Source organism: Bradyrhizobium icense, from assembly GCF_001693385.1.
Classification (GTDB): Bacteria; Pseudomonadota; Alphaproteobacteria; order Rhizobiales; family Xanthobacteraceae; genus Bradyrhizobium; species Bradyrhizobium icense.
The window spans coordinates 4,628,838-5,551,583 of the sequence record NZ_CP016428.1; the positions used below are offsets into that span (position 1 = coordinate 4,628,838).

Sequence of the window (922,746 nt, forward strand, 5' to 3'; positions counted from 1 at the left end):
TTCTCTGCCGCCGAGGGGCCCTCGTGCATGAGGCCGTAGTACAGGACGAAAGCGATTCCGAAGCCCGCCAAGCCACAGGCGAGTGAACGCCACCATCTGTCTGACAGTCGACCGTCCACCCACGCCGTAAAGAGCATGGGAAGAATCGAGAACGCGTAGCAGACCATCAACGACGGCAGCCAATACCGCCCATCCTCGAAAATCGGCCCGTCCGTCCGGGCGGCGAGAAACGCGATGCAGTAGAGCCAGGCAAGAAACGGCCCGAGGGCGGCAAAGAACTGAAGCCTTGTCGTTTCGGTCGCCATGGCAGCGATTTCCTTATCGGAGTTGCCGGGATGCTTTCTCACCAACCCGATAAACCTTTGTCGCTGCGGGGCCTCCTCTCGTTCAGGCTCAAGGGTTACCCGCCTCACCGCTGCCTTTGCGCCAGATAGAATCCGAACAGCACCGTGACCAGCCCGCCGCCTGCAGCGCGGTCGGGGGCTCGCCGAGCAGGAGCCAGCCGGCGAGGATCGTCAGCGCCGGCACGGTGGCGGGAAACACCGCGGCGCGGGCGACGCCGATGGTCTGGATCGAGAATGCGAACAGATAGAGCGCGGCGGGGCCGGCCAGGATGCCCTGTGCTAGCGCCTGCAGCGCGTTTTCAGCCCAGCCCAGCGCCGCCACGCGGGCGAACCCTCCGAGGGCCGCATAGAGCGGCAGCAGCGCGAGCGAAAGCACGCTGATGATGGTGGCGGCCGAGAACGCGGAGACGCGCCAATGGCGCAGCAGCGTGCCGAACACGGCGAACATCAATCCGGTCATCACGAACAGCAAATCGCCCAGCACGCCATCGGCGCCGATATGGCCGATCGACTCGGCGCCGATCACCGCAAGCCCGCCGACGATGACGAGCGCCCCCGCTACGCGCGAGGGCGGCAGCACCCGCTCGCGCAGGAACAGCGCTGCGAGCAGCAGGCCGCCCAGCGTCGCGCTGGACGGCTGGATGACGCTGCCATGGCCGAGCGGCATGAATAGGAAGGATTACGGTGACAGTGCACTTAACTTGCCGGGATGCTAACCGAGGCGCGATCCATTGAGTGGGCGCATGGGCAGGTCACGGTCGATCGCGCAAGGGCCATCGAATCTGGTATAAACGCCGGATGCATCCCGATGCAGCCAGCCCCCTGCTGCCGCTCGTCACCCTGGCCGCGGGCGTGTTTCTGCTGATGGCGCCCCGTATCGTCAGCGTCGCAGTGGCGGTCTATCTGATTGTCACCGGCCTTCTCGGCCTGAACGGGATCTACCACTTCTTCAGATAGGTGCGGGAGCGCGGCACCGCTGCCCCGCGCCTCGCCCTGCTGTCTTTTAGCCTTGTGGGGCTGGCATGGTAGGCGGGGGACTCAGGACTGCGCCTCCAACCGAAACGGGTCCTACAAAGTTCGGCTGCCGAGCCATCTTCTTGCGCACGACGCGGGATAGCCGGTTGCGTGCGTGCCGTGCTGGAATGGAGGACGTCACTTCCGGGCTTAGCGCATTTTTCAGCGAGTCGACCTTCGCGATCAGCGTGGAAATCTGCGCGGACATCTTCTTCACGTCTTCATGTTCATTCGTGATCTGAGCGGATATTTTCTTCACGACGACCTGCTCATCCGCGACGCTCTGCCGTAGAGAAGCAAGCGCAATTGCATCCTGCTGAAGAAGCGCGGTGTTCTGCTGCAACAGCGAGCTGTTCTCCTGCAGAGCGGCAACGTGCTGCTGCTGCGCCGATTGGACATCCTTCGATGAGGGGCCAGCCAGATCCGCCATCAGATCGGAAATTTTCTGGTGCGGAACGAGATCGGCCAGCATGCTGACAGTCGGCAGGGCAAAATCGGAAGGCGTCATGGTATAGACGGCCGCGGCACTGTTTATTCCAATAGCGAACACCGACAGCGCCAGGATCGATTTCCGGCTCGATTGCTTTGTCGATGGCTTGCTCGGCGCCGTGGATTCGGGTTGTTCGCTTTCGCTCTGCTTTTCCGGTGTACTGGTCACGTGCAATAACCTCAAATGAGTAAACGAAAAGAGCCGTCGCCGGATCGTCTCTCGCGACGGCTCCTTTACGCGGCACCCAACTAGAACTAGCTGAGACTTTAGGCTGATCAGATTAATTCGGCGTTAGCGCCTCAGCAGCGTAGCCCGCATGAGCGCAGCGAGATGCGGGAATTACGCTGACGGTGCACTTAATCTGCCGAAGGCGAAGGGCCGTTTAGTGCACCGTCATCGTAATCGCATCACACACCTCACCGCTGCCTTTGCGCCAGATAGAATCCGAACAGCACCGTGACCAGTCCCGCCGCCTGCAGCGCGGTCGGGGGCTCGCCGAGCAGGAGCCAGCCGGCGAGGATCGTCAGCGCCGGCACGGTGGCGGGAAACACCGCGGCGCGGGCGACGCCGATGGTCTGGATCGAGAATGCGAACAGGTACAGCGCGGCGGGGCCGGCCAGGATGCCCTGTGCCAACGCCTGCAGCGCGTTTTCAGCCCAGCCCAGCGCCGCCACGCGGGCGAACCCTCCGAGGGCCGCATAGAGCGGCAGCAGCGCCAGCGACAGCACGCTGATGACGGTGGCGGCCGAGAACGCGGAGACGCGCCAATGGCGCAGCAGCGTGCCGAACACGGCGAACATCAATCCGGTCATCACGAACAGCAAATCGCCCAGCACGCCATCGGCGCCGATATGGCCGATCGACTCGGCGCCGATCACCGCAAGCCCGCCGACAATGACGAGCGCCCCCGCGACGCGCGAGGGCGGCACCCGCTCGCGCAGGAACAGCGCGGCCAGCAGCAGGCCGCCGAGCGTCGCGCTGGACGGCTGGATGACACTGCCATGGCCGAGCGGCACGAACAGAAAACCAGTATAGCTGATGAGCGACATCACAGGCCCGCCCAGCACCATCAGCACCAATGCGCGGCCCCATCCGATGCCGCCGAGATCGGCGATGCCTGCGCGAAGCACGAGCGGCAGGAACGCGAGCCCCGACCACACGAAGCGGTGCATCAGCAGGTCCGGCGGCGTGAAGCCGCTCCTGAGCCCGTGCCGGGTCGCGACAAAGCCGAGCGCCCAGAACAGCGCCGCACCGGCGCCGCACGCGACCCCAAGCAGGGCCGGCTTCGCGTCAGGTTTTTGGGCTGGAGCATCGCCGCCGCTGGTCGGCTGGTTCATGGCCGACGCTTACGTCAGCAGACACCCCTGTTCAACCCACGCCCATGCAGGGCTGACGGGCGCGCCGCCGCAGGCCGCCTGCTCGCCTGGCAAGCGCAGGGCGGACTAGTCTAGCCGAAGGCGTAATCCGCCATTCCAAGTAACCAGGTCGGCGGGTACGCTTCGCTAACCCGCCTTACTTGCCAGGCGACACCTTGGAGATTGGAAACATGGCGCTCAAGCGGATGGACAACGTAGGAATCGTCGTCGAAGACCTCGGAGGGACGATTGATTTCTTTCGCGAGCTCGGCCTTGAGCTCGAAGGGCGGGCCACGATCGAAGGAGAATGGGCCGGACGTATCACTGGGCTGGGCGATCAGCGCGTCGAGATTGCCATGATGCGCACGCCGGATGGCCACAGCCGGCTCGAGCTCTCCCGCTTCCTCACGCCGCCTGTCGTCGCAGATCACCGCAACGCCCCGGTCAACGCCCTGGGCTACCTCCGCGTCATGTTCGCCGTGGACGACATCGACGAGACGCTTGAAAGGCTCCGCAATCGCGGCGCGCAGCTCGTCGGCGAAGTAGTCCAGTATAAAGACGCGTATCGGCTCTGCTACATCCGCGGGCCTGAAGGGCTTCTCATCGGACTCGCCCAAGAACTCGGCTGAGTGCAATACGGCTACAATGACGGAGGGTGACCAATGTCAGCGAGCGCGTCTCGCAGGGTTGTTTGGCTAGCACATTACGCGTAGAGCGAGAACACGTCGCAGTTTGCAAGCAAGCGTAGGACGGAAAGCCGCAATCCGGGCTGCGCTCGCTACTTTGCATGGGGTTGTTTTCGCGATTTTGTGTTTGGCATCGGAAGGATCGACATGAACGGAAATCGATATTACGGGGTTCGCGTCGAGGGCGCGAAATACGGCGTGGGTTTCGGCTCGGCGCTCGCCATCGCGATCTCCTATACCAACAACCATTCGATCCTCTGGGCGATCATTCACGGCATCCTGGGCTGGCTCTACGTGATCTATTTCGCGCTGTTCAAGTGATCCGGCTTACGCCGTTCCTCCTGCCCTGCACTATTGCGCCTACGGGCTCCTTTTGCCTCGGGACCGGGGATTTTCCCTTGCTTTACCCGGACATGAACCTACGGTGCGCCTCGCCTGGACATGGCCAAAGGACGATAATGGACGATGCGATGAACTGCCCGAAATGCAATTCCGAACATGCCTATCAGGATGGCAGCCTGTGGGTCTGCCCGGAATGCGCCCATGAGTGGAGCGCCGAGGCCGGCGCCGCCGCAGAGGCCTCGCCTGAGGCGGGCGTGCGTGATGCCCACGGCAACGCGCTCTCGGACGGCGACAGCGTCATCGTCCTCAAGGACCTCAAGGTGAAGGGATCGTCGTCGGTCGTCAAAGGCGGCACCAAGGTCAGGAACATCCGCCTGACCGAGGGCGCAGACGGCCACAACATCGCCTGCAAGATCGACGGCATCGGCGCGATGAACCTGAAATCGGAATTCGTGAAGAAGGCGTAAGCATGCGGGCTACTCGCTTACGCCGGGGGTGAAGAACGCGACTACCATCCGCGATTCATGTGGCGCACCTCGCCGGTTCGCGAATCGACATAGACTTCCATCCAGCGGCCCGCGCGGTCGCGGCCTTTGATCTCCCACTGATCGCCCTGGAACTGGGTGTAGGACACCGTCATGACGCCGAGACCGGTCGCGACGCCGAGCGCGTTCTCCATCGAGATCTGGTCACCGGAATCGAAGGCGACGGCAGGTGTCGCTGCGCCAAGCGCCAAGGCCGTGACGATTGGAAGGATGACATTTCGCATGGAGCACTCCTGTCGAACGCGTTGAGCTGTTACGCCAGTTAGAACGAGCGGCAGGGGCAATGTGTTCCGACGCTGGATATCGCGAAACAGCACGAAACTTCGGCAGTTGGGGCGATTTGGTGGCGGTTCCCCACACAATCACGCCGCAGCCTTGTTCTCCATCCGAGTCCATTTTGTTCGCAAGGAACGAATCGTATCAGCGCAAATCGGCGCGGATCAATTCCTAACAAATGGTTCGCGGTTCGCGGGGCGGAGTATCGCAAGCGCAATCCGCCATTCGCGCGCCACGAAGCGGCCCGTCAAGCCGCCAGCAGTTGTCGAGGAAAAAAAGCCCGGCTCAAGGCCGGGCTTTTCGTTCATTGGCGCCTGTCCGGACCTTGGCCTCCGCCACCGCCCGGTCCACCGCCACCGCGCGGTGCGATGTGCGGCGCGCCGCCGCCTTGCGGCATCGCGGGCGCTGCTGCGCGTGGAGCGCCCGGGGCCGGCATCTGCGCGCGTACGTTCGGCGGGCCACCGCCGCCGCGCGCTGCATCGGGCTGCGTCATGCGGGGCGTCGCACGCTCGATCCGCGGCGCAGCCGCTCGCGGTTCGTCATGGCCGCGGGCCATGACCGGCGGCGTCTGCGTACGGCCGCGGGCCGTCGGCTGCACGCGCACGGGCGCTCTCGCGTTCTCACGCGTCATCCGCGCGTCTTCGCGCGTCATGCGGTCCTGCACCGCCGCGCGTTCGCGCGCTTCGCGTGCGCCACGCGTCGTGATGTCCCTGTCCCGCGTCACGCGTTCGGTCACACCGGCGCGGCTCCGCTCTGTCACACCTGCGCGCGTCCGTTCCTCGACACGGGCACGCGATCTCTCCTCGACACCGAAACGCTCCTTTGCACGCGTCCTTGCCTCGGGGAGCGCAGCGTCGCGCGCTGCCGCCGCGCGGCCGATCCGGGCCGCCGAGCGGTCGATCGTCAACCGCGTCGCGACACGCTCATGCGATCGCCAGTAGCCGCTCCAGTGGGTGCGGCGATGATACCAGGGACGTCCCGCATAGTGGCTTGACCAGTACGAGGTCAGCACGAACGGCACGATGGGAACGTCGATCTCATCGACATAGTCAGGCAGATAGACGTAGCGGTTGCGGTAGAGATATTGGAGATATCGCGACGACACCCAGCCACGATCATCCGACCAGCTCACATCGCACCAGGCCTTGCCTCTGAAGCACCCGTGGATGTTGACGCGGGCGCCGCCTGGAATGCGGTCGACCGTCGGAAAGCCTTCACCGGGCCCTGCCTTCAGGCTGACCGTGGTGGTGACGATGCCCGGCGCCGCCAGTGCGGCGGCCGGCATCAGCAGCATGGCTGCTGCGAAAAACAACCCTCTCAGTTTCATGGCGAGTTCCTCCTCATGAGTCGGAACGCCGTAGCGAAACAGGCGTTCCCAGAGGAGTGACCGCGTTAGCCCAAAGAAAGCAGGCGTCTCGCAGGCGCGAGACGCGGTGCTCGTGTGCTGATTGAGCTTTGACTGGCTCTCGATCTCATCGACGACGGGGCTTGACCGCACCCTTCTTCCAAAGCCGAAATCCGCCCTCGAACGCGTTGGTGTTGGCGCCGACGCGGACCTTGCGCGGCAGCTTGTCGACCTTGTCGGCGTTTCCGCCGCCCAGCATGATGTAATCCGGCTCCAGTGCAGCGAGCAGACGCTTCAGGACGTCATCGACCGCGCGTTGCCATTTCTTCCTGCCAACGCGCTTGAGGGCTGCGGCGCCGACGCATTGCTCGAACGTCTTGCCGTTGCGGTACGGCAGGTGAGCGAGCTCCATCGGCTCCAGAACGCCATCCACGATCATCGCGGAGCCAAGACCAGTCCCAAGGCCCAGGAACAGCATCCGGCCGCCCTGGTAGCTGCCGATCGCCTGCATCAGCGCATCGTTGACGACCTTCGTCGGGCGGCCGAAGGCCTTTTCGAAATTGAAACCGGCCCACCCGAGACCGAGATTGTGAGGCTCCGACAAGGGCCGGTTGTTGACCACAGGTCCCGGATACCCGACTGCGACGACGTCATAGGACCAGTCCTTCGTCAGCGCCTTGACCCTCCTCACCATCACCTTCGCGGAAAGGTCGGGACCGGACGCAAACGCGCGCCTGGTTCGCTCTTTGTCGGTCATGACCTTCACCCGCGAACCACCGATGTCGATCACGAGGACCGTATGTCGCGATGCACGCTTGCCCGTTTTCTTCGTCATGAATTCGCGTCCTGCTCGGCCGGATGATCATAACTCCAGCCGATACTCACCTGAAGCAGAGAGACAAGCAGCACCACAGCTTTGTTCTGCATCCGACTCCATTTTGTTCGCAAAGAACGAATCGGAATCCTGCAAATCAGCGCGAGCCAATTCTTAACAACGCGTTTGCTTGCTTGGTGCTTGCGTAGCACGGATGTCGTGCTCAACCCGTTGGCTCATCCGCGCTACTGCTCAACGTCATACCCCAGCTCCGGCCGCAACGCTCTCATCTTCCGCGCGAGCCTTCTGCTCCCCGTCTCCTCCGCCCGCGCCAACTGGTTCGCCACCGCCACATGATCGTCGTCGCTCTTGTGCTGGTTGAGTTTTGACTGGCCCTCGATCTCATCGACGACGAGATCGATGACGCGGATCGAGGCCAGCATCGTCTCGCGCTTGGCGGGCTCCATCCGCGCGAGGTCCCAGGGCTGTTTCGGCAGGCGCGCCTCGGCGGCCGCGAGCAGCGCGTCGCCGTGGGCGCGGTTCTCGTCGCGCTCACGCAAGTAGCCGACGCCAGAGAGATGCACGGCCTCGTAGAGCCAGGTCGAGACGTTGTCGCGCGAGGCATACCAGTCGTTGGAGACATAGGCTGGATCTGGACGATCACGCCATCGTCGCGGCGCTGGAGGACAAACGGCACGTGCGAGGCGCGCGGGCCGCGCACGTCGGCGGCGACGATCACGCCAAAGCCGCGCTCTGCCGCAAACGCGAGCGCGCGGCTCTCCTCGATGCGAAACTGGGGACGGAGAATATGCATGGCCAAGCGCTCGCTGGAAGTAGTCGGCTCAAGCGAGGCTAGCCTATTCTCACCTGGTGGTCATCGGTCCGAGCCCAGCACACAGCCTTGTTCTTCATCCGACTCCATTTTGTTCGCAAAGAACGAATCGGAATCGCGAGAAATCAGCGCGGACCAGTTCTTAACAACACGTTTGCTTCGTGCTTGCGCGCGGATGTCGCGGAGAATGCGCTCATCACGAAAAAGCCCGCGACGACATCGCGGGCTTTTGAAACTTGGGCAAGACGCTCAGTCGGCGAGCCGATCAAACGGCTGTGCTCAGCGAACGGCGCGACCGGTGGTTTCGATCTTGCCTTGTGCGGTCGCGATCTTGCCCCGCGGCGTCAGCACGCTGAGCTGAAAGGGCGTGGCCGACGCGGCGACCGGCGACACTTCCTGGACGTTTTCGGCACCCAGCACCTGAACCTGCACGGCCGAAACCGGCAAGCCCGCCTTTTCATAGGCCGGCAACTCGGCCGCGACAGCGCCAGTTGCAGCCGGGATCGCGAGCAGAGCGGCGGCAGCGATGGACAGGGAAATCTTCTTCACTTCAATTCTCCATGGGTAACTTGAAATACGGACCTAATAGTCATTTTGCTGCGCTGCAATAGTTCATTGTTGCAATGCACACATGCGATGGCAGAATGCGGAACCGGCCGTTGGTCGCATGAGGAGCCGTGAAGGTTCGCTGGGGATTCGCCGCATTGCAGCCGGGGAAATCACCGGGCGGCTAAGCTATTGCGCGATGAAACAAAAGGCGCGGATGGCCGGGCATAGGCGAGCGCAAGCGACGCCGTCCTTTGGACGGCTATGCCCGGCCATCACGAAAGGCAAAGTCGTATTCAGCAATGTGCCGGCGGCATCACGCCGCCTTCGCTTCCTTCTCCGCCGGCGCGGTTTCCATGGCGCGCATGTAGAGATCGAGCAGGCTTTCGCGCTCGTCGCGCTCGTCCTGGTCCTGCTTGCGCAGCTTGATGATCTCTTTCAGGATCTTGACGTCGAACCCCTCGCCCTTGGCCTCCGAAAACACTTCCTTCTTCTGCTCGTTCAGCTCCTGCAATTCGCTGTCGATGTTCTCGACCCGCTCAACGAAAGAACGGATCCGGCCGCCGGGAATGGTGACGTCAGACATGGTGACTCCCTTTTGAATGAGGCCGTGAAAATGCCCGCAAACAAATAACCAATGTGTTAACCTCGGCAGGTTCCCGCCCCGGCAATTCGGGTTTCCCCAGATTTATCCGCATGAACGTGATTTCGATTCAGTCGCAGGTCGCCTTCGGCCATGTCGGCAACAGCGCCGCGGTGTTTCCGATGCAGATGCACGGCATCGACGTGGTGGCGGTGCCGACCACGCTGCTTTCCAACCGGCCAGGCTATCCGACGCTGCGCGGACGTGTGCTCGAAGCAAAACTGCTCGCCGATCTCCTGCGCGGGATCGAAGAGCGCGGCGCGGTCGATCGCGCGCAGATGATTTTATCGGGCTATCTCGGCTCCGCCGACAACGCCAACGTGGTCGCGGATTTCGTCGCGCGCGCCAAGGCGAAGAATCCCACGCTGCGCTATTGCTGCGATCCCGTGCTCGGAGATCGCGACCGCGGCCTGTTCGTCCAGAACGACATCCCGCCGCTGGTGCGCGATCTTCTGTGTCCGCTCGCCGATATCATCACGCCCAATCATTTCGAGTTCGAATGGCTGTGCGGTACCAAGGCAGCTTCGATCGATCAGGTGCTGAAGGCAGCCCGCGCGTTCATGGCGCGCGGGACGGTCGTCGTCACCAGCGCCGAGCTGGCCGATACGCCGCAAGGCGAGATCGAGACGCTCGCCGTCGAGCGTGCGCAAGCCTTTCGCGTGCGCACGCCAAAGCTTGCCATCAGCCCTAACGGCACCGGCGATCTCTTTGCCGCGCTCTTGGTTGCCGCCCGCCTCCGCGGCGCCGGCACGCCGGAAGCGCTCAGCCACGCGGCGTCGGCCATCTTCGCCGTGCTGGAGCGCACTGCCGCCAGCGGCACAGAGGAAATGCGCATCGTCGAGAGCGCAGAACTGATGACGCATCCGAAGCGCAAGTTCGAATGTATCGCGATCAGCCTGTAGCCGCTACTGCACGACGTCGAGTTTGACCTTGGCAACACCCTTCCCCACCATTCCCAGCGCGTCGGCCGCGGAATAGGAGACGTCGACAATACGGCCCTGAACATAGGGACCGCGGTCATTGACCCGTACCATCACCGACCGACCGCTCGCGAGGTTTGTCACGCGCAACTTGGTGCCGAAGGGCAATGTCGGATGGGCGGCGGTCATTTCGAGCGTGTTGAACTTTTCGCCGCTCGCGGTCTTCGTTCCCTCGGTGTAGAAGCTGGCAATCCCATGCGAGGCCGTCTTGACGCGGCCTGCATCCCTGCGCGACGCGGTGTGCTTTCTGACGGCGGCGACGCGCCGCTTCATCATGGACGATGTCGTTCGATCCTGATCGAGCGACGCCTGTCGGCTGGCGCGAAGTTCGGATTTTTGGGTGACGACCGAGGACTGCGCGCAAGCCGCAAGCAACGCCGCTCCCAGCGTGACAGCAAGCGGCCGCACGAATTTCCCTGCGCGCACGGCCATGATTGATCGCGCCTCAAATTGAGTCCGGCTTGCCCGGACGTCGACGCACGAAGTACTGATGCAGCCAATGGAAGACATGTTGCAATCCCCCGCTCGCGCCCCAGCCCAAGCCGAAAACCAACACGCGGCAATGGCGGGACTGAATCCGGGCGGAAGCGTGGCCGGACCCGATCAGGCACGGCTTCCTCGACGCAATTCGGGTCGGGTGTGGTGATTGGGTCACAGGAATTCGAGGTCAGTCGCGGAATTGCGGCATCGGCTCAGATCAGCTACCCGACCCACTCAGCCGAACGGGAGTGAAAACCATGCAGGTCGCAGTCGTCGGTGCCGGAGCGGTCGGATGCTATTACGGCGGATTGCTGCTCAAGGCCGGCCATGATGTGACGTTCATCGGCCGGCAGCCGCATGTCGATGCCATCAACGCCCATGGCCTGCTGCTGGACACCACGAGTTTCAGGGAGCACCTGCCCGCCCGCGCCGCGACCGACACGAGGGCCCTCGCCGCGCCCGATCTGGTGCTGGTCTGCGTGAAATCGGCCGACACCGAACAGGCCGGCCGCTCGCTCGCCGGACGCCTGCGGCCGGAAACATCCCTGCTCAGCCTGCAGAACGGTGTCGACAATGCACAGCGTCTGTCAGCCGTCGTCGGCCACGCCGTCATTCCCGTCGTCGTCTATGTCGGCAGCGAGATGGCCGGGCCCGGCCATGTCAGGCATCACGGCGGCGGCGATCTCGCCATCGGCCCCTCGGCCGCGAGCACAGCGCTCGCCGAGATGCTTCGGGCCGCCGGCATCGGCGTCACGATCGCCGACGATATCGACCGGACGCTGTGGAGCAAGCTGATCATCAACTGCGCCTTCAACGCACTGTCCGCGGTGGCGGGCATTTCCTACGGGCCGATGCTGCAGGTCGAGGGCACGCGCGATGTCGTCACCAGCGCGGTGCGGGAAGCGATATCCGTCGCCCGCGCCAGCGGCGTCTCGATACCAGACGACTTCATCGACCATATCCTGAACATCCCCACCATGATGCCGAACCAGATGTCGTCCACCGCGCAGGATCTCGCCCGCGGCAAGCCCAGCGAGATCGACTTTCTCAACGGCCATGTGGTGCGCAAGGGCGCCGAGCTCGGCATCGCGACGCCGACCAATCAGGCGCTGCAGGTGATGGTGAAGCTCGCGGAGCGCGGCAAGGAAGGACGTCGGGCGTAAGGCGGATTAGCGTCGGCGTAGTCCACCATTTCTTCGCTCAGCACGTCACGAGGTCGGTGTGGCCGAACCCTTTCGAATAGTCGAGCAAGGAAATCACCGTCGGTGCCAGGCGAAACAGCCGAACCTCGGAAGCTTTCGGCATTGGCAGGCCGATGGCCTTCTGCTCGGGATACCGCGCCATCAGGAGGCCGATGGCCTTCTCGGCCTCGGCCGCCTCGGTCACCACGCGGGCCCGCGCCGCCATGGAAAGGCCGGTGATCTCCATCACCTCTGCTGGATCGTCATCGATCGCGAGCGATACCCGATCGTCCCGCGCGATGTTCGCGGCCTTCTGGCTGTCAGGGCCGCAGAGGAAGTAGATGGCGAAACCTTCGTTGGCATAGCCGACGGTCGTCACCTGTGGCCAGCCGTCCGGCCGCAACGTCGCGATCCGCATCGTACGGTGGGAATCCAGCAGCGATTGGATTTTCTGTCTGATTGCATCGTCCATCGAGCGCCTCCGTATCCGGTTTCCGTGGAAACGATACCCGGCGGCTCGCACGATGATGTTGATGCGCGTCAACCTCGTTGGGCGATACGTCATTCGCGACGGATCGGCGGATGGCGCTCTCACCCACCCATCACATTCCCCCAGCCGTCGAATACATATTCCCGCCACGCCACCGAGCCGTCGGCCCGCGCACGGCTGGAGCGGCGGAAGTCGTCGGCCTCATCGCCGATCCAGGTGACGATCTGGTCGCTCGCGCGGTCGTGCAGGACGGCGGGCTCGGATGGATTGAAGTCCGTCATGGGGTGCATCGTCGGATGTTCCGTCATGCCGTGCCAACGCTTTTGCAGCGGCGAAGGTTGCGCATCCCTCGCAACCTTCTTCCCCGCAAGGGCGTTGTCGCAAATCTCCCAAGGAGGCACGCACCATGCGGAACAAGGCGCCAAACTCGCAAAGCACAAAGAAGCGCTCGAACGCCCAGATGCAGGCGGCCAATTCAATGCTCAATCCAGGCGATGAAGCAGCTCCCGGAACGCCCGGCACCGGCGACGACATCTGCCCCGAATGTCACGGCAAGGGCCGCATCGGCGGCGCGCCCTGCCCGAACTGCGGCGGCAGCGGAACGATCACGCGCGCAATCGGCGGCGCGTGATCGCGCGTATGCAAATCGCAGGGCGGATGAGCGCTAGCGTAATCGCCGGTCTGTTCGCGTGACAACGAATGGCGGATTACCTTGACGCTAATCCGCCCTACCACATCGTGCCGCCTACGCGGTCCGCTTTTCGAGAATCTTGCGGAAATCTGTCGCCAGGCTCGCGTAGTAGCCGGCCAGTCCCTCGTAGAAGGCCTGCTGTGCCTTGTCCGTGGCCTCCTTGGCCTTGGCTTCGCAACTGCCGGCCCTGCTCTCGTATTTCTCTACCTTGGTCTGAAGTTCGGCCACCACCATGATCATTACTCCCCGCCACCGCGCATGTTCACGATGCTATGCCGGCAAAAGTCGAAAAGATGGCCACGTCGGGGAGATTTCGCAGCGTTGCCGTGAGCAAGCGATGGCGGCGCGCACGGCCTATCGCGCCGGCACCGGCGCCGGCGGACGCATCGATGATCGCGACGCGGCCGCCGCCTGTGGCTTCGCCGCGACGCGCTTTCCGCTGTCGATGGATTCAAGATAGGACGACAGCGCCCAGGCGGAGCTGGAACCGCTGACATAGTGTTTTTGCAGGAACAGATAGAGCGAGAGACGAAAGCGGCCCTTGGCGAGCCCGCGCGCGCTCCGATGGCAGGACGCGCAACCTTCGGCAAACAGTTTCGACGCCGGTTTGCCCTGATCGAGATTCTGCGCGACAGCCTCCGGGCCGGAGAGCGCGACCATGGACGCGAGAATGAGCAGAGCGCAGCGCGCTTTGGTTGGCGACATCAATTCTACCCGTGCATGAAGCAAATGGACCAGCTGCCTGCGGCGGCTCGTGAAAGGCGGAAGGTGGCAGACAATTCGCAATCTGCTGTCCAGCCGTGGCGAAAAGTGGGTACGTTTTCGCCAACATTGCGCTTCATTCGGGGCCGCTCTCAATATGGCGGCTTCTTCCGCTCCCGCTGCGCCCGTGCCGCCTCCATCCACCACACGAGATCATCGGCGAAGCGCGGAAACGCGTGTTCGAGCGCCTTGCCGCCCTCGCCCATAGGCTTGCCGTCTTCGCTCAGCGTCTGCGCGATCGGCCCGACCGCGATCGAGCTCGAAATCACCACCATGCCCATTTCCGAAAGCGTGCCGTGCCAGGCGAGTGCGGCGCGTGCGCCGGAGAAGCGGCCGGCCGAATAGCTCGCAATTGCCGCCGGCCTCCAGAACCATTCTTCGAGAAAATGGTCAGTGAGGTTTTTCAGCCCCGGCTGCATGCCCCAATTATATTCGCCGGTGACGAATACAAAACCGTCGGCGGTGCGGATCTTTCCCGCAAGTTCTTCGAGCGCCGCGGGCGCGCCGCCTTTCGGATATTCCTTGTACATCCGGTCCAGCATCGGCAGGCCGATCGCCTTGGCATCGATCAGTTCGACATCATCGCCGCGCGCGCGAAATCCCTCGACGACGAATTGTGTAAGACGAATGCCCATGCGGTCGGAACGATAAGAGCCGTAAAGGACGAGAATGCGGTTGCTCATGAGACCTCAGCCCCTAAGAGATTGGATGATGAAGACACTGGAACCATGCGGGCCTTTCTCATGCAAGGCCAGAGCTGTCCGCGAATGCCGCCGCATCATGAATGTAGCCACCGCCTGAAGAGCAAATAGCCAACAAAGAAGCGGCCTTGCGGCCGCTTTTTTGCTGTTGGTAGTCCGGCTCTACCAATAACCGGGCTCGTGATAATAGGCATATGAATCGACGAACGGCGCGCCGGCGATCGCGGCCGCCGTTCCGACTGCGCCAGCCGCCACGCCGGCAGCCAAGCCAACCGGTCCGCCGACATAGGCAGGGCGGTGATACACGGGCGGGCCGTAATAAACGCGAGGCCCGTAGTAGTAGCTGTAGTCATGGCGGCTCGGCGTGCGCACGCCGTATCCGCCGAGCAGATAGTCGGAGTTCGGGTGGGTGAACCCGATCATGCCGGGCTCCTGGGTCGCCTCCTGCGACATCGCAGGCGTCGCGAGCCCCATCGCAAGGATGGCGGCCGCGCCGAGCAGTGTCAGTTTTGTCATCGCTCATTCTCCATGTGAACATGAAGAGCGAACGGGCGAGGTAGGATGCTGTTCCGGGGACGAATTCACAGCGCCGTGATTAGGACGACGGCCCGCCTGTCGCGGGCAAAGAGAAAAGGCCGGCGGGCGTTACGCCGCCGACCTTCTCTTGCAACTGCCGGCTCGGGAGGTCCGGTTCCGCTGCGATTCCATGCCTAAAGTTTGACCACTACAGTCTTAATAAAATCTTAAGTAGCGGCAGTGAGGTGCATCACAGAGCGCCAGAACCTTGTCCGGCTAGTCTGCAACTAACAATGCAGACGCCTGCAACAGGAGGCCCGACATGACCCAGGTCTATTTCCACTGCTCCAACTCCCGGGAAGTCCGGATCGACCGATCCGGCGAAGCCGTCAGCGACCTTGCGGAAGCGCGCGACCGCGCCGCCTGCATCGTCCGCTCGATGATCATGGGACGCGACGCCGAAGACTGGCGCGACTGGGTCGTGCATGTCAGCGACGATCTCGACGACGAGATCTTCGTTCTGCCCTTCGCCTTCGTGCTTGGCAAGCTGCACTGAGAGGCTGCCATGCTGCTTCGCCGTCTGGGTGCGATCATGACGCGTTGGCACCGCCTGATCGAGTGCGCCTGCGATCCTTACCGTCCCGAGCGGCATTATATGCGCGGTCCCGGTCCAAAGTGGCGCGCCAGGCATCGGCCGGACGCTGCAGGTATTGTCCTCTAACGCGGGACCGACCGCGCGCTTGGCCCGTTCTGCGCCAGGTCCAGAAACCTCCGTATCCCCTTCGCGCTTTCCGCGCCATGGACGAACACCATTCCAAGGTGATCGCCGGCGGTCGACAAAAATGGCAGGCCGTTGTCATCGGCGAACGTCTTTCGCCGGTCGTGCGCGGGGTCGCCCTGCCCCTCCCAGATCATCAATGGGAAACCGGCGTCCAGCACGGCCTTGCCCGCGCCGTCGAGTTGACCGAGCGCCTCGAAGCAGGCCCGAACGCCAGGCTCTGATTCCGTCGTGACCCATCGGGTCAGATGCGGTGCCGTCAGCCGCGCAAACTTCATGAAAGCGCTGAACTGCAGCGGCCCCTGGCTTGTCGGCGGCAGACCGTTCAGGACATCCCAGCCGCCTAGCACCAGCGACGACAACCGCGGCCGATAATATTTCGCGACACCGACGCCCAGCCACGCCCCCATCGAGTGTCCGACCAGATGGGCGCTGGCGCAGCCGATATCGTCGATCACGGCCACGATGCCGCCGGCCCGGTGCTCCTGACGGTAGTGGTCGCTCCCGGAAGGCTTGTCGCTCAACCCATGGCCGAGCGAGTCCACGCATGCAACGCGGTATCCGTCGGTCAGCGCATCGACGAACCCGACCTGCTTCCACGCTCCGGCGTCCATCAGCAGGCCGTGCTGCAGCACGACCAGCGGCCCCTCGCCCTCCACCGTGTAATGAATTCTGTGTCCGCGATGAACGGCAAATGGCATGCAAGTCCCCCTGGGCCCGGCCGCCTGCAGATATGATCTCGGCGCGCGGGTTCCAGCCCCGCGGTAGGAGCCGTGGCGCCCCAACCTCTCCACGCTCTCGCCTTGCTTTGGTCAAACCTCGCTGGCCGTGTGGCGGCTTGGGCAGAGGTTTTCCACGCAACGCAGCACGCTCGCCGCCCCGATCCGGGCGACATTGGACTGAGTAAGGGACCGCCAATGCAATCCACGCCGACGCTGAAAGAGGCTGATCCGCACGACGTTTTTGCGATCGAAACGGTGCTGGCCGCGCACGCCCACAAGGCGCCACCGCTGGCCCACGATCCGGCCGCGCCTTCGGCCGCCCAGCAGGTCCATCCGGTAGCGCCGCAGGTCCATGTTGCGCCGCAAGTCCAAGCCGCGGCCAAGCCGCAAGTCCAAGCCGCGGCCGAGCCGCAGGTTCACGTCGCGCCCGCGATTTCGGTCAGCGCGCCAACCCCGCAGGTCGAACCGACTTTTCGCGCAACCGACATGCGCGATGTTGAGATCGACAACATCAGACCGGGCGAGGAGATCAAACTGGATGGCCTAAGACCCGCCGGCGAGCGGCCAATGGCCAAATGGGTGAAGCGCGCGGTGATGGCGCTGTTGGCCCTCGTCGGCGCCATTGGCGCCGCCGCCTGGCAGCAATATGGCGATCAGGCCAAGGCGATGGCCGTCGAGTGGGCGCCGCCCTTCGTGCTGGCGGCATTGCCCTCGGCGGCCAAGCCCGACATCGCCGAGCAACCGGACGCGCCGGCCGCTCCGGCCGCCGCCACCGATCAGACCGCCGCAACCGATCAGGCCACGGCCGAACCGGCAGCACCGGCTCAACCCGAACCCACTGCTACTGCCGCGGCTGCTCCCTCCGCGGAATCGACCCAGTTGCAATCGATGGCGCAGGATCTCGCCACGATGGGCCAGCAGGTCGAGGAGCTCAAAGCCACCATCGCACAGCTCAAGGCGAGCCAGGCGCAAATGGCGCGTGATCTTGCCAAGTCCGCCGAAGTGAAAGCTTCGGAAGCGCGGGCTGCCGAGGTCCGCCCTGAACAGAATTTTCGCCCGAGAGTAACAGCCGCGCCGCCGCCGCCCCGATCTGCGAATGCGCCTGGCGCGCCTGTCCGGAAGCCGAAGCCGGCTTCCTATCCGCCGGCTCAAGCCGCCTACGTCCCCCCTCCGCCGCCAGCCGCCGCCCCCGCGCCGCTGCCGCCGCAGCAAACGATGGCTGATGACGGCCAGCCGGTGGTCCGCCCGCCGATGCCGCTGCGGTAAGACCGACGAACTGACTCAATCTCCGTTCGCAGGAATAGGCTCATTCGCGCTTATTCCGAAGGAGAAGGAGCGCGTAGCGCCTCGAAGGACGACGGGATGCGTTGAAGTCTATCGACCCTCAGCTCTGATGCGGACCTCGCATCAGCTTCATGGCGTCTTCGATATGACGCCACTCCCTGGCTTCATCGACGTCGCCCTTGCTCTCGCAAGCCTGCGCGTTGTGTGCGGCTTGCGCGATCGCGGTGAGACCGTGCTTCTCCATCATCTGGCGTGCAATCGTATGGATCTGCATTTCAGACATCATGTCGCTCTCCCGGGTTGCACCAGTCCTCGCCGCAGCGTCTCGATTTGTCGCGGCTTGCTCGTGAAAACGGCCGAACCGAAAATCTCGTTCCTCCTGCCGCAGCAGATAATTTTAGGATAAGTCTACGGACCAAGCGGTTCCGTCTGAGGTCGCTGGCCCCCGTAATATCCCGTACGCAATCTCCCCGAATATCAAGCCGATCTTCCGCCTGCTATTTTTTCAGCGTGAATCGCAATGGCGGGAGTCGGACATGGCACAGGTCTATTTCCACTGCTCCAATTCCGAAGGCGCACGCATCGATCAGCGTGGCCTTGCCGTTGGAAATCTGGCCGAGGCGCGCGACCACGCCGCCCGCGTCGTGCAGTCGCTGATCACGGCGCAGGGGCCGGAGGACTGGCGCGACTGGACGCTGCACGCGAGCGACGATCTCGATGTCGAAATCTTCGCCCTGCCGTTTTCGTCCGTGCTCGGCAAGCCGCATTGAGAGGTCGCCATGCCGGCCATGCAACCGCTTCTCCGATATCTGAACCAGGTCGCCGCGCGATGGCTCGAGCTGATCGACATCGCACGCAACCCCTACCGCCCCGAGTTGCACTACATGCGCGGCCCCGGCCCTAAATGGCACGCGAAGCACGCCGCGCCCAATTCGTAGTCTGTTTTGTGGGGTGGGCAAAGCCAACGGGTCGCGCGAATGCGCGCCCGATGACAGGCTCCGCGTACCCACCGAACGCTATCCCTGCTGGTAGATGGCGGGCACGGCGCAAGAGCGCCTTTGCCCACCCTGTAGCCCCTACAAATCCCCCAAGTCCGGCGGCTCGAACCAGTTCGTCAGCGACAGCCCGCCATCGACCACGATCGCGGCGCCCGTGACATAGGCCGATATCCGGTTCGACAGCACCGCCAGCGCCACCGGTGCAAGGTCTTCGGCCTGGCCGAGCCGGCCAAGCGGAATATGCCTTGCGAGCGCGGGATCGGCGACGAAGCCGCCGGCCGCGACCGCGCCCGGCACCAGCGCGTTGACGCGAATGTTGCAGCGGCCAAACGTCTTGGCCAATTCCTTCACCAGCATCGAAAGCCCCGCCTTCGCCGTCGAGTAATGCGGCAGGTTGCGCGGCGTGCCGGCATGCAGCGACGTCAGGAGCAGGAACGAGCCAGGCGCTTTGTCGGCGATCAGCTTTCGCGCCAGTTCGCGGCAGAGATGGAATCCGGCATCAAGGTTCACCGCGTGCATCTGCGCCCAAATCTCCGTGGTGACGCCAAGCACGTGGTCGCTTTCGCGCCGCGGCGGCGAGGCGCTGTGCACGAAATGCGTCACGCGCCCGACGGCAGACGCGGCTTCAGCCAGCAAAGCCTCGCGCGCAACGGGATCGGCGAGATCTCCGACCCAGGGCACCGCCAGTTCCGGCCGCGGCGAAGCCTTGGCTGCGGCCGAGACCGTGTCCCGGTTCACATCGGCAAACACCGTGCGGACGCCCTCGCCCACCAGCGCCTGCGCAATCGCACGGCCAATCCCGTTGCCCGCGCCGGTGACGAGCGCCGCCTCGCGCGCGGGATCGAATGGCATATCCAACAGGCTCATGTTCGCGTCTCCCAGAAATAGGCATACCCAATTCTACAGGCCGACACATCTTGCGCTGTATCAACTCGGCGCACTACGCGCACCGCTAGGTTGCTTCCACCTTATCGGAAACCGTCCTAAGCTCCCTTTCATAACCGGCGGCCTCACCGTCATGCAAACCGGCGTTCGAAAAGTCGCCCACGTCCTGGAACGCCTTGGACTTGCCATGGCCGGCGCCGCGAGCGGGCTGTTTGTGGCAGCTCTGGTCGGGACGAGCCACGCCGCACTCACCAATCAGGCCTTCCTGCTGCTGATGATGACCGGCGGCGCCGTCGGTTTTTACCTGGGAATCGATACGCCGCCCCGGCCCTTCACCGCATCGAACGGCCGGCCCACCGATGAGGCCTGGGTCGGCAAAGTGGACACGCCGGAACTGCTCAGCGCGATCGGGACCTTCCTCGCTGCTCTCTCGGCGTTCGCCAGCGTCGGCGTCATCGTGCTGCGCCAGGATCCGGATTTGGCATGGATATGGATGATCATGGCCGGATGGGTCGTCGGCGTCGCCATGCAGATCATCGCGGGCACAATCGCCCGCCTGCGCCGCTGATCAGGCAGCCCGTTCGGCCTCAGTTCTCTTCCTCCAGCGTCAGCACCAAACCGGTCAGCGCCGCGCCGATGCCGAACATCAACCCGTAGGTCGTCACCAGCATCACCGTGGTCTGAACAGGTGCGTCACTCTTGGCGACGAGATCTCTGACATGGAAGGCATCGATGAGGCCGAGCAGCAGGACCATCGATAGCCCTAGCGCTACGCCCATCAGGAAATGGGTGAGCAGCGCATTGAAGATTGACTTTTCCCGACGCATGGAGGCTGTGCCTCTCGGCATGATGCCAAGCCAACGCACGGCCGAAGAAACTGGTTCCTGCACGGAGGACAGAATTCGTCCTGCGCTGCAGCCCGTCGGGGGCCCGGCGTTTGCAGAACGTTAAGCAAGTGGCGGTACGTCCATCGGCATTCCCAAAAAATTCCACAATCCTTTTTAGGAAGAACACATCGTTTTCGATAAAGGAGAATTTCCCATGCGATTAGGGCAAGCGATCTTCTTCGGTTCGGCAGCCGCGCTCCTCACCTTGGCAGCGCCGACGCTCGCCAGGAACTCCAGCACGAACTCCCATGCGCCGAAGACGAGCGAAGCGCAGGCTTCCGCAGCCTGCCATGCCTATCAGCAGGAAGCCGACGGCACATGGACCCAACTGCCGTGTCATGCCACGGGTTCCAAGACCACGGCCCAGCCCCGCTCCGCCGGAAAGAGTGCGACCGAAGAAACGCAGTGAGTTCGTGGCCTGGATGAGGCAACGGATCGCGAACTGATTTGCCGCGTGCTCAAGCAAAAATTCGACACGCGGCTACGACCAATTGGCACGACGGGCAATCACTTCTGATTTTCAGAAATCGTGTTTCAAGCCCGGGAATCAAAAATATTTCGCTTAACACGAGGGGCAAATCATCGTGCCCAGCCAATCGTCGAAACGCGTCGGCATGATCCGGGCGCCGTTGTCCGGCACCAGCGTGCGCAACGCAAGCGGCGCGCCGAAATACGGCACGTCGGGGCCCGCGACGATGTTGCTGGCGTCGCCCTGCTTGCGGAGCCAGCGGCCGACGAAATCCGCAAGCGGCGCCGCTTCGGGGCCCGCGACCTCGCATATGCCATTGGCGGGCTCGCCAAGCGTCACATCTGCCAGCGCTTCCGCGACTTCGTCGGAAAGCAGCGGCTGCATCAACTGGCTGGAAACATGGACCGCGCCATCCCTGCGCCCGGAATCCGCGATCGCGCCGACGAACTCGAAGAACTGGGTGGCACGCAGAATCGTGTAGGCCAGGGCGGAATTTTCGATCAACCGCTCCTGCGCCAGCTTGGCGCGGAAATACCCGCTGCTCTCGAGCCGGTCGGTACCGACGATCGACAGCGCAATGCAGTGCCGCACACCGGCCTGTTTCGCCGCCGCAATCAGGTTGCGTGTTCCGGTCTCGAAGAAGTGCAGCACCGCCTTGTCCTCGAACGAGGGCGAATTCGAGACGTCGACGACAATGTCGGCGCCGACGAGCGCCGGTTGCAGCCCCTCCCCGGTCACCGCATCAACGCCCCTGCTTGGCGATGCCTGCAGCACCTCGTGACCGCGAGAGGCGAGCAACAGAGCCAGTTTCGAACCGATGAGACCTGTACCGCCGATGATAACGATCTTCATTTCCTCGCTCCTCTGTCTCCAACGCCGCAGTCCCCCCGCGCCATCACCGAGACCAACTGGAACGGGCCAGTGTGACGCGCGCAACCGTAAATTAATTTGCACCACCTATACTGGCGGTCCGCACATCCGTACCAGCGCAAATGGCCTAAAATCCCATGAAAATCGGCACCCTCCTCACCGCTGCCATCGTTTCCCTTTCCGCCGTCGGCGGCGGGCTCGCCGTCTATGTGGCGGTTTCGAAGTACCAAACCATGGACAAGGTCTCGGTCGCACAGAGCCGGCTGGAGGTGGTGCGCGCGGTCGGCGACATCCCGCGCTACATGAATCCCGAGCGCGGCTTTGCCACCAACATCATGTACGGACCTCCTGCCGTGGATCCGAAACTGCTCGCCGAACTCGACAAATATCGCAAGAACACCGATGGGGCGCGCGACAAGATGAACCGGGTCAAGGCAACCCTGGAGGGCGCGATCGAAGACAGTGCTGCCGTCGGGAGCAGCATCGATGCCCTGAATACCCAGTTCGCCGCGCTGCGCGCAACCATCGACAAGGCTCTTACCGGTCCGCCGGAAGCCCGCCGCGATGCTGCCAAGAAAATCGTCTCCGACAACTCCGTCTTCAACAAGGCCGTCACGACGCTGCTCGACGAGCAGGTGCGCAAGATCGCGCTGCTCGACGGCACGGCCTACCGGCAGGCAAGCTACGCAAATATCGCCTGGACGCTACGCGACGTCGGTGGTCTCAACTCCAGCCTGCATAAGAATCTCATCGGTGCCAACCGGGTAGCCACCGAAGCCGAGAAGATGGAGATCAGCCGCTCACAGGGGCGAAACGATCAGATTCTGATGTCGCTGCAGGAACTGCGCGGCAATCCCTCTACGCCGGCCAATGTCGCCGCGGCGCTCGACAAGATGAACGCGGCCTATGTCGATCGCTTCGGCAAAGAGCTGAAGCTCGTCAAGGACGGCGCCATCAGCGGCAAGTATGAACATAATATGGAAACCTACTACGCGGAGACGCAACTCGGTCTCGCGTCCATCATTGCGGTCCGCGACGCCTTCTACGACAACGCCGAGCAGGTGCTCGGTGAGGCCTATTCCGCCGCGCGCTTCAGCTTCCTGATTGCGCTGGCAGGCCTGATCGCGGTTGTCGCCGCCAGCGCTACGCTGATCGTGATGGTGCGCCGCCGCGTCTGCAAGCCGATCGTCGACCTCACCGCAACGATGTCGCGGCTGGCCAGCGGCGATGTATCCGGTGAAATCGCCGGCGCCGCTCGCGGCGACGAGATCGGCGCGATGGCGTCAGCCGTGCGCGTCTTCAAGGACAACATGATCGAGGCGGAACGTCTTGCCGCGGAGAAGGCCGCCGAGAACGACGGCAAGATGCGCCGCGCCCAGGTGCTCGACGAACTCACCCGCGCGTTCGAAGCCAAGGTCACCGAACTCGTCGGCGGACTTTCGGCCGCCTCGTCCGTCATGGAAGACACCGCGCAGTCGATGTCGTCCACGGCGACCGCCACCAACCGCCAGGCGGCGATCGTCGCCGCCGCTTCCGAGCAAACCTCCGCCAACGTACAGACGGTTGCCAGCGCCACCGAAGAATTGACCTCGTCGATCTCCGAGATCGGCCGCCAGGTCGCGCAGTCCACCGAAATCGCCGCCCGCGCGGTCGAGAACGCGCGCCGCACCGGCGAGACCGCCCGCTCGCTCGCGGAGGGCGCGCAGAAGATCGGCGACGTCGTCACGCTGATCCAGAGCATCGCCGCGCAGACCAACCTCTTGGCGCTGAACGCGACCATCGAGGCCGCGCGCGCCGGCGATGCCGGCCGAGGTTTTGCCGTCGTCGCTTCCGAAGTCAAATCGCTGGCCGGGCAGACCGCCAAGGCGACCACCGAAATCTCCGAGCAGATCGCGTCCATACAGGCGGCGAGCGACCAGACCGTGACGGCGATTCAGAACGTCGCTCACGTGATCGCCGAGATCGACCAGATCGGCACCGCGATCGCCGCCGCGATCGAGGAACAGGGCTCGGCGACCAAGGAAATCTCCCGCAGCGTGCAGGAAGCCGCACGCGGCACCCAGGAGGTCAATTCCAACATCACCGGCGTTCAGAAGGCCGCCGACGATACCGGCGCCGCCGCCAACCAGGTGCTCGGCGCGGCCGAGCAATTGTCCTCGCAGTCCAAGGATATCGCCGGACAGGTCAACCGCTTCCTCTCGGAGGTGCGGGCGGCTTGAGGCCGCGCCAGTCAGTCCGCAAAGCCGACATAGCGGACGAAATCCCTGTTCGGCTCGCGGTCGGAGCGGACGGCATTGGCGGGGAAGCTGTCGTCGGGATAGCCCATGGCGACGCAGGTCATGATGACCTCGTCCTCGGGGATGTTGGCGACCTCGCGCACGATGTCCGAGCGCATAATGCCCTGCCCGTTGATGACGCTGCCGAGCCCGCGGTCCCAGGCGGCGAGCACGATGCCGTAGCAGAGCGCGCCGAGATCGAAGTGGCACACCGCGCCGGGATCGAGAATCTTGTCGTAGGTCAGGACCAGCGAGACCGGCGCGTCGAACTGCCGGAAGCCGCGCAGCACCCAGTCCTGCCGCATCGGCTTGTCGTCGCGCGCAATGCCCATCACGGCGAACAGTTTTTTCGCGATATCGACCTGCCGGCCGCGGTGCACGCCCTGGTATTCGCCATGGCTGATGATATCGCGCTTGGGCTTGGCGCCTGCGATCATCTCCTCCATGTTGCGACGGCGCACCTCCTCCAGCGGTTCGCCGGTCAGGACGTGGATATGCCAGGGCTGGGTGTTCATCGACGACGGTGCGCGCTTGGCGACCCCGATGATGTCCTCGATGACGGCTCGGGAAACCGGCTCCTTGGTAAAACCGCGTACGCTCTTGCGGGTCTGAACCAGCGTCTCGAAATCCATCCGTTGCATTTCCATGGGTCAATCAATCCCGTTTGAATCGATAATCGAAGCGGTCGCCGTCAGCCGTGATCAGGCCGACTGTCGGTGCTGGAAAATGGATCGGCAGGATCAGCGTGTCGGTGCCGGCAACGGAGGCGAAGAATTTCCGCCGCGAGACGGCTGATTGCTTCGGGTCCCAGTCTGGCTTGGCCGACCATTCCGGCTCGCGGCACTGGATGACGTGATGCATGAGATCGCCGGCCACCACCGCGCGCTTGCCCTTTGAGAAGATGTTGACGCAGCAATGACAGGGCGAATGCCCCGGCGTCGGCGTCAGCGTAACGGTATCGTCGAGCGCGTAATCGTCGTCAACCAGGACGGCCTCCCCGGCCTCGACGATCGGCAGGCAATTGTCACGGAAGACCGTGCCGGGCGGGTTGGCGCCCCTGGCATGCTCCGCCTCCCAGGCCGCATATTCCCGCTTGTGGAATATGTACTTGGCATTGGGAAACGTCGGCACCCAGCGCCCGTCGCGCAGCGTGGTATTCCAGCCGGTGTGGTCGATGTGCAGATGGGTACAGAACACGTAGTCTACCTGCTCGTAGGAGATGCCGAGCGCGAACAGCTCGTTGCGCCAGCGCTCCTTGCCGGGAAAATCGAATGGCGGCGGATGGCCCTTGTCCTCGCCGGTGCAGGTATCGACCAGAATGGTATAGCGCGGCGTGCGGACCACGAAGGTCTGGTAGGTGATGACCATCAGCCCCAGCGCAGCGTCAAACACCTCGGGCTCCATGCCCGCGAGGTGATGCCTGAACACCGCCTCGTCGTAAGCCGGGAAGAAATCCTGCGGCCGCCGCCACGGCCCCTCGCGCTCGATCACCGCGTCGATGGTGATGTCTCCGATCCTGAGCTGCTTCATCCTCGCTGCGCTCCCCATTTTTTGAAGCACGGTAACGGGCAGCATCAGCACCGACAAGCCGGCACGATGCGCAGCGCCATGCGTTTCGCGCCTCCCGCATCCGCTGCCGCAAATCGACCAGAAATTGTGCCTAGCGATCCGCCTCATCAACGGGGACAAGCCTTGAACAAGAAACTGAAATATGCGGCGGCGGCGATCACCGTGTTTGGCGCAGCCATTTACCTCAACAACACCAATCATCTCGCCGCCCATCAGCAGAGCAAGCCCGTCCTGCTCGCGCATCGCGGCATTGCCCAGCGCTTTGACGAACGCGAGCTGAAGAACGACACCTGCACGGCAGCGCGAATGCTGCCGTCAACGCATCAATATCTGGAGAACACGATCGAATCGATGCGAGCCAGTTTTGCGGCTGGCGCCGATGTCATCGAGCTCGACGTTCACCCGACGACCGACGGCGAATTCGCGGTGTTTCACGACTGGACGGTGGATTGCCGCACCGACGGGCGCGGCGTCACGCGCGAACACTCCATGGCCTATTTGAAGAAGCTCGATATCGGCCATGGCTATACAGCCGATGGTGGCAAGACCTTTCCGTTTCGCGGCAAGGGCATCGGCCTGATGCCGACACTCGCCGAGGTGCTGGCCGCCTTTCCGCAGCAGCGGCTGCTGATCAACGTCAAGAGTCGCGACGCGTCCGAGGGCGAGAAGCTGGCGGCCGTGCTGGACAAGCTTCCCGCCGAACGCCGGGCGCAGATCATGGTCTATGGCGGCGATGAGCCGGTCGAGATCGTGCGCCAGCGCCTTCCGGATGTCCGGACGATCTCACGCGCCACGATCAAGAGCTGCCTGCTCGGCTACATCGGCTACGGTTGGAGCGGCGTGGTGCCGAAGGCCTGCCACCACGCGATGGTGATGCTGCCGATCAACGTCGCCCCATGGCTGTGGGGCTGGCCGGACCGCTTCCTCAGCCGCATGAAGGCGGCCAACAGCGAAGTCTTCGCGCTCGGCCCCTATCAAGGCGGCGAATTCTCGAGCGGAATAGATACGCCTGAACAATTTGCGCAGTTGCCGCAAAACTATTCCGGCGGCATCTGGACCAATGAGATCGAGGCCATCGCGCCGCTGGTAGGCAAATAGTGTTTAGCCGGATTGCGCTTCGCCATCCGGTCTATGGAGGTTAGCTCCGCAATCCCGGCGCCTCGTGGCCGGTGCGCGCGACATATTCGGTGTAACCGCCGCCAAATTGGTGGATGCCTTCCGGCGTCAACTCCAGCACGCGGTTGGAGAGCGCAGCGAGGAAATGCCGGTCGTGGGAGACGAACAGCATGGTCCCCTCGAACTCGGCGAGCGCATTGATCAGCATTTCCTTGGTCGCGAGATCCAGGTGGTTGGTCGGCTCGTCCAGCACCAGGAAATTCGGCGGATCGTAGAGCATTTTTGCCATCACCAGCCGCGCCTTCTCGCCGCCCGAGAGCACGCGGCATTTCTTCTCGACGTCGTCGCCGGAGAAACCAAAGCAGCCCGCGAGCGCGCGCAGCGATCCTTGTCCCGCCTGTGGGAAGGAATCCTCCAGCCACTCGAAAACCGTGCGTTCGCCGTCGAGCAGGTCCATGGCGTGCTGGGCAAAATAGCCCATCTTCACGCTGCCGCCGACCGCCACCGTGCCATCGTCGGGCTCGGCCGAGCCCGCTACCAGCTTCAGCAGCGTCGACTTGCCGGCGCCGTTGACGCCCATCACGCACCACCGCTCCCTGCGGCGGATCATGAAATCGAGGCCCTGATAGATGGTGCGGCTGCCATAGCCCTTGTGGACGTTCTTCAGGCTGACGACATCCTCGCCCGAACGCGGCGCCGGCATGAACTCGAACGCCACCGTCTGCCGCCGCTTTGGCGGCTCGACGCGCTCGATCTTGTCGAGCTTTTTCACCCGGCTCTGCACCTGCGCCGCATGCGAAGCGCGTGCCTTGAAGCGCTCGATGAACTTGATTTCCTTGGCCAGCATCGCCTGCTGGCGCTCGAACTGGGCCTGTTGCTGCTTTTCGTTCAGCGCACGCTGCTGCTCGTAGAATTCATAATTGCCGGAATAGGTGGAGAGCGTGCCGCCGTCGATCTCGACGACCTTGTTGATGATACGGTTGATGAACTCGCGGTCATGCGAAGTCATCAACAGCGCGCCCTCGTATCCCTTCAGGAACTGCTCGAGCCAGATCAGGCTCTCGAGATCGAGATGGTTGCTGGGCTCGTCGAGCAGCATCACGTCAGGCCGCATCAGCAGGATGCGCGCCAATGCGACCCGCATCTTCCAGCCGCCGGAAAGCGCGCCGACGTCGCCTTCCATCATCTCCTGGCTGAATCCCAAGCCCGACAACGCCTCGCGGGCCCGGCCGTCAAGCGCATAGCCGTCGAGCTCCTCGAAGCGGTGCTGCACCTCGCCATAGCGCGCGATGATGTCTTCCATCTCGTCGGCGCGATCCGGATCGGCCATTGCGGCCTCGAGCTCCCTCAACTCGTTCGCCACGACGCTGACGGGCCCCGCGCCGTCCATCACCTCGGCAACGGCGCTGCGGCCTGACATCTCGCCGACGTCCTGGCTGAAATAGCCGATAGTAATGCCTCGATCGAGCGAGACCTGGCCCTCGTCGGGTAGCTCCTGGCCCGAAATCATCCGGAAAAGCGTGGTCTTGCCCGCCCCATTCGGGCCGACGAGGCCGATCTTTTCGCCCTTCTGAAGGGCTGCGGAGGCTTCGATGAAGAGGATTTGGTGGCCGACTTGCTTGCTGACGTTATCGAGACGGATCATTGGGCCCTGAGGGGAAGAAATCGCGGTGGCCGCTGCTTAGGACATCTGGCGTGCTTGTGGAAGCGGTTCCGAAATGTCCCGGCCGCGACAAGCAACGCTACCTGACGGCGTTCTGGATCGTTGCTGCAACTGCATCCCAGGAAACATATCCGCGTGGCCGAACGAACTCGCGTATGAGCGGGTAAAACCTTCAAGTGCTGCGAACCGATCCGTACCGGCATCGTTAGCCCGTCATCTCCAATCGAACCGACGGAGAGTTCCCATGAGCGCAACAGGTCTCGAAGTATTCGACAGAACGCTCCAAATCACCAACACGTGGTTGGATGAAGTGATGGCGACGCTGCCACGCGATCGCAAGCTGGCATGGCATATTCTGGGTTCGGTGTTGCGAACCATCCGTGACCGGGTTCCAGTCAATCTGGCCGCACATCTCGGTGCGCAGCTTCCACTACTGGTGCGCGGCACCTATTACGACCAATGGCGCCCCAGTGAAACACCGAAGGCATGGCGATCGGCAGATGAATTTCTCTCCATCGTCTCTGCTGAACTTAGTTCGCAGAAACCGGTCAATGCCAAAGATGCAGCGCAGGCGGTGTTCCGCGTTCTGAACCACCATATCGATCCCAATCAGGTCGAGAAGGTGCGCCACGCGCTTCCGGAAGACGTTCAGGCGTTGTGGCCCCGCAACAACCAGGTTTCATCGGCGGCCTGATGCGGCATCTGATCGCGGTTCCGAAACCCGAAAAGAACCCTGGTGTTCGCCGGGCGTTGTCTTGCAGCGCAAAGACAATCAACAACTGGAGCCAGCAATGACCAGACCTCCGCCCGTGCCGCAGGACAATCAAAGCCACAAGGGCACCGGCGATCCGAAATCCGGCAACGCCCATGAAGTTCGGAAGGGCCGCGGCCACGTTGAAAATCCCCGTGAGCAGGGTCAGCAGGGCAACACCGCGCAAAACACGACTCATCAGGGCTATCAGCAGGATCGCTAGTCAGGAGCGCGCACCATGTCGACTTCAACCAAGACGCCCGCGAGTATTCGCCAGGGCGGCCCGGGCGCTTCGCACGAGAACGCCAAGGCGCCGCTGCACGCCGAAAAGCCGCCTGCCGACGATCCGCAGCGCCGGCACAGCAAAGTGTCCGGCGGCGGAGGCGAGCATGACAGCCATCACACTCACCACCCGGAACGAAAGGGCGGCGGCACCCATCCGGCATCGAAAGACGCGTCATGAGTACAAAGCACGTCAAACTGAACAGACCGACTAACGTCGATCTTGTTCGCAATCCGCTGATCGGGGGCTCGAAGGGAACATCCATGGCGCAGGTCACGTCCGACGAACTCGACGAATTCGAGGGCGCCAATACCTTCGAGGGCGACATCGAGAATGATACCAATCCACAGGGTGGTATCGACAAGGCAGAAGTCCGCGACAGGCGCCGCGGACCGCCGCAAAACGATCGGGACAGCGGCCCGCGGAGAATGCCGCTGCAAGGGAAGAAGACGCACGAACAGCAATTGCGCATCCTTGAAAGGAAGCCTGATGTCCCCGACGCGCGACAGGTGGAGGAGGAGATCGCGCGCACGCAACAAGCTGGCAGTGCAAAAACCGTCAAGCGCGAAGCGCGCCAATCGGAATTTCCGGTAAGCCGCGGTGGCCTCAACCAGGAAAGCCAGCACAACAAGCACAATCGTCCGGGCCAGCCGGGCCACAAGCCTCAAAAGCCATAGGGATAGAAACATGACACGTGGAGCACACGGAGACGGCAAGCATCACGGGCCTGGCGCGAAGGGTAAAGGCGCCGGGACCGGCGCCATGACCGACGTGCAGGACGACCTGATCGGCGACAACATGGTGCTTTCCAACCGCGACAAGACCGAGCATTCGCGCGATCGTGGCCAGGACAGCAAGTGGTCCCAAACCGAGCAGTTGAAAGACCACGCGGCCAACAAGGGCCGCGGTTAGAATGCCGGCCGAACTTAGAGGTTGATCACGCCGCGTCGCGCGGCGTGCGTTACGGCATCGGTGCGGCCGGTAGCGTCGAGCTTGGCGAGCAACGAAGCCACATGGAATTTGGCGGTGTGCACGGATATTCCAAGCTGTCGCGCAATGGCTTTGTTGGATGCGCCTTCCGCCATCAGAACAAGCACGTCGCGCTCGCGTGGCGTAAGATCAATATCGGACGCGCCGACAGCCGTCGGCGCGTCGCGTGATACGAGCGCTACCGTTGCTGTCTCTCCAGGTGCCGCGAGACGAACCCCGGACACGGCGCCGAGCAGCGACGCGAGCCGGTCCGCCAGCATGGGATCGGCGATCTCGATACTGACGACGATGACCGGTGAGGCCTCCTCGCTCACGCTTCTGGCCTTTCGCCGATCGTGAGCTTGACCTGCAGCGGTTGGCCGGCGCGCCGAATTGTGATGTCGACGACCGATCCGATACTGTCGGGCCCGAGCGATCGTATCAGCGAGCGCATGGCGGGCAGCTTCTCATTGTTCCAGCCGATGATCACGTCGCCCTGCAAGATGCCGGCGGCGGCAGAGGGACCCGACTTGTCGACACTCATCACCATCGCACCGACGCCATCTTCAAGCTTGACCGGCTGCAATCCAACCCCGAGATAGCCCCGCGCGATCCGGCCGTGGGTCTCAAGCCTTCCCGCAATCCGGTCGATCGTCGCGCCGGGAATGACGAGAATGCGTCGCACCCCCTGGACAGCCATACCAATCGCTTCCCCGGAGGCATTGACGGCAAGTCCCCCCTCGTGGCTGCTGCGCAGCCGCACGTCGAGCTCGATCCTGGCATCGATCTCGCCGCCACGAAGGCTGCGCCAGGGGCCCCCGACCAGCGAGATGACACCGAGCGCCGCAGCAGGAATGCCATGCTCGGCGGCGACCACGACCATCAGCGAGCCCAGATCCGGAACAACAGGCGAGAGCGCGACGGAGGCCGTGTTACCGCCATCACTCCCGGTATCGAGCCGCAGCAGCGCGATGTCGGTGGTGTGATCGCGTCCCGCGATCTTGGCCGGCTGCGCCGTTCCGTCGGCAAATTTGACTGAGACTTCGCCTTCGTCGGCCAGCGCTTCATCAGCCGTCACGATCAGGCCGGGTTTCCAGATGAAGCCCGAGGCCCGCGAGCGGTGCGAATGCACCGAGACGATCGCAGACCTTGTCCGGGCGACGACATCGGCAAGGGCGGAGGATAACGACGGAAGGATAGCTGCGGTCGGGTCGGCCATGACAGAACTCCTGGATCGGTTGAATCCAATCTGGGAGTTCAGGTTGAGTTCGGGAACTAGCCTGATGGGCAGGCCGCGGGAGTTTTTCGCCTCGAACGCGGGGCGTTCCCGCTTCGCGCTACGCCGTATGTCCGGGATCGATGTACTTTGGCGTCTTCTTCTCCCGTTGCGGCGTCATCCTGGCGGGATCGGGAGCGCCGGGCACGCCGCGCGGTCCGAGCTGTTCTCGCTGAATATCGTCTTCCGACTTCTCGGGCTCGACGCCATTGGGCTCGCGAATTCGGGTCATGGGATACTCCAGGCACGCCGCCGTTAAGTAGTCGGCGGACACTCTTGAGCATGCGCTGACGGAACGTTCTTCTTCGAACATCAGCTCAGGCTGTTAATGCCTCACGCAGAGCACCTGTTCCTGTTCGAGGCAATACGCGCTTCAGAATTGCAGCATCTCTTGCGCGCTATCTGGCGCACGCCGTGGAACCAGCATGGCAGCCTGTTCCGGCGTCACAGCTTCCGACTGTCGCGTCAATCAATCCTCGGGCGCCTGCTGGAAGTTCTCTAAGAGCCTCTCTAAGAACCATTCCATTGGAGGAATCCTAATACCTCGCGTATGCGTCACCGCGTTGCGCTGTCGGACCTTCTGAAGGCACAGCGTAAGTGCTCGCAGGTTGGGGTGAACCTTGAAGTCTCGTGATTTGTTCCGCATCGCCGCGTTGGCGACCGTATCCGTATTGGCGTGGCCACAGTCGACGTTCGCGCAATCAAGCTCTTCGCCGCAATCCGGGGCGCAGTCGTTGCCTCCCGTCGTCATAGCCTCGCCAGAGGCCCGCCGTCGCGCAGACGCGCCGCAGCGGCGGCAGGCAAGGCGTGCGACGCAGGCAGCGCAATCCACCAGACCGCCGCCGCAACGCGGCGTCGGCTTCGTCGAAAACCCGCGGGGCGCCATCCAGGGTTATGTCGCCGGCCGCTCGATGGCGGGCACCAAGACCAACACGCCGATCATGGAGACGCCGCAGTCGCTGTCGGTGATCGGCAGCGAACAGATTCGCGACCAGAAGCCCGGCAAGTTCGACGAGATCCTGCGTTACACACCAGGCGTCGTCGCCGGAACGTTCGGCGCTGATACCCGTAACGACTGGTTCCTGATCCGCGGCTTCAAGTCGGACGATATCGGCCTGTTCCTCGATGGGCTGCAGCTCTTCTACACGTCGTATGCGAGCTGGAAGCTGCAGCCGTTCAATCTCGCGCGCGTCGAAGTGCTGCGCGGTCCCTCTGCCGTGCTCTATGGTGGCTCCAGCCCGAGCGGTATCGTCAACGCGGTCAGCAAGATGCCTCCAACAGAGCCGATCCGCTATCTCGAGACTGGCGTCAACAATTTCGGCAACGCCTATCTATCTTTCGATTTTGGCGGCCCGGTTACGACGCAACCGGAGAACGGAAAACTGTTCTATCGTGTGGTCGGCCAAGTCCAGAACGGCGGCACGCAAGTCGACTTCACGCCCGACAATAACTATTTCATCGCACCGTCCGTCACCTACAAGCCGGATGCAGACACGACGTTCACCGTTCTGGCTTCGGCGTCGAAAACAGATACCCGCGGCATTAACTTCTTGCCCTATGTCGGAACGGTGGTCGATGCACCCTTTGGACGTATTCCGACAAAGCTGTTCGTCGGCGACCCCAGCGTCGATACGTTCCAGCGCGAACAGGAGATGATCGGCTATCAATTCGAACGCAACCTCTCCGACAGCGTCACATTCCGGCAGAATGCCCGCTACGCCCACGTTGACATCACCTATCGCGGCTTGGTCGGCAACAGCTATACCAACATCGCCACGGGCGACATTGGTCGCTATAATTGGTACGCGAAGAATACCGCCAACCAAGGCAATCTAGACAACCAGTTGGAGTATCGTTTCGACACCGGCCCCGTGCAGCACACAATGCTGTTCGGACTCGACCTGAAGAGCTATCGGATCGACGACTATCAGATCTTTGCCTTTGGCGGCGTGCCCTCGATCAACGTGTTCAATCCTGTTTACGGTGTCGGAGACATACCGTTCACGGGCGCGCCGTTCCGTAATTTCCTCCTGACCCAGAATCAACTCGGCACCTATATTCAGGACCAGATCAAGTTCGGCGGCTTCACGCTGGTGTTGAGCGGCCGCAATGATTGGGTATCGACCAGCCAAGGCGATCGCCCGACCGGCGCCACGCTGATCAACCGCGAGGACAGCAAGTTTAGCGGCCGTGCCGGCCTGATCTACAATTTCGCCAACGGCCTCGCGCCCTATGTCGCCTACGCGACCAGCTATAATCCGATCATCGGCGTCAACGCTTCAAACCAAATGTTCCTGCCGGAAACCGGCGAGCAGGCCGAGATCGGATTGAAGTTTCAGCCTAACGGCTTTAACGGCCATTTCAGCATTGCCGTATTCGATCTGAAGCGGCAAAACGTGCCGACGACAGTCCCGAACACCACGCCGATTCTTCAGAACCAGACCGGTGAGGTCACCTCGCGCGGCCTGGAGCTGGAGGCCGTAGCCAATCTCGCGCCTGGCCTGAAGATGGTTGGCGCGTTCACCAGCTACGATCTCTTTATCAGCAAGGACGCGAATCCGGCATTGCTCGGCCTGACGCCGACCAACACGCCACAGCAAGTTGGATCCGTCTGGGCTGACTACACCTTCCAGGAGGGACCGTTGAGGGGCTTTGGCTTTGGTGGCGGCGTGCGCTACGTCGGCAAGTCCTTCGCCAATGCCGCGAATACGCTTGTGGTTCCTTCGGTCGTGCTCGGTGACGCGACGATCCATTACGAATGGCAAAACTGGCGCGCGGCATTGAACGTTATCAATATCGCCGACAAGACTTACGTCGCCAGTTGCGCATCTGATACGTCCTGCTTCTACGGGGATCGGCGCCGCGTGACGGCGAGTCTCGCCTACAAGTGGTAACGCGTCGCAATCGGCAGCGACGCAGCGCTGAAGGCGAGGACGGTTCGTATCGACGCAAGTGTGGCTAAGCGGACCGCATCAGCTTCAGCGTAGCGGCCAGCCGCAGGCTGCGCTTTCCCGCGAGCGCAATGGCTTCGAGCTCGGCCCCCGCTTCGTCGCAGGTGCCGGTAAAACCGATGCCCACCTCGTGGCCGCCGAACACGGGGTTTTCGCCTATCGCCGGCGTATGCTCCTGATTGAGGATCTCGCCCTTCCAGCGGCCGTCGGCCGACGAGTAGGAACCGAGATAGTAGAAAAAGGCGTCGCCACCGAGAATGCGGCCGTCCAGCAGCAGCATGACGCCGGACAAGCCGGCCTTGATGCCGTCCAGCGCGCGGAGCTGAATGGAATAGAGCCCGTTGACAATGCCGCCGGGCCCGACGGTGCCGACCGGCGGCAGCGCTTCGTCGTCGAGCCGGGTCAACTCGGCCCAGAACAAGGCACCCGGCCGCGGCGCGGCGCTGCCTTCAAAACGAATCTTGTTTCCCTGCAGCCTGCCGCGCACGCTGATGGCGGCGACGTCGGTATCCATCAGCGGCTTGTAGTGGGGGTCGTCATTGTGGCGCTGGGTGATGACCTCGCCGATAATTTCCCCAGCAGTCTCCTGATAGGTGCCGAGATGGGCAAAGGCGGAATTACCGCCCAATAGCTTGCCATCGTGCATGCACATGATGCTGCGGCCGAACGCGTCGTCCACGCCGTACTCGACCTTGTAGAGCCCGTTCAGCAACGAAAATGTCCTGCAATATCGAATTCGTCTTGCGGCGGCTTAGCACCGTCGTCGGGCCGGAGCCAGCCGCGTTTTAACGCAGGTTCAATGCCGCTTGAAATACTGCACGGCGCGTTCATGCTTTTCCGCTGCCGCGCGTGATTTGAAGGTTCCAAGATTCCGGCGCTTGCCCGTTTTCGGATTGATTTTACGGGAATAGAGCCGGTATTCGCCCGATTGCAGTTTTCGGATCATGGCCAGCACCGCTCAGTTTGCGAGTCCCGTCCGCGATAATTGCGCCACGGGCCCTCTTGTTCCGATCCGGCTATTCGCGTTGTCTGGCCTTGCTATGCCGGGATCGCTAGGCCGGCATGGAACGAACGGGGGGATCACGTGCAGCATTTCTTCCTCTATCTCCTTGCACTCGGCGCCGGCGTCAGTGTCGCGACCCAGCAGGTGCTCAATGGCAGCCTGCGCACGGCGCTGGGCTCGCCCGCCTGGGCGGGGCTGATCAGCTATGCGGGCGGCCTCATCACGATGATCGTCGCGGTGACGGCGCTCGGCGAGCGCGTACCGTCCTGGAAAATCATGGCCGATGTGCCCGTGGTATGCGTGGTCCGGCGGCGTGTTCGGCGCTGCCTTCATCCTGCTGGCGATCCTGTTGTTGCCTTCGCTCGGCGCGGCGACGCTGTTTGCGCTGGTCATTGCCGGCCAGGTGCTCGCTGCGGTGACGCTCGACCATTTCGGCGCGTTCGGGCTGACGCCGCATCCCGTCAGCACCGCGCGGCTCGCAGGCGCAGTGCTGTTGATCGCCGGTGTCGTCCTGATCCGGGATTGAAATTCAGGGTTCGAGCCCGCTCTCACGCAAGGCTGGTGTGACGGCAGGCGACGCAAGAAATCGCAGCAGCCGGTCCGCTTCATCCGGCTTGTTGCTCGCTGACATGCGTCCGGCGGAAAACACCGCGGGCGTTTGCAGTTCGCGCGGAATGGGTCCAACCACCTCGATACCAGGCACCTGTTTCAATTCGCTGATCTGCTGAACGGCAAGATCGGCCTCGCCGGTCACAATCTTCTCAGCAGTAAAACCCTGCGGGATGATCTGCGCCCTCGCATTGACGTCGGAAGCAATGCCGAGTTGCTCGATCAACGTTGCAAACAGAATGCCGCTGGCGCCAAGCCGCGAATAAGCCACCGAGCGCGCGCCGAGTAGCGCTGCGCGCAACGCAGCCTCGGTCGCGATATCGGGATGGGCCGTCCCGGCCTTTACGGCGATGCCGACGAAGGAGCGGGCCAGGTCCACGCAAGTCTCCGCTACCAGCCGTCCCTCGCGCGCGACTTCGTCCAGCCCCTCGCGGGTCAGGATGACGACGTCCGCGGCCTCGCCCGCGCGCAGCCGTTCCAGCAGCGCCAATGTGGGCGCGAAATCGGCATCGATGCGTGCGCCGCCGGCTGCCTGATAACGGCCTGCCAGGCTGTGAACGGCGCCCTTCAACGCCAGCGTCGAAAGCATGCGCACGGTATCAGCCATCGGCCGCTACACCCGGCGCATCAGCTTGAGCACTGCGTTCATGCGAAGACTGCGCTTGCCGGCAAGCGCAGTCGCCTCCAACAGCGCGCCTTGCTCGTCGCAGGAGCCGGAAAAGCCGATGCCGACTTCATGGCCGCCGAAGATGGGGTTCTCACCCATGGCGGGCGTGTGCTCCTGATTGAGGATCTGGCCTTTCCAGCGACCGTTCTCCGAGCTGTACGTGCCGAGATAGTAGAAGGACGCGTCGCCGCCGAGGATGCGCCCGTCATTGAGCAGCATCACACCGGTCAGGCCGCCTTCGACGCCGTCGAGCAGGCGAATGTGGATGGAATAGAGGCCGTTGACGATGCCTCCCTCGCCGACGCTGCCGGCGATCGGGATGACCTCCTGCTCGATCGGCGTCATCACCGAACGAAACGCCACGCCGGGCAACTCCTTCAAGGCCCCTTCAAAGCGATAGAGCTCGCCGTCCGCCCTGCCCTTCGCCAGCAGCGTGGCATCGTCCGTGCCGGCCATCGCGCGGTAATTCGGGTCCGGGTTATGGCGCACGGTCTGGATCACGATGTCGACGCCGTCGTCACGTTTTTCGTAACTGCCGATATGGGCAAAGGCCGAATTGCCGCCCAGCATCTTGCCGCCGCGCGCATACATCACGCTGCGGCCGACCGCCGCGCCAAGCTGAAACCTGACTTTGTAAAATCCCTCAAACAATGCCGTGTCCCCGGCAAACCCGGCTCGATGTCTAGCGCGGTTCATAACGCAGGGAAACGGCCTTGAACCGACGTATTTGAATCAAGCTATCAAGACACCGTGTCATCAAAACGCAATGATCCGCCAAGGCGGTTTCGCCGTGGCGGATCAGCTTTGCACCCCGGGGCGCCCGCCGGGTCAAATCGTTAAGTCCCTTAGGCCGCGGCGGCCTTGGCGCCGGTCGGGACTTCCGCGATCGTCTTCAGGATCTGGGACGCGATCTGGTATGGGTCGCCCTGCGAGTTCGGGCGGCGGTCTTCCAGATAGCCCTTGTATCCGTTGTTGACGAAGGAGTGCGGCACGCGGATCGAAGCGCCGCGGTCCGCAACGCCGTAGCTGAACTTGTTCCAGGGCGCGGTCTCGTGCTTGCCGGTCAGGCGCTTGTCGTTGTCCGGCCCATAGACGGCAATGTGGTCCATGAGATTCTTCTCAAAGGCACCCATCAGCTTCTCGAAGTATTCCTTGCCGCCGACTTCGCGCATGTATTTGGTCGAGAAATTGGCGTGCATGCCCGAGCCGTTCCAGTCGGTATCGCCGAGCGGCTTGCAGTGGAATTCGATGTCGATGCCGTAGCTCTCGGTGAGGCGCAGCATCAGGTAGCGGGCCATCCACATCTGGTCGGCAGCGGTCTTGGAGCCCTTGCCGAAGATCTGGAATTCCCACTGGCCCTTCGCCACTTCGGCGTTGATGCCTTCGTGGTTGATGCCGGCGGCGAGGCAGAGGTTGAGATGCTCTTCCACGATCTTGCGGGCGACGTCGCCGACGTTCTTGTAGCCAACGCCGGTGTAGTACGGGCCCTGCGGACCCGGATAACCGTCCGAGGGGAAGCCGAGCGGACGGCCGTCCTTGTAGAAGAAATATTCCTGCTCGAAGCCGAACCAGGCGCCTTCATCGTCGAGGATGGTCGCGCGCTTGTTCGAGGGATGCGGGGTCTTGCCATCGGGCATCATGACTTCGCACATCACCAGCGCGCCGTTTTCACGCGCAGCATCCGGATAGACGGCGACCGGCTTCAGGACGCAATCGGAGCTATGGCCTTCGGCCTGCATGGTCGAGGAGCCATCGAAGCCCCACAGCGGAAGCTGTTCCAGCGTCGGGAACTTGTCGAATTCCTTGATCTGCGTTTTGCCGCGCAGACTCGGCGTCGGCGTATAGCCGTCGAGCCAAATATACTCGAGCTTGTACTTGGTCATTGAGCCTCTCTTGAGTTGCTATGAAATGCGGAAAAACCGAAGCCTTGAATTCTGGATTTTGACGCCCAGCCCCTGGAGGTCTTCCGCATACGTGTACCCGGCCACGTCAGGCCTCCCCTTTCTAAGCATTTAACGTGCCAATCGCTGCAGTGCGGCAATGGCCATCCACAGCGCGCGCCGGCGGCGGCCCAAAATAAAAGCTGCGACATAGGAGCGCGGCAGGCCCGCAAATCGGGCGGTCTGGCAGAAGGCTTGCGAGCCGAATCCAGCCTATTTATCCGGCATTTTCGGCTCACGACCGCTAGGCGCTTAAAGGTGCGGCATCCTTTTCAGGCTTCCGCGTCGGACGCCGGCCCGCCCGAGCAACCATCCCGTCGGCGTACGCGTTGGTCATGTGGCTACTGCCTCGCAGGAAGCAGCTCCAAAACTGCCTACAGAATAGACAAGACATGCCGCTCTCTTGGTCACTTGCACCTGCCCGGGGCACCAACAATATCGACTTACGTAACCAGTAGAGAATGAGTCGGGCGCACCATGAAGGCTCGCGCTTCGACAAATGGAGACTGAGTGATGAATCAGAGTTTGGATCACGGATCAGCCAAGATCTACCAATTCCCCGCCGGGGGCCGGGCGGCTCTCGGGGGGCGTCGCTATGGCGAGACCAAAGCCGTGACCGAGTTCGCTGCCCAGCCGGTCAACCTCGCGGACTGCAGCGATAGCTGGTACCACGCCGCGGCGATCGAGGATGCCAAGACAGAGCGGGACCATTGATGCCTGGGAGGTGTTTGGCAGCGATGCGCCGGGCAAACGAGGCGCGGACGGAGAACTGGAAAAGGGTCGGAACGAAACCGTTTCGGCCCTTTTTCATGTCTGCTCGCAGGTCGCGGTCCGCCGTCTGGCGTGCTTGAGCGTGGTGACGCCGGCTTTGGTGATCCTTAAGGTCACGCCCTTCCCCTGGTAACGCGACCCTGACAGGGTCCAACGCTTGGGCAGCGTCACCGCCTTGCCGTCGAGTTGCAGATGGGCACGCTTGTCGTATTGAAAAAATCCAACCGTGAACTGCGAGCCGTCGGCGCAACGATAATTCCGGAAGCTGGATTGCGCAGACGCCTGTGACGGCATGGTCGCAACCGCGGCGAGCCCCAGTGCCGCGCCGAAAATCGTGATGTTCCGCCAATTCATGCTTCGCCCTCTCGCGGGTTCAGTATAGACGAGACGTGGCCGAACGACACCGTCCCTTGTTCTCCGTCCGAACCCTTGCTGCATTGATGCCAGATTCCCCTGTCCGCCACCTCAACCTTGCCGGCGCCAGCAATTTCCGCGATCTCGGCGGCTATCCCACAAGCGACGGCCGGATCGTGCGCTGGCGGCAGATTTTTCGCTCCAACCATCTCGGCCATCTCACCGATGGTGATGTCTCCGTCCTGCGGGAGCTCGGCGTCCGCAGCGCATTCGACTTTCGCGGCACCGAGGAACGCACCGCCGCCCTGTGCGGCATGCCCGAAATATCAGTTCATTCGCTGCCGGTCGAACCGACGGTGGTTGCGGCGTTGCGTGCCATCGCAGCCGCCGGCACGCCGCTGTCGACGGACCACGCCGTCGAGGTGATGCGCGACTCCTACCGCAGCTATGTGCAGAAGAATACGCAGCACTTCCGGACCCTGTTTGCGCATCTCGTGGACGATCGCGCGCCGCTGGTGATCCATTGCACCGCCGGCAAGGACCGCACCGGCTTTGCCTGCGCGCTGATCCTGCATACGCTCGGTGTTTCCGAGGACGTCATCTCGGAAGACTACCTGCTGACCAACCGCTTCTACCGACGGGACCCCAATCACAGCACCGACCTGCCCGACGAGGTCAGGCAGGTGCTGGGCTCAGTGCAGGCCTCGTTCCTCGCCGCCGCCTTCGAGGCCATCGACGCCGACTACGGTGATCTCGAAACCTATCTCCGCGATGGTCTTGGTCTCGGCAAAGCCGAACGCGCCCATCTCGAAGCGCGCTATCTGCAGCGCTGATCTAATCAGGCGCAGCGCATGCGCGATCCTATCCGCTACGCGCAAGTCGTAAAGCAGATCGTGGCGGCCAGAAAGCTGCGTGCTTATCGGCTCAGGCGGCCGCTTCCATTTCCAGTTCGGCGTCGAGGTCGGCGATGACGTCCTCGAACGCCGAGATCGCCTGCTGGATCGCTGCGATCTGCATCAATTCCCAGCTCGAGACCGGACCGCTGCGATTCTGCAGCGCTACGACCAGGTCGCGCCGCTGCTCCTTAAGCTGAACAAGCGGTAAACCATGATCCGGCAAACCCATGACAAATCCCCTGCCTTTTTGTTGGAGTCCTGTTGTACCGAACGGATTCTGCAAACGGCTTACAGAACTCCGGCAAATTTTATCGATTTAGCTCCATCCCTTGGTCCTGCGTAGCTCGCTACCGCCAGCCAGCGCGGGCCGCGACAATTTGGGCTGGCGAGACTGACGGTCATGCAGAAATTCGCCGCATCGGGATTGAAAATCTCCTGATAAGGTGCGCTCCCCATCCGCATGCGGAGGCCCTTCATGGACGGAAAAGTCATTGTCGTGACGGGCGCGCTGGGTGCGCTCGGCCGGGTCGTCGTGGACGAAGCGCTGGCGCGGGGCGCCAGGATTGCGAGCGTCGATCATGCACCGACGCAAGTCCCGGCCACGGCGGATCTGTTTGAACTCGGCGGCGTCGACCTCACCGATGCGGCGGTAGCCAAAAAGGCGATCGACGCTGCCGCCGCCCATTTCGGCAAGCTCGACGCGCTGATCAACATCGCCGGCGGATTTGCCTTCGAGACGGTGGTGGAGGGCGATCCGAAGACGTGGCAACGGATGTACGCACTCAACGTCATGACCGCGCTCAACGCCTCGCGCGCGGCGATCCCGCACCTCGTCGCGTCGGAGGCCGGGCGCATCGTCAATATCGGCGCCATGGGCGCGCTGCAGGGGGGCGCCGGCATGGGCGCCTACGCTGCCTCCAAATCCGGCGTGCACCGCCTCACCGAGGCACTCGCTGCCGAACTCAAGGGCAAGGTTACAGTCAACGCCGTGCTGCCGTCGATTATCGACACCGAGGCCAACCGCGCCAGCATGCCGAAAGCCGATTTCACCAAATGGGTGACGCCGAAGGAACTGGCCGACGTAATTCTGTTCCTCGCCAGCGACGCCGCGAGCGCCGTCACCGGCGCGCTGCTGCCGGTGAACGGGAGGGTTTAGCCCGCCACCTCCACCAGCTTTCGCAGCACCGCCCTGAAGCGGATGCTGCGCTTGCCGGCGAGCGCGGTGGCTTCGCCTTCCGCACCGTCGCGGTCGTAGGTGCCGGAAAAGCCGATGCCGACTTCATGCCCGGCGAACACCGGCCGCTCGCCCTTGGCCGGGGTATGCTCGCGGTTGACGAGTTCGCCCTTCCATTTGCCGTTAGCCGCCGTGTACGCCCCGACATAGTCGAAGAATGCGTCGCCGCCCCTGATGCGTCCGTCCTGCAGCATCATGACGCCGGTGTTGCCGGCATCGATGCCGTCGAGCATGCGGATGTGGATGGAATAGAGTCCGTTACCGATCCCGTCAGGGCCGACCGCACCGGGTGGCGGCGCGTCGGCATCGTCGATGGGAGTCAAAACAGTTGTGAAATGGACGCCGGGCAAGGCCACGCTGCCGCCCTCAAAATGAAACTCCTCGCCGCGGGGCACGCCTGTGAAGTTCATCACGGCATGTTCAACGTCGAACATCGGGACATATTTGGGATCGTGATAATGCCGCGACATCGTAACCTCGCAGGAGACAATGCCATCGGCTTCGGTGAAGTGGCCGACAAAGGAAGAGCCGGAATCGCCGCCGTACAGCCCGCCGCCGGACGCCGCAAACATCACGCCGCTGCCCGTGCCGCGCGCCGTGGTGAAGCGGAATTTGTATAGCCCTTGCAACACGCCTACTCGCTGTGGGAGCGGCAAATGCCTGTGGCCCGCGAACGATCGATTCGCAAGTTCCCTCAAATTGCCGCTAGCCTTGTCCCCGCTCCGACAATAGCGCTGAGGTGCCTTCCGATCAAACGCTTAGCCGGAATTCAGCTAAAGTCGGCATATTGAGTCGCGGCCGTCTGCGCCGCCGGAGCCCGCCTTGGAAACCGCGCTTTATCTTCCCGTCAAACGCTTCCTCGAAAAGCTCGGCTTCACCGTCAAGGGCGAGGTCGGCGGCTGCGACCTGGTCGCGCTGAACGGTGACGATCCGCCGATCGTGGTGATCGGCGAACTGAAGCTTTCCTTCAACCTGGAACTGATCCTGCAGGCGGTCGATCGCGCCGGCGCGGCCGACGAGGTCTGGCTTGCGGCTAAACTATCGGCCCGCGGCAAGGGCCGCGAAAGCGACGCACGGTATCGCAATCTCTGCCGCCGGCTTGGCTTCGGCATGCTCGCCGTCACCAACACCGGCGATGTCGAGGTGCTCGTCAAGCCGCCGACATCTGCGCCCCGCCGCGATCCCAAAAAGCGCTCGCGGCTGATCGCGGAGCACCAGAAACGCAAAGGCGATCCCGTCATGGGCGGATCGACGCGCGCGCCGATCATGACGGCGTACCGCCAGCAGGCGCTGGCCTGCGCCTCCGCGCTGTCGGGCGGGCCACGGCGGGTCAGGGATTTGCGGGCGGCGATTCCCGATGCCGGCAAAATCCTCTTGCACAACGTTTATGGCTGGTTCGATCGTGCGGAGCGCGGCATCTACGTGCTGACGGATGCCGGCCATGCCGCGCTGAAGCGCTGGCCGCAACAGCCGATGGATCTGGCTGCCGCCGGCAGTCCCCCGCCATGATGGCAGGAACGGTAAAGAACCGAACCGCACGACGCTACCGGACTTGAGAGATTGTCGACGCATGGCTGTATTGCCACGCGAAATTCATATTGCAATGCAACATTAGGGCACCTAGGTATCTCCGCAATCAAATGCGAGGCCCCTATGAGCGAAGACTGGAACACGAAATACGGCACACGACGCGTCCGGCGGGATCCGCCGACGCTGGAGGAGGCAATCTTCGCCGCGGTTGGAATCACCGACGATCAGCAGCAGCAGGCCGAAATCGCCGCCGCACTGATGGGCCTGCCCTACGAGGAAGTGCTGGCTGAAGTGAAGAAGACCGGCCGCGCCCTGGCGCGATCGGCCACCCGTGTCATCGCGGGCGAGCAAGGCGCGCAGCGTTCGGTCGTGGTCGAGCGCCGCGTCGTCAGGCGCTTCGGCAACGACAAGCGCACCGGCACCTGATAGCCTGCGAGGTCCCCGAACTGCCCAAGCCTCTATCGTCCGAGGCTTTGGGCAGTTCGCAGAATCAAACCTGCGAACCGCCTAAGAGGCGCCCCATTCGGACGGGGCCGTCCCGGCCATGCGAAGCAGCATTCGCCGATAAGCGCGGTTGAAAGCTAGGGCTGCCCGCGTCGCATTCAGCACGCTCTCGATCCAGGACATCGCAAGTTCGGCCTGATCGTACTTCGTCAGATCGATCGTGCCGGTGGATTCGCCGTGACGGAAGACAAGTTGCGCGCCGAACTTGCTGGCGAGCGCGCGCATCGCCTCGTTCTGCGCGCCGGTGGTGATCCGCAGGCTCTTGTAGCCCTTGGTCCGCGCCACCGCGATCAGCTTGCGGAACAGGATGCTGCCGACGCCACGACGGCGTACGGACGCCTCGACGCTGAAGGCGATCTCGGGAAGCGAATCCGGTGACTGGTCCGGCGGATGCAGCTCCGCCGCTCCCCGAACCACGCCGTTTTCAAAGAAGGCGATGATGGTCGTGCCGTCATTGGCGCATTTCTCGGCGTAGCGCTCGATGAAGCTGTCGTCCATGAAGCCGTGGAAACGGTCGCGGCGGCTGGCGCGGTCGAGTCGCAGCAGGTGATCGCGCAATAGCGGCAGTTCTTCCTGCTGGCTCAGCGTGCGCACGCTGCTATCGGCAAGCGCAGCCGCAATAACGGTGAGGTACATAGTCCAAAACTCCTCTGAGAAAACCCTCGAGGAGGCGTCGAATCCCTAGACCAGCTATATTGTGCGCCGCAGCATCAAGTTCAAGACCGGATTGCGCCGTATACTGCCTTAAATAACGGCAGCATTTGCAGGGGTTTAGCCGGCGCATCATTAACTAATTGTTAAGACTCTTCGCGCGGCGCAAAGTGGGCACGGAGCTTGCTTATTTTTGGATACGCCAACCCCAGGCAACACACCCGAACGGTTCGTGGAGGCCGATTGTGGCGGTCGTGCTCGACACCAGTTCTTGCCTTCCGGAGCGCCGGCTTGCGGTCTGGCAGGACATCGTGTGCGACACCTTCGTCGGGCTCGACTGCAAATCGGACATGCGCGGCGCGTTCTGGGGCTCGGTGTCGCAATCCAGGATCGGGCAAATCGCGCTCACGCAGGTCGATTCCACAGCACAGCGGGTATTCCGCACGCCGTCGCGAATAGCCCGCGCCAGCGAGGATTTTGTGTTGATGGCGCTGGGCAACAACGGCGTGAACGGCGTGTTCCAGGACGGCCGCGAGGCTGTCGTCTCCGCGGGACAATTCGTCATTTACGACACCACCCGCCCCTACGAGCTGCGCTTCGACGACAGCTTTTCGCAGACGATCTTCCAGATGCCGCGCAAACTGCTGCAACAGCGCGTCGGCTCGTTCGATGGTTTGACCGCGACGACGTTTGCAGGCGATCGTCCGCTCGACCGGCTGACATATGATTTCGCGCGCAATGTCAGCAAGACGATCGAGCTGGTCGGTCCCGCAGCCGCAACCCGCCTGCTCGACCAGGCGCTCGACCTGCTGGCGATGACGCTCGCCGAAAGGCTGCACGCGCGCTTGCCGGATCAGTCGGTGCATCGGTCCGCGCTGCTCTATCGCCTCAAGAACCACATCCTGACGCATCTTTTCGATCACGAACTATCGCTGCCGCGCGCTGCAGCGGCGGTCGGAATCTCGCCGCGTTACGCCAGCGATCTGATGGCGGACGAACAGACTTCGTTCCGAGGCTACGTGCAGGCGCAACGGCTGGAGCGCTGCAAGCGTGATCTTGCCGACCCCGCCCACCAGGCCCGGCACATCGGCGAGATCGCCTTCGCATGGGGCTTCAACGACCTCGCCCATTTCAGCCGCATCTTCAAGCAGCGGTTCGGCGTCTCGCCGCGCGAATGGCGCGAGCAGCCGGGCAAATAACGCCTTCCGCGCCGCCTCTCCTTTTCGTGCGCCACAAATATCAGGCGTGCCTCGGCCATTCACCCTGCCGGTTAAGACAAGTTTTCGTTCCGCTGCGGACAAGCGGCGCGCGCGGCCATGGCTGTAGGCTCGACATCAGCAAGTGTCGGTCGCCAACACGGGAGGATGGGTGCAATGGGTCTGATTCATCAGAAATACAAGGTGGCGGTGGTTCAGGCGGCGCCGGTTTTTCTCGATCTCGATGCTACCGTCGACAAGACCATCAACCTGATAGAGGAAGCGTCCGCGAACGGCGCGAAGCTGATCGCGTTTCCCGAAACATTCATTCCCGGATACCCATGGCAGATCTGGCTCGGTGCGCCGGCCTGGGCGATCGGCCGCGGCTTTGTACAGCGCTACTTCGACAACTCGCTCGCCTTCGACAGCCCCCAGGCGGAAAAGATCCGTCAAGCCGTGAAGCGCGCCAAGCTAACGGCCGTGCTCGGGCTCTCCGAACGCGACGGCGGCAGTCTCTACATCGCGCAATGGCTGATCGGTCCGGACGGCGAGACCATCGCCAAGCGTCGAAAGCTGCGGCCAACCCATGCCGAACGTACCGTATTCGGCGAAGGCGACGGCAGCGATCTCGCGGTGCACGATCGCGCCGACGTCGGACGGCTCGGCGCGCTGTGCTGCTGGGAACACCTGCAGCCGCTGTCGAAATACGCGATGTACGCCCAGAACGAACAGGTGCATGTCGGCGCCTGGCCGAGTTTTTCGCTGTACGATCCGTTCGCGCATGCGCTCGGCCATGAGGTCAACAACGCCGCCAGCAAGGTCTATGCGGTCGAGGGCTCGTGCTTCTTCCTCGGCCCCTGCGCTGTGGTCTCGCAGGCCATGATCGATGAGCTCTGCGACTCTCCCGAAAAGCATGCCTTCCTGCATGCCGGCGGCGGCTACGCCGTGATCTACGGGCCCGACGGCAGTTCGCTGGCCGAGAAACTGCCGCCCGACCAGGAAGGCATTCTGTATGCCGACATCGATCTCGGGATGATCGGGGTGGCGAAGAACGCCGCCGATCCGGCCGGGCATTATTCGCGACCCGATGTCACGCGGCTGCTGCTCAACACCACGCGCGCCAACCGCGTCGAGCATTTCTCGCTACCCGTCGATGCCGAGGTCATGAGTGAAATCAGGCTGCAGGCCTGACGCGGTTCATTTTCCGAGAAGGAGAAGGCCCATGGAATCCGCGATCCCTGCGCATCTGCAAACTGCGCGAACGCGCCACCGCCGCGTCGGTGACGATTATGCGCCGCCCTACCCGTCCTTCGTGGCGCGGCACAAGCCAAGCGTGACGCGGGTGGTGATGGCCTATTTCGGTATCCAATCCCGCGGCGCGCTCCCGGCCGGCGCGGAACGAGCGTTGGCGCGGCTCGCTTCGGATTTCGCAGACGCCGATGGTCCGTCCCATTGGGACCGCGCGAGCTACATCGACGAGGCCGGTTTCACCAACGTCGTCACCGTGGCCTACTGGGACGAGCGGCAAAAATTCGATCGCTGGTTTCCGGCCATGCGCGAGCGCTGGACCGGTGAGCAACGAACCAACGACGGGTTCGGGACCTTTATCGAGGCGCTTTATCCTTCCGTGGAAGGATATGAGACGCTGTTCTCTTCGCTCGGAAGGCCCGAAGGCGTCGCCGTTCTCGCCGATGGCATGAGTGGCGAGGTTTTGGAGCACGCGTATTGGGGCGGCATGCGCGATCGCATCCCGCTGTCCCAAACCAGCGAGATGGCGGCTTCGGGCTCGGCCCGCGCGATCCGCGACGGCGCGCGCATCCGGATCGTCCCGCAGGACAATCTCTGCCTGATCCGCTCGGGCCAGGATTGGGGCGACACCGAGGCCGCCGAGCGCAAGATGTACCTCGGCGATGTCGAGCCGGTGCTGCGCGAAGGCATGGACTTCCTCCGCGACCAGGGACGAGCGATCGGCTGTTACGCCAACCGTTACATGACCGTCGTCGGCCCCGACGGCGCGACGGCCGAAAAGTCCTACGGCATGAGCTGGTGGAAGAGTCTGTCGGCGCTGGAGCGCTGGGCTGAATCGCACCCGACCCATGTCAGGATTTTCGGCGCCGCCATGAAGTACCTGTCGACTCTGGGACCGGCCGCAAAACTGCGGCTCTACCACGAGGTCACCGTCGCCCGCGCCGACGAGCAGCTTTTCGAATATGTCGATTGTCATCCGCAAACCGGAATGCTGAACGCGGTGCAGACGGCGGAGATGGCCTGAGGCTACAGCACCATCTGTGTCTGTGTGACAACCGCGACCAGCTTGCCGTCGTCAGTCTCCAGCCGCGTCTGCCAGACCTGGGTGCGGCGCCCGCGGTGCACCGGCGTTGCGGTCGCAATCACCGTGGACCCTTCCTTGGCGCCGCCGATGAAATTGGTCTTGCTTTCGATCGTGGTGGTGCCTTTGGCATCCTCGGGTAGATTGATGAAGGTCGCGGCAGCGCCGACCGAATCCGCAAAGGCCATGATCGCGCCGCCGTGAATGGTGTTCCGCAGCGTGCAAAGATCCGGCCGCACCAGCATCCTGGCGACCACCCGATCCATCCCGGCTTCCGTGAAGGTCACGCCCTTTAATTCAGCAAAAGGCATCTTCATCGACTGGATTTTTTCGAGCGGCGTCATTCGTCCTCCGGCTTTTCTTTGAAGTGATTTCCTGAACAGAATGGAGGCTGCCGGTAAATCAGGCAATGACCTCCCAGGTAATGTTGGCCGTGACATGGCGCGCGTAATTCGGCATATCGTCGGCATGCGCCAGTTCCCGCCCCGCCGGATCGTTTGCCTGACCGAAGAGACCGTCGAGACGCTGTATCTGCTCGGCGAACAGGACCGCATCGTCGGCGTCTCCGGCTATGCGGTGCGGCCGCCGCAGGTCCGCCGCGAGAAGCCGCGGGTCTCGGCCTTCATCTCCGCCGACATTCCGAAGATCCTGGCGCTTGAGCCGGATCTCGTGCTGGCCTTCTCCGACCTTCAGGCCGGCATCGTCGCCGATCTGGTGCGCGCCGGGATCGCCATCCACGTTTTCAACCAGCGCGACATCGCCGGCATCCTCGCGATGATCCGCACGCTCGGCGCCATCGTTGGCGCAGCGGAGCGCGCGGATCAACTCGCGAAGAACTTCGAAGACCGCCTCGCACGCATCGCGGCGACGGCCCGGCCCTCGACAAAACCAAAAGTCTATTTCGAGGAATGGGACGATCCGCTGATCTCCGGCATCGGCTGGGTTTCCGAACTGGTCGAGATCGCCGGGGGAGAAGACGCGCTGCCAAAACTGCGGTTTCAGCAGGCCGCCAAGGACCGGATCATCTCGCCCGATCTGGTGCGCGACACGGCCCCCGATGTGATCCTCGCATCATGGTGCGGCAAGAAGGTCGTGCCCGACCGCATCCGGCAGCGGCCGGGTTGGAGCGAGATTCCGGCGGTGCGCAACAACCGCATCGTCGAAATCAAGTCGACGATCATCCTGCAGCCGGGACCGGCGGCGCTGACGGATGGGCTGGATGCGATTGTGAAGGCGTTGTGGGGAGAGCCAACAATTTAACCGTCGTCCCTGCGAACGCAGAGACTCATAACCACCGGTGCCAATTGGGACAGAAGGGTCACTACCACCTCGCGCCATTGATGGGCCGCAGCGTATGGATCCCTGCGTTCGAGCCTGTGAAGGAATTGAGCTTAATGGGGGATGGTTGCCGCCACCGATATCGCGGCGGCGTTTGGTGGGCCGATCGGTTGATGCGGTTACCTCACTGGCTCTCTCCGGTGAACTCTGGTCACGTGGGTCTGCCTCGCAGGCGGTGCGCTGCCAGCAGGTTATTGGCGAGCGCATGCCAGAGCGCCACTGCCGCGGCCTTGATCAGGCCACGCACCGGAATGAAGCCGAAGCCGTGGTTTTTGAGGTTGGCGTTGATCCGCTCGATGAGCTTGCGCCGTGCGTACACGTCGGTGCCAGCCTGCGTCGCCATCCGACTGCGCCACTCTTTGACACTGTCAGGCTCGCGGGCCCGCTCTCTGGTCCGCCTGACAAGCGTCTCGGGTTTGACATCCTGACGGTCTGAAGGTGGCGGCGTATAGACCTTCACCGGTCCGGCGGCGTGCTCCGACAGAGTGGCGATGTCCTCGGCAGTCGCGTAACGGGTGTCGATGAGAAGCGTCTGTGGTGCTTTGCCGTAGCGCTTCACCAACTGATCCACCATCGGCATCGCCAAGCCGGCATCGTTGCGCCGATCCGTCATCTCTACTGCGACAATGATGCCTGGCCGGGGCACCACCGCGATCTGTGCATTATAGGCCGGACGAATGGCCCCGTCCGGAAAGCGCATCGAGCGCGCCTGCGGATCACTCAGCGAGACTTTCGGCTCAGACTTCTTCGCCTCGTCCTTGGCATGGGTCTTTTCTCGTTTCGCCTTCTCCGCTCGCATCCGCTCAAGCGCTGCCCGCGCGCGTGCAGCGCTTTCCTTCACTTCCCGAGACCCTCGCTCCTGCGCCGCCCGCTTGCGGCGCGAAGACGCCTCCGGATCGCTTTCGGTTTCCGCCTTGAGCGCCGCAAGCCGCCGCTCCACGGCAGCCTCAATACGATCAAGCCTGCTGCCGCTCTTGAACGATTCACGGCTGGCATTCGCTCGAACCTTGGTGCCGTCCACCGCAATCTCGGCCAGCGACACCACCCCTTCGGCAATCAACGCCGTCACGCTCTCCGTCAGGAGCCGATCGAGAACCTCCACATGCGCAACCCGGAAGTCCGCAAGCCCGTGGTAGTTGAGCGGTACCCCACCGGCGATCCAGCGGTACGCCGGATCATGCCGTGCAAGCCGTTCAAGTTGCCGAGCCGAACCTACTCCTTCGATCGTCGCATAGAGCCAAAGCGCCAACAGAACCGCCGGATCCGGCGGCGGGCGTCCAGGTTCCCCTTCACGGGCCTTGATCGCCTCGTAAAGCCGCGAAAGGTCCAAGCTCTCCACAAAACTCACCACAATACGGGCGCGATGGTCGCTCGGAACCAGAGCTTCCAAATCCACAAAGTCCCACTGCGTCTGCGTCCGATCAGCCCGAATAAACCGTGCGTCACTGGTCATCGAATAACCCCGTTCGATGCCAGTGAATCACAGCGCAACCGGCTGCTCAATCCTATTCCCTCACAGGCTCGTTCGCAGGGACGACGTGGCTTTGGCAGCGCTGCTACACCTTCTCCACTCCGCACCATTCCGCAATGAACAGCGCAGTGGCTTTCGTCGACTTCCGCAGCGAGTCCAGTTCGACATATTCGTTGAAGCCGTGCATCGCGGCACCCTTCGCACCGAAGCAGAGGCTCGGGATGTTGTAATTCAACCCGTAGAACCGCGTATCGGTCAGCGCGGTGAACGCGCGGTCCGGCACCGCGCCGCCATAGACGGCGTCGAACGCTTTTGCGAAGGCGGCTTCCGGCTCAGTCGAGTTCGTCAGCTCATACCCCTCCGACAAGAATCCCGACCATTCGACCTGCGGTGGGTTGTTGGAGAGGAAACGATGATCGCGCGCCGCCGCCGACACGCAGGCCAAAATCTCCTTCTGGCATTCGGCGATCGACCAACCCGGCAGGACCGCGATGCGGCAATCGACGTCGCACCAGGCCGGCACGCTGGAGGCCCAGTCGCCGCCCCTGATGATGCCGGGATTGAAGTTGAGCGGATGAGCGACCGCCTTGAAGTGGCGGTCTGCCTTGGCGCGTTCGTTCCAGTCGGTCTCGAGCTTCTGCAGCGCGTGGATCAGATGATACGCCGCCATGATCGCGTTGGCGCCGGCGCCGGCCTCGAACACGTGCACGGGGAAGCCGCGCACCTTCAGGCGAAACCAGATCACGCCGACCTGCGAGCGCACCATCGTCTCACCGGTCGGCTCCGGGATGAAGCAGGCGTCCGCGCGATAACCGCGCTGCAAGGTCGAGAGCGCACCGACGCCGGTACTCTCCTCCTCGATCACGGATTGAAAATGGATGCGCGCCGTCGGCTTCAGCCCTGCCGCCTTGATCGCATCCAGCGCATAGAGTGCGGCGATGGTGCCGGACTTCATGTCGCAGGCGCCGCGGCCGTACATCTTGCCGTCCTTGATAACCGGCGAAAATGGCGGCGTCTCCCACATGTCGAGGGGACCTGCAGGCACCACATCGCAATGGCCCTGCAGAATCAGCGATTTGCCTGAATTGTTCGGCGGCCGGTACGTGCCCACCACTGTCCGCGCCTTGGAAAAATCATGCTCGATCGGGCCGAAGCCGCGCAGCTCCTTCAGATCTTCCACATCGATATGCCAATCGTCGACCTCGTAGCCGCGTTGGCGCAGGAGATCGCCGATCATGTCCTGGCACGGCCCTTCCGCGCCGCGGGTCGAGGGGATCGCAACGAAATCCCGTGTCGTTGCCAGTTGCGCGTCAAAGCCGGCGTCGACGGCGTCGAGGATTCTTTGTTGCGTATCGGTCGTCATGCGGCAGCTCCAGTGGCGAATTCAAAGAGGGCGGGAGTGCACACCCTATCCCGATCTCAGCCGCCGGCGTAATGCGCAAAATGCGCATCCCGCAATGCATCTTCGAGCAGGCGGCCTTCCGAATAGCCGCTCAGCGAGGCCGGACGCTCGACGCCGTCGAGAAGACGCGGACAGGGTTCCGGCCGACCCAGCACCGTGCGAACCGGAATGCGCTCGGCATAAACAGGCAGTTCGTAGTCCTCGTCATCGTCGGCAACGCCCTTCGACCTGATTTTGGCGGACGCCTGCTCGATTTCCATCGCGACGACCGATGTCGCCTTGATCTCCTGCGCCGTGCTTTGCCGCAGGCTGGCGGTCCGATCGGGAAAGAACCGGTCGACCATGGCGACCAGCGCGCGCTCCTTCTCCACCGGATCGGTGACGAGATAGGCGGTGCCGAAGGCCATCACGGCGCGGTAATCCGCCGAATGGTTGAAACCGCAGCGGGCCAGCACCAGGCTGTCGAGATGCGCAACTGTGAGACAGACCCTTTGGCCCTCGGACTGGTTTCGCAGCATGCGGCTGGCGCTGCTGCCATGCCAGTACAGCCTGCTTCCCTCCCGCCAGAAGAATGTCGGCGTGCAATAGGGCTGGCCGTCGATCACGTAGGAGACGTGGCACAGCATCGAGGCGTCGAGCAGGCCGTGGACGGTAGCGTGATCGTAGAAGCCGCGATCGTGGCGGCGCTTCACCTGGTTGCGCGGCGATAACGGATACACGTCGGCAGTCACGGCTTCGGTCACGGCAGCTCCTGTTGGATCGGTAGCGGTCGTTGAGAGTTGTACCGGCCAATTTGGTCTGCGATAGTGCCAATTCCATGCGAAAAATTCCGACCAATTCTCCGCCGGCACGCCGCAAGGCCGAGCTCGCGCTTGATCTCTCCGGCCCCCACGTGACGCCGGGCGCCTCCTCCCAGCACCGGCTCTATCAGGCGCTGTGCCACGCCATCACGGGCGGGATCGCAAAGCCCGGCGAGCCGCTGCCGCCATCGCGCCTGCTGGCCAAGCAGACCGGCTTCCGCCGCAACGCCGTCACCTCGGCCTATGAGCGGCTGATCGCGGACGGTTTTGCGGTAGCCACCGTCGGCTCCGGCACTTTCGTCGCCGCGCGCATTCCCGCCCGCGTCCATGACGCACGAAGGACGAAGATCGCGATCGAAGCGCCGCAGCAGGGCCCGCTGGCGCTCGGCTGCACGCATATCGATGAAAGGGCGCTGCAGCGCTTCCGGGCGTTTGCCGGCCGGCGCATGCGCGCCTTCGGCAGCGAGCACCTTCAATACGGCGACCCCAGGGGCAGCCGCGAACTCCGGGCCGCGATCGCCGATCATTTGCTGTCGGCGCGTGGGCTGCGCTGCGATCCCGACCAGATCATGCTGACGTCGGGAACACAGCATGCGCTGCGGATCGTGCTGGGCGCGATCCTGAAATCCGGCGATCAGATCTGGTGCGAAGACCCCGGCTATCCTGCCGCACGAAGGGCGACCGAGCATTGCGGCCTGCGCGCCGTCTCGGTGCCGGTCGACGCCTCAGGCCTGATCGTGGCCATTGGCCGGGCCCTCGCGCCTTCGGCCGGCGCGGCCTATGTGACACCGTCGCACCAGTTTCCGCTGGGCGTGCAGATGTCGATGACGCGGCGGCTCGAGTTGCTCGACTGGGCCAGAGATGCGGATGCCTTCGTAATCGAGGACGATTACGACAGCGAATTTCGATACGACGGCGCACCATTGCTGTCGCTCGCCGGCATCGATCATCTCTCGCGCGTCATTTACATGGGCACGTTTGCAAAAACATTGTTCCCCGGATTGCGCATCGGCTACTGCGCGCTGCCCGAGCGCCTCGTCGGACCGGTGACGACCGCCCGTGCCGCGCTCGACCGTTTTCCCGGCACGCTGCTCGAAGGCGCCGTCGCGGACATGCTGAACTCCGGCGCGTTCGCGGCCAACCTGCGCCGGGTGCGCGGGATCTATCGCGAAGCGCGGGACGTGCTGGCCTCGACCCTGTCGGCGGCATCGGACGAGCGGCTGTCCGTGCCGGTTCCCTCGCAGGGACTGCACCTTGTCGCGCAATTCGATCCATCGACCGATCCGCTGATTGCCGCAAAGGCAAAGGCCGAGGCCGGTGTCGCGGGCTGGCTGCTGGCGGAAACCTATTTTCGCGCGCGGCCGTTGCCGGGCTTTGTATTGGGATTTGCCGGCCACAAGCTGCCGCATTTGATCGCGTCTGCCGAGCGGCTGGCGAAGTCATCGCTTGCCGCCTTGCAAGCAAGTCGCAAGCCGAGCAAGGGTGGAACTGGCAAGGTCAAACGGCTGAAGGCCGCAACCTGATGCCCTCGCCGGCCCGCGCTCTATCAGAATCGGGGCCGCGTCACTAAGCTCGAGATTCAAAATCAACTTCACGAACGGAAATGCCCGATGCCCGGCCATGGCAAACTCCCGTCTCTCGTCATCGGCGCCTTGATCGCAGCGGTGCTCGGCTGCGCAACGACGGCCCTCGCTCAGACGGTCTCGCGCGAGCAGGACATCGTCGACCTCAGACTCGGCCAGCGCGTCATGGTTGATGATGGATCGTGCCCGACGGGACAAATCAAGGAAGTCCAGGGGTCGCAAATGACGACGTCAGGCGTGCTCCGCACCCGCAAATGCATTCCGCGGCTGGGGACGAAGAAGCGCTAGCGGCGGCCGCCCGAGCTAGAACATGCCGTTGGTGTTGGCGGCCTTCTCCGGAATTTCCTGCACGACATCCCAGTGCTCGACGATCTTGCCGTTCTCCAGCCTGAAAATGTCGACAATGGCGCGGCCCCGCGTGCCCTTTTCGCGTACGCTGTGGACGTGCAGGATCACGTAGTCTCCGTCGGCAAAGGCGCGCTTGATCTCGCTGCGGGAGTCCGGAAACCTTTCACGCAAGAAGCCGAGGAACGCCTTGAAGCCTTCGATGCCGTCCGGCGCGGTCGGGTTGTGCTGGATATAGTGCGGCCCGAAAAACTTCGCCGCGGCGTCAAAGTCCTTCCGATTGAGAGCCGCATCGTAAAACTCGAGCACGGCCTTCTTATTGGCCTCCTGCGCCGCGGCGTCGGCAGCGAGCGCCGGAGATATGGCAAGCGACAATAGGCCGATCAGGCCGATAAAAAGAGATCGCATGACAGCTCCTTTGTGCAATCGGTCTCGATACCAAGCCTAACCTACCAGCTTCCGTATTTGACGACGACCCCGCGCCACAGCGCATCGCGCTCGCGCGCCAACGACTCCTTGCCGACGCTGGCATTCCTCGCCGCGGCCGCAGCGACAGGAGGGGAGGTTCGAGTAGCTGTGACGCAGTAGACTTAAGGGCTTCTGCGGAGAATATTTGCTAAGCCGCGCTTACTGGTTCGTCGCCGGCTCGAACATGCATTGCAGCGTCGGCTTGGCGATCTTGGTGAAGGTCGGGCCGATCTCGGATTGCTTCGACGCCGGCACCCACGCGCTTTCGATCGTCGGCACTCCGGTCTCGCTGATGCCGCGCAGCAACGCTGCGCGCAAATCGGCATCTTCCACGGTCGCCGCGGCATAGTCGTGCAGGCAGCCGCAAACACTTTCGGGATGCGCCCAACGTCCGACCATATGGGGCGCGCAGAGCCGCACGAACTCGCCGCGCGGATCAGGGACCTTGAAGATCGAACGGAAAGAGGTCTGCGGCGGCTGAAACTGGACTTGAACTTGGACCTGAGCTTGGGCCTGCGCTGCGCCGCTGAGAAGGGAGGAAGACAGGATTGCTGCAGAACAGATACGTGCGAGCATACAGGGCCTTTATCGGCGAATTTCTTGCAAAGGATCCGCCAGGCTCACTTGGCGGCCAGCACCATCGGCTGAGATGCCGCAGCCGCAACCGGCGAACCGTTATAGGCGAAGGTACCGATCCCCGGCAGGCCCTGATCCGAAGAACCAGCCATCGAGGGACCAGCCAGGATGAAGGCCAAGGCGAGGATGAAGCTGGTGGTCCGCATCTGACCGTCTCCGGTTGTCAGTGGCCGGCAGTGTCCGCCGTCTCGTTGGTCATCTGATAGCCATCGGCTGTTTCCGCACATCTGCGCCAAAACGAAAAATGGTTTCGTGGGACGGGAGAATTGTTTCGTGGGCCTTGTCGAACGAAACAATAGCGGGAAAAGTCCAATGAATTCAGCCGGAGCGCTCGTGCTTGAGATGCTCAGGCTGAACCTCGCAAGCGGCCATTGGAGCCGCGTTGGCCCTCGTCCAATGGACGAGAACCGCCTCGCTTGCTGCCAGATCGGATGAACCGACGTTTCGATCCGGCCGACTCAACCGAACGCCACGCAACTTTCCGCGTGCCTATGCGTTGTGACCCTTCCTCAACAAAAGGACAGCAGTCGTGGGTGATGGCAACAGTGCAACCCCGACCCGCAAACCCGGCCAGCCGGCGGTTGAAAATTGGTCTGGAAGTTCCGGCTCCGAAGGGCGGATCGATCCTTCCCCGAAGACAGCGCGCCAAGGAAAAGCCTCAGAGCATCCTGTGGGCCTTTGCGGCGCGATGTCGCAACAAGGCGGCGAATTTCGCGGCAATGTGTCGGCGCCGCAGAAATTCGTGCACCTCGTCGGCTGCCGCGACCGCAAGGTCGGGCCCGGCCCGGAGGCCCGCCAATATTCCAATCCGCTCAAGCGGTAAGCCCGAAGCCCTCATCCCGGATCCAATTTGAATCCTGGCTGGCATCGGACTTACTGGATGAACTCACCGCATTTCTGAACCGCGGCCTCAGTGGCTCCCCAGGGCATGATCGGCACCGAGGAGGTTGAGTTTTTGGGTGAACCTTCGATCAGCTTGTCCGAATAGACCATGTAGACCAGCACGTTGCGCTTGGCGTCGCAGCCGCGAACGATCTGCATCTTCTTGAAGAACAGCGAGCGGCGCTGCCGGAACATGTCGTCGCCCTGCTCCAACTTGTGCTTGAACTTGATCGGGCCGATCTGGCGGCACGCCAGCGAAATGTCCGAGACTTCCTCGGCGAGGCCGAGCCAGCCCTTGAAGCCGCCCTTTTCCGGCACCGTGAAGTGGCAGGCCACTCCCTCGACCTCGGGATCGTCGACCGCGTAGGTCGCGAGCTTGTCGTTGGGGCTCAGCCATTTGAAGACCGTCGAGCGGCGAAAGATCAGGTCGGGCTCGTCCGCGGCCGACGCCGGACCTGCCTGCCACATGGTCAGCGCGAGCACCACCAAGGCCAGACTTCTCCACCTCTTGTCACACTTAACGATGGCCTTGGATGTCATTGATATCTCCGCTGAAGGGCTCGCCGCCTATGTAGTGGCAGAAAGCCGCACAGGAAGGCGGCAGGAAGATTTGGAAGGCCGCAGTACCGCCTTATGGATGGCGTCAGATCGAGCAGGCGCCGTTTAACGGATTGTGAGGCTTTTTTGCTACGATTGGGGCGAAAAGCGCTGCAATTAGAAGGCCTATGCTGGTGAACGCTTTTCGCCTCTGCGACAACAAACGGATCAGCAGGACGGTAGATACGAGTATCCGGATTTGAGGATTATGCGCGTGAGCGGGTATCGGTTTTTCAGTGCGAGTACTGCGGGCGCGACAATTTCGAAGCAGCGATTTTGGCAGATTGCGATTTTGACCGCGGCCGGCACCGTCGCCGTCGCTCCCCAGGCCGACGCCGCCGCCATGTTCTACTGGCAGGATTCAGACTCCGGCTATTATTACCGGCCGATGCCGACGGTGCAGCCGCGCAAGCCGAAGGTGCGCCGGCCGTCAGCCAAGACCGAGGCGGTCGTCAAGGAAACCAACGCCAAGCCGCAGGGGCCACTGATCATCGCGGTTTCGATCGAGCAGCAGAAGGTTCGCGTCTACGACGCCAATGGGCTGTTCGCTGAAAGCCCGGTGTCGACAGGCATGAAGGGTCATTCGACCCCGATGGGCGTGTTCAGCATCATCCAGAAGCACAAGATGCACCGCTCCAACATCTATAGCGGCGCGCCGATGCCTTACATGCAGCGCATCACCTGGTCGGGCATCGCGCTACATGCCGGCGTGTTGCCCGGCTATCCGGCGTCGCACGGCTGCATTCGCATGCCAACCGCCTTTGCCATGAAGATGTGGAACTGGACCCGGATGGGGGCGCGCGTCATCATCACGCCCGGCCAGATCACGCCTGCCAGTTTCTCGCACCCGTTGCTGGTGGCGCAGAAAGTCGTGCCGCAACCGCTCATCGCCGATGATCCGACGACCGACGCGCCCGCGGTGAAGGGCGACAAGGGCGCGGACGCAGGCCGTGCGGAGCCAAGCCTCGAACTCCGATCGACCGTCGGCCACGCGGCGCCGTTGCGCGATCACACCCACACAGCGGATGCCGGCAGCGCACTGCCGACGAGCGCCGTCGTGACCATGTCCGACGCAACGCCGCCTGCAGCCCGGGTCGTCCAGCCCGTCGGCGATACGTCGAGCGCGGAGGCAAAGGCGGACGCGTCGAAATCCGAGCCAGCTATCTCGGCACCGGGCGAGCCCACGACCGCAGCGGTTGGCAATGTGGAGCCAGCCAAAGTTGAGGCGCCCAAGCTCGAGCAGACCAAAGCCGCCGACGGGCCTGCCGAGCCCGTCAAGGCGGTCGCTGATACACCGGTCGCGCCGGCCGTCGCGCCTGAGGTCAAGAAGGATACCGCGCGTCTGCCCGGTGCGGACAAGGCTGCCAGAGCCGAACCACCCAGGCGTCCCGGCCAGATTGCGGTGTTCGTCAGCCGCAAGGACTCCAGGCTGTACGTCCGCGAGAGCTTCAAGCCGCAGTTCGATTTGCCGGTGACGATTGCGCCGAGCGACCGGCCGCTGGGCACCCATGTGTTCACCGCCAAGGTCGACAAGACCGATCCCAACCTGTTGCGCTGGTCGGTGGTCTCGCTACCGGTCACAGCCCGCAACGCTGCGCGGATCGATAACACCGATCGTGCCGCGCGGCGCGGCAAGACGGCCGGCGCAGCGCCCGCCGAGGCACAACTGTTGTCGGCGGCGAACACTCCGGCCGAGGCGCTGGACCGCATCACCGTCGCTCCCGAGGCGATTGCGCGGATCGCCGAGATGCTGACCACCGGCAGCTCGATCGTGGTGTCCGATCACGGCATCAACACGGGTGGCGAGACCGGCGAAGGCACCGATTTCATCGTCCCGCTCCGCATGGTCCAGCCATAACGGCTTGTTGAGGGGCGGAGGCCCGCGTATTGCGCTATGCTCGGTGCGGTTGAACCGCAGCCCGAGGCTTTTCATGATGGACCGCAGGAGCATGATATCAGCAGCGCTAGCCGCGGTCGCGGGCATGGCGTCGAGCAGGCAATCCCTGGCGCAGGCCGCCATGAGTCGGATCACGGCTTACGCGTTTTCGTTTCCGGCATTGGCCGGCGGCGATATCAGGCTTTCCGAGTTTGCCGGCCGGCCCATCCTGATCGTCAACACCGCTTCGCTCTGCGGCTTCACCCCGCAATATGGCGGGCTGCAGGAACTGTGGACCGAGTTCGGTGGCCGCGGGCTGATGATCCTCGGCGTTCCCTCCAATGATTTCGGCGGCCAGGAGCCGGGTGGCACGACCGAAATCACCGCGACGGCACAAAATCACCACGTCACTTTTCCGATCGCCGCAAAGGCCGTCGTCAAGGGACCGAACGCGCATCCGTTCTACAGATGGGCGGCGGAGGCGCGACCGAAGGAAGTTCCGCGCTGGAACTTCCACAAATACCTGATCGGCCGCGACGGCTACATCGCCGACGTCTTCCCGGAATCCATCGAACCCGTAGATACACGGGTAAAAACCGCCATCGCGCGGGCATTGGCCGCTTCCTGAATTAACCGGTTCGGGGACAAATCCGCTGCGTGTGATCGCAACGGTTGCATTGGCGCGCCTGCTCCAACTAGGCTACTGTGCGTCGCGGAATGGAGGCAGACCGGGACGACGGCAACGCCACCGACCGGGTGCGGGATTCTAATTTGGGGAAAACAGGATGCGTATTGGGGCGGGGGTGATCTTTGCAGGCGCGGTTTCGCTGTTGGCATCGAGCGCGGCGTGGTCGCAGGTGCCACCCGCTAAAGGTATAGCCGCGTCTCAGGCAGCAGCGGCACCAGTTCCCGCTCCGCCGCCAGCGCCTGTCTCGACCCGTCCGCCTTGCAACAATCCGAACGCGCTCGGCATCGGCCGCACCGTCGAGATCGACACGACCGGCGGTCCTGGCTTCGGCTTCGAGCATTTCAAGGAGCTCGACTTCCTTCGCGACAAGGAGGTGGTGCTGACCTTCGACGACGGCCCGTGGCCGGTGAATACGCCTGCGGTCCTGAAGACGCTCGCGGAGGAATGCACCACCGGCATTTTCTTCCCGATCGGCAAGCACGCCACCTACTATCCCGAAATTCTCAGGCAGGTGATGGCGGCCGGCCATTCGATCGGATCGCACACCTGGTCGCATGCCGCGCTCGTCAACAAGAAGCTGAACGAGCAGCAGCGCAAGGACGAAATCGAAAAAGGTTTTAGTGCCGTGAAATGGGCACTCGGCGGCAAGGCGCCGGCGCCGTTTTTCCGCTTCCCCGCGCTGCAGCACCCGCCGGAGATGGTCACCTATCTCGGCGACCGCAACATCGGGATTTTCTCGTGCGACCTCGATTCCTTCGACTTCAAGGCGAGCAAGGCGCAGACGATCATCGACACCGTGATGCGCAAGGTCGAGAAGAACGGCAAGGGCATCATCCTGATGCACGACTTCCAGAAGCACACCGCGGAAGCCCTGCCCGAGCTTCTGAAGAAGCTGAAGGCCGGCGGCTACAAGGTGGTCGCGATGCGTGCCAAGACGCCGGTGCAGACCATTGCGCAGTATGACGAAGACATCGTCAAGGATCTGAAGCTGCCGACCGTGAGCTCGCGCCCGGTTTCCAGCGTCGTCCAGACGGTCTCGGAATAGTAGTGGCGCGACGCAGGCCCGTGCCGGCGCTGCGTATCGAAGGCTATGTCATCGTTTCCGCCGACGGCATGTTGGCGGACGCCCAGAACGTCATGCCGGACGAATTGAAGTTCGAGGGCGACAAGGCGTTTTTCACCGCCGCCCTCGACCGCGCCGACCTGATCCTGCACGGCCGCAATTCCTATGAGGACCAACCGAATTCGCCGCGGCGCAAGCGGATCATCCTGACGCGCAAGGTCGAAGCGATTGCGCCCGATCCGACCAATCTAAAAGCCACGTTGTGGAATCCCGCGGGCGCATCATTCGAAGCCGCCTGCCATCATGCAGGCGTGGACACCGGCACCGTCGCCGTAATCGGCGGCCCCGGCGTGTTCGGTATGTTCATGGGCCGCTACGACGTGTTCTGGCTCTCGGTGGCACCGCATGTCCGCCTTCCCGCCGGCGAGCCTTGCTTCCCCGGCGTGCCGGCGCGTTCGCCGCAGGAAATCCTCGGCGCGCACGGACTGCACGCCGGCGAGCCGCAGATGCTTGATGCAACGCACGAGGTCACCGTCACGCCGTGGCGGCGCGGCGCTTAAGGCGTCATTCTTTCGTCCAATCAAGCCCCACTGCAAACCCGGCCTCCGCCAGAGACTGCTTGACAGCGCGCGGGCGTGGTTCCAACCTGAAAAGAAAAAAGAAAAGCACACATTACATCGGGAGGACCACAACATGTTGAGGCGCGCTTCAACCATGCTTGCAGCGGTGACTCTTGGGTTCGTCACTGCTTTGACCGGGCCGGTTCAGGCCCAAACCGCCGAAAAGCCATTAGTGCTGAAGGGTCAGTCGACCCACCCGGCATCCTCGAACTTCCATCTCATCTTTAAGCTTTGGGCCGAGACCGTCGAAAAGATGACGGCCGGACGCCTCAAGATCGAGACGCTGCCGGCGGGAGCGATCGTGCCCCCGTTCGAGGTGTTTGACGCCACCTCCAAGAACGTTCTCGATGTCGGCATGGGACCGTTCGGCTATATCCTCGGCCGCAATACCGCGACGATACCGATGTCGCACGGTCCGCTGTACGGCATGGACGGCTCGGACTACTGGGCCTGGTACTATGACGGCGGCGGCATGAAGCTGCTCGACGAGTTCTATCGCGACGTCCTCAAGCTGAACGTCGTCGGCTTCCCGATCCCGACCGATTACCCGCAGGGGATGGGCTGGTTCAAGAAGGAGATCAACAGCCTGGCCGACCTCAAGGGCCTAAAGTACCGGATTTATGGCATCGGCGCGGAGACCTACGGTCGGCTCGGCGTCTCCGTCGTCACCATTCCCGGCGGCGAGATCGTGCCCGCGATGGAGCGCGGCGTGATCGAGGGCGCCGAGTGGATCAACTGCGAGGAAGACAAGAAGCTCGGCCTCCACCAGGTCGCCAAGCACTACTACACGCCGGGTATGCACGAGCCGGTCACCGGCGGCCAGTTGATGATCAATGGCGACGTCTGGAAGAAGCTCACGCCGGACCTGCAGGAGATTATCAAAGTGGCGAGCGTCTATGCCACGACCACGCGCAATTTCGCCTTCAATCGCGAGACGGCGCACGCTTGCCAGGAACTGATCAAGGCGGGTGTCCAGATGCATCGCACACCCGACGAGGTCCTGAAGAACTTCCTCGACGAGTGGGAGAAGATCCAGGCCGAGCACGCGGCAAAGAACCCCTTCTACAAGAAGGTCATCGATAGCCAGAAGGCCTATGCCGAACAGATCGTGCCGTTCAAGCTGTCCTGGTTCCCGCCGTACAATTTTGCCGGCGAGTACTACTGGAAGAACAAGATCTACCTGACCAAGAAGTGATCTCTCTTGCCGCATGAAGCGGAGGTGCTGGTGTCCGTACCGCCGGACGCCAGCACCGTATGAAGAGGAGTGATCATGTCGGCGGACACCAGCAGTGCTTCGGTCCCGGGCAATCCGGGCGGCGAGTTCCCGCGCGCCTTTTATGAGATCATACGGGCGATCGACCGCTTCACCGACGTGACCGGCAGGCTCATTGCTCTAACAATGCTGTTTCTGATGGTGACGATCTCGTACGAGGTCGTCATGCGCTACGGATTCAACGCGCCGACCGTTTGGGTTTATGAGTCGAGCTTCATGGCCAATGGTTCGGCCTTCATGCTCGGAGCCGCATATGCGCTGTTGAAAGGCGCACACGTTCGCACCGACATCTACTGGGAGAATTACTCGGAGCGAAAGAAGGGCGTCGTCGACCTGATCTCCTACTTGTTATTTTTTTATCCGGCCATGATCACGTTCATGCTGATCAGCATTGACGACGCCTTGCACTCCTATGACACCGGCGAGCGCTCTCAGGAAAGCGTTTGGCGCGCGATCATGTGGCCGTTCCGGGCCACGATCCCCCTGGCAGCCCTCCTTCTCATGATCCAGGGCGTCTCCGAGGTCCTGAAGTGCTGGTACCAGGTCCAGTTCGGCCGCGAGTTCGTGCACAGGGAAAAGATCGAGATATGACCGGGCTCGAGCTCCTCGGACTTGTCATGCTCCTTGTGATGCTGGGAGCGATCTTCATCGGCCTGCCGATCAGCTTCACGCTGCTATTTCTGGCGCTGATGTTCGGCTACGTCGGCATGGGCGAGCGGGTCTTCAACCTCGCCTACCTCCAGACCATCGGCCTCATGAAGCAAGACGAACTCGTCGCAGTTCCGATGTTCATCCTGATGGGGTTCGTCTGCGATCAGGCCGGACTGATGGAGCGACTGTTCAAGGCGTTCCGCGACCTGTTTGCCCCGATCAATGGCGCACTCTACGTGGTCGTCATCCTCACGGCGACGCTGTTCGGCATCGCCGCCGGAACCGTCGGTGCGACGGTTACACTCCTCGGCATCATGGCTGGGCCGATGATGATCCGGGCGGGTTATGACGTGCGCATGTCGGCCGGCGCAATTGCGGCCGGCGGCACGCTCGGCATCCTGATCCCACCGTCGGTGATGCTGGTCGTCATGGCGCCCGTGCTGGATATCTCGATTATCGATCTCTATGCGTCCGCCTTCGGCCCGGGTTTCCTTCTGTCCGCCATGTTCATTGCCTACACCTTGATACGCTCTCACTTCAATCCGAAGCTCGGCCCGCCCGTGCCGATCGAGGACCGGCCCGATTCGATGCGGATCGTGCTGTGGGAGTGTCTGGTCGGTCTTGTGCCGGTTACAGTCCTGACGATCGTTACGCTCGGTGCCATCCTCGCCGGAATCACAACGGCCGCAGAGGCCGCGGCGCTTGGCGCACTGGGGTCAATCGTGCTCGTCATTGCCTACGGCCGGTTCTCGTGGCGCGGATTGCTGGATGCCTGCTACGGCACACTTGCAACGACCAGCATGGTGCTCCTCCTCGCGGTAGCCTCCAACGTGTTCGGTTCGGTCTTCTCATGGCTCGGCACGGCAACCTGGATGACGAACGCCTTGCTGGCCTCGCCGTTGCCGGCCTGGGGCACCATGTCCCTGCTCCTGGGCCTGATCTTCCTGCTCGGCTGGCCATTCGAATGGCCGGCCATCGTGTTCATCTTCCTGCCGATGCTGGCCCCGGTGGCCAAGGGCCTGGGCTACGACATGGTCTGGTTCGGTTGCCTCGTCGCGGTCGTGCTGCAGACCGCCTTCCTGTCTCCGCCGGTCGCCATGTCCGCCTATTATCTTAAGCAGGTCGTCAAGGAGTGGAACCTGAGATTGATCTACCGCGGCATGGCCGACTTCATGGTCATCCAGTGCGTCTGCGTGGTCCTGGTGCTGGCCTTCCCGGCGATCGCAATGTGGTTCCCGCAATGGCTGCAGGCGCGCAGGATGGCAGCGCGCACTGCGCAGATCGAATACGTCGCGCCGCCGCAGAATGCGGCCGCAGCGCTCGATGGCCCACGTGTTGCGATCCGGAATTTCTGACCGCGGCTTAGTTAGATGTCCCCGTAGGCCGGCTCGTTCGGCCGCGGACCCTTGCCGTAGCCCGCGATCATGAACAGGGCGCCGATGATCGACAGATTCTTCAGAGCCTCGATCAACGTCTTGGCATTCTCGGGCGCGGGCTGATTCCAGAAGTCGTGGAAGTAGAAGGTCGTGGCGAGCACGAAGAAGATCAGCAGGATTGCGAAGAAGCGCGCGGCGAAATTGACCGCGATCATCAGGCCGGCGAGTATCTCAAAACCGCCGACGCCGAGCGTCAGCAATTGCGGCATCGGCATGCCCATCATGGATTCGAGCTGCGAGGCATAGGGCACAAGCAGCGCCGGAATCGTCACCTTGGATGCGATGAAGTCTGCCGTCTGCTGTATCGCGAAGAGTTTGGTCGCTCCCGTGTACATGAAGAGCACGGCGAACAGGACTCGCCCGAAGGTAACTAACGCTGGCATGGGATCGGCCTCACTGAATGGCATGCAAAGATAGCAGGCGGCGCGAAACGATTATGGGCGTTTCGTCACCGCTTTTCAAACGCTCAAATCGAAACCATCCGCGCAGGAGCCTGCGCGCGACCCAACCAGACCTTCCGATAGAAGCAGAACCAAGGCGCTTTCTTGATCATAGCTTTTCAAGCGAAGCATGCCCCGGCCTGATCCGAGGCCGGTAGCGGCCCGTCTGAAGAAAGCGCGTCAGAACAAAGGCTGCATCCCGGTTTTGAATTAGTCTGAAGCCGGATCTACCCGAACAAGGTTGGCTGCTGACGGCCGGCGCGCTCCTGGGCTTCGACGGCGGCAACCGCCGTCATGTTGAGGATGCCGCGCGCCGTCACCCCCGGGGTGAGGATGTGCGCCGGGCGCGCCGGGCCGATCAGGATCGGACCGACGGGAAGCGCATCCGCCAGCGTCTTGATCATCTGGTAGGCGACGTTGGCGGTGTCGAGGTTCGGCATGATCAGGATGTTGGCATCGCCTTCCAGGTTCGAATGCGGCAGCACGAGTTTGCGCGCGGCGGCAGAGAGCGCGGTATCTCCCTGCATCTCGCCGTCGGCCTCGATCTCTGGATGCTTTTCCTTCAACAGCGTGGTGGCACGGCGCATCTTGCGTGAGGATTCCGTATCATAACTGCCGAAGTCGGAATGTGACACGAAGGCGACGCGCGGCTTCATGTTGAACCGCTGGACGTGGGTTGCCGCCAGCGACGCCACTTCCGCCAGTTCCTCGGCGCTCGGATTCGGACGCACCTGGGTATCGGCGATGAAATAGGAACCCTTGCTGGTGATCATCATCGCCAGCGCCGCGAAATCGCTGACGCCCGGAAGGAAGCCGATGATCTCGCGGACATGGCGCAGATGGCTCATATAGCGGCCTTCGACGCCGCAGATCATGGCATCGGCCTCGCCGCGCACCACCGCCAGCGCGGCGATCACGGTGTTGTTGGTGCGAACCACGGTGCGCGCGGCCTCGGGCGTGACGCCGCGCCGTCCGGCCACGTCGATATAGGTCTGCACGTAGGAGCGGTAGCGCGGATCGTCTTCCGGGTTGACCAGATCGAAATCCTGCCCGGCCTTGATCGAGAGGCCGAACCGCTTGATCCGGGCTTCGACCACGGAAGGCCGCCCGACCAGGATCGGCCGCGCCAGCTTCTCTTCCAGCACGACCTGCGTCGCGCGCAGCACCCGCTGGTCCTCGCCCTCGGCATAGATCACGCGGACCGGCTGGGTCTTGGCCTTGGCGAACACCGGCTTCATGACGAGGCCGGAACGGAAGGCGAAGCGCTCCAGCAGCGCGGTATACTCCTCGAAATTCTTGATCGGGCGCGTGGCGACGCCGGATTCCATCGCAGCACGCGCCACCGCCGGCGCGATGCGCAGGATCAGCCGCGGATCGAACGGGCTCGGGATCAGCGAGCCTGGGCCAAAACCTTGCGTCTCGCCGCTGTCGAAACCCTGCGCCACCGCATCCGACGGCGGATCGCGCGCAAGCTGCGCGATGGCGTCGACGGCGGCATGTTTCATTTCCTCGTTGATCCCGGTGGCGCCGACGTCGAGCGCGCCGCGGAAGATGAACGGAAAGCACAGGACGTTGTTGACCTGGTTCGGAAAGTCGGAACGCCCGGTGCAGATCATCGCGTCGGGGCGCGCCTTCCGGGCTTCGTCCGGCATGATCTCCGGGATCGGATTGGCCAGTGCCATCACCAACGGCTGGTCCGCCATCTGCGTGACCATCTCGGGCGTCAGCACGTTCGGCGCAGACAAACCCAAGAAAATATCCGCGCCGCCGATCACGTCCGCCAGCACGCGCGCGTTGGTCTTCTGCGCATAGACCGCCTTCCAGCGGTCCATCAGCGTGTTGCGCCCCTCATGCACGACGCCGTCGATGTCGCAGACCCAGATGTTCTTGCGCTGTGCGCCCATCGACACCAACAGATTGAGGCACGCGATCGCCGCAGCGCCGGCGCCGGAGCAGACGATCTTCACATCAGGCAGCTTCTTGCCGTTCAACAGCAACCCATTGACGATGGCGGCACCCACGATGATGGCGGTGCCATGCTGGTCGTCGTGGAACACCGGGATCTTCATGCGCTCCTTGAGCTGCGCCTCGATCTCAAAACATTCCGGTCCCTTGATGTCCTCGAGATTGATGCCGCCGAAGGTCGGCTCCAGCGCCGCCACCGTCTCGACCACCCGCTCGATCGTGTCGGCGGCGATCTCGATGTCGAACACATCGATTCCGGCGAATTTCTTGAACAGGACCGCCTTGCCTTCCATCACGGGCTTGGACGCCAGCGGGCCGATATTGCCGAGCCCCAACACCGCGGTACCGTTGGAGACCACGGCCACGAGATTGGCGCGGGAGGTCAGCGACGCCGCTTCGGCCGGATTGTTGGCGATCTCGGTGCACGCCGCCGCTACGCCCGGCGAATAGGCCAGCGCGAGGTCGCGCTGGTTGGCGAGCGGCTTCGTCGCCTGGATCTCGAGTTTGCCGGGCCGCGGCAACTGATGATACGCCAGCGCCGCAGAACGCAGATCTTCAGAATAGGACGACATGTAGGCTCCCGCGTTTCCGGTCCCGAACTCTTGTCTTATTGATACTTCCAGATCAGGGTCGGTTTTCCGGCAAAATGAGGGGGATGTGAAGCACGGGCGACCACTTGGATGCAACATCCGAGAACGCCGCAGTCAACAACGGCTCATCGACGACGAGCGGCAAATCCGGTAGCATATTCGTCTCCCTACCCCATCCCCCTGGCCGACAATATGGCAAATTTGCCTCCCGCCACGTCGGCGACCGGAGCACAACTAATGGTAAAGATACTGCTGGGTCTGGTCGCCGCGGTCGTGATCGCGGCGGGCGGCTTCTTCGGCTTCGAGTTCTACACCCAGCATCGAATCACGCGCGAGGTCGACGCCGCGTTCGAGCAGATCAGAGCCAGCGGCGGCAAGGCCAGCCACGGCAAGGTATCGTTCGACCTGAGAAGCCGCACACTCAGGATAGACGATATTGCCACGGAGTCGGCATCGCAGCCCCCGGTGAGCGTCAAGATTGCCAGCCTGACGGCCTCCGGCGTCGGCCTTCCCGACGCGGCGAAATTCTCGGCTGACAATGTCGAATGGACCGACCTGGAAGTCAGCGTTGCCATCGCAGGCCCGACCGGCGGACACGTCACCTACAAGGTGCCGCAAATCAGCGTGAAGGACTATTCTGGCCCCGGCAGCCTGCCGGTGCGACCCGCTTCGGCTTCCATCGTCGAGGCCTATCGGGCCGCACTGGAGCAGTTTGCCGCCGTGTCCGCGTCATCCGTCGTGGTGCCAAGCATTGTCGGGACCATCAACTTCGGCGCAATCACGTCGGGCAATTTCACTTATTCGGGCACCGCGCTGCGGGACATCAAGAATGGCAAGATCGCGTCCATGCAGATCGAGCGGCTCGCCTTCACCGCTAACACCCAGCAAGCGGGCAAGGCCGACAAATTGACTGGCGAGATCGCAAATTTTGTTTCGCATGATTTCGACGCCGCCGCGGCTGCCGCCATCCTCGATCCGCAGAAGGCAAACGACGACAAATACTATCGCTTCTACGGTCAAGCGACGGCAGGCGCCTATATCATCACGTCCGCCCAAGGCGTGCGTATGCGTATCGACGGGATGACCATCGACGATGTCAGCCTGCGGCCGTCGCGGCTGCAACTTCCGACGCTGCTGGCGCTGATGCAGCCGGCCGGCGGCACTCCAACGGCGGCGCAGACCCGCGAGATGATGGACAAGATGGCGAAGGTCTACGAGGCCGTGCGCGTCGGAACTGCCGAGATGCGCGGCATCTCGGCGGAAACGCCGGAGGGCCCATTCAAGCTCGCAGCGGCCCGGTTCAACCTGGAAGACGGCAAGGTCGGCGAATTCGCGATCGAAGGACTCGATGGACGTTCTCCGAAGGGGCCCGTCAAGGTCGGACGCTTCGCGCTAAAATCCCTCGATGTCGCCGGTCTGCTGCGAATGGCGGCGCAATTCTCAAACCCGGGACAACAGCCGTCACCCGACAAGGCGCTGGCGCTGATTCCGCTGATCGAGGGCGTCGAACTCAACGGCCTCATGGCGCCGTTCAAGGACACTGGCAAACCGGTCAACGTCGACACTTTCAGCCTAGACTGGGGCCAGTTCGTTGGTCCGATCCCGAGCAAGGTACGGCTGAAGTTGAAGATGTCAGCACCGATCGACAGCAGTGATCCCAGGCAACAAATACTGCTTGGCGCCGGCTTGGACACCGCGGCGATCGACCTGGATGTCGGCGCAGCCTGGACCGAAGCGTCAAAATCGTTCGCACTAGAACCGGTGTCGCTCGAATTCGGCGGCCTGCTGAAGGCTTCGGCGCGCGTTTCGCTCTCCAGCGTTCCACGGGGACTATTCTCGCCAGATCTGGCGCGGGCAACAGCCATGGCGGCGGAAATCGAGGCCGGGACGCTGGAATTCACGATGCACGATAGTGGTTTCCTCGACCTCGCGAACACACTAAACGCCCGCGTATTGAACGTCAGTCGCGAGGAAGCGCGGCGCAGCTTCGTCGACAAGATCAGAGATAGCGGCAGACACGTGGCGGCAACTAAGCCCGACGCCGCAGCTGCCGCAGAGATGTTGGCCCGCTTTATCGAGACCCCGGGGCAAACGCTGATCATCAAGCTTGCGCCGATCGGCAAGGTCTCGGCACTGCGGTTCATCGAACTATTCAAAGCCGATCCGGATAATGCTAATGCGCTGGCGCAATTCCGGATCGAGGCTTCGACGGGGCTGTGAGCTACCCCTTATCCGGCAGGTTGAGCCGGATGTGAAGCTCGCGGAGCTGCTTTGTGGTGACCTCCGATGGCGCGCCCATCAGGAGGTCCACGGCCTGCTGGTTCATCGGGAACAGCGAGATTTCCCGCAGATTCGTGGTGCCGCAGAGCAGCATCACGATGCGGTCGACACCGGCCGCCATGCCGCCATGCGGCGGGGCCCCGTACTGGAATGCGCGATACATGCCGCCGAAGCGCTCGACGACGTCCTTCTCGCCATAGCCCGCGATCTCGAACGCCTTCACCATCGCTTCCGGCTTGTGGTTGCGGATGCCGCCGGACGCGATCTCGTAGCCGTTGCAGGTGATGTCGTACTGGAACGCCTTGATGGTCAGCGGGTCCTGCCCAAGAAGCGCATCGAGGCCGCCCTGCGGCATCGAGAACGGGTTGTGCGAGAAGTCGACCTTCTTGTCTTCCTCGTTGTACTCGTACATCGGGAAGTCGACGATCCAGGCGAGTTCGAACCGGTCCTTGTCGATCAGGTTCAGCTCCTCGGCCACCTTGGTGCGGGCGAGGCCTGAGAACTTCCAGAATTTTTCCGGATCGCCCGCGACGAAGAAGGCGGCATCGCCCTCCTTCATGCCGAGCTGGTTGCGGATCGCAGCCGTCCGCTCCGCACCGATGTTGTTGGCGAGCGGGCCCGCGCCCTCGCCGCCCTCGCGCCACATGATGTAGCCGAGGCCGGGCTGGCCTTCGCCCTGCGCCCACGAGTTCATGCGGTCGCAGAACGCGCGTGAGCCTCCGCCCACGCCCGGGATCGCCCAGACCTGGTTCTTGGGGTCTTCCAGCATCCGCGCGAACACCTTGAAGCCGGAGCCGCGGAAGTGTTCGGAGACGTCCTGCATCACAATCGGGTTGCGCAGGTCCGGCTTGTCGGTGCCGTATTTGCGCAGGGCTTCCGCAAACGGAATACGCGGCCAGCCTTTGGTCACCGGTTTGCCCTTGGCAAACTCCTCGAACACGCCGGTGACAACTGGCTCCATCGCCGCGAACACGTCCTCCTGCGTGACGAAGCTCATTTCGACATCGAGCTGATAAAACTCGCCCGGCAGGCGATCGGCGCGCGGATCCTCATCGCGGAAACACGGCGCGATCTGGAAGTAGCGGTCGAAGCCCGACATCATCAGGAGCTGCTTGTATTGCTGCGGCGCCTGCGGCAGCGCGTAGAATTTTCCGGGATGAATCCGCGACGGCACCAGGAAGTCGCGCGCGCCTTCCGGCGAGGACGCCGTCAGGATCGGAGTCTGGAACTCGAAGAACCCCTGCTCCTTCATCCGCCGGCGCATGGAATCCACGATGGCGCCGCGGGTCATGATGTTCTGATGCAGCTTCTCGCGCCGGAGGTCGAGGAAGCGATACTTGAGCCTGATGTCTTCGGGGTATTCCTGCTCGCCGAACACGGGTAGCGGCAGCTCGCCGGCCGGGCCGAGCACCTCGATCTCGCTGACGTAAACCTCGACCTTGCCGGTCGGCAGTTCCGGGTTGTCGGTGCCTTCAGGGCGCCGTCGCACCTTGCCGTCGATCCGCACCACCCATTCCGACCGGAACTTTTCGACTTCCTTGAACGCCGGCGAGTCCGGGTCGGCCACGCATTGGGTGATGCCGTAATGGTCGCGCAGATCGATGAACAGCACGCCGCCATGGTCGCGGATACGGTGGCACCAGCCGGAAAGACGGGCAGTTTGCCCAATGTCGCCCTCGCGGAGCGCGCCGCATGTATGTGACCGGTAGCGATGCATGGAAGTCCCAAAAAACAGATGTCGGAGGTTGAGAATCGGGGGCCAAAGCCGGCCCGAAGTTGCGGAGGGTTTACCCGACGCAGCCGGGGGCGGCAACCAAGGGCGGGGCTGTTTTCGGCTCAAAAACGGCCATTTCGGCAGGCCACCGCCTGGAGCGTTTGCCTATTCCGGGGCCGCGCCTATCTTTAGGTCATGACCATCCATTTCCCGTTCCAGAACACCTATTCGGCGCTGCCGGCGAATTTTTTCGCCCGCGTCGCCCCGACCCCGGTCGCCGCCCCACGGCTGATCAAGCTGAACCGGACGCTGGCCGTCCACCTCGGCCTCGATCCCGATGTCCTGGAGAGCCCTGAAGGGGCGGAAATTCTGGCCGGAAAGCGCCTGCCCGAGGGTGCCGAACCGATTGCGATGGCCTATGCCGGCCACCAGTTCGGCCAGTTCGTGCCCCAGCTCGGCGATGGCCGCGCCATCCTGCTCGGCGAGGTCATCGACAAGGACGGCGTCCGCCGCGACATCCAGCTCAAGGGCAGCGGGCCGACGCCATTCTCGCGCCGGGGCGACGGCCGCGCCGCGCTCGGGCCTGTACTGCGCGAATATATCGTCAGCGAGGCGATGTTTGCGCTGGGCATCCCTACCACCCGCTCGCTCGCCGCTGTCGTCACCGGCGAGAACGTGATGCGCGAGACCATGCTGCCTGGCGCGGTGCTAACCCGCGTGGCCGCCAGCCATGTCCGCGTCGGTACCTTCCAGTTCTTCGCCGCGCGCGGTGACACCGACGGCGTGCGCAAGCTCGCCGACCACGTCATTGCCAGGCACTATCCGGATGTGGCGAAGGCCGAACGCCCCTATCACGCGCTGCTCGAAGGCGTCGTCGCCCGCCAGGCCGATCTGGTCGCACGCTGGCTTCTGGTCGGCTTCATCCACGGCGTCATGAACACCGACAACACGTCGATATCAGGCGAGACGATCGACTACGGCCCATGCGCGTTCATGGACGACTACAATCCGGCGCAGGTGTTCTCGTCGATCGATGAGATGGGCCGCTACGCCTACGCCAATCAGCCGCGCATCGCGCTGTGGAATCTGACGAGGCTCGCCGAATGCCTGCTGCCACTGTTCTCCGACGAGCAGGACAAGGCGATCGAACAGGCCCAATTCATCCTCGGCGATTTCGCCGACAAATTCACCGCCGCTTATCAGGCCGGACTGCGCAAAAAGATCGGCCTGTTCACCGAACGCGACGGCGACGAAGCGTTGATCCAGGACTTGCTCGACGCCATGGCGAAGAACACGGCCGACTTCACCCTCACCTTCCGCCGATTGAGCGATGCTGCGGGCGATGGCGCCGAGCACGAGGTGCGCGATCAGTTCACCGACCCCACTGCCTTCGATGAATGGGCCGCGCGATGGCGCCAACGCCTCGCCGACGAACCGCAGTCGGCCGCCGAGCGCCAGGCCGCGATGCGCGCGGTGAACCCGGCCTTCATCCCGCGCAACCACCGCGTCGAAGCGGTGATCGCAGCCGCCGTGAACAACGACTACGCGCCATTCGAGGAATTGCTGACGGTGCTGTCGAAGCCATATGAGGATCAGTCGGAGTTCGCGGCTTACGCCGATCCGCCGCTGCCGGATCAGCGCGTGCTGCGGACGTTCTGCGGGACATGAAATACTGTCTTTCCACGTCATTGCGAGCGAAGCGAAGCAATCCATCCCGCTGCGGAAGAAAGAATGGATTGCTTCGTCGCTTCGCTTCTCGCAATGACTTATTGGAAATCTCGGCGCAGTGCTGATGGGCTACGTCGCTCTGCCCATCCTGCACGCTGCCGTTAACCCAACTCCTTAAGCAACCATCCACCATCCGACGACGCGCTTCCCTGCACGGTTCCACAAATTAAGAAACGGTCAATGCGCTCCCTACAATTCTAACGCCTTACTGGGGAGAATTGCCGTGGACGCCTTTGCTTTCGAATTCTTGGGATTGGCGATGATTGCGCTGTGCCTCGTCGTGCTCGCGATCCCGTCGGGCCGTCGGCGGTCGCGGCACGTGCGTTACGAGTGAGAGATTTTCGAGCGAGCGCTGTCATACCCGCGAAGCGGATATCCAGTACGCGGCGGCCTCTCAATTAACCACCGGCGCCTCTGGAATACTGGGTGGCCCGATCAAGCCGGGCGACGACCATCGGGTGCCGAGGCGTCCGGCCCCCAAGCCGACGCAAAAAAGCCGTGTTCAGGCTCAAATGCAGGGCTCAAATCCTCCGCGACACCCTTGACATATCAGCGTTTTCGGCAGAACGCCTGTCCGACGCGTCATGGATTGTTCATGGATCTGATTACCACCACTTCCGACCTCGCCGCCGCCTGCTCCCGGCTCGCCCAGCACAAGGTCATCACGGTCGATACCGAGTTCCTGCGGGAGACGACCTACTACCCCCTGCTCTGCGTCGTGCAGATGGCGAGCCCGGATGAAGCCGTCGTGATCGACACGCTGGCGCCCGGCATCGACCTCAAGCCGTTCTTCGAGCTGATGGGAAACGAGGCGGTGCTGAAGGTGTTTCACGCTGCCCGCCAGGACATCGAAATCGTCTGGCACCAGTCCGGCACCATTCCGCACCCGATCTTCGATACGCAAGTCGCGGCCATGGTGCTGGGTTATGGCGACAGCATCGCCTATGACCAGCTCGTCGAGCGCGTCACCGGCCACCGGCCGGACAAGACCCACCGCTTCACCGACTGGTCGCGCCGCCCGCTGACGCCGGAGCAGATGCATTACGCGATCTCTGACGTCACCCATTTGCGCGATGTCTTTGCCGCCCTCGATGCCGATTTGAAGAAGCGCGGCCGCAGCGACTGGGTCAGCGAGGAGATGGAAGTCCTGACCTCGCCGCGGACCTACGATTTCCACCCCGAGCGCGCCTGGGAACGGCTCAAGAGCCGGGTCCGCAAGCCGAAGGAGCTTGCCGTGCTGATGGAAGTCGCGGCCTGGCGCGAGCAGGAAGCGCAAAGCCGCGACGTGCCGCGCTCACGCGTGCTGAAGGACGATGCAGTCGGCGACATCGCCACCCACGCGCCGACCTCACTGGAGCGTCTCGCCAACCTGCGCTCGCTGCCGAAAGGCTTTGACCGCTCCAAATGGGGCACCGACATCATCGCCGCCGTGCAGCGCGGCCTCGCCCGCGATCACGCTACGCTGCCGAAGATCGAAAAGCCGCGCGGCAATTCGAATGGCGCAGCGACCGTCGAACTGTTGAAAGTGCTGCTGCGGATGACGTCGGAACGCCACGCCGTCGCCAGCAAGGTAATTGCGACCGTCGACGATCTCGACCAAATCGCCGCCGACGACCACGCCGACGTCGCCGCCCTGCACGGCTGGCGCCGCGAATTATTCGGCGAAGCGGCGCTGGCGCTGAAGCACGGCAGGTTGGCGCTGGCGATCGAAAAAGGCAGGGTCGTCCGGGTCGACCGGGTTTAAGGCCACAGCTTTCTGGCTGCGTTCCCTGGATGCTGCGCAACGCCATCAGCGCGTTCACGCGCGTCTTCGACGCGCTATGCTTGCGGCGTGGTGCGCTGCTGGTCCGAGGTCCACATACTGCGGCCGTGGGTCCCGGCTCTGCGGCGCATCACTGCGTGCTGCACCGCGTCCGGGACACGAATTCCGCTACCACTTCAATTCAATCCCCACCGTGCCCTGATGCGACTGCATCGCGGCGCGGAGTTTGGCGTCGTAGTTGACGTAGAGCCGTGCGGTGTTGGTCAGGCTCAGCGAGGCCGAGGCGCCGGCATCGGCGCCGTACCTGCTCTCGCCGATGCCCTGCAGCGTGAGACTTTGGGCACCGAGAGTGACGGTGATGTCGGAGAAATTCTGCACGACATTGTCGACGAACTTGCCGTAGCCCGACAGGTCAAGAATCTTGCCGTCGAATATCCAGTAGTGGCCGATCTCCGCACCGATCAAGAGCCGCGCGCGCTGCACGGTAGCGCCCGTCGCCGCCACGGGATCGAGACCGCCGATCTCCTGCAGCGATCCAGTTCGCGCGCGGACATATTCGAAAGCGGCTTTGGGCACGACACGGCCCTGGTCCTTGGACCAGTAATAGCTGATCTCGCTCAAGACGCCGTCGAGCCGGGCATTGTATCCGGCGGCCGCAATCCCGAGACCGGTGTCGCGGCGCGAGTTGATGTTGCCGAAACCGTGCACGACGGCGCTGGCCCAGGTCCACGGCCCGCTATCGACGGAGGCCGTGAAACCGAGCTGGGTCAGGTCGATGGTGGCCGATTGCAGCGCCAGCGGAATGTCGATTGCCGAGCGGCTCTGGTCGACCGAAAAGCCGATATTGATTCCCGGCGCCACCCGCGCACCGATCCCGGCCACACCGCCCCAGGTTTTTCTGCTGTCGCCGACGAAATCGCCGACCGCGCCGTTCTTGGTCCAGTTCCCGTAGCCTTCGAACCAGGTCCGATAGCGCGGCGCTTCCGTGCTCTCGGAGGCGCCGCCGCCCCCCGGATTGGTCCGCTGCAAGCGATTGAAGCCGTTGCTCGACTGGGTACCCAGCCGCTCCAGGAAATTGCTGCCGAGATTAGTCAGTGTCGCGCCCGATGAGACCGTCGAATTGATCACGGTCGGAGTCGGGCTAGGCGTCGGCGAAGGCGTGGGTGTCGGGGTGGGCGTGGGTGTTGGCGATTGCGCGTGCGCGGCGGAGGTGACGGCGATGAGAACGAACGCAATCGCGGCCAGACGCGCAAACGCGCGCCCGGTTCCGATTTTCCATGCTCGCGAAGGCCGCCATGAGCCGCGCATGTAGTCCATTCCAGAGGGCGAAGCGCCAACCCGAAAAATGCGCAAATGCCGATAAACCGCAACGATTTGCCCCTAGTTCGCGCAAGGGGTCAATCGGCGCGCTGCCGAATACGCGCGATTGTGGTTCGGCTGCCACAGCCCACGACACCAGGACGATTTGCGGACGCCCGCCAGAACCTTGCGAACGTCCAAATTTCATGTTGCAATCCCAGCGCAATCGGATTCAGGCCGTTCGACTGTGCGTTTCGCGAGCAGGAAATCTAGCAGCTATCAGGAAGCCCGTTTGTGGCGTGGCACGTGGAAAACGTGGCCGCGTCTTTTTTGTATCTAGACCAAACTTGGAGACAGGCGATGGCGATGCACAAGGGCAGCGTCAAGTGGTTCAACCCCACCAAGGGGTATGGGTTCATCAAGCCGGCGGTCGGCGAGAAGGACGTGTTCGTCCACATCTCGGCCGTCGAGCGTGCGGGGCTCACCACTCTCAACGAGAACCAGCACATCGAGTACGACCTTGTCGAAAACCGCGGCAAGACGTCCGCGGAAAACCTCAAGGTCACCTAGACTCATCCACCCTAAATACCCCCGGCCCCGCCGGGGGATTTTGTTTGCATCCTGCCCGAATTCAGGCGGCTGCCTGGCAACCAGCGATCTCGCTGAGTTCCGGATAGAATCGCGCGGTCATCCGGCCGACATACCGCCGCAAGTTATCATGGCTTGCGGCCGCCCGCTGCAAATCCGACTCGAACAGCGGACAAATCGCGCTGACCGCGAAGGCAAACATCGTGGCGTCGATGCCGGCGGGCTCCCTGCCCATGAAGAATGTCTTGTCGCCGAGATAGGCCGCCATCGCATCGATCGAGCGGATTCCGATCGCGGTGATCTCGTCTTCGGAGTGACGGCCGATTCCCTGGCCGTTCAGCGTCTTGCGCAGGCGGCGGCGGATCATCGAGACGACGACCGGCCTGACCGGCGCCGGCACCCCCTTGAAGAAATTGACGGGCCCTTTGCGGAAATTGTCCTCGATCATCCAGCGGAAGTAGACGCTGGCCCAGTAGAGATTGTCCTCCGCCATCTTCTCGAAGGCCCAAGAGATGGCGAGCTGTTCGGCGCTGAGGCCCTGGTCGAAATCGATGCCGTATTTCTTTTCGAGATGCCAGCGGATCAACGTGGAATCGCCAAGCAACTGGCCATCATCCTCAATGTAGGGAATCTTGCCCTTGGGCGCCTTCGAAAAGCTCATCAGCGCTTTTTTGAAAGGCAGTTTCGACATCCGCAGCAAGGTCTCGGCCTTGGTCACGAACGGGCTTGCGTCGGGAAGGCCGAAATTAGGCCCGGAGCCATAGAGCGTGATCATGGAACCCTCGATGGATTTTGCGGAGCGCAGTTGTCGCGCTCGTTCGCGCACCCCGGCAGATAATATCAGATCGTCCGCGGCGAAATCAGGGTGCCATCGCGGTCGGCCCCGTCGGCAACCTTGCAGATGTCGCCTTCGAGGCGAAGCTTTCCGCTCGCAAGCAAGCGCAGCGCCTCGGGGTAGATGCGATGCTCGATGCCGAGAATACGCTGCGACAACGTCTCTGCCGTATCGTCGTCGGCCACCGTCACCGCGCCCTGCATCACGATCGGGCCGGCGTCGGTTTCGGGGATCACGAAATGCACGGTCGCGCCCGAGATCTTGACCCCGGCCTGCAACGCCTGCCCGTGCGGATCGAGACCCGGGAACGACGGCAGCAACGAGGGATGGATGTTGAGCATTTTTCCGTACCAGCGCTGCACGAACTCGGCGGTGAACAGCCGCATGAATCCGCCGAGGCAGATCAGTTCGACCTCCTTTTCATCCAGCGCCCGCTGCAGGACGGCCTCAAAGCCCGCGCGGTCCTTGCCGAACGGCTTGCTCTCGACGACCAGTGTCGGGATGCCGCTCGCGGCTGCCTTCTCCAGCCCAGGCGCATCGACACGGTTGGAAATGACGGCGACGATCTCGGCTGGAAAATCCACAGCCTTCGCCGCATCGATCAGCGCGGCCATGTTCGACCCGCGCCCCGAGATCAGGATGGCGACACGGCGCTTCATTGCGCGAGATCGAGGTGACCGTTGTAGACCACGCGATGTTCGCCCGCAGCCGGGACCACTTCGCCGAGCAAGGCGACGGCCTCGCCGCTTTCGGTCAACACTGCCGTCACTTGCTCGATCGCATCCGGTTTGACGATGGCGACCATGCCGATGCCGCAGTTGAAGGTGCGCAGCAATTCGAGTTCGGCGATGCCGCCCTGCTCCGCCAGCCACTTGAACACCGGGAGCACCGGCAGCCGCGCCAGATCGATACCGACGCCGAGGTGCTTCGGCAACACGCGTGGGATGTTGTCGGTGAAGCCGCCGCCGGTGATGTGGGCAAGTCCCTTGATCGCCCCGGTCTCGCGGATCGCGTGCAGGCAGGATTTCACATAGAGCCGCGTCGGCGTCAGCAGCGCGCCGCCCAACGTCATGACCGGCGAGAATGGCGCCGGCGCATCGAAAGCCACGCGGGATTGTGCGACGATCTTGCGGACCAGCGAAAAGCCGTTGGAATGAACGCCGGACGAAGCCAATCCGATCACGGCGTCACCGACGGCGATGTCCGCGGTCGGCAATAGCGTGCCGCGCTCGGCAGCTCCAACCGCAAAGCCCGCCAGGTCGTAGTCGCCGTCCTTGTAGAGCCCCGGCATCTCAGCGGTCTCGCCGCCGATCAGGGCGCAGCCGGACTCCCGGCAGCCCTCGGCGACACCGGCCACGATGGCTGCGGCGGCCTCGGGGTCGAGCTTGCCGCAGGCAAAATAGTCCAGGAAGAACAACGGTTCCGCGCCTTGGACGACCAAGTCGTTAACCGACATCGCCACCAGGTCGATGCCGATGCCGCCATGCAGGCCGGTCTCGATCGCGATCTTGACCTTGGTGCCGACGCCGTCGGTCGCCGCCACCAGCACCGGGTCCTTGAAACCCGCCGCCTTGAGGTCGAACAGGCCGCCAAAACCGCCGATTTCGGCGTTGGCGCCGGCCCGGGCGGTGGCGCGCACCATCGGCTTGATGAGATCGACCAGGCGGTTGCCGGCATCGATATCGACGCCCGAATCCGCGTAAGTCAGCCCGTTTTTGCGGTCGTTCATGCCCGAATTCCAGTATGATGACGGCTGGTTACGAGGAATTCCGCGATCCTGCAATGGCTCGCAAGCGCTTGACGCATATACTATGTAGATAAGAGCCGGCTAAACCCGCCAGGGGCCGGATCTAGGCCGGGAGCCGGGAAGCGACCGAGTTGAGTATTCCGAACATCATCACACTGGGGCGCATCATCCTGGTGCCAGTCATCGTCTGGGCGATCGTCTCCAGCCAGATGGAGATCGCCTTCGCGATTTTCGTGATCGCAGGCGTCAGTGACGCTGTCGACGGCTTTCTCGCCAAGCGCTTCAACATGTCGAGTGAGCTCGGCGCCCTGCTCGACCCGCTTGCCGACAAGGCGCTCCTGGTTTCGATCTTCGTGGCGCTTGGTATCTGGGGCGCGGTGCCGCGCTGGCTCGTCATCCTCGTGGTGTCGCGTGACATCATGATCGTCACGGCCGTGATCGTGTCATGGCTGTTCGGCAAGCCGATCCCGATGAAGCCCCTGATGGTGTCGAAGCTGAATACGGTGGCGCAGGTGGCGTTCGCGGCACTGGTGCTGGCGTCGCTCGGCTTCAACTTCAACCCGGCGCCCTATGATGTGATCCTGATGGGTTTCGTTACGGTCTTTACTTTGGTTTCCGTCTCGCTCTATCTCGTCGAGTGGGTGCGGCACATGAGCACGATCGACGCGCGCTAGATCGTGCTCTTAGTTTGATGCGCTTTTCTTCGCGCGAACCGGTGTTCAGTTCGCTTGAAAACGCTATGAAGGCCGCAGCATCCCGGTCTGGAGATTTGCGTGGCAGTTCGCGTTCAACCTCGTCAGCTTGCCTTTGCGCTGCCACATGCGGAGAGCCTGACCCGCGACAATTTCCTCGAAGGTCCGGCCAATGAAGCCGCGCTCTCGCTGATCGAAAGCTGGCCCGACTGGCCGAACCGCATCATGCTGCTGGCGGGGCCGGAGGGCTCCGGCAAGAGCCATCTAGCCGCGATCTGGGCCGAACAGGCGGGCGCGCGCTCGATCTCGGCGCATGCGCTTACCGCCGCTGCGGTTCCCGGCGCACTCGCCACTGGCGCTCTGGTGGTCGAAGACCTGAGGCCGGCCGATTTCGACGAACGCGCCTTGTTTCACCTCCTGAACCTGGCGCGCGAGGACGAGGCCTTCGTATTGATCACGGGGCGCGTTGCACCGGCGGCGTTCGAGATCGAACTGCGCGATCTCCGGTCGCGGCTGCGCGCCGCACCCGTGGTATCGCTATTGCCGCCGGATGACTTGCTGTTTCGTAGCCTGATCATCAAATTCTGCGCAGACCGCCAATTGAGCATCGACGAGACGGTGGTGAGCTACCTCGCCAGCCGAATCGAGCGCTCCTATGCCGCCGCCCGCCAAGCGGTCGAGCTCCTGGATACCGAGGCGTTGCGGCTCGGCCGGCCGGTGACCCGGGCGCTGGCCGCGGAACTCCTGCGAAACGGCTGATCGGCAGTCCTGCTGCGTCCTGCCGCCTTGACGCCGGCGATGGGCGGAACATCAATGTCATTGAAACGTCATCGGCGTATCACATGTTGTAGGCCGCATTCGCTTAAAGTCGGGCTGCCTTGCCCGCGATGGATCAAAGCCTTATGGAATTGGTACAAGCTGTTGAAATAAAAGAAAAAGAGCCGATTGCCGAGGCTCCGCCCTCAATCGCCGCGAGCCCCGAGCGATTCATCAATCGGGAACTGTCTTGGCTGCATTTCAACCGCCGGGTGCTCGAGGAATCGGTCAATCCGGGCCATCCGTTGCTGGAACGGGTGCGGTTCCTGTCGATTTCAGCCAATAACCTTGATGAGTTCTTCATGGTCCGCGTCGCCGGCATCAAGGCGCAGGTCCGTGAAGGCATTGCCGAACGCAGCCCCGACGGCCTGACCCCTGCCGAACAGCTCGCCCTCATCAACAGGACGGTCTCGGAACTGGCCTCCGACCAGCAGGCGATCTGGCGCGATCTCCGCAATACATTGTCGGAGAGCGGCATCAAACTGATCGACGGCCATGACTTCACCAAGGCGGAGCGAAGCTGGCTGGAGGATCATTTCCTCCACAGCATCTTTCCGCTTTTGACGCCGCTCGCGATCGATCCGGCGCATCCCTTCCCGTTCATCCCGAGCCTCGGCTTCACCATCGCCCTGCAATTGATGCGGACGTCTGACGGCAAGGCGATGAACGCGCTGATCCGCATGCCCGGCAAGATCGACCGCTTCATCCGCATGCCCGCGGGCAAGGACGGCGCGGTCCACCTGATTCCGCTGGAACAGGCCACCGGCCTCTTCATCGGCCGCCTGTTCCCCGGCTACACCGTCAAGGGCCAGGGCGCCTTCCGCATCATCAGGGACTCCGAACTCGAAATCGAGGAAGAGGCCGAAGATCTGGTCCGCCTGTTCGAAACCGCGCTGAAGCGGCGGCGGCGCGGTTCGGTGATCCGGCTGGAAATGGAAGCCAAGATGCCGGAAGCGCTGCGCGCCTTCGTGCAGCAGGCGCTTTCCGCCGCCGACGACGAGGTGTTCCTGGTCGACGGCGTGCTGGCGATGAACGAGCTCTCGCAGCTCACACGGCTCGACCGGCCCGACCTCGAATTCACGCCCTATGTGCCGCGCCATCCCGAGCGGGTGCGCGACCATGGCGGCGACATCTTCGCGGCGATCCGGCAAAAGGACCTGATCGTCCATCACCCTTACGAATCCTTCGACGTCGTCGTGCAATTCCTGCAGCAGGCGGCGCGCGATCCCGATGTCGTCGCCATCAAGCAGACGCTCTACCGCACCTCGAACAACTCACCGATCGTGCGCGCGCTGGCCGAGGCCGCGGAAGCCGGCAAGTCGGTGACGGCGCTGATTGAGCTGAAGGCGCGGTTCGACGAGGAAGCCAACATCCGCTGGGCGCGCGACCTTGAACGCGCCGGCGTGCAGGTCGTGTACGGCTTTCTCGAACTGAAGACGCACGCCAAGCTGTCCATGGTGGTGCGACGCGAGGGCGGTAACCTGACCACCTATGTGCATACCGGCACCGGCAATTATCATCCGGTCACCGCGCGCATCTATACGGACCTCTCCTATTTCACGTCGGACCCGATCATCGGCCGCGACGCGGCGCGGGTGTTCAACTACATCACCGGCTATGCAGAGCCGAGCGACATCGAGCGGATGGCGGTGTCGCCGCTGACATTGCGCAAGCGCATCGTCGAACACATCAGAGGCGAGTCCAATCACGCCCGGCACGGCAAGCCGGCAGCGATCTGGATGAAGATGAATTCGCTGGTCGATCCTGATGTCATCGACGCCCTGTACGAGGCTTCGCAGGCCGGTGTGTCGATCGAACTGGTGGTGCGCGGCATCTGCTGCCTGCGGCCGGGCATTCCAGGACTTTCCGAGAACATCCGCGTCAAATCGATTATCGGCCGCTTCCTGGAGCACGGCCGAATCTACTGCTTTGGCATGGGGCAAGGCCTGCCTGGCCCGAAGGCGGCTGTGTATATCTCGTCTGCCGACATGATGCCGCGAAACCTCGACCGGCGCGTCGAAGTGCTCTGTCCATTGCAAAATCCCACGGTACATCAGCAGGTTCTCGAACAGATCATGGTCGCGAACCTGAAGGATACCGAGCAGAGCTGGCAATTGTTGCCGGATGGGTCGTCAACGCGTATGAAGGCCGCGAAAGGCGAAGAGCCGTTCAACCTGCATAACTATTTCATGACGAATCCGAGCCTGTCTGGACGTGGAAAGTCTCTCAAGGAATCTTCGCCGCGCCGCCTCACGCGCCGTACCGAGCGTCAGCAATCGTCATAAGGGAGCGCCGCTGTGAAGCGGCCGCGCAAGCGCGCTTCCAGCGTCGCCGTCATCGACATCGGTTCGAACTCTGTTCGTCTCGTCGTCTATGAGACGATGGCGCGCAGCCTCGTCACCATCTTCAACGAGAAGGCGCTGTGCGGGCTCGGCCGCGAGGTGCAGAGCACCGGCCTGTTGGCCGAGGACGCGGTTGGCAAGGCGCTGACGGCGCTACGGCGATTTCGCGCGCTGTGCCGCATCCAGCAGGTAGGCCGCGTCTTTGCTATCGCCACCGCCGCCTGCCGGGACGCCAAGAACGGTCCCGACTTCATCGCCAAGGCGGAGCGCATCTGCGGCACGCCGATTCAGATCCTGTCCGGCCCACGCGAAGCAAAACTGTCCGCGCTCGGCGTCATCTCCGGCATCCACAATCCCGACGGCATCGTCGGCGATCTCGGCGGCGGTTCGCTCGAACTGATCGACGTGCAGAAGAACCGTGTCCACAGCGGTGTCACACTGCCGCTCGGAAGCCTGGCCCTGCAGGATCTCTCGGACAAATCCTTGAAGCGCGCCGAACGCATCGTTCGGGACGATCTGTCCGACGTCGCCCAGCTCAAGGCCGGCCATGGCCGCACCTTCTATGCGGTCGGCGGCACCTGGCGCGCGCTCGCGCGTATCCACATCATCCAGAGCGGCTATCCGCTGCGCGTGATGCACGGCTATTCGATACCTGCCGCCGAAGCGCTCGATTTCGCCCGCCGCCTGCGCCGGCTGGCCGCGGCCAACATGCTCGCCGATATCGAAGTGGTTGCGGACGCCCGGCGTCCGCTCCTGACCTATGCGGCGCTGGTGCTCGAATACATCATCCGCGTCGGCCGGCCGAAGACGATCGTGTTCTCGACCTTCGGCGTGCGCGAAGGCCTGCTCTACGAGATGCTGCCGCCGCAGGAGCGCGCCAGGGACGGTTTTATTTGCGCCGCCCAAACCCTGAACGGGCTCCTGTCACGTTCCGCGCGCCACGCCGAAGAGCTTGTTGCCTGGACCGATCGTCTGGCGCGGGTGGTAAAGCTGCGCGAGACCGAGGAAGACCGCCGCCTGCGCCACGCTGCCTGCCTGCTTTCCGATATCGGCTGGCGGGTGCATCCCGACCACCGCGGCGAGGAAACGCTGAGCCTGATCACCAACGGCAATTTCGGTTCGATCAGCCATCAAGGCCGCGCCTTTGTCGCGCTGTCGGTGTTCTATCGCTACGCAGGTCTCAGCGAAGAGAACGAGCCGCCGGAGCGCGTCCGCGGACTGGTGCCGCCGGCAATGGATGAGCGCGCCCGCCTTCTTGGCGCGGCGTTCCGGGTCGCGCACCTGATATCGGCGGCGCGCACCGGCGTGCTGCCCGCGACGCATTTCCGCAATCAGGGCCGCAAGCTGATGCTGGTGTTCGAGCATCGCATGGTCGATCTCGTCGCCGACCGCGTCGGCAGCCGCTTCAAGCAACTGGCGAGGCTCGTCGGGCGCGCCGGTTCGATTGTGCGGAAGTAAGAAAGGCAGCGTTCACAACACGCCTTCCGCTTATCGCCCTTCCGCCACAGCTTGCTTCTAGCTAGAGCGGCGGACCTCAACCAGCACGCAACAACGCCGGCTACTTCTTTTTTGGTATCAGCCAGTCTTCGTCCTCCAGGGACGGTGCCCGCCTCTGCTGTTCCAGGATTTTCTTGTACTCCTCGGGGATGACCTGACTGCGCGATGCCTCGTGCAGCGTCTCCGGAAACCAGGTCGCAATGCTGGGGAAAGCGATCATAAGCCCGACGCAGATCACCTGCAGGATCATGAACTGGAACATGCCGGCGTAGATCGTCGCGAGACTCCAGCCCCTGACCACCTGCCTGAGATAGTACGCTGACATGGCGACCGGCGGCGACAGAAAGGCGGTCTGCAGCACCACCGCAACCAGCGCTCCGAACCATATGAGGTCGATGCCCATTCCCTTCACGACGGGGTAGAAGATCGGCAGGAACACCAGGATGATGGCTGGCCACTCAAACGGCCAACCCAGCAGGAAAATGAGTAGGAGCACGACAATCAGCATGAGGCTAGGCGGCAACTCGAAGCCGAGCATCGTCTCGGTGATCCAGTTCGCTGAGCCGAGGCGAGCGAACACCGCACCGAAAATGTTCGACGTGACCGCCAGCAGCAGCACCATGCTCGACGTCGCCATTGTCGAGATCAGCGCTCGCTGCAGTCCGCTGAGCGAGAACCTGCCATAGGCGATGGCCAGGATCAGCGCGCCGACGCTGCCGATGCCGGCGGCCTCCGTCGGCGTCGCAAGCCCCCCGATGATCGAGCCGAGCGTCGCCGTGATGAGCCCGAGCAGGGGCAGCGTGCCGATGATCACCTCGCGCGCAATGTGCCCCGCCGAGTGGATCCGCTCCTCCCTCGGCACCGGCGGCCCGAGTTTGGGGTTCATGAAGGCGCGGCCCATCAGGTAGCCGATGTAGGCGCCGGCCAGCAGGAAGCCCGGCCCAAGGGCTGCGGCATACAGATCGGCGACCGACACCCCGAGCACCGGCCCCATTACGATCAGCATCACCGACGGGGGAATGAGAATGCCGAGCGTGCCGCCCGCCGTGATGGTGCCCGCTGACAGCTTGGCGTCATAACCCGCCTTCATCATAACCGGCGAGGCCATGATGCCAAGAACGGTGACGGCTGCGCCAACGATGCCCGTCGCCATCGCGAACACGGTCGAAGTCAGGATGACGACGAGGAAGAGCGCGCCGCGCACCGGCGCAAGCAGCATGCGGAACGCCGTAAAAAGGCGCTCCATGAGGCCCGCCTGCTCGGTGATGAAGCCCATGAAGATGAACAGCGGCACGGCGGCCAGGAGTTCCTCCTTCATCAGGCCGATGGTCTGGAAGTAGGCCAGATCGAAGACCGTCGCGCCGATTCCCAAGTAGCCGAACGCAAATGCGAGAAACAGCAACGTGAACGAGATCGGCACGCCGATGAAGATCGCTCCGAGCAAGACCAGAAGCATGATGAGGCCGATGAGCGCTTCTGCGGTCATACCTCGACCTTCTCCTTATGCTCGAGTTCGACACCGGTGCGCATCATGTAGATGCTCTTGATCAACTCGGACACGCCCTGGACGAGCAGCAAGAAGCAGGCGAGCGGCACGACGAACTTGAACGGCCACAGGATTGGCCGCCAAGGTGTCTGGTCCGACATCTCGTTGATCTGAAAGGCGTAGTGAAATTCGGTCCAGCTGATCAGCAACAGCATGATCAGGCTCGGGAAGAAGAAGACGATATAGGAGATCGTATCGATCCAGCCCTTCTTGCGGATGGAGAACTTCTCCCAGAAGAAGTCGGTGCGGATATGCGCGCCCTTGTGCAGCGCATAAGCGGCGCCGAGCATGAACAGCGAGCCGTAGAGCATGTAGGTTGCGTCGTAGGCCCATACAGTCGGCGCGTTGAACAAATAACGCGCTGTAACCTCGTAGGCGACGGCCAGAACAAGCGGCACCGACAGCCACGAGATGATCGTCCCGGTCCGGTCGGTGAAGCCGTCGATGATTCGGATCATGGCCAGCAGCGCCGGCGACTGCCTGTCTGTTGTCTCAGCCATTCCTACCCGCCGATGGTTCGGTGCGACGCGCCTTGCGGCGCGGCGCAGGCCGGCTGCGCGTGAATGGAGGGCGGCCGAACCGGCCGCCCTCGGACGAAGCCCTATTTCTCGACGGGGAAGTAGTAGTTCGCCATGAAGGAGTATGGCGGGAAATAGGACCGCTTGTACGGCACCACGGCGCTGGCATAGGCCTTCTGCGAGTCGTGCACCTTCTTGAAGAACGGGTTCTTGGCGCTCTCGGCCGCCGCGATCTCGTCCCACTTCTTGATGAAGGTCAGCAGGATCTCGGTCGGCGTGCGCAGGATTTGTACGCCGTGTTTCTGCTGCATCTCAATCAGCGCATCGGCGTTCTGGCGCTGCCACTTGGTCCACCAGACGAGGAATGTCTCATTGGCCGCCGACTTGATGATCTCCTGGTGCTGAGTGCTGAGCTCCTTCCACACATCGCCGTTGATCACGATTTCTCCGACCGTCACGTTCTCATGCAAACCGGGCGAATAGTGGTATTTCCAGACGTTGTGGAAGCCGAGCTGCATGTCCTCGATGCCGCCGACCCACTCCGCGCAATCGATCACGCCGCGCTGTGCGGAGGGAATGATTTCGCCGCCGGGCATGTTGACCACCGTGAAGCCGAGTGCCTGCCAGACTTCGCCGGCCATGCCGGTCTGGCGGCACTTCATGCCCTTCATGTCCTCGACCGTCTGGATCGGCTTCTTGAACCAACCGAACGCCTGCGGCCCTGCAGGCAGGATGGGGAACACGACGACGTTGAGCTTGAGCTCTTTCTGATAGAACTCGTTGTAAAGGTCGAGGCCGCCGCCGTGATAGAACCAGCCCATCACGTCCATATAGTCCATGCCGAAGGTGCCGCCGGGACCGCCGGTGAACAGAATCGCGGTCTTGTTCTTGCCGGTCCAGTAGCCGGCCCACGCATGCGATCCGTCGAGCACCTTCTTGTGGGTCGCGTCCAGCACCTCGAAGGCGGGTACGACCTGGCCGGCGGGCATCGCTTCGATCTTCAAGCTGCCGTCCGATAGCTTGTTCACCCGCTCGGCGAAGTAGGTGAAGTTATCATAGAGCGTGAGCGACGCCGGCCATGAGGCCTGCATCTTCAGCACCTTCGTCTGCGCCACGACTGTAGTGGTGGATCCGACAAACGCCGATGCGATCAGGGCAACGGCGACTAGTCCCAGAAACAAGCGTTTCATGAGCAATCTCCTCCCTTGGACGACGTGACCTTGGCGATCGCTTTTCTTCGCTTCTTCTTCGTCGCCAAGCTTGAAACCACGTCTGCCACCATTCTGCCACCATCGCCTTAAGTTGTCATCTTGCTTTCTGGCCGCAGCAAGCGCCGGCATGCTACGCGACCTCCAGACGTGGAGGGGCCAAGTGTCTGCGCTGCAGCGAAGGGATCGATCTCGCCACACGCGGCGCCGCCCGCGCTATCGCGCAGTTCAAGCTGACGCTGGTGTTTGAGCATGATCGATCTCGTCGCGTCGGCAGCCGCTTCAAGCAACGGGCGCGGCCCGTCGCCGCGCCGGCTCGATCGTCCGAAGCTGAGGTCTTCATCTCTCGCCACACGCCGCCCCACCCTTGCCCGCGGCTGCAACTTCAAGGAAGTAACGAGTCCAAGCAAATATCAGAAACTGTCAAAATGGATTTAAAAACAGAGCCTTGGCACTGCAACTCGGCGCTCCGATTAGCGGCTTGGTAACGGCCGGCTGGTAGTAACAGAGAGGCCGTCATCAGGGGGCCGCCAGCCAGAAGGTATCCCCATGCATTCGAAGCGCGAGGCCCTTTCGGGCACGCTCACCGTCAAGACCACCCTCGCCGTCATCGTCGGGGTGCTCGCAGTACTGGTCCTCATCTCTTGCGCCATTGCCGGTGCAGATGCCTGGCGCAGCTACATTGCCGCCGTCCGCGTTGCCGAGGTGAACGCAAACGCCGATCAATTGCTCAAGGGACTGGAGAGCATTCAGCTCGAACGCGGCCAGACCAACACCGCACTGCAGGCGCCTGCCACAGCAAACGCGGAAACGCGCGAAGTGATCCAGAAGCGCCGTTCGCAGGGCGATTCCGTCCTCGCCCCGGCACTCCAAAAGATTGCCGCCACCGCGACGCCGGAAGGCAAGAAGCTGATCGCCGAAGTCGAGCGGGCCTATGAACGCGTCAAGCAGCTCCGCCGCAGCGCCGATTCCGCCCTTCAGTCCGCGAAGGAACAGCGCGATGCCGAATTGCTGAAGGCCTGGTACCCGACTGTTTCGGACTTCCTGACCCGGATTCAATCGCTCTGGACCATAACCTCGCGCGAGATCAGCAGGGAAGACGCCAATGTCGGCGAGCTTACGATGGTCAAGCAGAGCGCGTTCCTGATGCGCGAATATGCCGGCCGCGAGCGCGCCGCTCATGCCGGCAACATCTCGGCCGGCCGCGCGCTGTCGGCCGACCAGCAGCGCGACATCGCCAACTGGCGGGGCCACGTGCAGTCGAACTGGCAGGCGATACGCGATCTAACCGGCGGTGCGGCGTCGCCGCTTGTCTCTGCAGTTGCCGTCGCGGAGCAAAACTTCCTCGGCAACTTCAAGGCTCAAACCGATACGGTCTACAAGGCAGGCATCGCGGGCGCCGGCTATCCGATGACGGTCCAGCAATGGTACGAAGTGTCCAACCCGGCGCTGGAATCCATCGTCAGGATCAAGGATGCTGCGGTCGAAGTCACCAACGTGCATGCCGCAGCCAAGGCTGCAACGGCAAGGACGCAGCTCATCCTGGTCGCGCTCGTCACATTGCTCGGCACCGCCGTCGGCATTGTGTCGATCTGGGTGCTGTCCCGCCGCGTGATCCGCCCCTTGACCGCCATGACGGCCGCCATGCAGCGCCTTGCCGGCGGCGATCTGTCGATCGACGTTCCGGCGCTGGCGCGGGCCGACGAGGTCGGCGAGATGGCGCGATCGGTCGCGGTGTTCCGCGACAATGCCGTCAGCGCGAACGCACTGGCTGCCGAACAGCGACCGGAACAGCAAAAGAAAGAGCAACGTCAACAGGTGATGGAGACGCTGACCTTAGGCTTCGACCAGAGCGCGACAAGCGTGCTTGATGCCGTCGCCGCATCGATCGTCGAAATGCGCGCCACTGCCGAAAGGATGGCAGCGGTCGCAACCGAAAATACCAACAAGGCCTCTGCCGTGGCGTCGGGCGCGCAGGAAACGTCGAGCAACGTGCAGACGGTGGCGACCGCCACGGAAGAATTGTCCGCTTCCGTCACCGAAATCAGCCGGCAGGTCAGCCAGTCGGCGATGATCGCGGCAAAGGCCGTGCAGGAAGCGCAAGGCACCAACGCCGAGATTCAGGGCCTCGCAGCCATGGCCCAGCGGATCGGCGACATCGTCAAACTGATCAACAACATCGCTTCGCAAACCAATCTGCTGGCGCTGAACGCCACCATTGAGGCGGCGCGTGCGGGCGAGAGCGGCAGGGGCTTTGCCGTCGTCGCGGCCGAAGTGAAGAGCCTCGCCGAGCAGACGTCGAAGGCCACCGAGGAGATCGCCTCCCAGATATCAGCGATCCAGGGAGCCACGCAGAAATCCGTCGTCTCGATCGAGGCGATCGGCAAAACCATCGGCGAAATCAGCGAGATCGCAACGACGATTGCCTCCGCCATCGAAGAGCAGGGCGCGGCGACCCAGGAGATCGCGCGCAATGTGCAGCAGGCCGCGGCCGGCACCCAGGAAGTGTCCGCCAATGTCGGCGGCGTCACCGAGGGCGCGGCAGCCACCGGCGCAGCGGCAAGCCAGGTCGAGACGGCCGCCGGCAACCTCTCGCAGCAGTCGCAACAATTGCGCGAGCAGGTCGACGCGTTTCTCAGCCAGGTGCGCGCGGCATAGCCGGGCTAATTTGGTCGGGCGCTGCCTTCGTACATGAAGGTCATCGCTTTGGGTCCAGGCATGTAGCCGGTCTCTACCCGATCAATCCTGAAGCCTGCAGCTTCGATCATCGTGCTGATCGGTCGATTGAGGTGACAGCCGCCGCTGATGCATCGCCAGGCAGGCGTCAGCCAGTCCTGCCATCGCCTCACGTTCTTGTCCGGCGCCATGCCGTGCTCCACGAATAAAAGCTTGCCGGCAGGGCGAAGCACGCGACGCATTTCGGTGAGCGCCATGGCGGCATCCGGAATGCTGCACAAGGTCCAGGTGGTCACAACGGTATCGACGCTGCTGTCATCGAGCGGAATAGCCTCCGCCGAAGCTTCGATGAAGTTGACCGGCGTCCCCGGATGCGGAGCTTCGCGGGCCATTGCGATGAGCTTCGGGGCCGGCTCGAGCGCCAGGAGGTCCGTTACCAGCGGCCGATAGAATGGCAAGTTACGGCCGGACCCAATCCCGATCTCGAGCACACGACCTTCGGCCGCGCCGATCACCCGCTCGCGATACGGCCGAAGTTGCTTGTTGCGCATCGCAAGATCGCAAATCCTCGGCAGAATAATATCGTTGTAGAAGCCCATGACCGGTTTCCCTTCGGGCGGCGTCGACAGATTGGCTGTCTGACAATCTAGCAACGGCGCTCGACAAATTTCAGGATCTCCTCAGGAGCCGAAAAGATCACGCTCGCCCGATCGCCCATCATTCCCGCTGGCAATAGAGCCGGCGCGTCTTGAACAGGACCATCTTTGCTGGAATCGGTCCTGAAGCGCAAGTTACGTTCCCAAAACGCACGTATCTTGCCGTCCGCCGTGGTGACACGATAGGTGTCGCGGCAATAACTGATGGTTTTGACCTGAATGCCCGGTTCAAGCGCCTTGAGAGTTGGATCGGCGCCGCCGCCCATCATGCCACCACCCATCATCCCTCCCATGCCGCCCCTCTGGCCTCGTTGCGCACTTTGGCTCGGCGCTGCGCCGGGTTTAGTGGCTTCTTTCAGGAATGCCAGGAGGTCTGCTCGGACCCGAGCTTCCTCGATCCCTTCAAAGGTCATCTCGTTGCCCGGAACGAGATGCTTCGGATCGGTCAGCCACTGATCGAGCGTTCGGTCATCCCACGTCAATCCGGACGATTTCAACGCATCAGAAAAGCGATCGAAGCTTGGCAGCGTGCCTGCCTTGCGTCCCCACAGATCGGCAAGGCTCGGTCCCGTCATGTTGCGCTCGCGCTCCAGCGAATGGCATGCTGCGCAGGCCCTGAAATTACGTTCGCCGCGAGCAGCATTGCCTTGTTGCGCCTGGAGAGGAGAGAAGCTGAGAACAGCCATAAGGGCCGAAGCAGCCGCCAACCTGAAGCTCGGCATCGTGCCGGAGATCGCTGCGTAAGTCATGGTTCACCTCATTCGGCTGGCTCCACAACGCGTGTGGCTTTCTTCGATGGCTTGGCAATCGCCTCGACTGACTTGCCGCTTTCGGGATCGCCGGGCAGCCCAAAGCCTTTGAGGATGCCGAATACCGCCGGGATCACGATCAGCGTCAGCAATGTCGAGGAGATCATGCCCCCGATCATCGGCACCGCTATGCGCTGCATGATCTCCGAGCCGGTGCCGGTGCTCCACATGATCGGGAGCAGGCCTGCCATGATGGCCACCACCGTCATCATCTTTGGCCGCACGCGTTCGACCGCGCCCTCCATGATGGCGGCATAGAGATCGTTGCGCGTCAGCGCCTGGCCCTGAACCCGACGTAGCTTCGTGATCTCGGCCAGCGCCTGATTGAGATAGATCAGCATGACCACGCCGGTCTCGGCCGCGACGCCGGCGAGTGCGATGAAACCGACCGCGACCGCGACCGAGAGGTTGAAGCCGAGCCACCACATCATCCACAGCCCGCCGACAAGCGCGAACGGCAGCGACAGCATGACGATCATGGTCTCGGTTACCGAGCGGAAATTGAGATAGAGCAGGAGGAAAATGATGAGCAGCGTCACCGGTACGACGATCTTGAGCCGCGCGATCGCACGCTCCAGATATTCATATTGGCCGCTCCAGACGACGTAATAGCCAGGCGGAAACTGAATGCTCGCCTGCACCGCGCGTTGCGCCTCGGCGACGTAGCCGCCAAGATCGCGGTCGCGGATGTCGACATAGATGTAAGTCGCCAGTTGTCCGTTCTCGGTCCGGATCGAGCTTGGCCCGCGCGCCGGCGTAACGCTGGCGACCTCGCCGAGCGGGACCGCCCCGCCGGCCGGCATCGGCACCAGGATGTCGCTCGCGATCGCCTTCGGATTGTCGCGGAGATCGCGTGGGTAGCGCATGTTTACAGAGAAGCGCTGGCGGCCCTCCACGGTCGTGGTCACGGTCTGGCCGCCGAGTGCGGTCGCGATGGTGTCCTGCACGTCCTGCACCATGATGCCGTAGCGCGCCAGCGCCTCGCGGTTCGGCGTGATCTCGAGGTAGTAGCCTCCGAGACCGCGCTCGGCATAGGCCGAGGACGTGCCCGGGACGGCTTTGAGCACCTGTTCGATCTGTTTGGCGAGCGTTTCGATTCCGGCGAGATCGGTGCCCATGACCTTCACGCCAATCGGCGTGCGGATGCCGGTCGAGAGCATGTCGATACGCGCCTTGATTGGCATGGTCCAGGCGTTGGAAACGCCTGGAAACTGCAGCGCCTTGTCCATTTCGGCGATCAGGGCGTCGATCGTCATGCCCTTGCGCCACTGCTCCTTCGGCTTGAGATTGACCACCGTCTCGAACATTTCCGACGGCGCCGGATCGGTCGCCGTCGCCGCCCGTCCAGCCTTGCCGTAGACCGAGGCGACCTCGGGAAACGATCGGATGATCCGGTCTTGCGTCTGCATCAGTTCGGACGCCTTCGTCACCGAGATCCCCGGCAGGGTCGTCGGCATGTAGAGCAGCGTGCCTTCGTTGAGGTTGGGCATGAACTCGGTGCCGAGCTGGCGCGCCGGCCAGATAGAGGCAGCGAGCACGCCAAGCGCAAGCAGGACTACCAGCGTCTTGGCGCGCAACACGGTCTTGATCACGGGTCTATAAATCCAGATCAGGAAGCGGTTGATCGGGTTCTTGTGCTCGGGGACGATCTTGCCGCGAATGAAGATCACCATCAGTGCCGGCACCAGCGTGATCGAAAGCAATGCTGCCGCTGCCATCGCAAAGGTCTTGGTGAAGGCGAGCGGACTGAACAGCCGGCCTTCCTGCGATTCCAGCGTGAAGATCGGCATGAACGACACGGTGATGATCAACAGGCTGAAGAACAGCGCAGGGCCGACCTCAGCGGCCGCCTCGATCAGGATTGCGACGCGCGATTTGCCCGGCTCGGCGCGCTCGAGATGTTTGTGCGCGTTCTCGATCATGACGATCGCAGCGTCGATCATGGCGCCGATTGCGATCGCGATGCCGCCGAGGCTCATGATGTTGGAACCTAAGCCCAGAAGCTTCATCGCGCCGAATGCCATCAGCACGCCGACCGGCAGCATCAGGATCGCGACAAGCGCGCTACGGACATGCAGCAGGAAGACGATGCACACCAGCGCAACGACGATGCTTTCCTCGACCAGCGTATGCTTTAGCGTATCGATCGCGGCATAGATCAGGTTCGAGCGGTCGTAGACCGGGACGATCTCGACCGATTTCGGCAGGCTGGTCACGATTTCCTTGAACCGCTTCTTGACGTTCTCGATGACGTCGAGCGCATTCACGCCGAAGCGCTGCAGCACGATGCCGCTCGCCACCTCACCCTCGCCGTTGAGCTCGGCGATGCCGCGCCTCTCGTCGGGGCCAAGCTCGACGCGCGCAACGTCGCGCAACAGTACCGGCGTTCCGTTGTCGGTCTTCAGCACGATGTTGCCGAGATCATTGATGCTCTTCAGGTACCCCTTCCCGCGGATCACGTATTCGAACTCCGAGAGCTCGACGGTGCGGCCGCCCACATCGGCATTGGAGGCGCGGATCGCCTCGCGCATCTTCTGCATGGTGATGCCGCGATCGCGCATCCGCTGCGGGTCGAGTATCACGTTGTACTGCTTGACGAAGCCGCCGACGCTCGCGACCTCGGCCACGCCCTCGGCCTTCGCCAGCGCGAATTTCAGGTTCCAGTCCTGGATCGCGCGGGTGTCCGCGAGATTCAGTTCCTTGGATATCACCGCATATTGGTACACCCACCCCACCCCGGTCGCGTCGGGACCGATGGTCGGCGTCACCCCGGACGGCAGTCGCGAAGCTGCGCTGTTGAGAAACTCCAGCACCCGCGAGCGCGCCCAGTAGATGTCGGTGCCATCCTCGAAGATGATGTAGACGAAGGAGACGCCGAAGAAGGAAAAGCCGCGCACCACCTTCGATTTCGGCACCGTCAACATCGCGGTGGTGAGCGGATAGGTGACCTGGTCCTCGATCACCTGCGGCGCCTGCCCCGGGTACTCCGTGTAGACGATCACCTGGGTGTCGGAGAGGTCGGGAATGGCGTCCAGCGGCAGATGGACGAGCGCGTAGATGCCGGCCGCAGCGGCGAAGCCGCTGCCGAATAGCACCAGCAGGAGGTTACGAGCCGACCAAGCGATCAAGCGGGCAATCATGGCTGAGCTCCCTCGGCAAAGCCCTTGAGTGCCGCCTTCAGATTGCTTTCCGCATCGATTAGAAAATTGGCCGAGATGACGACGGGCTCGCCGTCTTTCAGCCCGCTGCGGATTTCGACCAGTCCGTCTCCCCGACGGCCGATCTTGACGTCGCGGGGCTCGAATCGTCCCTCGCCCTTGTCCACCAGAACGACCTGGCGTGCTCCCGTATCGAGCACCGAACTGTCGGGAACGGCCAAAACAGGCTCCGCGCCGCCAATCTCGACGTCCGCATCCACGTACATGTCCGGCAGCAATGCGAGGTCGGGATTTGCCAGTTCGATCCGAACGCGGGCTGTCCGTGTCTCGCGGTTGACCTGCGGATAAATGACAGAGATCTTTCCGGAGAAGTCCCGCCCCGGGAAGCTGCGCGCGCGCACGGTAACGCCTTGTCCGACGGCAAGCGAGCCGAGATCGCGCTCGGCTATGTCGATTATCGCCCAGACCACCGACGTATCCGCAACGCGGAAGAGCACATCGCCCGGTTGAGCTCGCATACCCTGGACGGCGTTGCGTTCCAGCACGATGCCGTCCCGTGGGGCCGACCAGGCGACGGTCACCGGGACGACCCGCGTTCTCTCGACCTCGCTGATTACCGCTTCGGGCACGTCAAGGTTCATCAACCGCTGCCGTGAACCGCGTCCGTAGGACGGTTCGCCCGCCGTAGTCCTGGACGTCAACGTCGTCACAAACTCTGCGGCCGCACTGGAAACTGCCGGACTGTAGACCTGCATCAGCGGCTGCCCCTTCTTGACAAAGGAGCCAGTCGTGACGTCGGCAACCGATTGCAGGTAGGTTTCCGCGCGCATCGCGATGACTGAGACTCGACGCTCGTCGAGTTGGATCGTGCCTGGCGCCCGCACGACCGTCCGGATCGGGCGGGCGGTGGCCGGCTCCGATTTGACGCCGGTGCGCTGGATCTTTCCCGGCGACACCTTGACCGATCCGTCGTCGCTGTCCTCGCCCTCATAGACGGGGATGTAGTCCATCCCCATCGAATCCTTCTTTGGCGTCGGCGAAACGTCCGGCAGGCCCATCGGATTGCGGTAATACTTGATCTTGCGGTCGGCGGGTGGAGCCGCCGCGCTTTCCTGCGACGGATCGTCAAAACTGATGTCGGCGCCCCGCGGAACGGCGCGGTAATCGCGGCCATCGGGCGTCTTCTTCGGGGTCAGCGAGTAGAACGGCTTGCCGTCCGGATCCTGATAATAGATCGCGGCACCCGAGGCTTCGCTCGCCTGGGCCGTGACGTGGGCATGCGTCGTCTCGCTGCTCGGCCAGAGATAGGGACGCGCGAGGAAACCGGCGATCACGGCAACGGTGACGGCGGCAGCGATCGCAATCTGAGCTGACCGGTTCATTTGTCGGCCTGAATGACGAGCTTGTTGTCGACCGTGCCGGTTTCGCCCTGCACTTTTGCCCCGAGCGACAATTGCCAGCGCCCGGCCATGCTGAAATCGGCCTTGAAGCGGTAGGTGCCGGTTTCGGCCGCTTCGAGCCGGGTCAGTTCGGTCGCCATCTCCTGCATGCCGTCCGGCGCCATGTCGAGGCGCGTCGCAAAGATCACGGCGTCCGGAACGGCCTTGCCGGTGGTCTTGTCGATGAGCTTGACGGCGAAGGTCTTGTCGCGACCGGTCTTCACTGTCGGTTCGGTGAGCTTGAACTCGTAGTTCTTGATATCGGCGAGCGCGGCGGTCGCGGCGCATGTCAGTGCGGCGCCGCTTAGCGCGACCCGCAGGCCGCGCGAAAACTGAATGGCCTTCATCATGGTATCCTCGATCTACTGGTCAGCCGCCATGGCGGCATGGCGCGGACGCCACAAAGCGCCGCAAGACTCCGGCGTTACGCCGAAAGGACCAGGGACCGGGGAGGTTTTGGCGGAGGCGAATGCCCGAGGCTGTCCACTTCCGGATCGCTGCCGGGCAGCAGCATCCGAAGCGTGACAGGCTGGATTTCGGCAATGCCGGCCGGCAGCGGCGCCTGCAACGTCGTCGATACGCAGAGCGCCATCAACGGACACTGATCGCAATCGACCGGCGCCGATTTCTCGGGGCAGCACGCCATGTCATCGGACATGGCGGCCGTGTCATCGGACATCGCCGTCATGGCCATTGGTGCTATGGCGCCCGTATTCGCCCGCGCCGTAAGCGGGGCGATAACGAGGCCGACGATCACAAAAATCGCCAGCAGCCGGCAAAGGTGAACCGAGTATTTCACAGGTGCAGTTTCGCATATCCCGGCCCATGATGGGAAGCAGAGTTCCATCACGAAACCGCGGGTTTCCTTAACATATGCCAGCGGACAGATATCGCATTGCGATGAATCAGACTCTTCCGCGCCCTCGAACCCATTCCAGTCGGCTACCCAGAACATTTTTCAATGCCGCGACTTGAGCTAGCGACCGCCCCGGCGGTGATCTGTCCTCAGCAAGGAACCCAGCCATGCACGCCCGTGAAATGATTGGTACCCACCCGGCCGTCCAGGGCCAGGTCAGCGACGCCCTGATCCGCTGCATCGAGGAATGCTACTCCTGCGCCCAGACCTGCACCTCCTGCGCCGACGCCTGCCTGTCGGAGCGCATGGTACAGGAGCTGACCCAGTGCATTCGCCTGGACATGGATTGCGCCGATATCTGCAATATCACCGGACGCATCATGACCCGCAGGACGGGTTCCGACGACGAGGTGATGCGCCGCATGCTCAGCGTCTGCGCCGCCGCCTGCCGGCTTTGCGCGGAGGAATGCCAACGGCACGCCGCCATGCATGAACATTGCCGCATCTGTGCGGAAAGCTGCCGCCGCTGCATGGAAGCTTGCCAGGAAGTGGCACGCGGCATGGCGCATTAGAGTCTAGGGTACAGTCTGGCGGCCTCTTCTGAGTCTCGCGAACCGCTGATGCAACTCGAGTCGACCGTAACCTGTCCGCAATGCCATCACACGGCCATCGAGCGCATGCCGATGGACTCATGTCAGTTCTTCTATGACTGCAAGGGTTGCGGTGCGAGGCTCAAGCCGCTCCCCGGCGATTGCTGCGTATTCTGCTCGTTCGGCTCCGTGGCTTGCCCGCCGGTTCAACAAGGGGGCAAGCCGGGATGCTCTACGTGATTCAGGCGCTCCCACTGATGACCGGCAAGCCGGCGGCCCGCCACTCCGGCAACCCGTCCTCCAGCCGACGAGCTTTGAAGCCGCGCGCTCGCAGTGCGGCCACCGCTTCATAGGACAACACGCAGTAGGGACCGCGGCAGTAAGCGACGATCTCGTTTGCAGGATCGAGCTCCGAGAGCCGCTTTTCGAGCGCGCGCAAGGGAATGTTCACGGCGCCCGGCAGGTGCCCCAGGACGAATTCATCCTCCGGCCGGACGTCGAGAACGGTAACCGCCCCCGCGCGGGATCGCTGTAAAAGCTCTTCGCGCGAGACGGCTTCGAGGGCGTCGCGCTCATTGAAATAACTGCGCACGACCTGCTCGACTTCGGCCATATTTCGCTCTGCAACGACGCGTAAGGCTGCCAGCACGTCGAGAACGCTGTCGTCCGCAAGCTGGTAGTAGACGAATTTGCCGTCACGTCTGCTTGCCACCAGGCCCGCACGACGCATGTGCTGGAGATGCTGCGAGGCGTTGGCGATCGAAAGGCCGGTCTTCTGCGCCAGAACTTCGACGCTGCGCTCCCCCTGCGCGAGTTGCTCCAGCAACTCAAGGCGGTGCGCATGCCCAAGCGTTTTCGCGACGGCCGCGAATTGGGCGAACAAAACCTGCTTCGGTCCTTGGCTTGACATCGCTCACGATCGAATTATCATTCAATGGAATAATTGAATGATATCGGCAGCCTGTCAAGCTATTCTCGGCTTGAGATCTTCGACATTGCCGCCGGCTTGAATACGGGAGGCTCCCATGATCCTGCGCCAGCTTTTGCACTCCGATCCCGTCGCCCTCTCCTACGTGGTTGGATGCGGCGGGCGCGCCGCCGCAGCGGTGGTCGACCCGGTCGGCGACATCGCCCCCTATCTGCGGGCCGCGGAAGAGACGGGAATGCGCATTCTCTATGTCATCGATACGCATCTTCACGCCGACCACGTCTCCGCCGGGCGCGCGCTCGCTGAAGCAGCCGGTGCCGAGTACGTGCTGTTCGCCAAAGCGGCTGTGAAATTTCAGTTCCGCGGCGTTCGCGACGGCGAGTTGCTCGAACTAGGCAACGTCTCGATTCAGGTCCTACACACGCCGGGACACACGCCGGAGCACATTTCGCTCGTCGTCACCGACCGAACGCGCGCGAATGAACCATGGTTCGTTCTGACGGGCCATACCCTCATGGTCGGCGATCTCGGCAGAACCGAACTGGCTACGAGCGCTGAGCAAGGCGCACGCGCTCTGTTCCAAAGCGCGCAAAGACTGAAATCGCTCCCGGATCATCTGGAGGTGCTGCCCGGCGCCTATTCCGGATCCGTCTGCGGACGCAGCCTCAGTGGCAAGCCGACGTCCACGATCGGGTTCGAAAAGCGCTACAACAACGCGTTCCGAATCGAGGACGCGGACGCCTTCGTACGTGCCATGATTGCCGACGTTCCGCCGGCGCCGCCGCAGGCGGCACAGATCCGCGCGATCAATTCCGGCATGATGGCGGCGGCGGAGTGAGCACGACCGATCCAGTTCGGTCTCCGGCGGCTGGCATCGCCCTTGGACTCAGCGCCAACTGGCGGCAATTTGCGTTGCTGGTTTTGATCAACGCCTTTGTTGGCGGCATGGTCGGGATCGAACGTACCGTCGTGCCGTTGATCGGCACGGAAGAATTCCATCTTTCTTCCACGACATTTGTCGTCTCCTTCATCGTCAGCTTCGGTATCGTCAAGGCTTTTGCCAACCTTGTTTCCGGGCAACTGGCCGATGTCTGGGGCCGCAAGCGCGTGCTGATCCTGGGCTGGATGTTCGGTCTGCCCGTTCCCTTCATGATCATGTGGGCGCCGAGCTGGAATTGGGTGATCGCCGCCAATGTGTTGCTCGGCATCAACCAAGGGCTTGCCTGGTCGATGACCGTGATCATGAAGGTCGACCTCGTCGGCCCTAAATCACGGGGCCTGGCCGTCGGGCTCAACGAGTTTGCCGGCTATCTGGCCGTCGGCGTGACGGCCTTCCTCACCGGTTACATCGCAGCGAATTATGGTCTTCGGCCGGCGCCGATCTATCTTGGCGTTGGCTACGCGATCTTCGGCGCGCTGCTCTCCATTTTTCTGGTCCGGGATACGCGCGATCATGTTCGACTGGAGATCGGCAACACTGCGCGCCCGAGCCCCACAATCGGCTTCTGGGAAATCTTTACGCTCACATCGTTGCGCGATCGGAATCTGTTCGCCGCCTCGCAGGCCGGGCTCGTCAACAATCTCAACGACGGTATGAGCTGGGGAATCTTTCCGCTGTTCTTCCAGTCTTTCGGCCTCGGCGTCGAACGCATCGGCATCCTCAAGGCTGTGTACCCCGCCACCTGGGGCATCCTGCAGATCGCGACCGGTCCGTTGAGCGATCGATGGGGCCGCAAGGGACTGATCGTCGCCGGCATGTGGGTGCAGGCTGCCGGCCTGTTTCTCACGGCGCTTACCCGTCAATTTGAGTACTGGCTGATTGGCAGTCTCCTACTCGGGATCGGCACTGCGATGGTGTATCCAAGCCTGATCGCAGCCGTTTCCGATGCCTCGCACCCCACATGGCGCGCGCGTTCGCTTAGTGTTTATCGCTTCTGGCGTGACCTCGGTTATGCGATCGGCGCACTCTCTGCCGGCATCATTGCCGACGTCCTGGGATTCGCCTGGGCAATCGGGATCGTCGCGGCGCTGACCTTCCTCTCGGGTGTGGTGGTGGCCGTGTTCATGCGCGAACACTCAGCTCAGCAATCCTAACCTTCCAAGCGGATCATGACCACGCAACGCATCTATCTCGACTACAACGCGAGCACGCCGGTCGACCCGGCGGTCGCCGCCGCGATGATGCCGTTTCTCGAGGATCGTCACGGCAATCCGTCGAGCGGCCACTGGGCCTCCATTGAAGCGAAGGCGGCCCTCGAGACCGCGCGCGGCCAGGTCGCAGCCCTGCTCGGCTGCCATGATGACGAAATTGTCTTCACCAGCGGCGGCAGCGAGGCAAACAACCTCGCGATAAAGGGCGTGTTCCTTGCCGGCCGCGACAAGGGCGATCACATCGTCACCACGCAGATCGAGCATCCGGCGATCATAGAACCGTGCCGGTTTCTCGAGCGCCTGGGCGCGTGGCTGACCTATCTGCCCGTCGACGGTGCCGGCCGAATTGACCCCGACGACCTGCGCAAGGCGATCACTCCGCGCACGATTCTTGTCAGCGTCATGCACGCCAACAACGAGGTCGGCACGATCCAGCCGATCGAGGAGTGTGCCCGCATCACGCATGAATACGGCATTCCATTCCATACCGACGCCGCACAATCCGTTGGCAAGGTGCCGAGCAACGTAAGCCAACTCGGCGTCGACCTCCTTTCGATCGCCGGCCACAAGGTCTATGCACCCAAGGGAATCGGCGCCCTGTACGTGCGTCGCGGCCTGTCGATCGAGCCGCTGATCCACGGTGCCGGGCATGAACGCGGCCGGCGAGCCGGCACCGAAAGCGCGCTGCTTGCGGTAGGCCTTGGGAAAGCCAGTGAGCTTGCGCGCAATCTTGCGCCTATGGATCAGGCGCGCATCCTGCGCGATCACTTCTGGCAACGGTTGCGGCAGCAGTTCGGAAACCGCGTGGCGCTGAATGGGCATCCGGTCCATCGGCTGCCAAACACGCTCAATGCTTCCTTTGTCGGCCGCATCGGCACCGAGATACTGACACAGTTGGACGGTATCGCGGCCTCGACCGGATCGGCGTGCCACTCCGGCCGGATTGAGCTCTCGCCGGTCCTGCAAGCCATGGGCATTGCTCCCCAAGTCGGCATGGGGGCGATCCGGTTCAGCCTGGGGCGAGGGACGACGCGGAGCGAGATCGATACCGTGGTCGAACGTCTGATCGAAATACTCGACCATGAGGCATGACGAATCCACAGAGCGCGTCCGCGCGCGAGGTTCATGCAGCGCGTCGACCCGGCGAACACCGGCGCCGTCGTTTGGAACGGCCTGAGCCGACGATAATCCATAACTAGCAGACTATGATTATTGCCGAGGGCTTTAAATCATCCGGCGACATCGTAGGCGCAGTGACGCCTTTCCCAATCCCGCTTGACCAAACCATCCCTTCTCGGTTATGGATCAATCAATAACCCACAGGTTATCGATTTCCTATGCCCAACGCTCATGATGTGCTGTTCAGAACACTCGCCGACCCGAGCCGTCGGGCGATCTTCGAGCGGCTTTGCCGCGAAGGCGAGCAGACGGTCGGGGCGCTGACGGCCCGGGCCGGGATCTCGCAGCCGGCCGTCTCGAAGCATCTTGGCGTTCTGAAACAGGCGGGGCTGGTGCGCGACCGCCACGAAGGCCGCCAGACGCATTACAGCGCCCAACTCGGCGCCCTCGCCCCGCTGATCGACTGGACCAGCGAGATGGCCGGGTTCTGGCAGCGGCGGTTCGACAATCTCGAAGACCTGCTCAAACGGATGGACCAATGACCAATCGTGCGACCGAAACGCGTTCCGTCGTCGTCGAACGCGAGATAGCTCATCCGCCGGAAAAGCTCTGGCGCGCGCTGACGCAACCGCACCTGATCGAGGAGTGGCTGATGAAGAACGACTTCAAGCCGACTGTGGGCCATCGCTTCAATCTTCGCGGCGAATGGGGCGGCGTGCTGGATTGCGAGGTCCTCGCCATCGAGCCGAACAAGACGCTGTCCTACACCTGGAATTTCAAGCACGACGATGCGGCCTACGATCTGCAGAGCGTGGTGACCTTTACGCTCACCCCAACGGGCACAGGGACCCTCCTGCGCATGGAGCAGACGGGCTTCCGGCCCGATCAGAAACAGGCCTATGGCGGCGCCCACGCCGGATGGAAGCAGTTTTTTGCAAAGCTGGAGGAGGTTCTGGCGCGGACGGACTGACGTCTGGTCACGTTTCAGCTCGCTTCAAGGGAGGTTTCATTGAACTGGAATACGTTTATTCGGCAGATCCACCGCTGGCTGTCCATTGCCTTTACGCTGGCTGTGATCGTCAACGTCGTCGCCATGGTGCAAGAGCAGCAGGCCCTCTGGGTAGGCCTTCTGGCGCTGTTCCCGCTGATCCTGTTGCTGCTCACCGGTCTGTACTTGTTCGCGCTGCCCCATGCCGCCAAATGGCGTAGCGCGCGAGGCATCAGCGGATAGGAGTGAGCGCGATGGCCGGCAAGACATCCGGAAAGACGGCGAAGGTCGCGAAAAAGACCGCCGCAAAGCCCGTTCTGCTCTCAGGCGGCAATCCTCAGATCGCGAAGGGATACGGCGATGCCCCCGTGAAAGCCTACATCGCGGCCATGCCGGGCTGGAAACGCGACATCGGGCGCCACCTCGACGCGCTCATCGTGTGCGCCGTCCCCGGCGTGCACAAGGCGGTCAAATGGAATTCGCCCTTTTACGGTGTCGAGGATCAGGGCGGCTGGTTCCTCAGCTTTCATTGCTTCACGAAGTACGTCAAAGTGACTTTCTTCCGCGGCACATCGCTCCGCCCTCTCCCGCCCGGCGAGTCCAAGGTCAAGGAAGTGCGCTATCTCGACATCCATGAGGACGGCCTCGACGAAGCGCAGCTTGTTGCCTGGGTGAAGCAAGCAAGCCAATTACCCGGTGAACGGTTGTGAGCAAATGACAATAGCCATGAAGAAAGCCACAATGAAGAAGAGCGGCGCGAGCGAAGGAAAAGGCGGAAGCTCTCCCTCTCGGCACATCGACGCCCGAATCAAGGAATTGGGCGATTGGCGCGGCGAGATGCTCGCGCGCATCCGAAGCATCATCAAGCAGGCCGACCCCGAAGTGATCGAGGAGTGGAAGTGGCGCGGCGTTCCGGTGTGGGAGCATGACGGCATCATCTGCACCGGAGAAACGTACAAGGCGGTCGTGAAGATGACCTTTGCCAAGGGCGCCTCGCTGGAGGATCCGTCGGGCCTCTTCAACTCAAGTCTCGAAGGCAACACCAGGCGCGCGATCGATATCCGCGAGGGCGATAAAGTCGATGAAAAGGCGTTGAAGGCGCTCATCCGCGAGGCCGTGGCGCTGAACACCTCGAAACGCGCAGCCGCGCGTCCCGCTGGCGCCCGGAAGAAATCAACGAGTGCTTGAGCAGACCGAAGCGACGAGCCCTTATCGGGGATGAAGCTGCAATTCCAGCAATGCGAGCCGCTCCAGGGCGATCGGGTCCCGCTCTCCGCCATGAGCGGCGCGCAGGATCGCTTCGGCGAGGAACTGAACGTGGTGGGAATGGACAGGCTCGGGGAGCGTAGCGACGGCGGCATCAAGCGCCTGCTCCATCACCGAGATGACCTCGGGCGGAAACGACGCGTTTGCAAAATCCTTCATGGCGATGGCTAAAGGAAGCGGTTGCCGAGGCGCCGTGCAAACCCGACTTCATCGGCAGCCGCTCGAGTTCATTGTGTCTATCCCTGACACGTATTGCATAATTTTCCCGAACTTGAATCGTTCCAATGGGGCGAACAAAATCGCCGCATCCGATCGGAGCGAAGCGCGACTGGACCGCCAGACGCTGCGCAGTCAGACGCTTCAGGCGGCCGGGTCCTGGTGCAGGTAACGGTCGTCAAACTGTGCCAAGTCCGCGAGCCTCGTTTCGTCAAGCACCTGAACATACCCCCTGCTGACGTCGATAATCCCGTCCTCGCGCAGTTGCCTGATGATGCGGTTCGCATGCACCGGCGTGATGCCCAGCGCCTCGCCGATCTGCTCCTGGGTGAGCGGGAATTCGAACGTCGCAGGCTCCGCGCCTCTCGTGACGGCAAGACGTCTGCGAAGTTCAAGCACGATATGGGCAAGCCGGGCCGGCGCGGGCCGCTGTCCGACATTGACGATCCACTCCCGAAATATCGCGGCATCGATCAAGGTGTCGCGCCAGAGCGCATCCGCGACATTCGGTCTCGCATGCGTCAGGGTTAGCAGCGAAGCATGGCTGATGAATCCCAGCGTCGACGGGACCAGTGTGAGGAGGTCATGGTCCATCCTGCGCAGATGTAGACTCTGGAGGTCGGGAATCTCGCCGGGAATGTGAATCGAGAGAATTTGACGCTGGCCGGCCTCTGTCGTTTTGGAGCGGATGCAGAAGCCCTCGATGACCAGACAGGACTCCGACGGACGTTCGCCGTCGGATACGATGGCTCTTGCGCCTTCCCAGTGGCGAACGGCTATCGGAAGCGAACGGATCGCGGCAATGTCAGCCGGATCGAGTTTCGAGACGGTCTCGAGCCTCCGCAACAAGCTTGCCAGCACCGAATCCCGATCCACGCGCCTATCCCTTCGATTTGGATGATCTCCTGCCTCTGAAGAAACGAGACCTGGCCGATGCCGGTTCCAAACAAAGGTTAAGGATGGGGCCGCCGGAACGTGGGAAGGGTCGAAGCCAGCAAGGAGATCCGTCCATGAAGAAAAAGCGCAATCGCAGCCGCCCGGCACTTCCGCTCCAGGAGCGCCTCAAACAAATTGCCTTTCGCGCCCGCGAAAAAGCCGAAAGCTCACCGCCAGGACAGGAGCGTGATCGCTTGATACGGGCGGCGGTCGCGACCGAGTCGGCGGCGGCCCTTGAACGTTGGCTGACGTCCCCTGGATTGCAGCGCCCGAAATAGCGCGCCGGTTTCCGGCCTTATCGGGGTTTGTCGGCGCAGACGTGAATGACATACAGCGGATTTGCGAATTCGTCGGTGACGTCCATCCGCCAGTTCTTGCCCGGACGCAGCCTTCCATCAAGATCCTGGATGATTTGCCCCGCCGTCAAGGTCGCCTCCTGCCAGGCGGCTTGCAGGTCGGGCAATTCCTTCCTCCCTTTCTCGTCCAGTTCAGCCCTGTCGCGCTCTGCGGCCGTTCGGCCCTCTGCCGGCATGGAACAAATCAAAACAAGCCAGCTTGATTCCCCGTTCTGTAGTCCGGGAGTTGTTGATGCGTAACGCCGGCTCGGGTCCGTCGATCGCGCCAAACGGTGACGAGCACGACGTCTTTATCGTCGAGCACGAGTCCGTGGAACACGGTCGGGTCTGGGCAGAAGTCAGTTCCGAGAGTCCGGGATTTGAGCCGGTTGTGATGGACCTGCTCACCGGCCAGTACAGCAATCCGATCCGGGTGGTTGCTTTCAACGTCGCCGAGGGGTGGTGTCGTGACGCCTCCGCGGATGTCGCATACGAGCTGCGGCGCCATTGCGACCTCCAGCTACGCGACATCCCGTTTTTCCTGCAGGATTTTGTCGACCGCTACGAGGGCCGCTATCAGGACGTCCAGTTGCCGCTGCCGATGCGGCTGTACTAGCCAAGCCGATCAGCGCGGAAGCCTATCGCCTGTTTTCCTCCACCATCGTTTCGCGCAACCGTAGCTCAGCCGTCAGCGAACGAGCCTCAGCAGCACGAACTCCGGGGCGGACATAGCCGGGCAGATTCGTATGGCTCCTTGCGAATCTTATCCGGGCGGCATTCGCTCGAATTTTTGCAACGAGGAATCGATCGTGTCCCACGCATGGCCGCGGATGCCGTACGTGACCAGTTGCGGATTGAATTGGCTTGGGTCGTCCAGGCTGGTCGCGTGGACCGCTATCGGTTCCGGCTTGGCGACGAATGTCAGGTAGACCGGAGTTCCGCAGGTCGGGCAGAAGGCGTGGACCTTTTCATTCCCATTGTCGTCCGCCACCCGCCATTCTTTCGCTTCGCCCGTAATTGTCACTTCGGCTCGCCGGGGGAAGACCAGGTAGGATCCATGCCCCGTGCCGCTTCGTTTCTGGCAATCGCGGCATTGGCAGTGGCTCTCGACGAGCGGTTCGCTGCTCGTTTCGTAGCGGATCGCGCCGCAGGCACACCCGCCGATGAAGGGCTTGGTCATGGTCATTCTCCCGCTTCTGATTGACACGGCAAAGGATCAGGCCGATTTCGGCTTGGCGAAGACGTCGAGGCCGTGGCCGGTTTCCAGCAAGGATTTCAGGCTGGCGAGGACAACCGGCCAACCTTTCTTGATGCCGTTCGCCATCCCGCTGCCGGCTACGAGTTCGTCATGGGTGACCGTCAGCCGGACCATGTCCTCGTATTCCTCGGTCTCGAACGTCACCCGGCTGTAGGCGGAAGGATCGGAAGCCTGCGACGCATTCGCCCAGGTGATGACGAGACGGGTCGGCGGCGAGACCTCGACGACCTTGCCGACCAGCTCGACAGTCCGCTGATCATTGGCGCGGACGTGCTCCCATTTCGATCCGGGATTCCAGTCAGAGACGTTCTCGTGGCCCCAGTAGCGCCTCGCGACGTCCGGTTTCGTGATGGCCTCGAACACCTTTTCCGGCGTCGAGCGGATATAGGTCACGTAGACAAAGCTGGTCGTCTCTTTGGTCATCGTTATTCTCCTTCGAGTTCTTTCTTCAGATCGTGCAGCAGGCTGAGCCGCTGTCGTTCGAATTTCCGCACCCACCGCTCGTAGACCTCATGAAGCGGCACGGGGTTGATGAAATGCAGCTTTTCCCGGCCGCGTCTGACCGTGCTCACCAGATTGGCCGCCTCCAGGATTTCGAGATGCTGCGTGGCGGATTGCCGGGCCATGTCCAAGTTTTCGCAGAGCTGGCCGAGCGTCTGCCCGTTCTTTTCACAGAGAAGATCAAGCAGCTTTCTGCGTGTCGGGTCGCCCAGCGCTTTGAAAACCTTGTCCGCCTGCATCTGTCTCACTCTATGAAGAACATAATATGCAGGTAAATACCTGCATGTCAAGCAAGAGGCAAACCCGTCATCAGGCCATTCGTCACCTTGCTGTGATCAGGAACGGAAGATCAGAACTGGCGATGGATCGCGACCGGATACGGCTGTTGTGCCCACGCCCTCTTGAGCGCGCAGCAACCATCATCGGCTTGCTGTGGATTCCAAGCCTGGCTGTATACTCGAACTATTGATCGGCGGACGTCGTGTCCGTGCGCTGACGCGATCGCGCTTCTGCCGCCTGGATCGCGTGCCAGATGCGCGAAGGCGTTGCGGGCATGTCGAGATGGCGCACGCCGAGCGGCGCGAGCGCATTCATCACGGCATTCATGATGGTGGCGGGTGCTCCGATGGCGCCGGCCTGACCGCTCCCCTTGACGCCGAGCCGGTTGGCACGGCTTGGAAAATCAGGCGTGAGGTTACCCTCGAATACGGGAAGATCGCCGGCGCGCGGCAACGCATAGTCCATCAGCGAGCCCGAGAGGATCTGTCCTGTCTCCGCATCGAACAGCGCGTGCTCGAACAACGCCTGGCCGATGCCTTGCGTCACGCCGCCATGCACCTGCCCCAGCGTCTGGCGGGGATCGAGCAAGCGGCCGTAGTCATCGAAGATGGCATAGCGGTCGAGCCTCACTTCGCCGGTGCCAGGGTCGATCTCGACTTCGGCGACATGGCAGCCGTTGGGAAAGGTGTAGCGATCGCAGAGATGGGTCGCCCTATGCGCCAGGCCGGGCGCGACGTCGTCACCGGGCGTCTGGTACGAGGCGCGCGCCACCTCATCGAGGCTGATCTCCTGCCCGGTCGCCGCCACGCGCAACTGGCCAGCTTCATACTGAACCGCATCCACGCCGGCCTGCAGCAGGCGCGCGGCCAGCCGCCGCGCATTCTCGATCAGGCCTTCCGCCGCCATCAACAGCGCGGTGCCGCCCTGGTGCATGGAGCGCGCGCCGCCATGCCCGCCGCCTGAGTCGAGATCGTCCGTATCGCCCTGCCGAAACCGGAAGCGTTCCAGCGGCAGGCCGAGCGCTTCGGCCGCGATCCGGGCGTAGGTGGTCTCGTGGCCCTGGCCGTTGGAATGCGTACCGACCTTCAGGTCGATCAGGCCATCCTCGCCGAACTGCACTTCCGCCACTTCGTTCGGCTGGCCGCGCGCTGTCTCGAGAAAGCAGGCAAGCCCGAGGCCACGCAGCCGCCCAAGCTTGCGTGAATTTTTCTGGCGCGCCTTGAAGCCCTCCGCGGCAGTGGCGGCGTGATCGATGGCGTGGGCAAAGCTGCCCTGCTCGACCGAAAGTCCCATCGCGCTGCTGTAAGGAAAGCGACGCATGATGTTCTTGCGCCGCAGCTTCAGCGCATCCATCCCGAGCTGGTGGGCCGCGATATCGATGCAGCGCTCGATCAGATAATTCGCCTCCGGCTTGCCGGCGCCGCGATAGGCATCGACTGGTGTCGTGTTGGTGAACACGCCCCTGGTCTCGAATGCGATCAGCGGAATGTCGTAGACGCCGCCCATCGCGCTCGCCATCGCCATGGTCGGCACGGCCGGCGCCACTGTCGAGACATAGGCGCCGAGATTGGCGAACACTTTCGTGTCGAGCGCGAGGAAGCGGCCCTCGCGATCGAGCGCCAGGCGAGCCCGAATGATGCTGTCGCGGCCATGCGCGGAGCCGGTGAAGTCCTCGCTGCGATCGCCGATCCAATTGACGGGACGGCCGAGACGGCGCGCCGCCCACAGCACCAGCACCCATTCGGGATAGAGCACGTTCTTCATCCCGAAGCCGCCGCCGACATCGGGAATGCTGACGCGAAGTTTTTCCCGGCCGATGCGAAAGACACGGTCGGCGAGCAGGTCGCGGATCGCATGCGCGCCGGCGGCCGAGGCGGTCAGGTGTAGCCGGCCGCTCGCGCCGTCGAACTCCCCTATGGCGCCGCGGGTCTCCAGCGGCGCGGCGACGACGCGGTTGTTGACCAGCTCGCACTCCACGACGTGGGCGGCGGCGCGGATCGCCGCATCCACCGGGCCGATCTCACCGCGGTTGAACTGGAACGCGATGTTATCAGCAGCCTCCGGCCAGATCGACGGGGCGTCCGGCAAAATCGCCGCTGCGATCGACACGACCGGCGGCAGCGGCTCATAGTCGACGACCACGGCCTCGGCTGCATCGCGGGCGGCTTCGGCGGTTTCGGCAACCACGAACGCGACCGGCTCGCCGACATGGCGCACGACGCCGCGCGCCAGCGCGTGATAGGGCGGCACCACGAGCGGCATGGTCATCGGGATACTGGTCACCGCGCACGGCAACGGGCCGATATCGTCGGATGCCAGTTCGGCTCCCGTGAGTACGGCCACCACGCCGGGCATCCTGCGCGCCGCCTCAACGCTGATCGCGGTGATGCGCGCATGCGCATGCGGCGAGCGAACGACGACGCCATGAAGCGCGTCTGGCGCCACGAGATCGGCGACGTAGCGCCCGCGTCCCTGCACGAAGCGCTCGTCTTCAAGGCGGTCGAGGCTGCGCCCCAATAACGGTTCGGTCATGTGAAGCTGTATGGAACCGGTTGGCGGAAAAGGCAATCGCTAGCCCGCGACTGCACCCGCATCTATCGGCGGATCAACGCTTACTGGGTATCCGTCCATCCAGCTCGCCGCGTTAGGCAGACTGGCAGCTCGACAACTCCTGCAGCGCACGTTGGGCAACGGATTTCAATCCCTCCAGAGTATCGTTGCCCCGCCTGGCAGCTTTGATGACTTGGCTGGCGATGTGCTTGCGAGTCTCGTGGTCACCGCCATGCGGCAGACCTCCGCACACCTCTTCCAGAACGGCGTCCATATTCGCGACCGTTCGCTGATCCAGCTTGATCATCCCATACCTCATCCGACGGATTCTATTTCTCACAATTGCCCGATCGACTTTGACATCAATGCTGTCCGTCTTTCCTGAGCTTCGCGTTTGCCACCTCGCTCACCAATCGCGCGCTCGACCTCGTCGGCCAGAACGGCCAGGTGATCGGCTAGCCTTGCAAACAATTCACGTTTGTGAGGATTGGTCGCCAACTTGCTGATCAATGCGCAATCCTCCACATCGGTGCGCAGCCTTTCGAGTTGCGCCTTCATGTCATTCATGGCGTGATTCCTCCCGGCGAAGCGAGCTTGCGGCGCTCGCCAAACCGGCGACGAAAGCCATTCGATCATACAGCACGCAGCTTCGATTTTGACGGACCTTTCGCACCAGGCGTTCTCCTTCGAGGATTGGCAGGAGCGCGCAAACTGGCGTTCTCATCACCGATAACTGCCGAGGGATCTGGCGGTGACGCTCAAAGCGTGCTGCTGATGCCGCCAAGTCACCATAACAAAAGTCATGAGGTGATCGATTTATTGCGACGCGGCAGGCGGAGCTTCATTCAACAGCTGGGCGACGGCGGTCGCGATCTGCGCGGGAGCAAACGGCTTGTTCAAAAGGACACTGTCAGGCACCCCATTTGACGCCCACTGATCGGCCGCCGCCCCGGTGATGTAGATAACCGGCATCTGCGGATGCATCTCTCTGGCGCGCTTGGCCACTTCCCAGCCGTTGAACCGGCCTGTGAGATTGATATCTGTCACCAGGGCGCGGTACTCGTCTTGCCGACCTTGCAGAAGCGTGACGGCCTCCTCGCCGGTGGCCGCGATCGCTGTTTCAAAACCACCGTCTGAAAGAGCCTCTTCGATCACACTTTGGATCGACTGATCGTCCTCGACGACCAGGATCACGATCGGTTCGTTCCGCACGCCCGTCTCCCGTGCGCCACACGCCATTGGGGCGCTGAGCAGGATTAAGAACGCGCAATCGGTTCAGTTCCTACGAGAGCTCGAAGCTGAACTTATGTCTGATCAGCCAGGGCGAATGCAAGCAATGAAGGCGCGGCACCGCCCCATAGGAACCATCGGTCCCGTCATGCGTCAGATATGAGGCTTCCGATTTCATCCCCCGTCATCGGAAGCATGGAATGCGGCCTCGACGCTCTCTCCCCCGGGCGCTGGGGCCGTTTCATTCCTCTAGCCGAACGGTGCGGCGTCTTGTCATACGATCGAGAGCATGCACGATCTCATCTCGATCGAGAACGGCTAACAGCCGCTCTATCGTATGCGGTGCATCCCCGCGCCGTTCTGTCGCGATGTATTCGCCAAGAATACGCCGGGCATCCTCAATAGCCCTCAGTACGACATCCTCATCCGGGGTGTTCATGTTACGCGCCTCAAAGAGCGCGGATTCAAATCGGGAGGGTGAACTTCGTTCCTGCGCTGCTCAGTTCGTAATCGGAAAATGGCCGCGGCAGATCGGCAGATACTACTCGCAGAAGATGCGTGGGAAAGTGTTGCGCGGCAACAGCACGGAAAGTGTCACACCACGAGGATGGCCCCAGCCCGGGGGAAAGCTGGGGCCATTCCTCTTGAAGCCGTGCCTGACCAGGCGGCGGCTCTGGCCGGCATCCCTGCTAACGGCTTCCAGGCAAGCTCGTTCCTATGCCAATTGTGCACTAGTGCACCGACAGCGGTAGTAAAAAGCGTAAGCTGTTAAACATCACCGCAAGGTACTTCGGCAGTTATCGGTGACGAGAACGCCAGTTGCGCTCCCGCCTTCCCTGCAAGGAAAGGAACAGCGCATGCAACAGCGTCGCCGTTTCCAACAAACGACCTCACTAGCCCAGCGATTGACCGAAGAGGCGAAACGCCTTCGAAAGGAAGCGCGAGGCACCCCGCCGGGGTTCGCTCGGGAGCAGCTGATCCGGAGAGCCAGGCAGGCTGAGACAGCCGTACACATTCAGGAGTGGCTTACATCGCCAGGACTGCGAGCGCCAACCTGAGGCGGAAGAACGCCTCGGTTGAGCAAGATCGACTCAACAAGCCGGCTAGTCCACTCCGGCCCTATCCCCATAGAGCTTCTCGACATTGCTTCGGCGAAACGCCGAAGACCTTGCTACGCCTCGCCCCTCGAGAGCCTCTCGGCAATCGCGTGTTCGATCTCACCGGCGAGCACAGTGAGATGAGCTGCAAGCTTTTCGAATAGCTCGCGCTTGTGTGGATCAGTCGCCAGCTTGCTGATCAACGCGCAATCCTCCGCCTCGACGCGCAGCTTTTCCAGCTGCCTGCTCATGTCCTGCATGGCGGCTCCCATTTATTGCCCAAATGGAGCTTAGTTCTGGCCGTGGAGCCGGCAAGGAAAAAATGGCAATTGGAGATTGAACCAACGGTTTTGAATCGATGTGAATCCGCGTTGTGGCGTGGAGTTTTTATTGTGGCGTTCCAGCGTACGAAGCCAGCGGCAATTGGGACCAAGGCGCCCTATCCGGCCTTCATCGAACCCGCACTAGCCTCTTCCATCGAGAGAATGCCGGGCGGCGATCGCTGGATTCACGAGATCAAGTTCGATGGGTACCGAGTACATGTCCATCTCGCCAACGGGGCCGTCAAAATCTTCACCCGCCGCGGTAACGACTGGACCAGGCGATTGCGCAAGATCGCCGACGACGCCTGGCGTGTCGCTGCCGGCAGCGCGATTATCGACAGCGAGGTCGTCGTTCCCTCCAAAGACGGCACGACCGATTTTTCCGTGCTGCAGAACGAACTGAAGGGCAAATCCAACCGGATCGTCCTGGTCGCCTTCGACCTGCGGCAAATGGCAAGGAGTGCCTCCCATAGCGGCCGCGACCTCGGCAGCGCCGTCGTGGGCTGGAATTTTGCAAGATGATCTGATTCGTGGGACCAGAAGCCGCCCGCGGCGCAAAGTGCGCCGCGAGATTGCAGGCCCTTACGCCGTCGCCGAATGCTCCGCGCCCTGCAGCCTGCGCTTGCGCCAAACCGAGCCCACCACAAGCACCACGGCGATGCCGACGAGTCCAAGGATCACCTCGCCGCCATGTCCGCCATTGGCGAACTGCGGCGCCATGCCGATCGCTTTGAGCATTCCATCGAGGCCGACACCGACCGGGCCGTTGAAGAATGCGTGCAGAGACGGTTGCAGCGCGGGGTCTGTCGCCATCACCTCACCCGCGATCCAGCCCAGCAAGCCCGCGCCGGCCCACACCAGTGCTGGCAAGCGCGTCAGCAGCGCCATGATCAACGCCGCACCCGCGACGATCAGCGGAACGCTGATGGCCAGTCCGATGACCAGCAGGGGAATGCTGCCATTGGCGGCGGCGGCGACTGCGATGACGTTGTCGAGGCTCATCACGATGTCGGCGATTGCCACGATCTGCACGGCAGCCCACAGATGCGCCGCCGCATCGACGTCGCCTTCGCCCTCGTGTTCAGGCACCAGCAGTTTCGCTGCGATGAAGAGCAGCGCCAGGCCGCCGACCAGCTTGAGGAACGGCAGCCCCATCAGCGTCACGACGATGCCGGTGAAAATGATGCGCAGCAGGACGGCGACGCCGGCGCCGAGGATCATGCCCCAGAACCGCTGGCGCGGCGGCAGCCCGCGACACGCCATGGCGATGACGAGCGCGTTGTCGCCCGACAGCAGGATGTTGATCCACATGATCTTGCCGAGCGCGACCCAGAAGGCGGGTTGCTGCATCTCGGCCTGGAACTGGGTGAAGAACGCGGAGATCGTCGCAGGATCGAAGATTTGCAAGAGCCAGTTCACAGCGTTTTCCCCCAGGCCTATTCAGCCCTTGCGCGCGGCTATTGCTGCCGCCGCCCCAATCGATTAGCCGACGATTTCGTTACCGGAAAAGAACTGCGCGATTTCGATCGCGGCGGTCTCCGGCGCATCCGAACCGTGCACCGAGTTCTCGCCGATCGACTTCGCATGCACCTTGCGGATCGTGCCCTCTGCGGCCTTCGACGGATCGGTAGCGCCCATCACGTCGCGGTATTTGGCGATCGCGCCCTCGCCTTCGAGAACCTGCACCACGACCGGGCCGGAGGTCATGAAATCGACCAGTTCGCCGAAGAACGGACGCGCCTTGTGAACGGCGTAGAAGGTTTCTGCCTGGTCGCGGGTCATGCGGATGCGCTTCTGGGCGACGATCCGCAAGCCAGCCTTCTCGATCAGCGCGTTGACGGCGCCGGTCAGATTGCGCGCCGTCGCATCCGGCTTGATGATCGAGAAAGAGCGTTCAATCGCCATTGTTTACGTCCTTGCAAAACACGCTGATTGGAGGGTTGCGGGGGCTTATATCGGCGCCACCTCGCGACGGCAAGCGCCCGGTGACGCGCCTGCCCCTCATTTTGGGCGCCTTTTCGTGCGGCACGTCACGTCGTAGGGGCGAAGATTGCCGCAATTTCAGGGAGGTGAATCCACTCTGTAACCTCCGTCACGCCGCCATTCAGCTTCGCGGCCGTAGACTTTCCGGCGATCGGACACCGGGCGCGCATCCGCGCGGCCCGGGGCGTCACGGGAGGCGATCTCACCGATGGCGCGCATTTTCGCGCCTGAACATTGAGGAGACGATCATGTTACGCAAACTCTCGCTCGTTGCAGTGGCGGCAGCTTCGCTGGGCGCGGCTGCGCTGGCGCCGACATCGGCCTCGGCCGGCGGCTGGCGTCACGGCTGGCACCATCATCATCACCACCACGGCTGGCATCATCGCCATCATGGCTGGGGCCCGCGCGTCGTCATCGGCGGCCCGGCCTATTTCGGTGGCTATGGCGGCTGTTACGTGCGGCGCTTGGTTCCGACCCCCTGGGGCCCACGCTGGCGGCTGGTTAACCGCTGCTACTGAGCTGATTTGAGCTTCTCCCTGACTGACGCCCCGGCCGCCGCGCCGGGGCTTTTTTGCGGAAGCGAACGGCCAGCCGTGATTCGACCACTTGCACGCGAACGCATGGGGCTTTGCACGGGAAACAAATTTCGCGGTTGTGACTTGATCCTTCATCATTGTTATCACTCAAGCCTTGCGAACGCCGCGAGGTGGAACTCGTGAAGAGACCGGAGATGGATGGCCGAATCATTAAAGATTTCGAGCAACTCGATCACAAGACATGTGTATCGATCTGCGATGCCATCGGCGAACGGCTTCAGCAAAACTTGCGCCCCGAAACTGAACTGCCACCGCGTCTACGAGAACTCGTCGACGAGTTGCGCCGGCGCGACAACGAACTGCACTAGCGGTGCTGAACGTCTGACTGTCGATAGACTTTTCAGATGCGTCGATAGATTCTACCGATACGCCGATAGATTTTACCAATAATTGGGTTGCGTTTGGCATCGGCTCCGGTGACAACGCCGCATGCTTTCCATCACCGATATTTCGATCCGGATCGCCGGGCGGCTGCTGATCGACGACAGCACGGTGCAGATCGTGCCGGGCGCTCGCGTCGGCTTCGTCGGGCGCAACGGCGTCGGCAAATCGACGCTGTTTCATGCGATCCGGGGCGACCTGCCGACCGAGTCCGGCAGCATTACGCTACCGCCGCGCTGGCGCATCGGCAGCCTGGCGCAGGAGGCGCCGGACGGCCCGGAGAGTCTCGTCAATGTCGTACTGAAGGCCGATTCCGAGCGCGACGCGCTGCTCCGTGAAGCCGAAACCGCCACCGATCCGCACCGCATCGCCGAAATCCAGACCCGGCTGGTCGACATCGACGCGCACTCCGCGCCGGCGCGCGCCGCGGCAATCCTGAGCGGCCTCGGATTTTCCGCCGCGGACCAGGCGCGGCCGTGCTCGGAATTTTCCGGGGGGTGGCGCATGCGGGTGGCGCTGGCGGCGACGCTGTTCTCGGCGCCGGATCTGCTGCTGCTGGACGAGCCGACCAACTATCTCGACCTCGAAGGCACATTGTGGCTGGAAGACCATCTTGCGAACTATCCACGCACCGTGATCGTCATCAGCCACGACCGCGATCTGCTCGACACGTCGGTCGACCAGATCCTGCACCTCGATCGCGGCAAGCTGACCCTCTACAAGGGGACCTATTCCTCCTTCGAGGAACAGCGCGCCATGCGCGAAATGCTCGACGCCAAGCACGCCAAGCGACAGGCCGACGAGCGCAAGCGGCTGCAGGCCTTCGTCGACCGCTTCAAGGCAAAAGCCTCGAAAGCCCGACAGGCGCAATCCCGCGTCAAGATGCTGGAGCGCATGAAACCCGTCACCGCGCTGGTGACCCAGGACGTGCGTGAAATCACGTTCCCAGCGCCAGAGAAGATGCTGTCGCCGCCGATCATCGCCGTCGACGACATCTCTGTCGGCTACGACGCGGAAAAGCCGGTGCTCAACCGCGTCACGCTGCGCATCGACACCGACGACCGCATCGCCCTGCTCGGCTCCAACGGCAACGGCAAGTCGACACTCGTCAAGCTATTGGCGGTCAAGCTGCAACCTTTTTCGGGGCGGATCACGCGGGCGGAAAAGCTCTCGGTCGGCTATTTTGCGCAGCATCAGGTCGACGAGCTCAACCTCGATGCGTCACCTTACGATCACGTCCGCAGGCTGATGCCCGATGCGCCGGAAACCAAGGTGCGCGGCCGCACCGGCGCGATCGGATTTTCCGGAAAGGCTGGCGACACCCTGGTCAGGAGCCTTTCGGGCGGCGAGAAGGCGCGGCTGCTGCTCGGGCTCGCGACCTTCTTCGGCCCGAACATGATCATCCTCGACGAACCGACCAACCACCTCGACATCGACAGCCGCGCGGCGCTGGCCGAAGCGATCAATGATTTCCCCGGCGCCGTCATCATGGTCTCGCACGATCGCTATTTGATCGAAGCCTGCGCGGATCAATTGTGGGTCGTCGCCAACAAGACGGTGACAACCTATGACGGCGACCTCGACGATTACAGGCGAATGGTGTTGTCGATCGGGGACAAGCGCGAGCGCGGCAGCGAGCGTATCAAGGAAAGCGCAAAACCCGAGCGCGCTAGGGGCGAAAGGCGAACGCCGCTGAAGCAGCGGATCGCCGAAGCCGAGGCCGAAATCGAGCGCATCACCGGCATCATCGCCAAGATCGACACTGCGCTTGCCTTGCCGGATCTGTTCACCCGCGATCCCAAGCAGGCCGCCCAGCTCAGCAAAGCGCGGGCCGGTGCCGAAAGCGCGCTGCGCCGCGCCGAGGAAGATTGGCTGGATGCCAGTTCGGAATTCGACGAAGCGGCGGGCTAAAGCTTATCGTCGTCGGCGAATTTATGCCGCCGGCTTCCTCGGCTTTGCGCCCCTTGCCGGCGCCACCGGCTCCGGCGCACGCTCGATCGACGTCAGGCGTCCGGCGGTGAAGGTGTAGATGCCGGCCCGCTGGCCGCTCGAATAGTTGACGACCGCCACGCGGTCGCCGCGCGGGTTATTGGAAAGACTGACATTGTCGGGCGCACCGATGCCGCGCACGACGTCGCATTCGGTGTGACCCAGCGCTACCGTTCCCGTCGTCGATGGAGGCGGGCTCCCTGCAGCGCCGTTCGCCAGCGCATTGGCGTCGGTGCCGGGCGCTGCCATGCCGGGACAAGCGCCATCGGCGCTGACGAGTTCATCCGGCGCCACCGGTTTGGTCGGCGTAAGCGGCGGCGTTTCGATCGACACGTTACGGATGAACACGCGTCCGGGGCGCGAAAACCAGTTCGCATCCTTCGACAGCAGGTCCGATGCGCCCGTGCAGCCCGCAAGCGCAGGCCCGAGCAGCAACAACGTCAGCAGTGGCTTTCGATCGATTGTTCCGCGTCGCACGCTAAACCCAGGCCCCCACCCCTTACTGTAACCACTTGTCCGACCATCACTTTGCGGCACGACCATGGCTGCCCGCAAGGTCCGGCGCAGAAACCACAGATTATCATTAATTCCCAAGGATCGCTAATTCCCAAGGATCGCTAATTTTCCAAGCACCGCTATTGCCGCCGCTGCCACCGGCCCCGCTCGTCGGTCTGCCAGTAGGTCACCTCAAACCCCCGCGCCTTGCAATCGGCCCAGGCCCCGCGCGCAGCCGTCAGCGCATCGGCATCGTCACCGTTGAAGACCAGCACCACCCGTTCGTAGCTGTCGCAGTCGGCCGGCAACGCCGCGTTGTCGATCAGGAACCTGACATTGGCCCCGTTCGGATTGCTCTCCTCGATCGAGAGAATGATGGGCTGGTCCTGGGCATCGCCGGCGCGCCATGTGGCGTGCGGCAGGAACGAATCGTCGCTGTAGGTCCACAAATGCGCATCGAGCGCCTCGGTGCGCTCCGGCGAAGTCGATTGCACGACCACGCGCCAGCCTCGCTCGAGCGATTTTTCCAAGAGCGGCGGCAATACGCTTTCGAGCGACATGGCCTGCAAATGGTAGAACAGGACTTCCGTCATTCGCCCACAACCGAGTTATTTCGTGGCTTCGTAATATTCCGCGACCAGCCGGTCCAGCAGGCGAACGCCGTAGCCGGATCCCCAACTCTGGTTGATGTCGGTTTTCGGCGCGCCCATCGCGGTTCCCGCGACGTCGAGATGTGCCCACGGCGTGTTGTCGACGAATCGCTGCAGGAACTGTGCGGCGGTGATCGAGCCGCCGTGGCGCCCGCCGGTATTCTTCATGTCGGCAAACTGCGAATCGATAAGCTTGTCGTATTCGGGACCGAGCGGCATGCGCCAGACGCGCTCGCCGGTTTCATTTCCGATCTTGCTCAGCCGTTCCGCCAATTCGTCGTTGTTGCAGAACATGCCTGAATACTCCGTACCCAGCGCGACCATGATCGCGCCGGTGAGCGTTGCGAGATCGATCATGAATTTGGGTTTGAACTTCTTCGCCACGTACCAGAGCACGTCGGCCAGCACGAGCCGGCCTTCGGCATCGGTATTGATGATTTCGATGGTCTGCCCCGACATCGAGGTCACGATATCGCCGGGGCGCTGGGCGTTGCCGTCGGGCATGTTCTCGACGAGGCCAATGGCGCCGACCGCGTTGACCTTCGCCTTGCGTGCCGCCAGCGCATGCATCAGCCCGACCACGCAGGCCGCGCCTCCCATGTCGCCCTTCATGTCCTCCATGCTGGCGGCGCCTTTGATGGAAATGCCGCCGGTATCGAAGCAGACGCCCTTGCCGACGAAAGCAACGGGCTGATCGCCCTTCTTGCCGCCGTTCCAGCGCATGATCACGGTGCGGCCCGGCTGGGTCGAACCCTGTGCAACACCGAGCAAGGCGCCCATGCCGAGCTTCTTCATCGCCTTGACGTCCAGCACCTCGACGTTGACGCCGAGCTTCTCGAGCTGGCTCGCACGGCGCGCGAATTCCACCGGGTACAAGACGTTCGGCGGCTCGTTGACGAGTTCGCGCGCGATGATCACGCCGTCGACGACATGGGATGCGGGCGCAAGCGCCTTTCGCGCGGCGGCGACATCCTCGACGGCAATCGAAACATCGGCCCGAAGCGCGCCGTTCTCGCCGTCCTTCTTCTTGGTCTTGTAGCGGTCGAACTTATACGCACGCAGCCGGAGGCCCGACGCGATCGCGGCGACAGAATCGGGCTGCATCGCCCCCTCAGGCAGTTCGGCGATCACGGTGACCGCTTCGCTGGCTGCGTTGAGCTTGCTCGCCGTCACCCCGCCGAATTTGAGAAAATCCTTCTCCTTGATATCGGCCGCCTTGCCGACCCCGACGACAATCAGGCGCTCCGCCTTGTTTCCCTCCGGCGCCGGGATATCGAGCGTCGATCCGCTCTTGCCCTTGAACTGGTTGGCAGCCGCCGCGCGCTTAATGGTGTCAGCCGCCTTCCCAAGCGCCTTCCGCGTCGCCTCGCCGACCTTCAATGCGTCGTCGCAAAACACCACGAGAACGCCGCGGGGGGCAGCGGAAAAAGCGACAAAGCCGACCTTGACGGCGTCGGACATGGGTAAATCCTCCAGAATTCAAGGCTGTCTTGCGGGCCCGGAATCGGTCCGCATTATGGAATGTTCTCTTCGGTAATGGCCCAAATCGCTCGGGACCGGATATTTTCGGCACTATGGCCTGTCAGCCGCGCCACTGCCAAGCGCCGCAGTGGCTGGAACGCCACATGAGGCGAATTATTAACGGTATTGAGGGGACGCCACGGCCCGGCCATTTTGTTGACGGATCAAAGGGATGGTAGTGAGAATGTAGACGACTGACGATTGGCGGCCCGACCAATGGGAACCCTCAAAAGGGATTGGTCGGAGGCTGCCCTTTGGGCGTGCAAGGTGGGATCGCGCGGTAACGATGGGGTCGATCGACAGGTACATTTTCCGCACGACGCTCGCGTCGTTTGCGCTTGTCCTGGTCAGCCTCACCGGCGTGATCTGGATTACGCAGGCGTTGCGCGGCATCGACCTGATGACCAGCCAGGGCCAGACCATCGTCACCTTTCTCGGCATCACCAGCCTAGTGATTCCGGCGCTGGTTTTGATCATCGCCCCGATCGCGTTGATGATCGCGATCTCCCACACGCTGAACAAGCTCGCCACCGATTCCGAAATCATCGTGATGAACGCCGCCGGCTTCTCGCCACTCCGGCTGTTCCGCCCGTTTTTCTATGCCACCTGCGTGGTGGCGCTGATGGTTGCCTTCATCGGCTCCTATCTTGCCCCCGACGGCATGCGCCGGATCAAGCAATGGGACGCCGAGATCACCGCCGACGTGCTGACGAATATCCTGCAGCCTGGCCGCTTCGCCCAGCTCGACCAGAACCTGACGATCCGGATTCGGGAGCGGCAGCCGGGCGGCGTGCTCGCCGGCATCTTCGTCGACGACCGCCGCGATCCCAAGGAGCGCATCACCATCATTGCCGACCACGGTACGGTGTTGAAGAACGAGACCGGCTCCTATCTCGTGCTGGAGGACGGCAACCTCGAACGCTTCGAGACGGGAAAGCGCGATCCGACCTTTGTGGCGTTTGTCCGTTACGCCTTCGACATGTCCAAGTTCTCCAATCGCGGCCGCGACGTCGCACTTGGGATTCGCGAACGCTATCTCTGGGAGCTGATCTCGCCCTCGGAGGACGATCCGGTTTTCAAGCAATTGTCCGGACAGTTTCACGCCGAGCTGCATGACCGCTTTTTGGCGCCGGTCTATCCCTTTGCCTTCGCGGTGCTGACGTTTGCCTTCCTCGGCACGCCGCGCACCACGCGCCAGAGCCGCAATTTTTCGATCGGTGGGTCCATCCTGGCGGTGTTCGGCCTGCGCATGGCGGGATTCGCCTGCTCGGTGATGACGGTGAAGACGCCAAGCATGGCTCTCGTGCAGTATTCGATGCTGTTCGGTGCGATCGGCGTCGGGCTTTGGATGATTGTCGGCGGCGTCGTGGTGGAGCCGCCGGCTGCACTGATGGAGGCCATCAACCGATCGAACGCACGGCTTGCGCGGCTCTTTGGACGGCCCGCCACCGCATGAGCATGATGACCAACACGCTCGGGCGATACTTTGCCGGCCGCTTCCTGATCTCGGCGGTGGGCGTGTTTGCGAGCATTTTCGTGCTGCTCGTGCTGGTCGATTACATCGAAATGGTCCGCAAGACCTCCGGGCTGGCATCGGCCTCCGCGATCACGGTGGCGCAGACGTCGCTGTACCGGGTACCGCAATTGCTCGAAAAGCTGATGCCGTTCTGCGTGCTGATCGGCGCGATGACCTGCTATCTCGCGCTGTCGCGGCGGCTGGAGCTGGTGGTGGCCCGTGCGGCCGGCGTATCCGCCTGGCAGTTCATATCTCCGGCGCTGGCGAGTTCGATCATTCTCGGCACCCTGGCGACGGTTGCCTACAACCCGATGTCGGCGAACCTGCGCGAACTGTCCAAGCGGATGGAAGCCGAACTGTTCGGTTCAGCCCCCGGCGGCGGCATCCAGGATGCATCCGGCTTCTGGCTCAACCAGATCAACAGCGACGGCCAGTCGATCATCAATGCGGCGCGCAGCGAACAGCAGGGCGTCCGGCTGACGGGGCTGACGGTGTTCCGGTTCGATACCGATCTGCAGTTCAAGGAGCGAATCGAAGCGCGCGAGGCCTCCCTTGAGGAAGGCCGCTGGGCGTTCAAATCGGTACGAAGATACTCCCTGGATAAACCTCCGGTTGAGCAAGAGAACTATTACCTCTCAACTACCCTGACGCCGGCCCAGGTTCGCAACAGTTTCTCCACCCCCGAAACCGTGTCTTTTTGGCAACTGCCTGGCTATATCCGCTCTTCCGAAAGCTCCGGCTTCGCGACCGCAGGCTACCGTCTGCAGTACCATAAGCTCATCGCACAGCCGTTTTTGCTGGCTGCAATGGTGATGTTGGCGGCTTCCGTCAGCCTTCGCTTCTTCCGGATGGGCGGCGTGCAAAAGATGGTTTTAAGTGGCGTGGGCGCGGGCTTTCTGCTCTACGTTCTATCGAAAGTTACTGAGGATTTGAGCAAGGCTGAGTTGATGCATCCCATCGCTGCGGCGTGGTTGCCCGTCTGTGTGGGCGGCCTCACCGGCTTTTTGGCCTTGTTGTACCAGGAGGACGGGTAGTGGCCGTTGTCGCCGCCCGCCAGTTGAGGTCGCCTGCGTTCAGGCGGCGCACCACCGTGCGCCGCTATCGAGCCCGCTTGGCCGCCGTTGGCGTACCTATGTTTGCCCTGCTCGCCGGGTTGGTTTTCGGCGGCACGATCGAGCTTGCCCTCACGGCTCCCGCCGCGGCGCAAAGCTTCACGTACAACCCGCGCCCGCCCAAGCCGGCGCCGCGCCCCGTCAACAATGACGGCCGGATGCTCGTGCAAGCGGTCGAGGTGGACTACGACTACAACAACCAGCGCGTGTCGGCGGTCGGCAACGTGCAGATGTTCTACAACGGCACCAGCGTGGAGGCCGACAAGGTCATTTACGACCAGAAGACCAAGCGGCTGCATGCGGAAGGCAACATCCGCCTGACCGACGCGGAAGGCAAAGTCACCTACGCCAACATCATGGATCTGAGCGACGACTATCGTGACGGTTTCGTCGACTCGCTGCGCGTCGATACGGCTGACGACACGCGCATGGCGGCGACGCGCGCCGACCGTTCCGCCGGCAATTACACCGTGTTCGAAAACGGCGTTTATACCGCCTGCGCGCCGTGCAAGGACAATCCGAAGAAGCCGCCGCTGTGGCAGGTCAAGGGTGCGCGCATCATCCACGACCAGACCGACAAGATGCTGTACTTCGAAAACGCGCAGCTCGAATTCTTCGGCGTGCCGATGGCGTATCTGCCGTATTTTTCGACGCCCGATCCGACCGTCAAGCGCAAGACCGGCTTCCTGATGCCGGCCTACAGCTCGGTTTCGACCTACGGCTACGGTGTCGAGACCCCGTTCTACTGGGCGATCGCGCCGGACTATGACGCGACCTTCAACCCGCGCTTCACGACGCGGCAAGGCGTGCTGCTCCAGGGCGAATTCCGCCAGCGCCTGATCAACGGCTCGTATCAGATCCGCGCCTACGGCATCAATCAGCTCGACCGCGACGCGTTCATCGGTCAGCCCGGCGACCGCGAATTCCGCGGCGGCGTCGACACCAAGGGCCAGTTCGCCCTGAACGACAAATGGGTCTGGGGTTGGGACGGTGTCCTGCTGTCGGACTATTACTTCTTCTCTGACTACCGGCTGGCCCAATACAGAGATCCGCTGGGCTCGTTCCTGAGTCTGCCGACGGAGGCTATTTCGCAGCTCTATCTGACCGGTGTCGGCAATCGCAGCTTCTTCGACGCGCGCACGATCCATTACCTTTCCTTCTCCGGCAACCAGGACAAGGTTCCGGTGATTCATCCGGTCGTCGACTATTCCAACGTGATCAACCACCCGATTCTCGGCGGTGAGGTCAGCTACAAGACGAACTTCACCAGCCTGTCGCGCACGACCGCGGCGTTCGACCCGATCACGACACTGGCCAACACCAACGGCCTGTGCCTCACCGCATCGGCCGATCCGCTGGCCCGGATTCCCTCGCAGTGCCTGCTGCGCGGCATGCCCGGCACCTACACGCGGCTGACGGCGGAAGCGCAGTGGCGGCGCTCGTTCACCGATCCGATCGGTCAGATCTGGACGCCGTTTGCGATCATGCGCGCCGACGCGATCGACGCCTCGATCTCGAACCAGCCCGGCGTTTCGAATTTCCTGCCGGTCGGCGACACTCAGGCGGTCCGCCTGATGCCCACGGTCGGCCTCGAATATCGCTACCCCTTCATCAACGTTCAGCCCTGGGGCACCACCACGATCGAGCCGATCGCGCAGATTATCGCGCGTCCCAACGAGACCTTTGCCGGACGGCTGCCGAACGAAGACGCGCAGAGCATGGTGTTCGACGCCAGCAACCTGTTCGCGGTCGACAAGTTCTCCGGCTACGACCGCGTCGAAGGTGGCGGCCGCGCCAATGTCGGCGTCCAGGCGACCACGCAATTCGACCGCGGCGGCAGCATCAACGTGCTGTTCGGTCAGTCCTACCAGCTATTCGGGCTGAATTCGTTCGCTGTGGCCGACCCGACCAACACCGGCCTCGAATCCGGCCTGCAGAACACCCGCTCCGACTACGTCGCCCGCGTCAACTATTCGCCGAACCGGACCTATACGTTCAGCGTGCGCTCGCGCATGGACGAAGCGACGGCGAACGTCAATCGCTTTGAAGCCGAGGGACGCGCCTCGTTCGACCGCTGGTCGGTCAGCATGATGTACGGCAACTATGCCGCCCAGCCGGAACTCGGGTACCTGACCAGGCGCGAAGGCTTGCTCGGCAGCGCATCCATCAAGGTGGCGTCGAACTGGGTCGTTTCGGGAGCCGCGCGCTGGGATCTTGAAGCCAACAAGCTCAACCAGTACATCATCGGCGCCGGCTATGTGGACGATTGCTTCGTGCTGGCCGCCAACTACGTCACGTCCTATACCTATTCCGCCGGGACGACGCCGCCAGTGCTCAATCACGCTTTCATGGTGCAGATCGGCCTGCGGACCATTGCGAATTCGTCCTCATCGGCCGGCAGCAGCGGCATTCAGTAGCGTGAGGCCCGACCTTGCCGGAGAGTACCCAGCGAGAACGCGGTACGAATTGGTTGATACGGCTGACATGACCATGACGATCACTAAGCTCTTTCCTCGCCGATTTTGGTCTCTGATTGCCGGCGGCGCCGTCGCGCTTGCCGTGCTGGCTGGTGGCGCTTCACCGCTGCAAGCGCAGTCCGTGGTGGTGATGGTGAACGGCGAGCCCATCACCAGCCTCGATATCGAGCAGCGCACCAAGCTCAACTTCCTGACCACGCGGAAGCAGATGCCGCGGAAAGAGGTGATCGAGGAACTGATCGACGAAAAGGTGAAGATCAAGGAAGCCAAGCGGTTTGGCGTCGACCCTTCGGCGAGCGATATCGATCAGGCCTTTGCCGGGATGAGCCAGCGGATGCGTATCTCGCCCGATCAATTAACCAAGTCCCTGGAGAGCCAGGGTGTCCGGCCGGAAACGTTGAAGGCCCGCCTCAAGGCCGAGATGGTCTGGGGCAGCCTGGTGCGCGGCCGTTTCAAGGAGAGCCTTCAGGTCGGCGAGAAAGACGTTGCCGACGCCGCCCAGCAAAGCGGTGAACCGACCCAAGCGGACGCGTTCGAATACAGGCTGCAGCCGATCGTGCTGATCGTGCCGCGCGGCTCGGCGCAAAGCGCGATCGACTTGCGGCGCAAGGAGGCGGAGTCCTTGCGCGAGCGCGTCCAGAGCTGCGAGCAGGCCAACACCTACTTCAAATCAATGCGGAATGCCGCGGTCCGCGGCATCATCACCAAGACTTCGGCCGACATTCCCGGCCCGCTTCGCGAGCTCCTCGACAAGACGCCGATCGGTCGCCTGACCCCGCCCGAGATCACCAAACAGGGCGTGGAGATGGTGGCATTGTGCGACCGCAAGCCGACCAAGATCGACACGCCGAAGAAGCGGGAAATCCGGGAAAAGATGTACTCGCAGAAGTACGAGGCAAAGTCGAAGGCTTATCTGGCTGACATCCGCAAGGCCGCAATGATCGAATATCGTTGATGCATGGCAAAGCCCCTCGCGCTGACATCCGGCGAGCCCGCGGGCATCGGCCCCGACATTGCCCTTGAAGCGTGGCGGCGGCGCGGTGAGCTGGACCTCCCACCGTTTTACCTGCTCGGCGATCGCGCCTTCTTCGCTGAGCGGGCGAAAATCCTGGGATTGTCGGTCGAACTCGCTGACGCCGTACCCGAGGAAGCGGGCGCGGCATTTGCAAAGGCCCTGCCCGTGGTCGCAACCGGCGAAATCGCAACCGCGCGCCCCGGACAGCCCGACCAGACCAGCGCGACCGCAGCGCTCGCCTCGATTCGCCAAGCGGTTGACCATGTCAGGACAGGACGAGCCGGCGCCATCATCACCAACCCGATCGCCAAGAGCGTGCTGTACCGCGCCGGATTCCGCCATCCCGGCCACACCGAGTTTCTCGCCGAGCTTGCCGCCGATGGCGCGAGCGTGCCGCAGCCGGTGATGATGCTGTGGTCACCGGCCCTCGCCGTCGTTCCCGTGACCATCCATCTTTCGCTGCGCGAGGCGCTGGCCCAGCTCTCGAGCGAGCTGATTGTCACGACGGCCCGGATCGCGGTCACGGATCTGAAGGCCCATTTCGGCCTTGCCCGTCCACGCCTTGCGGTGTCCGGCCTCAATCCGCACGCCGGCGAAGACGGCTCGCTCGGCAGCGAAGACATCGATATCGTAGCGCCAGCGGTCGAAATGCTGCGCAAGGAAGGCATCGATGCCCGGGGCCCGCTGCCCGCCGACACCATGTTCCACGCCGCGGCGCGCAAGACCTATGATTGCGCCATCTGCATGTATCACGACCAGGCGCTGATCCCGATCAAGACGATTGCGTTCGACGACGCCGTCAACGTCACGCTGGGATTGCCATTCATCCGCACCTCGCCGGACCACGGCACTGCCTTCGACATTGCCGGCACCGGCAAGGCCAACCCGTCGAGTCTCGCCGCGGCGCTGCGGCTCGCCGCGCGCATGGCGACGACGAAACCTTCATGAGCGCGATCGACGATCTGCCGCCGCTGCGCGAGGTCATCCGCGAACATTCCCTGTCGGCCCGCAAATCGCTCGGCCAGAATTTTCTGCTCGACCTCAACCTCACCGCGCGGATCGCGCGCGCCGCGGGCCCGCTCGAAGGCGCCACCATCATCGAGGTCGGCCCCGGCCCCGGCGGCCTGACGCGTGCGCTGCTGGCGCTCGGCGCCAAGCGCGTCATCGCCGTCGAACGCGACGAGCGCGCGCTGGCGCCGCTCGATTACATCGCCAAACGTTATCCGGGCCGGCTCGAGATCGTGCATGCCGACGCGCAGCGCTTCGATCCGCGCCCGATGCTCGGCGGCGAGCGGGCCAAAATCGTCGCCAACCTGCCCTACAATATCGCCACCGCGCTTCTGGTCGACTGGCTCTCGATCGAGCCATGGCCGCCCTGGTACGACATGATGGTGCTGATGTTTCAGCGCGAGGTCGCCGAGCGCATCGTCGCAAGAGAGAACGACGAAGCCTACGGCCGGCTCGCGGTGCTCGCCAACTGGCGCTCGGAAACGAAAATCCTGTTCGACATCTCCCCCGCCGCGTTCGTGCCGCAGCCAAAAGTCACCTCCTCGGTGGTGCGGCTGGTGCCGCGTGATGCCCCTGAAACCTGCGACCGCCGCGCCCTCGAACAGGTGGCGGCCGCGGCCTTCGGCCAGCGCCGCAAAATGCTGCGGCAGAGCCTGAAATCGCTCTCGGTCGATCCGGCGCGGCTCGCTGAAGCCGCGCATATCGATGCGACAAGGCGCGCCGAAACCATTCCGATCTCGGGCTTTGTTGCCATGGCCCGTGAATTGACCGATATACGAAACATAAAATCGAACGTTTAAGGAGTGAACGCCATGGCGCGAATGGTCCGTCAATCCCTCGTCAAATTCGATGCGCCCTTGTGCGAAACCATCGTCGACACGCCGAAGCCGCAAGGCCGCGAAGTTCTCGTCCGCATCGAGCGTTGCGGACTGTGCCATTCCGACCTGCACATCCAGGACGGCTATGCCGATCTCGGCGGCGGCAAGCGGCTCGACACCACGCGCGGCATGACGCTGCCGTTCACCCTCGGCCACGAGATCGCCGGCGTCGTCGATGAAGTCGGTCCCGATGCCTCCAAAGAGCTGATCGGAAAGAAGCAGGCGGTATTCCCCTGGATCGGCTGCGGCCAGTGCCGCGACTGCGCCAATGGCGACGAAAACCTCTGCGTCAAGCAGCGTTTCCTCGGCGTCTCGATCGATGGCGGCTTCGCCACCCACGTGCTGGTGCCCGACGCCAAATACCTGCTGGATTACGATCCGCTGCCGGTCAACCAGGCCGCAACTCTGATGTGCTCGGGCGTCACCGCCTATGGCGCGCTGAAGCGGCTGGTCGACCGCCCGCGGCAGCGCAACCTTTTGCTGATCGGGCTCGGCGGCGTCGGCATGATGGGGCTTTCATTCGCGCAGGCGATGTTCAAGCAGAACATCACGGTCGCTGACCTCTCCCCCGCCGCGCGCGAGACCGCGCTGCAGAACGGCGCAGCCGTTGCGTACGATCCGGCCGAGCCCGAAATCGTCAGGCGCATCCTCAAGGAGACCGAGGGCGGCTTCGACGGCGTCGTCGATTTTGCGGGCAACGAGAAATCGATGGCGTTCGCCGTTGCGACGGTCGCGCGCGGCGGCAAGGTCGTGGTCTCCGGCCTGATGGGCGGCAATTTCAGCCTGCCGATGGTGCAATGGGTCTACAAGCGCATGACCGTCGAAGGTTTTATGGTCGGCACGCTCGCCGAGGCCAGGGAATTGATGGCACTCGCCCGCGCCGGCAAGATCAAGCCGACGCCGATGAAGGAAGAGCCGATGGCCGACGTCCAGAAATGGATCGACGAACTGCGCGCCGGCAAGGTGGTTGGGCGTATCGTGCTGAAGAACTGAGGCGGCGGGCTGGGGTGGGGGTGTCTCCGCAATTGACACTCCCCGTGTGGAGAGAGCCCCCACCCGGCGCTCCGCGCCGACCTCCCCCGCAAGCGGGAGAGGTGAAGCAAGTCTGCGGCCAAATCGATCTAACCAAGAGTCATCACACTATAGCGATCCATTTGCGCGATGCGACCGTTATGCCGACTTCGGCTTCGATAATTCCTGAACGGCCCGGTGCGCGACAACGTCCAATCCGCCCAACGTGGTGTTTCCCTCCTCCGCACTCTGCATCAGCTTTCGGGCGACGTACTTGCGGCTCTCATGATCGCCGCCGTTGGGAAAACGGCGGCAGGCTTTTTCCAGCGCAACTTCCATGTTTGCAATCGTGCGATCATCCAATTTAGCCACGGCGCCACCTCCCCAGGGTGAACAAAGCTAATCAACGCCCTTGCGAGTGCGAAGATCATTGAATGATAGCACTTTCGGGAAAAAGCGGGAATAGAGGATGGCACCTCGCCGAGAGGCGACGTGTCGCCTCCTGCAAACTTCCCGGGATGATCACGGCCACTGGGTGGTATGCCTAATGCCTACTTCCCGAGCGCCGCCTGCGGCGTGTTGCGAAAACTGATTGCCATGCGGTTGTAAGCGTTCATCAGGCCAATCGCGATCGTGAGGTCCACGAGCTCGCGCTCCTCGAACACGGCGCGGGCGGCCTGATAGGCTTGATCCGGCACGCCGGTATCGGCGACGCGCGTCACCGTCTCGGCCCATGCAAGCGCGGCGCGTTCACGCTCGTCGAAGAGATTGCCGGCTTCGGCCCACGCCTGCACCAGCGCGAGCTTCTCGATCTTCTCTCCCTTCTTGAGCAGATCGCGCATGTGCATGTCGAGGCAGTAGGCGCAGTTGTTGATCTGGGAAATTCTCAGGTAGACCAGTTCGACCAGCGCAGGAGGAAGTCCGCTCTGCATGACGTAGCCGTAGACGCCGCCGAGCGCTTTCACGCCTGCCGGCGCGATCTGGTTGTAGTCGAGACGCTTGCTCATTTTCTTGCTCCTTGATGACTGTTCTTGCTCAATCGAAGTCGTCACTTTCTTTTCTCAAGACGCCGACCGGCTGCTCACCTGCGAATAACCGCCTTCAGCGAGTCGATGAATACCCAGAACGAAGCCGCGAACAGGCCGACGTCCTTCAGGAGGAACTGACCCGGCGCGACCGTGATCGCGGGCAGCCCGAGCTCCGGCACCACGACGCCTGGCGTCGAGATCATGAAGCTGACGGTGGTGACGAAGAGTCCGGCCGAGAGAAGGCCACCTGCTGCAGAAAAGATCGGGCTTGCCAGTCTGAGGACGATCAGCAGCCCGATGCTGAGTTCAACGAAGCCAAGGAAATTGGAGAAGCCGCGGACCGAAAGCAGAGCGTAGAACCAGCTCACGAGCGGGCTGTTCTCCACCAGCGGCACCAGCCCCTGGGCCTCATAATCGGTGAACTTCATTCCGCCGAACCAGGCGTAGATGATCCCGAGCGACAAATAGAGACCGGCTCGGCTGACCGGCTCAGCGTAGACGAGCAGGCGTTCGGCTTGATCGCGCCACCCGATGATGGAGCCCGGTGCGAGGATCGGCGCCGGGAGCTGGGTAATAATGCGTGACATGGTAATCTCCGTTTTGATGGGTCAAGGTTTCAATCCGATATCCGGCTGCACGACTTGTCGTGCGTCGGCCGAGCGCTCACGCATTCACGCGCTTGCGCAAATTGTAGCGAGGGGCCGGGATGGCACTCGAAAGCCTGTCCGACATGGCGAGGCGCGCCGTCTCGTGACGGTCCCACTCCGCCTTGTCCGACAGCGACGGGATGGTCACGGTCTCGCCGAGGTCGAGACCGGCCAGGGCGGCATCGACCAGGTCGTCGGCCGACATCACGATCTGCGCCGGAAGCTGATGAACCGGCGTGCCGGCGACATCCCAGAATTCGGTGGCGGTGGCGCCCGGCAGCACCGCCTGCACGCGGATGCCCTTGTCGGCGAGCTCGTGAACGAGCGAGTGGCTGAATGCGAGCACAAACGCTTTGGTACCGCCATAGACACCGTTCAGCACCTCCGGCGCGATCGCAACAACCGATGAAATGTTGATGATCGTGCCGTTGCCGCGGGCAACAAATCCCGGGACCGCCGCATAGGCCAGCCGCGTCAGCGCGGTGACGTTCAGGCGGATCATGTCCTCCATCTTGTCGACGTCGGAAGCGAGCAGCGGGGCTGCCGCGCCGACGCCGGCGTTGTTGGCCAGCAAGGAGATACCCGCATTGGTCTTGAGGATGTCCTCGACGCGCCGCAGGTCCGGCGGGGACGTGAGGTCGGCTTCGACCGTCTCCACGTTCCGGCCTGTCTCGTTGGCAACCCGGCGCGCCAGCGATGCAAGCCGCTGCTTGTTGCGCGCAACAAGAATGAGGTCGTGGCCGCGCTTCGCCAGACGATCGGCGTAGATCGCGCCGATGCCGGTTGATGCGCCGGTAATAAGAGCAGTGCCTTTGGTCTGGGTCATGTCCATCTCCGTTGGTTGGGTTCGTTGCTTCGCGCTGATGGATAGGCCCTTCCGGAAATGATGGGTATCTGGCAAAATCGAGATGTATCCTTCCAAAAAATGGAAGCATCCCGATGGATCGTCTCGAAGGCATGTCGATCGTGTTGGCGGTCGCGGAGGCCGGAAGCCTGTCGGCTGCGGCGCGCCGGCGCAAAATGCCGCTGGCAACCGTGAGCCGAAAAGTGTCCGAACTGGAAGCGCACCTGCGCGCCAAGCTGTTCAACCGGTCGAGCCGCGCGCTCGTGCCGACGGACACGGGGCGCTCCTACATCGCCGCGGCAAAACGAATTCTCGCTGACGTGGCCGAGGCCGAACGCGCCGCCTCCGGTGAGTACGCGACACCGCGCGGAGAGCTGATCGTGTCGGCGCCCTTTGCGTTCAGCCGGCTGCACCTGGTGCCGGTACTGGCGGAATTCGTGGCGACGTTTCCGGAGGTGGACGTTCACCTCGATCTGCTGGACCGGCCGGCCAACCTTGTGGAGGAACATGTCGATGTCGCGCTTCGGATCGGAATGCTGGCCGACAGCAGCCTGATCGCGATCCGGATCGGAGAAATCCGCCGCATGTTGTGCGCGAGCCCGGCGTATCTGAAGGCCCGCGGCACGCCCAAATCTCCTGACGACCTTTCCAAACACGACTGCATCAGCTTCGTGCCGTTGCAGTCACCGACCACATGGACATTCAAAGGAGAACGGAATGAAATTGAACATGTCGTGCCGGTGCGGTCGCGACTGGTATTGAACAACAATCTTGAATCGACTTACGAGGCCGCGCGCAGGGGTATGGGGATCGCAACCGTGTTCTCCTACCAGGTTGCAGAAGCGGTCAAATCCGGAGAGCTTGCGCTGCTGCTGCAGGATTTCGAGCCGCCGCCGATACCCGTCAGCCTCGTCTATCCGCCCAATCGCTTCATGCCGGTCAAGCTGCGCGCCTTCCTGGACTTCGCGCTGCCACGCCTCAAAGCACGCATCGCCGATCTGCCGAAACGTGCCGAGCCGCGAGGGCGAGCTGGCCGCTCCGGCTAGTTCAGGCGGCGGCCTTGTCTTCCTTGTCCGTACCGCGGGCCCAACAGTCCCGGGCTCTGATTTCCCGGAACGACACCAAACGGCGCTGCGCCTCGTCCCACAACACAAGTCGTACACACCGAAAGCTCTCGAGGAGCGTTATGTGGCCGAAATCGCGCAGTTCCGGGTGGTCGCGCAGCACGTGCGGCAGCCGGTAATAGGGAATTCGACTGGAGAGGTGATGGACGTGGTGAATACCGATGTTGGCCGTGAACCAGCGTAGCAGCGCCGGCAGTTCGTAGTGCGAGCTGCCGTACAGAGCGGCATGATGCAGGTTCCAGCCCTCGTCGCGATCCCACGTCGTGTGCTCGAATTGATGCTGCACATAGAACAGCCATACGCCGGCCGTGGCGGCGAGGAGCGTAATCGGAAGATGCACGAGCAGGAACGCCTTGATCCCGATAAACCACGTGAGCGCAGCGACGACGACGGCAATCGCGAGATTGGTTGCCATTGTACTGGCCCAGGGCTGCCAACCATTGCGCATGAGGCCAACCGGAATCCTCTGTTGCAAAAGAAACAGATAGGCCGGTCCGACCCCGAACATGATCAGCGGGTGGCGATAAAGACGGTATTTCAGACGACCCCACCAGGAAAGGGCCCGGTATTCGCGCACTGTCAGCGTATCGACATCGCCGATGCCGCGGCGGTCGATGTTGCCGGTGGTGGCATGATGAATCGCATGCGTGCGGCGCCAATAGTCGTAAGGCGTGAGCGTGAGCACGCCAATGACGCGGCCGACCCAGTCATTCGCCAGACGGCCGGCAAAAAAGGTCCCATGACCGCAGTCATGCTGGATCATGAACAGGCGCAAGAGAAAGCCAGCGGCCGGAAACGCGATAAGCAATGAAGCCCAGGCATAGCCAATGGAGAACGTAAACCAAGCCGCGGTCCACAGCATCGCGAGCGGCAAAGCCGTGATCGCCAACTCGGCCAGGCTCCGCAGCCGAATTGGGGTGCTGTAGTTGCCCAAAATGCGCTTCCAACGACGTGCGTTGAAGACGTCATCGCTGCCAATGGGAGGTTGAGTGAAGCCAATGCCTTCTTGCGCGCTAGAGCACTGCACAATTCTCTTATGCACAGATATCCCCTTCTGACAGTGCACGTAAGATCGACGCACCGATGGATCGGCATCTACGTCCGTTGATCGATTTTTGGAGAAGGGTCTGAAACGTGCGTGCCTGTCAGCAGCAAGGCAAAGCGGGCCCAGTCGTTCGGCCAAGTGTCGATTGCCCCGCATATGGACGGAAATTGGGGGAACGTCAAGGACTGCAGCAGCCCCGCGTTACCCATGTCCTAATGGGTCATTTCCGGATTCGACGGACGGCAGAAATTTGCGACTCTGGCGCCGGCATGCAGCAGCAATCGACTTATAAGCACATGCCCTACCCTCGCTGGATCAGCGCGCGCCTGATTGGCTGTGGCGGCTCGCTGCGCGAGCTTGGCCACATCAACGAGGCCAGCGGGCTTTGAGGACTTGCCGCAAGGATGAGGCATTGCTGGCGGCTTTTGCAGCGGGAGCCGCGGATTGAAGGACGGAGCGTTTTCCGGCGAATTCTGAATCCAGAATTACGAAGTCACAGCGCACTTGACCTGCTGGCGAAGCCTTGTGAATCCGCAACGTCAACTGGTTTGCATTGTCACCGTATGACGAGGTGGCTCGCTGCATTGTTCCTTGGCGGAACCCAAGATAAGAGCGTCATCAAAATCTCCTCCGGGCGGAACGAATGCCTTCCGAAGCCTTTGGTCCCGATCGACAAGAGGAGGTAACTATGAAGCTATCTGTCTTGGCGATTGCGACACTGCTTGCGGTCGGAACCATTACTTCGGCCAACGCTATCGAGTTTGGTGTCGGCCCCGGAGGCGTCTACGTTGGTCCCGGCTATGATCGCCACCACTACCGTGACTACAGAGATGACTGCCGGATCGTTATCCGCGAACGCACCAACCGCTTTGGTGAACGCGTCAGGATCCGCGAGCGTATCTGCGACTAAACACGCGCTCGACGGTAGCGACGATCAGATCAGCATCCGGCTGAGATGCTGGATCGATCGGTGGTCAGGAATTGGTACGATGTCGCACCTCCCCTGCGACACCGTTCCCGCAAAGAAGGGCCCCGGCGCCGCTGGAGCCCTTCTCGTTTTTCTCGGAGCCAGATCCGTTCACCCCTCAAGAGGGAGACGCAGGGCCACCGCATCAGCCTATCGGTTTTGGGCCAATTTCAGCCACAAGCCATCCTTCCTCCTGCGCGGGCTGTCGTATATGAGAGATTTACCACCGGAACGTGCCGATAGTCCTTTGGGAGCGAATTGGCGGCGTGGATGGCGACGGCGGCGGTTAGTTAATCCAAAATCCGACACTTGATCGATGTAAGCGTGGACAGGCATTTCAACCGGGGCGTGGCATGGTAACTCGATTTGCGACGGCGCAGTCCACAGTGGCGATGCGGCGCCGGGGGCCTCCCGCCATTGCGGCGCTCGTGGCGATGGCCGCACTGACGGCGTTGACCGCCGACGCCGCGGCGAGACAGGCGCGCCCCGCAGCACCCACCGAGGAGATAGCGCCGCGCGATATAGGCGAGCCGATCATGGCGATCGTGTCGATCAAGACCCAGCAGGTCACTCTCTACGACGCCGATGGCTGGATCCTGCGCGCGCCGGTGTCGACCGGCACCACGGGACGTGAGACGCCCGCCGGCGTCTTCGCCGTCGTCGAGAAGAACAAGGACCACCGCTCGAACATGTATGACGATGCCGAGATGCCGAACATGCAGCGCATCACCTGGAACGGCATCGCGCTGCACGGCGGGCCGCTGCCCGGGTATGCGGCTTCGCATGGCTGCGTGCGGATGCCCTTCGGCTTTGCGGAAAAGCTGTTCGACAAGACGCGGATCGGAATGCGGGTGATCGTCTCGCCGAACGACGCGGCGCCGGTCGCGTTTTCTCACCCTGCGCTGTTCGTGCCAAACGCGGAGGCTGTCGCAGCCGCGCCAGTGCGTGCCGAGACGCTCGTCCGCGAGGCCGCGGAGGCCGCCAGGACGGCCGACGAGGCGAAGAAAGCCGCGGTGACAGCGGCGCGCGAGGCAGCATCGCTCACGGCGTCGCTGCGCAAGCTGGAACGGCTCAAGAAACGCGCCGACACCGAGCTTGCGTTAGCCGACAAGGCGCTCGGCGCCGCAAAGACGGACGAAGCCACGGCGCGAGCCGAGGACCTCAAACAAAAGGCCGCCGCCAAGGCCGCGGACCTGGGGACGCAGCTCGATATCGCGCAGGCCGAAGCGAAGTCGAAGCCCACCGCCGCCGCGGCCAAGGACGCCGCCAAGGCGGCCGCGACCAGGAAGGCCGACGCCGCCAAGGCCGCGAGCGATGCGAAGCTCGCGCTCGAGCCGGTCTCGGTCTACATCAGCCGCGCGACGCAGAAGCTTTACGTGCGGCGCAACACGCATAAGCCGGCGCCGGACGGCGGCGGCGAGGTGTTCGATGCGTCCATCGAGGTTCCGGTCACGATCCGCAATCCCGAGAAGCGGATCGGCACGCATATTTTCACGGCGGTGGCGCATAGCGACAAGGGCCTGCGCTGGACCGCGGTCACGATCGACAACGCCGATGACGCCAAAAGCGCGCTCGACCGCATCACCATCCCGCAGGATGTGCTCGATCGCATCGCGCCGACCGCATTGCCGCGATCCTCGATCATCGTCTCGGACGAGCCGCTGAGCCGCGAGACCAACTATCGCACCGAGTTCGTCGCGGTGCTGAGCAACCAGCCGCAGGGCGGCTTCATTACGCGCCAGCCTACGCCAGATGTCATAGCAAGCGGCAACGACTGGGGTGGAGACGGCTTCTTCCCCTTTTTCCAGCCCAATTCGAACCCCCAACCTGGCACTGCGCGCCGGCGCGGCGGGCAGTACTATCAACAGGTCCAGCCGGGCTGGTCGTGGTAAGACGCGACACGCCGCGCGCCGGCCGCATGTTCGCTCAGGGTCTTGGTTGTGTGCAAACCGATAGGTCGGCACGCGGCCGTGGTCGGCAGGCGGCCGATGTTCTCGCGTCGGATCGTCCAATGACGGCCAAAGTGGGTATCGCGACGCGGTATTACGCTTTTCGACGCACTTTCTGACCTTCAGGTGGCGCGGATGGCTGCAATCAGGCTCGGTTTGCCGACGATGTTCATCACCCGTGTGAGGTTATAGGCGAGAACATGCAGCGCCATCTCAGCGGCGACATTCCGTAGGCGCTTCATCAGGAAGTGGCTCGCACCCATACGGGCTTTGATCGTGCCGAAGGGATGCTCGACCGTCTCGCGCCGCGTCCGCATGGCGTCGGGATTGGAATCGAGCCGTCTCTGGACCTCCTCGACCACATGCTCATGCTCCCAGCGCGTGATGCGGCGCTCCTTGGACGGCGTACAATGGCTCTTGATCGCGCAGCTCTGGCACGCCGCTGTCGACCAGTACCGGCGCAGCGTCATTCCATGCTCGATGTTGGTGTAGTGATAGGACAGCAGCTGGCCGGATGGGCAGCGGTAGACGTCCGCATCAGGCAGGTAGGCGAAGTCCTGTTTGCCGAACCGGCCCTCAGCCGTGGCGTTCGACGTCATGGGCTTGGGCAAGGTGACTGCAACGCCAGCCTCTTCGCAGGCTAATATCTCTTCTCCGTCGAAGTAGCCACGGTCGGCGACGGCCTCGAGTTTGTCCACTTCGAGCACTTCTTTGGCTTGTTTCGACATCCGAGCAAGCTGCCCACGGTCGTTGCCGACGTTTATGACCTCGTGCGTAACAATCAGATGGTGTTCGGTGTCCACAGCGACCTGGACATTGTAGCCGACGACGCCCGATCCGCGTCCGCTGGTGGCCATCGAACGGGCATCCGGATCGGTGAGCGATATCTGTTGATCCGGCGTGTTACGCATCTGCGCATCAAGCACTTCCAGGCGGCCCATCTCCTGCTTCAGCCGAGCGACCTTTTCCTTGATCCTCGTTGTCTTGATGATGATCGCTTCCGAAGGCTCCTGCCGATCGGCGCTATCGAGTTGACGCAGATATCGACCGACGCTTTCCTCGATCTGCGCCATCCGCCTCGCCATCTTGGCATGCGTGAAGTTGCGATCGCGGTTGTTCACCGCCTTGAACTTGCTGCCGTCAATCGCGACGCTCGGGGTCTGCAACAGGCCCATTTGCCGGCATAGCGCAACGAACTTCGCGCAAACCTTCCGGATCGCCGCGCCATTGTCCTTCCGGAAATCGGCGATCGTCTTGTGATCGGGAGCCAGGCGGCCGATCAGCCACATCACCTCGACATTCCGGTACGCCTCACGTTCCAGGCGCCGACTGGATTGCACCCGATTGAGATAACCGTAGATGTAAAGCTTCAGAAGGACTGCCGGATGATAGGAGGGCCGGCCCGTCTCCTTGGCGATCACACGCTCAAACCCCAGTCCATGCAGGTCGAGCGCCTCGACGAACACATCGATCACATGGACCGCGTTGTCCTCGCTTACCCAATCCTCCAGGCATTCCGGCAAGAGCGTCAGCTGGGATCTGTCCGCGCCTTCAACGAAGCGTCCCATCCCTATCCCCCATCAGGAAACGGAGGAATCGTACCTGACTCGTGGCTTTTCACACAGCCAGGGTCAGCAGCTAGCCCGCCCGCGAACGCACCAACCGCTTTGGTGAACGCGTCAAGATCCGCGAGCGCATCTGCGACTAAATGCGCGATCGACGGTTAGTGAGGCGACGATCTGATCAGGCCCGGCTTGGACGCTGAACCGATTGGTAGGTCAATTGGTGCGATGTCGCACCTCCCCTGCGACACCGTTCCCGCAAAAGGAGGGCCTCAGCGCCTCCGTTAGGGCCCTTCTAGCGTTTCTTGGATGCTGTCAGTCGGGATCAGCACACCTCCGCGCCGGCTCGAGCGCACACTTCTGTCTTTCGCGCTGAGACCAGGAGCATCATCGGCCGCTCCAGCTCTTCGGCCAGTTCTGGCGAGGACTCGATCTGTTCGCGCGTCGGGGCGAATTCCTCGACCCGGCGCAACTCGAAGCTCGCATCAATCAGCGTGTTGAGCGTCGTGCCGAGCGTCCGGTGGTACTTCAGCACGTCCTTGGCGAACCAGTCCGTGCGGCGCTCGCCCTCGACCGAGTAGCCGTTGACCGGCCAGGTCTTGCGGCCGTCTTCATCAGCGATCCAACGCGGATGCGCCGCCGCCATGAAGATCGGATGCTCAACCGTGAAGACCAGATCTGCGCCGGGGACCAGCGCCTTGTGATTCATGCGCGCGAGGCGCTGGAAATCCTCGACATAGTGAAAGGTCAGCGCACTGTAGACGAGGTCGAAAGCCGCTTCGGGCAGTTCCAGTGTCTCAAGATCGGCGAGCAGATAATCAATGGCCGGGTCCGAAGTATCGACCTTGGCGTGTGCGATCATGTTCTGCGACAGATCGAGGCCAAGCACCGAGACCGCGCCCTGCGCACGCATCCAGCGCGCGGCCCAGCCGAAGCCGCAGCCCAGGTCGGCCACGCGCTTGCCAGTTAGCGCGGGCAGCATTGCCTGCACAGCCGGCCATTCGGGCGCACCGTCCAGCCCATGCACCTGGCGAGGCAATTGGCTGTAGCCAGCGAAGAAATCGGGATTGTCGTAGATATTCTGTGCCACGTTTATCTCCATCTCCATATGGAGTCGGCCTAGGCAATGAGTCCGGCTTGTAGACCATCTCGGTCCAGTCCAAGGGGCGCTCCGGCGTCTTTCGTCCTATCCGACCTGCCCTCGGAAACGAAGCGCATCCACAATCAATGAGAACGCGGGGGAAACTTGGCGCCGGCTGGGATAGTACAGGTGATACCCGGAGAATGGTGGGCACCAATCCGAAAGAACGCGGACAAGTTGTCCCCTCGAAACGTACGGCTGCACGTGGCCTTCGGTGAGGTAGGCTAGTCCGAAGCCCTTGAGAGCTCCTTCCAGGAGGAGGCCCGCGCTGTTGAACACAAGCTGGCCTTCAACACGAACGTTGACCTCTCGCCCGTTCTTTTCGAATTCCCAGGCGTAAAGGCTGCCGCCGTGGGTCGGCAGGCGAAGGTTGAGGCAGTTGTGATCTGTCAGGTCCTGTGGTGTCCGGGGCCGCTTGCGATCAGCGAAATAAGACGGCGAGCCGATGACGGCCATTCGCAAGTCGGGACTGACCCGAACAGCGATCATATCCTTTGCAACAAGTTCGCCTGGCCGGATACCTGCATCTACCTGCTGCGCCACGATGTTGGTGAGCCCGTAGTCGATAATCACCTCGACGTGAATCTCAGGGTACTTCGGCAGGATCTTGCGCAAGGCAGGCAGCAAGATTTCGGTGGCAGCATACTCTGTCGCGGTGAGGCGGATGGTCCCGGCCGGCCTTTCGCGGAGTTCGCTCAGTGCAGCAAGCACAGCGTCCATCTCGTTGAACTTGGGACCGATACTCAGGAACAGCCGTTCTCCGGCCTGCGTTGGTGTCACGCTGCGCGTCGTCCGGTTCAACAGCCTGAGGCCTATTCGGTCCTCCAGGCTGCGAATGATCTGGCTGAGCGCCGACTGAGTCATTCCGAGCTTCGCGGCAGCCCTGGTGAAACTGCGCTCCCGCGCCACTGCAAGGAAGGCGAGGAGGTCGCTCGCATCTTCGCGTTTCATTGATAAGCCCACCTAATGATTGCATGTAGCTTCTATCACCTAATCATCGGACGGCGGAAGGCTTAGGCTTGGATCAGCAATCGAGGCCCGGCACGCCTCGGCAAGCAGACAGGATCAATCTGGACTTCACTGAAATCCTCGATCCGCCTACGCGCCAGGAGCTGTGAACGCGTTCGTATCGCCCGGGGTCTCTGGGGCGCGCCCACCAACGAGGAGACTCTCCATGAGAGTGCCTGCCGCCGCCGCCTTCTCATTCTGCCTGTTAGCTCAAGCGATGGCGCAGGCACCGACAACCCCGGAAGGAGCAAAGCCGATGCTCACATCCCCTGACATTCGGGCGGTCGCGCCGGCCCTCGAAAGGTACGCGCAAGGTGTCGTGCTTGGCGATCTCTGGAAGCGGCCCGGTCTTTCTCCCCGAGATCGTAGTATCGTCACCCTCGCCGCTCTCATTGCCCGCGACCAGACGGTCGAGCTGCCGTACTATCTCAATCTTGCGATCGACAACGGCGTAAAGCCGGCGGAGATATCGGAGATTATCACGCACCTAGCGTTCTATACCGGCTGGGCGAACGCAATGAATGCGATTCCGGCCGCCAGCGAGGTCTTCAGGAGCCGCAACATCGGGGCGGACCAAATCCTGCAGGCATCGGGAAACCTTCCTCTGGACGAGGCGGCGGAGTCGCGGCGTGCGTCGCGCGTCGAACAGCAATTCGGCCAGATCACTCCAAGCCTCGTCCAATACACGACCGACGTGCTGTTCCGCGATCTCTGGCTGAGGCCGGGCCTGGCTCCGCGGGACCGCAGTCTGGTCACGGTCAGCGCTCTCGTCGCAACCGGACAAGTTGCTCAAATCTCGTACCACCTGAATCGCGCGATGGATAACGGATTGAAGCGGGAAGAAGCCGGGGAGCTGCTCGGCCATCTCGCCTTCTATACCGGCTGGCCGAACGCGTTCTCCGCCGCGCCGGTCGTCAAGGACGTGATCGAGAAGAGGTCCAAATAGCAGATGATCCGGACCCACTCGCGGCGGGTAGCAATCGCGATCACGGCAGCCGGCGCCGTTTCGCTGACAACGCTCGGCAAACTTGCCGCCCAAACATTGCCGGCCGAGGCAAGGAGCAGAGACATGGACATCGACATCAAGCGAAACGGCTCGCGTCCTTCTGCCAAAGGCTCGCCAGACTGGTTCACCGGATTTGTCCGCGTGGATCCGTTGTTTCAGGCGCCTGATCCGGCGCGGGTCGGAGCCGGTCAAGTCACTTTTGAGCCCGGCGCTCGCACCAACTGGCACACGCATCCGCTCGGTCAAACACTGATCATCACCGCGGGACTAGGTTGGGTGCAGCGCGAGGGTGGCCCCGTCGAAGAAGTCCGCCCGGGCGACGTCGTGTGGTTTCCGCCGGGGCTGAAGCACTGGCATGGCGGGACTGCAACCACTGCAATGACTCACATCGCGATCCAGGAGTCGCTTGGCGGCAAGAACGTCGACTGGCTGGAGAAGGTCAGCGACGAGCAGTACCGCAAGTGATGGAGCGCCGAGCTGTCATAGGGGCCGTTCTGGGACTCGCTGTCTTGCCGCGGTCTGTTGTTGGTCAGGCTTTGAAGAACGTAGCCGCGCAGAATGGAGTAACGAACTTGCGGATACGATGCGGTCTCGGTCAACAAAGCTTCACGGCAACTCTTTTCAATAATCCATCAGTCCGCGACTTCGCCTCGATCTTGCCGGTCGACCTCACCATCGAGGACTACGCGGACAACGAAAAGATAGCCTATCTGCCACGAAAACTGACAGAGGACGGAAGCGGGCCGTTCTCCGACGAGGCGCCGGGCGACGTCTGCTACTACGGACCCTGGGGCAATTTGGCCTTCTTTTACGGCAGCTATCACTTCTCGAGAGGATTGATCCGGCTTGGCCGTCTGGATGACGGAATTCAGCCTCTGCTCACGAAGGGCAAATTCCCCCTGCGCATCGAGTTACTCTCCTGACATCGAGGTCCCGCATGAAGCCGCATGTTATCTGCCACATGGTCGCCAGCGTGGATGGCCGTACGCTGCCCAGCCGATGGCGCCCGCAAGACGCTCTTGCCGGTGGGCTGTTCGAGCGCCTTCACGAGGAACTCGCCGGCGATGCCTGGCTCGTCGGACGGGTCACGGGGCAGGAGTTCGCCAAAGGCAGACCGTATCCGGAGTCCACAAAAGAATCCTTCCCACGGGAATCCTGGTTCGTTCATCGCGATGCGAAGGCCTACGGGATAGTGCTCGATGCCCAGGGCACGATCGCTTGGGGTCGGCCGGATATCGGAGACGATCCGATCGTCGCGGTGTTGACCACGACGGTTTCGGATGCGCATCTCGCAGGCCTGCGAGCCGAGGGTGTGTCCTACATCTTTGGCGGTGAGACCGAACTGGACCTGCGGGTCGTGCTGGAAATCCTCAACCGGGAACTCGGCATCAAGCGTCTGCTGCTCGAAGGCGGCGGCGGTACGAACGGCTCGTTCCTGCGTGCCGGGCTCGTAGATGAACTGAGTTTGATCCTGTGCCCGACCGTGGATGGCGCGAAAGGAGCGCCAAGCGTTTTCGACTCGATGGACGCTGAGTCAGGACAACGTGCTCCGATTTCCTCGATGGCGCTGGAGAGCAGTCAGGGGCTGGATGGAGGCGCTGTATGGCTCCGATACCGGATGCAGAATAGCTAAGCACGCAATGCAGTACATCTGCGAGTCCCGTGCGCGACGCAACACTCAAGGTTCGACAGCAAAATCATTCCGCGCCCGGCGCCCGCGGTCGAAGGAGAGTGACATGGAAATCAGGCAGCTTCTCGCGCTGGGTACCACGATGCTGGCCATGGCATCTGCGCCAGCTTTCGCTCAGGACAGCAGAGAACCCTACGTGCGAGTGGCCGAAATCGAGATCGATCCGGGTCAACTTGAGTCTTACAAGGCCGCGGTGAATGAGCAGATCGAAGCAGCCGTCCGGCTCGAACCTGGAGTACTGGCTCTGTATGCCGTGGCCGACAAAGAGAATCCGGCTCGCATCCTGGTCTTTGAGATGTACGCTGACGTGGAGGCATACAGAGCGCACCTCGAAACCGATCACTTCAAGAAATACAAGTTCACCACCCAGGACATGGTGAAGTCACTCAAGCTTCGCGACGCAGTGCCAATCCGGCTCGGCGCCAAGCCCAGATGAAGGAGATCAATGTGAGCCATACCTTCATCGGCCCGTTTCATCATCCGGATTACGGTGCCAGTGCACTCAATCGAAGCACAACGCGGCAGAGTCCTGTTTCTCCGTCGCCCCAATCACTGATTAGCCCCCCATGGCAAGAAACTTATTTCGCCCCTCCTGAAAATTTTTCGCTTAACGCGGCACCCAAATCAAACCTACAACTCCAGCTATCCCGTCCCGAGAAGAGGGGCGTTGGCCAGCGTCACTGACGTTGGGAGGGGGTTGCGGTGGACGCGGCAGCGTCAGGCGCGCGCGTGATTGCAGGGCGGGCTTCGCCTCGTGAGCGATTGAACGGCGCGCAGACGACCGGCGCTTAAACGCTCTTGCAAGATCTTTGGCCGGCAGCACATGGGCTCGGTCGAAGCACGTCCTGCAAGGGAAGCCGTGGACGGCAATACCGCGCGGTCCTGGCACCCGTTGCTGGTGTCAAGCCGATGGAGATTGTCGGGCCCAACCGGGCGTTCGATCAATCGCCAATCCGCCGGCGACGAAGGCCAAAGGAATTCGGCTCCGGGGAGAACGCGGCATAAGCCGTTAAAACCATTGCGCAGGGAAAGCCGGGGTGTTCCGGCGCACCTGCGGTCCGCCGTGTGCGTTCTTGCGCACGACTGCGGGTGTCATGGGCACCCGGCTTTCCCCGACTTTCCCTGCGCCCTCTTTTTCCTGAGGGCTTCGTCGATGCATAACTTCGGGCGCACCCGCGCCGCGAGATCGCAATGCGTATCCAGTGGTGGCCGCATCCAGCGAAAACAACCATGCGTATGCCAGCACCGGCATAAGGCTGCCCCACCCGCCCCTGTTTTGCGACGCCGTACCGCTTTTCGCGGAACGCGCGGACTGATAATCTGCTGCCATTTCATTATGGGATTTTATTGGAGATGCGCGGGGCTTTTGAGGGGAGCTGCAAATATTCGGCGCTGGTGCTCTTGATCGCGCTGCTCTGCGTCACGCCTGCCGCCGCGGAAAAGCGCGTCGCGCTGGTGATCGGCAACTCCGCCTATCAAAACGTCACCCGGCTCGACAACCCGCGCAATGATGCGGTGCTGATGGCGGAGACGCTTTCGAGTCTCGGCTTCACGCTGATCGGCGGCCTCGCCCAGCTAGATCTCGACAAGCCGGCGATGGATTTGGCCGTGCAGAATTTCGGCCGCCAGGTTCAGGGCGCCGACGTCGCGCTGTTCTATTACGCCGGCCATGGCGTGCAGGTCTCCGGCTCGAACTATCTCGTCCCCGTGAGTGCCAACCCGACGCGCGAGGCCGATGTCGATTTCCAGATGGTCGACGTCAACCTCGTGCTGCGCCAGATGCAGGGCTCGGGCACGCGCCTCAACATGGTGATCCTCGATGCCTGCCGAAACAATCCATTCGGCGCGCGCGGCTTGCGCGCCTCCGACGGCGGTCTGGCGCAGATGCGCGCGCCCGAAGGCACGCTGATCTCCTATGCGACGCAGCCCGGCAATGTCGCGCTCGACGGCACCGACGGCCACAGCCCCTATACCAAGGCGCTGGCTGCGACGATCAAGCAGGCCGGACTCGACATCTTCCAGACCTTCAACCAGGTCGGCCTCGCCGTGAAACGCCAGACCGGCGGATCGCAACAGCCCTGGGTGTCGTCCTCGCCGATCGACGGCAGCTTCTATTTCGTGCCCCCTGCCCCGGCACCGCAACAAGTCGCGGTCGCGCCGCAGCCCGAACCGCTGGTCTCGACGCTGCGCCGGGATCCCGACCGCATTCCGATCAAGGATCCCGTCCTGCTGCGCGAATTGAGCGACCGCCTGTTCGAGCTCAATTACGATCCGGAGCCGCTCGACAGCAAGAACGGCATGCGGCTGGCGATCAGCAGGTTTCAGGAGAAGGCCAGGATGACGCCGACCGGCGAGGCCACCGAAGGCGTGCTGACGCGGCTGCGCAAGATGGAAGACCTGAAACCGTGGGGCTCGATCGTCTACGGCCCGGACAGCGACAAATGGGGAATGTCGTGGAATCATTCCTCTCGGCGCGCGGCGATCGACGACGCGCTCAAGAATTGCGGCGGCAACAAATGTCCGATGGAGTTGAGCTTCTATGGCTCGCGATGCGGCGCATTCGCGATCTCGGACAAGTCATGGTCGCTGGTCCAGCGTAACACCGTTCAGCACGCGCGGCAGGCGGCGCTTGACGAGTGCGGCAAGGCTGGCAAATCCTGCCGCGTTATTGGCGCGGTCTGTGCCGATGGATCGGGCCGTTGAAATTTATTGTTCGCGATGCTGGAATTGCCTGTTTATGAAAAATGCCATCCAACGCTCGCTTCCCATCGCTGTCCTTACCCTGCTGGTATGTGGCGGTCTGGCCTATGCGCAATCCGGTAGCGCCGGCGGCAGCATCGGCAACGATGAAAAGTCGCTATCCGGCTCGCGCGAACCATCGCGGCCCACCGAATCCTCGCGGCGCAACCCATCCGATGCAGACGAACCGCGCCGTGCCGGACGCAAGAGCGGCGGAGGCGGCGGCAACACTTTCGATGGCGCCTGGATCGTCCAGTCCCGCGGCGTCACCTGTCAGGGCACCAGCAGCAACGCCGTCGTCGTCACCAGCGGCAAGATCATCGGCCAGAGCGCCCGAGGCACCGTCAGCACGGACGGACGGGTGTACGGCACCTCGAGCGGCAACGGCATTACGGTCATCACGACGGGCCGCCTGTCCGGCCGCAGCGGCGGCGGGACGTTCCGGCAATCGGATGGCTGCACCGGGACATGGACGGCGTCGAAGCAATAGCGCGGCTGCTCACCACAGCCGGGAAATATTGGAACATTTCATTATGAAATACTCGGCTCAACATTCGATCGGAATTGGCCTCTGCTCGCTCCTGATCTCGGCCGTCATAAGCGGCGCAGCCGTGGCGCAATCCGGCAGCGCCGGCGGCAGCATCGGCAACGACGAGAAGTCGCTGTCCGGCTCACGCGAGCCGCCGCGCGCGGTTGAATCATCAAAGCCGGCGCGTCGCGCCAAACCCGAATCCGATGAGCCACGCCGCGCGTCACGAAAAAGCGGCGGCGGAGGTAGCGGCGGCAATTTCGATGGCTCCTGGGTTGCCGTTGCCGTAGGCACGCCTTGCGGCAGCAGCACCGAAAGATTTGTCATTTCCGGGGGCAGGATTTCGGGCGAGTTGAGCTCGGGGTCGGTCAGCCCAAATGGCGCGACGAGGAGCGGCGGATCCGTCTCTGGCTTGAGCTGGACCAGTTCGGGCCGTTTCTCGGGCCGGAGCGGCTCCGGCTCGTTCGTGCGATCGGACGGCTGTTCCGGACGCTGGACCGCTTCTAAACAGTAGCCCTTCCGACCCGCCGAAAGCCTCTAATTTTCCATCGAAATCTCAACGGCTTATCCCGCCACATGTGAGGCAGCGCGCGAGCCGCAATTATACCCCATCCGCTCCGAAATTGCGGCTCATTGCGACCCAAGTCTCTGACCAGATTGGGGACATCAAGCGTCGCGTAGCGTTGCCGGGGATGCAGATGTCGTACCGTTCCGTGAAATTCGTCCCGGCTCTCCTTGCTGTGGCAGGAGCAACTCTGGCCACGGCGACGGATCTCCGGGCGCAGTCGGCTGAACCAGTAGCGGAGGCCGGCACGCAAGTGGCCCAGGCCGCAGCAGACAACTGCCTGTCGGCGCCGAAGGGCGCGACCCCCGCGGGCAGCCATTGGTACTATCGCATCGACCGCACGACGAAACGTAAATGCTGGTATCTCCGCGAGGAGAACGAGAAGGCTGACGACAAGTTCACGCGCGCCGCGCCGCCGGAATCTGCGCCGGCGTCGTCTTCGGCAGAAGCGCCGACGCCGCCAGCGGAGACGCGCAAGTCGTTCGACGACGCGCGTGCCGAATGGGTTGCCCAGCAAGCCCGCGCCGAGCCAAATCCGTCTGCCAAAGCCGAGCCGCAAACGGCTGGCGCCGTGCCTGCGCCCGCCGATCAGAACGGCCAACGCGCAGCGATGCCGAATGTGCTGGCACCAGCGCCGCTGTCGAGCATGCGATGGAACGACGCTCCCGCCGCGAGCTCCTCGACCAGCCCACCCAATCAACAAGTCGCCGCCGCCACGCCCGCAAACCAGCCGCCGCAGGCTGACGAAGTGCAACAGCCCGCGGCAGAACAGGTTGCGCCTGTCGCAGCAGAACCGGCGCCGGCAAAGCCAACCGCCTCGCTGAAGATGCTGCTCCTGGTAATGGCGGCCGCGCTCGCGCTGGCCGGCCTCACGGTCAGCGCGATCGTCAGGATCGGTCGCATGCGGGCGCGCCGCGCCATGCGCCGCAAGCGAGGCGCGATGTGGGACTCCGCCCGCACCAAGCGTCCATCGCCACCGGTATTCCACGACGAAGACGCCCGGCTGCGGCGCGCCGGCGCCGGCCCTGTGCAGCATACCCGCGTGCCCAAGGAGCGGCCGCGCGCGCCTCAGGAGCGCGCCCGCGTACCGCAGGAACGAGTGCGCGTACCCCAAGAGCGAGTACGCGTACCCCAGGAGCGGGTGCGGGTGCCGCAAGAACGAGCGCGCGTCCCGCAGGAGCGAGAGCGCGATCAGCAGGTTACGGAAATGCTGGCCCGGCTCGCCCGCAGCGCGCAGACGTAACCGAAGCCGAGGCGGCAGCTATTTCTCCAACTGACGCTGCAGCTTGCGAACGAACTCCGTGAGACCGGTGCGGCGCTCGCGCTTGAGCCGCTCGGCCTTGAGGATCGACTGCACTTCGGCGAACGCGTCATCGACGTCGTGGTTGACGACGATATAGTCGTATTCCGCCCAATGGCTGAGTTCGTGGGTGGCGCGGCTCATCCGCCCGCGAATGACCTCGTCGGAATCCTGCGCACGCGTGTGCAGCCGTTTCTCGAGATCGGCTGCCGACGGCGGCAGGATGAACACGCTGACCACGTCGGCACGGGCCTTTTCCCGCAATTGCTGCGTACCCTGCCAGTCGATGTCGAACAGCACGTCCTGGCCGGCCGACAACGCAGCCTCGACCGGCGCGCGCGGCGTGCCGTAGCGGTTGTCGAACACGGTCGCCCATTCCAGCAATTCGCCCTGCGCGACCATCGCTTCGAACCTGGGCTTGTCGACGAAGAAATAATCGCGGCCATCGACTTCACCCGGCCGCATCGGCCGCGTGGTGGCGGACACCGACATCTTCAAACCCGGCATCCGCTCGATCAGAAGGCGCGACAGCGTGGTCTTGCCCGCGCCCGAGGGCGAGGAGAGCACGAACATCAGCCCGCGCCGTTCAACCCCGTCGAAACCAGCAGCCGTCATCGGTCACTCCAGATTCTGCACCTGCTCGCGGAACTGCTCGACCACGTTTTTCATCTCGAGCCCGGTCTGGGTCAATTCCAGATCGTTCGATTTGGAGCAGCAGGTGTTGACCTCGCGGTTGAATTCCTGGGCGAGGAAGTCAAGCCGCCGCCCGACCGGCCCGCCCTTGCCGATCATCTCGCGGGCCTGCGCGACATGCGAGGCGATGCGGTCGAGCTCTTCGCGAATGTCGGCCTTGCTCGCAATCAGGATCGCTTCCTGATTGAGCCTGTCGGGATCGAAGCGCTCGGAAGTTTCCAGGAGCGCTGCCACCTGCTCGGCCAGGCGCGCCCTGATCGCCTCCGGCTTGCGGCCGGGCGCGGCTTCGGCCTTTTTCGCCAGCCGTTCGATCTCATCCATGCGCTGGATCAGGATTTGCCCAAGCGTCACGCCTTCGCGACGGCGCATCTCGACCAGATGGCCGAGCGCCTGCTCGAAGGCGGCGGCCGCCGCGTCCCTTGCCGCCTTGTCTTCCGCCTCGTCGCTTTCGGGTTCGACCACTTCGATGACGCCCTTGATGCCGAGCAGCCCGTCGATGCTGGGCGCCACCGCATCGATCTTGCCGGCGAGCACGCCCGCGACCTTCACGATCGAGGCGAGCACGTCTTCATTGATGCGCACGATCGAGACCGCGTTGGCGCGCTTGACGTTGAGATTGGCGTACACCGTGCCCCGCGACAGCACCTCGCCGGCGCGCTTTTTGGCAAAAGCCTCGAGTTCGTCCCAGCCCTGCGGCAGGCGCAAGCGCAGGTCAAAACCCTTGGCGTTGACGGACTTCAGTTCCCATTCGAACGTGTAGGGGCCGCTGGCGCCGTGGCTCCGGGCAAAACCGGTCATGCTCGATAGCGCCATCGCGTAACACTCTCCGAAAGACAGGGATTTCGAGACTCGAAATGAACGGCGGGACCATAAGCCGATTTCCGCCAAAGTGGAATTACGTTCCGGCTGCGGCCTGGAAAGCCTTCTCGACCGGCCGGCGTCAGCGTTCAACCACCGGCGGCGCCGTGGTCGCCGCGCCCTGGCGGGCCGGCGCGGTTGCAGGTGCCGCAGGACGGGCGGGCGGCTTCTTCGCCGGTGCTGCCGGCCGTGGCGTCGTCGCAGTCGGATTGGTATCGGGCGGCGCTCCAGCCGCAGCCGGCGGTGGTGCATCCTCGGACGGCTCGACGGTGTCGTTCTGGATCTGCTTTTCCAGCGCCCGCAGCTTGGCGACGTTTTTCTGGTGCTGGTCGTAGGTTTCAGTAAAGGCGTGCCCACCCGTTCCATCAGCCACGAAGAACAGGTCGCGCGTGCGTGCCGGGTTGGCGGCGGCTTCGAGCGAGGCGCGACCGGGATTGGCGATCGGCCCGGGCGGCAGGCCGTCGATGACATAGGTGTTGTAGGGCGACGGCTGGGTGATTTCGCTGCGCTTGATCGGCCGGCCCAGCGTTCCCTTGCCGCCGACCAGGCCATAGATAATGGTCGGATCCGACTGCAGCTTGATCCTCTGCCGCAGGCGATTGGTGAAAACCGCGGCCACGCGGCTGCGCTCGTCGGCCCGGCCGGTTTCCTTCTCGATGATCGAGGCCAGCGTGATGAGCTGATCCAGCGACCTGACCGGGACGTCCGGATTGCGGCGCTCCCAGATTTCCGTAAGCACCCGCTTCTGGGTCTGCTGCATGCGCTGGATCACCTGCTCGCGCGTGGTGCCGCGCGGGAATTTGTAGGTTTCCGGCAGCAGCGTGCCTTCGCGCGGTATTTCCCGCACCGAGCCGGCGAAGATGTCGTTGTCGAGGAGTCGCGTCACGATTTGTTCGGAGGTCAAACCTTCCGGAATGGTAACGGCGTGCTGCACCACCTTGCCTTCGACGATGGTGGCGATGACGTCGCGCAGGCTGGCCTTCCTCTGGAAGGAATATTCGCCCGGCTTGAGGTCGGAGCTCGCCTTCAGCGCAAATACGCCGCCGATGAATATCCAGGGATTGACGTTGATCACGCCTTCGCGCAACAGCGCGTCGGCGATGTCGCGCTTTCCGGCACGCGAGGGAATATTGACGATCTTGTCTTCCTTGAGCGGACCCGGCGTTTCCAGGATCTGTCTGCCGTAATAATACACCGCTCCTGCCCCGATCATGAGAATGATCAGGATGGTGAAGATGGCATTGCCGACCACCACGAATGGATTGCGGGCGCGCTCCGACCGCTTCGGCGGCGGCGGCACCTGCTCGGGCTCCAACGCAGCACGCGGGCTCCGTGGTGAAATGGGCGGCCTCTCACTCATCGATGCAACCTGAATCCTGTCGGTTCAATCGCGACTCGGCAATCCCTTGCCTAGCCGATAGCATACGCCCGCATGTAGAAGTCATCGCCGAATACGGCAAAACGGTGGAGTCGTTCCAAACACTTGCTAGTCGGCCACGCGCCGAACGATTACGGAGGCGTTGGTCCCGCCGAAACCGAAGGAATTCGACAGCGCGACGTCAATCTCGCGCTTGCGCGCCGTCTGCGGCACCAGATCGATTGCCGTTTGCACCGACGGATTTTCCAGATTGATGGTGGGCGGAGCGATGTTGTCGCGAATCGCAAGGATGCTGAAAATGGCCTCGATCGCACCGGCAGCACCGAGCAGGTGCCCGGTCGATGATTTCGTCGACGACATCGACACCTTGGAAGCGGCGTTGCCGAGCAGCCGCTCCACCGCGCCGAGTTCGATCTCGTCACCGATCTGAGTCGAAGTTCCGTGGGCGTTGATGTAGTCGATGTCGGATACCGCGATGCCGGCGCGCTTGATCGCCGCGCTCATGCTGCGGAAGCCGCCATCGCCATCCGGTGACGGTGAGGTGATGTGATAGGCGTCGCCCGACAGGCCATAGCCGATCACTTCGCAATAGATTCGCGCACCGCGCTTTTTCGCGTGCTCATATTCCTCGAGCACCACGACACCGGCGCCCTCGCCCATCACGAATCCGTCGCGGTCCTTGTCATAGGGCCGCGAGGCCTTTTGCGGTGTCTCGTTGAAGCCGGTCGAGAGTGCTCGCGCCGCGCAAAAGCCGGCCATCGCCAGCCGGCAGATCGGCGATTCCGTGCCGCCCGCGACCATCACGTCGGCGTCGCCGAGCGCAATGAGGCGGGCACCATCGCCGATCGCATGCGCGCCGGTCGAGCAGGCCGTGACCACGGAATGGTTGGGACCCTTGAGACCGTGCTCGATCGAGACATAACCGGAAGCGAGATTGATCAGCCGCCCCGGAATGAAGAACGGCGATACCCTGCGCGGCCCGCGCTCCTTCAACAGCAGCGACGTCTCGGCGATGCCGGACAGGCCGCCGATGCCGGAGCCGATCAGGGTGCCGGTAGCGCATTTGTCTTCTTCGGTTGCAGGATGCCAGTCGGCGTCGTCGAGCGCCTGACGTGCCGCAGCCATTGCAAAGATGATGAAGTCGTCGACCTTGCGCTGTTCCTTCGGCTCCATCCACTGGTCGGGATTGAAGGTGCCGTCAGCGCCGTCGCCGCGCGGAATGACGCAGGCAATCTGGCTCGCAAGATCGGCGACTTCGAAAGTGTCGATCTTCTTGGCGCCGCTCTGGCCGTTGAGGATACGCGCCCACGTTGTGTCAACGCCGCAGCCGAGCGGCGTAACCATGCCCAGCCCCGTGACGACAACCCGCCTCATGTCAAAAACTCCAGCCCGAAATCGGCGGCCCAAAACAAGAAACCGGGGGACCGTTCGCTAACGGCCCGTCCGGTTCTGTCTCTACCCGCCCGGGACGTCAGCTTTTCGCGTTCTTCTCGAGAAACTTCGTCGCATCGCCGACGGTCAAAATCGTCTCGGCAGCGTCATCGGGAATCTCGCAGCCGAACTCTTCTTCAAATGCCATCACAAGCTCGACGGTGTCGAGGCTGTCGGCGCCGAGGTCGTCGATGAAACTTGCGTTGTCGACAACCTTATCGGGTTCAACACCGAGGTGTTCGACCACAATCTTCTTAACCCGCTCGCCAATCTCACTCATCTTTAACCTCGTGCTTGTTCCATTGGACCCGACCCCAAGACGCTACAGAGACGCTACGAGCTATCGTGGTCGTTAAACTTCCTTCGCTATCGCGCATAGTCTTGATTCGGCCCGGTGGTAGCCGACAAAGCCCCGGCGAACGGCAGGCGTCGTCACGCCAATATACAGGGTTTCAAAATCCTGCAATGGCCTTGTTTGCCCATTCCGTCGGGGGTTCGGTTATCATACTTCCCAAGCCTTGACTACAAGCCTCACCCGCCCCGGCAAACGACCTTTGGCCGCATCGATCGGGGCAATAACTCGCTCAAATCATGGCCATTCCGCCGTTGACGTGAATCGTCTGACCGGTGACGTACGCTGCCTCGTTGGAGGCGAGATAGACGGCTGCTGCCGCGATGTCCTCCGGTGTCCCCAGCCGCGCCGCAGGAACCTTCGCCAGGATGGTCTCGCGCTGTTTGTCGTTGAGCGCGTCGGTCATCGGCGTCTTGATGAATCCCGGCGCGATGCAATTGGCGGTCACGTTGCGCTTGGCGTACTCCGCACCCAGCGTCTTGATCAGGCCGATGATTCCGGCCTTCGACGCGGTGTAGTTGGCCTGGCCGGGGTTGCCGGTCACGCCGACGATCGAGGTGATCGCAATGATCCGGCCGAAGCGTTTACGCATCATCAGTTTGGTCGCGGCGCGGGCGAGACGGAACGTCGCGGTCAGATTGACCTGGATCACGTCGTCCCAATCCTCGTCGCGCAACTGCACAAACAGATTGTCGCGCGTGATGCCCGCATTGGCGATCAGGATATCGACCTGCCCCATCGCAGCTTCCGCCGCCGGCACCAGCGCTTCGACTTCCGCGCTGTCGGAAAGGTTGCACGGCAGCACATGGACGCGCTCGCCAAGCTTGCCGGCAAACGAATCCAGCACCTCGCGGCGGGTGCCGGAGATTGCGACCGTCGCGCCCTGCCCATGCAATGCCTGCGCGATCGCACCGCCGATGCCGCCGGTCGCGCCGGTCACCAGCGCCGTCCTGCCAGTCAAATCGAACATCAATGTCTCCTTCCGGGAGCTTTTAGGCCGAAGCCGCCAATGCGTCCTTCGCGGCGGCAATATCGTTGGGTCCCCCGATCGACACGCCGACGGCGCCGTCGGCGATCCGCTTGACCAGCCCGCTCAGCACCTTGCCGGCACCGATTTCGAAGAACCGCGTGACGCCATGCGCTGCCATGTAGGCCACCGACTCGCGCCAGCGCACGGTGCCGGTGACCTGCTCGATCAGGCGGCGGCGAATCTCGTCGGGATCGGTGATCGGTGCGGCCAGCACGTTCGCCACCAGGGGCGCGGCCGGCGTCTTGATCGTTACAGCCGCGAGCGCCTCGGCCATGGCATCAGCGGCGGGCTGCATCAGCTTGCAATGGAATGGCGCGGACACCGGCAGCAGCATTGCACGCTTGGCGCCCCTGGCCTTGGCGATTTCCACGGCGCGGTCGACTGCCGCCTTGTCGCCGGACACCACCACCTGCCCGCCGCCATTGTCGTTGGCGGCCTGGCAGACCTGCCCCTGGGCAGCTTCGTCGGCGACGGCCATCGCCGCATCATAGTCGAGCCCGAGCAGTGCGGCCATCGCACCGGCGCCGACCGGCACCGCTTTTTGCATTGCAAGGCCGCGGGTGCGCAGCAGGCGCGCGGTATCGCTAATGCTGAGGCTGCCGGCAGCGGCCAGCGCGGAATATTCGCCGAGCGAATGGCCGGCGACAAAGGCCGCATCCCGCCCGACGGAAAAGCCCGCCTCGGTCTCCAGCACGCGCAATGTGGCGATCGAGACCGCCATCAGGGCCGGCTGGGCATTTTCCGTGAGCTGGAGGGTTTCGCCTGGGCCATCCCAAATGACGGCCGTCAGCTTTTCGCCGAGGGCCGAATCAACCTCATCGAATACCGTCCGCGCAGCCGGAAAGGCTTCCGCCAAGGCCTTGCCCATGCCGACCGCCTGGGAACCCTGCCCCGGAAAAGTGAATGCTGCCGTCATCGGCGCTCCCTGAACGTCCCGAAATCCCTTTGGATGGGGCGTAAGTCACCGACCACGGCGGCTATGTCAAGCCGCCGGGGGATGCTGGCCCCCGGGCGGTCGCGGCCAGCAGGTGCCGGGATTGTCCACCTTCTATGGGATGAAGCAGGAGCCGGCCGGCGGCAGGAAGCGTCTGCAATGCTGATAATGGCTCCCATCTACGATGCGCTTGCCCACGGGACTTCCAAACAGTCCGGTCATCCGCACGCTGGATCGCGCTAAGGCCGAGAGGCCGGTCTCCTGGACGGTCCTTGAATGAAGCCTTGCATTTCCTCCTGCGTCACCTGGCCGTCCTTGTTGCTATCCATCGCTTTGAAAATTCTCTCATGAGCCGCCTGAAACTCCTGCAATGAGATTTGTCCGTCGCCATCGTCCATCAGAGCGAACATCATGCGAAACATCATCGGAGATCCCATGTGGCCGCCCATCATGCCGCCACCCATCATGCCGCGGCCCATCATCCCGCGACCCATCATGCCTCCACACATCATACCGCCTTGTCCCACACCGCCTTGCCCCGTCGTCCCGCCCCCTTCCTGATCCATGCTCTGGGAATGCGTGTGCTGATCCGATTGGGACTGCGCCATCGCACTCGCGGGACCAAATGCCAGCACGAGAGCAGACATCGTAAAACTCAAAACGCGAACTGCTTTCTTCATGGGAGCTTCCTCGTTTGGTGCCAAAGCCGATTGTCTCGGCGACAGTGAACGCAGGTCTTTCGAGCTTCGTTCCGTCATAATCCCTGGAGAATGGGTCGACGTCCGTCTCGCCGAGAGGCGATGGAGCGTGCCCCTCACCCCATGACAGCTTTCGAGCGGCTGTTCCGCGAACGCGGTCTGCCGCGGAGCATCCGCTCCGACGATGAAGTGCCGGAGTGCTTCTTGTCGTGCTACGACAAGAACGAAACAACGTAGGCAGCACAACATGGCAGAACAAGGCATTACGCAGACGCTCGGACCAGTCGTCGTGCTCCTCGGCTCGGCAGTCATCGCGGTACCGCTATTTCGCAGGATCGGGCTCGGATCGGTCCTGGGTTATTTCGCGGGCGGCCTCCTGGTCGGCCCGTCCGTGCTCGGGATCTTTACCGAACCCTCAACCATCCTACACGTCTCCGAACTCGGCGTCGTGATGTTCCTGTTCCTGATCGGCGTCGAAATGCGTCCGCAAAAGCTGTGGGCATCGCGGACCCAGATCTTCGGGCTCGGCCTTGCTCAGGTCTTGCTATGCATCGCGCTGTTGACCGGAGCCGGGATGCTCCTTGGATTGCGCGCGCCCGAGGCGTTCATCGCGGGGTCCGGCTTCGTCCTGTCGTCGACCGCCGTGATCATGTCGATCCTCAGGGAACGCGGCGCGCTTGCCAGCGGCCAAGGCCAGCAGGCGGTCTCAATCCTGCTTCTCGAGGATCTGATGATCGTCCCGCTCCTCGCAATCGTCGCTTTCATGGGCGCCTCGGGAGTCCCGGGCGAAGCAGGCGGCGTCGATTTGACTCGGGTTCTCGTAGCGCTCGGAGCTATCGCGCTGGTGATTGCTGCTGGGCACTGGCTGCTCGATCCGTTCTTCGTACTTCTCGCCCGCGCCCGCAACACCGAGGTGCTGACTGCCGGCGCGCTGCTCGTCGTGCTGGGCTCGGCCCTGCTAATGGAGCAGAGCGGCCTATCGATGGCCATGGGCGCGTTCGTTGCAGGCGTGATGCTGTCGCGGTCGAGCTATCGCCACCAGATCCAGACCGATATCGAGCCTTTCAAGGGCTTGCTCATGGGTCTGTTCTTCCTTGCGGTCGGCATGTCGCTCGAGCTTTCGGTCGTGGCCAGGGACTGGCAGATAATCCTCGCTCTGCTGGCCGCCTACGTCGTCGCGAAGTCGGCCGGCATCTATGTTATCGCGCGCGCCTTCGGCGCGACCAACGTCCAGGCGCTGCGCCGGGTCTCGCTGTTCGCCCAAGGGGGTGAGTTCGCTTTCGTGCTCTATTCGGCGGCTGCCGGCGGCGGCGTGATCGGGGCCGCGGAAAACGCTGTGTTTTCGAGCGTCGTCATTCTGTCAATGGCGCTCACGCCCTTGATCCTGATTGCCGCCGATCGCCGGCTGAAGGACGAGCCCGTCTCCATGGACGGCGTCGACGCGGCCGAGGGGCTGAAAGGACGGGTGCTGATGATCGGCTTCGGCCGCTTCGGCCAGATCGCCTCGCAGATGCTGCTCGCACAAGGCATCGAGGTTTCGCTAATCGACAACGACCCGGATCGCATCCGGGAAGCCGAACGGTTCGGTTTCAAGGTCTATTTCGGCGACGGCGCACGGCTCGACATCCTGCGCCAGTCCGGCGCCGAGAACACCGACATGGTCATGGTCTGCGTCGATGACCGGACCGTCACCGATCGCATCGTCGAACTGATGACCGCACACTTTCCGTCGTCCCGCCTGCTTGTACGTTCCTACGATCGCGGGCATTCCATCAAGCTGCGAAAAATAGGCGTTGACTACGAGATCCGCGAGACCTTCGAGTCGGCGCTCGTGTTCGGCGGTGCGGGGCTGAGAGCGCTCGGCATGACGGCGCTCGACGTGGGAGAAGTCACAAACGACATCCGGCGGCGCGACGGTGAACGGCTCGACTTGCAGGCACAAGAGGGAATCCTGGCAGGCGCCGACAAACTGCATGTCGGGCCGAGACCCGAGCCGCTTATCCGGCCTCGCAACAAAGCGGCCGTGAGAAAATAGGAATGACGAAAGACCTTTGGATTTCCGGCAGCCTGCGATCAGGTCGTTCAATGTGGGGCTGCTGCGCGCCGCGGCGACTCGGAAGTGACCGGCCGCGCGTACTCTCGCCCGCTTCCCTTCAAGAAGCTGACCAGCCGCATCTCCGCAGATCGGCGGCTTGGGGCCGACCCTAAGCAGACATACCGTCCGGAGGAGCGCCAGCTGTTACGAACGTCCTGATTTGCCATAGTGATCCAGATGACGGCACAGCCACCCACGTTCATTCCAAGGCGTCGATGGAAGGCGCGGCTCGTGTATGAACGACGGGTGTTTGTTCGGCCAAGCTGCTACACTCAATCTTGCCGAACGCTCCTTCATCAGCACAAATGGGCCAATTACGGGAATTAGCCCAATCAATTGGTACCACCCTGAGCGATTTCGGTCATGACAACGCTTTGCGCCGACGGCCAAGGCCGGCCAACTCGTAAGCAGAAAGAGCACTACAAAAGTGCGGTTGAAAGAAAGTGGTGGCACTGCGACTGCCACGACGAGAAAAATGACGAGGAGTGGCAGAACGAAATACAGCCAGTAGGTACGCCGACCAATTCGTCCCTCGAATGAGAACAAGAAACTCAACAATCGCATCGCTGTCCACCGATCAAGCGCTTAACATAGCTCAATTACGCTCGTGCTCAATGGCGGCTTACGGCCCTTGGCGGCGCGGCCATCGCTCTCCGCCGATGGCCGCTTTCAGAGCCAAAATGTCGATCAGCTATCCTGCATCAGGGCTGTTATGAATACGCAGCCTAGAACCCGCCTGCCTTCTGATCGCCTCCGACGGCTTGCCCGGCCCGCGCCCGGCGCTGGCTGCTCGCGAGCTGTCCCGGTCGGTCCTCGCGGTTGGGCTTGGCAGTCGCAAGGCGCAGCACGGCCAGGTAGTTCGGCTGGGTCTCCATCCGCGCGGCCATGGGGCTCTGCGAGAGAAGCTCGTGCACCCTGGGCAGGTTGTAGCAGGGGATGTAGAACAACAGATGATGCTCGAGATGATAGTTCACATGGTACGGCGCGATGAACAGCCGCTCGAGGAAATTGGCGTGGGTGGTGCGCGTGTTGCGCAAGGGATCGCTGGAGTCGGGCACCACGGCGTGCTCGGCGATGTTGCGGATGCGGGTAATCACCATCTGCCAGGTCAGCAGCGGCACCAGCCACAATAGCGGATAAGCCCACCATAGGCCGGCTGCGGCGAGCCCGGCGAACATGATCGCGTTGACCAAGCATTGCGGCCCGAGCTTTTCCCAGAAATGCGCGGCGCGCTTCCGCAGCGGCCATTCTGCAGGCCCGAGCGCATTGAGCAGTTGAGCCTTGCGTTGCTGATAGCCGGTCTGCCCAGTGAGGTCGCGCCAGAACTTGCGGCGATAGCTCAGCCTGGTGATCGGGAACGGCGCGGACAGGATCAGATCGGGATCGTCCTCCTGCTGGGTACGCGCATGATGCTGCAGGTGATAGCGGCGGTAAGCGCGCGTCTCGGCAAACACCGGATAGGCGCAAAACCACTGGCTCAGGAACAGATTGGTCTTCTCGTTCGGCGACAGGCAGCCATGGGCGCCGTCGTGCATCAGGATCGCAAGGCCAAGCTGGCGCGAGCCGATGATGAGGACCGCAAGCAGATAGGTCAGCGGGTTCGGCCACCACACCACCAGCGCGATGGCCGCGATGATCAGCGCCCAGGCATGCGCGATCATGGCAACGCCCTTCCATGTCACGCGCTGGCGGACGGTGATCAGTTCCTCCTCGCTGAGGAAATCGCGGGCACGCATGCGAAGTGCGGTCATCTCTCGCTCTCCCCTTCCGATGCTTCTTCGGTCACGCCACTGCCGACGAGGCGCAGCCGGCTGCCGGCGGCCTTGGTAGCGGCCTGATCGCCGAGCACACGCAGCATCTCGGCGGCCATTTCCTCAGGTGAGCGGCCCATCGCAAATCCCTCGACCATCACGCCGATCGCGAGTGCCCAGAAGCGCCGCGAGGATGCATCGGGATCGCGTAAGGAGCGCCAGCCGTGCCGCTCGATCTGCTCGGCATAGGCGCGCATGCCCTCGGCATGCAGCCGCTCGATGGTGCGCTCCACCAGCGGCGCGAGATCGGGCCTGCGCCGCGTCAGGGTGAGCGCCTCGGCGAAGAAGGCAACAGAATCGGTTGCGGTGACGGTCTCGACCAGCGCGCGGGTGTAGTCGCGCGGCGTCTGCGCCCGCAGCGCAGCCTGCTCGGTGGCGCGCGCGACGTAGAGCATGTCGCGGCAGGCGGCCTCGACGAACAGCGCCTCCTTGGTGCGGAAGTAATAGGTGATCTGGCTCGGGAAAGCGTCGGCGGCCGCTGCGATATCCGAGATCGAGGTCCCGGCGAGGCCCCGCTCCTTGAACAGCCGGCTCGCGCCATCCAGCAGCAGCGAACGCATCCGGCGCCCGGCCGTGCGCGTGGCGCGCGCGGCGTGCTTGGGGTCGCTGGAATTGGGATCGCCAGAAATAGGTTCGGCCGCCGTCTCGGTCCGCTTCGGGCCCATAGTTCTCTCCGCCGTTATTTGTATGTCATACAAACAAATAGTGCAAGATGGTCATTTGCATCCCCCGCGGAGCCCTCGGGGCTACTGTGCATGGGGTTGTTTTCCAAAAAATGAGAATGGAACCGTATGGCGGGGCTGCCCGACCCATCCCCGTCCTTCTGCTTGCCATCCCGGCCAAAATCCTTATAAACCGCGCCATCCGTGGATCCCGGCCGGGAGCTGAACGGACGGTCTCAGCAATCTCACCTTTGCAGGCGTTATTGATGTGGCAGGGCCAGTCGGCCCGTCGTCCCGTGCTTCCGCCTTCTGAGCTTATCCCCGAGTCCTTTCCGAAGGCCTCGAAGGGCTTGCCGCCGGGAACCGCGCCAACACTAGGAAAGGACACCCATGCCTCTTTACGAGCATGTTTTTCTCGCGCGTCAGGATGCGAGCACCCAGCAGGTCGAAGAGCTGACCACCCAGATGACGGGCATCGTCGAAGGGCTCGGCGGCAAGGTTACCAAGACCGAGAACTGGGGCGTACGCTCCCTCACCTACCGCATGAACAAGAATCGCAAGGCACACTTCGTGCTGATGAACATCGATGCGCCCTCCGCTGCGGTCACCGAGATCGAGCGGCAGGAGCGGATCTCTGAAGACGTCATCCGCTACCTCACCGTCCGCGTCGAAGAGCACGAGGAAGGTCCCTCGGCGATGATGCGCAAGGCCGATCGCGACCGCGAGCGCGACGATCGCGGCGGCGGTTTCCGCGGCGACCGCGAAGGCGGCTTCCGTGGCGATCGTGAAGGCGGTGGTTTCCGCGGCGACCGTGGGCCGCGCCGGCCGCGCGAAGACGCTGTTGAAGCGACGGAAGAGGAGTAAGAATCATGGCTGAAGCTGGTGCACGCCGTCCGTTTTTCCGCCGCCGCAAGACCTGTCCGTTCACGGGTCCGAATGCGCCGAAGATCGACTACAAGGACTCCAAGCTGTTGATGCGTTACGTCTCCGAGCGCGGCAAGATCGTGCCGAGCCGCATCACCGCCGTCTCCGCCAAGAAGCAGCGTGAACTCGCCCGCGCCATCAAGCGCTCGCGTTTCCTCGGCCTGCTGCCCTACGTCATTCGCTAAGACATCTTCGACCGGCGGCGTCCGCGCCGCCGGTCGTTATTATTCATAAGTCGTTATTATTCATAAGTCGTATGGTCGCCGATCGTTGGGGCCGAAACGACCTGTGACGCTCGCTAGAGCCGCAAGTCTTTTCTCCCATTTCAATGCGTCCGATGCCGTCTGCCCGCATCGTGCACGGCTTTCCGGTGCGTCTTTGGTGCGTAACTGGTGCGCCCTCCCCTGATAATCTCGCTCGCCCTAACGACCTAACCGCCCGCGGCCCCCTGCACATGATGGGAGCACACGTCGTTGACAATCGCGGCGGGGAACACGTACGCTGCCCGGCAGCATGACGGATGCTAAATTCCCGCATGCTACGGGTGTCGAAGTCATCGCCGACCACGTGCGGACACGAGCCCCAATAAGCGGCGCCAACGAGCGCAAACGCAAGAGGGAGTGCAAACGATGTCCGTCCACATCCGTGGTCTACGGCGTGTCGTCCGCGTGGCCGTTATTTCGGCGCTGACCGTTGCGGCAGCAGGCGCCGCCCATGCCCAACAGAAAACCGATGTCATCTTCAGCGCCGGTCCAACCGGCGGTAGCTGGACGCCGATGGCCGCAGCCGCGTCGCAGGTCGTGAACAAGCGATATCCCGAGCTCAATGTGCAGGTCGAACCGGGCGCAGCCCTCGTCAACATGGAGAAGATCCGCAACGACAAGGCCGATATCGGCTGGTCGATGACGACCGTGATGTCCGATGCGCAGAAGGGCGAGGGCCAGTTCGCCGGCAAGCAGACCGACAAGGGTCTCTTCGTGGCCAACTTCTACCCCAACGTCTGGCAACTTGTGGTGCCTGCGAACAGCGAGATCAAGAGTGTCAAGGATCTGAAGGGGCAGCCGGTGGCGCTGCCGTCGCGCGGCAACACCAGCCTGGCTGCGGGCTGGGAGTATCTGCTCAAGGTCAACGGCATGACGCTGAACGACCTGGGCGCGAAGAGCTACGGGCCGGTGTCCTCCAACGCTGAGGCTGTGAAGAACAGGCAGGCGATGGCGGTCGGATGGTTCACGGTGGTGCCGGCGTCCTTCATCATGGACATGGGTTCGGCGATGCCGGTGCGGGTGCTGGGGGTCACCAAGGAGGAGATCGCCGCGCTGCAGAAGCTCAATCCGGGCTTTGTGCCCTACACGCTCAAGGCCGGAATCTACAAGGACCAGGGCGTGACCGAGGCCGTTCAGACCTTCCAATCGCCCACCGTGCTGATTGCGTCCTCCAAGACGTCTGCCGACGTGATCTACAAGATCACCAAGGCCATTGTCGAAGAGCGGGAGGAGTTCGGCAACGTCACCAGCGTCATGAAGGGCGTGACGGCGGCGGAGATGGCGGAGAATTTCGGCATGCCGATGCATCCCGGTGCCGAGAAATACTTCCGCGAAGCAGGACTGCTGAAGAAGTAAGGAGCGCCCCGTGCGCAAGCTCGCAGGCTATGCGGGGCTCGTCGTCGGCGCGGTAGCGGTCGCGATGTCCGTCTACCACGTCTATGCGCGCCTGACGGTATACGCTCCCGATCAGCAGGCCTTGCTTTATATCACGCTCGCCTTCAGCCTGGTGCTGTCGTTCCTGCTGTGGCCTCGCAGCAGGGACGCAGCATCCGATCGCGTGCCGTGGGAAGATCTCGCCCTGGCGGGTCTTTCGCTGGCGTGCATCGGCTACATGTTCGTGAACTACGACTACGTCGTGAACCGTTTCCCCACTGCGGACGCGCTGACCCGAATGGACATGGCGGTGGGGATCACCGCTACTCTCCTGGTGCTGGAGGCGACGCGACGCACGATCGGCGCGGCACTGCCGATCGTGGCGATCGTCTTCTTGTTCTACGGGTTCGCCGGCCCCTGGCTGTACGGCTGGCTTTACCACAAGGGCCTGACTCTCGAGATCGCGGTCGACCAGACCTTCTTCACCACCGAGGGCATTTTCGGCGTGCCGATGACGGTGGCCGCGACCTACGTCATTCTCTTCATCATCTTCGGTACGTTCCTGGAGCGATCCGGGGCGGGCCAGTTCTTCATGAACTTCGCCAACGCGATTGCCGGCGGCGCACGCGGCGGCCCCGGCAAGGTGGCGGTCGTCTCCTCCAGCCTGTTCGGCACTATCTCCGGTTCCGCGGTCGCCAACGTCATGGTCGACGGCTGGCTGACCATTCCAATGATGAAGAAGACCGGCTTCAAGCCGGAGGCGGCGGCGGCCATCGAGGCGGTGGCATCCACCGGCGGGCAGATCATGCCGCCCATCATGGGAGCGGCGGCCTTCGTGATGGCCGAGTTCCAGGGCGTCAGCTACACGCAAGTGATGATCGCGGCGGCGATCCCCGCGTTCTTCTACTACGGGGCTCTGTTCGCCGCGATCCACTTCAACGCCGTGCGTTCGGGCCTCAAGGGCCTGCCGCGTGAGGAACTGCCGATCCTCGGCTACATCATGATGCGCCAGGGCCACCTGTTCCTGCCAGTCATCGTGCTGCTGGCGCTGCTGCTCTACGGCTTCACGCCGACCTATGGCGCGATCATCGCTACCGTTGCGCTGGTCGGCATCTCGTGGCTGCGGCCTTCGACCGGGCTCGGTTGGCGCGCGTGCCTTGAGGGCTTGCGCGACGGGGCGGTGCAAACCGTGCCGGTGGCGATGGCCTGTGCGTCCGCCGGCATCGTGATCGGCATCGTGCTGCAAACCGGGCTGGCGCTGCGGTTCACGGCCTTTCTCATCGACTTCACCTATGGCTCATTGCTGCCTGCGCTGCTCATCACGATGGTCGCCGGCGTCATTCTCGGCATGGGCATGCCGACCACTCCCGCCTACATCATGCAGGCGGCGCTGCTCGTGCCCGCGATCATGAAGCTCGGTGTGGAGCCCATGGCGGCGCACATGTTCGCGTTCTACTTCTCCTGCCTATCAGCGGTGACGCCGCCCGTGGCGCTGGCCGTGTATGCTGCGGCGTCAATCGGCGGGGCCGGCCTGTGGGCCTCCGGCGTGCAGGCGATGAAGTTTGCAGCCGCTGGCTTCATCGTGCCGTTCTTCTTCATCTACAACCCTGCACTGCTGTTCGAGGGCTCATGGTCCGAAATCCTTCGTGCGGTGCTGACCGGCACGATTGGCGTGATTGCACTCGCAGCCAGTCTGGAGGGCTACTTCCTGCGCGTCGCCAACTGGTTCGAGCGGGGGCTTTTCTTTGCGGCTGCAATGCTGCTGATCGACCCCAATGCCATCACCGACGTCATCGGCTTGGGCCTGCTTGCCGTCGGCCTGTTGGTGCAGAAGATATGGACGATACGACCAACGATAGCGCCGGAAACCAGCACGTGACCCGCACACAGTTCGCCGCACTGACGCTGATCGCAGCCGCCCTCCTCGTTGGCACCGTGGCTTTCGGTGTTCTGCGTATCTATGCCTAGGCCAGAAGGGGGCGTCACATCACGCACCCTCTGGCCTGGAGCGCCGGGAACTTGTGCTGGCAGCTTCGGCCAAACACCCTTGATCGGGCGAGGCTCCTGATCTAAAAGGCCGCAGTCATCACGGCCCCCGGCGGGGCCGTAAATGTTTGAGGGTCGGCACCATGGTACCGAAGAGCCCCTCGGATCTCTAACTAGTTGGTAAGGCGGCATAATCTGCTGACCTCTATCTAACCGCTCGAAAGGGGCGGGACAGCTTATGATCGCGATTATCCCCATTGGTCTTGCGGCCGGCTGCGCGTCGGCATTGATGTTCGCCTCGATCATCTCGGGCGCGCTGATCTCGCTCCTGCTGTTCTACCTGGCGCCGCTGCCGCTGATGGTGGCAGCCCTGGGTTGGGGGCCGCTCGCCGCGACGATCGGCGGTATCCTGGCAGCAGCCGGCCTCGGGGCGATCTTTGGCATGCCCTACGGCATCGCCTTCGCCATCACCGTTGCGCTGCCGGCATGGTGGCTCGGCCATCTCGCGCTATTGGGACGACCGCTGCCCGATGCAGCTCCCGGCGATGGCACGGCGCCGACGGCGCCTCAACTCGAATGGTATCCCGTCGGTCGTATCCTGCTCTGGATCGCGGGCTTTGCCGCACTGACGACGATCGCGGCCATGCTTACGCTTGGCACCGACGCCGAGGCCATCACAGGCGCGCTGCGCCGTGGCCTGCTGCGAATTTTGGGCACACGTAATGCGACATCGTCGGGCGATGTCGAGCGCTGGGTCACCACCTTTGCCGTCATCGCCCCATCAGCCGCAACCATCATCGCGATGATGACGCTGACGCTCAATCTCTGGCTCGCTGGCAAGATCACGGCGACTTCGGGTCGGCTGCATCGGCCCTGGCCTGACTTGAAGAGCGCCGAACTGCCGCCGATGACGCTGGTGGCGCTGTCGGTCGCGCTGGCCTTCTGCTTCGTCGGCGGGCTCGTCGCCATGTTCGCGCAGATTGCGACCACGGCGCTGATGATGGCCTACGGACTCACCGGCTTTGCCGTGCTGCACACGCTGACGCTGGCGCTGAAGAGCCGCGTGTTCTGGCTCTGCTGCACCTACGCTGTCGTGGTCACCTTCGGCTGGCCGGTGCTGGCAATGATCGCGCTGGGCCTGGCGGACGCCGTTTTCGGCCTGCGCCGACGCTATCTACGCGGCAAGCCGCCGCCTTTGCCTGCAGCCTGAAATCTCAACCAAGCACTCAACCGGATATCGAACACTCAAAGGAGAACGAAAATGGAAGTCATCTTGCTGGAACGCGTCGTCAAGCTCGGTCAGATGGGCGAAGTCGTCCGCGTCAAAGACGGGTTTGCCCGTAATTTTCTGCTCAAGCGCGGCAAGGCGCTGCGCGCGACCGCCGACAATCGCGCCAAGTACGACGGCATGAAGGCCGAACTCGAGGCCAATAACCTCAAGGCCAAGGGCGAAGCCAGCAAGGTCGCCGAGAAAATCAGCGGTCGCAACGTGATCGTGCTGCGCCAGGCCTCGGAATCCGGCCAGTTGTTCGGATCGGTCAGCATTCGCGACATCATCGCCTCCTTCGAGGCCGACGGCGTCACCATCAACCGCAGCCAGGTTCTGCTCGACGCCCCGATCAAGACCATCGGCAAGCACGAGGTCCTGATTGCGGTGCATCCGGAAGTCGAGGCCACCGTCAGCGTCACTGTGGCGCGGAGCGCCGATGAAGCCGAGCGCATCAACCGCGGCGAGGACATCTCGACCCGTCAGGAAGACCAGGACGCCGCCGCTGAGGCGCTCGCCGCCGCTGGCGAGTTCTTCGATCCGGAAGCCCAGCACGACGAAGCCGCGCCGGCTGCGACCGAGAAGTAACGCGCGTATCGCTCTGACCCCGTGACGACTTCAGCCCGGCCCAATCAGGCCGGGCTTGAGATTCTGGCGGCCGCCTTCTCGTCGAGCATTGCGATCGAGGCCAGCGCAGTTGCGGTATGTTTCTCGACACCATCGGTTACGCAAAACACGTCGGCCGCAACCACGGCGACCTGACGTCCGGACTTGATAACGCGCGCCCGGCAGATCAACCGATCGCCGACGGCCGGCGACAGCAGATTCAATTTATATTCCGCCGTCAGCGCCGGTTGCCCGCGCGATGTCGCGGCCGCGATCGTGGTGGCGTTGTCGACCAGGAAGGCCGTAACGCCACCGTGGAACAGGCCATGTTGCTGCAGCAGTTCGGGCCGGCGGTCGACCGCAAGCGTGCAGGTGCCACGCGTCAGCTCAGATAGTTCCGCCCCGATGTGGGTCATAAAACCCTGGCGGCCGACATTATCGCGGATGCGGGTCGCGATCGGCGCGAAGTCGGCATGGTCATTCGCACTCATACTGTTTCTCCGGGCTTGCGGATCATATCGGGCGCGACTACCGCGCGGATGGCGCAGGCGATCAGGGTCCCTGCCTCCTCTCTCGGATCAGTCCGGTCGCGGCCCGACAACCACGCGCGGCAAAATATCTGCGCCGGTCCGATGATCTGGCTGAAGAACACCGACGACGTCATCGGCAGCAATTCGCCGCGCCCAACCAGCGGCGCGCGCCATCGCTCGACGGCTTCGGCAAGGCGCGAGTTTTGCGCGCGCTGCGCGCCGCGGATCTCCTCCGTCCATTCACTGCGGGAAATTTCGAAGAGGTAGCGGGCCTCGCGCCGGGAGTTGACGACCCAGTCGAGATGGGCGCGGATCAGCCGCGCCACGCCTTCCCGAGCCCCGCAGGATTCATCGACCGCCGCCACGATGGCTGCGTGATAACGGGCGAGGATTTCCAGGAACAACGTGCCGGCCAGCTCCTTTTTCGATCCGAAGAAATGGAAGAAGCTGCCGTTGGATGCCCGCGCGCGAGTTCGGATGGCCGCAACGGTTGCACCCTCGAAACCGTCGCGGTCGAACACCGCCAACCCCGCCGCCAGCAGATCCTCGCGTGCCGTAGCCATCCGCGCGCCCTCTTCGGTCCAGTAGATCGTTACTCTAGAGCAACACTCTAGAAGCGGTCAAGCGGCGCCACGCCAGGGAACCGGAAATCTGAAATCCTACCGCGAGATGGGTGGTACAGGGGGCCCGGCGGGCACCGCCGGCGGTGCTGCGGGCGCGGGCACCGGCAGAGGCGCCGCGGGTGCCGTCGCCGTCACCGGAGGCGCCGCAGGTGCCGTCGCCTGGGGGCTGTCGGCCGGCTCAGGGGCAATCGCAGCGGGAGCTGACGGCGCAGGCGTGACCGGCGGCACCGGATCGGGGCGGAGCGGAGTCGGCTCGCTGCCGGCGCTCTCCTTGGAATCATTGATCTTGGCGCTCTCGGACCTGCCCTCGCCGGCCGGCTTTTCCGGCCCCCCGGCCGGCTTCGCGGCCTCCGTGGCCGGCTTGTCGCCCTCATCCTTGGCGGAGTCGGTCCTGCCGGTATCGGGCTTGGCAGGATCGGACTCGCCAGACTCGGTCTTGGTGGGATCGGGCTTGGCAGGTTCGGATTTGGCGGCATCCCGAGATGCATCTTCCTTAGCGGCGTCGCCGCGGGCGGCCTGCTCGGCTTTCGGCGCTTCTTCGGCCGCTGGCTTGCCGCGCCTGCCCTGCTTCTGCCTGACGCCCGATTTGCTGTCGGTGGCGGCCTGCGCCGGGGCCTGCCCATCTGCAGGCTTGGAGGCCTCTGGCGCCGCTTGCGGCCGTGCGAGTCGCTTCGCGTCGCGGCCCGGACGCGCACCCTCGCCTTGCGGCGGTGCTCTGTCGGCATCCGGCCGGGAAGCATCCTGGGCCGGTGCGGCGGAAGGCTGCCGGCGACCGAATCGGTCGGGCTGATCCGACCGTCCGTCCTGCTTGGCGCCCTTCTGCCTGGACTGATCCTTAGCCTGATACCGGGGATCGGCAGCTCCATTGGATATCAGGTAAGAGGAAAGCACCGAGGCCATGTCGGTACCGGTCGTATAGTGCTGACGCAGAAAGCCCGGCAACGAGGAAGCCGAGACGTTCTTCAACAGGCCGCGCGGGCTCTTGTGGCAGGCGCTGCAAGTCCCGGAGAATAGCTGGGAGGGGCTCTTGCCGGCGTCGAGATTTTGCGCCCGCGCCACGCCTGCGAAGCAGCCGATCAGGAGCATCACCGTCGCTAAACTGAGCGCTCGGCTCAACATTCCCTGCATTCTCCAGATGTGGAATCGCCGGCTGCGTCGCACAACGCCAGGCCAGCGGCGGGTCACCTTTTAGCCGATTATGACGCGAATGGAAGCGGGCTTATTGCGCATCTGCGTGATCGCCGCATTTGAGATTATCCGCTTGCGCTCCAATGGACTAGCGCTGCGGCATCATCGTACTTATGATGTTCCTGGTGCACATGGAACCGTCCTTTCCGAGGTGCATTGGTGTAACGGGCGGGTCGTTCCATTGGTGCTTCGATGGATCGTTTGTTGCGTTATTTCCTAAGTCAGTTCATTCGCCGCGGCACGATGATGTTCACGTCCGCGAGCGGGGCGAGATTTACCTGCGGAGATGGAACCGGCCGCGCGGTGTCGGCGCGGTTCCTGAGCGAGCGGACGCAGCGCCGAATTCTCCTCAATCCCGAACTGGCGCTGGGCGAAGCCTACATGGACGGCACGTTCGTAGTCGAGGAAGGCTCGATCGCCGACGCGCTGGAGATCCTGCTCGGCCAGCCCGAAATGCTCCCACGTTGGGCCAAGCTGCAATGGTGGCTGCGCTATTTCAGCAGGCACGTCAGACAATTGAACTGGCGGGGTCGGGCGAAAAACAACGTCGCCCACCACTATGACCTCGACGGTCGGCTCTATTCCCTCTTCCTCGATGCTGACAAGCAATACAGTTGCGCGTATTTCGAAACGCCGGATACGACGCTCGACGATGCCCAGCTCGCCAAGAAGCGCCACCTCGCCGCCAAGCTCCTGATCGGACCCGGCAACCGTGTGCTCGACATCGGCTCGGGCTGGGGCGGCCTTGGTCTCTATCTGGCCGAAATGACGGGTGCCGATGTCACCGGCATCACGCTATCGGCGGAGCAATTGCAGGTCTCGAATGCGCGCGCCGACGAAAAGAATCTGACGGGATCCGCAAGGTTCCTGCTGAGCGATTATCGCGATATCGCTGGCCCATTCGACCGGATCGTGTCTGTCGGCATGTTTGAGCATGTCGGCATCGACTTCTATGAAACCTATTTCCGGCGCTGCGCCGAACTTCTCAGCGACGCCGGCATCATGGTGTTGCACTCAATCGGCCGATCCACGGGGCCCGACGTGACGAGCCCGTGGATCACGAAATACATCTTCCCGGGCGGCTATATCCCCGCCCTGTCGGAGGTCATTCCCGCGGTCGAGAAGGCAGGCCTTCTGGTCTGCGACGTCGAAATCCTGCGGCTGCACTATGCAGAAACGCTGAAGGCCTGGCGGGACCGCTTCATGGCGCGGCGCGAGGAGGCCGTTCGCCTCTATGACGAGCGTTTTGCCCGGATGTGGGAATTTTATCTGGCGGCATCGGAAATGTCGTTCCGGAAGCAGAATCTGATGAACTTCCAGATCCAGCTCACCAAGCGCCAGGGAATCGTGCCGATGACGCGCGATTACATTACCCGGGAAGAAGCGAGGCTGCGCGGAATGGAACTCGGAAGGCAGCCGCGGCTGCAGTTGGCTGGCGAATAGCCCCCCGTCAAGCTCGTGGCGTCAGTTTCTCAGGCTATAGGCCGAAGTATAAGGCGTGCTGGCCAAAGGCGGATGGGCGAGCTGGGCTCGCAACGCCGCAAGCAACTGGGCATCGCAGGCTTCGTCACGCCGTTCCGGGCGCGAAATCTCTTCCATGGCGTCGATCAGCATCGACAGCCACGCGCGCTGGGCGCTTGCCGATCGCCATCCCTGGAGTTGCTGACCCATCGCCTGTTCCTTTTGGTCGGTGCAACGGCAACTCGAAAATAGCCGGCCCGTTCCCGATCGTAACCAATTCATCCTTCGGCGAAGATAATCACATCCGATGTGATCTACTTCACAGAGGCCCTCGGCGGTTCGTCGTACATCTCCGCCCATGAGCCAGAAGACCTACCGAGCTCCGTTTGAGTCCGACATCCGGATCGACTACGCCTTGATCGCAGTCGGCGTGGGCGCGGCTCTGTTCGCGTTCATCTACCTGATCCTGGTTTGATCAACGCTTAAGCTCAGGGCGCAAAACGCCTCCTGCCTTCGGATATGTCGGCCGAAGTCGAGACAAGGTTCAGACTCCCCTAAGATTTTGCTCGGCATTTTCGCAAAAGGCGCTCCGGCACCGCCGGACGGCGGGCCGCTTTTTGGGCCCAAGCCCGTCAAGGGTCCAGCTCGGGATTCACACATGGCATTGTGTGAATCGGGCATAAGGCCTACTCGGACTTTCGGATCGCCTGCACGTGGCGCTTTATCGCTGCCCCACTTCCGCAAGCGATCTGACAAAAACCAAAAACCTAAAGAACATTACAAACTATGGCTCTCACTGATTCGAACGTCCTCAAGCTCGCTCCCGACGCGGGAACTCCGGTCTACCGGAGCGCGCCGCACAATATCGAGGCGGAGCAGAGTTTGCTGGGCGCGATCCTGGTCAACAACGACGCGTTCTACCGGGTTTCCGACTTTCTGGAACCGAAGCACTTCTTCGAGCCGATCCATCAGACCATCTTCGAGACCGCCGGCAGCCTGATCCGGATGGGCAAGGTCGCAACGCCCGTGACGTTGAAGACCTTCCTGCCCGCCGATACCGATCTAGGGGGCATGACGGTCGGTCAATACCTCGCGCGTCTCGCGGCCGAGGCCACCACGATCATCAACGCGCAGGACTACGGCCGCACGGTCTACGACATGTCGCTGCGGCGTGACCTGATCCGGATCGGCGAGGACATGGTCAATGTCGCCTTCGACGCGCCGGTGGATTTTGCCCCGCGGGCGCAGATCGAGGATGCCGAGCGCCAGCTCTACGAGCTCGCCGAGTCCGGCCGCTATGACGGCGGCTTTCAGCGCTTCTCGCAGGCGCTGACGACCGCCGTCGACATGGCGGCCAAAGCCTTCCAGCGCGACGGGAGCCTGTCGGGCATCGCCACCGGCTTGCGCGACCTCGATAGCAAGATGGGCGGGCTGCAGGCATCCGACTTGATCATCGTCGCCGGCCGCCCTGGCATGGGCAAGACATCGCTGGCCACCAACATTGCCTACAACATCGCCAAGGCGCACCGCGCCGAGGTGCAGGCCGATGGCACGATGAAGACCGTCAATGGCGGCATCGTCGGCTTCTTCTCCTGCGAAATGTCCGGCGAACAGCTTGCCACCCGTATTCTGGCCGAACAGACCAGCATCGCCTCCAGCATGATCCGGCGCGGCGGCATCAGCGAGGCCGACTTCGAGAAGATCCGCGATTATTCGATCGAGCTGCAGTCGCTGCCGCTCTATGTCGACGAAACCGGCGGCCTGTCGATCTCGCAGCTTACGGCCCGTGCGCGCCGGCTGAAGCGGCAGCGGGGCCTCGACCTGATCGTGATCGACTACATCCAGCTGCTACAGGGCTCGGGCAAACGCTCGGACAATCGCGTGCAGGAAGTGACTGAAATCACCACTGGCCTCAAGGCGCTCGCCAAGGAACTCAACGTTCCGATCATCGCATTGTCGCAGCTCTCGCGTCAGGTGGAAAACCGCGACGACAAGCGCCCGCAACTGGCCGACTTGCGTGAATCCGGCTCGATCGAACAGGACGCCGACGTCGTGATCTTCGTGTACCGCGAGGAATATTACCTCGCCAACAAGGAGCCGCGGATCGGCACCCCCGAATACGAAAAATGGCAGCTCGATATGTCGCTGGTGCACGGCAAGGCCGAAATCATCATCGGCAAGCAGCGCCACGGCCCTACCGGAACGGTGGAAGTGCAGTTCGAGGGCCAGTTCACCCGATTCAGCGATCTTGCGCAGGACGGCAACCTGCCGACCGGGGGCTATTGAGGCGCGGCCACGGTTGAACCGTAGCGTTCCGCCGCGTAAAACTGTGGCATGAACGTGGCCCCTGACCCCAAATCCATCCCGCAAGGCACCCTGCTCTCGCCCGAGGCGAACCAGGCTGCCGCGCTTGCAACGGCAACCGGCGTGCTGACGGTTGATCTCGACGCCATCATCGCCAACTGGCGCAAGCTCGAGAAGACGGCTGTGCCGGCCGAATGCGCGGCCGTGGTCAAGGCGGACGGCTATGGCTGCGGCGCCGAACAGGTCGCGCGCGCTCTCGCAGGCGCCGGCTGCAAGACCTTTTTCGTTGCCACCCTTGATGAGGCCCGCGTGGTTCGCGCCGCGGCGCCTGCGGCCGCGATCTACGTGCTCGGCGGCTTCTTCCAGAACACCGGCGACGCCTACGCCAAGATCGACTGCAAGCCTGTCATCGGCGACCTCAACGAACTCGCCGAATGGGACGTGTTCTGTCGCCGTTCCGGCTGGTCCGGCGGTGCGGCCATTCACATCGACACTGGCATGAATCGGCTCGGCCTCACCGTCACCGAAGCGCAGGGCATCATCCCGCGCATCAATGCCGGAGATCACGGCATTACGCTCGTGATGAGCCATCTCGCCTCCGCGGAAATGCTCAACAATCCCGCCAACGCCAGGCAGCTCGCGGCCTTCCGCGAGATCGCGAGCCTGTTTTCCGGCGTCCCGGCATCGCTGGCGAACTCGTCCGGCATCTTCCTGGGCGCTCAGTTCCAGTTCGACCTGGTGCGGCCGGGCTGCGCCCTCTACGGCATCAACCCGACGCCCGAAGCCGACAACCCGATGCAGCCGGTCGTCGAGCTGAAGGCGCGCATCGTGCAGATCCGCAATGTCGAGCGCGGCGATACCGTCGGTTATGGCGGGACCTGGACGGCGCGACGCCCAACCAGAATAGCGATCGTTTCCGCCGGCTATGCCGACGGCTATTTCCGCGCGGCCAGCGCCAATGACGGCACCCGAGGCGCCGAGGTGATGGTCGCCGGCAAGCGCTGCCCGATCGCGGGACGGATTTCGATGGACCTGACGGCGGTCGACGTCACCGATCTCGACAAGAATGTGGTACGGCGCGGCCATTGGGTGACGCTGCTCGGTGAAGGCATCACGGCCGACGAACTCGCCCATCATTTCGGCACCATCGGCTACGAAGTCCTGACCAGCCTCGGCAAGCGGTACGTGCGGGTTTACAAAGGCGGCAATGCCACTGAGTTCCCTGCTCCGCCTCCAGTGGAGGCGGCTGCAAGCTCTATCTAGAGCACCGCACCGCGGGGCTCAGACTCAAAATCTCGAAAACAACCCCATGCAAAGTAGAATGGCCCGGCTTGCAGCACTCACGCTGTGCCCCGGGCACGCGACATGCCGGATTGTGCATTACTGCGCCTTCCGGCTGGCCAACACTTTCCTGCAGGCGTCGCTGAGCTGGGGAAGCTGCTTGTTCAGACATGCCACGACACGGCCGCCGCCGGGCAGCGTACCGGCGCAATATTTGTCATAGTCCGCCTTGCAGGCGCCGCGCCCGTCGGCGTTTTGAGCAACCGCGGACCCGGAGCATCCGATGATGAGCACGAGAATGGCGAAGCGCAGTTTCGGCATGGAATCTCCAGGTGTCAGGCGAAGCAGTGATGCCAGCTAGCTCTACATGAAGATCGCGACCTTCAACATTAACAATATCAACCGTCGCCTGCCGAACCTGTTGCGCTGGCTGCGCGCGGCCAAGCCCGACGTCGTTGCCTTGCAGGAACTGAAATCGACCGACGCGGAATTTCCGATTCTGGCAATCGAGAAAGCCGGCTACGGCGCGGTGTGGCGGGGACAGAGAACTTGGAACGGCGTTGCCATTCTGGCGCGCAACGCCGAGCCGGTATTGACCCGCACCGCGCTGCCCGGTGATCGCAATGATGAAGAGGCGCGCTATATCGAAGCAGCCGTCAACGGCATCATCGTCACCAGCATCTATCTGCCGAACGGCAATCCGCAGCCGGGACCGAAATTCGACTACAAGCTCGACTGGTTCAAACGGCTGCGGTCTCACGCCGCAAAACTGCTCAAGCAGGATATCCCCGTGGTACTGGCTGGCGATTACAACGTCGCGCCGACCGAGTTCGATATCTATCCGACAAAGTCCTGGGACAACGACGCGCTGATCCAGCCGAAGAGCCGCGCCGCATTCAAGGCGCTGGCGGACCAGGGCTGGACAGATGCGATCCGGACGCTTCATCCATCCAAACCGATGTTCACGTTCTGGGATTACAAGCGCAACCGCTGGCCGCGCGACGCCGGATTACGGCTTGATCATCTGCTGCTGAGCCCGGCGATAGCGCCGCGCCTGATCAAGGCCGACGTCGATCGCAAGGTACGCGGCGAGGAAGGCGCCAGCGACCACGCGCCGGCGTGGATCGTGCTGCGCTAAGTCTTGATGGTCGCCGTCAGCCCTTTCGTGTATGCCCCCACGCCGCGTCCCAGTCTTCGCCTGCAGCATCGATGACGCGGCCGTCGGCCTCGAAGAACTTGTTCGGGACCTGGAAGATCGCCAGCATCAGCCCGCCTTGCGGACACCAGGCGACGTGGCGGCTGCCCTCTTCGCGCCAGATGAATTCGCCGGCCTTGCATTCGATGCCTTTGGCCGGACCTTCCTTGTCGACGAGCGAGCCTTCGAGCACGTAAGTTTGCTCGATATTGACGTGTTCGTGGTCGGGCAGCACCGCGCCCGGCGCGAACCGCATCAGCGCGGTCATCAGGCCGGTCTTGCGATCGAACAGCAGCGTCTTGGCTTCGCAGCCGGGGAAACGCGTCTTCTGCCACTCCATGCTGTCGGGGCGAACCAGATGCGAATGCGTGTCTGCGGTCTGCCCGCCCTTCGGCGTCGCGGCGTCCATGGCGATCCTCCGTTCTGATTGTTTTGCCGCGATCCTAGCAGCTTTACCTCGGGCCGCCAGCCGGCAGGTGTGCGCCGCGGCGTCCTTGCCCGCACCCGCTGCCAACTGTAGGATCGACCGGCCAGCCAAACGCGCAATGTACGGATGGAAAATGGCGGCTCTGCAACAGGCAAGAATCTGCAAGGGGTGCTGGGAGCAGATGCATGTTCCGGTGCCGATTCGCGGCGTGGTCTCGGCGCCGTTTCGCGCATTCGGCATTCGCCCGAGCCGGATGAATCCGAATACCTGCACCATCTGCGAACTGATGTTCACGAAGGTGATGCGGGCCCGCAAGATCACCATCGACGCGACCATCATGTTCGCCGACCTGCGGGGTTACACCAGCCTGTCGCAATCGCAGTCAGCCGATGCCGTCTCAGGACTGCTCGACGCATTCTATGATGAATGCGCCAGCGCGATCTGGGAGCATGACGGGCTCCTCAACAAGACGATCGGCGACGCTGTGATGGCGGTCTTCAATTTTCCCTTAAAGCGGGAAACGCACGCCAAAAATGCCGTGCTCGCCGCGCGAGAAATCCAGACTAACTGGCGCGATCGGCGCGAGAGCCTTGTCCAGGCCCACGGCCTCACCGTCAGCGATCTCGGAATCGGTATCGGCATCCATTCCGGCGAACTAAGCTTCGGCGAGTTCGGTCACTCGCACCGGGACCTGACGGCGATCGGCACGGTCGTCAACACCGCCTCCCGCGCCCAATCGGTTGCCAAACCCGACCAGATCCTCGTGACGAAGGCCGTCTTCGACCGCGTCCAACCGGATATGAAAGACAGCCGATCAAAGGCGTTCCAGCTCAAGGGATTTGACCTCCCGATCGAGCTTTACGTCGCCTAGGGCGAGCTGGCGGCGCTGCTGTCAGCGCAATAGCAGCTTCCCCTGATCGGCACGATCGCTCCTTTCCGAGCGATATTTTGGCCTCGTAACCCGAGCCTGCTGCCACCATGATGTTGGCATCAGGTAATCGCGAAAGACTGCAGCTTGGGCTTCCTTTTCGTCCTTATTGTCGGGCTCCTTGCCGGCACCATCTCAGGCATTGTCGGCACCGGATCGTCGATCATGCTGATGCCGGTACTGGTCTATCAATACGGGCCGAAGGAAGCCGTTCCGATCATGGCGATCGCGGCGGTCCTGGCCAACCTGTCGCGCATTCTCGCCTGGTGGCGCGAGGTCGACTGGCGCGCCTGCCTCGCCTATTCGGCCACGGGAATTCCGGCGGCGGCGCTTGGAGCGCGGACGTTGCTCGCACTGCCCTCGCATGCCGTCGACATCGCAATCGGCCTGTTTCTCATTACGATGGTGCCGGTACGGCACTGGCTGGCCCGGCATCAGCTAAAGGCACGCCTCTGGCATCTGGCGGTCGGTGGCGCTGTCATCGGCTATCTCACCGGCATCGTGGTTTCGACCGGCCCGCTCAGCGTGCCGCTGTTCCTGTTCTACGGGCTTAACAAGGGTGCCTTCCTCGCCACCGAAGCCGCAAGCTCGCTCGGGCTCTATCTGAGCAAGTCGGTCACGTTCGAACGCTTCGGCGCGTTGACGCCTGACATCGTGCTCAAAGGTCTGATTGCGGGCTCTTCCCTCATGTTCGGTGCCTTCATCGCCAAACGCTTCGTGCTGCGTCTTCAGCCCGACGTCTTTCGGCTGTTGATGGATGGCGTCATGCTGGCCGCCGGTCTTTCCCTGCTATGGACGGCATTTTCGTAAGGATTTCGGCGCACCGCCTGAACTATTCCCCATCAGCGGCCGACCAAGTGACGCCTGTCACATCCAGTCCGCAGGTGACCACAGATCAATGCCGGACATGGATTCGCATCACCCACGTCTGGAGAGACCGAAATGCCCAGGGGAATCATCGGCGCTATCGTCGCCGTCACTATCGTCGCCATCATCGCCGCGGGAAGCTGGTACACCGTCGATCAAACCGAGCGCGGCGTGAAGCTGCGCTATGGCGCGGTCATCGGCACCGCGCAGCCGGGTTTAGGCTTCAAGGTCCCGCTGATCGACAGCGTCGAGAAGGTCAGCGTCAAGACCTTCACCTATGCCTGGGACAAGATGAATTCGTATTCCTACGACCAGCAGCCCGCCGACCTCAAGATCAGCGTCACCTTGCGCGCCTCGCCGGACAAGGTGGCCGATCTCTATGCCAAGTTCGGTGGATTGGACACTGCGGTCAAACAAGTGGTCAGCCCGGCGGTCAATCAGCAGGTCAAGATCGTGTTCGGCCGCTACACGGCCGTGAAGGCGATCCAGGAGCGTGGAGCGCTGAACTCGGCGATCAAGGACGCGATCACGACATCGCTGAAGGACGACCCGATGATCATGATCGAGAGCGTCCAGCTCGAAAACATCGAGTTCAGCGCAAACTATCTGCATTCGATCGAGCAGCGCATGCTGGCCGAGGTCGAGGTGCAGAAGCTGCAGCAGAACGCCGAGCGCGAAAAGGTGCAGGCGCAGATCACCGTCACCCAGGCCACCGCCAAGGCCAACGCCGTCCGCGCCGAGGCGCAGGCCAGCGCCGACGCGCTGCGGCTGAACGGCGAAGCCCGCGCCACCAATATCAGGATCACCGGCGAAGCCGAAGCCGCCGCGATCGAAGCCCGCGCCAAGGCGCTTGGCACCAATCCGAACCTGGTGACGCTTGTGCAGGCCGAACGCTGGAACGGCGTGCTGCCGACCACGATGGTGCCGGGGTCATCGGTGCCGTTCGTGTCGGTGAAGTGAGCGCCGAATGGTCGGGAGGGCGATACCGCGCGGAAGCGGCATCGCACCTCGCCGTTCCGATCCGGACCGCGCGGCAGGCTGATGTTCAAATTTGCTCGATGGCCTGACTGGCGCAACTATTATCCGCTATGACGCCGTGGATCGGTGGCCGCAGGTTCTCAGACGTGCCACCTTGATCGACGATGCCGTGCAGGTTGCACGGCCTGATTCTCGACTGGGGAGAATGCGTCTTGAGCGTGATGACGGAAGCGGCTGATGTCCCCTATCTGGGTGATCAGCGAACCGGACGAACCGAAGCCCGGCAAGACACCTTGAAATTCGCGGAAGCTGCCCTTGTCGACAGCAAGCGCGAGGGCCTGCTGCTCGCCGTCCGCGCCCGCTGGGTCGCGCTGGCCGTCACGGCCGTGACGCTACCGATCATCAACCCGAATTGGGACGTGATCTACTACGTCCTGATGCTCAGCTTCTTTGCCCTGATTGGCTGGGCCCAACTCAAGGTCGGTAAGGTCGGCCGTTCCCCGCTCGAGGTTTTCCTGATCATTTGCGATCTCGCGCTGATGACCTTCCTCAGCGTTGTGCCCAATCCATGGAGCGACGTTCACTGGCCAATCGGGATGCAATTCCGCTTCGACAGCTTCATCTATTTCTTCGTCTTCCTTTCGACCGCCACCCTCGCCTATTCGTGGCGAACGGTGCTCGCGATGGGCACGTGGACGTCGGCGCTGTGGGCGATTGCCGTCGGTTGGGCGTATCTGCAGCCCGAAAGCCATGCCGCTCTGTCAGAGCGCGTCCGGGAAGCTATTGGCGCCGATACTCGCATGTTCGAGATCCTCGATCCCTCATCGATCGGTTTCGGCGACCGATTCCAGCAAGTCACCGTATTCGTCATCGTGGCGGCGATCCTGGCGCTGGCGGTGCGCCGTTCGAATGCGCTTCTGATCAGCCACGCCGGGATCGAACGCGAGCGGGCCAATTTGGCGCGTTATTTTTCGCCCAATGTCGTCAACGAATTGTCCGGCAACGACGAGCCGCTGACGCGGGTTCGCACGCAAGACGTCGCAGTGTTGTTCGCCGATATCGTGGGCTTCACCGCCTACGCCGATGGACGAGACCCGAAAGAGGTGATCGACACGCTGCGGCAATTCCACGAACGAATGGAAAGGCAGGTGTTCCAGCACGGCGGAACGCTCGACAAATACCTTGGCGACGGGCTGATGGCGACTTTCGGCACGCCGTTTGCCGGCGATTCCGACGCGCTGAACGCCCTGCGTTGCGCGCGAGGAATGATCGCCTCGATCGCTGAGCTGAACAGAGAACGGAAGGACCGCAACGAGCCGCCGATCCAGGTCAGCGTCGGATTGCACTACGGTCAAGTCGTGCTGGGAGATATCGGCCTCAACCGGCTCGAATTCGCCGTGATCGGCACCACCGTGAATGCGGCGAGCCGCCTCGAGGCGCTGACCCGCGAATTCGGATGCGCCATCGTCGTGAGCGACGTATTGGTGCGGCAGGCTAGGTCCGAATCGAACCATTCGATCGCCGATTTCGCATCGCTGGTCGAGCAGCCGGCACAGATCATTCGTGGTCTCGAGCAACCGGTTGGCATCTGGACGTGTGCCCACGTCGCCCCGTGATGCCTGAAGCGCGTGATGGCACTCATCGCGCCCACCGCTTCTTTTCGTGCTAAGAAGTGCCGCCATTCCTCCGACTCTGCTATTTCCCCATCATGGCCAAATCCACTCTCTCCTTTGTCTGCCAGAACTGCGGCGCGGCGTATAATCGCTGGCAGGGCAAGTGCGATTCGTGCGGCGAGTGGAACACGCTTGCCGAGGAAGACACGACCGGCGCGACCTCGATGCCGGTTTCGGTGCGCTCGCGGCGCAAGGGCCGGACGTTTGCGCTGGAATCGCTGACAGGAAAAAGCAACGACGCCCCCCGCCTGCCCTCGGGGATGACCGAACTCGATCGTGTAACCGGCGGCGGCTTTGTCCGCGGCTCGGTGCTGTTGGTCGGCGGCGATCCCGGCATCGGAAAATCGACGCTGCTCACGCAGGCTACCAGCATGCTGGCGCGCGCAGGCCACCGCGCGGTCTATATTTCGGGCGAAGAGGCCGTGGCGCAGGTGCGGCTGCGCGCCGAGCGGCTCGGATTGGCGGACGCGCCGGTGCAGCTCGCCGCCGAAACCTCGGTCGAGGATATCGTCTCGACCCTGTCGGAAGGTGCGGTGCCGCGGCTGATCGTGATCGATTCGATCCAGACCATGTGGACCGACACGGTGGAGTCGGCGCCGGGAACCGTGACGCAGGTCCGCGCCTCGGCACAGGCGCTCATTCGTTTCGCCAAGAAAACCGGCGCTGCGATCATTTTGGTCGGCCACGTCACCAAGGACGGCCAGATCGCGGGTCCCCGCGTGGTCGAGCACATGGTCGACGCGGTACTGTCGTTCGAGGGCGAGGGCTCGCAGCATTTCCGCATTTTGCGCGCGATGAAGAATCGCTTTGGCCCGACCGATGAAATCGGCGTGTTCGAGATGACAGGCCTCGGCCTTCGCGAGGTCTCCAACCCCTCCGAATTGTTCCTCTCTGAACGCGATCTGGGCAGCCCGGGAACGGCGGTTTTTGCCGGGATCGAAGGCACCCGGCCGGTCCTGGTGGAATTGCAGGCATTGGTGGCGCCGACCACGCTCGGCACCCCCCGGCGGGCAGTGGTGGGCTGGGATCCGAGCCGGCTGTCGATGGTGCTGGCGGTGCTGGAGGCCCATTGCGGGGTCAAATTGTCCGGCTACGACGTCTATCTGAACGTGGCGGGGGGCTTGCGGATTCAGGAGCCCGCGGCCGACCTCGCGGCGGCCGCCGCCCTGGTGTCGTCGTTGGTAAACGCGCCGTTACCGACGGATGCGGTCTATTTCGGCGAGATTTCGCTCTCCGGCGCGGTCCGGCCGGTGGCACAGACCTCCGCCCGATTGAAGGAGGCCGCGAAACTGGGCTTTGGCCGAGCCGTTCTGCCCGAATCGGCGCGTGGAGAGGTCGGCGGCGATGGCGGGCTTGCGCTTAACAGCATCGGCGGACTAACCAGCCTGGTGGCCGAAATCGCGGCGCGCGGCAGCCCGAGAGGCAACCGCGACACCAGTCGCGAGGGTGCGGCAGAGAAAAATGCCACACCAGCGCGATTCCGTCGTGAAAACAGCTAAAGCGGCGTGACGCGCCCGGCCCTCGCCGCTATACAACGCGCGCGAAAGGCGGGCGGGATGGCACGATATCCGGCCTTGCGGGATGCGCCGTCTGCCCCTCACTTGGGGTGACCCTGAGCCGCCGATTCGCTGCCTAAAGGATTTACGAGCGGACCTGACCAGCCGATGCCGATAACGATACTCGATCTCGTCCTGCTCGGAGTGATGCTGATTTCGGGGCTGCTCGCCATGGTGCGCGGCTTCATGCGCGAAATCCTGTCGATCGCGGCCTGGGGCGCGGCGGCGCTGGTGACGCTGTATGCCTTCTCGAAGCTGCTGCCGACTGCCAAGGCCTATTTCAACAATGATACCGTGGCAGCCGTGGCGGTGGTGGCCGGCACCTTCATCGGCACTCTGATCGTGGTCTCCGTGATCACGGTGCGGATTTCGGACATGATCCTGGATTCCCGGATCGGCGCGCTGGATCGCACCCTCGGCTTCCTGTTCGGGCTCGCCCGTGGGCTCCTGATCGTGGTGGTCGCCTTCCTGTTCTTCAGCTGGCTTGTCCCGGACAAGCAGCGGCCGGACTGGATCACCGGTGCAAAATCCCGGGTGGTGCTTCAGGGAACCGGGGATTGGTTAATGTCGCTCTTGCCCGACGACCCCGAGAACACCATCTTAAAACGATTCAAGAAGAATAAACCGGAAGACGATCAAACTGACGCCGACCAGGCAGCCCCTGCGTCCGGCGATGGCTACAGTAAACCTGCCCGCGACAGCCTTAAAAAGCTGATCGAGAAACCCGCGGGCCGCTAATTCTGGCCAAAATAGAGAGGCGATGGACGCGATGCAAAACCCTTCCGATCCCGCCGGGCAACTCGATCTAAGCCTTGATTTGAATCTTGGCATCGAGTTGCAGGACGATCTCGAAGGCGACACGCTACGCGAGGAATGCGGCGTGTTCGGCATCTTCGGCCACCCCGAGGCCGCTGCCATCACCGCGCTCGGACTACACGCCCTCCAGCATCGCGGCCAGGAGGCCGCCGGCATCGTCTCCTTCGACGGCAGCCGCTTCCATTCCGAACGCCGCCTCGGCCTCGTCGGCGATACCTTCTCCCGCCGCGAAGTGATCGAGCGCCTGCCCGGCATCGTAGCGGTCGGCCATGTCCGCTATTCAACGACTGGCGCGACCATCCTGCGCAACGTGCAGCCGCTGTTCGCCGAGCTCAATGCCGGCGGCTTCGCGGTCGGCCATAACGGCAATCTCACCAACGGGCTGACGCTGCGCCGCGAGCTGGTGAAGAACGGCGCCATGATGCAGTCGACCACGGACACCGAAGTGATCCTGCACCTGGTCGCACAGTCCAAACGCAGCCGCTTCATCGACCGCTTCATCGAGGCGCTGCGCGCCATCGAAGGCGCCTATTCGCTGGTATCGCTGACCAACAAGAAGCTGGTCGGCGCACGCGATCCGCTCGGTATCCGTCCGCTGGTGCTCGGCGATCTCGACGGCTGTCCGATCCTGACTTCGGAGACCTGCGCGCTCGACATGATCGGCGCCAAATATGTGCGCGACGTCGAGCCCGGCGAAATCGTCGTGTTCGACGAGGAGGGTGCCCACAGCCACAAGCCGTTTCCGCCGAAACCGCCGCGGCCCTGCATCTTCGAATATATCTACTTCTCACGGCCGGATTCGATCGTCGGCGGCCGTTCCGTCTATGAGGTCCGAAAGGCCTTCGGCGCGCAGCTCGCCCGCGAAAGCCATGTCGAGGTCGACGTCGTGGTGCCGGTGCCGGATTCCGGCGTGCCGGCGGCGGTCGGCTACAGCCAGTATTCCGGCGTGCCGTTCGAACTCGGCATCATCCGCAACCATTATGTCGGCCGTACCTTCATCCAGCCGACCCAGAGCGTGCGCGAGCTCGGCGTGCGCATGAAGCATTCGGCCAACCGCGCCGCGATCGAGGGCAAGCGCATCATCCTGATCGACGACTCGCTGGTGCGCGGCACCACGTCGAAGAAGATCGTGCGCATGATGCGCGACGCCGGCGCGCGCGAAGTGCATTTCCGGCTCGCTTCGCCCCCGATCCTGTATCCCGACTATTACGGCATCGACCTGCCGGACCGCGGCGGACTTCTCGCGGCAACCCATACGCTGGAAGAGATGCGCGACATCATCGGCGCGGATTCGCTGGCGTTCCTGTCGATCGACGGCCTCTACCGCGCGATGGGCGAACCGGGGCGCGATCCCGCCAATCCGAAGTTCTCCGACCACTGCTTCACCGGCGCCTATCCGACGCACCTTACCGACCAGACCCAGGTCGAGCCGCAGCCCCGGCAATTGTCGCTGCTGGCGGAAGCGAGCTGACGAGACACTGCTGTCGTCCCTGCGAGGGCAGGACCCTAGCCACCGGCCTTGATCGATCGCACGGCATTGGACACGAGCACCGTCTCCCATCATAACCGGCACGGAGTATGGGTCCCCGCGTTCGCGGGGACGACGTGGAGAGAGCCAGTTCAATGACCAAACCCCTCGCCTCCCGTATAGCCCTCGTCACCGGCGCCTCGCGCGGCATCGGCTATGCCACAGCCCGCGCGCTCGCCCGCGCCGGCGCGCACATCGTCGCTGTTGCACGCACGCAAGGCGGCCTTGAGGAACTCGATGACGAGATCCGAAAGGACGGCGGCAGTGCCACGCTGGTACCGCTCAATCTCACCGATTTCGACGGCATCGCGCGGCTCAGCGTGGCGCTGCATGAGCGCCACGGCAAGCTCGACATTCTCGTCGGCAATGCCGGCGTGGCCGGCCCCTCCTCGCCGCTCGGGCATATCGAGCTGAAGCCGTGGAACGACGTGATCGCGGTGAATGTCACCGCCAACTTCCAGCTCATCCGCTGCATGGATCCGCTGCTCAAGGTCTCCGACGCCGGCCGCGCCGTGTTCGTGACCTCCGGCGCCGCCAGCAAAGCCAACGCCTATCAAGGCCCCTACGCGGCCTCGAAGGCCGCACTGGACACGCTGGTGCGCTCCTGGGCCAACGAGACCGTGAGCACCAAACTGCGCGTCAATCTGTTCAGCCCCGGCCCGATCCGCACCCGAATGCGCGCCAGCGTCTTTCCCGGCGAAGATCCGATGACGCTGGATACGCCCGAGCAAGCGGCGGAATTCATCGTGCCGATGTGCGCGCCGGAGTGGAACGAGACCGGAAAACTCTACGACTACAAGAGCCGCACGCTGATGAGCTTTCATCCGCCGGCTTGAGCATCTACGAGCTCTCTCATTGTAAGCGCAGCGACTTGTCCGCCGAAGCTTTAGCCAAGGCGGAAGCAATCCATTTCGCCGCTAAACAGCCGCATCCAGGTGTTCAGGAAAGATGGAACTTTCGTAAGGGAATGGTTTTACGAAAAGAGAGTTCAAGCTGACGTCGGACGCGCGACGATAGGTGCATTGCCCGCGCTTTCGAGAACGACTATCGCAAAGCCGCTGGCAGGTTCCGAAAAGAGAGCCGGCGAACAACATTTCTGGAGGAATACCATGATAACTAAAATTGCGCGGCGCCTCGCCGCTTCCGTGGCGCTTGCCGCACTCGCCCTCGCGACGCCAGCACTGGCCCAGGACAAGAACGTCAAGATCGGCGTGCTCAACGACATGTCGAGCCTCTATGCCGACATCGGCGGCCCCAATTCGGTGGTGGCGGTCAAGATGGCAGTTGAGGATTCGGGCCTCAAGGCCAAGGGCTGGAATATCGAGGTGATAAGCGGCGATCACCAGAACAAGCCCGACATCGGCGTCAACATCGCGCGGCAGTGGATCGACGCTGACAAGGTTGACGCGGTCGCGGATACGCCGAACTCCGGCGTTGCGCTCGCCGTGAGCAATCTGGTGAAGGAAAAGAACTCGGTGCTGCTCAACTCTGGCGCCGCCACCGCCGACCTCACCGGCAAGGCCTGCAATCCCAACACCATCTCCTTCACCTACGACACCTACATGCTCGCCAACGGCACCGGCAAGGCGCTGACCAAGGCCGGCGGCGACACCTGGTTCTTCCTCACCGCCGATTACGCCTTCGGCCATGCGCTGGAGCGCGACACCGGCAATGTCGTCACCCAGACCGGCGGCAAGGTTTTGGGCGCGGTCAGGCATCCGCTCAATACCTCGGACTTCTCCTCCTTCCTGCTGCAGGCGCAATCCTCGAAGGCCAAGGTCATCGGCCTTGCCAATGCCGGCGGCGACACCACCAACTCGATCAAGCAGGCGGCCGAATTCGGCATCGTCCAGGGCGGCCAGAAGCTCGCCGCGCTGCTGCTCTTCATCAACGACGTGCATGCGCTCGGCTTGAAGACGGCGCAAGGCCTGACGTTCACCGAATCCTTCTACTGGGATCTCAACGACAAGACCCGCGAATGGTCGAAGCGCTTCCAGAAGCTCTCGCCGAAGGGCTCGATGCCCTCGATGACCGTCGCCGGCCTCTATGCGGAGATCCTGCATTACCTGAAGGCGATGGAGGCGCTCGGCAGCAATCCGCATGACGGCGCCAAGGTCGTCGCGAAAATGAAGGAATTGCCGACCGACGATCCGCTGTTCGGCAAGGGCCCGCTGCGCGCCGACGGCCGCCGCCTCATTCCGGCCTATCTGTTCGAAGTGAAGAAGCCGGAAGAATCAAAGGGACCGTGGGACTACTACAAGCAGATCGCCACCATCGCGCCGGAAGACGCCGCCAAGCCGCTCGAAGCCAGCGAGTGTCCGCTGGTGAAGAAGTGAGCAAAGAGTCGAACTGTCTATAATCGTCGTCCCGGCGAACGCCGGGACCCATAACCACCGATGTTAGTTTTGGAATGGGCTGGGGCTACAGCCTGACGCAACATCGACAGTTGGGGTTATGGGTCCCGGCTCGCGCTTCGCTTGGCCGGGACGACGGGGACAAGTCGTTGTCAAGCGTCGCGCTTGCCCGCCAGCGTCCGCCACGCAGTTATCAGCGCGAGGCCCAGCAATGCCGCCGCGAGCAGGAACGGCGCGCCCGGCAATTTCACCGGCGCCTGGTCGCTGATGAAATATGCAAAGGTCAGCGTGAACAGGAACGGTCCCGCCATCTGGGCGATGCTGTTGACGCTGTTGGTCGCGCCCTGCAACTGGCCCTGTTGATCCGGCGCGACGAGTTGCGTCGTCAACGCCTGGATCGCCGCCCCCGCCACGCCCCACAACGACATCACGGGAATACCGATCCAGAACAGCGGTCCGGTCGGAGCCGCGCCATAGATGAAGAATCCCAGCCCGCCGGAGGCCAGCCCGAGCAGCAGCGCGCGGCGTTCGCCGAGCCATTTGACGATCGGTCCGACGCCCGCCCCCTGCACCACCATGGCGCAGACGCCGACCAATGCCAGCGTAAGGCCTACCGTCTTCGTATCCCAACCATAGCGGTAGGTCGCGTACAGCACGAAGGTGGACGGCAGCACCACATGCGCGACCTGGCCAAAGAAATTCGCCAGCGCCAGGCCGGCGAGAATCCGGTTCGAGCGCAACAGATGCAATGCGCCGATCGGGCTGGCGTTTTTCCAATGAAACGGTGCGCGCCGATCCCGCGGCAGCGACTCCGGCAGGATCAGCCAGCCGTAGAGCGTGTTCGCAAAGCTCAAGCCCGCCGCGACCCAAAACGGCAGACGCGGATCCATGTCGCCGAGCAGGCCTCCGATGGCGGGACCGAGAATGAATCCGGCGCCGAACGCCGCGCCGATCTTGCCGAACACCGCGGCTCGCCGTTCCGGGGGCGTGACGTCGGCGATATAGGCAAAGGCCGTGGAAATGCTTGCCGAGGTGATGCCTGAGATCACCCGTCCGATGAACAGCCAGGTCAGCGACGGCGCCAGCGCCATCAGTACGTAATCCAGCGCCAGCCCGAAATTCGATAGCAGCACCACCGGCCGGCGGCCGAAGCGGTCCGAGAGCGCGCCAAGGATCGGCGAGAACAGGAACTGCATCAGCGCCCAGGCGGTACCGAACAGACCGAATATCCGCGCCGCCGTCGCGGTGTCGTTATCGACAAAACCCTCCACGAGCTTGGGCAGGATCGGCAGGATCAGGCCGAGCGCGAGCATGTCGAGCAGGATGGTGACGAAAATGAAGGCCGCCGCCCCGCTGCGCACCGGCGGTTGATCGTCGGCAACAGCGGTGGACGCCTGTTCGCTCATGACGGCCGCTTGCGCTTGTGCGCGAACGGATTGGCCTTTTCGCGCAGCGTGATGCGTATCGGCGTGCCCGGCAGGGCGAACGCCTCGCGCAGGCTGTTGGTGAGATAGCGCAGATAGGACTGCGGCACCGCGTCCGCACGCGAGCAGAACAGCACGAAGCTCGGCGGGCGCCCCTTGGTCTGCGTGATGTAGTTCAGCTTCAGCCGGCGGCCCGACACCGCAGGCGGCGGGTTGGCATCGACGGCCTGCTCGAACCAGCGATTGAGCGCGGCGGTCGGCACGCGCTTGTTCCAGATTGCATAGGCATCCTGGATCGCCGTCATCAGGCGATCGATGCCCTCGCCCATCAAGCCGGACACCGCGACGATGGGGACACCTTTCACTTGCGGCAGCCAGTGATCGGCATCGCTGCGTAGCGCCGAGATAAGATGGGGCTTGCGCTCCATCAAATCCCATTTGTTGACCGCGAGCACGATCGCGCGGCCCTCGCGCTCGATCAGGTCGGCGATGCGCAAATCCTGTTCCTCGAACCGGTTCTGCGCATCCATCATCAGCACGACGACTTCGGCAAAGCGCACCGCGCGCAGCGCGTCCGCCACAGACAGCTTTTCCAGCTTCTCTTCGATCCGCGAGCGTCGCCTGAGCCCTGCGGTGTCGAACACGCGGAAATCGCGTCCCTGCCAGGTGATCTCCACCGAAATGGAATCGCGCGTGGTGCCGGCTTCGGCGCTGGTCAACAGCCGCTCCTCGCCGAGCAGATGATTGATCAGCGTCGACTTGCCGGCATTGGGACGGCCGACGATGGCGACGCGGATCGGGCGCTGCGCGATATCCTCGTCCGATATGATGTCGTCGTCGTCGAACGTCTCGCTCTCGTCGACTGGCTCGGGCATCAGCGCCGCGAGCGCGTCATAGAGATCGCTCATGCCCTCGCCATGCTCGGCCGAAATCTGCACGGGATCGCCGAGCCCCAGCGCGTAGGATTCCATCGCGCCGATTTCGCCGTGCTTGCCCTCGCTCTTGTTGGCGACCAGCACCACCGGCTTGTTGGCGCGGCGCGCGAAGTCGGCAAAAGCGCGGTCGTTCGGCGTCAGGCCCGCACGGGCGTCGATCACGAACATCAGCGCATCGGCCAGGCTGATCGCGGCTTCGGTCTGCTCCTGCATCCGCGCGGTGAGCGAACCCTTGGCGCCCTCGTCGAGGCCTGCGGTGTCGATCACGGTGAATTCGAGATCGCCGAGACGTGCGCTTCCCTCGCGCCGGTCGCGGGTGACGCCGGGCTCGTCATCCACCAGCGCGAGCTTTTGCCCCACCAGCCGGTTGAACAGCGTCGATTTGCCGACGTTGGGCCGGCCGATGATGGCGATCGTAAAGGACATAAATGATCCAAACGCCCTTTTTTGAGGGCGTGTCAATCGAACGAAAACAAGAAATCAGCGCGTGAAACTGCCGCTCGGCATCGGCGCCGGGAAAGCCGACTGTTGCGAAGATTGCGCCGGCGCGGCCGATTCATCAGGCGGCGGTGCAGTGGTCCGCTTGCGCACGATCTTGGCCGGCTTGGGCGCCGGCGGCGCAGCGGCGGTGCTGCCGTCCTCCTCTGGAGCGGCGTCGGGGTCCGCAGCGGCGGGTGCGGCTGCCTGCTTGCCTTTGGACTTCGCGCCACGCTTCGATTTCGGTTCTTCCGGCGGAGGGGCCGCAGCGGCAGCCTGCGCGTTCGGGTCCTCGAGCTGCTCCTGGCGCGCACCCTTGTAGAGATCCTTCGGCACGCCCTGCTCGAGGCCCGGCACGCCTTCGGGGAACACCGGCTTGCGCTCCCCGGGCAGCTTCTTCTTGGTGTCCAGGAAGTCGAGCATGTCGGTGGGATCGAAATTGCCCAAGCCGCCGCCGCCACAGCCCGCCAGCGCGCCGGAAAGTGCGACGAGAATGGCGGCTGCGATCAAACGTTGCGGGCGGCGCATGGTCGGTATCCCACTCAACTCGTTCTCCGTCAGCTCTTGGCGACCGGCGGAAGCAGGGCCTGCAAGGCCTCGGCACGCGAGCGCAGGCTCGGCGGCGTTTCGCCGTCATTGGCGATCATATCCAGCCATTGCCGCGTCGCTGCGGCATCATTGGCGCGCCAGGCCGACAGTGCCAGCAATTCGCGCGCCGTATGGCGAAAGGTCGCGCCCGGCGCAGCCGATGCTTCGAGGCGCTCTTTCATGTTGGGATAGCTGGTGCTTTCCAGCAGCAACTGGGCCGCGCGTATCCGCGCCAGATCCCGCTCGGCAACGCCTACGCTGCGGTCAGCGGCAATCTCGTCGAACATCTTTGCCGCGGCTTGCGCGTCGCGATGGGCAACCTCCGCCGCCAGACGCAACCGCGACAGCACGCGATATCCGAACGGCGCCTTCGCAACGAGATCGGCGAACGCCGCTTCGGCCTCGGCGTGCTTGTTGGCTTCCGAAAGCTCGACCGCCTTGTCGAACGCAGCGCCCGCCTCTGCCGCTTTCTTGGCCTCCAGGTATTGGTAGCCGCGCCAGCCGCCGACGGCGGCGATGATCAAAATCAGGCCGGCAATGATCAGAAGCGAATACCGGTCCCACAGCTTTTTGAGCTGCTCGCGACGGACCTCCTCGTCTACTTCATCAAATAATTCAGACACTTAAAGGTATCCCATCCCCGAGGAATCGCAGCTTCGGCGGCTGTATCGCGCGCCCGATCCCCACATGGCCGGGCGTAGCCTATCGATATGGCGGTGGCAAGGCAAAGCGAGGCGGATCAAAGCGTTAACAGCGGCTCCCAACCGCCTCGAAATCGGCTGGCAATGTTGACATCGCGGTTCAAAGTTTGGCGTAATCCCGCCGCCTCCATTATCGACCCCTACCCGATTTTTTCAGGTGTTTCATGCCTCGCCATGCGCTGGTTTCGATGCTTGCCACAGGATTGTTATCCCTGTCCGCAGCAGCGTCACTGGCCGACGACTTCAAGCCGAGCGCGCCCGAGACGGCATTCTCCGGCAAACTGCGCCCCGATATTCTGGGCATCTCGACCGAATCGAACGCCGAATCCGCGCGCGCCATCTTTGATTCGCTGTTCAAGGGTCGTACTGACACCAAGACCGACATCCAGCAGCAGAAATTCGGCAATGGCGGCGCGAGCTACGTCGCTGCGTTGAATTTCAGCCTCCCCGCCGGTTCGAAACAGAACGGCGAGATGCTCTCGACCAGCTTCTCCTCGCCCGCGAGCGCCAACCGCGCCTATTTCATCGCCCGTAACCTGACCTTCGCACCGGACCAGCAGCCGTCGAGATCGGACATGATCAAGGAGATCATGGGCAAATACGGCGCGCCGACCATCGTCGGCGACCAGCATCTGTACTACATCTACCGCAAGGGCTCGATCATGTCGGTCGGCGGCAAGTACAAGGAAGCGACTGCGCTCGAGGCAATCGGCAAGCCGCTCGACCCAAGGGCCGCCGTCAAGCTCAACGGCGACACCGTGCGCGGCAGTTGCGTGGCAGTCGTCAAGCGCGCCCAGGCCAAAGCCAAGGAACCGAGCGCCATGTTGACCGAGGCCAAGGGCGCGAACTGCGACGGCGTGTTGAGTGTGCAACTCGTTCCGGGCAAGCTGGCCGACCGCGTCGGTATCGCGCAATTCACTCTGCTTGATGTCAAGCAACTCGTCAGCGCCGCCGCGATCGACAGCGCCGCACTCGCCGCCGGGTTGAGCGAGAGCGCGATGCCCAAAGGCAGCGCTCCGAAGCTCTAGGTCCTGTCAGGCGCCGACGGCGGCAGGTTTGGAACGACGGTAAGCGCGCTCATCGTTGACATGGCAGACGTTTTTGAAACGTCGCCGCGCAACAGGAACCTTTCCTCTGCGCTGTAATTGAATCTCCGTTACATGGAGATCAGGCAATGCGCGGATTTCCGCCGATCGTGCCGTACGGCGCCGATCAGACGATCTATCTGGTCCTGGAAGCCGGGCCGGATGCCATCGTGAAGGTCGAGCGGACTGATTTCGAAACGATCATTGCCGACCTTTTGTCGGGCCAATTCCGCGACCCGATCGAGGTCGTCGCCTTCAATACGCTTGAACATTGGAGCGAAGACTTATCGAGAGATGTCGCACGCGAAATCCAGTGCCGCTGCGACATCGAAGGGCACAAAGTTCCGGATTATCTGGAAGATTTTGTGGGCAGCCGTGTCGGTTGATCGCGGCTAGCCGATACCTACGCCGCCGACCAGATGGCGGAAGCCGCTTCGCGGAGCTGCCGTTTCATCACCTTGCCGTTGGCATTGCGCGGCAATGGGTCCGTCCTCAGATCCATGGTTTCCGGCACCTTGTAGTCCGACACCCGCTCGGCGCACCAAGCGCGCAGCACCTCGCCGCTGACGGCATTGCGCGTCACGACGACGGCGTGCACGCGCTCGCCCAGCACCGGGCACGGTTTTGCGATGATCGCGCTCTCGACCACGTCGGGGTGACCGGCCAGCACCGACTCGACCTCCGCAGAATAGATCTTGAGCCCGCCGCGGTTGATCATGTCTTTCTGCCGATCGAACACGCGGACGAAATTCTCCCTGTCGATCGAGCCGAGATCGCCGGAATGCCAGAAGCCGGCGGTAAAACTCTCCGCCGTCGCCTTCGGATTGTTCCAGTAGCCTTTGATGACGCAGCCGCCGTGAATCCAGATTTCGCCGATCTCGCCTCGCGGCAGTTCGCAGCCGTCGGCGTCGACCACGATGATGGTGGCGCCCGGACACGGCAGGCCGACGCTGTCGATATGGCTCACGACGAATTCTGCAGGCATCATGGTCGACGGCGAGGTGGTCTCGGTCGCGCCGTAGCAATTGGCGAGTCTCAGCCCCGGAATTTTCGCTGCCAACTTCTCGATAGTGGCGATCGGCATCGGCGCGCCGCCAAAGCCGCCGATCCGCCAGCTCGACAGATCGTAGCTGTCGAAATCCGGCTGCAGCAGGCAGAGATTGTACATCGCCGGCACCATCACGGTGTAGGTGATCCGCTCGTGCGCCGCCATCTTCAAATATTCCGCGGCTTTGAACTCTGGCATGATGATCAGCGCGCCGGCGCAACGGACCATAGTCATGATGTTGGCGACCACGCCGGTGACATGCCCGAGCGGCACTGCTGCGATCGAGCGATCCCCGGCGGTGAGCTTCAGGCACGACACGAACACCATGGCCGAATGAATGATGGTGCAATGGGCGAGCATCGCGCCTTTCGGCCGCCCCGTGGTGCCCGAGGTATAGAGGATCATCGCAGTGTCCTCTTCGCCGACCTCGACCGGCGCTGCCAGCGGCGCGTTGTCAGCGAGCTCGGAGAAGCGCGAAAGCCGCGGATCGTCATCGACGGTGATCCGGTGAATCACATCAGGAATCTCTCCGGCATCAGGCACGCGGTCGGCCAGCATGGCCTCGTGGATCAGGAGCTTTGCGCCGCAATCGGTGAGCACATAGGCGATTTCGGGTTTTTGCTGGCGGGTCGAAAGCAACACCGTTACCAGCCCGGCATGCGCCGCGCCCAGCATCGCGAGTACGAATTCGATTCTGTTGCCGAGCAGTAGCGCGACGCGATCGCCGCGCTGCAGGCCGAGTTTTTGAAACCCTGCTGCGATTTGCGCGGACTGCTGCGCCACTTCGCGCCAAGTCATTCGCGTGGCGCCGCAGACCAGCGCCTCGCCGTCCGGGTTGGTCGCAACCGCTTCGGCCACCATCGCGGGAATGCTCCTGGGCCGTTCGCAAAAGACCGGAACAATGCGATCACCGAAGCGCGGTTCGAGCCGCATCGCCGGAATGGAGTGCTGCGACCAGTTCATCGCGGGCCTCGTCAGCTCTTCTTCATTTCGTAGACGTGCTCAGGTCCCGGGAAAGCGCGCGAGCGCACGTCGCTTGCGTATCCCTGGATCGCCGCTTCGATCGCGGGACCGAGATCGCCATAGCGGCGCACGAATTTCGGCGTCCGCGGCGACAGGCCCAGCATGTCCTCGAGCACCAGCACCTGGCCGTCGCAGGCTGCACTGGCGCCGATGCCAATGGTCGGAATGGCGATGGTCTCCGTGATCTTGCGCGCGAGCGGCTCGGCGACCGCCTCGACCACGACCGAAAACGCCCCGGCATCCGAGATCGCCTGGGCGTCTTTCAGGATCGGATCCCAACTGCCTTGGTCGCGGCCCTGCGCGCGAAACGAGCCGAGCGTGTTGATCGATTGCGGCGTCAGTCCGATGTGGCCCATGACCGGCACGCCGCGCTCGGACAGGAATGCTACGGTTTCGGCCATCCGGGCGCCGCCTTCGAGCTTCACTGCGCCGCAATGGGTCTCCTTCAATATCCGCGCCGCGGAATGAAACGCCTGCTCCTTCGAGGCCTCATAGGAGCCGAACGGCATGTCGACCACGACGAGCGCGTGCTTCGATCCCCGCATCACCGCTCGTCCCTGCAGGATCATCATGTCGAGCGTCACCGGCACGGTGGTCTCTAGACCGTGCATGACATTGCCGAGGGAATCGCCGACCAGGATGACGTCGCAGTGTCGATCGACCAACGCGGCAGTGTGCGCGTGGTAGGACGTCAGCATCACAATCGGCTCGCCGTTCTTGCGCGCGCGGATATCCGGCGCCGTTTTGCGCTTGATGGCAGATTGAACGGACATGTTAGGCTCCAACCACGGGGACGCCGATCACGACCGGGTGGAACGCGAAGGCGAGCGCCAGATAGGCGACGAGACCGACCGCGATCGCGATCAAATCGTTGCCGGGACCTCCGACGGGAATCGGCGGGGCGCCGGCGTCGGAACGATATTTCAGCGAAATACGGTCGTAGACCGCCCATGCGAGAAACGAGCCGAACAGGATGATCGAGCCGAGATCGCCATTGGCGAGCAGATGCGTCGCCGCCCACAGCTTGATGCCCGTCAGCATCGGATGTTTCAGCGTCGTGTAGATACGGCCGCGGATGTAGGACGCGACCACCATAATGACCGCCGGCAGCATCAGCGCCACGGCGATGTGCTTGAGCGCCACTGGCGGGTTCCAGAGGTTGATCCAGCCCGTTGCGCGATAAAGCGCATAGCCCCAGATGATCAGCGCCAGTCCAGCGAACGAAGCCAGCATATAGCCGACCTTGTAGCCGCCCTCACCCGTCGCGGAGATCACCTGTGCGCGCAGCTTGCGCTGCGTGGTGAGCGTGTGGACGCCGAGGAACAGGATCAGGCCCAGGATCAACACCAGCAGTCCCATGACGTGCCTCCCGTTGCGCGGCTGGTTTTCCTGATTATCCGCGTATCATTTTAAGGGCTTGGTGCGCAATGCGCCACGCGGCTGCCGTCACGGCTTCTCCGCCTGCTTGCCTAGATCGCGGTTGTCGACGTAGCGGATCGCGATCGGCCGCCCGGCAAGCGCGCCGCCAAGTCCAGATGTGAACTTGAACGGCGTGCAGCCTCCAAGCGACGCGTTGATCGCTTTCAAATAGGTAGCGCGAGTATCTGCCGGGACGCCTGCCGTGGCATAGGTCACGCGGGGCGCCGCAATGATCTCGCCCGAGCGCTTGAAGCTGAACCGAACCGACATCTGCATGCCCTGGCGCGCACTGTCGGAAGGCGGCGGCGACCAGCAGGAGCGCAACGCCGCAAAGAGGTCGCCGATCGTATCGAGATCATGGTCCGGCTTCCGGTATTTCGCGGCCTGATCCTGTGGAGGTGCGCTTTCGATCGTGAGTTGCAGATTCTGGCCGTACGGATAATCGATCTCGGGAATGCAGGGACCCTCGTTGAACACGCTGCAAAATGACGGCGTGCACGGCTGGCCGTCGAGCACGCTGCAGGGCGCGTGCGAAAATGGCGTGGCGTCGATCTGACGCCGCGACTGGGCGTCGGCGGCGCTCATCCCGACGAATGTAGTGATCAGGCAGACGATGATGCACCGAAACATGCGGCCCTAAGTCCTAAAAGGCGACCCAACTAAGCTGATGCGCGCCTCGTCCCGTATCAAGGCGGACGGTGTTCACATCCCTGCGTTCATGGCGGATAGTTCCGCAATCAGGGCTTTCTCGCTGAGCTGGTCGAGGACGCCGGCGGTATAGAGCGAAGATCAGGCCACAGCTTCAACCGTCATCACCCACCAACGGGTCGCGCGAATGCGCGCCCGATGACAGGCTCCGTCGGGTAATATTCCAGAGATGGTGGTGATTAACGGATAAGCCGCGGCGTACTGGGTCCCCCGCTTTCGCGGAGGACGACAATGGAGGCTGGGGCGACAGCGCCCCTACGCCTTCTTCTTCACGTCCTTGACGTTGGAGAAGGTGATCCCCTCGGCGCGCTCCCTGGTATAGCCCAGGTAAAACTCGTTCTTGGCCATGAACACGGGATCGCCGTCGACGTCGTCGGCGATGCCCGAGCCGTTGGCCGCGATGAAGGCGTCGAGCTTCTTGCGGTCGTCGGACGAGACCCAGCGCGCGAGCTGGAATTCCGAGACCTCGAACTCCACGGGCAGCGAATATTCGGCGTCGAGACGCGCCTTCAGCACGTCGAGCTGCAGCGGACCGACGACGCCGACCAGCGCCGGTGCGCCGTCACGCGGCCGGAACACCTGCACCACGCCCTCCTCCGACATCTGCTGCAGCGCCTCTTTCAGCTTCTTCGCCTTCATCGCGTCCGTCAGGCGCACGCGGCGGACGATTTCCGGCGCAAAACTCGGGACGCCGACGAAGGTGATATCCTCGCCTTCCGTTAGCGTATCGCCGATCCGCAATGTACCGTGGTTCGGAATGCCGACGACGTCGCCGGCAAAGGCTTCATCGGCCACCGAGCGGTCCTGGGCAAAGAAGAACTGCGGCGACGACAGGCTCATGTTCTTGCCGGTCCGCACCAGCTTCGCCTTCATGCCGCGGCTGAGCTTGCCGGAGCACAGTCGCGCGAACGCGATGCGGTCGCGGTGGTTCGGATCCATATTGGCCTGGATCTTGAACACGAAGGCGCTCATGCGCGGCTCGGCTGCTTCGACCTTGCGCAAATTGCTGTCCTGCGCGCGCGGCGCCGGAGCGAACTTGCCGAGCCCTTCCAGGAGATCGCCGACGCCGAAATTGCGCAGTGCGCTGCCGAAATAGACCGGCGTGAGATGGCCCTCGCGAAACGCCTCCAGCTCGAACGGCTTGCAGGCTTCCGACACCAGCGCAAGTTCGTCCTTGATCTCGGCGACGTCGAGATTGGGATTGCGGCCGGCGAGATCGGCGATATCGATCTGCTCGGTCGCGCCGGTCTTGGCGCCGCCGCCTTCGAGCAGGCGCACGCCGCCGTTGACGACGTCGTAGGTGCCAAGGAAGTCGCGGCCGCGGCCGACCGGCCAGGTCATCGGCGTGGTGTCGAGCGCCAGCGTCTTCTCGATCTCATCCAGCAACTCGAACGTATCGCGGCTCTCGCGGTCCATCTTGTTGATGAAGGTGATGATCGGAATGTCGCGCAGCCGGCACACCTCGAACAGCTTTCGGGTGCGCGCCTCGATGCCCTTGGCGGCGTCGATCACCATGACCGCGGAATCGACGGCGGTCAGCGTGCGGTAGGTGTCCTCCGAGAAGTCTTCGTGGCCTGGCGTGTCCAGCAGGTTGAAGACGAGACCTTCGAACTCGAACGTCATCACCGAGGTCACAACCGAGATGCCGCGCTCGCGCTCGATCTTCATCCAGTCGGAACGGGTATTGCGTCGCTCGCCCTTGGCCTTGACCTGCCCCGCCAGATTGATAGCGCCGCCGAACAGCAGCAGCTTTTCGGTCAACGTGGTCTTGCCGGCGTCCGGGTGGGAGATGATCGCAAACGTGCGCCGGCGCGCCACTTCATCGGCAAGCGGCGATCGGGAGGACGATTCGGCAGTGAGGGCAATATCGGACATCGGGCTGAGCGTTTGGCAGGGAAAACCGGGCTAATCAAGCCTCATTTGGTGGTTGCGAAGGCCGCTGGCCAGTCCCATATCGGCAACGGAAGGACGGCCTTCCAACTCAGAGCTCATCCGCGGGGACGACCCTGCCTGGTTCGGAGGGTTGTCATGGCGTGGATCGTATTGTTCGTCGCCGGGCTCATGGAAATAGGCTGGGCGATCGGCCTCAAATATACCGAAGGTTTCACGCGGCTTGTTCCATCCGTCCTGACGCTCGCCTGCATGGCAGGCAGCATCCTCCTGCTCGGTCTTGCCTTGAAAGCTCTGCCGATCGGAACCGCATACGCGGTATGGACCGGTATCGGCGCGGTCGGAACGGCCATCCTGGGCATCGCGCTGTTCGGCGAGCCTGCGACCGCCGCCCGGCTCGCCTGCATCGGCTTGATCGTCGCCGGCATCGTCGGGCTCAAGCTTGTCACCGGCTCAGCGTAGCAGAAGCACGGCCCAATAGGTCAGCGCCGCAATGATCCCGGAAGCCGGGATGGTGATTACCCAGGCATAGACGATCGAACTCGCCACATTCCAACGCACCGCCGAGACTCGCCGCGCCGCGCCGACGCCGACGATGGAGCCGGTAATGGTGTGGGTCGTGGATACGGGAACTCCGAGATAGGTCGCCATGAAAAGGGTCGCTGCCCCGCCGGTCTCGGCGCAAAAGCCCTGCATCGGCGTCAGCTTGGTGATCCGGAGCCCCATCGTGCGGACGATCCGCCAGCCCCCCATCAACGTGCCGAGCCCCATCGCCGCCTGGCAGGAGATCACGACCCAGAACGGGATGGCAAAATCCGCCCCGAGGTAGCCCTGCGAATACAAAAGCACCGCGATGATGCCCATGGTCTTCTGCGCGTCGTTGCCGCCATGGCCGAGCGAATAGAACGACGCCGAGACGAATTGCAGAATGCGGAAGGCGCGATCGACCGCAAACGGCGTCGAGCGCACCGACAGCCAGGACACGATCGCGACCAGCACCAGCGCCAACAGGAATCCGACCAGCGGCGACAGCACGATCGCCAGCAACGTCTTGGATAGACCGCTCCAGACCGCCGCGGAAATGCCGGCCTTGGCCATGCCGGCGCCGACCAGTCCACCAATCAGCGCGTGCGAACTGGACGAGGGAATCCCAAGGCCCCAGGTGATCAGGTTCCAGACGATAGCGCCGATCAGCGCCGCGAAGATCACGGCCGCATCGACGACATCGGGTTCGATGATCCCTTTACCGATGGTGTTGGCGACGTGCAGCCCGAACACGAGGAAGGCAATGAAGTTGAAAAAGGCCGCCCAGGCCACCGCATAATGCGGCCGCAGCACGCGGGTCGATACGATCGTGGCGATCGAATTGGCGGCGTCGTGCAGGCCGTTGAGGAAATCGAACAGCAGCGCGACGCCAATCAAGAAGACCAGAATTGGAAAAGCCAGGGTGGCGTCCACTGAATTGGCCCGCCCTATACCTGTTCGATCACGATCGAATTGATCTCGTTGGCGACATCATCGAAGCGGTCGGACACTTTTTCGAGATGCTTGTAGATCTCGGCGCCGACGACGAAGTCCATCGAATTGCCGTTGCGGTGCTTGAGAAACAGCTCTTTCAGCCCGATGTCGTGGAGATCGTCGATACGGCCCTCCAGCTTTCCGATTTCCTCGGTAATGGCCGTCAGCATCGCAACGTTGTTGCCGATTGATTGCATCAGCGGGAGCGCGCGGCTGACCAGATTGGCGCACTCAACCAAAAGCGTGGCTATTTCGCGCATCGGGGGTTCGAACGTGCGGACCTCGAACAGCACTACCGCCTTCGCGGTCTGCTGCATCTGGTCGATCGCGTCGTCCATCGACGTGATCAGGTTCTTGATGTCGCCACGATCGAACGGGGTAATGAAGGTGCGGCGGACCGCGGTCAGGACCTCGCGCGTGATGCCGTCGGCGTCGTTTTCGAACTGATTAACTCGCTGGCAGAATACCGGCGTCTCCTCGCCGCCGCGCATCATGTCCTGCAGCGCCAGCGCGCCCTGCACGACCGTCTGGGCGTGGCGGGCAAACAGGTCAAAAAACCGCTCCTCCCTGGGCAAAAAGGCACGAAACCAGCGCAACATCGGTATTTTCCGTCGGTCAGAAATGGCCGCCGGGCGCGGCCTGTCACAAAACTGTCATAGACCATTCGGGGAGAAAGCGCGCAACGGCAGGCCCCGGGAACCAGGTCATCCACCGCTTTTGTGGAGCGTTCGCCGGACGCTGCGCGGCGTGCAACGCTGCGCTGCTGAGCCGGGGTCCATCCCGCCGCGCAAAGATGGGTCCCGGCACTGCGGAGCAGCGCTGCACGCTGCACCGCATCCGGGACACGAAATCTACAGCGATCGACGGAAATAATGCGCGATTTCGCCGATGATGCCGCGGCGGAACGTCAACACGCAGGCCACGAAGATGACACCCTGGATCACCGTCACCCATTGGCCGAAACCGGCCAGATATTGCTGCATGGCGATGATAACGAAGGCCCCGACGACCGGACCGAATACCGTGCCGAGGCCGCCGACCAGCGTCATCAACACGATTTCACCCGACATCGTCCAGTGCACGTCGGTGAGCGAAGCATTCTGCGCCACGAACACCTTCAGCGAGCCGGCAAAGCCCGCAATCGTTCCGGAGAGGATGAAAGCGAGCAGCTTGTACTGGTCGGTCTTGTAGCCCAACGAGATCGCGCGCTGTTCGTTCTCCCGGATCGACTTCAGCACCTCGCCGAACGGCGAGTTGATGGTGCGGTAGATCAGGAGGAAGCCGCCGAGAAAGCCAGCCAGCACGACGTAATAAAGCACCGTCGGCTTGGAGAGATCGAATATTCCGAACAGACGGCCTTGCGGAATGCCCTGGATGCCGTCTTCACCATGGGTAAACGGCGCCTGCAGGTAGATGAAATACAGGAGCTGCGACAGCGCCAGCGTAATCATCGCAAAGTAGATGCCCTGCCGCCGAATGGAGATAAAGCCGGTGACGACCGAGAGCGCCGCAGCACCGGCGACGCCGACCAGAATCCCGAGTTCAGGTGTGAAACCCCAGACCTTGAGCGCATGCGCCGAGCAGTAGCCTGCTGTCCCCAGGAACATCGCGTGGCCGAACGACAGCAGGCCGCCATAGCCGATCAGAAGGTTGAACGCGCAGGCGAGCAGCGCGAAGCACAGCGCCTGCATCACGAAGAACGGGTAGATTCCGCTCATTGGCACCAGGCCCAGCAGCACCGCCATCGCCGCGAACATGATCATCTCGTCGCGCATGGCGCGCGGCGTTACCGGCAGTGTGTCGTCAGTCAATGCGCTCATGTCAGGCAGTCCGTCCCGTCAGTCCCGTTGGCTTCACCAGCAACACCAGCACCATCAGGACGAACACCACGGTGTTGGAAGCTTCGGGATAAAAATACTTGGTCAGTCCCTCGATCACGCCGAGCGCAAAGCCGGTGATGATCGATCCCATGATCGATCCCATGCCACCGATCACCACCACCGCGAACACGACGATGATCAGGTCCGCGCCCATCAACGGCCGTACCTGGTTGATCGGCGCGGACAATACGCCGGCCAGCGCCGCCAAGCCGACGCCGAGGCCGTAGGTCAGCGTGATCATCCTGGGCACGTTGATGCCGAAGGCGCGCACCAGGGTCGGGTTTTCAGTTGCTGCACGCAGATAGGCGCCGAGGCGGGTCTTTTCGATCAGGAACCAGGTGGCAAGGCACACCACGAGCGAGAAGACGACGACCCAGCCGCGGTAGATTGGCAGGAACATGAAGCCGAGATTCATGCCGCCCTGTAATCCGCGGAACCCACCGACCTCCGGATAATCGGGAATGGCGTACGGCAGGCCGGACGAGCCGAAGTAATTCTGGAACACGCCCTGCACGATCAGCGCGATGCCGAACGTCAACAACAGCCCGTAGAGGTGGTCGAGACCGGCCAGCCATTGCAGCATGGTCCGTTCGAGGATCATGCCGAAGATGCCGACGGCAATCGGCGCGATGATCAGCGCCCACCAGTATCCGATCCCCGTGAGGTGCAGCAGAAAATACGCGCAGAATGCTCCCATCATGTAGAGCGCGCCATGGGCGAAATTGATGATGTTAAGCATGCCGAAGATCACGGCGAGCCCGAGACTGAGCAACGCGTAGAACGATCCGTTGATCAATCCCACCAGGAGCTGGGCGTAGAGAGCTTGCATCGGTTTCGCACTCGATCTCGTTATGACGCGGGTTGGCGTTGGGCCGCAAGAGAAGGCCCGCCGGCACTACGCCGACGGGCCTTCGTTGTTATTTCTTTACCAGCGGACAGGCGCTTTCCGAAAGCGGCCGGAAAGCCTGCTCGCCCGGAGTGGTGCCGACCAGCTTGTAATAGTCCCAAGGCCCCTTCGATTCCGCGGGCTTCTTCACCTCGAACAGGTAGGCCGGATGAAGCTTGCGCCCGTCGGCACGGATTGTGCCCTTGCCAAACAGCGGATCGTCGGTGGGCGTTTCCTTCATTTTTGCCACCACCTTGACGCCATCGTGCGGATTGCCGCCCATTGCATCGATCGTCTTGAAATAGTGGATCAGGCCCGAATACACGCCGGCCTGCACCATCGACGGCATCGCCTTGTTCTTCATGCGCTCGGAGAAACGCTTCGAAAACGCGCGGGTGCCGTCATTCAGATCCCAGTAGAAGGTTTCCGTGAAGTTCAGGCCCTGAGCCACCTTGAGGCCGAGGGAGTGGACGTCATTGATGAACAGCAGCAGTCCCGCGAGTTTCTGGCCGCCCGAGACGATGCCAAACTCCGCAGCCTGCTTGATGGTATTGGTGGTGTCGCCGCCGGCGTTCGCCATGCCGATGATCTTGGCTTTGGACGCCTGTGCCTGCAGCAGGAACGAGGAGAAGTCCGACGAATTCAGGGGGTGCCTGACGGTGCCGATAACCTTGCCGCCCGACTTGACGACGACCGCGGAAGTGTCGCGTTCCAGCGCGTGGCCGAACGCGTAATCCGCAGTCAGGAAGTACCAGGTATCGCCACCCGCCTTCACCAGCGCCTGGCCGGTAGAGTTGGCGAGCATGTAGGTATCGTAAACCCAATGAATTGTGTTCGGCGAGCACTGTGTATTGGTGAGATCCGACGTCGCCGCGCCGGTATTGATCATGATGGCGTTCTTTTCCTTCACCAGATTGTTGACCGCCAGCGCAACGCCGGAGTTCAGCACATCCACGAAGATATCGACCTTCTCGACGTCGATCCATTGACGCGCGACGGTGGTACCGATGTCGGGCTTGTTCTGGTGGTCGGCGGAGACGATGTCGATCTTCCAGCCCTTGGCCGCAAGACCGGAATCCTCGACCGCCATCTGGGCGGCAAGCGTGGAGCCGGCGCCGCCGAGGTCGGAGTAAAGTCCGGAATTGTCGGTGAGCACGCCGATCTTGACCGTCTTGTCTTGCGCCACGGCGCTGCCTGCGGCGAGTGCCAGAGCGGTGCCGAGGAAGAGAGCTGAAATCCGATGCTTCATAGTATCTCCATTATTCCAGAGTGCAGTACCGATTAAACGCCGAGATAGGTGTGGAGCTTGTCCATATTGGCCGACAGCTCCGAATTCGCAAAACCGTCGATGACCTTGCCGTGCTCGACGATGTAGTAGCGGTCGGCCACCGTGGAGGCGAAGCGGAAATTCTGCTCGACGAGCAGGATGGTGAAGCCTTCCGACTTCAGCCGCGCGATGGTGTGACCGATCTGCTGGATGATGACGGGCGCCAGACCTTCGGTCGGTTCGTCCAGCATCAGAAAGCGCGCCCCGGTGCGCAGGATTCTGGCGATCGCCAGCATCTGCTGCTCGCCGCCCGAGAGCTTGGTGCCCTGGCTGTTGAGGCGCTCCTTCAGGTTCGGAAACAATTCGAAGATCTGGTCGAGTGACAGCCCGCCACTGCGCACGACCGGAGGCAGCAACAGGTTTTCGCGAACGTCGAGGCTTGCGAAAATTCCGCGCTCCTCGGGACAGAACGCGATGCCCAGCCGCGCGATCCTGTCGGACGAGGCACGGATAATCTCTTCATTGTTGAAGCGTATGGAACCTGAGCGTTTGCCGATAATTCCCATCACCGACTTCAGCGTCGTAGTCTTGCCAGCGCCGTTGCGGCCGAGCAACGTGACCACCTCGCCGGCCTTCACATTGAAGTTGACGCCGTGAAGGATGTGGGATTCGCCGTACCAGGCCTGCAAATCCGAAACGGAAAGAACCTCGGCGCCGCCCGCCGGTTTGGTGGCGGCTTCGGCCATTTTCAGATCAGGCATGACCGGCCCCCAGATAAGCTTCCTTGACACGCTCGTCGTCGGACAATTCGGCGTAAGTACCCTGCGCCAGCACCTGCCCGCGGGTGAGCACCGTGATGATGTCGGACAAGTTGGCCACCACGGACAGGTTATGTTCGACCATCAGGATGGTGTGTTTTGCCGCGATGCGCTTGATCAGCCCTGCGATCTTGTCGATGTCTTCGTGGCCCATGCCGGCCATCGGCTCATCGAGCAGCATCATTTCGGGGTCGAGCGCCAGCGTCGTCGCGATCTCGAGCGCGCGTTTGCGTCCATAGGGCATCTCGACGGCCGGCGTATTGGCAAACTCACTCAAGCCCACGTCATTCAACAACTCGATCGCACGGCCGTTGTAGCGATCCAGCACGCTCTTGGAGCGCCAGAAATCGAATGAACTTCCATGTTGACGCTGTAACGCGACACGAACGTTCTCCAGTGCCGTCAGGTGTGGGAACACCGCTGAAATCTGGAACGAACGCACCAGTCCGAGCCGGGCCACATCGGCCGGCGCCATCGCGGTGATGTCCTGCCCCTTGTACAGGATCTGCCCTGCAGACGGCCTCAGAAACTTGGTCAACAAGTTGAAGCAGGTCGTCTTGCCGGCGCCATTCGGCCCGATCAACGCATGAATGCTGCCGCGCCGTACCTTGAGGGCGACATCGCGAACGGCGAAGAAACCCGCGAATTCCTTGGTCAATCCGTGGGTTTCGAGAATGAACTCATCAGCCAAACAAATTTCCCCCTCAGCCGGCTCCGCGAGTTCGCCCGCGCGCGGCCAATTTTTCCCTGTTCGGGCAGGCTCCTGGGTGTCCTCGAAACCGTCCCGGGCCCGCCGCCTCCGGCCGGAATATGCCGTCAACGCGATGGATTAGGCAAGGTGGAATGCTGCCATGGGTAAACGCGCCTGCAGGTTCCGGATGCGCCATAAGTCGAATAGCGCCGTCGGCGCGGCTTGGCCGGGCCACGAGTCACGCTCAACCTCGACGTCGCGCCGGCAAGCCATCATTAACGGTGTTTTGCTGCAATCGGGCGCACTTTCACACAATATTTCCCCCTTGGGCGCCATACTCTCACGATTTAGATCGCGCAGGAATTGCCGCCTTGGAATTTGAAAGCGCCGGACCGTCGGTCGTCAAATCTATCAAGCAGCGCGACCTGCTGAACATCTGGCTGCGGCTATACGCCCGCGACCAATCGATACCGCGCATCTCGGAATACCAGCCGGCGCGGATCGAGGACGAACTTCCCGACCTGGTGTTCTACACCGTCGATACCAGCACGCAGCCGCCGCGCCTGACCATCCAGAGCAACGGCACGAGGATGTCGACGGCTTATGGCAATACCGGCAAGGGCCGCTATCTTAACGAGTACCTCGGCGCAAGGCTCGCTCCGATCGTGATGCCGGTCTACCATGAATGCATCGCGCGCCGCCTTCCTGCCTATTCCATCGCCAATATCGATGACATCTACGGGCGAATCGTCGCCTATGAGCGGCTGTTGCTGCCGTTCTCGGATGACGGCAGCGTCACTCATATCATCGCTTCACTGAAAACCATCAGCGACGATGGCGGCTTCGAGATCAAGAATCTGATGCGCGGAAACGACAAACTGGCGGTGCCGAAGCTTCGCACCATCATCGACCGCAATCTCTTCCATCGCGCGCCTGGCCGCATTCCGTCCGGCGACGTACTCGAATTCGGTTAGGGCGCGATGGAGTTCGTCAGTTCCGATCCGTCGGTCGTCAGATCGATCAGGCAGCGCGACCTTCTGAACGCGTGGTTGCGCGCGGCTAGCAAGCAGCGGGGTATGCCACTCCTCCGTGATTTTCAGCCGGACCGCGTCGCCGACGAGATGGTCGACATGATGGAATACGATGTCGTCGGCGAGGGCGACGGCGCGCGCTTTCTGATTACGCATGAAGGCGCCAGGCTGGCTACCATTTACGGCAGCGACCACATCGATCCAGCCGAACGGACCAACCGTTTTCTCGACGACGCTGTTGGCCCCGAACGATACGCCAGGGTGGTCGCATCGTATCGTGCTTGCCTGCGGCACAAGCGGCCGGCCTATTCGATCTCGACGGTGCAGGATGCCGACGGCAAGGACGTCTCCTATGAACGGCTGCTGTTGCCGTTCGGCGAGGGCGACGCGGTCAAGCAGATCGTCGGTTCCTTCAAGAGCATCAGCATCGAAGGCGGGTTCAAGATCAGCAATCTCATGGGTCTGAGACCGAGGGCCGAGCCCATGATTCTGGTCAGGGCCATCATCGATCGTCATTTCGTGCCAGCTTCGGCAAACACGTATTCTGCCGACGAAATTGTCGAGCTCGACTAGGTCTTCCGTCCGCGCGGCTTCGACGCGACTTCCTTGGCATAGATGTCCGGCTTGAATCCGACCAGCAATTTGCCACCGAGATCGAGCACCGGCCGTTTGATCATCGAGGGCTGCGCCAGCATCAGCGCCAGTGCCTTGCGCTCGTTCAGCCCTTCCTTGTCGCTGTCCGGCAGCTTCTTGAACGTCGTGCCGGCGCGATTGAGCAGCGTTTCCCAGCCGAGCTCGTCGGACCATTGCTTGAGCTTGTCCTTGGCTATCCCGGCAAGCTTGTAGTCGTGAAAGTCGTAGGCCACGCCGTGATCGTCGAGCCAGGCGCGCGCCTTCTTCATGGTGTCGCAGTTCTTGATGCCGTAGATGGTGATGGGCATTGTCGTTGCATTCCGGAATGTCGTTATTGGTCCTGCCGGACCGGATTAGCGTTAAGCAGATTGGCGAATCTATCATAGATTGATGCATCTTTTCCTGCCGGGGGCCAAACCGATGGAATTCACCGTATTGTTTCTGGCCATGGTCATCGTGATGCTGATCGCCTGGCGCGGTCGGCGTCCGCTGGCGCTCGGCCTGTTCGGGGTCGTGCTGATCGCCTGCGTCGCTACTTATCTGCATCACGCGACCGATACGCTGAAACTGTCGTTCTGAGGCACGCATGACCCAGGCGCGTGCCATTGCGCTGAACGCACTCAGCCTCTACGCGGTGGCGACGGTGCTGGCGGCGGCCTATGCAGCGCAGTTCATTCTTCATGAGCTGCCCTGCCCGCTCTGCCTGCTGCAGCGCATCCTGTTCGCGGCACTGGCCGTCGGTCCGATCCTCAATATCCGCTTCGGCCCCCGTCCCAGCCATTATGCGATGTCGCTGCTGGCGGCGGTGGCAGGCGCTGCCGCATCGACCCGCCAGGTACTGCTGCACATCTTGCCTGGCGACGCCGGCTACGGTTCGGCGCTGCTCGGCTATCACTACTATACCTGGGCGCTGATCGGCTTCGTTGCCGCTATCGTGCTGCTCGCGGCGATCCTGCTGTTCGATCGCCAGTTCGAGGAAGACGGCGCCGTGCTGCCGGTCACCGGCGGCGCCTTCGCGCAAATCGCGGTATGGCTCGTGATCGCGCTCACGGCGGCCAATGTAGTGACGACGCTGCTCGAATGCGGCTTCGGCGCCTGTGCCGACAATCCGATCGTGTACGAACTGCTCAAGCACGCCGCTTAAGGCCGCTTGGGTATCTCCAGCCCGCGCTGCACCGCCGGCCGGGCGAGCCCGCGTTCCAGCCATGCCGGCACCTGCTTCAGCGTATCGAACGCGACGAGATCGCGCGCACCGTAGAAGCCGATCAGGTTGCGCACCCAGCCGAGCATGGAAATATCGGCGATGGTATATTCGTCGTCCATGATCCATTGCCGTCCGGCAAGCCGCATTTCCACCACATCGAGCAGGCGCTTCGACTCAGCGACATAGCGATCGAGCGGACGCTTGTCGGCATACTCCTTGCCGGCGAATTTGTGGAAAAAGCCGACCTGCCCGAACATCGGTCCGATCCCGCCCATCTGGAAATGTACCCACTGGATGGTCTGGTATCGCCGCGCCGGATCGGCCGGCAGAAGCTTACCGGTCTTGTCAGCGAGATATTGCAGGATCGCGCCGGACTCGAATAGCGGCAGCGGTCTGCCTCCGGGACCATCCGGATCGAGGATGGCCGGGATCTTGCCGTTCGGATTCAGCGACAGGAATTCCGGTGTCTTCTGGTCGTCCTTGTTGAAGTCAACCAGATGCACCTCGTAGGGCAAGCCGATCTCTTCCAGCATGATCGAGACCTTGACGCCGTTCGGCGTCGGCAGCGAATAGAGCTGAAGGCGATCGGGATGTTTGGCGGGCCAGCGCTTGGTGATCGAAAAGGCGGAGAGATCGGTCATCAAAACTCGTTTTGCATGGTCGTTGTTGCGCGGCTAATGTACGGCCGATGCCGCATATAACAAGGGTCCGCACCGTTCATGACCGATCAACCGTCTCCGGCGAAGCTCGGTCTGACCGATGAGGAGCTTGCGACTCATCCGACCATGTTCGCGGCTGATGCGCTGAAGGATCAGGTCGTCGTCGTAACGGGTGGGGCTGGCGGCATCGGGCGGGCGATCGCCTGGCTGTTCGCGCGGCTGGGGGCGCATGTTGCCGTGGTCGGGCGCGACGGAGGCAAGCTCGATGCGCTCGTCGCCCGATTGACGGGCCGAGGCCTCAAGGCATCCGCGCATGTCGCCGATATCAGGGAGCCCGACGCAGCGAGCGCCCTGTTCGATACGATCTGGGCCGCGCAAGGTCGCGTCGACTGCCTCATCAACAGCGCCGGAGGGCAATTTCCCCAAGCCGCGATCGATTTTTCGGTGAAGGGTTGGAATGCCGTCATCAACACCAATCTGAACGGCACCTGGTACATGATGCAGGCCGCAGCGCAACGCTGGCGCGACCACAAGCATCCCGGCAGCATCGTCAACATCGTGGTCGTTACGACGCATGGCCTCTACGGCATCGCGCACACGATTGCCGCGCGGAGCGGCGTCATCGGGCTGTCGCGCGCCGTCGCGGTCGAGTGGGCGCCCCTGAATATCCGGGTCAATTGCGTGGCGCCTGGCGCGATCGAAACTGAGGGATGGAACGTCTATTCGCCGGAGGCGCGCGCCGCCTACCCGCGCTCGAACCCGATGATGCGCACAGGCTCACCCTGGGACATCGCCGAAGCCACTGTCTTTCTCGCCGGTCCTTCGGCCAACTTCGTCACCGGCGAAACGCTGACCGTGGACGGCGGCGGTCAGCTCTGGGGCGAAACCTGGACCACCGGCAAGCCCGCCTATTTCGGCGGCGACGACAAATGACACGCTGAAAGCCAGTTTCCCCATGACACGCTATCGCCTTGCGATCTTCGACTTTGACGGCACGCTCGCCGACACGATCGACTGGTTTCGCGCTTCCTTTCAGGACGTGATCGCGCGTTTCGACCTCAAGCCGACCACGCCGGAGGAACTGGAGGGGATGCGCGGGCTGTCGGCGCGGGAAATCATGGCGCGGCTGGGCGTGTCCATGTGGCAGCTTCCGGCCATCGTCAACGACATCCGAAAGCGCAAGCTTACGGCGGCGAACGAGACATCGCTGTTTGCCGGCATCCCGGAGATGCTTGCCGACCTTCAGCGCCTTGGCGTCAAGACCGCGATCGTCAGCTCCGACAGCGAGGCATCCGTCCGGCAGGTGCTCGGTCCCGCCACCGCCCTGATCGCCCGCTTTGACTGTGGCGCCGCGGTATTCGGCAAGCACTGGAAGTTTCGACGGGTCGCGCGACGGCTGCAAGCAAGGCCGGCGGAGACGATCTGCATTGGCGACGAGATCCGCGACATCGAAGCCGCCAAGGCGGCCGGGATGGATTCCGGCGCGGTGGCATGGGGCTACGCCCTGCCCGCCGCGCTGCAAGCGGCGGGTCCAACGCATTTCTTCAACTCGATCGAGGAGATGATGCAGAGGCTTGCCGCAACGAAATGATGCCATGCGGAGCTTCTGCCGTTTCGCTGCCGTGATCTGTCACGCGCGCAGGCACCATCGCGCGAGATGCCGATGGCCTCTCTGGCTGTGCACCAGCACGAACTCCGTCACGGTCCAGACAACCGGTTCGACCGGATACTCGTCCACGCCGCGCGCGTCATACAGAAGCGTTACGTGCGGCGTGAAATTCGTGTTGGCAATCCGCCTTAGCCCTCTGCGCGCCATCGCGACACCGAGCATTTGCCGAAACGACTGCAAGCGGCGCAATCCCTTTTCGCCAATCAGGACAAACGGACGATTGCCCCGCCCGCGAAAGCTCGCCGTGCGATCGAACGAGACCTCGAACGGTGCGGTCCGCAATTCCGTGGCAGCGTCGCGTGCGGCGCAAAGCTGCCGGTCCGGCAAACCGCTGAGAGAGAACAGCGAAACGTGCAGCCGGTCTGGCGCGATGAGCTTGCCATCGAATTTATGAGCGCGTTTGAGCACGCCTGCCACCCGATGGATCCGTTCCGCCGTACGCGCGTCAGGAACGACTGCGAGAAATAATCGGGCACTACTAGTGCTTGCAAACTTGTCCATGGCAGACTAGAACAGATCATGAACCGGGAGCCTGAACAAGAACATCAAGCGAGCGAAATCCTTGTATTGTAAAACACACTACAAGCTGTCTTGCCTTCTTCTGGAGATTCCCTGATGGCGCGCGCCGTAAAACGGAAAGACCATCCACTGTCGATGCGACTGCCCGAGACGGACATCGCGATTATCGATCGTGCGGCTACGTTGCGCGGCCATTCGCGCACCGATTTCGTGCGCGAAGCAGCGGTCCGCGCTGCAGAGGATATTTTAATGGAGACTGCACCCATTCGGATGAGTCCGGCGGGCTTCAAGGCTTTTGTCGAAGTTCTTTCGCAACCTGCGCGCCCGGTACCTGAAATGGTCGAACTGTTGCAACGCAAGGCTCCGTGGGAATCCAGGGACACAAAAGTTGAGAAATAGAAGGTGGTCATTTCGGCTCCCGAACCGATTGCCGCCGATCACGATGCCTCCGAGTTTTCCTGTAGCAAGCCGTCTCTGGATCGATGGTTGAAAACACGCGCGCTCTCCAATCAAGAGAAGGGTTTCACGGCCGTTTTGGTCGTGCATGAAGCCAATCGAGTCGTCGGCTATTACGGCCTCGCGCCGACGGCGGTCCTTCCTGCTATGCTGCCACGATCGATCCGCACCGGTCAGCCGCCCGACCCTGTTCCTTGCCTGCTGCTGGGACAGCTTGCGGCGGATCAAAACTACGCGAGTAAAGGAATTGGTACCGGGTTGCTTAAGCATGCGCTGCAACGTTGCGTAACAGCGGCCGGCCTGATTGGCGGGCGAGCGCTCATCGTCAATGCGGTCGACATCGAGGCCGCGGATTTCTGGATGCGGCGCGGTTTTGTTGCCTCAAAGGATCATCCGCTGATCCTGGTCAGGTCGATCGCCGACATAGCAGCGTCGATCCGGTCCGCGCATTCACGCAGCCAACCCTTCTCATAACGCGTTACAACACACACCCATGATGCGCCGACGACACCAGCCGGATGTACTTGTCGTGCACCGATCCCGGGCGTATCGCGGCCAACGAGGCTGGTGCGCGCCAATCGGCCATGCGCCGCGCGATCTCCTCCGCTGACACTTCGAGATTCACGGTTCGGGCGCCAGGGTCGATGACAATGGTGTCGCCGTCGCGCACCGCAGCGATCGGGCCGCCGCGCGCGGCTTCCGGCGAGACGTGGCCGATCAGGATGCCATGCGAGACGCCGGAAAAGCGGCCGTCGGTAATCAGCGCGACGTCCTCACCGAGACCCTGTCCCTGCAACTGAATGGTCAGCATTACCATTTCCGGCATACCAGGACCGCCCACCGGGCCGACATTGCGCACGACGATGACGTTGCCCGACACGATCTCGCCGGCGCGGATCGCGGCCATCGTATCGGCCTCGGACTCGAACACGCGCGCGGTGCCGCGAAATTGCCCCTTTTCGAGGGTCTTGCCCGATAGTTTGAGCAGGCAGCTCTCCGGTGCGAGATTGCCCTTCAAGACGCTGATGTGATTGTTCGCCGGGGCGATCGGTTTCGACACCGGAAAAACGATCTCCTGCGGCGGCATCTGCTCCAGCGACGGAACATCGGCGAGATTTTCCGCCAGCGTCTTGCCGGTAACCGTCATGACGTCGCCATGCAAGAGACCTGCGCGCATCAGTTCCTTCATGACGACCGGCACGCCGCCGATCGCATGCAGGCTACCCATCGCGAACGGGCCATGCGGCTGCAAATTGGCGAGCAGCGGGACACGCTCGCCGACTTGCTGGATGCGTTCGATCGTGATCGGCACCTGGGCCTCGCGCGCGACCGCGAGCAGATGCAGGTACATATTGGTCGAGCCGCCCATTGCATAAACGGTCGAGATCGCATTTTCGAAGGCGCGCTCGGTCATGATGTCGCGTGGCCGGATGCCCGCTTGCATCAGCCGGTACAGGGCGTCGACCGAGGCGCGGGCCTGCGCGCGGACATCGGCGTGGATGTCGCTGCCGGCGTTGTAGTCGGCGGGGTGCGAGGCGCCGCACGGCAGCATCATGCCGATCGATTCCGCGATCGTGCTCATGGTGTTGGCGGTGAACATCGCGCCACAGGTGCCGCTGCCCGGCATCACGTTGCGTTCGACTTCCAGCAGCTCCTCGCCGGAGAGGCGGCCGGACTCACTGGCGGCGCGCGCCTCGGCGTAATCCATGATCGTCAGATTGTTACCTTTGCTCGCCCATGCGCCGAACGACACGCGGCCCGGCGTGCTGGTGCCGGGATAGAGCACGAGGCCGAAAGCATTCGTCCGCGCCAGCGGCATCAGCGCCGCAGCTCCCGTCTTGTCGCAACCGGAGATCACGATCATCGCATCGCCATGGTGCGCGTAATGACCGATCTCGAAACAGTCCGCGACAACGTCGCGCGACGCGAGACTATAACCCGCGGTCGGCGTGCCCTGCGTCAAGGCATCCGACACCGCCGGCGCACCGACGACCAGCCCCTGCCCGCCGCGCTCGGCAAGAATTTCCACCAGGAGATCGGTGATAGCGCGAACGCGGTTGTTGCAGCGATGGGCGTTGGTCCAGGCGCTGGCGATGGTCACCACCGCATTGGTCTCGGCAGCGCGGTCCGGATCGAACCCGGCGGCGCGCAACTCCACCCGCGATCGCTTCCAATAGGTGCTGCTGTCTTGCGTTGTCATCGGGTGCTCCAGGCCTTCTGTTCCAGGCCTTCTGTTCCAGGTCTTCTGATTGATCGCACTGACGTCGGCGCCGGCCTGATTTGGCACTGAAACGAATTCAGCCCGTCTTGCCGTCGTCAAAACTGACAATCACGGCAGCGTTGGCAATGATGATGGAGTCGCTTCCGCTCTCGGCAGGAATTTCCAGCCCGCCCCTCACCGCAGTCACATTCACCGTCCCGTAAGGCAGTTCCTTGGCAACGGCTGCCGTATCGACCCCGCTCGGGTCTGGAACCGCGACGGTAACCTCCACGAACATGTCGTTGGCGGTCTTTCCCAGCATTCGGAAAAAGCCGAGGCTGGAGTGACGGATGGCGTCCGACACGGCACGCTTGGCGGCCTTGGTCGCATCGCGTCCGTGAACGTCGACGCCCATGCCCATTTCGGTGATACAGCGGACGCGTGCCATCGAATTCCTGCTTTCGTTTGAGCGAGAGAGGGAGAGACATATCAGTCGCCGGCGATTCATGCGAGCGACCAGCAAGCAAAGGCTTCGATCTGACTTCAGCGCGCCGGCCCCGGCATGACAGTGGCGGCTGGAACCTGACGGTAACCTTGATCGTTGCCCGCCGAGTAAATCCAGTTCGAGGACGAGCCATGCCCGAAGACCCCGAAATTCTGTTCTGGCGACGCACCGACGTAATTGGTCTCGAGCGTTTGATGCTCAGCCTTTCCGCTGATGCCGTGTTGGCGGAATCAACCGTGATCTGCATGGAGGACGGCGGCTTTCAGCTCGACCACCGCTGGACGTTGACCCCAGATTGGCGGGCCCAGTCGCTGGATGTCGCGCGATGGGGACCGACCGGGCTCAGCCGCCTCAACCTTGAACGAACGGACGACGGCTGGCGCGTTGATGGCCAACGGCGTGCCGACCTCGATGGTGCAGAGGAGCCGGATCTCTCCGTGACTCCATTTTGCAATACATTCCCGATCCTCCGGACGCCTGCCGGCGCGGGGGAAAGCCGCACGCTCGACACCTGCTTCGTTGACGCAGCCACTATGACCGTCCAGCGTTCCCGTCAACGATATGACCGCATCGGACCGAACCGAGTACGCTACGTGGACCTCGGGGTCTCGGCAGGCTTTGAGGCGGACCTCGAGGTGGATAATCGGGGTCTGGTGCTTCGCTATCAGCACCTTTTCGAACGCGTGACACCTGTCTGACGAAGGCATTGCGATAAATCGCTGACCAAAAAGCCACCCATGCCGAGCTGACTAATTCCGCACGCCTGATGACGTCGCCCTGCCCGCCTCATCGGCGCGAGATCAGCTTCAGCCAGGGCGCCGAATGGAAGGCGCTCATCAGCAGGTACATCGGGACCATCCCGCCCACCGGCGATGCGCTCGCCGCCGAACAAAGACCATCCAGCGGGCCACCGCCAACCACAGCAGTAAGCAGCGCCATGATTGCGAAGGTCGGCGCGGCCGCAAGCGACAGCCATCTGACGATGGCAAGCGCGGCCGCGGCGCCGTCGTGATCACAGCTCGCAGCACCTCTCAGGTTGCTGTGAGAGGCCTCGCTCATCCCTTCGTGCCTGCGCTCTGCTTGCGGAACGCGGCCTCGCCGGCGTCCGACACCTCGACCCACCTCTTGTCGGGCGCTGCGCCTTCGACGTAGCTATCGTGCCAATTCCACCACTTGTAGGTCGGCGTCTGCGGATAGCCCTCGGGCGAATCTTCCCAGACCTCCTGACGGCCGAGCGGCGTGATGTCGAGGTAGTTCCAGGTGCCCCCCATCTGCTCGTCGCCGCGGTTGTTGATGAAGTAGGTGCGGTAGATCTTGTTGCCGTCGCGGAAGAACACGTTGGTGCCGTGCCACTCGTCCACGCCGAAGTCGGCATCGAAGCTATCGGTGACGGTGATCCAAGGGATCATCTCCCATCCCATTCGCTTTTTGAGCCGCGCGATGTCCGGCTGCGGCGCGCGCGAGGCGAACACGAGCGTGGTGTCGCGGGCATTGAGATGAGCGACGTGGGCGACCTGGTCGGCCACCATCGAGCAGCCGCGGCAGGCATGGTCGGGCCAACCGAACACGCCGGGTTCGTAGAAGGCCCGATAGACGATCAGTTGATGACGGCCCTCGAACAGGTCGCGCAAGCTTGCCTCGCCGTTGGGGCCCTCGAACTTGTATTCCTTCTCGACAGCCAGCCATGGCATCCGACGACGCTCGGCAGCGAGCGCGTCGCGGGCGCGGGTCATGGCCTTTTCCTTCACGAGCAATTGCTGGCGGGCCGCTTCCCATTCCTGGGCCGAAACGGTGTGAATCTGCATGGCTAACCTCCTGTTGTTGTGATGCTAGTTGCTTGTGCTTCGACGTGCAGCGTCAGGCCGGCAGGCGCGCGTCGTATTCCTTCATGAGGCCGCTCCAGCCATCCCAGAACGGCGCCGGCTCTTCGCCGCTGGCACGGGCGATCAGCACATCGAGATGCATGTGCCAGCCGGCCATGTGCTTGAGCAGCGTGGCGCGGTCGGGGAAGCGCCGATGGATGATCGTGAGCAGCACGCCCTTGCCTTTGGGCTCCAGTTCGAACGTGACATCACCCGTGCTGTTCCAGGTGATTGACAATTTTCGGGGTGGATCGAATTCGGTAATCCGGCTCTGCATGCGATGCTCGCCGCCAAAGCCGGCCGGGGCTTTGCCGGGCGGATCCGTCAATTCGTCGTTGCGCCAGACGAGCTCGAACGGCGCGCCGGCCTTCATCTCCATGTCGCCTGCCGCCAGCCATTTGCGGCGCAACTCGCTGTCGGTGAGGTAGGCCCAGATGCGCTCGATCGGGCCGGGCAGCAGCCGCTGGATTTTCAGCGTCGTGGGCTCGGGCAATTCGCCATAGGCTTCGGGCTTCGTCGTCGAATTCATGGTTCTACTCCTTCACTTCCTCGCCTTTGCCTCGTCTTCCGCACGCAACAGCGCTTCCAATCTGTCGAGACTGGTGTTCCAGAAGCGCTCGTAACGCTTCAGCCATGCATCGGCTTCCGCGAGCCGCGCCGCCTCGAGGCGGCACAGATGGGTGCGACCGCGGATCGTCCGCTTCACCAGCCCGGCATTCTCCAGCACGCGCACATGTTTCGATGCGCCGGCGAAGCTCATCCGGAACGGCGTCGCCAGTTCCCCGATCGTGAGTTCGCGTTCGGCCAATTGTCCAAGCATCGCCCGGCGCGTTGGGTCCGCGAGGGCATGAAAAACAGCGTCGAGATGTGCCGAATATTCAACCATATGGTTTAGTATAGTCAGGCAACGCCAACAGTCAACCGATTGGTTTAACGTTTTCGTGATGGAATTCCGACCAGCTCTAACCGTCCGGCACGGTGTAGACGGCGCAGGACGATGCGATGCCACGCAATGCATGCGTTCCTAGCGGGATCAGCGTCGCGCTTGTTTCGGCAGCGACCGCGCTCGAAATCAGCACCGTCCGGCCGAGCGGCCGGCACAGGCCTTCGAGCCGGCTGACCAGATTGACGGCAGGCCCGATCGCGGTGAAATCCAGCCGGTCGGCCGCACCGACATTGCCCCACAGAATTTCGCCGAGATGCAACGCAACACCGAACGACAGGCAGGGTAGCCGTTGCTCTCTCCTCGCTATGTCGAGATGCGCCATTCCGGCCTTTGCGGAAGCAACCGCGCGCAACGCCGCGTCGCAGGCGTCGCGAGGCCTGTCGCCTGTGACCGGAAAGATCGCGAGCACGCCGTCGCCGATGAATTTCAACACCTCGCCGCCAAACGCGTGAACCGAACCGGCAATGCAGTCGAACCATGATCCCAGCGATTCGATGACGGAAGCGGGGGGCTCCGCCTCGGACAGCGCGGTGAAGCTGCGCAGATCGGCGTAGAGCAACACCGCTCGAATGGTCTCGCCGACCTCGCGCCGCAGCGGACCTGCCAGCACGCGCGCGGCGCTGCGCCTGCCGAGATAAGCCTCGAGCGCAGCCGATAGCGTCGCGCGCGCCGAGAGTGCGGCAAGCGGCGCTGCGGCAAAGCGGGCGGCTTCGCGCAATCGATTTGCTTCCGCTTCCGTGAACCGGCGTGGCCCGATCCAGCCGAGCACCGGCCCGCCTGCTCCCGTGCCAACGCTGTCTTCATGCACTGCACCGCCCGCAAGCCCGCTCAACCAGCGCCGCCCGGCATCGCCCGATGAATCCCCTGCGCCGCCGAATCCCGCCGGAGCGAATCCCACCGCCTCGATCACCTCGCCGTTTTCGGCCCGCCATAGCCAGGTCCGGCGGGCGACGATCGGATGCGGCACGGCGAGCGTCAGCGCCCCGCCGGCAAGAGGCACGTCGTCGGCGATCAGGCGCGTGCCGAGTTCGGCGAGGAACCGGTCGGCGCCCGGCGAAGTGCTGGCTGCATCGATCAGCCATGTCAGCGGCGGACTCAGTTGCATGGATCGATCATGCGGCAGCGATGTTGCATTGTCACCCACGGCACTTACCTTAGGCACTCGCTGGTTGCATCAGCGCGCCCTGCCAACGACCCACGAGGTTTTTTCGATGACTGAATCGTTTGTGCTCCAGCGCGAGACCCACATCGCCGCTCCCCGCGCCAGCGTGTTCGCCTTCCTGACGGACCCTGAGAAGATCGTGCAATGGATGGGCAGCGAGGCAGTGACGGAGATGCACCCGGACGGCATGTACCTCCTGAAAGGCGTCGGCAGCGCGACGGCGCGCGGCGCGTTCCGCGAGGTCGTGCCTGTTCACCGTCTCGCCTACAGCTTTGGCTGGGAAGGCAACGAGGAAGTGCCGCCGGGATCGGGCCTGATCGAGATCGATCTAATCGAACGTGACGGTGGCACGCTGCTGCGCATGACGCATAGCGGCCTGCCCACCGAGGCAACCCGCGACAGCCATTCCAAGGGTTGGGCGCACTATCTCGACAGGCTGACCAAGGTAGCCGCCGGCCAGGATCCCGGACCGGACCGAGGACCGAGTGGCACACGCAACGCGTAAGAAAGGTGTCGGTCAAGGCGTGCATCGCTGGACGATCAGTCCTGTTTTTTCAACACCGTCACATGAAGACGGCGCCGGATTTCCATCCCCTGGCGCCTATAGAGCGCGATGGCCGAGTGATTGTTGGTGAAGACGTGCAGGAACGGAATTTCGCCGCGCGATGCGATCTGGCGCGAGATGGCCGATAGCAGCATCTGTCCGTAGCCGCGGCCGCGATGGGACGGATGCACGCAGACCGCGGTGATCTCGGTATATTGAGCCGGCTTCATCCGCTCGCCGGCCATCGCTACAAGCTGGCCGTCGACGCGGATGCCGAGAAAGGTGCCGAGCTCACGGGTCCGTGCGTTGAACGGACCCGGCTTGGTGAGCTCGGTCAGTTCGATCATCGCGGGAACGTCATCCACACCAAGGGTGACGATATCGAAGCCGTTGGCTGGCGTTTCAACCGGCGTCCCGATCATCTGCTCGCCGGTCTCCGCCAGCACGATCTTGAATTCTGCGGGCGGCTTCACGGGATCCGGCGTGAACAGCACGGCGATGTCCTGCGGCGACATCAGAGCTGCGAGCGCTGCAAAACTTTCGGGCGACGTGTCCTTCATCGCTGCGAAGGGCGTGATCTCGGCCGGATAGCGCCGCGCGCGGGCATCGCCTTCGGCCAACGCCCGCTGCGTGGTCGTCAGCGCAGTCCAGATCGGATAATCGAGGGGGTGGCTGTCGTGAACGGACATCGGACTGCTTTCATTCTCACTCGACGGCGCGACAACTTTAGCGGTAATCGGCGAGATCGGCTACCTTGCCGCCCTCCCGGACCTCGGCGGTGTAGCGCCAGATGTCCGGTCGCGAGCCGTCGATATCCGTAAAGCCATACTGGCGCGCCAGTTCGCCGGAGCTGACCGATTTCTGATTCCACCTGCTGCGGTCGGGATCGGCGGCCAGCGCAGCCACAGCGCGGCCGACATAGCGCGGCGATTCCGATAGCGCGAAATCGGGCGGCGCCCGGTGCCTGCCGCCTCCCCGCTCCGCCAGCGCTTCGCGCCAGTTCGTTTCGGTGACGCCGAAATTCTCCAGCATCATCTCGGAGCGCAGCCAACCGGGCGTAATCGCCACCGCTGTTGCCCCGTGCGGTGCGAGTTCGTGGCCTTGCGAGTAAGCGAGACGGTTCACGCTATGCTTGACGAGGTCATAGAACACCGAGATCCGGTAATGCTGCGCGTTGTAGTCGGCGGTGCCGTCGGCGACTTCGACAAGCAGGCCGCCTGCTTTCGCGATCAGCAGCGGCAACAGATAATGCGACGTCACCAGATGCGTCTCGATGCCGAGCCGCAGAATCCGCAGGCCCTTCTGCAGGTCGAGCTTCCAGATCGGCGTATTCCATTCGGCGGGCCCGCCCTTCAGCCGTTCGGCGCCCCAGATGTCGTTCACCAGCACGTCGATGTGGCCGTGCTCGGCCCGGATACGCTCGGCCAACGCCGCGACCTGTAAAGGTTCGAGATGATCGACGGCGATGGCGACGCCTTTGCCGCCGAGGCTGGTCACGAGTTCGGCCGTCTCCTCGATCGTCTCCGGCCGGTCGTAATCGGATCGCGTTGGAGCATCGGCGCGGGCGCTGCTGCGCCCCGTGCAGATCACCGTCGCACCCGCCTCTCCCAGCGCGGCGGCAATGCCGCGACCGGCGCCGCGCGTCGCGCCCGCCACCACGGCGATACGTCCGCCAAGCGCGCCTTCATGTGAGACCACGCTCATCCTCCCCTAACCTTCACGTGCCGCTGCAGTCCGATCGCATCGAAGCGCCGGCGCGCATCATTCCGCTTTCCCTGCCGTCGCCTTGATCAGATTGTCGCGGAGCGTGACGACGTTTTCCTGCAGCCGCGCGAACTCGTCGGGCTTCAGTCCGGTAGAGGCCACGAGATTCATGTGCATGCCCTTCTCGCGCAGCCGGCGGCCGGCCTCGGTGAGGCTGATGCGCACCTGCCGTTCGTCCGCGGGATCGCGCTGACGGCGCAGATAGCCCATCTGCTCCAGCTTTTTCAGGATCGGCGTCAGCGTGTTGGATTCCAGAAACATCTTCTCGCCAAGCTCACTCACGGTCTGGCCATCCTGCTCCCACAACGCCACGATCGCGATCCATTGCGGGTAGGTCAGGCCGAGTTCGTCGAGGCCCTTCTTGTAGGCCCGTCCGAAGGCAAGGTTGGCCGAATAAATCGCAAAACACAGGAAATCGCCAAGCCGCCGCTCGCCTGCGCCCGGCCTCGGCTTCTGACTGGCCTTTGAATTGTCTCTCGAATTGTCCCTGGAACCGGCCCGGGGCCCATCATTCAGTTTCATGGAGGTCGTCCTTTCCGACACGAACATGTGAAGTCTCGCATCCATATATATCGTGTCCGATTAAATCGGAAGCCTTGACACTTGGTCTTGGTGCGCTTTATATCGCGCACACGATTACATCGCATGCGATACAAATGCGATGCCCGGGAAGCATTCCCGCCACCACAACATCAAGGAGAGAACCATGTCAGACCTCAAGGAACGCACCAGCACCACTTCCACTGAGACCAAGGCCGCTTCCGCGGTCGACCTGAAGCTCGAAGTCATCGTCATCCCGGTTTCCGACGTCGAACGCGCCAAGCAGTTTTATGCCAAGCTCGGCTGGCGGCTCGACGCCGATTTCGCCGGCCCTGACGATTACCGCGTGATCCAGTTCACGCCTCCCGGCTCCAACGCCTCGGTCATCTTCGGCAAGAACGTCACCCCTGCCGCGCCCGGCTCTGCCCAGGGCCTGTACCTGATCGTCTCGGACATCGAGGCCGCTCGCAACGAGTTGCTCAGCCGCGGTGTTGCGATCAGTGAAGCGTTTCACGCCGCCGGCAACGTCCATGTCGGTTCGGATGAGCCCTATCTGTTCGGGCGAGTCCGGCTAAGCGGCCCGGATCCGGAACGCGGCAGCTACCGCTCCTATGCCTCGTTCAGCGATCCCGACGGCAATGGCTGGCTGCTGCAGGAAGTCACCGCGCGATTGCCTGGGCGCGTCGACGCCAACGCTACGGCCTTCAACTCGTCGGCTGATCTCGCGAGCGCACTGCGCCGTGCGGCTGCCGCCCATGGCGAGTACGAGAAGCGCAACGGCGGCCAGCACGATGAGAACTGGCCGGACTGGTACGCCGAATACATCGTCCGCGAACAGGCCGGTCGGCAGCAAGCGGCATGAGCTGGCGAAGCGATCATTGCACGCAAGTTCGATGAATTTCCCAAACCAAGGAGATCAACATGATCAGGATGAAGAACTTTCAAATCGCGGCAATGGCAGCGCTTGTCGCCGGAGCCGTTCTGGCGCCGTTCAGTGCGCAGGCGCAGCAGAACGGAGTCACGCGAACCGATCTGCAGCGGCACGATCTCAGCGCGCCGGAGCGCGAGGCCATCCAGGTCCGCGTCGACCTCGCCCCCGGCGTGGCGTTCGGCAAGCACACGCATCCCGGCGAGGAAGTGATCTATGTCCTCGAAGGCCAGCTCGAATATCAGATCGAGGACAAGCCGCCCGTCACGTTGAAAGCCGGCGACGTGCTTTTCATTCCGGCCGGAACGGTGCATTCGGCCAGGAATCCCGGGAACGTCAATGGCAGTGAACTCGCCACTTACATCGTCGAAAAGGGCGAACCCCTCCTCACATTGGTGAAGTGACCGTAGCAGCCTGCATCTACGAGGAGAGCCCGACATGATCGAGATTGCGTTGGCACTTGCTGCTGGCCTCCTGACGGCGGCGGCCCCCTGCATCCTGCCACTGCTTCCGGTCTTGCTGGGCGCCTCCATTGGCCGGGAGGACCGGTGGCGGCCGCTCTTTCTCGCGGCCGGATTCATCATCGCCTTCTCCGGTTTCGCGATCTTGTTCGGCTCCTTCTCGACGGTGCTTGGCTTATCGCACGACACGCTGCGGACCGTCTCCGTCATCCTGCTTGGCAGCTTTGGCGTATTGCTGTTGTGGCCGCAGCCATACGAGCGGCTCATGACGAGGTTTCACGGCCTGCTCTCGTTCGCCGACAACATCGTCGCGCGCGCCGGATCAGGGAATGCAGGGGGTCTCGTTGTTGGGCTGGCGCTCGGCGTGCTCTGGACGCCGTGCGCCGGGCCGGTGCTCGGCTCCATTCTCACGCTGATCGCAACATCGGAAAACCTGGCACGCGCTGCGCTGCTGCTTGTCATCTACGCTGTCGGAGCAGCCGTTCCGATCCTCCTGATCGCCTACGGCGGACAATACGCGACCACGCAAGTGCGTAGGCTTGCGCCCTACACTGTCGCCTTGCAGCGAACATTTGGTGCGGCGGTGCTCCTCGTCGCGCTGGCCTTCTACACGCAATACGACAGCATCGTCGCTGTCTGGTTTTCGGTGCTCTATCCGAATCTTCAACTGGGATTATGACAATGCGCAAGCTTCTCAGCCTGATCGTCCTCGCTTTCGTTGCCGTTCTTGCCATCGCGCAATTTGGCCCGTCCGCACTGCTCAGCAACGAAACCCCGCGGCAGGAACCCCGGCCCGCGCCGGAGTTTTCCGGGATTTCCGCCTGGCTGAATTCGCCGCCGCTGACGGTGGAGAGCCTCCGCGGCAAGGTCGTGCTGGTTCAGTTCTGGACCTACTCCTGCATCAACTGCCTTCGCACGTTGCCCTGCGTCACCAAATGGCATGAGCAATACAAGGACAAAGGACTTGTCGTACTCGGCGTGCACACGCCCGAATTCGCCTTCGAGAAGGAACGTGCGAATGTCGAGACCGCCATCAAGCGCCTGGGCATTCATTATCCTGTGGCGCAAGACAATCAGTATCGCACTTGGCGCGCCTTCGGAAATCAGTACTGGCCGGCCGCGTATCTGATCGACAGGTCCGGAACGATTGTCGCGACGCAGTTCGGCGAGGGCGGCTATCAGCAAATGGAAAACGCCATCGCGCGTCTTGTCGGCGAAGCCATGCCCACGGCGCAAACAACGGATCCGGATTTGAGCGCTGTCGCAACGCCCGAGTTGTATCTCGGTTCCGAGAAGAACGATGGCGCCATCGTCGAGACGCAAGAAGCGGCGCGCGGCGAATGGGCCTACGCGCTGCCGGACAACATACCGCCGAACCGGTTCGCCCTCTCCGGCCTCTGGAACGTGACGGACGATCGCGCCACCTCGTCGGCAGACGGTGACGAAATCCTGCTTCGCTTCAACGCGCCCAAGGTCAATCTGGTAGCTGGCAGCCTGTCGCCGCAGACATTGTCCGTGACTGTCGACGGAACGCCCCAGCCGCCAGTCACCATCGATGGAAGCAGGCTTTATCCCCTCTATAGCGGCGCCGGCGGCGAGCACGTGTTGCGCCTGAAAGCGCCCAAGGCTGGCCTGAGCGCGTACACCTTTACGTTCGGCTGAACGCGACCGCCGGACGATGCCGCGACTTCTGATTCAACTGTCAAACAGCGTGGTGGTATTGGGCCGCAGCCTGTGGAGACGTGGATTGCTTCGCGGAGCCTGTCATCCGGCGGCGCTTTCGCGCCGACCGGGTGGCTCGCAATGAAGGCGGTGACATCCTGCGGCATCCTCACGCCGGCACCTGCCTGGTCCGCGCCGCTGTTACGGCCCGGAACGTCAGCATGATCAGGAAACGCAGCAGCTCAGGCCACCACGACTTGACCTGCTGCAGATTCATGCAATATAAATAGTTACATGAAACGAGATAGTAGACTTTCAGGCATACTCCACGTGCTGCTGCACATGGCCGAGCGGAAGGAGCCGGTGACTTCCGAAGCGCTTGCACGGGCCATGGACACCAATCCCGTGGTGATCCGGCGGATCATGTCCGGACTTCGCGATCGGGGGTATGTGCGGTCGGAGAAAGGCCATGGTGGCGGATGGACCCTCGCCCGCGATCTCGCGACGATATCGCTGCGGGATATCTATCAGGCGCTCGGCCAGCCTTCGCTGTTCGCCGTGGGCAACAGAACGGAAGCACCCGGCTGTCTTGTCGAGCAGGCCGTGAATGCGGCGCTCGACCGGGCGTTCGACGAGGCGGAGGCGCTGTTGCTCTCCCGTCTTGCGGATGTGACGCTTGCGATGTTGAGCACCGACTTTCAGAAGCGCCTGGGCGATCGGCGCAACCGTCATCGTCTGGAGATCGCCCATGCATCATGACGCGGCCGCCAACGCCATGTTGGCTCACTTCTCCGATCCAGAGGCGGTCAGGCGATATGCGGATGGGCCGCCGCGATTCGTGCCCGGCTTTGCGGACCTTCATCGCATGACCCGCATCCTGCTGATGGAGCAGGCTGCGCCAGAGGCGCGGGTGCTGGTGCTCGGCGCGGGTGGCGGCCTGGAGTTGAAGGCATTGGCGGAGGCAGAGCCGCGCTGGAGGTTCTTTGGCGTCGATCCCGCCTCCGAGATGCTGAAGCTGGCCGAGCAGACGCTTGGACCATTCAATGCGCGTGTGCAGTTGCAGCAGGGTTATATCGACGATGCGCCCGATGGGCCGTTCGATGCCGCCACCTGTCTGCTCACGCTGCATTTCCTGGATGTCGACGAACGGCGGCGGACGGCCAGGGAAATCCACCGCCGGCTCAGACCCGGAGCGCCGTTCGTAGCCGCCCATTCCAGTTTTCCGCAGCAGGACAGCCAGCGGGCGCGATGGCTATCGCGCTATGCCGCTTATGCAATCGCCTCTGGCGCCGATCCGAACCAGGCCAACACTGCACGTGCGGCTGTCGAGGCACGCTTGAACCTGCTCAGCCCGGAGCAGGATGCACAAATTCTGCGTGAGGCCGGATTCCGGGATGTGGAGTTGTTCTACGCCGCCTTTACCTGGCGCGGCTGGATTGCGTATGCGTAAAGCGTGGTAGTCGGTACCCGATTCAGTTGTCCAACAACCAATCATGACCATCCGTCCGATTGTCAGATACCCCGATCCTCGGCTTGCGCTCCCGGCGCAGCCGGTAACGGTGTTTGACGACGCGCTGCGCGACCTGGCGAGAGACCTGCTCGAGACGATGCACGCCGCGCCCGGCATCGGGATCACCGCGTCGCATATCGGCGTCTCCCTGCGGGTCGTGGTGCTCGACCTCGACCCCATCGACGGTGCACGGACCTACGTCAATCCCGAGATCATTTGGGCCTCGCCCGAAATGATCGTGCATCAGGAAGGCAGCGTCTCGATGCCGGGAGTTAGTGACGAAGTTCGGCGTCATGCGCGCGTTCGGATCAGCTATCACGACGTTGACGGCAATTCACACCCCGAGGAATCCGAGGGATTGCGCGCCGTCTGCCATCAGCATGAGATCGATCAGCTCAATGGCCTGTTCTGGATTCAGCGCCTATCCCGCCTGAAGCGCGAGCGGTTGATCAAGCGTTTCGAGAAGATCTCGCGGGGCTGAGGATAGATTGGGCGGAATACGCTCTGCTATTCCGCCCTGCCTCTACGCCGGCACCGGCGCAGCGCGCGCCACCATCATCGGCCTGAACGTCATCATGATCAGGAACGCGCCGAGCCCCATGATCCACGAGCCGATATAGAGCCAGGCATAGCTGGCAAACGTGTCGTAGATCAAACCGCCGGCCAAGGGTCCCGTCGCCATGCCGAGGCTGCCGGCCATCGCGGTGCCACCGATCACGGTGCCCATCATGCGCAGCGGAAAGTTTTCGCGCACGAGCACGGCATAGAGGGGCATGGTGCCGGCATAGAGGAAGCCGAATAGCGCGGCGACTGCATAGAACGCGGCGAGATCGCGCACGAAGACGTAACCGAGTGCGCCGAACGCCTGCGCCAGCAAGCCAAAGACGAGCACACGCTTGGCGCCAAAACGATCGCCGAGCAAGCCGAAGGCGATGCGGCCGCCCATCCCCGCCAGGCCCTCGATGCTGTAGATGGTGACGGCGGCGATTATCGGGATGCCGCAACTGATGGCGTAGCTCACGGTATGGATGATCGGGCCCGAATGCGTGGCGCAACAGAAGAAATTCGTCAGCAGCAGAATGATGAATTGCGGCGAGCGCAGCGCCTGCGCAAGTGTCATCTCCGGTTCGGCCGCTACGCCTGACGGCGCGGACGCCCCCTCGAGCGCCGGCGCGCGGCGCACCAGCAGCGAAACCGGGATCATGATCGCGGCGACGACGAGCGCCACGATCTGCATCGAGGTGCGCCAATCGTGGTTGGAGACCAGCCAGGCGGCCAGCGGCGACATCGTCATCGGCGCCATGCCCATGCCGGCCGAGACCAGCGACACTGCCAGGCTGCGGTGAGTATCGAACCAGCCGGTCACGCAAGCCATCATCGGCGCGAAGATCGCAGCCGTGGCGCCGCCGACCATCAGCCCGAAGACGAATTGAAACCCGACCAGCGAGGTCGCAAGGCTCGCCAGCCCAAGGCTCGCCGCAAGCACGACCGATCCGGTCAGCACCACCGGCAGCGGCCCCAGCCGGTCGGACAAGGTGCCCCAGATCATGCTGGTGAAGGCCATCGCGAGAAAGCCGATCGTCATCGCGCTGGATATGCCGGTCACCGACCAGCCGGTATCCCGCGCGATCGGCTGCAAGAACACCGGCAGCGAAAACATGCCCCCGATCGCGACACAGCCAAGCAGGCCTCCGGCCGCGACGATTACCCAGCGATACTGCGAATTGGTCATTCCTGGTCTCCTGACAGCCTCTTCGGCTGGAAGACGAACGGAATGGGCCGCAGCCGACAGGCCGAGGACGGTCGAAACTCACTTTTTTGCGAGCGAGGCGGATTCGTTCTGCTGATACATCTGGGCTTCCATATCTTACCGCTTACCAGCGAGCGCCCCTGCGGAACACGACGGACGTTTTGTCGGTTCAACGTGTGATTTCTTGCGGCAAGGATGGGCTTTCCACTGTCTGCGACGGGCTACGCCCGAGCTCAAAACGTCCGGAGAAGGCACCGTGCGAGCTACGAGCAACCGCCTAACCGTTATTGGAGCGCCGACAAGCGCCGGGGCATATGCCCCTGGGCAGGAAAAAGCACCCGAAGCATTTCGGCGCCATGGATTGATTCCCGCCTTGGAGCGTGTCGGATGGCAAATTCGTGATATGGGCGATGTTTGCTATTTTCGTTGGCGTCCGGACCCCGGCAATCCGAAGTCGATGAACCTGGGAGCCGTGCGTGAAGCCGCGAGAGCCGTCTCCCAGCACGTCGCGCGCGCTATGGCGGATGGCGAGGCGGCACTCGTGCTCGGCGGTGACTGCACCATCGGGCTGGGGGTCGTTGCCGGCACGCTGGTCGACGATGCTTCGGTTGGATTGATCTATGTCGATGGTGACGCAGATCTCAACGTGCCAGAAACCGCCGAAGGTTCACTTGACTGGACGGGCATCGCCCACATGCTTGACCTTCCCGGCGCGCTTCCTGAACTGAGCGATCTCGCATCGAGAAGGCCAATGCTTGGTCCCTCCGAGGTGCTGCTGTTCGGCGCTCATGAGATCACAGCGCCCGAGTCAAGAACGATCGCCAGCAATAACATTAGACACATTGCTCTGGCGGAGATCAAAGCAGACCCGGGGGCTGCAGCCGAACAGGCAAGGGCCTGGGGACGCCGGTTTGATCGTCTGCTCGTTCATATCGACATTGATGTGCTTGCATTCACGTCGTTTCCGGTTGCCGAGAACGTCCGCTACGGAGCGCGCGGCACCGGTCTCGAGTTGGAGGAGCTTGGCAACATACTGGATATCCTCCTGGCAGCCCCGAACTGGCGCGCACTTACCGTAGCCGAGTTGAATCCAGATCACGCACCCGATGAGACCGCCGCATTTGGCCGCCTCATTGCTATGCTGACGCAGGCACTCGCACCCGTTGCAGCCGCCGACAGGTAGGAACTGCGCGGTCGGGTACGCGCCAGGCCGCCGCAGCTCACTTTTTTGCGAGCGAGGCAGATTCGTTCTGCGGGTACACGATGCCAACGAGCCTGTGGAGCTGCTGTACCGGTCCGTCACAATTCTCCGCCCTTGTTTCAAAAGACGAATTTTCGGCGATTCGAAATTGCTCGTTTTCAACGACTATCGACACCGGTCGATCGATTTTCAAAGTCGTCAACCGGAACGGTGCACGGACCCAACGGAAAGACGATCGACGTCGGTTAAGGCGCATTCGTCGTCGCGCACCTGAAACCGACTTGTCCAAAATTCGTTGACCCGGCGCCAATGGAGATCGAGCGAGACAAAGGCGAGAGCATGCTCAGAAAATTGGCATGCGCCGACACTGGAGATGCATTCGGCCTTTCACCCGGATGGTGGCGGACCTCCGATCACGTCCGACAAATCAGAGGAATCTCCCGATGAGCGACAGTCCGCTTTCCCGCAGAAATATTCTACAGGTTCCGCTCGCCGGGCTCACTCTTGCCGCGGGCCAGACCGTGGCCTCCAGCATTGCCCCTGCGCAGACACGAACTGCGGTTCGTTCACCCGCAGGTGCGTACCTACACAACATCGAAGCGGTTGGGTACACCGATCTGGACCATCGACCCGCCTTCAAGATGGCCATCCGGGAAGTCAACCACCGATGGTTCTTGTACACCGGACACTTCTGGCATGCCGGATGGAGCATCGTGGATGTAACGAATCCGGCCAAGCCGCAGCTCGTGAACTTCGTGCCGTTTCCGAACGCCAATACCTGGACGCTGCAGATGGACCTCTCCGGCGACACCATGGTGACTGCGCTTGAAAAGCCATTCGCCAACTTCGGCCGCGATCCCAATGCTCCGTATGAGGAAGGGGTCCTGATTTGGGATATCGCTGATCCAACCAACCCGAAACAGCTTGGGCACTATCGCACGGGCGGTATTGGCACACACCGCAACAGTTATCCTGGCGGGCGCTATGTTCACCTCGCGGCCGGCATGCCCGGTTACAAAGGCAATATCTACGTCATACTTGATATCTCGGACCGATCTCATCCACGAGAAGCCGGACGCTGGTGGGTGCCGGGGCAACATGAAGCCGGCGGTGAGACACAACTCACGTCAGGAATTTCGGCCGAACGGCCGCCGCGTGCCCAACCACTCCGCTTGCGTCCCCAGTGCCTGTGCGGTGCGTTTTGCGGTAGCGCCGGCGCGGATGTATCGCTGCATGGTCCTCCCGTTCTGGCGGGAGATCTCGCTTATTTGCCGTACGGCGCAGCAGGCATCATTGTGCTCGATATCAGCGATGTCTCGCGTCCAGAACAGGTCGGATGCCTGAAGTTTAGCCCACCTTTCCATTCGCGTTTCGGCGTGCATGGTGTCCTGCCGGTCCCCGAGCGCGGCATCGCGTTCGCAAACTCGGAAAACGTGACATACGGCAAGGGGCCTGCACATCACGCCTCGATTGTCGACATATCTAACCCGCAGGATCCGTATTTGCTGTCGCTACTTCCAGAGCCTGTTCCACCTGAAGGCGCTTCATTCACGGACTTTACGACACGCGGTGGCTGGCGGGGACCGCACAACATCAACCATCATCAGCATCACCCCGACGTCCAAAAGCAAGGCAATCTTTTTTACATCGCACATTTCAACGCGGGACTCCGGATCTACGACGTCTCCAATCCGCGGCTCCCTCGCGAGACTGGCTACTTCATACCGCCCGAACCAACGCGGCGGTACGGCCCGCTGCCGGAAGACCAATTGGTCGTCCAAACGGAGGATGTGGTCGTAGACCGACGTGGCTTCATCTACATCAGCGACAAAAACCAGGGCATATGGATCCTGCGCTACACTGCCCCTCAGCCGGCGCACTAGGGTGTCGTGTCGAAGCCCGGTAAGTGGATGGAAGCGGCGCGAGGACTTGCCGAGCCCTTAAGTTTCTCAGCGGTGAGTATTTCGCAAGGTCGACCCGCCATTGCTGGTTGGGAAGAAATTGCCGTGGAAGCCAAAAGGAATTTGGTGGGGGCACTCGGCTCGAGCGATCTCGGTCATGCGAGTTGCATCGAGAACGAGGAGAAACGACCTGTCGTTCCGCCCGTCCAGAACGACCGAAAGCAACACGCCCTCAGCTTCGTTGCCAGCGTCCGGCGCTGCGACGAACACGGGCTCTCCCGGATAGCATCCAGGCTCCGCCCAGACGGCGCACTCGCCCGTCTCCACGTCGATCCGGACAAGGCTGTCGAGGAAATTGCCCGGCTGTCGATTTCCTGTGCCCCAGACCACACGGTAGGACTCTCCAGCGACCCTGCCATAGTCGACCCGCGGGAGTTCGATGGCGGTGGTGGTGATCTGATGCTTCTGCGCGGCGCAATTTGCGGTGCCGAGCGGAACGACATAGCGCGAGAGGGAGCCCACCGCGTCGACCGGCTTGCCGGCCCTCAGACGCGAGAGGTAGAGCTGATCGATGATGCCGGGGTCGGGATACGTGACGAGGTCGAGCACGAGCTCGCCGCCTCGCTCATAGGCATTGACATGATGAAAGGCGAAGGCCGCTTCGGCTTCTGCCGTTGCGATCCGTCGGCCACCGTCCTTCTCGACGACCTGGAAGCGCAGCCCGCGCTCCGGTTGCCACCGATAATTCTTGATGAACGGTTCGCCGCTCAGGAGTAACCGCAGCGGGCTCACCACCAGCGGAAACTCCGCCAGGATGAGATAGCGCTCCGTCATCGCGAAACTATGCATGTAGGCGGGCCGATCCACCGGCAATTCGGCGATTGTGGTTTCAGCGCCGTCTTCATCCGCCACGCGAAACAGCCGGTACCGACTTCGCCGGCCGAATTCCACCACATAGCTGAACTGGCAGCGGCGGGTGGCGTCATGGTGCGGATGAGCAATCGATATCTGGCCGTCAAGCTGCTTGCCGTATTGATAGTGTCCCAGTGTTTCGAGAGTTTCGGAATCGAACCGCACCGGCAGGGTGGTTTCCGTGAGCGCCACCAACGATCCACCAAGAGCGTTGACGCTGACATTGCAATTGTCGGTCGGCTTATCGAAAAATCTGGAGAGCACTCTGCCGAACAGCGTCCGGCAAGGGTCGCTCGCGAACTCGCCGCGGCTCAAGCAGCCGGATCGTCGCTGTTCCCGATAGTTCGCCGAACGGATGAACCGGTTCGCATAGGAGACCTTGCCGTTGACGAAGGCAAACCGGTGCAGCATGGCGAGGCCGTCGAACCAGTGGTTCACGGTTTGCCTGCCGAGATCGAACTTCGCCGGCGCAGTGCGGAGCAACGCGCCCGACAGCCACATCGGTACGGTGCCGATGACGGGAAGGCTCTCGACCGCAACCTCGCGGTCGAGATCAGCAAAGCCTTTGGCAAACATGGCGGTCATGGCGATATCCGGGTCTACCGGCTAACGCACAGGCACGCGATTTGGTCCCGCTCGGCGCGTCGCTCCCCGTCCTGAGCCTAGAAGATGAGGGATCGGTGGGCGGCCACGCCGGCCATGGTCCCGTTCGATACCGCGAGCGCGATCGATCCAGCGGCGCGAGCGACGTCGCCACAGGCAAATACGCCGGGAACCGAAGTTTGTTGCTGTTCGTCAACTCCGATGAATTTTCCGAGCGGCCCGTCCTTCAATTCGCAGCCAAGCTGTTCGGCAAGCGGCCCTCCCATGGTCCGGCTAGCCGTGAAGATGCCGGCGAATTCAATCGTCCGACCGTTTGCGAGTTCGACGGTTGGGCGCTCTCCGAATATCCGCCGGACGCGCCCCTCCTCCGCCGAGACCCCTCGCCGGGCCAGGGCTGACAGTTGGGTTTCGTCGGGGACAAAGCTGTCGTTGACCAGAAGCGTCGTTGGACCCCAGTCCGGCAGCATCAAGGCATGATGCATGGAGATCGCGCTGGTCGCCAGGACGCCGACCAAGCCACGTTCGAGTTCGTAACCGTGACAATAAGGACAGTGGAAGATCGAACTGCCCCACCGGTCGGCGAGGCCCGGGATATCAGGCAGGATATCCACGACGCCACCGGCAAGAATCAGCCGCTTGCCATGGAAGGTGTCGTCGTGCGTCTCGATGCAGAATCCCTCCTCCGTGCGTTCCGCCTTTGACGCGGATCCCTTCAGCGTTGTGACGGTGACATAGCGCGTCAACTGGCTTGTTGCCTCGGCGATGATCTCGCCCGGCGCAACGCCATCGCGCCCGAGAAAGCCGTGAGCGACCGATGCAAAGCGGTTGCGCCGCTGCCCTGCATCGATGACGAGCACGGTCCGGCGCGCCCGCCCCAATTGAAGCGCGGCCGACAGACCGGCGAAACTACCGCCGATAATGATGACATCAAAGTGCATGCTGATCTCCATCTTAATCGTAACTGTTATTAGTACGATATTTGGGAGCACATCAACTAATTTGTCACTGAGTTAGTTGCGAAAACGATGGAAGCGATCTAAGCTGGACTATGGTGACGTCAAGCGAGGTACCGCCGTGAGCAAGGACACAAGGCTCGCCCGCGTTGCTCACGTCCTGGTCCACATGAGCTTCAACGAGGGCAAAGCAACATCCGAGACGATCGCGGCGATGCTCGACACCAACCCGGTCGTCGTCCGCCGCATCATGGGAGCGCTGCGCGAAGGCGGCTATGTATCTTCCGAGCGCGGGCCTAACGGTGGATGGCGACTCGAGCGGCCGCTCCGTGAGATCACGTTTTTGAACATCTACAAGGCATTCGACCCGGGTTCGCCCTTCACCATCGCTACCAGCGACGATCATCCCAAATGCGTCGTCGAGCGTGCCGCCAATCGCGCCTTGTCGGACGCATTGTCCGACGCCGCCGACCGCTTTGAGCAATCGCTTTCGAAAATCACGCTCGACCAGTTGCTGCCGAGAAAGATTTAGGGCGGCGGCGATTCTATTCGAGGCGAGCGACATTACTGGCGGCGAAAGATCATCCCGCCGTGATGGAGGGTATCCTTGTCGACGAACTTGCCATCAGCGGTAAAGCCGGTGTCGTCCCAATAATCGATGTGATTGCCCTTGATCTCATAGCGGCCTTGATAGGCGCTCTTGCGGCTGCCGCGGGCTTCGTCGTAGCGGCCGTTCGGAAGAAGCTCATGGCGAATGTGGCCGCCATCGGTCACCCACATACCAGCATAGGGATGCTGCGTCATTGCTTTCTCCGTGAACTGCCGTTCGGGTTTACCGGCTGGTGTGGCCTCGCCGAAAGCGTCAGCCACCGATAGTCCGAGGACACAAAGGGATACCACGATCAGCGCACTGGCCGGACGACAGGTCATCTCGTTTTCCTCCAATGATCGGCCCACGTCTTATTGCTGAGGCGCAGGAATGCGCCGCAGGACATCTTCGTACGGCGCGAGGTCGAGATAGGCCGTCACCTCCGTTGCCTTTCCGTCGTGCATGCGGAAGATCCAGGCATAGCTGTTGCTGTAGCCCCTGCCGTCGCGGGCGACCCCGCTCCCCTCCCAGTGAGCGATCACATGATCGCCATCGGCAAAGACCCGCACGGCTGTTGGGCGGACGGGCGTGGACAATCTCGCCGCGAATGGGCGGACGGCTCGCTCCAGAAAGGCCTCACGCCCCTCGAACTCCCCGGCGGCTGGACTGGATCCTTTGATCCTCCAGACGACATTCTCGGCGAGCACGTCGTTGAAGAAGGACGTTCCGCCCGCCGCCCAGCGATGAAAGGCTTCGGTGACCACTCGCTTGTTGTCATCTTCCGCCGTGCTCGTCTGACCACAGGGGGCAGCCGAGGTCAGGGTGGAAGCTGTGAACATTCCGGCGCACAGGCACCATGCAAATGCGCGGTTTGCCAGGGCTCTCATGAATTTCTTCTTTGCTGCTGTAAATTCCTTCTCACTCTCAATCCCGAACGGCGACGGACGCGCCGCCGAAGATGAGTTGCTGAACCATGGGACGGCCGACGAAGCGGGTGGGAAAAATCGGGTCGGGCGCGCTCGCCTGATTGAGCCGATCGAAATGGTCGGGCGACAGTGCGACGCCGAGGGCACCGAGATTGTCCTCTGCCTGGGAAAATGTGCGCGCACCCATGACGGGCGACGTGACGGCGGGGTTCGCAAGCGTCCAGGCGATCGCCACCTGAGACGGGCTCGCGCCGACTTCCTTGGCCACAGCGCACACGACATCAGCGATTTCGATGGACCGCTCATTGAGGTGGCCGGATGACGCAATGATACCCTTGCGCGTCGGTGAGATGCTTGCGTCGCGCGAGTCCGCGATATCCGACCGCGCGTACTTGCCGGTCAATACGCCACCACCGAGCGGTGACCAGGGCAGCACGCCCATGCCGAGCGCTTCCCCCATCGGAATGAGCTCATGCTCGACCGTGCGCTCGACCAGGCTGTATTCGATCTGCAGCGCCACGAAAGGTGACCAGCCGCGGAGATCGGCGATCGTCTGCATCTGGGAGATACGCCAGGCCGGCGTATTGCAGATGCCGACGTAGTCGACCTTGCCTGATCGCACCAGATCGTCGAGCCCCCGCATCACCTCATCGCACTGCGTGGTCATGTCCCAGCCGTGCAGGTAGAACAGGTCGATGCGGTCGGTGTTCAGTTGCCGCAGGCTCTGCTCCACCGATCGCAGCATATTGAGCCGGTGGTTGCCTCCCGAATTCGGGTTGCCCGGCTCGCGCGCCATCGTGAACTTGGTGGCGAGCACGATACGGTCGCGCTTGTCCTTGATGAACTCGCCGACGAGGCTCTCGGAGGCGCCGTCGGTGTAATTCACGGCGGTATCGACGAAATTGCCGCCGCGATCGACGTAGAGATCGAAGATCCGACGTGCCTCGCCCGTGTCGGCGCCCCAGCCCCAGTCCGGACCAAAGGTCATCGTGCCGAGTGCGATTGGGGATACCCGCAGTCCGGACCGTCCGAGCAGACGGTAATGATCCAAATGCGTCATTGTCGGTGCCTCCAACTTCTGTCGGGACGCACATACGACGCGTCCATAGGTGAAACAATTTGCTCAATCGTAACCAGCTTGGTAAATCTTGCTAACCAATGGCAACCGACCTGAATCTCGTTTCGGTTTTCCTGGCGGTCGCTGAAGCGAAAAGCTTTCGCGGCGCGGCCGAGCGGCTGGGCGTGACCCGCTCTGCGGTGAGTCAGGCGATCAGGCGAATGGAAGACCGGATGGGCGTGGCGCTCGTGCAGCGGACAACGCGCAGCGTCAGCCTAACCGAGGCTGGCATGCAACTGCACCAGCGAGTCGCGCCAGCCATTGCGGAAATCGAGCTCGCGCTCGACACCGCGCAAGATCGCGACGCCAAGCCGACAGGACAGCTACGGCTCGCGGTATCCTCGATCGCCGAGCGCTTCATCTGCGGGCCGCTGCTTGCGAGTTTTACGCAAGCTTATCCAGCCGTACAGATCGACATCACCGTCACCGACGAGGAGTTCGATATCGTCGCCGAGGGCTACGATGCCGGCGTTCGCCTTGGCGAAGTGATCGAGCAGGACATGATCGCGGTGCCGGTCTCGGGCGACCAGCGTCAGATGGTCGTCGCTGCACCGTCATATCTGGCGCGGTTTGGCACGCCAACGCACCCGACCGAGCTTGCGCAGCACTGTTGCATCGGCTGGCGTCCGGCGCCCGACGTGGCGCCCTATCGTTGGGAGTTCGAAGAAGACGGCCGCGAGTTCGACGTCGCCGTCAATCCCAGGATCACGACGAATGACATGTGGGTCATGGTGCGGACCGCTTGCGCCGGCGGCGGCCTGACGTTCGGCATGGAGGAGACGTTCCGGCCCTACATCGAGCACGGCGAGCTGGTGCCGCTGCTGGAGCAGTACTGCCCGCCCTTTCAGAGCTTTTTCCTCTATTTCGCGGACCGACGAAATCTGCCGCCAAAACTGCGCGCCCTGATCGACCATGCGCGATATCGGCCGCCTTCAGGTGGTCGAAAGAGATAGGCCCAGGGCGCAATAGCTGAGCGCATTGCGCCGACCAGCTATCGTTTCGTCAATGGAACGATACAACCTGCGCCCCAGTTAACCAGCTCCATGTCGTAGAACGATGAAGCTCTTTCAGCCTGGGAGATCGTCCATGGCCATCCACTTCAATCATACGATCCTTTCGACCCACGATAGCAAGGCATCGGCAACCTTCCTGACCGAGATGCTCGGTCTCCCCGCCCCACGGAAGTGGGGGCCGTTTTATATGGTTGCCACCGAGAACGGCGCCAATCTCGACTATATGGATGTCGATGGCGGCATTACTCCGCAGCACTATGCATTTCTGACCAGCGAAAGCGAGTTTGACGAGATCTTCGGCCGCGTCCGGGAACGGCAGCTTCCCTACTGGGCCGACCCTGGACAAACGCAACCGGGCAAGATCAACCACCACGACGGCGGGCGTGGTTTCTACTTCAAGGAGAAGAACGGGCATCTTCTTGAAATTATTACCCGCGAGTACGGCAGCGGCGGCTGGAATCCCTGACGGCGCGGCTGCCCACGCTCTACTGCGCGGCACACACTTCTCATAACGCCAGACTTCGAGGCCGAAATCATCCGGTCGCGCTTTCATGCCGTCAATCCATCGGCGCGACCTTCCGGCGACGCCCGTCGCGCAGCCATCGCCACCGGCGAAGCGGGCGTCCGCCGCATTAAGATTACGCCTTAACCAATAATTAATTATGGCTTTGCGGGCACGAAAGGCTCAGCTTAGCGTTTTGGGAATGCTGCTCAGTAACCTACGATCGGGTGAGTGCCATGACCTATAGAACGACGTTGATCGCGTCTCTCAGCGCAGTCGCGCTTGTCCTTGCCGCGGGCGAGGCATTTGCCGATCCGGGCGTGCCGCGGGGCGCAGGCATTGCGCCGTCGCGTCCGGCTTTCCCGGCATTCCCCAAAGCGGGGCATCATCACCACCATCACCGGGGCGTAAGCGGTTTCTTTCCGGCCGGCGGCGTCGTCTACGGTCTGACGAATGAGGTCGACCGACCGGTCGTCGTGGAGACTCCGCCACTCAAGACATCGGACGATATCCGCTTCACGTGCGTGTACGATATTCCCTGGGATTACGTCCATCGATGTCCGCAGTTCAATACGCCTCGGCAGTAGCTTTGCGAGCTCGTAGGGCGCGATAGCGCACGGTATTGCGACCGGCTACATCTGTGTCTGGCAGGATGCCTATTCCGCCTACGCGATCTACATTTCAAACAGCATGAGGTGTGTGCGTCCGCATCCTCGCGGCGAGAAGCGCCCGAGCTTTGCGTCGTCCAAAGACCCTCTCAATCAATAGAGGGCGCTGGGAAGACCGGGTGCGCGCCGCACCCGCGGTCTCGTGTGCAATTGCGCATAGGAAGAACGCACACGAGCATACAGGTACAGCGAGAGCATCCCGGCCTTCCCTGCGCAATGGCTTTACGGCTTACTTCGTGCTCTTCCCGGAGAACGGCTCTTTTGCCTCCGTCGCCACGCGGAAAACTTCCACGCGACTTAACGCCAGCACCGCGGCGCCCGAACCACACGACTTCGCCGTACGCTTCCTGCGCGTACGTCTCGCGCATTCAGCGTCCACCGCATCTCACAGCACGTTCGTGACGATGGCCAACGCCCCTCATCTGCCGTGAGACGGGCGGAGTTATGCGACTGATTTGGGTGAGAACGAAAGCAGAATATTTTTGATTCCCGGGCTTGACACGATTTCGGAAAATCAGAAGTGATTTGCCCGTCTGTCGCATTTGAAACGCGGCCTCGTCGCCGTCGCAATTTAGTGCTGTCACCGTCGTTCCCAAGTGGCTATCGATAATTACTTCCTTGCCACAACGAACGGCCGCGCGTCCTTGCCGCGCGAGGCATGGCGGGCACGCTCGATGATTTCAAATCCCGCCGCCGAAATTTCGCGCTCCAGATCCTCCGCAGACAGAAACGCCACATAGGGCGCCTTGCCGACGAGCTGCATCAAGGGCAGCGCAATGCGCAATAGCGGATTCATCTCCTTCAGGCACGGCGTCTTGGAAATGAAGAGTCCGCCGGGCCGCAGCAGCCGATGGACGCCCCGCAACGCCGCTTCGCGCTCCGCCACCAGATGCAGGACATTGAAGCCGAAAGCGATATCGAAACTCCCGTCCGGCCACGGCGCCGCCTCGGGCCGCGCCACTTCGAACGTGGCATTGCCTGGGCCCTCGGCTTTCGCCTTTTCGCGCGCGATCGCGATCATTTCGCTCGACAAGTCGGTCGCCACGATGCGCCCGACCGATGGAGCTAGTCTTAGCGCCGTCGTTCCCGTCCCACATCCGAACTCGAATGCCGTCTCGTCCCCCTTGAGGTAATGTCGCGTCCGCTCCAGCGTGCGCTCATAGCCCGCCATATCGGCAATCGGGTCGGCGGCATATTTGCGCGCAGCGCGATCCCAGAACTGTGCGTCATTTGCGATACGAAACATGGCGTGCCCCTCCTGCGCGGCGGCTTCTAGCATATGTGCAGGAAATGGAAATGCTAACGATGGTGGGCACGCTGTCGCTTTGCCCATTACGGACTGGCCGTAATTCGTGGTCAACGCTCTACGGGTTCTCATGAACCGCGCTGCCGCGAAGCCCCCAGAGGATCAGCGCAAAGGATATGATTCCCGTCGGAGCGGCTGGGTACATGACGAGCTGGATCAGCATCTCCTGAGCGTCGCTCCCACGAGCGCCGGCCGCCGCGATCGGAATGATCGAACCACCGGCTCCCAAGACAGCCGCGATCACGAAACCGGCGATCGTTGCAAGCGCGGAATAGACGAGAAACCAGAATGCCAGCCGTGACGGCATCGGTGTGAGCTTCAGCTTCGGCCAGACCAGACCCACGACCACAAGCAACACTCCGGTGAATCCGCTGAGCGTGTGAACCGAACGGCCGAGATTTGGTGCAGCAAAGTATGGCACCGCAAATCCCTGGAAGCTCGTGAAGAGGAACAGGGCCACGCCGGCCTGAATCAGCCGGTGCCCTTGAACGGCCAGTGCTGTGGCGCTCATGCGCTATTCCTTTTCGGTTGTAGCCGTGATGTCCGCATTCTCCCTTTGCGGCGAGCAGATAGTGCTGGAAAGCAGATATCGTTCCGTCCCACGAGCTGCCTCCTTGACCTTCGTCATAGGTGGAGTCCGCGGCATTTCCATCCGGCGGGTCGCGAGATCAAGCAGGAACGTACGTCAACCTGATCACATCCTCGCCAATCCGATCGCTAGTCATAAGGCGGAGCGGCGGCCGCGGTCCGGCGAAGTATGGCTTGCCGTGGCCAAGCACGACGGGGTGCAGGTAGATGCGATACTCGTCGATCAGGCCAAGTTCGGTGAGGCTTCGCGCCAAGTCCGGTCCGGCAACTTCGATCTCCCCGGCGCGCTCGGCCTTCAGCTCACGGATCGCGCCCTCGAGATCATCCTCAACAAGCGTGGCGTTGAGGCCGACCGACTTCAACGAGCGCGAGACGACCCATTTCGGCTGGCGCCGCCACGCCGCCGCGAAGGCGTGTTCCTCTGCATCCCACTCAGGACGATCGTCGTCCCAGTAACGCATGATCTCATACATTTGGCGACCGTACACACTACCTGCCTGTCCCTGAGCCTCCTCAATGAAGTGGCGGAAGAGCGTAGGGCTTGGCGCAAACGCCATATGGTCGACGTAGCCGTCCAGGGACTGGTTCATTCCGAACACGAGCTTAGCCATACCCACTTCCCTTCCTCACGCGGCGCGGCCGCGCGTCTCTGATTGCATTATGCAATCGGTTGTAGGCTAGCTCGACTGGTTTTATATCGCAATTGGTTTTTGGAGCGCACATGAACGCCCGACGCTAGGGCTGTCCGGCGGAAAAAGTCCCAGCCCGCCCGCTCAACGACGCCGTAGTACAGCATACCCAAGAGAATGAACGAACGGCCACTCTTGGGATCGGCGCATTATGAGCTGCACGGCCGAGTTGGGCGCAAAGCAGACCCGTCGTCTCAGATTCAGTGCACTGGCACCGCAATTCCATCGTCGTGGTGGCGGCATCCAGATTTTGAATAAGCGTCAGCCTCCCGCCATCAAATCCTTTGCCAGCGCCATGTAGGCCGGCAGCGTCACGGGATCGTTGGCGGCGTTGCCGGCGGCCGGGTGCGAGGCATAGCGCGCAATCACCATCTCGGCCTTCGGATCGATATAGATGCCCTGCCCGTGAACGCCGCGCGCCATGTAGGCGCCGTGCGCATTATGCGTCACCCACCACTGGTTCCGGTACGACGCGCCGGGCAATGTGGTGTAACCGGCCGGCTTGAATTTCTCGGGATCGCCGCCGCGCGCGATGTCCTCGACGACTTGAGACGGCACGACCTGGCGGCCGTTGAAGCGGCCGTGATTGCGGATCGTCTCGCCGAAGCGGGCGAGATCGCGCAAGCTGGTCGAAAGCCCACCGCCACCGCTTTCGGTGCCGATGCGATCGACGTGATAATGCGCGTCCTCTTCCGCACCCATCGGAATCCAGATGCGCTCCGACAGCAGATCAGACAGCGTCATTCCGCTCGCCCGCCGGCAAATCCAGGCCAGCACGTCTGAATTGACGGTCTTGTAGGCGAAGGCCTTGCCGTGCTCGCCCTGCTTGCGCTGCGCACAGAGGAAATCGAAAATATTGGTCGCGCCCTCATAGCCCGGCTCGATCGGCGCCATGCCGTTCGCCCGCCGCAGCCCGAACACGCCGGAATTCTTGTCGGTGTAGACCTCGGTGTATTCGAGCCCGGTGGTCATATCCATCGCCTCGTGTACGCGCGCGTCCCCGAACGCGCTAGCCTTCAGCTCCGGCACATAGTCCGTGACCGGCGCCTGCGGATCGATCCTGCCCTCCACCACCAGAATGCCGGCGAGCGTGCCGGTGAACGACTTTGTCACCGACATCGCGATATGCGGCTTGTGCGGCTTCAGCGCACCGAAATAGCGCTCATAGATCAGCTTGCCCCGGTGCAGCACGGCGATGCCGTCGGCATAGGTCTCCTCGAGCATGCGCGCGAACGTCATGGGACGTCCGTCCATCGTGACCGAAGCGCACGCGCCGATATCATGCTCCTCGCGCGGCAACACGGACGCGGGCCCTGCCCCGCGCCAGACATTCACGGTCGGCACCAACTGGCGGATATTGCTCCACGCCCAGCGCAGTTCGGGGAAGCTGCGGAACGAACCGTTCTGGAAGGTGATGGTCTTGTCCGGCGGCGGCGGAAAGCCCTGCATCCAGCCGAGGGTTTGCGGATCGGTCTCGGCGGCAGTTGCAGGCTGTTGGCTAGCGGCGGTCGCGACGGACATCGAGGCTCACTCCAGAGAGGCGATCCCGATGTCGTACCATGCGGTCAAGCACCGCACATCCCGCGTTTACGCCGGGGTGACCGTCACTGTAAGCGGTTGCGGAGCAGCACATAGGGTGGGGTTAGCGATTAACGTAACCCCCCGATCTCGCTCGACAACTGGACAAGACGCCAGCACGCGAGCTAATTGCCGGCCAGGAATCGCTTGAACAATTCACCATACTGCGTCGAAGGAATCTCGACGAGCTTGTTGCCGTGCCGAACAAAAAACGCGCCATCGTAACTCGATGGCTCTTGCTGTGCCTGCGCCTCGAACACGAAGACCGCTTTATCGTAATAGCGCACCAACTTCACGTTTCTCGCGACGTAGTCCCTCAGTGGCTCGGACAGAGGCGAATTCTTGATGCGGGTGGTCAGTTCCATGAACAAGTCGTCAAGCGTTCGGCCCAAGGCCTTTGCTTCGTGCTCCACACCGGTCAAGAAGAATCCCTCGAATGGCCTAGCGTCAGCGCGATAGATCTCCGTCACGCGCTTTGCATCGGCTTCGGTGTCCGCTACGCCGAGAAGCACGTAGCCTCGCAGTCCCTTGCGGATATTGGCAATGGCGGCCAACGTCTTCAGGATTTTGTTCCAGCTATCCTCATCGAATGTGTGCTTGCCATCTAGACGAAGAAATCCTTGCTTGAAGTCATACGCCGCTTGCTCGGTGTGCGACTGCGTCAGGATGTTCTCTAGTTGCGTGATCCATCGAACACGGGCCGGATCATAGGTCTTCGCTGGCCCGAAAGCTGCGCTGTACATTCCGGCCGCCCCGTTCACGAGGTTGGTCCGGTCTTCCGCACCCCAACGGCCACCCTCGGGCACCTGGATCTTCGCCCCGCTGCCGTCGAGCAATTTGATCAATTGGTCTTGGTCAACCACCTCTTGGTTTTCCACCACCATCAACTTGTGCAAGGCTAGGAAGACAACCTGAAAATACCGCGGCGCCCTTGGCGGTTGCTCGCCGAGAAGCAATTGCCCAAGGGTTCGTCCAGAACGGTTTAGCGTAATCTTTAGTTGATCCAGCACTCGTTGGAAATCAGCCGCTGCCACTTCGGTCGTGACCTTCTGGGTGGCCAGTTCGATTTGCTCATGCCTTTGTTGCTGGGCTTCTCCATCGCTGAAGCCGAAGAAATCGTCCAACACCTCGCTGCGGGATGGAGGCTTGGGCTCCAGCAACATAAACGCGAGAATGTCGGCGATGATTTCTTCATCGCGCGATTCACGCACCTGTTCCTTGGTCAATACACCCTGCTTGATCCAGAATACCTCGTCGACGTCGATGCCGTACGGCAGCTCGCGGTTGGTAATCGAGATTTTCTTCATCTCGTTCAGGGGAAGCTCGTCGGATGCCGAGACGTCGCCACGCACTTTGGCTGCGATGTTGCGGACAGCTTGGGCAAAATGACCCGTCGAGCCTGCGATCCGAAGCTCCTGCCGCGACAGCTTTCGCCCACCCGAGTTGATTCGGCGAAACACCTCATCGACTTCACCGTCGCCGGTGAACTCGTAGATCGAAAGCGGCACCGTGTACGAGGCGACCTGCACGCAGGCCTCTCGCGCCAGCAGGAGCTCGCGCTGCTGCAACTTGCCAGCATCGAGGAGCGCCTTCGTCTCGGCCATCGTGTTCAGGTCGAAGAACCGCCCATTGACATCATACTCGTTCTCAATGAAGCCGAATACGGCGTTCAGCCGCTGCATACCGTCGATGATCTCGAACTGACTCGATCCGGTTGCAACTTTTCGCTCAGCGAGCAGCACGATGGGCACTGGATAGCCGCTGATGATCGAGTCGATGAACCGGCGCTTTTCGTCAAGCGTCCAGACAAGCTTGCGCTGGTACCTGCGATTAACGACGTAACGCCACGCTTGGTAGTTGCCGTAGACCCGCTCGATCGATTCACCCTTGACCGTCAGATCCTGCCTACTCTTTTGCACTTCCGCCATCACCAAGTCTCTCCGATCGCCTGGCACACCATCAACACCTTTCCTCGATTTTGATAGCAGGAAGCAGCGTGAGGGGATCTTAGATCACTCCCACTCAATCGTCCCCGGCGGTTTGCTCGTCACGTCATACACCACCCTATTCACCCCCTTCACCTCATTGATGATCCGCGTCGCCGTCGCGCCGAGGAAGCTCATGTCGAAGGGATAGAAGTCGGCCGTCATGCCGTCGGTGGACGTCACTGCGCGCAGGCCCACGACGTATTCGTAGGTGCGGCCATCGCCCATCACGCCGACCGTCTTCACCGGCAGCAGCACCGCAAACGCCTGCCAGATCTTGTCGTAAAGGCCGGCTTTGCGGATCTGGTCGATGTAGACCGCGTCCGCGTTGCGGAGGATGTCGAGCTTTTCCTTGGTGATGTCGCCGGGACAACGGATGGCGAGGCCGGGGCCCGGGAACGGGTGGCGGCCGACGAAGATTTCGGGCAGTCCGAGCTCGCGGCCGAGCACGCGGACCTCGTCCTTGAACAGTTCGCGCAAGGGTTCGACCAGCTTCATGTTCATGCGCGCCGGAAGGCCGCCGACATTGTGGTGCGACTTGATCGTCACCGACGGGCCGCCGGTGAAGGAGACGCTCTCGATCACATCGGGATAGAGCGTGCCCTGCGCCAGGAATTCCGCGCCGCCGATCTTCTTGGCCTCCGCATCGAACACGTCGATGAACAGGCGGCCGATGGTCTTGCGCTTTTGTTCGGGATCGCTGACGCCCTTGAGCTCGCCGAGGAAAAGCTTTGACGCATCAACATGCACCAGCGGAATGTTGTAGTGATGCCGGAACAGGTCGACCACCGTCTCGGCTTCGTTCAGCCGCAACAGGCCGTGGTCGACGAACACGCAGGTGAGCTGATCGCCGATCGCTTCGTGGATCAGCACCGCGGCGACCGCAGAATCGACGCCGCCGGAGAGCCCGCAGATCACCCTGCCCTTGCCGACCTGGACGCGGATCTTTTCGATCGCCTCCTCGCGGAAGGCCCGCATGGTCCAGTCGCCGGTAAAACCTGCGACCTTGCGGACGAAATTGCGCAAGAGCTTGGCGCCATCGGGCGTGTGCACCACTTCGGGGTGGAACATCAGGCCGTAATATTTGCGCTTCTCGTCCTGGATCACCGCGAACGGCGCGTTCGGCGAGACGGCGGCGACGGTAAAACCCGGCGGCATTTTGGTGATGCGGTCGCCGTGGCTCATCCAGACCGGATGGCGCTCGCCCATCGACCAGGTGTCGTCGAACAATTTGCTCGCCGTCTTCACCTCCACATCGGCGCGGCCGAATTCGCGGTGATGGCCGCCCTCGACCTCACCACCGAGCTGGGCGGCGAGCGTCATCTGGCCGTAGCAGATGCCGAGCACGGGGACGCCGGAATCGAAGATCGCTTGCGGCGCGCGGGGCGAGCCTTCTTCGTGCACCGACTCCGGCCCGCCGGACAGGATCACCGCCTTCGGCTTCATCTCCTTGAAGGCGGCTTCGGCCTTCTGGAACGGCACGATTTCGGAGTAGACGCCCTCCTCGCGCACCCGGCGGGCGATCAATTGCGTCACCTGACTGCCGAAATCGACAATCAGAATCTTGTCATGCGCCGAGGCCACCGAGGGCGTCGACTCGCGGGCTTTCTGTGCTGCTGTCATGGACAGGAATTACGCGACGGGGCGCGGCCTCGCAACCGCGGCAAAGGGCTGACCCACATTCTTTCTCGGGCATGGACAGATCAGTATTAGGTAAGTATTATTGACCTAATCGTGCCGAGAGCGCCTTAACGCCGGAATCGTAGGGTGGGCAAAGCGCCAGCGTGCCCACCACCACAATTGCGGATAGATGGTGGGCACGCTTCGCTTTGCCCACCCTACGCCATCCACGGCGTCACGCCTTCTTCAGCACCGAGACAAAAAAGCCATCCGTGCCCGTCCTTCGCGGCGTCATCAGCCAGCCCTCGGGCGATTGCAGCGCAGCCTTCTCAAAATCCTCCGCTCTGTCCCACAGCACGCTTGCCGTCTCGTTCAGTGGCTGAATCGAAAACTCGGGATGACGTGCCACGAAGGCGCGGATCTGCTCGCCGTTTTCGCTTGGCAGCACCGAGCAGGTGACATAGGCGATGCGGCCGCCCGGCTTGATCAGGCGGCTTGCGCGATCAAGCACTTCGGCCTGGTCTTTCAAGCGAACCTCCAGCGCGCCGGGGCGCATGCGCCATTTGGCGTCGGGGTTGCGGCGCCAGGTGCCGGTGCCGGTGCAGGGCGCGTCGATCAGGACGAGATCGGCGGACGACTTGATGTCGGCCAATGGATCAGTGTCGCCTTTCGGCGGACGAACCTCGGCGTTGTGGACGCCGGCCCGCGAGAGCCGCTCGTAGATCGGCGCGAGCTGGCGCTTGTCGCTGTCGGTTGCGATCAGGCGGCCCTTGCCTTGCATCATCGCCGCCAGCGCCAGCGTCTTGCCGCCGGCGCCGGCGCAGAGATCGATCACCTGCTCGCCGGGTTTTGCCGCCGTGAACATCGCCGCGAGTTGCGAGCCCTCGTCCTGCACCTCGACCGCGCCCTTGATGAAATCCTCCTCGGCATGAACGCCGGGGTTGCGGGCGTCGGCGCCGAGTTCGATGCGGAGCCCGATCGGGGACCACGGCGTCGGCGTTGCGCCGAGATGCGAAAGGGACGCGAGCACTTTTTCGCGCTTGGCCTTCAGCGTGTTGACGCGAAGATCGAGCGGGGCACGGCTTGCCATCGCGGTGGCCTCCGCCACGCGATCCTCGCCGAACACGGTGGCCAGATGCGCGTCCAGCCATTCCGGATAGTCGCCGGCAATGTGCGGCGGCGCGCCGTCGAGGGTCCGCGAGGTGAGCGCCGATCGTTCGGCTTCGGTCAGCGGCTCCGGTGCAAAGCGTCCGCCATCGCACAGCGCCGAGATCGCCTCGACATCGAGCTTGCGCTCGAGCTTGAGCATGCCGAGCACGCGCGCCCGCGGCGTGTCGGCGTCCATCAGCCAGGCGCTCGATGCCCGCCGCCGCAGCACGTCCCAGATCAGGCCCGAAATCGCCGCGCGGTCGCCCGAGCCGGCATAACGATGCGCGGTGCCCCATTCCTTCAGCGCCTTCGCCGCCGGAACGCGTTGCGCGTCGATGGTGTCGATCAGTTCGATGGCGGCGGAAAGGCGGGCAGCGGGGGTCATCAAGAACTTTCGGCGTCAGGGCGTTGTCGAACGAAAACAATTCAAGACAACGGGCTAGCACATTGCACCAAAAGGACTACCAGCAAACGCGCTCGGTTTGAAAAGAAGGTCTTGCGCCGCCGACCACGCTCGATGGAAGCGATCGCCGATGGCGTCGTGCATTCACCCGCAACCTTCACGACATTCAACTTGCGTCGTTGCTTTTGATTGCGCCCAACATCCCGTTGACAACGGATGCCTCCATTCCGTAGACGTTACGTTATAACGTTACATTTGGTAGAATATTACCCGAATGGCGGGATTGGGGAATGGCATGGGCGTGGTGGGAATGGGCGGCGTGGCAGACGTGTGGGTGCGGGGGACTGAGGCGGCGCCGATCTACTTTCTTGCGCAACACATCGATCAGGGGGATTGAGCCACCAAGTGTGGCGGGCCTCAAGGCTGACGCTGCTCGCCAGTGCTGCGGCTGTTTACGCAACGCTTGCTCACAGCCAGACACCGACTGCCGTTGGCCCCGACAAACCGGCTGTCTTGCTCGAAGCCATTACAGTGGCCGCGCCACCGCGCTCCGTCGCTGCTCCGCGGCGCCCGGTGGCTGTCCGCCGGGTTCCGACAGTTTCGCCGTCGAGGTCGGTGGCGCCGGCCAGCGAAGCGTCGCCTCCGGCCGCCAACGCAAGCCTGAATCCACCGCCCTTTCAGGCGCAGCAGGAGCGCTTCATCCGACGCCCCGGCGCCGAGACCGTCGTCTCGGTGACGCAGCAAGACAAGGGCAATCAGGCGAACCTGAGGGAAGTTCTCGAGCAAACGCCGAGTGTCTACGTCACCGATCGGGGCGAGAACACGCTCGGCACAATATCGATGCGCGGCAGCGATAGTTCGCAAACCGGCCCGCGAAGCGGCCGCGGCGTGCGCGGCTACATGGATGGGGTGCCGATCGGTCGCATCGAGAGCGGCATCACCCAAGCGTTCTTCGATATGAAGGCCATCGATTACATCGAAGTCTATCGCGGCGCGAACAGTCTGCGCTATGGCGCGCTCGCGACCGGCGGAGCGATCAACGCCGTTTCCAAGACGGGATTGACCGCACCCGGAGTGGCGCTCTCGGGTTCCGGCGGGAGCTATGGCAACTCGTTCGGCCAGTTGGAAGTCGGCGGCGCGAAGGGACAGTTCGACTACTACGGTCAGGTCAACCAATATCGCAACGACGGATACGAGTTTCACTCCCGCAGCGAATCGACGAAGGCCAGCGGAAATTTCGGTTGGCGGCCGAACGAGAACATCGAGAACCGGACCTATGTGTCATTCAGCAAGAGCGAACAGCAATTGCCGACGTCGGTGCCGCTGAAGCAGCTCGATACCTACCGGCGATCCGGTTACGACCCGACCAACGCGTCATTTCCCTACAATCTGCGTGCGGACTACGACTATCAGCGCGTCGTGAACAAGACCGTCATCCGCGCCGGCGATACGGCCTTTGAGATCGCGCCGTATTTCATGGCATCGCAGTTTGACCATCTCCCCTCACCGCGTGCCGGAATCGTCGATGTCAAATGGCAGGACAGCGGAATTTCGCTTCGCGCCGAACGCAAGACCGAGATTGCCGGCTTGCCGACCGAGCTCGTGGCGGGCTTCCGGCCGACCTACGAAACCGCCAAATATCGCGACTGGCAATGGGCCGCCGGGTCGGCGGGCAATCAGAAATCCAAGCTCGTCTATGATGACAGTTTCCGTTCATGGCTGACGGAAGGATTCTCTGAAGCCGCGATCGAGATCGTCCCGCGGGTGCGCCTGTTTGCCGGCGCACAGGCATTCTGGACCAACCGAATCTTCCGCGACGAGTATTCGGGACCCATGGTCCCCTCGGGCGGCCTGCTCGGGCCCGCCAGTTCAAACGGTCGTCGCAACTACGATCGTGAATTCAGCGCGCTCAATCCCAAACTCGGCGTGAACTGGGAGCACACCAAGGATCATTTCTGGTTCGCCAACATTTCGCGAAGCACCGAGGTCCCCAACAGCGGCGACATCTTCTCGCTCTTGGGCATAGAGCAAGCCGTCAACGGATTGAACAATCCGGCCGTGCAGCTCAACCTTACGCAAGACTTGCGTATGCAACGCGCCTGGACCGCCGAAACGGGCATTCGCGGCGGTTGGGAACGCTTCGGTTACGACATAACCCTCTATCATATGCGTCTGCGGGACGAGATACTGTCTCAATGCGCTCTGGGACTGATTCCGCTGAACCGCCTGACGCCGGGACAGCGGGCGCAGATGAATGGCCAGTTCGCCTGCAGCCAGTCGGGTAGTCTTGTCGCCTACAACGCCGACCGGACCATTCACAGCGGAATCGAGACCGGCTTCAAGACGCGGCCTTTCGTCGATGTGCTTACGCACCGCGATCATGTCTTTCTGAACGCCATCTGGAACTATACCGATTTTCGCTTCGACAACGATCCGGTATTCGGCAGCAACCGGTTGCCGGTGCTGCCGACACATCAACTGTTCGGAGAATTGGGATATCGACATCCCTCGGGCTTCTATGCTTCCGGCAATATCCGCTACGTCGGCGAACGTCAGGTGACCTTCGACGGCTCCGGTGGCGACGCCTTCATAGTCCCGGCGTACGCGCTGTACGGCATCAAAGCAGGCTGGAAGGCCCCCGATAATTCCTGGACGCTCTGGTTCGAAGGACGCAACCTGACGAACGTCGCCTATGTGGGTGACTTCGTACCGCTGCTGAAATCCAGCGATGCGGCATCCGGAACGCCGTCAGTTTATCCCGGTACGGGGCGGGCGTTCTATGCTGGCTTCACCAAGCGATTCAACTAGCGGGATCGCGCGATGTTGAACCGTATCGGTTTCGCTTTGAGCTGCCTTGCGATCGTGGCCCTCGTTGGCTTTCCATCGCCTGCGACGAGAGCGCAAGATGCGGGTGCTTCACGTCCTGTTTCGCACCTTCGTGTCATCACGACCGATTTTGTGCTGCCGGGGAGACTCGACAAGCTTGCGCGCCTCGCTGGGGACGCCGGGTTGAAACTCGATCACGTCTATGTTGAGGCCGACGCTGGCGATCCCAAGGCCTGGATCGCGGGCGTCGACCTCGTGATTCTCGATACGCCTCGACCGATGGATGTGGCGAAGGTTCAGGAGCGGATTCGCACTACCTTGACGGAAAGTCGGACGCCGTGGATCCGCGTCGGCGGCGGCCCACCGGGATACGGCAATCTTCCGCCGACCGAAGCACGGCGGCTGCTTGGTTATTATTCCGGCGGAGGGGAATCCAACCTTCGCGCGATGTTTGCATCGCTCGTTGCGCAGGGTAATTCCTCGATCCCTGCGCCCACATCCATCCCGCAGACGGGATTCTATCACCCGCAGGCCGATGCGCTCTTCAAGTCCGTCGAGGATTACCTGCAATGGGGGGCCGGTCGCTGGAAGCAAGATGCACCGCGTATCGCCATCAATATCCACCCAGGCTTGATATCCGGGATGGAGACGCAGGTGCTCGATGCATTGGTCGCGCGCAGCGAGAGTCTCGGCCTGGTGCCAATCCCCTTCTGGCTCGATGCCGCGGACCCGGCAGCGCTGCAAAAGAGCGTCGGCTCAGCAAAACCCGATCTGCTGATCGTAGCCACCCATATGCAGAACGGCCGGGCCCGACGCGCCGAGTTTGCTGGCCTCAATATTCCCGTGATCCAGACGGTTAGCTTCCGGGAGGGCGATCCGGAAGCCTGGTCAGTTGCCGATACAGGCATGAACTCGAGGCTTGTTGCGACGTTCCTCGCGCAGCCGGAAAGCTGGGGTATCAGCGACCCCATGGTGATCGAGGCCGTCCGCAGAGGCGAGCCGGTGCCGATATCCCAGCAGGTGGATGCCTTGTTGCACAAGGCGGCGCAACTGTCCGCTCTCCGTCGCAAGCCGGCGGAGGACAAGCGGCTGGCGTTGATGTTCTGGAACTATCCGCCGGGAGAAAAAAATGTCTCGGCTTCCAATCTAAACGTTCCACGCAGCCTCGAACGCCTGACCTCATCGCTTGCATCGGCCGGCTACAACGTACCTGCCGCGGACGAGGCACGGTTTGTCAAATCTGCCCAGGCGATGATGGGCGCCCTGTATCATCCGGAACGGCTGCCCGCTTTGCGCGACGAAGGCCTCGCCGCCACCCTGCCACTCGCCCGCTATCGCGCATGGCTGGACGAATTACCGCAGAGGCGCCGCGAAGAACTGCTGGCGCGCTGGGGCGATCCAGGCGCTCAACCCGACGTCATCGAGATCGCAGGCGAAAAGCATTTCGTCATTCCGCGCCTTGCGCTCGGCAATCTTGTCATTATGCCGCAGCCGCCCCGTAGCGGGCAGCCGGGCGCCGACTATCACGACACCAAACAACCGCCCGGGCACCTCTATCTCGCTACATATCTTTATCTGCGCGAAGCCCACGGCGCCGATGCGCTCATCCATTTCGGTACCCACGGCACGCAGGAATGGACACCCGGCAAGGATCGCGGATTGTCCGTCGACGATTATCCCTATCTCGCCGTCGGCGCCCTGCCGGTGTTCTATCCCTACATCCAGGACAATGTTGCGGAAGCGATCCAGGCCAAACGCCGAGGCCGCGCCGTGACGGTCAGCCATCAGACACCACCCTTCTCGCCGGCCGGTCTCTACGACGAGCTGCGCGACCTGCATGCCAAGATCCACGAACATGCGCAGCTCGACGAAGGCGCGGTCCGCGACCGGGTCGCGGCCCAGCTTCGCAAGACCGTGCTGGCCGCCAACATGCACCGCGATATGGGATGGAGCGAGCAGCGAATGCAGGACGACTTTGCCGCCTTCCTCGCAGAACTGCACGATCATGTGCACGCGCTCGCCGACCATGCCATGCCGCACGGCCTGCATACTTTTGGTGAGCCGGCCAGCGATGAGGAACGCGTCGCGACCGTCATGCAGCAGCTCGGCACACCGTTCTATCGGAAGCTTGGCGCCGATCCGAAGGAGTTTTTCGCAGTCGATTCGAGCAAACTACAGGACAGCCCGCCTTACCGGCTGCTGCGACGGCATCTGAGGCAAGGCGCCTCGCTCGACGAAGTAGCGGATCCGGAACTGCGGACGATGCTTGAGCGCGCCATGGCTCTCGATCGCCACCTCGTCGAGACGGGCGAAATCGAGGCGCTGCTTGCGGGCCTTGCCGGCAGCTTCGTCGCCCCGGGTCCCGGCGGCGACCCCATCCGCAATCCCGATGTGCCCAGCGGCCGCAACCTGTTTGGATTTGAACCGGACAAGATTCCGACCAGAGAGGCCTACGAGGCAGGCGGCGTGGCGCTCACGCAGCTTCTCGATGCATATCGTGCCGAGCACGGCGGCAAAATCCCGACGAAGCTGGCCTTCAGCTTGTGGTCGGGCGAGACCATGCGTCACCTCGGGATGATGGAAGCGCAGGCGATGCATGCGCTGGGACTTCGCCCGGTCTGGGACCCGGGCGGACGTGTCGTTGCAATGGAGATCATTCCCGCTGCGGAACTCGGCCGCGCCCGCATCGACGCGGTACTGCAGGTGACCAGCGTTTATCGCGACCAGTTTGACGGCTTCATGCGGCTGCTTGCCGGCGCCATTGCGCGGCTCGGCACTCTCGACGAGGCCGGAAACACGGTTGCTCACAACACGGAAGCGATCGCCAGCAGACTGAGCGGCCAACTGGGGACAGCACGAGCGCGCCGCCTTGCGTCCATGCGAATGTTCAGCAATGCGCCCGGCGATTACGGAACAAGCCTGCCGGGCGCCATCCTAAAGTCCACCGCCTGGGAAGAGGACGCGCCGCTTGCGGAAGCGTTCCTGTCGCGGCTGCAATACGCCTATGGCGACAAGGAATGGGGAGCACAGATCGAGGGCGGAAACCTGTTTGCCGAGCAATTGAAGGGTACGCAAGCTGCAGTCCTTTCACGCTCCTCGAAGCTGCACGGCATCCTTTCCACCGACCACCCGTTCGAATATCTCGGCGGCTTGTCAATTGCGGTTCGACATCTCGATGGCCGCAGTCCCTCGCTCTATATCGCCAACCTGCGCGAACAGAACTCCCGCATCACCTCAGCGGCCAGATTCCTCGCCGACGAGATGCGTTCGCGCTACCTCAACCCGCACTGGATCGAGGGAATGCGGCAGGAGGGTTATGCGGGAACACTGGAGATACTGAATGTCGTCAACAATTTCTTCGGATGGCAGGTGACCGATCCGAACACCGTGCGCGCCGATCAATGGCAGGCGATGCATGACACCTTTGTTCGCGACATCCGCAACCTGGACCTTGCTGCCTGGTTCGAGGCGCACAACCCGACCGCGCAGGCGCAGATCCTCGAACGGATGATCGAAGCGATCCGAAAAGGCTACTGGGACGCTGCCGAGCAGACCCGCAAGGAGTTAATTCAACGCTGGCAGGAGCTCGCGGCCCGTCACGGCGTCAATCTCGGCGAGCCGGAGACTATCGCCTTCATTGCAAAAACAGCGGCCGGCTTTGGCTTGAACGCCGCGGCCGGCGGCGCCGCCTCGAACCAACCGAAATCGCCGGAAGAGCCGGCGGATGGATCCGAGCCGGTTCGTGGCCCCGTCCTTCAGCCGACGCCCCCAGCGCCGGCCGGTGCCGATGTCGGCTGGCGCGCCTTGCTTGGCGCTGCATTCCTGTTTGCTTGTTTCCTTGCCGGCGCGGGCGCTCAGACGCGCGCCAACCGGCATATATCGACTTTGGGACGAGGCGCATGAAAAGTATCGATTCCACTCTGTATGTTCTTACGACGGTGTTTCTGTATCCGATCCTGGCGCTGATCCTGGCCTCCCTGATCTACGCGTGCGTCGCGCTGGGAGCGTTTGCCGCCGAGGCAGTGCAACGCGGACGCGGCCAACACCGGTCTCGCCTTTCCGCCTATCATGCGGCAACGCGCGCCGGCAGTGCCGATCTCGAACTATGGATCATGCAGCAGCTTGAGTGGCTGAGGATCGTGTCGCGCACTGCGCCGATGCTTGGACTCGTCGCGACGATGATTCCGATGGGACCGGCACTGCTCGCGCTGTCCAACAATAACGCCAGAGCCGTCGGGGAAAATCTGGCACTCGCCTTCTCGTCCGTGATCCTGGCCCTGGTAACGGCAAGCATCACCTTTGCGATCCTGACGGTACGCCGCCGCTGGCTGTTGCAGGAGTTGCGCGCTGTGGAACGCGCCCAGGAGACTGCGCCATGAGGTTCTTGTCGGAGACAGACGCGGACGATCCAATTCTTTCGGTGGTCAATCTGATCGATGTATTTCTCGTTGTCATCGCGATGTTGATGATCGTTATCGTGCAGAATCCGCTCAATCCATTCTCGAACAAGGACGTTGTCGTCGTCGAAAATCTGGGCAAGCCGGACATGCGCATCGTCGTGAAAGACGCAGAGTCGATGACGCAATATGAGACGACCGGCGAGATCGGCGAAGGGCGGGGAATGCGCGCCGGCATCACCTACCGCTTGCCGGACGGGCGGCTGATCTATGTGCCGGAGGAACTCGCCCATAGGCAAGACAACGCCGTCGGTAAAGATACCCGTCGTTCTGGCAGGCGACCTCGGCGTGCCAGGCGCGGTGGCCGGAACACACCTACCGGCAAGCTCGTCGGCCGCCTTCGCCCTTGTTCCGGGCGTTTTCTTAAGAGGCCACGCTCTCGCCACTCGCGCCCGTGACAGGCGGCTGGCCGCACGGATCGGACTAGATCAGAAGCAGAAGCTTCAGCGCGAAGTAGATCCACATCACGAGCAGCACCAGCGCGCCGGCAAACCACGCCAGGCTGCGCTGCTGGATGTTGTTGGTGGTGACGAAAATCCCGGCATGGGCAAATCGTGTCACCACGAACACCCAGGACATCAGCACGATGAAGAGATCGGTCCGCCGCAGCGGTAGCGCCAGCGCGATCAGGAGGTAGAACAGCAGCGGCACTTCGAACTGATTTGAGAAGCAATTGCCGATCTGGGCCACGCGGGGCGGATACTTCGGCTGTCCGAGCGCGATGTCCTTCAGGCTGGTTTCCCGGGCCTTCACCGCCTTGGTGCGGGCCGTCACCATCCAGAACATCAGGAAGAATGTGAGCCCGATCAGAACGAAGACCGGCAGCAAAACCATTTGAACCGACATGAGAATCTCCCCCGAAGCCTGCATGAGGCCTTACAGCAATAACGAGACGCCCCTCACCTGACAAATGCACTTAACCGGGCTCGCTTGAACCACAAGGAGAGGCCAGACGACCAACTATCGAGAATTCCGAAGGTTCTGGTCTCGAACCGGCCTTGGACAGCAATCCGCGAGCAGGCGATGAACATCACCTCCCCGATCCTGACCGGCGCCGGTCGCGCTGCCGAACTGCCCGGCGATTCCGTGACCTCCCTGCTCCAGGCCGTCGGATTTAGCGACGGCCCCGATGGCGGCCTTGGCATCGTCATGTCGGCATTGGCCGGCATCGCCGCGGCGCTGGCGGTGGCGATCATGCTCTCGGTCCATTTCCACAGCGGCCACCGCGGCCGCCACGATCTGGTCAAGCACGGGCTTGCCGCTTCCGCGGTGCTGGTCCTGCTCGCCTTCGCGATCTCGGACATCAGGCACGCGGCGCAGGCCTATCTCGGCCTCAATCCGGCGAAGCCCGCAGTGGAATTTGAAATCCGCCTGCCGAAGGCAACATTGACGACCGCCGCCGACATCCAGATCGAGCTGCTGACTGACCGGAACCAGAAGCTGGCAAAGGTTCAGGAGGCGCTGGCCTCGACCGCCGACGGCCGAAGCATCTTGCGCGGGACGGTGACGCTCGATTATCGCACCACCGAGCGGATGATGGTGCTGAACCTGCCCGGCCGGACCCAGAGCACGTTCCGGCTACGGCTGCCGGCGAGCCCATCGCGCTCCGACCAGTTCGGGCCGTGGCATCTGGCCGACGGCATCGTCGCCGCCAATGGCGGCACGGTGACATCGGAGATTCATGACGCCTTCGCGATCCGCTACCGCGTGCTCTGACGCCATTAAGATATAAAGATGGCGGACCGCTGGGCACATTTGCTTTGACGCCAACAACCAGCGCTCTACTGTATCCCTGACGGTCGCCGAAAAAGAGCGACCGCGGGAGGATTGCAACTTTGCGATTTCGCGATTCCGACATTGTTTTCGCTGGCGGCGCCAAGGGACAGAATATCGACATTCTCACCGCCAATCCGCTTAACTACTTCCACGTCATCAGCAATGCGGCCGAGCTGCCCAGACTTGTGATCGACGGCAAGCTGTTCCTGCCGGCCTCGAACAATCGCAAACGCAACGGAAAGCTTCCGCTGGTGATGGTGGCGCCGGGCAGCCTCGGGGTGGCGCCCTCGCACCTGGCGCATGCCGAAACGGTGGTCGGCGACGGTTTTGCGGCGTTCGTCCTCGACAGTTTCGGCGCGCGCGACGTGACCTCGACGGTTGCCAACCAGACGCAATTTTCCTTTGCCGCCAGCGCCTATGACGTGCTGGCGGCCTGGCTGGTGCTGTCGAACCATCCGGAGATCGACGCTTCCCGGATCGGCGCGCAAGGCCATAGCCGCGGGGGATCGGCCGTGCTGACGGCTGCGACGCGCCGCTTTGCCGATGCGGTGGTCGGCGCTGGCGCCGGATTCAGAAGCGTGCTCGCGGCCTATCCCTGGAGCGGCCATCAGTTCCTCGATCCATCCGTCGACGAAACCGAAATCCGCGTCATCATGGGCGATGCCGATGAATGGTGCTCGCCGATGCAGGTGCAGGGCCATTGCCAGGCGATCCGCCTCTCCGGCGGAAGAGCGACGATGCGGCTGATCGGCGGTGCGCAGCACAGTTTTGACCGCGGCACCGCGATCGAGAACGTCGCTGACGCGTCCGTCTCCCCGGCCGCGCCGACGGCCTATATCGCCAATGACGGCGCCTTCATCCATCCGCTTCAGGGCGTCGCAGAGAGCAAGCTCACCGACCGCGACCTGATGGTCTATGCGCTGAAGGCCGGCTATGGCCGCAAGGGCGCAAGAATCGGCAGCCGCGACGGCGATGCCGAATTGTTTCGGGCGGACATGCTGGCGTTTTGGCGACGGACGTTGGGGTGAGGATAGGTTGCCATCCCGAAACTGTCGTCACCCGCGAATGCGGGTGACCCAGTATTCCAGAGACGCCAGTGTCTGAATCGATAGGCCGGGGCGTACTGGGTACCCCGCCTTCGCGGGGTATGACAAGTGAGGATGGGGCGAGATTCGGATGCGTCATCCTTTCGACGTCAGGCCCGGCTATGATCGGACGAAAAGGAATACTGCATGTCCGAATTTCGCCTGACGCAAATTTCCGACACCCACCTCGCCCGCCGACTGCAGCAGCTCACCGACAATTTTCACCGCGTCAGCGAACATATCGACGCGACGCGACCCGATCTCGTCGTCAACACCGGCGATCTCGCCTTCGATGCGCCGACCAGCCCGGACGATCTCACCTTCGCAAAAGAGCTGCACGACGCGCTGCCGGTGCCGTGCCGGCATCTGCCCGGCAATCACGACGTCGGTGACAACCCGACGGCCGTCGGCGCCCCGCCGAAGCCGCCGGCCACCGAACAGGAGCGGCAGAAATATCTGGCCGTCATCGGCGAGGACCGCTGGCGTTTCGATGCGGCGGGCTGGAGCTTTATCGGGCTGAACTCGCTGATCATGAACACCGGGATCGACAGCGAGACCGAGCAGTTCGACTGGCTCGCGTCAGAACTTGCGCGCGTCAACAGCCAGCCGGTCGCGCTGTTCCTGCACAAGCCGCTGTTTCTGAATGCGCCTGATGATCCCGAGATGGCCGAAACCGCGATCCGCTACGTTCCGCAGCCGAAGCGCAAAGATCTGATCGAGCTGTTCGCCACGGTCGATCTGCGGCTGGTCGCCTCAGGCCACGTCCACCAGCGTCGCGACTTCACCTATCGTCACACGCGCCACGTCTGGGCGCCGTCGACAGGCTTCATCCTTCCCGAACGAATTCAGCCGGTCATCGGCATAAAGGAAGTCGGGCTGGTAGAGTATCATTTCCAGCCCGACGCCCTTGAAGTCCGGCACGTCAAGGCGCCGGAACAGACCGATGTTGATCTGGATTCACTGATTGGCAGGAAATCCTAGAGCAGCTCAGTATTCCCGCTCAACGTAGCCGTAGTAGGAGCCACCATCGGTCCACGGTGCTGTCGCAAAGGCACCTACGCGTGGGACCGGATGAAACCGGTTACCGTAGTAGCCGGGTCCGGGCGTCACAGTGACACCGTAACCTCCCGTCGTGTAAGCGGAGTTCGGATAGTTAAACCCGATCATGCCAGGTTCCTGATAAACAGCCTGAGCCATCGCAGGAGTGGCCAGCATCGTGGCGGCAACCAGGCCGAGCGATAGTTTCTTGCAGATCGTCATTTGGCTTCTCCATTGGATGTCGGGGCCAACGACAGTTGCAAAGGGACGTTCCGCCGCTCGCCTCAAGTAGGCGTGAGCTTCCTCGTTGAGGGTTCCCCAGAACTCGAGGCGCGCGCCGCCTTCAAGTCTTGTCCGGCCCGACGCGCACCAACTGCTTGCCGAAATTGGCGCCCTTCAGAAGCCCCATGAATGCAGCCGGCGCGCTCTCGAGGCCTTCGGTGACGAATTCCTTGTGCTTGACCTTGCCCTCGCGCACCCACGCCGACATGTCGCGCAGGAAGTCGCCGTGGCGCGCCGCGAAATCGCTGACGATGAAGCCGCGGATGGTCAGGCGCTTGGTCAACACGGCGCGCATCAGGGACGGCGCCCATTTCGGCGCCACCGCCTGCGTATCGTTGTAATGCGCGATCAGGCCGCACACGGGAACGCGCGCAAACGCATTGAGCAGCGGGAACACCGCTTCGAACACCGCGCCGCCGACGTTTTCGAAATAGACGTCGATGCCTTTCGGGCAGGCATCCTTCAACTTGGCCGCGAGATCGGGGTCGCGGTGATCGAGGCACTCGTCGAAGCCGAGCTCATTCTTGACGTAAGCGCATTTGTCCTTGCCGCCGGCAATGCCGACCGCGCGGGCGCCCTTGATCTTCGCGATCTGGCCGACCGCCGAGCCGACCGCGCCGGAAGCGGCCGCGACGACGACGGTCTCGCCCGCTTGCGGCTTGCCGATGTCGAGCAGGCCCGTATACGCGGTCATGCCGGGCATGCCGAGAACGCCGACCGTGGTCGAGATCGGCGCGATGTCAGGATCGATTTTTGCAAGGCCCTTGCCGTCGGAGACCGCATGGGTCTGCCAGCCGGCGCGCGACAGCACGATGTCGCCCTTGGCGAAGCCGGGATTGTTCGAGGCAATCACTTCGCTGACGGTGCCTGCTTCCATCACGCCGCCGATCGGCACCGGCTGGGCGTAGGACGGCCCATCGCTCATGCGCCCGCGCATGTAGGGATCGAGCGACAGCCAGATAGTGCGAAGAAGCACCTCTCCGGCTCCCGGCGTGGGGATGGGGCAATCCTCGAGGCGGAAGTCGGAGGATTTTGGTTCGCCGACGGGGCGCGAGGCGAGAACGATGCGTTTGCCCTGGGACATAATGGTTTCCTCTGGTTTCTATTCGTCATTGCGAGCGAAGCGAAGCAATCCATCTTCGTCAACGAAAAAGAATGAATTGCTTCGTCGCTTCAGCGCAAAATTGCTTTTGCAATTTTGTCGCGAGCTCCTCGCAATGACGGCGAGAATTCCGCGATGTGGAAGCGCTTACGCCCCGCCCGGATAATTCGGGCTCTCGCGCGTGATCGTCACGTCGTGGACGTGGCTTTCGCGCAGGCCCGCGCCGGTGATGCGGACGAACTGCGCCTTGGCATGGAATTCGGCGAGGTTGCGCGCGCCGACATAGCCCATCGCGGCGCGCAAGCCGCCGGCTAGCTGGTGCATGACGTTGCCGACCGGACCCTTGTACGGCACCTGGCCCTCGATGCCCTCGGGCACGAGTTTCAGCGTGTCCTTGATGTCCTGCTGGAAATAGCGGTCGGCGGAGCCGCGCGCCATCGCGCCGACCGAGCCCATGCCGCGATAGGCCTTGTAGGAACGGCCCTGCCACAGAAACACTTCGCCGGGCGTCTCGTCGGTGCCGGCGAGCAGCGAACCGACCATGGCGATGTCGGCGCCGGCGGCCAGCGCTTTGGCCAGATCGCCGGAATATTTGATGCCGCCATCGGCAATCACTGATACGTCGGCTTTCTTCGCCGCTTCCACCGCATCCATGATCGCGGTGAGCTGCGGCACGCCGACGCCGGCGACGATGCGCGTGGTACAGATCGAGCCTGGGCCAATGCCGACCTTGATCGCGTCAGCGCCCGCGTCGATCAGCGCCTGCGCGCCTTCCTGCGTGGCGATATTGCCGGCGATGACTTGCACCGCGTTGGACAGGCGCTTGATGCGATTGACCGCCTCGAGCACACGAGAGGAATGGCCGTGCGCGGTATCGACCACGATCAGGTCGACACCGGCATCGATCAGCCGCTCGGTACGCTCAAAGCCGCCTTCGCCTACCGTGGTCGCGGCAGCCACACGCAGCCGGCCATGCTCGTCCTTGCAGGCGAGCGGATGGGCGACCGCCTTTTCCATGTCCTTGACGGTGATCAGTCCCACGCAGCGGTACTGGTCGTCGACAACGAGCAATTTCTCGATGCGGTGCATGTGCAGCATCCGCTTCGCCTCGTCCTGGCTGACGTTCTCGCGAACTGTGACGAGGTTCTCGTGCGTCATCAGCTCCGAGACTTTTTGCTTGGGATTGGTCGCAAAGCGGACGTCGCGGTTGGTGAGAATGCCAATCAGCTTGCCGGGCGTGTTCTTGCCGGCGCCGGTGACGACGGGAATGCCGGAAAAGCCGTGATCCTTCATCAGCGCCAGCGCATCCGACAGCATCGCATCGGGACCGATGGTCAGCGGATTGACCACCATTCCGGATTCATACTTCTTGACCTGCCGCACCTGGGCAGCCTGCCCTTCCGGATCGAAGTTACGGTGGATGACGCCGACGCCGCCGGATTGCGCCATCGCGATCGCCATGCGCGCTTCGGTGACCGTGTCCATCGCCGACGCGATGATCGGAATGTTCAGCGGAATCGCGCGGGTGACATGGGAGCGGATATCGGCCTCCGAGGGCAAAATATCCGAGAGACCGGGCTTCAGAAGCACATCGTCGAACGTAAAGGCTTCACGGATAGCCTGAAGTCCCTGCGCCATTGCCAACTCCTTTCGGCGGCTCACCGCCGCGATCAGTTCTATGGATGAACGCCGCCTTCGGCGATGCACCGGCATCGCCGTCGAATCGAAGCCCATCGGTGGGGTTGACGGTGGTCGATAGCATGGCAGGACGCCGAATCAAAGCGTTTGACTGCTTTGCACAGGCTTTTCCGGAAACGCCGCAATCCCAAGGGCTTACGGGAAGGGTTTACGGCAGGGGTTTACGGAAGCCTTACGGCCGATAGCCCGGCGGCGGGCCGTGCTGGCGGATCGCCTCCACCACCTCGCGGTGCCGGCGGTCCTCCCGCTTCATGTGAACCGCGATCAGCGCATGGGCCGACGGCACCAAGAGCAGGACGTGGAAGATCAGCCCGAAAACCAGGCAAAACACGATCAGGACCAGGTTGAAGATCGCCGAAAACGGCTGCCCGTTCAGGAGCAGCCCGAGCGGCGGCAACAGGGCAGCGAGAACGTAGGTCATCATGACCTCCAGCGGCTGCACGGTGCACGGCAGCGTCACGCAGGATTTAGGTGGTTTGCCCGGTTTCGCAATGGCTTGTCTGACAATGGGATGATACAGCGCCCTCGCCTGCCTGTTTCTCCAATCCCCCTGATACGATGGACAAGCAACGCCTGATCCCGCTGATCGTCGCCACCGCCCTGTTCATGGAGAACATGGACTCGACGGTGATTGCGACCTCGCTGCCGGCGATCGCGGCTGACATCGGCACCAGCCCGCTGACGCTGAAGCTGGCGATCACGTCCTATTTGCTCTCGCTCGCCGTGTTCATTCCGGCCAGCGGCTGGACCGCCGACCGCTTCGGCGCGCGCATGGTGTTCTCGATCGCGATCGGCGTGTTCATGATCGGGTCAATCGGGTGCGCGCTGTCGCAGAACATCACCCATTTCGTCATTGCCCGCATCCTGCAGGGCATGGGCGGGGCGATGATGACGCCGGTCGGACGCCTGGTGCTGTTGCGCTCGATCGACAAGAGCGCGCTGGTCAATGCGATGACATGGGTAACAGTGCCGGCGCTGGTCGGGCCGGTGATCGGCCCGCCGCTCGGCGGCTTCATTACCACCTACTTCTCCTGGCACTGGATTTTTCTGATCAACATCCCGATCGGGTTGCTCGGCATCTTCATGGCGATGAAGTACATCGATCCGATCAAAAGCGAGGATCCCGAACGCTTCGATCTCTACGGGCTGGTGCTGGCCGGGATCGGGCTAGCCGGCATCGCCTTCGGCCTCTCAGTCGCCGGCCTCAATCTGTTGCCCTGGCCGATCGTCGCTGGCCTCGTCGCGGTCGGCACCATCTCGATGACGCTCTACGTGATGCACGCGAAACGAACCGGATCGCCCGTGCTGGATTTCTCGCTGCTGCGGCTGTCCACCATGCGCGCCAGCATTATCGGCGGCTTCCTGTTCCGGCTCGGCATCGGCGCGCTGCCGTTCCTGCTGCCGCTATTGATGCAAGAAGGGTTTGGGCTGACGCCGTTCCAGTCCGGCCTCGTCACGTTTGCCTCGGCGGTCGGCGCGATGGGCATGAAGACGCTGGCCGCGCGGATCATCCGCGCCTTCGGCTTCCGCTACATGATGACGGTCAACGCCGTCATCAGCGCGGTCTTCCTCGCGGCCTGCGCATTGTTCACGGTGACGACGCCGCTGTTGCTGATCTTCATCATCCTCGTGGTCGGCGGCTTCTTCCGCTCGCTGCAATTCACCGCGATCAATACGGTCGCCTATGCCGAGGTCGAGCCGGCGCAGATGAGCAGAGCGACCACGCTCGTCAGCGTCAACCAGCAACTGGCGATCTCGGCAGGGGTCGCAGTCGGCGCCTTCTCGGTGGAATCGACCATGCTCTATCAACACGTCACCGAGCTGAGTGCCGGCGTATTCCCGCCGGCCTTCCTCGTGGTCGCGATCATCTCGGCCGCGTCGGCATACTTCTTCTGGCAGATGCCAGACGATGCCGGCCACGAGATTTCAGGGCGCAAGGTCGTCGAGATTTCCAGCCGCAAGGGTGCGGAAAAGGCAGCGACCAAGAAGGCCGCCAGCGAAGGCACCGAGGACGCTCGCGATCAGCGGCTGGGATAAACTCGCCGCGCACGGCGCTTTCACGCCAAATGCCGGATTTTCCCGTTTCCCCGCCGCCCCGAACATCCTGCGCCGTCAAAAGAATCTGACGTGAGGGTCAGAAAGCGAACGGAAGCTTCGCCGCGGGTCGTCCATATCTGCCTCAAGCGGTCGGGGGCCAGCTATCCACCTCAGCGCCGATCATGATGGGAGGGAAATCCTTCTCGATGTCGGTGGCGCACCACGCGCCCCGATCCGGCTGCAGTCCGGACTGCTGTTTGATCTCAGTTTCGCTTGAAAGGATAACCTGTGAGTGAAGTCCATACGAACGAAGCGAATGTCGATCCGAAAGCCCGTGCTAACGAGAAGCGTTCAGGCATGTCGTCTGCGATGCCGGGCATCTTTGATGGGCTCGCCGAGCAGAACCTGATCCGGGCAAAGGAAAGCATCGAGAAGATGAAGATCGCTTCGGGAGCCATCAACGACGCTCTCCGCGAAGCCTATGCGGCCAACGCAAGGGGCGCAGCGGACTACGCTGCCAAGGTGATAGAGTTCTCCGGAGAGAATACTAGCTCCGCTTTTGATTTTCTCACCCATCTCTTGGGCATGACGAAGCCCTCAGACATCCTACAACTGTCGGCCGCACAGGGCTGCAAGAACTTCACTGCCACGGCCGCGCAGAGCCGCGAGCTTTGGGAGCTCACGCGCAAGGTCACGGCCGAGACGGCCGATCCGATCAAGAGAAGCTTTGCCAGCGCGCTGCAAAAGGCGGCCTAGTTCGTAATCGAACCTTTGCAGCCCGCGGCAATCGGCTGGAACAAGCGCTCCCGTGAGAAGGGCGCGTTCCAGCCGGTGGCGAACCACATGCCGTCGGCACAAAAAATTAGCCATGGAGGAGCAGGATGGGCGTGGTCATGATCAAATGCCCACGGACGGGACAAGCTATCCCGACAGGCATGAAAGCGGACCGGGAGAGCTTTCGATGCAGCCCGGTGTTTTTCGCGCGCACCTTTTGTTTGGTCTGCCAGTCCAATCACGAATGGTTTGCACGGGAGGCCTGGGTTCACGAGCCGGAAGAGAAATGGCGTATGCTCGGGTCCGCATTCGCCCTGCCGTAGATCGATGCCGTCGAAGCCCCTGCAATCCCGTCAATGCCCCTTGTGCCGTTGGACAGTCGCGCCCCGCTTCGGAGTGCGCTGCCGCTCTTCGTCCGCGTTGGCAATCAGGGAAGCTTCGGCCACAGGCGGCGATTTCATCTCGTCCGTCAGGACGATGCGATCGATTCTACGGCGCATGAGCTGGTAGCACTCGCATGTCGCCGCTTCGAGCCGCGTCCTGTCAATCTCGATCGAGCCCCGCCGGTTGGATCGGATTCCGCCCGCCTCGCGCAGCTTGCATACGACGTGTGTCACCGTCGGGCGGCGCACGCCGAGCAATTCCGAAAGCGTATCTTGCGTCAGCGGCAGGATGTCGCCGTCGGCCCGATCGTGGACTTGCAGCAACCATCTTGCCAGGCGGGCCGTTACCGAATGCAGCGCGTTGCAGGCTGCGACGTGCTGGAATTGCGCCATTAGCACCCTGATGTGTGTTTGAACCACTCCCCTCAAGGCGCTGCTGTGTTGAAGCGCCGCTTGAAACTGTGCCGGCGAGATCTGCAGCGCGGTCCCTGCCACCCGCACCACCGCCGTCATCGGAGAGCGGGAAGGCCCCAGCGTCGTCAGGACACCCACGGCTCCTTCATTGCCGACGACGGCGGTCGCGACGGTTTGTCCGCTCGGCATATCCATCACGAAGGCGATCAGGCCGCTAAGGGGGAAATATATTCGTTGTACTGGATCGCCCGACCGCACCAGCACGGTGTCCCGCTCAAGGGTCACCAGTCGGAAATGACGTACAAGCAAATCGAGGTCTGCTGGCGGCAACGCAGCTAACAGTAGATTACCAACTCTGGTCCTCTGCTCCATCACGGGAATACTCCCCAGACGGAGGCGCGGCTCGCTGCAGAATTCCTGATGGCGTCAGGGCTGCATGCGAATAAACAGACCGCGCCTGATTAATGAATACGCCGTATGAGGTAAAAGTTCCAGAGGATTCGCCAAGACCTAGCGCCCGTTTGCGCCTCCTACCACAACTGCTGGGGACGCTATCAGGTCATCGCGCCGCAAAGGTTGCGCTCAGGGCTGATTGCGCTGCCCTCGAAATCCCATCGCCAACACGTAGCGCTCCGAGGAATCCTGTCGGCTCGAGGCCGGCTTGACGTGACGCACGCTGGAAAAATCGCGCTTCAATTGTGCGACCAGTTCGGCATCGGCGCCGCTTTGAAACACCTTTGCCAGGAACGTCCCGCCGGGATTGAGCACCTCGGCGGCAAAGTGCGCGGCCGTCTCCACGAGGCCGATGATACGCAATTGATCGGTCTTGCGATGGCCCGTGGTGTTGGCTGCCATGTCGGACATCACGATGTCGGCGCGCCCGCCCATCATTGCGATCAGCTTTTCGGGTGCGTCCTCGGCCAGGAAATCGAGCTGCGCGAAAGCGACACCGGGAATTTCCGGCATTTCCAGCAGATCGATCGCGACCACTTTGCCCTTGCCATTGATCGCGCCGACGCGCCTGGCTGCGATCTGGCTCCAACCGCCGGGGGCTGCGCCGAGATCGACCACCGCCAGGCCGGGCTTGAGAAACCGATACTTGTCGTCGATTTCGATCAGCTTGTAGGCCGCGCGCGAGCGATAGCCCTCCCGCTTGGCCTTCGCCACGTAGGGATCGTTGAGCTGCCGCTCCAGCCAGAGCTTTGATGACAGCTTGCGCTTGCCCGCGCTCTTGACCGTGACGTGCAGCCGTCCGGTGGTGTCTTTCGCCATATCGATACTTGTCTTGAAATGTCAGCCCGGACCCGGAGCCTGGAATCAGTAGCACGGAAGTGGATGCGCATTGAAGCACGAGCCCCCTATTTGATCATGGCGATTTCCAGGGACTCGACGGCCTGAGCAATAGAGGTGCTGTCGGCATAGGTCACCATGTGTCCGGCGTCCGGCATGAGATGCAGGTCGGAACGACCAAGCACCTTGTGTAGACGTCTGGCCTGTTCGGGTTCGATAATCTGATCTCCCGTTCCATGGAAGATGTGGACCGGGCACCGAATGCTCGAATAGCGAAACTGGAACTGTACGGCTTGGGGAATGAGGAACGCGCTTTCCTCAGCGGCCGCCCTTAGCTGCTTTGGCCTGAGCGTCAGGGACGCCGGAAAGCCATGCTTGAAGTCTTCCGGGACAGAGCGGGGCGCAAAGAGCTTGCGAATGAGGGCCGGCAAAATGGCCCATGAGATAATCGGCGCAACCGTGTAGCGGACCAGGTCCCCCAATATCGGTATCGCTGGGCCCGATAGCATCCAGAAGTCCCACCGCGGCGTGGGGAAGTAGTACCCGGAGGCAAGCACAAGACCGCGGATCGGGTAGTCATGTTGAAATCCGATGGCGGCAGCGACCAGCGTGCCCCATGAGTGGCCGAGCACGACGGGATCGCGCACGCCGAGCTGATTAAGAGCCTTCACAAACAGCGCCGCCTGGGACGTTGCAGTCCAGATCCGCGCGCGCGGCCGCTGGCTGTAGCCGAAGCCGGGCCGATCAAAGCATATGACCCGGCTGCGGCTGGCAAGACGATCCACGAGTCCGCTGATGATGAAATCCTGGATCATCGTGCCGTTGCCATGGAACAGCACGACGCACCGAGCTGCCGGGTCACCCCGTTCGAGGTAATGCAGCCGCACACCATCGCAGTCGATGAAACGGCCGATCGGTGGGTTCTTCCGTTCGGCCGTGAACGAGAACACTATATTCCCAATCACCAGAACAAGGAGGACACCCAGAACGACTAAGATAACTTCGGCAGTGGACATTCGCTGAGCCTCGTGCCGTGCGTAGCGATCCGAATTGCGGGGCGTGAATAGCCAGTCTGCGGCATAACCGCGACATGTTGCCGACGTTCCTAAGTGGTCGTTGCGAACTAAGCGAGGAGCGCAGAAAAGATCGGAAGGCTTTGGAACGGTCCTACCGCGATTGCGTTGCTCGGGTCGGAGCTGGGGGAATCATCAAACTGCAATCAGCGGAGAAATTCAGATGGCAAACCCACGCCAAGAGGAAAAGTCTACCCAAGGCATGGAAGACGCCGCCCGCCGCGCCGGCGAGAGGACTGCTGAACAGACCAGCCGGTTTGGACAAGCTGCAGCCGAGCAGACGACGCGGATCGGACAGGCCGCGGCTGAAGCCGGCGAGCAAGTGGCCCGGGCTGGTGCTACCCTGTTCCAGCAAAACGCCGAGACGTTGCAGAGCACCTGGCGCTTCGGGCTGGATATGGCGACGACCGTCATGGGGCGCTCCACGGAGCAACTGGGCCGCACGCTCGGTCTGTCGGGAGACGGAGTGCAACAGGCAGCCGAACGATCGGCCCGCAACGCGCAAACCATCCTTTACACCGGCACAACTGCTGCCAAAGTGATGAGCGGGATGTCGCAGGAATACCTGCAATTGGTTCGGCATCAGGTCGAGACAAGCATGGACCGCATGAATGAATTGTGGGCCTGCCGAACTCCTCAGGAGGTTGCAGCCGTTCAGACAGACCTGGTACGTGAGACCGTGGGATCTGTTCTGGAGAGCAGCCGCCGGATAGCCGACATGTCGCTCAAATTGGCCGACGATGCCGGAAAGCAGATCAAGCAAAATATGGATGAGATACGGCGTGCCGCCTAGTGCGGCCCTCCGGCTCAGCTTTCAGGGAAGAGCGGCCGGCTGTCGGCCGCTTTTCCAGTTTTGGGGCATAGCCGGCACTCGCGCATCAGCACGGCCGCAGCGCGCCGTCCTCGCGCATCATCTCCACCAGCATGCCCTCGCGCAGGCCGCGGTCGGCCACCCTGAGCCGAGGCAATGGGAAGGCGTCGCGGATCGCGTCGAGAATGGCGCAGCCGGCCAGCACCAGATCGGCGCGCTCGACGCTGATGCAATTATTGTTGGCGCGCTCGTGATAGCTCATGCCGAGCAGCCGCTGGATCACGGCGGTGACGTCGGGACCGTTCATCCAGACGCCATCGATGCGCCGGCGGTCGTAGCGCGCCAGATTGAGATGGACGCCTGCAAGCGTCGTCACAGTGCCCGAGGTTCCCAGCATATGCATGTCCCGCAAATCCGTGCCGTGCTCGGCCGCGAACGGCGCCACATATTGCGCGACTTCGCGCACCATCCGCGCATAGGAATCCGCCGTAACGTCGCGCCCGCCGAAATGCTCGGCCAGCGTGACGACACCGAGCGGAACCGACATCCACGCCTTGATGCGCGGCGCCGCGTTCTGCTCTTCCGGATCGCGCTCGATCCGCACCAGCTCGGTCGAGCCGCCGCCGATGTCGAACAGGATCGCGCCCCGCCCTTTTGCGTCGAGCAGCGGCGAGCAGCCGATCACGGCCAGCGTCGCCTCGGTCTCGCGATCGATCACCTCGAGGCGGATGCCGGTCTCGCTTGCGACGCGGTCACGAAAGCTGTCGGCATTGGCGGCGGCGCGGCAGGCTTCGGTTGCGATCAACCGCAGGCGTTTGGCCTTGCGGTAGCGGATCTTGTCGCTGCAAATGCTGAGCGCCGCAATGGCGCGCTCGATCGCCGCCTCGCTGATGGAACCGGTTGCCGAAATGCCCTCGCCGAGCCGGATGATCCGCGAAAACGAATCCACGACGCGAAAGCCGTCGCCGGCCGGGCTGGCGATCAAGAGCCGGCAATTATTGGTGCCAAGGTCGAGCGCGGCATAGACACCATTTGCTGCGGCCGCCGCAACCGACCCTGACGGGCTTGCGCAGGCCGGAAGCCCTTCGCGCAGCCGCGTATCCTCGTTCATCAAAACTGTCTTTCCGCAGGCCGCTTCCGGCCGCCGAAGAAAAATTACCGTTCACGGAAACTTTAGCAGCGCCAAGGGGCTACGCAACAACCCATCACATAGGACTATGTCCAATCAGGCGTTGTCGTGCATGACGCAGTGCGTTATCTGAGCGGGAACTCGCGGAACCAAGAATCCAACAAGAATCCACGAGAATCCCAAGCATTTCAGGTGTTTTCGATGCAAGACCACACGTCGCCCCCCTCTCTGGACAACGCTATCGCACTGCAAAAATACGGTGTGGGGCAGCCGGTGCGGCGCAAGGAAGACGACACGCTGGTGCGCGGCAAGGGCAAATACACCGACGATTTCGCCCTGCCCGGCCAAGCCTATTGCTGGATGGTGCGCTCCAGCCATGCCCACGGAATCATCAGGGGGATCGGCACGGCCGCCGCTAAGGCGACGCCGGGCGTGCTCGGCGTCTGGACCGGCAAGGACCTGGAAGCAGCCGGCTACGGCCCCTTCACCTGCGGCCTGCCGTTGAAGAGCCGGGATGGCTCGCCGCTATTGCAGACCAACCGTCCGGCGCTGGCGACTGACAAGGTGCGCTTCGTCGGCGACCCCGTGGCCTTCGTGGTCGCGGAAACGCTGGCGCAGGCGCGCGATGCGGCGGAGGCTGTCGAGCTCGACATCGAGCCGCTTCCCGCCGTGACCGATGCAGCGGAAGCGGCAAAGCCCGGCGCACCGCAACTCTATGATCACATCCCGAATAACGTCGCGCTGGATTATCACTATGGCGATGCCGCCAAGATCGACGCCGCGTTCGCTACCGCCGCCCATGTGACCAGGCTCGACATCGTCAACACCCGCGTCGCCGTGGTTTCGATGGAGCCGCGCGTGGCGCTGGCGGCTTTCGACAAGGCTGCCGAACGCTTCACGCTGCAGGTGCCGACGCAAGGCGTCTCCGGCAACAAGGTGACGCTGGCAAAAATCCTCAACGTGCCGAACGACAAGGTGCGGATCCTGACCGCCAATGTCGGCGGCTCCTTCGGCATGAAGAACGTCAGCTATCCCGAATATACCTGCATCCTGCACGCGGCGAAGGCGCTTGGCCGGCCGGTGAAGTGGACCGACGAGCGCTCGACCAGCTTCCTCTCCGACAGCCACGGACGCGCGCAGCTCATCCACGCCGAACTGGCGCTGGATGCCGAAGGCAAGTTTCTCGCGGTGCGCCTCTCGGGCTACGGCAATCTCGGCGCCTACATCACCGGCGTCGCGCCGGGGCCGTTGTCGCTCAACACCGGCAAGAATCTCGCCAGCGTCTACCGCACCCCGCTGCTCGGCGTCGACATCAAGACGGTATTGACCAACACCACGCTGATGGGCGCCTATCGCGGCGCTGGACGGCCCGAGGCCAATTACTATATGGAGCGACTGATCGACCGCGCCGCCGACGAAATGGGCATCAACCGGCTGACGCTGCGCAAGCGCAACTTCATCAAGCCGTCGCAACTGCCGTTCGCGGCGGCAAGCGGTGTCACCTATGACAGCGGCGATTTCGCCGGCGTGTTCAACAAGGCGCTGGAAATTTCCGACCACGCCAATTTTGCCAAGCGCAAGAAGGAGAGCAGGAAGAACGGTAAGCTGCGCGGCATTGCCGTCGGCTCGTATCTGGAAGTGACCGCGCCGCCGAGCGGCGAACTCGGCAAGATAACCTTCGAGCCGGACGGGTCGGTGAAGCTGACCACTGGTACGCTCGACTACGGCCAGGGTCACGCCACGCCGTTCGCGCAGGTGCTGTCGGCGCAGCTCGGCGTTCCCTTCGAGAAGATCACGCTCGAGCAGAACGACAGCGATCTCGTCCGCTTCGGCAACGGCACCGGCGGCTCGCGGTCGATCACCGCGACGGGCCAGGCGATCGTGGAGGCCTCCGCGCTCGTGATCGAAAAGGGCAAACAGGCGGCCGCACACCTGATGGAAGCCTCCGAAGGCGACATCGAATTCGCTGGTGGCCGCTTCACCATTGCCGGCACCGACCGCTCGATCGGCATCATGGATCTGGCGAAGCGCCTGCGCGAGGGCAAGATGCCCGAAGGCGTGCCGCTGTCGCTCGACGTCGACCATGCTACCAAGGACACGCCGTCCACTTTTCCCAACGGCTGTCATGTCGCGGAAGTGGAAATCGATCCCGAAACCGGCGCCGTGAAAATCATCCGCTATTTCGCCGTCAATGATTTCGGCACCGTGGTCAATCCGATGATCGTCGCCGGCCAGTTGCATGGCGGAGTCGCGCAAGGCATCGGGCAGGCGCTGATGGAGCAGGTCAGCTACGATGCCAGCGGCCAGCCGATCACCGGCTCGTTCATGGATTACGCGCTGCCGCGGGCCGAAGACATTCCGCCGATGGAGATCGGCGACCATCCCTCGCCCGCCAAATCCAATCCGCTGGGCACCAAGGGCTGCGGCGAAGCCGGCTGCGCCGGCAGCCTCGTCTGCATCGTCAACGCGGTGCTCGACGCGCTGTCGGACTACGGTATCACGCACATCGACATGCCGCTGACGCCGGAACGGGTGTGGCGCACAATCCAGGATGCGAAGGCGAAGGCGGCGGCATGAGGTCGCCCCCACACCCACAACTGTCATCGCCCGCGAAGGCGGGCGATCCAGTATCCAAGAGACGCCAGTAGTCAAGCGATAGGCCGCAGCGTACTGGATTCCCCGCCTTCGCGGGGAATGACAATCTGAGATTGGACGCGGGCGTTGCCCTCTACGCCGCCGCCTGCTCGCGCGGCTGGTAGATCGCAATGTGGTGGCAATGCGCCAGCGGCGTCCTGCCGTTGCCGATGACCAGCGCGTCGAGCTCGACGAAACGGTGGCCCTTCTTGTCGTAATTGCCGACCACTTTCGCACGCGCCGTGATGACGTCGCCAGCCTTCGCCGCTGAAAGCAGTTGCATGCGGCTGCCGACGTGAATCCACGGGCCCAGGATGGCATTATCGACCAGCACGCGGTTCATCACCCGTTGCAGCAGGCCGGGATGGCCGAGACCTTCTCTGGCGTAGATCGGATCGGTTTCCCTGATGTCGGCGAGATATCCCGCGGCCGCTTCGCCCGCCCAGTCTCGCGGGGTGGTGCCGAGCCATTTGCCGACTTCATAGGAAGACGCGTTGACCGGCTTGCGCTCCGCTACCGCCGCGACTTCCTCGTAGTCTGCGATCGAAACAGCCGGTGCGGAGACCGGCAAGGACGCAGTACCGGTGGCGCAAAGCTGGCCGCGGCTCTGCACCTCGATCGACAACACGCCGTTGCTTTCTTCCGCCGTCAGCTCCGCGAGCTCGCCGTCATAGACCGGCTTGACGAAGCGCGCCTCGATCAATCCGCGCTCCAGAAAGGCACGGCCCCATTTGGCAACCGGCTGGTGCATCATGTAGGCCATCACGTCGACGCCGGGGACCAGCCCACCCGAAAACCCGAACCGCTTTGCCACGGTGTCGTCATGCATCTTGTTTTCGGATTGTTTGGCGGTGTTGTAGGCTTGGACGCGATACGGCTCGGTGGGCATGCCCGTTTCCTGTTGTTTTTGGTTGTTTTTCCGCCGGTTATGGTACGCAAAGAATGTGCCGTGGCAAGCGTGTTCCCCGCCCCTGTTTTCCTCGCATTCCGGCATCGAATAGGTTACCACGCGCCGGCAAAAGGACCGCTGTCGAGCCGATATGCCTGACGTGAACCAGACCCGCATCTATGTCGATGCCGACGCCTGCCCGGTGAAGGACGAGATCTATCGCGTCGCGATCCGCCACGGCCTGCCGGTCAGCGTCGTTGCGGGAAATTTCATCCGCGTGCCGCAGGATCCGTTGATCGAGCGCATCGCCGCCGGTTCAGGCATGGACGCCGCCGACGACTGGATCGCAGAGCGCGCCGGCCGCGGCGATATCGTCATCACATCGGATATCCCGCTCGCCAGCCGCTGCGTGAAGGTGGGCGCGGAGGTAATTGCGCCGACCGGCAAGCCGTTTACGGAAGCATCGATCGGCATGACGCTGGCCGTTCGCAACCTCATGACCGACTTGCGCTCATCGGGCGAAGTGACCGGCGGTCCAAGATCGTTCGCCCCGCGCGACCGCTCGGCATTCCTTTCCGCGCTCGACCAGACCATCCGCCGCATCCAGCGCCAGCGGGCGCAACAGCCTGCGCCGAACCAGGGTTGAACGATGGCGCCGCCGCTGATCCAGTTGAAAGATATCAGGCTGACGTTTGGCGGCACGCCGCTATTGTCGGGCGTTGAACTAACAGTGTCATCAGGCGAGCGCGTCTGCCTGATCGGCCGCAACGGCTCGGGGAAATCGACGCTGCTGAAGATCGCGGCCGGCCTGGTCGAGCCCGACAGCGGCAGCCGCTTCGTGCAGCCCGGCGCTACCATCCGCTATCTGCCGCAGGAGCCTGATTTCGGCAACCACAAGACCACGCTTGCCTATGTCGAGGCAGGCCTTGGCCCCGGCGACGATCATTACCAGGCGCGCTATCTCATCGAACAGCTCGGCCTCTCCGGCGATGAAGACCCCGCGCATGTCTCCGGTGGCGAGGCCCGCCGCGCAGCGCTGGCGCGGGTGCTGGCGCCCGCGCCCGACATCCTGCTGCTGGACGAACCGACCAACCATCTCGATCTGCCGACCATCGAATGGCTGGAAGGCGAACTGGCGAGCCGGAAATGCGCGCTCGTCCTCATCAGCCACGACCGTCGCTTCCTCTCCAACCTGTCGCGCGCAACCGCCTGGCTCGACCGCGGCCAGATCCGGCAGATCGACCGCGGTTTCTCCGCGTTCGAAGCCTGGCGCGACGAAGTGCTGGCGGAAGAGGAGCGCGAGCAGCACAAGCTCGACCGCAAGATCGTCAATGAAGAGCACTGGCTGCGTTACGGCGTCTCCGGCCGCCGCAAGCGCAACGTCAAGCGGCTCGGCAATCTGCATGCGCTACGCGACCAGCGGCGCAACTATCGTGGCGCGACGGGTAACGCCAATCTCGCTGCCGCTGAGGCGGAAAAGTCCGGCAGGCTGGTGATCGAGGCCAAAAACATCTGCAAGGCCTATGGCGAACGCAACATCGTCGAGAGCTTTTCGACCCGCATCCAGCGCGGCGACCGCATCGGCATCGTCGGCCCGAACGGCGCCGGCAAGACGACGCTGGTTCATCTCTTGATCGGCAACGATCCGCCCGACTCTGGCTCGGTGCGGCTCGGCGCCAACATCGAAATGGCAACCCTCGACCAGCACCGCGAGAGCCTCGACCCGAAATCGACGCTCGCCGAAGCCTTGACCGGCGGCCGCGGCGACCACGTGATGGTCGGCGGCAAGCCGAAACACGTCATCGGCTACATGAAGGATTTTCTGTTCGCCGAGGTGCAGCGCGGCACGCCGCTGGAGGCGCTGTCCGGCGGCGAGCGCGGCCGGCTGATGCTGGCGCGCGCGCTGGCAAAGCCGTCGAACCTCCTGGTGCTGGACGAGCCGACCAACGACCTCGATCTCGAAACGCTCGACGTGCTGGAAGAGATGCTCGGCGATTACGAGGGCACGGTGATCCTGATCAGCCACGACCGCGATTTCCTCGACCGCGTGGTGACGTCGGTAATCGTGCCTGAAGGCAATGGCCGCTGGATCGAGTATGCCGGCGGTTATACCGACATGCTGGCGCAACGCGGCGGGGATCTCTCACGCGAAGCGCCCAAGGCAGCCGCCCTGGAAGAAAAGAAAGGGACGAAGGTTGCTGCACCTACCTCCGCCCCAAAGCGCCGGCTGAACTTCAACGAGAAGCACGCGCTGGAGACGCTACCGAAGACGATCGCGAAATTGCAGGCCGAGATCGCAAAGCAGCAGAAGCTGCTTGACGATCCCGACCTCTATGCCAAGGATCGCCAGAAATTCGACGCGGCGTCATCGGCGATTTCAAAGGCACAGGAAGAGCTGGCCGCCGCCGAAGACCGGTGGCTGGAGCTGGAAGTTTTGCGCGAAGAAATAGAACAAGCGTAATTCGTACGATGGGTGGAGCGCAGCGATACCCATCATGATGCATCGAAACGATTGATGGGTATCGCTTCGCTCCACCCATCCTGCGGGTTCACACGATGTCGAAAGAGAGAAGAGCATGACAACGCCCCTCGCCGCCAAGATCGCCCGCGACTACGGCACGCCCTGCGCCGTGATCGACATGGACCGTGTCGAGCGCAACATCGCTCGCATCCAGGTCGCGTGCGATACGGCCGGCGTCGCCAACCGGCCGCATATCAAGACCCACAAGAGTCCGCTGCTGGCGCAGATGCAGGTCGCGGCCGGCGCCAAGGGCATCACCTGCCAGAAGCTCGGCGAGGCCGAAGTGATGGCGGAAGCCGGCATCGGCGACATCCTGATCAGCTACAATCTGATCGGCGAGGAGAAGATGGCTCGCCTCGCGGCGCTGCAGGCCAAGGCCAACATGACGGTGGCCGCCGACAATTCGACCGTGATCGCCGGCCTGCCGCAGGCGGCTGCCGCGTCGGGCCGTCCGCTTTCAGTCGTGGTCGAATGCGATACGGGGCGCAAGCGCGCCGGCGTCGAGACGCCGGCCGAAGCCATTGCGCTGGCGCGCGAGATCGCGGGCTCGAGAGGACTGCAGTTTGCCGGCTTCATGCTCTACCCGACCGAGACCGGCTGGGCTGAGGCGCAGAAGTTTTTCGACGAGGCTTTGGCGGGCGTCCGCGCCCATGGGCTCGATGCGACGATGGTGTCGACCGGCGGCTCGCCCAACCTCAAAAATCTCGGCAAGCTCAAGGGCGCGACCGAGCATCGGCCCGGCACCTATATCTACAACGACCGCATGCAGGTCGCGGCTGGGGTCGCCGAATGGGACGATTGCGCGCTGAACATCTATTCCACCGTCGTGAGCCGCGCCGGCCCGGACCGCGGCATTCTGGACGCCGGCTCGAAGACGCTGACATCGGATCCCGGCGGCGGCCTCGACGGTTACGGGCTGATCCTGGAGCACCCCGAAGCGAAGATCGCGCGCTTTGCGGAAGAGCACGGCTTTCTCGATCTCACCCGCAGCAACACAAGGCCTGTTGTCGGCGACGTCGTGCGGATCGTGCCGAACCACGTCTGCGTCGTCGTCAACATGATGGACGAGGTGGTGATGGTGCGCGGCGATGAGATCGTCGGCGTGCTGCCGGTCGCGGCGCGGGGGAAGCTGCGGTAGGGAGTGCCGTCGACGCCACAGCCGTCATTGCTTGCAATAACGGGGTTAGATTTTTCGCTCCAGCCACTTCAACGCCCCTCTCCCTGCCACCGTCCCCGTCGCGAACGAGGCCTGCAGGAGATAGCCGCCGGTCGGGGCTTCCCAATCGAGCATTTCGCCCGCCGCAAACACGCCGGGCAAGCGGCGGAACATGAAATCGGCATCGAGTTCGTCGAAGGGTACGCCGCCCGCCGTCGAAATCGCGCGTGCGATCGGAGCTGTGCCGGTGAGTTCGAGCGGGACGGCGTTGATCAGTCGGGCGAGATCGGCCGGCGGCAATGACGACAGCGACAGGCCGTGTGCCTTGGCGGCCTCCTGCAGCAAGCCGATCGCAACAGGCGACAGATGCGCGGCCTTGCGCAGGAAGTTAGACAGGGATTGTTTGCCCTTTGGCGCCGATAGCCGTGCGATCAGGTCCCCTCTCTCAAGATCGGGCCGCAGGGCGACGTCGAGTGTCACGTGTCCAGAGCTGACAACGGCCATGCGCAATTCGGCTGATAGCGCGTAGATCGCACCGCCCTCAATGCCGGTGCGAGTAACGATGGCTTCGCCTCGCACGGTATGCGCTCCAAACGTCAACGTCACGCCCTTGAGCGGCTGGCCTTCAAAGCGGTCACGGAAGATTTCCGACCAGCCGACGGTGAAGCCGGAATTTGCCGGCCGAAGCGGAGATATCTTTACACGCTCCGCGGCGAGCGTTTCCGTCCACGTGCCGTCTGAACCAAGCCGCGGCCAACTCGCGCCCCCGAGCGCCAGCACGGTTGCGCGAGGCTCGACGACGAACGGTCCACCAGGCGTTTCAAAGCGCAGCCGGCTTTGCTCATCCCAGCCGGTCCAGCGATGGCGCAGCGCGAACTGCACGCCTTGCGAGACCAGCCGCCGTAGCCAAGCGCGTAACAAGGGCGACGCCTTGAAGGCTTTCGGGAACACGCGGCCGCTGGAGCCGACAAAAGTCTCCTGCCCCAGTGCCTCGCTCCAGTCGCGCAACGCCTGCGGCGGAAATGCTTCGATGGCGGCTTTCAGGTGCGGCATCGCCTCGCGATAGCGGGCAAGGAATTGCGGCAACGGCTCGCTGTGCGTGAGGTTGAGCCCGCCTCGCCCGGCCATCAGGAACTTGCGGCCGGCGGATGGCATCGCGTCATAGACGCTGACCGCAGCGCCGCCTTGCGCGAGCACTTCGGCGGCCATCAGCCCGGCGGGGCCGGCGCCGACGATCGCGATGTTTTTGGAGTGCGATGACATGAGGGAAGTGTAACCGTATCGACGGTTCGTAGGGTGGGCAAAGCGAAGCGTGCCCACCACTTTTACCGGCGTTCGGGATGCATGGTGGGCACGGCGCAAAGTGCGCCTTTGCCCACCCTACGAATTTGCGCGCACTACAGCTTGATCCCCGCCCTCGCCGCGGCCTGCGCGACATACTTCTGCGTCTGCTCGAACGCGCCCTGCAGCGCCTTGGCTTTCGACACGTCGTCGATCTCGGCGAAATGTGCCGCAATCGCATCCGGCGTCCAGTCGGACTGGGCCAAGTTGATGCCTTCGGTCTCGATGATCTTGATCACCGCGAAAGAGCCGGCGCCCGCGCCCATGATGGTGCGGGTCGGTGCGTCCTCGCTGAGCAGATATTCCACCGCGGGCGTGATCGCCTCGGGCTTCATCAGCGCCAGCGCCTGCGGCGGCAGCAGTTCTTCCGTCATGCGGGTCGCCGCCGTCGGCGAGATCGTGTTGACGCGGATGTTGTTCTTGCGGCCTTCCTCGGCCAGCACGTTCATCAGGCCGACCATGCCGGCTTTGGCCGCGCCGTAATTGGCCTGGCCGAAATTGCCGAACAGGCCCGACGACGAGGTGGTCAGCACGATACGGCCGTAATTGCGCTCGCGCATGCCTTCCCACACCGCCTTGCAGCAATAAAATGTGCCGACGAGATGGACATCGAGCACCTTGGCAAAGTCGGCGACATCCATTTTTCCGAACGACTTGTCGCGGAGAATGCCGGCATTGGCGCAGAGCAGATCGACACTACCCCACTCCTTCGTGGCTCGCTCGACCATCGCCGTGACTTGTCCGAACTTCGAGACATCGGCGCCGTCGGCCATCGCGGTGCCACCGCCCTTGCGGATTTCCTCGACCACGGCTTCGGCCGGCGTCAGCGAGCCGCCGGTGCCGTCCCGCGCACCGCCAAAATCGTTAACGACGACCTTGGCGCCGCGGCTCGCCAGCCCCAGCGCGTGCGCCCGTCCCAGACCATTGCCCGCGCCCGTGACGATTGCGACGCGTCCGTCAAACCTGATTGCCATGTGTGGTATTCCCGGATTCTAGCTCTATCGTCATGGCCGGGCTTGACCCGGCCATTCATCAAAAACAAGACTTTTTGAGCAGCGATGGATGGCCGGGTCAACTGCTTTGAAGATGCGCTTCGCGCTTTAGCCCGGCAATGAAAGGGGAATCTATTCGAAGTAGATCAGCCCGATCCAGTCGGCGACCAGCGCCGGCTTGTCCTCGCCCTCGATCTCGACGGTAACGTTGGTGCGCGACTGCAACTCTTTCGGCTTGCGCAGCTTGGCTTCAACAAGCGTAAAACGGCCGCGGACCCGCGAGCCGGCGCGGACCGGCGAGAGGAAACGCAGCTTGTCGAAACCGTAATTGACGCCCATCGATGTGCCTTCGATGACCGGCATCACTTCATAGGACATGATGCTCATCAAGGACATCGTCAGAAAGCCATGCGCGATGGTATTGCCGAACGCGGTTTCCTTCTTGGCCCTTTCAGGGTCGACATGAATGAACTGATGGTCTTCGATCACGTCGGCATAGAGGTTGATCCGGCTCTGGTCGATCAGGTGCCACGACGACACGCCGATCTCCTTGCCGACCATGGCCTGATAGGCCTCAAACGAGACCGGCGGCTTCTTCCAGACTTCATTCATTGACTACTCTCCAGCCCGGCGGTCCGCACCTTCTGCAACTCCGGGAATTCTTCTTCGCGGAACTCGGCGCCGCGCAGCGCGTCACTGCGGTTATTATCATGTTCGAGCCGGCGCAACTGCACACGGCGGATTTTTCCCGAAATCGTCTTCGGCAGCTCCGTCACCAGTTCGATCTTGCGGATGCGCTTGAAGGGGGCAAGCCGGGCATGCAGGTGTTTGAAGATCGACAGCGCCGTCTCCGGCGTGCGTTCCACGCCTGATGTCAGCAGCACATAGGCCTTCGGAATAGCGAGCCTGATAGGATCGGGGCTGGGGACGACCGCAGCTTCAGCTACCCATTCATGTTCGAGCAAAACGCTTTCCAGCTCGAACGGGCTGATGCGGTAGTCCGACGATTTGAAGACATCGTCCGAGCGGCCGACAAAGGTGAGATAGCCCTCGTCGTCGGCAAACACCACATCGCCACTGCGATAGAGGTCGCCGTCCGCGCCGCTCAATTTGCCGTCGTCGCCTTGATAGCCCTGCATCAGGCCTGCGGGGCGTTCGGCGCCGAGCACGAGCGTCACCTCCCCTTCTTTGGTGACCTGGCCGTCATTGTCGGTGATCCGCACCCGGTAGCCCGGCAACGGACGGCCCATCGAGCCGACCTTGACCTTCTGGCCTGGTGAATTGCCGGCCAGCGCCGCGGTCTCGGTCTGGCCATAGCCGTCGCGGATGGTCAGCCCCCACGCCGCCTTCACCTGGTCGATCACTTCAGGGTTGAGCGGCTCGCCGGCGCCGCAGACCTCGCGCAGGCTGACCTTGAAATCCGCGAGCTTCTCCTGGATGAACAGCCGCCACACCGTCGGCGGCGCGCACAGCGTGGTTACGCCGCAACGGCCGATCGTCGCGAGCAAGGCCTTGGCGTCGAAGCGCGGCTGGTTTACGACGAACACGGCGGCGCCCGCATTCCACGGCGCGAAGAAGCAGCTCCAGGCGTGCTTGGCCCAGCCGGGCGAGGAAATGTTGAGATGGACGTCGCCCGGCTGCAGGCCGAGCCAGAACATCGTCGAGAGGTGGCCAATAGGATAGCTGCGCTGGCTGTGCCGCACCAGCTTTGGCTTTGCCGTGGTGCCCGAGGTGAAATAGAGCAGCATCGGATGGTCGGCGCTGGTCGGTCCGTCGGGCGTAAACTCTTCTGAGGCGCTTGCGGCCTGCTCGTACGGAAGCCAGCCATCATGCTGCGATGTTGCACCGACCACGATGCGCACCAGTCCGTCGCTGCCAAGGCCTGCAAATTTTGCCACCTGATCCTGCGAGGCAACCACCGCCCGCGCCCTGCCCCGCTCGAGCCGATCGCGCAATTCATCGGATGTAAGCAGCGTGGTGGCAGGAATCACGACCACGCCAAGCTTCATTGCCGCCAGCATGGTCTCCCACAGTGGCACGACATTGCCGAGCAGCAATAACAAATGATCGCCGCGCTTCAGTCCCTGCGCACGCAGGAAGTTCGCGACCTGATTGGAGCGGCGCGACAGCGTGGCGAAGGAAAGTTTTGTCTCCTTGTCGCCGGGATCGACGATCCAGAGCGCCGGGCGATCCCGGCTCTCAGGATTGCGCGCGAGCTCCGCGTCGAACCAGTCGAGCGCCCAGTTGAACGGAACCGGATCGGGCCAGCGAAATCCCTTCACGGCCGCATCGTAATCGGTGCGGTGCTTGAGCAGAAAGGCGCGCGCTTCCTGGAAGGTCGTCATCAGGTCTCCGTTATTTCGCAGCGAGACTCCTAACGTGCTGGATAATCCCGGAAAAATCCACCCCGCCATGGCCGGCGGCGTCAAAAGCCTTGTAGATTTCCTGCGCGTGCTTGCCGAGCGGCGTCACGGCGCCCGCGGCCTCGGCCGCATCCTGCGCCAGCGTCAGGTCCTTGACCATCAGGGCCGACGCAAAGCCCGGCTTGTAGCCGTTGTTCGCCGGCGAGGCCGGCACCGGACCTGGCACCGGGCAATAGGACGTCAGCGCCCAGCATTGGCCTGAGGAGGTCGAGGCGACATCGAACAGCGCCTGATGCGACAGCCCAAGCTTTTCGGCGAGCGCAAAGGCCTCGCCAACGCCGATCATCGAAATACCCAGGATCATGTTGTTACAGATCTTGGCCGCCTGCCCTGCGCCGGCGCCGCCGCAATGGACGATCTTCTTGCCCATGTTCTCCAGCGCTGGTCGTGCCGCCGCAAAGGCTTTGTCCTCACCGCCGCACATGAATGTCAGCGTCGCGCCTTTGGCGCCGCCGGTGCCGCCCGACACCGGCGCATCGACCGAGAGCATGCCGTGCTTGGCGGCCAGCGCGTGCGCCTGCTTCGCGCTTTCGACGTCGATGGTCGAGCAGTCGATGATCAGCGTGCCCTTGGACATGACAGGGACGACTTCGTTCCAGACAGTCAGCACATGCTTGCCCGCCGGCAGCATGGTGATGACCACATCAGCGCCCTTGACGGAAGCGACCGAACTCTCGGCGATCCCTGCGCCGTCGGCCTTGGCCTGATTACGCGAGGCTTCGACCAGATCGAACGCGGTCACCTTGTGGCCGGCCTTGACCAGATTGGCCGCCATCGGGCCGCCCATATTGCCGAGGCCAATGAATGCGATATTTGCCATCTCGAATCCTCCGCTAAACTTTCTTGTTCTGATCAGGGAAACTTCAGTTCGTCGGCGCCGATCTCAGCGAAGTAAGGCGCGACCATTTGCGGCGTCACGTCCTCGATCCGCGGTGGCGACCATTTCGGATTGCGGTCCTTGTCGATCACGGCGGCGCGCACACCTTCGCGGAAGTCGTCGCTGGCGAACACTTCCAGCGCGGCGCGATACTCCCGCACCAGGCATTCCTCCAGCGAGCGGGCGCTGCGCGCCAGCCGCAGCAATTTGAGCGTCACCACCATGCCGCGCGGCGACTTTTCGTTCAGTGTCTTCAACGTCGCCTGCGCGAAGTCCGAGCCATCGCGCTGCAGCGCCGCGATGATGTCTTCCATGCGGTCGTGGAAGAACAACGCATCGATCTTCGCCTGCTGCGCGGCGACCGGCCCGGACGTCTCTCCGGTCGAAAAGCCGTCAATCAGTTTCCTGACGTCGGCCGACGTCGTGCCGGGTCGCACCTTCGTCAACGCCTCTCGCAAGGCCGGCAGCTTTGCTGAGGGCACTACCGCATCGGCAAACTTTGCATGAATGGCATCCGGGCCATTCATGGTCTGCCCGGTCAAGCCGAAATAGGTGCCGATCTCGCCCGGCGAGTGCGACAACAACCAGGTGCCTCCGACGTCGGGGAAGAAGCCGAGGCCTACTTCGGGCATCGCGAGTTTCGTCTTCTCAGTCACCACGCGGTGGCTGGCGTGCGCCGACAGCCCGACGCCACCGCCCATCACGATGCCGTCCATGAAGGCGACATACGGCTTTGGGAATTTCTTGATGCGGGCGTTGAGAATGTATTCGTCGCGCCACAGGATCTTGCCGAGATCGCCCTTCACTTTCGAGCTTTCCCAGAGCGCGCGGATGTCGCCGCCGGCACACAGCCCGCGCTCGCCGGCGCCTTCCAGAACGATCACGGCGACTGCGGGATCCGCCTCGAAGACATCAAGCGCCTTGTCGATGTCGTGGAACATCTCCAGCGTCACGGCATTGATCGCCTTCGGCCGGTTCAGCCGGAGGATGCCGGCCGAACCTTCCTTGCGCGCGATCAGGTCGCCGTCTGCAATGGCCGTATCCGTCATCGCGCGCCCTCGATCAGCTTGCGCGACACGATCAGCCGCATGATTTCGTTGGTGCCTTCCAGGATCTGGTGCACGCGCAGGTCACGTACGATTTTTTCGATGCCATATTCGCTGAGGTAGCCGTAGCCGCCGTGAAGCTGCAGCGCCTGGTTGGCGACCTCGAAACCGACATCGGTGCCGAACCGCTTGGCCATCGCGCACAGCATGGTGGCGTCCGCGTCCTTGCGGTCGAGCGCCGCGGCCGCGCGCCAGACAAACGTCCGCGCCGCCTCCAGCTCGGTCGCCATGTCGGCCAGGCGGAACTGCAGCGCCTGGAATTCATCGAGGCGTTTGCCGAAGGCTTTTCGCTCTTTCATGTAGGCGAGCGACTTGTCGAGCGCGCTCTGCGCGCCGCCGAGCGAACACGCCGCGATATTGAGGCGGCCGCCGTCGAGCCCGGCCATTGCGATCTTGAAGCCGATGCCCTCCTCGCCCAGCCGATTCTCGACCGGTACGCGGGCGTTCTCAAAGATCACGGAGCGGGTCGGCTGCGCGTTCCAGCCCATCTTGCGTTCGTTGGCGCCGAACGAGACACCGGGCGTTTCGGCCGGAACGACAAGCGTCGAGATGCCGCCGGGCCCGTCGCCGCCGGTCCGCACCATCACGACATAGAGGTCGCCGCCGCCGGCACCGGAGATGAACTGCTTCTGGCCGTTGAGCACGTAGTGATCGCCGTCGCGCACGGCGCGGGTGCGCAGTGCCGCGGCATCCGAGCCGGAGCCCGGCTCGGTCAGGCAATAGCTCGCCAGCAGCTCCATCGTGCAGAGCTTAGGCAGCCACTTCTGGCGCTGGGTGTCGTTGCCATAGGCATCGATCATCCAGGACGCCATGTTGTGGATCGAGATGAAGGCAGACACCGTCGGGCAGCCGGTCGCCAACGCCTCGAAGATCAGGGCGGCGTCGAAGCGGGTCATGGCGGAGCCGCCGACGTCGTCCTTGATGTAGATGCCGCCGATGCCGAGGCTTGCAGCCTCGCGCATCACGTCAACAGGAAAATGCTTCTCCTCGTCCCAGCGCAGCGCATGCGGCGCGATTTTCTCGGCGGCGAATTCGCGCGCCATGTCGCGAACCGCCATCTGGTCCTCGTTGAGAGCGAACTGCATCCCGCTGCCTGGCAATAAAGGCTACTTCATCGTCGGGATCGAGAACTCCGCGCCTTCCTTGACGCCCGAAGGCCAGCGCGAGGTCACCGTCTTGGTCTTAGTGTAGAAGCGGACCGAGTCCGGACCGTGCTGGTTGAGATCGCCGAAGCCCGACTTCTTCCAGCCGCCGAAGGTATAGTAGGCGATCGGCACCGGGATCGGCACGTTGATGCCGACCATGCCGACATTGACGCGTGCCGCAAAGTCACGCGCCGCATCGCCATCGCGTGTGAAGATCGCGACGCCATTGCCGTAGTCATGCTCGGACGGCAGCGCCAGCGCTTCCTTGTAGTCATGGGCGCGAACCACCGAGAGCACCGGGCCAAAAATCTCTTCCTTGTAGATCCGCATGTCCTTGGTGACGTTGTCAAACAGCGAACCGCCGAGATAAAAACCCTTCTCGTAGCCCTGCATCTTGAAGCCGCGGCCGTCCACGGCGAGCGTGGCGCCTTCCTTGATGCCGATATCGATGTAGTTCTTCACCTTCTCGACCGCCTCGCGCGTCACCAGCGGGCCGTAATCGGCGGACGGATCGACCGAGGTGCCGATCTTGAGCGACTCCACGCGCGGGATCAGCTTTTCCATCAGGCGATCGGCGGTGGGCTTGCCGACGGGAACCGCGACGGAAACCGCCATGCAGCGCTCGCCGGCCGAGCCGTAACCGGCACCGATCAGCGCGTCGACCGTCTGATCCATGTCGGCGTCGGGCATCACGATGGCGTGGTTCTTGGCGCCGCCAAAACACTGGCAGCGCTTGCCGGTCTGGGCGGCGCGCTCATAGATGTATTGCGCGATCGGCGTCGAGCCGACGAAGCCGATCGCCTTGATATCGGGGTCGTCGAGAATGGCGTCGACGGCTTCCTTGTCGCCGTTGACGACGTTGAGGATGCCGGGCGGCAGTCCCGCCTCCATCATCAATTCGGCGAGCCGCATCGGTACGCCGGGATCGCGCTCCGAAGGCTTCAGGATAAAGGCGTTGCCGCAGGCGATCGCGGGCGCGAACTTCCACATCGGGATCATCGCCGGGAAATTGAACGGCGTGATGCCGGCCACGACGCCCAGCGGCTGGCGCAGCGAGTAGATGTCGATGCCGGGACCGGCGCCTTCGGTGTATTCACCCTTCATCAGATGCGGAATGCCGCAGGCGAATTCCGCGACTTCGAGGCCGCGCTGGATGTCGCCCTTGGCGTCGGGAACTGTCTTGCCGTGTTCGCGCGCCAGAAGCTCGGCGAGCTTGTCGTAGTCGCGCTGCACCAGTTCGACGAACTTCATCATCACCCGCGCGCGGCGCTGCGGATTGGTGTTGGCCCATTCGGGCTGGGCAAGCGCGGCGTTTTCGACGGCCGCGCGGACTTCCGCTTTTGACGCCAGCGCCACCTTGGCCTGGACGTCGCCGGTCATCGGCTCGAAAACGTCGGCCGTCCGCCCGGACGTTCCCTTGACCTCTTTGCCGCCGATAAAGTGTCCGATTGAGCGCATGAATGATCTCCCTAAGGTCCCGTCTGGGATTGCTTTCGAGCCCCTTTTTGACCTGCATTTCTTGGGATACAAGTCCGATATATTGCACCATAGATGTGCGGAAATGCTGGATCAAGGTGACCGTTCGATCGACTGGGATGACTTCCGTTTCGTCCTCGCCATCGTGCGCGGCGGGTCGGTTTCCGCTGCCGCCAAGCAGCTCGGGGTCGATCATGCCACGGTGATCCGCCGTGTCGACCGGCTGGAACGGCATCTCTCCGCAAAGCTGTTCGATCGCCGCAAGACCGGCTACCTCCTGACCGAAGCCGGCCAGCGCGTGGCCGACAGCGCGGAGGCGATGGAATCCACCATCGTCGCGAACCAGGAGGCGGTCGGCGGCTCGCGCGCCCAGCTCACCGGTACGGTTCGGATCGGCGCCCCCGACGGTTTCGGCAGCCATTTCCTGGCCGCCCGGCTTCTGAAATTCACAGAGCGGTATCCCGATCTCGACCTGCAACTCGTCGCCACCGCGCGGCTGTTCAGCCTGTCGAAGCGTGAGGCCGACATCGCGATCAGCCTCTCCATGCCCAAGGAGGGCCGGATCGTCGGCCGCAAGCTGCTCGACTACAGCCTCGGGCTCTATGCCGCGCCGGCCTATCTCGACCGCGCGCCGAAAATCGCATCGCGCGGCGACCTGCCGGGACATCGCTTCGTCGGCTATATCGAGGAACTGCTGTTCACCCCGGAACTGGACTACCTGCCGCAGGTCTCGCCGAAGATCTCGGCCAAATTCCGTAGTGCCAACCTGATCGCGCAGCTCAACGCCACCATTGCCGGCTTTGGGATTGCCGTGCTGCCGCATTTCATGGCGACGGCGCACCCGGAATTGCGGCCGGTATTGCCGGATGAGGTGAGGATCTCGCGCACGTTCTGGATGCTGATGCACGCCGACAGCAAGGATCTGGCGCGCATTCGCGCGGTGGCCGATTACATCTGCGAGACGGTGGAAAGCGAGCGGGCGCTGTTTGGCGGGCGGTGACGGTCTGGCACAAATCATCGTCGTCCCTGCGGAACGCAGGACCCATAACCACCATTGCAGATTGGCAGCGAAAGTCGTCTCACCTTGTGCCGCTTCCCATAGCCGCGGCGTATGTGTCCCGGCTCAAGGCCGGGACGACGGCAACGGAAATCGCGTGCCCTCTAATTCACCTTCGCGCGCGCTTTCTTTGCAGCCGGCTTCACCTCGGCACGGGTCCGCGCTGCCTCGCGGCCGGCGGCGAGAATTTCGTCGGAGAATTCGCCGCTGCCGGCGACGCGCGACATCACCAGCGTACCCATCATGGTTGCCAGCATGCCCATGGCCTGCCGGCGTGCCGTCTTGCGCGGCACGTCCGGAATCTGATCGGCCATCACATCGATCAACTGCTCCAGCTTGGCGGTAAAGGCCTTGCGCGTCTTTGCGCTTTCCCGGGCGATCTCGGCACCGAGCGTGGGAACGGCGCAACCGCGGCCGGGATCGTCGCGATGCACCGTCGAGACGTAGGAATCGACGATCGTCGACAGCCGCTTCTCCGCCGGCGTTTCAGCGGCAATCTTTCGCCAGCGCTCGACCGAGCGGTCCATCGCATAGGCAAAAGCCTCGATCACCAGCGCCTCGCGGGAATCGAAATGCGCGTAGAAGCCGCCATGGGTCAGGCCCGCCTCCTTCATCAGATCGGCGACGCCGATGCCATGCGCGCCCTTTTCGCGAAGGCGCACCGACGCCTTCTTCACGATCCGCGCGTGAGTCTCCTGCTTGTGCTCTTTCGAATAACGCATCAACGCATCCTATTAAATGTCCCTGGTCATATAATAGCAGTTGTGCGTGGGAAAAGCTGCATCTAATTCGTCTTTTCAACGCCGAGCATCGTGAACGTTCCGGTCGCGTGCACTGCAAGATTGCCCGCACGGTCACGGACGAAGCCTTCGGCATAGCTGGTCTGGCGGCCGAACTTTATCACCTTGCCTTCCGCCGAGATCGCACCCGACCGCACCGACAATGGCCGTAGATAGGTCAGCTTGAGGTCCAGCGTGACCGAGGTCTGCCCCGCCGGCTGCATGGTTGTGATGGCACAACCCATGGCAGTATCCAGGAGCGCCGCGGCCGTCGCGCCGTGGAGCAGTCCGATGGTGTTCTCCAGGCTCTCGTCAGGATCCAGTTCCATCACGATCCGGCCGGGCTCGGCAATGCGCATCTCGAAACCGATCAGCCGCGCCATCGGTGGCGGTGGCAGGATGCCGTCGCGGATCGCGCTCATGATCTCGAGCCCGGACATTCCGGATGCCGCCCGGGCAATCGGCCCCGGCGCCTGCCATTCCACCACCCGATGCCTGCGCATATCGAACGAAAACAGATCGACAGTCTCGGTCAGAGTCATGGCAGCTCCTTTAAATGACGATCATAATTCTATATCGGTGCGAGCGGTCGCGCAATGCCCCTCGCCCGCTCTTGACAAGCCGGCGCAATGCCCCGGAAGTAATGGCAACGACCAGAACAAGCCCGGAAGAACAAAATGGAAATGCTCAATCCTCATTGCGGCATCGACCGCGACGACAGAGGCGTCGTTCGCCTCGCGATCTGCAATGCGGGTGCTCTCAACATCCTCTCCTCCGCCGTCACCGACGGCGTGCGCGAAGGGTTCGAGAGGCTCGCCGGCGACAAAACCATTCGCGTGGTCATCCTCGCCGGACAGAGCGAGAAGAGCATGATCGGCGGCGCCGACATCAAGGAGATGGCGCGCCTCGACCAGAAGTCGGCGGAAGCCTTCATCACGCGGCTGCGCGACCTCTGTGAGGCCGTACGCCACTTTCCAGCGCCGGTGATTGCGCGGCTTCCCGGCTGGTGCCTCGGTGGTGGACTGGAAGTCGCCGCGGCCTGCGATTTCCGGATTGCGGCCCGCGATTCCAAATTCGGCATGCCGGAAGTCCGCGTCGGCATCCCCTCGGTGATCCACGCTGCGCTGCTTCCGCGGCTGATCGGCTGGGGCCGCGCCCGCTGGCTGGTCATGACGGCGGAAAATATCGACGCGCACACCGCGCTCGCCTGGGGCCTGGTCGACGTGGTCGCGAAGGAAGGCGGGCTCGATGCCGCGGTCGAGCATACGGTGAAGGCGCTGCTCGAATGCGGGTCCGAAGCGCTGCGCTCGCAGAAGGAGTTGCTGCGGCAATGGGAGGAACTGCCGTTGACCGAATCCGTCAACTTGAGCGTTGGCGTGTTCGGCAAATCGTTCCTGACCGGTGAGCCGCAGCGGCTGATGCAGGGATTTCTCGACCGCAAGAAATAGACGGAGGGAGGCATGAGACCTGCCGGCAAGGGACCGCTGGAGTCGCTCGTGCTCGGCCACGAGCTCGGCGATGTCGCGGCCTTCCGGAAGGCGATTGCAACCGCCCTCGACGGGCTGCAATAGCGGCGGCTCGCGCCTGCCGATCCATCAATTTCTCTCATGCGGACGGTGAGATTTTTTTATCGGATTGCCTGGTTGCGATACTGTCGCGTATAATATTATTTTCATAATTTAATATCTGGCTCGCACGGATCGCCGCTGGCGTCGCCATGTCCTGAAATGAGGGAAGTACGACATTCAAGTCAGACCACTGTCACGTCAGGATACGTAAAGCCGCCTAAAGCAAATCTTCCGACCGCAATCCTCCGAGGCCCGATGATCTCGAACTGGCTGTCAGCCGCCCTCGCGCGCCGCAACATCCATTACGGCTGGATGATGGTCGCCGTGACCTTCCTCACCGCCCTGATCGCCGCCGGCACGGTCGGCGCACCCGGCGTTTTCATCGTGCCCTTGCAGAAGGAGTTCGGCTGGACCACGGCAGAGATTTCCTCGGCGCTGTCGATCCGCTTTATCCTGTTCGGGTTGATGGCGCCGTTCGCCGCGGCGTTGCTGAACCGCTACGGGCTGCGGAACGTGACGCTGGCAGCGCAGATCATCGTGGTATCCGGGCTCATCGCGTCACTGGCGATGACGCAGGTCTGGCACTTGATGCTGCTGTGGGGCGTGGTGATCGGGCTCGGCACCGGCATGACGGCGCTGGTGCTGGGCGCCACGATCGCTGCGCGCTGGTTCGTGGCGCGACGCGGCCTCGTCGTCGGTATCCTGACCGCGAGTGTCGCCACCGGACAGCTCGCCTTCCTGCCGCTGCTGGCGAGTCTGACCGAGACTTACGGCTGGCGGGTCGCGCTGGCGCTGGTGTGCGTCATGATGGGCGTTGCGGCCTTTGCCGTGCTGATGATCATGCGTGACCGGCCGAGCGATGTGGGCTTAAGGCCATTCGGCGACGAAGGCACCGAGCCGCTGCCTGCGCCGCCGCCGAACAACACGCCGATCATGGCGGCAGCGCTGGGCACGCTGCGCGATGCTTCGAAGTCGGGCGTGTTCTGGATCCTGTTCGCCACCTTCTTCATCTGCGGCGCCTCTACCAACGGGCTGGTCCAGGTTCACTTGATCCCGATGTGCCTCGACTTCGGCATTCCGCAGGTGCAGGCGGCGAGCCTGCTGGCTGCGATGGGCATTTTCGATTTCGTCGGTACTATCGCCTCCGGCTGGCTGTCCGACCGCTACGACAACCGCTGGCTCCTGTTCTGGTATTACGGCTTGCGCGGCCTGTCGCTGCTGTTCCTGCCTTTCTCCGATTTCACGCTCTACGGTCTTTCGCTGTTTGCGATGTTCTACGGGCTCGACTGGATCGCCACCGTGCCGCCGACGGTGCGGCTCACTACGCAGCGGTTCGGTCCCGAACGTGCCAATCTCGTGTTCGGCTGGATTTTTGCCGGCCATCAGTTGGGCGCGGGTGTCGCGGCGTTCGGCGCCGGCCTGTCGCGGACGGTGCTGCAGACCTATTTGCCGGCGTTCTTCGTTGCCGGCGCGCTCTGTGTGGTGGCAGCGCTGATTGTGTTGGTGATCTCGCGGCCGCCGAAACCTGTGGCGGTGTGAATCCAGCAAGTCATTCCGGGGCGATGCGCAGCATCGAACCCGGAATCTCGAGATTCCGGGTTCGATGCTAACGCACCATCCCGGAATGACATCTCACTACGGCCGTGTCGACATGTTGGCTGGCGGACCGACGCGCCGAATCGGCTCCGCCAGTCGCGCGAACTCACACAACAGCGAACGCGTCTTGCGCGGGTCGATCACCTCCTCGACCCAGAATTTCTCGGCGGAGCGGAACGGCGAGCGCAGCTTGTTGAGGCGGTCCTCGATCTCTTTCAATTTCGCGGCCGGATCGTCCGACTCGTCGATATCGGCGCGGTAGGCGGCCTCGATGCCGCCTTCCAGCGGCAGCGAGCCCCAATAGGCCGACGGCCAGGCGTAACGCATCGAATAGCGGTTGGCCGGCTGGTGCACGACGCCGGCGACGCCGAACGCGTTGCGCACGATGATGGTGCACCAGGGAACAGTCGACTGATTAACCGCGGCCATCGCACGGACGCCGTGGCGGATGGTCGCCGACTTCTCGGCCTCGAGACCGATCATGAAGCCGGGGCAATCCATCAGATAGACGACAGGCAGATGGAAGGTCTCGGCGAAATCGACCCAGCGCACCACTTTCTGGCACGCCTCCGCCGTCCACGACCCGCCATAGTGAAAGGGATCGCTCGCTAGTAGCAGCACCGCGCGTCCCTCAAGCCGGGCAAGGCCGGTGATGATCGGGCGGCCGAAATTGGAATTCACTTCGAAGAACGAGCCCTTGTCGACGACGGCGTCGATGATCGGACGCATTTTGTAGACCTGGCGGCGATTGCGCGGCACCGCCTTGATCAGCGATTCTTCCGCGCGCTCCGGATCGTCGTTGCAGGGCCTGGTCGGCGGTAGGTCGTAGACCGATGAAGGCAGATAGGACAGAAAACGCCTGGCGCGTTCGAACGCCTCCTCTTCCGTATCGACGGCATCATCGACGCCGCCGGCGCGGGTCTGGATCTCGGCGCCGCCGAGTTCCTGCTTCGTCAGATCCTGACCGAGGCGTTTTACGACCGGGGGGCCCGCGACGAACATCGCGGAATTGCGGGTCATGACGGAGTAATGGCTTGCCGCGAGCCGCGCCGCGCCAAGACCCGCGACTGAGCCAAGGCCCAGCGCGACCACAGGCACTCGCGCCATGTTCGCCGTCGTGAACCAGTACCAGCGCGTGCCGCCGACCCCGCCGGGCAGATTCGCAGCGCCACGCGTCTCGATCGTCTTCACAGAGCCGCCACCGCCCGAGCCTTCGATCACGCGAATGATCGGCAGGCGAAAATCATGCGCCATCTCCTCGGCCATCAGCGGCTTGGCCGAGATCGAGGCATCGGCCGAACCGCCGCGCACGGTGAAATCGTCGCCGACCACGACCACGGTGCGGCCGTTGATCCTGCCGCGGCCGAACACGCAGTTGGCTGGGGTCAGTTGCTTGAGCTCGCTGTTTTCGTCGTATTCGGCGATGCCGGAAATCGCGCCGATCTCGTGGAAGGAATTCTTGTCGATCAGTCTGTCGATGCGCTCCCGAACGGTAAGCCGGCCCTGGTCATGCTGGCGCTTGACCTTGTCAACGCCTCCCATCTCGCGCGCGAACGCTTCGCGCCGGGCGAGCTCGTCGAGCTCCGGCTTCCAGTTCATTCGTATCCTCCGTCTTGATGATCTTATTGTTGTTACGGACCGGCACCGGAAGCGGCTTTCTTTCGATACGGTTGGCGAAGATGTCGCCCTCGGCGCCTTCGAGCAGGCCGCCGATCGCCGCGCCGAGCTCGATCATCTGCGGCGCCACTTCCTGGTGCAGCCGATTCTCGTCAAACATCGCGGCGAGAAGGCCGATCGTCACGACGACGAAGGTTTGATATTGCGGCGACCACACCGGCACTGCGCAGCCGTTGATGTGCGGGCTCCAGGTGCCACAGCCGAGGACGTAGCCGTGTTCACGCAAGTGGTGGCGATTGTCCTCGATGCGCGCTTTCAATAGTGCCGCATCTCCCGGGATCTCGCGTTCCATTTCGGCGATCAAGGCGTCGCCGACGTCCATATCGAGCGCTGCGGTATAGGCAAAGCCGGCCGCGGTGCTCGTCATCGAGATGCGGCTGCCGGTGCCTTCGTGCAGGCCGAGCGCGTTCGCTGCGCGCGCGAATTCGAGATAGACGAGGTGATAGCGATCGGGAATCACGAAGCCGACGGTACCCGGCAATTGATCGGCGACGTCCTGCAGCCGCAGCCTGATCAGGTTGCGAAGCTGCAACCCCTTCATCATCGAGGTGCTCATCGCAACCGCGCTAGGACCGATGCGGTATTTCTGGTCGCGCGGCAAATAGACGAGCTGGCCCATTCGCGTCAGCGTGTGGGTTAATCGCGATACCGTCGACCGCGGCAGACCGCAGCGACTGGAAATTTCCAGATTGCCTAGCCTGGCTTCATGACCCTCGAAGCAGCGCAGGACGTCGAACGCCCGCGACACCACCTGAATCACATCGCCCTCGCCTGCCAGATCGCTGGCGAGCATTCCTTGTTTACTTAGCCGTTCCGAGCGTCTTCCCATGTGTTATGGCTCCATTCCGCCCTGCGGAATAAAATTCCACTTGCAGAACAAACTACCTCAGGCAATCTGCGGCCACAACAAAAAGCCGTTCACGAGGACAACCAGTCCGTCAGACGGTCCCCGGGAGAACGGAAATGCCAGAGATCAAGATTGTCACCGAAGTCGCCGGGCGCGTGTGCGCGCTTCCCGTAACAACTGGTGGCAATGTCGGCGACGGCGACGAGATCGCTTTTGTCGAAGCCATGAAGATGGAAATTCCAGTCACGTCGACGACGGCAGGAACGGTCAAGGCCATCCTGGTCAAACTCGACGACGTCATCGCCGAAGGACAGGTTGTCGCGATCATCGAAGCTTAACCGGATCACGTCATAGACTTGCTTGCGACGAGCGCCGCGACAATCTGTCTAGTCCAGATGTTGGTGTTGACGTATGCGCAGCTAACGTTGCCATCACAAGCAGCCGATGACATGATCAAAGCCAACACGTTAATTTTCGCATAGCGAAACCATCCAAGGGGAAAACTATGATTCATCGATTGAAGACGCTCGCGCCAATTGCCGTTGCAGGCATCTCATTGCTGGTCTCGCCGGTCTATTCCCAAGACGTCAAGCTGCCACCGACCATGGTGGTCACGGCTTATGACACCGGCACCGCCGGCTTCAACATCGCCGTCGGCGTCGGCAAGATGATGAAGGACAAATTCGGCACCGACGTTCGCGTGCTGCCCGCCGGCAACGACGTGGCGCGGCTGGCGCCGCTGCGCGCCAAGCGCGCATCCATGTCCGCCATGGGCTCCGGCACCTATTTCGCCCAGGAAGGCGTGTTCGAGTTCGGTACCAAGGAATGGGGTCCACAGCCCTTGCAGCTCGTGCTGGCCACGGTCGATTGCAACGCCGCCACGCTCGGCGTCGCCAAGGATACCGGCGTAACCGAGATCAAGCAGCTCAAAGGCAAGCGCGTCGGCTTTGTGGTCGGTTCGCCGGCGCTGAACCAGAACGCGCTTGCCATCCTGGCCTTCGGCGACCTCAAGCAAAGCGACGTCAAGGTCGTCGAGTTCTCGAGCTACGGCGCGATGTGGAAGGGCATGATCAACAACGACGTCGACGCTGCTTTCGCCACCACCATCACGGGCCCGGCGAAAGAACTCGAGACATCGCCGCGCGGCATCATCTGGCCGCCCTTGCCTCACAACGACAAGGCCGGCTGGGAGCGCGTGAAAAAGGTTGGCTCGTTCTTCTTCCCGCACGTCGCGACCTGCGGCGCCGGCATCACCAAGGACAAGCCGATCGAGCTCGGCAACTATCCCTACCCGATTTTCATGGTGTACGGCACGCTGCCCACCGACGAGGTCTATGCCATCACCAAGGCGATGATCACGGGCTACGACGCCTATAAGGATTCCGCGCCGGGTGCGACCGGTCTTGCCGCCGACCGCCAGACCAAGAACTGGGTGGTTCCGGTGCATCCGGGCGCCGCCAGGGCGCTGAAGGAAGCCGGTCAGTGGACAGACGCGCAGGAAGCCTACAACAAGGAACTGCTGAAGCGTCAGCAAGTGCTGGCCACCGCATGGACGGACTACGGCAAGTCCAGTCCGCCATCGGATGAAAAGGCGTTTCTCGAAGGCTGGATGAAGGCGCGCGCCGCGGCGCTGGCAAAGGCGAACATGCCCAACGGCTTTGAATAGCGCTGCCTCACTCGCCTGGGATCTAGGGCGAATATCGTCTAGGGGGAATGATGTCACCTGCCGAGAGTGATAGCGTAGCCGCGCCTGCAAAACGAATCGAGTTCGACGACCCGCATGCCAACATGCAGGAAGCCGAAGTCACGCGGGTGCGGACACTGCGCGGGGGGTGGCGCTGGGCGCTGGTGGTTGCAACCGCAGTAACCATCCTGCTGTGCATCAACCAGCAGTTCTCCCTGCGCTTCTTCCTCGGCTATACCCAGCTCAACACCGAGTATTTCTATCTCCTGATCGCGTTGATGCTGCCGTTCACGTTCCTGATCTTTCCGGGGACCGGGAGCGCACCGCTCGATCGAATTCCCTGGTATGACATTCTGCTCTTTGTCGTCACCTTCGCCTGCGCCATTCTCCTGATGCGCAGCGTCCGCAAGGCGGCAGAGGCCGGCTGGGAATTCGGTGGCGCGCCGACGGACGTGATCGTGGCCGGCATCATCATGTGGGTCGCGCTGATGGAAGCGTTGCGGCGCACTGGCGGCTGGAGCCTGTTGCTGAGTGTATTGCCGTTTACGGTCTATCCTTTGTTCGCCGACGCGAAGTGGCTGGGACCGTTTCGTGGCACCCAGTCGACGCTGGAACAGGCGACGTCCTATCACGTGCTGTCGGGCGAAAGCCTGCTCGGCATCCCGATCCAGGCTTTTGCCGATACCGTGATCGGCTTCCTGGTATTCGGCACCGCGCTGATGATGACGGGCGCCGGAAAGTTCTTCATCAACCTGGCATTCGCCCTGTGCGGTACTTTCCGTGGCGGCGCTGCGAAAGTCTGCATCTTCGCGTCCGGCCTGCTCGGCATGATGTCGGGCTCGATCATCTCCAACGTGCTGACCGCCGGTACCATGACCATTCCCGTCATGAAGAAGAGCGGTTTCCGCGCCTCCTATGCCGGCGCGATCGAGGCCTGCGCCTCGACCGGTGCGGTGCTGGCGCCGCCGGTGATGGGCGCGACCGCATTCGTCATCGCGCAGTTCCTCAACGTCAGCTACGCGGACGTCGCGCTTGCTGCGCTCATTCCGGCGACCCTCTACTACATCGGCCTGTTCATGCAGGTGGACTCTTATGCGGCTCGCCACGGCCTGAAGGGCATTCCGCGCGCCGAACTGCCCAAGGTCTGGGACACAATCAAGGACGGCTGGTACTACGTTTTCGTGATCGCGCTGCTGATCGTGATGCTGCTCTACTTCAAGCGCGAGAGCCACGCGCCGTTCTACGCCACCGCGCTGCTGCTGGTGCTGAACCAGCTTTTCTCCAAGGATACGCGCTGGACGCCGACGACCATCAGCAAGTTCCTGGAGATCAACGGACGTACCTTCGTCGAGCTGGTCGGCATTCTCGCCGGCTGCGGGCTTCTGATCGGCGCCTTCTCGATGACCGGCGTGGTATCTAGCCTCGCCAACGATCTGTTGCGGATCGCCGGCGACAATGCGTTCCTGCTGCTTGGCATGTGCGCCATCACCAGCCTCATTCTCGGGCTCGGGCTGACGACGACGGCCTGCTATATCTTCCTAGCCATCCTGGTGGCGCCTGCGCTGGAGAAGCTCGGGCTCAACCGCATGGCCGTGCACATGTTCATCTTCTATTGGGGCATGTTGTCCTCGATCACGCCGCCAGTCGCCATCGCTTCCTTTGCGGCAGCCGGCATCGCCGGCTCGCCCGCGATGAAGACGGGGTGGGAGTCGATGTGGGTGGGCAGCATCATCTATTTCATTCCGTTTTTCTTCGTGTTGAATCCGGCGCTGGTGCTGCAGGGGCCGAGCCCGTACCTCGAGGCCCTGGGACTGATGGCGCTGGTCGGTTTCGGCACGCTGTTCATCTGCGGCGGCATTCAGGGCTATCAGGCGTTTGTCGGCGACCTCCGCAAGGCTGGCGCGCTGGAATGGCCGCTGCGGGGATTACTCGTAGTCGGCGGCTTTGTGGTCGCGACGCCGGGCGGCGGGATCAATCCGCTGTCGCAGATGCAGGTGACCCTGCTCGGTCTGGGCATTCTCATTCCTACGGCGCTGGTCGCACTGCTGCTGGTGAGGCGCCAGGCGCTGGCGCCGTCGAACCGGTTGCACGCACCCTGATTGCGTTGCACAAGAGGAGGCGATGAAACAATCGCCTCCTCCGTTCACGACCGGACCCACAGCCTGGACCCGTTCGAAACCGCCTTTGCTGCGGTTCCTGAAAGCCTGCCACGCCGAATTCACCTCTGAGATCGGTGGCGCGGTCGCCGATTACATCCCTGAACTCGGCAAGGCCGACCCTGCCCATTTCGGCATCAGCCTCGCCACCCTCGACGGCCATGTTTACGAGGTCGGCGACACGCAGGTGCCCTTCACCATCCAGTCGATGTCAAAGCCCTTCGTGTTCGCGCTGGCGCTCGACACGCTGGGGGCAGCACGGGTCGAAAGCGTCATCGGCGTCGAGCCGTCGGGCGATCCCTTCAACTCGATCCGCCTCAACGCCGAGAACCATCCCTTCAACCCAATGGTCAATGCCGGCGCGATCTCCTGCTCCGGCCTGATCCACGAGGCCAAGGGAGACGCGGCTTTCGAATACATCAGGCAGGCGCTGGGCCGGTTTGCCGGGCGCGAGCTCGACGTCGACGATGCCGTCTATGCTTCCGAAAGCGCGACCGGCGACCGCAACCGGGCGATCGGCTACCTCCTGCGCACGAACGCCGTGATCAAGGAGAACGTGGCAGCCGTGCTGGAGGTCTATTTCCGGCAATGCGCCATCCTGGTGACGGCGCGCGATATCGCGGTGATGGCGGCGACGCTCGCCAATCGCGGAATCAATCCGGTGACCGGCGAACAGGTGATGACGCCGTATGCCATCTCGCGCACGCTTTCCGTGATGACGAGCTCCGGCATGTACGATTATGCGGGAGAGTGGATCTATCGGGTCGGCATCCCAGCAAAAAGCGGCGTCGGCGGCGGCATCCTTGCTGCGCTCCCGGCGCGGCTCGGGCTCGGCAGCTATTCGCCAAAACTCGACAAGCACGGCAACAGCGTGCGCGGCATCAAGGTCTGCCAGGCGCTGTCATCGCATTACGACCTGCACATGCTCAACCGCAGCGACGACGCGCGCAACAGCATCATCGCCGATTACGACATCGGCAACAGCCCGTCGCGACGCGTGCGGCGCGCGCACGAACAGAACATCCTCGCCGCTCACCACCAGGATGTCCGCGTGATCGAGCTGGTCGGCACGCTGTCGTTTTCCAACGTCGATTACGTCTCGCGCCAGCTTGCGGCCAGGCCGCGCCCGCAACTGGTCATTTTCGACCTGCGCCGCGTCACCGCCATGACCCGCGCCGGTGCCCGCCTGCTCGCCGAGGAATTCCGCGAGCTCGCCGCGCATCACGTCACGGTGATTCTGTCCGGCATCAGGCGGTCGTCACCCGACTGGAAAGCGATCGCGGAATGGACCGAAGGCCTCACCAACATCCGGAATTACTACCTGCTCGACGCCGCCATCGAATGGGCGGAAGACCAGCTCGTCTATCGCTACGGCGGCGCCATCGATTTCTTCGAGGCGACCGAATTGTCCGAGCAATCGCTGCTGGCGGGATTGACGGAGGAGGAATTGACCGACCTCGCCTCGCTCGCGTCAATCCAGACCTATCAAACCGGCGAGAAGATCATCTCTGCCGGCGATGCCGCCACATCGCTGTTCTTTCTGCGGAGCGGCGCAGTGCACGTCACCCTGCCCGACGGGGTGAGGCTGGCAACGTTGACGGCAGGAATGCCCTTCGGCGAAATGGCGCTGCTGGAGCCCCACCGCTCTGCCGACGTGCTGGCCGACATGGCTGCGACCGCTTATGAAATTTCGCTGCGCGATTTCGAACGTTTCCGGCAACAGCATCCGCGCGCCGGCGAGCGGATCATGCGCAATCTTGCGCAATTGCTGGCCGATCGGCTGATTCTTGCCAATGCCAAGCTGGACCTGCTGACGTCGGGTTAGTCTTCCGTGTCCCGGACGCGGTGCAGCCTGGCGATGCGCAGCATCGTCCGGAAACGCTGCTCCGCAGAGCCCGGACCCATCGCAGCAGCATCGTGGACTCCGGATCAGCAGCGCACCGCCATAGCGCGTCGAAGACGCGCGTGAACGCGCTTATGGCGCTGCGCAGCATCCGGGGAACGCGTCGCCTGCCCCTACCCCGCCTTGCCGCGTCCATTCTTTTCGGCGGCGCGACGGAGCGCTTCAGCGAGGGCACCGCCCTGCTCCTGCGGCTTGCGCGGTGCCGACGACGTCATCGACGCCTTGGAATACTCGCGCATCTTGCTGTCCGACAACTTGGGACCTTTAGCGCCGACTTCGTCGTCGAGCCGCAGCGTCAGCGCGATGCGCTTGCGGGCGACCTCAACCTCCAGCACCTTGACCTTGACGATGTCGCCGGGCTTCACCACCTCGCGCGGATCCTTGATGAAATTCTTCGACATCGCCGAGATGTGCACCAGGCCGTCCTGATGCACACCGATATCGACGAAGGCGCCGAACGCCGCGACATTCGTGACGGTGCCTTCCAGGATCATGCCGCGCTTGAGGTCCTTGATCTCCTCGACGCCTTCCTTGAACACCGCGGCCTTGAAGGCGGGACGCGGGTCGCGACCGGGTTTTTCCAATTCGCGCAGGATGTCGGTCACCGTCGGCAGGCCGAAGGTTTCATCGACAAAGACCTGCGGCCTCAACTGGCGCACGACGTCGGCATTACCGATCAGCGCCTTGATGTCGCTCTTGGTTGCAGCCAAAATCCGTCGCACGACCGGATAGGCTTCCGGATGCACCCCGGACGCATCCAGCGGGTCTTCGCCATTGTTGATGCGCAGGAAGCCGGCGCATTGTTCGAACGCCTTGGGTCCCAGCCGCGGGACTTCCTTGAGCTCCTTGCGCGACTTGAACGGCCCGTTAGCATCGCGATGCTGCACGATGCTCTGCGCGAGCCCCGCGCCGATGCCCGACACCCGCGCCAGCAGCGGCGCGGAAGCGGTGTTGGCATCGACGCCCACGGCGTTAACGCAGTCTTCGACCACGGCGTCGAGCGAACGAGCCAGCTTCGCTTCGCCGAGATCATGCTGGTACTGCCCGACGCCGATCGCCTTCGGGTCGATCTTGACGAGTTCGGCGAGCGGGTCCTGCAGACGCCGCGCGATCGACACCGCGCCGCGCAAGGTAACGTCGAGCTCCGGCAGCTCTTCCGATGCAAAAGCCGAGGCGGAGTAGACCGACGCGCCGGCCTCCGACACCACGATTTTCGACATCTTGAGATCCGGCAGCAGCTTGACGAGCTCGGTGGCCAGTTTGTCGGTCTCGCGCGAGGCGGTGCCGTTGCCGATCGCGATCAGCTCGACGCGGTGCGCGACCGCGAGCTTGCCGAGCGTCGCCAGCGCTTCATTCCATTGCCGCTGCGGCTCGTGCGGATAGACGGTCGTGGTCGCCACCACCTTGCCGGTGGCGTCGACGATTGCCGTTTTGACGCCGGAGCGGTAGCCGGGATCGAGCCCCATGGTGACGCGGGCGCCGGCGGGCGCCGCCAGCAGCAGGTCGCGCAGATTCGAGGCGAACACCCGCACGCCCTCGGTCTCGGCCGCCGTCCACAACCGCATGCGCAGGTCGATGTTGAGATGCACCTGGATCTTGGTGCGCCAGGCCCAGCGCGCGGTCTCCACCAGCCAGCGGTCGCCGGGGCGCTTCTGATCGGTGATGCCAAAGCGCTGCATGATCTTCAGTTCATAGGCGCTGGGGACGCCGGCCTCAGGCACATTGGCCTCGGGCTGGATCTGCAGCTCCAGAATTTCTTCCTTCTCGCCGCGGAACAACGCGAGGATGCGATGTGACGGCAGCTTGTGCAGCGATTGGTTGAAATCGAAATAGTCCTTGAACTTCTCGCCTTCGAGCTTCTTGCCCTTGCGCACCGTGGAGATCATCAGCGCGCTGGTCCACATCTCCTCACGCAGCCGTCCGATCAGGTCAGCATCTTCGGCGAATCGCTCCACCAGAATCGCGCGGGCGCCTTCGAGGGCGGCTGCGACGTCCGCCACCTGCTTTTCGGCGTCGACGAAGCTGGCGGCCACGACCTGCGGATCGTTCTGCGGTTGCGTCAGCAGCAGCTCGGACAACGGCTCGAGTCCGGCTTCCTTGGCGATTTCGGCCTTGGTGCGGCGCTTCGGCTTGAACGGCAGGTAGATATCTTCCAGACGGCCCTTGGTGTCGGCTGCCATAATCTGGGCTTCCAGCGCGGCGTCGAGCTTGCCCTGCTCGCGGATCGAATCGAGGATTGCCACCCGGCGCGCTTCGAGCTCGCGCAAGTAAGTCAGGCGCTCTTCCAGGGTGCGCAACTGCGCATCATCGAGCCCGCCGGTGATCTCCTTGCGGTAGCGCGCCACGAACGGCACCGTGGCGCCGCCGTCCAGCAGTTCGACGGTTGCCGCGATCTGCTCTTCGCGGACACCAAGTTCTTGCGCAATCTGTCGATTGATATTTGCCACGCGACCTCTTTCCAAAGCCGTTTGCGGCGGGAGGACCGGCCGCGGGGACGCCGCTTATGGACCATCTCAGAGCGATTTTTCAACCCGCCGCAGGAAAGAAATTGATCTGTGGATCGGCCCAATCGGTCGGCAATGGCCGCGCAGGATTCGCAAAGGAAAAGCACACCGAGATAGGGGTGGATTGATGGCCCTGTAATGTGTAAACGGGCGCTCCCTCCCGGAGCCCCCATGTCGATCTGCGGCCTTGATTTCGGAACGTCGAACACGACGCTCGGCACCATGGAAGACCGAGTGCCGGTGCTGGTGGCGCTGGAGGCGGCACACAGCACGATTCCGAGCGCGATCTTCTATGAAGCGGATGGCGGTGTTCTGATCGGCCGCAGGGCCATCGAAGCCTATGTCGAAGGAACGGCCGGCCGCCTGATGCGCAGCCTGAAATCGGTGCTCGGCACGTCGCTGATCGAGGAAACCACCCGGCTCGGACGTGCCCGCATCAGCTTTCGCGATGTGATTGCCAATTATCTCGGCGCGATCAAACGTCGCGCGGAACAGGCTACGGGCAGCCAACTGCGCCATGTCGTCCATGGCCGTCCCGTCCATTTCGTCGACAATGCGCCGGATGCCGATCGCAAGGCGGAGGAAACCCTGCGATCGATTGCGCAAGGAATCGGTTTTGACGAAGTCACGTTTCAGTTCGAACCGATTGCCGCGGCGCTGGACTATGAACGGCAAATCACTTCCGAGGAACTGGCATTGATCGCCGATATCGGCGGCGGCACATCCGACTTCTCGATCGTGCGCCTGGGTCCCGAACGCCACGGCAAGGCCGATCGCACAGCCGATATTCTCGCCAATGATGGCGTCCGCATCGGCGGCACCGATTTCGACCGTCAGCTCAGCCTCGGCGTGGTCATGCCGTTGTTCGGATTCCGCAGCGCCATGAAGCGCGCCGGGCTTGACGTGCCCTCGAGTTATTTTCACGACCTCGCCACCTGGTCGAACATCAACCGCATGTATGAGCCGCGCGTGGTGGCGGATATCCGCCAGGTGCGGCAGCAGGCGGCCGAGCCGGAACTTCTCGACCGGCTGATCCGCGTGGTCCACGAGCAGCGCGGCCATACGCTGGCAATGGAGGTCGAAGACGCCAAGATCGCGCTCTCCGAGAAGCGCCGGGCGGACATCCCGCTGGAGTGGGTTGCGCCCGGTCTCAGCGCCGACATCGGCCGCCCCGACCTCGTCAGCCATACGAAGCCGTTGGCCGACCGCGTCGCGGCACGTATCAGGAACTGCCTCGTTCAGGCGGGACTGGCCGCTGAAGAGATCGACTCGGTGTTCCTGACCGGCGGCTCGGTAAAACTCACGCACGTCCACAAGGCGATCACCCAGGCCGTGCCGTTAGCCCGCATTGTCGAAGGCGACATCTTCGGCGCCGTCGGCAAGGGACTGACGCTGGAGGCGCTACGGCGATACGGCCCCGCGAACTGAGATCAGCGGTTCGCGTATTCAACCGCCGCTCACCCCACCACTTCCGTCACCGGCTGCATATCGATGGCAAAGGTTTCCAGAAACTTCGACGTCATAATGTAGAAGCCGACCGAAAGCTGCAATTCGACCAATGCGGCCGGTGTCAGCTTGGCGGCAATGGCGTTGAAGGTCGCGTCCGTGGGCTTGTGACGCCTGACGATCTCGTCGGTGAAGGCGAGCGCGGCGCGCTGTACCTCGTTGAAGCAGGTCGCCGCCTCCCAGTTCTCCAGCGCCTCGTTCTGCTCGTCGGTCACGCCGACGTTCTTCCCGATTCGCTTGTGGGCGACGATCTCGTAAGGCGCCTCGCACAGGATGCCGGTACGGGTGATGGCAAGCTCCCGCACGATCGGGTCCAGTTCGCCCTTGTGCCTGATCGCCCCGCCCAGCCGGCAGTATTGTTCGAGATAGCTCGGCGAGTGCGCCATCATCCGGAAGATGTTCGCATTGCGGTTTTTGCCGAGCAGTTCGCGGGTGCGATCGTTGTGCTTGGCGGGATCGCTATATTCGATGCGGGCCATTCGTCACCTTGGGCTTTGGTTTTTTCTGATTTGCTGACAGGGAGATCATGCACTGCAGCAGGGAGCCGATCAACCGTCGAGACGTGGCGGGCGCAGGTTTGAGCCTAGGCCCAGGCCGCCAAACACGCTCCAAAAAACTCCCTTTCTCGTGCACAAACCGGCTGCGAGCGAGCCAAATTGCCGCCTCAATGCTGGTCGATTCTCGGGACTGTCGATATTCGCTGAGTGGGGACTCAAAAGAGCGAATACTCGTCGCGGGGTGTTCCGAGTAAAACCAAACTGAGCTCATCAGGCCTTCACGGGCAAGGATGACTCATGCCCAAGTCTAGGGAGCTAGGCATGAAGGAAGCCACCAGGAAGGCGGCCTCGGAAGCGCTTGCGCAGATGCTGGCGGTAACAGCGATGCTCGTCATCGCCAGCGTTGTGTTCTACTGGCACTGAATGTTGACGCGTCGAAGCACTCAGATTTTTCACCCGTTCCGCGTAATTCTGGGTTGCTTCGCTGCGTGAGCATTGCGCCTGACACTCACCTCGTTTTCTCGAAATACGGGACCAACCTTCCCGCAAACGACCGATAGCTTGCCGTGACCTCATCGCCAATCGCGAGATCGGCGGCGCCATGGGCCATCATGCGAAAGCCCTCGGCCGCATCGACCAGCACAATATTGTACGGAACATGCGCGCGGGTTTCCGGCGTCGCGGCGCGGCAGACCAGCGACGTCGCATAGACCGTCCCCGCGCCGCTGGCACGCCTCTCTACTAGGGCCGGCGCGCCACAGGCGGCGCAGAAGCTGCGGTGGAAATACTGCGCTTTCCCGCAAGCGCCGCAGGATTGATAGACGATGGCCTCGGCGCCCCTGGTCCAGTCTGCGATTCGATCGGTCATCGCACCCGCTCCAGGAACATGCTGACATGCGACGACAATACGCCGCCATCGCCGTGCAGCAGCGCGACCGAGGCATCGCGGACCTGCCGCGGCCCGGCCCGCCCCGTCATCTGCAGATGCGTCTCAACCAGATGCGCCATTGCGCCGCCGACGCCGCAATGGCCGTAGCTTAGAAGCCCGCCATGGGTGTTGAGCGGCATGGCGCCATCACGGCCAAAATGTCCTGCCCGCACCCGCGCCGCCGCCTCACCGCGGCCGGCAAGGCCGAGATCTTCCAGCAGCATTGCGAGCGTAATGGTGAAACTATCGTAGACCGCCGCATAACGTACATCCGATATCGCGACGCCGGATGCGACCTTGGCCTTGGCGATCGCCATCTCGGCACCGAGCTCGCTCAAACCGGGTGCAGCCGTGACGTGCTGATGGGTATGCGCCTGCGCACAGCCACGCACGCGAATGCCCATCGCACTGGTCGGCTCGCGGCTGACCACGAACGCCGCGCCGCCGTCGGACACCGGGCAGCAGTCCAGGAGCTTCAGCGGCATCGCCACCGGTTTCGAGGCCATCACGTCCGCGACGGTGATCGGCTCGCGGAATTGCGCGCCGGGATGCGTCAGGGCGTGAGCGCGCATCAGGACTGCGAATTCAGCGAGGTCATCCTGCGTGACACCATATTCGTGCATATAGCGCGACGCGACGAGGCCGTAATAGGCGGAATCGTCGGCCCCAGCGGCACCTCGTATTCGGGGTGGCCGACCTGCGCCAAGGCCTGGATCGAAGCGTCGCGGCTTTGCCCGGTAAGACGGTTTTCGCCGCCGACAACGAGCACATGCTTCACCACACCGGCGTCGACCAGATGATGCGCCAGCATGGTCATCGCGAGCCCGGTGGCGCCGCCGACTTGGACGGCGTGGGCGTAGGACGGCTGGATGCCAAAATGCTCGGCAAACACGGTTGCGAGCATGATGTGCGGCGAGACTGTCGAGTAGCCGCAAAGAATGCCGTCGATCTCGGATCGCTTCAGCCCGGCATCGGCGATGGCAAGCTCAGCCGCCTTGCTCATGAGATCGAGCGAGGACGAGCCTTCGTGCTTGCCATAGGACGTCAGCCCTACGCCGGTGATGAAGCTCATGATGTCAGGGCCTCACATTTCTATCGTCGTCATTCCGGGGATGCATCGAAGATGCGAACCCGGAATCTCGAGATTCCGGGTCTGGTCCTTCGGACCATCCCGGAATGACGACCGAAAATTCGCAATCCGTCACACGGCGACCGCTAATACGACTTCGGTAGCCCCAGCACCTTCTCGGCGATAAAACTGAGAATGAGCTGCGGGCTGATCGGCGCGATGCGCGGGATCAGAGATTCCCGCAAATAGCGCTCGACGTGATATTCCTTGGCGTAGCCGAAGCCGCCATGGGTCATCACCGCCTGCTCACAGGCGTGAAAGCCGGCTTCGGCGGCGAGATATTTGGCGGCATTGGCGGCGGGCCCGCACTGCATGCCCTGGTCGTACTGCCAACCGGCAGAGAGCACCATCAGCCACGCGGCCTCCAGTTCCATCCAGTTCTTCGCTAAGGGGTGCTGGATGCCCTGGTTCATGCCGATCGGGCGGTTGAATACGATGCGGCTCTTCGCATAGGCCGCGGCTCGCGACAGCGCGACCTGGCCGAGGCCGACCGCTTCGGCCGCGATCAGGATACGCTCGGGGTTCATGCCATGCAGGATATATTCGAAGCCGCGGCCCTCTTCGCCGAGGCGATCCTCGACGGGAATTTCAAAGTTCTCGAAGAACAGTTCGTTGGAATCGACGGGCTTGCGGCCCATCTTCTCGATCTCGTGCACGGTGACGCGCTGCTTGTCGAAATCCGTGTAGAACAGGCTCAAGCCATGGGTCGGGTTCTTCACCTCTTCCAGCGGCGTGGTGCGCGCCAGCAGCAGGATCTTGTTGGCGACCTGTGCCGTTGAAATCCAGACTTTCTGGCCGTTGACGAGATATTTGTCGCCCTTGCGCACCGCGCGGGTCTTCAACTGCGTGGTATTGAGGCCGGTGTTGGGCTCGGTCACCGCAAAACAGGACTTGTCGCGGCCGTCGATGATCGGCGGCAGCATGCGCGTGCATTGCTCCTTGGTGCCGAACACGACAACGGGATTGAGCCCGAACACGTTCATGTGCACGGCGGACGCACCCGACATGCCCGCGCCCGATTCCGCAATCGTCCGCATCATGATCGCGGCATCGGTAATGCCTAACCCCGACCCGCCATATTCCTCGGGAATGCAAATGCCGAGCCAGCCGGCATCCGCCAGCGCGCGATGGAAGTCGGCGGGATAGCCGCCTTCCTTGTCCTTCTTCAGCCAGTAGGCTTCGTCGAATCGCGAACAGATTTTGCCGACCGCGTCGCGGATCGATTCCTGGTTGGCGGATAGCGCGAAATCCATGTGTCCGTCCTATGTATTTGGCACGGCTGCATTTGGCGCGACCTTGGTGACGCCTTCGCGCACCAGGGCTGCAATCTCGTCCGCCGAGAATCCCGCTTCGCCGAGGATTTCGGCGCTGTGCTCGCTGAGGCGCGGCGCGAGCCGTTTCGTCTCGACCGGCGTTTCGGAAAATTTCGCCGATGGCCTCATGTTGCGGATGCGGCCCTCGGTCGGATGACCGACCACCGGAAAGAAATCGGTCGCGACGATGTGCGGATCGCCGAGCAGGCTTTCGAGGTCGTGCATCGGCATCACCGGCACGTCGGCTCTCTCCAGGATAGCCGACCATTCGGCGGTGGTTTTGGTCTCGAGGATGCGAGCCAGTTCGGCATAGACAGCGTCGATGTTGGCGGCGCGGCCGGCGAACGTCGCAAATTTGGGGTGGACGCGAAGGTCGTCGCGCCCGGTGGCTTCGAAGAAGTTCTGCCACTGCTTGTCGTTGTAGACGATGACGCAGATATAGCCGTCGGAGGTCTTGTAAGGCCGACGGTCCGGCGACAGGTGACGGGCATAGCCGCCCTTGTCGAGCGGCGGCTCATAGGTCAGCCCGCCCATGTGGTCGCCCATCACGAAACCGGCCATGGTTTCGAACATCGGAATATCGACGCGCTGGCCGCGCCCGGTACGGTTTCGATCGACCAGGCTGGCGCAGATCGCGCCCACCGCGGTGAGCCCGACGATACGGTCGACGAGCGCGTTGGGCACGTAGCGCGGCACGCCATCGGCGGTCTGCGCCATCAGCGCCGGCAACGCGGTCGCGCCCTGGATCAAGTCGTCATAGGCGGGTTTTGCCGCATAGGGCCCGTCCTGGCCGAAGCCGAACACGCCGGCGTAGATCAGACGCGGATTGATTTTCGCGACCACGTCGTAACCGAGATTCAGCCGCGCCATCGCCTGCGGCCGCACGTTGTAGACCAGCACGTCGGCGGATTTGACCAGCCGCAGCACAGCGTCCCGTCCAGCCGGCTTCTTCAGATCGAGGCAGATTGAGCGCTTGCTGCGGTTGGTATTGAGGAACACGGGCCCCATGCCGGGATGGCGGGTCGGCCCGATCTGCCGTGTCACGTCGCCATCGGGGGATTCAACCTTGATGACGTCGGCGCCGTAATCGCCGAGCATCTGGGTTGCATAGGGACCCATCAGCACGGTCGTCATGTCGATGACCTTAATGTCCGCCAATGGTCCCATGGATCAGCTTGCTCCCCGCCATGCGGCCGTTTTCGCCCGCATTGTTGTATCTGGGAACCAAGTAACGGCAGGCGCTTGCGAAGATCAAGGCGCGCCCAGCGTATAGCCGTATGCGCGCGACAGCAGTTATTTCTCGGACGACTGCTTCTTGGATCTGGCGTCGCGCTCCCGGGTCAGGCGTTCCAGCTCCTCATTCTGCTGGCTGAGCCGGTCGGCGATGCGCGCCTCATTCCGTTCGCCAGAAGCGGCAGCGGCTTGTTCGATCAACTGGCGGATGTTGTCTTCCAGAATCCTGATCCGGTTGTTCAGTTCCGCCTCTGACATCGAACTTTCGTTGCTCATGATGCACGCTCCGGAAAACTGTAGGGTGGGCAAAGCGAAGCGTGCCCACCAGCCTCACCTCTCGGACTCACGGACCAATGGTGGGCACGGCGCAAGCGCGCCTTTACCCACCCCACGTTAGCACGTTCGCGGTTACTTTGCGGGCTCCAGCACGGAAACGTAGTTCGCCACCGCCGCGCCGCCCATATTGAAGATGCCGGCCAGTTTTGCGTTCTTGAGCTGCATGCCCTCGGGCGCCTGGCCGACGAGTTGCATCGCGCTCATCACGTGCATGGAGACGCCGGTGGCGCCGATCGGATGGCCCTTGGCCTTCAGGCCGCCGGACGGATTGACCGGCAGCTTGCCGTCCTTGTGGGTCCAGCCTTCCTTGACGGCACGGGCACCCTGCCCGCGCGGCGTTAGCCCCATCGCTTCATATTCGATCAGCTCGGCGACGGTGAAGCAGTCGTGGGTCTCGACAAAGGAGAGATCGGAGAGCTGTACGCCAGCCTGCGCCAGCGCGCGCTGCCAAGCCACCGTGCAGCCTTCGAACTGCAGGATGTCGCGCTTTGACATCGGCAGGAAATCCTGCGCATGCGCGGTGGCCCGGAAGTTCACCGCCTTGCCCATCGTCTTGGCGGTTTCGGAATCCGTCAGCACCAGGGCTGCCGCGCCGTCCGACACCAGCGAGCAATCGGTGCGCTTCAGCGGGCCTGCGACGAACGGATTCTTCTCGCTCTCGGCGCGACAGAATTCAAAGCCGAAATCCTTGCGCATCTGCGCGAACGGGTTGGCGACGCCGTTTTTGTGGTTCTTGGCCGCGATCATCGCCAGCGCGTCCGACTGGTCGCCGTATTTCTGGAAATAGCTTTGCGCGATCTTGCCGAACACGCCGGCAAAGCCGCCGACGGTATCGCCATCCTCAGGCAGATAAGACGCCTTCAGGAGGTAGCGCCCGATATCGGCCGACGGCGTCCGCGTCATCTGCTCGACGCCGACCACCAGCACGACCCTGGCCGCGCCCGCGGCGATCGCCCGGATACCCTGGTGCACCGCGGCCGAACCGGTGGCGCAGGCATTTTCGACCCGCGTAGCCGGCTTGAAGCGCAGTTTCGGGTCGGCCTGCAGCACCAGCGAGGCGGTAAAATCCTGCGGCGAGAAGCCGGCATTGAAATGCCCGAGCACGATTTCGTCGACGTCTTCGGCTGATATGCCGGCGTCGGCCAACGCATCGGTCGCGACCTTGACCACGAGGCTCTCGACGGTTTCCGCGTCGAACTTGCCGAATGGCGTGTGCGCCCATCCGACGATGCTGGCTGTCATGGTCGTTCTCCCTGTTTAGGTTCTGAAGGCTTTTGTAGCCTATCGGGGAACAGACTTCACGCCGGTTTCAGCGATTTCATGTTCCGCGCGCACATGGCGGTTATGCCGGGCCAGTTCCCGGATCGGATATCGGCGGGCGGGCAGAGCCAGGAACCGCCAACCGCCACGACATTTGGTTCGGCCAGCCAAGAGGCTGCGTTGGCCTCTCCGATGCCGCCAGTCGGGCAAACCCTGACATTGGGAAACGGCCCCGCCAGCGCCCGAAGTGCCTTGATACCGCCGGACTGTTCCGCTGGGAAGAATTTAACGATGTCGAAGCCGGCCGCCAGCGCCTGCATCAACTCGGAAGCCGTCGCGATCCCGGGGGCGAACGGCAGGTCGCTTGCGGCGGCGGCTTTCAGGAGCTCGGGCGTCGCCCCCGGGCTGATGCCGAATTTGGCCCCGAGTGCCTTCGCCCTTGCCAGATCGTCGGCGTTCAGGATCGTACCGATGCCGACGACGGCGTCCGGCACTTCCGCGATCATCGCCTTGGCCGCGTCTGCGGCCACCGGCGTTCGCAGGGTGACTTCCAACACACGCACACCGCCCGCAACCAGCGCGCGCGCCAGCGGCACTGCGTCCGCCAGCCGCTCGATGGTGAGCACGGGAATGACGGTCGCGGATTTGAAGATGGCGGCGAGTTGTTCCTGCCTTGTGGCTGAGGTCATGGAGATGCCTTGCGGGAGATAGCGGAAATGAGGCCGGGCGGCATCGCTGCGCGCGGGATGATCGCCCCGGGATGACATACCACAACCCCGGCCAGGCGGTGTCCCGCTTGCGCCGCTTCGATCGGGTCCGCGCCGGCAAGACGCGCGGCAACATAGGCGGCGGCAAAACTGTCGCCGGCGGCCGTGGTATCGACAACGGGTGCTTTCAGCGGCTCGGCCTTGACCGGATGCAGGACGCGGTGAAGACGAAGAATGCTCGCCGGTTGCGAAAGCTTCAGCACCACTTCCGCGCCCGGAATCCGCGCCAGCAAGGCTTCATTGCTTTCGCCGGGATAGAGCGGCAGCAGGTCCTCGGTGGAGGCCAGCACGATATCGGCCGCGGCAAAGGCCTCCTGGAAAACCGCGCGGGCGATGTCGAGATCGGGCCAGCCCCTGGGGCGGAAATTGGTGTCAAAGGCGAAACGTACCCCGGCTTCACGCGCGCGCTTGAGCGCCGCAAACAGCCGCGCCCGGCCCTCTCCGCTATAAAGCGAGAGTGTGATCGCCGAGAGATAGACGACGTCATAGCCGGCCAGCGAATTCAGGATCTCCGGCGTCTGTGGCAAATCCATCAGACTGCGCGCGGCGGCACTGTCGCGCCAGTGGAAGAACCGGCGTTCACCTTTGTCGTCGGTCTCGATCATGTAGAGACCCGGCAGTTTGCCCGGCAGCCGCGCCACGCGCCCCGTCCCGATACCCTCCGCCGCCCAGCCGGCGATCATCTCGTCGCTAAGACTGTCGTCGCCGAGCGCGGTGATGTAGTCGGCGCCGGCGCCGAGGCGGGCGAGATAGACAGCGGTATTGAGCGTGTCGCCGCCGTAGCCACGCGAAAACAGGCCTCCATCGGCCTGCTTCAGCTCGACCATGCACTCGCCAATGCAGGCAACTCTGCTCATGACCGCATCCGCACGACTTAGCGTGAGATCACGTCACGCCACAAACTTGCCGCCGAGTTCATCCTCGATGTGAATTCGGATGATGTCGTCAAACGTCTTCTCGGCGGTGGTGAAGCCGAGCTTGAGTGCGCGGTCGGTGACGAAGTCGCGCGGCCAGCCAGAGACAATACCGATGATGGTTGGATCGGGCAGACGCTTGATGCGCGCGGTGACGTTCTTGCCGGCGACGCGATCGAGCGCCGCGATCTGTTCGCCGACGGTCACCGACATGCCGGGCATGCTCAGGTTACGCCGCGGCCCGATCGCGTTGAGGTCCATGGTGCCGGCGTGGACCAGAAAGCCAACCGCCGATTTCGGCGAGGCGTGCCAGTGCCGTACGTCCTCGGAGACCGGCAATACGGCCTCCTCGCCCGCCAGTGGCTCGCGGATGATGTTGGAAAAGAAGCCGGAGGCCGCCTTGTTCGGCTTGCCTGGCCGCACGCAAATCGTCGGCAGGCGGATCGAGATGCCGTCGAGCAGGCCCTTGCGGGTGTAATCGTTGATCAGGAGTTCGCAGATCGACTTCTGCGTGCCATAGCTCGTCAGTGGCGTATGGAAGAATTCGTCGCCGATCTTTTCCGGGAACGGCGCGCCGAACACCGCGATCGAGGACGTGAACACCAGCCGCGGCTTGTAGCCGCCGCCGGCGTGGCGGATGGCGTCGATCAGGTATCGCGTGCCGTCGAGATTGATCCGATAGCCCTTGTCGAATTCGGCTTCCGCTTCGCCCGAGACGATAGCGGCGAGATGAAAGATCACCTCCGGCCGATCCGCGATCAGCGGTTCCGCCGCGCCCGGGTCGGCAAAATCGGAAGCCACGACTTGAATCGGGATCGACGCGTTGGGCTTCGTGGGCGCCACCACGTCCTGCAGCGTCATGCGGGTGATATCGCGGCTGCCGAGGCGGCCATCGCGCAGCAGCCGCTCGGTCAGCTTGCGGCCCACCATGCCGGCGGCGCCCAGAATCAGAACGTGCAAGACCCGTCTCCTTTTTGAACCCTGTTATCTGATACGGGCCTCAGGCATCACTCCTTCACGGCACCCGTCATGGCCGACACATAATGCTCGACGAAGAAGGCGTAAAGGATGACCAGCGGCAAGGAGCCCGCCAGCGCCCCCGCCATCAGCGAGCCCCAGCGATAGACGTCGCCGTCGACGAACTCGTTGACGATCGCGACCGGCACGGTCTTGTTCTGCACCGATTGCAGGAAGGTCAGCGCGTAGATGAATTCGTTCCAGCACAGCGTGAAGCAGAAGATGAAGGCCGAGATCAGCCCGGGCACGGCGAGCGGCAGCACGATCTTGATCAGGATCTGCCATCGGCTGGCGCCGTCGATCAGTGCGCATTCCTCGAGCTCGAACGGGATGGTCTTGAAGTAACCCATCAGGAGCCAGGTCGAGAACGGGATCAGGATGGTCGGATAGGTCAGGATCAGCGCCAGCGGTGAATCGAACAAGCCGTACTGAAACACGACGGTGGCGAGCGGAATAAACAGGATTGACGGCGGCACCAGGTAGGCAAGGAAAATCAGACCGCCGACGACGTTGGCGCCTTTATAGCGCAACCGCACAATCGCATAGGCGGCAAGCACGGATGCTACGATCGACAGGAAGGTAGCACAGACCGCCACATACATCGTGTTCCACAGCCACATCGGATAGTGGCTTTCGAACAGCAGCTTGTAGAAGTGCTTGAAGGTCGGATTCCAGGTCCAGAACGGGCTGTAGGTGTCCATATCCAGGAGCTGCGCATCCGGCTTCACGGCGGTGAGCCCCATCCAGTAGAACGGGAACAGCAGCACGAACACGATGATCGATAGCGGCAGATAGAGTGTCACCAGCCGGCGCGGTACCGACTGCAGATAGCTCATGCCCTCGGAATGGTCCGCGGTCGGCGCCGAAGACGTCAGCACACCCTTGAGATTAACGTGCGTGGTCGGGAGATCAGTCATTGCTCTCTCCCTGCTGCCACTTACGGCGCTGCAACCCAAACCAGGAAATCATGATGGCACCGAGCAGGAACGGGATCATGGCGCTGGCGATCGCCGCGCCCTCGCCGAGCTGGCCGCCGATAATCGCGCGCTGATAGGACAGTGTCGCCATCAGGTGCGTGGCGTTGACCGGGCCGCCGCGGGTCATCGCCCAGATGAGCTGGAAGTCGGTGAAGGTGAACAGCACCGAGAACGTCATCACGACCGCGATGATCGGCGTGAGCAAGGGATAGGTGATGTGTCGGAACATCTGCCAGCGCGATGCACCGTCGAGCGTTGCGGCCTCATACAACGAGGGCGACACCGTCTGCAGCCCGGCCAGCAGCGTGATCGCGACGAACGGCACGCCGCGCCAGATGTTGGCGAAGATCACGCAGATCCGTGCCCACGTGGTGTCGCCGAGGAAGTTGATGTTCTGGCTGATCAGGCCGAGATGCTTCAGCGACCAGGAGATGATCGAGAATTGCGAGTCGAAGATCCACCAGAATGCCAGTGCCGAAAGCACGGTCGGCACGATGAAGGGGATCAGCACCATGGCGCGCAGCATCGCCTTGAACGGCATGTTCTCGTTGAGCAGCAGCGCGAGATAAAGGCCGATGCCGAATTTGATGGCGCTGGCGAGGAACGTGTAGAGTAGCGTGTTGAACACCGACAGCCAGAACACCGCGTCGTCCCACAGCCACTCGTAGTTCTCGTAGCCGATAAACTGGCCGACCCTGCCGATCTTGGTGTCGGTGAAGGAGAGCCAGACGCCCAGGCCCAGCGGATAGGCCAGGAACAGGATCAGGAACGCCATTGCAGGCACCATGAACCAGAAGCCCAGCCAGTTGTGGTTGTGCTTGAGCTGGTCCCACGAAGTCGCTTCGCGGATCTGCGATTTGGCTTTTGCCGGCGCGAATGCAATGTCAGCCATGAGCCAATCCTTGGGCCGATTCCTTGGGCCGATTCCTTGGGCCGATTCCTCGGCGATGTCGCTTCTGGTTGGGTTGGAACGGGCGGCGGGATGCCGCCGCCCGCCCTATTTCTCGTCAGCGGTAGATGCGCTTCAGCGACCGCTCGGCTTCCGCCATCGCGGTCTTGGCATCCTTGGAACCGGTGCAGTAGTTGGCGAACATGTCGACCACGATGAAGTCGGCGATCGCGGTTGCCGCCTTCTCGCCGACCTTGCCGATGCCGGAAGCCGGCAGCGCGCGCTTGGAAGCCTGGGCGAACACCGCGTTCTTCGGATCGGCGGTCCAGACCGGCGAAGCTTCGTAGGCGTTCAGCGTATGGGTCAGGTAGCCGCGCGAACCGGTCAGCCACTTGTCGAAATTTTCCTTCTCCAGCATGAAGGCGACGAAGGCCTTCGCGGCGTTCGGATATTTCGTGAAATTGAACGCCAGGATCGGAACGGTGAGTTGCAGCTCGGTCGGCTTGCCGATTGGACCGACCGGATACAGCGCGTGCTGGGTATCCTCGGTGATCTCTTTCTTGGTCGGGTCATCCTTGGCGGCGACATAGATCGAGATGCCGTTCGCGGTGCAGTACAGCTCGCCTGCAAGGTAGGCCTTGTTGTTGGAGGAATCGTTCCACGACGCCGTACCCGGAATAAAGGTCTCGGAAAGCGCCTTGACATATTCCAGCGCCTTCGCCGTCTCCGGCGAGTTGATGATGACCTTGTCGTCCTTATCGACGGTCCACGCGTTGTGGCCCCACAGCATCCAGTGCAGCCAGCCGTTGGCATCGCCGGAGGCATGGCCGAGCGCGAAGCCGGCCGGCGTGTTATTCTTCTTCAGCGCCTTGCACAGTTCGAGGAAGCTCGGGAAGTCCTTCGGGAACTCCTTGAAGCCGGCCTTGTCGGTCGCCGACTTGCGGTAGGTCATGTAGCCGCCGATCGTGGCGACGGGGATACCGAGCCAGTCATTGCCCTGCTTGCAGGTCAGCGCCGCCGCATCGGTCCAGCCGCCGTACTTCTTGCCGAGATAGTCGGCAACGTCGTTCATCTTCAGGACCTTGGTGGGGAAGAGCTGCGGCAGCGTATGCAGCCCCCAGACCATGTCGAGGCCCGAACCGGTGTTGGCGGAGACCGACGCCTTCGGCTGCACGTCCTCGAAAGCCTCGCTGAACACATTCATCTGGGTGCCGGTTGCGGACTGGAACGCCGCCACCATGGCGTTGAACGCCTCGTCCTCCGCCGGCACGAAACGCTTCCAGCGCATCACGGTGAGCTTGGCGCCCTGCTCCGCCTTCCACGGCGAAGCTTGCGCCCAAGCCTTGGCGAAATCGAGCAGTGCGGGTCCGGTCAGCGCGCCGGCTGCCGCCAGCGCGGTGCCACCCTGCAGCAGAGAGCGGCGGGTAAAATCATGCATAGTCCATCCTCCCTTTTGAATATTTTTGGTTATTGCTCAGCCACTTTTAGTTATCGCTCAGCCATTCAGTCGCTTGCCGGTCGTCTCGTCGAACAAATGCACGAGCGCCGGATCCGGCTTGAGCCGGACCATGTCGCCCGGACTGAATTGATGCCGCTCGCGGAACACGGCGACCACCTGCTCTCCGCCGAGCTTGGCGAAGACCTGGGTTTCCGAACCGGTCGGCTCGACCACGACGATCTCGGCTTCGGCGCCGTCGTCGGCGATGGTGAAATGCTCGGGCCGCACGCCATAGACGGCCGGCTGGCCCTCGGAGTTGGCGGGCGCCGTCTTCAGCGGCAGCTTGACGCCGTTCGGACCCTCGAAGCCGGCGCTGCCGTTCGACTTCACCTTGCCTTTAAGGAAATTCATCGCCGGCGAGCCGATGAAGCCCGCGACGAACTGGTTCGCCGGGGTGTCGTAGAGTTCGAGCGGGGTGCCCATCTGCTCCACGATGCCGTCATGCATCACCACGATCTTGTCGGCCATCGTCATGGCCTCGATCTGGTCGTGGGTGACATAGACCGTTGTGGTCTTGAGCCGCTGGTGCAGTTCCTTGATCTCGGTACGCATCGCAACGCGCAGCTTGGCGTCGAGGTTGGACAAGGGCTCGTCGAACAGGAACACTTGCGGGTCGCGCACAATGGCGCGGCCCATGGCGACGCGCTGGCGCTGGCCGCCCGACAATTGCCGGGGATAGCGATCGAGCAACGGGGTCAGCGCGAGAATTTCCGCGGCGCGCTTGACGCCGGTCGAGATTTCCTCGGGCTTGGCGCCGCGCAGCTTGAGCGAAAAGCCCATATTGTCGGCGACCGTCATATGCGGATAGAGCGCATAGTTCTGAAACACCATGGCAATGTCGCGCTCTTTGGGCTGGACATTGTTGACCACGCGATCGCCGATCGAAATCGTGCCGGAGGTGATGTTTTCGAGGCCTGCGAGCATCCGCAGCAAGGTCGACTTGCCACAGCCGGAGGGGCCGACAAGCACGACGAACTCGCCATCCTCGATCGGAATCGACACGCCGTGCAAAACTTCAAAATTACCGAACGACTTGCGCACGTCGCGAATCTGTACCGACGACATCGAACTCTCTCCCCTCATTTTCTGCTTTGTGGCGCCACAGACGGGCGACGACGCCATGCTGTCTTTTCGACTCTAATGCCGGAAGTCGAATTCAACGGTCATTATCATCCGCAGTTTGGCGGCTTTTAGCAATCCGATGGTAGCGCTGTCAATAATTGTTCAAACGTCTAATTTGTTGTGATATGAGCGCAAGATGGGACGAAAACAGACAAAGTCTGGCAAAATCCGCCTCACCGAGGTCGCCAAGCTCGCTGGCGTCAGCCCAATCACGGCATCGCGTTTTTTCCGGAACCCCGAAGCGCTGTCGCCGAGCAAGCGGGAACGGGTCGACAGCGCCGTGAAGGAACTGGGTTACGTACCCAATCTCGCCGCGCGCGCCCTCGCCTCGCACCGCACCGAAGTCATCGGCGTTGTCATTCCTTCTCTCACCAACAATGTGTTCGCCGATGTGTTGCGCGGCATCTACGATTCCTCCGAAGGTAGCCGTTACACCATTCAACTTGCCAATACGCGCTACAGCATCCTGCAGGAGGAAAAGCTGCTGCGCCTGTTTCGGGCGCAGAAGCCTGCGGGATTGATCGTCACCGGAATCAACCAAACCGCGGAATCGCGCACGATCCTGGAGTCGATGAATTGCCCGGTCACGCAGATCATGGAGATCGGCGACAGTCCTGTCGACATGATGGTCGGCTTCTCGCACTACGATGCAGCTTCTGCGGCGATTTCGCACATCCTCGAACAGGGACGCCGCCGCATCGGATTTCTCGGTGCGCGAATGGACCCCCGCGTGCAGCGGCGGTTCGAAGGGTATCGGGATGCCATGAAAGCGGCCTCGCTGTTCGACCCGAACCTCATCGTCACCACTTCCGTACCCACGACCGTCACGCTTGGCGGAACGCTGTTCGCCGACCTCCTTGCCCAGACGCCCGATATCGACGCGGTCTTCTGCGTCAATGACGACATCGCGCTCGGAGTTCTCTTCGAATGCCAGCGTCGGCAGATATCGATTCCCCGTGACCTGGCCATTGTCGGCTTCAACGACCTGGAATTCACCGCCGCCGCGGTCCCCTCGATCACCAGTGTCCGAACCAATCGCTATGAAATGGGCCGCCACGCCGTCACGATGGTGATCGAAGCGATCGAAGGCCGTCGCCCGCGGAAGCCGGTTGTCGACCTCGGATTTCAGTTGATGGTCCGTGAGAGCTCCACGCCGCAAAGCGCTTGATGGTCGATGCCGGGCATCGATGGACGCCTGAGAAAATGGTAGCGCTATCTTTTGGGCCGAACTAAGATCGTGTGCTCAAATAGAGACGGCAAGCGCGTTGCAGCGGATGAAATTTTCGGCATCGTCCATCGCTGCCGTAATTGAGCCGGTCACGCGTTTGCAGTGCGGGAGGAACCAATGAAAAAGAGCGACAACAAGACTGCGACAAATGGCAAGGGCCGAAGGCTACGTTCCCTCGAGTGGTTCGACAATCCGCATAATCCGGGAATGACGGCGCTCTATCTCGAGCGCTACCTCAATTACGGCCTGACGCGGGAGGAATTGCAATCCGGCAAGCCGATCATCGGCATCGCCCAGACCGGCAACGACCTCTCCCCCTGCAACCGCCACCATCTCGACCTGGCGCATCGCGTACGTGAGGGCATTCGCGCCGCCGGCGGCATCGCCATGGAATTCCCGACGCACCCGATCCAGGAGACCGGCAAGCGGCCGACGGCCGCGCTCGACCGCAACCTCGCCTATCTCGGACTGGTCGAAGTCCTGTTCGGCTATCCCCTCGACGGCGTGGTGCTGACCACCGGCTGCGACAAGACTACGCCGGCCTGCCTGATGGCGGCGGCGACCGTCAATCTGCCCGCGATCGTGCTCTCGGGCGGCCCGATGCTGAACGGCTGGCACAACGGCGAGCGCACCGGCTCCGGCACCATCGTCTGGAAAGCCCGCGAGATGCTTGCCGCCGGCGAGATCGACTACAACGGGTTCATCGAACTCGTGGCTTCCTCGACCCCGTCGGTCGGCCATTGCAATACCATGGGCACCGCCTCGACCATGAACTCGCTCGCAGAAGCACTCGGCATGTCGCTGCCGGGCTGCGCGGCGATCCCGGCGCCGCATCGCGAGCGCGGTCAGATCGCCTACGAGACGGGAAAACGGATCGTCGAAATGGTCTGGGAGGATCTCAAGCCTTCCGACATTCTGACCCGCAAGGCATTCGAAAACTGCATCGTGGTGAATTCGGCGATCGGCGGCTCGACCAACGCGCCGATCCACATCAACGCGCTGGCGCGGCATATCGGCGTCGAGCTCTCGATCGACGACTGGCAGAAACACGGCCATGACATCCCGCTCTTGGTGAACATGCAGCCGGCCGGCTTCTATCTCGGCGAGGAATACCATCGCGCCGGCGGCGTCCCGGCGGTGGTGCGCGAACTGATGGCGCACAAGCGCATCCATGAGGACGCCGTCACGGTCAACGGCCGCAGTATCGGCGAGAACTGCCGCGAGGCGCCCAAGCCCGACGGTGACGTGATCTGGAACTACGACAAGCCGCTGGTAAGGGATGCCGGCTTCCTGGTGCTGCGCGGCAACCTGTTCGATTCCGCGATCATGAAGACCAGCGTAATCTCCAAGGAATTTCGCGAGCGTTACCTGGTCAATCCGAAAGACCCGAATGCGTTCGAGGGGCGCGCCATCGTGTTCGAGGGACCGGAGGACTATCACGACCGGATCGACGATCCCTCGCTCAATATCGACGAGCACTGCGTGCTGTTCATCCGCGGCGCGGGGCCGATCGGCTATCCCGGCGGCGCCGAGGTCGTCAACATGCAGCCGCCGGCGGCGCTGATCAAACGCGGCATTCTTTCCCTGCCTTGCATCGGCGACGGAAGGCAGTCCGGCACGTCGGGGTCGCCCTCGATCCTCAACGCTTCGCCGGAAGCCGCCGCCGATGGCGGCCTGGCGATCCTGCAGACCGGCGACAAGGTTCGCATCGACCTCAACACGGGCGACGCCAACATCCTGATCACGAGCGATGAATTGAAGAAGCGCCGCGCCGAGTTGAAGGACAAGGGCGGCTTCCCCTACCCGGTCAACCAGACGCCGTGGCAGGAGCTCTACCGCTCGACCGTCGGCCAGCAGGCCACCGGCGCCTGCATGGAGCTGGCCACGCGTTATCAGAATATCGCCGGCACAGTCGGCGTGGCGCGGGATAATCATTAGTTAGCAAGATCGTCATTGCCGGGCTTGACCCGGCAATCCATTCTTTTGCGAAGAAGATGGATACGCGGGTCAAGCCCGCGTATGACGTCGAGAAACAATCCTCAATCGCTCAAGGAAGAAAAAATGTCGGACCGCCTGAAGGGCAAGCGCGCATTCGTCACCGCCGCAGCCGTTGGAATCGGCCGCGCCTGCGCCGTCGCCTTTGCGCGTGAAGGGGCAACGGTGTTCGCCACCGATATCGACGAGGCCAAACTCGCCGCACTCAAGAGCGAGGGCATCGCGGAAGTGGCGAGGCTCGACGTGCGCGACAGCGCAGCCGTCGCCGCCATTGCCAAGCGCGCCGGCACGACCGACATCCTGCTCAACGCCGCAGGCTTCGTGCACCACGGCACGGTGCTGGATTGCTCCGACGAAGACTTTGATTTTTCGTTCGACCTCAACGTCAAGTCGATGCACCGCACGATCCGCGCATTCCTGCCGGGCATGCTGGAAAATGGCCGCGGCGCGATCGTGAACATTTCTTCCGCGGCCGGCGTATTCAAGGCCGCGCCGAACCGCTACGTCTATGGCGCGACCAAGGCCGCCGTCGCGGCGCTGACGCGCTCGGTCGCCACCGACTTCATTGCCAAGGGTATCCGGTGCAACTGTATCTGTCCCGGCACGATCGAGACGCCGTCGATGCTGGAGCGTGCGGCGGCAGCAGGTCCCAACGGGCGCGAGATGTTCATTGCCCGGCAGCCAATGGGACGGCTCGGCACCGCCGAGGAGATCGCAGCGCTCGCCATCTATCTCGCCAGCGACGAAAGCGCGTTCACCACCGGCGTCGCCCACGTCATCGACGGCGGCTGGACGTTGTAAACGCAATCTTCATCCTGAGGAGCCGCAAAGCGGCGTCTCGAAGGATGGGCCACGGGCCTCATGGTTCGAGACGCGCCAAGGCGCTCCTCACCATGAGGAACTTCGAGCGGAAAGGAAATCTCCATGAACAAGATCGATCTGGACGGCCGCCTCGCCGTCGTCACCGGCGGGGCACAGGGTTTTGGGCGTGCAATCACCGAACGCTTCGTGTCGTCAGGCGCGAAGGTCGCGATCTGGGATTTTGACCTGCCGCTTGCGGAAAGGACCGCGAAGGAAATCGGTCCGGCCGTAGCCGCCTTCAAGGTCGACGTCTCCGACCTCGCCGCCGTCGAGAAGACGCGTGACGAGACGCTCAAGGCGCTCGGCAAGATCGACATCCTCGTCAACAATGCCGGCATCGCCGGCGTCAACAAGACGGTCTGGGAGACCGACCTCGAGGAATGGCGCAAGGTACTGCGCATCAACCTCGACGGCCCCTTCATCTGCTGCAAGGCGGTGGTGCCTGCGATGCTGCAGCAGAAATACGGCCGCATCGTCAACATCGCTTCCATCGCCGGCAAGGAAGGCAACCCCAACGCCGCGCATTACTCGGCCTCGAAGGCCGGCCTGATCGCGCTGACCAAGTCGCTCGGCAAGGAACTCGCGCAGCACGACATCCTCGTCAACGCGGTGACGCCGGCCGCGGCCAAGACCGCAATCTTCGATCAGTTGACGCAACAGCACATCGATTTCATGCTGTCGAAGATTCCGAAGGGGCGCTTTGTCCTGGTGGAAGAACTCGCGGCGATGGTGGCCTGGCTGGCGTCGGAAGATTGTGCGTTCTCGACGGGTGCAGTGTTCGACATCTCCGGTGGCCGCGCGACGTACTAGTCAATAGGCACTCGGGACAATCGCGTTGCCGATGCAGGAGACCGGCCCGAAGTCGTAGCGATCCAGATGCCAGCGAACACCGCGAGGATGCCGGCAACAAGATTCCAGCGGAGCGGTTCGTCCAGCAAGGCGGCGCCAACGAGCGACGCGGTGATCGGATTGACGGTGACCGAGATCGCGACGCGGGTCGGCGTTGTGCGCGCGAGCGCGAACGCCCAAAGATAAAACGTCAGCGCGCTGCCGAAGGCACCGAGATATATGGCAGCCAGCCATTGCGGGAGCTCGAAAGCTGCGACGGGCGCAAAACTGCCGCGCCAGTATGAGATCAGGACAAGACACACAGCCCCGACGCCCATGGATACGGTCGTGAAGGGAATTGGCCCGGAGCGAGCGATGAATGGCTTGGACCAGATGCTGTAGAGCGCCATGCACAGGGCCGCGGCGACCATCAGCAAATCGCCGCGCCAAGCCCCCGGCGGCGCGGAAGCAAGGTTGGACAGAAGCGCCAGGGCGACCCCAAGCGTTGCGATCACGACGCCGATCGATTTGCGTACCGTAAGGGCCTCGCTGCCGAGCGCCGCTCCCACCACCATCGTCAGCAACGGAAGCGTCGACAAGGCAAGGGCGCCCCGCGCCGCTGTCGTGAAAATCAGAGACGCATTGAACAGGATTGGGAACAGGGCGAAGTACAGCACGCCCAACCCGGCAACGCTCAACCAGTCGGGACGCCGCGGCCACTGCGCGCCTTGCAGAAGGGCCACCGGCAACAACAGCAGAAAACCGATGCCGAACCGAAACGAACCGATCGCCAGTGGATCAACCGCATTCACCAGATAGCGCGTTGCCCCGATCGAAGTCCCGCCCAGGCCGCTTGATAGGACTGCCGCCAACACGCCCCATGCCTCGCTCATACACTTTCCCCTTCCGGCTTGCGTGCAAAGTAGGGAGGGTTTAGTAATCAAGAAATGGAATTTCTATGATGGAGGAAATAACGTTTAGTTATGAGCGCACCCGTCCTCGATCCGGATCTCTTGAAGGCTTTCGTGGCGGTGGCCGACAGCCGCTCGTTCACGCGCGCGGCTACCCAACTTAATCGGACCCAATCCGCGGTTAGCATGCAGATCAAGCGCCTGGAGGAACGCCTCGGCGTCGAGCTGTTCAATCGCACCAAAGCCAATGTCGATTTGAGTTCCGCAGGCGAAGGGCTGCTCGGATACGCAAGGCGCATCCTGACGCTAAACGATGAGGCCGTGGGCAAGCTGCGGGAGCGCAAGATCGAAGGCGTCGTGCGCCTGGGCGTGATGGACGACTACGGGACCTTGATCGTTCCGCCCGTGTTGGCGAGCTTTGCCGCCTGTTACCCGCTGGTCCATGTCGAGATGGAGATAGGACTCACCTCTTCCATGCCCGCGCGCCTCGGCAAAGCCTATGACCTCGTCATTGCGATGCACCCGGAGGGACATGGCGAGGGTGAATTCCTGCGCCGCGAACAGGCTGCCTGGGCAACCGGTGCGTTTCACCCCGTTGAGCAGCAGAATCCGTTGCCGCTCGCGCTTTATCCGCAGGGCTGCCTGTTCCGAAAATGGGCAATTGAGGCACTGGATGCCGCCAAGCGGCCCTGGCGGCTGGCTTTCGTCAGCCACAGCCTTGCGGCCGTCGAGTCAGTTGCGGCGCAGGGGCTTGCGGTGACGATCGTGAAGGCAGGTACATTTCCGCCGAAGCTGCGTCCCTTATCGGAGCGCGACGGCATGCCGCGACTACCGGCCGCGGACATTTGCCTGCACCGCACCGCGAATCTATCACGGGCGGGCACGCTGCTCGCGGACCACTTGCGCTCTACCATCTCAAATCATCTTGATGAGGTTTCGGTGCGGCGTGCAACGCGCGACGCCATTCCGATCGCCTTCAACTGAGCGGTATCTCGTGAACATCTCATTGTACGCCATCTCCGTCTGGATTCTCCCGCTCCTGATCGCGATCACCTTCCACGAGGCCGCCCACGCCTTCGTGGCATACAAGCTCGGCGACAACACCGCCTGGCAGCTCGGACGGGTCAGCTTCAATCCCTTTAAGCATATCGATCCCTTTGGCACCGTCATCCTCCCCGGCATTCTGTTGCTGTCGCATTCGCCGTTCCTGTTTGGCTATGCCAAGCCGGTCCCGGTGAATTTCCGGAACCTGAACCATCCCCGGTTCGACATGGTCTGGGTGGCGCTGGCCGGCCCCGCCACCAACATCGCTTTGGCGCTTGTCACGGCCTTGGCCTTCCACGCCCTGCCTTTGGTGCCGGCGGAGGCCGCCAAATGGACGGCGGACAACCTCAAAAATGCTTTCCTGATCAATATCGTGCTGGCAATCTTCAATATGATGCCGATCCCGCCGCTGGATGGCGGCCGGGTCGCCGTCGGGCTCCTGCCGCGGGTGCTGGCATACCCGCTGTCGCGGCTGGAACCCTATGGGATACTGATCCTGCTCGGTCTCCTGATCCTGCTTCCTATCATCGGCGCGCAGCTCGGCCTAAATCTTGATGTTATTTCGGCGATACTACGGACACTGATCGGTTATGTGAGCGGCGCCCTTCTCTTCATCACCGGCAACGCCTAAGTTCAGATAGAAAAGAACGGACAAAGAGGAATCGGCTAGGGGCCATGGCGACAAAAGCTGCCGACATGTTGATCGCACGACGCGCCGATACCCGCGCGAGGGCAGATTTTGCAACATGGAAAATGCTGGCCAAGCTCAACGGCTTCACCGCCCTGCCCGCCGAGGCACAGAACTTTCTCGAAGGCTACAGGCAGTTACTCCTTGCGAGGATGACCGAGGCAGACGCTTCCGAGGCCACCATCCAGCTCATGTACAAGAGCTATTATGCTGAGATGGGCGGCTCCGGGACGCCGCCCGAACTTCCTTCCCGCGCGAGCGAGCCGGTCACCGATACCGGCAAGGTCACCGCATTCCGCCGGCCGCCCCCACGGTCCAAGCCTGCCGCATCGGGACCAGCGACGAAACGGCCACTTCCGGTGGCACTGATCTTTGCGTGCCTCGCCATCGTCTACGTCAGCATTCGCTACTTCTGGCGCTGAGGCGGCGCGTTCCCGTACTGGTTGCTTTTCTTGACACGATCGCTTCACGGCCACGCCGCGTAGGACGGACCGCTGCGTGCGTGCTCCAGCCGGATCTGCCGGCGATAGCTGCCCGGTGACGCGCCGCAATACTTGCGGAAGAAGCGATTGAAGTAGGCGGGATCGCGAAAACCCAGGCCGTATCCGATCTGCTCGACGGGAAGATCGAGCTGCTGCAGCCGCGTACAGGCCTCGCGAACCAGGCGCTCGTGGATGATCGCGCGCGGGCCGCAGTTTTTCTCCCGTTGGCAATGGGCGTGCAGCTTGTCGGACGTGACGCCGAGCGCATCCGCATAGCGCGCCACTGGCCAGCCGTCGCGGTAATGCAGTTCGACCATTTGCAGGAAATTGCCGACCAGCGCCGGACCACCGCCACGCGCTGTAATCTCCTGACGCTCATCATGCGAGGCGCTGAGCCGGCAGAGTTGTAAACACAGCAACAGCAGATGTGAGGCAATCAGCGTCGCGCCGCCAAAGCCGGGCGCGCGCAACTCCGCAACGATCGCGCGGCAGGATTCGGCGATCGTATCGAGATGTGGGGGAAGCGTCTCGCCGGCAACCAGCGCAACGCGCTCAGTGGTTCTGCGCAGATGCAGCGCCTCGGCACTGCCCGCGATAATCTTGATCAGGAAGGCATCGTCCACCGACATCAGGAACCCCCGCGCGCCGGGACCAACGTGCAGCGCTGCATCGGTGCTGCCCGGCAACCAGAGCAGCGCCGGTGCTTCGAGCGCGACACCGGTTCCGTGCCATGAAGCCCGGCCGCGGTCCGATTGCAGCAACAATAGATGCGCCCGGCGCTCCGCCTTCTGGCGGATGACCCACGATCGAGCCGCCAGGGCGGCCGAAAAAGCCTCCGCACGTACCGCCAGCGCGATGCCGACCGGCAGTCTGTTCAAGCCTGCTGAAGCCGACATGGCCTCGTCTCCTGAGACAATCCGCCGCCAGTGAAGCGGAAGATTTGCCAGAAAAGTACAATCTTTCCCCGGCTTCGTCCAATTCCAAGCTTCCGGCAACCTCCCCTAACGTCAGGGCGATCACGAGCGCCAGTTCAATGGCGCCGGTCGACGCACCCTGGGAGGATAAGATGATGACATTCCTGACGCGGCGCACCGCCCTGCTGGCGGCCGCCACCTGCGCTGCCACGCTCGGCTTGACGGCCATTGCAGAGGCTCAGACCTCGATCAAGATCGGCTATGCAATCTCACGCACCGGCCCCAACACCGGAGGCGCCGCGGTCACTACGATTCCCAACTACGAATTGTGGGTGAAGGAAGTGAATGCCGCCGGCGGCATCAAGCTTGGCGACAAGCGCGTTCCGATCGAGGTCGTGCAATATGACGACCGCTCCAATGCCGAAGAGGCCGTGCGCGCGCTCGAGCGGCTGATCAACCAGGACAAGGTCGATTTCATCCTGCCGCCATGGGGCACCGGCCTCAATCTGGCGGTTGGTCCGACGCTCAACCGCGAAGGCTATCCGCACCTCGCCGCCACCGCCGTGACCGACCGCGCCCCTGAACTCGCCAAGCGCTGGCCCAACAGTTTCTGGCTGCTCGGCACCAGCGCCGATGCGTCCAAGACGCTGGTAGAGTTGCTGTCCAAGCTGCGCGACGAAAAGAAGATAGGCGACACCGTGGCAATGGTCAGCATTGCCGACGGCTTCGGGATCGATCTGTCGTCGGCGGCGCGGCCGGCTCTCACCAACGCGAAGTTCAAGCTCGCCTACGACAAGAGCTATCCGATCGGCACGCAGGATCTCGCCCCGATCGTCAACGAGATAAAGGCACTCAATCCCGATGTCTTCATCGCCTTCAGCTATCCGCCGGATACGTTGGCATTGACCGAGCAATCGCGCATCGCAGGGCTCAATCCGAAGGTGTTCTATACCGGCGTCGGCACCGCCTTCCCGCTCTATAAGCAAAAGTTCGGCAAGAATACCGAAGGCGTGATGGGCATCGGCGGCTGGAGCGGCGACAGCCCGGCGATCAAGGACTATCTCGCACGCCACAAGGCCTCCGCCGCCAACGGCGCCGAGCCGGACCGCTGGGCGAGCGCGGTCACCTATGCGAGCCTGCAAATGCTGCAGCAGGCGATCGAACGCGTCGGCAAGATCGACCGCGCCGCCGTGATCAAGGACCTGCAGACCGGCACGTTCGATACCGTGATCGGTAAGGTCAAGCTCGAGAACAACATGCCCACGCGCTTCTGGTGGGTCGGCCAGTGGCAGGGCGGCGAGTTCTACGGCATCGCGCCGGCAAAGAACGAAGGCGCGCGGACCGCGATCGTTCCGAAACCGGCGTGGGTCGCACCGTAACGTATCAAGATAGACCTACGGCCGGCAAACCATGACCAATGCCATTCTGACCGGCCTGATGCTGGGCGGCATGTATGCGCTCATCGCCATGGGGCTCACGCTCCAGTACGGCGTTGCGCGTATCATGAACCTCTCCTACGGCGAGTTCCTGATCGCTGCCGCCTTTGCATCGCACTGGTTGTTTACCGGCTGGGCGGTCAGTCCCTTTGTTGGACTGGCGCTGGTCGTCCCCCTCGCCTTCGTGCTGAATTTTGCGATCTACAAGCTGCTGCTCACACCACTGGTGCGCCGCGCGCCCAACCGCGACGCGTTGGAAGTGGACAGCATTCTCGCAACCTTTGGCCTCACCTTCGTCATTCAGGGCTCGATGCTCGCGCTGTTCGGCGGCGCCTATTACAGCTATTCGTTCCTGGCCTTCCCGGTGCAGTTTCTCGGCGAGACGGTTGCAGCCAACCGCCTCGCCGCGCTCGGCATCACCATCCTGCTCGGTCTGGCGCTCTATGCCGCGCTGACTCGCACCCGCGCCGGCACGGCGGTGCGCGCCGTCGCCGTCGATCCTTTCGCCGCACAGCTTGTCGCAATCAATGTGCCGCAGGCTTCCGCGTTGACCTTTGCGCTCGGCGGCGCGCTGGTCGCCGCCGCCGGCGTGCTGGTCAGCACGTTTCTCACCTTCAGTGCATCATCCGGCGTCGTCTTCACCATGAAAGCGTTGATCGTCGTCGTGATGGGGGGCGTCGGCAACATGCTGGGCTGCCTGGTTGCGGGACTGGCGCTTGGTCTCAGCGAGGCGCTGGTCGCCTCCTATGTCGATCCCGGCCTCACGCTTGCAGTCAATTTCGCACTGTTTCTTGCCGTGTTGCTGGTGAAGCCGGCCGGCCTGTTTGGCAGGGCGACACGATGAGCGCGCGTACCGCCGGCTTCGGTGCCGTTGCGCTCGCAGCGTTTGCGCTGCTGGCGCTCGTGCCGCGCCTCGGCAACCCCTACTACCTCGCGCTCGCCATCAGCCTGTTGCAATACACCGTGCTGGCGACGGCCTGGGGCATGTTCTCCGGGCCCACACGCTATGTCTCGCTGGCAACGACCGCCTTCTTCGGTGTCGGCGCCTACACCGTTGCCGTGCTGGGCGAGATCCTGCCGTGGCCGCTGGTGCTGCTGATCGCAGCGGCGCTCGGCGCTGTGGTGGCTGCCATTGTCGGGCTGTCGACGCTGCGCTTGAGCGGGGTGTATTTCGTCATCTTCACGTTTGGTTTGACCGAATTGATCCGCCAACTCGTGGTCTGGTTCGAGGTCAACAAGTCTCGCGTGCTCGGGCGCTATGTCTTCGTCAATATCACCCAAGCCGATATTTACTGGCAGTTGCTGGCGCTGACCGCCGCTGTATTCCTGCTGGGCTGGCTGATCGCGCGCTCGCGCCTCGGTTTCGCGCTGCGGGTGATCGGCGAAGACGAGACCGTCGCAAAACATTGCGGGATCAATACCACCTTCGCCAAGGTCGCCCTATTCACGATCAGCGCCACCGTCATGACGCTGGTCGGCGCAATCATGGCGCCGCGCTGGACCTATATCGAGCCGTCAATCGCCTTCAATGCGATGATCTCGTTTCAGGTGCTGATCATGGCGCTACTCGGCGGCGCGCACCGGCTGTGGGGGCCGGTGCTTGGTGCCGTGCCGCTGACGCTACTGTTCGAACTGCTGAGTGCGCGCTTTCCGAACACGTTCACGATCATCCTCGGCTGCATCTTCCTATTGATCGTCTACATGCTGCCGAGGGGCGTCGCGGGATTGCTCGAGAAGCTATCGACGACGGCGGGCGGCAAAACCACGCAACGGGCAGCCGCATGAGCCAGGGCAGCGGAACACCAGTCCTGACGATCAGCGGGTTGCGGCGCGCGTTCGGCGGGCTCGTCGCGGTCAACGATCTCGGCTTCGCGGTCGCTCAAGGCGAAATCATGGGCCTGCTCGGGCCCAACGGGTCGGGCAAGACCACGGCCCTCAATCTGATCTCGGGCGTGCTGCGTCCCGATGCCGGAACCATCCGCCTGATGGGCCAGGATATCGCGGGCCTTGCGTCGTACCGGATCGCGCGGCTCGGCCTTGCCCGGACGTTTCAGCTCGTCCGCGTGCTCGACGGCATGGATTGCCGCGAGAACATCAAGGCGGGGCTCGCGTTCCAGAGACCGCATCTGCCCACCTCCGAGGCAGAACTACGGATCGACACGCTGCTGCATCGGGTCGGCCTCACCGGACACGACCGGCGGCGGGCGACCGACCTCACCTATATCGACCGCAAACGGCTCGAGCTTGCCCGCGCGCTTGCCGCGAAGCCGCGGCTGCTGCTGCTCGACGAATGGCTCGCCGGGCTCAACCCATCGGAGCTTGCGATCGGCATCGACCTGATCCGGTCATTGCGGGCTGACGGAATCACCATCGTGTTAGTCGAGCATGTGATGGGCGCGGTTCGCGCGCTGTGTGACCGCTGTATCGTGATGAGCAGCGGCCGCAAGATTGCCGATGGCGCCACCGCCGACGTGCTGAGCGATGCGGCGGTCGTGAAGGCCTATCTCGGTGGGGTGGCAGCCGATGCTTGAGGTCAAAAATCTCAGCCTCGCCTATGGCCTGCACCGCGCGCTCGACGGCGTCGCCCTCAACGTCGGCCGCGGCGAGATCGTCACGATCCTCGGCGCCAACGGCGCCGGCAAGACCTCGCTGCTGAAGGCCATCGCCGGCGTCGTGCGTACGCTTCCCGGCAAGCAGGTGCGCCTTGGCGGTCGCGATATCTCAGCACTCGCCGCGCACGACATCGTCGAAAGCGGTCTGGCGCTGGTGCCCGAAGGCCGCGGCATTTTTGGCGATCTGACGGTGAAGGAAAATCTCCTGCTCGGCGCCAATCCGAAGCGTGCCCGCGACGGCGAAGCCGCGCGGCGCGAACGGGTGCTTGCGCTGTTTCCGCGCCTGCGCGAACGCGCCGCCCAGATCGCGCGCACCATGAGCGGCGGCGAACAGCAGATGCTCGCCATCGGCCGCGCACTGATGTCCAATCCCGATATCCTACTCCTCGACGAGCCGTCGCTCGGGCTCTCGCCCGCCATGGTGCAGGAATTGTTCGCCACCTTGCTGCGGGTGCGCGAGGCCGGTGTCGGGCTTCTGCTCGTCGAACAGAACGCGCAGGAGAGCCTGCGGATCGCCGACCGCGGCTATGTGCTCGAGAACGGTGCCATCGTCGGGCACGGCACTGCCGACCATTTGAAGTCAGATCCCGCCGTCCAGCGCGCCTATCTCGGCGGCGTACGGCCGGCCACCGCATCATCATCGTAACGCCACGCTTGAGGAGAGAAAGCCATGTATGAAATCTCGCTGCTGCTCGAGAGCAAGGATGTCCCGGCGTCGAACGGCGCGACGTTCGATCGCCTGAATCCGGTCACTGGCGATCTCGCAAGCCGCGCCGCGGCAGCCCAAATCGCGGATGCGAAGCGCGCCGCCGACACTGCTGCCGCCGCCTTCCCGGCATGGTCCGCCACCGGCCCCGGCGCCCGCCGCGCGATCCTGTTGAAGGCCGCCGATCTTCTGGCGTCGAAGGCGTCGCAATTCATCGAGCTGATGGCCGCGGAAACCGGCGCGACCGCCGGGTGGGCCGGCTTCAACGTTCACCTCGCCGCCGGCATGCTGCGCGAGGCCGCCGCCATGACCACGCAGATTTCGGGCGAGGTCATCCCCTCGGACAAGCCGGGCTGCATCGCGATGGCCGTGCGCCAACCCGCAGGCGTCGTGCTGAGCATGGCGCCGTGGAACGCGCCGGTCATTCTCGGCGTGCGCGCCATCGCGCTGCCGCTGGCCTGCGGCAATACCGTCGTGCTGAAAGCCTCCGAAATTTGCCCGGGAACCCACCGGCTGATCGCCGAATGCCTGCGCGACGCCGGCCTGCCGCCGGGCGTGCTCAACGTCATCACCAACGCGCCTGAAGACGCCCCTGCCCTGATCGAGACGTTGATCGGCCATCCCGCCGTACGCCGCGTCAATTTCACCGGCTCGACGCGCGTCGGCCGCATCATCGCGCAGGTAGCGGCGAAGTATCTGAAGCCAGCCCTGCTCGAACTCGGGGGCAAGGCGCCGATGATCGTGCTCGACGACGCCGACATCGACGCCGCCGTTGCCGCCGCAGCGTTCGGCGCCTTCATGAACCAGGGCCAGATCTGCATGTCGACCGAGCGCCTCGTCGTCGACGAGAAGATTGCAGACGTCTTCGTAACGAAGCTCGCGGCGAAAGCCGGATCGCTTGTCGCCGGCGATCCGCGCAAGGGCAGCGCGCCGCTGGGATCGCTGATCGGCACCGATGCCGCAGCGCGCATCCAGGCTCTGATCAACGATGCCGTCAGCAAGGGCGCCAAGGTGGTTGCGGGCGGACGCAGCGAGGGCACATTGATGTCGGCGACGGTGATCGACGGCGTCAACTCGTCGATGCGGATTTACGGCGAGGAGTCGTTCGGACCGGTGGTCTGCGTCGTGCGCGTCAATGGCGTGGACGAAGCCGTTCGCGTCGCCAATGATACCGAGTACGGGTTATCGGCCGCCGTGTTCGGTCGCGACATCGCCCGCGCGTTCGACGTCGCCAAGCGCATCGATTCCGGCATCTGCCACGTCAACGGTCCGACCGTTCACGACGAGGCGCAGATGCCGTTCGGCGGCGTCAAGGCGTCGGGCTATGGCCGCTTCGGCGGCAAGGCCGGCATCGCCGAATTCACCGAATTGCGCTGGATCACGATCGAGACGGGGCCGCAGCACTATCCGATCTAGCGCGGGAGTGCGGGCGTCAGCTCTTGTTCTTGACGCGGAAGATCACCGGCAGGGTAAAGGTCAGGCCTTCGTCGGCGATGACGGGCGGCGGCATCGGCACCGGATCGGAACGCCGCACCATCGCCAACGCCGCCTCGTCGAAGGCCGGATCGCCCGACCCTTTTTCGATATCGGTCGAGAGCACGTGGCCCATGCGGTCGAGCGTGAAGCGAACCTGGATTTTGGCGGATTTTTGCTGCCGTTCCTTCGGATAGCGCTTGTGCTTGTCAAGATGTGCGACCAGCTCCTTCTGCCAGGTCGCGCGTATGCGCCGCGCGCTCTCTCCGGTGCCGATCACCGGCGCGACGGAACGCTCCCCTTCCGGAATGGCCTCCGAACTTGGCGTCGCCGTCGCCTCGGCGGCAACCGACTCGGTGGAAGCCTGCGTCTGCACGGCCGCAACCTTCGGGTCGTCCTCATTCGGCTTTTTCGACTCGTTTTCCGTCACCAGCCGATCGGCTTCTTCGGGCTCGTTCGGCTTGTCCTGTGGCAGCTCGGTTTCCTTGACCTCCGCCTTCTGTTCCGCGAGTTGCGGCGATGCTGCGGACGCATCGGTGTCCGGACCCGGCGGCAGGTCGGTCACCTCGCGGTGCGGGGAGGCCATTTCCAGTCCGATCTCGATCGCCGTTGCGCCGAGGGCGTCGTCGGCTTCTTCGGTCTGCAAATGCGCGATCGCCAGCGCCGCGCCGCCGATGTGAAGCGCGAGCGCCATCACCGCGGCAGAAATCCAGAGCCGCCGCGAAGGCTTTTGCTCGTCGAGGCCGGTCAAGGCTTTGCCGGCGCCGCCACGTGCGACGCCGCTCCTTCTGGAACGCCTTCCAGCGCCACCAGCTTGATCTTGGCATAGCCGCCGGCGCGCAGGATTTCGAGCACGTCCATCAATTCGCCATAGGGCACAGCGCGGTCGGCGCGCAGGAAAACATGGCGCTCCTTGCTGGCATCAGGCATCGCATCAAGCGAGTGCACCAAATCGACGCGCTTGACCATGTTCTCTCCAATGGCAACCGAGAGATCCGGCTTGATGCTCACGTAAGTCGGCTTGTCCGGCTTCTTTTGCGGGGTTGCCGTGGAAGTCGGCAGATCGATCGGCAAATCAACGGTCGACAAGGGCGCCGCGACCATGAAGATGATCAGGAGGACGAGAATGACGTCGATGAACGGCGTGACATTGATCTCGTGCGATTCCGCGAAATCGCTGTCGTCATCGTGGTCATGTTCTGCGATTGACGCGCCCATCGCCTACTCCGCCGCTGCCGCGCGAGAATGCGAACCACCGTGCGAGCTGACATGGGTGCGATCGAGATCGCGCGACAGCAGCCGTCCTGCGGCGCCTGACGCACGGCTCACCAGTTCCATGTAACCCTTGGTGACTCGCGAAAAGTGATTGTAGATGATGACGGCGGGGATCGCGGCGACCAGACCGAACGCGGTCGCAAGCAGCGCCTCGGCGATGCCGGGCGCCACCACGGCGAGATTCGTGGTCTGCGATTTCGAAATGCCGATAAAGCTGTTCATGATGCCCCAAACCGTGCCGAACAGTCCGACGAAGGGCGACGTCGCGCCGATAGTAGCCAACAGCCCCATGCCGAGCCGGATCCGACGCGCCTCGGCGCGCACGATTTCCGAAAAGCTCGACGCGGCGCGCTCCTTGATGCCGGCGTCGCTCGAGATACCCGCCGACAGCCGCGCCTCGCGCATCGCTGCCGCAAGGAAGGACGCCAACACGCTGCCCTTGGCGCCCAGCGCGAACTGCGCTTCCGCCAGCGAGCGCGCATCGGCGATCTTGGCCAGCGCCCGGCGCACCTTGCGCCGAACCACACTCAATTCGATCATCTTGGCGATGAAGATGGTCCAGGTCACCAGCGAGGCAAAGGCGAGACCGATCATGACCGCCTTGACCACCACGTCAGCCGACATGAACATCGTCCACGGCGACAATTCCTTGAGTTCGGCGGTCGGCGCCTTCAGCAATTTGCTCTCGCGTTCCGCCGGCATCGCGGCTGCATCCGAAGGTGCGGCCGGCGCAGCCGCCGGCTGGGGCGGCGTGGCCGGGACCTGCGATACGGCGGGCGCCTGCTGGGCCGCAGGTGCGGACGGCTCCGCAGGAGGCGTGCCTTGCTGGGCCGACGACGGCGCCGCCAGCGACAGCATCGCCAGCGCCGACATCAGCGCAAATAGCATAACGCGAGAAGGAGACTTGTTGTTCATACTTCGGCCCAGTAGCGGATCAGGTTGTAATAGATACCGGTCAATTTGACCGTTTCGGGGTCGTCTCGCCCAAGCCGCTCCACCAGGGTCTGGATCGAGGTGTCGGGATCGAAGATCAGGCTGCGGGCGTAGGCATCCCGTACCATGCTCTGGAGCCTGAAAGAAGATGCCACACGCATACCCGCGCGACCAGATGCAACTAGACGCAGGACACGAGGTCACCGGCCGCGAACTTGATCTGGCGGGAACCGTGGAGGTCCGCGACCACCAGCTCGACGCCGTCGCATTCATCCGACTCCGAAAGGACGTGCCGCTGACTCAGCTCGCAGCAACCGACCGGCGGCAGGACAAATCCTGCACCGTAGGTACCGAGCGAAGCTTTCGGGGTCAACGCGGTTGGGGCGAGACGCCGCTTGAATCCATCCAGATCAAAACGATTCTAATTTGTGGTTCGAAGCCGTTCGACAGTCGGTAATGCGAATGAGGTTGCGAACCACGCAGGCATCATGCCGATCCTCACGCTGCGCCGCCGCAACCTTTCCAATTGTTTAGGATTCTCAAGCGCTCGTGCGTGTACACGTCAAACGCACCTCCTATATCTGGAATCCGCTGGGAACCGTTCTGAGCACCGTTGCTCTGGTCCTGAACCCATGGGTCAGCATGTCGAGGTCGCGCATTATCACTTGGGTATTGCTGGTCGCGGCGATTGCCGGGCTGGGTTATTTGGGCTGGGAGCGATTCCACGGCGAGGAACGCCTGGCGCAGGCTGACGCCGGGAAGCGCGCGCCGGCCCGCGTCGCCGTCCCCGTCAAGACTGCCCCGGTCGAGAACGCCGATTTTCCGGTCTATCTGACCGGGCTTGGCACCGTGCAAGGTTTCAACACCGTCGTGGTGCGCAGCCGCGTCGACGGCCAGATCAACAGGGTCGCCTTTCAGGAGGGCCAGTTCGTCAAGGAGGGCGATACCCTGGTCGAGATCGATCCGCGGCCATTCCAGGCCGCGCTCGATCAGGCCAAGGCCAAGAAGGCGCAGGACGCAGCCAACCTCGCCAATGCCAGTCTCGACCTGCAGCGCTCTACGAGGCTCGGGGAATTCGCGACACGGCAACAGACCGATACGCAGCGCTCGACCGTCGCCCAGCTAACGGCGCAGGTTGAGGCCGATACGGCAGCGATCTCCAACGCCCAAACCCAGCTTGATTACGCCACCGTCAAGGCACCGATTTCCGGTATCGCAGGCCTCCGACAGGTCGACGTCGGCAATATCGTCAACGCCGCAACACAGACCGGCATCGTCACCATCGCGCAGATCGAGCCGATCGCGGTGATCTTCACCGCACCGGAAGATCAGTTGCCGGATATCAAGGCCGCACTCGCCGCCGGTTCTCCCAAGACCATCGCGCTCTCCACCGATGGCAAGCGGGTCCTATCCACCGGCACGCTTTCCCTGATCAATAACCAGGTCGACACGTCGAGCGGGACAGTCAGGCTCAAGGCGGTATTCGACAACAAGGACCACGCGCTGTGGCCCGGCCAGTCGGTTTCGACGCGGCTGCTCGTTGCGACCCTGAAAAACGCCACCGTGATTCCGGATGATGCTGTTCAGCATGGCGCCGATGGTCTCTACGCCTACGCGGTCAACCAGGACAACAAGGCCGAGCTCCGCAAGATCAAGGTGACGCGCTCGATCGACGGCCGCTCGGTGGTCGATGAGGGGCTGTCGCTCGGCGAGCAGGTGATCACGGCAGGTCAATTCAAGGTTCAGCCCGGAGCGCTCGTGACCACGGCGGTCGCCAGTTCCGATCCGGCCCAAGCCAAGGTTGCCCGGGAATGAGCGGCGGAATCTCCGCGCCCTTCATTCGCTACCCGATCGGCACCTCGCTGATGATGGCGGGGATCATGTTCGTCGGCCTCGTTGCCTACCCGCTGTTGCCCGTCGCCCCCCTGCCGCAAGTCGACTTCCCGACCATCCAGGTCACCGCCAACCTGCCGGGCGGCAGCCCGGAAACCATGGCCTCGTCGGTGGCGCAGCCGCTTGAGCGCCAGTTCGCGCAAATTCCAGGCGTCGCGCAGATGACGTCTACGAGTTATCTCGGCACGACCGCAGTCAACATCCAGTTCGATCTCAACCGCTCGATCGACGCTGCCGCCAACGACGTGCAGGCCGCGATCAATGCGGCCAGCGGCCAATTGCCGAAAAATCTCCCCTCGCCCCCGATCTATCGCAAGGTCAACCCGGCGGATTCGCCGATCCTGATCCTGTCGGCGACTTCGGACACACTGCCGCTCACGACCGTCAGCGACTCCGTGGATGCCCAGCTCGCGCAGCAGATCAGCCAGATCTCAGGCGTCGCGCAGGTCATCATTGGCGGCCAGCAGAAGCCGGCGATCCGCATTCAGATCGACCCGGCGAAACTCGTCGCCAAGGGCCTGTCGCTGGAGGACGTGCGCAGCCAGATCGCGATCACGACCGTTGACAGCCCCAAGGGCAGCATCGACGGCGAGCGGCGTGCTTACACCATTTACGCCAATGATCAGTTGCCGGACTCCAAGGACTGGAACGACGTCATCATCGCCTATCGCAACGGCGGCCCATTGCGAATTCGCGACATCGGCCAGGCCGTCACCGGCCCGGAAGACGCCAAGCAGGCGGCCTGGGCCAACGGCAAGCGCGGCGTGTTCCTGGTCGTGTTCAAGCAGCCTGGTGCCAACGTCATCGAGACCGTAGACCAGATCAAGGGAACGTTGCCCCGGCTGCTCGCCGCACTCCCGCCGGCCATCAAGGTCGAGGTGATGAGCGATCGCACCATGACGATTCGCGCCGCGGTCGAGGACGTGCAATTCACGATGCTGCTCACGATCGCGCTGGTCGTGATGGTGATCTTCATCTTCCTGCGCAATTTCTGGGCGACGGCGATCCCCGCGGTGACCGTGCCGTTGGCGCTGCTCGGCGCCTGTGCGATGATGTGGGTGTGCGGCTATTCGCTCGACAATCTCTCGCTGATGGCGCTCACGATTGCCGTCGGCTTCGTGGTCGACGACGCCATCGTGATGCTGGAAAATGTCACGCGCTATGTCGAGGAAGGCGAGAAGCCGATGGCCGCCGCCTTCAAGGGCGCCAGGGAAATCGGCTTCACCATCGTATCGATCAGCGTCTCGCTGATCGCGGTGCTGATTCCGCTGTTACTGATGGGCGGCATCATCGGCCGGTTGTTCCGCGAATTCGCGGTGGTGCTCGCAATGACCATCTTCGTGTCGATGATCGTGTCGCTGACGCTGACGCCGATGATGGCCTCGCGCTTCCTGCGCGCGCATGGCGAAGTCCGGCACGGCCGGGTCTATCAATGGAGCGAGCGCGGCTTCGATGCGATGCTGCGCTTCTATGAACGCGGTCTCGACCTTGCGCTGCGCTGGAAATTCACGACCCTGATGGTCTTCTTTGCAACGCTGGGATTGTCGGTCTACCTGTTCGTCGTCATTCCCAAGGGGTTCTTTCCGCAGCAGGACAACGGCCTGATCACGGCCACCTCGGAGGCTGGTCAGGACATTTCCTTTGCCGAGATGAAGCGGCGTCAAGAGGAGCTTGGAAAGATCGTGCAGGCCGATCCCGATGTGGCCACGGTCGCGATGGTGATCGGCGGCAGCGGCCGGGCCGGCAACAACGGCAATCTCTACATCACGTTAAAGCCGCGCGACGAGCGCAAGGCATCCGCACAGCAGATCATCGCTCGCCTGCGTCCGCAGTTGGAGAAGGTCGAGGGCGCCCGTCTCTATATGCAGGCAGCTCAGGACGTTCGCCTCGGCGGCCGGCCGACGCGAACCCAGTTCGAATTCACGCTGCAGGACGCCAATTTGGCCGAGCTGAACGAATGGGCGCCAAAAATCCTGGCGAAGATGCAGACGCTGCCGCAGCTTCGCGATGTTGCGACCGACCAGCAGACCAACGGCACCACGCTCGAGCTGAAAATCAACCGCGACACCGCCTCGCGTTACGGCATCCAGCCGCAACTGATCGACGACACGCTGTATGACGCGTTCGGCCAACGCCAGGTGACGCAGTATTTTACGCAACTCAACACCTACAAGGTGGTGCTCGAAGTGCTGCCGGAATTGCAGGGCAGCCTCGACACCCTGAACAAGATCTACGTGAAATCGCCAACCACCGGCGACCAGGTGCCGCTTTCGACCTTTGCCACCTGGACCAGTGTGCCGGTGCGGCCATTGTCGATCAGCCACCAGGGCCAATTCCCGGCAACCACGATCAGCTTCAATCTCGCGCAGGACGTCGCGCTGGGCCAGGCGACCGACGCGATTCAGAGGGCGATGGTCGAACTCGGCGCGCCGACGACGCTCAATTCGAGCTTCCAGGGCACCGCGCAGGCGTTCCAGCAGTCGCTCGGCACCGTTCCGCTTTTGATCCTCGCAGCGCTCGTTGTGGTGTACCTGATCCTCGGCATTCTCTACGAAAGCTACATCCACCCGCTCACGATCCTGTCTACGCTGCCGTCCGCGGGCGTCGGTGCGCTCGCGATCCTGATGCTGTTCGGATTCGATTTCAGCCTGATTGCGCTGATCGGGATCGTTCTTCTGATCGGCATCGTGAAGAAGAACGGCATCATGATGGTCGACTTCGCGATCACGGCCGAGCGCGACGAGCGTCTGGAGCCGGAGGCCGCGATCCGCAAGGCGGCGCTACTGCGATTCCGCCCGATCATGATGACGACGATGGCGGCGATGCTCGGCGGCGTGCCGCTGATGCTCGGTACCGGCACGGGATCGGAAATCCGTCAGCCGCTCGGTTATGCCATGGTCGGCGGCCTGCTCGTCAGCCAGGCGCTGACGCTGTTCACCACGCCGGTGGTTTATCTCTATCTCGATCGGCTTTCGAACGCGTTTGCGCGATGGGGCCGTTCGTCCAATCCTAACCATGATGCGCATTTGCACGCTCACCGGTCGGTCAAACAGGCGGCCGAATGACTTGACTTTGGGCGGCGGCCGACACATCCGGAGGTAGTTCCCTTCGGAGCCAGTTCAGTGAAAATTTCAATCAAACTTGCAGTCGCTGTCGCCTCGATATTCGTGCTGTGCGGCGGCCATAGCCACGCCCAGGCGCCCAAGACCAAGAATGCCGCGCCTACGGCGCAGGCAACGCCGGCTCCCGCCGCCGCGGCCGAGGGCGCGAATACGTCCGCGCCTCCAGGCTGGATTGCACGGTGCAGCAGTGCCAGCCGCGGCGCGCCACTCGAATGCGCGATCGAACAAACAGCGGTTCTGACCAAGACCGGCCAGCTCATCGTGCTGATCAATGTCCGCGTGCCCGCCGACACCCGCGCGCCGATCGCCCTCGTGCAACTGCCGCTCGGGCTCAACCTGCCGGCCGGCGCCAAGCTCCAGATCGACGATGGCAAGACGTTCGATCTGCAGGTCCAGACCTGCGAGGCACGCGGCTGTTACGCCAACGTCCAGATTTCGCCTGACAATCGTAATCGTTTCCCTGGCCATATTCTGGAACGAGACCTTCAACTGCTTGCCGGATTTCAACGCGGCCAGCAACATGCGCTTCGATGGTGTAGCTGCGGCTGCGGACATCGGGCGGCATCTGGGCAACGCCGCCGATTTCCGAGGGTGCCTTGATGCCGATCAGGTCGAGCAAGGTCGGCGTCAAGTCGCAGGCGTGAACGAATTGATGGCGCACCTCGCCTTTCGCTGCAATCTTGTTCGGCCAGGTCATGATGAAGGGATCGCGGATGCCGCCGCCATGGGTATTCTGCTTGTAGCGCCGCAATGGCGTGTTCGACGCCATCGCCCAGCCATGCGGAAAATTGCTGTGCGAGTCGGGCCCGCCAATATCGTCGATCCGGCGCAGCTTCTCCGCGATCGGCTCGGGACGGAAATTATATGGCCCCATTGCGTTGACGAAGCCCCACGGCCCGCCCTCCTGACTGGCCCCATTGTCCGACAGCACCAGGATCAGCGTGTTGTCGCGGATGCCGGCCTTGTCGAGAAAGCCGACCAGCCTGGCCAGATGCCGGTCGGCGTGATCGAGCATGCCGGCGAAGGCCGCCTGCAGGCGCGCGAACACGCGCTTTTCGTCGGCACTATGCTCATCCCAAGCCTTCACGCCATCGTTGCGCACAGGCAAGCGGGTTTCCTGCGGCACGATTCCCATCGCCTTCTGCCGCGCGATCCGCTGCTCGCGCTCGACGTCCCAGCCATGGGCGAACATCGGATCGTAGCTCTTGATGATCTCGATGGGCGCCTGATGCGGCGCATGGCAGGCGCCGAGCGCCACCCACGTCAGCCAGGGAACATCAGGACGGTCGGCGGTGTGGTCGGCGATGAAGCGAATCGCCTGATCGATCAGATCGGACGTCAGGTGATAGCCGTCCGCATAGATACCAGGTGGATCGATATGGGTATTGTCGGATACGAGCTCCGGCGCAAACTGATCGGTCTCGGCATCCAGGAAACCGTAGAACCGATCGAAGCCGCGCCCCAGCGGCCAGCCGTCAAACGGCCCGGTGGCGCCGCTTTCGGTCAGCGGCGTGACGTGCCACTTACCGACTATGTAATTGCGATAGCCATGCGGCTGCAGCATTTCCGCCAGCGTCCCCGCCTCGCGCGCGATCTTGCCCCGATAGCCCGGATAGCCGCTATCGAAGTTGGCGAGGCAGCCGACGCCGACCGAATGATGGTTGCGCCCGGTCAGCAGCGCCGCGCGCGTCGTCGAACACATCGCGGTAGTGTGGAAGCCCGAATAGCGCAGGCCTTCGGCGGCAAGCTTGTCGATGGTTGGCGTCCTGATCGCCGAGCCGTAGCAGCCGAAATCGGAAAAGCCGACATCGTCGAACAGCACCACCAGAATGTTCGGCGCGCCTGCCGGCGGCTTGGCAGCTTGCGGCCACCAGGGTTTTGAGCCGGCCACCGTCTTGCCGATCGTGCCGCCGAACGGTTTTGCGTTACCTGCCGCCATGCTTTTCCTCCCGGTTTTGGATGCGACCGCGGTTGATCCGCTGTTCGCCCGGCTCACGGCGATGCGCAGTCGATGCATTGCCAAAAACCATAATCCGAATTATCATTATGATTACTTCGAGTGGAGACGCAAGTTCCGAATGCAGCAATCGGCCGAACTCGACCTCCCCGGCGTCACACCGTCGCGGCAGAAGCGCAGCCGCGAAACCACGGCCGCCCTGCTCCAGGCTGGCGCCGAGATGTTGCGCACGCACAGCCTCGCGGAATTGTCGATCGAGGCGCTGTGCCGGCAGGTCGGCGCGACCGTCGGCGCGTTCTACAGCCGGTTCGAGAGCAAGGACGCCTATTTCAATGCGCTGATGGCGCTTGCCGCGCGCGACGGCGAAAGCCGGCTGTCGCGGATGAAGGAGGACAAGCGGCTGGCGGGTGCCGATCTTGCCGATCTCAGCCGCCTCCTCGTCCGCGGAACGATCGGCTGGATACGCAAGCACGAAGGCGTGCTGCGTGCCGCACTTCAGCATGACGACACAAGGCCGGACCGGTGGTCCACCTTCAAGGGACTGGCGCGCGCCAACGTGGCGGACGCCACGCCAATCCTGCTTGGCGCCATGGGCCGGAGCAACAAGGCGGCGAAGACACGCGCCATCGCCTTCGGCTTTCAGGTCGTGCTGGGAACGCTGGTCAACGCCATCCTCAACGATCCCGGTCCGCTATCCGTTCACGACCGGGAAATGGAGGAGCGGCTCGGCAATTGCCTGCTGCTGTTGCTGGAGGCCGAGATGACGGCGCCGCCAGCTCGCAGTTCGCGCGGGCGCAAAAAGCCGGTTCGTCGTTCGCAGCGGTAACGCGCGGACCGCGGCAAGTGCGCCCGCGGCATCCTGCAATTCGCACGAAAATGCCCCACCTTCCACGCTTGCCAAGGCCCGGACCGAGCGAGTAGAACGACGCACTAGCGAAAGCGGCGATTTGCATGATCCCGCTCCAGCCGATTGCCCATGACATCCATGTAAGACATTGATGTCATTGAGCAATTATTGGGGAATGGTGTAACGGTAGCACAACGGCTTTCGGGCTAGGTCGTTGAAATCTCTCATCTAGTTTTGCAAATGCCCCACGTTTTGATCCGGCTATTTCCGGCCGCTTCCGAGACGTTTGCAAAACTCTTCTCGTTGTCCTCGGTGTTGAGCAGACTAGCTACTTTCCGGCGCAAAAATCGCTCGGCTTGGAGCGTGCCCAGAGTCGCGTAGTGGAGCGAAAACTGCAAGCTCGGACGGATTGGCGTTGACTTGGGGCGGCGGTACTGATTCATTCTTATGAATGATTCGTGATCGAGCCCTTCAAACGCGCGAGAAGCTTGTCGGCAAGCTGCCGGTCACTGGTGAGCTGCTGCGCGGTTCGCTGCTGGAGCGCACCGTTCGTCACAAGAGCGGCTGCCCGAAGTGCGCGCGCGGCGAAGGGCACCAGGTGCATGTCCTGACGGTGAGCTATGCGGGTGGACGCGTGCGCCAGTTCAGCGTGCGCCGTGAGCGCGTTGCCGAAGTGCGCCGTTGGCTGGAGAATTATCAGAAGCTGAAGGACGCGATCGAGGCGATCTGCGAGCTCAATCACGACCTGTTGCGCCCTGATGCGGCGGTGCCGCGGGGCGGGAGGAAGAAACGTGATTGAGATGCGCAGAGCGCAACTGAGCTTCGGCGACGGCTTGATCGCCGGGGAAGTGAGCGATCTTCGCGAAGGTTGGATGGCATATGCTGACCGGGTTCTGGCGGATCAACAGATCGTGGGCGCGGTCTACGAGGCGCTGGCGAGACGACATCCCAAGAGCCGCAGTCGTGGTCGGCTGGGCGCACCGGCCGAGGTGGTGTTGCGATTGTTGATCCTCAAGCACGTTCGCAACTGGAGCTATCACGTGCTGGAACGCGAAGTGCGTGCCAATCTGGTGTATCGCGACTTCACCCGGGTGGGCGGCGGCAAGACGCCGGACGCGAAGACGATGGGGCGCTGGGGCCTGGCTGTGGATCCGGAGACAATCAAGCAGATCCACGACCGGATCGTGCAAATCGCGCAGGAACAAGGGGTGACGCAGGGACGCAGAATGCGCGTGGATACGACAGTGGTGGAGACCAACATCCACCACCCGACCGACAGCTCGTTGTTGGGCGACGGGGTCAGGGTGTTGATCCGCACCATGAAGAAGATCACCAGGATCGCGGGCACGGCCGGAACGAAGCTGCGCGACCGAACGCGAAGCGTAAAACTGCGCCTGCTCGATATCGCGCGAACCGCGCGCGCCAAAGGACCGCTCAATCACGAGAAGCTCAAGCAAGGCTACCGGCGGCTGTTGACCTCGACGAGCCGTGTAGTGGGGCAAGCGAAGCGCTTCTCCCAAGAGATCTCCGCAGGCGTGAAGCGGGCCAAGGGCATCTTGAAACGGCTGGCCCTGCAAGGCTTGCGGCAGGAGCTGGAAACGATGATGCCGCTCGTGCGACAGGTGATGCGGCAGACCCGGGAACGCATCTTCCGCGGCAACACGCGGGCAGAGGACAAGCTCTTCAGCGTGTTCGAGCCATCGACGGAGATCATTCGCAAGGGCAAGGCCGGCAAGCCCAACGAGTTCGGCAAGATGGTCAAGCTGCAGGAGGCCGAAAACCAGATCGTGATCGACTACGAAGTCTATGATCGGCGGCCGAGCGATTCGGACCTATTGGTTCCGGCCATCGAAATCCACCAAGCCAAGCTCGGCCGCACGCCACGCCTGGTCGCGGCAGACGCCGGGTTCTATTCCGCCAGGAATGAAGCCGCGGCGAAGGCGAGCGGCGTCAAACGCGTCTGCATCCCCAATCGCTCCACCAAGAGCGTCGCGCGCAAGCGCGAGCAGAAGAAGCGCTGGTTCCGCAACGGCCAGAAATGGCGGACCGGATGCGAGGGGCGCATCAGCGTGGCCAAACGGCGGCACGGGCTCGATCGCTGTCGCTACAAAGGCAGCAGCGGAATGAAGCGCTGGGTCGGGCTCGGCGTTGTCGCCGACAACCTCATCAGCATCGGTCGCGTGTTGGACGAACAGTCACTCCAAAGGTAGTCCACTTCCAGCGCAACCTTGGCCTCACATCGCCCCGCCGGCCCCTGGCGGGGCTTCTCGTTGTCTGCGGGGTTGACCGCGGCCCTTCAGAACCCGGATTTTTTGCGCCGGAAAGTAGCTAGGCGTTGCCAGCCTGCTAAAATTACCGAATGGAACGCGCGGAGTAGGACCCTCCTCGAAGCCGTGGAAGCTGGTCGAGCGCGCCGAGTCCTTCGAGGTTCAAGACTTGGCCAGCCGAACGCGAGCCTTCTTATTTCTCCGACGATCGTGGCGCTGCGTCTTTTATCCGTGCTCCGAGCCTCGGACGAACGCAAGTCCGCGACCGCACTTCACTGAGTCGGACACGAACGGGCCCACGCCGAATGTGGTGATGGCTCTATCGGCACGCCATCCCAGTGGGAGCGCTTCGTAAGCGGCTCCCCACGGCTTCAGCATTTTCCACTCGGCCGAACTCAAGAGCCGCAGGGAGATTTTGCCGGCTGGACGGACGAGCAGGCGCGAGCCTTGATCAATGATTTGGTGGCCATCGTGCGAGACAAGCCCACCTTCAACGCTCCGATGCGCACGCATTGTTTTCTTACCGGCGGAAAGCCTAACTCGCTCAGTGGTACCTTCACAGTCCGCCTAAAACCGATCAACTTAGCCGAGCGATTTCAACTGAAGACGTGGATTTATGGTGCGCTCGGATGGCGTCGTATTCGCTGTCATTTCAATAACTTAGCCTGCCCCTAGAAAGCTAAAGGTACGTTTCAAGTGCAAGAGTGCCTTTAGAGAGTTGGCGCTTCGGAACGACTCTGGGTCGCCGTCCCCCGCGCGAACGCTTTTACCACTAACATTTTCAGGCCGCCTCCGCCTTGCATAGCCCCAACGACGCGACCTCCCGACCTCTTCAGCCGGTCACTGCACATGACAAGAGGTGTCAGAACTAGAACACTTGACGAACACTCAACCCAACGATATCGTTGCGTCATGCTTCCTGATCGACTCATCGACCAGCTACCTGCCCCCCGGGGCACATGAAGCCCCCTGGAGCGAGGTCGCCCCGCGTTTCGGCTGCAATGGTCACCGCACCCGCCTCGTCGGAGGCCTGCTGGCGGCTCTGCAAAATCTCGCGGGGGCAGGCTGTCGGTCGGTCCTGCTCGACGGAAGCTTCGTTTCACAGAAGGACCTGCCGGAGGACTATGACGGCGCCTGGGATACACGGGGGGTCGATCCCTATCGTCTGGACCCCGTGCTGCTTGATTTCACAAATGGTCGCGCAGCCATGAAATCCAAATATCTAGGCGAGCTCTTTCCGGCATCGTCCCTCGCCGCCCCCGGTGTGCTCTACCGCGACTTCTTCATGAAGGACCGTAACGGGGTGCCCAAAGGCGTCATCAACATCGACCTTGGGAGCCTGCCATGATCACCAACGAACGGCAGTACAAAATTACACGGAGCGAGGCCGACCGTTTTCGCAAGGCCATCAGCGAGACGACCAAAGGCCCGTCGAGAGCAGACGTGCATCCGCGCCTGCTTCAGGCCGAGCGCGAGGCCATGGAGAGCCAGCTTGCTGACCTGCAGGCTGAGCTTGCCGAATATGATCGCCTGAAGTCCGCCGACCTGTCGGTGATCTCGATCAACTCGTTCGACGAACTGGCCGATGGCCTTATCCGGGCACGGATCGCGAGCGGACTCAGCCAGAAGGCTCTCGCCGACCGGCTTGGGCTTAAGGAACAGCAAATCCAGCGTTACGAGGCCGAGCGCTACGCATCCGCCAGCTATCAGCGCCTGCGGGAGATCGCCAATGCGCTGGGTGTGCGCATTAAGAACGACATCCTCCTGCCTGTGGCTCCCAACAGCTTCGGCGGGCTCGTCAGCAAGCTGCGTCAGGTCGGACTTGATCGCGAGTTTCTTCTGACGCGGCTGTTGCCGTCGGTCGACGCGGCGCGTGCCAGCGGCGAGGTCGCTAGCGAGGACGACGACTATACCTTGACCGCCAGAGCGGGCACGGTCCTCGAACGCGTTTTCGGCTGGACTCGCGATAATGTTTTCGGCCCGCAGGCGCTGGTCGCGCCGCGCTTCGCTGCGGCCGAAGCACGGTTCAAGATGCCCGAGAATCGCGCGCAGGCAACAACCAGCCTTTATGCTGCTTACGCGAACTATCTCGTCGTCGTCGCGCTCAAAGGGGCGCGATCGCTGCCCAAGGCCGAAATCCCAACTGACCCGGCGGTCATGCATCGCCGCATTCAGGAGACCTACAAGACCATCGATCTTAAGAGCGCGCTTCATACCGCTTGGGATCTAGGTGTCGTTGTTCTACCGCTTCGCGATCGCGGTACTTTTCATGGCGCCTGCTGGCGCTATGGCGGCCGCAACGCGGTCGTACTGAAACAAACGTCTAAGCATGAAGCCCGATGGCTATTCGATCTGCTGCACGAGCTCTTTCATGCTGGCCAGCGCCCAGAGGTCGATACACTGGAGGTGATCGAGGCGGATGAGACCTCCGCCGAACGACGCAACTCGAATGAGGAGATCGCCGCCAGCCAGTTTGCCGGCGAAGTCGTGCTCAACGGCAAGGCTGAGACCTTGGCGCAGGCATGTGTCCAAGCTGCGCGTAATTCGGTGGAGCGATTGAAGAGCGTCGTCCCGACAATTGCGGCGAAGAACGGGGTGAGCGTTGGTGCGTTGGCTAACTACCTCGCCTTCCGTCTCTCCTGGCAGGGCGTGAACTGGTGGGGCACGGCGGCCAACTTGCAGGCGGATAACAGCGATCCCTGGACGATTGCGCGCGACGTCTTCGTCGAACGCTTCCCCTATGACATCGACAACGAGCTCGATCGACAGCTGCTCGATCGGGCGCTGCATTGAGGTCTTTCCATGTCCGAATTTCAGAAACCCGCGCCGCTCGACATCAAGTGCACGTCGACCGATTGCGATAACGACCTGCACTGCTTCAAGCAGCTGAAGAAGATGACGCCTGACCAGCGCGGCAAATGCCGAGCGTGCGGGGCAGATCTGGTCGACTGGAAGCGTCTGCACCGCCGTGACAAGGGCGATGCAGCGCACACCTTCGAAGCGCTTCAGCATGAGCTGATACGTCATCACTTTTTCCACCGTCCCGTTGACGAACAAGCTATGCGCCACGCGCAACGAAAGGGACGCATCGCGCTGAAGGGCGCCGCCCGCGACCGCCTCGGAAAATATCTGGCGGTCGCCGAGCCGCCTCGCGACGGTCGCCAGACCCCCCTCGAAGGCAATGCGATCTATTACGCGCAGCACGCGACTGCGACATGCTGCCGGACATGCCTTCAGTATTGGCACAACATCCCGAAAGGCCGGCCACTGACGGCCGAGGAATTCGATTATTGCGCCACCCTTGTTGACCTCTTCCTCGATGAGAAGCTGCCCCATCTAGCGGATGAGCCGATGAAGGTGCCGCCCCGCCCCCGTGGCCTGCCGCCCGAACCGGAGGGGCCACATCCGTGACAAGCGCGGCCAAGCCCATCGATACCAAGCGATTCGCCACGCGACTACGCGGACGGGCGATCGACGTCGAAGGCGGCCGCATCTTGATCTCGCGCCTCGCCGGCTCGGGCCAGGAGGCCGACCTCACGCTTCCGGCCAACTGCAACGGATACGGCCGGGTTCGCCATTTCCGGTTGGCGACGGCCAAGGGCTGGCCAGCGAATCCGCTCCCGCTTGCGCCGGCCTGCCGCGCGCTAGGTATCGCGCCGATTCCGGACATGATGACCGCGCTGGTGTTTCAGAACGCTGCTTGTGCATGGCGCTGTTGGTACTGTTTCGTGCCGGAGGAGCTACTGAAAGCCGATCTCAGCCGCTCAGCGTGGTTCACGGCAGCGGAACTGGTCGACCTATATCGCCAAATCCCGGACAGCCCTCGGATCATCGACCTCTCGGGAGGATCGCCGGACCTGGTGCCCGAATGGACGCCTTGGATGATGCGAGCGCTCGCCGACGCCGGCCTCGCCGAAACGACCTATCTCTGGACGGACGACAACCTTAGCACCACCTATCTCTTCGACGTTCTGCCGCCTGACGACCTCGCGCTTCTGCGTCGCTACCGCAATTATGGTCGCGTTTGCTGCATCAAGGGCTTCGACGGCCGCTCGTTCGCATTCAACACACGCGCCGCGCCTCAGGATTACGAGCGCCAATTCGAGGTGCTTCAGCGGGTGCTGGATCTGGGGCTAGACGTCTACGGATATGTGACGTTGACGTCTCCACACGATGATGGCGTCGCTCACGGCGTAGCCGACTTGATCGATCGGCTGCAGGCAATTGATCCAAACTATCCGCTCCGCGTAATTCCCTTGCGGATCCAGGTGTTCACGCCGGTCGAACAGCGTCTCGCCCGTGATGATGCTCGTGAGAGGAGCCTCCTCGTCCAAGAGGAAGCTATAGCAGCCTGGATCAACGAGCTTGAGCGCCGCTTTCCTCCAGACCTGCGTGCGTTGCCGATCTGTGACGTGTCGCTTCGCACGAGGCCGGTATGATCGCTTCACGCCGCTCCTTGTCGCAGGCCGCATTCGCAGCACGGGTCGATAACCTTACCAAGACGGCGATCACGGATGGCGCGATCAGCTTTGCGGCGCTCTTGCGGGGGCTACCTGGCGTTTATCCGACCGAGGCCTTGGCGTCGGTCGATCGGCTGGCAGGCGACAAGGCAATTGACCCTGCCGTTGCGGCCTCAATCCGCCGAGAGGCGGCCGTCACCGCTACAGCGGTGGTCGAGGGTCGATCGCTATTACCGCTTCCGCACCCATTGGACTACGAATGGCGGGTCACGCCTGACGCTGCACGTTCGCTACTCAATCGCGCCGCCGACTTAACACCCGCGGAAGGCGACCTGCTCCTGTTCGGAACGCCGGGCCTTGCCGTCGAGGCGTTGACCTTGCCTATCGGCCGGCGCCTAGCCTTCCTCGCCGAGAGCAACGGCATCACTTATCGTGTCCTCGCACTCAATCGCGCCACTGGATCTCCGCTGTCCATCGCGTTCTGCAGCGGCGGTCTACCCCGCGAGAGCGCCGACGCGGTCCTTCTCGATCCACCCTGGTATCTTGATTTCGTGCGTCCCATGCTTTCGGCCGCTGCGCACGCGTGCCGCCCCGGAGGCGTCGTGCTGATCAGCCTGGCACCCAACGGCGCGCGGCCGAGTGCGGAGGCCGATAGGCATATCACTATAGGGTTCGCCCGACGGCTCGGACTCGCCGTGATAGACCATTCACCGCTGGCTATCGGCTATGAAACGCCTTTCTTCGAGCGTAACGCCCTGGCCGCCGCGGGCATCTATCCGCCGCCGCAGTGGCGCCGCGGCGACCTTGTCGTGTTCAGAAAGACGTGCGCACCGACAAGGCCGCCGCCGGCATCGTCGGTCCGCCGTCGTGAATGGAACGAAGTTGGCATCGGCCGCATGCGACTATTCATAAGGAGAGCTGACGAGGCGAGCTCTGACGAGGCAAGTCTGACATCGTTGGTCGACGGCGATATCTTACCAACCGTAAGCCGCCGCGATCCACGCCGTCGACTGGCCAACGTCTGGACTTCCGGAAATCGCATCTTTCACACAGACAATCCACAGCTTGTGCTTGAGGCGGCGATTTCGTGCGCTGGCGAAGCGATAGGATCTGGTGTCCAACCTCGGCTCTGGGGCACTACCGCGAGCATGAGACGCTGGAGCGAGTCGCAGCCGAGCTGCGAGCTCTCGCAGCGATCGAGGCGCAAGAAGAGGGTAAAGCGCCGACAGTTGCGACGGAACGGAGTGTGACTTGGAGGTGGAGCTCAACGAACTATTGGAGCAGGTCGACGGTCACCATTTCTGGCTGACCTATCTCTCAGACGCAGCCCGACCGACGAGCCGGATCGGCATTCATCTTGCAATCTTTGCCGAGCCGTTCCTCTCCATGGTCCTCTCCGGCGAGAAGACAATCGAGTCCCGCTTCAGTCGCAATCGGTGCGCGCCTTACGGTGAGATCTACGATGGCGACATTATTCTCCTTAAGGAGGTGGCTGGGCCGATCTGCGGCCTCGCGCTCGCGCGTCGTATCTGGTCCTTTGACCTCGGCCACGAGCCGCTCGACCACATCCGAAATCGCTTTGGCGCGGGCATCCGCGCCGACGATGAATTCTGGTCCTCTCGTGCCGATGCTCTTTATGCAACCTTGATTGAACTCGATGCACCCACTTCAATCGCGCCGGTAAGCTGTGATAAGCGTGACCGGCGGGGCTGGGTGTCCCTGCGATCGCGTCAGATGACGTTTAATTTTGCATGAGTTTACTCCTCTGTTTTTCAGGCCAAATCGGCAGCGGCAAGTCCTCTGTCAGCATAGCGGTTGCCGCAGCGCTGGGCTGCAGACGGACGGGGTTTGGCGATTACCTGCGAAGCGAGATCGCTCGTCTTGGCGGCGATCCAAACGACCGCAAAGCGTTGCAGGACCTTGGTCAGAAGCGGGTCGAGGACGATTCAGCGGCATTCTGCCGCGACGTACTTGCTGCCGGCGGCTTTCAGGCTGGCGACGACTTTGTGATCGACGGCATCCGGCATGTCGCGATATTTGAGATACTTGCCACGGTGGGTAAGCCATCCGAAGCGCGCCTATTGTATCTCGGCGCCCCCGAGACCACGCGCAACGTCCGAGTTCAATCCAGGGACGATGCCCAAGATTTCGTTCGTGCATCCACCCATCACGTTGAAACTGAGTTGCAAGACGCGCTCCCGCAACGTGCTGACGCGGTGATTGACGCGGACCAACCATTCGATCGGGTCGTAGCTGACTGTCTCGAATTGGTCCGCAGCTGGCAGTAGCGTTACTGCCGCATCATGAAGGGCCGTTCGTCGAGCAATATCGGCCGCTCGAACTCGATATCCGAGACCAGGGCCGCGTGAGCGCGATCACGGCACATGGGCAAGCCGACGAGCCGCCGATTTGTGCGCAGGACTACGCTACTGCTCCATCGAAGGGAAGCCGCTTTCCTTGGCGCGGCCCTCGTTCAAGTAGAGCGGCGACCACCGCAGAGCGAACGCTGGAAGTACACCGTTACGAGTAACAATGCGGGAACAGAAATTTCGAAAAACTTTTCGTATCAATAACTTATGACCATATGGTGCGCTCGGAGGGCGGTCGCATTTGTTGCGATTTCAACAGCTTATCTGGAGGCAGCAAACCGAAAAGTGCCCATCAAGCCCAACCGTACCTTTCACCCCCATACTGATCGAGTTGCTCGCCCATCATTGAAGGCTTTCGTTGCCGGCGTTGTAGAGATGCGCCCCAATATGACAAGAAAGGTACTGACAAGGCACCGAAGAACATTTGAAATGCCCATCGAGCCGTACCACCTGAAACAAGGTCCATCGGTATCTTTTGAGATTTTCCGATAATCCAAGGGCCAGCAAGGGGCGTCGTGACCGATCTAACCGAGGAGCCGGACGGCCCGACCGACCAACCGGAGCCCAACCAATTGAACCACCGCGAGGAAGCCCGCGCGCGCCGCGGTGTGCTTCTTCCGGTCGAACGTCACCTCAGTTACGAGATAGAGACGCATCACCGAAAACATAATTGGAGCGTGGAGCGCGGTGGCCTGATCGGACGGGCCTGGATCGAACGGTTCTGCGATCCGAAGGACGCGGATTATCACTTCCAGGACCGCAAAGTTTTCTTTGTGATCGAGCGGGGTGACCGACGCATCGCGGCAGGCACACTGACAATTTGGCGGGGCATATACGATGAGGATGGCGACGGCTGGGACCTTGAGGGCTTCGTTCGGCGCGGCGATATCAACTCGCAAAGCGAGTATGATATGGCCGTCGCGGTCGCAAAAGTTTGGGGCAGCGATGATGAAGAGAACTGGTGGACTGACGACCCATTTTGCTACGGCCACCTCTGTAGCTTCGATAGGCTGGTGATCAACGCGAAGACATCGGCTGACGTCGAGGCTGCATGGCAGATCATCGACGCCCTTCTCAAGCGTGTTCGACGTGGCATGGCGGTCATGGTGCTTAAAGCGTTTCCTCTCGACTATGAGGGCGGAGTGACGGCGGAGAACCAGCCGGCTTTCGAGCGTCGGCAGCGCGCACTTATGCGCCTTTATCAGCGTCGCATCGGTTTTGAACCAGTGCCCCATAAAGCGCTGGCTGATGAAGGCTGGATGCTACGCTTGTTCAACGAGGGCGCACGGCCAGACGTCGAATGATCGACCTCGTTCGCCCAGTGGGAGATCAGAGAACATTCAATGTCGAAGACACCAAATAGGCCTGGTCGGGTCTGCGCCGCAATCGGCCGCGCACTCGATGCCTTCACCTCCGAGGAATGCGCCAATTACCTCAAAAATTCAGGCTATCGAACTTAATGCCATCACGCTTTAGGATTTGGGTGGCCGACCGAAGGAGACGCCACAAAGGCTAGCGGGCTTTCTTGACCGAAGCGCTGTCGGGATCGATCGGGCCGGCACGGTCCCCGATCCGTTGTCTAGGGCTTTTTCAAGCTCTTCACCAAGCCACCAAGGATTTCGTTGATTCGCGCAGGGGGGAGGAGAGCCGTCATGTCGAGTCGGATCGCGAGTTGGCCTTGGCCTGATCTGAACGACGCGTCCACAATCGTCGGATTGAGATCCGCATACTCCTTCGGAACGGAAATCGTCAATTTGTTGGGATCAATCGCCCGCTCCAGGGCCTTCTTGGCCTGATCGTTGATGTTGATGCCCGCGATGCTGAGAAGGCCGTTGGTTATGAAGACAAATTGCCCGCCAAGCTTGACGTTCGGTTCGCCCAGGACCAAGCTCAGCGACGCATCTCCAGTCTTCTGAAGTTTGACCGGCAGTGTGGCGTCGAACGGCTGGGTGAAGCTCTTGTTCTTGATGGGGCTTGCTGGTCGGGTCTTTGGGCAGCCGAACACGTAGTGCCCACCGAACGGGAGGTCACCACGGCAGCCCGTTGAGTCCCAGTACGTTTCTGGAACGGGGTTCTCTACGCAGGTCCAGCCGTCAACGTCACCCGACAGCGCAACCACCGCAGTGTCGCCCTCGCCCTTTAGCGCGCGAATTGTGAGGCTTACGACAGGGTTTACCAACGTGTAGCTTTTGCAGTTGTCGCGCGGCAGCGGAAGCGTGCCGACGATTTGAGCGAACTTCTGCTGCAAATCGACAAGGCTGGCATCTAGGACAAGGGAGAGGTGCAGGCCGTCGGACTTCGTTTCGACCGCAAAATTCATGGCAACCGCCGTGTTGACAGTAATGCCCTGCACGTCCTGGCTAAGCACGATCGGCCCGATAGCTATCCGATCACTTTGCGAGACCGAGGAAGCATTGGAGCCGGGAGCGGTCTCGGCGATCGCCGCCGTGCAAAGAGAAAACCAAAGCACCATCAGCAGGACGCGCACGGCACACACCTCTCCCGTCAATCTCGTTTTGAACATAACGAAGACCCCCGGCTACTTCAACCAGAGCGTTTCTGTTACTTTTGGCTCGCGCGCCGATCAATTTGGACTTTTCTCGAGACGAGGGATTTGCCAAATTGGTGATCATCACACTCTAGTCGATGCACGATACAGGCCATCGAATCCGCCCATGCTTCCCCTTGCAAAATTCTGGACTTGGCTCGGCAACTACTTCGTCCCCCTCGCTGTTGCGTGGGGTTACTTTGTCCGCAACGGACCTGATCAAGGCGTACAGATCTCGAGGGCATATTGGGGTCTGGCTGTCTCACTGCTTGTGGGCGTCCTGCTGATCTCCACGCTCTCGCTCTACATAAAGAAGGCTCGGAGCGCCAAAGCGATCGCCATCCCTCCGAATACCACGTTCGAGAGCGAGTCCGACCGCAACCTCGTCCTCTCCTGGGGCAGCGCCGTGACGTACATTCTCACCCTGATCACCGCGCTGATCGTGTTTGGCAAAAGGTACTCGGACAGCAAGATCCACGCATGGGAAAAGAACACCTCTCTGGTCGATTCGTTCTGGGGAAGCCGTGCAGTGACGTTCACCCGGAGCTGTAACGAAAGCTCCTGCTACGCCATGGGAAATCGGTTTGGAGCCGATGGCAAGCCGCTGGAATATGTCGACCAGTACTTGCCGTACGTTACTGACCCCGCTCTGGCCCTCCTGGGTCTGCTCCTGTTCGTGTCGATTGTTGTCCTGTTGGTCACAATTTTCCGCAAGCCCCCAGCGTCGCTCGAACAGAACGATTACTAGGCTCGCTTATTCGGATGAGACCCAATTTGCTTTTCCACGTGATGACGTCTCTCAGCCAGCACGTGTGAGACAAAGAAGGCCTGCCCGATCCTCAATGGAATTCTACCAAAGCCCAAGCCGCGAGAGATGTCGCAGCCTAGTTTCGGGAACGCGTTTTCTCCCCCTAAGGGAAGTCTCCCACGTCACGTCCTTGATTTCGATTCCTGCAGCATTTCGCAAGAACTTGACCGCTTCATTGTTTTCACCAGGTCCTTGCGTGATGTCGTGGATTGCGTTGTTGACCGCCACGACAATCGAATTCCCTGAAGCAACCCGATCCGCCAATGCCCTTCGAAAAGCATTTGCCAAATTCGTTAAATGTCAGCCAGCCGGCGGTGCACGCCGCCGCCGTGACCGGTACGCCTCCAGATGACGCCGCGCACTGCGCCGCGATCATCCATTCCTGATTCATCTTTGGTCCTGCAGCGCGAAGCGCGAGCCCCGCATAGCTCGAGGATTGCGTTGCGCAAGTTAGCAGTCGCCGCTCCTCTGACGAAGCTATTGATTAAAGGGAGTTTTTGTGAGCGCACCAAGTCTTGAACCTAGGCCCGCTGATTAAGAGTCAGCAGCTCCGACGGTTCGTCGTCGCCGACGACGAACTAGCTCCTCAGGGTCGACATCCAGAGCTCGCGCTATCCGCTCAAGTACTAACAGAGATGGATTTCTCTTGCCCGTTTCAACGCCACTTAGATAGGTCTGATGAACCTTGCACCTGTCGGCGAGCTCCTCTTGGCTGAGTTTCTTTGCTCGGCGCAACTCCTGAATGTTTAGGCCGACTCGGTCCTGCAAGCGCATGCAGGAAATCAAGAGAAACAGCGCTATCAGCCCATAGACTATGAGTCATAAAGCGACTAGTTTAGGAATTGCTGATGGAAGTTTCAGAGAGCTATGTCACCAGAAACAGTTGACCCCACCTTAGGCGCCTTCGCCAAATACGGCCAAAGCACTGCAACCGTTGGCTACCGTGACGCGTCGACAGGACGAGTGATAGCCTCTATCGAAATTCCGGCCCAAGTGATCGAACGTGCGGTTCTCGAGAACGCTTCCGTAGAAATCACCTTGCTAGGCGACGGCGAAATTGCCTCCGCCGTCGCCGGATCGGCGTCCGATTGCTTTTCGGCAAGGACGAGCGTCCCCGTTGACCATCTAGTGGACGTGTTCGTGAGCAGCGGTAACCTGCACAAGGAAGAGGCCACGGAAGCGGACCTGAGAACATTGCTCGAACGCCTTCAGAGATCCGTTCAAGCGGTAGAACGCACGATCAGCCTCCTCAAACGTGCGGCGAAATAGAGGCAAAGTAGCAAATTAAGATGAGACGCCTATCGATTCGTCGTGTCTTCTCTTGCTGCCTTTCCGAAAATCTACGTCACTGTCAAGGAATGCCTCCAGCATAAACGGCACTAGCTCCGTCACTTCCTCCCGGCTGCCGTAAGTCTCGGCATAAAAATCGGCATACTCACGCAATCGCCTCGCAAGGCCCGGAGCGAGCACAACGTTCATCTTGACCGCAGTCCGATCAGGTAGTTTCGCGAGCTTCATCCCTCACCTGCCCTTCGCTACCGTCTGAACGTCCAGGTATGGCTTCAGCACGAGATCCTTCGAAACAATCACCCGCAACGGCCACCCCGGCCGAACCGTGATTGTCGGCCGGACGTCGAGCTCGCGCTCCACCAGACGCTGGCCGGCACGATTGGTCGTTTGCTGCGAGCTTGCCCGCAGTGCCTTGACGAGATCGCTCTCGTCGTTGCCAATCGATAGCTGTGTTCCCACCCCGATCAGGGTCGCCAGGGCCACACCCTTGAGCAACTGCCAAGTATGGAAATCCACCTGGTCCTCGAGCCCGGCATAGCCTGCAACGTCTGTAGCCGGAAGATTCTCGATCACGATCGAATTGCCGTTCGGCAGGATGAGCCGTGTCCAAACGACCAGCGCCCGCTTCTGGCCAAAGGCGACGACGCTATCGTATTTGCCCACGAGCCGCGTCCCTTGAGGGATCAAGAGATGCTCGCCCGTGACGGTGTCGTACACATTCTCGGTGACCTGACCGATCGTGGCACCGGGCAAGTCCGAATTCAGCCCCGTGACGAGGCTCGCCGGAATGATCGACCCTGCCATCACTGCATATTTGGAGGGTGCCACCGTCAGCCCGTGACGGTTGGTGGTGTCCGTGTCGGCTTTAGCACCCACAAATGCAAGCTTTCGCGCCTGTGATGAGGGGATGATCTCGTTGGAGCGGTCGACCATCATCCGCGCTGCCTGCGCTAGTTCAGCAGCAGAGGGCCCTTGATCGCTCACCGGCGGGCGGAATGAGGAGGCCGGACTGGCTGCTACCTCGGTAGTGCTCGCCTGCTTTCGCTTTTCCTGCTTCTCCGACAGCCGGAAGAACAATCCAGACTCCTTGGCCTGTTGCGCGATGCGCGCCTGGCGGATGCGTTCGGCTCTTTCGGCGTCCTCCTCCGGATTAGTGCGGAAGCCTGAATCCGACGGCGAAGCTGTGCCGGCCTTCTTTTCGTTCTCAGCGAAGGCTCGTCCAATATCGCCTGGCGACGGCGGCCCTAGGCGCGGCGTTGAGGGAGGCAACTCCTCATAGGACTTTGGCAGCTTGTTCAGACCCTCGGCCGTTTGCTTCCGGTCCGTGTTATAGAGCTCCGACCGTTCGGCCTGTCTGAACGCGCGCGGCCGAAGCGCAATGATCGTCGCTCCCGCAATGAACAGTGCCGCGACGGCACAGCCGATCATGATGGCGCGGCTGTTGAGACGCCGAATTGGCCGCGGCCGTGCTCGCAACTCCAGTGGTTCCGTCGGATCCTGATCTGGCCCATTCGTCATGAGGTTCTCCCGATGCCGATGGCCTGCGACACCGGCCGCGCGTCGGTACGAATGATCCGGACGATGCGCTGGGGAACCGCGCCAAGGCGGAGCTCGGCTGCGCCAAACATTCGATCGACGATGTAGTACGAGCCTCGGACGCGGTAGTTCACGAGATTTGGACGGCCGTCGGCGCCGGCAACGAACAATGGTGGCGCTTCGCCCTGGGACAGGCCGGAAGGCATCTGGATATAGACCTTGCGGCCGTCGTCGAACGCGCGCAGCGGCCGCCATGGCGGGTCGTCGCCTTCGATGCGGTAACGGAAGTTCAAGCTGTCGAGCCGGACCCCGCGATCCGCCAACCGCTCCTGGTTCGCCTCCGCCACTGCGTTTTGCTTGTGAAGCGCAACCAGCGTATCCGTCGGATAGGTCCAGGAAATCGAGGCCATGTAGGTTTGCTTGGTCGAGACAAGCTCCAGGTGATAGGCGCGCCGGTCCGTCAAGACCACGAGGTTGGTCTGGATATCCGGCAGTGTGGGCTTGATCAGGATGTGTACCCGCCGGGCGCTACCCTGCCCGCTTGCGGTATCACCAACGACCCACCGGACCGTATCGCCTGTCGAGACGTCGATCAGTTCCTCACCTGTTTGAAGCGCGATGGTCGAGACCTTCTCGGGGCTTGCATACAGCCGATAGAGTGCTCCCTCCGTCCAGGGATAGACCTGGATGGCATTGATGTATCCGGCACGCGTTGGCTCCATCCGAGCCGCCTTGTTAGCCTTCGCAATCGCCTGCTCCGGTGGCAGCTTTTCCTCTTTTCCGCCCTTCGTCGGATAAGGCTTTAGCTGGCCGGGCAGTGGTAGGATCTTTGGCGTCTCCACGACCTGGACCGCCTTTGGCGGGTCCCCCTCTGGGACCGCTTGCTCAAAGGTCATCTCGTCATAGGGCGCTTCTAGGTTGAGCTTGGTGGCGCAGCCGCAAAGCAGCAGCGATAGGGCTAGAACGCTGGCCGACGCAAGTTTGCTAGTGGCAGCAGAACTCATTTGGCGTCTCCGATGAGGTCGCGAGACCAGTTGAGGGAATGGACGTAGAGTCCGAGGGGATTCTTGCGCAGCGTTTCGGCGTCTGCCGGCGGCTTGAGAACCGTGGTCACGAGCCCGGTGAAGCGCTCGGTCTTCGCAATCGAGCCGTTCTCGTAGGTGTTTTCCTTCCAGCGAAGCTCAAAACTGTCGCTGGACGCGCGTACCACCGAGGTGACTTCCGCCGTGACTGTTTTCGAGCCAATTTTCGCGAATGGGTCGGCTTCACGCGCGTAGTCGTTCAGGGCAAGTGCACCGCGATCGGTGACGAAGTCGTAGGCGCGCAGCCAGTTGCTTCGCACGATGATGGGATCGATCGACAAGGAGCGCACGTTTTCGATGAATCGCGCCAGAAAATGCGAGATCTGGGCATCTGAGGGCTGATAGGTTTCGAGCGCGGGCCCGACGGCGCGCACCTCGCCAAGGCGGTCGACTTCGACCACGTAAGGAACGACTCCCGAGCGACCGATCACGACCAGGAGCGTCAAGCCGAGAATGCCGGACAACGCGGTGGCGGCCAGCGCCGCAAGTCGCCAATTGCTCGCCTGCACCCGCGCGGACCCCAACCGCTCGTCCCAGATCTGGGCCGCCTTCTGATAGGGCGTCACGGGCTCTGGCGTTTCGCCGTATCGAACAGAGACACGTTGAAAGGGATGACTAGCCATACGTCAGTCCTCCCCCAGCTTCGGACCCGACGAATGTCCGCCCTTGTCACCATCCTTCAGCGTATGGGCGGCCACCCGTGCAGCTTCGCTGGCCCGCTGCCGTCCAGTTGATGCTGATGGCTGGGCGGAAGATGCCGCCGCTCCACCGCCTGCACCACCACCGCTTGGACTCGACAGTTGGTCGACGGCCGAACCTCGTGCTGCGCTGCCAGCTGTCGAGCCGGGTCCCGCCAACGACGCTGCTGACCGGACCGCCGTCGTTGATCCGCTCGCCGTAGCGCGGAGCCCGCCCATTGCCGCGGCGCCTCCTCCAATCGCAACAGCGGCGGCGCCTGCCAGCGTTCCGGCCGCAGCACCCGCACCCAGTTGAGGCGCACCCGAAACAAGACCTGCGGCAATGCCCGGACCAAAGATTCCAAGTCCAAACAGAGACAGGGCCGCAAGCAGAAGGCTCATGGCCGACGCAATGTCGATGGGCCGTGTCAGGGTGCTCGCGAGTTGACCGAAAATGGTCGAACCGATGCCGATGATGATTGCCAGCACCATCACCTTCACGCCAGAGGCAACGACGTTGCCGAGCGTCTTCTCGGCCAGAAAAGCGGTTTTGCCCCATAGCGCGAACGGCACCAAAATGAAGCTCGCAAGCGTGGTCAGCTTGAACTCGATCAGGGTAACGAAGAGCTGCACCGAGAGCACAAAGAACGCCAGCACGATCAGGATCCAGCAAAACAACAGGATCAGGATCGTTGGCAAATTGGTCAGCACATCGAAGCCGGAGAACTGGCTTGTCTCCTCCAGAAGCGGATGCGCCGCAGTAAATCCGGCGGAAGCGACAAATCCCGGCCGGGTCAGGTCGGCGGCACTAAGGGTGCCGCCGGATGCCTTCAGGCCAATGCTCGAGAACGAGCTGAAGATGATATCAGCGAGGCTTTTGAAGTTGACAATAATGAAGGCGAACGCGCCAACATAGAGCACCTTCTTGGCTAGCGTCACCAGGATCTGGTCGTCGGCCCGCACGCTCCAAGCAAGTCCTGCAAGCGTGATATCGATGACGACGAGCGTCGAACTCAGGAACGAGACCTCGCCGGACAGAAGGCCAAAGCCCGAGTCAATGTACCTCGAGAAGGTTTCGGTGAAGCGATCGATGACGGAGAGATCAGCCATGGCGCCCTCTCCTATCTGCGGCGGGCGTAGGCTTGGCCATCGCCGATGAAGCGGATGAAGCGCTCCCGGGCGGCCGCAACGGAAGCCTGCTGCTCGGCGGCTCTTAACGTGTCCGCGCGTGCCTGGGTTGCCAGCAGAGCCTGCGTCTGCAACGACTGCTTGATCTGCAAGGCGAGCAGTTCATTGCCCGACTGCTGGGCTTGCAGCGAGCCGATCGCTCCCGATGAGCTTGCCATTAACGTGCGAAGCGTCTGGCCATCCTGGCCCAGGGTACTGACGATCGCCGATTGAAGCGTGAGCGCCTGTTGCAGTCCCTCATAGCTGTTGTCCCAGCGTGTGGTGGCGTCCTGCACCATCTTGTCGGACGACGTGGCCGCCCCATACTGGCGAGGATACAATCGTGCAAAATCCTGCTGGGTTCGTTGAACATCGAATGAGATGCCCTTCGCCTGAGCAATCAGGCTGTTCATCTGACTGATCGTCGAAGCGAGCTGACCGACCACGCTCGTTGGGAGAGCGGCAAGGTGTTTGGCCTGATTGAGAAGTGACTGAGCCTGATTTTGCAGGCTCCTGACTTGGTTGTTGATTTGCTCAAGCGCTCGTGCGGCAGTCAGAAGGTTCTGACTGTAGTTCGATGGATCGAACACGATGACTTGCGCTCCAAGCCGCCGCGATCCGTTCACGGCGATGATGAGAGATAGAACTATTGTTACTGCTGCTCCTATGGTCGTGTTGGAGCATAGGCGGCAGATGCCCTTGAGCATGAGTTACTCCGAAGGTTGAGATTGAGCTTAGGCCTTGTGAGCCTGTTCGAAGGTACTGATCAGGTTCGCCGCCCAGTGCAGGTCTCGTTCAGCGAGATAGCGCTCGGCAAAATGATGGTGGCCCGACCGGGCCAGGACCGTTTCGATGCTGCGCTGATCCTCCGCCGAGGATGCTCCGACGAGCGCAAGTGCGACTGGCCCAAGGCCAAGCTCGAACAAGCGATTTCCGGCGCGCGACTGCAGATAATAGTCGCGCTTGGGAAAGGCCTCCGCGATCAGGCCGACTTGCGTGCAATTTAAGCCAAACCGCCGATAGGTTTCGGTCTGGGTCGCCTCAAGCGCGCGTGGGTTCGGCAGGAATATCCGGGTAGGACAGGACTCGATAATCGCCGGCGCAATCTGGCTGTCGGCGATGTCGGCAAGCGACTGTGTCGCAAAGATCACCGCTACGTTCTTCTTGCGCAGCGTCTTCAACCATTCACGGATCCGGCTCGCGAACAGCGGATCGTCCAGAAAGACCCAGGCTTCATCGAGCACCAGCAAGGTTGGGCGGCCGTCAAAGCGCGCCTCCAGAGTATGGAAGAGATAGGTGAGAACGGGTGCGACCAAGCCGGGCAGCGCCATCAGTTCCTCCATCTCGAAGGTCAGAACGTCGGCGCTGGAGAGACGGTCGGCGTCCGCATCGAGGAAACGGCCGTATGGCCCTTCGAGGGTGTACGGCTGGAGCGCCTGGCGCAGGGCATCGCGGGCAAGCAACGCCACAAGCCCGGTCATCGTGCGCTGGGAAACAAGCGCCGTGCCGAGGCTCTTAAGTGCTGACCAGACGGCTTCTTTGACCTCCGGCGTCACGGTGATGCGCTCGTGCGCAAGCACGCCACAGAGCCAGTCGAGCGCCCATAGCCGCGCACCCTCCTCCGCAACATCCTTCAGCGGCTGAAACGCGATGCCGCCCTTGGCACCAAGCTCATACCAGGCCCCTGACAGGGCAAGCGTTGTCGCACGGGCAGAGCGGCCCTTGTCGAAAGTTATTAGCTGAGCATTCGGGTAACGGCGGAACTGCAGGGCAAGCATCGAAAGCAGCACCGACTTGCCCGCGCCGGTTGGCCCCACGACTATGGTATGCCCGACGTCTCCGGCATGGAGTGACAGCCGGAATGGGGTGGCGCCCTTGGTTTTGGCGATCAGAAGCGGCGGACCATCGAGGTGCTCACAGCGTTCCGGCCCGGCCCACACTGCCGACAGCGGACACATATGGGCGAGATTGAGCGTGTGAACGATTGGCTGGCGAATATTCGCATAGGCCTGGCCCGGAAGACCGCCAAGCCAGGCCTCGACCGCATTGACGCTTTCCCTGATCGTGGTGAAACCGCGGCTATTGATGACCCGTTCGACGAGGCGGATCTTGTCATCGGCGGCGCGCGCGTCCTCATCGCTGACGGCGACGGTTGTAGTCATATAGCCGAATGCCACGAGATCATCGCCAAGCTCAGTGAGCGCAGCATCCGCATCGATGGCCTTGTTGCTGGCGTCCGTGTCGATGAGCGCCGCCTGCTCATTGAACATGACCTCCTTCACGATTGCGCCTAACGATTTGCGCTTGGCGAACCACTGACGGCGATACCGCGACAGCGCGGTGTGGGCCTGCGTGCGGTCGAGCGGCAAGAATCGCGTTGCCCAGCGATAAGCGACGCCGAGCCGGTTCAGTTCATCGAGCAAGCCGGGAAAGGTCACGGCTGGAAAACCGAGCACGGTCAGCACGCGAAGATGATTTCGGCCGATCGCCGGCGACAATCCGCCGGTCAACGGCTCGTCGCTGAGGAAACAATCGAGATAGGCCGGAATTTTGGGAACGGCGACGGGGTGTCGCTTGGTCGAGACGCAGCTGTGGAGATATGTCAGCGTCTCTTCATCGCTGAGCGGCCAGATTTCGGGCAGGACGGAGGATAGGAGATCGATCGCCCGGTCCGTTTCCTGGACAAAGCGCTCAAGATGGTCCCAATAGCTGTGCTCACGCGGCGGCTGAGCCCGATCATCTTCAATGACGGTCTCAGAAGCACCGTCGTTTTGCTCACCATCGTCTTGTCCGGCCTGAGCGGTTACCTGAGCACGTTGCTGACGCCGTCTCCGTTTGCCGGCCTCCTTCTCTCGCGGGCGCTCCAGAAACAGCCCCTCCAGCCGCGACACGCGCTCAGCCGGCGGCAGATACATCAAGGTGAGGTGCAGAACGCTTTCAAAATGCTGTCCGCGCGGACGTGAATGATCGTTCCAGGATGCCTCGGAGGTGTTTTCGAAGGCGGCCCGCCGCTCCTCATCGACGAGCCAGGACACCGCGTCGGGAAACGGCGAGCGCGGGTATTCCGAGGCCTCGACCCGCGTAGCGTCAAAGAACAGCGCCCAGCCCGAGCCAAAGCGCTTCAAGACGTTGTTTATCCGCGAGACCACGCTCATGAGCTCGGCCTCGGTCGCGCTGTCGAGGTCGGGTCCCCGGTAACGGATGGTGCGCTGAAAGCTGCCGTCCTTATTGAGGACTACGCCAGGCGCGATCAGGCATGCCCAGGGAAGCCAATCGGCCAGGCGATAGGCATGGCTGCGGAATTCTCTCAAGTTCAGCATGCGAGCCAGCCCTTATGCTTGGTGTGGCGGACGGCGACCTCCACAAAGGCGGGATCGCACTTGGCAAGCCAGACCGCGATGCCGTGGCCGACGATCCAGAACACCAGACCCGCAAGCCAAAGCCGCAAGCCGAGCGCCAGCACGGCCGACAGCGTGCCGATCAGAATAGCGGCCGCACGCGGCGCGCCACCGATCAGGATGGGCTCGGTCAAGGAGCGGTGGAGCACGAGTTCGAAGCCATCGGGGCGCATCAGATCAGCGCTCCGCCGCCGAACGAAAAAAACGAAAGGAAGAAGGAGCTCGCTGCAAAGGCAATGGAGAGGCCAAACACGACCTGGACCATCTTGCGAAACCCGCCGGAGGTATCGCCGAAGGCCAGCGATATCCCAGTCACGGTGATGATGATGACGGCGACGATCTTGGCGACCGGCCCCTGCACGGATTCCAGGATGCGCTCGAGCGGAGCTTCCCACGGCATGCCCGACCCGGCCGCATGGGCCGCCGAGGCCGTCAAAAGTACGCAGGTGACGGTCCCGAACTCCGTGAGGAGTGGTTTGTGAGCCAGGGAAAAGAAGAAACGCGTAGTTGAACGCAGCGAAACGAGCATGTCGCACTCTCCGTGGGTCTTAAGGCCGATGGCTGGTGTTCGGAAGGCCGGGCGGGGTTTCCAGGAGGTAGTCGCCCGAGGGATCGAGGCCCTGGAGCTCGGCGACCGCCTCGATCCGGCGCGCAGGTCCCCGCCCCTTGATGAAGACGATCACATCAATCGCCTCGGCAATGAGCCGGCGCGGCACGGTGGCGACGGCTTCCTGGATCAGTTGCTCGATTCGATAGAGCGCCGCGCGCGCCGAATTGGCGTGAACCGTGGCGATGCCGCCCGGATGACCCGTGTTCCAGGCCTTGAGCAAGTCGAGGGCTTCGGCTCCTCTCACCTCGCCGACAATGATGCGGTCAGGACGCAAGCGAAGCGTGGAACGCACCAGATCAGCAAGGCTTGCCACGCCCGGCTTGGTTCGGAGCGTCACGGCATCCTTGGCCTCGCAGCGGAGCTCGCGTGTGTCCTCGATCATGACGATGCGCTCATCAAGGCGGGCGATCTCAGCGAGAAGCGCGTTGGCAAGCGTGGTCTTGCCCGACCCCGTGCCGCCGGCAACCAGAATGCTACGGCCTTCTGTCACCGCGGCGGTGAGCACCTTGGCCATCAGAGGCGAAGCAATCTGCGCCTTGACGTAGTCGGAGAGACGGAAGGTGGTCGTCGCGGGCTTGCGGATGGCAAAACACGGCGCAAGCGAGACTGGCGGCAGGACGCCTTCAAATCGCTCTCCGGTTTCGGGAAGCTCGGCCGAAATAATCGGTGATGATCCGCCTGCCTCTGCCCGGACATGGCTCGCGACAAGGCGGATAATCCGCTCGGCCTCCTGCGCCGTCAGCACCACGCCAGTATCCGCACGCCCGGACCCGTGCCGGTCGAGCCAGAGCCTGCCGTCGGGATTGACCATCACTTCGACCACATCGGCCTCTTCGAGAGCCAGCGCGATCGCCGGCCCCATCGCGGTCCGCAACATGTCGCGGCGTCGCTCGCGGGTTTCGGGCGAGAGAAGATCAGACATAACCGACCTCCTCCCGCCCTGCCGGAGACGGCCCCGGCTGCTCGCCCGTCGCGTCTTGCGAACGGGATTTGTCATCAGCACGAGGGCTGGCGCCAAGCGGGGCGCCCTCCTCGAGATGTCGCATGAAGAGATCCGGATTTGACGTTGAGACCTGCTCCATGACGTCTGCAACGAGCCGGCCGCCTGACGCCACGCGTTTGCCGACCTGGGCGACGAACATCTCGAACCGCTCGCGTCCGAGCGCGCGCGCCGCATCCTGATCGGGCGAAGGCAGAGGCGGCGTGATGGTCAGGTAGTAGCGGACGAACAACGCAATGGTTTCCGCCATGATCGAAAGATCGCGGTCTGTGCGATCGAGCTGCCGGCTCATGCGATCTAACCTGCGGATCAGCGCCGCATCACCGCTTGCGTCTCGGTCCGGATTGAGGAAGCGATCGAGCGCAGCATCGATGATGGCCGATTTGTTGGTGCCGGGCCGCTTGGCGGCGAGCTCAAGCCGCTGTGCCACGCTATCGGAAACATAGGCAGAAAGTTTAGGTTTCATGGGGAATTCCCGTTAGAACGCAGGAAGGAGGTCATCGTCGTCGCGGGTCACGGCATGGGCGCTTCGGATGGTGTTCGAGGCGCTGGCCGCGCGCTGCATCTGATTGCGATCCGCGGCTACGTCTGCGTCATCGTCGAGCAAGCGCTCCTCGGCGAACCTCGTGGCCTCCGCATGGGGAACGGTTTCTTCAAACAGCGGCAGCTGCTGCTTGAGGCCGCCTTCCTCAGCTCCCGCGTGCATCAGGTCGCGGAACGGCAGGGTCGCTAGCCGAAGATCGAGGTTGCGGATTTGACAGGCCCAGTCGTTAGGACGTGCCGACGGACGGTCGTGATACTCCTCCGCGGCAAGCTGCGGCGGCGAACGCAGACGCCCCACAAAATTGGCGTCCTCATAGTGCCGGAGCTTAGAGGCACGAACCGGCGCTAGACCCGAAACCAGTACGATCGCCTGGTCGGGCGGCAACTGCATCACCTCGCCGGGAGTGAGCAGCGGCCGCGCGGTTTCCTGGCGGCTGACCATGACGTGACCGAGCCACGGCGCGAGCCGGTGACCGGCATAGTTCCGCTGCGCTCTTAGCTCCGTTGCAGTGCCGAGCGCGTCCGAAATGCGCTTTGCGGTGCGCTCGTCGTTGGCCGCAAACGCGATGCGGACGTGGCAATTGTCCAGGATCGCGTTGTTCTCGCCATAGGCCTTGGCGATCTGATTGAGCGACTGGGCGATCAAATAGGCGCGGATGCCATAGCCGGCCATAAAGGCGAGCGCGCTCTCAAAGAAATCGAGCCGGCCGAGCGCGGGGAATTCGTCCAGCATCAACAAAAGCTGGCGCTGCTTGGCTTTGCCTGCTTTCGTGTTCAAGGATTCGGTCAAGCGGCGGCCGATCTGGTTGAGGATTAGCCGGATCAGCGGCTTGGTGCGGCTGATATCCGAAGGCGGCACGACCAGGTAAAGCGTGACGGGCTTTTCGGCGCTAACCAGATCCGCAATGCGCCAATCGCAGCTTTCGGTGTTCCGGCTGACAACGGGGTCGCGGTAGAGACCCAGGAAGCTTACAGCTGTCGACAGCACGCCCGAGCGCTCGTTCTCGGACTTGTTGAGAAGCTCGCGCGCGGTGGCGGCAACCACGGGATGGACCTTCGGCTCGGCCTCGCTTCCGAGATGGTTTGTGGCCATCATGATCCGCAGCGTCTTCTCAAAGGACTGCGCGGGATCGGCCAGGATCTCGGTCACGCGGGTGAGGGTCTTCTGCTCCTCCGCATAGAGAACATGAAGGATCACGCCGACCAACAGGGAATGACTGGTCTTTTCCCAATGGGTACGGCGTTCCAGCGCGCCTTCTGGGTCGACCAGGATGTCGGCGATGTTCTGGACATCCCGAACTTCCGCAGCGCCCTTGCGGACCTCCAGCAACGGATTGTAGCGGGCGCTTCTCGAGTCGGTTGGATTGAACAACAGGCAATGCGAGAAAGTTGCGCGCCAGCCGGAAGTTAGCTCCCAGTTTTCACCCTTGATGTCATGCACCACCGCCGAGGAGGTCCATGACAACAGCGTTGGCAGCACAAGCCCCACGCCCTTGCCCGAGCGGGTCGGCGCAAAGCACATAACGTGCTCCGGGCCATCGTGACGCAGATAATTGTTCTCAAGCCGTCCAAGAAAGACGCCCTTGGTCGTGTAGAGGCCGGCCTCCTTGATCTCTTTGGGCGTCGCCCAGCGTGCCGAGCCGTAAGTCGTCACCAACTGATTTTGCCGCGCCCGCCACACGGAGTTGAGAACGGCAAACATTGCGCCTGCGATGCCGCCACCTGCCGCGATGGCACCACCCTCTTCAAAGATTTCCGGAGCGTAGGCCTCGTAAGCGAACCACCATTCGAACAGCCGCCAGGGCAAATAAACCGGATAGTCGGCAATCAGGAACCAGGGCGCACCGAGCCGCTCCTGAAAGCCGAGAGCTGCCGCGGTCCATTGCGTCGCTCCCCAGCTCGACACAACGACGATGCCGAGTACGATCGTGATCTGACCGACATAGATTTTCGCTGGATACATTCGCCGTCCCACTCGCCCGCGCTACGTCGACAGCGCGATGAAAACGGGGAAAACGGCAGGCCTTCAATCAAAATAAAAAATCGCGCTGTCAGCGAGAGCGCGATTGATCAAGCCCGATCAGACCGAGGGTTTGAGTATCAAGTTGGAGAGAGCGTCATCAAGCGCCTCAACAACCCGTGAACTATTGGCGCACCTGGGATTTCATTGCCGGTTTGCTCACGGCATCGGCGCCATCGCATCTTCAACACGGCGGAGAACAATGCGACTCGCTTCCAGGCGAAAACGCGACAGCGAGACGCGACGTGATAGAGCTTCTTCAACTATGCTCACGCCGCAAAGCGCATAACTTACCCATGCAGATCACCGATCTCCGTCGCCACTTCACCGCGGCCTTGGGAAGCCGAAAGTGCTTTGCCCGATACGGAGGACAAGGTTAGAGGTTTTATAATACCTATAATCAGTTTGTAAAAGTTAACAAAGTTGCATACTCTCCCAAATATTGGGATTGGAGCTTTCCAGCCATGGCAAAGACGCAATCGAAACCCTCTTCCGCTTCCAGCGCTCGGTCCGTCCAGGAAGACGGCGTGATGATCGTGCTCGAGAAGCCGGCGGGCCTGAAGAACGTTGCTCTTCCACCGGATGCAGCGATAGCGATTGTCTCCAAGAGCGGAACCACTCTGCAAAAGCTCCGTCAACGCCACAAGAAGTTGTTTGGCTACCAAGTCCGGTACTTCTCAAAAACCCGTACTGCCAAGCCGACCGTCGTCAATAAGGCTGCGTTTGAACCCGATGCACGCGCGCTGGCCGTTCTCCAAGGCGTTCGTATCGCCCAGGAAGACCTGCGACGATCGGGGGGCGCCTATGACCTGGAGCAGGTCAGGACGCTGATGAGGGGCATCTCCCGCCAAGCCATCGACAAGCGGGTGCAGGAAGGCAGCTTGCTTGCCGTTCCGGGCCCAAGCAATCACCGCAGCTACCCGACCCTTCAGTTCAACCTGGACGGCTCCGTCGTGGACGGCCTCAAGGCTATTCAGGAGGCACTGCCGACCGACAATCCCTGGACCGTCCTGAACTTCCTGGCTCAGCCTGATGATCGGCTGAACGGCCGTAAACCGATCGATCTGCTCAAGGAAGGCAAAGTCCAACTCGTGGTTGAGGCCGCCCGGCGAATGGCTCAGCAAGGCGCGTGACTGCACCGCTGCCGCCGGACGATCTGGTTCGCCGTCGTCCCCGCTCGGTCCGACTGCGGCGAGGCACGAACGTGCATCGGTTCTACACGGCCGAGTGCGATCCGATCTTTTTCGACACGTCGCGTCTCGGCAGACTGAACGCCCCCGATGAGAGTTACGGTGTTCTCTATGCCGCTCGGGAAACATATGGTGCCTTCGCAGAAACGTTCCTCCGCGTGCCGGGACGAACTCTGATCGATGCCAGCCTGCTCCGGCGCAAAGCATACGTTCGTCTCGAAATTACAGAAGACCTTGAGCTGATCAGGCTCGCTGGCCCCTCGCTTGCGATCCTTGGCGCGACTGCCGAGGTGGTGCATGGTGGGCTGCCTTACGATGCGCCGCAGGCCTGGTCGAAGGCGCTATTCGACCATCCGCTTGGAGCCGACGGCATCGCCTACTATGCCCGTCACGACGACGAAGGCCTTTGCTACGCAATCTTTGATCGCGCGCGGAGCTCGGTCCGCGAAGTCGGCCGGGAGACCAACTTGGATCAGGATTGGTTTTGGCGGCTCGCGCGGCGGTACAAGGTCGGACTGGCGCCGGGCTGAGGCCCGGCGAAGTCCGCCAATCCGCAATTTGGGCCGAGTTGGGTATGCTCGCAAGTTGACGAAACGTCGACGTGCTGGGTCGGATTCACTCACCGTTCAGCCGAACTGCGGAAACCCCCTGCAAGGGCAAGTTATACTATTTTCGCAAGAATAGTATAACTAGCAGCAATTTCAGAATCTTAGAGCATGTTCCTGAGAAAGCTTCTCGGAAATAGCCCTGCGGGCAAATGGGAGCCAGCCGAAAGAGAGCGTGGGCGAAGACGGATATGCTCCGTGCACTAGCGTCCGATGCCCCGTTTTATTCCGATCGACCAGGAAATCCCCTCGCCGCCGACGCTACCGGTGACGAACTGCCCGCGCGCCCGCTCGAGAACCGGCCGCCAAGGCACCAACACAAACGCGTGGGACCGCTCAATCAGCGCATACCGGCCGCTGTTCAACGTCAGCATGCGCCGGTAGACGCCGCTGACGTTGTCGCCCGCTTTGACCTCGAAACGATCAAGGCCGGTTCGCGCCGAAATCTCCGCAGCGGTCTGGCGGAGTTCACGAGCCTCGAGGGTTCGGAGCAAGTCCCGCGCATAGCGCAGCTTCCCGTCCTGTTCGCGCGCGAGCCCCTGCTCGATCAGCCATTGCCGTCTTGCCCGCATTGCTGCCTCGACCTCCGCACCCGTTCCGCTCGGCCCAAGCGCCTCGGGGGTGCTGGCGACAAGCTGGCGATCGATCCAGGTGGCGCCCACCGCCTGTGGCAGATCCTCGAGCCTCTGCCATGACAGCACCGCAAGGCGAACCGGATTGCGGGAGCGCTGGCGGCTCTCGTACTGCATCGCCCGGTCAAGATAGTCTTCGCCCACCGTCCAGCTTCCGTCGGCGAGCCGGCTGACGATACCTTCCTGCCGCATCGCTTCCAGGCGCCGCACATGCGATGCGACGAACTCGCCGGAAGCCTGCCGGTCGAACTCATGGTGCAACTGCTCGCTGTAGCGTCCGCGATGCGCGGCGGCGATCCTTGCGATGGTCCGATCGATCTCCCGCGGTTCTGCAACACGCGATCTGAGTTCCACGATGGTGTTCCGGACAGGCGCCTCATCGCCAGCCGAGAGGCTGCCGATCTCGGCGTAATGCGTCCGCCCGTCGATGCCATCGAGGACCACATAGCGACGCTCGCCGAGTCTGATGTACGGAAGACGTCGAGGAACGGAGCCTCGCCACTCGGCGATATAGTCTTTCATAGCCCGCCGGATCAAGGCGAGCGACGTCATCGCGCGTACGGCGGTGCGAAGACATGATGGGATGGTTCAGGGCCTGCCCCAAGCTAGAAAGCACTTCGGAGCGCTGATCGTTTCGGCCAAATGGGGCAACAGAACGGCCCAGCGGGTACTTTCGGGCGCCGATTGCATCAGTCCGCCAGTGTCCAGATCATGCCCGCGCAAATTTTTGCTGGTGTCTTTGCGGATCGCCCAACACCGGATCACATACTGCCAATCGGCCGTGGTTGCGAGAACGCTTCTCTCGCCCCCGTGCTGGCCAACGGCAGACACTCGAACGCGGTAGCCCCACGAACAAGACGTCTCAATGTCAATCTTGCAAATTCCGTGGTATGCTTTCTCGTGTGGAGGCCGATTCCGGTCTGCGCAGTAAGCGATCTCATTTGAGATTTAACGGAGGGGCATATGGCCAAGAAAGCGAAGAAGGCGAAGAAGACCACTGTGAAAAAGGCCAAAAAGAAGAAGATGAAGAAGTAAGTCTTCGACGACCTTCTGCTCGTTCCGAGCAAGATGCCTGCTTGGCAACGTTTGCACTCGTCGACCTCGCTTTGATCTGAATGGACCGATCAATGGTTGGGCCGGACCGCATGGCGCCTTGGGCACCGTGCAGTCCGGCTCTCAAATTCTTACAGTCATTTCCCGCAGCTCTGCCCTGAGTTGGCCGAGGCCTCTAATGCAATCCATTCATCACCGTCAGGACGTTCGATAGCAGGACGCCAGTCGACATCAGCGCGGCAAGGCTGATGATCATTTGCGCCAGGCAAGTGCGCTTAAGCGTCACCGCTTGTGGATCGGGAAACAACATGAACGGACTCGCCATCGTCAGCTCCGTGAAGCGGTGAACGCGTTTGTAGTGGCCGAGAAATAGGGTGAGTCGCGCCGATCGCGATGCAGTATATTTGTCACCTATAAGGTTGACTCTTCACCGACTCGGCTGCGGCCAACTCGGGGGCACGAATTGAGACGCCGCGCCGAATCGGTTGGCTTAAGTTCAGGTAAACAAAAGATTAACGGCTTCCGTCGCGCGGCTAAAAGGCCCCGCCCGAGTGGGTCGGGCGGGGCTCGGTGGAGAGAACCTCAGTCGCCGTTCTTCCGCGGCCGCGACCAGAGCAGGGCATGACCTTCGCCTTCATCCTCGAACAGGTTCGCATAGATCGGCGCGTTGAACGAAGGATCATCGAGCTTGAGCGAAAGGTAGTCGCGGCCCTCCTCTGAGCGCTTCGACCAGGCTGCCCCGATCTCGGCCCGGCCGACGTAGACGCGGTGGCTGGGCGCGTTCTCGTTTGTGCGGTTGGGCTCGGCGACGATGCGGACGCCCTTCGCCTGCACGCTCAGGGTGACGATCTCGCCCTGAAAATCGTTGCCGACCTTTTTAAAGGAACCGATGTTAGCCATGTCACTTCTCCTTGAGTTTTCGAGCCCGCGACCACCGCAGCCTCGATGGCGATCGAGAGGCCGAATGACGATCGGCGACGCACCCGCTCGCGGGCCGGAGCGTAGCGAAGGACGCTAGCCGGAAGACTTTCTTGGCTCGCGAGGAATGGGCGTCAGCCCAGGGGAAGAAAGTCTTAACGGCGGCGTTGCGGCTCAGACGATCGAGGCGGAGCCGGTCTTCGGCCAGATCCAGCCATCAAGAGGCAAGGTGCGTCCGTGCGCTGAACAGCCTTAAAGGAGACGGGCGGCGGACGTCGGTCGTCCTGTACAAGAGGTCGAGAGGTTCAGGCGAAGAAAGGAAACAACGTACGGGAAAAGTCGGGCGTTGGCCGCCCCGAAATAGCCGTTAGAGAACGCCCGCCTCGACACTCACGGGGTCCGCGAATGATCGGCATAATGGCCGTGTAGTGCTCTGAGGAGACCGCCTCTCGCTGCGATGCCCGTCGTTGGCGATCTCGACGCGCCTAATGATCGAGGAGAACCCTGGGCGTCGAGCCGAAGGGCTATAACCGCCCTGGCCGCGAGAACTGGTTGACGTTCGGTTCGCCCTGCCCTGACTGACTGAAGCGGGCCAAGCTCGGCCAAGACGGTCATGCCGCCCGCCCCCGTGTCACCGATGAAGATCGAACCGATGCAGCAAAAGATCTCGCGCCAGACCGGGGATGGCATCCCAACGTACGATATCCGAGAATCACATGATAACCGGCAACGGCCGCCGGAATGGCAAAGACTGCCGCGATGACGGCGCGCAAGACGAATGACAGCGCCAGGGCAAAGGTGATCTGACCGATGAGGAGCATCAGCGCGGCGGCAGCGATGCCGACGAGCAACCTGCCGATGGTGCCCCGCGCACCATGAAATACCATCACGCCGGCAGTGAACCTAACCAGCAATGGAAGGGCGTCTACAGCGAGAGCAAAGATCGGAGTAGAATAGGCCGATGCGAAGGTATTGAGGAAGTCCGAGAGCAATTCGCGCCTTCCACCAACACCTGGACGCGAGGTTACTGAAGCCGGAACTAGTAAGAAGTGCGGCTCACTGTCTAACCACATTCCAGGTGGCGAATGTGCTCGGGGGCGCGATTGCGTCGGTTCCGACGCTTGCCCTATGCAGGGAGTTTTCGAAATCGGCATGGACGGCGATCACGCGCCGCCATCGCCAAACTTCCAGACCGGGATGCCGAGCCGTTTCGCCTTGTCGGCGAGATTGCTCTGGATGCCAGTGCCGGGGAAGACCATGACGCCGATCGGCAGGATCTCCAGCATCGCGTCATTACGCTTGAACGGTGCGGCCTTGGCGTGCTTGGTCCAGTCGGGCTTGAAAGCAATCTGAGGCACCTTGCGATTGGTCGCCCATTTGGCGGCGATCAGTTCGGCGCCTTTCGGCGAGCCGCCATGTAGCAGCACCATGTCAGGATGCTTGCCGTGGACCTTGTCAAGTCGATCCCAGATCAGATGATGGTCGTTGAAGTCGAGCCCACCGGTCAGGGCAATTTTGGGGCCGGCCGGCAGCAATACTTCGGTCTCCGCCCGGTGTTTGGCGACGAGGAAATCCCTTGAGTCGATCATCGCCGCAGTAAGCTTCCGATGATTGACCAGCGATCCAGAGCGAGGACGCCAGGGCGAGCCGGTATGGACCTGGAAGTGCTCGATGGATTGATCGCGGAAGAGTTCCATGCAGTTGCGACGTTCGACCAGCGTGATGCCTTCGGCCGTGAGCCGCTCGAGTTCGACCGATCTGATTTCCGAGCCGTCCTGCTCACGCTGGCTCTTCCGCTGCGCTTGCTCGTTATCGTCGAGCTCGCGCTCGATGCGCTCTGTTGCACGGTGGAACAGGTTGACCGTCGACCAGAGCAGGTCATCGAGATCCGGCTCGAGGCGAGTGTCGCTCAGGGTTGCGACGAGGGCGTCGAACATATCGGCGACAGCACCCGCGATCATCTTGCCTTCGGGAAGCGGCCTCGGGTCTGGCTCGTCGTTGAAAGGCCGGTAGCCAAAGAGCTGAAGTTCGCTAATGACGTGATCCATCGGGAATGAGCCGTGCGTTGGTTCGAAATCGAGGTCGTTGCGATCGGTTGTCATGGTCGAGGTCCTTTGCCCGGATCGGCCGCGCCCATCGCGGCCTTCGTGGCGATCACCTGACGGCGGGCGGAACGGACCAGAACCCGAAGCAAAGCGAAGGGCCGCAGCGACAGCGGAGGATGGCGAAGTCCGGCTATTTTGCTTCGCGATGCAAAGGCGCGTGGCGGGGGCCCCGCGAAGCTTTCTTCGTGGGGTGAACACCGCCGGCGGAAAATAGCCGGGCGCAGCCATTGCCGGTCCGGTCCGAATGCTGTCCGATCGCCCTCTAGAAGGCCAGGGCGCGGCCTCTCCTCGGCACCATGGACCTCTACCATCGACCTACTGTGAGGACGTCGCTGGCAACGCCGGCTGTTATCCATTCTCCGCCATAACCAAGAAGCGGGTAACGTCCTGCGGCGCGAGTTGAATGCGCATAGCCGCTCGAAGCTCGTGGATGCCGAACGTGCGGAGATCGTCATTAAAATCTCCCAACCGAGGAGACAAAGCGATCGCCACGATACCAGCAGCCTCCGAGCGCTGCCTGAGGGCAGCCGTCGCCGCGTGTCCCGCTGCATCCGCATCCCGGACGATGTAGAGGCGACGCAGCGTCGGCGGGAGCAGCATGGCAGCGAGGTGATTGGCCGATAGTGCGGCGGCCATTGGCAAGGTAGGCAGTGCGTAGCGCAGCGACAGGATGGTTTCGATCCCTTCGCCCGCGACAAGCACATCATTCGCCGTACCGAAACGAACTGCGTTGCCGAGCAGATCGCCCATTGCCCGTCGTGGTGTGTCGATCGGCGCCTTGCCGAGCCTGATCGGGTCAAACCCCTCAGGATTGAGCCAGGTCCGGTGCGCGCCTGTTATCCGGCCATCGAGATCGGTGACGCGGGCAATCATTGCAGGCCAAATCTCGGTCCGCGCGTCCTCATCCGGACGATAGTAGCAGCGTGGGTGGAAGCGCAGGCTCGCTCCGTAGTGCAGCTCGAAAATGGCGCGTCCGCGCAAATATGCCTCCACGAGGGTCCCATCGATCGGCCGAGATATCGCGAACAGCCGCCGCGCCGCTTCCGGCGATCCTGCCTTTACTGTTGCGCCGACCGGCTTCGTTGGGAGATCTGGGTGCGGTCGAGGGAGCTTAAGGAAGCGCGTTGCCTCGTCCACGACATCGCGGAATTCTATGAAGCCGCAGGTTTCGCGGATGATGTCGAGGAGATCACCATGTTCGCCCGTGGCGGCGTCGGTCCATTTGCCCGCAGGTCCCTTCGGAGATTTCTGTAACCGCACGAACATCGAGCGGCCTGGCGTGTTGCGGACATCGCCGACCAGCCAATAGCGCCCCATGCGCCGACCATTGGAGAGATAGTGGCGGCACACCGCCTCGGCCTCGCGCGCGAGGCGGTGTGCCAGTTCGGAAGCGTCGAACGGCATCAGACGGCCTCGCAGTGGGCGGGTTCTTCCGCCGGGCTCGAGGCGAGATCAGGCAAGAACGCGAGCAGATAATCCGCGACTTTGCTGGCCTGCGAAGCGGCGCGGACGATCGCGCGATTGTCTTCGCGGAGCACCTCAAGCCACGAACCAATGTAGTCCGCATGCCGCACGGTCGGCACGATGCCGAGCGAAGCACAGCAGAATGCGCCGGATATCTCCGCGATGATTTCCTCGAAGGCGTATTTCTTGGTGCCGTAACTTCCGGATAGATCCCGGTTGAGCCGTGAGAAATGGCCGCTGGCATGAGCCAACTCGTGCAGAGCCGTGCGATGCCAATTGATCGGCTCAAAGTAGGCAGCCGGAAATGGCACCTGAACGTAGTCCTCAGAGGGACAATAGAAAGCTCGGTTACCTCCGATTCGAAGATCGATGCCGCTGGCACTAATCAGCGCTTCGACTTGCGGCTCGATCATGTGAAGTAACGCGAGAGGCGCCATAGTCGACACCTCGGCTGGCAGCCCGTCACATTGGTCGGTATTGAAGACCGTAAAACGTTTCAGAAAGGGAATCGCTTGGGCTTCGTCGGCCGCCTCAATCGCCCGCTTCCTCTCCTCTTCGGGCACGAAGCGGTCAGCATAGACGACGGTCGTTCCTCGCTCTCCTTTGCGGACGTGGCCACCCAGCGACAATGCCTGCCGGAAGGTGAGCCAGCTCTGGCCGGAGAAGCCCCGCTCGACCACAGCGCTCCAGAGGATCAGGATGTTAATGCCGCTATATCGCCGATGTGTTGCTGCATTGTAAGGCATGGCAAGCGGCGCCTTCGCCGCAGCCGTTCCCCACGGCTGGACCCAGGGCACACACCCCGCCTCTAGTTCGGCAATGAGTCTATTCGTGATCTCGTCATAAAAATTGGTCCGGCTGGGGCTGCTCTGCGAAACTTGGTTGTGCCTGGACATCGCGGTTCTCCGCGACGGGCACCGCGAGCCTCTCTCGCGGCCATAAACCCGTCACGGCAATCCAGGCCGCCACTCTTGGCTCTCTGGAGATCTCCTCGTCTCGGCCATCTCGGTGCGTCTCGACCGTGAATGCGATCCAGAGTCCCATCCTTCTCAAAGCCCAGGTCGTGGAAACCGTGTGACCTCCTTCAACGCCCGGCGAGTGGGTTACGCGATAAGGAGATGAAGCTTATGTTGCTGACATCGAAATCGTGCGCGAGTATCGCGACGTTCTGACTCTAAGTGCGAATTTGCGATCCGATCGAAATGCGTAGCATGGGCACACGCCGATGACGCACGGGCGTTGTCTAATTGCGGGCGCAGGGTCAACTTTTGTGGCTCTCAGCCCCCCGAGACCATAGACCTCGGCAGCATGGACGGGCGGCCTCAGTTAGTTTGCTGTAAGCGCGGCATGGACCGTGAAATACTCTTGCAGCAGTTGGCGGTAGCCCACCGCAAGTCGCCCAGGGCGCCGCGCGCATTGCCAAAAAAGGAAGTGCCTTCAACCTGGATTAGGTCGTGGGGCAAGGTCCGGATGCATCAGCCCCTCGATCGTTGTCCGCTTTCTGACAGCGGCACACAAACCTGTGAGATTCAAAACATCGTGCACCGTTTGCGCATCGCGAACTGTTTCAAAGCACAATCAGGCGCTTAATGCGCGCGAGGAGCGCTGGCACGGCCGTTGCTCTATCTCACCGTAGGGCAATAAGGACCAATGAACATGAACGGCACGACAGGATCTTGGATCTACGGAAGAAAGCGCTGATGCCGAGGAAAGAACAGACCAAGGCCAAAGAATTTCGCGGCACTTCGATCCAGGGCGGTTTTGGGAGCATATCACAGAACGCGATAGTTGCGGCTAGAAGGGCCAGGCAAGACAATGACGGCCAGTGCCGTTGACGTATGCGTCGTTGGGAGTGGTGCCAGTGGCTCGATAGTTGCCCACGAGATCGCTCGAAACGGATTCCGAGTGCTCGTCCTTGAAGAAGGCCGGACGCTTCTCCCCGGCGCCTCACTGGCGACTGTCCAAAGTGGCTTCGATGACGCCTTGGTGCCCTCTCCTGCCGGGACGTTGACGCCGTTCGGGCGCCCCTGGAGCGTGTCGGCACTCGGCGGTGGAATGACGCTGTATGCCGGGATCGCCTTCCGTTATCGGACCGTCGATTTTGACGCGCGAGCGCATGTGGCCGCGGACGCGCTCGACCCAGTCTGGCCGATCGACTACGCCGAACTACGCCCCTATTACGAGGAGCTCGAACGGCGGATGGGGGTGGCCCGGCTCCCTGGCGCGGACCCGCTCGAACCGCCCAGCGATCCCGCCGTGCTGCCGCCGCACGAGTACAGCCCACAGGGCCTGTTGATCGCCAAGGCGGGCGGACGCCTAGGCCGGCTGCCGTTCCCCACCCCGCTGGCTATCAACTCGTTGCCCTATGGCGGCCGCCCGGCGTGTCACTGCTGCGGCCCGTGCAATGAACACCTGTGTCCGACCGGTGCGAGGGCCGACGCGCGGTCCCCATTCATTGACGTGCCCCTGCCGCCCGGCGCACTGACAGTCGCCCTGGGCAGCAAGGCCGTGCATATCGGCCTGGGCAACGTAAGCCGCGCGGACTCGGTGGAATGGCTGGACACCGTCACCAGTCAACGCGCTCGGGTCCGCGCCCGTTGCGTGGTGCTCACCGGCAACGCGGTGCAGTCTGCCGCCCTGCTGCTACGGTCGGCGCAGTCCGCGGCGCCCAACGGCATCGGCAACGCCACTGGCATGGTCGGCAGCGGCATCTCGTTCAAAATCAGTGGCTACGTGTCCGGCAGCACCACGCTGGACCGGCTGCCCGCGCGGTCGCCGGGCGGCCCGTTCTCCACGGTCGCAATGTCGGATCACTACCTCGACGACGAGGCGCCCTCCGGGCTGGGCGGAATGATCTACGAAGCCAGTCCTGCCGAACAGGCGGTTTGTGACGGCACTATAGCGCTACGGCTTCATTTCCTGGCGGCCGATCAGCCCATGCGCAAAAATACGGTCCGACTGGCCAACAGTCGAGATCGGCTAGGTCTGCAGAAAATCATTCTTGAATACTGGACTCATCCGCTGGACAAACGCCGATTAGGCTATTTGTCCCGACGCGCGTCGGAATTGCTGGCCGAAGCCGGCGTGAAAAAAGTCGATTACCAGGATTCCAACTATCAGTTCGGTCGCGGGCATCTGCATGGCGGCTGTCGAGCAGGGGTCGATCCAACAGAGTCTGTAGTCGACCGCTGGGGTCGGGTGCACGACATCGACAATCTCTATGTCGCGGACGGCGGGTTCTTTCCGTATTCCGGAGGCGTCAACCCGACCTTCACTATTCAGGCGAACGCGCTGCGGATCGCTCGAAGAATCGCCACGCAGCTCGCCTAACCGACCATGGGCGGAGAATCAACCGGAGATCGTTCATGTCCATGAACACGCCCAGTGGCACCTTGGCCGCGACCGACGCGCAAAAAACCGCACTCCGCCGCGCGCTGCGGATCACCGCGTCGGAGAAATGGGATCTCAACCGGCGTTTTCCAGTGGTGATGAGCCGCGCGTCCGGCGCGCATGTCTGGGATGTTAATGGAAAACAATACGTGGATTTCACCTCATGTAGCGGGGCCGCGCCGTTGGGAGCCGGATACGAACCTGTGCTTGCGCACGTCGCCACGGAAATGCGCCGCACCGGCGGCATCCTACCCGGGCCGTTGTCCGTGCACCGGGTCGAGTTGGCCGAACGGCTCGCGGAAATCTTCCCGGTCGCGCAACGCTCGGTGTTCTTCCGCACCGGCTCATGCGCCACCACCGCCGCAGTCCGCCTCGCCCGCGCGCACACCGGCGTCAACCTGGTGCTTACTAGCGGATATCACGGCTGGCACGACTGGCACTTACAGGACCGGCCAGCGATGGGGCTGCCCAGGCGGGACCCGGACAGCGTGGAGTTCCGCTACGACCTGGACCTGCTTGAGAAAGTGGCCAGCGCCCAGCGCGTCGCCGCGGTGATCATCACCCCCGAGGTCAACTTCTTCCCTGCCGAATACCACCGACGATTGCAGACGCTGGTGCACCAGCACGGTGCCCTGTTGATCCTGGACGAGGTTATGACCGGTTTCCGCTACGCCCTCGGCGGATACCACACCGCAGTCGGCCTCACGCCCGACCTGATCACGCTGAGCAAAGGACTGGCGAACGGCATGGCGCTATCTGCGGTGGCCGGTCGGGCGGACGTGCTCAACGCCACCGAAAAGACCTACCTGGGCAACACCTATCAGCGTGAGGTTACCCCGTTTGCGGCCGCGCTGAGCACCCTAGACGCGCTGCGCGACGGGACGGCGCTGGCGCGGATGCGTCAGGTTGGCGAGCAACTCATCAACGGGCTCAACGAGGTCTTCGTCGGCCAGCAGGTCGAGGCGTGGGCGTTCGCCTGGCCCACCATGTTCGACGTCATGTTTGCCGACGCCGAACTCGGCCACGCGTTCTTCCAGGAGATGTGGTCGCGGGGCTTCCTCATGCAGTACGGCGGCCGGTTCATGCCATCCGCGGCACTGTCCGACGCTGACGTACGGGCCGCGATCGAAGCCGCCGGACAGGCTTTGCCGGCGGCACTGGCGCGAGTGGATAGCACCGGCAGCGACCCGGATCCGGTGGCCGCCGCCGTGCGGTTCGCCGGTGATCATTTCGTGGCGACCCCGGATTCCGTCCGGCTCTGGTTCACTGCGCCCAGCCGCCCATGAACACCAGCTGTCAAACAGGGGACACCGCTATGTCCGAGGCCAACCCATTTCCCACTTCGCCGGTTCTGCTCGGCGGCGACAACAGGTCCGGCACGACCTTGCTGAGCGTCGTGCTGGACTCTCATCCCGATCTGGTGATCGGGCCGGAGATCGACTTCCTGGAGCCGCCAAATCTCGGTCCACACATCCTGCGCGCGATTGACCTGCTGGATGCCCGCGACCCCAAGGTGATCGGCACCACAAAAAGCACGACCGATCCATTCTGGTACGACGGCGTGCACTTCGCGGTGCAGTGTCGACGCTTTGGCCTGGAGTTCGACGACGTGCGCGAGCTGGTCACCAAGGTAATGGCCGAGGTGGCCAATGACATTGTGTCGTTCGCCGACCGGTGCCGGCTGATCAACGAGATCGGTGAGTTCCGCAGGGCTCAGACCGGAGCCCGGCGGTGGGGACTAAAACTACAGCGCAAGATCGCTCAGGTCGATTCTTACGCCCGGCTGTGGCCGAGGGCGCATTTCGTGCACATCGTGCGCGACGGTCGGGACCTGGCCGCCTCGCACCTGAAAACCGTGCCGGATTGGGGTTACCGGACCGCCGCCGAAGCCGCGCGGGGCTGGCTTGAAGTGGTTTCCCGGCCGCATCGGGTCGCGCCGCCGGACCGCTACCTCGAGCTGCGCTACGAGGATCTGGTAAGTCGTCCTCGACCCACCCTGACCCAAATCCTGGACCACCTCGGCTTGCCTTGGGACGAGGCCGTGCTGCGGCACGCCGAGTATCAGCACGCGCTCTTCGACCATCCGTACGGCCACCCGGCGGCCGAATCCGCTGGCAAACCGCTGCACTCGGGCCGGCTCGGTCGCTACGCCGAGGATCTGACGCGCGCTCAGATCGCGGAGTTCGAGCGGATCGCCGGCAGTGAACTGGCCCGGCTGGGCTATCCATCGGCCCCGACCTTGACCGTCGAAGCGTGAGCCGCGCCCACTGTTCCGCCGCCCTGCTCCGACTGCCGCGCGGCTACCTGGCGCTGCTCGTTGGCCAGACCGTGTCGTTGCTGGGCTCCCAGGTGACTATGCTGGCGCTGCCGCTTACCGCGATCACTCTGCTGGGCGCGGGACCCGTGCAGACCGGGCTGCTGCTGGCTTGCGGTCGGGCGCCGTACCTGTTGGCGGGCCCGTTCGCCGGCGTCATCGTGGACCGCCTCCCGCACCGGTGGATCCTGTTGATCGCCAACTTCGTGATGGCGGCAACGCTGGCCACGATTCCGCTGCTGGCCGGCCTTGGACATCTCGGAATGGTCCAGCTGTGTACGGCGACGGCGCTGGTCGGGGTGGCGGCGGTGAACGCCGAGGTGGCCTATCTGGCGTGCGTACCTACGGTGGTGGACCGGACTCAGCTGGTCCAGGCGCAGAGTTTGTTGGAGCTCAGCCAGGCGAGCGCGTTGGCAGCGGGTCCGTTCTTGGCCGGCTGGTTGGTGAGCGCGTTCTCCGCGCCGACCGCGATCCTGGCCGACTCGGCCTCGTTCCTGCTCGCCGCCGCGTTGCTGTCGCTCGTGCCGATGCGCGCGGCCGCGCGATCAGCGGCCGGGTCGACCCAGCTACTCGGCCAAATGGCCGAAGGGCTGACCACCGTGTTCGGCAACCCGATTCTGCGGGCAGTCACGTTGGCCACTGGCACCTTCATCTTTTGGTACAACGCATATTCGGCGGTCTTCCTGCTGCACCTGACGAAAGATCTGGGTTTGGAGGGCGGGACTGTCGGCGTGGTGCTCGGCATCGGTGCACTCGGTGGCGTCGTCGGCGCAGTCACCGCACCGTGGGCGGGACGCGCGATCGGCCTCGGGCCGGTGCTGATGGTCGCGCTGGCGCTCAGCGCTGGAGGCATGAGCGTGGCGGCGCTTCTCACCCGGCCGTGGTGGGCCGCGGTGGTGTGCGTGGCACTGTCTCAGTTCCTGCTGTCGGTTGGCCAAGGGATTTACAACGTGCAGCAGGTCCCCATTCGATATGCGCTGGCCCCGCACCGGCTGCAGGGCCGGGTGAACGCGAGCATCCGGAGCGTGGTGTGGGGGCTGGCGCCACTGGGCGCGCTGGTCGGCGGCGCGGCGGGTGCCGCATCGGGCCTGCGTGCCACGTTGCTGGCCAGCAGCGTTCTGGGCGCGGCGTCGGTGCTGTGGATCTGGCGGTCGCCGCTGCGCCACACGCACAGTTTGCGTCTCTGACCAGCGGACAGGACCGCTTATGGAGATCAAAACACTGGACGAGCTTGGCCTTCACCCGGGCCGGCTGACTGTGTGGCGGATCAAACGTGCCCGATCCTACCTGGCGCCCCGACCCGCGGGCGACGGTCTCACGTTGCTTCCACTTCGCGATAGTCTTCTGGCCCTCGCCTCCGTTCAGATGCTCCCGGGGCAGCAAAGATGCCAGCGAGTAATTCTAGCTGCCCGTCGACTTCTGGATCATCTCGTAGACGATGACTCTAACTCCCGATCATCTACCCACCGCGCCGCATGTCCCGCGACGAGAGCGGGCCGCTGCATCGACGTGGGCACGAGCAAGTTCGACGAGATGGTCACTGACGGCCGCATGCCACGCCCTAAGCGCGTTAACGGTCGTGTGATTTGGGACCGCTTATGGCTTAACACCGATGCCGCCGCCATCCCTGAGGACACAGAACTATGTCCAACATTAGGAGGGACGACGAAACAGGCTATGTTGGCCTCGCCCTCACCACCGAAAACAAGGACCCTAAGGGGCTGAAGAGATTCGGCGACTTCGTCAATTGCGAGGCGGTAGCAATCGGTCTCGGCGGCGCTCTCGTTCCCAATAAGGCGGAGTCGGTGCGGCCGCTTGCGCTTTAAGCAGCCGGCCCTTCTTCGCCGTATTTGCACGTCGCCAGGATGGGCAGGACGGCAGATCTTCAGTGCGGACCAATGGACTTTAGCAGTTCGCACTGATCAGTGAAGTTAGCCCAACGTTCGACTTTACATCAGCAACTCCGATTAGTTTGAGACCCGCTCCTGAAAGCCGATCCCGAAGAGGGCACGAATACGATGCATCAAGTTGTACACGCGGGCGGCGACTACGGCGGCGAACTGACCGACGCCAGCTGTGCAAGCGGGCCGACCGCCGCGCGAGACTTCGATCCGTGCCCTTTTTCGCAGAAGCCGCGATGATGACGCGCAGAACAACCTGAGAGCTCCGCTCCAAAAATCGACTCCCGCTCAATGGCTTCTTCATGCACGACCCCCACGGACCAAGCGATAGGGGCCGACACCTTGTGCGGCTCGAGCCAGTCCCTGCCGCACGCGCATCAAAAACCCTTTCGATGAGCACCTAAGCTCGCGGAAGCGATACCTCTTCTCGAGTCATCGTCTGCGCATCGTAAATTCTGACCTGAAGCATTGGAAAGCGCTTCTTCAGATCTTCTGCCCCTGTCTTTGCTCCGACTTTGGTCATAAATTCGGCTTTCAATCGACCATCCACTTCAAGCGCGTACCCTGACGTGGGCAGTTCGCGGGCGGCAGCAACCATTTCGTTTCTCCGTCGCACTGGGATTGTTGGAGGATAATAGCCTAGCGTGAGTCGCTCAAATCGCGCCAGCGGCAGAATGAGTCTGTGTGTGAATCGTCGCGAAGCTGTAGTTTATGAGCAAATTGGCCTTCCGACCTTCGATACTTCGGGGAATTCCCTGATCTCTTTGCTGAGATAAGAACGAATGGATGCCGCCCCTTCCAGCGTGATCGCGGCACACACCGCGGATATCGAAGATGGCCGCCGACGATGGGAAAGCGCTTGAAGCCAGCGATGGAGCGATCGGGCTCACACTAGAAGCGCCAAGGTCACGAAGCTTGCCGCGACGAACATGAGTAATAGCTCACGAAGCCGAATTTGCGGTGGGACCTGCACGGCGATCTCGCCGAAGTCGCCGCGCTGGTCCCGCCGGATCAGCAGCGCCCGGCCATGGTGGTAGCCGACTAATTCAAGCGGACTTTCAGTTACCGATGCACGGCAGACAAAGTTCCTATAGATCGCGCCATCCGTGAATCTGAGCTGAACCCCAGTTGTACTTTTGAGGTCATTCTTCGCATTTCGAGACGCGAACCATTCATTTCCGGAAGGCGATATGGACGCACGCAGCAACGACGATCGGCATCAACATGGATAGGAGAGAAATTGAGGATCTGCTCGGTTTTGGCTTCCACAGAACGGACATAACCAAACACCATTGGCTGGAGGCTCACCACCACCGCGACTTTGGCCCTGCCCGCCTATTCTACGGTCACCGATTTCGCGAGATTACGTGGCTGATCGACGTCCGCTCCCATTACGACAGCGGTATAGTAGGCCAAAAGCTGCACCGGAATGGCATAGACCATGGGTGTAAAGGTTGCAGCCATGTCTGGCAGCACAATGGTCACGAGCGAATCCACCGTCGCTTCCGAAGCCCCTGTCGCATCGGTCATCAGGATGATGTTGCCACCACGAGCGGCGACTTCCTGCATGTTTGAGACGGTTTTTTCGAAAACTCGGTCATAAGGAGCGATCACCACCACCGGCATGCTCTCGTCGATCAGCGCAATCGGGCCGTGTTTGAGCTCGCCGGCGGCATAGCCCTCGGCGTGAATATAGGAGACTTCCTTCAGCTTCAGCGCGCCCTCCAACGCCAAGGGGAACGATGTGCCGCGGCCGAGATAGAGCACAGCGCTCGATTTGGCGATGTCGCGCGCGAGCTTCTCGATCTGCGGTTCGATCGCGAACGCCGCAGCGATCAGCCGCGGAACTTCGATCAGCTCTTCCACGAGCTTCAATTCATCGATGTCGGACAATTCTCCGCGCCCTTTGCCTGCGGCGACCGCAAGGGCGGCCATCACCATCAGCTGACAAGTGAAAGCTTTGGTCGAGGCGACGCCGATTTCCGGGCCCGCCATTGTCGGCAGCACGGTTTCGCTCTCGCGCGCAATCGTCGACGTCGGTACGTTGACCACGGAAACCGTGTGCAGCCCCTGCGCCTTGGCGTAGCGCAACGCGGCCAGCGTGTCGGCGGTCTCGCCGGACTGCGAGATGACGATCGCGAGATCCCCCTTGCGCAAGGGCGCTTCGCGGTAGCGGAGTTCGGAGGCGACATCGATCTCGACCGGCATACGGGCCAGCCGCTCGAACCAATACTTGGCGACGTGACCGGCATAGCTTGCGGTACCGCAAGCCGTGATCGAGATGCGCCTAATGTCATTGAAGTCGAATGGCAGTTCGAACGGCAGCGCGATGCGTTTGGCGGCCATATCGACATAACGCGCCAGCGTCTGTCCGACCACTTCCGGCTGTTCGTGAATTTCCTTGGCCATGAAGTGGCGATAATTCGCCTTGTCTACCAGGAGCGATGACGCGCCGGATTTCAGCGTTTCCCGGTGGACGATGGCGCCGTTCGAATCATAGATGACGCCGATCGTGCGGGTAAGCACGGCCCAGTCGCCGTCTTCAAGATAGGTGATTGTATCGGTGAAGGGCGCGAGCGCGATAGCATCCGATCCTAAATACATTTCGCCGTCGCCGTGCCCGATCGCGAGCGGCGACCCCCTGCGCGCGCCGATCATGAGATCGTTATGACCTTTGAACAGGAATGCCAGCGCGAACGCGCCGCGCAGCCGCGGCAGCAACGCTTTCACTGCGTCCTGCGGCGAGTAGCCATTCTTTAGATAGGATTCGACGAGATGCGCCACCACCTCGGTATCGGTCTCGGAGGCGAAGTTAGCGCCATTCTGCTCTAGCTCAACGCGCAGCTCGCGGAAATTCTCGATGATCCCGTTATGGACGACGGCGACATTGTTCGTCACATGCGGATGGGCATTGCGCTCGGTCGGCTTGCCATGGGTGGCCCAGCGCGTATGACCGATACCAATATGACCCGACAGCAGGTCACCGCGTAGCCGCGCCTCGAGATTTTTCAGCTTGCCCTCGGCACGCCGGCGTTCGAGATGGTCGCCTTCAAGCGTCGCGACGCCTGCGGAGTCGTAGCCGCGATATTCCAGTCGTTTGAGTGACTCGACCAGCTGCCCCGCGACCGGACCACGCCCCAAGATGCCGACAATACCGCACATGCTGATCAATGCCCTCCAGCTTCAAGGAAATCATCTTCAAAATCGCAGAAACTTAACCAAATTCACTCGTCTGAACGTACTCAATACTCATTGCGGATGGCGACATCGTTGGCGGTTCAACTCTGGAATTCGCTGTCAGAGCAATTAGTCTCGCCGCGTGCACACGCGCGAGCTAGGTCTTGGAAGTTTCAACCATCATCTGTTCGCGCAACCCCAGCGCGGCTTTGGCGACCACGATCGAATACCAGTAGGAAGCGGTAGCCAGCGCAGCAAACGAGCTGAGAGTTTCGAGGTGAGCCAAGTACTCAGGCGCGAGTCCATGGTCCCGGGCGACAGCGAGCCATGGCGCAACAGACTCTTCGTCCGGTAGCGAAGATAGCAATCGTAGTCGCAATAGGGCTGCTGGGTGGAGATATTTCGCTGGTAGCCTGACCCCAGGGATCGACGACACTCGATGCAGATCGACGGACCGCATGACGTCCTGCGATAGAACTTCATAATCGTCGGTCACCTCGTCTTATTTCCTTGCGCCGAGAGCCATTCAGGACGCTCCGGCCCGATTCTCGACGAGACTAAAACTATTGCGATTGATGGCTCAATTGAACGTAGGTAAGCCTTCGATATTGAAAGGGTTTTGAGAGCTATACGAAGGTTTGTAATCCGCCTCTCCTCCGTCAGTGCTGATGTCAGCGGTCCACCTTGCGCGGCCGGCTTGCGCGATCCCATTAGCGGAAACAGTTTGTCATGAACAGCCTCGCGCATTTTGCCGTGCCACCTAGGCCGCGGGATCTGTTACGGAGTTGAACGCACGGCTGCTCCTGGGCGCGCCTAGTACCTCGACAGAGGTTTTGACTGATTGGTTTGGCATCCAAGACGGGTAGCTGCTGAGGAGGGACCGGCACTTCGATGCTGCGCGGCGAGCCGGGTTGGCGCCTGATGAGGCCCGCATGTTCGAGGGTCAGCACCACCTCGAAGTGCCGTTGCATTGATTTAATCGATACCTGCCCGGAGCGCCCGCCGAGCAATTGACGTGAGCGTTCTGCGAGAAAAAGCCATGCGACGCTGCCCTCGACAGTACACTCGGATTCGTTTTGGTGATCGAGTTGACCGAGATCAATGACGGCCGGGCTGGGCTTGTAATTGAGCCGCAAAGGCGATGCTTCAGGCTAGTCTGAAGGGGTGCGGCCTGGAATTGCATCCCACCAAAACAAGGAGGCGACAACATCTGTGTGTAGCAAATATGCTTTGCGAGCGTTCGGGAAGAAATGCCTCTGCCAGACCGCTCGTACCATTCGTGATTCGGAGGAGTCGGATGATCACGCCGGTTCGACGGAATTGGTGTCCCAAAGAATTGTTCAAAGCTCTGACGCCGGTGATGTTCACCGCCGAGCCATCCGTTCTGCGCGCACGTTGGAACAAGCTGTGGCCAGAATTGTATACCGAATATGACGCGAGGCATCTGAAAAAGGAGTTGGCCATCCGCAACTTGATCGCTACCGAGGAAGCTGCGGCATTCTTTGATGCTTGGGCCGCGGACGAGGAGCGTCACGCCGAGGGCTTTATCCAGATTATGGAGCTCGTCGCTGATGGATCCGAAAAGGATCTTCGGGAGAGATTGGACGCTCGATCACACAATTTTAGTGCAATCAATGAATACCTGAAAGACGAATTCTCTGTGATGGTTATGATCGCCTTTGATGAAATGTGCACCTGCCACGCCTACGCTGCGGATAAGGCTTTTTATGCCGGACTTGGGAGCGATAGATTCGTTCGTTGGCTAAGGGAAGTGACTGCCGACGAGGCAGTTCACTCGATGAACGCGATTAACGTTATCCGCGCCCGGTACTCCGATCGCATCCGCGAAGTCGGCACAATCCTCGACGGCCTAACCGGCGGTGTCGCCGATGAGTCGGACTATGGCGGCACCTTCGTTCTCGATTACTTCGGCGAGAAGTACACGAAGGAGATGCTAGCTAACTGTCGCGCCACGATCATGAGAAATGTTGCCAAGCCGCTCACGACCGCAGAGCGAGATGGACGGAAACGGTCGGCCAAGTTGACCTCAACGCCGTCACACCGGCTGCGGAGTGATTCCGGCGCCCAGCCTGCTCCTTCGGCTCGTACATGAGCGGCTGCCGCGCAGCGGAACAACGAACGTCAAATGACCGCGGTCGCTTCAGGAATCGATGGGTGATCGTTGTGCTGTTTCAGCCTTCCACCTCGCTGAGTTCTCTAGACCCAAAATTCCGCCAGACCTTGGATCAGCGACCGTTGGCCTCAAGGTCGTGTGGTCCTGTAGTCCAGCATTTTTTGTTCGGTTGGCGTCGAATAAAATCGTCGAAAAATCAATAATTTAAGAAACTTCGCTGAGTGGGCCCAGAGCAGAGGTCCGAAGTCAGGGCCCCCAATAGGCCCTAGACCATTCATCCTTTCATGGATGCTGACATTGCAGCGATCGATGACACAAACGCCTCGGCTACATCTACGCGCGAGCATTGAATGCGCTCGTTCAATCCACCGGCTGAGCGGAGATCGATCTCGCCATAGAGACACATGGGCAACTGCCTGTTGTTCTTAAACCGCCGGTCTGGACCTCCCTTGCGGTTCACGTAACGCCAGGTCTGGTCCACGACAGTTGCGTCCATGGGCAGCGCTTCCTCCTCAATAAAACGAGTATGTCGGAAAGTGACTTCAACATCGCTGTAGCTAAATCCAGCGACAGCATTACCAGCGGTAACCAGAATGACGTCGGGCGTCAAATATATCGTTTCTTTCCCGGCTGGGAGCTTGAGAAAGTTCATGTTGGTGGTGACCAGCGGCGGATTACCGGTGGCCAAGTGGATTTGCTTTCGTTCTATTAACTTCGATGCGCCCGCGTTTCGCTTCCAGTCGGCTTCCCGTTTTTCTAATGGAATATTCCAAATGCGACCGCAACGCGCCATCTCACTAAACGCGCGGGTCAAAGCCTCAAACCGCTCGGATTGATCCGCAGATAGCTCGTAGTCGAGCAACAAAGTGTTTGACTGGCGTCCGTGAAGGACGAGCGATCCAAGAACGAGTACCGATCCAGCAGCCATGGTGAATGCGGCTATTGGTGGAATGGCCGCTCCCGAACCGCCGATCATGATGGCAGCGACGACAAACAGCGCCGAGACGATGGCAATCAGTACCTTGTACGTTCGCCATCGCGACTCGCAGGCTGCCAATGTCTGCGCAATCTCAATTGTCGAATTTGCAACCAATTGATCGATAGGTGCGCTATCGATGACCGTGGTGCCGGGATCATCGAAGGGCGTTGGCTGTCGCGTAGCTGTATTGTTGATATCCGGTAGTGGAGGAGGCGATCCGCCTGTGGAGTAAGGCTGATAGGCACGCGCGAGCTGGTTAGACGATTGGCGCAAAGACGGTGGCCAGACCTGCTGCACCTCGACAATCTCGTCGCGGATCGGCAGGCACTCCAACGGCGATTGCGGGCTGATCCAAGCCTGGGCTGATGAGGCTGGCTGGAACGGCTCTCGCCGACACCAGGCTGCGGGGGTCGCAGGCGATGCCCCGCGCTGCCTAGCCTCCACACACCGACGATTATGCAACTAAGTAGACGCAGCTCGGGCGACTCGGCGCCGGGGTATTTAGGGCCAAATGGAGGCGCTGTCCCTACCGCCCGCGCTGCTAGCTCAGTATAATACCTGATCGTTGATTCCACCATCGTCCGAGCCCCCATCAGCACGCTGCCGGGGCTAAAAAAGGGGGCCTGAAGATCGAGCCATCGGCCGTTCTCGCGATGGCCTGAGCACCAAGATCCACATGGCCGTTCGAGGCTTGGGATGCCCCGTGCGGTTCACACGGGCTGCGGGTCAGAAGGGTGATGCACCGCAAGCCGCAGCCTTGATAGAGGGATTGTCCGCCGAAGTCGTCATGGCTGACACGGCCTATGACGCGGACCACTTACGCCAAACCATCGCGCCAAGGGAGCGCTGGCTATCATTCCCAACAACCCGTCAAGGGCGCTCAAATATCCACTCGACAACCATCTTTACGCTCAGCCACATCTTGTGGAATGCTGCTTCAGCAAGCTCAAGCAGTTCGGGCGCGTAGCAACCCGCTTCGAAAAAACCGCCGGAAACTATTGCGCCGTCGTCACTCTCGCAGCCATCATGCTATGGATGCGATAAGTGTCCACACGACCTACCGGCTGCCGCAGTTGACCGTGCTCTACGCCTACACGCGTGGCTCGTGCTGTCCCTACCCGAAGATCGAATTGGGATCCAGGCTTCCGGATGGCGGGCTGATATGGGGCTGATCGACCGGGATCTGCTGACTGTAGACGAGCAGGCGATCAAAAAGAGACCCCGGGTTGTGTGAACGATCTTTCGTCGGTTGCTTAGAGGCCCAGAGTGAATGCCGCCCAGTTGCCGGCGCGCCGCTCGACAAGCGCCCTCGCCGCCCGCTCCGCTGCGTGCGCGGAGCGAAAATGACCGCCATCAAGGATGTCAAAAGTGCGCTCCGACGAGAAAAAGCGAAAACCGCGCTCTTCGCGGACGACGATGCCCACGGTTCGATTGGATACTTCGATGGCGTAGGCTTGGGACATGAGTGCTCAATCGCCGGACTTCGGCGCTCCTGTCTGATTGTCGACTGTTTCGATTTGTCAGTACGATCAACAACAGACGCCGGTCACCGCCGGGGAGTAGCGATGGGGCATGCGGCTTCGCATGTCGCGCATCAAACTTCGGTCATTCGTTCTCATTGCGGTGCCCCTGAGAAGCACAACGGCTGATAGCGGAATATCTGGCGGATCGGGCGTGCCCGTCAATGAAATGGGCAACCAAAGTTGGAGCATTTGAGCGATGCCGCGTTCGCCGCAGATTGTAAAAGAGAAAATCATTGCGCAGCAATCAGGCGATCTAACCGGCAGAAACGCGGTCGCTCCCGCGATCAGCACAAACTTTGAGGCTCGACACCGACGACGATCCACGCCCGATGGCCGTTGCCGCCTAGTACGAATCAAGCGGGATCTGGAGCCCTGTATCGACCAGGTGTACGAAGCGTTGTGGTTGGTCCTGACGGCAAGCGCTTGCCGATTGGACTCTCGTTCTTTTCTTTCATCGGCTCAAGAAGTTCGGGCAAGGACGGCAAATTCGGCAAATGCTAGCGATCGCCCACGATTGCGCGGGCCATCAGTACATCGAGAACGGCTTCCGCCAATTGCTCCGGCGTCTGCCCCATGGTCCTGAGATGAATTTCGGGGCTTATCGGCATTTCGTAGGGCGCATCGATGCCGGTGAAGTTCTTGAGCTTGCCGGACTTCGCCTTGGAATAGAGACCCTTGGGATCGCGCCGCGCGCATTCTTCGATCGGCGTGTCGACAAAGACTTCGATGAACTCCTCCTTAGCAACCAGGCTGCGCACCATGTCTCGCTCGGCCCTGTAGGGCGAGATGAACGAGCAAATCACGATTAAACCGCTGTCGGCCATCAACTTGGCGACTTCGCCGACACGCCGAATATTTTCAACACGGTCGGCCTCTGTGAAGCCTAGGTCCCGGTTTAATCCGTGCCGCACGTTGTCGCCGTCGAGCAGCATGGTGTGGCGCGACATTGCGAACAGCTTTTGATCGACAACGTTGGCAATTGTCGACTTGCCCGCGCCGGACAGGCCGGTGAACCAGATGATGCAAGGCTTTTGATCCTTCAGCGCGGCGCGCTCCCTCTTACCCACAGAAAGCGGTTGCCAAGCGATATTGGTAGCCCGCCGCAGCGGGAACGCGATCATCCCGGCGCCGACCGTCCGGTTGGTGTAACGGTCGACGACGATGAATGATCCGGTCTTGCGATTGACCTCGTAAGGATCGAAAGCCGCGGGCAGTGCGGTCGCGACATTGCAGAATCCAATCTCGTTGAGGCTAAGCGTCCTAGCTGCCAGGTGCTCCCGTGTGTTGACGTCGATCCGATACTTGATAGCGGTAATAGTACCGGCGGCAAAAGTCTGTGTTCCAATGCGCAGGATGTACTTGCGTCCAGCAACGAGCGGCTCCTTGTCCATCCAGATCAGATGAGCGGCGAACTGGTCGGCGACCTCCGGCCGCTCGGTCGGACGCGCCAGAAGATCGCCGCGGCTGATATCGATTTCGTCTTCGACGACAATGGTGACGGCATCGCCGGCCTCAGCGCGGGTAAGATCGCCATTTTGGGTCACTATGCGCTTGACACGCGTAGTCCGTCCAGACGCCGCGACAACGATCTCATCTCCTGCCGAGATGCTCCCGGAAGCCACCGACCCGGCATAGCCGCGGAAGTCCAGGTTGGGCCGGTTCACCCACTGGACCGGAAAGCGGAAAGTCTGGCTCGCGGTGTCGGACTGGATATCGATGCTCTCCAAATAATCGAGCAGGCAAGGTCCTTGGTACCACTGGGTGTTGCCGGAGCGGTTGATGACGTTGTCGCCGTACCGGGCGGAGATCGGGATCGGAACGATCGAGGTGAAGCCAAGACCGGCAGCAAAGGCAACATAGTCCCCGACGATCCGGTCGAACACATCCTTCTTGCAGTTAACGAGGTCGATCTTGTTCACTGCCAGCACGACATGGCGAATACCGAGCAGCGAACAGATGAAGGAGTGACGCTTGGTCTGGACCAGCACGCCCTTGCGGGCATCGATCAGGATGATGGCGAGCTGGGCGTTCGAGGCGCCGGTGGCCATGTTGCGGGTGTACTGCTCGTGGCCGGGCGTGTCGGCCACCATGAACGAGCGGCGCAGGGTGGTAAAGAAGCGGTAGGCCACATCGATCGTGATGCCTTGCTCCCGCTCGGCTTCAAGCCCGTCGACTACCAGCGCAAAATCGATATCATTGCCGGTGGTGCCGTGCTTGGCGCTATCGCGTGCCAGTGCAGTCAGCTGATCCTCGTAGATCATCTTGCTGTCATGCAGCAGCCGGCCGATTAGCGTCGACTTTCCGTCGTCTACCGAGCCGCAGGTGATGAATCGCAGCTGGTCCTTCGTTCCGGCCTGGACAAGCTCGGTTGTCGCTTTCGAAGGCATCAGAAGTAACCTTCCCGCTTCTTCTTCTCCATCGAAGCGGCTTCATCGCTATCAATCAAGCGTCCCTGGCGCTCAGATACCGTCGCAGTCTGCATTTCCGCGACAATATCCTCGATCGTGGTCGCGTCGGAATCGATGGCCCCACTCAAGGGATAGCATCCCAGCGTGCGGAAACGCATCATACGCATCTCCGGCTTCTCGTTCGAGAGAAGCGACAATCGCTTGTCGTCGACCATGATCATTGCGCCGCTTCGCCGGACCACGGGTCTTTGCTTTGCGAAGTAGAGCGGGACGACCGGAATCTTCTCGAGCATGATGTATTCCCAGACGTCGAGCTCGGTCCAGTTCGACATTGCGAACACACGCATGGTTTCGCCCTGGTTGATTCGGGTGTTGAAGAGGTTCCAGAGCTCTGGTCGCTGGTTGCGCGGGTCCCACACGTGTCCGGCCGAACGGAAGGAGAAGATCCGTTCTTTCGCGCGGCTCTTTTCCTCGTCACGTCGTGCTCCGCCAAACGCAGCATCGAACTGATAGAGATCGAGCGCTTGCTTCAGGGCGTCTGTCTTCATCACCTGCGTATGAAGAGCTGAACCCGAATCGATCGGGTTAATCCCCCGCTCGATGCCGTCCTTGTTCACGTGGACGATCAGGTCGACGCCGAGGCGCTTGGCCGTCTCATCCCGGAAAGTGATCATCTCGCGGAACTTCCAGGTCGTGTCGACGTGAAGCAGGGGAAAGGGCAGCTTCGCGGGATAGAATGCCTTGATGGCAATGTGCAGCATGACGCTCGAATCTTTGCCGATCGAATAGAGCATGACCGGCCGCTTGAACTCGGCGACCACATCACGCATGATTTCGATCGATTCAGCTTCGAGGCGACGCAAATGTTTCGGTAGCATATGGTCTTCTTTGATGCAGATCTGTTCGTTAGCTGCCGTTTGACGCAGCGCGTCCGCCCCAAGCGACAAAGTCACCGTTGCGGAAGTCGGGCTTGCCATAGCGTATGTTCTGTCCACCGGGTCCAACAACCCTGCCGCCGGCCGCGAGCAGGACCGCATGCCCGGCAGCCGTATCCCACTCCATCGTTGGTGCTCGGGGGTAGACATCCGCCTCGCCTTCCGCAATTAAACAAGGGTATATTCGGGAATTCCCCTGAACGAATTCCATGATTCCGTCGAGAGGATCGACGAGCACGGCGCTCGCTTGCAAGCTTCGAGCCGCATGTTTCTTCGGTGACGATCGACGATTCGGGAAGCGTTCGCGCAAGACACGAACGGATGATCTGGTCGGCTTCAAGGTCCGCGACTGTCACTGGCGAACCATCGTCCTTTTGAGCAGAGGCGCGGACATTCATGATCGCATCGCCGGCGCACACCGCGATGAGGCCAAAAAGCCGCGCAAGCCTGTCGAGCTCATCCAAAGTAGGTTTTCCTCCTTATCGGACTAGGTGGGGCCCTAGCTCTACATTGCCGCCATCGCGCCAGCCCTTTCCTAGCCGCTCGAAATTGACCATTTGCAAATGGTAGCAGACGGCGCGCCTCGTTCAATTTTGAGGCCCGTTCATAGTATAGCTCGGGTCGAAGCGAAATGGTTGGTAGCGTTGAATACTTTGGAAGCCATTTAGTCCTTGGCCCTTTGATGTGTCCCGGTGGGCTTGCGGGGCGGCGCTAAATGTTTGGCGCTCATTCGGCGGCTGCAGGTTCACGAGAACGGGTGCCCCGCCTTTAGGGGTCCGATGGCAATCCAGATCACGATAGAAGCTTCTGAACTTTTTGCGTCAAAAGCGGATCATGCAAACATACCGCCCATTCCAGCAGCATCTGGCGCACCGTGGTCGCCAAGATGCCATGAAGCGCCATCCGATCCAACGCAAGTGATCGATCCGCATCGACACGCGTCGCGATAAGGTCCGACAGGAGGCGTACGTCATATCCACGCTCGGCGGCTTGCAGCGCGGCAATGAAGACATCCTCTTCGAGCCAACCTCCTCCAAAGAAAATGATACCGGTTTCGCGTGAAGCCAGATTGTCCGTAAACCGCCGATCGTGCCAAATGGAAAGAGCGTCAACGTCCAGCTGCGCCATCGAGTGCACGAGTTGCTGACCCTTTGTCCCGAACGGCTGGCATTCGCCGATGAGGGTCGACGCGACGGCGAACATCTCCAGGCCCGTCTGCAGCAATGAGAAACCGACATGCCGCGGGGCAAGTCCGGCCGAAGCCGGCGTCTCGCCGCGCGTCATATTGATCAAAACCACCCGACTATGTCGTGGGTCTGCGAGCATTTACGTATTACTTTTGCTGGATGCTGCTCGCGGGGCATCAGGCGGCCGCGTCAACAAGGTCCGCTGGCACAAGCACGGGGCCGTTGACGTCGGCTTGTTCGTACATCCTGTGAAGCGTTTGTTCGGACATGTCGAGAAAGCCGGCGACCGCCATGGTCGATCCGACCTGCTGCGGAGCAGCGATCCGTCTCAATGGCCAGCCCGCTCGCCGGAGAATGCGCTCCATACGTGTATCAGTGACTGTCACGATGCTGTCTGCGCGCGCGCCGCGTGCTGCCTCCATCATGGCGGCAAAAAGGATAAACGTTGCGCGGTTGAGACTATTGGCCGCCTGCTCCGCGACAAGACTGGTGTCGACGCAAAAGCGTGAGCTTTCGAGAATTCTTTCGTCATGCGGCGCTGGCGTCTCGCCGAGCAGAACGGGAAAGGTATCGGCCAACATGTTTGGTCCGGTCGTCGGAAGCAGACGAACCGAACCAACCGGCTCTCCGGCGTCTGCCACCAGAATGAGATAAGTCGGTCCGAGAGTGTCATACACATCGAGCTCGAATTCACCCGAGACCGACACTGACCAGTCGAGCCTATCCTTGAATACGCGGCGCCGCAGCCGGTACATCGCCGCGAGCAACTCCAGATGACGACCAAATTGAGAGGTGTGAAGTGCGATGGCATGCATAGCGACCTCCTGAAATTATCGGGAGGCCTCAAAACCAGAAAGAGAGTTGCTAATCGCCTGTCAAATTTTACAGGTACCTCTTGTTCAGTTTGATTACGTTAGACCATTTTGGACAGAACACAATACAACATGCCCGGCGCGACGAGCGCCAGGTCTCTTGTGCATCTCGCGAAATGAGAGGGTGTGGATGATTAGGACAGCAAACCGCGCCGCAGCGCCTCGGCGACGCATTGAGCAATAGATGCTGCACCTAGTTTGCGGCGCGCGTTATCAAGATGAAACACGACAGTTCGCGGTGCAATTTGGACCAGCACCGCAATATCGGCGATAGTTTTTCCGCGCGCGGTCCATGCAAGGCATTGGAGCTCGCGCTGAGTGAGTTCGCTTGCGGCGAGTTTACTGGCAGAGAATACGTCAAGTCTGGCGGCGACATAACAATGAAAGTGCAACCCGACGAGTTGTACGAGATCCTTCCCGTCGGCCACGAGCCGCTCGGGGTGAAGATCGCGGTCACCCGTCGCCAGCGTAAATGCAGCCATCCGCCCAAATCCGCCCCTGATTGGCACAGTGATGCCTGATCTAATCCCGAAGGTCGTCGCTTCATCGAAGAACCGGCGCTGTTCGCGATTTCCGGCCAGGGCTGACGCCTCGCCTCCCCAGCTGAATAGCGCGTGCTCGGCACGCGCGCGGCGCACCACAGGATCGAGCTGCTGATATCCTAGTTGGAAGTACCGGCTGGTCCAGGATTTGGGATAGGACGAGATCAACATCGGCGTCTCGCCGGTCAGGCGCAGATAGGCAAATCGCTGGAAGCCAAGCCTCTGTGTTAGCCGCGTTGCGACGCGCTCGAATTCATCCGCGTTTGTTGCGGTTTGGATGGCATCAATAAATTCCTGGAAGATGCTTTCCACCGGGATCCTTCCGGCTCTACCATTTGAACATAATCGACGTGCTTCCTAATGACCTCACCCTCGCCTTTGGCGAGGAAGCTGCTCGGCCTACCAGGTCGCGCGAGCTCGCTAGAAGAGCCACGCGCTCGAGACCGAGTGGCCGAGCTGGAGGCGCACATGAAGACCCTGCCCGTCGATGTACCGGCATCATTCTATGCAACCCATTCGGACAGGGTTTCGGCAAGCTCGGAAAAGCGAACGGCGAGCCCCGCCAAGAGAGTAAATTGCCCATCTAATCCTTATTTTAAGTGAAAACCTGCAACGCAGCCTTAGAAGAGCTAGAGAATCTCTTACAATCAACGCTATCGTCGTTCTCCTTGAAGACTTTCAATCGCCCGAATTAACGGCGTTTCCGTCATCTTGAAAGTATCATTTCTTGAGATCCATGTTAGAGAATCTAACAGCTAGGCATGCGCAAAATTCCACCTTTCACCGCTCTTCGTGCCTTTGAGGCGGTGTCACGCCATGAAAGCGTCACGCAAGCTGCCGCTGAACTGAATGTCAGCCACAGCGCTGTCAGCCAACAGTTGCGGCTGCTGGAAGGATATTTCTCCCGCAAATTGGTGCGGAAGGTTGGCAACCGCATTGAATTGACGCCTGCAGCACGTTCTTACGCTCATGATGTACGCAAGAGCCTCGATCTGTTGGCCGTTGCTTCGGAGGACTTTGCCAGCTCCGGCTCCGCACACTGCATCCGCATCAACGCGACGCCATCGTTTGCGATGCGATGGCTCATCCCCCGTATCGCGGCTTTTCAGCGACTGAATCCGCGTATCGAAATCCGACTTGAAACCTCTAACACCGATGAGTTCGAATCGAGCGTCGACCAAAGTGATCTTGTCATCCGACGCCATCCTATGAAAAAGGCCGGACTAGCTTGCCGTCATCTTCTCGATGACGAAGCCGTGGCGGTCGTCTCGCCGGTGCTGCTGTCGGAATTGAAAGTACGCCATGCTAAGGATTTGACGCGGTGCCCGCTACTGCACATGAAAAGCCGTATCTCGGCCTGGCCGGACTGGTTCCGCAAGGCTGGTATAGATATCAGTCAGACGCCACGTGGCCAAGTCTTTGACCACTTCTTTCTCTGCATAGAGGCAGCGATCAACGGCTATGGTATTGCTCTTGTGCCGGAGGCTCTCGTTTCGCTGGACATTGCAGAACGGCGCCTTGGAATACTTTTTCCTCAATCACGCATCATTGGCTCTGGGTTCTACGGCCTATTCAACCCCTCAGCGCGCAAAGCAAGAAGCGTTGAACAGTTTATCACATGGCTGACGCAAGAAGACTAACTCCACGTGAAGACGTCGACTGGGGTTGAGTGAGCTCTGCCTGTCGCGCCCCGGCATTAAAAACTTCGCAGCAAAGCCGGGCACGTCAGGTTGAAGAGCCCCCACATGGACCCGGATCCCGGGGGTGCCGCTTTCGTCCACATCTTCTAGAGCAGCTAGAGCGGCCCCCTGCTCCCCGCACCACTGCCTCGTCCCTCCGATAGGGGCACGCGGATAATAAACCAGAACCATGCTCCGAGCTGAACTGCAAGGTTGATTGCAAAGGCTGTCTGGTAAGCAACTTCCGGGTAGTGGCCCTGCTGAGGCGTCCAGTACTGAATCACGAAGCCCACCAGATACTGGACCAGAAACGCGCAACCGATGTGAAAGACATTGAGCGCCGCGGTGGCACGTCCAGCAAGCTCTTTTGGGAAAAAATCGGCCAGAATCGCGTAGCTAAGGACGGTCGCCGCTCCGCCGGCAGCGACGATCATCCACGGAACAGATGATGGCAAAGGTACTCGCAGGATCACTGCCAATTGGGCTACGAAGAACGGAACTGCGACCAAGCCCAAGAGCGGTCGTGGACCTATCCCGTATCGACGAAGCTTTTGAGCCGCAACGCCTAGAACCAGGGCGCCCGCACTCGATGCGATTGCCATGGCAAAGAGATTGCGAAGCAATTCCGATCGGTCCAGGCCCTCGACATCGGAGAACCACTGGGCAGCCCACAACCCTTGTAACGCCCAGGCCGTACCAATGCAGGTCGCAGAGAGCGGAGCCAAACGCCAGAAGCGAGGATCTGTATAAATTATTCGTAGTCCAACGGTAGTCCCCTTCGCTGCCAATGACCACCTGCCCTTTGGCACGAGAACGAAAATTGCAAGGGCGCATCCAACCGATGCGATGGCTAGGAGCTCAAACAATCCCCGCCAGCCGATCGACACGAGCAGGTATTCGGCCGGCAATGTTGCCGTCACGGCGCCAAAGGACCCTAGCATGATCATCAGGCCATTGAGCAGTGGCACCTGCTCGGCGGGAAACCAGAGAACGACGGCTTTCAATCCGGCCGTCAATGCTGCAGAAGCGCCAAAGCCGATTAACGCCCGGCCGAGAAGAAGAAGCCAAAAGTTGTCGGCGACGGCAAATAGCGCTGCCCCGGCGGCTGCGGCCATCAGCACGACACTCTGAATTTTCCCTGGACCGTATCGGTCCACTAACACCCCGATAGGAATCTGGGCGGCTGCGAAGGTCAGGAAGTAGATGGACGTCAGGAGACCGAGGTCATCGGCACCCAGACCAAACTCATTGGTCAGTGGTGCAGCTATGGTCGCGTTGATGGTACGAAAGAGAAAAGAAAGGTAGTAAGCTGCGACGAAGGGTAAGAAGACGCGCAAAACTAAAAGCCAATCTGTGGAGAAGGCTCGTGACCGCTGCGGCCCCGTAGCACGCCATGGCGCCAGAAGCGGCCGCAATATCGCGCCAGCCATTGTTTGATCTGCTCTTGTATCGGGTTCGCGCTCGAAGGCTGCGCCTCGAGCATCAGGCGGAGATTGTGGTTTGTTGCCCGCGACAGTCGCCGCAACGCCGTTTGGTTCCTGGTGTGTGGAGCGGGTCGCCCCTTCTTGCCTCACCGGTTGTGTTGCAAGATGCGCCGGATCAGTCGAATTCACCCGCTCGATTGTTTCCTTGATGAGCGACGTTCCTAGATGGACCCGCCTTGTCACCTGTTCAGCAAATTCGTCGAAGCGCGCGAGTCCCAGGGTACAGGCGGCAGGTTGGTCGGCGGCTGCAAGCGGAGGCGTGACGGCGAGAAGAAATCGAGCCTGAAGTGCAACAGCCTCGCTCACAATCCGCAACTCTTGATGAAGCTGTTCGAGGTTCCGGTTGATGGCGCTCAGCCGGCGATCTACCGAGGGCTCTTCGACGTCATGGTCTGGCTCGAAGAAATGAGCGAGGGCAGCCTCAATGATCGCCGATTTGGTGGCCCCGGGACATTGCGCTGCGACTGCGAGCCGCGCGGCGACGGGCTCGGAAAGGTAGACACCGATCCATGGCTTCATGGAAGCGCTCCGTCGAAATGCAATCGAGCGGCCGTTGACTTCTCATGTCCCGAGACGGACTGTTTCCGTCGGTCGATATGACCCCAGCTTCCTCGCTCGACGGCGCTGAAGAACGCTTCAACTTGCGCGTTGAAGGCCGCAGGTTCTTCGAGATTGATGGCATGGCCCGTATTGGGGCACACCCAAATGCCAGCGGCGGGAATTGTGGATTTGAGCAACAGGCCGGTTTCTAAACATGGCTTGTCTTCGTCACCCACGGCGAGCAGCACCGGGACCGTCATCCGTGAAAATTCATCGGGGAAGTTGTGCAAAGACGGTCGCACGGCTTGGCACTGGAGCAAAGTATTGGCCATCCCCTGCGCTGAATGCTGCTTGAGCCGGTCTACAAACTCTTGCCAGCCCTTCGGATCCTTGTGTTTCAGTTGAATTCGCGTGAAGTGGCGCGCCATTTTCTCTGCCATGGCATCCATACCTCGCGCCGCCAATGCGCGCGCGAGAACAGACGTGTTCTTCAACCACCTTTCACGATCCGAGGCTGGAGATCCCGCCCCTGCTCCGGCTGCGACGATCGCGCTGCTCCTTTCGCGGTACCGCAACCCAAACAGCAGAGCAGCATAGGCGCCCATGCTAGATCCAACCATGTGGGCGCGCCCGATCGAGAGGTCGCGCATGACGATGCCGATGTCTTCCACGGCGACCTCCCAGCCGTACATGGCAGGATCATCAGGAACGTCGCTCGGTGGATATCCACGCGCGTTGTAAGCGATGCACCTATAGCCGCGCGAAAAATAACGGATCTGCGCTTCCCAGCTGTGCAGGTCGGATTCAAATTCATGAACGAAAATGACTGGATAGCCCCGCCCATATTCCTCGAAATACAGCCTTATTCCACCTGAATCGATATAAGGCATCGCCACCCCTTTTCTTGGAGCGCCGGCAAGACGCTGCCGCGCATCGAGTGGCGTTGTGGATGAGCAGGGATAAGAATGGAGGTGTCGATTACCGGCGGATCGGATTTCGACACACATCTCTTGTCTGACGCGCCTCGGCCAGGCCCTCAGGTCATATCGGGAGCAACTCCTAAAGCTTTCCTGAGAGCACGATGTGGCCAAGGCGTTCAACTATTTCCTGGAGCGATAGGAGGCGAGCTTCACGCTGTTCCTCGAGAATGAGTGCGTGTGTCTGTTGAATAAGCCCGCCGAAAAGGGGGCTTAGACGCGTCGCGCTTGGCGCCCTAGCCGTGCTGCCGACCCAAGCACGATTCCCGCATCACGAGGGCAGTTGATGCTTGCGATCGCGTCGTGTTATGCGGGGAGGAATGGCGAGATTCTTAGTGGCTGTCTCCAGGGTGGGGGTAGCCTTTCGCCTGAAATCCCCGACCCGACATGTTTTGCTCTCGCTGATGAACAGCGCGGAGTCGCTGGCGTCGGCTCGCGGTGCGAGGGCTGGCTCGGTGAGCCCCATTCCGGACCATATTAGCGGGCGGCCTGAAGACATCACTTCACTTACGACCGGACTGATCGCCTTCGACCATAGCGCCAAGAACGACCTCGACCTGTGTCAGTGTGGGCGACCGTGATCGATGTCAGTCGAATATGGGAGTCCTACATCGCCTTACATGGGCTGTCCGGGCCGACTCGAACTACACATTCTAGCACGATTAAACAAAGTACATCCGGTGCTTCTATATCCGAATGAACGCCGCGGGCTTCCGAGCTTCTTGCCTCCCGAGGCGCGCGACATTGCCGGCAAGAAGCCGCACCATCGTCATCTGCCGGGCCATCAGCAGGCAGCAGATTTCGGCCCATTGAACCACTCTCCCGAAGTCACAGGTGCTACAGCTAATAGCTCAACACAGTTGTTTATTGCACAGTTGCGAGGAGGCTGGAGCAAGAGACGAGCTCTTCGCAGGAGCGTTCACCTATTCAATCCGCCAGAAATGCCCTGCGTGCGGCATGCCCCGTGTGTCCGACCTCAGACGCGCGGCTTGTTTCAAAATCCACCGGTCTTGTTGCGAAGACAACATCGCGATCGAAAAACCTCAGGGAATGCGCATCGCGTCCGCTGGCCTAGATCCTGCACACCACAAGCGACGCCGTGGAAGCGGCGCCAACAACGTCGGCCATTAGGCCTTCGTTGCAAGTTGGCGCGCGTCATGTGTTCGTGAGGTGAAATGCGATCTGAACTTCCTTTTTGCGGTGCCGCAACAGCGGCGCTCGTTGCAAGCGGTGCCGTCAATTCGGCCGATCTTAAGCCGGCGGTAAAGGTCCCGCCGGCCCTCTGGAGCTGGACCGGCGGGTATATCGGCGGGCACGTCGGCGGCGGCTACGGGCTGACATCATTCAGTGATCCGTATGGTCCGTCACTCTATGGGGACGTTGTCGACACCCCTGTGTTCCTGGCCGGAGGTCAGATCGGCTACAATTGGCAGAGGGAGCGTTGGGTTTTCGGCGTTGAATTGGATGCAAGTGGCGCTGTCTCGCACGGTACAAACACCTGTCTTGCCGTTTCCGGCTTTGTCGTGAGCGCAAACTGCAACACCAGTCCAAGCGCCTTTGTCACCGGGACGGGTCGCCTGGGGTTTACGTTTGGCCCGCAGGGCCACACGCTGGTTTATCTCAAGGGGGGCGTGGCCTGGCAACACAATCGCGGCGATGTCGCCAACAACCACGAATTCCCTATCAAAAGGCGCCGTGGCTGGGCGCCACAGACCCATTTCGATTATGGTGATGTCGGTGGCACAATCGGCGTGGGCGTCGAGCAAGCGCTCACGCCTGCATGGTCCGTAACACTTGAGTACGACTATTTGAGGTTCGGCGGACCAAGTGTAGCAACCCCTCCGACCCTACGGTATCCGCCCTTGGCAACGGTCCCGGCCAACATCACTAGCCTATCCAGCAGCTATCACGTCGGAAAGATTGGTCTGAACTACCATTTTGACGCCGCCCCATGGACACGGGCATGGTCAGATACGCCGCTATACGCGACAAAGCCGACGGTCAGCGGATCGCCGATTGCCTTCGCTGATAGGTGGTCGTTGGAAAGCGGCACACGGCTCTGGTTAAGCCGAGGAAAGTTTCAATGGGACCACGGGGGTAGTCATCTCGTATCAAGACTCACCTATCATGGGCTGGATGGGATTTCCGGTGAGTTGTTCGAACGGCTGGACAGCCCCTGGGGGATCTTCCTGAAGGGCAATATCGGGTTCGGGCGCTTCAACGACGGAAATGAGAATGATGAAGATTGGGGCATGGCCGATACCTCCGGGAGACCCCGCATCGCCTACGCCAACACGATATCGGGTCAGGGCAACGGAAGGTTTACCTACTACACCGCCGATGCCGGCTACAATTTCCTGCGCGGCAGCACCTATAAGGTCGGTGGGTTTATGGGCTGGAGCTACTACGGCCAGAAGTCTGATTCGATAGGCTGCGTTCAGATCGCCTCCCCCAAGTCTGCTCCATGCCTTGTGCCGGGCGATAGAAGGACTGTCGGCAGCCAAGACACTGATTGGAATGCGCTGCGCATCGGCCTCAGCGCTGAGACCATGTTGCTCGATCGTTGGCGCGTGAGTGCCGACGTTGCTTACCTGCCGTGGACGGATTTCCACGGGCGCGACAACCATCTGCTGCGCCCTTTCACGACTTTTGACGATCAACGCGGGAGTGGTGGCAATGGTGTGCAGGTCGAGGCAGTCCTATCCTACTTCATCACTGAGAACTTCAGCGTTGGCATCGGTGGCCGTTATTGGGCCATGTGGACTCCAAACCAGCGTAAAGAACTCGCCACCGAAGCCAAGACGGCGCGCAGCTTTCCTGTTACCGAGGGGCCCTATCCTGCGAACTATAGCATGGAACGATGGGGCACGTTCCTGCAGGCCTCCTACAAGTTTGACTGAAACTGTTCGCTCGTCGCTCTAAGCCTCGGAAGCCGAACTATACGTGACGAAACCGCGGATCCTGTGGGCTCGATTCACGCGGAGACCGGGAATAAAGCTGCAAGCTTTTGGGCCGTTCAAGCCCGAAAGCTTGCATCGATCTAACCGAAGGCGAAGGCCAGGCGCCTCGGAAGTGGTGCAACGTTCGATCCCGCCAGGCTTGAGGCGTAACTCTGGAAGTGGACGTCTGAGGCAGTTCCGCCATTCGGAAGTTCGATCCCTCCGCTACAGCCAGCCAACCCCTAACCATTAAGAAGGCTGTCGGCCGGGGGATTGGTCAGCGACTGTATCGCCCGTAGCACAGGGGATCAGCCGGTCGACGCCGGTTCGAGTCCGGCTGGCAGTGCCGACGTCTTCCCGTAGCTCAACCGGATGAGCAGCGCTCTACGAACGCGAAGGTATGCAGGCTCGGGTCCTGCCGGGAGGGCCAATTTCAGGCGCAGGGTAGCGGCTGTCCCGCCGGTTGTGGGATATTGTCGGTTCGAGTCCGACCGCCTTCACCAAAACATCCGTTGACTAAGTTCGAGCGTCATTGTCGAAGCGATCAGCGGTGTGAGTCAAGAAATCGCCTGCACTGATTGGTTCGGATACTTCAGCCATCATACCAGTAATGCGCCTGACGCCGCGTCGTCCGAACCAGACACTTGCCAGGCGACTACGGCCCTATTGCGGGATCGGTGCTGAAGAAGGTTTACTTCGCTTTGGGAGCGAGAGGTCGCTGGTTCGAATCCAACTCGGGAGAAATCCCAGTAGCTCAGTGGTAGAACGCTTGCCGTTCCGGTTTCGATACTTGCCCGGTCCTGCAATAGGGCGACCTTTTCGGCATCGTGAGCATGACGCTGACGGAAAGCGGTTACTTCGTCGGTTCGATTCCAATCGACCCCGCCTTATGGGGTCGACGCCCAGTTGGTCGGGCATACCAGCCCGGCCTCGTAGCTCTTCACAACCGGCAAATCCCCCGGAAACTGCTTCAGTTCCTCTGTGAGTTCTGCGACCTCCATGGCTTGTCCGCTGTTCACGAGGTGATCGCAGCAGCCGTGCTCGCTTGTTTATATCCACCTGTTTGAGGACGGCAATGGACGTCTTGACGTCCACGTCGCTTCACAGCACCGCCGGCACACCGAAATTCCACGCAGCTGTAGGTCAAGGGATTACCTCACGGACGAGGAGATCTAAAGGGCACTGCGCAAGGGGCGATTTGGCCGAGAAGGCAAATCCGTTCACCTGAAGCGGTTTAGAGAGCCTGACATCCTCGACCCATTGCGGCACGCACTGATAGTCCACCCAGAAAACGATGACGCTTCAAAGCCCGAGCTAACAGCTCGCTGAAAGTTTGAATACGCTACTGCAACACGGCCGGACGTATCTCTATAGAGCGCATTGATGTCCCGGCAATTTGCCCCTTACACGTGATTAAGTCATTCTCCTTGAGAGACAAGACGTATTGCTTGGCTGCGTCATCGGAGAGCCTCACATAGCAGAAGGTGCTAACGAGGCCGGGACGCGATTTGGTTTGTACTACATAGTAACCGTGGCGCTCGGAGACGTTATAGACTGGTAACCTCCATCGAACGATTTTGCCCTTGATCTCGCGCTCTTTTTCGTCTCGCTGAATTTGGGTGGCATTTGAAAAGAACGAAAACATTTCGGCAAGCTCGCCTGTCGGTGCAAGGTCGGAAGCGTTTTCCGAAGCTAATCTTGCATCCGAGGCTACAGTAGCTCCGTCAACACCGCTTTGCTTTGGCAAAATTGTGTAAATCAAAGCCGCGAATACGGGGACGCCGATCAGTACGACTACGCACCAAAAGACTACCTCAAGCGTTCGTTTCAAGCTGACTGAGCCGCCGCGCGGCCACCCCCGATTGTGGCAAGCACGCCACCGATGAAGGCGAGTAACATAAATATTGCGACTAACGTGCCACCTAGGATGGCTCCAGCAATAGACGCGAGTACCAAAAGCATCCCGGGGATACGACTGTTGGAGCCCATTGCGACGGCCCCGAGCACGATAACCAAGAATGAAAAGCCGACCCCACCCCAGCCAAGGCCAACAACTAACTGGGCGTCATTTGCCTGAACCGCCGAGCCCACACCACCTACTAAAAGTGTAATTCCGGCTGCAAAAATCCCGAATATTCCAGCTATAAGCGCCACAATCCCACCAGCTTTGCGCATGCTTTGGTCCCCTTTTTACCGTCTAGCTACACCTTGAACGAACGTTCCAAACAGCTGCATCATCTGCTGCTGATTAACTCGATTGATGCGAGCCTGATTGACCTTTTGTAGTTCGAGTTCGTACCCTCTTTGAGCTCCCGAATGCCCCAACTGCGCTGCACGGTTCAAGAGAGCTAGCTTCGTTTGCTCTGGATCGGGAGTTTGCACCAATCCCTATTCGATCAAATCGACAAGACTAACCATTGAGTCGGCATCATCCAGCGCGCTACCGCGCTTAAACAACTGAATAGCGCTGGCAGCATCCTTGCGGTCATAAAGATACATGCCACCGAGGTTATCGAAGGCAGCCGCATAGTTTGCTTGGACCAGCCGCGTGAAGATATCGAACGCCTGCTTCTTGTCCTTGAACTGCGCCGCGCGGCCAAGCTGATACTGATACCGAAGCTCGGATGGGAAGGTCTGCGTCGCGCGCACGCACGCATCGAACGCTTGATCAGCTTGGCGCTTCAAGAGATCGAAGGATACACCCTCCCCGATCTTCCTCGCGTCAGTAGGATTTGCCGCTAGCCGATCGCATTCGTTCGCGCTTTGCTGCTGTTGTCGCAAAGCTTCAGCAGCAGCTTCCCTTGCAAGCCGTTCGCGCTCGGCGACTTCTCTTGCCTGCTGCGCTTCACGTTCGGCGCGTTCCCGGGCTTCCTTCTCCCGTTGCTCCTGCTCCGCCCTCTTCTTCGCTGCAACATCCTCCTGCTGCTGGCGCCATTCCGCGATGACGTCGCGAGTGACGATCTGGAATTGATCGCCGGATCGAGGATGAAAGCCGGGGCCGTCGTAAAATTCATATTCTCCGTTTGCGCTGCGCCAGTACCAAACTTTGGCCGATCCAGTGGTGGGATCAAAGAACCCAAACTTCTCAGGATCATCAACGCGAACCGGTACTCGTCGGATTATCTTTGCGGCCTGTTGCTTCCAAGTGTCAACGATCGGTCGGGTGATTGGAATTAGCTCCTCACCAGTTTGCGGATGAAATCCCATCAAATTGAATAATTCGATCTCATCGCGCGTGTTTTTGGAGTACCACACGACCGGCTCACCGGTCGTCGGATCGAAAAACGTCGGGTCAGTAGAAGTGATCTGCTTCGGCCGGTGACCGCTTCTATACTCCGCTATCTTCTCGACAATTTGGGGCGTGAGCGGGCGGCATTCACGACCAGTTTCAGGATCAATGCCAACGCGATTGAGCGTCTTGATGCTTGTACGGGTCATCACGTAGCATTTTTCGGCTCCGCTTTTCGAAAAGTTCGTTTCGATCCTTCCCAACAAAAGCGAATGTCCGATGATGAGCGAAAGGAGACCCGCATACCCAATTCGGCGCTTCTGTTTCGAAAAAGAAAACAAAAAGCCGGCACAAACGGCGATAGCTGCAAAGCTCGCCCAAAGGATTGCTCGCGTAATACCGCGATTTAGATCGTAGGCGTCCGCAAGCTCTTCGGCGTAACTGCGGGCAAGATAGTAATAGACAAGCTCATTGCAGAGCCAAAAAAACAACCCGCCCACGAGAATGCAGGCGACGATGACTATGGCGATCTGGGTCACGGTATGAAGCCGACCCAGCGTTTGCGAAGCTACGCTTCGCACCTTCTCGATTGCTTGCACTTCCGACGCCCCCGCATCCGTATTTATACGGATGTCGACTCTTCAACCCAGCATTGACGTTAGGAACTAAACTTCGGAAATGTCAAAGCCGTGTAAATGAGACGAACGACTAAATTTGCGGAAAACGGGTTTTCCAAACCCACGACCTGCCATTCCTCTCGGGGTGATGTGCCTCAGCTGTCTTGGCAGACAGGAGCCGATACCCAACGTGGTGGACAACCGGCAAGATCACGAAAGATTTTTTCGGGGCCAAAGCAATCGAAAAGCGGGGTATCAACTCGGGGTACGGCGAACGGCCTTCGCATTGTTCCGCAACAATATCAAATACTTATCTCGCACCGATGGCTCCAGCCCGGGGATCCATTTCAAGATATCCCTTTTGATTTCTCATGCTTTAGGATTGCGAGCGACCATTCGGGATTACGGCGCAGGCGGGTCACCGTCCGAAGCACATGTTCCTTAAGCGGCCGAAGCTCCTACCGCGATTGTGCGAGATCGTGACGCCGTTATAGAAAGCGGTCCTAAACCGGCCTGTGATGATTTCATCCGCGAAATTTGCGATTTCCGTTCCGGCGCAGGCTATGCCGCCGCCCGATCTTCCTTATCCGCGCCGCGCATGAAGATCTTGAGCGCATCATCCGGCAACGGGCGTTGCAGGACCTTCGCCTCGTCCCATGGCGCGCGCATCCAGACGTCGCGTTCTTCATCGGTCGTAAGGATCACTGGCATCGCCTTCGGATAGATCGGCGCAACAACTGCGTTCGCCTCAGTGGTGAGGAAGCCGTAGACAAGGTGTGGACCCGGAATCGGCTTTGACTTGATGCCTCGGTCGCCCTTGAACTCGGTCCAGATGCCCCCGAACGCGAACAGCGGCCGGTCGTCGTTGAGTGCGAACCAGACGACGTCCTTTTTGTTCGTCTCCGGATTCGGCTCGGAGGCATACTCAGCAAAGCCGTTGACCGGGACCGGGCATCTGTTCTCCGGCTTGAGCCACATGCGCCAGTGTGGCGATGACGTGTTGCGGATGTTCGTGACCGGCGGACCGCCAGTGCGCGGTGGTGGCGGCATGCCCCACCGCATCATCGCAATTTCGCGCTCTTCGTCGGCATTCCGGATCACCGGAGCCGGATAGTCCGGGAACACACCTGGCATCGGCGGTAGGTTGCCAACATAGCGGTTGATCACGTCGGAACAGCGCGCGAATGGCTTCTGGTTGGACGTGATCGAATAGAGATTACACATTTCAGCCGGGCCGATTATTCCAAAACTCAACGCCGTCCGGAGATCACAGGCTCGGTGTACGAACTTCGCCGATGATCACCGGGTATTCAAACGCGACGCCTTCCCGATCGTACTCTTCTAGCCAAGCATCAGCGACCTCGCGCGTCGCAAACACCCTAAGATGATCTGCGTCGCCGACCTGCTTACTGGTGTCGACATAAATCCAGACTGTTCTCATTTGACCATCCTCACATTGAAAGCTTGCGCGTGCCCAACGTGGCTCTTTGCCCTTGGGTTGTATTCGCGAATGTGGTTGCGGTTCAATGCCCGCATGATGCCGATCCGTGCGAACATCGTGAGCCCGCCCCACCCGCAAACCAGGATCAGCGCCTCAATGGCCGCCTACCATTCCGGCAGTTCGGCCTCATCCTTCGGCAAACCGGTGATGTAGTTTGCGGCGTCGCGCAGGTCGTAGTTTCCCTGCCGTCCGGCAACGGGCTCGGCTCGTCGAACTCATCGGCCCCAGCCTGATGAACGCTCTGGCATCTCCGCGTCCCGGGATATCCAACCCGACGCGGCTGGGCGGGGCAAGGCCTAGGCCAGATCCCGAATCTCGAAGCTATCTGGTAAGGTGCGCCAACATGGCTTCACAGGCCTTCTCGGCTTCGGCAAACGTCTGAAAGGGTGATCCACCGACTCTGATCGCAGGCCTGTTGATATTGACGGGGCGCCAAGAGGCTACAAAGCCGGGCCGCCCGTGAAGTCCAGGACCGCTGGTACTCTCGTTACTGATTACAAATGAGAAGCCGCGCTCGCTCGCGCTCCATATCTCCAGCTCCTCTGTCGCGGGAGCAACGCGGCTGAAGTGCAGGGCCATTGCCACGATCCACCGAATCCCTAAATGGCCCCGTCATGGGCGACATCGGTCCATGTTGCCACTTTTTCTCTAATCTTAACATATGTGAAGGCAATGAAGATCGTGCGGCGTAACCTCGAAAATCCGGGGAGGCTAATTCATACTTTGTAATCGATTGTAACCCGGGGGCCGCTGGATCTACGATCGGCGGCCTTTCGCTGGGCTGATGAGCATGACCCGTCACGACGTCCCATTCGTGGTCTCGCTAGTCTGGCTGGCCGCCCTTAGCGGCGGACTGATCCTCCTGCTTTTTGCGTGAATGCCTTGACCAGCGAGTCCCTTTCGGTGGCGCTGTAATCGTCCGCCATCATCAGGAAAAGCCGGGAGGTAATCAGGGGTGGTCGCATTATGGCCGCTGAATACGCGCCAGAGGCGCCCGGCGGCGGTGCCGCCGGCCCACTGCTCGTGTGAGCAAACGCGGCATCGTGCCAATACGGCGCCGCGTTGCTTTTGAACAGTAAGCGAACCTGAGACCGTTAATCGGGTCAGGTGGATCGACGGCTTCCACCATGGCCATGATGTCGTCGGCGCTATAGTAGAAGTCATGCTCGGCGACCAACCGCTCGACGTGAGGGCGCATTTCTGCCCTGGTCATAGGAAGAGCGCGGCGAAGTCACGACAGAATGCGATCTCTTTTTCAGCGATCTGGCGCCCGACAATGCTGCCGACAGCCTCATTCCAGATTTTGCTGACGCGAGCTTTGGTTCTGGATTCAAGAGGCTGCGCAGATCGTCGGCCGGCGGATGCCAAATGACGCGCTTCACTCTTTCGGCCTTTTCGTCGATCACTTCTTGCCGGATCATCGGCTTGCCGTCCGGCGTGTATTGGTCTCAGTCATAGCTTTCCCGGCGTTGCGCTGGAGACATTTCAGGCACTTATCGGCAGGACCAAAGAGTCTGCCAGTTCTCGTCCATCGAGGCCGTGCATTCCTTTATCATGGTGCCGTGGAAGAGGCCGCCGAGGCTTTTCAGTTCCGCCAAGGCCTCGATCTCCAGCTTCACAAAGCCGACCAGCTTTCGATCGTTCTCTCGGATCAATTGAACGTCGATCACCTTGAGACCGTCACGCTTGCTAAACTCAGTCCGGATGTCTTCCTTGATCTTGTCGACGTCCTTCTGGGCGAAGGCGGCCGGCTTGGGCCACAAGACCCAAGCTCCAACAGCGACGATTGCCGCCACTGTGAAAAATCCGCCGTTCGTCATCGGACGCTCTTGCTGTAGTTGGTAAGTATAGCGGTGATCATGTCCCCTGCCTTAACCTTCGACCGGAATCGGTCGCGGCCGAGAGATATAGGATGTGGGTCCTGATGGTAGTGGGCCGCCAACGCGATTCCTAAATCGTTGGCGGCCCCTGCTAATCACTTCCAATCGCCCTGCCATCGACAGAAGCGGTGAGCAGCATTCGCGCGAACGTATTCAGAAATTCCGCCCTATCAATCCGGGGGACTACGGAAGCTGTTGTAGTTCATTGGTCGGCCTTCAGTGCCCCGAATGCCGCGCACAACGCGTGGCCGACTTTGAGCGCTGATGGCTGCCTGGAGACGCTGGAAATCGGCGTGGCGCCCTGACGGGCTCGTTCGGGTCACCGCTTGCGTCGCTTGAACCGGGCGGTTGGTTGGAGCGGCGGCGTTGCATCGGGGTAGATGCGGATTCCGATGATCTCGCCTGGGTGTACCGATTTGATCTCGCCCGGGATTCCGAGCTGATCTCGCCCACCATTCCGATTTGATGTCGCCCGGGGCGCGAGGCGTTCTGACTGGCTCGTTTCTGGCATCGGCGAAGCCGCATGGTCAATCTTGAATCGCGGCGTGAAGGACCGATTTTTTTGCTGCTGCTCCTGCTGTGGGCATGCAAGCAACACGCTTGCGTTGTCCAAGCGCAGCGGCATGTCCACAGCCCCACTTGCTCAGGCCTTCGGCTGGGTTTGCAAGGCGCGACTTGGACGAAGATGGTGGCACGGCTTGAAGACGCGCCTTTGCCCCAGCCTGCAGTCTCCCCTTCAGATGAACAAGAAATCGCTCGCGTGGAGCTGATCCACGGTCGTATTCTTGACCTCAATCGTGCTGTTAGCGTCTAAGGTGATCACGACGCTGGTGCCAACCTCGGCCATGTGCGATTGCAGCGCGCTGAAGTCGGCAAACACGGTTTTGCTGAACTGAATGATATCCTGCACGCCATCGGTGTTCTGGAAATCGGCGACGGTGTCCTTGCCGAGGCCGGGGGCGAACACGAACGTATCGTTGCCGGTGCCGCCGGCCAGATAATCGTTTCCGCCACCGCCGATGAGCCGGTCGTTGCCGCTGCCGCCATACAGGAACTCGCTGCCGGTGCCGCCGTGCAAGCTGTCGTTGCCGTCATCTCCAAACATTTGGGTTGCCGCCGGGCCGCCTTTGAGCTGGTCGTCGCCGGCGTTGCCGTGCATCGTATCCAGTCCGCCGCCGCCGGAGAGATAATCATTGCCGTCACCGCCATTCAGGACATTGGCTACCCAGCCGCCATAGAGCTGGTCTTTGCCGCTGCCGCCGTCGAGCAGGGCGCCGGTATCGCCGGTGCTGGCCTTGATGACGTCGTTGCCGTCGTCGCCATAGAGCTGATCGGTCGCCGTGGTGATGCCGGCGCCGCTGTTGATGGTGTCGTCGTCTGCCCCGCCGCGGATCACATCCGCACCGGGACCACCATTGATGCTGTCGTTGCCCGCGCCGCCCTGGATCGTGTCTGTCCCGGCGCCGCCGTTAATCACGTCCTTACCTATTCCTCCGTCGAGACTGTCATTGTCCGTCGATGACCCGAAGAACAGGTCCTGGCGGCCGGTCATGTCGTAGTGGATGGACTTGTTCTGGTAGAGGTTCCACGTCCCCGGCGAACTCGGATTGACCCCTTCCGACACGGCAAGGTGCTCGCCGTTGACGGTGATGTCCTTGATGTAAAGGTTGCGGTCGCCATTGGCGTTGGCGATATCGTTGATGAAGGCGAGATCGAGGCTGGAGACGGTAGCCGGGTTGGCGAATGTAAATGTGAAAGTCTGGAAACCCGATGGATCGGTCGCGCCGCGGAATTCGACCGTGCTGCCGATCTGCTGCCCGTTGATGAGGAGCTGCATTTTGGCGCCGATGCCGTCGACGACCGAGCTGTAGCCCGTCACCGTGACTGATGTTTCCGTGAGTTTCGGAATCGTATCGGGGCCGCCGGTAATGGTGTCGTCGCCGCCGCCTGCCTTGATCGTGTCGTTGCCGACCCCGCCCGACAGCACGTCATTGCCGCCGCCGACATCCATCAAATCGGCGGATGGAGAACCCGTTAGCGTCTGGCCGGGCGGCTGGTGCTGACCTCCATACCATTGGGTAATCAACTCCTGCGCAGGCTTGCCTTGGGGCGAGTAGCCGATCGGCGAGTATTTGTTGTTCGTGTCCCAGTTCCAGATCGACGCGCCCCTGAACCAGCTTCCGCCTTCGGATCCCCACACCTGAAAGAAGGCGTTGAAGGCATCGTATTGCTCCTGCACATCCTGCGTCGTGCCTTCGGCCCAGCCGCCCGGGCTGATATTGGTTCCGTCGAGGCTGCGGTAGCCGGTTTCGGTGAAGAACACCTGCTTGTCGTACTGCAAGGCAAGGGAATGGAAGAAATCGACCGGCGACATGTGATTCATCACCTTCGCCCAGTAGTCGTCCGTGGACATGCTGTTCCACGCATTGACCATCTCCTCGACGGTCGGATCGGTTGTCGTCGTCAGCGGCGGATAGGCATTGATGCCGATGACATCAACCTGGTCCCAAAAGCTGACATTGATGGCTTCGTCGGTTGCGGCCGCATAGGTGATCTCGCCGTGGAACACGGCGCGTACGGAATCGATGAGGTCGACCCAGTAGCTTCGATATTGGGGTCCGGAGAGTTTGCCCAGCTCATTGCCGATCACAAACATGCTGACGCCTGCTTGTTCGGCGAGTTCCGCCATATGAACCATGTGGCTCTTGTAGGAAGCAAAGAAAGCGGCGGGATCGCTCGGATTGAGCACGTATGCAAGCGAGCCATCGAGGGCCGAGACCATGGGCTTCAGCGTGACCGAAAGGCCGAGCGCCTGCGCATTTGCCATGGCCTTAAGAATATTGGCGTCGCTCTCGGTCTTGTTGGGATCGGCGAAGACGTCATTCGACGTCCTGGTTTGCATGAAGAGCCGCGGCGCGAGCTCGATCGAGTTTGCATTGGTGCCCGAGATCGCCTGCATCGCGGCCAGCGCGGAACTGGCGACGAATGCACCATTATAGTTGGAGAGGAACCCAAACCCTTGAACAGGAAACACGCCGGCCATCGTACAGCTCCTCTTTCTTCTTTCGCAGTTTCTCTTGCTGCCTGGTGACCCGGTTGCTTGCGCCAGACGCGGTCTGCGTGTTCCGCGTATTCAACGCAGCAGAGCATTCCACTCGCGCGCAGCGATGCAGCACGCCGCAGATACGCGCTCAACGTGAGCGTGTTGTGACAGAATAAAGTTGATCTTGCGATTGTTGCTGTGCGTCGTTGCAATGTGAAGTGGATCTCAACTAAAACTGGAAACGACTTACTCAAAAATTCGACCCCCTTCACGCCCCACGCCAGGTCAATGGCTTTGGTGATTCCGATTCTCACACCCACGACAACGTGGACGTCTTGCGGGCGTGCATGGAGCGAGAACGGTGCCTGATCGAGCGGCAGCGCGTTGTGCTCAACCGTGATGCCGAGCGCTTGGCTGCCCGCTCAATGCACAGCGCCAAATCCAAAGGTTGCGGCACTGAGCAAGATTGTCTTGCCATCCCAGATGGACTTACATCAGCTCGGCGACGGTTTCAGCCGCATCGTTTCCATGCCGGACAGGCTGGTCCGCTGCGCTGGACCAGTGCTCGGACCGCCTCAGTTCGCTTCCGAGCCGCATCAGGCTGTACTGCAGGCAGATCCTTTCCTGCTTATCGCGCTTGCTGCGCTGAAACAACGCCTCAGCATAGATGCCCCATCGCGGTAGAAATACCTAGCCATGTCCCACTCCGATGCCGCTTCGCCGAATTGAGATGGGTTTGACCGCGCGATTGTCTTTGCCGACACCCAAGACAGTCGGGCTGGTGAAACAGGGTTACGCTTGACCCTGCATAGTAACGAGATATCGATACTGATCAATGCAATGTGTCCCGCGTCGGCGCTCAAATTCTCCGGTCCCGCGCTTTTTTCGACCGATTTCACCACACCGAATTGTCCATTCTTGCTTGCGGCAACCCGCCACCGCGGCGGTTTTCGATTTCAGTGACGCCAAGGTGATCCGGAGTTCGCCGAGTGCCCGAACGATCTGAGCGCGCTGTGGGTTCGCGCGGACAGCATTGTCCGTATTTTTAATCTGAGGTAGGGACACGACCCAAAGGATGAACTGCTGACATACGATGCCTCAGGATTTACGCAGCCCAGCACGAGCGGTCGACAGTAGCTCTGCTGAGAGTCAGGAGGTGGTCCGGCGATTCATGTGGGACATAAGATCGATCAATTTATGTCTGGAGGAACTTCGCCAATTCCGGGCCGATGTACTTGGCATTACTGGGCCACAGTGGATGATCTTGATGGCCTTGACGGAGTTGGACAGAGAAAACGGTGTTCCGGTCAACGTGGTGTCGAAATTTATGCACGTGGACCCTTCATTCATCACGACCCAATCAAAGCTGCTGGAGAAGAAGGGCTTCCTGCGGCGTAGGCCCTCCACAAGCGACGCCCGGGTCGTCCAGATGTCACTGACGGACAAGACTTACAAGCATCTCGCTAGCGTCGCTGCACAACAGGAAGCACTCGATGATTTTGTTTTTGGTGATTTCGGTCTTCACGAACTGAGTGAGTTAGCTAATAGGCTCACTGCACTCAGGCATCGTCTAGAGAAAGCTCGCTTGAAAGTCGCTCTGGAGTCCTGAGGACCAAAACGCATAATCCTCATGGCGCGCTGTCTTGATCATATCTGAACGAATTCCAACCTTCAATGTTCCTTAAAGCAGCACGGGCAAAGTCCGAAGGATAGCGATCCCGCTGTGTTGCGGGCGAAAGTGGCGTCTTCTCGGGCACAAGGAGCCACGCTCACATTGCAGAATCCCTGTTACACCGATCTCATGCTGCATCGCTTGTGAACGCTTGCGTCGGATTGTGTTGAAGAAGTCCGCGAACTGGCGATTTTGGATCGGACAATGCGACCGGCGCACGGGGTGCTTGACTGCGCCTAAGCGGGTGGAGCGCGGGGATGGGGACCAACTTTGCGAGCTTCCGGAGGTTCTGGGCGGTGGCAGCAAAGAGGTACTCGTCTCGAGCGCCCAACGGGCCTCTTAACCTGAGACAGTCGAGGCGCAGGATGCGCTTGAGGTGCGCAAAGAGCATCTCGATCTTCTTCCGTTCGCGCCGGGACGTGACATAGGCATCAGTCTTGGCGATTTAGCGCGCAAGGTCCCGACGTTTTTGTGGATTGAACGTGAGACCTTGCGGGCGGGCATCTTTGGACAGCAACTATGCTTAAGCTCGCAGGCGTCGCAATCATGTTTGACGGCACGATAGAGCAGTGCTGCCTGACCTGCCACTGAGTATTTCCTCCAGAAGGAGTTAGAGTCCGGCCCGAAGAAGGACGGACAGATGAAGCGAGCAAGGTTCACGGAAGAGCAGATTATCGCGGTATTGAAGGAGCATGAGGCTGGGGCGAAGACAGCTGACCTGGCTCGCAAGCATGGGATCTCCGAAGCAACGATCTACAATTGGAAGGCCAAATTCGGCGGCATGGACGTTTCCGAGGCGAAACGGCTGAGGGCCTTGGAAGAGGAGAACGCGAAGCTGAAGAAGCTTCTGGCCGAGCAGATGCTCGACGCGGCCGCCCTTCGCGAGCTGCTTTCAAAAAAATGGTAGGGCCCGCCGCCAAGCGCGCTGCGGTCGCGCATCTGCAGGCCGTCATGAGCCTGTCGGAACGGCGGGCCTGCTCGATCGTGGGCGCGGATCGGAAGTTGATCCGTTATCGCTCCAGCCGCCCTGCGGACGCGGCTCTGCGCGGCCGGTTGCGCGATCTCGCCAACGAGCGGCGGCGGTTCGGCTACCGCCGGCTATTCGTCCTGCTGCGACGGGAGGGAGAGCCCTCGGGGATCAATCGGATCTACCGGATTTATCGCGAGGAAGGGCTCACCGTCCGCAAGCGGCGGGCTCGGCGCAAAGCTGTGGGGACCCGTGCCCCGATCCTGATCGAGGCGAGGCCCAACGCGCGCTGGTCGCTGGACTTCGTCCACGACCAGTTCGCCAACGGCCGGCGCTTCCGCATTCTCAACATCGTCGACGACGTCACTAAGGAATGCCTGGGCGCCATTCCGGAGACGTCGATCTCAGGACGGCGCGTCGCCCGCGAACTGACGGCAATCGTCGAGCGACGCGGCAAGCCAGAAATGATCGTGTCCGACCATGGCACCGAGTTCACCTGCAACGCCATGCTCGCCTGGAGCAAGGAGACGGTCATCGATTGGCACTTTATCGCGCCGGGAAAGCCGATGCAGAACGGCTTCATCGAGAGTTTTAATGGCCGGATGCGCGATGAACTGCTCAACGAGACCCTGTTCTTCGATCTGGATGACGCCCGCGCCAAGATCGCCAACTGGGTCGCCGACTACAATATCCGGCGGCCTCACTCGTCGCTGAAATACCTGACCCCCGCGGTCTATGCCGCCCACCTCACCGCAACGGACGATCGGCTGCGCAACCCCGACCAGCTCCGCCGATCGTCCGTTGCTCCACCCGCGCCACTTGGCGTACAAAACCCCGAGACTCTAACCGCTGCTGGATGAAAATTCAGTGGCAGGTCATGCCCCATCATTCACCAGGGTCCTCGTGGAGGTCAGCACCTTGCCAGCCGGGCTGATGTAAACGTCGTTTTGTTGATCGTAGGCGAAGTCTTCCCGCGAGAACGTCCCATCGGCCTGGCCGACTTGTCGAACACGGGAATGTCCGGCTCGATTGCGCGCGCGTTGACCAACCAGCCCAGCATCTCGGCTGACCCGTAGGCACTGTCTGCGGCCAGGCGCTCGGGACATTGCGCGGCCGGATCCGACTTCGAGATGAACTTCGGTACCGTTTCGCTCGCCGCGCCCCAGGCAGCCTCATCCAGAGTGTCGAGATACTCCCGGACGGATCGACGCATCCCGGCAATGGTCTTCCAGTCAACCTCATCAGAACCAGCAGCAGAAGGCTGCTTGTTGGCATCAGCGGCAATCAGGCTGGCATCGACCGCAAAAGCCGCCCCGTCGACCAACCCTTCTGCCATGCAGCGGCGGACCACGGCTCGAACAGTTTGCGCAGCAAATCGCAATCACGGAAGCGGCCATGCCTATTTTTGGGGGAAATCGAGTGGTCCGGCACCTCGCCGCCCAGCCCGAGCCGACAGAACCAGCGGTAGGCAACATTCAGGTATACCTCCTCGCACAACCGCCGTTCGGAACGAGTGCCGTAGCAGTAGCCAACCAGCGGCATCCGGACGAGCAGTTCGGGATCAATCGAAAGCCAGTTGAGCTGTAAAATGGCGCCAAGTGGCTCCGAACTCGGACAAATCGACGACCCCGGTCGATCGCCCACAGCAAGTGAGCGGCCGGGACATGTCGTTCAAGTGAGAAATCGTAGAACAGCGCCTCCTGATCGACCTGCCGCGGACCCATCATCAATTCAAGTCTCCCGCCCACACAGACAGAATGAGTCAGCGATCTCCTTCGGCTTCAACTGTCGCGTTTTTCAACACAATCGTCGCAAAGAAGACAGTCGACAGAGGGCTGAGCTGACCAATTTAGGCTGCTCTTTTCTTTGAGCCATTTCACAAAACTGTGTGCCCGAGCGGTGTAGCTGAAGCGGGGGCGGTTTGATCGAAGGTAGATCAGGTGATGCCGGCACACCAGGAATTGTCGCCGTTGGAAAAGCAAGCTGCGGACGCTCTTCGTCGCGCAAGACGGCAGCCCATTGGACCGAGTCGAAACGATCTACGCCAGCTCGCAAGGGGGCTTCTTTGGCTGCATCGAAACGGTATGGAAGCTCTGGAGCAGGAGCGCTCCAAAACGGAATGTGGACCGAGATGAGATGAGTTGCTGGAGTCTGCGCTGACGGTTACTCGATGGCTAGGAATGGCGTCGGCTCTGGTCAGGCTCGAACACGGAGGCGCCTTCGGCGCCCTTCTCTTCGCGACGATCCATTCCAGCAAATCGTCGAGCCGGTTTGACGACGAAAAAAGCACGGCGATGCCTTGGCGGAGCAAGTAAAGGCAAACTCGCGTCGCCGACGCCCGCCCCGCCCTGAACGTGCTGTACAAAGGGCAAAAGAACTCGAAGACATGGCCTTGCAATTACAGCAAGGCTGAGGGCGCAATTCTTTGATGAGAAGAGCTCAAATCATTGCTGACGCGAACCACCTCGCTAAGATCATCCCAGTCGGTAGCGCTTAGATAGATTAAACTTTTGCGACATCATTCAGCGCAAATCAAAAACGGCGCCACCAATGATAACAACGACGACAATGGCAAGGGCCGCTAGAAGCCACGGCATGTCTCGACGTTCGCAAGGCGTCACAGCGACCGACCTAGACACGGTGATCCGAGATCTCCTGGCGGGGCAACACTCATCGAGCTCGTCGTCTCGAAGCATCCGGGACCGATCCGCGTGGTCGCTTTCAACACCGCAGAATGCTGATCGGAAGAGGTTGCAGAGGATGTGGCCCACAAGCTGCGCCGACGCTGCGATTTGCAGCTACCGTCTTCGCTCTGTGACTTCGTGGAACGCCATGACAGGTTGATAAGCGCCAATTGGCGTTGCGATTGGCCTGAAAGCATTCGCGTTTCGACGCCAGTGCAGACCCGGTCGCCTGCCATCAAAACCTGACGGCACTTTCCCCGGTTCCATTGATTGTCTATGGTGGCTTGGGGCCCTAGACGGGTGCGTAGATGACAGGAAATGGTCAATTGGCGGAGACACCACGGGACCGCTTTCTAGAAGCGGCCAAGATTGAACTCGCGGCCTTCGAGCATCGCGAGCGCGAGTTTCTCAAACGGGATCGCGACGAGCGGAAAAGACAGCTATTGCGCAGCATGCCAAAGAGCGAGAAGCGTCAATAGCACGGCCGCAATCAATCCGTCAGAGACAAGCGCTAAATTCTACCAACCACCCCGTGATGGCACATCAAGAGGTAACTTTAGGCCGTCCTTCAGCGGGCCTTTTTGTTGGACTTCGATTTTTTTGTTGGACTTCGATTAATGACCTGCCTAAGCAGATCGACTCCTAGGTAAGCTTGACCTGGAGGCTGCGGCCCGTCTTGATCGCGGACCTCAATTGCCGTCCGAGTCCTTTGGGGCTGTCGCTCGGGCTGGCGCGGCTTCTTGTATCTGCACATCGAACCAGCCTAGGTCCCTTAGCTCGCGTGCTTTCTTTTCGGCTCCGTCCCGACTATCTCGCTTCAATACAATGCGGCTTGCACCGTCGCGGGCAAAGATCAAATAGGCCATTCTTCAGTTCATATTTGGTCTGAGTCCGAGCGAAAAGAGGTCGCAGGCATTTTCGCGCTGCGACCTTCGGGGTTAAACAATCCGTTATAAAAACGCTCGATCCGCCTGCCCGACATTTGGATACTGATCTCCGCAATAAGGACTGTGGAGTCATATTTGCTGTTCCTAATGAGGAACAGAACGGCTGTTGCAGCACTGAGACACGATTAATGCAGAGCCCATTTACCGTGGGGCTTATTTAACAAGGTGGCGTTCGGGAATGGTCATCGATCAGATGACACTTAACAGGATCATTCCGGCAACCGTACCGATGCGTGCGAGGCCGGCCCAATGGCGCTCGCCCTCGTAACGTGCGGCCGATCGCCAGACGCCGACCGTTGCGAGGATATTGTAGGGTACTGTAAGTGCGTAACCGACGACAAAGGCCGCTACAATACGATCGCCCATGATCAGTGCCAGAAAGAAAATTGACGTGAGCACGTTGACCGCAATTCCGCCGGCCACCGCCCAGTTCCAGAACGCCTGCCGCAGCGGCAGGTCCCCTTTCCAAAGGCGACGCAGGGCGTTCATGTGGACCAATCCGGTATGGGACGGCAATACCTCGAAGGAGGCTGACGAAGACTCAGTAGATCAAACGCCGGATGTCAGCCTCGCGCTACCAATGCAAATTGGAATATTGCCCGACTATTGGCTTCCCATTTCCACGCGTCCGAAGATTGTGACCTCCAGGTCGGCGCAATCAATAAGTATGGCATTCGCCCTTGTGGATTTCCGTGTCGGAAGACGTCGGTCGGCCTGGTTCAACGTTTAAGGAGACGAAGCGGTTTATCCCACGCATTGGCGATCTGGCGCACAAAAAAGTCCACGAACCGCACGGCAGCCTAAACGATCCCAGTAATTATACGGATCTATTAGAACGTGGACATTTGGTTCGGAGGTCAGGCCAAGAAGGCACGGCACCGTCGCAGAGTCCCCTTTAGGGTATTTCGCAGGTTGCGGCGCGCGACCCAGCATCATCTCGCCAACCTGGAAGTGGGTTGTCCGACTCACCAGAAAGTTGTTTAATTCGACTACGCCCGCGACGGGCGGACGAGCCGTGTGCCTGTGCATTGCTAGTAACCAGTTATTGCGTGCTCCCCTATTTCGACAGCAAGAGTGATAGAGCCCGGTCAGCGGCAGGGCAAAGTCTGATTAGCCTTGCTCACTCGCAGAGCGCCGGGATGAGACACACACGTCCCAAAGAGTGGACACCGCAAGAGCTGGACCGGCTGCGGCGCATGGCCAAGCAGCGGTACAGCGCGGATGCTGTTTCAAAGAGACTGGGCCGTCCGATCGCATCGATAAGGACAAAAGCCCGGGCATTAGGTTTAATTTTATTTAAGAAGATTCCCCGAAGCACGCAACTATGAGCAATCATTGAGCACTGCAACACACCGTGAGCGACAGTTTATGCAGCACCTTCGCGGTCGCGGCTGGGTGAAGGCGTTTCTTTTGCCATCGAGCGAGAAACTCAATCAGAACCTGCTCGGCAAAGGTTGGATCGAGCAGCATAGGAACGAGAGCGATGTAGCATATAGAATTACGGAAAAGGGCCTAGACGCGAAACAGGCTCCAGTTCGGCTTTTGTAGCCTTGTTTCACCGCCGCTTCCGCTGGGATAGCTGTGTTTGTTGGTCCCCGCACGTGCCCTTCCACATCCTGGACCTCGTCGAATATTTCTCTTCCGTGCGAACCTCGAAAAGAGCGGCGGGCCGACGATTTGCCGGGATCGTTATCGTGCGCACGTTGAACCGGTTCGTTTTGAGCAACGACGCGAAAACCCGGCCGCCAAATAAGCAGCCGGGCGAACGCAAATATAGATTTCATGGAAGCCGCGATTATGCAACGCTCTAAGGCGCTTCTATCCGGCCAATACGGAATTAGACAGGCGGTGCTCAGGCGTGCCCGGCGTCTCGCGCCAGCATCGGTTCCCGCCGCACCACCAATCGCAAAGTAGTTTGGCATACCGGGCATTCAAACGACCGCATGTCATATTCTTTGGTGATAAGTGCAGTGGCTGTGAGCCTTCTCTCCACGTTGCAGGCGGAGCATATCGGTAACCTCGTCATGGCGCTCTCCATTCGCTTTGAGCGAGGCACGCGATCGTATCTTCGTCCGGCAGCGCTGCGGTTAATTTTGTGAACGTAGTAACACCGTCTCCGGCAAGGGCCGTGAGTGTTTGCCGGTTGTGCTGCCCAGCGCTTCCAGACTCCATGTACCAAGCACATAGCCTCAACAGCCGACGGTGGGCTGTTCGGGTACAGCGCTTGTGTAGCGCGATAGGCAAACGCGTTCCTGACGAGCGCAAAGGAACTGCGCCTCTCGGCGAGTAGCGCGGTCGATGGCGCTCGCGATCGAATTTGGTAACGAAAGCTCCGGCGACCAATTAATCAGTCAGAGACCGCCGCTCGCCGGTAGACAACACGGCGCAGGTCGCGGATAGCCAAAGGTCATCAAAGACCGCTGTTGTCAAAACAGCGCTCGCGCTGGTGCCAGGTTTTCTAGGCCGGGATGCGCCTCAGGATATCGGCTGGGCGCCGTTGCTGGGCAGCAGCAACGTCAATCACGGGCTGCTGCTCCTGCTGCACAGTCACGAGCATCAGGGATGTTCGTTACTGGGACCGTCGCGAAGCAGTCGTGAGACCGGGGGACCTTCTCCGCATCGCCCACGTTGATTTCCCAACAGCCGTGAGGCCTTGCGCCAACTGGATGCCGATCCGCTATCCGCGCGCCCGCCGACCCCAGCGGACGTGGGAGCTCATACCAATTACACCTAATTGCGCTAGGCCATTTTCGACAGTATCGTTCCCGGACGCATATGTCTGCGCAGGTCAATGCGAGACGGGCAGACAACACTGCCGTCGGCAGCTCGTCTGCAAGATGCACTGAACGCCTGGGCGATTTGCTAACCGCCCGCTCTTTTGTGAGGGACTCAGACAAGGGCATAAGCGCTTGAAAGAAGCTTGTAACAACCACATGCCTTTTGCTCGAGACCCTTGCGTTCATGGATCTGCAAGACGCCTCGCATCTTGCGAATTAACCTTTGTTCTTCGAATCGGATTAGCGTCTCGGTTACGCCAGCGCGGCGCAACCCCAACGCGAACGAAAGGTAGTCATGGGTGACTGGAAGCACGTGAGAGCCCAGAGCATCACTCGCCAAACAGAGCCAGCTCGCGAGACGCTGTTCACGATCGTGCCGAACCCCGCACAATCCCGTCTGAGCGCAATGCAAGGTCAGCGCTTGAACGTACCGAAAAAGATGTTCTCGGATTTCAGGACGCTCCTTCGTCACCCGACGCAAATCCTCGACACAGATCCTGTGCGCAGTTCCGGGAAAGAGCACAACAGATTGGTGCGTCGAAAGATGCCCTACCACTAAGAGCGAAGCGCCGACCGCACCCCAATGTCCTATCACCGCCGTTTCAATGATGCTTTCCGCCGCGACAATTCTCAGCGAGACGAGGCCCGACTCGATAAAATAGACGTAATCAAGATGCCTTTTCGGCTCCTGCAGGATCATGCGTTCTCTCAGCACGATCGGCTCAAGGAACTCCCCTATTGCCGCGAGGTCTTGCAGAGAAAGACTGGCGAGAATCGCATTTTTGACAAAGGAGCGCGTAGGAGCACGCACCTTAACAGGCCGGTCAAGCGTCGGCTGTGTGCCGGACACCTGCGTGAGAGCTGCATCTCTGGAGCCGTCAAGCGCTTCGAGGACGGCGGGCACGTGGTCGGTCATAGTGCGGCCCCCTCTCCTGACATGCGGCAGTCACCCCCGCTGACCGTAACGAAAAATTGATTGGGACTGTAACAACACTTTCATCCTGATTAATGCAATGAGCCTCGTGTTAACGCTCAAATCCCGCGCTCCAGCGCCCTTTCCCGATGGATTTCAACACCTCCCCTGACCGTGCTCGTAGGGTGCGCGCAGGCACTCGCCTTGGAGTCGTCAGCGTCACCTCGTTGCCTTTTCGCGCATGCCGTCAGATAAGCGCGCCAGCCGTTTCAGCCTGGTGCGGGCTGCGTGAGGCGATGACAGCGCCATTGCGGCAAGCGCCCTCCGCAGAGAAAGTTTCGGACGTAACACGAGATGTTTGATCATGTGCCGTTTGTCGCGAAGTTCGTTTTCGCCACACGACATTGATTCTGATGTTTCGCGACAATCAAACAATGCTTACTCAACAACTCATTCCATGAAGGAATGCTATTCTCTCGTCGCGAGCCCGATGGGCGGCAACTGGCCTATCCCCCCGTGTCGCGACGCATCGAGACGATCCGTTCACCCCTCGTCGAACTGCTCCTCAAGTGCGGTGGCGGCCAGGCGGCCTCAGCGCGCCAACGCGAGCGTTGCCCGGAGCCACCGCTCGACGGATCCCACCAGCGGTTGACTTTTCTGTTGCCGAAGGAGACGGCGCTCCTCGGCGCTACAGCCACGGATGTCCTTCTCGATGGCATAGAACTCTGCGATATGCTTGAGCGCCTCGCCCGCAATGGGCGCAGGACCAGGGGCGGCAAGTTCGGAGAAGTTACGCCGCATGCCGATCAGCAGAATGCAAGCTGAACGTCGTCACGTCGGCCAACTTGCCATAGCCGGCGTAGCCATCGACCTGCAGGATCCCCTTTAATCGCGAGGTGGCGGTAATGTGAAGGAACGCCGCCGGATGCGGGATTGATACCGTTTTTGATTGACGTTCCTTCGCATTATTTCAGAGCGTGTCGAGCCAGGCGAGCAGGCTCGTCTCCCGCTTCCATGACGGGGGATGTCGTGCCGTTTCCGGAGGGCTGACCCGTTCCAGTGCCTTGCGTTTCGTATCGAGATTGGCCCTGGCGTAGTGATTGGTGGTGTCGAGGCTCACATGACCAAGCCAACTACGGATGACGGTAACGTCGACGCCTGCCGAGATGAGGTGTACGGCGGTGGCGTGTCGGAAGCTGTGCGGCGTCACATGTTTAATCCGCAACGTTGGCGTGGTTTCGGCCGCCGCCTTCACATAGGCCGCAAGCCTTGAACCGAACGCCGGATGCGCTGAGCGGCTTGCCATAGCGGTTGACGAACAGCCGCTGGTCCAATGCACGCGGCTGTCGCTCCAGCAGCTTTTTCAGTAACAGCACAGTTTCTGGCCAGAGTGGGCAGATGCGTTCCTTGCGGCCCTTGCCGGTCAGACGAACGCAACTTGGGCTATCGAACCGGACCGCCCTGGGACACAGATCGAGAGCCTCCTGTATCCGTGCCCCACTGTTGTAGAGGAACGAGAGCAGTGCGTGATCGCGCATGCCTTCGAGTGTGGAGCGGTTTGGCTGGGCGAGGATCGCTGCTACCTCAGCTGGGTCCAGATAACAGGGTTCCGACACCGGCGCCCGCTTGACTGGGATATGAAGGATTTCCACGCACTGAGCGATCGATGCGGGATCCTTGGTTGCGACGAAGTTGAAGAAGCTGCGGATCGCGGCAAGCCTGCAGTTGCGCGTGCCGATCGTACCGCCGCGGTCGTGCTCGGCGTGACCGAGGAAGGCAGCCACCCCGTCGGCAGTCAGATCGGCCAGCGTGATCACCGCCACCTTCTTTTCCGCGCGTTGTGCGGCGAACCGCAGGAACAGCCGCCAGGTGTCACGATAGGATCGGACCGTGTGGATGGATGCGTTGCGTTGTTCGACGAGCCATTCGTAGAAGAACGCACGCATCAGATCCGGGAACGCATTCGCCTTGCTCATGGCCGCACCTCCTGCCTCAGATCGAGGCATGGGACGCCCAGCGCCCGGAACCGCTCGTTGGCGTGATGAAGCAGGTCCTGTGTAACGGTGATGTAGGTAAGGGTGGAATGGATATCCTTATGGCCAAGATATGTCGCGAGGAACGGCAGCCGATCTTGCAGATTGATGCCCGAGCGGTACCATTCGAGGATACGGTGCACGACCATCGAGTGCCGCAGGTCATGAAGACGGGGACCCGTTCGCCCTTCTGGCGGCTTTAGCCCTGCTCGACGGATCACGTCGACGAGCAACAAGGCAATGACCTGCTTTGTGTAGCGGGCGTTGCGCCCCTCATGCCAGAACAGGGCGGAGTGCGGGTCCTGCGGTGCACCGGCCTGCCGCCGCGCATCGAGATAAGCCCGAAGCTCGGCGATCACGCTGACGGGCAACGGCAGGATCCTCGTCTTATAGAACTTGGTCTGCCGGATTGTGATCGTACCGCCGCGGAAGTCGACGTCGCCGAGATCGAGACGCGCAAGTTCGCCACGCCGAAGACCCGCGCAATAGGCCAGCAGAAGCATGGCATGAATGCTCGGCGCACGCAGCGGGGCCCGTTGCGAAGGATAGGAACGGGCAATATCGAGCATCTGCCGTATGTCGGTCGGTGTATAGATATAAGGCTTGCGCCACTGCTTCGCTAATTCCGTCTGCGGTCGCGGGTCCGGGCGGCGCGGCGGGAGTGACGGATTCTTGTGACGCAAGACCCTCGCAAGGATCCGCTTCAGTCTCTCACATTCCGCAGCGTGATTGAGGGTCGGCTTTGCCTTTCTCCAATGCTCCAGCATCACCTCAATCGATTCATCCTGCAGCGCAGGGTTCAACTGCAGGAAGCGGTCGAACCGCAAGAACCACACGGGCTGCGAGGTGTATTTGTATCCTCTGTTGCGCAATCAGCGCGACGTGCTCGGCCATGATCGCGCCCAGCGTGCTGCCGAACGGCTTGGGCTGGCGGAGGTCGACCAAGGCCTGTTCGGGGTCATGCGTCGCCAGTGCGCGCCAGACCGGCCGACATCGCTTGATATTGCATGCCTCGCACAAGGCGGTGACGGGATTGCGCTCGATCGCTCCGGTTTTCACAAGATGATCGAGGAACCGATCGATGATGCGGGTTCGGTTCAGCAGTGTCGTCGCCATCCAATGGTCGGACAATGCCTGCAGCCATGCAATCAGAACATCCTTGCCGAGTTCGGCATGGCATTCAGCGGCGTCCTGGAAGCTGCTCAGCACCTGCTTGTAATAGGCGCAGCTTGCACGGCGCAGGCCAAGGCTCGCCAGATAGCGCACGATCAACCGCCGTTCGGGATCAGGCCATGTTGTCATGACAGCACCTCCGCTTCCGGCACGTCGAGCGCGATGGCCCTGAGGTCCTCGGTGGCAAGCTTGAGATAGGGCACCGTCGACTCCGCGGACCGGTGCCCGAGCAAATCGCCGATGACCTTCTGTGGAACCGATGCGCGCAGCATCTCGACCGCGCGTGCATGTCGGAAGACATGGGCGCCGCTCTTGCCCCGTGGCTTGACACCGGCGTGGCGCAGCCGGCTTCGTACCACGCTGTCCAACATCCTGAGCTTGCGATAGGGCGCACGCGCGCGGATGAAGATTTCCCGAGCGTCGTTCGCCGGCCGCCCCGCACGTAAATAAGCAAGCACCGCTTCGCCAACCGGCTCCATCAGGGGTAGGAAGGAACAGGCCTTGGTCTTGGTGTGCCGGATGCGGATTGATTCCGCCCGCCAGTTGATGTCCTCAAGCCGCAGGTTGCAGAGTTCGCTCGACCTCAGGCCATAGGTCGCGAGCAGTTGCAGGATCGCATGGTCCCTCAACCCCCTCGGTGTCCTGTCCTTTCTCACAGCCTTCAGGACGGCGGCAACCTCGTCTCGCTCCAGGATCGAGGGTACCCCCTCATAGGCGTAGATCAGCGGACCGATGACATGCGGCGACAGGTCGATCGCGGTGCGGCCGATCCGGTGTAGATGCCGCAACAAAGAACGCAAGCGGTTTGCGACGGCGCTCAACGATTTGCGCGTCAACTTCGGTGCGCGCATATCCATATAGCGATCGATGTCGTCCACCCCCAGGCTCGTCAGGCTATTGTCACCGTTCCGCTCGAACTGCCAGGTCAGGAAGTGCCGGGCCTCCCAGATCAAATCCTTGATGCTGGCGGGGCGAGGCCTCGCGCCTCATGAAGCCAGATCTCGTATTCGTCGCAGATCGCAAATCGCGCCGCCTCGGCGGCGCAGGCTGCTTTTGGAGGAGGCGGCCACTGGCCCTGCGCAAGCCGCAGCACCGCATGGATTCCGGCGCGCGGGATCGGGTGCTGGTATTGCCCTGATTGACCATGGTGTTTGCGGACCGTCTCACTCGCATGGCCTATGTATGTCGATACCAGCGCCTCGGTCACGTCCTCAACCTGGATCTCCCGCCGTTCGAGATAATCGAGGAATCTGCGCGCGCACCTGCAGTAGTTACTGATCGCCCTTGAGTGATAGCGCTAGCCGGCCAGTACGGCCTTGAGCTCGGCGATCAGTTCTTCATTGGATTTCAGCATCATCGACTCCTCTGCTGGTCAAATGACCGCAGAGGTCGCAGAGAAATGAAATAATGCGGAGCAAAGCCGGTACCGAATCAGCAGAATTCCTCGATATCCTCGTGTCGAACCGGCGTTCCTTCACATTACCGCCACCTCGCGATTAGCCGGCTAATGCTCACCTCTCCATTAGCCCTTGAAGCCCGGTAGATGGGCGATTGGTCGGTCGGCTTTGCGATCGGGGGCATAGACACAGACGACGCCGGGCGGATCGGCGCCGCCCCGTGGGCCGGTCGTCCGCCGCATAAGCCCAGAGCTGACCGGTCTTGGTGCGCCCTCGGCCGGGATCGAGCACCCGGGATCGTCGTCTCGTCGGCGAAAAATTTAGCCGTTGCCTGAGCTTGCCAAGGAGGCGCTCATGCAACGGACGTAGGCGGAAGGCTGCCTGCCCCGCCCAGTCTGCCAGCGTCGAACGATCGAGCTGAATGCCTGGCGGCCGTAATTTCTTGAAGATCTGACGCAGCCGTTCGCTCGCACCGCTCGGCAAGCAGCATCGCTTTTCAGAGTCTCGGATCGTCAGGCAGGGCGTCGCTCCCACCCGATTCAGAGCATATTCGCCGCCATCTGGCGACGCGTTCGATGCTCCTGATTCACTTCGGCGCAGCGAAGCCACCAAAGAAACGAAATGGACAAGCGATTTTTTGTAGGAAAGAAAAACTCGTCGACACGTGGCCCGCAAGTCCATTCTTTTGTTCGACCGCACCGCCGGCAATCTTCCGTCCCACCACCCATCTCGCCGGCCGCCGCGCGCAGGGCGGTCAAGGCTGGCCGAATTTTTGCACCACCGAAAGGCTTGGCCTTGGCCGGGCCCGAGCACGGCGGCATCCTGGATCGGGGCCAGTAAAGACACAATGGTTCACCGGGCCAGTGTCCGATCGGACAACTGGCGCTAGTCGCGGCACTGATCCGTCTGCTCAAAATCTCGCCGCTACCAAGTGCATCAGTCATGCGAAGTCTGGCGAACGGGTTTCAGCTTGCACTTCAGGTGCTTGCCTTACCGAAAATCGAAAGGATGCGAATGGTTCAGGGGAATCTATATCCGACTACACCGCCTTGACCGGGGCTGATTTCCGAGGTTCGCACACACGCCGTCACGAGCGCGAGGGAGGTGAAGCCCGAGGTGCCCGGATGGAGATGCATTACTCGTCCGGGATCGGGAGAGAAGGCGGAGAACGATGAAGCAGCGTCGGCCAGCATGATCAAATTGAACGGAAGCGAGATTGAAGTACGACCATCTTTGGTGAAGCGAACGCCACCATCAACTCGTCGTCGGGCCGATGCCCTTCCTCATGCTCTCTAAGCTGGGTAACACCTGCCCGTCAGCTCGCCGTCAGCTTGCCTGAGTATTAATCGCAGCAGGGCCTAAGCAACCCGAACTCACTGCGACGCAACCTACGCCGAAGGGAAACGCGAATCGCCATGTATAATCGAATCAGTGGCTCATCCACACGCGCTAGCCAAGGTGACGAACTGAGTCAGTCGGTCGACAGCGACAGTTTTACGGAAACACTTGCGGATCTCGCGCTGCGGAGGAACCTGCCACCTGGAGAGTTGCCCGACAAAATGGGGCACTGCTGCAGCAAGCCACATACCTCGGATGCAAATTTCTACAGTTCAGACGCCTCCAATCCCAGTACATCCTCTTCGTCCTCGGACCCCAGTACATCCTCTCCAGCGAGGCCGAGCACCTCCCTGTTCCAATACAGGACGGCCGAATTGCCTCAGGCGAATGTAGACGGCATCTGCGTTGGGTTAACTGCGGAGTGGCTCGGCAATCTCAGCAACAGCCCGTCAACCCGAATGAATGCGCTACTGCCCGGATCGGAAAGTCACGCCTCAGCGGCTGGGCGGCAGCGGCAGTATGAGGGTCTCAAGCGTCTGTTGCGAAGGGAGGGAGCAGGAGCTTCTCAGGCCGACCTTCAGGCACAAAACACTATGCTGCAGGAAGCAGGCTTGGCACCGTCCGGAAGAGAGAAGAAATACAGTTTCGGCGAGCCTTCGAGCTTCTCGCGCATGCTGGACAAAATCACCGAAGACGGGTCGAACTATTTGCTCAGCTTGTACTTCGCCGGAGGTGACGCACACACAATTGCGACGACGGCGTCGAATGGAATGACCACGCTCTTCGATCCTAACTATGGAGAATTTACTGTTCAATCAGACCAGATGGCTGGATTGTTCCAAAGCCTCGCCAATCGTTACAGGAACCCCAACGGACAGCATTTGTCGACGGTCACCACACAAAAAATGTACTGAGTGGGGCCTGCAGGCCGCCGGCGATTGGCGTCTTCTGTGAAGGCGAGATGCGTCCTCGACCCGATACTTTATCAAGCGGCAAGCAAACCATGCTATCCAAAATACGAGCTTCAGCCCCTTGCGAGTCTGACCTCTTCCGCCCGAGGCGCGAAAGCGGCAACCGCCGCACCGGAATCGAATTCCTGGAACAGCCTCGTGCCGCCTAGAACGCGACATTTATTCCCCGCGTCCAGCACACTTGCCGGTTGCGGAAGGCGGAAACCGCGGGCGTCGGGTGAGAGGCGGCGCTGGCTGCGAGCTTGGGCGATGCAATTGGGATAGCCGGTACGGGCGATTATCATTGTCGTGCGCGGGCGACCTCGTGGCGAAGATCGGCGCGTCGGCGGATTGAATCGAACTTCGTACTGAGCTTAGTGCCCTACCCCGTTCACGGCTTGCAGCGATAGCATGCGAGATATCCGCCATCATCAACCCGTATTCTATGGCGGTAGCTCCAGACTGATCGCGTAAAAAGCGAATAACTAGCGTTTCATAGTGCACTCCTTCCATCAAGACGACCATGATCCTAGGAAATGTAGGAGAGTGAGCATTTCTATGGTTCCGTAATGAAACATGAAGGCCGAGATCTCACAACTCGCCGGTAACAAGGGGCTCGTCCGTTGAAGCTTGTTCGCGTGGCCGTATTGGCACTGGCGACTTCACGAGTGCTGCTACACGCGCCCCATCGGTCCAGGCGGTTGAAATCCATCGAAAAAAGGCGCCAGAACGCAGAATCTAACCGAAAATGCGCTGCTCATTGCATTAATCAAGATCTAGATATCCGTTAAAATCGGCCATCTGCGCGAAGCACTCCGATGGAGCGAGCCGCTTCGCCAAGAAGGCACATCAGACTTGGCATCGCTGCACCTCACCTGCGGGCATGGTGAAGCGGTGAAGACAATGTAAGGAGGCTATCGACGTAATGCCGACTGGAGGCGAACATGCGCAAAGCTTCCATTTTGGCTCGATTGAGAGCATATGATCTGTGGTGGCTCGAGATCGGCGCGCGAGGCTTGCATCCATCGATGCTACCTTGGTGGCATGGATGCCACTGTCGGTCCTGATCTTCCGGTCATCCCAACACACATCTGAAACATTCGTGATGAAGCCGCGAGTCAGTGTGTGGCTTCGCCGAAAGACGACACTGTTGATAAGTTTTCGAGGGTTAGTTCCACACTGTGTCGGCATCCATGAGGACTTCGATTGATGATAGCTTAAGTGAGATCAGATCAGTGCGGAACGAAATTTGGCGCTGTCGTAAGTTGCTTCAAAGCGAGTTGCCTGATGAGCAGCGAAAAATCATCGAGCAACGCCTGGTTGAACAGTGTTCTGCCTTCGAACGGCTCTTAGCGACCACATTTCCTTTCGCGTTGAGGCTCAAGTCAACTTCAGTGCCTGTGCCGCTCAACACGTAACTAAGTCTAACCGCCATGAGCCCCTCACCTCCTTATCCTTCTCACCTGCGGTCCAGCCTAGACTGAGTTGATCAGTGGAGGTGAAACGGTGGCAAACGCGATGCATGATACTAGGCAGGAAGTTGATTCCTATCGTCGCATCGAGGTGATCGCCCGGGGGCGCGGGCAGCAACGCGGCAACGATGGATAGGCGAGAGAAGGCCCGGATCGTGGAGCAGCGTTTTGAGAAGGGTGCGAACATTGTAAGCGGTCTTTGGCGCAATCGCGTTGCCCGCGGAAGGCCGAGATCGGCCGCCAGCTTGAACAAATCGTCAGCAAGTCAGAGCCGAGAGGCCGCAACCTCCGGAAGCCAAAAGCCTCGCAAGAAAAAGCAGAGCCAGCTTGAAATTTGACCATAGGCGCTCCTTTGAAAACGAACGGTCTTTCGCGCGGGGGAGCAGCAGGTGATCGCACTAACACCTCATACCATTCACACGTCGACGTTAACGTTCACTGGCTGCTCTTCATCCGGCAGGATGATCCGCTCCTGGCGGAGCAGACTTACCACCAGCGGCCAGGATGGTGCGATCGCCCACGCGGTCATCTGTTGAAATCATCGCATGCATTTGGGATATTTTGGACGATTTCCTGCGCCACGCAGGCATTTCGGGATAAAGTTCACCTCAAGGCCGGGGAGCCGATTATGCAATACGATCGGATAGACGCCCGCATCCTCGAGATCGTGCAAAAGAACAACCGCTTAACTTCCGAGGTGATCGGCGGACTGGCAGGGCTTTCTGCTACCGCGTGTCAACGACGACTGAAGAGGCTTCGTTCGGAAGGCATCATCGAGGCCGATGTCTCAATCGTTTCGCCGAAAGCGGTGGGCAGACCTATTCAAATGCTTGTGCTGGTGACCCTGGAGCGAGAGCGTTCAGATATAATCGATAGATTCAAGAAGGCCATCAGATCGTCAGTTGAAGTCGTCAACGGCTTCTACGTCACCGGCGACGCGGACTTTGTCCTATACGTTACCGCGCCCACCATGGAAGATTATGAGGAGTTCACTCGGCGATTCTTCTATGTGAACCCGGACATCAAGAGCTTCAAGACGATGGTCGTATTGGATCGCGTAAAAGCGGGCTTTGCTGTTCCAGTTGAGACACCAGCCGGGTGATGCATTCATATTTTCTGCCGGCTCAACGAGAAACGTTTTGTCTTCAAGTCGATGTTGCATCCGCCCCCTCAGAGTAAAAATGAATTCCGTTCCGGGATGCTGAACCGCGAATGACTATCGCTCTGCTTGTCCACATTGATGAGGAAGGGTTCGAAAAGCTTTCGTACTCCCTTTCGGTACGACAAAAAGCGATACGTGTGCCCGTACCTAAGCGGACGACCTCTATTTGATCAGAGGCCTTGATAGATCGGGCGCACCTTTGTTCTTGGGAAGTGTGAAGCTGCAAATCTGAGCTCGCTTTATGGTAGCTAGCCTGAGATCGCAGGCCACTCAAGGCCCGCAGCGTCAGAGACGAAGTCATGCTCTGCGACCTCGATATTCGACGGGGGGATCGGTCCGATCGAGCGTGCATCGGACGAGCTCTGCGCTCGACGCGACCGCCTTAGAGATCGACAGCGGTTGACTGATCGACGCCGCGGCGCGTTGCCAGAAATGGATCGATTAGGCGCAGTCCCTCAATTCCGGTGCCGATTCCGAGATCATCGTGCGCAACGTACCGATTTGATGGCGCGCGGGGTTCCGAAATGATCGCGCGCAGCATTCCGAGCATTCTCCGCGCAGCATTCCGATTTGATCGCGCGCAGTTTCGGATGGTGTGAGGCCTGATCGTTGGTCCATTTCTCCGGTTGGAAACAGCTTGGAGAATTGGATGCCGACGAGGAGGGTTATCATGCGCCAGGTGCGCGAGATTGTGAGGTTGAGCCTTGAGGCTGGGCTCTCGACGCGCGCGGTTGGCGAGCGTGTCGGCGTCGGGCCGACGACGGTACGCGACACGCTGAAGCGGTTTGCGGGCGCGGGTCTGACCTGGCCAGTCCCGGAAGCGATAAGCGACGCCGAGCTGGAGCAACTGCTGTACGGGGTGCCTGGCGTGAAGCCTGGTCGCCGCAAGGTGGCCGAGCCTGACTGGTCCGTTATTGCCCGCGAGCTCAAGCGCAAGCATGTGACCTTGCAGGTGCTGTGGGACGAGTACATTGCGGACCATCCGGACGGGTACCGGTACAGCCGTTTCTGTGAGTTGTTCCGCAACTGGGAGGGCCGGCTGCCGCTGGTGATGCGCCAGCATCACGGCGGGGGCGAGAAATTGTTTGTCGACTATGCCGGCGACACGGTGGCGGTGGTTGACCGTAAGACTGGCGAGGTGCGTGACGCGCACATCTTCGTCGCGGTCATGGGCGCATCCAGCTTGTCGTTCGCGCTGGCGACGTGGACCGAGCAGCTCGACGACTGGATCGAGGGACATAACGCGGCCTTCAGCTTTTTTGGCGGCGCGACGCAACTGCTGGTGCCTGACAACGCCAAGGTCGCGGTGATCAAGGCCTGCCTCTATGAGCCTATGGTCAACCGCAGCTACAGCGATATGGCGCAGCATTACGGCACGGCGATTTTGCCGGCACGGCCGCGTCGCCCGAGAGATAAGGCGAAGGTTGAGGCCTGCGTCGGAATCATCGAGCGCTGGCTGCTGGGGCGGCTGCGCAACCGAACTTTTTACAGCCTGGCCGAACTCAACGGTGCGATCGACGAGTGGCTGGCCAAGCTCAATGACGGACGGGTGCTGCGCCAGTATGGCCGCACACGGCGCCAGCTGTTCGAGGAAATTGACGCGCCGAATCTTAAACCGCTTCCCGGCGAACCGTGGGTCCATGCCGAATGGCGCCGATGCCGGGTCGGGCTCGACTATCACGTCGAGATCGAACGACACTACTACTCGGTACCCTATCGCTTCGCCCGTCGCGAGGTAGAAGCGCGGGTCTGTGCGCGAACGGTTGAAATCTTCCTGGGGGGCGAGCGTATCGCCGCGCACATGCGCGGCAGTGGCAACGGGCGGCACACGACGATCAGCGCCCACATGCCTTCCAGCCACCGGCGCTATGGCGAGTGGACGCCGGCAAAGATCCGCAGCGAGGCAAGCCGGATCGGCCCGATGTTGCGCCTGCTGGTCGACCGGATCATCGAGGATCGGCCGCATCCCGAACAGGGCTATCGTTCGTGCCTGGGTATCATCCGGCTCGAGAAGCGCTTTGGCGCCGAGCGCCTCGAGGCGGCCGCGCTGCGCGCGATTGAGATCCAGGCTCGCAACTACCCGAGCGTCAAATCGATCCTCGAGAAGGGCCTCGATCGCGTCCCAACGCCTGCGTCCCCCGAGTGCGAGCCGATCATACACACCAACATCAGAGGCTCGGGTTATTACCACTAAGGGAAGAAAATGCTGACACACCCCACACTCCACTTGCTTACCCGGCTCGGCCTTACCGGCATGGCCGAGGCCTTCACGAGCCTCACCGACAACGAGGAGGTCCAGGGGCTCGCTCACGCCGAATGGCTGGCGTTGCTGCTGGACCATGAGGCAACTTGGCGTAACAATCGGCGCCTGGCGCTTCGTCTTCGCAAGGCAAAGCTGCGTCATCATGCCGTGCCCGAGGATATCGACTACCGCGCTCCCCGGGGGCTCGACCGCCGCTTGTTCGACATGCTGCTCAAGGGAGACTGGATCAAGAACCATGAGAATTGCGCCATTGTCGGGCCAACCGGCGTCGGGAAAAGCTGGCTTGGCTGTGCGCTTGGTCACAAGGCTTGCCGGGACAACCACTCTGTACTTTACACCCGGCTGCCGCGGTTGTTCGAAGAACTGGACCTTGCCCGAGGCGATGGCCGACTCGCTTCGCGGATGAAGAGCATCGCCGCCGTCGAGCTCCTAATTTTGGACGATTGGGGCCTCCAGGCCATCGACGCCAATGCCCGTCATTATCTGCTCGAAATCCTTGAAGACCGCTACGGCCGTCGATCAACACTCGTCACCAGCGAGCTTCCAATTGCCAAATGGCATGAGCTCATAAATGACCCAACTTACGCTGACGCCATACTTGATCGCCTGCTTCACAACGCTCACAGGCTCGAACTGAACGGTGACTCCATGCGTCGCCCGCCGGTTCTTCCTCGGCCTTGATTAATCGTCGGCCGATGAAGACTGAGACTGCAGCCCGCGAAGCTGACCGGCCGCTACGGCACTGTTGGGGGTGCGCGTCCAGTCAGCTTCGCTCCGTCGAGCGACACGATCAAACATCAGACGTGATCTCTTCGTCAGCCGCTTGACCACGGGCTAACGATAGTGCCAATTGCATTTAACGATCGGGTGCTTCACATGCGCGCGATCAGATTGGAACGCTGCGCGGCATCAGATTGGAATAACTGCGCGCGATCATTGGAATCCGCATTCGGCAAGAAGCCCGATGCGCTTCATCGTCTCGCCTGGAATCGCCGGCATCAAGACGACTTGTTATCTGAGGTACCAGCTCGGCTGGCTGACTCCATCCATGGCCGAACTCGTCAGCATCGTACGTGATCCAATCGGGCTCTTGATGCTGCGCCGGCTCGGCCGCGGCTGCGATCGCAGCGGCCGGATCGACGTGTGGCGATGAACGTCTATGCGGCATCAGTTTTAGGCCCGGCGGCCTCCGACTCGAAAGTCGACAGTGTGCCGATCGCCGAACGTGATCGAGAACCGGCGCCGGATTCTTGGCCACTCTCGCCGACGGTTTCTCGCTGCCGGCCCTTCTCGCGCCACACCTGGCGGACCGAATTGCATCACAGTTGTTGGGACTGTCGCAGAGTGCTCGGAGTGTACGGGTACGGCCTTCGAAATTCAGGTGAGGCAGAGGTCGGGGGCGGATCGGTACCCCGCTTGTGTAAGTCGAGCAGAAATCATGGAGTCTATGTGGACCTAATGTGTGGGTCCGACACCCTATAATGTCGATTAACGAGGGGTGACTTCGTGCTGCGCGCGCGCGAGGAGTTTCGTCCGTTCGCTCACTGTATTGGACCCGTGCCGCGACCGATGAATTCGAGCACCGACTGCGCCTTGTGGATCTTACGTGAGACGCACTTGAAGATCCGGATCGCAGATGCAAGCGTGACGATAAGTCCAACCCTCTCGCATGATAGCTCAAAATGATGTGCAACCTGTTCGTTAGTGGGTGCAATGCCACTTTGCAGCGAGCTGATCGTTAATGAAGCGAGCATGTGCTCGACCACGTCTTTTTCGGCCTGAATCAAGACCTGCTTCCTTCTGAATATTGGCTCGCCTGTAAGAGTCAGGCCATTGATCTTCGGCGAGTTGTGGTCGCCGTTGAAAGACCGGCCAAAGCCATTCCGCCTCGGCGCCTGTGTTGCCACGACGGTCACATCATGCGGGCTCACGAAACGTGGCGCGAGACAGCTTCCGTCGACTTCCATACTCTACTTCTGGGCTGCGGCTCCACATCAACTTCGATGTTGCCCGACTTGAACTTGGATGACACCACATTTGCGTCTCGGGCACTGCATCTACCGGAAAGGATCGCTATTTTCGTTACCGGGGAAAACCGCTTCACACTATCCGGATCTGCTCAAGGCTTCCACGTCAGTGTCTGCACCGGTGAAGGCCGACGGTTAGGAAGCGATCGAGCATGGCATTGACCTGATCTGCAACCTCGATTGTGTTGTAATGTCCGGCGAGCATCGTCTTCGCTATGACCAGCTGTGGACAGATCTCCTGGAGCCGGTCGAGGTCGCGCGCCATATTCACCAGCGGTACATCGGCTGAAATATAAGCCATGGGAATCCGGCAGGCCTCTGCAGCCGGGACCGGATCATAGTTCAGGATCGCGTTCCGCATCATCGAATGGGCCACATGCTGTGGCGTTCTCTCGCAAGGCGGAAGTACATACGTTTCGTAGATCATCTTTCGCCGGGCAGGATCTTCGAAATTGCAGCCGAGCTCCCACGCGTTCGCCTTTACGATCGCCAGATAATCGGGCCCGCCGATGCCTTCCAGCAGCGCTCGAACTTCGGGAGATTCGCGCAAGATCGGGGGCGGCATGACAATGGTATCGATCATCACCATGCCTGAGGCCAGATCCGGATAGCGGCCGCACAGTTCGAGCGCGATCCGGCCTCCCATGCTGTGACCGATCACAACCGGGTTGCGCAGTCCCAATTGATCGCATTGCCAGGCGATGTCGTCCGCAAATCCTGCGATGGTGTAGTCTTGCTGGGGTGCATCGCTGGAACCGTGACCGCGAAGATTGACGGCCACGACGCGACGGCTTTGAGCGAAGTGGGCGATCTGGGGCGTGAAGATGCCGTGGTCACCTGTCCAGCCATTGACAAAGAGCAGCGGAGGGACTTGCGCGGCTGCGGGTCCGGCCTCAACATGTGCCAAACGTACACCGTCGCGGCTCAACAGAACGGGATTCAACCTTTCATAAGAGATCACGGTATTTCCTCCTGAGGTGAGCTGGCCCGAAGCGGCGCCGATCATTTGCACGAAAGCTCTTGCGGCACTGATGGACCCCACGATTTCCGGTATCTGCCGCACTGCCTCGTTCAGGGCGTGCGGAGAGATCAAGCCGAACGACAATGCGACACCGACCATTACCAACATCACGACAACAGCCGGTTTGTCGCCCGCGAGCGCCATAAGAAGCAGAGATGCGGCCAGGATGGTTGAGAGTGCGAGCCCCGCCGCAATTGACTTGCGCGGGCGATAGCCCCACACCGCTGAGCTTCCTGCTGCCCCGGGTGCCGGCCATGACCGACAGCGAACTTGCTCCGAAGGCCACGCCATATTCATACGGCTTGAGAACCAGAGCATTGATGAAGAACAGGGATGAGCCGGTGAAATAAGCAAACATGGCTCCAGCAGCTGCTGGCATTGCAAAGGATGTTGCCCGCGCAGACGGGATGCCGCAGAATGCGAAGATAGTTCCGGACGATCGCCGCAGGGCTGATCCTAAAGTTTGGATCAATCCTCGCGCTCTCGCTGAAGCCTGACATTGCCATAAGCAGCACCAATCCTCCTGCGATTGGCACAAGGTAGATGGCCCGCCAGCTACTGAGCGCGAGGAGCGCCGCGCCGATGGTTGGTGCAATCGTCGGGACGACGTAGATCGCCAAAACCACGTTGGCCACTTTGCGGCTGCGGCCTCGCCGTCGGAGATGTTCCTGACAATTGCAAAGGCAGCAATTGCAGTAGCGGAAGCACCGGCGCCCTCGAGCGCGCGAAAAATCAGGAACTGCGGCAGCGAAATGGACAGCATGCAGCCCAAGCTTGCGACGACAACAAGTACACAGCCAAACAGAACGATCTGCTTGCGGCCGACGCGATCCGGTATCGGTCCATAAGCGAGAGGGGTCGCTCCCAAGCTCATGAGATAGACGCTCATCGCCAAACCCACTTCGGCCGAGGTCGCTCCGAGATCGTCTCCTGTCGCCGAAAGGCTTGGGAGGATCGTGTCAATCCCAAACGTCGGCAACGAAGCCATAAGACCAAGTAACAAGGTGAAGGCGAACGAATCCGGAGGAATGCGCACGACCAGGATTTCTCTTTGATTAGCGCGCGCCAAGGTTGCGCCATGCCGCGGGAGATGTTTTCACCAGCGCGTGGCAATTCATCGCACAGTTGCCGTTTCGCTGATCGTCAGGCCAGTCCACGGCGGACTCAATTTATGAGTGGCGACGTCGCTGACGTCCGACAGCGGCGAGAAGCTCCATCTCGTTGACAAGGCCAGATGTATCGATATCGGCCTTAATAGCCTCGCCAAGCTTCCGGGCTGCGACTTTAAATTGCGGTTCCGTGATGAGCCGGTTTATCGCTGCCGCTATCTCCTGTTCGGAAACCGTCGGTCCCAATCGAAGTCCCACACCCCTCGCCTCGACTCGCGCAGCATTGGCCAACTGGTCTCGTGCGATTGGCAGAATGAGTTGCGGCAAAGCGTTGATCAGTGAACGGGTGACGGTGCCGTGGCCGCCTTGTGATATGACCAGAGAAACGTCCTTCATGACGGAGTCATGGGGAACACCGCGCACCAAATGCACGTTCTGCGGAGCGCGAAAGTCGGCCACATCCAGATTCGGACCTATTGTGAACACAGCATCGATTTCAACCATTCCGACCCCGTCGATGACGCGCTGGAACAGATCGCGCTGGTTCTGCGCACCTGTGCTACAGGCGATTAGCGCGCGGGGACGATCAGACTGCGCTGGCCATGGAGCCTGCCACGACTTGGACCAATTCGGCACATCGAGCAACGGTCCGATATAGCGGAAGTTGTCCGGAAGAGAGGTGGCTTCAAAGTCGAAGACCCGACTGGTCGCGAGCAGAACTCGGTCAGCCCGGTCGAACAGATCCATAACGTCCGGAAGAACGGGAAGTCCGAAATCAACGCGGGCCCGATTTAGGATAGGAAGAGACGCATTCATCGCGCCATCGAGAGCGGCACAGGCTGCCGCCACCTCGGCGCGCTCCTCTGGCGTTTTCGGCTGGCCCAATCCGGAGGTAGCTGGCGGCATTCCTGGCAGGATGCGAAGGCTGACGTGAGGCGAAAGAAACGCGAAAGGCACGCCGGACGCTTCCGCCCCAAGCGCCGCTCCGAACAGAAAATCGAGGCTAAGAACGGCATCCGTTGGTAGGCGGCCAATTTCGTCCCGAATATCGGCCGCGTAAGCAGAGCAAGGCTCAAAGATGACCCTGCGCATACGATCTCGGAGGTTGGAGAGATCTGCCGGATCCGCAGCCTCACCGATTGGGGCGCGTCGCCATGACACGAACTCGAAATCGGCGGCGTCGACTTCTGCACGCATGGCGGGGTCCGCAATTACCCGAACGTGGTGACCAGGCCGGCGCAACCGCCGGGCCGCGGTGAGCAGAGGACTGAGGTTTCCCAACGTGCCCCACGAGGCGAGGAGAAAGCAGTAAGACATCACAGAAGTTCAGCTCCTTCGCAGTCGTACCGCACTTCCAAAGAATACGGCGCGCTCGACACTTGCATACCAATATCGGCTGCGCGTGCGCGACCCTAAGAGAAGACCGCAACGTGCCACGCGGCCCAGCCAGTGCGGCGCAGGCCTCACCCACATGGGTGACTCTGCCTTACGGGAAGCCGGCCGCCCCAAGCGCTTGCACGGACTGATCTACCTCCACGGTGCACCTGTACGAGCCCTCTTGGATTGTAGATCTTCGATCCTTGACTTCGATCTGTTTCGACCTGCTATCACGCGAAGTGACTCAGCCTCTCGAAACGCACACTGACTGAAAGCGTCACGAGGGTGCTCGCGAAGACACGAATCTCTCAATGCTAACGTTGCGAGGCACTCAAATTTGAGTTGCCAATGAGCAATCGACGCCTGGGTGGGTGTGGCTTTTGTCAACATTTTTTCAAGCCTACAACCTGACGCCACGTGAGATTCAAGCTGTTTCTGTTGGTCTCCCAGAACCTCATTCGATTCCGCCGCGAGCAAGGTGCATCTCCTCGCACTCTCATAAGCTGCCAATGCAAGCCATCGCGATCGCCGGACCAACTCCGCTGCGTGGGCTGGTCCATTCCAAAACCATTTTTCAGCAGCGCTGCGCGCTCAACATTGCTAGGCTTTCCGGAAACTCGCGTTGAAATGCGATCGTCCACGACAGGGAGTTACCGGTGAGGCAATCGGCAAAAAGGGCCGGCCAATCGGATGCGATTGTGCCAGGTTACATGTAACCAAACATGGAGGACAGACGGTGACGGCCCAAGCGTGGTCGGGTGAAGGTGCGGGGAACATCGCGAAAGGCTGCGGGCACAGGGCTTGCGGCCCATCGAGATTTGGGTACCCGATGTGCGGTCTCCATCCTTCCGCAAGCAGGCTCATCGTCAGTCACTCGCTGTTGCGGCCAGCAGCCATGCGCGCGAGGATCAGACTTTCATCGACGACGTGTCCGACCTAGACGAATGAGACGCGGCAAGATCTGGACCGTCGCTGGCGGCAAGGATTATGCAGGCAAGCCGCGCCCGGTCGTCATCATGCAGGACGACAGTTTCGATGCGACCGACTCCATTCCCATTTCTGCGTTCACCACCGATCCAACGGATGGCCGTTGTTCCGGCTCATTGTCGAGCCGAATGAGCGCAACGGCTTGTTCTCGACATGCCGGCTGATGGTAGACAAAATCACAACCGTTTCCAACGCCAAGGTCGGCAGGCGTGTTGGTCGTTGCGACGACGAGGTTATCGTACGGATCAATCAAGCGATGATGGTGTTCCTCGGCATGGCCGTATCACCTAGGGGCGAAAGAATGAGGCCGCGGCCGCTGCCAAAAGCGCCGAGCTGCCCACATGGATTGCCATTTCCCAGAGGGATGGACACCTCAACACGAAAATCAGGATAGCCTCGTGCCAGTCAACCTAATCTAAGCTAATGTTCAACCATGGCTTTAAGAAACCATCTCCAAAGAAGGGCAAGCGGCCGGGTCTGTAATTGGCAGCGGCCGATTCAGGAAATCAAGTGCGGTGGAAGGGATCCACTATTCCCCCAAGATGAAGGGCAGCTCCGCAATCTCGAAGACCAATGCTCTTACCCCTGAAGAGCGCCGGACGACCATTATCAAGGGCTATCGCAAAGCGTAGCCCGGAATTGTATGCCGCTGTTGCCGACGGCTTCTGCTATCCCCGCACAACTGTCCTGAAGAAACAAGCGCGATCTCCGAGAGCCCCAAGAGTTCGCGGCCTTCGAAGCCGAAGTCAGCGACACCAGGGCGATGAAGAACTGCCGGCCGGCGAACAGGACTTCAAGCACTTCATTCAAAGCGATTCACCGACACCTATTTTAGGGTGTCTACAACTGGGCGGGAGAAATAATACCGTCCGCATATCGAAGGACAGCAGCGTGTTCTGCTATCCATTCAAAAGCGGCGAAGAGCCTTCGCGAGTTCTTATCGAAGAGCTGATCGCAGGCCAGTGAGGATTCATCGCCGGAACCGTGGCGTCCATCTCTCGATCAGGTCTGTTCATCCTCTTCGTCGTGATCCTGCTCGCCGACCGAACTGCAGGTAAGCACGGTCAGCGTCCGCCCATATTGCCCGACGCCGACTGCCTCTTCGGCGACCTTGTACATGCGCTCACCACGCCTAATCCGTCTGCTAATGGATTCTACAATAGAGGCTGGGTAGACCTGCAGCAGGAGAGAAGCAGAACTGAGCTCCTTCTACAGGCTCGTGTTCCTAAGCAAGACATCACCCTCGACTCCGTGGGGATACTGGGTCACGACCTCGAACGAAGGTAACAAGTCAAGAATGGCTTGCAGGGACTGCTGCCCTTCATAGAGCTCCTGGTCGCTGTATTCCGTGTAGATGAAGCGCGTGTTGGTCAAGGTATGCCTGCCGCCAGCGATCACATCGGACTCGGCTCCCTGCACGTCCATCCAGATGAAATCGATGTGTTTTAAGTTCGCCTCGCTGCACCAGTCATCCAACCGTCGAGTTTCAACTGAGATGGGATTATCAAACCGAACCCAGTCATATTCCACGAGATGATTCTTGGGTCGGCGTATTGAGCCGGAGAGATCCCATTCCTTTGCATCTCCATTTCCATTGCTTGGATGGAAGTCGATCCTGCCATTTCGATCACTGATCGCGATCTCAAATAGCTTCACCTTGTTGAGGTACAGATCCATATTTTTCTTGAAGCGAGCAGCCGCTCGGGGATCTGGCTCAAAGCAGTAGAGCTGAGCCTGCGGGCAGAGCTCGAGAAACTTTCGCGTATCGGTTCCGTCGTTGCAGCCGATATCCAAGATAACGGGATCCGGCTTTTGAAGAAGAGAAACAATCTGCCGATGTACTGTTAAGGAAGATGTTGGTTCCATGGAAATATGCGGTCTCTCAGAGAAGGCCTGCCGAAGCCTAGACAGCAGTCCTGTCGAGAACTTCTGGAGCGCTCGGCAGCTACCTTCTTACATGGCCTCGCGGAGGTCCGTTGAACTTTGTCCTCGAATTCTCACGCACGCCCTCCCTGCGCAATGTATATCAATGTATACATAGTGCATGCGCCTGCGTGACGATAAACGGACGGATTATGCGCGCCTCTCGATCAACTCGTGGCTTTTTAGGATACGGCCGCCGGCGTATCTCGGGCTCTTCAACAGGCGCGTCGTACCATGTCATTGCTGCCGAAATGCAAAGTAGCTCGTCGCAATCGCACCACAGCACAAGGCAAAGGGCGGGCTCCAGCAATTCATTGCCCGGGCCGATGCTGACTCTACGGCGGCCTGATTTGAATCGGCCTTCAGTTAGACTTCGCAAATGACGGCCTTCGCTTGCGCGTAACCGGAGAGAGAATGACGGCTCTGGACTCAAAACAGCGCGTCGCGCTGATCACCGGCGTCACCGGCCAGGACGGCGCCTACTTGGCCGAATATCTGCTCGGCCTCGGCTATGAGGTTCACGGCATCAAGCGGCGGTCGTCCTCGTTCAACACCGCGCGGATCGACCACCTCTACCAGGACCCGCATTCCCGCAAGCTGCCATTCCTGCTGCATTACGGCGACATGACCGACTCGACCAACCTGATCCGGCTGATGCAGCAGATCAGGCCAACCGAGATCTACAACCTCGCCGCCCAGAGCCATGTCGGCGTCAGCTTCGAAAGCCCGGAATACACCGCCAACGCCGACGCCATCGGCGTGCTGCGGCTGCTGGAGGCGATCCGCATCCTCGGCATGGAGCAGGAGACGCGGTTCTACCAGGCCTCGACCTCGGAGCTCTATGGCCTGGTCCAGGAGGTGCCGCAGAGGGAGACCACGCCGTTCTACCCGCGCTCGCCGTACGGCGTCGCCAAGCTGTACGGCTACTGGATCACGGTGAACTACCGCGAGGCCTACGGCATGTTTGCCAGTAACGGCATCCTGTTCAACCATGAGAGCCCGATCCGCGGCGAGACGTTCGTCACCCGCAAGATCACTCGCAGCGTCGCCCGCATCGAGGTTGGCCTCGACGAGGCGCTCTATCTCGGCAACCTCGAGGCCAAGCGCGACTGGGGCCATGCGCGGGACTATATCGAGGGCATGCACAAGATCCTGCAGGCCGATGCGGCGGACGATTTCGTGCTGGCGACCGGCGAGACCCGCTCGGTGCGCGAGTTCGTCGAACTCGCCTTTGCCGAGGTCGGCCGCCGCATCGAGTGGCGCGGCCAGGGCGCCGACGAGACCGGCATCGACGCCCAATCTGGCAAGACCGTGGTCCGCATCGATCCGGTCTATTTCCGCCCCACCGAGGTCGATCTTCTGGTCGGCGACGCCAGCAAGGCGCGCGAGAAACTCGGCTGGAAGCCCAAGACGTCGTTCGCCCAGATGGTCAGGGAAATGGTGGCGAACGATCTCGACGAAGCGCGGCGGGAGATCGCCAATGGCAAGCCTGCCGTTTGAACTGAAGGGCAAGACGGTCTACGTCGCCGGCCACCGCGGCATGGTCGGCGCCGCGCTGGTGCGCCGGCTGGCTGCGGAAGGTGTCGAACTGCTGACCGCGCCCCGCAGCGAAGTTGATCTGCGCGATCAGGCCGCGGTCAATGCGTGGTTTGCTGCCAACCGGCCTCAGGTGGTGTTTCTCGCCGCCGCCAAGGTCGGCGGCATCGTCGCCAACAACACGCTGCGCGTCGAATTCCTCTACGACAATCTGGCGATCGCTTCCAACGTGATCCATGCCGCGCATGTCCACGGCGCCGAGAAGCTGATGTTCTTAGGCTCGTCCTGCATCTACCCCAAGCTGGCGCCGCAGCCGCTGCGCGAGGATTCGATGCTGACCGGGCCGCTGGAGCCGACCAACGAGCCCTATGCGATTGCCAAGATCGCCGGGATCAAGCTGGTGGAGGCCTATCGCAGCCAGTACGGCGCCGACTTCATCAATGTGATGCCGACCAATCTCTACGGAAGCGGCGACAATTACCATCCCGAATACAGCCACGTCGTCGCCGCGCTGATCCGCCGCTTCCATGAGGCGAAGCAATCCGGCGCCAAGGAGGTCGTGGTATGGGGCACCGGCACGCCGCGGCGCGAATTACTCTATGTCGACGACCTGGCGGATGCCTGCATCCATTTGATGAAGACCTATTCGGATGACGAACTGGTCAATATCGGCACCGGCGAGGACATCACGATCGCCGAATTCGCCCGCGTCGTGGCGGCAACCGTCGGCTACACCGGCGAGATCAGTTTTGACACCTCGCGCCCGGACGGCACGCCACGCAAGTTGCTCGACGTCAGCCGGCTGGCCAAGCTGGGCTGGCGGGCCAGCACCAGGCTCGAAGATGGCATCAAGCTCGCCTATCAGGCCTTCCTTAGCGAGCACGCGGTGAACACCTAGCTCGCCGAGAGGCTTTGTCGGCCGTATTTGTCGCGCCAACGTTTCACTCCTTTCGGCGAAAACCGGTATCCATTTTTCCAGATCATGCTTTAGGATGCTCGCGTGGTGCGCCCGCCGCGCGAGCGAGCCGGTCAACGCGTAGAGAATATTGCTCCACACGCCTTGGCGGCTCCAGCGGTTGAAGCGGTTGTAAATCGTTGTGTACGGCCCGTAGTCTGGCGGACAGTCTCGCCAGCGTGCACCCGATCGCAGCATGTGGAAAATCCCGCTGATCACGCGCCGGTCATCCACGCGGTGCGCCCCGCGTCGCCCGCGTGGCAACAGCGGTTCGATCCGCTTCCACTCCAACTCGCTCAGCCAGCACAGTTGCTTCGCCCCCTTCGCTTGGGAGCTTGAATCACAAATAAGGCCAGACCGGAATCTTATTGAGTACAGACCCTAGTCTAGTGGCGGTGAGACTGCCCGGCGGGGAGCTCGCCCTCCATAGGCTCTCCGGAGCGATGACGTGCCCTCGCTTCGGCAGCGCCAGGCGGATCGTCGACGCGCACCGCCCTCGTAAGGGCCAAAGATCGAAATTTAGGCGCGTTCCTACGCCCTCGGTTACGTCGCGGCGCGCGCTTCGTTCGGCGAGCCTGCCGTTGCGGCGACACGCGGTCACCGGGGCCTTGCTCGAAGTGGCTTCGACCAGCTCGGGTTGCTCCGGCTCTTCCGCTTGCGGAAGTTCTAGCGCCTCCAGAATCGCTCGACCGTCGTCCATGATGCGCTACTCTTCAGCTTGGCGGGACGTCCAAATGCTGACTGAAGGTGTCGAGATCTGGCGCGAAAGCAGTCAGACGCTTCATGCGTGCGACCCAATCCGATCCGCTCGTGTAGAAGATCTCGAGATATTGCTTTATGACCTGGATCGTGGCGTGCCCCTCGTGCTGCCGGCTAATATCTTCAGTACGGATAATTGAAAACTCACGCGCCGCTCAGCATGAGATGAGCGTGCACAGTAGGGCTTCCTGACCTGCGGCGCGCGACCTATGTGCCGTCAACGTCGAAGAGTAAGCTTAACCTCACCCCCGCGACGCAGTTCTGCAAAAATATTCAAGAGAATCCTGGGGGACGCGTGGCGGCCTCAGGATCCGGGTCCTTTTCGGGCTCGTCCTCGGCATCGCTTTTCAGATTCCGCAGCATGTCGCGGCAATAGCCGGCGACGTAGTCCGAGATTTGCTGGTAGACCGGAGACTTCTTCAGCGCGTTCAACTCTTCGAGGACGGACGGCAGTGCATCGAGGACAGCCTGAGACAATTCGCCGACGCGGCGCCTCACCTGCGCGCCGGAAAGCTGGTTTTCCTCCGCCATCCGATCCCAATGTCGGGCGTAGATGTAGTGACCGCGGTTCTTGCCGGCGATCTTCATCGCCAGATTTCGCGTGACGTCCGGATAGATGTCGCCGTTCATGACGTCGTAGAGCGGCGCCATGGAGACGGCGCCGCTCGGCTGCAGCAGCAGCGAATAGTTCTTCGAATGCGCATCGACGTTTCCACAGAGAACGTTGAAGACAAAGAAATCGACGAAACGGGCGGCGTTGAAGGCGCCTGCCTGCGTGTTCCGCAGAACGTCAAAGCAGTCTTTCAGGGTCGGTCCACGCAGCTTGGTCGCCGGATTGGATTCGTATTTGGTCGACGGGATGTGCCCCGTGGCCTGGCAGAAATCCTCCTGATGGATTCTGCGGAGGCTGCGCCCGTGGGGCTCGCGGTCGTAGCGCTTCACCAGCAGGTAATCGAGATCCTCCGCCTTTCCGATCGTACATTCGGCGACGGGCAGCTTCACCTTGGCCGCCAAGCGAAGACAGAAGGCCTCGTTCTCGACGGCGTTGCTGAAGTGCTTGTTGGCCGGCTTGAGGATATGCGTCGTCGGCGCGCCGTCGAGCGCGAGGCCGACGCCGCCGTCCGGATACTGGACTACAGGAAGCTTGTCCTGCGCGCCGGCCAAAGACATGTGGATGCCCTCCTCGCCGACGAGAAGCGGCTTCTCCGGAAGGCGCCGAATGGCGGCGGCGAGCTCCGCTTCGGTGAGCCGCTTATAACGCGGCGTCCGCTTCGGTCGCTGGTCGGCGGGCCGGTAGACTTCGAGTGCGCCCGGGAGATCCTCTCCCAACTCCTCAAGGAGCGCGAACACGTTCGCCTCCGGAATCTTGAGGATGGTGCCCACCGTCCTCAGCGTCCGGCCTTCTGGGAGTAGGTTCAAAAACCATCGGTACACGACGTCCGGCTCGTGAACGCGCTGAGCGAGCGGCATCCGGATCGAGACGGCGAACGCCTGAGGATCCTTCACCCACGCTTCATCGTAGACGAACTCGATGTCCTGAATTTGCTCCGAGCGCCGGCGCAGCAGCCCGACGAGCTTGTCGCCGCGCCGGACTTCCAGGGTCTCGCCGGCGCCGCCCGCTTTCGGCTTGCTCGTCATGACGGCGTGAAGTTATCAGGGTCGAAGGTTTCGGATTCCTCGCTGGCCGACCGAGCCGCCGGCACAGGGCTCATTTCCGCCGCCAACCGAATGCCCAGCGCGTGCAGCAGGCGGAGGACCAGACCGACCTGGCTTGTCTCCTTGCCATTCTCGATGTCGACGATAAACCGGACGCCGACGTTCGCTGCCAAGGCGAGGTCCTGCTGCCGAAGACCTAAGGAGGTCCGCCGGTTCCGGATCGTCTCGCCGAGTTCTGAGGTGGTCGTGATGGTCATGTCATTTTTCCCGAGCGGGAATATTAGCCTTGAAAGCGTGTTCCAGCAAGCTGAATTTACCGAGCGGGAAAACCACTGCCCAAATGGGGGTTCCGCAAGCAAAATTTCCCGAGCGGGAAAATATCTACTCAGAGCCGCTGCGACACGATCCAATTTACCGATCGGGAAATCTGATCCAAGTCTATCGGCGTTGAGTACCGCCACGATCATGATCGCAGGTTCCGCGGCAATCATGCCTCACCACAGCGGCGTGGTGCGGGCCAGCACATGCTTCTTCGGACTATGAGCGATTTCCTCGGTGGCTCGGCCACTAACCAACCCGCCCATTCGGGCAGATCCCTCGTGGTGCTATCAGTCGACATCGGTCGACTTGGCGAAGGACTCGCGTGAAGCCATCGGAATGGCGCCGCCGCGGGTCGGATCCGCGAAGGTGCCACCCGCCGTGGCGTAGTCCTTACCTGTACAACGCTCGAGGACGATGCCAATCGCCTCGACATTGGGGATGTCCGACTCGCTCAGCTCGGGCATCGAGTGCTTGCGGGCAAGTGCCGCCTCTACGTAGGGAGCGAGCTCCTCTTCTTTACGTCGGACGCGCTCGTCTTCCCCTTCTTTGAGAGCAGGCATGACCTCTTTGGCGAACAGCTCGAGTGCCTCACAGATATGCTCGTGCTTATTCATGCCGCACTGCTGGATAAAGATCATCTGGTCGATACCGACATCAGCATACCCCATGAGATGCTCGCGAACACTCCTGGGCTGTCCGATGCTGCCTGAGCCTGGCGTCTCCTTCATCTCGTCCTTGATTGCTTGGAAGCGCCGCCACAAATTCGTGCGCCCAGGACGGTGTTCGCCATATACCGCATAATGCGCGATCGAATAACCGAAGAACTTGAAACCATCGAGTCCTCGACGCATAGCTTCTTCGGCGTTCTCATGAACCATCATACCGTTGAGAGTGGCGATATTCGCGTTTACCGAATGCCCAATGGGCACGCACTCATCGGACTTGATGATCTGATAATACTCGTCGCGCCAAACTTTCGCTTGCGACGCCTCCACAAATCCAAAAACCAGCGCCCCTACCCCGTGACGCGCGGCACGCAAAATACTGTCGCGCCGGGAACACGCCATCCAGATCGGTGGGTGCGGCTTCTGGACCGGCTTTGGTACGATGTTACGGGTCGGCATTGTGAAGAATTGCCCGTCGTACCCGGGATACGGCCGCATCGTCATCATATTGGCGGTCTGCTCGACCCCTTCCCGCCACATGGCACTTTTCTGCTCGGGCTCGATCCCAAAGCCATGCATCTCGATCAGCGACGCGGATTCTCCGGTCCCCCACTCGGCGCGCCCCCCAGAGATCAAATCGAGCGTCGCCAGACGCTCCGCCACCCGCGCCGGATGGTTGTAATTCGGGGACGACAGGCAAATACCGTGACCAATGCGAATAGTCTTTGTACGCTGGGAGACGGCACCCAGAAAGACCTCGGGTGCGGATGAGTGGGAGTATTCCTCGAGGAAATGATGCTCAACCTCCCACATGTGATCGAATCCGAGCCGATCGGCCAGTTCGATCTGCTCCAGCGCATCACTGAACAATTTTCGCTCGCTGCCGTCCTGCCAAGGCTGCGGCAACTGGTGTTCATAAAACAGTCCAACCTTCATCCGCTTTCTCCTGGGCAACGACGGTCACAAACCCGCTTCAAATTTGCTAGCCACGGCGCAGCACCACGCTGTGGCAGTTGGCTTGGCACCATGTGTTCCGTTCTCTCCGTTCAAGAATCCTGCGCGCCGATCGGAGCTCTCTGTCTCACCTCGACACGCCCGATCTGCTGGAACGGCTCGCCGCCCCCCACGCAGGTAGTGCGCAGCGCCTCATACGCGACCATTCCGGACAAGGCCGACTGAAGGGCGGGCTCGCCAGCTCGCCGCCAAACCGAAGCCCCACCTGGATGCGCCTCTCTGTCGACGATCAGACGCGATAGGAACACTGCCGCTGCTGGCCGAGTGACAGCGGCACCACGAAGGACGTGGCTTCAATTGTCGTGACCGCACTCGAAAGTGCAGCAGTCATGGCGTTGATTTGGATCAACTGAGCAAGTCTCATATAAACTCCCGGGCCGGTGCCTGCGATATCGCCATCGTCGATTCCTCACCGTCGCCGAGCAATCGGCGTGCCACAGACCTTCTGTGCGAAGCTGCTTGAAGAAGAAAAACCATGTGCTTCGCGTCGCGCCGACGGACTACTACCTGCTCAGTGTCGGACTCTGGAAATTGACGTCTTCAACCGGACACGGCTGAACACGACAAAACGTGCGTCAAACAAAGACCGTCGGTCTCGTGCCGAACTCAAATGTCTGCTCGAGGATCATGTTCCCTATGGCGACTTCACGTCCGGGGCGCGCTCGGCATCGGAGCATGACTTGGTATCTTGCAGTAGGCGACGTGGTGATCTCAGGCATTCTTGGCTCGGCAGCTCGCGGCCGAAAGGCTGTGCTTGCGCTACGTCGAATACCCATTCGGCTACCCGATGGCGGATGTCCTTGACGGTGTGCAACCTCGTTGCTGATCTTTCGCAGGCGCTGCTCGAGCTCCTCGGCGTGCGCTTGATCCAGCGTATCTCTGCTCCCCTGCTGCGACTCTTTGTGGGCATCGTGATGGAACTCTTGACCTTGTAGCTCTCTGGCGATGTCCGCTATCGCACGGTGGCACACCGCCTCTTCCGGCCATGTACTGAAACCGTTCACCAGGTTCGCCAGTCCCTGCTGGCTAAACTTAGAGAGCCGGGCTGCGCGAAGGACCTCACCTGCGATCGCGACTGTGGCTTGGCGACAGGCCGCCTCTTTCCGCCACTTGCTGAAACCGTCCACCAGGTTCGCCAGGTCCTGCTGGGTGAACCCAGAGAGCCGGCCGGCGCGGCGAAGGACCTCACCCGCGATGGCGACTGTGGCCTGACGAGAGGCCTCCTCCGGCCATTTACTGAAGCCGTTCACCAGGTTCGCCAGGTCCTGCTGATTAAAATGAGAGAGCCGATCGCCGCTTGCTGATTGAAATGAGAGAGCCGGTCGCCGCGGCGAAGGACCTCACCCGCGATCGCGACTATGGCTTTGCGAGAGACGGCCTCTTTTGACCACTTGCTGAAACCGTTCACCAGATTCGCCAGTCGCCGCGGGGCAAACTCAGAGAGCCGGGCACGGCGGTCTGCGCGGCGCAACACCTCACCCGCGATTGCGATCGTGGCTTGGCGAGAGGCCGCCTCTTCCGGCCACTTGCTGAAACCGTTCACCAGCGATGCTAGGCTTTGGCTGTTCAACTCCTGAAGCGCTCCGCTTTCATCGCAACAACATTCGGCGATTCTGATCGTTGCATTACGGCATTCCGCCGCCCTTGAGTGTCGACCGAATGATGATGCGAAGAACGAAAGGGCTCTGAGCCCGACTTCCTTAATCAGAGCGCTATCAAGCCGCGACATACATGCAGCTATGCGCTCGCAAGCTTCGATACCTGCCTGACCTCCGGCCTGCCGGCTCACCGCGTTGCATGTCGTGGCGTACTCCCACGATTTACCAGCGCAGATGTCTTCTTCGAAGCATGCCACAAATCTAAGTTGGAAATCCGCGGCGGCCTTTTGCAGGAACATTGCGTGGTCCACCATCCGCAGCTGCTTGCCGTGCTTCAGCACTGCAGTTGAGAATTCACCGATGTGGCGAGTGCAAACAATCTCGCTTAGCGCTTCACTAAGTGTCATCAGAACGTACACAACGTCATTACGAGACCGCACCAGGGGCGCTCTGCGCGGCTACACCGTCGGAGCGTCGCCTTCCCCGGGCCGGAATCTCGTCCGGACACAATTGCCTATGCAGCGGGAGCGCGTCTGTTCGCGCGCTTCTGGTAACTTGATCGCGGCGCGGGAGGTGCGCGACCTGCACAATTGCAACTTACATCACCAGGCATTCAGCATTCGTATCATTCGACACTCCCAGGCCACATTGCGACTTTGCTCGCTTTCAGTGTCATTTCAATAACCTGCGAGAGCGCTTCCCATCCTGGCACAAGATGTACCTGAATGATCGGTCATCATCCGCAAGCGAGAAGGTCGACTTCGCAAGCCATGCCGCTCGAATTGATTTCTCAAATGAGCCATAGACGCCTGCGTGGTTAGCCTTGGTCATCGTTCTTCCAAGCCTACAACCTGACGCTACGTGAGATTCAAGCTGTTTGATGCTCATCGATATAACGGCGATGTACTGCTGATGATCGTCGCGTTGATCATCGCCGCAGTGGGCTTTTTTCGAGAACAGACTCGTTCGCATGTTCACAAACCTGACGTGGAACACCGCTCACAGCAACTAGTCGTGCCTATCCCAACGTCACTGATGGCTCGCATTAAGAAATCCCCACCAATTCGCATTGGTGACGCGGCAAAGATTCCACTATCCCTTGTTTCTGCCATGTTCGCATCCAAAGCAGAGATTTGCTGATTGCACACGTCGCGGTCGGCGGTAGCGAGTGCTTTAAGGGGATTCCATGACAAAGCCAGTTGTGATTGTGGTGGGTGCGGACAAGGGTGGGGTCGGCAAGACGACCGTATCCCGAACGCTTCTGGACTATTTCAATACCAATAACGTGCAGACACGCGCATTCGATACTGAGTCGCCGCGAGGAACGTTGAAGCGATTCCACCCCGAGATCACCGAGATCGTCGACATGACCACGACTCCGGATCAGATGAAGATCTTCGACACACTGAACTCAGGGCTATCCGTCACGGTGATCGACGCCCGCGCAGGCTTGCTGTCCCCGGCGCTGGCATCCTTGCGCGACATCGGATTTTTGGATGCCGCGCGGTCCGGCCAGATCACCTTTGCCGTATTCCACATCTTGGGATCATCCATTGCTTCCCTGGACGAGATCGCCGAGACCTCCAGTTTCATGACTGGTGCAAAGTATTTTCTGGTCAAGAACTTCATCAACGACACTCAATTCTTCCAGTGGGACGAGTCGACCTACAACTCCTATTTCCACCGAATCAAGAACGCGACCGAGCTGACGATCCCCAAGCTCAACCAGATGGCCTATGAGCAGGTCGAAGTTGCTTCCGTCCCGTTCGTCAACTTTGTAGCCAATAAGGGCCGGAACGAGGATGCCGCGAACCACTCCTTCGTGCTGCGCGGCTATGTTCGGCACTGGCTCGCGAATGTATGGCGCGAATATGATCGCATTAACTTGACGGACTTGGCCGGCGCCAAGTCAGTGACCCGCGGTGGTGAAAAATAGTCGATCGTTCGGCGATCGAACGGGCTGAGCCACGTATGAAGTTCGCTTAATATTACTGCCAATGTTAGCTACGCCCGTTTACATCATCTGCTCGCCTAGCCCGCAGGTCGGTAAGACCCTCGTCTCTCGCCTCATGAGCGAGTTCTTGCTGCTGAAGAACGGCACTGCGCTCTCCTTCGACATCAACCTGAAGGAGCCGTCACTGGTCGATTACCTGCCTGACATCACTGAGACGGCGGATGTGATCGACACATACGGCAAGATGCAGCTGATGGACCGGCTTATCCTGCACGATCGGGTGGCCAAGGTAATCGATCTTGGCTTCCATGCCTTTGATGAATTCTTCAAGATGTGCGAGGAGATCGGATTCATCAAGGAGGCGCTCCGCTGCCATGTTGCCCCCGTCGTCCTGTTCGTGGCCGGCACCGACCGCACCTCCTCGCGCAGCTATGAGATGCTGAGGTGGCGGATTCCCCCAGGAGCGCTAATCACCGTCCACAATGAATTCATGCTGCGCGGCGAGTTACCTGAAGCCATGGATGGCGCGCGTGTACTCCGCTTTTCGGCGCTACCAGTATTTCTAAAGACCTACGTCGACCGACTGAGCTTTTCATTCACAAGATATATGCGCAACGAGAAGGATCCCTCCACCGAGTTGCATCAGTGGATCTGGCGGAACTACGTCATGTTCCGCGATCTCGAATCAATGACGATGCCACAGCCCTCGTCTTGACTCGGGCTCCGCATGTGAAGAATTCCCGAGATGCAAGCGTCCTTCAAGCTTCGCCGTATCGCTCCCGGACATAATGTCCGAGCAATCGGCAAGGCCGTTTGCCCGCTTCGTTTCGAAAGGGCCTCGTGCGCGGCTTGGGCCAAAAATGACGTGGCGAGTATGCGGCAGCTTTCTGCGAAATCAACGCGGTCGCCATTGGCTCATTGTGACATTCTGAGATTCGTCAGCTTCTCAACAGGTAACTCTCCTAGCATGAGAACGTCGATACCTAGACGGCGACGTCATCCGTCATAAAGGAAATGAACACCCGATTGCTTGATCTCGGAAATCGGAGGAGCGTGGCGACGGTCTCGGGCCGCGGCAAATGATTATTGATTGTCAGTTGGCTTCAGGCTTCGACAGTCGGACTCTCGGCCGAAGGCTCCACCGCTTCCACTCAATCACCCTACCGTGCGCCGGATAAGAGCTTTGCTATGGGAGTGAGGTGCCATGGAGCGAACGAATAACAATTTTAATCTGTTTGATTTTGATGTGGAAGGATTCGCACAAGCGTACTATCAACAGTCCCGCGCGGGGCAGCAATCGGGCAATACGAGCGAGCAAGCTAGCTTTGAGCAGCAGATGGGCGAGTTGCAACTCAATTCGCCTGATGAGAGCTCCGTAACGTCTAGTTCTCCTGATGAAAGTCCCAAAAGGGGCGGTGGAGAAATCCGGCGCACTGACCTCGGCGGTTCGATGAGGATGCCGCCACATTCCCCGCTGATGGACAACTCGTTCAGCAGCACGCGCCACAGCGTGGACATCCCCCGCGCTCGCTTTCGAGATTCGGCCCAAGTACCGCCGCAGTCCAATTTGCGGGATGATTTGTTCAGCAGTGCGCGCCACACTTTGCAATCTGAGGAGCAGCCTGCCGTTCAGACGAAGAACAGCAAGAATCGCGGACTATGGTCGCGTATCAAGTCAGGTGTCGGAAAGGCGCTTGGGGCGAGGCGCAGCGAAAAGCCGTCCGGTTCCACGGCCCAGGATGAGGTCCTTTCAACGAAGTTTCGCGTAGATTACGCCAAGCAGCCCGGCCGAACACGCGGGGTCCCTCAGGAGGACGAGGAGCTGTTTGAGGACTTCAAAAGCAAAGCCAAGGTCACCCGGGACGACGGCACCGGTAAAGCAGTGGGCGACGGCACTGTCAAAAACGCGGTAGCCGATCTGCGAAATTTCAGCGCCTGGCTTAGCCAGAACGGGAGGCCATCAATCGCAGATCGTATTGGCAACCCGGAGTTAGAAGCTGGGTTGGATCGCGATGTAGAGGCCTACGCGAAGGATTCTAAGAAGGATCCTAAGCTTACGAGGAGGCGCACCAACGCGGCCTTGAAAAAGCTCCGCGACGTCGGCGCCGGAAAAGCCTTGTCCGCCGATATCCGCCGCCTGATTCCTTATGCCACAGACGCGACCCTCATCGACATGTTGGCCGAGGCAGAAAAGGCGACAGCCAGGATTGAGCCGAAGACGGTGGATAGGCGGGCGCGCCGTCTTTATAGGCTGAGTGATTGGCTGCAAACGCGCGAAAGAGGGGCCATGGCTGGCCGACTGAACGACGCTGGGCTGGCCAAAGATGTTGAGGAGTATGAGCGCGAAACCGAGGATACGAAAATCAACGCCGATTTGCTCAGACTTCAGCGCTACCAGCAAGTCCTCGAGGCGAACAGAGCGCTGGGGCTGGCTCCTCCTGAGAGCGCGCCGCCGTTCGCCGCGGAAGGCGCTCGGCAGCCCGCCTCGCCGCAGGAGCTTCCCGCAACGCCAGCTACCCCGAGCGAGGGAGCTTGGGATTGGTTTAGGAATCAGATGCGAGATCCCGCGTCGTCCTCATTCACACCGCACCATGGCCCGCAGCCGAGCTCGCTTCAGGAGCTTCCGGCAACGCCAACCACCCCGAGCGCGGGAGCTTGGGACTGGTTTAGGGAGCAAATGCAAGAACCCGCGTCATCCTCGTTCACACCGCAGCAGGGCCTGCAGCCGAGCTCGCTTCAGGAGCTTCCGGCAACGCCAGCCACCCCGAGCGTGGGCGCTTGGAATTGGTTTAGAGAGCAGATTCAAGAACCCGCATCACCATCATCTGCGAGGCGTCCCTCGTCAGACGTATACGGCGGTCTTGAGCCGCTGGTTAATTTGAATCCGCCCACACCGTATGAATTGCGTGACGATGCTCACTCTGTGCCGGCGCCCGACCTCGCCAGACCACCGTCGTTCGTTGGACCATCAGGGGCCCCTCAGGAGCTACTGGATATCGGATCTATCGTTGGCGAGGGCTGGCGCCACGGCTCTCAATCGGCCTCGGACGTCCTCATCGATGTACTGAGTAACGTCAATCTCATGCCGAACCAGTTCGGCCCAAGCCAGTTCGCGATCAACGGTGAGCATTACTCGGCCACTTTTGGGCCGGGAGGGCGCAGGGACGTTCGTCTCATCCATCATCCTCGCGCGAGGCCGATGAATGAAGCTGGGCCATCGCGTCAGCCCATAGCGGATCTTGGGTTTCTTATCCGCGGTGGATGGCAGCACCGCGAACGCTGGCTTCCGCCTTACCTTGTCCGTGCACTAGAGGGGGAGCACCTCCTGCCGGAAGCCGGGCGCCCGACGTATATCAACATCCGCGGCGTGCCTTACAGGGCCGAGTTGCTGGAAACGGACGGCGGCTCACGCGTTCGTATTTATCCTGAAGCTGGTTGAAGAACGCGCTTGGGCTGCAACCTCGGGGGTCAGCGGGGCGGCGCACCGGGGAATTATTACCGCCAAAGCAGCGGCATTGGCTTGGTCGCACCAGGGGCACCTACGGGAAATGCGCTGCGCAATATGCATGAGCGTTCGGATAAGAGGAGATGGCGAACGCGAAATTTCAACTTACCTATTGCCGAGGTCTGCGCGGCACTCGAGCGGCTGATCGATATGCTGGCAGACCTTGAACTTGCCCACCGCCACGGCGACAAAGTCCGGCTTGGCCTGAACCTGATTGAGCGCCCGCGCCGCCCTGAGCTCGACACCGTCGGAAGACGTCTCGCCGAGGCAATGGGCCTTGCGTATTGTCCGCTGATGCAGGTGGTAGATTGCGGGGGATCTGTCGCCGAAAGATTGTCGATCGCCTTGGGGCGCTTTGCCATGATGGCATCAGTCTCGGCGTCAGCTCGTGCCCTGCCCCTCGCTCTAGCGCGAACTGAGCAAGGTGAGCGGCATCGCCGGTCCCGGCAGCGTTGACTGGAGCCTTAGGCACAAACGCGGCCTTTCGCTCTGACCCGCAGATCTCTGCGATGGAACGCGCGCGACTGCGATGCGCGCGCTGGGCCGTGGTTGTAGCCGATTGAGCTCATAGCTCGGACACATGATGGTGAGCTGTCAGAAACGTCGCGCCGCTTGCTTATATCCGGTGACGTGATGCAACTCTCACCCGCGCGATGGCTTATCAATTTGCGTCGGTGCACGGACGACGTCACCGGATATAAGAGGGCAAAACGTCGGACGAGAGTATGAATCGAGCGTCAGGGGGTTTGGCCGCTTATATTCACGTAACGAACTCTCGGAGGACTTAAGTCGTACGCGGCGTCAGATTGTAGTGTTTCCGACACAGGTCGCGACAATACTTGCTGACAAATAGCAAGGAGCGCGAAATGTCTCAAACCGCCATGACAGGCATCGGTTTCCGTCCAGATGACAACGAATGGAGAGTCTCGCGGCCAGAAAAGGCTCTCTAGTTCCCGTAAGATGCTCTGCTATTGATGCGTCGCGGTGCTTTTCATTGGTTTTCCGCGTGGAAACCTCAGCAGGCCTGCGATTTATAAAATATTCCGTGCCACGAGCTCTCGAAGGGACTTGAATCGCACGTAGCGTCAGATTGTAGGGTTTCCGACATCAGTCGCGACAATGCGTCGCGCGCAACACTTCCTGACAGGTAGCAAGAATTGCGAATGTCTCTAACCCGTAGGGCCACGCCGCCCGACCCCGTCACACTTCTCGATCAGTCCACCGGAAGGCCTGTTGGCAACGCCGCCTACGCGCCGGAGGGGGTACCCGCGCCAGCCAAGTTGAGGCTGCAACAGCACGATGAGCTGAGGAGCAGTACTCGCTGTCTTGGCGTTCCCGTTGTCGGAGCGGAAACGAAGTTGACTCCAAGTTCGGCATCTGCCGCCGTTCGTTCCGAGAGGTGGAATGCAGGCGGCGGAACCACCCAAACCACACGCCTGATAACGCCGCTGCGAGGACGGAGCCGTCATTCGTCGGTGTGCCAGATGGGCCGCAGCCTAGCGGGCGCGTTGGATCCGTCTGAATGCCGGGTTTCGCCCGCTCCCGATGCACGTCATCGCCCACCGAGACAATCTTTTCATAGCCCGCGGCGCATTGGTTGTTCGTCCCACGCTAGCGGCATCTAGAGCATCGGCCCGCTGCGGGGGTGCGATCCGTCTTCACGCGTTCAAGCTTGCATTTGCTGTGACCAAACGACCTCACAGGTCGATGGCATAGCAAGACTCACCGCAGAGTCAGGGCAACATGGGAACCTTCCAAATGTCTCGTATCAGTTCGGATGCCAATCCAGCCATTCTCTCTTGTGCTGTGGTTTCGAGTGCGCGTGCCGGCGATGCGCTCGCCGAGCCGATGACCAGAAGCACTGCCGCAATTGGCGCGAAAATGTACGAGGGCCGAGCCACAGCGCTCGCTTTTACTGATTCTGGCCTGATTGCCGACATCAAGACCACGTTGAGCCTTGTCGAGGACGTATGCGATCCTCAGCAGACGGCCGAAATTGCTAATCGGCAGGCAATGGGCGGAGTGAGAGTTAGCCGTCGGCAACATTGCTCTTCTTCGTCGGTACCTTCTCCCGACGTTTACGTTGAAGCTGGAGAACTCAATTTCGCCCGACTTCATGATCGACGGTGATCTGCTTGGTAGTTTTGGCATGAAGAGGTAAAAAATGCGAACGCTACTGGTTGATCATGATGAGCACCTTGCGCGCGCTGTGCAAGGAGCGCTCTCGGATTGCGGTTTCGCCGTTGATGTGGTGGGCACTCTGGATGAAGCGGCGACCGCTCTGGACTACGCCAAGTACGACATTCTCCTGCTCGAGTTGGCTCTACCGGATGGAAACGGTTTGGACTGGCTGAAGCGGTTGAGACGCGACGGACATTTTATGCCTGCCATGGTGATGAGCAGCCGCGATGATCTCGGTAGGCGGATCGCCATTTTCAATGGTGGTGCAGACGATTTTCTGCCCAAGCCCGTGTCTACTGATGAACTCATCGCTCGGATGCGAGCCATTCTGAGGCGATCAACGCAAATGACAGCCCCCGTCGTTGTGTTTGGTAATCTAAAATTCGATCCGATCGCCCGGCAAGTTTCAGTTGGTGGTCGGCCGCAAAAGATTGCACGCCGAGAAGTGTGCATTCTTGAGCTTCTGCTCAGCCGCGCAGGCCGCGCCGTGCCACGCGCCTCGCTGGAGGATAGCCTCTATGCGTTTGACAACGAGGTCTCTACCAATGCGCTTGAAGTCGCAATCTATCGCTTGCGCGGTCATTTGAATCAGTCTGGTGCGACGCTACGGATCACGACAGTACGCGGCATCGGCTATATCCTTGAGTTGAATAGCGCGGCATCGGCCGCGTAGTCGATCGAACTTGAAAGCAAAGATTACCTTGAAGATCGCTCTTGATAATGAGGGTGGCAGCGATCGACGCTCGATCGTCGCTAGCGCCCTGTGGTCTGCCGTTTATCCTTCTCTTTCCAACCTCCTGTGCGCGGTCGCTTTGCTATCACCACTTACTGCCGCAGCTCAGACGATGCGGGACGCTAGAGGGGGGCTGCCGCGCGCGGCTCCTAGCAGCATCAATGGGACGCTGGACCTTTCCTCCTCGCTCGGCAAGACAGTTCATCTGCCCGGGCCGGCGGCGAGCATCTTTGTTGCAGACCCAACGATCGCGGATTATCAAGCGCCATCGAACACGACCATCTTTGTCTTTGGCAAGAAGTCCGGACGGACCAGCCTGTTCGCTTTGAACGACAATGGGGAAGCTCTCGCGGAGTTGCGTGTTGTCGTTACGCAACCGATCGAGGATCTACGTGCCATGCTGAAGGCCCAGGTTGGCGACTATCCGATCCAAGTCAGCTATACCCCCCGCGGCGCCATCCTTAATGGTACGGCTCCCAATGCCGATGTCGTCGCCACTGCCGTGAGGGTCACAGAGCAGTTTCTCGGTCCGGGTGCGCTGGTCGTCAATAAAATTCAGGTCGCCGGGTCGTTACAGGTCAATCTGAGCGTTCGCGTCGCGGAGGTCTCACGCAGCGCCATGAAGGAGCTCGGCATCAACCTCTCCGCTTTGGGTCAGAATGGCACTTTTTTCTTTAGCAGCGGCAAAGGTGCTGGTTCCGGCACGGCTACCGGCGGCGGCAAGGCAGGTATCGGCTTCAGCGCCGGTAATATCAACGTCGGCGCTGTTCTCGACGCGCTCGCGAGCGAGCACCTCGCAACCGTGCTGGCTGAACCGAATCTCACCGCAATGTCCGGTGAGTCCGCGAGCTTCCTGGCGGGCGGCGAATTTCCAATTCCGGTCATGCAGGACAACCGACAGGTTTCGATCCAATTTCGTCACTTTGGAGTGAGCCTCGACTTCGTCCCGACCGTTCTTAACAACAATCAAATCAATGTCCGCGTGAAACCTGAGGTCAGCGAAATTTCGAAAGAAGGTGAAGTCAAAGTGAACGGTATGGCCGTGCCTGCCCTCTCTACGAGGCGTGCGGAGACCGTTATCGAGCTTGGGAGCGGACAAAGCTTTGCAATAGGCGGGCTAATCAGGCGTACCTTCAGCACGGACATCAGTACTTTTCCTTGGTTAGGCGACGTGCCGATTCTCGGTGCACTGTTTCGCTCTTCGTCCTTTCAAAAGCAGGAGACGGAGCTCGTTATTATTGTCACGCCTTACATCGTGCGGCCAGCATCGAACCCGAACCGGATGAACGCCCCCGCCGACCGCATCGGACCGCCCTCAGATATTGGGCGCACCTTGACGAACACGTTGGCAAGCCCGCCGCGAGGCCGCGACGCTCCGCGCACCAGTGTACCAGGCGCGACAGGCGGCGCGGGCTTTATTATCGAATGAGGACCGTCGAATGACTTTACGAGCCCTGCCCCATCTGTTCGTTCTGATGGCAAGCCTAGGAGGCTGCACAAGCACTGCTCTGGTCAACACCGGGCCGGCTGAACAAGCAACTATGGTGCAGCAGCGGAGCAGTGTCTTCGTGCTGCAGAGCCTTCGTAGCCTCGAGCGGTATCGACTGAGGGATTTTATTGCCGGCGCCAGCCGGGGTCGGTTTGATGCGCTCCATCTCGATATCACCGGCTCGCCCCGGCTCGCGGCGCAGGTAGCACGCGAGGCCCGCGCAATGGGCGTCGCCCCTTACAACGTCCGCCTGTTCGGCCCCCGCATCGACCGGCCTGTCGGCTTCGCGGTGCGAATCGAGGCCATTGTCTATGAAGCACGTCCTCCCGTCTGTCCGTCGCTTTCGATCATTGGTCCTTCAGTTAACGATAATTCGTTCGACCAGACGCTTGGCTGCTCAATCCGCAACAATCTGGCAGTCATGGTCAACGATCCGGGCGACCTGCTGGACAATAGAGCTGTCATGGCAACAAAAGGTGATCGTGCCGCCATTCCTGTTGCGACATATCGGTCCATGGGGCGGCGTAACAAGAGCGACTTGGAAGATGGAATTGGCAACAGGTCCTCGCCAGAAGCCGGGTCAACGGCGACGAGGGATATACAGTCGCCTCGATAGTGCGCATCGGGTGGCGCAAATCATTTGCCTTAAGCAATGTCTAGACCAGCCCGGCGGAATAGAGTGCTCTCGCAACCCCTTCAAAGTACTTCCCAGGAACGGCGTTGCCCAGCATGGCATTCCGGATGAGCTGACGCGCCAGGGCCGGGTCCTGAACAATGCTGAGGCGCAGCGACTGCGCCTCAGCAAGCAGTCGTGAGGCAAGTTCGCCCTCACCACGGCAAACCACGATCGGCACGCCGGTCTCGCCACGAATGTAGCGGAGCCCAATCAAGATCGCCTGTCCTGTCACTATCAATGTGGCGCGATGCACGCCAAGCGGAGGCTCGTTCGCCGTCTCCTGGCGAAGGCGACGGTGTTCTCGTTTGACCTGCGGATTGCCCTGCTGTTCCTTGGACTCGCGCTTGGCCTCGGTCTCCGTCATGCGCATGTCCTGTAAAAACAACCAGCGCTGGATAAGAAGATCGGCCAATCCGGCGATCAGAAAAGCACCGGCAGCAATTTCGGTCAGCAATTTGATCTCAGTGAACACGAAGCTGAGACACCCCATACCGCAGGTTGGCAAGTATACCAGCGCCTTCCAACTTGCGATAACCGGGAGTAGCAAGCTTGCGCCGAGAAGGCACAGCTTAAGAAGCGACTTCGAGAGTTCAATGAGCGACCGCTTAGACGCAATCCGCTTGAGCCCCTTCATGGGATCCAATTTCTCGAATTTCGGCTTCAAGGAGTCGAAAGAGACGTTTAGTCCACCATTGGCTAGGACTCCCGCTAGAATACCGGCAGCAACACTGGCGCCGAGGAATGGACCAACGGCCGCAAAAAACAGTTCGATCAAGCCGCCCAGCGCCTGCTGGACCGCGCTCGTGAACGGCTGACCCTGCAGTTTGTCGATTAGCCGTACCGTTTCACACCACTTGGCCTCAATGAGGCCCGCTCTTAACCAGAGGCAGCAGAAACCGGCGCAAACACTGACTGCGCTGACCAAATCGGTGCTGCGCGGACTCTGCCCTTTCTTGCGCGCATCTTTTAGCTTCTTGGGAGTGGGAGGGAGCTTCTTCTCTTCGCTCGAGCCGCTCATTTAAGGAGCTTCTTGAACAACTCGAGCACGGTGTTGGACTGACTGATTTCCGATCCCATATATTCGACGAGGAAGGTGGCGTAACTTACCATGATTATTCCATACGCCAGATTCTTCATGGTGGGAGAGACATCGTTCAGTTTGAGTTGCGGCGCAAACCGTCCGAGTATCATGACCGATACATCGAGTAGCAGCAGGAATGCCAACACGGGGCCAGAGACCAGTAGCGCCGTATACATGATGTGACCGAGAAGCCCCAGAAATGCCATCGCGCCTTGCACGGTCAAACTAGGCATCAACTGATACACGGGCCAGATCAGATAGCTACCATAAAGGCCCCTAATCATATTCTCCAATCCCCCGGCTAGAACGAAGATCGCAATCGCGGTGGTACCGAGTAAAACCGCTGTCGCCGAAGCTTGGCCGCGCGTGGCGGGATCATCGGAAGCAACAGGGTTCGTAATCCCCCGTTGGGTATCGATGATCTCACCCACTGCCTGGATGCTCCATAGCGGAATACTGAGCAAAAAGCCGATGAGCAGGCCGACGAACACCTCCTTCAAACCGAGCAGCGTGATACTGATCAGCCGTGAGCCCTGATCCAGCGACTGCAAGCCGTGCCTGATCTGCAACAGGCATGGCAGTCCCATCGCAAAGGTCACGCAGCCGCGGATCAGCCCGCTGATGCGCGGCAGCGTAAATACAGGAAGGACCAGCATAATGCCAAGGGCGCGGGCTGCCGCGAGCCCGGCTGCAAGCACGAGTTCGATCGCCTCCTGGATCAGAGTTTGCGTCTCGGTGAGTGACGGGACGTTCATCTAACGTCGGCTAATACTTGCTGTGAGTGCGGGAAAGTCGGTAAACACCTGCTCTGCTTCCTTGATCAGCGCAGCGCTGAGCACCGGAGAGAACAAAGCGATCACCGCGACAACGACCAGAAGCTTCACAGTCAGTGGCAAAGTTTGATCCTGAAGCTGCGTTGCCGCCTGGATGATGCCGACGACCAGGCCGACAACGACCGCCGCGATAAGCGGTGGCAGAACCCAGATCATGAAGAGCACAAGTGACCGGCTCATATGAGTGAGAATGCTCGCCTCATCCATGCTCAGCCTCCCGGTGTTGTGTAACTGAGCACCAGCCCGTGCATGAGCCGCGACCAGCCGTCGATTGAGACGAATAGAAACAGCTTGAAAGGCACGGATATCACCGTTGGCGAAACCATCGACATACCCATGGCCATCAAGATGGTCGTTACAATCAGATCGATGGTGATAAAGGGCAGATAGAGAAGAAAGCCGATTTCGAAGCCACGCTTGAGTTCTGAAATTAAGAAAGACGGCACCAGAATGACCAGGTCATCGGCGCTCACGTTGCCGCGCATATTCTCGGGCCAGACCTGTTCGGTTGAAGCCAAGAAGAACCGGCGCTGCTCGTCAGCGGTGAACTTCTTCAGATGATCACGCATCGGCTCCTGCGCCTCCTTTGCGGCGCTCAGCCAATCATCGACCGTTTGGTAGCGGAGTTGTGGCGCAGAAAGGCGATTATAGGTCTGTTCAATCACTGGCGCGCTAATGAAAACTGTCAGGATCAGCGCCGCGCCATATAGAACTAGGTTCGGTGGGATAGATTGAGTCCCGAGCGCGTTGCGAACGAGGAAGAGCACGACGGACACCTTTATGAACGCTGTGCTTGTTACGACTAGGAATGCAAGCAGGCCAAGGCCGGCTGTGAGCGCAAGGAGTCCAAGAATTCCCGGTTGAATGTCAGTCATTGACGGCCAACCTACCTCGCAACCTGACGCCGAGCTCCCCGCCGATGCTTACGATGTCGCCGCGGCCGATGCGGCGGCCGTTAGCAAGGATATCAACCGGTCCGTCGAGCGGCCGGCCAAGTTCGAACACATGTCCCTCGCTGATATCCCTCAAGGCTCCGAGTGCGACAGTCCAGCGGCCGCATTCGAAAATAAGAGTTATCTCGATGTCGTCGAGATCACTTTCAGACGGCGGCCGGGGTTTTTCGGATTGGGTCATCATATGTGCACACTCCAGGGGATGTGGTTGGAGGCGGAATGCCCCCCGCACGATCAAGCGATCCTCTGCAACATGTGCCGGAGCCCATAAGGTTCCTGCGCTGAGGATGGCTTGGCCGCGGGCGAAGGGTATTACGTCCGGCAATAGAGCGTCTCCTGCATTTGCTTTTTCCAGCAGCGCGACCGTCGCACGGAGCGAGCCGATCTCTCCCTTAACGATGAGAGGCAATTCTGGGGGAAGCTGGCTTGCCTCTCGCGGCAGCTGCCTGAGCAGTCCGCCTAACGCCCGAAAGGCAGGTGGAACTGAACCATCGAGAGGCGAGAACAGGAACAGGCGCGCTTTGCCTTTGAATGGGCCGTAGGTGATTTCGAGCTCCAGATAAGGACCCCTAGCCGTTGCTTCGCTCAAACAGATCCGCTGCAACTTCTGCTGTGTCAGGCACTCTAGTTGATCGAGCAACGGATCGAGTGCAAATTCGACGAGGAGCGAACGCGTGGGCTCGGCAGGTAGGCCAAGCCCACTCTGCACCGTCGCGATCAGCCCTTCTACAACCGGACGGGCCAACGATAAGATGATTGTTTCATGTCCGATGGCCCAAACGCAGTCGAGCATCGATACGGCGCACGGCTCCGGCTCCCAGACAAGCCGTTCCATCCGCACGGATACCGGCTTATCGCTGAGACGACTTTGCAGAGGCTTGCGGGCAGCAGCGATCTCGTTGAGCCAGGAGACGACGGCAGGGGACAGGGTTAACGCCGGTTTAAATCCCGATTGTTCGCCCGGAGCCATGGTCGCAGGCTCGTCTACAAGACAAGGCGCTTTCTCTAGCATGAGAGCAGAAGCCATCAAATTCAGTCGCTAGCCGTGTGGGTACGCGAACCACTGCCATACCGAAGCAAAACCTCATCATCGGCCTCTATCTCGGCTTCCGCATCCGAATGGGCATCACTCGCGCGCTGAGCGTCGCCTTCAATTTGCTGCCATTTGTGACTCGCCGCCGAGCACTTGGTCAAAGTGGTCCGCGCCTCGAAGACCGCCGCCTCGGCCCGCTCTTGAGCGGCGCGCGCTTCCTCAAGCCTTCGGCGTGCTCCTGCGATCTCAGCTTTGAGCCGTCCAATGACGATGTGACAGCGACGATCGAGCTCTTCGACAGATAGCGAACCAAAAGATGCCAGCTCTCGGTAAAGCTGCGCTTCGAGCGCCGCTTGGTTTTTCTCGGCCGTTGCAAGATCCCGGACAGCTTGTTCCACCGCTTGGAGCGCGGTGCGGCGTTTGGCCTCCATGTTGGACACCTCACGAAGGGCGCTCTGCTGTCTCATATCCTTCACTAGCCGCAATTTCGAGGCATGGACACGATTCACGCGGTCAGACGCGACATCCATGTGACCGTCTCCTCAAAGCTTGACGCCTCGTCTCCGCCCTGACGCAGGAATTTCCGCAACTCCTCGATCGAATTAATTGCCCGGTCTGTCAGAGGATCACTGCCGTGCTCATATTCGCCAACCTTCACCAAGAACTCGGCCTCGGCGTAGCGCGAGAGCAGATCACGGAAGAAGGAAGCCGCCTTTCGATGCGACTCAGACACGACCGCATTCATCACGCGGCTGCGGCTTGATAACACGTCAATAGCTGGAAAATGCTCGCGCGCAGCCAAAAGGCGTGAGAGAACAACGTGGCCATCAAGAATGCCTCGTGATTCTTCGGCGATTGGATCACCCGAGCCGTCGCCTTCGACAAGCACAGTATAGAAGGCCGTGATTGAGCCGCGCTCGCCCATGCCGGCACGCTCCAACAGCCCAGGAAGCATCGCAAAAACCGATGGCGGAAAGCCGCGCCGCGTCGGCGGCTCTCCTGCCGCAAGGCCAATTTCGCGCATGGCGCGGCTAAAGCGCGTCAATGAGTCCATCATCAGGACGACGCGAAGTCCTTCATCACGAAAATATTCGGCGAGTGCCGTCGCCATGTAAGCGCATTGCGCTCGCTCCATTGCCGAGCGGTCGGAAGTCTCAACGACAACGACGGTGCGGCGAAGTGCTGCCTCACCAAGGTGCTGCTCGATGAATTCCCGCACTTCACGACCGCGCTCACCGATCAACGCGACTATGGTGGCGTCGGCAGCCGCGCCTTTTACGATCTGCGACAGGAGCGTCGACTTACCGCACCCTGGGTCTCCGTAGATGCCGATCCGCTGCCCCTCGCCACATGTCAGAAGCCCATCCAAGACACGGACGCCGAGTGGGAACGTTCGCTCGATACCGCGCCTTGTCATTGGGTTGGGAGCCTTGCCGCGCAGCGGACGAGTCTGAGCGGCGTTGATTGGCCCCTTTCCGTCGATCGGACGGCCGAAGCTGTCGATCACCCGGCCAAGCAAATCGGGGCCGACCGGCACTTCATGCATTCGTCCGGTCGCGACCACTTCTGCTCGGCTGGATAGGCCCGCCATGTCACCAATGGGAGTGAGCAATACCCCATCCTGCGATAGGCCGATCACCTCAGCCTCGAGCGACCATCCGGTGCGGGGATCCTGCAGCAGGCAAAGCTCCCCTATACGCGCCTCTGGCAAGACGGCATGGAGCAAGGTGCCGACCGCCCGTGTGATCCGCCCTCGTACAGCGCGCGTGTCGATATGCTTTGCTGTAGATTTCAGAGACGATAGCGCAGCGTGCAGATTCCTCTCTCCGGCCGCATCTGTCGCTGATGTGGTCATGGCCCGTCTTCCTTTGATGGCAAACCCAGGCCAAGGCGTAGAGCTCGGAGCTGAGCGGCAACGCCAATGTCCACATTGCCAAATTCGCTCCACAACACGCACTGCTCTGTCGTTAGAGCCGGATCCGGGTCAACCCGCACCTTCGGCCGGCCCTCCTGTCCATCGCACGTAGCGAACTCGCGCGCCAGCGCATCGGCTTTCAGAGGAGAGACATGAAGGCATATTTCCGCGCTACCATATTTTTGCTCGATCGCGTGACGAACGGTCCTCACCAACATCTCGCCTGGATCAAACGCGCCCAGAAGATCGCTCACGATCTCCATGACGAGCTGCGGCAACTCCTGCTCCAGAATGGCTTTTCGCTGCGCAAGTGCGGAAGCAGCCTGCGCAATCAGCCGAGACATTTCCTCGGCGCCGCTCTTGAAGCCATCCTCACGGCCGCGCGCCCGCTCCCGCTTATAAGCTGTCCGTCCCCAGCCGCGAACGCGCTGCAGATGCCGCTCGGCAGCCGCGCGTGCTTCTACGGCATCGCACCAGATCCCGATCTCGGCAGCCGGTATGAGAGGCCCGAGAGGACGTATCTCGGGGGCCACTGGCAGCGCTGGGTCATCAGCTGTCATGCCGCGGCGTCTCCCTCGACAAATGGGCTATCACCAAGGAAAGCACTGGGCCCGCGGCATTGCGGTGTTCGGCCGCTGGATTCTCGGCAGCAGTGCCCATGGGCAAGCGTAACAGCACGCGCGTGCGATCAAGTGCCGAGGCTTCGTCGAGCCAAGCACCTAGGCAGGCATGGCCATCGTGTTCAATCTGTTGCGAAAGTTGCTCCGGATCAGCGGTAGTGGTGATTGCGACCGCGCTGGCCAAGTTCCGGATACCGAAAGCGTGCGCTTCTGCCCCGATACGGTCGAGCAGCATCGCGAGATGCTGCTTTGAGACGAGCTTTAGGAGCGAGCGAGCATGCCAGATACTGCCGGCAAGCAAAGCAGCCCTATTCGGATCATGGCCGAGCAGAAGATCGTCTCCCCAGTTACGGCCGTTGGAGTCCATTTCATTACCAAGCAGCATTTCAGCAAGTCTTACCTGCAGCCTCGAACTCTTCTGTAGCCGGACCAAAGTCGAAGCCGACAGCCGCGCGTCAAGACGGGCAGCAAATCGGGTCAGATGGGTCGAGGCAGCAAGCTCGCGCAGACCCTCAGAGGGCCATTCGGACCACGTATGAGAACCGGCGGATGGCAGCGGCATGGGCATTTGCACACTCCTATGCCTTATCGGAAGCGATCTTTTTACCGGGAGGCGCGATAGCGGGCGTGTTCGAACGGTTGCCAAGTCTGGATCGCGCGCGCGACAGCTGGGCGCGCTGATGCATAAGAGAGCCCAGGAATATGTAGCACAGAAGGCCAAGCGCAGCGCCGCCTCCCCCAATAGCGGCCGCAAGTAGCGGGTCTGAAATGGATTTGGTCGACTGAGCGGACGCAGCTGGCGGGGCCGGACGTTCAAGCGGAGCCCGCTCGACCGGCACAAAGACCACCGCCACCTTGTCATAGGATAGGCCCTCGATGCTGTTGGCGACCAGCATTTTGATCTGCGGTAGCAGGAGCGAGAGCTTTGCATTGGAGTTATGTCGAACGAACACCGACGCTGAGGACGGCATCGTGTCCTGGCGCAATAGATCATTTTTCGGCAAAACAACGTGGACACGCGCGGATATGACGCCGTCGATATCGCTAATCGTACGCGACAATTCTTCGCTCAGGGCATAAACGTAGCGGGCGCGCTCCTCGATCGGCGAGGCGACCAGGCCCGATCCTTTGAACACCTCGCCGAGGTTCTTGAAAGGATGGCGTGGCAACCCTTCGAGATTTAGTAGCTCAATCGAATAGGCTAGCTGCTTCTCCTCGACCTGGATCGTGCTGGTCCCGTCCTTGGCAGTAACACGGACCGCATCGACGCCCTTGCTAAGCAGGAGCGCAAGCATCTCATTGGCCTCGCGCTCCTGCACTTTGGTGTAGAGATCAGCCTTACAGCCAATCAAGGGGAGGAGAAGCGACAGCACGGCAAAAACACGCAACCGCCGACCGCATAGGCGGGCATGGCCGCTTTGTCCATAGATGAAACCAGACGTCAACGAACTCAGCCCGCCGATAGCAATTTGTTCAAAGATGAGCTGACCGCGCTGGTGCTCTTGGACACAAGCGAAACCTCAACGACACCCTTGTAAACGTCCCGCAGACCCGCAACCATCGTGTCGAAGTCGAGCACCCCTTCCGGCCTGCCCGCGGGGTTCACCCCGACTAGCTGCGACCGCGAAAGCGGCTGAGCGGCCGGCCCAGGTTGAACGGTCTTCGAAATGGCGGCCACACCGCCGCTCGTTGCAGAAGGAACGGGATTGCTCCGATACATCGAAGAGAGAGCTTGGAGCACGCGCTCGCCAGGCGGGCTCGCCTGCACTGCTGCACGCTGAACCTCTGACACCGCAGGAACGGGCGCTGCCCTATCTGTGACTGAGGAGGCAGCGTCTGATGTCGAAGCGACATGCAGAAGAGTCTGCTGAAACTGGCTCTGCTGGCCGATAGCTGCCGGCTGGCAGAGCCCGGACAGACCGTCGGCAGGGTTCAGAGAGATCGGCGTAGCGCCTAGCATGATCGAAGGTGTCATTGGTTTGGCGCCGATGAGACATCGCCGTTGTTAAGACTTGATGGTCAATACCGTAAAGAAGCCAGCTGACCTCAAGCTGACGAACACGCGAGCCATAAGGCGATTCTAAAGATCACGCTTGGCTTCCAATTTGGGCGAAGTCTTAATATTTGTTCTCAGGCCGAAGGGACTTGGGAATGCTAAGCCGACGCACGATCCTGAACATTTTGAACCGAGTTGCGGGCGCAGGAGTTTTCCTTTCCACCGGGATACTCACGGCGTTTGGGGCTCCGCTCGCGCTGCCTTCGGCAGCTATTAGCTACACGGTTCTGGATCAGGACCTGTCTGCCCACTGCTGGAATTCGATAATAACCTCCATATCAGAGTGAACATCAGCACCGAGTTGAAGGGCCGGATTCGCGGGCGCATGCCGGATCTGCCACCGCGCGAGTTCGTCGATCATGTGACCACTCTCTGAAATCTTCAATGATACAATGATGGGCGTGCTTTACGTATCTGCTGCAAGCGAGGCGCAAAATCGTCTGCTTGTGTTGAAGCCGATCAGCTTCGATGCGTTCAAAGCGGCGCTCGATGCACTCAACATCTCCGACGAGCGCTATGTTGAGAGACCGGCACCGGGAAATGCGGTCCGCCACGCTTCATGGCGCTAGTGGACCAGACGCTCAACGGCCTTGTGGCCGAACGATAGGCGCGGCCACGCTCTCTCACCGCCGAGAAGCCGCTTGGGCACCAGCGTCTGCGGAGAAAAATGCTACGGATTTCCAGCTTGTAGGCTCCGTTGAGAGCGATCAATGGCTTTGCCATTTTTGCGGCCTAAGCGTTCCTGAACGAAGCTCCGGCTGTCGCAGGATTTCAAGGCAATATCGATCAGCTGCTCGATGCCGTGACACTGCCGAGAGTACCTCCTTCGAGAGCTAGGGCGCTGGCGGAGTTCATGTCTAGTACCGTCCGGGCCTTCCCTATTCGCTGGCAGGTCAGGCCCCAATCCCGTGCGACTTGCTCAGAGCCAGAAGCATCCGCAGAAGACGCCTCCACGCCCGGCGAGATCATTTCGGAATGGTGGCGAAATCATCTCGGAATTCGCAGGCCGCAGCGCGTCGGTACACGCGCGCGAGATCGTCGGAATTCGCAGTTTCGCTGCCATGGGATGTTGAGCGCATCGAAAACGAAGAACTCGGGGACTCCCAGCCCAAGCGCGTTCTTCAGTCACGTTGAGGGTGATAGATGAGATAAACGACGTGGCCGGATCCCAAGATCGCGTTACTTTGCCTGCTCCTCAACTCGGCCGTGTAGAGCTCACCGTTGATGGTGAACTGTATGCGCCGGTTCTGCGGGGTCGGAAGTAGGTTCCATGTGTTTAGTATGTACATCATGCCGCGATGCGAGACCTCTCGGCCCTCGCCTTGATTGTCCCAGCGGTTGTGGTTCCAAGTATCACCGACAAAAGGTCCGATATCCGGTAAATCGGCTCGGCCGCGATAGGTCCCTGATCCGGGAGACGACGCCTGCATTGGCAGAGCATGGTTACGCAACTCGGACTGTGTGATTGGATTGAAATCAACCAGTGACTGAGCACTGCCATAAACGTCTGAGGGAGCGCTGGCTGAGGACGATGACCCAGACTCGTGGAGCGGCTGACGGGATCGCCGGACTTCACTCATCTGGCTAGGGCGCGGATGATGGATCAGTTGAACGTCCCTGCGTCCTCCCGGCCCAAACGTGGCCGAGTAACGCTCACCGTTGATCGCGAACTGGCTTGGGCCGAACTGGTTCGGCAAGAGACCGATGTTACCAAGTATGTCGATCAGGGCGTCCGAGGCCGGCTGGGAGCGGTGGCGCCAGTTGTCGACCAAATGTCCGATTTCCGGTAGCTCCTGAGGGGGCGCTGATGGCCCGATGAACGACGGTGGTCTGGTGCTACCACGCGCCGGCGCAGAACGCACATCGTCACGCAATTCAGACACTGTGGGCGCATTCGGATGAGGCACTGGCTCAAGGCCCTCATGGATGATTGACGGCGCAGCCTTGGCAGACGACGATGGCTCTGGTTGTTGCACCTGTTCCCTAAGCCAGTCCCAATAGCTGGGCTGCGAGCCACGGTACCGCGTGGACGAACCCAGAATGGGTTCTTGCATCTGCTCCCTGAACCCATCCCAAGCTCCCGTGCTCGAGGTGGCCGGCGTTGCCGGGAGCTCCTGAAAAGAGCTGGGCTGCAGGTCACGGTGTGGTGTGGACGACGGAGTGGGCTCTTGCATCGCCTCCCTAAACCAATCCCAAGCTCCCGCACTCGGGGTGGCCGGCGTTGCTGGGAGCTCCTGAAAAGAGCTGGGCTGCAGGTCACGGTGTGGTGTGGACGACGGAGTGAGCTCTTGCATCGCCTCCCTAAACCAATCCCACCCTCCCGCACTCGGGGTGGCCGGCGTCGCCGGAAGCTCCTGATAAGAGCTGGGCTGCAGGCCACTGTGTGGTGTGGACGACGGAGTGGGTTCTTGCATCGCCTCCCTAAACCAATCCCACGCTCCCGCACTCGGGGTGGCCGGCGTCGCCGGAAGCTCCTGAAACGAGCTCGGCTGCGGGCCAGGGTGTGGTGCAGAGGATGATGGAGCTGGTTCTTGCATCTGCTCCCTAAGCCAATCCCACGATCCCTCGCTCGGAGTGGCTGGCGTTGCCGGAAGCTCCTGAAACGAGCTCGGCTGCAGAGCGTCTTGACCGGCGACCGAGCCCGCTTGTTCCGGTGGACCCAATCCCAGCGCTCGGTTCGCCTCGACAGCTTGTTGATGTTGCCGGAGCCTTGGCAACGCCGTCCTGAGAAGATTGCGCAAGCGAACGTCATCGCCCGCAAACTCGTCGGCCTCGGCACGTAAAGCCTCTAGATTCTCAATTCGAGTGCTGATTGAGGGCTTCTGTGTCGCCTGAAGCCAGGCGCTGAACTGGCGAAGTGCCCACAGGTTCACGCCGATTTTCGGGGCCACCTCGCTGAATCCGAGAAAAAGCGCCTCGTCATCCGCGCTCGGGGAAACTTCCAGAGGCGGGAACGGCTGCGGCGCGTTGGCGCGTTGTCGGTAGTTCTGAAGAAGATTCCACGCGCGTGGAAACTCTCTAAGATACGAGCCCTTCCCAGAATTAATATAGCGGTCTCGCTCCTCGGGGCGAGCCTGAGTAATGCTAACCCCGCGCTCGTTGAGCCACCTACCGAAGCTGTTAAGAGCCCTACGGTACTCCTGCATGGTTACCGCCGCAAAGCCGCGCTTAACGCCTTCGTCACACGCAGCGTTGATGAGCGCCTCGTCCTCGGGGACGAGAGCCTCGACCCGCCGGCCGCCCCGCGGCAACGTCATCACCGACGCTCCGAATGCGGTGACGGGAGCCTCAACGGGCCGGCCGCCTCGCGTCAACGTTGTCACCGGCGCTCCGACTGCGAATTGCTCGAGCCTTGTCAACGCTGCCTCGATACGAGCGCCCAAGCGAACATCATTGGCCGCAAACTCGTTCCCCTCGGCACGCAATGCCTGAAGATTCTCTAGTTGGCTGCTGATTGGTGGCTTCTGCTTCGCCTGAAGCCAGGCGCTGAAGTTGCGCAGTACCTCTAGATCCCTTCGGATCGTGCGATCGCTTGGTCCGCTTTTCTTGGCTTCCTCGCGGATCGTGCCATCGCTGGCTCGGCTTTTCTTTGATGCCTCGCGGAATCTAGAAAAAAGCTCCTCGTCCGGGCCATCGTTCTCGCGGCTTCGCTTCGACGGCACTTCAGTCGAACGGCCGAAGGGAGTATGGGGTATGTCTACGCTTTGGCGCGTGCTGCTGAATGAGTGGCCCTGAATGGGCGGCACCTGCATCGAACCGCCGACATCAGTGCGCCGAATCGCTTCACCTCCGTCTGCGGTTTGCCCATCAGGCGAACCCGCTTCTGCGGAGCTCTCATAAAACGCACTGTGTTGCAGCTCGCTCAGCTGCTGCTCAAACCTCGCTTGCTGGCTCGTATTGCCCGGTTCTTGCTCCTGCTGCTGCAGCGGGGCGTTGTACGCCTGAAACTCACCAGGGCTGAATGGGTTGATGTTGTTGCGATCCACTCTAATCGTCCTTGAGAATGTCGATTGTGCGCAAATCCGCCAGCTCAGCTCGGACGTGTGCACGGCTCAAGGCGAGGGAGGTTTCAACAGCAAATCTCGTTTGCCAATCGAAAACAGCAACAACAAGAAATTGGCGCAGCTGCAAGCCGCGATCCTCCGATTACATCGAGCCCATCCGACTACACGGAGAACCGCGCGCTGCCCACGTTCATTCCATTTGCGCTCGCTAGGCGGCCTCGCCCTCGAGAATCCGGTTCTCATTTTAGGATGGTTAGCTTTCTAGAAGCTGACGAGTTCTCAGGATGATTCAATTGTGTGATTCTGCTTCGTCTGTACTGAAGAGCCGTGACAGCGAAAGGCGTAACGGTTTACCCGCGACGAGCCAATCCTACTCGACGATGGGCCAATGCGCGATTATCTCGCCTGGCTCGATCAAGCTCCGTCACCAATGGGCGCACCAAGTAAGTGTTACGTCCTTGGACGCACCATCGGCGCATCTTTAGCGCGCCGATGCTGATGGCGGCTTTAGGCAAAACTGGCTGGTATCACTCGGTCCGAACCATCCCAGGCGAGCACACTGCCGACAGATGGACCTGTATTACTCCGATATATTGCAGAGAGAGTGTGTCTGGAGGACGCGCTCGCCCACCGGGCTCGCCTGTGTTATTGCATGGTGAACTTCCGATACCGACAGAATCTATGCCGATCTATCTACGACTGAGGAGGCAGCGTCTTGAATCGACGCCACGCCACCTGAACAAAAGTCTACTGAAACTGGCTCTGCTCGCCGATAGCTGCCGTCTGACATAGCCCGGACAGACCTTCGGCAGGATTCAGAGAGATCGGCGTAGCGCCTAACATGATCGATGGTGTCGATGGTTTGGCGCCGATGAGACACGCCGTTGTTAAGAATTGATGATCCATACCGTAAAGAAGCCAGCTGACCGCAAGCTGACGAACGCGCGAGCCATAAGGCGATTTTAAAGATCACGTTTGGCTTCCAATTTGGGCGAAGTCTTAATATTTGTTCTCAAGCCGAAGGGACTTGGGAATGCTAAGCCGACGCACGATCCTGAACATTTTGAACCGAGTTGCGGGCGCAGGAGTTTTCCTTTGCACCGGGGTACTCACGGCATTTGGGGCTCCGCTCTCGCTGCCTTCGGCACCTTATAGCTACACGGTTCTGGATCAGGACCTGTCTGCCGCACTGCTGGAATTCGGTAACAACCTCAATATCAGAGTAAACGTAAGCGCCGAGGTGAAGGGTCGGATTCGCGGGCGCATGCCAGATCTGCCACCACGCGAGTTCCTCGATCGTTTGACCAATCTCTACAATCTTCAATGGTACTACGATGGGCTCGTGCTGTATGTATCTGCTGCAAATGAGGCGCAAAGTCGTCTGCTTGTGTTGAAGCCGATCAGCTTCGATGCATTCAAAGCGGCCCTCGATGCACTCAACATCTCCGACGAGCGCTACCTTGTGAGACCGGCACCAGGAGATGGCCTCGTCCTGGTTTCTGGTCCACCACGTTTCATCGCGCTCTTGGACCAGACGCTCAACGGCCTTGTAGCGGAGGCGCAGGCGCGGCCGCACGCTGCCGTCGAAAAGCAGCCGCGGGAAGCGGTCCTGAAGTTATTTCGTGGCTCCTCAACCACGGTCGTTCGCGATGGACGACCGGAAGCTCCCTATTCTTCCGACGCGCCGCGTCAGGACAGCATCGTGCGCGAGCCTGCGCCAAGCCAGAGATGAATTAGAATGCCGCGGCAGCTTTCGGCGGAGGTCAATGCCGTCTCCATTGGCTCTTTGCGAATCCTTTTGACGCTCGTCAGCTTCTCGAAAGCTCACTCTCTTAGCATGAGAGCGGATGTCTAGAGGGCGATGCCGCCTAATCCATCGTAATGGAGATGCACATCGGGCATCCGATGCTCTGCCGGCAGCTCGGAGGCTGCACTCCACACGAGCCTTCGAAACGGTTCTCTGGAGGTCGCAATGCAAATGGCCTTCGTCGAACTAGGGCTCGAGCCAAACTTTCAAAGGAGGAACAGGATGGATTTCAACTCAATCAGCCCAACGAACACAAGCCCGCAGCCCGATTCACCATCACCGCCCGCGGGCCCAGCGGGCTTTGAGCACCAGCTGCGCGAGTTCGAAGATAGTGCTCCGCCACCTGCTGCGGGGTCTCCCGTGCAGCAGGGCGAAGCCTACTCGCCATATCTGGACGCCGGGCATCCCTATTCGCAATATTTGGAGTCGGGGCATCCCTATTCATCACTGTTGGATTGGGACGATGATCTATATGCGCCGGCTGCGCGCTCTCCCGGGCCATTGGTGGCCGCCAGGGAAAGCTCTCCGCAGCCCGGCTCGCAGCAGCCGATTGCTCAAGCCATCGCGGAACTCCCAGAGTTTGATCCTGATCTGATTTGGCAGAATGTGGAAGCCGGGCCATCGCAGGCTGGACCATCGCAAGCTGGACCGTCTCAGGCCGGGCCTTCGCAAGCCGGGCCTTCGCAAGCCGGGCCGTCCTCGTCCGCCGGGGCTCCGCTGTTGGAACTCACAGATTTCATTCCCGAAAACGAGCGTCTCATAGCCGACCACTGGGTCTTCTTTCCCCATACGGCTTCGGATGCCCAGATCAACATACTAAGGAGGGCCGGCCTCTTGCCTAGCAATACCTCCCGGACCACAACTTTCACCATGCTGGGTATGCCCCACACAGCCGAATTTCGACAAGAGGGGTTTGTTCGTATCAAACCGTCGCTGGACGCAGGCCTTTGGCCTGGACAATCGCACGGCGACGCGCCCACCGGGTAGGCATTCCATAGCCCAGCCCGCGGCGCGGACATACTCGCGCCAGCAGACTTTCGCGACGTCGCCGACGGCAGGAGCACCTTGCGACGTCCTTTCTGGCCGGCGTCGACTATCTTGGCTATCTTGGCCTCCCGCCAAGATGAGTGTACTCAATTAGCTATGCGTCCTTTCAGAGAATTGGTCAGGCATTGGCGGCTCAACGGAATACCAAGAGTCCACACGACCTAGCCGCAGGATCCGTGCCCACGTCACTGTATCGTCTCGGCCGTGCGAAGCTTAGAGCGACGAGCGAGCATCTTCAGCCTAACCTGTATGGGGCCTGCAGGAACGTGCCCCATCGTTCCATGCTGTGCTCTTCCCTCGAACATCAGATGGCGGCTTGAATTTGACAGACCATGCCGGTGTGAGAACTTGCTCGATGCGCCGAGTGTGGCACCGACACGACCATAGTCGAAATGAGTGACCCCGTGTGGCGCACGGCAAGAATTCGTTGCTATTGACGACATCGCCGCGACCCAACCGTGCCTTGAAAAAGGCCAGCGTGTGGCCGTGCGGGCCAACGCAGGGCCCGATGAAGAAGACGTCGGGACCTGCTTTGAGTTTTGCGCTCACTCAACGCCGGAGACGGCAAGACAGGTGTTTGTACCGTCCGAGGCAGCGCCCCCGGTATCCAATTCGAGCCAAAAAAAACGCAGTGCTCTCTCTGCCAGTTTTGGCCGATCTGACCTCCAGCCAGGAACACAGGGGTATCGACGACTCACCGTAAATCGACCGACATAAGGATCACTAAACGATCACCGGCCGTCGCCGGCTCCGACGTGCCCGCCGACATATCCTCCGATCCGGCTCCACAGTGCCGGAGGGACCTTTACTGCCGGCCCGAGATCCGTCGCATTGACGGCACCGGTTGCCGCGACCGCAGCTGTCGCGGCCCCCAAAAAAGAAGTTCAGATCGCATGTCACCTCACGAACACAAAGTTAATTGGGTGTTGCCGGCGTTGCGGCGGATGGCGCGGCGCCTGACTGTACTGCCGCTGGCGGCGGCGTCGTGGCCGATGGCGCGGTGGTCGACTGGGCTGCGGCCAGTGGGGAGCGGCCGACGATGACGGTGAGCAGACCCTGGCCCCACAGCCGCTGCGCCGCCTTCCTGGCATCCTCCAGCGTCACCGCATCGACGAGCGCGCTGTGCTTCTCGATATGGTCGATCGGTAGCTTGTCGAGCTGACACTGTAGCAGCGCCCGCGCAAGGTTTGACGAGGTATCGAGCGCCAGCATCTGCGAGCCCTTCAGGTACGACTTGGCATCATCGAGTTCCTGCTGGGTCGGGCCTTCCTCAGCCATGCGGCGGGCCTGCTTCTCGACCTCCTCGACCGTCTCGCCGGCGCGATCGGCGCGGGTGGCGGTATCGCCGATGAACACAGCGGAATGATTCATCCAGAGCAGCGTCTCACGGACGTAATAGGCGAGCCCGCGCTTCTCGCGGACTTCGCGGAACAGCCGCGACGACAGCCCGCGGCCGCCGAGGATGTGGTCGACGACACAGGCCGCCATGAAATCCGGCTCGCTGCGGCGGACGCCGGGACCGCCGAAGGTCACGACCGTCTGCGGCACGTCGAGCGGAGTGAAGACGCGCTGCGGCGGCTTTGCCGCGACCACATCGGGGACCAGCGTCAACTCCGCCTTGGCCGGCAGGCTGCCAAACGTCTTGTCGAGCAATCTGCCGAGCGTCTCTGGATCGACGTCACCGACCACCGCGATCTTGAGCGTGTCCTTGGCGATCACGCGGCGGACATAGTCCTTCAGATCGGCGACGTCGATCTTCGGCACGCTCTCGACCGTGCCTCCGGCCTGGCGGGCATAAGGGTGATCGTTAAAGGCGACTTCGAGGAACTTGCGATTGGCGAGCGTTGAAGGATTCGTGGAGTCACGCCGAAGGTTCGCGAGCACCGCGGCACGGATCCGTTCAACATCGGACGCCTCGAAACGCGGCGCGGTCAGCGCCATTCGCAGCAGGTCGAAGGCCTCGTCCCTGCTGTCCTTGAGCATGCGCAAAGAACCGCGGAACTGATCGCGAGTCGAGGTAAAGCTCAGCTCAATGGCGCGGCGGTCGAGCCGCTCGTGAAAGGTCTTGAAGTCGAGATCGCCAGACCCTTCATCGAGCAGGCTGGCAACCATGTGGCCGACGCCGGGCTTGTCGGTGGGGTCCTGGGTCGCTCCGCCGCCGAAGGCATATTCCATCGCGATCAGCGGGACGGTAGCGTCCTGCACGAACCAGGCTTCGATACCGCCGGGCGAGACCAGGCGCTGAATCCTGGTCGCGGCAAGCGATGGTGCAGAGCCGAGCGTCGCGATCGCGAGCGAGGCCCCACCGAGGACGGCACGCCCTGTGAAGGAATAGGTCACGAGCGCTTCTCCTCACGTTTGGGCGCAGAATCCTTGATCAGATAGCCGGTCACCGACCGCTTCTTGTCGAGCCATTTCTGCGCGGCCTCACGCACCTGCTCGGCGGTGACGGCCCGGATGCGGTCCGGCCAGCTTCGGATATCGTCGATGCTGAGCCCCGTTGTAAGCGCGGCGCCATACCAGCCCGCAAGCGTCGCTTGGTTATCCTGGGCGTAGATCGCTTGCGCAACCAGCCGGTTCTTGATTCGCTCGAGATCCTCGGCGCGCGCGGGATTTTGCGCGAGGTCGGCGATCACCTTGTCGATGGCGTCCTCGATCTGGACGAACTCGACACCCGGTTTCGGCGTGACAGAGATCATGAATTTCGAGGGATCGAGCGAGGTGCGCTGGTAGCTCGCGCCCGTGCTGCTCGCGAGCTGCTTGTCGATCACCAGCGAACGATAGAGATGGGAGTTGGCGCCGCCGCCCATCAATTGCGCGAGCACGTCAAGCGCAGGACTCTCGCCGGCAGCCGCGGTGTGAGCCGACGGCACGAGATAATAGCGGTGCAGGGTCGGCTGCTCGACCCGCGGATCGGACAACGTCACCGTGCGCGGGGCCGCCGCCGTCGGCTCCTGCGGCCGCAAGCGTTTTGCGAGGATCGAAGGCTGCGCGGGAATGTCGCCAAAATTCTTCTCCACCATCGGGCGGATCTCATTGGCGTCAACGTCGCCGGCGATGATCAGGATCGCGTTGTTCGGCGCGTAGAAGCGCTTGTAGAAGGCGAGTGCGTCCTCGCGGTCGAGCTTTTCGATCTCCTGCCGCCAGCCGATAATGGGGCGGCCGTAGGGGTGATTGAGGTAAAGCGCCGCCATCATCTGCTCGGTGAGCCGCGCATCGGGATCGTTGGCGACGCGCATGTTGAATTCTTCGAGCACAACATCGCGTTCGGACAGCACGTTCTCATCTTGGAGAACGAGACCGGTCATGCGGTCGGCTTCAAATTCCATCATCTTACCGAGCTGCTCGCGCGGCACGCGTTGGTAATAGCTGGTGTAGTCCATCCCGGTGAAGGCGTTCTGGTTGCCGCCGACGCGCAGCACGGTCTGGGAGAATTCGCCGGGCGGATGCTTCGCTGTGCCCTTGAACATCAAGTGTTCGAAGAAATGCGCAAGCCCCGATTTGCCCGGCGTCTCGTCCGCCGAGCCGACCTTATACCAAATCATCTGTGTCGCAACGGGTGTGCGATGATCCGGAATCACCACCACCTGCAGCCCGTTCTGAAGGGTGAAGCTTGCTGGTCGTTCCGAGGTGACTGTGATCTGGGCAAGCACGCTGCTGTTTTCAGAAACGTCCCGGAGGCTAGGATTTCTGCTATTATCCTTTTTGTATTCGACTTTGTGTTCGACCGCCAGCGCGGTGGGCGTCGTCAAGGCCATTGCAACAGTGGCCGTGCCTAGCACCTTGGTTGTCACGGAACTCCAATTCTTCATGGCATCGCCTCTGGATCGAGATTCACATTCTGCAACGGACGATCCCGACAAAGCAGGGAGCCGCACGCCGTTTGCAAACAAGGGAGCAAAAGCCGGGCCAATCGCCTGATGCTTCCGCGCACGGACCGCTGCGCGGGCAGCTGGACGCAAAACGAAGCGCCGCACGTTCTTTCTCTCCGAAAGCCAAAGCCGCACTTGTTCAGTATCAGCCAACATGTTGCGAACACGACATTGCACACGAAAACGCACGACAACTCGCCGCCTCGGCTTGCCTAACTCCTGCGACGCCACATGCTGGAGCCTTGATCTCGCGCCAGAGGCACTGCTCCGCCGTTTCGTGGCCGCGCCGGCGCCCGCCAGGATAAATACAAAGCTTGTCGCGGCGCCGCCGCACCAGGAGTAACCGGCCGCGCTTCGACGCCAAGAGCTTGGACGATCTGGCCATTTCTTCGATCCGCGGACCCGAAATCTCCCAACGGATTCGCGACAAGAAGATCATGTGGAAGGTTTCAGGCCCGGCGAATTGATCCACCGCTTGTCCTGGTCCGCACCGCACCTTGAGTTCAATCAGCTCGCCCTCCAGCACCGGCCGATCTACCGTTTCAAGCGCAACTTCAGCGACCTGCGAGATCAGGTGCTCGCATTGTATCGAGGATTTCACGTCTCTCCTCGGCATCACAAACTATTGGCTGTCCTCGGCAATGATGACGAGTGCGCAGTTCATTCTTTGCTCGACCGTGCTCCACCGGTTCACGCAGCGTGTCGGCCTCCATCGTCTTCTTCCCCCAACTTACGTAGGTGCTTGAGCGCCTCAGCCAAATCGGACGCCCCTCCTGGCTGCCACTGCCGAGAGCTGCCGTCCTGAAGGAGCTCTTCTAATGAAACAGGCTTTTCGGATTGCCGCAGTGCTAGCGTCCACCGAGACCCTCTTGCCCACCTCAAAACTCTCCTTCGACCACCACTAGCTTTTCTTTTGCAGACCTCGACGCCGCCTGACGGAAGCATCGATGCGGTCTCTAATGGCTCATCATGAAACGAACTGAGCCTCGTCAGCTTCTCGAAAGCTAACGCTGCTAGCATGAGAGAGTGGGTTATCTACAGACGGTGTTACGAACATGAATGCAGGTGCACCCGATATCGGAGCAACGGGAAGCAATAACGGCGCGACTCTTGACGGAACCGAGGGGGTCGAAGAGGCCAACTCGCAGGCCGCGCAACAACGCAAAGCTTTCGAAACGGCTCTTGGCATGATGGCAATGCGAATTGTCAGCGATGCGCAGGCCGATCTAGACGCTGCCATGGACGACACGGAAGAGGATGTTTGAATCGGACCAGTAGAGTCGGGAACAACGCGCGGCAAACGGCACATCCAAACAACGGTGAGACGAGAGGAAGGAGAGGAGCTTCCCCAGCTGGAGGATCCGCACCACAATGGTGTTGGTCGTTCTAATCGGTTGCGGTAAGCTTGGCGTGACAGTCCTTAGGGTTCTTGTCGCTCCGGGCCACTCCGGTCATCCATATCTCGGTAGCCCAAGACGTCTGGTTCACATATCGAACGGACGCGCCTCGCTTCAGGCAATCGCGCATTTACGAACTTGCAGGTCATAAGGTGTCTTATAGGGATGATAGACCGAACAGGGTCATCCTGTCCTCGCGCGCTGCGTAGCGGCTTGGGGGGACGCGCCTAACCACTCGGCGCGTCGCGCTTGGCCGCACACACGATAGATCGCGCATTCCTGCCGCGTGGTGTTCGCCGCCAGAGCGCACCTGGCCGCCGAGGCGTGCCGCTCTTGTCAATCAATCGACCTTACAATGGAACTACTGGCATAAGCCTGCGCACAGTCGACTTGAGGTTGAACCAGTTCTTGCTGGTCGAGACGCCCCACTCGTCCAGTCGTGCCTTCGTTGCAGACTGTTACCCGGCAGAGATAATGACAGCCAGATCATCGATAGGGGAGAGCGCGGAAAAGCATGGGTACCCCAAGCGAGGCGATTCCCTGCGCGCTCGCAGCTGAAAAGCATGGGAAAGCGGGCGACAGCGCCCGCTCCCGTTATTCTGAACTGTGCTCAGATCGGGCTCACCCGGCGGCCTGCTCATTTGCGTCAATGCTCGCCTGATTGACCTGCCATCCGGATCTATCGACCCACCCCTGACCTTGCTCATATATCGTCTGTGCACCATCCGACGTCAGCTGATCGAGGGTTTGGCCAGCATTGGACTGCGTCACCTTCAGATTGTTGGCACCGTCCTTCTTGTCACCGAGTCCCTCGACAACCATGGCGTTGTCGCCATTCGTGATGGTGAGCTTGGACGAAATGGTCTTGCCCTTGCCGTAATCGACCGTATCCACGGTGATCTTCGTGCCATCATCGAGTTGCAGGGTCATGCCTTTCTTGAAATCGAAATCGACCTTGCCGTCTCCATCAGAATCGAAATGAGGATCGCCATGAATCTTCGAGACATGGCCGGTCTCGTTGTTGCGAACGGTCCATGTGCCGTCCTTCTCGTCCGCCGTAATTGTATACTTATCGCCAAGGTGGATGGTGGCCTTGCCGTCATGGACCTCATGCGACCACACCGGATTAGCTTTAGGTGGCGGGCTCTGGTTCACCGCAACTGGGATCATCGACACAGGCGGGGGCGGAGGAACGAAAACTGGAGTGTAGTAGTACAATGGAGTAGCGAGCGGCGCAGGAGTGTACTGGGACTGAGAGCCGTTGCCCGGGGCGCGCCCCTCTTCACCAGCATCAATACTCGCCTGGTCCACCTCGCGCCCGGCGCCGTCGACCCAACCCTGACCTTGTTCATGGATCGTTTGTGAACCATCGGATGTCAGCGCATCGAGAGTGAGGCCAGCGTTCGACTGCGTCACCTTCAGATTGTTGGCGCCATCCTTGTCGTCACCGAGCCCCTCGACAATCATGGCGTTGCTGCCATTCGTGATGGTGAGCTTCGATGAAATGCTCTTGCCGTTGCCGTAGTCGGCGGTATCCACGGTGATCTTGGTGCCATCGTCAAGTTGCAAGGACATGCCTTTCTTGAAATCGAAATCGTCCTTGCCGTCCCCATTAGCATCGACATGAGGATCGCCGTGGATCTTCGAGACATGGCCGGTCTCGTTGTTGCGGACAGTCCAGGTGCCGTCCTTCTCGTCCGCCGTAATTGTATACTTATTGCCAAGGTGGATGGTGGCCTTGCCGTCATGGACCTCATGCGTCCACACCGGATCGATTGAGGATGACGAGCTCTGGTTCTGGGCGACCGACGCGAACTGGGGAGGCGGCGGCGGGGCGAGAAGGGTTGGGGCAACGTAGGCCGGACTGAGTACGGCGGGAGCGACGACGGCCGGACTATTTACCGGCAGGTACTGGTAGGCCCCCACCGGGACGCCGGCAGCGCCGGCGTACTGCCCCAATGCGACGTTGAACATTGGAACGGCGGGCGCGCCTTCAGGCACGAGCCCTACCGCCGGATTGAGACCGCCCACCACGGGAAGATACGGCATTTTCATTCACTCCTATTGCATTGAAGAAGCGACAGACTGCGAGGACCACCCGCACAATCAACTTGGCACGTTGCGCCGAGGCCCTTCAAAACCAATCCCACGTCACGACCAGCAGCAGGCGCTCTCGCGCCTCTTGTTGCAGGTGGAAACAGCCTTGATCGGCGGACCACTTCTCCTACCCCTCGCCCAACGGCAATTCGGGACTCTCACCTCGAGCGTATCCAAGTCGCAGGAAGTGTATCCGGAGTACCTGTCGAAAAGCTGACGATAGGATAAACCGCCCACCAGAACATCAGCTTTCTGATCACCTGAATGTTGAGAGCATGTGATCGCGACGAACCGCTCTTCGTGATGGGCGTCGGAACAACGACATCTTGGGACGCGCGGCCGGCGAGCGTCCACGCTCTCTGAAGAACGTCGGCCGAGCCTCTCGCGTGAATGCTCGAGGCGGTCTTTAAGTGCCTTGGCCGGCCATATTCTGAACAGACACCTCTTCAAAGTCGCTTCGCTCAAATCGTTGCGAGGCCGGGCCCTTGCACCCGAACGCCACAGTCGCTTTGTCTATCCGCTTGATTGCTCGACGGCAAATGGGCGTTACATCGTCCGCCTGCTTACCGACAAACATCGACATACGCCGCGGCCGGCGAAATCTTGAGGACGTTGTGGACGGCGTTACGACGCACTAGGCGATCCAGCTTGCAGTCAACTGCCCGGAGGCATGCTCCTTGGGACCGACACCTGGCACAGCTCCACTCTAGCGGAGCGCTCCAGCCTACCCGCAGCACTCGACGTCTGAGGTGCAAAACCTGCAGTGCCAACATTGGCCAAAAAAAGAACGGAGAGTACCGACACGTTCTCCGCGAGAGAACAATCGGGGCCACCTCGCCTCATTCCGCTGCCTTTGTGAGCCTCGTCAGCTTCTCGAAAGGTAATCCTCCTAGGATGAGAGTGCTGATCTCTAGGCGACGATTCGTCTACTGAGCTTAGTGGAAATGAACACAGGAGAATGCGATGATTGGAGAAATGATCGGAAGCGCGGCTGGCGGATGGCTCGGTGGACCGTCGGGAGCGGCGATTGGTTCCGCTGTCGGTGGGACACTCGACCAAGCCTTCGAGAAGGTTATTCACAAATTGGAACCTGAGAAGGCTGATGCCGACAAGGCCGCCAAGGACAATGGCCCTGCCGCAGGAAGCAACCCGAAGTGCAACCACGGCAACGGCGAATTGACTCTCTTGAATGATGCGCCAGGCGCGCATGTAATGATTTCATTTCCTGCCGTCGTCACGCCAGCTAGTTAGGCGTGAGGCAGGTCATCAGTAGAAGTAACTTCCAAACAGAAAGGTGACTCGATATGGTTTCTCCCGTTGGCGGTTCCCAAGCGCCGTCTGAAGTCGCGGCGAATCAGCAAACCGGTGCTACCGGGGCTGGCGACTTCGCAGCGCAGCTCGCCGAGCTCGAGCGTGTCAGCAAACAAGCTCAGGCCAACAGCATCGTGATGCGCAGAATTACGACCGAGCTCTCGTCCGAAAAGAAGGTTGCCGACGAGCGCGTTAGTTAGCGCTCCAAGACGGGGGCTCACGGTCGCTCTTTTCGCGTGCTGGATGCCCTCTACAGCCTGACGAATTCGGAACCAGCCGTACGGCAACGCCGTACGGCTTCTCGTTGCTCAGGAGACTCTCTGTGAATGAACCGGCCCCCGTTCATTTCGAAGTGCTATCAGGGCTCTATTCCGGGGTGACCGGTGAAGCGCCCGTCGGAACGAGCCTTATAGGAAGTGGCCTCGATGCCGATATCGTCTTCGTCGAACAGGGGCTCGAGCCCAATCACTTCCGTCTCACGCCCCTGCACGATTCGATGGAGATCGAGGCCCTAGCAGCCGGAGTCAGCATAGAAGGAAACGGAGATATTGGCGTAGGCAAGCGGGTTGTTATTTCTCTTCCTGCCGTCGTTCATGCGGGCACGATGTCCATTCGCTGCACACAGGATTCGGCGCAAGGATCAATCGGCCTGTCGCGCGTCTCGATAATAGCAGCCGCCTTGGTCTTGCTGAGCTCCGTCGGGATCGCCACTCTTGCAATCAGCTTCCTCTTTGACGGCAGTGCCGGTGCACTGAGCCCCGATGCGCCCCCTGTTGCCGCACTTCCACCCAAGCTGACGCTCAATGGTCCTGATGATCGCCCCCTCCATGCGGCCGCCGCACAGCTGCAAGAGGAGGTTAACAAAGCCGGGCTTCTCAACATCAAAATCGGTCCTGGGCCAGGCGTGGTCAGCGCCGAGGGCACAGTGACACCTGCGATAGTCAGTAAATGGCAGGAGGTTCAGCAATGGTTCGATCAGCATACAAACGGGTCGCTGACACTCGTAAATGGAGTGACCGTGAAGGAGGATAAGCCGCCCTCCTCAATTGCTGTCCAGGCGGTGTGGCGCGGAGCCCACCCCTATCTTCTTATTGGTGGTCAAAAGTACTTCGTGGGCGCGCTGTTGAACGATGGATGGACGGTTGATCGAATCGAAGCGGGACGCGTACTGCTCAGCAGGAATGGACGGCTTGCTGCTCTCCCCTATTAGAGCTCCACCGCCGAGGAAAGGAGATCGTCATGACCAAGTTGCCCCAGCATCCTGTCGGACTTGGCACCTCTTCGCAAAGGCTCAACACCCACGACCATGAGCCAGCGAACAAGCCGGCCCTGCCTCAAGTCCATAATTTAGAGATCCATCGCACCGATGGCGGTGGCGAGAAGAGGTACGGGTCGGTTTGGCCGGATACCGAGGCGCCGGATCTGCCAATCGAGGCCGCGCTTGATGTAAACGATATCGATGCCGTCTCGCGTGTCAGTCTCAACGACAGGCGCGTGTGGATAGCTGAGATCGATCCCCGTGCAGCACTCGCTTCACTTTATGGCCGCGGCCTCGCAACTGGCCTGCTCTCCTTCGTGACACCACGCCTGCGTGACCCGGACGTGCTGCGAGCAGAGAAGCATAGTGTTCTTCTCGAGCGCTTGGCCGATAGGCTATGGGCCGGAACGGAGGATTCGGCGGCGCGTGAAGGGACCGGCGCCCTGCGGCAGGAGCTCCGGCGGCTCATCCTGCTCCGGCAGAACCAGAACAGCTTGATTGGGGGCTAGCATGATCGACTCGGGCGGAGCGCAGTTCGCCAGTCCACCGCCGCCGGCCGATGCTTCCAAAACCGGCGACGTCTTCCCAATTTCAGGGCAGGAGCGCGATTTGGTCTGCGCAATATCCTTCGTCCACCTTGTGTGTGGACAGAGCGCACAAGCTCTCGCTCTGTTGCGGCTCATTGCCCATGACGATTCGCAAGACGTCGATCTGCTTCGCATTCTTACCTATGCTCTCATCTCGGAGGGCTTTGGCAATGAAGCACTTGCGGTGCTGGATAAACTAGACACGCTTGATGACGACCCCTCTTCGCGTCTGCCTTTGACGCTTCTGCGCAGTCACGCACTACGACGGGCCGGCCGTATGGACGAGGCGCGAGCAGTCTTTCAAGACTATGTGTCCTTGCGTGGCAGGACAGCCCCAACGCAACAACAATAAGAAGGCTCTCCATGGCAAACCTTCTTCATAAGCTTATCGTGCGCGCGCCATTCCACCCGGATTTCATGGTCGCGTTCATGCTGCTTCTGGCAATCGGAATGATGATCATGCCGATGCCGATCGTCGTGGTCGACATGCTGATCGGCTTCAATCTGGGCTTTGCCGTATTGCTGCTGATGGTTGCTCTGTATCTCAGTACGCCATTGGATTTCTCGTCTTTGCCCGGCGTCATCCTGATCTCTACCGTCTTTCGTCTGGCGCTGACCATCGCGACCACGCGGCTGATTCTCGCTGAAGGAGACGCCGGCAGCATCATTCACACCTTCGGTGAGTTCGTGATATCAGGGAACATCGCGGTCGGCATTGTTATATTTTTGATCGTGACCATGGTGCAGTTCATGGTTCTCGCGAAGGGAGCCGAGCGCGTTGCTGAAGTCTCAGCACGATTCACGCTCGACGCTCTGCCAGGCAAGCAGATGGCTATCGACGCGGAGCTACGCAACGGTCATATCGATCAGCACGAGGCACGCAGCCGGCGAGCCTCACTGGAGCGAGAAAGCCAACTTCACGGTGCAATGGATGGCGCCATGAAGTTCGTGAAAGGGGATGCCATTGCCGGACTCATAGTCATCTGCATCAACATGCTGGGAGGAATCAGCATCGGACTGCTCTCCAAGGGCATGTCCGTCGATGAGGCGTTGCATCAATATACGCTGCTCACCATCGGCGATGCGTTGATTTCTCAGATTCCGGCGCTCCTGCTGTCGGTTACGGCCGCAACCATCGTCACACGTGTAAATGGGCCTTCCAAGCTCAAGCTTGGTGCCGATATCATCAACCAACTCACGGCCAGTACCCAGGCATTGCGGCTAGCAGCCGGCGTCTTACTTCTGATGGGTCTGATACCTGGTTTCCCCTTGCCCCCGTTTCTCATGCTGGCCGCACTTTTCGCCGGGGCGAGCTATGTCAAAGGCGGTGAAGGTGCGAACACGGGCTCCAAGACGGGCGCCAACGTTAGTGCTCCGACCTCAACTCCAGCGCAGGCTCAAAGGCAAACCATACCTGCGGAGGCGCTTCCGGTCGCGGTTTTCTTTGCACCTAACCTGGTAAACGCGATTGACAGAGAGGAAGTTGAGCAGCACATCGCTCGCATTTCGGCACTGGTCTCAGCAGATCTTGGCATCACGATTCCCCGCATTCCAGTCCAGGTCGATCAACGTTTGGCCCAATCCGAGTTCAGGCTAGATGTGGAAGGGGTACCGGTTGAACGGGATCGAGTCGACCCGACGCAGCTCGCGCTCACCGACGACCGAGCGAACATTGAATTGAGCGGCATCCCCTATCGGCAAGATCCAGACACCGACCGGATCTGGATCGAACAGAGCCATGCACCGGCTCTCAAAGCGGCCGGGATCGGGCATTACCGTCCGAGCGAAATCATCGCCCTGCGTGTCAGTTCCGTACTGACGCGATATGCGCGGCGCTTGGTAGGCATTCAAGAGACGCGACAATTGCTTGCCCGGATGGAGCAGGAATATCCCGACCTGGTGAAGGAAGTGCTACGCACGACTCCAGTTCCCCGGATCGCCGATGTCCTGCGTCGCCTGCTCGACGAGGGCATCCCGATTCGTAACACCCGGCTGGTCTTGGAAGCGTTCGCCGAATGGAGCGAACGCGAGCAAAACGCCGTCCTGCTCACCGAATATGTCCGTTCCGGCCTGAAGCGGCAAATCTGCTTTCGCCATGCCACTGCTCACCGCGTTCTGCCCGCCTTTATCGTCGAACGTGAAACTGAGGATGTGGTTCGCAGTGCGGTCCGAGAGACCACCGTCGGGCCGTACCTCGCGCTGGAGGACCGGCATAGCGAGATGTTGCTGTCGCAACTGCGCCAGATTCATTCAGGCATGCCACCAGGTCAGAGCCAGCCCGTCATCCTGAGTTCGCTGGATATCCGGCGCTTCGTCCGCGGCTTTCTCACCCGCAACGGGATCGATCTTCCTGTTCTGTCCTATCAGGATCTCGCCTCCGATTTCACGGTCCAGCCGGTGGGGTCGCTCAAGCTTACAGGTCCCAAGGAACAAGCTCCGACAGTAGAACAACGCAACCGGCTTGCCACAAACGGCTAACAGAGCACAGCAGTCGCTCGTGAGATGGATGGCATGAATTCACCACCAACAACATTCGCTGCTCGATTGTATGCGTTCCATCCGCCCTCGGGCTTAACTCTCCTCGCTTTATTCGCCACTTTTATGCTTGGTGGTTGCGCCAGCTTGGATCATCAAGCTATCTCCGTTCAAGAGACGCCGCGGCCAGAGTTGCTGGGCGCCAAGGACATCGATTCTGCTATGCGCGAGCGCATTGCACTCGCCCTCCTCCGGGTTTCGGACGAGGAGAGTTTGCGTGAGGCTCTGAAGCGAAAGCCAGACAACGTCGATGCGGCAATCTCGCTTACGCAGGCCCTTTTGGCACAGAAACGCGCGGGCGAAGCACTTGAGGTAGCCGACAAGATCTTGCTTGCAGTTCCTGGTGATTTGCGTGCCATGAACGCAAAAGGAGTGGTCCTCGACGCCGAGGGGCGTCATGATGAGGCACAAGCGCTGTATCGCGAGGCCCTCGCAGCGGCCCCAGGCAATCAGATGTTGCGCAACAATCTCGGCCTATCGCTCGCACTTGCTGGGAATGCCGATACCGGACATGCGAGCCTACAACCGCTTTCGCACGAGCCGCGTGCGCTGGCGCGTTCGCCATAACGTAGCTTTCGCGTAAAAGGCGGGATCCTAAGCGATCACCGCCTGTGCGTCAGCTCGTTGTCAGCTTGGTTGACTATCAACTTCGCCGCCAGAGCGAGCCTGACCTCAGTGCGAAACCACTCCACCGATAGGAAACCCAATCACCATGTATGGCCGAATCAACAGCTACCCCGGTGCTTCTGACGCTGATGAAATCAGATATTCCGGCACCAACCAGGCCCAATCTGACGCAGACAGCCAACGCTTTGCGGACATGTTTGCTGGGATGCACATGGCGGCGCCGAGCGCTAGTTCGTCTTCGGCACCCTCGTATTCCCTCGCTCGCCGACCTCCTGTGGAGAAGATCACAAAGTCTTCATTCGAGGACCACGTGAGGGACTTTTATGGCGATGAAATCGAGGATATCGCCGCGAAGCCACAGATATACTCGCGTCCCGTATCCTCGAAGGCCGAACGCACAGCACAAGTTGCTTATGACCACGGCACGAAATCTGGCTCGGAAAACGCACGCTATTTCAGCTATCAGTTAGGCAACAAGAGTGTTGGACTCCTGCGAACGGAAGGCGGAGCTAGCATGAGTGATGTGTTCAAAGACGAAAAGGCACGCGCGCGCTGGCGGGAACAGTTTCCCGGACGGACCCAACTCACATCCACTGTAGATTTTCGGGTTACTCATCCCCTCGTCGAGAACGCAGGCGATATTCTGTTGGAACATCAGCTTCGGCTCGACGGCGAACGGCCTTTGCTCCTCTCTCATGCTGTCAACGACGAAGCAAAGGCCCGCGCACGGGCGTTGGGTTTTGTTGAGGTGAGTGACTCGATGATGGTGCTTGACCCTACCAAGCATCCTAACAAGTGGACGAAGAATGATGATGGTGAATGGCAGCGGAAAAACAAGCCTCCATTGTATCTCAAGGCGGCCGACGCTGACGGCAGTGATACCAGGGGGGCCCAGCGTGCTTCAAATACCACGCCGGATTGGGACGACGATGACTTTATGTAGACGGTCTGAAGAAGATAGATCACGCGAAACGAGACCGGATTGCCAGAGGGTCACAATATCCGTTTTATGGTAATGTCCGTTTCCATGCAGCACTTCAGGTTGCTCAAGAAGACTCATCGCCTAGACGGCCCCTCACCCGCGCTAAGCGTTGGTTTTGCTGGTCGGACAAAAGAGCGTGCCGGCTATTCTCATCGACAGCCGGCAAATCGAGCTGCTATGGTCCAGCTTGCGAAATCCCCTCGGGGCAGCTCACCATTGGTTCGGTGAGTGCCCGCTCGCCGATGCGCCCACGGGGTCAGAAAGAATGTGTGAGCAGGTTCTGTGAGTTTACCTTACCGAGCAGACTCACATGACGACCGAAACGACGATTACACCCTGAACTATTGGACAACTGCTTGCTAGGTGGCAGTGGACCTTGACGATCGTGGCGTCGACCGTGGCGTATTCCACGTCCGGCTCGTCCGAGACCGAGTCGAACAGGCGTTTCCACACGTACGCCTTCACCCAGTCGCGGAAACGCGTGTACACGGCACTCCAGTGGCCGAAAGCGCGCGGCAGATCGCGCCAGGGACGGCCCGGGCCGCGCGATCCATAACACCGCCTCGACCAATGTCCGGTTGTCCTTGCCGCTGCGTCCGGGATCGCTCGGTTTGCCGAGACACAGCGGTTCCATGTTCGTTCATTGGCGTCAGTCAAAACGAATTGTTCCATCCGAAGCTTGACTCACAACCGAGCCCAAGAGAATCCTGAATCCCAACAGGCCTTAGCGCCTGATTTGGGATTTTTCATCGACACGGCGCCGAGACGTACGCTCGCAAGATGCCTCGCGCCTTCGATAGCGACAGGCCGATGGCGTTCGCCATGTCACACGAACTCCAATGAGTGGCGTTCTCGGGGGCTTTCTCTAGCGTGCGCACGACCACCGCTTCGATGCGAGCATCGTCAATCGTGCGCGGCGCCCGGGAACGCGGGTAGTCGTGCAGCCCGACCACGCGCCGCTTACAGAAGAATGCCATTTGCCTACCGTCTGCGTGTCCAGGTCCAACTTGGCCGCCACTTGCTCGTTCTAACCGCTCTCCGCGCAGGTCAGCACGATCCGGGCTCTCAGAGCCAACGCTAGTGCCTTCTTTCGCCGCATTGTCAGCGACTTCAGTTCGGCACACTCGTCTCGCTTTTTATCAGGGGCGCAAGTCGCTGGACCGCGATCAGATCCTCCGTCGCTGTTGCCGGCGCCATCTTTGGCACAGCGACGCGAAGCTACGATTGCGAACTTGTGACTTGGGAGACTAGCAACACGGCATCTTCCATGGAAATGGAGCCACGGTGATTCGGATTTTCTTGTGCATCCGGGAGAATGCCCTTCGTCAGCTAATTGTCAGCCAGGCCGTCTATCTAGATAGGCTGCGCATTCACACCTGTATCGGAGGTTGGAATATGACGGGCATTGGCCGACCTGGCAAATCGCACGTTGGGGCTGATGGAGCCGACAGCACGTGGGGAGTGAGCAGTTCGCGCTCGGAGTCCAGTCTTGCCCCTGGGGAAGGCAGCCAGCGGTTCGATTCCGTCGTGGAGCGGATGCGCTCTGGGCCTCAAGATAGAACCGCGCCGGTCACCAGCCAGCCGCGCACTTCGGGTATGGCAGCCCCCATTTCCTCGACAGGCGACGAGATCAAGGCAACAAAGCGACAAATGGAGCGCCTGCTTGAGGAACTTAACGCTTGCCGTAATGCGGCCATGCAAGCGCAGAACCCGTCGGAGGAGCAAGAGGCGCTCGACCAGCTCGTCAAGGCAAGCTCAAAAGTTCTGAACTACCGCGCGAGCTTGCCCCCGCATGTAGCGCGTAGCATTCTGTCCGACAATCAGGCTCGCCGATTGCGCGATGAGGCGCTCCATGCGGCGGACCGATGCAACATGCTGGCCACCGCGACTATCTACGCCTTGGAGGAGAGCAGGAAGCGTGCGGCCAACGTGCTCGATTCGATCAAATCCAACGCTTCCCCCGACCAGCTGCGCCGAGCGGTTTCCAGTGTGGCGAGCTGCTACGAGGACTGCATGGAGTGGTGGGGAAAGAAGGCATTGCGCTCGGAACGGATGCAGTCCGTCTGCGCCGCCACCGCCAACTTACCAAGTACAACGGCCGAGATGCGGCAGGCCGAAGAGGACGCACTACGGCTGCACACCGGCTGGGCACTGTATACGAAGTGCATGCTTCTGCAATCGCGGGTCGCTCTCGCGCAAGTCATGATTGAGCCGCTGGCAAGCACGTTCGAACCAGCCGTGAGGGACATCCTCATGGGTGAGAACGGGGGGGGTGCGTCTGCTGGGAACCTTCATCGAAGATTTTTTTCCGGCATTCCTCTCCACGTACGACGCTGTTCTAAAGTGCAAAGGACGCGCGCTCGACCCAAAGCACTGCGCCGTTCTGGAAGGCGTCATGGAGCGGTTTTCGGAATTTGCGCTGGCGTTGCACGACGTCGTTAAAAAGATAAGCGCTCTCGAAACAGATTCCGACCTCCCGTTGGAAGTGTTGGGCCAGATCGTTGAAGGCGCGTGGGTCACTGCGCATCAGGTCATGCAACTATTGTCACTGCAGCCGAAGAACCCAGCCATTATTACACTGCCGGCCGACGCTGGGGCTGCGACACCGGCCAACACTATCGGCAGGGCGGTATTGGCCGAAGGCACAACCACGCGCAGAAAGGGCAAAGGCAAGCGCACGCCGGCCGAGGGCGCCGGAAGTTCGGCGGCCGGGAGGATGCAGCCGCAGGTCGCTACGGCCGACAAGGCCACAGCGCCATCACCCAAAGTTCTCGTGCTCTCGGATCTAGGCACGAAGAAGCTCGTGAACGCGGAGGAGGCGCAAAGGGCGTCATCGTCGGCGACCGAACACTTGGCCATGTGGCAGGCTCCACCGTCGAAGCAGGCACTGACGGGACTACTCAAGCGATTGGACGAGCTTTTAGAATTCGATCTGCCCAGTCAGCAAAGGGCGGTCTCGCAAGCGCGCCAGATGAAACCCGAGGACGCCGACCACGTCATCGACACTGTCGTCGAGCGTCTGCAGAAGCAGGCCGCCGAGATTGACGCCTGTGTAGCCGCGCTGGAGGAGCCTCGTCGACGCGGCCTACTCACGCCTGTGCAAGTGCGCGAAGTGCACGACAAAATAGTCCGGCTCAAGATGATGTTGTCCCAGGCGCAGGGGGTGGCCAAGGCTGCGAGCGAGGGAAAGGCCACGACTATCATTGATTGCATGAAGACCTACGCCTTTCCGTCGCAGAAGTACCTTGAACACTTGCGGGCGGCCGAGGAGTTGGCGCCTGCGGATCTACCGCGCCCGTTAAAGGACGAGCCAGGGACGCTGTTTGAGTTCAAGCTGCAACCCAAGGCGCTGAGCAATGGTGCAACGCCGAGTCCGATGTGGGTGCACATCCATACGAAGCGGCCGGTACTTGCGCGGCAATTGGCGACGCTGGATGACGCCGAGTTCGCCGCTTGCCACGTCCAAGTCCAATGAACAGCGCGGCTACAATCGGCAGTGGCAGAACGCCCGGGCTGAGAGGGGTCAAGAGAACGTCGTGGTCCACCGCGGCAAGCTTACGCCTGCGTTCTGTAAGTCCTTGTTGAGCACCGCGCTTAGCGGCCACCCACCCTATCCGCTTGCCGAGGCGGAGCACCTGTCGACGCAGGCCGCTCGACACGGGATGTAGTTAGAGGCGTCTCGCGCTAGAGTGCCGATCGACGTCCGAAATTCGCAGCCAGCGGCCGTGATCAGGTCCTGGGCCTTTAGCAGCCGGCAGACTGAAGCTTCCGCTTCGGTTTATTGCACTCGTACCATGCGGCAATCAGCGCACTCGTATCGATGCAGTAAATCGTCTTGGCCATTCCGGTCGAGCCCGCCATGCCAAAGGCCGCCTTTTCCATTACAGCAACGGTCGTAACATTCATATTTAAGAGACCCGCGCCATCGCGCAGTGTGAAATGTCGATGGTGATAGCCTTGGAAATAAGCCGGGTAAACGTGCGACTCGAGCTGACTCAGCACCAGGTAATGATACTTGGGGCCGCCTTCGAACGGTTCTTTCTGTTCGTCAAGCTGGGCATAGATCTTCTGGAAATCAGCGCGTGCTGTCATAGAAGGCCTGGGTGTTGCGAGCCGAGCGACAGCAGCCGCCGCAGCACGGCTTGCTGGCTGGCGCCAAAGCGCTGGGCCAACGCTTCGAGCTTAGCTAAAGCGTGCGAAGCGGCTCCGAATTCCGCTTAGTAGCCGTTCGCAACATTGGCGTGAGCGGCGGGGAAGAGCCATGTTGTATCTCACCAATGACCTTGAAGCCATGGCGTTGATAGAAGGGAATGTGCTCGGGATTCGAACTTTCGAGGTACGCGGTGATGCCCTCCTCATCACATCGTTGAAGAGCGTATTTCATCAGCAATGTGCCAAGCCCTTGTCCGGCCCAGTTGGGATCGGTGGCAATGAGAGGCAGATACCAATGTGGCTCCGGGGGATGATGTTCGGCCATTCCCCGCCGCAAATGTGCCATATCCTCCCTAATCCCCGGGCTCAGGGACTGCGCCATGATTTCGTCCAGCGCCTCCTCGTCTTGTTCCACGCCGGGAGGCAGCCACAGGGCCGCGGCGCGAATCCCTCCCGCGACGTACGCTGTGCCATGCTCGAATGCTCGTCCGCCACACGCGTTGATGAACTGAGGCATACTCTGAAGATATCGCCTTGCGTCAGGCCAACTCCACCGCATCAACGGATCGGCGGCAAAGCCGAGCACAATTGTCCAGACGGTGCTTGCGCGGTGACTTTCGTTCGCACATTTGATGTCCGACTCCGCTGGCATAATGTGATTTCCGGGTCTCAATCTAGGCATCAGAGTTACAAGGGTGCAGGACAAATGGCTCTGAACGAGAGCAGAGAAAGGATACACCGACAGAGGCTTTCGTCGGATGCATCTGGCATCCAGGTTAGCAAATGTCGCACGTTGAGGTCGCAAATGACCAACGATCTTTCACACGATCTTGTAACGTATCACCTCGTCTTCCATTGAGCTGCTCTGGTAAGGTCTGACATTCAAAACACGTGCCAACTGCGCAGCCGCAGATACTGTTGCCCTCAGTCGGATGGTGCCATCGTTCGAAGCGGACGGCGCGCCTCATCTTCTCGCGCCAAGCAACCTCGGCAAGCTCTGCACTGGCGCCGCGATGCCGACACCATGATCTCCGTCGTAACTCGATCCATTCATCCAATGGATGAAGTCGACGCATTAGCTTACCGGCTTTCCTCTTCGTCTCTGAACTTTCGCGGTGCGTCGAGAAAGAAACACAACCAAAGGAATCGATAATGTTGTGTCATTCTCGGTGCGGCCAATGCTTGCTTGGCCCCAGATATTGTCTCCGGTCGGCCGCTGGGGTGGTGTGATAGATCTGGGCCTGAAGTTGAGATGTGCGGTCGACGGCACCGAAAGGAAACTCGTCTCGATAGTTGTCGTTAAATGCACGGATGTTCTTGAAGCTGCGCCTGACCAGTTCAACACTGAAGCACTTTCGTCCATCATGTTCCTGAATGTCCTTGACGCACATTTCGTAGAGCCCGGCCATCAACGGTTCGATCGCCTCCAGAGTGCGGGTCAAGCGCAGCTTGCGAAGCCCACGATGCATCGCGTGTCTTGTACGAGATCCCCGTGCCCCAATTCTAGCGGGTCATGGAAAGCGAGTTCCGCGATTGACAGCCCAGACGCCTGCCCCCCGAATGCATGTGTCAAACCAGTGGGTGCAAAAAAGAGTTTTGAGAGGTCGTAATTCAACGACTTGCGAGAGCGTTATTCGTCGCTTCACATTTGCCACAAATGCGCGCAAGCACTGCGAGATGCACGCATAGCTCAGCTGGATAGAGCGCCACCCTCTAAGGTGGAGGCCACCCGTTCGAATCGCGTCGGGTCGCCAAACTTTGATTGGTCCCGAAATAACGGGCACTCGCCTACCAAACCGATGCGATTTGAAAAATCTGACGCCGTGGCGGACGAGGCGTAGTTTTCGATCAGCGTAGTCCAGCTGCACCTCGAGCATTCAACGGATTCGTCACATCTGCGATCGTGAAGCCGGGCGGATGCCCGGCTTCCAGGAAGCGTATCAACTCGGCCTCATAGGGCGTAGGATCGATGTTCCGCGCCTTTAGCCACTCCGGCTTGTAATAGGTCTGCCGATAGCGCTCGCCGGAGTCGCAGATCAGCGTCACCAGCGATCCCGCTTGGCCGGCGCTGCACATCTCCGAAGCCAGCCGGCACAGCGCCAAGAAGTTGGTGCCCGTAGAGCCGCCGACCGGCCGGCGCAGGCGACGCGACAGCACGTTCATAGCCGCGATCGTCGCAGCATCCGGGATCTTCATCATGCGGTCGACCACGGTCGGAACGAAGGATGGCTCACAGCGCGGCCGGCCGACGCCTTCGATCAGCGAGGGACGCTCGCAAGTTCGCGAGCGGTCCTGATAGCGGAAGCAGTCGAAGAAGGCGGAATGCTCGACATCGGCAATGCAGAGCTGCGTTGGAAACTGACAATACCGCAAATAACGCCCGATGGTCGCCGAGGTGCCGCCAGTGCCGGCGCCCATCACGATCCAGTCTGGTACAGGGCGCGGCTCGCCCTTCAACTGGGTGAAGATCGACTCGACGATGTTGTTGTTGCCGCGCCAGTCCGTCGCCCGCTCCGCGAAAGTGAACTGGTCCATGTAATGCCCGTTGAGACGGGTGGCGAGCGACGCTGCCTCGGAATAGAGCGCGCGGCCATCGTCGATCAGATGACACTTGCCGCCATAATGCCCGATGGCAGCGATCTTCTCGGCCGACGTCGTCCGCGGCATCACGGCATAGAAGGGTACGCCGATCATCTGCGCGAAGTAGGCCTCTGACACCGCCGTGGATCCCGACGAGGCTTCGACGACTGGCGTGCCCTCGTGAATCTGTCCGTTGCAGAGCGCGTAGAGGAACAGCGAGCGAGCCAATCGGTGCTTCAGGCTGCCGGTCGGATGGGTCGATTCGTCCTTCAAATAGATGTCAATGCCGGCGAGAGCCGGCACCATCAGCCGAATTAGGTGGGTATCGGCAGTGCGGCACTGGTCGGCCTCGATCGCAGCCACGGCCCCGTCCACCCAGCCACGCCGATATCTCGGCAAGCTGGAATTATTGTGACGGAAAGACGTGCGCCCGATCGACATAGCGTCTAGCATGAAATAATTCGCTTTGCACATCAAGTTGTATCGCCGCGGTCGCTCTGATGCCCAATGCCCATCTTCCGAGCGGCGTGGAGAGCTCCAGACTGCCACGAAGCGCTGCATCGACAGTTCGCATAGATTTCCGGGTTCATCGAGGCACAACACGTGACGACGCATCGCATTATCGGTCGTCTGTCTGATCACCTCTCCTCTCACTTCTTGTCATGGGGCACCCCGGCTCGTATCGCCAGTCGAACGTCAAAACTCTGACGAATTGACTTAATCACCTCGCCTCCTTCTACTTAGTTATGCCACACCTAATTCTGGCCGGGTACCAGCCGAAACGCTGCACGACTCGGATTCCTCTCGAGCACTCCGAACCTAGCTCTAGTTATGTTTGATGGGCGCCTACGTTTCAGGCTACCCAATATCGGATCGTGTTGAGCGGTTAACTGACGCGATCATCGGAGGAGCCGCCGCTGGCCTTCATCAAGCAGTGTCCGGCGAAGATCTTCGCCGGACCAACGTCGCGGGGGCCATTCAGCACGTCAAGACGGCCGGCTCATCATGCGCTTAACGCCAATGCGAGATCAGATATCAACCAGCTCCGTCTCAAGCTCAGACCGCCACGAGGCGCGGCTGATCTATGCACGAATCCCTAAGACGATCCGCCCTGGTTCTTTAGATTCATGCCACCCATGTTACCAACACCCGCGTAAAGAACATACGTATCCTCGATCGTGTAGTCAGCGCCCGCGAGGCAGCCACGCGCTAGCTCATTGACGGTATGGCGGATTGAGCTTGTGTCACGGTACTCAGTGTTGAGGCACTCAGCGATGAGTATACTCTCTGCTTTGAGAGGCGCTGCCCTCCTCAGGCGCGCCTCATTGATGCAGTGCAACGGCATCGGCTGACCTACTCGCCAGTCCAGAGGCTCGAACCCGTTTCCCCGTTCTTGCAAGTTGAAACTATGACAGGAGCGCATCTCATGTGGCGCGATCTGCTGTTTTCATGCGGTCGACTACTGCGGGTCCTACTCGATCGTATCTCCTGAGGCTGCAGGTCGAGTTTGTGTGCGCCACCCAACCACTTCTTGGTGCGATCCGACATGCTTCTCATTTTTCGCTCGAAAGCGATCTGGTTCACCTTGCACAATAGACGTTGCGATTTGCACCGACCGAGCCCGCCGCCTCAGATGAAGCAAAAGCAGTACGCCCCCGAAAAGGCTCATCATTATAACGGCCGTCATCAAAAGGCACGCCACACAGCACAATGCGGCTATATCAAAGGCCGATCGCAACCAGAACGGCACCCAATCCAGATTTGCCGTGTCCTCCGTATGGCCAGACATACTCGCTATAACCCGCTGCTCTTCTCGATGCGTGATAAGGCTAATCGTTCACCGCCTATTGACGGCTCGGTACCCTAAGGAAGCGAGCTTACGCCGAGCTGACGAGTTTCCCACGGTAACGATATCGTTTGGCGCGAATTCAAGCCCTTGTTGATCAGCAGAAGAGGTCTGAAAACTCCCCGAACAAACATCAACAAACATCCTAGATGCCTTGAAGAGAGTTGTCCGTGTATCGCAGTTGTCGTTTCTACCGGAATAGATGCGCCGGCGGCCCCTGTTGGGGGCCTCGATTCGTTGTAGTAATAAGGATCTCACGATAGCCCCCCGATCTGTGCAAGCAACATTGCCGTTTCAGATGGACCAAGCCCGACGACGCCTACGAAGCTAGCCGGCGGCATTGGAATGTCCTGACGAGTCGGCTTCCAGAGATGCAGGCAATACCGGCTGTTATTCACGTACTGCGAATGAGGCGGATGCAGCTGCATCACGCACTCCTCTTCATCCCAAAACAGGTCTTTGACGAAGCACATCTCGTCCCAGTTCGGACAACGTCGCGGCGTCGAGACGGAGACATGCTCCCACCCTGGGCGAACAAGTCCGATGATCCTGAGTTTGCAGCCACAAGGCCCCTGAACAAAAAAGAGGCCGCAAGGACCTGATCCCGGCGCGCTGGCGAATTGGCCGTATCGTATGCGGCCAGCCTCGAGCTTTTCTATAACTTGCGCTCTCACATCGCCTCCTTTGCCTCGCGGATGGCTTTGAATTCGAACAAACTGCTCAGTAAACAGTAGATGTAGATCATCTCTCTTCTTCCGCTTCCAATGCCGGCAAGCACATGCAACCGGGCGCTCGGTTTTCCTTGAGCCGGTAAAGCACCTCCACCGAGAGACCAGGATAACTTTTCGCCATCTCCTTCACCTTTACTGAGATGAACGCGTACGTTTCCGCACCGATATGGTCACAATGGTCTTTTCAGCTTGCGAGTTTGGTTCAGCACCAGATCTTCCTTTTCTACTCACCACATCCCCATTCCTTCCCGAAGCTTGCCGCAAACCTGCGGCCGCCGCTCGCCTCGCGACGAGGTCGGGGACCGCAAACGCATCGTCGGAAAACAGCTGCTCTTCCAGTACAGTCACGGCCGCCCGACGGAATGAGCCCCGTTGAATGCCTGGATCACTAGGCGACCGTTTCGGAGCTTGATCCCGCCGTCGAATTCAGGACGCTTTCGATCCTGGCATTATCATTTGGAAATGCACCCCGCGCGGCGGAATGCCACCATCGGATAATCAAAGGTCGCATTTTTTTCGAGTCGGGCGTCTCTCTGTCTCTCTCTTTGCGCAGCGGTGCCAGGCGAACCTGGTGAACGGTCTCGGCAAGTGGCCGGACGAGCCAGGCTTCTCCCAAGCCTCAGTCCCAATCGCTCGTGATGTCCTTCGAGCCGACGAGCTCTCTGGTTACACTTACCAGGCGCTAAACAGCTGGTGAAGGGATTCAGCGAGCGGCCGCCAACGCACAGCCGGGTCGGCTGTACATGTAACGGCAATTGACGGCCGCCCCTTGCGCTTCCGCAAGATGCTCGCCTCAGACGCTTTATCGACGAACAGACCAATGTTCAAATTGCCCTTTGATATGGTTCTGATTGCCACTCGTGGCGAGATCGCGGCGCGCATTATTGAAACGCTGCGCAAGCTTTGGCTTCGCGCTGCGATCACTCCGCGCAGTCTTCCAACATACTCAAGGACTGCTGCAACGATACTGAATTGAGCGATCGAAGCAGCCCTTTGACTATCGAAGCAGCCCTTTGACTGAGGATAAGTGGTCCACTGAACGAGAATGTGCAGGCAGAGCATCGCGAAATGTCGTCCCAGCGAGCAACTAAGATCAGCAATTGAGGGCAAGACATTTCGCTATCCGTGAAGATGACGTGTGGATGAGGCGCGGAAAGCGGAGCTGCGAGCAGCTGAGCCCCTCCTCGGCTCGACGACTAAAGTGTCCAGACACTGCACGAACAGCGCGATCTGGTTTGCATCACGCGCGGGTGTTTTCATCGATCTAGACCCAGACTGGTTTCATCGCTTGCTCCTCCCCTAGCGCGCCGGCTTAATGTCGTTGAAGCCGCAGATCGCATAGGCGGCAGCGACATTCGGCTTGGCCGTTGCTGGGTCATGACGAGAACACCTCAATTGATCGTCCAGCGAAGCGCCCTGCAAGAGTCGCGCAACGCATCGATGGAGCGTTCAAATCCCAGAGAGTCGCCAATGACGCAAAAAGCAGCTCAGAGCAACTGACTAGGGATTCCAAAGAAGCTCTGCCAGCAAATTAGAGAACCGCTGCCGCTTCCAATTTATTCAGCTCGCGCGCCGCATCGGGATCACACCCGCGCGTGGCGGGCGCTCCCGTTGCAGCGCCCCTTTCGCCCCGGTGCATGACGCTATGAGAAGTGGTCCACTTTCAGGCCAAGCCGCACCCGTCGCGACTTCTGCTAGCCGGTCCCCGGGCCTAAATTGAGCCGTTCGAAGTACCAAGAAGGATCGTCCCCCGACGAATCCGTTTCGATGTATTCTTCGCCCGAATACTCCTCGACACTTCCTTCGTTTTCATCATCACTACTCTCAACTTTGGAGAGATATAGCCGAGGCTTGTCCACCCGCTGCCATTTTCCCTCCTCGTTCAGCGTCCACTTGTCGGGATGCTGCCTAGGGTCAAGCACATATTCATTGTCATCTTCATTGTCACCCACGCGAACAAAACCCATCTGCTCTAGGCGGGGCTTCACCTCATCCGTGGCAGGACGCGACATGACCAAGGCCCGCTTGCCGTCAAGCCGAAGTTGATGTTCCAGCAGAACATCACCTGCGTTCTCAACGAGCGGATGAGTAACCCGGAGACCGACAACGGACGAGACGTGTTTTCGCCCCGGAAAGTGCCGCTCCCACGCCTCCCCTCCCATGCGACGTCGACCTTCGGTTTTTAGAAGCCCGACTCTCTTGTCACCCAATTGATAGCTGAAATATCGCGCCTGGTCCGAATCCTGTACGGTGGATCCGGCTCTGGCGACCATCGCTGCTTGCCCAGCCTTTTCAGAAACGAAATCCGAGTATTCTTGCGGATTATCGGCTATGTGCTTGATGTCGTTACTGTAAAAATTTCTCAGTTCTTCCCTGAACAACTCCCCGTCAATCTCATCGATGGGAGGTTCGGAAACGAGGGAGTACGGCCGTGTCGCCCCCGAGGACGAACCAGGCGCGGTATCGGCAAGCGTTTCCGTAAACCTTCGGCCATCTGCTGATGGCTCCGATTCATCGGCCTGGCTCGCGCTTGGAAATTCGCTGGAAGAACCAGTGATTCTGCTATACATGCGGCTCGCTCCCTATCGCAAAAGTTGCACCTACTGGCCTACTCGAAGACCTGCCTACAGTGATAGGCGTGCGAGCTGACAATAAGCTGACGCACAGAGGGGGCGCATCACACTAGTCAGTGCTCACGCTTTACAAGGCGAGGAGTGGCTGGCCTTTCCCGGGCTACGCTCATTGCGCTTCGCGGCTAAGATGCCACACCTAGTTATGCGAGCGAGCCGAGACTCGGACGGCTGTGGCACAGGCAGGTTCTTTAGAAGAATTACAGCTACCTTGATATTGCCGCGGCTCATCACAACGTCGTTCCACTTGTGCAGTACTCCAAATCCGAGGACATCGGAGTACCGGTCGAGTTCAACCGATTGTTTTGATAGAACAGATGCACACGATGGATACATCCATAATCCAAATTTCCTCCTTCGCGTTACTTCCGCAACTTCGATAGGAGCGAAAGCCGTTTGGTCGCGAGCGTTGCCGCAACATCCAATACCCGTGATATTGCTCGACGGCCGGGCGAGGCTTGGATCAGGCGTGTCTCGACGCGATCGCCAAGACCGAGCGCCGCATTGATCGAAGCGCCCAGCAACTTCGCCGCAAGCGCAGTCAGATAGTTGACGATCACGATGGCATCGGCGCCGCCGCGCCTACAACTCCTGGAGCCATGCGGAAGGTACGACACAGGCACGTAGATTCCAAGCGGAACCGTACATATTGTTCCGAGAGATGGCCGCAAGCGATTTGGCGGAGGCGAAGCGGGAGGCGGCAAATGACAATCTGCTGCGGAGTTGAAAGGCAGGAGGCCCATGTCGCCGCCATTTCCGATCCAGTACGTTGGCGCAGCCGACTTCGGTCACTTGGGGGAACACGACCGTCTCTCCTGGGAACAGAGATCCGGGCCGATCAATTCTTCATCGGGCGCACTGTGTCAAAAATCCGCTTGCTCTCGTACGCCATCATGCGGACGAGCGCTTCCCTGCCGGACAGATCCTTCCGTAAGAGGGCGCGTAGATGACTAACGCTGCGTCAGCCTGTCGTCAGCCTGGCTGACTATCTAGCCTGCAGGGGTCTGGCCCGCCTGAACTCAGTTCGAAACACTGTCCCATAGGAACGCGGAACGCCATGTATAGCCGAATCGGTGGCTCGTCCGATATTCAATACACTCTCCCTGGCGAGGCTGACGAAACGAGACCATCAGCAACTAGCGCCGAGCAAATTGATGCGAACAGCCACAGGTTCGCGGACATGTTCGCGGAGATGCACTTAGCCGCACCGGATTCTAACGGTGGCTCATCTTCGGCGGCAACACCGTTGTATTCCCTCGTTCCCAGACCTCCAGTGGTGAAGATCGACAAGTCTTCATTCAGGAGAGAAGCGAAGCGCTTTTATGACGATGAGATCAAGCACATCGCCGCTAATCCACAAGAGTACTCGGATTTCGTATCCGAAAAAGCCAAGCGCACCGTTCAGGTCGCCGAGAAATACGGCACCACTAGAGATAGCGAACGCGCGCGATATTTCAGCTATCAATTAGGAAAGCAGAGTGTCGGACTTCTAAGAACGGAAGGCGGCTTCAGCATGACTGAGTTTGAAGGCGACAAGTGGCGCGAACAGTTTCCTGGGCGAACTGAAATCACATCTGTTGTAGATCCTCAGATTACGCATCCGCTTGTCGAGAACGCAGGTGATATTCTGTTGGAGTACCAACTTCGGCTCGACGGCGAACGACCGCTGCTCAATTGGCGTGCTGCCAATGAAGACTCAAAAGCCCGTGCAGCAAAGATGGGGTTTGTTGAGATTGACAAGGACAACATGGTACTTGACCCTAGCCAGCATTCCGACATTTGGATAAAGAACACATGGCAGCGCGCAAACAAACCTCCCCTATATCTCTCCAAAGCTGAGGGTGGTGAGAGCGGTAACACGGAGAGTGCAGCAAGTCCCGCCACGTGCTCGTACGAGGATGACTTCATGTAGATCGGATAGGATCTCGTAGAGTCGCGACGGTGAAGACCGGATCTGATCGTGCCTTGATTCCCATGCAGCGATCCTCTTTGAGGCTGGATCGCACATGTGCACGGCTCCCGTGGCACAGAGACCTCAGTGACGACTATGGGCCGTCTCGGCTGGTTCTTGGCCGCTTTGGCGCAAGTCGGCTGCCCCTCATGTTGTCCCGACGCCTTAAGCGGCAGCGATGCCCAGGCCGCCCGACCAATACGGTGACAGCCGCTGTAGCGGCATCAAATCGATTTTGTCGGCCGATTGCTTGGGAGTCCGACTTACGCCCAAAGCCTTGCTCGCGCAGAAGGTGCTAACCTTTCAGTCTGCGCGGCGAGCACATCGTACTCATGGCGACCTCCTTGGTCCCGCACCTTGCTGACCAGGAGGAACCGGCATCGTTACGGCACCGACCCCGCCGATGGCCTATTGCGCGGGGTCTGGGCGGTTGGGCCTAACGTTTGCATTCAATGGCTGTGAAGATTCGGTGTCCACTTCAACCGAGCATGGAGAAGAAGATGTTTCAACGATTGCTAAAGGCGGGCAGCGTTGTCTATTCCAAGGCCAGATCGAGTAGCCGCGATACCGAACGTGATCGTGCTCGTGCTACGTCCATTTTCCGTTCGATAGAGGATGCGCTGGAAGGCGCAATGGCCGAACAAGCTGGCCTAAAATCGCGTACCGACGAAGCGTTGGCGCGCTCAGCAGTAACTTTGGGCAATGATTCCGATGAATATCTTACGCGCGATCCGGAAGACAACCATTATCAGAATTTGCTTGGTAATGAAATAGCGGAAGGGCAGAGGCGGTTGAACGAGCTGGAAGTCACTATCAAGCATATCCAGTTTTTGAAAACTGCGCTCGTCACTAGATTTCCTGACTTCGGCTTGGGACATAACACACCTCCCGCGAAAGATATCGGATGAGAGTGGTTCAACAGGAACTGGGCCGGTCGCCTATGCACTTGCGCCCTGAACGAGATTGTGAGGAGCAGTGGCGACGAATAGGCCACGAGGTGCGCAACTGGTTCACGTGAACGTCTTGTGAATGCGATGGAGCTTCTGGGCGCGTTCCCTTATGAATTAAACTAGCGGCACCGTAATTAACTTCGTTGGGGGCATGCCCTGCTCTTTGACCGGCTGCGACGCCAACGCAATCCAATATCTCGGGATCGCACTTGCCCATTGAGGTGATCGGCCGTGCTGCAGGCGTACCACAGCTGCTATCAGCTTCCATCTAGGTGCGAATGAGGGAAGTACTTTTAGAGCCAGTGACGGACGTCATTCTTCAGTCGATCTGACGGCGAGCCGGTGGTGAAAGGCCGGCGCTGAATGGTAGCCACTGGATTGATTGAACCCAAGTGCAAAAGCATTGTTGCCGTCTTGGCGTCACGAGAGGCGATTCATTTGTCATCTATCTTGTCGTACCAGTCGTGTCCGGTTGCGGACGTCAATGTGGAGAATCCGACGACTTCACCTAAATCATTCCACGGCTGCCGCTTCGGGCACGTGCTTTTTCTTCTTCAAGCGACGCGCAGAGCACTTTCGCGTGCGGCACGCAGATTGCTGATATGAAAGATGCCGCAGCTAAAAGGCGGCGCGCTGGTCCCCGACCCAGGAATTCAACAATGAGACTTGCTCGATTGATCTTGATCAATGCGGCGTTGAGGCTAGTCGTAACTATACAAGCGGCAGACATTAATGTGGCCCTCGCCGCCAACCTAACCGCACCGACCAAGGAGATGGCCTCGACCATCAAGCGGACGGCTGGTCACGGGGCCGCTATGAGATCGGTCGCGAATGGGCAATGTTACAACCACATCACGCAAGGTGCGCAATTTCAGATCTCGGCCGACACGCGACCAACGGAGCTGGTCGTGGATGAGATCGCCGTACTACCGGAAGGCCGCTTCATCTACACGATCGGAAAGTTCCTACTTTGGAAGAGTGCGAATTTCGTGAACGGCGCGGAGATGTCCAAGAGGATGGCCTTCGCAAAATTATCGATCTGCCCCGCCGAGACACTTTCTAAGGTAGCCGTGATCGAGTCAGTGAGTTCGCCCGGCGTTCATGTGCAGCCGAAGGGCATCGAGGGCGCGACAGTCACGCGGGCGGATCAACACGAGATCGGCTATGACGAGCTCGCCTTTGTCACGAGATTTCAATTGATTGGTGATGAGGCCTCGCGCTGGCTGATGCCGCAGGAGCTCCATGGTCCGATTGAGCAAGGTGCCGCGCCGTTGAAGGCAGCGCCGACAGCGATGTAACGCTGCGGCTCATCGATCTCCGAAAGACCTGAGGCTCACGTGATCATTGAGCGCTAGGTGCTCGAAGAGCCAGACCTGGACCGCATGTCGGCTGGGATCTGGTAGTCGGCAAGGCTGCCGATCTGGCTCGCCAGCCTCACGACAGTGATCCTATCGGCATCGGGATGGCGACGTTCGCTTGACTTGGTGATCTTCGATTTGCTGGGACCCTAATCGACTAGCGCAGCGCAAGCATGGGATACGGATGACGCACTGGGGCAAACCAAAACCGCGCGTGATTGAAGGCGGTAAGGCCGATCGCGCATTGCATGCTGATGCTTCGCAGCCGCGGATAGTGTGGAACTTCTGGCCGCTTGCGGCGGTCCTCCTCAGCGCGCTCCTGTGGGTCGGTATCTGCTGGGTCATCTACGCGTTCTCATGAGCAAGACAGCGTGGCCAAAGCAGCCAAGTTAGCGCCACAAGGATGGGCGCGTTGGCAAGCATACACGCCTGAGGTCATCGACTGACCTCTCTCAGCGGGTCGCGGCCTCAAGAATATTGGAGGCACGTGCGTACGCAAGTGGAGTAGCCCAACTTAATCCCTCGCCAACGCCAGACGCCGCAATACGCTTCGCTATTGCGCCCTACGGACCTAATCAGCCGCAATTCCAGATCGGCCCGATCGGCGTCCGCGTCCAGCACGGGCCAAAGCTGCCGCCATTGTAACGGCCGCCGTAAAAGCCGGGCCGGCCGAAATAGTGCCAGGCGCCCATCATACCCGTAGTAACGGGGGACCGGGTCAACGTACCAAGGGCGCCAGTCGCGGCGAACCATACGCCGCATCGCGTCTTTCTGGGCGTAAAGTGGAAGGCTGTTGTTCAGCGGCTGCTGGTAACCCGGCAGGAAGCCGTAGCCGTGCCAGCGTGGAGCCGGCCGCTTCTGAAGCGGTGCGGCCAGAGCGGCGACTGATAACAGCGACAGGACGATAGCAGTGAAGAGACACACAAGGCGGGACATGCGGACACCATAGACAGTCGACTGATGAGAGGCCACTCAAATCGAGATGCAAAGCTCACACCATATGTACGCCGCCAGTTCCGGCATTCTCTATCGTCTTACACTGGACGCTTTCACCGCCCCCTTCTTCCATAGTCGAAATCAGCCCTCGAATGCGTTTGTGTTGGCGCCAAGGCGGGCCTTGCGCAGCAGCTTGTCGACCTTGCCGGCGTTGCCGCCGCCTAGCATGATGTAATCCGGCTCCAGCGCAACGAGCAGACGCTTGATGACGTTATCAACCGCGCGTTGCCATTTCTTCCTGCCACGCGCTTGAGGGCTGCGGCGCCGACGTATTGCTCGAACGTCTTGCCGTTGCGGTACGGCAGATGCGCCAGCTCCATCGGTTCCAGAATGCCATCCACGATCATCGCGGAGCCAAGACCCGTGCCCAGCCCCAGGAACAGCATCCGGCCGCCCTGGTAGCTGCCGATCGCCTGCATCAGCGCGTCGTTGACGACCTTGGTCGGGCGGCCGAAGGCCTTTTCGAAATTGAAGCCGGCCCACCCGAGACCGAGATTGTGCGGCTCCGACAAGGGCCGGTTGTTGACTACAGGTCCCGGATAGCCGACCGCGATGACGTCATAGGACCAGTCCTTCGTCAGCGCCTTGACCTTCTTTACCATCACTTTCGCGGATAGCTCGGGACCGGACGCAAACGCGCGCCTAGTTCGCTCCCTGCTCGTCATGACCTTCACGCGCGAACCACCGATGTCGATCACGAGGACCGTATGTCGCGATGCCCGCTTGGCTGTTTTCTTCGCCATGAATTCGCGCCCTGCTCGGTCGGATGATCATAACGCCGGCCGATGCTCACCTGAAGCAGAGAGACAGGCAGCACCACAGCTTTGTTCGGCATCCGACTCTATTTTGTTCGCGAGGAACGAATCGGAATCGTGCAAATCAGTGCGGGCCAATTCTTAACAACGCGTTTGCTTCGTGCTTGTACGCGGATGCCGCGGAGCAAGCAGCCGGATGAAACGAAATAACCATAGCCCGGATCAGCAGAGCGCTATCCGAGTCTGCTCGGTCGATCGATCTTACCCTAACCCCACCCTCCGGCTTGGTCCCCGCCTTCATGATCGGCAAGAGGCGCGCTCCTCGCTGTCGCGAAAGGCCGATATTCCTGCGGCCTGGTCGGCCAGGTGGCGGCCCCTATGCGATATGCGAGCCTGCCACGGCTCTTGCGTCAGATCTCAGTATACGTGCTGAATATGCTGGCGAGCCGTGACGTTCCCCAAGCGTAAACACAGCCTGAAGTGGCCGCTATGTAACTCCATCCCCAAGATCAGCCACAAAATCGATTACAATGTAACGCATCGGAAGGATCGCCATGAACGGAAATCGATATTACGGGGTTTGGTGCCGGGAAACCTTTGCAGCCTCCGTTCAGGACCGCGCGTAGAAGCGCGGCCGTTTCGATATCGAACATAGGAGATTCCCTATCCGGTAGTAGGAACGACAGACAGGCTGATCGAGATGTTCGGAAATTCGCACACTCTATTTGAGCTCTGAATGCAGCTTAGGCGCGTTGGCGAACGCGCTCTCCACACAGTGGTTGCCCTGCCAGAACCACAGAAGGCGCTTTTGATGTTGCACGCGCGGCAATGCACAGTGTCCCACCTCGCACAGCGCGAGTGAAACGGCACCGTTGTATCGGTCATCGCACAAACGGCCGCATCCGACTTAGCACCGGTGAATGCGGTCGAGCGTCGATCTCCCATGCTGAAACAGCACCGGCCCGACGCACACTGCCGGGTATGAGGTGCGTCGGGTCGGTTGGGGCATGGCGCGGCACCTGGCCGTGTCCAACCCAGATAACCCCCTGCAAATGATATGCCACACGAAAAGGTGCCGATGATCGGCGCCGAATTCGTGTCCGGCCGCACGGATTTTCATTTGCGGGCGGGAGCGCGTACGTATGGGCCGTCTCCTCCGGGCTTAGTTTGCGTTACGTCATTAAGATCGATTTGATCGGTGGCCGGACGATCGCCGAATTTCGACGTCGGGAAGGCTTCGTTTGCGCGGCCTGTGGCCAGAGGGAACGCCGATATCCGAACGGATTTGATTTACTCCGTCACAAATCATGACGGCGCATGAGCCTTCATTTCGATTGCGCAGCACGGACATCTACGTAGCGTCTAAGCAAATACGCTCGCGAGGCACCACCGCATGCTAGCGAACGAGTTCGGCATGTCACGCTCGGTTCTGAGCGGGAGCGCCGCGGGTCAGCCAGTCATTGCGATGAGCGGGGTGGACCCGGAGCCGCGCAAAGCGCGAGGTCAAGAGTTAACGCTGCCGTCGCGCCATTTGACATTCCGCCAAGCTTGTTTCGGTAGACCGAGATCAAGTTCCTTGACCGAGCAAGGATTTTGCTCGTCGTCCCACCGCATCAGTTTCGCCGATCGTCCATTCCCCGACCATTTCTTCGGGCGGCAGCGGTCCCCTGCCGGGCGGCCACACCGAGTGCTCGGCAAGATGCCCGTTGAAGGCTCGTTCGAAACTCTTCCGCTTACGCTTATATGAGAGTCCTAACCTGCACCCTCTCGACCATATCGGCCTCCTTTGCATTTGCGCACTATTGCCGTTCACCCTTTCGACGCTGCCACCCGCTGGACCAACCAGTGCAGAGGGTGTCACGAATGGTGACGCCACTTCGCGAACCTTACGTACGAGGTTGTGAGGTTGGATTAGCCTTCGCAACGACTTGCAAGCGGTTGCGACACGTGTAGTTGTTGCGAAGCGCACATACCCGATGTCCGGAGTCCGCCAAGCTGTTTGCGAACACGACATCAGGCAAGTTGCCGCATGCGTGGCCTGCGGTTGTTGTGGAGGAGAAGAGCGTATGAAGTTTAGTCGTAGACGCCTGTCGATCCTGTTGTCCTTGCTTTCGGCTGTAAGCGTGAGCACGATCGCCAAGGCCGATGAGCCCTCGCCGAAATACGCCGAGGTGCTCAGTGCCCTGCAGGCCGGCAAGAATGTGAAGCTCATACTGGACCTGAACCGCTGTACCACCGTCGATGGCGGCAAGCCCGGGCCGGCGACGCAGGCCGGGTTGGTTATAAGTGCCTTCAGGGTGACCGCCCAGAACGGCATCAGCTTTGCCAATGCGCATCAAACCGTGGATAGCTCGGGACACCCGGTGACGGAATACATTCGCCACAGCCTCAGCCGCGAAGGCAAGCTTACGGTGCGGGCCTCCAAGCTGACCGTCGGGGCGACCGACGTCGTGAATCAGGGCGAATTCGTCTGCGAACTGCCGGACGGCGCGAAGTTCGTTTGGGACACCGCGAAGGGCCAGGGTGCGGCTTCGCTACCCTGACCTTTCGAGTGAAGTTTTATCGGAGCCATAACACGGTAGCCGAAATCGTGACGACGGCCAGGTCATTCCTGGCCGTCTTTTCGTAGCCGGTGGCCACGCGGCGAAATTGCTTCGGTTTACTGGAAGAAGTATTCGATGAGGTGATGCTGACCTACCAGGCTGTTAAAGAACTCAGCCGCGTTCGCAAACGAAGGCTGAATCGTCGCCATTGTGTATGAAGAATTGGCCGACGCGCCTGCCCGCAGCGCCGATCATAACCGATCCGCGACCGCAGGCGGTGTCATTCTCGTCGTGTCCTTGCCGTGAGAACTCCGAGCAGGCCGAACCGTCTCGGAGATAACATAGGCGCGCTTCTGCGCTTCGGTCCATCTGCGCGCGACAATGACCGGGACATGGGTCATCCGAGCAGTTTGCCGGCGGCCAATCGGTCGTGGGCTAGGACCATTCCTTCATCGGCGGCTAGGATCGGCATCGTCCAGCCCCCTTTCCGGATCGATGCGGCGATCTGGTCGATTTGCTTGGCCGAATGCCGGGCGAATTCCGTTCGTGCGGCCGTAATCGCTTAATAGGGCCATGTTTTCCATAGCTGGCTTACTCGCTAGTGCGTTCATTTTCTTGCCGCCTGTAGGTTCGTTTATAGGCCTGGAAAGCCCCATTTCGTGGAAGCGAAACACAAAAACCGCGTCGTCAAATATGTGCGAACCGGGCGGTCCCGCGTACCTGCCCCGGCCCCTCCCCATCATCGGTAGGCCCCGGTGAAAGCTCAGACCAACGACGACACAGTGCGAATCGTTGAGGACGCGCGCAGAAGGCTGGTGTTGAATCACGCCGATGCTGCACGAGTCAGCGCGCGCACCCACGTGGAGCATGAATGCCGTGCATCAAAGCGCGCCCCGCACATTGAGCGCGCCATGGGGAAACTGTTCGAAAGGCGGCTTCCTGCTGCGCAGGGTCCTGTCGGAAACTAGCAGCGCCGATTGTCAGCCTTCAGACCAATGTCAGCAACTTGACGCTATACACCCTTACGAAGTGCCTGCCGAACCTGGAATTCAATTCGGCACGCCGCTTGCTTCGTTCGCGGCATCATCACCAACCGCAGTGCGGTGATCTTCGGGGCGAACTAGGCGCGCGTTTCCGTTAGCGTCTGGTCCGCCCCGACGGTTTGCTGCGCGGCGATAGCTTAAGGCGCTCGGTTGTGGACCGCGAAAATGAAGGGCAGCCCCACCGTGGCCAAGCTCCAAACTCCGGAAGACCAGCGACTGCACGAGCGACTTGTGCAGCTATCTGAGCCACACGCCGAAGCTCGCAACGGTCGCCATCTCCGGGACGACCCGGCGGAGTTTTCATCGAGGACATTGAACACCAAGAGCAAGCCTACCATGCCTCAGTCGGTTACCGCCGCACCGCAAACCGAGGCGCTCGGCGTTTTCTTCGAACAAGCTTTCGAACGGCAAATCCGGCTCAGCCCGATGAGCGAGTCTGCCTTGCTCGGGCGCAAAGATCGCCAGCATCTCTGGGACGAGATCGACGAACCAGCACGGGACGACGCGGTTCGGGAGATACGCCGGGACCTTGATCGCCTGCGCGCGGACTTCGATCCCCAGACGTTGCCGGACGCGGCCAAGCTCAGCTATCGGCTGTTCGAGAGCAACTGCGTGACCGCGCTAGAAGCGGACAAGTTCCGGCATTATAACTACCCGCTAAACCAAATGTATGGCTGGCAATCGTCGATTCCGGCCTTCCTGCTCAACCATCATCCCATCGACGCTGTTGAGGATGCGGAGGCCTACATCTCTCGCCTCGAGGGCGTCCGCAGGTTGGTCGCACAAGTCATCGATGGTGTCGAGTTGCGTTCTCGCAAGGGGATACTTGCTCCCCGGTTTGTTTACGACAAGGTCATCCGGGATTGTCGCATTCTTCTGAGCGGCGTGCCCTTTCATGCTTCAGGAAACGACTCGACGTGGCTTGCGGACTTCCGCGCGAAGGTCGAGGCGCTGCCCATATCTTACGCGAAGAAGCCCAAGCTTATTGAAGCAGCCATCCAAGCGATGATCAGGTTCGTCCAGCCGGCCTACGTCGATTTGATTGCGGCGGCGGGCCGGCTCGAGGTATCGTCCAGCACGGACGATGGCGCCTGGAAGCACCCCAACGGGGTTGAGTTCTACGCGCAGGCGCTCAGGGCACATGACCACGACGGAGCTGTCGGCGACACAAATCCACGAGTACGGGCTGGCTGAGGTCGCCCGGATCCGCGGAGAGATGGAAAAATTAAAGAACTCGCTTGGCTTTGGTGGCGACCTCGCCGCTTTTTTCGGGCACATCGAGACAAACCCCAAGCTTGTCTATCCCGATACCGAGGAGGGACGGAGCAGCTACCTCCGCGAAACCTCCCGCGTTATGGACGCGATGTACTGCAATCTCGTCAATTTTTTTGGCAGGCTTCCCAAGGCTGCTTTGGTTGTCAGGCGTGTCGAGGCCTTCCGTGAGAACTCTGTGGGTCTCGCCTTCTATCAGCGGCCGACGGCAGCCGGCCCGGCATCTACTATGTCAACCTGTCCAGAATGGAGATCCTGAAGACATTCCAGCTCGAAGCTCTCGCCTACCACGAGGGCGTGCCGGGTCATCACATGCAGATTGCAATTGCGAGCGAACTGACCGGAGTTCCCGCGTTCCAGAAGTTCGCCTCGTATACCGCCTATGCGGAAGGGTGGGCGTTATATGCTGAGTCGCTTGCCAAGGACATGGGTGCGTATCGCGATCCGATGTCCGATTTCGGTCGGCTGGCGGCGGAGCTGTGGCGCGCCACGCGGCTTGTGGTGGATACCGGCATCCACGCTAGTCGCTGGACGCGCCAACAAGCGATCGACTACCTGCGCAAGGTCACGCCCAACCCCTTGTCCGAGATCATAGCCGAGGTGGAACGCTATATCGTCTTACCGGGCCAAGCCACTGCGTACAAGGTGGGCATGCAGCAACTGCTCGCCTTGAGGAGCAAGGCAAGCTCTGAGTTGGGCCGGGCGTTCGACACGCGCGAGTTCCATGACGTCGTTCTCGGCAGCGGTGCACTTCCCTTCGGAATCCTCAGCGAGCTCGTCGATCGCTGGATTGCAAGCAAAGGCGCTGGCGCAACTCCTCGCATCTAGCGCGCGGCGCGCGCAGATAGTGATCAATCAGCCGTATTGCAGAGCTATTGGGAGGCGAAGCGGACGACTTCGTTAGCCGGCATATACTGATCTGGTAGGTCCGCAACTAAGCTTTTTGTTGTGGCGCGCGCGGGAGCCGGCCATGTCGGCTATCCTCTGAAGGCGCGGCGACGCCATCTCATTTCCGAAACAGGTCTGCGTCAGACGACGTCGCCTGAGCCAAGTTGATCCAGGTCAATCGTGCGGTTTGGAACGTAGGGCCAAGGGCATTCCAAGCGCCGATACAAGAACCGTGGCAGCCCCGAGCCACTGTCTTGCGGTCAGGGTTTCCTGAAGAAAAAGGGATGCCAAAATGGACGTAAACATGGGAACTAGCGGTAGCAACAGCGCGGCTGCGGTCGCGCTCATTCGCTCCAGCGCAACTCCGTAGAGAAGAAATGGGATTGACAGGAGCAGCAATCCGGATGCGACCACCGAAACAATATCAGTGATGATTAGAGAGAGCGGCGGCAATGGACGAACGTCAATCCACACACATCCGACTGCCGCGAAGGCGACGATCTGGCTTGCTGTCGTAAGCCGCAGCGCACCGATCCGATGCGACATCAAACGGACTGCGATGCTGTAGAGCGAGGCAAATAGAACACCGGCGAGCACGAGGGCGACTCCCAGTCCCCGCGTAGCGTAAGGATCAGGTTCGGAGGTCCAGCTCAACAAACCAACTCCGGCAAAGGCCAACAAGCAGAGCAAGCCGACGGCCCGGTTGGGGATCTCGCCAAGGATCAACCACGCGAGGAGTATGATCATTGGCGTTTCAACTGCGAACAGGATCGCTTCCACCGACGCCGGCAACATCGTCAGGCCGAAGGTCGACAAACCAGACGCAAGCGCCGGCTGCAGCAGGCCGGGAAGGCCGGCACGCCAATCGCTCAAGCGAGGCGGCGCGCCTGACCAGATGGATAGTACTGTCAGGCTTGCGGCACTCACCGCCAACTGCCCTGTTAGTAGCGAGAGCGGCTCGATGCAGCAGAGCGCAGCCTTGGACAGAACGTTGCCGATACTCCAGCTGACCATCGCAAGGGTTCCGCAAAGAAGCGGTACGAAGAGGCTAGGCTGGCTCATCGGATGGCTTTCCGCTTGCATCAGGCCGTGTGACCTCCAGGCTCCTGCAATAGATCAGCAGCCGTGGATGAACTCCATGCTGGAGGACACGTTGGATTCAGCCTCCTCCAGAAGTAGCGACCAAGATTCTGGATGATACCGGGTCAGCGAGATACGGAGCCAGGGCGCTAACCTTAGGCATCGCTTGTTCAAGCCTGAGGTTGATCGCGCACACGATGAGCGAACCGCTAACGGCTGAGCAATCCAATTCTCCCCCCATGCGTTATAACTTTTGACGCAGCAAAATTAGCCGTATCGAGCCGAAGAACCACTCTAGCAGCTCCCAGAGAGCTACCTGCGGATTTTATCGAGAGGCGGGCGACGCATCAGGAACTGTGATTAGAGTCAGTGCCGCCATCCTTTTTGAGCGTCGGCCACTCCTCTGCGCGTCGGGCTAGCTTCTCATATTCCTCGGCGATCTTAAGGAGCCTATCTCTGGACTTGCCTTCAGCGAACGACACCGCTTTGGTCAGCGTCGCTTCCGCACGGCGTCGCCAGAATTTGGGATCGTAGAACGGATCTTTCGGTTTCATGTAGATGAGCATGCAGTTCGTACATTAAGAGAATGCGACACCAGCCCTCCAAGATTAAGTAGGCCGCTCTCCCCGCAAAATTCGCAAATTCGACCCAATTGCCGATATCTCGGAGGGAGCGAAGCCGCGGGACGCGATTCGCTTGATAAAGCCGAAGCGGGCGCACACGCATTGAGCGGTTGATAGAGTTGCTTTGCTCATGCCTCGTACACAGCCGGTGGCAGCCGGACCCAGCACGCTACCACCCCCAGCCACCACGACCTCCTCCGAAGGCGCGCTAGGTCAAGTTTCTTCCAGGAACGAAGGTTTAGACGCGCAGCATCTAAAGCGCCCGCCCTCTCGGGCATGAAGCTCTTCCCTTTTCGAACTGCTACCGGACCGCGCAATTTGCGCTGACTAGGATCGCAAGCCAATCCAATATTTCGATCTCTCCCACTTGCCGGCTTGGAGGGATCAGCCGTGCTGGAGCCTTCGCTTCTAGCACGTGCACGGCTGCGCTCGGCCTCAGTGAAGGCCTCTCACTCTGATTCGCGCCAGATGGCTCTTGGGGCGTGCGAGTTTGGACATATCCACACGAGCAGTCCTCGAAGGGGCTTGAATCGTACGTAGCGTTAGATTGTACGATCTTAAAAGCAGGTGGCGCTCCCTCCGGCCATCTGAAAGCGTCCCGCCAGGTGATGAGAATTGCGAATGTCCCAAACTCTTAAGCTCACGCCGCAAGAGTCCGTCACGATCCTCGAGCACTCCCCCAAAGGCGAAGTGATCTATGGACCGCATGGCGAACTGGCCAAGTTGCAGCCAGAACAGGACCAGCATTTGGGACAATCTCGATCTCCGATTTCGCGCGCGCCGCTCCTCACAGGAGGTAGAATGCAGCTCACGAGAGCGCACCACGTGGGTGATGGCCCCGGCTGCGACAGACCGCCAACTGTTCGCTCTCCCCAACCAGGTGCAGCTTCGGGGGCGTGTTGGACGTAGCTGAATGCCGGAATTGCTCCCGGGGTATATCTCACCGCTATCGTAACTTCTTTCGTCTAGCCAGGCCGCAATCGTTGTTTCGCCCTGCGTTGGCGGCTCTGGGTCATCAGCCGGCTGGCGGGTTGTTAGCCGCCTCCATGCGCTCGGAAGTTAGGTATCTCACGACAAAGCGACCGAAGCACCGCTGCGATGGGTGCGCAGATACGCAAGTGCGCTTCCGCGGTCGTCAATGCTTTGAATGGTTCCGGCCTGTTTCCCGGTAGACAGGTCATACTGCGCTTCGCGCAGGACGAACAGTACCGCAGGATGTATCGACTTGAAGAGGATATCGTGAATCAAAAGCAGCGAACGCATGGGTCTTGGTTCTTCAAAGCACACCGCTGTGCAACAGCACTTGCTGTTGCTCTTGTGACGACAACAGCTCTATGCACTGAACAGGCGGGTGCGCGAGATCGGCCGGCGACACCGGAGGAGCGAGAGGCTTGCACACCGGACGTGCTTCGCTTTTGTGGCAGCCACATACCTGATGCAGGCGCCATCACTGCCTGTCTCAGAGCCAAGTTCACAAACCTGAGTGACCAATGTCGCTACGTGATATCAGTTCGAGACTCTGCCAAAGGCAAGGAAGGCTCGAAATGAGCCAGCGCCAATAGGCCGGCGCCTTCGAGTGCCCGCGTTGGAGACTAGTCCCCGGCTGAATCCAGGACGGCAACGCCGGATGGGGACAGATGAACGGGCGCGGGCAATTGAGGCAGCACCAACCGCTTGCGACTGACGGCACTCCCGGCATCGGGTACTTGTTTGGGCGAATAGGCAAATGCGTGAATTACCCTTCCACACCATTCTGATCGCCAACAGAGGCGAGATTGCCGTACGAATCATCAAGACCTTGCGAAGGCTGGGGCTTCGCTCTGCAATTGTCTACCACGATGCCGATGCGGGGACGCCGGCTGTCTCCATGGCTGACACGGCGATTGCCATCAGCGGTCGCACGCCGATGGCGGCCTATCTCGATATCGCGCAAATCATCGCTGCTGCCCACAAGGCGAGCGCCGACGCCCTTCATCCGGGTTATGGATTTCTCTCCGAGAATGCTGAGTTCGCGAGGGCCGTGATAAAAGCGGGCATTGCGTTCATCGGGCCCGCTCCCGAAAGCATAGAACTGATGGGCGACAAAATCCGGGCCCACAACTTCGTTCAGCAGAACGGTTTTCCGGTCGCACCTTCGGCGATCGAAGAAGATGATCCAGCGACATTCACATTCAGGGCGCGAGCTGTTGGAGTTCCTTTGCTGGTGAAACCATCGGCGGGCGGTGGCGGCAAGGGCATGCGGGTCGTACGCGACCTCGCTACCCTGGAGGACGCGATCGCGCAGGCGCGCAGTGAGGGGCAGAGGTACTTCGGCGATGGCCGGCTTTACGTCGAACGATATGTCGAAAACCCGCGGCACATCGAAGTACAGGTGCTCGGCGACTCCTTCGGAAACATGGTCCATCTCTTTGAGAGGGAGTGCTCCGTGCAGCGCCGGTTCCAGAAGATCATCGAGGAGGCGCCGTCACCCGCGCTGTCGCCAGAGTTGCGGAAACGGGTTTGCGAAACCGCCGCCAGCATCGCGCGCGCCGCCAAGTATCGAAACGCAGGCACTGTCGAATTCATCTTCGGCGGCGGAGAGTTCTATTTTCTTGAGATGAATACGCGTCTGCAAGTCGAACATACCGTGACCGAGATGATCACCGGCATCGATCTTGTTGCTCAACAGATCTATGTCACAGCGGGCCGCGAACTTGGATTCTCGCAGTCCGATATCGTCTCGAGAGGACACGCGATCGAGGCTAGACTGTATGCGGAAGCCCCGGAACGCGGATATGTTCCGACGACTGGCAAGGTACTTGTTCTTGAGTACCCGGATGGCGACGGCGTACGGATCGACAGCGGCATCTTGCAAGGCCAGCAGATCACGACAGCGTTCGATCCCATGCTCGCAAAGATCATCGTGCATTCGCCCACGCGCATTGAGGCTGCGCTGAAGGCCCATCGCGCGATGCGGGAGCTGGTGCTTCTCGGCTGCGAGACAAACGCGAGCTTTCTCACACGTATCCTCCGCGAGGAGGCATTTCTGAGCGGACACATCCATACGGGATATCTTGAGGAAAATCCGCACATCGCATCGGGCGAACCTGCGTCCGACTTATCTGGCTTCCTCGCCACAGCCGCCCTCCTGACGAGACCGGTCCGCGAACCGGCAGATGCCGTGCCCGAGCTTCATGCAGCGATGGGCAGCTGGAGAAACTGACGTGAAACACTTTTTTGAAGTTGATGGCGTAGATTATCAGTTCGCGCTTTCACGTTGCCAACGGGGCTATCGCCTTCGCTTGAGTAACAAAGTGATTGCCCCAGTCGCGTTCTTCCAGCAAGGCGAAGGTCGCGGCGTCCTTACCATCGCTGGCGAAAGCGAACCGGTCCGGTTCGCCATCGACGGCGAGGTTATTCACGTGCATATCCGCGGTAGGACGCGCATTTTGCACTACCGCGACCCGTTGAGAACGCTCGCTTGCGCGAATCATGAGGCAGATCATCTCCTGGCCCGCGCGCCAATGCCGGGCCTCGTCGTTGCGACCAGCGTTTCGCCTGGTCAACCGGTTTCCGCAGGCACGGCGCTGATGACAATCGAGAGCATGAAATTGGAAACCACCATACGCTCTCCACGGGACGGCGTGATCGACCGAATTCACTTCAACGAAGGCGAGAGCTTCGAGCGAGGCGCAGTGCTGGTTACGCTCGTCGAGGAAGGGCGTTGAGATGCAGCGCATTTCTTCTGCAGCGGATATCAGATCCCACGAATTTCGCCTCAACGAACTCCACAATAGACGACTTGCGGCCGAACTGAAGGAACGACAACGTGTCGTTCGCTTCAACCGTCCTGAACGGGACCTTGAGCGCCTGCGTCGGCAAAACAAGCTGTTTGTACGTGATCGGATCGAGGCTTTGCTCGATCCAGACACTCCGTTCCTCGAGCTTTCGACGCTAGCTGCTAATAAGGCTTACGACGGCGAGGTGCCTGGCGCAGCGCAGGTCGTCGGCATCGGCATCGTAGCGGGTCGCGAGGTCATTGTTCACGCGGATGACGCCAGCGTGAAGGGCGGCGCATGGTATCCGTTGTCTGTCAAGAAGATCGTGCGGGCTTTGGACATAGCAATCGAGAACCGTCTGCCCGTGGTTCATCTGTGCGACTGTGCTGGTGGTTTCCTGCCTTTGCAGGCGGAGTTCTTCGCGGATCGATACTACGCGGGTCGAATCTTCCGCAATCAGTCCATTCTCTCGAAGATGGGAGTGCCGCAAGTCGCCATCGCAATGGGTCATTGCACCGCGGGAGGGGCGTACGTCCCGGCGCTTAGCGACTACAACATCATCGTGGAGGGAACGGGCGCGATTTTTCTAGGAGGTCCCCCGGTCGTGAAAGCAGCCACGGGCGAGACGGTATCCGTCGAAGAGCTTGGTGGCGCTCATATGCATACCAGCGTGTCTGGGACGAGTGACTATTTCGCAAGCTCCGAGATGCACGCGATTGCCATCGCACGGGACATCGTCGCTCGCTTCAATCGTCCCACGAAATCCTCGATGGATCGAGTCTCTCCGGAGCCGCCGGCGTACGACGCGTCCGAACTCTACGGCATCATTCCCAGGGATCCTCGAGTGCAGTTCGACATGCGGGAGATCATCGCCCGTCTGGTGGATGGCAGCCGGTTCCACGAATACCAGCCACGCTATGGCGAATCTCTGGTGTGCGGCTTCGCGCGGCTTTATGGCTATCAGATCGGGGTTATTGCAAACAACGGTGTGCTGTTCAGCGACAGTGCGCTGAAGGGCGCTCACTTCATCCAGTTGTGCGACAAGCACCGAACGCCCCTGCTCTTTCTGCAGAATATCACGGGTTTCATGGTCGGCCGCGAATACGAACGGCGTGGCATCACCAAGGATGGCGCCAAGCTGATCATGGCCGTCTCTGGAGCGTCGGTGCCCAAGTTCACAGTCGTTTGCAACGGCTCCTACGGAGCGGGGACGTTCGCTATGGCGGGGCGGGCTTTCGATCCGCGCTTTATGTTTACCTGGCCGCAGTCTCAGATTTCTGCGATGGGTGCAGAGCAAGCAGCAGGCGTGCTCACACATGTCAAGGCAAGACAATTAACCCGTGAGGGTGGACGCCTGTCTGAGCAGGAGTTGGCAGCTATTCGAGAGCCGATTCTGGAAGAGTATCGGGAACGATCGAGCGCATATTATGCAACCTCCGAAATCTGGGACGACGGCATTCTTGATCCTGTCGACACCCGAAACGCGCTCGCAATCGTCCTGAGCGCTTCGCTCAATACACCCATTGAGGCGCCACATTACGGCGTCTTCAGAATGTAGCGATCGGATCAGGGCTGCCTTGGCGGGATCATCAAGGTAGCGCAGCGCGATCCAGCCGCACATGAAATGGAAGTCGGCACGATAATCGCAAGGCACAAGGCGCCGATTATGCCCGTCCTTCGATCTAGCTGGCTTTCGAATTGGCGGCCGGGTCTACCTCCACACCCCACGGAAAAGGAAGACAAGTGAAACGCATCACCTTCGCCGCGGCGCTTCTCGCGCTGACGAGCGCGGCGCACGCTGGCCCCGAGCTCGACGCCAGCGCCGGCTTCCTTGCCGGCATCCGCTCGATCAACGTCACCATGCATCGCGTCCGCCCGCACAGATCAGGCGCCGCAAGCCGAAAGAAATGTTCCACCTCGGTGCGCCGTCGCACATCTACGCCGATCACGACGACGGCGGTGCGGTCGGAGCGGTGCGTGCGCCCCATTGACAGGTCGCACAAGACCGGAGAGATCGTCGCGAGCAGAATTGCGACGACGAAGACGTGAGCGAGCGCGAAAGCGTTTCACCGACACGACCAGAGCAAGAGACAGAGCACAGTCAGAAACAGAGCAGAGTAATCCGCGCATACCCGATGATCGGCGCCGTAACAGATCGTCGGGCGTCATCGGAATGTCCGCGTGCCCCCTGATCGATTCCTGACCGCACTACCACGATTCCGGTCAATCGACCCGTACTGCAGAACAAAAACCGTCCCGTTGAAGCGAGAGATTGAATGCCCTCTGCTGCCTCAGAAGCCGCCGTTTCATGATGACAAAGCCCATCATCGCCTTGGATGATGCAGCTCGAACGCTAGCATTGGTGAAGGATCGTTGGCTTGCTGCTGGCGAATACCGGCGAGGTATCGATGGCGCTCGCCACGGTTTTACTCGCAATAGTGGCGGCGTTGTTGTCAGTTCATCTGAGGACAGGCGGATCCGGTTTCAATGTGCCCCATCGTCGACACTATCGAAGCAGCTAGAGGAGATTGGCTTCAAACCAGTTTCGGTGGGGACCACTGAGCCGCTGAAGTCTGTCAACCTCACGCAGCGCTGGCGAACGGTTTCAGAAACGGTCGTGTGCCAATACGACGGCATCACGCAAATGGTGGTCTATGAATTTCCGATGCCGATACGTCGTTGAACGAACGCGATGTGCTGTCGCAAACACGAAACCGGGCTATTGTCTCAGGCCGGATTAGCTATTCGCGCGCGCCCGAAGCGATGTTTTCGTCGCCCTCGAACGGATCCAGGAGTACACCTAGTGGACAATGCCAACAAACAAATAACGCTTGAAGAACACTCGGGTCGCGAGCAGGCGGTAAAGGATGGAAAATGGCATTACGGCCTGAACCGCGAAGATACTCAGAGCACCCTTCACAACGGCGGACTTCGCAGCTTTGTCAAAAAGGCAGCCCTCGATTCGGGCCCGATTGCGCTTTGCGCTCTGATATTGATCAACTGTGGAGCTGCGCTTGCAGTCTTGGCGTTTCTCGAAGGCATATCAACCAGAGCCACAATCGATCTGAGCCTAATCGGCGCCCTCGCCTCAGCAACGCTGTCCTTCGCGTTGGGGGCCGCGCTCGCTTTGCTCGCAATGTTCGCCTGCGCCGCAGCTGAAAAGGCGGTTACTTCTGAGCCACCAAGGATTCAAGAGGCGCGCCGCTTGCGCGCTGCAAAGACCGCGCGCGTTTGCCACATCTGTTCGTTTATTTCCGCGCTGGCCTCGCTAGCTCTATTCGCTTCTGGAATGTCCGAGACGAGCTCCACACTCCCGATGCTGCTGCAGAGGTAAGCTGCCCACGCGCCCGTTCGAGTTGGCTAGACTCGAGCCCGCGAGCTGAGAACCGCCAGGAGCCCCCGCCGATGCAGTGTCCGAAATGCAGCTCCGATGACTGGTGCGAAATCGCGTCGCATGATCCCTGGAGCGGTCGGCCGATGATCGCCTGCAATATCTGCGGCGAATATACTGAGCACAAGCTCGCGGAGCGCGAGGAGGCGTATGCGGTCATTGCCGGCGCCCTGACTGGCGAACACCAACACGACCCGCCGGCTTATGCCGGCAAGATCCTGGATGCCCTTGAGAATGCTGGTCTAACGATCGCCCGCACCTGAAAAAGAATGGGAGACCCCGATGGGCCCTGCCATTCCTTGCCCCGCCCACCTATATCCCCGGCTCCGGAGGACGCGGAACTGGGAGGCGGCGCGCGATCGTCATGCGGGGCTTCACGCCATTATGGCCGATCTTAAGCGGCAGGTCGAGCGAGTGGCATCGAGCCGGCACGATGTGCGTTTTGCTAACTATTTCCGTACCGCAACCTCTTGCGCCGCACTACGGCGAGTACTCGAGGAGGCTACAATCAAGAATGGTGCATAAGCTCGGGGCTCTGAACCGCATCTATTTCGACATGCTCGATCCGCCGCTTCGTGCAATCAGGTGGACGCGGCTAGGAGTTAGGCCGGGATATCTGCAATGTCGCGATGTCGGCTCCGCTCACCTCACCGCGCGCGTCGCTTGGGTGCAATAATCTTCGGCATTGCAGAGACAAGTCGGCTGGAGCACGTCGGGCTGCCGTTTTGGATTCAATCTCTTCTTTGCGCCGCATAGGGATCTTGAGCGCGTCTGTCTGGAAACGCCCGCAGTGAGTGTTCTCATATCAGCCAGGCTGCGCTGGGAAATAGTTTCCCACCATGGCAGTGGCCTGCGTTTGGTCGCTTGTGTCCTCGTACCTCAGGAAGCGAGGAGACGCATATGGTGGCGGCACAATGGAATAATGGAATACTGGAATAATGTTCAGCCAAGCGACTGAAAGGGGTTGAACCTTACGCTGCGTCAGGTTGTAGGCTTGGAAACCAGTTATGACCAAAGCTACACCACGCAAGCAATGGATATCGGCTAACGCGGCAGCCGGGTTGCCGTGCGCATGATCGCAAGTTTGGAACTGGCGCCTGTTCGAATTGACTTCCTACGGATGATGCCGGAAGGCTGCGAGATCGTGCCGTTTGTCGAGTTCGCATCGGACGAAAGCAAAGAGCCAAAAGAGCGTCTTCAAGCATGTTGTGCGATCGAGCGGCCCGCCGCCCTCGTCACCAAGCTGGAACATCGGGATCGGCTCATCGATCAACGAGGCCGCCTTCGCCCAGGCAACCGCTGCCAGTAGCAACAACTAAGCACGTTCGAAAGCACGATGAACGCCTTCAAATCGATTATTGGCAAAGTCGCCAGTGGCGCCACGCTGACCCGCGAGGAAGCGGCATCCGCTTTCGATAGCATGATGTCGGGCGAAGCCACACCCGCGCAGATGGGCGGACTTCTTATGGCGCTGCGGGTGCGCGGCGAGACGGCGGAAGAGATTACCGGCGCGGCTTCCGCGATGCGGAGTAAGATGCTGCGAGTCAGTGCGCCGCACGATCCCATCGACATTGTAGGGACTGGCGGCGACGCCTCGGGCTCGGTCAACGTGTCGACCTGCGCCGCTTTCATCGTCGCTGGCGCTGGCGTAAGGGTTGCCAAACATGGCAATCGCGCACTGTCCTCGCGCTCGGGCGCAGCCGACGTTTTGGCGTCGCTCGGCGTGAGGATCGATATGGCCCCTGAAGACATCGCTCGCTGCGTACACGAAGCCGGCATCGGCTTCATGTTTGCCCCGGTCCATCATCCCGCTATGAAGCACGTTCACCCGACCCGGGTTGAGCTCGCTACCCGCACCATCTTCAATCTGCTCGGACCGCTGTGCAATCCGGCCAGCGTCAAGCGACAGATAGTCGGAGTGTTTTCGCGGCAGTGGGTGCTGCCCTTGGCGCAGGTGTTGAAGAATCTTGGCGCTGAGTCAGTGTGGGTGGTGCACGGCTCGGACGGACTTGATGAGATCACCCTGACCGGCCCCACCTTTGTTGCCTCGATTGAGACCAGCGAGATCCGCACCTTCGAAGTGACCCCTGAACATGCCGGCCTCCCCCGCTGCGGCAGCGTGGGGCTGAAGGGCGGCGATGCCGGTGCCAATGCAGTCGCGCTGCAAAGCGTGCTCGACGGCGCCCCGAGCCCGTATCGCGATATCGCGCTTCTCAATGCGGCCGCGGCATTGATCGTGGCCGGCCGTGCCAAAACCTTGAAGGAAGGCGTCGCCCTTGGGCAGAAATCGCTTGATAGCGGTGCCGCGGCGGCGCGATTGAAACATCTAGTCGCAATCTCTAACGCCTGACAGCCGAGCTGACCGATGTCCGACATTTTGACCAAGATCGAGGCCTACAAGCGCGAAGAGATCGCAGCCGCCAAGCGCGCCTTGCCGCTTTCAGAGGTCGAAGCGCTCGCGCGGCGGGCCCCGCCCCCGCGGGGTTTTCTCGCCGCCATCTGCAACAAGCACGCAGCAGATGAGTATGCGCTGATCGCCGAGATCAAGAAGGCCTCTCCCTCCAAAGGCATTATCCGGGGCGACTTCGATCCGCCCTCGCTCGCCAGGGCCTATGAAGCGGGCGGCGCGGCCTGTCTGTCGGTGCTGACGGATACGCCCTTCTTTCAGGGGCACCCTGATTTCATGATGGCAGCGCGAGCGGCAACATATCTGCCGGTGCTGCGCAAGGACTTCATGTTCGACACCTATCAGGTGGCAGAAGCGCGCGCTCAGGGGGCCGACTGCATCCTGATCATCATAGCGGCGCTCGACGACGAAACCGCTCGCGAGATCGAGGCTGCGGCCCTGGCCCATGGCATGGATGTGCTGATCGAGATCCATAACCGCGACGAGCTCGATCGGGCGCTACAATTTAGCTCGCCGATGATCGGCATCAACAACCGCAACCTGCGCACCTTCGAGACCACGCTTACGACCAGCGAGGCGCTGGCGCCGCTCATACCGAAGAATCGCCTGATCGTCGGCGAAAGCGGTATCTGCGCCCCGGGCGATGTTCTGCGTCTTTCGCGGCTTGGCATTTCGTCCTTCCTGGTCGGAGAAAGTCTGATGCGGCAGGCTGACGTGACGGCGGCGACCCGCGCGCTGCTCTCGCGCGAGGCGGCGGTTTCGACCGGAGCGCAGTGATGGCGCGCAAAGCCTTCCAGCCGAGCTCGGCTTCGCTCCGAATACGACTCGCCGCAAACGACATTGAGGTGTCGCCGCTGTTCGGCGACGGCTAGTCAGCATCCAGAAGGTCCGCGCAACTCAATCAGCACCGAGCCGGTGGATCCCCCTGCATTTGACGATGGCCGAGAAATGCGGCCGGTGATGGTGGGGCGAAATGCACCGTTTGCACGAAATAGCGGTGCATTAGTCTGAGACGGTAAGAGCAAAATCATGGAAAATTTTCAGAAATCGAGGCGGAGCTTTGTGAGATGAGGGCGGTCTATGCTCGAAGCGGCGCGCTTATCAGGCTGCAGGATGCGTACTATATCAATCTTGCCGAGCCGATCGAGGCCAAGGCGGCACCTGACAGATCGACCGCCGCTCAGATCGCCAGAGCCGGTGCGAAGCGACCCACCGAGATCGTCGAAAAGACAGACGGCTTTTGGACTCGCGCTTCGCGCTACCGCGAAGGAGACAAACAATGATGTCTTGGCGGACGATCACGGTACTCGGATCGATCGAAAAGATCGAACTCATGTTTCGCAAGTTTCGTGAAGTGATCGATACAGACGACTCGATCTCGCCCGAGCTGCGGCTTTCGTTGCACGCGACGCTGGATGAGCGTCTTCTCTTCGGGAAAGAGCGCCTTTTCGACAGTATCGGAAGGCAAGACGGCGCGGCGGCCATGCCCATATCACCACCAAGGAACAATTCGCAGTGAATGACACCACGCGCGGACACATCACGGACCGCCAGCCCTTCGGACGTACGGGCCCCCTTCCCCGTCGCTGTTGCTACGCGACGAGTACGCGGAACGTATTCGATCTGACGCGCAGCCGCGCTGAACGTTATCATCCAAGCGGAGCGACCGATTGTGTTCAGCTGCATCGCCAGATCATGCCGTGGAGCGGTCAGATTATCGGTTCGATCAAACGCGAATTGCGCGGAGGTAAGTTCGAGAGTCGCGACCCACGCAATCTCCGCATAGCTCAAACGTTCGAAGTTAGACGCCAATCCGGAGCTGGGCTATGAGCTGCCAATCGCCTCCCCGGATGAGCGATATTCAGTCCATCGAGGCGATTGAGTTTCGCCAAGCCATGCGAAATCTGGCGAGCGGCGTCTGCATTGTAGCAACCGGAACGGCTGTCGGACGGCGGGGGTTAACGGTCAGTTCTATTACTTCGATCTGCATGGAGCCACCCTGCTTGCTGGTCGGTATTAATGCCAGTTCCGAAACTCACGACGCGATACTCGCCAACGGCACTTTTGGCGTGAGTATGCTCGGCGGCAATCAGCAGGACCTCGCACTGCGTTTCGCCGGCCGGCATGGCGCAAACGGTGTCCACCGTTTCGATACAGCGCCATGGGATCAGGGCGTCCTTGACGTACCGGTTCTGCAAAGCGCAGTTTGTGTGCTCGAATGCGTCTTGCATCACTACCAAGTCGTCGGCACCCATGGGATCTTTATTGGCCGGATCGTGGCGACGCGATCAGCTCAAGGCAATCCCCTCATCAACTTCCGTGGCGAGCTTCGAACGTTACCGTACGACTGAGTGCAGGTTTTCACCGCAATGTCGCTATTCGTAACGAAACTCTACGGCTAGGCTTATGTTGAAAGCCACAATGAAGGAGCCGAGTTATGATGATAGAATACTCGCCCGAGAGGGGAGTGCAACTGGTGGAGCCCTTCGATTTTTGCGGGTTTAAGCTCATCTTGAAGGGCCCGCATGCCGCTAAGCCTTCAGACTTGAAGGGGATCACGCTCGTTGACCACGACAATGCGCTGGTGCCTATTGATTTAGTGCCTATCCTGCCTGGCTGCCCCAAGGACAACGAAACCTGGGAAGCAGCCTACGCCACGATGGTCGCAAGCGCGCGAGAGCGCCGCTGGATTGACGCTAAAGCAAATGCGATTCGCGCACACATCGAAAGAAGCTTCTGATCAGAACAATCCGTGGCAGCTCGCATCTGCAAGTTATTACCCTGCATGCAACTGACACTCGTTCCTAATCTGTCTCGATAGCGACTCCTTTGGCAACTCGGCTTCTTATCCAGAGGCGAACAGCATGATGGCGGCGAGAAGAACAGCCCTGAATGGGAACCAGACGCGCATCAGCTGCGCCGCTCACTAAGACGGCGCCTTAAGGCCCTGGCGCTGGAAACGCGAGCCCGGCTCGAGCCAGATCCTATGAGGAAATGGCTGTGCTTTTCTCAGTTTTCGTATCATCGCTGCTCCCGGCGGCTTAGGAGTTTGAACATATTCACACGACGGCCGCCCAAAAGGACTTGAATCGCACGTGGCGTCAAATTGTACGATCTCGAAGTAGGTGGCGCCGGCTTCCGGCCGCGCCGCGCTCAATCCGAGAAGCGTGGTTTTGTTCTGTCTGCACAGATCCCTGGGAGCTGGTATGGCGACAAGATCGCGTAAACGCATAAAGGTCGATTGGGCTGCAGAAGCTCCCAAGGAGCCGTGGCGGCAAATTTCGCTCGCCACGATCGGCGCGACATCGCAAGAGATTGCCCGGTATCTCGGAGCGGCAATGTGAAAGGACCTGACGGCTCCAGGAAGGTCTTGCTAGTCAATCACACTGAAGGCCAATGCCGGGCCATTGTTGGCCTCAAAGATGGAGATGCCGGAGCCGCCTATATGTGTGGCGAGCCTGTATTGAGAGGATCGCGCAGGAAACTCTCGTCATGGTGCGCTTATCACCACTGTCTGACGCACGCAGCCCTGTCGAGCAGAACGGAAGTACGTGAGCAAGAGCCTACACTTTGAGTCCCCGGATTACATCTACCCCACCTGAGCCTCATGACATCGTCACAAGCTGCACTCTTTTGCAGATACCTGACGGAAGGCGCCTCATCTAAGACAATAAAACCCTAATCGACACCTTCCGAGCGACGTTGAGGAGCTCTCATTGGCCGCTTCGGGAGGCAAGTACTGTGCAAGCTAGGGAAAACGGAAGACTGATGGTTGATCTCTGCACGCTGATTGAGCGCAACGCGGCGTTCTCTCCCGACAAGCCCGCGATCCATTTCGAGGGCGAGACCTTAAGCTACGCGATCTTCAATCAACGGATCGAGCAGGTCGCGCGCGCCCTAAAAAGCCAGCTCGGTGTCGAGAAAGGCGATCGCGTCGCGATCCTCAGCCTTAACCGGCCTGACCATCTGGTGCTGCTCTATGCCTGCGCGCGGCTCGGCGCAATGCTCGTGCCACTGAACTGGAGGCTTGCGGTCGCCGAGCAGCTCTTCATCCTGTCTGACGCCGCCGCCAAGGTGCTGGTGATCGAACACGCCTTCGAGGCACTCCTGCCGCCGCTGGCCGAGCAACTGCCGGATATCTTTGTCGTCGGCTTGGATTTTGCGCCCCTCGGCGGAAGCAAATGGGATGGCCTGCTAGACCGAGGGCGCGGCGATGGTCGCAGTCCGTACACGGACCTGTCCTGCCCGCTTCTGATCGTCTATACCTCGGGCACCACAGGGCGGCCGAAAGGGGCTGTGCTGCGCCAATCGGCCTTGCTGTGGAATGGGGTTATGAGTCAGCACATGCATGGCCTCACCTCGGCTGACCATGTCTTGACAGTGTTGCCGCTGTTCCACGTGGGTGGTCTCAATATCCAGACGACGCCAGCGTTGCATCACGGCGCGACGGTTACGATCCACACCCGGTTTACGCCAGAGGCGACGCTCGCTGCGTTCGAGCGCGAACGGCCAACTCTGGCCGTGCTGGTGCCTGCCACGATTCAAGCCCTGACCGAGCATCCCCAGTGGTCGACCACCGACCTGAGCTCACTCAGAGCAATTTCCACCGGCTCAACCATGGTGCCGCAGCACCTGATCGAACGCTTTGTCGCACGCAGCGTACCAGTGCTGCAGGTGTATGGCTCCACGGAGACCTGCCCAATTGCTGTCTATACGAGACTCGGGGGCGATCTCTCGCGTGAGGGTACGACTGGCCTGCCCGGCCTTTTCTGCGAAGCGGCAATCATCGATGATGGGGGCAACAAGCTGCCGCCAGGCACCCTGGGCGAGATCGCAGTGCGCGGGCCTAATGTCTTCTGCGAATATTGGGGCAATCAAGAAGCAACGCGCGAGGCGCTGCATAACGGCTGGTATCACACTGGCGACATCGGCCGCCGCGATGCTGATGGGTATCTTTGGGTCCATGATCGCAAGAAGAATCTGATCATTTCCGGCGGAGAAAACGTTTATCCAGCGGAAGTCGAGCGTGTGCTTATGGAGCATCCCGATGTCGCAGAATGCGCTGTCGTCGGTCGGCCCGATTCGCGCTGGGATGAAGTACCAGTCGCCTATGTGATCAGGCGGTCGGGCGCGCGGATTGAAGCGGAAGCACTGACCGCGCATATGCAGTCGCAGCTCGCCCGTTTCAAAGTGCCGCGCGAAATCATTTTCACGGAAGAATTGCCGCGAACGGGGTTGGGCAAGATCCAGCATTTTATGCTGAAGGAGCTCGATGCGCGATCAAGTCGGCAGGGAGGCACCAAATGAATATCGCGGATTGGGCGCTGGCAATATTTCCCTTGCTGCCTACACGCGATCTTATGTCTCAAGCTCACTGAAGTCGTTTCGAACAACAGTACTACATGAATACGCTGCCGCACGTTCATCGTAGTGCCGGACTTCGCTTCCGTCCCGATATGCCAAGTACCACAGAGCTCGTTGATGCCGCGGATCCTAATTATGAACGCCGGTACCGCCCAAATGTCGGGTGCCGATCTGACGGCAATCCAACTTTCGCTTGCAGCCAAGTCGGCCTGGCGCTCCGTATGGTTTGCACAAGCGGGCGACCTAATTGTCTCTCCGGTAGCGATCCCAAATGACCTGCTACACTACGTTGGCGCGACGCTAAGGTTCGACCCATCGACTGTCCTGGTGCTCGTGCCAGAAAACGCGCACGAGACCCGGGTCCTTAGTGATTTCACTCTGCAGTCCAACACACTTGTTGAACAACTCCGCCGCCACATTCGTGAGAAAACACATTGGCAACTATGTGCTTGCTATTCTACTGAAGGCGTTGCGCGCTTAGCGGCGATGCTCGGCATACAGCAGAACGGGGACGACTTCGCTCTGCAGCGAGGCCCTGATCTATTGAACCGCAAGAGCCACTTCCGTCAATTGGCAACAAGTGTCGCGCTTCCGTTGCCAGGTGGATGCATAGCAACAAGCTCAGAAGAATTGTTCAGAGCGGTCAACTCCCTAAGGCTTGAAACCGGCAGCGTCATTGTAAAGTTAGACAATGGAGCGGGTGGCGTTGGAAATGTCATCTTAACAGGCAAGGAGAGCGCTCCACTGCCTGGGGCAAGGGAGACCCGGCGGGTCCTTTGGCGGTCGTTTGATCCTGATGCACTTTGGTCTGAGATGACAACCCCCTCGTGTAAAACAGTGGTCGTAGAATCGTACCACTTGGCTCGTTCTCTGTTCTACCTTGAGTTTGAAATCGAGGAAAATGGTTCAATCACATACGTCAACAGTGGAAACATACGTCTGCATCGAAGCGAAGATCGCTCCGAAAGAGCTCTCGTCTGGACTGGACTAGAGCTTCCAAGCGACCTGAGCAATGAGCAGTACTCGACCGCTTACGCGCACGCCTATCGATTTGTGGAGCTTGCGCGGACCTTGGGATACCGCGGATTGATCAACATAGATGCCATTTTCTCGATCGACGGGCGGCTGCTGTTTAATGAAGCGAACGGTCGGTGGGGCGGGGGCTCGGTACTGCACAGCATTGCTGACCGGTTGCTAGGAGCCCACTATTCCCATTCCTACGTGATTTCATCCGTGCGGAATGTCCGACTAAACTCCCTCCGAACGGCGCTTGATTATTTTGTCGATGAAGGATTGCTATTTGATAGCATACACAAGGAAGGTGTTATTCCGCTTGCCGCCGATCAAGAGGCAGGCACGGTGGAGTGTCTCGTGATCGCGCGGGACAGGCTGGTGGGCCGGAATTTCGAGCATCGATTATTGATGCTCTGATTTGGATCACTGCCCCATGCTCCACTCTTCAGGATGCTTTCTTCGGTCCATTGGCTCCAACTTGAACAACACTCCTATTGCCAACCATGTGCTGAAGCCAGAACGCGCGCTGAGGAGATGGCAAAGCACTCTCTTCCAAGTTGACTGGCCGCTCGCGGGCGCTGTCGATTCTTCCATTCCAAACCCAAGTTGTTCGGCGCACAAACCTTGTCATGTTTCCTATAGGCATACCACAACCGTGCAAACGGTTTAGTTTCTGGGGCGTCGACGCGCGGAGCACCAGAATCCTGGAGCGATGCAGATCGGCACCCAAATCTGCGGTCATTGGCTCCGTTCTTCAGTTGATCAAACTGTTAGGCAGATCGGCAGGACGTAGAACACCTTCTCCCGGATACGAGCGTCCCAGTTTGACCATCATTGCGCCAGTGGTTCGCGTCCCCCTCTCCTCTTCACGCAGCAGAACTAGCTTTAGCTCTGATAACTTGAAATCCAGCATTACTGAACAGACGATAGCGACGGGCGACGAAGACCACAAAGTATCTTCGTGCGTCGACACTGCCTCGTCTAGCTAGAGAATGCCGGCCTGCATCCATAGACCTCATTCGCACGCCATTACAGTCCGTGCCATCTAGCTAGCCGACCTCATGCGCGAGCGGCATGGTTTTCGATTATCCGACGGTTCGCCCCGCCGTACTTTGAACAAAAGTAGACGAGTGACCGACGCTCCCCGGCGTGCACCTGCCTTACCTCATGCCGGAACCTACATGTGGTGATAAGTACGGTTCCCAGGTGTGGGCGAAACACTTGGAGTTTACGATCGGTTGGATATACGACGAACTCACCGCCCTCGAAATCTGTCGCGAGCTGAACAATCACAGAATACTCGAAGTCGGGGTCGCTCTCAGCATCCAAATGGATGCCAACGAAGGATCCAGGCGGCATGCGATGAATTTGGCATCGGCGAATGACGTACTCCGATGATGCTCCGAAAATCTTTCTGAGCGCAGAGACCCGCTCTGTCCTTTCAAGTAGTTCGATGATCTGCGCTGAAGCTGTACCACTCACGTTGCTAGGATTACGGCCGGCGTGATCTAGCCGCACTCGTTTTACAAAAACATTGTGAGAATCGCCGGCATCTCCCTTCCGAACCTCTTCTTCGGGAATATCGGACTGCAGCTGATCGATCCTCGTCAACTCCTCTTTGGTGAACAGCGTCTCGGGGGCAATCAGGACCGTACCTTTATCTGCCAGCTCTGAGCGGTACTTCGCGAGGGCATCTTTTGAAAGCAGACCAAGTTTATCACTCATTGTGCGCGCCTTTCGGATTCACTCAAATTCGACTCTTCCAATCCGCTTGCAACGAGCGGATCGCCAGATCCCAATTCTCGCCGTCGAAATCATCTATTTTTATGCTTTCGATCGTTGTTTTATCTAGGCATCGAACATTTACGCTGAATCCTAAAGGATTCGATCGCGGCCGATAAAATGGCTTTACGCCGCAAACCCGACAAAACGTATGCCGAGCGATGTTCTTATTGAACTGGTATGTAGTGAGGAGTTCTTCGCCGCATTCAATCCTGAGCTTGTCGTCGGCAACGAGCATGTGCAAAAATCCGGACATTTGGCAGATTGAGCAATTGCACTTCACTGCAGAAATCTCTGCTGGCGCTCGTACGTAGAACTTGACAGAGCCACAGTGACAGCGGCCACTGTGTTCAACCTCCGGCCGACCATCTCCGTCAAGCGAATCAATTCCGACTAGATTGCGGCACCACTCTAAGCTGAGACCATACGCGCGGTCGAATTCATCCAAGAAGCGGCTATTGCAGTCGGCAGGGACCAGTTCGCTAATGAGCCTGCTTGTCATTTCTCCGTGATATTTCTCCGCAGGATCCTCGCCGCCGACATGGACCTGGAAATACTCAAGGTCATCAGACCGAGCATCAAAGGTTTTGGCTAAAGTGGTCCAAAGTGCCTGGATCATTTCCGCAGCATGTAGCTCAAAGGCAACCATGTAGGCGCAGCGCACTATGTGGTCTCTTGACGACAAGCCATGATATAGCGCACGCAGGTACCGGCGCGTTGTGGTGCTGTAGTTTGGCTGTATTGCTCGGCCAAGTAGGCGCGACGCATCTCTTCTAAAGAGCTTTGAGTGGAAGTGTTCTGTGTCCAGAATACTGGGTAGCGCCGCGTTGCCGCCTTGGAGAACCCGACTGTGACCTCCCGTTTCATCCCAGCAGATAAAATTTGCGACCACACTGGTCAGCTCAACGTCCTTCGGGAGGTCTCGATTGCGATGCATTGCGTCGAATATGAGATCCTTTTGCGATCCCGCCTGCAGGTGCGGGAACGCCTGTGACATCGCTAAGTATTCAGGTAGAAGACTGGCAACCTGATCTTTGGACATCTCCGCAGCGAACGGATGGGGGACAAGCAGAGCCCGGGCTCGGCGAGCCAAGTGCTCGCCAGCTGGTATCTCTGAAGGTTGATGCAGTTTAGAAGGAGAAGCTTGGGATAACGTCATTCGAACCCGGGTATGCAGAGAGAGAGAGAGAGAGAGAGAGAGAGAGAGAGAGAGAGAGAGAGAGAGAGAGAGAGAGAGAGAGAGAGAGAGAGATTTTCTTGGCCTAGACCTAGGACCGCCAACCGATACCAATTCCCACGGATTGAGAGACGAGTTCATTTTTCTGCAAAGAGGCATCACTTCGTCTTGAAGGCTCTCGATCTTGTCGATCCATCTAGTATCCTCCGGCTTCGGGTAATCTTGGTGCGATAGTGCTTTGCTCAACTTATTTGTTCACGGATGTGAGGATTTTCTTGCGCCAAATGATTCCGTCGTCTCGCAGGCGTGCTCATTGGTTTCTCGATTGTGAACTGTACTTCCTGCCGGGGTCGGTCCGCTTGCGCGAGATCAAAGCCAACTCCACGAGGATTTCGTAGTGTGGGTTGGAGCGAGTGCCTGGGCCCGCACCTGCGCTATTGTGGTTGCGAGGTCAAGCACACGGGCTTTCGCTTTTTGCGCCTGACCAGCACTCAATACCAAAGGGAAGCTATGCGCGCCTTCACTTTCGCCTGCCCGATCACCAACATGATGGTCCAGAAGTGGCTCGATGCTGATGCCGAGGCGACGGAACGAGAATTTCAAGGCGTTGTCTGCCCCGCTTGTTCGCAGTTGCACTTCATAAGTCGCAAGACTGGAAAGCTGCTGGGGCAGAAAGAGAAATGACGCCGCCTCACAATTCTGAAGCGTTGACTTGTGTCCTTTTCCGGCTCTAGCGGTCACTTCCGTCTCCGCGCAAGAGCCTCGACGGGGCGCTAATGTAGGAGAGAACGTCAGCCAGCTGTTACAAGCCCGCCGCTCCTGCGTGTAGCGCAGCCCCTGCAAGCGCTGAGCGGCCCACCCTATAGCCTTGTATATTTGAGCCAGTTTCAGGTGCACTCGTCGGGCACTGCGGTCAGTCGCAATCTGAGCGAGTGATCGGCATTTGTCCAATGCGGCGGTGGTACGACACGCGGGGGCTTGCTTGCACACCGACCCTTCCCGTCCAAAAAGCCGCGCTTGCCTGCGATCACCCGTAGCAAGGCCGGGATTTCCATTTCAGCCTCCTGCCGGCGCCAAACAGCCGTGCGAGGTAGGTCTGTGGGGTCACCTTCATTTCTCTCTCCATATTGTCGTGCGGTCCGTGTCCGGTTGGAGACGCCAAGTCGAAACCTGACAAAGTGGCACTCTCATTCCAGCGCCAGTCGTCCGGACGCAGGTCCTCTTGCTCACGTCAAGCAAGGCTCGCACCACTTCTCGCGACCAGCCCCCCATTGCTGTGATGACATGGAAGGATGCCGCAGCTGTTGCGCGGATCGGCCATAGTCTGCTCACCGGAGTCTGAGCGAGACGGCCGCTGGAGCAGGGCAGCGTCGTCGGCCAACGACAGCATCATTGGATCGCGTGCCGCAAGCCGCATCACACCAGGTGATGCTCCGATACTGTGCGCTTAGGTAGGTGGCCATAGAGCACATTTATGCTCAAGGAACGATTTGAATTCGGCGCGTGAGCGGACCGTGGTCAGTTGAGGCTGGCCTTGTCGTATTCAGCCGCGTCCGGTTGGAGACGATGATGAGCGGAACCCGACAGTAGAATGCAACTCTTCCGCCAGCGCGGCGCGAAGCACGTGGTTATGCCCCTTTTCAAGCAAGGCTCGCACAATGTCTTTTGCGGCACGCCGATTGCTGGGAGACGGGCAGGATCGATTACGTCCATCGCAGTCTCGGATGCACCGAGCCCGGAATTCAGATGACACTTGCTCGATTGATTCAAGTCGATGCCATCGACGCCGCACGGTTGAGTGATGGTCCGCCAATTCAGGCTTCGCCGTCCGTCGCTGGGTGCCTGCGTGGCGTTTGCCCAGGAGCGGCTTTGGTTCTTGTCGGAGGGCGGCAGTGACGCGGCGACATCGAGAAGGGGTTTGTGCTGACAGAGCTCGACGAGGTTGCGTGGCAGTCGACCTGGGATGGCTTGTGGCGCGTGTTGAGCTGCTGCACACCACCCTCGTCGAGTTGATTTGCTCAATACTCTTGGCACGTACAGGAGGAGCTGAAATGCGAGCGCTACATGTTGATCATCGTGCGGACCTTGCTCGCGCGTAGCAACGAGCGCTCCTGGATTGCGCATTTGGCGTCCACGCACTGCAAGCCCCCTCCTCCTTGTGAACTCCCGAACCCGAGACCACGCTCATGCGCGAGGCTCGCGCCAATATACCGCATAAGTAAGGAAAGAGAGGTGTCCTCATGTCCAAAAACAATGCGGGCCAATTCAATGAACTTGCCACTCTATATGAAGACACTGCTCACTGGTCCTTCCGAAAAGAGATCGAGATTCCAAGCGTATTACAGGCTATTGGTGATGTTGGGGGTCTCTCAGTCCTCGACTTCGGGTGCGGCACGGGGATGTATTCCCGCTGGCTAAAGCAACGCGGCGCGGGCCGGGTTGTAGGATACGATCCGACGAGCGGCATGCTGAACTACGCGCGCCGTCGGGCGGAGAAGGAGTCTCCGGGCATCTCCTTCGTCACTCGTCTCAGCCCCGATTTGATAGGTCAATTCGACCTGGTTCTTGCCGTGCATGTGCTGCAATACGCTAGCAGCGGATCTGAGCTGCAAGATATGTGCGCCGACATGGTCGGTCTGTTACGCCCTGGCGGGCGCTTGCTGACACTGCCGATTCATCCATCTTACGATCCACGTCGGAGCTATTACGAACGCTATGGCCTCAGGCTCAGCGCCGATGATCTTCAGAAACCATATGTCGATGGTGGAGGTGTAAGGATAGGACTCTGCAAAAACGGAAAGCAGGGCAGCGTCTCCGCATCGTATTGGTCCGCTGCTTCTTTGGAGCGGGCGTTAGGGCAAGCCGGGCTCCGATCGTTGAATTGGCGGGAACTGGATGCCCCAGAATGTGCCGCTTTGGATCAGGCTCCTAAAGAGCTGCATGCATATCTTCAAAAGCCACACTCGATCATCATCGAGGGTGTGCGCGCTCGTGACCCACGGTAAATCGGACAACAGCCATGAATTTTTTCCCCCTCAAGAGCGACGCGTCCCACGCGTTTTCCTCAGGCGTTTCGCAAAAGCTGTCCGACATGGACGAGCATGAATGGGATGCCCTCGTCAGTGATGACAATTTCTACAACAGCTACCGGTGGCTGCGAGCCCTCGAACATTCACTCGGTGCAACGGACGTGCTTTCGGTCCACGGGTCGGCCGGACTCGTCGCCGCATGTACGCTTTGGGAAGGAGACCGATCGCCTGGGATGTTCTTCCTACCAGATTGCATGGCGGGCGTTCCGGGCCCTTGGCAAAAGGGCTTTCTTTGGCTCGGCGGTCGGCGCAACACACACAACGAGATTCCCTGCATTCAGGGCAGGCGAAGGCATCAGGCTCTAGCAGAGTTGGGACGCTGCGCGCTAGAGTATGCGCAGCAGCGGGGATATGCCGGTTTGGTGATGCCGTACATGCCCTACCAGGCTGCTGTGGAATTTGCAGATGCCATAGGCGGGGCGGTCGTTCTGCATTCTGCCCAAGCCTCGCTGGAGGTGCCTGATACAGGGCTTTCCGGGTTGATGGCAAGCTGGCGCGCGCATGATCGTAATCAGACCAAGTCTGAAATCGCGGCGTTCCGGCGAATGGGAAGCCGGGTCGAATGGGGCGCGCCCGACGAACTCGATGACTCGGTAGCCGCTGATCTCATCACCCAGAACAGGTCACGGTACGGCGGCACGCAGGATCGCGAGTGGATGCAAGGGATCCTCGCGGGGCAGAGAAAGTCAGGTGTATCGTATTTCGGTGCCGCAGCAGTTTCCAAGCGTGATGAAGATATGACCGCGCTGGCGATCTTCTATCGCTTTGGAGCGACACTTCACTTGCGCTACTTCGGGGCAAACTACAGTCTCGATCTTAACGACTACAGATACTTCGTCCTATGCTACTACGAGCCCCTCAACTACGCTGCGGCGAACGGCCTCACGAAACTGCGGCTTTCAACCTCCGCTTTGCGCGCCAAGGTGAACCGCGGGGCAAAGATCGAGCCACAAGCCTTGGTCGTCAAATGCGCCGATGAACAGCAGATCTGCCACTCCGAGGCCAAGCGGCACAACGGCCGAATGCTCAGGGAATATCAGGACGAGTTCCCGGGCCATCTGAGCCGGGATTGGGAATTGGTCGAGTCCCATCCAAATCCAACAAACTGAAGAAGCGCCACATGCTGCACCCTGTGTATCTCTTCCGTCCCATCGCTCCGGACGCTCGAACTTGACGGCGTTCTGGCCTCGTCAGCGAACGGGAGGATTTGGTCTATCATGGGCTTGATAAGGGCAACCGCTCCTCGATGGCATGTCCGCACTGTCGGCCGCCATCTCCACCGAACCGAGCACTCCATCTCGTTCGAGACGAGTCTTCCTGCGGAGAGTGCGAGTACGCCGCGCGCCTGACCACCTTCACATCGAGAAGTTGGAAGGGAATGGCGCGACCGGGGTTTGAAAGAAGGCTAGAACTGGACAGGCGCCGACAGTATCGCACCGCGATGGCACGCGCCGCGCCTACACCCACTATCGCAAAAGCACGTCTTTCGCCGGGCGTTGAAAACGTCGAGTGTGTCTGGGAATCATTGCCCGACTTGATCTCCCCAATCGCCTCCGGAAGATCACGCCAGGGCGAGCCAGTACGCACGATCCACAGCACCCCTTCCACGAACATCCGGTTGTCGCGCCCGGTGGAGCCTTTCTGGTCAGGTCGACCTATGATCAGTGGAGCCATCCGCTCCCACGCTGCGTCGCTTAAAACCAACCGGTCCATCACACCCAAGATTGCCTCCCAAAAAGCAGCCTTGAATCTGATTTGCTCCTAGAAGGGAATCCTTAGCGTCCACACCACCTAGAAGGGTTGCAGCACCATCGCTCGAAGCAGCTTCTCTGGTGCGATCGATGGCCGCCCGAAGTCCACCTAAAGCGCCGTGAAAGTCTTCGACACGTCGCTCAACGCCGCGTTTGCTATTACCCGGATCGTTCGCAGCGGATGATCACCGCGGACGCGGGCTTCCAAATCCACATAGCTGAATAGCGATCCAGACTGCTCGTCAGAGCCGCCGCATCTCCATCTCCCGATTCAATCAATCCAGAGAATCATGCCAAACGCCTGCCCGCTAGAGACTTCTTCAACAACCTGTTAGAGCTGCCGCGACGTTCGAGAAACGGCCCGCTCGCAAGCCTTCCCGTCCGGGCGCCCTGGGAGACTGTCCAGCGTTCGGCGAAAATGCTCTGGCCAAGGCCGTGCAACGGCAACTTGAGGCGTGGGCCGATCTCTGCAAAACCGGCCTTCAAGTAGAAGGCTAAGCTGCGGTTGCGGCTCCACGTCGGCTGCCTCGGCGCGCCCAGTTCAAGCTGACCCCAGCCTTTTACCGTCCCCAGGCTCACGGCAGCCTCAATGAGGCGCATCGCGACCCCAGACGATCGCTGGTCCGGCACCACGTAGAGTTCGGTAATGATGCCGTAGGTTCCGCGCGCAAAAAGGGCCGCGCTTTCCGACAACATGATGATGCCGACAGGGCGAGCCTCCGCGAAAGCCAGAAACCCATAGACGCGCTCATTCATGAGGAGGTCGACAGCAAGCTGGGTATCTAGTCCGGCCTGCACTTGGCCGCCCTCAAGTTCGGCAAGTAGGGCAGCAACCATGTGGGTTACCGTTGTGACGTCATCGACAGACACTTCACGCGTGGTCACCATGTCACATCCTCTTCCAAGCTCAAGCAACATACCACCTAGTTCAGCAGCGGCGCCGGAGGCTGCCGCAGCACCCAACCGAAGCAGTTACACCCCCTGGTTGAAATTCATATGACGCCTTATTTCACAATGAGGTGATAAGATGTTCGTGTCGCTCCTGGCCAAAAATATCACAGAAAATCGAAGGATAACCTGTCGGCAACATCGTCATTGTCGTCTGAAGCGCCCTCCTCTCCTTTGGACCTGCGTGTCGCCCCACATCCCTCGTTGCCGGACGTGGCAGGAGGGAGCTGACCGTTTGCGAACAGCCCCGCGCATTTCGACTCCCACTTCGTAGAACAGCTCGAGCGGCTGGCCGATCAGCGGCATCTGGGCAGCGTCCACAAAAGGACGCACACAAGTCATCAACAATCTCTGCGCGTAACGGAATCATTCACCTTGTCGAGGATGTTGTTGCATCATGAGCGTCCCTGACCGGCATCATTGCCTGATGATCAATCCTCTCAAAGAATTTCGAATGCGCGAGTCTAAGATGAACCATTTTTCGTTGAGAGGAGATACTCAATTTTTCTTAATTTCGCAGCAGACGCATTGTTTGTTGCCGTGCGGTGACGAACAGCGTGCACGAACTCGTCACCTAATGAATTCGTACAATTCTGCTCCCTGCGTTCGCGATTGCAAGCGAGCGGCTCTCCTGTTCCTCCAACGACAATTGTCTCGATTCTGTCGAAGCGATTTGCGGCCACCCATCGCATTTTCGCTAAAAGGCCGCTCAAATCGTCGCTAGCCCGCGCTTCGCGGCATCATCTATCGTCCACTTGGATCATCTGCGTTTGCGACTTCGTCCGTTTGTTGAAATATCTTCTAACGCCCGCCGACATCCACAACACGCGCGTCCTGTTGTGCTCAGTCGCCTCGCGAATGATAGATACATCGCGTTCCGAAATATTATGAAGAGACGGCGTCGAACAAAAAAGATATCTCGCTCCGTGCGATGCGGGAGCAAGGTCTTCGGCCGTCCTCTGGCGACCAATGGTGCAGAAATTCAGCAATTTCTGCCCCTATTGCGCAGGATCAATTAGCCGTAGCCCGAGCGCATTTGGGGAGCCCGCATCTGTTCATCATGTCATGCTCTGTCGCAACCACCGATACTGTGGTCGTCGGGGTCAGCCTAGAGTCCACTGCTGGCCTTTTTCCAGACCTCAGCGATGTTCGGGTTGGAATCCGGAATGCGCACCAAAGCGAAAAGTCTGCCGACCACTCTGGATTTATAGGTTCACGTCCCTGATCCTGCATCGTCGGTTTGGGATCTACGGCTCGAGAACGTTTGCCATTTCTTCGATATGGGCGTTGATCCGGCTGAGGACCTCGGCAGGCACAACATCGCGTTCTGGAAGAACCGACCACTTGTCGCGCACGGTCGCCGCCGTCTCGGCCACGGCTGTCACCACTGCCCCTTCCGGAAGACGACTTCGATTTGCGAAATTGCGCCAGCGCTCTGGAGTAAGCGCCTTGAACGACTTTTCGCCGGCAAGGCTCAGCGCCATACCGTCCTTTGGGATGTAAGGAACTGTTGAAAGCACGTCGTAGACAGGCGACAGCGTTGGTGTCCGTCCGTCTCCGGGATACAGCAGCGACCAATTCTTGAGATGCATATCACCGTTCCCGGTTAGCGCAGTGAGTGCAAGGCGCCGAACAAATTCGATGGCCGAATCAAAGGAGACGCCGCTATTCAGCGCTGCCGCGATATTATGATAGGCTGCGCCAGTGTATTTCTCCGACGGATAGCGGCCAAAGACCTGTGCGAAGTCTTCCATATGGACGCGAGCCCCGTCCGCGCCGCGGTCGAAGCGGCGGACAAGCAGCACCTTGCCCGTGGACATGGTGTTGAACTCTTCCGGAATGCCGGCGAACTCCTTCTTGTCGACGAGTTCGCGTGCCGGCACTTCCATCCCCAGCGCTTCCGCCAAGGCGAGAATAGCGAATTCGTTTTCCGAAAGCCCGATGTGAGTGAGCGAGGGAAATTTCGCGATATATTGCCCTTGCTCGGCGTCTACGGCGAGTGTGATCCCACCTTCCTTTCCTGTGTTTTTAATAACGGAAAGCTTCATCTGCACACCGGCAAGCGAAAATCGCGCCTTTTTATTGCCCTCCGCTTCTAGACCAGTTGGAATGGGGATACCGTCACTCGGCAAAGCGCGTACCGCTCCTGGCAGGTTGGTCCCCAGCGCAGCCAAGAGATCGAAGTCGTTTCCTGGTCTTACTGACGCCGCGTGGTGCTTTTCCATCGCCTCGCGCAGTTTCTCTTCGGGCAGCAGGTTCGCAAAGAACGGTGGCAGCGCGCCGCGTATGGGTTTTGGATCCCGGCGGAGGCTGCCGTCCGCTGAGCGAAGCGACAGGCTAAAGATTGGCGGGTTGTTTAAGTTCCGGTAAGCGGGCAAAAGGTTGAACGCATTGTAGTCGCCCGGCGTCCGCACGAGCGTGCCGACTGGAAGATCGTTCAACGAGATATCGAGCGACTGAATGCGCTCTGCCGCGAGGACGGTCGGACTCATGCGCCTTCCTCCTCTTCGACGTCTGACGTGAATGCGGGGCGATCATCATCGTCGGCCGCGGGCTGCAGCATCGACTGAATAGCGGGCACCATCGCCTGCGGGATCAACATCATTTCCATGCCAAGAGCGCGGGCGACGTTGACGAGCGTCGTTGCACGGGCGGCAGCGGCACCGGTTTCAATGTCCCGATAGCGGGGTCTGCTGATGTTCGCCCGAAGGGCGATTTGCTCCTGGGACAAGCCAGCGGCAATGCGCGCCTTTCTAAAGTGCATGCCAAGATCCTTGAGCAAGGGGTCTGGAGCGGGGGTCATGATATGTTCCCGGATCTTTCTGTCAGTAGATGACACGTAAACAGGTCATTCCGACTCGTCAAGATGAAACATAAACGAATCTTTCGGATGGAAAATGATCCGTAAACGTATCTATCGAACAATTTGGCTTGGGACGGTCAGTTCCCGCAGGTGCTGGCGCTCGGAAGGCGGGTGAAATGAGCCGGCCCGATCTGCCATACTCGCCGCGTGCTGCTGCCACTGATGATCCGGCACTGCATACTAGCGACCCTCAGAGAACACCGTCGTGCGGTTACGGAATTCCGGCGCCCCTGAGGTGGCGCTGTCATCGCTTGACCCGGGCCTCTGCGGGAAGGACCTGAGGTGCCACTACCACTTCGGCTCTCGTACAGCTCACTTGCCCCGCGCCCGATCGATCTGCTGTTGCGCCCAGCCATCAAAATCAGAAAGCGCTTCGGTGATAGCGTCATCCAAATAATCCATCTGCCGGTTGAGATCATCATGAGCCGCGGCTGCGCGCAGCCAATTCGTCTCCTTTCCGATGAGATTCGCCTTCTGCCGCCACTTAACAATGGGCACTGTCGAGTACCGCCCGGACGGTCACTTCAAATTCCCCCACCTGTGGTCGCGCAAACTCCCCCACCTGTGGAGCAGGACAAGAGGTTATTAGGTTGACTGGGTTTTGCGTGCAAGGGCTTCGGCGGCTTCCTTGAGGCGGTAGCTGCGGCCGTCGAACTCGAGCAGATGGCAATGGTGCATGAGGCGGTCAAGGATCGTCGTGCTCATGGTGTTGTCGCGGAGATAAGCGCCCCAATCCTGCACGACGCGATTGGACGTGACGATGACGCTGCGGTGCAATTTGTAGCGTTGATGGATCAGAGTCTGCAGCAAAGCGCCAGCTTCGTCGGGGATGGTGCGAGCGAGGAACAGATCGTCAAGCACAAGCAGATCGCAGTCAAAGATGCTGCGCAGTCGCGCTTCGCGCTGAGCGGCGGGGCTGAGGGCGTAACGGTGAAAGAAGTCATCGGCCTCGAGATACTGGACCTTGTGGCCTTGCAGGATGGCCTGGTAGGCGACGGCCTTGGCCACGTGCGACTTTCCGGTGCCGGGCTTGCCAATGAGCAGAGCGTTTTCACCGACGGCGACAAATTTCAGCGCATGCAGCTGGAAGCAGGCCTGACGCGGCAGTTTGGGATTGAAGGACCAGTCGAACTCCGCGAGCGTGAGCTTCTCTTCGAGCCCAGATTGCTGGTAGCGGCGAGCGATGAGACGGGACTGACGACGATCGAGTTCGTCCTGCAGGAGCAGGCAGAAGGTCTCGAGGAACGGTTGGCTGGCGCCCTGGGCCTGCAGGACCCGGGTCTCGAGCGTGTCGCGTATGCCCGACAGCCGCAACTGTCGTAGGCAGCGATCGATTTCTGGCAAGGTCATGGTCATTCCGAAGGATCTCCTGTGGAGGTTGAAAGGCGGAGTTGATCGGCAATCAAGGTCTCGGCAGGAGCGCTCGCGTCGGCGGAGCTGGCCGGGGTTGCGGAGACGACGCGAGCGCGGTTTGGTGCACGCTGATCATCGCCGGTGTTGATGGGCCGGCTCTCGTTGCTGGCACGGTTCTGGGCGCCGAGGCGAAAGAGATCGCCGTATTCGGCCGCGGGACGGATCAGTGCATGATCCTGCGTCAGCGGCAGCGTGAGTTGTGGTGCTTGATCAAGGTGCTCGAGCGCCTGCTCGAACAATCGCTCGACGAGGGCGCGCACCTGTTTGTAGCGATGGATGTGATGACGCACCGCGTGATCGCAGGCCTGTTCGACGAGCCGGGCGGGATACTTCTTCGCAAGTCCGACAATGCCCCACATCGCGCGTTGCCCGACGCGGCCTTCGGTGTCGAACAGGCGCTGACAGAGCGCCTTCGCTTGCGGTCCGATGTCGCCGGCGCTTGCCAGCAGGAAGCCGGTCTGACGGGATGGATTGAACGGGCGCTCCTTGTCCGGCAGTTTGAGCGAACCCGGCCGTGCGGCGCGGGCATGAACGCGCAGCAGCGCCTGGGTGCTGCGGTCGCGGATCTCGATCGTGCTCTCGTAGAGGCGGACCACGACCTGGCTGCCGATCGGCGCGGGGCGTGCGGCGTAGTCGCTATGATCCACCCGCACGGTGGTGTCGTCATAGACGGTGCGCACGAGCTCGGAGAAATAACGGAAGCCGGTCGCGGGCAATGGCTGCAGATGCGGCTTCTCCTCCTGGAACATGGCCTCGACCTGACGCCTGGTGCTGCCATGAATGCGTTTGGAAGCCCAGTTCGTCTCCCAGTGCTCCAGAAACCCGTTCTGAGCCTCGAGTGACTCGAAGCGCCGCCCGGCGAGCGCGGTGCCCTGGGTGTGCTGGATCGCGTTCTCCACGGTCCCCTTGCGGTTCGGGTCCCGCACCCGTGCCGGATCGGCCACGACGCCGTAATGCGCGAGCACCGCGCCGTAGAGCCGGTTGAGCTCGGGCTCGTACAGGTCGGGCGTGATGACGCCTTCCTTGAGATTATCGAGCACGACATAGCCGGCGGCGCCGCCGAAATACCGGAAAGCCTCTTCGTGGAGCTGTGCCCAGATCTGCTGGCTCGACTTCCAGACCACCCGCCGGAAGCTGCGCCGCGAGTAGCGCAGGGTCATCACGAACAGGCGCGGCCGGCGGTAACGACCGCTCTTCGGATCACGGGTCAGCGCGCCTTCGCCATAATCGACCTGAGCTTCCTCGCCGGGGGCAAACTCGAGACGGTCAAACTGTTGGGGATCGCTGTGGCGCAAGGCGCGCACGAAACGCTTGACGCTCTCATAGCTCGCCGTGAAGCCGAACTGGTCTACCAGATCCTGGTAGATCGCCTGCGCATTGCGCTTCAGACGGACCTGCTGTTCGATCCATTCCCGATGCGGTTCACAGGCGGAGCGGGCGAAATCAAACGACTTGGCGGCCACCGTCGCTCCGATAGCCGGCGGTCGCGGAGGTGGGGGAGTTTGGCCATCGGCGGCCTCGGAGCCGGCGGTCACCCCGGGGGAATTTGCCTCCGCCGCTCGCCGGGACATGAAAATCGCCTGGTAGCGCCGGATCGTCTTGCGGTCGATCCCCGTCAGCCGCTGGATCTCTCGTTGGCTCGTCTGGCGCTCAAGTAACGTAAATACGGTGCTTTGCAGGTGCGGCTTCAAGACGTTCAACTCCCCGTCCCCTCTTCCCTAAAAGGGGGCGAAAATAAACGTCCTGCTACGCGCTTGGCGGCCGATCAGCCGCCCAGCCAGGCGGAATCAGGTGGGGGAGTTTGAGGTGACCACACCCGGGGGATTTTGACCGACCGTCGGGGTACCGTTGCTTCCACGTCTCCATGAGACGCGTTTTGTGGCCCTGCATGAACGGCGCGTCCCATGGAATCCAAATGTTCTCGCCACTCTTCTTCCGAAGCGCGGAATTGTGATCGTATGCAAATTGGAGATTTTCCAGCGTCGCAGCCGGCGTTGCTCTCCCATCAAGACCAAGACTGATGTAATTGAAGTGCTTTTCGATGCGTCCGATCCGCTGCATCAGGTCAGTCTTGAGCGACACTCCCAACGAGACCGCACTGCGAGGCAGCGCCGCAAGTAGCGCAGCAGCTAGCGGCTCCCGATGATGGAAGGCCATCGATCCTGGTCCACCACGGTCCGGAACGTATCTTCTGACATGCTCACTGAGCTTGAAATCACGCCCCCACCCTATCGACCATGGCCCCATCTTCGGAAGGAACGCGCACGCGGGTTGAAAGTATTGTTGAGCGATCGGCCGCAGAATTTCCTCGTGGCGCAATCCGACATGATACAGTTCATTACGGTAGCCATGCGCTATCGCATCTTGGGACTAAGCGGAGTCCTATCCTTTCCGGTGCCGTGGGCAGCGTATTGTTCGCACGATCGGTGAATGAGCAATTCCGTGGCGTTATCGATCAGGATCAGCGCCAAGCGGCTGTTGATCGGCTGATCGACGGCAATCTCCGCAACCGCCATGTCCAACTGTTCGATGATAGTCGAAAAGAATTTCACGGGCTCTTGCCCCTCGTATCCATTGGCGCCGTGCGACAGGCGACACTCCCGCTTTCCAAAACGACGCCTCAAAAGTACGAGACATTGCTGCTCGTTTGCTCGTCCTTGGTGTAGACGCTTGGCGAGGCCAGTCCGGGCAGATCCGGATCGCTGACTGTCATATAGAGACGAAGCTTGTCGGGGCGTGAAAATAGCTTGGAGCTTCCCCGCAATGAAGCGTCTTCATCCTCCGTGATTGCATCGACATGCCTCATTACGGCCAGCTTCGGCTCGAAGTAATCCGTCGCCTCGCGACGTGGCGATTTGCTTCAAGGATCGCTCGCCATCCGGACTGTGCTCCATAGGATAAGACGTCGAAGCCCTGTCGCTCGATAACCGACCCGAGCAGGGCGATGCTGTTGCCGAGATTGTTCAGCGAACTTAGGCCTCGTTATCCGGTTCTTGTCCATCGGGTCGCGGATTTGCTCCACGCTTTCTTCAGACCCCACCTCACGATGACGCCCTTGCGCTTCGCTAACCCTTCGCCACCATCAGGCTAGGTAGAGGACGTCCACCCCCAAGCTGTCGTTCATACTCGGCACACAAAAAAGGGGCCACTCCGATGGAGTGGCCCAAGTCAGGGAGGAAACGCCCTTGAGGGGCCTCTGGGATCAGGCCGCAGCCTGTTCGATCGGTGAAAATGGCAGGCCGAGGCTCTCGGCCACGGCCCTATAAGTCAGCCGGCCCCGATAGACATTGAGGCCTGCGCGCAGATGCGGATTTTCGAGGACGGCTGCAAATCCCTGGTTGGCGAGTGCCAAACCAAATGGCAGCGTGGCATTATTCAGGGCCTGGCTCGAGGTAAGCGGGACCGCTCCGGGCATGTTGGCGACACAGTAATGAATGACGCCGTCGATCTCGTAAGTTGGATCAGCATGCGTCGTCGGACGCGATGTCTCGAAGCATCCGCCTTGATCGATAGCAACATCCACGATCACCGAGCCTTTGCGCATCGAGCTCAACATGCCGCGGCTGACCAGTTTCGGCGCGCTCGCGCCGGGAACGAGCACCGCACCGATTACAACATCGGCCGCAAATACTTCCTCCTCAACGGCGTCAATTGTCGAAAACCTGGTACGAACCCGACCTTCGAACAGCTCATCTAGCTCACGAAGCCGAGGTATCGACCGGTCGAGGATAGTGACCTCGGCACCCAAGCCCGCCGCCATCCGTGCCGCATGCGTACCGACAACGCCGCCTCCAATCACCACGATCCGAGCTGGCTGGACACCTGGCACCCCACCGATCAATAGCCCCCGCCCGCCGGCATACCGCTTCAGGGCCGTACCGGCCGCCTCGATTGCAAGCCTGCCCGCAACCTCGCTCATCGGCGCAAGCAGCGGAAGGCCGCCATCCGCATCAGTCACGGTCTCGTAGGCGATTGCGGTGCACCCAGACTTCATGAGGCCCGTGGCCTGTTCCGGATCCGGCGCCAGATGCAGATAGGTGAAGAGAATCTGGTTCTCTCGCAACTGCGCCCATTCGGAAGATTGGGGCTCCTTGACCTTTATGATCATCTCGCTCGATGCAAATATCTCATGAGCGGAGTCCAGAATCGTTGCGCCGGCCTTGCGATAATTGTCGTCTGTGGTGCCAATTCCAGCGCCGGCATTGGTTTCGACCAGCACGCTGTGACCGGCGGCCACATATTCGCGGACGGCTCCAGGCGTAAGGCCCACGCGGTATTCGTGCGTCTTGATTTCCTTGGGAACACCGATCTTCACCTGCAATCTCCGTACTTGGACAACCTTATCTAGTCGGAAGATCGGTTTGTTTTCCTGCAAACTTGCGAAGCAAGCGCTATGTGGAGCAGAAATCCAGCAATATTTCGCACTGTTGTGCAGGATTCCAAACAAGAACAGGGCAAGATCAATACGACGATCCACGCCGAGCTTAGCATCAGTGCGACCCAGCGCTCGGATCAGTCACACCGAAGCCTCGAAGCGAATGGGATTTTACTGCGATGGCACCGACAGCCCACGCCATAAGACGAAGGAACATCAGAGGGCACCTACCGATAATTGAGTTCAACCGGTTGCCTCAACAACACCGACCCGACATTCCAGAGCGCCTAGTCGATCACGTCTCGTGTCGGACCAAGATGGAGCCGATCTTGCATCAGTGCCGCCCTCCTCGGTTGAGCCAGCGGAGCGCTACCGGCACTCGGAAGTATTTTCGTTGCCTGAGAAGGTTGGCAATACGCCTGTGATACCCTTCCGCCAGCTCCAGCAGGCTACTTGCCATCGAGGCTCATGCTGCTAAGGCGTGGCGCTGTCCATCACCAGAAACGTCGTGTTGTTTTGCAGGCAGGCTAAACTGGAACACAGCCCCCCGCGGTTCATTCGCAGTGACCCATAGCCGTCCCCCATGCGCCTCGATGATCGAGCGACAGATGACCAAGCCCATTCCCATTCCATCCGGCTTGGTGGTGTAAAAGGCCTCGAAGAGGCGGTCGGCGGTGTTCGGGTCCACTCCCGGCCCGGTATCCTGTACAGACACCAGCACGCGGTCAGAGGCGTCGCTTGAAGTGCTAATCCTAAGCTCCTTCGCGTCGTTGGCAAGAGAGCTCATCGCGTCCACGGCGTTCATGATGAGATTAAGAATTACCTGTTGCAGCTGGATCCGATCGCCTTCCACGAGCGGTAAGCTCTTCGCGAGGTCTGTCTGCAGGAAAAGGCCGTGCTTTAGAACTTCGCTCCGAGTCAGGACAATGACATCAAGGACAGCGCTATTAATGTCGATGCTGTTCTTGCGTGGAGGTGCCTTCTTCAGAAGTCCGCGAATCCCGCTAACGACCTCCCCGGCCCGTGCTCCATTGTCAACGATCAGGTCTAGGGACTGACGGACTTCCTGAAGATTGGGCGGATCGGCACCGAGCCAGCGCAAGGCCGCTTGGGCGTTCATTATCACCGCAGCGATTGGCTGATTGACCTCGTGGGCAATCGAGGCCGTGAGTTGCCCCGTGGTCGCGACGCGATTGGCGTGCGCAAGCTCCGCCTGCGCCGATCGCAAGGCTTCCGACGCCAATGCGTAGTCTGTAAGATCGTGAAAGATCGCAAGGATGGCTTCCACGCGATCTGACTTGGAGCGCAGTGGCGAATGGCTTATAGAGATGTATCGTCGAGCGTCAGGGTACGTGAACCAGTCGGCATATCTGACTTCTTCTCCTGCGAAACATCGGTCTTGCTTTGGCTTGACCGTCTGCTCAAAAACCGTGGTTCCTAAGACATCAGCCACGTGCATCCCGATGACATCTTTGGCCGATCTTCCCGAAATGCGTTCGAAGCCCGGATTAACGCGTTGGTACCGATAGTCCCGCCCAATGATGCAGATTGCATCCGGTGAACGCTCAAAAACCAGCTGCGTCAGATGCTCCGCCCGTTTGAGATCGGTGACATCTTGGACCGCCCCGAACAGGCTGAGAGGTCGGCCGGACGCGTCCCTCGTCAGATCACCCTGGCTGTGGACAAACCGCACCTCGCCGTCCGGCCTCACTATCCGATAATCAAGGTCGCAGCGAGAGCCGCCGCGTAGCGTGTGCGCTACTGCTGAGCGCCAGATTGCACGATCCTCCGGATGTAACCGCTCGGTCACTTCCTCAATCGCAATGGTGCCCTCACGCGGCGCGAGCCCGAAGATGCGACATGCTTCATCCGAAAAGGTGATCCGTTCTGTTCTGAGATCGCGTTCCCAGTAGCCGACGTGGGCGATGCGTTGCGCTTGTTCGAGAAGCTCCTCTCTCCGACGCATTTCGTACGGCACCTCGCGCGGAGCAGCGGGACGGATTAATCGTTGCCACAACATGATTGTCCCCTCTACACCATCGCGGATTAAGAAGAGGATTTCTTATGGGTAGCCGATCATACGGCTCATCCCGTTAGAGGATTTGTGATGCCCGGCTCAACCGCCGTCGAGTCGATCGCCAACCCCAGGTACAATCGCGCCTTCGTAGGTCGGCGAACAGTCACGCCGTCAACCTTGCACGTACTCCTGAACAGAACAGTGCCAAAATATAGCTCACTAATTCAATAGGATCAACCGCGCGCCCATACCCGATGACCACGCTAGGGTCTCAAAGGAAGCGGTCGCTACAAGGCAGTTCTTCTTGAATCGGCCCACAGGATCTTCGCAAGTTTTAGTCTACGCACACCGCCCTGCTTTCGATGTCCTGCCCTAAATTTGTCGTTGCCGTCGGCTGCCAAGGCGAGGGAGAAATTAGGAGGGAGTCCGGTTTGCCAGCGGATCCTAAGTAGCATCGAGCACACCAGGAAGACCTTCAAGCCAGTCCCAACACAGAGTTGCTCAGACTTCGCAATTCAGAGCGGGCCGGCTCGTCCTAGCTGCGACACGCAAATATGGAAACGAACAGCTATGGGAACAGCCCACGTGTCTCCTTTGCACTGCGAACACGCTCCACACCTATAGCCATTGCCGCGGTGCGATTGAATATGTTCTCCCGCCCACTTCGTGCCAGTACGCGCTCGAAGGCACGATCCAGAAGTTGATACTCCCGACGCATTACCTCCTCCTCCTCCCAGAATAACCGCTGGAGATCCTGCACCCATTCGAAGTAGCTGACCACCACACCTCCCGAATTGCACAGAATGTCGGGGATGAGGAAGATTTCCTCCTGACGGCCTTCCAGGATCCGATCGGCTTCCGGTGTTGTCGGGCCGTTGGCGCCCTCGGCAAGAATACGGCAGCGCAGCTTGCCCGCTATTTCGGCGTCGATGACCCGTTCCACTGCAGCCGGAACAAGCACGTCACAGGGCATCGTCAGCATCTCTGCTGGGTCTAGAGCGAGCTCGTTGGAGTAGCCATCCAGGCTACCTTGCGAGGCCGCATGTCTGACCAGCTGTGGTATGTCGAGCCCCCGAGACTGATAGAGCGCGCCCGTGTGATCGCTGACCGCGATCACCTTCACCCCCATATTGTGCAGCTCGAGCGCGGCGATCGAACCGACATTTCCAAAGCCTTGAACGACGGCTGTTGCGCCATTGAGTCGGATCTTGAGCTCGTCCGCGGCGCGGCGAACCAAATGAGCCACACCCCGGCCTGTCGCTTCACGGCGACCGAGCGTACCGCCGGCGCTGACAGGTTTGCCTGTCACGATCTCGGTGACGGTTTGGCCCTGATACATCGAGTATGTATCCATGAACCACGCCATGATCTGCTCGTTTGTCCCAAGGTCGGGAGCCATGACATCTGTGTGCGGCCCAACAAAGGGGATCATTTCCTGCATATACCGGCGCGACAGGGCCTCAAGCTCACGCTTTGACAAGCTGGAAGGGTCGACGTTAATTCCGCCCTTGGCGCCACCATATGGCAATCCGACCAGCGCGCACTTCCAGCTCATCCAGATAGCGAGCGCTGCGACTTCGCCGAGGTCAACTGTTGGCGCGAATCTGGTACCCCCTTTTGTCGGGCCAAGCGTCAGGTGGTGCTGCACCCGGTAGCCCTCGAACACCGCCGTTGTGCCGTCATCACGGTGAATTGGACACGACACCGTGACGGATCGCTTCGGCAGCAGTAGGCGGGGTCTTGCGTCATCCGGTATGCCCAGATAATTCGCGATCACCTCGAATTGCTTTACGGCCATCTCAAACACTGGCCCACGGTATGCAGTCACGCTAGCTCCTGAGGCTGGATTTGAAACATCGGCTGCTCATGCGACAGCGCACAAGCTCCCTAGTGCGGGTTGCGCGTTTTGCGATGTGGGGGAGACAATTTATTCAATCAGCAAGATCGCGCCTCGCGGTCACGCCAAAAATACAACCAATGCGACGAAAGCGAGATTGACCAAGGCCGCCACGAATGCCCAACAGCGAATCGCCGCGGGCGAAAATTCAAGACTGTCCTGCGAAGTGTCGACCCAAAGTGGCGGCATTCAAGTTAGCTCCAAGGAGCGGGTTAAGAGACAAACCTGCATAAGAGCAGAACCGCCCACGCCGCCAAAACCGACCGCTTCGAACGCCTTTAGAGCCTTGCCGTTACGCCGACCGAACTCCCAAATGAGGAGCCCTCCTCTCGGCTCCGTCGCAGCTGACAACAGGTGCGTAGGCCGCATCAACATCGCTTCTCGATCCGGCAAGTGGATCCCGCGGGTCGGCCGCTGTTCTACCCCTCACGTTCGATCTCCCATCCAGTGATGACAGAATAACATTCCTAACGCACGATACTCGGCGTTACGCCCGGCATTCCTCCACTATTTCGGTGAAATTCATCGCAGAAGCGCTGGCTTGCGAGGCATTTCTTCAGATCCCGCCGAAAGGCCGATCGAATCGATTTATTGGCCGACAAGTCGAGCAGCTTTGGTTGAACGGCCGAGGGATCGTCCTCGCGCCGGCAAGAGGTAACGTCCTTTTTTGACGTATGCTGCAAGCTGGTAGAGGCGAGGCCTTTTGCAATAGAAAGCAACGGTCTTTCTCCTGCGTACAATTAGCCGGTCGTTGTGAGATTGAGTTTCAGCGTATGCGGCAGCGATCGGCCACCGTCCATGATGATTGATTGTCCCGTCACAGCAGAAAAATCTGGAGTACAGAGAAGGGCTGACATTCGGGCAACCTCCTGTTCCGTCACGAGTCTTGCCAAGGGCGTTTCCGCGATCACGGAGCTCTTGTAGTCGACCATCGTGTCGGTGCGTTCGCTGGCGATCTGGCCGGGCACAATTGCATTGACGGTGACCAGTGGCGCAAATTCGAGCGCGAGGCATTCCGTCAAATGGATGAGAGCCTGTTTGGCAAGGCCATATACCGAATGCGACCGCGCGTAAGCCGAGGTTGCGCTCACATTGATGATCCGTCCCCAACCGGTTCGCTCCATGCCTGCGATCGCGCTTTGAGCGAGCTGGTACGGCGCCCTTACGTTGATCGCCATGACCGTCTCCCACTGCGAGAGGGGCAACGACCGAAACGGCGCATCCGCATAGGGACCTGCATTGTTGACCAGGATGTTGACGTCTCCGAGACGCTCCGCGATGCGCGAAACGAGTGCATACGGCACCTCGGGATCGCTGAGGTGACCCGGAAAGACCGCTGCCTTTCCACCGATTGCAGCGATGCGAGCGCAAACGCTTTCGCCGTCACTTAATGCACGCCGGCAGTGCACTGCGACACGCGCCCCTCGCCTAGCGAGTTCGATGGCGATTGCAGCGCCCGCGCCGGACGAAGAACCGGTGACAAGGGCGACCTTGCCCTCAAGATCTTTTTCGCCCGCACTCATGGATCAATGCTCGTAGACCAGATGAACTTCAGTTTCGACTCGTCTAGATATTTATTGTGTATTAGTTCGATCAGATCCTTGGCGGATGTGGACAGCTCCGCCTCGTAGGCGGCGCGATCGGTTACTTCGATCCGTTCTATATAGTCCCAAGGGCCGCCCTCGAACGGCACCGGTTCGGTCAGACGATGAATCCGATAGCTGGTAATCGTCTTCAGCTTTGCTGTGAACGGATAGTCGATCTCGCGTTCGAATCGCTCGTACTCGTCGCGGTCGATGCCGGGCTTCAATGCGGTCAGGATATAAACGACCGTCGTCATAGTCTGCTCCTTGTAAACTACTGCGACTTAGCGAAAGCGAGAGAACTCTCGCTTTGCGAATCCTTCTTGGCCCTTAGTTCAATCTTTTGAGACGCCTCACTGTTGCCGATCGAGCATCGGGGCCAGTCGCGAATTTCCCTGGATCAGGCTTCGGACTGACCGAATGCCAACGATTCCATCGTTCATCGCCATGGCTCGGCGAATGCTGGGGAGGCGCCGATCTGTCGCGCCTGCTTTTTTATCGAACAAGCTCATCATCTTGGATCTCCCGCCCGTGCCTGCACTACACTCTCAAATGCAATACGCGTGCCCCGTCGATCGGATTCCAACGAAACGAATCGTGAGACCTAAACCGTCCCGTTGTCGGACTCTTTCGCAAAAGCCGTCTCGACAGCGGGCCAGACTTGCGTTCCGAATCGCACAATAACGTCCTCATAGGTGGTGCCAGGAGCCGGAACCGGAAAGATGTTGAAGCCCGTGATGCCGGCGCGGCGAAGGTCAACCATGTGTTGGGTTATTTCCTGCACAGTCCCGCAGAGAGTGAGAGCGTCGACATGCCTGTCGGTGACGAGAGGAAAAAGAGGCGCGAACGGGGCCACCCCGGCAGCATAGGGAACGGGACCAATGGCTTCGACGACATTCTTCGGCAGAGTCAATCCTTGTGCTTCCAGCGTGTAGAACCTCGAATTGGCTTGCGCGATGACCCGTGTCACCGAAGGCCGCAATATATCCCGCGCTTGCTTACCGTCATTAGTGATACAACAATCGAGTCGCGCGACGAGCTTGACCTCGTTCGGAGAACGGCCGGCCTTCCGCGCACCTTCGGCGACCGTCGATGCGAAGGCCTTTGCTTCTTCGACGGAGCCACAGCCCTCCATCATCACGCCGTCGGCGATTGCACCGCCCATTTTCTGGCCCAGCGGTCCGTTGCTAGCGACGCGAACAGGAACACGCGATCGCAGCGGCGCGAAATTCAACCGGCCGCGGTGACACTGAATGATCTCGCCCTGGTAGTCGACCTCCTGCCCGGCCATGAGCTGACGGATCAGATCAACGGCTTCGCGAATGGCGAGCGGGGGCTTGCGCGATTGGATCCCGAGCTCCGCAAAGCCGGAGACGCCGGCGCCGATGCCGAGAATGGCGCGGCCTTCCGAAACTTCATCGAGGGTGCCCAAAGCCATGGCGGTTAGAGCTGGATGGCGCGCGAATGGATCGGTGACGCAGGGACCGAGATTGACGCGCGCGGTTTGCCCCGCCAGAAACGAGAGGCACGAGTAGGTTTCTCGGAAAAATCGCTCATCAGCGAGCCAGACGGTCTCGAATCCGCTCTCTTCGGCAAGCCTGGTGCGAGCCGCAAGGCCAGCCACGGGCTGGTCGCCAAGCATCAACAGTTCTATGGACATCAACTTCTCCGATCATTGTCTTCGGCCGCGCCGGGCAGCTGATCCGGCCGATAGGTGATGGTTGTCTTCAGCCTTCGGCAAAGGGCGTTACGGCGTTAGAACATCTCGTCTCAAGGCCACGCCTATTTGAAGAGGACCTTTCAACTTAAGGGCCAAGAACGGGGCTGCGCCGCTTGCATGGTGGGCAGTGGACGGTGGCTCGTTCTCGATCGGCGAGGGTGAGACGCTGGGCCTTGTCGGCGAAGTTGGCCGCGGCAACTCCACGCAGCACGATGACTGATACGCGTCATGGAACCGATGGGAGGTTAGGATTGTCGGGCAAGAGCTCGATCAGGGACAAACCGATCACCCTGACGCCGAACAAGGTCGGCGCCAGCGGAGTTACTCTACGGGGCACGGAAGCTAAGCACGACATGACTTATTCAGCGCATCCGGGCGTCGCTTCAAGCCAGCTTCATTTTGCTGAAGCGCTCAAAGGAATCCCAATACTTCGCAACGCCCGCGAGCTCGGAACGCGTCACTCTGGCCCAATTGTCGTACCAAAGCAGACCCCAGGCCGCATCATTCAGAAGGATCTTCTGCGCCTCCTTGACCCCGGCCATACGCTTGGCAGGATCAGCCTCGCGCATATTGTCGTCGATTATCTTATCGAGGACCTGATTGGCGTAGGCTCCCTTGTTGGTCGCCGTCGCCTTACTATGGAAGTTCCAATAGAGGTGATAAACTGGATCGTTGATCCAGGATTGCCAGGATTCAATCGACAGCTCATGCCCGCCGCTCGATGACAGCTGGCGGAAGGTTGCGTCGGTCTCCTTCTCGATGCTGACTTGAAAGCCGATTTTCTCCAGCTCGCGCTGGATCCAAATCGCTGCCTGCTCGTGTGGCGCATAGCCCACACGGACCGCAAGCTTTACTGGGATTGGTCCTGAGCCGTGACCCGCTTCGGCCATCAATGACTTGGCCTTGCCGACATCATATTTGTACGGCGAGAGCGAACCGTCATAGCCGGGGGTCTGAGCTGCGATCGGGCTTTTCATCTGCTCGCCATAGCCGTAAAGGACGTTTGGGATGATCGCGTGGATCGGCATCGCGTAGTTGATCGCTTGACGAACCTTCACGTTGTCGAACGGCTTCTTTTTCAGATTCATGCAGAGGAAATTGCAGTTGGTGTCGGGCAGAGACACCACGGTGAGGCCCGGCGCGCCCTCGAGATTCTTGAGATTTTTGGGCGACATCGAGTTAGGGCCGACCACCATATCGATGGCCTTGCGCTTGAGCAGCAGAATCCGGTCCGCCTCATTGGACGCATATTTGATGACGATGCGCCTGAAATACGGTGCCGGTCCCCAATAACCGGGGGTCGCTTCCAGGATCACCTCGACGCCCGGATTGTTGCTCACGGGTTTGTAGGGCCCAAGCCCGGCCGTGTTGCGCTTGAGCCATTGAGCGGCCCAGGGGTCGTCGGCAGTCGCGTGTAGCTTGATCTCGTCGGGATCAAGAAGTGCGTTGTTGGACAGGGCGAGCACATCGAGCAACATAGCGCTTGGTGCCGGCAGGTTGATGGCAAAGGTGCTGTCGTCGCGAACCTCGAACTGATCTGCCTGCGTCACCCCGATCATGGTCGGAAAGATGAGCCGCATATAGCCGGGTGATTGCAGTCCGCGGTCAAAGAGATATTTCACCGCCTGGGCATTGACCGGCCGGCCGCTCGGAAACTTCAAGCCTTGTCGGATCTTTACGACAAGGGTCTTACCGTCATTCTCAAATTTCCAGCTTTCGCCGATGCCACCGATGAAAACACCGGGTTTGGAAATCGACAGGTTAGGCGACCCGGTGACTGGCTCCGCCCCCCAGCCCAGCACCGTGTCGTAGATGTTTGCCTGAACGATGTAGGCGCCATCGGACTTGAACTGCGACGGATCGAAGGAATCGATATCGGCGCCCCAGGCGACGGTGAGGGTCGGAACAGCCTGCGCATGTGCAGGTCCGGTAAGAAGGTCCGGCGTGAACATCGCGCTTCCACTCGCCGCCAGCTTGAGGAAGTTGCGGCGCGACTGGTTTCCAAACATTCAAGTCCCCCTGCCTAGATTGTCGATTTGAGTGAACAAGCTCGAAGTATGGTTTGGCCTGGGTAAGCCTCAGGCAGCCTCCTGCAAAGGAGCAGCGACGAAGTTCGCCTGCCTCAGTACAGACTTACCGAAGGTGACGCCGAACAACACCCAGCGATCAGGTCGCGCAACTCGGGATAAAGTACCAGACGCTGCACGACACTCATGCCGACACATCTCGGCGCCTGCGCTTTGGAGCAGCGACCGATCGAGCCTTTTCCGGTTTGTCGATAACGCGCGACAGACAATTGGCCGCCTGCATGATGTCATCGGTCACAGCCGCGCGAGCGGCGGGACCGTCTCGATGCATCAGCGCATCGAGGATGCGGCGGTGCGCGTCCATGGAGCGCCGCAGGTGCGTGGCGTCGGGTGCAACGAGCACGAAGCAAGGACCGATCAGGACCCAGAAATTCTCGACCGCACCAAGGATGATGGGCGCTTGAGCGATCTCATAAATCCGCCGGTGAAAGGCGAAATTCGCCGATAGATAACCGGGCACATTGAGCGCGTCGGCGGCTGCCTGGAGGCGATCATAGAGCTGCGTGATTTCGGCATCATCAACGCCCGTCATGCGGGAGGCTGCGCGCTCGGCCAGGAGCCCCTCAAGCGCCACCCGTGCATCGCGCACATCGCGCAGTTGCGCCCCCGACAGCTGAACCACGCTCAGCCGCGCCGTGTCGCTGAACTCGAATGCGCCTTCAGCCTGTAGGCGGCGCAACGCCTCGCGCACCGGCATCGGGCTCGAGCCCAGTGCCTCGGCAAGACCACGAATTGTCAGCCTCTGGCCCGGCGCGAAGCGGCCGGCCATCACGCCGTCGCGCAAATGACGGTAAACCTGATCTGCCATCGAATCCCGCGCAACAGACGGCAGTGGCGGCAGCGGCTTAGTATCCTTCACCTTCGCACTCCCCCGTTTTGATCCTAGATATGTGATCACAAATTGATGCCACCGTCAAGCTATCTCCCTGCCCGCTCCTTTGGAACGCAGCCGCTTGCGACCATCAAGCGCAGGATAGTGGCTCTTCAACTCGAGCTGGGCAAGCCTGACGTGTCAATAACTGAGTTACTGGAGCACGAATTCGACTCCGATTTTCGCCCCTCTTTGGCAATCCGCTCATAGACCCTACTAGCATCTATGGCATAGCGAGACGGCTTCTCCGCGATGTACCGATGTGCTTCCTCGAGCAGCAGATGGATCGGAAACCGGTTCCGGGGATCTGCTTGCCGGAGCAAGCGGAAGGTCATTCTAGCGAGCACCGACGCTACGAGTTCGACAACCTCGTCCTCCACCGCATTCATATCGATGATCACGATCTGGTTGCGCTTGACCCAACCCGCTCCATCGCGCGCCAAACCGAGGAGCTGCTCAAGGAAGTTTTCGAGCGACGGCCCGGCTTGGTTTCCTTGAAGGTCGTAGCGCAGGAACGCATATTCAAGCCGCTCCTCGAGCGACTTGAAACGTGTCAGCATCTGCGAGCAATAATCGCGGATCTGACGGTTGCCATGGGCCTCTTCGTATAGGATCGCCAGGTCGAGCGCCTCTCCTAACGCGGAAAATTCAAAGGGAAGGTTGGCATATGCCGGGAACTTCAGGCCCTCGATGATAAATCCGCCGCCGTTGGCGTTCCCTAACAAATAAGTTGTCAGACCGGCAGGGTTGGCCATCTGCCCGAAGCCGATCTTGATAAATGGCGCGATCTTTTGGTTGTTGATCTCCGGCGTGTTGAATCTTTGCAGCAGACCGACCATGCGATCATGTTTTGACGGGCTGCCTGTATCGTCGCGAAGAATCTGGCTCAAGCAAGTAGCGAGAATGTGGTTCTTGATTCCCTTCAGCTCCGCCGCGCTCCCGGCCGAGAACAATGTTGCCAAGCCGAGCGCCATGCGCAGTATATTGGTAGCTGAGTACGTTCGCTAGCCTGGAGAAGCAGCTCCCATTCCGACTGCTCTAAAAACCAATGTGGTAGACGAAAGCGCTCCTTGCTGGCGGTGCCATCCAGAATGACATGATCCTCGCCGATTTGCTTGCCTTCGGAGAGCGGCGACAGCGCCTTCGCATATTCTCCATTGACGTCGAATACGACGAACGTTGCACCGCGAGCATGGTGTTCTTCCGCCTTTTCGAACAAGGATTGAAGCACCAATGCGACAGTGCAGGACTTCCCACTACCGGTGTTTCCCAAGACGGCAGTGTGTCCGCCGAAGAAATCATCGATCCTGACCTTGACGTCGTAACCCTCGAATATGACGGATCGGCCAATCGTCAATGCGCGATAGCGGGTTGCCCCAGGAGGCGTGGGCGGAACATTGTCGATCGGGGGTGTAGGCTCAGAAGGATGATCGGTTTCGAAAACTCGATCCAGTTCCGCGTCGAGCGCATACAGCGCATCGGCATAGAGTGACGGGAACACCGAGACGCCGAAGCGAAACCTCTCGCGCCGATCTTGTGGCAACATGCCGACGGGAACGACATCGAGATACTTTGCCGAGGAAGCCTTATCGAGCTCCCCTTCACTGCGACTAACATGACCAACGTCGCGCTCGCGCAGGCCGACGACCTCGACAACCACGTACTCGGTTTGCACCGCGACCATCAGGAACGATCCGAGCCTGGCGACATAGTGAACGTCGTCAAAGCCGACGACGGTGAAGTTGTCGGTGCCCGCATGCATCTCAATTACGAAGCGGTCGGCTGCAACCGAGACCACCTTGCCTATTGCGCGCGTCCGATCGTCACGACTCATCGTCTTCCTCCCCCTTCTGGGGAGCCGCGGCCTCCTTCTTTGGAGCCATCGCCTCGATCACCTTGCGAACCGCGTCATCAATGCGCTCGCTCGGGCGTTGCGGCATGAACTCTTCGATAATGGTGTCGAAGTAGTGGGCTTTACGGTCAGCGCTGCGTCCGGCCCCCCCCGATGATCCAAATTCGAGGATCATTCAGTGCGCGAAGCTTGGCAATCTCACCGTCCAGATCTGGATCGACAAAGATCACGAGCCGAAACGTGGGTATCGTTAAAGCCTGATAGATGATGTTGTTGATGTGCTCGTCGCCGAACGCATACCCCATCGTAAACAGCACGCTCTGTTCACGAACGATGCGTGATTGAAATTCGCGAAACAGATCGGCATAGGGAGAGCCAAGGCTCGAATTCTGCTTGGCAGGCGTCGGATAGATCATCACCTTTCCCGGTTCTTTGGAGACAGCCGTCTCCCGGATTGGGAAAAGTCCGTGATCGTCCTCTGTCCAACTAATAGACCCGTGAATCTTACATAGATAGACAAAGCCATCCACCGCAGACCTTTTGCGGCTGGTGACATCGAGTTGTTCAGCGAGGGCGTACCGAAACGTTGCCGGATTGAACCGCCTTTCGACAACACCGGAGAAGCCGTTTGTGTATGGCAGGCCAAGCCTATTTATAGCGGTCTCGTTGAAGAGATCGTAGTTCGTGGTGAACACCCAAGGACGCGGAAGGGATCGGTCACGCAGGACAAGCTTGCGGTAGAAGGATTCGTAGAGGCCGATGACCGTGTGGTCGCCATTCGCGAAGGCGCCATTGGTGCATTTGGCCCAAAGAAACGTTTGAACCTTCTTAATGATCGATTCGACAGTCTTGAGTCTCGTTGCGGCGTCACTTAGCGAACTGCGTACCAAGACGAAGCGCAGGCTGAACAGAAGCTCCATCAGCCGCTCTAGATTGCGCGCGTACTCCGCGGCACCGATGTCGATTCCAAACTGCTTCAGCAGAGCATCACGCTCGTCGGCTATCGGAAACGATTGATCGCCTTGGTGCCGCGGTGAATTCTTTGGCGAGCGGCGCCATCGTTGGAATGCCGACCTCCTTGCCATTGACCCACGACGACGAACAGCCGGCCCCCAAGAGGAATGCTACATTCTTGGCGTTTAGGGACTCTGCCAACGCCTTTCTGACAATATCGGCCCCATCGGGCCACTCATGGTCAGCATTCTCGCCATCGACGCCGCTTGAATGTGAGCTTCGATGGCTCCGCCTTGTTCACATCCGCCATCGCGCTCCCCCCAATCTCTATTTCGCCGCCTCGTTTGCTCGGCGCGCGATATCTGCACTGCGCGCCATGAGCACTTCGAAGTTTTCGGCATCGTCCAACAGCAGACCGTCCTCGACCATGCGACCATAGTCTTCTTCCAGCGCTTTCGCGGCATCGCCGCCAGGCACGAGCTGTAGACCGCCATTCACGGCAGCCGCGTAATCGATCGGACTGCGGTCAGCGGCCTTCTCGGCGAAGAACATGCCCTTGTGGCGCGCGACCGCGCTCGCCAGCGCGCGATCCGCGAAAGCCGCTTCCGCAAGACCGGCCTCATCCAGCCGCACGACATCGTGCCAGTGTCGTGCGAAGCGATCGCTGCGAAGCCGCTCCTGCAGGCAGAAGACGTGGATCGCCGTCGCCTTTTCCCAGAAGGTTCGCTCGGCGTGCATCACGCGGGGCCTTGCGGTCGGGAACGTTACGCCTTCGATCAGGCCGGATGCGTCGCAGGCGATATCCCGCAGACTTGCCGGCTCGCCCGTCGATCGCGCGCCGAACTCGAGCATCACGCTCGGCGCCACGTAGCCGGAGCCCGCCGCAATCGGTTCATAGTCGATGAACAGCTTCTCGCCCTCGACGCGGATCGTGGCAACCAACGCCTCCGCCGCCAACGCGCCCGCGATGACCGGCTGCGCGGTTCCCGCCACCCACTCCGGCAGGCGCTTGCGCACCTCGCTCGACCAGCGCTTCTCCTCGCTACGTGTTTTCGGCAACGCCTCGCCATTGGCCTCCACCAGGTCGGGCGCGATCGCCCGGATGTCGTAGGTCAGATCGACGTCCTCGGAAAAACGCCGGATGACCCCGTAGGCCTTCGACAGTGACGTGCCGCCCTTGAACACCAGATGTTGGCCGAGCGCCGATCCGTAGAGCGTGGCGAGCGCCCATACCACCCACACATCCTTCTCAAGGAGGTGCGCCGGTCGTCCCGACTGATCGGCCGCAACGTTCAGCGCCTCGCGGCGATCACCGACCGGGAGGTTGAGAAAGGCGTCAGCCATGCGCCGCCTTTCCCACGCTGCGCGCGAGCCAGGTCGGAAGCTGCGGCGCTGCCGCAACCAGTTCACTGAAAGTGGCCGGCGGGAGCTTGCGCTTCAATGTTTTCAGGGCGGCTTCCACCTTCTCCGGCCCAAGCCAGGCCAGCGCCCGCACCGCCTCGCCCGCCGGCTTGTGAGCCAGGGCGAGTTGCCACCGCGGAGCGTGACGAAGTTCGACGACCTGCTTGCCGAGATTCATCGTTCGGCTCCGGCCGGAGGTCAGATAGACCGACCGAACCGGCACCTGGGTCGTCAGGCCGAGCGTATTGGCCGCCGCCGCCCCGCTCGGGACGATGACTTCGCCGCGCTGGCTGGCGAGCGCCTCGACCGCCTGCTGGACGGAGGGAGCCCGCGTGCCGAACCGGCTCGTGATGGGACGGAGATAAACGCCCCGACCGGCCCGGATCAGTTGGCCCCGCTCGGTCAAACGCGACAAGGCCTGATCCACCGCGGCGCGATTACCGAGGTGGAGCAAGCTCTTAGCCGCCACGGGCGTACCTTCCGGCACCCCTTCGGCATGCGCGAGAATCTGTTCGGTTAACCGTTGCATGGCCGCTCTCCTGTCAGAAATATACGCGGTTTTCTGACAGCTTTCAAGCCGGCGGACGGCCCCCGGCCTCGTCCATTCCGGGCTAAATGAGGGGCGCGCCCTTATCGAGCGGACCGTCGAGGAAGTCCTCCCGCGAGCCGATCGGTCCCGCGAGCGTCGCGAGGATCAGCGCCTCGACGACCTGGCGGGCCAACGCCCGCGCCGTCACCCGCTCTTTCGTCGAAATGGCCATCATGGCGCACCCATGCAGGAAGGTGCTCCGCACGTCGAAGAGTTGCTCATACTGGTCGGCGAAGCGTCGATCGCCCAGCAAGCCAGCTACCCGTCCCCGCATTCTGTTCGTGGCGCGCATCCCTTTGTGGCGGTCAGACACCAGACGACCGTCGCGCCATCTGTAATCGCGGCCTCCATCTCCTTACGCCGGTCCTCGCCATCGAAGGCAACTCAGCTCGCATTCTCGATGTTCGAGAGCAACGGTGTCTATGCTCTGCTTCTCGGCTCTGGTCTCTCTCGTGCAGCCGGGATTCCAACTGGATGGGAAATCACTTTGGACCTAGTTCGCCGAGTCGCCGTCGCAAACAGGCCGCCCATCTCGTTTCCGTTGCTGCCACGCGCGTGGCAAGGGCGCCTCCAAAACCGTCGCCTAACTCGATTTATCGCCGGCCTCATTCGTCTGCGGACCGCGGAGCAGGCCGCACGATCAGAAGCCGACATCACCGGTCCCTTTCAGCTTCAGCATGGCGCGCGCCTCGTCCGGCGTTGCCAGCTCCAATCCGAGTCCTGCGAGGATCGAGCGGGCTAGTCTCACCTGCTCCGCGCTGGAGCTGGCGAGCTTCCCGGGGCCTGCCCAAAGGCTGTCCTCGAGGCCCACACGGATGTTGCCGCCCATCGCGGCCGCCATGGCGCCTACGCGCATCTGCGCCGCGCCAGCGCCGAGCACCGACCAAACATAGTCGTCACCGAACAGCCGCTCGGCAGTGCGGCGCATCGTGGCGACGTCCTCGTAATGCGCGCCGATCCCGCCGAGCAGGCCGAAGACGGATTGGATGAAGAATGGCGGCCGGACCAGACTGCGGTCAACAAAGTGCTTGAGATTGTAGAGATGGCCAACATCGTAGCACTCGAATTCAAATCGCGTGCCGCCGGGCGCACACAGCGAGAGGACCTCCTCGATCTCGGCGAAGGTGTTGCGGAAAACGAGGTTGCGTGAAGACTCCAGGTGCCGGCGCTCCCATTGATGGGTGAAATCGCGATAGCGCTCGAGCATCGGGAACAGGCCGAAGTTGAAGGAGCCCATGTTGAGCGAGGCGAGTTCGGGCCGAAAACGACGGGCAGGCTCCACGCGTTCGGCAACCGTCATGAATGGGCTGCCGCCGGTGGTGATGTTGATCACGGCTCGGGAACGGCGGCTCAGCTCCGGCAAAATCCTCTGAAATCCTTCGACCGATTGGTCCGGCTGACCCGTCTTAGGGTTACGCGCGTGCACATGCAGGATCGCAGCACCAGCTTCCGCGGCACGTACCCCCTCTTCGATAATCTGGTCCGGCGTCACGGGAAGATGCGCTGACATTGAGGGCGTGTGAATCGCGCCAGTCAGCGCGCAGGTGAGAATGACCTTGCCGGTCTTGGTCATCGAAAATCTCCAGAGTGAATCGGTGATAGTAAGGGGCGGCCTAGGTGTTCCGGCTTTGCAAGCCTCTCGCCCGGAACTGGCAGGAAGCCGGCGGGAATAGGAGTGCCACCCCCGGTGGCGGGGACAGCATGGAGCTCCCTTGCCTGCTGCTTGATGAAGCTGTCTTGGCCGGCTCAGCTCCCGAAGCGCGGCTCCGGGATGCCCTTGATGCCGAGCCCCGTGATTGCAAATAGCGCGCCGCGCTGCTGTCCGTCATCGGGAAAGCGCGGCAAGGGCGGCTTCGCCATGGACGTCACGTACAGAATGTCCAGATTTGGACCACCGAACATCACGCTCGTGACCTTGCGCACCGGCATCTCGATAATGCGGTCAAGGCTGCCGTCCGGCGCGTAGCGCACGAGCTTTCCATCGTAGACCAGCGCCTGCCATAGAAAGCCTTCTGCATCGACGGTGGCGCCGTCCGCCGCACCGCCATTCGAACGATCCACTGGCGCGAAACGTCGCCGCTTCGTCGCAGCACCGGTCTCGATGTCATAGTCGTAGGCCCAGATCTCTCCCGTCCAGGTGTCGGCGAAATAGAAGGTCCGGTCGTCCGGGCTCCAGCACGGGCCATTGGAGACGATGATCTTCTCGTCCAAGACGTGCAGCGAGAGATCGGGATCGAGCCTATAGAGACGGCCGGAGGCCTCGTCCTCCAGCGTATCCATGGAGCCAAACAGGAAACGTCCTCGGCGATCGACTTTACCGTCATTCAACCGATTGCGCGGCAAATGTGTCTCGGGTGTTGCGATCAGCGTCAGCGCGCCGCTCTCCAGATCGAGATCATGCACCCCCGTTTGGAGCGCAACGAGCGCATGCGTACCGTCGCGCCGCAGCGCCATCGAGCCGATCTTCGCCCCGACGTCCCAGGCGCGAAGCTCGCGTCCATCTGCGGTCGCGCGAAAAACGCGACCATCAATGCTGTCTATCCAGTACAGACGTTGCTGCTCGACGTCCCAAAGCGGGCCTTCGCCAAGCGTCGTCTTCAGATCCGCCACGATCTCGATCTGCAATTCATCCCCTCCCCGTTCTTACGGTTCATAGATATTCCACGTTCCCATCGATGCTGATCGCCTGGCCGGTCACGTTGCGTCCACCTGGCGAGCAGAGGAATAGGGCCATCGCCGCTACGTCCTCGGCCGTCACCATGCGACGCAGTGAGATCTTCTTGAGGTATTCCTGGCGCATCGTGTCGTAGCTGGTATGGAGCTGCTCGGCGCGCGCGCGGATCACGCCTTCCATTCGCGGACCCTCGACGATGCCGGGCAAGAGCGCGTTGACGCGGATGTCCTCGGGACCGAGTTCAGCGGCAAGCGATTTGACGAGCCCGACAATGGCCCATTTCGTTGCGGCGTACGGGGTACGCCATGCATAGCCGAGCCGGCCGGCAACGGAGGCCATGCAGATGATCTGCCCATAGCGCGACTGGCGAAGCATCGGCACCGCGGGACAGGCGAAGCGGTACTGCGCGTTGAGGTTGATGTCGATTGTTTGCTGCCAGTCGAACTCTGCAATAGCGTCGATTCCGCCGGTCGGTCCGGCAATGCCCGCATTGTTGATGAGTACGTCGAGACCGCTCCAACGCGCAGCTTGCGCGCGAAAGACGGTGGCTACCGCCTCGCGGTCCGACACGTCGGCCATTGTGGCAAGCACCTTTGGATGCCGATCGCGGAAGGCTGCAAGCGCATCCTTGTTGATGTCGCAGATATGCACATGCGCACCTGCCTCAACGAAGGCTCCGGCAAGTGCGGCGCCAATACCGGACGCGCCTGCCGAGATCAGGACACGCAGCTCCGGGTAAGGCACAAGACGCTGCAACACACTCATGCCGGTATATCTCCCCGCCCGCGTCTTGGAGCAGCAACGGAGCGCTGCTTGGCCGCTTTGTCGAGAACGCGACACAGGCAATTGGCCGCCTGCATGATGTCGTCTGTCACGGCCGCGCGGGCGGCGGGGGCGTCGCGATCCAGCAGCGCATCGAGGATCTGGCGGTGCGCCTCCATGGAGCGCTGCAGGTGGGCAGCGTCGGGCGCAACGAGCACGAAACAGGGACCAATGAGCAGCCAGAAATTCTCGACGGCGCCGAGAATCATCGGCGCCTGCGCGATCTGGTAGATCCGCCGGTGAAAGGCAAAATTCGTCCAGAGATAAGCGGTCACATCGACTGCGTCAGCGGCTGCCTGAAGCCGACCGTAGAGCTGCCTGACCTCGGCATCATCGACGCACGTCATGCGCGCGGCTGCGCGCTCCGCCAGCAGCCCCTCGAGCGCCACGCGCGCATCGCGCAGATCCCGCAGCTGCCCCTCCGACAGCTGACCAACGCTCAGCCGCGCCGTACCGCTGAATTCGAAGGCACCTTCGGCTTGCAGGCGGCGGAGCGCCTCGCGCACCGGCATTGGGCTCGAGCCCAGCGCCTCGGCAAGATAGCGGATTGTCAGCCTCTGGCCCGGCGCAAAGCGGCCGGCCATCAGGCCATCTCTCAGATGCCGGTACACCTGATCCGTCATTGAGCCCCGGGCAACGGATGGCAATGGCGGCAAGGCAATGATGTTGCTCTTTTGCAAAGTCCTCTCCTTATATGAGATATGTGATCACATTATGCAGATCCCGTCAACAGTGCCTCGATGGGCGCTCTATGTGGCCTATTCCGAACTGCGCGTGGGCGAAGCGTTGTCGATCGCCTCGGCTTGAACGGGGCCCATCCAGACCGCAGAGGGCCTGCGGCAGCAAACAGCCGCGGACCGGAGGCAAGGAGGTTGGACTTTTCACGCACCGAGCAGTTCGTTCGATGACAGCTGAAGGATTCCGACCGCGTGCAGGCCCTCCACGAAGGCCCGGTACTGCGGTCGCCCCGCGACCGTGGTGGCAACGAGTTTCTTTCCCGAGCAAATCTCGCCGGCGCGGATCAGCAGCACACCCTTCCAGAAAGTTGGCTCGAGGTCAGCGCCGATCAGTGCCTGAGCGTCCGTGAGCGTACGCAGTGCTTCCGCAAGCTGCGGACCTGTCGCTGCCGCTTCGCGCGAGAGCAGCCCAGGTGTGAAGACAGAGGCACCGAAGATCGTGTGTGCCTGACACAGTTTGGCGAGCCTGCGCAATTCGACGAGCGGGGCCGGATGCTCGTCAACTCGTACATCGATGATCCGGTTGCTCCAAGGCGCTGGACCGGTATCGGCAGAAACCACAAGGAGCGCGGCCGACATTCGGCCACGGGCGTCACCTCCGGCGGCCTCACCTGCATCCATGGCCGCGAGCATACGCTCGACGAGTGAGCCGGCAGTGTTCTCGTATGCTGTCAGCATGGCAGGAACGACGTCGTCGCTGGCGAGCATGTTGCCCAGCACCACAACGTTATTGGCCTCTAGCTGAGCCCGGTACGGAACGCAGCGATCGCCAGTGAACATGGCTGCCCCGCCGGCGGCATCGAGGAACGCGACCTGGCGAAGTTCTCGCTCGGCGTCCTTTGCGAGCAGTGACGTGAGCGCCGGCTCCGCCGACGCGCCTGAGGCCATAAGATCTAGCCCATTCGGCCCGTAAGCTGGATCGACGAAAGACTGGGTCGCAACTGCACCAACGCCAGCTCGCGCAAACGTCACAACGCGCCCAAGAGCAAAATAATGCGACTGGCTGGCCACACCCAACTCGCCGGTGATTGCGTCTCTGGCGACAATCGAATACGTCATCTTCAGGACTCCACACGTTTGAGATGCGCCTTGATCGCGGCGATCAAAGCCGGCGGATCTTCCAGCATCGGCAAATGACCGATGCCCGGCAGGAGAACGTGTGGAGCACGCAGCATGGCTGCCATTTCCGCGCCGGCCGCGGGAGGGCAGGTAAGGTCGAACTCGCCTGTCACAACCGTCACAGGACAGCTGACACTAGCCACCAGGGCCCGAATATCGGCCGCGCAGGCGGCCCGCCACACGCGACGGATGTCATCCTTGCCGTTGGGATTGCGCAATGCCATGGCCTTGGCCACCACCTCGGCGGATGCGTTCGGAGCGAGGGCGTATTTCGGCAGGACTAATTCAAACATCTCGGTGACGGTGTGATGTTCGAGGGTGGATAGCACCGCCGCATTGTCGGGATCTCGCGAGTAGAGCTGGCTGCCCACCGCAACAACCGAGATGACCCGTTTGGGCTCGGCGGCTGCGAGATAGACTGAGATTGCTCCACCAAGCGAGCCGCCGATGGCGTGAAAGCGATCGACGCCCGCCCGGTCGACGGCGTCGATGCAGTCTTTCGCCCACCTCGCAATGTCGTATTGCTCGGCCGGCGGCGAGTCACCGAATCCACGCATGTCAGGGACGATCGCGAACCGGTCGGCGAACGCCGGTACGATCTCCGCCCACGCCGAGCCCCTCAGATTGATCGGATGCACGAACAAGATTGGCAGCCTACTCGTATCCATCCCATCATAGTAAGAGACGGCAATCGTACCGACTGGTCGCTTGATAGTGAGCCGTCTCATGAATGCTCCACGGGCACGACGTCCTGAACGGCGGAAAGGACACTCAAGTGCGGGGCGCTCTCCGATTCCAACGAATGCTCGGCCATCGCAGTCCATCCGCTTTTCTGGGGTAGATGGGACAAGAACTTCCGCTGCAAAATCTGTTCTGAATTTCCTTGCAGCACCGGCGGGACCAGCCCGTCCTGCCGGAGTGTGATGTCCTGCGGTCCCGACAGGCTGGTCGCTTGGGTTATGGCTTTTGGTCGTCCGTGACCGAGAAGCTCTTGCCAAAACTCGGCGGTAGATAGCCCACACCGCGGGTGGCATAGCTATCGCCGAACGGCTGCCGGATCTTATCTTTTGGCGCCATCTCCGAGCAGTGGAAGTGCCAGATCTTCCACTCCGGCTTTCCCTCTCCGTCGTTACGCACGTAGATTTCGGTGCTGCGCAGGTACTGTTCCGGCTTCTCGAGCGTCTCGAAGTTGCCTTCGCAAAGCAGGTAAGCCATGTCGCCGCGGACATCCAGACGCCAGATGTGCATGACCGCAGGCTTCGAGCGCGGCGTGTCCTTGAACCACTCCCAGAAGGCGGTAAGTTCTTCGCGACCGAAGTACGGATCGCCGCTCAGGTTGAAATTCAAGAATGCGGCGCCACTCGGGAAGCAGGTTCGCATCAAGGGGATGTCCCACTTGTAATTGGCGGCCCACCAATCGCGGTGTACCTTCAAAATGGCTGCTCGGTCCTCATCTACAGTCGGCATGGATGCTCCTGGGTGGTGTGATCGTGAAATGGGCCGCCGAGGATCCCCCTCAGATTGGCGACCTGATCGGCCTCTGGTTCAAGGACCAGGGCAGATTCTCGTACTTGCTTGGATGGGCTTGCGAAGCCTTGGCGGTCTTCAGACTTTCTGGGCAGCAGTTCTAAGCGGACCAGCTGAGCGCGCGCGCCGCAAAACGCGAAATGGCGAGACCTTAAGCGAGACGATGATGCTGTTCCCGGTGATCGCAGGACGTCGATCAGGCCAACGATGCACCGGGACAGCTCGCGAGGCACCGCCACCAACTCAACGACGATGGATTCGTTGATCCTATGGCCGTTGCGACAGAGCGCATCGAGCGCCCGCATCAAACTTGAACTGCGTGCTACGGCGAACATCCGCGCAAATGGGTGGCCGATCGAAACGTGGGCGACCAATAGCCAGCCGAAAGCGTGCGCTGGCGCGATAATGCGGCTCACTCCGGGCCCTCCAAATCTTAGATATGTGATCACAAATCAAAATATGCGTCAAGGGCTGGGAAGAGGCATTCCGGCGTTGCCCAAAGGGCGCGCGAAGCCCCCGCTCCGCTAGGTCATTTCAAAATCAGTGGCACGGGACTCTGGCACGTCTCCCCTATCGAGGCGGTCTTCTAGTCCAGTAACAATCGGCTTTAGCGCTGGCGGGTTCAGCGACGCGAGATAGCGATCATGCGCAACATCGCCATAGACCGTCGTACGTTGGCGCGGCAGGCGTGCTATTTCGCGGATAAGAGCTTCCATTTGCTTCGGAGCCATCTCGTGGCCGTGCTGGGCACCGGCTGAGCGCGAGATCGTTTCATCCATCAGCGTGCCGCCGAGATCGTTCACGCCAGCTTCAAGGCAAGCACGAATGCCTTTTTGCCCGAGCTTCACCCACGACGTCTGAATGTTGGAGATCCTCGAGTGGAATGCGAGCCTTCCGATCGCATGCATCAGAACGACCTCGCGAAACGTCGGCCCCTTGCGCGAGCGCCCCTTCAAATAGATCGGGGCTTCCATGTGGACGAACGGCAATGGGACGAATTCGGTGAAGCCGCCGGTCTCGGCCTGAAGATCCCGGATGCGCAAGAGATGCTTTGCCCAATGCTCGTAACGATCAACATGCCCGAACATGATGGTTGCGGTGCTGCGCAATCCCGCTCTATGGGCCGCTCCCATGATCCGCAGCCACTGCGCCGTGTTGATCTTGTCGGGACACAGAATGGCGCGGACTTCGTCGTCGAGGATTTCCGCGGCAGTCCCGGGCAATGTGCCAAGCCCGGCTTTCTTCAACTCCCGCAGAAACTCATCAACTGAAATCCCGAGCGTCCTGGCGCCCTGGAACACCTCGAGCGGGGAGAAAGCATGTATATGCATCTCAGGCGTGAACTGCTTTACGGTCCGGCAGATCTCAAGATACTTCGCGCCGGTGTAGGAGGGATGGATGCCGCCCTGCATGCAAACCTCGGTCGCGCCGCGCTCCCAGGCTTCGCGGGCGCGCCGTCCGATCTCATCCATCGCGATATCGTAAGGCCGCCCGCGCAAATTCTCGGCGAGCTTTCCTTTCGAGAATGCGCAGAACTGGCACCTGAAGTAACAGATGTTGGTGTAGTTGATGTTCCGGTTGACGACATAGCTGACGGTGTCGCCATTGACGGAGCGGCGCAACTCATCTGCGGCGCGGCAGACGGCTGTGAAATCGCCCTCCTCGGCCTCGAACAGGGAAACTATCTCGGCTTCGTCAAGTCGCGTCCCCGATTGAGCCCTCGCGACAATTCTCCCGACACGGCCGCTCATGATCGCGGGCATCTTGATTTCTTCATGCAGGCTCGCAAGGTCGCTGGCAGGCGGATCGCCCCTCGTTCCAGGGCACCATTCGTCCGACCGCGGCCACCCTCTTCCGTCGATAAGCCCCAGCAAGCTTTGCTGCAGCGATGTGTCGGTCCAGCGTGCATACTGACGCGCATAGGCCGGATAAACCGCGAGACGTTCGACGAGCTTCTTGCCGCATTCGGCGGTGGCCTCGGCAAGACGCGCGAGATGCGGCCAAGGCGCCTCGGGATTGACATGGTCCGGCGTGACCGGGGACACGCCGCCCCAGTCATTGATGCCAGCGGCCAAGATCATGTCCAGTACGCCAGGGCTGAGATTGGGCGGCGCCTGGATGTTCATATCGGGTCGGAACAGCAAGCGCGCCAATGCAATGGTCCACAGATGCTCTTCCAGTGTCGGCGCCGACGCATGTCTCATCCGCGTATTCGGCTTCGGCTTGAAGTTCTGGATAATGATTTCCTGAATGTGTCCGTAGCGTTCGTCCAGACTGCGCAATGCTAGCAGCGACGAGATGCGCTCAAGCGGCGTCTCGCCGATACCGACCAGCAGTCCGGTCGTGAAGGGGACAGAGAGCTGGCCGGCGAGGTCAATCGTCTGCAGCCGCCTTGTTGGATCCTTGTCAGGTGAACCATAATGCGGTCCCCCGGGCTCGCATAGCCGCGCGGAGGCGCTCTCGAGCATAATCCCTTGCGAGACGGAGACTTTGCGCAAATTTGCGATATCATCGGCCTCCATCAAGCCTGGATTGAGGTGCGGCAATAGGCCTGTCTCGCAGAAAACCGCGCGCGCGGCTTCTTGGAGGTAAGCGAGGGTCGATGCAAACCCCATTTCGTGCAGCTCACGCTCGGCTCGGCCGTAGCGCAGCTCAGGCTTATCACCCAGCGTAAATAGCGCCTCTTTGCATCCGGCCTCACGACCGGCACGCGCGATCGCTAGCACCTCACCGATAGTGAGGTAGGCGCGCTGCCCTCTTTTGGGGGCATGGGCAAATGTGCAGTAGTGGCAGACATCCCGGCATAGCTGCGTAAGCGGAATGAAGACCTTTCGCGAGTAGGAGATCTTTCTGCCGTGGGCCTCATCCCGCCTCGATGCCGCCATCGCCATGAGATCGGAAAGAGACACGTCGCTGACCAGAGATCGGACCTCGGAAGCGGAAATTTCGCTTCGCCTTAGCCTGTCCAGAAGCATCCGATCCACCATTTTCAGAACTCCTCACGCTCCGCGAATTACAACGGAGCTTTTCCTCATTTTGCGCAACCAACGTCGAACTCATTTCCGGCACCCACATCAACGATCGGGCGGCTGTATCCAGCAAATCCGCAACGTCGCCGTTCCCCCAGATTAATGGAACGCAAATAGCGATCGGTCGCGGTAGACGTGCTCAGGTCAAGAAAATCAAAGAGATCGGCGGGACTGTCGAGATCAAGTCCAATTCTTGCATTGCGGCACACGATGGGCGCGATGCCGAGGCGATCGGCTGCGGCGATGTGGCGGGCAAAGCTGTCGGGGCCGAAACACGGCTGCAATGGCCGCGCCAAGGTGAACGCAACGGCGTTCGTGCCGCCATCGCGTGGCGCCGGCACGATCACTACGCGGTTGCGCTCTGCGGCCTGAAGAAGCGTTGAAACATCTTCGCCCAAGATCGCGGGCACATCGCTCGGCAGAGCGACGACAAGCCGGCCTCCCCTCTTTTCGACCTTTGCGAGTCCTGCCGCTATTGCCTCGTTCGTTCCGTTCGCGCCGCCGTCATCAATGACAACAGCGCCTAAGCGAGCTGCTTCTCGCGCAACATCGTCTGCACTGGTGACAACAGCGACTTTCTTCGACGTCGGCGCACTGCATGCTGCCTCAAGAACATCGGTCAGCATCGTACGCGCCAATGTGGCGCGCTCGGATGCGGTCAAAATTGATGAGAGCCGCTGTTTTGCGCGCAAGAACATCTTGGCCGGGACAATTACCCATGCATCAGGGCTGGTCACGAAACACCTCCGCTCAAGGGTCCTTTTTCCCGTTCCTTGTGCTTTGTTCGAAGGCTATCGCCGAACATAAGGGCGTGCTCCGCGAGGGCGATTTTTGATTGCAATCCAGTCATCAATGTTGGTGCCAGATGCACGTCGATGCCCAGGTCGGCAGCCCCCTCGGCATCCGTCGTGTCTATGATCAAGCCATCGATCAGCCCGGCGTAATGTCTGGCAATCTCTCGGTTTGTGGCCTCAAGGCCGAGCTCGTCCATGATCTTTCGTGTCGGCCCCTTGATGGCTTGGCCCCCTATGATCGGGGAAATGGCGATGACAGGAACACGGGCCGCTCGCAATTTTTCCGTCATTCCTGGAACAGCCAGGATCGGATCGATGCTCAGATAAGGGTTGGACGGACATAGGACGATGAGGCGGAGATCATCAGCGTCAAGAGCCTGAAGCACCTCCTGTGTGAGGCGGGCACTTTCCGCCCCTCTGAATCGGATCTGCTTGACCGCCGGCTCGCAGCGCCGCCCAACAAAGTAGCGTTGGAATTCGAGTTCGCCTTCCGTACTTACAACGATGGTGGAAAGCTTGTCGTTGGTAATGGGCAGCACGTTTGAACGGATACCGAAGCGACCTGCAATATCGATCGCAATGGCTGTGAGACTTTCACCGCTTAGCCGCCGGCGGGTTCGCTCCACATGCATCGCCATGTCGCGATCGCCAAGGGAGAACCAGGTCTGCCCGCCGATTTCCTTCAAAGCCTCCATGAAGTTCCAGGTCTCATCGGATCGACCCCAGCCACGTTGCTGGTCGCTCAAACCACCGAGCGTATAAAGCACTGTATCCAGGTCCGGGGAGATATGTAGCCCGAGATGCTCGAAATCGTCCGCGACATTTACGATAACGGTCAGACGTTCTCCGAGGAGGTGCTGCAAGCCGAGAGCAAGCTTTGCTCCTCCGACTCCCCCGCAGAGGGCCACCACACCGCCCTCATCAGATAGATGACAAGGTCCCTTCATCTAAAAAGATCCTGCTCTTTCGGACGGACAAGAACCGAGGCAGGTTTTGTCGGCGCCTGACATGACAGTCCGCGGACGTGGACGATCGGTTGTCCCTCGGCTGCCTGTCCCATCACCAACGACGCGGCCGCTGCCAGTTCATCAGCCACGGCGATCTCCGTTACCTGCATGGGCCGTCCGAACAAATCGGGCTCCCCAATCATACTCTGAAGTGCAGGCAGCCCTGCACATCCGATTGCCACCCCAACAACACCGTTGCGCCAAGGGCGACCGAAGCTGTCGTTCATGACCACTGCGACATTCACGCCGAAACGTTGATCGAGCCCGGCCTTCAAGCGCTCGCAGCTGTTATCCGGATCTTTTGGCAGCAGCAGCACGCGATGACTATGACCTTGATCGATATTGGATTGATCGATCCCGGCATTCGCCATCACGAACCCAAGGCGGTGAGCAACGATGATCACGTTCTGCCTGGAGCGGATGACCTCGCTTGACTCCGAGAGCACCACCTCGATGTGCCGCGGGTCCTTTCCAACCGTTTTTGCGAGTTCCAATGCCCGTGCGGAAGGGCTCACGTCATCGAGATCAACGTACCTACTTTCCGCCTTCGAGACGATTTTTTGTGCAACTACGAAAATGTCACCCGAGGCGACCTCGATGCCAGCGCTACTAACGCCATCCGCAATGATAGACACCAGATCGTCGTCCGGCCTCACCATAGGGATCCCACGAAGGGCGGTATAAGTGACGCTCCTAGTCATCGCGAGGCCTTTCTGCCTTCGCGGCTGCCCACTTCCCGATTATTAATTCTCGCACATGTGCATCTCGCCTTTAAAATGGTGTCCGCCGACGTGCCCCCAGTCACTGCGAATCCGCTATATTCCATCTTCCTCTCCGTGGGCAGCTTGTAAGTGCTCAACTGTCAGATACGCTCTCTCGATTCGATCGTCCTGCAGGAGTGCCTATGAACCTCTTCGCGCTTGCATCATACGGCCGCTAACCCCAGTTGGTCACTTGCCTCTACGCTGCGTCCCAGCCGGTCTAATCATTATGAGAGCAGCAGGAGAGATGGATCGCTTCACTACGGTACGCATTGCAAAGCTGGATTGCAGTCTCGCAACGCCTGGCAACCGCGATAGGTGCTGCTTATGGATACGTTCGTAGTCTTCCATGCCACATGCCAGCACTTGAACCTGATAGTCGTCCGCACCGGACATAAGGTGGCACGAGATTACGTCGGGGCACTTGTGGATTTCAGTCTCAAAGCGTGCGAGTGCATCCTCGCTTTGGCGATCAAGTGTGATGTGAACGATCACTGTCAGCGGGAAGCCAAGCGCATTCACATCGATGTTTGCCGCGTAACCCTTGATGATGCCGGCTTTCTCCATTTGCAGTACGCGCCTCGCACAGGCGGTCGCTGACAGTCCGACCCGTTCGGAGAGAGCCAAGTGGCTTATTCGGGCATCTTGAATGAGTTCGCGCAGAATTTTACGGTCGAGAGAATCGAGGGCTGAGAGCATAGCGTCGAGAGCCCCTGTCGTTGTTCCATTCACGTCAAGCCGGAGATCGAGATGCCGGCGCCTTTCACTTTGTATTTGCGGTTGATCGCGATCAGGACAGAGGTTAGAGCCTCGGCCGCGGTCGAATTCGCGAGGACACCGCCATCGACGCCACGATTACTCACAGCGTCCGCGAGCGTTATCACTTGGTTGCGGGCATCGGCGTCATCGCTGAACACCAGGACATCGCAGTCTGCCTTGCCGCCAGCATGAAGCTTCTGCGAGCCGACATTGTGGAAGGCGCCGACCACGCGCGAGCTTGGATCAAGCAGCGACTGCGCTATCAGGGCTGCTGAACCAGCACTCGGGAGCTGAACGACGGATACCTTTGGCGGCACGAGGGGCACTACCGCGGTGACGACAATCTTGCCCTTGGCAGGATCTTTGATCTCGGCCAGGCTTGCTTCATAGTTGGAGAAAGGAACCGCAACGACGACGATGTCGCTCTTCGCAGCTGCGGCAGCGTTGGTGTCGCCGCTGACATTGGCGAACCCTTCCGACTTCAGGAGCGAGACTGCGTCCTGAGCGCGCTCAATTGAGCGGGATCCGAGAATGACGGAGTATCCGGCGCTACTCCAGCTGCGGGCAAGGCCAGACCCGAGATCGCCGGTGCCGCCGACGATTGACAAAATAGGAAGGTTAGCGTTCGACATGTGGATTGCACCTTCTTTGCTTGCGGCATGACGTCTTCCGCGAAACTCTGCTTTGCTTGAGTGTGCCGGACGGTATTCATACCAGACCGAACACTCAACAGGTGAGTGGCTGCCGCATCAACACGTGCACAGGCTCTTCAAATCCAGCTCGCCGGCAGGTCAACATTTTTGAGCCCTCCCGGACGATAAGGATTTCATGCTAGCCACCCTCAAGATAGGGAAAGAAATTGAGTTCAGCACCGTCTTCGACTTCGGCGGACAACGGCACCACCACGTCACCAATCGACGCCAGCCAGACCTCATGCTCGGCGCTCAAGGAGTCGATCGGGTTGAGAACCGTCGTTCCGTCAGGCAGGTCAAGCTGAATGGATCCAATTCCGTCGGGCAAGAACCGACGGAGGTTTCCATGCATATTAATCTCCACCCGGATCATGAGTGTTGCTTCTGCATTGCAGCGACAATCTTTTCAGCTGTCATAGGCAGCGAGTTCGGCCAACAGCCGGTCGCCGCTGCGATCGCATTTCCGATGGCAGCCGGCGGCTCGATACAGGGTGGCTCGCCGACACCCTTGGCCCCGTAAGGACCGGCAGCGGAGCGGCATTCTACGATGATGCTCTCGATCTCCGGGACATCCATCGCTGTCGGCATCTTGTAATCGGTCAGGTTCGCATTCATGACGCGACCGTCCTGATAAACGATCTCTTCCGACAGCGCCTGGCCGATACCTTGCGCCACGCCGCCCTCGATCTGGCCCTCGATATAGGTCGGATTGATCGCATATCCGACGTCCTGGGCCACGACATAGCGATTGATGGTCACTTTGCCGGTTGCTTGATCGACCGACAGGTCGACGGCATGGGCATGGTAACTCGGTGTATTCCATACCGGTAGCGGATGGTTCTGAACACGCGTTGGATCATAAGCGGGCGCGGGCGAAATGGCCGTGCCATGCGCGATGAGCCCGCCGCCGGCAAGACGCGAGATGCGCGCCAATTCCGCAATCGAAATCGACTTGTTGCCGGCCACCACATGTTTGTCCTGCAGCTTCATGTCCTCAATCGGCGCTTCCAGCTGCTTGGCTGCGAGCTCGAACATCTGGCGCCGCAGCTCGCTAGCTGCCGCAAGACACGCATTGCCGACCGAGAACGTCGTGCGGCTTCCTTGAGCGCCGAAGTCAAATGGAGCGGCCTGAGTGTCGACCCCGGTTACGTTGATGTCCGTCAGATCGAGGGACAGCTCCTCGGCCAGCACCTGAGCAGCGCCCGTGATGGCGCCGGTGCCAATTTCGACGGCGCCGCTGACAAGTGTCGCGCTTCCATCTGGATTGATTTTGACATAGACACCGGACGAGCCGCCAGTCGTCATCCACCAGCTGCAGGCAATGCCTTTGCCACGTCCCGGCTCGGGATTGCGGTCGTGCCAGCCGATCGCATCGGCTGCCTTGCGCAGACATTCCTCGATGCTCACGGACGTGTGCGTCTCGCCCGAAGGACCTGGGTCTCCCTCCTTAACGACGTTGCGCAGGCGCATTTCGAGAGGATCCAATCCGAGGTCCTTCGCGATCATGTCGATCTGGCATTCCATCGCGAAATTCGCCATCGGCCCCGCAGGAGCACGGAACGAGCCCGAATGGACCTTGTTGGTGTAGACAGCCATGCTTTCGAACGCGAGCGCTCCGGTCTTGTAAGGGCCTGCCATGACCTGCAGCGCGATTGCAGCCGTTCCCGGACCTGAGCCTGCATAAGCGCCACAATCCACGATGATCCTGCCGCTTCGAGCGAGAAGATGTCCTTCTTTGTCGACAGCAGTCTTGAGCAGAACGATGGACGCCTGGCGGGGAAGCGCGGCTGTGAGCTCTTCTTCGCTCGTCGACATCACCTTGACCGGGCGCGCGGTCTTGCGCGCCAGGAGAGCTGCGAAGTGCTCAACGCCGATCCTTAGCTTCCCGCCGAAGCCGCCCCCAATGCCTGGCACGGTCACCCGCACACGCGCGGCCGGCAGATCAAGGATCTCGGCCAAGGTCGTTTGCGTATCAAAAGGCAATTGCGTATTACACCAGACGGTCACGATTCCATTCGCATCCCAGTCGGCGGTCGCAACCCGTGGCTCTGTGTATCCGGGATGCTGCAACGCGGTTGAGAAACGATGGTCGTAGACCTTATGGGCTTTTGCGAATGCCGCTTCGGCATCGCCGACGCGAATGCGCGCTTGACCTGCGATGTTGCCGTTTCTCGAAATGATCGGGAGCGCCTTGTAAGTTTCCCAATCCGGGTGGATCCGGATATCGCTCTTGAGCGCCTCCTCCGGATCAAACAGCGGTGGCAAATCCTCGTATTCGACCTCAATGGCTGCAACCGCGCGCTCGGCGATCTCGAGAGAGGTGGCGGCAACGGCGGCTATTGCGTGTCCCATGAACAGCGCGCGATCAGTTGCGAACACAGTTGTATCGCGCACTGCCGTTCCGTAACGGATCTGTGGAATGTCAGCCGAGGTGATGATTCCCCGTACGCCCGCCATTGCAGCCGCTCGCGAGGTATCGATCTTTTTGATCAGCGCGTGCGCTCGCGTACTGCGCAGAACTCTGCCGTAGAGCATGCCGGAAAGCTTGAAATCTGCGGCATAGACGTGTTTTCCGGTAACCTTGCCGACGCCATCCCGTCGGGGTAGGCGGTGACCGGCAACGCGACGGTTATGTGCGCTCATTGCTTGGCTCCCGAGAGTGCGATGCGGTCTGCCGCGGTTGCCACGGCATCAATGATCTTGCGATAGCCGGTACAGCGGCACAGGGTCCCTGCGATCGCTTCCCTGATTTCGTCGCGCGAGGGCCGGCAGCCCGGATTTTCATCAAGGAATGACTTTGCCGTCAGGATCATTCCCGGGATGCAGTAGCCGCACTGAACAGCACCGCACTCGATGAATGCTTCCTGCAGGGGATGCAGATGCTCGGGATCGCCAATCCCCTCGATCGTTGTGATAGAGCATCCCTCGACCTGGCCTGCGAGCAGGATGCATGAATTAATGGCCTTTCCATCGAGCAGCACCGTACAGACGCCGCACTCTGCTTCCAGGCAGTTCTCTTTCGTGCCCATCATGCCGATCTCGTTGCGCAGGACCTGCAGCAGCGTCCAATGGGGCTCGATGAGCACTTGATGGCTCTCGCCATTGACAACGATATTGAGAATTTTCCGGTTCATTGATTTTGTTCCCGAATTCGTTGCAAACACGTCGTCAGCGCGCGCTCTACCATGACGGCGACAAGACCGCGGCGATAACCGGCCGACGCGCGGACATCAGAGATCGGACTGGAAGCCTCTGCCGCGAGCCTGCCCGCCTCCGCAAAGCTTTCCTTCCCGGCAGGTTTGCCGATGAGGTAGCCTTCTGCCTGTTCGGGCCGGAACGCCTTGGGGCTTGCGGCGCCGATGGCCAGGCGCACGGAAGCGCAACGCGAGGTCGAAGCCTCTAGCGTCAAGCAAGCAGCAACACAAACGACCGAAATCTCCATCGCACGCCGACGCCCTTCCTTCAGGAAAGCGGTTGCTGATCTGGCTGGAAGCTTGGCAAATCGGATGCTGGTCACGATCTCTACCGGTGAGAGATGGGTTCGTCCCGGGCCAATGATGAAGTCGCGCAAGGCAACAGAGCGCCGTCCCGTCGGGCCGGTAATGTCGAGACTCGCATCGAGCGCGAGCAGCGGCGGCACAAAATCAGCGGCTGGCGAAGCATTGACGATATTGCCGCCGATCGTGGCGATGTTTCGGACCTGATGACCACCAACCACACTGGCAGCTTCCAGCAGCATCCGCAAATCACCCTGAAACGCAGGATGGGTTTCCACGCTGCGATACTTGGTCAGCGCGCCAAGGGTGAATGCGTCAGCGGTCTCAGTGATTTCGCTCAGGCCGGGCAGGCAGGCGACATCGATCAGATGCGCGGGATCAATCTTCTTCCGATTGATCTGGATGACCGTATCGGTCCCGCCGGCGACATAGCGCGCGGTCGGCGCGAAACGTTGAGCGAGGTCAATGGCCTCCGTGACTGTCGCCGGCCGATGAAGATCAAAGCTCATGGCTTTACCCCTTCGTTCGCCTGTACAGCAGGCCAGACCTCAGAGCCCATCTTAGCGATCGTGTCCTCGATTGTACCTCCTTCGGCGGCGAAGGGCATGGTGATGATGCCATCGACCCCGGCATGGCGCAGTTCGATCACACGCGCGGTCACTTCCTCGACATTGCCGGCCAGAGTGAAGGCGTTGATGTGGCGGTCGGTCACGTATGGCAGCAGAGGAAGATAGGGCGTCACGCCGGCGGCGTAGTGGGCCCCCTGAACGGTGGCGAGTATATCCTCCGGCAATGTGAGCCCCTGCTCTTCAGCTGTTTCAAACTTAAGACGTCCTGCACCGAGCAAGCGCGCAACCGTCGGCCGCAGAGCGTCGCGGGCGGCCTGACCATCTGACGCAATACAGGCATTGAGGCGAACGATCAGTTTGACGGATTTTGGATCGCGGCCGGCCTTCCTGGCCCCCTCATCCAGTCTCGCACGGAACGCCTTGACTTCCGCCGCGTTGCCGCCTGCCTCCATGAACGCGGCATCGGCGCAAGCGCCCGCGGTCCGTTGGCCGAGCGGCCCGTTACTGGCCACATAGATTGGGATATCGGCGCGTATCGGGGTGAAGTTCAGCTTGCCCTCCCTGAACCGAATGACCTCACCCTCATAGGCGACAGTCTCGCCTCGCAGAAGCATGCGAATGACCTCGATCGCTTCGCTTATCGCGCGCGCAGGCTTCTTCCGATCGATGCCAAGCTCAGCAAAGCCCGAAATCCCGGCGCCGATACCCAGAATTGCGCGCTTGTTGGAAATCTCGTCAAGCGTCGCAATCGCCATAGCCGTCAACGCGGGGTGCCTTGCATAGGGGTCCGTTACACAAGGTCCGAGCCTGACCCGCGACGTGTTTTGAGCAAAATAGCTCAGGCAGGAATAGACCTCCCGATAAAATCGTTCATCGGCAAGCCAGACCGTATCGTAGCCACTCGCTTCGGCGAGCTTGACGCGATCAAGCATCTTGATCATGGGCGCGTTGCCGAGAATTAGCAGATCGAGGGTCATCTTGGTGTCCTGTTTTGCGGCTTCCGTCTTGGGTCAGGCAGAGCTCAATGCGACGAAGATATCATTCTATCTCATCGCTGACGAAATAGATGTTCTTCGAGCGATCGAGAAACTTGCCATAAAGCTCCTCTCGCAGAGCAACGCCGGCCGGCGAGGCCAGATCCTTATCATGTTGCTCGAGGCTCTTGACTTCGATCCGCTCGATGTACTGCCACGTTGAATTTTCGGCACCCTGGATGGGGCGACGAATGCGGTGCACCTTGTAGCTCACATAATTGTCGAGGCTGCGTACAAGAGCGTAGTCGCGCTCGCGCACCCATGCCTCGTATTCGGCTGGATCGACCCCAGGCTTTAGCGTGCTGATCAGGAAACGGACTGGCATGCGACTTTCTCCTTGGCTGCTTTCTCAATACGGGTTGAACGAATATCTCCGACGACTTTGACGCGGACGCGCATCGCATTTCCTGGCAGATAGGCGATCGGGGTGTCCTCTGCCTCGACCAGAGCGAGCGAGGCCGACTCCGCACCGGCCTCCACCGCTCGGGTATCGGCAAGCTTGCGCGCTGAAGCGACGGCCTCATCTCGCGTCAGACCCTGGAAGACCTGGTCGACTTCACCACTGACCTGGGCGATGGCCGCGCCAACTGCATTTGCGCAACCTCCGTGCTGAACCCGGACAACACGCCCGACGCCCTGCAATTCTTCAGGAACAAGAAACGCGCCGCCACCGACCGCGATGAGGGTGACGTCTTCGGCGCTTGTCTTCATCCGATCAACGTTCTCTTCCAGCATCTCCTTGCAGCGGCGCAAAATGCCGCTCACCTCATCGGCAGTTATGTGCGCCACACGCTTGCGATCGCCGAGGTCGATCAATCCGGCGGCGACGCCAATGTCAGTTGCCGTCACGCTGTTCCCTCCAAAGACAAGCGCCTCCTTGGACAGGCGATACCCAACACTAAGTGGGCCGATCGTGCCTCCATCAAGATCGACATGGCTGCCGCCCCCAAGTCCGATGGACACGAGGTCCGGCATACGGAACAGCGTCCTGACACCGCCAATATGCACGACCGCGTTGGCCTCACGCGGAAAACCGTTCCGCAGATGGCCGAAATCAGCCGTCGTGCCGCCGACGTCGACCACCACTGCTTCTTTAAGGCCAGAGAGATAGGCCGCGCCGCGCATAGAATTGGTCGCGCCGGAAGCGAAGCTGAACACCGGGTATGCGGCGGCACGAGAGGCTTCTGCGACGGTGCCATCGTTCTGCGTGACAAAAAGGGGAGCGTTAAGCCCGACCCTTGACTTGGCGTGCTCGAAGGCCGTGATGGTCTCCTCGGCAAGCGCAATGAGAGAGGCGTTAAGAATTGCCGCATTCTCGCGTTCGAGCAAGCCGATCCCGCCGAGCAGATGTGCGCAGGTCACCGACACATCCGGGATTTCCTCGCGCAGGATCGCGGCAACCGCTTTTTCGTCAGAAGGGTCGAGTGGAGAGAATAGTGCGTTGACGACGACGTATTTGAGACCGCGATTGCTGATCTCGCGCGCAGTTTGTCTGGCTGCAGCGATATCGAGAGTAGCGAACCTGCGCCCATCGTAATCGTGACCACCTTCGATTTGCCAGACGCCGCCATTGGCAAGCTCAGCGAGGCCAGCCGGCCAATCTGTGAAGGGCGGCAAGGAGCTGGTGGCTGGGAGCGCGATGCGGATCACCGCAACTTTCGTGAGATGGCGACGCTGAACGACCGCATTGATGAAGTGGGTCGTACCGATCATCAGAGCGTCAATACCGGCCGTGAGGTTGGCACTCAGATCGAGCGCCTCGATGGCCGCAGCCACGCCGCTGGTGACGTCGGCCGTGGTGGCGACCTTCACGCCTTGGACGACCTTTCCGTCGTCGATCAGCACGGCATCCGTGTTGGTGCCACCTACGTCAATACCAATGCGTCTCATGAGCAAAATACCGACTTGAAATCGATGTCATAGCCGAAGGCACGGGGGCCGACATGGTCGAGCCCGCGCGGCGAAAGGAAAACCGGAGCAGCCGGAAGCGCGATCACCGTTGTCCGCTGCCCGTAGCGAATGGTTTCTGTTCCGATTGCTTCGCCAGATTCACTGTCGAGAACGCAAATGAGGTCGGGCGTCGACACGACCGCCTGTCCATCACGCCACACGACGATCCACTCGTTCTGGAAATCGATGCGAATTTGGCTACCGTGGTTCCCGCCAAGCCCCTCGATGACGGTGCGGCCGCGCAAGAAGCCCTCCGTTGTCCGCCGCTCCACCTCAACGACTTTGCCGGAGAACAGGAGCTTGCCGGATTCTGCTTTCAGAATGGCCGCAATCGGATCGGCATGCTGCCGGTTGGCTTCAACGACAGCCCTTCCGAGATTGATAGCCTTGGATGTGGTGCGCGGGATTGCCCATTTCTTCACTTCCGCACCAGTTCGCGGTGCCTTGCAAGTCGCAACAATGGATCCGAACTCTGTGCAAAGCTTGCGACTCACACGTTCCATCCATTTCCAGGAAGGGGTCTTGCCAACGATGGCCTCATTGCCACGCGGGTCGATCGAGGTCAGCGGATAAGGCGCGAGATTGCCAACCGCAAAGCTCGTCATCTGCGCTTCAGGGTAGGCGCGGCCCATCGCATCGGCATCGACAACCGGAATCTTGAGATGGACAGCAGCAAGCAAAGACTGCATGCCGTTACCTCCACCGATCTCGACCGGCATCACCGCCCTGAACTTGCGGCCAAGATGCTCTTCCATGGCCGAGACCGCGCGAGCGATCAGCCTGCTGTCGACCAGCCGCTCCTGGAAAACGAGCGGAGCGCCCATAACCGAGACGACCGCAACCGCATCGTCATCATGCAACTCGTCGGGGTCGATGAGATTGATGCGAACGCCGTCATTGTAGAAGCGCCGCAAGTTCAGCAGCGCGTGATACGGACTTCCGCCGCCACCCGTTCCGAGAATCCAGGCGCCGACCGAGAGCGCCTCGATATCCTCTGGACTCAATTGCCTCATCTATTGCCTCCGAGCCGCACCACTTGCAGCGATAAAAAACAAGTTCACGCGGCAGCCCCACCCCCGCCCAACGCGCGCTGCGCCCGCTGAGCGAGGAACTGATCCCCGAAGCGGTGCGCGATACGCTGGGCAGCAGTCGTAAGCAGCGTGATCATGCGATTCCTCTCCTCGTCACTCAGGTGCGAGGCGGGATAGGAAATGCAGAAGCCCACCGTCTCGCCGAGTTCCGGATCGGAGACACTCACGGAGATCGAACCAACTCCGGGGATCGCCTCATCGACGGCCTCGGCCCAGCCGAACCGACGCGGCTGGTCAAGAGCGACCACCAGTTCATCGACATTTTGAGGCGCGCGCGGCGAAGGCGGAGCGACGCCTTCAGCATGAAGCGAGCGCACCACATTATCCGAAAACCGCGCGAGCAGGCTGCGCCCAATCGCAGTCGCAAAGGCGGGCGCGCGCTGGCCAAGCGGCGTAAACACGCGCAAGGCGTGAGACCCCTGATACATCCGAATGACCAGAACATCCGCGCCATCAAGGATCGAGACATACCCCGTATGCCCGGTCTCTCGGCTGATCTCTCTGACGGCCTCATCCACCGCATCAATCAACGAAGAATTCAGTTTGTAGAGGCGTGAAATCTCAAAAAGCAGATTTCCGACCTTGTAGCGCGGCGGGTTCTCCGAGCGCGACAGCAACCCCTCTTGCAGCATCGTTTTCAGCAGTCGAGATGCTGAACTTTTAGGCATCTTTAGCAGCTGCGAGACATCTGTCACCGACATTTCGAGCCTGCCCGGCCCAAAAAGTCTAAGTATTTCCGCAGCATTCTCGATTGCGCCCACTTTTTAATCACCATGTTTCGTATATTGAAACCGAGTTGACAATAACAGGACGATGACAATAATGCAAGTCATCAATGCAAGCCGTCGCGCACCGGATGACCTGCAAGCTGCGCGCAAAGTCAGGAGGGGAATGAGATGAGAAGCGACACGCGCCGTCGGGATTTCTTGAAGTTTGCCGCAACCAGCGTCGCGGCCCTCACATTCGCCGGCAAAGCTCGTTCGGCTGCCGCGCAAGAAAAGCGAACGCTGACAGTCGCCTGGGATGCCGACATCGACACGCTCGATCCGGCCTCGTTCAAGACATCGGCAGGCTACACTGTGCAAGCCAACGTTTACGACAGTCCGCTGATGTGGAAGGTGCAGCCGGTCGGGGGAAAGCCGGGAGTGTCGCAAGCAAAGCCGGGCGAGATCGAGGGCAGCATCGCCCAGTCCTGGTCGTTCGAAAATGGCGGCGCCACGCTAGTGCTGAACATCCGCAAAGGCGTGAAATTACCGAGCGGTCGCGATGTCAACGCAACGACTGTGAAGTATCTCCTCGACCGCGGGCTGCAGTCGCCGGGCTATATGCGCATCCTGTTTCCGCGGCTTCTGGGCGTAACGAACCCCGAGCACTTCAAGGTGCGTGACGAGTTTACGATCGAGATCAATATGCCCTCGCCAAGTCCGATGGCGCTGGACACGATGGCGCTCATGAACAACGCGCTGCTTGATCCGGATGAGGTCAAGACGAATGGGACCGCGGAAGATCCCTGGGCTGCCAATTGGTTGAAGCGAAACACCGCCGGGCTTGGACCCTATCAGCTGGTGAAGAACCAGCCAGGGGTCGAGGTCGTCCTGGAAGCGCAGGCCGATCACTGGCGTGGTCGGCCCTATTTCGATCGGGTGGTCTTCAAATATGTGCCGAACGAAGCCGATCGCGTGCTGCTGCTCAAACGCAAGGCCATCGACATGGTGGTCGGCAGATCAACCCTGTCTCCGCGCAATGTGAAGAGTCTCGCAGCCGAGCCTGGTTTGAAGACCGTCTCCGTGCCGGACACCCTGTGTCACTGGCTTTGCATGAACACGCAGAAGGCGCCGCTTAACAACGTCAAAGTGCGCCAGGCCATCAATTATGCGATCCCAGTCCAGGCCATCATACCGAGCGTGCTGTATGGTTATGGCACCGAGATGAAGAGCCCTGTGCCGAGTTTGACGCCCGGTTACGATAGCACGATTAGCCCCTACAAGTACGACATCACAAAAGCCAAGGAGTTGATGCGTGAGGCTGGCTTTGGCAAGGAGCCGGTTGCGATTGACCTTGCGGTACGCGCTGGATGGCAGCCGCACGAGCAGGCTTCGATCTGGCTCCAGACCGAGCTGGAGAAGATCGGCTTCAAGGTGAGCATCGTCAAGGAAACCGAGGCCACCTTCCGCCAGATCGCGACCAAAGGCGATCACCAGCTTTCGATCGAGTCGTGGCAGTCTTGGATCAACGATCCCTTCTATCACCTGTTCTTCAACTTCCACAGCACAGCAAAAGGCACCAACACCTCATTCTATTCCAATCCGGAAGTCGACAAGCTGATCGATGAGAACATGCACGAAACCGACATTGGCAAGCGTCTCGCAGCAGCAAAACGCCTGCAGGAGATTATCATCGGCGACGCCGTCTGGGGGCACCTCTGGTACGAGAACTGGACCCGCGTCATGCGATCCGACCTCGTTGGCATTGAAAAGCGCTGGGATAGTTATGAGCGATTTTTCAGCATGAAGCTCGCCTGAGCACCTCAATTTTCGTCTCAATCGGGAGAGCGCTCCAATGGTTTTTTTCAATTATGTGACGCGACGGTTTGCGCTGGCTCTGCCGACATTGTTCGGCGTCAGCGTGATCTGCTTCACCCTCACCTACTTGCTTCCCGGCAATCCAGCCATGGTGAAGGCGGGCCCGTTTGCCACGCCAGAACATCTCGCCGAGATGGAACACCAAATGGGATTGGATCGTCCATTTCCCGAGCAGTACTACCGGTACGTCTCCGGCATATTCAAAGGCGATCTTGGCGAGAGCGCATCGACGGGACGACCGGTCTCGCAGGACTTTCTGCAGCGCCTGCCCGCCACTCTCGAGCTCAATTTGGCGAGCCTTCTCATCGCGATCGGGATCGGATTGCCTCTCGGCGTCTTATCTGCGGTGCATCGCGACACGTTGGTAGACCATATCGGACGAGTCGTCGGCATCATGGGGGTCGCGATGCCTAGCTTCTTGACCGGGCTGTTGTTCGTTTACGTCTTCTTTTACATGCTCGATTTGGCCCCCTCACCTCTTGGACGGCTGGGATCCGGCATCGAACCTCCCGCACACGTCACAGGGCTCTATGTGATCGACTCCCTGATTACCGGAAACTGGACCACCCTGCGATCAAGCCTGCATCAGCTCATGCTCCCTGCGGGGACCCTCGGGCTCAGCGCGATCGCGCCAGTCGCTCGCATGGTGCGGTCCACCATGCTTGAGATCCTCGAGTCCGATTACATCAAGGCGGCGTGGGCGGCCGGATTGCCGCGGCGCACGGTCATCTACAGGGATGCCCTGCGAAATGCGCTGATACCGGTCATCACGATTTCCGGAATCGTTTTTGGATTCCTGATGGCCGGAAATGCGGTCGTGGAGAGCGTGTTCTCATGGCCGGGTATCGGCAACTACGCAGTGACCGCACTGCTCACGAAGGATTCGGCTCCGATCCAGTCATTCATCCTCTTTGTCGCCGTAACGTGTGTCATGGTCAATCTGGCGGTTGATATTGCGTACGGCCTCATCGATCCCCGGATAAGGTTCAGCTGATGTCTTCATCGTTCTCTGTGTCCTCCTCGATTTCCAAACCAGTGGCTTCGTCTTTGGTGTGGCAGCGGCTTCAGCGAAATCCAGTTTCGTTTGCGGCACTCTGCGTGATCGTGCTGATCGCAGCGGTTGCGATACTCGCGCCAATCGTGGCGCCCTACGCGCCCGATGCCACCGATCCTGCAGCCTCCCTGCAGCCGCCCTCCTGGCAGCATCCGCTTGGCACTGACGAGTTCGGCCGCGATCAACTCTCGCGGATCATTTTTGCCGCACGCGTCGACCTGCTGGTTGCCTTTGCGGCAACATTGATTGCTGTCACAATCGGAGGGTTGCTTGGAGCGGTCGTAGGATACAGCCGAGGTTGGGCTGATACTCTCGCGATGCGCGTAGTCGACGCTCTCATGGCCTTTCCGGCCTTCGTATTGGCCATGGGCATCACAGCTGGCCTTGGCAATTCCATCACCAATGTCGCAATTGCCATCTCGATCACCCAAATCCCGGCATACTTGCGGCTCACGCGTGGAGAGATGCTTCGGCTTCGCGAGATGGAGTATGCCGATGCAGCACGCACTCTCGGTAATCCAACCTGGAGGATCGTGTTGATTCACTTGCTGCCCAACTGCCTTCCGCCGCTGATCGTACAGGCCACCCTCTCGACGGGTTTCGCGCTTCTGACAATGGCGTCGCTATCCTTTATCGGGCTCGGAATTCAGCCTCCGCAAAGCGAATGGGGCGTTATGACAGCTGAAGGGGCCTCACAGATCGTCACAGGAGAATGGTGGCTCTTCCTGTTTCCCGGTCTGGCGATCATGGTTTCCGTTCTCGCATTCAACCTTATCGGTGATGGACTGCGTGATTTGCTGGACCCGCGCATGAGGGGGCTGAGATGACCGAAATGCTTGAGATCTCGGATCTGACTGTTCATTTTCAGATCAATCAAGGCGCGATTGAAGCCGTCGATCATATTAACCTGACGATTCGCCGAGGCGAGATTCTTGGACTAGTCGGTGAGTCCGGGTCGGGGAAGTCGGTGACGTCGTTCGCCATCCTGCGCCTGATCCGCCCGCCAGGGCGTGTGGTGTCAGGAAGCGTCCACTTCGACGGCATTGATCTTGGCTCGCTTCCTGAGGAGCAGATGCGCCGAATGCGCGGCGCGAAGATCGCGATGGTCTCGCAAACGCCGCGAACCGCGCTCAACCCGCTCCTGACCGTTGGAAGGCAGATCTCGCGCTTGCTGATGGTCCACGCTGGTTTATCGACGCGAGAGGCCGAGAAGAGGATGCTGGAGATGCTGCGCCTTGTTCGCATTCCAGCACCAGAGAGGCGGGCCAACCAATACCCGCATCAGCTCTCGGGGGGAATGTGTCAACGCATCATGATCGCGATGGCGCTTGCAACCTCACCTCAGCTCCTGCTTGCGGACGAGCCCACCACCGGGCTTGACGTGTCGATCGCCGCCAAGATTCTCGACCTTTTACGCGAATTGCGCACCAAGACGGGAGCCGCGATCATGCTCGTTACGCACGATCTGGGCGTTGTTGCCGAAACCTGCGACCGCGTTGCCGTTATGCATGCGGGCCAGGTGGTTGAATGCGCGCCCGTGCGGGACCTATTCCATAATCCCGCTCATCCATATACGAAGGCGCTCGTCCGATCGATCCCGAGAGTAGATCGGGATGTCGTACTTGAGCCGATATCGGGCTCGGTTCCTTCATTGGTCAACCCGCCAAGCGGGTGCCGTTACGCCGGACGTTGTGAGTGGGCGATGGATCGCTGTCGCGTTTCGCGCCCCCCGATAGTCGAGGCCGCTCCCGGCCATGTTGTAGCATGTTATGGATTTGAGGAACGTCGTGGCACTTGTTGAGATTCGTGATCTGCAAATGCACTTTCCGCTGGGCGGGATTGGCGGCACGCTCGCGCGCCTACGTGGTCAAGCCGAGCCTGTCTTGCGAGCGGTCGATTCCGTCTCCTTCGACGTAGAGGCTGGCGAAACCCTCGGACTGGTTGGTGAGTCAGGCTGTGGCAAATCGACCGTCGCGCGTTGCCTGGTACGATTACTGAAACCGACGGCGGGATCTGTCCGCTATGCCAGCGAGGAGATCGCGACGCTTGACGCGCAAGCGATGAGGCCATTCCGCCGGGACATCCAAATGGTGTTCCAGGATCCCACCGCCTCCCTCAATCCTAGGCTTTCGGTGAGAAGCATGGTCGAGGAGGCGCTCACGCTTCATACCAAATTTGACGCAAAGGAACGCCGCGCACGGGTCGAAGAGCTCATGCACGAGGTGGGTCTTGGCCGCGATCTTTTGGACAGGTATCCCCACGAGCTTTCGGGTGGCCAACGCCAGCGTGTGAATATTGCCCGAGCTATCGCGACAAATCCTCGTTTTGTTGTTCTCGACGAACCGACGTCCGCACTCGACGTCTCGTTGCGGTCGCGAGCGATTCTCCTGCTCGAGAAGCTGCGCGAACATCTCGGGCTATCCTACCTCTTCATTTCGCACGATCTGGCCACGGTGAAGTACCTCGCCAGCCGCGTTGCAGTGATGTATCTCGGCAGCATCGTGGAATTATCGGACACACGCGATCTGTTCGCGAAGCCCTTGCACCCCTACACGCGAGCGTTACTGGCGGCCGTTCCGGTGCCCGATCCCGACGCAAGGCGGGACGACTTCACATTGGCAGGCGAAATTCCAAGCCCCATTGATGTCGCGACCGGATGCAGGCTGCGCGGGCGCTGTCCACTGGCCAAACCTATCTGCGCAGAAAAACCGCCGTTGAAGGAGATCGCGCCGGGCCGATTTGTCGCCTGTCATCTCGTCTCAGAGCTCTCCCCTTGATTTCAGGACCACCATAACAAGGGGTGACGATCCATCATGGCGATTGTCCAATTTGTGTTTGCCGCATTGAAGCCTGGTGTCAGCGCGGCAGACTATGAACGCTTCGAGCGCGAGGTGGACTACGTCATCGCCTCCAAATTAAAGACTATCGTGATCTATCGCACGCACCGCATTACCGAAACCGGAGCTGGCCTATCGGGCGGACCGTGGCACTACGTCGAGCGCATCGAAGTGACCGACCGTGCAGCCTATGAAGCTGAACTTGCCGTTACCGGCAAGGAACTGATCGATGAACTTTACGAGAAGTATCTCGATAAATCCAAGATCGTATCGGTCTGGTCAGAGCGTATCGAACCCGGTCCGCATGCGGCCATTTGCGGCCGCTGGAATACCATCCCCACTGTATCAAACAAAATAAAACCTGTTCCAGTGACATCTATCTAAGCCCGCCTATTCCACGGTCACCGATTTAGCAAGATTGCGCGGCTGATCCACGTTGGTGCCCATGACCACCGCGGTATGATAGGCTAAGAGCTGCATCGGGATGTCATAGACCATCGGCGTAAAGGTTGCCGCCATGTCTGGCAGCACGATGGTCACGAGCGGGTCTACGATCGCCTCCCTCGCACCCTTTGCATCGGTCATCAGGATGATATTGCCGCCTCTTGCTGCAACTTCCTGCATGTTTGAGACGGTCTTTTCGAACACCCCGTCATAGGGCGCGATGACGATCACAGGCATGGTCTCGTCGATCAACGCAATCGGCCCGTGCTTGAGTTCGCCGGCGGCATAGCCTTCGGCGTGGACATAAGAGATTTCCTTCAGCTTCAACGCGCCTTCCAGCGCCAACGGGAACGAGGTGCCGCGGCCGAGATAGACCACGTTGCGACATTTCGCCATGTCGCGCGCGAGCTTTTCGATTTGGGGCTCGGTGGCGAGTGCGGTCGCCATCAGCCTCGGAATCTCGATCAACCTCTGCACGAGCCTGGTCTCGTCGGCGTCGGACAATTCACCGCGCGACTTGCCGGCGGCGACCGCGAGCGCGGCGAGCACCATCAGCTGGCAGGTGAACGCTCTGGTCGAGGCGACGCCGATTTGGGGCCCGGCCAGCGTCTGCAGCATGGTCTCGCTCTCACGCGCAATGGTCGAGGTAGGCGCGTTGACGACCGAGAGCGTATGGAGCCCTTGCGCCTTGGCGTAGCGGAGCGCGGCCAGCGTGTCGGCCGTCTCGCCAGATTGCGAGATGAAGATGGCAAGATCGCCTTTGCGCAGCGGCGCCTCGCGGTAGCGGAATTCGGAGGCGACATCGAGCTCGACTGGGACGCGGGCCAGACGCTCGAACCAATATTTGGCGACATGGCCGGCATAGCTCGAGCTGCCGCAACCAGTGATCGATATGCGGCCAATGTCGTTGAAGTCGAATGGCAGCCTCTGCGGCAACGCGATGCGCTCGGCGGCCATATCGACATAGCGCCGGAGTGTATGGCCCACCACTTCCGGCTGCTCGTGAATTTCCTTGGCCATGAAGTGAAGATAATTCGCCTTGTTGACCAGGAACGACGAGCCCCCCGATTTCACCACCTCGCGATGGGCAACGGCTCCTTGCGCGTTAAAGATCACGCCGGTCTTGCGGGTGAGCACGGCCCAATCGCCGTCCGCGAGATAGGTGATGGTGTCGGTGAACGGTGCAAGCGCAATCGCATCCGAGCCCAGATACATCTGGCCATCCCCCTGACCGATCGCAAGCGGAGAGCCCTTGCGGGCGCCGATCATGAGATCGTCATGGACTTTGAACAGGATGGCCAGCGCGAACGCGCCACGCAATTTCGGCAGCCACGCTTTCACCGCCTCCGAGGGTGAATAGCCTTTCGTCAGATAGGATTCGATCAGATGAGCGACCACCTCGGTGTCGGTTTCGGAGGCGAATTGGGTGCCCTGCTGTTCCAATTCGGCACGCAGCTCGCGGAGATTCTCAATAATGCCGTTGTGGACCACGGCCACGTTGTCGGTCATATGCGGGTGAGCGTTACTCTCGGTCGGCTTGCCGCGGGTGGCCCAGCGGGTATGGCCGATCCCGATATGACCCCACAGCGGCTCGGCGCGCAGCCCGCTCTCGAGGTTTCTCAGCTTGCCCTCGGAGCGCCGCCGATCGAAGTGATCGCCTTCCAGCGTCACAACGCCCGCAGAGTCATAGCCGCGATAATCCAGCCGCTTCAGCGAAGCGACGAGTTGGTCCGCGACCGGAGCGCGTCCCAAAATGCCGACAATCCCGCACACGCAGATCAATCTCCCCCAGCAGCTGCACTTGAACGATGTCGTCGTCCCGTTCGAAGATGTGGGCGGCAAGCCAACGTCGTGCTGTCCATCAGATTGATCATGCCTTACCGTTTATTTGTTAAGCCACAGGCAGGCAATTAGCATGCCAGCACGCAGCGAATTGATGATGTTCTGCTTTTCGAGACGCGGCCGTTGACCTTACGACGCGTGTCGGGGTCCCCGATACGCCGTTCGAAATTTCGCGGCGAATGATCGGCTGCCTTGTTGCGGATCGCGCTGATTAAGTGTGACGCCCGCAGCCATTGCATCGCGCTTCGCGCGGCCGATCCGCCCGGAGCTTGGCTTAGATCGAGCGCGATTTTAAAGACTGCAATCGAGAACACCGCGCTCTGGGCGGCTGGACAAGGAGGAACGACTCTCACCGTGATGAAGGGCGCGAACGAGGGCCGGCCGGCTCAGGCTTCGCGATGTCATCGCGCCAAAATTCAGACGCAGATGGCGGAAGAAGAACGCGCGCAGCACTATTCGTCCAGTACGTGTTGATCATTGCCCGGAAGGCGAAACCGCGATTGAGCCTCTCGCCGGACATCTCCATCTTTCGCCTATCTCGCCGCCCCGTTAAGCTCAATTGCCTGCTCGACGCTAGCAAGGTATCGGCTCCTCGTATGACGAGATCTCGTAGAAGGACGAGATCCGATGGAGCTGGTCAGGAGCAGCTGCGAGAAATGGCCAGTGAGCTGAGGGACCGCTCTTCCCGACGCGGCGCCTCGGGGTTCTCCGATAAGTGCCTGCTTACTTGTACTGCATCAAGTCGCCCCCCATCGTGCCTGCGTGTTGTCGTGTTCAGCCGTGTCCGGCTGAAAACGTCTATGTGCGGAACCCGACAGGAAGGCGCAAGTATTCCGCCGGCGCGTCGCCAAGCACATGGTTTTGCCCCTCTGCAACCAAGCTCGCACAACGTCTTTTTTTGGCACGCCGATTGCTGGGACACGGTGGGGATACACTAAGACCACGGCCGTCTCGCAGAGACGGCCTCGGAGTTCAGATGAAACTCGCTCGATCGATCCAAATCAACGCCATAGACGCTGCACTGTTGAGTGCGGTCCCGCCGATTGCAGCTTGGCAGCATGCTTCACGGGTGCCGCTGTCGTTTGCCCAGCACGGGCTTTGGCACGATGTCGCGCGGTGAAGTACCTAGCGAGCCGCGTTGCAGTGATGCATCTCGGCAGCATCGTGGAGATGTCTGACACACGCGATTTGTTCGCGACGCCCTGCACCCTTACGCGAGCCTGACCGGTCGCCCTTCCGTGCCCGATCCCGACGCAAAGCGAGATGACTTCACGTTAGCCGGTGAAATCCCAAACTCTATCGATTTCGCGCCCGGATGCAGGCTGTGCGGGCGAGAGCAGCCCATCTGAGCAGAAAGACCGCCCTTGAAGGAGCTCTCGCCCGGCCGATTCGTCACCTGTCATCTTGGCTCAGAGCTGGTCGCTTGATTTCTGGTCCGTCACAACAAGGAGAAGGATGAATTATGGCTGTTGTCCGATTTGTATTTGCCGCATTAAAGCCGGGTGTCAGCGCGGCAGACTATGAACGCTTCGAACGCGAGGTGGACTATGTCACCGCCGCCAAAATGAAAACTATCGTCAACTATTGTACGCACCGCATCACCGAAACCGGAGCTGGCCTATCGGGCGGCCCGTGGGATTATGTCGAGCGCATTGAGGTGACGGATCGCGCGGCCTATCAAGCTGAATTGGCTGTGGTCGGCAAGGAAATGATCGACGAACTCTACGAGAAGTATCTCGACAGATCCAAGACAGTGTCGGTCTGGACGGAACGCATCAAACCATGAGTTTGGCCGGCGCAGGCTTCATCGGAAAGGTTTGCCTCGTCATCGGTTCGTCCTCGGACGCCCGGGAGGAGCTCGCGCGTGAATTCGCGCGGCTCGGAAGCCGCATTTGGCCGTCGACTGTCGGAGCATTTCGAAGCTGCGCAGTAAGTCGTCAGGGCCATTCGGCGGGAGGGACATGCGGCGAGCGCCTTTTGCTGCCGCTGAAGTCCAACAGCTTGCCACCGATTCGGCCGAGCAACTCGGGATGGTTGCGATCCTCGTCAAAAATGCGCGACTATTTAGCAACACTCCATTCCTTGAATGGAGGAGCGCAGTGGGATGCGCTATTGGCTGTAAACCTCAAGGCACGATTGCTGCTCGTGCAGCGCTTGCGCCGGCAATGATACCGCGAGGCTTGGGCGGGGTACTCGATATCGGCGCCAGGGCTCGGTCCGATCGCATTCGAATCTACGATCCAACACCGTATCGTTTCTGGTCGGAAACCTAGTGAACCATGAATTCGCCAGCCTGCAGGTCCGTCGGTGTCGTCAGTTCGTCGTCGGAAGCGGGCGCGGAGATCGCGGTGATAATGCGAGCACTACAGGCCGCCGGTCGGGATCACGAGCTTGTCTTTTGACTTACAATAATCTCGGCGCAACCTATCTTCGCGCGTCCTTTCGGAGGTTCGCGTCGTATCCCGCGGTATGGATGCGGATGTTGCGATTCGACTCAAGGTCGTTCTCGTTCCATACAGGTGCAGCCCTGAAGATGGCGCTAGCGGCGGATGGGCGTTGTCGCCGAAGATCGGCCAAAGCTTCGTTTATTCCGCGATTGGCTCCTCGCTGAACAACAAATCCTAAAAATCTGTGCAACGGCAGCTGACCGGGCGAAGCGTCGCGCTTCTGTGACATCGCGTGCTCCTTCTCTTCGGTCCACTGCCAGCATTCGTTGCTGGCAGGGCGGTAGTACGGCCGGACTACTTCATTAACGAAAGGTGCGCCTCGACAACGAGAGCTGTGTTCGATCTAGCTCTTACACATGATCAGTGGTGATCTCCGCCTCCACCAGACTGATTACCAGAGTGGGTCACCGCCGCCATGATAAGCTTTCCCGCTATGGTCGCTGGATCCAGAGTCGAAATGAGAAACACTTCATCGCTTTGCATCTATGATCATCGAAGTGTTAAGTGTTCTAACCGCGCCCTGTTCAGGTTAGAGGGCTTAAGATCATGGAGCTTCTTTTTCAGCTCGGCCAGATCTCTCAACCTCGCCTGCTTATTGAAGAGCCACGTGGCCATGCCAACAATGCCGAGCACAGTGGTTGTGATGGCAGCTGAACTGGTAGACATATTCGTAGCGGTTCGCTCCTCTTCGCTTCCCGTTCAGGCGACGATGACAAAAGTGCTCGATCATACGCCAGCCGCAACGGGGGAGCGGGATCGGAGTGCGCGGCCAGATAGATCGAACCAACGACGGACCTTGTTAGGCGCCATCGCAGCTGTAGCTCGCCGTAGCGGCCGTGTCGCTGGTTCCATTGGATGTCGCGGACGGCTCGCCGATGAGCCGGGAAGGCCGCATTCGACGAGACCGTCAACGGTAGTCTCGGCATGGCTTTGGTGTTCGACTCGTAGTGGCGTGGCAATAGCTTTCAGCAGGAGCGACTAACTGCAGTGACGGCTCTCGTGGGGCCGCCCCTTGATGTAGGCAGGTCGGAGGTCGGCCAAATACCGGCTATAGGACAGCTTGTCCTTAGCGCGCACCGAATGTCAAAGTTAATTGGGTGTTGCCGGCGTTGCGGCTGATGGCGCGGCGCCTGGCTGGCCTGCCGCTGGTGGCGGCGTCGCGGCCGATGGCGCGGTGGTCGACTGGGCTGCGGCCAGTGGGGAGCGGCCGACGATGACGGTGAGCAGACCCTGGCCCCACACCCGCTGCGCCACCTTCCTGACATCCTCCAGCGTCACCGCATCGACGAGCGCGCTGTGCTTCTCGATATAGTCGATCGGCAATTTGTCGAGCTGATACCGCAGCAGCGCCCGCGCAAGCTTTGACGACGTGTCGAGCGACAGCATCTGCGAGCCCTTCAGGTACGACTTGGCCTCGTCGAGCTCCTTTTGGGACGGGCCTTGCTCGGCCATGCGGCGGACTTCGTTCTCGATAGCGCCCACCGTCTCGCCGGCACGGTCGGCGCGGGTGCCGGTGTTGCCGACGAACACGGCGGAATGATCCATCCAGAGCAGCGACTCATAGACCGAATAGGCAAGCCCGCGCTTTTCGCGGACTTCGCGGTAGAGCCGCGACGACAGCCCGTCGCCGCCGAGGATCTGGTCGACGACACAGGCCGCCATGAAATCCGGCTCGCTGCGGCGGACGCCGGCACCGCCGAAGGTCACGACGGTCTGCGGCACGTCGAGCGGAATGAAGACGCGCTGCGGCGGCTTTGCCGCGGCCAGGTCGGAGACCAGCGTCAACTCCGCCTTGGCCGGCAGGCTGCCAAAGGTCTTGTCGAGCAATTTGCCGAGCGTCTCTGGATCGACGTCACCGACCACCGCGATCTTGAGCGTGTCCTTGGCGATCACGCGTCGCACATAGTCCTTAAGATCGGCGACGTCGATCTTCGGCACGCTCTCGACCGTGCCTCCGGCCTGACGAGCATAAGGATGATCGTTGAAGGCGACTTCGAAGAACTTGCGATTGGCGAGCGTTGAAGGATCCGTGGAGTCACGCCAAAGGTTCGCGAGCACCGCGGAACGGATCCGTTCGACATCGGCCGCATCGAAACGCGGCGAGGTCAGCGCCATTCGCAGAAGGTCGAAGGCCTCGTCCCTGCTGTCCTTGAGCATGCGCAAGGAGCCGCGAAACTGATCGCGAGTCGAAGAAAAGCTGAGCTCAATGGCGCGGCGGTCGAGCCGCTCGTGAAAGGTCTTGAAGTCGAGATCGCCGGACCCTTCATCGAGCAGGCCGGCAACCATGTGGCCGACACCGGGCTTGTCGTTGGGGTCCTGGGTGGCGCCGCCGCCGAAGGCGTATTCCATCGCGATCAGCGGGACGGTGGCGTCCTGCACGAACCAGGCTTCGATGCCGCCGGGCGAGACCAGGCGCTGGATCGTGGTTGCGGCAAGCGATGGTGCCGAGGCGAACGTCGCGATTGCGAGCGAGGCGCTGCCGACCAGGACGGCGCGCCGTGTGAAGGAATAGGTCACGAGCGCTTCTCCTCGCGTTTGGGCGCAGAATCCTTGATCAGATAGCCGGTCACCGACCGCTTCTTGTCGAGCCATTTCTGCGCGGCCTCGCGGACCTGCTCGGCAGTGACGGCGCGGATGCGCTCCGGCCAGCTTCGGATGTCTTCGATGCTCAGCCCCGTGGTGAGCGCGCGGCCGTACCAGTCCGCCAACATCGCCTGGTTATCCTGGGCGCAGATCGCTTCCGCAATCAGCCGGGTCTTGACGCGCTCGAGGTCCTCGGCGCGGGCGGGATTTTGCGCGAGGTCGCCGATCACCTTGTCGATGGCGTCCTCGATCTGGATGAACTCGACGCCGGGCTTGGGCGTGGCCGAAATCATGAATTGCGAGGGATCGAGCGAGGTACCGTGGTAGCTCGCGCTCGTGCTGCTCGCGAGCTGCTTGTCGATCACCAGCGCGCGGTAGAGATAGGAGTTGACGCCGCCGCCCATCAATTGCGCAAGGACGTCGAGCGCGGGGCTCTCGCCGGCGGCTGCAGTGGTAGCCGACGGCACGAGGTAATAGCGGCGCAAGTACGGCTGCTCGACACGCGGATCGGAGAGCGTCACGGTGCGGGGCGCAGCCGGCGTCGGCTCCTGCGGGCGCACGCGTTTTGCCGGGATCGAGGGCTGCGAGGGGATGTCGCCAAAATTCTTCTCCACCATCGGGCGGATCTCATTGGCGTCAACGTCGCCGGCGATGATCAGGATCGCGTTGTTCGGCGCGTAGAAGCGCCTGTAGAACGCGAGCGCGTCCTCGCGGTCGAGCTTCTCGATCTCCTGGCGCCAGCCGAGATTGGGGCGGCCGTAGGGGTGGTTGAGGTAAAGCGCCGCCCTGATCTGCTCGGTGAGCTGCCTATCGGGATTGTTGGCGACGCGCATATTGAATTCCTCGAGCACAACGTCGCGTTCGGACAGCACGTTCTCATCTTGGAGAACGAGACCGGTCATGCGGTCCGCCTCAAATTCCATCATCTTACCGAGCTGCTCGCGCGGCACGCGTTGGTAATAGCTGGTGTAGTCCATCCCGGTGAAGGCGTTCTGGTTGCCGCCGACGCGCAGCACGGTCTGGGAGAATTCGCCGGGCGGATGTTTCGCTGTGCCCTTGAACATCAGGTGTTCGAAGAAATGAGCAAGCCCCGATTTGCCCGGGGTGTCGTCGGCGGAGCCGACCTTATACCAGATCGTCTGGGTCACGGCGGGCGTGCGGTGATCGGAGAGCACCACCACCTGCAGGCCGTTCGCAAGCGTGAAGTTTGCAGATCGCTCCGAGGCGACTGTGATCTGGGCAAGGACGCTGCTGTTTTCAGGCACGTCCCGGAGGCTAGGATTGCTGCTATTATCCTTTTTGTATTCGACTTTGTGTTCGACCGCCAGCGCGGTGGACGTCATCAAGGCCATTGCAACAGTGTCCGTGCCCAGCACCTTGGTTGTCACGGAACTCTTCATGGCATCGCCTTTGGTTACACCGAGATTCACATTCTGCAACGGACGATCCCGACAAAGCAGAGAGCCGCACGCCGTTGGCAAACAAGGAGCAAAAGTCGGGCCAATCGCCTGATGCTTCCGCGCACGGACCGCTGCGCGGGCAGCTGGACGCAAAACGAAGCGCGGCGCGTTCTTTCTCTCCGAAACCAAAGCCGCACTTGTTCAGTATCAGCCAACATGTTGCGAACACGACGTTGCACACCAAAACGCACGACAACTCGCCGCCTCGCGCTGGCCTAACTCCTGCGACGCCACATACCGCATGGAGCCTTGATCTCGCGCCAGAGGCACTGCTCCGCCGTTTCGCGGCCGCGCCGGCGCACGCCAGGAAACGTCCAAAGCTTGTCGCGGCGCCGCCGCACCAGGAGTACCCGGCCGCGCTGCGACGCCTGCCACCAGCACGTCCAAGCGATCATCGTTTCGATCGATCAATATGTCGAGAAAGCGTTTGGCAACCGAGACTATTTCCTAAATAGGCCTCCCGGTTTCAGGGGCCGGAGTGACCAAATCCCGAGGACGGCGTCATCTGGGTCTATGGCGCCGGCGAACACGGCGCCATGGCCTTCACCGACTTCGGAATCGAAAACCTGATCGAGCTCGTCCGGATGCACAAAGAAAATCCGACTTGGCTCAAGCGCTGGCCGCCCGACTAATCCAATCAGCCTGCGGCCTACGCCGGATTGCGTACCACCGAATGCTCGAAGTTCATATTTCTGGCGTCCATGTTTTCGCTTGAGCTAGTGTGATTCAGCGCCAGGCGCGCGGCAAGCGGAACCCATCGCCGAAGAGTCCGGTCCATGACCACACATCGCCAAAGGATTTTGAGTCCGACTTCTCCTCCCCCGCCTTTGGCCTGCCACCGATGCGCGCGAAATTCTGGATCGCCTTCGAGACGAGCTGCGGATGGGTGAGGAGAAAGTTGTCCGGCTGGGTGTGCATCAGCGCCGGCATATCCTTGTACTTTTTCAGATCCTCATACGACTCATTAAGCATCTTCTTGTACAGTGAAAAACTATTCGACGTGCTGCGACCGCCGCGCGATTTCGCACGGAAGATCGCTTCCGCGGCAATTCTTCCAGAGATCATCGCAACGTTCAGACGCCCGCAATGGCTGGTATTGTCGAGTTCGGCGGCATCCCCGACCACCACCCAGCCCTTGCCGTATAGCTGGGGTATGGTGTTGTAGCCGCGTTTCGGGATGAGGTGCGCGGAATATTCCTTAAGCTCTGAGCCGTTGATTAGCGGCTCCACCGACGGATAACGCTTGAAGCGGTCGAGTACCCCGTAAGGCGTTTCGCCCGTTCGCTGGAGATCGGAGACGAGGCAGCCGACGCCGAGTGAGATGCACTCCCTATTCGCATAGATGAAACCAATGCCGGTCATGCCACGCGAAATGGTGCCGGCGGCCTCGATCACGACCCCTTCGTCGCGCTTGAGATTGAAACGGGCTTCGATGGTCTTGCGCGGCAAAATGTGCATTTCCTTGACCTGCAGCGCAACCTGGTCGGGCGTCGGCCGCTCGCGCCAGCCCGCACGCGTCCCGAGCAAGCCATTGACGCCCTCGGCGAGCACCACTACATCGGCGTGGATTATGCCGTCCTGGCGGTCGGTACGCACACCAATGACGCGGCCGCGGCGGTTCTGCGCCAGCTCTGTAACGGTAGTTTGGTACAAGACGGTGGCGCCGGCCTCCCTCACCTTCCAGGAGAACCATTTATCGAATAGGGCGCGGATAACGATATACCGGTTCGGTCGCTCGTCATTGCAGTCGTTGAAACGGTAGCGCAGCCCGATATGGGAGCGGCTATCCATTAACCAAAAGCGCTGCTCGACAAGGCGGCGCTCGAGCGGCGCGTCCTCGCGGAAATCGGGGATCAGCTGTTCCACGATGTGCGCATCGAGGATGGCAGTCTGCACGTTCTTTGATCCGGAATATTCGCCGCGCTCGAGCTGTAGCACCTTCATGCCACGCTTGGCCATGGTCAGCGCCGCCGCGTTGCCGGCCATTCCGGCGCCAACCACGATGGCATCGAACCTCTCTTCGATCATGGGGGCCTCTCCTTTGTTCAGTGGCGCATGTTCTCAGACCGTACGCTCGCTTGCGACGCGGTCGCGTGAATGCGGCGAGCCTCGGAGGCGGCGAGATCACGGCCTAGGATCGTGGCTCCCAACAGCAGGATCTCCGGCTTGTGGGTGTTGACAGGATCAGTCAACGCCATGCTGTAGGACTGGTTGCGGTAATCTGCGAGCATGTTGTCGGCGACGAGATGGACAAGGTCGTCGGCGTAGGAGAAGAATTCGACCGGGGCGCTGCGTGTCGCCTCGCCCTCCGGACCGATCACGACCGGCGCGAGATCAGCCTTCCGCTTCTCGGCGAGCTTGCGGCCCGCGCCCATCAGCTTCCAGGAGATCGGATGCACCTGCCCGCGCTCCTGTTCGATGAAGACCCAGGCATGCTTGTCAGCGTTGAAATGCCCAGGCAGCGCCTTCTTGGCGGCGGGCCGTTCCGCGGGAGCTCTTATCACATCGCTCATCGCCAAGACCCTCCAGATCAGGAATCGCTTGCTAGCGCCGCAAGGTCGGTTTCAAGCTTTGGCTGGTGCTTGAAGATGGCGTCGATCAATGCTTGCGCCGGCTGCTCGGCGGCCTCAACCAGCACCGCCTTCTCAGCGCGCGCGGACGGCGCGAAGACACGCTTGACGACGGTCGGCGAGCCCCTGAGACCGCATTTGGAGATGTCCTCGACGCCGGCCTCCTGCGCGCTCCATTTCACGATCGGCGCCCGGGCGGCACGCAATGCATCCGCCATGGCGCCGCGGCGAATCTGGTTGGTTGCCTCCAGCATGGTGATGAGACACGGCAGCCTGGTGCGGAGCACCTGGACGCCGCCTTCGGAGCGCCGTTCCGTTTCAATTGTGCGAGCGGTGAGATTCAGGGCCCTGATCTTTGCGACGTAGGTAAGCTGCAGCACGCCAAGCCGCTTCGCGACGCCGGGCCCAACCTGCGCGGTGTCGCCGTCGATGGTCTGCTTACCGGTGAAGATGAGGTCCGGCGGGCCATACTCCTTGCCGATTTTGCGGATGGCGGTCGCCAACGCGTAAGTCGTTGCCAGCGTATCGGCGCCCGCAAAGCAGCGGTCGGTGAGCAGTACGGCGCGATCGGCGCCAAAGGTCAGCGCTTTGCGTAATGAGTCCTCGGCTGATGGCGGCCCCATTGTAAGGACGGTGATCTCGCCGCCGAACTTATCGCGCAGCTCCAACGCGGCCTCGAGTGCGAAGAGATCGTATGGGTTAATGATGGTCGGCACGCCCTGACGCATGATCGTGTTGGTCACGGGGTGCACGCGGATCTGCGCGGAGTCGGGAACCTGCTTGATGCAGATGACGTTGTGCATGTGCTTCTCCAGACGTTGCAACGGCTGGCGAAGAGAACAGCAAGTGTCGTACCATTGCGCGAACCTCAAAATCAGGCAGCAATACAATGGCTTTTGGGAAGCGTTATGTCACTGTAGCCTGACGTTCGCCGACGGAATTGCGACATTGGTCGTGACTACGACAGCCCGGCTCGCGCGGCGTAGTTTGTCGTTGATCTGGATCAAGGAGAGCGGACCAAAAACGAGAGGCGCTTTGCTCGAGTCGATCCATACGCGATCCCGGGTCTCCGCCGCGGCCGCTGCGCTCACGAGAGAGCGTAAGCCCTGAGCCGACTTGCACTGGACGATGCTTCGCATCGCCAGGACCAAGGGCAGCGCCGCAATCAGCTTGCGGCGCCTGCGACCGCGAGGCACACCGCGGTCCCTTCGCGCGCAGGCCCGCATCGCGCAGCGGTCGCTGCATATGACGCCAGGCGAACTGAACGAGGTCGAACAGCACCCGATGGTCTCGCTGACTGTATCCGGCGTGAGCTGATGGTCGATGGCGACATCGGCAACGGATTCGCGATGATAGCGCCGCGTTCGCACGAGCGTAGCGGGGCATGTGCCCGCCCGTGGTCGGGCGGGCTGATCTCGATGATGACAGAATCGGCGCCGACGCGGGGGGGCGCATCCGATCGTGATCGGGTCCAAGTCCGCGCCAAACCACCAAGCCTCTATTTCTGTTTCTCCAGCTATTCGCCCCAACGGCGATGATCAGGGCCCCGACACACCGCAAGTCCGACACTCCTTTTAGAAGCGCTTGATCTCGACGCCATATTTCCTCAGGGCGTAGCCAATTTGGCGCGGCGTAAGTCCAAGCAGGCGCGCCGCCTTCGCCTGCACCCAGCCGGATCTTTCCATGGCCGCGATGACACGCTCGCGATCTGTCATCTTCGCACCACCTACGAGGGCTGCGCCGACTGGCGCTAGCGGAGCCAGCTCGCTGCCGACAGGCGGGACCGATGTAGCAGCCTCGGCCGGCGACGTGGCCGGCTTGGCGGGCACTGGTACGATCCGCCCCGGCTGCAGCGCCATCTCGTCCGATCCGCTCTTCCACAGCATCGCGGAAAGGCACTGGCCGTGGCAGCAGGCAAAGTCGTCTCTCACGATCGATGGTCCTGGTGCCAGAGTCGCGGTCCGCTGCACGCAATTCTCAAGCTCGCGGACATTCCCGGGAAAACCGCAGTTCATCAGTACTTCAATCGCACTCGCATCGAAGGTAAGCGTGCGGCCGTTCTCGCTGTTGAAATTCCTGAGAAACTCGGTGGCGAGGAGCGGAATATCACCGCGCCTTTCGCGCAACGGCGGCAGCAGCAAGGGAACCACGCTGATGCGATAATAGAGGTCGGCGCGGAACTCGTTCCTTGCCACCGCCTCTTCCAGGTTCTTATTCGTGGCGGCAATCACGCGAACATCGACCTTAATGGTCTGGTTGCCGCCGACGCGCTCGAATTCCTGCTCCTGCAGTACGCGCAGTAGCTTTGCCTGGAACGAGGCCGAGATCTCGCCGATCTCATCCAGAAATAGCGTCCCCTTGTCGGCGAGCTCGAAGCGGCCCTTGCGTGCAGTGAACGCGCTGGTAAAGGCACCCTTCTCATGACCGAACAATTCGGATTCCAGTACCGTTTCAGGCAGCGCCGCGCAATTGAGTTTTATGAAGGGCCGCTTGGCGCGCGCTGACCGCTCGTGAATGGCCTTGGCGACCAGCTCCTTTCCGGTACCGGACTCGCCGCGCAACAGCACCGTGCTGTTTGATTTGGCTACGACCGCGATCTTCTCGAGCAACCTGCGCAGCGCCGGGCTGTCGCCAATGATCCCCTCGACATGAACCTTCTTGCGCTCCCGCGCAGGCTGTTTGAGCTCGGACAATTCCTTTTGCAGCCGGTCCTTCTCCGCCATCAGTCGCTCGCGGTCACACGCGAACAGGCGATGCAGCTTCACTGTCTGCCCTGCTAGGTTGGCGATCATTGTGAGCAGCCGTACGTCGTAATCGAGCCGGGCGCTCGACGCGTTGTCCAGGATGCGATCGATCGTCAGCGTGCCCACGACATTCGCATCGATGCGAATGGGAACGCCGATGAACGACACTCCCATGTCGTCGGAGGCGCCGAGCACCTCCTTGTCCGCAGCACTAAAGGCCGGATGCACTGCTACGTTTTCGGCGACGAGCGGCCTGTCCGACGCCACGATCTCGTCGATTACTTTCTGCGGCAGGCGCATCCGGAAGCGCTCGTCGCTGCCTTCGCTCCAGCCGGCGCCCACGGTAATGTCCGGCACGCCATCATCGTGGAACAGAGAGACGATGCCGTGCCGCATCTGCACAAACGATTGCAGAAGATCGACGACATTGGCCAGCGTGACTTCCAGCCGGCAGGGGGCGGTGAGTACTTTCGATATTTCGAAGATCCCGATGATCGCGCTCTCGTACAACGGCACATCAGTGACCGCATCGTCCGTCTCGGAATTTGAGTTAGGCCTTTCGCGTACGGACGGGATATGCAGCATGACGACGTCTCCGTTGTTATGATCATCCTCCCTGTTCTCCTGTTCGGATTTGCGAATATTGTGTTGCATGTCATCCTCGATCTCGCCCCCCCATTTTTGGATGACGCAAGAGATACCTTCTTATTATGGCACGATGGTAAAACTTACAGCGCGTTCATCGCGGCACGACGGTAAACTTACAGTGCTTTGATTTGCTTGTTCTCTGCTTTTTCCGCACTCGTCGCGCTGGATTCCGTGGGAACACGAATTCCATTGATGCAGATCAAATCAGCTGCGATTTGCTTGTTGCCGGTACAGGCGATCACAGGTGTTGGCCACCATTGATCGGCACCTCGGTGCCCGTGACATAACTTGCCGCATCCGAGCATAGGAAGAAGATGACCTTCGCGACTTCTTCGGGTGTGCCCACTCGGCGCAACGGAATATTTGGTACAAGGCGCGCTTCCGTGTTCGGCGACAAAATGTCTGTCTTGATCTCGCCGGGCGCGATCGCATTCACGCGAATGCCATGCGGTGCATAGTCGTGCGCCATCTCGCGCGTGAGACACGCGAGCGCAGCTTTCGATGTCGCATAGGCGGAGCCGGCAAACGGGTGCACCCGGGAGCCTGCGATTGAGGTCACGTTGACAATTGATCCGGATGCTGCTTTCAGCTCGTCAAACAGGCCTTGCGCGAGCAGGATCGGCGCCACCAGATTGAGGTGGAACACCCTCATCCAGGTTTCGACTGACGTCGTCAACGCCGTCAGTCGTGCGCCATTCGGCGTCTTCGGTGAAATGCCGGCATTGTTGATCAATGCGTGCAATGGCGCGCCCGCGAGTCGCTCCTTGACCTCGGCGATGGCGCGCGGCAGCATCCGATGGTTGCTGAGATCGACCTGGACATGGTTGTCGGCCCCTGATTCCCACGGGCAGCGCCCACCATCGAACGGTTGGCGCGCGCAAGAAATGATGCGCCAGCCCGCTTCCGAAAACAGCTTTCCGGTGGCGTGACCAATGCCGCGCGACGCGCCGGTTAGCACCAACGTCTTCTGTTCTCCCTGCTGGATGCGGACTCTATCGGTGTGAAACGGACAGCCCACGTCGGTCGCCGACGGTGGACCGGCGACCGCTTCATCGTTTCTCAGATCGAGACTCAAACACTCCTCCCAATTCTCTTGCTCTCGCCCGTGAATGCGGTGCAGGATTTGGGCCAGTGCGATGCAGAGGAACGCTCGCATGTTTTGCGGCCCAATGTCGCGTTCGCAACAGCTTGGCTGGTTCCCCACATCATGCGCGTTTGCTTTCGGACAGTAGCAAACGCTGGCGCACAAGCCCATTTTCGAGTCTCGCATAACCTGCGCGGCACTAGCCATTTGGCTCCGCTCTTGCTCCATGGCCCTAATGCGCGCTGGTTTTTCGCAAATATTGTCAATGCAGTCGGGCCAGGTCCGCCAGCTAAATTGCTGCGCGTAGCAGAACCGCCGCCGAATTCGTTTTCGCTCTCACATCGTTTGATGCGCGGGAATGAGGTATTGCTGTTGAGCAACCTGCCCCTCCTGAAACCATGGCTACCGGCCACGTCATTCCAATTCATTATTTCGTGATCGAACTGGGTCTCACGATACGCGGCAGCAAACTCTCGCCTGCAGGCCTTTCCCGGGGCCTATCGCCATCGCAGTATTCTTGAGCGTGGCGATGGCTCACTGTCGGTTAGCTCGGCTTGCTGCTGCGGCGGCGGAGCTGCCAGGCAGGTATAGTCTCTCATCTCGATCCCGCAATCGACCGCGGCGATGGCCCAAACAGCGATTGACAGCCCTCGCATGAACGGCCGCTTCACAGCTTTAGGCCGCGATCCGCGAGCACCTTGTGCATTACCGGGATCTTGATCTCGCGGGCGATCTCGTTGCGGATCTCGGCTCCGAGCACCCGCTCGGCATCGGCATCGTCTGTCAAGCCATCCTCGGCGAGCCGTCTATTCAGGCGGCTGTCGAACTCCTCTCCCATCGCATCGATGAGCCGCTCCTGCATCACTGCATGGTCACCGGGGGCGATGCGTCTCAACACGCTCTCCCAAGGTTGCCAGCGCGTTGGCAGATAGTCTGCGAATCCCGTCGCCTCCTGGTCCCGCACCGACGTCGCGGCCCTGGCAACGTCGTCTTCTGTCACGTGAGAGACATTCAAGAAGCGCATGTCTGGGGCGACGTGCCGCAGCTCCAGGGGGTCGCGCAGCTGGGTCTGGTAGGCAAGATAGACCTCGATCTCGTCGATGTCGGCGTCCGGGTCGGCACGGTGGAGCGAGTTGACCGTCTCGCGCGCGATCCCGTCCAGCGCCCCCAAGCGGAACATCACACGGCCGTGCTGGAGCAGTTCGTCGAGCCGCCCGTCATAGGCTCCTTCCTCGACATCAGCGTTCAGGCGTGCGGTCTGCATGCCGTTCCAGGCCAAAGTGATGCGATCCTCGCAGCTGTCGCTCGCTCCTAAAGCCTGCTCGAAAAAGTGCTCGCGCAATCGCGGCCTGGCCGCCGCCTGCCGCAGATCCTCGACCACCGCCTGCCGGAACGCCTCATTGCCATAGTTCACCGTGCCACGGAGCCTGTCGAGGAAGCGTGCGTAGTCCTGAGCACCTGGCTCTTCGGCGAAGCGCTGCCAGGTGGCCACTGTCTCAGCGTCGCCCTCGAGCCAGTGCGCGACAACCTCGTGCAGGGCCTGCGGCTCGACTTGCACCGCTCCCTCGGCCATAGACAAAAAGATCTGCGGGCCGGCATAGTCCCCGGCATGCATGGCTGTCGCCAGGTTGGTCGGTACCCCCTCGGGCAGCGGATTATTCTCCAGATCAACGCTGGACTGAGGGCCCAGCTGCGTCAGCAGGGTCTCTGGCACGCTGGTCAGCTGGTTGTTGCTGGCGCCGAGCCATAGGAGCTCGGCGGGGACCGTCTCGGGCAGGCTAGTCAGCTGGTTCTGGCTAGCGCTGAGCCATTGGAGGTCGGCCGGGAGGGGCTCGGGCAGATTGGTCAGCTGATTGTAGTCGACATTCAGGCGCTGGAGCCCGGCTGGAAGGTCGGGCAGACTGGTCAGCCGGTTGCCGCCGGCGTCCAGCTCCTGAAGAGTTGCGGGAAGGTTATCGGGCAGACTGGTCAGCTGGTTGTTGTCGACGTTCAGGCGCCGGAGCCCGGGCGGCAGTTCTGCGGGCAAGCTGGTCAGCCCATTGCTGATGGCGTAGAGCCGCCGGAGCCCGGCTGGAAGGTCGGGCAAGCTGGTCAGCCGATTGTTGCTGGCGTACAGCCGCTCGAGATCAGCCGGAAGCTCGGGCAGGCTGGTCAGCTGATTGTTGTCGACGTTCAGGCGCCGGAGCTCGGGCGGAAGGGGGGCGGACAAGGCGGTCAGGGACAGCGACGACAGATCCAGCGGCTCATTGACATCGCCCGCCTCTCGCCAAGCCCTCGTTCGACTTACCGCCTCTTGCCTATCCGCGTCTTCGCCCTGCCCCCCTTCGGCAGCCGGACCCACCAGGACCTGGTCCTGCGACGAGGCGGAATCAGCGGCGGACGCCTCCGCCTCCGACAAGGCTTCGACCCACTGCGGCGCGGCCGGGGACCCTGGTTCGGAGGTTTCGGACTCGGAAGTCTCGGAAGGAGTGCCAGCGCCAAGCTGGGCCCGTTCTGCATTCATCAATAACGTCTCCTCGGTAGCCAAATGAAGGGAATGCGCCGGAGCGGCGCTTCTCGAAGCCGGTAGCTCTCACCATGGATGGTGATCACCGACTAACGACGAAGCAGGCGATCACGGAGCGCGGTTGCCACCCAGAGCCGCCGAACACGCTGCGTCATTCGCCCACAGGGCAGGTGCAGCAAGACTAGTACGTCCGGACGGAATCTACGGTTAACGAAAGGGTTGTTTTGTTAGAGCAATCCATCCCCCTCTCCTCTGCAGCAGATCCAGCCGGACCTCGCAGTCCTGATAGACAGTATCTCAATGCTACAAGACTTAGCTGTCCATAAACTGACGAGTTTCGAAAGACTCATAATCCGCCGATGGAAGCCCATCGAGGTCTCTCGAAGTTGCAGCGTCAGTGGTCAACTGAAGAAAAACTGGCGACGGTCTGGCGTTCGGGACGCCTTGCGCGTAATCCGCGCACACTCGTCGTCTTTGGCTACAGCCTGCTCCGCAGACACGTCTTGCGCCAATTTCGAGCTCTTCGAAGGTCAGCGCCAACTGGTCGATCAGCAGCGATGAGATCGCTCCGATCGATGGCCGTAGATGTGGCGCTCGAGCTGGGCGATCAGCGCCTCGGCTTCCGAGGCTTTTGCACGGGCGAACGTGAGCGGCGTCTAATACCTTCATATGACTTCAATGGTAGACAAGGTCACATCCTCAGAAAGACGACCGAATTTCACAAAGTGGCCGCTACCGAAGGGATACATCGAGCGCGACGAGCAGATTTAGATGATCGAGACCCTGGACGCATGATCCGGACTTATCCAGCGCGTGGATGCATTCCATCAAAACAATCGATTTTACCAATTGGAAGAAACGGATAGCAAAAACTCAGTTGGAGGAATTGAATTCAGGCATCCAGAATGGCTATCGATCTTCACCATGGCTCTGAGAAGATTTCTCCGGTGCAGGGGCGAGCATCAACAGAGGCGCATGCCCATTGCGGCCACCTTCTCCCGCGGCCACGCAAGCTGCACCGCGCCGGCTCAACGCGACAAACGCCCCCCGCGTCGCGTAAGCACTTGCCTCCGATAAACCTCCGTATAGCTTTTCCAACCTTTTTTGTATCACCCGCGTATCTCCGGATAATTGAACCACCCCTCGACTTCGCCTTTGCTTTGCGAGCAATCGGGAGCTGCCGATTGCAGGTGCCAAATGCTTCTGCGATCCGGCCAAATGGATCGAATTCCATAGCTCTCAGATCATGCGGAAGATGCAGGCGAAGTCCTTCTCATGTCACGATGCTGCGCACGTGGTCACATGTGGAACAGCACGGCTGCCGTTATCTCTTTCAACCGGACAAAGGGAGGCTCGGGCGGCCGCTCGCTTTGTCCAGGCATAAGGGGATGGAATCATGAGCCAAAACGATTTGCCTGCGGTCTGCTTTCTCCTTGGCCTTCCCCGGTCGGGGACGACGCTGCTGTCGCATTTGCTCCAGCAGCACCCAGATATTGTGGCGCCGCCTGAGCCCTGGTTGATGCTGGCACTTGAGGCATTTGGCAGGGTGGACCACCGTCACCCAGCGGGGGCATCACTAATTCAGGACGCCACCTCCGAGTTCTTGGGCCGAATCGATCGTAGTATCGTCGGTCGCGCTTTTGCTGATGCGGCTTACGGCCAATATTTGGCAGCAGCGGGCAAGCGTACCTTCATAGACAAGACGCCGCGTTATTGGATGGTCCTCGATTTTTTGGATTCTCTCTATCCAGAAGCGCCCCACATCCTTCTATTACGTAATCCCTACGCTGTTGCCGCTTCACTGAAATCGACGTGGGGCATCCCGATCGTGCCAGAAAGCTGGCCCCCCGCCAGCCTATCTGGTCTCTCCGATCTCGTGCTCAGCCTGCCTCCCGACATCGCATCCTCTCTCGCCGATCTCGTTCTGGGCCTGCCTGCGCTCGCCGCGCACCGCGGTCGGACGCAGACGCAGATGGTGCGGTACGAACATTTGGTGGCGCGCCCCGATGAGGAAATCCGGCGCGTGATCGCTGGGCTCGGCTACGATCCAATCGGAATTGCATCGGCAACGATGCAGCAGCCGGAATATCTTCGCTCCAGTCGGTTCGGGGATCGAAAAATCCTAGAGAGAAAGGCAGTCGATGATCGCTCAGTCTACGCTTGGCAAACCGAATTAAGCATCCAAGAGATGCAAGCAATAACGGATGCAATAGGCGCCGAGCTTTTGATAGAGCTCGGTTATGAGCAGGAACTTCGGCACGTTCAGCAGGCCGGGATCGTGGATCGAGGTCGGGCCGTAACCGAACAGTATCGTCAGGTATTTCAAAACTGGTGGGATTTGCGCCGCGCCTAGCGAGGAGCTCGTGCGGCATCTGGCGGAAACCGGTGCGCCAAACAGTATGTCTGGCAAGCTGAAGAGAACTCCTCCTCGGCTTTCGACCCCTCCATAAATCGGGAGTCGCAGCGTCTAGCCGAGTCCAACATGGAGGAGAATTTGCGCCCGGCGAATTCGATAGCGGCTCAGTTGGAACAGGCGCTCACGCTGTCGGAGACCGATCGAGCTGCTGGATTGAATGCCATTTGTGATCGCGATGCGGCCATCGAGACGTTGCGGGCGATATCATACGGCCTTATCCGCGGGGAAGATCAGCGGGCCGAAGGCATACTCAGCTATGAGCGGTTTGGAGCAGCGCGTTCCCCTTGCGGACGATCCGCGAACTGCTTGAGGCAGCGCTGAAAGGACCTGTCGCGAGACTTCGGAGGCTTTACGCCCTGGAAGCCGTTGGTCGATCCCGCCCGGGCGGCTCTTTGCGGGCTCTGCTGCTGGACGCGTTCTACACGGTGCGATCTGAGCGGCAGTTGATCAAGCAGCTCGACTACAATCTTTTGTTTCGTTGAGTTGTCGAACTGTCGATCGATGGTCCGGTATGGGACGCCACCGTGTCCTACAAGAACCGGGATCGGCTGCTCGACGGCGATAGTGCGGCGACGTTCTTTGTCGCAGTTCCGCCCCTTAACGAAAAACGACATCCGACAGGACGAACGGCGATGCTACGCAGATGCGAAGGCGCCGATACGATCGACGAGGATACGGGTTACGAGTTTCATAAAGCCAGGAGATGTTCGGAGGATTCATCCATCAAGATCAAACGACTCGGATCGTTCAAATCGAACTCAATACTGCGCGGCGCGAAGAGGCGGGCATAGCGCGTGAAGGCGCTAGTCGGCGGAAAGCGAATCACGGTATCGCATCGCCCGAGGAGGTACATCTCGATGAGAGCGGAGATCCCGCCGTCAGCTCCCAGAGCCGCACTATGTAATGGCCCGGCCTGATCCGCCTGGAAGCGTTTTGGGACCGTGAAAAGATCGGGAAACACACCCGACAGCTTGTCAAGCACCTGCGCGCTGTCCGTACACAATAATACCCTCACAGGTCCTCGATGTGGTAGCGCTTTGGCCGTATCAATGGCAGTGCATACCTGCCGCAGGGCGAGCGCCGGATCGGCCCAGTAAGGCGTGTGCCCCATTATATCTTCGCCGTTGCCGTGCCGAACATGAACCCCGATTATGCTGCGCCCTTCAAAGTGCTCTCGATATATGGCGTCAATCCGAGCTTGAATTTCAGACCTTGGTTTGATGCTCCGAAATATCTGTCGTTCGGCATCCTGATCGCAACGCCACATCAAACAAGCATCACACACCACGGTGTTGGCTTCACTATCATGTTGGGCTTGGAAAAGCTCACTCAGCTCATCACGTTCTCGGAAAATCTGTTCATCTGGGCGGTAAACGCAGTCGATGGATGGCTTATTCCACCATGATGGGAAGAAAGGACCCGGGAACGAGAGCTGGTTGATCTCGTCATCGCAAATAACCCGTACGCCAGCGATGTCTTGAATCGGCTCGAAGAACACCGGAAAGGCGTTCGTGAAGGGTTGATCGAGATAACAGGAGCCACGCCAATCGATGGCTAGAGTCCGCCCCGTCCTTTGCGCATAGCGCCAGGCTGACGCCAGCGACCACAGGCAATCACCGAAACCAGTACGTCGTCGAGAAACAACGAACCGGTCGTTCATCGAGCCACCAACAAGCATTTGTGTTTCCTCGTTAAGGGAATATCGCCTGGATAAGGATGTTACCGAAACTCTACGTATGGCCTCGCCCGATGCAGTCAGCGATCGTGATGTTAGCCAGCTTGGCTGGTAGAACTTCATAGCCAGCCGCGCGAAAATGTTGCCGTCGACGTACTTGATTTCAGTCGTACCCGCCTTGTTGCAACAGCTCTTTCGAAGCACTTTCCGGCATGTACCATGTCGAAAAGAATTTCTGCTCCTGGGCGCTTGCCGTCCTGAGCTGCTGCTGTGGCCCAGCACCCAAGACTACAAGCACGAGCCCAGCTACCGGATATGCCCGCCTCGGCGGCCGAGCTGCCCCCCGCATTTGGAGACATGCACACGGCCATATTCATGGTGACCGGTTATGCTTTCTCCAGCATTTGATCGCAGTCTTGATGCGCGCGAGCAGCATGTGAAGGATGCAGCCGAAGGCGGCGCTGCTCCCATAAGCCCCGCAGTTCCTTCACGAGAGCTTCTCGCCTAGCCTGATCGAACGTAATTGTATCCAGGAGATCCCCAAGCACGGCTTCGCCCTCGATCTGCATCAGTAGATCGAATACGTCCTGTGAAATACGCACACTTTCATGGCTGGAGTTCGCCGTACGGATTTCGCACACCGTCTCCTGGCGATCCGGCGCTGTGTAAGCGCGAACCCGATACAGGCGTGCATAAGGTGGCAATGAAACCGCGAGCGCAGTCCAATCCTCCAACGTTGCCGCCCTCTTTTTGACGAGGAACGGCCCGACCACAAGTCCATCCAGCTCCGTCGTCAGAAATGTGGTAATCGCGTCTGCAACCGAATCCACGATCGGCTCGGCATTGTTGTTAAAGGACGTATTGAGCAGAACTGGGATGCCTGTCCGCTTCTTGAACGCATTGATAACTTCCCAGTAGGCAGGATTTGTCTTGCGCGATACTGTTTGCAGTCGCGCAGTGCCGTCGACGTGCGTTATGGCGCCGAGCACACTTTGTTTGGAGTCGCGCACGCGAACTACAAAGTTCATAAAGGGAAATTGGCGCGTACCGTCGGCGAGGTCGAAAAATTCGCTCGCATCCTCCTCCAGCACTGATGGCGCGAACGGTCGATAGCCTTCGCGCTTTTTGACCATCGCGTTGATCCGGTCCTTGTTTGCGGCAGGCCGAGGATCGGCAAGAATGCTGCGATTGCCAAGCGCACGTGGCCCGAACTCCGAACGACCCTGCACCCAGCCGATCACGGCGCCATTAGCCATCCAGTCGGCTGCGCTACCTGCCACGTCGTCACTGCGTTCGACGTCAAGGTGTCCACCCCATGCATCCAGTTCCTGCTGCACGGCGCGCTCGCTCCCGAGATCAGGCCCCCAATAGACCTCCTGCAGCCGCTCACGTGGCGCGGGCCGGCCCAGCTCGTTAGACATCATTAGTGCCGCGCCCAATGCGCAGCCAGCGTCATGCGCCGCGGGTTGCACGAAGATGTCTTCGAAAAGCCCCGAATACAGCAGCTTACCGTTCATGGTGCAGTTGTGGGCTACCCCTCCGGCCAGGCACAACCGCTTCATACCGGTAGCCTCGCGATGATGCCGGAGAATGTGAAACACGATCCGCTCCAAGGCTTCCTGCAATGAAGCACTCACATCTCGATGCTGCTGCGTGAACGGCGTTCCCTTTCGCCGGACCTGGATGCTCCGGCGCAGCGTCGGACCGATTCGGTCGAGGTAGACGCGGTAGCCACCGTTGTCTAAAAGTTCGTAGAACTGTTCGAAGAGCTCGCGATGGGGAGCCGGATCCCCGTAGGGGGCAAGCCCCATGACTTTATATTCATCGAATAAGCCGTAGCCGAGACACCGGATCGTCTCGAGATAAAATAGCCCTAGGGAATTATTCTCCGGGAAGGTCGCGAGTTGGGTAACCTCGGTTCCAGACCCCACAGCTAAGAGGCCGGAGAGAAAGTCACCACCGCCATCGATCGCGAGGATTAGACTTTGCTCGAAGCCAGACATCGCAAAGGCGCTTACGGCGTGCGCCTGATGGTGACTTACGAAAGAGACACGCGACGGATCGACCTCGGTACCAAACTCCTGCGCTAGTAAGCCACGCATCAACAGTTTCGCATCCAAAGGAATTGAGAGGTCCGGCTGGGACCCGAACAGGCTTTCGAGCATAGCGTTGCAATAGGCCTCGGTCGCGTAGAACGCGATACGATCGATATCGCTGAGCTGGATCCCCGCGGCTGCAAGGCAGTATTGTATCGAACGGCTTGGAAATTTGTTGGAGTGCTTAATCCGATTGAGGCGCTCCTCTTCAACGGCCGCTATCACGCGCCCGTCCCGGACGAGCACCGCAGCGCCATCGTGCAGAAATGTGTTCGAAAGCTCACGTGTATCTTCATAGACTTTGTCTAGCCCGCCGCTCACTCCTAGACAGAACATCTCATTCTCCATTTATCGTGTCACGAAGCCCAATTGACCTGCCGAATTCGGCGGTACTGCATCGTGTCTCGCCATCGCTTCTAAGGAATATCGGGTTAACGCATCAGGCGCCGGCGAAACAGCGCGATCGAGAGGAAGAACGGCAGCACCGCGTACATGCACAGTGCACCGATATGCAGGCCAATGCCGCCGGCCGGGAGCCCAAGCATCACTGGGCGGATGAGGTCGACCGAATGTGCCAGCGGCAATAAGCCCGCCACGCGCTGAAATGCGCTGGGCATCTGGCTCACCGGAAAGACGGCGCCGCACAGGAACACCATGGGTGTGACAACGAGCGTCTGGTAAAACACGAAGTAATCGTAGCTGGGCGCGAGGGATACGACGACCATCGCTAGGCTCGCGAAGACGAAGCCAGTGATTGCGATTGCTGGTATCGAATAAAGGATGGATGCCCACGCTGCGTAGCCCAGGGTCGCGGCAACCACAGCAATTGCCGTTCCGGCCAGAACGGCTTTGGTGGCTGCCCATGCCAATTCACCGAGAACGATGTCGCCGAGCGTGAGCTGTGTGCAAAGGATTGCTTCCCAAGTGCGCTGAGCACGCATGCGGGCGAACGCCGCATACATTGTTTCGAAGGTGGCGGCGGTCATGGCGCTAGTCGCGACCATCCCACCAGCCAGAAACGCGATGTATGAAGTGCCGTCAATGAGCCCCACAATTATTCCAAGACCAAAGCCGAGGCCAAACAGATTAGTCATGGGATCGGCGAGATTCCCGAGAACCGATGCAAGCGCGACTTTCCTCCACGCCAGAAAGTTGCGACGCCATACTGCGACCCAGTTGTACGCGTTGGCGGGCATGACGGCAGCGTAACCTTCACGCATTGTTCATCTCTCCATTTCCCGCCCGGTCAGCCGCAAAAAGACATCCTCGAGATTCGCAGGACGCTGCAGAAGGCGTAGGCCTGCGCGCCCGCGAAGCTGCACGAGCACCTGCTCTGGATCTGGCACATAGCAAAAAAGCGTTTCGCCGCTCACTTCGATATCCCGCGCATACGGCCTGATCAGAGAAGATAGCTCGTGCGGATTGCCGCCATAGATCTCGATCACTTGGCAGCCGATCTGCTCATCGATCAACGCGCGAGGCTCGCCTTCTGCGATCTTGCGTCCTGCCTCAAGCACGCACAGTCGATCGCACAACCGCTCGGCCTCTTCCATGAAGTGGGTGGTCAAAAGAATCGTCTTGCCTCGCGCCAGCAGCAATCGCAGGCGTTCCCAGATTAGGTGACGCGCGTGCGGATCTAGACCGGTGGTCGGCTCGTCCATCACCAGCAGATGTGGGTCGTTGATCAGCGCACGCGCCAGCGTCAGCCGCCGCTTCATGCCGCCGGATAGTTCGGCGACGCGAGCATCCGCCTTGCTCTCCAGGCGAGCGAACTCGAGCAGTCCTGGCACAACTGCTTCGACCTCGCGTGCGCTCATGTTGAAGTAGCGCCCAAATACCAGCAGGTTCTCGCGGACGGTGAAATCGAGCTCGAGGTTATCGAACTGCGGCACCACGCCGATGCGCGCGCGTGCCAGACGAGCACGCGCCGGAACGGGCTCGCCGAGCACGGTCATCTTGCCGGTGTCTGGCGCTACCATGCCGAGAATCATACGCGCAATCGTGCTTTTGCCCGCCCCGTTTGGTCCGAGAAGGCCAAAGCACTCTCCCGACGCGACAGCAAAGGAAAGCCCGTCGACAACGATTTTGTCGCCATACGACTTCCTTACGCAGGTAAGGTCGATTGCTACCGTGGACATATATTCATCTTAGACTGAAAGAAGCCGTTCGGCCGGCGATCGCTCACTTACGACCGTTTTGGTCCACAGCAGGCCATCGCACCATACGTGTTCAACGCGTCCCCACTGGCAGGCTGCTGCGGCATCCGGAAAAAACCCTCGTCCATGGTGGTTGGCACTTGTATTGCAAAGCAGCGGAATGCCCGTGAGTTCTTCATACTCGACGAGCAGCTCCGCGATTTTGTGCGGAGAGGTTCTGGGAACGGTCTGCAATCGCGCGGATCCGTCGAGATGTATAATGGCGGGGACTTTGTTCCACCATTCTGCCCGTGTCTGGTGATCGAAAAGCATGTAAGGATCCGGCGTTCCGGGGCTGAAAATTTCCGGCGCACGATCCTCCAGGCATATCGGCGCGACTGGCCGAAAGAGTTCGCGGAGCTTGATGTCGTTGAGATGATCCTTCATTGCCGGTGAAGTCGCGGCTGCCAGAATGCTTCTGCCACCCAATGCTCGTGGTCCAAGCTCCGCGCGACCGGCGAGGAAAACGACGGGCTTGTTGCTCGCGAGGATGGTCGCGAGTTCACGCAAACTGCATGGCGCAGCGTTCCATTCGGACGACACATCGCTGCGTAGCAGCGCCGGGCCACTATAGACCGACCATTGCAGCGGCGCGAAGCCCTTGTCCGCCGCCATTGCGGAGCAAGCGGCACCGATTGCCGAGCCGCTGTCATTCGGAAAGGGCGGCACCCAGACATCATCGAACAGGCCGGTCGCACGTAGTGCACTGTTCCATTTGATATTGAGACCGCAGCCACCGGCTATGCACAAATTGCGCGGCCCCGGAAAACACGAATGCCGCTCCAAAGCAATGGCCATCTGGCGAATAAGGAGGCGCTCGAGGAAACAATGAAACGATGCGAGTACATCTTCGGGCAGGTTATCCTTCAATCGGAGCTCGCTCGCGTCGAAGAAGTCGTGCATAGCCTCAAGTGAGGCCTCCTCGCTGTTGACCTCCGCACGGTGACGACGAGCATGCTCCGTGTCGGCCGTAAAGCGCTCCTCGTAGAGCTCCTGAAACACCGCCACGATGTCTTCATCAACAGACCCGAGCGCGATATAGGCCATCAGCTTGCCGGCAACACCTAGATCCCAGCTGGTACGGCTCGCCTGCCTATAAGGTCCGAAGTGATGGCCCGCGACAGCATAAGCATGGCCTATGATCGGAAACAGGCATTCGACGAAGCGCGCGCCGCCGGGTTCTACGTAGTAGAGACGTGGAAAGATGCAGCCGTCCCATACCAGGCAGAAGGCGGGTTGTCCGGCTTTGGCAAAAGGGCTCGTGCAGTATGCGGAGGCCACATGGCCCGTGACGTGCGGATAGCTTTTATAAGGAAAGACCCTGCCTTCAAGCATCAAGTTAAAGCCGTCGCGCGAAGTGAGAAGGCGGTTAGCATTCCGTTCAACATACGGCGCCCCTTTGAGAGTGATAGGCGTCACCCCGCTGAGGACTTGGAATTGCGACTCGACCTCCCCGTCCCAGCCGTCGATGACGAAGTGATCAACATCCTGCGGATCCAGACCATGCTCCGCCAAAGCGACGACAACTGCGTCAAGATTGTCGATGGTTTGATACCGCGGGTTGTTGCCCCGTTTCTCCTGCTCGACGCAAAAGACCAGCCGCCCGTCTTCGACAAGAGCGATCGCCCCGTCATGCGTCAGCTTAATGCCGCAGATACGCATAGTGTCTCCTCAGCAATTGGAATTAATCGAAAATCGAGCCGGATTCCGAAAGTAGACGAGCAAGCAGTCTTCGTTAGCCGACTCACCCTGGCACTGTACGCACTCGACCTCGATCAACGTTTCATTGAGCATGGTGATGACCGCCTCGGCACCAGCAGCGTGCCCCCAACGCGTGCAGGCGGCATCACGCGCCGATCCAAAGACCAGATGCCCGCCTGGCGCAAGCATCTGCACCAGATTGCGGATGGCCGCGCGGATATCAGTTATGTCTTCGAGGTAATAGAGAACTTCCGCCACGACGATCAGATCGAACAGCTCTGAGGTCGAGAACTGTTGAATGTCGGAAGCTATCCACGTGATGTGCGACCACCTCTTCGTCCGTTGGCACGCCCGACCGATCGCTCGCGGCATAACATCGACCACTGTGAGCCGCTTGCAGTGGGGTGCCAGCTTTTCTGTGAATGCGCCGGCTGCGCACCCGACTTCGAGAGCATGTGTAATAACCCCTTGTGAAAGCGATAGCCGGAGCATTTGCGTGTGACGCTCTCGCTCGAACGGACTACCGTCGAGCCGCCACGGATCGTCGCTCGCCAATTCAAGGTCTAACGATTGATATCTCTTGTTCCGGCTCACGACCTGTGCACCTACGTAACGTTCAAGGTCACTCGCCGCTGCAAATACTATTCGACGTCACGAACCTCGAAGAACGGCGCGAACGATCCGTCCTAGGAATTGACCCAGCAATGACCGAACCTCCTTTAGCGTTTGGTCCAGCGATCGGGTTTGGGATGACGACCTGTCTTTCACCCTCGTTTGGTAACTTTGCAGCCTTGCGTGACAGCCAATCGCTATTGCTCAATGTACACAATGCATAGGCTTTCACGGGGAGTAAGAGAAAGATGTTGATGAGTGTGTGCAGAGAAAAGCCGAGGAATCGAAGTTCGCGAGCACGAAACGCTGCGACGCTGCAGCGAACCACGGTCATTGATGCGATAATCAGTCCTGTCCACCACGGTACTGTGGCTGTGAGTGCGAGCTGCGCGAGCGCCGCTATCGATGACAGGGCGAGAAGTAGCGGGCCGAGATTCTGTCCGACTACATCTAGCGTGAGATAGCGATTAAGTTCGGGCAACAGGCGCAGCGCAAGGAAGGTGTCACGGAAAGTGCTCCGCGCCCAACGGAGCTGTTGGCGCAGATATGGCCCTAGCCTATCCGGAACCACTGTTGCCGCGACAGCGTCGGGAACGTACTCCGTTTGAAACCCTGCTTTCAACATGAGGATCGTGAGGTGGCGATCCTCACCGAAGTCGCTTGGCTTTCCCCGAAAAAACTGCGTCTCGTACTGATCTAGCAGCAAAAGGAGCGCGGAACGGCGGTACATGGCACATGGGCCGCAGCAGCACATAACGGCGCCGAAGCGAGCCTGTGCCGCGCGCTCTTCGTTGCAAGCCAACCAGTACTCCATGTCGATCAGCCGGGTTAACCAGGTGTCGTTTCGGTTGCTCGCCGTCAACTGACCCATGGCCGCCCCGATCGCTGGATCTCGCATCTTTCGTGCAAGTTTCGTGACTACGTCGGCGGCGAGTATCGTGTCCGAATCGACGTTGAGCACCAAATCTCCAGACGACCTGCGAATCGCGGCGATCTGCGCCTTCCGCTTTCCGACATTCTTGCCCAGCAGAATAAAGCTGAATCTCGAGTCGTCAGCGTAGGCGTCGTGAACGGGTGCTACAGCGTCGAGATTTCCGGAACCGTCGTCAACCACATAGACTTGCAGTTTCCCGGCGTAGTCTTGGCTTGTAATGGATCTCAGACACGCCGAGAGCGTGCGCGGGTCCTCGTTGAAGCAGGGGACGATGACGTCCACGCTCGGCAAAGCGTCGGAGACGGCCACGTCGCCCGAGGCCGATGATACGTTTGTCGGCAGAGCATAAAGCACCTGCGCGCTTCTATAGAAAGTCGAGAGCAGCGCATACAACGAGATAGCGACAGTGCTGGTCGTGGCAAGAAGATTCATTGGTGTGTCTATTTGTTCAGTGAGGTTGAGGAAGCGAGCGGATTGAGAACCCGCGTTCATGCAATGCTGGAATCAGGTGGGAAAGCGCCAAGACGGTCTGGTCGCGCACACGAGCATGAGTTGCCCGTCCCAACTCCTCGGGAGGACATCCATCATGCAAGAGCACGATTGCGCCCGGCCGGACAGAAGCCAGCACAGCGTCGACAATCGCGTTAACGCCGGGACGAGACCAGTCTCGCGGATCTACCGACCAGTGCAGGGCGGCCAGTCCAGCCCTCGCCGACGTGGTGAGCACCTCTTCGCTCCACATACCATAAGGTGCCCGCATATACCGGAGACCGGCCTGGGGGCACGCCATTTTGATGACCCTGCTCGCCGTTAGTATTTCATGTTGCACTTCGGTAAGTTCGCATCTGGACAGGTCCGGATGAGTCATCGTGTGGTTTGCGACCTCGTGCCCTTCTGCGATCATTCGTCGGATTAGTTTCGGCCGGTCTGCAGCGTACGCTCCGATAACGAAGAACGTTGCGGGCACTCGGTGTTCCGCGAGCACATCCAGGACATCCGGCGTGAAGAGAGGATCGGGACCGTCATCAAACGTCAAATAGACGCCGCGACTTTCAGTGCGGTCAGCGTACTCGCTGCGCGCTTCGCATAAGCGGTCGAGGTATGTCACAGCTCTGGCCCGTTCCGATCAATCACCGTACCAGTCGGCCACTCGCTGATCGGCCGTCCAATCGGCAGAACCAGGACAAGCACGTCCTCGACGCGCGTGGGCGATAGGTTCAGATACACATCCGGAAGGGTGGACCGCACGCGAACCCCAGAGATAATGGTCGCCAGACCCCGGCGGGCCAGCAACCTTGTAAGATGTTCCTTCAGCGCATGCCGAACCGCACCGAAACCGAATGGAACGCCAAGCTTCTGCAGTACTGGATACATCACGCGCATTGAGTGGGTGATTCCGAGTCCCTCAAGATCCGGACGTACCCCGTACAATCCTAGCTCGGCCACTAGTAGATCGACGTCTCCGACCTTGATGAAGCGGCGTAGCGCGCCGATATGAGCCGCTACGCCGCGTGCGTCGTAGCCGATTACGCGGAGCTCAGGTCTCGCGCCGGCCCAACTTCGATGGTCTCCGAATGGTTTGGCATTGAATTCTCCAGTGGGACCATAGGTCTTTCGGAAGAAGTCGGAGAGTTCGATATGGTCGGCGAGGCGCAGTTCATTTTCCCAGGCCACCCTCCACCGCACCGGAGAGCGCATGGAGAGACCTGCCGTAGAGCTTGATACGACAATATTCATGATTGCCTCCCATGCACCGTCTGGCGTTTGACGATGGACCTGATGCACGCGAGCAGCTCGCTATCGATGAATGGCTCCACCGGGGAATCGGAAACGCTGGTCTGGCATAGCTCGAGCCCGGCCACTTCGGGCCACTGAGCATCCGCGATCAAGCAGGACGTGCTGAGAGGACGGCTTGATTTCAAGAACTCATCTGCGCACTGGAAAGGTTCGGGATTGTCGCCTGTCAAACAGAGCGCGCCTCTCAGCGCTTTACGGACCGATGCATCGTTATCCACGACGGAGATTACGTCGAGCGCATGTGCCATTCGCACCAGATCTACTGGGGACTTCTCCTGCATTTTCGGCACGATTTGACTGCTATGGATAAGGGATACATTTGGCCGGGTCGCAAAGGCATTTGGCGCCTGCAATCGGCAGCTCCTGATTGGTTGCGACGTTAGAGCGAAGTAGAGGGCTGGATCAATTCTACGGAAGTAAACGGCCGATATAGAAACGGTTTCAGAAGCTATACGAACGTTTACCGGTAGTGAGCGCCGATGCGACCTGCGGCACGCTTGTCGCGTCAAGCCACTGCGATTCAGTTTGTACAACCCGTTGAAAACTCTGGCTCCCATGGACATGCGCTTCGATCGGCGCTCGGGGTGCAGCTGAGACTTTTTCGCGGAGCCAGGGCAAAGACTGGTAAGCATTCCTGATATGCCTGAAATTTTTGTTTGTCCCGACCGACGGCTTTGCTATCCGCCATTCGGCAAAATTGGTAAAATCGATTGTTTTTATTGAACTCATCCAAAGGATGGATAACTCCACGCTATGCGCTTCAAAGGCCTTGATCTAAATCTTCTCGTCGCGCTCGATGCTCTGATGACCGAGCGTAATCTCACTGCGGCGGCACGCAGCATCAACCTGAGCCAACCGGCCATGAGTGCGGCAGTCGCCCGGCTACGCGCCTATTTCCGCGATGAACTATTTACGATGAAGGGCCGCGAGCTTGTCCCAACACCACGAGCGCAACGGCTCGCCGCGCCGATTCGCGAGGCTCTGGTGCACATTCAGCTCTCGATTATTTCCCGCGACACGTTCAACCCAGCCAAATCGGATCGCCGCTTCAGGATCCTCCTTTCCGATTTCATGACAGTCGTTTTTTTTCGAAGGATCGTCGACCGTGTCGCCCAGGAAGCTCCCGCCGTCCGGTTCGAATTTCTGCCCTTTGTCGATGAGCCCGATGAGCTTCTGCGGCGCGGCGAGGTCGACTTTCTTGTCTTACCGGAATTGTTCATGTCGAGCGCGCATCCTAAAGCGACACTGTTCGAGGAAACACTCGTGTGCGTAGGCTGCCGCACCAACAAGCAGCTGTCACGGCAGCTTACCTTCGACAAATACATATCAATGGGACACGTTGCAGCTAAGTTCGGGCAGGCGCTAAGGCCCAATATTGAGGAATGGTTCTTGCTTGAGCACGGTCTTAAGAGACGCATCGAGGTCATTGTGCAGGGCTTTACCATGATCCCGCCGATGCTATCGGAGACTGAGCGTATAGCGACGATGCCCTCAAGGTTGGCCCAGCATTTCGCAAAGACGATGCCGCTGCGGATCGTCGAAGCTCCGCTCCCACTTCCCGCATTCACCGAGGCCATCCAATGGCCTGCCCTCCACAACACTGATCCGGCGAGCATTTGGCTGCGGCGGATATTGTTGCAGGAGGCGTCCCGCATGGCTTCTCCGCGCGAGACCCCCAGAAATCGCAGGCGCTGCTAGATTTTTACTCAAGGCGTCTTAACACCTGCTCTCGGCATCAATCCAGATGCTTCAAGATCACCTGGTCGCTCGGGCCGATCTCGTTGTGCGCCATGTCTCGGAAGCCCCGCACCGCAAGAGGCACGTACGCCATGTTCTGCATGCAGAAGAACCCCATTCGATGTCAGCCGCAGCGCGCCCGAATTGGCGCGCTTGATGTTGCCGCTTGATCAAGTAGCGATTTATCTTGCTTCTCGCGTCCGCCACCTGGCAGAGGCCCGCCGTAAGATGTTCTTGGAACTAGGCAGAGAGCGCAGCGGAATGGCTTTTCGCGATTGCGGCGGGTTGCATTTGGCACCTGTGCCCGCGAGGCGGCTCAGATACTGCGAGAGATGCATCTTGTCGAATGAAATGATGTTCAGCTACACCAATGAAATTGCTTGAATCGCACACTGCGTCAGGTTGTAGGCTCGCAAACGACGACCAAAGCTAAGCCACGCGGGGTGTCGATAGCGCAGCTGCGGCGCTAATGGCGTAATGGGGCGCAACTGCGCCCTACTCTCAACGGTTCATAGTGATCGTTGTGGTGCTGCGAGCGATTGCTGAACGCACCAAAGGCCCTACTTCGAGACCGCGGGCGACTTCCACGCCCGCTCGCATGCTCCGTTGCGCAACCAACATGCTTGCGACCGAGTACGAGAGCCTTCTTTGCGATCGCGCGGTATCCCAGAAGGAGCCTAGCTCTGGCGGGGCGATTCGGACCTTCATAGAAGTAACCGTTGTTGCTCAATGTTTACAACGCAAAGGCTTTCAACGGGAGAAGATATGCGTTTCAAGGGCCTTGATCTAAATCTTCTTGTTGCGCTCGATGCTCTGATGACCGAGCGTAACCTCACCGCGGCGGCACGCAGCATCAAGCTGAGCCAGCCGGCCATGAGCGCGGCCGTCGCCCGGCTACGCGCCTATTTCCGCGATGAACTATTTACGATGAGAGGCCGGGAACTTGTCCCAACACCGCGTGCCGAAGGGCTCGCCGCCCCTATTCGCGAGGCTCTGCTGCACATCCAGCTCTCCATTCTTTCCCAGGATGGGTTCAACCCTACCAAATCGAATCGCCGCTTCCGGATCCTCCTGTCCGATTTCATGACAATCGTATTCTTTCGAAGGATCGTGGATCGTGTCGCACGGGAAGCTCCCGCCGTCAGTTTCGAATTGCTGCCACTCGCCGATGCGACCGATGAGCTTCTCCGGCGCGGTGAAGTCGATTTTCTTATCTTGCCGGAATTGTTCATGTCGAGCGCACACCCTAAAGCGACATTGTTCGAGGAGAGACTCGTGTGCGTCGGATGCCGCACGAACAAGCAGTTACCACCGCAGCTTACATTCGAGAGATACATGTCCATGGGACACGTTGCGGTCAAGTTCGGGCTTACGCGAAAGCCCTCCATTGAGGAATGGTTCTTACTCAAGCATGGTCTCAAAAGACGCATCGAGGTCGTCGTGCAGAGCTTTAGCATGATCCCGCCGGTACTATTGGACACTGACCGCATAGGTATGATGCCCTCAAGGCTGGTTAAGCATTTCGAAAAAACGATGCCTTTGCAGATCGTTGAGCTTACGCGGTCACTTCCCGCATTTACCGAGGCCGTCCAATGGCCCGCTTTTCACAACAGTGATCCGGCAAGCATCTGGATGCGAGAAATATTGTTGGAAGAGGCGTCCCGCATGGCTCCTCCGCCTGAAACCACGAAAGATCCAGGCGCCCCTAAATTCACTTAAATCGTCTCCTCACCTTCGTCTTCGCATCAATCCGGTTAACCCCGAGATCTTTCGTGAGAACCGACCCTCATTCATTGTAAGCGCGGATTCGCAGGAGCGTGCTACGCCCCTTATATCTGGACGCATATTTCAGCCGTCTCTCGCGAGTCTAATATTAGGCTCCTCTGGGCTTGACGCCATTCTCTCTCGAGCTCGATAGCGAGAATTTGCGGCGTTGAAGATTAGTGACCCGTTGCAAATGGCTATTGAACCTGCCACACCAGCAACGGTCTCATGCCAGCGGTTGGGCTCGCTCGAGATGAGAGGAACCCAGTCGCAGCAGAGACGGAGCGCAACATGCAAACCAATAGGCGATGAACGAGATTCCTTCACATCGTGGGCGGCTGTTCTGGCACGAAGTTAGCTCCGATATCTAATTCTCGCTCGACCTTCGTCTCCTCGGAGCTCATGACTTCCAAAGGGCGCCTGGCGCCCGGGACCGTCCCCCCTCCCCCACCTCAAGGAGCGCATCATCCGCAAATCGAAGTGGTTGCAGGACTGATCTGCGAAGGCAAGCACGCGCTGCTTGCAACCCAATTGCGCAACGAACTCGCAAGCGCGCTGATATCAGCAGAACTCGACATTCGCCTGGAGGCGTTGCCAAGAACAGTGGGACTAGCGACTCGGCCCAGGTGTGCTCAGCGCACTGGCATTGATAATTCGGAGGGCATTACCTGTCTGCGTGTCATCTTTTGGTATACCAGGCGCGGGCGAGCGAGCATGTCGGACAACCCGGTCACTTATCCTTCGCGCCATGTCTCATCTAGTGTGGTCCGATCTGTTGTGAACGGGATCAAAGAGCGGCCGCCACTTTGCGATAGATATTGAGGCGGCGGGACCCAAGCTCAGAAAATACTGGGACTATCGTTGTTAGATCAGCATTGGCTGCCGATCGATGCTCGTATCGGCTCCGCGCTTTCTTGCAGCCATGACTCAGAATAGCGGCGCACCGAATGTGAGATTCTTCTTCTTCGCCCCGCCAATCCGGCAGCACATCGGCACTGCGGTGCTCGCAAATTGTTCCGAGATGTTAGTCGATATCGTCTGCGCGGCCTCGAGACGGAGCAAAGCGCGACTGTGTTGCGCAACAGCATCACTTCAACGTATACCGCATCCTCGTCGCTGTACGCCGGCGGTCTGTCTTCTTTTGGCCAAACGTCTTAGCCACGTGCGGCCGCCTTAGCGCGAAGTTAATCACGGAGCCGAATGTTGCAGCAATACAGTGGTGTCTACGATCCGGAAGACCTCTCGGTCTTGGGAAGGCTTTTTGATGAAGCAGTCGCGGCGTTACCGGTTTCTATGCGAACTCCTGAAAATCGAACGGCAATCGCCACGCTTGTTCTGGAACGTGCAGCAGCCGGTGAGGCCAACTTAGCGTCCCTGATGAACTTGATGGGCGCCATCGCTTCTACCGCCTGATCAGGCGACTCGCTGAGGACAGCAACCTTGCCGGCGACAGAAGAGACACCTTGCTGGCCCCTGAATCGAAGCAGATTTCACGTAGACCATTGAAATAGCTTGAATCTCACGCGACGTCAGGTTGTAGGCTTGAAAATAGAGGACCATGACAAAAGCTACACCACGAAGGCGTCGATGGCGCATTGGCGAGCTTGCAGAGGCTACCGGGGTAACGGTACGCACTCTGCATCATTATGAGCACACGGGTTTATTAAGTGCGTCGGAGCGCACCGACGGCGGTCACCGCATGTACGACCGCGAAGGCCTCAAACGGGTACATCAAATCCGAGCGCTACGTGAACTTGGCTTCTCGCTTCACGAGATACGTAGAGCGATTGAGGGCAGAACCTCGCTTACTGACCTATTGCGCAATCATTTGGAGAGGATTGAACTTCAAGTCGCGCGCGCAACCCTGCTGCGAGATCGTTTGCGCAACATGACGACGGATGGTGAATTACACGTCAGTGTTGATGAGCTACCTGCCACTCTCGATGCAATGTCGCGGGTTGAGGAAGAACGCCCACAGCCGCTCCCATGCACATGCGTCATAGACTCAGATCGAGAGGAGCGGTGGCGGAAGATCCGCGACGAGCTGCGCGATTGTGTGGATCGAGGCGAGCATCCTTGCAGCGAACGGGCAAACGCTGTGGCGCTAAAAGCGCGCTCGCTGATCACAGAAATCGCAGGAGCTGATTCGACCGTTTCAACGATACTGAAAGTTCTTGCGCGGTTGAGCGCGCCACGCAGTATGGCTGGCTGGGATCCCTGCCTAATGCAATATCTCGACCTCGCACTTGCCGCCTTGAACGGATGAACTACGCTGAACCTGCCGCGCCTAATGCGTGCACCCCTGCTGTGTTCTCCATCTAGATGAGAATGATTTGCGTTTTTTAGCGCCGGGGGGACGCGCCGGTTGTGGTTTGCGTCAGGTGGTTGAGGACTCGTGTTGCTCCTCTCTAATTTTTGCAGCGTCGCTCCTTCATCGAGACGTGACTTTGGACAAATTCATGAGACGAGCCCCCGAAGGGGCTTGAATCGTACGTAGCGTCAAGTTGTACGATCTACCGTAGGTGGCCACGGTCCCTGGCAATACGACCTAGGGACAACTCCGCCTAGCCGCGAGGATCGCATGGACCTGCAGTACGTTCAGAGTTTCTGGGACGAGAGCTTCGGCATTCGGGGCGCACTGGATGATCATCGTGGCCTTGCCAGTGCTTGATCAGCGCGAGCCGGTCCGGTCCGGATGATCGCGGGTGTACTGGATACTGACGCAGCGTTCGTTACGACTAGTCGGGCTTCTCGCAAGAGGCTTTATCCGACAAACCCAAACAAGACGGATCTCTCTAGCTCTCACTCACGGATACGGCTCGCAAACTTCGCGGATCTCGCTTCGCTGCAAACGGATTCGAATCGACATCATGTCGTTGGCTCGTCGGTTGCTGCTCCAAAGGTTAAGTAAGGATTACGAATGTCTCAAGCTGTTAGGCTCACGCCCCACGAGACGGTCAGAAGGCTCGAGCACTTCCGCAAGGAGCGGACTGTCAAGGTGGTCTATACGCCGGATGGGGTGCCGCCGCCGGCATACTTGCAGCTGAAACAGGACGACCAACTAGAGATCAGGGCGGGATGTAGTCACGTCGCCGTTGCCGGACAGGAACGGGAGCTCGGTCCGAGTTCGGCATGTGACGTCTCAGGCGCCGGTCCTCACAAAGTATGGAATGCAGGCGACGAACCCGCAGACTCCACATACGTGACGCCGCCCGCGGGGATGGACATGCGGATCGTTTGCTGTGTTCATCGATTGCAGCGTCATGAGCGCGTCGGACGTGATGGAATGCCGAGATCGCCAGCGTTCGGCGTGTATCTCACCGCTTATCGCCACGTCTTTCGTATGGCGGGACCGCAATGGTGTTGCGCTCTGCCACGGCAGCTCCGGAGGCAGCGGCCAGCCGCGGCCGATGCGCTGCCTTGAGGTATCCAAAGCTGGCGTTATCACATAACCAAGCGACGCCCTCGCATGGGCAGGAACGGCAAGGCTGATGGCACACTCAAGCGAACATCCGGAGCTCTAAGTGTCAATTTCTCGAATCACTTCAGCTGCAAGTGCAGCAATCCTCTCTTGTGCTTTGGCTTCGACCGCGCCCGCTGCCGACGTTAATATCGCCGTGGTCGGCCCGATGACCGGAAGCACTGCTGCGCTTGGCGTACAGATGCGCGATGGTGCTGCTGCGGCTGTCGATGCGTTAAATGCTTCGGGCCTACTTCCCGGTATCAAGGTCATATTGAGCGTCGCCGATGACGCGTGCGATCCCAAGCAGGCCGTCGCAGTTGCCAATCGGCTGACGATGGATCAGGTCAAGTTGGTCGTTGGCCACTTTTGTTCGTCTTCCTCTATCCCTGCTTCCGACGTTTACGCCGAAGCGGCACTTATTCAGATTTCACCTGGCTCAACGAATCCTCAGCTAACAGAGCGTGGTCTCAAGACGGTGTTTCGGATCTGCGGCCGCGACGACCAACAAGGCCTCGTGGCGGCCGAATACATCTTGCGACATTATCCGAACAAGAAGATTGCTGTCCTTGACGACAAGAGCACCGCCGGCAAGGGCATTGCCGATGTCGTTGAGTCGCGCCTTCAGGAAGCAGGCGAAAAGGTCATTCGGCAAAGCTATGTGGCCGGCGAAAAGGACTACACGGCCCTGGTCTCAAGATTGAAAAGAGACGGAATCCAGATCGCCTATATCGGCGGCTATTACGCCGAGATCGGCTTGATTGTGCGTCAGGCCGCAGAAGCAGGCGCAGGTCTCACTGTCATGGCGAACGATCCGTTGATGACCAGCGACTTTTCGGCGATCGCGGGCGAAGCAGCAAACGGCACACTGTTCACCTTCATGCCCGACTCCACCAAGAATGCTCAAGCGGCGGACGCCGTAGCTAAGCTCAAGTCTTCCAACGTATCAGCGGGAGGCTACACGCTCTACGCCTATGCCGCCGTCCAGGCATGGGCGGACGCGGTCAAGCGGGCCGGCACCTTCGATGGTCCGCGAGTAGCAGCTGCGCTTCGTTCGCAGCCAATCCAAACAGTAATCGGGCCGGTCCGGTTCGATACCAAAGGAGACAATGCCGCTCCCGGCTTCGTCGTCTACCGGTGGCATAACAACATTGTCGAGCCCGTCGAGTAGAACTCATCGTTGCGGCCGCACACGAGCCTAGATATTCAGCGAAGCAATGGAAATGATGAAACGTAGTTCCGGACATGACGTGCTACTCGGGTCGCTTCTCGCGCTCGCGGTACTCGCGTCGCTTCTCGCGGTCGCGGTACTGCTCGCGGGGCTATCCTATGACGCCGATGCGCCAACGGAAGAGTTTATGCCCAACGGCACAGCTCGGCCGATGTCGCTGCGTTACTTTTGCTTAGCTCTTTGCCGAACTTCCACTGCGCGATCTGAGGACGACTCATCCCGGACCAATATTTGGTACCTGGACCAACGCAGAGTGATATTGCCGCCAACTCAGAATTGACGGCAATGCCGATCCGCGACCGAGGCGCCTGATTGCGGCACGACACTTGATCCGCTCAACGATTGTTCTCTCGTCTCCTTCAGGGGTCGTCGTGGAGTGACAGGTTCATCCCACCTTCAAACAATTGGGCATTTCGACCTGGTGCCCGCAGGGAAACTTGGATGGCCGCCGTCCTCGCTGTCCCAACCAACACTCGAACTTTGTCCTCCGGCCATCTACCGGACCGACTGACCGGCATGCTGACAACTGCAAGCGCCCTCGGTGGTTCAACGGGAGAAACCTATGTCCGATGCCAAATTGCAAAATGTGCTCTCTTCTCTTTCGCAGGCAGCGAAACAGTTAGATGCTCTGCCGTCCGGCCGGCCTTCGCCGGATGCTAATTACGTCAAACTAAACACGAATGAGAACCCATTTCCGCTGCCAACAATCGTATGGCAAAGTGCAATTGCGGCGCTTGAGCGGCAGTATCTGTATCCAGAAGATGACAACATTAGCCTGAGGGAAGCAGCCGCCAATGCCTACGGCATCGCGACCGATCATGTGATTGCCGGCAATGGATCATCTGAGCTTCTCGGGCTCATCTACAGAGCATTTCTTGCCCCGGGCGACAGGGTCGCAATGCTGTCGCCCGGTTTTTCATTCAATCGCAAACTTGCTATGTTGCAGGGTGCTCAACTGCTTGAAATCAGATGTAACGAACCTCAGTCGTTGCCGATAGAGCAATTGCTCTCTGGGCCCACAAAAGATGCCAAGTTCATTCTGTTGGCTAATCCGAACAATCCGACCGGAACGTTCATCCCTATCGCCGATATCGAACGCCTCCTGGCACAATCGGACCGCCTAGTCGTGTTGGACGAAGCGTATGTCGACTTTGCGCCTGATAATGGCCTGCGGCTCCTCAACAATTATCCGAATCTTCTGCTCTTAAGAACGCTTTCGAAAAGCTATGCCGCCGCGGGCGTTCGCGTCGGCTTCGGGTTCGGCCATCCGCAGCTTATTGGGAGGCTTCGTAACATCCAGAACGTCTTCAACATGAATGTGATCGGGCACGCGGTCGGCATCAGCATTCTTGCGCATCGCGCCGTCTACGAAGAGAACCATAGGCACATCAGGCATGAAAGACAGCGGGTTGCGACCGCACTGTCGCAACTTGGATTTTCTCTAACGCCCTCCCACGCAAACTTCTTGCTCGCGCGTGTGCCTGCGGGACACGACGGTAGATGGTGGCAGGCCGCTTTGGAAAGGCAAAGAATACTTGTTGCCTTCCTTCCCGATAACGGGCTTGAAAATTACATCCGCGTGAGCATCGGGACAAAAACGCAAATGGATGCGTTTCTGGGAGCCGTCAGTGACATTTCTGACAGCTTGAAGCTAGGCAGATCGCCAGTTGAGCACCGCTAGGGTCTGCTTTTGCGTTACGCAGGCGAACGTATTCACGATGAAGATAAGAGCGGTTGCCGCCAATGGCGAAGATCCGTTGTGACTGAGCCGCGACTAGTGACAACGGATCTATCTCCCTGCCAACGGATGCTTAGGCGTCGAAGAGGGACGGACAATCGTCTCGTGATCAGAGGTTAAGACAACAGCAGAGGCGAACAAACGGTGTGGTCGCAATGGGACACGTCGGCGTCTTTGACCCGCTCAGATGCCGAAAACAAGCGAACTTCCTACCCTCACATCTACAATTGGAGATAATCCGGTGAAAGACGTCTTTTCTTCCAAACTAACGTTCGGCATCTTCGATCACTTAGACGAGGACGGCCGCGACATCGCCCGACAATACGCAGATCGCCTCGTCCTGGCAGAGGCGTACGACCGACTCGGCTTCTTTGCATATCATGTGGCAGAGCACCACTGTACGCCGCATGGGAGAGGTCCATCGCCCAATTTGTTCTTGTCGAGCGTCGCACAGCGCACACGGCAACTTCGTATCGGGCCATTGGTGATGCTGCTTAACCTCTATCATCCCCTGCGTGCGTTTGAAGAGATCTGTATGCTCGATCACTTAAGCGGTGGCCGGCTTGAGGTGGGTATCGGACGCGGCTCTCTTCCGCTTGAATTGGGCTACTACGGCATCAGCGCTGACGCGGCGCCAAGCCGTTATGAAGAAGCAAGCGAAATCCTTATCAGCGCTATGAAAGGCGGCACACTATCCTATCAAGGCCAACATTTTGAGCTAAACAACGTTCCGTTGACGGTCAAAACCTATCAGCGTCCAATGCCGCCGACATGGATTGCCACAAATCGACCCGAGTCCGCAGCTTGGGCCGCTGCCAATGGCGCACATCTCGCGTGCGTAGGCCCTTCCTCAGCTGTACGCAAAGTTACTGATGCCTTCCGCGCTCATCGTGAGCCCAACGGCGAGGCTAACGATCAAATGCCATTTCTTGGATTGCTCCGCATGGTCGTGATTGCGCGTTCCGACACAGATGCCTATTCGCTCGCGGCATCTGCTTACGAACAATGGCTCAAGAGCTTTAAGTTCCTTTACGAGCTCAATGCCATCCCTACACCACCACACCTGCCGCTGACCTTCGATGCGGCAATCGAGAGCGAATTGTGCGTCGTCGGAACGCCAGCTTCTGTGCGACAAATTCTTTTAAATCAGCTGGAAGAGGCAGGTGCCAATTACCTCCTTTGTCAACTCGCATTTGGCAATCTGCCATTAGATGCTTCCCTGTGCACCGCAACCGCAATCCACTCCGAAATCATGGCTGGACTTGGCCGACAATGATTCGCCTGTCCGGCTTGCTTTAGAGATCAAACGTTGTGGCCGCGCTCCTAGATGCTTGCCGTGCAGTCGGCGAGCAGCATGCGCTCACGATCAGCAACTCCTGCTTGGTCACCACGACGTCCATGGCTCGACGAGGTACGCTGTTGCCGCAATCCGGCAGCGCACGCTTTTCTAACTACACCTACGGAGGACTGACTAATGACGAAAAACCGATTTGCTATGGGCCTTGCTCTTGCATTCATTCTGTTGGCGAGCTTTCCTGGAGCCGCCCGCGCGGAGGAGCCCGCGGGGCTGAACGGCGGCGCGCCAATCAACCCCGGCGACGTGTTGTCAGGCGAGCTCTACGCGTTGCGCATACGCGATGCCAAGCCCGGCAAAAAGGTCGCCTACCAGATCATCACCGCGCCGCGCCGGCTGCCCGAGCCGCACGCGCTGTGCAAGCTAGAGACCGGACCGGTAATGTTTCAGCTCCTCACAACTGGCGAAGCGCACGCCCGTCAGCTGAAGCCACTAGTCGGCAAGAGGATCTCGGTGAAGGTCGATGAAATCGCCTGTGCTGACGCTGAGCAGATGAGCGAGGCGGTGATCAAGAAGTGGACTCTGGTGAAACAGCCTTGATCTGTTAGAGCCTCTACTGACGATGTTGCAGCATATAGCGCAGCAAGTTGCGGAATTCGCCCCCACCACCGCGGCAGGCAGCTAGTGCAGGGCAAGGATTTCGAATCTAGAAAACGAAGCTTAGGCCATGATGAAACATTTTGCGTTGAAGACCCATATAGGCATCACATGCTGCATCCCGAAACGCAGATGCTGAACTGCGGCTACGATCCGCAATTATCGGAAGGAGCGTTCAAACCGCCGGTCTTTCTGACTTCGACCTTCGTTTTCCGGACTGCCGAGAAGACGGGACTTCTTCGATTTCGTCTCGGGTCGGGGCGAGCCTCCCGAGGGGATGGACGCAGGCCTGGTTTATTCGCGGATCAATCACTCCGATAGCGAAATGTCGAGGACAGGACTTCCGTCTACGAGTGCAGAGATTGCGCACTGTTCTCATCCGGCATGGCGGTGATTGCGACGACGATCCTCGCGTTCGGCAAGCCCTGGCGACGTGATTCTGCACTCTCAACCCCTCAACGGTGTACCGGAAGCGGTGCTTGCGAAGACGCTTGCGGACCTTTCGATCGGAGCCGTCGGCTTTGCCGACGGCCTCGACGAAACCGGAGTTAGGCTGGCGGCAGGGACGTGATGCGCAAAAGGCCGAGTTGCAATGATTTTCATCGAAACTCCGGCAAACGCAACCGATGGGCTGGTCGATATTGCGATGGTCCGCCGCGTCGCAGAGATGACCGGTCGGGCCCAGGGACACACGCCGATCGTGCGTGTAAAAACACATTGCTCGGGCCGGTGTTTCAGCGACAGATCGAACATAGTGCGGATCTCACTTTTATTCACTGACCAAGTGTCGGCGTAATTCAGACCTGATCGCTGGCGCTGCGCTCGGGTCAAAAGCCCCTATGAAGGACGTCAAAGCGCTGCGAGGCGCATCTGCACCCAACTGGACCCGCATTCCTGCTGGATGATCAGCCGCTCGCCCGAAACACTGAGCCTTTGCATGGAAAAAGCCGATAGAAATGCGCAGCTCGTAGCGGATTACCTGCGCGACCACGAAAAGGTGGCCTCGCTCACCAGGGCAGACCCGGCCGTGGGCCGGCTATTCGCGAAGCAATGCACCGGCGCAGGTTCCACATTTTCGTTCGATATTATCGGCGGAAAAGCCGCCGCATACCAATTTCTGAACGCGCTGAAACGCTTTAAGCTGGCAGTGAGCCTGGGCGGCGCCGAGTCGCTTGCCAGCCTACCCGCACGAATGACCCACTCAGGTGTTCCGACTCACATCCGTGAAAAAATCGGCGTCCTCGACTCTACGATCCGGCTATCGATCGGTATCGCGCACGCGTTGACCGAGGCATAGCTGCAGGCGTGCGGCTGCTGGGCCGGCCTGCCAGGCGCCCATAAATGCTGTGGGGGGCTTGTTACCAACTCGACACCTCGGTCCCGTAATCACCTTGACGGCCTGCTTGTGACCTTCGAGCAACCCTGAGCTGCGCTGCGCAGAATGCGTGATGGGCAAGCTGCCACCCCGGTTGCCCTCTTCATCCACAGAGGTCTGATTGCCATACCGATGCCATTAAGCGGGCTATCAGGAGCATAGATGCAGCATCATCCGCTAAAGGAGAACCGTAAGTGCGCGTTAGTCCGTATTTCGAGGAGATCAAGGCTCGCGCGCTGCAACTGCTAACTAGCTTTCAGCCCACCGCAACCACACTCATTCGATTAAAAGGGGAACTCCGACATGCCGTGCGTGGCGCACTCAGTCAAGCACGCGACGAGATGTACAAGCGCGAGAGACCCCGCATGATGGGGTCGCGAGCGGAACGCGTTGCTGCGTATCGGCGCACTCACTTCAACATCGGCAACTTCGCGCGAGCAGAGCGGGAAATTTGCAAGCTCATGTGGACGCGGCTGCACCACTGACAGTGGCGCCTTTATTTACATAGCGCGCAGTATCGGCAACTCTTACATACAATGCAGCGTTTTCGCATAAGATCAAATCGCGCGCGAGCCTCGCGCCACCGCATCGTTGAAGATTTTAGACGCGGCACTCTTCAGCATTTGCATCTCAACCACGGAGTTGAAACCTCAATGGGCGTAGATACAAATAGCGACGTTCCGTCGATAGAATTTGCGGGCATCGCTAGAGACAGCAAATCCGGGCTTAATCAAGCTCGTCATCGACCGCTACTTCAAGCGCGAGCGGAATGGACGACCTGCTCGGCGAATTTGTCGCCGACTTGCTAAAGCGCGTCAAGGCGCAGAAGCGCGAAGACGACGAGCCCCGCCTCATAGCATCTGCTCAACGCCCGCGACGAAGATCGCTTAACGGTCGGCGCCGGCAAGCCATCCAGATTAAGCAACACTGCGCAATACTGAAGGAGATCTGCGGCGTGCTCAAGTAGACATCTCGCGATCCCATCGAGGATTGCAACGGGATCCGGCGTTACGTCCAAGCACCCCGCGATGATGTTCGAGCGCTGAACAAACGTTCACACGATCCCGTTCGGCTCGCCGAAGAACGCAAGAATGCCAATCCCAACCACTACCGACGACGAGAATGAGGATCAACGTGTCTGAGCAGCGAATGATCACGGCAGGCGATTCGATTGCGAGAATCGATCGTGTATTTCAGAAGTTTCGGCAAATAATCGATAATGACGACTCGATTTCCCCTTGCGTTCGAGGTGCGATGCACGCATTGCTCGATGAGGATCTTCTTTTCGCGAGGGCGAGAATTCTCGACTATATAGCTAAGCATGAGGCGCACCGGCGATGAGTATCCCTGCGGCCGTTTCAGGTGCTGAGGCCCTTGCGCTTGTCGAGGAGCGCTTCGCGTTCGCCCGCGCGGTAATTGACGGTAATCCCGACTTGCTGCTCGAGATTCGAGACTTAACGCTGGAGTTCAGGATGCGGATTATCCTGCAAGCGGGGGCGTCATGACGCGGTCCCCGCAGCACCAGCACTCGCCCAAGATTGAGGGCATCGCGCGAAAGCTCGATATCGTGGTGGCGGAGCTCGCTTCGCTTTCGAATGCTGCTCGCCGCGAGCGGCATTAAGGCGCCGCCACCTCTCGATCAGGATTACATCATTATTCAGCCGTTTGCGGAGATCCGTCACGTCAGCCCCGACGGGGTGCTCTCTCGCATTCGCCGGGGCAAGCTACGTGCCGAGAAGCGCGGTGGTCGCTGACACGGTTGCGCGGTATAGCGGTTCGTCAACTTAAAGGTGATAATAGGCCAATCATTGAAAAGGTTTCACAAATCGAGGCGGAGCTTCGACAGATGGCAGCAGTGTATGCCCGCAAATGCAGTGCGCTTGCCAAGCTGCAGGAGGCGTACTGTCGCAAACTCTACGAGTTGCTCGAGGCCAAGGCGGCGCGCGACCGACACAGCACCGCAGGGACCCGCGAAAGAGATGATCATCACCCACGCCCGTGCTGCGATCGACCAGGGTTTCCGAAAGGATTGTAGAGCCCGGATGAATGGCACATTGACTATCCCGGCGTGTTTAGCGGGACCACGGCCGAGGTGAGAGAGTTGCGTCTCGGTCTGTCGTAGGTTGTTGCCATCATTCAGGTACTTCATAACGTTTCTATCGGGTTGTCGTTGCCTGCCAACATCAGCGGCGGTCGCCAGCCACTCTGAATTCAAGCAAAGTGCGCTTGCGACTTCACGATAGTAAGGGGCTCCTCGGTTAGCGGCCTCTTTCATTTACGTTGCCGATGGGGAGCGCGCTCATGAGCGAAAGCAGACGCCCCATCTCCTTCGGACTTAGGAAGTTACTTGCCGCCCTTCGAGCGAGTGTCCCGGTAGGCATTTCGATAGTTGGGACTTCGCCGGACCGACTCCCAGGCGAAATCCGTCACCTCCCCTGACTTGATGGCATACTGATACGCGCCCGGCGAAGCGCCAGTCGAACTCGGACATTGCTCTGATCCCCTGCCGTAAGGCTGGTTCCGGAGAAATGTCTATGAAGCCTTGGGTTACCGGGAAGTCACTAATTGTGCATTCCGTGATGCGTGGAGGCGATCACGTTGTCAGTGGGAAAAATCCATTCCCAATTGCGAGTTCTACGACAGATTCTTGCTATTTGGTCCCACCGCCGCGCAGCAAATCGCGGTAACCGTGGTCAGCCATCCATTTTGCTCGCGCCAAATGACTATCAAACGCATTGCGAGCGCGCGACGGTTCGCGATCCGGATCGATATGCAAAACGATCCGAGCAACCTCCTTCCAGTCGGCGCCATCGGCCTCGGCATCGAGAAGCCGCCAATACGTCACCAGATGCTGTTCATCGTAGCTCGTGAGCACCGGATCATCCGGAGCTGAGTCGGCGATATCAGGATCGAGTGGCGGGGTCTTCATGGGTGTACCAACAACTCCGTTGCTCGAATTTCGTCGCCTGTGTGTGGGTTTCTCCACACAACCGCCATAAAGCGATCAAGTCCAGCATAAATTCCTCAGAAGGACTAGTCATGAGACTAGTCGCACGCTCGCATCACTGGGCTAATCGTCTTTGTCCGCGTATTATACCACGTAGCGCAATATACGCGATTGCTTCCTATCCTGCGGATGGACATTCGCTAGGTCTTTGGAGCAGATGATCGATGTCGCTTGGCCCTAGGCCGGCTAGCGCCGCGCTAGTGAATGGCGATCTCGACTTGTGGCGGTGCGCCTTTCCTCTAGTCATCAAAGAAGACCAAAACTCGCAGGCGAGCGGGGTTCGCTTTCACCGGCCCACCAGCAGAACGAAGATTGACCAGCTTCGTTCGCTGAAGGTCCTGCCAGCACCAAAAGACCAGCGTCGTACACGCATAGTTAGCGAACTCCCTGCCCTGGTCCTTGCGGTAGCTCAAGCAACGGGGCATGCCACGCGACCACAAGTCTGTCATTCCAAGTCCCGCGGCCATCGAGCATGGGCCTCTCTCCCGCAGCTATTTCTTCCCCATCCAAACATCCTCGAATGACGAAAGGGGCATAAGTTCCTGCTCCTGCACGGGCCGGTCATTCATGACGTCGGCCGCTTTCAACGTCGCACTAAATCGGACAACAGTGCGTCTTTCGATTTCCGCCAATGTCGCTTGCTCGTCTTCGAAGCCTTCTGGCGAGAATTCCTCAAACGGTGAATCATCAGCTAGCTCCTGCTTTTGCGATGTGACGAAGCCGAACGCCCTGATGCTGCCGCTCCTGGTCGGTGCAACGACCACCTTCCAATAGGATAGCGGCACATGAACGTTGCCTGCCTCCTCGTCTTCAAGTTTCAGATCCCGCTTCGTGAAAATTGGACCAGCAAAGATCGATAGGCGTGCCAGCGTCCTATCGGAGGATGCTTGCCTGCTAATGTGATTTTCGAGCCGCCCCCACAAGCCGTGGAAACCAAACTTATCGCGATTAAATGCTTCGTGCTGAAGCGTGCAGTTCGTCAGGTGAAACGTGTCTGAATTCGCGTACTCAATCTCTGTCTTTGACGCCCCCCTATCATCTCGCCTCACGAGATGGCCAAAATCGAGCCTCTTCCACCGATCATAGAAGCCTTTCGGTAGCTGGTACTTTTCGTCCATGCGGCTATCGGTAATCCACTCGTCCTTTCCAAAGGTTTCGCGGCCCTTAATCTTCCTCTGACCTTTGCTGTAATCGGTATTGCAGGCCGAAAGGACCGGCAATCTCCGTTGTGCATGCATCATGCACGAGTAGTGATGGTAGTGGAGGACCTTGCCGGCGCGGCCCCGCAAGGGAGCAATCAGCTTCGGGTCTTCGCTCTCTATGGTTGGGAATTCCACAATACGGTCGCGGCCGAGGAAGTTTTCGTCGTAGCCTTGTCGATCGCTATAATCGGTGTCGAAGTTAAGCTTCTCCAGCAACAACTCGTCAGGCTCGGCGCTTGCGACAATGGCCGGAGCAACCAATGGCTTAACTTCCGGGATCAATGAGCGGATAGAAGGAGGATTCGAAAGGCTTTCAACCTTGAGCGAGACGTTTAGTGGCAAGACGAGTGAGAATCCCTCATTCGGCAGGCTTGCTGGAATGAGCTGCGGAGCGAAAGTAGGCCGTGCTGACGGCTCCACGTCGATTTCGAGTTCGGCTGTAGTTGGCTTGATCGTTCCTTGGATGGCCGCCTCAAGCATCGGCAGGAGATCATGACGAGCAGCCTGTTTCCTGATGTCAGCTACGAGCCGGCTGGTCCTGACGCCTTCGTTGGCTATCCATTTGATCTCGTGCTCCAGCGGCTTATGGTCGGTAATGGGCTGGCCGTCGTGGCCGATGTAGCGACCTTGGCTATCTTTCAGCGGCTTTCCCGAGTGGTGTAGGGCAACGACATCCCAGAGATCGTTGAACACTGGCGAGCCTGACGAGCCTCGGAAGGTATCGCTCTGGTAGGTGAGAAAGTCTTCAGTGTCATCGAAGGGCAATAGTTTATTTTCACGAATGGCTATTTGCTTGCTCTGGCCTCCGGGATGCTGAACGATGGAAAGAAACTGGCCGTAGTCCGCCTTGCCGAGTTGAGGATTCAGGCGAAGCCATCCGAAACTCGCCAGCTCTTCCGTCCCTTGCTTTGAAAGAGGGTCAACCGCCACGACGCAATAATCGAGATCCTTGTCGTTGAAGAAGAACTTGTCAGGAGCGAAGGAGAACCAGGTGGGGATTCGGTCATTTCCAAGGGGGTCCGACTCGTATGCGAACTGGACACGCGAGCGGCCTGCTACGTCAGGCATCTTAAAAACATGCCAATTCGTCAGCAGGAGTGTGGGGGCGATCATGAAGCCAGTAGCTGACCCTCCGCGATCACCCGGCGACGGTGGTATCTTGATGCAACCAACAGAACGGGCCGCACGAATGCCTGCCCAGAAGTAGTGTAGGCTCAGCAGGTCATTCGTTCCCATCGCGCGCTCTAGCGCGGCAACGTCATCGGGCGTCCGGTTTTCATTGATGTATCGAGTGACGCGATCCGCCCGATCTTTCGGAAGATCAGGCTTAGCCACAGGTGCCTTGAGTTCACCGCGCTTCGCGTCGACTCGCGCGGTCGTCGTGGCGACTACTTCAGTATCAATCTGCATACGTTCCCCCGAAAAATTAGATCTTTAGAAACAACACAAACCGGCCCGTGGCTCGGCTTCAAGAGGCACTTCGCGTCAATCACGGAAACCTAAGGTTCAGTTGAATCTGGCAGTGATCACTGGGCCAACGGGAACGCGGCGTTTCCTCTTCAATGTCTTTGCCGTATCGCCATTTCCAGTATGATCCCGCGTCCGCAAGGGCAGCGGCCTTCTCATTCATGACAAAGAAATCTATCGAAAAGCGTTGGCTGGCGGGCTCGGTAGGCCAGCACTTGAACTCCTTATTCTTGGGGATATGGGTAAGTTTCACGTCATCGTCAGGGCTCGACGTGGATGCGCCAGACATCACATCCCACATATCAGTCGTCTTTATCTCAGGGCTTTCGCGGTCGAACCTGCGATTGAAGTCGCCGGCAACGATAAACGGCCCACCGCCCTGATGCGCTGCCCTGATCCAGGATTTAAGCGGTTGCAGCTGACGAAAGAGCGCTGGACAGTGATCGTTATCTGAAGGTTCTTCGATGGGGTCTTCGTTGCAGCGAGACTTCATGTGCACGACGAGTAGCCGCAAAAGAGCGCCATTTTTGTTCAAGGTAATGTCGAGCCCCCACCGGGTCTGGTGGTCAGTTGCCGGGTCTTTCGGCCCAAGATCCACGGCGTCCCTCGTATCTGCGAGCGAAACGCCAGAAGATCGCTTGATTGCTAAAGCAACATACTGCCTGGCAGGATTGGTGAGTTCGCCCGGCAGAGTACTCACGGCTGAGGTCGGGTCGGTTACACACTGCGGCTTGATATCCGAAAGCTGGTTGAAAGGATAATCGGGCGCCAGGCCACGCTGGTCCGCAACGGTCTGCCCGGAAATACAGAGAATGTACTGGGATGGTGGGAAAACGCGCGCGAGCGCGCGAAGGCTCGCGATCTCCTGCATGGCATAGACGTCGCCGTCGCTGCATTCACGATAGAGCCGCAAGTCCTTGAATTCATCTTCCGAGCGGAGCGGACGATCATAGACCCTCACTGCCGTCGCTAATTCGGCGATATTCCACGAAATGAGCTTGATCTCACTCGGCCTCGGATCAGGCCCTTTTGCACCGCAATTGATGTCTTGCGCGAGGGAGGAAGCCGACAACCCAAGAATCCACAAAGCAAAAAGCGCGATCATCTTCATGGACGAGCCCCTCGAATCCAAAATCGCATTTTAAAGATACAACTATGACGAGAAGATTACAAGGTTTCGCTACAGATGCTTTAACGCTGGTTCGGGTCTGCCGCACCAATCTGCGCTTGGCGACTGCATGCTCAGCCAGTGCACAGCGTCGCTGTCAGAATGCACGGCGACGGGATCGATCTTTGGCGCCGCGTTCATATCTTGCCTCTTGAGCGGTGACGTGGATATGCCGTGTCCCCGCTCGACGGCGTCAACTGGAGTCCGCCGCAATCCGCTTGCGCGCATCGGCACCTCTAAAAATCATTACGGTGTCCCTCGACTCGTTACGACTATAAATTGTTCAACCTGACAGGTTAAGCAAAGGTCTTACTCCTGCATAAACCGAAATCTATCGGTGCTCCGGACCGGCGACTCCGAGGTCGGAGATAGCCTTGCGTCGTTCATTGATGGCCTCGGAGGCGTTAATTCTGAGGACTCATCCGAGACGACTGGCCACCCTCGTCCTTGTCGCACTGCCTGCTGTACCACGCTCGGACCGAGCTCGACCAGCGTGGTCACTTTTGCATCTTCGATGGCGCGCACGACATCAATCAGCGAACGGTCCTCCTTTGGCAGCGCTCGCTGGTCAAGGAACGCGCCAGCGTCCATCCTCTTGCGTTCAATGATGTGCACGGTGCGTCGCGGCTATCACCTCGTGAAAGCAGCCTCTCGACTACGTCTTCCTTGAAGACTGTATCCATGCCTTCGCCGCCGAAGTAGTTCCGCGTGACCTTGCCGGGCGCCAACCGCATCGCGTCCAGCGTCAAAATATCCGAATGTTGCAGCGGCAGGTGGTAGTCTCGCGATCGTGTCCGCAAGGCAGAAGACTATGGTGCTGTGAGGATTACGCTCTACACAAGCGTGACGACCGCTGGGCCGCACACCGGATTAGTGAGCCAGAAAAAGAGCGGATCGATGCTATTAACCTGTGGCGAATAGGCATTCGTGCAGAAGCGTGACGTATCTCTGCTCGACGAAGGATTCGCCCTTGTCCGTGAAATCCAGCTGTGATGCCGCCTGAAGCGTTTGTTGATTGATATCTGCTGTAGGTCTTGGTTGTGTGAAAACGCCTGATGATCCGCGATTTCGGCTGTCAATCGGCGTCGAAAATTGCATTTCGATCCCAACCGATGGCTTTCACGTCGCGCACGGTTTCATCACAAAGCTAAAGCTCGCCTCCAAAATAGGGCCATGATCATCGCGAACTTCAACTGCTATGCGGTGCTGCGGTCTGCCTCTGACCCATTCGCGGGCCATCTCCGAGAGTGCAGTGGTCGCCTCTTCCCGAGCAGACTCGATGTTCGGCAGCTCCGCACCTTCATCATCGCGGATGAACTGGCTGCCGTCGCGGACATCAAAATAGTACCTCTTCATCGGCGACTCACGAGTCGTGCCGTCGAACAGATCTTGCAGCTCCAGATCGATCTTGCTGCCGCATTTGAGGTGCTGCTGCATGGCCCACCGCCTCAAATCGAAACAGCCAGCGGCGGTCTCGTCCCCGGCGTGCCTTAAAGCGGTCCAGGCACTTCTTGGAGCACAGCGTCGCCCGCCATGAGTAGTACCTGATCATGCCAAACTTTCCGTCACAGACGGCGCAGCTTGTCGCTGCTGGGCGATACTCAAAGCGTTCGTGGCAATCGCGCATCTTCATCTTCTTTGCGCCCCACCCTGTACTGGAAGTCCGGAGTTGCTGACTCACTGTGCGCGCACAGGTGAAGTTCCGTTGCAAGATCATCGTGATCCGCCAATCTTGCGGCAGCTAAGGACGGGGCGCGAAGAGCTTGACTTTCATGTGCAGCATCCAGCTCTGCATCCAACATAAAGTTGTTGCTGCGTGCGATCATTCGGCTTGAGCCTACATCCGGGAGACGACCGAGCCCTTCGATCGGGCACCGTCCACAAACGAAAACTTACCTCGTCATGAAGAAGAAAAAGCAGCCGATTTCCCCTGGACACGCACATATCAGGCGAAATTCTCATATTTCGCGCTGAAGTTCATCGAAGAAACCGACTATATAGATACCCAAGCGGTACTGCAGATTTGCAATCGCCACTGGTGAATACCAATTTTCGGAGTGATTAATATCGGACTGGAATGAATGCGCGTGTGGCCGACCGCGGGCAAAGCGACAGCGATGCTGCCTCGGCTGCGACCCACCAAACGGTCGCTTTTGACATTAATCGGCGGAGGAAGACGACGCCTATCCACTAACTGAACCGCTTGCGATCTCATGCCGATCCTTGTTCGGAAGCGGGCCCCATTGCCTCATCATCACGGCGCGCCTAGAGCATTTTCCTCTCTTGGGAATGGGAAGAGGATTCCCTTGCAGGGGCAAATCATGGTTCATCGTAAGGGCTGGTGACGGAGGCCAGCCCTGATGACCAAACCGCTCTCGCCAGACCATCGCCTACGCAGTATTCGTGGAGGCAGGAGCCACTGACATCGCCTCGCAGGGCTTCGCAACGGTAAACAGCAGCTTCGGGGATTCGGTTCAGATGCTCGAAGCGGTTAAGTTCGTCTTCGATACGGCCGGCGGGCGGCCGGCGAATTGCACGCCGGTCATGCCGAAGACATCGCGTATGGCCCTGATCCAACCTTTTGGAGGCGTGTGGAACCGCTCGGCTGGTTTGAGCCCGTCTAGTCGTTCATCCAGCCGCTGGCGCGATGTTCTTGATGCCGTTTTTTATCCCAACCCGATTTCGTTCAACCTTTCATCAGGCTATGACCTGATCTTCATTCTAACAATCAGGATCATCTGTCATCGGCAGCCAACGTTGACGAATGACCGCGATCTGCGCATTAACCGCCTACGACAAGTCCTTGGTTTTGCGTAAAAAATTGGCCATTTGGACCTAGAATTCAGGTCTCAGCTTTCTCGATGCAAGGTCAAAGGTGGTATCAACCCAGTCTAACCGGCGGCTGAAATGCCGCCGCCGACCGCGCCCGAGAACATTTCGATCAGCCTTCGCGGGTTCGATACCGAGGAACATGCGCGCATTTGGCAACCTGGTCGCGACGTATGTACACACTCTCAGCCGCTATATCGACTTGGCCGCACTTGACGGCATCACCATCGCCGCCGACTAGCGCAGGCGCTCCTTGAGGTCGACCGCGGCTACGAGACCAAGCACAAGCTCACCCCGTCGGAAGGCATCCTACGGGGTCGCCATGACCCCGGCGTCATCGGCGACGAAACAGTTAAGAGCCACGTGCTCTTTAATACCGGCGTCCTGCTTCCGCTAAGACGAGAAGGCCTACGCGCTCCATGCGAATCTCGAACAGATCACCGCCGAAGTCTATGGCAAGCGGGCTCTCCAAAGCGAGAATGCTTCGATCATGCTCGGCTCCTTTCCTGCCCTAGGCATAAGATCATTCGGCGCCGTTGCGCGGTACTCGGGGAAACCCGGGCTTCAAGATGCCTTTTTGATAAGATCAGGCTCTTCTGCTGCGGTGCCCGCCAGCATGCCGTGGCCGGATCCTGGCGATAATGGACGAGATACCCGGCCGTGATGCACCTCCAGCCCACTCCACCTCCAAAGAGTTGGAAAGCCGGTACAGCTCCGCCTGCTCGGAGCACATCTTCTCGATGGCGTCGCCGCGCGAGAAGCATCGGCACGCAAAGTCATCTTCATTTCGCTTTTCCACCCGCCGATCAAAGATTTACGGCCTCGGTATCATCCATTTCCTCGATCGCCGCAGTGAAACTGGCAGCATTCCTCCCGCCACGGGTGAAAGCTGGCGTTTTGCCTAGGATCGGCTGGATTGTACAACCCGTCCGACGGAACTCGGATATCTGCCCTCTACCTAGTAGTCCGGCGGTCAGTTCCTTTTCCATCTCGTCAGCCCGCTGAACCAGCGCGCCCTCGTCATGGTCACCACCAATCTTCCCCTTTGGAGAATGGCCAGCGTGTTCGCCCAGCGCCAAGATGACCACCGCGCTGCTCGACCGGTTGACCCATCAGGATTGTTGAGACCGGCAAGAAGAGCTGGCCATTCAAAATGCCGCGACGACGATGGCGCAACCCACTCGTCTCGTCTCCGCAACCCGGCCAGCTCCGACGACACGAGCGCTACCAGCAAACCACGCGCGTGAAGGGCTCAAAATTGGAGCGTATTGCCTCCTCGGCGCCGCCAGTGACCCAGAAAAACCAGGCTCTGTGCGCGCTCCACCGCCGCACGACAAGGCCGCCCTCGCGCGACACCACCGGCATGGCAATCGGTCCAACCAGTCGCGACGTCGATCATCGTCAGCGTCTGAATGAACGAGCCAGCTACAGATGTGCCGCCATCATGTAACCTCGCAGAACACTGGCGGCGGATCGTAGCAGTCATTTGAACGTCCGGATCGGCACTTCACGGCGCACCGCCGAATAAACCGACCCGTCGGCGCTTACCGGGCCACGGCGATTTTTGTCTCGACCAGGCGTTTAATCATCGCTGCGCTGACGCCGAGCACCAGCGTGGGATTGGCCTAGTCGAGCTTGAGCCGGCCATGCCGCTCCAGCGAAGGCAGCAACGTCGGACTCATTACCTTCAGCCGCTTGCCGCAGATCCGATCAGAGGCCTCCCACAGCGCCATCAGCCTATCCTGCTGGTGACGCCATAGGTCGGCCCTCGATGCCGCCGCGCCTCCGGCGAAATTGCGACATGGCTGGCTAGCGCCCCAAGTGCGTGCTTGCGATGCCAGCCGGTCACCGCGCAAAGCTGGTCGAGATGCGACCCCTAATTGTGCGCCCTGCTGATCGATAGTGCTCTACCGCCGCCGTGAGTTCGCGTCGCGCACCCATGCTGATCCGTCCTGCCATCGGCGACACCCATCCGATTCGGTATCGCCGCCCCAATCCTGACGGTCAGTTCTCCGATAACATTCTTGATAAAGCGCGGCGCCCATCGGTGTCCAACTCTCTGCATGCCGAATGACATTAGCTTGGCTGAGCGACCATCCGGCCCATCGCAAGGGTGCGGCTGCCGCCGATGGTGAGCGAAGCAGGCGAATATTGGCAAAGCTGACGGCGGAGCGGCGGCAAGCAGTTGCCGTCGTTTTCAGCCTCGACGGCAAGCGGGCACACGGGCCGCTTCTCGTTTAGTGAAATTGCGGCAGGTTCGTCAGCTTTCGGAAAGCCAGCCCGAATACAAGACCGTTGAAGTTAGTGGCGCGCAGTTAGGATAGCGCCTGACCAGGACGGAGAAAGCGCAGCGTCACGTAGCTGCTAACCTCAATTGCAGCGCTGGCGCGGGAGGGCCAGCGTCGACTGCGCAACAAACGGCGCCGAGTCGCGTCCGCGCTGCTTCCAGTTCCTGGACTGGATCCCCAGGCCACTGGTGCCGTCAAATCTATCAGCCAATGACACGCGTGGCCATGGTGGTGTTTTTCATGCTCATCGGACGGCTTGGGAGGTGGTGTGGCTCGTCAGCTTCTTGAAAGCTGGCCCTGGTAGTTGTGAACTTTTCGGGTGATCTGAGGAGGTGAGTATGGACAAATCCAACATAACAGCTTGGTCGCAGGCGTCGCAGCCAATCGTGCAGGATGAGCAGACGGGACAGCCCGAGCAGATGGTGTCTTTCGAACAAGGAGTGCGCCCGTTCCTCTCCGATGGTCTCCGTGCGGAGTATCGCCATCTGTCTGACGAGGATCGCCGTTTGATCGAGAGTGCAATTCGTGCCGCGTTTGTGAGGGGAGAGGTGGACTTGGCATCCGGAGGCCGGTACGCCAACAATCTTGCCAGCTTCGCGGACAGTCTCGGATCTAAGGGTCTATCGATGGTTGGCCTCAATACCAAAGAGCTGGAGGCTGAAAGAAAGGCCGGACACAATCGCGGCACGTATTTACCTGCAGCGTTGAGGTACCTTAGTAAGTTTCGTGATCCCGATGCATCTGCAGAAGCAGGGAGCTCACGGAAGCCTCGGGATCGGCCAAAAATCAAAAATTTCGGAAATGAGCAGCTTATGGGCGGCCCTCCACCAAAACGTCGGCGACTGCTGGATGACGAGCCCCCTCATTTGACGGTCTCGGTCGATCCAGGGGAGCTTCGCAGACCGGAAGAGCGGCTTCATGAGGAGCTTCAGCCACAGCGCCATGCTGAGCCCGGGCCGTTGGCGCTGGTTGATCCAGAGCACTTCACCTTCGATCCAGTGCAATTTCCTCCAGCTGAGTTTCGGCAGTTGCTAGATGATGAACCTGCCGGGACGTCACTCTTCAATGTCGATCCAAAGCACTTCACGCTCGATTCAGTTCAATTCTCTCCAGGTGAGCTTCAGCGATTGCTGGATTATGAACCCACGCGTTTCGAACAGCAACTGCGCCCGAGCTCACGGCAGCCTCAGAGTCCGCCCAACATCATAGATTTTCGAAATGAGCAGCTTATGGGCGGCCCTGCACCAAAACGTCCGCGACTGCTGGATGATGAGCCGGCTCAGTTGACGGTCTCGATCGATCCAGGGGAGCTTCGGGAACTGGAAGAGCAGCTTCGTGAGGAGCTTCAGCCACAGCGGAGTGCGCAGCCCGGGCCGTTGGCGCTGGTCCATCCAGAGCACCTCACCTTCGATGCAGTGCAATTCCATCCAGCTGAGTTTCGGCCGTTGCTAGATGATGAACCCGCTGGGGCGCCATTCTTCAATGTCGATCCACAGCACTTCGCGTTCGATCCAGTTCAATTCCCTCCAAGTGAGCCTCGGCCATTGTTGAATGATAAACCTATGCCTAGTGAAGCGGGTCCGCTGCCACCCTTGTCATTTTATGCACCTCCGGGCTGGCAGCACGGGGACCAGTGGGCGCCGGAAGACCTCAAAGAAGGAATGCTCTTGCACAACGTGCTGCCAAGCGTGTTCGAGCCAGAGAAAACTCTAACTCTCCGAGGCGTGAACTACACGGCCACTATTGGGCCGCCAGGCCTGGAGCATGAGATTTTTCTCCGCAGGACAATTTGACCAGTTTTGCCTGACATAGCCTGCAGTCCTTCTCCGGGAGAGAACTTGGCGGCCCCGTGCGTTACATAACCCAAGCCTGGGAGCGAGGTGGTCAGCTTTGCTGATGCAAAGGCTGGTGAAATCAGGCCCGACGCGCCGTCTCGTCGAGCAGGCTGTCAAGCTGGTCGCGGATGCGGGAAGCTGCAATCGCGCCAGCATGGCGTCGAGCCGATCGATCGGTGCTTCGGTTGTCTTCTTTGCGCGGACCGTCAGAAGCTCCCTGCAATAGCTGCTTCGTATTCGGTAAGAGGACCCAACAAGGGATGGGGGTGGAGACGACCGCGGCAGCGTCGCTGCCGTAGTCGCCGGTCCGCAGACCCGTGCGAATTGCGCCGGCAGCATCGATCGTCCCGCTAACGCCCTGCCCTTGTTGCTGCCGACCTCTGAGCAGTTGGCTGACCGCGCAAAGACTCACCTTTCGAGGACGACAGAACATCAGTTTTCCGAGTTGAAATTGCTCAAGTCATCCGGCATTGATCCGCGCCTGCAGCTCGCGTTGGCCAATTACCAGACCGGTAAGGTCGGCCCGACCCTCGCTTCAACCGATGGAGACGAGATTGCGGTTGTTGTCCGCCGCCATCATAGACCACGGACTTCACCGGTCCCCTTGGGAATTTGGGCGATCGCAGGAGAAGTCCGCCGATCCATGGGAGTCGATGCCGGACGTTGATCCGTGAGATAGGATAGGCAAGACACCCTCTGGCGACTAGATCGTCACCGGCCGCATTCCTGTGAAGCGTGTCGAGACCGTCGGCAACAAACAAACGTTTCGAGCCTTAAGGCTTCCCAGACGGTAAACCGCTCGCTGACGGCGACTGTCGCTTCGATGCAAGTGGCACCAGCAGTACTTTGCGCTAGTTCATATAGTAGGTGTGCACGAGGCGACCGCCCTGCCCATGGAATTCAAAACGCTCAAGAAGCTCGAGAGCCTTCCGGCCGGATCTGCTGCCCGAAACCTCGCAGCAGCACCGACAAGGTGGAGGTCCTCGTAAAGTGCGAGAGGGTGCCAAGCGCCCCTCCTTTGTCACGCCTCGCACCCAAATTTTGAGTCAGCTGTTTTCAGCCGAGATCGCCTTTGGAGACGTGGAACGCCTGCAAGGCGACCCCAACGTCAAGTCAATGTCGATCTCGCAGAAAATGCCCCTATATCGAATAGCCGTTTCGTCGCTCTGTGAATCGACGGATACCCAGTTCGACGACGTCCATCGACGCCATCATGAACCGAATATCGGAAGGTTGCGCAGAAAATGGACCATCGTAGTCAACATCAAAACGAATACGACACCTCTTTGTCAGCCTTGGCGATCTTCGGCCGAACGACAGCATCCCCACTCCCCCACTGGAGCGCAGAATCTAGGTTTTCTATCTCGAAATCGAGCGTGGAATAGCCGTCGATTTCCGGATCGAACGTCTCCAAAGGATTCGATCGCAGCTTCGATATCAATCTTGAGTTCGGATTCCGCCCCGGGCGCGAGCAGCGCCATGCAACGCGCGACGACGAATGCCGCATCTCCATTGAAGTAGTTTAGGACCGCCGCGACATCGGAGACCACTATCAGCAGCTCAGATTGGCCGGCATAGTCCTGCCAATCGCGATCGGGGCTGACGACCAGCAGTAGCCTCGCATTGCGTGCCGCCCAGGCTTCGAGTGGAGAGCAGCGCGAGCGCGTCGGGGAATTCGTTCTTCTTGGCTTCGCGGGAAGAGAAAGGCGCCAGCGGGATTACCACGACATGGGCCGCACCTTATCAGGTACGCGAGCCGCCCAGTTAACCGACGAGGCGCGTGATAGCTTCGGGCGCGTCGATGAACGCATAGGGATTGAAGAACTGGCGGCGCCACAGGAAATTCCGGTCGACCTCGCTGAGCGCGGCCTCGTCGCACACCTGCGCCCAACGTTCCTTGATGGTCTTAATTTGCGCGGTCGCGATAAGGATCGCTTCCCCCTCATTAAGCAGGAACAAGGGCGCGGCTTTCAGGCAGAGCGCGATTTGGCTCGCACGCTCCTGTCCCATGATCAACATGGCCTGCGAGGCCTCCCCGCCCGTCCGATTCTGCGGACAGATATCATAGGCGGGCGTAAGCGTAAGCTCCGCACCATTCCAGAAAGCGGCGTGGTTTCGGGCGTGGTCGTCAGTGTTGCCGGACAGGATGTTGAACACGAGCCTGCCAAAGAGTTCCTTCAAGGTCTCTTTGGGCGACGTGAAGCGGTGACGAATGACGGTCGCAAGCTGCTCGTAGCTCGCGTAGCGGGCCATCATTTCGTCAAGCTCGAGCAGCGTGAGCGCCGAGACCATTGACTTGCGGCGCCACCCTTCCTGGGCTTTTTCACGGTCGAAGCGCTCGATAAGCAGCACATCCTTTCCAGCGGCGCGTTTGAGGGCCACGGGCGCGGCGGTGAGACCGATGATGGACGCGAGGCGCATGGCGACGAATTCGGCTTTCACCATGCCGAAGAGGTCGTTCTGGGACGAGAACTTCGTCACGAATTTCTTGTTGCCGGACGTGATCATGGCTTTTGGCCGCGCGCCACCGATGGAGCTCCCGTGGAGAAGCGCACGGTCGAGTTCGGCCGTCAGCGGCACACCTTTTTCAACCAGCGTTGCCGCATTCAGGAGTTCATCAAGCGACACTTCCGCGCCCTCGCGCGGTACATAGTTCGACGCAGACGCTTGAAAGTCGAGCGCGCCGATACGGTCCGATCCGGACTCCAGGAGATAGGTCAGTTCGTCAAGGCTGCCGGGATCGACATCTTTTCCGCCTGAGCCGAATTTGCGATTGATGATGATGCGGCGGCCCCACGCGTCGGGTGCCGCGTCGCGAATGCAGTTGGGCATGTTGAGCCCGTTCAGGAGCGGAAGGACGCCCCTGCGGAGCGGCAATTCCGGCTCATAAAGCGAGATGGCATTGTTCCGGCGCAGATAGCTCTGCCCGTAATTGTAAACGAGTTGCTTGCCGCTCGCGGACAGGAGACCCGCGACGACAGGTTGCGTGCTGTCCGGCAACCACACCCATACATAGGCTTGGGTATGTTTTTGCTCAGAAGTCATCATCGGGCTCGGTTCGGTGGCTGCGGATCGCTTTGGGAAGTAAGGCCATCACTTCGCGGTTGGATTCGACCTCGCGCGACATCGTTACCTGGCCGGCATCGAACAGGCGCACGCCGACAATCGCCGCGGCCTCGAATACGGCACCAATGGCGCAGCCGGTATCGCCCGCCTCGATGCGTTGCATGAGGCCACGCGAGACCCCCGCCCGTTCCGCCAAGGCAGCAACCGTCATGTGGCGGTCAATGCGCCCTCGGCGGATGAGCTGCCCCAACCGGATCGCGGCATCCCCAGCATAGGGTGAGACAGGACGGTTGGTCTTGGGCACGTCTGATCCATAAATAGGCCATAAGCGGCATTAGGGGTCTATTTATAGACCGACTCGGAACCGATGTCAACTTTATGATCTATAAATAGATCATTTTGCCCTTCGTGATCCGTTTATAGCCACTCAACTCCTCCCCTGCCTACGATCGGCGCGCTTCACGTGTAAAAGGCCAATTGATCGAGGGTAAGCACGTGAAGCGCTCGCACCATCGTATAGGTTTCAGGCGCTGCCGCGCCGTGGCCTACGGCATGGTGCGAACTGGCATTGCCCGTCCGAGCCGGGATAGAAGTCAGCGAAGGTGTGCGATCTCAAATCCAGCAGCTTCTTGATCCGTGCGCCCTTCCCATGAACGTCCGGACGTGGACCTCCTCGCCTTGCACCTGTTCGCTGCGATAGCGGGAGAAAGAGGTAAGATGATTTCAGCCCGGACGAGGCAGGCACTCGCGGCTGCAAGGCGCCTGAGATTACTCTTGGCAACCAAGGATCCACGTGCGCAGGAACGCGGTGGAGACCATGACTGCTTCGGCTGACCGGTTCGCGGCCAACGTCCTTCCAATCATCCGCGAGGAGCAGAACGCTGGCGCAACGTCCTTGGAGATTGCCGGGGTGTTGAACGCGCATGGCGTCGTGACGGCTCGCGGCGGCCAATGGCACGCCAAAGTCTATCAGCAACATCCTTGAACGCTCATAAGGGGCAGACGGTGCTGACAACGATCACAATCCTCCTTCTTCTCGCGATCATCATGTTTTCGCCGGAAGCATTGTGGCCCAATTCGCGCCGCGTAATGGAGCGCCGCGCCGCCGACGCCGGCTCCTGCCGGAGCTTCCCCATTCACGCCGCAGCACGGAATCGCGCAGACCGAGTTCTCCTTCGCGACTGACGTGATTAATCGACCACTCAAAAGCGAGCTCCGTGACCTGCCGCTTGTACTCACCGGTAAACGACCGACTTGACGTCCTTCCATTCGACACCACCTGGCTCCATGAACCTAGTAGAGGTCTCCACTCATTCGGCGGAGGTTTAGTGCCACTTGCTGGTCAATAGAAAATGACGCGTCTCCCGCTCGGCACGGGTTGCTAGAATATTCGCAACATCAGGAGAGTATTTCTGGCAATCCTGCATAGCGGTGGAATTGACGCTGTTCTCTTGCCGCGCCAGCTCATCAGACTGCCGCTCCGATGGCTCGAGAGATAAGGTGTACACGCTTGCGCCTCGGACCGCTTGATCGGATAAGGCGTCCGCATGCAGAGAAGTAAAGAGAGTCACAGCATCTTCCTTGACAAAGGTCTGCGTCGATCAAGCGGGATGAAGGCCTCATCATCATGGGTTATCATGACCCAATATCGGCCGCCTTGTCTGAGCGCGGCTTTCAAAGAGTACGCCATACTCAGGGCAATGTGCGTCTCGAGCGTCCGGTGGCGCCGATCGCGCCGGGATCGTGGCCGCGTGTCCAAGGTCGAGCATGGATAAGGGAACTATCCCCAGAAGCCACAGCACGCCTCGCAACGAACGCAGAAAGACCGGCCCAGCAATCCAATAAGAAACTTACGGCGCTCACGCCTCCTCCGATTGGCCCAATTGTCTCCGTTCGAAGTCTGAGTTTGGCCGGGCGTTCAGACGGAGAGCATGATCGAAAATTCGCATGTTCGTCACCTTGAGAAACGGGAGTGCTAGTGCTGACCCGCCGTCACATTGGAAAGCCCGATAACATGATCAGTCGTGACGGCCTCGGATGCAGAGATGCGTCAACATACGGCCATCATCTTTGAAGATGCGAGCGGCCACGTAAACCGCCGGTCCGCCCGAGAAATTGGAATGATAAGCGCATGCGCCTGCGGTGTATACGTTGGAGGACTGTCATCCGCGGTATTTGCGAAATACGAGCATATCGCCCCTCTCGGCTGCCTCCTTCGGTATTGAGAGTAGCTTCGATTTCCGATGTTCCGCTTCACTTGATAAGCGTTCAAGACGTTTTTAAACCACACCGCGAACGTCCCGGTCAGTGCGTTGCAACGCGAGTTCCACGTTAGTTCGTTATTCACCCGCAATCAGCAACTTGAAAACTCTCATCGGACCGACCGATCTCCACCTGACAACAGCTAACCGAATGTAGCGAGTTATCTCTGTGCTTCGGTCAGATTGATCTCGCTCCCACACACCTAGAGCGTGTTCGGCCCGCTTAGGTAGATGAAGGAGCTCTGCATGAATGAAGTCGATGATCGGCGTGGCCTCTGCCTTTGATCAAACGATGCTCCGAGCGGTTCGCGCCGTTCTGGTTGTAGAGTGGGAGCAACACTCAGCCAGACGATCAGATACAGTTCATCGCTGCTCTCGCCCCACGCGCGCGCCTTTATCAGCGAGCTTCGATTCAAACGCCCTTCTCTCCAATGTTGGCATTGACGCGCATCTCTCCCATACGCGATCGACTTGTGTCGCTGTGCACATTTGGTCATGCTTTCCGAGCCTACAACCTAACGCAGCGTGAGCTTCAAGCTCTTTCTTTCGAGTGAGTGTTGCGCTGCCGTTACAGCAATCTCCGATGACGTTGCTAAGACGCGCGCGGCATGGGGCCATCGAAAGGAAAGAAACTGGAAATGAAGAACTTGTTGCTTGTGACTTGCAGCATCGTCGCTCTTGGCGCGGTCGCACCCGCATTCGGTGCGGATCTCGCTGCGCAGCCCGTCTATAAGGCGCCACCGCCGCAGGTCGCGGCCGCGATCTACGACTGGAGCGGTCTGTACATCGGTATCAACGGCGGTTGGGGCTTTAGCGATGCAACGGGTGGCACCCTGGGTGGCCACATCGGCTATCGCCAGCAGATGGGTCAGGCGGTGTTTGGTATCGAAGGTCAAGGCAACTGGGCTGATTTCAGCGGCTCCAATGTCAGCACCACCTTCGCCCTCAATACTAACCGCAGCACGACCGACGCGTTCGGCCTGATCACCGGCCTGATCGGCTACACCTCCAACAACGTTCTGCTTTACGCCAAGGGCGGTGCTGCGGTGACGAGCAACACCCATCAGGTCACCTCAACCCTGACCGGACTGGCGAGCACCGACAATACGCGTTTGGGCGCCGCGGTCGGCGCGGGTGTGGAAGTCGGCTTTGCGCCGAACTGGTCGGTCGGCGTCGAGTACGACCACCTGTTCATGCCGGACGCCAACGTGAGCTTCACCACGGCCGCTGGTGTGGTCGCGACCGATCGCATCCGCCAGGATTTCGATCTCCTGACCCTGCGGCTCAACTACAAGTTTAGCCCGCCGGTTCTCAAATACTGATCTCTTCGCGTTCAAACGGCGGATCGAAAGCCCCGGCCCTCGGGCCGGGGCTTTTTTTCGAGCTAACCATCTGCCGCGGAACGGTCACCTAACCGCGTTCTGTATTTCCGGGAATACGCAAGGACGTTCTGCCTGCAAACCGTATGAGTCGAGTATGTTCAAGGTGATCACCACCAAACTCCAACGGCTTGATGAAATGGGGAACCTGACACGGCCCGGCACAATGGTGATGCATGGTCAGGGGATGAGCACGCAGACAGCCGGACAGCCTGCCCGGTTTAAGAGCGCCCCCCATGCTTCCGCGGACATTCGACCCAAGACCTACTTCCATTCTGCGGTCCGCAACGCACTGTTCAGCTTACGCATCTCACGTGGAAGCGCCGGATCGGCCTTCAGCCCGCTCACACGATCCGATTGCTAAGAGTATGGTGCTGCTTGTGCTCGACGTCTGGGTATTCTGTGGCCGCCGGTTGTGCAGAACGGTTGGTTCGATTGTCATTCCCCCTTGACCTTGGGCTCAACGCGCGGAGACACGGCAAGAGAAACCCGTTCGTGTCTGTTGACGATTCAGGCCCAACCCGAGCCACTGTTTGCCTACATCAACAGCCCTGTCATATGCGTCAGTCTTTATAGCCTTCTGGACTTGATGCTAGCAGACGCTTTGTCATAGCTGCGCTTTCATCGGGCAGCTGATCGGGCACTTGCTTTCGTGTCCTGCTCCCATCCTGCACCGCCTGTGCGAATTCATGCATCGCAGACGCCCGAAGGCCTGCGCCGCGTTCCTTTACATTCAAAGAACGCGCAATGCCCACTACGGTGGAAGACCCATACTATCTGCCTAAAGAGGGCGGCGGCGTCGCGTCGGTACGCGTGGGCAATTTCGGATATTCAATCTTAGGCAGCTGCCCAGTTAGCGCATTCAGAAACGCAACAATATCGTTCTTTTCCTTATCGCTAAGCTCGATGCCGAGCTGGGTTTCACCCATCACGCCAACCGCTTGCTTAAGGCTCCAAACCTGGCCTGAATGGAAGTATGGGGCCCGCAACGCGACGTTGCGCAACGGCGCGGCGCGGAAAACGTACTCGTCGCTGGCCGCCTCGGTGACCGCGTATCGGCCCTTGTCGGAGGCCGGAAGCAGGGTTGCGCCCGGCCTTTCTATCACGCCGAACGGGAAGTAACCTTGTCCACCGACGTTGATTCCGTTGTGACAAGAGGAGCACCCCGTTTCCATGAAGAGCTTCAATCCTGCCTTCTGCTGATCATTGAGAGCAGTCGTATCGCCTTCAAGGTACTGATCGAAAGGAGCAGCGGGTGTAATCAGAGTCGCTTCAAAGGCCTCGATCGCCTTCGCGAAGTTGTCAAAGGTGACCGGCGACGCCTCGTTCGGGAACGCCTTCTTGAACATGACCACATAGTCACTCATCGAATTCAACGTATTGAGCACATGATCTGGGGTCGCATTCATTTCGATACGCGCCTGCACGGGCCCCTTAGCTTGCGCCTTGAGGTCTGCGGCACGTCCATCCCAGAACTGCGCCAGATTGTATACCGCGTTATAAACAGTTGGCGCCCGACGTGGACCCTGCTGCCAGCCGTGCCCGACCGAGGTCGGACCGGCATCGACTCCGCCGGTACCAAGATTATGGCAGCTATTGCAGCTGATGATCTGGCTGGCTGACAGTCGCGGATCGAAGAACAACATCTTGCCGAGCTCGACCTTCTCGTGAGTGACCGGATTGTCCTTCACAGCAGGCATGATCGAGGGGATCGGTTTGAAAATCTGCCTAGCAGCTCTCATCAAATCATCATCGGTGCTAGCTTGTGATGAGGCCAACATCGCAACGGCCGCAACGCATAGCTTGCGTACAAGTTGAAGCTCCCATATCGCTGACTTCTTCACAATACCTCTCATCGGCACCAAACGGGAGGGGCATCGTCCCTGTTTATGTCACGCACTCCGCTTGCCCCAGTGATGGCTGCATCTACCAGCAACCGCCGTGTCAGTGGCGCTCGCAAGAGCTAAGCTGCTGATTAGCCTTCAAAGCAGTTGCGACCCAGCGGATAATCTTAGGTGTCTTGAACCTGACAGAAGCCGGGCGGTGTCAGAAATGCGACAGCCAAGAACTAGCGGTGGCCGATTCGTGGGCGACCGGCGTGATTGTACCGATGCGGCATCCAACTCGCTGCTCTTAACGGATTAGATCGTCATGCCATGGAGAATCCTGCGAGCGGGCATCACACGGTCAGGTCAGTTAGCATCCGGTTGCCAGCGCTGGCGCCGCCGAGAATTCAATAAGATTGAGGCGAATCGCCTTTACGGTGGCCTGGATGCGGTTCGTCGTACCCAGCTTGCGCATCACGTTCTTAATATGAAAATTAACTGTATTCTCGCTGACCTTCAGTATCTTCCCAATTTCCCAAGACGATTTTCCCTCTGCCACCCAGCGCAAACAGTCTTTTTCGCGCTCAGACAGGGTAGGTTTCCTGTTGCAGCTGCTATCCTCATTCATGTTTCAGTCTCCGTAGTTGGTATCCACGATTAGAGCGCAAGGCTTCCGTCTCTTGTTTATGCATGAACTCCTTCGAAAACCGGTGGCCACTTTTCCGGATCGTGCAGCGGCACAGGGCGCGGGCGAATATTCGCCGCGCTTGGGCCACAGCGCCTTCATGTCGAATTTGGCCATAGGTAGCGCGGAGGCATGGCGGCTATCCCGGCGTCGACCACGATGGCGTCGAACCTTACCTCGATCGTGACAGCCTCCTCTAGCTCGCGATGAGTGCGGCCGCAGACGCGCACGAAGGCGGCCATCCGCGCTGCCAGCAGCCGGTTCGCGTCACTGGCAATATGGGCGAGTTCGAAGATCGGCGCGTTCTTCTCGATGCTAATGGCGACGATCAGGTCGGCACTCTTGACGCCGACCCGATGCAGGATCGCGCCGGAAATGCCGGCGGCGATAGATAGCTTTGGCCAGATGATCTTGCCGGTGTGACCGCTCTGCCGGGCGTAGGTGACCCAGCCCTTCTGCGCCAGCGGACCTGAGCAGCCATATTCGGCGCGGAGGACAGCGGCGATCTGGGGCGCCATTTGATACTTTTCGGCCCATCGGAGCCCAAGACCCTCGGCGCCTACGACATCGGCAGACGCGAGATTGACGTTTGCGGAATCGCAGCCCGGCACGAATGGAGTGCTCCTCCGCCTTGATGGTGGGTGCGCCGAGATCCGGGGCCCCCGTCTTGGCGACGTAGGTGAGCTGCAGCAGGCCGGGCCGCTGCTTGGCAATGCCGGGCTCGACCTTTGCGGTGTCGCCGTCGATCGTCTGCTTGTCAGTGAAGATGACATCAGCCGGTCCATACTCCCTCCCAGTCTTGCGGATTGCGGTCGCCAACGCATGGCTGCTCGCCAGTGTGCCGTCCTGGCGAATACGCAATCAATGACCGCACGATGTGGTCGGCGCCGAAGGTCAGTGCCTTGCGTAGGGCTCGGCGGCCATCGATGAGCACGCGCCGCGCTCGTCGCTTAGCTCCAGCACTGTTCGCAGCGCGAACAGATCGTAGATGTTGATAATGGTCGGCTCCCTGGTGGCGCATGGAGTTGTTGGCCACGGAGCGCCCGCGGATCTGCGCGAAGTTGGAAGCCTGCTTGACGTAGACGATACCGACCATGCGGTACTCCACAAGTTCCGAGAACCTGGGATCGGAACAGCAAGGCTCGTGCCAGTTGCCGCGCTCGCGAGAATCAGGCGTGGAGACAAATGCTTGAGATAATTGGCGATCGATTGGGGCACGATAGGCGATCGACGCAACTGCGACATGGTCGGAAATGCGACATTGCCGATTGGAGCAGCCGCGACATTAGTTGATGTAGATTAAGAAGAGAGCGGCTTAAGACGGGATACGTTTTCGCTGATCTGCGGTGAGAGTGGGGCCACAAGGTGAGCGGCCGCAACGTTCACGAGTACCAAAACCCGTACCCTCCTTTCGCCTTGGAGAACGTCGCACGGCTAGGAGCAGATGGAGATGTCGGATCGTGCTCTACGTCGAGCACAGCAAGAAGTCCTGATCTGATGAGGTTTGCCGATGGTAGAACGAGTGCGCTTTGAATTTCCGCCATCAACGATCGAACATCTTGTGATTGTTAGGGCTTAGCTTAGCCGCGACTCCCGCGGCATCCTATTGCGACTTGCAACACGTTGCGACCCCAGTCAACTACCAACGCTAGTAATTGATCGAGATGACAGAAGCATGCACCTATCGGTTGGGCTGCGGGATTGCCCGAGCGGCTTGCCTTGATCAAGAACTGAACGAAGCACGCCCTGAACGTCCGGCCGGTCGAACGCACCTGCAAGGAGTGGCATGCAAGATCAATCCCAATCTTTTCTCGCCAACGGCCCTGATCGATGCGCTGACTCCTCACTTGCAGAAATGCTGCGTGGTGAGATTTGCTCCAACCGCGAGCTCTCCTTCCTCATGGAAGCTCATGATGCGCTCTCCGGCGCAATCGCCAAGCGGGCAGGCTTTAAAGGTCTCTGGGCCTCGGGCCTGTCAATTGCCTGCTCTCTCGGCTACCGCGATGCCAACGAAGCGTCTTGGAACCAACTCGTCGATGTGGTCGAGCGCATCGTGGACTCGACGGAGCTGCCCGTGCTCGTTGATGGCGATGGCGGCTTCGGGAATTTCAATAATGCGCGCCTGTTGGCGCGCAAACTCCGTCAGCGTGGCGCTGCCGGAATTGCGCTGGAGGACAGCTGTTTTCCGAAGATGAACTCGTTTGTTGGCGATCGGCATCCTCTAGCCGATATTGATGAATTTTCCGGCCGGCTGCGGGCAGTGAAAGATACAGTCGCGGACGACTTGGTCCTCGTGGCACGGATCGAAGCGTTGATCGCCGGCCATGGAATGGACGAGGCAATTTTACGCGCTAGCGCTTACGCGGCCGCGGGAGCCGACGCGATCCTCATTCACTCGCGTAAGAGCACCGCCGACGAGATCCTCTCGTTCGCGAGTGCCTGGCAGAACTGCCTGCCTGTCGTAATCGTTCCAACGAAATACTATCGAACACCGGTCTCTGCATATCGGGATGCCGGCATCTCCACGGTGATCTGGGCCAACCACTCCATGCGAGCTGCAATAGCGGCAATGCGACACGTCTGCGGCCGCATTATCGCCGAGGACGGCATTGCCGGGATTGAGCCAGATATCGCGACGCTCGACGAGGTATTCGATTTGTTGAGGTACGACGAACTCGCCCGTGCGGAAGCGCGCTATCTCCACCCCCCTGACCCACGGCAATAGCTTGTCATCCATACAACAACCTACTCGTTCTCGAAGGACTGCCGCCATGCAACCGCCTGCGCTATCGTCAGGCTCCACTGCAATCTATCGAGGCATTCTTTGCCTCGCTACTATTGGAATGTCGTCAAAATGGCGTAACAGACCTTACGCGGCCGCACTGTGCAGTCCTGCCCTCTCTTGGCTCGATCTGTTCATCTATCCCGATGACCAGACACCGAAGAACAGCCACGAGCTCATTTCTTTTTCAGAACGACCGACGAACACTATGATTTATGTGTTTTGAACCGTGGACTCGCATTTCCAAGGAATCCGGCAGCCTTCACGCCACCGCAGCAACCATGAGAGACGGCCCGAGGCTGCTCATCGACACCTCAGCGCCTGGGAATGATGAGGGCGGGCAGTCCCGCGACGATAGAAGGGAATGAAATGACTACCAATGCTCCCAAGAAAGCCGTCATTCTCGCGGCCGGCTTGGGCTCCCGCCTGCGTCCGCTGACCAATCTGCGCCCAAAGCCGCTGGTCAAAGTCAACGGCACTCCGATCCTTCACAACGCTCTGCGCAATCTGCAAGCCGTCGGAGTGGAAGAGGTGACGATCGTCGTCGGTTACCGGAAGGACGCGATTCAATATGCCTGCGGCAGCCGCTTTGGCGAGCTCGAAATCAAGTATGTCGAGTCGACCGTCTTCGACAGGACCGGCAGCGCCTATTCCCTGTGGCTGGCGCGCGACGCGCTTCTTTCCGGAGACTGCTTTCTTCTCGAGGGCGATGTTTTTTTCGAGGGGGATGTGTTGCGCTACCTGATGATCGGAGAGGCGACCGATGTAGCTGCAGTAGCTCCCTTCAATGAATCGATGGAAGGGTCGGCAGTTCTGTTGTCGGATAGCGGTTTGATCTCAGGTTTCCGCATGAAGCAAACCGCGGCAAACCTTGTTGGGGATGGTCCTAGACTATTCAAGACGATGAACCTGCTACGATTCTCGGCGCGGACTCTCAGGGCAGCGATCGTTCCAGGGCTGGACGATATCATCGGCTCCGGAGCTACTCAGGCCTACATCGAGGAGCTTCTTGCATATCTGGTGGAAAGGCGCGGCCTAAAGCTCGCAGCGGCGCGTTGCGACGCTCTCAGGTGGTACGAGATCGACAGCCCCGAAGATCTACGCATCGCAGAGCGCATTTTGGCAAGATGAATGCCTTCGGCGGGCCGTATGACCTGCAGAGTAGTTCAGGCTCCAATGCCGAAATACCTTTGTGACTCAGCGAACGCCCGGAGTTCTTCATTCTTCTTCCGCACGTATTCCTCTCTCTTCCAGGGACCTGGGCTGGCCGCGGCGGCGGCCCTTTCGGCTGTCCTATTCGATCCCTCGACGAGGTTGCTGCAGCTCGCGCGATGAATTTCGCTGCAATGAACACTGCATATAGGCGCATTGATTAGGCGAACGCGTACGTTCTTCTGCATGTGTGACAGCGACAGCAACGGTCAAACCATCTCCTACTGGCGCCTAGCAGCACTGCCGCCTCAATTTTATAGCGACATGCAGTTGGCGCCCGGCCAACTACCAACGTTGGTAATTGATCTAGGTGAAAGAAGCATGCCACCTATCGGTTGATGAACGTCGGGCTAGTCGACCGCATCTGCAAGGAGTTCGGCATGCGTTTTCCGAAGATGAACTCGTTTGTTGGCGATCGGCATCCCCTCGCCGAGATTGGTGAATTCTCCGGCAGACTGCGAGTACCCGGGGTCCGACTCTCCTGCGGCATCAATCTCGAATGCGGGCCGCATTCAATCGGAAGAAGGCATTGCCGTGTTGAGAAAGGGGTCGCCGGTCTCGAGGACGTCTTCAGCCTCATCGGCTGCGACGAGTTTGCCCCGGCAGAAGAGCGATATCTGCCGAATCAGGTCGCGTAGCGGCGGCCCACGCGGTTCGGATCACCTTCCCAAACTCGACAATCAGCGCAGGAGGAGCGCACATGTTGGCGCAACGGATTTCCTTGCTTTCAGGTTCGGGCACTGCCGCCGCCCGTGAAGCAGCTAAGTTAGCTGCCACGGACGGGCGTCGGATCATTGATCTGTCGGCCGGCGAAGTCATCATCCACCCTCCATTATCGGTTCGCGAAGGAGCGATCGCCGCCATCAATGCCGGGACGAACCGCTATACCGATTCCATCGGACTGCCGCCGCTTCGCAAGGCTGTCGCCGAAAAGCTGTCGGCGGAAACAGGGATCGACTGGAATACGGATGATATCGTCATCACTGCGGGTGCAAAGCAAGGACTGGTCGACGCTGCCCTTGCCGTGCTCGATCCGGGTGACGAGGTCATCATCATTCGCCCCTGCTGGCCGACATTCCCGTCCCAGGTTCTTCTCGCCGGCGCGAAGCCCGTGTTCGTTGATGCTCGCCCCCCGGCATATATTCCCGATATCGGCGCAATCCGCGCCGCGGTCACACCGCGCACGAAAGCCATTATCATCAACTCGCCAAACAATCCTACCGGCGCAGTCTATGATCGAACGACTCTTCAAGATATCGGCGATCTCGCGATCAAGTACCAGCTCTGGATCGTTTCCGATGAATGTTACTCTAGCTTCGTATTTACCGGTTCGCGCCATGAGTCGATCGTCATGGCGCATCCGGGCGTACGTTCACGGACGATCCTGGTTAACGCCTTCTCCAAAGAGCTGGCGATCACGGGTTGGCGACTGGGTTATTTCGCGGCACCGCCGGAGATCATTTCTGCGGCCAAGAAGTTGCAGAGCCATACGACCTCGAATGCCAATGTGATCGCGCAGTACGCGATCCTGCATCACCTTCAAGTCAGCGATGGCAGCTTTGAACGGGAGATGCATCAGCGCCTGGCACAGGCTCGTAACGCTGGTCTTCTCATTCTCTCTGGTCTGCACGACCTCGCCACGCCGGGAGCAAAGGGCTCATTCTTCTTCTATCTTGACTTGAGTAGGCTTGTCTCCGCTCTGCCGGCTCGAGGCCCCATTCGATCAACCGACGATATTGCACGAGTTCTCCTGGAGGAAACCGATGTGGCATCCGTTTCCGGTAGCACCTTTGGCGACGTGAACGGCCTGCGTCTCTCCTTCGGCGCTCCACCAGACCTGCTGGAGTCGGGGCTGAGACGGGTCGTTGACACCCTGAACAGCCTGAAGACCAAGTACGCAGCGGCCTAACCAGAAGGAAATGTTGGATGCTCAATGGTACACGGACCATCCTTCTTGCTGCAGGAATCGCCTCAAGGCTGCGCGCCTACACGGAATCCATCCCAAAACCATTGGTGGAGGTGAACGGAAGCGCGATGCTGCACAACGCGACGCATCAGCTCTCCGCACTTTGGAATCGTGAAGCAACCATCGTCGTGGGTCATCGCAAGTAAGCCCTCGAGCAGTACTGTGGCCACCATTTCGCGAATGTCGCCATCGAATATGTCCACAATCCCATGTTCGATCGGACCGGCAGCGGCTATTTTCTATGGCTAGCGCGACTCCAATGCTTGCCGGCGACACCGTCTTTCCCGAAGGCGATGTGTTCTTCGAAAGCGAAGTTCTCGAAAGAACGCTTCAAACCGTGTCGGCAACCATGCAGAGCGCGGCAGCTGTCGCATCTTTCAAGGCATCCATGACTGGCTCGGTCGTCGAGCTGGCTGAAGATGGCTCCGTCGCTACCTTCTTCATGCACCAGACGCCCATTGAACGGCAAGCCAGAGGCCTCTTCAAGGAGATCGATCCGACCCGCTTCTGCGGCACTGGATTACGCGGACAGCTGGCGCCGGCGCTCCAGGGGCCGGTCGAGAGTTGGCATCAGACGGCCTTTCATCCTGGCGTTCCTTGTGGAAAGCCGAGGACCCCAGCTTTCGACGACCGATTACAGCGATACACGCTGTTTGAAATCGACAGTCGGCAACTTTGATCTCGCTGGCAGCAGGAGCAAGACGATGATCGGGTATCTTCGTGACTATGCTAATGCCATTACCGCCCTCGCCTACCTTTCTGCGGTCATCGGGCTTTTCCTTGCCTTCAACGGCAAGATTGAGCTCGGCGTTGCAGCGATGCTCTGGACTTGGTTCCTCGACCATTGGGACGGTCACGTTGCACGCAAGACGAGCCATCTTCGTCGTCCAGGCGTGGCAGAGTTCGGAAAGAGCTTTGATGGATTTGCCGACCTCATTCATGGGGTGGTTTTTCCCGCCGCGATCATCATCCTTATTGGTCAAGGTACGGCCCTGTCGCTCCTAGCGAGCTCGGTATTGGTTTTGGCAGGTGCGATCAGGCTCAGCTATTTCGAGAATGTCGGGTTGACCGACGACGCTCGCTTTATCGGCATTCCGGTCTCGTACGACACGCCACTACTGGCTGTCCTGCTCCTCGCTCGCCGTTTGTTACCGGATAATACCTTTCCGACGATCTTGTCGGCAGCCTTCATCATCCTGGCGCTGTTGCATGTGACAACCGCAATCCGCGTCCCAGCCATTCGTGGAGCTGCGGTGCCGATCGCGACAGGCTTTGCAATCGCCGGCTCGATCGCATTGGTGATGGTTTCGGAGATAAGTCGCTTTTAGCAACTATTCCAAGCCCGCGTAACCGGAGGATACAATGGTTGAGCTCTCTAATGTTGCAAACCGCGGCGTATCATCCTCTGTCATCTCTGCGACTTCTATAGACTTCGCGCGAAATTTTCCTCCTCCGAGCCCACTTATCGGCGACCTTCTTGCTCTCGCTTTCGATGAGCTGGAGGGCCCTGACATAGCTGCAGCTATTCGGTTTCCGCGCTTTGCCGGAACAGCACGAGATCGAGCAGCGGCAGCCAGTTGGGTTGCAAGACGCTTGGGGATCGCTCCTGATCCTGAAAGAATCATTCTGTCGAACGGCTCACAGAGCATTCTGGTTATGCTCTTGGCCTCCCTTGTTCAGCCTGGCAACGTCCTCTTGACCGAGGAGCTAACGTACGCGGCAATCAAGCCTATCGTCTCTCTGTTCGGTATAAAGCTCCTTCCAATCAAAATGGATGATGAAGGTCTCATTCCCGACGCGCTCGACAGCGCCTGCATCAAAATCGGCAGAGCGCCTCGAGCCCTTTACTGCATGCCGACGTTACACAATCCTACCGGGGCAACCATGTCAATTGAGCGTCGCGCCGACGTCGCTGAAGTAGCTAAGCGGCACAACCTCTGGATCTTCGAGGACGACATTTATGGAATTTTGCCTGAGACTGCACCGTTACCGCTGTATACATTCGCGCCAGAACGCACGTGGTACATCCTTGGGCTTAGCAAATCGTTAGCTGCACAATTGCGCGTTGCGTATACTGTCGCACCGAGTGAAACAATGGCACGCCAGGTCTTCTGGCCGGGCGTCAAAACGACCAATTGGATGGTCGCGCCGCTGATTGCCGAGGTTGCGACCCGCTGGGTTGAACAGGATGCCGCCAACGCAATCTTGAGATCGGTTCGCACAGAGACAAACGTTCGCCAGGAAATCATTCGGAAGTCACTTCCTTCTTGGGCGATAAGAGTACCTCCCTTCTGCTACCACATCTGGCTTGAATTGCCTCCAGCTTGGTCCGCTGCGGAGTTCGAACAAGCTGTGCGACGACAAGGTGTAGTCATCGCACCGGGTGACTCCTTCTCGGCAATACCCGGCGGATTCGCCGCCCGGTTCCGAATTGGAATAGGCGTGCCCTCTGATCATCAGACGCTACGGGCCGGATTGGATATTCTGAACAACACCCGCGACCAGATTGCATCGAGTTAGAGAAAAGGTAGGGCGGGTGTGATGGCGAATTCCCAAGTCCACTGCGCCGCGGATTGTGTGCAAACCGCCGGACAACATCGTAGGGCGCCCGCCTTTTTGTTCGCCGATCAAGCGCTTCACATCGGGTGCGTGGACGAGGCCGATTGCTTCGAGCTAAGAAGAATCGGGCTTCAACCGGCCGAGGCAAGGGCTGTACCTGCGTATGCGTATGCGCGAGAGCAGTTTCATTTGGCCGCATTCGTCGGATTCGAGCTTGTCTCGGTGGCAACCTTCCTACTGGAAGATCAGTCGGAAGGCGGTGCCTATTCCGGAAACGGATTTTCATGGCGCCTAAGAGGGATGGCAACTCATCCTCAGCATCGCAACTGCGGGTATGCGACCGCCATTCTTGAACGCGGAGTCAGGCTCCTTCGGCGTCAACAAGCCTCACTTTTGTGGGCGAATGGACGCAGCACGGCAATTGAATTCTATCTAAGACACGGCTTTGTCCGCATTGGTCAAGAACGAGTTAAGCCCGGAGTTCAACCCCATTACCGCATTGAACGAGCCCTATAGACACCCTCGCGCTCATCCGGCGGCATCGGTCTTAAGCTCAATCGGATAATAGACGCATGGAGATATTCATGACACTCTCGGCTCTTTCGACTCTCGGAAACTTTACGAATTCCGCCTGTTACTACGACGATCGACCGCGATACGATCCAAGAGTCGTGGATATGCTATCGTTGCTGATCCGAGGACGTTTCCCGAGCCCGGCGGTCGCCGATGTTGGGGCAGGCACAGGTCTCTTGACGCGCGAACTCGCGGCGCGGGGGTTTGCTGGCACAGCAATCGAGCCCAATGACGTGATGCGCGAGGAGGGAATTAGGCGCTCTGACCTCAATTTTCCCTTCCGTTGGCTCAACGGTAGTGGTGAGGCAACCGGTCTAGCCGACCAAAGTGCAGATTGGCTGCTGATGGGGAATGCGTTCCATTGGACAGACATAGAAAATTCTCTCCAAGAATTTCGGCGCGTATTAAGGCCTGACGGATTTTTTACGCCTATCTGGGTGATGCTCGACACCGATCGTGACGCGACGGTGCAGTCAGTTGATCGACTCTTAGCTGACGCGATTCCCTCTTTCTCGCGCCATTCGGACGTTGTTATGAAATTCATCAATAGCCTCAGCACAGGCACGAGCGACTTCTCCAATCATCGCGTTTTTCTTGATTCTCATCACTCGGAAGTTATGTCTAAAGAACGATATCTGAATATGTGGCGATCAAGGAACGATCTTCAGAGTGCATTGAACCCACGGGAGTGGGAGGCTGTTATAAAAAAGATCGACGAGCTGCTGGTCGAAGAAAAGGTTGTTTTGAAATTGCGCACTTACGCTTGGATTTTTGAGCCAGAAGAAATACCTCACTAACCGCTACCATTTCAGCGTCTCAGCTGGACGCTCGTATTCAGCTGGAGCGCCATCTTGGAAGGCAAGAAACATCTGAGTGCGCGGTGGAAGCAAAGCCATGACGGACATACCAAAGGTAAGGTTAATTGGAATTGACTTCGAGCGCGAAGGGAAGACTCACGGTTACATTGGAATTCAGCATTCCATCACCCGCTCATGCTATTACTGGTTACCAGTGCCGATCACATGTATAAAGAATGGTTCTGGTCCAACCGTGCTCCTCATTTCAGGAATTCATGGGGACGAGTTTGAAGGTCAGATCGCGCTCTCCAAGCTTGCTGCGGATCTTCAGCCGGTTGGGGTTACCGGGCGTGTCCTTATTCTTCCAATGGCGAATTTTCCAGCGGCAAGGGCAGGCACGAGAACCTCACCGATCGACGACGGAAATTTGAACAGACTTTTCCCAGGAGAGGCAAGTGGCAGCGTCACTCAACAAATCGCCGCCTATATCGAACACGCATTGATGGCCATTTCTGATTTCGTTATCGATCTTCACGCCGGTGGTTCGTCGATGATGCACGTAGCCGCTGCCATCGTGGTGGCGGAAGGAGACGCTCTTCGCCATCAGCAGCAAATGGCATTGGCCCAGGCTTTTGGGGCGCTATACACGATCGTTTACGCTTCGGGGTCTCAACCCCATTTTGGCGAAATTGCCCTGACAGCGAGCGCACGCCAGGGTGCGATAGCGATAGGTGCTGAGCTTGGGGGCGCCGGATCGGTGACCTCCGAGTCTCTCTCCTTCACGGAGCAGGCTTTGGCTCGGGTTCTGCACAAGATCGGGGTTCTAACCGGCATCACTGACGCTCCGCCGCCAATGACAACGCGAATTCTCTCGTCTGATCGCCCAGACACCATGATTTGGGCGATGGAAACAGGCCTGTTCGAGCCTGCCGCAACCGTGGGCAGTGAAATTCGACAAGGAGATTTAGCTGGAAGGATACATTTCGTCGATAGCCCCGGCCGCCCGTCGACCCAATATCGTTTCGACGAGGACGGCATTGTCACCGCCGCGCGGTTTATCACGCAAGTTGAGCGCGGCGACTGTCTCTATCGGATTGCGCTCAGTCCGCCCCCTGATCAGGATTCGCATACATGATATCCGGCGCCGCCAGCCCGCCAGCGTCATCAGTGGCGCAAAACTCTAGTTCTGGTGGTCCAAAGTTCGGCCTCGCTGCGAGGTGATCGACTCAATTCATTTTCGGAGGAGATCGCCGGGCTCAGGTCATGTATCCCCGAGAGGATCAAGACTATGGTTGTCGACACTCTTTCAATCTTCGGTCGCTCTCGGCAGCCCTCCTGCTCCAATAGAAACTGCGCCGTCAGCTAAGTGAAAAAATGCGTAAACGTCCAAGGACATTTGATACGTCGTGGGCCGAATTTACAGGTGAGGGCCGAAACTATGACCGCTACCAGCCCAGCTATCCATCGGACGTAGCAAAGTTCGTATCACGGCACATTCAACGCGCCGGGCTCGTAGGAAGTATCGCGGATGTCGGCAGCGGAACTGGCATTTTCACTCGGGTACTAGCAAGAGAGATCGATGGCATGGTTCCGATCATTGGGGTTGAGCCCAATCTCGACATGCTCCAAGTGGCAATGGAAACCATGCCACCTGATCTGCAGGTAAGCTTTCAAAGTGCCTCCGCGGAACAATTGCCTTTCCAGCAGGCCTCGCTTTCCGCGTTAGTATCTGCAACGGCCGCGCATAGATTCGATCGAAAAAAGTTCTTTGGAGAGGTCGCGCGAACCGTTCAGTCCGGCGGTATGTTAGCGCTCGTGCACAATCGACATCGATATTGGGATAGTGACGCGCTAACTGAGTTTCACGGTTTCATAGAAAGTTGTGTCCCGGGATATCGCCGCGGTACCTTTACTATCAAGAATGGGGGCTACTCCAATGTGGATTTTCGATCCGAGCTGTTGGAAGATCCCCGTTTTTCGGATGTAAAAGTACGGTCGTGGGAGTGGGATTTTGAGACTAACTTAGAGCACTTCATCATAACGGGGGTTTCAACAAGCATCGTTCAGCGGTCTGCTGAGGTGGTCGGGCGCAGTACGGTGGTCGAGTTTCTACGCGATCTTTTTCGCCGTTACTCCATCGACGGCTTATTGAAGCAACCGTATGTAACCGAGGTAACTTGCGCAACTGTGTCCGGTGAGTAACTCGGCAGATCGAATTAATCAACGCTCCGTGATCGTGTGCAATGCCGTGCTGTCTTTCTCGCGCTTACGCTGCCACATTGCGGCCCCCGGAAGCCACTAGTTTTACTGGAAGGGTAGGCTTTCGGATAAATACCTTAGCAAGTGTAAGCAGCAAAGTGTGGGCGGAACAGTGTGCCCGGGCGGCGATCGTGTGATCCTCCGCCTCCAGCCAAGCTGGTTGACGCACGTGGTGATCAGGACATGATTCCCGATCTCCTCTGCTGCGCAAAAAGCTCATACACGTGACTCTGGCGATTGCTGATAGGGATGCATCGTCTGTATCGTCCCAGATGTCCAAGAGTGCTTAGATGGTTTGGGAATTCCAACCACCGGATGCTTTTCGTTTTTTCGATGGAATCCGGGTCGGATTGATCTTATTTTAAGCGCCTCCCGTTGAATTTTTTTGAGTCGCGGTTGACGCCGAATTGGACTCCAAGGTCGAGCCCAGTAAGCAATTGAGCGCCAGGCGGAAACAGTCCTTGTTTAATCTGACGCGCCAAGGCGTCGCGGAGCGGGCGGGCCGAGTGGTGAGCATTGTAGAAGCTATAACGCGACTGAAGATTGTTGCACCGAGTAATTTTCGGCAATGTCATTGTTAGTTCTCCACTAAATGGTTTTTCAAGCACACCAAGCTAGGTGAGGCTCAGAGCATAGTTGTTGCTTTGAGCAGCTCTTGCTTGTTCTGGTGGTCAGCCGCGATTGCATCCTTTCGTCTGCGGCTTTCGCCAACCATCCCGTTGTAGAATTCAACAGCTTCTGGATCAAAATCCCGGCACGGACGTGGCTCGGCGATAAAGTTCCGATACTTATCGGTTCCGCGAACTAGGGTCGCGCTATCCCTAAACCCGCTGGTCCGGCGGACGTGCGCAGCGACGTATCTAATGGTGATCCCTAGGCGGCGCGTATCGGAGCAATTCGGCTTTGAGCCATGAATGAGCATGGTGTGATGAAGAGATATCTGGCCAGGTCGAAGCTCCAAATCGACAGCCTGAGCTTCATCGACATTGACCTCGACATCCTGCCCTCGACTCAATAAATTGTCTTTATCGTGGGTGTCTCTATGCGGCAATTGGCCGTGGTGGTGGCTGCCGGGGATCACTCTCATGCATCCGTTCTCGCTATTGCTGGGCGTCAACGCCACCCATGCCGTCACAACGCTCGGGTCGGAAAGCCCCCAATACGTCCCATCCTGATGCCACGTCACAAAGCTCGGATCGTGAGGCTTCTTATCAAAATGGCCGGTTGCCCAAGCCATGATGTCTGGTCCAAGCAGGTCCTCGACCGCATCCAAAATACTCGAATTCCTCGTAAGGTCATTGAGCCACATCATCAGCAGATGCGGCTTTATCTTCGATCGTGCCCATAGATCTGGCTCTCGACTTTCGAGATCTTCCATGCGCGCAAGGAATTCAGCAGCCTCTTCCACTGAAAGAGCGTCAATTGGGCAAACGAACCCTTCTGAACGATATTGTTCAACCTGGGCCTGACTCAACATTCTAGGCATTTTTTTCTCCTTGATTGCCAGCATCGAAAGCTTTGACTTAAAAGAAACAGCGATTGGCAGGGTAATCGGACGTCCCGACCGCCAATGACACCACATCGTGCGATTGCTTGAACTCGGACGTCGCCGAAATATCTCGGCTGACCGAATAGTTCTTGGATAGTCATAGCGCAGGAGCGCGAACATTACGGCCTACACACACATACAAGGGTGCAGATCAGCTCACCCAACCACCCGAGATGTAGCAGGCGCCGTCCACATGCACGCGGCGAAGCATCTGCGCGTAGGCACCAAGGTGCGCGTCAAAGACGTCTTCGCGAATTGATGGACCATCGTTGGGTAATGGCGCGATCAACTCGGCGAGCACCCGTCCAGTCATACTCTGGGGCACAGCCACACCGAGCAGCTGGAGGATGGTCGGGGCCACGTCGCAGATGCCCGATGGCACCGTCGAGATGCAACCTGCCCCAGGAAAAGCTGATCCCGCGACGATGCCCAATGCTGCGAGTTCCTTCGGATGCAGTCCGCCGTGAACGCCGAGGCCGGCCCGGCGATCATTGTCATAGAAGGTGCCGCCCACGAGGGCGAAGGGGTCGATGGTGTCGTCGGCGCGGAAGGAAAAGGCGACGTCCGGCGCGCGGACATGATCCGCAAAGACTAGGCGGTTTGAGAGGCTCCCGGGGGCGATGCCGTTGACCTCGTCCTTCGCGCAGGTGAACACTGGCCCACACCATGGCTCGGACGTAATGGTCGCAACCAACCGGGTAATCTCCGCCTCATCCGGATCGGCAAGATAAAGAGCACCAACCTGGCCCGGCACCACTACCACCTCAATGTCGGCAGCAGGCGCGACGCCGGGGCTGAAGCCGGCCGCACGCAAGCTGTCGGCCACCGAGATGCGCGTATGGCCTGTGATGTGGCCGTGGTCCGAAATCGCGATGATCTGCACTCCGGCCTGTCGGCCCTCGACCTCCCACCAGTCGAGCACGCGACCAAACTGTCGGTCGCAGTGGGTAATAATGGACCGAGTTGCCTCAGATCCCGTACCGTGAAAGTGAGAAGTGACGTCCGGTTCGCCATAGGAAAGGATCGTGACATCGGGCCGGTACTTCGGCCAGACGACGTCGAGGAAGGCTGTGGTGATCCAGTCTTGCCCGATACGGTCTGGCTCCGTCTTGGGCGGGGCCGGTATCAACGGACTGATATGTTCTTCAATCTCGGCGAGGACATCGTCTGGCGTACAGGCCTCACGGAAGTGACCGGATAGGCGCACGTGGCCGAACTCTTCGGCCTTGTGGTGGAATAACCGCGTCGTGCCTGGCGTGTTGGTGGTGAGCACGGCGAGGCTGCACCCGTGAGCGGCCAATATCTCGCCCAGCGAGGGAACCGAATAGAGTCTGCCACCGCTCGCCAGGTCGAGATTGCGAAGGAGTACGGCGTCGGCTGTGTCGATGTAGCGCGGCGGTACTATGTTGCGGTCTACATATTTGTTGCCTACCATACCGTGACAGCTCGTTACAGCGCCCGTGACAAGGCTAGGAAATGCCGAACGCGTCTCACTTGGATACACTGTTCGGTGATTTTCGAGTGTCATGCCCGCGTTTGCCAAACGCGTCAGGTTCGGCGTTAGCTCTGAACTGACAAGATCTGGACGAAGTCCGTCGAAACTCACAACCAGAAAATGTCGCTTTTGTTGATGCATCGACCATCCCTGCTCTATTCTAGATACTTCGCCGATCAAGCGCGGTAAATTGACTCAGTCCTTCAGAATACTTTCGTCACGAAGACATGCTGTTCCCGCCCTAGATGCTCGATCGCGAAGACATGCTTTGCTTAAACACACTTCGATAAGCATCCCGCAGAACCTCTAAGCCCTGTGACAGTTGATGACGTGTTAGGACGGTGCCCAACCCTATTCTGAGCGCCTCTGGAGGAAGGCAATCCCCAACGACGAACGCATCGCCGGTACCAACGATGACATTTCTGTTTTGTGTCAGTCTCGCTATTTCAAGGCGCGCTCCCGGTTTCGGTATTCTGATCCAGAGATTCAGGGCGCCAGGACGGGTCGTAACAGGAATTCCGTCGAGGATCTCTCGTGCGAGTTCATGCCGGTAGCCCATCTCGAGACGAACAGCACCGATGATTGCCCTGGCGTCGCCCGAGAGAACGAGGTTAGCTGTAGCTTCCGCATTCAAAGGTGCGGGCATCCAGTATGTTGACTTGACACCAGGCCAGAATACACGGGCTGCGGCCAAGCGGTCGGGCGCTACGACATAAGCCACTTTCAACCCCGGCGACAATGACTTCGCCGTCCCTAGAATATACCAAGAGATTTCCGGAGCGAGTGTCGCAAACGGAGGTGGCGCGTCCAGGGGAAGACTGCTGTAGATATCGTCTTCAATGAACCGAACATTGTGCAATCGTGCGATGTCGACGATTGCTCTCCGTCGATCAAGCGTTGTTGTCGCAGTCGTTGGATTATGTAACGTCGGCAAAGTATAAAATGCACTCGGCCTCTCTCGCTGACAGACATCGGAAAAGCTGTCGGGAATTATCCCGTCGCCATCGATGCGCACAGGGCAAAGCCTCATGCCAAGTCTTGCGGCTATTGGTTTGATTGCTGGATAGGTCAGTTCCTCGACAGCTATGACGCCATCTCGACCGACAATGCAATCGAACAACCTGTCAATTGCGCTCTGCGTCCCATTCGTAACAACAACCCTCTTAACGTCTGGAGGCGAGCCAAGTCGCAGCGAAACAAACACCGAGCCCGCCCTGCGGTCTTTCTCGGTCCCCGTGAATCGATGGGAACCAACCAGGGAGCTAAGCTGCTCTTCCCTCATGACCTTTGAAAGGGCGCGCCTGTACCGCTCTTCGAAAGCATCGGCGACGATCGGCGGTAGATTGCCACTGAGGTTAAGCGAGCCATCGGGCAATGTTGGATCAGTCTGGCGAATGACTGCGTGCGTTCTTCTTGCGTCGTTCATGCCTCTCTCTTCCCACTGTTTCGGCGTGCAACTACTTGAGGCGCGTTAGCCGCTATCCTCTTGGCATGTGTCAGTAGTGTCGGCTTCTTTCTCGCTGACAGCATGAGCCAGTCCCTTCGTCTCGAATAACGCCTCGCGAGTTTCCGCTCGTTGAAACCCAACCGACCGATTGTTCGATGCAATTGCCGCGGATTCCCCGGAAGCATCTTGGGAATTTCTTTTAGTTCTTCACCAAATGCTGTTGAGCATCCTCTTATGAGCCCGTCATGGGCCAGCTTGTTGGAAGCCCGAGTTCGCGACGAACAATGTCGGTGCCTTTGACGAGACCCTGGATCTTCCCGAAAGCTACTTCGCGCGGTAAATGCCACATTCCGCAATCAGAACTCGGATGAAGCCTATCCGGCGGTATCACCTCCAATGCTTGCCTGATCCTCGAAGCGACATGTTCGGGCGTTTCAATATTCGTTGTCCCGAGGTCAAGCAGTCCCAAAACGACATGCTTGTCACCACAATGGCGCAACAGATTCGGTTGATGACGCGGCTGCTCATATTCGATGCTCATTGCGGTCAGGGCTCTGCAGCTTGCAAGCAATTCCAACAGTTCAGGATAGGTCGAGCTCGGCGCCTTGCTTTCTTTTGAATACGCGTAACCGTAGCAAACATGCACCGTTGTCGGCTTGGTCAGGCCTTCAATCATCTGTTCGATTGGAGCGATGCCAAGTCGCTTCGATCGGCTGAAACGAGAATGCATGACGGGATCATCAATGTGCAGGACGGCGGCACCGGCTTGCTCGAGAGCAAGTAACTCTTTGTTCAGAGCGGCCGCGACGGCCATCGCAAGCTCGAACTCGTCGTGGTAATATTCGTCAGCCAATCGGTCGATCACCGTAAATGGGCCGACGACCTGTGTTTTGAGCGGTCGGTTGGTGTAACGCTTCGCAAATTCGAGCTCTTTCACTGTCATCGGCCCAAGCCATTCGATAGGACCGACCACTCGAGGAAGACCATCATCATCCTCTCGCGACCACTCGCCTTTTTTCTTGAACTTGACTGTCCCGATTTCCGACGGAGGGACAACGATATTAGCCAGCCGAGCAGTGTCCAGCCCGCCGAGTTTGGAAATGAAGTGCCGGTCCCATGCTGAGCGCCAAGGCTCGCCATCGGTCAACAGATCCATGCCAGCCCTTTCTTGATCATAGATTGATAGCCGTGCAACGTCTCCTTGTGCGCTTTCCAAGACATCAGGCTCGATCCGCCAAGCACGACCGCCAAGACGATAGATTTCATTGTGCTTGATCAGCCATGCAGGCTTTGTGTAGCTTCCTACAAGCTGGGTTGTAAGTGGGTGGAGCATTTCCCGATCCTTTGCATTAACTACAGTATGGTCCTGTGCGCCATTCGGTTATGAGTTGTGGCGCACGGTATCTTTTGCCGCGCAACGTGGTGCACGTCTTGCGAGACACGATTAGTAGACGACGGGTAAACTGGGGTTTGAGGCTTACCTTAGAAGCGCCTGGACATCCTTCGTCATAGCTGGAAGGGCAATATCAGGCTTCGATTTTAGTGTAACCACGGCCCGCAGATGCTCACGAATCGTATCGCTGATCTTGACGGAGTTTGGTCCTGGGAAAGCGGCCCAAGTCGTGACAATCGGAAGCTGCTCCAAACTCGCCAAGTAAAGCGGATTCTTGCTGTAGAATTTTCCTAGTAGGTTCGGATCGCGTGCAGGAAGGTCGTTGCTCGGCATCATGCCTGTTTGTTCGACCACCAAGGTTTGTGCGACCGGTCCCGTAGCAAACTTAATGTACTCCCAGGCCGCCGCTTGCTTGTTAGGATCCTTGGTCGTCAGCATATAGATCCCACCGCCCACAGGAATCCTTGCATTGCTTGCTGAACGTGGCAGGGGAGCGGTTCCGATGGAGAATTTGTTCGCTGAGGATTTCAGGAGATTGCCAAGCTGCGAACTGGAACCCACGTACATACCGAGAATGCCTGCCGCAAACGATTGCCTCGCCTGTTCACGAGGCATGTCGATCATGCCGGATTGACCAATCTCATTCAAAGTCGTAAGGGCGCTCAACCCTTCCGCATTGTTGAAGCCAATCTTTCCTTCTGGGCTCACGAGTTGTCCACCTCGAAGGTTGAGCAGTGCTTGGAAAGTCCAGTTGCCATCAGCTTGGTAGTCGAAAAACATTCCAACTCTCTGCTCACCAAGCGCGCTGATCCTCTTGGCCACTTGCAACATGCCCTGCCAATCGGAAGGAAATTCGTGCGGGTTTTCGGTGACCGAACGGACGAGATCGGCATTGTAAAATATAATTGGGGTTGAGATGCGGAATGGCAGACCCCAGATCTTACCCTGGTATGTTCCTAGACTCGTAAGCGCCGGGCTATAGCCCATCGACGGCCACCCTTTTTCTTGTTTGATCAACGAGTCCAAAGGCTGCGCCAAACCACGATCTGCGATCTGGCCGAAAAGATTGAACGCATGTTCGGCAACGTCGGGTCCATTACCCGTGGCACTGTCAAGAATGGTTCGCTGCACCTGATCCCCCCACGCTTCTACTGGGGAAGATAGAACGACAGCAATGTCCGGGTGCAGCTGACTGAAGCGCCGCGCAATTTGCTCATGTATCGGCTTCATGTAGGAGTTGACGAAAGAGACGTGAATAGTGACTTGGTCGTCAGAGTAAGCCGGGGAGCCGGCGAATATCCAAGCCCCGACGTAGAGCATTGCATATAGACGGGTTTTGATTTTCATGGAACTTTCCGTTCTAAAGTGCGCCGACATCTGGTCGGCATTGTTAGTCTGACCTGTTCACTGTCGGCCTAGTCACCTATTTCACGGCTCCTCCGGTCATTCCCTCGACAAACCATTTCTGAGCGGCAAGGAAGGCGATGACGAGAGGCAGCACGACGAGTGTGGATGCGGCCATGAGGGGGCCGTAGTCGTTGCCGGCCTCCTCATTCTTGAAGACCATGATGCCGAGCGGCGGCGGCATCAGTGACTGGTCGCGCACCACGATCAATGGCCAGAAAAGATCGTTCCAGTGGCCGACCACCGAGAAGATCGAGAAGGCGATGACGGACGGCAGTGCCATCGGGACCATGATCCTCCAGACGATGGCGAGTTCAGAGAGGCCGTCGAGGCGGGCGGCGTGCACCACATCGTCGGGGATAGTCTTGAAGGACTGCCGAAACAAGAAGATGCCGAACGGCGAGACGACATAGGGGAAGATGAGCGCCGCATAGGTGTTGAGGATGCCGAGCTGGTAGCCGAGGATGAAGAGTGGCAACGAGAGCACCTGGTGCGGCAGCAGCAGGCCGATGAGCACCATGCCGAAGAGCAGATCGCGGCCGGGAAAGCGGAGCTTGGCGAGCGCGTAGGCGCAAGGCGCGCAGAAAAGGATCTGGAGCGCCAGGATCGTCGCGCAGACGACGAGGCCGTTGCCTAAGTAGCGCGTCAGCGGCGCTTCAGTCAGCGCCTTGGTGTAGTTCTCGATTCCGTAGAACTGGGCTGGCCAGAAGGAGAAGCTAGTCCGAAAGATCTCCCCAGGCGGTTTGATCGATAACGAGGCCATCCAGACAAAGGGCACGAGGATGAGTGCGCCGGTGGCGAGCAGAACCGCATGGCGGATGGTGGCGGATGGCTGCAACAGACGGATGCTGCGCGTGTTGGCACTCATTGATAGTGCACCTTTCTATCCAGGACGCCGGCCTGGACAAGCGTGAGTGTCACGACGATGGCAAGAAAGACGACGGCAACGGCGGCGCCATATCCGGTGCGCAGATACTCGAAGCTCTCCCGATAAAGCGTGTAGAGCAGCACTTCGGAGGCGTGGCCGGGGCCGCCTCGGGTAAGGACTTTCACGGTATCGAAACACTCGAACGCCCTCACCGCCAAGACGATAACGACGAACATCGAGACCGGCCCTAGCATAGGCAGCGTGACGCTGCGCAGCCGGTCAGGCCAAAGGTCCGCACCATCAACATCGGCAGCATCGTAGAGATCCTGCGGGATACTCTTCAGGCCGGCCAGGAACAGCACCATGGCATAGCCGAGGTTCTGCCAAATGCCGATGATGGCCAGCACCGGGAGGGCCGTATTCTCGTCGCGCAGCCAGTTGGCGGGCGGCAGGCCGATAGCGGCGAGCGCCTGGTTGATGAGGCCGATCGTGGGATGCAGCAGCGCCTCCCAAGCGATTGCCATGGCGGTGAGCGTCGCCATGAAAGGCAGAAAATGGATGGCGCGGTAAAAGGAGCGGCAGGACTTTCCGCTTTCGATCAGCACCGCGACGAGAAGACCGAGGACGACAGTGGCCGGCACGACGATCAGAACGTAGACGACGGTGTTGAGAAGCGACGTCCTGAAGCCCCCGTCAGCGAAGACCTCGCGGAAGTTGGCGAGGCCTACGAAGGAAAAGGAACGCGCCCCAAACTGCCAGTCGCTGAGCGCGATGACAAAGACCCCGAGCACCGGTAGGAAGAACAAGACGAGCAGAAAGAAGACTGCCGGCCCGGCCAGCATCCAGGCCGCCAGCGCTTCCGAGGCGCGCCTACGGGCCGGGGAGGCGGCGGGGGATGGCACCGTTCGAACGCCATTGGTTGCGGACGGCTCGTCGGAGGCGCCGGAAAGAGCCAGAGGCTCGCTCATCGGGCGATCTCCCGGATCGGTGTGACCAATGCCCGACCGGATGCCACTTCTCGGCGCAAGCGCCGCCCGTCACGGCCAAAAAGAAGCACGCGCTCCGGCCTGGCGCCGACATGCAAGGTCTGGCCGGGGAAGATATGAGGCGCCCGTTCGGCCAGCAGCCGTGCGATCAAGGGATGATCGCCGCCCGCCAGATCGAGATGGACGAAGAGGTCGGACCCCATATGCTCGATCATGCGCACGGAACCGGTTAGTGCGCCCTGCCCGCCGTGATCGGCGAGGTGAAAAGCCTCCGGGCGAATGCCGAGGGTGAGGTGCTCGCCGGCAAGTGCATCGGTATCGATCGCGAGCGTCGATCCGGCCACATCGATCAGGCCGCGTTCTCGCACCACGCCGTCGAGCATGTTGATCTTGGGCGAACCAATGAATTCGGCGACGCGCCGGTCGTCGGGGTCGGCATAGATGTCCTTCGGCGGAGCGACCTGCAACAACTCGCCGTCGAGCATCACCGCCACCCGGTCCGACAGCGTCATGGCCTCGGCCTGGTCATGGGTGACATAGACGAAAGTGACCCCGAGCCGCTGGTGCAGTTCCTTGATTTCGGCGCGCATCTGCACACGCAGCTTGGCGTCGAGGTTGGACAACGGTTCGTCCATCAGAAAAACAGCCGGATGGCGCACCATCGCCCGACCTACCGCCACACGCTGGCGTTGGCCGCCGGAAAGCTGCCCCGGTTTGCGGGCCAGCAGGTGGCCAATGCCGAGGGACTTGGCCGTACGGGTGACTTCCACATCGATCTCGGCAGCGATGCGCGCCGTTGCTGGCAGGAGGCGACCGAGAAGAGGAAGCCTCAGGAACGCCGAGAGCCGGCGCATCCGGAGCGGCAGCGCCATGTTGGAGGCGACCGTCATATGGGGATAGAGCGCGTAGGACTGGAACACCATCGCCACGTCCCGCTGCTTCGGCCTGAGGCCGTCCACCGCCCGCTCGCCGATCAAGACCGAACCTGCATCCTGCACCTCGAGCCCTGCTAGGATCCGCAGCAGCGTCGACTTCCCACACCCCGATGGCCCCAACAGCGTCAGGAACTCACCATCCGCTATCGACAGCGAAACACCGCGCAAGACAGACGTCGGCCCGTAATTCTTTCGAATGCTGTCAATCAGTATGGATACCATCGCCGCCACTTTCACATCGTCATGAAAATTGCGGAGCACGGCAATGAGATCGCCTATCTCATTTTCGACTGGTCCGCTGATGTGTAAGGTTCAAGACCCGTATTGCTACGCCCGGATGACATTCATTGAATAATTCGATGCTAACTTCGCAACATGCGATGATGAAGGGTAAGATTGTCGGAAGACAAAGACCCGCCACTCAATGCAATGCGCGCTTTCGTGGAGATCGCCCGCGAACAGAGCGTTGCCACGCGCTGCGATGAGCATCGACCCAGAGGTCCGTCAACCGCATCTCGCTGTCCTGGAAAGCTATCTTAGCTCGAAGCCGATCGAGTGGCGCGGCCGAAACAGCGAACTGGCGGACTTGCGTCAGTTCTTGGCCGACTCTCGACACGAGACTGTTCACCGCCCAGGACGTGCGAGAACACTACGAGCCGGGCGAACCGCCAGTCCCGTGAGCACCTCACTCACAACTTTTCCTGGATGTTGCTCGTTCAAATCTTCATACATTCCAAGCCAGGATGGGAGCCGCCGTAATTGACGTGCTCATCTTACTATCCAGGCCCTCGACCACGGACAGCTTCGACACGCTGGTACGCGCGAGCTTGTGCTATCGGATCCGTCGTCTCTTGCGAACATCGCCGGGGCGTTCTTCGCCGCGCTGCCGCACACGCAAACGAGATGCAATACCTCGCCTTTTGCACTCGATCCCGCTGCAATCTCTATCTTGCCCGCCCCTTCTGCCGGTCGATTATGCACGTCTGCAAGAAGACCAGTTCCCAGCGATGCAACATAGATATCGCCACTTTCGATGATTTCATTCAAAAACGCGATGGCCTGAATAGTTAAGCCGTCAGAGAGCGCGTAGAAGGCCTCCAAAATGCTCCTCCTAAGCTCACAGGTATTCTATCTTGTCTCTCGTTGCAGAACGGCTCAACGTCGTCCGCCCCTCTGAGACCAAGGCGATGACGGCTCGCGCCGCCGAGTTGCGCGATCGGGGTGTTGATGTGATCACGCTCAGTCAGGGCGAGCCGGACTTCGACACGCCATCTGCTGTCTGCGAAGCCGGCATCCGGGCTATTTGCGACGGGCGGACAAAATACACTGCGGTCGCCGGGATCAAGCCGCTTCGCGAGGCGATCCGCGACAGCATCGGCCGCGAACACGGGCTCGATTACAGCATCGACCAGATCACGGTGGGCTGCGGCGCCAAGCAGGTCGTCTTCAACGCGCTCTTCGCCACCCTCGATCCGGGCGATGAGGTGGTGATCCCGACGCCGTGCTGGGTCTCCTATCCCGATATGGTGGCACTTGCCGGCGGCAAACCGACTCTCGTCGCCTGCGATGAATTCCATGGCCTTAAGCTGCGCCCTGAGGCGTTGGACGCGGCAATCACGCCGCGCACCAAGTGGCTGATGCTGAACTCACCCTGCAATCCGACCGGTGCGGTCTATAGCCGAGGCGAGGTGCTCGCGCTCGCCGCGGTCCTGCGCCGCCATGCCCATGTCCATGTGCTGTCTGATGACATCTATGAAAAGCTCACCTATGCCGGTGACTTCGCTATCATGGCCGCGGTCGCGCCGGACCTCTACCAGCGCACGCTCACAGTCAACGGCATGTCCAAGGCCGACGCAATGACCGGCTGGCGCGTCGGTTATGGCGCGGGGCCTCTGGCACTGATCAAGGCCATGAACCTCATCCAAGGTCAAACTTCCTCGCACACCAGCTCGATTTCACAATATGCCGCCATCGAAGCGCTGTCTGGCGGCCGGGACCACATCGAGGAATTTGCGAGCGCCTTTCTGCAGCGCCGCGACATTGTCGTTGCGAAGCTGAACCAAGCCGTGGGGCTTTCTTGCCGCGTGCCGGACGGTGCCTTCTACGTTTTCCCCTCCTGCGCGGGTGTTATCGGCAAGCGCACGCCGGCGGGCAAGGTGATCGAAACCGACACCGATTTCGCCATGTATCTGCTCGAGGATTTCGCCGTGGCCGTCGTGCCCGGCAGCGGCTTCATGGCCTCGCCCTATATCCGCATTTCCTATGCCTCCTCGCTCGAGGACCTCACCCGCGCCTGCGATCGCATCATCGCCGCCTGCGCGGCCTTGTCCTGAAAGATCTCGATGTCCCCTGCCAAACGCCTCCGCGCCCGCATGGCGGAGACCAGCCTTATCCACATCATGGCCGCCCATAGCCCGCTTTCGGCGATCCTCGCAGAAGAAGCCGGATTCGACGGCCTGTGGGCCTCCGGCTTCGAGCTGTCGGCGCTTTACGGCCTGCCGGACATGAGCCTGATCTCGATGACACAGCATCTCGACATGCTGCGGGCGATCGCCGGACGCACGAGGTTGCCGATCGTCGCCGACATCGATACAGGTTATGGCAATGCGATCAATGTCATCCATGCCATCAGCGAATACGAGCGGGCCGGCGCCAGCGCCGTTGTGATCGAGGATAAGATCTTTCCGAAAGTGACGAGCCTTGTGGCCGGGGGACGCCAGGAACTGCTGCGCATTGAGGAGTTTCAGGGTAAGATCAAGGCGGCCGTTGCGACAAGACAGGACCCGGATTTTCTGGTCATCGCCCGCACGGAAGCCCTCATCGCAGACCTCGGCGAAGTGGAGGCCCTGCATCGCGCGCAAGCCTATGTGGAGGCAGGCGCCGACATGATCCTGATCCATTCCAGAAAGAAAGATCCCTCGGAAATCGAAAGCTTTTCGCGCGCCTGGACCGGATTTGCGCCGCTGGTGATCGTGCCGAACTCATACCCTGACCTCAACGCCGAGCGCGTCAAGACGCTCGGCAATATCCGCATGATGATCTACGGCAACTACGGCATCCGCGCTGCTGCAACTGCCATGCAGGAGACCTTCCGCCGGATCATCGCTGACGGCGGCGTCCAAAACGTTCACAAGGACATTCTGCCGGTGGAGGAGATCTTCAGAATCCAGAAGATGAGCGAGATTAAAGCGGCTGAGGCTCGCTTCCTTTGCTGAGGGCTCATTCTGGCCGTGCAGTGACTATTGAGATTTCAACACGATAGATAGCGCCTGTAGCTCCTGAGCGGAGCCCCTGGCGCGCCGTCGATCAGAAATTACCGGCTTCTACTCCGGAAAGTCGCGGTGTGTTGATTGCGATAAGACGATCGAGCGATCGCGGTGTCCACTCCTACGGCGCCCTATTCGCGAGGGAAATCAGCTCAACTATCAAGGCCATCGACCGATCTTATCGGCTTGGGCCGGGACTCACTTTTTGAGCGCGATATACCGTCGAGAAGCAGTAATCCGGCGGTAAACATCGACTAATGTGATGGAATATCCATTTTTGGCAATGGCCCTTCCAGTGAAAGCTGGCAGGTCCCAGAACCTATCGGAATAGAAGATGGCTATCGAAGATGATGCAGTGCCCCTCAACGCGATCCGGGTGTTCGTGGCGATCGCGCGAGAAGGAAGCGTAACGCGTGCGGCTAGCGCTTTGGGAGCGACACAGAGCTCCATCAGCCGCTACCTGGCCGTGCTGCAAGAATATCTGGGTACAGACCTCATCGAACGACGCGGTAGGCGGAGCGAATTGACGGAATTCGGAAGGCTTTTTGCGAACACAGTCGCCGAACCGCTAGATACAGTGTGCTTCACCGCTAAGAGAATGCGCCGGCGGACTCGCCCGGACGCCAATCGGCTTGTGGTCCGCACGTCGCTCTCGACCTTCGCCTACTCGTTTCTCATTCCGAATCTCCAAGCATTCTCCGCTGAGATGGGCGGCGTAATCGTAGATGTGATCAGTTCGCTGTCCATGCCGACCTCCTCCGACGATTTCGACATCTTGATTACACGCGACCTTTCCGTCATCGAACCGGCCGACGATTGGGAAATCTACAACGAGCAACTCGTCTGTGTCGGCTCTCCAAATCACGCAGGTGGCAAGAGCCTCTCAGTTGTTCGCTCAATGCCGATTCTGAACATCACGTCCCGGCCTGACATACTGCCCACATGGCTGAGGGCGATGAACCTGACCTCTAAAGACATAAAGTCGGGGGCGCGATATGATCACAACTATCTTGCTCTGCCAGCGGTCATGACCGGAAAATGCCTTCTGGTGGCGCCCGAAATTATTGTCAGCGATCTGGTCCGCGGTGGCGTTCTGCACGTGATACCACGATCACGTACTCCCAGCGGCATGCAATATCGGGCGTATGCGGTCGATCGGAGTGACAATCCCGAAATCGCTCGTGCTTTTTGCCGTTGGCTAGTCCGCCTTTGTAAAAAGGCCGCCCTTCCGGAAGCCGCTTAGTAGCGCATTAGGCTATCGCCGCACTCTAAATGGCATTGCACCGCGTCGTTCTTGAGATGGAGTTCTTGAAAGTCGACGCCAAAAGAAGACCCCGCAAGCGTTCTCCACGCCTGACCATCCGTCCCCTTGTCTACTCCTGTTAATGACGCCCTCTCGTGAGAGAGCGTTTGTGTTGTGCTCAGCTTGGAATGCTCAAGCACTACGGCGGCTAGAAGCGAACAAGGACCATGCCGTGAACACGGTCAGCTGTTCCACCGACAACACTGTTCGCATCGGGAACCACCAGTGCGCGCGATCCATGTAAATACTCAATACCCAGGTCGACCAATGGCACAGGGCTGTAGATCAGGTTGACATTTGCGGCCCACAAGCTCCTGTTAATCGCACTCGAGGTTGTCGTGAATCGGGTCACGTAGCTGGGGTAGTTGAGGCTAGTGACTGAAACGAGGGCATTAGCCTGGAGATTTGGAAGGAACTTGTACTGCAGCCCAACAAGGCCAGCGGTCGCCGTTACCGTATCGATTTGAGCCCTCTGAGCAGTTACGCCGGGCAAACCGAAGTTGGTTACGGCACCAAATCCTTGACTGACCGTGATGAGATAACGACCGATACCAGGCCCATAGTTTGCCGTCGCAAAAAGTGCCAGCCGGTTGTCCAAAAGGTTCAGCCCACCGGTCATGCCAACGCCATAGCCCAAAGTCGACGCGCGATAGCGTTGGGCAGGAATAGCAGCCTCATTATTGATCTCGATATTCCGAATCATGCCTCGCAGGGCGAAAAACGCGCTCTCTCCACGCCAGAGGACTCTCGCGGCACCATCTGGAGTCCCACTCAAGCCAAAGCCCGCGCCACCATTAGAATCGGGATAGGTCGTTCCAGTTGTACTTGTGACGTCACTGTACGTGTTTTCCAACCCCACACTAAACGTCGTCGATCCATAGCTTTTGCTGTATTGAATGGCTGCTTGGCGCACGGCGCTCGTTCCGGGCGTCGTCCAATCAGAGACGCTACGTAGCGGGTTAAGTGTTGCGTCGCAGAATACCGAGTAGGTTTGCCCTGCAACTACGGAACCCCAACCATCAGTTTTGCCGAATTCTCCAAATGCTAGCCTAAGCCTTGTACTGAAGCTCGATGCAGTTGTCTGACTCGTAGGGTCGGACTGCCCCGCGAAATCAACCTCGAAGAAGGTACGAGCAGCTCCAAAGCTTTCGCTAATCGGCGTTCTTACATCAAGACCCACTCGAGACCATCGAGCTCCGATAGCGACGTCGCCCCGCGTTTGGGCGCCGAGCGCCCCCCTCGATAGCGGAATGGACGCGACTGCAATGTTGTCGGATCTGTTGCGCGGTCCGAGATCTCCGTAGGCATGAACCTTTGCATAGCCGGAAATCTTAAAGGATGTCCCGGTACCCGGGATTCGCATGCTCCCGGGGAAGCTTCCTTGCAGTGGATCCGCTCCATTCTGCGCTGCTTGCGCCTTCGCACGAGCAGCTTCAGCCTGCAGCCGTGCCTCCTGCGCGCGTGCCCTCGCCTCCTCTGCCTCCTTTTGCGCCAGTCTCGCCGCCTTAGCGGCTGCACGATCGGCATGCGCCCCACTCTGCTCGGCAGCCTCCAGTGAATGAACGCGAGCCTGCAGACGTCTCAGCTCTTGCCTTAGATCGTCCAATGACTCGGCATAAGCCACAGAAGGTGAATACGAGATTGCACAACCGACCAGGGCACTAGTCGCGATCCATCGCGACGCCATCATGCCACCGAATGGCCTTGGCCGCGCAAAATGAGACTCGTCTCGGGCAGATATTGGCCCAACCGTTTTGTTTAGCACTGAAACCCCCAGATAAGTACGCAAACATAGACCCCTATGTTTTTCACGTAGGACGAGAGAAGTCGTAGATGTCTGTGTTAGGCCGTAACGCGTCGTGCCCAGCTAACGAGGGAGAGACGCGTTGCTCTCAAGCTGATTCCGGGATCGGCCTAACACACGGCGCTCGTTACTGGCTGGCTGTCGTGGCAACCGATTGGTCTCGCGCGTGGAGAAACGCACGCGTTCAGGCCTGATGCCGACGTGCGGCAGTCCGCTCAACAACGAGGCGAGCGCGTGAAATTACGGTCCGCCTTCTGCACGGTCGGCTCGCACGGGGATCAATCAGTGTGCTCGCAATTCGATGAGGACGAATAACGCTGGCGGTCAATTCAATCTGCACGAAGCCGCAACGATGTAAGCCAACGCACTTAGTTCGAAATCCCATGCCCTCTCCTTAGTCCGGAACTTGTTTGTGCCGACGCAATATCGGTGGGAAGCAATAGGCCGGTGACAGACATCAACTAATGCGATGGACCGCTTTGATTTGGCGATAGATTTGTTCGAACGGCTCTGCAGGTCGTTGCAGTGCCACGAGTGGCCATTACCTGATCAAGATGCGCGAAATCTTAGCGCTCGAGACGATACTGGCTGGTCGCCAGTTCGCGAGCGTGAGAGGAATGTTGGTAGCGTCGGTGGGCTTTAGAACGATGTATCGTCTAGCAGAATCAGCGTCACCGAACCGCCCGGATCTAAAGCCAAAGGAATAGGTCTGCACGTATCGTACAGAACGCGTTCTTAATTTCCGTCGGTGTATTTCGAGACGTTGTCCAATGATTACCAACGACTTGATCTGCTTCCTCCGGCGGCATTGTCGCAATTTTAATCTGCGCTAAGGGGAAACAAAGCCAAGGATGGAAGCCCTGACATACCATGCCGGCGGATTGGCCTAGCCCAGCACGAGGTGTCGGCAGTAGCCGTGCTGAAAGTCAGGACACTAAGTTCGCTAGCGGTAGGACCACTGGAGGAAAAGTCAGGTCACGGAAAGGAAGGCAGTGGACGTGAGCACTACCATCATGGCGATCCGCCCACGAGCACGAGCGGCATCATCACGATCACGATAAACGTCCCCACCATCGGTCGCCTCCCGAGCCACCGCCGAAGCCTGCGGGGCCACCAGAAACTGCGAAGCCGCCGCCGGCCGTGAGTTCTTGATCAGTTTAGCTCACCCCTCCTCGGAGAAGAGATCTAGGAACTCGGCGACTTTCGCCAGGTTGCCTCGATCGCGAGGCTCTGCCGCTCGGTGGCGAAGACCTCTTCGATCGGGGCGTGTTGATGATTAGGACAACAAACCGCGCCGCAGCGCCTCGGCGACGCATTGGCCAATAGATGCTGCACCTAGTTTGCGGCGCGCGTTCTCAAGATGAAACACGACGGTGCGCGGCGCAATCTGGACCAGCACCGCGATATCCGCGACAGTTTTTCCCTGCGCGGTCCATGCAAGGCATTGGCGCTCGCGCTGGGTGAGTTCACTTGTCGCGAGTTTACCGGCAGAGGGTACGTCAAGTCTGGCGGCGACATGACAATGAAAGTGCAACCCCGACGAGTTGCACCAAATCCTTCCAATCGGCCACGAGCCTCTCCGGGTGAACGTCGCGGTCACCCGTCGCCAGCGTAAATGCAGCCATCCGCCCAAATCCACCCCTGATCGGCACGGTGATGCCTGATCTAATCCCGAACGTCGTCGCCTCATCGAAGAACCGGCGCTGCTCGCGGTTTCCGACCGGGGATGAGCCCTCGCCTCCCCAGCTGAACAGCGCATGCTCGGCGCGCGCGCGGCGTACCACAGGATCGAGCTGCTGATATCCAAGCTGGAAATACCGGCTGGTCCAGGATTTGGGATAGGACGAAATCAAAGTCGGCGTGTCGCCGGTCAGGCGCAGGTAGGCAAATCGCTGGAGGCCGAGCCTTTGTGTGAGCCGCGTTGCGACACGCTCGAATTCATCCGCCTTGGTTGCGGTTTGGATCGCATCAATGAACTCCTGAAAGATGCTTTCGACCGGGCTCATTCCGCCTCTACCGTTTAAATATAATCGACGTGCTTCTCGATGACCTCACCCTCGCCTTTGGCGAAGAAGCCGTCCGGGCACCGCAGGTCGCGCGAGCACCCGCCAGAACAGCCACGCCCGCTAGGCCGCGCTGCCGAGCTGGAGGAGCGCAGGAAGACCCTGCCCGTCCGCCAACGCACTTAGTTGGAAATGCCATGCCCCTATATTAGGCGAAACTCGTTTGTGCCGCCCCAGTATGTTCCGCCCGAGTATCGTTGGGAAGTAATAGGCCGGTGACAAACATCAATTAATCTGATGGACCGTTCTTATTTGGCGATGGATTTGTTCGCATGGCTCTGCGGGTCGTTTGAGTGCCACGTGGTGGCCCTTACCTGATCAAAGCGCGAAACGTTAGCGCCCCGATTCGATATTGGTCGAGCCCTGAAGTGAAAAGGAATAGGTCCGTTCGCAACTGAACTCGTCTTTACCTCCTCGCTATATTCGTAACGCTTCACTTTTGTCCGAAGCGTACCAACGATTTTGATCTGTTTCCTCCGGCCGGCATTATCCCCGTTTTTGATTTGCTCTAAGGGAAACCCAAGCCAAGGATGGAAACCCTGAAAGACGATGCCGTCGGATTTGCCCAGCCCAGCAAGAGCGCTCGGCAGTAGCTCTGCTGAGGGGCAGGAGGTGGTCCGGCGGTTCATGTGGGAGATCAGATCCATCAATGTGTATCTGGAGGAACTGCGCCAATTCCAGGCCAATGTGTTGGGCATCACCGGGCCACAGTGGATGATCTTGATGGCTTTGGCAGACTTGGACAAAGAAAACGGTGTTCCGGTCAACGTGGTGTCAAAATTGATGCACGTCGACGCTTCATTCGTCACGACCCAATCGAAACTGTTAGAAAAAAAGGCCTCCTGCGGCGCAAGCCCTCCGCGAGCGATGCCCAGGTCGTACAGCTGTCGCTGACGGACAAGACTTACAAGCATCTCGCGAGCCTTGCTGCACAACAGCAAGCACTCGATGAATTTGTTTTTGGTGAATTCCGTATTCGCGAACTGACCGAGTTCGCTAGCAGGCTCACTGCACTCAGGCACCGCCTAGAGAAAGCTCGCTTGAAAGTCGCTCTGGATTTCTGAGGACCAGAACGCAGAACGGCGCACTCTAGGTCGGGTTAGCTCCGAATCGAGATAAGATACAGCGCAGGTAAAAGTAAAGGATGCGCGCGTGCGGATTCCGATGATCTCGCCCGGGTGTACCGATTTGATCTCGCCCGGGATTCCGAGATGATCTCGCCCACCATTCCGATTTGATGTCGCCCGGGGCGCGAGGCGTTCTGGCTGTCAGTTTTCTGGCATCGGGCAAGCCGCGGGGTCAACCTTGAATCGCGGCTTGAGGGTCTTCTTCGTCTGCTGTTCTGTGGGCATGTGGGCAACGCGCTTGCGTTGTCCAAGCGCAGCGGCATGTCCACAGCGCCACTTGCTCAGGCCTTTCGGCTGGGTTTGCGGGTTCGCCGCATGCTCTCGCCGTTCAGATCGATCCGGTGGGCGTTATGGACCAGGCGATCGAGGACGGCGTCGGCGTAGGTGGGGTCGCCGATCAGCGCGTGCCATTGGTCGACGGGGAGCTGGCTGGTGACGATGGTGGAGCGGCGGCCGTAGCGATCCTCAAGGATCTCCAGGAGGTCGTGGCGGGCTGCTGCGTCGAGCGGCTCGAGGCCCCAGTCGTCGAGGATGAGGAGATCGACACGGCCCAGCGCACGCAGCAGACGGGGATGGCGGCCGTCGCCGCGCGCCAAAGCGAGATCGCTGAACAGCCGCGGGACGCGCTGATAAAGCACGGAGCGATTGTCGCGGCAGGCCTTGTTGCCGAGCGCCGAGGCGATCCAGCTCTTGCCAACACCGGAGGGCCCGCAGATCAGCAGGTTGGCGTGGTCATCGATCCATTGGCCTTCGACCAGCATCGTCAGGAGGCTGCGGTCGAGGCCGCGCGGGGTGCGGTAGTCGATGTCCTCGACGCAGGCCTGCTGGCGCAGCTTGGCATATTGCAGCCGCTTCGACAGCCGCTTGTCGCGTCGCAGTGACGCTTCGCGTTCGAGCAGGAGCGCGAGCCATTCGGCGTGGCCGAGGCTCGTGGCGTCGCCGCCGGCTTCGATGTCGGCGAAGGCCTTGGCCATGCCGTGAAGGCCGAGTGCGTGGAGCTGATCGAGGGTCGGATGGGTGAGCAAGATGGGATCTCCTAATTGTAGTAGCGCGGCCCGCGGATGTTGGAATGCAGGATCGGCGCGTCATCCGCGGAGCGCCTGGGGGAAGGACGCCGATCGAGATTGTTGGCGAGGATCGACTTGACCGAGCCGTAGGTGCGCGCGCCGATCTCGATCGCCCGCATGGCGGCGGCATCGAGCCGCTCTTGCCCGTAGGATCGAGCGAGCCGGATGATGCCGAGACAGGCGCGGAAGCCCTGTTCCGGATGCGCGCGCTCGTCGAGGATCAGATCGCACAGCGCCGCGGTGGCCGGCCCGATCGCGGCGGCCTCCTTGCGGATGCGCTCGATGGTCCAGCCGGCATGGCGCCGATGACTGGATGCCATATGCTCCGGCACGGTCGTGTGCTTGTGGTTGCCGCTCATGCGCTGATGCGCGGCGATCCGCTCGCCCTTGTGGAAAATCTCGACGGTGCGGGCGGTGAAGCGCACCTCGACCTCGGCGCGGACGAAGCGATGCGGGACGCTGTAGTAATGCGCCTCGACCTCGACGTGATAGTCGATGCTGACCCGGCAGATCCGCCACTCGGCGAACACATAAGGGCTCTCCGGCAAGGCCTGGAGTGCCGGCCGGTCGATCTCCTCCAATAGCTTGCGACGGGTCACGCCGAGCCGCCGGATCGGCCGCTCCTCGTTGAGCCGGGTCAGCAACTCGGCGATCGCCGCGTTGACCTCGGCGAGGCTGTAGAACGTGCGGTGGCGCAGCCGCCCGAGCAGCCAGCGCTCGACCATGAGGACCGCCTGTTCGACCTTCGCCTTGTCCCGTGGCCGTCGCGGCCTCGCCGGCAGGATGGCGGTGCCGTAATGCGCCGCCATGTCGGCGTAGCTGCGGTTGATCCGCGGATCGTAGAGGCAGGCCTTGATCACCGCCACTTTGGTGTTGTCCGGCACCAGCAGCGCCGGCACGCCGCCGATCGCCTCGAAGGCGCCGACGTGGCCGCTGATCCAGTCGGCGAGCCCCTGCGTCCAAGTCGCCTGTGCATAGGTGAAGCTCGACGCGCCGAGCACCGCGACGAAGATCTGCGCGGTGCGCCGCTCGCCGGTGAGCCGGTCGATCACCACCGGCACGCCGTCGCCCGCATAGTCGACGAACAGCTTGTCGCCGGCTGCATGCGACTGGCGCATCGTCACCGACAACCGGCCTTCCCAGGCGCGGTAAAGCTCGCAGAACCGCGAATAGCGATACCCGCCGGGCTCGCTTGCGATGTACTCCTCCCACAGGATCGACAGCGTCACGTGCTTGCGCTTGAGCTCGCGATGCACCGACGCCCAGTCCGGCTCGGCGAGACGTCGCTGGCCGCGCCGGGTGCCAGGACCGGCTCCCGCTGCCGCGAACAGCCGCGCTTCCAGCACCGTGTCGGTGACGTCATCGGGCAACGGCCAGGTCAGCCCCGATGCCTCGAACCGCCGGATCGTCAGCCGCACCGTCGAGGGCGCCGCCCCGACCCGCCGCGCGATCTCGCGGGTCGGCATCCCGGCCGACTTCAATCTGATCACATCGCGCACATGGCGCATCGCAAGCCTCTCCGTCGGCATCCTGGTCCCCCCTTGCAAAGCCGAAAGGCGGGACCGTAGCGGAGCCAGAAGAGGCCTCGTCACCCCGGGCGACATCATCCCGGAATGGTGGGCGAGATCATCTCGGAATGGCGGGCGACGTCAAATCGGAACGGTGGGCGAGATCATTCCGGAATCGTGGGCGACATCGAGCGGAATCAGCATGCGCGCGTCCTCCTAGGAGCCTCGCTGTAAGCCTTCTGCTGGCGGCTGCTGGTTTTACGGGCATTGCCGTGTGGGTTCTGAGAAAGCTTTGATGGGGCGCCTCGATGTGCCGGCTCCCCGCAGGCGAAGTCTTTTTCGGAGCCCAGACAATCGCGCCGATCGACTCTCTTGTGGCTCGCTTCTGCGTCGCTTCGAGATGAGAATAGGCCGAGTGTCGATAGAGAAGCCTTTAGTAACGCCGAACGCTGGCCAGTCTCTTAAATCTAGAGCCTCCGGACGGGACCGCTGACGAGCAGACCTTTCTCGAAGCGTCTCGTACTCTAAAGTTGGGGCGGAGGCGAGCGCTGCGCGCGAGCCTCTTGATCAGCTTGGATCGCTCGAGCAGAAAGTCGCGAACGATACGGCGCGCTAAGCAGCAACACAAAAAGCCTCCGTTGGCCTCATATCTGGCAGCGGATCGGCTGCTTCTTGAACCCGTCATTACCAGCGTGCCTTGGGTGGCGCAGACCGACCACAACCATCTTCGCCTGCGCTGTTTTAAGAAAACCTCGAATACTGGAAATCGATCAGACATGGCATCAGCCCCTGAAGCCATAACCTCTACCCGTCGTCTGCATTCTGCATCATAGCCCAACTAGGCGGGTGCCGGTCTATCTGTTGCGCATGCTGGTTCTACGCGCACTGCCGTGTGGGTTCTAAGAAAGCCTTGATGGACCGCCTCGATCTGCCGGCTCCCCTCAAGCGAAGTGTCTTTTCCGGCCCCACCAAAGCCAGGAACACGGGCCCGCCGTGGAGATGCTCATTTGGTCATTTCCGCAGGCATTCAGGTGTTAATTGCGGAAGTCCGTAGAGCGCAGCAGACGTCTCGCCGAGGATCCGCTCTCGGGCGTCCTCGTCTGTGACGAGCGCCTCAAGCCATTCCAGGGTCTCCGCATAGGATGGCGCATAGGCGTGGGCGGCCGTCACGTGCGGCCACTCCGACCCGCAGAGCAGCTGTTTCGGTCCGAGCTCCTCCAGCATCCTGCCCGCCGCTGCCTGGGCCCAGCCATCTGGGACACGTCCGATTCCCGACAGCTTCACCCACGCCTCCGCGCCTTTAGCTAGCGCCAGAAGCCGCTCCAGGCGCGGATCCCAGGCGGGATCGCGGGCGCAGTCCGCAAGTCCGAAGCCTCGGAACACCAGGCGATGGCCGTCGGCTAGGAGCAGCTCTGCCAAGCGCTCACGTCCTTCGATGCCGCCGGACACCTCCAAGTGCAAGCCTAGCTGAAGGGCAGCCTCGAGGGACTCGGTCAGTGGATCGGGATCGTCGAGGGTTAACGCCAAACCCGCGGCGCCTGATTGGCCCCACTCCTCCAGGACCTCAGGCGCCAGGGGCTGCACGAGCGGCGGAATGAGCCTCACCGGCATTCGGGCCTGGCTGGCCTGGGCGAAGAGCTCCGTCGCGTCGCCGCCCAAGAAGGCGGGCTGGACCAGGACCAGCCCCGTGATCGCGCAGTCGCGCGCGGCGCCTTCTAGCTGATCCACGGAGCCGTCGATGATGGGCGCGGCCCGCCGGGCCTCTCGGGGAAAGGCATGGACCTCGCAGTCGATCCTCATGAGGCGCCCTCGCCGCAGAGCGCACGGACCAGAGCGCCCGCCAGGCCCCAGCTCATGCTCAAACGCAGGTCCTCGACAGCGGTGCGGCGGGCGTAGAGACGCTCTATTATCAGCTCAAGCAAGCGGCGAGCGGTGTCCCCCTGCGCGTCCGGGACGTGGCGCTTGACCTCCATGATCTCGCCTATAGGGCCAAATCCCGAGATCGGATGCCCGCGCGCCGCTGCAAGTACCGGGCCGCTATAGGTGCTCATTTGGTTATTTCCTCCGCCATGTAAGTCCTAGCTGCGAAAAAAATGCCAGATGCAGATAAGTGAAGAGAATCTAGTTCTCTCGCCGTTTGCGCGCGGAAGACGGGAGATCCTTTTACGATCATCTCGCTCGACAAATACCCCGCGAGCGGACTCCAGAATTGTTGCACCAGCTGAGCGATAATTGTCGTCCGTTGGGCCAATGCAGGCGGCTTCGATTGCCACGCTGTCGCCGACCGCCCCATATTCGCGGACGGCTCCAGGCGTAAGGCCACACGATGACCTCGATTTCTTTGGGGAACACCGACGTTCATTAGCAATCTCACTTGGACGGCCTGATTCTAATCGGGATAGCAGTTCGTCTTCCTGAAAACCTGCAAAGCAGGCCGACAAATGGCGCAGAAATTTAGCATTTTTTGCGTTTACGGGGCGCTGCCCTGCTTTTGACAGTCAGCTGGTCGCAGGCGGCAAGTAGTGCATCCGCATATTGGTCGCCGGCCTGCCGCACCCATCGGTCGTTGACCACAGCAAGCCACGCAATAAGCGCCACGAAATCAATTGCGGTCGCGGCCCAAACTTCGGGTTTTTGCGCTGAGGACGCAGCCCAGACTGCGGACATTGTGAACTGGGTCGTCTGCACATAGATCGCGAGTATGGAAGCGGCCGCTGCAAGTGCGCAGACGACAATACCGATCGGCCGCATACCAAAGAGATTACGCCGGAATCCGTATTGGGCGTTTTCCTTATCAACAAGTGAAAAGCGTTTGCGGGTTTTTTCCTTTAGCCAGATCACCGCTGAGTCATAGGCACCATCAGCCTTCGCTGGGTTTGCCTTTTCCTCGTCAGGCATAGGTGGCAGCCAATGAGGGACGTTCTGCCTCAGAAAGTCATGGTATCGCGCCAATGTTAACGGATTCAAAGGACCGGCATGGCGAAGCTTCAGGGTCGTCGGCCATCCACCCCACTGCTTGAGTAAGCTCCCTTCGATGTTCTTGCCGCGGGTGCGCGCCCAGGACCCAAGTGCGTAAAGTAACCCGCAAGACACCGCAATCGTGAGGAGGGTTGTTCCAACATTGGAAAGAAGGAGCTGCGGGAACCAAGCTAATACAGTCAACAATGGCGGAAAGACCGTCAGCAGGCCGGGAAATAACCTGGCCTGCCGCGCATAACTGTCGAAAAGATCTGTGAGCGCCACCAATCTCAATCTTCCTGTTCGTCTGGATATGGCAGGCACTCGGCGGGGCTGTAGTCATCCCGGTCTGGCGCGTTCATCGAGGTTCGCTTGTTCGACCCTTCGGTTGAGATGACGTGCGCTCCACGATGATGCATAGCTCGGACAACGGATTTGCGGGGATGATCCTCGTCGGCTTTGGCCGAGCTAATGATGGCGCTGAAGGTTGTCTTGCCGTCCTGCACCTCTTTCCTTCTACCTACGATCTTGTTGAGCAGTTCGGTCGTAACATTGTGGCGACCGCCATGGTGCGGAACTTGAAACCGATCGATGCCGGGCAACACCAATCCTGCAAAAGGCGCGTAATCGATGACTTCCTGAAGACCGCTGCGTCCGGTATCGCCGGTCAGCAAAATTTTGCGTTCATTTAGGTAGGCATATTGGACAACGCTCATCTCGTTTTCGTTGCTTGTTTCACCTGCCGGAAAATATTCGTCACCCCAAGCCGCCTTAGCAAGCACAGCGGCCTCTTTCATTACACGTACAACAGCGTCGCGCGCGGTTTCGAGCAGGCCTTTTTCCTCCGGCGTCTTCTCTGAGGAAACAACCAGGTCTAGAAAGCGCGAGCGTGTCGGGGCCATTACCCGAAAAGCGCCAATGGTAGCTCCCTGAAAGGGCTCGTAGATTTGAACCTTCCTGCGAATAGCAATTTCTTCGAGTGCCGCTAGATTAGAGTACGCTTCCTTTAGGGCTTTCTCCAATCCATCGGCTGTTGTGAAGCGCTTGAACCGGGGGAGAAGTTCTTTTGAATAGATCCAAGGTCGCAACATCCAAAGCGCGCCGACCTCGAAATCTTCCAAAACCTGTTGCAAACCTCCGGCGTGATCGCCGTCGTTGTGTGTTGCGACAACATGGTCGATTCGCTTCGGATAGCCATAGTACTTGTTTATGAAGTTGACGACCTTCTCTCCGGTTGATTGATAGCCGCCATCAACGACATGAATGAACTTCTGACCGTTCAACTCATAGCGGACGCAAATTGCGTCGCCGCTGCTTTTCGTTTCAACATCCAAAAAATCGATTTCGAAAAAATCGGCCAATGTTCTCGCTCCCGCGTCTGGCTTGAGTGAGTGTCGCCAATGCCGGCGCCGGCACTGGTCTCGATTGCCACGCCGTTGCCGGCCGCCACTCGCGGACGGCTTCAGGCGGTTAAGGCACACGATATTCGTGGGTCTTGATTTCTTGGGAACACCAAGCTTCGTTAGCAATCTCCTTACTCGCACGAGCTCTTCTGATCGGGATAGCAGTTTGTTTTCCTGCAAGCTCGCAAAGCAGGCGCCAAATGGCGCAGAATTTCAGCGTTTTTGCCGCCATTACGCAGGATTCGAAACAGATGGACGCCGCTTCCGCATCCTAGCAGTGGTCGATGATTGCACGCGCGAGTGCTGGCGCCGGTGGCCGACACCTTGCTTTCCGAAGTGGCGCGAGAACTGGAGCGGCTGGTGATTGAGCGCGGCAAGCCGAAGATGGCGGTCAGCGACAACGGCAGCGAACTCACCAGCAACGCCATCCTGACCCGGCCTGGGGACATCAAGGGCATCAGCAGGAAGCGGGATGGCCCTCGTTCAATTTACCAAGCCACGGAGAGGTCAGTCTTACGAAAGAGTTGAAAGACGTGAAGCGCTCAGAAAAAGCCATCACCGAGCACACCAAACACAAGTTGACTGCAGCGCTGCTGCGGTCTCAGCTGGCGCTTGGAGCGCGAAGCGCGTCATGTCAAGGTGATGTTGCTGATTGGCCGGCCGGCTCCTGCTCATAGAACGATCACCGAAAGGACGACGGCACGACGATCCAGAAGGTTTGCAAGTTGCAAGGCTGCGAACAATGGCGACCGCGTCTTCACGCATATCAAGATGGCGACGAACCCTCCTGGCATCGTTCGTGATCAGGACGTACGACGATCGAGGAGCCGGATAGCGCGAGAATCATCATATCCGTATCCACGGAGCGGACCTGGGGCCCCGGAGTGCGATCCAATCAGGATCCGACCACAAGCGCTCCACCTCAAAGCTGAACAAAGGGATCAGATAGTCCCGGAGGATGATCGCGACGTGAGGTTCGTTGGCCTCATCCTCGGTCAAGTCCTTACTCTCCTCGCTGTCCGCATAATGAGCGGTCGGCTGGATCAGATGTCTCGTTTCGAAGGCGAACCTCACATCATCGAAAAGGAATAGGGCGCCGGGCTTCGAGAGCCGTACTGCTGCGATGGCGGCCGCCAGATCTACATAGATTGAATGGTTACCATCGAGATAGATGATATCGAATGTCTCCCGATTCCTGGCCAACTTGATCAGATTGAACAGGCATGTTCCTACGTGATTTCCCAGGAACCTGATGTGTCGATCGGTGATGCCGGCCGCGGCCAAGTCGACCCGGCGTGCGGCGCAATATGTTCGAAGTCCAAGCCCACATAGTGGATGCCGAGGTCGTCGATTGTCCCGAACCGCTCCGTCGCCCTGCGACATATTGAAGTCAGCCGGATCCTTTCGATCACGCCTCACAGTTCGAGCCGATGCGTCCACGTCACGCCGACGCGCACGCGACACCCGCCCAGTTCGGCCTCTATTACTCCTGCCCTTGCGCGCTGTCGCTAGGCGTTACGGAGCCGACCGCATCAATGCAGCGCCGCCCCTAGAAAATCCAGAATGCGTCAAATGGCGATGATTACTACGGCAGCGATCGAGGCGATGGCAATTGCGCTGATACGGTCCCTCAGCGCAAAAACAATAGGGTCATCGTCCATCAGACGCCGGTGCGCCATCATGAGCGCCCTGCCTATCCAATAGAGAAGAATTGGACAGATGAGCCATAGTGCCCTCGGATGTCGATAGAGTTTCTGCACATCGGGCGATGTAACGTAGAGTGCAAAGATCGTGATGGCGTTCAAGCCAGCCGCAGCAGCTAGAGCGGCAACGACACCAAGGTCGCCGATCCTGTAGTCACGGTCTGAACGATCCGGGAGGCCGCAGTCGAGCCGCGTCGCCAGTTCGACGTAGCGTTTGATTAGCGCAAGTGATGTGAAGATGAACATAGAGAAGATGAAAAGCCACTGCGAAATTTGAATTTCACTTGCCACACCACCTGCAACAATGCGTGTCGTGTAGAGCATTGCCAGCACAACGACGTCCACAAGCATCTTGCGCTTCAAATAGAAAGAATAGGCACTCGTTAGCACAAAGTAGCCAACCAATACGCCGATAAACTCAAGGGAGATTTTGGTTGCTAGCATCAGAGAAAATAGGAGAAGCGCCGGAACCATAAGCAAGCCGGTCCGAAGTTGGATAAGGCCACTCGCAAAGGGTCGAGCACGCTTGCTAGCGTGCGCGCGATCAGATTTAAGATCTAGTAGATCGTTGAGGACGTAGACGGCTGACGCACAAGCGCAAAATGCTAGAAACGCGATCACATCTGTGATGATGTTAGCCAACGTAAATTGATGCGAGGTCGCCAATGGCACAAAGACAAGGAGATTCTTGACATACTGATGGACCCGAAGGGCCTTGGACCACGGCCGCCTGCCCGCATTTCCGTGATCTAATGCGATGTAGTTATCCTTGAGCGCGACGAGCCGACGCTTTACCGAGTTGGAAAGGTCGACGCCGTAAGCTTTATCGGCAATCTCCCACACCGGAAAATCTGAGGGACCGTTGCCAATGTAATCAAATCCGTTCTTACCGAAAGCAGCTGCAAGTATCTCGGCCTTCAAAGACCCCGACAAATTGGTTTTTTCGTCAGAAGCAAACCAACCATCGAAGATGCCCAAGTGATCTGCGATGGCCCTCGCGTGTTTCGCGTTGGCTGCGGTAGCCAGGTAAACTTTCCTGCCCCGCGCTTTGGCCGACTGGATTAGATCCATAACGCAGGTGTTGTACGGGAGAGTCGCATAATCCAGTTCGGAGGTTTGGGCAAGATGATGCTTTACGGCCGCTTTGCCATTGGTGAGAGCCCGGACCGCTGCAAAATTCGCGTGGAAGCCAATAGGCAAGACGTTAAAAAAAGACTCATATAGCATATCCGTTAGCAGCAAAGATCCGTCAAGATCTACTACCAACGGTTTATCGCGGAGAAACTCTGTATCAGCGGCTTTAGCTACCATCGCTGGCGCGCCAGATGCCGTCGAGAACTTTCGGCAAAACGTCATCCAGTTGCATCGCATGACCCATAAAGGCGATGTAGCCGTCACGGTGGACCACGAACGAGGTGGGACTCTCGCAAGGAAAGCTGGGGTCCACCCAAAGTTTGTTCATTTCCTGCGTGTAGTCGAACGCGATCCGATAGTTCAGATTAGGAAGATTTTTCGTCAACCACGTGGTCAGCTTGGTTCGGGCATCGTCCGCCGTTCGAGCGCGTTCATGAGCTGCGACTCCGACAACCTGAAGTCCGCCGTCTTTGTATTTCTCTTGCCGTAGTACCAGATGGGACATCGCCGCCATACATGGCATCCACCAAGCTGCCCAAAATTCGACGGCGTACACGCTCCCGGGCTCGAAGCTCGTGAGGGGCGGGCTGCGCAGCCAGCTGTACGCGTTGATCGGAGGAGAAAGTGACTCCGTACGCACCATTTTGCTCTCCAAAGCTATTGCCGAACTCTGAACGACTTCGTGCGCGAACTCGTTTCTTTCTTAGGGTGCTCCGCTTTCAAGGGGAGGAGAGCATCACTCGTTTTGCGCGTCTGTGCGCACTCACCCCTCGCTCAATGTTGCTGCATCTCATAGCAACGTCCATGCCAGGGTCGTCGCGTGCGTTAAGCTTCTGATTCGCCTTGAAAGAGTTTGTACGCCGCAGACAGCGGCCCGTGCTTTTAACCGGACAGCCATTGTCCTGTTGTCAGAAACCGGACAAGGATCAGCCGGCGATTTCCGCTGCTACTCTCTGTGAGAGATTGGCTACGCGCCTAATGAGCGATAGGTCACTCACCAGTTTCTTCAGCTTGCTGTTTCTCCTCCTCGAGCTGCTTCAATCACGGCATCTCCGTCGGCAGCAATCCGCCGTAATTCGTCCTTGAGTTGAAAACGTGGCCTGACTGGTTCCGGCCTTTCCAGCAGATGTCGGCAACCGGATTCCGTCATGGCTCTACTCGAAATAGAGGCCCTTTTGCGTCCGAGAATTTGAGACCTTAAAGGTCTCCCGGTCCTCCCAGCCGAGAGAATCCGACAGCGGAACTCTAGCCCAAAATGGTAAGATTGGCGGTCTCAGATCACCGAGTGGGCTGCCTCCCATGAATGCCCTCGACTCGGCTTAGAGTTTTCCGCGTGATTTCCTAACTGGGAACGGGAGCGGGGCGTTCGTCCTCAAGCAGGGTGAGGACGGCACGCCGGTGGCCGAGATTTGTCGCAAGGCGGGCATCAGCCAAGCCGTATTTCAATAGGAAGAAGAAATACGCCGGGCTGATGCCTTCGGAGATGAAGCGGCTGAAACAGCTTGAGGAGGAGAACACGCGCCTGAAGAAGATCGAGGCCGATCTGCCGCTGGACCGCGAGATGCTGCAGGACGTCATCAAACGAAGCTTTAAGGCCGGCCCCGAAGCGGGGGCTGGTCGACGGGATCTGTCGCGATTGGTGGTTTCGATCCGTCCCGCTTGTGGAGCACTTAGGTTCGATTGTTCCACCTACCACGACAAGCTCCGTCGCCCCGAGCAGGCGGCATCGAGAAGCGGATCCGCGAGATCTGCGACACGCAGGAGCGCTACGGATACCAGAGTGATGGTTTCCTGCACACGCCGATCAGGATCCTTCTCAAGGCGAGCGCCGATCTTCACAAAGCCGACGGGCACTGCGACGATGAGTTCGCCGCACTTGGCCTTCTCATGCCGGGCCGAGAGCGAACGCTAGCGTAAAAGATCGAGCTCGTACTCGTTGAGACTGCGCTTCAATCCCAGCAGCTATCGGTCCGTCCCGTCGCGGTGCATAGACCGTCTCCTAGTCGATCAGCGACGCGGCGCGCATCTCGATGAGCTGCTGCCAGCCGCGGCTGTTGCGGCAAAGTGCGACACTTGCCGCGCCGCACCTGAACCCATCGGCGTCAAGCGTCATCACCTTGGCTTTGCGATTCTGCCGATAGTCCTTCCAGGAAAAGCTCAGGCGACGCGATGCGTATAGGGCCGAGATAAGCCAGCACCTTGTTCGGGCCGCCGAATGGCGGCTTGCCGAAGACGACCCAGTCGGTCCGTCGCAGCCGGTCGAGGCGATGGGTGAACGCGGCGGGATCGGCGAGATGGGCGAGATCGCCAAAAAAGCCTAACTGGCCAGCCGTGAAGGCAGCTTGCAGCTCTTGCAGAAACAGGCGGCGGAACAGCCGAGAGAGGACGCGCACCGGCAGGAAGAAGCCGGGCCGGCAAGCGACCCAGCGTGTGCCGTCGGGCGAAGGTTCCACCACCAGGCACGACACAGTGGACATGCGGATGATGTTGCAGGGTCGCGGAGAAGATCAACTGATTTCGCGGCAGGCCGCAAAAGCAGCGAAGGTCTTCGGAGGCGAGCAGTCCGGGTCGCGAACAGCCAGAGATAGACCGTGTAGATGCGGTCGTAGCGTATCCGGAACACAACGAACTTGCCGCCGACGGCCAGCACCATGGCGAGCATCGGAGCGGCAAACTCCCTGGGGATTTCCGCCGCTCGCGCAGGATGAAGCAGGCCCCAAGCAGAAGCAGCAGGGACACCGGCAGCCAGTTGTATTCGATCCGCGAGATGGCGAGAACGCGTGCGAATCCGATGACATAGGCAAACACGCTGAAATCCGTCCGGAAGTTCGTGAGGTTGGGCACCATCTCGATGGTTGAGAACCAGGAATGTGGCCACCAGCCGATATGGCCGGCAGCATCGGCCAGCGGCACGGAAAGTCCGGCCGCCAGCACGACGGCCGTCAGCGCGGCCAGCCAGCGCCATCTGAACAGCAGCTCGCGAGCAGGAGCGCCAACAGGAAGATGATCGTGTCCGGCCGCGTCAGGAAAACCGCGATCAGCACCGGCAGGCTCGCCCAACCCACTGGCTGCGGAACAGCATGATTCCCGCCCCACCGTCACCGCCGCGGCCAGCATGTCCGGCGTGCCGAGCCGCGGTAATGACGGAGCCGCTGAGGACCAGCAGAGGCATCAGGAAGAGCGCGCCTTGCAGGAGAAGCCGCGCCACATCCAGAGCGCCAGACAACCGCCCAACAGCAGCACGGAAACGGCGTTGACGGCCTGGATTGCCCGACCGGTCTGAGGACAGCTATCGCCCTGAGCAGGGCGAGGTAGCCCGGTTTCATCCGGTACATCGGCAGCTGGGAGACGAAATCTTCAGCATTCGCGAACTGTGCGCGGCGATAGCCGCCCGCCGTCAGATAGGTGAATTGCTTGTCGGTCATGTTTTGCCTGACGATCTCCAGGTCGCCGCATGTAATGAATCGCGCGTCTCATACTAGTCTTCGATCGTCAGCGCGATATGGCCGTCATGTCCCATTCGCGCTCCGGGACGAGCATCGCGATCGCGGCGACGGCTATGATGAACAGCACGAAAATGGCCGCGGAAAGCCTGTCGAGGGCAGCGGTCGTTACCCTCAAGGGAATGCGCCGCATCGCTTCCCTGGAAGCGGCACGGCCCGGCGATCGCCGCCCGTTCCAGCGCTGGTTTCCGCCATGCCCCTGCCCCTTTGCCTTGTCAGCCGACCTGGCTCTTCACGAAATCCTTCACGATAGAGATGATGCCGCGTGCGAGAAGGCTATCGAGTGCATGGATGAAGGTGTCGACATGGTCGCGCGTGCAGATCAGCGGCGGCTCGAGCCGGATGACATTGCGGTTGTATTCGGTGAAGGCCACCAGTACATCGTAGTCGCGCAGGAGCAGCGCCCCCACGAAGCCGGACAGCGAGCCCTTCAGTTTATCGTCGAGCATGCCGACCACCGGCCGCAGCACCGCCGGCAATGTCTGGCTGAAGTCTTGGAACTCGATGCCGATCATCAGGCCCCTGCCCCGGACCTCCTTGATGATCTTCGGATATTTCGCCTGCAGCGCGCGCAGTCGGTCGAGCAGGTAGGCGCCGGTCTCGGCGGAATTCTCGATCAGGTTCTCGTCATAAAGAACGTTGATCGCCTCGACCGCGGTGATGCATGCTTCGCCGATGCCCCCGAAGGTGGCCTGGGCATGGATCATGGCCGTCTTCGGCGTGCCGTAGGCCTTCATGTAGACATCGCGCCTGGCGATCATCGCGGCCATGGCGCTCTTGCCGCCACCGAGCGACTTCGCCAGCGTCGTGATGTCCGGCACCACGCCGTAATTCTCGAAGGCATAGAACCGGCAGGCACGGCCGAAGCCGCTTTGTACCTCGTCGGCGACCCAGATCACGCCGTACTGGTCGCAGAGCTTACGCAGCTTCTGCCAGTATTCGGCGGGCGCCTGGATGATGCCTCCGCCGCCCTGGATCGTCTCGAGCACGATCGCGCCGATCTGCGGGTCGGAGTGGAAGGCGCTCTCCACCGCGCCGATATCACCGAACGGTACGCGCACCGTGTTGTCGTTGAGACAGAACTCGGCGCGATAGAGCTTGCCGTCAGTGACGGCGAGCGTTCCCTTGGTCTTCCCGTGGAAGGAGTTCTCGGCATAGACGGTCTTCGGCCGAGCCGGCCCCGTCGCGCGCTCGGCGAGCTTGAGCGCGGCTTCCATGGCCTCCGAGCCTGAGGAGCCGAAGAACACCATGTCGAGGTCGCCCGGCGAGCAGGCAGCGAGGTTGTGCGCAAGCGCCGCCGCATACTGCGACATAAAGGCGATCGCAATCTCGTGCCGCTTCTCGTCCTGGAATTTATTCCGCGCCGCGATGATGCGCGGATGGTTGTGGCCGAGCGCCAGAGAGCCGAACCCGCCGAAGAAATCGAGTATCTTCCGACCGTCCTGGTCGTAGTAATACATGCCCTCGGCGCGCTCGACCTTCACCTTGTGGAAGCCGAGCAGCTTCATGAAGTGCAGTTGGCCGGGATTGATGTGGGTCTTGAAGAGGTCCGTCATCATGGCGACGGACAGCGCCTTGGCGTCCTCCACCGTCATCAGGTCCGGCCGCGCGATGGCGGCGGGCGCCAGTTCGGGCGCCTCGACCGCCGGGCACGCATCGTTCGTCGGAGACTTGGTCATCGGAAAACTCTTACTCGGCCGGAACGTGTTCGGGCGGGGCGACGGCCTTGCCGTCTTTCTTGGCGCGGTATTCGCTGTAGGCGGCGATCAGCATGTCCTCGTCGCGGTATTGCGGCACCCAGCCCAGGTCCCGCTTGCCCTTGTTGACGTCGAGTACGCACATCTCGTCGGCGATCAGATACTGCTCGGGGTCCATCAGCGGCATGTTGACGAGATCGAGCAGGTCGAGCGTGCGCTTCACCGCCCAGACGGGTGTCGGCAGCAAGAACGATTTCGAGCCTGCGTGCCTAATCAAGTCGCCAAGCAGCTTGCGCACCGGTGGTGGGTTGAGCGAGCCGAGATTGTAGGCCTCGTTTGGCACGTTCGCTTTCCAGGCGAGCCGCGCGGCCTCTGCGCAGTCGAAGACGGAGATGAACTGGTAGGGGTTCTTGCCCGAGCCGATCATCGGCACCGGAAGGTTCCAGTCAATCAGCTTGAACAGCTTCTCCAGGATACCGAGCCGGCCAGGGCCGATGATCAGGCGCGGCCGGAACAGCGACATGCGCATGCCGCGCGTGCGCCATTCTTCTGCCAGTTCCTCGGTCTTCCGCTTCGAAAGGCCGTATTCGCCGAGCGGCCCGACCGGATGCTCCTCGGTCATCGGATAGACGACGGTGTGGCCGTAGATCATGTCGGTCGTGAAATGGACCAGCCACGGCGCATCCACCTTCGCCATGGCCAGAATGATGTGCTCCGTGCCGTGATAGTTGACCGGCCAAAAGAACTCGTGCCGCTTGGCGCGCACCTGGATTGGCGACAGCATCTTGGCCGACAAGTTGTAGACCATGTCGTCGGACTTGATGCCAACCGCCGAGACCGAAGCAGGATCGGTCACGTCGCAGCGCACGAAACGTACCTTGCCGTAATGTGGCAGGTCACTCTTGTTGATGTCGGCGACGACGACTTCCTCGCCATCGGCCAGCAGCTTCGGGGCTAGGTGGCGGCCGACAAAGCCGTCCCCGCCGAAAATGATGTGTCTCATCGTGCGAGCTCGCTTGTCTTGACGGTTTCAGGAGTAGTGGTCTCCGCATGGCTGCCGCCGCTCTGGGCGATCAGCACGGTGCCGATGCAGATGAAGCCGATGCCAGCGATGCGGAACGCGTTGAGGTCCTCGCGGAACATGACATAGGCGAACGCCGCCACCGCCACATACGCCAGGCTGAGGAACGGATAGGCGAACGACAGCTCCACCTTGGACAAGACGTAGAGGTGCGAGGCCATTGAGATGACGAAGGTGGAGAGGCCAAGGAAGACCCACGGGCTGAACACGATCTGCAGGATCTTCAGGATCGGGTTGACGCTGGCGAAGGATAGCGGCCCGAGCTGCACCATGCCGTATTTCAGCATGAGCTGTGCGGCGGCGTTCGTCAGAACCGTAAAGAGTATGAAGCCGATATATTTCATGTCTTACCACCGCCGTGCCTGCTACCACCGGCCCGGTAACGACCGATGAAGCGACTCAATTTGAATGAGTTCGCGTTTTGCGTGTTCCACCCGAATTCCTTCGCTCTGCCGCGAGCACCCTGGCTGCCTTCGTCGACAGCCGCATCGCCGTGCGCCGCCAGAAATCGGACAGAAAGGCAGGATCGCGATTCGCCTCGAGGTTGCGCCAGGCCGGAAACGAGGCGGCGAAGACCTCCGGCGCCATCCGTGCGTCCTTGTAGGGGTTTACCGCGCCGCCGGATTCGACAGTGATCCGGTCGAGCCGCTCCATGAGCGCGAGCGTCTCGGCTCCGCGGTTCGGAAAATCCAGCGTCAGCGTGTAGCCCGGTCTTGGGAATGAGATGAGCCCTGGCGAGGCGACGCCGCCGAAACGCTTGAGCACCGTGAGGAAGGAGCCGTGGCCGGCCTCTCGCGCCGCGGCGAGCAGAGCCGGAATGGTCGTGCGTGCCTCTCCTTCCGGAATGACGCTCTGGTGTTGGTAGAGCCCTTTCGGCCCGTAGAGCCGGTTCCAGTCGGCTACGCCGTCGAGCGGGAAGAAGAAGCCCTGGTAGCCGGTCTTGTGCTTGCCACACGCCTTCTTCTTCCAGCAATAGGCGCTGTTGAACAGTTTCAGGAACGGGCGGTTAAGCACGCTCACCGGGATCCGGAACGGAACGCCGAGCAGCTTTCCCGCGGCGCCCGCCTTATGCGCGCCGTATTCGGCATGGTTGCCGGTGATCAACAGCCCGCGCCCTTCTCGCCGGCCGGTGGCCAGCTGGTCGGTCCAGGCAACAGCATACTCGTTGGCGGCATCGGCCGCCTCGGCGAGATCGAAATATTCATCAAGGCCGCGGAAAGGCGTGATCTCCTCCTCAATGTCGAGCGAGGGCACGCGCATCAGGCGCACGGTGGCCGAGAGGATCAGGCCGGTCAGCCCCATACCGCCGATGGTCGCCACAAAGAGCCGGGACTTCGAGCGCCGCTTCAGGCGGTGGGTTTGTCCGTCAGAGGTGAGCAGCGTCAGCGCCTCGACATAACAGCCGAAGGTGCCGCGACGATGATGGTTCTTGCCGTGGATATCGTTGGCGATCCCGCCTCCCAGCGTAACGAACTGCGTTCCAGGAACGACCGCCGGAAAGAAGCCGTGCGGCGCGACGTGGGCAATGATGTCCGATAGCAACACGCCTGCTTCGGCCTCGATCATCCCGGTCGCGGGATCGAAGGCGAGGATACGGTTCATCGAGCACATGTCGACCACCGCGCCCTGGCCGTTGAGGCAGCTGTCACCGTAGCTGCGGCCGTTGCCATACGCGAGCAGCGAACCGGGTTCCGCCGTGCCAGTCTTCAGCAGCGCAATCGCGGCTTCGGGGCCGAGCACTTTCGGCGCGGCCGGATTGATCAGGCCGAAGCTACGATGGGAGCTCATGGCATCATCACCGCGATCAAGAGAAGCAGCGCGCCGATGCCGGCCATGAGTTGGCTGCGCCAGTCGTTGATAATGAAGACAATCGGGTGTATTGGCCAGATGTAGGCCCGGGATGTAGGCCCGAGCAGAAAGAATTGTGCTAGCATTTCGACATTCTCCGCGCGATTATCGTCAGTCCGTGATCCGCTTGCGGAGGACACGAAGCACTATGCGTGCCAAAGGCAAAACTCGTTTAGATTAGAAGGCAATCGATCGGACCGGCTGTGTCGCATGTCCGACATTCGTCGGGCGTCGGACAATGCCAAGCGACATTCACCTGTCACAGGCTGGGTTGCCAAAAGTGGACCGCCTTCCAGGCAGCGAAGACACCAACCTGCGGCGCCCAAGCGCGATGTAAGAGCGACGCAAAACGAGGCCATGGACCACCGCTCGAGATTGCCGCACGGCTGGAGGGTCGATTTGCACCGCTCATCTGCCGGGAAGATGACGGTGATCTCGAACGACGGATCGCCGATTGCCAGGGCCGGCGAACTGGCTTCATTTGCGGCAGGTATCGACCGCGACATCCACGCGATAAAAACGGCCATCACCCAGCCGTGGAGCACCAGCTCCGGTCATCAATTGTCTCAAGACGATCAAGCGCCAAATGTACGGACGCTCAGGACACCCTGCTGAAAAGCAAAGTGCTTGCCCACGCATGAGGGCACCGGAAACTCAGAAAAGTACATTGACGATCGCTACACAATATATGCGGAAGAAGCCTGCATTGTCGCGCTGATCCTCTCTCCCAGATTGCGGGTTGTCTAATCGCCTTCGAGACGTCAAGTCTCTTGCGCATCGAGACGGATCTGCCCGGTGCAGGGTTGTCTTCGCGGTCGACATGGGTCGCCGCATGATAGAGCTTCGCGGGAGGAGCCTTCAATGTGGACGAAGCACTTTGCTGAGACAGCGGCGCACCCCATCAGCGGAATGGCTCAGCCACGTCCGGCAGGGATGAGCCAGGCGCTCAAATTTTGAAGGCTATCCGCAATGTTTTACGTTGTGGCTCCTGCATTCGGGTCAAAGAACTCACCGGTCTTTGAGCACCGCGTGCATCATGAACGCCAGTTGGCACGCAACAGCCACAGCGGCGCGCTTGAAGCCGATCCTCTCCCGGAGTTCGATCCGACGGGCCGGACCTTCATCTCGTATCTCTGACTGGGCTGGCCAGGGAAGGAGCCGCGACGTGGCTTCCGCGACGCTGAAGCTATCGCCGAGGCCGTTCAGCGGCCGACCATGCGATTCGTCCCATTGAAGTCGATCGATCAACTCATTTTGCAGGCGCTCCACAGAAACTCGCAGTCGATTGGCGACGCAGGGAACAATGGTCATCAATCAAGATTCCGGGGCTTCTATCTGCGCGAGGGCTGCCGGTCCGGCAGGCAGCGGCTGCAGTCCGATTGGCGCTTCCTCAGATTCTCTCGGTGCTATCGGACAATCTATCGCTGCAAGTCGTCCTGCTGAGTCAGGACTTGGCCTGGGACTGGCGCTATCTCGCCCGGCGGGTCGCGTCAATCACGGAGAAATCAACGAGCTTGTCGATCAAGATGCATATTGTCGCCGCCTGATGCGCCGGACGTCGGGTCGTTTATCTCCAGCGCACAGGATGCGAGAACGCCGCCAAAGACCGTGCTCGGCAATGCCACGAGCGTTATGTCCACTGGAAGCAACGACATTGCATGGACCAAGATACGACACGGATCAGCGCGGTCAAGTCCCAGCGCGCATGCCAACCTAGCCTCTGTCCTGCCTTGCGCAATTGAGCCGCAGATAGTGGCCTCGTGCGGTTGCGGTTCATTCATCGCCATAGGTCAAACAGAAGGCGTCGTCATCGGTCAGATAATTAGCAACTCGCTTGAGCCGACTACCATGGTCTTCTCGCCAGATCGATCAGCGTCACCTTCCAAGGTTCGGCATTTGCTGGTGAACCTCCATGCCGTTATTCGTCATGTCGAAGGTGACATCCGACAGGTGCCGGAAGTAGTAGGCGATGTATTTTTGTGATTGGATAGCCCTTGTAGCCGCGGCAGATAACGAAATCGTTGATGCCATAGTGCGAGTAGATTTTGAGCATGTGCCACAGAATCGGCTTGCCGCCGATCTCGGTCATGGGCTTGGGTCGAAGGTGAGTTTCCCCGGAGATTCGGGTTCCGAAGCCACCCGCGAGGATCACAGCTTCACTATTGGCTCCATTTCTGGCTATGCGGCCGTTGTCGCCGGGCTTCGCGGCAGGATTGCTCCGCCAGCGCGGCGAGGCGCACGGGCTTGAACAGAAACCGCTTGTGTTGATTTGGATAAGCCCCTTCAAAGACGGGAGGGTCGAACGTAGCGACGGCAACGTAATCCGCCTGCCCGGCTCCAAAGGAGGACATGATACTGGCTTGGTCAAGTTGATACTGGCCCTCCGGCTCGATCAGTAGCCACGCTTTGGCCAGATCGGCGCAGTTCTCAAGTCCGAGCGTTTCCACCGCGACTGCGTTACTGCCGGGATATCCTCCGACCAGCCATGGTAGACCGAGCGCTCGCGTCTCGAGCACGTACAGAAGGCTCGGCGAGATGCCAGTGAGATCGACCACCGGGGTCCCGACTTCAAGGCCGCCCGCACGAGCCTGGGCTCTGGCCGTAGCCAGATAATCGTGGAAGGATTGTGCGAGCACCAATTTTCCACCACCCGGCATGGGCGTGACAGCGGTATAGCCGCGCAGATCTTTCACCTGACGGAACGGCTTGAGGATGCTACCATTGATAATTGATGCAGTGAGCAACTGTGCGAATACCGCCAAGGGAACTAGGGTGGCGACGCTGCGTCCCTGTTGCGCAAGAGGGCTCAGAAAGACAACGACCGCGAGTATCCAGAACAAGGCGCCCATCGAACCGAGGAACCAGTAATTGATAGCGGAGCCCAGTGCGAACGCGTGCGGCAGGACCAAAAAGGTTATCGTCAGAGCGATGGTGGTGGGAGCTTGGATGCGCAGAACTATTCCCTTGCGATAGAACATCGCGCCAAGGCACGTGAAGGCCGGAACCAGAAACAGGGTCGTGGGCTTGATGCTGATCGGATCGGTCCCCAGTAGCGCAATCGCTATTGTTACAATCAACACCGCAGCGAGAACCAGTGATGGGAGCAACTTGTGCGTAGCCCCCATAAGAATGCTGAGCAGAAGGGCTATCGCCGCTAACACAGCGATGGCAAGTTGCGAGCGACTGGTGGCGAGCCCGTCGATCCGAAACATGAGAGGCACCTCGTGCCCGGCACCCAGCAGGAGTTCCATCTCAGCGTTGTTGACCATACGGGTCACCAGCCCGGTGATGCCGCCGTCGATCACGTAGGCGGTAACGATCAGTAGAGCGAGAGCGACCAGCGCCGCGCCAAGCATGGGCAGCAGCGACTTTCGGCGCAAAACGACGACATAGAGCACAACGACGAGGGCAATGGCCGCAGCGGTGGTCGGCTTGGCCATGAAACAGCACCAGCCGCCAGCGCCGACCAGGATCCATCCCAAGACCTGGTGGATGCGCCCAGGCCAGTCGGCTAGCAGTAAGCCGATCATCACCATCAAGAGCGACTGAAAGGTCAGCGTATAATAGCTGGGGGTGAGCAGCCTAAAGTGAGAGTAGCCGATCAATGCTAGGCTGGCCATCCCTGCCGATAACACGGCCACATGCGGCCAGCCCACTGTCCAGAAGCGCCAGATCACAAGGAAGCTGAGAATCCAGCCGAGGGCCACGGTGAACGTGACGTTCGCCATGCGAAGCACCGCAACGTCGCCCCCCACCCACTGATATGGCCAGTGATAGACGAAGCCAAAAAGGGACGGAGGTATATTGATTGCGTAGAGGAATGGGTTCGCGATGAAGTTGAGGTACAAGCCTTCGTCGGCGAGATTGAGACCGTAACTGCTGTAGTATAGCACCCAAGCGAAAAGGATTGCTGTGGTTACCGCGGACAGAGCCAGCAAAGTCCGATCCAGCAAGACTAAAAACGTCCTTGCAGTGTGGTTATCTCTTTGCATTGGCGCCTTCCTGCGCATTGGCCCGTTCCTGCCAGCCTCGTAGGCGAGGTCCATTCCAATGTATATCAGCCTCGAGGAACTCTAACTGACCAGAGCCTCGCAATCTCCTCCCAAAATTGGTAGAGTCTATCAACTCGGAGCAATGGACTTGAAGCCCGAGCCGGGTCACAGAAGAACAGATCATCGGGATCTCGCGGGAGCGGGAAGCCGGGCCAAGACAATGGAGGTGTGCCGTAAACACGGGACCAGCAGTGCAACCTTCTAGAAAGCCAAATACGGGGGGCTGGCAGCGTCCGCTGCTGATTGTCTGAAGGCGCTGGGGGAATAAGAAGCTGAAGAAATTGCTGGCGGAGGCGATGCTCGACAACGCCATGCTTATGGACGTCGTATCAAAATAGGTGACGCTCGCCGCCAGTCGGGAGGCCGTGGCTCACCTTCAGTCGCCTATGAGGTCAGCGAGTGGCGAGCGTGTACGGCGCTTGGAAGCGATCGCACCCCGGTGCGGCATCAGAGCCATCGACCGGATCAGGCGGCAGACGCGCACGGCGGGCGTCCGTTCGCCGGCGCTATGACAAGCCGGACGTCCTGCTCAGGCGCGAGTGTATTGTTATGAACAGAAAGCTTCGCTGCTATATTGCGAGGAACGGTGTCAGGTGCATCGTGGCGGCGCAAGCGAGCGCTCGGGACAAGAGCGCCGATCGTTGCCACAAGGTCCCAAAACGCTGGAGCATAGACTTCCTATCGGACGTGATCACGGATGGCCGTCGCATTCGCATCCGTCGACGATTTCACGCGCGAATGACTGGTTCTGGTCGCCAATACGGCCTGCCACGCTTGTGGGTCGGCACGCGGGCTCGACGTCGTAATTGGATCCGCGGTCGTCCGGCAATGATCGCGCCGGCATGGCGGTGCTACGATGTTCGCGGGAAGGCAGGTCGAGTGGCACTCCATTGAAAGCCGCCGTAGAATGCTTTCATCGAAAGCTTCATGTATAGACGACCCCCGTGGATGCAAGGGATTCGTCAGCATTTTGGATATCGGTCGGGTGCGTTCATGTATGCGGCCTGTGAGGGCGACCGATGCATGGCCGCTGGCCCCGATGGAGATCGCTGATAGAGGCCTCATCATCGGGGCGCGCGCTTAAAACTCTTCGGGCTTTCTCGATCCCCAGCTCCGCCGGTTTCCATCATGCTGTCATTTGCCCTCACACCTTAACGTGGCCAGGATACGCAGCAGCTCAAACCGAGAGCTTAGGCCGATAGAATTCCCCGGTCATCATCATCGACCGATGATCCGAGCCAATTTGTTGGCAACGAGGATCGCGACGACCATGGGCCGACGTCGTTCAAGCAGATGCCGTCTTCGCTCAAGTCTCATGCTCCTTCAACATCGCAGTAATCTGTGCTTCCGTGAACCTTGCTCGCTTCATCTGTTAGTCCTTCTTCTGAGCCGAGGCCGGCGAACTGGACCATTTTTGGCTAGAGTTTTCGCTGCCGACTCCCCTGGGCTGGAGGAACGACGGATGATGAAGGCTTCAAACTTATCGGACGTCCAGAAAGCGTTCATCCTAAAGCAGGGCAACGACGGGGTCCCGGTGGCGGACATCGGCCGCAAGGCCGGGATCAGCCAGGCGACTTATTTCAACTGAAAGAAGAAATAGGACGGATTGCCGCCGACGGAGATGCGAAGGTTGAAGCAGCTCGAGGAGAAGAACAGCAAGCTAAAGAAGCTGGTGGTGGATCTGTCGCTCGACAAGGAGATGCTGCAGGACGTGATCCGCCGAAAGCTATGAGGCTTGGCTGGAAGCGCAAGTTTGTCGACGAAGTCCGCCGCGAATGGCAGTCTGATCCGCTGGGCCTGCACGGCTCTCGAGTTTGACAGGCAAACCTGCCATTACAAGTCTCGTCGCTCCGGCACGGCTGCTCTCGAACAGAAGGTCAAGGAGATCTGTCATGCCCGCGTTCGCCACGGCTACCGCCGCGTTCACGTCCTGCTACGTCGTGAAGGTTGGCGCCTCGGCCAGAACAAGACCCTGCGCGTCTACCGCGAGGCCTGCAATTGCGCACCAAAACGCTCAAGCGCCCGGTCAAGACCAGCTGCGCGACGACCGCAAGCCGGCCACGCGATCGAACGAGACCTGGGCGATGGACTTCGTCCGTGACCAGTTGGCGACAGGACACAAGCTTCGCATGCTTACCATCGTCAATATCCTCTGCCGCTTTTCGCCGGCGCTGGCGTCCCGGTTCACCTTCTGCGGCGCCGACGTCGTGGCGGTACTGGAACGGGCCTGCAAGGAAGTGGGCTTCCCGGCGACGAGCCGCGTCTATGAAGGCAGCGAGTTCGTGTCGCGCGATCTTAATCTGTGAGCCTACCAGCGCGGCGTCACGCTGGACTTCTCAAGGCCCGGCACGCCGACCGACAATGCGCTCATCGAGGCATCCAACGGCCGCTTCCGGGCCGAATGCCTCAAAAGCCCATTGGCTTCTCAGGCTAGCGGACGCCCAGCAAAAAGTGGAGAATTGGCGCAGATACCACAACGAAGACCGGCCCCTTGGGGCGACGGCAATCGACGGTCGATTTTGCTGCAAAACCACGCTGGCGCAACCAGCCCGCCAGCGTGATCAGAGGCGCAAACTCTAGTTCTGTGTGGTCCAAACTTCGGTCTCGCTGCACTTCAGGCCGGACTCTAACTACGTTGGCCGAGGTCATCGAGGCTACCGAGAAGCTCAGCGGCCTCCGGTTCGAGCGCCCAAGTCGATAAAATCTATCGTGGTCACAAAACAACAAACTCGCGAAGCGTCTTCATCTACAGGCCCGTACCGTGAGATTCGGTGATCAAACGCGAGCTCAGGCACCGTACGGCCATCAAGCCCGCGTGATCGGCCCTATCAACGCTGACCGAGAACTCAGCGCGAGGGCGACAGCGCCACGTGGGCCTCACCGCCTCGGCTACAATCTCAGCTTCGTCCTCGCGCTGAGGCCTCTGCGTTGCCGAGTCCTGAACGTCTTATCGCGATTGCTCCGCCCGCCCAATCGCACTCAAATCGACTTCTTAACAGATGCCCCTCCTCTCCTAATAGTTCGCACGTGTCAACTTCTCAAATCTGTAGCGCATGCGGACCTGGGAACAAAGCATTTGCTTTCACGCCGATCCAAACTTGGCATTAGAGAGTACATTCCGGTGGTGTACCTAACAGTGCGGCAACGCTCCTCTTGGCGGTGAGATCAAACGCGAGCGTGACGTACGCGACGCTGCCGTCCGCAAGCTGCCTGTTCTTGGATACGCTCGCAGATTGCACCTCACCGTAATTTTTTCCAGCTCCATACGTCGTTATGCCATTCCCCACGAATGCGTGAGATTTCGTGTACCAGTGCAACGCGCCGGAATCCCAAAAACGTAGTGTTTCTTATAGCTCCGACGTTCCTTTCAAGTGCTCGTCCGACCACTGCTCTTAGTCCAAAACTGTCGGCGGTGCTAATCAAGTGTGCAAGCATCATCTTGCCAATGCCCTTCTCTCGATGATTCTCGTCAACGTAAGCTGATGCTTCGGCGATCCCTGTATACTCAGGGCGCACAGAAAACCTACTCAGTGCGCACCAGGCGACCACGGCCCCATTTTTCTTCTCATAGACGAACGCAGGATAAGGATCCTGATGTTCGCTAAGCCAGCCGACGCGTTCGTTGCGAACATCGGGAGCCAATTGACTTGTAGCAAAGATGCCGGGTTTCATCGCCTGATTGTAGATCTTTGCGATGTCGTCGGCATCGGAATAGATTGCGCGCCGAAGCATGATCTATCTCCTCCCTTTTGTTTGAGCTCGCGTGTGTGGCGCCTCGCGACGCGATATTGCCATTTGTTACTCGGAATGCGGATTCGGGCGTCTCATGTTTAATACTCGGAACAAATCACCATTAGATCCGTCCGTACAAGCTGTCAGCTCTGGTAGATTGCCACGAGCGCCGGAGACAGGCACTATTGGATAACTGTTGCCGATCCGCGCCGTTCTGCATTGCCGCCTTTACAGAACCACAAGGATGCTCGGTTCGCTGGAGGATCCTGCTGCGCGGCTGCGCAACTCGGAAATCGCGCTCGACACGGCGCCGTGCACCTCGTTTGCGCTTTCGCTCAGCGTGTTCCGTCAGGAACCGATGCAATCGTAAGACTGAGCATTGCTGAGCAAGCTCCTCAGGCCACTAAACATCAGAATGTTGGAGCCTTAATCATTTGTTTGTCTTTTGCTTCGTTGATCGTTAACTGCCTGTCGATCTGAGTGCGATGCGAAACGAGATTGGAGAACGTCTAATGCGATACGAAGTGCGTCGATTGCACACAGGTGACCTGCCAAGCGTAACAGAGCTCTACAACGCCGCATCTCGTGCTAGGGAATCGACCCAAGGAACACGCCCCTGGAGCGTGAAGGAAATGAAGGAATTTCTATTCGAAACGTGCCCGTCCTTTGAGTCCTACACGTGCATCGACAATGGTGACGTGGTCGGCTGGACAGCGCTCACTCGACATCACGCCAATGATGGTGTGAAGCACACAGCCGAGATGTCGCTCTATGTTCAAGAATCATTTCGTCGTAAAGGAATTGGATCTGCCCTTGCGCACACCCTTCTAAGTCGAGCAAGCACCCTTAATCTCCACTGCATTTTGGCAATCGTATTTAAAGACATGCCCGACGTCGTTTCTTTCGCAGAACGGAAATGTGGATTTTCGGTCGCTGGATGCCTTCCAGAAGCCTTTCCAGACAGCGGAAAGTACCACGACGTTTTGGTTCTTGAAAAGCTCATGGTGGCGTGAAGTCGATGACGAAATAGGCCCCGTAACGCTGTGTGGATGCATTCGTAGCTGGTGCACTTTTGGTGCAATCGGGCAACCGTATGCGCCAATGACTGTTTTGACGAACGCTGTGTTCGCCTAGTAACGCGCCGGCAACAGCTAACGGATGGTGCTTCTGAGCGGTTCTTTTCACGGTCTGCCGCTGCCGACGCCACTATATTGCTAAGGGGTGGACGGTTAAAGGACACGAGTTGCCTAGCGTGGGTCGAGCCGTTGCCGCCCGAGAAGGTCGCGACGGTGCCGTAGCGGCCGGTCAGCTTCGCGAGCTGCAGTCTCGGTCTTCATCGGCCGACGATGTATTCAAGGCCGAGGAAGAACGGGCTGGCGACGCATAGAATCACCGTTCAGTTCGAGCCTGTGAGCGTTGTGATGCAGGCGATCGAGTATGGCATCGGCGTAAGTTGGGTCATTTATGAGTTCCATGCCATTTGGCAATTGGAAGCCGGCTGGTGACGAGTGTCGAGCGACGGCCGTAGCGGTCTTCGAGGATTTCGAGCAGATAATGCCGGGCATTAGCGTCGATTGTTTGGAGGCTCCAATCGTCTAAAATTAGGAGGTTGACCGCGGCGATGCTCTTCATCCGCGAAGCAAGTCGGCCATCGCCGCGGGCAAGGTCCAGTTCTTCGATCAACCGCGGCAGCCGGGTGTAAAGCACAGAGTGGTTGTCCCGACAGGCCTTGTGGCCGACCGCACAGCCAAGCCAGCTTTTCCCGACGCCGGTTGGCCCGACAATGGCGCAATTCTCACGGTTCTTGATCCAGTCTCCCTTGAGCAGCACGTCGAACAAGCGACGGTCGAGCCCACGGGAGGCGCGGTAGTCGATATCCTCGGGTACGGCATGATGACGCAGCTTTGCCTTGCGAAGACGAAGCGCCAGGCGCCGGTTATTGCGCCAAGTCGCTTCATGGTCTAGCAGCAACGCCAGCCATTCGGCGCGAGCGAGACTCTGGACCTCCTCGTTGTCGGTGAGGCTCGTGAAGGCCTCGGCCATGCCGGCACGGCCGAGCCGGGTAAGCAAGTGGGGTGTGGGGTGTGTCAGCATTTTCTTCCCTTTTAGTGGTAATAGTCCGAGCCTCTGATGTTGGTGTGCATGATCAGCTCGCGCTCGGAGGACGCGGGCGTTGGAAGGCGATCGAGCCCCTTTTCGAGGATCGATTTGACGCTTGGGTAGTTGCGAGCCTCGATCTCAAGCACGCGCAGCGCGGCCGCCTCGAGGCGTTCGGCGCCAAAGCGCTTTTCAAGCCGGAGGATACCCAGGCACGAACGATAGCCCTGTTCGGGATGCGGCCGATCCTCGATGATCCGATCGACCAGCAGGCGCAGCATCGGGCCGATCCGGGTTGCCTCGCTGCGGATCTTTGCCGGCGTCCACTCGCCATAGCGCCGGTGGCTGGAAGGCAAGTGGGTGCTGATCGTCGTGTGCCGCCCGTTGCCGCTGCCGCGCATGTGCGCGGCGATACCCTCGCCCCCAGGAAGATTTCAACCGTTCGCGCACAGATCCGCGCGTCTACCTCCCGACGGGCAAAGCGATAGGGCACCGAGTAGTAGTGTCGTTCGATCTCGACGTGATAGTCGAGCCCGACCCGGCATCGGCGCCATTCGGCATAGACCCACGGCTCACCGGGAAGAGGTTTAAGATTCGGCGCATCAATTTCCTCGAACAGCTGGCGTCGCGTGCGGCCATACTGACGCAGCATCCGTCCGTCATTGAGCTTGGCCAGCCACTCGGTGATCGCACCGTTTAGTTCGGCCAGGCTGTAAAAAGTTCGGTTGCGCAGTCGCCCCAGCAGCCAGCGCTCGACGATTCCGACGCAGGCCTCGACCTTCGCCTTATCTCTCGGACGACGCGGCCGTGCTGGCAAAATCGCCGTGCCGTAATGCTGCGCCATGTCGCTGTAGCTGCGGTTGACCATGGGGTCATAGAGGCAGGCCTTGATCACCGCCACCTTGGCGTTGTCGGGCACCAGGAGTTGCGTCGCGCCGCCAAAAAAGCTGAAGGCCGCGTTGTGTCCCGCGATCCAGTCGCCGAGCTGCTCGGTCCACGTCGCCAGCACGAACGACAAGCTGGACGCGCCCATGACCGCCAGGAAGGTGTGCGCGTCACGCACTTCGCCAGTCTTGCGGCCAACCACCGGCACCGTGTCGCCGGTCGACAAACAATTTCTCGCCGCCGCCGTGGTGCTGGCGCATCACCAGCGGCAGCCGGCCTTCCCAGTTGCGGAACAAGTACAGAAACGGCTATACCGGTACCCGTCCGGATGCTCCGCAATGTACTCTTCCCACAGCACCTGCAAGGTCACGTGCTTGCGCTTGAGCTCGCGGGCAATAACGGACCAGTCGGGCTCGGTCACCTTGCGGCGACCCGGCTTCACGTCAGGCGCCCCGTACAGCAGTTGTTCCAGCTCGGTGTCGCTTATCGTTTCCGGGACTGGCCATGCCAGACCCGCGCGCACAAACCGCTCAGCGTGTCACGTACCGTCGTCGGCCCGACGCCGATACGCTCGCCAACCACGCGCGTCGAGAGCCCAGCCTCAAGGCTCAATCTCACAATCTCGCGCACCTGGCGCATGATAACCCTCCTCGTCGGCATCCAATTCTCCAAGGTGTTTCCAACCGGAGAAATGGCCCAACGATCAGGCTCACACCATCCGAAACTGCGCGCGATCAAATCGGAATGCTGCGCGGAGAATGCTCGGAATGCTGCGCGTGATCATTTCGGAACTCTGCGCGCCATCAACTCGGTACGGTGCGCACCATCATCTCGGAATCCGCAAATATGGATGCCTCGCGCAACACCGATAGCTACCGCTTCAGCGCCGCCCGATCGACCGGCTGGACGCACTGCACTCATCGAGATCGCGCAGCTTCAAGCCACATCTTTTGATCAGCTGGGGAGATCGCCGACCAAGTTCAGGCATCGCCACGTGCCGTGGCCCGCGAGCTCGTCTCTGACGAGGCGCGCCGCGTAGAGCTCGACGAGCTCTCCGTGGGGTCCACTCTTCAGGCCCCGGAATAGCCGGCTCCTACCAAATACTCTTCTGCAGTCCGCCTCCGCTGTTGAAAGCGGAAGGCACAAGACGAACTATGCCGAGCCGATTACACGCCGCCCACGGTAAATCTCGGGGAAAACGGGCCTGTTCGGCATAGTTCGGCAGTCGGCATACTGCAAGATCAACGATGTCGATCCTCTCGCCTATCTCTCCGATGTCTCACGAGGATGGATAGTGTTGCAAAACTCGGCTGACTTCGAATGCCTAGCTCAGCTGTAAGTTTTCCTGCCCCTTCTTTGGGCGCTTCCTTGTGTCGGCTCCGCCTGCCTATTTGCGGGCGCTTACGCCAGGCAAGCGGCTCGGAGAGGGAGCGGAGCGCGGTAGAGAAGCTTGGCAAGCCGTGTCAGGTTCTGTGCGGTTGCTGTGAGCAGCACTTCGTCCTTGACGCCACTCAAGCCCCTCAGCCGAACTCGGTCGAGCCTGAGAATCCGTTTCATATGCGCAAATCGCATCTCGACCTTCTTCCGCTCGCGGCGCGATTGCTGGAAGGCTTCTGTATTGGCCAATGCACGGACACGATCGCGCACATCTTCGTTGAGGTCGCGGGTGATTTTGCGCACGACCGCCGTCGTGCACTTCGGCTTCAGTAAGCACTGCGAGCAGTCGCTCTTGTAGTAAACGATGTGGCCTTGATCGATATTGCCGGAGCTGGTCAGCTCCGCACCGCCCGGGCAGGCATAGATGTTGCGCTCCTGATCGAACACGAAGTCGGATCGGCTAAAGCTGCCATTCGCGCGTGCCGACTTGTCCCACACTGGTACGTGCGGTGTGATGTTGCGATCTGCCAGCCATTTGAGCAGTAGTACTGCGCCATAAGCCGTGTCGCCCGCCAGTCTCCGGGGGCGCAGATCGAAGCGGCGCTCAACACGGTCCACCATGGTCTGCGTGACAGCAATCTCCACGGTGCGGTTCGCGCGAGTGCCTACCGCATCGAGGATGATCCCAACCTTGTTGTCGATCAGGTAGTTCGCGTCATAGGCAAAGGAATGGGTCCAGACCGGCTCGCGCAACCCATGTCGCTTGTGGATCGGTGAGGGAGACTTCTTTGGGAGGCTTGCGTCGATGGCCACCTTGGCTCGATCCGCCACCGTCTCCACCACGATCCTCATCGTCGCCGGCATCGAGGGCGGCGAGATACTCGCGAACCGCGTAGGATGCCTCCTCTGCCTTCCATGCGAACGGCTGATCGCCGGGGATCCGTTTCTTCCTATCCACGTCCGCCTTGATCAAGCTCGCATCGATCGAGAACGCCTCCCCCCCAACCAAACCCGGCCGCGATACTCATCGCCACCACACCCTCGAACACCCCGCGCAGGGCATCGCCCTCTCGAAAGCGTTAGCGCCGCCACGATAAAATACGGAGTGATCAGGAATCTTGTCTTCGATACCGAGCTTGCAGAACCAGCGATAAGCAAGGTTCACCTGAATCTCAGCGCAAATCCGTCGTTCGGAGTGGATCGCAAACACATAGCCGACAAGCAGCATCCGGATCATCAAAACCGGATCAATCGAAGGCCGACCAGTGTGCGAGTAATAGGGGCGCTTGCTCCTTGTGCACCCAACTCAGATCGAGCAACCCGTCGATCTGGCGGACCAAATGATCGGGTGGAACTACCTTGTCGAGATCAAAAGAATAGAAAAAATGTCCTTGACTATCCTCCCGCCGCCCCATCATGCGCTGCTCCCGCCGATGCCTCTCCACTAACGGAATCACGGATCGTGAGTCGTCTCAACGGGAGTTTTGCAAAACTATCGGATCGTCAACGGACATCCACATCGCGACATCGACCAGCTACTGCCCTGGACCGTCCGCACTCAAGGCCTCAGGGGCCGTAGCATGAGAACGACGCTTACCGAATACCCGCCGCTGGTTCGGCACAATCTTGTCAGGTTCAAGACACTTGACGTCCTTCGTCGGATCGCGCTTTTTTCAAAACACAATCAGTAAGTTACAGCGCGATGACGACGCTGGCACGGCGGTTGCTATTGGAATGCAGCAATACTGAGTGATGCTGTAGCTAGGATCCCGAATGTCACAGCGACAAAGCAGATCGTTGCGAATGGCGCCGAAATTTCCGAGATACGGCTGCGACGTCACAGCGACGGCAGATAGCCCTCTCGATGTCATCGAAGCTTTGGATCGTGCAGCTAGTTCAATCTCTGTTTGCTTATCTGGCTAGGAGAAGGTGATGAGATTGCTCATACTCACAAACACCCTCGATTGCTTAGGTGAAAATGATGCACCAATCACTAACGCATTCCGTCGTTTCGGTTGTGAAGTAATCCTCGGCGAGCTCAATGCTATTGCGGCAGATGACTATCGCTTTTTCACACGAGGAGTGCTCGTACCTCAAGACGGCAAACCTTACCATCCCGGCTCTGCTGCACTGGGAGATCGAGGCACATTCTTTCTTGACGAATGCCAGCTGATCTGGGTCATGAATCATCCCCAAGATCGCGTGTTCTGCGACGTCTGGCAAATGCTGTGGCTGGCGTCGCAACATACCGCATTCGTTAACAGCATTGAAGGTCTGATGTTTCTAAATCCAAAACATGCATTGGGCTATGTCGTGCCAAAAGAGAACAGGGCCTTTTCGTATATATCGAACGATTTCTCGTTACTCTGGGAACGCTATCGGCAAAGCCCAGATCAGTGCTGGGTGGCCAAGCCGCCAAATTCCACTGGCGGGCAAAACGTCTTCTTACTTCCTTCAAACGGACCAAACGTTCGAGCAATCCTCCAATGCCTTACCGGAAACGCTGTCGCAGAATACAACTATGGTGATCTAGGCGGCTTCAAAGCCGAGTACGCTGTTCTTCAGCGGTTTATTCCGGAAGTAGTCCAAGGCGAAAAGCGCGTCATTGTTGTCTGCGGGAAGGCGGTTGCTTGGCACGGTCGGCAAGGACATCCAGACGATCACAGGTCGAATATAGCGCTAGGAGGAAAGCTGATTTCGGTCGATTTGCATTCCGGTGAAATCGAGCTTGCCGAGTTGATTGGTCAAAAGCTGATGGCACATGGCATCAATTTCGTTGGGATAGATATGGCTTATCCTTACATACTTGAACTTAATCTTGTAAACCCGGGGGGGCTATACGACGCAAAATTAGCTTCTGGGGTAGATCATTCGGATCAGGTCGCGAAGCTAGTCATTGCTCACTTCCAGAACAATTGGTCTTCATGAGTGACCTTGCCCCAGGATTTATTCGGACGAAGTTCGCTCTGGCCCGGACGAGGACTGGGCAAAAAGCGCAGCCGCTTTTCGGAGGAGCAGATCATCACGATTCTAAGAGAGTACGAGGCCGGCATCTCGGCCGCCGATCTACGCCGCAAACAAATTGTCAGCGATGCAAGGATTTGCAAATGGAAAAGCGAACTTCGACAGGATGGAGGTCTCGCAAGACAAGCACCTCAAGACGGAGGACGATAAGCGCTGTGCTCAGGCCGCGGTTCTTGAGGTCTTGACGTCGATAAGTCCGTACCCATCCGGCCTGGACCGCAGACATGATGTCAGCGCTGAGAAGTTGGGGGTTTTCCTTGTAGAACTTTATGAGCTCGATCAGGTTTTCAATTCCGAAGTCGGTGAACGCCTTAACGCCGTCTTCTCCGACGCCATAGACCCAGATCACACCGTCCTCGATCTCCATTTCGATGCCAATTTCCCGCAGCCAGTCTTCGTCTTCGCCGATATCCTTGGCGACCTGGGTAACGGTTGTGATGTGGTGAACCCTGTTGGCATGCGTGGTCATGCCGCTCGAGCCGAGATCGTAGAGGCTGATGACTCCCGATGAAGCCGCTGCGGTGCCCGGCACGGCCAGGACCACCAGTCTTGCCAACAACGTCCTGGGCAACGAAAGCAATCACTCCTTTCCGAACCAGCTGGTCCATACTTTGGTCGGAACGATGCGAATGGCAAACCGGTTCGGATCGTCGCCGCCGGCCTCCACGTTCAATTCGTAGGGGCCGATGTCGGTAGAATGGTAATGGAGGCCCGAGCACGGATTCACATCGTAGCCCTTTATGCACACTAGGCGGACCCTGCCGTTCAAGGTGTAGCGCTCGCTAAGGCGGAAAAGGTCGCCGTAGCTCTTGTTGGCACATTCGACCGACTTTGCCGTCAAGATGGTCACCGGGCGCGGGTTCAGCACCTCCGACCTAATCGCGCGGTCGATGGCCACGATGTCGGTGTCGGAGATCGGGGTCGAATAGCGGCAAGCGACCAGTGCGCTTCCGGCATCTTCTTCGATCCGCGCGTCCACGACGTGGATGCTTCCGAGGTGGTTCTGCATTGCCCGAATGGCAAGGTGAACCGCGGTGTGAAGCCGCCGACGGCGCTGTCTGTACGCCGAGTCTAACTCCACGAAGACCTGCTCGCCCGAAATCACGGCCGATGCTTCCGCTGGCAAAATAACCCAGGTAGAGCCTTCGTACTTCTCCGCGCCAAGGATCTCTAGGCCAGGTCCGTCAGCACACCTAACGAGCCCGCGATCTCTCGGTTCGCCTCCTCCGGCGGGCCTCACGATATTGTCGGCGACGGCGACAGCCGCACCTAGAGGATGCGTCCGAGCCGCTATTATCGTCGAAACGATACTGGTCAGGTCGGGTTGAGCACTGAACAACTGCTTCTGCCTTTCCACATGGATTCTCCGGTTAGCGGCACGGCGGCTCATGACCGCCATGCCGGCCACGATGCCGCCCGCTCAAGCGCTGATCTTCTTGGCGAACGAGTCGATCGGGAAGATTGGACCGTGGCTGCCGGTCACATCCCGCAGGAAATCCAGCGTGCGAGTGCTGTACGTCCTGAAGATCAGGCGTTCGCTTTCGCCGATGGCACCGCGCTTGTGAGCACCGCGGTAGTTATTGAAAGTCAGAAAGCACCCGGGATCAAGGGGAAACCCAACTGCATGCCGGTCCAAGGCCTTCGCGAGCCGCTCGATCGCCGCGAGCGCGACTTCATCACCTTCACGCGAGGGCCGCGTAGCGTAGCTTGGAAAGCGCAACTCGATATCGTCCTCCGCGCCGACTAGGATTGGGCAGGGAGCCGACCACATTTCGGCTCCGAATCCAAAGCTCGTCGGAAACCGCAAGCTAAAACGTGCCTCACGCAGAACATCGATCACCGAGGGGTCGAGTTCGGACAGAGCGTCGGAAGCCGCAGCGTAGCTCGTGAGAGTACCCGGCGGATTCACGATCCCGTACAGATTGATGTACTCGGTCCGCGCGTCTCGCGGCAGAGCAGCGTCATCGGTGTGGATCTTGAACTCGCCCCGCGTAGCGTTAGTATTTCCGGCCGAGCCGGTGATCGGTACCAACCGCATGACCAGCTCTCCGCTGTTTTGGCTGGAGTAGTTGAACGTCGCACCCAGCATACTGCTCATTGCGAGGAGCACGATGCGCGCTTCGGAGGGCTCCTGAGGAAGTCCGGTGAAGTACGCCGCTAAGAGTTTTCCGGACTTCACGTCTTGCAAGACCTGCGCCAAATGCGGCAGCGTAGCTTCAAACGCCGGAACGAAGTCCCTTCCGACCGCCGCTTGCTCGGCGGGATTGGCTGGCCACTCGAGGCCGCTTAGGTAGCCTGTCAACGTGTTTGCCAGGCGTGCGCGTTCGGTGGGGTTGAGTGATTCGACAGTTATGCGCTCAGAAGTCGTATCAGACATGGCATTCTTCCTTCTGAGGTTGAAAGGCCTTGCTCGGACGCCGCTTAAAAGACCCGTCGTGGCAAATCGTCACAACGTGCGAACAGAGCCTCGTCTCGAATGAGGCAGTGCCCTGTACAAACCATCGTTTTATCCGTCGATCTACGTGAAATTGGCGTCGCGGAGCGACCGTGACCGGGTTCTAAGAGGCACGGAAACGTATTTTAAGCCGCTGCGGTCGGTTGGGCCCTCAGCCATCGCAAGACCTCAGCTCGAACCTCGATTGTCTCGTTGCAACGGAAAGGCGCCCATCCCTTTTCAAGCCTTTCGCCACCCAATGGCTTGAACTCGGTTTCGTTCGCCGGTCGCGCGCGGACAGGCACCGGCTGCGCAGGCCGAATCACGCGGCTTGTGGCGGCCGCGATCGCATTGGCCAACTCCTCCGGTATCAGAATGCATTTGCCGCAAGCCGCCTGTAAAATGGTTTGCGGCGTGGTACCCACGATGTCTGCGATATCTTTGAGATGAGATGAGTCGACATTCAGTGGACCGCCGATCACGCGAGCCAATTCGCCCGCTAGGCCGACGATCTCGCAGTTGAACTCGACCAACGCCTTAGTCGGGAGAAACATCTGGTCATCGACGTTCAGCTGATTCAAGTTGGCGAACTTCTTCAATCCTTGGAGAATGCTGAGGGCCAATGATTGCTTCATAAGTTGACTGTGGTAACACACCCGAGCCAACGTCCTGTCATTGGGACTCCGATGCTTCGCATCGCGAAGAGCTTCTCGCAAATCGGCGGCTAAATTTCCTATCTGAAGCGTTTCGACGAGGTTCTCTCTTGCGCGAAAGGCAAATCGGGCCAGCGGCTGACCGGGCATCTTTGATTCCGTATCTTAGCGTAATTTCTCCAAAATTATTTGGAAGTTCCGGTCCTTCTTTCAACCCGGGATAGTACTACCTAAAATGAGCGGTAAGCTCGCGACCCCGGTGACTCGAACGGTCTACGTCGCAAACTCCGGCGATCCAAGCCCGGCCATGATACCGCGGTGCTTGGACTCTACCGAATTCTTACGCATGAACTCTATCGCCGGATTGGAACGCGCTCGGCGGCCCGACCGTCACGCTTCGCGGGCATATCTCTCAGAATTATCGGCATTCATGATTGGGCCTGCAGACGCAATCACCGATGCGCCAGCATCGTCTGCAATCTGGAATAGCTTCGGATCCTCACGCTGCTGCCGGATCGTGAGCCCGCGAGCGTCCAATCCTGGTTCGCTGGCCATCCCCACGATCGCGATCGTCGCCCGTGACGCGTGGTGGACGACGTGACGAAGCCGCGGCATGGGCGGTCTTTTTTGCGTGCGATGCCGTGCCGGACCAGGAACTGACGGATCGTGCATTCGCCGAACGCCAGCCCCTTTTCGGCAAAGTTCCGGCGCAGCCCCGATCGCAACATCGGGTGTTTTCTTCAGCATGGCGAGGATGTCTCCTGTGCGCCTCGATCCGGCCGGACCGGCGGTCTCGCCAAGGGCCTTCGGGCGCGCATCGCGGCAATGGCGGACGCATCATCTCGTTCTGCCACACTTGCCGCCCTCGCCGATAACCACCCTCGCCTGCTCGGCCAGATCATCGAGACGGAGCAGATCTTCGCCGAAATATGTCGCGTCGGCGGCAACGACGGCGAGCTTGGCAGCTGCCAGCAGCTGGCGGAGCAACGCCGGTACTAAGGAGCAGGCTCGACATCACTACCGGAACTTTCACCGACGCGGCCACCGCGACTTGATGCCGGATAGAAAAGCCACAGTTCGAGGTTAATGCGACGGCGCGTCGCTTGATCAAGCGACGAGCAGCTGCGATTTAGGTTGGCTCGAGCGCGGGTCGGCGCATAATCTTATCCGCGTAAGCTTTAGGCTCGGTTTGAAAGAAGGTAGTCGGATTTCGCATCGAGCCCAGCGGCGGCGTAGCGCCAGTGACAGCCCGCGATCGATGAGCAGAATGCCAAGAGAGCGCGGGTCGATCGTCCGTGTCAGCTTCACCAACGCATGGTTCATGTCGATGAACGCGTCCAGCCGCGAGCGCAGAAGATCGGCCTGACCGCTGTCCCGACGTTCCGTAGGTCGCATCGTTCCCTCCGATGTGACCCACGGAATCACGACCCGCGATTCGAGGGAATCGCAAAAATGAAATTGCAAGCTTTCCGACCTTCAAACCCAAAAAGCTTGCAATCAACCCTCACTCCGCTCCAAAAATCAACTCTCGCTCAAGGGCTTGGACAGTTCTTCACATGGCGTAATCGCGGCTGACGTCTTCTTGAGGACACGAGGGTCCGTAGGATGGGCCTCAGCCGATTATCGAAAGGGAGCAGCGCTATGAAGCAGTACGTTGGTCTGGACATCTCTATGGAAGAAACCAGCATTTGCGTTTTGGACCAGACCGGCGGCCTGATATTCGAAGGTTGCGTGCCGACCAATCCTGAGGCCATCGCCAAACTCTTGCGGCGGCATGCCGGCAATGCTGAACGGATCGTTTTTGAAACGGGCTCGCTATCCAATTGGCTTCGGCACCAGCTCAGAGCGCTGGGCTTTCCGGTGATTTGCCTTGATGCGCGTCATGCCAACGCGGCATTATCGATGCGCATCAACAAGTCGGATCAGACCGATGCCATGGGGTTGGCCGAAATGGCCCGCATGGGATGGTACCGGGAAGCTGCCGTGAAGGGGGGCGGAGAGCTGGAAAATCCGTTCGCTACTGGCGTCTCGAAGCAAGCTGGTGAATCTGCGGCGAGATATTGACAACCAAATGCGTGGTCTGTGCAAGGGGTTGGGAATAGTGCTCGGCAAGGCCGGTTCGACCAACCTGGCTCGCAAAGTCAACGCCGTGCTAGCTGAAGCGCCGGATTTGCATGATATTTTCGCACCGCTACTCCTTGTTCAGTCCTGTTTGATCGAGCAAATTGAAAAAAAACTTGATCGATAACTCCTCGCGATGGCGAAAAGCGACCAAACTGTTCAGCGAATGATGACCGTTCCCGGTATCGGTCCCCTGACCGCTCTAGCCTTCGTCGTTATCATCGACAACCCCGCTCGCTTCAGACATTCCGCCGACGTTGGCGCCTATCTCGGCCTGACGCCGAGAGGTTATCAATCCGGTGAGATCGATCGCACTGGCCGCATCTCCAAGCGCGGCAACCACCAGGTTTCGAACTTACCTGTTCGAGGCCGCGAACGTCCTGCTGACCGTTGTCAGGCGAGGTTCTGCACTCAAGCGCTGGGGCTGCAAGCTGGCCAAACGCATCGGCGCCAAAAAGGCGAAGGTTGCCGTCGCTCGCAAAATGGCTGTCATCCTCCATGCCATCTGGACCGATGGCACTGAGTTCCAGGCAGAGATGCGCGCCGCATGAACCAATCTTAAACCAACTCAGATCCGCCTTCGGCGGAACAGGCGTCCCTGCCGGGACGAAGGGGCTTCATCTGTCCATGACCGGGAAAGGCTTGCGCCGGATCGGCTCCGAACTCCTTGACCCATTTGCGCAGCACCTTCTAATGAACGTCAAGGTCGCGCCCGGCTAGCGCCACCGACACCCCACGCTCCCTGACCAGCTTGACCGCTTCGACCTTGAACTCGCGACTGAACTTCCGTCTCTTCATTCCCCGCCTCCGGCTCAATGAAACACCTAATCTTGGTGTCCATCAAACCGGCAGCAGCTCATACAATAGTACTTTTCAGATCGATCACTATTCAGTTCACTTCCTGCGCTCAGCAAGCGTGATGTTGTACAAGGGCCATGCCGCAATCGCTCATCGGCACGGCCTAATTCGCAGCTTCGCAGTAACCCGCACTTTGATGAGGCACGGTTCGCAAGGTTGTTCGAACTATTACGCGAACCCACTCCGGCGCGACCTCGCGAGGGCGTGCCCCACGCTGGTCTGCTGCTCATAAATGGGCCTATTAGAACTTCATCTTCGCGGTCGCAGCGCGGACTGTTTTGTCAACAATTCCAGCCCAATGTGCTTGTCCTCCCTCTTCGGAAATAAGGTCATTCTTTATTTCAATGAGGACATGCGGGATCCTACGGCGATCTCCGTGTAAAGGTATTGTATAGTCTCCTATATCATCGACGCCATAGGGAGCGTTAAGCGACGCCTTTACGCTTGGGTAAGCAGCGCACAACTCCGAGAGCATCGCCTTTGCGAGCCGGTCGTCCCTATTGAAGCAGCAGCCAAGCTCACACTCGCGCACCTCGCCTGTTAGCCTCATGATAGGTGTAAAGCTGTGGATCGTCAAAAGTATCGGTTTTCGCCCATGCGCTACGACACGATCCAGGCCATCTGAAACTGCCTCGTGAAACGGCCGATGGATCTTCTCGAAGCGGAGCATTCGCTCTTCCGGCGTCAATGCAAAGTTCCGAGGGATTTCGGTGCCATCGCTCACTTCTGGAATCAAGTCCGAGGCTTCGAGCGGGCGATTGCAGTCGATCACAAGTCTGCTGTAACGTTGGATGTATAACGGGGCGCAAAGAGCGCTAGCGAGTCGGCGGGAAACGGCTTCTGCTCCCACATCGTACGCGATATGTCTCTCCATCTCACTGCGATCCACTCCAAGATCCCCGAGGCATTTTGGAACTCTTCTTCCTGCGTGCTCGCAAACCAGAAAGAATTCGCTATCAACCTCGCCGTCAACGACATCCAGCGGAGACGGGTCATCATCACTCAGACAAAAGCTAGCGCGTTTGTTCACTTCCCGGTCTCCAATTTCCAATTGTCCTAGCTTTTGTCTGTACACCGCAGGTCAGGCTTTACGCGGGAGCACCGCCAAGCCTCCTCCGCTAGCTCCACCCAGCGGATCTATTCCAACGCGAGTATTTCTTCATTGAAGTCCTAACTCGTATTGTGGAGAATTCAGGGCCTCGGCCCGTGACCGCGCAGAGGACATAGAAGGGTGATGAATAGAAGGGTACTCGCTGAATTGCAATCGGCCCAGACGCAGCTCGAGAGGAGGAGTGCACCTCCACACTCCCGAACAAAGGGTCGAACTTTTAATCAAAGCTGTCATCTTCGACGCAAGCATTACTCGTCCAATTTCAGACAGCCAGCGTCGTCTCGACCAGGTTCACCTAATATCTGATGCCATAAGGCAGGGGTTAAAATCATATGCCAGATTGTGGGAGGCAGAGGTCGATCCATGGCCAGTCTAGACGATAGCGCTAGGCCGCGCCTCAAGCATATAGTCGAAATCCTCCGATCCCATGCAAGGAATCATCTTGTAGTCGAAGTGGTTCTCACGAGATTGGTGCCGCCTTTATCGCGAGATCACTCCCCGAGCGGTTAAAGGTTACGGGGCAATCTCGCCGGCACTTGAATTCGACATCCGCGCTAAATCCCCACGCAATGCCTTGGGCTGACGCCAAGATCTGTCGTTCTGCGCAATCTCGAAGATCGGGTGGGTAGGGCTTGACGGTGCTGGCCATTTCAGCATGACCGGGAACGACGTTGTAGGCCATCGCTACGTTCAACTTAATGATGGCGCTCAAGCGGGTTCGAGACAAGATTTGCTGGCAACGACAATCTGTGCTGCCATGACGATTGGATCGATGGTCTGTTACGCAACTAAAGTTACCCACCCGAATTGGTAGCTGTATTTCTAGGTAGCTGTCAGGAGCTTGCGTATAATCTATGTTCTCTCGGGAAAGTGAAGTGTTGGCTGGCAAGAGTATTTAATGGAAGACTCGAGTGTCGTCCCAGAGAGGACGCGCCCGATCTCCGGTTGCGGCGATGTGCTGGCCCGGCGGAGGAGGTGTTTGATATTCGGTGCGGGTCATTGTCCGACGGCGGATCGCCGCCGTCCTGCGGCACAAAGCCTTAAATTCTTTTCCGTTCGCTGATGGCGCATCGCGTGCTCCAGTCCAAAGGAATCAAACAGATGGTCAGAATCACACTCCAACCATCACGGAAAGACGCTTTTTCAGGAGCTCAGTACTGAAGCACCTGACCTCTTACGAACGGTCCAATGAACACCCGTTACTGGTGAACACGACGAAGGAAACGTTCAATGCTCAGCACCGAGAAGGAACACACGATGGTCGACAAGGTCTTTGATCGCAGCAACGCTATCTATGTTAAAACTGTGCCTGGAAAAGGTCGCGGCGTATTTGCAAATATTCCATTCAAAGTTGGAGATGTAATTGATCGCGCTCCGACATGGGGATTTGATGATGCTACAGCCAAGCTGCTAGATCGTACGGGAGTCTTCGAGTACTACTTTGTGCGGTACGATCGGCATCTCAAAGGTAATGCTCTGACAGGCTACGTTGTTTTCGGTTGGGTCTCGATAGTGAACCACTCGTCCTCGAACCCAAATGCACGATTAGTGTGGGCTGATGAAGAGTCCGGCGCGTGGGTGAGCATTGTGGCAACGAAGGACATAGAGGAGGATGAGGAAATAACACACCGCTATTCGAATATCTCCGCTTATCCTCCTACCATCAACTTTATTGACTAGATTTGAGCTTTCAGGAGGCTGTCCATCTGGTCTGAACCGGAGGCTGAGGTTGCGAAGCTTCAGTGTTCCCCGGGAGAGACCAGATGGACAGTCCAAGAATCCTCGTCTGACGCCGAAAGGTCGAGAGCCCATGGTGCGCAGCGTGATCGAGGTGGCGTTACCAAGGCCACCGCTGCGCTCCAATTGAACATTACAGCGAAGACAGTCGCCAAGTTGGTCAAACGCGTCCGCACGGAAGCCAGGACGGGTTGCCTGATTGCTCCTCACGGCTCCCACCCGCTTCGGTCTATCGCAAGATCTCCAGCGCATTTCGGAACTTTTCTTCCTGCATGCTCACAAACGAGGAAGAATTCGCTATCAACCTCCGGCAACGACATCCAAGGGGTACGAGTCATCGTCACTCAGGTAAGAGCTGCCGCGCTCGTTTTTGCATCTTGTCCGCACACCGCAGTAAGGTGAGCCCTGACGCGGGAGCACCGCCAATCCCAACGCGAGTATTTCGTCATTGCAATCCTAACTTGTGCATTTCGCCATTAGTCCTAACTTGTGTCGTGATTTGCAGGACCCTGGCCCGTGACCCTGCTCGCGGTGCTCGCAATTTCAAGCGCCTAAAAAGCGAAAGCACCAGGCGCTCCTGCAGCATATAGGCGAAGTCCTCACCGCCCGGTGTGGGTTACCGGTCGCAAGCCATACCTGCGCTCCACCTGGGATCGTGATCATTCCGCGTACGCATCCGGTGACGGCCGCCTTGTCGAGTGAGGCGCGTTGTTGAGAACTGTCCTTATGGACAGTGATAGGCGCAGTGCCCAAGTTGAGCGGCTCGAAGTGGTGGATACGGGTCGGCGGCGGCGCTGGTCCGAGGATGAGAAGCTCAAGATCGTCCTGGAGAGCTGTAAGCGGCAAGCTGAGGCCGTCAGGCGGAGTGGTTCCATGGCATAAGCGCGTCGATTTCGCTGCTTGGCCAGCCGTCGGCGATACGCTGAAGCGTTAGGGTGAGCCAGGCGAACGGATCGACGTTGTTCATCTTCGCTGTCTGCAGCAGTGTTGCGATGGTCGCCCAGGTTCGTCCGCCGCCGTCGCTGCCAGCGAAGAGGCTGTTCTTTCTCGTAATTGTTTGTGGCCTGATGGCGCGTTCGACGATGTTGGAGTCGAGCTCAATGCGGCCGTCGGTGAGGAAGCGTTCGAAGATGACGCGGCGCGAGACGGCATAGCGGATAGCCTCGGCCAGTTTTGATTTGCCGGAGATCCGCCGCAAGGTCTGCTGCCAAAGGTCGAAGAGATCTGCGACGACCGCCGCTGAGGCTTGCTGACGCGCGGCAACGCGTGCGTCAGGGCTTTGACCGCGCACGGTCTTCTCGACCTGCCAGAGCTTTGCCATCCGCTCGACCGTCGTCGTTGCCACTTTCGAGCTCCCTGCAACATGCAGCTCGTAGAACTTGCGCCTGCTGTGTGACCAGCAGCCAGCCAATGTGATGGCATCATTGCCGCGATCGGGGCGCGCCAACTTGTTATAAGCGGCATAGCCATCCACTTGCAGGATGCCGCGATAACCATTGAGATGGCGGACCGCGCATTCGCCGGAGCGGCTGTCTTCGAAGCGATAAGCCACCATCGGGGGACCGCTGCGGCCAAAGGTTCGATCATCTCTGGCATAGGCCCATAAGTAGGCCGTCTTCGTCGATCCGGAGCCGGGCGCGAGCGTCGGCAAGGTGGTTTCGTCGGCAAAGATCCGTTCGGCCTTCTTGACCTCGCTGAAGATGTAGTCGGCCATGATTTCCAGCTCGAAGCCGAGCTTGCCCATCCATTGCGCCATCAACTGGCGGTCGAGTTCGACCTTGTCGCGGGCGTAGATGGCCTCCTGCCGGTAGAGTGGCTGGCCATCGGCATACTTCGAGACGGCGATCTGGGCCAGAAGCGCTTCCGTCGGAATGCCACCCTCGATGATATGGGCCGGGGCCGGCGCCTGGATCACGCCGTCCGCGTCCTTGAAGGCATACTTGGGACGGCGCGTGACGATCACACGGAACTTGGCCGGCACCACATCCAGGCGTTCCGACACGTCCTCGCCGATCAGCACCTTCTGCTTGCCAGCATGCTCAGCCAGCTCTTCCGGCTCAATGACGGTTTCGATCCGTTCCAGATGGGGTGCAAAGCCCTTGCGCCGGCGCGGTGCACGCTTGCCTTCCGCTTGCTCACGGCCCTTGCTGACCTGGGCCTTGATCGCAGCAATGCCGGTCTCGATCTCCTCGAAGACAAGGGCCTGCTGTTCATCGTCGCCGTTCGCAGAGCCGAGCTTTTCCGATCGTCGGCCGAACCGGGCGCGGTCGAAGGCTTTCAGGATCTGCGTCAGCCGCTCGATGCGCGCATCGGCGTCGGCGTTGCGCGCCCTGAGATCGGTGACTTCGCTCTCCAGAGCATCGGCGCGGGCGGCCTTCTCGGCCATGGCAAGCACCATGGCTTTCAACATCTCTACGTCATTCGGGAGGTTGAGATCGGGCGGCGTCATTGGCCCGACCAGAGCACATTTTGCTCCGTTTCTCCTGCCCTTTCAGCTCACTGATTCACTTCGCCGCAGTGCTTTTACCCAACAATCTCCGGCGGCTTGACCGCCACGGTCCGGACCCGCTTCCAGTCCATCCCATCCACCAGTGCCATCAACTGCGCGGGGTTGAGCTGCACCCGATGATGCCCGATCCGCGGCCAGCAGAACTTCGCCTTTTCAAAACGTTTTAAATAGAGGCACACGCCGGACCCATCCCACCATACGATCTTTATTCTGTCGGCTCTTTTGGCCCGGAAGACATAAAGCGCACCGTCGTGCGGTTATGTTGCGCGCAACATAACCTCACGGCGGCGACCTCTACGTGTTCCGTGGCAAGAGCGGCAAGCTGATCAAGATCCTTTGGCATGATGGACTTGGCATGTCGCTCTATGCCAAGCGGCTGGAGCGCGGCCGTTTCCTCTGGCCGTCGTCGGCCGATGGCGTGGTGACCATCACCCCGGCCCAGCTTGGCTATTTGTTCGAGGGCTCTTTTTGATGCCCCTACTTTTCATGATGATCCTCCCTCAGATCAATCTTCGCGACACGATGATTTCTCAAGCTGCAAATGGCTTGCAAGGCGATTGTTTTGTCAGGGAAGAGGAAGCGGCCTGAAGGCTCTCGGGTGGTCAGGATGCTCCCTCGTTTGAGCTGAACATAGATCCACTTGGTGGGAATGCTGAGACGGTTTGCCAGTTGGGTCACTGTCAAATGGTCAGCGATCGCCGGCCATCGTGTTTGCCGATGTTGCACCTTGAGGCGACGTTTAAGCCGAATGCGCTGGACCGTGACCGGCAAGACTTTGTCCGCTTCCCATGGCGAGTGATGCCCTTCCTGCGTCAGAATGAGCGCGATCTCATCGTCATGCATGCCCTCGCGAACCAGCGCGCAAATGCGCTCCACCATCTCCTGGTGCCGCGGCAAGGCAGCCACGGCATTGACTGGCAGTGTGGCGCGTAGCTCGGTGGTTGCGCCGCCGCGCCATACAATGCGTACCTCTGCCTTGTCGCGCGCGCCGCGGCGCACGACGACCTTTTCGATCAGACAGCGCAAGAGCGCCTTGCGATGATCCCTGCGGGTCGCCGGATTCTCCCATAGCGCTGGGAGGCGATTTCCGAGGGCGATCACCTTGGCACGCAGATCATGAGGAACGCCTATGGGGTCGTTGGCCTTGGGCACCTTGCGCTGGGCCAACGCCTCCTCGGCTCGGCGCAGCTCCAACAGAGCGGCTTCCCACCGCCGCTCCAGTTCGCCTGTGACCAGCCGGTTGTCGGGATCGGCGCGATTGAACTGGCGCTCGGCGAGGGCTGCTTGATAGCGAAGCCTCTCAATCTGCTGCTCCTCGGCGTGCCGCAGGGCTCTTTCGGACTGCAGATGGGTCTTGCGAGCTTTGGACAACGCATCGATTTCCGCTGGCGCCACCGCTTCCAAGAATGCCGCTGTGACTTGCGCGTCGATCGGTGCGGCGCGCAGATTCTGACATTCCGGAGCGCCACGCTGGATTTTGAGATGATTGCAGACATATTGGCTGCCGCCCTTGTAGCGCACGGTCATCTTGTGTCCGCACTCACCGCAATAGGTGATGCCGTGGAGCAAGGCCGCTCCATCGCGGGGGATCCCGCGGCTCTTGATATGTTGGTATTCTGCGCGATTGTCTCGCAGCATGGCCTGGATCTTCTTGAAGGTCTCCCAATCGATAAAGGCAGGATATTTGTCCCGCACCACGATCCTCCAGTCCATTCCAGTTCGCGGCGATTTTTGCGGATGCGCCCCTGGTGTTCGCGATGGCTTCTGCCAAGTCCTTCCATAGACAAAGGCACCTGCATAGGCCGGATTCTTCAGGATCGCGGTCACGGCCGAGACGGTGGCCGGTTGCCAGCGCAGATCGCCATGGCGATCGCGACGAGGCAAGGCCAAGCCGCGGCTAACAAAGGCCCGCATCACTTGCGCGGCCGTCCGGACTTTCAGGAAGGTCTCGAAGAGCAGCAATAGACGCCCCTGCACCTCGAGATGGGGGTCCTTGGTGACCACCCCAGAAGGATCGCGGACAAGGCCCGCCGGCAGTTGCAAGGCCAAGTCACCGCGTTCGGCTTTTGCCATAAGCCCAGTGGTCATCCGGCTTTTGATCGTGTGCAATTCCAGCTCTGAGATCGTTCCCTTCAAGCCGAGCAGCAGGCGGCCATTAGGCGTTCCAGGATCGTAGATGCCATCACGGTCAGCGATCAAGCAACGGCGATGCCCGCAGACATCAAGCAGCGGGTACCAATCCGAACAATTGCGCGCCAGGCGCGTCACGTCCATCGATAGGATAAGGCCAACCTCGCCAAGAGTGACGCGCGCGACCAGGTCCTTAAATCCCTTCCGATGGGCTGCGGCAGCGCCGCTCTGCCCAAGATCGCTGTCAATCACATCGATGTCCGCCTCGCGCCATCCGAGATCACGAGCGCGCTGCGAGAGGGCGTACTGAAGTTTCAGGCTTTCTTGATTGGTGGTCACTTGGTGTGGCGTCGACTGCCGCACATACACCACTGCTTTGCGATCCAGATGATCCGGCTTGACGAGTTCCGAGCCCATCGCTCATCTCCCGCAGGACTTGGCCGAGATCTTCTGCGATCGCTTGCCGGAGCGTCTCCGGCAAACTGCGCCAGACCTCTCGAGGTTCGATGGGCATGCGCCCCCGCTCTCTTCGGCCACCGCGATTAAGTTCTGCAGCGCGTCGAGGCTCAGCTTGGTCGGCGTGGCGCGCGGCAAGCCGTTCCGCTCAAGATTCGTAACCCCAAGCGGCAAAAGAAGCGTGAGACCGAATCGGTAATGTACACGCGCGAAGGACTCCTTGCACGCTCCACGGGTGGTCGACTCCTTGCCGATCGAGATCAATCTATAGCGCCGGCCATAAAGCGGATGACGCGGATCAACGACTTCCACCTCTTCGCCGGCGGCTACGTCATCGTGACTCTTATGGGTATCTCCCGACGCCTTCGCTCGAGGGCATTGACTGGCGGATGCCGCAGCACACCTGGCGGCCGCAGGCGGCGGGCTGATCGCTGGGATTTGAATCGATAACACGGCCGGCAGTTCGGACAGCGCCGGCGTGATGTGATTCTCTGGTCGGCGATGGGCGCCGATGATTCTCTTCCCGACGATGTGACCACGCTGCAGGCGATGCTGCGCGCCGAGCGCGCAGCCCGGTTGGCCGCGGAAGCGGAGGCCCAGGCGGGAACCTTGCTAATCGAGAAGCTCAAACTCACGATCAAGAAGCTGCGGCACGAGCAGTTCGGACAGTCCTCGGAACGTGGCGTACTATTGGACCAGCTCGAGCTGCAGCTCGCCGATCTGGAGGAGAACGCCGCGCAAGCCGAGACCGCGGCGCAGATGGCCGCAGCCGACAAGATTACGGTGGCACCATTCGAGCGCCGCCGCCGGCCGCTGCCGGAGCATTTGCCGCGGGAGCGCATTGTCTATCCGGTGCCTGCCACCTGCCCATGCTGCGGCGACAGCCGATTGCGCAAGATCGGCGAGGACGTGACCGAGACGCTGGAGCTCGTTCCGCGCCAGTGGAAGGTGATCCAGCACGTGCGCGAGAAGCTCGTCTGCCGAGCCTGCGAAGCGATCACCCAGCCGCCGGCCCCCTCGCATCCGATTGCGCGCGGGCGTGCAGGGCCCAAGCTGCTGGCCCATGTTCTGTTTGCCAAGTACGGCCTGCACCTGCCGCTCAATCGTCAGAGCGACGTCTATCAACGCGAAGGCATCGACCTCGATGTGTCGACGCTCGCGGACTGGGTGGGCGCCGCAGCGGCAACCCTGATGCCGCTGGTCGACGCAATCCGGAGCCATGTCTTCGCTGCCGAGCGCATCCACGCGGATGACACCACGGTGCCGGTCCTGGCCAAGGGGAAGACCCGGACCGGCCGGCTCTGGACCTACGTGCGCGACGACCGTCCGTTTGCCGGCCCAGATCCGCCGGCGGCCGTGTTCTTCTACTCGCCTGATCGTGGCGGTGCGCATCCGGAGCAGCATCTGGCGGGCTATGCCGGGCTGATGCAGGCCGACGCCTACGCCGGCTTCAGCAAGCTCTACGAGGCCAATCGCAAGAGAGGCCCGATCATCGAGGCTGCATGCTGGGCGCACGGCAGGCGCAAGTTCTTTGATCTCGCGCGGCTCAGCAAGGCGCCGATCGCGGCCGAGGCGGTCAAGCGCATCGATGTTCTGTTCGCCATCGAGCGCGAGATCAACGGGCTTGCACCGCAGGAACGTTTGCGCGTGCGCCAGGAGCGTAGCCGCCCCCTGATCGTCGAGTTGGAGGCGTGGTTACGCGAGCAGCGCGCCAAGCTCTCCAGGAACAACGATACGACCAAGGCGATCAATTACTGCCTCAGCCGCTGGGATGCATTCACCCGCTTCCTTCACGACGGGCGCCTGTGCATGTCGAACAATGCCGCCGAACGCGAGCTACGGACCGTCGCCGTGGGAAGAAGAAATTGGACCTTCGCCGGCTCCGATGAGGGTGGCCGGCGTGCGGCTGCGATCTATACCCTTATTGCCAGCGCCAAGCTCAACGACATTGATCCCCAAGCCTGGCTTGCCGACGTCCTGGCCCGCCTGCCGGATCACCCTGCCAAGCGCATCCACGAACTGCTGCCTTGGAATTGGCAGCCTCAGAGCGTCGCTCACGCCGCTTAAGCGCGATCAGCCTTCCGCCAAAAACGGCCTAGCCGGGGGCAGTCACCGGATGCGTACCATTCCGCAATCCCTCCCAACGCATCAGCCAACGCGGCAGCGCGCGCCGGCGTCACCTCTCGGGCAGGGGCAAGAGCCGTCCGTTGCGCAGCACCAGTTCGATGATCGGCGCCGCGTCACCGACCGCTGCCTTCGGCTGTTCGCAAACCTTGCTCTCAGCCGGCGCGACTGCAATCGGAACGAACCGGCGTTTCTGCGCGACCGCAACATCAGAACCCAGAAGTCCCAATCGCGCTTGCCGCCGCAAGCCATATGATTGATGGGGGTGAACACGGTGGCGGCGCGCAACCTCCACAATGGACATCTCGGCCGTCAGGCTGTCTTCGACAATCCGCAGCTTTTCAGCCACTGTCCATCGCCGCCGGCCCTGGCAGCCGTCACCGCCATCGTTTGCTCATTAATTTGCAATTAATGAGCAAACTCTCTCAATCACAGCTGATCTGCTAGGGGCCTTCACCGGGCGCGTACGCTGCGCCTAGTAGCATCGCCATGTGCCCGTCGTGTCCGCAAGCATGGCCTGACGAGAAGCTTCGTTCCGTTCTTTTGTGCTGCGGATTGGTGAAGAAGTTGCGGGGCTTGCCTTCTTCAGGGCCGGAATCCATAAAGATAACCCGGTCCACGACGGCGCGCGCGAGGCGATGGACCGCCGGGTCGGCTTCATGCATTGACGACCAGGCTCGCGCCGATAAACAGAACGGGGCAGAGTGGCGATGCTTTGCCCCTTTTCAATTTCAGAGTCAGGTGACAAGTTCTGCGAACAAGTTGGCATCGATATTGCCGCCCGAGAGCACGATGACGACATTCTTACCGGCCGCATTGAGACGACCGCCAAGGAGCGCGGCGAGACCGACAGCGCCGCCGGGCTCGACCACGACCTTCAATTCGCGGTAAGCAAACGCAACCGCAGCGCCTACTTCCGTATCCGACGCAGTGACGCCGCGCGACAACAGCCTACTGTTGATGGCGAAGGTGATCTCGCCCGGCATCAAGGCCATCAGCGCATCGCAGATGGTGCGACCTGCCGGCGCATGTGGCTCACGGTGGCCAGCGGCCAGCGAGCGGCTGTGATCGTCAAAGGCCTCAGGCTCGGCCGCGATCACCTGGGCCTGCGGGTAGCGTGCTTTCACCGCCGTCGCGACACCGGCGATTAGGCCGCCGCCGGACGCCGGCGCCACCACGATATCAGGCGCAATCCCAAGCGCTGCCATGTCTTCCGCGATCTCCCGGCCGGCCGTGCCCTGCCCTGCGATTACGAAGGGATCGTCATAAGGCTTCACCAAAGTCGCTCCGCGCTTCTCGGCGATGCCGCGCGCGACCGCCTCACGATCCTCGCGGTCGCGGTCGTACAGCACGAGTTCGGCGCCGTAGGACCTGGTACGCTCGCGCTTCAAGAACGGTGCGTCCAACGGCATGACGATGGTCGCATGCACCTTGAGAATCTTGGCCGCCGCCGCCACACCCTGGGCGTGGTTGCCCGAAGAAAACGCGACGACCCCCCCGCTCCGCTTATCTTCCGGAATCGAGCAAATCTTGTTGAAAGCGCCGCGAAACTTGAAGGAGCCGGTCCGTTGCAGCATCTCCAGCTTCAGGAAGACATTTGCGCCCATACGCTCGTTGAGCACGGGGGACGACAAGAGCGGTGTGCGGATGGCGAAGGACGCAATCACTCGCGCCGCAGCATCGATGTCGGCCGGCCCGACCGGGAGGGTTTGTTCCATCATATCCAATTTGCAATTTCGATCTGGCGAGCGACACGTCTGCGCCATTCATCTTGTTTTGTAGGAGCTTGCTCCTGCTTTCGGTCTTTTCGAACTGCTTACAACATGAAGCCTGCGAGTTGATCGTAGTCTCAGATGCCTGGATGCAATACTCACAATCTTTCCTTGATCTGCGATCACAATCGCTGGTGCATCGCAGATCAACACCATGATTTCGCCTGGCTCGCCGGATAGATGTGGATCCGAAGGATCATTGAGGACCGCGAGTTGAAATAGGAGGCCCACGACAGAAACCCGATCCGCTGTGCGAAGCCGCGCAATATCGGGCTCGCACAGTAAGGACCAATAGTCACAACCGCGTGGCTCGGCATTCCCGTCCTCGCAGGCTGCGACGTTTTCGTCTCCCTGGCGTTTGACCGGTGATTACATCACAAAGATCTCTCGCGGCAGAGTCGTGAACACTTCTGCGCCAGTTTCGGTAACCCTGAACGTCTCGCTGAGAGCATAGCCGAAATCTTCATCGATCCAATTATTGAGCAGTAGGTGGAAGGTCATGTTCGGCTGCAAGACAGTCCGATCACTCTCCTTGATGCTGGCCGTCGGCTCAAGCCAATCGATTCCGATGGAGTAGCCACACCGCGTTTCTTTCTCGAAACCATACTTCTTGATCGTGGAGTTGAAAGCCGTTGCGATATCGCCGCAAGTAATTCCGGGCCTGACGACTGCGAGGGCGGCTTCCATACCGGCAACTTCACCCTCGTGAACACGACGCAGGCGCTCTGAAGGCTTCCCGATCATGAAGGTACGGCTCAGTGCTGAGACATAGCCGTAACGCACAGCACCGAATTCGAAGTTAACTTGCGACCCCTGGTGAAGAACATCTTCACTCCACCGAGTATGGGGGGTGGCCGCAAGCGGGGAGGCGCACAGGTGAAAGTCCGAAACGTCTGTGCCCGGTTTGCCATTGACGCCACGAACCAATGTGGCAATGATCTCTGCGGCCGCATCAGCTTCTCTCACGCCTGGCCGGATGACCTCTTTCGCGCGCAAGATTCCCGCATCGGCAATGGCCGCGGCTTCTTTCATAATGGCGATTTCGAGGTCAGACTTAATCAGCCGAAGCCAGGTGACGCAGTCCGTGAAGTCCACCAAGGTGGCTTGCGGCATTTTGGCCTTAAATTTGCCTATCGACCGATGAGGCAGGAATTTCATCTCGAGCCCTACACCGGTGCTGGCCAGGCCATTGTCACGTAAAAAGTCGCTCACGGCGTCGAAACCATCCATTTCGCGGTTACCAACAAGGCTTTCGGGGTAGCCGATGATCCGGCTGTTGTCGATGAACATCTCGTACTTTGCCGACGGCGCATCACAGCGACGCACGATGAAGCAGGGTTCTTCATCCTTTAGACAGACGATCAGACCTTGAGGAACGTACCCGGATCTAGCAGTGTAGCCGCTAAGATAAGTGATGTTCGACGAGACGGTAACGATCAATACTTCGATTTCCTGCCGTTTCATTTCTGCCTTAACTGCGGACAGACGTCGCAGATATTCGGTCCGTGGAAACGCTTGCGGTCCCTTGGGCATTGCCATGACTTTAACTCCCACGCCGTGAATGAGGTTCCTGGTTTGCAAGTGCCGGGAAGGGCTCGAATGGCTTCATGCTAGTCTGTTGCTCACCTCAGGCCCGCAACGTCCGATTTCGCTATAAACGAGCGACTCGAACCGCCGAGCAGCACTCCTTGTGATCGAGCACGAATGTGAGGAACTAAGGTTGTACTCACAACCAAAGAAGACGTAGCACCAGCCTGCTCTCGCCCTTGCTCGCGGGCCCTTCAGGGGTGAGCAGGCCGAAACCCAAGCATTCAACACCATCGAGCAGCGCTCGGCCAAGCTCAAATACATGGATTCGACCGCGCTTATGCAACTTGCGACACGGGCCGTTGCCTGCCCCCTCCAGCCGCGAAGCAACACATCCCTTCACCCACAGATGCTAGACCATAGTACGCTCTGGCGCGACGGATGCGAACGTCATCCGACACAGGGTCGTGATGTCATAAACGGGCAGCCCTGTAATACGGCGGATTGCTGGCGCAACCAACGGGAACACCGTGCACTCGAACAGGATTGCCGCGATTTCGGGATGCACGGCGCGAAGTCGCGCGACGCAGGCCGCGACCTCTTCCTCAATATCTGCGAGATCGGTCGGCAGTGGCGTACGCCTCATCTCGTTGCGCCACAACTTGCCGCCTTCGAGACCGCCGATAACCACCCTCGCGCGCCCGGCCAGATGATTGACCCCGAGCAGATCTTCCCCGCAATGGGTCGAGTCGAAGGTTAAGACGGCGAGCTTGGCGGCAACTGGCAGCTGGCAGAGCAGCGCGGGTACCAGGAGCAGGCTCGACATCACAACAGGGACCTTTACCGAAGCAGCCACTGCCGCCTGATACCGGATAGTGAAGCCGCAGTTCGAGCTTATTGCGACGGCGCCCCGCTCAACTAAGCGCCGCGCAGCTGCGATGTAGGCCAGCTCAAGCGCTGGATTGCCGCGAATAACATCATCCCCATAAGCCCCAGCGACTGTTTCCGAGATGGTCGGGAATCCGAACGTAGCAGGATTTCGCATCGAGCCGATTGGCAGCGTCAGCGGCGCCGCATCGGGCGGAAGCGCGCGATCCAGGAGCAGAATACCAAGGGGTTGCGAAAATGATGTTGTCATGGCGCATACATAACAAGGGTCACAGCCGATTTCCGCCAATGTACGTGCTTACCGCGCCGAATTTGCACGACCTATTGGGGAATTCCGAAAGTTTACTGCAACCAAGCGTGAATTGCCAGAAAGTCCTCGTGGCAGTATCGCGAAGCCACGGCCGTAGCCGCTCAGATCGTTGAAGCGGTCGTGGCGTGCGCGACCGACGCAGCTATTGAAGCTGCCGGCCGTTCAGTAAGGATCGCAAGGACGTCCGGCGCATCGGCGAAGACACAGAGCTCAAAGAGGAACTGACACCCGCAGAGCTCTTACAGAAGCCGGTTTTCGCGCCTGAATTTCCAGACGTTCTCGAATGGATCGAGCTCGGGGCATCTCGGAGCCGTCGACCGGGCAATGCGATCGCTCGCGCACGGCTCGCCGAGCTGGTGCCTGTTCGCCGGTGGTTTGGCGATCGACCGCTGCAGGTCCTGCTCAGGCGCGAGGGTATTGACATCAACATAAGAGCTCTCTGAATTGTCATATCACCTCAGCGGGTAGGGCTTTCCGGTTGCCTCGGCTACTTGCTCCAAGACGCAGTCGCACAGCCGCTCTATGTCGCGGACCTCGTGCTCCGCTGTAATGCACACCCGAATCCTCGCTTTTCCTTCGCCGACTGCTGGCAAGAACGTCAGCGAGGTATAAAATCCGCGATCGAGAAGGCCTCTTGCGATTGCAATCGCATTGGCCTCCGATCCGATAGCCATCGTTCTGATCGGAAGTGAATTGCCTTGTTCGGCGGTTGCGATACGGCGGTCAAAGAGGTCAATTCGTTGCGCCAATCTCCCCTGCCGCTGGCCGAGTTCTGCCGAGCGGTGAATTTTGCACGACCCAAGCGCCGCGCCAACCGCCGCAAGATTGGGTGCGCCCGAAAATGCATAGGGAATGGAGTATCGTCGAAACAGCGCCTCGTGGTCGACCGTTCCAAGCATCAATATTCCGCCCGATGCGCCGAATCCCTTGGCCAGCGAGGCGGCTATGACCGTTCGCTCACCGAGCCCTTGCGGAAACTGAGAGCGAGCAAATCCTTCCCCTTGGCGTCCGAAGATCGATATGCCGTGAGCATCGTCGATATAGAGAAAAAGCCCATACCGTTCCTGGAGCTGACGCAGTTCCTTGATCGGCGAATAGTCTCCCATGGAGTAAACACCATCGCATACATATGCGACCACGGGATTTTCGCGGCACAAACGTTCGACTGCGTCGATGTCGTTGTGGACGATCGTTTCCACCCGCGTTTCATCAGCCACCACCGACTTGTGATAGGCGAGCGAGATGTGTGCAAAGCTGTCGAATACCACAACCGGCTTCCTTCCGCCGGTCAATTGGCCCGAGGCGAGGATGGGCATCGCGCCCAGATTGGCGAGCATGACACTGGAAAAGGCGAGCACGCGCGCGCAGAACATCTCGGAGAGAGTTTCTTCAAGTTCTCCAAGAAGATCGAAATTGAGTTGCGTGCGGGCGCAGGACCAATGCAATGACCGTTGCTCCTCGATCGCCTCGATCGCGCCAGCGACGACCACCGGATGATTGTCGAGGCCCAGGTAGGAGCATCGCAGGAAATCAACTACCAGCGGACGGCTCTCAAGTGGACCGTTGCCCCAAGCGATAGTGCGTCCGGTCGTGGAACGTCCATGAGCGGCCATGAGGCCAGACGTGTGGGCCGCATCGGGGTACTGCCTGCTCCCGCCGATCACGTAGGTGGCGTTCCGAAGGTGTTCAGTCGGGCCACCACCATCCGATGGCGCGATCCGCTGCTGCATGCTAAGTTCCATTCTGATCCACAAAGGATATCCAGCCGATCGTTCAGCTGTGCCCACATGACAGCGAGGCTTACGCCAATGGGCAACTGCAGACCCTGTTCAAGTCTTACGGGCAGCTCGATTGGCCCTAGTCCCGACGAGTTAAATCACCGGCTATTTCGCTTGAACAGCTACCAAATCAAGTAGCTATCCAGATTAGGGACATAGGTCCATTGTGTACCCGCATACTGGCTGATCTCGGTGCGGATGCCCTCAAATCGAAGCCATCCAATATTCTGACTGGTACCGTGGTGTTGATCGGCGTGCCGCTTACGTCGACGGCCAGATGTATAGACAATGCGCTTCTGTAATCATGAATCGTAACAAGCGCGACATCGCACTCGACCTGACGCGGCCGCAAGGCTTCGCTCTCGCAAGCGGCTTTTGTACTGTATTCCGTTGATGTGCTGCCGAAGCTCGCGTTGACTTACGGCGTGCTCAGAATACTCAATCTATCATAGTATCCGTGTCAATCTTTGGTGTGGACTGCATCTATCGCAGTTTGCGAGCCTATGGCTGGACTCGAGCACGGGTCTGGTTCACGACCCGAAACCCCGACGGCCACGCATCATGAGCCATGCGGCCGGATGACACAGTGCCGATCAGATGTCTTCGGGTATTCGCGAAATGCTGCTGCTCGCCGGGACCTGGAATCGTTCCGCCAGGGCTTCAGCCGCTGGATCGAACCAACGGTCAAGCCCTGTTCTTCCCCAAGCAAGGTAGGTATAGTCGCGGCGCGCACGCTTTTCTCGGTATGGCACGGGGATAATCGGATCTTCCGTTTCAGTCCCACTGCAAACCACTCCAGCGCTGTACGTGCCTTCAGCCTCGGCACAAACTCTCGTTCGATCTGTTCCATGTGTGGCAGGTGATCTTTGGCAAGGACCGGAGCATTCTCACGCAATTCGGGCAGGCCGAGCGTATCGCACAATGCGCGCTATTGTATTCGCGTGACCGTCGTAATGCCGAGCCAACCGAGAAAGGTTAATGCCAGTGCGGGCGGATCACGTCGCCACACGCAAGCGCCTCGTGGCGAGACGCCGACGGTGGTCATTGCGCTCCTTGGATCGCTTGAACTATCGAACTGGCACCTGCACGCGCTCAAACTGAGGTTGAAAAGTCCGCGTCAGTGCCAGCGCATCGCCTCAGCGTCGTACGCGCCGGCAAGCGGATCGCTCACGGCCATCAGCTCACGTTTGAGCACTTTACTGCTGGAGGTGGTTCTAGGCAGCGCCGGGATGAAGGCAATGTACCGCGGCACCTTGAACACTGCAAGGTTGGCGCGAGCATGTCTGAGAATGCGCTCCACGTCTAGCTTGTCTGGCGTGATGCCTTCCCTCAATTCGACGCAAATCTTGATCTCCTCGCCGCGCTTCACATCGCGAACGGGCACGGCGGCCACATCTGCAATCTCGGGAATCTCTCGGATGACCGCCTCCACCTCGCGTGCAGCGATGTTCTCGTTCGAGCGGCGGATCATGTCCTTCGTGCGCCCCACCAGCCAATGAAAGCCGAGCTCATCGCAACGCAGCAGATCACCGGTCTTGAACCATTCGCCTTCAAACAAGGCGGCATTTGCTTCCGGCTTATTCCAATAGCCCTTTAGGATCCCGCGCCCCCTCACCCACAGCTCGCCGACATCGCCGACCGGCGTGGGGCTGCCATCCTCGTTCATCAGCCGCAGCGCCCGAAAAGGCGCACGAATCCCCACCGAACCCGAGTCCGCCAGTTCGTCGAGATCGTTCGTCATCAGCGTGGCAAAGCCGATTTCTGTCATCCCATAAGCGTCCTGGGTGCGCGCTCCAAACCGCTTCCGAAATTGGCGCACCAGATCAGGACTCCAGCCCCAATTCAGGGTCTGTTTTAGGCATGTCGCCCCGTCCTCGGCAGAGGCCTCGGCCTGGCGGCCTATCAGCTCGGGAAATTGGCACCACTCGATGCGGTGCTTCTTGATCCAACCAATGAAGCGCGTCGAGCTGAATTGCGGAGCCAGGTAGAGCGTGCCGCCCTGTCGATATGACCTCAGGAGATGCTCTTGCGGATCGCCGTAGAAGAAAGGCTGCGCAGATAGATACCTCTGATATGCTTGCACCTCCGAGCACGCCGCGTGGTACGACCTTACGCCCCAGTAATCGTGCGTCAACATGCAGCCCTTTGGAAAGCCCGTTGTTCCTGAGGTATACTGAATATTCAACAAATCATCGGGACGGATATCCTCTTCTATTAACGAGTCATCAGCGCCTTTGACCAATTGATCGAGCGTAGCGGCTGTCCCGTGGGAAGGCTGCCCAACGAGAATTACTCCCTCCTTCGCGAGGTCTTGCGGCCAAGGCTCCATCGCCGCGAACACTGACCACGCCGCCCCGTCGACAACGGCGAACTTGGCTTGTGTGTCGCTCAGAACGTATTCGATTTCCCTCGGCGTGTAGCGCATGTTGATCGGGACCATCACCGCACCGAGCTTCGCAATAGCGAACCACAGGACCGGGAATTCGATGCGATTGGGTAGCATCACTCCAATGCGATCGCGCTTGCGTACGCCAAACGCACGTAGCGCATGCGCATATCTATTAGACAATTGGTCCATCTCCAAGTAGGTCGCTCGCTCACCGCGATCGAAGACGTCGATCGCTGTGGTTGAGCCGTGCGTCTTCGCCCGCATTGAAACCAGCTGTGCGATTGTGATCGTCTCATATGCGGACTCCAGCGCCTCGATCTGGCGTAACGCGTTTGCGACGTGCTCTTGCAGCTGAGTTTCTGTCAATCTTTCGAGTATCATAATTGTAACCTTCGGTTTCAGGAGGACACGAGAAGTCCGCAAACGTTCGATCTGACTCACCTCGCTTGGTTGCGGATCACCAGAGCCATCGCCGACGGCGCTGATTTCCTAGACCTCAGCCTGCCCATCCAGCATGCGTATCGCGGAGATACGACCGTTGGTCAGGCGGCGCCGCTCCCGCGTGCCTGATGCGCAGCTTTGCACTCGGATCAAGATCAAACGGCGCGAACACGCAGGGCGATGCAGAGACCACCTTGCGACTCGGTGTGGCCCGCGTGCTCGAGGTAGGAGTTTGGCAGTCTTTTTTTGGTGCCGGCGCACCTGAGGGAACGTGAGACGTGCTGAGGATTAACCACGCTTGCCATTGCTGCACCTTTCTATCGTGATGACCTGCGTGCTAGCCTATTCTGCGAGTTAGCAATTAAGCGTACATGATCAACAAGGATCGGGGCACTACCTACTCTGGTGAGGATATCGTATCGCCATTTGAAGAAGCCGCCTAGCATGCATCAACCCACTGTGATGCTCGATCCTCTCAGAGACCCTTGGAACGGTGTGAGTCTAAGACGCAGATTTTTTGGTCGAAAGGAGATTATCAGTTCTTTGGTTTCTCGTGGCACGCATTGTTTATTATGTGCCATGCAGAAACTCGTGCTGGCAAGACGGATGATCTCGGATACCAGATTGCAAGTTCAGGGTTTTCATCTCCGGCCAGAAGCGGGGCGTAAGACCGAGGCTCAAGTGCGGCAGGCGCCACAGATCCGCCGTCGAATCGTCATCGCCCATCTCAAGCTGAACAATCGCATGGACCGCAACTATCCCTGGTACCGGCAAGGGGATGCTGCCAACGCCGTCCTCACCACAGCCAGCTACGACTTTCGCCACTTTATCCACTGGGTGAGGTTTGGCATCCCAAATTCTGGCTACACTCTTCGTCCACCCCCGAATTAATCCAGCCCCATACTACGATTCAGGGACGACGGCATCGCAAGGTGTTGGGCGTGCACCTCGAAGTGGTTCGGAACCGACGCGCGATGCATGTTCTTAAATGGATCTCGTTGGAATAGCCCCTTGCGTGACTTTCTTAGACTCGTGTACCCGGAATGCCGCCGCAGTCGAAATCGGGTCTAAACAGGCTCAAGCCGAAGATCGAGTTCGTCACCTCGTGCAACTGCCTGATGGCCACAAGCAGTAGCACGTTGTTCGAAACCTGCGCGGTGAAGATCTGGACGTTCTGGCGGCTGACGACGTGTTGTCATCTTGGCGAACGGCTAGCGTCTTGAGCCGCGTGGCGACGAGCCTATTCGACTCTGTGGCCGTATCGCTGTCGCTGTTGGCGGGCTGATATCTCGGCCAGCAGCACAGAATTGGAGGTTGCGCGGCCGCTCACCGGGCGTTCACGCCAAGCGTAATAGCGGCCGGCGAGACCTCGAGCACGGCGCACATCAGCCGCACCGGATAGGTGTCGCGGTGGTCCTCGATGAAACGGAAGCTCATGTCCGGGTTCCGGCAAAGATCGCGATCGACTTTCTTAAAATGTCGCGCTCCATGCGCAGCCGCTCGTTCTCCTGGCGCAGCCGGGCGATCTCCGAAGCCTGGTCCGCCGACATCGGCGTCGCCTGCGTGTGGGGCGCCACGCCGCCGATGTCGGCTCCTGTCGGAACCTAGCCACCCAGCGTCGCAATACCGAGTCGCGCAGACCGAGCTCCTTGGCGACCGACCCGATCGATCGACCGCTCGACAGCACCAGCTCAACGGCCTGGCGCTTGTAGTCCTCTGTGAACGACCGACGTTGACGTCCTTCCATCGACACCTCCTGGCTCCTTGAGCCTACTACAGGTGTCCACTCATTCGGAGGAGGTTCAGATTCAAGGTGCTCCGCAGAGTTGGTCTGTGAAAGGTCATACAGTCGAGCAGCATATGAAAGGGCGACCTCGTTCTCGTTGACCCCGATGATCCAATAGCCCTCGGCTGATTTGATCGGCGAGCGATATGGCCGGAAATTTGGAGATATCCGCCCTTTTGTTGGAATGCCCTGCCTTATTGAGACATACTCATGAAAGTCGAATCCGACGAAAAGCTTGATGTCTCGCTGGGCGGCCGCGTCGCTATGTAATTGAAGCAAACGGGAGATTGGCAGCAGATCAGTTACGCTGTTCACAGCATTAGCAATGGCTCGCGGCTACCTACTTTGGTGAGAAAAATGGTATTAATGTTAGAAAGCGAGTTGGCAGGTCTACGCATCAGCTGGCGGCAGAGAAAGAGCGGTAGCTAGTCCCCGTCCTTTAATCGCTGTCGCTATGACCAGGAAGACCCATCACTCACGATTGAGCAGCCGAGAAGATTCCAAGCGCGAGAATGGCACACTGTTCCAGACAACATGAAAGATTTCGGACTTCGAATGCAGGCGCGGACGGCGGTAGATCGGAAATTCGCCGGAGCGCTCGACAATTTGAGCACGGCTTGAATCAGGGAAACTCCTCACATTCTGATCATCCATTGGAGCTAAGCCGCGGACGGATCGAATTCAATGCTTGAGGAGTTTGGGGGGACTTTGTGCATCCTGATGAGCAGGACGCCGTAGTCGGTGAGCGCCATGATGCCTGCGTCTCGGACCCAAAAACCCACATGAGGCCGTCCGGGGGGTCTATTCTGTTGGCAACGTCCCACAGCCAGTCCTCGTCTCTGCCAAGATAACGAGACCGATCGCGGTGACGGATTGAACTTTATTGACGTGGATGATCAGGCGGCATGAACGCAGGACGTTGACGCGCGACGCGTCATTCACGGCAATAATTCATGCAGCTGATTTCATGGCATGTCGGCGATGCGCGAAGACGTCGGCGAGCCAGGCCTCGGCGAGGAATGGCAAAAATTGCCTTCTTGCATGGCTGTGACCGACATCATGCGACAACTCGTTTCGGATCCTCCAGGTTCGCCTTTGCAGCGGCACAGGCCGCCGGCTTTACCGTAATGAACCGGAATGAAAGGACGTAGCCTTCGATGCATCGTTGCTCTCCTCTGGTCGTGCCTGACAGGCGCTCTGACGAGGGATTGGCTATTTCCGTCGTCTACTCCCTCATCGACCGGATCGGGCGCGCTCTCCACCCGGACACAGGCAAGCTTTAACTTCGGCCGAATGGCAATCGGCCTCACATGGGCGCCATCTTTGTCATGCCGGCCGGTCCGGTTGGCTACGGCGTGTGGGAAATTCGACAACCCGCAGCGTCATTTTAACTGCAAGCTACTAGTTACACGTATTTTCTCTCGTCAGGCAACCTGCGCACCGGATTCCGCGAGCGGCACGCCGGTTGCTAGGAGGAGGAAGCCCCGCCGCAACCGACGCCGCTCCGCCGGAGTTCACGATGAGAGCCGCTCAAGTACGCAGCGAAATTTACCGAACCAGCCAAGGAGACTGGACCGTCCTTCAACCAAAAGGTTTGGCCTTAGGCCCACTTAAGCCTTGGCGCAAGCTGACATTTTTAGAGCCTTATCATGCCAATAAGGCCGTTTCAGGTGTTTCTTTCGGCGATGGCTCGCGCCGATCCCACCGCGGTCAAAGCGGTATGCCTCCTGTGCTCGACCATCAGAGTTGATGCGCATGGAAAGCTATCCGGCCGAGATTTGGGAGTGGGGCAGGCTCACGATCGACGTCGCGAGCTTAACGATCGTGAGCCTGCGGATCTTTCGAACACCTCTCGCCAGATCGCTGGCGCGCTCGACGACTATTGGACTGGCGCGGCACATCCGATGCCTTTTGCAGCCGATTGCGCCGACCTTGCAGGAGCGGCGAAATTGACAGAAACGACTCAAAATGGCCGCACTCTGGATGCTGCCAGAGAGGCCCTTCGGATGCTGCCAGAGACGTTCTGCGCAAGCATAACGGGCTTTGGTTTTACGACGAATCCTACGTCATTTCGCGCTGGCGCGACTGACATTCCAGGATACACAACACAGACAGCCGCCGGCATCCGGCGGGAACAAGGGGTTGTTTGATGCGCGCCTCCTATCTCTTCACCAGCGAGTCGGTTTCCGAGGGTCATCCGGACAAGGTTTGCGATCGAATCTCGGACGAGATCGTCGATCTGTTCTACCGGGAAGGTCCGAAGGCGGGCATCGACCCATGGCAGATCCGCGCGGCCTGTGAAACGCTCGCCACCACCAACAAGGTAGTGATCGCCGGCGAAACCCGGGGACCGAAATCGGTCACCAATGAGCACATCGAAAGCGTGGTGCGCGATGCCATCAAGGACATCGGCTACGAGCAGGAAGGCTTCCACTGGCAGAAAGCCGACATCGAGATTCTGCTGCATCCGCAGTCGGCCGACATCGCGCAGGGCGTCGATGCCAAGCAGCCCAGCAACCAGGAAGAGGGCGCGGGCGACCAAGGCATCATGTTCGGCTACGCCACCAACGAGACGCCGGACCTGATGCCGGCGCCGATTTTCTACGCCCACAAGATCCTGCGTTTGATTTCCGAAGCGCGCCACTCCGGTCGCGAGAAGGTGCTCGGTCCGGACTCCAAGAGCCAGGTCACCGTGCAGTACGAGAACGGCAAGCCGGTCGGCGTCCGCGAGATCGTGGTCTCGCACCAGCATCTGGTGGAGGACCTGACGTCCAGTCAGGTTCGCGACATCGTCGAGCCCTATGTGCGCGAGGCGCTGCCGAAGGAGTGGATTAACGGCAAGACCATCTGGCACATCAATCCGACCGGCAAGTTCTACATCGGTGGCCCCGACGGCGATTCCGGGCTTACCGGGCGCAAGATCATTGTCGATACCTATGGCGGCGCGGCCCCGCATGGCGGTGGCGCCTTCTCCGGCAAGGATCCGACCAAGGTCGACCGTTCGGCCGCCTATGCCGCGCGCTATCTCGCCAAGAACATCGTCGCCGCCGGTCTTGCCGACCGCTGCACGCTGCAGCTTGCCTATGCGATCGGCGTGGCGCGGCCGCTGTCGATCTATATCGATACCCACGGCACCGGAAAGGTGCCGGAGGACCAGCTCGAAGAGGCGGTGGCTCAGGCCATGGATCTGACGCCGCGCGGCATCCGCACCCATCTCGACCTCAATCGCCCGATCTACGCGCGCACCTCGGCCTACGGCCATTTCGGCCGCACGCCGGACAATGAAGGCGGCTTCTCCTGGGAGAAGACCGACCTGGTCGAACCGCTCAAGCGCGCGATCTGAGTTTCGTCTATCTCTCCCCGCCTGCGGGGAGAGGTCGCCGCGCCTTCGCGGCGGGTGAGGGGAGCCTCCGCATATCTCGCTACTCAATGTTCGCGGCGGCAGCCCCTCACCATAGCCGATGCTTCGCATCGGCGTTCTGAAATAAGGAGCGGCGGCCTGTTGGCCGCCGTTGCCCTCTCCCCGCAAGAGGGGGGCGAGGGAGCTGACCGTCACAATGCGTGCAGCTTCTGCCTGTACGGATACGTCGCCCGAATTCATCGTGTTAGGAAAAACGACATGACCACCGCCGCCGCCAAGAAGCCCGCCTTCACCGACTACATCGTCAAGGACATTTCGCTCGCCGAATTCGGCCGCAAGGAGATCTCGCTGGCCGAGACCGAAATGCCGGGCCTGATGGCGACGCGCGAGGAATACGGCCCGAAGCAGCCGTTGAAGGGCGCGCGCATCGCTGGCTCCCTGCATATGACGATCCAGACCGCGGTCTTGATCGAGACGCTGGCGGCGCTCGGCGCTGACATCCGCTGGGTCTCCTGCAATATCTATTCGACGCAGGATCATGCGGCGGCTGCGATCGCCGCCGCCGGCATTCCGGTGTTTGCGGTGAAGGGCGAGACGCTCACCGAATACTGGGACTACACCGCAAAGCTGTTCGAGTGGCACGGCGGCGGCACGCCCAACATGATCTTTGATGACGGCGGCGACGCCACCATGCTGGTGCATGCCGGCTACCGCGCTGAGCAGGGCGACACCGCCTTCCTCGACAAGCCGACGTCCGAGGAAGAGGAAATCTTCTACGCGCTCGTCAAGCGCCTGTTGAAGGAGAAGCCGAAGGGCTACTTCGCGGAAATCGCCAAGAACATCAAGGGCGTCTCGGAGGAGACCACGACGGGTGTTCACCGCCTGTACGACATGGCGAAACAAGGGCACGCTGCTGTTCCCTGCCATCAACGTCAATGACAGCGTCACCAAGTCGAAGTTCGACAACCTCTATGGTTGCCGCGAGTCGCTGGTCGACGGCATCCGCCGTGGCACCGACGTGATGATGTCCGGCAAGATCGCGATGGTCGCGGGTTTTGGCGACGTCGGCAAGGGCTCGGCCGCCTCGCTGCGCCAGGCTGGCTGCCGCGTCATGGTTTCCGAAGTCGATCCGATCTGCGCGCTGCAGGCGGCGATGGAAGGTTATGAAGTCACCACCATGGAAGACGCCGCGCCACGCGCCGACATTTTCGTCACCGCAACCGGCAACAAGGACATCATCACCATCGACCACATGCGCGCGATGAAGGATCGCGCCATCGTCTGCAACATCGGCCACTTCGACAACGAGATCCAGATCGCGGGTCTGCGTAACCTGAAATGGACCAACATCAAGCCGCAGGTCGATGAGATCAAATTCCCCGACAAGCACCGCATCATCCTGTTGTCGGTAAACCTCGGCAACGTCACGGGGCATCCGTCGTTCGTGATGTCGGCCTCCTTCACCAACCAGACGCTGGCGCAGATCGAACTATTCGCCAACAATACGGACGGCAAGTACCAGAAGAAGGTCTACGTCCTGCCGAAGACGCTCGACGAGAAGGTGGCGCGGCTGCATCTCGCCAAGATCGGCGTCAAGCTGACCGAGCTGCGCCCCGACCAAGCCGAGTATATCGGCGTCAAGCCGGAAGGCCCGCACAAGTCGGATCACTATCGGTACTGATCCGCGCATCCCTGGAAAACGCCCCGGCACAGCCCGGGCTCTTTTGTTTGACGTCCCTCTATTTGAAAGTCGAGACGTTGGAGGAGGAGCCTATCGTCGATGGCGCGACACATGCGATGGTAGTGTCGATTGTTGGTTCGACACTGCTCTCGTCCCGAATGTCAGTTTTGGATCAGCGCCGCGCGGTGTGTTTCTCTCTTCCAGCAAGGCGCGACAGGATCCTGCAAGTGGCACGCCGGGAGCCACGGCAAACCAATGAATCTTAGCCGATTGATCCTCATGAATCGCTGACGATATCTGTGGTTGGCATTCAAGCGAGCGAACATCAATTTCGCGGTTACCGCGAACTCCGAGCCGGACCAGCAAACTTCTGCAGATTTTAAACAGAAATCGGTCATGAGTTGAAGGCGCTGAGGCAGAGTTAACTTACTGTATTTGACGCAGATCGAATTTGGACTCACGTCCTCAGCTAGGCAAATACTCGCGACTCCAGCTTTCGCTGATCGCGCCCGCGGCGAGCAACGCGTCTATTTCGGCTTCGGCGTATAGCAACCACAGTAGAATTTGCCGAGTGGAAGCTCCGTGTTTTTCCGCGAGAGAGAGCGCATAAACCTTTGCAATCACCATACGGATCGCATAAGAATCAATCAGCGTTACGGTATGGCCGCTCGGATGGGCATGAAATATTGAAAAGGAACAGCTGCGCTGGTCGGGTCCCGCAGCAACATCCGCAGGCCTCGAATGCGCCGACCGTATGGCCGCCATCCTCTCGCAGATCGCGGCACCGACATCGGCTGCATCAAATCTTGACAACCATTCCTCAGCCGAAGCCATCCCGATCGCCCTTGCAAGGAAGGAGGCGCGGTCTTCCTTCGGCACATCGGCAAGCCCTTCAAGTCCCTCGACCCGCGCAGGCGAGGCAGATCGCCCTCGCGCGCGCTGAGCAGGAGGCTGCGGCCGGAGGCCGTCCCATAGAGAGGGGTCAGTGCATCATAGCCCTGAGCATCGAGACCGGGGGCTCATCGAAGTGTCCGCGCCCTTCATACTGATAGCAGAACGGGATCCACAGGACACCGGAGAGTGCCGACAGTGATGTCTGGGCCCGCCCTGCGTGGCCGGTCTTGGCCTTCTGGTACAGCGCGACGGCAACGCCCAGAGCCGCGCCGAACCCACCCATTACGTCAATCGTACCGACGTGCGCGTGTTCCTCGGGTGTCTCCGCGGAACCACCGAACCTCGGCATGATGCCAGTCGTCGCTTGGACGTTGTTTTCATAGCCGAGATAGTCGCTGCGTGGGCCGCAACGGACGCCGCCGAAGCAATCGAGCTGGCAGAACATCGCGTACTTGTTGAGCGCTTTCAGGCTTTCCAGGTCGAGCCCCATGCGTTTGACCTGCAGGTCAGTCGCGTTCCAGATCACGGCATCAACCGACTTCACCAGCCTCTCGAAAAGCTCCCGGCCACCGGATGAGCCGATATCCACCAGAACCGAGCGCTTGCCGCGCATATGGGCCATGCCGTAGATGATCGTGTTAAAGCAGTCGTAAAGCGGACTTGCCGGACCGATCTTGATCACCTCCGCACCGAAACGGGCGAGATAGTACGTCGAATGTGGGCCAGCGATGACATTGGACAGGTCAAGAACCCGTACGCTGTCGAGCCATCCAGCCGGCATATCGGCCGGCCGGCCGCCCGGCCGTCTGCTGCAATCGCCGAGAGCGCGGCGACCGCCTGATCGAAGGTGACCCATTTCCGCGGCGCCGGACTCAGTATCGCTTCCCCGCTTTCCTCCAGCCACGCCACAGGCCCGAGCTGGATCATCCGTCCATACGCGGGATCGTTGACTTCGATCCTCAGGCCCGTGCATCTTGCGTGATCGGCGCTAATCCATTCCTGTAACCAACGCTGCGCCCCCGCGGGAATCCGGCTTTCCCCGAAATGAGCTCCCATTCCTTTGCGGTTCGGGTCAGGAAGACAGCCTTCATCCGCCCGGCGATCTTGTCCGGCCAGTATTTCGGCAGGGGATACGCGCTGAGCGAGAGATCGGATCGCCATTCGCGGATAGGAAGATAGGTATCCGCCCTCCTCCGTAAGGCCCTTGGCCACGAGTTCGTCGTATAGGCCGAGAACCTGCAAGCAGCGCTTGGTATGATGCTTGTGGCCTGGGCAGACGACGTAGAACATGCGTTCGTCCTTACATTTGTAATTGCGGTAGAATGGATCGAGCAGCTCCTGCGAGGACTCGTAGGAGAGATCCATCGGCAAGCCCGCTTCGCGCCGCCGGGCGATCTCGCGCTCACGTTGTGTCTTGTAGCGGGGCGGAAGGTGGTCAATTTTCATCGAGTTATAGGCGAGGCCCTCCATGACCGCGCATGCAAGAGGCACCTCGATCTGATCCCCCATTCCGCTGCGCTCCCGCGCCTGAAGCGCCAGCACCGTAGCCGAGGCGGCGACCATCTGCCGTAGGCAGATGCCAGAGGCAACGCACCGGCCCTCCGGCATCCAGCACACTACGATCGCGACGTTCGCACTGACGTGAGTTCGCGATCGCGCGGGATTGGCTTTCAAAAGGCTGACGGCTAGGTCAGGTGCTCCCGGTTCTCACCGGCGAGCACGCGCCTGACCGTCCTGTGAATTCCTGGCAATGCCGCGCAAGCCGGCACGCTTAAGGCCGTCCTTAGTACGATAGCCCAAAGCCATGATCGTCCTTTGGCCCATGATCCGGAGAGCAAACAAAGCGACTGACGCGGCCGCCCTCCTGTGATGGTTGATATGCATCTGTTCATCTCCAAACCGGGGCTAGCTCTAGAGATCCTACGTCGAAGGCCCGAGTAACTCTTCGCCGGCTGGCGTGCGAACGACGGCCACGTTGGTTCGCTTCGGCGAAAACAGGCTTTCCGTTCTGAAGGATCCAGCCATCCGGCACGGAAATATCCGCGACTTCGCCTATTCCATCTGGGCAGATCTTGCAGCGAAACGGAAGTTCGTAGCGGAATTACCCATGTGCCAAGCCCCTGGATAGGACAGGTCGTAAATGGTTCCGTCGCGAGTCTGCACACGCAGCGGGCCTGGCCATCCTTCCCACGGTATGGATACAAGACGACGTCAGCTCGTCGACTTCGACGTGGCGCATTACGGCCTTGGCAATGTGGACGGAGTGAACGCCGCCACAGAAGTTGGTCAACATGTAGGGGATCAGCAGTTCGAACCCGCGGGTCGACTCCTCCGAGGGCACGAACAGCCGAGATGTTCGCAAGCTTTTCCAATCACGGCAAAGAGTTTGCCTTCGTCGAGCAGCCGTGCAGATAGACGAGAGCGACGATGGGCCGTAGCGAGACTGAGCGGCACGCATACTCCGTCCGGCGTTCTCGAGATCGTGGATGTTGTCAGCCAGGGATTTCGATCGTCGGCGCGGACATGCAGCACGGCATGGACTCGGCCACTGGTAAGGAGATATCGGCCTAGCGCCGTCAAGATGCCGCCTGCAGCCCCCGTCTGACGGATGATGTGCTCGCTGGACCAGGACCTGTGTATTTCACGCATGGGGCCCCACACCAGATGGATGGGACCCGTTGGTGTCTGCCGGGCCCGTGGACCGACACGCCCGAGCAAACGGCCATGATCTGCTCGTTCTTCCCGACAGCGACTTCACCTCGGACGAGAGACCGCATGTTACCTTCGATATTGATGTCCATCGATATCGCAAAGCCAATGATGCTCGCGCATAGGCCACAGCCTGTGCACAAGCCGGCGACCACGACATCCTCGACGTCTCGGGCGGGCGCGGCGAAGAACATTGACTTGCCGTGCAACTGCTTGCGGCTCGATAGGGAGCCTCCTGAAATGTCCTGAGCTTGGCGAGCGCCATTATCCTCCGGATGGGCTTGCCGCGATCGTCACGGGCTGCCGGTGAGTTCGCGGTCAGCGCAGCCCGATGCTCGCGCCAGCGCGCCCCGGGCGGGGCAGCTCCGCATGCAGCCGCCCCAGCTCCAGGACGCGCTCGCGTAACTTCCCCTGCACGGGTCCGCTGCGTCCGTTGCCGGCCTCGACGTGGACGAGCATCTGTTCGCCCGTGACCGCCGGCCCGTCATCATCCTCACGCATCATCATGTGAAAGAGATGAAGGCGCTTGTCATCAGCGCCGAGGACCTGCGTGAGCACCCGGATGCGGTCGCCGGCGTACAGGGCCCGGAGATGGGACAGGTGCGTCTCGACGCTGCGATAATTGCCGCTGTTTGAGAGGTACTCGCCGTCAAGCCCGATGTAATGGAGCAAGGTGCCAGCAGCGCTGCCGAAGAGCTGGAAGCAGCGGATCTCATTGAGGTGCCCGTCGTGATCGAGCCAGTCAGACGGGATCTGTCGTGTCGCCATCCGCAGCGGGCCGGAGCCGCTAGTGAGCTGGGAATCGAGGTCAATGAGCTGGGGATCGCGGTCTCGTAGCCCCTTTTCCCAGGACAGAAGCGTCTCGCCGGCGCCGTAGCCCTTAGCCCGCAGCGCCTGCAGCACAGCCAAGAGGCAATCGTCGCGTTTCTGCTGGATCTCAGGGATTGTCAAGTTGTCGGACTTCGTCTGCGCGTCAGACTGCCCGGCGAGTTTGTCTAAAAAGGCGCCGGTGAGCTCGGGCACGTCGGTGAGCTTCGTCCTCGGCCACTTCAGCGCTGGTCCCCACTTGTCCATGAAATGGCGCATGCCGGTCGCATCACCACTCATGCGGAAGGGACCGATGATCGCCCGGCGCAGCCCGAAGGAGTAGCGGATCGCGTCATCGACCTCCTTCACGGTGGCCACATCGTCGTGCACCAGCCAAAGCGCCTCGCGCCACATCGCTTCTTGCAGCCGGTTCGCGATGAATCCATCCACTTCTTTGCGCACTACGAGGGGGTGCATCCCGACCGACCGATAGATCTCCGCCGCCCGTCCCAGCGTCTCGGGCGCCGTGCGCTGTCCAGCGCACAATTCAACTAGCGGCAGCAGGTGCACCGGGTCGAACGGGTGCGCAACGAGCAGGCGCTCGGCGTGGTCCATCTCCGCCTGCAGCAACGACGGCCGAAACCCCGAGGTCGAGGAGCAGATTAGGGTCTCAGGCGCCGCCGCCCGACTGGCGAGCGCGAGCAGCTGCTGCTTGAGTTCTAGGCGCTCCGGCGCGGACTCCTGCACGAGCTCCGCGCCGAGCACTGCTTCCGCGACCGAATCCACCACCGTCAGCGCTCCCTCGGCCGGAAGCGGGAGCGTCGTCAGCCTCTGATAGGCTCGCCGCGCGTTGGCCAGCATATTCTGCACGCGTTCGACGGCACGATCCGACGGGCCGTACAGCCGCACGTCCACTCCGTTGAGGAGAAACCGTGCAGCCCACCCGCCGCCGATCACCCCGCCGCCCAGCAGCCCGACCGCTCGCGGTCGCCTGTCAGAAGCGAGCCTGGATATCTCAGATATGAGTTTTGACGTCTTGGACATAGAACTATTTGACCTCTCAAACCTGAACTTTGAGTGCAAGCTTTTCGCGCGTCTCCTCCGGGCTCATCACCCGCACACCGATCCTTTCGAGAATCTCTATCGTCCGCTGCACGAGCTCGGCGTTGGTCGCCAGCCTCCCCCGGGAGAGATACAAGTTGTCCTCCAACCCCACCCGCACGTTCGCACCGATCAACGGTGCCAATGCCACATAAGGAAACTGCATCCGTCCGATCGCGAAGGCCGAGTAGACGGCGCGCGGCGGGAGGTGACGCACCATGGCCATCAGCGTGGTTAGATCGTCGGGCGCGCCGTAGCGAATCCCCATGCACAGCTGAATCAATGGCTGATCATCGATCAACCCATCTTTGAGCAACTCGTGCACGTGTATCAAATGACCGGTATCGAAAACCTCGAGTTCAGGACGTACACCAAGGTGTTTCAAGCGTGCGGCCATCGCGCTCAGCATCCCGGGAGTGTTGGTCATGATGTACTCGCTGTGGCCGGCGAAGTTCATCGTCCCGCAATCCAATGTGCAGATCTCCGGCCGCAGCTCTTCGACGTGCACGAGCCGCTCAAGCGCGCCCACCATGTCCGTTCCAGCCGGGTCCGGCGGCAGGGGAGAGTCCGCTCCACCCAGCACAAGGTCGCCGCCCATCCCTGTGGTCAGGTTGATCACCGGATTCACATCCGACTCCCGAATGCGCTGCACCACTGCCCGATACAGAGCCGGATCCCGCGAACCCCGCCGCGTTTTGGCATCACGCACGTGGATGTGCACCACGGCCGCGCCTGCACGCGCCGCCTCGATCGCCGAATCAGCAATTTGCTGCGGGGTTACCGGCACATTCGGCTGCTTCGCCGCCCCTCCCCCTGTGACCGCACAGGTGATAAACACTTCGGAAATCATCCGCACCTTCTCCTCTCGCTGAAAAGCTCGACCTGTTCCGAGCAGGGCCCACACCGGCGACGAGTTTTATCTCATGATGTTGAGCGCTTTTGAATTTCCGGGCGTAAACAGCGTCAGCGCAATGACTCGGATCGATCGAACGGGTCTCATCGGCAACTCCCGGCAACAGGGCCGCTGCGAACGTCTTAGCTACGGCAACCCTCATCCTAGCAATCGGCGTGCCGCTCGCGGAATCCTGTGCGCGGCCTGCCTGGCGAGAGAAAACACTGTAGCTAGCAGCGCGCTCTTGAAATGGCGCTGCTGCTCGTCGGAGTTCCGACATCGAAGTCGTCAACCGGACACGGCCGACATTACGAGATGGAGCCTCATGTGATGCCGGTCGCCATTCCTGCCGAGCTTCACCACTGTGGGTGCGCGGCCAAGCGGGAGTGCGAACGCCTCCTCCAGCGCCGGCCGGCCTGCCGCTGATGCCGCCTGAACTGTTTGCATGGGCGTAGCGGCCTGCCATCATCGCGGCGGCCTTGGCCACACGAGAACAGGATTGCCGCAGTCTGACGCCGTGCCTCCTCGCCAGGCGGTTCCCTTGACGGCCGCATGCAACAGATTGGCATCCGTCGGAAAGGTGATGGCCTTTGGCTGTACCGTGGGTGTCGACCGTGACGCGCCTGAGGTCCTGGCCGCGTAACGCGCCGGCCTCGTGGGCCACCCGCAAGCTCTCCCAGCAGCAGTTCCAGCTTGTCGCCGAGCTGCTTGCGCCAATAGCTCAGGTCCGAGCGTTCGTGCGGGAAGACGTTCTGGAAGAACTCTTCGCCGGTGAAGAACTGGAAATATGGGTCGTGAACCCAGCGCTCGCCCCCTCTTCGGACAGCCCGTAAATGTGCTTGAGCAACAGCAGCCCGATCATGAAGCGCGTCTTGATCCCGGGCTGGCCATTCTCGCTGTAGAGCGGCGCGATCTCGCCGTCGATCCAGTCCCAATCGATCTTGCCGGCGAGCAGAACCAGTTCGTGCTTCATGTTGATGATCTGGTCCAGCCGCGCCCGGAACAGATCGTTTGATCCTGTCCTCTTGCGCTTCTTCGGTCGCATCGTCCCCTCCGATGTGCCACAGAATCATGATCCGCAGCGAAAGGGAGTCCACAAATGAAATTGCAAAGTGTTAGGATCTCAAGGCCGCGATCCTTCAATCTCATATGCCAACAGACTCCCCACCAAGCGCTTGGAGGCTTGTTCACGCGCGACTATCGAACTGGCCACCTGGCGCGTGCGCAAACTAAGGTGAAACGTCAGCTTCAGCGCCAGCGCTGCTCGGAAGTGTGTGTAGTCCCAGTCAATCCGTGCTCACCGATAATGGCGTGCAGTTCTGCGATCAGCCCTCGCGCTGGTCCGGACCGACTGCCCGTTGGTGTCTAACATTTGACCGCATCTGTCGCGAGCATGGCATCGAGCATCGCCTCACCAAACCAAGGCACCCGTGGACCAATGGCTAGGTCGAGCGGATGAACCGTATCCTCAAGGAGGCGACCGCGCGGCGCTACCACTAGATACGCACTAGCAGCTCAGAGAGCACCTCAGCGCCTTCCTGGATCCCACAACCTTGTCAAATGGCTTAAGAGCCTGCGCGGCCTCACACGGTTCGAGGCCATCTGCAAAATCTGGGCTGACGAGCAATCTTGTTGAACGACCACCCGCTGGGAAGGCGATCGGCGGCACGGAAATGCTTGAACGGACTAGAGCGGAAAGACCGTTGATTGAGTCGATCTAAGGTGGCGTATGAATGCGCCGCTATGTAGGCAAACGAGCCAGCCTCAAACAAACCTTCAAACCTCCACCAGTAACAGGCAGCTCAAATCAGCTGCGGTGCCAGCGAGAACCGCTCTCAAGCCTCCAGCTCTCGTTCTTTGAAGCGCAACGAAGTTGATAGTATGAGGATAAGCGGAGATATTCGTATAGCGGTGTGTTATTTCCTCATCCACCTCTCTATATCTTTTGTTCACTGAAAGGCAGTTATCCGGCGATCCGGCGTGGCTCCGGGGCCAAACTCGGCTCCTTCATTCGACGTTCTTGCAAGCAACAGTTCGCTTTCGCAAGCGAACATAGCTTAGCCCCAAGCTTCTGAGACCTACAAAGAAAGATAGCCAGCAATACGGATAGGTAACTTAGTCGCACCGGATGTATTTGGGACATTAAATGCGCGCTGAGTTGCTTGCGACGAAACGCACTTCGGGGCGAATACGATCTGCGCTGACCCGGAAAAACCTCGCTTTTGCCTCGCCTCACGGTCGAAGTGGGCGCGCGCTAAGATACGTCCCCGACCTTCGAAATCATGGGAAGCGCGCTGCAATCCATAACGACAAGGTGGGGATGCGGCGGGCAATCGCAGCGTGGTCAGGAGCGCACTTCTCTGACAAGGCGAATTCGTTCGCGCAAACGGCTAAAGAACGTCGTGATGGGGCCGATACATCGTCGTCCGTGACGTGATAGCCATCCCACATTCGTTCGGCAAAACGCCTCTCCTCCTTGTATCTGCATGGCCAGAATTTGTGCAATGGAAGCGAGCGCTTTGGCCGGTGGCCACCATCAAAGCGCGTGGCGATGTCGCTCGTTCCTCCACTGGCTACAACCGCGGTGAGCTTTGGGATCTTCGCCATGTCACGCACGACCGAACAGTCGATTGAGTTCCGATCGCATGGACAAGGCAGGTTACCGTGAAGAAGACGATTTGTGGAGTGGACGTTTCGAAAGCCAAGCTCGGTGTCTGCATCGAATCCGGGCGTCGGCTTGCAAGTTTTAATAGCGACATCAGCTGCGCGCTGACCAATGCCCGCAACGTCCGACGCTATGCCGAGGCGATGGGCATTCTGGAGAAGACGACCGACCGGATCGATTCCTCTGTCATTGCCCGCTTCGCTCACAAGAACCTGGCTCCGACGCCGCTGCCAAGCCAGGCCCAGCAGCGCCCGAAGGCTCTGGTAACAAGGCTCAGGCGGGTCACCCGACGACCTTACGGTTCAAAAGCAGCGCCGCGCTGGTTTGAATGACAACCCGCCGATGCTGGCCAGTCTCGACGAGGTGAGCGCCTTGCTCAAGTGGCAATCCCGCTCGCTCGAAGGAGAGATCGCCTCCATGATCGACGACGATCGTCGACTACGATATTATAGAGGAAGGGCGAGAGCGGACCACGCCCCGAGGGGTCCCCCCTCGTCCACCGGACTGATCAGGCCGTCCTCCAGCATCCCAGCGACATCAAGATATCGCGGTTGACTCGGCCGAAAAATCTTTCCAGATCGAGATCCACCACAACGTTGTAGCCCTCGGCGATCAAGCAGTGTGCCTCGGCTACGGCCTGGTGCGCCGACCGTCCCGGCCGGAATCTGTAGCTGTGCTCGGAAAACGTCGAATCCCATTGTTTTGGAACATCTGCAGCACGGCTTGCTGACTCAGGCGGTCGACACGGGGAACGCCGAGCCTTCTGACCCCACCATCTGGTTTTCGGGATTTCCACCCGCTTAGCCGGCCGTGGCTGATAGTTCCCGTTGAGTAATTGGAGCCGAGTTGCTGCAAGGATATGCGTCACACGACTATCGTGCGGTCTTGTCGGCCGCCGGCATCATCGGATCAATGAGCCGCAAAGCCGACTACTACGACAATGCCCGATGGAGAGCTTCTTCCACACCTTCAAAACCGAGCTCGTTCATCATCGCCAATACAAGGCCCGAGCCGAGGCGTAGCTTGATATTTCGCCTCTTATCGAAGGCTTCTACAACCGCGCATCGGAACACCCATCTCACTATGTGATTGAAGAGAAGAGGCTTTGTTGGTTGAGATGCGATCCCGCAGGGTATTTTGGGCTTTGCCGCGCTTGCTCGGCAATGGCTTGGGCAGCGGACGTTGTGAGTGCGGCGCGGGCGAAGATCCAAGGACCATCAGATAAGGGCTGGATGGCCTCGATCTCGCCGGCCTCCGCTGCCAGTCGCAGCGTCTTGGGCGCAATCCCGAGAAGCTGCGCGGCTTTGCTGAGATTGAGCCATGGCTCGATCCCGTCCTCTGCCGGGTTGGAACACCGGGATGCAGTAGTTTGAGCGCATTGATGTGACGCGCTCGCGCGTCCTGCGGTTGCCGTTGTCCGTCTTGAAACCGTTGCGGTTGAGTACGCCGGCAATCAGATTGTAGCTGGCGATCAGCACCAGTTGACGCACGGCTTGGATGATATCGGCAGAGGTGCTGTTGCGCTGTCCGCGCCGCCGCTTGGGCAAGCGCAACTCGCTGTGGGCGCCACCCACCCAGTGGACGATGACAACGATCTCGGAGGCCGCGTCGTCGATATCGGCCACGACCTCGTGGATTAGGGTGCGCACGATGCGCTTCTTGACACGAGCATCGGTCGTCGGCGCTGACCAGACGGTTCGCAGGTTCGACGCCAGGACGCCGAGCGAGGCCGGAGCAACGGCGGGAGCGGGTGTACTCGCATCATGCGCGGCAAGTTTGCCCTCGACCTCCGCCACATGGACGAGCGCGCTGTTCCAGCGCGCTTCAAGCTCGCTCGCCATCAGCCTGTTCGCGGGATCAGCGGCATCGTATTGCCGAAAAGCCCGGTCGGCGGCATAGCGCGCCGCTTCGAGATCGCGACTGAGAGCACACATGATCCCGCCGTTCTCCGGCTTGCTTGGCGGCAGCGATTGCCGCGGCTATAGCCCCGGGACCGATGACGCCAAGCAGTGCATCCTCGATCGCATCATTGACGCGCAATCCGCCGAAGGCGATGCAGTGAGGGCCGCCATTATCCATTCAGGCGCGGCTGCAGCTGTAGCGCGGGATATGGTGCTTCATGCCGGAGTACCGGAGTGTGAGCTTACGGCCGCAGCCGTTGCACCGGATCAGACCGGCCAGCAGCGCGTCACCATGCTTGGGCGCGCCGTGATGCCGACTGGTGGGAACGTTGCTACCATTGTGCGAATCGCCTCGAACCTCTCCCAGCTTACATACCCTTCGTGGGTGTTGGGCTTCAGCGTCAGCAATTCGTTCCGCGCCTTGCGGCGGATCTTGACGCTCACGCCCGCGGTGCTGTATCCCGCCGCCACAGCCGTCTTACCATAGGCATAGGCGCCGCCGTAGACCGGGTTCTCAATGATCCGGTGGATGGCAGAGTAGCTCGGTCGCCGCCAGGCTGTGACGCCGTTGGTCTGCTTCACCGGTAGATCTAGATAGTACTCGTGGAGCCAGCAGAGCGCCTGTCGCGCGCTGCCCAGTTCCTCGACCTTGTCGAACACCAGCTTGATCGCTTCCTGGACACGCCGATCCGGATCCTTCTCGTAACGGTCGCCAGCCTTCACGAAGCCGACGGGCGCGGTCACAACCAACTCGCCCCGGCGCGCCTTCTCGTAGCGGGCCGAGAGCGAGCGCTGGCGCAACAGATCCAGCTCGTACTCGTTGAGGCTGCCCTTGAGCGCCCGAGCAGCAGGCGGTCGTTGCCGTGCCTCGGCGCATAAATGGTCTCCTGATCGACCAGAACGGTATCAACCACGCGGCACATCTCGATGAGTAGCTGCCAATCCCGGCTGTTGCGAGCGAAGCGCGAAACCTCGCGGGCGCAAACCGCACCAACCTTACCGAGGCAGACCTCCGCTACCGTCCGCTCGAAGCCGGCGGCCTTGCACCCCGCCGGCGGCTGAACGACCGAGATCATCATCGATCACTTCGATCTCGGACCATCCGAGCGCCGTCAGCCGGTCCCGCATGGCGTATTGCAACGCGCTGCTCTCGCGATCGTGCAACACCTGATGCGCTGAGGATTGACGCACGTAAAGAAGCGCTTTGCGCTCCAGATGATGAGGTCTGACCTTGTCAGAGATTATGATCGACCTCCTTCGCGGGCGATATCGCTGTCGTCGCAGCATGGTCGAGGATCAACTGCGTCATCAGGGTCGTGAGGGCCGCCCGCGCTTCCGCCGGCAGCTCCGGCCATGCGGGCGCGTCGATGGCGCCGTTCGAAAGGCCGCCCTCAAACCGATCCATCTGCTGCGGCCGCGCTTGTCGGTATCCGTTCCCGGGCATTGCCGTCTCGCGTGACATGAGTCTCTGCGGATTCCGATGATCTCGCCCGGGTGTACCGATTTGATCTCGCCCGGGATTCCGAGATGATCTCGCCCACCATTCCGATTTGATGTCGCCCGGGGCGCGAGGCGTTCTGGCTGTCAGTTTTCTGGCATCGGGCAAGCCGCGGGGTCAACCTTGAATCGCGGCTTGAGGGTCTTCTTCGTCTGCTGTTCTGTGGGCATGTGGGCAACGCGCTTGCGTTGTCCAAGCGCAGCGGCATGTCCACAGCGCCACTTGCTCAGGCCTTTCGGCTGGGTTTGCGGGTTCGCCGCATGCTCTCGCCGTTCAGATCGATCCGGTGGGCGTTATGGACCAGGCGATCGAGGACGGCGTCGGCGTAGGTGGGGTCGCCGATCAGCGCGTGCCATTGGTCGACGGGGAGCTGGCTGGTGACGATGGTGGAGCGGCGGCCGTAGCGATCCTCAAGGATCTCCAGGAGGTCGTGGCGGGCTGCTGCGTCGAGCGGCTCGAGGCCCCAGTCGTCGAGGATGAGGAGATCGACACGGCCCAGCGCACGCAGCAGACGGGGATGGCGGCCGTCGCCGCGCGCCAAAGCGAGATCGCTGAACAGCCGCGGGACGCGCTGATAAAGCACGGAGCGATTGTCGCGGCAGGCCTTGTTGCCGAGCGCCGAGGCGATCCAGCTCTTGCCAACACCGGAGGGCCCGCAGATCAGCAGGTTGGCGTGGTCATCGATCCATTGGCCTTCGACCAGCATCGTCAGGAGGCTGCGGTCGAGGCCGCGCGGGGTGCGGTAGTCGATGTCCTCGACGCAGGCCTGCTGGCGCAGCTTGGCATATTGCAGCCGCTTCGACAGCCGCTTGTCGCGTCGCAGTGACGCTTCGCGTTCGAGCAGGAGCGCGAGCCATTCGGCGTGGCCGAGGCTCGTGGCGTCGCCGCCGGCTTCGATGTCGGCGAAGGCCTTGGCCATGCCGTGAAGGCCGAGTGCGTGGAGCTGATCGAGGGTCGGATGGGTGAGCAAGATGGGATCTCCTAATTGTAGTAGCGCGGCCCGCGGATGTTGGAATGCAGGATCGGCGCGTCATCCGCGGAGCGCCTGGGGGAAGGACGCCGATCGAGATTGTTGGCGAGGATCGACTTGACCGAGCCGTAGGTGCGCGCGCCGATCTCGATCGCCCGCATGGCGGCGGCATCGAGCCGCTCTTGCCCGTAGGATCGAGCGAGCCGGATGATGCCGAGACAGGCGCGGAAGCCCTGTTCCGGATGCGCGCGCTCGTCGAGGATCAGATCGCACAGCGCCGCGGTGGCCGGCCCGATCGCGGCGGCCTCCTTGCGGATGCGCTCGATGGTCCAGCCGGCATGGCGCCGATGACTGGATGCCATATGCTCCGGCACGGTCGTGTGCTTGTGGTTGCCGCTCATGCGCTGATGCGCGGCGATCCGCTCGCCCTTGTGGAAAATCTCGACGGTGCGGGCGGTGAAGCGCACCTCGACCTCGGCGCGGACGAAGCGATGCGGGACGCTGTAGTAATGCGCCTCGACCTCGACGTGATAGTCGATGCTGACCCGGCAGATCCGCCACTCGGCGAACACATAAGGGCTCTCCGGCAAGGCCTGGAGTGCCGGCCGGTCGATCTCCTCCAATAGCTTGCGACGGGTCACGCCGAGCCGCCGGATCGGCCGCTCCTCGTTGAGCCGGGTCAGCAACTCGGCGATCGCCGCGTTGACCTCGGCGAGGCTGTAGAACGTGCGGTGGCGCAGCCGCCCGAGCAGCCAGCGCTCGACCATGAGGACCGCCTGTTCGACCTTCGCCTTGTCCCGTGGCCGTCGCGGCCTCGCCGGCAGGATGGCGGTGCCGTAATGCGCCGCCATGTCGGCGTAGCTGCGGTTGATCCGCGGATCGTAGAGGCAGGCCTTGATCACCGCCACTTTGGTGTTGTCCGGCACCAGCAGCGCCGGCACGCCGCCGATCGCCTCGAAGGCGCCGACGTGGCCGCTGATCCAGTCGGCGAGCCCCTGCGTCCAAGTCGCCTGTGCATAGGTGAAGCTCGACGCGCCGAGCACCGCGACGAAGATCTGCGCGGTGCGCCGCTCGCCGGTGAGCCGGTCGATCACCACCGGCACGCCGTCGCCCGCATAGTCGACGAACAGCTTGTCGCCGGCTGCATGCGACTGGCGCATCGTCACCGACAACCGGCCTTCCCAGGCGCGGTAAAGCTCGCAGAACCGCGAATAGCGATACCCGCCGGGCTCGCTTGCGATGTACTCCTCCCACAGGATCGACAGCGTCACGTGCTTGCGCTTGAGCTCGCGATGCACCGACGCCCAGTCCGGCTCGGCGAGACGTCGCTGGCCGCGCCGGGTGCCAGGACCGGCTCCCGCTGCCGCGAACAGCCGCGCTTCCAGCACCGTGTCGGTGACGTCATCGGGCAACGGCCAGGTCAGCCCCGATGCCTCGAACCGCCGGATCGTCAGCCGCACCGTCGAGGGCGCCGCCCCGACCCGCCGCGCGATCTCGCGGGTCGGCATCCCGGCCGACTTCAATCTGATCACATCGCGCACATGGCGCATCGCAAGCCTCTCCGTCGGCATCCTGGTCCCCCCTTGCAAAGCCGAAAGGCGGGACCGTAGCGGAGCCAGAAGAGGCCTCGTCACCCCGGGCGACATCATCCCGGAATGGTGGGCGAGATCATCTCGGAATGGCGGGCGACGTCAAATCGGAACGGTGGGCGAGATCATTCCGGAATCGTGGGCGACATCGAGCGGAATCAGCATGAGTCTCTCCCCGATTCTGGTCGTGAGAGGCTCTGGATGCGCCAGAAAGCAGGGCTGCTGATGGCGTTCGATCCTCCAAAGCCAGATCGAGAAGCGCAGAGAGCGCCGCAAGTGCGTCGATGCTGACAAATGGCTGAACTGTCAAAAGCTGGACGTCAGGACATGCCGTCCGGTCGAACATCCACGCCGGAACTTCCAGCCAGCGATCCGCTTGCGATCCACCCAGTGTGCAGCGAAAGACGACATCATCAGCTTTGTCGACGGCTCCATGAACGCAAACTCGGCGACCAAACCAGGGATGATGCCGATAAAGAACCTCGCGAAGGACGGTCCTGTGGGCGTTCTCAAACATCGTTCTACAATCGAACCCGGCTCCATTCCGCCATCCGATATATCGCCCCGATCGAGATGGAGCTAAAAGTAGCCTAAACCCGTCCACTTTTTCGAGGGAAGATCAGTCGTCTTCCGAGCTGACTGCTTCTGGAACCGCCGGGTTTGTGCGCCTTGGCAGTAGAACTCCTTGCGATTGGATCTTGCGATTCCGGTGGTCGGCGAAGTATGATTTGTTGTTCGCATTCGGGGGCACGATGTGACCGAAGTGGCGGACGACAGGTGAAAGGCGATCTGCTCTGGGCGCGGCTCGATCAGATCATCAATCGGAGCATGAGCTGCTACGGTCTGTCCGAAGAGGAGGGCGCGAGCGCCATGTTTCCAGTACTTCACCAGCACGGAGTTTTTCCAGAATCGCTTCTCACATGAGCGAAGCTACCTGAGCCACTGACGCAAGCGGCTCGACGACAAGCTGGAGCTGCTACTAGCCGAGAGCCAGCGGATGGAGCGTTGCGCGGCAAGGACCTTGCCCCCGACACATCCAAAAGGTTATATTCCTAACCGCGCCGCGATCCGCGCTGGCGCAAGAGGAACAGCCCTACTCTTGCCAAAGTTGTGTACCTTGGACGCCGCCTCGAGATCGGCGCCATCCCGCGCGGTCTCGATGTCCATCTCGTCATGGAAAACTCCGCGGCCCACAGAGCCCCGCTGATCCGCAACTGGCCCGCCAAACGGCCGCGGTGGCACGCGACAGTCGTCCTGGCTCAATCAGGTCGAGCGCTTCTTTGCGTTCGTCGCCGACAAAAAGATCCGGCGCGGCATCGATGGCAGCGTCCAGGCTTTGCGCGCAGCACTTCGTCAGTCATCACAATGCCAATCCCAAGCCATTCAAATGGACCAAGTCCGCCCTCGAACGCTTCGGTAATCCGGGCCAAACCGTTATCGGTCACGCTGAGGACACCTTCTTTGTTTTTGCGAGCTCTCCTTCGGAGAGCATCGCCGTACCGATGATACCCTCCTTGATCAATTCTGCGCTCTCGGCGTCAGAGAGGCCGAGAAGCCCTGATAGGATCTCCCCATTATGCTGTCCGAGCGTCGGCGCAGCCGTGCGGATCGCATAGGCATAGGAGCTCGCACCTTCGCGAATAGGCATCGAGGGCTGCGGATGCAGGCCGATGAAAGGGCGTTCGATTTGCTGCAGGAACGCGCGAGACCCGAGATGCCGATCTTTGAGCAAGTCAATTGGCTGGCGGGCCACGCCTGCCGCAATCTGCGCGGCTTGCAACTCCGACATGGCCTCGTCTGCCTCGCGCTTAAGCGTCCAGGCCGCGATGGCTGCCTCGATGACGTCCTGAAGGCCTCGACGAGCTTCGGCACACTTCAGCGATGTGTCTGCCGCCCAGTCTGGCCGACCAATAAGAATAGCAAGCCTCTGCCACATACCTGTATCGATCGCCGTCACCACGATCCAGTTATCCTCGCCAGCACAGCGGAAGCAGCCGTGCGGGACGAACTGAGGATGTCGATTCCCGTATCTTGTAGGCGGCAAACCGCTGATCGAGTGGACGATGCTCCATGGCGCAGCAAACGGCATCATGCATTCGACCTGCGCAAGATCGATGAACTGCCCCTGCCCGGTAATGCGGGCGTGAAGCAGGGCGACCAGAACGGCAGCGGAGCCATTCAACCCTCCGACGGCATCTCCAAAGGCGATGTGGCTCATGGTGGGCGGCCCGTCGGGATTTCCGATCACGCTCGGCAACCCAGAGCCATGCTCGAGGGTCGAGCCATAGGCCCGGCAATCGCGATAAGCGCTGTCGCCCCCAAAGGCTGACATGGACATCATGACAAGCCGTGAGTTGAGCGTTCTGAGAACGTCGTAACCGAGCCCGAGCTTCGGCAGCACATCAACGGAATAATTGTCAACCACCACATCAGCATCCGCCACAAGCCGCTTGGCGAGAGCGAGGCCTTGCGGCCGCGTTAGGTCGAGTGTGATGCCGCGCTTGTTACGATTCATGACGCAGAAGCGCATTGTCTTCTCATACATCTGGCCGTCGACGTAAGCGGCACGCCGATCAACGCCGCGCCACCAATCAGGATATTGGATGGCCTCGACCTTGATGACGTCCGCACCGAGATCAGCCAGTATGCGGGTACACAATGGGCCTGCCCAGCCCATCGTGAAGTCGATGACGCGAATCCCATGCAGCGGCTGCAGGTCGGCATCTACGCGGCCCAACGACGCCAACGCAGTACAGGTCAGATGTGTTCGGGTATTTCCGAAACGCTGCTGCTCGCCGAGACCTGGAACCTTTCCGCCACGGAGGGGCGGCGTCAATGTCAGCCGCTGGGCCGAACCAACGGTCAAGCCCGGTTCTTCCTCAAGCAACACAGGCACTATAGCGCCGCGCTCGCTTTTCTCAGTATCGAGGAGCAGATCGGATATTTCGGGCACGGGGATAATCGGGATCTTCCGTTTCAGCCCCTCTGCCAACCATTCCTGCGCGGTGCGTGCCTTTAGCCTGGGCACAAACTGTCGTTCGATCTGTTCCATGTATGGCATGCGATCTTCGAAAAGGGCCAGAGCCGGATTATCACGCAATTCGAAGAGGCCGAGCATATCGCAGAATGCGCGCCATTGCGTTGGGCCGCCCACTGTAACGCCGAGCCAACCCTTTTTGGTTTCGTAAATGCCGGCAGGACCACCCGGCCAGAACCGGTTAATGCCAATCCGGCGCATCACGTTGCCACACGCAAACGCCTCGAACATGTGATACTCACTGAGAGTGAGCATCGATTCGAAAATATTGAGTGACCACGACCGCCCTGCCCCACCCTGCACTTGTGCAAGCGCTGAAGAAGCCGCGGCGATGAAGCCCCACAGCCCCGCGATGATCCCTGTCTGGAAATCCGGCGCGTGCAACGGCGGTCCCTCGACCGGTCCAACCAGCTTGATGAGGCCGGCGAGCGCACGGACGGTCGAGTCGGTTGCGGCGAATCTTGCATAGGGGCCTTCGCAGCCGAACCAGCTCGCTTCGAGGTAAATCAAATTGGGGCGCCGCTTGCGGATAGCGGCGACATCAATTGGTGGGCAATCCGCAGAATCGACATCGCGTCCATCGACCAGAATGTCGCAACCTTCAATCAGTGTCGCCAGCCGTACGATTGCGTTAGGATCGTTGAAATCGATGATGATGCTGGATTTGTTAAAGTTCAAGAATGCGAAATACGCGCTCTGGCCACTAGGCGTAAGTGGTGCGGTTCGTCGAAGTGGATCTCCTGCTGGCGGCTCGACCTTCTGAACATCAGCTCCGAAATCTGCAAACAACCGCGCGCAGTAGCTAGTTGCGGCCGAGCTACCGATCTCGACGATCCGCAGATGCGATAACACTCCCATCGGGGTCTCCATTTTTCCCACTAGCTGGCAACTCCGAGCATCCAAGGCCACACGCAACATGCGCGGGCGATCGCCTGGAGCGCAGGGCGACAAGCGTCGATCATGGCCATTGGCGAGAATACATTGTGCTGATGCTGCATCCCGAACACCTGCAGGTGATTGTTTGACTAGCCTGATGCTCACCAGCCGATCGGTGACATGCTTCTGTAATCTATTCAATGACTAACCTTGGTAGTTGACCGGAGCGCGAATGGTAAGCCCTGTTCGCCGGTTCTCACGCGTGGCGGTCGGATTTTGGCGACCATCACCACACTGCAGGTTGGTCGAGTAGCTCCCATTTGGCTTTGCCCTCACAGATCCGGGCGGGCAGCTTTCCCGCACCTGGCTCTTCTCGAGAGTAACCCGCGTCATGTCCGCGCCTGCGCCCATGTCCGAGTGATGCGTGGAGTTGGCAGGCGGAAGCGTGCCGTCAAGGACCCGAACTCCGGCCAGCCCATGCGCCGCCTTTTCTGGCTGCGCCGTCTCAGACAACGTCTGACGTACTTCGCGGTAGAAGGCGTGGAATCCGTAGTAGCGGATGCGGTGGAAGCCATCCGGCAGGGCATGCAGGAGGAAACGGCGGATGAACTCGTGGCATCGAGAGTCATCAACTTGGTCTTGTCGTCCTGGCAATAGTCCAGGTGAAGCGGACCTTGCCGTCAGTGAGCGAGATCAGGCGGCTGTTGGGCGATGGCGACGCGATGGGCGTAGCGGCCGAGATAGACCATCACCTGTGCGGCCCCACCGAACGGCGGCTTGGCGCAGACGACCCATTCTATGCGTCTGAGTTGGTCGAGCCCGGCGGCGAAGGCCGTGGGCTCGACAAAACCAGCGAGGTTGCCGAAGAAGCGCAGCTTTCCGGCCTCGAATGTATCCTGCAGGTTTTGCAAGAACCGGCGACGAAACAGGCGCGAGAGCACGCGCACCGGCAGGAAGAAACCGGGGCGGCAAGCGATCCAGCGCGTGCCGTCGAGCGAGGGGCCGCCGCCTGGCACCACGCAATGAATGTGCGGATGGTGCTGCAGCGTCTGCCCCCAGGTATGGAGCACCGTGGTGACGCCGATTTGCGCACCCAGATGCTTGGGATCGGCGGCGATGGTGGTGAGCGTCTCAACGCCGATGCGGAACAGGATGGCATAGATAGTGGCCTTGTTGTGGAAGGCGATCTCGCCCGCCAGCATCAGCAGCGGGAAGACGACGTGGAAGTACGGCACCGGCAACAGTTCGGCCTGTCGATGTGCGAGCCATTCGGCGCGCGCCAGCCCCTGGCACTTGGGACAATGGCGGTTGCGGCAGGAGTTGTAGGCGATGCGTGTGCTGCTGCAATCATCGCACTGCTCGACGCGACGCCGAGCGCCGCCGTCCGCACGCTGTGATGGCGCCCATGATGCGCCGCTTGACGCGGCCGAGATGCCCGGTGCGGGCCTGCCGAAACGCTTCGCCGTGGCGGCGGAAGATGTCCGCCACCTCCAGAACCGCAGTCATGGTGCCCCTCTCAGCCGGGCGGCACGACCTCCAGACGAAGCCGGTCAAGCGGACTTGGCGTGTTACTGATGGCCTTGGTGGTGTAGCGCGCCGTGCTGGCCAGGCTGGCATGGCCGAGCAGCAGTTGGATGATGCGCAGGTCGGCCCCGTTCTCCAGCAGATGCGTCGCGAAGCTGTGTCGCAGCGAGTGGACCGTCACCTTTTTGCAGGCCCGCCGCCAAGTGGGCCGAAGGGCAGGCGGTGTGCAATACTGTGGGATCGAGCGGCCGGTCCACGTCACGGCCGAGGAACATCCAGCGCTGTGGCCGAGCCAACCGCCAATAGCTGGGGCGCAATAACTGTGGGGAGAGCATGAAACGGTCCTTGCCGCCCTTGCCTTGCTCGCTCGGATCACCATCCGCTGGCTCTCGATGTCGGCAATCTTCAACAGAACCACTTCCGACAGGCGCAGTACGGCGGCATAGACGGTAGTCAGCGCGGTGCGGCTCTTGAGGGTTGGAATTGCCTCCAGGAAGCGCACGACCTCGTCGGCGCTCAGTACCACCGGCAGCTAGCTCGGCTGGCGCGCATAGCTGATCCGCTCCGGAATGGCGTCACCGCCGAGCGTCACACCATAGAAAAGCCGCAGCGCACACACGATCTGATTGAGCGCCGGCCAGGATATTCCGATCGCCACCATTGGACCTAGAAGGCGCGGATATCCTCCAGCTCAAGACAATCGGAGGACCGAAATACCGGCTCAACTTCGATACCGCGGGGGCGCCGGCGACGGATTGCAGACCATCATATCCTCAATCATGCGGCGGCGAAGAGGGCTGATCTCAGTCATTGGAAAACTCCTGTCTGAAGGGTTGGGCTTCGAAAACCCGCAATCCTCTCAGACAGGAGCCTGCTTGTGCGATCTCTCCTCAATTGCCGCGTCAGCGGCTTCGTTCAATCTTCGAAATGAAATTGCAAGCTTGCGAGCCTTCCGCCCCCGAAAAGCTTGCAATCTTAAAAACGCCTTCAGCAGAAGGATCGAATCCTCTCAGCGACGTACAGTTTCTTCATGAGCGACTACCTAACCCACCTAATGCCACACTGCATCGCGCAACTATGAGGCTGTTCCAGGTCCGGCAATCTATCGGCGCAGGCTTACGACTTTCGAAGCCATGCATTTGGAGCACAAGTAACATTAATGCCAAACGCGTCGGTGTAATAAGTATCGATTAAGAATCCTGATTGCTCGATCAGCTGGAAACCATCGATAATCTCTCTATTCGCGAACACAGGATTATCTTCGATTACATAGTAATCTCCTGACACTAGAAAGTTGCTCAGGTAAGAAAACATCGAAAATATTTGCACGTGCGCGTCGTCGATCACAAGCCAAGGATGAGGTAGCCTCATCAGCAAATTTTCATCCAAGTTGGAAGCGTCAGAAAGGTCAACTTGATGAAAGGTAAGCAGCGGATGCTTCGTTGCATTCTCATGGACACATTTGGTGTACAAATCAAAGGAGTGAACTTCACCGGAATTCTCGCAAAGCACCGACATATTATCAGCAAGCCAGAGTCCGCTACCACCCTGATATGAACCGAGCTCTAGAATTGTCCTCGGCTGAAGCTCCCAAATGAGTCTTGGATACAGAGCCAGATCAAAAGGAGTCTTGAGAAGTATCAACCCCCTATAAGTCTTCGCCAAGGCACCAACTTTTGTGGAGCGTTTGTCAGCACTCCATGGGTAGATAGATGACATCCATGCTCGATCGGATGGCTTTGCAAAGCGGTCAGAATGATCAGCATTCAGGACGTTGTTTATTCCGTCAAACATCGCCTGGTCAAGAAGTCCGCCGGGTCTCATTTGATCGGGGTAGTTCTTTTGGGCGGCATCCCAAAAGTCCTTGTATCCGGAAGCGAGTTTCATAGGTCGATCTCCGTACTGCGTCTACCTGCTTATCCAAGCAACTGGCGTGCCACTCGCGGATGAGGTGCGCTCGCTTGTAAAAAGCGCAAGCTGCCAGCTGCATGCTGGAATGGGTGGCGCGCTTTGTCGGGTTCGAAACATCGGGGTCATTAATCAGACATGGATGTTACAATAGGATTGGCAGCTTAAGACGATGCCGGTCACCTCTCATGCTGGTCTCGAACGCGAATGATGTGCTCTACGGCGATGTCACCATCGACACGCTCGGCATTTGCCTAATCAGACTTTATAGAACTTGGCGCGCGCCGATTCCGTCGTGCTGGTGTTTGTCTACAAAAGGAGCGACGCAATCGTCGCCTCAAGCTCGGCCTTCTTAAACAGACTTCGAGTCCGCACGGCGGGAACACGACCAGAGCCGGTCCTAGCAGACCAGCGATTTCGGTCTAAGGACCAATAGGTAAAATTGTCCCAAGCAAGATTAATATCTAGCACGGTGCGCTCAAAACGTGGCAGCCATACCGCGCTTTCAGCGCAGCAAGTCGAGTCCGCAGGAGGATGCCGAGTATTTTGGATCGGAGGCTGCCAACGCGTCGTTCGCCAAACGCCGGCTGGTCATGAGCGAAAACGTCAGCGCGACCCAAGTGCATACAAAGATGGCGACTTCCGCCCGTACGGACTCTGGCGATGCCTTCACGGAGGGGTGCCGGGATGCTCGCGCAGATCATCCAGATCACGATTCACGATAAAGACCACAGGGACAGGCATTGGATGCCGTGCGACTATCTGGGGATGTTGGACGAATGAGAGGTCAGTTTCGCGTATTCAGTGATTACGGACTTGATGGTCGCGGCCAGAAAAGTATATCTACGGGACACGATCAGAATGCCCATCTTCAACCGAAAACCGAACTGACGACATTTCTTGCTTAGCATTAGCTAGACAGCTTCCCTCGATTCCGCGCCCAAACTGGCCGCGATAACTGGGAAGTAAGTCACGCTGCCCCCAGAATTGCAGGCAGCCCGCTCCCTGCTGAAGACGCTGAGCCCCCAAGGCAGTCGTCTGGCTATCGGCACTCATCTCGGCAAGGCAGCCGAGCGGCGGCGCCGCATTGGCATAAACTTCACGACTTCGAAGCCATCGCGCAGCTCGAAAAGCTGCTCTATGCAACCCATATGGGGCACCAGAAACGGGTGTTTGACAACCCAACGGTCTACTGAAAAACTCTCTTTGCTATGGCATTGTAATTCCAAGAATTTGCCGCGAATCTTGGCGGATCGCATACGGGGCAAGTTCATATTTGGCCCGAGGCGCCGGTGCCGAAGGACCACCGCCTCGCGACGTGCGGGAACCGGTGCGTGACGTTCTTCGAGAGCTGAACCGCACACTTCGCCGGCTTTGGACGTCAGTTGATCCCTCTGAACAGTTGCTGAGTGCGCTGCTGCCGCAAGTCTTCTACGCGATTCGTTCGGAACGGCAGTTGATGGGAGCAGTTGGACTATAATCTGCAGTACTTGTGGGCTTGCACCTGACGATCCTGTCTGGGCCCCGACGACGGAAGAACCGCGCCAGGCTGGAGAAAGGCAAGGTGTTCGCCAAGTTCATGGCGAAGCTTCTGACCATCCCGAGGTGAAGCTGCTGCTGTCGGATGAGCATTTTCCGGTGGACGAAACGCTGATCAAGGCTAGGGACTTCGCACAAGAGCTTCCGGCCGAAGGATGGATCGGGTGACGGGGACGATGGCGCGAATTTCCGAGGATAACAGCGCAAGAACGAGCCTCATGCCAGCGTGACCGATCCCGACAGCCGGCATATCGAAAGTCCGCCGGACGGGAGGCGAAGCTCTGCTACATGAGACACGCCACGTTGGAGAACCAGAATGGTCGGGCGGTGGAGGATGGACGGATCACGCATGCCACGGAACGGCGGAGCAGCGCGCGCCGGAAGACATGCTCAAGGCCGAGGGGAAAAGCGGGCGCCGCATTACGGCTGGCGAAGACAAGCCCTATTGCCGCCAAGCTGCGCGCGCTGAACGTCGCACCCCACGTGACCCACCAACGGCGGGCTTGAACACCATCTTGATTTTCGTGCCGATCGACGGCGTGGCCGGATCGGTATCTGTCGCGTTACTCAGCATGAACGGCTCGTCGTTGAGCACTGCACATGCGAGCACGTAGGACTCCTTCCCCCATCTGGTTCACAGAAAACGAGTAAATCTCGCCCTCGCTGGGAGACTCCTGATATTGAGAGCCGTCGAGAATGCTGGCAGATACCCCGGATACATGTATTCTATGACACTGCCGGCATTGAGGCAGCACGAAGCGGCCGGCAGCAGCTGCCTCCCAAAATAGCTTGGTCTCTGGACTGTGCGCGATAAAATCAATGCCAATCGTCATTACTCCCGTTCTAGTACGAGGGTGGCGCTGCTGTGGCGAGTATCCATCAACCATGCAGTCCCGTGGGCGATCGGCAGCGCCCAATCCTTTGAACGGCTGGATGGGCCTCGCCTCGCAGCTGGCGGACGGCCTCGATCACCTTAGCGCTTCCATCCCGCAGCGCCGGATGGTTGCTGCGCAGGCCGCCGATCGGGATTGAAGTGCAAGGGGCCGACGCTGGAGATCACGTTACCATCTGCAACAAGACGCCCGCCTGCCCCTTTTCGCAGAACCCAAGATCCTCCAACGCAATGAGGACGGTTATCGTGAAGCTGTTGTAAATAGGGGCGCAGCAAATATCGTATCGGTTGACACCAGCTTCGGCGAAAGCGGTGGTGGCCGACTGCCTGGCCGCCGAAGAAGCGCGCGAAGGCGCTGTTCAGCGCCAAATTAGCCGTCGACGTCGTTTCAGTCAGTCCTGCGCGGGCGAGTGCGCCGGCGGCGCTTTCCGCGGGCCGTTTGCTAGGGGAACCTGAGTTCGCACATTGGCCATCACCTAGGCCGGAAGCGGGCGGCGACGTAAAAGGGTTTATCCAAGCTAGGCCCTTCCTGTCCAGTATCAGACCGCTCTGGGCAGAATCGTTGCTGTTCGCGGTGGCACAGCACGTGAGGACGCTACCACGATCTTGATCCACACCAGCCGAACTTGCAAAGTTGCGTCCTGTCTCTGGCGTATTTGCGGCCCCGTCTCAAATCCTTCGGGTCTATTTTAGATTGAGACGTCGCCGACGTACTCACCGCAGTATACGTGAAGATCAGCGTCCCTCGCGGATCGAGCCTGCTTAGGCAACAGACGCCAACAGTGTGACATCGCGCTTGAAAATCAGAGCGCGCGTGAGGCCGCGTCCGCCTTGCGCACTCGGCGAGTCTTTGGTGTAAAGCAGCCAGTCGTCGGCCCGGAACGGACGGTGAAACCACATGGCGTGGTCGAGGCGTGCCGCAGCATTCGCCTGTCGAACAGCGTTCGGCCATAGCGCGCCATTACCGCGTCGAACAGCGATAGGCGAGCGCGCACAGATGCAGCGCCGGATCGTTGTGGAGCTTCGCCGCGGGCTTCATCTAGGGATGAATGCGAGCGTCATCCACCGGGTGCAATTCGACCGCACGATCGTTTAATTCAATCGGACAATCGGGTTCATACCAGCGGCGAAAGCGTTCCGCATGCTGGCAACATCGGCGATTGGGTAACTCGCCGGCGGTCAGCTTTTCCGGCGGCGGCACCTTGGGCATCCTTTCCTGGTGGACGAACGCGCCCTGCTCGTAGGCGTGAAATGACGCCAGCATGGAGAAGATCGCGTTGCCATGCTGAATCGCGGTGACGCGCCGGGTCAAATAGCCTGCCGTCGCGCAGGCTTCAACCTTACACATGAGCTCGTGATCCCTGCAGGGCTTCTTGAGCACGCCAGCGTCTGGGTTGCGGCCTGGCCATGTTGCTGAAGCTCAGCCTGCGTTGGTCCGGATAGCGGCAGTGCTCCGGTGAGCACTGCCGCTATGACGATGGCGCGCACGTATTCCTCCTGAAGTCTCCCGAGCCTGGCGAGCGTGCTGGTTTGCGGGGCTGGCTTGCGGCGATCGTCACGTGTCGGCGAGTTCGCGCTCAGCGCAGCCGAATCCTTGCCAGCGCGCTCCGGACGGGGCAGCTCCGCGTGCAATCGCGCCAGCTCCAGCAGGCGCTCAAGTTGGCCTTGGTGCGCAGCCAGGCGCGCGGCCGCGCGCCGCCCCTAGAGCGCTCGCTCTCCCATTCCAGCGCTTCGATACCGCCGGCGGACATCAGGATTTCGTAACGCGCTTGCTGAGTTCGGTGCCGTAATATTTCATCGCTGATGAAGGACGGGTGTTCCTGGCCGGCCTTGGCGAGATCGTCCATCCGCTCAGCCGCCGCCGCCAGCGCGGCCTCGTCGATCTCGAACGACGCGATCTATCCACGCAGAATTGCATCGTCCAGCCTCCCCTGATCGTCGGTGCCAAGCGAGTCGGCAGCGACCTTGCCGAGTGGGCGACTGATACCTCTCTCACCGACAGCTGAATTCATCGCGCGCTCATGCTGCAACACATATTTCGCGATATCCCAGCCGCGGTTGATTTGGCCTACCAGATGCGATTTCGACACGCGGACATTGTCGAAGAACGTCTCGCAGAAAGGGGATTCACCGGAGATCAGCAGGATCGGCCTGGTCGACACGCCCTCCGATACCATGTCGAACAGGATGAAGCTGATGCCCTCATGCGCATGCGCTCGAACCAGACGCGCTGCGCCTCCGAGGAGAATTTTTTGTTGCGCCCGCCCCAGAACATGTCCTCTTCCGAGGTCACGGGCATGCACATTTCCGGCGGACAATTGGCCTCCAGCCAAGCCCGGATGTCTTTGCGAAATTTTTCGAGATCCGCCATCGGCGTTTCCAGTGTCAACATTGTTGCAGTGGCAGGACTATCTAGCTCAGGTCTTGGGGACAACCCGCTCCAGGTCCGCCGGAAAGAAGACCGAAGCCGCTTGCGCTGCCACGTCTTGCGCCGTGTAAATCCCTTTGGGACGGAAGCCCTCGGTCATCAGCATCTTGAACTCTGCGATCTCTTGCCCCGATATGGCGAGGACCTTGCCCGAATGGTCCGCGGTTAAGTCGGAAGCCATGAAGAGTACGCCAGCGTGCCCTCGGCGCGCGGACGCGAGTGGTGGGGAGGCGCGGGATGATTCGGAGCGGCCCTCCCAGCCCCCCAACGATGTGAAGCTGACCCCGTTCGGCAAGCCGGCGATTTGGAAGGCCATCATCGCCATGGATTACTCAGTTCGTCCATAGGAGGCGGCGAGGAGAACGGAAGCCTCCCCCGCCGTTTCTTTTCTTGGGTGTTACTTCGCGAGCCAGGCGGTAAAGCGCTGACGCAACTCATCACCCTTCTCAGCCCAAAAGGCTGGGTCGATCAGCAGAGCATTGCCCGTATGGTAGGGCGCAGTTGGAAGGTGAGGCAGGGCCACTGGATTGACGAATGCGATCGCGTCCTTGTTGACGGGCCCGTAGGGGATATAGCGACTCACGTCGGCCTGCGCCGCCGGCGAGGCGGCGAAGGCGATGAACTTGTAGGCATCGTCCCGCCGCGGACCGCCCTTGGGAACCGTCCAGAGACTCATGGTTAGCTCCGCGGCGTCCCACATGATCTCGAAATGCTTGCCGGCGTTCTTAATCGCGTCATAGATCCGGCCGTTCGGGGCCGCGGTCATGACGACCTGACCGTCGGCGAGAAGCTGCGGCGCGTGGGCGAGGGATTGAAGCCAGACGATGTCCTTCTTGATCATGTCGAGCTTCTTGAAGGCGCGATCGACTCCCGCGCGCGTGCCGAGAACCTTGTAGACGTCTTTGATGCCACGCCGTCCGCGATTAGCGCCCACTCGAGATTGCCCCAGGGGTCCTTATATAGTCCGCGCTTGCCGGGGAATTTCTGCATGTCGAACAGATCGACGATCGCCTTCGGGCCGTTCGGCAGCGTGCCCTTGTCATAGGCTATGATCATGGCGGAGATTTGATTCGGCACTCCGCAGTCATTTTTGTCGCCATCCATAAACTTGGCTCGGTCGAGCCCCAGCTTATTCCAGTCGATCGTCATGATCCCCTCGGCGCACATTTGCATGGCCGCCCCCGCGCCGGTGTCGACCACGTCCCAGCTCACCGTCTTGGATTGAACCATGGCGCGGATCTTCGCGACCTCGCTATTGTATTCGTCCTCGGTGATCTTGACGCCGGCCTGTTTGGCGTAAGGCTCGAAATAGGCCTCGCGCAGGGCCGCCTGGTACGCCCGCCAAAGGAGGTGATCGTGAGCTGATCGCCCGCGAACGCAGGCTTTAAAGTCATTGACGCGCTCACGGCTAGACCTGTTATGACCAGGGTGCCGGCCATTGCAAACAATATCCTCGTCATCTTCCTCCTCTTTGGTCGACCGACAGACAAGTTTCTTTTTTACGAACAATGCCTATCAGGCTCATAGAGCCGATTTTCACTAATGTGGTCACTCGAATAGCTGAAATTCTGCGATCGATCGGGCAAATCCGGAGCTTTAGGAGGCCCGCGTTGTCAAGAGAAGCTTGCGGCTTCGGCGGCGATCGTCGCACGGATGGCACTGGTTTCGTAACGAGGTTAGCGACGAGGCGCTCGAAGCGGCCAGCGGCCGGCCGCCGTCCGGCATGGTCATGTGGTTAATGTTGCCGGCCGACAGCATGATCAGGCGCGGCCGCCCCCGGGCGTCTGTTGGGCCGTGGAGCTTGCTATAGTCCGTCCGCCGCACGATGTGCCGATGGCTAGCGCGAAAGCTCTTCGTTTTAGCCAGCCGCCGAGCGGTGCGCCTTGATGTGGGCGTCGACGACGGCCGTTCCTACACTGCGCTGTCCCCGCAAAGGCCGCGAAGATGCATAGCGAGATGCCGTGCCGGCTCCGGCGATCGAAGCGGTTTTAGATCGCGTGTACGGAGCGTACTCGGGTGGGCAGTTACCCCGGCGAGCACCGCTCCTGAGCATATGCACGATACCTAAGTTCGCGCGCTGGTCAGCGCCCCCGATGAGCGCTTCGCGACCGCGCGGTGGCAAGGATTCGATCTAGGCCCAGCCGCATTAAGCGCTGCTTCATCTAAAGCCTACGTCTCCAACGAAAACTTGGATCAGCAATTCAGCACAATGCCTATCCTATGGATCACTCAGAAAAACGAACCCGACAGCATGTAGACTGACGGATATAAGGGCTTGGAGCTGTAGATGACGAAGCTAACGTCGAACCGACTTCATGGCCCGCACACTCTGTCCTTAGTGGCGTACTCGTATCGGCCACAAGCTAGGCTTCTACGAGGAGCCGCTCAATTAGTGCCTCAAAAGCATTTTCGGAAGGACGTTCGACCACGGCACTTGCCACCGCTGAACGCCTGATTTTTTCCGTGAGCTGAGATCCATCGAAGCTTTCATTTGTCTCTGGCGACTTATTGCAGCACCTCGAACAGGCCAGCCGCGCCCATGCCGTGCCCAATGCACATGGTGACAACGGCGTATTTCGTCTTGCGGCGGCGGCCCTCAATCAGGGCGTGACCAGTCAGCCGCGCGCCCGACATGCCGTAGGGATGGCCGACCGCAATCGCGCCACCATTGACGTTGATTTTTTCAGGATCGATGCCGAGCTTATCGCGGCAATAGATCACCTGCACGGCGAAGGCTTCATTGAGCTCCCAGAGGTCGATGTCATCGACCTTCAGGCCATGACGCTTGAGAAGTCGCGGCACCGCAAAGACCGGGCCAATGCCCATCTCGTCCGGCTCGCAGCCATGTACCACGAAGCCACGAAAAATCCCGAGAGGATGGAGGCCACGCTTCGCCGCCTCCTTGTCGCTCATGATCACGGAAGCGGAAGCGCCGTCAGATAGTTGGCTCGCATTGCCGGCAGTAATCGTAAAACCTTCGCCCCGCACGGGCTTGAGACTAGCGAGGCCTTCGGCCGTCGTCTCGGGACGCGGCCCCTCGTCCTGGGACAGCGTCACTTCCTTTAAGGAGACTGCGCCGGTCGCCTTGTCGGTTACCGCCATCTTGGTGGTGATTGGCGCGAGTTCGTCCTTAAACTTGCCGCCCTGCTGCGCGGAGGCGACGCGGCGCTGGCTCTCGAGCGAATATTCGTCCTGACGCTCGCGCGAGATGCTGTAACGCTTTGCTACTACCTCAGCAGTGTCGATCATGGGCATGTAGACCTCGCCCTTCATCTCCACGAGCGCCGGATCCTGTGCGTGGAAGGTGTTCATCTTATCGTTCTGGACGAGGCTAATTGACTCGCCGCCGCCACCAACCGCGATCTGAACGCCGTCGAAAAGCACCGAGCGCGCCGCAAGCGCGATTGCTTGCAGGCCCGAGGCGCACTGCCGGTCAATGGTGGTCCCACCGACGGTCACAGGGAACCCCGCGCGGAGCAGCGCCTTGCGCGCAATATTGCCGCCTGTCGCGCCTTCTTGCATGGCCACGCCCATGACGATATCCTCAACCTCCTTAGGATCGACATTGGCTCGTTTTACCACCTCAGAGATGGCGTGGCCCAGCAGGGTGGCGCCCTCAGTGACGTTGAGCGCGCCGCGATAGGCCCTGCCGATCGGCGTGCGTGCGGTGGAAACGATGACGGCATCGTTCATAAGCGATCTCCAGTAGCGTTAGTTGGTGTAAGCTGCGTGCGCAATTCGCAGCGTGAGAGGAAAGTCCTTCTGCGACCCCTTCGCCGTGGCTACATCGTGGGGCTTGCCGAACATGAGCAGCGATCTTGCTCAACAACAGCGCCTGATCTCAGCCGCAGATCCGAATGTGGTTTGGCTCAGTCTCATTGACCAGATTGTTGTCAGATGTCAGTTTCGTACAAATTGTCGCAAGTTGGGCTAGATGGCCCCACTGCGCCTCAACTCGCCGATCTTCCGCTCGTCATACCCAAGTACTGATGACAAAACCTCCTGCGTGTGTTCCCCGAGCCGCGGTGGATAACGATACTCCTTCACCGGGGTGGCCGAGAATGTGAGCGGGTTGCGGATGAGCGTCAGCGAAGGATCGAGAGGATGAGGCACTTTCACCTGGATGCCGCGTGCACGCGCGTGCGGATCTGCAAATGCTTGCGCAAGATCGTTCACCGGCCCGCTAGGTACGCCGGCCGCGCCTAGCTCTGCAAGCCAGTGGGCCAACTTGTTCGTAGCGAAACGCGCCGCGAAAGCCGCCCTCACTGCCTCCGGGTCCGCCACCTCGTCGCCCGGATGTTCCAGGCTCATCACGGCGCAGGCACGCGCGAATTGCCCGTTGTTGCCCAGCACGAGCATCAGTTCGCCGTCCTCGCAGCGGAACACGCCGCTGGGCCAGTTACCCGACGAGCCGTTGCCGTACCGTGGAGGCTGCTCGCCACTTTCGAGATACTGCTGCCCCAAATGCGATAGCGAGGCCATCGCGGTGTCGAAAAGGCAGATGTCGATATGTTGGCCCTGCCGGCCGCTGGCCCTTTGGTGGTGCAGCGCTGCCAGGATTGCAATCGCCGCGTTCTGGCCTGTCACGTAGTCGATAAGGCCCAGCCCGATCCTCATCGGCCCGGCGCCGGGTTCGGCATCGGCGTGACCCGTGAGGCTCATGATACCAGTCCCGGCCTGAAAGACCGCATCGTAACCGGCGCGCGCGGCGTAAGGTCCGTTTTGGCCGTAGCCGGTGATCGAGCAATAGATGATGCCCGGATTGACCTTGCGGATCGATTCATAATCCAGACCGTAGCGCCTCAAGTCGCCGACCTTGTAATTTTCCATCATCACATCGCTCTCCTTTGCGAGCGCGCGAACGATCTCCTGGCCCTCGGGAGCAGCGAGGTTGACCGTAACCGACCGCTTGTTGCGGTTGGCGCACAGAAAGAAAGAAGTGTTGTCTGTCGGTTTCCCTTCGGTGTCCTCCAGTGTTGGCGGACCGTAACTGCGCGACTCGTCGCCTGTGACCGGACGCTCGATCTTGATCACGTCGGCGCCGAGATCACCGAGCATTTGTGCACACAATGGCCCCGCGAGCACTCGCGTTAGGTCCAGGACCTTGAAGCCGGAAAGCGGAAGTAACGACATGGTTCCACCTAACCCGATCATCGCCCCACCCACTTCGGCGCACGCCTTTCCGCGAAAGCCTTTGGTCCCTCGATATAGTCCTGCGATTCGCTAAGCGCCTTCACCGCCGGGTAATCGGGTTGTTCGGCGATCGCCTGCTCGATCGGCATACCGATGCCGCGTTGCAGCGCTTGCTTCGACGCGCGGATGGACATCGGCGAGTTGCGGCAAATCGCCTCCGCCAACCGCAAGGCGGCGGACAATGCCTGGCCCTGTGGGACTACTTCAATCACGAAACCCATTGCATGCCCTTCGCGCGCCGAAACGCGCCGACCCGTGAGGATCAGATCCATAGCCCGCTTTGTGCCGATCTCTCGCGCAAGAAGCAGCACGGCGCTCGGCAGAGCCGCAAGACCCACGCGCGGCTCAGGTAATGAGAAAACCGCATTCTCGGCTGCCACAATGAGGTCGCAAGCCAGCGCCATCTCGAAGCCGCCGCCCATGGCGTAGCCGTTGACGGCCGCGATGATCGGCTTGTCGCAGTCGAAGCGCGTGCTCAAGCCACCGAAGCCCGACCTGACCTTACCCCATTTGCCGCCGGCAGCCTGCCACTTCAAGTCGTTTCCGGCACAGAACGACCTCTCACCCGCACCCGTGACGATTGCAACCCATTGATCAGGATCGGCGGCGAACCAATCAAATAGCCTTTCCAGTTCGAGGCTGACCTCGTAGTGGACCGCGTTCAAGACCTCTGGCCGCGACACCGTAACGATGGTGATCGCGCCGCTTCGTTCGATTTTCGAAAACTTCAGATCCATTCCCGAGTCACTCGACATGCTTGCGAATAGCTTCGCCGGTTGATTTACACCAAGCCGCCGTCAATCGCCGCTCCGCGCACCGGTTGCAGTAAAGTCGCGCCAGCTGAGTGCTGACGCCGACCGCTCACCCGATGCCTCGGTCGCGCTATGCACCCGCTCAGAGCCGCGCGCTCCGGTAACAGGAGATCAATCATGCACGATTAGGAAGTGACCCGGCTCTAGCAGGTTGATGAGATTGTCTTCAAGTTACAGTAGGCATCAGCGCCGTTCGCAGCGAGCTGATATTTCGTTCTAACCAAAACTATAGCTGTCGCTCGCGCCTACCGACGGCAAAAAATAACCCTGCGTTGCAGGAATTATGCGAGAGAGCCGCCCCTTGTACCGGTTTCGAAACTTACCGACGCGCATACAGGCCACAGTCGTCGGGGAATATTTTGACAAACGGCCACTGAGCGGTTTGATAGAGCTGGAAGTGAGCCACTGCGGCTCCCGATGGCGAGAAGAACCGGCGACGGCTGTGAACGCGACTACGAGACATTGGCCACTACGATAGCTGTTTTCGATATTGTGGACGGTGAAGGATGGCAGTTTTTCAACGACCAATCGCGCCGCTTTCTATAAACGAAAGCCCAGTTCGGGGCTCCGATGCAGAGAGCGCTGCTACTCCGTTGCCTTCGGTGAAAGCTCAACGCCTTGCAAGGCTTTTCCCTTGACGCCTCGGCCGTTCGATAACCGGTTAGCCTCAGTTTCCATATCTCATCATCTCAAATCGAGATCTGGTAGCAAGCAAGGCCGAGAAAAAGATATCCGGCCCCCACGCGCGTAAATGGCGAGCCCCCTTGGCGCCACCAACTCCGAACCGACGGATATGCACGGTGACTAGAACTCCCCTCTCCCGCCGAGCGGGGCCGGACATGCGGACGCGCTTGGAAGGCCTGCATGTTCAACAGCCGCGCCCTGGATTTGCATACGGAGATCGTGACACCGTGAACAAGCCCCAAGCCAGCTTGGACAATGTCCCACACGCTGTGCGCGATGGCACGCATGATCGACTACTACCTAAGATCGAACTGTCGATGTGGAACACGTATTGCTAGTACCCCCGGTCAATCGAAGATAGGCTGATCAACGATCCACAGTTGATCCAGTCGTGCAGGGGGATTTGCTAGGGGAAGCTAGGCCTATCAAGGCTAGCCCAAGTCGCCGAATTTCCTGCCCTCCGCGACCAGCTTCTCCAGGAGGGCAGCCGGCTCGAAGTCACTGCCCATGCTGGCCTCAAACTCTTTCATCTTGCATAGGACCTTATCAAGGCCGATCTGGTCCGCATAGTACATGGGGCCTCCGCGGTAGACCGGCCAGCCATAGCCGTTCACCCACACCACGTCGATGTCGGAAGCTCGGATTGCCTTACCTTCCTCGAGGATTTTCGCGCCCTCGTTGATCATCGGGTAGATGCAGCGCTCCAGGATCTCGTGGTGCGAGATGTCGCGCTTGTTCTTGCCCGACTTAGCGATAAGCTCGTTGACGATCTTCTCGGTCACGAGGCTCGGCTTAGGGTTTCGGTTCTCGTCGTAGTCATAGTAACCAGCGCCAGTTTTCTGGCCGTAGCGTCCCAACTCGCACAACACCTCGATCAGGGTGGAGCTCGTCGACTTCTCCTTCACCCACCCGATGTCCAGGCCCGCGAGGTCATTCATCTGGAATGGGCCCATGGGAAAGCCGAAGTTGTAGAGCGCGCTATCCACGTCCCAGAGCGTTGCGCCCTCGAGCACCATCTTGTTCGCTTGACGCTCGCGTTTCGATAGCATCCGGTTGCCGATGAAGCCGGGACAGACGCCTGCTAGAACTGCTACCTTACCGATCTGCTTGGCGAGCCTCATCGAAGTAGCAATAACGTCCTTAGCCGTCTGGCCGGTGCGGATCACCTCGAGGAGCTTCATGATGTTGGCTGGGGAGAAGAAGTGGAGGCCGATCACGTCCTGCGGCCGCTTAGTCACCGAGGCGATCTCGTCGATATTTAGGGCCGAGGTGTTGGTGGCCAGAATTGCCCCAGCTTTGCAGACGGCATCCAACTTCTTGAAGACGTTCTTCTTAACGTCCATTAGCTCGAACACGGCCTCGATGACGAGGTCGCAGTCTTTGAGGTCGTTCATATCGGTCGAGCCGGTCAGCAGGCTCATGCGTTGGTCCACCTGCTCGGCTGTGAGCCTGCCGCGCGCGACAGTGCGGTCATAGTTCGACTTGATGACCTTCAGGCCGCGGTCGAGAGCCTCCTCCTTGATTTCAACGATCGTTACCGGGATGCCAGCATTGACGAAATTCATCGCGATGCCGCCACCCATCGTGCCAGCGCCCAGGATGCCCACTCTCTTGACCGGACGGGTTGGGGTATCTGCCGGCACGTCCGGGATCTTCTGCGCTCGCCGCTCGGCGAAGAAGGCATAGCGCTGCGCCTTGGACTGGTCACCGACGAGAAGCTTCATACAGTCCTCGCCCTCCTTCTTCAGACCCTCATCAAACGGCAAGTCGATGGCATAGCCGACCGCGTGGGCGGCCGCGAACGGCGCCTGCAAGCCGCGCGACTTCTTGGTCATAGTGGCGACCGCGTTGGTGAAGATCGAGCGGTCGGCCTTGGCGGCTGCAAGGCGGGAGTCGTCGTCGCGGAGCTTGCGCAGCGGGCGCCCTTCGGCCAGTACCTTGCGTGCGAACGCTTCGCCGCCCAAGGCAGGTCCCTGGACGATCTCATCGATGAGGCCGCTCTCCAGCGCTTCAGCCGCGGAAATCGGTTCGCCGCCAGCGATCATCTTAACCGCGAGCTCAGGTCCCACCGCGCGCGGCAGGCGCTGCGTACCGCCAGCACCGGGCAAAATCCCAAGCTTAACTTCTGGTAAGCCGAACTTGGAGTCTTCGGCTGCAACCCGAAAATGGCAAACCAAGGCCAGCTCCAGCCCTCCACCCAGAGCGTTGCCGTGGATCGCAGCGACGATAGGCTTTGGCGAGTTTTCCAACGCCGCCAGCAACTCATTCAACCCCGGCGGCTTCGGCGGCTTGCCAAATTCGGTAATATCCGCGCCCGCGATAAAGGTGCGGCCCGCGCAGGTCAGAACGATCGCCTTCACCTCGGGATCGGCGATCGCGGCGTTCATGCATTCCAGGATACCGCCGCGCGCTGCAGCGCTCAGCGCATTCACGGGAGGATTGTTGATCGTGACAATGGCAATCACGTCATGATGTTCGAGTTTGACCACTTTATCCACGTCACACCCTTTGGCTTTGAATTCTATTCGCTTCCTCGCTGATCAGTTCCTCCGAGCGAGTAAGCCGCCGTAGGTGATGATCGGCATCCCGAACAACGGAGCCGAGGACAAGAGCCAGATATTTAGAATGCGTTGACGCACAAAGACCGCAAAGCCCGCATTGAATCGGATAATTTCTGCAAGATGAGGCCGCTTTCCGCGATTTCTAAGCCGAGTCATTGCCTGGCTTTAGCGACAGATCACGGCTGCAGAGTCGGAGCCAAAGCTATGGGCCGTTCGTTGGCAAGTCTGACGTAGCGCATATTTGCAACCAGCTGGGCAGTCTCGGTGAAGCCATTGCCATGCAGAAGCGGGTCGCGGCGGCGTCCACTGCAGTTCGCGGATGTGCATCGTGGCAAGCGTTTGATCGCATCAGCAACAATTTCCATTAGAGCTACTGAGGATTGATCGCAATTTGCCAGACGCCTTATCCGCTCGTTGCGCTCCTCCGGCGACGATGATGACCAATGACGCCAGATTTTTAGAGGGCCGAGAGTCCCGCAAGGCATAATCCCATGCGGGAATCCGACAACGGTTATCCGCGCTTTTCGACTCCAAGAATTGCCCGTGCCTCAGCCGGTGTGGCGACGCTTGCGCCCATGCGCTCAATGATGCCAACCGCGCTGTCAACGAGTTGGGCGTTGGATGCCAGGACGCCACGTCGAAGGTAAATGTTATCCTCCAGCCCTACCCGGACATTCCCGCCCATTGCGACCAACTGGGCAACCACTGGCATTGCATCGACGCTGCAGCCGAACCCACCCCACAACGCTTCTTTAGGTAGAAGCTCTCGCATCGCCTGTAGAGCAAGGGGAGTAGCAGGAGCACCATTGTTCGTGCCGAGACAGAATTGGAAGAGGGGAGGATCCTCAATCACGTGTTCTGAGATGAGCTTCTTGGCGGTTTCAATGTGGCCCAGATCGAAGCATTCAAGCTCGGGCTTGACACCGGCGGCTCGCATAAGATTCGCCATCTCTCGCAGATCCGACATGCGCGCAACAAAAATACGCTCTCCAAACGCCATCGTAGCGCAATCCAAGGTGCTGATCTCTGGCCGAAGTCTGATGGCATGGAGACAACGTCCCCTAGGATTCTTAAGGGTCGTCGCTTCGCCAATTTTTATTGGTTCAACAGAATCGAGCACGAGCTCGGCATCCATTCCGCACGTCAAATTGATGATGACATCAGTGGCCGAGTCACGAAGCTTCTTGACGACTTGTTCATAGAGATCGAATCGGTTCGATGGAGCTCCGCTGTCTGGATCGCGGACGTGAATGTGAACGATCGCAGCGCCGGCTTTCGCAGCTTCCAGCGCTGCGTCCGCAATTTGCGAGGGCGTCTTGGGAATGCCTGGATGTTTCGCGAGGACGGCAGCCCCCCCACCGGTAACTGCGCAGGTGACGATGACTTTCTGGGACATCAAGAGCTCCTATGTTATTGCCGTGAGGTCGAGCCCCAGCCGGCGTTGGACGAGTAGCGTTTTCGACCACCATGCGATCGGCCGCGACCACATGGGAATGCACGAGCGTTCGGCCACGACGACGTTTTTGCCCCCTGACGGCGCAGATCACGATCATCTTACCGGGACAAAGGGCCGATCTTGGGTTCGGGGTTCGTCAGATGCCGTGTTCCGAAATTTTCGCGCGGCGCTGCGCGAGGATTATCTCGATCACCATGTGGTCCCTCGCGGCCGCAAGGGCGACTCTGTCGCGATCAGCCGCCATGGCGCGACACCCCTCTTCCATCGCCTGAATAAGCTTAGGCGTGCCCTCGGGGGGTCGAAGGTGGGATAGAAGCGACTCACTGCCGAGAGGGAAGCGCTCGAAATAGGCACCGATGCCAGCCACATTAGCCAGATGGCGCACCATGAAGGGACCGACCGCCGTCCATCGCGGGGCGAGACCGTGCACGATCGCAGCATCGATTTGCTGGGGCGTCGCGTGGCCCTCAGCCACAAGGTGCATAGCCTCGCGCTCCAGCGCAGCCTGCAGATGATTGGCGATGAAGCCCGGAATCTCGTGATCCATGCGGATCACGATCTTTCCGATGGACTGGTAGAACGCTTCTACAGCAGCGAGCGCCTCTTTACTGGTATGCGGCGCACCGGCGACCTCCACCAGCGGGATTAAATAAGGCGGGTTGAACGGATGTCCGACCACCACGCGCGGCGAGTGCAGCCCTCCGGCCTGGAGGTCAGCGACGGTGAACCCCGAGGTGGACGAGGCGATGACCACGTCGGCTGGCACCAGGGGCTCGAGCGCGCTGTACAGACCTCGCTTCAGCTCTAACCGGTCGGGAGCGTTCTCTTGCACAAAATCTGCCGTTGTCACGGCCTCAGTCGCTGTGCTCGCCCAGCTCAGGGTGCCGCGGTCCTCGGCGCGCGCGCCGAGGCGCTCCATCGTGGGCCAGGCCGTCGCAAGAAGTTGGTCAAGACGGTCCCTGGCGTCTGCCGCTGGGTCCCACACGATCACGTCAAGCCCGCGCGCGAGAAAGAGCGCGACGAACCCACCGCCGATCAATCCTGTCCCGAGGCAGGCGACCCTGCGGATGCGATCAGGTCCGCGGAAGGCGCTCATGGGCTGGCCTCAAGTCCGCTGAGTGCACCGGCATGATGAATGTCCATCGGCAATTGCGGGATCGGGAGTTTAAAAGACGCTGCCGCCGATGCCCCGGCACGAACCGCGCCCTCGGCGCGAAAACACCGCAGCGGCTTAGCGGCCGTCGACAGCTGGCGGAGCAACGCCGGTATCACGCACATGACCTCGCGGCCACCATCGCTGATTCCGGATGGAGAAGCCGCCGTTGAAACTAGTGCGAATCCGTCTTCCTCGACCACACGCCGGAGCGCGGTAACGTCGCCCCGCACGACCACGGGGCTGCCGCGCATGCGAACAATTTCCGAGATGACAGGAAAATCTAAAGCAGCCGAACTCATCAGCGATCCACGCCTCGGCTTGGGCGCCGGCGCGCCGAGCCGCAACCCATGGTTTAGGTCCAGGATTGCGAGAGAGCTGGTTGTCTGCCGTGCCACGAGGCCTTCCGAGGGAGCGTGAATGGTGCGAAAATAGGGACGCTTCAGAGCCGAATTTCCCCTATTCCGGGCGGGACATTGCCGAAATTCTGTGTCTGCCTCGGGGCTTGCGAAGCTTTCACGCACAATTGCGTATTGCCACCGAGCTCGCACGAATTCGGATTTCGTGCCACCGCGTAGTGGTCGCTCGGATCGTTCAATCAGGCTAAGCTGCGGCAGGCCTGCTTGATATCTTCCGAGAAAGGCATAGGCGTTCTCGTCGGGCAAGTCCTTGCTGTCCCAACGCTGAGCGCCGTCATCGTCGGAGAGAAGTGCGTATCGTCATAGACCGCGTCGAGATCTCCGGCCAATCGCAAGGCGAAGGCGATCAGGATGAACAACAGAAGCGGCAGCACCAGGGTAAAAGCCGTCAGCTTGCGTCGGCGCGCGACCCGCTGCAGTTGGGCTCGCAGCGGCACGCCGTCGAAGCGGCCGGCGATTTGGGCAGCGATGGTCACCATCGATTCCTCTCTCACTGGTCCATTGGAGGCGAGGAGAACGGAAGCCCTCCCCGCCATTCGTTCCTCTGGTGTTACTTCGCGAGCCAAGCGGCAAAGCGCTGGCGCAGGTCGTCGCCCTTGTCAGCCCAGAAAACAGCGTCCCACTCCAAAGCATTGGCCATATGGTCGGGCGCGTTCGGAAGATTGGGCAAGATCGCCGGATCGACAAGCGCCATCGCGTCCTTGTGGTCGGGCCCGTAGGGGATGTAGCGTGTGAGGTCAGCTTGCGCCTGGGGCGAAGCTGCGAAGGCGATGAACTTGTAGGCGTCGTCTCGCCTCGGACTGCCTTTGGGAATCGCCCACAAATTAAAGGTCAGCTGCGCGGCGTCCCACATGATCTCGAAATGTTTGCCGGAGTTCTTGTTGGCATCGTAGATGCGACCGTTATAGGCGGCGGTCATGACGACCTGCCCGTCGGCCAGTAGCTGCGGCGGCTGGGCACCGGACGTCCACCAGACGACATCCTTCTTGATGGTGTCGAGCTTCCTAAAGGCGCGGTCGACACCTTCGGGCGTGCGGAGCACCTTGTAGACATCCTTGACGGCCACGCCGTCGGCGATCAGCGCCCATTCGAGATTCAACATGGGAAACTTCCACAGTCCGCGCTTGCCAGGGAATTTCTGCATATCGAACAGATCGGCGATGGTCTTCGGGCCGTTCGGCAGCTTATCCTTGTCATAGGCGATGATCGAGGCAGTGACTTCCGTCGGTACGCCGCAGTCGTGCTTGTCGCCACTCATGAACTTGGCCCGGTCGAGGCCCAGCTTGTTCCAGTCAATCGTCTCAATAATGCCCTCGGCACACAATTGCATGGACGAGCCCGAACCGGCGACGACCACGTCCCAGCTCACGGTCTTGGAGTCGACCATGGCCCGGATCTTGCCGGCCTCGCCATTGTACTCGTCCTCGGTGATCTTGATCCCGGTCGCCTTTGTGAAAGGCTCGAAAAAGGCCTTACGTTGAGCCGCCTGAAGGGCACCGCCCCAGGAGACGACCGTCAGCTGATCGCCCGCAAAGGCAGTCTTTGCCGGCGCAAGCACCACCACTGGCAGGCCGATTGCGGCTAGCGCGCACGTGATTCTCAATGACTTCCTCATCTTCTACTCTCTCCCGCTATGCCGCCCGCGGATGGGATGCGGCGTTGTCAAAAACCTGCCCCGCCCCTGCGCGCGAGGCCTCGGTCATCGTCAAGACGCCTCGAGCGCCCGACAATCCTCGGTTTTCCAGCCGATGGTGATCGCAGCCCCCGGCTTGGCCTGCACCACGCCTTCCGAATTCTGCAGCTTGATCACAAAATCATCATGGCCGCAGACCGAAGCCCGGATACGCACGTGGTCGCCCAGATAGATCACCTCCGCGATTTGCGCGCTGAAGACATTGGGCAGCGAACCCGGCGGCGGGTTCAGCTTCACGCGCTCCGGCCGCAACGACAGTATGGTCGGCCGGCCGACCGCCTCGACATTGATCGCCAGCGCTTGCACGTTGGCAGCGCCCGCAACCTCCACGTTGCAGGTCGCCCCATTCATCGCCACGACCTTGCCGTGCAGCCGGTTGTTCTCGCCGATGAACTGGGCGACGAAGGCGTTCTGCGGCCGCTCGTACAGCTCGGCGGGCGAGGCGAGCTGCTGGATAATGCCGTCGTTGAACACCGCTATGCGGTCGGACATGGTCAGAGCCTCGCTCTGGTCGTGCGTCACATAGACCACGGTGACGCCGAGATCCTCGTGGATATGCTTGATCTCGAGCTGCATCTGCTCGCGCAGCTGCTTGTCCAGCGCGCCGAGCGGCTCGTCCATCAGCACAAGCTTGGGATCGAAGATGAGGGCGCGGGCAAGCGCGACGCGCTGCTGCTGGCCGCCGGAAAGCTGACCCGGCCGGCGCTTGCCATAGGCGCCGAGCCGCACCATGTCGAGCGCCCGCTTGATCCTGGGCTCGATCTCCGCCTTGCCGAGCTTGCGGACCTTGAGTGGGAAGGCGAGGTTCTCCTCCACGGTCATGTGCGGAAAAAGCGCATAGTTCTGGAACACCATGCCGATGTCGCGCTTGTGCGGGGGCATGTTGCTGATCGAGCGCCCCTCCAAAAAAATCCGGCCCTGGGTGGGCACCTCGAAGCCGGCGAGCATCATGAGCGTGGTCGTCTTGCCGGAGCCGGAGGGTCCCAGCATGGTCAAGAACTCACCCCGGGTGATCGCCAAATTGAGGTTCTTAACGACCAGCGTTTCGCCGTCGTAGGTCTTCTGGATCTCGGAAAACTTCACAAAGGCATTGTTCGTGACTGGCATCGACCCTCTTCGCTCTCCCTTGCGTCCTGGCCCTCCCGCTACCGCGGCGCCCGTCGATGACCAGACCACGATCTTCCTCTTGACGGATTGCAGCAGTTGCGTGCGCAGTCGCAATTGCAGGGATATGCATGCATGAGGCGTCTGCGGTTGACTCACTGTTTCCTCCACCTGCGTTTTTGACCTGGCGACCTTTCGACAAGGCCCCTTGTTCTTCACGGAAATATTATCCTTGCCCGCCAGCGCTGAATTCGATCAATGTGGCCACCCCAGTAGCCGAAATCCTGCGCCATCTCAGGCCAATGCGAAGATTTATACTGGCCGCGTGTTCGGCTACGGAAATGCTAGTTTGAGCCATGCGCGAGATTGGACGCACGAGGCAGAGAGCACGGCGATTGATGATAAACTAGAAACACTTGGTATAAGCGCTCAGAACTCGGAGAGCTCGCGAGTCGAAGCTTAACTGCAGACTGTTCTTACTCCATATGATAATGTCACCACCTCATCCGCCACAAGCAGGGCGCGAGGTCTCGTGCGGGCAACCGTTTTAAGCTGGGACTCATCATCGTCGGCTTGGCGCGAAAATCGCAAGATTGGTCCGACGGATGTCCCTCAAAATGGGTTGCCCGCCAGAGATCGCGCAGCCGACGCATATGGTCCCAGGCAAGATCAAACTCAAGGCGCATGGCAAGAATAGCGCCTCTCCCCATATGACTTGTGCAGATAGGCGGCCGGATAATTCGCGAATGATAGGACTTTTGGCTGTTCAACATAGCGCGCAGAAGACGGCAGCGCCCAAGGAGGATGGAGACTCCGACCATTCGCCCAAGCGCGTGTGGCTCATCCGACCACCGCCTGACAAAGCCACGCCACCTTGAGCAAACAGCATCAGGAACTTCCACTACGAACCCATGACCAGTTGCGCGGGCATCTGGCCGCCTTGGCGGACGCCTACAAGTTCGCCAAGCTCCTCCATACCCTCGGTAGCCTAAGAACCGAAACGCTTCTCCCGCGATCCCGTCCAATCGACCTTGGTTTTAAAGAGCTAGCGTCCGGTGAAGTTTGGTGCTCGTTTCTCCACGAAATGCGCGACTCCTTCCTTGTAATCTTCCGAAGTGCTGGCAGCCTTCATTTCCTTGTCAGCTAACGCGCATGCTTCGGCGAGCGACTGGAAATGCGAAAGGTAGATCTGCCGCTTGATTACCGCGATTGAGCGCGGCGAGGCCGTAGTCACCAACTCGCGCGCGATTCCTTGCACCGTCGCAAGAAAGTTTTCTGCCGGCAGCGTGCGCACTAGGCCGAGGCGTTCCGCTTCCCGGGACTCGATGACGCGGGCCGAGCAAAGAAGGTCGAGTGCGTTCATCGTACCAATCAGGCGAGGGAGCATCCAGGATACACCGGCCTCGGCAATCAGGCCTCGTCTGGCGAAAGACGTAGTTAGCTTTGCACCTTCGGCCATATAGCGGAAATCGCCGAAAACTCCGAAGCACAGCGCGAATCCTGCGATCGGCCCGTTGATCGCCATGAAGATAGGCTTGGGCACGGCCAGCAGATAGGAGAATATCTGGTTAAAATTATCGGAGCTGCCCGCTAGATCCACGCCGTCGTCATCGCTCTGCTGGGGGATCAGAAGCGACATGTCGTACCCAGCGCAAAAGCCGCGCCCGGCCCCCGTGATCACGATCGCTCGGGTGTTGTCGTCAGCAGTTGCGGCGCTCAATGCGGCTCGTACTTCCGCCTCCATCTGGGGGGTCCAAGCGTTCAATCGATCTGGGCGATTGAACGTGATAGTCGCAACATAGTCGACAACCGAATAGAGGATTTCCTTGTACATTATTGCTCCTTTCCATTGCATCTCGAGGCTGGCTAGGTCTGCCAATATCGACACCTCACGTGAGTCGGCAGCGCTATTCTAAGTCGACGTACCACTCAATCACTTTGCCCATAGCTCGAACCTCGACAATCGTGCATTTCGCCTTTACTTCGCGCAGCGCCTGCAGCGCCACAGTTAGCGTCGGTTGCCTCGCCGCTTGCCGCCGCTTTGAGGTCCCAGCCGGCGCAGAAGAACTTGTCACCCGGGTCTTGAGGATGGTGACGCGCAGGTCCTGATCATCGCCTAACGCCTTGAAGGTCTCGCCTATCAGCCGCGAGGCTTTGGGGTCGATCGGTTGAGCGTGACTTCGACGATCGCGCCGTGGGTGGTGATGGCGTCGGCCGTTCTTCCTTCTTCTGTCCAAGCACCAGCAGCGCGTTGGCAATCCAAGCGCCCTGCCCCTCGGCGCAGACGATCACGGGATTGATGTCCAGTTCCTCGATCTTGCCTGCGTTCTGCTGGACGAAGGCGGCGATGCCGAAAATCGCCTCGACGGCGGCGGTGAGATCGGCCTCCGGCCGGCCGCGATAGCCTTCGAATAGCGGGAAAGCCTTCAGACTTCGCAATGCCGCTTCGATGTCGGCGCGGGTGGCCGGCAGCATTAGAGTGACGCTGTCGCGTAAAAGCTCCACCAGCACGCCGCCGCTGCCCAGCGTCATCACAGGACCGAACATCGAATCGCGGGTGAAGCCGACGATGAGTTCGGCGACTGCGCCGCGCACCATGCGCTCGACATAGAGAGCGTTGCCGATCTTCAGCAGGTCGTGTGCGGCCGCGCTAACCGATTCGGCGTCGTTTAGGTTCAACCGTACGGCGCCCAGCTCGATTTTGTGAGCGACGCCGAGCGCCTTCAGTGCAACCGGGAAACCGAGCGCCGTCGCGGAGATCGCCGCCTCCACCGGATCGGCCCGGACGGTCACTTCAAATTCCCCCACCTGTGGTCGCGCAAACTCCCCCACCTGTGGAGCAGGACAAGAGGTTATTAGGTTGACTGGGTTTTGCGTGCAAGGGCTTCGGCGGCTTCCTTGAGGCGGTAGCTGCGGCCGTCGAACTCGAGCAGATGGCAATGGTGCATGAGGCGGTCAAGGATCGTCGTGCTCATGGTGTTGTCGCGGAGATAAGCGCCCCAATCCTGCACGACGCGATTGGACGTGACGATGACGCTGCGGTGCAATTTGTAGCGTTGATGGATCAGAGTCTGCAGCAAAGCGCCAGCTTCGTCGGGGATGGTGCGAGCGAGGAACAGATCGTCAAGCACAAGCAGATCGCAGTCAAAGATGCTGCGCAGTCGCGCTTCGCGCTGAGCGGCGGGGCTGAGGGCGTAACGGTGAAAGAAGTCATCGGCCTCGAGATACTGGACCTTGTGGCCTTGCAGGATGGCCTGGTAGGCGACGGCCTTGGCCACGTGCGACTTTCCGGTGCCGGGCTTGCCAATGAGCAGAGCGTTTTCACCGACGGCGACAAATTTCAGCGCATGCAGCTGGAAGCAGGCCTGACGCGGCAGTTTGGGATTGAAGGACCAGTCGAACTCCGCGAGCGTGAGCTTCTCTTCGAGCCCAGATTGCTGGTAGCGGCGAGCGATGAGACGGGACTGACGACGATCGAGTTCGTCCTGCAGGAGCAGGCAGAAGGTCTCGAGGAACGGTTGGCTGGCGCCCTGGGCCTGCAGGACCCGGGTCTCGAGCGTGTCGCGTATGCCCGACAGCCGCAACTGTCGTAGGCAGCGATCGATTTCTGGCAAGGTCATGGTCATTCCGAAGGATCTCCTGTGGAGGTTGAAAGGCGGAGTTGATCGGCAATCAAGGTCTCGGCAGGAGCGCTCGCGTCGGCGGAGCTGGCCGGGGTTGCGGAGACGACGCGAGCGCGGTTTGGTGCACGCTGATCATCGCCGGTGTTGATGGGCCGGCTCTCGTTGCTGGCACGGTTCTGGGCGCCGAGGCGAAAGAGATCGCCGTATTCGGCCGCGGGACGGATCAGTGCATGATCCTGCGTCAGCGGCAGCGTGAGTTGTGGTGCTTGATCAAGGTGCTCGAGCGCCTGCTCGAACAATCGCTCGACGAGGGCGCGCACCTGTTTGTAGCGATGGATGTGATGACGCACCGCGTGATCGCAGGCCTGTTCGACGAGCCGGGCGGGATACTTCTTCGCAAGTCCGACAATGCCCCACATCGCGCGTTGCCCGACGCGGCCTTCGGTGTCGAACAGGCGCTGACAGAGCGCCTTCGCTTGCGGTCCGATGTCGCCGGCGCTTGCCAGCAGGAAGCCGGTCTGACGGGATGGATTGAACGGGCGCTCCTTGTCCGGCAGTTTGAGCGAACCCGGCCGTGCGGCGCGGGCATGAACGCGCAGCAGCGCCTGGGTGCTGCGGTCGCGGATCTCGATCGTGCTCTCGTAGAGGCGGACCACGACCTGGCTGCCGATCGGCGCGGGGCGTGCGGCGTAGTCGCTATGATCCACCCGCACGGTGGTGTCGTCATAGACGGTGCGCACGAGCTCGGAGAAATAACGGAAGCCGGTCGCGGGCAATGGCTGCAGATGCGGCTTCTCCTCCTGGAACATGGCCTCGACCTGACGCCTGGTGCTGCCATGAATGCGTTTGGAAGCCCAGTTCGTCTCCCAGTGCTCCAGAAACCCGTTCTGAGCCTCGAGTGACTCGAAGCGCCGCCCGGCGAGCGCGGTGCCCTGGGTGTGCTGGATCGCGTTCTCCACGGTCCCCTTGCGGTTCGGGTCCCGCACCCGTGCCGGATCGGCCACGACGCCGTAATGCGCGAGCACCGCGCCGTAGAGCCGGTTGAGCTCGGGCTCGTACAGGTCGGGCGTGATGACGCCTTCCTTGAGATTATCGAGCACGACATAGCCGGCGGCGCCGCCGAAATACCGGAAAGCCTCTTCGTGGAGCTGTGCCCAGATCTGCTGGCTCGACTTCCAGACCACCCGCCGGAAGCTGCGCCGCGAGTAGCGCAGGGTCATCACGAACAGGCGCGGCCGGCGGTAACGACCGCTCTTCGGATCACGGGTCAGCGCGCCTTCGCCATAATCGACCTGAGCTTCCTCGCCGGGGGCAAACTCGAGACGGTCAAACTGTTGGGGATCGCTGTGGCGCAAGGCGCGCACGAAACGCTTGACGCTCTCATAGCTCGCCGTGAAGCCGAACTGGTCTACCAGATCCTGGTAGATCGCCTGCGCATTGCGCTTCAGACGGACCTGCTGTTCGATCCATTCCCGATGCGGTTCACAGGCGGAGCGGGCGAAATCAAACGACTTGGCGGCCACCGTCGCTCCGATAGCCGGCGGTCGCGGAGGTGGGGGAGTTTGGCCATCGGCGGCCTCGGAGCCGGCGGTCACCCCGGGGGAATTTGCCTCCGCCGCTCGCCGGGACATGAAAATCGCCTGGTAGCGCCGGATCGTCTTGCGGTCGATCCCCGTCAGCCGCTGGATCTCTCGTTGGCTCGTCTGGCGCTCAAGTAACGTAAATACGGTGCTTTGCAGGTGCGGCTTCAAGACGTTCAACTCCCCGTCCCCTCTTCCCTAAAAGGGGGCGAAAATAAACGTCCTGCTACGCGCTTGGCGGCCGATCAGCCGCCCAGCCAGGCGGAATCAGGTGGGGGAGTTTGAGGTGACCACACCCGGGGGATTTTGACCGACCGTCGGGGTCGGCGACGCGCGCACCCTTAGGCACGGAGCACCCCGCCTCGATCAATTGCGCCTTCGCCTCGGCCTCATCGAGCGTGACATGATAGCGTGAAGGCGCGCCGGCAGCCGACGTGTCGACTGGTTGCGCCTGTGGCTTGCGCCAGGCCCAGCCGACGAAGGCGGCCGCCTCGGCGGCATCCATCGCTTCCGACATGCCTTGCAGTGGCACCATGCCGCTATCCATCGGTCCGCAGGTATACTCTTCAGGCATGTTTTCGGGCAGCGAGGAGACGATCAGCCCTGCGCCTTGTTACTCTTCAGTGCCGATTCAAAGGCGCGTACGAGCGTCGACCTGTCGCTGTTCGAGCAGCGGTCGGAACGCGGGAAGTCGAGCACCAGCACGTTGAGGTCGAAGCCACCCGACACCATAGCGGTGTAGGTCTCGATCAACGCCGGCTCGTTGTAGTAGGTGAAGGTGTTGTGGTCGAGCGGATTGGCCACCGCGACCAGTGGTGCTGGTCGGTGAGGCGCGGGAAATGCACAAACGCCCTTCCGCGCTGTCGGCCATCACCGAGGCTTCGCCACCCGAGGCGCTCATCGACGACAGCCGGTTGCCGGGCAGAGGTCCGGTCACGTGCAAGAGCTTGAGCGCTTCGATGAATGATGGAATAGAATCGACGCGGGCGGTGCCGAGCCGCTTCAGAAAAGCGCCGGAAGCAGCGTCCGAGCCGGCAAGAGAGGCGGTGTGTGACACCGTCGCTAGTCTTGCCTGCTCGGGGCGGCCGAGCTTCATCGCGATGATGGGCTTCTTCAACTCGCGCGCTCTGGCTGCCAGCATTTCGAAACCTGAAACCGAATCGAAGGCCTCGATATGCAAGCCGACCGCGGTGACGCGCTCGTCCTCGATCAGACCGAGGCCCAAATCGGAGAGGCCGGTCTGCGCGTGGTTGCCTGCGGTCACCAGGAAGGCGATCGGAAGGCCACGCTTCTGCATCGTCATATTGACGGCAATGCTGCCCGACTGTGTAACGATGGCGACGCCACGACCGCTCTCTGCTAGTCTGATACCGCCATGCTGGTCCGGCAACAAAACCGCCCCGTCGGCATAGTTGATCAGGCCATAGCAGTTCGGGCCGATGATCGGCATCTGGCCGGCGGCAGCGACAAGCTCGGCCTGCAGCCGCTCGCCGTTCTCGTCATTGGTTTCGGCTTCTAGGAAGCCTGCGGCAAAGCACACGGCACCGCCGGCACCGCGCTCGGCTAGCGCCTGGATCACCTCGATGGTCAGGTGCCGGTTGACCCCGACAAAGGCGGCATCCGGCACACCCGGAAGATCGGCCACGGTGCGATAGGCCTTGCGGCCGGCAACCTCCTCCTTTGTCGGATGCACCGGCCAGATCTCGCCGCTAAAGCCCATCTTGATCGATTGCGCCACAACAGTGGCCGCCTGCCGGCCGCCAAAAACGGCGATCGATTTCGGACGCAGCAGACGTTCCAGTTTACGCATTAATCGCTCCGGCAATCGGCGCACGAGCGCCCGCGGGATGATGTGGCGCTGGATTTCCGAGGTACTTTGCCTGACGCGCTCGGCGCCGGCATCGCGTCAAAGGCGCTCCAGCGGCAGTTCGCGCAAAAGTCCCGTGCCACTGAGAATCTGGATCAAGGGGGGAGTCTGCCGTACCCGACATGCGGTCGCCGCCCTTCTTTGCGTCAAGGGATTACCGAATTCACACTCGGCTTCCGAATGCGCGCTTCTTCCTGAAGTGCCTCCGATCCAGGAAGCGCTGCCTCGAGGAAGTCTGAAATCTGCTTCGGGGCTCCGAGACAAACGGATTTTGGTCAAGCGAACTCTCGATCCCTACAACCGCGCAGGTGATGAACACCTCGCAGATCATTCTGAGCTTTTCCTCTCGCTTGCACCGTGATCTGTCTTAAGTCGGCTAGACCCCGGGGACAGCTTTTATCGCGCAATAGGTGTACCGCGCGCGGGATCTTAATTTGACGAAAATGGGCGTTCGCGTAGCAGAAATACTGCGCGCCATCGTCAAAGCGCGAGGCTTTTTATCTGGTCAGCGTTTGCGCCCACGCAAGCAAGCCGCGCGATATCATCCGGGTTTGGAACGCCTCAGGTTCGCACGCCGCCCTAATGCTGGATAAACGCATTCGGATAAGATCATTGCGCCACGTGAGGCGCAGGCTCACGCCTGGGCCGCGATGTCAGCGCAGCTCAAGCAGAATGCGCTCACTCTAACTACACGCTCCTCAACTCAAATAAGGTGCTCTCGGTTCTCACCGGCTTTGACTCGTCTGATCGTACCCACAAATTGCCGAAAGACAGCGCGTAACCCGGCGCGCTTCAGAGCGTCTGCTCTCCGGTACCCGGAGCCCTGATTGTCCTTTGGCCCATGAGCCACAGCGCGAACAAAGCGGCAGATGCGCCCAATTTTCTCTCTGAGTGGCCCCCGTGCATCTGGCCGATTTCGTTAACCGAGACCGGCGAAACTTGAAGGTATCCGGCAGAGATGGCTGCATGTAACAATTCTTCACCGGCTGGAGAGCGAACGATGGCCAAGTTGGTTCCGGGCGCCTCTTTGTAAATGGGTTTTCCTTCCTGCAGTATCCAGCCATCGGGTGCAGAGATATCAGCCACCTCTCCAATCGCGTCGGGACAAATCTTGCAGCAAAATTGAACTTTATAGCCATATTTCCTTCCGCCTTTTTTGCCGCGCCAAGCGTCTCCGTATGACAAGTCATAAATGGCTCCGTCTCGAGTGCGGACGCGGAGCGGGCCAGGCCACCCCTCCCCTCGGTATCGAAATAAGTCGACGTCCTGCTCGTCGAGGCCATGGTGGCGCACAATGGCTTTAGAAATGTGAGCGTTAGGAATACCGCCGCAGAACATTATCAGCATGTATGTAACAAGCCGCTCGACCCGAGGATCGATACGACCAAGGGCGCGAATAGCGGAAATGTCACAAGGCTTCGCGATCACGGCGAACCGTGTGCCCTTGTCGAGCAGACGAGAGGTGATGATGGACCATAGCGCGACTGCGCCGAAGCCAATAATTCGTCAGGCTTTCTCGAGATTGTCGATATTGTATAACGGACGGCCGGATCGCTCGACCAGGATCGATGGATCTCACGCATCGGTCCCCACAAGGATGAACGACGACTCCTTCTGGTCTGCCGGGTCCTTCAACCGAAACGCCTGGGCAGGTGGCCATGATCTGGGCGTTCTTCTCGTCTTCGACTTTCTTTCTGACGAGGGGCCGCATATTACCTTCGACATTAATACCCATAGATATCGCCGGACCGGCGATGCTGGCACATAGTCCACATCCGGTGCAAAGGCCTGCACCAACCACGTGCTCGACGGTCGCGGCCGACGCCGCGCGAGAGTTTTTAGAACTAAGTTGATTTTTCATTGTGGATTATTCCTTCACCTGCGGTGAGCGGAGCAATGGACGGCATTGAGCAGTCGGATGAGCAAATGAATGTAGAGCGTGTCGACGCCTTAAAGGCACGAAACTCGATCCCGGGGACCGGAGTAATCTGCAAAGGAGGCCGAAGCCCTGCTTCTCGGTCCGGTAGTTGCGGCGGTCGCCGAAGCCATACCTGTCGAGCATCAGCGGCTCGACGCTACCCTTCATGAAGCACCGCTCTTCTGAAAGATCAAGTTCACGGCCGAATTCATCCTGAACTGGGTATGGTCGCGGCGAAGGCAGGCACCGCCGCCGCGAAGGCGTCGTACCAAGCGTGCAGGCGCGGATGGGTCTCGCGCCAGGTGCCGTCGAAACGAAAATCTCGATAGCCGAGCAGGCAGGCTAGCGCGATCTGGCCAACATTGGGCATGCCGGACAGGTCCGGCGGCGCGGCTTCGAGCGTGTCAAGGGCGCGCTCGATCTTTCCGGCTTGCTTATCGACCCAGCGGGCGACGCGCTGCTCGGGGGTCCGGTACCAGTCCTCGCACATAAGGAGGTAGTTCGCATCGAGCGCCCCGTCGCACAAAGCCTGCAGTCTCAGGGCGGCGAAGCGCGCCTCGGGCTCGCGCGGAATGATGCATCCGCCCCCAGCGAGATGATCGAGATATTCGAGGATGACGGGCGAGTCGTAGAGGGCGCTGCCGTTCTCGCGCACAAGCGTCGGGACCTTGCTGAGCGGATTCTGCTGCCGGAGCGGGTCACCGGGGTCGTTAACATCGGCGTCGCGCATTTCGAAGCGACCGGCGAGACCGAGCAGCTGAACGGCAATCCGTATTTTGCGTACATAGGGCGAAGCGGGGTGCCAATACAGGATCATCATGCGACGAACTCCCATCCGCCACACTCCGGCCGAACGAAGCTGAGATCGGTGAAGCGCTTCGCGACGACGTCGGTAGCCCGTTCGGCGTTCACATTCATGCAAGTATAGCTCCCTTTAACTCTCTTTTCATGCAATGGACCATCAATTAGCGCCTGAATCCAGCGATCTTGGCCGACTTGGATGAATTGACACGCCGCGAGCGAAGGCGCGAGAGACACGGGACGCGCGGTATTCCATGCACGGAGGCGCCTGAAGGCTCGGGCGCTCGCAGCCCTTCCGATTTCGTTCAGTGCTGGCTCCTCTCAGCCTCTGCTCGTGAAGTTCGAAGGGCGTATATCAGGCGAGCGTGTTTCAGGACATGGGCGAGAAGCACGTCGAGAAGCACTAGCTGACCAGGTCAACCACGTAAATTCTACTACCAGCGCATAGCCGAACCTCTCCAGCGGCGAGAGCGTTAACATCAAGGATGTTGCATCTGGCGTTTATCGGCTGGCAAGACAGGTAAAGGCTGAGCTGGCCAATCTCCGGAAACTGAGACTAGCGCTTCACACACGGGTCCCTGCGATACACCGTCGATCAGAATCTCGGCGGTAATGAGCCGACGTCGCGGATCGACCTGAGATGGCGCAGTAGCCCAAAGCAGTATCTTATCCTGCTCCCCGGGCTGAAGCGTGATGCTTTGCGTTTTTCCATCCGAGGTCCAACCGAATGCCGGCAGAAGGCGAGCGCTGTAGACAGCCATGCGCTCCAAGTTGTTGCGAATCTCAATTGTGTAGTCGACCCCGCTACCTGGACTTGTTTCTGAAACGTATGGCAGCATTCGCGCCCAAAATAGATCGATAAAATGATTCACAGGCTCACCTACGACATCGCGGAAAGCTGCTTCCTTACGTTCGATGTAGTCCGTGTACTCGGCAATCCTCGACTGATCCATGGTAATCAGCTCCCCGTGTCCGGGGCATATGAGATCAGGCAGCGTCGCTCGCATCACCTTCGCGCACTGGCGATGCATCTCCAGCTGAAAGCTGTTGCGCATGACTGTCGTCTGGACAGGGATTTCGCGCTCGATTCCTCCGGCGTGAGGATTGGAGAGAGACAGATTGTCCCCTCCAAAGATGATCCGCTTTCCGTCGATTTCACCAAAGACAATCGAGTGGAATTCGGTTTGTCCCGGCGCATAGTGAACTTGGAAATCGAATCCTCTCCAGTGAAACCCTTCACCATCGCGCAGGATCCGTTGCACTTCGATCGGTTTGTGGAAGCACGACGGAGTACTCGCCCATGCAGCAGGATCCGCAATGACCTTGGCGACGCAGTCAAGCGCCCAGCAGTGGGTGCCGAAATGTCGCTGAAGGAGGGGTATTCCGCAGACATGGTCGTCGTGAACGTGCGTGGGAACCACAAGCTCGATATCCCGCACTCCATAATCGTCACGCAGTTGATCGACATGGCGCTCTATGAAGCGCAGCGCCTGCGGGACATCGTGATCGGAGGTCGCATGAACATGTCCTACAGTGGCCAACCCGTAATCGATCAGCATCGCGTGACCGCTTCCACTCAAAACAATGTAGAAATTGGAGCAAGTGTATGGCCCGGCCCACAGAAGATGTTCCGTAATTTTCTGCAATCTGCTCTCGCGAAGGGCTTCGCTGTCCTTGAACGGAATTCCGCGCCCTGACGTGAAAAGTCCACCTATATCAGCGAGTGTCTCGAGCCTTGATTCAAGCTCTTCAATATTCGGCTTCACCTCACAGATCGGCGCTCCATGCGAAGGATAGGCAATCTCCGGCCTCTCCTTTTTTAGCGCGGGGATCGATTGCATTGTGAATTCAACGCCAAGAAGATCTCCATAGGCATATTCCATGGCGTGAAGCTGATATAGTTTTCCGCCACTTGTCATCAGATCGCCTATAAAAGCGATTTTCTTCCCGTCCACTTCGGCGATTAAGGCGACCATCCCGTATGTATGTCCCTTTGCCGGTAGGATACGGAACTCGTATTCCTCCCAGACAAAAGTGCCATAGTCCTCGAGAACAGCATCGACTGGAAGATTTTTCCCCAGCGAGAAAAACGTGTTGCTGTCGTTGAGATTGTCGTAGAGGCGCCGAGCTTGCCAACATGCTTCGACATTGTCGAACAAGTGACGTTCGTATTCCGGCACGGCCACTTTTGCTCCAGCCTGCTGAAGACTAGGCGTTCCCCAGCACTGGTCCCGGTGGTGATGTGTATGTAAAACCCAGTCGACTCGCTCGATCCCGATAGCGGCAAGATGCTGCATAACGGCGCCTGATCCTGTATCGATCAGTAGGCACTCCGTGCCACTTTTCAGAACGTAAACATTACAAGTGTCCCGATACTCCCAAAGATTTTCGGAGCGCCGGATCAAAGACATTTCATTTCCTGCCGGATGAGAAAATCGTGGTGTCCCCGCCCGAGCGGCCACGTGGTCGGCGCTTCGAAAAATGTTCGGCGGCGATCTGTCTGAGGTCGTCGGACGTCGCTAAACTTGTGGTCCCAGCTCCCAAAAACTCGCGAAATGCGCGCGGGCGCCGATTTCGCATGCTAAACGCTCTTGAATCGACATACTTACCTGCGAAGGGAACTAAAAATGGCTGACCATCTCGTGCTCCTATGCCGCGTCCCCGAATTGAGATTGGTTTAGCCGCGTCATTGTCTTTGCATCCCAAAGCGGGGCGGCTCGTCAACAGTGTTGTGGCTCGACACAGTAGTGATGGATCGAATAGATTACCTACAACGGATCTAAGGTCGACGACTAAATTGTGCGTTCGAGCGCGCATTTCGACGCCGTTACACCCGCACAACATTTACTCCATTCGTGAAGCCGCAGTTCCACAATTCTATCGAAATAGTTGAGCTCGATCACAGACCACGCCGCAGCGCTCCTCTGCAGCTGCGGAGCTTTTTGATGAGTTCGGGCTGAAGCCGCGAGGTTCAGGCCGTCCTCCTCCTTGGGCCGACAGCGGCGGCGAGAGCCTGCAGGACGAAGATGAGATCTCCAACCAACATAACGTTCCCTGCTTGCATGCACTTGAAGGAAAATGACGGTCCTCCGAAAGCGTGTACTTGGTTGGCGCCGCCTCGCTGAGCAGAATGTTGCGCGAATTGGCCGATGGTTGAGATCCTCTGCTGATGATTTCCTAAACTTTCCACAGCTTATGGATCTAAGGCATTTCTGCGTTGGTGCTCACCTCGCGCGCGCTTGAGGTTACGGCTGCTGTCCGGAACCCATGGCTGATCCGCTCATTGTTCGCGGTCGCGTTCGTCACTCAAGATTTGCGCAAACCGATCGACGATTTCATCCAACCTGGTCCTGTTGCGGATTCGGTCCATGTTATCGGGGAAACGAGGTCTCAGATGAGATCCGGTCAACTTGGTGCAGAAGCTGCCTCTTCACGGTCGGTTTGAACGAAAAGATGATCTCTTTGCCCTCGGCGCAGCGGTAAGCTCCATATGGGCTAAAGACGGATGGTTCGAGCCTGCTCGCGAAGTGTGGTAGCGGTAGGTCTCGATCAACGCCGGCTCGTTGTAGTAGGTGAAGGTGTTGTGGTCGAGCGGATTGGCCACCGCGACCAGTGGCCCGAGCGTCGATTTGACAAGGGCGCGGTGCTGGTCGGTGAGGCGCGGGGAAATGCACAAAGCGCCCTTCCGCGCTGTCGGCCATCACCGAGGCTTCGCCACCCGAGGCGCTCATCGACGACAGCCGGTTGTCGGGCAGAGGTCCGGTCACGTGCAAGAGCTTGAGCGCTTCGATGAATGATGGAATGGAATCGACGCGGGCGGTGCCGAGCCGCTTCAGAAAAGCGCCGGAAGCAGCGTCCGAGCCGGCAAGAGAGGCGGTGTGTGACACCGTCGCTAGTCTTGCCTGCTCGGGGCGGCCGAGCTTCATCGCGATGATGGGCTTCTTCAACTCGCGCGCTCTGGCTGCCAGCATTTCGAAACCTGAAACCGAATCGAAGGCCTCGATATGCAAGCCGACCGCGGTGACGCGCTCGTCCTCGATCTGACCGAAGCCCAAATCGGAGAGGCCGGTTTGTGCGCGAGAGGCGGTCGGAACAAGGAAGTCGCAGCCAAGCTGGGCCTGGACCGGCAGACGGTAGGAAAATGGCGGCGGCGTTTTGTGGAGCGGCGCGTGGCCGGGCTGCACGATAAGCCGCGTTCCGGGGCGCCGCGAACGATTGATGATGCCCGCATCGAAGCGGTGATCGTGCGGACGAAGGAGAACTGACCCGAGAACGCCAGCTATTGGAGTTCCCGCGGCATGACGAAGGCCAGCAGCCAGTCGGTGTCGACGGTGCAACGCATCTGGCGGGCCTTCGGAATCCAGCCGCCGCCGGCGCGAGCCTGCAGGACGAACAAGAGCCCCAACCGACATGACGCTCGACATAATTATTGGCATTTGGAGGAAAGATGACGGATATGTTCAGTGAAAGCGTGGGCTTGGCCGGAATGGCGTCGCTGAGCAGAATGTCTCGCGAACTGCCGATGACTGAAATTCCTGCTGGTGATCTCCTACGGATGCACCGCATATCTGCATTGCCCGTTGCGTGCTCACATTGCGGGCGCTGAACAACAGGAGCGGCAAGATGAGATTACCCTTCAGCATGCGCCGGCGCTTTCGCCATCGTCGCCATCGACTTCTCTCTCGGTTCCTCCGCTGGAGGCGGCGAGGAGAACGGAAGGTGCCGAACGCTGTCCAAGATGCCTTCATCAGTGCCACGACGAATGGATTTGGTCCGCTCGGAGTCGATCAACTAGATGGTCGAGTTGACGACGCCGGCCTCTTGCGAGCGCCCGCTCTGAGAGCGATTGCGCTGCTTGATGTAACGCAGTAGAGGATCGATCTTTCGTGTACGCTGTCGGATATAGTTCCAAGCCGGTGGCGGTTGCGCAATGGCTTGGCGATGCTTTCTGAGATGGCGTAAGGACCTCAAGATCGGACAGGAACCGTCAGGTGTTGCGGATGCCGCGCAGGCGCTCCGATCGCCGCCTCAGCAGCTCAACGGTAGTCAGCATGGTAATTGAGAGCAGGATCAACACGGTAGCGGCCGCGGTTATCGTCGGACTAATCTCCTCGCGGATGCCGGAAAACATGGCCTTCGGTAAGGTGCGCTGCTCAGGACCGGCGACGAAAAGTGCGATCACCACCTCGTCGAAGGAGGTGAGAAAGGCAAAAAGCGCACCGGAGATCATGCCCGGCAGGATGAGCGGCAGTGTTACCTTGAAGAAGACGGTGACCGACGGCGCCCCGAGTCCAGCGGCTGCCCGGGTCAGCGTGTGATCGAACCCGATCAAGGTCGTGGTCACAGTGATGACGACGAACGGAGTGGCCAGCGTGGTGTGCGCCAAGATTAGTCCGGTGTAGGTATTCACCAGTCCGAGATCGGCATAGAAGAAATATAGGGCCACCGCGGTAATTACTACCGGGATGATGATGGGCGAGATCAACAGACTCATCACCGCCGCGCGCCAGGGGAAGTTCGGGCGGCTGAGTCCGAGGGCGGCGAGCGTGCCCAGAACAGTCGACAGCAGCGTGACCGATACGGCGACGAAAATCGAGTTATGTAGCGCGCCCTGCCACCGGTCAGTCAAAAGGAACTCCTCATACCAGCGCAGCGACAGCCCCGGCATCGGATAGCTGAAGAATGGCACGGAATTGAAGGAAAGTGGGATGATCACGAGGATCGGCGCGACCAGATACAGCAGCACCGCCCCACAGATCAGCCGATGCAAATAGTACCAGGCTTTCTCAATCGGCGAGGCATACGCGAAAGCGGCCATCGTTCTCATCCCATCTTGATCCGGTCGACGCCAACCAGCTTGTTAAAGACATAATAGAGCACCAAAGTCGCGATGAGCAGGATGAAACCGAGGGCCGAAGCCATACCCCAGTTGAGTTGCTCGTTCGTGTAGTAGGCGATGAAGTAGGCGATCATCTGATCGCTCGGCCCTCCAACGAGCGCGGGCGTGATGTAGTAGCCCAGGCACAGAATGAATGTCAGCAGGCAGCCGGCGGCGATCCCCGATAGAGTTTGGGGGAAGTAAACCTTCCAGAAAGCGTAGAATGGACCGGCTCCGAGCGAACGGGCGGCGCGGACATGGCTTGGCGAGATCGTCTTCATGACGCTATAGATCGGCAGGAGCGTGAAGGGCAGCTGGATATGGGTCATGGCCACGACCGTGCCGAGCCGGTTGAAGATGAGCTCCGCGGGCTGCGATATGATATGCAGTGCTATCAGCGCGTCGTTAACGAGGCCATGCTGCTGCAGGAGCACGACCCACGCCGTGGTGCGCACTAGTACCGAAGTCCAGAACGGCAGCACGACCATGATCATCAGCGGATTGCTGATCCTGGGCGGCAATGTCGCCAGGAGATAGGCCACCGGGAAACCCAGCAGCAGGGTCGCGACGGTAACCCCGACGCTGATACCTAGCGTGCGCAGGAAGGCGTCGCGGAAGATCGATTGATCCGGCGGCGAGGCGACGATCTTGCTGTCGGAGTCATATTGGTAATCGATCGAACGCAGCAGGTAGTAAGCTGTATAGGCCGAACTTCCGCGTTTCAGCAGGCTCCATATGTCGCGCTGACCCCAGATCGGATTGATCTCGATCATCGTCGCTTTGTAGGGGCCGCCGGAAAGCGTGCTCGCCTTGCGAGCGCTCGACGTTACCTCACTGCCGACGCCAGACAGTTGATAGTTCATCCGCTGGCCGATCGCTCCCGTGGTTCTCTGCGCCCAAGCCTGCTTGAGGTCTTCGGCGAGAGCGGCATAGGCGTTCTCGTCGGGCAAGTCCTTGCCGTCCCACCCGCTGAGAGCCGCCATCGTCCGCGGCATCAACGCTAGCAGCGTATCGTCATGAACCGCGTTGAACATCATCCGCGTGATCGGAAAGGCGAAGGCGATCAGGATGAACAACAGAAGCGGCAGCACCAGGGTAAAAGCCTTCAGCTTGCGTCGGCGCTCGACCCGCTGCAGTTGGGCTCGCAGCGGCACGCTGTCGAAGCGGCCGGCGATTTGGGCAGCCATGGTCACCATCGATTCCTCTCTCACTGGTCCATTGGAGGCGAGGAGAACGGAAGCCCTCCCCGCCATTCGTTCCTCTGGTGTTACTTCGCGAGCCAAGCGGCAAAGCGCTGGCGCAGGTCGTCGCCCTTGTCAGCCCAGAAAACAGCGTCCCACTCCAAAGCATTGGCCATATGGTCGGGCGCGTTCGGAAGATTGGGCAAGATCGCCGGATCGACAAGCGCCATCGCGTCCTTGTGGTCGGGCCCGTAGGGGATGTAGCGTGTGAGGTCAGCTTGCGCCTGGGGCGAAGCTGCGAAGGCGATGAACTTGTAGGCGTCGTCTCGCCTCGGACTGCCTTTGGGAATCGCCCACAAATTAAAGGTCAGCTGCGCGGCGTCCCACATGATCTCGAAATGTTTGCCGGAGTTCTTGTTGGCATCGTAGATGCGACCGTTATAGGCGGCGGTCATGACGACCTGCCCGTCGGCCAGTAGCTGCGGCGGCTGGGCACCGGACGTCCACCAGACGACATCCTTCTTGATGGTGTCGAGCTTCCTAAAGGCGCGGTCGACACCTTCGGGCGTGCGGAGCACCTTGTAGACATCCTTGACGGCCACGCCGTCGGCGATCAGAGCCCATTCGAGATTCAACATGGGAAACTTCCACAGTCCGCGCTTGCCAGGGAATTTCTGCATATCGAACAGATCGGCGATGGTCTTCGGGCCGTTCGGCAGCTTATCCTTGTCATAGGCGATGATCGAGGCAGTGACTTCCGTCGGTACGCCGCAGTCGTGCTTGTCGCCACTCATGAACTTGGCCCGGTCGAGGCCCAGCTTGTTCCAGTCAATCGTCTCAATAATGCCCTCGGCACACAATTGCATGGACGAGCCCGAACCGGCGACGACCACGTCCCAGCTCACGGTCTTGGAGTCGACCATGGCCCGGATCTTGCCGGCCTCGCCATTGTACTCGTCCTCGGTGATCTTGATCCCGGTCGCCTTTGTGAAAGGCTCGAAAAAGGCCTTACGTTGAGCCGCCTGAAGGGCACCGCCCCAGGAGACGACCGTCAGCTGATCGCCCGCAAAGGCAGTCTTTGCCGGCGCAAGCACCACCGCTGCCAAGCCGACCACGCACAGAACGCTCGCGATCATCAATGATTTCCTCATCTTCTACTCTCTCCCTTCTATGCCGCCTCAGGATTGGGGCGGCGCCACCGAAGATCCCGCCCGGCATTGTGCGTGGCAAAGCGCCGGCGCTGGACCCGCTGCAAATTGATCCGCAGCGGCACGTCGTCGGGGCTATCGGCGAATGTGGGCAGCCGTCATCGCAATCGACTCTCTCTCGTTCTTTCGTCGGAGACGGTGGGGAGGCTGTAGCCTTCCACCGCCTTTTTCCTGATCTATTTCGCGAGCCAGGCGCTGAAGCGCTGGCGCAACTCGTCGCCCTTCACATTCCAGAAGGCGCTGTCGACCGCCCAAGTATTGGGATGCGAACTTCCGAAATGGGATAAGATCGCCGGATCGATGAGCGGCATCGCGTCCTTGTTGCTGGGCCCGTAGTCGATGTACTTTGATAGATTGGCCTGCGCCTGAGGCGTAGAGGCGAAGGCGATGAACCTGTAGGCATTGTTCAGATTCGGAGTGCCCTTAGGAATCACCCAGACGTCACCCGCGCCCCAGGTCGCGGCATCCCACATGATCTCGAAATGCTTGCCGGAGTTCTTGTTGGCATCGTAGATTCGTCCGGTATAGGCCGAGGTCATGACGACCTGGCTATCGGCCAGTAGCTGTGGCGGCTGGGCACCGGACGTCCACCAGATGACATCCTTCTTGATGGTGTCGAGCTTCCTGAAGGCGCGGTCGACTCCCTCAGGCGTATTGAGGACCTTGTAGACGTCCTTGATGGGAACCCCGTCGGCTATCAGCGCCCATTCGAGATTGCCGCGGGGTTGCTTCCACAGCCCGCGCTTGCCGGGAAATTTCTGCAAGTCGAACAGGTCACCGATGGTCTTCGGGCCGTTTGGCAGCTTGTCCTTGTCATAGGCAACAGCCGTGCCGGACATTTCCGCAGGCACCCCGCAGTCATAAGTGCCCACGAACCTGGACCGGTCGAGGCCCAGCCTCTTCCAGTCGAGCTTCTCAATGACGCCCTCGTCGCACAGCAGCTGGACCCAGTCATTGAACCCACCGACCACGTCCCAACTTACGGTCTTGGATTCGACCATGGCCCGGATCTTGCCGAGCTCGCCATTGTACTCGTCTTCTTTGAGCTTGATCCCGGTCGCCTTTGTGAAAGGCTCGAAAAAGGCCTTGCGTTGAGCCGCCTGAAGGGCACCGCCCCAGGAGACGATTCTCAGCTCTTCGGCCGCGAACGCGGGCTTTAGTGGCATCAACGCGCTCATCGCCGAGCCGATGGCGGCCAAGGCGCCGGCAATCATCAAGGATGTCCTCATCGTATTACTCCTCCCTGCTATGCCGCCCGCGGATGGGATGCGGCGTTGTCAAAAACCTGCCCCGCCCCTGCGCGCGAGGCCTCGGTCATCGTCAAGACGCCTCGAGCGCCCAACAATCCTCGGTTTTCCAGCCGATGGTGATCGCAGCCCCCGGCTTGGCCTGCACCACGCCTTCCGAATTCTGCAGCTTGATCAAAATCATCATGGCCGCAGACCGAAGCCCGGATACGCACGTGGTCGCCCAGATAGATCACCTCCGCGATTTGCGCGCTGAAGACATTGGGCAGCGAACCCGGCGGCGGGTTCAGCTTCACGCGCTCCGGCCGCAACGACAGTATGGTCGGCCGGCCGACCGCCTCGACATTGATCGCCAGCGCTTGCACGTTGGCAGCGCCCGCAACCTCCACGTTGCAGGTCGCCCCATTCATCGCCACGACCTTGCCGTGCAGCCGGTTGTTCTCGCCGATGAACTGGGCGACGAAGGCGTTCTGCGGCCGCTCGTACAGCTCGGCGGGCGAGGCGAGCTGCTGGATAATGCCGTCGTTGAACACCGCTATGCGGTCGGACATGGTCAGAGCCTCGCTCTGGTCGTGCGTCACATAGACCACGGTGACGCCGAGATCCTCGTGGATATGCTTGATCTCGAGCTGCATCTGCTCGCGCAGCTGCTTGTCCAGCGCGCCGAGCGGCTCGTCCATCAGCACAAGCTTGGGATCGAAGATGAGGGCGCGGGCAAGCGCGACGCGCTGCCGCTGGCCGCCGGAAAGCTGACCCGGCCGGCGCTTGCCATAGGCGCCGAGCCGCACCATGTCGAGCGCCCGCTTGATCCTGGGCTCGATCTCCGCCTTGCCGAGCTTGCGGACCTTGAGTGGGAAGGCGAGGTTCTCCTCCACGGTCATGTGCGGAAAAAGCGCATAGTTCTGGAACACCATGCCGATGTCGCGCGCTTGTGCGGGGGCATGTTGCTGATCGAGCGCCCCTCCAAAAAAATCCGGCCCTGGGTGGGCACCTCGAAGCCGGCGAGCATCATGAGCGTGGTCGTCTTGCCGGAGCCGGAGCGTCCCAGCATGGTCAAGAACTCACCCCGGGTGATCGCCAAATTGAGGTTCTTAACGACCAGCGTTTCGCCGTCGCAGGTCTTCTGGATCTCGGAAAACTTCACAAAGGCATTCTTCGTGACTGGCGTCGAGCCCCCAACCGGGCTTTGCGGCTCTCCCACTGCTGCGGCGGCGCCGACCACCAGACCACGATGTTCTTTCTCCACGGATTGCAGCTTCTTGACCATGCGATCGAGGCCGTAGGGATAGACCTTGAGTACACGTCTGCGGTTGACCAAATGGCGCACTCCTGCCCTACCTGCCTTTGACGCTGCACGCTTAGGGCGGCATAAGGCTTGCCTTTCGCAGAAATGTTATCCAACCTTAGAGCTGCATTTCATCAATGTGGTGCATCGAGCAGCCGAAATCCTGCGCTCATGCGTACAAAACGCGTGGACTTGCGCACGAAGCACTAAACCATCGGGCCTTTAAACAAGAAAGCCGGCGACGATCACTGCCCTGTGTAGGCGAAGCGCCGTGAACGTTCAGCCGGGTCGATCGGGAGCTCGACCACGCCTGATCGCGCGGTCATCACTGCCACCGACGTCTTGCACACACGCTTTTGATCCGTGCCGCCGGTGACCGATCTCTTTGGCCGAAAAGTAGGAACGTGGCCGGCCGCGCAATCATTGCGTACTGATGAGCGCTGGCGCGAGTTGATCGGCTGACCGAAGACGTCGCCACTTTCAAGCGCGACCTGGACCGTCGCTCGCTCGAAAAGGATGCGCAGCATCGCCTGACATCCACCAGCGGCAACATGCCGGAGCGCTTGCCATCACTGCGGCGATGTCGCCCTCTTGGCTTTTTCCGACAATTTGGTCCAGTACTTCGGCTGAACCCGACCGTACGGCAGTCCGGGCTCGCACTGGCCCAGCTTATCCGATCCACCAACAGAGCCGTGCCAACGCCCGAGCCATACTGGTCGAAGCCGCTCCGGGGCGACGGCCAACGCACTGGAGCAGACCTCGTCATTTCATTTCACTCTCGCGCAAGCTTTTCGCCCCGCCCGCGGCATCTTGTTGCCACCAAGGCGAATTTTCGCCTAGATGCGGCTTGGTACTCCAAGAACAGAAGCAGCGCCGCCTCGAGCTCAAGGCCGGATTCCCGAGCCAAAGGACGGCAATCACACGGCATCGGCGTCCACCGGGAACACGTGGCCGGATATGCTGGCGCCAGCATTCGACACCAGGAAAAGCGCCATGGCTGCGATATCGTCGGGCCGCACGGTCTTGCCCAGTGAGGAATCAGCCACCATCTGCGAGCGGATGGCAGTCACCGTGGTGCTCTGCCCGCGCGCCTTGGCTGCCATAATTCGTTCCAAGCGGTCGCCTTCAACCGTACCTGGGCAAATCGCATTCACACGGATCCCGGACGGGCCCAGCTTGGCCATGCTTTTAGTTAGCCCGATACCCCCCCCATTTGCTCGCATTGTATGGCGCGCGAAATGGATACCCGGTCAGACCCGCAACCGAAGAGATATTCACGATGGCGCCGCGGCCGGCTTGACGGATATAGGGAAGAGCCGTCCGGGCGAGCAGAAAGTGACTGGTAAGATTGACTGCCAGCGTTCGATTCCACTCCTCAACTTTCATTGTCTCGATAGATTCAATAGGACCTTCGATGCCGGCGTTGTTGATCAGGATATCGACTCCGCCCAGCCGTCCGAAAGCGTCTCGAGCAAAGCGTTCGACGTCCCGCGCGTCGGCTAGATCGCACCGGCTTACACCGATTGAAGGAGCTGTCTCAGTGACCGCCTTCAACTTCGCATTATCAAGATCGCAGATCGCCACCCGTGCTCCGGCCGCAGCGAAGAGCTTCGCGATCACAAGGCCGATTCCGGCGCCTGCCGCGGTCGCGACCGCACGCCGTCCGGCAAGCTCCAGCGAGGGCAGCTCCGTCACGGCGCAGCGGCGCGTCGCCTTGGACGCCGCCCCTCCTCAACGCCATCGACCGAGATATCCACTGAAGGTGAAATCCTCATACTCTTTCTCGTTTTGTGGCAGGTGAACTCAGCCATTCATTTGGCGGCAACAATTTAGTGAACCAAGGATACTGCCAGCAACGATTTAATGATCCAAGGATACACTGCTCTTCGTGTCGAATTGCGCAGGAAAAGGAGTCTGCGTAAGTGAAATACTGCGCCAGACCACAAAATCTAAAGATGTTCTGCTAAATCTCGAATTGATGGAACGAGACGCGGAAGGCAATCTGATGTATGAATGAGCCATCGCGGTCGTCCTCGTGAAGACGGGTTGTTGAGCCGCACCTCGGCCCAGTGAGTTTTCGAGCTCAGCTAGGCCGAGCACTCCCTCATGGACAAATATGCGCTAATTGCGGGCTGACGCGTGCAGGCGCCGAGCATGAACTCACGTAGTTAGCGCTCGGCTGGAATCTTGGCTTAACTTAAAGCGCCAATGCGCCGCTAGCTCGCAGGTCTGGAAACTCCCCAGCGAGATGTTTGGCGTCGCCGCGGCCGCAAGGCACCTCTCGCCATTTGCCAGTGCTACAACATCGCTGTTAGCCGAGCCGCTCGAGCTCGCCAGTTTCTGGTCAGAACGAATGGCCTTATTCTAAGCCGATCCACTCGGTTGAACACGATGCAAGTCTATCCGGCCGCGCACGACATCGCGAGCTGCCCCAATGCACCGCTTCTGCCGCCATCAATGCGCCGGGGTTCCTGGTCTCGAGAACAAATTGAATCCTCGGCCCCTCTTGGCCGGTATGATGGCGTAGAACAGACTGAGGCTGCCGGTCGCTTCGCGGCGCCAACTCATCGGGTCGGCGCTCCTGCCATGAGAGACGCTGCGCGGCCGACATTCCGCGGCGGGCTCGCACCCTGGCCGTGCCGCGCCCCCCGAAGACGCTCGAAGATCTCTGGAAGGAACGGCTCAACCTTCCGGCTCGCAACTCCGACGTTGAGCTGCAGGTGCTCCGCCGTGGCTGCCAGCGCGCCGTTGCTGTCGCCTGTCATTTCTTGGTGGAACACAAAGCGCTTGGAGTCCAAATCAAGGATGCGCGTTGCGACCGTCAGGCTTCCTCCGGCACGGATCTCGCGCACGTAGGTGATATGGAAATCGCCCGTAAAAATGGAGTGACCTCCCTTGAGATACGGCGGACCAAATCCCAACTCTCGCAGGGCTAGCACGCCGGCATCGGAAAACACATCGAGATACGAGCGAGCGCTCATATGTCTGTTTGCATCAAGCCAAGATGCCTGAACGTGGCAGCGGTAAATGAACATCGCTCCTCGGGTGCTTCGCTGGGCCGCTCAGGGCATAATTTTCGGGATGCGCCGGATTCGGCTCGTTTGACGTAGACGGTATCACTTTCGACCAGACGCTAGGTGGCCGAAAAATGGAGGAAGGCACCTCCATGAAGGCCCCCACTCGTCAAATCGAAATGTAAGCGGTACATGGACCGTAGTAGTTGTTCAACGATGATCGTCAATGTCTGTTACCTACGACGGCAGCAGGGCGGCTGTTGCAGGACGGACAAAGCAACCCTTTTAGGCCAGTGACGAAAGCGTCGACCGGCAGAGGGTTGTGATATCGTAAACTGGCAACCCTGTGATACGACGGATCGCCGGGATTACCATCGGAAGCCCCGTGCAAGTGATCAGGAGAGCGGCGATTTCCGGATTCGCGGCGCGGAGCCGTGCGACGCAGGCAGCGACATCTTTCTCAATTTCGGCAGCGTCAGTCGGTACCGGCGGAGACTTCATCACGTTTTGGTAAAACACACCGTCTTCAATGCCGCCGATAACGATCCTCGCGCGCTCGTCCGGATGACTGATCCCAAGCAGATCTTCTCTGAACTGCTTTGAGTCGGAAGTCACTACGGCGAGCTTAGCGGCTGGCGACAGCTGGCGGAGCAAGGCCGGAACCAGAAGCAGGCTCGACATCACGACAGGCACGTTCACCGAGGCAGCTACCGCCGCCTGATAGCGGATAGAGAAGCCGCAGTTCGAACTGATTGCGATAGCGCCTCGCTCGATCAGTCGTCGGGCAGCTGCCACGTAGGCCGGCTCGAGCGAAGGATCGCCGCGCATCGCGACATCCGGCCAAGCTCCAGCGACCGTCTCCGAGATGACAGGAAAATCGAAAGTAGCCGAACTCATCAGGGAGCCGGGCATCGGCGTCGGCGGCGTAGCGCCCGGCGGCAGCCCACGTTCGAGATCCAGAATTCCAAGAGAGTTTGTGGTCGGCGACGCCATTCAGGCCTCCAAGAGAGCGTGTATCTTGCCATCTTAGCGACACTCCTAGTTTAAATTTCTGCGATTTGCGCGGGGGCACGGCCGAAATACTGTGTCTTGCTCGAGATTGCGAAGCTTTCTCGCAATGAACGGTGGTATCTTCATCTTGAGGATTGGAAGCCCGACGTCAGCCCCCTCGGCAAAGGCGGCCGGCCGACTTGTCCTCGTAGACTGCCCCGAACCGCTGCCCAAGGAATCGTCAGTCGATTGTGCAGATGGCGCAAGTCGATGATCGCGTCCAGTCGGGAGCGCAGAGGATCAGTCGACCCAGTGTTCGGTCGCCCCCTTGCTCGCGTCGTCCCCCGCGCGACGACGGCATCATCAAAGATCAAAGCCTTTAATCCAGAAGCCCGCAAGCTTGCAATCTCAAGGGCTATTTCACGCGTAAAACGGACTATGATCAACGCATTCAGTATTCACCGACGCCTAAATGCAGGCCTGCGGCGTAATTTCGCGTGCTGGCAGGCTCGAGGCCGGCCATCCGCGACTCCCATCCGGCCCTTGGCAGGGACTTCGCCTCGGAGAGTAGCCAGTGCTTCGGAGGAATGTGTGGCGCTGGTCGGCGCGTCATGCAGCACAAAGGCGGGCTCCATTAACTCGTCAACAATGCAAGAACGTCAAGCACGACCAAGCCGATCAGCGCGACCGGCACAGCAAAGCGTTCCCGCGGAGAACTCGGTGAACACGGCGTCGGTTCGTGGTGGTACCAAGCGCTCAAAGGCGAATGCATGTCTCTTTGCTCGATCGGATGAGGACGCCTGAAAGGTATCGCGGAAGTGAAGTTTCACATTGGGGGACGCCATCGTCTCATAACAGTCAGACCATGTGCGGCTCGATGGGCTGCAGGGCTCGCGGTACGAGCCAGCATTGTTGTTGATCGGCTTCCGATCATGTGCCTTGTAAAACCAAAGTAGTTCTGCAGCCATCGCGCAGGGCTCTTTGTTGATGTTCGTAAGACTTTCTGTGGCGTAGCCGCCCATGCAGCGACGAACTTCGGTCGGAAAAGACATCCTTTTTGCTCGCGCCGATCGACCTCCTGGCCGGCAAGATCGGATGCTTCCCATAGCGCATCATCAACTCGCATATCCACGTTGCTCAATTGGCTCCGTTGTTCCATTCGCTTGCTCGCTGTCGAGCCCTCCGAGGCCGGCAAGCCGCCTCAGGTGATAGTCGGCATCGCCGAACAGCCTGTCGATCATGGTCACATGTTAAAAATAGTGACCGATGCTGTGCTCCACGGTCATTCCGATGCCACCATGGAGCTGGATCGACTGATGATTAATCACCTTCGCCGAACGACCGATCTGGATCTTTGTCGCCGAAATCGCGCGCTCGTGCTCGGTCGCATCGCTTTCGCCTGCTATCATTAGTGGCTTACATGACCATCGAGCGCGACTGCTCCAATTCGACAACCATGTCGACCGCTCGATGCTGCAGCACCTGGAAGGTGCCAATCTTCCGCCCGAACTGTTCGCGCGTCTTGAGATAGTCGAGTGTAATGGCCTGCATTTTTGGCAAAGAAGCCGACGGCTTCCGCGCAAGCGCAGCGACCGCCTCGTGCGCCACCCGCGAGATGATTCGGAACGTCCCTGCTGGATCGCCAACGTGTTAACGCGTACATTGTCAAGCGTCATCTCGGCTGCGCGCAGACCATCCTGTGTCGGATAACCGCGGCGCGTGAGGCCCGGCGCATCGGCGTCGATCAGGAAGAGCCCAATCCCATCCTTCTCCGGCGTGCCTCCGGCCGTTCGCGCCGATACGACGATTTTGTCGGTCGCAGCGCCGTGGAGGACGAGGCCTTAGGCGCCGCTCAGGATTCATCCCTCTCCGTCCTTCTTCGCCTGCGTCTCAACGTCGAAAAGGTCGTAGCGCGACTGCGGCTCGGCATGGGCGGAGGATAATTTTGTCCGGCCTTCCACGATGGCGGGGATGATCTCCGCCTTCTGCGCCTCGCTCGCGCCGTGCCGGAGGATGCCTCCGGCAGGCACCGTGGTCGCGAAATGGGTTCCAGGATTAATGCCTTGGCGAACGCCTCCATAACGAGTCGTCCGTGAACAAGCCTCTAAGGGATTGAACGGGAGTCTGTTTTTCGGCTGCGGAGGCATTTGAGATTGCAGGGATTTGGGGCTTGGGAGCCGCAAATCTTGCAATTTTGTTGGTGGATTCCCCTTTGCTGCGAACCATGATTCTATGGTGCATCGGAGGGGACGATGCGGCCGAAGAAGCACAAGACGACGGGATCGAGCGATCTGTTCCGGGCACGGCTGGACCAGATCATCAATCTGAAGCACGAGCTGGTTCTGCTGGCCGGCAAGATCGATTGGGACTGGATCGACGGCGAGATCGCATGCTCTAGAGCGAGAACGGCCGGCCGGGCATCGAGACCCGCTTCATGATCGGGCTGCTGTTGCTCAAGCACTTACGGGCTGTCCGATGAGGGGGTGTGCGAACGCTGGGTCCATGACTTCCAGTACTTCACCGGCGAAGAGTTTTTCCAGCACGCGTTCCCGCACGAGCGCTCGGACCTGAGCCATTGGCGCAAGCGGCTCGGCGACAAGCTGGAGCTGCTGCTAACCAAGAGCCTGCGGGTGGCGCACGAGGCCGGAGCGTTACGCAGCCAAGGCCTCAAGCGGGTCACGGTCGACACCACGGTGCAGCCGAAGGCGATCACCTTTCCGACCGATTGCCAAGCTGCTGCATGCGGCGATCAAAGGGCTGAACCGCCTGGCGGCCAGGCACGGCATCAGGCTGCGGCAATCCTATTCTCGTGTGGCCAAGGCCGCCGCGATGATGGCGGCAAACAGTTCAGGCGGCACCAGCGGCAGTTGCGCATCCTGCGCAGCCGGCTGGGCCGGATCATCCGCGACATCCGCCGCAAGATCGAAGGTCAGGCCGCGCTCGTGAGGAGACGTTCGCCCTCCCGCTTGGCCGGGCCACGCAGATCCGCTCGCAGCAGCAGCGCCAGCGCGGCTGGAAGCTTTATTCCTTCCATGCCCCGGAGGTGGAGTGCATCGGCAAGGGCAAGGCCTCCGCGCCTTACGAGTTCGGAGTGAAGGCCTCCATCGTCACCAACAACCGCCGGGCTCCCGGTGGCCTATTCGTGCTGCACGCCAGGGCGCTGCCTGATAACCCGTACGACGGTCACACCTTGCGGGACGTCATTGACCGCACCGAGACACTCACCGGCTGCGCGATCGAGCGGGCCTATGTCGACAAGGGATTACCGCGGCCACGACGCGCAAAATCCCCCGCCGCGTCTTCATCTCCGGCCAGAAGCGCGGCGTCTTCGGTGTCATCAAGCGCGAGCTGCGCCGCCGCTCCGCCATCGAGCCCATCATCGGACACCTGAAGGCCGATGGTCACCTCGGCCGCTGCTACCTCAAAGGCCGCGCCGGCGATGCCGCCAACGTCGTCCTCTCAGCCGACGGACACAATTTCCGCCACATCCTCGCCTGGCTGAGAGATTTCTGGCGCCTGATCCTGACTGCACTCTTCGCAGCCATCAGCGTCCAGTCAGCCCTCAGATCTGCTTCTTAACGGACGATTAACGATCATCGTCTCGATCGCGGAAGCCGCCATATTCCTCGACGAAAGACAATCCAAGAAGCGCGAGTTCGGCATAGCGCGCCCACATCGCCTCGCTATAACCGCGCTCCTCCTCCTTGATACAGGCGGCGGTTCTCGAAGCCGTAGCTGTCGAACACTAGCCGCTCGACGCTGTCCTTGAGAAGCCGCTGCTCCTCCGATAGATCAAAGCTCACTACCGAAATTCTTTCTGAATCGGGGCGCCGTGCCTGCGGCCTTCAAAGCATCAGAGGCCCAGGATTTCCTTTGCGATAATGTTCTTCTGAATCTCGCTGGAGCCCGGATAGAATGACGCTGCGCGGCTGTAGAAATAGGCGGGTGCGATCGTCGCAGCCCAATCAGGGCCGATCGGCTGTTCGTTACCGCTCTCGAGCTCCTCTTCCGAGAAATACGGTAGCGCGTAAGGTCCGACCACATCCATCAGAAGCTCCGCCGTCGCCTGCTCGATTTCTGAGCCCCTCAGCTTAAGGATGGGGCTTGCAGGGTCCGCACTCTTCTGCTGCTTCGATGCATTAGCGATCACCTGAAGCTGCGTTATTTCAATCGCCTTCAGCTGGACTTCGACTGCGCTAAGCTTCTCGCGGAAGGCGGCCTGATCAAGTAGCCGCTCACCGCCAGCGAAACACCGCGCGGCAAGTTCCTTGATGCGCCGGATGCGTTCCTTGGAGTTGCCTACGCTGGAATCACTGAAGCGTTCGTTGCCGAGAAGAAACTTGGCATACTCCCAGCCCTTGTTCTCCTCGCCGACAAGATTCTCGATCGGAACGCGGACGTCAGAAAAAAAGACCTCATTCACTTCGTGACCGCCGTTGATCAGCTGGATCGGACGCACAGTGACGCCGGGCGTCTTCATATCGATGAGGAGGAAGGAGATGCCCTGCTGCTTCTTCACGTCGGGATTCGTCCTGACGAGACAGAAGATCCAGTTGGCGTATTGCGCCGCCGTCGTCCAGATCTTCTGGCCATTGACAAGATAGTGGTCGCCAATACGCACAGCCCGCGTCTTGAGCGAGGCTAGGTCGGAGCCCGCGCCGGGCTCTGAGAAGCCCTGGCACCACCAGTCCTCGACGTTGAGGATGCGCGGCAAATAGTATTTCTTCTGCGCCTCATTGCCAAAGGTGTAAATTACTGGTCCGACGAGAGACACGCCAAAGTTAGACACAATATGGGATACGCCCGCACCTCTTCTTCGAAAATGTAACGTTGCATAAGGGTCCACCCGCCCCTCCATATTCATTAGGCCAATACGGAATGCCCATTTTGTTGAGGATGCGTGCGCCTGCGACCATCTCATCCCTCGATAGCGGCCGGCCTTCAATCGTTTGCGCCGCATCTCCGGCGGCACGTTATCACGCAGGAACTGACGCACCTCTTCGCGGAACGCCTGCTCTTCCTTTGTAAACGCGAGATCCATGGGATTTTCCCGTTGAGCGAATTCAGTTTTGAGCTATCGCGATGATCCTTCCTGCAACAGCACTATCTGCCCTTCCAAACCGGAGCGCGCTTTTCGGCGAACGCTCGGGGACCCTCGAGCCTATCCTCTGAGCGGCTCAGCCTATCGACCGTCGCGAGCTGGCGGCGTCCTACCCGGTTCATTGCGTCCTGGAAGGAGAGTGCTTCGGCCACGCGCGCTGTCTCCTTGATTGCGGCAAAGACCAGCGGCGGGCCACTGGCAAGCAGCCGCGCAATCTCGTAAACGCGGTGCCCGAGCTTCTCCTTGGGCAATACTTCGTTGACCAAGCCCCAGCGATACGCCTCGGCGGCATCCATCCAGCGCCCGGTGAGCAGAAGATCCATTGCGACGTGATAGGGGATGCGTTTCGGCAACTTAATCGTTGCCGCGTCGGCCAGGACGCCAGCGCGAATCTCCGGCAGAGCGAAGGAGGAATGATCGGAGGCGTAGATCAGGTCACAGGAGAGTGCGAGCTCGAAGCCGCCGCCGACGGCCATGCCGTTGACGCAGGCAATCACCGGCTTATTGAGATCACGTAGTTCCTGCAGGCCGCCGAATCCGCCGACCCCGAAGTCGCCGCAGGCGCCGTCATCCGAACCGCCGGCCGCGACCACGGACTTCAAATCCCAGCCGGCGCAGAAGAACTTATCTCCGGCGGTTTTGAGGACGGCGACGCGCAGGTCCGGATCGTCGCGGAACGCTTTGAAGGTCTCGCCCATCAACCGCGACGTTTTGACATCGATGGCATTTGCCTTTGGCCGGTCGAGCGTGACTTCGAGGATCGTGCCATCGCGGCGGGTGGTGATGACCTCAGTCATTCTTCTTCTCTCCAAGCATTGGCAACACGTGGGCGATCCAAGCACCCTCTCCTTCGACCCCTGGAACTTCTGGCGCTTCTTCCTTCGACGGGCGCCGCGCAAAGCCCATTTAATCTTCCAGCACTCCTACTGATCACAGTTGAATTGCGGGCTGAGACGCGCTTCGCGCTTCCATGGCGTCTATCTCCTGCAGACAATCAGGCGTTGCATTTTACGGCGGGTCCAGGACAGCTCGCGGCAGTTGAGAGGTTTTCCCGGCGGTTTCGCGTTGAGCGCAACCCGATGCTTGCGCCGGCGCGCTGGGGACGAGGCAGCTCCGCGTGCAGTCGGGCCAGCTCCAGCACGCGCTCGCGCACTTTCCCCTGCACAGGCCCGCTATGCCGACTGGCTGCGTTGACGTGAATCAGCATCTGCTCGCTCGTGGCCGCCGGCCTCTCCTCGCCCTCGCGCGTGAGCACGTGGAAGATATGGAGGCACTTCTCGTCGGCGCCGAGGACCTGTGTGAGCACTTGCACGCGATCGCCGGCATACAGCTCCAGGAGATGGGACAGGTGCGTCTCGAGCGTGTAGAACGACCCGTATTTTGAGCGGTACGCGCCGTCAATGCCGATCCAACTGAACAGGCCGCTGGTGCCCATGCCGCAGAGCTCGAGATAGCGGCTCTCGTTGACGTGCCCGTAGATGTCGATCCAGTCGGCCGGTATCTCTATTGCTGGTATTCGGAGTGGGCCAGAACCGTCAGTGAGCTGGGGGATGCGATCGCGCAGCCCACGTTCCCAGCGGGCAAGCGTCTCGCCCGCGCCGTATTCCTCAGAGCGCAGTCCCCGCAGCACGGCCACAAGACCGTTGTCGCGCTTTTGTTCGAGCTCTGGGGCGGTCAGCTTCTCGGCCCTAGCATCCGTCTGCTCGGCTAGTTTGTCGATGAAGGCCTCGGTGTACTTGGGCGCATCGGTGAGCTTGGTCCATGGCGACGTCAGCTCGGGTTTCCATTTATCTAAAAATTGACGCATGGCAGCCCCGCCGCCGCCGATCCGAAAGGGTCCCACGACGGCCCGGCGAAGCCCGAAGGAGTAACGGACAGCGTCGTCAACCTCCTCCGCCGTAGCCACATCGTCATGCACCAGCCATAGCGCCTCCCGCCACAACGCCTCCTGCATCCGGTTCGCGACGAACCCGTCCACTTCTTTGCGGACCACGAGCGGGTGCATTCCTACTGCCCGGTAGATCTCCGCCGCTCGCGCCAGCATCTCGGGCGCGGTGCGCCGTCCCCCGCACAGCTCAACCAACGGCAGCAGGTACACTGGGTTGAACGGGTGCGCAACGAGCAGCCGCTCCGGGTGATCCACCCCCGTTTGCAGCACTGACGGCCGAAATCCCGAGGTCGAGGAGCAAATCAGCGTTTCGGGGGCCGCCGCCCGGCTGGCAGTCGCGAACAGCTGCTGCTTGAGCTCCAGCCTCTCGGACGCGGACTCCTGCACGAGCTCCACACCGCTCACCGCGTCCGCCACCGAGTTCACTACGGTGAGCGCCCCCTCGTCTGGTAGTGGGACCTGCGTCAGCCTCCGATATGCGCGCCTCGCGCTAGCGAGCGTCACTTGAACGGTCTCGACCGCTCCCGGCGAGGGGTCATACAGTTTCACGTCCACTCCGTTAAGGATGAATCGTGCGGCCCACCCTCCGCCGATGATTCCTCCCCCTAGTAGCCCGACCACTCGCGGCAGCCTCTCAGGCAACAACTTTGACATCTCAGGCATGGAGCTTGACCTCTCAGGCAGGGAATTTGGGCGCCAGCTTCTCGCGAGCTTCACCACCTGCACCGCGATGCTGCGACAAGTTTGATCGTTAGCAAGTAGTATAGGGTCGCAGTGCTTGAATTTAATCAATGGAGCCCGTCACCGAGCAGAAATTCTGCGCGCGATTGTCAAAAGGCGAAGCTTTTGGTCAGCGTTAGCGCTGACGCGAGCTGGGCAGCCAGAGTTCATCTGAGCTTTGGATCAGGATCGGAGCCGACTGCCACTTGGCAATTTTCGAGCCACTAGACTTGTTCGGCGTCTCTCACGGCAGCGCGCCGGCCCGCTGAGCGAAGCGCTCAAACGCTCTTGCGCCCGGCACAGTGCGCTACGTTGAGCTCGTTGCAGGATGGGAACGATCCGGTACCTTCCGTTAAAAGCGTTGTTGATAGGCTCAAACACTTGGCTGGCTCAATATTGTAGCGCGGCGACGTTCTTCTTTTAGGTTCCTCAAGATTAGAAGGCCGCTGCACAGCCTATCAAGTGGGAGCGACCTCAACATACATAGATTCCGCGGCGAACTCGAACCTTTCGTCGCGCTGCACTTTCAGGAGGCGCTCGAAGATGAAGGCGCCCATCGTCGGCGGCGCTCCCGAAAACAACCCTCCAGAACCAGTGGCTGGTGCCGATAGTAGAGCGGCGGACACAGCGTTCTTCGAAAATCTTGAGATCGTGACGCGCCACGGCCGCGAGCGCATCATGCCCAGTCGTCGAGTATAAGGAGCTGGAGCTCGGCTATATCTGAGTCGTTTCTGGAATTTCAATGAGAGACTCACTCACGCAGACGGCATAGCAGCATCCGCCGCAGGAGCTTCCGATCGCTCGAATTAGTAATCTCTCGAACGAGCAGAAGCCCGATGCTGCTCGCGCCGTTCATAACGCGACCGAGCGTCGCCGATATAGGGATGAAGGATGGTCGGCAGCTCTGTGCCGGGGTGCGCTTGGGGATCCAGATTGTTGTCGACAATTGCTTCCAGCAAGCCGCAGATCCTGCCGATCTCGATCGTCTATATGGCCGCGCCTTTTAGACGTCCAGAGCAAAAGGGCCACACAAGACGGACAATGCGAGGCAGGTCCCGAAATCCTCGATATGGGATACCGATCCCCAGGACCAGGTCGAAAGCGAGTGCGGTTCAAAGGCCAATTGGCGAGGCCTCCACTTGTCGCCCTGCAAATTATGAGATGGAGCCCATGCCAAGCTTGAGCCGCAAACGCTCCCGCTCATTGAGCATCGCTCCGGCGTCATTCGGCAGGAGGTCCCTTGCTTTAGAGCGATAAGAGCACTCTGGGCGCCCCCGCGCAGATCGTCGGAAAACGGCCTTTGGGATCTGCACAACCTGACGCGATTCAGCCAAAATGACTCGATTCCAGGGGCTCGCTCGCGAATCTCGCCACTCGTGATCGCAAGGGTCCCGTCTCGCTTCACGCAGCCGAAATATTGGGTCCAAATTGAAAAGGCCCCCGGCGGGCATGCCGGAGGCCTTCTTGGAGGTTACACTCAGACGAATAGAAGCGCTTCTTTCTCCTTCTGCTGGTTGATAGATAATTAGAAGTTGCGCTGAGCGCGGATCAGCAGCGTGAGGGCGTTCTGGTCCTTCAGCTCATACGTGCCACCCGGCTTGGCGATAGCTGCCTGAGCTGGCAGAGCCACCGTGCTTCCGCTCGCATGCTTTTGGTCGAGCATCGTGTACGCGAGTTCGGCCGTGAAGGCCAGGTTCTTGACCGGAGTCCAAATCGTCCTCGTACCAATCACCGAGTAGTTAAAGTCGGGATTGCAGCCTGCAAGACCTGTCGAAAGCGCGAGGTTTGCTACGAACGCGCCGCAGATATAGCCTTTGGCAGTATTGTTGTAGCGCACAGCAGCATACGCGCCGAAGATGCTGCTGGCCCAGTACGGATTCCAGTTGTGGGTGTAGCCACCCTGGAAGCCGTAGGTCGTAGTTAGCTCCTGGCCGGAGCCGGCCACGAACACCGAGTCAGACACACCAGCGAGGCCGACGCTTTGGTAAGCACCTACGAGACCCGTGCCTCCGTACATCGCGAAGCTGGGTGCCGCCGTATAGTCGTGGAAATTGTAACGGCTTGCACCGTTCGTATAGACGCCCGACATGTTGATCGTATCACCCGGACCAGTCGGAACGTTCTTGATCGACAAGCCCAACTGACCCGCCCAGCCCCACTTGTCATCCGGGTGGCCGGTGAGCTCGGACGCACCATAGTAGGCAGCATGATTGTCATGGGCGGCGAACGAAGCTTTGAAGTAACCCCAAGCCTGGTCAACAGTGACCGACGCGACGAGGTCTGGAGCTCGCGCACCACCGATGTCGTTGGCTCCGTACGCACCAGTGGCCAGTCCCGCAGCCGTCGCTGAGCTTACATTCCAGATCGCGAGCTGGTTACGGGAAACCTGATCCTCGGCCGAGATGGAGGCCGAGATGCCTTGCCCGAATTCAAAGGTATAGGCAATCTGATTCGCCCTATCCCAACCGCCAGCGCCCGGCAACTCGTAAGAGTTCGCCGCATACTGGCCCCAATTAGTGCTGAACTGCGAAGCTGCCTTACCGAACGTAAAGCCAGCGAACTGCATGAAGGCCTGATAGAAGCCGGGAGTACCCTGCGCGACCTGATTTCCTAGTGACGTCGTATACGCCGTCCCGCCAGTGCCGGTACCGCTGTAGGTACCCCCTGTATAGGTCCAAGCGAATTCGGCGAACGTGCGGACGACACCATACTCGGTCGCGGTACGCGTATCAACGAACAGGTCTTGACGAGAGCGCGCGCTGTAATATTCGCTCAAGCGGTTGCGCGCGCCACCCACACCACTATTTGGTGCGTCATGATGGTAGCTCGTGCCGAATGTCGTTTCAGCACGCAGATATCCGCCTAACCTGATGCAAGTGTCAGTGCCCGGGATGTAGTAGAACCCAGCACCATACAGGGTGCAGATCTTAACGTACTCAACTGCTTTAGCCTTGACGGGGAGATCGGCCGCCTGCGCCCCACCCAAGGCGATCAGAGCCGCCGTCGAACCTAGAAAAAGGCTCTTCGCCATCTTCATAAAAGACCTCCAAATGTTTCACTTGAAGAGTGGCCGCTCACCCCAGAGATTGGCCATCTTCGCCCCAATCATTCTCGACAGACAGGGCCTTCCTCGAACGCCGGCAGCTAGATTAGCCCACAGGCGTCGCGGTGCGGACCATTCCGCCGCTCGCAAGGCTACGTTGACAGATTGTGTTCAATATCGGCGTGAAAGCTTTGTACGAAACGCACGAATGCATGGCCGCTCTGGGCCAGAGTGTTCTAATCGCGTCATAACTGTACGATTAGTACTGAAGACGCAGATGACCGTACGTCACGTACGCAGGACGATTCATGGTCCGCTTGAATTGTACGTCGAGAATGTTCGCGGGCCTCTGGTACTTAATTCGAGAGCTGCATGATGAGAAAGATCTAGACCTAGTCAGCACCTCACAGCGCGTTACACCGTACGCGACTCTCAGCCGCTGATGCGACGGGCGAGCATACTCACATCCGTGCAGAGCAAGTGGAGAGGAAGAGCGGAGCGTGGCGAGCTATTAATGCATGATCGTAACTGCAGGTCGAACACACACGGCCGATATGGCACAGCGTGAGCAGCTCATGCGCTGATGGATAACCCGCCGCCCGCCGTTCTTCGAATTATCGCACAGCTCGCGGACGCGGAGCACCAGATTACGGCGCTGGCACGACCATTTACGAGCCAGTTCTGTTCGTCTTCGGGCCTTGACGAATTTGGCGAACAAGGCGCTGAATCCGGCATGCAGTAGAGTCACGCGGACTGCGCCTGAACGTCTCCTCAAGAGATCGGCGGACCGACTCCAACTCGTACGTTATTTCCCAATAGACATAGGGCTCGATCACCTTGACCGCTATTCCACTTTTCTAGTTCATGTTGATTTCAAAGAAATTGATGTGCAGCCGCCACAAGGATGACCGGTCCATGCTTCTCCTCGACGCAAGAACAACCCTTTATAAGCCGACAAAGCGGATCACCCTAGCGTCATGAGAAACGGCAGACGACGAGATCATGAAAGCGCCGTCGCCCAGACAGCATTTGACGGGAAGATGGAGTAAAGGATTTCGTGTGGACTGCAGACGAGAGCTAAGTCTCACGCAATCAGCATGACCGCGCACCTATCGAATGAGTGTGACTGCGAACAGCCGACGACGATCTCGCGATACCGTCAGTTGCTCAGATCTCATATTGGACTGAACAGCCTTTCGATCGTAGGTGCTGACAAACGAAAAGCAGCACCCGGTTGTCGGACGTAGGCTATCGAGCCGATGCGCACGCCGGAAGCAACGAAGGGCATCGGGAGGATCAACTGATCGCTGAAAAATCCGTCGGGTGTATCCTATGAACACATCGAGGACCCAGGCCTCCGCCTGGCCGATCACAATGACCTGCCATAGCGCACATCCAATCCGCCGCGCCGCTCGTTACCCGGCGCTATGGATCGATGGCTGACATCACGGGCTCGGTTGAGGCATAAGCGCCTGAAATAAGTTTGTAACAACTGCATGCCTTTTGCTCGAGGCAGCGTTTCTCAATCCGCAACACGCCGCGAGTTTTCCGAATCAATCCTTGTTCTTCGAATCGGATTAGTTGTTACCCCAGCGCGGCGCAATGCTAGAACGGAAGAGAGGTAATCATGTGTAAGCAGCACATCAGCATCAAGGGCGTCACTCGCCGAACACAACCACCACGCGAGCCGTTTCTCGCGATCGTGTCGCACGCCGCACAATCCGGTCTGAGCGCAATGCAAGTTCAGTGCATGGACGTACCGGAGAAGATGTTCTCGAATTTCAGCGCAATCGTGCATCACTCGTCCCAGATCCTCGACACGAATTCTGTGCGCGCTTCCCGGAAAGAGCACAACAGATTGATGCGTCGCAAGATGCGGTCCGAACAAGAGCGAAGCGCCGATAGCTCCGCCATATCCTATCACCGCTGTTTCAAGAACGCTTTCCGCCGCGACAATCCTAACGGAGATAAGTCCCGACTCTATAAAATAGACGTGATCGAGTGACCTTTTCGGTTCTTGCAGCACCATGCGTTCTCTTATAACTATTGGCTCAAGGAACTCGCCTACTGCCGCGAGCTCTTGAAGAGAAATCCTCGCCAGAATCTCGTTTTTGAGAAATCGCCGCGTACTAGAGCGGCCCGCACCGCGCCACGGAAGCATCCGATGTGCATCGGAGGTCCGCGTGAGAGCCGCGGCGCCGGGGACTTCAAGCGCTTCGCGGACGGCGGGTGCGTGGTCGGTCATGCTGCGGTCCGCCTCTCGTTAAGAAGATCTTACTAGGTCAACCCCTTCACGAACTATTGATTCTTAGTTTAGCAATGTGTTGCCGCCAATTCGTGCGATGAGACGGCTCTTGGCGATTAAGTCCTGCGATGGAACGGCTTCCGTCGATTCATTTTGGCAAGCGCTGATTGCGCATACCTGCACTGCTAGCGCCTTGTTGAATGGGGTCGTGGGCGCTTTTGCGTGCGCCTTGCGAGGCCTGTGTGCTCGGGATTACCGAATTCAGTGCAAGCCGGAGCGTTTGCCACCACAGAGGGGGGCAGTTCTGGCGCGATGTCCGATACACCGCGACCATCCACATGCAGCGACGAAATGAAATGCTTCTTCTAGTGACTAGCATGAGGTCAACGCATGCACCGTCTTGCTGGCGGTGCTGGCAATCACCGTCTGGTGGGCTCGGTGCGCATCGATCGGTATCCTTACCTAGGCGAGACGCAATGCGCGTCGACCTCCCCGCCCGGTTCGCCGAAAAGGCCAGGTAGAAGGCCTACCCATCAGCCGAGGCGCGGACGCTGTCTCCGGCTCGATAGATTTCCGCATGAATGGCGTGGCTTTCGCCGCACACATGCCAGTCTTGCGGTGCCCTTGCGGCGAGCCGCAATGCACCCCGCGCCTAAAGCGACTGTAGCCGTTGCAGCTCGACGCGCTCAAGACGCTCAAGGGGCGCCTCATTTCGCAGTATTGGTTCGATCACGGCTGATTCTTGCAGTTATTGTCCCTCGATACGCTTCAATTATCGCTCGTTCGCTGGGGTGATGCGCGTAGACGTGAACGCCCGGGTCAAGAGTCTCCGGCTGCGCCGCGCCAAACGAATTCCTGCAAGCCGACAATCTCCGCAAGGGAGCCTCCGTCATGATTTCGCTTTCGGATCTCAGGCGCCGCATCGATGAGGGAGAGCTCTCGCCGGCTGCTGCGCTCTCGCAATCACTCGCGGCGATCGAGGCACACGAAAAGAACATCGGCGCCTTTGTCTGCCACGCGAAGAGTCCGCGGGCCAGAAATGAGGGGCCTCTGCGCGGCATTGCTGTCGGAATCAAGGACCTCATCGATACCTCAGATCTTCGACGGAAATGGGCTCGCCGATCTACAAGGGCTGGCAGCCGCGTGCGGATGCGTCAGTGGTGATGCTGCTTAAGCGCGCGGGTGCAACCATCGTCGGCAAAACCACAACGTGTGCTTTCGCCGGACATGATCCCACTGCCACACTTAATCCGTGCAATCATAATCACACACCGGGCGGCTCTTCGGCAGGCTCAGCGGCAGCCGTGGCCGCCGGCATGTTTCCACTCGCGTTAGGTATGCAAACCGCTGGCTCGGTGATTCGCCCCGCCTCGTTCTGCGGCGTGGCTGCGATCAAGCCGTCTTATCGGCTGCTGCCGACCGTCGGTGTGAAATGTTATTCGTGGACGCTCGATACAGTCGGGCTGTTTGCGGCCGGCGTGGAGGACCTTAGGCTGGCGCTTGCAGCGATAACCGAGCGGTGGGAGCTTGCAGGTTACAGGTTGACGAATCCGCTACGCATCGGCGTAGTTACGCAGGGTTTTGCCGGCCCAGCTGAAGCAGAATCCGAGGCGGCATTGCGGAAAGCGGCTTCAGCGGCGCAGCGCGCTGGCGCCAACGTCCAGATCCTCGAGCTTCCCGGCATCTTTGCGGAAACTTGGCACCATCCAATCTAACATCTGGGATTTCGAGCTGCACCGCGCGCTCGCCTGGGAATACCAGACGCATCACGACGCGATTGCGCCGAAGCTGCGCGCCAGGATGGATAAGACCTTGGACATTACGCCAACAGCGTATACTGCGGCGTTGCACACCGCAAACAGCGCGCGCGCCGCATTCGCCAATGCACTCTCCGATCTCGACGTGGTCCTAACCTATTCCGCGCCTGGCGCCGCACCGAAGAGCTTGGATTCGACCGGTGGAGCGCGCTTCAACGGGCTCTGGACAGTCCTGGGCGTGCCATGCGTCAACTGCCCGCCGATATTGCAGATAACGGCTTGCCTGTCCGCGTGCAAATCATCGCGCCCTTTGGCGAGGACGCCAGAGCACTCGCCGCCGCGCGGTTCCTCGAAAGCGCACTGCGGCGCTGAAGTTCATTTGGCATGCAAAATTGGCTCTGACGCAATCCAGAGGTAGCTCTATTCTGCAGCAGATCGCTTTTCCGCTGGAATACGTTCGACGTCGACGAGCTTGACGCGCGTGCGCTGACGTTCAGCTCTTGAATCAAGACGAAGTCATTTGTCGAACCCCCAATAGTCTCTTCATAGTGCCGCGAGGGTCAGGAAGTGTGCTGTCCGAGCCCGGCGTCGCCGGGACATCGACACAATCAGAACGAGCAAGCCGCGCCCAGCTGCCCACGGCTTCAGCCGGTAAAGAAGCTCATCCGCCGGACATCGCGCCTGCTCGGCATCTCGTATTCTCCGCCCCTATGCAAGAGCGGCTCACGGCAGCATCATGGCTGTCCCTATCGCCCAACTCGACGATGCGGCAGCGGACGAGCTAAGGCCCGCGAAGCGGGGCAACATCAGCTGGTCTCTCCCGCACCGCATTAGAGGCCGGTAGCGAAATCAACAGCCCCGCCAATCCGTTTAGATCACGATTCTCTCTTGCCCGGCGACGGTCTGAATGCCTCCTGGATGGGCTTGCTGAGCGTGACCGTCGCGCTCGATCGTGCGTCCGCTAACCTCGAGCTGCCGCAGGGGGTATTCCCGCGCAATATGCGCTATCGCATAATTCACGCGTACTGGTTTGAGCATCAATAGGCTTGCGGCGCGCGTGATCGTTATCGATCGGTCAGCGCGAGACTAAATTATTTGGAGCGCAGCCTCCTGATCGGTATGCCGGTCCACCAGAGTCGGGCATGCGTCGATCAGCAGGCCGCGTTCGGTGCTTCATCAACCAAACCCGATGAAGCACAGCTTCACCTTTTCGCCTTTTCCCTTGCGATGGATCCTGATACCGGAGCCGATGGTCACGCATGATTGCTGTTCGAACGTTCTGGCGATGGACGGTTTGCTTGGGCGTTGCGTCCGCGCCTTACGCTGCCAGCGCACCTGAGTCACCCTTCGATTTGATGCTATCGGTCGGGGCACCATCCACCGATCTTGATAGCCCGACAAGCGCTTTAGTTGGGCTGCGCTTCGACCGCGGCCAGGAATTTGGCCGCGATTTAACCTTTCAGCAGCCGAACGCGCTTGTTCTTCTGCTTGAGCCGAAGCAACGGCTCGCCACGTTAAGTTCTCGCAAATGGGACCCGTCAGTAGCCCCGATTCAGATCGACCACATTACGGAGGGGTCTCTTTTCGATGAAACGCTGCAAATTCTCACCGAAAATCTCGAACACGCGAGCGGTGTAGTCGCTCGGGTAACCAGCGACATGGGGTGCAACTATGACATTAGGCATGGTCCAGAGCGGGCTATCGACGGGGAGCGGTTCTCGCTCAAACACGTCGAGGAGGGCTCCGGCGATGGTGCCTGCCTGGAGCGCCTCGATGAGCTCGCTTTCGGCAACCACGGAGCCGCGGGCGATGTTTATCAAGAAGGCGCTGCGGCGCATGAGCTGCAGCTGCTCGCGACCGATTAGCCGGGTTGTTTCCGGAAGGTGGGGAACGGCAAGGACAATGAAGTCGGATAGCTGCAAGAGCTCGGGAAGGCCATGCGGTGGGACGAGCCTGTCGACGCCCGCGATAGCCTCGCTCACGTCTCGTTTTGAGCCGATTATCGTCATTCCCGCGCTTTTGCCGCGGCGAGCGATTGCAGCACCAACTGAACCGAGCCCGACCACGCCGAGCGTCCGCTCCGCCAATGGCGGGACACATCGCGGACGCCACTCCTTTCGAGACTGCTCCCGCATAAGCCCCGGGAAATCCCACTGCATCATGCCGATACCCGTCATTACAAAATCAGCGATGAGTTCGCCATGAATACCCCGAGCATTCGTAACGATGAGGTCACTCATGCGGTCGCGGATCGGCAGGAACGCTTCAACGCCTGCGACGGTGGTCTGCACCCAGCGCAGTCGACGCGCTTTTTCAAAGAGCCGGACAGGAAAACGCGAGGGGCTAGTCAAAATAATGTCAGCCTCTGGCACATGACATTGTAGAAACTGCGCATCTTTGGCGCACAACACGCGGATATCGGGAAAGCGCCTACGGATCATCGATACATAATGATCGGATTCGGGATCATGGATGAGGACGGTGATGGCATCTTCTGCCGCAGGCCTGGAGTCTGTCATAGTCAGCTTGTCCTACTGCTTTCGCGCGGGAGCGCATCTAAAGACACGAAGGTGATGATCTAATTTATTGGGAACGACGCGACTCTCGTCGATGATTGTTGTGATGAAAGATCGCCGGAGGCCGGATCGTCCCCGAACGGAAGCGCTCCGGCGCGGGCAGTTGCTCACCCTCAACTCAATCACGAGTTCCAATCTCATGCGCCAAAAACAACGTGCTACTCGGCGTCCGCCCACCTACGTTCGCACTATTTTGTTGACCCGCTCGAGTCGGGCGCTGCGGCCTGCAATCCATCTTTTCCAATCAACTTTCTTCTTCAGGGCATTGCGCTCAGGCGAGTCGAGCAACAGATCTTTGCGGATCTCTTCCGGCAACTTGACGTCGGTAGTTACGCCATACCGAATTGCCCGAGGTAATCCGAGCATGCCTTCGTCAGAGAGCAACTGCTCAGCAAACGCGTGTACGGCTTCCGGATGCCCCATGCTCTTAACCACGTTCATGTACGTGCTGACGGAGTAGAAGCCTTTAGCAGGAACGACCGTCTCAATTGGGGTATCCTTGCTGCGCAACTCGTAGGCGCGACCGTCAAAGAAGATGCCTGCATACACTTCTTCGTTCTGGAACATCTGTATTTCGGCTACGCTAGTCTGCGCTAGCGCGACAATGTTCTGCTTCGCGGCCTCCAGAATCTTATACGCGGGCTCCATGTCCGAGACTGAGCCCCCATTTTCCTCGGCTAAGCCAAGAAAATAGAGATTGCCGGCGTCGAAAGTCGGCGCTGGAATGACCACGCGACCCTGCAGATCGGCCCGCGCAATATCTGAGTATGAGGTGAGCGGCTGCTTGATGTATTTTGAATTGTACACTGGGACGACGGTGTAGACACTGAATGGCACACCGTAGCCGTCGTATTCGCGAAAGTTCGGAAGGATACGCCGAACCTTGGGAACGTCTGTCGTCCCGATCTCCTGGATGATGCCGGCCCTAAGCAGTTCGACCATGAGGGCGCTATCAGCCTGAAACAAGTCGTATGGCGGATTGTCCTTGTTCGCGATCAGTTTGACGACATCTGCTGATTGATTGGCAGCGATGAATTGAACCTTGAGCCCATACTTCTCATCAAGTGGCGCGGCCACGCTCTTCATAAGGGCTTCGTCCCAGGCGCCGCCGAACCCGTTCACACGCAGCGTAATGCCAGCAAACTTGTTCGACCGAGCGTGAACGTAGGGCGTGGCTAGAACGGCCGTGGCAGCCGTCGCGAGCTTCAAAAACGTTCGTCTTTTCATTTTCCGATCTCCCTTCCTTTTCCCGCTCGATGAAGACGACAGTCGCTTGCTCATTCGACAAACCTTTATTTCGATAACCTGGATAATGATTGCGTTCTCGTTGTCATTTGCGCCGATCCCTTTGTACTGGCTGGATCGTGCGTCAGCGCCGCTGCCTCTCCAGTCGGTTGCAAGGGCTGAGATGAACTCACTTGAGTCGCACCACCCGCTTGGCGTTTCCAGAACAAGTGCGAGAACCGAGAGTGTGTAGCAACCAGCACACCCTCTTGAACACACTGTGCCCTGGTACTGCTGACAGAACGGTACACTTCGGGAAAAGCCGCCAACATCCGACGACCTGGCACGGACAAACAGCCCTGAGCTCTGTCGAGCGCGGCACTCGTCGGTGCAATCAAGAACTTATCAAGATTAGTGACTTTGGCCGCCCCAATACGCCAGTATATTGGTGGCCTTGCTCCGCTGCACGTTCCTCCCGCGCGTTTTCATTTAGAGATTTTACTGAACCGACGGTCCATTTCTCCTGCGAGAGTACCGCGCCTGCAGAATTAAATTTATCGATATGAGACATGCGCTAGCAGAAATTCTGCGCCTGAGGGGGCCCAATTTGACGCTTTCATGTCAATGCTGCTTCGATGAAGCCTCGCCGTGCATTTGAGAAATTCGAATGAACGCGGCCTGCCCGACACATCTCGCGCGCTTTCAGTCCCTCGCCATTCTCTTCGCCACCTGTCACGCCGGAGCCGCGGTGGGACTGCCGCGCTTGAGCCGCGCGATCTCGAACTATTCCAGCTCAACTGCCCGTGCAAGCGTACTGCGGGCGGTCGGCAATCTCCCTCGCCGCAGCCTACCTGCTATTTAGCGATCGCGCCTCAGCACGCTTTGCCGACCACACAGCCTCAAGATTCTGGACCCTCCTTACCACCTCTCGGTGCCCTGGCCCGGTCCGTCGTCACACCACAGTTTCGTCTCGGGACCGGGTACAGACGAGTTGAAACGATGCTGAGGAGAAGACATCATCACTTGACGATGAGTTCTCGTGGGAACTCACAGAAGCATTGGGCTCCGCTCTCGGTCACCCGAAGCGATTCACTGATCATCAAACCCCACTCATCGGTCCAGATTCCGGGTATGCAATGGAATGTCATATTTGGCTTGAGGACGGTCCGGTCTGATGGCCGTAGACTATAGGTGAGTTCACCCCATGTCGGCGGATATCCAATTCCAACAGGATAACCAATCCGACTCTCTTTGAGCAACCCGTGACGATTGATGACCCGCCGCCAAGCACCCTCAACTTCGCCGCACGTCATACCTGGACGGACGGATTCGACAACCGCCGTCAAACCTTCAATCAATATATTTGCCGTGTCCTTAAGTCGTGCCGGTGGCCTGCCTAGGTGAACCGCCCTTGCCAGAGGGGCATGATAACGATGCCGGCATGCACCGAGCTCAATACTGGTCAATTCGCCCTGCTTGTGCGCAGCATCTACCCACGTCAAATGAGGTGTTGCCGATAGCCGACCGGCCGGCAGCAACGGCGGCTTACAAATGTACTCTCCAGAATGGTCATCATCGCCGTATATCTCTCTATAGTAAATCTTTGCTGCAACCTGGCTTTGTCTCACGCCAGGGGCAATTTCATTTACGGCATCATGCATTGCCTGGGTTGAGATTTTTCCGGCTTGCATCATATATTCGAGTTCACTGGGCGACTTGATGGCTCTGACCCAGTTGACAAGTCGATCAGCGTCCTTGAACTGCGAATTTGGTAATTGAGCCGTGAGCACTGCGTGTGAACGCGCCGAGTAATAGTAGTTGTCCATCTCGACCGAGATGATCTTTGCGCTCAATTTTCTCGAGCGAATGATAGAGGCAATAAACTCCATGGGATGCGATGACTCGGAACCTACAAATTCGTCTCCATAGGAAAGCACGTTCTCCGGCTTCATGTAGACCGTCAGCAGTGCACCAAGCTCGTCGATGTTTCGTACCACCAAGATCGGCTCATCTTCAGCGAGAGAAACGATCAGCATCTGATGAGTATAGTATGAGCAGGCATCGTAGCCCGAGAGATAAAAGGTGTTCGCAGGACAGCTGACAAGCAGGAGGTCAACGCCTGACGCTTGCATTCTATGTTTCGTGTTGTTGACCCGCTGAGTCATTTCGGCACTTGAAAACGGTCTTTTCGGTTCGTTCATGTAGGCCCTCCCTTGGGGCACTTGTTTAGAGAAGAGACGCTTGGTTTGCACTGAGCTGGCCTTTTGGAACAGACGAACGCCGATCCCGGCCTCACCTGCGGAATTGCTCCTTTGGACCGCAGCTCCTTTTCAATTTGTATTGTCGTTACGTCGCACTTTGCTTTTGAACGAGGGAACTCCAACCGAGTTCAGCGCGGCGGGCCCGTTGCGCTCTGAGACGATGGCGGCGCACCACGGCATAAACACGTAGCCTCGAATTATTTTGTGACGCGCTCGATCCGAGCGCTGCGGTCTGCCATCCAGCGTTGCCAATCGACTTTCTTTTTCAGCGCCTTGCGCTCGGGGGAGTTGAACAGGAGGTCTTTGCGAAGGTCCTCGGTCAACGTGACATCGGTCGTTACACCATACCGAAGCGCCTGGGGTACCCCGAGCATGCCTTGATCGGAAGGTAGCTGCTCAGCCAAGGCATATGCGGCTTCTGGATGCTTCATGCCTTTGACGATACTTATGTAGATGACGATGGAGCAAATGCCCTTGGTCGGGACGACGGTCACAATGGGAAGCCCCTTGGTACGCAGTTCCTGCGCGCGACCATCCCAGAAACTGCCCGCGCCTCTTCGCTTTGAAAGATCTGCACCTCGGCGACGTTGGTCTGTGCGAGCGCGACTATATTCGGCTTCGCGGCCGTCAGTAACTGGAACGCCGGCTCCATCGTGATCGAGCCACCAATCTCCTCAGCCAGGCCGCGAAGATATAGGCTGGCGGTGTCCTGTGTCGGAGCTGGAATGACCACGCGAGCTTTCAGATCGGGCCGGGCTAGATCTGAATATGAGGTCAACGGCTGCTTGATGTATTTGGAATTGTAAACGGGAATCACGAACGCAACATTGAAAGGCATGCCGTAATCGTCGTATTCGCGGAACCCAGGAAGGATCCGCTTGATGTTGGGCACGTCCGACTCCTTGATCTCTCGATCACACCGGCCTTAAGTAGCTCGACCATGTCGGCACTATCAGCGATGTACATGTCGTACGGAGGATTGTCCTTGTTCGCGATCAGTTGATCAGGTCCGACCCCGTCGCACCGTAATTGAATTGAATCTTTAATCCATACTTTTCTTCGAGCGGCGCGCCCACGCTCTTCATGAATGATTCATCGTAAAATCCACCGTATCCTTTATGCGCAATGTAATACCGGCAAACTTCTTCGATTGCGCATGGACGTAAGGTGCACCCAGAGCGCCGGCCGCGGCCACTGTCCCGAACTTCAAGAATGTTCGCCGCTTCATTTCCGCAATCTCCTCTCTTCATTTCCCTCTGTGAAGATGCCGGCTACTCGCTTCTCTTCCCACCAACTGCCCCGCGGCGATATGGAGTAATCATCCCACGTTGCATGGAAGCGGGGCGTACGTCTTGAGAGGTATGACGATCGCCCGGGGTGCTGAGGCGCTGAAGGCGCTGCGAACAAGAATTCGGGGCACTCGAATCCATGAGCGCCGTCGAGCCTGCCGTCCAGCCCGAATAACTCGTAGCTAGAACGCTTATGAATTCCCTGCGATGACGGGACAGCCACGACTTCCGGATCACGGCTCCTTGCAAACGTTTGTCGCCCCAGAAGATGCTTGCATCTATCGCGAAGACTAATAGTCGCGGAGTTTGGTTTTAGCCATTATAAGGCTTGCATCGAAGAAATCCGGCACAATATCCGTCGATATGAAGCTTTCATACGCGAGCGCAGCCGGTGTGACGGACGCTTCCTGCTGAGTCTCCAATTCGGCGGGGTCAAATCGCGCAAGTTCGAGGGCAGTGAGACCGCCGCCGGAAGGACAAATGTTGACGGCTGGAACGTTTTCGTTCGGCTCCTTGGCGACTGTCGAGCGCGCCGCCGAGGAGAAACCTCGGTAGCCGCTCTGATTAGCGGCGAAAGGATATTTGCTGCGATGCTTTTGTCATCTGCCACCTATTATATGGACACGCATGCCTGAAGAAGCGCTGACCTCTCCTGCACTCCGTCACGAGATCGGAAGCCGACACCGAGCGAATTACCCCGCATCAATCCCTAATCCTTGCCGCGCGAGTATTTGGCTAAAGTACACGGTGAACTGCTTCACTCCGACCGCGCCGGCGCTCCAAAGCCACATTCACGATTTCCGACGAAATATTGTACCCGCCGGAAAGCTCACCGACGGAGATGTGACCGAGACTATCGTTGGCGCGGGCCGCTGCTCGTCAATGCAGGCGGATGTGGCTCCACATGCGCGCTTTCCCACGCATCATGCGCTGAGGGAGTTGGGGTTGTAAGACGTTACCAAATTTTACTTGAACTCGCAGCCGCAGGCACGCACTAGCTGCAGCTGGGTATACGAAAGAATTTCTACCGTGAACGAGCTGCCGCACTTATGGCTTGGCGACGCATGCGATCTTGCCAGCTATCTCGCGGATAAGCGTGAGCGCGTGCGATCCTTCTGGCTTCAATCACTCCGCAATCGCGTATGAGGATCGCCGCGGATCAGCGCCACCCATTACCAGACCGTCTCTCTTTCGGATCGCGTTCACTCCGCCCATGAAGCGGGACCAGGTCAACTCGCTTTACTGTCCAGCCGGCTTTGGTCAGCACATCGTTCCACTTGGAAGGGCATCTGCTCTCCAGCATAACCAACCCGCCCGTCGTCGTGGCGCAAGCGCGGCCACTCAATAGCGGACTGGATGTCCAGCCCCTGCTCGAAATGGCGTCGTATGACCTGGAGCACGCGGCTGGCCCTGGTCTCCCGGCGTGGCGATGGCGAGTTCCACGCCCCTGTCCCAGTCACCAGAGCGGGGCAGAGCGTATGGAAGGTACGAAACCCGGCACGGAGACCGCGCACCGGATCGTTGTCGAGGCGCTCGAGCATGGCGCGATTGTGCAGGACGAGTCCGTGACTTGGGCAGACAATCCCAGAGCCAAAGGACTCGAACAACGATTGGACCCACGACACAGCGCACCCAGCGGCATCTACGACAACCAATGTCGACGTGTCGCCACCGCCCGCGACGCTCATGGTAGGTCCTGCTTGAAGCGCCAATTTCCTGAGACGGTCGGGAGAGAGCAGGTCTGGCGGCAGACAGATCCTTCGCTGGTCAGCGCAGTAGGTGTCGCGCATAGAAGATGCTGCGGTTTTCCGCGCCAGATAAGCAACAGGATCGATGAGCGGATCCGATCGATCAGCGGGCGGCGGCACTGGCTGCCTTCCGACAGGGCTAGCAGAGGGTGTCAGAAAGAACGTGTAAGCAGGTTTCTGTGAGTTTACCTTACCGAGGAGACGCACATGACGACCGACACGACGATTACACCTGAACTACCGGATCAACTGCTTGCTAACTATGAGAAGGCTGAAGACCTCACAGGTGCAGACGGGCTTTTCAAGCAGCTGAAGAAGGTGCTGATTGAGCGGGCGCTTGGTGCGGAGCTGAGCGATCATCTTGGCTACGAGAAGGGAGACCCGGCCGGCCGCGGCAGCGGCAATAGCCGCAACGGGACCAGCGCGAAGACGATCCTGACCGAGGACGGCGAGATCGACATAGCTGTGCCACGCGACTGGGCCGGCAGCTTTGAGCCGCTATTGATCGCCAAGGGCCAGACCCGCTTCTACGGCTTCGACGACAAAATCCTGAGCCTCTACGCGCGCGGCATGACGGTGCGCGAGATCCAGGGGCATTTATCTGAACTTTATGGGGCCGAACTCCCGCCCGATTGATCAGCCGGGTGACCAACGCGATTCTCGACGAAGTCCGGGAATGGCAAAGCCGCCCCCTCGACCCGGTCTATCCGGTGGTGTTTTTCGACGCGCTGCGGGTCAAGATTCGCGATGAAGGAATGGTCAAGAACAAGGCCCCGGAATTTTCATCTGTCAGGTTGTTGGGTCGAATATTACATCACGAAAATCTCTCGCGGGAGAGTCGTGAACACTTCTGCGCCAGTTTCGGTAACCCTGAACGTCTCGCTGAGAGCATAGCCGAAATCTTCATCGATCCAATTGTTGAGCAGCAGGTGGAAGGTCATGTTCGGCTGCAAGACAGTCGGATCGCCTTCCTTGATGCTGGCTGTCGGTTCAAGCCAATCGATTCCAATGGAGTAGCCACACCGCGTCTCTTTCTCGAAGCCATGCTTTTTGATCGTGGTGTTGAAAGCCGTTGCGATATCGCCGCAGGTAACTCCGGGCCTGACGGCTGCGAGGGCGGCTTCCATACCGGCAACTTCACCCTCGTGAACACGGCGCAGGCGCTCTGAGGGCTTTCCGATCATGAACGTACGACTCAGTGCTGAGACATAGCCGTAGCGCACAGCACCGAATTCGAAGTTAACTTGCGACCCCTGGTGAAGAACATCTTCACTCCACCGAGTATGGGGTGTGGCCGAAAGCGGGGAGGCGCACAGGTGAAAGTCCGAAACGTCTGTGCCGGGCTTGCCATTGACGCCACGAACCAACGTGGCAATGATCTCTGCGGCCGCATCAGCTTCTCTCACGCCTGGACGGATAACCTCCTTCGCGCGTAGGATTCCCGCATCGGCAATGGCGGCGGCTTCTTTCATAACAACAATTTCGAGATCGGACTTGATCAGGCGAGTCCAGGTAATGCAGCCGCTAAAATCCCGTATCGTGGCTTGCGGCATTCTGATTTTGAATTTTTCCACCGACTGCTGTGCCAGGAATTTTGTCTCCAGCCCGACACCGCCGCTGGCTAGGCCATTGTCGTGTAGGAAGTCGATCACAGCATCAAAGCCATCCATTTCGGGATTGCCGATAAGCGTCTCGGGATAGCCGATGATCCGATTTCTATCGATGAACATCTCATATATCGCCGACGGCGCATCACAACGACGCACTACAAACGTGGGCTCTTCGTTTTTCAGAGAGACGATCAGACCTTGAGGAACATACCCGGATCTGGCGGTGTAGCCGGTCAAATAGGTGATGTTCGGCGAGACGGTGACAATCAGCACCCCGATTTCGCGCCGTTCCATTTCTGCCTTAACTACGGACAGACGTCTCAGGTATTCGCTCCGCGGAAACGCTTGGGGCCCCTTAGGCATCGCCATGACTTTCGCTCCTTCTATCGGCTAGCAACGTCTTCGATTGAGAGATTGAGAAGGCAAACTGAGGCACTAACAAATTCCGTGACGCGCCTTTTTGCCACTCACGCGGCTGGTTAGCCGAAGCCACCTGGCCACAGCGGCAACGAATGTCTTCCTTCGGCGCACTCAGCCCGGATTCGACGGGCGCCACTCTCACTTCGAGGGCGCCTGGCTCAGCTCCGAGCTAGGACCGGCCTTCCCCACTTTCGCGCGCGCAAAAGCAAACTCAGGCGACGCCAGTATTGTGGACACCCATGTCAGTCTGATCGATGCATGTCCTGAGTTACGATACTGGCTGCGGCGGCGGCACACCTCACATTGGTAGACACTCAGGCGACGGACGCGAACGTCATCCGACAGAGAGTCGTGATGTCATAGACAGGTAATCCCGTGATACGACGGATTGCAGGCGTCACCAACGGGAACACCGTGCATTCGAGCAGGATCGCGCCGATGTCCGAATGCACTGCACGGAGCCGGGCGACGGAGGCGGCAACCTCTTTCTCGATATCGGCGACGGCGGTCGGCAGCGGCGTACGCCTCATTTCGTTGTGCCACAACTGACTGCCCTCAACGCCGCCGATGACCACCCTCGCCCGCTCGGCCGGATCGTCAACCCCGAGCAGATCCTCGCCGCAATGCGTTGTGTCGAAGGTTATCACGGCGAGCTTGGCGGCGGTCGGTAGCTGGCGGAGCAAGGTGGGCACCAGAAGCAGACTCGACATCACAACAGGAACTTTCACCGACCCGGCCACCGCTGCCTGGTATCGGATGGTGAAGCCGCAGTTCGAGCCTATCGCAACGGCGCCTCGGTCGACGAGGCGCCGGGCAGCTGCAGCGTAGGCTGGCCCGAGCCGTGGATCGCCGCGAACAACGTCATCCCCATAAGCCCCAACAACGGTTTCCGAGATGGTTGAAAAGTCGAAGGTAGCTGGATTTCGCATCGAACCGACCGGAGACATCGGCAGCGTTACGTCGGGCGGCAGAGCGCGATCGAGTAGCAGAATTCCAAAAGGGCGGGTGCTGGGCGATGTCATGTGCACATGCATAGCAAGGGGCGACAGCGATCTTCGCTGAAAAATGGCTCATCTCGCTGAAATTTTTGCGATCGAGCGGCGAACTACGAATTTTTTCTGCAATCAAGCACGAAATGTAATGGAACTCTCGCACACGTGATATCGGAGATCGAGCCCATAGCCGCTCAGATCCTTGGAGCGTATGCGTGCAGGCGATCGAAGCTGCCGTTGGAGTCGATAAACCCGGAAGACCCGACAACGAGGTCCTCGTACGGCTCCCGTTACAGCAAACGCACCGCCGAGCGTTACCAAAATAACGCTCCGGCGCTCGCGGAGTTGGCCCGGGCCGGCTTGTGCCAGAAAGTGGACGTCAAAAACAGTGATCCTTCGCGCCATCCGAGATCGCTCCGTCTCGGATACCCCGACCAGCTCCGACGGAGCGATCCGTAAACTCGGAATACCCGTTTGCGAGCTAGCTGCAATTGGGGGGTCGAACGAGGCCCGTCACTTCGGAAAGCGTTCGCGCAGTTGACTTTCGAGAACTTTCCGGTGGAGGTTCGCGATATAGCGTCGATGCATTCGTAGCGTTCGGGTGATTGCCACTTCACAAAACTGCGCACCAGTGGGTGCTCGTTCAACTCCTTTTTGTCGCGCGTGACAGGCACCTCGTGGTAGCAGGCTTTCTCTCCACTTTCGTCGGGGATCGCGACTGCTTCGGCGACGGCGGCATGCTCCATCAACGCATTCGCAAATTCATCGCGATTTTTTCAGATGCTCGTCGGCCTTCGAGTGCCGAACATGCTGATTTGGTTGCAGAAGGTAGCGATGCCCGCGCCGGCGTAAATCCTGTCTTGGGTCTGTCCGGCATTTCGGCGGGAGCGGCACAAGAGTGATGTTCGAGGGCACGATGAGCTTGTGCGGCAGAGACAATCCTGCCCCCCCTCGGGCCGCTCGCGTTGAACTTCATCACTCAACCGCAGACGATCTGCAGCGGCAGCCGCCAATGTTTGTCGCTTTCCTCCGCGCCAGGCGCTTTCGCTTCGTCGACCAAGACCGCTCGCATGGCTGGTGGATTCGCCGGCATGGATCAGGATTGTTGCAGGAAGCGCGCGGCAGCACCGGCAAGGATGCGGCACCCGGCAACGAGATCTTCGGGCTTGGTGTCCTCGGTCCAGTGATGGCTGATGCCGTCAATGCTGGGGGTGAACAGCATGGCTGCCGGCATACGGCGGGCGATGATCTGCGCATCGTGACCGGCGCCGCTGGGCATGCGCTGCCAGGGCATCCGGCACGACCTCCTGCGCCGAGGCTTCTAGGGCCGACATCAGCGCGGGGTCGCTGAGCGCGGGGAGCGAGCGGTTGTCGGTGGAAAGCACGGCGGTGCAGCGCTCCGTGCGATTGCTTTCCCTGCACAAGGCGGCGCAGGCAGTCCTCGATCCGTTGCAGCGTATCCATGTCGATGTCGCGGATCTGGAACAGGATTTCGGCGGTGCCGGGGATGATGGAGGGGGCGCCGAGGGCGATGCGGCCGGTGGTCCATACCGTATTCTCGCCCGCAGATCAGCGGAAACTGGCGGTCGACAGCCGCCAGCAGGCGCACGGGGGCGAGACCGGCGCCGCGGCGTTCGGCCATGGTGGTGCCCCCGGCGTGGTCCTGCTGACCGGTGATGGCGATGCGATACTGCCCGATCGCGGCGATACCGGTGACGATGCCGGCACGTAGGTTGCGGCTTTCGAGCTGGCGGCGACGAGGCCGAGCGCGCCGTCAAGCCAGCCGGCGTGGTTCTGCGACTCGATGTGGCTGCCGATGAGGAGATGCGGACCAGGGCCGAGGTGGCGACCGTAGACATTGCCAATGCCGTCGATTGAGGGCTCGAGGCCGATTTCGGTCATGCGGTCCATCAGCCAGTGGCGGGCCTGCATGTCCTGCGGCGAGAAGGCGGGACGGTGCACGCCGGTCTTGTAGCTGCCGATCTGGCGGAGGTCGCCAAGGTCCGCGAGGAAACGGTCGGCGTCAATGTCCGGCATGGTGTTGGTCCCTGATGTAGTGGGGGAGCATGCGGGAACTAACTAAAGCAGATGTTGGATGGGGGTTTCCACCGGATGTCGTAGTGTTCCGCCCTGGTCACGGATCGTGCGGCTGTTGTCATGAGGCAGCGTAACAAGCGTCAAAGCCACCATTGCCCCGTGTATAGCTCATCGCGCCGAATTTGCGCGACCAATTGGCGAGTTGTGACGCCTTCCTACCCTAGGCGTGAATTTCGCACGACTCTCCCCGTGAAAGTAATCCTACAGGCCATAGTCGCTCAGATCGTTGATGCCGTCTCAGCGCGCGCAATCGACGCTGCCATTCAACCCGCCGATCTAGCCGAAAGGAGCGATAAGGACGTCCAGCACACCGGCGGGCTTGAAGAGAAACTGACACCTCCAGACCCCTTATCGAAGCCAGTTGTCGCGCACGAACTTCCAGACGTTCTCGCATGGATTGAACTCCAGGCATTTTCGGCGAGAGCACAAGCGTGATGTCCGAGGCACGATGAGCTCGGGTGACAGAGACCAGCTTAATTGCTGGAGACCACTCGCGTCGAACTCCATCCTCATCCCCAGACGATCTGCAGCGCCATGCCGCCAATTTTTGTCGCATTCCTCCGCGACGCCCCAATGGACGACGGCAGAGCGAGCAGGCGGTGAGCTTGGCTTGCGGTGGCCTCGAAATCTGGATCGCACCACGTATTCGAGCGGCATCGTAAAACGGCTCGGAGTGCCATCGGCGTCGGCCAACCTGCTCGGTTCACCCTTGCTCCCCGCCGCGGCTCGTACCTCCTGATCAGTGAGACATCAAATCAATTCTACTATTGCATCACATTCCACGGCGAACTGTCTCGGAAGGGCAAATACGCCAATGCTCGTCCTTGTGTGAGCGCCAACCTCTGGACCAAATATCTCGATTAAAAGCTCTGAACATCCATTGATGACTTGCGGAATCTCCTCAAAGTCCCGGGCGCAACGCACATAGCCTGTCACTCGTTGGATCTTCTTGATCAATGAAAGGTCACCGGCCGCTGCATCGGTGATTTGTGCCACCAGATTGAGTCCGCATAGGCGAGCTGCCATCACGCCTTGTTCCAGGCTCAATCCTCGCCAACAATACCTTTCAACGAGATCTTTGGGTGGTCAGAGACTTGCCCTGAAACGAAGAGCTGATTCCCGCTGACTAACCATGGCAGGTAAAGAGCGGAGGGCCGTCGAGCCGGTGGAATGTCAGTGATTGTATTTCTCAGATCGCTCATTGTTCATTTCTCCGCGATGAGCCGGGGTACGTTACAAGAACCATGCCGCCTTCGACCATCGGCTCGACTTCGCGTGACCAGCGTCGTCGCTTAGGATGAGCGGCCCATTCGCTAGGTGACTTCAACTGCGCGGACCTACTCGGCGGAAACCTCGCGAAGGCCACTGTCTATGCTGGTCCGCTGCTTATGATTGGACAGGCTTCAGCTTCGCTACAGCAGCGCGGAATGTCTTGGAAACAATATCGGTCCAACGCGCTTCTCCGACCTCGTCAGAAATAAGATCGCTTCTAATTTCAAGGAGAACATGTGGGATTCCTCGGCGCTCTCCATGCACAGGTATTGCGTAATCCAACATATCACTGACCGGATAGGGATCGTTGAGGGCAACTTTCACGCCCGGATATCGAGCTTGTACTTCCGAGAGCATGGCTTTTGCGAGCCGATCATCCCTATTAAAACATATGCAAAGCTCAATCTTACGCACTTTGCCCGTTCGCCTCATGATCGGCGTAAAGCTGTGGATTGTCAGCAGTATTGGTTTTCGCCCACGCGCTACGACACGATCCAGACCACCTGAAACCGCCTCGTGAAACGGCCGGTGGATTTTCTCAAATCGGAGCATTCGCTCTTCCGGCGTCAATGCAAGGTTCCTGGGGATTTCCGCGCCGTCGCTCACCTCCGGAATCAAGTCCGTGGCTTCGAGCGGGCGATTGCAGTCGATCACAAGTCTGCTGTAGGGTTGGATGTATAGCGGAGCATGAAGAGCGCTAGCGAGCCGACGGGACACGGCTTCTGCTCCCACGTCGTACGCAATATGCCTCTCCATCTCGCTGCTGTGGACCCCGAGATCTCCGAGACATCTCGGAACTCTTCTTCCTGCGTGCTCGCATATGAGGAAGAATTCGCTATCAACCTCTCCACCAACGATATCCACTGGCGACGGATCACCATCATCCAGATAAAAGCTGCCGCGCTCGCTCATTGGCCGCTCGCCAATCCGTGATTGCTTTTGCCTTGGTCTGTATACCGCGGCGAGGTCAATGCTGGGGCGCCACTAAGCCACCGGCGCGCTAGCTCGACCCAGTAGGTCGATCCCAGCGCGAGTATGTCGTCATTAAAATCATAACTCGTGTTGTGGAGATCGCAGGGGCCTGACCCGTGTCCTGGATCGCGGTGCTCTCCATTTCCAGCACCCAACAAAGCGTATGCGCCGGGTCGTGCCCGCAGCATCCAGGCGAAGTCCTCGGTGCCAATCACTGGTTCGATGTCCGCGTCGACCTTCTCTCCGCCAACGATCGATCTCATCACCTCAGCGGCGAAGTGCGTTTCCTCGGTGCTGTTGACCGTAGCCGGATAGCGCGCGACTGTCAGCTTCGCTTGGCAATCATGCGCCGCGGCGGTGTTCTCAACGATCCGCTGCATCCGGGACACAATCAGGTCGAGTGTCGACTCGTTGAAGGCGCGAGCGGTGCCGGCAAGCTCCACAACATCGGGGATACTGTTTCTCACTTCGCCCCCGTGGAATTTGGCGACGGTGAGCACCGCGGTATCGATCGGCCGCTTGCTACGAGTAATGATCCCTTGTAGGGCCGTAACAACGTGCGCGGCCGTCAAGACTGGGTCTTTGCCGTTGTGCGGCAAGACCGCGTGGGCCCCCACACCCTTGATCCGAATGTCAAAGTCAGCGCACGCCGCAAGGATGGAGCCGGGCCGAAGGCCAAAACTGTTCGCGGGCACTCCGGGCCAGTTGTGCAAGCCGAATACTGCGTCGACCGGGAACTTTTCAAAGATTCCTTCGTCGACCATCACTTTCGCGCCCGAGCCATTTTCTTCGGCCGGGGAGAAGATGAAGACGACGGTGCCGTCGAAATCACGTGTGCGCGCCAAATGGCGGGCTGCGCCAAGTAGCATCGCCATGTGCCCGTCGTGACCGCACGCATGCATCTTGCCGGGATACTGCGAGCGGTGCGCGAACGTGTTCATCTCTTGCATTGGCAGGGCATCCATGTCCGCACGCAGTCCGATCGCTCGGTTTCCTCCGCCGGAGCGCAACACGCCAACGACACCCGTGCGGGCAAGGCCGCGGTGCACCTCGATTCCATACCCTTCCAACGTCTTGGCAATGAGATCAGAGGTTTCCGTTTCCTCAAAACCAAGTTCCGGATGAGCGTGGAACCAGCGCCGCAGGGCCTTGATCTCTGCTTGAGCAGCTTGAATCTCGGGTATGACTTTCATGGTGGGTTCTCGGGTTTGAATTCGGCACACGCGCGCGTGTCTGCAGCCGTGACTGATTCACTCCGGTGCAGAAGTGCAGCCGAACTCTGGTTGAGCGTTGAAGCCGTTCAGTGCGACAAGATCTGGCTGAGGAAAAGCTTCGTTCTTTCGTGCTGTGGATTGGTGAAGAAGTCGTGAGGTTTGCCTTCTTCGACAATCCGACCCGAGTCCATGAAGATCACCCGGTCCGCAACGGCACGCGCAAAGCCCATTTCGTGCGTGACGCAGACCATGGTCATGCCGTCGCGCGCCAGTCCGGTCATCGTTTCCAACACTTCAGCGACCATTTCCGGATCGAGTGACGAGGTCGGTTCATCGAACAGCATAACTGCAGGCTCCATGCAGAGCGAACGGGCGATTGCGACGCGCTGCTGCTGTCCTCCGGAGAGTTGAGCCGGGTATTTGTTCGCCTGTTCCGGAATGCGCACGCGCTCGAGGAGTCTCAGTGCGGTGTTCCTTGCTGTGGCCTCAGGCACTCCCCTGATCCACATCGGCCCAACCATGCAATTCATCAGCACGGTCATGTGCGGGAAGAGATTGAAGTTCTGAAACACCATGCCGACGTTCCTGCGCACTTCAGCCACGTTGCGCATCTTGCCATGCAGCCTGATCCCGTTGACGATGATCTCCCCCTCCTGGTGCGCTTCGAGCCGATTGAAGCAGCGGATCAGGGTCGATTTTCCCGATCCGGAGGGGCCGCAAATGACGATGCGTTCGCCCTTGCGGACCGTGAGATTGATGTCCGTCAGCACCCTGAAGGTGCCGTACCACTTCGAGACATTCTTCGCTTCGATAATTTTATCTTCGGCCACAGCCGCGTGCTCCTGGCGAAATGACGCTCGATCCGTGACCGAATCAGCTCGAGGCAGATCGACATGCACCTCGGAGGCGGCGTACAACATTGAGACGTTCTTAGCTTCGTTGCCTTGGCCGACGATCATCGCACTTTGCTCCTGGCGAAATGTCGCTCGATTCGGGACTGAACGAGCTCGAGGCAGATCGACATGAGCCAATAGATGATAGCGACGGATATCAGCATCTCCATGTGATGGAAGCTGTCCTGGCCAACCGTGCGAGCAAGGAACGTCAGCTCCCACACACCGATAGCTGAGACGAGCGAACTGTCCTTCAGCATCGCAATGAACATGTTTCCCATTGGCGGAATGATTACGGGAAGTGCCTGCGGCAGGATGATCTTGCGCATGTTGAGGCTGAAGCCGAAACCCATGGATCGGGACGCCTCCCATTGGCCGCGGTCGATACTCAGAATGCCCGACCGGAAGATTTCCGTCATGTATGCCCCCAGGCACAACGCAAGCGCCAACACGCCTGCAGGGACGGCATCAATCACAAATCCCAGTTGCGGCAGGCCGAGATAGATCAGGTAAATCTGCATGAGGAGCGGCATGCCGCGAAAAAACGAGGTGTAAAAGCTGGCGATCGCATACGCGAAGCCGTTGCTTGAAAGTTTTGCAACAGCAGCGATGATCGCGATGATCGACGCGAAGATGATAGAAATCGCCGAAATATAGATCGTCGTGAACAATCCTTGCGCGATCAGAAAGGGAAGCTTTTCCTGAATGAACGGCAGACTTAAGCGAAATGCCGCGAAAAACGCGAGAAAGAGAAGCAGCGATTCAAGCCAGACAATGCCGATTTGTACCCTGAGCGGGGCAAAGCCGATCAGCACCACGTTGAGGCAGAAGATCAGGGCAATTACGAAGGCGATCGCAAAGCGCCCGTAGAATCCACTTTGCAGCGGATCACCGATCACCGGTCGCATAAGTTCGCCCATGGCGGTGCCCGTTAGGTTGAACATAAGAAACAGCGCGAGCACGAGCACGAAGATCGAGGTCACAAACCACGGCTTGTGAACAAGCACCTCGGATTCAACTGTATCAGGATAGAGCATGGCCGACCCTCAAAGGCGGCCCGGCTAGCCCGGACCGCCACCCACTTGGGCTTAATTTGCAACGGTGAAATCCACCCCGTACCACTTCACTGACAGCTTGGAGAGCGCGCCATCGTCCTTCATGCTCTTGACGGCGGTCGCAATCTTATCGTCGAATTCCGTGTCGCCATGTAGAGTCGCGAAACTTGCCGGCGCGGAGAAAAGGCCGCCGCCAAGCTGCTTTATCGGATAGCCGGATTTGATCGCCTTGCCCACGATCGTTGCCGGAGCGATGACCGCATCAACACGAATGCCATCGCCGAGACGAAGGTCGTCAAGTGCAATATTGGTGCTTTCGTAGGTCTTCACCTTGCCGGCCTTGAATTGAAATTCCACTGGCTGAGCGCCGAGCCAGTCCGGTGTTAGGGTACGATTGGCATAGGCCTCTTGCGTCGTGTTCGCCGCGACGCCGACCACCTTCCCGTCGAGATCGGAAGCCTGGGTCGCCTTACTATCCTTGTGAACAGCGGCAACCGCCTGCGAGTAGATGTATATGGCGGGGAAGCTAAATTTTTCGGCACGCGCCTTGGTCGGCACGATCTGACCCAGGGCAAGGTCCCAACGGCCCTCCCACTTGCCTGAGGCGATGATGTCCCAACCCGGCGTTACGAATTGGACCTGCACGCCCAAGTATTTCGCGATGCCCTTGACGATGTCCACATCATAACCATCGAGCTGACCCTTGTCGTTCATGAATGATGCTGGCGGCCAGTCCACCCCGGCCGCCACTTTCAGCGTCTTTGTGCCGAGCACGCGATCGAGCACGGCACCCGCATTCGCCGTCGAAGCCGCCGTGAGCGACACTGCAACTGTCAACACTCCTACAAGTCTGTTCATGCGATTGTCTTCCCTCCTTTTTTTAGCGGGCTCAGCCGCTAAATGGCGCGAACTCACCAGCCAGTGTTCGCTAAAGTGCGATCGCATATGAGGTGCCGGGCGCCTGCCCCTCATTTGCTCGCGTCCTTCCCTTTGCTGCCCCAAAAAACTGAGGCGCGCGAAAACCGGTCATGTTTGACCCTGTTTCGACTGTAGCGATGCTTCGCTACGGGTTAATGCAATGAGGCGCCAATTCACGCTTAAATCCGGCGCTCAAGGCCTCCTCTTCGACGGAGTTCAACACCTCCGCCCTGAGCTTGTCGCGGACGGAGCAATGCGGGCAATAGAAGCAGACGACATCGCCACAGGGACGCCCACCGATGTGACCACCGCCGCCCGCTGCCGAATCGAAGCCGCAGTTCGCGCTTATGCCACCGCGCCTCGCTCAACCAACTGCTTCGCGGCTGCCATATAGGTCGCTTCGAGCGTCGGATCGCCGCCGATGACCTTCCCCGTCCAAGCCCCCGTCGCAACTTCGTAGATGACCAAGAAATCGAAGGCGGTCGGATCCGCTCGAGCCAGGCATGCGCCTCGGCGGCGGTGCCGGCCGCCCGCAGTCAAGACATAGGACCTCGAGAGAGCAACGGGCCGCACCATTTAGGACTCCGAAGAGCGTGGGATTTAGTGCGGCGCTATGGCCGCCGGACTTGGCGCCGAAGTCTCGATCCTCGATCGTTCGCTGCCACGCGAGTGCGCCAACTGACGAGTGGTTTCAAGGACGCGCCCGTACTCGCCTTTTTCACGACCGATCCAATCGAGGAGGAGATCCGCACAGTCGACCCAATCATCCGCAGTTTGTTGGTACCCGGCGCAAGCGCGCCCAAGCTGATCACTCGCGAAATGCTGACCCTTCTACGGCCAGGCACAGTGCTTGTTGATGTTGCGATCGATCAAGGTGGCTGCTTTGAGGCGAGCCGCGCCACGATCCACGTCGAGCCGACGTTCGACGTCGACGGCATCATCCATTATTGCGTTGCGACATACCTGGCAGTGTGCCGTGGACGTTGAGCCATGCGCTTAACAACGCCACTCTGCCGTACGGTCTGGCCATTGCGAACGGTGGCCTGTCGGCGATTACGAAGAATCCGGCGTTGCGTGCGGGGTCTTGGTCCATCGGGATGCCCGTCACTGGGAGCCTCGGCCTGACATTCACTCCGGTCAGCGAAGCACTCGCGGCCGGAGGATTGCACGCCTCCGCAGCAAAGGGGGAACACCCGTCCTTCCCAGCGGCTTGCTGCCCGGCCATCTTTCCGGATGAAAAAACAAAACGAGGTCCAGTAAATGCGATCCGCACAAGCTGCAAGAATGATTAATCGCCGCCTCGCGCTGCCCAACCTAGCTAATCAACGTCTGGGCGGCGAAAATCAGCAAGTTCGCGCCGATTTTCGAAGGAAAGCCGCCAGATAGACGCCATATATTCTCAAGCAACACATTAGCTGAGGAAAGCGAATATGCTTGAGATGCTTGCGTTCCCATCCAATTCGAAGCGCGTCACGGCTCGGGCCGTAGCGGACAAGGGTAGCGTTTCCATCGCCTTCTGTTTACGACAGCCGTCGCGTTCCTAGCCGCAATCCAGCAGCGCAAACGCAGAGCCCGGAAGATAAAATGACCCAGCAAAGCACCTTCGATACGGTAGGCTCAACTGCGACGAACGTAGCTGACGGCTTTACAATGGTGGCAGTGGGCGATCTTATGCTGAGGCAACCGCTTGTAAAAAATCCCGCAGCAGGGCTTGAGGAAGTTACGAAAATACTGAGAGGTGCGGACGTAACATTTGGCAACTTGGAAACGAATTTATTCGATATCCGCACCTTCAAAGGCAGTCCTCAGGCGGAGTCCGGGGGATCGTATCACGTAGCTCCACCGGAGACAGGGCCTGAGTTCAAGGCACTGGGATTTAATATGCTTAGTCGTGCTAACAATCACTCCTTCGACTGGGGAGTCGAAGGCATGCGTGAGACGACAGAAGCGCTAGATCAGCTCGGCATCATCCATGCCGGTGTCGGCGAAAATCTGGCTTACGCTGGAGCTCCTCGTTTTTTGCCAACCGTGCACGGTCGCGTTTCGTTGGTGTCTTTCGCCACAACGTTCACTCCGATGTCTTCCGCAGCACATTCAGCCGGTGAGGCGCCAGGCAGGCCGGGTATCAACGCTCTTCACCTCACAAGAAGTATTGTGGTGACTTCTGAGATGCTCGAGAGCCTGAGGCGGATTCGCCACGCGCTGCCCGATCCGATATCCGTTCACGAGGATGGGGAGCGAATTGTGCTTGCCGGCTCAACCTACAAGCTAGGCGATAAGGTCGGATATCAACATGAAACTGCTCCGCGAGAGATTGCTGAGATTCTGCGCAACGTTCGTCAAGGTAAGCAGTTTTCGGATTTCCTGATCGTCACGAACCACGAGCATGAACCTGGCAACTGGAGTCAAGTGCCGGCCGATTATGCTCAGTCGTTTGCGCACCAGCTGATCGATGCTGGGGTTGACGCGTACATCATACATGGTCCCCATCAGCTGCGAGGCATTGAGATCTATAAGGGGCGGCCCATATTCTACAGTCTCGGTAACTTTATATTTGATAATCTGCAAACAACTCAGGGAGCGGACCTGTTCGCCGACTACGGCAAGGATCCACGGATTGATACCGTAGCCGATCTGATAGTCGCGTCGATGGAAGGCTTTGTGCAGGCGGAATTCTACGAGACTGTCATTACTGTCAGTCGATTTGAACAGAACAGCCTTTCTGAGCTGCGACTGTACCCTGTTGAACTCGGCTATTCGAAAAGGTTGGCCGATCGGGGGGTGCCGCGTCTCGCCTCTGGCTCACAAGCTCGGGCTATCTTGGAAAGACTTCAAAAACTTTCGACGCCTTTCAGGACTCAGATCACCATCGAGAATGACGTTGGAGTCATTCGGCTAACGCCTGCATAGAGCAGCGCCCCTAAGACGTAAATAGATGGACCAATGCAACATGGTTGCGCAAACGCTCTGACGTCGCTCTTCTGAGTTTAAGCTGACAAGGTCAGGATCGTTATACTCGCCCAGCCAGCTGCCGTGCCGTAATGGTTTATCATTAAACCGCAGCTACCCATTTCGATCAGACGAACGAACCGCCGCGTCAGAAATGCGATCTGGTTGCGTGTGCAGAAACACGGGGGGTGGACTCCCATTTCCCATTTTCTCTTACTCTTTCGACAGCAGCAATCTCCAATACTCACTCGCGTTTTCGGTTAGAACTGATGGCGCGGGCCTCTTTTCCTGAGTCCAGCTTCTTTGCTTTGGTAACCTAGTGTTCTGTCCCGTAAGTTCGTAGCATAGTATTGGATGGGTTTCAGGTGTCCCTGATCGAAGCAGATACCCGATGCGCACCGGACGCAAGGCGATGCTGATGATTTCCAGCGACGAACGCACGTAGCTCACGGCCATAACACGGTCGCGCTCGCTCCCTGGCGCGCTGTCGCTGGGAGCAAAGATCGTGCTGGCTTGCGAACGTGAGCCGAGCAGGCCGTCGTGGCGACGCGGCTTGGTGTCGGCCCCGTACGATCGGCAAAATGGCGATCGCTTCATCGCAAATCGGATCGAGGGGCTCTACGACGAGATGCGTACCAGCAGGCCCCGCACAGTTGAGGATGAGGCTCTGGCCGAGGTGATCACCAAGACACTCCCTGCGTGCTCGCGCACCAAAAAGAACTCGCTGTCCAGCTCTCCGCTAACAACCTCCACCAGCGTCGGATCACAGTTCGCGAAATAGAAGCTGCCGTGCACGTCCCCATGTCCACTCCAAGCGATCTCGCAAAGTGTCGATCCCGCACGACGCTGCCCTCTACACCCGCAAACGCATCGAACGTTGCTCCCCACTCGCTTCGATCGCCGCTCCCTCCACTCCCCGCTTTCATCCACCTCGCCTGAATGCGCTGAATATCGATTCAGCCCAGCAAGACTGAGACGAGGGCTTCACAGGCAGGTCCCTGCGATACACCGTCGATCAGCATCTCGGCGGTCATGAGCCTTCGCCGCGATTCCGAGATGATCTCGCCCACCATTCCGATTTGATGTCGCCCGGGGCGCGAGGCGTTCTGGCTGTCAGTTTTCTGGCATCGGGCAAGCCGCGGGGTCAACCTTGAATCGCGGCTTGAGGGTCTTCTTCGTCTGCTGTTCTGTGGGCATGTGGGCAACGCGCTTGCGTTGTCCAAGCGCAGCGGCATGTCCACAGCGCCACTTGCTCAGGCCTTTCGGCTGGGTTTGCGGGTTCGCCGCATGCTCTCGCCGTTCAGATCGATCCGGTGGGCGTTATGGACCAGGCGATCGAGGACGGCGTCGGCGTAGGTGGGGTCGCCGATCAGCGCGTGCCATTGGTCGACGGGGAGCTGGCTGGTGACGATGGTGGAGCGGCGGCCGTAGCGATCCTCAAGGATCTCCAGGAGGTCGTGGCGGGCTGCTGCGTCGAGCGGCTCGAGGCCCCAGTCGTCGAGGATGAGGAGATCGACACGGCCCAGCGCACGCAGCAGACGGGGATGGCGGCCGTCGCCGCGCGCCAAAGCGAGATCGCTGAACAGCCGCGGGACGCGCTGATAAAGCACGGAGCGATTGTCGCGGCAGGCCTTGTTGCCGAGCGCCGAGGCGATCCAGCTCTTGCCAACACCGGAGGGCCCGCAGATCAGCAGGTTGGCGTGGTCATCGATCCATTGGCCTTCGACCAGCATCGTCAGGAGGCTGCGGTCGAGGCCGCGCGGGGTGCGGTAGTCGATGTCCTCGACGCAGGCCTGCTGGCGCAGCTTGGCATATTGCAGCCGCTTCGACAGCCGCTTGTCGCGTCGCAGTGACGCTTCGCGTTCGAGCAGGAGCGCGAGCCATTCGGCGTGGCCGAGGCTCGTGGCGTCGCCGCCGGCTTCGATGTCGGCGAAGGCCTTGGCCATGCCGTGAAGGCCGAGTGCGTGGAGCTGATCGAGGGTCGGATGGGTGAGCAAGATGGGATCTCCTAATTGTAGTAGCGCGGCCCGCGGATGTTGGAATGCAGGATCGGCGCGTCATCCGCGGAGCGCCTGGGGGAAGGACGCCGATCGAGATTGTTGGCGAGGATCGACTTGACCGAGCCGTAGGTGCGCGCGCCGATCTCGATCGCCCGCATGGCGGCGGCATCGAGCCGCTCTTGCCCGTAGGATCGAGCGAGCCGGATGATGCCGAGACAGGCGCGGAAGCCCTGTTCCGGATGCGCGCGCTCGTCGAGGATCAGATCGCACAGCGCCGCGGTGGCCGGCCCGATCGCGGCGGCCTCCTTGCGGATGCGCTCGATGGTCCAGCCGGCATGGCGCCGATGACTGGATGCCATATGCTCCGGCACGGTCGTGTGCTTGTGGTTGCCGCTCATGCGCTGATGCGCGGCGATCCGCTCGCCCTTGTGGAAAATCTCGACGGTGCGGGCGGTGAAGCGCACCTCGACCTCGGCGCGGACGAAGCGATGCGGGACGCTGTAGTAATGCGCCTCGACCTCGACGTGATAGTCGATGCTGACCCGGCAGATCCGCCACTCGGCGAACACATAAGGGCTCTCCGGCAAGGCCTGGAGTGCCGGCCGGTCGATCTCCTCCAATAGCTTGCGACGGGTCACGCCGAGCCGCCGGATCGGCCGCTCCTCGTTGAGCCGGGTCAGCAACTCGGCGATCGCCGCGTTGACCTCGGCGAGGCTGTAGAACGTGCGGTGGCGCAGCCGCCCGAGCAGCCAGCGCTCGACCATGAGGACCGCCTGTTCGACCTTCGCCTTGTCCCGTGGCCGTCGCGGCCTCGCCGGCAGGATGGCGGTGCCGTAATGCGCCGCCATGTCGGCGTAGCTGCGGTTGATCCGCGGATCGTAGAGGCAGGCCTTGATCACCGCCACTTTGGTGTTGTCCGGCACCAGCAGCGCCGGCACGCCGCCGATCGCCTCGAAGGCGCCGACGTGGCCGCTGATCCAGTCGGCGAGCCCCTGCGTCCAAGTCGCCTGTGCATAGGTGAAGCTCGACGCGCCGAGCACCGCGACGAAGATCTGCGCGGTGCGCCGCTCGCCGGTGAGCCGGTCGATCACCACCGGCACGCCGTCGCCCGCATAGTCGACGAACAGCTTGTCGCCGGCTGCATGCGACTGGCGCATCGTCACCGACAACCGGCCTTCCCAGGCGCGGTAAAGCTCGCAGAACCGCGAATAGCGATACCCGCCGGGCTCGCTTGCGATGTACTCCTCCCACAGGATCGACAGCGTCACGTGCTTGCGCTTGAGCTCGCGATGCACCGACGCCCAGTCCGGCTCGGCGAGACGTCGCTGGCCGCGCCGGGTGCCAGGACCGGCTCCCGCTGCCGCGAACAGCCGCGCTTCCAGCACCGTGTCGGTGACGTCATCGGGCAACGGCCAGGTCAGCCCCGATGCCTCGAACCGCCGGATCGTCAGCCGCACCGTCGAGGGCGCCGCCCCGACCCGCCGCGCGATCTCGCGGGTCGGCATCCCGGCCGACTTCAATCTGATCACATCGCGCACATGGCGCATCGCAAGCCTCTCCGTCGGCATCCTGGTCCCCCCTTGCAAAGCCGAAAGGCGGGACCGTAGCGGAGCCAGAAGAGGCCTCGTCACCCCGGGCGACATCATCCCGGAATGGTGGGCGAGATCATCTCGGAATGGCGGGCGACGTCAAATCGGAACGGTGGGCGAGATCATTCCGGAATCGTGGGCGACATCGAGCGGAATCAGCATTCTGAAAGATATGGCAGCATTCGCGCCCAGAATAGATCGATGAAATAGTTTGCGGGTTCACCTACGATATCACGGAAGGCTGCTTCCTTACGTTCAATATAGTCCGTGTACTCGGCGATCCTTGACTGATCCACGGCAATCAGCTCTCCATGCCCGGGGCATACGAGATCAGGCTTCGCCGCCTGGATCACATTCGCGCAGCGGCGATGCATCTCCAGCTGAAAGCTGTTGCGCATGAGGCGAACCCGTAGTCAATCAGCATCGCGTGGCCGCTTCCACTCAGCACAATGTAGAAATTAGAGCAGGTGTATGGTCCCGCCCACAGCAGATGTTCCGTACGGCTGTAGCCTAGTCTCACGGATAGTCCGCGCGTCCGTGGCACGGCTGTTGCGGCCGGCCGTTGAAAGCCCGCCCATACTAGCGAGCGTCTCTAACCTCGATTCAAGCCTTCCAATATCCGCCTTCACTTCACTGATCCGCGTCCCATGCGACGGATAGGCAGTCTCGGCGTCCTCCTTTTTTAGAGCAAGGATCGATTGCATTGTAAATTCGATGCCAAGCAATCACCATAACTGTACTCCATTGCATGAAGTTGATAGAGTTTCCGCCGCTTGTCATCAGATCGCCTGTAAAGGCGACCTTTCTACCATCCGCATCTGCGATCAGGCTGACCATACCGTATGTATGGTCCTTGGCCGGCAGGACGCGGAACTCGTACTCCTTCCAGACAAAAGTACCGTAGTCTTCGAGAATGGCATCGACCAGAAGATTTTCTCCTAACGAGAAAAATCTGTTGCTGTCGTTATAGTTGTTATAGATGCGTCGAGCCTGCCAATACGCCTCCACGTTGTCGAACAGGTGGCGTTCGTATTCTGGCACGGCAATTTTTGCCCTGGCCTTCTGGACAAGGGGTGTTCCCCAGCACTGACCCTGTGGTGATGGGTATGTAGAACCCAGTCGACCCGCTCGATACCCATCGGCAAGATGCTGCATGATGGCGCCGGATCCTGTATCGATCAGCAGGCACTCCGTGCCACGTTTCAGAGCGTAAACGTTACAAGTATCCCGAAACTCCAAAAGGGTTCGGAGCGCTGGATCAGAGACATTTCATTTACTTCCGCGTCATTGTGTTTTCCGTCACTCAAGACGGTCGGCTCCTTAACAGGGTTACGTTTAACCCTGCACAGTAGCGATATGTCGATATTCATTAAGGCAACGAGTCCCACCTCAACGCTTAAATTGTGCGTTTCGAGGACTCCTTTGGACGGATTTCACCCAGCGACGTGCGGGCGGCGCCCCAGCTATCGGCGATTTCATAGACGCCAAGGTGATCACTGAGTTTGGCGAGGTGCTCGACGATCTAAGCATGCCGAGAATTGGTTTGCGCGGAGGTGTCTGCTTTCAAATCTGCGCTAAGACGAAACAAACCAAAGACGGAACTGCTGAAACGATGCCTCCAGACTTGCCTGGCTTGGCAAGAGCGGTCGGCCGTAGCTCTGCTCAGAGTCAGGAAGTGAGCCGGCAGTGCATGTGGGAGATCAGATCCAACATTTTGTGTCTGGAGGAAGCTCGCCAGTTCGAGCAATGTACTTGGAACACTGGGCCACAGTGGATGATCTTGATGAGAATTAACCAAGTTGGAGTGTTACGGTCGACGTGGCGTCGAAATCGGGACACGTCGACCGTTTATTCGTCACGACCAAATCAAAGGTGGTGCTGTTGAAGAATGGCTTCCTGTGGCGTAAGCCCTGCACAAGGGATGCCCTGGCCGTCCAGATGTCTCTGACGGAAAAGAACTACAAGCATCTCTCGCGAGCGTTGCTGGACAACAAGAAGCCCTCGATAACTCTGTTTTTTGGGATTTCGGTAGTCAAGAGCTGACCAACTTCACTAACAGGGCTCACTTGCGCTCAAGCATCGCCTCGACAAGCTCGGTTAAAAGTCGCTCTGGAGTTCTGAGGAGCAAACGCACAATTCTCCGAAATGGCGCGCTGCCATGGTCATGTCTGATGGATTGCGGTCTTCCGAACAAAAGCGGCGCGGGCTTCGCGGCACACGATCCAGCCGCATCGCCGTTGCTTATGAGGCCGGCCGCGATGGCTTCTGGTTGGTGCGCTGGCAGAATGAACGGAATCATACACGGGTAGCTAGCCCCAAATTCCGTATCACCCTCGATCTGCGCTTGAACAATCCGCGCGGCATAGTCGTTTTCGCGTATTCCCGGCTTAAGAGTGTCGACCGCGACGCCCATGACTTTGTCGACGATTTTTCCGGCCCGACGTATGAACTCAATCTCACGCGGTGTCTTGATGGTCCTGAGCCAATTCACCATAACACCGACATCCACCCATTCGGCGTCGGGAATGTTCTTTTGAAGAGTGAAAAATCCGCGCGGACTGAAAAAGAACATCGCCTTTAGCCTATCCGGCCGGTTTTCCATCCGCGCTGTTTGATTTCATGCGCGACAGCTTCCATCCCGTGATTCGGAATAAATTGTCCGCATAGGCGTCAGCGTAGCCGACAATGGTGTCCTCAGAGAGCCACACTGTATTGTGCGCTGCGGCGACATCGATGCCACGTCCGACCCAAACCGGCTCAACATCAGCGCTCGGCACAAGTAAAGCTTGGGGGTTTTGATAGTTCCAAGCGTCTTATCCGGAGATGTAGTTCATATTCGCTGGATTAACCAGCACAAAGCAGAGACAGTCCTTTGTCATTCATCTGGGTGCGCAATCGCGTCAGACGGTCTTGATACTCCACCTTTGGAAATGCGAGCGTCATCCTTCCAACTCCTTTCTGTTTTATCGTGTCAAGCTATTCCTTAAGAGAACAAAGAAGCGCTACTCAATTTTTGGAATCCGCGTGAAACGAACAAAGCGAGAAATGTCGCAAAGCACGCAAGTCTGCTAGGGCAAGTCGCGTTTCAAGACGGCCATTCATCGCTTTCGCCGGTAGCTGCCGAACTAAGAGCAGAACACCGGCACTTAGCCCGACGCGGCGACGGGACACTGATGGCGATTAGAGAAGCCGGACGCCGAATTTATCGCAACAGCACCTTGCTCGACCAGCCGCCGGGCAGCCGTCATGAAAAGTGGTCTCAGCGCCGTATCGCCACCGACCACGTTTTTTTAACCGCCCTGATAGGAAAAAGGCGCAGGATTGCCGGACGCGAGCTTTGGCGGCTCTCCACATCGAGAGTTCAAGGTAAGTGTGAAAAATCATCGCGCTGACTGAGATCGCTCGCCTGCGGATTCGAGCTAGTTGGCGACGAAATTGCGCGTCAAATCCGAGAAATGAGAAGATTTTATGCCGTTAAGCTTCAGCGATCGTGGCGGCGCATCCGCTAAATAAGAGCGCTGTAGCCCGTGTCGACCGCGCTGGATCCGCATCTTGGCCTTCGCCGCAAGCTCAAATCTCGATTGTCCCACCATTGGCCCGCCGCGACTAGACCGGGCGTCGACCGCCCTATCGTTGCTGGAGCGACGCCGGTGTGCGGCAGTATCCTTCGGCTCGGCGCCAGCTGCTCGCCGGTTCGGAGCAGCAGCGACCGCGAGCGCGCTACCCTGCACAGTCAGGGGAGATATGATGCGGCTCCTGTAAGTTCTTCAGAACGAACCTCGACGCTGGCGCAGTTTCAACCGCTTTCACCTTCATCCTCGGATCAACGCCGCCAGTCTGAGGCGCGTCTCCCTTCCCGGGTGTTGTCCGCCGCAAAAAATCTTTGATTGCGCGAAGCACGCAGATCTTGGACGAAGCATGCCCTTCAAATGCGTATTCTGAGCATATCATCAACCCTATCGTATTGATATCTGCAGCCTTACACTCTGGTTTAGCTAAATCCGATATCGTAGTAAGAGGATTGTCGCACATGAGTCCCAATAGCCGCCACACCGCCGGTGCGGAATTGTCCAGGGTATTCGAGCATATCGATGCGAACAAAGATCAGTTCGTCAGCCGCCTGCTCGATTACCTGCGACACCCCAGTATCAGCGCCCACAACATCGGTATGAGCGAGGTCGCCGAACTCCTTGTGACGATGCTGAGCCGCTTGGGACTCGAAGCACGGACGATTCCGACCTCGGGATACCCGATGGTACTGGCGAGTTGGAATCGCGCACCAGGAGCACCGACCGTCTTGCTCTACGGCCATTACGACGTCCAACCTCCGGACCCGCTGGAAGCCTGGATCAGCCCGCCATTCGAACCGACGATCCGAGATGGGCGCATATATGCGCGGGGTGCCGGAGACAACAAGGGCCAACACTTCGCCCAGATCCTAGCATTGGAGTCACATTTCGCTGTACACGGCCGCTTGCCATGCAACGTGCTGCTCTTACTTGAAGGAGAAGAGGAGATCGGAAGTCCGAACATTGCGGAATTCGTTCGGGCTCACCGTGACCTGCTCAGAGCAGACTTGGTCATAACAGCCGATGGTCCGCTGCACGAGTCGAACCGTCCGATTATCACGTACGGGGTTCGCGGAATCGTATCCTTCGAGCTCCGGGCTCGTGCCGCAAATCGCGATGTTCATTCGGGCAACTTTGGCGGCGTCGTCCCAAATCCAATATGGACGCTGGTGCACTTGCTGGCAACAATGAAGAACGCAGATGGGGAGATTACAATTGATGGATTTCGCGATGATGTCGTGGCGCCGACAGAACGCGAGCGCGCCGCGACGGCACGATTGCCTCAAATTGCTGAGGATGTTAAGCGAGCTCTCAATCTCGCAACGTTGGATAATCCGGTAGATCGACCACCGGCTGATAGCCTGATGTTCTATCCGACATTGACTATTAACGGATTCCACGGGGGTTACGCCGGACCCGGACCGAAAACGATCGTGCCGCATGAGGCTTTCGTGAAATGTGATGCCCGTCTCGTGGAACGGCAAAACCCTGACGACATCCTTGATAAGATAGAGGCTCACGTAAAGAAACATGCCCCGGATGTCGAGTTCCTGCGCGTTGAGTCCACGCCACCGTCGAAGACGCCGCTTGATGCGCCGTTCTCACAAACTGTTCAATCTGCAGTGCATGCAGCGCACGGCGTAGAGCCTCTCATCTATTCCTCGCTCGGAGCAACTTTACCAGATTACGTCTTCACGAAGATCCTCGGCACACCCTCCTTTGTGGTGCCCTATGCTAACGCCGATGAGGCCAATCACGCGCCAAACGAGAACATCAGGATTGACTGCTTCCTGAAGGGAGTGCGCACTGGAGCTGCTGTCTTGGACGCTTTGGGCAAGTCTGTGGAATCAAGTGGACCTATTCACTCGGATGGTGAAAACGGGAGCTGGCTCGAACCGTGATCAGCGGCACTCGTTGCGTCCCAGAGACGATGGCGTCATCGGACGAGCAACAACAGGGCGAACGTTCTGCACGGCTGCCAAGCATAGTATGTCCACTCCTGCTGGCGGGGCCTGGTTGAGAATGGCGAGCCGCGCTGCATTCCTGCGGCACCAGGTGGTGGCGCATATACGCGCCGAAGGCGGGGCAAATTGAAGCTTGCCGGCAATTGGATCAAGATGTCGGCCTTCTGCGGACAGCGCCGCGCGTCAACCGCGCCCGCGCTTGGTGCTGACCGCGCCCATATCTGGAGGAGTTGGGATAGACCTAAATCTCGGATACCCTAGACCAACCAATGTTGCCCTGTTAGCCATTGATGTCGCCACGATGGGTAACGAAATGCCATAACATGGCTCTTCGACATGCTGCCCCGCCCCATCGCCTTCACTAAATCGGTGACTACACATTCCCGAATCAGTGCCAACAAGGCCTCTTCCGGCGTGCGTCGCGGGCTGAAGGAAACCGGGAAAATAGCCGCCCTTCAATCTCGGTGTCTCCAGCGCGATCCTGGACCCCAGTGGCTCAGAGCCGCCCTCGATTGCGGTTGCAATCAAGCTCCCGCAACTGTGAACGCGGCGCCGGTCCGCGCCTCGACCTCCATGTCCACGATCCGTTGGCCGTGAAGGCCAACATCTCGCGCACAAGGTCGCCGTCGGCCTGCCTCTCGACCGTAAGCGTGGCGCCGAGGCCCTTCAGATTGCTTGAGCGCAGACCTGAGAGCACCGTTAGAAGAGTCATCTTCGGCAAGGGTGCTCACAATGGACGACCATTCTGACGACATAAGACGACCGTTGTCGTCGCGTATCGAAGTGTATGCTGGTGCAGGTCGAAAGCGCTGGCCGGATGATTTGAAGGCACGGATTGTCGAGGAAAGCCTTGAGCCAGGCGCAGTTGTAACAGATATCGCACGCCGTCATGGCTGCCGGCCACAGCAGGTGCATGACTGGCGGCGCCGAGCGCGTTTAGGTCAATTGGTGCTGCCGTCTCCGGCGGATACATTATCGTTCGTGCCTTTGGTGTCGGAATCGGCGCCACCAGCGGCCGCGGAGCCCTCGGGATCGCGGGAAGCAGCAGTTGTTACGGTCGAGTTCCAGGGGGCACGAGTGGAGGTGCGGGGAACGCCTGGCCTTGTGTTGAGCGATGTGTTCATGGCACTCCGACGGACACGTTCATGCTGACGCTGCCCGCGAGCCTCACGATTTACGTCGCGACCCAACCTGTGGACTTCCGGAAGGGCGCGGATGGCTTGGCGCTCTTGGCGAAGGAGACGCTGGGCCATGACCCGATGAAGGGGGTGGCGGTGGTCTTCCGTGCAAAGCGCGCCGATCGGGTGAAGATTGTCGTCTGGGATGGCAGTGGCCTTGTGCTGTATTGGAAGCGGCTTGAGAGCAGCGCCTTCAAGTGGCCGCCGGTTGTTGACGGCGTGATGCGGATGAATGCCGCGCAGTTGTCGGCGCTTCTGGCCGGCATGGATTGGACGCGCATGCACGCGCCTCGAATCCCGCAGCCGAAAGCGCTTGCGTGAAGATATAAAATCTTCGCTGCATCGGGGCGCGAAGCATGGCAGACTCGGGCCGATGAGTGATTTGCCTGACGAGTTGCCGAGCGATCCAGCCGAGCTGCGTGTCTTTGCCGCGGCTCTGCTGGATCGCTGCGCCAGGCTCGAGCGGTTGCTCAAGCTTGCGAACGATGCGCAGTTCGGTCGATCGTCGGAAAAGTTGGACGCTGATCAGCTTCAGCTTGTTCTGGAGGATATCGATCAGGCCGTCGCGGCTCTCGAAGCAGCCGAGGACCGTGCCAATCCCAAAACCTGCGAGAAGAGAACTGCCAAGCGCAGGGCCAATCGTGGTCAGCTGCCGGAGCATTTGCCGCGCATCGTCGAAACCTTGCTGCCGGCTGCAACCTGCTGCCCGTCCTGCAAAGGCGGTCTCGTTGAGATTGGCCGCGATGAGAGGAGGCTGGACGTTGTACCGGCGCAGTATCGCGTCATCGTCACCCGCCGGCCCAAACTGGCCTGCCGCGCCTGTCATGGCGTCGTCCTCCAGCACGCCGCGCCCGAACGATTGATCAAGGGGGGACTGCCCACCGAGCGGCTGGTCGCGCATGTGATTGACGGCAAGTATCATTGGCATTTGCCGCTTTATCGCCAGGCGCAGATGCTGGCGACGCACGGTATCGCCATCGACCGTTCCACGCTCGCCTTCTGGGTCGGCTATGCCGCCCAGGAATTGAAGCCCTTGTGGCATCGTCTGCGCGAGCTGCTGCTCGCGTCCCCGAAGCTCTGTGTCGATGAGACCCCGGCGCCGGTCCTGGATCCGGGGCGCGGCAGGACCAAAACCGGCTACTTCTGGGCGCTCTCGCGCGATGACAGGCCTTGGGCCGGACCTGACCCACCTGGCGTGGTTTACGCCTATGCACCGGGCCGCGGCGCCGTTCATGGCTTGAGGCTGCTTGAGGGTTACCGCGGCATCATCCATTGCGATGGCTATGGGGCTTACAAGACCATGACCCGAGAGACGCGTGCGGACGCCCTGTCCGGCACGCTCGCCTTCTGCTGGTCGCATCTACGGCGCCAGTTTGTGAAGATCGAGCGCGAGGCTTCGCCGGCGCCGGCGCCGGTTGCCCGCGAGGCCCTCGAGCGCATCGCCCAGCTCTACGTGGTCGAGAAGGCACTCCGCGGCCGATCTGATGCCGAGCGCCGCGCGGGCCGACAAGCGCATGCCCGGCCTCTGGCTGCAGCCTTGAAGCAGTGGTTTGAGGCCACGCTTGATCACCTTGCACAGAAGAGCGACACGGCGAAGGCTTTGCGTTATGCGCTGCGTCATTGGGACGGACTGACGCTCTATCTTGATGACGGGCGCATCGAGATGGACACGAATGCGGTCGAGCGTGCGATGCGGCCGATCAAGCTCAACGCCAAGAACTCCCTTTTTGCCGGTTGCGACGAGGGTGCCGAGAGTTGGGCAGTACTAGCTTCGCTAATCGAGACCTGTAAGCTCAATAGCGTCAGCGCCGAGCACTGGCTCTCCGACGTCCTTGCGAAGCTCGTCAATGGCTGGTCTGCGGCGCGACTGGACGAACTGCTTCCCTGGGCGTCGACCTACACGATGCATGTACAAGATCCGAGGCTGGCGGCATGAGCCTCAACACGACCGCGGTCCGGATCAAGGTGTCCCTCAAGGACGTGAAACCGGAGGTGATGCGTCGCCTTGTCGTACCCGTCACCCTGCGCCTTGATCGGCTGCACCTGACGCTTCAGGCGGCGTTCGGCTGGACAAACAGCCACCTCTTCGAGTTCTTCGCTGGTGAGGTCCGTTGGGGGATTCCTGATCCCGACGGTGATTTTGGCCCCCAGCCGATCGATGCCCGCAAGGCGCGGCTCTCCGATATCGTTCAAGAGACCGGCGCCAAGACGATCCATTATCTCTATGACTTCGGCGACAGCTGGGACCATGTGATCAAGCTCGAAAAATGGTTCGACAACACGACGACAGAGGGACTTCCCCTCTTGCTCGAGGCCGCCGGTCGTTGTCCTCCAGAAGATGTCGGCGGTGCGCCAGGCTATGCCGAATACCTCGATGCCATCGGCGACCCCGCTCATCCGGAGCACCACCATATGCGCCTCTGGGGCCCAGAGCGGTTCGATCCCAACGTCGTCGACTGGACAGCACTCGAGGCCGCCGTCAACGCATTGTCCGGAGGCTGGAAGCCGCGTCGGCGCAGCACGCGGCTAACATAACCGTCAAGCGCCAATCAAAAGGGCCGCAAAGCTACGCTTACTCTCGACCAAGGAATCCTTTCGGAAGATCGGCGACGGCCGGCAGCAGTACCGCTAGCCGTGCGCTTCGCTAAGCCGGCTCCGCCCACCTCCTCCACCAACCGTTTGGACACTGCGCGTTGTCGGCAGCTCGCTTGTTGGTTTCCCGCCGACCAAGGGGTATGTTGAGCTAGCGAGTTTGGCGCACGGATGCGTGATGGCCGTAGGAGACCTCCTTTGCGTGAGGCGCAGAAAATGTGCAGCGTTATTCGTTTTGCGCAGGATTTCGGCCCACACTGATGAACTAAGCCGAATAATCCATCAACTATAAACCTATTGTAACGGTTGGCGCGCCCAAGCGCGCTGGCGCAAAAGAACAATAAAAACGAAACGTTAGGAAACGGGGAAATCGGCTTGCCCAAGAATGCTAGCTTGCTCGACGGTCTTCGGTCCGAGCTCACACCTCTTGAGAATCATCTGGTCGACGGCTACGTCGACGGGCGAGTGAACCGTCGAGAATTTTTGCGGCACGGCAGTTTGCTGGGTTTGTCAATGCCTTTTCTTGGTCGGGTTACGCTAGCGACTGGCTTCGGAGCAGCGTCGACTGCGGCCCGCGCCAACGTCCAACGAGGCGCCACGTTGCGGGTTGCCTGCTTTGCGCCGACAGTCGCGGTGGACCCCCTCTACAGTGGGGACGAAGGGGGAATTGCTATGCTACAGCAGGTCGGTGAGTTCCTCTGCATCGACGGGCCGGACCTCGTGCTGAAGCCCTGCCTCGCCACAAGCTGGAAGCCCAACCAAGACGGCACGGTCTGGACCTTCACGCTGCGCAAGGGCGTGAAATTCCACTCCGGTGGCGAGATGAAGGCTGACGATGTGGTCGCCACGTTCGACCGCCTCGTGGATCCGAAAAATGCCTCCAAAGCACTATCTGTTTACAAGGGCATTCTGCAGAAGGGGGCAACGCGTAAAGTGGACGACTACACGGTCGAATTCCACCTTGACGTGCCAAATGGCAACTTTCCGTATCTCGTATCTTCAGACACTTACAACGCGATCATCCTGCCGGCATCGTACGCCGGGGACTTCGAGAAGCTTTGGGACGGTACCGGGCCATTCAAGATCGACAAATACACGCCGAAGGTGAGCGCGAGCTTTGTTCCGAACGCGAACTACTGGGGACCGAAACCGCTGCCAGCGCGGACCGAATTCACCTTCTTTCCCGATATCCAGCCCGCGATCCTCGCGTTTCAAGGCGGGCAGGTCGACATCATCAATGCACTTCCCGCGGCCTCCGGGGTGGCACTGCTGAACGACCCTAGGGTCGACATCATCAGCATCAAGTCCGCAGCGCATCAGCTTGTCCACATGCGCTGCGACATGGAGCCGTTCAAGGATCCGCGCGTCCGCCGGGCGGTGGCGCTTTGTCTTGATCGGGAAAAGCTGGTGAGAGGTCTGATGAAAGGCCATGCGGTGATCGGCAACGACAGTCCCTTTGCCTCGGTTTATCCCTCAACTGATCCGACAGTGCCGCAACGCAAGCAGGACATCGCGCAGGCCAAAGAGTTGATGAAGGCGGCAGGAATGGAGAAGGGCTTCCAGGTCACGCTCAGCGGACAACAATATCTGGAGATTCCGGTTTACGTGCAGCTAATTCAGAACTGGACAAAGGAGATTGGCATCGACCTCAAGCTCAATCTCATGGATTATAGAACTTATGTTGGCGATGCGCTGTACGGCAAATCACCGTGGCTCGATTCCGTAATGGGTTGTTTGGCTTGGTTCCACCGCGGCGTGCCGAACGTTTTCCTCACCGGGTCATTGATGAGCGCCAGTCAATGGAACGCGGCGCACTTCAAGAACGAGCAATTTGACACACTCGCCAAGAGCTATTTCGCGGCACTTGACCTCGAGGCACAGCGGGAGGTTGCGGGCAAGATCTCGCGGTTCCTTCTCGACGAGTCGCCTATGCTATATGGATACTTCTACAACCACCTGACACCGGTAAAAAAAGGCGTTCGCGGCGTTCAGCCTACCGCAATGAAACAGCTTTTCCTGCAAGACGCCGGAAAGGCTTAAGCAGTGCCGCCGGGCAGGCCGCCGCCTGCCGGCTTCTCCGCTGGATCAATCGTCCGCGTTGTGCTCTAGTAAGCAAGTTTCCGAAGGAGGCTTGGTGATCGCGCGTTTTTTTGTCAGGCGCGTCGCCCTCGCACTGGTGACCCTGTTCCTGCTGAGCATGCTCGTCTTTCTCGGCTGTCAGGTGCTGCCAGGCAACGTCGGTCTCGCCATCCTCGGGCCCGACGCGGATCCGCATGCGGTGGAGGTACTCAATCGTCAGTTCGGCCTCGACCGGCCGCTGCTGGTGCAATATTTTAATTGGATCTCGCATTTCCTGCTCGGCGACATGGGGCAGTCCTACGTTTATCGTGCTCCCGTCGCCCCGTTTGTTGTGCACGCGCTCGGCAATTCGCTGAAACTCGCGGCGGTCGCAATCCTTCTTGTAGTGCCGCTGGGCATCCTCGGCGGGGTAGTAGCCGCGCTGAACGTGAATCGCCCACTTGACCGCATCATCAGCTTGGGCGGCTTGTCGGCCACTGTGTTGCCGGAATTCGTCAGTGGCATTGTGCTGATCCTAACCTTCGGTGTCGGGCTGAGTTGGTTGCCGATCTCCGCCGCCTGGCCGGATGGAGCGGGACTCTTAACTCAGCTCTATTACCTGATCGCGCCCGCGAGCTCGCTCATGCTTGCTCTGTTCGGCTACATTGCTCGCATGGTACGCGCGGGCATGATTGAGGCTCTCGACTCGGACTACACGCGCACTGCCGTCCTGAAGGGTCTGCCCTGGCGCTTGGTCATCTGGCGGCATGTGCTCAGGAACGCTTTGCTGCCGACTATCACAGTCGTCGCCACCCAAGCCGGCTACCTTATCGGCGGCCTTATGGTCGTCGAGACGCTGTTCCGCTACCAAGGGATTGGTTCCCTGATCCTCCACGCAGCGAGCCACAAAGATCTACCGATGCTGGAGGCGGCCGTGATGATTATCGGCATCGTCTTTGCCATTGCGACGGCGTTCGCAGATCTTCTGTACTCCCTGCTCAACCCTCGCATCCGAATGGGCACCGGACAATGACGGACGTTCCCGCCGCAGCACCCGAGAGCAGACGACGGGAGGTGTTCGCGGCCCTGTTCGGCTCCGGCTCCTTCCTGACGGGCATGACCATCGTGCTTTTTTGGGCAGTGTGTGCCGTCTTCGGTCGTCATTTAGTGCCCTGCGACCCGTTGGCGCCAGACATCCTGAACGCGTTGGCCCCGCCATCTGCGAAACAGTGGTTCGGCACGGATCAGCTCGGTCGCGACATCTTCTCCCGTGTCATCGTCGGTTCTCGCGACATTCTGAGGGTTGCGCCTCTCGCCACAATCCTGGCGACTGTGGCGGGAACGGCGCTCGGCCTTCTCACCGGCTATTTTCGCGGCATCGTCGACGACATCGTTTCCCGCCTTCTCGAGGCCATCATGGCGGTCCCTTCGATCATTGTCGCCCTCGTGGTGATCGCCGCGCTCGGCACTTCGGAGACGACGGTGATCATCGTCATCGGTCTTTCATTCATCCCCCACGTCGCCCGCACCGTTCGTTCCGCTGTCTTGGCGGAGCGGGAGCTCGATTACATCGCCGCCGCGAAGCTGCGCCGAGAGAATGCCGCCCACGTTATGTTCGTGGAAATCCTCCCTAACGTCCTGCCGCCGATCCTAGTTGAGTCGACCGTTCGCCTCGGTTATGCAATCTTTGTGGTCTCAACGCTAAGTTTTCTTGGTTTTGGCTTGCAACCACCCTCGCCGGACTGGGGGCTCTCTGTATCGACTAATTACGGAGTGATCGGCGGCGGTTACTGGTGGACGGTACTATTCGACGCCGTTGCCATTGCCAGTCTCGTTATCGGCGTGAACCTCGTTGCCGATGGCGTCCAGGGTGTGCTCGATGATTGAACCCGCGCTTCGCATCGATCACCTCTCCGTTGCCTACCGGTCGGGCGGACGGGACCGCGCCGTGCTGCGCGACATAAGTCTGCAGATCGCGCCGGGCGAGGCCTATGGCCTCGTGGGTGAAAGTGGCTGTGGCAAATCGACCTTGGCGCTAGCAGTCGTTCGCTACCTTCCGCGGAATGGGAAAGTCACCAGTGGATCGGTCGAACTGAATGGCGCGGATGTGATGCGACTTGGCCGAGATGCGCTCCGGACGCTCAGGGCCAAGAACGTCTCGATGGTCTACCAAGATCCGGGCAATACGCTAAATCCCTCTATCCGGGTCGGGCGCCAACTCGCCGAAGTATACGAGGTCTTGGGTCTGCCCCCGCCGGAGCGGAAGGCCCGTGCGCTCGAAATGCTGCGCAAAGTCCGTATCGCCGATCCAGCCTCGGTGATGCAGCGCTACCCGCACCAGCTTTCGGGCGGCATGCAGCAGCGCGTGGCGATCGCCATGGCGCTGGCAAACGACCCGACCATGCTGATCCTCGACGAGCCAACGACGGGGCTTGACGCAACGATGGAGGCCGAGGTCCTCGACCTCGTCGCCGAGCTCCGGCGCGAGTTTGCTACCTCGATCCTCTTCATCAGCCACAACCTCGCTGTGGTGGCGAAGATGTGCGACCGCGTCGGCGTCCTCTATGCCGGGATGTTAGTGGAGGAAGGTCCGACCCAGCAGATATTCACGGAGCCCCGCCATCCTTATACCGTGGCACTCCTTCGCTGCCTGCCGCGTGGCGGTCAGCGGAAGGTTCAAGGTCGTCTCAATACCATCCCAGGGTTCCTGCCCACTCCGGGCATGCATCTGCCGGGCTGCCCATTCGTCGAGCGTTGCGCGCTCGCCGATGCGCGCTGCCATTCTGAGTTGCCGGCGCCCCGTGATCTCGGTGGGCGGGTTGCACGGTGCCACTATCCGGAGCGCGCGGCCGAGCTTCCCCGCGCCACGCCCGCGGAGGTGGCGATGCCGGACCTCCGCACGAATACCGATCCGGTCCTGAGGATCGCAAACGTGTCGAAAACCTTCGGCCAGGGCCGGCATCAAGTCCGCGCGGTGACGGACGTCTCCCTGACTCTGATGTCCGGGGAGACCCTGGGCCTCGTCGGCGAATCCGGCTCGGGAAAGAGCACTCTCGCCCGGATGTTGCTCGGCATCGTTCCGCCGGATCCCGGCGGCAGGGTCGAACTCGATGGCAAGCTGCTTGCCCCGGCCCTCGATCACCGCGCGCCGGAAGAGATCAAGGCGGTGCAGATCGTCTTCCAGAACCCGGATTCGGCGTTAAACCGAACCCATTCTGTCGCCCACATCATCAATCGAGCACTCCGCCGCCTCGCCGGCCTTCGTGGCGCGGAACTCACCCGTCGGCTCGACGCCCTCGTCCAGGCCGTCCGCCTCACCTCGCGCCATCTGACACTCCGGCCGCGCCAGCTCTCGGGCGGCCTGAAGCAACGCGTGGCTATCGCGCGGAGTTTTGCGGGCGATCCCCGGATCGTGGTCTGCGATGAGCCCACCTCCGCACTCGACGTCTCGGTCCAGGCTGCGATCCTGAACCTGCTCGCGGAGCTGCAGACCTCGCGCGCGGTAAGCTACGTCTTCATCTCCCACGACCTCGGCGTTGTGCGCTACCTCGCCGACCGGATCGCCGTGTTATACCTCGGCCGGGTCGTGGAAACCGGCCCCTCCGAGCGCGTTTTCGAGGGCCCGCACCACCCCTATACCGAGGCGCTCCTGTCGGCCGTGCCAGACCTCAACGCCACCCACAAGTCGCGCATCCGCCTTGCCGGGGAAATCCCCAGTGCGGCCAATCCACCACCCGGCTGCGTTTTCCAGAGCCGTTGCCCGCGAAAGCTCGGCGCGATCTGCGAAACGACCGAGCCGCCACTTTCCGAGGCTGGGCCTGGCCACGCGATTCGTTGTCATATTCCGGCAGCAGATCTGGAGCGCAGCCAGCGGCAATACAAGGCCGGCACGCACAATGTTGAGAGCCATCTGGACACAGCCATGAAAAGAACGGCGGGCGTTTGACCCGTGGTCATCACAAGCCGGCATCGATCTGAACCAGAGTGCCGAGTACGGGACCATTTAGACGAGATTAGAGAATATCTTGATCGGCGGCATTGAGGGCGGCAAGTACCTGACCGACGCGGCGCAGCGTCCGCTACTACCGCCCGACGTCGACGCTCTCAAAAAGGATGTCACTGCCTGCATTGCGCGAGTTCATGCTGCGCATCCAGAGATCGGGGCCATCCTCTGCGAATGCACGGCGTTCCCGTTGGTCGCGTCAGTAATTCGTCGTCCGTTAAGAAGCAGATCTGAGGGCTGACTGGACGCTGATGGCTGCGAAGAGTGCAGTCAGGATCAGTCGCCAGAAATCTCTCAGCCAGGCGAGGATGCGGCGGAAATTGTGTCCGACGGCTGAGAGGACGACGTTGGCGGCATCGCCGGCGCGGCCTTTGAAGCAGCGGCCGAGGTGACCATCGGCCTTCAGGTGTCCGATGATGGGCTCGATGGCGGAGCGGCGGCGCAGCTCGCGCTTAATGACACCGAAGACGCCGCGCTTCTGGCCGGAGATGAAGACGCGGCGGGGATTTTGCGCGTCGTGGCCGCGGTATCCCTTGTCGACATAGGCCCGCTCGATCGCGCAGCCGGTGAGTGTCTCGGTGCGGTCAATGACGTCGCGCAAGGTGTGACCGTCGTACGGGTTATCAGGCAGCGCCCTGGCGTGCAGCACGAACAGGCCACCGGGAGCCCGGCGGTTGTTGGTGACGATGGAGGCCTTTCCGAACTCGTAAGGCGCGGAGGCCTTGCCCTTGCCGATGCACTCCACCTCCGGGGCATGGAAGGAATAAAGCTTCCAGCCGCGCTGGCGCTGCTGCTGCGAGCGGATCTGCGTGGCCCGGCCAAGCGGGAGGGCGAACGTCTCCTCGAGCGCGGCCTGACCTTCGATCTTGCGGCGGATGTCGCGGATGATCCGGCCCAGCCGGCTGCGCAAGATGCGCAACTGCCGCTGATGCCGCCTGAACTGTTTGGCATGAGCGTAGCGGCCCGCCATCATCGCGGCGTCCTTGGCCACACGAGAATAGGATTGCCGCAGCCTGATGCCGTGCCTGGCCGCCAGGCGGTTGAGCCCTTTGATCGCCGCATGCAGCAGCTTGGCATCGGTCGGAAAGGTGATGGCTCAGGTCCGAGCGCTCGTGCGGGAACGCGTGTTGGAAAAACTCTTCGCCGGTGAAGTACTGGAAATACGATCATGGACCCAGCGTTCGCCCACCCCTCATCGGACAGCCCGTAAATGTGCTTGAGCAACAGCAGCCCGATCATGAAGCGGGTCTCGATGCCCGGCCGGCCGTTCTCGCTGTAGAGCGGTGCGATCTCGCCGTCGATCCAGTCCCAATCGATCTTGCCGGCCAGCAGAACCAGCTCGTGCTTCAGATTGATGATCTGGTCCAGCCGTGCCCGGAACAGATCGCTCGATCCCATCGTCTTGTGCTTTTTCGGCCGCATCGTCCCCTCCGATGCACCATAGAATCATGGTTCGCAGCAAAGGGGAATCCACCAACAAAATTGCAAGATTTGCGGCTCCCAAGCCCCAAATCCCTGCAATCTCAAATGCCTCCGCAGCCGAAAACCAGACTCCTGTTCAATCCCTTAGAGGCTTGTTCACATGGCGTAATCGCGGCTGACGTCTTCTTGAGGACACGAGGGTCCGTAGGATGGGCCTCAGCCGATTATCGAAAGGGAGCAGCGCTATGAAGCAGTACGTTGGTCTGGACATCTCTATGGAAGAAACCAGCATTTGCGTTTTGGACCAGACCGGCGGCCTGATATTCGAAGGTTGCGTGCCGACCAATCCTGAGGCCATCGCCAAACTCTTGCGGCGGCATGCCGGCAATGCTGAACGGATCGTTTTTGAAACGGGCTCGCTATCCAATTGGCTTCGGCACCAGCTCAGAGCGCTGGGCTTTCCGGTGATTTGCCTTGATGCGCGTCATGCCAACGCGGCATTATCGATGCGCATCAACAAGTCGGATCAGACCGATGCCATGGGGTTGGCCGAAATGGCCCGCATGGGATGGTACCGGGAAGCTGCCGTGAAGGGGGGCGGAGAGCTGGAAAATCCGTTCGCTACTGGCGTCTCGAAGCAAGCTGGTGAATCTGCGGCGAGATATTGACAACCAAATGCGTGGTCTGTGCAAGGGGTTGGGAATAGTGCTCGGCAAGGCCGGTTCGACCAACCTGGCTCGCAAAGTCAACGCCGTGCTAGCTGAAGCGCCGGATTTGCATGATATTTTCGCACCGCTACTCCTTGTTCAGTCCTGTTTGATCGAGCAAATTGAAAAAAAACTTGATCGATAACTCCTCGCGATGGCGAAAAACGACCAAACTGTTCGGCGAATGATGACCGTTCCCGGTATCGGTCCCCTGACCGCTCTAGCCTTCGTCGTTACCATCGACAACCCCGCTCGCTTCAGACATTCCACCGACGTTGGCGCCTATCTCGGCCTGACGCCGAGACGTTATCAATCCGGTGAGATCGATCGCACTGGCCGCATCTCCAAGCGCGGCAACCACCAGGTTCGAATTATCTGTTCGAGGCCGCGAACGTCCTGCTGACCGTTGTCAGGCGAGGTTCTGCGCTCAAGCGCTGGGGCTGCAAGCTGGCCAAACGCATCGGCGCCAAAAAGGCGAAGGTTGCCGTCGCTCGCAAAATGGCTGTCATCCTCCATGCCATCTGGACCGATGGCACCGAGTTCCAGGCAGAGATGCGCGCCGCATGAACCAATCATAAACCAACTCAGATCCGCCTTCGGCGGAACAGGCGTCCCTGCCGGGACGAAGGTGTTGGCAATCTCGAAGTCGTCCCTGCGGGCTTACGCACCGCGCCCTTCACATCGAGATGCACACCTCTTGAACGCCATCATGCGGCGGCTCCTGGAGAGACGACCGCGGAAAGAACCATGAACCCGGCAGTGGATCACTTTTGTCTATCGGGGTTGACACCGTGCCCGCGATTAAAGAACGGACGACTAATTCGCCGTATCACGAAGCTGCCCGTCTACGACATCACGCCCCTCTGCCGGATGATGATGGTCTCGGTCGCCTGAGGGCGTCCTTAGGTTTAACGGGAGCGCCGCAATGCCTGACCTGGAGAAGTCGATGGCATTGGCCGGAAACATGCTGCGGTCAATGCGACAGGAAGCAGCGGTCGCGACGAGTTGGCGGCGAGCGCTCGTAAAGTCACTAACGGCACGACGCTCATCGAAGCGGCTTTGATGCAAGCGCCGATATCTGCCTAACTGCTGTCTGACAGCTCTGGCTGATGCACGAACGTATACCGTCGCGGCACGCGATGGAAGGGGCACATGCCAGTCCCTTTCATCTCCTGTCTAAAGAGCGACACGAGCGCTTTAATGGCACTTTGAAGCGTAGCACACCACGATCAGTCGCCATCCTCAACGGCACGTTAGCCGCGGCTCCGCGCTTGGACCTCCGCGTCCGGCTGCCGATCTTCCCTCGGCCACATGTGGCCCAATGAGATAAGAAAATTCGCGTCTCCCAGGACATGCAGAATTTCCGCGATACATGCGGTTCAACGCCGAAATTCGGCACTGACCGTCGGTAATATTTTGTGGCAGCAACTTAGGACGACAACCGGTTCAGGAGGAATGGCACGATGAAAGTACTTTGCTTGTGGCACGCGACCAAGGATGAAATCGAAAGCATAAGAAAGGCAATGCCGCGTGGCACAGAAGTTGTAACACCAGAAGGCGAGTACTTTTCTCGCTTTGAGAGCACATACTCAGATTTAGTGCGTCATGCTGTCGACGCCGATGCGTTCATCGGCTGGACTCTTCCAACAGGCATAATGGAAATCTCGCATAAGCTTAAGATGCTTTCTTGGCTACACTCCGGCGTTGACGATCTCGCCCAAACAGGAGTGCTCGCGCTGGCTAAGCAACGCGGTTTCAAGATTGCGAATGTTCGCGGCGCAAATGCGATTGCGATCGCGGAGCAGGCGATGATGCTCGTGCTTGCCCTCGCGAAGAACGCCATCTTCAAGCACCAAGTGGCACTAGAGAACCGTTGGCTCTTTCCTCTATTCGCGGACGAGACTCGCTCGGCCATGCTGAACGGCCGCACTATGGGAGTGATCGGCGTTGGAAGTATTGGAAGTCTTATCGCCAAATATGCGAAGGGACTCGATATGCACGTTCTCGGCGTGCGGCGCAACAAAGAGCGGCCGGCGGAGTACGTGGATTCAATGCATGGAGTGGACGAGTTGCATTCCGTGCTAGCGAAATGCGATTATGTCGTTCTGGCAACCCCCAATACAGGTGAAACTTTTCAATTCTTCGGAAAGGATGAGCTCGCTGCCATGAAGCCATCTGCCTTCCTGGTCAACGTCGGCCGTGGAAATGTGCTTCAAGAGAAAGCTCTCTATCAGGCACTTACGTCCGGTCGTTTGCGCGGCTTCGCTGCAGATGTGTGGTTTAAGTATGATTTTGGTAGAAGCTTTCCGGCGGGCTACTCGCCACGTTCGGACATTCGCAAGCTTCCGAATGTAGTCTGCTCCCTTTCCGAAGCCCATAATGCGGATGACGTTTTGGAACGGTATATCAAGTGGGGCACTCAGAATTTGATGGAGTTCGCAACGGAAAAGCCACTCACGCGTGAGATCAACTTGGACCTGGGCTACTAGGGCCTATTTCTCTTGAGTTGACTCCACGCTTCTCTTCGAGGGACCGTAAGGGGAGGGAAACATCGTGAACGTTCCCCCTCCCCTTGAATGGAGGGACAAGGTGGGGCACAAGTCGATGGCGAACACGTACAGCTTTGCCCTGCTCGGTCCTGACCACGGCGATACCGATGTGGAGTTTACTGATCGGGGCAGGCCTAGAAAACGGTGGGGAACGCGTCGCCTGAGTGGCGGGCGCCGGCAGCGGCAACCGTCTGCTCGACCTGGATGCGCGGATTGACGTCGATAGCATAAAATTGGCAGCAGAGCGCCCGCGCGAGCGTAAGGAGCTTTGGGTGTGAACTCAACAATCTGGCGCGGGACGCCGTCGTAGCCGGCTTCACTCCAGCTCAGCTCCAATTTTTAGCATCGCGCGAGCAAGCGGCCTCAACTCCTACGTTTCTACTTCGCGGCACGGATCACGCACATTCCCGAAACAGCAATCAGTGTCATGCCGCTCCATGCCAGAGAATTTGGAACGTCATGCCAAATGACATAGCCAAGGATAGAGGAGTAGATCAGCGCAGAGTATCTGAACGGCGCGACCACGCCGAGTTGCCCTGCACGCATTGCCGCAGCGATCAAGAAGTAGCCGCATGACCAGAAGGTGCTCGATGCGGCGAGCAGCCCGAATTGACGTACGTTGATCGATTGCCAAGCTTGGACAATCGCCCACGCCGCCAAGCACATCGTCACTGCTGCGGCGCTACGAGGTTACTGCCAGCGACGGGATCTCCCTCCTCACCGAGCGCATTGCGAGGTCGCGTGAGGCATAAAATCATGCATTAAGAAGTATCAGCAACGACCACGGGGTGAACTGGTGGCTGCCAGGCTGCACGATGAGCAGCACACCAATGACTCCGGCTCTGATAGGATCATGGAAGGGTCGGATATGGCAGGTTACCCACCGGCGCAGCTCCCCGCGTTGAAGGAAGACAGAGCCAAAAATCACCCCTTAGCGTCCTGTGAGCAGCTCCGGGGCAACGAGATGTTCAAGTTTGCGCCACGGCCGCCCGTTCTAACATCGTCACCAACCAGCTCCCAGTAAGACCGATAGCACGCTCTGATTGACGATCCTATCTGTGCAGACGCCATGCTCGATTGTCTCGTCCACAATGCCTACCGGCTCGGTCTTTCCGGCGAGAGCCTGCGGCGCACCCGATCGCAGCGAAGCCGGAAGATTTGGACATGCCGGTGCGCTCGGACGACGCAACCGCATTGACCACATGCCCACAGCAATACCAGTAGACAGCAGCAGGTCTGGTTGCGATCTCAATTGACCATGCGGGTTGCTCAGTGTGAGAAAACGCCCCCCAGAACGCCTCCACGCCCCGACTGGATCATTCCGGAATGGTGGGATTATCTCGGAATCCCGGGCGGCATCATCCTCGGCACAACCCGGCGAGATCATCGGAATCCGCAATATGGCGTCGTCACAGGCGCCGAATCACGCGCGCCTACACTAGCCCCGCATTGCCGAGCGCTTGCGAGCCGCCATCGCTAACATGGTGAAGGTGCTGCTACAAGCAATGTTTGCTTCGACGTGGTCGTGCTTGGGCTTACTTCGATTCCGGTCCGGCCACTGCGTTCCGGCATAGCAGCATTGGCAGTCCAGGCGGGAAGATCGGTCGCGGGAGACAATCGGCCGCTGCACAACAAAATGGCGAGGTCGTCAAGCTCCATACCCGAAAGATCGGCTTCTCAAAGGTACAACGTCGACAAGAGTGCCGGCTCATTCGCTAGTCTTGAAGCGTCATGCCGCCGTTTACTTTCATCTACTCAACAGTACGTCCGGATCAGAAGTATTCGCCATGACCCCCGATTGAATCGCGGCAGCAGGACTGCTGCCGGTGAAAGAATGCTAATGTTGCGAACGTGTGCGTTTGACTATTTGACGAACAATATGCGCGGCGTCGTTGTCAAATCCTCATGGCCGCCCTCAGTGACGGCAAAGGGCTGCGTGATGGTGATGCTTCTATCGTCCAACCACAGGCCAGTCATCATGTGGAAGCACATGCCCGGCTGCAGTACTGTCTTGTCTCCTTTGCGAAGACTCGCAGTGCGCTCTGCTACAGAGGGCGGATAACCGATTCCAGTCGGATAGCCGATCCTCTCGTTTTTCTGGATCCCGTGACGCGCGAGTACTTGTGAAAACGCGCCGAAAACTTCCGAGCAGGTGCGGCCGGGACGGACGCTCTCAAGCCCCGCATTCAGAGCTTCTATGGCGATCTCTGAGAATTTTTGGTATGCTGGTGACGGCTTCCCGATGGAAATCGTACGACTTAGATTGACTTGATAGCGGTGCCGAAGCCCGTGAACTTCGAAATTGATGATCGTAGAAGCCGGCAGCGGCTTGTCTGTCCACGCGGAGTGTGGTGCGAGAGCGCGTTCGCCGACACAGAGATGCAGGCACGAGGAATCATAGCTTCCGCCGAATTCGGGCGTGCCCGAAATCTGCTGGTGATAGACGGCCGCCGCAACGTCGCATTCACGCACACCGGGCTCTGCGATGTCCACGGCCCGCTCGACCATCGCGTCGGCAACACAACCAGCTTGGCGCATGAAAGAAAGTTCGGCTTGACTCTTTACAAGGCGGATCCAATTGACCAGCAGGTCGGCGTCTACAAAGTTAGCGAGCGGTAGCGCTCGGACAAGATCAGCATGTGCGCGCGCAGAATAATAATACCCCCCCATCTCCACGCCGATTTTCGCCTTTTCACCGCCGAGCTCCTTCACAACGCCGGCCATAAAGTCGTACGCGGATAAGGTGGTCGAGTTCATATACTCGTCCGGAATACCTCTGATGTTATCGTCTGCCAGATAAGTAGTGATTTTTGCCGATGTGGTGTCCATAAACCGCGTAACAAAGATGGGCTCGGCGTGCTTAAGCGCCACGATCGCCATCTGCGGCGTATAGAAGGAATAAGCGTTGTAGCCAGTTAGATAATTCAGGTTCGGGGGTTCAGAGACAAGAAAAATATCGATTCCACGCTTGGCCATCTCCGTTTTCACGGCCGCAACCCGCGCATCGAATTCAGCCCGCTCAAAGTTCAGAATTTTTTCCATAGGATGTATCTCCGGATATTTGCCACATAGATTCGAAGCCGCGTCATCCACTCGGGGACACGAGGATCAGGACTACGGTCTCTGTCGTTAGCTGATCGAGGAGTTGCCGCTGGAGCCTCGGCAGTGCTCACGATCTTGTCGGTTATCTCGCTAGGTGTGACGACGGCAAGCTTCACACTGCACGGCAATGTTATAGCGCTACCTCGCACTTTATTCACTTCTACGCCTGGAAGCGCGCGGTATTCCGGCAATGTCGCGGTTCAACGCGCAGAAACAGTGTGCGGAAGGCTCTCGTTATCGAGGGGGCGCTCCGCCATCGCTAAGGTAGCGAAATATGGTGCAGCCCCTTCCCTCTGCGACAAATTCTAAACATCATCGTTTCCTCGTAAGCCCGGATTTGCCGGTTCTCATGGACACGCCTCACCGGCTGACGGGTACAATCTCCTGCGACCACTCGCTGTTTGCTGACAAAACTTGCACGACAAGCGCGCTAAGTGTCCGGGGAGAGCAGCGCCGTCGGGCATGCGTGGTGCGATCGATCCGATTCCTCGAATGAATGAGGTGGCGACAACTCTATGCCTCCTAAACAACCCGGGTTGCCGCGACTGTAAGATCTGACCAACTCTCAACGACGTAGTTGAGCCGGCACCCACCATGCCGAGAGAATAGAGCACTGATGAATGTTCGTTCGCTCCCACATACCGGAAATACTTCAACGGCGCGCAAATCTAGACCCCCCTCCGAAACACGCGCGATGGAGGGACGTGGGGTAACAAGCACCTAGCTAGCTTCGAATTATTTTGTTGACCCCGCTCGATTCGGGCACTGCGGTCTGCCATCCACTTTTGCCAATCAACTTCCTTTTTCAGAGCAACGCGCTCCGGCGAGTTGTATACAAGGCTCATTTGAATTTCCTCAGGCAACTTGACGTCCGTGGTCACTCCGATTCCAAGCGCCTGAGGTAGACCACTCATATCCTCATCGGAGAGCAACTGCTCCGCAAAGGCGTGTGCGGCTTCCGGATACTTCATGCCCTTGATCAGGTTGAAGTACGTGCTGATGGAGTAGAGGCCTTAAGGTGGAATAACGGTCACAATGGGAAAGCCCTTGGTGCGCAATTCGTGCGCCCGGCTGTCCCAGAACATGCCCGCGTAGACCTCTTCGGATTCAAACATCTGCAACTCCGCCACGGTTGACTGCGCGAGCGCGACGATATTCGGCTTCGCGGCCGCCAATACCTGGAACGCCGGCTCCATGTTCGAGATCGAGCCACCATTTTCGTCGGCCACGAAGAAGGTAGAGGCTCATGCTGTCCTGGACGGGGGTCGGAATGACCACGCGCCCTGCCAAATCGGAGCGGGCGATATCAGAGTATGTCGTTAGGGGCTGCTTGATGTACTTTGAATTGTAGACGGGGATCACGGTCGCCACGCTGTAAGGCACACCGTAGTCGCCGTATTCGCGGAACCCGGGAAGGATCCGCTTGAGGTTGGGAACGTCCGATGCCTAGATCTCTTCGATGACGCCGGCCTTAAGGAGTTCGACCATATATGCGCTATCGGCTTGAAAGAGGTCGTACGGAGATTGTCTTTGTTCGCGATGAGCTTGATGAGGCCAGCTGATTGAGTACCAGCGATGAATTGAACCTTTAGCCCGTATTTCTCCTCGAGCGGCGCGCCCACGCATTTTCTAAGCGCTTTATCGTAAAGGCCGCCGAATCCGTTTACGCGCAGCGTAACGCCAGCAAATCTTTTCGATTGAGCGTGCACATAGGGGTGCAGCCAGAGCACTGGCCACAGCCGCTGTCGTGAACTTTAGAAATGTTCGCCTTTTCATTTCCCGATCTCCTCCCTTTTATTGCTCCCAATGAAGATGGTACTGTTCTCGGCACTTGGAGAACAATTTCACCCTCTTTTGTGGTTGAGCGGGCCGAGAGCTGCTCGTCCAGAACACCGACTATCTCAAGATGCTCCAACCGAACTTCACAAAAATCAGTCTTCGCAGAGCATAAATTCTGCGTCTGATCGACGGAACGTGAAGCCTTTCAGTCAGAGGCCTTCGCGTCGGCGCGAGCGAGTCACGGGAGTGACACTAGCTTTGGAACGATCGAGCGGCAGGACAGCTTTGCTGTCAACGCCGATGAAGCCTCGTGAGCCGGTGTTCTTCCGGGAGCAACAGGCCCGGCGAATGAAGAGGTGAGTATTGCCGAAATGCCATCTAGACTTACTCGGTCTTCGAACCGCTTTGCGCAACGCGGTTCGAAAGCTAGCGTCGTTCCATTTGGCGCCCATCGAGTTTGCCCTCCATGAAAGGATAGCACATCGAAACTTCGACATCAGCGGGGGTCGCTCGCGTTCGAGAGTCCGAGAGAGCGTCGTGATCAGTGTGTCGATAGTGCTGAGGAGGTGCAACGGCAATCAGTTAATTGCGACCGGCCCAGACGCAGTTCGAAAAGAGGAGTGCACCTCCCCAGCGGGGGGAAGGAACACTCCTCGCGAATGTCGAACTTTGATCAAAGCTGCGGTTTACGCAATCGCAACCTACCTTAATTTCCGGCAGCCAGCGCCGTCTCGACCAAGTTAACCCAATACCCGATGCCGTAAGGTAGAGCTTCATCATTAAAGTCATATGCGGGATTGTGTAAGGCCGCGGTCGATCCGTTTCCAATGTAGATGATAGCGCCGGGCCGCGCCTGAAGCATGTAAGCGAAGTCCTCCGATGAGATCCGCGGACTCATCTTGTCGTTCACCGAGGCGGACCCTACGAGATTGCGGGCCACCCTAATCGCGAGATCAGTCTCCTCTGAGTGGTTGAAAGTGACGGGACAATCTCGCCGGTACTTCAACTCGACATCACCGCCCAATCCGCGTGCGATACCTTGGGCTGAAGCCAAGATCTGTCGTTCGGCGAAATCTCGCAGAGCCGGTGAAAATGTTCTGACAGTCCCTCCCATTTCGGCATGAGCGGGAACGATGTTGTAGGACGTTCCTGCGTTCAACTTGGTGATGGAAACAACGAGCGCCTCAAGCGGGTTCGTGTTACGCGAGACCAACGTTTGCAGGCCGACGATGACCTGTCCTGCAATAACAATTGGATCGATAGCCTCGTGCGGCCTGGCCGCGTGGCCGCCCTTGCCGGCCACAACGATGTCGAACTCGTCGAGCGATGCCAGAATTGGGCCATGGCAAATGCCGAATTTGCCGACCTCTATGCCGGGAGTATTGTGCATGCCAAAAACCTGCGAGATGCCAAAACGGTCCATTATTCCTTCCTGGACCATACTTAGCGCGCCCGATGGTAGCACTTCCTCCGCCGGCTGAAAGATCAAGGCAACTGAGCCCTTGAACTTACGCGTAGAGGCAAGGTATTTTGCGGCACCCAGCAGCATGGCTGTGTGACCGTCATGGCCACACCCGTGCATCTTGCCAGGCGTTTTCGACGACCATGGCTTGTTTGACTCTTCGAGTATCGGCAGAGCGTCCATGTCCGCCCTCAAGCCGATAGTCGGGCCTTCTCCGCCCTCGCCCTGTATCAATGCCACGATGCCGGTTTCCGCTATCCCGGTTTCGATGTCATTGATACCGAACGACGCCAGCTTCTCGGCTACGAATCCCGCCGTGTTGTGTAGCCGGTAGTCAAGCTCGGGGTTTTGATGGAGTAAGCGCCGCCACGTAGTTGCCTCGCTCTGCAAATCCCGGAACAGTTCAACGCTGCGCATAGACTCCCGACCTCCCAATCATTCCCAACAGAGCGCGCTTGCCCTGCTCGTATCAAGTCAGCAACTGCTCGCTTCGCATTAGATGCCTGAACTGCTTCCCACCGAGAGCAACGGGAACGCGCTAGGACGAGCGACAAGTTCAGCCGCCGACGAGGTGCCCACGCTTACCCTGCTAGAATCCGGTTGTCTTCCCCGCATTCTCGTTCCTTTTCGGTCACTGGAAAGTGGCGTTCTCGTGTAAAGTTTACCGAGCGCCAGATCCGAATTTGACCAATATGACGCACAGGTTAGCAGTAATCCTGCGCTTGCCCACAAAGCGCGACGCTTTTAACGCCACTGACGAACGCAACGCGCTCAAACTACGTGAGGCGATCGGAAGTTGCTAACCATCGACGCCTCGGCCGTTACTTTCGAGCGCCCCCGCCTTTCTCATTAGCTCCCGGGGCTACCCGGGTTCAAATGTCAATACCGACCGACCGGATCCGCTCAACTCAGGTGGTGCCTCACTCTGTCGATCCTTGGATCGCAGCAAAGCTTCGCAACCAACAAATAGGCGCAGCGTTCCTGCGAGCGGAATCATCACATTAGTAGAATCTGACTCCATATGATCGCTATTTGGAGCTTTGCGTGATCCCATCGCGAGTTTCTCCCGCTGCCGATTTAGTCCTGGCTCGGCTTGACCCAGCCGTCGGCGTGGCTGGCCAGGCACCGGGCCAACAACTGATGGCCGGTCGATCGTCTGGCCGGAGCAGTCGGCCTGTAGGCGGGCTAGCGCGCGCAAAACGGAAAAATTGGAAGAACGGGCGCTTTAAATGTTTATAGTTACAAGAATCTCGCCGCTTAGCGACGAACACTCCAGTCGTTTGGCCGGCATTGGCCTGATGCTCCTGGCAGTATTCGTGTTCTCCTGTGGCGATGCGATTGGAAAACTAATCGTCTCAACCTATTCGGTTGGTCAGTTGCTGTGGTTGCGAGCATGCGCCGCACTCCTACTGCTCGCCCCCATGATCTGGCGGAATAAGGAGCATTTCGCAAAGCTCGAGCGGCCGCGCCTCCAATTTGTTCGCGTTGTACTTTCAACGACCGAAGTCGCCTCGTTCTTTCTCGCCACGGTGTATCTGCCGTTAGCCGACGTTGTGACCTATTATCTTGCATGTCCGATCTTCGTCACCGCCTTATCAGCGATCGCACTGCGAGAGCAGGTCGGTTGGCGGCGCTGGAGCGCGATTCTAGTTGGCTTTGCCGGCGTCCTGATCGCGCTGGCCCCCTCGGTACAGAGCTTCAGCTGGCCGGGACTGATCGCTCTCTGCGGAAGCCTCTCTTTTGCCGGGTTGATGCTGATCACACGGCAGTTGCGAAGGACTCCCGATGTTGTGATCGTTACCTCGCAATTTGTTGGAACGTTCCTTCTGGGCGCGGTGCTCGCACCAATCGGATGGGTCACGCCGACCCCGCGAAGCCTCCTGCTATTCGTAGCGGCAGGGATGATCTCAGTGTGTGCGCTCTTGTGCGTGAGCCGCTCGCTGAAACTCGCGCCGGCGAGCGCCGTGGTGCCCTATCAGTATTCGCAGATCTTCTGGGCCGTGATCTTCGGCTTTGTCGTTTTCGGCGACGTGCCGTCGCTGGCAACGCTTGCGGGCGCTGCCATCATTACCGCCGCAGGGCTCTACATTTTTCTACGAGAGCGAAAGCTTGGCCGCGAGGAGCCGGCCGTGGGCACGCCGGGATGAGGATCGGCTCCTCTCAAGTAGCCGAGCTTGCGTCCGTGCGCGGGGCGGCCGTCGCATAGCCGCCCTGAGGGCCGAAAAGGATGACCCCCAAGTGTTGATCCGCGCTAAATTAAACGTCTCGAAGGCGTGCCGCACGCGTGCCGGTACGAACAGGAAGTCGCCCGGGCCAAACGGCACGCGGTCCACGCCGTGGTGGGAACACGCCGGTGCCGGCCACTACAGTATAAATCTCGTCCTGCTCGTGTGGCTGCTGGGTGTCGATCCAGCGTGAGGCGAACAGCTCAACCCAGAGGTCACCGCGCCTGAACAGAACCGTGAACGACTCGGGGCTCGCGGTCAGGAGGTCAGCCGCCTGCATCAACGCGAGGCGCAGCCGATCGTCGAGCTCAGGACACATCGAGGACCACCTTGACCCAGAGGACGATCAGTAAGGCGCCGATCAACCGATCGGTCGCGCGCGTCATGCGCTGGTAAGCGGCACGCATTGTCCCGGAGAAAAGGGCAAAAGACACGGGGGCGGCCTTGCCCATCCGATACTCCTCCTACCTCCCGAGTTCTTCGGTCAGTTCAGGAACCGCCTGATAGAGATCCGCGACCAGGCCGTAATCGGCAACCTGGAAGATCGGCGCGTCTTCATCCTTGTTGATCGCAACGATCACCTTGGAAACCTTCATGCCGGCGAGATGCTGGATCGCGCCGGAGATACCGATTGCGACATAAAATTCCGGTGCGACCACTTTGCCGGTCTGGCCGACCTGCCAGTCGCACCGGCGCACTGCCGCCCTCACCCGCAGCGGCAAAGGTCGAGGTCCGCACCGTGATGACCTTCTTGGCGTCCTTCGACTTCACCGTCTGGATCGCGTTGCCGGCGTAGACCGGCCGCTCGAACGTATCCGGCGAAACCACCTTGATGATCTCCGACACCTGCATCACGTCGAGCAGGGCGGCGACGTGCGGCATCACGTTCTTGAAGCGCGAGGTCGCAGGCGCGACGAAGGCATCATAACCAGAGGCCAGCGACACGAGCAGCGCGGCCAGCGGCTCGGCGAGATCATGGGCATAGGCCGCATTGTCCGCGAGCAGCACCTTCTTGACGCCGGCAAGCTTGGCTGCGGCATCGGCCGCACCCTTGGCGTTCTCGCCGGCGACCAGCACCTGCACGTCGGCGCCGAGCACAGCGGCTGCCGTCACCGTCTTGCTGGTCGCATCCTTGATCGACCCGTTGTCGTGTTCGGCAATCAATAGCGTCGTCATCAGAGAACCCCGGCTTCGGTCTTGAGTTTGGAAACGAGCTCAGCGACGTCCTTGACCTTGACGCCACCCTTGCGGCCGGGCGGTTCCGATGTCTTGAGCACTTCGAGATGCGGCGTGAGATCGACGCCGTAATCGGCGGCGCTCTTGTCGTCGATCGGCTTTTTCTTCGCCTTCATGATGTTGGGCAGCGACGCATAACGCGGCTCGTTCAGCCGCAGGTCGGTGGTGATGATCGCCGGTCCTTTCAGCTTCACAGTCCGCAGGCCGCCGTCGACCTCGCGTGTGACCTTGAAGTCGGAGCCTTCAACTTCGACCTTCGAGGCATGGCCTGCGACCAGCCCAACAGCGCGGCCAGCATCTGGCCGGTCTGGTTCGAATCGTCGTCGATCGCCTGCTTGCCCAGGATGATCGGGCCCCCGCCGCTCTTCCTCGGCGACCTTCTTCCAGCGGTTCGACATTGCCGTCGGCCTTCACCAGAAGGCCGCGATCGGTGCCCACGGCGAGACCGGTGCGGATCGTTTCCGACGCCTGCGCCGGACCAAATGGAGACCACCATGACCTCGGTGACCTTCCCGCCTTCCTTGAGGCGCAGCGCTTCCTCGACCGCGATTTCATCGAACGGGTTCATCGACATTTTGACGTTGGCGAGTTCAACGCCCGATCCATCGCTCTTGACGCGGACCTTGATGTTGCAATCGACCACCGCTTTACCGGCACTAATACCTTCATCGATCCTTTTTCATTTTGAGTCTGCTCCGACTCGCGCGGTTAACACAGGACTTACCTAGCTGCTCATGACCGACGCACACATATGCGCTTAGCACTGCGCCGCATGTCCCGGGGAATTCTGCTCCGCCAAGTCAGTGCTGCTCAGCCACTGAAGACTACCGTTTTTCTTCCATTTAGCACCACGCGATCCTCGAGGTGATGGCGCACAGCGCGGGCGAGTACGCGGCGTTCAATGTCGCGGCCTTTGCGGACCAGATCCTCCGGCGTGTCGCGATGTGAGATCCGCTCGACATCCTGCTCGATGATGGGGCCCTCGTCGAGATCGGAGGTCACATAATGTGCTGTCGCGCCGATCAACTTGACGCCTCGCTCGTGGGCCTGATGGTACGGCTTGGCGCCCTTGAAGCCTGGCAAGAAGGAGTGATGGATGTTAATGCAGCGCCCAGACAACTTGGCCGATAAACCGTCCGATAGAATCTGCATGTAACGCGCAAGGACGACGACATCCGTATGGGTTTCCTGCACGAGCTCCCAAATGCGGGACTCTTGCTCCATCTTTGTCTGCTTGGTGACAGGCAAGTGGTAAAATGGCAGTTCGGCTAAATCGGTGGAGGCCAAATGTTCGCGGGCGTGATTGGAAATGATGGCGGTCACCTCCATCGGCAGTTCGCCGATGCGCCAGCGATAAAGCAGATCGGCCAGACAGTGATCGAATTTTGAGACCAGCAGCATCACACGCTTCTTTGCACAGCTCTGCCGCAGAGTAAATTTCATCGCGAGAAGCTCCGCGAGCTCCGCGATTGATGCGCTGATTTCGGGCTCTGATTTCGCCCGCTCGCCGCGATCGAATACGACGCGCATGAAAAAGTGACCTGTCTCGGTATCGTCGAACTGCTGAGCGTCGAGAATGTTGCAACCAGCCTCGAACAGACGACTCGAGACGGCCGAAACGATGCCTGGACGATCAGGGCAGGACAACACGAGGATCATCGAACGATCAGACATAATAAACACACGCAGCGGCGGCCCTTCAGTAAACTGGGTGGAAAAAAAATGGAGATAAAGATCATTCCTTAGAGCGTGCTAGCAGCAGCTCCGGGGCAATGAGGTCTTCGGCCTTGCGCCACTCGCCCTTCACACGCGTGCGGTTTAAATCGTAGAAGGGGCGAAGAGATGCGATCGCTGCGTGTCTTTCGCCCGCGATCTCAATCTCAAAGGTGCCTTGAGCCAGCCATTCGGCACTCACCCCGGTCTCGGAGTGCACATACCCCATCCCAACGCCGCAGCCCAAAGTATGGCCGAAACCCGCGGAACGCAGGTAGCCGACGAGTGATCCATTGCGCCAGACAGGCTCTGTTCCGAACATGAGCGGCACCGCCTTCGGTGCTACCAGTTGAACAAGGCGCCTGCGCGGAACCAGCGCGCGCTGTGATTCGAGGACCGTCCGCCCGATGAAATCCTCTGCCTTTTTCCAGGCGACCGTGAATCCCAATCCCGATTCGAGCGGCGTGTCTTCATCACTGACGTCCGAGCCCCAGTCGCGGTATCCCGCCTCGAGGCGCAACGTGTTCAATGCTACGTAGCCAGCGTGACGCAGGCTGAGATCGCGTCCCGCAGCCACCAGCGCATCATAGATACCCAGCGCTTGTTCGACCGGGATGTGCAGCTCCCATCCGAGTTCCCCTACGAAGGTCATGCGGAAAGCGAAGGCCATACCATAGCCAATCTCGATTTCCCGGGCCGTCGCGAAGGGGAATGCGGCATCGGAAAAGTCCGCCGGGCTCACGCGCATGAGCAGCTCTCGGGAACGCGGCCCCATGACGGAGAGGCAAGCGTATCCCGACGACACGTCGGTAACGAACACGTGGCCCGCACCCTTGGCGTGCATTCGCAACCAAGCGAGATCCCGGATGCGCTGTACGGCCGCCGTAACCACCAGAAGCTCGTCGTCGCCCGTTCGTGCGATTGTGACGTCGGACTCCATGCCGCCTCGCTCGTTGAGCCACGGCGTGTACACGATGCGGCCTACGGGAACATCGACGTTGTTGGTCGACAGACGTTGAAGCAAAGCGAGGGCATCGCGCCCCTGCACCAGCAGATGCGCGAAGGACGTCTGATCAAACAGCGTGACCCCAGACCGAGTGGCCTCGTGTTCCGCACCGCTTGCCTTAAACCAATCGTCGCGACCAAATGTGGCGTGGGTGCTGGTCGGCGCCTCAGCACCACCAAACCATTGCGCCCGTTCCCACCCCGCGGCCTCGCCGAAGTTCGCGCCAGCCGCGGCAAGCCGATCGTGCAGCGGTGACACGCGCACGTCCCGCGCCGTCTCGGGTGACTTGTGAGGCCAATGCAGGGCCCAAAGATTGCCAACTGCCTCACCCGTTCGATCGCGCAAATATCGCCGATTGCGCTGGAACGGCATGGCTCGCCGTACGTCCATTTCCCAATAGTCACTGGCGGGGACGCCCGTCGACATCCACTCGGCCATCACTTTGCCAGCGCCACCAGAGGATTCGATGCCGCACGAATTGAACCCGGCAGCGACATAGAGGTTCGCAATGTCCGGTGCAGGTCCTAACAGGAATCGATTGTCCGGCGTAAAACTCTCCGGCCCGTTGAAGTTTAGCTGCAGTCCGACATTCTCCAGCGCCGGAATGCGCCGCATTGCATTGATGAGATAAGGCTCGATGTGCTCAAAGTCATCTGGCAGGGAATCAAAGCTGAAGTCGTGCGGAATCCCATCCATGCCCCATGGTTTGCCGCGGGTCTCGAAAAACCCGACCAGCAATTTGCCTGCGTCCGGCTTTGCGTAGAAATGCGCATCCATATCGCGAATGGTCGGAAGATCAGACGGCAAATCGGCGATAGCTTCTGTCACGACATAGAAATGCTCTGCCGCCTGCAGCGGTACCGTCCAATTGAGCTCGGCAGCCAAGGTCCGCGTCCACATTCCTGTGCAGATGACAACCTTTTCGGCACGCACGACGCCTTCCGCGGTCTCGACGCCGGCGATGCGCCCCTTTTCGACAATGATACGGGTCACTGGAGTGCGCTCGAGGATTTCGGCTCCGCCCTGCCGAGCGCCGGCCGCGAAAGCGCGTGCCGTATCCACCGGGCTGGTCATGCCATCAGACGGGATCCACGCTGCGCCAATAACATCGGCCACATCGAGCAAAGGCACACGTCTCTTGGCTTCAGCGGCGTCGATCATCTCGACTTCTAGGCCAAAGGAGCGCCCCATCGACGCGCCCCGCTTCAACTCCTCAAGTCGCGCAGGTGTGGCCGCGATGGTGATAGACCCGGATTGCCGGAAGCCTGTGGACTGACCCGTCAGGTTCTCGAGTTCATGAAATAATCCCGCGGTGTATTGGGCCAACTTTGCCATGTTCTCGTTGGCTCGAAGCTGGGTCACCAATCCCGCCGCGTGCCATGTGGTCCCGCAGGTGAGCTGGTCACGCTCAAGCAGGAGAACGTCGTGATGCCCAAGGCGCGTGAGATGAAAGGCAGTCGATAGACCGATGATGCCACCGCCGACGATGACGTATTCCGCATGGGAGGGCAGCTTGCTTTGCATTCGAGAACTCAACAATGGCTGGCGGGAGGTAAAGTAGATGCAGACCAGGGTCAGGTCATGAATGTCGTTGCGTTCGCGTTGGCATCGACTTCGTTTGGCTGAGCACGCGCCCACCATCGGGCGGCGCGATGCAGGAAAAGAGCAGCGCTTTGCCACCCGCGATCGGGATGTTGAGTGGCGAGATTGGTCGGCTGGCGCGTCACGCCACACTCGAAATTGGTGCCGTTTCCGCCGCGGATGCAATGAGCTATTCGCGCAAGGTGGGGCCCTTGGCGCCATACTTGCGCCCGAGGCTACTGACCACCGCATCATGCGCGATGGAGCGCGCGACGTGTACGGAAGCATACAAATTTCGATCCCCTCCTACACACGCTCGTTCCGTAACCTCGCCAGCCCGAAGCTGTATGCCTCGGCATATTATCGGCGGCTGGATCTGAATTTGTTTAATGTAGGCCCACCAACGCCGAAATTCTGCGCACGATCCCCCAAGCTTGAAGGTTTTACGTGCTCGATTGTGAGGCTGACGTGAAATATAAAATATGGCCGGGCATCGCCGGGCCGTGTGCGTTCCTGCACCGTCAAAGTGCTGCCCGCGACCCTCCACGCTTCCAGGATTGCGCGATGCAACAAGACCTCGGGATTCCAGTCCAATTCGATGGATGCTTCGTGTCGGGGAATGAGGGGCGCAGCAGTTATGCGTGCAGCCTCTGCAATTCCCTTAGATCGCTTCGCCCATCTGAGTGGTCGAGGCCGCGGTCGTACCTTGCGACTTCATATCGGCCGTACGGAGGCCGCTCGCCAGCACTGCCGCGATCGCGGCGTCGAGCTTGTCGGGCGCGCGCCCATATCAAAGGAGTGACGCAGCGCCATCCGAACGACGGGATCATCGCGATCGGATTGGCGAGGCACTTGCCGACAATGTCGGGCGCCGAGCCGTGCACCGGCTCATACAGCGCTTTGCGCTTCTTGCTCTTGACATCGACCTCGCCGAGGGAGGCCGAGGGCAGCATGCCGAGCGAGCCGGTTAGCATAGCCGCGATGTCGGAGAGCATGTCGCCGAACAGATTGTCGGTGACGATGACGTCAAACTGCTTCGGCCATTTCACCAGCATCATGCCGCCGGAATCGGCGAGCTGATGCTCGAGTGTGACGTCGGGATATTCGCGCTTGTGGACCTGGATCACGATCTCATTCCAGAGCACGCCGGATTTCATGACGTTGCGCTTTTCCATTGACGTCACCTTGTTGCGGCGCTTCTTGGCCAGATCAAAGGCGACCGGGGCGATGCGCTCGACCTCGTAGGTGTCGTAGACCTGGGTGTCGATGGTCGCGCTTCTGGCCGTTGCCGAGATCGGTGATGGTCTTCGGCTCGCCGAAATACACGCCGCCGGTGAGCTCGCGCACGATCATAATGTCGAGCCCTTCGACAGCTGCGCGCTTCAGGGTCGAGACGTCCGTAAGCGCCGGATAGCACACGGCGGGGCGCAGATTGGCAAACAGGGCGAGATCCTTGCGCAGCCGCAGCAGGTCGGCCTCCGGCCGAACCTCATAAGGCACGGCTCCCATTGGGGGCCACCGACCGCACCAAAAATCACGACATCGGCGTCCTTGGCTTTGGCCATGCCCGGAGATCGATCATAGGCGGCGCCGCCGACGAGCCCGCTGTCGGTCTCGAACTTGGCAATGCCGGGTGCATTGAGCCAATCGATCAGCCGCTTCACCTCGGCCATCACTTCGGGGCCAATGCCGTCACCGGGGAGCAGCAGGAGCTTGTGCGTCGGTCATGGTCTGGTCCTTGTCTATGAGGTCGGCCGGAGTGCTAGAGAGGCCCTGTAATTAGCAAGACACGTCGTTTTCCATTGGCCAGGTTGAGACAACGGGTGCGGGAGTGACTTAGGTCGAGGGGCCGCGGCCGCAGCCGTCGTGATCCGGCAATCTCAGCAAAATAGGATCAAGCGTTCGTCACACACCCGCCGATTTGTTGTTGTTTGACGGCCGTGCGCGCGAGTGCTTTCGATTGAAAAAGGCCATTGTCGTTGGTGTCCAGCCACGGCGCAAACGCGCCGACGACGAACATTTGTGCATTCTTCTGCTTGTGACGCGTTGACCGCTACGCTGGCATTGCCGCGTCGCCAATGACGGGCAGCAGCACTTGTCCAACACTAGGAGGACCCGCCAGATGGCGGTAACCTCCAGACGGCTTCTAACCTTCATGCTGTAGATTGACCCGAAGGGTCCGGCTTGGCACGCGCGGTCGAAAAATGTGGCGGTCCTCGGGATTCATCGCCAGCGACAGATCTCGTCGAGAAATTGCGGCACTAAGGGTATTCGCAAGCAAGTAAGCGACAGTCATTGGTCCGACACCGCCAGGGACCGGGGTTATATAGCTCGCACGCTTGCTCGCTTCAGCAAAAGCTACATCTCCAACTATCTTGGCAGTCCCGGTCGAATCAACCGCGCGATTGATACCGACATCAATGACAATTGTGCCTGGCTTGAGCCAATCGCCTCGAACCAGCCCAGCGCAACCGGCCGCAGCGACCACGATGTCGGCCCTTCGACAAAGCTCCGGCAGGTTTCTCGTCTGGAGCTGCGCACCGGTCACGGTGCATCCAGCATCACCGAGGAGAGTTGCGAGAGGTTTTCCGACGATATTCGAGCGACCAATCACGACGACGTCAAATCCGTTCAAGTCACTCACAACCGTGTTGATGAGATGGACAACGCCAAGCGGAGTGCAAGGAGCAAGAGCAGGTCGACCCGCTGCCAACCTTCCGACATTGTAGGGATGAAACCCGTCCACATCCTTCGCTGGATCGATGGCCTCCAGCACGCGCCAACGGTCAATGTGCACCGGCAACGGAAGCTGAACGAGAATACCATCGATGGAGTCGTCAGCGTTAAGCTCCTCGATCAGTTCCAATAGCTCAGCTTGCCCGACGTTGCTTGGCAACAAGAACTGCTTAGACTTGAAACCTACTTCCTGCGCTTGCCTGGCTTTCGTCTTCACGTAAACGGAACTGGCAGGGTCCTTTCCGACGAGCACGACGGCCAAGCCGGGGGTCACATTGCATTCGGCCTGGAGCAAGGCCACGTCGCGCGCGACGCGAGCTCGAAGAGCTTCTGCGATGACCTTTCCGTCAATTCGGACAGCATTCATGATGAATTCCTGAGGGAGCGATCGAGATAGCTTGGTGAGGCTACTCATCGGACCCATTGCTTGCATGTGGACATATAAAGGGTCCCGTCGCTAGCAACTGGGCCCTATGTCCTCTTCCCGTTCTTACAATCTCGCCAGTGACCCGGACAACGATACAGCACCCCGGTGCGGGTCCCGTCCCAGCACCGAGCCCGCTATAGTGCTTCGCCGGATATGCCAAATGTAACCTGAATTCTAGCTTGATTGGTGCAAGGAGCGGCGAATGGACGATGAAATCCCGCGTTTCGGCCCGCCTTCCGGCGGATTCCAACTGTTTGGGGATGAACTGTGCACAGCATCAGCGCTTCGCGGCGCCAGCGCTTGCGAGGTCAAAGGGGCGCCTCAGCTTTGCGTCCATACCGCTGCGGGCGTGGTGAATAACATTCAACTGGATTTGTGAAACTGAGCGCGCGAGTTCAGAAAAAGACCTTTACCGGCGTTCTTGCCCCCTAACGCAAGACGCCGTTACCCGGCCGCAGAGTGCCTGCCGATCGTCGACGTGCTTCGTTGTACGGTCTAGGTGTGCTGCCTTGCAGCAGCTCTTTTCGGCTCTTAAGAGCGAAGAAACTAGAAACTTACCGTAAGCCTCCGGTGATGCTTTCAATTACCCACAAATTCTCCTCCGACCATGGCGCCCAGCGCGATGTCGGTGAGGCGTGACAGCCCGCGCCACATAACGGTATTGCCGGGCGGCGGATCGCTGGCGCGGGCGAGATAACCGCCGAGCCGGGCGATCTTGATCAGATAGTGCGAGAACGTTTTCTGTCTTGCTTTTGGTTTGTCGTTGACGAGGCGATCGAGCACGCCGATTTCAGTCGCAGTCAACGCGAGGGTTGGCGGCGCGTCTGGGACGGAACGGTTGAGCATCGTCATCCAGAAGACCCGCCAACTCAGGATGCAAAAGAGCGAGATCAGGTTGGTCAGACGCTGGGCGGTCCTGAGCTTCGACTCCTCAGCTTTGCAGCCCGATTTGAGGATCTTGTGGAACACCTCGATCTTCCATCTCAAGCCATACCCATTCGAGCTTCTCAATGGCGTCGGTGCGGGAACCAACAGGCAGGTCGGTGACCAGCTTCCAATCGATCTTCTTTCTGTTTTTCGGCGTCCCGCGCTCTTCGGCATGGATCACCGTCAGGGTCAGAGCGGGATAGCGCTTCTGCTTTCCGATCGGCGGCAGGACGCGTATCTTGCGATACCTGATCTCAAGAACGGCCTGGTAGCGATCGCCGTTGCTGTCTCTGACTTCGATGCGATGGAGCCCTTCGGCGACCTCGTCCATTTCGTCGGCGATCGTGTGATCCCCGTCTCCAGCCAAGCGGTCGACGCAGGTCCTGATCAGGAAATGAGTTCCGATCTCCTGTGCTGCGCAGAAAAGCTCGTGGATGTCACTCTCGCGATCACCGATATGGATGCATCGTCCCGGATGATCCAACAGTTGCGTAGACTGCTTGAGATTTTCCAACCACCGGACGCTTTCCTTTTTTCTCGATGGGAATCCGGGTCGGATTGATCTTCTTTTTAAGCGCTGCCGTCCCCTTGAATTTCTTCCGGGTCCAGAACTTAACGGCCGCCAACCCCAGCGGCCCCCCCTCGATTGTAACCGCGAGGCTCGAATGCATCAGGATGCCGCAAACCGTGTGCGATCTGAGGCGACCCGCCTTATCCCGTCCACTGTTGATGCTCTTGGTGATGCCGATCGCTTCTGACTTCTCGCGTTGATAGCTGAACTCGGTTGTATCGTGTAGCACAAGAACGAGACCTTCAGTGGCGGCGGCACGATCACGTGTCGATTGGAAATGGCCGGCCAGAATGTCCGCTTCGCTGACCCGGTCATTAGAGAAGAAGCGGTAGGCTGCCTTGGTATTCGCCCAATCCTGGCAGACGAGCGGAATGCTTTGTCCCATGGCGCTTCCAATCTGCGTGAGCAGTTTGCGGAATCTGTCGCCGAGCCGCGCGTCCCTAAACTCGCATCCACTACTCTCTCGATCAATCCAACATTCGCCCTCCAGGGATCGCAAACAGCCTTTTGCCGGTCGATCCCTTAATGTCTGCCCCATAGAGCACCCCCTCGCGAATCAGGTGCTCAGAAAGGAATCACAAGTGATTCTTTCGATTCAAGATCTCGCCGATCAGCGGATCAGCCCGAGTGGTCACAGTTATGGGTAATTGAAAGCATCACCGGACGGTTACAACTTACCTCGCGAACTCAGAGAAGCATCGCCGGGCATGGGCGCGGCGATGTGGGCGGCATTGCCACTCTCCGCCTTCCGACGCACTTGGCCGCCGGCTGCCGCAGCCCGATCAGGAACTGTGATCACCCGCGGCTGGCCATTCAATTCGAAAAAGAGCTCGACCTAGCCGTCATCGCGCGTCTCGCCGACCGCATTGGGCCGCATTGCGACGGACGCGTATGCAATCGCACGGTCAAGCAAGTTGGCCGGACGGCGTTGACCAGCGCTCCGACGATGTGGCCTTAGCAAGCCTGCGGGCCGCTTCCTTCCGCGAGAGATCTTCCGCTAACCGCCCAACAGATTCCGCAGAGTGCGTAGCAAGCAACCCCAGATCTTACCGAATCCCGGACTGTTTCTTGTGTGCGTAATAGGCTTGCCGTCACTGCTCTTCTGCGTGCCGGCCGGTCCAAGCACCCGCCCACTGAAGCCGGTGCCGATCTCGTTGGATAGTTTGCAACGGCCGTCTCGCAGTAACGCATGCAGAATGTCTTCGGACCGGGCGTCCTTCCGCTCACCAGAATGAAGCTCATGTGGCGCCTGCTAATGCGAAGCAGTACACGGCGTCAAACGATTTTGACAGGTTCGGCGGCGGAGCACTTAAAGGATTTCTGCCATCGGGATTATCCCTATTCCGCTCCACCTTCCGCGCGAACGGGCGAAAGATCGCGCTCTCGACTCTTGCCCTGTCACGATCCTGTGCCGCTTGCCGTAGTAAGTGTAACCGCCAACGAGCCGGCCGCGCTTGCCCTTGACCAGCCGCATCATGACGGCACCCGCTATGAGCAGCGAAGGCACACCCGAAAATAAGTTTGTGCCATCTTAGAATTGGCAGATGCACCCCGACAACCACCTCACGTCTTCAGCTTCAGCCGCCCCATGAAATCGCGCTTGCCGAGCGGCACGCCCTTGTGTCGCAGGATGTCGTAGGCCGTGGTGGCGTGGAAGAAGAAGTTCGGCAGCGAGAACGACATCAGGAAACCCTCCGCCGTGAACGGCAGCGCGCGGTCGCTGAGCTTGAACGTGACCTCACGGCCGATGAGGCCGTTCACGGCCTCGGGTGTCAGCGCCGCAAGTTCGTCGCGCGCGTCCTTCACCTGCGCCTGCAGGCCTGCATAGTCGATGCCGGGCGGCGCTTTCGGCGGAACGAACACACCGTTCTTCGCAGCGTCGATCGCACCACGCGAGTGATGGGTGACTGACGCGATCTGGAAAGTCAGCGGCAGCATGTCGGGTGCAAGTCGCGCATCGATAATGTCGGCGAGATCGACACCCTTCTCGCGAAAATGCGCGGCGCCCTTCTCGAGGACACCGCCGACCGCCCCGAGGATCTGCAGGTAATTCGCAACGCTTGCGTCGTAGAGCGTAAAGGCCATCGCAGTAACCTCCCCTTTCACAGCGTTTCAATGCACTCAACCTTAAACTAAACTCTGTCCGGTCCTCGCTGCCATGTACTAAGCCGCTCGCAACCAGCTTACGCTGACCACCCTGCGACGACAAAATGGTCCTCTCTTAGTTTGTTGGCATCGTAGGTAACGATTCCAACTTTGCCTCCGTGGGGAAGAGTTTTGGCGACAAAAGGCACGAGCAGCAGGCTGGAGAGTGCAATTGGGATTGAACCTGCCGCGGCAACCTCCGCCTGATATATGTGCGCAAATCCGCAGTTCGCTATTAATCGGCTCATTTTCGAGCTCTAGAATGCCCAATGTCCTTTTTGACCATTTGAATTATCCCGCAGGCTTTGATCCGTGACGTGGTCAGTCGGCACACTTTCTTTGATCGCGTCCAACTAAAGTTGGAAAAGTTGACGTGGCGCACGCGTCAACACTTCAACGCCGGAGTCGGTCACGCAGATCGTTTCGCTAATCTCATAACCAAACTCCTCTTCTACCCAGTTGCCCATCATCAAGTGGAAGGTCATGTTCGGCTTTAGCTCTGTTATGTCACCAATTCCGAAGCTTGCTGTCGGCTCTATCCATGCCGAAGTCTGACTCTCAATACCGATAGCGTAGCCGCAACGCGACTCCTTCTTGAACCCATGTTTTTCGATCGCGCGATAGACGACTTCGGCGACGTCGCTGCACGTGCGTCCGGGCCGGATGACGTTCAGCGCAGCTTCAATACCGGCAGCATGCGCCTCATGTAGGCGGAGCAGGCGGTCGGACGGAGCGCCAATCGTAAAGCTGCGCATTAGCGCAGCCATATACTGGTGGCGATTGCCACTCACTTCCATATCGATCTGGGAGCCGTCACGAAAGACGTCCTCGCTCCACAGAATGTGGGGCGTGCAGACGCGCGGCGAGGATTTCATCAAGAGCGGGCGCAGTCCCGTCGCGGGTGGCACGCCTGCTGCACCGCGAACCTGCGCGGTCATGATCTCGACCGCGGCGTCGGCTTCCCGCACGCCAGGCCGAATTACTTCGGCCGCCCGCATGACAGCGGCATCAGCGAGGGCAGCAGCTTGCCGCATCACCTCCACCTCCAGATCGGACTTAACTCCCCGGATCCAGTCTACAGCTTTAGTGCAGTCTACGATATCCGCATTCGGCAATCGTGCTTTGAACTTCTCTGCCGCCTGCGCGGTCAGGTTGCCCAGTTCTAAGCCTATTCCCCGGCTTGCAACACCGAGGTCGTGGATAAAATCGATCACCGCGTCAAAGCCATCTCTGTCGTGCTTTCCGACGTAGCTTTCCGAGTAACCGATCACCTTGTCATGCGACAGGAACGATTGATGAAAGGCTCCGGGCGCACACATGCGACGTACGATGAGGGTCGGCTCCTCTTCGCGGGTTGAAACCACAAGCGCGTGCATGGCAAGCATCCGGGTGAAATTACCGGTCAGGTAAGTGATGTTGGCCCAACTGTTGATGACAAGCGCATCAACGTTGCGCCGCGCCATTTCTGATTTAACTAGGGCAAGGCGGCGAAGGTACTCTGACCTGGGAAACGCCTGCGGTGCTTTGCCAATTGCCATTGTCTTGGCTCCGTCGGTCTGCTTGTTGCTGAAATCGCGAAGATTATGAGTTCGGCGTGCTCGCCAGATCGCGCGGACCCCACCGGCCTGCCTGGAATACTGGAGCACATGAATGTTACCGGTCCACAGAAACGGAATTCATCGATATAGAGGCCCATGCGGAAGAAATTCCGCGTATACGGACAGAACGTGGAGCTTTCAAGCCCTTTACACCGCCGCGAGGGACGCCGGCGCCACCGCCGGAAAAATTTCCCGTTTGGGCGAGGTACACCTCCCGCCAGGTTGTCGGCAAAGGCACATACCTGGCTCGATGTTGAATGAGTCGGCATTGTAGCCGGTCAGATATTCAGGTTAAGAGGCGCTGAGACGAGTAGTCGATTGATCGCTCGCTCGGCCGCCCCGTTCTTACCGCCGCCAAGCGGGCTGCGGATTTAGCTCAAGCCTAGCCGTTTACTAGGCATGAACGTTATTGCCAGGCGGCGCCTCTGCGTGAGTATGGGTGCCGGGCAGCCCGCGCCGTGTTCGGGCCGATGACTACTGCCGACACACAACAGCCCTTAGGCAATCGATGCCATCATCAATCGCGAAAGGTTCGTGATGTCGTAGACGGGCAGTTTGGTGGCACGCCGCATCAACGGGGCGACTAACGGGAACGCCGTGCATTCGCACAGAATGGCTGCAACGTCCGGATGCGCGCCATGAACTCGCGCAACGCAGGCCATGACATCCGTCTGAAGAGCGTCAACGTCAGGCGGTGGTAAGGGACGCTTCATCGCATCCTCCAAGTACTTACCACCTTCAATGCCGTCTACGACGATTCTTGCGCGCTCGACCGGATCCTCTACTCCGAGCATGTCCTCGCCGCAATGCCGCGAGTCAGCCGTCAGGACTGCAAGTTTAGCCGCGGGCGGCAGCTGACGAAGTAAGTTAGGTATCAAGAGAAGGCTCGACAGCGCCACGGGGACATTCACTGCCGCGGCGACGGCCGGTTGGTGTCGGATAAAGAAGCCGCAGTTTGCGGTTATTGCGACGGCGCCTTGATCAATCAACCGCCGGGCGGCTGCGATGCAAGCCGGCTCAAGCGATGGGTTGCCAGGGAGGACGATATCCGTCCAAGCCCCTGCGACAGTCTCCAATATGATCGGGAAATCGAAGGTAGTTGGATTGATCAGCGAGCCTGGCAGTATCGGCCGCTCCACGCCGGGAGGCAGCCCGCGTTCGAGGTCCAGTATTCCGAGAGAGCGTGGGGCCTGAGATGTCACAGATACGCCGGTCCGGGAGAGCGCGGGGGGGTCTCCAATAACGCCAATATGTATAGACTATGCTGAATGCCGGATTCCTCTGGAATCGGGGATTTTGTGCCGAAACTCTCCACCGAAACGAAATATGCGGCGCTTCGCTGCAATCGTGGGCTAACTACTTTCCGGCGCAAAAATCGCTGCTCTGACGGGCGCGGGTCAACCACGCAGACAACGAGAAGCCCCGCCGGGGGGCGGGGCGATGCGATGCCAGGATTGCGCTGGAAGTGGGCTACGTTTTTGGTGACCGTTCTTCCATCACGCGACCGATGCTCATGAGGTTGTCGGCGACAACGCCGAGCCCGACCCAGCGCTTCATTCCGGTGCTGCCTTTGTAGCGGCAGCGATCGAGCCCGTGCCGCCGTTTGGCCACGCTGATGCGCCCCTCGCATCCGGTCCGCCATTTCTGGCCGTTGCGGAACCACCGCTTCTTCTGCTCGCGCTTGCGCGCGACGCTTTTGGTGGAGCGATTGGGGATGCAGACGCGTTTGACGCCGCTCGCCTTTGCCGCGGCTTCATTCCTGGCGGAGTAGAACCCGGCGTCTGCCGCGACCAGACGTGGAGTGCGGCCGAGCTTGGCTTGGTGGATTTCGATGGCCGGAACCAACAGGTCCGAATCGCTCGGCCGCCGATCATAGACTTCGTAGTCGATCACGATCTGGTTTTCGGCTTCCTGCAGCTTGACCATCTTGCCGAACTCGTTGGGCTTGCCGGCCTTGCCCTTGCGAATGATCTCGGTCGAGGGCTCGAACACGCTGAAGAGCTTGTCCTCTGCCCGCGTGTTGCCGCGGAAGATGCGTTCCCGTGTCTGCCGCATCACCTGCCGCACGAGCGGTATCATCGTTTCCAGCTCCTGCCGCAAGCCTTGCAGCGCCAGCCGTTGCTGATTCCGCTCGATGTCGCCCACGATTCCGGAATGATCTCGCCCACCGTTCCGATTTGACGTCGCCCGCCATTCCGAGATGATCTCGCCCACCATTCCGGGATGATGTCGCCCGGGGTGACGAGGCCTCTTCTGGCTCCGCTACGGTCCCGCCTTTCGGCTTTGCAAGGGGGGACCAGGATGCCGACGGAGAGGCTTGCGATGCGCCATGTGCGCGATGTGATCAGATTGAAGTCGGCCGGGATGCCGACCCGCGAGATCGCGCGGCGGGTCGGGGCGGCGCCCTCGACGGTGCGGCTGACGATCCGGCGGTTCGAGGCATCGGGGCTGACCTGGCCGTTGCCCGATGACGTCACCGACACGGTGCTGGAAGCGCGGCTGTTCGCGGCAGCGGGAGCCGGTCCTGGCACCCGGCGCGGCCAGCGACGTCTCGCCGAGCCGGACTGGGCGTCGGTGCATCGCGAGCTCAAGCGCAAGCACGTGACGCTGTCGATCCTGTGGGAGGAGTACATCGCAAGCGAGCCCGGCGGGTATCGCTATTCGCGGTTCTGCGAGCTTTACCGCGCCTGGGAAGGCCGGTTGTCGGTGACGATGCGCCAGTCGCATGCAGCCGGCGACAAGCTGTTCGTCGACTATGCGGGCGACGGCGTGCCGGTGGTGATCGACCGGCTCACCGGCGAGCGGCGCACCGCGCAGATCTTCGTCGCGGTGCTCGGCGCGTCGAGCTTCACCTATGCACAGGCGACTTGGACGCAGGGGCTCGCCGACTGGATCAGCGGCCACGTCGGCGCCTTCGAGGCGATCGGCGGCGTGCCGGCGCTGCTGGTGCCGGACAACACCAAAGTGGCGGTGATCAAGGCCTGCCTCTACGATCCGCGGATCAACCGCAGCTACGCCGACATGGCGGCGCATTACGGCACCGCCATCCTGCCGGCGAGGCCGCGACGGCCACGGGACAAGGCGAAGGTCGAACAGGCGGTCCTCATGGTCGAGCGCTGGCTGCTCGGGCGGCTGCGCCACCGCACGTTCTACAGCCTCGCCGAGGTCAACGCGGCGATCGCCGAGTTGCTGACCCGGCTCAACGAGGAGCGGCCGATCCGGCGGCTCGGCGTGACCCGTCGCAAGCTATTGGAGGAGATCGACCGGCCGGCACTCCAGGCCTTGCCGGAGAGCCCTTATGTGTTCGCCGAGTGGCGGATCTGCCGGGTCAGCATCGACTATCACGTCGAGGTCGAGGCGCATTACTACAGCGTCCCGCATCGCTTCGTCCGCGCCGAGGTCGAGGTGCGCTTCACCGCCCGCACCGTCGAGATTTTCCACAAGGGCGAGCGGATCGCCGCGCATCAGCGCATGAGCGGCAACCACAAGCACACGACCGTGCCGGAGCATATGGCATCCAGTCATCGGCGCCATGCCGGCTGGACCATCGAGCGCATCCGCAAGGAGGCCGCCGCGATCGGGCCGGCCACCGCGGCGCTGTGCGATCTGATCCTCGACGAGCGCGCGCATCCGGAACAGGGCTTCCGCGCCTGTCTCGGCATCATCCGGCTCGCTCGATCCTACGGGCAAGAGCGGCTCGATGCCGCCGCCATGCGGGCGATCGAGATCGGCGCGCGCACCTACGGCTCGGTCAAGTCGATCCTCGCCAACAATCTCGATCGGCGTCCTTCCCCCAGGCGCTCCGCGGATGACGCGCCGATCCTGCATTCCAACATCCGCGGGCCGCGCTACTACAATTAGGAGATCCCATCTTGCTCACCCATCCGACCCTCGATCAGCTCCACGCACTCGGCCTTCACGGCATGGCCAAGGCCTTCGCCGACATCGAAGCCGGCGGCGACGCCACGAGCCTCGGCCACGCCGAATGGCTCGCGCTCCTGCTCGAACGCGAAGCGTCACTGCGACGCGACAAGCGGCTGTCGAAGCGGCTGCAATATGCCAAGCTGCGCCAGCAGGCCTGCGTCGAGGACATCGACTACCGCACCCCGCGCGGCCTCGACCGCAGCCTCCTGACGATGCTGGTCGAAGGCCAATGGATCGATGACCACGCCAACCTGCTGATCTGCGGGCCCTCCGGTGTTGGCAAGAGCTGGATCGCCTCGGCGCTCGGCAACAAGGCCTGCCGCGACAATCGCTCCGTGCTTTATCAGCGCGTCCCGCGGCTGTTCAGCGATCTCGCTTTGGCGCGCGGCGACGGCCGCCATCCCCGTCTGCTGCGTGCGCTGGGCCGTGTCGATCTCCTCATCCTCGACGACTGGGGCCTCGAGCCGCTCGACGCAGCAGCCCGCCACGACCTCCTGGAGATCCTTGAGGATCGCTACGGCCGCCGCTCCACCATCGTCACCAGCCAGCTCCCCGTCGACCAATGGCACGCGCTGATCGGCGACCCCACCTACGCCGACGCCGTCCTCGATCGCCTGGTCCATAACGCCCACCGGATCGATCTGAACGGCGAGAGCATGCGGCGAACCCGCAAACCCAGCCGAAAGGCCTGAGCAAGTGGCGCTGTGGACATGCCGCTGCGCTTGGACAACGCAAGCGCGTTGCCCACATGCCCACAGAACAGCAGACGAAGAAGACCCTCAAGCCGCGATTCAAGGTTGACCCCGCGGCTTGCCCGATGCCAGAAAACTGACAGCCAGAACGCCTCGCGCCCCGGGCGACATCAAATCGGAATGGTGGGCGAGATCATCTCGGAATCCCGGGCGAGATCAAATCGGTACACCCGGGCGAGATCATCGGAATCCGCACCAGCCGTTTCAAGATGCCCCTGGCCCGCTTCACGCCCGCGGAGATCTCATAGGAGAAGCGCTTCGCTTGCCCCACCACACGGCTCGTCGAGTTCAACAGCCGCCGGTAGCCTTGCTTGAGCTTCTCGTGATTGAGCGGTCCTTTGGCACGCGCGGTTCGCGAGACATCGAGCAGGCGCAGTTTTACGCTTCGCGTTCGATCACGCAGTTTGGTTCCGGCCGTGCCCACGATCTTGGTGACCTTCTTCATTGTGCGGATCAACACTCTAACCCCGTCGCCCAGCAACGTGCTGTCGGTCGGGTAGTGGATGTTGGTCTCCACCACCGTCGTATCCACGCGCATCCTGCGTCCCTGCGTCACCCCTTGTTCCTGCGCGACTTGCACAATCCGGTCGTGGATCTGCTTGATTGTCTCCGGATCCACAGCCAAGCCCCAGCGCCCCATCGTCTTCGCGTCCGGCGTCTTGCCGCCGCCCACCCGGGAGAAGTCGCGATACACCAGATTGGCGCGCACTTCGCGCTCCAGCACCTGATAGCTCCAGTTGCGAACGTGCTTGAGGATCAACAATCGCAACACCACTTCGGCCGGCGCGCCCAGCCGGCCACGACTGCGGCTCTTGGGATACCGTCTCGCCAGCGCCTCGTATACCGCGCCTACGATCTGTTCATCCGCGAGAACCCGGTCGGCATGCGTCATCCAACCTTCGCGGAGATCGCTCACTTCTCCCGCCGTCGCCGAAGCTCAGTTGCGCTCTGCGTATCTCAATCACGCTTCTTCCTCCCACCCCGCGGCACCGCCGCATCAGGGCCCAGCAGATCGTGATTGAACTCGCAGATCGCTTCGATCGCTTCTTTCAGCTTCTGATAGTTGTCCAGCCAACGGCGCACTTCGGCAACGCGTTCACGGCGCACGCTGAACTGGCGTACGCGTCCGCCCCCATAGCTCACCGTCAGCACGTGCACCTGATGCCCTTCGCCGCGCGCGCACTTCGGGCAGCCGCTCTTGTGACGAACAGTGCGCTCCAGCAGCGAACCGCGCAGTAGCTCGCCGGTAACCGGCAGCTTGCCGACAAGCTTCTCGCGCGTTTGAAGGCTTCGATCACGAATCATTCATAAGAATGAATCAGTGCCGCCGCCTCCCGTCAACGGCCAATCCGTGCGACCTTGCAGTTTTCGCTCCGCAACGCCACTCTCGGAACACTCCAAGCCGAGCGATTTTTGCGCCGGAAAGTAACTAGACGAAGCTGCTCCCGAGAGACGGTCCAGGCCTGGGAGCGATCGCGCAATATCGCCCGCTCAGATCATTGACGTGGCTCGGCGCGAGCCATCAGAGCTGAGGTTCAGGAGGTCCATCAACTTGGAGTCGAACGGCCACGAGGTTTGGGCGCTCGAAATCTCATGGCATGGATTATCTGGGTTGGTCGATCAGTGACCGAGACTCGATGGGTGTTCCCACTTGTAAGGGCAACAACATCGAAGCCATCTGCCAATTGCGATCCGTCCAATCAGCTCCTCAGGTACGTGTTGACTGGAGCTGGACGGCGCTCTGGCCGATGCGGTCGCGCATTCACTCGTTGCGAGGACAAACGACCAACCGGCAAGCCGTTCGCCGCTACGAAGAGTGCCCAAACTCCGTGCGCAATATCTCAGAATGGGCTCCCCGAGCGGGAACAGGTCGCAATACCGGAGTTGTTTCTCCGTCAAAAATCGCGCCAGGCGCGATCACGTGAATATCGCCTGCTGGCGTTGACACCGGTATTCGACGCAGATGTGGGTGTTTGGCTACGTCCTCAATCTGGTTCAGCCCTCCGTACGCGAGTCCGGCGGCTTCCAGCTCACGCATGGCTTCGTGGCTGGAGATTTGCGCAAAGCGACCTACCACGATTTCATCCAAACTGGCCCTGTTGCGGATCCGGTCCATGTTGTCACCGAAATCGGGGTGGCGGATGAGTTCCGGTCGTTTAAGGAATTTGGTGCAGAAGTTGACCCATTCGCGGTCGTTTTGAACGGAGAAGATCACGTCCTTGCCGTCCGCACAGCGGTACGCCCCATATGGCGCGAGAGAAGGATGGTTCACGCCTGCGCGCGCAGTATGATAGCCGCTGTAATCGAACTGAAGAACCGGAACATTCATCCAGTCAGCGATGGCGTCAAACAGCGATACATGAATGGCCGTTCCTTCCCCGGTTCGCTCCCTCACAAGCAGCGCCTGCAAGATGGCGTTGAGAGCGGTCATGCCAGCTGAAATGTCACATACAGAAACGCCGACGCGCGCCGAGCCCTGCGCTGTCCCGGTGATCGCGCAAAGCCCGGTCTCGGCTTGCACGATCAGGTCATACGCTTTCAAATGCGACAAAGCACCGCCATCACCGAATCCGGAGATGTCACAGGTTATCAAGCGGGGATGGCGCTTCCGAAGATCTGCCGATCCGAATCCGAGTTTTGTGATGCTGCCAGGCTTCAGATTTTGAATGAAGACATCAGCCTGAGCGACTATCGACTCGAGAACTCCACGGTCTTGCTCGACCGTGAGGTCGAGGCAGATGCTCTCTTTCCCGCGATTCAACCAGACGAAATATGCACTTTGACCGCGAACGAGCTTATCGTAATTTCGTGCAAAGTCGCCCTCCGGGCGTTCGACTTTGATGACACGCGCACCAGCGTCGGCGAGGCGGGAAGACGCATAAGGCGCTGCTACCGCCTGCTCGACGGCAACGACGGTGATGCCTTCGAGTGCCTTCCTCATACGGACGTACCCCCGACATTCTGACGGGAGTTCTGCGACCGGCGGTAGGCAAGAATGGAAAGCAGTCTGCTCTGCTCGTTTCCAACGATGGAAATGCCCTCATCAACGCCCATTCCGGGTCTTGCGAGCATCATGTCAGCCTGTGTCGCCACCGCAATGTTGACTGCGGCCCTTGCCGACAAGTCGGTTTCCGTGCAGCTCCCACCGACATATGCCCCGACGCCATTTTCCTTGCAGAGCAACACGGCCCTGGCAGAGTCAGCGATCGAGCCCACGTCAGGCATCTTGATCTGAATTAGATGAGCCGCTTTTGCTTCGGCGAAAAGCCGGATGTCGTCAAGCGTATTGCATTGCTCGTCGACAACCACCCGGGCTCCGGTGCCACGCCTGTCGAGAAGTGCGACGATCTTGGCGTACTCCTCAAGCTGAGCTTCTGTTGATCCATAGTCCGCCGGGCATTCGATATGAAGCCGGTACCCCGGCACGTCATCCGCAACGCGCGCGATGAAATCGGCAATTTTCTGCGCCTGCATCCCAATCTCGAGCCCGATCCAACCGTACACGTCGAAATGTAAAACAGGGTAGTACCCAGGCTGGCCGATTTCCCTGGTGCGTTTAACGACCCATTTGACGAAGTCGCGAAACCTTTCACCGGAAGGGCCGAATTTCTCACGCGAGTTGATCAAGCCATGCGGAAGCACATCCACCGACTTGAGAATCATCTTGTCGACATTTATTTCTCTGGCGTCCCCGCTCTGAGCGTAGATTGGGACTGGCTTCTCGGGTAATGGCAGGTCATATTCGGAGCAGATCACTTCGGCCGTTGTTGTCCGTGCAATATGCGCAGCGGCGCGAAGCAAAGCTTGGCTCACACCATATTCAATGGCGAGCGGT

805 protein-coding genes, 1 tRNA gene and 72 pseudogenes (2 of these 878 running past the window's edge) are annotated in these 922,746 nt (G+C 60.4%); 344 read left to right on the forward strand and 534 right to left on the reverse strand.

Annotated features, from left to right (window positions below; genetic code table 11):
* Together LMTR13_RS21825 and LMTR13_RS21830 are read right to left on the reverse strand one after the other, a co-directional pair.
* Nucleotides 1–305: the 5' portion of a hypothetical protein gene (locus LMTR13_RS21825; protein ID WP_156795718.1), read on the reverse strand. Its footprint begins 121 nt before the window's first position; 305 of the gene's 426 nt are visible here — the first part of the coding sequence; its start codon is at nt 303–305; its stop codon lies beyond the left edge, outside the window.
* An 88-nt stretch (nt 306–393) separates the two neighbouring features.
* Complete coding sequence (locus LMTR13_RS21830) at nt 394–1,011, reverse strand: DMT family transporter (protein ID WP_236843046.1); 618 nt, start codon at nt 1,009–1,011, stop codon at nt 394–396.
* A gap of 131 nt (nt 1,012–1,142) precedes the next feature.
* On the opposite strand from LMTR13_RS21830, the gene LMTR13_RS39470 reads away from it, so the two are divergent.
* On the forward strand, nt 1,143–1,301 hold the full coding sequence (locus tag LMTR13_RS39470) for a DUF3096 domain-containing protein (RefSeq protein WP_083219128.1): 159 nt from the start codon (nt 1,143–1,145) through the stop codon (nt 1,299–1,301).
* A gap of 46 nt (nt 1,302–1,347) precedes the next feature.
* Here LMTR13_RS39470 and LMTR13_RS21835 read toward each other — a convergent pair whose 3' ends face one another.
* Both LMTR13_RS21835 and LMTR13_RS21840 read right to left on the reverse strand, forming a co-directional pair.
* Entirely contained in the window at nt 1,348–2,016 is a 669-nt protein-coding gene (locus tag LMTR13_RS21835; protein ID WP_236843047.1) for a hypothetical protein, read from the reverse strand.
* Nucleotides 2,017–2,264: 248 nt separating this feature from the next.
* On the reverse strand, nt 2,265–3,185 hold the full coding sequence (locus tag LMTR13_RS21840) for a DMT family transporter (protein ID WP_065729625.1): 921 nt from the start codon (nt 3,183–3,185) through the stop codon (nt 2,265–2,267).
* 209 nt (nt 3,186–3,394) lie between these two features.
* Between LMTR13_RS21840 and LMTR13_RS21845 the strand changes: the two genes are divergently transcribed.
* From LMTR13_RS21845 to LMTR13_RS21855, 3 genes are all read left to right on the forward strand, one after another.
* Nucleotides 3,395–3,832 carry a VOC family protein gene (locus tag LMTR13_RS21845; protein WP_065729626.1) on the forward strand — a complete coding sequence of 146 codons (438 nt, stop codon included), beginning with the start codon at nt 3,395–3,397 and terminating at the stop codon, nt 3,830–3,832.
* A gap of 204 nt (nt 3,833–4,036) precedes the next feature.
* Complete coding sequence (locus LMTR13_RS41770; protein WP_187399379.1) at nt 4,037–4,210, forward strand: hypothetical protein; 174 nt, start codon at nt 4,037–4,039, stop codon at nt 4,208–4,210.
* 137 nt (nt 4,211–4,347) lie between these two features.
* The gene (locus LMTR13_RS21855; protein WP_065729628.1) at nt 4,348–4,698 is read left to right on the forward strand and encodes a zinc ribbon domain-containing protein YjdM; all 351 of its coding nucleotides are present in this window, start codon (nt 4,348–4,350) and stop codon (nt 4,696–4,698) included.
* A gap of 41 nt (nt 4,699–4,739) precedes the next feature.
* Here LMTR13_RS21855 and LMTR13_RS21860 read toward each other — a convergent pair whose 3' ends face one another.
* The 6 genes and pseudogenes from LMTR13_RS21860 to LMTR13_RS21885 form a co-directional block, all read right to left on the reverse strand.
* A complete protein-coding gene (locus LMTR13_RS21860) occupies nt 4,740–5,000 on the reverse strand; it encodes a PepSY domain-containing protein (protein ID WP_065729629.1) in 261 nt (86 codons plus the stop codon).
* Between the two features lie 356 nt (nt 5,001–5,356).
* On the reverse strand, nt 5,357–6,379 hold the full coding sequence (locus LMTR13_RS21865) for an SH3 domain-containing protein (RefSeq protein WP_065732878.1): 1,023 nt from the start codon (nt 6,377–6,379) through the stop codon (nt 5,357–5,359).
* A 145-nt stretch (nt 6,380–6,524) separates the two neighbouring features.
* The gene (locus tag LMTR13_RS21870; protein ID WP_065729630.1) at nt 6,525–7,232 is read right to left on the reverse strand and encodes an ROK family protein; all 708 of its coding nucleotides are present in this window, start codon (nt 7,230–7,232) and stop codon (nt 6,525–6,527) included.
* Between the two features lie 224 nt (nt 7,233–7,456).
* Nucleotides 7,457–8,025: pseudogene (locus LMTR13_RS21875) on the reverse strand (FMN-binding negative transcriptional regulator).
* Nucleotides 8,026–8,322: 297 nt separating this feature from the next.
* Complete coding sequence (locus tag LMTR13_RS21880; protein ID WP_065729631.1) at nt 8,323–8,592, reverse strand: hypothetical protein; 270 nt, start codon at nt 8,590–8,592, stop codon at nt 8,323–8,325.
* A gap of 313 nt (nt 8,593–8,905) precedes the next feature.
* A complete protein-coding gene (locus LMTR13_RS21885) occupies nt 8,906–9,175 on the reverse strand; it encodes a DUF2312 domain-containing protein (protein WP_065729632.1) in 270 nt (89 codons plus the stop codon).
* Between the two features lie 110 nt (nt 9,176–9,285).
* On the opposite strand from LMTR13_RS21885, the gene pdxY reads away from it, so the two are divergent.
* Nucleotides 9,286–10,134, forward strand: a complete 849-nt coding sequence (gene pdxY, locus LMTR13_RS21890; protein ID WP_065729633.1) for a pyridoxal kinase PdxY — start codon at nt 9,286–9,288, stop codon at nt 10,132–10,134.
* Nucleotides 10,135–10,137: 3 nt separating this feature from the next.
* Here the strand turns inward: pdxY and LMTR13_RS21895 are convergent, their stop codons facing one another.
* Complete coding sequence (locus tag LMTR13_RS21895; protein WP_065729634.1) at nt 10,138–10,644, reverse strand: septal ring lytic transglycosylase RlpA family protein; 507 nt, start codon at nt 10,642–10,644, stop codon at nt 10,138–10,140.
* A 305-nt stretch (nt 10,645–10,949) separates the two neighbouring features.
* Between LMTR13_RS21895 and LMTR13_RS21900 the strand changes: the two genes are divergently transcribed.
* Nucleotides 10,950–11,855, forward strand: a complete 906-nt coding sequence (locus LMTR13_RS21900; RefSeq protein WP_065729635.1) for a ketopantoate reductase family protein — start codon at nt 10,950–10,952, stop codon at nt 11,853–11,855.
* A 37-nt stretch (nt 11,856–11,892) separates the two neighbouring features.
* Here LMTR13_RS21900 and LMTR13_RS21905 read toward each other — a convergent pair whose 3' ends face one another.
* Entirely contained in the window at nt 11,893–12,345 is a 453-nt protein-coding gene (locus LMTR13_RS21905) for a pyridoxamine 5'-phosphate oxidase family protein (protein WP_065729636.1), read from the reverse strand.
* A gap of 119 nt (nt 12,346–12,464) precedes the next feature.
* A complete protein-coding gene (locus LMTR13_RS21910) occupies nt 12,465–12,644 on the reverse strand; it encodes a hypothetical protein (protein WP_236843048.1) in 180 nt (59 codons plus the stop codon).
* Nucleotides 12,645–12,769: 125 nt separating this feature from the next.
* Here LMTR13_RS21910 and LMTR13_RS21915 point away from each other — a divergent pair, with 125 nt between their 5' ends.
* A complete protein-coding gene (locus tag LMTR13_RS21915) occupies nt 12,770–12,994 on the forward strand; it encodes a hypothetical protein (protein ID WP_065729637.1) in 225 nt (74 codons plus the stop codon).
* A gap of 114 nt (nt 12,995–13,108) precedes the next feature.
* Here LMTR13_RS21915 and LMTR13_RS21920 read toward each other — a convergent pair whose 3' ends face one another.
* From LMTR13_RS21920 to LMTR13_RS21935, 4 genes are all read right to left on the reverse strand, one after another.
* Nucleotides 13,109–13,288 (reverse strand): hypothetical protein, encoded by a 180-nt coding sequence (locus tag LMTR13_RS21920; protein ID WP_156795719.1) that lies wholly within the window; start codon nt 13,286–13,288, stop codon nt 13,109–13,111.
* Nucleotides 13,289–13,408: 120 nt separating this feature from the next.
* Nucleotides 13,409–13,759: a hypothetical protein gene (locus tag LMTR13_RS21925; protein ID WP_065729639.1), complete on the reverse strand. Its 351-nt coding sequence runs from the start codon at nt 13,757–13,759 to the stop codon at nt 13,409–13,411.
* A 149-nt stretch (nt 13,760–13,908) separates the two neighbouring features.
* Nucleotides 13,909–14,499 (reverse strand): NADPH-dependent FMN reductase, encoded by a 591-nt coding sequence (locus LMTR13_RS21930; RefSeq protein WP_065729640.1) that lies wholly within the window; start codon nt 14,497–14,499, stop codon nt 13,909–13,911.
* A 180-nt stretch (nt 14,500–14,679) separates the two neighbouring features.
* Complete coding sequence (locus LMTR13_RS21935; protein WP_065729641.1) at nt 14,680–15,033, reverse strand: hypothetical protein; 354 nt, start codon at nt 15,031–15,033, stop codon at nt 14,680–14,682.
* Between the two features lie 322 nt (nt 15,034–15,355).
* Between LMTR13_RS21935 and LMTR13_RS21940 the strand changes: the two genes are divergently transcribed.
* Nucleotides 15,356–15,589 (forward strand): DUF6894 family protein, encoded by a 234-nt coding sequence (locus tag LMTR13_RS21940; RefSeq protein WP_065729642.1) that lies wholly within the window; start codon nt 15,356–15,358, stop codon nt 15,587–15,589.
* Between the two features lie 161 nt (nt 15,590–15,750).
* Here the strand turns inward: LMTR13_RS21940 and LMTR13_RS21945 are convergent, their stop codons facing one another.
* A complete protein-coding gene (locus tag LMTR13_RS21945; protein WP_065729643.1) occupies nt 15,751–16,512 on the reverse strand; it encodes an alpha/beta fold hydrolase in 762 nt (253 codons plus the stop codon).
* 216 nt (nt 16,513–16,728) lie between these two features.
* Here LMTR13_RS21945 and LMTR13_RS21950 point away from each other — a divergent pair, with 216 nt between their 5' ends.
* Nucleotides 16,729–17,799: a hypothetical protein gene (locus LMTR13_RS21950; protein ID WP_065729644.1), complete on the forward strand. Its 1,071-nt coding sequence runs from the start codon at nt 16,729–16,731 to the stop codon at nt 17,797–17,799.
* 118 nt (nt 17,800–17,917) lie between these two features.
* On the opposite strand, the gene LMTR13_RS21955 is transcribed toward LMTR13_RS21950, so the two are convergent.
* A complete protein-coding gene (locus LMTR13_RS21955; protein ID WP_065729645.1) occupies nt 17,918–18,103 on the reverse strand; it encodes a hypothetical protein in 186 nt (61 codons plus the stop codon).
* Between the two features lie 250 nt (nt 18,104–18,353).
* On the opposite strand from LMTR13_RS21955, the gene LMTR13_RS21960 reads away from it, so the two are divergent.
* A complete protein-coding gene (locus LMTR13_RS21960; RefSeq protein WP_065729646.1) occupies nt 18,354–18,587 on the forward strand; it encodes a DUF6894 family protein in 234 nt (77 codons plus the stop codon).
* 9 nt (nt 18,588–18,596) lie between these two features.
* Nucleotides 18,597–18,755 (forward strand): hypothetical protein, encoded by a 159-nt coding sequence (locus LMTR13_RS41775; protein ID WP_197520882.1) that lies wholly within the window; start codon nt 18,597–18,599, stop codon nt 18,753–18,755.
* 138 nt (nt 18,756–18,893) lie between these two features.
* Here LMTR13_RS41775 and LMTR13_RS21965 read toward each other — a convergent pair whose 3' ends face one another.
* Entirely contained in the window at nt 18,894–19,682 is a 789-nt protein-coding gene (locus LMTR13_RS21965; protein ID WP_065729647.1) for an SDR family NAD(P)-dependent oxidoreductase, read from the reverse strand.
* Nucleotides 19,683–19,833: 151 nt separating this feature from the next.
* Between LMTR13_RS21965 and LMTR13_RS21970 the strand changes: the two genes are divergently transcribed.
* Nucleotides 19,834–20,268, forward strand: coding sequence for a hypothetical protein (locus tag LMTR13_RS21970; protein WP_065729648.1), 435 nt, complete (start codon nt 19,834–19,836; stop codon nt 20,266–20,268).
* A gap of 19 nt (nt 20,269–20,287) precedes the next feature.
* On the opposite strand, the gene LMTR13_RS21975 is transcribed toward LMTR13_RS21970, so the two are convergent.
* Nucleotides 20,288–20,527 carry a hypothetical protein gene (locus LMTR13_RS21975; protein ID WP_083219130.1) on the reverse strand — a complete coding sequence of 80 codons (240 nt, stop codon included), beginning with the start codon at nt 20,525–20,527 and terminating at the stop codon, nt 20,288–20,290.
* Nucleotides 20,528–20,741: 214 nt separating this feature from the next.
* Here LMTR13_RS21975 and LMTR13_RS21980 point away from each other — a divergent pair, with 214 nt between their 5' ends.
* The gene (locus LMTR13_RS21980; protein WP_065729649.1) at nt 20,742–20,996 is read left to right on the forward strand and encodes a hypothetical protein; all 255 of its coding nucleotides are present in this window, start codon (nt 20,742–20,744) and stop codon (nt 20,994–20,996) included.
* A 153-nt stretch (nt 20,997–21,149) separates the two neighbouring features.
* Here LMTR13_RS21980 and LMTR13_RS21985 read toward each other — a convergent pair whose 3' ends face one another.
* A complete protein-coding gene (locus LMTR13_RS21985) occupies nt 21,150–21,908 on the reverse strand; it encodes an SDR family oxidoreductase (protein ID WP_065729650.1) in 759 nt (252 codons plus the stop codon).
* A 155-nt stretch (nt 21,909–22,063) separates the two neighbouring features.
* Here LMTR13_RS21985 and LMTR13_RS21990 point away from each other — a divergent pair, with 155 nt between their 5' ends.
* The gene (locus LMTR13_RS21990) at nt 22,064–24,145 is read left to right on the forward strand and encodes a methyl-accepting chemotaxis protein (RefSeq protein ID WP_065729651.1); all 2,082 of its coding nucleotides are present in this window, start codon (nt 22,064–22,066) and stop codon (nt 24,143–24,145) included.
* An 11-nt stretch (nt 24,146–24,156) separates the two neighbouring features.
* On the opposite strand, the gene LMTR13_RS21995 is transcribed toward LMTR13_RS21990, so the two are convergent.
* Nucleotides 24,157–24,834 carry a nitroreductase gene (locus tag LMTR13_RS21995; protein WP_065732881.1) on the reverse strand — a complete coding sequence of 226 codons (678 nt, stop codon included), beginning with the start codon at nt 24,832–24,834 and terminating at the stop codon, nt 24,157–24,159.
* Between the two features lie 22 nt (nt 24,835–24,856).
* On the reverse strand, nt 24,857–25,732 hold the full coding sequence (locus LMTR13_RS22000; protein ID WP_065732882.1) for an MBL fold metallo-hydrolase: 876 nt from the start codon (nt 25,730–25,732) through the stop codon (nt 24,857–24,859).
* A 162-nt stretch (nt 25,733–25,894) separates the two neighbouring features.
* Between LMTR13_RS22000 and LMTR13_RS22005 the strand changes: the two genes are divergently transcribed.
* Nucleotides 25,895–26,869, forward strand: coding sequence for a glycerophosphodiester phosphodiesterase family protein (locus LMTR13_RS22005; protein ID WP_065729652.1), 975 nt, complete (start codon nt 25,895–25,897; stop codon nt 26,867–26,869).
* A 40-nt stretch (nt 26,870–26,909) separates the two neighbouring features.
* Here LMTR13_RS22005 and LMTR13_RS22010 read toward each other — a convergent pair whose 3' ends face one another.
* Nucleotides 26,910–28,532, reverse strand: a complete 1,623-nt coding sequence (locus LMTR13_RS22010) for an ABC-F family ATP-binding cassette domain-containing protein (RefSeq protein WP_065729653.1) — start codon at nt 28,530–28,532, stop codon at nt 26,910–26,912.
* A gap of 262 nt (nt 28,533–28,794) precedes the next feature.
* Between LMTR13_RS22010 and LMTR13_RS22015 the strand changes: the two genes are divergently transcribed.
* The 5 genes from LMTR13_RS22015 to LMTR13_RS22040 all read left to right on the forward strand — a co-directional run bounded on the left by LMTR13_RS22015 (nt 28,795) and on the right by LMTR13_RS22040 (nt 30,496).
* Entirely contained in the window at nt 28,795–29,244 is a 450-nt protein-coding gene (locus tag LMTR13_RS22015) for a DUF2267 domain-containing protein (RefSeq protein WP_065729654.1), read from the forward strand.
* Nucleotides 29,245–29,341: 97 nt separating this feature from the next.
* On the forward strand, nt 29,342–29,524 hold the full coding sequence (locus LMTR13_RS22020) for a hypothetical protein (protein ID WP_065729655.1): 183 nt from the start codon (nt 29,342–29,344) through the stop codon (nt 29,522–29,524).
* Nucleotides 29,525–29,539: 15 nt separating this feature from the next.
* Entirely contained in the window at nt 29,540–29,764 is a 225-nt protein-coding gene (locus LMTR13_RS22025; RefSeq protein WP_065729656.1) for a hypothetical protein, read from the forward strand.
* An 83-nt stretch (nt 29,765–29,847) separates the two neighbouring features.
* A complete protein-coding gene (locus tag LMTR13_RS42630) occupies nt 29,848–30,261 on the forward strand; it encodes a hypothetical protein (RefSeq protein WP_236843049.1) in 414 nt (137 codons plus the stop codon).
* A 10-nt stretch (nt 30,262–30,271) separates the two neighbouring features.
* On the forward strand, nt 30,272–30,496 hold the full coding sequence (locus LMTR13_RS22040) for a hypothetical protein (protein WP_065729657.1): 225 nt from the start codon (nt 30,272–30,274) through the stop codon (nt 30,494–30,496).
* A 14-nt stretch (nt 30,497–30,510) separates the two neighbouring features.
* On the opposite strand, the gene LMTR13_RS22045 is transcribed toward LMTR13_RS22040, so the two are convergent.
* The 3 genes from LMTR13_RS22045 to LMTR13_RS41790 all read right to left on the reverse strand — a co-directional run bounded on the left by LMTR13_RS22045 (nt 30,511) and on the right by LMTR13_RS41790 (nt 32,061).
* On the reverse strand, nt 30,511–30,888 hold the full coding sequence (locus LMTR13_RS22045) for a response regulator transcription factor (protein WP_065729658.1): 378 nt from the start codon (nt 30,886–30,888) through the stop codon (nt 30,511–30,513).
* The gene (locus LMTR13_RS22050; protein WP_065729659.1) at nt 30,885–31,772 is read right to left on the reverse strand and encodes a S1C family serine protease; all 888 of its coding nucleotides are present in this window, start codon (nt 31,770–31,772) and stop codon (nt 30,885–30,887) included. Before LMTR13_RS22050 ends, LMTR13_RS22045 begins: the two co-directional genes overlap by 4 nt.
* 118 nt (nt 31,773–31,890) lie before the next feature.
* Nucleotides 31,891–32,061, reverse strand: a complete 171-nt coding sequence (locus LMTR13_RS41790) for a hypothetical protein (RefSeq protein ID WP_197520883.1) — start codon at nt 32,059–32,061, stop codon at nt 31,891–31,893.
* Nucleotides 32,062–32,464: 403 nt separating this feature from the next.
* On the opposite strand from LMTR13_RS41790, the gene LMTR13_RS22055 reads away from it, so the two are divergent.
* Nucleotides 32,465–34,723: a TonB-dependent siderophore receptor gene (locus LMTR13_RS22055; protein ID WP_065729660.1), complete on the forward strand. Its 2,259-nt coding sequence runs from the start codon at nt 32,465–32,467 to the stop codon at nt 34,721–34,723.
* A 64-nt stretch (nt 34,724–34,787) separates the two neighbouring features.
* On the opposite strand, the gene LMTR13_RS22060 is transcribed toward LMTR13_RS22055, so the two are convergent.
* Both LMTR13_RS22060 and LMTR13_RS40930 read right to left on the reverse strand, forming a co-directional pair.
* On the reverse strand, nt 34,788–35,492 hold the full coding sequence (locus tag LMTR13_RS22060) for a GrlR family regulatory protein (RefSeq protein WP_065729661.1): 705 nt from the start codon (nt 35,490–35,492) through the stop codon (nt 34,788–34,790).
* Between the two features lie 84 nt (nt 35,493–35,576).
* On the reverse strand, nt 35,577–35,735 hold the full coding sequence (locus LMTR13_RS40930; protein ID WP_171579585.1) for a hypothetical protein: 159 nt from the start codon (nt 35,733–35,735) through the stop codon (nt 35,577–35,579).
* A gap of 129 nt (nt 35,736–35,864) precedes the next feature.
* Here LMTR13_RS40930 and LMTR13_RS22065 point away from each other — a divergent pair.
* A pseudogene (locus tag LMTR13_RS22065) lies at nt 35,865–36,309 on the forward strand (DMT family transporter).
* A gap of 3 nt (nt 36,310–36,312) precedes the next feature.
* Here the strand turns inward: LMTR13_RS22065 and LMTR13_RS22070 are convergent.
* The 3 genes from LMTR13_RS22070 to LMTR13_RS22080 form a co-directional block, all read right to left on the reverse strand.
* Nucleotides 36,313–36,999: a substrate-binding domain-containing protein gene (locus LMTR13_RS22070; RefSeq protein ID WP_065729662.1), complete on the reverse strand. Its 687-nt coding sequence runs from the start codon at nt 36,997–36,999 to the stop codon at nt 36,313–36,315.
* Between the two features lie 6 nt (nt 37,000–37,005).
* Entirely contained in the window at nt 37,006–37,710 is a 705-nt protein-coding gene (locus LMTR13_RS22075) for a GrlR family regulatory protein (RefSeq protein ID WP_065729663.1), read from the reverse strand.
* A gap of 194 nt (nt 37,711–37,904) precedes the next feature.
* The gene (locus LMTR13_RS22080) at nt 37,905–38,942 is read right to left on the reverse strand and encodes a glutamine synthetase beta-grasp domain-containing protein (protein WP_065729664.1); all 1,038 of its coding nucleotides are present in this window, start codon (nt 38,940–38,942) and stop codon (nt 37,905–37,907) included.
* A gap of 570 nt (nt 38,943–39,512) precedes the next feature.
* On the opposite strand from LMTR13_RS22080, the gene LMTR13_RS22085 reads away from it, so the two are divergent.
* Entirely contained in the window at nt 39,513–39,713 is a 201-nt protein-coding gene (locus LMTR13_RS22085) for a DUF2735 domain-containing protein (RefSeq protein WP_156795721.1), read from the forward strand.
* 93 nt (nt 39,714–39,806) lie between these two features.
* Here the strand turns inward: LMTR13_RS22085 and LMTR13_RS22090 are convergent, their stop codons facing one another.
* A complete protein-coding gene (locus tag LMTR13_RS22090; RefSeq protein WP_065729666.1) occupies nt 39,807–40,124 on the reverse strand; it encodes an MliC family protein in 318 nt (105 codons plus the stop codon).
* Nucleotides 40,125–40,210: 86 nt separating this feature from the next.
* Between LMTR13_RS22090 and LMTR13_RS22095 the strand changes: the two genes are divergently transcribed.
* A complete protein-coding gene (locus LMTR13_RS22095; RefSeq protein ID WP_065729667.1) occupies nt 40,211–40,957 on the forward strand; it encodes a tyrosine-protein phosphatase in 747 nt (248 codons plus the stop codon).
* 91 nt (nt 40,958–41,048) lie between these two features.
* On the opposite strand, the gene LMTR13_RS22100 is transcribed toward LMTR13_RS22095, so the two are convergent.
* Nucleotides 41,049–41,249 (reverse strand): hypothetical protein, encoded by a 201-nt coding sequence (locus tag LMTR13_RS22100; RefSeq protein ID WP_028346392.1) that lies wholly within the window; start codon nt 41,247–41,249, stop codon nt 41,049–41,051.
* Between the two features lie 246 nt (nt 41,250–41,495).
* On the opposite strand from LMTR13_RS22100, the gene fabG (LMTR13_RS22105) reads away from it, so the two are divergent.
* On the forward strand, nt 41,496–42,176 hold the full coding sequence (fabG, locus tag LMTR13_RS22105; protein WP_065732884.1) for a 3-oxoacyl-ACP reductase FabG: 681 nt from the start codon (nt 41,496–41,498) through the stop codon (nt 42,174–42,176).
* Here the strand turns inward: fabG (LMTR13_RS22105) and LMTR13_RS22110 are convergent.
* A complete protein-coding gene (locus LMTR13_RS22110; protein ID WP_065729668.1) occupies nt 42,173–42,886 on the reverse strand; it encodes a hypothetical protein in 714 nt (237 codons plus the stop codon). The genes fabG (LMTR13_RS22105) and LMTR13_RS22110 overlap by 4 nt on opposite strands.
* 190 nt (nt 42,887–43,076) lie before the next feature.
* On the opposite strand from LMTR13_RS22110, the gene LMTR13_RS22115 reads away from it, so the two are divergent.
* Nucleotides 43,077–43,763, forward strand: coding sequence for a DUF2161 domain-containing phosphodiesterase (locus LMTR13_RS22115; RefSeq protein WP_065729669.1), 687 nt, complete (start codon nt 43,077–43,079; stop codon nt 43,761–43,763).
* 144 nt (nt 43,764–43,907) lie between these two features.
* Entirely contained in the window at nt 43,908–44,210 is a 303-nt protein-coding gene (locus LMTR13_RS22120) for a hypothetical protein (RefSeq protein WP_028346396.1), read from the forward strand.
* Between the two features lie 81 nt (nt 44,211–44,291).
* On the opposite strand, the gene LMTR13_RS22125 is transcribed toward LMTR13_RS22120, so the two are convergent.
* Nucleotides 44,292–44,924 (reverse strand): GNAT family N-acetyltransferase, encoded by a 633-nt coding sequence (locus tag LMTR13_RS22125; protein WP_065729670.1) that lies wholly within the window; start codon nt 44,922–44,924, stop codon nt 44,292–44,294.
* A gap of 260 nt (nt 44,925–45,184) precedes the next feature.
* Here LMTR13_RS22125 and LMTR13_RS22130 point away from each other — a divergent pair, with 260 nt between their 5' ends.
* The 3 genes from LMTR13_RS22130 (at nt 45,185) to LMTR13_RS22140 (ending at nt 48,407) form a co-directional block, all read left to right on the forward strand.
* Nucleotides 45,185–46,138: an AraC-like ligand-binding domain-containing protein gene (locus LMTR13_RS22130; RefSeq protein ID WP_065729671.1), complete on the forward strand. Its 954-nt coding sequence runs from the start codon at nt 45,185–45,187 to the stop codon at nt 46,136–46,138.
* Nucleotides 46,139–46,312: 174 nt separating this feature from the next.
* Nucleotides 46,313–47,326, forward strand: a complete 1,014-nt coding sequence (locus tag LMTR13_RS22135) for a carbon-nitrogen hydrolase family protein (protein WP_065729672.1) — start codon at nt 46,313–46,315, stop codon at nt 47,324–47,326.
* Nucleotides 47,327–47,357: 31 nt separating this feature from the next.
* Entirely contained in the window at nt 47,358–48,407 is a 1,050-nt protein-coding gene (locus LMTR13_RS22140) for a phenylacetaldoxime dehydratase family protein (protein ID WP_065729673.1), read from the forward strand.
* A 2-nt stretch (nt 48,408–48,409) separates the two neighbouring features.
* On the opposite strand, the gene LMTR13_RS22145 is transcribed toward LMTR13_RS22140, so the two are convergent.
* Nucleotides 48,410–48,808, reverse strand: coding sequence for a PaaI family thioesterase (locus tag LMTR13_RS22145; protein WP_065729674.1), 399 nt, complete (start codon nt 48,806–48,808; stop codon nt 48,410–48,412).
* Nucleotides 48,809–48,932: 124 nt separating this feature from the next.
* Here LMTR13_RS22145 and LMTR13_RS22150 point away from each other — a divergent pair, with 124 nt between their 5' ends.
* Nucleotides 48,933–49,724, forward strand: a complete 792-nt coding sequence (locus tag LMTR13_RS22150) for a cobalamin-binding protein (protein WP_065732885.1) — start codon at nt 48,933–48,935, stop codon at nt 49,722–49,724.
* Between the two features lie 229 nt (nt 49,725–49,953).
* Here LMTR13_RS22150 and LMTR13_RS22155 read toward each other — a convergent pair whose 3' ends face one another.
* From LMTR13_RS22155 to LMTR13_RS22165, 3 genes are all read right to left on the reverse strand, one after another.
* A complete protein-coding gene (locus LMTR13_RS22155) occupies nt 49,954–51,255 on the reverse strand; it encodes an IS1182 family transposase (RefSeq protein WP_065729675.1) in 1,302 nt (433 codons plus the stop codon).
* A gap of 103 nt (nt 51,256–51,358) precedes the next feature.
* Nucleotides 51,359–52,636, reverse strand: a complete 1,278-nt coding sequence (locus LMTR13_RS22160) for an ArgE/DapE family deacylase (protein ID WP_065729676.1) — start codon at nt 52,634–52,636, stop codon at nt 51,359–51,361.
* A 56-nt stretch (nt 52,637–52,692) separates the two neighbouring features.
* Nucleotides 52,693–53,418 (reverse strand): pyridoxamine 5'-phosphate oxidase family protein, encoded by a 726-nt coding sequence (locus LMTR13_RS22165; protein ID WP_065729677.1) that lies wholly within the window; start codon nt 53,416–53,418, stop codon nt 52,693–52,695.
* Nucleotides 53,419–53,492: 74 nt separating this feature from the next.
* On the opposite strand from LMTR13_RS22165, the gene pdxR reads away from it, so the two are divergent.
* Both pdxR and LMTR13_RS22175 read left to right on the forward strand, forming a co-directional pair.
* Entirely contained in the window at nt 53,493–54,998 is a 1,506-nt protein-coding gene (gene pdxR / locus LMTR13_RS22170; RefSeq protein WP_065729678.1) for a MocR-like pyridoxine biosynthesis transcription factor PdxR, read from the forward strand.
* 87 nt (nt 54,999–55,085) lie between these two features.
* Nucleotides 55,086–55,346, forward strand: a complete 261-nt coding sequence (locus LMTR13_RS22175) for a DUF6719 family protein (RefSeq protein WP_065729679.1) — start codon at nt 55,086–55,088, stop codon at nt 55,344–55,346.
* 15 nt (nt 55,347–55,361) lie between these two features.
* Here LMTR13_RS22175 and LMTR13_RS22180 read toward each other — a convergent pair whose 3' ends face one another.
* The 3 genes from LMTR13_RS22180 to LMTR13_RS41795 form a co-directional block, all read right to left on the reverse strand.
* A complete protein-coding gene (locus LMTR13_RS22180; RefSeq protein ID WP_083219131.1) occupies nt 55,362–55,811 on the reverse strand; it encodes a nuclear transport factor 2 family protein in 450 nt (149 codons plus the stop codon).
* A 219-nt stretch (nt 55,812–56,030) separates the two neighbouring features.
* Nucleotides 56,031–56,447 carry a hypothetical protein gene (locus tag LMTR13_RS22185; RefSeq protein ID WP_065729681.1) on the reverse strand — a complete coding sequence of 139 codons (417 nt, stop codon included), beginning with the start codon at nt 56,445–56,447 and terminating at the stop codon, nt 56,031–56,033.
* Between the two features lie 44 nt (nt 56,448–56,491).
* Nucleotides 56,492–56,653, reverse strand: coding sequence for a hypothetical protein (locus LMTR13_RS41795; RefSeq protein WP_197520884.1), 162 nt, complete (start codon nt 56,651–56,653; stop codon nt 56,492–56,494).
* A 542-nt stretch (nt 56,654–57,195) separates the two neighbouring features.
* Here LMTR13_RS41795 and LMTR13_RS43170 point away from each other — a divergent pair.
* The gene (locus LMTR13_RS43170) at nt 57,196–57,330 is read left to right on the forward strand and encodes a hypothetical protein (protein WP_257784715.1); all 135 of its coding nucleotides are present in this window, start codon (nt 57,196–57,198) and stop codon (nt 57,328–57,330) included.
* A gap of 50 nt (nt 57,331–57,380) precedes the next feature.
* On the opposite strand, the gene LMTR13_RS22190 is transcribed toward LMTR13_RS43170, so the two are convergent.
* The gene (locus LMTR13_RS22190; RefSeq protein ID WP_236843488.1) at nt 57,381–57,857 is read right to left on the reverse strand and encodes a CreA family protein; all 477 of its coding nucleotides are present in this window, start codon (nt 57,855–57,857) and stop codon (nt 57,381–57,383) included.
* Between the two features lie 421 nt (nt 57,858–58,278).
* On the opposite strand from LMTR13_RS22190, the gene LMTR13_RS22195 reads away from it, so the two are divergent.
* From LMTR13_RS22195 to LMTR13_RS22225, 7 genes are all read left to right on the forward strand, one after another.
* Nucleotides 58,279–59,844 (forward strand): L,D-transpeptidase family protein, encoded by a 1,566-nt coding sequence (locus tag LMTR13_RS22195; protein ID WP_335622029.1) that lies wholly within the window; start codon nt 58,279–58,281, stop codon nt 59,842–59,844.
* A gap of 73 nt (nt 59,845–59,917) precedes the next feature.
* Nucleotides 59,918–60,490, forward strand: a complete 573-nt coding sequence (locus tag LMTR13_RS22200) for a glutathione peroxidase (protein ID WP_065729684.1) — start codon at nt 59,918–59,920, stop codon at nt 60,488–60,490.
* A 157-nt stretch (nt 60,491–60,647) separates the two neighbouring features.
* Nucleotides 60,648–61,595: a polysaccharide deacetylase family protein gene (locus tag LMTR13_RS22205; protein ID WP_065729685.1), complete on the forward strand. Its 948-nt coding sequence runs from the start codon at nt 60,648–60,650 to the stop codon at nt 61,593–61,595.
* 68 nt (nt 61,596–61,663) lie between these two features.
* The gene (locus tag LMTR13_RS22210; RefSeq protein WP_065732886.1) at nt 61,664–62,173 is read left to right on the forward strand and encodes a dihydrofolate reductase; all 510 of its coding nucleotides are present in this window, start codon (nt 61,664–61,666) and stop codon (nt 62,171–62,173) included.
* A 133-nt stretch (nt 62,174–62,306) separates the two neighbouring features.
* The gene (locus LMTR13_RS22215; protein WP_197520885.1) at nt 62,307–63,428 is read left to right on the forward strand and encodes a TRAP transporter substrate-binding protein; all 1,122 of its coding nucleotides are present in this window, start codon (nt 62,307–62,309) and stop codon (nt 63,426–63,428) included.
* 75 nt (nt 63,429–63,503) lie between these two features.
* Nucleotides 63,504–64,097, forward strand: a complete 594-nt coding sequence (locus LMTR13_RS22220) for a TRAP transporter small permease subunit (protein ID WP_065729687.1) — start codon at nt 63,504–63,506, stop codon at nt 64,095–64,097.
* Nucleotides 64,094–65,512, forward strand: coding sequence for a TRAP transporter large permease (locus LMTR13_RS22225; RefSeq protein ID WP_065729688.1), 1,419 nt, complete (start codon nt 64,094–64,096; stop codon nt 65,510–65,512). Before LMTR13_RS22220 ends, LMTR13_RS22225 begins: the two co-directional genes overlap by 4 nt.
* A gap of 11 nt (nt 65,513–65,523) precedes the next feature.
* Here the strand turns inward: LMTR13_RS22225 and LMTR13_RS22230 are convergent, their stop codons facing one another.
* Together LMTR13_RS22230 and LMTR13_RS22235 are read right to left on the reverse strand one after the other, a co-directional pair.
* On the reverse strand, nt 65,524–65,976 hold the full coding sequence (locus tag LMTR13_RS22230) for a DoxX family protein (protein ID WP_065732887.1): 453 nt from the start codon (nt 65,974–65,976) through the stop codon (nt 65,524–65,526).
* Between the two features lie 284 nt (nt 65,977–66,260).
* Nucleotides 66,261–68,570 carry an NADP-dependent malic enzyme gene (locus LMTR13_RS22235; RefSeq protein WP_065729689.1) on the reverse strand — a complete coding sequence of 770 codons (2,310 nt, stop codon included), beginning with the start codon at nt 68,568–68,570 and terminating at the stop codon, nt 66,261–66,263.
* 255 nt (nt 68,571–68,825) lie between these two features.
* Here LMTR13_RS22235 and LMTR13_RS22240 point away from each other — a divergent pair, with 255 nt between their 5' ends.
* A complete protein-coding gene (locus LMTR13_RS22240; RefSeq protein WP_065729690.1) occupies nt 68,826–70,808 on the forward strand; it encodes a hypothetical protein in 1,983 nt (660 codons plus the stop codon).
* Nucleotide 70,809: 1 nt separating this feature from the next.
* Here LMTR13_RS22240 and aspS read toward each other — a convergent pair whose 3' ends face one another.
* Complete coding sequence (gene aspS, locus LMTR13_RS22245; RefSeq protein WP_065729691.1) at nt 70,810–72,585, reverse strand: aspartate--tRNA ligase; 1,776 nt, start codon at nt 72,583–72,585, stop codon at nt 70,810–70,812.
* A 192-nt stretch (nt 72,586–72,777) separates the two neighbouring features.
* Here aspS and LMTR13_RS22250 point away from each other — a divergent pair, with 192 nt between their 5' ends.
* Entirely contained in the window at nt 72,778–74,250 is a 1,473-nt protein-coding gene (locus LMTR13_RS22250) for a protein adenylyltransferase SelO (RefSeq protein ID WP_065729692.1), read from the forward strand.
* Between the two features lie 655 nt (nt 74,251–74,905).
* The gene (gene rnd / locus LMTR13_RS22255) at nt 74,906–76,054 is read left to right on the forward strand and encodes a ribonuclease D (protein ID WP_065729693.1); all 1,149 of its coding nucleotides are present in this window, start codon (nt 74,906–74,908) and stop codon (nt 76,052–76,054) included.
* 186 nt (nt 76,055–76,240) lie between these two features.
* Here the strand turns inward: rnd and LMTR13_RS22260 are convergent, their stop codons facing one another.
* The gene (locus LMTR13_RS22260) at nt 76,241–77,200 is read right to left on the reverse strand and encodes an autotransporter outer membrane beta-barrel domain-containing protein (RefSeq protein ID WP_418219710.1); all 960 of its coding nucleotides are present in this window, start codon (nt 77,198–77,200) and stop codon (nt 76,241–76,243) included.
* Nucleotides 77,201–77,737: 537 nt separating this feature from the next.
* On the opposite strand from LMTR13_RS22260, the gene LMTR13_RS22265 reads away from it, so the two are divergent.
* On the forward strand, nt 77,738–77,941 hold the full coding sequence (locus tag LMTR13_RS22265; RefSeq protein ID WP_065732889.1) for a cold-shock protein: 204 nt from the start codon (nt 77,738–77,740) through the stop codon (nt 77,939–77,941).
* Between the two features lie 61 nt (nt 77,942–78,002).
* Here the strand turns inward: LMTR13_RS22265 and LMTR13_RS22270 are convergent, their stop codons facing one another.
* The 3 genes from LMTR13_RS22270 to purM form a co-directional block, all read right to left on the reverse strand.
* The gene (locus LMTR13_RS22270; protein WP_065732890.1) at nt 78,003–78,734 is read right to left on the reverse strand and encodes a glutathione S-transferase family protein; all 732 of its coding nucleotides are present in this window, start codon (nt 78,732–78,734) and stop codon (nt 78,003–78,005) included.
* Nucleotides 78,735–78,799: 65 nt separating this feature from the next.
* Nucleotides 78,800–79,453, reverse strand: a complete 654-nt coding sequence (gene purN / locus LMTR13_RS22275) for a phosphoribosylglycinamide formyltransferase (RefSeq protein WP_065729694.1) — start codon at nt 79,451–79,453, stop codon at nt 78,800–78,802.
* Nucleotides 79,450–80,523 carry a phosphoribosylformylglycinamidine cyclo-ligase gene (gene purM / locus LMTR13_RS22280; RefSeq protein ID WP_065729695.1) on the reverse strand — a complete coding sequence of 358 codons (1,074 nt, stop codon included), beginning with the start codon at nt 80,521–80,523 and terminating at the stop codon, nt 79,450–79,452. Before purM ends, purN begins: the two co-directional genes overlap by 4 nt.
* 149 nt (nt 80,524–80,672) lie before the next feature.
* On the opposite strand from purM, the gene LMTR13_RS22285 reads away from it, so the two are divergent.
* The 4 genes from LMTR13_RS22285 (at nt 80,673) to ppx (ending at nt 85,849) form a co-directional block, all read left to right on the forward strand.
* Nucleotides 80,673–81,215 carry a CDP-alcohol phosphatidyltransferase family protein gene (locus LMTR13_RS22285; protein WP_065729696.1) on the forward strand — a complete coding sequence of 181 codons (543 nt, stop codon included), beginning with the start codon at nt 80,673–80,675 and terminating at the stop codon, nt 81,213–81,215.
* A 99-nt stretch (nt 81,216–81,314) separates the two neighbouring features.
* Complete coding sequence (locus tag LMTR13_RS22290; protein WP_065729697.1) at nt 81,315–81,992, forward strand: P-loop NTPase family protein; 678 nt, start codon at nt 81,315–81,317, stop codon at nt 81,990–81,992.
* A 143-nt stretch (nt 81,993–82,135) separates the two neighbouring features.
* Nucleotides 82,136–84,334 (forward strand): RNA degradosome polyphosphate kinase, encoded by a 2,199-nt coding sequence (locus LMTR13_RS22295; RefSeq protein WP_065732891.1) that lies wholly within the window; start codon nt 82,136–82,138, stop codon nt 84,332–84,334.
* A 12-nt stretch (nt 84,335–84,346) separates the two neighbouring features.
* On the forward strand, nt 84,347–85,849 hold the full coding sequence (gene ppx / locus LMTR13_RS22300; RefSeq protein ID WP_065729698.1) for an exopolyphosphatase: 1,503 nt from the start codon (nt 84,347–84,349) through the stop codon (nt 85,847–85,849).
* A gap of 100 nt (nt 85,850–85,949) precedes the next feature.
* On the opposite strand, the gene LMTR13_RS22305 is transcribed toward ppx, so the two are convergent.
* The 3 genes from LMTR13_RS22305 to LMTR13_RS22315 form a co-directional block, all read right to left on the reverse strand.
* Nucleotides 85,950–87,374: a TRAP transporter large permease gene (locus tag LMTR13_RS22305; protein WP_065729699.1), complete on the reverse strand. Its 1,425-nt coding sequence runs from the start codon at nt 87,372–87,374 to the stop codon at nt 85,950–85,952.
* Nucleotides 87,371–87,934 carry a TRAP transporter small permease subunit gene (locus tag LMTR13_RS22310; protein ID WP_065729700.1) on the reverse strand — a complete coding sequence of 188 codons (564 nt, stop codon included), beginning with the start codon at nt 87,932–87,934 and terminating at the stop codon, nt 87,371–87,373. Before LMTR13_RS22310 ends, LMTR13_RS22305 begins: the two co-directional genes overlap by 4 nt.
* Before the next feature lie 101 nt (nt 87,935–88,035).
* On the reverse strand, nt 88,036–89,142 hold the full coding sequence (locus tag LMTR13_RS22315; RefSeq protein WP_065729701.1) for a TRAP transporter substrate-binding protein: 1,107 nt from the start codon (nt 89,140–89,142) through the stop codon (nt 88,036–88,038).
* Between the two features lie 270 nt (nt 89,143–89,412).
* Here LMTR13_RS22315 and LMTR13_RS40935 point away from each other — a divergent pair, with 270 nt between their 5' ends.
* Both LMTR13_RS40935 and LMTR13_RS22320 read left to right on the forward strand, forming a co-directional pair.
* Nucleotides 89,413–89,598 (forward strand): hypothetical protein, encoded by a 186-nt coding sequence (locus tag LMTR13_RS40935; RefSeq protein ID WP_156795722.1) that lies wholly within the window; start codon nt 89,413–89,415, stop codon nt 89,596–89,598.
* A 111-nt stretch (nt 89,599–89,709) separates the two neighbouring features.
* Nucleotides 89,710–91,818: a methyl-accepting chemotaxis protein gene (locus tag LMTR13_RS22320; protein ID WP_065729702.1), complete on the forward strand. Its 2,109-nt coding sequence runs from the start codon at nt 89,710–89,712 to the stop codon at nt 91,816–91,818.
* Nucleotides 91,819–91,823: 5 nt separating this feature from the next.
* Here LMTR13_RS22320 and LMTR13_RS22325 read toward each other — a convergent pair whose 3' ends face one another.
* From LMTR13_RS22325 to LMTR13_RS40940, 6 genes are all read right to left on the reverse strand, one after another.
* Nucleotides 91,824–92,435 (reverse strand): class I SAM-dependent methyltransferase, encoded by a 612-nt coding sequence (locus LMTR13_RS22325; RefSeq protein WP_065729703.1) that lies wholly within the window; start codon nt 92,433–92,435, stop codon nt 91,824–91,826.
* Nucleotides 92,436–92,482: 47 nt separating this feature from the next.
* On the reverse strand, nt 92,483–93,241 hold the full coding sequence (locus LMTR13_RS22330; RefSeq protein ID WP_236843050.1) for a c-type cytochrome: 759 nt from the start codon (nt 93,239–93,241) through the stop codon (nt 92,483–92,485).
* 8 nt (nt 93,242–93,249) lie between these two features.
* Nucleotides 93,250–96,441 carry an efflux RND transporter permease subunit gene (locus tag LMTR13_RS22335; protein WP_065729704.1) on the reverse strand — a complete coding sequence of 1,064 codons (3,192 nt, stop codon included), beginning with the start codon at nt 96,439–96,441 and terminating at the stop codon, nt 93,250–93,252.
* Nucleotides 96,438–97,841: an efflux RND transporter periplasmic adaptor subunit gene (locus LMTR13_RS22340; protein WP_065729705.1), complete on the reverse strand. Its 1,404-nt coding sequence runs from the start codon at nt 97,839–97,841 to the stop codon at nt 96,438–96,440. The genes LMTR13_RS22335 and LMTR13_RS22340 overlap by 4 nt, the downstream gene beginning before the upstream one ends.
* Complete coding sequence (locus LMTR13_RS22345) at nt 97,838–98,245, reverse strand: FixH family protein (protein ID WP_065732893.1); 408 nt, start codon at nt 98,243–98,245, stop codon at nt 97,838–97,840. Before LMTR13_RS22345 ends, LMTR13_RS22340 begins: the two co-directional genes overlap by 4 nt.
* A 77-nt stretch (nt 98,246–98,322) precedes the next feature.
* On the reverse strand, nt 98,323–98,655 hold the full coding sequence (locus tag LMTR13_RS40940) for a hypothetical protein (protein ID WP_197520886.1): 333 nt from the start codon (nt 98,653–98,655) through the stop codon (nt 98,323–98,325).
* Between the two features lie 266 nt (nt 98,656–98,921).
* Here LMTR13_RS40940 and LMTR13_RS22355 point away from each other — a divergent pair, with 266 nt between their 5' ends.
* Together LMTR13_RS22355 and LMTR13_RS42635 are read left to right on the forward strand one after the other, a co-directional pair.
* On the forward strand, nt 98,922–99,326 hold the full coding sequence (locus LMTR13_RS22355; RefSeq protein WP_065729706.1) for a four-helix bundle copper-binding protein: 405 nt from the start codon (nt 98,922–98,924) through the stop codon (nt 99,324–99,326).
* Between the two features lie 48 nt (nt 99,327–99,374).
* Entirely contained in the window at nt 99,375–99,584 is a 210-nt protein-coding gene (locus LMTR13_RS42635) for a GDCCVxC domain-containing (seleno)protein (RefSeq protein WP_236843051.1), read from the forward strand.
* A 1-nt stretch (nt 99,585) separates the two neighbouring features.
* On the opposite strand, the gene LMTR13_RS22360 is transcribed toward LMTR13_RS42635, so the two are convergent.
* Nucleotides 99,586–100,254 (reverse strand): ArsR/SmtB family transcription factor, encoded by a 669-nt coding sequence (locus LMTR13_RS22360; protein ID WP_065729707.1) that lies wholly within the window; start codon nt 100,252–100,254, stop codon nt 99,586–99,588.
* 115 nt (nt 100,255–100,369) lie between these two features.
* Between LMTR13_RS22360 and LMTR13_RS22365 the strand changes: the two genes are divergently transcribed.
* The 8 genes from LMTR13_RS22365 to LMTR13_RS22400 all read left to right on the forward strand — a co-directional run bounded on the left by LMTR13_RS22365 (nt 100,370) and on the right by LMTR13_RS22400 (nt 105,718).
* Nucleotides 100,370–101,110 (forward strand): MBL fold metallo-hydrolase, encoded by a 741-nt coding sequence (locus LMTR13_RS22365; RefSeq protein ID WP_065729708.1) that lies wholly within the window; start codon nt 100,370–100,372, stop codon nt 101,108–101,110.
* Nucleotides 101,107–102,366 (forward strand): MFS transporter, encoded by a 1,260-nt coding sequence (locus tag LMTR13_RS22370; RefSeq protein ID WP_065729709.1) that lies wholly within the window; start codon nt 101,107–101,109, stop codon nt 102,364–102,366. The genes LMTR13_RS22365 and LMTR13_RS22370 overlap by 4 nt, the downstream gene beginning before the upstream one ends.
* A gap of 15 nt (nt 102,367–102,381) precedes the next feature.
* Nucleotides 102,382–103,515, forward strand: coding sequence for a cysteine desulfurase family protein (locus tag LMTR13_RS22375; protein ID WP_065729710.1), 1,134 nt, complete (start codon nt 102,382–102,384; stop codon nt 103,513–103,515).
* A gap of 245 nt (nt 103,516–103,760) precedes the next feature.
* A complete protein-coding gene (locus tag LMTR13_RS22380; RefSeq protein ID WP_065729711.1) occupies nt 103,761–104,084 on the forward strand; it encodes an ArsR/SmtB family transcription factor in 324 nt (107 codons plus the stop codon).
* Nucleotides 104,081–104,512, forward strand: a complete 432-nt coding sequence (locus LMTR13_RS22385) for an SRPBCC family protein (RefSeq protein ID WP_065729712.1) — start codon at nt 104,081–104,083, stop codon at nt 104,510–104,512. The genes LMTR13_RS22380 and LMTR13_RS22385 overlap by 4 nt, the downstream gene beginning before the upstream one ends.
* 39 nt (nt 104,513–104,551) lie before the next feature.
* Nucleotides 104,552–104,773 (forward strand): hypothetical protein, encoded by a 222-nt coding sequence (locus LMTR13_RS22390; protein ID WP_065729713.1) that lies wholly within the window; start codon nt 104,552–104,554, stop codon nt 104,771–104,773.
* An 11-nt stretch (nt 104,774–104,784) separates the two neighbouring features.
* Complete coding sequence (locus LMTR13_RS22395; protein WP_065732895.1) at nt 104,785–105,240, forward strand: DUF1801 domain-containing protein; 456 nt, start codon at nt 104,785–104,787, stop codon at nt 105,238–105,240.
* Nucleotides 105,241–105,256: 16 nt separating this feature from the next.
* Nucleotides 105,257–105,718 carry a DUF1801 domain-containing protein gene (locus LMTR13_RS22400; protein WP_065729714.1) on the forward strand — a complete coding sequence of 154 codons (462 nt, stop codon included), beginning with the start codon at nt 105,257–105,259 and terminating at the stop codon, nt 105,716–105,718.
* Nucleotides 105,719–105,739: 21 nt separating this feature from the next.
* Here the strand turns inward: LMTR13_RS22400 and LMTR13_RS22405 are convergent, their stop codons facing one another.
* On the reverse strand, nt 105,740–105,955 hold the full coding sequence (locus tag LMTR13_RS22405; RefSeq protein ID WP_065729715.1) for a hypothetical protein: 216 nt from the start codon (nt 105,953–105,955) through the stop codon (nt 105,740–105,742).
* A 201-nt stretch (nt 105,956–106,156) separates the two neighbouring features.
* Entirely contained in the window at nt 106,157–106,888 is a 732-nt protein-coding gene (locus tag LMTR13_RS22410) for a Crp/Fnr family transcriptional regulator (protein WP_065729716.1), read from the reverse strand.
* A gap of 134 nt (nt 106,889–107,022) precedes the next feature.
* On the opposite strand from LMTR13_RS22410, the gene LMTR13_RS22415 reads away from it, so the two are divergent.
* Nucleotides 107,023–107,226, forward strand: coding sequence for a hypothetical protein (locus LMTR13_RS22415; protein ID WP_065729717.1), 204 nt, complete (start codon nt 107,023–107,025; stop codon nt 107,224–107,226).
* Nucleotides 107,227–107,243: 17 nt separating this feature from the next.
* Here the strand turns inward: LMTR13_RS22415 and LMTR13_RS22420 are convergent, their stop codons facing one another.
* A complete protein-coding gene (locus LMTR13_RS22420) occupies nt 107,244–107,411 on the reverse strand; it encodes a DUF6894 family protein (protein ID WP_236843052.1) in 168 nt (55 codons plus the stop codon).
* A 125-nt stretch (nt 107,412–107,536) separates the two neighbouring features.
* Between LMTR13_RS22420 and LMTR13_RS22425 the strand changes: the two genes are divergently transcribed.
* On the forward strand, nt 107,537–107,899 hold the full coding sequence (locus tag LMTR13_RS22425) for a hypothetical protein (protein ID WP_065729719.1): 363 nt from the start codon (nt 107,537–107,539) through the stop codon (nt 107,897–107,899).
* 147 nt (nt 107,900–108,046) lie between these two features.
* Here the strand turns inward: LMTR13_RS22425 and LMTR13_RS22430 are convergent, their stop codons facing one another.
* From LMTR13_RS22430 to LMTR13_RS22470, 9 genes are all read right to left on the reverse strand, one after another.
* The gene (locus tag LMTR13_RS22430; protein WP_065732896.1) at nt 108,047–108,463 is read right to left on the reverse strand and encodes a GFA family protein; all 417 of its coding nucleotides are present in this window, start codon (nt 108,461–108,463) and stop codon (nt 108,047–108,049) included.
* Between the two features lie 36 nt (nt 108,464–108,499).
* A complete protein-coding gene (locus LMTR13_RS22435) occupies nt 108,500–108,964 on the reverse strand; it encodes an SRPBCC family protein (RefSeq protein ID WP_065729720.1) in 465 nt (154 codons plus the stop codon).
* A gap of 2 nt (nt 108,965–108,966) precedes the next feature.
* Nucleotides 108,967–109,281: an ArsR/SmtB family transcription factor gene (locus tag LMTR13_RS22440; RefSeq protein WP_028346460.1), complete on the reverse strand. Its 315-nt coding sequence runs from the start codon at nt 109,279–109,281 to the stop codon at nt 108,967–108,969.
* 223 nt (nt 109,282–109,504) lie between these two features.
* Complete coding sequence (locus LMTR13_RS22445) at nt 109,505–111,853, reverse strand: xanthine dehydrogenase family protein molybdopterin-binding subunit (RefSeq protein WP_065729721.1); 2,349 nt, start codon at nt 111,851–111,853, stop codon at nt 109,505–109,507.
* Nucleotides 111,854–111,965: 112 nt separating this feature from the next.
* On the reverse strand, nt 111,966–112,178 hold the full coding sequence (locus tag LMTR13_RS22450) for a hypothetical protein (protein WP_236843053.1): 213 nt from the start codon (nt 112,176–112,178) through the stop codon (nt 111,966–111,968).
* 29 nt (nt 112,179–112,207) lie between these two features.
* Entirely contained in the window at nt 112,208–112,438 is a 231-nt protein-coding gene (locus tag LMTR13_RS22455; protein WP_065732897.1) for a hypothetical protein, read from the reverse strand.
* 249 nt (nt 112,439–112,687) lie between these two features.
* Nucleotides 112,688–113,110: a response regulator gene (locus LMTR13_RS22460; RefSeq protein ID WP_065729723.1), complete on the reverse strand. Its 423-nt coding sequence runs from the start codon at nt 113,108–113,110 to the stop codon at nt 112,688–112,690.
* A 232-nt stretch (nt 113,111–113,342) separates the two neighbouring features.
* Nucleotides 113,343–113,540, reverse strand: coding sequence for a hypothetical protein (locus LMTR13_RS22465; RefSeq protein ID WP_065729724.1), 198 nt, complete (start codon nt 113,538–113,540; stop codon nt 113,343–113,345).
* 732 nt (nt 113,541–114,272) lie between these two features.
* Nucleotides 114,273–114,449, reverse strand: coding sequence for a hypothetical protein (locus LMTR13_RS22470; protein WP_418219711.1), 177 nt, complete (start codon nt 114,447–114,449; stop codon nt 114,273–114,275).
* 141 nt (nt 114,450–114,590) lie between these two features.
* Here LMTR13_RS22470 and LMTR13_RS22475 point away from each other — a divergent pair.
* A pseudogene (locus LMTR13_RS22475) lies at nt 114,591–115,007 on the forward strand (ATP-dependent DNA ligase); the annotation flags it as partial.
* 96 nt (nt 115,008–115,103) lie between these two features.
* Here LMTR13_RS22475 and LMTR13_RS22480 read toward each other — a convergent pair.
* Together LMTR13_RS22480 and ndk are read right to left on the reverse strand one after the other, a co-directional pair.
* Nucleotides 115,104–115,940, reverse strand: a complete 837-nt coding sequence (locus LMTR13_RS22480; protein ID WP_065729725.1) for a TerC family protein — start codon at nt 115,938–115,940, stop codon at nt 115,104–115,106.
* Between the two features lie 63 nt (nt 115,941–116,003).
* A complete protein-coding gene (gene ndk, locus LMTR13_RS22485; RefSeq protein WP_065729726.1) occupies nt 116,004–116,426 on the reverse strand; it encodes a nucleoside-diphosphate kinase in 423 nt (140 codons plus the stop codon).
* Nucleotides 116,427–116,752: 326 nt separating this feature from the next.
* On the opposite strand from ndk, the gene LMTR13_RS22490 reads away from it, so the two are divergent.
* The 3 genes from LMTR13_RS22490 to LMTR13_RS22500 all read left to right on the forward strand — a co-directional run bounded on the left by LMTR13_RS22490 (nt 116,753) and on the right by LMTR13_RS22500 (nt 119,392).
* The gene (locus LMTR13_RS22490) at nt 116,753–117,022 is read left to right on the forward strand and encodes a hypothetical protein (protein WP_057846436.1); all 270 of its coding nucleotides are present in this window, start codon (nt 116,753–116,755) and stop codon (nt 117,020–117,022) included.
* Between the two features lie 212 nt (nt 117,023–117,234).
* Nucleotides 117,235–117,408: a hypothetical protein gene (locus tag LMTR13_RS41800; protein ID WP_197520887.1), complete on the forward strand. Its 174-nt coding sequence runs from the start codon at nt 117,235–117,237 to the stop codon at nt 117,406–117,408.
* Between the two features lie 121 nt (nt 117,409–117,529).
* Nucleotides 117,530–119,392 (forward strand): ABC-F family ATP-binding cassette domain-containing protein, encoded by a 1,863-nt coding sequence (locus LMTR13_RS22500; RefSeq protein ID WP_065729728.1) that lies wholly within the window; start codon nt 117,530–117,532, stop codon nt 119,390–119,392.
* Nucleotides 119,393–119,413: 21 nt separating this feature from the next.
* Here LMTR13_RS22500 and LMTR13_RS22505 read toward each other — a convergent pair whose 3' ends face one another.
* From LMTR13_RS22505 to LMTR13_RS22515, 3 genes are all read right to left on the reverse strand, one after another.
* Nucleotides 119,414–119,947, reverse strand: coding sequence for a hypothetical protein (locus LMTR13_RS22505; protein WP_083219138.1), 534 nt, complete (start codon nt 119,945–119,947; stop codon nt 119,414–119,416).
* Between the two features lie 158 nt (nt 119,948–120,105).
* Nucleotides 120,106–120,558: a DNA polymerase III subunit chi gene (locus LMTR13_RS22510; protein WP_065729729.1), complete on the reverse strand. Its 453-nt coding sequence runs from the start codon at nt 120,556–120,558 to the stop codon at nt 120,106–120,108.
* Between the two features lie 15 nt (nt 120,559–120,573).
* Nucleotides 120,574–122,076: a leucyl aminopeptidase gene (locus LMTR13_RS22515; RefSeq protein WP_065729730.1), complete on the reverse strand. Its 1,503-nt coding sequence runs from the start codon at nt 122,074–122,076 to the stop codon at nt 120,574–120,576.
* 346 nt (nt 122,077–122,422) lie between these two features.
* On the opposite strand from LMTR13_RS22515, the gene lptF reads away from it, so the two are divergent.
* From lptF to LMTR13_RS22550, 7 genes are all read left to right on the forward strand, one after another.
* Nucleotides 122,423–123,592 carry an LPS export ABC transporter permease LptF gene (lptF, locus tag LMTR13_RS22520; protein ID WP_065729731.1) on the forward strand — a complete coding sequence of 390 codons (1,170 nt, stop codon included), beginning with the start codon at nt 122,423–122,425 and terminating at the stop codon, nt 123,590–123,592.
* A complete protein-coding gene (gene lptG, locus LMTR13_RS22525) occupies nt 123,589–124,686 on the forward strand; it encodes an LPS export ABC transporter permease LptG (protein WP_065729732.1) in 1,098 nt (365 codons plus the stop codon). Before lptF ends, lptG begins: the two co-directional genes overlap by 4 nt.
* Nucleotides 124,686–127,181 carry an LPS-assembly protein LptD gene (locus tag LMTR13_RS22530; protein WP_418219712.1) on the forward strand — a complete coding sequence of 832 codons (2,496 nt, stop codon included), beginning with the start codon at nt 124,686–124,688 and terminating at the stop codon, nt 127,179–127,181. Before lptG ends, LMTR13_RS22530 begins: the two co-directional genes overlap by 1 nt.
* Before the next feature lie 73 nt (nt 127,182–127,254).
* A complete protein-coding gene (locus LMTR13_RS22535) occupies nt 127,255–128,196 on the forward strand; it encodes a peptidylprolyl isomerase (RefSeq protein WP_065732901.1) in 942 nt (313 codons plus the stop codon).
* 3 nt (nt 128,197–128,199) lie between these two features.
* The gene (pdxA, locus tag LMTR13_RS22540; RefSeq protein WP_065729733.1) at nt 128,200–129,204 is read left to right on the forward strand and encodes a 4-hydroxythreonine-4-phosphate dehydrogenase PdxA; all 1,005 of its coding nucleotides are present in this window, start codon (nt 128,200–128,202) and stop codon (nt 129,202–129,204) included.
* On the forward strand, nt 129,201–130,064 hold the full coding sequence (gene rsmA / locus LMTR13_RS22545; RefSeq protein ID WP_065729734.1) for a 16S rRNA (adenine(1518)-N(6)/adenine(1519)-N(6))-dimethyltransferase RsmA: 864 nt from the start codon (nt 129,201–129,203) through the stop codon (nt 130,062–130,064). The genes pdxA and rsmA overlap by 4 nt, the downstream gene beginning before the upstream one ends.
* Nucleotides 130,065–130,076: 12 nt before the next feature.
* On the forward strand, nt 130,077–131,135 hold the full coding sequence (locus LMTR13_RS22550) for an alcohol dehydrogenase (protein ID WP_065729735.1): 1,059 nt from the start codon (nt 130,077–130,079) through the stop codon (nt 131,133–131,135).
* Nucleotides 131,136–131,312: 177 nt separating this feature from the next.
* Here the strand turns inward: LMTR13_RS22550 and LMTR13_RS22555 are convergent, their stop codons facing one another.
* From LMTR13_RS22555 to LMTR13_RS22570, 4 genes are all read right to left on the reverse strand, one after another.
* On the reverse strand, nt 131,313–131,492 hold the full coding sequence (locus LMTR13_RS22555) for a hypothetical protein (RefSeq protein ID WP_083219141.1): 180 nt from the start codon (nt 131,490–131,492) through the stop codon (nt 131,313–131,315).
* A gap of 212 nt (nt 131,493–131,704) precedes the next feature.
* Nucleotides 131,705–132,160, reverse strand: a complete 456-nt coding sequence (locus LMTR13_RS22560) for a carboxymuconolactone decarboxylase family protein (protein WP_065729737.1) — start codon at nt 132,158–132,160, stop codon at nt 131,705–131,707.
* Nucleotides 132,161–132,234: 74 nt separating this feature from the next.
* Nucleotides 132,235–132,768, reverse strand: coding sequence for a YkgB family protein (locus tag LMTR13_RS22565; protein WP_083219142.1), 534 nt, complete (start codon nt 132,766–132,768; stop codon nt 132,235–132,237).
* A 76-nt stretch (nt 132,769–132,844) separates the two neighbouring features.
* A complete protein-coding gene (locus LMTR13_RS22570) occupies nt 132,845–133,654 on the reverse strand; it encodes an SDR family NAD(P)-dependent oxidoreductase (protein ID WP_065732903.1) in 810 nt (269 codons plus the stop codon).
* Nucleotides 133,655–133,767: 113 nt separating this feature from the next.
* Between LMTR13_RS22570 and LMTR13_RS22575 the strand changes: the two genes are divergently transcribed.
* Entirely contained in the window at nt 133,768–134,718 is a 951-nt protein-coding gene (locus LMTR13_RS22575; RefSeq protein ID WP_065729738.1) for a LysR family transcriptional regulator, read from the forward strand.
* A gap of 1 nt (nt 134,719) precedes the next feature.
* On the opposite strand, the gene LMTR13_RS22580 is transcribed toward LMTR13_RS22575, so the two are convergent.
* Nucleotides 134,720–135,796 (reverse strand): fatty acid desaturase, encoded by a 1,077-nt coding sequence (locus tag LMTR13_RS22580; protein ID WP_065732904.1) that lies wholly within the window; start codon nt 135,794–135,796, stop codon nt 134,720–134,722.
* Nucleotides 135,797–136,529: 733 nt separating this feature from the next.
* Here LMTR13_RS22580 and LMTR13_RS22585 point away from each other — a divergent pair.
* Both LMTR13_RS22585 and LMTR13_RS22590 read left to right on the forward strand, forming a co-directional pair.
* Nucleotides 136,530–136,751 (forward strand): hypothetical protein, encoded by a 222-nt coding sequence (locus tag LMTR13_RS22585; protein WP_065729739.1) that lies wholly within the window; start codon nt 136,530–136,532, stop codon nt 136,749–136,751.
* A gap of 410 nt (nt 136,752–137,161) precedes the next feature.
* Nucleotides 137,162–138,700, forward strand: a complete 1,539-nt coding sequence (locus tag LMTR13_RS22590) for a L,D-transpeptidase (protein WP_065729740.1) — start codon at nt 137,162–137,164, stop codon at nt 138,698–138,700.
* 179 nt (nt 138,701–138,879) lie between these two features.
* Here LMTR13_RS22590 and LMTR13_RS22595 read toward each other — a convergent pair whose 3' ends face one another.
* The 3 genes from LMTR13_RS22595 to LMTR13_RS22605 all read right to left on the reverse strand — a co-directional run bounded on the left by LMTR13_RS22595 (nt 138,880) and on the right by LMTR13_RS22605 (nt 142,411).
* Nucleotides 138,880–140,325: an IS1182 family transposase gene (locus LMTR13_RS22595; RefSeq protein ID WP_083219143.1), complete on the reverse strand. Its 1,446-nt coding sequence runs from the start codon at nt 140,323–140,325 to the stop codon at nt 138,880–138,882.
* A gap of 319 nt (nt 140,326–140,644) precedes the next feature.
* Nucleotides 140,645–141,409, reverse strand: a complete 765-nt coding sequence (locus tag LMTR13_RS22600) for a class I SAM-dependent methyltransferase (RefSeq protein ID WP_065732905.1) — start codon at nt 141,407–141,409, stop codon at nt 140,645–140,647.
* Between the two features lie 96 nt (nt 141,410–141,505).
* Nucleotides 141,506–142,411: a LysR family transcriptional regulator gene (locus tag LMTR13_RS22605; protein ID WP_065729742.1), complete on the reverse strand. Its 906-nt coding sequence runs from the start codon at nt 142,409–142,411 to the stop codon at nt 141,506–141,508.
* A 223-nt stretch (nt 142,412–142,634) separates the two neighbouring features.
* On the opposite strand from LMTR13_RS22605, the gene LMTR13_RS22610 reads away from it, so the two are divergent.
* From LMTR13_RS22610 to LMTR13_RS22655, 8 genes are all read left to right on the forward strand, one after another.
* A complete protein-coding gene (locus LMTR13_RS22610; RefSeq protein WP_065729743.1) occupies nt 142,635–143,414 on the forward strand; it encodes a carboxymuconolactone decarboxylase family protein in 780 nt (259 codons plus the stop codon).
* A 129-nt stretch (nt 143,415–143,543) separates the two neighbouring features.
* Complete coding sequence (locus LMTR13_RS22615; RefSeq protein WP_065732906.1) at nt 143,544–143,939, forward strand: (R)-mandelonitrile lyase; 396 nt, start codon at nt 143,544–143,546, stop codon at nt 143,937–143,939.
* The gene (locus LMTR13_RS22620; protein WP_065729744.1) at nt 143,939–144,397 is read left to right on the forward strand and encodes a cyclophilin-like fold protein; all 459 of its coding nucleotides are present in this window, start codon (nt 143,939–143,941) and stop codon (nt 144,395–144,397) included. The genes LMTR13_RS22615 and LMTR13_RS22620 overlap by 1 nt, the downstream gene beginning before the upstream one ends.
* 14 nt (nt 144,398–144,411) lie before the next feature.
* Nucleotides 144,412–145,107: a dihydrofolate reductase family protein gene (locus tag LMTR13_RS22625; RefSeq protein WP_065729745.1), complete on the forward strand. Its 696-nt coding sequence runs from the start codon at nt 144,412–144,414 to the stop codon at nt 145,105–145,107.
* A 103-nt stretch (nt 145,108–145,210) separates the two neighbouring features.
* Entirely contained in the window at nt 145,211–145,600 is a 390-nt protein-coding gene (locus tag LMTR13_RS22630; RefSeq protein ID WP_065729746.1) for a putative quinol monooxygenase, read from the forward strand.
* A gap of 917 nt (nt 145,601–146,517) precedes the next feature.
* The gene (locus LMTR13_RS22635) at nt 146,518–147,867 is read left to right on the forward strand and encodes a caspase family protein (RefSeq protein ID WP_065729747.1); all 1,350 of its coding nucleotides are present in this window, start codon (nt 146,518–146,520) and stop codon (nt 147,865–147,867) included.
* 34 nt (nt 147,868–147,901) lie between these two features.
* Nucleotides 147,902–148,393, forward strand: coding sequence for a hypothetical protein (locus LMTR13_RS22640; protein ID WP_065729748.1), 492 nt, complete (start codon nt 147,902–147,904; stop codon nt 148,391–148,393).
* Between the two features lie 737 nt (nt 148,394–149,130).
* Nucleotides 149,131–150,240, forward strand: coding sequence for a hypothetical protein (locus tag LMTR13_RS22655; protein ID WP_156795725.1), 1,110 nt, complete (start codon nt 149,131–149,133; stop codon nt 150,238–150,240).
* A gap of 18 nt (nt 150,241–150,258) precedes the next feature.
* On the opposite strand, the gene gmk is transcribed toward LMTR13_RS22655, so the two are convergent.
* From gmk to LMTR13_RS22695, 8 genes are all read right to left on the reverse strand, one after another.
* Nucleotides 150,259–150,912: a guanylate kinase gene (gene gmk / locus LMTR13_RS22660; protein ID WP_065729752.1), complete on the reverse strand. Its 654-nt coding sequence runs from the start codon at nt 150,910–150,912 to the stop codon at nt 150,259–150,261.
* A 3-nt stretch (nt 150,913–150,915) separates the two neighbouring features.
* Nucleotides 150,916–151,803: a YicC/YloC family endoribonuclease gene (locus LMTR13_RS22665; protein ID WP_065729753.1), complete on the reverse strand. Its 888-nt coding sequence runs from the start codon at nt 151,801–151,803 to the stop codon at nt 150,916–150,918.
* Nucleotides 151,804–151,930: 127 nt separating this feature from the next.
* Entirely contained in the window at nt 151,931–153,208 is a 1,278-nt protein-coding gene (gene mltG, locus LMTR13_RS22670; RefSeq protein ID WP_065729754.1) for an endolytic transglycosylase MltG, read from the reverse strand.
* Between the two features lie 126 nt (nt 153,209–153,334).
* A complete protein-coding gene (fabF, locus tag LMTR13_RS22675) occupies nt 153,335–154,600 on the reverse strand; it encodes a beta-ketoacyl-ACP synthase II (RefSeq protein WP_065729755.1) in 1,266 nt (421 codons plus the stop codon).
* Nucleotides 154,601–154,697: 97 nt separating this feature from the next.
* Nucleotides 154,698–154,937, reverse strand: coding sequence for an acyl carrier protein (locus LMTR13_RS22680; protein WP_008969609.1), 240 nt, complete (start codon nt 154,935–154,937; stop codon nt 154,698–154,700).
* Between the two features lie 304 nt (nt 154,938–155,241).
* On the reverse strand, nt 155,242–155,979 hold the full coding sequence (gene fabG / locus LMTR13_RS22685; protein WP_065732907.1) for a 3-oxoacyl-[acyl-carrier-protein] reductase: 738 nt from the start codon (nt 155,977–155,979) through the stop codon (nt 155,242–155,244).
* 22 nt (nt 155,980–156,001) lie between these two features.
* Nucleotides 156,002–156,955: an ACP S-malonyltransferase gene (gene fabD / locus LMTR13_RS22690; RefSeq protein ID WP_065729756.1), complete on the reverse strand. Its 954-nt coding sequence runs from the start codon at nt 156,953–156,955 to the stop codon at nt 156,002–156,004.
* Between the two features lie 257 nt (nt 156,956–157,212).
* Entirely contained in the window at nt 157,213–157,653 is a 441-nt protein-coding gene (locus tag LMTR13_RS22695; protein ID WP_065729757.1) for an EF-hand domain-containing protein, read from the reverse strand.
* A gap of 265 nt (nt 157,654–157,918) precedes the next feature.
* Here LMTR13_RS22695 and LMTR13_RS22700 point away from each other — a divergent pair, with 265 nt between their 5' ends.
* A complete protein-coding gene (locus LMTR13_RS22700) occupies nt 157,919–159,706 on the forward strand; it encodes a monovalent cation:proton antiporter-2 (CPA2) family protein (protein WP_065729758.1) in 1,788 nt (595 codons plus the stop codon).
* 204 nt (nt 159,707–159,910) lie between these two features.
* Here the strand turns inward: LMTR13_RS22700 and LMTR13_RS43720 are convergent, their stop codons facing one another.
* The 3 genes from LMTR13_RS43720 to LMTR13_RS22710 all read right to left on the reverse strand — a co-directional run bounded on the left by LMTR13_RS43720 (nt 159,911) and on the right by LMTR13_RS22710 (nt 162,242).
* Complete coding sequence (locus LMTR13_RS43720) at nt 159,911–160,330, reverse strand: DUF805 domain-containing protein (RefSeq protein ID WP_083219145.1); 420 nt, start codon at nt 160,328–160,330, stop codon at nt 159,911–159,913.
* Between the two features lie 161 nt (nt 160,331–160,491).
* Nucleotides 160,492–161,517: a fatty acid desaturase family protein gene (locus LMTR13_RS22705; RefSeq protein WP_065729759.1), complete on the reverse strand. Its 1,026-nt coding sequence runs from the start codon at nt 161,515–161,517 to the stop codon at nt 160,492–160,494.
* Nucleotides 161,514–162,242 (reverse strand): TetR/AcrR family transcriptional regulator C-terminal domain-containing protein, encoded by a 729-nt coding sequence (locus tag LMTR13_RS22710; protein WP_065729760.1) that lies wholly within the window; start codon nt 162,240–162,242, stop codon nt 161,514–161,516. Before LMTR13_RS22710 ends, LMTR13_RS22705 begins: the two co-directional genes overlap by 4 nt.
* A 387-nt stretch (nt 162,243–162,629) precedes the next feature.
* Between LMTR13_RS22710 and rpsF the strand changes: the two genes are divergently transcribed.
* From rpsF to rplI, 6 genes are all read left to right on the forward strand, one after another.
* Nucleotides 162,630–163,103 (forward strand): 30S ribosomal protein S6, encoded by a 474-nt coding sequence (gene rpsF, locus LMTR13_RS22715; protein WP_065729761.1) that lies wholly within the window; start codon nt 162,630–162,632, stop codon nt 163,101–163,103.
* A gap of 5 nt (nt 163,104–163,108) precedes the next feature.
* Nucleotides 163,109–163,348 carry a 30S ribosomal protein S18 gene (gene rpsR, locus LMTR13_RS22720; protein WP_002711478.1) on the forward strand — a complete coding sequence of 80 codons (240 nt, stop codon included), beginning with the start codon at nt 163,109–163,111 and terminating at the stop codon, nt 163,346–163,348.
* A 444-nt stretch (nt 163,349–163,792) separates the two neighbouring features.
* On the forward strand, nt 163,793–164,782 hold the full coding sequence (locus tag LMTR13_RS22725) for a TAXI family TRAP transporter solute-binding subunit (protein ID WP_083219146.1): 990 nt from the start codon (nt 163,793–163,795) through the stop codon (nt 164,780–164,782).
* A gap of 10 nt (nt 164,783–164,792) precedes the next feature.
* Nucleotides 164,793–166,679, forward strand: coding sequence for a TRAP transporter permease (locus LMTR13_RS22730; RefSeq protein ID WP_236843056.1), 1,887 nt, complete (start codon nt 164,793–164,795; stop codon nt 166,677–166,679).
* 345 nt (nt 166,680–167,024) lie between these two features.
* On the forward strand, nt 167,025–167,996 hold the full coding sequence (locus LMTR13_RS22735) for a hypothetical protein (protein WP_065729763.1): 972 nt from the start codon (nt 167,025–167,027) through the stop codon (nt 167,994–167,996).
* A 51-nt stretch (nt 167,997–168,047) separates the two neighbouring features.
* Nucleotides 168,048–168,641: a 50S ribosomal protein L9 gene (gene rplI / locus LMTR13_RS22740; protein WP_065729764.1), complete on the forward strand. Its 594-nt coding sequence runs from the start codon at nt 168,048–168,050 to the stop codon at nt 168,639–168,641.
* A gap of 44 nt (nt 168,642–168,685) precedes the next feature.
* Here the strand turns inward: rplI and LMTR13_RS22745 are convergent, their stop codons facing one another.
* The 3 genes from LMTR13_RS22745 to LMTR13_RS22755 all read right to left on the reverse strand — a co-directional run bounded on the left by LMTR13_RS22745 (nt 168,686) and on the right by LMTR13_RS22755 (nt 170,931).
* Entirely contained in the window at nt 168,686–169,150 is a 465-nt protein-coding gene (locus tag LMTR13_RS22745) for a PaaI family thioesterase (RefSeq protein ID WP_065729765.1), read from the reverse strand.
* Entirely contained in the window at nt 169,147–169,752 is a 606-nt protein-coding gene (locus LMTR13_RS22750; RefSeq protein WP_065729766.1) for a TetR/AcrR family transcriptional regulator, read from the reverse strand. Before LMTR13_RS22750 ends, LMTR13_RS22745 begins: the two co-directional genes overlap by 4 nt.
* 96 nt (nt 169,753–169,848) lie before the next feature.
* Nucleotides 169,849–170,931, reverse strand: a complete 1,083-nt coding sequence (locus LMTR13_RS22755; protein ID WP_065729767.1) for a hypothetical protein — start codon at nt 170,929–170,931, stop codon at nt 169,849–169,851.
* 261 nt (nt 170,932–171,192) lie between these two features.
* On the opposite strand from LMTR13_RS22755, the gene LMTR13_RS22760 reads away from it, so the two are divergent.
* Nucleotides 171,193–172,443, forward strand: a complete 1,251-nt coding sequence (locus tag LMTR13_RS22760; protein WP_065729768.1) for an SAM-dependent methyltransferase — start codon at nt 171,193–171,195, stop codon at nt 172,441–172,443.
* Nucleotides 172,444–172,464: 21 nt separating this feature from the next.
* Here the strand turns inward: LMTR13_RS22760 and LMTR13_RS22765 are convergent, their stop codons facing one another.
* Complete coding sequence (locus LMTR13_RS22765; RefSeq protein ID WP_065729769.1) at nt 172,465–172,671, reverse strand: hypothetical protein; 207 nt, start codon at nt 172,669–172,671, stop codon at nt 172,465–172,467.
* 576 nt (nt 172,672–173,247) lie between these two features.
* On the opposite strand from LMTR13_RS22765, the gene LMTR13_RS22770 reads away from it, so the two are divergent.
* Together LMTR13_RS22770 and alr are read left to right on the forward strand one after the other, a co-directional pair.
* Complete coding sequence (locus LMTR13_RS22770) at nt 173,248–174,747, forward strand: replicative DNA helicase (RefSeq protein WP_065729770.1); 1,500 nt, start codon at nt 173,248–173,250, stop codon at nt 174,745–174,747.
* A 48-nt stretch (nt 174,748–174,795) separates the two neighbouring features.
* Nucleotides 174,796–176,028 carry an alanine racemase gene (gene alr, locus LMTR13_RS22775; protein WP_156795726.1) on the forward strand — a complete coding sequence of 411 codons (1,233 nt, stop codon included), beginning with the start codon at nt 174,796–174,798 and terminating at the stop codon, nt 176,026–176,028.
* A 117-nt stretch (nt 176,029–176,145) separates the two neighbouring features.
* Here alr and LMTR13_RS22780 read toward each other — a convergent pair whose 3' ends face one another.
* Nucleotides 176,146–176,367, reverse strand: a complete 222-nt coding sequence (locus tag LMTR13_RS22780; RefSeq protein WP_065729771.1) for a cysteine rich repeat-containing protein — start codon at nt 176,365–176,367, stop codon at nt 176,146–176,148.
* A gap of 46 nt (nt 176,368–176,413) precedes the next feature.
* Between LMTR13_RS22780 and LMTR13_RS22785 the strand changes: the two genes are divergently transcribed.
* A complete protein-coding gene (locus LMTR13_RS22785; RefSeq protein WP_065729772.1) occupies nt 176,414–177,184 on the forward strand; it encodes an exodeoxyribonuclease III in 771 nt (256 codons plus the stop codon).
* A 16-nt stretch (nt 177,185–177,200) separates the two neighbouring features.
* Here LMTR13_RS22785 and LMTR13_RS22790 read toward each other — a convergent pair whose 3' ends face one another.
* Nucleotides 177,201–177,650, reverse strand: a complete 450-nt coding sequence (locus LMTR13_RS22790) for a cupin domain-containing protein (RefSeq protein ID WP_065729773.1) — start codon at nt 177,648–177,650, stop codon at nt 177,201–177,203.
* Nucleotides 177,651–177,810: 160 nt separating this feature from the next.
* Here LMTR13_RS22790 and LMTR13_RS22795 point away from each other — a divergent pair, with 160 nt between their 5' ends.
* From LMTR13_RS22795 to LMTR13_RS22835, 9 genes are all read left to right on the forward strand, one after another.
* Nucleotides 177,811–178,539 carry an adenylate/guanylate cyclase domain-containing protein gene (locus tag LMTR13_RS22795; RefSeq protein ID WP_065732910.1) on the forward strand — a complete coding sequence of 243 codons (729 nt, stop codon included), beginning with the start codon at nt 177,811–177,813 and terminating at the stop codon, nt 178,537–178,539.
* 144 nt (nt 178,540–178,683) lie between these two features.
* Nucleotides 178,684–179,406, forward strand: coding sequence for a sulfite exporter TauE/SafE family protein (locus LMTR13_RS22800; protein WP_065729774.1), 723 nt, complete (start codon nt 178,684–178,686; stop codon nt 179,404–179,406).
* Nucleotides 179,407–179,538: 132 nt separating this feature from the next.
* The gene (locus LMTR13_RS22805) at nt 179,539–180,423 is read left to right on the forward strand and encodes a prohibitin family protein (RefSeq protein ID WP_065729775.1); all 885 of its coding nucleotides are present in this window, start codon (nt 179,539–179,541) and stop codon (nt 180,421–180,423) included.
* A 239-nt stretch (nt 180,424–180,662) separates the two neighbouring features.
* Complete coding sequence (locus LMTR13_RS22810; RefSeq protein WP_065729776.1) at nt 180,663–182,057, forward strand: adenylate/guanylate cyclase domain-containing protein; 1,395 nt, start codon at nt 180,663–180,665, stop codon at nt 182,055–182,057.
* 92 nt (nt 182,058–182,149) lie between these two features.
* The gene (radA, locus tag LMTR13_RS22815) at nt 182,150–183,613 is read left to right on the forward strand and encodes a DNA repair protein RadA (RefSeq protein WP_065729777.1); all 1,464 of its coding nucleotides are present in this window, start codon (nt 182,150–182,152) and stop codon (nt 183,611–183,613) included.
* Between the two features lie 165 nt (nt 183,614–183,778).
* A complete protein-coding gene (locus LMTR13_RS22820; RefSeq protein ID WP_065729778.1) occupies nt 183,779–184,408 on the forward strand; it encodes a CvpA family protein in 630 nt (209 codons plus the stop codon).
* 31 nt (nt 184,409–184,439) lie between these two features.
* The gene (gene purF, locus LMTR13_RS22825; protein WP_065732911.1) at nt 184,440–185,957 is read left to right on the forward strand and encodes an amidophosphoribosyltransferase; all 1,518 of its coding nucleotides are present in this window, start codon (nt 184,440–184,442) and stop codon (nt 185,955–185,957) included.
* A 152-nt stretch (nt 185,958–186,109) separates the two neighbouring features.
* Nucleotides 186,110–186,850 carry an SDR family NAD(P)-dependent oxidoreductase gene (locus LMTR13_RS22830; protein WP_065729779.1) on the forward strand — a complete coding sequence of 247 codons (741 nt, stop codon included), beginning with the start codon at nt 186,110–186,112 and terminating at the stop codon, nt 186,848–186,850.
* A gap of 273 nt (nt 186,851–187,123) precedes the next feature.
* Nucleotides 187,124–188,350 carry an ABC transporter substrate-binding protein gene (locus LMTR13_RS22835; protein ID WP_065729780.1) on the forward strand — a complete coding sequence of 409 codons (1,227 nt, stop codon included), beginning with the start codon at nt 187,124–187,126 and terminating at the stop codon, nt 188,348–188,350.
* Between the two features lie 170 nt (nt 188,351–188,520).
* Here LMTR13_RS22835 and LMTR13_RS22840 read toward each other — a convergent pair whose 3' ends face one another.
* From LMTR13_RS22840 to LMTR13_RS22855, 4 genes are read right to left on the reverse strand one after another with little or no spacing between them, the layout of a single operon-like run.
* The gene (locus LMTR13_RS22840; RefSeq protein ID WP_065729781.1) at nt 188,521–189,774 is read right to left on the reverse strand and encodes a TCR/Tet family MFS transporter; all 1,254 of its coding nucleotides are present in this window, start codon (nt 189,772–189,774) and stop codon (nt 188,521–188,523) included.
* On the reverse strand, nt 189,771–191,153 hold the full coding sequence (gene der / locus LMTR13_RS22845) for a ribosome biogenesis GTPase Der (RefSeq protein ID WP_065729782.1): 1,383 nt from the start codon (nt 191,151–191,153) through the stop codon (nt 189,771–189,773). Before der ends, LMTR13_RS22840 begins: the two co-directional genes overlap by 4 nt.
* Before the next feature lie 54 nt (nt 191,154–191,207).
* Nucleotides 191,208–191,732: a hypothetical protein gene (locus tag LMTR13_RS22850; protein WP_065729783.1), complete on the reverse strand. Its 525-nt coding sequence runs from the start codon at nt 191,730–191,732 to the stop codon at nt 191,208–191,210.
* 29 nt (nt 191,733–191,761) lie between these two features.
* On the reverse strand, nt 191,762–192,415 hold the full coding sequence (locus LMTR13_RS22855) for a tetratricopeptide repeat protein (RefSeq protein ID WP_065729784.1): 654 nt from the start codon (nt 192,413–192,415) through the stop codon (nt 191,762–191,764).
* A gap of 242 nt (nt 192,416–192,657) precedes the next feature.
* On the opposite strand from LMTR13_RS22855, the gene LMTR13_RS22860 reads away from it, so the two are divergent.
* Both LMTR13_RS22860 and LMTR13_RS22865 read left to right on the forward strand, forming a co-directional pair.
* Nucleotides 192,658–193,521: a hypothetical protein gene (locus LMTR13_RS22860; protein ID WP_065729785.1), complete on the forward strand. Its 864-nt coding sequence runs from the start codon at nt 192,658–192,660 to the stop codon at nt 193,519–193,521.
* Nucleotides 193,522–193,688: 167 nt separating this feature from the next.
* On the forward strand, nt 193,689–193,964 hold the full coding sequence (locus LMTR13_RS22865) for a hypothetical protein (RefSeq protein ID WP_335622032.1): 276 nt from the start codon (nt 193,689–193,691) through the stop codon (nt 193,962–193,964).
* Between the two features lie 17 nt (nt 193,965–193,981).
* On the opposite strand, the gene LMTR13_RS22870 is transcribed toward LMTR13_RS22865, so the two are convergent.
* From LMTR13_RS22870 to LMTR13_RS22890, 5 genes are all read right to left on the reverse strand, one after another.
* A complete protein-coding gene (locus LMTR13_RS22870) occupies nt 193,982–195,589 on the reverse strand; it encodes a class I adenylate-forming enzyme family protein (protein ID WP_065729787.1) in 1,608 nt (535 codons plus the stop codon).
* Nucleotides 195,590–195,600: 11 nt separating this feature from the next.
* Nucleotides 195,601–196,422: a 3-methyl-2-oxobutanoate hydroxymethyltransferase gene (gene panB, locus LMTR13_RS22875; RefSeq protein WP_065729788.1), complete on the reverse strand. Its 822-nt coding sequence runs from the start codon at nt 196,420–196,422 to the stop codon at nt 195,601–195,603.
* 1 nt (nt 196,423) lies between these two features.
* Nucleotides 196,424–197,008, reverse strand: coding sequence for an NnrU family protein (locus LMTR13_RS22880; protein WP_065729789.1), 585 nt, complete (start codon nt 197,006–197,008; stop codon nt 196,424–196,426).
* Between the two features lie 87 nt (nt 197,009–197,095).
* The gene (locus LMTR13_RS22885; RefSeq protein ID WP_065729790.1) at nt 197,096–197,698 is read right to left on the reverse strand and encodes a hypothetical protein; all 603 of its coding nucleotides are present in this window, start codon (nt 197,696–197,698) and stop codon (nt 197,096–197,098) included.
* A 333-nt stretch (nt 197,699–198,031) separates the two neighbouring features.
* A complete protein-coding gene (locus tag LMTR13_RS22890) occupies nt 198,032–199,651 on the reverse strand; it encodes a peptide chain release factor 3 (RefSeq protein ID WP_065729791.1) in 1,620 nt (539 codons plus the stop codon).
* A 153-nt stretch (nt 199,652–199,804) separates the two neighbouring features.
* On the opposite strand from LMTR13_RS22890, the gene sugE reads away from it, so the two are divergent.
* On the forward strand, nt 199,805–200,128 hold the full coding sequence (gene sugE / locus LMTR13_RS22895) for a quaternary ammonium compound efflux SMR transporter SugE (RefSeq protein WP_065729792.1): 324 nt from the start codon (nt 199,805–199,807) through the stop codon (nt 200,126–200,128).
* Here the strand turns inward: sugE and LMTR13_RS22900 are convergent.
* The 7 genes from LMTR13_RS22900 to LMTR13_RS22930 all read right to left on the reverse strand — a co-directional run bounded on the left by LMTR13_RS22900 (nt 200,120) and on the right by LMTR13_RS22930 (nt 206,726).
* A complete protein-coding gene (locus LMTR13_RS22900) occupies nt 200,120–201,124 on the reverse strand; it encodes an inorganic phosphate transporter (protein WP_065729793.1) in 1,005 nt (334 codons plus the stop codon). The two genes, sugE and LMTR13_RS22900, sit on opposite strands and share 9 nt — an antisense overlap.
* Before the next feature lie 14 nt (nt 201,125–201,138).
* Entirely contained in the window at nt 201,139–201,783 is a 645-nt protein-coding gene (locus tag LMTR13_RS22905; protein ID WP_065729794.1) for a DUF47 domain-containing protein, read from the reverse strand.
* Between the two features lie 252 nt (nt 201,784–202,035).
* Nucleotides 202,036–203,004, reverse strand: coding sequence for a branched-chain amino acid ABC transporter permease (locus LMTR13_RS22910; protein ID WP_065729795.1), 969 nt, complete (start codon nt 203,002–203,004; stop codon nt 202,036–202,038).
* A 1-nt stretch (nt 203,005) separates the two neighbouring features.
* Nucleotides 203,006–203,893 carry a branched-chain amino acid ABC transporter permease gene (locus LMTR13_RS22915; protein WP_065729796.1) on the reverse strand — a complete coding sequence of 296 codons (888 nt, stop codon included), beginning with the start codon at nt 203,891–203,893 and terminating at the stop codon, nt 203,006–203,008.
* 88 nt (nt 203,894–203,981) lie between these two features.
* Nucleotides 203,982–205,199, reverse strand: coding sequence for an ABC transporter substrate-binding protein (locus tag LMTR13_RS22920; RefSeq protein WP_065729797.1), 1,218 nt, complete (start codon nt 205,197–205,199; stop codon nt 203,982–203,984).
* Between the two features lie 32 nt (nt 205,200–205,231).
* Nucleotides 205,232–205,963: an ABC transporter ATP-binding protein gene (locus tag LMTR13_RS22925; RefSeq protein WP_418219805.1), complete on the reverse strand. Its 732-nt coding sequence runs from the start codon at nt 205,961–205,963 to the stop codon at nt 205,232–205,234.
* 7 nt (nt 205,964–205,970) lie between these two features.
* On the reverse strand, nt 205,971–206,726 hold the full coding sequence (locus LMTR13_RS22930) for an ABC transporter ATP-binding protein (protein WP_065729799.1): 756 nt from the start codon (nt 206,724–206,726) through the stop codon (nt 205,971–205,973).
* A gap of 371 nt (nt 206,727–207,097) precedes the next feature.
* Here LMTR13_RS22930 and LMTR13_RS22935 point away from each other — a divergent pair, with 371 nt between their 5' ends.
* A complete protein-coding gene (locus tag LMTR13_RS22935; RefSeq protein ID WP_065729800.1) occupies nt 207,098–207,700 on the forward strand; it encodes a PAS domain-containing protein in 603 nt (200 codons plus the stop codon).
* A 102-nt stretch (nt 207,701–207,802) separates the two neighbouring features.
* Nucleotides 207,803–208,330, forward strand: coding sequence for a hypothetical protein (locus LMTR13_RS22940; RefSeq protein WP_236843057.1), 528 nt, complete (start codon nt 207,803–207,805; stop codon nt 208,328–208,330).
* Here LMTR13_RS22940 and LMTR13_RS22945 read toward each other — a convergent pair.
* Nucleotides 208,327–208,698, reverse strand: coding sequence for an ArsC family reductase (locus LMTR13_RS22945; protein ID WP_065729802.1), 372 nt, complete (start codon nt 208,696–208,698; stop codon nt 208,327–208,329). The genes LMTR13_RS22940 and LMTR13_RS22945 overlap by 4 nt on opposite strands.
* A gap of 112 nt (nt 208,699–208,810) precedes the next feature.
* Here LMTR13_RS22945 and LMTR13_RS41805 point away from each other — a divergent pair, with 112 nt between their 5' ends.
* Together LMTR13_RS41805 and LMTR13_RS22955 are read left to right on the forward strand one after the other, a co-directional pair.
* Nucleotides 208,811–208,969, forward strand: coding sequence for a DUF5993 family protein (locus LMTR13_RS41805; protein ID WP_197520889.1), 159 nt, complete (start codon nt 208,811–208,813; stop codon nt 208,967–208,969).
* 7 nt (nt 208,970–208,976) lie between these two features.
* Nucleotides 208,977–209,534 carry a disulfide bond formation protein B gene (locus LMTR13_RS22955; RefSeq protein WP_065729804.1) on the forward strand — a complete coding sequence of 186 codons (558 nt, stop codon included), beginning with the start codon at nt 208,977–208,979 and terminating at the stop codon, nt 209,532–209,534.
* Here the strand turns inward: LMTR13_RS22955 and LMTR13_RS22960 are convergent.
* The gene (locus LMTR13_RS22960) at nt 209,531–210,235 is read right to left on the reverse strand and encodes a glutathione S-transferase N-terminal domain-containing protein (RefSeq protein WP_065729805.1); all 705 of its coding nucleotides are present in this window, start codon (nt 210,233–210,235) and stop codon (nt 209,531–209,533) included. The genes LMTR13_RS22955 and LMTR13_RS22960 overlap by 4 nt on opposite strands.
* Before the next feature lie 78 nt (nt 210,236–210,313).
* Between LMTR13_RS22960 and LMTR13_RS22965 the strand changes: the two genes are divergently transcribed.
* Together LMTR13_RS22965 and LMTR13_RS22970 are read left to right on the forward strand one after the other, a co-directional pair.
* Nucleotides 210,314–211,186 (forward strand): SDR family oxidoreductase, encoded by an 873-nt coding sequence (locus LMTR13_RS22965; RefSeq protein WP_065729806.1) that lies wholly within the window; start codon nt 210,314–210,316, stop codon nt 211,184–211,186.
* Between the two features lie 22 nt (nt 211,187–211,208).
* A complete protein-coding gene (locus tag LMTR13_RS22970; RefSeq protein ID WP_065729807.1) occupies nt 211,209–211,844 on the forward strand; it encodes an HAD hydrolase-like protein in 636 nt (211 codons plus the stop codon).
* Nucleotides 211,845–211,883: 39 nt separating this feature from the next.
* Here the strand turns inward: LMTR13_RS22970 and LMTR13_RS22975 are convergent, their stop codons facing one another.
* On the reverse strand, nt 211,884–212,330 hold the full coding sequence (locus LMTR13_RS22975) for a 2'-5' RNA ligase family protein (protein ID WP_197520890.1): 447 nt from the start codon (nt 212,328–212,330) through the stop codon (nt 211,884–211,886).
* Between the two features lie 207 nt (nt 212,331–212,537).
* On the opposite strand from LMTR13_RS22975, the gene LMTR13_RS22980 reads away from it, so the two are divergent.
* Both LMTR13_RS22980 and LMTR13_RS22985 read left to right on the forward strand, forming a co-directional pair.
* Nucleotides 212,538–212,840 (forward strand): type II toxin-antitoxin system TacA family antitoxin, encoded by a 303-nt coding sequence (locus LMTR13_RS22980; protein WP_065729809.1) that lies wholly within the window; start codon nt 212,538–212,540, stop codon nt 212,838–212,840.
* 3 nt (nt 212,841–212,843) lie between these two features.
* Nucleotides 212,844–213,371, forward strand: a complete 528-nt coding sequence (locus tag LMTR13_RS22985) for a GNAT family N-acetyltransferase (protein ID WP_065729810.1) — start codon at nt 212,844–212,846, stop codon at nt 213,369–213,371.
* 4 nt (nt 213,372–213,375) lie between these two features.
* Here the strand turns inward: LMTR13_RS22985 and ilvD are convergent, their stop codons facing one another.
* Nucleotides 213,376–215,097, reverse strand: a complete 1,722-nt coding sequence (gene ilvD / locus LMTR13_RS22990; RefSeq protein WP_065732912.1) for a dihydroxy-acid dehydratase — start codon at nt 215,095–215,097, stop codon at nt 213,376–213,378.
* 97 nt (nt 215,098–215,194) lie between these two features.
* Nucleotides 215,195–215,545 (reverse strand): Lin0512 family protein, encoded by a 351-nt coding sequence (locus LMTR13_RS22995; protein WP_065729811.1) that lies wholly within the window; start codon nt 215,543–215,545, stop codon nt 215,195–215,197.
* Nucleotides 215,546–215,733: 188 nt separating this feature from the next.
* On the opposite strand from LMTR13_RS22995, the gene LMTR13_RS23000 reads away from it, so the two are divergent.
* A complete protein-coding gene (locus LMTR13_RS23000; protein WP_065729812.1) occupies nt 215,734–216,300 on the forward strand; it encodes a putative glycolipid-binding domain-containing protein in 567 nt (188 codons plus the stop codon).
* Nucleotides 216,301–216,388: 88 nt separating this feature from the next.
* Here LMTR13_RS23000 and LMTR13_RS23005 read toward each other — a convergent pair whose 3' ends face one another.
* From LMTR13_RS23005 to LMTR13_RS23025, 5 genes are all read right to left on the reverse strand, one after another.
* The gene (locus tag LMTR13_RS23005; RefSeq protein WP_065729813.1) at nt 216,389–216,661 is read right to left on the reverse strand and encodes a hypothetical protein; all 273 of its coding nucleotides are present in this window, start codon (nt 216,659–216,661) and stop codon (nt 216,389–216,391) included.
* Nucleotides 216,658–217,407 (reverse strand): DUF899 domain-containing protein, encoded by a 750-nt coding sequence (locus LMTR13_RS23010; protein ID WP_065729814.1) that lies wholly within the window; start codon nt 217,405–217,407, stop codon nt 216,658–216,660. The genes LMTR13_RS23005 and LMTR13_RS23010 overlap by 4 nt, the downstream gene beginning before the upstream one ends.
* Before the next feature lie 52 nt (nt 217,408–217,459).
* A complete protein-coding gene (locus LMTR13_RS23015; protein WP_065729815.1) occupies nt 217,460–217,993 on the reverse strand; it encodes an SRPBCC family protein in 534 nt (177 codons plus the stop codon).
* A 12-nt stretch (nt 217,994–218,005) separates the two neighbouring features.
* Nucleotides 218,006–218,350: an ArsR/SmtB family transcription factor gene (locus tag LMTR13_RS23020; protein WP_065729816.1), complete on the reverse strand. Its 345-nt coding sequence runs from the start codon at nt 218,348–218,350 to the stop codon at nt 218,006–218,008.
* A 76-nt stretch (nt 218,351–218,426) separates the two neighbouring features.
* Nucleotides 218,427–219,515 (reverse strand): adenylate/guanylate cyclase domain-containing protein, encoded by a 1,089-nt coding sequence (locus tag LMTR13_RS23025; RefSeq protein WP_065729817.1) that lies wholly within the window; start codon nt 219,513–219,515, stop codon nt 218,427–218,429.
* Between the two features lie 106 nt (nt 219,516–219,621).
* Between LMTR13_RS23025 and LMTR13_RS23030 the strand changes: the two genes are divergently transcribed.
* On the forward strand, nt 219,622–220,077 hold the full coding sequence (locus tag LMTR13_RS23030) for an SRPBCC family protein (RefSeq protein ID WP_065732913.1): 456 nt from the start codon (nt 219,622–219,624) through the stop codon (nt 220,075–220,077).
* Between the two features lie 35 nt (nt 220,078–220,112).
* On the opposite strand, the gene LMTR13_RS23035 is transcribed toward LMTR13_RS23030, so the two are convergent.
* The 3 genes from LMTR13_RS23035 to LMTR13_RS23045 all read right to left on the reverse strand — a co-directional run bounded on the left by LMTR13_RS23035 (nt 220,113) and on the right by LMTR13_RS23045 (nt 222,402).
* A complete protein-coding gene (locus LMTR13_RS23035) occupies nt 220,113–220,805 on the reverse strand; it encodes a GNAT family N-acetyltransferase (RefSeq protein ID WP_065729818.1) in 693 nt (230 codons plus the stop codon).
* 37 nt (nt 220,806–220,842) lie between these two features.
* Nucleotides 220,843–221,814: an SDR family oxidoreductase gene (locus LMTR13_RS23040; protein ID WP_236843058.1), complete on the reverse strand. Its 972-nt coding sequence runs from the start codon at nt 221,812–221,814 to the stop codon at nt 220,843–220,845.
* Between the two features lie 63 nt (nt 221,815–221,877).
* Entirely contained in the window at nt 221,878–222,402 is a 525-nt protein-coding gene (locus LMTR13_RS23045; RefSeq protein WP_065732914.1) for a MarR family winged helix-turn-helix transcriptional regulator, read from the reverse strand.
* 184 nt (nt 222,403–222,586) lie between these two features.
* On the opposite strand from LMTR13_RS23045, the gene LMTR13_RS23050 reads away from it, so the two are divergent.
* The 7 genes from LMTR13_RS23050 to LMTR13_RS23080 all read left to right on the forward strand — a co-directional run bounded on the left by LMTR13_RS23050 (nt 222,587) and on the right by LMTR13_RS23080 (nt 227,462).
* Nucleotides 222,587–223,282 (forward strand): VOC family protein, encoded by a 696-nt coding sequence (locus LMTR13_RS23050; RefSeq protein WP_065732915.1) that lies wholly within the window; start codon nt 222,587–222,589, stop codon nt 223,280–223,282.
* Nucleotides 223,283–223,350: 68 nt separating this feature from the next.
* A complete protein-coding gene (locus LMTR13_RS23055; protein WP_065732916.1) occupies nt 223,351–223,752 on the forward strand; it encodes a cupin domain-containing protein in 402 nt (133 codons plus the stop codon).
* Nucleotides 223,753–223,786: 34 nt separating this feature from the next.
* A complete protein-coding gene (locus LMTR13_RS23060; protein ID WP_065729820.1) occupies nt 223,787–224,488 on the forward strand; it encodes a cytochrome c biogenesis CcdA family protein in 702 nt (233 codons plus the stop codon).
* A 2-nt stretch (nt 224,489–224,490) separates the two neighbouring features.
* Nucleotides 224,491–225,471, forward strand: a complete 981-nt coding sequence (locus LMTR13_RS23065; protein WP_065729821.1) for a thioredoxin family protein — start codon at nt 224,491–224,493, stop codon at nt 225,469–225,471.
* A gap of 294 nt (nt 225,472–225,765) precedes the next feature.
* Nucleotides 225,766–226,230, forward strand: coding sequence for an Rrf2 family transcriptional regulator (locus LMTR13_RS23070; protein ID WP_065729822.1), 465 nt, complete (start codon nt 225,766–225,768; stop codon nt 226,228–226,230).
* Nucleotides 226,220–226,921 carry a class I SAM-dependent methyltransferase gene (locus LMTR13_RS23075; RefSeq protein ID WP_065729823.1) on the forward strand — a complete coding sequence of 234 codons (702 nt, stop codon included), beginning with the start codon at nt 226,220–226,222 and terminating at the stop codon, nt 226,919–226,921. The genes LMTR13_RS23070 and LMTR13_RS23075 overlap by 11 nt, the downstream gene beginning before the upstream one ends.
* Nucleotides 226,922–226,964: 43 nt before the next feature.
* Nucleotides 226,965–227,462, forward strand: a complete 498-nt coding sequence (locus LMTR13_RS23080) for a peptide deformylase (RefSeq protein ID WP_065729824.1) — start codon at nt 226,965–226,967, stop codon at nt 227,460–227,462.
* 42 nt (nt 227,463–227,504) lie between these two features.
* Here the strand turns inward: LMTR13_RS23080 and LMTR13_RS23085 are convergent, their stop codons facing one another.
* Complete coding sequence (locus tag LMTR13_RS23085; protein WP_065729825.1) at nt 227,505–228,713, reverse strand: MFS transporter; 1,209 nt, start codon at nt 228,711–228,713, stop codon at nt 227,505–227,507.
* 274 nt (nt 228,714–228,987) lie between these two features.
* Between LMTR13_RS23085 and LMTR13_RS23090 the strand changes: the two genes are divergently transcribed.
* A complete protein-coding gene (locus LMTR13_RS23090) occupies nt 228,988–229,914 on the forward strand; it encodes an arginase family protein (RefSeq protein WP_065732917.1) in 927 nt (308 codons plus the stop codon).
* A 461-nt stretch (nt 229,915–230,375) separates the two neighbouring features.
* On the forward strand, nt 230,376–231,815 hold the full coding sequence (locus LMTR13_RS23095; RefSeq protein WP_065729826.1) for an LVIVD repeat-containing protein: 1,440 nt from the start codon (nt 230,376–230,378) through the stop codon (nt 231,813–231,815).
* Between the two features lie 66 nt (nt 231,816–231,881).
* On the opposite strand, the gene LMTR13_RS23100 is transcribed toward LMTR13_RS23095, so the two are convergent.
* On the reverse strand, nt 231,882–233,330 hold the full coding sequence (locus LMTR13_RS23100; protein WP_065729827.1) for a carotenoid oxygenase family protein: 1,449 nt from the start codon (nt 233,328–233,330) through the stop codon (nt 231,882–231,884).
* A 77-nt stretch (nt 233,331–233,407) separates the two neighbouring features.
* Nucleotides 233,408–234,286, reverse strand: a complete 879-nt coding sequence (locus tag LMTR13_RS23105) for an NAD(P)/FAD-dependent oxidoreductase (RefSeq protein ID WP_065732918.1) — start codon at nt 234,284–234,286, stop codon at nt 233,408–233,410.
* A 136-nt stretch (nt 234,287–234,422) separates the two neighbouring features.
* Here LMTR13_RS23105 and LMTR13_RS23110 point away from each other — a divergent pair, with 136 nt between their 5' ends.
* Nucleotides 234,423–234,833 (forward strand): Rrf2 family transcriptional regulator, encoded by a 411-nt coding sequence (locus LMTR13_RS23110; RefSeq protein ID WP_156795728.1) that lies wholly within the window; start codon nt 234,423–234,425, stop codon nt 234,831–234,833.
* Nucleotides 234,834–234,865: 32 nt separating this feature from the next.
* Here LMTR13_RS23110 and LMTR13_RS23115 read toward each other — a convergent pair whose 3' ends face one another.
* Genes LMTR13_RS23115 through LMTR13_RS23125 form a run of 3 tightly spaced genes read right to left on the reverse strand, consistent with a single transcriptional unit; the run spans nt 234,866 to nt 236,876 of the window.
* Entirely contained in the window at nt 234,866–235,231 is a 366-nt protein-coding gene (locus tag LMTR13_RS23115; protein ID WP_083219486.1) for an Atu4866 domain-containing protein, read from the reverse strand.
* Between the two features lie 30 nt (nt 235,232–235,261).
* Entirely contained in the window at nt 235,262–235,777 is a 516-nt protein-coding gene (locus tag LMTR13_RS23120) for a nuclear transport factor 2 family protein (protein ID WP_065729829.1), read from the reverse strand.
* 37 nt (nt 235,778–235,814) lie between these two features.
* Nucleotides 235,815–236,876 carry an aldo/keto reductase gene (locus LMTR13_RS23125; RefSeq protein WP_065729830.1) on the reverse strand — a complete coding sequence of 354 codons (1,062 nt, stop codon included), beginning with the start codon at nt 236,874–236,876 and terminating at the stop codon, nt 235,815–235,817.
* 98 nt (nt 236,877–236,974) lie between these two features.
* Between LMTR13_RS23125 and LMTR13_RS23130 the strand changes: the two genes are divergently transcribed.
* The 3 genes from LMTR13_RS23130 to LMTR13_RS23140 all read left to right on the forward strand — a co-directional run bounded on the left by LMTR13_RS23130 (nt 236,975) and on the right by LMTR13_RS23140 (nt 239,035).
* Nucleotides 236,975–237,886, forward strand: coding sequence for a LysR family transcriptional regulator (locus tag LMTR13_RS23130; protein ID WP_065729831.1), 912 nt, complete (start codon nt 236,975–236,977; stop codon nt 237,884–237,886).
* Between the two features lie 133 nt (nt 237,887–238,019).
* Nucleotides 238,020–238,412 (forward strand): VOC family protein, encoded by a 393-nt coding sequence (locus LMTR13_RS23135; protein ID WP_065729832.1) that lies wholly within the window; start codon nt 238,020–238,022, stop codon nt 238,410–238,412.
* A gap of 272 nt (nt 238,413–238,684) precedes the next feature.
* Complete coding sequence (locus tag LMTR13_RS23140) at nt 238,685–239,035, forward strand: hypothetical protein (RefSeq protein ID WP_065729833.1); 351 nt, start codon at nt 238,685–238,687, stop codon at nt 239,033–239,035.
* Nucleotides 239,036–239,726: 691 nt separating this feature from the next.
* Here LMTR13_RS23140 and LMTR13_RS23145 read toward each other — a convergent pair.
* The 7 genes from LMTR13_RS23145 to LMTR13_RS23175 form a co-directional block, all read right to left on the reverse strand.
* Nucleotides 239,727–240,362, reverse strand: coding sequence for a class I SAM-dependent methyltransferase (locus tag LMTR13_RS23145; protein WP_065732920.1), 636 nt, complete (start codon nt 240,360–240,362; stop codon nt 239,727–239,729).
* 118 nt (nt 240,363–240,480) lie between these two features.
* Nucleotides 240,481–240,933, reverse strand: a complete 453-nt coding sequence (locus tag LMTR13_RS23150) for a hypothetical protein (RefSeq protein WP_065729834.1) — start codon at nt 240,931–240,933, stop codon at nt 240,481–240,483.
* Nucleotides 240,934–241,090: 157 nt separating this feature from the next.
* Nucleotides 241,091–241,621 (reverse strand): dihydrofolate reductase family protein, encoded by a 531-nt coding sequence (locus LMTR13_RS23155; RefSeq protein ID WP_065732921.1) that lies wholly within the window; start codon nt 241,619–241,621, stop codon nt 241,091–241,093.
* Between the two features lie 339 nt (nt 241,622–241,960).
* Nucleotides 241,961–243,220 carry a serine hydrolase domain-containing protein gene (locus LMTR13_RS23160; RefSeq protein WP_065729835.1) on the reverse strand — a complete coding sequence of 420 codons (1,260 nt, stop codon included), beginning with the start codon at nt 243,218–243,220 and terminating at the stop codon, nt 241,961–241,963.
* A 182-nt stretch (nt 243,221–243,402) separates the two neighbouring features.
* Nucleotides 243,403–245,205, reverse strand: a complete 1,803-nt coding sequence (locus LMTR13_RS23165) for a DUF262 domain-containing protein (RefSeq protein ID WP_065729836.1) — start codon at nt 245,203–245,205, stop codon at nt 243,403–243,405.
* Nucleotides 245,206–245,289: 84 nt separating this feature from the next.
* On the reverse strand, nt 245,290–246,885 hold the full coding sequence (gene guaA, locus LMTR13_RS23170; protein WP_065729837.1) for a glutamine-hydrolyzing GMP synthase: 1,596 nt from the start codon (nt 246,883–246,885) through the stop codon (nt 245,290–245,292).
* A 232-nt stretch (nt 246,886–247,117) separates the two neighbouring features.
* Nucleotides 247,118–248,416, reverse strand: coding sequence for an RsmB/NOP family class I SAM-dependent RNA methyltransferase (locus LMTR13_RS23175; RefSeq protein ID WP_065729838.1), 1,299 nt, complete (start codon nt 248,414–248,416; stop codon nt 247,118–247,120).
* 633 nt (nt 248,417–249,049) lie between these two features.
* Between LMTR13_RS23175 and LMTR13_RS23180 the strand changes: the two genes are divergently transcribed.
* Genes LMTR13_RS23180 through LMTR13_RS39500 form a run of 4 tightly spaced genes read left to right on the forward strand, consistent with a single transcriptional unit; the run spans nt 249,050 to nt 256,115 of the window.
* Nucleotides 249,050–251,242: a TonB-dependent receptor family protein gene (locus tag LMTR13_RS23180; protein WP_065729839.1), complete on the forward strand. Its 2,193-nt coding sequence runs from the start codon at nt 249,050–249,052 to the stop codon at nt 251,240–251,242.
* 12 nt (nt 251,243–251,254) lie between these two features.
* On the forward strand, nt 251,255–255,163 hold the full coding sequence (cobN, locus tag LMTR13_RS23185; RefSeq protein ID WP_065729840.1) for a cobaltochelatase subunit CobN: 3,909 nt from the start codon (nt 251,255–251,257) through the stop codon (nt 255,161–255,163).
* Entirely contained in the window at nt 255,160–255,639 is a 480-nt protein-coding gene (locus tag LMTR13_RS23190; protein ID WP_065729841.1) for a MotA/TolQ/ExbB proton channel family protein, read from the forward strand. The genes cobN and LMTR13_RS23190 overlap by 4 nt, the downstream gene beginning before the upstream one ends.
* Nucleotides 255,636–256,115, forward strand: a complete 480-nt coding sequence (locus LMTR13_RS39500; protein ID WP_083219153.1) for a DUF2149 domain-containing protein — start codon at nt 255,636–255,638, stop codon at nt 256,113–256,115. Before LMTR13_RS23190 ends, LMTR13_RS39500 begins: the two co-directional genes overlap by 4 nt.
* A gap of 25 nt (nt 256,116–256,140) precedes the next feature.
* Here the strand turns inward: LMTR13_RS39500 and LMTR13_RS23200 are convergent, their stop codons facing one another.
* Nucleotides 256,141–256,563: an MAPEG family protein gene (locus tag LMTR13_RS23200; protein ID WP_065729842.1), complete on the reverse strand. Its 423-nt coding sequence runs from the start codon at nt 256,561–256,563 to the stop codon at nt 256,141–256,143.
* A gap of 177 nt (nt 256,564–256,740) precedes the next feature.
* On the opposite strand from LMTR13_RS23200, the gene LMTR13_RS23205 reads away from it, so the two are divergent.
* The 3 genes from LMTR13_RS23205 (at nt 256,741) to LMTR13_RS23215 (ending at nt 259,559) form a co-directional block, all read left to right on the forward strand.
* The gene (locus tag LMTR13_RS23205; RefSeq protein ID WP_236843059.1) at nt 256,741–257,433 is read left to right on the forward strand and encodes an acriflavin resistance protein; all 693 of its coding nucleotides are present in this window, start codon (nt 256,741–256,743) and stop codon (nt 257,431–257,433) included.
* Between the two features lie 119 nt (nt 257,434–257,552).
* Nucleotides 257,553–258,521 carry a dienelactone hydrolase family protein gene (locus tag LMTR13_RS23210; protein ID WP_065729843.1) on the forward strand — a complete coding sequence of 323 codons (969 nt, stop codon included), beginning with the start codon at nt 257,553–257,555 and terminating at the stop codon, nt 258,519–258,521.
* 204 nt (nt 258,522–258,725) lie between these two features.
* Nucleotides 258,726–259,559, forward strand: a complete 834-nt coding sequence (locus LMTR13_RS23215; protein WP_065729844.1) for a metallophosphoesterase family protein — start codon at nt 258,726–258,728, stop codon at nt 259,557–259,559.
* Between the two features lie 6 nt (nt 259,560–259,565).
* Here the strand turns inward: LMTR13_RS23215 and LMTR13_RS40945 are convergent, their stop codons facing one another.
* From LMTR13_RS40945 to LMTR13_RS23230, 4 genes are all read right to left on the reverse strand, one after another.
* The gene (locus LMTR13_RS40945) at nt 259,566–259,838 is read right to left on the reverse strand and encodes a hypothetical protein (RefSeq protein WP_156795729.1); all 273 of its coding nucleotides are present in this window, start codon (nt 259,836–259,838) and stop codon (nt 259,566–259,568) included.
* 121 nt (nt 259,839–259,959) lie between these two features.
* Nucleotides 259,960–260,982, reverse strand: coding sequence for an NADP-dependent oxidoreductase (locus LMTR13_RS23220; RefSeq protein ID WP_065729845.1), 1,023 nt, complete (start codon nt 260,980–260,982; stop codon nt 259,960–259,962).
* A gap of 165 nt (nt 260,983–261,147) precedes the next feature.
* Entirely contained in the window at nt 261,148–262,638 is a 1,491-nt protein-coding gene (guaB, locus tag LMTR13_RS23225; RefSeq protein WP_065732923.1) for an IMP dehydrogenase, read from the reverse strand.
* A 232-nt stretch (nt 262,639–262,870) separates the two neighbouring features.
* Nucleotides 262,871–263,119, reverse strand: a complete 249-nt coding sequence (locus LMTR13_RS23230; protein WP_065732924.1) for a hypothetical protein — start codon at nt 263,117–263,119, stop codon at nt 262,871–262,873.
* 137 nt (nt 263,120–263,256) lie between these two features.
* On the opposite strand from LMTR13_RS23230, the gene LMTR13_RS23235 reads away from it, so the two are divergent.
* Nucleotides 263,257–264,735 carry a DHA2 family efflux MFS transporter permease subunit gene (locus tag LMTR13_RS23235; protein WP_065729846.1) on the forward strand — a complete coding sequence of 493 codons (1,479 nt, stop codon included), beginning with the start codon at nt 263,257–263,259 and terminating at the stop codon, nt 264,733–264,735.
* A gap of 288 nt (nt 264,736–265,023) precedes the next feature.
* Entirely contained in the window at nt 265,024–265,491 is a 468-nt protein-coding gene (locus tag LMTR13_RS23240; RefSeq protein WP_083219154.1) for a phasin family protein, read from the forward strand.
* A gap of 371 nt (nt 265,492–265,862) precedes the next feature.
* On the opposite strand, the gene LMTR13_RS23245 is transcribed toward LMTR13_RS23240, so the two are convergent.
* The 3 genes from LMTR13_RS23245 to LMTR13_RS23255 all read right to left on the reverse strand — a co-directional run bounded on the left by LMTR13_RS23245 (nt 265,863) and on the right by LMTR13_RS23255 (nt 268,612).
* Entirely contained in the window at nt 265,863–266,678 is an 816-nt protein-coding gene (locus LMTR13_RS23245; RefSeq protein WP_083219156.1) for a Crp/Fnr family transcriptional regulator, read from the reverse strand.
* Between the two features lie 210 nt (nt 266,679–266,888).
* Complete coding sequence (locus LMTR13_RS23250) at nt 266,889–267,578, reverse strand: RlmE family RNA methyltransferase (protein ID WP_065729848.1); 690 nt, start codon at nt 267,576–267,578, stop codon at nt 266,889–266,891.
* Nucleotides 267,579–267,664: 86 nt separating this feature from the next.
* Nucleotides 267,665–268,612 carry an alpha/beta fold hydrolase gene (locus tag LMTR13_RS23255; protein WP_065729849.1) on the reverse strand — a complete coding sequence of 316 codons (948 nt, stop codon included), beginning with the start codon at nt 268,610–268,612 and terminating at the stop codon, nt 267,665–267,667.
* A 220-nt stretch (nt 268,613–268,832) separates the two neighbouring features.
* On the opposite strand from LMTR13_RS23255, the gene LMTR13_RS23260 reads away from it, so the two are divergent.
* Nucleotides 268,833–269,462: a phasin family protein gene (locus LMTR13_RS23260; protein WP_065729850.1), complete on the forward strand. Its 630-nt coding sequence runs from the start codon at nt 268,833–268,835 to the stop codon at nt 269,460–269,462.
* Between the two features lie 85 nt (nt 269,463–269,547).
* On the opposite strand, the gene LMTR13_RS23265 is transcribed toward LMTR13_RS23260, so the two are convergent.
* Nucleotides 269,548–270,591 (reverse strand): Ppx/GppA phosphatase family protein, encoded by a 1,044-nt coding sequence (locus tag LMTR13_RS23265; RefSeq protein ID WP_065729851.1) that lies wholly within the window; start codon nt 270,589–270,591, stop codon nt 269,548–269,550.
* 219 nt (nt 270,592–270,810) lie between these two features.
* Between LMTR13_RS23265 and LMTR13_RS23270 the strand changes: the two genes are divergently transcribed.
* Nucleotides 270,811–273,186, forward strand: a complete 2,376-nt coding sequence (locus LMTR13_RS23270) for a xanthine dehydrogenase family protein molybdopterin-binding subunit (RefSeq protein ID WP_065732926.1) — start codon at nt 270,811–270,813, stop codon at nt 273,184–273,186.
* 151 nt (nt 273,187–273,337) lie between these two features.
* Here the strand turns inward: LMTR13_RS23270 and LMTR13_RS23275 are convergent, their stop codons facing one another.
* Entirely contained in the window at nt 273,338–274,132 is a 795-nt protein-coding gene (locus LMTR13_RS23275) for a hypothetical protein (RefSeq protein WP_065729852.1), read from the reverse strand.
* Nucleotides 274,133–274,283: 151 nt separating this feature from the next.
* On the opposite strand from LMTR13_RS23275, the gene LMTR13_RS23280 reads away from it, so the two are divergent.
* From LMTR13_RS23280 to LMTR13_RS23290, 3 genes are all read left to right on the forward strand, one after another.
* The gene (locus LMTR13_RS23280) at nt 274,284–274,778 is read left to right on the forward strand and encodes a YaiI/YqxD family protein (protein WP_065729853.1); all 495 of its coding nucleotides are present in this window, start codon (nt 274,284–274,286) and stop codon (nt 274,776–274,778) included.
* A gap of 3 nt (nt 274,779–274,781) precedes the next feature.
* Complete coding sequence (locus tag LMTR13_RS23285) at nt 274,782–276,593, forward strand: ABC-F family ATP-binding cassette domain-containing protein (RefSeq protein WP_065729854.1); 1,812 nt, start codon at nt 274,782–274,784, stop codon at nt 276,591–276,593.
* Between the two features lie 115 nt (nt 276,594–276,708).
* Nucleotides 276,709–277,791 carry a D-TA family PLP-dependent enzyme gene (locus LMTR13_RS23290; RefSeq protein WP_065729855.1) on the forward strand — a complete coding sequence of 361 codons (1,083 nt, stop codon included), beginning with the start codon at nt 276,709–276,711 and terminating at the stop codon, nt 277,789–277,791.
* A 45-nt stretch (nt 277,792–277,836) separates the two neighbouring features.
* Here the strand turns inward: LMTR13_RS23290 and LMTR13_RS23295 are convergent, their stop codons facing one another.
* From LMTR13_RS23295 to LMTR13_RS23330, 8 genes are all read right to left on the reverse strand, one after another.
* Nucleotides 277,837–279,072 (reverse strand): BaiN/RdsA family NAD(P)/FAD-dependent oxidoreductase, encoded by a 1,236-nt coding sequence (locus tag LMTR13_RS23295; RefSeq protein WP_065729856.1) that lies wholly within the window; start codon nt 279,070–279,072, stop codon nt 277,837–277,839.
* 134 nt (nt 279,073–279,206) lie between these two features.
* The gene (locus LMTR13_RS23300; protein ID WP_065729857.1) at nt 279,207–280,124 is read right to left on the reverse strand and encodes an SDR family NAD(P)-dependent oxidoreductase; all 918 of its coding nucleotides are present in this window, start codon (nt 280,122–280,124) and stop codon (nt 279,207–279,209) included.
* A 150-nt stretch (nt 280,125–280,274) separates the two neighbouring features.
* Nucleotides 280,275–280,754: a MaoC family dehydratase gene (locus LMTR13_RS23305; RefSeq protein WP_065729858.1), complete on the reverse strand. Its 480-nt coding sequence runs from the start codon at nt 280,752–280,754 to the stop codon at nt 280,275–280,277.
* A complete protein-coding gene (locus LMTR13_RS23310; RefSeq protein WP_065729859.1) occupies nt 280,751–282,487 on the reverse strand; it encodes an AMP-binding protein in 1,737 nt (578 codons plus the stop codon). Before LMTR13_RS23310 ends, LMTR13_RS23305 begins: the two co-directional genes overlap by 4 nt.
* Before the next feature lie 10 nt (nt 282,488–282,497).
* Complete coding sequence (gene mmsB, locus LMTR13_RS23315) at nt 282,498–283,385, reverse strand: 3-hydroxyisobutyrate dehydrogenase (protein WP_065729860.1); 888 nt, start codon at nt 283,383–283,385, stop codon at nt 282,498–282,500.
* Between the two features lie 32 nt (nt 283,386–283,417).
* Nucleotides 283,418–284,491 carry an enoyl-CoA hydratase/isomerase family protein gene (locus LMTR13_RS23320; protein ID WP_065729861.1) on the reverse strand — a complete coding sequence of 358 codons (1,074 nt, stop codon included), beginning with the start codon at nt 284,489–284,491 and terminating at the stop codon, nt 283,418–283,420.
* Entirely contained in the window at nt 284,488–285,633 is a 1,146-nt protein-coding gene (locus LMTR13_RS23325) for an isobutyryl-CoA dehydrogenase (RefSeq protein WP_065729862.1), read from the reverse strand. The genes LMTR13_RS23320 and LMTR13_RS23325 overlap by 4 nt, the downstream gene beginning before the upstream one ends.
* Before the next feature lie 21 nt (nt 285,634–285,654).
* Nucleotides 285,655–287,151 carry a CoA-acylating methylmalonate-semialdehyde dehydrogenase gene (locus tag LMTR13_RS23330; protein WP_065729863.1) on the reverse strand — a complete coding sequence of 499 codons (1,497 nt, stop codon included), beginning with the start codon at nt 287,149–287,151 and terminating at the stop codon, nt 285,655–285,657.
* A 103-nt stretch (nt 287,152–287,254) separates the two neighbouring features.
* Here LMTR13_RS23330 and LMTR13_RS23335 point away from each other — a divergent pair, with 103 nt between their 5' ends.
* The gene (locus LMTR13_RS23335) at nt 287,255–288,169 is read left to right on the forward strand and encodes a LysR family transcriptional regulator (RefSeq protein WP_065729864.1); all 915 of its coding nucleotides are present in this window, start codon (nt 287,255–287,257) and stop codon (nt 288,167–288,169) included.
* A gap of 161 nt (nt 288,170–288,330) precedes the next feature.
* Here LMTR13_RS23335 and LMTR13_RS23340 read toward each other — a convergent pair whose 3' ends face one another.
* Nucleotides 288,331–288,948, reverse strand: a complete 618-nt coding sequence (locus LMTR13_RS23340; RefSeq protein ID WP_065729865.1) for a TetR/AcrR family transcriptional regulator — start codon at nt 288,946–288,948, stop codon at nt 288,331–288,333.
* A gap of 62 nt (nt 288,949–289,010) precedes the next feature.
* Nucleotides 289,011–289,547 (reverse strand): PaaI family thioesterase, encoded by a 537-nt coding sequence (locus LMTR13_RS23345; protein ID WP_065729866.1) that lies wholly within the window; start codon nt 289,545–289,547, stop codon nt 289,011–289,013.
* Between the two features lie 135 nt (nt 289,548–289,682).
* Here LMTR13_RS23345 and LMTR13_RS23350 point away from each other — a divergent pair, with 135 nt between their 5' ends.
* Nucleotides 289,683–290,453 (forward strand): enoyl-CoA hydratase, encoded by a 771-nt coding sequence (locus tag LMTR13_RS23350; RefSeq protein ID WP_065729867.1) that lies wholly within the window; start codon nt 289,683–289,685, stop codon nt 290,451–290,453.
* Nucleotides 290,454–290,828: 375 nt separating this feature from the next.
* Nucleotides 290,829–292,112 carry an MFS transporter gene (locus LMTR13_RS23355; RefSeq protein WP_065729868.1) on the forward strand — a complete coding sequence of 428 codons (1,284 nt, stop codon included), beginning with the start codon at nt 290,829–290,831 and terminating at the stop codon, nt 292,110–292,112.
* A gap of 96 nt (nt 292,113–292,208) precedes the next feature.
* Here the strand turns inward: LMTR13_RS23355 and LMTR13_RS23360 are convergent, their stop codons facing one another.
* Nucleotides 292,209–293,768, reverse strand: coding sequence for an acyl-CoA carboxylase subunit beta (locus tag LMTR13_RS23360; protein ID WP_065729869.1), 1,560 nt, complete (start codon nt 293,766–293,768; stop codon nt 292,209–292,211).
* Nucleotides 293,698–294,675: an IclR family transcriptional regulator gene (locus LMTR13_RS23365; RefSeq protein WP_065729870.1), complete on the reverse strand. Its 978-nt coding sequence runs from the start codon at nt 294,673–294,675 to the stop codon at nt 293,698–293,700. Before LMTR13_RS23365 ends, LMTR13_RS23360 begins: the two co-directional genes overlap by 71 nt.
* 134 nt (nt 294,676–294,809) lie before the next feature.
* Between LMTR13_RS23365 and LMTR13_RS23370 the strand changes: the two genes are divergently transcribed.
* The 4 genes from LMTR13_RS23370 to glsA all read left to right on the forward strand — a co-directional run bounded on the left by LMTR13_RS23370 (nt 294,810) and on the right by glsA (nt 300,358).
* Nucleotides 294,810–295,031 (forward strand): acyl-CoA carboxylase biotin carboxyl carrier protein subunit, encoded by a 222-nt coding sequence (locus LMTR13_RS23370; protein WP_065729871.1) that lies wholly within the window; start codon nt 294,810–294,812, stop codon nt 295,029–295,031.
* Nucleotides 295,032–295,198: 167 nt separating this feature from the next.
* The gene (locus tag LMTR13_RS23375; protein ID WP_065729872.1) at nt 295,199–296,359 is read left to right on the forward strand and encodes a TAXI family TRAP transporter solute-binding subunit; all 1,161 of its coding nucleotides are present in this window, start codon (nt 295,199–295,201) and stop codon (nt 296,357–296,359) included.
* 50 nt (nt 296,360–296,409) lie between these two features.
* The gene (locus LMTR13_RS23380; RefSeq protein WP_065732927.1) at nt 296,410–298,476 is read left to right on the forward strand and encodes a TRAP transporter permease; all 2,067 of its coding nucleotides are present in this window, start codon (nt 296,410–296,412) and stop codon (nt 298,474–298,476) included.
* A gap of 22 nt (nt 298,477–298,498) precedes the next feature.
* Nucleotides 298,499–300,358 carry a glutaminase A gene (gene glsA / locus LMTR13_RS23385; RefSeq protein ID WP_065729873.1) on the forward strand — a complete coding sequence of 620 codons (1,860 nt, stop codon included), beginning with the start codon at nt 298,499–298,501 and terminating at the stop codon, nt 300,356–300,358.
* Nucleotides 300,359–300,549: 191 nt separating this feature from the next.
* On the opposite strand, the gene LMTR13_RS23390 is transcribed toward glsA, so the two are convergent.
* Nucleotides 300,550–302,883, reverse strand: a complete 2,334-nt coding sequence (locus LMTR13_RS23390) for a Tex family protein (protein WP_065729874.1) — start codon at nt 302,881–302,883, stop codon at nt 300,550–300,552.
* 228 nt (nt 302,884–303,111) lie between these two features.
* On the opposite strand from LMTR13_RS23390, the gene LMTR13_RS23395 reads away from it, so the two are divergent.
* Nucleotides 303,112–304,368 (forward strand): Hsp70 family protein, encoded by a 1,257-nt coding sequence (locus LMTR13_RS23395; RefSeq protein ID WP_065729875.1) that lies wholly within the window; start codon nt 303,112–303,114, stop codon nt 304,366–304,368.
* Between the two features lie 29 nt (nt 304,369–304,397).
* Here LMTR13_RS23395 and LMTR13_RS23400 read toward each other — a convergent pair whose 3' ends face one another.
* From LMTR13_RS23400 to LMTR13_RS23465, 14 genes and pseudogenes are all read right to left on the reverse strand, one after another.
* The gene (locus LMTR13_RS23400; protein WP_065729876.1) at nt 304,398–304,925 is read right to left on the reverse strand and encodes a carboxymuconolactone decarboxylase family protein; all 528 of its coding nucleotides are present in this window, start codon (nt 304,923–304,925) and stop codon (nt 304,398–304,400) included.
* Nucleotides 304,926–305,451: 526 nt separating this feature from the next.
* Nucleotides 305,452–305,811, reverse strand: a complete 360-nt coding sequence (locus LMTR13_RS23405) for a Zn-ribbon domain-containing OB-fold protein (RefSeq protein ID WP_065729877.1) — start codon at nt 305,809–305,811, stop codon at nt 305,452–305,454.
* Nucleotides 305,808–306,943, reverse strand: a pseudogene (locus LMTR13_RS23410) (thiolase family protein). The gene LMTR13_RS23405 and the pseudogene LMTR13_RS23410 overlap by 4 nt, the downstream one beginning before the upstream one ends.
* Nucleotides 306,944–307,086: 143 nt before the next feature.
* Complete coding sequence (locus LMTR13_RS23415; protein ID WP_065729878.1) at nt 307,087–308,253, reverse strand: acyl-CoA dehydrogenase family protein; 1,167 nt, start codon at nt 308,251–308,253, stop codon at nt 307,087–307,089.
* A 9-nt stretch (nt 308,254–308,262) separates the two neighbouring features.
* Nucleotides 308,263–309,480, reverse strand: a complete 1,218-nt coding sequence (locus LMTR13_RS23420) for a CaiB/BaiF CoA transferase family protein (RefSeq protein ID WP_065729879.1) — start codon at nt 309,478–309,480, stop codon at nt 308,263–308,265.
* A gap of 126 nt (nt 309,481–309,606) precedes the next feature.
* Nucleotides 309,607–309,822 carry a hypothetical protein gene (locus LMTR13_RS23425; protein WP_065729880.1) on the reverse strand — a complete coding sequence of 72 codons (216 nt, stop codon included), beginning with the start codon at nt 309,820–309,822 and terminating at the stop codon, nt 309,607–309,609.
* Nucleotides 309,823–309,954: 132 nt separating this feature from the next.
* Nucleotides 309,955–311,124 (reverse strand): acetyl-CoA acetyltransferase, encoded by a 1,170-nt coding sequence (locus LMTR13_RS23430; RefSeq protein WP_065729881.1) that lies wholly within the window; start codon nt 311,122–311,124, stop codon nt 309,955–309,957.
* A 56-nt stretch (nt 311,125–311,180) separates the two neighbouring features.
* Complete coding sequence (gene eda, locus LMTR13_RS23435) at nt 311,181–311,831, reverse strand: bifunctional 4-hydroxy-2-oxoglutarate aldolase/2-dehydro-3-deoxy-phosphogluconate aldolase (protein WP_065729882.1); 651 nt, start codon at nt 311,829–311,831, stop codon at nt 311,181–311,183.
* On the reverse strand, nt 311,828–312,766 hold the full coding sequence (locus LMTR13_RS23440; RefSeq protein WP_065729883.1) for a sugar kinase: 939 nt from the start codon (nt 312,764–312,766) through the stop codon (nt 311,828–311,830). Before LMTR13_RS23440 ends, eda begins: the two co-directional genes overlap by 4 nt.
* A 33-nt stretch (nt 312,767–312,799) precedes the next feature.
* A complete protein-coding gene (gene denD, locus LMTR13_RS23445; RefSeq protein ID WP_065729884.1) occupies nt 312,800–313,783 on the reverse strand; it encodes a D-erythronate dehydrogenase in 984 nt (327 codons plus the stop codon).
* 47 nt (nt 313,784–313,830) lie between these two features.
* Complete coding sequence (locus LMTR13_RS23450; protein ID WP_065729885.1) at nt 313,831–314,757, reverse strand: carbohydrate ABC transporter permease; 927 nt, start codon at nt 314,755–314,757, stop codon at nt 313,831–313,833.
* Complete coding sequence (locus tag LMTR13_RS23455) at nt 314,750–315,709, reverse strand: carbohydrate ABC transporter permease (RefSeq protein ID WP_065729886.1); 960 nt, start codon at nt 315,707–315,709, stop codon at nt 314,750–314,752. The genes LMTR13_RS23450 and LMTR13_RS23455 overlap by 8 nt, the downstream gene beginning before the upstream one ends.
* A 115-nt stretch (nt 315,710–315,824) precedes the next feature.
* Nucleotides 315,825–317,144 carry an ABC transporter substrate-binding protein gene (locus tag LMTR13_RS23460; RefSeq protein WP_065729887.1) on the reverse strand — a complete coding sequence of 440 codons (1,320 nt, stop codon included), beginning with the start codon at nt 317,142–317,144 and terminating at the stop codon, nt 315,825–315,827.
* Between the two features lie 57 nt (nt 317,145–317,201).
* Complete coding sequence (locus tag LMTR13_RS23465) at nt 317,202–318,269, reverse strand: ABC transporter ATP-binding protein (RefSeq protein ID WP_065729888.1); 1,068 nt, start codon at nt 318,267–318,269, stop codon at nt 317,202–317,204.
* Between the two features lie 193 nt (nt 318,270–318,462).
* Between LMTR13_RS23465 and gntR the strand changes: the two genes are divergently transcribed.
* From gntR to LMTR13_RS23485, 4 genes are all read left to right on the forward strand, one after another.
* Nucleotides 318,463–319,494 (forward strand): HTH-type transcriptional regulator GntR, encoded by a 1,032-nt coding sequence (gntR, locus tag LMTR13_RS23470; RefSeq protein WP_065729889.1) that lies wholly within the window; start codon nt 318,463–318,465, stop codon nt 319,492–319,494.
* Between the two features lie 177 nt (nt 319,495–319,671).
* The gene (locus LMTR13_RS23475) at nt 319,672–321,492 is read left to right on the forward strand and encodes an IlvD/Edd family dehydratase (protein WP_065729890.1); all 1,821 of its coding nucleotides are present in this window, start codon (nt 319,672–319,674) and stop codon (nt 321,490–321,492) included.
* A 123-nt stretch (nt 321,493–321,615) separates the two neighbouring features.
* Nucleotides 321,616–322,350: an SDR family oxidoreductase gene (locus tag LMTR13_RS23480; RefSeq protein WP_065732928.1), complete on the forward strand. Its 735-nt coding sequence runs from the start codon at nt 321,616–321,618 to the stop codon at nt 322,348–322,350.
* A 123-nt stretch (nt 322,351–322,473) separates the two neighbouring features.
* Entirely contained in the window at nt 322,474–323,220 is a 747-nt protein-coding gene (locus LMTR13_RS23485) for an SDR family NAD(P)-dependent oxidoreductase (protein ID WP_065729891.1), read from the forward strand.
* Here the strand turns inward: LMTR13_RS23485 and LMTR13_RS23490 are convergent.
* Nucleotides 323,217–324,131 (reverse strand): DMT family transporter, encoded by a 915-nt coding sequence (locus LMTR13_RS23490; protein WP_065729892.1) that lies wholly within the window; start codon nt 324,129–324,131, stop codon nt 323,217–323,219. The two genes, LMTR13_RS23485 and LMTR13_RS23490, sit on opposite strands and share 4 nt — an antisense overlap.
* A gap of 90 nt (nt 324,132–324,221) precedes the next feature.
* Here LMTR13_RS23490 and LMTR13_RS23495 point away from each other — a divergent pair, with 90 nt between their 5' ends.
* The 3 genes from LMTR13_RS23495 to LMTR13_RS23505 are packed head-to-tail and all read left to right on the forward strand — an operon-like array spanning nt 324,222 to nt 326,303.
* Entirely contained in the window at nt 324,222–325,133 is a 912-nt protein-coding gene (locus LMTR13_RS23495) for a LysR family transcriptional regulator (RefSeq protein WP_083219157.1), read from the forward strand.
* Between the two features lie 10 nt (nt 325,134–325,143).
* Nucleotides 325,144–325,824 (forward strand): site-2 protease family protein, encoded by a 681-nt coding sequence (locus LMTR13_RS23500; RefSeq protein ID WP_065729893.1) that lies wholly within the window; start codon nt 325,144–325,146, stop codon nt 325,822–325,824.
* Nucleotides 325,825–325,868: 44 nt separating this feature from the next.
* Nucleotides 325,869–326,303, forward strand: a complete 435-nt coding sequence (locus LMTR13_RS23505) for a hypothetical protein (protein ID WP_083219158.1) — start codon at nt 325,869–325,871, stop codon at nt 326,301–326,303.
* A 44-nt stretch (nt 326,304–326,347) separates the two neighbouring features.
* Here LMTR13_RS23505 and LMTR13_RS23510 read toward each other — a convergent pair whose 3' ends face one another.
* The gene (locus LMTR13_RS23510; RefSeq protein WP_065729894.1) at nt 326,348–327,259 is read right to left on the reverse strand and encodes a helix-turn-helix domain-containing protein; all 912 of its coding nucleotides are present in this window, start codon (nt 327,257–327,259) and stop codon (nt 326,348–326,350) included.
* 173 nt (nt 327,260–327,432) lie between these two features.
* Here LMTR13_RS23510 and LMTR13_RS23515 point away from each other — a divergent pair, with 173 nt between their 5' ends.
* From LMTR13_RS23515 to LMTR13_RS23540, 6 genes are read left to right on the forward strand one after another with little or no spacing between them, the layout of a single operon-like run.
* A complete protein-coding gene (locus LMTR13_RS23515; RefSeq protein ID WP_065732930.1) occupies nt 327,433–328,656 on the forward strand; it encodes an amino acid ABC transporter substrate-binding protein in 1,224 nt (407 codons plus the stop codon).
* Nucleotides 328,657–328,687: 31 nt separating this feature from the next.
* A complete protein-coding gene (locus tag LMTR13_RS23520) occupies nt 328,688–329,557 on the forward strand; it encodes a branched-chain amino acid ABC transporter permease (protein ID WP_236843060.1) in 870 nt (289 codons plus the stop codon).
* Nucleotides 329,554–330,498 (forward strand): branched-chain amino acid ABC transporter permease, encoded by a 945-nt coding sequence (locus LMTR13_RS23525; RefSeq protein ID WP_065729895.1) that lies wholly within the window; start codon nt 329,554–329,556, stop codon nt 330,496–330,498. The genes LMTR13_RS23520 and LMTR13_RS23525 overlap by 4 nt, the downstream gene beginning before the upstream one ends.
* Nucleotides 330,495–331,244, forward strand: coding sequence for an ABC transporter ATP-binding protein (locus LMTR13_RS23530; RefSeq protein ID WP_065729896.1), 750 nt, complete (start codon nt 330,495–330,497; stop codon nt 331,242–331,244). Before LMTR13_RS23525 ends, LMTR13_RS23530 begins: the two co-directional genes overlap by 4 nt.
* Complete coding sequence (locus LMTR13_RS23535; protein ID WP_065729897.1) at nt 331,237–331,971, forward strand: ABC transporter ATP-binding protein; 735 nt, start codon at nt 331,237–331,239, stop codon at nt 331,969–331,971. Before LMTR13_RS23530 ends, LMTR13_RS23535 begins: the two co-directional genes overlap by 8 nt.
* 24 nt (nt 331,972–331,995) lie before the next feature.
* The gene (locus tag LMTR13_RS23540; RefSeq protein WP_065729898.1) at nt 331,996–333,447 is read left to right on the forward strand and encodes an aldehyde dehydrogenase; all 1,452 of its coding nucleotides are present in this window, start codon (nt 331,996–331,998) and stop codon (nt 333,445–333,447) included.
* Between the two features lie 16 nt (nt 333,448–333,463).
* Here LMTR13_RS23540 and LMTR13_RS23545 read toward each other — a convergent pair whose 3' ends face one another.
* The 4 genes and pseudogenes from LMTR13_RS23545 to LMTR13_RS39510 form a co-directional block, all read right to left on the reverse strand.
* Nucleotides 333,464–334,198, reverse strand: coding sequence for a TonB family protein (locus tag LMTR13_RS23545; RefSeq protein ID WP_065732932.1), 735 nt, complete (start codon nt 334,196–334,198; stop codon nt 333,464–333,466).
* Nucleotides 334,199–334,251: 53 nt separating this feature from the next.
* Nucleotides 334,252–334,722, reverse strand: a complete 471-nt coding sequence (gene exbD, locus LMTR13_RS23550) for a TonB system transport protein ExbD (RefSeq protein ID WP_065729899.1) — start codon at nt 334,720–334,722, stop codon at nt 334,252–334,254.
* Nucleotides 334,723–334,725: 3 nt separating this feature from the next.
* Nucleotides 334,726–335,694, reverse strand: a complete 969-nt coding sequence (gene exbB, locus LMTR13_RS23555) for a tonB-system energizer ExbB (RefSeq protein ID WP_065729900.1) — start codon at nt 335,692–335,694, stop codon at nt 334,726–334,728.
* A pseudogene (locus tag LMTR13_RS39510) lies at nt 335,691–336,019 on the reverse strand (PKHD-type hydroxylase); the annotation flags it as partial. The pseudogene LMTR13_RS39510 and the gene exbB, both read right to left, overlap by 4 nt.
* Before the next feature lie 335 nt (nt 336,020–336,354).
* On the opposite strand from LMTR13_RS39510, the gene LMTR13_RS23565 reads away from it, so the two are divergent.
* From LMTR13_RS23565 to LMTR13_RS39515, 3 genes and pseudogenes are all read left to right on the forward strand, one after another.
* Nucleotides 336,355–337,527: an efflux RND transporter periplasmic adaptor subunit gene (locus LMTR13_RS23565; RefSeq protein ID WP_065732933.1), complete on the forward strand. Its 1,173-nt coding sequence runs from the start codon at nt 336,355–336,357 to the stop codon at nt 337,525–337,527.
* Entirely contained in the window at nt 337,524–340,670 is a 3,147-nt protein-coding gene (locus LMTR13_RS23570; protein ID WP_065729902.1) for a multidrug efflux RND transporter permease subunit, read from the forward strand. Before LMTR13_RS23565 ends, LMTR13_RS23570 begins: the two co-directional genes overlap by 4 nt.
* 102 nt (nt 340,671–340,772) lie before the next feature.
* Nucleotides 340,773–341,123: pseudogene (locus tag LMTR13_RS39515) on the forward strand (invasion associated locus B family protein); the annotation flags it as partial.
* Here the strand turns inward: LMTR13_RS39515 and LMTR13_RS23575 are convergent.
* Complete coding sequence (locus LMTR13_RS23575; protein ID WP_335622035.1) at nt 341,059–342,666, reverse strand: arylsulfatase; 1,608 nt, start codon at nt 342,664–342,666, stop codon at nt 341,059–341,061. The pseudogene LMTR13_RS39515 and the gene LMTR13_RS23575 overlap by 65 nt on opposite strands.
* A 139-nt stretch (nt 342,667–342,805) precedes the next feature.
* Here LMTR13_RS23575 and LMTR13_RS23580 point away from each other — a divergent pair, with 139 nt between their 5' ends.
* From LMTR13_RS23580 to LMTR13_RS23635, 11 genes are all read left to right on the forward strand, one after another.
* Nucleotides 342,806–343,510 (forward strand): TetR/AcrR family transcriptional regulator, encoded by a 705-nt coding sequence (locus LMTR13_RS23580; protein WP_065732934.1) that lies wholly within the window; start codon nt 342,806–342,808, stop codon nt 343,508–343,510.
* A gap of 472 nt (nt 343,511–343,982) precedes the next feature.
* Complete coding sequence (locus LMTR13_RS23585; RefSeq protein ID WP_065729903.1) at nt 343,983–344,330, forward strand: DUF6788 family protein; 348 nt, start codon at nt 343,983–343,985, stop codon at nt 344,328–344,330.
* A 1-nt stretch (nt 344,331) separates the two neighbouring features.
* Entirely contained in the window at nt 344,332–345,741 is a 1,410-nt protein-coding gene (locus LMTR13_RS23590; RefSeq protein WP_065729904.1) for an ISNCY family transposase, read from the forward strand.
* Between the two features lie 934 nt (nt 345,742–346,675).
* On the forward strand, nt 346,676–347,146 hold the full coding sequence (locus LMTR13_RS23600; RefSeq protein ID WP_156795731.1) for a DUF6932 family protein: 471 nt from the start codon (nt 346,676–346,678) through the stop codon (nt 347,144–347,146).
* Entirely contained in the window at nt 347,143–348,591 is a 1,449-nt protein-coding gene (locus LMTR13_RS23605) for an XRE family transcriptional regulator (RefSeq protein ID WP_236843061.1), read from the forward strand. Before LMTR13_RS23600 ends, LMTR13_RS23605 begins: the two co-directional genes overlap by 4 nt.
* 9 nt (nt 348,592–348,600) lie before the next feature.
* Entirely contained in the window at nt 348,601–349,209 is a 609-nt protein-coding gene (locus LMTR13_RS23610) for a DUF4186 family protein (protein WP_065729906.1), read from the forward strand.
* 257 nt (nt 349,210–349,466) lie between these two features.
* Nucleotides 349,467–350,237, forward strand: coding sequence for a radical SAM family protein (locus tag LMTR13_RS23615; RefSeq protein WP_156795732.1), 771 nt, complete (start codon nt 349,467–349,469; stop codon nt 350,235–350,237).
* A complete protein-coding gene (locus tag LMTR13_RS23620) occupies nt 350,234–351,508 on the forward strand; it encodes a hypothetical protein (RefSeq protein ID WP_065729908.1) in 1,275 nt (424 codons plus the stop codon). Before LMTR13_RS23615 ends, LMTR13_RS23620 begins: the two co-directional genes overlap by 4 nt.
* Before the next feature lies 1 nt (nt 351,509).
* Nucleotides 351,510–352,013, forward strand: a complete 504-nt coding sequence (locus LMTR13_RS23625) for an ASCH domain-containing protein (protein WP_083219161.1) — start codon at nt 351,510–351,512, stop codon at nt 352,011–352,013.
* On the forward strand, nt 352,010–352,546 hold the full coding sequence (locus tag LMTR13_RS23630) for a nucleoside/nucleotide kinase family protein (RefSeq protein ID WP_065729909.1): 537 nt from the start codon (nt 352,010–352,012) through the stop codon (nt 352,544–352,546). Before LMTR13_RS23625 ends, LMTR13_RS23630 begins: the two co-directional genes overlap by 4 nt.
* A 596-nt stretch (nt 352,547–353,142) precedes the next feature.
* Nucleotides 353,143–353,931, forward strand: a complete 789-nt coding sequence (locus LMTR13_RS23635) for a hypothetical protein (protein WP_065729910.1) — start codon at nt 353,143–353,145, stop codon at nt 353,929–353,931.
* A gap of 275 nt (nt 353,932–354,206) precedes the next feature.
* Here the strand turns inward: LMTR13_RS23635 and LMTR13_RS23640 are convergent, their stop codons facing one another.
* Nucleotides 354,207–355,115, reverse strand: a complete 909-nt coding sequence (locus tag LMTR13_RS23640) for a hypothetical protein (protein WP_156795733.1) — start codon at nt 355,113–355,115, stop codon at nt 354,207–354,209.
* Nucleotides 355,116–355,302: 187 nt separating this feature from the next.
* Here LMTR13_RS23640 and LMTR13_RS23645 point away from each other — a divergent pair, with 187 nt between their 5' ends.
* Nucleotides 355,303–355,923: a hypothetical protein gene (locus LMTR13_RS23645; protein WP_065729912.1), complete on the forward strand. Its 621-nt coding sequence runs from the start codon at nt 355,303–355,305 to the stop codon at nt 355,921–355,923.
* A 594-nt stretch (nt 355,924–356,517) separates the two neighbouring features.
* Here LMTR13_RS23645 and LMTR13_RS39520 read toward each other — a convergent pair.
* Nucleotides 356,518–356,757 carry a helix-turn-helix domain-containing protein gene (locus LMTR13_RS39520; protein WP_083219162.1) on the reverse strand — a complete coding sequence of 80 codons (240 nt, stop codon included), beginning with the start codon at nt 356,755–356,757 and terminating at the stop codon, nt 356,518–356,520.
* Nucleotides 356,758–356,850: 93 nt separating this feature from the next.
* Here LMTR13_RS39520 and LMTR13_RS23650 point away from each other — a divergent pair, with 93 nt between their 5' ends.
* Complete coding sequence (locus LMTR13_RS23650) at nt 356,851–357,252, forward strand: hypothetical protein (protein ID WP_065729913.1); 402 nt, start codon at nt 356,851–356,853, stop codon at nt 357,250–357,252.
* A gap of 15 nt (nt 357,253–357,267) precedes the next feature.
* On the opposite strand, the gene LMTR13_RS23655 is transcribed toward LMTR13_RS23650, so the two are convergent.
* The 12 genes from LMTR13_RS23655 to LMTR13_RS23710 are packed head-to-tail and all read right to left on the reverse strand — an operon-like array spanning nt 357,268 to nt 369,249.
* Complete coding sequence (locus LMTR13_RS23655) at nt 357,268–357,501, reverse strand: DUF2274 domain-containing protein (RefSeq protein WP_065729914.1); 234 nt, start codon at nt 357,499–357,501, stop codon at nt 357,268–357,270.
* Nucleotides 357,502–357,504: 3 nt separating this feature from the next.
* On the reverse strand, nt 357,505–358,791 hold the full coding sequence (locus LMTR13_RS23660; protein ID WP_065729915.1) for a TraB/TrbI/VirB10 family type IV secretion system protein: 1,287 nt from the start codon (nt 358,789–358,791) through the stop codon (nt 357,505–357,507).
* A complete protein-coding gene (gene trbG, locus LMTR13_RS23665; RefSeq protein ID WP_065729916.1) occupies nt 358,788–359,813 on the reverse strand; it encodes a P-type conjugative transfer protein TrbG in 1,026 nt (341 codons plus the stop codon). The genes LMTR13_RS23660 and trbG overlap by 4 nt, the downstream gene beginning before the upstream one ends.
* Nucleotides 359,810–360,514, reverse strand: coding sequence for a conjugal transfer protein TrbF (gene trbF / locus LMTR13_RS23670; protein WP_065729917.1), 705 nt, complete (start codon nt 360,512–360,514; stop codon nt 359,810–359,812). Before trbF ends, trbG begins: the two co-directional genes overlap by 4 nt.
* Nucleotides 360,515–360,517: 3 nt before the next feature.
* A complete protein-coding gene (gene trbL, locus LMTR13_RS23675) occupies nt 360,518–361,678 on the reverse strand; it encodes a P-type conjugative transfer protein TrbL (RefSeq protein WP_065729918.1) in 1,161 nt (386 codons plus the stop codon).
* Nucleotides 361,679–361,689: 11 nt separating this feature from the next.
* Entirely contained in the window at nt 361,690–362,442 is a 753-nt protein-coding gene (gene trbJ / locus LMTR13_RS23680) for a P-type conjugative transfer protein TrbJ (RefSeq protein WP_065729919.1), read from the reverse strand.
* Nucleotides 362,443–362,469: 27 nt separating this feature from the next.
* Complete coding sequence (trbE, locus tag LMTR13_RS23685; protein ID WP_065729920.1) at nt 362,470–365,055, reverse strand: conjugal transfer protein TrbE; 2,586 nt, start codon at nt 365,053–365,055, stop codon at nt 362,470–362,472.
* The gene (locus tag LMTR13_RS23690; RefSeq protein ID WP_065729921.1) at nt 365,049–365,306 is read right to left on the reverse strand and encodes a VirB3 family type IV secretion system protein; all 258 of its coding nucleotides are present in this window, start codon (nt 365,304–365,306) and stop codon (nt 365,049–365,051) included. Before LMTR13_RS23690 ends, trbE begins: the two co-directional genes overlap by 7 nt.
* On the reverse strand, nt 365,306–365,662 hold the full coding sequence (locus tag LMTR13_RS23695) for a TrbC/VirB2 family type IV secretion system protein (RefSeq protein WP_065729922.1): 357 nt from the start codon (nt 365,660–365,662) through the stop codon (nt 365,306–365,308). The genes LMTR13_RS23690 and LMTR13_RS23695 overlap by 1 nt, the downstream gene beginning before the upstream one ends.
* 19 nt (nt 365,663–365,681) lie before the next feature.
* On the reverse strand, nt 365,682–366,665 hold the full coding sequence (gene trbB / locus LMTR13_RS23700; RefSeq protein ID WP_065729923.1) for a P-type conjugative transfer ATPase TrbB: 984 nt from the start codon (nt 366,663–366,665) through the stop codon (nt 365,682–365,684).
* A complete protein-coding gene (locus tag LMTR13_RS23705; protein WP_065729924.1) occupies nt 366,658–367,209 on the reverse strand; it encodes a hypothetical protein in 552 nt (183 codons plus the stop codon). The genes trbB and LMTR13_RS23705 overlap by 8 nt, the downstream gene beginning before the upstream one ends.
* A 12-nt stretch (nt 367,210–367,221) precedes the next feature.
* A complete protein-coding gene (locus LMTR13_RS23710) occupies nt 367,222–369,249 on the reverse strand; it encodes a conjugal transfer protein TraG (protein WP_065729925.1) in 2,028 nt (675 codons plus the stop codon).
* A 521-nt stretch (nt 369,250–369,770) separates the two neighbouring features.
* Between LMTR13_RS23710 and LMTR13_RS23715 the strand changes: the two genes are divergently transcribed.
* Together LMTR13_RS23715 and LMTR13_RS23720 are read left to right on the forward strand one after the other, a co-directional pair.
* Complete coding sequence (locus LMTR13_RS23715; RefSeq protein ID WP_065729926.1) at nt 369,771–370,439, forward strand: hypothetical protein; 669 nt, start codon at nt 369,771–369,773, stop codon at nt 370,437–370,439.
* Between the two features lie 71 nt (nt 370,440–370,510).
* Nucleotides 370,511–371,026: an RES family NAD+ phosphorylase gene (locus LMTR13_RS23720; protein WP_236843062.1), complete on the forward strand. Its 516-nt coding sequence runs from the start codon at nt 370,511–370,513 to the stop codon at nt 371,024–371,026.
* A gap of 278 nt (nt 371,027–371,304) precedes the next feature.
* On the opposite strand, the gene LMTR13_RS23725 is transcribed toward LMTR13_RS23720, so the two are convergent.
* The 7 genes from LMTR13_RS23725 to LMTR13_RS23755 form a co-directional block, all read right to left on the reverse strand.
* Nucleotides 371,305–372,255, reverse strand: coding sequence for a DUF3363 domain-containing protein (locus LMTR13_RS23725; protein WP_236843063.1), 951 nt, complete (start codon nt 372,253–372,255; stop codon nt 371,305–371,307).
* 706 nt (nt 372,256–372,961) lie between these two features.
* Nucleotides 372,962–373,111: a hypothetical protein gene (locus LMTR13_RS40950; RefSeq protein WP_156795734.1), complete on the reverse strand. Its 150-nt coding sequence runs from the start codon at nt 373,109–373,111 to the stop codon at nt 372,962–372,964.
* A 257-nt stretch (nt 373,112–373,368) separates the two neighbouring features.
* Nucleotides 373,369–373,686, reverse strand: coding sequence for a DUF736 domain-containing protein (locus tag LMTR13_RS23735; RefSeq protein ID WP_065729929.1), 318 nt, complete (start codon nt 373,684–373,686; stop codon nt 373,369–373,371).
* A gap of 629 nt (nt 373,687–374,315) precedes the next feature.
* Nucleotides 374,316–374,696 (reverse strand): hypothetical protein, encoded by a 381-nt coding sequence (locus tag LMTR13_RS39525; protein WP_156795735.1) that lies wholly within the window; start codon nt 374,694–374,696, stop codon nt 374,316–374,318.
* A gap of 171 nt (nt 374,697–374,867) precedes the next feature.
* Nucleotides 374,868–375,806: a DUF2493 domain-containing protein gene (locus LMTR13_RS23745; RefSeq protein WP_065729931.1), complete on the reverse strand. Its 939-nt coding sequence runs from the start codon at nt 375,804–375,806 to the stop codon at nt 374,868–374,870.
* Between the two features lie 351 nt (nt 375,807–376,157).
* Nucleotides 376,158–377,213, reverse strand: a complete 1,056-nt coding sequence (locus tag LMTR13_RS23750) for a DUF7146 domain-containing protein (RefSeq protein WP_065729932.1) — start codon at nt 377,211–377,213, stop codon at nt 376,158–376,160.
* Nucleotides 377,213–378,169 (reverse strand): ArdC family protein, encoded by a 957-nt coding sequence (locus LMTR13_RS23755; protein WP_065729933.1) that lies wholly within the window; start codon nt 378,167–378,169, stop codon nt 377,213–377,215. Before LMTR13_RS23755 ends, LMTR13_RS23750 begins: the two co-directional genes overlap by 1 nt.
* Before the next feature lie 919 nt (nt 378,170–379,088).
* On the opposite strand from LMTR13_RS23755, the pseudogene LMTR13_RS43725 reads away from it, so the two are divergent.
* The 6 genes and pseudogenes from LMTR13_RS43725 to LMTR13_RS40955 all read left to right on the forward strand — a co-directional run.
* Nucleotides 379,089–379,229 (forward strand): annotated as a pseudogene (locus LMTR13_RS43725) (FAD-dependent oxidoreductase); the annotation flags it as partial.
* A 99-nt stretch (nt 379,230–379,328) separates the two neighbouring features.
* Entirely contained in the window at nt 379,329–380,603 is a 1,275-nt protein-coding gene (locus tag LMTR13_RS23760; protein ID WP_236843064.1) for a GMC oxidoreductase, read from the forward strand.
* Nucleotides 380,604–380,638: 35 nt separating this feature from the next.
* Nucleotides 380,639–381,949 (forward strand): aminotransferase class III-fold pyridoxal phosphate-dependent enzyme, encoded by a 1,311-nt coding sequence (locus LMTR13_RS23765; RefSeq protein ID WP_065729935.1) that lies wholly within the window; start codon nt 380,639–380,641, stop codon nt 381,947–381,949.
* Nucleotides 381,950–381,978: 29 nt separating this feature from the next.
* The gene (locus LMTR13_RS23770; RefSeq protein WP_065732938.1) at nt 381,979–382,920 is read left to right on the forward strand and encodes a sulfotransferase family protein; all 942 of its coding nucleotides are present in this window, start codon (nt 381,979–381,981) and stop codon (nt 382,918–382,920) included.
* Nucleotides 382,917–384,164, forward strand: a complete 1,248-nt coding sequence (locus tag LMTR13_RS23775; RefSeq protein ID WP_236843065.1) for an MFS transporter — start codon at nt 382,917–382,919, stop codon at nt 384,162–384,164. The genes LMTR13_RS23770 and LMTR13_RS23775 overlap by 4 nt, the downstream gene beginning before the upstream one ends.
* A gap of 456 nt (nt 384,165–384,620) precedes the next feature.
* Complete coding sequence (locus LMTR13_RS40955; protein WP_065729936.1) at nt 384,621–384,803, forward strand: hypothetical protein; 183 nt, start codon at nt 384,621–384,623, stop codon at nt 384,801–384,803.
* A gap of 475 nt (nt 384,804–385,278) precedes the next feature.
* Here LMTR13_RS40955 and LMTR13_RS39535 read toward each other — a convergent pair whose 3' ends face one another.
* The 3 genes from LMTR13_RS39535 to LMTR13_RS23795 form a co-directional block, all read right to left on the reverse strand.
* On the reverse strand, nt 385,279–385,476 hold the full coding sequence (locus LMTR13_RS39535; protein ID WP_057849747.1) for a hypothetical protein: 198 nt from the start codon (nt 385,474–385,476) through the stop codon (nt 385,279–385,281).
* 737 nt (nt 385,477–386,213) lie between these two features.
* On the reverse strand, nt 386,214–388,040 hold the full coding sequence (gene glmS, locus LMTR13_RS23790) for a glutamine--fructose-6-phosphate transaminase (isomerizing) (protein WP_065729938.1): 1,827 nt from the start codon (nt 388,038–388,040) through the stop codon (nt 386,214–386,216).
* Nucleotides 388,041–388,212: 172 nt separating this feature from the next.
* A complete protein-coding gene (locus LMTR13_RS23795; protein ID WP_065729939.1) occupies nt 388,213–388,551 on the reverse strand; it encodes a hypothetical protein in 339 nt (112 codons plus the stop codon).
* 801 nt (nt 388,552–389,352) lie between these two features.
* On the opposite strand from LMTR13_RS23795, the gene LMTR13_RS23800 reads away from it, so the two are divergent.
* The gene (locus LMTR13_RS23800; protein ID WP_236843066.1) at nt 389,353–390,168 is read left to right on the forward strand and encodes a hypothetical protein; all 816 of its coding nucleotides are present in this window, start codon (nt 389,353–389,355) and stop codon (nt 390,166–390,168) included.
* 295 nt (nt 390,169–390,463) lie between these two features.
* Here LMTR13_RS23800 and LMTR13_RS40960 read toward each other — a convergent pair whose 3' ends face one another.
* Nucleotides 390,464–391,501, reverse strand: coding sequence for a hypothetical protein (locus LMTR13_RS40960; protein ID WP_156795737.1), 1,038 nt, complete (start codon nt 391,499–391,501; stop codon nt 390,464–390,466).
* A 222-nt stretch (nt 391,502–391,723) separates the two neighbouring features.
* Here LMTR13_RS40960 and LMTR13_RS23810 point away from each other — a divergent pair.
* A pseudogene (locus LMTR13_RS23810) lies at nt 391,724–392,212 on the forward strand (IS5 family transposase); the annotation flags it as partial.
* 209 nt (nt 392,213–392,421) lie between these two features.
* Here the strand turns inward: LMTR13_RS23810 and LMTR13_RS42060 are convergent.
* From LMTR13_RS42060 to LMTR13_RS23845, 7 genes are all read right to left on the reverse strand, one after another.
* Entirely contained in the window at nt 392,422–392,631 is a 210-nt protein-coding gene (locus tag LMTR13_RS42060) for a hypothetical protein (RefSeq protein WP_065729942.1), read from the reverse strand.
* Nucleotides 392,632–393,188: 557 nt separating this feature from the next.
* A complete protein-coding gene (gene cysN, locus LMTR13_RS23820) occupies nt 393,189–395,078 on the reverse strand; it encodes a sulfate adenylyltransferase subunit CysN (RefSeq protein WP_065729943.1) in 1,890 nt (629 codons plus the stop codon).
* A complete protein-coding gene (gene cysD / locus LMTR13_RS23825) occupies nt 395,078–395,977 on the reverse strand; it encodes a sulfate adenylyltransferase subunit CysD (RefSeq protein ID WP_065729944.1) in 900 nt (299 codons plus the stop codon). Before cysD ends, cysN begins: the two co-directional genes overlap by 1 nt.
* A 28-nt stretch (nt 395,978–396,005) precedes the next feature.
* On the reverse strand, nt 396,006–396,245 hold the full coding sequence (locus LMTR13_RS39545) for an inositol monophosphatase family protein (RefSeq protein WP_083219165.1): 240 nt from the start codon (nt 396,243–396,245) through the stop codon (nt 396,006–396,008).
* A 581-nt stretch (nt 396,246–396,826) separates the two neighbouring features.
* Nucleotides 396,827–397,333, reverse strand: coding sequence for an isochorismatase family protein (locus tag LMTR13_RS23835; RefSeq protein ID WP_065729946.1), 507 nt, complete (start codon nt 397,331–397,333; stop codon nt 396,827–396,829).
* Between the two features lie 64 nt (nt 397,334–397,397).
* Nucleotides 397,398–398,036, reverse strand: coding sequence for an acyl-homoserine-lactone synthase (locus tag LMTR13_RS23840; RefSeq protein ID WP_065729947.1), 639 nt, complete (start codon nt 398,034–398,036; stop codon nt 397,398–397,400).
* A gap of 191 nt (nt 398,037–398,227) precedes the next feature.
* On the reverse strand, nt 398,228–398,947 hold the full coding sequence (locus tag LMTR13_RS23845) for a helix-turn-helix transcriptional regulator (protein ID WP_083219167.1): 720 nt from the start codon (nt 398,945–398,947) through the stop codon (nt 398,228–398,230).
* A gap of 449 nt (nt 398,948–399,396) precedes the next feature.
* Between LMTR13_RS23845 and LMTR13_RS23850 the strand changes: the two genes are divergently transcribed.
* Nucleotides 399,397–400,275, forward strand: a complete 879-nt coding sequence (locus tag LMTR13_RS23850; RefSeq protein ID WP_065729949.1) for a LysR substrate-binding domain-containing protein — start codon at nt 399,397–399,399, stop codon at nt 400,273–400,275.
* Between the two features lie 155 nt (nt 400,276–400,430).
* Here the strand turns inward: LMTR13_RS23850 and LMTR13_RS23855 are convergent, their stop codons facing one another.
* Both LMTR13_RS23855 and LMTR13_RS23860 read right to left on the reverse strand, forming a co-directional pair.
* Nucleotides 400,431–402,317: an MFS transporter gene (locus LMTR13_RS23855; RefSeq protein WP_065729950.1), complete on the reverse strand. Its 1,887-nt coding sequence runs from the start codon at nt 402,315–402,317 to the stop codon at nt 400,431–400,433.
* The gene (locus LMTR13_RS23860) at nt 402,314–403,228 is read right to left on the reverse strand and encodes an alpha/beta fold hydrolase (protein WP_065729951.1); all 915 of its coding nucleotides are present in this window, start codon (nt 403,226–403,228) and stop codon (nt 402,314–402,316) included. The genes LMTR13_RS23855 and LMTR13_RS23860 overlap by 4 nt, the downstream gene beginning before the upstream one ends.
* Before the next feature lie 1,262 nt (nt 403,229–404,490).
* On the opposite strand from LMTR13_RS23860, the gene LMTR13_RS23870 reads away from it, so the two are divergent.
* Entirely contained in the window at nt 404,491–406,215 is a 1,725-nt protein-coding gene (locus LMTR13_RS23870) for an outer membrane beta-barrel protein (RefSeq protein WP_156795738.1), read from the forward strand.
* A 392-nt stretch (nt 406,216–406,607) separates the two neighbouring features.
* Nucleotides 406,608–406,684, forward strand: a tRNA-Arg gene (locus LMTR13_RS23875).
* 912 nt (nt 406,685–407,596) lie between these two features.
* Here LMTR13_RS23875 and LMTR13_RS40965 read toward each other — a convergent pair.
* From LMTR13_RS40965 to LMTR13_RS42655, 9 genes and pseudogenes are all read right to left on the reverse strand, one after another.
* The gene (locus LMTR13_RS40965) at nt 407,597–408,085 is read right to left on the reverse strand and encodes a hypothetical protein (RefSeq protein WP_156795739.1); all 489 of its coding nucleotides are present in this window, start codon (nt 408,083–408,085) and stop codon (nt 407,597–407,599) included.
* Complete coding sequence (locus LMTR13_RS23885) at nt 408,082–408,429, reverse strand: hypothetical protein (protein WP_065729954.1); 348 nt, start codon at nt 408,427–408,429, stop codon at nt 408,082–408,084. The genes LMTR13_RS40965 and LMTR13_RS23885 overlap by 4 nt, the downstream gene beginning before the upstream one ends.
* Nucleotides 408,430–408,642: 213 nt before the next feature.
* Nucleotides 408,643–410,022, reverse strand: a complete 1,380-nt coding sequence (locus LMTR13_RS41815) for an SEL1-like repeat protein (RefSeq protein WP_197520892.1) — start codon at nt 410,020–410,022, stop codon at nt 408,643–408,645.
* 639 nt (nt 410,023–410,661) lie between these two features.
* Nucleotides 410,662–411,324: an SOS response-associated peptidase gene (locus LMTR13_RS23895; protein WP_065729956.1), complete on the reverse strand. Its 663-nt coding sequence runs from the start codon at nt 411,322–411,324 to the stop codon at nt 410,662–410,664.
* Between the two features lie 43 nt (nt 411,325–411,367).
* Nucleotides 411,368–411,541, reverse strand: coding sequence for a hypothetical protein (locus LMTR13_RS41820; protein ID WP_197520893.1), 174 nt, complete (start codon nt 411,539–411,541; stop codon nt 411,368–411,370).
* Nucleotides 411,542–413,094: 1,553 nt separating this feature from the next.
* Nucleotides 413,095–413,421 carry a hypothetical protein gene (locus LMTR13_RS23910; protein WP_065729959.1) on the reverse strand — a complete coding sequence of 109 codons (327 nt, stop codon included), beginning with the start codon at nt 413,419–413,421 and terminating at the stop codon, nt 413,095–413,097.
* Nucleotides 413,422–413,800: 379 nt separating this feature from the next.
* Nucleotides 413,801–414,106 carry a hypothetical protein gene (locus tag LMTR13_RS23915; RefSeq protein WP_065729960.1) on the reverse strand — a complete coding sequence of 102 codons (306 nt, stop codon included), beginning with the start codon at nt 414,104–414,106 and terminating at the stop codon, nt 413,801–413,803.
* 111 nt (nt 414,107–414,217) lie between these two features.
* Nucleotides 414,218–416,524 carry a glycoside hydrolase family 113 gene (locus LMTR13_RS23920; protein WP_065729961.1) on the reverse strand — a complete coding sequence of 769 codons (2,307 nt, stop codon included), beginning with the start codon at nt 416,522–416,524 and terminating at the stop codon, nt 414,218–414,220.
* A gap of 236 nt (nt 416,525–416,760) precedes the next feature.
* Nucleotides 416,761–416,940: pseudogene (locus LMTR13_RS42655) on the reverse strand (DNA-3-methyladenine glycosylase); the annotation flags it as partial.
* Between the two features lie 851 nt (nt 416,941–417,791).
* Here LMTR13_RS42655 and LMTR13_RS23925 point away from each other — a divergent pair.
* Nucleotides 417,792–418,133, forward strand: a complete 342-nt coding sequence (locus LMTR13_RS23925) for a MarR family winged helix-turn-helix transcriptional regulator (RefSeq protein WP_335622036.1) — start codon at nt 417,792–417,794, stop codon at nt 418,131–418,133.
* A gap of 310 nt (nt 418,134–418,443) precedes the next feature.
* On the opposite strand, the pseudogene LMTR13_RS42660 reads toward LMTR13_RS23925, so the two are convergent.
* Nucleotides 418,444–418,841: pseudogene (locus LMTR13_RS42660) on the reverse strand (transposase); the annotation flags it as partial.
* Here LMTR13_RS42660 and LMTR13_RS42665 point away from each other — a divergent pair.
* A pseudogene (locus LMTR13_RS42665) lies at nt 418,837–418,989 on the forward strand (transposase); the annotation flags it as partial. The pseudogenes LMTR13_RS42660 and LMTR13_RS42665 overlap by 5 nt on opposite strands.
* Nucleotides 418,956–420,023: an IS3 family transposase gene (locus LMTR13_RS23935; protein ID WP_236843067.1), complete on the forward strand. Its 1,068-nt coding sequence runs from the start codon at nt 418,956–418,958 to the stop codon at nt 420,021–420,023. The pseudogene LMTR13_RS42665 and the gene LMTR13_RS23935, both read left to right, overlap by 34 nt.
* 51 nt (nt 420,024–420,074) lie before the next feature.
* On the opposite strand, the pseudogene LMTR13_RS39550 reads toward LMTR13_RS23935, so the two are convergent.
* The 10 genes and pseudogenes from LMTR13_RS39550 to LMTR13_RS43730 form a co-directional block, all read right to left on the reverse strand.
* A pseudogene (locus LMTR13_RS39550) lies at nt 420,075–420,890 on the reverse strand (transposase); the annotation flags it as partial.
* Nucleotides 420,891–422,983: 2,093 nt separating this feature from the next.
* Nucleotides 422,984–423,283 (reverse strand): hypothetical protein, encoded by a 300-nt coding sequence (locus tag LMTR13_RS23945; RefSeq protein ID WP_065729964.1) that lies wholly within the window; start codon nt 423,281–423,283, stop codon nt 422,984–422,986.
* A gap of 2,400 nt (nt 423,284–425,683) precedes the next feature.
* Nucleotides 425,684–426,487 carry a Crp/Fnr family transcriptional regulator gene (locus LMTR13_RS23960; RefSeq protein WP_065729967.1) on the reverse strand — a complete coding sequence of 268 codons (804 nt, stop codon included), beginning with the start codon at nt 426,485–426,487 and terminating at the stop codon, nt 425,684–425,686.
* Between the two features lie 597 nt (nt 426,488–427,084).
* Nucleotides 427,085–427,367, reverse strand: a pseudogene (locus LMTR13_RS39555) (IS66 family transposase); the annotation flags it as partial.
* Nucleotides 427,368–427,454: 87 nt separating this feature from the next.
* Entirely contained in the window at nt 427,455–427,694 is a 240-nt protein-coding gene (locus LMTR13_RS42670; protein ID WP_418219715.1) for a tyrosine-type recombinase/integrase, read from the reverse strand.
* A 4-nt stretch (nt 427,695–427,698) separates the two neighbouring features.
* Nucleotides 427,699–428,460: a tyrosine-type recombinase/integrase gene (locus LMTR13_RS23970; RefSeq protein ID WP_236843069.1), complete on the reverse strand. Its 762-nt coding sequence runs from the start codon at nt 428,458–428,460 to the stop codon at nt 427,699–427,701.
* On the reverse strand, nt 428,457–429,344 hold the full coding sequence (locus LMTR13_RS23975; protein WP_236843070.1) for a tyrosine-type recombinase/integrase: 888 nt from the start codon (nt 429,342–429,344) through the stop codon (nt 428,457–428,459). The genes LMTR13_RS23970 and LMTR13_RS23975 overlap by 4 nt, the downstream gene beginning before the upstream one ends.
* Entirely contained in the window at nt 429,298–429,819 is a 522-nt protein-coding gene (locus tag LMTR13_RS42675) for a hypothetical protein (protein WP_236843071.1), read from the reverse strand. The genes LMTR13_RS23975 and LMTR13_RS42675 overlap by 47 nt, the downstream gene beginning before the upstream one ends.
* The gene (locus tag LMTR13_RS23980; protein ID WP_249762084.1) at nt 429,816–430,643 is read right to left on the reverse strand and encodes a site-specific integrase; all 828 of its coding nucleotides are present in this window, start codon (nt 430,641–430,643) and stop codon (nt 429,816–429,818) included. Before LMTR13_RS23980 ends, LMTR13_RS42675 begins: the two co-directional genes overlap by 4 nt.
* A gap of 558 nt (nt 430,644–431,201) precedes the next feature.
* Entirely contained in the window at nt 431,202–431,768 is a 567-nt protein-coding gene (locus LMTR13_RS43730; RefSeq protein ID WP_418219806.1) for an IS66 family transposase, read from the reverse strand.
* Between the two features lie 1,031 nt (nt 431,769–432,799).
* Between LMTR13_RS43730 and LMTR13_RS42680 the strand changes: the two genes are divergently transcribed.
* A complete protein-coding gene (locus LMTR13_RS42680; RefSeq protein ID WP_236843072.1) occupies nt 432,800–433,339 on the forward strand; it encodes a YopT-type cysteine protease domain-containing protein in 540 nt (179 codons plus the stop codon).
* Between the two features lie 216 nt (nt 433,340–433,555).
* On the opposite strand, the gene LMTR13_RS43735 is transcribed toward LMTR13_RS42680, so the two are convergent.
* The gene (locus LMTR13_RS43735; protein ID WP_083219168.1) at nt 433,556–433,900 is read right to left on the reverse strand and encodes a Flp family type IVb pilin; all 345 of its coding nucleotides are present in this window, start codon (nt 433,898–433,900) and stop codon (nt 433,556–433,558) included.
* A gap of 1,575 nt (nt 433,901–435,475) precedes the next feature.
* Here LMTR13_RS43735 and LMTR13_RS23995 point away from each other — a divergent pair.
* The 4 genes from LMTR13_RS23995 to LMTR13_RS24010 all read left to right on the forward strand — a co-directional run bounded on the left by LMTR13_RS23995 (nt 435,476) and on the right by LMTR13_RS24010 (nt 439,425).
* Nucleotides 435,476–435,949 carry an Lrp/AsnC family transcriptional regulator gene (locus tag LMTR13_RS23995; RefSeq protein ID WP_065732941.1) on the forward strand — a complete coding sequence of 158 codons (474 nt, stop codon included), beginning with the start codon at nt 435,476–435,478 and terminating at the stop codon, nt 435,947–435,949.
* A gap of 730 nt (nt 435,950–436,679) precedes the next feature.
* Nucleotides 436,680–438,203 carry an IS21 family transposase gene (istA, locus tag LMTR13_RS24000; protein ID WP_083219169.1) on the forward strand — a complete coding sequence of 508 codons (1,524 nt, stop codon included), beginning with the start codon at nt 436,680–436,682 and terminating at the stop codon, nt 438,201–438,203.
* 9 nt (nt 438,204–438,212) lie between these two features.
* Entirely contained in the window at nt 438,213–438,953 is a 741-nt protein-coding gene (gene istB / locus LMTR13_RS24005; RefSeq protein ID WP_065729972.1) for an IS21-like element helper ATPase IstB, read from the forward strand.
* 283 nt (nt 438,954–439,236) lie between these two features.
* A complete protein-coding gene (locus LMTR13_RS24010) occupies nt 439,237–439,425 on the forward strand; it encodes a hypothetical protein (RefSeq protein WP_065729973.1) in 189 nt (62 codons plus the stop codon).
* Nucleotides 439,426–439,813: 388 nt separating this feature from the next.
* Here LMTR13_RS24010 and LMTR13_RS42685 read toward each other — a convergent pair whose 3' ends face one another.
* From LMTR13_RS42685 to LMTR13_RS24025, 4 genes and pseudogenes are all read right to left on the reverse strand, one after another.
* The gene (locus LMTR13_RS42685) at nt 439,814–440,239 is read right to left on the reverse strand and encodes a hypothetical protein (RefSeq protein ID WP_236843073.1); all 426 of its coding nucleotides are present in this window, start codon (nt 440,237–440,239) and stop codon (nt 439,814–439,816) included.
* Between the two features lie 166 nt (nt 440,240–440,405).
* A complete protein-coding gene (locus LMTR13_RS24020) occupies nt 440,406–441,542 on the reverse strand; it encodes an alpha/beta fold hydrolase (protein WP_236843074.1) in 1,137 nt (378 codons plus the stop codon).
* Between the two features lie 490 nt (nt 441,543–442,032).
* A pseudogene (locus LMTR13_RS43740) lies at nt 442,033–442,308 on the reverse strand (MFS transporter); the annotation flags it as partial.
* A gap of 181 nt (nt 442,309–442,489) precedes the next feature.
* Nucleotides 442,490–443,626, reverse strand: coding sequence for a glycosyltransferase (locus LMTR13_RS24025; protein ID WP_236843075.1), 1,137 nt, complete (start codon nt 443,624–443,626; stop codon nt 442,490–442,492).
* A 981-nt stretch (nt 443,627–444,607) separates the two neighbouring features.
* On the opposite strand from LMTR13_RS24025, the gene LMTR13_RS39575 reads away from it, so the two are divergent.
* Together LMTR13_RS39575 and LMTR13_RS42690 are read left to right on the forward strand one after the other, a co-directional pair.
* Nucleotides 444,608–444,754 carry an antitoxin MazE family protein gene (locus LMTR13_RS39575; RefSeq protein ID WP_335622037.1) on the forward strand — a complete coding sequence of 49 codons (147 nt, stop codon included), beginning with the start codon at nt 444,608–444,610 and terminating at the stop codon, nt 444,752–444,754.
* Nucleotides 444,751–445,013, forward strand: a pseudogene (locus tag LMTR13_RS42690) (type II toxin-antitoxin system PemK/MazF family toxin); the annotation flags it as partial. The gene LMTR13_RS39575 and the pseudogene LMTR13_RS42690, both read left to right, overlap by 4 nt.
* Before the next feature lie 989 nt (nt 445,014–446,002).
* Here LMTR13_RS42690 and LMTR13_RS24035 read toward each other — a convergent pair.
* Nucleotides 446,003–446,659: an FkbM family methyltransferase gene (locus tag LMTR13_RS24035; RefSeq protein WP_065729975.1), complete on the reverse strand. Its 657-nt coding sequence runs from the start codon at nt 446,657–446,659 to the stop codon at nt 446,003–446,005.
* Nucleotides 446,660–447,130: 471 nt separating this feature from the next.
* On the opposite strand from LMTR13_RS24035, the gene gmd reads away from it, so the two are divergent.
* Together gmd and fcl are read left to right on the forward strand one after the other, a co-directional pair.
* Nucleotides 447,131–448,216: a GDP-mannose 4,6-dehydratase gene (gmd, locus tag LMTR13_RS24040; RefSeq protein ID WP_065729976.1), complete on the forward strand. Its 1,086-nt coding sequence runs from the start codon at nt 447,131–447,133 to the stop codon at nt 448,214–448,216.
* Complete coding sequence (gene fcl / locus LMTR13_RS24045) at nt 448,197–449,150, forward strand: GDP-L-fucose synthase (RefSeq protein ID WP_065729977.1); 954 nt, start codon at nt 448,197–448,199, stop codon at nt 449,148–449,150. Before gmd ends, fcl begins: the two co-directional genes overlap by 20 nt.
* 132 nt (nt 449,151–449,282) lie before the next feature.
* Here fcl and LMTR13_RS42695 read toward each other — a convergent pair.
* From LMTR13_RS42695 to LMTR13_RS24080, 7 genes and pseudogenes are all read right to left on the reverse strand, one after another.
* Nucleotides 449,283–449,555, reverse strand: a pseudogene (locus LMTR13_RS42695) (transposase); the annotation flags it as partial.
* 684 nt (nt 449,556–450,239) lie between these two features.
* Complete coding sequence (locus LMTR13_RS24060) at nt 450,240–451,604, reverse strand: type II toxin-antitoxin system HipA family toxin (protein ID WP_065729980.1); 1,365 nt, start codon at nt 451,602–451,604, stop codon at nt 450,240–450,242.
* Complete coding sequence (locus LMTR13_RS24065) at nt 451,601–451,879, reverse strand: helix-turn-helix transcriptional regulator (protein ID WP_035728200.1); 279 nt, start codon at nt 451,877–451,879, stop codon at nt 451,601–451,603. Before LMTR13_RS24065 ends, LMTR13_RS24060 begins: the two co-directional genes overlap by 4 nt.
* A 351-nt stretch (nt 451,880–452,230) precedes the next feature.
* On the reverse strand, nt 452,231–453,544 hold the full coding sequence (locus LMTR13_RS24070; RefSeq protein ID WP_065729981.1) for an LLM class flavin-dependent oxidoreductase: 1,314 nt from the start codon (nt 453,542–453,544) through the stop codon (nt 452,231–452,233).
* A 307-nt stretch (nt 453,545–453,851) separates the two neighbouring features.
* Nucleotides 453,852–453,986, reverse strand: coding sequence for a hypothetical protein (locus LMTR13_RS43175; RefSeq protein ID WP_257784716.1), 135 nt, complete (start codon nt 453,984–453,986; stop codon nt 453,852–453,854).
* A gap of 211 nt (nt 453,987–454,197) precedes the next feature.
* Nucleotides 454,198–454,872: a hypothetical protein gene (locus LMTR13_RS24075; RefSeq protein ID WP_065729982.1), complete on the reverse strand. Its 675-nt coding sequence runs from the start codon at nt 454,870–454,872 to the stop codon at nt 454,198–454,200.
* On the reverse strand, nt 454,869–455,627 hold the full coding sequence (locus LMTR13_RS24080) for a hypothetical protein (protein WP_156795741.1): 759 nt from the start codon (nt 455,625–455,627) through the stop codon (nt 454,869–454,871). Before LMTR13_RS24080 ends, LMTR13_RS24075 begins: the two co-directional genes overlap by 4 nt.
* Nucleotides 455,628–456,081: 454 nt before the next feature.
* Between LMTR13_RS24080 and LMTR13_RS40980 the strand changes: the two genes are divergently transcribed.
* The 9 genes from LMTR13_RS40980 to LMTR13_RS24120 all read left to right on the forward strand — a co-directional run bounded on the left by LMTR13_RS40980 (nt 456,082) and on the right by LMTR13_RS24120 (nt 465,698).
* On the forward strand, nt 456,082–456,360 hold the full coding sequence (locus LMTR13_RS40980; protein ID WP_156795742.1) for a hypothetical protein: 279 nt from the start codon (nt 456,082–456,084) through the stop codon (nt 456,358–456,360).
* A 46-nt stretch (nt 456,361–456,406) separates the two neighbouring features.
* Nucleotides 456,407–457,156 carry a P-loop NTPase family protein gene (locus LMTR13_RS24090; RefSeq protein WP_065729985.1) on the forward strand — a complete coding sequence of 250 codons (750 nt, stop codon included), beginning with the start codon at nt 456,407–456,409 and terminating at the stop codon, nt 457,154–457,156.
* 61 nt (nt 457,157–457,217) lie between these two features.
* The gene (locus LMTR13_RS24095; RefSeq protein WP_065729986.1) at nt 457,218–457,889 is read left to right on the forward strand and encodes a hypothetical protein; all 672 of its coding nucleotides are present in this window, start codon (nt 457,218–457,220) and stop codon (nt 457,887–457,889) included.
* Between the two features lie 489 nt (nt 457,890–458,378).
* Nucleotides 458,379–460,613, forward strand: coding sequence for a hypothetical protein (locus tag LMTR13_RS41825; protein WP_065729987.1), 2,235 nt, complete (start codon nt 458,379–458,381; stop codon nt 460,611–460,613).
* A 216-nt stretch (nt 460,614–460,829) separates the two neighbouring features.
* Complete coding sequence (locus tag LMTR13_RS43745; protein WP_418219807.1) at nt 460,830–461,135, forward strand: hypothetical protein; 306 nt, start codon at nt 460,830–460,832, stop codon at nt 461,133–461,135.
* A 1,302-nt stretch (nt 461,136–462,437) separates the two neighbouring features.
* Complete coding sequence (locus LMTR13_RS40985) at nt 462,438–462,809, forward strand: type 1 periplasmic-binding domain-containing protein (protein WP_156795743.1); 372 nt, start codon at nt 462,438–462,440, stop codon at nt 462,807–462,809.
* 34 nt (nt 462,810–462,843) lie between these two features.
* Nucleotides 462,844–463,533 (forward strand): response regulator, encoded by a 690-nt coding sequence (locus tag LMTR13_RS24110; RefSeq protein WP_065729989.1) that lies wholly within the window; start codon nt 462,844–462,846, stop codon nt 463,531–463,533.
* 73 nt (nt 463,534–463,606) lie between these two features.
* Nucleotides 463,607–465,022 carry a type II and III secretion system protein family protein gene (locus LMTR13_RS24115; protein WP_236843491.1) on the forward strand — a complete coding sequence of 472 codons (1,416 nt, stop codon included), beginning with the start codon at nt 463,607–463,609 and terminating at the stop codon, nt 465,020–465,022.
* Between the two features lie 10 nt (nt 465,023–465,032).
* Complete coding sequence (locus tag LMTR13_RS24120) at nt 465,033–465,698, forward strand: CpaD family pilus assembly lipoprotein (protein ID WP_065729990.1); 666 nt, start codon at nt 465,033–465,035, stop codon at nt 465,696–465,698.
* Between the two features lie 40 nt (nt 465,699–465,738).
* On the opposite strand, the gene LMTR13_RS24125 is transcribed toward LMTR13_RS24120, so the two are convergent.
* The 12 genes from LMTR13_RS24125 to LMTR13_RS43750 form a co-directional block, all read right to left on the reverse strand.
* Complete coding sequence (locus LMTR13_RS24125) at nt 465,739–466,776, reverse strand: EscU/YscU/HrcU family type III secretion system export apparatus switch protein (protein WP_065729991.1); 1,038 nt, start codon at nt 466,774–466,776, stop codon at nt 465,739–465,741.
* Nucleotides 466,773–467,594: a type III secretion system export apparatus subunit SctT gene (sctT, locus tag LMTR13_RS24130; protein WP_065729992.1), complete on the reverse strand. Its 822-nt coding sequence runs from the start codon at nt 467,592–467,594 to the stop codon at nt 466,773–466,775. Before sctT ends, LMTR13_RS24125 begins: the two co-directional genes overlap by 4 nt.
* A complete protein-coding gene (locus LMTR13_RS24135) occupies nt 467,595–467,879 on the reverse strand; it encodes an EscS/YscS/HrcS family type III secretion system export apparatus protein (protein WP_057847258.1) in 285 nt (94 codons plus the stop codon).
* A gap of 2 nt (nt 467,880–467,881) precedes the next feature.
* Nucleotides 467,882–468,547 carry a type III secretion system export apparatus subunit SctR gene (gene sctR / locus LMTR13_RS24140; protein WP_065729993.1) on the reverse strand — a complete coding sequence of 222 codons (666 nt, stop codon included), beginning with the start codon at nt 468,545–468,547 and terminating at the stop codon, nt 467,882–467,884.
* Nucleotides 468,540–469,595 (reverse strand): type III secretion system cytoplasmic ring protein SctQ, encoded by a 1,056-nt coding sequence (gene sctQ / locus LMTR13_RS24145; RefSeq protein ID WP_065732945.1) that lies wholly within the window; start codon nt 469,593–469,595, stop codon nt 468,540–468,542. The genes sctR and sctQ overlap by 8 nt, the downstream gene beginning before the upstream one ends.
* 62 nt (nt 469,596–469,657) lie before the next feature.
* The gene (locus LMTR13_RS24150) at nt 469,658–470,188 is read right to left on the reverse strand and encodes a YscO family type III secretion system apparatus protein (protein WP_065729994.1); all 531 of its coding nucleotides are present in this window, start codon (nt 470,186–470,188) and stop codon (nt 469,658–469,660) included.
* Entirely contained in the window at nt 470,164–471,513 is a 1,350-nt protein-coding gene (gene sctN / locus LMTR13_RS24155) for a type III secretion system ATPase SctN (RefSeq protein WP_065729995.1), read from the reverse strand. Before sctN ends, LMTR13_RS24150 begins: the two co-directional genes overlap by 25 nt.
* Nucleotides 471,510–472,133 (reverse strand): type III secretion system stator protein SctL, encoded by a 624-nt coding sequence (gene sctL, locus LMTR13_RS24160; RefSeq protein ID WP_065729996.1) that lies wholly within the window; start codon nt 472,131–472,133, stop codon nt 471,510–471,512. The genes sctN and sctL overlap by 4 nt, the downstream gene beginning before the upstream one ends.
* Complete coding sequence (locus LMTR13_RS24165; RefSeq protein WP_236843492.1) at nt 472,123–472,755, reverse strand: nodulation protein NolU; 633 nt, start codon at nt 472,753–472,755, stop codon at nt 472,123–472,125. Before LMTR13_RS24165 ends, sctL begins: the two co-directional genes overlap by 11 nt.
* A gap of 16 nt (nt 472,756–472,771) precedes the next feature.
* Nucleotides 472,772–473,581, reverse strand: a complete 810-nt coding sequence (gene sctJ, locus LMTR13_RS24170; protein ID WP_269465885.1) for a type III secretion system inner membrane ring lipoprotein SctJ — start codon at nt 473,579–473,581, stop codon at nt 472,772–472,774.
* Nucleotides 473,582–473,643: 62 nt separating this feature from the next.
* Complete coding sequence (locus LMTR13_RS41830) at nt 473,644–474,168, reverse strand: nodulation protein NolB (RefSeq protein ID WP_335622038.1); 525 nt, start codon at nt 474,166–474,168, stop codon at nt 473,644–473,646.
* A gap of 313 nt (nt 474,169–474,481) precedes the next feature.
* Nucleotides 474,482–474,610 (reverse strand): hypothetical protein, encoded by a 129-nt coding sequence (locus LMTR13_RS43750; RefSeq protein WP_418219716.1) that lies wholly within the window; start codon nt 474,608–474,610, stop codon nt 474,482–474,484.
* A gap of 34 nt (nt 474,611–474,644) precedes the next feature.
* Between LMTR13_RS43750 and LMTR13_RS43755 the strand changes: the two genes are divergently transcribed.
* Nucleotides 474,645–474,818 carry a hypothetical protein gene (locus LMTR13_RS43755; protein WP_418219717.1) on the forward strand — a complete coding sequence of 58 codons (174 nt, stop codon included), beginning with the start codon at nt 474,645–474,647 and terminating at the stop codon, nt 474,816–474,818.
* Nucleotides 474,819–475,370: 552 nt separating this feature from the next.
* Here LMTR13_RS43755 and LMTR13_RS24185 read toward each other — a convergent pair.
* Together LMTR13_RS24185 and LMTR13_RS40990 are read right to left on the reverse strand one after the other, a co-directional pair.
* Entirely contained in the window at nt 475,371–478,235 is a 2,865-nt protein-coding gene (locus LMTR13_RS24185) for a hypothetical protein (RefSeq protein WP_065729998.1), read from the reverse strand.
* Between the two features lies 1 nt (nt 478,236).
* The gene (locus LMTR13_RS40990) at nt 478,237–478,380 is read right to left on the reverse strand and encodes a hypothetical protein (protein ID WP_156795744.1); all 144 of its coding nucleotides are present in this window, start codon (nt 478,378–478,380) and stop codon (nt 478,237–478,239) included.
* A 906-nt stretch (nt 478,381–479,286) separates the two neighbouring features.
* Between LMTR13_RS40990 and LMTR13_RS24190 the strand changes: the two genes are divergently transcribed.
* The gene (locus LMTR13_RS24190; protein ID WP_156795745.1) at nt 479,287–479,985 is read left to right on the forward strand and encodes a secretin N-terminal domain-containing protein; all 699 of its coding nucleotides are present in this window, start codon (nt 479,287–479,289) and stop codon (nt 479,983–479,985) included.
* Between the two features lie 297 nt (nt 479,986–480,282).
* On the forward strand, nt 480,283–481,047 hold the full coding sequence (locus LMTR13_RS41835) for a hypothetical protein (protein ID WP_065732949.1): 765 nt from the start codon (nt 480,283–480,285) through the stop codon (nt 481,045–481,047).
* A gap of 975 nt (nt 481,048–482,022) precedes the next feature.
* Here the strand turns inward: LMTR13_RS41835 and LMTR13_RS24200 are convergent.
* Both LMTR13_RS24200 and LMTR13_RS24205 read right to left on the reverse strand, forming a co-directional pair.
* Nucleotides 482,023–483,447: a M16 family metallopeptidase gene (locus tag LMTR13_RS24200; RefSeq protein ID WP_065729999.1), complete on the reverse strand. Its 1,425-nt coding sequence runs from the start codon at nt 483,445–483,447 to the stop codon at nt 482,023–482,025.
* On the reverse strand, nt 483,444–484,760 hold the full coding sequence (locus tag LMTR13_RS24205; protein WP_236843076.1) for a M16 family metallopeptidase: 1,317 nt from the start codon (nt 484,758–484,760) through the stop codon (nt 483,444–483,446). The genes LMTR13_RS24200 and LMTR13_RS24205 overlap by 4 nt, the downstream gene beginning before the upstream one ends.
* Before the next feature lie 1,274 nt (nt 484,761–486,034).
* Between LMTR13_RS24205 and LMTR13_RS24215 the strand changes: the two genes are divergently transcribed.
* Entirely contained in the window at nt 486,035–486,244 is a 210-nt protein-coding gene (locus LMTR13_RS24215; RefSeq protein ID WP_065730001.1) for a hypothetical protein, read from the forward strand.
* Nucleotides 486,245–486,997: 753 nt separating this feature from the next.
* On the opposite strand, the gene LMTR13_RS24220 is transcribed toward LMTR13_RS24215, so the two are convergent.
* Nucleotides 486,998–488,425: a DUF1521 domain-containing protein gene (locus LMTR13_RS24220; protein ID WP_065732951.1), complete on the reverse strand. Its 1,428-nt coding sequence runs from the start codon at nt 488,423–488,425 to the stop codon at nt 486,998–487,000.
* Nucleotides 488,426–489,436: 1,011 nt separating this feature from the next.
* On the opposite strand from LMTR13_RS24220, the gene LMTR13_RS24225 reads away from it, so the two are divergent.
* From LMTR13_RS24225 to LMTR13_RS24260, 8 genes are all read left to right on the forward strand, one after another.
* Nucleotides 489,437–489,724 carry a hypothetical protein gene (locus tag LMTR13_RS24225; RefSeq protein ID WP_065730002.1) on the forward strand — a complete coding sequence of 96 codons (288 nt, stop codon included), beginning with the start codon at nt 489,437–489,439 and terminating at the stop codon, nt 489,722–489,724.
* A gap of 53 nt (nt 489,725–489,777) precedes the next feature.
* Nucleotides 489,778–489,984 (forward strand): hypothetical protein, encoded by a 207-nt coding sequence (locus LMTR13_RS24230; RefSeq protein WP_065730003.1) that lies wholly within the window; start codon nt 489,778–489,780, stop codon nt 489,982–489,984.
* A 122-nt stretch (nt 489,985–490,106) separates the two neighbouring features.
* A complete protein-coding gene (locus LMTR13_RS24235) occupies nt 490,107–490,994 on the forward strand; it encodes a SctD/MshK family protein (protein ID WP_065730004.1) in 888 nt (295 codons plus the stop codon).
* Nucleotides 490,995–491,023: 29 nt separating this feature from the next.
* Nucleotides 491,024–491,551, forward strand: coding sequence for a hypothetical protein (locus LMTR13_RS24240; protein WP_065730005.1), 528 nt, complete (start codon nt 491,024–491,026; stop codon nt 491,549–491,551).
* Nucleotide 491,552: 1 nt separating this feature from the next.
* Entirely contained in the window at nt 491,553–491,981 is a 429-nt protein-coding gene (locus LMTR13_RS24245) for a histidine kinase (protein WP_065730006.1), read from the forward strand.
* A gap of 11 nt (nt 491,982–491,992) precedes the next feature.
* Nucleotides 491,993–494,107, forward strand: a complete 2,115-nt coding sequence (sctV, locus tag LMTR13_RS24250; RefSeq protein ID WP_065730007.1) for a type III secretion system export apparatus subunit SctV — start codon at nt 491,993–491,995, stop codon at nt 494,105–494,107.
* A gap of 33 nt (nt 494,108–494,140) precedes the next feature.
* Nucleotides 494,141–494,731, forward strand: coding sequence for a tetratricopeptide repeat protein (locus LMTR13_RS24255; protein ID WP_065732952.1), 591 nt, complete (start codon nt 494,141–494,143; stop codon nt 494,729–494,731).
* 145 nt (nt 494,732–494,876) lie between these two features.
* Nucleotides 494,877–495,734, forward strand: coding sequence for an Effector protein NopP (locus LMTR13_RS24260; RefSeq protein ID WP_156795747.1), 858 nt, complete (start codon nt 494,877–494,879; stop codon nt 495,732–495,734).
* 345 nt (nt 495,735–496,079) lie between these two features.
* Here the strand turns inward: LMTR13_RS24260 and LMTR13_RS43760 are convergent, their stop codons facing one another.
* Entirely contained in the window at nt 496,080–496,445 is a 366-nt protein-coding gene (locus LMTR13_RS43760; RefSeq protein WP_083219173.1) for a transposase, read from the reverse strand.
* A gap of 723 nt (nt 496,446–497,168) precedes the next feature.
* Between LMTR13_RS43760 and LMTR13_RS24270 the strand changes: the two are divergent.
* A pseudogene (locus LMTR13_RS24270) lies at nt 497,169–499,441 on the forward strand (hypothetical protein).
* Nucleotides 499,442–499,517: 76 nt separating this feature from the next.
* On the opposite strand, the gene LMTR13_RS41840 reads toward LMTR13_RS24270, so the two are convergent.
* From LMTR13_RS41840 to LMTR13_RS43765, 5 genes are all read right to left on the reverse strand, one after another.
* Nucleotides 499,518–499,865 (reverse strand): hypothetical protein, encoded by a 348-nt coding sequence (locus tag LMTR13_RS41840; RefSeq protein ID WP_065730008.1) that lies wholly within the window; start codon nt 499,863–499,865, stop codon nt 499,518–499,520.
* A gap of 94 nt (nt 499,866–499,959) precedes the next feature.
* Entirely contained in the window at nt 499,960–500,577 is a 618-nt protein-coding gene (locus tag LMTR13_RS24280; protein ID WP_197520894.1) for a GNAT family N-acetyltransferase, read from the reverse strand.
* A 508-nt stretch (nt 500,578–501,085) separates the two neighbouring features.
* Nucleotides 501,086–501,394: a DUF3141 domain-containing protein gene (locus LMTR13_RS24285; RefSeq protein ID WP_065730009.1), complete on the reverse strand. Its 309-nt coding sequence runs from the start codon at nt 501,392–501,394 to the stop codon at nt 501,086–501,088.
* A 379-nt stretch (nt 501,395–501,773) separates the two neighbouring features.
* Complete coding sequence (locus LMTR13_RS24295) at nt 501,774–502,946, reverse strand: PLP-dependent cysteine synthase family protein (protein WP_065732955.1); 1,173 nt, start codon at nt 502,944–502,946, stop codon at nt 501,774–501,776.
* A 1,659-nt stretch (nt 502,947–504,605) separates the two neighbouring features.
* Nucleotides 504,606–505,025 carry a DUF7694 domain-containing protein gene (locus LMTR13_RS43765; RefSeq protein WP_156795748.1) on the reverse strand — a complete coding sequence of 140 codons (420 nt, stop codon included), beginning with the start codon at nt 505,023–505,025 and terminating at the stop codon, nt 504,606–504,608.
* An 877-nt stretch (nt 505,026–505,902) separates the two neighbouring features.
* Here LMTR13_RS43765 and LMTR13_RS41005 point away from each other — a divergent pair.
* On the forward strand, nt 505,903–506,058 hold the full coding sequence (locus tag LMTR13_RS41005) for a hypothetical protein (RefSeq protein WP_156795749.1): 156 nt from the start codon (nt 505,903–505,905) through the stop codon (nt 506,056–506,058).
* 718 nt (nt 506,059–506,776) lie between these two features.
* Here the strand turns inward: LMTR13_RS41005 and LMTR13_RS24310 are convergent.
* Nucleotides 506,777–507,652: a host specificity protein gene (locus LMTR13_RS24310; protein ID WP_156795750.1), complete on the reverse strand. Its 876-nt coding sequence runs from the start codon at nt 507,650–507,652 to the stop codon at nt 506,777–506,779.
* 1,117 nt (nt 507,653–508,769) lie between these two features.
* Between LMTR13_RS24310 and LMTR13_RS24320 the strand changes: the two genes are divergently transcribed.
* From LMTR13_RS24320 to LMTR13_RS24330, 3 genes are all read left to right on the forward strand, one after another.
* Complete coding sequence (locus tag LMTR13_RS24320; RefSeq protein WP_065730013.1) at nt 508,770–509,624, forward strand: Effector protein NopP; 855 nt, start codon at nt 508,770–508,772, stop codon at nt 509,622–509,624.
* A 539-nt stretch (nt 509,625–510,163) separates the two neighbouring features.
* Nucleotides 510,164–510,571, forward strand: a complete 408-nt coding sequence (locus tag LMTR13_RS24325) for a hypothetical protein (protein WP_065732957.1) — start codon at nt 510,164–510,166, stop codon at nt 510,569–510,571.
* 701 nt (nt 510,572–511,272) lie between these two features.
* Nucleotides 511,273–511,911, forward strand: coding sequence for a type 2 periplasmic-binding domain-containing protein (locus LMTR13_RS24330; RefSeq protein ID WP_065730014.1), 639 nt, complete (start codon nt 511,273–511,275; stop codon nt 511,909–511,911).
* A gap of 635 nt (nt 511,912–512,546) precedes the next feature.
* Here the strand turns inward: LMTR13_RS24330 and LMTR13_RS42705 are convergent.
* A pseudogene (locus LMTR13_RS42705) lies at nt 512,547–512,907 on the reverse strand (hypothetical protein).
* Between the two features lie 141 nt (nt 512,908–513,048).
* Nucleotides 513,049–513,710 (reverse strand): annotated as a pseudogene (locus LMTR13_RS24340) (ROK family protein).
* A gap of 2,135 nt (nt 513,711–515,845) precedes the next feature.
* On the opposite strand from LMTR13_RS24340, the gene LMTR13_RS24345 reads away from it, so the two are divergent.
* Complete coding sequence (locus LMTR13_RS24345) at nt 515,846–516,265, forward strand: VirK family protein (protein WP_236843079.1); 420 nt, start codon at nt 515,846–515,848, stop codon at nt 516,263–516,265.
* A gap of 16 nt (nt 516,266–516,281) precedes the next feature.
* Here the strand turns inward: LMTR13_RS24345 and LMTR13_RS41010 are convergent.
* Nucleotides 516,282–516,417: pseudogene (locus LMTR13_RS41010) on the reverse strand (IS5/IS1182 family transposase); the annotation flags it as partial.
* A gap of 1,317 nt (nt 516,418–517,734) precedes the next feature.
* Here LMTR13_RS41010 and LMTR13_RS43945 point away from each other — a divergent pair.
* Nucleotides 517,735–519,408 (forward strand): annotated as a pseudogene (locus LMTR13_RS43945) (DUF885 domain-containing protein).
* A gap of 234 nt (nt 519,409–519,642) precedes the next feature.
* On the opposite strand, the gene LMTR13_RS24360 reads toward LMTR13_RS43945, so the two are convergent.
* The 3 genes from LMTR13_RS24360 to LMTR13_RS41030 all read right to left on the reverse strand — a co-directional run bounded on the left by LMTR13_RS24360 (nt 519,643) and on the right by LMTR13_RS41030 (nt 522,434).
* The gene (locus tag LMTR13_RS24360; protein WP_197520896.1) at nt 519,643–520,530 is read right to left on the reverse strand and encodes a DMT family transporter; all 888 of its coding nucleotides are present in this window, start codon (nt 520,528–520,530) and stop codon (nt 519,643–519,645) included.
* Between the two features lie 365 nt (nt 520,531–520,895).
* Nucleotides 520,896–521,114 carry a hypothetical protein gene (locus LMTR13_RS24365; RefSeq protein ID WP_065730018.1) on the reverse strand — a complete coding sequence of 73 codons (219 nt, stop codon included), beginning with the start codon at nt 521,112–521,114 and terminating at the stop codon, nt 520,896–520,898.
* 1,125 nt (nt 521,115–522,239) lie between these two features.
* Nucleotides 522,240–522,434, reverse strand: a complete 195-nt coding sequence (locus LMTR13_RS41030; RefSeq protein WP_065730019.1) for a hypothetical protein — start codon at nt 522,432–522,434, stop codon at nt 522,240–522,242.
* A 463-nt stretch (nt 522,435–522,897) separates the two neighbouring features.
* Here LMTR13_RS41030 and LMTR13_RS24375 point away from each other — a divergent pair, with 463 nt between their 5' ends.
* The 16 genes from LMTR13_RS24375 to LMTR13_RS41845 all read left to right on the forward strand — a co-directional run bounded on the left by LMTR13_RS24375 (nt 522,898) and on the right by LMTR13_RS41845 (nt 537,522).
* A complete protein-coding gene (locus tag LMTR13_RS24375; protein ID WP_065730020.1) occupies nt 522,898–524,373 on the forward strand; it encodes an acetyl-CoA carboxylase biotin carboxylase subunit in 1,476 nt (491 codons plus the stop codon).
* 1 nt (nt 524,374) lies between these two features.
* Entirely contained in the window at nt 524,375–524,878 is a 504-nt protein-coding gene (locus LMTR13_RS41035) for an acyl-CoA carboxylase biotin carboxyl carrier protein subunit (RefSeq protein WP_156795754.1), read from the forward strand.
* 1 nt (nt 524,879) lies between these two features.
* Nucleotides 524,880–526,487 carry an acyl-CoA carboxylase subunit beta gene (locus LMTR13_RS24390; RefSeq protein WP_065730023.1) on the forward strand — a complete coding sequence of 536 codons (1,608 nt, stop codon included), beginning with the start codon at nt 524,880–524,882 and terminating at the stop codon, nt 526,485–526,487.
* A gap of 185 nt (nt 526,488–526,672) precedes the next feature.
* A complete protein-coding gene (locus LMTR13_RS24395) occupies nt 526,673–526,978 on the forward strand; it encodes a hypothetical protein (protein WP_065730024.1) in 306 nt (101 codons plus the stop codon).
* Between the two features lie 259 nt (nt 526,979–527,237).
* Nucleotides 527,238–527,612: a hypothetical protein gene (locus tag LMTR13_RS24400; protein WP_065730025.1), complete on the forward strand. Its 375-nt coding sequence runs from the start codon at nt 527,238–527,240 to the stop codon at nt 527,610–527,612.
* A 120-nt stretch (nt 527,613–527,732) separates the two neighbouring features.
* Complete coding sequence (locus LMTR13_RS24405; RefSeq protein WP_065730026.1) at nt 527,733–528,263, forward strand: hypothetical protein; 531 nt, start codon at nt 527,733–527,735, stop codon at nt 528,261–528,263.
* A gap of 143 nt (nt 528,264–528,406) precedes the next feature.
* Nucleotides 528,407–528,583 (forward strand): hypothetical protein, encoded by a 177-nt coding sequence (locus LMTR13_RS41040; RefSeq protein ID WP_156795755.1) that lies wholly within the window; start codon nt 528,407–528,409, stop codon nt 528,581–528,583.
* 809 nt (nt 528,584–529,392) lie between these two features.
* A complete protein-coding gene (locus LMTR13_RS41045) occupies nt 529,393–529,629 on the forward strand; it encodes a hypothetical protein (RefSeq protein ID WP_156795756.1) in 237 nt (78 codons plus the stop codon).
* 27 nt (nt 529,630–529,656) lie between these two features.
* Nucleotides 529,657–530,670, forward strand: coding sequence for an anthranilate phosphoribosyltransferase (gene trpD, locus LMTR13_RS24415; RefSeq protein ID WP_065730028.1), 1,014 nt, complete (start codon nt 529,657–529,659; stop codon nt 530,668–530,670).
* Nucleotides 530,671–530,685: 15 nt separating this feature from the next.
* A complete protein-coding gene (gene trpC, locus LMTR13_RS24420; protein WP_065730029.1) occupies nt 530,686–531,504 on the forward strand; it encodes an indole-3-glycerol phosphate synthase TrpC in 819 nt (272 codons plus the stop codon).
* A 290-nt stretch (nt 531,505–531,794) separates the two neighbouring features.
* Nucleotides 531,795–532,010 carry a hypothetical protein gene (locus LMTR13_RS24425; RefSeq protein ID WP_065730030.1) on the forward strand — a complete coding sequence of 72 codons (216 nt, stop codon included), beginning with the start codon at nt 531,795–531,797 and terminating at the stop codon, nt 532,008–532,010.
* Nucleotides 532,011–532,060: 50 nt separating this feature from the next.
* The gene (locus tag LMTR13_RS24430; protein ID WP_197520897.1) at nt 532,061–532,246 is read left to right on the forward strand and encodes a hypothetical protein; all 186 of its coding nucleotides are present in this window, start codon (nt 532,061–532,063) and stop codon (nt 532,244–532,246) included.
* A 331-nt stretch (nt 532,247–532,577) separates the two neighbouring features.
* Nucleotides 532,578–533,078: a flavin reductase family protein gene (locus LMTR13_RS39615; protein WP_083219176.1), complete on the forward strand. Its 501-nt coding sequence runs from the start codon at nt 532,578–532,580 to the stop codon at nt 533,076–533,078.
* Between the two features lie 86 nt (nt 533,079–533,164).
* Nucleotides 533,165–533,467, forward strand: a complete 303-nt coding sequence (locus LMTR13_RS24440; protein WP_065730033.1) for a hypothetical protein — start codon at nt 533,165–533,167, stop codon at nt 533,465–533,467.
* Nucleotides 533,468–534,495: 1,028 nt separating this feature from the next.
* On the forward strand, nt 534,496–536,034 hold the full coding sequence (locus tag LMTR13_RS24445) for a class I adenylate-forming enzyme family protein (protein ID WP_065730034.1): 1,539 nt from the start codon (nt 534,496–534,498) through the stop codon (nt 536,032–536,034).
* 192 nt (nt 536,035–536,226) lie between these two features.
* Complete coding sequence (locus LMTR13_RS41845; protein WP_236843081.1) at nt 536,227–537,522, forward strand: preATP grasp domain-containing protein; 1,296 nt, start codon at nt 536,227–536,229, stop codon at nt 537,520–537,522.
* A gap of 642 nt (nt 537,523–538,164) precedes the next feature.
* On the opposite strand, the gene LMTR13_RS24455 is transcribed toward LMTR13_RS41845, so the two are convergent.
* Both LMTR13_RS24455 and LMTR13_RS24460 read right to left on the reverse strand, forming a co-directional pair.
* The gene (locus tag LMTR13_RS24455) at nt 538,165–538,830 is read right to left on the reverse strand and encodes a 2OG-Fe(II) oxygenase (protein WP_065730036.1); all 666 of its coding nucleotides are present in this window, start codon (nt 538,828–538,830) and stop codon (nt 538,165–538,167) included.
* A 22-nt stretch (nt 538,831–538,852) separates the two neighbouring features.
* Complete coding sequence (locus LMTR13_RS24460) at nt 538,853–539,929, reverse strand: GFA family protein (protein WP_236843083.1); 1,077 nt, start codon at nt 539,927–539,929, stop codon at nt 538,853–538,855.
* 534 nt (nt 539,930–540,463) lie between these two features.
* On the opposite strand from LMTR13_RS24460, the gene LMTR13_RS24465 reads away from it, so the two are divergent.
* From LMTR13_RS24465 to LMTR13_RS24475, 3 genes are all read left to right on the forward strand, one after another.
* Nucleotides 540,464–540,748: a hypothetical protein gene (locus tag LMTR13_RS24465; protein ID WP_065730038.1), complete on the forward strand. Its 285-nt coding sequence runs from the start codon at nt 540,464–540,466 to the stop codon at nt 540,746–540,748.
* 1,556 nt (nt 540,749–542,304) lie between these two features.
* Nucleotides 542,305–543,069 carry a class I SAM-dependent methyltransferase gene (locus LMTR13_RS24470; RefSeq protein WP_065730039.1) on the forward strand — a complete coding sequence of 255 codons (765 nt, stop codon included), beginning with the start codon at nt 542,305–542,307 and terminating at the stop codon, nt 543,067–543,069.
* A gap of 14 nt (nt 543,070–543,083) precedes the next feature.
* A complete protein-coding gene (locus LMTR13_RS24475) occupies nt 543,084–544,262 on the forward strand; it encodes a peptidogalycan biosysnthesis protein (RefSeq protein ID WP_065730040.1) in 1,179 nt (392 codons plus the stop codon).
* Between the two features lie 421 nt (nt 544,263–544,683).
* Here the strand turns inward: LMTR13_RS24475 and LMTR13_RS41060 are convergent.
* The 48 genes and pseudogenes from LMTR13_RS41060 to LMTR13_RS24700 all read right to left on the reverse strand — a co-directional run.
* A pseudogene (locus LMTR13_RS41060) lies at nt 544,684–544,875 on the reverse strand (transposase); the annotation flags it as partial.
* Between the two features lie 72 nt (nt 544,876–544,947).
* Nucleotides 544,948–545,175 (reverse strand): annotated as a pseudogene (locus tag LMTR13_RS39625) (transposase); the annotation flags it as partial.
* A 17-nt stretch (nt 545,176–545,192) separates the two neighbouring features.
* A complete protein-coding gene (locus LMTR13_RS24480) occupies nt 545,193–545,792 on the reverse strand; it encodes a GNAT family N-acetyltransferase (protein ID WP_083219178.1) in 600 nt (199 codons plus the stop codon).
* Between the two features lie 1,307 nt (nt 545,793–547,099).
* Nucleotides 547,100–548,344, reverse strand: a complete 1,245-nt coding sequence (locus LMTR13_RS24485) for a type II toxin-antitoxin system HipA family toxin (protein WP_065730041.1) — start codon at nt 548,342–548,344, stop codon at nt 547,100–547,102.
* Entirely contained in the window at nt 548,341–548,655 is a 315-nt protein-coding gene (locus tag LMTR13_RS24490; RefSeq protein WP_065730042.1) for a helix-turn-helix domain-containing protein, read from the reverse strand. Before LMTR13_RS24490 ends, LMTR13_RS24485 begins: the two co-directional genes overlap by 4 nt.
* A gap of 372 nt (nt 548,656–549,027) precedes the next feature.
* Nucleotides 549,028–549,213 carry a hypothetical protein gene (locus LMTR13_RS24495; protein WP_065730043.1) on the reverse strand — a complete coding sequence of 62 codons (186 nt, stop codon included), beginning with the start codon at nt 549,211–549,213 and terminating at the stop codon, nt 549,028–549,030.
* A gap of 87 nt (nt 549,214–549,300) precedes the next feature.
* Entirely contained in the window at nt 549,301–550,065 is a 765-nt protein-coding gene (istB, locus tag LMTR13_RS24500) for an IS21-like element helper ATPase IstB (RefSeq protein ID WP_197521175.1), read from the reverse strand.
* A gap of 2 nt (nt 550,066–550,067) precedes the next feature.
* Entirely contained in the window at nt 550,068–551,828 is a 1,761-nt protein-coding gene (gene istA, locus LMTR13_RS24505) for an IS21 family transposase (protein ID WP_156795757.1), read from the reverse strand.
* A gap of 920 nt (nt 551,829–552,748) precedes the next feature.
* On the reverse strand, nt 552,749–552,934 hold the full coding sequence (locus tag LMTR13_RS41850; protein WP_065730047.1) for a hypothetical protein: 186 nt from the start codon (nt 552,932–552,934) through the stop codon (nt 552,749–552,751).
* Nucleotides 552,935–553,330: 396 nt separating this feature from the next.
* Nucleotides 553,331–554,443, reverse strand: a complete 1,113-nt coding sequence (gene ald, locus LMTR13_RS24525) for an alanine dehydrogenase (protein ID WP_065730048.1) — start codon at nt 554,441–554,443, stop codon at nt 553,331–553,333.
* A gap of 526 nt (nt 554,444–554,969) precedes the next feature.
* Nucleotides 554,970–556,523 (reverse strand): PAS domain-containing sensor histidine kinase, encoded by a 1,554-nt coding sequence (locus LMTR13_RS24530; protein ID WP_083219179.1) that lies wholly within the window; start codon nt 556,521–556,523, stop codon nt 554,970–554,972.
* A 565-nt stretch (nt 556,524–557,088) separates the two neighbouring features.
* Complete coding sequence (locus LMTR13_RS24535; RefSeq protein ID WP_065730050.1) at nt 557,089–558,348, reverse strand: Glu/Leu/Phe/Val family dehydrogenase; 1,260 nt, start codon at nt 558,346–558,348, stop codon at nt 557,089–557,091.
* Nucleotides 558,349–559,157: 809 nt separating this feature from the next.
* Complete coding sequence (locus LMTR13_RS24545) at nt 559,158–559,940, reverse strand: SDR family NAD(P)-dependent oxidoreductase (RefSeq protein WP_065730052.1); 783 nt, start codon at nt 559,938–559,940, stop codon at nt 559,158–559,160.
* Nucleotides 559,937–560,257 (reverse strand): hypothetical protein, encoded by a 321-nt coding sequence (locus LMTR13_RS24550; protein WP_065730053.1) that lies wholly within the window; start codon nt 560,255–560,257, stop codon nt 559,937–559,939. The genes LMTR13_RS24545 and LMTR13_RS24550 overlap by 4 nt, the downstream gene beginning before the upstream one ends.
* A gap of 347 nt (nt 560,258–560,604) precedes the next feature.
* Nucleotides 560,605–561,660: an LLM class flavin-dependent oxidoreductase gene (locus LMTR13_RS24555; protein WP_083219180.1), complete on the reverse strand. Its 1,056-nt coding sequence runs from the start codon at nt 561,658–561,660 to the stop codon at nt 560,605–560,607.
* Between the two features lie 443 nt (nt 561,661–562,103).
* A complete protein-coding gene (locus LMTR13_RS24560; protein ID WP_065730055.1) occupies nt 562,104–563,729 on the reverse strand; it encodes an ABC transporter substrate-binding protein in 1,626 nt (541 codons plus the stop codon).
* 202 nt (nt 563,730–563,931) lie between these two features.
* Nucleotides 563,932–564,615, reverse strand: a complete 684-nt coding sequence (locus LMTR13_RS24565; RefSeq protein ID WP_065730056.1) for a GntR family transcriptional regulator — start codon at nt 564,613–564,615, stop codon at nt 563,932–563,934.
* 176 nt (nt 564,616–564,791) lie between these two features.
* Complete coding sequence (locus LMTR13_RS42715; RefSeq protein WP_236843084.1) at nt 564,792–565,652, reverse strand: ATP-binding protein; 861 nt, start codon at nt 565,650–565,652, stop codon at nt 564,792–564,794.
* Complete coding sequence (locus tag LMTR13_RS42720) at nt 565,601–566,512, reverse strand: helicase HerA domain-containing protein (protein WP_236843091.1); 912 nt, start codon at nt 566,510–566,512, stop codon at nt 565,601–565,603. The genes LMTR13_RS42715 and LMTR13_RS42720 overlap by 52 nt, the downstream gene beginning before the upstream one ends.
* A complete protein-coding gene (locus tag LMTR13_RS42725) occupies nt 566,502–566,705 on the reverse strand; it encodes a hypothetical protein (protein WP_236843093.1) in 204 nt (67 codons plus the stop codon). Before LMTR13_RS42725 ends, LMTR13_RS42720 begins: the two co-directional genes overlap by 11 nt.
* Nucleotides 566,659–567,450 carry an SIR2 family protein gene (locus tag LMTR13_RS24575; protein ID WP_236843095.1) on the reverse strand — a complete coding sequence of 264 codons (792 nt, stop codon included), beginning with the start codon at nt 567,448–567,450 and terminating at the stop codon, nt 566,659–566,661. Before LMTR13_RS24575 ends, LMTR13_RS42725 begins: the two co-directional genes overlap by 47 nt.
* A 361-nt stretch (nt 567,451–567,811) precedes the next feature.
* Nucleotides 567,812–568,828, reverse strand: a complete 1,017-nt coding sequence (locus LMTR13_RS24580; RefSeq protein ID WP_065730057.1) for a nucleotidyl transferase AbiEii/AbiGii toxin family protein — start codon at nt 568,826–568,828, stop codon at nt 567,812–567,814.
* On the reverse strand, nt 568,821–569,414 hold the full coding sequence (locus LMTR13_RS24585; protein WP_065730058.1) for a DUF6088 family protein: 594 nt from the start codon (nt 569,412–569,414) through the stop codon (nt 568,821–568,823). The genes LMTR13_RS24580 and LMTR13_RS24585 overlap by 8 nt, the downstream gene beginning before the upstream one ends.
* An 82-nt stretch (nt 569,415–569,496) precedes the next feature.
* The gene (locus tag LMTR13_RS24590) at nt 569,497–569,727 is read right to left on the reverse strand and encodes a hypothetical protein (RefSeq protein WP_065730059.1); all 231 of its coding nucleotides are present in this window, start codon (nt 569,725–569,727) and stop codon (nt 569,497–569,499) included.
* A 387-nt stretch (nt 569,728–570,114) separates the two neighbouring features.
* Nucleotides 570,115–571,047 carry a 3,5-dioxohexanoate:acetyl-CoA acetone transferase gene (kce, locus tag LMTR13_RS24595; protein ID WP_065730060.1) on the reverse strand — a complete coding sequence of 311 codons (933 nt, stop codon included), beginning with the start codon at nt 571,045–571,047 and terminating at the stop codon, nt 570,115–570,117.
* Nucleotides 571,048–571,220: 173 nt separating this feature from the next.
* A complete protein-coding gene (locus tag LMTR13_RS24600; protein WP_065730061.1) occupies nt 571,221–572,099 on the reverse strand; it encodes an SMP-30/gluconolactonase/LRE family protein in 879 nt (292 codons plus the stop codon).
* A gap of 25 nt (nt 572,100–572,124) precedes the next feature.
* Nucleotides 572,125–572,913 (reverse strand): SDR family oxidoreductase, encoded by a 789-nt coding sequence (locus LMTR13_RS24605; protein ID WP_065730062.1) that lies wholly within the window; start codon nt 572,911–572,913, stop codon nt 572,125–572,127.
* Nucleotides 572,910–573,650, reverse strand: coding sequence for a GntR family transcriptional regulator (locus tag LMTR13_RS24610; protein ID WP_197520898.1), 741 nt, complete (start codon nt 573,648–573,650; stop codon nt 572,910–572,912). The genes LMTR13_RS24605 and LMTR13_RS24610 overlap by 4 nt, the downstream gene beginning before the upstream one ends.
* 201 nt (nt 573,651–573,851) lie before the next feature.
* Nucleotides 573,852–574,766, reverse strand: a complete 915-nt coding sequence (locus LMTR13_RS24615; protein ID WP_065730064.1) for a DUF1028 domain-containing protein — start codon at nt 574,764–574,766, stop codon at nt 573,852–573,854.
* 2 nt (nt 574,767–574,768) lie between these two features.
* Nucleotides 574,769–575,464, reverse strand: coding sequence for an alpha/beta fold hydrolase (locus tag LMTR13_RS41855; protein WP_236843493.1), 696 nt, complete (start codon nt 575,462–575,464; stop codon nt 574,769–574,771).
* Between the two features lie 319 nt (nt 575,465–575,783).
* Nucleotides 575,784–576,293, reverse strand: coding sequence for a YybH family protein (locus LMTR13_RS24625; RefSeq protein WP_065730066.1), 510 nt, complete (start codon nt 576,291–576,293; stop codon nt 575,784–575,786).
* A complete protein-coding gene (locus tag LMTR13_RS41065; RefSeq protein WP_156795758.1) occupies nt 576,281–576,769 on the reverse strand; it encodes a hypothetical protein in 489 nt (162 codons plus the stop codon). Before LMTR13_RS41065 ends, LMTR13_RS24625 begins: the two co-directional genes overlap by 13 nt.
* Nucleotides 576,770–576,877: 108 nt before the next feature.
* Complete coding sequence (gene cofH, locus LMTR13_RS24630) at nt 576,878–579,340, reverse strand: 5-amino-6-(D-ribitylamino)uracil--L-tyrosine 4-hydroxyphenyl transferase CofH (RefSeq protein WP_083219183.1); 2,463 nt, start codon at nt 579,338–579,340, stop codon at nt 576,878–576,880.
* Nucleotides 579,341–579,384: 44 nt separating this feature from the next.
* Nucleotides 579,385–580,119, reverse strand: a complete 735-nt coding sequence (gene cofC / locus LMTR13_RS24635; protein ID WP_156795759.1) for a 2-phospho-L-lactate guanylyltransferase — start codon at nt 580,117–580,119, stop codon at nt 579,385–579,387.
* Nucleotides 580,116–581,123 (reverse strand): 2-phospho-L-lactate transferase, encoded by a 1,008-nt coding sequence (gene cofD, locus LMTR13_RS24640; RefSeq protein ID WP_065730068.1) that lies wholly within the window; start codon nt 581,121–581,123, stop codon nt 580,116–580,118. Before cofD ends, cofC begins: the two co-directional genes overlap by 4 nt.
* Nucleotides 581,120–581,884: a coenzyme F420-0:L-glutamate ligase gene (gene cofE, locus LMTR13_RS24645; RefSeq protein ID WP_065730069.1), complete on the reverse strand. Its 765-nt coding sequence runs from the start codon at nt 581,882–581,884 to the stop codon at nt 581,120–581,122. Before cofE ends, cofD begins: the two co-directional genes overlap by 4 nt.
* 249 nt (nt 581,885–582,133) lie before the next feature.
* Nucleotides 582,134–582,511: an Lrp/AsnC family transcriptional regulator gene (locus LMTR13_RS24650; protein ID WP_335622100.1), complete on the reverse strand. Its 378-nt coding sequence runs from the start codon at nt 582,509–582,511 to the stop codon at nt 582,134–582,136.
* A 36-nt stretch (nt 582,512–582,547) separates the two neighbouring features.
* Nucleotides 582,548–582,643, reverse strand: a pseudogene (locus LMTR13_RS43385) (AsnC family transcriptional regulator); the annotation flags it as partial.
* Nucleotides 582,644–582,672: 29 nt separating this feature from the next.
* Nucleotides 582,673–583,335 carry an NADPH-dependent F420 reductase gene (gene npdG, locus LMTR13_RS24655; RefSeq protein WP_065730071.1) on the reverse strand — a complete coding sequence of 221 codons (663 nt, stop codon included), beginning with the start codon at nt 583,333–583,335 and terminating at the stop codon, nt 582,673–582,675.
* A gap of 199 nt (nt 583,336–583,534) precedes the next feature.
* Nucleotides 583,535–583,768: a MoaD/ThiS family protein gene (locus LMTR13_RS24660; RefSeq protein ID WP_065730072.1), complete on the reverse strand. Its 234-nt coding sequence runs from the start codon at nt 583,766–583,768 to the stop codon at nt 583,535–583,537.
* Nucleotides 583,765–586,038, reverse strand: coding sequence for a xanthine dehydrogenase family protein molybdopterin-binding subunit (locus tag LMTR13_RS24665; protein WP_065730073.1), 2,274 nt, complete (start codon nt 586,036–586,038; stop codon nt 583,765–583,767). The genes LMTR13_RS24660 and LMTR13_RS24665 overlap by 4 nt, the downstream gene beginning before the upstream one ends.
* Nucleotides 586,035–586,529: a (2Fe-2S)-binding protein gene (locus tag LMTR13_RS24670; protein WP_057846011.1), complete on the reverse strand. Its 495-nt coding sequence runs from the start codon at nt 586,527–586,529 to the stop codon at nt 586,035–586,037. The genes LMTR13_RS24665 and LMTR13_RS24670 overlap by 4 nt, the downstream gene beginning before the upstream one ends.
* Nucleotides 586,526–587,401, reverse strand: a complete 876-nt coding sequence (locus tag LMTR13_RS24675; protein ID WP_065730074.1) for an FAD binding domain-containing protein — start codon at nt 587,399–587,401, stop codon at nt 586,526–586,528. Before LMTR13_RS24675 ends, LMTR13_RS24670 begins: the two co-directional genes overlap by 4 nt.
* Nucleotides 587,398–588,438, reverse strand: a complete 1,041-nt coding sequence (locus LMTR13_RS24680) for an LLM class flavin-dependent oxidoreductase (protein ID WP_065730075.1) — start codon at nt 588,436–588,438, stop codon at nt 587,398–587,400. The genes LMTR13_RS24675 and LMTR13_RS24680 overlap by 4 nt, the downstream gene beginning before the upstream one ends.
* A 61-nt stretch (nt 588,439–588,499) precedes the next feature.
* Nucleotides 588,500–588,820, reverse strand: a complete 321-nt coding sequence (locus LMTR13_RS24685; protein ID WP_057846008.1) for a hypothetical protein — start codon at nt 588,818–588,820, stop codon at nt 588,500–588,502.
* The gene (locus tag LMTR13_RS24690) at nt 588,802–590,385 is read right to left on the reverse strand and encodes a hydantoinase/oxoprolinase N-terminal domain-containing protein (protein ID WP_065730076.1); all 1,584 of its coding nucleotides are present in this window, start codon (nt 590,383–590,385) and stop codon (nt 588,802–588,804) included. The genes LMTR13_RS24685 and LMTR13_RS24690 overlap by 19 nt, the downstream gene beginning before the upstream one ends.
* On the reverse strand, nt 590,382–591,458 hold the full coding sequence (locus LMTR13_RS24695) for a DUF917 domain-containing protein (RefSeq protein WP_065730077.1): 1,077 nt from the start codon (nt 591,456–591,458) through the stop codon (nt 590,382–590,384). The genes LMTR13_RS24690 and LMTR13_RS24695 overlap by 4 nt, the downstream gene beginning before the upstream one ends.
* 44 nt (nt 591,459–591,502) lie before the next feature.
* Complete coding sequence (locus LMTR13_RS24700) at nt 591,503–592,297, reverse strand: IclR family transcriptional regulator (protein ID WP_083219184.1); 795 nt, start codon at nt 592,295–592,297, stop codon at nt 591,503–591,505.
* Between the two features lie 135 nt (nt 592,298–592,432).
* On the opposite strand from LMTR13_RS24700, the gene LMTR13_RS24705 reads away from it, so the two are divergent.
* The 6 genes from LMTR13_RS24705 to LMTR13_RS24730 are packed head-to-tail and all read left to right on the forward strand — an operon-like array spanning nt 592,433 to nt 598,393.
* Nucleotides 592,433–594,058, forward strand: a complete 1,626-nt coding sequence (locus LMTR13_RS24705; RefSeq protein WP_065730079.1) for an ABC transporter substrate-binding protein — start codon at nt 592,433–592,435, stop codon at nt 594,056–594,058.
* 37 nt (nt 594,059–594,095) lie between these two features.
* Nucleotides 594,096–595,112: an ABC transporter permease gene (locus LMTR13_RS24710; protein ID WP_065730080.1), complete on the forward strand. Its 1,017-nt coding sequence runs from the start codon at nt 594,096–594,098 to the stop codon at nt 595,110–595,112.
* The gene (locus LMTR13_RS24715) at nt 595,112–595,999 is read left to right on the forward strand and encodes an ABC transporter permease (protein ID WP_065730081.1); all 888 of its coding nucleotides are present in this window, start codon (nt 595,112–595,114) and stop codon (nt 595,997–595,999) included. Before LMTR13_RS24710 ends, LMTR13_RS24715 begins: the two co-directional genes overlap by 1 nt.
* A complete protein-coding gene (locus LMTR13_RS24720; protein WP_065730082.1) occupies nt 595,996–596,973 on the forward strand; it encodes an ABC transporter ATP-binding protein in 978 nt (325 codons plus the stop codon). The genes LMTR13_RS24715 and LMTR13_RS24720 overlap by 4 nt, the downstream gene beginning before the upstream one ends.
* Nucleotides 596,960–597,949 carry an ABC transporter ATP-binding protein gene (locus LMTR13_RS24725; protein WP_236843098.1) on the forward strand — a complete coding sequence of 330 codons (990 nt, stop codon included), beginning with the start codon at nt 596,960–596,962 and terminating at the stop codon, nt 597,947–597,949. The genes LMTR13_RS24720 and LMTR13_RS24725 overlap by 14 nt, the downstream gene beginning before the upstream one ends.
* A 36-nt stretch (nt 597,950–597,985) precedes the next feature.
* Nucleotides 597,986–598,393 (forward strand): hypothetical protein, encoded by a 408-nt coding sequence (locus LMTR13_RS24730; protein ID WP_065730083.1) that lies wholly within the window; start codon nt 597,986–597,988, stop codon nt 598,391–598,393.
* Nucleotides 598,394–598,399: 6 nt separating this feature from the next.
* On the opposite strand, the gene glmS (LMTR13_RS24735) is transcribed toward LMTR13_RS24730, so the two are convergent.
* A complete protein-coding gene (gene glmS / locus LMTR13_RS24735; protein ID WP_065730084.1) occupies nt 598,400–600,226 on the reverse strand; it encodes a glutamine--fructose-6-phosphate transaminase (isomerizing) in 1,827 nt (608 codons plus the stop codon).
* Between the two features lie 1,531 nt (nt 600,227–601,757).
* On the opposite strand from glmS (LMTR13_RS24735), the gene LMTR13_RS24740 reads away from it, so the two are divergent.
* Nucleotides 601,758–602,081, forward strand: a complete 324-nt coding sequence (locus tag LMTR13_RS24740; protein WP_065730085.1) for a hypothetical protein — start codon at nt 601,758–601,760, stop codon at nt 602,079–602,081.
* 1,750 nt (nt 602,082–603,831) lie between these two features.
* On the opposite strand, the gene LMTR13_RS24745 is transcribed toward LMTR13_RS24740, so the two are convergent.
* The 9 genes and pseudogenes from LMTR13_RS24745 to LMTR13_RS42730 form a co-directional block, all read right to left on the reverse strand.
* Complete coding sequence (locus LMTR13_RS24745; protein WP_065730086.1) at nt 603,832–605,259, reverse strand: M16 family metallopeptidase; 1,428 nt, start codon at nt 605,257–605,259, stop codon at nt 603,832–603,834.
* Nucleotides 605,256–606,725, reverse strand: a complete 1,470-nt coding sequence (locus tag LMTR13_RS24750; protein WP_236843100.1) for a M16 family metallopeptidase — start codon at nt 606,723–606,725, stop codon at nt 605,256–605,258. The genes LMTR13_RS24745 and LMTR13_RS24750 overlap by 4 nt, the downstream gene beginning before the upstream one ends.
* Nucleotides 606,726–607,511: 786 nt before the next feature.
* Nucleotides 607,512–608,813, reverse strand: a complete 1,302-nt coding sequence (locus LMTR13_RS24755) for an FAD-dependent oxidoreductase (protein ID WP_065730087.1) — start codon at nt 608,811–608,813, stop codon at nt 607,512–607,514.
* Between the two features lie 77 nt (nt 608,814–608,890).
* Nucleotides 608,891–609,298 (reverse strand): annotated as a pseudogene (locus tag LMTR13_RS24760) (electron transfer flavoprotein subunit alpha); the annotation flags it as partial.
* A gap of 17 nt (nt 609,299–609,315) precedes the next feature.
* Nucleotides 609,316–610,158, reverse strand: coding sequence for an electron transfer flavoprotein subunit beta/FixA family protein (locus LMTR13_RS24765; RefSeq protein ID WP_065730089.1), 843 nt, complete (start codon nt 610,156–610,158; stop codon nt 609,316–609,318).
* Between the two features lie 771 nt (nt 610,159–610,929).
* Nucleotides 610,930–612,753, reverse strand: a complete 1,824-nt coding sequence (nifA, locus tag LMTR13_RS24780) for a nif-specific transcriptional activator NifA (protein ID WP_065730092.1) — start codon at nt 612,751–612,753, stop codon at nt 610,930–610,932.
* 232 nt (nt 612,754–612,985) lie between these two features.
* Nucleotides 612,986–613,765, reverse strand: a complete 780-nt coding sequence (locus LMTR13_RS24785; RefSeq protein ID WP_418219808.1) for an SDR family NAD(P)-dependent oxidoreductase — start codon at nt 613,763–613,765, stop codon at nt 612,986–612,988.
* A gap of 733 nt (nt 613,766–614,498) precedes the next feature.
* Nucleotides 614,499–616,334, reverse strand: coding sequence for an NEL-type E3 ubiquitin ligase domain-containing protein (locus LMTR13_RS24790; RefSeq protein WP_065730094.1), 1,836 nt, complete (start codon nt 616,332–616,334; stop codon nt 614,499–614,501).
* Nucleotides 616,335–616,761: 427 nt separating this feature from the next.
* Nucleotides 616,762–616,987 (reverse strand): annotated as a pseudogene (locus LMTR13_RS42730) (IS66 family transposase); the annotation flags it as partial.
* 746 nt (nt 616,988–617,733) lie between these two features.
* On the opposite strand from LMTR13_RS42730, the gene noeE reads away from it, so the two are divergent.
* Both noeE and LMTR13_RS43950 read left to right on the forward strand, forming a co-directional pair.
* Nucleotides 617,734–618,690 carry a nodulation protein NoeE gene (noeE, locus tag LMTR13_RS24795; protein ID WP_065730095.1) on the forward strand — a complete coding sequence of 319 codons (957 nt, stop codon included), beginning with the start codon at nt 617,734–617,736 and terminating at the stop codon, nt 618,688–618,690.
* Nucleotides 618,691–619,037: 347 nt separating this feature from the next.
* Nucleotides 619,038–619,235, forward strand: a complete 198-nt coding sequence (locus LMTR13_RS43950) for a transposase (RefSeq protein WP_472297442.1) — start codon at nt 619,038–619,040, stop codon at nt 619,233–619,235.
* A gap of 206 nt (nt 619,236–619,441) precedes the next feature.
* Here the strand turns inward: LMTR13_RS43950 and LMTR13_RS24805 are convergent, their stop codons facing one another.
* The 10 genes and pseudogenes from LMTR13_RS24805 to LMTR13_RS24850 form a co-directional block, all read right to left on the reverse strand.
* Nucleotides 619,442–620,551, reverse strand: a complete 1,110-nt coding sequence (locus tag LMTR13_RS24805) for a nodulation protein NodZ (protein ID WP_418219718.1) — start codon at nt 620,549–620,551, stop codon at nt 619,442–619,444.
* Between the two features lie 263 nt (nt 620,552–620,814).
* Nucleotides 620,815–622,860 (reverse strand): carbamoyltransferase family protein, encoded by a 2,046-nt coding sequence (locus LMTR13_RS24810; RefSeq protein ID WP_065732961.1) that lies wholly within the window; start codon nt 622,858–622,860, stop codon nt 620,815–620,817.
* Between the two features lie 95 nt (nt 622,861–622,955).
* Nucleotides 622,956–623,744: an ABC transporter permease gene (locus LMTR13_RS24815; protein ID WP_057853266.1), complete on the reverse strand. Its 789-nt coding sequence runs from the start codon at nt 623,742–623,744 to the stop codon at nt 622,956–622,958.
* A gap of 3 nt (nt 623,745–623,747) precedes the next feature.
* Nucleotides 623,748–624,662 (reverse strand): nodulation factor ABC transporter ATP-binding protein NodI, encoded by a 915-nt coding sequence (gene nodI, locus LMTR13_RS24820; protein WP_065730098.1) that lies wholly within the window; start codon nt 624,660–624,662, stop codon nt 623,748–623,750.
* Nucleotides 624,650–626,381 (reverse strand): annotated as a pseudogene (gene nodU / locus LMTR13_RS24825) (nodulation protein NodU). Before nodU ends, nodI begins: the two are co-directional and overlap by 13 nt.
* Nucleotides 626,382–626,390: 9 nt before the next feature.
* Nucleotides 626,391–627,065: a nodulation methyltransferase NodS gene (nodS, locus tag LMTR13_RS24830; RefSeq protein WP_418219809.1), complete on the reverse strand. Its 675-nt coding sequence runs from the start codon at nt 627,063–627,065 to the stop codon at nt 626,391–626,393.
* A complete protein-coding gene (nodC, locus tag LMTR13_RS24835; RefSeq protein ID WP_065730101.1) occupies nt 627,043–628,398 on the reverse strand; it encodes a chitooligosaccharide synthase NodC in 1,356 nt (451 codons plus the stop codon). The genes nodS and nodC overlap by 23 nt, the downstream gene beginning before the upstream one ends.
* A 16-nt stretch (nt 628,399–628,414) precedes the next feature.
* Nucleotides 628,415–629,074 carry a chitooligosaccharide deacetylase NodB gene (nodB, locus tag LMTR13_RS24840; protein ID WP_065730102.1) on the reverse strand — a complete coding sequence of 220 codons (660 nt, stop codon included), beginning with the start codon at nt 629,072–629,074 and terminating at the stop codon, nt 628,415–628,417.
* Entirely contained in the window at nt 629,071–629,703 is a 633-nt protein-coding gene (locus LMTR13_RS24845) for a NodA family N-acyltransferase (protein WP_065730103.1), read from the reverse strand. Before LMTR13_RS24845 ends, nodB begins: the two co-directional genes overlap by 4 nt.
* Complete coding sequence (locus LMTR13_RS24850) at nt 629,700–630,116, reverse strand: response regulator transcription factor (RefSeq protein WP_236843102.1); 417 nt, start codon at nt 630,114–630,116, stop codon at nt 629,700–629,702. The genes LMTR13_RS24845 and LMTR13_RS24850 overlap by 4 nt, the downstream gene beginning before the upstream one ends.
* Before the next feature lie 400 nt (nt 630,117–630,516).
* On the opposite strand from LMTR13_RS24850, the gene nodD1 (LMTR13_RS24855) reads away from it, so the two are divergent.
* The 12 genes and pseudogenes from nodD1 (LMTR13_RS24855) (at nt 630,517) to LMTR13_RS41075 (ending at nt 644,524) form a co-directional block, all read left to right on the forward strand.
* Complete coding sequence (gene nodD1 / locus LMTR13_RS24855; RefSeq protein ID WP_065730105.1) at nt 630,517–631,461, forward strand: transcriptional regulator NodD1; 945 nt, start codon at nt 630,517–630,519, stop codon at nt 631,459–631,461.
* Nucleotides 631,462–632,265: 804 nt separating this feature from the next.
* The gene (nodD1, locus tag LMTR13_RS24865; RefSeq protein WP_065732962.1) at nt 632,266–633,219 is read left to right on the forward strand and encodes a transcriptional regulator NodD1; all 954 of its coding nucleotides are present in this window, start codon (nt 632,266–632,268) and stop codon (nt 633,217–633,219) included.
* 1,245 nt (nt 633,220–634,464) lie between these two features.
* The gene (locus LMTR13_RS39640; protein ID WP_236843104.1) at nt 634,465–634,677 is read left to right on the forward strand and encodes a hypothetical protein; all 213 of its coding nucleotides are present in this window, start codon (nt 634,465–634,467) and stop codon (nt 634,675–634,677) included.
* 145 nt (nt 634,678–634,822) lie between these two features.
* Nucleotides 634,823–635,530, forward strand: a complete 708-nt coding sequence (locus tag LMTR13_RS39645) for a MerR family transcriptional regulator (protein ID WP_083219186.1) — start codon at nt 634,823–634,825, stop codon at nt 635,528–635,530.
* Between the two features lie 1,258 nt (nt 635,531–636,788).
* The gene (locus LMTR13_RS24870) at nt 636,789–637,895 is read left to right on the forward strand and encodes a branched-chain amino acid ABC transporter substrate-binding protein (protein ID WP_156795762.1); all 1,107 of its coding nucleotides are present in this window, start codon (nt 636,789–636,791) and stop codon (nt 637,893–637,895) included.
* A 622-nt stretch (nt 637,896–638,517) separates the two neighbouring features.
* Nucleotides 638,518–639,636 (forward strand): histidinol-phosphate transaminase, encoded by a 1,119-nt coding sequence (hisC, locus tag LMTR13_RS24875; RefSeq protein WP_065730107.1) that lies wholly within the window; start codon nt 638,518–638,520, stop codon nt 639,634–639,636.
* 298 nt (nt 639,637–639,934) lie between these two features.
* The gene (locus LMTR13_RS24880; protein WP_065730108.1) at nt 639,935–640,969 is read left to right on the forward strand and encodes an LLM class flavin-dependent oxidoreductase; all 1,035 of its coding nucleotides are present in this window, start codon (nt 639,935–639,937) and stop codon (nt 640,967–640,969) included.
* A 198-nt stretch (nt 640,970–641,167) separates the two neighbouring features.
* Complete coding sequence (locus LMTR13_RS24885; protein ID WP_065730109.1) at nt 641,168–641,587, forward strand: hypothetical protein; 420 nt, start codon at nt 641,168–641,170, stop codon at nt 641,585–641,587.
* 127 nt (nt 641,588–641,714) lie between these two features.
* A pseudogene (locus LMTR13_RS24890) lies at nt 641,715–642,941 on the forward strand (cystathionine gamma-synthase family protein).
* A 272-nt stretch (nt 642,942–643,213) separates the two neighbouring features.
* Nucleotides 643,214–643,504, forward strand: a complete 291-nt coding sequence (locus tag LMTR13_RS41860) for a hypothetical protein (RefSeq protein ID WP_065730110.1) — start codon at nt 643,214–643,216, stop codon at nt 643,502–643,504.
* Between the two features lie 284 nt (nt 643,505–643,788).
* Nucleotides 643,789–643,986: a hypothetical protein gene (locus LMTR13_RS24900; protein WP_065730111.1), complete on the forward strand. Its 198-nt coding sequence runs from the start codon at nt 643,789–643,791 to the stop codon at nt 643,984–643,986.
* Between the two features lie 370 nt (nt 643,987–644,356).
* A complete protein-coding gene (locus LMTR13_RS41075) occupies nt 644,357–644,524 on the forward strand; it encodes a hypothetical protein (RefSeq protein ID WP_156795763.1) in 168 nt (55 codons plus the stop codon).
* Between the two features lie 838 nt (nt 644,525–645,362).
* On the opposite strand, the gene LMTR13_RS43770 is transcribed toward LMTR13_RS41075, so the two are convergent.
* From LMTR13_RS43770 to LMTR13_RS41080, 6 genes are all read right to left on the reverse strand, one after another.
* Complete coding sequence (locus tag LMTR13_RS43770; protein ID WP_418219810.1) at nt 645,363–645,449, reverse strand: transcriptional regulator domain-containing protein; 87 nt, start codon at nt 645,447–645,449, stop codon at nt 645,363–645,365.
* Nucleotides 645,450–645,669: 220 nt separating this feature from the next.
* Nucleotides 645,670–645,948: a DNA -binding domain-containing protein gene (locus tag LMTR13_RS24915; protein WP_065730114.1), complete on the reverse strand. Its 279-nt coding sequence runs from the start codon at nt 645,946–645,948 to the stop codon at nt 645,670–645,672.
* Between the two features lie 569 nt (nt 645,949–646,517).
* Nucleotides 646,518–648,638, reverse strand: coding sequence for a DNA/RNA non-specific endonuclease (locus LMTR13_RS24925; RefSeq protein WP_065730116.1), 2,121 nt, complete (start codon nt 648,636–648,638; stop codon nt 646,518–646,520).
* Between the two features lie 79 nt (nt 648,639–648,717).
* Nucleotides 648,718–649,806: an endonuclease/exonuclease/phosphatase family protein gene (locus LMTR13_RS24930; RefSeq protein WP_065730117.1), complete on the reverse strand. Its 1,089-nt coding sequence runs from the start codon at nt 649,804–649,806 to the stop codon at nt 648,718–648,720.
* A gap of 1,176 nt (nt 649,807–650,982) precedes the next feature.
* Nucleotides 650,983–651,300, reverse strand: a complete 318-nt coding sequence (locus LMTR13_RS24940; RefSeq protein WP_156795764.1) for a DUF6894 family protein — start codon at nt 651,298–651,300, stop codon at nt 650,983–650,985.
* A 164-nt stretch (nt 651,301–651,464) separates the two neighbouring features.
* The gene (locus tag LMTR13_RS41080; protein ID WP_156795765.1) at nt 651,465–651,689 is read right to left on the reverse strand and encodes a hypothetical protein; all 225 of its coding nucleotides are present in this window, start codon (nt 651,687–651,689) and stop codon (nt 651,465–651,467) included.
* A gap of 652 nt (nt 651,690–652,341) precedes the next feature.
* Between LMTR13_RS41080 and LMTR13_RS43775 the strand changes: the two genes are divergently transcribed.
* The 4 genes and pseudogenes from LMTR13_RS43775 (at nt 652,342) to LMTR13_RS41090 (ending at nt 656,773) form a co-directional block, all read left to right on the forward strand.
* On the forward strand, nt 652,342–652,680 hold the full coding sequence (locus LMTR13_RS43775; protein WP_156795766.1) for a hypothetical protein: 339 nt from the start codon (nt 652,342–652,344) through the stop codon (nt 652,678–652,680).
* Between the two features lie 653 nt (nt 652,681–653,333).
* Nucleotides 653,334–653,597 (forward strand): hypothetical protein, encoded by a 264-nt coding sequence (locus tag LMTR13_RS41085; RefSeq protein ID WP_156795767.1) that lies wholly within the window; start codon nt 653,334–653,336, stop codon nt 653,595–653,597.
* 60 nt (nt 653,598–653,657) lie between these two features.
* Nucleotides 653,658–653,939, forward strand: a pseudogene (locus LMTR13_RS42745) (ATP-binding protein); the annotation flags it as partial.
* 1,379 nt (nt 653,940–655,318) lie between these two features.
* The gene (locus LMTR13_RS41090; protein WP_156795768.1) at nt 655,319–656,773 is read left to right on the forward strand and encodes a hypothetical protein; all 1,455 of its coding nucleotides are present in this window, start codon (nt 655,319–655,321) and stop codon (nt 656,771–656,773) included.
* 1,806 nt (nt 656,774–658,579) lie between these two features.
* Here the strand turns inward: LMTR13_RS41090 and LMTR13_RS24975 are convergent.
* Together LMTR13_RS24975 and LMTR13_RS24980 are read right to left on the reverse strand one after the other, a co-directional pair.
* Nucleotides 658,580–659,860: a type II toxin-antitoxin system HipA family toxin gene (locus LMTR13_RS24975; RefSeq protein ID WP_065732965.1), complete on the reverse strand. Its 1,281-nt coding sequence runs from the start codon at nt 659,858–659,860 to the stop codon at nt 658,580–658,582.
* The gene (locus LMTR13_RS24980; protein WP_065730125.1) at nt 659,850–660,185 is read right to left on the reverse strand and encodes a helix-turn-helix transcriptional regulator; all 336 of its coding nucleotides are present in this window, start codon (nt 660,183–660,185) and stop codon (nt 659,850–659,852) included. Before LMTR13_RS24980 ends, LMTR13_RS24975 begins: the two co-directional genes overlap by 11 nt.
* 513 nt (nt 660,186–660,698) lie before the next feature.
* Between LMTR13_RS24980 and LMTR13_RS41095 the strand changes: the two genes are divergently transcribed.
* Together LMTR13_RS41095 and LMTR13_RS24985 are read left to right on the forward strand one after the other, a co-directional pair.
* Nucleotides 660,699–660,866, forward strand: coding sequence for a hypothetical protein (locus LMTR13_RS41095; RefSeq protein ID WP_156795769.1), 168 nt, complete (start codon nt 660,699–660,701; stop codon nt 660,864–660,866).
* 1,914 nt (nt 660,867–662,780) lie between these two features.
* Complete coding sequence (locus LMTR13_RS24985) at nt 662,781–663,464, forward strand: outer membrane protein (protein ID WP_065732966.1); 684 nt, start codon at nt 662,781–662,783, stop codon at nt 663,462–663,464.
* Between the two features lie 830 nt (nt 663,465–664,294).
* Here the strand turns inward: LMTR13_RS24985 and LMTR13_RS24990 are convergent.
* The 4 genes and pseudogenes from LMTR13_RS24990 to LMTR13_RS25000 all read right to left on the reverse strand — a co-directional run bounded on the left by LMTR13_RS24990 (nt 664,295) and on the right by LMTR13_RS25000 (nt 667,128).
* Complete coding sequence (locus tag LMTR13_RS24990) at nt 664,295–665,302, reverse strand: cytochrome-c peroxidase (protein WP_236843494.1); 1,008 nt, start codon at nt 665,300–665,302, stop codon at nt 664,295–664,297.
* Between the two features lie 415 nt (nt 665,303–665,717).
* A pseudogene (locus LMTR13_RS39665) lies at nt 665,718–665,945 on the reverse strand (response regulator transcription factor); the annotation flags it as partial.
* A 294-nt stretch (nt 665,946–666,239) separates the two neighbouring features.
* Nucleotides 666,240–666,646, reverse strand: a pseudogene (locus LMTR13_RS42750) (FAD-binding protein); the annotation flags it as partial.
* A gap of 158 nt (nt 666,647–666,804) precedes the next feature.
* Nucleotides 666,805–667,128: a hypothetical protein gene (locus LMTR13_RS25000; RefSeq protein WP_065730128.1), complete on the reverse strand. Its 324-nt coding sequence runs from the start codon at nt 667,126–667,128 to the stop codon at nt 666,805–666,807.
* Nucleotides 667,129–667,887: 759 nt separating this feature from the next.
* Here LMTR13_RS25000 and aepX point away from each other — a divergent pair.
* The 12 genes from aepX (at nt 667,888) to LMTR13_RS25055 (ending at nt 678,123) form a co-directional block, all read left to right on the forward strand.
* Entirely contained in the window at nt 667,888–668,757 is an 870-nt protein-coding gene (gene aepX, locus LMTR13_RS25005; RefSeq protein ID WP_065730129.1) for a phosphoenolpyruvate mutase, read from the forward strand.
* A 426-nt stretch (nt 668,758–669,183) separates the two neighbouring features.
* On the forward strand, nt 669,184–669,945 hold the full coding sequence (locus LMTR13_RS25010) for a phosphocholine cytidylyltransferase family protein (RefSeq protein ID WP_065730130.1): 762 nt from the start codon (nt 669,184–669,186) through the stop codon (nt 669,943–669,945).
* Between the two features lie 461 nt (nt 669,946–670,406).
* Nucleotides 670,407–670,664: a hypothetical protein gene (locus LMTR13_RS25015; RefSeq protein WP_156795771.1), complete on the forward strand. Its 258-nt coding sequence runs from the start codon at nt 670,407–670,409 to the stop codon at nt 670,662–670,664.
* A 62-nt stretch (nt 670,665–670,726) separates the two neighbouring features.
* Nucleotides 670,727–671,935 carry a pyridoxal phosphate-dependent aminotransferase gene (locus LMTR13_RS25020; RefSeq protein WP_065730132.1) on the forward strand — a complete coding sequence of 403 codons (1,209 nt, stop codon included), beginning with the start codon at nt 670,727–670,729 and terminating at the stop codon, nt 671,933–671,935.
* Between the two features lie 17 nt (nt 671,936–671,952).
* Nucleotides 671,953–672,138, forward strand: a complete 186-nt coding sequence (locus tag LMTR13_RS25025; protein ID WP_065730133.1) for a sugar phosphate nucleotidyltransferase — start codon at nt 671,953–671,955, stop codon at nt 672,136–672,138.
* A 113-nt stretch (nt 672,139–672,251) separates the two neighbouring features.
* Nucleotides 672,252–672,671: a hypothetical protein gene (locus LMTR13_RS25030; protein ID WP_065730134.1), complete on the forward strand. Its 420-nt coding sequence runs from the start codon at nt 672,252–672,254 to the stop codon at nt 672,669–672,671.
* Between the two features lie 25 nt (nt 672,672–672,696).
* Nucleotides 672,697–673,320, forward strand: coding sequence for a CDP-alcohol phosphatidyltransferase family protein (locus LMTR13_RS25035; protein ID WP_065730135.1), 624 nt, complete (start codon nt 672,697–672,699; stop codon nt 673,318–673,320).
* A 34-nt stretch (nt 673,321–673,354) separates the two neighbouring features.
* Entirely contained in the window at nt 673,355–674,512 is a 1,158-nt protein-coding gene (locus LMTR13_RS25040; RefSeq protein WP_083219191.1) for an aminotransferase-like domain-containing protein, read from the forward strand.
* Nucleotides 674,513–674,533: 21 nt separating this feature from the next.
* Entirely contained in the window at nt 674,534–675,067 is a 534-nt protein-coding gene (locus LMTR13_RS43780) for a GNAT family N-acetyltransferase (protein ID WP_083219192.1), read from the forward strand.
* A gap of 68 nt (nt 675,068–675,135) precedes the next feature.
* Entirely contained in the window at nt 675,136–675,921 is a 786-nt protein-coding gene (locus LMTR13_RS25045; RefSeq protein ID WP_197520900.1) for a class I SAM-dependent methyltransferase, read from the forward strand.
* Between the two features lie 97 nt (nt 675,922–676,018).
* Entirely contained in the window at nt 676,019–677,056 is a 1,038-nt protein-coding gene (locus tag LMTR13_RS25050) for a succinylglutamate desuccinylase/aspartoacylase family protein (RefSeq protein ID WP_065730138.1), read from the forward strand.
* Between the two features lie 239 nt (nt 677,057–677,295).
* Nucleotides 677,296–678,123, forward strand: a complete 828-nt coding sequence (locus tag LMTR13_RS25055) for a class I SAM-dependent methyltransferase (protein WP_083219194.1) — start codon at nt 677,296–677,298, stop codon at nt 678,121–678,123.
* A gap of 682 nt (nt 678,124–678,805) precedes the next feature.
* Here the strand turns inward: LMTR13_RS25055 and LMTR13_RS25060 are convergent.
* The 9 genes from LMTR13_RS25060 to LMTR13_RS41105 form a co-directional block, all read right to left on the reverse strand.
* On the reverse strand, nt 678,806–679,690 hold the full coding sequence (locus LMTR13_RS25060; protein WP_197520901.1) for a phytanoyl-CoA dioxygenase family protein: 885 nt from the start codon (nt 679,688–679,690) through the stop codon (nt 678,806–678,808).
* Between the two features lie 190 nt (nt 679,691–679,880).
* Nucleotides 679,881–681,365 carry an alkaline phosphatase family protein gene (locus LMTR13_RS25065; protein ID WP_065730140.1) on the reverse strand — a complete coding sequence of 495 codons (1,485 nt, stop codon included), beginning with the start codon at nt 681,363–681,365 and terminating at the stop codon, nt 679,881–679,883.
* 100 nt (nt 681,366–681,465) lie between these two features.
* Nucleotides 681,466–682,650 (reverse strand): aminotransferase-like domain-containing protein, encoded by a 1,185-nt coding sequence (locus LMTR13_RS25070; RefSeq protein WP_083219195.1) that lies wholly within the window; start codon nt 682,648–682,650, stop codon nt 681,466–681,468.
* Between the two features lie 253 nt (nt 682,651–682,903).
* Nucleotides 682,904–684,004: a hypothetical protein gene (locus tag LMTR13_RS25075; RefSeq protein ID WP_083219196.1), complete on the reverse strand. Its 1,101-nt coding sequence runs from the start codon at nt 684,002–684,004 to the stop codon at nt 682,904–682,906.
* A 144-nt stretch (nt 684,005–684,148) separates the two neighbouring features.
* Nucleotides 684,149–685,411 (reverse strand): extracellular solute-binding protein, encoded by a 1,263-nt coding sequence (locus LMTR13_RS25080; RefSeq protein ID WP_065730142.1) that lies wholly within the window; start codon nt 685,409–685,411, stop codon nt 684,149–684,151.
* A gap of 76 nt (nt 685,412–685,487) precedes the next feature.
* Nucleotides 685,488–686,336 carry a carbohydrate ABC transporter permease gene (locus LMTR13_RS25085; RefSeq protein ID WP_065730143.1) on the reverse strand — a complete coding sequence of 283 codons (849 nt, stop codon included), beginning with the start codon at nt 686,334–686,336 and terminating at the stop codon, nt 685,488–685,490.
* Entirely contained in the window at nt 686,333–687,178 is an 846-nt protein-coding gene (locus LMTR13_RS25090; RefSeq protein ID WP_236843105.1) for a carbohydrate ABC transporter permease, read from the reverse strand. The genes LMTR13_RS25085 and LMTR13_RS25090 overlap by 4 nt, the downstream gene beginning before the upstream one ends.
* A gap of 122 nt (nt 687,179–687,300) precedes the next feature.
* On the reverse strand, nt 687,301–688,479 hold the full coding sequence (locus LMTR13_RS25095; protein ID WP_065732970.1) for an ABC transporter ATP-binding protein: 1,179 nt from the start codon (nt 688,477–688,479) through the stop codon (nt 687,301–687,303).
* A gap of 546 nt (nt 688,480–689,025) precedes the next feature.
* Nucleotides 689,026–689,358, reverse strand: a complete 333-nt coding sequence (locus LMTR13_RS41105; protein ID WP_156795772.1) for a hypothetical protein — start codon at nt 689,356–689,358, stop codon at nt 689,026–689,028.
* 32 nt (nt 689,359–689,390) lie between these two features.
* On the opposite strand from LMTR13_RS41105, the gene LMTR13_RS25100 reads away from it, so the two are divergent.
* The 3 genes from LMTR13_RS25100 to LMTR13_RS25110 all read left to right on the forward strand — a co-directional run bounded on the left by LMTR13_RS25100 (nt 689,391) and on the right by LMTR13_RS25110 (nt 692,766).
* On the forward strand, nt 689,391–690,590 hold the full coding sequence (locus tag LMTR13_RS25100) for a pyridoxal phosphate-dependent aminotransferase (protein WP_065730144.1): 1,200 nt from the start codon (nt 689,391–689,393) through the stop codon (nt 690,588–690,590).
* Nucleotides 690,591–690,599: 9 nt separating this feature from the next.
* Nucleotides 690,600–691,472, forward strand: coding sequence for an isocitrate lyase/phosphoenolpyruvate mutase family protein (locus tag LMTR13_RS25105; RefSeq protein ID WP_065730145.1), 873 nt, complete (start codon nt 690,600–690,602; stop codon nt 691,470–691,472).
* A gap of 385 nt (nt 691,473–691,857) precedes the next feature.
* A complete protein-coding gene (locus tag LMTR13_RS25110) occupies nt 691,858–692,766 on the forward strand; it encodes a LysR family transcriptional regulator (protein WP_065730146.1) in 909 nt (302 codons plus the stop codon).
* A 208-nt stretch (nt 692,767–692,974) separates the two neighbouring features.
* On the opposite strand, the gene LMTR13_RS25115 is transcribed toward LMTR13_RS25110, so the two are convergent.
* The 4 genes from LMTR13_RS25115 to LMTR13_RS41865 all read right to left on the reverse strand — a co-directional run bounded on the left by LMTR13_RS25115 (nt 692,975) and on the right by LMTR13_RS41865 (nt 697,340).
* Nucleotides 692,975–694,516, reverse strand: coding sequence for a DcaP family trimeric outer membrane transporter (locus LMTR13_RS25115; RefSeq protein WP_065730147.1), 1,542 nt, complete (start codon nt 694,514–694,516; stop codon nt 692,975–692,977).
* 1,390 nt (nt 694,517–695,906) lie between these two features.
* Entirely contained in the window at nt 695,907–696,230 is a 324-nt protein-coding gene (locus tag LMTR13_RS43785; protein WP_418219719.1) for a response regulator transcription factor, read from the reverse strand.
* Complete coding sequence (locus tag LMTR13_RS25120; protein WP_083219200.1) at nt 696,130–696,636, reverse strand: autoinducer binding domain-containing protein; 507 nt, start codon at nt 696,634–696,636, stop codon at nt 696,130–696,132. Before LMTR13_RS25120 ends, LMTR13_RS43785 begins: the two co-directional genes overlap by 101 nt.
* Nucleotides 696,637–696,941: 305 nt before the next feature.
* The gene (locus tag LMTR13_RS41865) at nt 696,942–697,340 is read right to left on the reverse strand and encodes a hypothetical protein (RefSeq protein ID WP_197521195.1); all 399 of its coding nucleotides are present in this window, start codon (nt 697,338–697,340) and stop codon (nt 696,942–696,944) included.
* Here LMTR13_RS41865 and LMTR13_RS39680 point away from each other — a divergent pair.
* A pseudogene (locus LMTR13_RS39680) lies at nt 697,243–697,757 on the forward strand (MarR family transcriptional regulator). The gene LMTR13_RS41865 and the pseudogene LMTR13_RS39680 overlap by 98 nt on opposite strands.
* A gap of 344 nt (nt 697,758–698,101) precedes the next feature.
* Here the strand turns inward: LMTR13_RS39680 and istB (LMTR13_RS25130) are convergent.
* From istB (LMTR13_RS25130) to LMTR13_RS25150, 6 genes are all read right to left on the reverse strand, one after another.
* Nucleotides 698,102–698,845: an IS21-like element helper ATPase IstB gene (gene istB, locus LMTR13_RS25130; protein ID WP_065727367.1), complete on the reverse strand. Its 744-nt coding sequence runs from the start codon at nt 698,843–698,845 to the stop codon at nt 698,102–698,104.
* 11 nt (nt 698,846–698,856) lie between these two features.
* Nucleotides 698,857–700,395 carry an IS21 family transposase gene (gene istA / locus LMTR13_RS25135; RefSeq protein ID WP_083219417.1) on the reverse strand — a complete coding sequence of 513 codons (1,539 nt, stop codon included), beginning with the start codon at nt 700,393–700,395 and terminating at the stop codon, nt 698,857–698,859.
* 1,011 nt (nt 700,396–701,406) lie between these two features.
* The gene (locus LMTR13_RS25140) at nt 701,407–702,195 is read right to left on the reverse strand and encodes an amidohydrolase family protein (protein ID WP_065730149.1); all 789 of its coding nucleotides are present in this window, start codon (nt 702,193–702,195) and stop codon (nt 701,407–701,409) included.
* Entirely contained in the window at nt 702,192–702,446 is a 255-nt protein-coding gene (locus tag LMTR13_RS41110) for a hypothetical protein (RefSeq protein WP_156795775.1), read from the reverse strand. The genes LMTR13_RS25140 and LMTR13_RS41110 overlap by 4 nt, the downstream gene beginning before the upstream one ends.
* A gap of 403 nt (nt 702,447–702,849) precedes the next feature.
* Nucleotides 702,850–703,641 (reverse strand): hypothetical protein, encoded by a 792-nt coding sequence (locus LMTR13_RS25145; RefSeq protein ID WP_065730150.1) that lies wholly within the window; start codon nt 703,639–703,641, stop codon nt 702,850–702,852.
* A gap of 2 nt (nt 703,642–703,643) precedes the next feature.
* Nucleotides 703,644–704,714 carry a ComEC/Rec2 family competence protein gene (locus LMTR13_RS25150; protein ID WP_065730151.1) on the reverse strand — a complete coding sequence of 357 codons (1,071 nt, stop codon included), beginning with the start codon at nt 704,712–704,714 and terminating at the stop codon, nt 703,644–703,646.
* Between the two features lie 289 nt (nt 704,715–705,003).
* Here LMTR13_RS25150 and LMTR13_RS41115 point away from each other — a divergent pair.
* Nucleotides 705,004–705,188 (forward strand): annotated as a pseudogene (locus LMTR13_RS41115) (IS3 family transposase); the annotation flags it as partial.
* Nucleotides 705,189–706,324: 1,136 nt separating this feature from the next.
* Here LMTR13_RS41115 and LMTR13_RS25165 read toward each other — a convergent pair.
* The 3 genes and pseudogenes from LMTR13_RS25165 to LMTR13_RS41120 all read right to left on the reverse strand — a co-directional run.
* Nucleotides 706,325–707,770, reverse strand: a complete 1,446-nt coding sequence (locus LMTR13_RS25165; protein ID WP_065730154.1) for a UbiA family prenyltransferase — start codon at nt 707,768–707,770, stop codon at nt 706,325–706,327.
* Nucleotides 707,760–708,236 carry a TlpA disulfide reductase family protein gene (locus LMTR13_RS25170; protein WP_083219201.1) on the reverse strand — a complete coding sequence of 159 codons (477 nt, stop codon included), beginning with the start codon at nt 708,234–708,236 and terminating at the stop codon, nt 707,760–707,762. The genes LMTR13_RS25165 and LMTR13_RS25170 overlap by 11 nt, the downstream gene beginning before the upstream one ends.
* 325 nt (nt 708,237–708,561) lie before the next feature.
* Nucleotides 708,562–708,733 (reverse strand): annotated as a pseudogene (locus LMTR13_RS41120) (IS3 family transposase); the annotation flags it as partial.
* Between the two features lie 222 nt (nt 708,734–708,955).
* On the opposite strand from LMTR13_RS41120, the pseudogene LMTR13_RS39685 reads away from it, so the two are divergent.
* Nucleotides 708,956–709,372: pseudogene (locus tag LMTR13_RS39685) on the forward strand (transposase); the annotation flags it as partial.
* Nucleotides 709,373–709,682: 310 nt separating this feature from the next.
* Here the strand turns inward: LMTR13_RS39685 and LMTR13_RS25185 are convergent.
* The 7 genes and pseudogenes from LMTR13_RS25185 to LMTR13_RS41125 all read right to left on the reverse strand — a co-directional run.
* Nucleotides 709,683–710,098, reverse strand: a pseudogene (locus LMTR13_RS25185) (transposase); the annotation flags it as partial.
* Between the two features lie 987 nt (nt 710,099–711,085).
* Nucleotides 711,086–711,214: a hypothetical protein gene (locus LMTR13_RS43180; protein ID WP_257784717.1), complete on the reverse strand. Its 129-nt coding sequence runs from the start codon at nt 711,212–711,214 to the stop codon at nt 711,086–711,088.
* 97 nt (nt 711,215–711,311) lie between these two features.
* Nucleotides 711,312–712,691, reverse strand: a complete 1,380-nt coding sequence (locus tag LMTR13_RS25190) for an aspartate aminotransferase family protein (RefSeq protein WP_236843495.1) — start codon at nt 712,689–712,691, stop codon at nt 711,312–711,314.
* Between the two features lie 94 nt (nt 712,692–712,785).
* Nucleotides 712,786–713,796 (reverse strand): NAD-dependent epimerase/dehydratase family protein, encoded by a 1,011-nt coding sequence (locus LMTR13_RS25195; protein ID WP_065730159.1) that lies wholly within the window; start codon nt 713,794–713,796, stop codon nt 712,786–712,788.
* Nucleotides 713,793–714,218, reverse strand: coding sequence for an EamA family transporter (locus LMTR13_RS25200; protein ID WP_065730160.1), 426 nt, complete (start codon nt 714,216–714,218; stop codon nt 713,793–713,795). Before LMTR13_RS25200 ends, LMTR13_RS25195 begins: the two co-directional genes overlap by 4 nt.
* A 55-nt stretch (nt 714,219–714,273) precedes the next feature.
* Nucleotides 714,274–715,662, reverse strand: coding sequence for an FAD-binding oxidoreductase (locus LMTR13_RS25205; RefSeq protein WP_065730161.1), 1,389 nt, complete (start codon nt 715,660–715,662; stop codon nt 714,274–714,276).
* A complete protein-coding gene (locus tag LMTR13_RS41125; protein WP_156795776.1) occupies nt 715,659–715,808 on the reverse strand; it encodes a hypothetical protein in 150 nt (49 codons plus the stop codon). The genes LMTR13_RS25205 and LMTR13_RS41125 overlap by 4 nt, the downstream gene beginning before the upstream one ends.
* A gap of 343 nt (nt 715,809–716,151) precedes the next feature.
* Between LMTR13_RS41125 and LMTR13_RS41130 the strand changes: the two genes are divergently transcribed.
* On the forward strand, nt 716,152–716,337 hold the full coding sequence (locus tag LMTR13_RS41130; RefSeq protein ID WP_156795777.1) for a hypothetical protein: 186 nt from the start codon (nt 716,152–716,154) through the stop codon (nt 716,335–716,337).
* A 393-nt stretch (nt 716,338–716,730) separates the two neighbouring features.
* Here LMTR13_RS41130 and LMTR13_RS43790 read toward each other — a convergent pair whose 3' ends face one another.
* The 4 genes and pseudogenes from LMTR13_RS43790 to LMTR13_RS43955 form a co-directional block, all read right to left on the reverse strand.
* Nucleotides 716,731–717,033: a hypothetical protein gene (locus LMTR13_RS43790; RefSeq protein ID WP_418219720.1), complete on the reverse strand. Its 303-nt coding sequence runs from the start codon at nt 717,031–717,033 to the stop codon at nt 716,731–716,733.
* A gap of 468 nt (nt 717,034–717,501) precedes the next feature.
* Nucleotides 717,502–717,904, reverse strand: a pseudogene (locus LMTR13_RS39690) (sugar phosphate nucleotidyltransferase); the annotation flags it as partial.
* Nucleotides 717,882–719,714: a hypothetical protein gene (locus tag LMTR13_RS25215; protein ID WP_156795778.1), complete on the reverse strand. Its 1,833-nt coding sequence runs from the start codon at nt 719,712–719,714 to the stop codon at nt 717,882–717,884. The gene LMTR13_RS25215 and the pseudogene LMTR13_RS39690, both read right to left, overlap by 23 nt.
* A gap of 1,237 nt (nt 719,715–720,951) precedes the next feature.
* Nucleotides 720,952–721,067 (reverse strand): annotated as a pseudogene (locus LMTR13_RS43955) (IS110 family transposase); the annotation flags it as partial.
* A gap of 172 nt (nt 721,068–721,239) precedes the next feature.
* Here LMTR13_RS43955 and LMTR13_RS25225 point away from each other — a divergent pair.
* Nucleotides 721,240–722,335, forward strand: a pseudogene (locus LMTR13_RS25225) (IS3 family transposase).
* A 679-nt stretch (nt 722,336–723,014) separates the two neighbouring features.
* On the opposite strand, the gene LMTR13_RS39695 reads toward LMTR13_RS25225, so the two are convergent.
* Nucleotides 723,015–723,506: a GNAT family N-acetyltransferase gene (locus LMTR13_RS39695; RefSeq protein ID WP_083219202.1), complete on the reverse strand. Its 492-nt coding sequence runs from the start codon at nt 723,504–723,506 to the stop codon at nt 723,015–723,017.
* A 196-nt stretch (nt 723,507–723,702) separates the two neighbouring features.
* Here LMTR13_RS39695 and LMTR13_RS41145 point away from each other — a divergent pair, with 196 nt between their 5' ends.
* Nucleotides 723,703–723,876 carry a hypothetical protein gene (locus tag LMTR13_RS41145; protein ID WP_156795779.1) on the forward strand — a complete coding sequence of 58 codons (174 nt, stop codon included), beginning with the start codon at nt 723,703–723,705 and terminating at the stop codon, nt 723,874–723,876.
* 142 nt (nt 723,877–724,018) lie between these two features.
* A complete protein-coding gene (locus LMTR13_RS39700; RefSeq protein WP_083219203.1) occupies nt 724,019–724,519 on the forward strand; it encodes a GNAT family N-acetyltransferase in 501 nt (166 codons plus the stop codon).
* 339 nt (nt 724,520–724,858) lie between these two features.
* On the opposite strand, the pseudogene istB (LMTR13_RS25230) reads toward LMTR13_RS39700, so the two are convergent.
* The 3 pseudogenes from istB (LMTR13_RS25230) to LMTR13_RS25240 form a co-directional block, all read right to left on the reverse strand.
* Nucleotides 724,859–725,600: pseudogene (istB, locus tag LMTR13_RS25230) on the reverse strand (IS21-like element helper ATPase IstB).
* 11 nt (nt 725,601–725,611) lie between these two features.
* Nucleotides 725,612–727,127: pseudogene (gene istA / locus LMTR13_RS25235) on the reverse strand (IS21 family transposase).
* Between the two features lie 762 nt (nt 727,128–727,889).
* A pseudogene (locus LMTR13_RS25240) lies at nt 727,890–729,283 on the reverse strand (transposase).
* Between the two features lie 514 nt (nt 729,284–729,797).
* Between LMTR13_RS25240 and LMTR13_RS39705 the strand changes: the two are divergent.
* Entirely contained in the window at nt 729,798–730,793 is a 996-nt protein-coding gene (locus LMTR13_RS39705; RefSeq protein ID WP_083219204.1) for an ATP-grasp domain-containing protein, read from the forward strand.
* Nucleotides 730,794–730,847: 54 nt separating this feature from the next.
* A pseudogene (locus tag LMTR13_RS39710) lies at nt 730,848–731,006 on the forward strand (transposase); the annotation flags it as partial.
* On the opposite strand, the gene LMTR13_RS43795 reads toward LMTR13_RS39710, so the two are convergent.
* The 4 genes from LMTR13_RS43795 to LMTR13_RS25265 form a co-directional block, all read right to left on the reverse strand.
* Nucleotides 730,951–731,469: a hypothetical protein gene (locus tag LMTR13_RS43795; protein WP_418219721.1), complete on the reverse strand. Its 519-nt coding sequence runs from the start codon at nt 731,467–731,469 to the stop codon at nt 730,951–730,953. The pseudogene LMTR13_RS39710 and the gene LMTR13_RS43795 overlap by 56 nt on opposite strands.
* Nucleotides 731,470–732,246 carry an alanyl-tRNA editing protein gene (locus LMTR13_RS41150; RefSeq protein WP_210184842.1) on the reverse strand — a complete coding sequence of 259 codons (777 nt, stop codon included), beginning with the start codon at nt 732,244–732,246 and terminating at the stop codon, nt 731,470–731,472.
* Between the two features lie 63 nt (nt 732,247–732,309).
* On the reverse strand, nt 732,310–733,266 hold the full coding sequence (locus LMTR13_RS25260; protein WP_065730166.1) for a Fe(II)-2OG oxygenase family protein: 957 nt from the start codon (nt 733,264–733,266) through the stop codon (nt 732,310–732,312).
* Between the two features lie 203 nt (nt 733,267–733,469).
* The gene (locus tag LMTR13_RS25265) at nt 733,470–734,126 is read right to left on the reverse strand and encodes a hypothetical protein (RefSeq protein WP_065730167.1); all 657 of its coding nucleotides are present in this window, start codon (nt 734,124–734,126) and stop codon (nt 733,470–733,472) included.
* A 516-nt stretch (nt 734,127–734,642) separates the two neighbouring features.
* Here LMTR13_RS25265 and LMTR13_RS25275 point away from each other — a divergent pair.
* A complete protein-coding gene (locus LMTR13_RS25275; RefSeq protein WP_065730169.1) occupies nt 734,643–734,975 on the forward strand; it encodes a hypothetical protein in 333 nt (110 codons plus the stop codon).
* A 108-nt stretch (nt 734,976–735,083) separates the two neighbouring features.
* On the opposite strand, the gene LMTR13_RS25280 is transcribed toward LMTR13_RS25275, so the two are convergent.
* Complete coding sequence (locus LMTR13_RS25280; RefSeq protein WP_156795781.1) at nt 735,084–735,371, reverse strand: hypothetical protein; 288 nt, start codon at nt 735,369–735,371, stop codon at nt 735,084–735,086.
* Between the two features lie 246 nt (nt 735,372–735,617).
* Here LMTR13_RS25280 and LMTR13_RS43960 point away from each other — a divergent pair.
* Nucleotides 735,618–736,648: pseudogene (locus LMTR13_RS43960) on the forward strand (IS110 family RNA-guided transposase).
* Nucleotides 736,649–736,709: 61 nt separating this feature from the next.
* Here the strand turns inward: LMTR13_RS43960 and LMTR13_RS25290 are convergent.
* Together LMTR13_RS25290 and LMTR13_RS25295 are read right to left on the reverse strand one after the other, a co-directional pair.
* A pseudogene (locus tag LMTR13_RS25290) lies at nt 736,710–736,895 on the reverse strand (transposase); the annotation flags it as partial.
* 301 nt (nt 736,896–737,196) lie between these two features.
* Complete coding sequence (locus LMTR13_RS25295) at nt 737,197–737,985, reverse strand: N-formylglutamate amidohydrolase (protein ID WP_065730171.1); 789 nt, start codon at nt 737,983–737,985, stop codon at nt 737,197–737,199.
* Nucleotides 737,986–739,296: 1,311 nt separating this feature from the next.
* Here LMTR13_RS25295 and LMTR13_RS25300 point away from each other — a divergent pair.
* Together LMTR13_RS25300 and LMTR13_RS42760 are read left to right on the forward strand one after the other, a co-directional pair.
* Complete coding sequence (locus LMTR13_RS25300) at nt 739,297–739,746, forward strand: SET domain-containing protein-lysine N-methyltransferase (protein WP_065730172.1); 450 nt, start codon at nt 739,297–739,299, stop codon at nt 739,744–739,746.
* Between the two features lie 783 nt (nt 739,747–740,529).
* Nucleotides 740,530–740,637 (forward strand): annotated as a pseudogene (locus LMTR13_RS42760) (IS66-like element accessory protein TnpA); the annotation flags it as partial.
* Between the two features lie 22 nt (nt 740,638–740,659).
* Here the strand turns inward: LMTR13_RS42760 and tnpC (LMTR13_RS25305) are convergent.
* Nucleotides 740,660–742,252 carry an IS66 family transposase gene (gene tnpC / locus LMTR13_RS25305; protein ID WP_065730173.1) on the reverse strand — a complete coding sequence of 531 codons (1,593 nt, stop codon included), beginning with the start codon at nt 742,250–742,252 and terminating at the stop codon, nt 740,660–740,662.
* Nucleotides 742,253–742,326: 74 nt separating this feature from the next.
* Nucleotides 742,327–742,521, reverse strand: a complete 195-nt coding sequence (gene tnpB, locus LMTR13_RS43800; protein ID WP_083219206.1) for an IS66 family insertion sequence element accessory protein TnpB — start codon at nt 742,519–742,521, stop codon at nt 742,327–742,329.
* An 89-nt stretch (nt 742,522–742,610) separates the two neighbouring features.
* Between tnpB (LMTR13_RS43800) and tnpB (LMTR13_RS25315) the strand changes: the two genes are divergently transcribed.
* Nucleotides 742,611–742,784: an IS66 family insertion sequence element accessory protein TnpB gene (gene tnpB / locus LMTR13_RS25315; RefSeq protein ID WP_083219207.1), complete on the forward strand. Its 174-nt coding sequence runs from the start codon at nt 742,611–742,613 to the stop codon at nt 742,782–742,784.
* 5 nt (nt 742,785–742,789) lie between these two features.
* Here tnpB (LMTR13_RS25315) and LMTR13_RS25320 read toward each other — a convergent pair whose 3' ends face one another.
* Nucleotides 742,790–744,859 carry a recombinase family protein gene (locus tag LMTR13_RS25320; RefSeq protein WP_065730174.1) on the reverse strand — a complete coding sequence of 690 codons (2,070 nt, stop codon included), beginning with the start codon at nt 744,857–744,859 and terminating at the stop codon, nt 742,790–742,792.
* 540 nt (nt 744,860–745,399) lie between these two features.
* Here LMTR13_RS25320 and tnpC (LMTR13_RS25330) point away from each other — a divergent pair.
* Nucleotides 745,400–746,965: an IS66 family transposase gene (gene tnpC / locus LMTR13_RS25330; protein ID WP_065730176.1), complete on the forward strand. Its 1,566-nt coding sequence runs from the start codon at nt 745,400–745,402 to the stop codon at nt 746,963–746,965.
* A 109-nt stretch (nt 746,966–747,074) separates the two neighbouring features.
* Here the strand turns inward: tnpC (LMTR13_RS25330) and LMTR13_RS25335 are convergent, their stop codons facing one another.
* From LMTR13_RS25335 to LMTR13_RS25360, 7 genes and pseudogenes are all read right to left on the reverse strand, one after another.
* Nucleotides 747,075–747,371: a transposase gene (locus LMTR13_RS25335; RefSeq protein ID WP_065730177.1), complete on the reverse strand. Its 297-nt coding sequence runs from the start codon at nt 747,369–747,371 to the stop codon at nt 747,075–747,077.
* A 184-nt stretch (nt 747,372–747,555) separates the two neighbouring features.
* Nucleotides 747,556–747,654: pseudogene (gene glnQ / locus LMTR13_RS42765) on the reverse strand (glutamine ABC transporter ATP-binding protein GlnQ); the annotation flags it as partial.
* Between the two features lie 105 nt (nt 747,655–747,759).
* Complete coding sequence (locus LMTR13_RS25340; protein ID WP_065730178.1) at nt 747,760–748,743, reverse strand: threonine/serine dehydratase; 984 nt, start codon at nt 748,741–748,743, stop codon at nt 747,760–747,762.
* A gap of 420 nt (nt 748,744–749,163) precedes the next feature.
* Nucleotides 749,164–750,333, reverse strand: coding sequence for a M24 family metallopeptidase (locus LMTR13_RS25345; RefSeq protein ID WP_065730179.1), 1,170 nt, complete (start codon nt 750,331–750,333; stop codon nt 749,164–749,166).
* Nucleotides 750,334–750,733: 400 nt separating this feature from the next.
* Nucleotides 750,734–751,459 (reverse strand): aspartate/glutamate racemase family protein, encoded by a 726-nt coding sequence (locus LMTR13_RS41870; RefSeq protein WP_065730180.1) that lies wholly within the window; start codon nt 751,457–751,459, stop codon nt 750,734–750,736.
* Between the two features lie 512 nt (nt 751,460–751,971).
* Nucleotides 751,972–753,249, reverse strand: coding sequence for an aminotransferase class I/II-fold pyridoxal phosphate-dependent enzyme (locus LMTR13_RS25355; protein ID WP_083219498.1), 1,278 nt, complete (start codon nt 753,247–753,249; stop codon nt 751,972–751,974).
* A 1,165-nt stretch (nt 753,250–754,414) separates the two neighbouring features.
* Nucleotides 754,415–756,067 (reverse strand): class I adenylate-forming enzyme family protein, encoded by a 1,653-nt coding sequence (locus tag LMTR13_RS25360; RefSeq protein WP_065730182.1) that lies wholly within the window; start codon nt 756,065–756,067, stop codon nt 754,415–754,417.
* A gap of 504 nt (nt 756,068–756,571) precedes the next feature.
* Here LMTR13_RS25360 and LMTR13_RS25365 point away from each other — a divergent pair.
* Nucleotides 756,572–757,018: a hypothetical protein gene (locus tag LMTR13_RS25365; protein ID WP_156795783.1), complete on the forward strand. Its 447-nt coding sequence runs from the start codon at nt 756,572–756,574 to the stop codon at nt 757,016–757,018.
* A gap of 542 nt (nt 757,019–757,560) precedes the next feature.
* Here LMTR13_RS25365 and LMTR13_RS42770 read toward each other — a convergent pair.
* Together LMTR13_RS42770 and LMTR13_RS43805 are read right to left on the reverse strand one after the other, a co-directional pair.
* Nucleotides 757,561–757,704: a hypothetical protein gene (locus LMTR13_RS42770; RefSeq protein ID WP_236843107.1), complete on the reverse strand. Its 144-nt coding sequence runs from the start codon at nt 757,702–757,704 to the stop codon at nt 757,561–757,563.
* Between the two features lie 23 nt (nt 757,705–757,727).
* Nucleotides 757,728–757,874 (reverse strand): annotated as a pseudogene (locus tag LMTR13_RS43805) (transposase); the annotation flags it as partial.
* A gap of 1,688 nt (nt 757,875–759,562) precedes the next feature.
* Here LMTR13_RS43805 and LMTR13_RS41875 point away from each other — a divergent pair.
* The 3 genes and pseudogenes from LMTR13_RS41875 (at nt 759,563) to ahcY (ending at nt 762,955) form a co-directional block, all read left to right on the forward strand.
* On the forward strand, nt 759,563–760,063 hold the full coding sequence (locus tag LMTR13_RS41875) for a hypothetical protein (protein ID WP_197521196.1): 501 nt from the start codon (nt 759,563–759,565) through the stop codon (nt 760,061–760,063).
* Nucleotides 760,063–761,256, forward strand: coding sequence for a methionine adenosyltransferase (gene metK / locus LMTR13_RS25380; protein WP_065730186.1), 1,194 nt, complete (start codon nt 760,063–760,065; stop codon nt 761,254–761,256). Before LMTR13_RS41875 ends, metK begins: the two co-directional genes overlap by 1 nt.
* A gap of 276 nt (nt 761,257–761,532) precedes the next feature.
* A pseudogene (gene ahcY, locus LMTR13_RS25385) lies at nt 761,533–762,955 on the forward strand (adenosylhomocysteinase).
* Nucleotides 762,956–763,420: 465 nt separating this feature from the next.
* Here ahcY and LMTR13_RS42775 read toward each other — a convergent pair.
* From LMTR13_RS42775 to LMTR13_RS25415, 7 genes and pseudogenes are all read right to left on the reverse strand, one after another.
* The gene (locus LMTR13_RS42775) at nt 763,421–763,834 is read right to left on the reverse strand and encodes a CoA-transferase family III protein (protein WP_065730187.1); all 414 of its coding nucleotides are present in this window, start codon (nt 763,832–763,834) and stop codon (nt 763,421–763,423) included.
* Nucleotides 763,835–763,937: 103 nt separating this feature from the next.
* On the reverse strand, nt 763,938–764,630 hold the full coding sequence (locus LMTR13_RS42780) for a CoA transferase (protein WP_418219722.1): 693 nt from the start codon (nt 764,628–764,630) through the stop codon (nt 763,938–763,940).
* The gene (locus LMTR13_RS42785; protein ID WP_236843109.1) at nt 764,528–765,358 is read right to left on the reverse strand and encodes a hypothetical protein; all 831 of its coding nucleotides are present in this window, start codon (nt 765,356–765,358) and stop codon (nt 764,528–764,530) included. The genes LMTR13_RS42780 and LMTR13_RS42785 overlap by 103 nt, the downstream gene beginning before the upstream one ends.
* A gap of 792 nt (nt 765,359–766,150) precedes the next feature.
* Complete coding sequence (locus LMTR13_RS43810; protein ID WP_083219209.1) at nt 766,151–766,498, reverse strand: coenzyme F420 hydrogenase/dehydrogenase beta subunit N-terminal domain-containing protein; 348 nt, start codon at nt 766,496–766,498, stop codon at nt 766,151–766,153.
* Between the two features lie 378 nt (nt 766,499–766,876).
* Complete coding sequence (locus LMTR13_RS25405; RefSeq protein WP_065730190.1) at nt 766,877–768,409, reverse strand: 3-hydroxyacyl-CoA dehydrogenase NAD-binding domain-containing protein; 1,533 nt, start codon at nt 768,407–768,409, stop codon at nt 766,877–766,879.
* Nucleotides 768,410–768,425: 16 nt separating this feature from the next.
* The gene (locus LMTR13_RS25410) at nt 768,426–769,316 is read right to left on the reverse strand and encodes a beta-keto acid cleavage family enzyme (protein ID WP_065730191.1); all 891 of its coding nucleotides are present in this window, start codon (nt 769,314–769,316) and stop codon (nt 768,426–768,428) included.
* 402 nt (nt 769,317–769,718) lie between these two features.
* Nucleotides 769,719–770,403 (reverse strand): annotated as a pseudogene (locus LMTR13_RS25415) (transposase); the annotation flags it as partial.
* A 1,619-nt stretch (nt 770,404–772,022) separates the two neighbouring features.
* Here LMTR13_RS25415 and LMTR13_RS25420 point away from each other — a divergent pair.
* Both LMTR13_RS25420 and LMTR13_RS42795 read left to right on the forward strand, forming a co-directional pair.
* Nucleotides 772,023–772,355 carry a hypothetical protein gene (locus LMTR13_RS25420; RefSeq protein ID WP_197520906.1) on the forward strand — a complete coding sequence of 111 codons (333 nt, stop codon included), beginning with the start codon at nt 772,023–772,025 and terminating at the stop codon, nt 772,353–772,355.
* A gap of 526 nt (nt 772,356–772,881) precedes the next feature.
* Nucleotides 772,882–773,042, forward strand: a pseudogene (locus LMTR13_RS42795) (IS3 family transposase); the annotation flags it as partial.
* 198 nt (nt 773,043–773,240) lie between these two features.
* Here LMTR13_RS42795 and LMTR13_RS42800 read toward each other — a convergent pair.
* The 10 genes and pseudogenes from LMTR13_RS42800 to LMTR13_RS25460 form a co-directional block, all read right to left on the reverse strand.
* Entirely contained in the window at nt 773,241–773,957 is a 717-nt protein-coding gene (locus tag LMTR13_RS42800; RefSeq protein ID WP_236843110.1) for a hypothetical protein, read from the reverse strand.
* Nucleotides 773,958–774,102: 145 nt separating this feature from the next.
* The gene (locus LMTR13_RS43410) at nt 774,103–774,207 is read right to left on the reverse strand and encodes a recombinase zinc beta ribbon domain-containing protein (protein ID WP_335622101.1); all 105 of its coding nucleotides are present in this window, start codon (nt 774,205–774,207) and stop codon (nt 774,103–774,105) included.
* Entirely contained in the window at nt 774,192–774,668 is a 477-nt protein-coding gene (locus tag LMTR13_RS42805; protein WP_236843112.1) for a recombinase family protein, read from the reverse strand. The genes LMTR13_RS43410 and LMTR13_RS42805 overlap by 16 nt, the downstream gene beginning before the upstream one ends.
* A gap of 490 nt (nt 774,669–775,158) precedes the next feature.
* Nucleotides 775,159–775,368 (reverse strand): hypothetical protein, encoded by a 210-nt coding sequence (locus tag LMTR13_RS41880; protein ID WP_065732972.1) that lies wholly within the window; start codon nt 775,366–775,368, stop codon nt 775,159–775,161.
* Nucleotides 775,369–775,648: 280 nt separating this feature from the next.
* Nucleotides 775,649–776,392, reverse strand: a complete 744-nt coding sequence (gene istB, locus LMTR13_RS25435; RefSeq protein ID WP_065727367.1) for an IS21-like element helper ATPase IstB — start codon at nt 776,390–776,392, stop codon at nt 775,649–775,651.
* A gap of 11 nt (nt 776,393–776,403) precedes the next feature.
* A complete protein-coding gene (gene istA / locus LMTR13_RS25440) occupies nt 776,404–777,942 on the reverse strand; it encodes an IS21 family transposase (protein ID WP_083219417.1) in 1,539 nt (512 codons plus the stop codon).
* A gap of 1,480 nt (nt 777,943–779,422) precedes the next feature.
* Nucleotides 779,423–781,876, reverse strand: a complete 2,454-nt coding sequence (locus LMTR13_RS25445) for a CaiB/BaiF CoA transferase family protein (protein WP_065730193.1) — start codon at nt 781,874–781,876, stop codon at nt 779,423–779,425.
* A gap of 555 nt (nt 781,877–782,431) precedes the next feature.
* Nucleotides 782,432–783,400 (reverse strand): annotated as a pseudogene (locus tag LMTR13_RS42810) (IS91 family transposase); the annotation flags it as partial.
* Between the two features lie 10 nt (nt 783,401–783,410).
* Nucleotides 783,411–783,944, reverse strand: coding sequence for a tyrosine-type recombinase/integrase (locus tag LMTR13_RS25455; RefSeq protein WP_197520909.1), 534 nt, complete (start codon nt 783,942–783,944; stop codon nt 783,411–783,413).
* 590 nt (nt 783,945–784,534) lie between these two features.
* Nucleotides 784,535–785,305 (reverse strand): CmcI family methyltransferase, encoded by a 771-nt coding sequence (locus tag LMTR13_RS25460; protein ID WP_065730194.1) that lies wholly within the window; start codon nt 785,303–785,305, stop codon nt 784,535–784,537.
* A gap of 1,946 nt (nt 785,306–787,251) precedes the next feature.
* On the opposite strand from LMTR13_RS25460, the gene LMTR13_RS41160 reads away from it, so the two are divergent.
* The gene (locus tag LMTR13_RS41160) at nt 787,252–787,479 is read left to right on the forward strand and encodes a hypothetical protein (RefSeq protein ID WP_156795784.1); all 228 of its coding nucleotides are present in this window, start codon (nt 787,252–787,254) and stop codon (nt 787,477–787,479) included.
* A 218-nt stretch (nt 787,480–787,697) separates the two neighbouring features.
* Here the strand turns inward: LMTR13_RS41160 and LMTR13_RS42820 are convergent.
* The 25 genes and pseudogenes from LMTR13_RS42820 to LMTR13_RS25585 form a co-directional block, all read right to left on the reverse strand.
* Nucleotides 787,698–788,095: pseudogene (locus tag LMTR13_RS42820) on the reverse strand (thiolase C-terminal domain-containing protein); the annotation flags it as partial.
* Between the two features lie 424 nt (nt 788,096–788,519).
* Nucleotides 788,520–789,072: pseudogene (locus LMTR13_RS39755) on the reverse strand (acyl-CoA thioesterase); the annotation flags it as partial.
* A gap of 343 nt (nt 789,073–789,415) precedes the next feature.
* Nucleotides 789,416–790,128, reverse strand: a pseudogene (locus tag LMTR13_RS39760) (acyl-CoA dehydrogenase family protein); the annotation flags it as partial.
* Nucleotides 790,129–790,174: 46 nt separating this feature from the next.
* Nucleotides 790,175–790,510, reverse strand: coding sequence for a hypothetical protein (locus tag LMTR13_RS42825; protein WP_065730198.1), 336 nt, complete (start codon nt 790,508–790,510; stop codon nt 790,175–790,177).
* A gap of 72 nt (nt 790,511–790,582) precedes the next feature.
* Entirely contained in the window at nt 790,583–791,026 is a 444-nt protein-coding gene (locus LMTR13_RS43415; RefSeq protein WP_335622041.1) for an extracellular solute-binding protein, read from the reverse strand.
* Nucleotides 791,023–791,694 carry an extracellular solute-binding protein gene (locus LMTR13_RS43420; protein ID WP_335622042.1) on the reverse strand — a complete coding sequence of 224 codons (672 nt, stop codon included), beginning with the start codon at nt 791,692–791,694 and terminating at the stop codon, nt 791,023–791,025. The genes LMTR13_RS43415 and LMTR13_RS43420 overlap by 4 nt, the downstream gene beginning before the upstream one ends.
* 996 nt (nt 791,695–792,690) lie before the next feature.
* Complete coding sequence (locus tag LMTR13_RS25490; RefSeq protein WP_065730199.1) at nt 792,691–793,878, reverse strand: acetyl-CoA C-acyltransferase; 1,188 nt, start codon at nt 793,876–793,878, stop codon at nt 792,691–792,693.
* 237 nt (nt 793,879–794,115) lie between these two features.
* Nucleotides 794,116–795,318, reverse strand: coding sequence for a CaiB/BaiF CoA transferase family protein (locus tag LMTR13_RS25495; RefSeq protein WP_065730200.1), 1,203 nt, complete (start codon nt 795,316–795,318; stop codon nt 794,116–794,118).
* A gap of 17 nt (nt 795,319–795,335) precedes the next feature.
* Complete coding sequence (locus tag LMTR13_RS25500) at nt 795,336–796,115, reverse strand: enoyl-CoA hydratase-related protein (protein WP_065730201.1); 780 nt, start codon at nt 796,113–796,115, stop codon at nt 795,336–795,338.
* Nucleotides 796,116–797,305: 1,190 nt separating this feature from the next.
* On the reverse strand, nt 797,306–799,372 hold the full coding sequence (locus LMTR13_RS25505) for a 3-hydroxyacyl-CoA dehydrogenase NAD-binding domain-containing protein (RefSeq protein ID WP_065730202.1): 2,067 nt from the start codon (nt 799,370–799,372) through the stop codon (nt 797,306–797,308).
* Nucleotides 799,373–799,946: 574 nt separating this feature from the next.
* A complete protein-coding gene (locus LMTR13_RS25510) occupies nt 799,947–800,831 on the reverse strand; it encodes a beta-keto acid cleavage family enzyme (RefSeq protein ID WP_065730203.1) in 885 nt (294 codons plus the stop codon).
* A gap of 196 nt (nt 800,832–801,027) precedes the next feature.
* On the reverse strand, nt 801,028–801,987 hold the full coding sequence (locus LMTR13_RS25515; RefSeq protein ID WP_065730204.1) for a 3-hydroxyacyl-CoA dehydrogenase NAD-binding domain-containing protein: 960 nt from the start codon (nt 801,985–801,987) through the stop codon (nt 801,028–801,030).
* Nucleotides 801,984–802,346 (reverse strand): hypothetical protein, encoded by a 363-nt coding sequence (locus LMTR13_RS25520; RefSeq protein ID WP_156795785.1) that lies wholly within the window; start codon nt 802,344–802,346, stop codon nt 801,984–801,986. Before LMTR13_RS25520 ends, LMTR13_RS25515 begins: the two co-directional genes overlap by 4 nt.
* Nucleotides 802,347–802,642: 296 nt before the next feature.
* Nucleotides 802,643–802,942 (reverse strand): hypothetical protein, encoded by a 300-nt coding sequence (locus LMTR13_RS25525; protein WP_065730206.1) that lies wholly within the window; start codon nt 802,940–802,942, stop codon nt 802,643–802,645.
* A 71-nt stretch (nt 802,943–803,013) separates the two neighbouring features.
* The gene (locus LMTR13_RS25530) at nt 803,014–804,078 is read right to left on the reverse strand and encodes an ABC transporter substrate-binding protein (RefSeq protein WP_065730207.1); all 1,065 of its coding nucleotides are present in this window, start codon (nt 804,076–804,078) and stop codon (nt 803,014–803,016) included.
* A gap of 90 nt (nt 804,079–804,168) precedes the next feature.
* Nucleotides 804,169–805,263, reverse strand: coding sequence for an ABC transporter ATP-binding protein (locus LMTR13_RS25535; RefSeq protein WP_065730208.1), 1,095 nt, complete (start codon nt 805,261–805,263; stop codon nt 804,169–804,171).
* Nucleotides 805,264–806,305: 1,042 nt separating this feature from the next.
* The gene (locus LMTR13_RS25540; RefSeq protein ID WP_083219213.1) at nt 806,306–807,094 is read right to left on the reverse strand and encodes an enoyl-CoA hydratase-related protein; all 789 of its coding nucleotides are present in this window, start codon (nt 807,092–807,094) and stop codon (nt 806,306–806,308) included.
* A 275-nt stretch (nt 807,095–807,369) separates the two neighbouring features.
* A pseudogene (locus LMTR13_RS25545) lies at nt 807,370–808,032 on the reverse strand (acetate--CoA ligase family protein); the annotation flags it as partial.
* 83 nt (nt 808,033–808,115) lie between these two features.
* On the reverse strand, nt 808,116–808,880 hold the full coding sequence (gene istB / locus LMTR13_RS25550; protein ID WP_197521175.1) for an IS21-like element helper ATPase IstB: 765 nt from the start codon (nt 808,878–808,880) through the stop codon (nt 808,116–808,118).
* 2 nt (nt 808,881–808,882) lie between these two features.
* Nucleotides 808,883–810,643 carry an IS21 family transposase gene (istA, locus tag LMTR13_RS25555; protein ID WP_156795757.1) on the reverse strand — a complete coding sequence of 587 codons (1,761 nt, stop codon included), beginning with the start codon at nt 810,641–810,643 and terminating at the stop codon, nt 808,883–808,885.
* Nucleotides 810,644–810,785: 142 nt separating this feature from the next.
* A pseudogene (locus tag LMTR13_RS25560) lies at nt 810,786–812,273 on the reverse strand (CoA-binding protein); the annotation flags it as partial.
* Between the two features lie 849 nt (nt 812,274–813,122).
* Entirely contained in the window at nt 813,123–813,758 is a 636-nt protein-coding gene (locus LMTR13_RS25565) for a Coenzyme F420 hydrogenase/dehydrogenase, beta subunit C-terminal domain (protein WP_197520910.1), read from the reverse strand.
* Nucleotides 813,759–814,456: 698 nt separating this feature from the next.
* Nucleotides 814,457–815,068: a glutathione S-transferase family protein gene (locus LMTR13_RS25575; protein ID WP_065730212.1), complete on the reverse strand. Its 612-nt coding sequence runs from the start codon at nt 815,066–815,068 to the stop codon at nt 814,457–814,459.
* A gap of 460 nt (nt 815,069–815,528) precedes the next feature.
* Entirely contained in the window at nt 815,529–817,460 is a 1,932-nt protein-coding gene (locus LMTR13_RS25580; RefSeq protein WP_065730213.1) for an MBL fold metallo-hydrolase, read from the reverse strand.
* Between the two features lie 1,127 nt (nt 817,461–818,587).
* A pseudogene (locus LMTR13_RS25585) lies at nt 818,588–819,128 on the reverse strand (acetate--CoA ligase family protein); the annotation flags it as partial.
* Here LMTR13_RS25585 and LMTR13_RS43815 point away from each other — a divergent pair.
* Entirely contained in the window at nt 819,054–819,314 is a 261-nt protein-coding gene (locus LMTR13_RS43815) for a helix-turn-helix domain-containing protein (protein ID WP_065730215.1), read from the forward strand. The pseudogene LMTR13_RS25585 and the gene LMTR13_RS43815 overlap by 75 nt on opposite strands.
* 722 nt (nt 819,315–820,036) lie before the next feature.
* Here LMTR13_RS43815 and LMTR13_RS25595 read toward each other — a convergent pair.
* From LMTR13_RS25595 to LMTR13_RS41175, 14 genes and pseudogenes are all read right to left on the reverse strand, one after another.
* Nucleotides 820,037–820,867, reverse strand: a complete 831-nt coding sequence (locus LMTR13_RS25595; protein WP_065730216.1) for an ABC transporter permease — start codon at nt 820,865–820,867, stop codon at nt 820,037–820,039.
* A gap of 5 nt (nt 820,868–820,872) precedes the next feature.
* Nucleotides 820,873–822,123, reverse strand: a complete 1,251-nt coding sequence (locus tag LMTR13_RS25600) for an ABC transporter permease (protein WP_065730217.1) — start codon at nt 822,121–822,123, stop codon at nt 820,873–820,875.
* A 71-nt stretch (nt 822,124–822,194) separates the two neighbouring features.
* Complete coding sequence (locus LMTR13_RS25605; RefSeq protein WP_065730218.1) at nt 822,195–823,244, reverse strand: ABC transporter substrate-binding protein; 1,050 nt, start codon at nt 823,242–823,244, stop codon at nt 822,195–822,197.
* Nucleotides 823,245–823,492: 248 nt separating this feature from the next.
* Nucleotides 823,493–824,530, reverse strand: a complete 1,038-nt coding sequence (locus tag LMTR13_RS25610) for an ABC transporter substrate-binding protein (RefSeq protein ID WP_083219216.1) — start codon at nt 824,528–824,530, stop codon at nt 823,493–823,495.
* Nucleotides 824,531–824,562: 32 nt separating this feature from the next.
* Nucleotides 824,563–825,243 (reverse strand): ABC transporter ATP-binding protein, encoded by a 681-nt coding sequence (locus LMTR13_RS43820; protein ID WP_418219811.1) that lies wholly within the window; start codon nt 825,241–825,243, stop codon nt 824,563–824,565.
* A gap of 45 nt (nt 825,244–825,288) precedes the next feature.
* Nucleotides 825,289–825,830 (reverse strand): annotated as a pseudogene (locus LMTR13_RS43825) (ABC transporter ATP-binding protein); the annotation flags it as partial.
* Between the two features lie 263 nt (nt 825,831–826,093).
* Complete coding sequence (locus LMTR13_RS25620; protein ID WP_065730220.1) at nt 826,094–826,375, reverse strand: hypothetical protein; 282 nt, start codon at nt 826,373–826,375, stop codon at nt 826,094–826,096.
* A gap of 390 nt (nt 826,376–826,765) precedes the next feature.
* The gene (locus LMTR13_RS41900) at nt 826,766–827,032 is read right to left on the reverse strand and encodes an SDR family oxidoreductase (protein WP_197520912.1); all 267 of its coding nucleotides are present in this window, start codon (nt 827,030–827,032) and stop codon (nt 826,766–826,768) included.
* 4 nt (nt 827,033–827,036) lie between these two features.
* The gene (locus LMTR13_RS25625; RefSeq protein ID WP_197520913.1) at nt 827,037–827,543 is read right to left on the reverse strand and encodes an SDR family NAD(P)-dependent oxidoreductase; all 507 of its coding nucleotides are present in this window, start codon (nt 827,541–827,543) and stop codon (nt 827,037–827,039) included.
* 869 nt (nt 827,544–828,412) lie between these two features.
* Nucleotides 828,413–828,883 carry a thioesterase family protein gene (locus LMTR13_RS25630; protein WP_083219217.1) on the reverse strand — a complete coding sequence of 157 codons (471 nt, stop codon included), beginning with the start codon at nt 828,881–828,883 and terminating at the stop codon, nt 828,413–828,415.
* A 264-nt stretch (nt 828,884–829,147) separates the two neighbouring features.
* Nucleotides 829,148–829,855, reverse strand: a complete 708-nt coding sequence (locus tag LMTR13_RS41905) for an aspartate/glutamate racemase family protein (RefSeq protein WP_197520914.1) — start codon at nt 829,853–829,855, stop codon at nt 829,148–829,150.
* Between the two features lie 1,247 nt (nt 829,856–831,102).
* Nucleotides 831,103–831,261 (reverse strand): acyl-CoA dehydrogenase family protein, encoded by a 159-nt coding sequence (locus LMTR13_RS41170; RefSeq protein ID WP_156795786.1) that lies wholly within the window; start codon nt 831,259–831,261, stop codon nt 831,103–831,105.
* A gap of 7 nt (nt 831,262–831,268) precedes the next feature.
* Nucleotides 831,269–831,403, reverse strand: coding sequence for an acyl-CoA dehydrogenase family protein (locus tag LMTR13_RS43185; protein ID WP_156795787.1), 135 nt, complete (start codon nt 831,401–831,403; stop codon nt 831,269–831,271).
* A gap of 308 nt (nt 831,404–831,711) precedes the next feature.
* Nucleotides 831,712–831,882 carry a hypothetical protein gene (locus LMTR13_RS41175; RefSeq protein ID WP_156795788.1) on the reverse strand — a complete coding sequence of 57 codons (171 nt, stop codon included), beginning with the start codon at nt 831,880–831,882 and terminating at the stop codon, nt 831,712–831,714.
* Nucleotides 831,883–832,104: 222 nt separating this feature from the next.
* Here LMTR13_RS41175 and LMTR13_RS25645 point away from each other — a divergent pair.
* Nucleotides 832,105–833,431 (forward strand): annotated as a pseudogene (locus LMTR13_RS25645) (IS5 family transposase).
* A gap of 274 nt (nt 833,432–833,705) precedes the next feature.
* Here the strand turns inward: LMTR13_RS25645 and LMTR13_RS25650 are convergent.
* The 3 genes from LMTR13_RS25650 to LMTR13_RS25660 all read right to left on the reverse strand — a co-directional run bounded on the left by LMTR13_RS25650 (nt 833,706) and on the right by LMTR13_RS25660 (nt 837,504).
* On the reverse strand, nt 833,706–834,893 hold the full coding sequence (locus LMTR13_RS25650) for an acyl-CoA dehydrogenase family protein (RefSeq protein ID WP_236843116.1): 1,188 nt from the start codon (nt 834,891–834,893) through the stop codon (nt 833,706–833,708).
* Between the two features lie 62 nt (nt 834,894–834,955).
* Complete coding sequence (locus tag LMTR13_RS25655) at nt 834,956–835,750, reverse strand: carnitinyl-CoA dehydratase (protein ID WP_065730223.1); 795 nt, start codon at nt 835,748–835,750, stop codon at nt 834,956–834,958.
* A 197-nt stretch (nt 835,751–835,947) separates the two neighbouring features.
* Complete coding sequence (locus tag LMTR13_RS25660; RefSeq protein WP_065730224.1) at nt 835,948–837,504, reverse strand: 3-hydroxyacyl-CoA dehydrogenase NAD-binding domain-containing protein; 1,557 nt, start codon at nt 837,502–837,504, stop codon at nt 835,948–835,950.
* 600 nt (nt 837,505–838,104) lie between these two features.
* Here LMTR13_RS25660 and LMTR13_RS41180 point away from each other — a divergent pair.
* Both LMTR13_RS41180 and LMTR13_RS41185 read left to right on the forward strand, forming a co-directional pair.
* Nucleotides 838,105–838,260 carry a hypothetical protein gene (locus LMTR13_RS41180; protein WP_156795789.1) on the forward strand — a complete coding sequence of 52 codons (156 nt, stop codon included), beginning with the start codon at nt 838,105–838,107 and terminating at the stop codon, nt 838,258–838,260.
* A 137-nt stretch (nt 838,261–838,397) separates the two neighbouring features.
* On the forward strand, nt 838,398–838,568 hold the full coding sequence (locus LMTR13_RS41185) for a hypothetical protein (protein WP_156795790.1): 171 nt from the start codon (nt 838,398–838,400) through the stop codon (nt 838,566–838,568).
* A gap of 518 nt (nt 838,569–839,086) precedes the next feature.
* Here the strand turns inward: LMTR13_RS41185 and LMTR13_RS25665 are convergent.
* Both LMTR13_RS25665 and LMTR13_RS39765 read right to left on the reverse strand, forming a co-directional pair.
* A complete protein-coding gene (locus tag LMTR13_RS25665) occupies nt 839,087–840,598 on the reverse strand; it encodes a porin (RefSeq protein ID WP_065730225.1) in 1,512 nt (503 codons plus the stop codon).
* A 1,528-nt stretch (nt 840,599–842,126) separates the two neighbouring features.
* Entirely contained in the window at nt 842,127–842,849 is a 723-nt protein-coding gene (locus tag LMTR13_RS39765; protein WP_236843119.1) for a Crp/Fnr family transcriptional regulator, read from the reverse strand.
* Between the two features lie 891 nt (nt 842,850–843,740).
* On the opposite strand from LMTR13_RS39765, the pseudogene LMTR13_RS25675 reads away from it, so the two are divergent.
* Nucleotides 843,741–844,978 (forward strand): annotated as a pseudogene (locus tag LMTR13_RS25675) (amidase family protein).
* A gap of 1,166 nt (nt 844,979–846,144) precedes the next feature.
* Here the strand turns inward: LMTR13_RS25675 and LMTR13_RS25680 are convergent.
* The 7 genes from LMTR13_RS25680 to LMTR13_RS43835 all read right to left on the reverse strand — a co-directional run bounded on the left by LMTR13_RS25680 (nt 846,145) and on the right by LMTR13_RS43835 (nt 853,911).
* A complete protein-coding gene (locus tag LMTR13_RS25680) occupies nt 846,145–847,125 on the reverse strand; it encodes a D-2-hydroxyacid dehydrogenase (RefSeq protein WP_065730227.1) in 981 nt (326 codons plus the stop codon).
* A 234-nt stretch (nt 847,126–847,359) separates the two neighbouring features.
* Nucleotides 847,360–848,409: an extracellular solute-binding protein gene (locus LMTR13_RS25685; RefSeq protein WP_065730228.1), complete on the reverse strand. Its 1,050-nt coding sequence runs from the start codon at nt 848,407–848,409 to the stop codon at nt 847,360–847,362.
* A gap of 1,016 nt (nt 848,410–849,425) precedes the next feature.
* A complete protein-coding gene (locus tag LMTR13_RS25690; protein ID WP_065732975.1) occupies nt 849,426–850,607 on the reverse strand; it encodes a M24 family metallopeptidase in 1,182 nt (393 codons plus the stop codon).
* Between the two features lie 257 nt (nt 850,608–850,864).
* Nucleotides 850,865–851,161: a type 2 periplasmic-binding domain-containing protein gene (locus tag LMTR13_RS25695; RefSeq protein ID WP_065730229.1), complete on the reverse strand. Its 297-nt coding sequence runs from the start codon at nt 851,159–851,161 to the stop codon at nt 850,865–850,867.
* Nucleotides 851,158–851,559: a type 2 periplasmic-binding domain-containing protein gene (locus LMTR13_RS25700; protein ID WP_065730230.1), complete on the reverse strand. Its 402-nt coding sequence runs from the start codon at nt 851,557–851,559 to the stop codon at nt 851,158–851,160. Before LMTR13_RS25700 ends, LMTR13_RS25695 begins: the two co-directional genes overlap by 4 nt.
* A 189-nt stretch (nt 851,560–851,748) precedes the next feature.
* Complete coding sequence (locus tag LMTR13_RS43830) at nt 851,749–851,895, reverse strand: twin-arginine translocation signal domain-containing protein (RefSeq protein WP_083219220.1); 147 nt, start codon at nt 851,893–851,895, stop codon at nt 851,749–851,751.
* 1,290 nt (nt 851,896–853,185) lie between these two features.
* Complete coding sequence (locus LMTR13_RS43835) at nt 853,186–853,911, reverse strand: gamma-glutamyltransferase (protein ID WP_083219221.1); 726 nt, start codon at nt 853,909–853,911, stop codon at nt 853,186–853,188.
* On the opposite strand from LMTR13_RS43835, the pseudogene LMTR13_RS25710 reads away from it, so the two are divergent.
* A pseudogene (locus tag LMTR13_RS25710) lies at nt 853,912–854,477 on the forward strand (transposase); the annotation flags it as partial.
* A 36-nt stretch (nt 854,478–854,513) separates the two neighbouring features.
* On the opposite strand, the gene LMTR13_RS25715 reads toward LMTR13_RS25710, so the two are convergent.
* From LMTR13_RS25715 to LMTR13_RS43840, 3 genes are all read right to left on the reverse strand, one after another.
* Nucleotides 854,514–855,683, reverse strand: coding sequence for a M24 family metallopeptidase (locus tag LMTR13_RS25715; protein ID WP_065730233.1), 1,170 nt, complete (start codon nt 855,681–855,683; stop codon nt 854,514–854,516).
* A 365-nt stretch (nt 855,684–856,048) separates the two neighbouring features.
* The gene (locus LMTR13_RS41910; protein ID WP_335622044.1) at nt 856,049–856,681 is read right to left on the reverse strand and encodes an aspartate/glutamate racemase family protein; all 633 of its coding nucleotides are present in this window, start codon (nt 856,679–856,681) and stop codon (nt 856,049–856,051) included.
* Nucleotides 856,682–857,040: 359 nt separating this feature from the next.
* On the reverse strand, nt 857,041–857,472 hold the full coding sequence (locus LMTR13_RS43840; protein ID WP_156795792.1) for a hypothetical protein: 432 nt from the start codon (nt 857,470–857,472) through the stop codon (nt 857,041–857,043).
* Here LMTR13_RS43840 and LMTR13_RS41915 point away from each other — a divergent pair.
* Nucleotides 857,362–857,628: a hypothetical protein gene (locus tag LMTR13_RS41915; RefSeq protein ID WP_065730234.1), complete on the forward strand. Its 267-nt coding sequence runs from the start codon at nt 857,362–857,364 to the stop codon at nt 857,626–857,628. The genes LMTR13_RS43840 and LMTR13_RS41915 overlap by 111 nt on opposite strands.
* Before the next feature lie 194 nt (nt 857,629–857,822).
* Here LMTR13_RS41915 and LMTR13_RS43845 read toward each other — a convergent pair.
* From LMTR13_RS43845 to LMTR13_RS25765, 7 genes and pseudogenes are all read right to left on the reverse strand, one after another.
* Nucleotides 857,823–858,763, reverse strand: a pseudogene (locus LMTR13_RS43845) (M20/M25/M40 family metallo-hydrolase).
* Nucleotides 858,764–859,573: 810 nt separating this feature from the next.
* The gene (locus LMTR13_RS39785) at nt 859,574–859,870 is read right to left on the reverse strand and encodes a RidA family protein (protein WP_156795794.1); all 297 of its coding nucleotides are present in this window, start codon (nt 859,868–859,870) and stop codon (nt 859,574–859,576) included.
* 339 nt (nt 859,871–860,209) lie between these two features.
* Nucleotides 860,210–861,007, reverse strand: a complete 798-nt coding sequence (locus LMTR13_RS25745) for an N-formylglutamate amidohydrolase (RefSeq protein ID WP_065730236.1) — start codon at nt 861,005–861,007, stop codon at nt 860,210–860,212.
* A complete protein-coding gene (locus LMTR13_RS25750; protein WP_065730237.1) occupies nt 861,004–862,260 on the reverse strand; it encodes a M20 aminoacylase family protein in 1,257 nt (418 codons plus the stop codon). Before LMTR13_RS25750 ends, LMTR13_RS25745 begins: the two co-directional genes overlap by 4 nt.
* 107 nt (nt 862,261–862,367) lie before the next feature.
* Entirely contained in the window at nt 862,368–863,111 is a 744-nt protein-coding gene (locus LMTR13_RS25755) for an amino acid ABC transporter ATP-binding protein (RefSeq protein ID WP_065732977.1), read from the reverse strand.
* Nucleotides 863,112–863,236: 125 nt separating this feature from the next.
* On the reverse strand, nt 863,237–864,211 hold the full coding sequence (locus LMTR13_RS25760) for an amino acid ABC transporter permease (protein WP_065730238.1): 975 nt from the start codon (nt 864,209–864,211) through the stop codon (nt 863,237–863,239).
* A 51-nt stretch (nt 864,212–864,262) separates the two neighbouring features.
* Nucleotides 864,263–865,087 (reverse strand): transporter substrate-binding domain-containing protein, encoded by an 825-nt coding sequence (locus LMTR13_RS25765; RefSeq protein WP_065730239.1) that lies wholly within the window; start codon nt 865,085–865,087, stop codon nt 864,263–864,265.
* Between the two features lie 729 nt (nt 865,088–865,816).
* Here LMTR13_RS25765 and LMTR13_RS43425 point away from each other — a divergent pair.
* Together LMTR13_RS43425 and LMTR13_RS25780 are read left to right on the forward strand one after the other, a co-directional pair.
* Nucleotides 865,817–866,439: pseudogene (locus LMTR13_RS43425) on the forward strand (hypothetical protein).
* A gap of 292 nt (nt 866,440–866,731) precedes the next feature.
* Entirely contained in the window at nt 866,732–868,057 is a 1,326-nt protein-coding gene (locus LMTR13_RS25780) for a CapA family protein (RefSeq protein WP_065730242.1), read from the forward strand.
* 1,292 nt (nt 868,058–869,349) lie between these two features.
* On the opposite strand, the gene istB (LMTR13_RS25785) is transcribed toward LMTR13_RS25780, so the two are convergent.
* The 5 genes from istB (LMTR13_RS25785) to LMTR13_RS25810 all read right to left on the reverse strand — a co-directional run bounded on the left by istB (LMTR13_RS25785) (nt 869,350) and on the right by LMTR13_RS25810 (nt 874,257).
* Nucleotides 869,350–870,093 carry an IS21-like element helper ATPase IstB gene (istB, locus tag LMTR13_RS25785; RefSeq protein ID WP_065727367.1) on the reverse strand — a complete coding sequence of 248 codons (744 nt, stop codon included), beginning with the start codon at nt 870,091–870,093 and terminating at the stop codon, nt 869,350–869,352.
* Nucleotides 870,094–870,104: 11 nt separating this feature from the next.
* Nucleotides 870,105–871,643 (reverse strand): IS21 family transposase, encoded by a 1,539-nt coding sequence (gene istA, locus LMTR13_RS25790; RefSeq protein ID WP_083219417.1) that lies wholly within the window; start codon nt 871,641–871,643, stop codon nt 870,105–870,107.
* Nucleotides 871,644–871,840: 197 nt separating this feature from the next.
* Nucleotides 871,841–872,083, reverse strand: coding sequence for a hypothetical protein (locus LMTR13_RS25795; RefSeq protein ID WP_065730243.1), 243 nt, complete (start codon nt 872,081–872,083; stop codon nt 871,841–871,843).
* 232 nt (nt 872,084–872,315) lie between these two features.
* Nucleotides 872,316–872,840: an MBL fold metallo-hydrolase gene (locus tag LMTR13_RS25800; RefSeq protein ID WP_156795795.1), complete on the reverse strand. Its 525-nt coding sequence runs from the start codon at nt 872,838–872,840 to the stop codon at nt 872,316–872,318.
* 907 nt (nt 872,841–873,747) lie between these two features.
* Complete coding sequence (locus LMTR13_RS25810; RefSeq protein ID WP_156795796.1) at nt 873,748–874,257, reverse strand: hypothetical protein; 510 nt, start codon at nt 874,255–874,257, stop codon at nt 873,748–873,750.
* Between the two features lie 601 nt (nt 874,258–874,858).
* On the opposite strand from LMTR13_RS25810, the gene LMTR13_RS41205 reads away from it, so the two are divergent.
* From LMTR13_RS41205 to LMTR13_RS25855, 10 genes are all read left to right on the forward strand, one after another.
* The gene (locus LMTR13_RS41205) at nt 874,859–875,077 is read left to right on the forward strand and encodes a hypothetical protein (protein WP_156795797.1); all 219 of its coding nucleotides are present in this window, start codon (nt 874,859–874,861) and stop codon (nt 875,075–875,077) included.
* A 638-nt stretch (nt 875,078–875,715) separates the two neighbouring features.
* Nucleotides 875,716–877,155: a M20/M25/M40 family metallo-hydrolase gene (locus LMTR13_RS25815; protein ID WP_065730247.1), complete on the forward strand. Its 1,440-nt coding sequence runs from the start codon at nt 875,716–875,718 to the stop codon at nt 877,153–877,155.
* A gap of 795 nt (nt 877,156–877,950) precedes the next feature.
* Nucleotides 877,951–878,370: an IS66-like element accessory protein TnpA gene (gene tnpA, locus LMTR13_RS39795; protein ID WP_083219223.1), complete on the forward strand. Its 420-nt coding sequence runs from the start codon at nt 877,951–877,953 to the stop codon at nt 878,368–878,370.
* Nucleotides 878,364–878,717, forward strand: a complete 354-nt coding sequence (gene tnpB, locus LMTR13_RS25825; protein WP_065730249.1) for an IS66 family insertion sequence element accessory protein TnpB — start codon at nt 878,364–878,366, stop codon at nt 878,715–878,717. The genes tnpA and tnpB (LMTR13_RS25825) overlap by 7 nt, the downstream gene beginning before the upstream one ends.
* 52 nt (nt 878,718–878,769) lie before the next feature.
* The gene (tnpC, locus tag LMTR13_RS25830) at nt 878,770–880,332 is read left to right on the forward strand and encodes an IS66 family transposase (protein ID WP_065730250.1); all 1,563 of its coding nucleotides are present in this window, start codon (nt 878,770–878,772) and stop codon (nt 880,330–880,332) included.
* Nucleotides 880,329–880,931, forward strand: a complete 603-nt coding sequence (locus tag LMTR13_RS25835) for a plasmid pRiA4b ORF-3 family protein (RefSeq protein ID WP_065730251.1) — start codon at nt 880,329–880,331, stop codon at nt 880,929–880,931. The genes tnpC (LMTR13_RS25830) and LMTR13_RS25835 overlap by 4 nt, the downstream gene beginning before the upstream one ends.
* 432 nt (nt 880,932–881,363) lie before the next feature.
* Entirely contained in the window at nt 881,364–883,028 is a 1,665-nt protein-coding gene (locus LMTR13_RS25840) for an ABC transporter substrate-binding protein (RefSeq protein ID WP_065732978.1), read from the forward strand.
* Between the two features lie 157 nt (nt 883,029–883,185).
* Nucleotides 883,186–884,079: an ABC transporter permease gene (locus LMTR13_RS25845; RefSeq protein WP_065732979.1), complete on the forward strand. Its 894-nt coding sequence runs from the start codon at nt 883,186–883,188 to the stop codon at nt 884,077–884,079.
* Nucleotides 884,076–884,933: an ABC transporter permease gene (locus LMTR13_RS25850; RefSeq protein ID WP_065730252.1), complete on the forward strand. Its 858-nt coding sequence runs from the start codon at nt 884,076–884,078 to the stop codon at nt 884,931–884,933. The genes LMTR13_RS25845 and LMTR13_RS25850 overlap by 4 nt, the downstream gene beginning before the upstream one ends.
* Nucleotides 884,926–886,992 (forward strand): ABC transporter ATP-binding protein, encoded by a 2,067-nt coding sequence (locus LMTR13_RS25855; protein WP_065730253.1) that lies wholly within the window; start codon nt 884,926–884,928, stop codon nt 886,990–886,992. The genes LMTR13_RS25850 and LMTR13_RS25855 overlap by 8 nt, the downstream gene beginning before the upstream one ends.
* A 274-nt stretch (nt 886,993–887,266) precedes the next feature.
* Here the strand turns inward: LMTR13_RS25855 and LMTR13_RS25860 are convergent.
* Nucleotides 887,267–888,471 (reverse strand): annotated as a pseudogene (locus tag LMTR13_RS25860) (IS5 family transposase).
* A 245-nt stretch (nt 888,472–888,716) separates the two neighbouring features.
* Here LMTR13_RS25860 and LMTR13_RS43965 point away from each other — a divergent pair.
* Both LMTR13_RS43965 and LMTR13_RS25870 read left to right on the forward strand, forming a co-directional pair.
* Nucleotides 888,717–889,745, forward strand: a pseudogene (locus LMTR13_RS43965) (IS110 family RNA-guided transposase).
* 896 nt (nt 889,746–890,641) lie between these two features.
* The gene (locus LMTR13_RS25870) at nt 890,642–891,667 is read left to right on the forward strand and encodes an NAD(P)-dependent oxidoreductase (RefSeq protein ID WP_065730254.1); all 1,026 of its coding nucleotides are present in this window, start codon (nt 890,642–890,644) and stop codon (nt 891,665–891,667) included.
* Nucleotides 891,668–892,105: 438 nt separating this feature from the next.
* On the opposite strand, the gene LMTR13_RS25875 is transcribed toward LMTR13_RS25870, so the two are convergent.
* A complete protein-coding gene (locus tag LMTR13_RS25875; protein WP_156795798.1) occupies nt 892,106–892,387 on the reverse strand; it encodes a hypothetical protein in 282 nt (93 codons plus the stop codon).
* A gap of 330 nt (nt 892,388–892,717) precedes the next feature.
* Between LMTR13_RS25875 and LMTR13_RS42835 the strand changes: the two are divergent.
* Nucleotides 892,718–892,925, forward strand: a pseudogene (locus tag LMTR13_RS42835) (ATP-binding protein); the annotation flags it as partial.
* A gap of 665 nt (nt 892,926–893,590) precedes the next feature.
* Here LMTR13_RS42835 and LMTR13_RS25880 read toward each other — a convergent pair.
* The 4 genes from LMTR13_RS25880 to LMTR13_RS25895 all read right to left on the reverse strand — a co-directional run bounded on the left by LMTR13_RS25880 (nt 893,591) and on the right by LMTR13_RS25895 (nt 898,487).
* Entirely contained in the window at nt 893,591–894,769 is a 1,179-nt protein-coding gene (locus LMTR13_RS25880) for a M24 family metallopeptidase (RefSeq protein WP_065730256.1), read from the reverse strand.
* 1,073 nt (nt 894,770–895,842) lie between these two features.
* Nucleotides 895,843–896,058: a hypothetical protein gene (locus tag LMTR13_RS25890; protein WP_065730258.1), complete on the reverse strand. Its 216-nt coding sequence runs from the start codon at nt 896,056–896,058 to the stop codon at nt 895,843–895,845.
* A 409-nt stretch (nt 896,059–896,467) separates the two neighbouring features.
* Entirely contained in the window at nt 896,468–896,605 is a 138-nt protein-coding gene (locus LMTR13_RS43850) for a twin-arginine translocation signal domain-containing protein (RefSeq protein WP_083219224.1), read from the reverse strand.
* A gap of 709 nt (nt 896,606–897,314) precedes the next feature.
* A complete protein-coding gene (locus LMTR13_RS25895) occupies nt 897,315–898,487 on the reverse strand; it encodes a M20 aminoacylase family protein (protein WP_065730259.1) in 1,173 nt (390 codons plus the stop codon).
* Nucleotides 898,488–899,299: 812 nt separating this feature from the next.
* Here LMTR13_RS25895 and LMTR13_RS25900 point away from each other — a divergent pair.
* Entirely contained in the window at nt 899,300–900,217 is a 918-nt protein-coding gene (locus tag LMTR13_RS25900) for a DMT family transporter (protein WP_065730260.1), read from the forward strand.
* A 109-nt stretch (nt 900,218–900,326) separates the two neighbouring features.
* Here the strand turns inward: LMTR13_RS25900 and LMTR13_RS25905 are convergent, their stop codons facing one another.
* The 9 genes and pseudogenes from LMTR13_RS25905 to folD form a co-directional block, all read right to left on the reverse strand.
* The gene (locus LMTR13_RS25905; protein ID WP_065730261.1) at nt 900,327–900,614 is read right to left on the reverse strand and encodes a hypothetical protein; all 288 of its coding nucleotides are present in this window, start codon (nt 900,612–900,614) and stop codon (nt 900,327–900,329) included.
* On the reverse strand, nt 900,604–900,747 hold the full coding sequence (locus LMTR13_RS41210) for a hypothetical protein (RefSeq protein WP_156795799.1): 144 nt from the start codon (nt 900,745–900,747) through the stop codon (nt 900,604–900,606). The genes LMTR13_RS25905 and LMTR13_RS41210 overlap by 11 nt, the downstream gene beginning before the upstream one ends.
* A 12-nt stretch (nt 900,748–900,759) precedes the next feature.
* Nucleotides 900,760–901,471: pseudogene (locus LMTR13_RS25910) on the reverse strand (electron transfer flavoprotein subunit alpha/FixB family protein).
* A pseudogene (locus LMTR13_RS25915) lies at nt 901,471–902,200 on the reverse strand (electron transfer flavoprotein subunit beta/FixA family protein). The pseudogenes LMTR13_RS25910 and LMTR13_RS25915 overlap by 1 nt, the downstream one beginning before the upstream one ends.
* Before the next feature lie 141 nt (nt 902,201–902,341).
* Nucleotides 902,342–903,190, reverse strand: a complete 849-nt coding sequence (gene purU / locus LMTR13_RS25920) for a formyltetrahydrofolate deformylase (RefSeq protein ID WP_418219723.1) — start codon at nt 903,188–903,190, stop codon at nt 902,342–902,344.
* Nucleotides 903,191–903,266: 76 nt separating this feature from the next.
* Nucleotides 903,267–905,774 (reverse strand): GcvT family protein, encoded by a 2,508-nt coding sequence (locus LMTR13_RS25925; protein ID WP_065730263.1) that lies wholly within the window; start codon nt 905,772–905,774, stop codon nt 903,267–903,269.
* Nucleotides 905,775–906,466: 692 nt separating this feature from the next.
* Nucleotides 906,467–907,504 (reverse strand): annotated as a pseudogene (leuB, locus tag LMTR13_RS25930) (3-isopropylmalate dehydrogenase).
* A 221-nt stretch (nt 907,505–907,725) separates the two neighbouring features.
* Entirely contained in the window at nt 907,726–907,851 is a 126-nt protein-coding gene (locus LMTR13_RS43190) for a hypothetical protein (protein ID WP_257784718.1), read from the reverse strand.
* A 126-nt stretch (nt 907,852–907,977) separates the two neighbouring features.
* Nucleotides 907,978–908,934 (reverse strand): bifunctional methylenetetrahydrofolate dehydrogenase/methenyltetrahydrofolate cyclohydrolase FolD, encoded by a 957-nt coding sequence (gene folD / locus LMTR13_RS25935; RefSeq protein ID WP_083219501.1) that lies wholly within the window; start codon nt 908,932–908,934, stop codon nt 907,978–907,980.
* Nucleotides 908,935–909,196: 262 nt separating this feature from the next.
* On the opposite strand from folD, the gene LMTR13_RS41215 reads away from it, so the two are divergent.
* Nucleotides 909,197–909,373, forward strand: a complete 177-nt coding sequence (locus LMTR13_RS41215; RefSeq protein WP_156795800.1) for a hypothetical protein — start codon at nt 909,197–909,199, stop codon at nt 909,371–909,373.
* 200 nt (nt 909,374–909,573) lie between these two features.
* Here LMTR13_RS41215 and LMTR13_RS42845 read toward each other — a convergent pair whose 3' ends face one another.
* The 7 genes and pseudogenes from LMTR13_RS42845 to LMTR13_RS25970 form a co-directional block, all read right to left on the reverse strand.
* Nucleotides 909,574–909,963, reverse strand: a complete 390-nt coding sequence (locus LMTR13_RS42845; RefSeq protein WP_236843125.1) for an IS4 family transposase — start codon at nt 909,961–909,963, stop codon at nt 909,574–909,576.
* Entirely contained in the window at nt 909,926–910,435 is a 510-nt protein-coding gene (locus LMTR13_RS42850; RefSeq protein ID WP_236843127.1) for a hypothetical protein, read from the reverse strand. Before LMTR13_RS42850 ends, LMTR13_RS42845 begins: the two co-directional genes overlap by 38 nt.
* On the reverse strand, nt 910,371–911,030 hold the full coding sequence (locus tag LMTR13_RS42855) for an IS4/Tn5 family transposase DNA-binding protein (protein WP_236843128.1): 660 nt from the start codon (nt 911,028–911,030) through the stop codon (nt 910,371–910,373). The genes LMTR13_RS42850 and LMTR13_RS42855 overlap by 65 nt, the downstream gene beginning before the upstream one ends.
* Nucleotides 911,031–912,055: 1,025 nt before the next feature.
* Entirely contained in the window at nt 912,056–912,577 is a 522-nt protein-coding gene (locus LMTR13_RS25955; protein ID WP_065730265.1) for a DUF1993 domain-containing protein, read from the reverse strand.
* Nucleotides 912,578–912,990: 413 nt separating this feature from the next.
* Complete coding sequence (locus LMTR13_RS25960) at nt 912,991–914,175, reverse strand: M24 family metallopeptidase (protein ID WP_065730266.1); 1,185 nt, start codon at nt 914,173–914,175, stop codon at nt 912,991–912,993.
* A 557-nt stretch (nt 914,176–914,732) separates the two neighbouring features.
* On the reverse strand, nt 914,733–915,374 hold the full coding sequence (locus LMTR13_RS41930) for an aspartate/glutamate racemase family protein (RefSeq protein ID WP_335622046.1): 642 nt from the start codon (nt 915,372–915,374) through the stop codon (nt 914,733–914,735).
* 331 nt (nt 915,375–915,705) lie between these two features.
* A pseudogene (locus tag LMTR13_RS25970) lies at nt 915,706–916,356 on the reverse strand (transposase); the annotation flags it as partial.
* 201 nt (nt 916,357–916,557) lie between these two features.
* Here LMTR13_RS25970 and istA (LMTR13_RS25975) point away from each other — a divergent pair.
* On the forward strand, nt 916,558–918,096 hold the full coding sequence (gene istA / locus LMTR13_RS25975; RefSeq protein ID WP_083219417.1) for an IS21 family transposase: 1,539 nt from the start codon (nt 916,558–916,560) through the stop codon (nt 918,094–918,096).
* A gap of 11 nt (nt 918,097–918,107) precedes the next feature.
* Nucleotides 918,108–918,851, forward strand: coding sequence for an IS21-like element helper ATPase IstB (gene istB / locus LMTR13_RS25980; RefSeq protein ID WP_065727367.1), 744 nt, complete (start codon nt 918,108–918,110; stop codon nt 918,849–918,851).
* Between the two features lie 256 nt (nt 918,852–919,107).
* Here istB (LMTR13_RS25980) and LMTR13_RS25985 read toward each other — a convergent pair.
* The 4 genes and pseudogenes from LMTR13_RS25985 to LMTR13_RS26000 form a co-directional block, all read right to left on the reverse strand.
* A pseudogene (locus LMTR13_RS25985) lies at nt 919,108–919,867 on the reverse strand (transposase); the annotation flags it as partial.
* Nucleotide 919,868: 1 nt separating this feature from the next.
* Nucleotides 919,869–920,216: a DUF6788 family protein gene (locus LMTR13_RS25990; protein WP_065730269.1), complete on the reverse strand. Its 348-nt coding sequence runs from the start codon at nt 920,214–920,216 to the stop codon at nt 919,869–919,871.
* Between the two features lie 502 nt (nt 920,217–920,718).
* The gene (locus tag LMTR13_RS25995) at nt 920,719–921,852 is read right to left on the reverse strand and encodes a CaiB/BaiF CoA transferase family protein (protein WP_065730270.1); all 1,134 of its coding nucleotides are present in this window, start codon (nt 921,850–921,852) and stop codon (nt 920,719–920,721) included.
* Nucleotides 921,849–922,746 carry the 3' portion of a methylaspartate ammonia-lyase gene (locus LMTR13_RS26000; RefSeq protein WP_065730271.1) on the reverse strand. The gene runs 386 nt beyond the window's last position, so 898 of the gene's 1,284 nt are visible here — the last part of the coding sequence; its start codon lies off the right edge, out of view; the stop codon is at nt 921,849–921,851. The genes LMTR13_RS25995 and LMTR13_RS26000 overlap by 4 nt, the downstream gene beginning before the upstream one ends.

Bases quoted from the DNA above. Each gene is read 5' to 3' on its own strand.
- LMTR13_RS21830 (WP_236843046.1), bottom strand. From the start codon at position 1,011: ATGCCGCTCGGCCATGGCAGCGTCATCCAGCCGTCCAGCGCGACGCTG.
- LMTR13_RS39470 (WP_083219128.1), top strand. From the start codon at position 1,143: ATGCATCCCGATGCAGCCAGCCCCCTGCTGCCGCTCGTCACCCTGGCC.
- LMTR13_RS21840 (WP_065729625.1), bottom strand. From the start codon at position 3,185: ATGAACCAGCCGACCAGCGGCGGCGATGCTCCAGCCCAAAAACCTGAC.
- LMTR13_RS21845 (WP_065729626.1), top strand. From the start codon at position 3,395: ATGGCGCTCAAGCGGATGGACAACGTAGGAATCGTCGTCGAAGACCTC.
- LMTR13_RS41770 (WP_187399379.1), top strand. From the start codon at position 4,037: ATGAACGGAAATCGATATTACGGGGTTCGCGTCGAGGGCGCGAAATAC.
- LMTR13_RS21855 (WP_065729628.1), top strand. From the start codon at position 4,348: ATGGACGATGCGATGAACTGCCCGAAATGCAATTCCGAACATGCCTAT.
- LMTR13_RS21860 (WP_065729629.1), bottom strand. From the start codon at position 5,000: ATGCGAAATGTCATCCTTCCAATCGTCACGGCCTTGGCGCTTGGCGCA.
- LMTR13_RS21865 (WP_065732878.1), bottom strand. From the start codon at position 6,379: ATGAAACTGAGAGGGTTGTTTTTCGCAGCAGCCATGCTGCTGATGCCG.
- LMTR13_RS21870 (WP_065729630.1), bottom strand. From the start codon at position 7,232: ATGACGAAGAAAACGGGCAAGCGTGCATCGCGACATACGGTCCTCGTG.
- LMTR13_RS21885 (WP_065729632.1), bottom strand. From the start codon at position 9,175: ATGTCTGACGTCACCATTCCCGGCGGCCGGATCCGTTCTTTCGTTGAG.
- pdxY (WP_065729633.1), top strand. From the start codon at position 9,286: ATGAACGTGATTTCGATTCAGTCGCAGGTCGCCTTCGGCCATGTCGGC.
- LMTR13_RS21895 (WP_065729634.1), bottom strand. From the start codon at position 10,644: ATGGCCGTGCGCGCAGGGAAATTCGTGCGGCCGCTTGCTGTCACGCTG.
- LMTR13_RS21900 (WP_065729635.1), top strand. From the start codon at position 10,950: ATGCAGGTCGCAGTCGTCGGTGCCGGAGCGGTCGGATGCTATTACGGC.
- LMTR13_RS21905 (WP_065729636.1), bottom strand. From the start codon at position 12,345: ATGGACGATGCAATCAGACAGAAAATCCAATCGCTGCTGGATTCCCAC.
- LMTR13_RS21910 (WP_236843048.1), bottom strand. From the start codon at position 12,644: ATGACGGACTTCAATCCATCCGAGCCCGCCGTCCTGCACGACCGCGCG.
- LMTR13_RS21915 (WP_065729637.1), top strand. From the start codon at position 12,770: ATGCGGAACAAGGCGCCAAACTCGCAAAGCACAAAGAAGCGCTCGAAC.
- LMTR13_RS21920 (WP_156795719.1), bottom strand. From the start codon at position 13,288: ATGGTGGTGGCCGAACTTCAGACCAAGGTAGAGAAATACGAGAGCAGG.
- LMTR13_RS21925 (WP_065729639.1), bottom strand. From the start codon at position 13,759: ATGTCGCCAACCAAAGCGCGCTGCGCTCTGCTCATTCTCGCGTCCATG.
- LMTR13_RS21930 (WP_065729640.1), bottom strand. From the start codon at position 14,499: ATGAGCAACCGCATTCTCGTCCTTTACGGCTCTTATCGTTCCGACCGC.
- LMTR13_RS21935 (WP_065729641.1), bottom strand. From the start codon at position 15,033: ATGACAAAACTGACACTGCTCGGCGCGGCCGCCATCCTTGCGATGGGG.
- LMTR13_RS21940 (WP_065729642.1), top strand. From the start codon at position 15,356: ATGACCCAGGTCTATTTCCACTGCTCCAACTCCCGGGAAGTCCGGATC.
- LMTR13_RS21945 (WP_065729643.1), bottom strand. From the start codon at position 16,512: ATGCCATTTGCCGTTCATCGCGGACACAGAATTCATTACACGGTGGAG.
- LMTR13_RS21950 (WP_065729644.1), top strand. From the start codon at position 16,729: ATGCAATCCACGCCGACGCTGAAAGAGGCTGATCCGCACGACGTTTTT.
- LMTR13_RS21955 (WP_065729645.1), bottom strand. From the start codon at position 18,103: ATGATGTCTGAAATGCAGATCCATACGATTGCACGCCAGATGATGGAG.
- LMTR13_RS21960 (WP_065729646.1), top strand. From the start codon at position 18,354: ATGGCACAGGTCTATTTCCACTGCTCCAATTCCGAAGGCGCACGCATC.
- LMTR13_RS41775 (WP_197520882.1), top strand. From the start codon at position 18,597: ATGCCGGCCATGCAACCGCTTCTCCGATATCTGAACCAGGTCGCCGCG.
- LMTR13_RS21965 (WP_065729647.1), bottom strand. From the start codon at position 19,682: ATGAGCCTGTTGGATATGCCATTCGATCCCGCGCGCGAGGCGGCGCTC.
- LMTR13_RS21970 (WP_065729648.1), top strand. From the start codon at position 19,834: ATGCAAACCGGCGTTCGAAAAGTCGCCCACGTCCTGGAACGCCTTGGA.
- LMTR13_RS21975 (WP_083219130.1), bottom strand. From the start codon at position 20,527: ATGCGTCGGGAAAAGTCAATCTTCAATGCGCTGCTCACCCATTTCCTG.
- LMTR13_RS21980 (WP_065729649.1), top strand. From the start codon at position 20,742: ATGCGATTAGGGCAAGCGATCTTCTTCGGTTCGGCAGCCGCGCTCCTC.
- LMTR13_RS21985 (WP_065729650.1), bottom strand. From the start codon at position 21,908: ATGAAGATCGTTATCATCGGCGGTACAGGTCTCATCGGTTCGAAACTG.
- LMTR13_RS21990 (WP_065729651.1), top strand. From the start codon at position 22,064: ATGAAAATCGGCACCCTCCTCACCGCTGCCATCGTTTCCCTTTCCGCC.
- LMTR13_RS21995 (WP_065732881.1), bottom strand. From the start codon at position 24,834: ATGGATTTCGAGACGCTGGTTCAGACCCGCAAGAGCGTACGCGGTTTT.
- LMTR13_RS22000 (WP_065732882.1), bottom strand. From the start codon at position 25,732: ATGAAGCAGCTCAGGATCGGAGACATCACCATCGACGCGGTGATCGAG.
- LMTR13_RS22010 (WP_065729653.1), bottom strand. From the start codon at position 28,532: ATGATCCGTCTCGATAACGTCAGCAAGCAAGTCGGCCACCAAATCCTC.
- LMTR13_RS22015 (WP_065729654.1), top strand. From the start codon at position 28,795: ATGAGCGCAACAGGTCTCGAAGTATTCGACAGAACGCTCCAAATCACC.
- LMTR13_RS22020 (WP_065729655.1), top strand. From the start codon at position 29,342: ATGACCAGACCTCCGCCCGTGCCGCAGGACAATCAAAGCCACAAGGGC.
- LMTR13_RS22025 (WP_065729656.1), top strand. From the start codon at position 29,540: ATGTCGACTTCAACCAAGACGCCCGCGAGTATTCGCCAGGGCGGCCCG.
- LMTR13_RS42630 (WP_236843049.1), top strand. From the start codon at position 29,848: ATGGCGCAGGTCACGTCCGACGAACTCGACGAATTCGAGGGCGCCAAT.
- LMTR13_RS22040 (WP_065729657.1), top strand. From the start codon at position 30,272: ATGACACGTGGAGCACACGGAGACGGCAAGCATCACGGGCCTGGCGCG.
- LMTR13_RS22050 (WP_065729659.1), bottom strand. From the start codon at position 31,772: ATGGCCGACCCGACCGCAGCTATCCTTCCGTCGTTATCCTCCGCCCTT.
- LMTR13_RS41790 (WP_197520883.1), bottom strand. From the start codon at position 32,061: ATGACCCGAATTCGCGAGCCCAATGGCGTCGAGCCCGAGAAGTCGGAA.
- LMTR13_RS22070 (WP_065729662.1), bottom strand. From the start codon at position 36,999: ATGGCTGATACCGTGCGCATGCTTTCGACGCTGGCGTTGAAGGGCGCC.
- LMTR13_RS22080 (WP_065729664.1), bottom strand. From the start codon at position 38,942: ATGACCAAGTACAAGCTCGAGTATATTTGGCTCGACGGCTATACGCCG.
- LMTR13_RS22085 (WP_156795721.1), top strand. From the start codon at position 39,513: ATGAATCAGAGTTTGGATCACGGATCAGCCAAGATCTACCAATTCCCC.
- LMTR13_RS22090 (WP_065729666.1), bottom strand. From the start codon at position 40,124: ATGAATTGGCGGAACATCACGATTTTCGGCGCGGCACTGGGGCTCGCC.
- LMTR13_RS22095 (WP_065729667.1), top strand. From the start codon at position 40,211: ATGCCAGATTCCCCTGTCCGCCACCTCAACCTTGCCGGCGCCAGCAAT.
- LMTR13_RS22100 (WP_028346392.1), bottom strand. From the start codon at position 41,249: ATGGGTTTGCCGGATCATGGTTTACCGCTTGTTCAGCTTAAGGAGCAG.
- fabG (WP_065732884.1), top strand. From the start codon at position 41,496: ATGGACGGAAAAGTCATTGTCGTGACGGGCGCGCTGGGTGCGCTCGGC.
- LMTR13_RS22120 (WP_028346396.1), top strand. From the start codon at position 43,908: ATGAGCGAAGACTGGAACACGAAATACGGCACACGACGCGTCCGGCGG.
- LMTR13_RS22125 (WP_065729670.1), bottom strand. From the start codon at position 44,924: ATGTACCTCACCGTTATTGCGGCTGCGCTTGCCGATAGCAGCGTGCGC.
- LMTR13_RS22135 (WP_065729672.1), top strand. From the start codon at position 46,313: ATGGGTCTGATTCATCAGAAATACAAGGTGGCGGTGGTTCAGGCGGCG.
- LMTR13_RS22140 (WP_065729673.1), top strand. From the start codon at position 47,358: ATGGAATCCGCGATCCCTGCGCATCTGCAAACTGCGCGAACGCGCCAC.
- LMTR13_RS22145 (WP_065729674.1), bottom strand. From the start codon at position 48,808: ATGACGCCGCTCGAAAAAATCCAGTCGATGAAGATGCCTTTTGCTGAA.
- LMTR13_RS22150 (WP_065732885.1), top strand. From the start codon at position 48,933: ATGCGCCAGTTCCCGCCCCGCCGGATCGTTTGCCTGACCGAAGAGACC.
- LMTR13_RS22155 (WP_065729675.1), bottom strand. From the start codon at position 51,255: ATGACCAGTGACGCACGGTTTATTCGGGCTGATCGGACGCAGACGCAG.
- LMTR13_RS22160 (WP_065729676.1), bottom strand. From the start codon at position 52,636: ATGACGACCGATACGCAACAAAGAATCCTCGACGCCGTCGACGCCGGC.
- pdxR (WP_065729678.1), top strand. From the start codon at position 53,493: ATGCGAAAAATTCCGACCAATTCTCCGCCGGCACGCCGCAAGGCCGAG.
- LMTR13_RS22175 (WP_065729679.1), top strand. From the start codon at position 55,086: ATGCCCGGCCATGGCAAACTCCCGTCTCTCGTCATCGGCGCCTTGATC.
- LMTR13_RS22180 (WP_083219131.1), bottom strand. From the start codon at position 55,811: ATGCGATCTCTTTTTATCGGCCTGATCGGCCTATTGTCGCTTGCCATA.
- LMTR13_RS22185 (WP_065729681.1), bottom strand. From the start codon at position 56,447: ATGCTCGCACGTATCTGTTCTGCAGCAATCCTGTCTTCCTCCCTTCTC.
- LMTR13_RS41795 (WP_197520884.1), bottom strand. From the start codon at position 56,653: ATGCGGACCACCAGCTTCATCCTCGCCTTGGCCTTCATCCTGGCTGGT.
- LMTR13_RS43170 (WP_257784715.1), top strand. From the start codon at position 57,196: ATGTCGCAACAAGGCGGCGAATTTCGCGGCAATGTGTCGGCGCCGCAG.
- LMTR13_RS22190 (WP_236843488.1), bottom strand. From the start codon at position 57,857: ATGTGGCAGGCAGGTCCGGCGTCGGCCGCGGACGAGCCCGACCTGATC.
- LMTR13_RS22200 (WP_065729684.1), top strand. From the start codon at position 59,918: ATGATGGACCGCAGGAGCATGATATCAGCAGCGCTAGCCGCGGTCGCG.
- LMTR13_RS22205 (WP_065729685.1), top strand. From the start codon at position 60,648: ATGCGTATTGGGGCGGGGGTGATCTTTGCAGGCGCGGTTTCGCTGTTG.
- LMTR13_RS22210 (WP_065732886.1), top strand. From the start codon at position 61,664: ATGTTGGCGGACGCCCAGAACGTCATGCCGGACGAATTGAAGTTCGAG.
- LMTR13_RS22215 (WP_197520885.1), top strand. From the start codon at position 62,307: ATGTTGAGGCGCGCTTCAACCATGCTTGCAGCGGTGACTCTTGGGTTC.
- LMTR13_RS22220 (WP_065729687.1), top strand. From the start codon at position 63,504: ATGTCGGCGGACACCAGCAGTGCTTCGGTCCCGGGCAATCCGGGCGGC.
- LMTR13_RS22225 (WP_065729688.1), top strand. From the start codon at position 64,094: ATGACCGGGCTCGAGCTCCTCGGACTTGTCATGCTCCTTGTGATGCTG.
- LMTR13_RS22230 (WP_065732887.1), bottom strand. From the start codon at position 65,976: ATGCCAGCGTTAGTTACCTTCGGGCGAGTCCTGTTCGCCGTGCTCTTC.
- LMTR13_RS22235 (WP_065729689.1), bottom strand. From the start codon at position 68,570: ATGTCGTCCTATTCTGAAGATCTGCGTTCTGCGGCGCTGGCGTATCAT.
- LMTR13_RS22240 (WP_065729690.1), top strand. From the start codon at position 68,826: ATGGTAAAGATACTGCTGGGTCTGGTCGCCGCGGTCGTGATCGCGGCG.
- aspS (WP_065729691.1), bottom strand. From the start codon at position 72,585: ATGCATCGCTACCGGTCACATACATGCGGCGCGCTCCGCGAGGGCGAC.
- LMTR13_RS22250 (WP_065729692.1), top strand. From the start codon at position 72,778: ATGACCATCCATTTCCCGTTCCAGAACACCTATTCGGCGCTGCCGGCG.
- rnd (WP_065729693.1), top strand. From the start codon at position 74,906: ATGGATCTGATTACCACCACTTCCGACCTCGCCGCCGCCTGCTCCCGG.
- LMTR13_RS22265 (WP_065732889.1), top strand. From the start codon at position 77,738: ATGCACAAGGGCAGCGTCAAGTGGTTCAACCCCACCAAGGGGTATGGG.
- LMTR13_RS22270 (WP_065732890.1), bottom strand. From the start codon at position 78,734: ATGATCACGCTCTATGGCTCCGGGCCTAATTTCGGCCTTCCCGACGCA.
- purN (WP_065729694.1), bottom strand. From the start codon at position 79,453: ATGAAGCGCCGTGTCGCCATCCTGATCTCGGGGCGCGGGTCGAACATG.
- purM (WP_065729695.1), bottom strand. From the start codon at position 80,523: ATGAACGACCGCAAAAACGGGCTGACTTACGCGGATTCGGGCGTCGAT.
- LMTR13_RS22295 (WP_065732891.1), top strand. From the start codon at position 82,136: ATGGAATTGGTACAAGCTGTTGAAATAAAAGAAAAAGAGCCGATTGCC.
- LMTR13_RS22305 (WP_065729699.1), bottom strand. From the start codon at position 87,374: ATGACCGCAGAAGCGCTCATCGGCCTCATCATGCTTCTGGTCTTGCTC.
- LMTR13_RS22310 (WP_065729700.1), bottom strand. From the start codon at position 87,934: ATGGCTGAGACAACAGACAGGCAGTCGCCGGCGCTGCTGGCCATGATC.
- LMTR13_RS22315 (WP_065729701.1), bottom strand. From the start codon at position 89,142: ATGAAACGCTTGTTTCTGGGACTAGTCGCCGTTGCCCTGATCGCATCG.
- LMTR13_RS40935 (WP_156795722.1), top strand. From the start codon at position 89,413: ATGATCGATCTCGTCGCGTCGGCAGCCGCTTCAAGCAACGGGCGCGGC.
- LMTR13_RS22320 (WP_065729702.1), top strand. From the start codon at position 89,710: ATGCATTCGAAGCGCGAGGCCCTTTCGGGCACGCTCACCGTCAAGACC.
- LMTR13_RS22325 (WP_065729703.1), bottom strand. From the start codon at position 92,435: ATGGGCTTCTACAACGATATTATTCTGCCGAGGATTTGCGATCTTGCG.
- LMTR13_RS22330 (WP_236843050.1), bottom strand. From the start codon at position 93,241: ATGACTTACGCAGCGATCTCCGGCACGATGCCGAGCTTCAGGTTGGCG.
- LMTR13_RS22335 (WP_065729704.1), bottom strand. From the start codon at position 96,441: ATGATTGCCCGCTTGATCGCTTGGTCGGCTCGTAACCTCCTGCTGGTG.
- LMTR13_RS22340 (WP_065729705.1), bottom strand. From the start codon at position 97,841: ATGAACCGGTCAGCTCAGATTGCGATCGCTGCCGCCGTCACCGTTGCC.
- LMTR13_RS22345 (WP_065732893.1), bottom strand. From the start codon at position 98,245: ATGAAGGCCATTCAGTTTTCGCGCGGCCTGCGGGTCGCGCTAAGCGGC.
- LMTR13_RS22355 (WP_065729706.1), top strand. From the start codon at position 98,922: ATGCACGCCCGTGAAATGATTGGTACCCACCCGGCCGTCCAGGGCCAG.
- LMTR13_RS42635 (WP_236843051.1), top strand. From the start codon at position 99,375: ATGCAACTCGAGTCGACCGTAACCTGTCCGCAATGCCATCACACGGCC.
- LMTR13_RS22360 (WP_065729707.1), bottom strand. From the start codon at position 100,254: ATGTCAAGCCAAGGACCGAAGCAGGTTTTGTTCGCCCAATTCGCGGCC.
- LMTR13_RS22365 (WP_065729708.1), top strand. From the start codon at position 100,370: ATGATCCTGCGCCAGCTTTTGCACTCCGATCCCGTCGCCCTCTCCTAC.
- LMTR13_RS22375 (WP_065729710.1), top strand. From the start codon at position 102,382: ATGACCACGCAACGCATCTATCTCGACTACAACGCGAGCACGCCGGTC.
- LMTR13_RS22380 (WP_065729711.1), top strand. From the start codon at position 103,761: ATGCCCAACGCTCATGATGTGCTGTTCAGAACACTCGCCGACCCGAGC.
- LMTR13_RS22385 (WP_065729712.1), top strand. From the start codon at position 104,081: ATGACCAATCGTGCGACCGAAACGCGTTCCGTCGTCGTCGAACGCGAG.
- LMTR13_RS22395 (WP_065732895.1), top strand. From the start codon at position 104,785: ATGGCCGGCAAGACATCCGGAAAGACGGCGAAGGTCGCGAAAAAGACC.
- LMTR13_RS22400 (WP_065729714.1), top strand. From the start codon at position 105,257: ATGAAGAAAGCCACAATGAAGAAGAGCGGCGCGAGCGAAGGAAAAGGC.
- LMTR13_RS22405 (WP_065729715.1), bottom strand. From the start codon at position 105,955: ATGAAGGATTTTGCAAACGCGTCGTTTCCGCCCGAGGTCATCTCGGTG.
- LMTR13_RS22415 (WP_065729717.1), top strand. From the start codon at position 107,023: ATGAAGAAAAAGCGCAATCGCAGCCGCCCGGCACTTCCGCTCCAGGAG.
- LMTR13_RS22425 (WP_065729719.1), top strand. From the start codon at position 107,537: ATGCGTAACGCCGGCTCGGGTCCGTCGATCGCGCCAAACGGTGACGAG.
- LMTR13_RS22430 (WP_065732896.1), bottom strand. From the start codon at position 108,463: ATGACCAAGCCCTTCATCGGCGGGTGTGCCTGCGGCGCGATCCGCTAC.
- LMTR13_RS22435 (WP_065729720.1), bottom strand. From the start codon at position 108,964: ATGACCAAAGAGACGACCAGCTTTGTCTACGTGACCTATATCCGCTCG.
- LMTR13_RS22440 (WP_028346460.1), bottom strand. From the start codon at position 109,281: ATGCAGGCGGACAAGGTTTTCAAAGCGCTGGGCGACCCGACACGCAGA.
- LMTR13_RS22445 (WP_065729721.1), bottom strand. From the start codon at position 111,853: ATGACCGAACCGTTATTGGGGCGCAGCCTCGACCGCCTTGAAGACGAG.
- LMTR13_RS22450 (WP_236843053.1), bottom strand. From the start codon at position 112,178: ATGATCAAGCTGGATCAGCGAACGGTCGCGAATATGGACGCCGTTCTG.
- LMTR13_RS22455 (WP_065732897.1), bottom strand. From the start codon at position 112,438: ATGAATGACATGAAGGCGCAACTCGAAAGGCTGCGCACCGATGTGGAG.
- LMTR13_RS22460 (WP_065729723.1), bottom strand. From the start codon at position 113,110: ATGGCGTGTGGCGCACGGGAGACGGGCGTGCGGAACGAACCGATCGTG.
- LMTR13_RS22465 (WP_065729724.1), bottom strand. From the start codon at position 113,540: ATGAACACCCCGGATGAGGATGTCGTACTGAGGGCTATTGAGGATGCC.
- LMTR13_RS22470 (WP_418219711.1), bottom strand. From the start codon at position 114,449: ATGAGCAGGCAGCTGGAAAAGCTGCGCGTCGAGGCGGAGGATTGCGCG.
- ndk (WP_065729726.1), bottom strand. From the start codon at position 116,426: ATGGCGATTGAACGCTCTTTCTCGATCATCAAGCCGGATGCGACGGCG.
- LMTR13_RS22490 (WP_057846436.1), top strand. From the start codon at position 116,753: ATGTTACGCAAACTCTCGCTCGTTGCAGTGGCGGCAGCTTCGCTGGGC.
- LMTR13_RS41800 (WP_197520887.1), top strand. From the start codon at position 117,235: ATGGATGGCCGAATCATTAAAGATTTCGAGCAACTCGATCACAAGACA.
- LMTR13_RS22500 (WP_065729728.1), top strand. From the start codon at position 117,530: ATGCTTTCCATCACCGATATTTCGATCCGGATCGCCGGGCGGCTGCTG.
- LMTR13_RS22510 (WP_065729729.1), bottom strand. From the start codon at position 120,558: ATGACGGAAGTCCTGTTCTACCATTTGCAGGCCATGTCGCTCGAAAGC.
- LMTR13_RS22515 (WP_065729730.1), bottom strand. From the start codon at position 122,076: ATGTCCGACGCCGTCAAGGTCGGCTTTGTCGCTTTTTCCGCTGCCCCC.
- lptF (WP_065729731.1), top strand. From the start codon at position 122,423: ATGGGGTCGATCGACAGGTACATTTTCCGCACGACGCTCGCGTCGTTT.
- lptG (WP_065729732.1), top strand. From the start codon at position 123,589: ATGAGCATGATGACCAACACGCTCGGGCGATACTTTGCCGGCCGCTTC.
- LMTR13_RS22535 (WP_065732901.1), top strand. From the start codon at position 127,255: ATGACGATCACTAAGCTCTTTCCTCGCCGATTTTGGTCTCTGATTGCC.
- pdxA (WP_065729733.1), top strand. From the start codon at position 128,200: ATGGCAAAGCCCCTCGCGCTGACATCCGGCGAGCCCGCGGGCATCGGC.
- rsmA (WP_065729734.1), top strand. From the start codon at position 129,201: ATGAGCGCGATCGACGATCTGCCGCCGCTGCGCGAGGTCATCCGCGAA.
- LMTR13_RS22550 (WP_065729735.1), top strand. From the start codon at position 130,077: ATGGCGCGAATGGTCCGTCAATCCCTCGTCAAATTCGATGCGCCCTTG.
- LMTR13_RS22555 (WP_083219141.1), bottom strand. From the start codon at position 131,492: ATGGAAGTTGCGCTGGAAAAAGCCTGCCGCCGTTTTCCCAACGGCGGC.
- LMTR13_RS22560 (WP_065729737.1), bottom strand. From the start codon at position 132,160: ATGAGCAAGCGTCTCGACTACAACCAGATCGCGCCGGCAGGCGTGAAA.
- LMTR13_RS22565 (WP_083219142.1), bottom strand. From the start codon at position 132,768: ATGTCACGCATTATTACCCAGCTCCCGGCGCCGATCCTCGCACCGGGC.
- LMTR13_RS22570 (WP_065732903.1), bottom strand. From the start codon at position 133,654: ATGACCCAGACCAAAGGCACTGCTCTTATTACCGGCGCATCAACCGGC.
- LMTR13_RS22575 (WP_065729738.1), top strand. From the start codon at position 133,768: ATGGATCGTCTCGAAGGCATGTCGATCGTGTTGGCGGTCGCGGAGGCC.
- LMTR13_RS22585 (WP_065729739.1), top strand. From the start codon at position 136,530: ATGAAGCTATCTGTCTTGGCGATTGCGACACTGCTTGCGGTCGGAACC.
- LMTR13_RS22590 (WP_065729740.1), top strand. From the start codon at position 137,162: ATGGTAACTCGATTTGCGACGGCGCAGTCCACAGTGGCGATGCGGCGC.
- LMTR13_RS22595 (WP_083219143.1), bottom strand. From the start codon at position 140,325: ATGGGACGCTTCGTTGAAGGCGCGGACAGATCCCAGCTGACGCTCTTG.
- LMTR13_RS22605 (WP_065729742.1), bottom strand. From the start codon at position 142,411: ATGAAACGCGAAGATGCGAGCGACCTCCTCGCCTTCCTTGCAGTGGCG.
- LMTR13_RS22610 (WP_065729743.1), top strand. From the start codon at position 142,635: ATGAGAGTGCCTGCCGCCGCCGCCTTCTCATTCTGCCTGTTAGCTCAA.
- LMTR13_RS22620 (WP_065729744.1), top strand. From the start codon at position 143,939: ATGGAGCGCCGAGCTGTCATAGGGGCCGTTCTGGGACTCGCTGTCTTG.
- LMTR13_RS22625 (WP_065729745.1), top strand. From the start codon at position 144,412: ATGAAGCCGCATGTTATCTGCCACATGGTCGCCAGCGTGGATGGCCGT.
- LMTR13_RS22630 (WP_065729746.1), top strand. From the start codon at position 145,211: ATGGAAATCAGGCAGCTTCTCGCGCTGGGTACCACGATGCTGGCCATG.
- LMTR13_RS22635 (WP_065729747.1), top strand. From the start codon at position 146,518: ATGCGCGGGGCTTTTGAGGGGAGCTGCAAATATTCGGCGCTGGTGCTC.
- LMTR13_RS22640 (WP_065729748.1), top strand. From the start codon at position 147,902: ATGAAAAATGCCATCCAACGCTCGCTTCCCATCGCTGTCCTTACCCTG.
- LMTR13_RS22655 (WP_156795725.1), top strand. From the start codon at position 149,131: ATGTCGTACCGTTCCGTGAAATTCGTCCCGGCTCTCCTTGCTGTGGCA.
- gmk (WP_065729752.1), bottom strand. From the start codon at position 150,912: ATGACGGCTGCTGGTTTCGACGGGGTTGAACGGCGCGGGCTGATGTTC.
- LMTR13_RS22665 (WP_065729753.1), bottom strand. From the start codon at position 151,803: ATGGCGCTATCGAGCATGACCGGTTTTGCCCGGAGCCACGGCGCCAGC.
- mltG (WP_065729754.1), bottom strand. From the start codon at position 153,208: ATGAGTGAGAGGCCGCCCATTTCACCACGGAGCCCGCGTGCTGCGTTG.
- fabF (WP_065729755.1), bottom strand. From the start codon at position 154,600: ATGAGGCGGGTTGTCGTCACGGGGCTGGGCATGGTTACGCCGCTCGGC.
- LMTR13_RS22680 (WP_008969609.1), bottom strand. From the start codon at position 154,937: ATGAGTGAGATTGGCGAGCGGGTTAAGAAGATTGTGGTCGAACACCTC.
- fabG (WP_065732907.1), bottom strand. From the start codon at position 155,979: ATGTTCGATTTGACTGGCAGGACGGCGCTGGTGACCGGCGCGACCGGC.
- fabD (WP_065729756.1), bottom strand. From the start codon at position 156,955: ATGACGGCAGCATTCACTTTTCCGGGGCAGGGTTCCCAGGCGGTCGGC.
- LMTR13_RS22695 (WP_065729757.1), bottom strand. From the start codon at position 157,653: ATGAAGAAAGCAGTTCGCGTTTTGAGTTTTACGATGTCTGCTCTCGTG.
- LMTR13_RS22700 (WP_065729758.1), top strand. From the start codon at position 157,919: ATGGCAGAACAAGGCATTACGCAGACGCTCGGACCAGTCGTCGTGCTC.
- LMTR13_RS43720 (WP_083219145.1), bottom strand. From the start codon at position 160,330: ATGCGATTGTTGAGTTTCTTGTTCTCATTCGAGGGACGAATTGGTCGG.
- LMTR13_RS22705 (WP_065729759.1), bottom strand. From the start codon at position 161,517: ATGACCGCACTTCGCATGCGTGCCCGCGATTTCCTCAGCGAGGAGGAA.
- LMTR13_RS22710 (WP_065729760.1), bottom strand. From the start codon at position 162,242: ATGGGCCCGAAGCGGACCGAGACGGCGGCCGAACCTATTTCTGGCGAT.
- rpsF (WP_065729761.1), top strand. From the start codon at position 162,630: ATGCCTCTTTACGAGCATGTTTTTCTCGCGCGTCAGGATGCGAGCACC.
- rpsR (WP_002711478.1), top strand. From the start codon at position 163,109: ATGGCTGAAGCTGGTGCACGCCGTCCGTTTTTCCGCCGCCGCAAGACC.
- LMTR13_RS22725 (WP_083219146.1), top strand. From the start codon at position 163,793: ATGTCCGTCCACATCCGTGGTCTACGGCGTGTCGTCCGCGTGGCCGTT.
- LMTR13_RS22735 (WP_065729763.1), top strand. From the start codon at position 167,025: ATGATCGCGATTATCCCCATTGGTCTTGCGGCCGGCTGCGCGTCGGCA.
- rplI (WP_065729764.1), top strand. From the start codon at position 168,048: ATGGAAGTCATCTTGCTGGAACGCGTCGTCAAGCTCGGTCAGATGGGC.
- LMTR13_RS22745 (WP_065729765.1), bottom strand. From the start codon at position 169,150: ATGAGTGCGAATGACCATGCCGACTTCGCGCCGATCGCGACCCGCATC.
- LMTR13_RS22750 (WP_065729766.1), bottom strand. From the start codon at position 169,752: ATGGCTACGGCACGCGAGGATCTGCTGGCGGCGGGGTTGGCGGTGTTC.
- LMTR13_RS22755 (WP_065729767.1), bottom strand. From the start codon at position 170,931: ATGTTGAGCCGAGCGCTCAGTTTAGCGACGGTGATGCTCCTGATCGGC.
- LMTR13_RS22760 (WP_065729768.1), top strand. From the start codon at position 171,193: ATGGATCGTTTGTTGCGTTATTTCCTAAGTCAGTTCATTCGCCGCGGC.
- LMTR13_RS22765 (WP_065729769.1), bottom strand. From the start codon at position 172,671: ATGGGTCAGCAACTCCAGGGATGGCGATCGGCAAGCGCCCAGCGCGCG.
- LMTR13_RS22770 (WP_065729770.1), top strand. From the start codon at position 173,248: ATGGCTCTCACTGATTCGAACGTCCTCAAGCTCGCTCCCGACGCGGGA.
- alr (WP_156795726.1), top strand. From the start codon at position 174,796: ATGAACGTGGCCCCTGACCCCAAATCCATCCCGCAAGGCACCCTGCTC.
- LMTR13_RS22780 (WP_065729771.1), bottom strand. From the start codon at position 176,367: ATGCCGAAACTGCGCTTCGCCATTCTCGTGCTCATCATCGGATGCTCC.
- LMTR13_RS22785 (WP_065729772.1), top strand. From the start codon at position 176,414: ATGAAGATCGCGACCTTCAACATTAACAATATCAACCGTCGCCTGCCG.
- LMTR13_RS22790 (WP_065729773.1), bottom strand. From the start codon at position 177,650: ATGGACGCCGCGACGCCGAAGGGCGGGCAGACCGCAGACACGCATTCG.
- LMTR13_RS22805 (WP_065729775.1), top strand. From the start codon at position 179,539: ATGCCCAGGGGAATCATCGGCGCTATCGTCGCCGTCACTATCGTCGCC.
- LMTR13_RS22810 (WP_065729776.1), top strand. From the start codon at position 180,663: ATGACGGAAGCGGCTGATGTCCCCTATCTGGGTGATCAGCGAACCGGA.
- radA (WP_065729777.1), top strand. From the start codon at position 182,150: ATGGCCAAATCCACTCTCTCCTTTGTCTGCCAGAACTGCGGCGCGGCG.
- LMTR13_RS22820 (WP_065729778.1), top strand. From the start codon at position 183,779: ATGCCGATAACGATACTCGATCTCGTCCTGCTCGGAGTGATGCTGATT.
- purF (WP_065732911.1), top strand. From the start codon at position 184,440: ATGCAAAACCCTTCCGATCCCGCCGGGCAACTCGATCTAAGCCTTGAT.
- LMTR13_RS22830 (WP_065729779.1), top strand. From the start codon at position 186,110: ATGACCAAACCCCTCGCCTCCCGTATAGCCCTCGTCACCGGCGCCTCG.
- LMTR13_RS22835 (WP_065729780.1), top strand. From the start codon at position 187,124: ATGATAACTAAAATTGCGCGGCGCCTCGCCGCTTCCGTGGCGCTTGCC.
- LMTR13_RS22840 (WP_065729781.1), bottom strand. From the start codon at position 189,774: ATGAGCGAACAGGCGTCCACCGCTGTTGCCGACGATCAACCGCCGGTG.
- der (WP_065729782.1), bottom strand. From the start codon at position 191,153: ATGTCCTTTACGATCGCCATCATCGGCCGGCCCAACGTCGGCAAATCG.
- LMTR13_RS22850 (WP_065729783.1), bottom strand. From the start codon at position 191,732: ATGCGCCGCCCGCAACGTTTGATCGCAGCCGCCATTCTCGTCGCACTT.
- LMTR13_RS22860 (WP_065729785.1), top strand. From the start codon at position 192,658: ATGCCTCGCCATGCGCTGGTTTCGATGCTTGCCACAGGATTGTTATCC.
- LMTR13_RS22870 (WP_065729787.1), bottom strand. From the start codon at position 195,589: ATGAACTGGTCGCAGCACTCCATTCCGGCGATGCGGCTCGAACCGCGC.
- panB (WP_065729788.1), bottom strand. From the start codon at position 196,422: ATGTCCGTTCAATCTGCCATCAAGCGCAAAACGGCGCCGGATATCCGC.
- LMTR13_RS22880 (WP_065729789.1), bottom strand. From the start codon at position 197,008: ATGGGACTGCTGGTGTTGATCCTGGGCCTGATCCTGTTCCTCGGCGTC.
- LMTR13_RS22885 (WP_065729790.1), bottom strand. From the start codon at position 197,698: ATGTTTCGGTGCATCATCGTCTGCCTGATCACTACATTCGTCGGGATG.
- LMTR13_RS22890 (WP_065729791.1), bottom strand. From the start codon at position 199,651: ATGTCCGATATTGCCCTCACTGCCGAATCGTCCTCCCGATCGCCGCTT.
- sugE (WP_065729792.1), top strand. From the start codon at position 199,805: ATGGCGTGGATCGTATTGTTCGTCGCCGGGCTCATGGAAATAGGCTGG.
- LMTR13_RS22905 (WP_065729794.1), bottom strand. From the start codon at position 201,783: ATGTTGCGCTGGTTTCGTGCCTTTTTGCCCAGGGAGGAGCGGTTTTTT.
- LMTR13_RS22910 (WP_065729795.1), bottom strand. From the start codon at position 203,004: ATGAGCGCATTGACTGACGACACACTGCCGGTAACGCCGCGCGCCATG.
- LMTR13_RS22915 (WP_065729796.1), bottom strand. From the start codon at position 203,893: ATGCAAGCTCTCTACGCCCAGCTCCTGGTGGGATTGATCAACGGATCG.
- LMTR13_RS22920 (WP_065729797.1), bottom strand. From the start codon at position 205,199: ATGAAGCATCGGATTTCAGCTCTCTTCCTCGGCACCGCTCTGGCACTC.
- LMTR13_RS22925 (WP_418219805.1), bottom strand. From the start codon at position 205,963: ATGGCCGAAGCCGCCACCAAACCGGCGGGCGGCGCCGAGGTTCTTTCC.
- LMTR13_RS22940 (WP_236843057.1), top strand. From the start codon at position 207,803: ATGCCACTCCTCCGTGATTTTCAGCCGGACCGCGTCGCCGACGAGATG.
- LMTR13_RS22945 (WP_065729802.1), bottom strand. From the start codon at position 208,698: ATGCCCATCACCATCTACGGCATCAAGAACTGCGACACCATGAAGAAG.
- LMTR13_RS41805 (WP_197520889.1), top strand. From the start codon at position 208,811: ATGGAATTCACCGTATTGTTTCTGGCCATGGTCATCGTGATGCTGATC.
- LMTR13_RS22955 (WP_065729804.1), top strand. From the start codon at position 208,977: ATGACCCAGGCGCGTGCCATTGCGCTGAACGCACTCAGCCTCTACGCG.
- LMTR13_RS22960 (WP_065729805.1), bottom strand. From the start codon at position 210,235: ATGACCGATCTCTCCGCCTTTTCGATCACCAAGCGCTGGCCCGCCAAA.
- LMTR13_RS22965 (WP_065729806.1), top strand. From the start codon at position 210,314: ATGACCGATCAACCGTCTCCGGCGAAGCTCGGTCTGACCGATGAGGAG.
- LMTR13_RS22970 (WP_065729807.1), top strand. From the start codon at position 211,209: ATGACACGCTATCGCCTTGCGATCTTCGACTTTGACGGCACGCTCGCC.
- LMTR13_RS22980 (WP_065729809.1), top strand. From the start codon at position 212,538: ATGGCGCGCGCCGTAAAACGGAAAGACCATCCACTGTCGATGCGACTG.
- ilvD (WP_065732912.1), bottom strand. From the start codon at position 215,097: ATGACAACGCAAGACAGCAGCACCTATTGGAAGCGATCGCGGGTGGAG.
- LMTR13_RS22995 (WP_065729811.1), bottom strand. From the start codon at position 215,545: ATGGCACGCGTCCGCTGTATCACCGAAATGGGCATGGGCGTCGACGTT.
- LMTR13_RS23000 (WP_065729812.1), top strand. From the start codon at position 215,734: ATGCCCGAAGACCCCGAAATTCTGTTCTGGCGACGCACCGACGTAATT.
- LMTR13_RS23005 (WP_065729813.1), bottom strand. From the start codon at position 216,661: ATGAGCGAGGCCTCTCACAGCAACCTGAGAGGTGCTGCGAGCTGTGAT.
- LMTR13_RS23010 (WP_065729814.1), bottom strand. From the start codon at position 217,407: ATGCAGATTCACACCGTTTCGGCCCAGGAATGGGAAGCGGCCCGCCAG.
- LMTR13_RS23015 (WP_065729815.1), bottom strand. From the start codon at position 217,993: ATGAATTCGACGACGAAGCCCGAAGCCTATGGCGAATTGCCCGAGCCC.
- LMTR13_RS23020 (WP_065729816.1), bottom strand. From the start codon at position 218,350: ATGGTTGAATATTCGGCACATCTCGACGCTGTTTTTCATGCCCTCGCG.
- LMTR13_RS23025 (WP_065729817.1), bottom strand. From the start codon at position 219,515: ATGCAACTGAGTCCGCCGCTGACATGGCTGATCGATGCAGCCAGCACT.
- LMTR13_RS23030 (WP_065732913.1), top strand. From the start codon at position 219,622: ATGACTGAATCGTTTGTGCTCCAGCGCGAGACCCACATCGCCGCTCCC.
- LMTR13_RS23035 (WP_065729818.1), bottom strand. From the start codon at position 220,805: ATGTCCGTTCACGACAGCCACCCCCTCGATTATCCGATCTGGACTGCG.
- LMTR13_RS23045 (WP_065732914.1), bottom strand. From the start codon at position 222,402: ATGAAACTGAATGATGGGCCCCGGGCCGGTTCCAGGGACAATTCGAGA.
- LMTR13_RS23050 (WP_065732915.1), top strand. From the start codon at position 222,587: ATGTCAGACCTCAAGGAACGCACCAGCACCACTTCCACTGAGACCAAG.
- LMTR13_RS23055 (WP_065732916.1), top strand. From the start codon at position 223,351: ATGAAGAACTTTCAAATCGCGGCAATGGCAGCGCTTGTCGCCGGAGCC.
- LMTR13_RS23060 (WP_065729820.1), top strand. From the start codon at position 223,787: ATGATCGAGATTGCGTTGGCACTTGCTGCTGGCCTCCTGACGGCGGCG.
- LMTR13_RS23065 (WP_065729821.1), top strand. From the start codon at position 224,491: ATGCGCAAGCTTCTCAGCCTGATCGTCCTCGCTTTCGTTGCCGTTCTT.
- LMTR13_RS23070 (WP_065729822.1), top strand. From the start codon at position 225,766: ATGAAACGAGATAGTAGACTTTCAGGCATACTCCACGTGCTGCTGCAC.
- LMTR13_RS23075 (WP_065729823.1), top strand. From the start codon at position 226,220: ATGCATCATGACGCGGCCGCCAACGCCATGTTGGCTCACTTCTCCGAT.
- LMTR13_RS23080 (WP_065729824.1), top strand. From the start codon at position 226,965: ATGACCATCCGTCCGATTGTCAGATACCCCGATCCTCGGCTTGCGCTC.
- LMTR13_RS23085 (WP_065729825.1), bottom strand. From the start codon at position 228,713: ATGACCAATTCGCAGTATCGCTGGGTAATCGTCGCGGCCGGAGGCCTG.
- LMTR13_RS23095 (WP_065729826.1), top strand. From the start codon at position 230,376: ATGAGCGACAGTCCGCTTTCCCGCAGAAATATTCTACAGGTTCCGCTC.
- LMTR13_RS23100 (WP_065729827.1), bottom strand. From the start codon at position 233,330: ATGACCGCCATGTTTGCCAAAGGCTTTGCTGATCTCGACCGCGAGGTT.
- LMTR13_RS23105 (WP_065732918.1), bottom strand. From the start codon at position 234,286: ATGCACTTTGATGTCATCATTATCGGCGGTAGTTTCGCCGGTCTGTCG.
- LMTR13_RS23115 (WP_083219486.1), bottom strand. From the start codon at position 235,231: ATGACCTGTCGTCCGGCCAGTGCGCTGATCGTGGTATCCCTTTGTGTC.
- LMTR13_RS23120 (WP_065729829.1), bottom strand. From the start codon at position 235,777: ATGAGAGCCCTGGCAAACCGCGCATTTGCATGGTGCCTGTGCGCCGGA.
- LMTR13_RS23125 (WP_065729830.1), bottom strand. From the start codon at position 236,876: ATGACGCATTTGGATCATTACCGTCTGCTCGGACGGTCCGGACTGCGG.
- LMTR13_RS23130 (WP_065729831.1), top strand. From the start codon at position 236,975: ATGGCAACCGACCTGAATCTCGTTTCGGTTTTCCTGGCGGTCGCTGAA.
- LMTR13_RS23135 (WP_065729832.1), top strand. From the start codon at position 238,020: ATGGCCATCCACTTCAATCATACGATCCTTTCGACCCACGATAGCAAG.
- LMTR13_RS23140 (WP_065729833.1), top strand. From the start codon at position 238,685: ATGACCTATAGAACGACGTTGATCGCGTCTCTCAGCGCAGTCGCGCTT.
- LMTR13_RS23145 (WP_065732920.1), bottom strand. From the start codon at position 240,362: ATGTTTCGTATCGCAAATGACGCACAGTTCTGGGATCGCGCTGCGCGC.
- LMTR13_RS23150 (WP_065729834.1), bottom strand. From the start codon at position 240,933: ATGAGCGCCACAGCACTGGCCGTTCAAGGGCACCGGCTGATTCAGGCC.
- LMTR13_RS23155 (WP_065732921.1), bottom strand. From the start codon at position 241,621: ATGGCTAAGCTCGTGTTCGGAATGAACCAGTCCCTGGACGGCTACGTC.
- LMTR13_RS23160 (WP_065729835.1), bottom strand. From the start codon at position 243,220: ATGTCCGTCGCGACCGCCGCTAGCCAACAGCCTGCAACTGCCGCCGAG.
- LMTR13_RS23165 (WP_065729836.1), bottom strand. From the start codon at position 245,205: ATGGCGGAAGTGCAAAAGAGTAGGCAGGATCTGACGGTCAAGGGTGAA.
- guaA (WP_065729837.1), bottom strand. From the start codon at position 246,885: ATGACAGCAGCACAGAAAGCCCGCGAGTCGACGCCCTCGGTGGCCTCG.
- LMTR13_RS23175 (WP_065729838.1), bottom strand. From the start codon at position 248,416: ATGACCCCCGCTGCCCGCCTTTCCGCCGCCATCGAACTGATCGACACC.
- cobN (WP_065729840.1), top strand. From the start codon at position 251,255: ATGTTGAACCGTATCGGTTTCGCTTTGAGCTGCCTTGCGATCGTGGCC.
- LMTR13_RS23190 (WP_065729841.1), top strand. From the start codon at position 255,160: ATGAAAAGTATCGATTCCACTCTGTATGTTCTTACGACGGTGTTTCTG.
- LMTR13_RS39500 (WP_083219153.1), top strand. From the start codon at position 255,636: ATGAGGTTCTTGTCGGAGACAGACGCGGACGATCCAATTCTTTCGGTG.
- LMTR13_RS23200 (WP_065729842.1), bottom strand. From the start codon at position 256,563: ATGTCGGTTCAAATGGTTTTGCTGCCGGTCTTCGTTCTGATCGGGCTC.
- LMTR13_RS23205 (WP_236843059.1), top strand. From the start codon at position 256,741: ATGAACATCACCTCCCCGATCCTGACCGGCGCCGGTCGCGCTGCCGAA.
- LMTR13_RS23215 (WP_065729844.1), top strand. From the start codon at position 258,726: ATGTCCGAATTTCGCCTGACGCAAATTTCCGACACCCACCTCGCCCGC.
- LMTR13_RS40945 (WP_156795729.1), bottom strand. From the start codon at position 259,838: ATGACGATCTGCAAGAAACTATCGCTCGGCCTGGTTGCCGCCACGATG.
- LMTR13_RS23220 (WP_065729845.1), bottom strand. From the start codon at position 260,982: ATGTCCCAGGGCAAACGCATCGTTCTCGCCTCGCGCCCCGTCGGCGAA.
- guaB (WP_065732923.1), bottom strand. From the start codon at position 262,638: ATGGCGCAGGGACTTCAGGCTATCCGTGAAGCCTTTACGTTCGACGAT.
- LMTR13_RS23230 (WP_065732924.1), bottom strand. From the start codon at position 263,119: ATGACCTACGTTCTCGCTGCCCTGTTGCCGCCGCTCGGGCTGCTCCTG.
- LMTR13_RS23235 (WP_065729846.1), top strand. From the start codon at position 263,257: ATGGACAAGCAACGCCTGATCCCGCTGATCGTCGCCACCGCCCTGTTC.
- LMTR13_RS23245 (WP_083219156.1), bottom strand. From the start codon at position 266,678: ATGGAGCAGAGGACCAGAGTTGGTAATCTACTGTTAGCTGCGTTGCCG.
- LMTR13_RS23250 (WP_065729848.1), bottom strand. From the start codon at position 267,578: ATGGCGAAAGACACCACCGGACGGCTGCACGTCACGGTCAAGAGCGCG.
- LMTR13_RS23255 (WP_065729849.1), bottom strand. From the start codon at position 268,612: ATGTCCACTGCCGAAGTTATCTTAGTCGTTCTGGGTGTCCTCCTTGTT.
- LMTR13_RS23260 (WP_065729850.1), top strand. From the start codon at position 268,833: ATGGCAAACCCACGCCAAGAGGAAAAGTCTACCCAAGGCATGGAAGAC.
- LMTR13_RS23265 (WP_065729851.1), bottom strand. From the start codon at position 270,591: ATGAACGAGGATACGCGGCTGCGCGAAGGGCTTCCGGCCTGCGCAAGC.
- LMTR13_RS23270 (WP_065732926.1), top strand. From the start codon at position 270,811: ATGCAAGACCACACGTCGCCCCCCTCTCTGGACAACGCTATCGCACTG.
- LMTR13_RS23275 (WP_065729852.1), bottom strand. From the start codon at position 274,132: ATGCCCACCGAGCCGTATCGCGTCCAAGCCTACAACACCGCCAAACAA.
- LMTR13_RS23280 (WP_065729853.1), top strand. From the start codon at position 274,284: ATGCCTGACGTGAACCAGACCCGCATCTATGTCGATGCCGACGCCTGC.
- LMTR13_RS23285 (WP_065729854.1), top strand. From the start codon at position 274,782: ATGGCGCCGCCGCTGATCCAGTTGAAAGATATCAGGCTGACGTTTGGC.
- LMTR13_RS23290 (WP_065729855.1), top strand. From the start codon at position 276,709: ATGACAACGCCCCTCGCCGCCAAGATCGCCCGCGACTACGGCACGCCC.
- LMTR13_RS23295 (WP_065729856.1), bottom strand. From the start codon at position 279,072: ATGTCATCGCACTCCAAAAACATCGCGATCGTCGGCGCCGGCCCCGCC.
- LMTR13_RS23300 (WP_065729857.1), bottom strand. From the start codon at position 280,124: ATGGCAATCAGGTTTGACGGACGCGTCGCAATCGTCACGGGCGCGGGC.
- LMTR13_RS23305 (WP_065729858.1), bottom strand. From the start codon at position 280,754: ATGAATGAAGTCTGGAAGAAGCCGCCGGTCTCGTTTGAGGCCTATCAG.
- LMTR13_RS23310 (WP_065729859.1), bottom strand. From the start codon at position 282,487: ATGACGACCTTCCAGGAAGCGCGCGCCTTTCTGCTCAAGCACCGCACC.
- mmsB (WP_065729860.1), bottom strand. From the start codon at position 283,385: ATGGCAAATATCGCATTCATTGGCCTCGGCAATATGGGCGGCCCGATG.
- LMTR13_RS23320 (WP_065729861.1), bottom strand. From the start codon at position 284,491: ATGACGGATACGGCCATTGCAGACGGCGACCTGATCGCGCGCAAGGAA.
- LMTR13_RS23325 (WP_065729862.1), bottom strand. From the start codon at position 285,633: ATGCAGTTCGCTCTCAACGAGGACCAGATGGCGGTTCGCGACATGGCG.
- LMTR13_RS23330 (WP_065729863.1), bottom strand. From the start codon at position 287,151: ATGCGCTCAATCGGACACTTTATCGGCGGCAAAGAGGTCAAGGGAACG.
- LMTR13_RS23335 (WP_065729864.1), top strand. From the start codon at position 287,255: ATGCTGGATCAAGGTGACCGTTCGATCGACTGGGATGACTTCCGTTTC.
- LMTR13_RS23340 (WP_065729865.1), bottom strand. From the start codon at position 288,948: ATGCGTTATTCGAAAGAGCACAAGCAGGAGACTCACGCGCGGATCGTG.
- LMTR13_RS23345 (WP_065729866.1), bottom strand. From the start codon at position 289,547: ATGACTCTGACCGAGACTGTCGATCTGTTTTCGTTCGATATGCGCAGG.
- LMTR13_RS23350 (WP_065729867.1), top strand. From the start codon at position 289,683: ATGGAAATGCTCAATCCTCATTGCGGCATCGACCGCGACGACAGAGGC.
- LMTR13_RS23355 (WP_065729868.1), top strand. From the start codon at position 290,829: ATGATCTCGAACTGGCTGTCAGCCGCCCTCGCGCGCCGCAACATCCAT.
- LMTR13_RS23360 (WP_065729869.1), bottom strand. From the start codon at position 293,768: ATGAACTGGAAGCCGGAGCTCGACGAGCTCGCCCGGCGCGAAGCGTTC.
- LMTR13_RS23365 (WP_065729870.1), bottom strand. From the start codon at position 294,675: ATGGGAAGACGCTCGGAACGGCTAAGTAAACAAGGAATGCTCGCCAGC.
- LMTR13_RS23370 (WP_065729871.1), top strand. From the start codon at position 294,810: ATGCCAGAGATCAAGATTGTCACCGAAGTCGCCGGGCGCGTGTGCGCG.
- LMTR13_RS23375 (WP_065729872.1), top strand. From the start codon at position 295,199: ATGATTCATCGATTGAAGACGCTCGCGCCAATTGCCGTTGCAGGCATC.
- LMTR13_RS23380 (WP_065732927.1), top strand. From the start codon at position 296,410: ATGTCACCTGCCGAGAGTGATAGCGTAGCCGCGCCTGCAAAACGAATC.
- glsA (WP_065729873.1), top strand. From the start codon at position 298,499: ATGAAACAATCGCCTCCTCCGTTCACGACCGGACCCACAGCCTGGACC.
- LMTR13_RS23395 (WP_065729875.1), top strand. From the start codon at position 303,112: ATGTCGATCTGCGGCCTTGATTTCGGAACGTCGAACACGACGCTCGGC.
- LMTR13_RS23400 (WP_065729876.1), bottom strand. From the start codon at position 304,925: ATGGCCCGCATCGAATATAGCGATCCCGCCAAGCACAACGATCGCACC.
- LMTR13_RS23405 (WP_065729877.1), bottom strand. From the start codon at position 305,811: ATGACCGATCGAATCGCAGACTGGACCAGGGGCGCCGAGGCCATCGTC.
- LMTR13_RS23415 (WP_065729878.1), bottom strand. From the start codon at position 308,253: ATGGATTTCGCGCTATCCGCCAACCAGGAATCGATCCGCGACGCGGTC.
- LMTR13_RS23420 (WP_065729879.1), bottom strand. From the start codon at position 309,480: ATGGGACCATTGGCGGACATTAAGGTCATCGACATGACGACCGTGCTG.
- LMTR13_RS23425 (WP_065729880.1), bottom strand. From the start codon at position 309,822: ATGAGCAACGAAAGTTCGATGTCAGAGGCGGAACTGAACAACCGGATC.
- LMTR13_RS23430 (WP_065729881.1), bottom strand. From the start codon at position 311,124: ATGACAGCCAGCATCGTCGGATGGGCGCACACGCCATTCGGCAAGTTC.
- eda (WP_065729882.1), bottom strand. From the start codon at position 311,831: ATGACCTCAGCCACAAGGCAGGAACAACTCGCCGCCATCTTCAAATCC.
- LMTR13_RS23440 (WP_065729883.1), bottom strand. From the start codon at position 312,766: ATGAGCAGAGTTGCCTGCATTGGCGAGTGCATGGTCGAGCTGAAGCAG.
- LMTR13_RS23450 (WP_065729885.1), bottom strand. From the start codon at position 314,757: ATGACTGATCTCCCGACCACGCACGTTAATCTCAAGGGTGTGCTGACG.
- LMTR13_RS23455 (WP_065729886.1), bottom strand. From the start codon at position 315,709: ATGGCTGACATTGCATTCGCGCCGGCAAAAGCCAAATCGCAGATCCGC.
- LMTR13_RS23460 (WP_065729887.1), bottom strand. From the start codon at position 317,144: ATGCATGATTTTACCCGCCGCTCTCTGCTGCAGGGTGGCACCGCGCTG.
- LMTR13_RS23465 (WP_065729888.1), bottom strand. From the start codon at position 318,269: ATGTCGTCGGTACAGATTCGCGACGTGCGCAAGTCGTTCGGTAATTTT.
- gntR (WP_065729889.1), top strand. From the start codon at position 318,463: ATGGGACGAAAACAGACAAAGTCTGGCAAAATCCGCCTCACCGAGGTC.
- LMTR13_RS23475 (WP_065729890.1), top strand. From the start codon at position 319,672: ATGAAAAAGAGCGACAACAAGACTGCGACAAATGGCAAGGGCCGAAGG.
- LMTR13_RS23480 (WP_065732928.1), top strand. From the start codon at position 321,616: ATGTCGGACCGCCTGAAGGGCAAGCGCGCATTCGTCACCGCCGCAGCC.
- LMTR13_RS23485 (WP_065729891.1), top strand. From the start codon at position 322,474: ATGAACAAGATCGATCTGGACGGCCGCCTCGCCGTCGTCACCGGCGGG.
- LMTR13_RS23490 (WP_065729892.1), bottom strand. From the start codon at position 324,131: ATGAGCGAGGCATGGGGCGTGTTGGCGGCAGTCCTATCAAGCGGCCTG.
- LMTR13_RS23495 (WP_083219157.1), top strand. From the start codon at position 324,222: ATGAGCGCACCCGTCCTCGATCCGGATCTCTTGAAGGCTTTCGTGGCG.
- LMTR13_RS23505 (WP_083219158.1), top strand. From the start codon at position 325,869: ATGGCGACAAAAGCTGCCGACATGTTGATCGCACGACGCGCCGATACC.
- LMTR13_RS23510 (WP_065729894.1), bottom strand. From the start codon at position 327,259: ATGTCGGCTTCAGCAGGCTTGAACAGACTGCCGGTCGGCATCGCGCTG.
- LMTR13_RS23515 (WP_065732930.1), top strand. From the start codon at position 327,433: ATGACATTCCTGACGCGGCGCACCGCCCTGCTGGCGGCCGCCACCTGC.
- LMTR13_RS23520 (WP_236843060.1), top strand. From the start codon at position 328,688: ATGACCAATGCCATTCTGACCGGCCTGATGCTGGGCGGCATGTATGCG.
- LMTR13_RS23525 (WP_065729895.1), top strand. From the start codon at position 329,554: ATGAGCGCGCGTACCGCCGGCTTCGGTGCCGTTGCGCTCGCAGCGTTT.
- LMTR13_RS23530 (WP_065729896.1), top strand. From the start codon at position 330,495: ATGAGCCAGGGCAGCGGAACACCAGTCCTGACGATCAGCGGGTTGCGG.
- LMTR13_RS23535 (WP_065729897.1), top strand. From the start codon at position 331,237: ATGCTTGAGGTCAAAAATCTCAGCCTCGCCTATGGCCTGCACCGCGCG.
- LMTR13_RS23540 (WP_065729898.1), top strand. From the start codon at position 331,996: ATGTATGAAATCTCGCTGCTGCTCGAGAGCAAGGATGTCCCGGCGTCG.
- LMTR13_RS23545 (WP_065732932.1), bottom strand. From the start codon at position 334,198: ATGGCGCTCGCGCTTCACATCGGCGGCGCGGCGCTGGCGATCGCGCAT.
- exbD (WP_065729899.1), bottom strand. From the start codon at position 334,722: ATGGGCGCGTCAATCGCAGAACATGACCACGATGACGACAGCGATTTC.
- exbB (WP_065729900.1), bottom strand. From the start codon at position 335,694: ATGAACAACAAGTCTCCTTCTCGCGTTATGCTATTTGCGCTGATGTCG.
- LMTR13_RS23565 (WP_065732933.1), top strand. From the start codon at position 336,355: ATGTCGAGGTCGCGCATTATCACTTGGGTATTGCTGGTCGCGGCGATT.
- LMTR13_RS23570 (WP_065729902.1), top strand. From the start codon at position 337,524: ATGAGCGGCGGAATCTCCGCGCCCTTCATTCGCTACCCGATCGGCACC.
- LMTR13_RS23575 (WP_335622035.1), bottom strand. From the start codon at position 342,666: ATGGCGGCAGGTAACGCAAAACCGTTCGGCGGCACGATCGGCAAGACG.
- LMTR13_RS23580 (WP_065732934.1), top strand. From the start codon at position 342,806: ATGCAGCAATCGGCCGAACTCGACCTCCCCGGCGTCACACCGTCGCGG.
- LMTR13_RS23585 (WP_065729903.1), top strand. From the start codon at position 343,983: ATGATTCGTGATCGAGCCCTTCAAACGCGCGAGAAGCTTGTCGGCAAG.
- LMTR13_RS23590 (WP_065729904.1), top strand. From the start codon at position 344,332: ATGCGCAGAGCGCAACTGAGCTTCGGCGACGGCTTGATCGCCGGGGAA.
- LMTR13_RS23605 (WP_236843061.1), top strand. From the start codon at position 347,143: ATGATCACCAACGAACGGCAGTACAAAATTACACGGAGCGAGGCCGAC.
- LMTR13_RS23610 (WP_065729906.1), top strand. From the start codon at position 348,601: ATGTCCGAATTTCAGAAACCCGCGCCGCTCGACATCAAGTGCACGTCG.
- LMTR13_RS23615 (WP_156795732.1), top strand. From the start codon at position 349,467: ATGATGACCGCGCTGGTGTTTCAGAACGCTGCTTGTGCATGGCGCTGT.
- LMTR13_RS23620 (WP_065729908.1), top strand. From the start codon at position 350,234: ATGATCGCTTCACGCCGCTCCTTGTCGCAGGCCGCATTCGCAGCACGG.
- LMTR13_RS23630 (WP_065729909.1), top strand. From the start codon at position 352,010: ATGAGTTTACTCCTCTGTTTTTCAGGCCAAATCGGCAGCGGCAAGTCC.
- LMTR13_RS23645 (WP_065729912.1), top strand. From the start codon at position 355,303: ATGCTTCCCCTTGCAAAATTCTGGACTTGGCTCGGCAACTACTTCGTC.
- LMTR13_RS39520 (WP_083219162.1), bottom strand. From the start codon at position 356,757: ATGCGCTTGCAGGACCGAGTCGGCCTAAACATTCAGGAGTTGCGCCGA.
- LMTR13_RS23650 (WP_065729913.1), top strand. From the start codon at position 356,851: ATGTCACCAGAAACAGTTGACCCCACCTTAGGCGCCTTCGCCAAATAC.
- LMTR13_RS23655 (WP_065729914.1), bottom strand. From the start codon at position 357,501: ATGAAGCTCGCGAAACTACCTGATCGGACTGCGGTCAAGATGAACGTT.
- LMTR13_RS23660 (WP_065729915.1), bottom strand. From the start codon at position 358,791: ATGACGAATGGGCCAGATCAGGATCCGACGGAACCACTGGAGTTGCGA.
- trbG (WP_065729916.1), bottom strand. From the start codon at position 359,813: ATGAGTTCTGCTGCCACTAGCAAACTTGCGTCGGCCAGCGTTCTAGCC.
- trbF (WP_065729917.1), bottom strand. From the start codon at position 360,514: ATGGCTAGTCATCCCTTTCAACGTGTCTCTGTTCGATACGGCGAAACG.
- trbL (WP_065729918.1), bottom strand. From the start codon at position 361,678: ATGGCTGATCTCTCCGTCATCGATCGCTTCACCGAAACCTTCTCGAGG.
- trbJ (WP_065729919.1), bottom strand. From the start codon at position 362,442: ATGCTCAAGGGCATCTGCCGCCTATGCTCCAACACGACCATAGGAGCA.
- trbE (WP_065729920.1), bottom strand. From the start codon at position 365,055: ATGCTGAACTTGAGAGAATTCCGCAGCCATGCCTATCGCCTGGCCGAT.
- LMTR13_RS23690 (WP_065729921.1), bottom strand. From the start codon at position 365,306: ATGCGCCCCGATGGCTTCGAACTCGTGCTCCACCGCTCCTTGACCGAG.
- LMTR13_RS23695 (WP_065729922.1), bottom strand. From the start codon at position 365,662: ATGCTCGTTTCGCTGCGTTCAACTACGCGTTTCTTCTTTTCCCTGGCT.
- trbB (WP_065729923.1), bottom strand. From the start codon at position 366,665: ATGTCTGATCTTCTCTCGCCCGAAACCCGCGAGCGACGCCGCGACATG.
- LMTR13_RS23705 (WP_065729924.1), bottom strand. From the start codon at position 367,209: ATGAAACCTAAACTTTCTGCCTATGTTTCCGATAGCGTGGCACAGCGG.
- LMTR13_RS23710 (WP_065729925.1), bottom strand. From the start codon at position 369,249: ATGTATCCAGCGAAAATCTATGTCGGTCAGATCACGATCGTACTCGGC.
- LMTR13_RS23715 (WP_065729926.1), top strand. From the start codon at position 369,771: ATGGCAAAGACGCAATCGAAACCCTCTTCCGCTTCCAGCGCTCGGTCC.
- LMTR13_RS23725 (WP_236843063.1), bottom strand. From the start codon at position 372,255: ATGAAAGACTATATCGCCGAGTGGCGAGGCTCCGTTCCTCGACGTCTT.
- LMTR13_RS40950 (WP_156795734.1), bottom strand. From the start codon at position 373,111: ATGGCGAGTCCGTTCATGTTGTTTCCCGATCCACAAGCGGTGACGCTT.
- LMTR13_RS23735 (WP_065729929.1), bottom strand. From the start codon at position 373,686: ATGGCTAACATCGGTTCCTTTAAAAAGGTCGGCAACGATTTTCAGGGC.
- LMTR13_RS23745 (WP_065729931.1), bottom strand. From the start codon at position 375,806: ATGACAACCGATCGCAACGACCTCGATTTCGAACCAACGCACGGCTCA.
- LMTR13_RS23750 (WP_065729932.1), bottom strand. From the start codon at position 377,213: ATGCCGTTCGACGCTTCCGAACTGGCACACCGCCTCGCGCGCGAGGCC.
- LMTR13_RS23755 (WP_065729933.1), bottom strand. From the start codon at position 378,169: ATGTCCAGGCACAACCAAGTTTCGCAGAGCAGCCCCAGCCGGACCAAT.
- LMTR13_RS23760 (WP_236843064.1), top strand. From the start codon at position 379,329: ATGACGCTGTATGCCGGGATCGCCTTCCGTTATCGGACCGTCGATTTT.
- LMTR13_RS23765 (WP_065729935.1), top strand. From the start codon at position 380,639: ATGTCCATGAACACGCCCAGTGGCACCTTGGCCGCGACCGACGCGCAA.
- LMTR13_RS23770 (WP_065732938.1), top strand. From the start codon at position 381,979: ATGTCCGAGGCCAACCCATTTCCCACTTCGCCGGTTCTGCTCGGCGGC.
- LMTR13_RS40955 (WP_065729936.1), top strand. From the start codon at position 384,621: ATGTCCAACATTAGGAGGGACGACGAAACAGGCTATGTTGGCCTCGCC.
- LMTR13_RS39535 (WP_057849747.1), bottom strand. From the start codon at position 385,476: ATGGTTGCTGCCGCCCGCGAACTGCCCACGTCAGGGTACGCGCTTGAA.
- glmS (WP_065729938.1), bottom strand. From the start codon at position 388,040: ATGTGCGGTATTGTCGGCATCTTGGGGCGTGGTCCGGTCGCGGGGCAG.
- LMTR13_RS23800 (WP_236843066.1), top strand. From the start codon at position 389,353: ATGATCACGCCGGTTCGACGGAATTGGTGTCCCAAAGAATTGTTCAAA.
- LMTR13_RS42060 (WP_065729942.1), bottom strand. From the start codon at position 392,631: ATGTCCCAAGCCTACGCCATCGAAGTATCCAATCGAACCGTGGGCATC.
- cysN (WP_065729943.1), bottom strand. From the start codon at position 395,078: ATGCCTTCGAAAGCGACAACCGAGCTTGTCCAGGCCGGAACGAAGGAC.
- cysD (WP_065729944.1), bottom strand. From the start codon at position 395,977: ATGCTACCGAAACATTTGCGTCGCCTCGAAGCTGAATCGATCGAAATC.
- LMTR13_RS39545 (WP_083219165.1), bottom strand. From the start codon at position 396,245: ATGGAATTCGTTCAGGGGAATTCCCGAATATACCCTTGTTTAATTGCG.
- LMTR13_RS23840 (WP_065729947.1), bottom strand. From the start codon at position 398,036: ATGCATGCCATCGCACTTCACACCTCTCAATTTGGTCGTCATCTGGAG.
- LMTR13_RS23850 (WP_065729949.1), top strand. From the start codon at position 399,397: ATGCGCAAAATTCCACCTTTCACCGCTCTTCGTGCCTTTGAGGCGGTG.
- LMTR13_RS23855 (WP_065729950.1), bottom strand. From the start codon at position 402,317: ATGAAGCCATGGATCGGTGTCTACCTTTCCGAGCCCGTCGCCGCGCGG.
- LMTR13_RS23860 (WP_065729951.1), bottom strand. From the start codon at position 403,228: ATGCCTTATATCGATTCAGGTGGAATAAGGCTGTATTTCGAGGAATAT.
- LMTR13_RS23870 (WP_156795738.1), top strand. From the start codon at position 404,491: ATGCGATCTGAACTTCCTTTTTGCGGTGCCGCAACAGCGGCGCTCGTT.
- LMTR13_RS23885 (WP_065729954.1), bottom strand. From the start codon at position 408,429: ATGCGCAAAGCTGGTGGGATTGTGGCGCTTATAGCTGGAATATTCGGG.
- LMTR13_RS23895 (WP_065729956.1), bottom strand. From the start codon at position 411,324: ATGTGTAATCTCTATTCGATCACGTCCAACCAGAAGCCATTCGCGCGC.
- LMTR13_RS41820 (WP_197520893.1), bottom strand. From the start codon at position 411,541: ATGAGAACAGTCTGGATTTATGTCGACACCAGTAAGCAGGTCGGCGAC.
- LMTR13_RS23910 (WP_065729959.1), bottom strand. From the start codon at position 413,421: ATGACGAACGGCGGATTTTTCACAGTGGCGGCAATCGTCGCTGTTGGA.
- LMTR13_RS23915 (WP_065729960.1), bottom strand. From the start codon at position 414,106: ATGCCGCTGCGCTTGGACAACGCAAGCGTGTTGCTTGCATGCCCACAG.
- LMTR13_RS23920 (WP_065729961.1), bottom strand. From the start codon at position 416,524: ATGGCCGGCGTGTTTCCTGTTCAAGGGTTTGGGTTCCTCTCCAACTAT.
- LMTR13_RS23925 (WP_335622036.1), top strand. From the start codon at position 417,792: ATGGCCTTGACGGAGTTGGACAGAGAAAACGGTGTTCCGGTCAACGTG.
- LMTR13_RS23945 (WP_065729964.1), bottom strand. From the start codon at position 423,283: ATGAACGCCCTGCGTCGCCTTTGGAAAGGGGACCTGCCGCTGCGGCAG.
- LMTR13_RS23960 (WP_065729967.1), bottom strand. From the start codon at position 426,487: ATGACCGACCACGTGCCCGCCGTCCTCGAAGCGCTTGACGGCTCCAGA.
- LMTR13_RS23970 (WP_236843069.1), bottom strand. From the start codon at position 428,460: ATGAGCAAGGCGAATGCGTTCCCGGATCTGATGCGTGCGTTCTTCTAC.
- LMTR13_RS42675 (WP_236843071.1), bottom strand. From the start codon at position 429,819: ATGACAACATGGCCTGATCCCGAACGGCGGTTGATCGTGCGCTATCTG.
- LMTR13_RS43730 (WP_418219806.1), bottom strand. From the start codon at position 431,768: ATGGACTTGCGGGCCACGTGTCGACGAGTTTTTCTTTCCTACAAAAAA.
- LMTR13_RS43735 (WP_083219168.1), bottom strand. From the start codon at position 433,900: ATGGTCGTCTTGATGGAAGGAGTGCACTATGAAACGCTAGTTATTCGC.
- LMTR13_RS23995 (WP_065732941.1), top strand. From the start codon at position 435,476: ATGCAATACGATCGGATAGACGCCCGCATCCTCGAGATCGTGCAAAAG.
- istA (WP_083219169.1), top strand. From the start codon at position 436,680: ATGCGCCAGGTGCGCGAGATTGTGAGGTTGAGCCTTGAGGCTGGGCTC.
- istB (WP_065729972.1), top strand. From the start codon at position 438,213: ATGCTGACACACCCCACACTCCACTTGCTTACCCGGCTCGGCCTTACC.
- LMTR13_RS24010 (WP_065729973.1), top strand. From the start codon at position 439,237: ATGCGCTTCATCGTCTCGCCTGGAATCGCCGGCATCAAGACGACTTGT.
- LMTR13_RS42685 (WP_236843073.1), bottom strand. From the start codon at position 440,239: ATGGAAGTCGACGGAAGCTGTCTCGCGCCACGTTTCGTGAGCCCGCAT.
- LMTR13_RS24025 (WP_236843075.1), bottom strand. From the start codon at position 443,626: ATGCGTGCAGAAGTCGACGCCGCCGATTTCGAGTTCGTGTCATGGCGA.
- LMTR13_RS24035 (WP_065729975.1), bottom strand. From the start codon at position 446,659: ATGGAACCAACATCTTCCTTAACAGTACATCGGCAGATTGTTTCTCTT.
- gmd (WP_065729976.1), top strand. From the start codon at position 447,131: ATGACGGCTCTGGACTCAAAACAGCGCGTCGCGCTGATCACCGGCGTC.
- fcl (WP_065729977.1), top strand. From the start codon at position 448,197: ATGGCAAGCCTGCCGTTTGAACTGAAGGGCAAGACGGTCTACGTCGCC.
- LMTR13_RS24060 (WP_065729980.1), bottom strand. From the start codon at position 451,604: ATGACGAGCAAGCCGAAAGCGGGCGGCGCCGGCGAGACCCTGGAAGTC.
- LMTR13_RS24065 (WP_035728200.1), bottom strand. From the start codon at position 451,879: ATGACCATCACGACCACCTCAGAACTCGGCGAGACGATCCGGAACCGG.
- LMTR13_RS24070 (WP_065729981.1), bottom strand. From the start codon at position 453,544: ATGAAGGTTGGACTGTTTTATGAACACCAGTTGCCGCAGCCTTGGCAG.
- LMTR13_RS43175 (WP_257784716.1), bottom strand. From the start codon at position 453,986: ATGAGACTTGCTCAGTTGATCCAAATCAACGCCATGACTGCTGCACTT.
- LMTR13_RS24080 (WP_156795741.1), bottom strand. From the start codon at position 455,627: ATGACACTTAGTGAAGCGCTAAGCGAGATTGTTTGCACTCGCCACATC.
- LMTR13_RS24090 (WP_065729985.1), top strand. From the start codon at position 456,407: ATGACAAAGCCAGTTGTGATTGTGGTGGGTGCGGACAAGGGTGGGGTC.
- LMTR13_RS24095 (WP_065729986.1), top strand. From the start codon at position 457,218: ATGTTAGCTACGCCCGTTTACATCATCTGCTCGCCTAGCCCGCAGGTC.
- LMTR13_RS41825 (WP_065729987.1), top strand. From the start codon at position 458,379: ATGGAGCGAACGAATAACAATTTTAATCTGTTTGATTTTGATGTGGAA.
- LMTR13_RS43745 (WP_418219807.1), top strand. From the start codon at position 460,830: ATGCTGGCAGACCTTGAACTTGCCCACCGCCACGGCGACAAAGTCCGG.
- LMTR13_RS40985 (WP_156795743.1), top strand. From the start codon at position 462,438: ATGTCTCGTATCAGTTCGGATGCCAATCCAGCCATTCTCTCTTGTGCT.
- LMTR13_RS24110 (WP_065729989.1), top strand. From the start codon at position 462,844: ATGCGAACGCTACTGGTTGATCATGATGAGCACCTTGCGCGCGCTGTG.
- LMTR13_RS24120 (WP_065729990.1), top strand. From the start codon at position 465,033: ATGACTTTACGAGCCCTGCCCCATCTGTTCGTTCTGATGGCAAGCCTA.
- LMTR13_RS24125 (WP_065729991.1), bottom strand. From the start codon at position 466,776: ATGAGCGGCTCGAGCGAAGAGAAGAAGCTCCCTCCCACTCCCAAGAAG.
- sctT (WP_065729992.1), bottom strand. From the start codon at position 467,594: ATGAACGTCCCGTCACTCACCGAGACGCAAACTCTGATCCAGGAGGCG.
- LMTR13_RS24135 (WP_057847258.1), bottom strand. From the start codon at position 467,879: ATGGATGAGGCGAGCATTCTCACTCATATGAGCCGGTCACTTGTGCTC.
- sctR (WP_065729993.1), bottom strand. From the start codon at position 468,547: ATGACTGACATTCAACCGGGAATTCTTGGACTCCTTGCGCTCACAGCC.
- sctQ (WP_065732945.1), bottom strand. From the start codon at position 469,595: ATGGCTCCGGGCGAACAATCGGGATTTAAACCGGCGTTAACCCTGTCC.
- LMTR13_RS24150 (WP_065729994.1), bottom strand. From the start codon at position 470,188: ATGGATGTCGCGTCTGACCGCGTGAATCGTGTCCATGCCTCGAAATTG.
- sctN (WP_065729995.1), bottom strand. From the start codon at position 471,513: ATGACCACATCAGCGACAGATGCGGCCGGAGAGAGGAATCTGCACGCT.
- sctL (WP_065729996.1), bottom strand. From the start codon at position 472,133: ATGACAGCTGATGACCCAGCGCTGCCAGTGGCCCCCGAGATACGTCCT.
- LMTR13_RS24165 (WP_236843492.1), bottom strand. From the start codon at position 472,755: ATGCCGCTGCCATCCGCCGGTTCTCATACGTGGTCCGAATGGCCCTCT.
- LMTR13_RS41830 (WP_335622038.1), bottom strand. From the start codon at position 474,168: ATGACACCTTCGATCATGCTAGGCGCTACGCCGATCTCTCTGAACCCT.
- LMTR13_RS43750 (WP_418219716.1), bottom strand. From the start codon at position 474,610: ATGATCGACGAACTCGCGCGGTGGCAGATCCGGCATGCGCCCGCGAAT.
- LMTR13_RS43755 (WP_418219717.1), top strand. From the start codon at position 474,645: ATGGGCGTGCTTTACGTATCTGCTGCAAGCGAGGCGCAAAATCGTCTG.
- LMTR13_RS24190 (WP_156795745.1), top strand. From the start codon at position 479,287: ATGCTAAGCCGACGCACGATCCTGAACATTTTGAACCGAGTTGCGGGC.
- LMTR13_RS41835 (WP_065732949.1), top strand. From the start codon at position 480,283: ATGGATTTCAACTCAATCAGCCCAACGAACACAAGCCCGCAGCCCGAT.
- LMTR13_RS24215 (WP_065730001.1), top strand. From the start codon at position 486,035: ATGAATGCAGGTGCACCCGATATCGGAGCAACGGGAAGCAATAACGGC.
- LMTR13_RS24220 (WP_065732951.1), bottom strand. From the start codon at position 488,425: ATGCCGTATCTTCCCGTGGTGGGCGGTCTCAATCCGGCGGTAGGGCTC.
- LMTR13_RS24225 (WP_065730002.1), top strand. From the start codon at position 489,437: ATGATTGGAGAAATGATCGGAAGCGCGGCTGGCGGATGGCTCGGTGGA.
- LMTR13_RS24230 (WP_065730003.1), top strand. From the start codon at position 489,778: ATGGTTTCTCCCGTTGGCGGTTCCCAAGCGCCGTCTGAAGTCGCGGCG.
- LMTR13_RS24240 (WP_065730005.1), top strand. From the start codon at position 491,024: ATGACCAAGTTGCCCCAGCATCCTGTCGGACTTGGCACCTCTTCGCAA.
- LMTR13_RS24245 (WP_065730006.1), top strand. From the start codon at position 491,553: ATGATCGACTCGGGCGGAGCGCAGTTCGCCAGTCCACCGCCGCCGGCC.
- sctV (WP_065730007.1), top strand. From the start codon at position 491,993: ATGGCAAACCTTCTTCATAAGCTTATCGTGCGCGCGCCATTCCACCCG.
- LMTR13_RS24255 (WP_065732952.1), top strand. From the start codon at position 494,141: ATGAATTCACCACCAACAACATTCGCTGCTCGATTGTATGCGTTCCAT.
- LMTR13_RS24260 (WP_156795747.1), top strand. From the start codon at position 494,877: ATGTATGGCCGAATCAACAGCTACCCCGGTGCTTCTGACGCTGATGAA.
- LMTR13_RS43760 (WP_083219173.1), bottom strand. From the start codon at position 496,445: ATGGAACAATTCGTTTTGACTGACGCCAATGAACGAACATGGAACCGC.
- LMTR13_RS41840 (WP_065730008.1), bottom strand. From the start codon at position 499,865: ATGACAGCACGCGCTGATTTCCAGAAGATCTATGCCCAGCTTGACGAA.
- LMTR13_RS24280 (WP_197520894.1), bottom strand. From the start codon at position 500,577: ATGCCAGCGGAGTCGGACATCAAATGTGCGAACGAAAGTCACCGCGCA.
- LMTR13_RS24285 (WP_065730009.1), bottom strand. From the start codon at position 501,394: ATGCATCGTGGGCTTCGCAAGCTGCGCTTGACCCGCACTCTGGAGGCG.
- LMTR13_RS24295 (WP_065732955.1), bottom strand. From the start codon at position 502,946: ATGTCGATCGGGCGCACGTCTTTCCGTCACAATAATTCCAGCTTGCCG.
- LMTR13_RS41005 (WP_156795749.1), top strand. From the start codon at position 505,903: ATGTTCAAATTGCCCTTTGATATGGTTCTGATTGCCACTCGTGGCGAG.
- LMTR13_RS24310 (WP_156795750.1), bottom strand. From the start codon at position 507,652: ATGTATAGCAGAATCACTGGTTCTTCCAGCGAATTTCCAAGCGCGAGC.
- LMTR13_RS24320 (WP_065730013.1), top strand. From the start codon at position 508,770: ATGTATAGCCGAATCGGTGGCTCGTCCGATATTCAATACACTCTCCCT.
- LMTR13_RS24325 (WP_065732957.1), top strand. From the start codon at position 510,164: ATGTTTCAACGATTGCTAAAGGCGGGCAGCGTTGTCTATTCCAAGGCC.
- LMTR13_RS24330 (WP_065730014.1), top strand. From the start codon at position 511,273: ATGAGACTTGCTCGATTGATCTTGATCAATGCGGCGTTGAGGCTAGTC.
- LMTR13_RS24360 (WP_197520896.1), bottom strand. From the start codon at position 520,530: ATGAGCCAGCCTAGCCTCTTCGTACCGCTTCTTTGCGGAACCCTTGCG.
- LMTR13_RS24365 (WP_065730018.1), bottom strand. From the start codon at position 521,114: ATGCTCATCTACATGAAACCGAAAGATCCGTTCTACGATCCCAAATTC.
- LMTR13_RS41030 (WP_065730019.1), bottom strand. From the start codon at position 522,434: ATGCGTTCGCTGCTTTTGATTCACGATATCCTCTTCAAGTCGATACAT.
- LMTR13_RS24375 (WP_065730020.1), top strand. From the start codon at position 522,898: ATGCGTGAATTACCCTTCCACACCATTCTGATCGCCAACAGAGGCGAG.
- LMTR13_RS24390 (WP_065730023.1), top strand. From the start codon at position 524,880: ATGCAGCGCATTTCTTCTGCAGCGGATATCAGATCCCACGAATTTCGC.
- LMTR13_RS24400 (WP_065730025.1), top strand. From the start codon at position 527,238: ATGATGACAAAGCCCATCATCGCCTTGGATGATGCAGCTCGAACGCTA.
- LMTR13_RS41040 (WP_156795755.1), top strand. From the start codon at position 528,407: ATGATCGCCTGCAATATCTGCGGCGAATATACTGAGCACAAGCTCGCG.
- LMTR13_RS41045 (WP_156795756.1), top strand. From the start codon at position 529,393: ATGATCGCAAGTTTGGAACTGGCGCCTGTTCGAATTGACTTCCTACGG.
- trpD (WP_065730028.1), top strand. From the start codon at position 529,657: ATGAACGCCTTCAAATCGATTATTGGCAAAGTCGCCAGTGGCGCCACG.
- trpC (WP_065730029.1), top strand. From the start codon at position 530,686: ATGTCCGACATTTTGACCAAGATCGAGGCCTACAAGCGCGAAGAGATC.
- LMTR13_RS24425 (WP_065730030.1), top strand. From the start codon at position 531,795: ATGAGGGCGGTCTATGCTCGAAGCGGCGCGCTTATCAGGCTGCAGGAT.
- LMTR13_RS24430 (WP_197520897.1), top strand. From the start codon at position 532,061: ATGTTTCGCAAGTTTCGTGAAGTGATCGATACAGACGACTCGATCTCG.
- LMTR13_RS39615 (WP_083219176.1), top strand. From the start codon at position 532,578: ATGAGCGATATTCAGTCCATCGAGGCGATTGAGTTTCGCCAAGCCATG.
- LMTR13_RS24440 (WP_065730033.1), top strand. From the start codon at position 533,165: ATGATGATAGAATACTCGCCCGAGAGGGGAGTGCAACTGGTGGAGCCC.
- LMTR13_RS24445 (WP_065730034.1), top strand. From the start codon at position 534,496: ATGGTTGATCTCTGCACGCTGATTGAGCGCAACGCGGCGTTCTCTCCC.
- LMTR13_RS41845 (WP_236843081.1), top strand. From the start codon at position 536,227: ATGAACGCCGGTACCGCCCAAATGTCGGGTGCCGATCTGACGGCAATC.
- LMTR13_RS24455 (WP_065730036.1), bottom strand. From the start codon at position 538,830: ATGAGTGATAAACTTGGTCTGCTTTCAAAAGATGCCCTCGCGAAGTAC.
- LMTR13_RS24460 (WP_236843083.1), bottom strand. From the start codon at position 539,929: ATGTCCAAAGATCAGGTTGCCAGTCTTCTACCTGAATACTTAGCGATG.
- LMTR13_RS24470 (WP_065730039.1), top strand. From the start codon at position 542,305: ATGTCCAAAAACAATGCGGGCCAATTCAATGAACTTGCCACTCTATAT.
- LMTR13_RS24475 (WP_065730040.1), top strand. From the start codon at position 543,084: ATGAATTTTTTCCCCCTCAAGAGCGACGCGTCCCACGCGTTTTCCTCA.
- LMTR13_RS24480 (WP_083219178.1), bottom strand. From the start codon at position 545,792: ATGGTGACCACGCGTGAAGTGTCTGTCGATGACGTCACAACGGTAACC.
- LMTR13_RS24485 (WP_065730041.1), bottom strand. From the start codon at position 548,344: ATGAGTCCGACCGTCCTCGCGGCAGAGCGCATTCAGTCGCTCGATATC.
- LMTR13_RS24490 (WP_065730042.1), bottom strand. From the start codon at position 548,655: ATGACCCCCGCTCCAGACCCCTTGCTCAAGGATCTTGGCATGCACTTT.
- istB (WP_197521175.1), bottom strand. From the start codon at position 550,065: ATGACCTTGCCAGAAATCGATCGCTGCCTACGACAGTTGCGGCTGTCG.
- LMTR13_RS41850 (WP_065730047.1), bottom strand. From the start codon at position 552,934: ATGAGGCATGTCGATGCAATCACGGAGGATGAAGACGCTTCATTGCGG.
- LMTR13_RS24530 (WP_083219179.1), bottom strand. From the start codon at position 556,523: ATGTTGTGGCAACGATTAATCCGTCCCGCTGCTCCGCGCGAGGTGCCG.
- LMTR13_RS24545 (WP_065730052.1), bottom strand. From the start codon at position 559,940: ATGAGTGCGGGCGAAAAAGATCTTGAGGGCAAGGTCGCCCTTGTCACC.
- LMTR13_RS24550 (WP_065730053.1), bottom strand. From the start codon at position 560,257: ATGACGACGGTCGTTTATATCCTGACCGCATTGAAGCCCGGCATCGAC.
- LMTR13_RS24555 (WP_083219180.1), bottom strand. From the start codon at position 561,660: ATGTCCATAGAACTGTTGATGCTTGGCGACCAGCCCGTGGCTGGCCTT.
- LMTR13_RS24560 (WP_065730055.1), bottom strand. From the start codon at position 563,729: ATGTTTGGAAACCAGTCGCGCCGCAACTTCCTCAAGCTGGCGGCGAGT.
- LMTR13_RS24565 (WP_065730056.1), bottom strand. From the start codon at position 564,615: ATGGCAGATCAGGTTTACCGTCATTTGCGCGACGGCGTGATGGCCGGC.
- LMTR13_RS42715 (WP_236843084.1), bottom strand. From the start codon at position 565,652: ATGGCGCTCGGCTTGGCAACATTGTTCTCGGCCGGGAGCGCGGCGGAG.
- LMTR13_RS42720 (WP_236843091.1), bottom strand. From the start codon at position 566,512: ATGAGTCGTGACGATCGGACGCGCGCAATAGGCAAGGTGGTCTCGGTT.
- LMTR13_RS42725 (WP_236843093.1), bottom strand. From the start codon at position 566,705: ATGATCCTCGAATTTGGATCATCGGGGGGGGCCGGACGCAGCGCTGAC.
- LMTR13_RS24575 (WP_236843095.1), bottom strand. From the start codon at position 567,450: ATGGAGCTTCTGTTCAGCCTGCGCTTCGTCTTGGTACGCAGTTCGCTA.
- LMTR13_RS24580 (WP_065730057.1), bottom strand. From the start codon at position 568,828: ATGGCTGACGCCTTTCTCAACCTCCCGGTCGGTGATCGCCGCGAGGCG.
- LMTR13_RS24585 (WP_065730058.1), bottom strand. From the start codon at position 569,414: ATGCAACGGTTAACCGAACAGATTCTCGCGCATGCCGAAGGGGTGCCG.
- kce (WP_065730060.1), bottom strand. From the start codon at position 571,047: ATGACCAAGACCGGCAAGGTCATTCTCACCTGCGCGCTGACTGGCGCG.
- LMTR13_RS24605 (WP_065730062.1), bottom strand. From the start codon at position 572,913: ATGAGTGTGTTGCAGCGTCTTGTGCCTTACCCGGAGCTGCGTGTCCTG.
- LMTR13_RS24615 (WP_065730064.1), bottom strand. From the start codon at position 574,766: ATGACGTATTCGATTGTCGCCAGAGACGCAATCACCGGCGAGTTGGGT.
- LMTR13_RS24625 (WP_065730066.1), bottom strand. From the start codon at position 576,293: ATGCCGACTGTAGATGAGGACCGAGCAGCCATTTTGAAGGTACACCGC.
- cofH (WP_083219183.1), bottom strand. From the start codon at position 579,340: ATGGTGGATCGGATGCTTCTGGACAGGCTAAGGCGAAGCGAAATTTCC.
- cofD (WP_065730068.1), bottom strand. From the start codon at position 581,123: ATGAAGGGACCTTGTCATCTATCTGATGAGGGCGGTGTGGTGGCCCTC.
- cofE (WP_065730069.1), bottom strand. From the start codon at position 581,884: ATGACTAGGAGCGTCACTTATACCGCCCTTCGTGGGATCCCTATGGTG.
- LMTR13_RS24650 (WP_335622100.1), bottom strand. From the start codon at position 582,511: ATGGAGAAAGCCGGCATCATCAAGGGTTACGCGGCAAACATCGATGTG.
- npdG (WP_065730071.1), bottom strand. From the start codon at position 583,335: ATGTCGAACGCTAACCTTCCTATTTTGTCAATCGTCGGCGGCACCGGC.
- LMTR13_RS24660 (WP_065730072.1), bottom strand. From the start codon at position 583,768: ATGATCCGGGTGGAGATTAATATGCATGGAAACCTCCGTCGGTTCTTG.
- LMTR13_RS24665 (WP_065730073.1), bottom strand. From the start codon at position 586,038: ATGAGCGCACATAACCGTCGCGTTGCCGGTCACCGCCTACCCCGACGG.
- LMTR13_RS24670 (WP_057846011.1), bottom strand. From the start codon at position 586,529: ATGAACCGGAAAATTCTCAATATCGTTGTCAATGGCGAGAGCCATCAA.
- LMTR13_RS24675 (WP_065730074.1), bottom strand. From the start codon at position 587,401: ATGAGCTTTGATCTTCATCGGCCGGCGACAGTCACGGAGGCCATTGAC.
- LMTR13_RS24680 (WP_065730075.1), bottom strand. From the start codon at position 588,438: ATGACCCTCGATCTGCTAATTCTCGGCAACGCGCCCATGATCAAGATG.
- LMTR13_RS24685 (WP_057846008.1), bottom strand. From the start codon at position 588,820: ATGCCAGTCCGTTTCCTGATCAGCACGCTAAAGCCTGGGGTCGATCCA.
- LMTR13_RS24690 (WP_065730076.1), bottom strand. From the start codon at position 590,385: ATGAGACGCATTGGTATTGACGTAGGTGGCACCAACACGGATGCCGTG.
- LMTR13_RS24695 (WP_065730077.1), bottom strand. From the start codon at position 591,458: ATGAGGCAATTGAGTCCAGAGGATATCGAGGCGCTCTCGGTCGGCGCC.
- LMTR13_RS24705 (WP_065730079.1), top strand. From the start codon at position 592,433: ATGAGAAGCGACACGCGCCGTCGGGATTTCTTGAAGTTTGCCGCAACC.
- LMTR13_RS24710 (WP_065730080.1), top strand. From the start codon at position 594,096: ATGGTTTTTTTCAATTATGTGACGCGACGGTTTGCGCTGGCTCTGCCG.
- LMTR13_RS24715 (WP_065730081.1), top strand. From the start codon at position 595,112: ATGTCTTCATCGTTCTCTGTGTCCTCCTCGATTTCCAAACCAGTGGCT.
- LMTR13_RS24720 (WP_065730082.1), top strand. From the start codon at position 595,996: ATGACCGAAATGCTTGAGATCTCGGATCTGACTGTTCATTTTCAGATC.
- LMTR13_RS24730 (WP_065730083.1), top strand. From the start codon at position 597,986: ATGGCGATTGTCCAATTTGTGTTTGCCGCATTGAAGCCTGGTGTCAGC.
- LMTR13_RS24740 (WP_065730085.1), top strand. From the start codon at position 601,758: ATGGCTGTTGTCCGATTTGTATTTGCCGCATTAAAGCCGGGTGTCAGC.
- LMTR13_RS24750 (WP_236843100.1), bottom strand. From the start codon at position 606,725: ATGAAGAGTTCCGTGACAACCAAGGTGCTGGGCACGGACACTGTTGCA.
- LMTR13_RS24755 (WP_065730087.1), bottom strand. From the start codon at position 608,813: ATGATCGAAGAGAGGTTCGATGCCATCGTGGTTGGCGCCGGAATGGCC.
- LMTR13_RS24765 (WP_065730089.1), bottom strand. From the start codon at position 610,158: ATGCACAACGTCATCTGCATCAAGCAGGTTCCCGACTCCGCGCAGATC.
- nifA (WP_065730092.1), bottom strand. From the start codon at position 612,753: ATGCAACACAATATTCGCAAATCCGAACAGGAGAACAGGGAGGATGAT.
- LMTR13_RS24790 (WP_065730094.1), bottom strand. From the start codon at position 616,334: ATGAATGCAGAACGGGCCCAGCTTGGCGCTGGCACTCCTTCCGAGACT.
- noeE (WP_065730095.1), top strand. From the start codon at position 617,734: ATGAGCCAAAACGATTTGCCTGCGGTCTGCTTTCTCCTTGGCCTTCCC.
- LMTR13_RS24805 (WP_418219718.1), bottom strand. From the start codon at position 620,551: ATGAAGTTCTACCAGCCAAGCTGGCTAACATCACGATCGCTGACTGCA.
- LMTR13_RS24810 (WP_065732961.1), bottom strand. From the start codon at position 622,860: ATGTTCTGTCTAGGAGTGAGCGGCGGGCTAGACAAAGTCTATGAAGAT.
- LMTR13_RS24815 (WP_057853266.1), bottom strand. From the start codon at position 623,744: ATGCGTGAAGGTTACGCTGCCGTCATGCCCGCCAACGCGTACAACTGG.
- nodI (WP_065730098.1), bottom strand. From the start codon at position 624,662: ATGTCCACGGTAGCAATCGACCTTACCTGCGTAAGGAAGTCGTATGGC.
- nodC (WP_065730101.1), bottom strand. From the start codon at position 628,398: ATGAATCTTCTTGCCACGACCAGCACTGTCGCTATCTCGTTGTATGCG.
- LMTR13_RS24845 (WP_065730103.1), bottom strand. From the start codon at position 629,703: ATGAATATTGTCGTATCAAGCTCTACGGCAGGTCTCTCCATGCGCTCT.
- nodD1 (WP_065730105.1), top strand. From the start codon at position 630,517: ATGCGCTTCAAAGGCCTTGATCTAAATCTTCTCGTCGCGCTCGATGCT.
- nodD1 (WP_065732962.1), top strand. From the start codon at position 632,266: ATGCGTTTCAAGGGCCTTGATCTAAATCTTCTTGTTGCGCTCGATGCT.
- LMTR13_RS39640 (WP_236843104.1), top strand. From the start codon at position 634,465: ATGTTGCAGCAATACAGTGGTGTCTACGATCCGGAAGACCTCTCGGTC.
- LMTR13_RS39645 (WP_083219186.1), top strand. From the start codon at position 634,823: ATGACAAAAGCTACACCACGAAGGCGTCGATGGCGCATTGGCGAGCTT.
- hisC (WP_065730107.1), top strand. From the start codon at position 638,518: ATGTCCGATGCCAAATTGCAAAATGTGCTCTCTTCTCTTTCGCAGGCA.
- LMTR13_RS24885 (WP_065730109.1), top strand. From the start codon at position 641,168: ATGACGAAAAACCGATTTGCTATGGGCCTTGCTCTTGCATTCATTCTG.
- LMTR13_RS24900 (WP_065730111.1), top strand. From the start codon at position 643,789: ATGGACGACCTGCTCGGCGAATTTGTCGCCGACTTGCTAAAGCGCGTC.
- LMTR13_RS41075 (WP_156795763.1), top strand. From the start codon at position 644,357: ATGAGTATCCCTGCGGCCGTTTCAGGTGCTGAGGCCCTTGCGCTTGTC.
- LMTR13_RS24915 (WP_065730114.1), bottom strand. From the start codon at position 645,948: ATGAAGACCCCGCCACTCGATCCTGATATCGCCGACTCAGCTCCGGAT.
- LMTR13_RS24925 (WP_065730116.1), bottom strand. From the start codon at position 648,638: ATGCAGATTGATACTGAAGTAGTCGCCACGACGACCGCGCGAGTCGAC.
- LMTR13_RS24930 (WP_065730117.1), bottom strand. From the start codon at position 649,806: ATGAAGATGATCGCGCTTTTTGCTTTGTGGATTCTTGGGTTGTCGGCT.
- LMTR13_RS24940 (WP_156795764.1), bottom strand. From the start codon at position 651,300: ATGCAGCAGCACCTCAAATGCGGCAGCAAGATCGATCTGGAGCTGCAA.
- LMTR13_RS41080 (WP_156795765.1), bottom strand. From the start codon at position 651,689: ATGATCGCACGCAGCAACAACTTTATGTTGGATGCAGAGCTGGATGCT.
- LMTR13_RS43775 (WP_156795766.1), top strand. From the start codon at position 652,342: ATGCTCGAAGCGGTTAAGTTCGTCTTCGATACGGCCGGCGGGCGGCCG.
- LMTR13_RS41085 (WP_156795767.1), top strand. From the start codon at position 653,334: ATGGACGAGATACCCGGCCGTGATGCACCTCCAGCCCACTCCACCTCC.
- LMTR13_RS41090 (WP_156795768.1), top strand. From the start codon at position 655,319: ATGGACAAATCCAACATAACAGCTTGGTCGCAGGCGTCGCAGCCAATC.
- LMTR13_RS24975 (WP_065732965.1), bottom strand. From the start codon at position 659,860: ATGACTTCTGAGCAAAAACATACCCAAGCCTATGTATGGGTGTGGTTG.
- LMTR13_RS41095 (WP_156795769.1), top strand. From the start codon at position 660,699: ATGACTGCTTCGGCTGACCGGTTCGCGGCCAACGTCCTTCCAATCATC.
- LMTR13_RS24985 (WP_065732966.1), top strand. From the start codon at position 662,781: ATGAAGAACTTGTTGCTTGTGACTTGCAGCATCGTCGCTCTTGGCGCG.
- LMTR13_RS24990 (WP_236843494.1), bottom strand. From the start codon at position 665,302: ATGTTGGCCTCATCACAAGCTAGCACCGATGATGATTTGATGAGAGCT.
- LMTR13_RS25000 (WP_065730128.1), bottom strand. From the start codon at position 667,128: ATGGTCGGTATCGTCTACGTCAAGCAGGCTTCCAACTTCGCGCAGATC.
- aepX (WP_065730129.1), top strand. From the start codon at position 667,888: ATGCTGCGTGGTGAGATTTGCTCCAACCGCGAGCTCTCCTTCCTCATG.
- LMTR13_RS25010 (WP_065730130.1), top strand. From the start codon at position 669,184: ATGACTACCAATGCTCCCAAGAAAGCCGTCATTCTCGCGGCCGGCTTG.
- LMTR13_RS25015 (WP_156795771.1), top strand. From the start codon at position 670,407: ATGCGTTTTCCGAAGATGAACTCGTTTGTTGGCGATCGGCATCCCCTC.
- LMTR13_RS25020 (WP_065730132.1), top strand. From the start codon at position 670,727: ATGTTGGCGCAACGGATTTCCTTGCTTTCAGGTTCGGGCACTGCCGCC.
- LMTR13_RS25025 (WP_065730133.1), top strand. From the start codon at position 671,953: ATGCTCAATGGTACACGGACCATCCTTCTTGCTGCAGGAATCGCCTCA.
- LMTR13_RS25030 (WP_065730134.1), top strand. From the start codon at position 672,252: ATGCTTGCCGGCGACACCGTCTTTCCCGAAGGCGATGTGTTCTTCGAA.
- LMTR13_RS25035 (WP_065730135.1), top strand. From the start codon at position 672,697: ATGATCGGGTATCTTCGTGACTATGCTAATGCCATTACCGCCCTCGCC.
- LMTR13_RS25040 (WP_083219191.1), top strand. From the start codon at position 673,355: ATGGTTGAGCTCTCTAATGTTGCAAACCGCGGCGTATCATCCTCTGTC.
- LMTR13_RS43780 (WP_083219192.1), top strand. From the start codon at position 674,534: ATGGCGAATTCCCAAGTCCACTGCGCCGCGGATTGTGTGCAAACCGCC.
- LMTR13_RS25045 (WP_197520900.1), top strand. From the start codon at position 675,136: ATGACACTCTCGGCTCTTTCGACTCTCGGAAACTTTACGAATTCCGCC.
- LMTR13_RS25050 (WP_065730138.1), top strand. From the start codon at position 676,019: ATGACGGACATACCAAAGGTAAGGTTAATTGGAATTGACTTCGAGCGC.
- LMTR13_RS25055 (WP_083219194.1), top strand. From the start codon at position 677,296: ATGCGTAAACGTCCAAGGACATTTGATACGTCGTGGGCCGAATTTACA.
- LMTR13_RS25060 (WP_197520901.1), bottom strand. From the start codon at position 679,690: ATGCTGGCAATCAAGGAGAAAAAAATGCCTAGAATGTTGAGTCAGGCC.
- LMTR13_RS25065 (WP_065730140.1), bottom strand. From the start codon at position 681,365: ATGCATCAACAAAAGCGACATTTTCTGGTTGTGAGTTTCGACGGACTT.
- LMTR13_RS25070 (WP_083219195.1), bottom strand. From the start codon at position 682,650: ATGAACGACGCAAGAAGAACGCACGCAGTCATTCGCCAGACTGATCCA.
- LMTR13_RS25075 (WP_083219196.1), bottom strand. From the start codon at position 684,004: ATGCTCCACCCACTTACAACCCAGCTTGTAGGAAGCTACACAAAGCCT.
- LMTR13_RS25080 (WP_065730142.1), bottom strand. From the start codon at position 685,411: ATGAAAATCAAAACCCGTCTATATGCAATGCTCTACGTCGGGGCTTGG.
- LMTR13_RS25085 (WP_065730143.1), bottom strand. From the start codon at position 686,336: ATGAGTGCCAACACGCGCAGCATCCGTCTGTTGCAGCCATCCGCCACC.
- LMTR13_RS25090 (WP_236843105.1), bottom strand. From the start codon at position 687,178: ATGCTGGCCGGGCCGGCAGTCTTCTTTCTGCTCGTCTTGTTCTTCCTA.
- LMTR13_RS25095 (WP_065732970.1), bottom strand. From the start codon at position 688,479: ATGGTATCCATACTGATTGACAGCATTCGAAAGAATTACGGGCCGACG.
- LMTR13_RS25105 (WP_065730145.1), top strand. From the start codon at position 690,600: ATGTCCCCTGCCAAACGCCTCCGCGCCCGCATGGCGGAGACCAGCCTT.
- LMTR13_RS25110 (WP_065730146.1), top strand. From the start codon at position 691,858: ATGGCTATCGAAGATGATGCAGTGCCCCTCAACGCGATCCGGGTGTTC.
- LMTR13_RS25115 (WP_065730147.1), bottom strand. From the start codon at position 694,516: ATGATGGCGTCGCGATGGATCGCGACTAGTGCCCTGGTCGGTTGTGCA.
- LMTR13_RS25120 (WP_083219200.1), bottom strand. From the start codon at position 696,636: ATGAGCCCGGTCGAAAGCATCTTTCAGGAGTTCATTGATGCGATCCAA.
- LMTR13_RS41865 (WP_197521195.1), bottom strand. From the start codon at position 697,340: ATGGATCTGATCTCCCACATGAACCGCCGGACCACCTCCTGCCCCTCA.
- istA (WP_083219417.1), bottom strand. From the start codon at position 700,395: ATGCGCCATGTGCGCGATGTGATCAGATTGAAGTCGGCCGGGATGCCG.
- LMTR13_RS25140 (WP_065730149.1), bottom strand. From the start codon at position 702,195: ATGAGGATCGACTGCGAGGTCCATGCCTTTCCCCGAGAGGCCCGGCGG.
- LMTR13_RS41110 (WP_156795775.1), bottom strand. From the start codon at position 702,446: ATGAGCACCTATAGCGGCCCGGTACTTGCAGCGGCGCGCGGGCATCCG.
- LMTR13_RS25165 (WP_065730154.1), bottom strand. From the start codon at position 707,770: ATGGTAGCTAAAGCCGCTGATACAGAGTTTCTCCGCGATAAACCGTTG.
- LMTR13_RS25170 (WP_083219201.1), bottom strand. From the start codon at position 708,236: ATGGTGCGTACGGAGTCACTTTCTCCTCCGATCAACGCGTACAGCTGG.
- LMTR13_RS25190 (WP_236843495.1), bottom strand. From the start codon at position 712,691: ATGACGGTGGAGGACGCCAAGGCGCTGTCCGTCGCCATGATGACGGAC.
- LMTR13_RS25195 (WP_065730159.1), bottom strand. From the start codon at position 713,796: ATGAGACACATCATTTTCGGCGGGGACGGCTTTGTCGGCCGCCACCTA.
- LMTR13_RS25200 (WP_065730160.1), bottom strand. From the start codon at position 714,218: ATGAAATATATCGGCTTCATACTCTTTACGGTTCTGACGAACGCCGCC.
- LMTR13_RS25205 (WP_065730161.1), bottom strand. From the start codon at position 715,662: ATGAGCTCCCATCGTAGCTTCGGCCTGATCAATCCGGCCGCGCCGAAA.
- LMTR13_RS41125 (WP_156795776.1), bottom strand. From the start codon at position 715,808: ATGCTAGCACAATTCTTTCTGCTCGGGCCTACATCCCGGGCCTACATC.
- LMTR13_RS43790 (WP_418219720.1), bottom strand. From the start codon at position 717,033: ATGACCATTGTTCCCTGCGTCGCCAATCGACTGCGAGTTTCTGTGGAG.
- LMTR13_RS25215 (WP_156795778.1), bottom strand. From the start codon at position 719,714: ATGCAAAGAGATAACCACACTGCAAGGACGTTTTTAGTCTTGCTGGAT.
- LMTR13_RS39695 (WP_083219202.1), bottom strand. From the start codon at position 723,506: ATGCTTCGGCGCGCAATCTATTCCGATGCCGACGACATCGCAAAGATC.
- LMTR13_RS39700 (WP_083219203.1), top strand. From the start codon at position 724,019: ATGCGATACGAAGTGCGTCGATTGCACACAGGTGACCTGCCAAGCGTA.
- LMTR13_RS39705 (WP_083219204.1), top strand. From the start codon at position 729,798: ATGAGATTGCTCATACTCACAAACACCCTCGATTGCTTAGGTGAAAAT.
- LMTR13_RS25260 (WP_065730166.1), bottom strand. From the start codon at position 733,266: ATGTCTGATACGACTTCTGAGCGCATAACTGTCGAATCACTCAACCCC.
- LMTR13_RS25265 (WP_065730167.1), bottom strand. From the start codon at position 734,126: ATGCCCGGTCAGCCGCTGGCCCGATTTGCCTTTCGCGCAAGAGAGAAC.
- LMTR13_RS25280 (WP_156795781.1), bottom strand. From the start codon at position 735,371: ATGCGACCTACGGAACGTCGGGACAGCGGTCAGGCCGATCTTCTGCGC.
- LMTR13_RS25300 (WP_065730172.1), top strand. From the start codon at position 739,297: ATGCTCAGCACCGAGAAGGAACACACGATGGTCGACAAGGTCTTTGAT.
- tnpC (WP_065730173.1), bottom strand. From the start codon at position 742,252: ATGACGCCGCCCGATCTCAACCTCCCGAATGACGTAGAGATGTTGAAA.
- LMTR13_RS25320 (WP_065730174.1), bottom strand. From the start codon at position 744,859: ATGGGCTCGGAACTCGTCAAGCCGGATCATCTGGATCGCAAAGCAGTG.
- tnpC (WP_065730176.1), top strand. From the start codon at position 745,400: ATGGGCGCCGATGATTCTCTTCCCGACGATGTGACCACGCTGCAGGCG.
- LMTR13_RS25340 (WP_065730178.1), bottom strand. From the start codon at position 748,743: ATGATGGAACAAACCCTCCCGGTCGGGCCGGCCGACATCGATGCTGCG.
- LMTR13_RS25345 (WP_065730179.1), bottom strand. From the start codon at position 750,333: ATGGCAATGCCCAAGGGACCGCAAGCGTTTCCACGGACCGAATATCTG.
- LMTR13_RS41870 (WP_065730180.1), bottom strand. From the start codon at position 751,459: ATGACAACATCATTTTCGCAACCCCTTGGTATTCTGCTCCTGGATCGC.
- LMTR13_RS25355 (WP_083219498.1), bottom strand. From the start codon at position 753,249: ATGCAGCAGCGGATCGCGCCATCGGATGGTGGTGGCCCGACTGAACAC.
- LMTR13_RS25360 (WP_065730182.1), bottom strand. From the start codon at position 756,067: ATGATACTCGAAAGATTGACAGAAACTCAGCTGCAAGAGCACGTCGCA.
- LMTR13_RS25365 (WP_156795783.1), top strand. From the start codon at position 756,572: ATGCATCAACCCACTGTGATGCTCGATCCTCTCAGAGACCCTTGGAAC.
- LMTR13_RS41875 (WP_197521196.1), top strand. From the start codon at position 759,563: ATGCCAATAAGGCCGTTTCAGGTGTTTCTTTCGGCGATGGCTCGCGCC.
- metK (WP_065730186.1), top strand. From the start codon at position 760,063: ATGCGCGCCTCCTATCTCTTCACCAGCGAGTCGGTTTCCGAGGGTCAT.
- LMTR13_RS42780 (WP_418219722.1), bottom strand. From the start codon at position 764,630: ATGCCGGCTGGATGGCTCGACAGCGTACGGGTTCTTGACCTGTCCAAT.
- LMTR13_RS42785 (WP_236843109.1), bottom strand. From the start codon at position 765,358: ATGGGGGATCAGATCGAGGTGCCTCTTGCATGCGCGGTCATGGAGGGC.
- LMTR13_RS43810 (WP_083219209.1), bottom strand. From the start codon at position 766,498: ATGCGTGAAATACACAGGTCCTGGTCCAGCGAGCACATCATCCGTCAG.
- LMTR13_RS25405 (WP_065730190.1), bottom strand. From the start codon at position 768,409: ATGTCCAAGACGTCAAAACTCATATCTGAGATATCCAGGCTCGCTTCT.
- LMTR13_RS25410 (WP_065730191.1), bottom strand. From the start codon at position 769,316: ATGATTTCCGAAGTGTTTATCACCTGTGCGGTCACAGGGGGAGGGGCG.
- LMTR13_RS42800 (WP_236843110.1), bottom strand. From the start codon at position 773,957: ATGTGTGCTCTCAGTCGCGATCTCGAAGCGGCGCGCTATGCCGCCGAC.
- LMTR13_RS41880 (WP_065732972.1), bottom strand. From the start codon at position 775,368: ATGCCCGGGAACGGATACCGACAAGCGCGGCCGCAGCAGATGGATCGG.
- istA (WP_083219417.1), bottom strand. From the start codon at position 777,942: ATGCGCCATGTGCGCGATGTGATCAGATTGAAGTCGGCCGGGATGCCG.
- LMTR13_RS25445 (WP_065730193.1), bottom strand. From the start codon at position 781,876: ATGGGAGTGTTATCGCATCTGCGGATCGTCGAGATCGGTAGCTCGGCC.
- LMTR13_RS25460 (WP_065730194.1), bottom strand. From the start codon at position 785,305: ATGAAACTCGCTTCCGGATACAAGGACTTTTGGGATGCCGCCCAAAAG.
- LMTR13_RS41160 (WP_156795784.1), top strand. From the start codon at position 787,252: ATGCTCAAGGCCGAGGGGAAAAGCGGGCGCCGCATTACGGCTGGCGAA.
- LMTR13_RS42825 (WP_065730198.1), bottom strand. From the start codon at position 790,510: ATGGCGATGATGGCCTTCCAAATCGCCGGCTTGCCGAACGGGGTCAGC.
- LMTR13_RS43415 (WP_335622041.1), bottom strand. From the start codon at position 791,026: ATGATCAAGAAGGACATCGTCTGGCTTCAATCCCTCGCCCACGCGCCG.
- LMTR13_RS25490 (WP_065730199.1), bottom strand. From the start codon at position 793,878: ATGAACGATGCCGTCATCGTTTCCACCGCACGCACGCCGATCGGCAGG.
- LMTR13_RS25495 (WP_065730200.1), bottom strand. From the start codon at position 795,318: ATGTCGTTACTTCCGCTTTCCGGCTTCAAGGTCCTGGACCTAACGCGA.
- LMTR13_RS25500 (WP_065730201.1), bottom strand. From the start codon at position 796,115: ATGGATCTGAAGTTTTCGAAAATCGAACGAAGCGGCGCGATCACCATC.
- LMTR13_RS25510 (WP_065730203.1), bottom strand. From the start codon at position 800,831: ATGTCCCAGAAAGTCATCGTCACCTGCGCAGTTACCGGTGGGGGGGCT.
- LMTR13_RS25515 (WP_065730204.1), bottom strand. From the start codon at position 801,987: ATGAGCGCCTTCCGCGGACCTGATCGCATCCGCAGGGTCGCCTGCCTC.
- LMTR13_RS25520 (WP_156795785.1), bottom strand. From the start codon at position 802,346: ATGAGTTCGGCTGCTTTAGATTTTCCTGTCATCTCGGAAATTGTTCGC.
- LMTR13_RS25525 (WP_065730206.1), bottom strand. From the start codon at position 802,942: ATGGTGACCATCGCTGCCCAAATCGCCGGCCGCTTCGACGGCGTGCCG.
- LMTR13_RS25530 (WP_065730207.1), bottom strand. From the start codon at position 804,078: ATGAGGAAGTCATTGAGAATCACGTGCGCGCTAGCCGCAATCGGCCTG.
- LMTR13_RS25535 (WP_065730208.1), bottom strand. From the start codon at position 805,263: ATGCCAGTCACGAACAATGCCTTTGTGAAGTTTTCCGAGATCCAGAAG.
- LMTR13_RS25540 (WP_083219213.1), bottom strand. From the start codon at position 807,094: ATGTACAAGGAAATCCTCTATTCGGTTGTCGACTATGTTGCGACTATC.
- istB (WP_197521175.1), bottom strand. From the start codon at position 808,880: ATGACCTTGCCAGAAATCGATCGCTGCCTACGACAGTTGCGGCTGTCG.
- LMTR13_RS25575 (WP_065730212.1), bottom strand. From the start codon at position 815,068: ATGATGATCCTGTATTGGCACCCCGCTTCGCCCTATGTACGCAAAATA.
- LMTR13_RS25580 (WP_065730213.1), bottom strand. From the start codon at position 817,460: ATGTCTTTGATCCGGCGCTCCGAAAATCTTTGGGAGTATCGGGACACT.
- LMTR13_RS43815 (WP_065730215.1), top strand. From the start codon at position 819,054: ATGCAAGCCGACCGCGGTGACGCGCTCGTCCTCGATCTGACCGAAGCC.
- LMTR13_RS25595 (WP_065730216.1), bottom strand. From the start codon at position 820,867: ATGGCCGCTTTCGCGTATGCCTCGCCGATTGAGAAAGCCTGGTACTAT.
- LMTR13_RS25600 (WP_065730217.1), bottom strand. From the start codon at position 822,123: ATGGTGACCATGGCTGCCCAAATCGCCGGCCGCTTCGACAGCGTGCCG.
- LMTR13_RS25605 (WP_065730218.1), bottom strand. From the start codon at position 823,244: ATGATCGCGAGCGTTCTGTGCGTGGTCGGCTTGGCAGCGGTGGTGCTT.
- LMTR13_RS25610 (WP_083219216.1), bottom strand. From the start codon at position 824,530: ATGATTGCCGGCGCCTTGGCCGCCATCGGCTCGGCGATGAGCGCGTTG.
- LMTR13_RS43820 (WP_418219811.1), bottom strand. From the start codon at position 825,243: ATGGACGAGCCGCTCGGCGCGCTGGACAAGCAGCTGCGCGAGCAGATG.
- LMTR13_RS25620 (WP_065730220.1), bottom strand. From the start codon at position 826,375: ATGCTGCGCATCCTTTTCGAGCGAGCGACGGTCCAGGTCGCGCTTGAA.
- LMTR13_RS41900 (WP_197520912.1), bottom strand. From the start codon at position 827,032: ATGGCCAAGCTGGGCCCGTCCGGGATCCGTGTGAATGCGATTTGCCCA.
- LMTR13_RS25630 (WP_083219217.1), bottom strand. From the start codon at position 828,883: ATGTTCATTTACCGCTGCCACGTTCAGGCATCTTGGCTTGATGCAAAC.
- LMTR13_RS41905 (WP_197520914.1), bottom strand. From the start codon at position 829,855: ATGGCGTCGCCGACCACAAACTCTCTTGGAATTCTGGATCTCGAACGT.
- LMTR13_RS41170 (WP_156795786.1), bottom strand. From the start codon at position 831,261: ATGATAGCAGGCGAAAGCGATGCGACCGAGCACGAGCGCGCGATTTCG.
- LMTR13_RS43185 (WP_156795787.1), bottom strand. From the start codon at position 831,403: ATGCAGGCCATTACACTCGACTATCTCAAGACGCGCGAACAGTTCGGG.
- LMTR13_RS25650 (WP_236843116.1), bottom strand. From the start codon at position 834,893: ATGGATCTCGCGTTTACAAAGGAAGAGCAGGCGTTCCGCGAAGAGGTG.
- LMTR13_RS25655 (WP_065730223.1), bottom strand. From the start codon at position 835,750: ATGACTGAGGTCATCACCACCCGCCGCGATGGCACGATCCTCGAAGTC.
- LMTR13_RS25660 (WP_065730224.1), bottom strand. From the start codon at position 837,504: ATGCCTGAGATGTCAAAGTTGTTGCCTGAGAGGCTGCCGCGAGTGGTC.
- LMTR13_RS41180 (WP_156795789.1), top strand. From the start codon at position 838,105: ATGAAGGCGCCCATCGTCGGCGGCGCTCCCGAAAACAACCCTCCAGAA.
- LMTR13_RS41185 (WP_156795790.1), top strand. From the start codon at position 838,398: ATGCTGCTCGCGCCGTTCATAACGCGACCGAGCGTCGCCGATATAGGG.
- LMTR13_RS25665 (WP_065730225.1), bottom strand. From the start codon at position 840,598: ATGAAGATGGCGAAGAGCCTTTTTCTAGGTTCGACGGCGGCTCTGATC.
- LMTR13_RS39765 (WP_236843119.1), bottom strand. From the start codon at position 842,849: ATGACCGACCACGCACCCGCCGTCCGCGAAGCGCTTGAAGTCCCCGGC.
- LMTR13_RS25680 (WP_065730227.1), bottom strand. From the start codon at position 847,125: ATGACAGACTCCAGGCCTGCGGCAGAAGATGCCATCACCGTCCTCATC.
- LMTR13_RS25685 (WP_065730228.1), bottom strand. From the start codon at position 848,409: ATGAAAAGACGAACGTTTTTGAAGCTCGCGACGGCTGCCACGGCCGTT.
- LMTR13_RS25690 (WP_065732975.1), bottom strand. From the start codon at position 850,607: ATGAACGAACCGAAAAGACCGTTTTCAAGTGCCGAAATGACTCAGCGG.
- LMTR13_RS43830 (WP_083219220.1), bottom strand. From the start codon at position 851,895: ATGAAGCGGCGAACATTCTTGAAGTTCGGGACAGTGGCCGCGGCCGGC.
- LMTR13_RS25715 (WP_065730233.1), bottom strand. From the start codon at position 855,683: ATGGCGATGCCTAAGGGGCCCCAAGCGTTTCCGCGGAGCGAATACCTG.
- LMTR13_RS41910 (WP_335622044.1), bottom strand. From the start codon at position 856,681: ATGTCTCCGGTCGGTTCGATGCGAAATCCAGCTACCTTCGACTTTTCA.
- LMTR13_RS43840 (WP_156795792.1), bottom strand. From the start codon at position 857,472: ATGGAGCATGCCGCCGTCGCCGAAGCAGTCGCGATCCCCGACGAAAGT.
- LMTR13_RS25745 (WP_065730236.1), bottom strand. From the start codon at position 861,007: ATGAGCGAGCGCGGCAGCTTTTATCTGGATGATGGTGATCCGTCGCCA.
- LMTR13_RS25750 (WP_065730237.1), bottom strand. From the start codon at position 862,260: ATGAAAGTCATACCCGAGATTCAAGCTGCTCAAGCAGAGATCAAGGCC.
- LMTR13_RS25760 (WP_065730238.1), bottom strand. From the start codon at position 864,211: ATGCTCTATCCTGATACAGTTGAATCCGAGGTGCTTGTTCACAAGCCG.
- LMTR13_RS25765 (WP_065730239.1), bottom strand. From the start codon at position 865,087: ATGAACAGACTTGTAGGAGTGTTGACAGTTGCAGTGTCGCTCACGGCG.
- LMTR13_RS25780 (WP_065730242.1), top strand. From the start codon at position 866,732: ATGACCCAGCAAAGCACCTTCGATACGGTAGGCTCAACTGCGACGAAC.
- istA (WP_083219417.1), bottom strand. From the start codon at position 871,643: ATGCGCCATGTGCGCGATGTGATCAGATTGAAGTCGGCCGGGATGCCG.
- LMTR13_RS25795 (WP_065730243.1), bottom strand. From the start codon at position 872,083: ATGCGCAACAGCTTTCAGCTGGAGATGCATCGCCGCTGCGCGAATGTG.
- LMTR13_RS25800 (WP_156795795.1), bottom strand. From the start codon at position 872,840: ATGCAGCATCTTGCCGATGGGTATCGAGCGGGTCGACTGGGTTCTACA.
- LMTR13_RS25810 (WP_156795796.1), bottom strand. From the start codon at position 874,257: ATGTTCTTTTTCAGTCCGCGCGGATTTTTCACTCTTCAAAAGAACATT.
- LMTR13_RS41205 (WP_156795797.1), top strand. From the start codon at position 874,859: ATGGCGATTAGAGAAGCCGGACGCCGAATTTATCGCAACAGCACCTTG.
- LMTR13_RS25815 (WP_065730247.1), top strand. From the start codon at position 875,716: ATGAGTCCCAATAGCCGCCACACCGCCGGTGCGGAATTGTCCAGGGTA.
- tnpA (WP_083219223.1), top strand. From the start codon at position 877,951: ATGGACGACCATTCTGACGACATAAGACGACCGTTGTCGTCGCGTATC.
- tnpB (WP_065730249.1), top strand. From the start codon at position 878,364: ATGCTGACGCTGCCCGCGAGCCTCACGATTTACGTCGCGACCCAACCT.
- tnpC (WP_065730250.1), top strand. From the start codon at position 878,770: ATGAGTGATTTGCCTGACGAGTTGCCGAGCGATCCAGCCGAGCTGCGT.
- LMTR13_RS25835 (WP_065730251.1), top strand. From the start codon at position 880,329: ATGAGCCTCAACACGACCGCGGTCCGGATCAAGGTGTCCCTCAAGGAC.
- LMTR13_RS25845 (WP_065732979.1), top strand. From the start codon at position 883,186: ATGCTCGTCTTTCTCGGCTGTCAGGTGCTGCCAGGCAACGTCGGTCTC.
- LMTR13_RS25850 (WP_065730252.1), top strand. From the start codon at position 884,076: ATGACGGACGTTCCCGCCGCAGCACCCGAGAGCAGACGACGGGAGGTG.
- LMTR13_RS25855 (WP_065730253.1), top strand. From the start codon at position 884,926: ATGATTGAACCCGCGCTTCGCATCGATCACCTCTCCGTTGCCTACCGG.
- LMTR13_RS25870 (WP_065730254.1), top strand. From the start codon at position 890,642: ATGAAAGTACTTTGCTTGTGGCACGCGACCAAGGATGAAATCGAAAGC.
- LMTR13_RS25880 (WP_065730256.1), bottom strand. From the start codon at position 894,769: ATGGAAAAAATTCTGAACTTTGAGCGGGCTGAATTCGATGCGCGGGTT.
- LMTR13_RS43850 (WP_083219224.1), bottom strand. From the start codon at position 896,605: ATGAAAAGGCGAACATTTCTAAAGTTCACGACAGCGGCTGTGGCCAGT.
- LMTR13_RS25895 (WP_065730259.1), bottom strand. From the start codon at position 898,487: ATGCGCAGCGTTGAACTGTTCCGGGATTTGCAGAGCGAGGCAACTACG.
- LMTR13_RS25900 (WP_065730260.1), top strand. From the start codon at position 899,300: ATGTTTATAGTTACAAGAATCTCGCCGCTTAGCGACGAACACTCCAGT.
- LMTR13_RS25905 (WP_065730261.1), bottom strand. From the start codon at position 900,614: ATGTGTCCTGAGCTCGACGATCGGCTGCGCCTCGCGTTGATGCAGGCG.
- LMTR13_RS41210 (WP_156795799.1), bottom strand. From the start codon at position 900,747: ATGGGCAAGGCCGCCCCCGTGTCTTTTGCCCTTTTCTCCGGGACAATG.
- purU (WP_418219723.1), bottom strand. From the start codon at position 903,190: ATGATCCTCGTGTTGTCCTGCCCTGATCGTCCAGGCATCGTTTCGGCC.
- LMTR13_RS25925 (WP_065730263.1), bottom strand. From the start codon at position 905,774: ATGCAAAGCAAGCTGCCCTCCCATGCGGAATACGTCATCGTCGGCGGT.
- LMTR13_RS43190 (WP_257784718.1), bottom strand. From the start codon at position 907,851: ATGTTCGTCGTCGGCGCGTTTGCGCCGTGGCTGGACACCAACGACAAT.
- folD (WP_083219501.1), bottom strand. From the start codon at position 908,934: ATGAATGCTGTCCGAATTGACGGAAAGGTCATCGCAGAAGCTCTTCGA.
- LMTR13_RS41215 (WP_156795800.1), top strand. From the start codon at position 909,197: ATGGACGATGAAATCCCGCGTTTCGGCCCGCCTTCCGGCGGATTCCAA.
- LMTR13_RS42855 (WP_236843128.1), bottom strand. From the start codon at position 911,030: ATGGGGCAGACATTAAGGGATCGACCGGCAAAAGGCTGTTTGCGATCC.
- LMTR13_RS25955 (WP_065730265.1), bottom strand. From the start codon at position 912,577: ATGGCCTTTACGCTCTACGACGCAAGCGTTGCGAATTACCTGCAGATC.
- LMTR13_RS25960 (WP_065730266.1), bottom strand. From the start codon at position 914,175: ATGGCAATTGGCAAAGCACCGCAGGCGTTTCCCAGGTCAGAGTACCTT.
- istA (WP_083219417.1), top strand. From the start codon at position 916,558: ATGCGCCATGTGCGCGATGTGATCAGATTGAAGTCGGCCGGGATGCCG.
- LMTR13_RS25990 (WP_065730269.1), bottom strand. From the start codon at position 920,216: ATGATTCGTGATCGAAGCCTTCAAACGCGCGAGAAGCTTGTCGGCAAG.
- LMTR13_RS25995 (WP_065730270.1), bottom strand. From the start codon at position 921,852: ATGAGGAAGGCACTCGAAGGCATCACCGTCGTTGCCGTCGAGCAGGCG.